This is a genomic window from Nocardioides korecus (assembly GCF_054778395.1).
Genome location: NZ_BAAGZO010000001.1, coordinates 1 through 692117 on the forward strand (window position 1 = coordinate 1; position 692117 = coordinate 692117).

Genomic DNA, 692117 nt, shown 5'->3' on the forward strand with positions numbered 1-692117 from the left:
CCCGGGGCCACCGGCGCCAGGGCGGGCAGCGCGGCCAGCGCCAGCAGCGCGGCCGCGACGGTCGGCACCAGCCCGTCGGCCTCCGGGGTGCGCGAGGCCAGACCGGCGCCGGCCGCGGCCACCACGGCCAGGGCCGCGGCGGTCACCGACCACCGTCTCCAGCCCGCGGCCCCCGTGGTCCCGGCGGCGTGCGCGACGGTCTCCCCCGCCGGGTCGGAGCCGGTCGGGCCGGGCGCCTCGGCGGTGGGCCACGACGCCAGCAGGACGGTGCCGTGGCGCAGGCCGGCGCGCTCCAGGGGCGCCTGGGGGTCCAGCACCGCCCCCGTCGTACGCCGCAGGGTCGGCGCCGTGGGGGCGCCCAGGGACTCGGCCGCCGAGCTGGCCACGTCGGCCACCTCGGCCCACACCGGCACGACCAGGTCGACCCGGGGACCGCCGTCGGCGAGCACGCTCAGGCGCATGGTGGCGCCGATGATGCCCGCGTGACCGGCGGGCGCTCCCGAACCCCCGAGGGCGTCGGTCGTGGCCATGTCGTTCCCCCCGACTCGGCTGGACAAGGTGCGCGTGGGACGAATCGCTGAGTGTCCCTCATGGGCGCTGTGTACCGAATATCATGCACTGCGCCCACGGGTCACGTGCTCGAAGGCGCAAGTCCGTCCACGGGCTCGATCAGGGGCTCGACCAGGGGTCCGCACAGGGGGAGGCATCCGGGTGTCCACGACGTTGCGCCGCGGTCCGAAGCTCGAGGAGCCGCGGCTCCCCGAGGGCGAGATCGTGCTCCAGCCGCCGCCCGAGCTGGCGCCCCACGAAGGTCTCTCCGGTGCTCTGATGATGGCGCTGCCGATGCTCGGCAGCGTCGGGTCGATCGTGTTCGTGGCCGCGTCGGGGAGCGGCCAGGGGCCCCAGAACTTCATCGCTGCCGGCATGTTCCTGGTCGCCACGCTCGGCTTCGTCTTCGTCAACATCGACCGCCAGCGCAAGCAGCGCGGCACCCAGGTGGCCGGCCAGCGCCGGGAGTACCTCCAGTACCTCTCCACCGTGCGCCGCCAGGTCCGCGCGGCCGCGGACCAGCAGCGCGACTACCTCACCTGGAACCACCCCGAGCCCGACGCCCTGCCGACCCTGGCCGAGGACGGCACCCGCCTGTGGGACCGCACCGGCGAGAGCGACGACCTGATGCACGTCCGCTACGGCCGCACCGCCCAGCCGCTCGCGCTGGACCTCGTGGCCCCGGAGGCGGCACCGGTCGACCAGCTCGACCCGGTCTCGGCCTCCGCGCTGCACCGCCTGCTCGCGGTGCACCGGGTGCAGCCCGACCTGCCCGCCGCCCTGGACCTGCGCGCGTTCGCGACCGTCGAGGTCTGCGGGCCGCGCGACCGGGCCCGTGCCCTGGCCCGGGCGCTGGTCTGCTCGGCCGCCGCGTTCCAGTCCCCCGAGCAGCTGCTCGTCGCGGTGCTGACCTCCGAGGACGACCTCGCCCAGTGGGAGTGGCTCAAGTGGCTCCCCCACGCCCAGTCGCCCACCGAGAGCGACGCGATCGGCCCCGAGCGGATGGTCTGCACCTCGGTCGAGGACGCGATCGCGCTGCTGCCCTCGGACCTCAAGGACCGCCCGCGCTTCGGCAGCGACCAGAACGGCGTGCTGCCCCACGTGCTGCTCGTGCTCGACGGCGGCACCCTGCCGCCGGGCAACCACCTGGTGCCCGCCGAGGGCGTGCACGGCATGACCGTCATCGACCTGCCCCGGCACCCGGCCGAGCTCACCGACCCGGCCACCCTGCGGCTCAGCATCGCCGACGCCGCGATGGGCCGCGGCGTCCCCGTGGTCGCCGAGCGGGCCCGCGAGGGCGGCTTCCGCTGCGTCGGGGACCAGATGGACCTGGCCACCGCCGAGGCCTTCGCCCGCCGGCTCGCCCCGCTCCACGTCGTGGACGGTCCCGTGCGCGACGAGCTCACCGCCAAGGTCCCCGAGATCGGCGACCTGCTGGCGCTCGGCGACGTCACCGAGCTCGACCTCGGCCGCGCGTGGGAGCGACGGCCCGAGCGCGACCGCCTGCGCGTCCCGATCGGGGTGGGCGAGAACGGCGCCCCGATCCACCTCGACATCAAGGAGGCCGCCCAGCAGGGCATGGGCCCGCACGGTCTGGTGATCGGCGCCACCGGCTCGGGCAAGTCGGAGTTCCTCCGCACGCTCGTGCTCGGCCTGGCGATGACGCACTCCCCCGAGACGCTCAACATGGTGCTGGTCGACTTCAAGGGCGGCGCGACCTTCGCCGGGCTCTCCGAGATGCCCCACGTCTCCGCGGTGATCACCAACCTGGAGAACGAGCTCACCCTGGTCGACCGCATGCAGGACGCCCTGTCCGGTGAGATGGTGCGCCGCCAGGAGCTGCTGCGCACGGCCGGCAACTACGCCAGCGTCCGCGACTACGAGAAGGCCCGGCAGTCCGGCGCGCCCCTGGACCCGCTGCCCAGCCTGTTCATCGTGGTCGACGAGTTCTCCGAGATGCTCACCGCCAAGCCCGAGTTCATCGACCTGTTCGTGGCCATCGGCCGCCTGGGTCGCTCGCTGGGCCTGCACCTGCTGCTCGCCTCCCAGCGGCTCGAGGAGGGCCGCCTGCGCGGGCTCGAGAGCCACCTGTCCTACCGGGTCGGCCTGCGCACCTTCAGCGCCGCCGAGTCGCGCACGGTGCTCGGCGTGCCCGACGCCTACGAGCTGCCCTCGGTCCCGGGGCTGGGCTACCTCAAGCCCGACCAGTCCACGCTGCTGCGGTTCAAGGCGGCGTACGTCTCGGGTCCCCCGCCGCGCCGCCGCGGGGCCGGCGCCGGCGGCCTGCGCGCCCGGTCGATCCTGCCCTTCACCCTGGGCCACGTGCTCGCGCCGGCCGAGGACGAGCCCGAGGTGACGGCACCCACGACGCCCGCGCCCTGGAGCTCCGACGCCGAGGACTCGACCCTGGACGTGGCGGTGGCTCAGATGGTCGGCCAGGGCCCCGAGGCCCACAAGGTCTGGCTGCCCCCGCTGGACGCCCCCGACACCCTCGACGCGCTCACCGGCGACCTCGCGGTCGACGAGGCCCTCGGCCTGGTCTCGCGCTCCTGGCACGACCGGCCCGGCCTGCAGATCCCGCTGGGCACCGTCGACCGCCCGCGCGAGCAGCGCCGCGACACCCTGACCGTGGACCTCGCCGGCTCGGGCGGCCACGTCGCCGTGGTCGGTGGTCCCCGCAGCGGCAAGAGCACGCTGATGCGCACGATCATGGCCAGCCTCGCCACCACGCGCTCGCCGCAGGAGGTGCAGTGCTACGTCCTGGACTTCGGCGGCGGCACCTTCACGCCCTTCCTCGACCTGCCGCACTGCAGCGGCGTGGCGACCCGCTCGGAGCCCGACGTCGTCCGCCGGATCGCGGCCGAGGTCACCTCGGTCGTGGACACACGCGAGGCCTACTTCCGCGCCCACGGCATCGACTCGATCGAGACCTACCGCCACCGCCGGGCCCAGGGCCTGGCCGACGACGGGTACGGCGACCTGTTCCTCTTCGTCGACGGCTGGGGCACGCTGCGCTCGGACTTCGACGAGCTCGAGATCTCGCTCCAGGCCCTCGCGCAGCGCGGGCTGACCTTCGGCCTCCACATCGTCGCCGCCGCCCCGCGCTGGGCCGACTTCCGCGCCGCGATCCGCGACGTCCTCGGCACCCGGCTCGAGCTCCGCCTGGGCGAGCCCAGCGACTCCGAGGTGGACCGCCGCGTGGCCGCCCTGGTCCCGACCGGCCGCCCGGGCCGTGGTCTGACCACCTCCAAGCTGCACTTCCTGGCCGCCGTCCCGCGCATCGACGGCGTGCACGACGCCGTCGTCCTGAGCGAGGGCGTGACCGACCTGATCGAGCGCTCGCAGAAGGCGTGGGGCGGCCCGTCCGGCCCCAAGCTGCGACTGCTGCCCGAGCGGATCGCGATCGAGGACGTGCTTGCCCAGGCCGCGCCGACGCCGGAGGACCGTCGGGTGCTCCTGGGCATCGACGAGCGCGCGCTGGCCCCGGTCGGGTTCGACGTCGACACCGAGCCCCACCTCACGGCGTACGGCGACTCGGGCTCGGGCAAGAGCACCCTGCTGCGCACCTACGTCCGCGAGGTGATGCGCACGCGCACCTCCAAGGAGGCGCAGTTCCTGGTCGTGGACTACCGCCGCGGCCTGCTGGGCGAGGTGCCCGAGGACTACCTGCTGGAGTACGTCACCAACGCCGGCCAGGCCGCCCCGATGTTCGAGCAGGTGCGGCAGTACCTCACCAACCGGCTGCCCGGTCCCGACGTCACCGCCGAGCAGCTGCGGCACCGCTCGTGGTGGACCGGCTCGGACCTGTACGTCGTGGTCGACGACTACGACCTGGTCGCCTCCAGCCAGGGCAACCCGCTGGCCCCGCTGATCCCGCTGCTGGCCCAGGCCTCCGACGTGGGCCTCCACCTCGTGGTGGCCCGCCGTGCCGGTGGCGCCTCGCGGTCCTTCGACCAGGTCCTCCAGGCCCTCGGCGACCTGGCGATGCCGGTGATGGTGCTGCCGGGCAGCCCCGACGAGGGCCCGGTCGTGGGCCGCATCCGGCCCAAGAAGGACGTGCCGGGACGCACCCAGCTGAGCACCCGCAACGGCGGCCTCGAGGTCGTCCAGCTGGCCTGGAGCGAACCCGCCCTGTGACGTCGGGCGGGCCCACCTTGGCCCGTAAAGTCCGAATTACACATTTGTAATTCGGACTTTATGCTGATGCTGGTGTGATTCCTGAGGTTAGGGTGACGCAGCCCTCGGACCCCTGGAGTCATCGATGCCCCGCCTGCTCGCCCGCCTGACCACGTCGACCGGCAGCCCCCTGCGCCCCGCGACGACCCGGACGCGGCTGGCCGGCGTGGCCGTCACCGTCGCCTCGCTGGCCCTGTCCGGCACCGTCGGGCTGCTGGCCGGCTCCCCGGCGTACGCCGCGGGGAACCCGGTCACCCCCGGCGCCTTCACCGGGCTCGGCTTCGACCAGTGCAACGCGCCCAGCCAGTCCGCGATGACCGCGTGGCGCAAGGCCTCGCCCTTCCGGGCGGTCGGGATCTACATCTCGGGCAACTCCCGGGCCTGCCGCGCGCAACCCAACCTCACCCCCACGTGGGTCGGCACCCAGCTGGCCGCCGGGTGGCACCTCCTGCCGATCACCCTGGGACCCCAGGTGTCGTGCTCGGCGCGCTTCCCGCGCTACGGCCGCACCGTCGACCCGACCATCGACGCGACCAGCACCGGTGGCTACGCGAACGCCCGCGCCCAGGGCGCAGCCGAGGCGACCAAGGCCGTCTCCGCGGCCTCGGGCCTCGGGATCGTCCGCGGCAGCACCCTCTTCTACGACCTCGAGGGCTGGAGCTCGACCTCGACCAGCGCCTGCACCCGCTCGGCCCTGCAGTTCCTCTCCGGCTGGACGACCTCGCTGCACCGCTCGGGCTACGCCTCCGGCGTCTACTCCAGCGGCTCCTCGGGCATCCGGTTCCTCGACGACGCCCGGGTCACCCCCGGCAGCGGCGTCGTGCAGCCCGACCAGCTGTGGACCGCGGAGTGGAACGGCACGGCGAGCGTGCGGTCGGCGTACCTGCGCAGCGACGGGTGGATGCCGTCCAGGCGCCTGCACCAGTTCCGCGGGGGCCACGACGAGACCTGGGGCGGGGTGCGGATCAACATCGACAGCAACTACCTCCAGCTGAGCACCCCGACGATCCCTGGCGCGCCGGCTCCCACGCCCACCCCGACCCCCACCCCGACGCCCAGCCCGGTCCAGTCGACGCCGACGGCCCCGGCGAGCGGGCCGGCCTACACGGGGTCGAGCATGAGCGACCCCCGGTGCAGCCCGAGCACGATCAACCGGACGGCGTACGCCGCGACCGGCACCGCCGGCGGGCCGACCACGGTGCCGCTCCAGTGCCTGCTCAAGCAGCAGCACCTCTACCCCTACGCCGTCACCGGCACCTGGAACGCGCAGACCACCACCGCGATCAAGGCGTGGCAGAAGCGCGTGGGGCACCGGCAGCAGGCCCGGGCGACGGCGCGTGACCTGGTCAGCCTGTTCACGGCCGGGACCAGCCGGTCCGTGCTGCGCCGCGGGGTGCACTCCGCCGACGTGACCCGTGTCCAGCGGGCGCTCAACGCCGCCGGCACGCCGCACCTGACCGTGACCGGCACCTACAACAGGGCGACGGCGCTCGCCGTGGGCGCCTACCAGGGCCGCGTGGGGCTCTCGGCCACCCGCGTGGTCGGCTCGACGACCTGGACCGCGCTGCTCGCCGGTCGCCGCTGAGCGTCCGGCCCTCGACCGGGGACGACGTCCCCGGTCGGGTCAGGCGGACTGGAGCGAGGCCACGACCGAGGTGAAGAAGCCGAGGCCGTCGGTGCCGGGCCCGCACAGGTCCTCGACCGCGTGCTCGGGGTGCGGCATCAGGCCGACCACGTTGCCGGCCGCGTTGCGCACGCCGGCGATGGCGCGCTGGGAGCCGTTGGGGTTGCCGACGTAGCGGGCCACGACCTGCCCCTCGCCCTCGAGGCGGTCCAGGGTGTCGAGGTCGGCGACGTAGGAGCCCTCGCCGTTCTTGAGCACGATGGTCACCTCCTCGCCCTCGGAGTACGCCGAGGTCCAGGCGGTCGTCGTGCTCTCGATGCGGACCACCTGGTCCAGGCAGCCGAACTTGCGGTGGTCGTTGCGGATCAGCGCGCCCGGCAGCAGGTGGGACTCGCACAGGATCTGGAAGCCGTTGCAGATGCCGAGCACCGGCATGCCGCCCTGGGCCGCCGCGATCACCTCGGTCATCACAGGCGCGAACCGGGCAATCGCCCCGCAGCGCAGGTAGTCGCCGTAGGAGAAGCCGCCGGGCAGCACGACCGCGTCCACGCCCTTGAGGTCGTGGTCGCCGTGCCACAGCGCGACCGCCTCGGCCCCGCCGAGCCGCACCGCGCGCCGGGCGTCGACGTCGTCGAGGGAGCCGGGGAAGGTGACGACACCGACCTTCACGACAGCACCCGCACGGCGTAGTCCTCGATCACGGGGTTGGACAGCAGCGTGGCGGCCATCTCGTGCACCTGGGCGAGCCGCTCGTCGGTGGCCTCGCCCTCGATCTCGAGCTCGAAGCGCTTGCCCTGACGGACCTCGCTGACCCCGGTGAAGCCCAGGCGCGGGAGGGCGCCCTGGACGGCCTTGCCCTGGGGGTCGAGGATCTCGGGCTTGGGCATGACGTCGACGACGACTCGGGCCACGGGGTGCCCCTCTCATTGCTGGGCTCACGACGGAGGGGCCAGCCTATCGGCGTACGGCGTGGGGAGCCGCACCGGAGCGGGGCCCCGAGCGCGGGGGGAGACGCTCGAGGCCCCACGGACCCGGGGAGGGCGTCCGGGTCAGGCGGCGGGGGTCGTCGGCGCGGCGCCGGGACCGTCACCGTCGTGGTCACCGTGACCACCGCGGCCGCCGGTGGGGCCGGTCGGCATGGTCTGGGTGCCGGTCACGGTGAAGTCCTTGCCGACCTGGACGATCGTGGGCTTCCCCGAGAGCAGCACGTGGGCCTCGTAGACGCCGTCGGAGTCGGTCTCGAGGCGCTGGATCGTGGCGGAGGGGTACTTCGCCTTCACGGCCGCCAGCACCTTGGCCCTCGTCGTCCCGGTGAGGGCCTTCTCGGTGCCGTGGGGGCCGCCCGCCCGGTCGCCGCGGTGCCCGCCGGGGCCCTCGCCGGAATAGCCGCCGGCGCCGTAGGACCCCGACGCGGTCTTGTCCTCGGCCGAGGCGGAGGAGGCGAGCGTGCCCGCCAGGATCCCACCCGCGGCGAGGCCGACGGCACCGACGCCGACGGCGGTCACCACCCGACGGGTGCGGTTGCCCCCGGGCCGGGAGTCGGCGGTGGCCGGCTGGGGGGCGACGGGCTGGTGGGGCAGCGAGGGGGAGGTCGGGGACTGGTCGGCCGGGGTCGGGTCGTGCTCGTTCACTGGTCTCTCCTCTGGGGTGGGTTCGCCCGACGTCGTCGTCGGACACCCGTCCCACGGTGCTGCCGGCCCCTGGCGGGGCCGTGTGGCGCACCTGTCAGGAGGCTGGGAGCGCCTGTGAGGTCAGGCGGTGCCGGCCGCCCGGTCGGCGAGCAGCCGGCCGGCGCGCGCGAGGTCCGAGCGCACGGCGAACAGCCCCGCGCCGGTCGAGAGCCAGCCGATCGGCCGCAGCAGGCCCCGTCCGCGCACCTCGAAGGCCACGTCGAGGCGGGTGCTGCGCCCGTCGGGACCGTGCGGCGCGAAGGTCAGCGTGAGGTCGGCGGACACCCCGCGCCACCGACCGGTCTCCGCCCACCGGGTGGGGGCCTCGAGGGCGGTCGTCTCCATCTGCGGGACGATGCCGGCGGCCGTGCGGTCCAGCCACCGCTGGCCGACGTGGGGCGCCCCGGCGTCGAGCACGTCGACGGCCTTGAGCGAGGACTGCCACTCCGGCCGGTTGACCGGGTCGGAGAGGTAGGCGAAGGCCACCTCGGGGGTCACGTCGTAGGTCAGGGAGGTGCGCAGCATCAGAACCGCTCCCCCGTCAGCAGCTCGTAGGCCTCGACGTAGCGGGCGCGGGTGCGCTCGACGACCTCGGGCGGCAGCGGCGGCGGCGCCTGGCCGGAGGTGCGGTCCCACCCGCTCTCGGCCGAGGTCAGCCAGTTGCGCACGATCTGCTTGTCGTACGACGGCTGGGTGCGGCCCGGCTCCCACTCCGCCGCGGACCAGTAGCGGCTCGAGTCCGGGGTGAGCACCTCGTCGCCCAGCACGGTGACGCCCGACCCCGCGCGCGACCCGAACTCCAGCTTGGTGTCGGCCAGGATCAGGCCCGCCTCGCGCGCCACCTCGTCGGCGCGGGCGTAGACCCGCAGGGTCAGGTCGCGCAGCTCGGCCGCGGCGTCGTCGCCGATGTCGCCGGCGACCGCCTCGTAGGAGACGTTCTCGTCGTGGTCGCCCAGCGCGGCCTTGGTGGCCGGGGTGAAGACCGGCTCGGGCAGGCGGCTGCCGTCGACCAGGCCGCGGGGCAGCGGCACCCCGCACACCTCGCCGGTGGCCTGGTAGTCCAGGAGCCCGGAGCCGGTCAGGTAGCCGCGGGCGACGCACTCCACGGGGTACATCGCGAGCTCCTCGCAGACCACCGCGCGGCCGCGCACCGAGTCGGGCACGTCGGTGGACACGACGTGGTGCGGCACGAGGTCGGCGAGCCGGTCGAACCACCACAGGGACATCCGGGTGAGGATCTCGCCCTTGTCGGGGATGGTCGAGGCGAGCACGAAGTCGTACGCCGAGATCCGGTCGCTGGCCACCATCAGCAGGGGGCCGTCGGCGAGCCGGTAGAGGTCGCGCACCTTGCCGGAGTGCAGGTGCGTGGCGCCCTCGACGGGCGGGGCGTCGGGGATGTTGTCCACGGCCCAGAGCCTAGTCGGGGCCGGACGGGGCCGGACGCGACCGTGGGGTGCACCGGTGTCGCCACCGGTGCACCCCACGGACGTCAGACCAGGGAAGGCACCCTCAGAGGATCGCCTTGTTCGAGACCAGGATCGCCTTGTTCGGGCTGGTCTTCAGGATGGCGGCGTTCTTCAGGATGGCCTTGCCGTCCTTGGTGTTGTGGCCGCCGGCCTGGGCGAGGCTCCCCGCCATGGGCGCGGAGACGGCGAGTCCGACGGTCACGACGAGAAGTGCAGCGCGGCCGATACGGTTCTTGGCGTTCATCAGGGTTTCCCTCCCCCAGGTCCGGACCCCGGTGGTCCGGCTCGTGGATCTCACCCTAGGACGCAGAATCCTGTTTGGGGGCAAAACGGACAGATTCTTGAATCTTGTCAGAGGATCTCGCCCGGGGCGTACGCCGCGCCGACGGGATCGGACTCGAGCACCCGCTCCACCCGGCGCACGACGGCAGCGACCTGGTCGCGCGCGGCTCCGGTGAACTCCACCGGGTCGGCGACCAGGGCCTCGATCTGGGGGCGGGTCAGCCCCAGGCGCGCGTCGGCCGCCAGGCGGGCGAACAGGTCGTTCTCGGTGCGTCCCTGGCGCATCTCCAGCGCGACCGCGACGGCGTGCTCCTTGATCGCCTCGTGCGCCGCCTCGCGCCCCACGCCGTTGCGCACGGCCGTCATCAGGACCTTGGTCGTGGTCAGGAAGGGCAGGTAGCGGTCCAGCTCGCGCTGCACCACCGCCGGGAACACCCCGAACTCGTCGAGCACGGTCAGGAAGGTCTGGAACAGCCCGTCGGTGGCGAAGAACGCGTCCGGCAGGGCCACACGGCGTACGACGGAGCAGGAGACGTCGCCCTCGTTCCACTGGTCGCCGGCGAGCTCGCCGACCATGGAGAGCTGGCCGCGCAGCACGACCGCGAGACCGTTGACCCGCTCGCAGGAGCGGGTGTTCATCTTGTGGGGCATCGCCGAGGAGCCGACCTGCCCCGCCTTGAAGCCCTCGGTGACCAGCTCGATGCCGGCCATCAGCCGGATCGTCGTGGCCAGGTTGGAGGGCCCGGCGACCGCCTGCACCAGCGCGGAGACGACGTCGAAGTCCAGCGAGCGCGGGTAGACCTGACCGACGCTGGTCAGCACCCGGGCGAACCCCAGGTGCGAGGCCACCCGCTCCTCGAGGTCGGCGAGGTCGGCGGTGGACCCCTCGAGCAGGTCGAGCATGTCCTGGGAGGTGCCCATCGGGCCCTTGATGCCGCGCAGCGGGTAGCGCACCAGCAGGTCGTCGACCCGCTCCAGCGCGACCAGCATCTCGTCGGCGACCGTGGCGAAGCGCTTGCCCATCGTGGTGGCCTGGGCCGCGACGTTGTGGGACCGACCGGCCATCACCAGCTCGGCGTGCTCCGAGGCCAGCCGCCCCAGGCGGGCCAGCGCGGCCACCATCCGCTGACGCACCAGCACCAGCGAGGCCCGCACCTGGAGCTGCTCGACGTTCTCGGTCAGGTCGCGCGAGGTCATGCCCTTGTGGACGTGCTCGTGGCCGGCGAGCGCGCAGAACTCCTCGATCCGCGCCTTGACGTCGTGCCGGGTGACTCGCTCGCGCGCCGCGATGCTGGCCAGGTCGACCTGGTCCACGACCGCCTCGTAGTCCTCGACCACGCCGTCCGGCACGTCGACGCCCAGGTCCTTCTGCGCCCGCAGCACCGCGATCCACAGCTGCCGCTCGAGCACGATCTTGTGCTCGGGGGACCAGATCTGCGCCAGGTCGGCGGCGGCGTACCGGGTGGCCAGCACGTTCGGGACAGCGGGACGGGTGGGGCCGGTGGTGGGGTCGCTCACGGGGTGGATCCTCCCACGCCGCGGGTGGGGGCGACCTCGGCGCCGCTCAGGCCGCTCAGGCCCCCACGTCACCCCGGGCGGCGATGTCGGTGCGCCACTGGGCCCCGGGGAACGAGATGGCGGCGACCCCGGCGTAGGCCTGGGCGCGGGCGGCGGCGAGGTCCCCGCCCACGGCGGTGACCGCGAGGACCCGACCGCCGGCGGTGACCAGGTCGCCGTCGACGAGGTCGGTGCCGGCGTGGATCACGTCGACGCCCTCGGGCACGTCGCCGGTGCCGGTGATCACGTCACCGGAGCGCGAGCTCTCGGGGTAGCCCGCGCTGGCCATCACCACGGCCACCGCGGCGCCGCTCTTCCACCGCGGCGGGTCCACCCGGTCCAGCGTGCCGTCGGCGGCGGCCTTGAGCAGGACCCCCAGGGGCGAGTCGAGCAGGGCCACCAGGGCCTGGGTCTCGGGGTCGCCGAACCGGGCGTTGAACTCCACGACCCGCAGGCCGCGCGAGGTCAGCGCGAGGCCGGCGTACAGCAGCCCGGAGAAGGTCGCGCCGCGGCGCTCCATCTCCGCCACGGTCGGCTCCAGGACGCGCTCCTGCACCTGGGCGACCAGCTCGGGCGGGGCCCACGGCAGCGGGGTGTAGGCCCCCATCCCGCCGGTGTTGGGGCCCTGGTCGTCGTCGCCGATGCGCTTGAAGTCCTGCGCCGGCTGGAGCGGGTAGACCGTGCGGCCGTCGGTGATCGCGAACAGCGACACCTCGGGGCCGTCGAGGAACTCCTCGACCACCACCCGGTCGCAGCGGGCCGCGTGGGCGGCGGCGGTCTCGCGGTCCTCGGTGACGACGACGCCCTTGCCCGCGGCGAGACCGTCGGCCTTGACGACGTACGGCGGGCCGAACGCGTCGAGGGCGGCCTCCACCTCCTCGGCGGTCGTGCAGACGTGCGCCATCGCGGTCGGCACGCCGGCGGCGGCCATCACGTCCTTGGCGAAGGCCTTGGAGCCCTCGAGCTCGGCCGCGGCCCGCGACGGCCCGAAGCAGCTGATGCCCCGGTCCCGCACGGCGTCGGCGACCCCTGCGACCAGCGGCGCCTCGGGACCGACCACGACGAGGTCGACCCCGAGCGAGACGGCCAGGTCGGCGACGGCCGCCCCGTCGACCGGGTCGACGGCGTGGCGCCCGACCACGCCGGGCACCTCGACCATGCCGGGGTTGCCGGGCGCGACGTGCACCTCGGTGACCTCCGGGTCGCGGGTGAGGGCGAGCGCGAGGGCGTGCTCACGGCCGCCGGTGCCGATGACGAGGGTCTTCACGGACGCGGATCCTATCCGGCCCGGCGCTCCCCGACCGGGGCCGCTCCGGGCCCCGGGCCCGTGGGGCCCGGCGGACGCCTCAGCGCGGCAGGGACCAGACGCGGACGTGGTCGAAGGTCGCGGTGAACCCCTCGCCGCCCCCGGCCGACAGACCGATCCGGGCGTTCCTCAGGTCGTCGGCCTGCCACGTCGAGCCGCGCACCCAGGTGACGCCGTCGCGGCTGCTCCAGGCCCGGAACACCGTGGTGGACCCCACCGTGGTCCGCACCAGCCGCAGCCAGGTGACACGCCCGGCCGGTCCGACGTAGGTGACGCCCACGCGGCCCGGCGCGGAGGCCACCTCGCGCACGAAGGAGACCTGCCGGGTGTCGGCCGAGGTGTTGTGCACCAGCTTGAGGAAGTGGTCGTCGTCGCCGAGGACGACCAGGCCGGCCTGGGTGGCCCCGAAGCAGCACCCGGTCGCGGGCAGGTCGAGGTCGACCTTCGTCTCCACCACGAAGTCGCCGGCCGGTGCGTCCTCGAGGAGGACCGGGGCGGTGTTGGTGTCGGCGTACAGGCTGTCGGCGTGGGTGCGCCACCGCAGCGCGCCGCCCGACACCACGGCGTCGCCGGGTGCCGGCTCCCGGATCCACGACCAGCGCGGGTCGAGCCCGGTCGCGGCCACCGCGCCGGCGGCGGTGGTGGGCGACGCGGTGTCCGTCGGCGACGCGGTGTCCGTCGGCGACGCCGGGTCCGTGGGTGACGCCGGGTCCGTCGGGGTCGGGGTGGACGTCGGGGTCGGGGTGGGAGTCGGGGTCGGGGTGGGGGCGGGCGTCGTCGGGGTGCCGTCGAACTCGTCGGAGCGCGCCGGGTCGGGGCGACCCAGGTCGGCGGGGAAGTCGGGCGCCACCGGCGAGGGGCGGTACGCCGACCGCTGGCCCGCCTGGGCCGCGGGGACCGGCACCGGCCCGTCGGAGGGGCCGCGGCCCGCGCGCACCGAGGGCCATCCGCCGCTCCAGTCGACCGGGTCCAGCATCGCCGGGCGTCGCGTCGTGGTGCCGCCGGCCAGGTAGGGCCGGCGCAGGTCGACGGCGTGGTACATCACCCACCACTGCCCGCCGCGGTCGACGAACATCGAGGTGTGGCCGGGCCCGACCCAGCGGTTGCCGGTCGCGGAGACCACCGGCGTCCCGCCCGTGCGGCTGGCGGTCAGGGCCACGCCGGTGCGGTCCAGGAAGGGACCGTAGGGGCTGCGCGAGCGACCCGCGAAGACCGAGTAGCCCGAGCGGGCGCCGTTGCAGCAGTCTCCGGCCGAGACGGTGAGGACGTAGTAGCCGTCGTGGCGCACGACGTCGGGGGCCTCGTAGCGGCGCCCCGCGGTGACGACGCGGACCCGCCCGGTGGTGCGCATCCCGGTGCGGGTCAGCGCGACCGGGACGGCCTTGACCCCGCCGCCGAAGCTGCCGAAGTAGAGCACCGGGCCGGTGCTCCCGGAAGCCTCGAGGAGGTCGGGGTCGATGGTGTCGGCGAAGGAGCAGCCCGCCCCCGTGCGGACCGGCGCCACGACCGGGGTGGGGCTGGGGGTCCAGGGACCGGTCGGACGGGTGCTCACCGCCGCCCCGATCGCGCGGTCGGTGCGGCACCCGGGCTGGTGGCTGATCCGGTCGGCGACGTCGGTGACCGCGAAGGTGAGGACGTAGCGCCGCAGCGTCGCCGACCACGTGACGTCAGGCGCCCACAGGGAGGCCCCGGGGGCGGCCCAGGACGGGCGCGCGGAGGCGGCCGAGCCGACCAGGCGCCAGTGCACCAGGTCCTCGCTGCGCATCGTCGGCAGCGTGGTGGAGCGACGCGGTGACGCCGTGGAGTCGGCGTCGTCGAGGGGGTCGGAGGTGCAGATCATGAACCACGAGCGGGCGTAGCTGCCGGCGCCGCGGAAGACGGTGGGGTCCGGGCAGTTCTCCACGCGCCGGGCGCCGTTGGTCGGCAGCACCGGGTTGACGTACGTCGCCCCGGTCGCCGCGCGGGCGGTCGGGGCCAGGCCCGTCGGGGCCGCGGCCGCGAGCAGCACGGGCAGCAGGCCGAGGACCAGCCCGGCCACGAGGGCCGGGACCAGACGTCGTGCCCGGGGCGCGCCGGAGCGCCTGCCGGTCGTGCTCGTGGTGCTGCTGGTCGCGCGGGCCCGAGCCTGCATCAGGTCCCCCGTCCGGTCGCACCCTGCGCCGGACCCTAGGCCACGGACGACCGGGTTGTCTGCCGGTCTGCCCAGTCCCGGGGACCGTGGGGGCCGGTCAGCGCGGCGGCACGACCAGCGTCTGCTCGCGGCCCGGGCCCACGCCGACGGCCCAGAACGGCGCGCCGGACATCTCCTCGAGCGCGCGGACGTAGCGCTGGGCGTTGACCGGGAGGTCCTCGAACGTGCGGCACCCGGAGATGTCGTCGGCCCACCCGTCGACGTAGTCGTAGATCGGGGTGGCGCGGTGGAACTCGGTCTGGGTCAGCGGCATCTCGTCGTGGCGGACCCCGTCGACGTCGTACGCCACGCAGACCGGGACCCGCTCCCAGGTCGACAGCACGTCGAGCTTGGTCAGGAAGAACTCCGTGAGCCCGTTGACGCGGGCGGCGTAGCGGGCGACGACGGCGTCGTACCACCCGCAGCGACGGTCGCGACCGGTCGAGACCCCGACCTCGCCGCCGATGCGCCACAGCTTCTCGCCGTCGTCGTCGAAGAGCTCGGTCGGGAACGGACCGGCCCCGACGCGGGTGGTGTAGGCCTTGATCACGCCGATGACGCGGTCGATCCGGGTCGGTCCGACACCGGAGCCGGTGCACACGCCGCCGGCGACCGGGCTGCTGCTGGTCACGAACGGGTAGGTGCCATGGTCGACGTCGAGCATCGTGGCCTGGGCGCCCTCGAAGAGCACCGTCCGCCCCTCGTCGAGCGCGCGGTTGAGCAGCAGCGAGGTGTCCTGCACCATCGGGCGCATCCGGTCGGCGTAGGACAGCAGGTCCTCGGTGACCTCCTCGACCGTGATCGCGCGACGGTTGTAGACCTTGGTCAGCAGGTGGTTCTTGACCTCGAGCGCGGCCTCGACCTTCTCGGTCAGGATGGCCTCGTCGAAGAGGTCGGCGACCCGGATGCCGACGCGGTTGATCTTGTCGGCGTACGCCGGTCCGATGCCGCGCCCGGTCGTGCCGATCTTGTTCTTGCCCAGGAACCGCTCGGTGACCTTGTCGACCGTGGAGTGGTAGGAGGCGATCACGTGGGCGTTGCCGCTGAGCACCAGCTGGCCGAGCTCGACGTCGCGCTCGACCAGGGCGTCGAGCTCGCGGAACAGCGCCTCGGGGGAGACCACCACGCCGTTGGCGATCACCGAGACGCACTCGGGCGACAGGATGCTGCTCGGCAGCAGGTGCGTGGCGAACTTCTGCCCGTCCACCACGATGGTGTGACCGGCGTTGTGCCCACCGCTGGTGCGGACGCAGAAGTCGATCGAGTCCGTGGTGGTGAGCTGGTCGGTGGCCTTGCCCTTGCCCTCGTCGCCCCACTGGGCTCCGAGCACGACGATCGCAGGCATCTGCACCCCTCCATCGGCGGGTGTCGGTGGATCACGGTCCGGAGCTCGCCCGGGAGATGCAGCGAGCCCCGTGCAACAGCACCGGGCTCTTGCGGCGTCACGTTACCAACTGGGCCGGACACCTGCACCCCGCCCGGCCCACCTCTAGAGTGACCGGATGGACCCGCTGCTCTTGATCGCCAACGCCGAGGCCGGCGGTGGCGAGCGCGACGCGCTGGAGATCGCGCTGGGCGTGCTCCGCGAGGAGACCGACGTCGAGGTCGCGCGCACCGGCAACCCCGGTGAGCTCGACGGCGTCCTGCACCGGGCCGGGTGCCGTCGCATCGTCGTGGCCGGCGGCGACGGGAGCCTGCACGCCGTGGTGGCCGCGCTGCACCGGCGCCACGAGCTCTCCGAGCGCACCCTGGGCCTGATCCCGCTGGGCACCGGCAACGACTTCGCCCGCACCCTCGACATCCCGCTCGACCCGGGCGAGGCGGCGGCGGCCCTGGTCGCCGGCGAGCCCCGCGCGATGGACCTGATCGTCGACGAGCTCGGCGGCATCGTGGTCAACAGCGTGCACGCCGGCGCCAGCGCCCAGGCCAGCCGGCGCGGCGCCCGCTGGAAGAAGCGGCTGGGCCCCTACGGCATCGGCATCCTGGGCTACCCGATCGGGGCCGCGATGGCCGCCGTGCGCCCGCCCTTCGTGCGACTGCGGATCGAGGCCGACGGCGAGGTCGTCTCCGACATGGACCAGCACGTCTTGATGGTCGCGGTCGCCAACGGCGCCAGCGTCGGGGGTGGCACCGAGCTGACCCCCGAGGCCGACCCCGAGGACGGCATGCTCGACGTGATGGTCTCCTTCGCCACCGGCCCCCTGGAGCGCGTGGCCTACGCCTGGCAGCTGCGCCAGGGCGAGCACGAGCGCCGCGAGGACGTGCTCAGCATCCGGGCCAAGCAGGTGACGATCACCGGTGAGGACTTCTGGCTCTCGGCCGACGGCGAGATCAGTGGCCCCGAGCGTCGCCGGTCCTGGCACCTGGAGCAGGGGGCCTACTCCCTCGTCGTGCCCCCCGCTCCCGGCGCCTGACCGGCGCGCCGGTCCCTCAGGCGATCTCGCCCTCGGCGACCGCGTGCTCGCGGGCGACCTTGTCCTTCTCCACCCGCGGGTCGCCCGCGTCGGCGTAGTAGTCGCCCGGCGTGGTCTCGTCGCTGCCGTTGGCCACTTTGGTGGCGTTGAGCACGGCCGAGCCGACCACCGCGACCAGCACGTTGAGCCCGAAGGCAGTCATGGCGATGTAGCCCATCTGGCCGAAGCCGGGGATCTCGGCGAGCGAGCCGCCGAAGTGCTGCGTGGCCGCGCTAGCGACGCCGTACGCCGTCCAGGTGCCGTAGAGCATCCCGACCGCCCAGCCCGCCAGCAGCGCCCACTTGTGGAACCAGCGGGTGTAGAGGCTGAACACCACCGAGGGGAAGGTCTGCAGGATCCAGATGCCGCCCAGCAGCTGGAAGTTGATCGCGTTCTGCTTGTCCATCGTGAGCACGAACACGAGCGCGAACGCCTTGACCAGCAGCGAGACCAGCTTGGAGACCTTGGCCTCCTGCGCCGGGGTGGCGTCCTTCTTCAGCCACTCCTTGTAGATGTTGCGCGTGAAGGTGTTGGCCGCGGCGATCGACATGATCGCGGCCGGCACCAGCGCGCCGATGGCCACGGCCGCGAAGGCGACCCCGGCGAACCAGCTGGGGAACATGTCCTCGAAGAGCTGCGGGATCACCAGCTGCGGGTTGGGCTTGCCGTCGACGCCGACCGGCTTGGTGCCGGCCGCGATCGCGACCCAGCCGAGCAGGGCCAGCAGCCCCAGCACGAAGGAGTACGCCGGCAGGATCGCCGCGTTGCGCCGGATCGTGGTCCGGCTGTTGGAGGACAGGCTGGCCGTCACCGAGTGGGGGTACATGAACAGGGCCATCGCCGAGCCGAGGGCCAGCGTCGCGTAGGACCACATCTGGCCGCTGCCGGGGATGAAGGAGCCGGTGGGCTTGCCGGTGGCGGGGTTGGTCGTGGCCATCTTCTCCTTGGCCGCGTGGAAGATCGTGTCCCAGCCGCCCACCTTCGTGGGCAGGTAGATGATCGCCACGATGATGACGACGTAGATCAGCCCGTCCTTGACGAACGCGATCACGGCCGGGGCGCGCAGGCCCGCGGTGTAGGTGTACGCCGCCAGCAGCGCGAACGCGATCAGCAGCGGGGCGTCCTTGGCCAGCAGGTTGCCGCCGCCACCGAGACCGACCACGTCGAGGACCGCCTGGATGCCGACGAGCTGGAGCGCGATGTAGGGCATCGTGGCCAGGAAGCCGGTGACGGCCACGGCCAGCGACAGCCCGCGGGAGTCGTAGCGACCGCGCACGAAGTCGGCGGTCGTGACGTAGCCGTGCCGGTGGCTGACCGACCACAGCCGCGCCATGAAGACGAAGATGATCGGGTAGAGCACGATCGTGTAGGGCACCGCGAAGAAGCCCGCGACGGCACCGGTGGCGAACATCGCCGCCGGCACCGCGACGAAGGTGTACGCCGTGTAGATGTCACCGCCGAGCAGGAACCAGGTGACCCAGGTGCCGAAGCTGCGACCGCCCAGACCCCACTCGTCGAGGGAGTCCAGCGAGTCGCCCTTGCGGAAGCGGGTGGCCATGAAGCCGAGCACCGTGACGACGGCGAAGAGCACCACCAGGACGGCCAGCGCGACCCAGTCGACGCCGTCCTTGCCCGAGACGAGCGGGATCACCGGTCCCCCTCCTCACGCGCGGCGGGGTCCTGCGGGGTGATCCGGCCGGGGTTGCCGGTGGTGCCGACGCCCGGCTTCCGGGCGGCCAGGACCAGCCGGTGGGCGGCGTACGTGCAGGCGGCGCAGAGGAAGACCCAGAGGAACTGGTACCAGAAGAAGAACGGCACCCCGCCGAGCTCGGGGGTGTCGTGGGCGTAGCTGCTGACCCACAGCAGCGCGACGACCGGGATCGCGAGGAGCACCGCGGCGATCGCGACCAGGGTCCGGTTGGTGGGTGGGGCGACGTCCGCGCCCGAGCGTTGGCGAGCCATGGCCCGCACCCTAGACCTGAGAGATGCCTGAGGGCAGCACCGCCGCCATCCCTCTGGCCGTCGCCTCAGAGCAGCGCGTCGGCCGCCTCGGGGCTGGAGTCGCGCAGGAAGTCGCGGCAGCGCTGCTCCTCGGGAGCCTCGCCGATCCTCCCGGCCGCGATCGTGAGGGCGGCCAGCGCCCGCAGGAACCCGCGGTTGGGGACGTGCCCCCACGGCACCGGGCCGTGACCCTTCCAGCCGTTGCGGCGCAGCGAGTCCAGGCTGCGGTGGTAGCCCACCCGGGCGTAGGCGTAGGCGGTCACGTCGTCGACGGCATCGTCACCCAGCGCCGCCTCGGCCAGCGTCGCCCAGGCCAGCGGCGACTCGGGGTGGCGGCGCACGACCTCGGCGGCGGGGTCGCCCGCGGCCAGCTCGCCAGCGGCGGGGTCCTCGGGCAGGAGCGTCTCGGGGGGACCGGCCATCAGGTCGCGACCCAGGTGCGAGCTCATCGGCCCACCGACGTCCCGCTGCTGGAGAGGTTCTCGCAGGCCTCGACCACGCGGGCGGCCATGCCGGCCTCTCCCGCCTTGCCCCAGGCGCGCGGGTCGTAGAGCTTCTTGCTGCCGACCTCGCCGTCGATCTTCAGCACGCCGTCGTAGTTGGCGAGCATGTGGCCGGCCACCGGGCGGGTGAAGGCGTACTGCGTGTCGGTGTCGACGTTCATCTTGACCACGCCGAACTCCACCGCGGCCTTGATCTCCTCCGCGGTCGAGCCCGAGCCGCCGTGGAAGACCAGGTCGAAGGGGCGGGCGTCGGCGCCGAGGCCGAGCTTCTCCGCCACGGTCTTCTGGGCCTTCTCCAGGATCTCGGGACGCAGCTTGACGTTGCCGGGCTTGTAGACGCCGTGGACGTTGCCGAAGGTCAGCGCGGTCAGGTAGCGCCCCTTCTCGCCGGTGCCGAGTGCCTCGATCGTGGCCAGGGCGTCCTCGGGGGTGCTGTAGAGCTTGTCGCCGGCGCCGCCCTCGACGCCGTCCTCCTCGCCGCCGACCACGCCGATCTCGACCTCGAGCACGATGTGGGCCGCGGCGGCCTGCGCCAGGAGCTCCTGGGCGATCTGGAGGTTCTCGTCCAGCGGCACGGCCGAGCCGTCCCACATGTGGGACTGGAAGAGCGGGTGCTCGCCGTTCTTGACCCGCTCGACCGAGATCGCCAGGAGCGGGCGCACGAAGCCGTCCAGCTTGTCCTTGGGGCAGTGGTCGGTGTGCAGCGCGATGTTGACGGGGTACTTCTTGGCGACCTCGTGGGCGTAGGCGGCGAAGGCCACCGACCCGGTCACCATGTCCTTGACCGTGGGGCCGGAGAGGTACTCCGCGCCGCCGGTGGAGATCTGGATGATCCCGTCGCTGCCCGCCTCGGCGAACCCGGCCAGGGCCGCGTTGAGGGTCTGGGACGAGGACACGTTGATGGCCGGGTAGGCGAAGGACTTCTGCTGCGCGGTGTCCAGCATCTCGGCGTACTTCTCGGGGGTGGCGATGGGCATGGGGCGGTCTCCCTTGACGTGCCTGGCGAGCGGTTCTCTCGCCACCCTAGTGGACGCTGCGCACGTCCCGCCGGGGCCTGCTCACGCCTCCTGCGCAGGAGGCTCAGCCCCGCCAGGCCCGCCCCAGGTCGGCGTGGCGGGCGACCCAGGCGTGCATCGCGATCGCGGCGGCCGCGGAGGCGTTGATCGAGCGCGTGGAGCCGAACTGGGCGATCGCGAAGGTCCCGTCGCAGACCTCCCGCGCCTCGGCGGAGAGCCCCGGGCCCTCCTGCCCGAAGAGGAAGCAGACCGAGCGCGGCATCTCCCAGGTCTCCAGGTGGGCCGAGCCGGGCAGGTTGTCGACCCCCACCAGCGCGATCCCGCGGGCGTGCAGGTCCGCGGCGAGCTCGGCCACGCCCGGGTGGTGGCGCACGTGCTGGTAGCGGTCGGTGACCATCGCCCCGCGACGGTTCCAGCGACGCTTGCCCACGATGTGCACCTCGGCGGCCAGGAACGCGTTGGCCGAGCGCACCACGGCCCCGATGTTGGGGTCGTGCTGCCAGTTCTCGATCGCGACGTGGAAGTCGTGGCGCCGGGTGTCGAGGTCGGCCCGGATCGCCTCGAGGGTCCAGTAGCGGTAGCGGTCCACGACGTTGCGCCGGTCGCCCTCGGTGAGCAGCCGGTCGTCGTACTGCTCCCCCGGCGGTCGCGGACCCTCCCACGGCCCCACGCCGACCTCCGCCGGCCCGTGCTGCACCGGGTCGTACGGCGCCCGGCGGTCCCCGGGCTGCTCGGGCTGCTCGGGCTCCTGCACGGCGCCACCCTAGGGGCACAGGTGAGGGACAGGTTCTCGTCACGTGCGGGCCGTTACGCTTCTCCGGTGAACAGTCTGCTCCTGCCCCTGCTCCTCGGTCTGAAGTGGATGGACCCCCAGTGGCTGCTCTCGCAGTTCGGCACCGGGTTCTTCTGGGTCAGCCTCGCGATCATCGTCGTCGAGTGCGGGCTGTTCTTCCCGTTCCTGCCCGGTGACAGCCTGCTGTTCGCGATGGGCCTGTTCATCGCCGGCGGCCAGATCGAGGTCTTCCCCGGCAACCACGTCGTCAACCTGGTCTGCGCCCTGGTGGTCCTGACGCTTGGCGCCTTCGGCGGCAACGTCCTGGGCTACGAGATCGGCCGGGCGATCGGCCCGCCGCTGTACGAGCGCGACGGCAAGATCCTCAAGCGCAAGTACTTCGACCAGACCACCGCGTTCTTCGACCGCCACGGCAGCAAGGCGCTGGTCATCGGCCGCTTCGTGCCGTTCGTGCGCACCTACATCACCGTCGTCGCCGGCGTCACCCAGATGAAGCGCCGGAAGTTCTTCCTGTGGAGCGCGGTCGGCGCCAGCCTGTGGGTGCTGCTGATCACCCTGCTCGGCTACTTCCTGGGCCAGACCTTCCCGTGGCTCAAGACCAACATCGACGCCGCGATCCTGGTCATCCTGGCCCTGTCGGTCATCCCGATCGCCTGGGAGTGGTGGCGCCACAAGCGCACCTCCGGCCCCGAGGCAGACGACAACGACCACGACGGCCGCCCCGACCGCGACATCAGCGGCTCCGACGTGGCCCCCCGCGCCTGACGGTCGACCTTCCCGCCCCACGGCAGTGTCCTCGTCCGCCGGACGAGTGCCACACCAGAGTCGTGGAAACGACCGCCCGAGCGCCCACCCGTGGCACTCGAGGCCCCTCGCCCGCTCGGCGACGCGAGCAGGGCCCCTCAGGCGGTGGCGGCGTCGAGCTGGGCCTTGGTGAGGACCGGGCGGACCTCGAGGTCGACGTCGGCCAGGGGGTTCTGACCCTCCGGGCTGCGGTCGATGGCGCACACGACGACGGTCACGATCGCGCCGGCCTCGCGCAGCGCGCGGGTGGCGTCACGCACGGCGCCGCCGGTGGTGATCACGTCCTCGACCAGGGTGACCCGGCGACCGGCGACATCAGCGCCCTCGGCCAGCTTGCAGGTGCCGTACTCCTTGGCCTGCTTGCGCACGAACAGCGCCGGCAGGCCGGTGCGGGCGCTGAGCACCGTGGCGATCGGGACGCCGCCCAGCTCGAGCCCGCCGAGCAGGTCGGTGCCCTCGGGCACCAGCCCCACCATCTGGTCCACGACGCGGGCCAGCAGGACGGGGTCGGACTCGAAGAGGTACTTGTCGAAGTACTCGCTGGCGACCTGGCCCGAGCGGAGCGTGAACTCACCCGTCAGGCGGCAGCACGCGTCGACGTCGGCGGCAAGGCGGGGATCGGGGCTGGTCGGCTCGGCCATGGGCCGCAGGCTACCGGCCCCGCACCGGCTGCGCTCAGGCGCTCTTGCCCTGCACCTTGAGCAGGTGGCCGAAGGCGATCATCCGGTTGTCGGTGTGGAACAGCTCCGAGCAGGTGGTCAGCGTGATCAGCCGCTGGCCCTTGCGCTGGGCCGGCTCCGGGCCGCCCGACGGGTTCTTCGGCACCGGCGCCAGCACCCAGACACCGGTGAAGGGGACGACCACCCGGTTGGGGTCGGTGTCCAGGACGTAGGTGTAGGTCGCGGCCACGGTCTCCACCACGATCTTGTCGCCCGGGCGCAGGTCGGGCATCCGCCGCAGGGGCTCGCCGTGGGTGACCCGGTGGGCCGCCAGCGCGTAGTTGCCCACGTCGCCGGGGTCGGCGGTGCCGCGGAAGTGGCCGAAGCCCTTGGCCAGGACGTCGGTCGAGACGCCCTCCAGCACGGGGACGACGTAGGACTTGCCGAACTTGGGGATCCGGATCAGCGCCGAGGCCCGGCCCTGGGGCACGTAGCGCGGCTGCAGCCGCTCCCCGCCCCTCTTCCACTGCGTCTGGAGGGTGGAGGCCACCTGCTTCTGCTCCCGGTGGGACTGCCAGTTGGTGCCGTAGAACTGCCAGCCGACGTAGCCGATCATCGCCAGCCCGGCCACGATCATGGTGATGCCGGCCCAGTGGACCGCCCGCCGGCCCAGCTTGTGCTTACCCCTCGTGGCCGCCATGGGCCCAGTGTGACGCACTAGGTTCGACGACGTGAACGAACCCAGGAGGCGCGCCGCGGCGCGGTTGGACGGTGTCGGCAGCACGATCTTCGCCGAGATGTCGGCGCTGGCGACCCGGACCGGCTCGGTCAACCTCGGTCAGGGCTTCCCGGACGCCAGCCCTCCCGAGCCGGTGCTGCGGGCGGCGTACGACGCGATGCTGGCCGGCCGCAACCAGTACCCGCCCGGCCACGGCACCCCCGAGCTCGTGCGGGCCGTCATCGACCACCAGTGGCGCCACTACGGCATCGACCTAGGCCCCGAGCAGGTCGTGGTCACGACCGGGGCGACGGAGGCGATCGCGGCGGCCGTCCTGGGCCTGGTCGACCCGGGCGACGAGGTGCTGGTGTGCGAGCCGTTCTACGACAGCTACCGCGCCACCATCCAGCTCGCCGGCGGCGTACGCCGACCGATCACCCTGCGCGCGCCGGACTTCCGCCTCGACGTGGCCGAGCTCGAGGCCGCGGTCACCGACCGCACCCGGATGATCCTGCTCAACACCCCCCACAACCCGACGGGACGGGTGCTCGACCGGCGCGAGCTCGAGGGCGTCGCCGAGGTCGCGCGCCGGCACGACCTGGTCGTGGTCAGCGACGAGGTCTACGAGCACCTGGTCTTCGACGACCACGAGCACGTCCCGATCACCACCCTGCCCGGCATGGGCGAGCGCACGCTGACCGTCTCCAGCTCGGGCAAGACCTTCTCCCTGACCGGTTGGAAGATCGGCTGGGCCACCGGGCCCGCCGACCTCGTGGCCGCGGTCGAGGGCGCCAAGAACTGGCTCACCTACGCCACCGGCGCCCCGCTCCAGCCGGCGATCGCGCACGCCCTGGACCACGAGGAGGCCTTCCACGCCGCGCTCCGTGCCTCGCTGCAGGACCGTCGCGACGGCCTCGCCGACGCCCTCGCCGACCTCGGGCTGGAGGTCCACCGGCCGCAGGGTTCCTACTTCGTCACCACCGACGTGTCCGCCCTGGGCTGGCCCGACGGGCGCGCCTTCTGCACCGGGATCGCGGAGCGGGCCCGCGTCGTCGCGATCCCCTCGATGGTGTTCTACGAGGACGGGTCGGCCGAGGGTCGCCACCTGGTGCGCTGGGCGTTCTGCAAGGACCAGGCGGTCCTCGACGAGGGCGTGCGCCGGCTCCGCGGCGCCGACCTCCGCGCCTGAGCAGCTCTCGTCAGCGCCGCGGGGGCTGGCGCGCGAACCACGCACGGCTGGTGGCGTTGAACAGCCCGCCGACGGTGAACGCGCAGGCCAGCTGGTGCAGCATCCCGATCGGGAAGGCCGTCAGCGCGACCAGGAAGGCCACCGAGGCGCTGGTGGCCAGCAGCCACCGGGCCCAGTCGTGGCGGCGCCAGGTGAAGAACGCCAGGCCGCAGGCGGCCAGGCTCCAGCCCACCATGCCCACGGCGTAGACCCACATCGCGGGCAGGACGGTCTCGCGCGGCACCTGGAACCGCTGCCAGGACGGCTGGGAGACCAGGTAGTCGACCGGCGCCGACGGGTTCGCGACCAGGAACACCATGAACGCGACGTGCGCCAGCGCCGCGACCCCGGCGAAGACCCAGGTGGCCAGGCAGGCGAGCCGCACGCCGCTGGGCACGCCCTCGTCGTGCACCGCGACCTGCGCGGGCCGCCACGGGCCCGGGTAGGCCTGTCGGCTGGGGAACGCCGGGTCCGGCGCCGGCGGCTGCTGGCCGAAGCCGTGGGTGGCGCGCGGCTGGTCCGACACGGTCGGCGGGCCGGCGGGCGGGCCCTGCCCCGCCGGCGGCGGGGTCGGGTCCGCGTCCGGGACCTGGGGCGGGAGCGGGGGCTGCTGGCCCGGCAGGTGCGGGTCGGGACGGCGTACGCCGGCCTGGCGCACGGCCGGTTCCCGGACGGGTCGCCCGGCGTACCAGTCCCGGGCCGGGCCGGTCCACATCGTCGCCGTCGCCGCCACCACCAGCGCGCCGGTGAGCCCGCCCGTGAACAGCGTGGTCACGAGCAGGGGCAGGGCCAGGACGGCCAGCAGGATCCGCGCACCACGGTGACGCCGCAGCACGAAGAAGCCGGCCACCGCGGCCGCCGCCCCCATCGCGCCGCTGAGCACCAGGCCGATACGCATTGCCGACAGGGCCTGGTCGAGGCTCAGGCCCAGCCCGGGCCCGGCGCCGTCGGAGAGGACGCGGCGCACCCGCTCCTGGTTGTCCAGGGAGTAGAGCTGGGTCAGCCCGGTCCAGGAGGAGACCACGACCAGCACGGAGCCGACCACGACGAACCAGCCCGCCATGGTCAGCTGGCGGGGGCGGTCGGCCGTGGAAGGCGTGGTCGGCCCGCTCGGACGGGTCGGGCCGGTCGGGCTGCTCATGGGGTCATTGAACCAACACGGTGCGTGCCTCAGGCCACCCGCAGGCGCAGCGGGCCCTCCCCGGCCGTCCCGGACCCGGGCGTGACCTCGGCCCCGACCTCGACCAGCACGTGCTGGCCGTCGACGACCTGGCCGCTGATCAGCATCCGGGCCAGGGGGTCGCCGATGGCGCTCTGCACCAGCCGGCGCAGCGGCCGGGCGCCGTACGCCGGGTCGTAGCCGTGGTCGGTCAGCCAGGCCCGCGCCGCCTCGTCGACGGTCACGGTGATCCGGCGCGGCGCCAGCCGGGCGTCGAACGCGGCCAGCTGGAGGTCCACGATGTGGGCCAGCTCGGCCTTGCCCAGCGCGTCGAACATGACCACCTCGTCGAGCCGGTTGAGGAACTCCGGCTTGAAGGCGGCCCGCACCACGGCCATCACCGACTCGTGCTTCTTCTCGGTGTCCAGCGTCGGGTCGACCAGGTAGCTCGAGCCCAGGTTGCTGGTCAGGATCAGCAGCGTGTTGCGGAAGTCGACCGTGCGGCCCTGGCCGTCGGTCAGGCGGCCGTCGTCGAGCACCTGGAGCAGGATGTCGAAGACCTCGGGGTGGCCCTTCTCGACCTCGTCGAGCAGCACGACTGAGTAGGGCCGGCGCCGCACGGCCTCGGTGAGCTGGCCACCCTCGTCGTAGCCGACGTAGCCGGGCGGGGCACCGACCAGGCGCGAGACCGAGTGCTTCTCGGAGTACTCGCTCATGTCGATGCGCACGATGGCGCGCTCGTCGTCGAAGAGGAAGTCGGCCAGCGACTTGGCCAGCTCGGTCTTGCCCACGCCGGTCGGGCCCAGGAACAGGAACGACCCGGTGGGGCGGTCGGGGTCGGCGATCCCGGCCCGCGAGCGGCGCACGGCGTCGGACACGGCCGTGACCGCGGCCCGCTGGCCGACCAGCCGCTCGCCGATGATGTCCTCCATCCGCAGCAGCTTGGCGGTCTCGCCCTCGAGCAGCCGACCGGTCGGGATGCCCGTCCAGGCCTCGACCACGTCGGCGATCTCCTGGGGTCCGACCTCCTCGTTGACCATCCGGTCGGTGATCTCCTCGGCGTCCTGGGTGGACTCGATCTGCTTCTCCAGCACCGGGATCCGGCCGTAGAGGATCTCCGAGGCGGCCCCCAGGTCGCCGGAGCGCTGGAGGCGCTCGGCCTCCACGCGCAGCTCGTCGATCTGGCGGCGCAGCTCGCCCGCGCCCTCCAGGCTGGCCTTCTCGTGCTCCCAGCGCGCCTCGAGCCCGCGCAGCTCCTCCTCGCGGTCGGCCAGGTCAGCACGCAGGCGCTCGAGCCGGTCGGCGGAGGCGGCATCGGTCTCGCGAGCCAGGGCCAGCTCCTCCATCCGCATCCGGTCCACCGCACGGCGCAGCTGGTCGATCTCGACCGGCGAGCTCTCGATCTCCATCCGCAGCCGCGAGGCCGACTCGTCGACCAGGTCGATCGCCTTGTCGGGCAGCTGGCGACCGGGGATGTAGCGGTCCGACAGCATGGCCGCGGCGACCAGGGCGGCGTCGGTGATCTTGACGCCGTGGTGCGCCTCGTACTTCTCCTGGAGGCCGCGCAGGATCGCCACGGTGTCCTCGACGCTGGGCTCGCCGACGAAGACCTGCTGGAAGCGACGCTCCAGGGCGGGGTCCTTCTCGATGCGCTCGCGGTACTCGTCGAGCGTCGTCGCGCCGATCAGGTGCAGCTCGCCGCGGGCCAGCATCGGCTTGAGCATGTTGCCGGCGTCCATCGCGGAGTCGCCGCCGGCACCCGCGCCGACGACCGTGTGCAGCTCGTCGATGAAGGTGATGACCTGACCCTCGGCGGCCTTGATCTCCTCGAGCACGGCCTTGAGGCGCTCCTCGAACTCGCCGCGGAACTTCGCCCCGGCCACCATCGCGGCCAGGTCCAGGCTGAGCACCCGGCGCCCCTTGAGCGAGTCGGGCACGTCGCCGGCGACCACGCGCTGGGCCAGACCCTCCACGACGGCGGTCTTGCCGACGCCGGGCTCGCCGATCAGGACCGGGTTGTTCTTGGTGCGGCGCGAGAGCACCTGCACGACGCGGCGGATCTCGGCGTCGCGGCCGATCACCGGGTCGAGCTTGCCCTCCTCGGCGCGGGCGGTGAGGTCCACGGCGTACTTGTCCAGGGCCTCGTACGTCGCCTCGGCCTCCGGGCTGGTGACCCGACGGCTCCCCCGCACGGCCGTGACCGCCGCGCGCAGCCCGTCGGGGGTCACGCCGTTGGCGGCCAGCAGGTCGCGGACCGGGCCCTCGACCTCGGCCAGGGCGAGCAGCAGGTGCTCGGTGGCCACGTAGTCGTCCTGCATGCCCTCGGCCAGCTCCAGGGCCTTGGCCAGCACGCGCGTCAGCGCACCGGACGCGCCGGGGGTCTGCACCGTGGCGCCGGAGGCCTTCGGCAGCCGGGCCACGGCCGCGTCGACGGCCGCCTTGAGGGAGGCCACGCCGCCGGCGTCCAGGCCGGCCCTGGTCAGCAGCGACGGGGTGAGACCGCCCTCCTGGCGCAGCAGGGCGTGGGCGAGGTGCAGCGGCTCGGTCTGCACGTGGCCGGCGGACACGGCGGCGGTCTGGGCGGCGTTGACCACCTCGACGCTGCGCGAGGTGAGCTTGGATGCGTCCACGGGGGTTCTCCTTGGCGGGCACGGTGGGGCTGGTTCGTCAGCGGGCCACCGACCGGCGGCCCTGAGGGTGGAACGCACTCAAAGTTGAGTCTGTTCCCCTCAACTCTGGGATCTTCCCAGATTGCCCCCGGACCCACCAGGGGCCCCCGCCCCCACGCAGGGCCACGAGCAGGTGGCGACCAGCGCGCCGGGGGACGGCTTCTGGCGCGGCCTCGCCGCCGGCCTGGTTCCGAACGTCGTCGTGTTCGCCGTGCTCTACGGGTTCCCCTGGGCCGACGAGCACGTGCCGGACCGGCTGGCGCTCACGGTCCTGTACGCCGGCCCCGCCCTGGTCGCCGTTCTCGGGCTGGTCCGGCTGGTGCGTCCCGGCACCCGCCGCCGCGGCGCAGGGCTCCTGCTCGCGGCGCCCACCACGGTGGCGCTGTGGTACGTCTGGGTGTGGGTCGACGCCCAGGTCGCGATGTCCTCGATGACGCCGGGCGGCTGAGCCGAGACCGCTCGGGCCGGCTCAGTCCTCGGGGATCTGGTGCACCGGCAGCGACGCGGACTCCTCCGGGTCGGCCAGGCAGGTGCGGCAGAAGCCGGTGCCGAAGGGCGTGAGGTGGATGCTGCGACGCACCACCTTGGCGAAGCGCACGGAGTGCATCGCGGCCAGGACGTCGGGCTGGGCCTCGACGACCTGGTACTCCATCGGGTCCTCGAGCTGCTCGCGGCTGAACCAGATCAGGCCCAGCCGGAACAGGTTGTTCAGGTACGCCGGCACCTCGTCGACGTACCTCACCCCGGCGCGCGCGCCGATCATCGACATCCCGGGCGCCACCAGCGCGGAGCTGACCATGCCCACCGGACCGCCGGTGCGGACGTCGACCGACGGCTGCGGACCGCCGCGCAGGAGCAGGAGCAGGATCCGGGCCTCGTCGGGGGCCAGGTCCTCCAGGATGCGCCCGTACGCCGGGTGCTCCTCCTCCTCGCTCCACACGTCGCGCGAGCGCTGGAGCAGCCGCTCGCCGCGCTCGCGCAGGGACTGCTCGGGCTCGGGGGCCGGCGAGCTGGTCGCCTCGGCCATCACCACCTGGGACAGCGACACCGTCGCGTCGCGCAGCGCCTGCGGGAGCGGCACGCCGGAGGACACCGCGCGGGCGACGTCGCTGACGGTGCGGCTCGCCTCGGCGACGTCCTGGGCCACGCCCTGGACCAGCTCGCCGGCGGTCTCCCGGTCGGTCAGCGCCCGGGCGAAGAGCCGGGTCGAGCGCAGGCCCGAGCCGATGGTCCACGCCGCGGACCGGGCGGCGGCGGTGGCCGCGATCCGGGCCACGCCCGGCAGAGCCTCGGCGCTCTCGCGGATGACCGGCACCCGCCGGTCGTGCGGCTCGCGGCCCGCGGGGCCGCCTGTCACGTCGCTCATGTCGGTCCTCCCACCCCGAAGAGTGCCAGGTGGAGCATCCCGCCGCCGAAGCCCATGATCGCGCCGTGGGCGTAGAGCATCCACTCGTCCTCCTTGATCGCCGAGCGCATCATCTCCACGAAGTCGCGCGGCGGGAGCTCCTTGGTGCGGCGGGCGATCAGGGCGTTGATCTTGTCGGCCTGCTCGGCGCTGAACTCCGGGTCGCGGAACGGCTCGATCGTGCGCCCCACCGCCTCGACGGCGACCGCCTCGCGGATGCTGTCGAACTTGCGCGGGCCCACCGCGATCCGGACCGCCCCGCGAGCCGGGCCGGCGGCACCGTCGATGGCCGGGCGCATCGCGTCGGCCAGCATCTGGCGGGTGCGGTCCCCGCGCGGGCCGTCCATCAGGAAGTTGCCGATGTTCTCCAGGGTGATGACGTCGTCGGCGATGATCCGGGCGTAGACCTCGGCGGCCTGGTCCTGGCGGCGCAGGAACAGCCCGTGGACCTTGATCCCGAGGATCCGCCGTGGCTCCGGGGGCTCGAAGATCAGCCACATCCCCAGGGCGTTGGTGACCCAGCCGACGACCACGCCGAGCACCGGCAGCAGCCACCACTGGCCGAACCAGTGGTCGACCATCGCGACCGGCACCCCGAGCCCGAAGCCGAAGACGAACCCGAAGGCCACCATCAGGTTCAGCTCGCGCTGCCCGAAGTCGCGGAAGATCCGCACCACCAGCGCGGGGTGCTGCTGGAAGTGGTTGATCACCATGATCTTGGGGTCGAGGAGCTGGTCGATGTGCTCCCCGATCTCGTCGGTGACCGTGCGCACGATCCCGGGGAGCTGGGCCTGCACGCGGTGGACGACGGCGGTGCGGGCCCGCGGCGGCAGGTCGCGCCAGAGCGAGGGGTGCTCGCGCATCATGATCTCCTCGATCATGGCGGGCATGTCGGGCTGGAACACGTTGACGATGTGCTCGGCGATCTGGTCGGGCTCGAGCTCCTGGTAGAACTCCTGCGGCGTCCCCAGCTTGGCGATGGCCTTGTCCACCGCGATGCTGCCCATCTTGGCGGCCCGGGCGGGCACGATGCCCTGCCAGCCGATGCCGCCCTGGAGGATGCCGGGCACCTCCTGGATCTTGCGCGGCAGCACCCGGGAGAGCTGACGCATGCCCGGCACGGTGACGCCCTTGAAGGCGACCGGCGAGAACAGCATCAGCAGGCCGGTCCAGTTGATCAGGAAGCCGACGACGCCGGTGAAGACGGGCACGCTGAGCAGGTGCCACCAGTCGGCGCGCTGGAAGAACCAGTCGATCGCCAGCGCCGTCATCGACACACCCCGCCCTTCCCGTGCCGCGGCCCGGTCCCGCCGAGCCGTCGCCGACACTAACGGCTCGGTGCACGCCCGCACACCGGGACGAGAGATCCCGGGACGGTTCCGCGTCCATCGGGCGAGGCGCGGCCCACGCCCACGCGCGTGCCTGGGCCCGAGGTCAGCGCCAGGGGTCGTACGGCGGGCGGAACGGCGCCAGCGAGCCCGACGGACGGATCGCCGGCAGGTTGGGACGCCGCTCGCGCAGGGTGGCGGCGGTGACCTCGAGGGCGTCGCGGAGCTCGGCGACCTGCCCGCGCAGCTCGGCGTTGCGCGCACGCAGGGCCGCGACCTGGTGCTCGAGCTCGAGGATCCGGCGCACGCCCTCCAGGCCGATGCCCGAGGCGGTCAGCTCGGCGACCTCACGAAGCAGCTCGATGTCGCGCAGGGAGTAGCGTCGCCCGCCGCCGCCGGTGCGACCCGGCGAGACCAGCCCGACGCGGTCGTACTGGCGCAGGGTCTGAGGGTGCAGCCCGGTCAGCTCGGCCGCGACGCTGATGACGTAGACCGGCACCGTGGGGCCCGGGACCCGGTCGCCCCTGCCGCCGCCGGACCGGCCGCCCGCCGCCGGGGCCACGTCAGGCCCCGGCCGCGAAGAGAGCGGCGCGCGGGTCCTGCGACCCCCGCGCCTCGCGGTAGGACTCGACGGCGGCGCGCGAGGCCTCGTCGAGCTCGGCCGGCACCTGCACGACCACGGTGACCAGCAGGTCGCCCCGCGAGCCGTCCTTGCGGGTGGCGCCGCGACCGCGCACGCGCAGAACGCGACCGTTGGGGGTGCCGGCCGGGATCCGCAGGGTCACCGGGGACCCGCCGAGCGTCGGCACCCGGATCTCCGCCCCGAGGGTCGCCTCGTCGAAGGCCACGGGGGCCTCCAGGGTGAGGTGGTCGCCGTTGCGGCCGAAGAGGTGGTGCGTGCGCACGTGCACGGTGATCAGGAGGTCACCGGTGGGGCCGCCGTTCTCGCCGGCGGCGCCCTTGCCCTTGAGCCGGATCCGCTGGCCGTCCTTGACCCCGGCCGGGATCCGCGCGGACAGGGTGCGCCGCGACTGCCCGCGACCCGACCCGTGGCAGGTGGGGCAGGCGTCGTCGTACACCAGCTGTCGGCCGGCGCACTCGGGGCAGGTCTCGTTCATCGAGAAGCCACCGCCGACCGAGCCCACGACCACGCCGGCGCCCTCGCAGGTGGGGCAGACGTGCGGGCGGGTGCCGGGCTTGCCGCCGGTGCCCGAGCACGTCGGGCACGGGGCGTCCGAGCTCAGCCGCAGGCTGATGGTGGTGCCGCCCACGGCGTCCTCGAACGACAGGGTCGTCTCGGTCTCGAGGTCGGCACCCTTGGCGGGGCGGGGGGCCCGGGTGCGTCCGCCCCCGAAGCCGCCCCCGCCACCGCCGCGGTTGAACAGGTCGCCGAGCAGGTCCGAGACGTCGAACCCGCCCGCACCCTGCCCCTGGCCGCCGAAGCCGCCCCCGAAGCCACCGGGTCCGCCCGAGGCCTGGAGCGAGCGGATCTCGTCGTACTTGGCACGCTTGGTCGCGTCCCCGACCACGTCGTAGGCCTCGGCGACCGCCTTGAAGCGGTTCTCCGCGGCCTGGTCCCCCGGCTTGCTGTCGGGATGGTTCTCCCGCGCCAGCTTGCGGTAGGCCTTCTTGATGGCCGCCTGGTCGGCGTCCTTGGGCACACCGAGGACCTGGTAGAAGTCCTTGGTCGCCCAGTCGGCGTTGGTCGCCACGGGTCATCCCTCCTCTCGGGGTACGGCGGGTCGGACGTGGAGCGGGCCTGCGGCCCGTCCTACTGCTCGGGGTCGAGCACGGTCACCTTGGCGGCCCGCACGACCCGGTCGCCGATGCGGTAGCCCGCCTGCGCGACCACGTCGACCGTGGTGGTGGTGACCTCGCTGCTGTGGCCGTGCATGAGGGCCTCGTGCAGCGTGGGGTCGAACGGGTCGCCCGAGGCGGCGTACTTCGTGAGCCCGAGACCGCCGACCACGCGGTCCAGCGAGTCGGCGACGGCCTTGAAGCCGCCCTCCACCTCGCCGTGCTCGCGCGCCCGGTCGATGTCGTCGAGCACGGGCAGCAGGCTGCTGAGCACGCTGTAGGTGGCGTTCTCCCGGACCAGGTCGCGGTCGCGGTCCACGCGGCGCTTGTAGTTCAGGAACTCCGCCTGCAGCCGCTGGAGGTCCAGCGTGCGCTCGGCCAGCTCGGTCCGGGCCAGGGCCACCTCGTCGGCGGCCGCCTGCGCGGCCGCGTCGACGGGGTCGCCGCCCTCGGACGCCGCGTCCGGGACCGACGGGTCGGCGCCGGCAGCGCCGGCCTCGACCTCGCCGTCCTCGGTGGTGGCGCCGGCGGCGTCACCGAAGGAGCCCGACCCGGGGGCCCCGGGGGCACCCGCGTCGCGGGGCTCCCGGGGCTGGCCGGACTGCTCGGGCTGCTGCCCGTCGACCGGGCCGTCGTCGGGAGCCGTCACTTGGACTCGCCCTTCTCGGGCCCGTCCTCGTCCACGATCTCGGCGTCGACGACGTCGTCGTCACCCTCGGCGGCACCGGCGGTGCTCCCGTCGGTGGCGCCCTCGGCAGCGGACTCCTCGGCCGAGGCGGCGTACATCGCGGCGCCCATCTTCTGGCTCGACTCGCCGACCTTGCTGATGGCGGCGGTCAGGGCCGCGTTGTCGGCCTCGGGGTCCTCGAGGAGCTTCTTGAGCTCGTCGACGTCGCCCTGGACCTCGGTCTTGACGTCCTCGGGCAGCTTCTCGCCGTTCTCGGCCAGGAACTTCTCGGTCGAGTACACCAGCGAGTCGGCCTGGTTGCGGGTCTCGACGGACTCGCGACGCTTGGCGTCCTCCTCGGCGTACTGCTCGGCGTCCTGGACCATCCGGTTGATGTCGTCCTTCGACAGCGCGCTGCCGCCGGAGATCGTCATCGACTGCTCCTTGCCGGTGCCCTGGTCCTTGGCGGACACGTGCACGATGCCGTTGGCGTCGATGTCGAAGGTGACCTCGATCTTCGGGACGCCGCGGGGGGCCGGGGGCAGGCCGGTCAGCTCGAAGTTGCCGAGCGGCTGGTTCTGCGCCCACATCTGGCGCTCGCCCTGGGCGACCTTGATCTCGACCGAGGGCTGGTTGTCGTCGGCGGTGGTGAAGATCTCCGAGCGCTTGGTCGGGATCGTGGTGTTGCGCTCGATCAGGTTGGTCATCACGCCGCCCTTGGTCTCGATGCCCAGGCTCAGCGGGGTGACGTCGAGGAGCAGCACGTCCTTGACCTCGCCCTTGAGGACACCGGCCTGGAGCGCGGCGCCGATGGCCACGACCTCGTCGGGGTTGACGCCCTTGTTGGGCTCCTTGCCGCCGAGCAGGCTCTTGACGACGTCGGTGACGGCCGGCATCCGGGTGGAGCCGCCGACGAGCACGACGTGGTCGATCTTGGAGACGTCGACGCCGCCGTCCTTGAGGACCTGCTGGAAGGGCTTCTTGGTGCGCTCGAGCAGATCGGCGGTGAGCTTCTGGAACTCGCTGCGGGTCAGCTTCTCCTCGAAGTGGAGGGGGCCGGACTCGCCGTGGGTGATGTAGGGCAGGTGCACGGTGGTCTCGCTGGAGGAGGACAGCTCGATCTTCGCCTTCTCCGCGGCCTCCTGGAGGCGCTGGAGGGCGATCTTGTCCTTGCTCAGGTCGACACCGTTGCCGCCCTGGAACTTCTTCACCATCCAGTTCACGACCGCCTGGTCCCAGTCGTCACCACCGAGGTGGTTGTCACCGCTGGTGGCCTTGACCTCGACCACGCCCTCGCCGATCTCGAGCAGGGACACGTCGAAGGTGCCGCCGCCGAGGTCGAAGACGAGGATGGTCTGGTCGGCGTCGCCCTTGTCCAGCCCGTAGGCCAGCGCGGCCGCGGTGGGCTCGTTGACGATGCGGCTGACGTTGAGGCCCGCGATCTCACCGGCCTCCTTGGTGGCCTGGCGCTGCGCGTCGGAGAAGTACGCCGGGACGGTGATCACCGCGTCGGTGACCGTCTCGCCGAGGTAGGCCTCGGCGTCACGCTTCAGCTTCTGCAGCACGAACGCGCTGATCTGCTGGGGGGTGAAGTCCTTGTCGTCGATCTTCTGCTTCCAGTCGGTGCCCATGTGGCGCTTGACGGAGCGGATGGTGCGGTCGACGTTCGTGACGGCCTGGCGCTTGGCGACCTCGCCGACCAGGACCTCGCCGGACTTGGCGAACGCGACGACCGACGGGGTCGTGCGGGCGCCCTCGGCGTTGGCGATGACGGTGGGCTCGCCGCCCTCGAGGACGGAGACGACGGAGTTCGTCGTGCCCAGGTCGATACCGACTGCTCGTGCCATGCTGGTGCTACCTCCGTGAGTAGGGGTCGTGATGAGTTGAGGAGAGATGTGGGCCCGTCGTGACGGGCGGCGTCCAGGGTGCTGGCCGTGCCACCTGGCTGTCAAACAACTTGAGTCGATCTCGCTCAAGTCTGCACGGTGGGTCCAACCGGGTGACGTTCGGGGTTGTTCCCGTCGCGTGAACAAATGTGCGAGGAAGTTTCCAATCGGCCCCGGGCGCGGCAGGCTGGTCCCATGCCGACCCCCACGACCGTCGTCCTGTTCGGTGCCACCGGTGACCTGGCCCAGCGCAAGCTGCTCCCCGGTCTGCTGCACCTGTTCCAGTCCGGCCTGCTGACCGAGGTCCAGGTCGTCGGCACGTCGCTCGACGAGCACGACCGCGACTCCTTCGTCGCCTTCACCCAGAAGGCGATCGGGGAGTACGGCGGCGAGGGCCCCGACCCCCAGGGCTGGGCGGAGTTCTCCCGCCGGCTGCACTGGGCCCCCGGCAAGGGTGGCGCCGAGGCGCTGCGCGAGACGGTCGCCCAGGCGGAGGCGGAGTTCCCCGAGGGCGAGGAGCTGCGGCGCCTCCACTACCTGAGCGTGCCGCCGAAGGCCGCCCTGACCGTCGTGCACGAGCTCGAGGACGCCGGCCTGGTCGAGCGCAGCCGGATCATCATGGAGAAGCCGTTCGGCGTGGACCTGGAGTCCGCCCGGAAGCTCAACGCCGAGCTGCACCAGGTCTTCGACGAGGAGCAGATCTTCCGCATCGACCACTTCCTGGGCAAGGAGGCGGCCCAGAACATCCTGGCCTTCCGCTTCGCCAACGGCCTCTTCGAGCCGATCTGGCACCGCAACCACATCAGCCACGTGCAGATCGACGTGCCCGAGGAGCTCGGCCTGGCCCAGCGGGCCAACTTCTACGAGTCCACCGGTGCCTACCGCGACATGGTGGTGACCCACCTGTTCCAGGTCCTGGCCTTCACCGCCATGGAGCCCCCGACGGCGCTGGAGCCCCACGCGATCAGCGAGGAGAAGAACAAGGTCTTCCGCTCGATGTTGCCGATCGAGCCCCACGACGTCGTGCGCGGCCAGTACATCGGCTACCGCGACATCGACGGCGTGGCCCACGACTCCGAGACCGAGACCTTCATCGCCCTCAAGTGCTACGTCGACAACTGGCGCTGGGCCGGCGTCCCGTTCTACTTGCGCACCGGCAAGCGGATGGCCGAGGGGGCGCGGATCATCTCGATCGCCTTCCGCGAGCCCCCGCGCTCGATGTTCCCCGGCGGCTCGGGCGTCGGCGACAACGGCCCCGACCACCTGACCTTCGACCTGGCCGACCAGTCGAAGATGTCGCTGTCGTTCTACGGCAAGCGCCCGGGGCCGGGCATGAAGCTCGACAAGCTCTCGATGCAGTTCGCGATGCACGAGACCGGGTGGGCCGGCGCCGTGCTCGAGGCCTACGAGCGGCTGATCTACGACGCCGCCCGGGGAGACCGGACGCTGTTCACCTCCGCCGAGGGCATCGAGCGGCTCTGGGAGGTCTCGACGCCGCTGCTCGAGAACCCGCCCGTCGTACGCCCCTACCCGCAGGGCTCCTGGGGCCCCAACCGGATCCACCAGCTGATCGCCCCGCACCTGTGGCGGCTGCCGTTCGAGCGGTCCTGGCGCGACCCGAACAGCTTCTCGGCCTGACCCGGTCCGGAGAAGTCGGAGGAATACCTCCGGCCCGATCGGTGTACGAGAGGGTATGGCTACTGTTCCGAACCTGACCCTGAACGACGGACGCACCATCCCCCAGCTCGGCTTCGGGGTCTTCCAGGTGCCGCCGGAGGACACCGCGAAGATCACCGGCCAGGCCTTCGAGGCCGGCTACCGCCACATCGACACCGCGCAGATGTACGGCAACGAGAAGGGCGTCGGCGAGGCGATCAAGGCCTCCGGCATCGACCGCTCCGACCTGTTCATCACCAGCAAGCTCAACAACGGCTTCCACGAGCCCGAGGCCGCCCGCAAGGCCTTCGAGGACACCATCGCCGCCATCGGCGACTACGTGGACCTGTTCCTGATCCACTGGCCGCTGCCCACGAAGTACGACGGCGACTTCGTCTCCACCTGGAAGACCCTGATCGAGTTCCAGAAGGACGGGCGCGCCCGTTCCATCGGCGTCTCGAACTTCCAGCCCGCGCACCTCGAGCGCCTGGCACAGGAGACCGACGTGGTCCCCGCGGTCAACCAGATCGAGGTGCACCCGTTCTTCACCAACGAGGCCGCGCGCTCCGCGAGCCGCGACGCCGGCATCCTGGTCGAGGCGTGGTCGCCGATCGCCCAGGGCGGCGTCCTCAAGGACGAGACCATCTCGGGCATCGCCGACGAGCTCGGCAAGAGCACCGCCCAGGTGACCCTGCGCTGGCACGTGCAGCGCGGCGACATCATCTTCCCCAAGTCGTCCTCGGCCGAGCGGATGAAGGAGAACTTCGAGATCTTCGACTTCGAGCTCACCGACGCCCAGGTCCAGGCCATCAGCGGCCTCGACAAGGGCGAGGAGGGTCGCACCGGCCCCAACCCCGACGAGTTCGACTACATCCCCGACTGACCCTGGTCGGACCGCGACCGAGCACCGGCCGCACGACGAAGGACCGGGTCCGGCTCACGCCGGGCCCGGTCCTCGTTGCGTCGTGGAGCCAGGTCAGCCGATGGTGACCAGGACGACGTTGCTGCCCTTGCCGCTCGCGGGGTCGAAGACCCGGAAACGGTTCTCGCCGCTGCGCCCGGTCATGACGTACGTCGAGAACGTGCCGACCCGCACGGGCGCCTGCACCCCGAAGTTGGTCCAGGTGCCGTCGGAGAAGCGCTGGACCTCGAGGGTCACGTTGTCGTTGCCGGGGTAGTCACCCGTCAGGTTGATCCGCTCCATCGGCCGTGCCTGCACGGGACTGATGTTGAGCTGGATGTCGCCCGACCCCGGCGAGGGGGACCTGCTCGGGCCGGCGGACATCGTCGGGGCCGAGGAGTCGCTCGGGACCGGCAGCGCCGTCGAGGGCAGCGGCGTCGGCGCCTCGACCGGGTCGGACCCCGTCGACCCCGAGGACGTGTCCGTCGCCCCCAGACCGAGCCCGCGCACCATCAGGATCGTGCCGACGGCGATCACCGCGGCGATCGCCAGCACCAGCGCGATGCCCTTGGTGACCGCGCTCGTGACCTGCTCGTCGTCCCTCTCGTCGCCCTCGTCGTCCCTGTGGTCGTCGTGGTGCTGCGCCACCCCGGCCTCCCGGTCCTCTCGTCGTCTGGGTCTCCCCGAGCCTAGCCAGCCCCAGGGGTCGAGGTCTCCGGGTGGGGGTTCGTTGGTGGACCGTCTGTTCCCCGGCTAGCCGGGGATCAGTCGCCTGATCGGGTGAACGTTGAGCCGACATGCCATCGCATTGCCCGACCGGCAGTCGTCGTACGGCGCCGATCGTGCGGCCGCAGTCGTCCACAGGGGGCTCGCCGAGGCCGGGTTTCCACAGGCACGCGGCTCCGGGGTACGACGTCACGTGCCGCCGAACCACTCTTTCCCCATGGACCCGCGTCTGCAGCACCTCTGCGATCGACATGGCCTCTTCCTCCGCAAGGACTTCCTCGGCGCAGGGGGCACGCCCGACGCCCTGACCCGTCTCGTGCGACACGGGGTCGTCCAGCGGGTCCGGCACGGCGCCTACGTCGGGAGCGAGCAGTGGCGAGAGCTCGACGAACCCGGCCGTCTCGTCCTGGCCGGACGCGCAGCTCTGCGGACCGCACGCTGCGACGCCGCGCTCTCGCACACGAGTGCCCTCGCGCTGCTAGGCGCGCCTCTCTGGAACCTCCCGGTCGGGACGGTGCACCTGACGCGGACCGACGGGCGGCGAGGACGACGTGAGGCAGGCGTGGCGCAGCACGGCGGGGCGCTCCTTCCTGAGGAGATCTTCCAGATCGACACGACGCCGGTGACCTCACCCACCCGGACCGCGATCGACATCACGGCTTCGACGGACCTGGAGCACTCGGTGGTCGTGCTCGACTGGTTCCTCCACCTGGGGATGACGACCAAGCAGCAGCTGCGGGTCTGCGCGGACGCCCGCCTGTTCTGCCCCGGCACCCTCGCGACCGACCTCGCCATCACCCTGGCCGACGCTCGGGCCGAGTCCGTGGGCGAGTCGCGCTGCCGCTGCCTGTTCTGGAACCACGGCATCCCGATGCCCGAGTCGCAGGTAGAGGTCCGCTCCCCGGCCGGAACCCTCGTGGGCCGAGTCGACTTCGCGTGGCCGGACCTCGGCGTGTTCCTCGAGTTCGACGGCAAGGTCAAGTACGTCGAGCACCTCCGACCCGGGCAGACCGTCGTGGACGCGGTCCTCGCCGAGAAGCGTCGGGAGGAGCAGATCTGCCGCACCACCGGATGGAGGTGCATCCGGCTGACCTGGGCCGATCTCGAGTCACCCGAGCGCACCGCGGCGTACGTCCGGGGCGTGCTCTCCGGCGGCGCGGTGCACTGAGGCACGGCATCGCCGTCATCGGCTGGACCTCGTCGGCCAATGCGTCGGGTTGTCGGCCGAACGTTCGGCCGACCAGGCGACTGATCCCCGGCTAGCCGGGGATCAGTCGGTCGCCGGGAATCCCCTCAGCCACCCTCGGGGAAGTGGCAGGCGACCTGGTGGGAGGAGGTGGGGCCCGTGGAGATCTGGAGGAGGGGGGGCTCCTGGGTCTTGCAGATGTCCTGGGCCTTCCAGCAGCGGGTGTGGAAGCGGCAGGCCGGGGGCGGGTTGATCGGGCTGGGGACGTCGCCCTGGAGGCGGATCCGCTCGCGGTTGTGGCGCCGCTTGGTGTCGGGCACGGGGACGGCGGAGAGCATCGCGACGGTGTAGGGGTGGCGGGGGCGGTCGTAGAGGTCGTCGCGGTCGCCGATCTCCACGATCTTGCCGAGGTACATCACCGCCACCCGGTCCGACACGTGGCGTACGACGGACAGGTCGTGCGCGATCATCACGTAGGTCAGGTCGAGCTCGACCTGGAGGTCCTCGAGCAGGTTGACCACCTGGGCCTGGATCGAGACGTCCAGGGCGGAGACCGGCTCGTCGGCGACGATCAGCTTGGGCTTGAGGGCCAGCGTGCGGGCGATCCCGATGCGCTGGCGCTGGCCGCCGGAGAACTCGTGCGGGTAGCGGTTGTAGTGCTCCGGGCTGAGGCCGACCGTCGAGAGCAGCTCCTGCACGGCCTGCTTGCGGCCCCCCTCGGGCTCGACGCCCTGCAGCTTGAACGGCGCCCCGACGATCTTGCCGACCGTGTGCCGCGGGTTCAGCGAGGAGTAGGGGTCCTGGAAGATCATCTGCACGTCGCGACGCAGGGGGCGCATCTTGCCGTCGGAGAGGTGGGTGACGTCCTTGCCCTCGAAGACGACCGTGCCCGAGGTCGGCTCGAGCAGCCGGGTGATCAGGCGGGCGGTGGTGCTCTTGCCGCAGCCGGACTCCCCCACGATCGAGAACGTCTCGCCGCGGCGCACGGAGAAGTCCACCCCGTCGACGGCCTGCACGGCCGAGGACGAGCGCTGGAGGAAGCCGCCCTTGATCGGGAAGTGCTTGACCAGGCCGGAGACCTCCAGGAGGTTCTCCCGCCCGGACAGGTCGCGGCGGCGCTGGCCCGTGGGCGCGTCCGCGGACGGGGTCGGGTCGACGGGGGAGGTGGTCATGCGAGCCTCGGCGAGATCTCCTGCGCCCAGATCTGCTGGCGCTCGGTGGTCGGGATGTGGCAGGCGACCAGGTGGTGGTCCCCCGCCTCGAGCAGGTCGGGACGGTCCACCAGGCAGGCCGAGCCGACCCGCTCCTGGTGGTCGCAGCGCGGGTTGAACGCACAACCCTTCGGCACCCGGATCAGGCTGGGCGGGGTGCCCTTGATCGGCAGCAGCCGGTCGGTGGGGGCCTTGTCGAAGCGCGGCATCGAGCCCAGCAGACCCCAGGTGTAGGGGTGCTCGGGAGCGTTGAAGAGCTGCTCGGCGGTGCCGTGCTCGATGGCGCGACCGGCGTACATCACCAGGATGTCGTCGGCCAGCTCGGCCACCACCCCGAGGTCGTGGGTGATGATCACGACGGCGGAGTTGAACTCCTGCTGGAGGTCGCGGATCAGGTCCAGGATCTGGGCCTGCACCGTGACGTCGAGCGCGGTGGTCGGCTCGTCGGCGATCAGCAGGTCGGGGTCGCAGGACAGCGACATCGCGATCATCGCGCGCTGCCGCATGCCACCGGAGAACTGGTGGGGGTAGGCGTCCACGCGCTGGCCCGGCTCGGGGATCCCGACCCGGTCGAGCATGTCGATCGCGTGCTTGCGGGCCACCTTCTTGGAGACGTCGTTGTGGATCCGGTAGGCCTCGATGATCTGGTTCCCGATCGTGTAGAACGGGTGCATCGAGGACAGCGGGTCCTGGAAGATCATCGCCATCTTCTTGCCGCGCAGCGCCCGGATGTCGTCCGGGCGGGCGCCGACGAGCTCCTGGCCGTCGATCTTGATGGAGCCGGAGATGTGGGCGTTCTTGGCGGTGTGCAGGCCCATCAGGGCCATGCTGCTCACCGACTTGCCCGAGCCGGACTCCCCCACGATGCCGAGCGTCTGGCCGCGCTCGAGGGAGTAGGACAGCCCGTCCACGGACTTCACCAGGCCGTCGTCGGTCGCGAAGTGGACCGCGAGGTCGGTGACCTCCAGGAAGGGGGTGCCGGTCGCCCGGCCGCTGCCGGGTCGTTCCTGCGTGGTGGTCACTTCGCACGCACCCTCGGGTCGATGACGGCGTAGAGCAGGTCGACGACCAGGTTGGAGACCGCGACGAACACCGCGATCAGCAGGACCACGCCGAGGACCTGCGGGAGGTCGTTGTTGGTGGTCCCGTCGATGGCCAGCTGGCCCAGGCCGGGCAGGCCGAAGACCTTCTCGGTGAGCACCGCGCTGCCGATCAGGAGCCCGAAGTCCAGGCCGAAGATGGTCACGATGGGGGTCAGGGCGGCGCGCAGGCCGTGCTTGATGACGACCGTGCGCTCGGGGAGGCCCTTGGCCCGCGCCGTGCGGATGTAGTCCTCGCTCATGGTCTCGAGCATGCCGGCGCGGGTGAGCCGGGCGTACTGCGCGGAGAAGAGCAGCGCCAGCGAGATCCATGGCAGCAGCAGGGCCCAGGCCCACTGGAGCGGGTTCTGCGTGAACGGCGTGTACGACGCCCCCGGCGGCGTCCAGCCGAGCTGGTAGCTGAAGATCGTCAGGGCGATCAGGCCGGTCCAGAAGATCGGCATCGAGACGCCGGCGAGCGCCACGGTCATGGCCGCGCGGTCGAAGAAGGAGCCGCGCCGCAGCGCGGAGAGCACCCCGATGGCCACGCCGGCGACGAGCCAGATCACGGCCGCGCCGATGGCCAGCGAGAACGACACCGGGAGCCGGTGCAGGATCTCGGGCAGCACCGGGTCGCGGTTGCGGAAGGAGTAGCCCAGGCACGGGGCCGGGCAGTACTCCTTGGAGGAGCCCAGGTCGACCGTCGTGCCGCCCACGACGCCCTTGACCCAGTGCCAGTACTGCAGCGGGAGCGGGTCGTAGAAGCCGAGCCGCTGCGCGGTCTGCTGGACGGTGCCCTCGGTCGCCGCGCGACCGACGTAGCGGGTCGCGAGGGTCTCGGGGCTGGCCCCGGCCAGGCGGGGCAGGAGGTAGAAGATCGCGAAGGTGATCATGCTGATCACGATCACGAGCCCGACCGCGGCGAGCAGGCGCCGGATGATGTAGGAGATCAAGGCTGTGGCCGGGCGATCAGCTCCGCCGGGAGGTGGTGGACCTCCCGGCGGAGCCGGTCACCGTCGCCGTCACTTCCTTCGAGGTGAGGGTGCGGAGTGGAGCAGGTGCTACTGCTTGACGCCCATCGCGGTGTAGTCGTAGTAGCCGAAGGCCTCGTTGACGAACACGTTGGTGGCGTTCTTGGAGCGCAGGAGGACCGCCTTGGCGTAGACGCCCGGGTAGATCACGGCCTGCTTCATGACGGCCTTGTCGACGTCACCCCACTCCTTGTTCCGGGTGGTGGTGTCCTGCTCCACGATCGCCTTGTCGATCATCGTGTTCACCTCGGGGATGTTGACCGAGATGTTCGAGGAGCCACCGGTCGCACGGATCACGCGGCCGTCGGTGATCTGCTGCAGGAAGCCGTAGCCGTCGGGCCAGTCGGCACCCCAGCCGTTGACGCACAGGCCGACGTTGTTCTTCACGTTGTACGACGGCAGGCCGCAGGTGGAGGAGAAGTAGTCACCCTCGGGCAGCGGCTTGGGGGTGATCTTCACGCCGACCTTGCTCATCGCCTGCTGGAAGGCCTCGGCCGTGGCCTTCTCCTTCGGACGCTCGGCGCGGTAGCCGATCTTGGTGTCGATCGACTGGCCACAGCTCTTCAGGGCCGCCTTGGCCTTGGTGACGTCGCCGTTGAGGTTCTTCTTCTGGCCCCAGTAGTCGAAGTCGGAGTAGCCCGGGATTTGCGGGGGCAGCAGGGTCGAGGCGATCTCGCCGCCGGCGTACTTCCCGCCGTAGGCGTTCTGGTAGAGCGTCGGGCTCATGCCGTACATGACGGCCTTGCGGCAGTCGATGTTGTCGAACGGCTTCACCTTGGGGTTGATCGAGGTGTACCAGAGGCGCGCGTTGACCGGGTTGTCCGCGCGGCCGCGGAGGGTGGCGTCCTGGAGCACCTTCGGCAGCGCGGCGGGCTGCACACCCGTGCCGGCGATGTCGACGTCGAGCGTGCCCGCGATGATCTGGTTGTCGACGTCGTCGGGGTCCATGTTGAGCTTGACGGTCATCTTGTCCGGGAGCGCCTTGCGGTTCGGGTCCGTCGAGGCGTCCCAGTTCGGGTTGCGCTTGAGGGTGAACCCGTTCGTCGGGTCGTAGTTCCCGTCGAACATGTAGGGGCCCGAGGAGATGACGTGGTTCTTGTACTTCACGCCGGTGTCCTTGGCCTGCGGCACGGGGGCCGTCTGCGGGAGCTGGGCGAGGTAGTCGAACCCGGCGAAGGGCTGCTTGAGGTGGAAGACGACCGTCTTGGCGTCCGGGGTCTCGATCGCCGAGTCGGTGTTCATGCCCTTGGAGCGGTAGGGGCCGTCGTAGCCCTTGGGCAGGTTCAGCATCGAGTCGAAGTACGCCGGCCCGTTGGGGAAGGTCTTCTTGTCGGTCGAGCGCAGCACGGCGTACTTCACGTCCGCGGCGGTGATCGTCTTGCCGTCCTCGTACTTGATGCCGTCACGCAGGGTGTAGGTCCACGTCTTGCCCCCGTCGCTGGACTTGCCCAGGCTGGTGGCCAGGTCGGGGGTCAGCTGGAGGCCCGCCTTGCCGGGGACGGTCTTGAACATCACCAGGGTGCGCGCGTAGTTGCGCAGCATGTCCCAGGAGTATCCGTAGTAGGTCTCGCCCGGGTCGACGGTGTCGCCCCACTCGCCGGCGAGGCCGAACTTGAGCGTCCCGCCCTTCTGGCTGGAGGCGTCGGAGATCTTCCCCAGAGCCGCGTTGGACAGCTTCGGGGCACTGCCCTGGCCGCTGCTTCCCCCGCTGGATCCGCAGGCGCTGAGCCCGAGCACGGCCGCGGTGAGCACCGCCACCGCCGCCCTCTTACGCATGGTGCGCATCTGTGTTCCTTCCTGGTGATCCGGCCCCGGCGTGCGCCGGGTCGCGGAGTGGAGCGCCGGTGGTCACCGGCCCTTGGGGTCGAACGCGTCGCGCAGCCCGTCCCCGAAGAGGTTGAAGGCCAGCACCGTCACGAAGATCGCGAGGCCGGGCCAGAACATGAAGTGCGGCGTCGTGTAGTTCTTCACCGCGTCGGCGAGCATGCCGCCCCACGTCGGGGTGGGCGGCGGGACGCCGACGCCCAGGAACGACAGCGCCGCCTCGAAGAGGATGTTGGTCGGGATGATCAGCGTCGAGTAGACGAGGATCGGCGCCAGCAGGTTGGGCAGCAGCTCGGTGAACAGGATGTAGGGCTTGCGGGCGCCCAGGCTGCGGGCGGCCTCGACGTACTCCCGCTCGCGCAGGGACATCGTCTGGCCACGCACGATCCGGCCGATGTAGGGCCAGTTGAAGAACCCGATCACGAAGACCAGCAGCGACAGCTTGAGCGTCAGCCCGGACAGCCCGAACGCCTGGTCGGGGAAGACGCCGGAGAGCGCGATCGCGAAGACCAGGAGCGGGAACGCGAGGAACATGTCCATCAGCCGGCTCAGGACGGCGTCGACCCAGCCGCCGAAGAACCCGGCCACGATGCCGACGACCGTGCCGATGGCGACGGAGACGACGGTGGCCAGGATCGCGATCAGCAGCGAGATGCGGGCGCCGTAGAGCACCCGGCTGAAGATGTCGCGGCCGCTCGTGGTCTCCAGCCCCATCGGGTGCGCCCAGCTCATCCCGCCGAAGGTGCCGTAGGGGATGCCGCCGAGGGAGGGGTCGAGCAGCTCGTTGTGGTACTCCGACGGCGAGCCGCCGGTGATCCTGGTCAGCAGGGGGGCCACCAGCGCGATCACGATCAGCAGCACGATGAACACCCCGCCGGCCAGCGCGACCTTGTCGCGGCGCAGGCGACCCCAGGCGATCTGGGTCAGGGAGCGCCCCTCGATGCGGTCCTCGCCCGCGAGGACCACCTCGGGGTCGGCCGCGACCGACGAGCTCGGGTCCTCCAACGTGCTCAGGACAGCCTCCGGGAGTGATCTGGCCCACGCGGGGTCGCGCGGTGGACCAAACCCTCGGGCTTGGGGATCGGAGGGTCAAGGACGCCGACCCGACGTTGCCGAATCGTGACCGCCCCGGGCGGGGGCGGGGCGAGCCCCTAGAAGGGGTACGTCGGCGGCTCCGAGCGCGCGGTGATCCACCGGGTCTCGGTGAAGGCCTCGATGTTGGCGACCGGGCCGCCGAAGCGCGACCCGGTGCCGGAGGCCGCCACGCCACCGAACGGGGCGTTGGCCTCGTCGTTCACGGTCTGGTCGTTGACGTGCACGATGCCGGTCGGGATCTGCTCGGCCAGGGCCAGCCCGCGCATGACGTCGCGGGTCACGATGCCCAGGGAGAGGCCGTACTCACCGGCCGTGGCCAGGCGCACGGCCTCCTCGGCGTCGCGGAACCGGGTCACCGGGGCGACCGGCCCGAAGATCTCCTCGCGGAAGGCCGCGTGGTCGGGGGTGACGTCGGCGAGCACGGTGGGCCGGTAGAAGAGGTCCTCGTACGTCGCCCCGGCCGCGGCACGCGCGCCGGCACCGGTCGTGGCGGTGACCAGGCCGTGGATCTTGTCGCGCTGCCCGGCGTCGATCACCGGGCCGAGCGCGACCTGGCCCGAGGCGGGGTCGCCGACGGGCAGCTGGTCGGCCTTGGCCGCCAGCGCCTCGACGAAGGCGTCGTGCAGGCTCTCGTGGACCAGGTGGCGTCCGGTGGTCATGCAGATCTGGCCCTGGTGGAAGAACGAGCCCCACGCGGCCAGGTTGACGGCCTTCTCGACGTCGGCGTCCTCCAGCACGATCATCGCGGAGTTGCCGCCGAGCTCGAGGTGGGCCCGCTTGAGGTGCCGTCCGGCGGCCTCGCCGACCGCGCGGCCGGCCTGGGTGGAGCCGGTGAAGGAGATCACCCGCACGTGCGGGTCGGCCACCAGGGCCTGGCCGACGTCGGCCCCGCCCGGGAGCAGCTGGAGCACGCCGGGGGGCAGCCCGGCCTCCTCGAAGACACGCACGATGCCGACGCCGCCGGTCACGACCGTGCGGGGGTCGGGCTTGAGCAGCACCGCGTTGCCCAGGGCCAGGGCGGGGGCGACCGAGCGGATGCTCAGGATCAGCGGCACGTTGAACGGCGAGATCACCGCGACCACGCCCGCCGGGACCCGGGTGGCCATCGAGAGGCGCGGCTGCTCGCTGGGGATGACCTCGCCGCGGGCGTGGCCGGGCAGCCCCGAGGAGGTCCAGCACTCCTCGGAGGCGACGTGCAGCGCGAAGCCGGCCATCCCCGGGACGGCACCGACCTCGCGGACGTTCCAGTCCGAGAGCTCCTCGGCGTGCTGGGCGAACAGGTCGCCGGCCCGGCGCAGGACCGCCGCCCGCTGGGTGTGCGGCAGGGCGGCCCACTCGCGCTGCGCCGCGGCGGCCGAGGCGGCGGCCCGCGCGACGTCGCTCGCGTCGGCGCGTCCGGTGCTGCCCAGGACCCGCCCGGTGGCGGGCTCGACCACGTCACCGGTGCCGCCGGAGCCGGGGCCCCACGTGCCGTCGACGAAGATGTGACCGGTCCAGTCGGCCCCGCCCAGGAGGCTGTCGCTGCTCATGCCCGGCAGCCTAGGCCGGGATGCGAACTCCCCGGGCCGATCGCCCCGATCGAGCGGGTTCGTGCTCGCCGTCGACGCCGGCCAGTCGGCGTACGGCGTCCGCGACGTCGTCGGTGCACCCGCAGGTCCCGATGGCCCGCGTGGCCACGGCCAGCAGGTCCTCGACCAGCTCCTGCACCCGCTCGACGCCGCGCTCGACCGCGACGACCATCCGCTGCTGCTCCGAGGTCAGCTCCCCCGCGTCACCGCAGCTGAGGAGCTCGGTGTAGCCGACCATCATCGTCAACGGGGTGCGGAGCTCGTGGCCGACGAGGGCGGCCAGGTGCTCGCGGTCGATCGGCGGGCCACCGGCGTGCCCGGCCTGCCCCGCCTGAGGCGTCACCGGTCCGACCCGCTCAGCTGGCGCATGGCCTCCGCGGCCCCGGGGACCGCCAGGACGACGTCGCCGCGGGCGCAGCGCGCCAGCAGGTCCGGCAGGTCGTGACCCACCCGGCCCTTGACCAGGTAGCCGAGGGCACCGGCGCGCAGCATCGCCAGCACGTGCGTGGCCCCGGTCTGGGCCGACAGGGCCACCACCACGGGACCCCGGCCGGTCCGGGTCAGCGCGCGGGCGGCCGCCGCACCGCCCCGGGGCATCTGCACGTCGAGCAGCACCACGTCGGGATCGGCCCGGGCCACGAGGTCGACCAGGTCCTCGCCCGTGGCGGCGGTGCCGACCACGTCGAACCGCGGGTCGGCCTCGAGCACGTCGACCAGGGCCTCGGTGAACCCCGGGTCGTCATCGGCCACGGCGACGCTGATCACGCGTTCACCCACCGCCTTCGCTCCGACTCGTTCCTCCAGGACATGCACCCCACCAGCGTGCGGGAGGAGCGGGCTCGGTGACGAGCCGCGCGAGCACTACCGGGTCTAGTACGTTGGGGCCACGCGTCGCGCCTCACCCCGGTGAACCCCGGTCCGGCCCCGTCGCCACCGCAGACGAGGGAGTGCCATGGCCGAGCCCGCAGACCTCGAGGACTCGACCGCGCGCGTCACCCGGGTGCTGGTGGTCGACGACCACGACGTGCTCGCCTCCAGCCTCGCCCTGGTCCTCGACGCGGAGCCCGACCTGGTCAGCGCCGGCGTCGCCGGCTCGCTGCGCCAGGCACGCGAGCTGATCCGCACCTCGGCGCCGGACGTGCTGCTGCTCGACCACCGCCTGCCCGACGGCGACGGGGTGGGCGCGATCGGGGAGCTGCAGGCGCTGCGACCCTCGATGCGCGTGGTCGTCCTGACCGCCAGCGCGGCCGACCACGTGCTGATCGCGGCGATCGAGGCCGGGGCCTCGGGCTTCGTGTCCAAGACCCGCGGCATCGAGGAGGTCACCGCGGCCGTGCGCGCGGCCAGCTCCGGCGAGGCCGTGATCTCCCCCGAGATGCTCAGCCGCCTCCTCCCCCGCCTGGGCCGCACCCCGGCGGTGGCCCACCAGGAGCTGACCGAGCGGGAGCGGGAGGTCCTCGGCCTGGTCGCCGACGGGATGACCAACGCCGCGATCGCCGAGCAGCTGTTCGTCAGCGTGCACACCGTGCGCAACCACGTCGCGAACCTGTCGGCGAAGCTCGGCGCCCACTCCAAGCTGGAGGCGCTGTCCATCGCGGTGCGCGAGGGGCTGCTGCCCGACGTGTGAGGCCCGGGTCGCCCGGATCGACGGCCGGGTCGCCGCGACGTAGCGCATCGGCACCACCCCAGGTTGGTCCTCTCGCCTCAGGTGCGGGCACCGTGGCCGAGCGAGACTTGCCGCGGACGCCGACGCGACCCCCGTGGCAGCGCGGCGTCCGACGCCGGTCCGGCGGGAGGTCGCACACCCCCGACCGCGATCTCCCGCCGGATCCGGTCCCCCGCTCGAGAAGTGGGTGGGGCAGGGATGACGAGAGCCGCCCCGGCGCCGTACGGCGTCAGGGCGGCTCTCGTGGTCCGCGGTCGGTGCGGGTCAGCCCCCGAGGAGCTGCGCCGCCTTGACCAGGGTCTGCCACAGGCCGTAGGCGAGCGGGACCAGCACGATCAGCCAGGCCAGGGCGATCAGGAGGGCCGGGCTGGTGCTCGTCGTGGTGTCGTTGCTGTGCTGGCTCATCGGGTGCCTCCGGCGACGGTCGTCTCGGTCGGGTGGGTGCTGCGGCGCGACTGGGCGTCGACCGCCTCGCGGTCGAAGTGCTTCTCCTCGACCGGCTTGATCAGCAGGTTGGCCACGAAGCCCACCGCGAGCACGACCACCATGGTGATCAGCGCCGGGTGGTAGCTCGAGGCCTGGAGCTTGCCGGGCGTGCCGGCCGCGTCGAGCCAGCCGTTGACGATGAACGGACCGACCACGCCGGCCGCGCTCCAGGCGGTCAGCAGGCGACCGTGGATGGCGCCGACCTCGAGGGTGCCGAACAGGTCCTTGAGGTACGCCGGCACCGTGGCGAAGCCGCCGCCGTAGAAGCTGATGATCACGAAGGCCAGCACGACGAAGACCGCCGTGGAGGTCTGCCCGACCGTGGCCAGCAGGACGTAGAAGACCAGGCCGACGCCGAGGTACATCATGTAGGTCCGCTTGCGGCCCACCTTGTCCGACAGGCTCGACCAGGCGAAGCGACCGCCCATGTTGGCCAGGCTGAGCAGCCCGACGAAGCCCGCGGCCTCGGCCGGCGAGACCGACGACGCGGCACCGGAGCGGAAGAAGTCCTGGATCATCGGGGCGGCCTGCTCGAGGATGCCGATGCCGGCGGTGACGTTGCAGAACAGCACGACCCACAGGAACGCGAACTGCGGCGTGCGGATGGCCTGCTTGGCGCGGACCAGGGCGCCGTTGGTCCCCGGGTTGTACGTCGCCTCCTCGCCCTCGGCGTAGTCGTGGGGCAGGCGGATCAGCGTGGCGCCGATCAGCATGAAGACCAGGTAGACGATGCCCAGCACGAGGAACGTGGTGCTCAGCGCGTGACCGTCGGCGACCGAGGTCTTGTCCGTCGGGTTGAACCCGGAGTCGAAGACGCCCAGCAGCTTGGTCGAGAGCGGCGAGGCGATCAGCGCACCGCCGCCGAAGCCCATGATGGCCAGGCCGGTGGCCAGGCCCGGACGGTCCGGGAACCACTTGATCAGGGTCGAGACCGGCGAGATGTAGCCGATGCCCAGACCGATGCCGCCCAGCACGCCGTACCCGAGGTAGAGCAGGGGCAGGCTGGAGATCGCGATGCCGGCCGAGCCGATCATGAAGCCGATGCCCCAGCAGAGGGCGGCGACGACCATGGCCTTGCGGGGGCCGTTGCGCTCCACCCACGTGCCCAGGATCGCGGCGGAGAGCCCGAGCATCACGATCGCGATGGAGAAGACCCACGAGACGGCCGTCTGCGAGGAGCCGAAGTGGTCGACCAGCGAGGTCTTGAAGACCGAGAACGCGTAGATCTGGCCGATGGAGAGGTGGACGCACAGCGCCGCCGGCGGGATCAGCCAGCGGCTGTACCCCGGTTTGGCGATGATGGCGCTCTTGTCGAGCACGGACATGGAAATCCTCCTGGTGAGCCCTGATGAGCCTGGGTGAGCCCGGACGAGCGTGGGTGAGCCCCGGTGAGCCCCGGTGAGCCCGGATGAGCGTGGCGGGGCAGTACCCCGTCCACAGGTAGTGGAAACCTGTACGAACCCGTACGAGCCCCCCGGTTGTTTACCCTGCGCGGTGCACGGGCATCGTGGCGGGGTCGGACACGGGAGGGGACGGTCGTGACCATCGACAACTCGGTGCTGCGGAGCGAGATCGACCTGCTGCGCCACGGCGTCGGGGACGCCGCGTCGCTGATGGGCTCGCTGAGACGCAGCGTCCTCTACGTGCCGTGCGCCGGGGAGGTCCCCGCGGAACCGGCCGACACGCCCCGCGCCGTCCGGTCCGGCGACCAGGGCGGCATCCGCTGGATCTACGCCTTCACCAAGTGGTTGCCGTGACCCCGGTGGCTGCGCGGGACAGCCTCACCGTCTTCGTCGCCGGGGACGAGGTTCCGGGACTGATCGTCTACGCCCTGCACGCCCCAGGGGCCCCTTCCTTGGACTGGCCGGTTTCGGACTGGCCTGTCGACCGTGAGCCGACCTCGTTCCGTCTGCACGGCGATCAGTGGGAGGTCGTTGGCTGGGACGTGGCTATGCAGTCGTGGCCGCTCGGTCGCGAATGGCGGGGCGCGGTCCGCACGTTGTTCGACCGCTTGATCGCGGGAGGAGCCGTCATCGCCTGGCTGGGGGCCGAAGGGTGCCCATTCGCGGATCCCCCCGACCTGTTCGCACCCGAGCACATGACCGGAGGAGTTCTGGCCGCCGCGACCCAGCAGGGCGAATTCTTCTGCCCTCTCGACCCCGAGCGCCCTGTCGAAGCGCTCGGGCCTGGAGAAATGGCGGTTCTGCGCGATCGGGCCCGCGGGCTGGCTGACGTTCCATGACAATCGGCGGGCCGCACGAGCGTCGCCACGTGACGACCGTTCGCGCCGAGACGGGATCCTGGTGATCATGTGCCTGGCTGCCCGCAGCGACGACCCGGCAGCGCCGTACCGCCACCTGCAACCGATCGTCGACCTGCTCGTCGCCCACGGCTACGAGGTCCGAGGTGGGGGTTTCCGGCCGACGCAAAGGGCCTGGGAGTGCACGTTCCGCGACCCCATCGATCTCGACCTGGTCCGCCGCGAGTGCAAGCTGCCCGACACGATCACGTTCTCGGAGCAGGAGAACTGCGTCTTCGACAGCCTCAGCTGGTCGGTGATCCAGGGTCCCCGGACCGAAGCGACCCGACCGAGACTGGGCCCGTGACGCCGTCACCGCAGGCGGCGTACTTGACGAGGTTGCTGCTGCTCCTCGCCGAGCACTACGAGTTCCTGTTCCGCCCGGGGTACTACTCGATCGTCGACTCGGTCACGGGCACGGGCATGGGTGCCGCCTGGATCGACCTCCGGTGGAACGGCATCACGCTGCGCTTCTGGACCGAGCGCTCCGAGCAGGGCATCGACATCCGCGTCGAGGCGGAGGACTGGGTGGGGGACCTCGGGCTCGTCCGCGCCTACCTGGGGCGCGGCGACCTGGCGGACGTTCCCGGCATGGACGCCGAGGCGGCGCGTGAGCTCGAGGAGACCCTCCCGGAGTTCGAGCACCACTGGGCCGACGAGGCGGCCAGAGCCGTGCTGATCGAGCAGTGCCGGGTCCTCAAGACGAAGCGCTCCAGGATCTGGTTCGGATGAGGCGGCGTCGACCCCGGTCCCGGTCGGACCGTCCACCGGTCGGGCTCCTCGAGGTGCTCGCGCAGGAGCCCGACGGAGGCGCACCCGCGACGTGGGCAATGCCCAGGCCGTCGCGGTCCTGGCCTCACTCCGGCACTTCGGGCGCCTGCCGGACGAGGCGCAGGCGGCGGCGCGCGCCCGGGTCGGCAAGGACGGCAGCTGGCGGCTCGTCGGGTGGGCGGAACGCGCCTGCACCGCGAGGTGAGCGCCGGCGCGGACGTCGGGTTCGAGCGGGTCGAACTCACCTAGGAGCCCTACGTCGAACCGGCGCACCTGCGCGAGGATCGTCCAGAGGCAGGCAACCGATCTACCGAGACACGCGAGGAGGACCCGTGAGACCCGGCGTGCGTCCCGAGCAGCAGGAGCTCGACCGTCGGCGGGACGCGATCTTCGAGCTGGCCCGCGCCGCGCTGCGCTAGTGCGCGAGGATCTCGGCCATCCGGTCGGCCGACTTCAGCCCCGAGCCGGTGAGCACGAGCACGGTCGTCTGGTCGGGCGTGACCAGCCCGCTCTCGACGAAGTGGGTCAGTGCCGCGGCGGCGACGGCGCTGGTGGGCTCGGCGTACAGGCCCTGGGCGGCGAGGTCCCGCGTCGCCTGCCGCACCGCGTCCTCGGGCACGGCGTGGGCGGCCCCCCGGACCGCCGGATCGCGGCGACGGCCTCGGGCAGCCGCACCGGGTGCGCGATCGAGGCGCCCTCGGCCACGGTCGGCTCCCGCATCGGACGCCGGTGCGGGTCGAGCCCGTTGACGGTGTCGGCCACCGTCGCCCAGTGCTCGGGCTGGCCCACGAGCAGCCGCGGCCGGCGCTCGACCTGACCGGCGGCCAGCAGCTCGCCGAACGCGAGGTCGCAGCCCAGGACGGTGCTGCCGCCGCCGCACACCAGCACGACGTTGTCGGGCGCGCGGTGGCAGAGCTGCTCCCAGAGCTCGTAGCCGAGGGTCTTCGTGCCCTGCAGGAACATCGGGTGCCACGCGTGGCTGGCGTACGTCAGCTCGCCCGAGCGGCGCACGGCCTCGGCGGCCACCTCGTCGCGGGTGCCGCCGACCAGCTCGATCGTGGCCCCGGACGCGCGGGTCTGGAGGACCTTGGCCGGCGAGGTCGTCTCGGGGACGAGGACGGTGGCGCGGAGGCCGGCTGCTGCGGCGTACGTCGCCACGGCCGCGCCGCCGTTGCCCGAGCTGTCCTCGAGCACGTGGGTCGCCCCCTGGGCGCGCAGGTGGGTGAGCATCACCGAGGCCCCGCGGTCCTTGAAGCTCCCCGTCGGGTTGGTCCACTCGAGCTTCGCGTGGACGTCGACCCCGGCCCACCGGGTCGGCACCAGCGGCGTCCAGCCCTCCCCCAGGCTGACGCGGGCGGCAGGGTCGACGGGCAGGGCCGCGGCGTACCTCCACAGGGAGCGCTCGCCGACGTCGACCTGCGCGGGCCGGAGCCCGGGCAGCGGGCCCACGGCCAGCGGACCGCCGTCGTCCCCGCGCCACCGGAGGTCGTCGAGGGCGTAGTGGCGACCCGATCGGTCCACGAGGTACGCCGACCCGTGCCGCACGTCGCTCCTCCTCACCGGGTGCGCCTCGCGCGTCCCGCTGGCTCGAGTGTCACACCACCGTCGTCGGCCCCGCTCCGCGAGGACCGTGACGTTGCACTCGACGGTCAGCTCACCGTGGTCGGCAGCGCGCCGGCGCCCCAGTGCTCGCGCGCGGCGGCGGTCTGCTCGGCGTCGAGCTGGGTGACCTCGAGGTCGGGCCAGGGCAGCTCGGCGGCGCGCAGGAGCAGCAGGACCGCCTCGACGACCTCCTCGGGCAGGTCGTCGGACAGCGCCAGGCTCGGGGTGTCGATGCCGCGGCTGGTGCGGGTCAGCGCCCAGGCGTGGTCCTCCAGCCCGGCCAGCAGCTCCGGCCCGTCGGTCGCGACGCCCAGCGCGGCGGCCAGGACGCCGCCGAGGTCGGCGTCCGGCTCGAGGGCGACCGGGCCGACGAGGTGGCGCTGGCCGGCCTGGTCGGCGTACTCACCCTGGAGGAGGCGGCGCAGCTCGGCCCCCGGCAGCCGCGTCGGGGACTCCAGCGACGGGTCGACGACGACGGTGGTGACCTCGAGACCGACCAGGAGGGCGTGCAGCTCCTTGGGGCGCAGCAGGCGCACGTCGCCGACGTCACCCTGGGCGGCCGTGAACGCGTCGAGGGAGTCGCTGCCGAGGAAGACCGGCAGCAGGGTCCCGCCACCGTCGCGCCCGACCAGCGCCTGCTCCTCGCGCACCAGGACCCCCACCGGCACGCTGGCCAGCAGCGTCGCCACGGTCTCCTCGTCGTGCCCCGCCAGCGCCAGCCGCAGCGCGGCCACCGGGTCCGTCTCGGTCGTCTCGGTCATGGCCCCACCCTCCCACCCGCGTCGGTCGGGCAGGGCCCCGACGGCGGACCTGGCGGCCACGCTCGACCGCCGGAACGGGTCAGAGACGGTGGGGCGTGCCCGAGGCGAAGGAGGCGGCGGTGCCGGGGCCGGCGGCGCCGCAGGTCAGCCGGGCGGGCTCGCCGACGACGCGGGTGACCTCGACGCCCCACTGCTCGCCGGCGCGCTCGAGGACGCAGGTGCTCCCCTGCCAGCGGACGAACCGCACGGAGCCGATGCGGTCGTCGCCGAGGTGCCGGCGCAGGGTGATCTCGGCGTGCTGGGCCGACATCGCGACCGCGGAGCGTCCGCGCAGCCGGTCCAGGTCGAGGCGTCCGGACTCGTGCAGGTCGGCCAGGACCGGGGCGGAGACCGGGTCCATCCGGCCGTAGTACAGCCCCTCGGGCAGCACCAGCAGATTGGCCGCGAACCGGTCGCCCCCGACGTGGGAGACCTCCCAGGTCGCGTCGGGCCGGAAGCCGGTGAGCACGGCGGCGACAGGCCGACCGCGCTCGGCGCAGCAGGCGTCGTGCTTGCCGTGGGTGCAGACGGCGTACGCCGGCCCCTCGACGCGGTCCCAGTCGGGGACCTCGCCCCGGGCGATCGCGGCGACGTCGAGGTCGAGGACGCCGCGGTGGTCCGCGACGGTCGTGGCGACCAGGACGCGGCGGCGGGGGAACGCCGCCATCACGGCGTACGCCGACCCGCGGCGTGCCCGGTCGTGCCGCCGGACCAGCAGCACCTTGAGCCCGCGGTGACCGCTCAGGTGGGCCTGGACGTCGGCGTCGAGCCGGCTGTCGCGCAGCACCGCCGCGCCCCAGGGGCCGTGGTGCTCGACCAGCAGGAACGCCTCGACGTGGGTGGCCGTGCCGGCCAGGTCGTCGCCCCGCTGCTCCGCCGCGACCGAGCACCGGAACCGCTCAGGGCGCCCGAGTCCGGCCAGCGGGTCACCCGGCTCGACCGGCTCGGCGCTCAGCGGACGACCTCGAGCAGACCCTCGCGGACCAGGCGCCGGCAGAGCACGACCCCCGAGGCGGGGTCGAGGCCGAGGTCGGCGGGCGTGAGCGTGGCGGCCGCGCGCACCCGCTCGACGGCGTCGGCGACCCGGAGCGGGACGCTCAGGACGCGGTCGCCGAGCAGCACGTCGAGGTGGTCCTGCGCCGGGCGCAGCACGCAGGGCTTGCCCGGTCGGCGGCGCAGCGTGGTGGCGGGCGTGAGGTCGTCGAGGGAGAGCCGGTCGACCAGCGACCCGCGCAGGTGGGCGCCGCGTCCCTGGAGGAACGAGCGCACCTGCGACTCGGCCACGGCGGCGGCGTCGGTGGTCCCGACGGCGTCGGCCAGGGAGCGCAGCCGCTCGGCCAGCCCGTCGGCCACCCCGGCAGGGTCGTCGAGGTAGCCCGCGGGCAGGTGGGCGTCGGCGTCCAGCGCGGCCATCGCCTCGGTCACGGCCCGGTCGAGCAACGTGCGCCAGGTGAGCTGGTTGATGCCGATGGTCACGTGCAGCGAGACCGTGTCCTGGGCGCGGGCGGCATGGGGGGTGCCGGTGGGGAGGTACATGCTCAGCCCGGGCCGCAGGAGCACCTCGCGAGGCCCCTCGGTGGACTCCCCCGGCGCGGGGTGGACCTCCCACAGCTTCTCGCCGTGGGTCTGGAACACGAAGACGTCGTGGCTGTCGCTGTGGACCGCGAAGCCCTGGGAGCCGGGCGGGGTGAGGTAGGCGTTGGCCTGGCAGGGGTGACCCAGGGCGAGCTCGAGCTCGGCGACCAGGCGGGTCAGCGGCAGCCAGTAGCGGTGCAGCCCCTGGAGCACGACCGTCGCGCCGCCCTCGACGAGGTCGATCACCTTGCGGGCGTCGACCAGGCCGGTGAGGTTCTCGCCGGCGATCGTCGCCCCGCTGCGGGTGAAGCGCGAGGCGGGCAGGACCGCGCCGTCCTGGGCGACCCGGACGGCCGGGGTCCGGATCGCGGTGGAGGTGAGGAGCTCGTCGACGTCGTCGAAGGACAGCAGCCCGACCAGGTCGCCGGGCTCGCCCTCGTGGACGTGGACGTGCGACGCCCAGACCTTCTCCACGAAGGTCCGGGCGTCGCCGCTCAGCAGGTCGAGAGCGTCCACTCAGGCGTCGGAGGCGTCCGAGTCGGACCCGTCGGTGCCGTCGTGACCGGCGGTGTCGCTGCCGGGGGCGTCGGCGGGACCGTGGGAGGAGCCGTCCGAGGCGTCGGAGTCCGAGCCGTCGGTGCCGTCGCTGGCGTCGGTGTCGCTGCCGGGGGCGTCGGCGGGACCGTGGGAGCCGCCCTCCGCACCCTCGCTGGCGGTGCCACGGCCGGTGGCGTGGCCGCTGGTCTGCATCTCGTCGTCGCCGAGCGGCTGGTCGGGGGTCTCTGACATGGTGCCTCCTTCAGATCGCACGGCGCCGCGTTGCGCCGTACGTGGCCCGTGCCCGATCCGCCGCGATCGAATCACCGACCCGCCGCGGAGGCGTGCGTGCGACCGGTCAGGCCTCGTCGGCGAGCGCGCGCTCGTGCAGCGTCTCGGCGTACTGCTCGTTCTCCTCGCGGATGCGGGACAGGAAGCTGCGCGTGCGCTCGTGCTGGGGGTTGTTGATGACGTCGGCCGGGGCGCCCTGCTCGACCACGACGCCGCCGTCCATGAAGACCACCCGGTCGGCCACGTCGCGGGCGAAGCCCATCTCGTGGGTCACCACGATCATGGTCATGCCGCCGCGGGCCAGCTCGCGCATCACCGAGAGCACCTCGCCGACCAGCTCGGGGTCGAGCGCCGAGGTCGGCTCGTCGAAGAGCATCAGCTTGGGGTCCATCGCCAGGGCGCGTGCGATCGCGACCCGCTGCTGCTGGCCTCCGGAGAGCTGCGAGGGGTAGGCGTCGCAGCGCTCCCCCAGCCCGACCCGACCGAGCAGCTCGCGACCGCGCTTCTCGGCCTCGGCCTTGGAGGTGCCCTTGACCTGGATCGGCCCCTCCATGATGTTCTGCAGCGCCGTCATGTGCGGAAACAGGTTGAACCGCTGGAAAACCATGCCGATCTCGCGCCGCTGGGCCGCGATCTGCTTGTCGCCGAGGCGGTGCAGCTTGTCGCCCTTCTCGACGTAGCCGGCGAGGTCGCCGTCGATCCAGATGCGTCCGCCCTGGATGGTCTCGAGCTGGTTGATGCAGCGCAGGAAGGTGGTCTTGCCCGAGCCCGAGGGGCCCAGCAGGCAGATCACCTCCCCCGAGGCGACGTCGATGTCGATGCCCTTGAGCACCTCCACGCCGTGGAAGGACTTGTGCACGTTGACCGCGTGCACGAGGGGGAAGTCGCTGACCTCGGTGCTCACAGGGCCGCCTCCTGGGTCGTCGTGCCGGCCGCGGGCTCGGCCGCGCTGGCCGGCCCCTTGGTGCCGAAGCCCTTGCCGAAGTAGCGCTCGACGTGCATCTGGAGGTACATCAGGACGCTGCAGATCAGGAGGTACCACAGCGTCGCCGCCACGGCGACGTCGAAGGTCTGGAAGGTGCGCGCGCCGATGGCGCGCAGCTGGGTGAAGAGCTCGTTGCTCACCGGGACCGCCAGCAGCAGCGAGGTGTCCTTGAGCATCGCGATGGTCTCGTTGCCGGTGGGCGGCACGATCACGCGCATCGCCTGCGGCAGCACCACGCGCCGGGTGGCCTTGCTGCTGCTCATGCCCAGCGCGCAGGCGGCCTCGCGCTGGCCCGGGTCGACCGAGAGGATGCCCGCACGCGCGATCTCGGCCATGTACGCCGCCTCGGACAGCCCCAGGCCCAGGATGCCGCCCACGAGCGAGCTGAAGAGCGTGTTGGCGTCGAGGTTGAACAGCACGAGCTGGTGGTCGAAGCCGAGGAAGTGCATCACCTGCGGGCCGAACGGGACCCCGATGCCCAGGCCCTTGGGGAAGACCGCACCCAGCGCGCCCATCATGAACAGGAGCACGTAGCGCGGGATCGCCCGGAAGAACCAGGTGTAGGTCCAGGCGGTGAGCGAGAGCACCTTGTTGTCGGACAGGCGCATCACCGCGAGCAGCACCCCGAGGAGCACCGCGATCAGCATCGCGACGGCGGTGGCGAGCAGCGTGCCCATCAGCAGGCCGCGCAGCACGGGGGTCTGGATCATCGCCTGGCCGATGAAGCTCCAGTCGAACGCGTCGTTGGTCAGCAGCAGGTGGACCAGCTTGGCCGCGAACAGGGCGATCACCGCCGCCGCGACCCACCGCCCCGGGTGGCGCACGGGCACGGCGTCGATCGTGCCCGGGCGGTCCTCGGTCGAGGACCGCCCGGCGCCTCCCCGCGGGGCGGTGTCGCTCATGTCAGGACGTCGGGTTGATCTTGAAGGTGCTCAGCGCGCCCTGGTCGACGCCCCACGCCTTGAGGATCTTGGTGTAGGTCCCGTCGGACTTGAGCGCCTCGAGCGCGGCCACGACGGCCTTGCCGAGCTCTGGCTGCTTGGGCGGCAGCACGTAGCCGTAGGGGGCCGCGTCGTAGATGCTGCCGACCGACTGCAGCTTGCCCTTGGACTGCTTGACCGCGTAGGCCACGACCGGGGAGTCGGCGAGCATCGCGTCGTCCTTGCCGGAGGCGACGGCGGCGGTGGCCTCGTCCTGCTTGTCGTAGCGGTCGACCTTGACCGGCTTGCCGGCCGCGGCGCAGGCCTTGACCTTGGCCGGGAGGTCGTCGGTGTCCTGCACGGTGTTGGTCTGCACGGCGACGTTGAGGCCGCAGGGCTTGTCGGTGTTGACCTTCTTGGGGTCGCCCTTGACGGTGGCCCACTGGGTGCCGGCGTTGAAGTAGGAGACCATCTGCGCGACCTTGAGGCGGTCGGCGTTGATGGTGAAGCTGGAGACGCCCACGTCGTACTTCCCGCTCTTCACCACACCCGGGATGATCGAGTCGAAGCCGGCGTTCTGGAAGGTGACCTTGAGGCCGAGCTTCTTGGCGACGGCGGTGAACAGGTCGACGTCGAAGCCCTGGATGGTCTTGCCGTCGCCGGCGACGAACTCGCTCGGGGCGTAGCTGGCGTCGGACCCGACGGTCAGCGTGCCCTTGCTCTTGATCGAGGCGGGGACCAGGGCGGCGGCGGACTTGTCGGTCCCGGAGCCGGTGTCGACCTTCTTGGTGCTCGACCCGCTGTCCAGCGAGCTGGACCCGCACCCGCTGAGGGTCAGGGCGCCGACGACGAGGGCCGAGGCGAGGTAGGTGGTGCGCTGCATGAGGTTCCTCCTGCGTGGGGTCGGACCCGATCCCGACGATGGTGTGCTGGTGGCGAGCAGTTCAGGCCCCCCGGGCCGCGTCGTCGAGGCCGTGTGTCGGCGAATCCTGCCACCTGTGTCTGACAGCGGGCAGAACGCCACGGGTTTTGCTGCTCATTCGTGACGATGCCGGGTCAGCCGCCGATCACCTCGGCGACCAGCGGGACCCCCGGCCGGTAGGCCAGGTGCACGTGGGTGGGGGCCTCGAGCACGGTCAGGTCGGCCCGCGCACCAACCCGCAGCACGCCCACGTCGTCGCGGCGCAGGGCCGCGGCCCCGCCGGCGGTCGCGGCCCAGACCGCCTCGGCCGGCGTCATCCGCATCTCCCGCACCGCCAGGGCGACGCACAGCGGCACCGACGAGGTGTAGCAGGAGCCGGGGTTGCAGTCGCTGGCCAGCGCGACGGTGACGCCGGCGTCGAGGAGCGCACGGGCGTCGGGGTACGGCGACCGGGTGCTGAACTCGACGCCCGGCAGCAGCGTCGCCACGGTGCCGCCCGCGGCGAGCGCCTCCACGTCGGCGGCGTCGAGGAACGTGCAGTGGTCGACCGCGGCCAGGCCCAGTTCGCACGCCAGCCGCACCCCGGGACCGGGACCGAGCTGGTTGGCGTGCAGCCGACCCTCGAGCCCGTGGGCCCGGCCCGCGGCCAGCACGGCCCGGGCCTGGTCCTCGTCGAAGGCGCCCCGCTCGCAGAAGACGTCGATCCAGCGCGCGTGGGGGGCGGCCGCCTCGAGCATCGGGCCGGTGACCAGGTCGACGTACGCCGCGGGGTCCTCGGCGTGCTCGGCCGGCACCACGTGGGCTCCGAGGAAGGTGGTCTCGGGGGTGAACTGCCGCGCGACGGCCAGGGAGCGGGCCTCGTCGTGGACGGTCAGGCCGTAGCCGCTCTTGATCTCGACGGTGGTCGTGCCCTGCCGCCGCATCTCGGCGACGTGGCGCGCCACGGTCGCGGTGAGCTGCTCGTCGGTGGCCGCACGGGTCGCGGCGACGGTGCGCCGGATGCCGCCGGCGGCGTACGACTCCCCGGCCATCCGGGCGGCGAACTCGTCGGCCCGGTCGCCGGCGAAGACCAGGTGGGAGTGGGAGTCCACGAAGCCGGGCAGCACCGCCCGACCCCCGAGGTCGCGGGCCGCGTCGGCGGCGGGGGCGTCGGCGCGACGGCCGACCCAGGCGACCCGACGGCCCTCCAGGACGACGGCGGCGTCCGCGACCAGCCCGTGAGGGGTCCCGTCGTGGACGGGGTCGTTGGTGGTCAGCTCGGCGATGCCGGTCAGCAGCAGGCTGGTCATGCGGGGTTCCTCTCGGCAAACCTCTGGGGGGTCACGACGTCGGCCGCGCTCGCCGCCATCACCAGGGTGTCGGCGCCGGCCCCGGTGCGCCGCGTGCGCACCGAGTCCAGGTCGACCTCGACCAGGTCGGCGCGCTGGCCCACGGCGATCCGGCCGGCGTCGGGGAACCCCAGGCTGGCGTGGCCGTCGTACGTCGCCGCGGCCAGCAGCTCGGCCGAGGTGAAGTGGCCGCGCTCCTGGCTGGCCAGGCGCTCGTGCATCTCCACGGCCCGCATCTCCTCGAACAGGTCGATCACGGCGTGGCTGTCGGAGCCCAGGGTGAGCACCGCCCCCGCGTCGACCAGGCGCCGGGCCGGTCCGATGCCGTCGGCCAGGTCGCGCTCGGTCGTGGGGCAGAAGCAGACCCGGGTGCGGCTCCCCCCGAGCAGCCGCACGTCGTCGCCGGTCAGGTGGGTGGCGTGCACCGCGGTGGTCAGCGGCCCGAGCGCCCCGGCCTCGGCCAGCAGCTGCGTCGGCGTCCGGCCGGTCGCGGCCAGGCAGGCGTCGTTCTCGGCGACCTGCTCGGAGAGGTGGACGTGCAGCGGGAGACCGGCGGCGGCCTCGACGACCGTGGCGAGCTGGGCGGCCGGCACCGCCCGCACGGAGTGGATGGCGGCCCCCACGCGCGGGTCGTCGAAGGCGGCGAGCCGCTCGGCCCAGGCGTGGGCGTCGCCGTCGGAGTAGCGCACCTGCACGCCCTCGGGCTCGCGGCCGAACCCCGCGGCGAGGTAGCAGGTGTCGAGCAGCCGGATCCGGATCCCCGCGTCGTCCGCGGCGGCCAGGAGGGCGCGGCCCATCTCGTTGGGATCGGCGTACGGCGTCCCGTCGGGCTGGTGGTGCAGGTAGTGGAACTCCCCGACCGCGGTGATCCCGGTGGCGCGCATCTCGGCGTACGTCTCCCGGGCGAGCTCGAAGTAGGAGTCCGGCGTCAGCGAGGCGGCCACGGCGTACATCTGCTCCCGCCAGGTCCAGAACGACCCCCGCCCCCCCGCCGTACGCCCCCGGAGGGCGCGGTGGAAGGCGTGGGAGTGGCAGTTGGCGAGCCCGGGGATGGCCATCGTTTCCCCGGCTAGCCGGGGAAGCGTCGGGTGGTCGGCCGAACGTTCGGCCGATGACCCGACTGGTTGACCGATCACCTCCACCTCGGTGATCAGACCCCCCGCCACCTCCAGCCGTACGCCGGCCACGGAGCCGTCCGGCAGCAGGGCGTGGCGCAGGTCGAGCCGCGTCATCGCACGAGCATCTCGAGGGCGTCGGTGAGCGCCTCGACGCCGGCCAGGCAGTCGGCCACCGAGGCGTGCTCGGCCGGGGAGTGGGAGACTCCGGTGGGGTTGCGGACGAACAGCATCGCGGTCGGGATGCCCGCGGAGGCCAGGACGCCGGCGTCGTGACCGGCCTGCGTCGGGATCACCGGCACCCCGGTCGGGACGGAGCCGTCGAGGGCACCGACCAGGCGCGCGGTGAGGCCGGCGTCGAAGGACACCGCGCCCGAGACCGACTCGGCCGTCACCTGCAGGGCGGTCCCGTCGCGCTCGGCGCGCTCGGAGCCCCGGCGCTCGACGGCGGCCACCAGCTCGCGCAGGTCGGCCTCCGACGCGCAGCGCGCGTCGAGCCAGGCGCTCACCCGCGAGGGCACCGCGTTGGTGCCGTTGGGGACGACCTCGAGGCGGCCGAAGGTGGCCCGCTGACCGGCGCGCCGGGCCTCCTCGACGGCGGCCAGCGCGGTCGTCGCGAAGGTCAGCACCGGGTCGTGCCGGTCCTCCATCCGGGTCGAGCCGGCGTGGTTGGCCTCGCCGGTGAAGTCGAAGCGGTAGCGGCCGTGCGGCCAGATCCCGCTGGCCAGACCCACCGCCGCGTCGCGGTCGACGAGGTCGCGGCCCTGCTCGACGTGCAGCTCCACGAAGCAGCCGACCCGGTCGAGCCAGGACGCGCGTCCGAGGTCGGGCTCGACGCCCGCCGCGGCCATCGCGTCCAGCAGCGGCACGCCGTCGCGGTCGCGCAGCTCCCGGGCGGCCTCGACCGAGGTGACCCCCGCCGCCAGGCGGGACCCGAGGCAGGCCAGCCCGAACCGCGACCCCTCCTCCTCGGCGAAGACCCCCACGAGGACCGGGCGCGAGGGCTGCACGCCGCGCTCGCGCAGGCGGTCGAGGGCCGCGAGGGCGGAGACCACGCCGAGCGGGCCGTCGTACGCCCCGCCGTCGAGCACGGAGTCCAGGTGGGACCCGACGAGGACGGCGTCGCCGTCGTGCGGGGAGCCCCACGTGGCCACCAGGTTGCCGTTGCCGTCCGCCTCGGGCACCAGGCCCCGGGCGGCGCACTGCTGGACGAACCACGCCCGCAGCTCGGTCTCGGCGGCGGCGTACGGCTGGCGGAAGTAGCCCCCGCTGCTCGCCGACCGCCCCAGCGGCGCGAGGTCGGCCCACATCTGCTCGAGGTCCTCAGGCATGCTCGCCCCCATGGAGTTCCAGGACGTCGTACGCCGACGGCGGATGGTGCGCGACTACACCGACGAGCCCGTCGACCCGGCCGTCGTCGACCGCGCCGTGCGCAACGCCACCCGGGCACCCAGCGCCGGCTTCACCCAGGGCTGGGGCTTCCTCGTCCTGGACGACGCGGACGACGTGGCCCGCTTCTGGGAGGCCACCGCCGAGGACACCACGCAGCCCGACCGCTGGCTGGCCGGCATGATGCGCGCCCCGGTCGTGGTGGTGCCGTGCTCGAGCAAGGCCGCCTACCTCGGGCGCTACGCCGAGGCCGACAAGGAGCGCTCCGACCAGCGCTGGCCGGTGCCGTTCTGGCACATGGACGCCGCGATGGCCTCCCTGCTGGTGCTCCAGACCGCGGTCGACGCGGGGCTCGGAGGCTGCTTCTTCGGCGTCCCCGGCGACCGGCGCGACGACCTCCGCGCGGCGTTCGGCATCCCCGCCGCGTTCACCCCGGTCGGCGCAATCACGCTGGGTCACGCCGCGCCCCGCGAGGGCTCCGACGGGGCCCAGGGATCGCCGTCGCGCCGGGCGCGCAAGCCCTCCGACGAGGTCGTGCACCACGGCCGGTGGGGCGTTCCGACCCGGGCGTGAGGGGTGGGGGCAGGGCATGGGAGCAGTCCACCGCGACCCGGCGCCGACCGCCAGCACCGACCGGACCGAGGCGTCTCGTATCCAAGACTTCACCGTTGGGGTTTGTGCCCACCTGGTACGGGTACTGATCCGCTTGACCGGGGGTTTTCACCTAGTGAAGGGAGACAGGACATGGTCGTCCTGGGACTTATTCTGCTGATCGTCGGGCTTGTGGCACACATCCCGATCCTGACCACGATCGGCGCGATCCTGCTGATCGTCGGCCTGATCCTCAACCTGGTGCCGATCGGTGGCACCAAGCGTCGGGTCTTCTAGCCCCGACGCAGCTGGCACCACCGCACGACAGCACCACGCACCACGCACTGGCTCGAGGGCCCCGTCCTACGCGGTACGGGGCCCTCGTGGCGTTCCCGGACGCCTCCACCGACCCAGACCGACCCAGACCGACCCGGACCGACCCGGACCGCCCTCCCGGGTTCGAGGGGATCCGTAGGCTGGGGGCGAGGTGATCCCCGTGCCCCCGCCAGAGACCGAGCCCAGCGCATCCCACTCCGACGACCCGGCGCCCCGCGGACGTCGCGACCCACGCGTCGGGGGCCCCGACCCGGACCGGGCCCGTGACGCCCGCACCGGCCAGGGTGCCGCCGTCTCGCGGATCCACCACCAGGCCCGCTGGGTCGACCTCCAGATCCAGCAGGCGATGGCCCGCGGCGACTTCGACGACCTCCCCGGGGCCGGCAAGCCGCTGGGCGACCTCGGCTCGCCCCACGACCGGGACTGGTGGCTGCGCCGGCTCATCGAGCGCGAGCAGATCACCGGGGTGCTCCCCGCCGCCCTCCAGCTGCGCAAGGAGGACGCCGAGCTCGACGCGCTCCTGGACCGGGAGACCAGCGAGAAGGTGGTCCGCGGCCTCCTCGAGGACTTCAACCGCCGCGTGGTGGAGGCCCGCCGCCAGCTCCAGGGCGGGCCGCCCGTGGTGACACCCCTGCGCGACGTCGAGGCCGAGGTGGGCCACTGGCGGGGTCGTCTGGACGCGCGCCGCCGGACCCGCACGGCCCCCCCGGAGGAGAACGGGCCGGCCGGGAAGTCCGGGCAGTCCGGGCCCGGGCCCCGGCGTCGGCACTGGTGGTCCCGACGGCCCCGGACCTCGCCGACCCCGCCGCCCACGCCGCCCTCGCCGCCGACGGACGGCACCGGGTGAGCCGCTCCGCGCGCACCCTGGCCCTCGCCGCAGGTCTGGTGGTCGTCCTGGTCGTCGCCGCCCTGCTCGTGGTGCGCACGCAGCGTGACGACAGCCGGGCACGGGCCCGGTCGGACGCGCCGGCCGGGGCCACCCCGGCCCCGGCGTCGCGGGCCGCGACGCCGACCCCGCTGCGCCCGGCCTGCCCGGCGACGGCCCGACCCTTCGAGCCCACCAGCATCGACGTGCGCGGCGTGGGCCGGCAGATCGCGGTGCTCACCCCGCCGCGCGACGCCCAGGGCGTGCCGGGCACGCCGCCCCTGACCACCGCCGGCAAGCGGGTCTTCGCCTTCGACCGCGGCCAGGGCGTCCAGCCGGGCGACCGCCGCGGCAACGTGCTGCTCAACGCCCACACCTACCCCGACGGCAGCGCGCTGGGCAACGACCTCCTGCGCAGCACGACCAAGGGCGACCGCATCGTCGTGCACGGGGCGGCCGGCCGGCGCCTGTGCTACACCGTCCGCGAGGTCACCCAGGTCCGGGCGAGCCAGGGCTTCCCGGCGTACTACGCCACGGCCGGGCGGCCGCAGCTGGCGATCATCGTCTGCTCGGGGCGTCGCCTGGGTCCGGGCGAGTGGGAGGACCGCACCATCTTCTTCGCCTCCCCCGGCGCCTGAGGGCTACCGGTCGCGGCGCAGCGCCTCGTCGAACCAGCCCTTGACGCTGCCGACCACGCCGGCGGTCTCGTGCAGCAGCCGCCCGAGCGCGTCCTGGGTGCGGGCGAAGGTCTCGGCGTAGCTCTGCGCCGCCTCCTTGGCCGCGTCGCTGACCGGTGCGGTGGCGTCCTCGTCGCGGCGGGCGTACTCCCCGCCCAGGACCCGGGTGTAGTCCCCGCTGTCGACCCAGCGCCGGAGCTCCTTGGCCCGCACGACGGCGAAGGGGTGCGACTGCCCCTCCACGAGCATCAGCTTGAGCAGCGACTCGCGCAGGTCGCCGCTCTCGTCGTACTCCGTGCCCTGGGCCAGGAACGACGTGGCGTCGAGGTCCTCGAGGTGCCCGCCGCTGGCCGTCTTCATGTGCACGCGCACGGCCACCGAGGGGTCCTGGGTCGCCAGCAGGCCGGCCCGGTCGGCGGACAGCTCGGCCTTGCGCGACCACTCCATCAGCGCGGCGACGATGACCCGGTAGCCCATCCCGCCGATCAACAGCGAGCCCAGCACCCCGCTCAGCGACAGCAGCCGCTGCAGCAGCGTCTGGTAGACGGCGTGGCCGCTGACCGCGTGGCCGAGCTCGTGGGCGATCACGAAGCGCAGCTCCTCCTCGTCGAGGAGGTCGACCAGCGCGCTGTGGAGCACGATCGTGGGGGTGTTCATGCCGATGGTGACCGCGTTGAGGGTCGGGTCGGCCACGACGTACATCTCGGGCAGCTCGGGGACGTCGAGCGTCGTGCCGACCTCGCCGAGCAGCCGGTGCAGGCGGGCGAACTGGCGGTCGTCGACCCTGATCGCCGAGCCCAGCAGCTGCAGCCGGACCGCGCGCTCGTTGAACATGCCCGACAGCGCCTTGAGCACGGTGTCGAAGCCGCGCAGCCTGCGCAGCGCGACCAGGGCCCCGCGGTCGGCGGGGTGCTCCCAGGCCCGCGAGCTGATGCCCGTCAGGACCGTGCGGGGACGGGCAGGTCGGGCAGGGCGCTCGGGCATGCGCGGATCATCCCCTGCGCCCGGCCGGCGCGTCCGTGGAACGGGTCGGCCTGTCAGGCTCCCGCCACGCACGCGCCGGTCTCAGGCGCCGGGCTCGGGCGTGGGGCTCGGCCGTCGGGCTCAGGCGTCGCCCTCGGCCATCGGGACGCGGACGCCACGCTCGGCGGCGACCTCGGCGGCGCGGTCGTAGCCCGCGTCGACGTGGCGGATCACGCCCATGCCCGGGTCGTTGGTCAGCACCCGCTCGATCTTCTCCGCGGCCAGCGCCGTGCCGTCGGCGACGCAGACCTGGCCCGCGTGGATCGAGCGGCCCATGCCGACGCCGCCGCCGTGGTGGATCGAGACCCAGGTGGCGCCCGACGCGGTGTTGACCAGCGCGTTGAGCAGGGCCCAGTCGGCGATCGCGTCGGAGCCGTCGAGCATGGCCTCGGTCTCGCGGTACGGCGAGGCCACCGAGCCGCAGTCCAGGTGGTCCCGACCGATCACGATCGGGGCCTTGAGCTCGCCGTTGGCGACCATCTCGTTGAACTTCAGGCCGGCCAGGTGGCGCTCGCCGTACCCGAGCCAGCAGATCCGCGCCGGCAGACCCTGGAAGGACACCCGCTCCCCGGCCATGGTGATCCACTTGTGGAGCCGCTCGTTGTCGGGGAACAGCTCGAGGATCGCGCGGTCGGTCGCGGCGATGTCGGCCGGGTCGCCGGACAGCGCGGCCCAGCGGAACGGGCCCTTGCCCTCGCAGAACAGCGGCCGGATGTACGCCGGGACGAAGCCGGGGAACTCGAAGGCCCGGTCGTAGCCGCCCTTGCGGGCCTCGTCGCGGATCGAGTTGCCGTAGTCGAAGACCTCGGCGCCCGCGTCCTGGAACTCCACCATCGCCCGGACGTGGGCGGCCATCGAGGCCTGCGCGTCCTTGGTGAAACCGCCCGGGTCGCGGCGGGCGGCGTCGTGCCAGTCCGCGAAGGGCACCCCGACCGGGAGGTAGGACAGCGGGTCGTGCGCGGAGGTCTGGTCGGTGACGACGTCGATGGGGGCGCCGGACTCGAGCAGGTGCGGGAAGACCTCGGCGGCGTTGCCCAGGACGCCGATGGACAGCGGGCGCCGGGCGTCGCGGGCCTCGACGGCCAGCTCGACGGCGTGCTCCACGGAGTCGGCCTGGACGTCGAGGTAGCGGTGCTCGATGCGCCGCTCGATCCGGCTCTGGTCGACGTCGACGCAGATCGCGACGCCGTCGTTCATGGTCACCGCGAGGGGCTGGGCGCCACCCATGCCGCCGAGGCCGGCGGTGAGGGTGATGGTGCCGGCCAGGGTGCCGCCGAACTTCTTGTCCGCGACGGCGGCGAAGGTCTCGAAGGTGCCCTGGAGGATGCCCTGGGTGCCGATGTAGATCCACGAGCCGGCCGTCATCTGGCCGTACATGGTCAGGCCCAGGTCCTCCAGGCGGCGGAACTCCTCCCAGTTGGCCCAGTCGCCGACCAGGTTGGAGTTGGCGATCAGGACGCGCGGCGCCCACGCGTGGGTGCGCATCACGCCGACCGGCTTGCCGCTCTGGACGAGCATGGTCTCGTCGTCGCGCAGGTCGCGCAGGGTGCGGACCAGGGCGTCGTACGCCTCCCAGCTGCGCGCGGCCTTGCCGGTGCCGCCGTACACCACGAGGTCCTCCGGGCGCTCGGCGTTGGCCGGGTCGAGGTTGTTCATCAGCATCCGCAGCGGCGCCTCGGTCTGCCACGAGCGGGCCGAGAGCTCGGTGCCGGTGGCGGCGTGGATCGGCAGGCGGGGGTTCGCCCCATCGGTCGAGGTGGTCACTTCAGTTCTCCGATCACTGCTTCGGCGGCGGCCAGGACGGCCCCGCTGCGGACGAGCTCCACGGTGAGCTCGATCTCGGGCGAGAGGTGGCGGTCGGGGCCGGGGCCCTCGACGCCGGAGGTGCGGAGCAGGTCCACGACCGCGCCGGTGGCGGGCGAGGGCTCCAGGGGGCGGCGCAGGTCGAGCGCGCGGGCGCCGGTGAGCACCTCGATGGCGATCACCCGGGTGAGCCCGTCGACGGCGCGGCGCAGCTTGCGCGCGGCCGCCCAGCCCATCGAGACGTGGTCCTCCTGCATGGCCGAGGACGGGATCGAGTCGACGCTGGCCGGGTTGGCCAGGCGCTTGAGCTCGGAGACGATGGCCGCCTGGGTGTACTGCGCGATCATCAGGCCGCTGTCCACGCCCGGGTCGTGGGCCAGGAACGGCGGCAGGCCGTGGTTGCGGGCCTTGTCCAGGAACCGGTCGGTGCGACGCTCGCTGATCGAGGCGACGTCGGCGGCCACGATCGCGGCGAAGTCCAGCACGTAGGCGACCGGCGCCCCGTGGAAGTTGCCGTTGGACTCGACCCGGTCCTCCACGACCACCGGGTTGTCCACCGCGCTGGCCAGCTCCCAGCCGGCGACGCGGGCGCAGTGGTCGAGGGTGTCGCGGGCGGCGCCGTGCACCTGCGGCGAGCAGCGCAGCGAGTAGGCGTCCTGCACCCGGTGGCAGTCGGGTCCGCGGTGGGAGGCCACGACGCCCGAGTCGGCGAGCAGGCGCACCAGGTTGGCGGCCGAGTCGGCCTGGCCGGGGTGCGGGCGGAGCGCCTGGAGGTCGGCGGCGAAGACCCGGTCGGTGCCGAGCTGGCCCTCGACCGACATGGCCGCGGCGACGTCGGCGGTGCGCACCAGGACGTCGAGGTCGGTCAGCGCCATCACCAGCATGCCGAGCATGCCGTCGGTGCCGTTGATCAGCGCCAGGCCCTCCTTGGCGGCCAGCTCGACCGGCTCCAGCCCGGCCGCGGCCAGGGCCTCGGCGGCCGTGGTCAGGGTGCCGTCGGCATCGCGCACCGGGCCCTCCCCCATCAGGGCCAGGGCGCAGTGGGAGAGCGGGGCGAGGTCGCCGGAGCAGCCCAGCGAGCCGTGCTCGTGGACCACCGGGGTGATCCCGGCGTCGAGCATCGCGGCCATCAGCTCGGGCACCACCGGACGCACGCCGGTGCGGCCGGTCGCGAGCGTCGACAGGCGCAGCAGCATCAGGCCGCGGACCACCTCGCGCTCGACCTCGGGGCCGGAGCCGGCCGCGTGGGAGCGCACCAGCGAGCGCTGGAGCTGGGCCCGCATCTCGGTGGGGATGTGACGGGTGGCCAGCGCGCCGAACCCCGTCGAGATGCCGTACGCCGGTGTGGGCGCCGCCGCGAGCTCCTCGACCACCTGGCGGGCCCGGGCCACGGCGTCCAGGGCCTCCCGGGTCAGCCGGACGGGGGCGTCGTGCCGGGCCACGGCCACGACCTCGGCGAAGGAGAGGGGGCCGACGCCCACCTCGACCGGGGACGCGGGGCTGCTGGTCTGGGTGCTCACCCCCCTAGTGAACGCCCGGGCGAGGTCGGCGAGAAGCGGCCGAGATCGGCTGCTGTCTCGGATGTGAGACAGGCGGCGCTACGGTGGAGGCATGAGCCAGGTGCCCGCCGCGACCCGCACGCTGCGGGTGCTGCGCTTCCTGGCCGCCCAGCCCGACCCGGTCCCGCTCGAGCGGCTGTCGACGGCGCTGGAGCTGCCGCGCTCCACGGCGTACCACCTGGTCAACGCGATGATCGACGAGGGCTTCGTGACCCACCTGGTCGAGGAGCGCCGCTACTGCCTGGGCGTGGCCGCCTTCGAGGTCGGCTTCGGCTACGCCCGCCAGGCGCCGCTCCAGCGGATCGCCCACCGTCCCCTCGCCGCGCTCGTCGACCGGATCGGGCAGTCGGCCCACCTCGCGGTGCCGCACGGCCGCGACGTTCTCTACGTGCTGGAGGAGCGGGCCCCCGGGCGGGCGCCGCTGGTGACCGACGTCGGCGTACGCCTGCCCGCGCACCTGACGGCCAGCGGGCGGGCGATCCTGGCGGCGCTGCCCGCGACCCAGGTCCGCGCGCTCTACCCCGACCGCTCGGCCTTCGTCGACCGCCACGGGGAGGGGCCGCAGTCGCCCTCGGCCCTGCGCAGCGTGCTCAGCGCCACCCGCCAGCGCGGCCACGCGGTCGAGGACGGCGAGGTGACGCCCGGGTTCGCCTCGGTGGCGGTCGCCGTGCTGGACCCCAACGGCCAACCGGTGGCCGGCATCGCCACGACGTACGACACCCGCGAGGAGGTCGACGTGGACCGCCTGGTCGGCGCCGTGTCCAGCACCGCCCGCGCCGTCAGCCGGAGGCTCGGCGGCCGCTAGCGTGGCGAGGTGACCCTCCTCCCCGACGCAGCGGCCTCCGCCACTGCGGTCGGGCGCGGGCGGCGCTGGGGGATGCTGGCGGCGAGCGTGGCGGCCCAGGCGGCGGCCGCCGTGGTGATCAACGGCCCGGCCTTCCTGATCCCGGCGCTCCAGCACGAGCGGGGGCTCTCCCTGCCGCAGGCCGGGACCCTGGCCGCCGCGACGATCGCGGGGGTGATGCTGAGCCTCTTCGCGTGGGGCGTCGTCGTCGACCGGGTCGGGGAGCGCCGGGTCCTGGTGGTGGGGCTGGCGGCGACCGCGGCCTTCAGCGTGGCCGCCACCCTGGTGCGGTCGCTCCCCCTGCTGGTGCTGCTGCTCCTGCTCGCCGGTGCCGCGGCCGCCAGCACCAACGCCGCCAGCGGGCGGGTCGTCGTCGGCTGGTTCCCGCCCGAGCGACGCGGCCTGGCGATGGGGGTGCGCCAGATGGCCCAGCCGCTGGGCGTCGCGCTGGCCGCGGTCTCGATGGCCGTCACCGCCGACCGGGCCGACGTCGCGACCGCCCTGTGGATCCCCGTCGCCGCGACGGTGGCCGCCCTCGTGGTCGTGCTCCTCGTCGTGCTCGACCCGCCGCGGCCGCCGCTGACCACCGCCCTGACCGCCAACCCCTACCGGGCCAGCGGCTTCCTCGCCCGCGTCCACGTGGTCTCGGTGCTGCTGGTCGTGCCGCAGTTCGTGGTGTGGACCTACTCCCTGACCTGGCTGGTCCAGGCCCGCGGCTGGGACCCCGGTGCCGCCGGCGCGCTGGTCGCGCTGACCCACGTCCTGGGGGCCCTGGGCCGCCTGGGGGCGGGCCACCTCTCCGACGTGGTCGGCTCCCGCGTGCGCCCGCTCCGCTGGGTGGGGATCGCGGCCGCGGCCTCGATGGCGCTGCTCGGCGTGACCGAGCCCACCGCGCTGGGCATCGTGCTGCTGGTGGTGGCCTCGGCGGTCACCGTGGCCGACAACGGCCTCGCCTTCACCTCGGTCGCCGAGCGGGCCGGGGCCTACTGGTCCGGACGCGCGCTCGGCGTGCAGAACACCGCGCAGTACCTGGCCGCCGCGGCCGCCGCCCCCCTGGCCGGGCTCGCGATCGGCTCGGTCGGCTTCGCGTGGACCTTCGGGCTCTCCGCCCTGCTCCCCCTCGTCGCCGTGCCGCTGGTGCCGCGCGAGGACGAGCGCGCGCCCGGCTGAGCGGGTGCCGGGAGCTCCGCCCGGTGTGACGCGTACCACCTGCTGAGCAGTGGATCGCCGGATCCCCCACGGACCCGGAGGCCGGTCCACCATGCACGGATGCGCCGCTCCCGCCCCCTGCTCACGGGCCTCACCGGTCTGCTCGTCGCCGCCGCGACCCTGGTGCCCCTGGTCCCCGCCGACGCCCACGAGGGCGACCCCCGGCTGAAGAACGCGCTGTCGCGCGACGCCGAGGGAGCCGCGACGACCAGCGACGAGACGTCCCCCGCCCAGGCCGCCCGCGCCCTGAGCTCGGTGCAGGCCCAGCGGGCGCAGGCCCCGCCGGCGCTGCGGCACGTCCCGGTGACCTCCGCCCGCCACGCGACCTCGCCGACCAGCCGCTACAACATGTTCAACGCCTGCTACGCCCTCCAGTCGACACGCACCGGTCGCTGGCTCTCGGGCACCGGGTTCACCGCGACGCGGCCCTCGACGGCCAGCCCGCTGTTCTTCAAGCCCTCCGCGCTCGGGCGCTACCTGCTGTGGAGCCGCGACCACACCTTCCTCGACGGCCGCAGCGCCAGCGCGTCGTACGCCGCCCAGCCCGGCCCGACCACCGACTGGGTCGCGACGACGCCCTCGCGGGGCCGGTTCCTGCTCGCCGTCCCCGGCCACGGCCGCCTCGCCGACCGGGGCGGCCGGGCCGTCCTGACCCCGGGCGGCACGCCCCTGCGGCTGCGGCTGCGCTCGGGGTGCGCCGGCTTCCCCGAGGTCGCGACCAACGTGTCCGGGCGGCCCTTCGCGGGCGTGACCCCGGAGCAGGAGGTGCGCGGCTTCATCGACGCCCACACCCACGGGATGGCCTTCGAGTTCCTCGGCGGCGACGTGCACTGCGGCCGCCCCTGGTCGCCGTACGGCGTGACCGTCGCCCTGCGCGACTGCCCCGACCACGAGGCGACCGGCGGCAAGGGGGCCGTCCTGGAGGCGTTCCTGTCCGGGAGGCCGACCCACGACCCGGTCGGCTGGCCGACCTTCAAGGACTGGCCCGCACCGGACTCGCTGACCCACGAGGGCACCTACTACAAGTGGATCGAGCGCTCCTGGCGCGCCGGCCAGCGGGTCCTGGTCAACCTGCTGGTCGAGAACAACAAGCTCTGCGAGCTCTACCCGCTCAAGCGCAACTCGTGCGACGACATGGACTCCGTGCGGCTCCAGGCCAAGGACATGCACCTGCTCCAGGACTACGTCGACGCGCAGTACGGCGGCCCGGGTCGCGGCTGGTACCGCATCGTCACCACCCCCGACCAGGCCCGTCGCACCATCAACGCCGGCAAGCTGGCCGTGGTGATGGGCATCGAGACCTCGGTGCCGTTCGGCTGCTCGGAGAAGCTGGGCGTCCCCGACGCCCGCTGCTCCGACGCCACGCTCGACCGCCAGCTCGACCAGGTGCGCCGGATGGGCGTGAGCCAGATGGAGCTGGTGAACAAGTTCGACAACGCCCTGGCCGGGGTGGCCGGCGACGAGGGGTCGACCGGCTACCTGGTCAACAGCGCCAACACCCTCGAGACCGGCTCGCCGTGGCGGATGCAGACCTGCGACCCCAACGACCCCGAGGTGCACGACAAGGACCAGGACAACTCGGTCCCGGTGCCGTCCTCGGACCTGCCGGCCCAGGACGCGCTGTTCGGCGCGGTCGCCGCGGTGTCGGGGATCGCCCTGCCCGCCGCCCCGGTCTACCCGGCCAAGCACCACTGCAACACCCTGGGGCTCAGCGAGCTGGGCCGGCACGTGATCCGCGGGATGGCCGCCCGGCACATGCTCTTCGACCCCGACCACATGAGCGTCAAGGCCCGCCAGGAGGCGCTCGGCGTCACCGAGGCACTGCACTACCCCGGGGTGCTCTCGAGCCACTCGTGGTCCACCCCCGACGCCTACCGCCGGATCTACGCCGACCGCGGCTTCATCGCGCCGTACGCCGGTGACAGCACCGGCTTCGTGGCCAAGTGGCGCCGCCACCAGACCTGGGCCAACCCCGGGACCTACTGGGGCATCGGGTTCGGCGCCGACATCAACGGCCTCGGCGCGCAGGGCGACCCGCGCCCCGGCGCGGCCACGAACCACCCCGTCACCTACCCCTTCACCACCCTGGGCGGGGCGGTCGTGCACCAGCAGGTCAGCGGGAAGCGGGTCTACGACATCAACCGGGACGGGGTCGCGCACTACGGGCTCTACCCGGACTGGATCCAGGACCTGCGCCAGCTCGCCGGCCCCGACATCGTCACCGACCTGAGCCGCGGGCCGGAGGCCTACCTCCAGACCTGGGAGCGGGCGTACGGCGTGCGCCCGGACGCCTGCCGCAACGGCGGCGCGCTCTCGCCGTCCACGCTGCGCCAGCGGGTCCGGCGGGGGATGACCTCGTGGCAGGTGCTGACCCGGGCCGGGCAGCCGTCGCGGCGCCTGGGCAGCCGCTTCACCTACTGCACCACCGGCGGGCGACGGGCCGCGGTCACCTTCGACCGCGCCGCCCGGGTGAGCGGGGTCAGGATCCTCTGAGGGCGTCGGTGAGGGCGTCGAGGCCCGCCACCGTCCACGTCGGGGCGGTGAAGGTCGCCGGGTAGTGGGCCTCGGACCGGTCCACCCAGGCCGTCCGCAGGCCTGCCCGGGCCGCGCCGTCGACGTCCCAGGGGTGCACGGCGACCAGCACCATGTCGGCCACCTCGACCCCGCACTGCTCCGCGGCCCAGGCGTAGGACCGGGCGCCCGGCTTCCAGGCCCCGGCCTCCTCGACCGAGAGGACGTGCTCGAACCGGTCGCGGATCCCGGCGTCGCCGAGCAGCTTCTCCGCGATCGAGGTGGACCCGTTGCTCAGGGTCACCAGCCGGAACCCGGCATCGTGGAGCTGGGCGACCCCGGAGACGACGTCGGCGTGCACCGGCAGCTCCTGCAGGCCCGCGAGGACGTGGTCGACCGACTCCTCGAGCGGGCGGTGCAGGTCAGTGCGGGAGAACTGGTGCAGCATCGTCTCGCGCGCCACCTCGGCGAAGGTGGGCCGCTGGCCGGCGACGGTCAGGGCGAAGGCGTCGCGCAGCACCGAGGCGAACCACAGCGAGCACGCGCTGGCCGGCTGGCCGACCGCCACGAACCGGGCCGCCAGGGGCGAGAGGTCCGAGAGGGTCTCGTTGACGTCGAAGACGATCACGGAGGGGGCGTCGGGACGGTCGGGGCTGCTCTGCTGCTGGGCCATGTCCTCCCGTGCCCAGGAGCGGGCGGCTCATGCCCGGCGTACCGGCGCGGGGCCGTTGGTTACTCGCAGGTAGCCTTTGTCACGTCCACAACGGCTGACGCACCGACACACCTGAGCACTAGGCTCGCGCCCAGCCGTACGCGTGACTCGTGAACCCCCGTGGGAGCCTCCATGCAGCTCGTCGCCATCATCCTGTCGCTCGCCATCACGGTGGTCGGGATCGCCCTGTTCGTCCGGGCCATCCGCCAGATCATCGGGGTCGCGAAGATGGGCCAGCCCGCCCACCGCACCGACCAGCTCGGCAAGCGCGCCGTCACCCTGGTCAAGGAGTCGCTGGGCCACACCCGGATGCTCCAGTGGCACTGGGTCGGGGCCGGGCACTGGTTCATCATGACCGGCTTCGGGCTGCTGTTCTTCACGCTGGTCACCGCGTTCGGGCAGCTGTTCGACCCCTACTTCGCGCTGCCGCTGATCGGCCACTTCTTCCTCTGGGAGTGGGTCAGCGAGGTCTTCACGCTGGTGATGCTGGTCGCGATCGTCGCCTTCATCGCCTACCGCGTGACCCGCCCCAAGGAGCGCGTGCGCGGCCCCAAGGGCCGGTTCTGGGGCTCCACGATGTGGCAGGGCTACTTCGTCGAGGCGGTCATCCTGGGCGTCGGCCTGTGCATCGTGGCGCTGCGCGGGCTGGAGTACGCCCTGCTGTCGAACACCCCGGCGCGCGCCGACGAGGCCTCGGCCTTCCACTTCCCGGTCTCGTTCCCGATCGGGGCGCTGTTCGACGGCCTCTCGGTCGACACCACCAAGAACCTCATCTACCTCGTCGCGCTGCTGAAGATCCTGATCTCGTTCACCTGGATGATCGTGATCTCGCTCCAGCCCACGATGGGCGTCGCGTGGCACCGCTTCCTGGCGTTCTTCAACATCTTCTTCAAGCGTCACGCCAACGGCCGGACGGCCCTGGGTGGCCTGGCCCCGATGACCTCGGGCGGCAAGGCGATCGACTTCGAGGACCTCGAGGACATGGACGAGGACACCAAGCTCGGTGTCGGCGCCATCGAGGACTTCTCCTGGAAGGGCCTGCTCGACTTCAACACCTGCACCGAGTGCGGCCGCTGCCAGTCGCAGTGCCCCGCGTGGAACACCGACAAGCCGCTCTCCCCCAAGCTGCTGATCACGGCGCTGCGGGACGCGGCGTACGCCAAGGCGCCGTACGTCCAGGCGGGCGAGGGGGGCGCGGCCCTGCTCGAGAACGACCCTGCCCTCAAGCTCGAGGCCGAGCGGCCGCTGGTCGGCGACACCGGTGACGACTGGTTCTACAACCCCGAGAGCGGCGCGGCCGTCATCGACTCCGAGGTGCTGTGGAACTGCACCTCCTGCGGTGCGTGCGTGCAGCAGTGCCCCGTCGACATCGAGCACGTCGACCACATCATCGACATGCGCCGCTACGCGATCCTGGTCGAGTCCAACTTCCCCAGCGAGCTCAACGGCCTGTTCAAGGGCCTGGAGAACAAGGGCAACCCCTGGAACATGTCGCCCAACGCCCGCCTCGACTGGGCCAAAGACCTGCCCTTCGAGGTCAAGGTCGTGGGCGAGGACGTGCAGGACCTCGACGAGGTCGAGTGGCTGTTCTGGGTCGGCTGCGCCGGCGCCTACGAGGACCGCGCCAAGAAGACCACCCGCGCGGTGGCCGAGCTGCTCGACATGGCCGGCGTCGACTTCGCCGTCCTGGGCAACGGCGAGACCTGCACCGGTGACCCCGCCCGTCGTGCCGGCAACGAGTTCGTCTTCCAGGGCCTGGCCGCGCAGAACGCCGAGACCCTCAAGGACGCCAAGGCCAAGAAGGTCGTCTCGACCTGCGCCCACTGCTTCAACACCCTCAAGAACGAGTACGCCGCCTTCGGCGTCGAGCTCGAGGTCGTCCACCACACCCAGCTGCTGAACCGCCTCGTGCGCGAGAAGAAGCTGACTCCCGTGGCCTCCAACGGCTCGGCCGACAAGCGCCAGGTCACCTACCACGACCCCTGCTACATCGGTCGTCACAACGGCGTCTACTCCCCGCCGCGCGAGCTGCTCCAGGTCATCCCCGACGCCACCCTGGTCGAGATGCCCCGCAACTCCGAGCGGTCCTTCTGCTGCGGCGCCGGTGGCGCGCGCATGTGGATGGAGGAGAACACCGGCGAGCGGATCAACCTCAACCGCACCAAGGAGGCCGTGGAGACCGGCGCCGACCAGATCGCCGTCGGCTGCCCGTTCTGCCGCGTGATGCTCTCCGACGGGCTCACCAACCAGCAGTCCAAGGGCGAGGCCCGCGAGGAGGTCGAGGTCCTCGACGTGGCGCAGATGCTGCTCGCGTCGGTCAAGGGCGAGTCGTCCGCGCCTCGCAAGGCCAGCACCTCGGCCCCGGCCGCGGCGGCTGCGGGCGCAGCAGCCAGTGGTGCCGGTGCCGCCACGGCGACCCTGACCCGCGACGAGGACACCAAGGCCGAGCCCGAGGCCGGCGACGTCACCCAGACCGAGGACACGATCACCGAGACCCAGGACGCCGGCCCCCTGGCCAAGGCCTCCGGCGGCAGCTCGCTGTTCGACGACCCCGAGATGAAGGACGCCGAGCCCGCCACCACGGGCGGCGGTGCCTCCGGCGCGGCGGCCGGGAGCTCGCTGTTCGACCTGGGCGACGACCCCGCCGACGACCCCGCCGACGAGCCCGCCCCCGAGGCGTCCTCGTCGAACGGTGCCTCCGGGGGCGGCTCGCTCTTCGACCTGGGTGGTGACTCGGACGACTCCAGCAGCTCGAGCACCTCGAGCAGCACCAGCGTCGCCGACGAGCCCGCCGGCGATGACGCTCCGAGCCCGGCCACCGCGGCCGGCGACGAGGGCGCGGCGAGCGCTGCCCAGGGTTCCGGCACCGCCGTGACCCCGGCCAGCGAGGTGCCCGAGGGCGGGTCGCTCTTCGACCTCGCCGAGCCCGAGGAGCAGCAGGTCAGCTCCCCGGCCGCCCCTGCCCCGGCCGCCCCCGCGGCCGACTCCGGCACCGACGCCACGGGCGAGCCGGCCGGGGAGGACCCCGCCGGGGACTCCAACACCGACGGACCCACCGACCGCAGCCAGGACGACGCCGACACCGGCGTACGCCCCGACGCCGACGGCACCGACCCCGACGCCCGCACCGACAACGAGGCACCCAGCCCCGCCACGTCGGAGCAGACCGAGGCCGCTGCGTCGTCCTCGGCCACCGGGTCGGCGACCGCCATCACCCCGGCCAGCGAGGTGCCCGAGGGCGGGTCGCTGTTCGACCTCGCCGAGCCCGAGGAGCAGCAGGTCAGCTCCCCGACCAGCTCCGCGGCGGCCACCACCACGCCGGACTCCGGCACCGACACCGCCGGCGAACCGGCCGGGGAGGACCCCGCCGGGGACTCCACCACCGACGGACCCACCGACCGCAGCCAGGACGACGCCGACACCGGCGTACGCCCCGACGCCGACGGCACCGACCCCGACGCCCGCACCGACAACGAGGCACCCAGCCCCGCGACCTCGGAGCAGACCGAGGCCGCTGCGTCGTCCTCGGCCACCGGGTCGGCCTCGGGGACGGCCGGGTCGGCTGCGAGCGAGCAGCCCGCACCGGGCAAGAAGTACCCCGCCCGCCAGTCGATGTTCGACGTCGTCGCCCCCGCCGGCCGCGGCACCTCCGGCTCGGGTTCGACCAGTGGTGGCCAGGCCGCCGAGGCCGAGAGTTCTGCGAAGGCGGAGCAGGACGCGGCCCCGGCTGTGTCCGCCGCTCCCGCCGACGAGGCGCCGATCCGCTCGCTGCGCGACATCAAGGCGAAGTTCTCGGGTGCGTCCACGGCGGACGGCGACGCCAGCTCCGCCGGCACCTCGGCCGCGACCAGCACCGAGCAGCACTCCGAGACCGAGGCCGCGGAGTCCCCCGAGGCTCAGGCTGCGCCTGCCGAGGCCGGCGCGGAGTCGACGACGCCGGTCGCCGAGTCGGACGACACGTCCGTGACGGACGCCGACCAGCCTGAGGCGGACCAGGCGGACACTGGTACGGACGAGGTCGAGTCGGCCTCGACCCCGGCCCCCCGTGGCTCCGGAGAGGCGCACCAGCCCAAGACCGGCGGGATCGACGAGTCCAGCTCGCTCTTCGACCTCTGACCCGCAGCCCGGCACGACGGAGCCGCCCACCCCGCATCGGGGTCGGGCGGCTTCGTCGTACCGGCGTCTCGGTCGTCACTCGGTCCGATCCGCCGGGACCGGTTCGTCGGTTGAGCAGGGCCGCCCCGGTGGTTGAGCAGGGCCGCCGGGCCGGTCGTCGAAACCCACCGACCGCGGTCGCAGAAACTCTCGAAGAAGTTCTTCCCCCGTGTCCGTTTCACCCCGGTTCCCCGGCTCGTCTTGTCGGTGGTCGCTAGTTGAGTTTGGTCATGGCCACTTCCTCCCGCACCCGGCACCCGCGTCGCCCCGCGGCCGTGTCGGTGCGGGTCGAGGTGCCCGACCTCGACGGGCCGACCGACGTCCTGGCCTACGCCCGGGACCGCCGCGACGCCCGCGACCACGCCGACGCGCAGCTGTTCATGGCTGCCGCGGTCTGGGGCGAGCAGCACCCGGCCGAGTCCATCCACGACGCGGCCTGGATGACCCCCACCTACCTGGAGCGCCCGTTGGCGATCGCGGGCTCGGGTGCACCGTTGGTCGCGGAGTTCGCGATCCCCGAGCTCGCCGCCGCCCTCGGTCTCTCCACCGACTCCGGGCGCAACCTCATCGGCAGGGCCCTGGAGGTCAAGCACCGCCTCCCCCGCCTCTGGGCACGGGTCATCGCCGGCGAAGTCCCGGTGTGGCGCGCCAAGAGCATCGCCGACCAGACCATCACCCTCACCCCCGAAGCCGCCGGCCACGTGGACAACCAGGTCGCGGCGTACGCCCACAAGGTCGGCTACGCCGCGGTCGAACGCCTCGTGGCCGAGGCGATCGCCCGGTTCATGCCCGACCGGGCGCGGGAGGACGCGGAGAGGGCTGCCGACGGTCGTCACGTCACGTTCCAGCACGACCGGCCCACCCCGGACTCAGCGATCGGCGGGATGACCTACCTCCACGCCCAGCTCGACACCGCCGACGCCCGCGAACTCGACCACGCCCTCGCCCACGAGGCCGCCGTGTTGAAGGCGGCAGGCTGCGACAAGTCCCTCGACGTCCGCCGTGCCATGGCCGCCGGGGAGCTCGGACGCCGCCACACCCGCGACCAGCTCACGCTCGACCTGCTCACCACCCAGGAGAACCAGGACGAGGGGGCTGCGCGACCGGCTGCGCGGCCGAAGGCTCGGCAGGTGGTCCTGCACGTCCACCTGTCCCACGCCGCCCTGAGCGGGGCGGAATGCGACTGCCCGGGGTCTCGACCGGCGCGGCCGAGCACGGACAACGCTCCGTCCGGCGACGTCGCGGGCAGCGGACCTCTCCACCTGGCCCGCGTCGAGGAGGGCCGACGCATCGTCACCGCCGACCAGGTCCGCGGCTGGTGCGCCAACCCCGACACCCAGATCACCGTCCGGCCCGTCGTCGACACCGAGGACCTGATCTACGCCGAGGCCTACGAGATCCCCGACCGGCTCCAGCACCAGACCCAGCTCCGCGACCACACCTGCGTCTTCCCCTGGTGCAGCGCCCCCGCGCGCAGGTGCGACTGCGACCACGTGATCGCCCACGCCGACCGCGGCCCCACCTGCTCCTGCAACCTCGCGCCCCTGTGCCGACGACACCACCGGCTCAAGACCCACGCACTGTGGACCTACACGACGGTCAGTCCCGGGACCTACCTGTGGTCGAGTCCCCACGGCTACCAGTTCCTGCGTGACCCCGGCGGCACCAGAGACGTCACCACCGACCGACCACGAGTGCCACCCGGCCCGGTCCACCTGCCACGCCAGCGAACCGCGCCCTCCTAGCCTCGCCGCCCCAGAGATCGGTCCAGACGGCACCACCTGGACGGGCCACCGGCGTGCCCGGGCGCTGCTCCCCGGGTCACCAGGCCTCGACGACGGGCGCAGAACGCCTGCTCGACCGACCGAGCGGCGACCTGCACGGCGCCCGCAGCGCCGCAACCGACCGACGCGAGTCGACGCGCAGGTCAGCGCATGGCGACGCCGTCGCGCCAGTAGCCCATGAAGGCGACCTGGGCGCGGTCGAGCCCCAGCTCACCGACCAGGGACCGCCGCAGGGTGCGCACCATCCAGGACTCCCCCGCGATCCACGCGTAGACGTCGTCGAGACCTCGGCCACCCCCGGGTGGGACGACGACACCGGGGCCCGGGGTCAGGGCCTCACCGGCCGCGGAGAAGCGCGGCGTCTCCCACACGTCGGCCGGTGCCACTGGGAGGCGACCCTCGACCACCGGCGTGGTGGTGGCGGCGGTCAGACCCAGGTGGCGGCGTACGTCCTGCACCAGCTGCCGCCCCGGACCACCAGCGGTGACCGACCGGTGCACCCGCAGGTCGGGGTGCGGGGGCAGGGTCGCCAGGTCCGCCTCGTCCGCGACCTCGAGGAACACCTCACCGTGGTGCCCCGGCGGCAGGTCGGTGAGGATCCGCGCGACGGCCGGCACGGCGGTCGCGTCCCCGACCAGCAGCAGCCGCCTGCGCCCGGCCGGGTCGAACTCCGTGCCCCCGTAGGTGCCGTCGCGGTGCGGCACGACCACCTGGAGCCGGTCGCCGGGCCGCGCCGTCAGCGCCCACCGGCAGGCCGGTCCCGCGGGGTGCCCGGGCTGGTCGTCGTGCACCACCAGGTCGACGACGAGCCGGGTGCCGCCGGGAGTGCGGAGGACGTCGCGGACGGTGTAGGTCCGCACCGCCGGTCGTACGCCGACCGGCAGCCCCTGCACCGCGCCCCAGTAGTCCTCGACCCGCTCCGGGATCGCCGGAAGCACCTCCGACGGCCCGGGCAGGACCAGCTTGAAGCGGGTGTCGAACCCGTCCTCGCCGAGGTCGACCAGGGCCGGTCCGCCGAGGGCGACCCGCACGAACGACGGGGAGAGGCGCTCGACGCCCACGACCTCCACGTCGGCGACCAGCGCAGCCGGGCCCGCGACCGGCTCGACGGGCTCGACCGGCGACCCGCACAGCACCGCGGCCGAGGGAGCAGAGTCGACGGCGGCGCGCACGGACCCGACCCAGGCGCCGGTCGACGACCGGGGGGCGCTCACGTGGGGACCCCGGTGCGGGTCCGGCCGATCGGCACCACCAGCGGGGTGCCCGTCACCGGGTCGGGAACGACGCGGCACGCCAGGCCGAGCACCTCGTGCACGGTCGCCTCGGTGAGGACGGCGGCCGGCGGCCCCTCGGCGACGACGCGGCCCGCGCGGAGGGCGACCAGGTGGTCGGCGTACCGGGCGGCGAGGTTGAGGTCGTGCAGCACCATCACCACCGTGGTGCCGCGGCGACGGTTCAGGGCGGCCAGCAGGTCGAGGACCTCGAGCTGGTGGGCCAGGTCGAGGAACGTCGTCGGCTCGTCGAGCAGCAGCAGGTCGGTGTCCTGGGCCAGCGCCATCGCGATCCAGGCCCGCTGGCGTTGCCCGCCCGACAGCTCGTCGACCGGTCGGTCGGCGAGGTCGAGGGTCCCGGTCGCCTCGAGCGCCGCGGCCACCGCCTCCTCGTCGGCCCGCGACCAGCGCCGGAAGGCGCCCTGGTGGGGGTGCCTTCCGCGCCCGACCAGGTCGACCACGGTGACGCCCTCGGGCGTGACGGGGTCCTGGGGCAGCAGGCCCAGCGTGCGGGCCACCTGGCGCGACGACAGGGACGCGATCGCGGCACCGTCGAGCAGCACGCTCCCGCCGGCAGGACGCATCAGCCGGGCGAGGCCGCGCAGGAGCGTGGACTTGCCGCACGCGTTGGCCCCGACGACCACGGTGGTCCGCCCGTCGGGCACCTCGAGGTCGAGCCGGTCGACGACCGCGCGATCGCCGTAGGCCAGGGTCACCCCGCGGGCGCTCAGCCGTGCTGGGGGACGAGGGTGGGTGGTGACGGTCATCGGCTCCTCCGGGAGGCTCGGCCCGTGGCCAGCAGCCACAGCAGGAAGGGGGCCCCGACGGCGCCCGTCACGACGCCGACGGGGAAGTTCACGCCCGGCACGGCGTACGCCGCGAGGTGGTCCGCCGCGACCACCACCACGGCACCGACCAGCGCGGCGCCGACCAGGGTGACCCGGCCGCCGTTGAGCGCCCGGGCGATCGGGCCGGCCAGGAACGATACGAAGGCGACCGGACCGGCGGCCGCGACCGCCACGCCGACCAGCAGCACGGCCACGAGCAGGAGCAGGTCGGCGTGCCGCGGGGTGACGCCGAGCCCGGCCGCGGAGTCGGGTCCCAGCTCCGCGGCCCGCGCCGACCGCGACAGCGCCGCCACCACGGGGAGCAGGAGCGCGAGCAGCACGGCGAGCAGGCCGATGCTGCCCCAGGCGACGCCGTTCAGGCTGCCGGTCAGCCAGCGCAGGACGAGCTGGGTGTCCCACTCGTCGGCGCGGGTGAAGAGGTACTGCACGACCGAGACCAGCGCCGCGCTGGTCCCCACCCCGACCAGGACCAGGCGGGCGCCCGTGCCGCCACCGGCCTGCCAGCGCACCAGCAGCGCCGTGCCGACCGCGCCCAGCACGGCGGCCAGGGCCAGGCCGACGCCCCGCTGGTCGAGGACGACGACCGCCCACACCGCCGCCGCGCTCGCGCCGGCACCCACCCCGATCACGTCGGGGCTGGCCAGCGGGTTGCGCAGAGTGGTCTGGAAGATCGCCCCGGCCAGCCCGAGGGCGGCCCCGACCAGGACGCCGAGGACGGCGCGGGGCAGCTTGCTCTCGAGGAGGACGTACGCCGCCCCGGGAACGTCCTCGCCGGAGAGGATCCGGACCACGTCGGGCAGCGTCACGACGTAGTCGCCCAGGCTGATCCGCACCAGGAACGCCGTGACCAGCAGCACCGACAGCCCGCCGACCACGAGCCGGGCCCGGCGGGCGGGACCACGACGGGCCCGCCGCACGACGGCCCGGGCGTCGACGGGAGCCGGGCGCGGCGGCGCCAGGAGCGACCCGCTCACAGCGCAGCCCACCGGCCGCGGCGCACCAGCCGCAGGAACACCGGCGCCCCGAGGACCGCGGTCATGATGCCCACCTGCACCTCCGACGGCGGCAGCACCAGGCGACCGACCACGTCGGCGGCCACGACCAGCACGGCACCCCAGCCCAGGCACAGCGGGAGCACCCGGCGGTGGTCCGGACCCACGACGGCGCGCACGCCGTGCGGGACCAGCAGACCCACGAAGGCGATCGGGCCGGCCAGCGCCACCGCGGTCCCGGCGAGCAGGACCGACGCTGCGCCGACCACGAGGCGGTCGCGACCCACGCGCCGGCCCAGGCCCCGGGCGAGGTCGTCGCCCAGGGCCAGCGCGTCGAGGGCGCGGGACGAGCCGAGCGCCAGCAGCACCCCGACCAGGAGGAACGGCAGCCCGACGAGCAGCACGTCGCTGCCGCGCCCGGCCACGGTGCCGACCTGCCAGAGGCGGAACGACTCGATGGTCCGCCGGTCGGTCAGCAGCACCGCCGAGATCCAGCTCGACCCCGCGGCGGTGAGGGCGGCGCCCGTGATCGCGACCTTGACCGGCGTCGCCCCGCCCCGCCCGAGCGAGGCCACGAGGTGCACCAGGACCAGGGCGGCCGCCGCGCCGCCGAAGGCGAACCAGACGTACGCCGACAGCGAGGACACCCCGAGCACCGAGATGGCCAGGACCATCGCCAGCGACGCCCCGGCGTTCACCCCCAGGATCGAGGGGTCGGCCAGCGGGTTGCGCGTCAGGCCCTGCATCAGCGCGCCGGCCAGGCCCAGGGCGGCTCCGACCGCCAGCCCGAGCAGGGTGCGGTCGAGCCGGACCGCGGCCACGTCGTGCAGTGGGTGGTCGGCGTGGAGCAGGGCGTCCGGGGCGATCCAGCGCGACCCCAGGAGCACCGAGGCGACCGACACCGCGGCGAGCGCCATGAGCAGGACCAGGGCCCGGGTGGTGCCTCGGGACGCTCCCGAGCCCGCGGTCCGCCGCTCGACCTCGGTGGCCAGGCCGGCGCTCACGAGCCCTGGACCGCCGCGGAGACCTCGGGCACGAAGTCGTCGAGGATCGTCGGGATCGACAGCGGGGTCGGGTTGGTGACCGCGAGGGCGGTCGGCTTGTCGACCTCGGCGTACGCGTGGCCGGTGACGATCGCCGGCACCTTCCCGATCAGGCGGTCCCGGGCGAAGGTGCGCAGGTCGCGGGCGTTCTCGGCCCAGGTCAAGAACACGTCCGAGCGCAGCTCGGGCGCCCGCTCGGCGGAGACGGTGCTGTAGAACTGCCCCGGCTTGACCGCCTTCGCGACCGCGGGGGCGTCGACGAGGCCGAGGTCGTGCATGAAGGACACGCGCGGGTCCTGCGGGGAGTAGATCCCGATGCTGGACAGGTCGGTCGTGGCGACGTAGCCGAAGATCATCGAGGCGCCCTGCAGCTCGGGGTGCTCCCGCCGGGCCTCGTCGATCTCCTCCTGGGTCTCGGCGGCGACCTTCTCGGCCTCGGTCGTGCGGCCCAGCGCCTTGCCGACCGTGGCCAGCGACGTGCGCCACGGGGTCGCCCAGGGCGACTTCGGGTAGATCACGACGGGCGCGATCTTGCTGAGCTTGTCGTACTCCGCCTCGGTCAGGCCGGAGTTCGTGGCCAGGATGACGTCCGGGCGGACCCGGGCGACGTCCTCGAGCGGGGCGCCGTCGGCGTCGTCGTACCTGACCGGGGGCTTCGCACCGAGCTCCTCGACCTCCTCGTCGAACCAGTCCGAGGACCCGGCGGCGTTGCCGCCCCAGGTCATCCTGGTCGCCCCGACCGGCACCACGCCCAGGGCCAGGGCGTTGTCCTGGTCGCTCCAGCCGAGGGTCGCGACCCGCGTGGGCTCCCGCTCGATCGTGGTCGAGCCGAACGCGTGCTCGATGGTCACCGGGAAGGCGTCGGCGTCGACCTCGGTGGCCGCCCGCTCGGCGGTGCCGCCCCCGTCCGCGGACCCGCCGGACCCGGTCGGGCCCGTCGAGCAGGCGGCGGTGAGCAGGACCAGGGGCAGGGCGGCGATGAGCAGTCGCTTCATGGGGACCTCGTGAAGTTAGGTGAGCCTTAGTAAGGCGAGCCTAACCTAAATAGAGGTCCGTGGGGCAAGGGCCATCCACGCCTCCGCCAGGGCCCGGTGCCCGTCGGCCCCGGGGACGCCTCAGATCCGGGTGCGGTGGAAGTTCGCGTAGGAGCGCGACGGGGTGGGGCCGCGCTGACCCTGGTAGCGCGAGCCGTACTTCTCCGAGCCGTAGGGGTGCTCGGCCGGCGAGGTCAGCCGGAAGAAGCACAGCTGGCCGATCTTCATGCCGGGGTAGAGCTTGATCGGCAGGGTCGCGACGTTGGCCAGCTCGAGGGTGACGTGACCGCTGAACCCGGGGTCCACGAAGCCGGCCGTGGCGTGGGTGAGCAGCCCGAGGCGGCCGAGGGAGGACTTGCCCTCGACGCGGGCGGCGATGTCGTCCGGCAGCGAGACGACCTCGTACGTCGACCCCAGCACGAACTCGCCCGGGTGCAGGATGAACGGCTCGTCCCCCGCGGCCTCGACGACCCGGGTCAGGTCGGACTGGTCCTCGGCCGGGTCGATGTGGGGGTAGCGGTGGTTCTCGAAGACCCGGAAGTAGCGATCCAGGCGGAAGTCGATGCTCGAGGGCTGGATCATCTCCGGCTCGTAGGGCTCGAGGGCGATGCGGTTCGCCTCGATCTCGGCGCGGATGTCGCGGTCGGAGAGCAGCACGCGGTCAACCTACCCCGCGCAGACGGCCCCGCCCGGGCGGACGAGAATGGGTCCGTGAGCTGGTCCCGCTACGTCGCCCTGGGCGACTCCTTCACCGAGGGCGTCGGCGACCCCGACCCCGCCCGCCCCCACGGCCTGCGCGGCTGGGCCGACCGGGTCGCGGAGGTGCTCGGCGAGCAGCACGACGACCCGTCGTCCTTCGGCTACGCCAACCTCGCGATCCGCGGCCGCAAGCTGCTCCCGATCCTCGCGGAGCAGGTCGAGCCCGCCCTCGCCCTGGCGCCCGACCTGGTCACGATCCACGCCGGCGCCAACGACGTGCTGCGGCCGCGGGTCGACCTCGACGGGCTCGCGGCGGCGTACGACGGGGCGATCGGGCGGCTGCGCGCCACCGGCGCCGACGTCGTGATGTTCACCATCGCCGACCCCGGACCCTCGGGCCTGTACGCCGCCCTCCGCGGCCGGATGGCGATCTTCAACGAGCACGTCCGCGAGATCGTCGACCGGCACGGGTGCCTGCTCGTGGACCCGTGGCGGATGCGGGAGGGGCCGGTGGCCGAGCTGATCGACACCGACCGGATGCACCTGAACTCCGTGGGCCACCAGCACGTCGCGTTCGCCGTCCTCGACGTGCTCGGCGTCGCCCACGCCACCCCCCGGCTCGAACGGCGGCCCCTGCCGGTCCGGAGCCGCGCGGAGCAGCTGCGCGCCGACGCGACCTGGACGCGCGAGTTCCTCGGCCCCTGGGTGCACCGCCGCCTGACCGGTCGATCCTCCGGCGACGGACTCACCCCACGCCGACCCGACCTGGCCCCCATCGCCCCCTGAGGGTCGGGTAACATCCTGCCCGCAGGGTGCAGCACGGCCCCGCAGGCGGATGTAGCTCAGCTGGTAGAGCGCGACCTTCCCAAGGTCGATGTCGCGAGTTCGAATCTCGTCATCCGCTCCATGGTCCCTCCCGACGTCCCGTTCGCGGGTTTCCCCGAGGCCGCGCTCGACTTCTACGACGACCTCGAGCTCGACAACACCCGGACGTTCTGGGAGTCCCACAAGCACGTGTACGACGAGCACGTGCGTGCCCCGATGCTGGCGCTGACCGCCGCGCTCACCGAGGAGTTCGGGGCCGCCAAGGTCTACCGCCCCTACCGCGACGTGCGCTTCTCCAAGGACAAGACGCCCTACAAGACCCACCAGGGCGCGATCGTCAACGTCGCGCCGGCCACCGGGTTCTACGTGCAGGTCGCGGCGCCGGGGGTCCGCGTGGGCGGCGGTTTCTACCACGCCGCCGGGCCCGACCTGGCCCGGATCAGGACCGCCATCGACCTCGACCACTCCGGCCGCGAGCTCGCGCGGATCCTGGCCGACCTCGAGGCCGCCGGCTTCGAGACCAGCGGCGAGAAGCTCAAGACCACCCCGCGCGGCTGGTCCGCTGACCACCCCCGGATCGAGCTGCTGCGCCACAAGTCGCTGTTCTCGGGACGCTCCTACGGCTTCGAGCCGGTCGTGCACACCCCCGAGCTCCTCGACCGGGTCCGCGAGGACTGGCGCCGCCTCCGACCCCTCGTCGACTGGCTCGCCGCCCGGGTCGAGCAGCTCCCCGGCTGACCCGCGCGACCGACGAGACCCTCAGTCCAGGGCGCGCAGGCGGCGCTTGAGCTTGCGGCGCGTGCGGTCCAGGCGGTCACGGTCGGCCTCGACCACGGCGAGCTGCTCCCGCAGGCGGGTGTTCTCGGCGAGGGTCTCGGCCAGGCGGTCCACGGCCACGGCGAGCTGGTCGCGGCGGCTCGGCGCGGCCGGTGGGCGGGCGTCCGGGTCCACCGGGTCGAGCAGGTCGCCCACCGCCCCGCGGACGTCGTACGCCGGTGCGCCCGGGGCACCCAGGTCGCTCGCCCACCGCTCCACGAGCCGCCGCGCGCCCTCGGCGGCCGCGGTCGGGAGGACCGGGACGAGCGCACCGGCCTCGACCTCGGCCGTCCGCTCGAGGAGCTGCGTCGTGCTGCCGAGGGCCGGCGAGCCCGCGTCCGACCCGGGGTCGGCGGCGTGCACCCGGTTGACCCGACGCAGCACGGCGGCGCCGGCCGGGTCGGCCGGCGCGGGGAGTGTGGCCGGCAGCTCGGCCGGGGGCAGCCCGGTCAGCTCGACCACCCGCGCCCAGGTCGCCCCCGGGTCGCGACCGGCGACCACGTGCAGCCGCTCGGCGTGCAGCGTCCAGCCCCACCGGGCCAGCACCGCGGGCAGGTCGTGGCCGGCCCGGAAGTCCTCGGCCTGGCGGTGGGGTCCGGCTCCCCCGGGCTCGGCGAGGACCCGCTCGGCGTACTTCTCCCAGCCGGTGGTCGCGCCGGCACGCAGCTGGCCGAGCCAGGCGCCGAGGAGCTGGGCGGCCAACGGCTCGACCCCGAGGACGAGGTGCACCTCGACGCCGCGCAGGGGATCCAGCGCCAGCCGGACCTCGTCCTGCCCGGCCGCGGCGAGGTCGGGCGTGGAGAGCACGGAGACCCCCTTGTGGTCCCAGACGCGCGCGCAGACCCGGGCCCAGGTCCCCGCGACGTCGCGCCGACCGGGGGACGTGCCCGTCCGCAGCAGCTCGCAGGTGGCCGCCTCCGCCTCCGCGGTGGTCGCCGCCACCAGGATCCCCTGGCGGTCGAGCGCCTCGGCGTGGGCGGCGAGGGAGGCCGGGACCACCGGCCGGGCGGCCTGGGGCAGGCCGAGGTGCCAGATCAGGGTGCGTCGAGCCATGCCCGCAGCGTGGCGGGCCCGGGAGACGACGCGGTGAACAGCCGGTGACGGGCGGGTCGGGCGGTCCTGATCGGGATCAGTGCGGCTGCCAGGCGTCCTGGTCCTGGGTGCGCGCCTCGACGTCGGGAGGCAGCGTCCCCACGGCCAGCGACTCCAGCGTGACGCTCTCGAAGACCTCGCGCAGGGCGCTGCGGGCGGCGATCCAGACGTGCTGGAGGACCGAGGCCGACTCGTTGTAGGTCACGGACTCCGGACGCAGCCCGTAGACGCTGACCAGCGGGCCGTCCACGGCCCGGATCACGTCGGCGACGGTGACGTCGGCGGCCTTCGCCGCGAGCCGCCACCCACCGGACTGGCCGCGCTGGCTGACCACGATGCCGGAGCGGCGCAGGTCGGCCAGGATCGCCTGGAGGAACCCGTGCGGGATCTCCTGGAGCCGGCCGAGCTCCTCGGCGCTGACCGGGCGCGCGTCGTCGCGCTGGGCGATGGCGATCAGGGCCCGGAGGGCGTAGTCGGCCTTGGCGGAGACGCGCATGGCCGCAAGTCTGTCAGATCGGTCGGCTTACCCGACCTGATCGACCTGCACGCCTTGCGGTCGTCCGGGGCGCGAGACGGCGCGCGTCTCGCCCCGGACGGCGTCCCGACGCGTTTCCCCCCATTCCACGGGGGTGTTGGGCCCCGATGTCCGCTGCACCACATCCGCGTCGATGTCCTTGCGTCCGGCCCGAGGTCGGCACATACTGTTTGTTACCGGCGAGTAGCACCACCTGCGGGGCAGCCCGCGACCGCCGCACTCCCTCTCTCGAGCCGAAGGTGCCCTGCTGTGAGTCACTACAAGAGCAACATGCGCGACATCGAGTTCAACCTCTTCGAGGTGCTCGGACGCGACGAGGTCCTGGGCCAGGGCCCGTTCGAGGCCATCGACGGCGAGACCGCCCGCTCCATCCTGAGCGAGGTCGAGCGCCTCTCCCGCGAGGAGCTGGCCGCGTCGTACGAGGACAGCGACCGCAACCCGCCCGTGTTCGACCCCGAGACCCACGAGGCTCCCCTGCCGGAGTCGTTCAAGAAGAGCTACCAGGCCTGGCAGGACGCGGAGTACTGGCGCCTGCAGCTGAGCGAGGAGCTCGGCGGCACCCCCGCCCCCTCCAGCCTGATCTGGGCCCTCGGCGAGATGGTGCTCGGCGCCAACGCCCCCATCTGGATGTACGGCGCCGGCCCGGCCTTCGCGGGCATCGTGCACCGCAACGGCAACGACCGCGACAAGCAGATCGCCCAGCACATCATCGACCGCGCGTGGAACACCTCGATGGTGCTCACCGAGCCCGACGCGGGCTCCGACGTCGGCGCCGGCCGCACCAAGGCCGTGCAGAACGAGGACGGCACCTGGAACATCACCGGGGTCAAGCGCTTCATCACCTCGGCCGAGTCCGACCTGTGCGAGAACGTCATCCACCTCGTCCTCGCCCGCCCCCAGGGCGTCGAGGGCAAGGGCGGCCCGGGCACCAAGGGCCTGAGCCTGTTCATCGTGCCGAAGTTCCACTTCGACCTCGAGACCGGTGAGCTGACCGGCGAGCGCAACGGCGCCTACGTCACCAACGTCGAGCACAAGATGGGCATCAAGGTCTCCAACACCTGCGAGCTCACCTTCGGCGACTCCGGCGTCGGAGGCGGCGAGGCGGCCCGCGGCTGGCTGCTCGGCGAGGTCCACGACGGCATCGCCCAGATGTTCCAGGTCATCGAGAACGCCCGGATGATGGTCGGCTCCAAGGCCATCGCCACGCTCTCGACCGGCTACCTCAACGCGCTGGAGTTCGCCAAGACCCGCGTGCAGGGCTCGGACCTGACCCAGGCGGCCGACAAGACGGCCCCCCGCGTCACGATCACCCACCACCCCGACGTGCGCCGCTCGCTGATGACGCAGAAGTCGTTCTCCGAGGCGATGCGCTCGCTGGTGCTCTACACCGCGTCGTGGCAGGACCGCGTGCAGATGGCCGAGCACCGGGGCGAGAAGGACGAGCTCGCGATGCGGGTCAACGACCTGCTGCTGCCGATCGTCAAGGGCTACGGCTCGGAGCGCTCGTGGGTCCTCCTGGGCACCGAGTCGCTGCAGACCTTCGGCGGGTCGGGCTTCCTCCAGGAGTACCCCCTCGAGCAGTACGTCCGCGACGCCAAGATCGACACCCTCTACGAGGGCACCACCGCGATCCAGGGCCAGGACTTCTTCTTCCGCAAGATCGTCAAGGACCAGGCCGTCGCGCTGGGCCACCTGGCCGGCGAGATCGAGGCGTTCCTCGCGAGCGAGGCCGGCAACGGTCGCCTCAAGGTCGAGCGCGGCCTGCTGGCCAAGGGCCTCGAGGACGCCAACGCCCTGGTCGGTCACATGATCAACACGCTGATGAGCGCCGACGAGTCGGCCGAGGGCGGCGACATCCGCAACATCTACAAGGTCGGGCTGAACACCTCCCGCCTGCTGATGGTGCTCGGCGACGTCGTCTGCGCCTGGCTGCTGCTCAAGGGCGCCGACGTGGCCCTGCAGAAGCTCGGCGGGGAGGTCTCGGCCAAGGACAAGGCGTTCTACGAGGGCAAGGTCGCGGCGGCGCAGTTCTTCGCCCACCACAACCTGCCCAAGATCACCGCCGAGCTGGCCATCGCCGAGGCGACCGACCTGTCGCTGATGGACCTCGACGAGGCGTCCTTCTAGGACCTCCGCCGGGCGCCGTACGCCGTCCCACCTGCGCAGACCCGGCACCTCGGTGCCGGGTCTGTCGTTGTTCCATGCATGTCGCAACCGTTTCAGGGCACTATTCGTGTGCCGTCCCGGCCACCGCCACTCGGGCACCTACCGCAAGGAGCACCTCATGGGAATCGGACTCGGAATCGTCCTGCTGCTGATCGGGCTCGTCCTGGCGCTCGGCGCCATCAACCTCCCGCAGGCCGTCGACAACGTCGTGGCCACCGGCACCCTCGGCTGGATCCTGATCATCGTCGGCGCCCTGGCGATCGTGCTCGCGCTGGTGATGAACGCCCAGCGCTCGCGCTCGGTGACCCGCGTCGAGGACCGTCGGGTCGACCCCCGCCTCTGACCCTGCACCTCCTCCCTGCCGCCGACGCCCCGGCCGGTCCTGCTCGACCAGGACCGACCGGGGCGTCGTACGCTCCCGGACCATGAGCACTACCCCCTCGGGCGCCTCCGGACCCACCCCGACCGACGTCCTCGCCCGCCACGTGGCGACCTGGGAGCGGGCCTGTGCCGACCTCGTCGCCCTGGTCCGCGACCTCGCGCCGGGCGACGGCGACCGGGCCACCGACCTCCCCGGCTGGACCGTCCACGACGTCGTCGCGCACGTCGCGCACCTCGAGGCCGTCATCGCGGGCGGCCCGGAGGAGACCGTCGCGGTCCCCGACGCCGCCCACGTGCGCGGACCGATGGGCGTCTACTGCGAGCAGGGCGTGATCGCCCGGCGCGAGCGCACCCTGGCCGAGCTCGCCGACGAGATCGAGACGGTCGTCGCGACCCGGTCCGCGCAGCTGCGGGCCGACCCGCCCACGGACCCCGACGCCCCCGCCCCGCGCACCCCCGGTGGAGCGGGCTGGTCGAACGGCACGCTGCTGCGCAATCGGCCCTTCGACGTCTGGATCCACGAGCAGGACGTGCGCCGCGCCGTCGACCGCCCCGGCGGGTGGGGCACCCCCGCCGCCGCCCTCACCCTGGGCGTCCTGGCCGCCTCGCTGCCCTTCGTGGTCGGCAAGCGGCTCGGCGCCCCCGCCGGCACCACGGTGGAGCTCCTCGTCCCCGAGGCCGACCTCGTGGCGCGGGTGCGCACCGGGGACGACGGCCGGGCCGTCCCAGTGCCCGCTGGGCCCGCCGCCGACGTCACCGTGGCCCTGAGCGCCGAGGGCTTCCTGGTGCTCGGTGCGGGCCGACGCGACGCCTCGGTCGTGGACGCCGACGTCAAGGGCGACGAGGAGCTCGGCCGGCGCCTGCTCGCCTCGCTCGCGGTCACCCCGTGAGCGAGCTGCTGCGGCCGCTCCTGCCCACCGACGGGCAGGCCCTCGACGACGTGCTGGCCCTCAACGAGCGCCACGTCGAGCTCACCTCGCCCCTCTCCCGCGAGCGGCTCCTGCAGCTGGTGGGGTGGGCCGACCGGGCCTGCGTCGTCGACGTCGAGGGCTCCTTCGCCGGCTTCGTGCTGACCTTCGCCTCCGGGTCGGCGTACGACGGGGAGAACTTCGGCTGGTTCGGGCGGTGGAGCCGGGACCACCACCCGGGCGATCCCGACCTGGCCTACCTCGACCGGGTCGTGGTGCACGAGGACTTCCGGCGTCGCGGCCTCGCCTCGCAGGTGTACGACGAGCTCGAGTCGACGTGCGGGCGCTCGGTGATGACCCTCGAGGTCAACCTCGACCCGCCCAACGAGCCGTCGCTGGCCTTCCACCGCGGCCGCGGTTACGCCGAGGTCGGCCAGCGCGACTCCGGCGGCCACCTGGTCTCGCTGATGGCCAAGCCGCTCACCGGGCCGGCCTGAGCTCAGCCGACCACGCGCAGCACGACCTGGCCGGCGGGGTAGCGCACGCCCGGCCGGAAGTGACGCGTGTACGCCGCCGCGAGCGCGGCCAGGTCCCCGGGCGCCAGCTTGATGCACCCGTAGGAGCGGTAGTCGTCGATCTTCGGCACCTCCCAGCGGCACGGCTGGTCGCCGGGGCGGTCGGGGCACTGCACGTTGCCGGCCCCCTGCTCGGTGTGGATGAAGAGCGCCGTGCGCATGGTGCCGTTGGCGCAGGCGTGGTCGTCGACGCGGAAGGCCCGACCCTTGATCACGCTGCCGGGGTAGTCGGCGTACTCCCGCACGCGGTAGGTGCCGTTGGGCAGCCACCCGCGGTTGCGGTAGCAGGCGTTACGCCCCGCACGACCGCCCAGGCCCGAGCCGGCCCGCCAGGACAGGGTCTCCGCGACCTGCCAGGTCCCACCCGGGCGCAGCGTGCTGAGCCGCCAGACCAGGCGGGAGCGGTGCGGGGAGCGCTGGTTCTTCTCGAAGGTGATCACCGCCCGCCACGAGGTGCCGTCGGCCTGACCGGGAGCGGCGACCAGGACGGGGACCCCGAGGGCCAGCAGCGTGGCGGTCATCGCGAGGACGAGGCGGCGGATCACCTCGCGAGCGTAGGCCCGCCGGTCGGGGTCGCGCGGTGGCTACCGATCGGTAACCTCTGCCCATGACGGCACCCCGCCCGCGGCTCGGCGCACGCGACCTGATCGACCTCGTCCTCGACGACGGCTCCTGGACCGGCTGGGACGAGACCCCGTCGCGCGACGGCGCGGGTGAGGACTACCTGGACTCGCTCGAGCGGGCCGCGGAGAAGGCCGGCACCGACGAGTCGGTCCTCACCGGCGAGGGCACCCTGCGCGGCCGCCGCGTGGCCGTGGTCGCCGGCGAGTTCGCGTTCCTGGCCGGGTCGATCGGCCGGGCCGCGGCCGACCGCCTGATCGCCGCGGTCACCCGCGCCACCGCCGAGGGCATCCCGCTGCTCGCCGCCCCGACCAGCGGCGGCACCCGGATGCAGGAGGGCACCCCGGCGTTCGTCCAGATGATCCGGATCACCGCCGCCGTGGCCGCGCACAAGGCGGCCGGCCTGCCCTACCTGGTCTACCTGCGGCACCCCACGACCGGCGGGGTGATGGCCTCCTGGGGGTCGCTGGGCCACATCACGGTGGCCGAGCCGGGCGCGCTGGTCGGGTTCCTGGGCCCGCGGGTGTTCGAGGCGCTCTACGGCCGGCCCTTCCCCGAGGGCGTGCAGACCTCGGAGAACCTGTTCGCCCACGGCATCGTCGACGCGGTCGTCCCGCCCGAGGAGATCGGCGACGTGCTCGACCGGGCGCTGCGGATGCTCAGCCCCGGGGTGGTCGCGCCGGTGCCCGACCCGCCGGTCGAGGAGGTCGCGGACGTCGACGCGTGGGAGTCGATCACCCGGTCCAGGCGGGCCGAGCGACCCGGCGTACGACGGTTGCTGAAGTACGCCGCCACCGACGTCATCCCGCTCAACGGCACCGGCCAGGGCGAGTCGGACCCCGGGCTGCTGATCGCGCTCGTGCGCTTCGGCGACACCGCCTGCGTCCTCCTGGGCCAGGACCGGCGCGGCCAGACCAGCGCCCACCCGCTCGGCCCCGGCGCCCTGCGCGAGGCCCGGCGCGGGATGCGCCTGGCGGTCGAGCTCGCCCTGCCGCTGGTCACCGTCATCGACACCCCCGGCGCCGCGCTCTCGCCCGAGGCCGAGGAGGGCGGCCTCGCCGGGGAGATCGCGCGCTGCCTCTCCGACCTGGTCACCCTCCCCACGCCCACGCTGTGCCTGATGCTCGGCGAGGGCAACGGCGGCGGCGCGCTCGCCCTGCTGCCGGCCGACACGGTCGTGGCCGCCCAGCACGCCTGGCTCTCCCCCCTGCCACCGGAGGGCGCGAGCGCCATCGTCCACCGCGACACCGAGCACGCCCCCGACCTCGCCCGGTCCCAGCAGGTCCGTGCGCTCGACCTGCGCGCCCGCGGCGTCGTGGACCGCATCGTGACCGAGCACCCCGACGCCGCCGACGAGCCCGAGGCCTTCTGCCTCCGCGTCGGCGAGGTCCTGCGCCACGAGCTCAGCGTCCTCGCCACCCAGGACCCCACCACCCTCGTCGCCCGGCGCCCCGGGCGGTTCGCGGCCCTGGGGTAGGGGTCAGCGCGGCGAGTGGAACGTCAGCGTCGTGACAAGGGGCTCCTCGCGACGCTGACGTTCCACTCGAGGCCCGGGTGACCTCGCCGTCGTCCACAGGCGGCACCGTCCGTGGTCGACCGCCCGGTTCCCGGGCGCCATCCTCGATCTCGTGCCAGCGTCGCCCTTCCACCCCCGCTGCCCGGCCCCGCGCGGGCTCGTCGAGCCCCGGGCGGTCGACCCGCTCGGCCTCGCAGGACCGACCCCGGGGCAGGCGAGGGGCCCGGCCTGGCGGCGTACCTCCCCCCGGCTCTACGTGCCGTCGGACGTGGTCCGCACACCCGAGCAACGGATCCTCGAGCAAGCAGCCCGGCTGCCCCCGGGCGGTGCTGTCGGCGGGTGGTCAGCGCTGCGGCTGCACGGAGCGGCGTACTTCGACGGGGTCGACGAGGGCGGCGGCGCACGACCCGTGGTCCTCGTCGTGCCTCCCCACCTGGGCCTGAGAGGCACGGCGGACTCGGTCACCGTCCGGTGCGAGGTCGGTGGGAGCGAGATCGTGCGGAGGCACGGGATCCGCTGCGTGGGACCCGAGCGGGCCCTGACGGACGAGGCCGCAGCGGCTCGCGACCTCCGGGCGGCGGTGACGGTCCTGGACATGGGCCTCTCGGCCGGCGCCACCACCGCGCAGCAGGTCAGGGTGCACCTGTCGACACGACCGCGCATGCGCGGTGCCACCCAGGTCCGCCGGGCCCTGGCGCTGTGCGAGGACCGGGTGCTCTCCCCGCGCGAGACGTGGATGCGCCTGCTGTGGGTCCTCGACGCCGGCCTCCCGAGTCCGCGGTGCAACTGGCCGGTCGCCGACCTCGAGGGCCGACGCCTCGGGCGACCCGACCTGCTGAGCGAGGAGCTCGGCCTGGCCGGGGAGTACGACGGGGCGGAGCACCGCTCCCGCGCGCGTCACGGTCAGGACGTCCGGCGCGAGGCCGACTTCCGCGCCGCCGGGCTCGAGGTGGTCACCGTGGTCGCGACCGACGTGGCCCACCCGGACCGGGTCGTGGCGCGGCTCCGCGCGGCGGCGGAGCGGGCCACGGCGTCGCGAGGGCCGAGGGGATGGATGCTCGCGACCCGCGCGGCCCCGGTCTGGGGCACGAGTGGAACACCAGCGTCGTCATGAGCACCTCGCGACGACGCTGGTGTTCCACTCGTCGCCTCAGGCCTCAGAAGAGCAGGGCGGTGGCGGGGTCCTCGAGGATCGCGGCGACGTCGGCCAGGAACCGGCTGCCCTTCTCGCCGTCGACGTGGCGGTGGTCGAAGCTCAGGGCGAGCTGGGTGACCTGGCGCACCTCGATGGTGTCGACCCCGTCGCGGGTGACCACCCAGGGCTGCTTGCGGACGGCGCCGAAGCACAGGATCGCCGACTCCCCCGGGTTGATGATCGGGGTGCCCGCGTCGACGCCGAAGACCCCGACGTTGGTGATCGTGAAGGTGCCGCCCGCCATGTCGGCCGGCTGCGTGCGGCCCTCGCGGGCGGTGGCGGCGAGCTCGTTGATCGCACCGGCGAGGTCGGCGAGACCCAGCGCGTCGGCGTCCTTGACGTTGGGCACGACCAGCCCGCGCGGGGTGGCGGCGGCGATCCCGAGGTTGACGTAGCCCTTGTAGACGACCTCCTGCGCAGCCTCGTCCCAGAACGAGTTGATCTCGGGCACGCGGCGCATCGCGAGCAGGCAGGCCTTGGCCACGACCAGCAGCGGGGAGATCCGTACGTCGCGCAGCTCGCGACGCGCGCGCAGCCGCTCCACGAGCTCCATCGTGCGGGTGACGTCGACGGTGACCCACTCGGTGACGTGGGGGGCGCTGAAGGCCGAGTCGACCATCGCCTGCCCCATCATCTTGCGCACGCCCTTGATCGGCTCGCGCATCTCGCGGGCGCCCGACACCGGGCCCACCCCGGCGCGGCCGAGGTCGGCGTACGACGTGGGCATCCGGGGGCCCGGACCGGCGCCGTCGCCCTCGGGCACCGGCGTGCGTCCGGCCGGCGCCGAGGCGGCGCCCTGGACGTCCTCGCGGGTGACGATCCCGTCCGCACCGGACCCGCGCAACGACGTCAGGTCGACGCCGAGGTCACGGGCCAGCTTGCGCACCGGCGGCTTGGCGAGCACGCGCACCCGCTCGCCGGTCTGCGCCGCGGCCGGCACGAACGCCGTCGGGGGCTCGGCCGGGGCGGGGGCCTCGCGGGCCGGGACGGCGGGCTCGTCGGACTCCACGACCGGGTCCGACTGCGCCCCGCCCGGCGCGAACGCGCCCTGCAGCTGCATCTGGGTGGCCGCGCCCGCGTCCGAGGTCGGGGACGCCGACCCCCGGCGCGGTCGGCGCACGGGGCCGCGGTCGGCCTTGTTGCGGCCCACCAGGCTCTCGCCCTCGCCGCCGCCGCTGGCGGCCGGGTTGGACAGGTCCATCGTGCTCAGGTCCGCCGGCGCGGGGGACGCGGCCGGGGCGGCGTCCGCGGGGTCGCCGACCGAGATGATCGGGGTGCCGACGGGGACGGTCTCGCCCTCGGAGACGAGCAGGGCGAGCACCGTGCCGGCGTACGGCGAGGGCAGCTCGACCAGCGACTTGGCCGTCTCGATCTCGACGACCACGTCGTTGATCGCGACCACGTCGCCGACCTGGACCCGCCAGGACACGATCTCGGCCTCGGTGAGGCCCTCGCCGACGTCGGGCAGGAGGTACTGGGCGGGGGTCTGGGTCACGGTCAGAACTCCATCGAGCGGTCGACGGCGTCGAGCAGCCGGTCGAGGTCGGGCAGGAAGTCCTCCTCGATGCGGGAGGCGGGGTACGGCGTGTCGAAGCCACCCACCCGCAGCACCGGCGCCTCGAGGGAGAAGAAGCACTCCTCCTGCACGCGCGCGGCGATCTCGGCGCCCATGCCGAGGTTGACGTGGGCCTCGTGGCACACCACCAGCCGGCCGGTGCGACGCACCGACTCCAGCACCGGGCCCATGTCGAGCGGCGAGAGCGTGCGCAGGTCGATGACCTCGAGCGAGGTGCCGTCGGTCTCGGCGGCGCCCGCGGCGGCCATCGCGGTCTTCACGGTGGGGCCGTAGGCGACGACCGTCGCGTCGGTGCCCCGGCGCACGACCCGGCTGCGGAGGAGCGGCTCGGGGGTCGCGGTCTCGTCCAGGTCGGCCTTGTCGGCGTGGTACTGCCGCTTGGGCTCCAGGAAGATCACCGGGTCGTCGGAGGCGATCGCCTGCTGGATCATCCAGTAGCCGTCGACGGGGTTGGAGCAGGCCACCACCTTCAGGCCCGGGGTGTGCGCGAACTGCGCCTCGGGGCTCTCGGAGTGGTGCTCGACCGCGCCGATGCCGCCGCCGAACGGGATCCGGATGACCATCGGCATCGGGGAGCGACCCTTGGAGCGGTAGGTCATCTTCGCCACCTGCGTCACGATCTGGTCGTACGCCGGGTAGACGAAGCCGTCGAACTGGATCTCGACCACCGGGCGGTAGCCGCGCAGGGCCAGCCCGACCGCGGTGCCGACGATCCCGGACTCCGCCAGCGGGGAGTCGATGACGCGGTCCTCGCCGAAGTCCTTCTGGAGCCCGTCGGTGATCCGGAAGACGCCGCCGAGCTTGCCGACGTCCTCGCCCATGACCAGGACCTTGGGGTCGTCCTCCATGGCCTTGCGCAGCCCCATGTTGAGCCCCTTGGCCAGCGTGATCCTCGTGCTCATCGCGCGGCCTCCTCGAAGGTCGCGAGGTACGCCGCGTAGCCCTCGCGCTGGTCGCGCAGCTCCTCGGTCTCCTCGGAGAAGACGTGGTCGAAGATCGCCATCGGGGACGGGTCGGCCAGGGCCTTGCAGCCCTCGCGCAGGCGCACGCCGAGCTCGTCGGCCTCGGCCTTCACGGTCGCGATGAAGTCCTCGTCGTCGAGCAGGCCGTTGCGGCGCAGGTAGACCTCCAGCCGCGCGATCGGGTCCTTGAGCTTCCACCGCTCGACGTCGTCGCTGACCCGGTAGCGGGTCGGGTCGTCGGTGGTCGTGTGGGCGCCCATCCGGTAGGTGTAGGCCTCCACCAGGGTCGGCCCGCTGCCCTCGCGGGCCCGCTGGAGCGCGGCCTGGGTGACGGCGTACGTCGCCAGGACGTCGTTGCCGTCGACCCGCACGCCGGGGAACCCGAAGCCCAGCGCGCGCTGGTAGAGGGGGATCCGGCTCTGGCGCTCGATCGGCTCGGAGATCGCCCACTGGTTGTTCTGGCAGAAGAACACCACCGGGGCGTTGTAGGACGCGGCGAAGATGAAGGCCTCGTTGACGTCGCCCTGGCTGCTGGCCCCGTCGCCGAAGTGCGCGATCACGGCGGCGTCGCGGTCCGGGTCGCCGGTGCCGACGGCCCCGTCGCGCTGGATGCCCATCGCGTAGCCGGTGGCGTGCAGGGTCTGCGAGCCGATCACGATCGTGTAGAGCCCGAAGTTGTGGTCCTTCGGGTCCCAGGCGCCGTGGTCGACGCCGCGGAACAGGCCCAGCAGGTCGAGCGGGTCGACCCCGCGGCACCAGGCGACGCCGTGCTCGCGGTAGGTCGGGAAGACGTAGTCCTGGGGGCGCAGCGCGCGGCCGGCGCCGATCTGGGCGGCCTCCTGGCCGAGCAGCTGGGCCCAGATGCCGAGCTCGCCGTGGCGCTGGAGGGCGGTGGCCTCGGTGTCGACGCGCCGGGTCAGCACCATGTCGCGGTAGAACCCACGCAGCTGCTCGGCGCTGAAGTCGAGGTCGAAGGAGCCCGCCACGCTGTCGGGATCAGGGTGCACGCGCTCGCCCTCGGGGGTGAGCAGCTGGACCAGCTCGGGTCCGCCGTCGGCCTGGGACGGACCGAAGACCTCCGCGAGGTCGGGACCGAAATCGGGCATTCGTCACTCCTGTGTCCGGGCGGGAGCGGGGTCTCCGCACCGCGTCAGCTGCGTCCTGGTGGGTGGGGGTCCGCAGGGGTGGCGCGGTGGTTCCCGACCCGGCCGTCCGGTGGCCCGCGGTGCTGCCGGGACTGCCTGTGACGTGGGACACAGGACGGTCCGGCCAAGGTAGCGGACGGCGCCGGGCCCCACCAATCGGGGGACCCGGCGCCGCCGGAGGAGGTGCTGCCCGGGAGCCGGGCGGTGCTCAGTACGCCGCGCGGTCCACCCGGGAGTGGTAGCGGCGACCGATCTTGCCGCCGATCATCGCGGCCAGCAGCGTCGTGACCAGCACGACCGCGACGGTGACCAGACCGGCGGTGGTGACCTGGTCGGTCGGGAACGGGATCCTGGGGGCGTTCACGCGGTCGAGCACGTTGTACTGCTGCCCCGCGACGACCCCGAGCACCGCGGCGGCGACCGTGACCAGGGTGCCGATCAGCCAGACCACGAAGCCCTGGCGGCCACCGTCGAAGCGCGACATCCGCCCGGCGACGTACCCGCCGGAGTAGTAGGCAACGAGCAGCACGACCAGCAGCACGATGGCCGTCACCAGCGTCACCGTGCCCGCGTCGCGTGCGGCCGAGGAGATCGTGATGCTGTTGGAGTAGCCGACCACGGTCGCGACGACGGCCAGCAGGCCGGTCAGCAGCGTGGCCATCCCGACGGCGACCAGCCAGCCGAAGAAGCCGGCGCCGACGTTGACGCCGCCGAACTTGTCGCGCGCCCGGGCCTCGTCGTACACGCGCTCGTCGCGGAGCGGCTCGTCGCGCTCGTCGCGGAAGTCCCGGTCGCGGCCGATGACGGGCTGGTGGCGGGTCCGGTCCGCGCTGTCGCCGGTGGTGTCGCCGCGGCCGATGGGGCCGGTCTGGTCGACGGCGTCGGGGCTCCCGGCACGGTCACCGAGTCCGCGGCGCTCGGGGTAGGGCGGCTCCTCGCGGGAGCCTCGTGGGTCTCGGGCCATGGTGTCCTCCGTGTACGGCGGCTGCACGGGCTGCAGCGGTGGGGCGGGGGCGGGGCACCCCGCGCCACCGAACCACACCCCGGTGCCAGAACCCGGCATTTGGGCCGGTTCTCCGGACCCTGTGCCCACGCTCACAGGCACCGCCGGAGGCTCAGCCCGTCGTGGCGGGCGGGACGGGCGTCGACCCCGGGGACGGTGCTGCCGGGCCACGGGTGGCCGCGGCCACGCCGAGGACGGTGACCACCAGCCCGACCAGCTCCCGCACGCCGAGGGTCTCCCCCAGGACCACCCAGGCCATCAGCGCGGTCACCGGGGGCATCAGGAAGAAGACGCTCGCGGCGGCACCCGCGCCCCGGGCGCGCACCAGGATCCCGAGCAGGCCCAGGCCCACGATCGAGTTCACGACGGCCACGTAGACCAGGGCGATGCCGGCGGCCACCGGGTCGTGGACGACCTGACCGACGTCGGTGCCCTCCAGGAGCACCGCGAGCACGAGCAGCGGCGGGGCGGCCACGCCGAACTGGATGGCCGCGGACCACAGCGGGTCGGGGGCGTGCCCGATCCAGCGCTGGCCGAGCGTGCCCAGGGAGAGCCCGAGGACGCTGACGACGCCGAGCCCGATCCCCACCAGGCCCCCGGCCTGGTCGACGTCGGGCCCGAGCACCAGGAGCACCCCGGCGACGCCGACCACGAAGCCCACGACCTGGAGCCGGGAGAGCCGCTCGCGCAGGAGCACCGCCGCCAGCACCGCGGTGAGCACCGGGCTCAGGGAGTGCAGCAGCGAGCCCAGCGTGGCCCCCATGCCGCGGTCGAAGGCGAGGTACATCGCGCCGAACTGGACGCCGTTCAGCACCAGGCCCGACCCGGCGATGCGCCAGAAGTCCGCGCGCGAGACCCGCAGGGGTCCCCGCAGGACGCGAGCCAGGACCAGGGCCACGCCGGCCGCCAGCACGAAGCGCACCGCGAGCAGCATCAACGGCGCCATCGCGCGCACGCCGTAGGGCCCGGCGATGTAGCCCGAGGACCAGACCACGACGAAGGCGGCGGCCGGGACGAGCGGCAGGTGCCGGGAGCCGACCGGGGCACTGGTGCCCGGCGTGCCCGTCGCGCCAGCGGTCGTCGGGCCGGTCGTCGGGGGCGTCGTCATCGTCAGGCACGCTAACCCACGTCTGCTTGACTCGGCCCCGTGAGCGACAGCAGCGGCCCCCGCGTCATCTCCGACAGCATCGAGGTGGACGCGCCCCCGGCGACCGTGTTCGCGATCCTCGCCGACCCGCGCCAGCACGCCCGCATCGATGGGTCGGGCTCGGTGCGGGGCCACGTCCGCGGCCCCGACCGCCTGGACGCGAAGGGCGACACCTTCGGCATGGACATGAAGCTGTTCGGGCTGCCCTACAAGATCCGCAACACCGTGGTCGAGCTCGAGCCCGACCGCCGGATCGCGTGGCGGCACTTCGGCGGCCACCGCTGGCGCTACGTCCTCGAGCCCCACGGGGACGGCACCCGGGTGACCGAGTCGTTCGACTACAGCCGCTACGGCCTGGTCCCGCGGCTGGTCGTCGAGCTCGCCGGCTTCCCCGCCCGCAACCGCGCCGGCATCGCCGGCACCCTGGTCAAGCTCAAGCAGGCCGCCGAGGCCGACACCACCGGCACCACCCACGAGGAGACAGCACGATGAGCATCCGCACCGGCAGCGAGGTCAGCTGGAAGTGGGGCCAGAACACGGCCTCCGGCAAGGTCACCGAGATCCACAGGGACAAGGTGACCCGCACCATCAAGGGCAGCGAGATCACCCGCAACGGCAGCGACGACGACCCGGCGTACGAGATCGAGCAGGAGGGCGGCACCCAGGTCCTCAAGCTCAGGAGCGAGCTCCAGGAGGACTGAGCGCGCGTCCACCGGGACGCCGCGGGGGCTGACGGCTGTCCGTGCCGCGGGCTAGCGTGCCCAGGGTGAGACGCGCGCCCCACGAGAACGTCGCCACCGTGCTGGTGGACCCTCGTGCCCTGGCCGAGCTCGAGCTCGACCTGATGGCGCTGGACCTGCGGGTCTGGCCGGTGCGCACGGCCCCCATCTGCGAGGACGGCCCCCGCGCTGCCTTCCAGCTGCGGCGCCGCCTGCTCACCGCCCAGCGCGGCGCGTGGGACCTGGCCGAGCACTGGGTGCCGGTCTGGATCGCGTTCGGCGCCTCCTGGAGGGTCGACGACGAGCCGCTGCCGTGGTCGGCCCACGTCGCGCTGTGGGACGCCCTGGCCGCCCGGCCCGACGAGGTCCGCTTCCACCGTCGGCTCGGCGGCGTGGCCCGTCTCGCGCTCGCGGCCGGGCTCGACGAGGTCCCCCTCGAGGCCGACGACCCCGGTCGCTGACCCGACACCACCCGTCCTGCCCCCGTCCCGTCACCCGTCCCGTCACCCGTCCTGCCACCCGTCCTGTCGGTGCGGGTCGCTAGCCTCGCGGGGATCGGCCCCACCCGGGCCACCGTCGTCCGGAGGACGCCTTCACCATGGCCACCGACAGCACCACCCCCACCCAGCACGACGCGGAAGCCCGGAGCGCGGGGCGCGACCCGAAGTGGTGGACCCTCGCCGCGGTCTGCACGGGCGTCTTCATGCTCCTGCTCGACGTCACCATCGTGAACGTCGCCCTCCCCGACATCCAGCGCGAGCTCGGCGCCTCGCTCTCGGACCTGCAGTGGGTGATCGACGCCTACGCCCTGAGCCTGGCCGCCCTGCTGCTGACGGCCGGCTCGCTGGCCGACCTGTTCGGACGCCGCCGCGTCTTCGTGATCGGCGTCGTGCTGTTCACCGTGGGCTCGATCGCGTGCGGCGCCGCCCAGGACATCACCCTGCTGACCGTGTCCCGCGCCTTCCAGGGCATCGGCGGGGCCGCCATGTTCGCGACCGCGCTGGCCCTGCTCGCCGGCGCCTTCCACAGCAAGGACCGCGGGGTCGCCTTCGGCGTCTTCGGCGCGATCACCGGTGTGGCCGTCGCGGTCGGCCCGGTGCTCGGCGGGGTGCTCACCAGCGGGCTCTCGTGGCGGTGGATCTTCTTCGTCAACGTGCCCCTGTGCCTGGTGGCCATCGCGGTCAGCCTGACCAAGGTGGTCGAGTCCAAGGACCCGCGCGCGGGTCGCCCGGACTGGATCGGGTTCGTGACCTTCTCCCTCGCCCTGGGCGCCCTGGTCTACGGCCTGATCGAGGCCGGCCAGACCAGCTGGGGCGAGCAGCGCGTCGTGCTCTGCCTGGTCGCCTCGGCGGTGCTGCTGGCGCTGTTCGTGACCAGCCAGCTGCTCCAGTCCCAGCCGATGTTCGACCTCTCCCTGCTGCGCAAGCCGACCTTCACCGGTGGGCTGTTCGCCGCCTTCGGGGTCTCCAGCTCGATCTTCGCGCTGCTGGCCTTCCTGGTCATCTACCTCCAGAACGTCCTCGACTACTCCGCGGTCGCCACCGGCATGCGGCTGCTGTTCCTCTCCGGCGCCTCCTTCTTCGCCGCCGCGCTGGCCGGGCGGCTCACCGAGCGGGTGCCGGTCAAGTGGCTGATCGCCCCCGGGTTCCTCGTCCTGGCCGTCGGCCTGCTGCTGATGCTCGGGATCCAGGTCGACTCCTCGTGGACCCACCTGATCCCCGGCCTCACCCTCGCCGGCATCGGCATCGGCCTGATCAACCCGCCGCTGGCCTCGACCGCGGTCGGCGTGGTGCCCGTCGAGCGCTCCGGCATGGCCAGCGGCGCCAACTCGACCTTCCGCCAGGTCGGCATCGCCACCGGCATCGCCGCCCTGGGCTCGATCTTCAGCCACCAGGTGACGGACGCGGCCCGGCCGGCGCTGGCCGGCAAGGTGCCCGACCAGGCGCTGACCGGGCTGCTCGCCGCGCTGTCGGGCGGCCAGGTCAACGCCGCTGCCGCGGGCGCGAAGGCGGGCGCCGAGCAGGGCGGCGGCACGGCGGCCGGCCGGTCGGCGTACGAGCTGGTGACGCGGGTGGGGACCAGCTCGGTCGTCGACGCGCTCAACCACCTGATCCTGATCGCGGCCGTGATCGCGCTGGTCGCGGGCGCGCTCAGCCTGGTGCTCATCCGCCAGAAGGACTTCGTGGTGCGGGGCGGGGGTCGGCCGCCGGCCGAGTAGGTCGGGCCAGTCGGGTCAGCCGACTGACTCCCGGCCGTGGGGGGTGTGCCAGGAGTCCCGCTCGGGGCCCTTCGGCACGATCCCGGTCGGGTTCACGTCGGTGTGGACCTTGTAGTAGTGAGCCTTGATCTGGTCGAAGTCGATGGTCTCCCCGAAGCCGGGGGTCTGGAAGAGGTCGCGGGCGTAGGCCCACAGGTGCGGCATCTCGGTGAGCTTGTTGCGGTTGCACTTGAAGTGGCCGTGGTAGACCGCGTCGAAGCGGGCCAGCGTCGTGAACAGGCGTATGTCGGCCTCGGTGATCGTGTCGCCCATCAGGTAGCGCCGGTCGGCGAGCCGCTCCTCGAGCCAGTCCATCGCGGTCCACAGCCGGTCGTAGGCGTCCTCGTAGGCCTCCTGGGAGCCGGCGAACCCGCAGCGGTAGACGCCGTTGTTGACCTCGGTGAACACCCGCTTCATCACCGCCTCCATCTCCTCGCGGACCTCGGCCGGCCACAGGTCCGGGGCGCCGTCGCGGTGGTGCTCGCGCCACTCGAAGAAGAAGTCGTGGGTGATCGCGGGGAAGTCGTTGGTGACGACCTGGCCCGACGGCACGTCGACGATCGCGGGCACGGTGATGCCGCGCGGGTAGTCGGGGTAGCGCGCGAGGTAGGCCTGCTGGATGCGCTCGATGCCCAGCACCGGGTCGACGCCGCCCTCGTCGAGGTCGAAGGTCCAGCTGCGGGCGTCGTGGGTGGGGCCGCACAGGCCGAGCGAGATCACGTCCTCCAGCCCGAGCAGCCTGCGCACGATGATGGCCCGGTTGGCCCAGGGGCACGCCTTGGCCGCGACCAGGCGGTAGCGGCCCGGCTCGACCGGCCACTGCCGCGGCTCGACCCCGGCCTCGGGGTCGCGCACGATCCGATCCGGGATGTAGTTCATGTCCCGGTCGAAGGAGCCCTGCTCGACGTACGTCCCGGTCTCGGAGTCACCCATGGCGACACCCTGCCGCACCCGGTCAAACCCCGGGGCCCCCGGGCTCTCGCCTCAGCGCACCCAGGCGGCGGTGACGCCGAGGAGGAGGTCGTTGGCGGCCGTCTCGCCGATGCTGACCCGCACGCCTTCGCCGGCGAAGGGACGCACGCTCAGGCCCGCCTCGGCCGCGGCGGCCACGAACTCGCCGGTGCGCTCGCCCAGCGGGAGCCAGACGAAGTTGCCCTGGGGGTCGGGGAAGGTCCAGCCCTGGTCGTGCAGGCCGGCGACGATGCGGTCCCGCTCGGCGACCAGCGCGTCGACCCGCTCCAGCAGGGCGACCTCGGCCTCCAGGGAGGCGACGGCCGCGGCCTGGGCGACGGTCGAGACGCCGAACGGCAGCGCGCAGGCGCGCACGGCGCCCGCGACCTCCTCGGTGGCCACCAGGTAGCCGACCCGGAAGCCGGCCAGCCCGTAGGCCTTGGCGAAGGTGCGCATCACCGCGACGTTGGCGTGCTCCGCGGCCAGCGCGAGGGCGTCGACGGGGTCCTCGCCGCGCACGAACTCGCGGTAGGCCTCGTCCACCACGACCAGGACGTGCGACGGCACGCGCCGCAGGAAGTCGCGGAGCTCGGTGTCGGTGACCGACGGTCCGGTCGGGTTGTTGGGGGTGCAGACCAGGACGACCCGGGTGCGGTCGGTGACGGCCGCGGCCATCGCGTCGAGGTCGTGGCGGCCCTCCGCGTCGACGGGCACGTTCACCGCGACGGCCCCGTTGGCCGCGATCGCGATCGGGTAGGCCTCGAAGGAGCGCCAGGCCAGGACGACCTCGTCCCCGGGCTCGCAGAACGCCTGGAGCAGGTGGTAGAGCACGGCGACCGAGCCGGTGCCCGCGGCCAGCTGCTCGGGACGCACGCCGAGCCGCTCGGCCAGGGCGGCGTACAGGGTCGCGTTGCCCATGTCGGGGTAGCGGTTCATCACCCGCACCGCGGCCTCCGCCGCCTCGACCACGCCGGGCAGCGGCGGGTAGGGGTTCTCGTTGGAGGACAGCTTGTAGACCTGCTGCCCGGGCCGGGCGACCGGCGGCTTGCCCGCGACGTACGCCGGGATCGCGCGGATCGTCTCCCGCGCCACCGGCCGGCCAGCCTGATCAGGCTGGTCAGGGTGCTCGGACTGCTGCTGGGGCTCGCTCACGCGGACCACCCTAGGCCCCGGCCCGCCTAGGCTGGGCGCATGAAGCTGCTGGTCTGGTTGGTCGTCAACGCCCTCGCCCTCGGGGCCGCGGTGTGGCTGTTCGCGGGGATCACCCTGCGGCAGGGCACCGACGCCCAGGTGCTCCTGGAGCTGCTCGTGGTCGGGGCGGTCTTCGGTGCCGTGACCGCGGTGGTTCGCCCCGTGGTCCGCTTCCTCTCGCTCCCGCTGATCGTGCTCACGCTGGGTCTCGCGCTGCTGGTGATCAACGCCCTGATGCTGCTGCTGACCAGCGCGATCTCGGGCTCGCTCGGCCTGGGCTTCCACGTGGACGGCTTCTGGACCGCGCTGGGCGGCTCGATCGTGATCTCGCTGGCCTCGATGGTCCTGCACGCCGTCCTGCCCGACCCCGACCGTCCACGCCGCCGGTGACGGGCACCTCCGAGGGCGCCGACGACCGGGTCCGGCCGCCGGCACCGCGCGGCACGACGTACGCCGTGGGGTTCGTCTGCCTGGGCAACATCTGCCGCTCCCCGATGGCCGACGTCGTGATGAGCCGGCTGGTGGACGAGGCGGGTCTGGGCGACCGCGTCCGGGTCAGCAGCTGCGGCACCGGCCCGTGGCACGTCGGCGAGCCGATCGACCGGCGGGCGGGGGCCGAGCTGGCCGCCGCGGGGTACGACGCCTCCGCGCACCGCGGGCAGCAGCTGGACCGCAGCTGGCTCGGCCTCGACCTGCTGCTGGCGATGGACGAGGACAACCTCGCCGGCGTCCGTGGTCTGGGCGCCGACCCGGACCGGGCCCGCCTGTTCCGCTCCTTCGACCCGCTGGTGGCCGAGGACGAGCCGGTGCCCGACGTGCCGGACCCCTACTACGGCGGCGACGAGGGCTTCCGCGCGGTGCTGGCGATGGTCGAGCGCACCTGCGCGCGCCTCCTGGACGGTCTCCGGCAGGTCGTCTGAGCCTGGTCGTGCCCTGGGCGTGCCCTGGTCTCGCGCGGCTCCGCCGGGCACAGTGGAGTGGTGGCACGGGCGCGGACCATCGCCGAGCGGGTCGAGCAGCTGCTCGGCCGGGCCGTGGTCGCCACGACACCGGTCGCGGGCGGCGACATCTGCACGGCCACCCGCCTGCGCCTGAGCGACGGGACCTCCGCGCTGGCCAAGACCAGGCCCGGCGCCCCCGCGGGGTTCTTCGAGGCCGAGGCCCGCGGCCTGCGGTGGTTGGCCGACCCCGGGGTCGCCGAGGTCGCCCGGGTCCTGGCCGTCGAGCCCGACTGCCTGGTCCTGGAGTGGGTCGAGCCGTCCCGCCCCACGCCCGAGGTGGCCGCGGGACTGGGCCGCTCGCTGGCCCGGCTGCACGCCGCCGGGGCACCCGCCTTCGGGGCCGAGGAGGACGGCTTCGTCGGGTCGCTGCCGCTGCCGAACCGCGTGTCGTCGACCCGGATCACGTGGCCGGAGTTCTACGCCGTGCGCCGGGTGCTGCCCTACCTGAAGCTGGCCCGCGACCGCGAGCGCATGGACGCCCGCGACGCCCGGACCGTCGAGGCCCTGGTCGGACGGCTCACCGCCGTGGCCGGGCCCGAGGAGCCACCCGCCCGGCTGCACGGCGACCTCTGGTCGGGCAACGTGGTGTGGGCCGCGGACCGGGCGGTGCTGATCGACCCCGCCGCCCACGGCGGCCACCGCGAGACCGACCTGGCCCTCCTCGCCCTCTTCGGCGCACCGCACCTGCCGCGCGTCCTGGAGGCGTACGCCGACGTCGCCCCGCTCGCCGACGGCTGGCGCGAGCGGCAGCCGCTGCACCAGGTCTTCCCCCTGCTCGTGCACGCCGCGATGTTCGGCGGTGGCTACGGCCGCCGCGCCGCCGAGGCGGCCGCGCGGGTGGGGTGAGGCGACGGACCCGCCGGGCGAGGTCCGCCGGATCTCAGCCGCCGCTCAGGGCAGGGTGGCACCCTGAACCCCGTGAGCACCGAGACCCAGCCCGCCGCACGCCAGCACGTCCTGGTGGTCGAGGACGACCGTGCCGTGCGTGAGTCGCTGCGCCGCTCCCTGGAGTTCAACGGCTACCAGGTCTCGACCGCCTCCGACGGGGCCGAGGCGCTGGCCGGGATCAGCGGCATCAACCCCGACGCCGTCGTGATGGACGTGATGATGCCGCGCCTGGACGGGCTGGAGACCACCCGCGCGCTGCGCAAGGTCGGCAACAGCGTGCCGATCCTGGTCCTCACCGCTCGCGACGCCGTGGGCGACCGCGTGGAGGGCCTCGACGCCGGCGCCGACGACTACCTGTCCAAGCCGTTCGCGCTCGAGGAGCTGCTGGCCCGCCTGCGCGCGCTGCTGCGCCGGGTCTCCCCCGAGCAGGGCTCGGCCGACGAGCAGCTGGGCTTCGCCGACCTCAGCATGGACCTGGCCTCGCGGGAGGTGCGGCGCGGCACCCGCCTGATCGAGCTGACCCGCACCGAGTTCAACCTGCTCGAGCTGTTCCTGCGCCGCCCGCGCCGGGTGCTGGAGCGGTCCTTCATCCTCGAGGAGGTGTGGGGCTTCGACTTCCCCACGACCGCCAACAGCCTGGAGGTCTACGTCGGCTACCTGCGTCGCAAGACCGAGGCCGAGGGTGAGCCGCGCCTGATCCACACCGTGCGCGGCGTCGGGTACGTCCTGCGCGAGATGGCGTGATGCTCGCCGACCGGTTCCGCTACCGCCGCTCGCTGGCCAGCCGCGTCACGCTGCTGACCACGATGGCGGTCGGCCTGGCGGTCACCGGCGTGGCGTTCGCGGCGTACGCCACGGTGCGGATGCAGAGCCTGGACAGCGTCGACACCTCGCTCCACCAGCGCGCGACCGTCGCGGCCGCCTCGGCGACGCAGGACGCGATGGCGGGCAACGCGATCCCGCCGTGGGCGGTGGGGGCGACCGACACCAAGATCCTCTACGTCAACGGGGTCACCGGCAACGTGATGGGTGACCTCGCCAACAAGGCCACCGCGGACCAGGTCGGCTCCCCCGAGCTCCGCGTGGCCCAGGGCCGGCTCGCGTGGTCGGCCCGGACGGTGAGCGTGCGCGGTGCCCGCGTGCGGGTCGTCGCCGTGCCCGCCGACCGCCAGGGCGCCCTGGTCCTGGCCCAGTCGCTGGAGCCCACCGAGCGGATGCTCGACCGGTTGGGACTGGTGATGCTGCTGTTCGGCGTCGCCGGCATGATCACCGCCGGCCTGGCCGGCTGGGCCGTGGCCCGCAACGGGCTGCGGCCCGTGCGGCGCCTGACCAACGCCGTGGAGGACATCGCCCGCACCGAGCGCCTCGACCCGATCCCGATCGAGGGCCGCGACGAGGTCGCCCGCCTGGCGATGGCCTTCAACTCGATGCTGACCGCCCTCTCGGCCTCCCAGGCCCGTCAGCGCCAGCTGGTCGCCGACGCCGGCCACGAGCTGCGCACCCCGCTGACCTCGCTGCGCACCAACCTGGACCTGCTGGCCCAGGCCGACGCCTCGACCCACCTGTCCGCGGAGTCGCGGCGCGAGCTGCTCGACGACGTGCGCGGCCAGATCGCGGAGATGACCCAGCTGATCGGCGACCTGGTCGAGCTCGCCCGCGAGGAGCCGGCCACCCCCTCGGTCGAGCCGGTCGAGCTCGCGGCGGTGGTCTCCCAGGCCGTCACCCGCGTGCGGCGGCGCGCGACCAGCGTCGACTTCGAGGTCCGCAGCGAGCCCTGGTGGGTGACCGGCGACCCCTCGGCCCTGGAGCGCGCGATCACCAACCTGCTCGACAACGCGGCCAAGTGGAGCCCGCCCGGCGGCACCGTCACCGTCGAGCTGCACCAGGGCGTCGTGCGCGTCGCCGACCAGGGCCCCGGCATCACCGAGAAGGACCTGCCGCACGTCTTCGACCGCTTCTACCGCTCGCCGGAGTCGCGCACGATGCCCGGCTCGGGGCTCGGGCTGTCGATCGTCAAGGCGGTGGCCGACCGGCACGGCGGCTCCGTGCGGGCCGGGCTGACCGACGCCGGCGGGGCGTGCTTCTGGTTCCAGGTGCCCGGGGCGATGGCCCCGCCCGAGGTTTTGGCGCGGTCGTAGCCCGCTCCTAGAGCCCTCTCAGGTTCTCCACACAGACTGGTGCCCATGGACGACCAGGACCGACGCCCCGACCAGCACGACGACACCGCTCCCCTCGGGCCCACGGGACCGTACGCCGGCCAGCCGGGCCAGTCAGGCCAGTCAGGCCAGTCCCGTCCCCAGGGCGACGCCGGTCCCGAGCACACCCGGCCGATCCCGTCCTACCCCTACGGCCCCGGCAATCAAGGGGGCAACCAGGGCGGCAACCAGGGCGGTCAGAACCCCCAGGGGCCCTTCGGCTTCGGCGCGACGCCGTGGCAGCCGGCGTACCCCCCGGCCCAGGAGAAGCGCTCCGGCGGGCGACGCGGCCTGACCGCGGGCGTCCTGGTCGGCGCGCTCCTGCTCGGCGGCGCGGCGGGCGTCGGCGGGGCCGCCGCCTTCACCGCCCTCCACGACGACCAGGCGTCGTCCACGAGCAGCGGCTCGGGGCCGTTCACCTCGACCGGCACGCCGGCGGTCAAGGACGGCACGATCGAGAAGGTCTCGCGCTCGGTGCTGCCCTCGGTGGTCAAGGTCAACGTCACCGGCTCGACCGGGTCGGGGTCGGGCTCGGGCATCATCTTGACCAAGGACGGCGAGATCCTGACCAACAACCACGTCGTCGACGGGGTCGGGAGCAACGGCGCCATCACGGTCAACTTCAACGACGGCACCACCCGCAAGGCCACCGTGGTCGGCACCGACCCGGTCACCGACGTCGCCGTCATCAAGGTGCCCGGCGTGAGCGACCTGACCCCGGCGCCGCTGGGCAAGTCCAGCGACCTCGCGGTCGGGCAGACGGTCGTCGCCGTGGGGTCGCCGTACGGCCTGAACGCGACGGTGACCTCCGGCATCGTCAGCGCGCTGAACCGGCCGGTCTCGGTCGCGACCTCGGAGCAGCCCTCGAACCCGTTCGGCCAGCAGGGCGGCCAGGGGACGCAGGGCTCGCAGGACCTGGGCACGACGTACCCCGCCATCCAGACCGACGCCGCGATCAACCCCGGCAACTCCGGCGGCGCGCTGGTGGACCTCTCGGGCCGCGTGGTCGGCATCAACTCCTCGATCCGCACGGCCGGCAGCAGCGACACCAGCGGTGACACCGGCGGCTCGATCGGCCTCGGGTTCGCGATCCCGATCGACGAGGTCCTCCCGATCGTCAACCAGATCACCGGCGGCCAGAAGCCCACGCACGCCCGCCTCGGCGTGTCGGTCGCCGACACGGCCGCGTCGGCGGCCAGCCAGGGCGCCCAGCTGAAGAGCATCGAGGGCGGCAGCGCCGGGTCCAAGGCGGGCCTGCAGGACGGCGACGTCATCACCAAGGTCGACGACGAGGTCATCACCGGCTCGGAGTCCCTGGTCGCCACCGTCCGCGGCCACCGCCCGGGCGACAAGGTGACGATCACCTACCAGCGCGGCGGCAAGACCGCGACCACGACGGCCACCCTCGGCTCCGACGCGGGCACCAAGACCTCCTGAGGAGGGCGCCTCAGCCCAGCAGGTCGAGCAGCAGCTGGCGCAGCAGGGCGAAGCCGTTCTCGGTCAGGATCGACTCGGCGTGGAACTGCACGCCGCGGAAGGTCGGCCCCGCCACCAGGTGGATGTCACCGGTGGCCGGGTCGGCCTCGACGCGCACCCCCTCGGGCAGCCGCGCGCCGGGGTCCTCGCCGGCGCCGACCTCGCCGCCGACGCGTCCCACGAAGGTGTTGTAGAACCCGACCCGCTCCTGGCGCCCGTCGATCTCGACCTGCGACTGGGTGCCCTGGAAGACGATGTCCTTGAAGGCCAGGTCGATGCCGAGCCGGTCGCACAGCACCTGGTGGCCCAGGCAGACGGCCAGGAACGGCTGGTCGGAGGCGAGCAGGTGGTCGACGGCCCGCCGGTAGGTCGCGATCTTGGGGCTGTCGCCGTCGCGCGGGTCACCGGGGCCGGGGCCCACGACGACGAGGTCGACGTCGTCGAAGCACCCCTCGGCGTACTCCTCGTGGCGGACGACCCGGGAGCTCATCCCGAGCACGGAGAACACGTGGGCGAGCATGTTCACGAAGTCGTCCTCGCCGTGGAGGATGCCGATCGTGCGGCCCGCGAGCGAGGGCGCCGGCGGGGCGCCGGCCTGGTCGGTGAGCCAGAACCGCGCCAGGCGCTGGTTGCGGCTGGCCAGGGCGATCAGCACGTCCTCGTCGGTGGTGAGCTCGGCCATCGCCGTGGGCCCGCCGGCCGCCGCGGGGACGAGCCCGAAGGCCGCGAGGATGCCGCCGGCCTTGGCGTGGGTCTCGGCGACCTCGCCGAGGGGGTCGGAGTCGCGGACCAGGGTCGCGCCGGCCGAGACCTTGAGGGCGCCCGACGGGCTGACGTCGGCGGTGCGGATCACGATGGGCGAGTCGGCCGTCGGGGCGCCGTCGGCGTCGCGACCGAACAGCGCGAGGGCGCCCGCGTAGTAGCCGCGGCCCTCGGTCTCGTACTGCTGGATCAACCGGCAGGCGTTCTCGACCGGCGCGCCGGTGACCGTGGCGGCGAACATCGTGTCGCGCAGGACGTCGCGGACGTCGAGGCGGGTGCGGCCCGCCAGGAGGTACTCCGTGTGCACCAGGTGCGTCATGGGTTTGAGGAACGGTCCGAGGACCTGGCCACCCTCGTGGCAGACCTCGCACATCATCTTGAGCTCCTCGTCGACGACCATGAAGAGCTCGTAGATCTCCTTCTCGTCGGCCAGGAACTCCAGCAGCCGCTGCTTGCGCTCGGCCGGGCTGAGGTCGCCGAGACCGCGCAGGCGGAACGTGCCCGAGATCGGGTTCATCCGCACGTCGCCGCCGTGCACGCTGACGTGGCGCTCGGGCGAGGCGCCGACCAGGAACCGGTCGCCGGTCCAGAAGCAGTAGGTCCAGTAGGCACCGCGCTCCCCGGTGAGGAGGCGGCGCAGCACGGTGAGCGCCTGGTCGGGGCCCCACTCGCGCAGCTGGGCGCGGTAGTGCCGGCCGACGACGAGGTTGGCGCCCTCGCCGCGCCCGATCTCCTCGTCGATGATGCGCTGGACCACCCGGGCGTAGTCGTCGTCGCTGGTCTCGAAGCCACCCTCGTCGTCGAAGGCGACCTCGACGTCGGGCAGCGCCGCGAGCAGCTCCTCGAGCGGCACCTCCCGCTCGGTCGCGATCTCGACGACCGCCAGCGGGGTGCCGTCGTCGTGGGCGGGGAAGCCACGCTCGGCGACCTGGCGGAAGGGCACGGCGACCAGCCGGTCGAACCGCCGCCCCGCCTCGGGCACACCCTCCTCGAGCGGGATGTCGCGCAGCGTGTCGTGGTGGCTCAGCGGCCCGCCCACCAGCGTGACCGTGCCGCTGTCGCGGAGCCGGACCACCGCCCAGGCCTCGTGTCCCAGCAGCTCCTCGAGGGCGGCGTGGGCGGTGAGGGGAGCGGGGTCGGTCATGCGCGCACGCTACTAGGCGGCGTTCAGGGGGTGAGGGTGACCATCCGCTGGGTGGCGCGGGTGTAGACGACGTACAGGGTCGCGCGGCCGGCCGGGGCCTCGTCCTCGATCTCCTGGGGCGCGACGACCACGATGCCGTCGAACTCCAGGCCCTTGGTGTCCAGACCCGTGAGCACGACCACGCGGCTGTCGGGGGTGCCGGACTCGTCGGCGACCTCGGGCCAGGAGGCGACCCAGCGGGAGACCTCGCCGACCCGGGCCACGGGCACGACGACCCCGACCGTGCCCTCGAGCGAGCCCGCCATCGCCAGCAGGTGCTCGCGCACCGCCGCCTCGAGGTCGTCGACCCGGAGCTCCAGCGGCGCCTCGCCGGTGGAGCGGACGGCGTCGGGCAGGTCGGCGTCGAGGCCGACCCGACGGGCGTAGTCGGCAGCGAACTCGTAGATCTCCGAGGAGTTGCGGTAGTTGGTCGAGAGGTGGAACTCGTGGCGCCTCTTGTCCCCGATCGCCGCCTCGCGCGCCGCGCGGGACTCCTCCGGCACCGGCCAGGACGACTGCGCCGGGTCACCGACGATGGTCCAGGTGGCCGTGCGACCGCGCCGACCGACCATCCGCCACTGCATCGGGGTGAGGTCCTGCGCCTCGTCGACCAGGACGTGGGCGAAGCCGTCGTCCTCGACCCGGTTGGTGGGGGGCGTCCAGCCGCGCGGGCCGGCGTACTCCCGGTCGGCGGCGGTGACGACCTCCTGCATCGCGGCGTCCTCCACCGCCAGCCACTCGTCGTCGACCGACCCGGTCGCGACCTTCGGGGGGTCGCCCAGCAGGTAGCGGAGCTCGTCGAGCAGCGCGACGTCCTCGATCGAGAGGCTGTCGCCCCACGACTTCGACAGCAACCGGACGGCCTCGTCGCCCAGCAGCCCCTCGCTCACACGACCCAGGAGCTCGGGGTCGCGCAGCCAGCCCAGCACGGTCGCCGCGTCCAGCACCGGCCAGAAGCCGGCGGCGAACTCCAGGAAGCGGTCGTCGGTGCGCATCTCCTCGGAGAACTCCTCCTTGGTGCGCTCCCGGGCGCGGTCGCCGCGGACCTGGCGCCACATGGCGTCGATCAGCGTGGAGGCGACCTTGGTCGTCGACCGGTTGCGCGGGCCCATGGAGAGCAGCTGGCGGCGCACGTTGCCCAGCTCGCGCGGGCCCAGCGTGATGACGTCGTCGCGGTAGAACACCCGGAACTCCCGCGGCGCGTCGGGCACGGCCTGGTGCGACGCGCGGCGCAGCACCTCGGCCATCACCGCCGCCCCCTTGACCTCCGCCACGGCCGGGTCGTCGCGACGGGTGGCGCGCACGCCGTCCACGACCTCGCCGAGCGAGCGCAGCGCCACGGCCGTCTCGCCCAGGGAGGGCAGCACCCGCTCGATGTAGCGCATGAAGACGCCCGAGGGCCCGACGATCAGCACCCCGCCGGTCTCGTAGCGACGACGCTCGCCGTAGAGCAGGAAGGCGACGCGGTGCAGCGCGACCACGGTCTTGCCGGTGCCCGGGCCGCCGCTGATCAGCACCGCACCCTTGTTGGGCGCGCGGATCGCGCGGTCCTGCTCGGCCTGGATCGTGGCCACGATGGAGTGCATCGAGCGGTCGCGCGCGCGGGAGAGCTGCGCCATCAGGGCGCCCTCGCCGACGATCGGCAGCTCGGTGGCGGCCTCGGTGTCGAGCAGGTCGTCCTCGACGCCGAGGACGGTGACGCCGCGCGACCGCAGGATCCGACGGCGTACGACGCCCCGCGGGTCGGCCTGGGTCGCCTGGTAGAACAGCGCGGCCGCGGGGGCCCGCCAGTCGACCAGCAGCACGTCGTAGTCGTCGTCGCGCAGCCCGATGCGACCGATGTAGCGGGGCGCGGCGCTGACCTCCTCGCGCAGGTCGAGCCGCCCGAAGACCAGACCCTCGTGGGCGGCGTCGAGCGTGGCCATCCGGCGCGCGGCCTGGAAGACCATCGCGTCCCGCTCGACCAGGCCGCCCTCGTTGCCGATGCGACCGCGCTCGAGGCCCTCCTTCTCCAGGGCCTGGGCGCTGGCCGCCGCCTTGTCGAGCTGGGCGTAGACGGTGTCGACGTACGCCTGCTCGCGCGCGACCTCCCGCGCGACCACGTCCTCGTTCAACGCTGCTCGTCCTCCATCACGCACGTGTCGGGTCGGTCACCCGAACGCTCAACTCTACTCGTGGTGGCTGGGCCGCCCGACGGACGGCTCGCGATCGGGACCGATCCAGGCTAGGTGAGCGCGGTGCCCGTCGGCGCCGATCAGGCCAGGTCGTGGACGAACTCGCCGAGCTGGGTCAGGTTGCGGCACTCGACCATCGAGAACACCTGCCCGTACTCCCGAGCGGCGCTGTCGCCGGTGTTCCAGCTGCGGACGTGCTCGGGGTTGAGCCACCAGGAGTGCCGCGCCGCGTGGACCAGCTCGCGCGCGACCGGCAGGGCCAGGTCGCTGTGGTTGGAGCGGGCGTCGCCCAGGACCAGCAGGTTGGTGCGCGGGGTCAGCGCGTCGGCGTGGGACTCGGCGAAGCGGGTCAGCGCACGCCCGTAGTTGGTGCGCCCCCACAGGCTCGCGTAGCGGGCGCTGGCGGCCAGCTCGGCCATCGTCTGCGCGGGGTCGGCGCCGGCCACGAACCGGTCGGTGACCTCGTGGACGTCGTCGACGAAGGTGAACGCGCGCACCCGGTCGAACTGCTCGCGCAGGGCGAAGACCAGCATCAGGGTGAAGCTCGCGAAGCTCGAGACCGAGCCGCTGACGTCGCACAGCACCACCAGGTCGGGACGGCCCGGACGACGCGGCTTGTGGTGGGTCTCCAACGGCACGCCCCCGCTCGACATCGAGGCGCGCACGGTGCGGCGGAAGTCCAGCGGCCCGCGGTCGCGGCGGTGCTGCTCGCGCACCAGCCGGCTGGCCAGGCGGCGCGCCAGCGGCTGGATCTCGCGGCGCATCAGCTCCAGGTCGGCCTTGCGCGCGGAGGTGAAGTCGATCTGCTCGATGGCCGGCCGCACGGTGTGCTTGGCGAGGTGCTCGGGGCCGCGGACCTCGGCGGCGCGTCGGCGTACCTCGGAGTCCACGAGGTCCTCGAAGCGCCGCACCTGCGCCTCGACCAGGCGCCGCAGCGACGGGTCCTCGCCCCAGGCCTCGTCACCCAGCAGCCCGCGCAGCGCTCGCTCGACGAGCTCGTCCGGGGACACCCGGTTGACCACGTTGTACGCCGACCAGCGCTGCTCCCCCGGCCCGCGCCCGCGGATCAGCCCGAACCGCTGGACCCCCTCGCGGGCCAGCTCGGCCAGCACGTCGGGGTCGCCCATCGCCACGGCCGTCGTGAGCGCCTCGCGGAAGTCGGCCAGCGCCTGCGGCGAGTCGCGGCCGATCAGGTCCTCGGTCGGGTCGGGCGACTCCTCGCCCCCCGCGGGCTCGTCGTCGTCGGGCAGCCCGTCCCCCGGGCGCGTCCCGTCGCCGACGAGCGCGGGCCAGTAGAGGTCGAAGACCTGGTCGAAGCCCGGCCGGTGGCTCTGGCGCTTGACCAGCGTCGCGGCGTACGCCGCCCGCAGCGTCTCGCGCTCACCGAGCCCCAGCGCGCCGACCGCCCCCACCGCGTCCAGCCCCTCGGCCAGCGAGACCGGGAGCCCGGCGTCGCGCAGCGCCTGGACGAAGGCGAGGTGGCGGTCGAGGAGGGTCACGGCTTCTTCGCGCGCAGGCGGAGCTCGCGGATCGCCCGCTCGTGGTCGCTGGCGTGCTTGAGCACGACGCCGAGGGTCCGGTCGATGGCCGCCGCGTCGAGGGTGCCGGTGCCGAGCGCGACCAGCGTGCGGGCCCAGTCGATGGTCTCCGCGATCGAGGGCGCCTTGCGCAGCTCCAGGGCGCGCAGCCGCACCACCGCCTCGACGATCTCAACGGCCAGGCGGTCCTCCACCTCGGGCACCTGGGAGAGCACGATCTCCTTCTCGCGCTCGGCCTCGGGGTAGTCGATGTGCAGGAACAGGCATCGTCGCTTGATCGCCTCGGACAGCTCGCGGGTGGCGTTGGAGGTCAGCACGACCAGCGGCCGGCGGGTCGAGGTGATCGTGCCCAGCTCGGGGATGGTCACCTGGAAGTCGCTGAGCACCTCGAGCAGCAGGCCCTCGACCTCGACGTCGGTCTTGTCGACCTCGTCGATCAGCAGCACGGTCGGGCCCTCGCGCCGGATCGCGGTCAGCAGCGGCCGGGTGAGCAGGAACTCCTCGGTGAAGATGTCGTCGTGGGTCTCGTCCCAGGACTCGTCGCCCGCCGACTGAATCCGGAGCAGCTGCTTCTTGTAGTTCCACTCGTAGAGCGCCCGGGCCTCGTCGAGCCCCTCGTAGCACTGCAGGCGCACCAGCTCGGCTCCCGCGGCCCGTGCGACGGCCTTGGCCAGCTCGGTCTTGCCCACGCCGGCCGGGCCCTCGACCAGCAGCGGCTTGCCCAGCGCGCCGGCCAGGAACGCGGTCGTGGCGGTCGGGGTGTCGGCCAGGTAGCCCACGGCCGCGAGCTGCTTCTCGGCGTCGGCCGGGGAGTCGAACCAGGGGCTGGCGGTCTCGGCTGCGGGGGTCGTCACGGCTGCCAGTGTGCCGCAGGCAGGCGCACGACGAGCAGACCGGCACCCACGACGGCGGCCACGGTGCCGGCGACGACCAGGGGCAGCGCGCCGGACCCGCCGCCGACGCCCCAGGCAAGGCCCGCCCAGACCCCGGCCACGAGCACGCCGGCCCCCAGGACGCCCTGGAAGAGGCCCTGCCCGGTGCCCTGGGTGCCCGCGGGGAGGAGGCCCGAGACCCACGCCTTGCCGACCCCGTCGGTCAGGCCCGTGTAGGCGCCGTACCCCGCAAGCAGCAGCCAGGCGGCGAGGTGGTCCTCGGTCAGCCCGAGTCCGGCGTACACGACGGCGAAGACGAGCAGGCCGACCGCGAAGACGGTCTGGGGCCGCAGCCGGTCGGCCAGCACGCCGGCGGGGTAGGAGAGCGCGGTATAGACGAGGTTGTAGCCGACGTAGGCCAGGATCACCTGGGGGGTCGAGAAGCCGATGTCGTGCAGCCGCAGCAGCAGGAGCGCGTCCGGGAAGTTGACCAGGCTGAACACCCCCAGCACCCCCACCACGCTCCAGAACGGGCGCCCCAGGGGCGCCGTCGGGCTCGCCTCCGCCGGTCGGGCAGGGCGCTCCGGTGCCCGTCGTCGAGACCCCTCGGCGCCACCCGCCCGCGCCGGCTCCTTGAGCGCGTAGACCAGGAGCGCGGACAGCACCGCGGGCACCACCGCGATCCACAGCAGCGGTCGCAGGTGGTGGTCGAGCAGCTCGTAGCCCGCGAGCCCGATCAGCGGCCCGATCACCGCCCCGGCGGTGTCGGCCGAGCGGTGGAAGCCGAACGCACGACCCCGCTGCTCGGGCGGGATCCCGACCACCAGGAGCGCGTCGCGGGGCGCTCCGCGCACGCCCTTGCCCAGCCGGTCCACGACCCGGCCCGCCAGCACCACCGGCCAGGCCCCGGCCAGCGCGATCACGACCTTGCCGACCGCGGCCAGCCCGTAGCCCAGCCCCACCAGCGGCACCTTGCGCCAGCGGTCGGAGAAGCGGCCCGCCAGCACCTTGGTCACGGCCGCGACGCCCTCGGCGATCCCCTCGATGGCGCCGACCACGGCGGCCGGCGCCCCGAGCACGGTCGTCAGCAGGATCGGCATGATCGGGTAGAGCAGCTCCGACGCGGCGTCCTGCAGCAGCGACACCAGCGACACGATCTTCAGGTTGCGGGTCAGCCAGGGACGGCGTACGGCGGGGTCGCTCACGGCGACATCATCACCCCGCTCTCCCCCTCACCGCTGGGCGGGCCTTCAGTCTTGTATTCGAACACATGTTTGTCTACACTCGATCCATGCCCACCGCCCGAGCCGTGACCGGCTCCGACCCCGTGCTCGGGGAGCTGGCGCGGCTGGACGCCTGTCTCGACCGGCTGCTGGCCGCGGCGGGCGCCGCGCCCGACCCGACTGCGGCCCTGCGCGGCGTGGAGCGTGCGCAGCGGCGGCTCGCCGCCGTGCGGATGAGGGTGCTGGGAGCAGCAGAGGCCCAGGAGACAGCCCACTCCCACGGACTGCCGACCACCGCCGCGTGGGCCGCCCGCACCTCACGGACGTCGCCGGGCGACGCCGCCCGGGAGACCCGGCTCGCGGTCGAGCTGGGTGCCTCTCCCTCAGGACCCACGAGCCGAGCCCTCGACGCGGGAGAGGTGTCCGCCGCCCACGCGGCGGTCATCACCGCGGCACTCTCCGCGCTGCCTGGCTCGCTCACCGCCGACGACCGCGCCGCGTGCGAACGACGACTGGTCGCCGACGCGGGCCGCTACTCCCCCGACCAGCTCCGGCGTCACGCCCGTCGGGTGCTGGCCGAGGTCGAGCCCGACGACGCCGTCGTCGACGCGGTGGAGGACGCCCAGCTGGTGGCCGAGGAGGACCGGGCGCACGCCGCCTGCCGCCTGACCTTCCACGACAACGGCGACGGCACCGTGACCGGCCGCTTCACGCTGCCCCACCTGCAGGCGGCGATGCTCCGGAAGGCGGTCGAGGCGCTGGCCGCCCCGCGTCGCACCCGCGGCACCGAGCACACCTCGCCCGAGCACGCCCGCGGCGTCGCGTTCGCCACGCTGCTCGAGCACCTGCCGACCGACCACCTCACCGGCACCACCAGCGCCCAGGTCGTCGTCACGATGGACGTCGCACTGCTGCGCGGTGCTCTGCGGTCAGCAGACCTCGACACCGACCAGCCGATCTCGGCGGGCCAGGCCCGACGCCTCGCCTGCAACGCCCACCTGCTGCCCGCGGTGTGGGGCCGGACCCTCGGTGGCGCCTCCCGCGTGCTCGACCTGGGCCGTTCCTCGCGACTCTTCAACGACGCCCAACGCACCGCCGTCGCGACCACCCATCGCCACTGCGCGGCGGACGGCTGCGACCGGCCCACGTCCTGGTGCGAGCTGCACCACCGCACGGCCTGGTCGGTCGGAGGTCGCACCGACCTCGCCGACGCCGCCCCGCTCTGCCACTGGCACCACCGACGGATCCACGACCACCGGTTCCGCCACGTGTGGCGACCCGACGGGTCGGTGGAGCTCACGCGGGCGGGGTCGACGTGAACGGGCGGCCCGGATCAGACCGACGGCGGCGGCAGACCGTCCGCCAAGGAGCCGAAGCGCCACTCGATCGCCGCGGCGTACGCCGTGCCCGGGCGCAGGACCGCGGCCTCGGCCAGCCCGGGGCGGTGGGGGCTGTCGGGCGGCAGCTGCGGCTCCAGGGCGATGCCGTCGCCCTGGCGGTAGGAGCGCCCCTGCGTCGAGGGGACGGTGCCGTCGAGCCCGTTGCCGGTGTAGACCTGGAGGGCCGGCTGGTCGCTCCACAGCTCCATCCGGGTGTCGGCCGCGGCGGCCGCGAGGGTGGCCACCCGGCGCCAGCCCGACCCGGTCAGCACCAGGTCGTGGTCGAGGCCGGCGGCCGCGAGGACCTGGGGGTGCCGGTCGCGGACGAGGTCGCCCAGGCGCCGCGGCTCGCGCAGGTCGAAGGGGGTGCCGTCGACCGGCACCGGCTCCCCCAGCGGGATGCCGGTCGCATCGACGGGCTCCCAGCGGTCGGCCTCGACCTGGAGGGTGTGGTCGTCGACGGTGCCGGACCCCTCGCCGGCGAGGTTCCAGTAGGCGTGGCTGGTCAGGTTGACGACGGTCAGCGCGTCGGTGGTCGCCTCCAGGTCCAGGCGGGCGGACGCGGCGCCGACGGTGAAGCGGGCGCGGACGGTGAGGGCACCCGGGAACCCCTGGTCGCCGTCCGGGCTCAGCAGCCCCAGCACCAGGGTGTCGGCGGTGTGCTCCTCCACGGTCCACGTCCGCTGGTCGAAGCCGTCCGGCCCCCCGTGCAGCGCGTTGCCGCGGTCGTTGGTGCCGACGGTCACCGGCTGTCCGTCGAGGTGGAAGCGGCCCCCACGGATCCGGTTGGCGTAGCGGCCGATGGTGCCGCCCAGGAAGTGGGTGGAGCCCCGGTGGTCGAGCGGGTCGGGGTGCCCGAGCACCACGTTGCGCCGCACGCCGTCCCCGCCGGTGACGTGCAGGGCGTGCACCGTGGCGCCCAGGTCGAGGACCTCGAGCACGACGCCGGGGGCCTGACCGATCGTGAACGTCTCGACGTGGGACGCACCGGTGGACGGGGCGGGGGAGGCACTCATGCCGCTGACGCTAGTGGCTCCCCCGCCCGGACCTCAGTCGAGCGGCCGCAGCTCGTCGGCGTACGACAGCGAGACGCGGCGCAGGACGCCGGCGTCGTTGACGGCGTACTGCCCCATCCGCCACAGCGGCGGGCTGTAGGCGTGCACGCTGATCGAGCCGTGCACGGCGCCGTTGAGGCGGTGGATGTGGTCGGGGCCGAAGGAGAACACCCGACCGGCGCCGACGCGGGTCTCGCGCGCGCCGTGCTCGATGGTCAGGTTGTTCTCGACCAGCTCGCCGCTGACCACCGCGACCGCGCCCGAGGACACGTCGTGGTCGTGCCAGCCGGTGTCGTTCTCCGGGGTCCAGCACAGCAGCCAGACGTCGACGTGGGCGTCGCGGTGCAGCGAGGCGTAGACGCGCTCCTCGCCGTCGAAGGCGACGTGGTGGGCCCACGCCCGGGCTGCTGGGCGATGCTCGCGGCCAGCTCCTCCAGCTCGCGCTGGTCGAGGTCGCGGTCGGGGAGCCGGCGCAGGAGGTGCCCCACGCTGGTCGCCCCGGGGTACGCCGACAGCTCGGCGGCCCGCTCGGCCGGCACCGCGGCGTCCGCCGCGGCGGCCCGGTCCCGGATCAGCTCGCGACCGCCCACGACGAGTCACCCCCCTGCGCGGCCGGGGTCGGGGCCAGCAGCCGGGTCGGGTTGGTGACCCACACCGCCCGGGTCGCCGCGTCGCCGAGCAGCTCGCGCAACGGCTCGGCGTACGGCCGGTCGCTGCCGAGCACCAGGACGTCCACCCCCAGCGACCGCACGACGGCCTCGAGGGCGCGCGGACCGGTGCCCGAGGTGTCGACGAAGACGTCGGGGTCGACGGCGGAGCGCTCACCGCCCCGCATGGTGTGGCGCTCGGCCTGGAGGGGGGCGAGGCCCGCGGCGGCCACGAAGACCAGCCGCAGCTTCGGGAACAGCGCCCGACCGCCCACGGCCTGCCAGCCCCACCAGGCGCTCTGCAGCTGCGCGGTGTAGCCGACGACCGGCGCCCACCACGCGGGCAGGGGGCCGGCCAGGACCCGCCCGGGCTCGGGGCCGGGGTGGATCATCACGGGCTTGCCGGCCCGCTCGGCGGCCAGCAGCAGGGCGGCTCGCCGCTCCCACGCGAAGGGCGTGAGCAGGTCGGTGGCCGGCAGCTGGAGCCCGACGAACCGGTCCTGGGCGAGCAGGTGGTCCAGCGAGCGCACCTGGTCGACGGCGTCGCTCTCGGAGGCCACCGAGGCCCAGGCGCCGAAGTGGTCCGGGAGGGCCTCGACGCCGCGGTGCCAGGCGTCGATCAGGGGCTGGGCCTCGGGTCGCGGCAGCAGCTCGATCCCCAGCGGGGCGGAGAGGCTGAGGCAGGCGCGCGACACCTCCGCGTCGTGGTCGGCCGCGATCCTGGTCGCGACGTCGTGGTGCCCCGGGTCCACGTCGTACGCCGGCTCGCCGGCCGTGTGGAGCGTCCAGCCGCGCAGGTACGGCGCCTTGGTGCGGGCCCGCAGCCGGTCGAGCAGCTCCTCGGGCCACAGGTGCTGGTGGACGTCGACGGCTCCCGTCGTGGGACCCGCCGAGCTGCTGGTGTGGGTGTCGTTCATCTGACTCTGCCTCCTCTCAAGGATAGTAAGTGCACTGAGTTTGTACTGTTTAGCACAACACCGCTCCCCGGGGCCACCGTCTCAGCGGCGTGGCTCACACCCGGGACCGACGGGGAACACCCTCAGTGTGCACCGGGTTGGGCCCTGCGTCAGACCACTCGACCCTGGAGGAGAACACCGACGTGCCCGAGCTCTTCGACCCCGTCACCCTGCGTGGCCTCACCGTCCGCAACCGCGTCTGGCTCTCGCCGATGTGCCAGTACTCCGCCGTCGACGGCGTGCCGGGCGACTGGCACATGGTCAACCTGGGGGCTCGCGCCTCCGGCGGGTTCGGGCTGCTGGTGACCGAGGCCGCCGCCGTGGTGCCCGAGGGTCGGATCACCCCCGAGGACGCCGGGCTGTGGAACGACGAGCAGCGGCACGCCTGGGCGCGGATCGTGGACTTCGTGCACTCCCAGGGCGCGGCCATCGCCGTGCAGCTGGCGCACGCGGGCCGCAAGGCCTCGACGTACCGCCCCTGGGCCGAGACCCAGGGCAGCGTCGCGCTCGAGGACGGCGGCTGGACCACGCAGGCCCCCAGCGCCGTCGCCTTCGAGGGGTACGCCGACCCCGCGGCCATGTCGGTCGAGGAGATCGCGGACGTCACGACGGCCTTCGCCGACTCCACGCGCCGGGCGCTGGCCGCCGGCTTCGACAGCGTCGAGATCCACGCCGCCCACGGCTACCTGCTGCACGAGTTCCTCTCGCCGCTGAGCAACCGCCGCGAGGACCGGTACGGCGGCTCGTTCGAGAACCGCGCGCGCTTCCTGCTCGAGACCGTCGACGCCGTGCGCGCCGCGCTCCCCGACGACGTGCCGCTGCTGGTCCGCATCTCCGGCACCGACTGGATCGACGGCGGCTGGGACCTCGAGCAGAGCACTCGTCTGGGTGCCCGGCTGGGCGAGCACGGCGTCGACCTGGTCGACGTCTCCTCGGGCGGCAACGCGCAGGCCTCGATCCCGGTCGGTCCGGGCTACCAGGTGCCGCTCGCGGCCGGGGTCCGCACGGCCGGCGTCCCCACCGGCGCCGTCGGCATGATCAGCGAGCCCGTGCAGGCCCAGAAGGTCCTGGCCAACGGCGAGGCCGACGTTGTCCTGCTGGCGCGGGCCGCCCTGCGCGACCCGTCCTGGCCGCTGCGCGCCGCCCACGAGCTGGGCGTCGACGTCGAGGACCTCTGGCCGCCGCAGCACGCCCGGGGCCACTGGCACTGAGCCGGGCGCCCCGGCCCTCACCTCACCGGCCCAACCCCTACCAACCGAGCGTGCCCGGCCCGCCCTTGAAGGGTCCGACGACGTCGGCGGTGATCCAACCCTCGTAGAAGCCGCCGTCCTGGGGCAGCGCGCGCTCCCCGTCGACCGAGCACTCGAGTCGCGAGGGCGAGAACGCGAGGTAGCCGGCCAGGTCGACGAACCCGGGGGTCGGGTCGTCGTAGGACCAGGCGACGGCGGTCATGCCGAGCACGTCGTGGTAGGTCGCGGGACCCTTCCACTCGCACCACGTCGAGCTGGTTGGCGACGGGGACAGGACTCCCTCGCTGACGTCCTCGGGGTGGATGTACCAGGTCGGCGGGTGGGAGGTCTCGAGCACCCGGAAGGCGCGCCGGGTGTCGGCGACGAGCGTCCCCGCACGGCGTACGACGACGTGCCGGTCGGAGGCCACCAGCGCCGGGGGTCGGGGGTAGTCCCACACCGACTCCTGTCCAGGACCGGGCTCCACCCGTCGCACCTCACGTCTCATGGGCGAAGTCTCCCGCACGACACCTGACACGAGCCCGTCGCGACCCCGCCACGAACCCCGCCACGCACCCCGCCACGCACCCCGTCACGGACCGTCGGGCGAGGAGTCGGGAGCGTCACCCGTCGCAGGACTCCACAGGTGGGCCATGAAGCGGTCGGCCCCCGGGGCCGCGACCACCACCTCGCCCCGGGCGACCCGGACGAGGAGGTCCGGGAGGTCGACGCCGACGTTGCCCTTGGCCAGGTAGCCGCTCGCACCGCTGCGCAGCATCGACAGCACGTGGCCGCTGCCGGCCTGCGCCGACAGGGCGACGGTGCGGGTCGCGCCCGCCGTGACGCGCCGGATGCCGTCGGCGGCGGTGGGCCCGCCGCCCGGCATCCGCACGTCGAGGACGACCAGGTCGGGCCGGACCTCCCCGGCGACGGCGACGGCGGACTCGGCGTCGTCGGCGGTGCCGACGAGGTCGAACCGACCGTCGTCGAGGAGGATGTCGACGAGGACGTCACGGAACGCGACGTCGTCGTCGGCCACCACCACCCGGATCACTGCACGCTCCCCACCACGTCCCTGGAGGGCATCATGCCTGGTCGCGGCGAAGTCCATATGGCACTGCCGCACCACTGCGTCTAGTACCTTGACGCCATCCCGAGCCGCCAGGGCCCGGACACCATCCGGGGGGCGAGGTCATGGGCACACCGGAGCAGACCCCGTCGTCGCAGGTCACGCGAGTCCTGGTCGTCGACGACCACGAGATCCTGGCCGCGAGCCTGCGCAGCGTCCTGGACGCCGAGCCCGACCTGCAGTGCGTCGGCACCGCCGGCAGCCTGGAGCGCGCTCGCGTGCTGCTGCCCCGCACGGCGCCGGACGTGCTGCTGCTCGACCACCGGCTCCCCGACGGTGACGGGGTGGGCGCCATCGCCGAGCTGCGGGCCCTGCGCCCCAGCGTCCAGGTCGTGGTCCTGACCGCCAGCACCGCCGACAGCGTCCTGGTCAGCGCCATCGAGGCCGGCGCGGCCGGATTCATCTCCAAGACCGGCAGCCTGGAGGAGCTGACCTCCGCGGTCCGCTCGGCCGCCGCCGGGGAGTCGGTGATCTCCCCCGACCTCCTGGTCCGGCTGCTGCCCCGCCTGCGTCGCCAGGGCCGTTCCACCCACACCGAGCTGACCCAGCGCGAGGGCGAGGTGCTCGCGCTCCTGGCCGAGGGGTTGAGCAACGCGGCGATCGCGCAGCGGCTGGTCGTCAGCGTCTACACGGTGCGCAACCACGTCGCGAACATCTCCAGCAAGCTGGGCGCCCACTCCAAGCTGGAGGTCCTCTCCATCGCCGTCCGGGACGGGCTGCTGCCGGACCAGTGAGGGCGGCTGGTGCATCGGCACCAGGCAGATCGACACCCGCGTGCCATGTGCGCGCTCCTGCGCCCGGGCAGACTCGAGTCGTCGGGCCTGATGGATGTTCCTCGTCCCCCAACACGAACTCCGTCAGGCTCGACCTCCACTCCTCTCAGGCCGCGTCCTCCACCGTGCCGACGAGCACCTCGATGACGTCCTCGAGGAACAGCACCCCGACCGGCTCGCCCGCGTCGTCGACGCTGAGCGCCACGTGGGCCCCGGCCTCGCGCAGCCGCACGAGTGCGTCCTCGAGGTCGGTCGAGGCCGGCACGCTCGGGAGCCGGCGCACGCGCTTGGCGGGGACGGGTCGCTCGAACTCGGTGACGTCGAGGTCCATCACGTCCTTGAGGTGCAGGTAGCCCGAGGGCCGGCCCGCCTCGTCGGTCACGACGTAGCGCGAGTGGCCGTGGTCCTCGACCGCGGCCCGCACGTCGGCCGGGGTGAGTCCGGCCCGCAGCACCACGAGGTCGGCCAGGGGGACCTGGACGTCGCTGACGGTCTGGTCGGTGAACTCGAAGGCCCCGGCCAGGGTCCCGGACTCGTCGCTGAGCGTGCCCTCGCGCCGCGACTGCTCCACGATCCCCTCGACCTGCTCGAGGGTGAAGGTGCTGGCCGCCTCGTCCTGGGGGTGTACGCCGCACAGGCGCAGCACCCCGTTGGCCAGCCAGTTCAGGCTGCCGATGACCGGGCCCAGGACTCGCGAGACCAGCACCAGCGGCGGCGCGAGCAGCAGCGCGGCCCGGTCGGGGACCGAGAAGGCGAGGTTCTTGGGCACCATCTCGCCCAGCACCACGTGCAGGAAGGTGACCAGCAGCAGCGCGACCACGAACGACACGATCCCGATGGCGTCCGCCGACATCGGGGTGAGCCCGAACGGCACCTCGAGCAGGTGGTGGATGGCCGGCTCGGAGACGGTCAGGATCAGCAGCGAGCAGATCGTGATGCCGAGCTGGGAGGTGGCCAGCATCAGCGTCGCGTGCTCCATCGCCCACAGGGTCGTGCGGGCCGCGCGGCTGCCCTCGGCGGCGCGCGGCTCGACCTGGCTGCGGCGCGCGGAGACGACGGCGAACTCGGCACCGACGAAGAAGGCGTTGCCGGCGAGCAGCACCACCAGCCACGCGATGCCGGGCAGGGACTCACCCACGGGAGACCTCCTGGACCGGGGCCGACTCGTCGGTGGCGTCGGTGCTGCCGGGGCGCACCTCGTCGGGGGTGTAGCGCAGGCGGGAGATCCGGGCCCCGTCGACGCGCTCGACGCGGAGCCGACCGGACGCGGCACGCACCTCGTCGCCCACCACGGGCAGCCGTTCGAGGACGTCGACGACGAAGCCGGCGACGGTGTCCCAGTCCTCCCCCTCGGGCACGACGACACCGGCGCGGTCGGCCAGCTCGTCGGGGCGCCAGGAGGCGTCGAAGACGATCGAGCGCCCCCGGCGGGTCAGGGCCGGGCGCACGTGGTCGTGCTCGTCCTCGACCTCGCCGACCAGCTCCTCCACGAGGTCCTCGAGGGTGACCAGGCCGGCGGTGCCGCCGTGCTCGTCGGTGACGACGGCGACCTGGAGGCCGTGCGAGCGCAGCTCGGTGAGCAGGGCCGAGGCGCTCATGGTCGCGGGGACCCGGGTCGGCTCGAACATCAGGTCTGCGGCCGTGACCTCGTCGCGCCGCGGCAGCGGCACCGCGAAGGCGCGCTTGACGTGGACGAAGCCGACGACGTCGTCGGGGCCCTCGCCGAGCACCGGCATCCGGGAGAAGCCCGACCGGGCGGAGGCCTCGACGACCTCGCCGGCCGTGGTCCCGACGCCGACCGAGGCCATCCGCATCCGGTGGGTCATCAGGTCCGAGGCGTCGAAGGCGGAGAACCGCAGGGTGCGGTCGAGCAGCGTCGCCTCGTCGGCCTCGAGCAGGCCGGCGGTGGCCGAGTGCCGGATCAGCGAGCTCAGCTCCTCGGCGCTCCGAGCCCCGCTGAGCTCCTCCTGCGGCTCGATCCCCATCATCCGGATCAGCTTGTTGGCGGTGTTGTTCAGCAGCAGCACGACCGGCTTGAACACGGTCGTGAAGCCGACCTGGAAGGGCACCACCACCCGGGCGGTGGCCAGCGGCAGCGCGAGCGCGAAGTTCTTCGGCACCAGCTCGCCCACGACCATCGAGAACAGGGTCGCGAGCACGACGCCCACGATCCCGCCCACCACCGGGACAGCGCCGGGCGGCAGGCCGAGACCCTCCAGCGGGGAGCCGAGCAGCGAGCTGACCGCCGGCTCGAAGGTGTAGCCGGTCAGCAGCGTGGTCACGGTGATGCCCAGCTGGGCGCTGGACAGGTGCGTGGAGGTGATCCGCAGGGCGCCGATGGTGCGCCCCAGGCCCTGCTCACCGCCGTCGCGGCGCTTCTCCAGGTCGTGGCGGTCGAGGTTGACCAGCGCGAACTCGGAGGCCACGAAGAGCCCGGTGCCGATGGTGAGGACCAGCCCGATCCCCAGCATCACCCACTCGTGCGTCACGACGTCCCCCTGGCCGCTCCCGGGCTCGCGAGCTCTGGGTCAGGGGGGCGAGGACTTCGAGGGCGGTCATCCATGCGCCCGAGTGTACGAAGCGGTCCTAGTGCCCGGAGCGACCCGTGGGACGACGCCGGACCTGCTCAGCCGCAGGACGGGAGCCTGCTCCCCCGGCCCGCCAGCGTCTTGGCCGCGAGCACGTGCCGCACCGCGGCCTGCACCCGACGGCGTACCTGCGGCTGGGTCTGCACCGCCCGCAGCACCGCCGCGTAGGAGCTCGGGAGGTCCGGGGGCTCGAGCAGCAGGTCGCTGCCGGCCGCCAGCGCGTCGAGGGCGACCCGGCCCGGCGACCCGTGCTGGCGCGCGGGAGCCATCCAGAGCGCGTCGGTGACGACCAGGCCCCGGAAGCCGAGACCGTCCCGCAGCAGCTGCCGGGTCAGCACCGGGGAGAACGTCGCGGCGCGCCCGGTGGGGTCGATCGCGGGGAGGGCGAGGTGCCCGACCATGACGGCGTCCGCGACCCCCGCGACGGCCTGGAACGGGACCCGGTCCAACCGGGTCCAGGTCGACCTGGACTCGTGGACGACCGCGAGCTCGGCGTGGCTGTCGGTGGCGGTGCTGCCGTGGCCGGGCCAGTGCTTCACGGTCGCGAGCACCCCCGCCGTCTGCAGACCGACCACGGCCGCGCGGACGTCGGCGGCGTCGCGCACCGGGTCGGGACCGAAGCTGCGGTCGCCGATGACGCCCGCGGAGGTGGTCACCACGTCGGCGTCGGGGGCGAGGTCCTGGTTCACCCCCAGCGCCAGCAGCTGGCGACCCAGCGAGGCGTAGCGGCAGGTCAGCGCGGCGGGCGTCGACCCGGCCAGGGCCAGCTGCGCGGGCTGCGCCGCGACGCCGCTGGTGATCCGCTGCACCCGGCCGCCCTCCTGGTCGGTGGCGACCAGGAGCTGCGGGTCGCCGGCCTGCGCCGCGGCCCGTTGCAGCCCGGACGTCAGCGCCCTGATCTGGGCCGCGCTGCCGACGTTGCCGGTGGGCAGGGTCGGGCGCGCCGGGTCGAGATCGTTGGCCCCGGTGAGGACGATCCCGCCCGGGTGCCAGCGCCGGACCACCGCCGCCCCGGTCGGAGCGCCGTACAACGCCAGGTTGGCGGCCCGCTGGGACGTCGTGGCCGACTCGGCACCGGCGCCGTAGACGTAGGTCGTGAAGAGCTGCCCGACCAGCTGCGCGTCGCTCAGGCCCGCCGGGTTCGCCGGACCGGGAGCCGTCGGGGCCGGGCTCGCCGGGGTGGTCCCGAGCGCCGTCGGGGAGGGCGTGCGCGACCCCGAGGCCCCGGTCGCGGCGCCCGACGGGGACGCGGACGGGGACGGTGGCGGTGACGGGGAGCCGGCCGCGCTGCGCGGGGCCAGCGGCGCCGAGCACGCCGTGACCAGGGACGCGGTCACCAGGGAAGCGGCCACCAGCACCGCGGCGGGCAGCATCGTGCGCCGGGGGCGGGCGCTCCTCAGCATGCAGCCGGGCTTCCCGGCGCGGACCGGGCCCGGTCCACCCGCCACCCCTCGCCCTCGTCGACCATCGTGTAGGTCATGGTCCAGGCGCTGCAGCCCTGGTGGTGGGCGCCCATCGAGGGGTCCTGGACGCTGGTGAACCGCACGGAGACCTCCTTGGCGCCGTCCGCGGCGTCCCTGGCGGAATCCATGTCGAAGGAGACGATGAAGCTCGTCGCGTTGCCGTCGGCGAAGCTCTGGAAGGGGATCTTGCCCTGCTCCCGGGAGCTCAGCAGCGCGTACGCCGCCTCGTAGTCGCCGGAGTTGATGGCCTGGCCGTACTCCGTGAACACTTCGGCGATCCCCGGCCCGTCGGGGTCGTCGGTGTGGTCGTTCACGTGCAGGTCCACGTCCTCCGGCGCGGTCGGGAGCTCGCAGTGACCGCCGGTGTCGATGCTCTGGGGGGAGGCCCGCCAGCCGTCGAAGGCGGCGCGGGCGGTGCTGGTGGGGATCGCGAACCCGATGCCCGCGGCCTCGGCGTTCTTGGCGTCCACGAGACCGACGACCGTCCCGGAGGTGTCCAGCAGCGGGCCTCCGGAGTTGCCCGGGTTGATGCCGGTGTCGGTCTGGATCAGGCCGCGCAGGGGCCCGTTGCCCACGTCGATGGTGCGGTCCAGGCCGCTCACCGAGCCCTTGGTCAGCGACTCGGGCCCGCCGAGGGGGTAGCCGATGGCGCCGACGTCGGTGCCCACCTCGGGCTGGGCCGGGTCCAGGGTGAACACGTGCCCGGTCATCGGGGTCTGCAGCCGCACCAGGGCCAGGTCGGCCTGGCGGTCCATGCCGACCACGGTGCCCGTGGTGATCGTCGACCCCTGCCGCAGGGCGATGCTCACGCTGCCCTCGACGACGTGGGCCACGGTGGCGACCAGGTTCGGGGCGACCAGGAAGCCGCTGCCCACCCCGCCGCCGTCGCAGGCCGTGGTCTCGACGCGGATCACCCCGTCGGACATCTGCTCGTACATCTTCGCGAACGTCGTCGCCGACGGGCTCGCGGTCGGGCTGGGCGTGGGGCTGGGCGTCGTCGTCGTGGGGATGGCGGTGGGGCTGCTCGTCGGCGTGGGCGTCGGGACGGCGGACGTGCTGGGCGCGGCCGAGGGCGGCGGCGCCGTGGTCGGACCTCGGCCACCGCGCAGGGCCAGGGCGGCGCCTCCCCCGACGATCAGCAGGACCAGGACCAGCAGCACGGCCGGCAGCACCCACCGCGTGGAGCGGCCGGCCGGCGGCGCCCCGCCCGGCTGCGCGGCACCCGCGGGGGCTCCGCACCCCTGGCAGAACGCGGCCCCGTCCGCGAGGAAGGATCCGCAACGGTGGCAGTACACGATGTTTCCCCAGACCGGAGCAGGCGAGCGCCCGCCTCCTGTAGACGACCGAGAGCCGTCCGGCCCCCCTGCCCGGGGAGTCAGGAGCCGCGACGTCCGGACGACAGCCTGGCACCGGTCCCCGGCCTCCGGAAGTCCCGCTCGAGGCGTACGCCGTGGCCGCGCGACGTCGCAATTGCTGCCATGTGCGGCCACACCCGACATCGAGATGCGGTTAGACCCCCACGATCTTCGTGCGCTCCCCCACCCGATCGTCCGCGCCCCCGCATCCACCTGCCGAGACCGGCGACCGCGCGTCCCGCTCGAGGGTCAGCGCTCCTGGCCCACCACCCAGCGCCGGGCGACCAGCGCGACATGCAGCCGGGAGCGCACCGACCCGTCGCCGAGGTCCACGCCGAGCGCCTCGGCGGCACGGCCGAGCCGGTAGTAGAGCGTCGTGCGGTGCAGGCTCAGCGCCGCCGCCGCGCGCTGGGCGTCCCCCGCGAGGTCGAGGTAGGTCTGGAGCGTCGCGAGCAGCACCGCGCCGGGGTGCCCCGCCCGGCGCGCGGCGTCGCCGTCCTCCTCGAGCGGCGCGAGCGGCTCGCGCCAGGCCGCCAGCCGCGGGGCGTCGGCACCCAGGAGCAGCTGCCACACCCCCAGCCCCTCCCAGGCGACCCGGCCACCCCGGTCCGGCGCCTCGTCGACCAGCCGAGTCTCGAGGCGACCGCACCGGGCCGCGTGGTCGGCCCGGGCCAGGGCCGCGCGCACGCTCGTCGCGTCCAGCGCCACCACCGGGGCCGAGCCGGCGAGGCCCGGCCCGACCCGACCTCCCCGGTCCGACCGGTGCACGACGTCGGGGCGGCCCGTCCGGAGCAGCGCCGCCGAGCGGCCCGGCTCCACCTCGACGCGCGCCGGCGCCCCGGGCAGGCCGGGGTCGAGGTCGGCCATGGCGCCGACGAGCCGCTCGGCCTCCTCCGGCCCGGCGCCCACCAGCTCACCGAGCAGGGCGGCGAGGCGGCCGGAGACCCCGGCGGCTCCCGGGACGCGACGCTCGGCCGGCAGCAGGGCCAGCAGCCGGTCGGCGTACGCCGTGGCGAGGCGGACCTCGTCGTCGGCCAGCGGGCGGTCCGACTCGAGCACCCACAGCAGCGCACGCACGACGCCGCGTCGCCGCACCGGCACGCACAGCCGGGCCGCCATGCCGGCCTCGGGGTGGGCGGGCAGCCGCACCGGGTGCTCGGCGCTGCTCACCCGGTGCAGGTCCTGCCACGCGCGCGCGGCGGGCGGGACCTGGCGGGTGAGGATCGCCTCCACGCGGGCCGGGTCGACGTCGGCGCCCTGCACGCTGTGGCCGATCAGGCGGCCGTCGGGCCCGTCGAGTGAGACCCCGCGGCCCAGGGCTGACGCGAGCCGGTCGAGCTCGTCCTGCAGGTCCCCGTCCACTCCGACAAGTGTAGGAGACGAGGGGGTTCTGGTCGCATCGCCTGACCGATGACGCCGAGGCCGCGGCGCGCCTAGCGTCGGGGCACCCGCCCGCCCCAGGAGGACCCATGACCACCAGCGCCACGCCCACCACGAGGCACCGCCCCGCCCTCGGCGGCCTGGTCGAGCGGCCCTGGCTGCCCGCGGCCGTCGCCGACCGGGTCCGCGAGGTCTCCGCCCCGGCCCGCGACCTCGCGCCGCTGGCGCTGCAGGCCGAGATCGAGCGGCTGACGGCCGAGAACCACCGGATCCACGACGTCACCTGCCTCAACCTCAACCCCGCCACCAACGTGATGAACCCCCGCGCCGAGGCGCTGATGGCGGCCGGCCTGGGCTCGCGCGCCTCGCTGGGCTTCCCCGGCGCGAAGTACGAGACCGGCCTCGAGGCCGTCGAGGCCATCGAGGTGCTGGCGGCGGAGGCGGCCGCCCGCGTCTTCCGGGCGGCGTACGCCGAGGTGCGGGTCGGCTCGGGTGCCCTGGCCAACCTCTACGCGTTCATGGCCACCTGCTCCCCGGGCGACCCGATCATCGCCCCGCCCGCGGCCATCGGCGGCCACGTCACCCACCACCAGGCGGGCGCGGCCGGCCTCTACGGGCTGCGCACCGTGGCCGCGCCGGTCGACGAGGACGGCTACACCGTCGACGTCGACGCGCTGCGGACCCTGGCCCACGAGGTGCGCCCGCGGCTGATCACGATCGGCGGCAGCCTCAACCTCTTCCCCCACCCCGTGCGCGAGATCCGCGAGGTGGCCGACGAGGTCGGCGCCCTGGTCCTCTTCGACGCCGCCCACCAGTGCGGGATCATCGCCGGCGGCGCGTGGCCCGACCCGCTGGAGCAGGGCGCGCACCTGATGACGCTGAGCACCTACAAGAGCCTGGGCGGCCCTCCCGGTGGGCTGATCCTCACCAACGACGCCGACCTCGCCCGGCGGCTCGAGGAGATCGCCTACCCCGGTCTGACGGCCAACTTCGACGCCGGCAAGACCGCCGCGCTGGCCGTCACGCTGGCCGACTGGGAGGCCGCCGGGCCGGCGTACGCCCGGACGATGGTGGAGTGCGCCCAGGCCCTGGTCGTCGCCCTCGGTGACCTCGGCGTCCCCGTCTTCGCCGCCGAGCGCGGCGGCACGACCTCCCACCAGCTGGCGGTCCTGGCCGCGCCGTACGGCGGGGGGCAGACCGCCGCCGCCGCCCTGCGCCGCTCGAACCTCTTGGCCTGCGGGATCGGCCTGCCGGTGGCCCCCGTCGAGGGCGACCTGAACGGCCTGCGGATCGGCACGCCCGAGCTGGCTCGCCTGGGGATGACGGCGCGCGACATGCCCACCCTGGCGTCGTACGTCGCCCGCGCGCTCGCCGACCCCACCGGGGCGTCGGGGTTCGGGGACGAGGTGACGCAGTGGCGCGCGCAGTTCACCGGCGTCCACTTCACCGCCGACCTCCCCGGCTGACGGGCGTCCCGACGGCTCAGGAGGTCGGGGCCGGGTTGCCGAAGTAGCGGTCGGTGGCGGCGACCTCGTGGTCGGTCAGCCGCCGCTCCTGGGCCGGGGTCAGCCGGAGCGACCGCGGGATCGGCGCCCGGCACGCCGCGCCGGCGCAGTCCTGGTAGCGCGCGAGGATCCGGCGCAGCTGCCGCAACCGTCCGGCGTACGCGGGGACGGCGGCGAGGTTGGACAGCTCGAGGGGATCGCGCCGCAGGTCGTAGAGCTCCTCCTCCCCCGTGCTGTACGCCGTGTACTTCCAGCGCCCCAGCCGGACCCCCCGGGTGGTCAGGGGCGAGTGACCGTGGAGGGCCGCCGCGACGTACGCCGGCTGCTCCATGCGGGTCTCGGTGACCACGGCCGTGCGCCAGCCGGCGTCGCCGCGCACGACGAGCCGGGTGAGGTCGCGCCCGTCGGCCCCCCGCATCGTCCGCCCCGCCAGCGAGGCGAAGGTCGGGGCCAGGTCGACCGTGCTCACCGGGTCGTAGCGGCGGCCGTGCGGGATCCCCGGACCCGCGATCAGCAGGGGCACCCGCAGGGACGGCTCGTGCAGGGTCAGCTTGCCCTCGAGCTTGCGGTGCTCCCCGAGGTAGTAGCCGTTGTCGGAGGTGAACACCACGACGGTGTGGCGCAGCGCGCCGGTGCGGCTCATCCGCGCCAGGGTGCGCCCGACCTGCACGTCGAGGGCGAACATCGCCTCGGCCCGCTGCCGGGTGACGGTGCGCTCGCCGACCCGGTCCGCGGCGGTGAGGTCGTGCTGGGCGCGGACCCACGCGGGCTTGTCGCTCACGTCGGCCTCCGGGCTCCCGTGCGCCGGGGTCCCGGCGCCGTGGGTGACGGTGCGGTCGAACCAGCCCTTGACCCAGTTGGGCCGGGCGGGGGTGGGGAACCCCGGGACGTCGTCGGGCTCGTAGGGCTTGCCCATGTGGGGCGCGATCGGCGTCCACCACACGAACCACGGGGCCCCCTTCGCCGCGAAGCGCCCGACCACGCGGCGGGTCTCGCGGCCCATGACGTCGGCGGTGTACTGCCCGGGGAAGCCGACGATCCGGCCGTTGATGTTCTGCACCAGGTTGAAGTAGTTGTAGGTGCTCCCGTGGAAGGGCGCACCCCGGCGCCAGCGGTGGTCCGAGGCGCCCATCCAGGTGGTCCACCCGGGGGGCACGTAGGTCAGGGACGAGCGGGTCGTCCCCGGCACCGGCATCTGGCCGTAGCCGTTGAGGTACTTGCCGATCAGCGCCGTGCGGTAGCCCGCGTGCTGCAGGACGGTCGCGATCGTGTGGTGGTCGTGGAAGGCCTGGAAGCCCCAGGGGTTGCCGGTGCTGTAGACGTGGTGGTTGTGGGTGTACTGCCCGGTGAGGAAGCTGGAGCGGCTCGGGCAGCAGAGCGGGTACGGCGCGAAGGAGTTCTCGAAGGTCAGCCCGCGGTCGGCGATCAGTCGGCGTACGTTCGGCATGAAGCGGAGGTCGTCCCACCGCATGTCGTCGGTCTCGATCACGAAGACGTTGGGGCGGCGCGGGAGCGAGGACCCCACCGAGTGCGGCGCCAGCCGGAAGGACAGCTTCGCCGGCCGTGGCTGGTCGGCCCCCGGGATCGCCTGGGTCGAGGTCGACGCCGCGGACGACACGGCACGGGCCTGGTGGCCCGCCGCGGATCCCCCGCAGCCGGCCGCGACCAGCGAGAGGACGAGGAGCACCACGGCGGCGAGCAGCACGCGGTGACGTGGCAGGTGGGGCAACCGGGGCTCCTCGGCGTGGGACGGCCGCGGTGGCCGGTCTTCGGCAGCGAAGGTAGTCGCGCTGTCCGACGCGAACCTGAACGACGCGCGTCCTCGGGCCGACGTCACACCGGTGGGCCGCCCACCCCCCGACCCCACCCCGAGCCACCTGGGGCCGACGACCGGCCCCGGGAAGCCGGAAGGTCCGGACCCCAGGGGGTCCGGACCTTCGGTGTCTCTTGCGAGAACGCGGCGGTGGCGGAGGGATTTGAACCCTCGGTGGGCTCACACCCACAAACGCTTTCGAGGCGTTCTCCTTAGGCCGCTCGGACACGCCACCGCGGAGCACGCTACCGGACCCGGTCCGTCGGGGTGAAATCAGGCTCCGGCGGCCGGCGCCGACCCCACCCCTGGACCGGGTCGGGTGCACGACGCAGGGTCGACGGGACCTCTTCACGCACGAAACTGCCTCTCTGCACACGTTGCAACGTGTGCAGAGAGGCAGTTTGGGTTCATCACCTGGGGAACCGGGCGGCGGCGATCCCTCAGTCGACGATCACCACGTGCAGGAGGCGGGGACCGTGGACGCCCTCGACCCGGTCGAGCTCGATGTCGCTGGTGGCCGAGGGTCCGCTGATCCAGGTCTGGGGGCGGGCGGGGTCGAGCAGGGCGACGGCGTCGGGCACGTCGGCGACGACCTGGTCGGCCCGGACGACGCACACGTGCCGGTCGGGGACCAGGGTGAGCGCGCGGCGACCCTGGCCGGCGCCGTGGTCGAGCACGATCGTGCCGGTCTCGGCGATCCCCACCCGCGCCTCGGTCACGACCACGTCCACGGCGTCGAGCTCGGCCGGGGTCAGGCCGGTGTCGCGGACCAGCTCGCCGGCCCCCTCGACCGCCCGCTCCACGGCTGCGGTGACGTCGGGGGCCAGCCCCTCGGGCACGAGGACCCGCAGTCCGGCCACGACGGCCGCGACCCGGGAGGCGACCTCGGCGGCCGGGCAGCGCTCGACGACGGCGCGGTAGTCCGCGACCCGCTCGGCGAACAGGTCCACCGAGACCGGGCCCGACGGCTGGAGGGTGGGACGGGCGGGCGACAGCGCGCCCTCCGTCGCGGCCCGCACCCGGGACAGGATCTCGTCGCGGGCCGATCCGGGGCGGGTGGGTGCCTCAGCCATCGGAGCGCCCCCCGTCCGTGCGCTTCCACCAGGCCCGGAACGACTCGGCCGCGGGGACCGGGAGGTCGCGCGCGCCGGTCCAGCCCGCGCCGCCCGGCGGTCGGCTGCTGCGCTTGAGCACGCGCCCCGCCAGGCCCGCCGCGCGCTCGGCCAGGCGCAGCCGGCGCGAGGAACCGAACGCCGCGGCGGTCGCGCGGATGGCGACGGCCTCGGGCTTGGGGATCCGGTCGCCGCGGTGGGCGTCCACGACCTGGGAGCGCAGGTCGACCAGCACCGTGGGGATGTCGATCCGCACCGGGCAGACCTCGAAGCAGGCGCCGCACAGCGAGGAGGCGTACGGCAGGGAGTCGGTCTGCTCGTCGACCCCGACGCCCTTCATCAGGGGGTTGAGGATCGCCCCGATCGGGCCCGGGTAGACCGAGCCGTAGGCGTGGCCGCCGACCCGCTCGTAGACCGGGCACACGTTGAGGCAGGCCGAGCAGCGGATGCAGCGCAGCGCCTGGCGGCCCACCTCGTCGGCCAGCGCCCGCGTCCGGCCGTTGTCGAGCAGCACCACGTGCACCTCCTGCGGCCCGTCGCCGGGCGTGACGCCGGTCCAGGTCGAGGTGTAGGGGTTCATCCGCTCCCCGGTCGAGGACCGCGGCAGCAGGCGCAGGAACACGTCGAGGTCCTGCCAGGTCGGCACCACCTTCTCGATGCCCACGACCGAGACCAGCACCTCGGGCAGGGTCAGGCACATCCGGCCGTTGCCCTCGGACTCCACCACGACCAGCGACCCGGTCTCGGCAACCGCGAAGTTGGCCCCGGAGACGCCGACCTTGGCCCGCAGGAACTTTTCGCGCAGGTGGTCGCGCGCGGCCGCCGCCAGCTCGGCGGGGGCGTCGGTGAGGTCGGCCGGGGCCGCCTTGCCCGCCGCGGCCATGTGGTCGAGGAAGATCTGGCGGATCTCGGCGCGGTTGCGGTGGATGGCCGGGACCAGGATGTGGCTGGGCAGGTCGTCGCCCAGCTGCACGATGAGCTCGGCCAGGTCGGTCTCCCAGGCCGCGATCCCCTCGGCCGCGAGCGCCTCGTTGAGCTCGATCTCGGCGGTCGCCATCGACTTCACCTTCACGACCTCGTCGACGCCGTGGTCGCGGGCCACCGACGCCACGATCGCGCACGCCTCGGCCGCGTCGCGGGCCCAGTGCACGATCGCCCCGGCGGCGGTCAGCGAGTGCTCCAGGCGCAGCAGGTGGGTCTCGAGGTCGGCCAGGGTCTGGTCCTTGATCGCCGCCCCGGCCAGGCGCAGCTCCTCCCAGTCCTCCACCTCCGCCACGACCTTCGCGCGCTTGTCGCGGATCGTGCCGGTGGCGTGGGCCAGGTTGTGCCGCAGCTGGGTGTCCTCCAACGCGGCCCGGGCCGCGGTGGGGAAGGCCGGCATGCCGACGAAGGTCGCGCTCGAGGCCGTGTGGACCCGGCCGCTGGGGGTGGTGGCGGTGCTGGTGGTGGTGGTCATGCGATCCCCTCGGTGGCGGCCAGGACCTCGGCCAGGTGCATCGTGCGTACGCCGGAGCGCTGGCGGGTCAGCATCCCGCCCAGGTGCATCAGGCAGGAGGAGTCACCGGCCACCAGGACCTCGGCCCCGGTCTCGCGCACGTGGCGCACCTTGTCCGAGCCCATCGCGACGGAGGTGTCGGCGTTCTTGACCGCGAAGGTCCCGCCGAAGCCGCAGCACTGGTCCGCCGCGGGCAGCTCGCGCAGGTCGAGCCCGCGCACCTCGCGCAGCAGCCGGGTCGGCCGGTCGGCCACCCCGAGCATCCGCAGCGAGTGGCAGGTGGGGTGGTAGGTCACCGCGTGGGGGAACGACGCCCCCACGTCGGTCACCCCGAGCACGTCGACCAGGAACTCCGACAGCTCGAACACCTTCGGGCTCACCCGGGCCGAGGCCGCGGCCAGGCCGGCGTCGCCGGAGCGGGCGGCGACCAGCCGGTGCTGGTGGCGGGCCGCGCCGGCGCACGAGCCCGACGGCGTGACGACCGCGTCGTAGCCCTCGAAGGCGTCGACGAACGCCCGCAGGGCCGGCACCGCCTCGTCGAGGTAGCCGGTGTTGACCATCGGCTGGCCGCAGCAGGTCTGCTGCTCGGGGAACTCCACGTCCACGCCCAGGCGGCGCAGCAGCGTGACGACCGCGCGCCCGGCGTCGGGGAACAGTGCGTCGTTGAGGCACGTGACCTGCAGGGCCACCTTCACGGACGGGATCCTCTCCTCGGGGCGGCGCGGCCGAGCGTGCCGCTCTGCGCGACGCTACCGCGCGCTCCCGTGACCCACGCCACGCGCCGCCCACCCGCAGACGCCGAGGAGGCCCATCTGCACGCCGAGGGGGCTCATCTGGTTGCCGAGGGGGCCCATCTGGTCGCCGAGGAGGCTCGACGGGCGCTCGAGGGGGCTGATCTGGTGGCCGAGGGCAGGTCAGTCGGTGCTGCGGCGGGTGCTGAAGAAGGCGTCCAGCAGGGCGGTGGACTCCTCCGCGCGGACGCCGGCGACGACCTCGGGCCGGTGGTTCAGACGGCGGTCGCGCACGACGTCCCAGAGCGAGCCCACGGCGCCGGCACGGTCGTCGTACGCCCCGAAGACCAGGCGGTCGACCCGCGACAGGCCCACCGCCCCGGCGCACATCGTGCAGGGCTCGAGGGTGACCACCAGGGTGCAGCCGACCAGGCGCCACTCCCCGCGGGCCCGGGCGGCCGCGCGCAGGGCGACCACCTCGGCGTGGCCGGCGGGGTCGTGGTCGCGCTCGCGGGTGTTGCGCCCGCGGCCGACCACCGTGCCGTCGGCGTCGACCACGACGGCGCCGACCGGCACCTCGCCCTCGGCGGCGGCCTCGCGAGCCAGGTCCAGCGCCAGCTCCATCGCGGGCTCCCAGCGGCTCACCGGCCCCATCGCGACCTCACTGCTCGAGACCGGCGACCTCGTCGAAGGCCTCGCCGAACCCCAGCGCCTCGGCGAGGTCCGAGAGCACCTCCTCGGGGAACAGCTCGTCGTCCTCGAGCAGCTCCTCCAGCAGGTCCGGGCCCACGTCGAGGTCGACCAGGAGGTCGAGGTCGCCGACGGACTCCAGGCCCTCGAGGTCCGCGACCCGTACGCCGAGGTGGTCCACCGCGTCCTGGGCCAGCGTCCAGTCCGCCGCCGCGTCGACGTCGGAGAGCAGCAGCCGCACACGCGGGCCCTGCACCCGCACGACCAGGGCGAAGTCCTCACCGACCGAGAGCAGCCCGAGCGCCCCGACCGAGTCGGGGACGTCCTCGCCGGCACGCCGGCGCAGCTCGGTCACGACGTCGTCCAGCGACTCCAGGACCCGGTCGGGCAGCTCCTCGACCTGCCACCGCCCCTGGGAGCGGTACGCCGCCACCGCGACGTCGACCTCCTCGACCTCGTCCCCTGGGTCGGTCCCGACCTGCTCCGGCGCCACCACGCCACCACCCTCGTCCTGCTCGCACGCGCCGGTTCGCTCCCCGACGAGTCCGCCGGACCCACGATGGTGGCAGACCGGAGCGAGGAGGACCACCGGGCCCGGCGGCACTACGGTGTACGCCATGCGCCTGCACGTCGTCGACCACCCGCTCGTGTCCCACAAGCTGACCACGCTGCGGGACCGCGACACCGCCTCGCCGGAGTTCCGTCGGCTGACCGAGGAGCTGGTCACCCTGCTGGCCTACGAGGCCACCCGCGACGTGCGCGTCGAGCCCTCCGAGATCTCGACCCCGGTCGCGACCACGACCGGGGTCAACCTGAGCCGTCCCCGCCCGCTGGTCGTCCCGATCCTGCGCGCCGGCCTGGGCATGCTCGAGGGGATGATGCGCCTGATGCCGACCGCCGAGGTCGGCTTCCTCGGGATGGTGCGCAACGAGGAGACGCTCGAGGCCTCGACGTACGCCGAGCGACTGCCGGCCGACCTGTCGGGCCGCCAGTGCTACGTCCTCGACCCGATGCTGGCCACGGGAGGCACCCTGGCCGCGGCGATCCGCTTCCTCACCGACCGGGGAGCCGACCACATCACCTGCATCACCCTGCTCGTGGCGCCCGAGGGCGTGGCCAAGCTCGAGGCCGGCCTGGTCGGCATCGAGGTCCCGATCACCGTGGTGACGGCCGCGCAGGACGAGAAGCTCGACGAACGCGGCTACATCGTGCCCGGCCTGGGCGACGCCGGCGACCGCCTCTACGGCCTGGCCCAGTAGGCCCGCCCCGGGGTGACCGCGGCGGTCACCCAGGGGCTAGCCGGCCGCCTCGGTGACGCCGCGCAAGGGCGTGACCGGGGCCAGTGGACCGTCCTCGTCGCCCTGCTCGACGGCGTCGTCGGCTCCCGCGAGCGCGGGGCCGGACCGGTCCAGGTGTGACTCCTGGTGCTCGAGGACGGAGGAGACCTCCGCGGCCGCGGCGTCGTCGGACAGGTCGGCCGGGTCGTGTAGGGCGCCGAGGTCCGCCAGCGACCGGGCGCGAGGCAGCAGGACGGTCACCGTCGTGCCGCGGTCCAGGGTCGAGTCGATGCTGACCTCACCCCCGTGCAGCGACACGATCGCCCGGATGATGGTGAGCCCGAGACCCGTGCCCTGCGACTCGTCCGCGGTGGCCTGACGCGTCTTGGCGAAGCGCTCGAAGACCTCCTGGGTCTCCCCGGGGGAGATCCCGACGCCGGTGTCGCGCACCACCAGCTCCGACCCGCCCGGGAAGCTGCGCACGACCACCTCGATCGCGCCGCCGTCGGGGGTGAACTTGACGGCGTTGGAGAGCAGCCCGCGCACCATCCGCTCGAGGTGCTTGGGGTCGCCGTACTGCTGCGCCGGCTCGCCGGGCAGGTCCAGCGCGAGCGCCAGACGTCGGCCGGCCAGGGTCGGGGTGAGCGAGCGGCGCGCCCGCTCGACGACCTGGCGCAGGTCGAGCGGCTCGGGCTCGATGGTCAGGCGCGAGGACTCGACCTCGGAGAGGGTCAGCAGGTCCTCGACCAGGTTGAGCAGGCGACGGCCGTTGCGGTCGATCTTGCCCACGACGGAGAGCTGCTCGCCGCTCAGGTCGCCGACCATCCCGTCCTCGAGCACCTCGGTGTAGCCCACGATGCTGGTGATCGGGGTGCGCAGCTCGTGGCTCACCGTGGCCACGAAGTTGCCCTTGATCCGCTCCAGCTCGGTGACCCGCTCCCGGGCCTCGCGCTCGTGGGCCAGGGACATCTCGAGCGACTCCCGGGCGGCCTCGCGCTCGGTGACGTCCTCGGCGGTGGCCAGGAAGCCCGACGGCTCGCCGCGTTCGTCCAGCACCGGCGACAGCGTCATCCGCAGCGTGCGCTCCTCGCCGTCGTGGTGGCGGAAGCGCCACAGCCGGCGGTCGTCGCCCTGCTCGGTGGAGGCCCGGCAGATGTCGGCGAAGTTGGGCAGCGACCGCAGCGCCGCGGCCTGGCGACGCAGCTCGTCCTCGTCGTGGAGCGCGTCGGGCAGCTCGCCGAGGACCTCCTCGGCGCGGTAGCCGAGCATCTCCTCCGCCCCCGGGTTGAACAGCACGATCCGGCCGTCACGACCCGTGGCCATGATGGCCGTGCCGCGGGCGGAGGCCACCAGGCGCTCGAGCGTCTCCCGCTCGGAGTCGGCGCGCACCGCCGCCATCCGCTGCTGGGTGACCAGCACCGAGAGCGGGAGCAGGATCAGGCCGCAGTCGAGCAGGAAGAGCTGGAGCACGCCGCTGGCCAGCTCCGAGGGGATGCCGTAGAGCTGACCGAGCCGGTGGATCGGGCCGATGCCGGCCATGGTCAGACCGGTGCCGATGGCGCCGACGGCCGTCAGCAGCACGGTCGACTCGCGCAGGGTCCCGCGGTAGGCGTGCCAGGCGAACATCGGCATGATCGCGAAGATGATCGGCGGCGACCCGCCGATGACGAACAGCACGACCGTGACGCCGAGGGTGATCACGGTCTGGACGAGCCGCTCGCGCTGGCCGGCTAGCGGCTCGAACCCGAGGGTCTCCATGAACAGCGGCAGCAGCACCATCAGGGAGGCGGCGTGACCGCCGAACGCGCCGAGCGCACCCAGCACCGGGTCCCCGGCCCCGACCCACCAGTCCACGAGTCCGTAGCCGGCGCCCGCCAGCAGCGAGCCGGTGGCGATGGCGCCGATCATGCGCGAGACGTCGCCCTGGTCGAGCAGCGCGGCGCGACGTCCGTCCAGACCGCTCACCAGCCGACGGCGTACGACGAGGCAGGCCGCGACCGTGCTGACCGCGAAGCCGGCCGCCATCCGGAGGTCGTAGCCGTGGGCCAGGTGGGCGAGGAGGACCAGCAGCACCGACACGGCCGCGGTCCACCGACGTCGCCCGACCGAGGAGGTGAGGAACAGCCCGGCCATCAGCCCGGCCGCTGGCCACATCAGCGGGACCCGGCTGTCCGCGGGCACGACGGAGACGGCCAGCCACGACGTGGCGAGGATCCCGGTGAGCAGCGCGGCGACCCGCAGCAGACGCGCGGCGGCGCGGTCTCGAGGGGCCGGCCCGGGAAGCTCGGCCACGCTCGACGACGTCCTCGGACCCACGGCCCCCTCGATCACATTCCGACAAATCGCACGATTGACTCATGCAAGTATGTGGTCGTCGCGGGGGGACCGCTCGCTTTTCAACAACTTGTGACCGGCCCGGGATCGCCGTCCGGTCGAGGTCGACCCGGCTCGGTCAGAGGGCCTTGACGGCGTTGAGCAGCTTGGCCATGGAGTCCTTGGCGTCGCCGAAGAGCAGCGTGGTGTTGTCCTCGAAGAGCAGCTCGTTCTCGATCCCGGCGAAACCGGGGCGCATCGAGCGCTTCATGAACACGACCTGCCGGGCCTCGTCGGCGTTGAGGATGGGCATGCCGTAGATCGGGGCGCCCGGGGTGGTCTTGGCCGCCGGGTTGACCACGTCGTTGGCGCCGACGACCAGCACGATGTCGGCGTCCTTGAACTCGCCGTTGATCTCGTCCATCTCCTTGAGCTGCTCGTAGGGCACCTGGGCCTCGGCGAGCAGCACGTTCATGTGGCCGGGCATCCGGCCCGCGACCGGGTGGATGGCGTAGTCGACGGTCGCCCCGCGCTCGCCGAGCACGTCGACGAGCTCACGCAGGGTGTGCTGGGCCTGCGCCACGGCCAGGCCGTAGCCCGGGACGATGATGACCCGGTCGGCGTACCCCAGCATGATCGCGACGTCCTCGGGCCCGGCCGACTTCACCGGGCGGTCCGAGGCGACGCCCGCACCCAGGGTGGACCCGCCCTTGAGCGCCCCGAAGAGGATGTTGGCCACCGAGCGGCCCATCGCCTTGGCCATCAGCATGGTCAGGAAGGTGCCGGAGGCGCCGACCAGGGTGCCCGCGACCAGCAGCACGACGTTGTCGAGCACGTAGCCGCCGGCCGCCACGGTGAGGCCGGTGAACGCGTTGAGCAGCGAGATCACGATCGGGACGTCCGCCCCGCCCACCGGCAGCACGAGCAGCAGCCCGAAGAGCACGCCGACCAGGGCCAGGACGATCCCGACCCACATCGCCGGGGAGGTGACCAGCAGGACGGAGAGCCCGACGCCCGCGACCAGGGCGCCCGCGAAGGCGACGGCCAGACCCGGGAAGACCACCGGGGCCGAGGTCATCAGCTCCTGGAGCTTGGCGAAGGTGACCACGGAGCCGGCGAAGGACACCGCGCCGACGAAGATCGTGAACGCGGTGGCGACCAGGACGAACCAGCCCACCGCGTCGCGGGAGGCCGCGGAGCCGGCGATCTCGTCGAGCTCCAGGAGCGCGACCAGGGCCGCGGCGCCGCCGCCGACGCCGTTGAACAGCGCCACCATCTGCGGCATCTGGGTCATCTGGACGCGACGGGCGCCCAGGACGCCCCCGACCGAGCCGACCACGATCGCGCCCAGGATGAGCGGCACGTGGTGCAGGTCGCGGTAGAAAAACGGAACCGCGCAGGCCACGACCGCGGCCACGGCGCCGATCGCGTTGCCGCGGCGCGCGGTCCGCGGACCGGAGAGGCCCTTGAGGGCGAGGATGAAGCAGACGGCGCAGAGCAGGTAGACCAGGCGCACCCAGGTCGGGTCGGCGGTCACCGGGTACCCGCCCCGGTGGAGGCGGCCGGGTCGGCCGGGGCCGCGGGCTTCTTGCGGCGCGTGAACATCTGCAGCATCCGGTCGGTCACCACGAAGCCGCCGACCATGTTGACCGAGGCCAGCACGATGGCCAGTAGCCCGACCACCAGGGCGACGGTGCTCTCGGTGGTGCCGGTGACGAGGATCGCCCCGAGCAGGATGATCCCGTGGATCGCGTTGGCCCCCGACATGAGCGGGGTGTGCAGGGTCGAGGAGACCTTCGCGATCACCTCGATGCCGACGAAGACGCTCAGCACGAAGATGGTGAGCCAGGTGATGGAGTCGTTCACCGGTGGTCCTCTCCCTGGTCGTAGGTCTGGTCCTGCGTCTGGTCGAAGGGCTGGTCGCCCAGCTGGTCGGGGCCCTCGTCGGGGGGCAGCTCGAGCGGCGCGGTCGCCGGGGGCACGTCGTCGGGCCCGGGCACCGCGTGGGCACCCGCGATGTCGCCCTCGATCGCGAGCCGCGTCGGCTCGTGGGTGATCCGGCCGTCGTGGGTGACGCAGGACCCCGCGACCACCTCGTCGTGGAAGTCGGGGGCGAAGGCGCCCTCGTGGGTCATCAGGGCGAGCAGGTTGACCACGTTCTGGGCGTAGAGGCGCGAGGCCGGACCCGGCATCTGGGAGGGGACGTTGTCGCCGCCCCAGACCTGGGCGTGCCCGATCCGCACGACGCGCCCGGGCTCGGACCCCTCGACGTTGCCGCCGGACTCCGCGGCCAGGTCGACCACCACCGAGCCCGACCGCATCTGCTCGACCATCGCGCGGGTGACCAGGCGCGGGGCGGCCCGGCCGGGGATGGCGGCGGTGGTGATCAGGGCGTCGGCGTCGGCGACGTACGGCGCCAGGAGCTCGCGCTGCCGGGCCGCCCGCTCCTCGCTGGCCTCGCGGGCGTAGCCGCCGGTGCCCTCGAGGCTCTCCAGGTCCAGGTCGATCGACTTGGCGCCCACCGAGCGGATCTCCTCCGCGGCGGCCGCCCGCACGTCGTAGGCGCGCACCACGGCGCCGAGCCGCTTGGAGGTCGCGATCGCCTGGAGACCGGCGACGCCGGCCCCCAGCACGACGACCTGGGCCGGTTGGACGGTGCCGGCCGCGGTCATGTTGAGCGGGAAGAAGCGGCGCAGCAGGCCCGCGGCCACGATCGCGCTGCGGTAGCCGGCGACCAGGGCCTGGGAGGACAGCGCGTCCATCGACTGGGCGCGCGAGATCCGGGGCACCAGCTCCATCGCGAAGGCGGTGATGCGCATGTCGCGCAGCTCGGCCACCAGGTCGTGCGAGGAGCCGACCGGCAGGAAGGAGATCGTCGCGCACCCGTCGCGCAGGTAGCGGGCACGGTAGGACGGCAGCGGGTTGACGCTCAACGCCACGTCGGCGCGCGGCAGCAGCTCGGAGTCGGCGGCCAGGATCGCGCCGGCCTCGGCGTACGCCGCGTCGTCGTGCTCGGCGCGCTCCCCCGCTCCCGGCTCGACCAGGACCTCGTGGCCCTGCTCGGTCAGGCGGCCGACGAGCTCGGGCACCAGCGCGACCCTGTTCTCACCCTCGCGGGTCTCTCGGACGACTGCGATCTTCACGCCGCCGACCCTAGGGGACGGAGCCGACACCTCCGGGCATTGAGACGTGGGTCTCACCCGCACCGGGGCAAGCCGGGCAGGTCACCCCGCACGGGGCCGGGGGTGGCGCGGACCGGCTAGGCCATCCCGGTGCCGGCCAGCGTCCCGATGGCGTAGGTGATGCCCATCGCGAGCATGCCGCCGACCACGTTGCGCAGCACCGCGGGCCTCGTGGGCGCGTCGCCGAAGCGGGCGCTGGCGAAGCCGGTGCCCGCCAGCGCGAGGCCCACCGCGACCACCGTGACGACGACGCGCAGACCCGGGGCGAAGACCAGGATGGTCACCAGCGGGAGGATCGCGCCGAGGGTGAAGGAGATCATCGAGGCCCAGGCGGCGTGCCAGGGGTTGGTGAGCTCGTCGGGGTCGATGCCGAGCTCGATGTCGAGGTGGGCGCGCAGGGCGTCGGTCTCGGTCAGCTGGACGGCGACCTCGTGGGCCAGCTCGGGGGAGAGACCCTTCTGCCGGTACATCTCCGCCAGCTCGGCGAGCTCCTCCTCGGGCTCCTCCCGAAGCTCGCGGGTCTCCTTGGTCACCAGGGCCTTCTCGGTGTCGCGCTGGGTGGAGACCGAGACGTACTCCCCCGCGGCCATGCTCAGCGCCCCCGCGACCAGGCCGGCCAGGCCGGCGACGAAGATCGTGTGCCGGTCGGTGGTGGCCCCGGCGACACCCATCACCAGGCCGGCGACGGAGACGATGCCGTCGTTGGCGCCGAGCACCGCGGCCCGCAGGGCGTTGAGGCGGGACCCCACCGACTCGTTGTGCGGCTCGTCGGCGTGCTCGCCGATCGCGTCACCCTCGGGGGTCCGGGCAGGCTGGGTGGGCTGGGACGTCATGGCCCCATCGTGCTGGGTCGTCAGGGCCCGCACAACGAAGGCAAGCCTGCGCTCACACCACCCTCACATCGACATGCCGCCCATCCCCGGCCCGTCGTCCATCGGCACCACGCAGACCACCATCGGGCGCATCATCTGGGTGTCCTCGTGCTCCAGCACGTGGCAGTGGTAGACGTAGCGGCCCGGCACATCGAAGCGGATCGCCACGCTGGTGACGTTGCCCGGGTCGACGCGCACGACGTCCTTCCACCCGTCGAGCTCGTGCGGCTCGTAGGCGCGTCCCGGCCCGTCGGCCGGCACCAGGGGCGCGCTCGTCCGGCGGCTGGCGGGGTCGTAGAGGTTGGCGCCGTCGGGGTCGGCGTACGCCAGTCGACCGGCCGCGCTGCCCAGGGGCTGGAAGCACGACTGGTGGATGTGCATCGGATGGGTGTCGCCGGTGGTGTTGACGAACCGGAAGACCTGCCACTGGCCCAGGTGCGGGCGCAGCGCGGTGCGGTCGTAGAACGCCACCCGCTCCTCGGAGGAGGTGGTGTCGTCGTTCATCCACCCCTCGACGCGGTACGTCGTGGGCGCGCTCTCCCCGGGCAGCTGGAGGCTGATCGCGCCCGCGGCGTCCTCGACCAGCTCCTGGGCGTAGAGGTGGCCGGGCGGGTCGGTCTCGGCCAGCAGCACCACGTGGTGCTCGTGGCCCTCGATGCTCAGCTCGGTCGGCGCGTCCTCGCCCGGGTGGGGGGTGAGGGTGTGGACCAGCCGCTGGAAGGCGGGGTTGAGCTCGACGCCGGACGCGAGCCGCTCGGCCAGCTCGTGGGGCGCGCCGGGGTGCGGGCTGGTGCGGTCCACGTCGAGGCGGGCCACCCAGGGGTAGGGGTTGCGCCCGGGGCGGTCGCCGTCGCGCCACAGCACGGACAGGTCGGGGGCGGCGTCGCCCCCGAACGGCGCCTGGGCGGAGTTGACCAGGTGCAGCTGCCGCCCGTCGTCCAGGCCGTGCAGGTCGACCAGGACGTCGAGACGCTCGGCCGGGGCCAGGGTCATCGCCTCGTCCGGCCCGAGCCCGTGGGACCGGCGCAGGAGCCCGCCGTCGGTGCCGATGACCTGGACGCGGTCGTGGTGGGTCGTGACCGTCGGGGCGCCCGAGCCGTCGCCGGGGTCGACCGAGACCAGGTGGAGACGGTAGGCGCGGGCGTTGGAGCCGTTGAGCAGACGGAGCCGGTAGACCTCGGGCCGCAGCGCCAGGCGTGGCCAGACCAGGCCGTCGACCAGGGTGAGCGGCCCGAAGAACTCGCCGGTATCGGGGCTGGTCTTGTGCAGCAGCCTCAGGTCGGGGCCCACGACGTCGAGGTTGCGGTCCTGGAGGAGCATCACCACCTCGCCCTCCGACGCGCGCACCGGCAGGCCGAGGTCGTGCTCGGCGTCGTCGCGCACGAGGTAGGCGCCGGCGAGGCCGGCGTACACGTGGTGGCGCGTCGCGTTCATCGCGTGGTCGTGGTACCAGAGGAACGAGCCGACCTTGCCCAGCTCGAGGTCGACGTTGTCGTAGGTGTTGTCGAAGAAGCACGCCTGCTCGCCGCCCGTCGCGGCCATGTTGTCGGGCCAGCCGTCGGAGTCCGAGCGCGAGTGCGCGCCGTGCAGGTGGGTCGAGGTCCACCCGATCGGGGACCCGTCGGTCGGCACCGGCGTGCCGCCCTGCCCGAGCAGGTGGTTCTGCACCGAGTCGTCGGGGTCGGGATCGTCCAGGCGCGCGGTCGCGAACGGCAGCCGTGGAACCGGCGCCAGCTCGTCGCCGGGACGGAGGCTGGCCGGCAACCGGTTCTCGAACCGCACCACGGCCGAGACGTCGGCCCTGGCCTCCAGGAGCGGCCCGGGTGAGGTCACGTGCCCGTTCCAGCCGTACCCCCACACCGGCACGCGCGGCAGGTCGGGGTGGATCTCGCTCGTGGCCTCCTCGATGGTCACCCGCGCGACCAGGTCGCGGTGCAGGTGGTGGGCCGCGGGCGGCACCAGGACCGCCCGGAACGGCTCGAGCCGCTCACCGTGCCGGGTCGGGTGCGGTGGTGGCAGCACGCTGCCCTGCGGCAGCGAACCGGCCCCGGCGAGCACCGCCTCGGCGCCGGGCGCCGGTGGGCTGCTCGCCCCGGCCGGCGAGGCCTGGCGAGGCAGGTCGCGGGTGGACGTCGAGCTGGACGGGGTGGCTTCGCGGTCCGACATGGGGTCCTCGCCTCCGAGCGACGGTGGGTCGCTCCCCAGGACAGACCCGCCGCCCGGCCGCTGGCAACAGCCGTCGCCCCTTCCGGCGTCGTACCGCGCCCCTGGAGTAGACCGGTGGGCAACGTCGACCCGGGTCGCTCAGACCCTCCAGGCCGCCAGCGACACCAGCACGACGGCCAGCAGGACCACGGCCCACGGCAGGTCAGGCACGGTCGCTCACCGCTCCCCGAGTCGGGCGGTCGCTCACGACGCGGAGCGCCCGCGGATCACCGGGGTCCCCTGTCGTCCACGGGCACAGTGTGGCGCTCCGGGGAGACGCAGGCCTGGCGTTCCGATCCAGGGCGCGGCGCCATCGAGTGCCACCTCAGGGTCGTCCCATGGTTCGATCCACGACCCTGAGGTGGCACTCGGCGCCAGGAGCGTGCCCGGAGGGGGCGAGCACCGCGTTTGTGAAGGACCCCCTTGCCGGCGGCCACGAGGTGGGTCGAGGACGAGGTCATCGCGGGTCGCTCAGGAGCTCAGTAGTACCAGGGGAAGGGCGACCAGTCCGGGTCGCGCTTCTCCAGGAACTGGTCGCGGCCCTCCTGGGCCTCGTCGGTCATGTAGGCCAGTCGGGTGGTCTCGCCGGCGAAGAGCTGCTGGCCGACCAGGCCGTCGTCGATGGCGTTGAAGGAGTACTTCAGCATCCGCTGCGCCGTCGGGCTCTTGCCGTTGACCAGGGCGCCCCACTCCAGGGCCTTCTTCTCCAGCTCGGCGTGCGGGACGGAGCGGTTGACCGTGCCCATCGCGACGCCCTCGTCGGCGTCGTAGGTCTGGCCGAGGAAGAAGATCTCGCGGGCGCGCTTCTGGCCCACCTGCCGCGCGAGGTACGCCGACCCGAAGCCGCCGTCGAAGGACCCGACGTCGGCGTCGGTCTGCTTGAACCGGGCCTCCTCCGCACTGGCCAGGGTCAGGTCGCAGACCACGTGCAGGGAGTGGCCGCCGCCGGCCGTCCAGCCGGGCACCACGCAGATCACGACCTTGGGCATGAACCGGATCAGCCGCTGCACCTCCAGGATGTGCAGGCGCCCGAGCCGGGCCTGGTCGGCGGGGGTGCGGGTGTCGCTGGTCGCGCCGGCCGTGCCGTCCTCGTACTGGTAGCCCGCCCGACCACGGATCCGCTGGTCGCCGCCGGTGCAGAAGGCCCACTTGCCGTGGCGCTCGCCGGGCCCGTTGCCGGTCAGCAGCACGCAGCCGACGTCGGCGCTGGTGCGCGCGTGCTCGAGCACCCGCAGCAGCTCGTCGACGGTGTGCGGCCGGAAGGCGTTGAGCACGTCGGGGCGGTCGAAGGCGACCCGGACGGTGCCGTGCGCCTTCGCGCGGTGGTAGGTCAGGTCGGTCAGGTCCTCGAAGCCGGGGACGTCGTCCCAGTCGGCCGGGTCGAAGATCTCGCTGACTCCCTCGATGGCGCTCATGGCGAGCACCCTAGTGAGGCTGGCGTCGCACCCGACCGTCTGGTCTCCTGGTCGCATGACCCTTGAAGGCGAGTACGTCCCGAGCAAGGCCCAGTGGGTGCGCGACCAGGTGGCGCAGTACGAGGCGACCGACGGACGCGAGGCGAACACCCTGCCGGGCACCGACTACCCGATCGTGGTGATCACCTCGGTCGGCGCGAAGTCGGGGAACCTGCGCAAGAACCCGGTGATGCGGGTGGAGCGCGACGGCGTCTACGTCGCCATCGCCTCCAAGGGCGGGGCCGACGAGCACCCGGAGTGGTACCACAACTTCACCGCCCACCCCGAGGTCGACCTCCAGGACGGCGCGGTCAAGAAGACCTACCACGCCGAGGTCGTCCACGGCGACGAGCGCGCCGACCTCTGGGACCTGTCCGTGCGCACCTGGGGCACGTACGCCGAGTACCAGCAGAAGACCGACCGCGAGATCCCGGTCTTCAAGCTCACCCCGGTCGAGTGACCCCGCCCTGAGCGGACTGCGGGTCCTCGGCGTCGAGGTCGAGGAGGACCTCCTGGCGCGCTGGGCCGGGTGGTTCGCCCCACCCGTCCAGCCGTTCCTGGTCGAGGACCCGGTGGCCCGCCGGGTCCTGGGTCGTGCGCCGGCGCCGGTGCTGGAGCCGGAGCTGCGCCACACCTACGGCCTGTACGCCGCCCCCGGCGCGCAGTCGCGGGTGGTCTGGCTGGACGAGGGCGCCTTCCTCGGCCTCGACGTCCGGGACCGCACCACCCTGGTCCGGTCGCGGGCTCCCGAGGGCACGAGGGACCCGGCCTCGAGGGCGCTGTGCCCGGCGGTGCGCACCTGGGCCCACGAGCTGGGTCGCGACCGCGCGGAGCGGGCCCGCGCGCAGGCCGACGGCCACCGGTTCCTCTGGTGGCCCACGCTGCTGGCCGGGCACGAGGGGGCGGTGCTGCGCACGTTCGTGGAGAACGACCGGTCGCCCAGCCGCCACGACGAGGTGCCCGACCGGGTCTGGGACGGCGCCGAGGCGCTCCTGCCCGGGGCCCGCGCGCTGGCCGGGACGTTCCCGTCGCGCAGCGGTCCCAACTGCTTCGGGACGGTGATGGGGGCGGCCGGGGTCGTCGGCGCGGCCGCTGACTGGGTGCTCCAGGACCCGTTCGAGGCCTGGCTGGCCCGCGTCGCGCGCCCCGCCCGCCGGGTGGACGACGCCTCGCCGGGGACGGTGCTGGTCTGGCGGGCCCCGGACGGAGTCGCCCAGCACGCGGCGGTCACCCTCGGCGGCGGCTGGGCGCTCCACAAGCCCTCGCAGGGCTGGATGAGCCCGGTGCAGGTCCTCACCGTCGCCGGGTGCCTCGCGGCGGGCCGGTTCCCGGGCCAGCGCCTGCGTCGGCACCGCCTGGTGGGTCCTAGCGGCTGATCGAGGTGGCCAGGGCGGCGAGGTGGCGCAGGCGGGCGATCTCGGAGTCGAGGAACTCAGGGCCGCCGCGGCGGGCGAAGGCGATCAGCTCGTCGTCGTCGACCGCGCAACCGGCGTACAGCAGGTCACGCAGGCGCTCGGGGACCTCGATGCGCCGGCCGCGCTCGAGGTCGAGGGGCCAGCTGATGTCGTCGGGGATCTCCGAGGGCGCGGCGGGCGAGCCGTGCAGCACGTGGACGCGGCCGCCCTCGCGACGCACGCGCACCGCCCAGTCCACGACGAACGTCGCGGGCAGCAGGTCGACGAGGATGTCGTGGGCGCGGGCGGGGTCGGAGGTCATCGCCTCGACCACCTCGAGGTCGCGGGTCAGGTTGGACCCGGCGCCGTAACGGCTGATCCACAGCACCTCGACGCCCTCGAGCCGCGTGCATGCCGAGATGATGCTGTCGGGCATCACGCCCTGCTCGGCGGCCAGGAAGACGTCGTCCACCGCGCGGCCGTCGTGGCTGCGCTCGACGATCTCGATGGCGTCGATGTTGCCGCCCGCCGAGCCGATCGCCGATGCCAGACGACCCAGGGACCCCGGGACGTCGGGCAGCGAGACCCGCAGCAGGTAGGACATGGCCCTGACCCTAACGGCCCGGTGTTTCGCAGCGGTGTCGTCCCACGGGCGTGGTCCCGACGCCCGCGGTGCCCCGCCGTCCGGGCGCCGTGACGCCCCCCTCTCTAGGCTGAGGCGCATGAGTCGCATCCTCGTCACCGGCGCCACCGGCTTCATCGGCCGCCGCCTGGTGCCCGCCCTGATCGAGCAGGGCCACGACGTCCGGGCGATGACCCGCCACCCCGAGACCTACGACGGCCCCGGCGAGGCGGTCGCGGGCGACATGGACGACCCCGGATCGCTCACGGCACCGCTCGAGGGTGTGGACGCGGCCTACTACCTGGTGCACTCGCTGGACGACGACGACTTCGAGCGCAAGGACGCCGAGGCCGCCAAGGCCTTCGCGGCCGGCGCGGCCCGGGCCGGCGTCCAGCAGATCGTCTACATGGGCGGCCTCGGCGACGACGACCAGGACCTCTCGGCCCACCTGCGCTCGCGCCGCGAGGTCGAGCACCTGCTCGCGGACGCCGGCGTCCCGGTGACCGTGCTGCGCGCGGCCATCGTCGTGGGCCACGGCGGCATCTCGTGGGAGATCACCCGCCAGCTGGTCCACAACCTGCCCGCGATGATCGTCCCGAAGTGGGCCAGCACCAAGACCCAGCCGATCGCGGTCGACGACGTGATCCGCTACCTGGTCGGCGTGCTGTTCGCGGAGAAGGCGATGGGGCAGACCTACGAGATCGGCGGTCCCGACCAGCTGACGTACGTCGACATGCTGCGCGTCGCGGCCAAGATCGACACCGGCCGCACCGTCCCGATCATCCCCGTCCCCGTGCTCTCCCCCGGGCTCTCGAGCCGCTGGCTGGCCCTGGTCACCGACGTCGACGTCACCACCGGGCGCAACCTGATCGACTCGATGGGCGTGGAGGTGCTGGTCAAGGAGCAGCGCATCCGCGACGTCGTCCCCGGCGAGCCGATGGACTACCGCGAGGCGGTCGAGCGGGCGCTGAAGGAGCGGAAGGCCGCGGGCCAGAAGTAGGTCCTACGGGCCGACGCCGAAGATCGCCGGGAGGGCGAACAGCATCGTCACCGACCAGGTCAGGTGGGTGAGGATCGGGGCCAGGATGCCGCCGCTGGCCCGCCGCTGGAGGCCGACCACGAAGCCGAGCACGATCGCGGCGAACCCGAGCATCACGTTACCGGTGGCCAGCGTGGCCACGGTGTAGGCGACGGTGGTGATCAGCACCTGGCGGCGACGGATCGCGGCGTACATCGCCCCGCGGAAGAACAGCTCCTCTGCGATGCCGTTGATGACCGTCACCAGCAGCAGGATCAGCGGGCTGCCCTGCTGGGTGTGCTTGAGCACGTTGCGGATGAACGGCGTCAGGAAGCTGTCGAGGAAGGGCACCGCCTGGATCAGGTAGGCCCCGGCGACGAAGACGAGCGCCAGGAGCGCCCCGATCAGGATCGGCTGCACCACCGGTCGCGGGGCCGCCAGGTCGGGCTCGGCGGGGTGGCCGATGCGGCCCAGGTGGAGCGGACCGGAGGTGAAGGCGCCGACGGTCCAGATCGCCGCGAGCAGCACGGTGGCGGAGTAGAAGAGCGTGGTGTCGGTCGGGTCGATGAACCGCAGCGTGAAGCCGAGAACGACGGCGCCGACCAGCACGACGACCACGCTGACCAGCTGGCGGCGGCGGAAGTCGCGGTCGGACTGGTGGTGGTCGCGCGGGGTCATCTCCCACAGGCTCGAGCGCAGCGTCCCCCGGAACCCCCGCATCGTCATGATCCGACCCTAACGGGCGGTCCCGAAGACCCGGCAGCCACTGGTCGGCAGCCGGGGTCAGGCGGGGGTGACCGGCGGGCGGGCCCGCTCCACCTGCTCCGCGACCGCGACCCCGCCGGGCGTGCCGTCGGCGCGCAGCCCCGCCACCACCCCGGCCACGTCGGCGGCGGACCGGTTCTGGCTCAGCTTGGCCTTGGCCTCGACCCGCTCGACGTGCAGCTCGACGCCCACGATGGCGCGCAGCTGCCCCCGGACGTACGCCGCCGGGGCGTCGTCCACCTCCCAGGGAGCGGCCCGGTCGGCCTCGTGGGCCCGGGTCAGGCGGGTGACCAGGTCGAGCACCCAGTCGGGGTCGTCGTGCACCTCGACCCGGCCGACGAGCTGGACCTGGCTGTAGTTCCAGGTCGGCACGACGCGGCCGTGCTCGGCCTTCGCGGCGTACCAGGAGGGCGAGACGTAGGCCTCGGGGCCGGTGACCACGGCCAGGCCGGGGGCGCCGCCGGTCGCCGCTCCGATCGCGCGCCAGTGGTCGTTGGCGCGCGCCAGGTGGCCCTGGAGCCGGTCGCCGTCCCACAGCACCGGCAGCAGGGTCGCCAGCGGGAACCCGTCGGGGCCGACGGTGACCAGGTGGGCCGACCCGACGGCCGCCACCAGGGCGCGGACCTCGTCCGGGTCCTCGACGGCGTTGGCGCGGGGAACGTACACGGGTCCCACCCTAAGGCGGCCCGAGGTGTCAGGCCGCCCTCGTAGGGTCGGGCGCATGACCTCGGTGATGTGGTTCCGACGTGACCTGCGGCTGCGCGACCACCCGGCGCTGCGCGAGGCGGCCGGCCGCGGCCCGGTCCTGGGCCTGTTCGTGATCGACCCGACCCTGTGGGCCTCGGCGGGCCCGGCACGACGGGCCTGGCTGGCGGCCACCCTGCGCTCCCTGGACGACGCGATGGACGGCCGGCTCTGCCTCCGTCTCGGCGATCCCGCCACGGTCGTGCCGGAGGTGGCCTCCGAGGTCGGGGCCGACTCGGTGCACGTCACCAACGACTCCACGCCCTACTCGGTGGCCCGCGACCGGGCGGTGGTCGAGGCGCTGCCCGAGGGGGTCGAGGGCGTCGCGACCGGGACGCCGTACGCCGTGGCGCCGGGGACGATCCGCAACGGCTCCGGATCGCCGTACAAGGTCTTCACGCCGTTCAGCAAGGCCTGGCGCCAGCACGGCCACGACGACCCCCAGCAGGCGCCCCGCGGCGTCGAGTGGGTGCGGGCCGACAGCGACGAGAAGGTCGCCACGATGCTCGACGAGGCGGTCGAGGGGGCGCCCGAGGGGATGCCGACCGCCGGTGAGGACGCGGCGGCACGTCGGCTGTCCGCGTTCCTGGACGCCGACGTCGCCGACTACGACGACGCCCGCGACGACCCGGGGGCCGACCGGACCTCGCGGATGTCGGCCTACCTCAAGCTCGGCGTGGTCCACCCTCGCCAGCTGCTCGCCAAGCTCGACGGGCGCACGGGCGCCGGGCCGCACACCTGGGAGACCGAGCTGTGCTGGCGCGACTTCTACGCCGACGTGCTGCACACCAACCCCGACTCGGCCTGGCACGACCTGAACCCGGTCGCCGGGCTGACCTACGACGACCCGCAGGACGCGATCGAGGCCTGGAAGCAGGGCCGCACCGGCTTCCCGATCGTCGACGCCGGCATGCGCCAGCTCCTCCACGAGGGCTGGATGCACAACCGGGTCCGGATGATCACCGCGAGCTTCCTGACCAAGGACCTGCACGTGTGGTGGCCGGTGGGGGCCCGGCACTTCCTCGACCACCTGGTCGACGGCGACATCGCCTCGAACAACCACGGCTGGCAGTGGGTCGCCGGCACCGGCACCGACGCCTCGCCGTACTTCCGCGTCTTCAACCCGATCACCCAGGGCCTGAAGTTCGACGCCGCCGGCGACTACGTGCGCCGCTGGATCCCCGAGCTGGCCCACCTGTCGGGCAAGAAGGTCCACGAGCCGTGGGACGCCGAGGACGGCTACGCCCAGGACTACCCGCGCCGGATCGTGGACCACGCCGAGGAGCGCAAGATCACCCTCGACCGCTACCAGCGCGGCAAGGACTGAGCCACCCGCGAGGCCCCGGACCGGGTGCCCTTGACGGTCCTGCCCCGACGCGGTCTGGTGATCGTGGACTCACCCGGGTGTCTGTCACGCGTTCCGGGGGTACGACGGCCCCAGACAGCGATACTTTGATCGATCTAATCCGGATCGATCCGGCACAGCACGCCCCCTCTCAGCATCAAGGAGCACACGTGGAGATCTGGCCCGGCAAGGCCTACCCGCTCGGCGCGACGTTCGACGGCAGCGGCACCAACTTCGCCCTCTTCAGCGAGGTCGCCGAGCGCGTCGAGCTCTGCCTGGTCGAGGTCGACCGCAACGGCGGGTTCTCCGAGACCCGCCTGGAGATGACCGAGGTCGACGCCTACGTGTGGCACTGCTACCTGCCCACGGTGCAGCCCGGACAGCGCTACGGCTACCGCGTGCACGGCCCCTGGGACCCCGCGAACGGCCTGCGGTGCAACCCGAACAAGCTGCTGCTCGACCCCTACGCCAAGGCCACCGCCGGCGAGATCGACTGGGACCCCTCGGTCTTCGGCTACGACTTCGAGGACCCCGAGTCCCGCAACGACGCCGACTCGGGCCCGCACATGACCCACGGCGTGGTGATCAACCCGTTCTTCGACTGGGAGGGCGACCGCCCGCTGACGATCCCCTACAACGAGAGCGTCATCTACGAGGCCCACGTCAAGGGCCTGACCCAGCAGCACCCGGGGGTCCCCGAGGAGATGCGCGGCACGTACGCCGGCCTGGCGCACCCCGCGATCACCGAGCACCTCAAGCGCCTCGGCGTGACGGCCATCGAGCTGATGCCGGTCCACCAGTTCGTGCAGGACAACACCCTGCTCGAGAAGGGCCTGCGCAACTACTGGGGCTACAACACCCTGGCCTTCCTGGCGCCGCACGCCGACTACGCCTCCCACGGCGAGCACGGCCAGCAGGTGCAGGAGTTCAAGTCGATGGTGAAGTCGATGCACGCCGCCGGCATCGAGGTCATCCTCGACGTGGTCTACAACCACACCGCCGAGGGCAACCACCTCGGCCCGACGCTGAGCTTCAAGGGCATCGACAACCCGGCGTACTACCGCCTGGTCGACGACGACCAGCAGTACTACATGGACTACACGGGCACCGGCAACACCCTCAACGTGCGCCACCCGCACTCGCTCCAGCTGATCATGGACTCGCTGCGCTACTGGGTCACCGAGATGCACGTCGACGGCTTCCGCTTCGACCTCGCCGCCGCCCTGGCCCGCGAGTTCTACGACGTGGACCGGCTCGCGACCTTCTTCGAGCTCGTGCAGCAGGACCCGGTCGTGAGCCAGGTCAAGCTGATCGCCGAGCCCTGGGACGTCGGCCCCGGCGGCTACCAGGTCGGCAACTTCCCGCCCCAGTGGACCGAGTGGAACGGCGCCTACCGCGACGACGTCCGCGACTTCTGGCGCGGCGAGCCCGACCTCGGTGCCTTCGCCTCGCGCCTGGCCGGCTCCTCGGAGCTCTACGAGAACTCCGGCCGCCGCCCCTTCGCCTCCATCAACTTCGTCACCGCCCACGACGGCTTCACGCTCAAGGACCTGGTGTCCTACAACGAGAAGCACAACGACGCCAACGGCGAGGACAACAACGACGGCGAGAGCCACAACCGGTCCTGGAACCACGGCGCCGAGGGCCCGACCGAGGACGAGGCGGTCCGCGCGCTGCGGGCCCGCGACCAGCGCAACGTGCTGGCCACGCTGCTGCTGAGCCAGGGCGTGCCGATGATCCTGCACGGCGACGAGATGGGCCGCACCCAGGACGGCAACAACAACACCTACGCCCAGGACTCCGAGATCTCCTGGATGGACTGGGACACCGCCGACCAGCCGCTGACCGACTTCACCGCCGCCCTGGTGCGGCTGCGCCTGAAGCACCCGACCTTCCGCCGCAAGCAGTTCTTCACCGGCGAGGCCGTCAAGGACGGGGAGCGCCTGGACGACATCGTCTGGCTGCACCCCGACGGCCGCGTGATGGAGGACGACGACTGGAACGCCGGCGGTCGCAGCCTCGGGATGTACCTCAACGGCCACGGCATCGAGGGCCGCGACTCCCGCGGCAACCCGATCGTCGACGACGACTTCCTGCTGTTCTTCAACGTCGGCGAGGCCGTCGAGCTCACCCTCCCGCCCCAGGAGTACGCCGACGGCTGGGACGTCGTGGTCGACACCGGCGGCGTCGCCGACAACGGGCGCAGCTACGTGGCCGGCGACCGGGTGACGCTCGAGGAGCGCTCGGTGCTGGTGCTGCGCGAGCACAACGAGCCCGAGCGCGAGCCCGACCACTCGGTGGCCGCCTCGCTGGCCGTGCAGGGTGGCGGCGCCAGCAACATCGACACCAGCCCGGGCGCGCCCCTGTCGGGACCGGGAGCCCGGCGGTGAAGGTCCCGGCCAGCACCTACCGCCTCCAGGTCACCCGCGACTTCGACCTGCACGAGGCGGCCCGGCGGCTGCCCTACCTGCACGACCTCGGCGTCGACTGGGTCTACCTCTCGCCGCTGCTGGAGGCCGAGCCGGGCAGCGACCACGGCTACGACGTGGTCGACCCCACCCGGGTCGACGCCTCCCGCGGGGGTCCCGAGGGGCTGGCCGCGGTCTCGGCGGAGGCCCGGCGGCTCGGGATGGGCGTGCTGGTCGACATCGTCCCCAACCACGTCGGGGTGGCCACGCCCGCGGTCAACCCGTGGTGGTGGGACCTGCTCACCCACGGGCCCGCGTCGGCGTACGCCCCGGTCTTCGACGTCGACTGGGACTACGGCAACGGCAAGGTGCGCGTGCCCGTCCTGGGCGACGACGACCTGCCCGACACCACCGGCCGGATCGGGCACCTGTCGCTCGTGGAGAGCGGCGACGGCCACGAGCTGCGCTACCACGACAACCGGTTCCCGGTGGCGCCCGGCAGCGTGGAGGAGGGCGACGCGGCCGAGGTCGTGCACGGCCGGCAGCACTACGAGCTCGTCGGCTGGCGCCGCGCCGACTCCGAGCTGAACTACCGCCGCTTCTTCACCGTCACCACCCTGGCCGGCGTACGGGTGGAGAACCCCGAGGTCTTTGCGCTGGCGCACACGGAGGTGCGGCGCTGGTTCGAGGAGGACCTCGTCGACGGCCTGCGGGTCGACCACCCCGACGGCCTGCGCGACCCCGAGGGCTACCTGGAGCACCTGGCCGGGCTGACCTCGGGCGCCTGGGTGCTGGTGGAGAAGATCCTGGAGCCCGGCGAGGAGCTCCCCCGCGACTGGGCGATGGACGGCACGACCGGGTACGACGTGCTCGGCCTGCTCGACCGGGTGCTCACCGACCCGGCCGGCGAGGGACCGCTGACCGCGCTCGACGCGCGGCTGCGCGGCCTCCCGGGCACCGACGGTGACTGGGAGGCGCTCGTGCACCGGCAGAAGCGCGCCGTGGCCGACGGGAGCCTGCGGGCCGAGACCCGCCGCATCGTGCGCGAGCTGCCCGACCTGCTGCCCCACCCCCACGAGGTGCTCGAGGACGCGGTCGCCGAGGTGCTGGCCTGCTTCGGGGTCTACCGCTCCTACCTCCCGCGGGGCCGCGAGCACCTCGACGCCGCGGTCGCGGCGGCGCGCACCTCGCGCCCGGACCTGGTCGACGCCCTCGACGACGTCGTCCACGTGCTCGCCGACCCGGAGTCGCGGGCCGCCCGCCGGTTCCAGCAGACCAGCGGCATGGTGATGGCCAAGGGCGTCGAGGACAGCAGCTTCTACCTGTGGTCGCGCCTGACCTCCCACAACGAGGTCGGGGCCGACCCCGGCACCTGGTCGGTCACCCCCGCGGCGTTCCACGAGGCGATGGCCACCCGCCAGGCCGAGTGGCCGCGGGCGATGACGACGCTGACCACCCACGACACCAAGCGCGGCGAGGACACCCGGGCCCGGATCGCCGTGCTGGCCGAGGTGCCCGAGCGCTGGGAGCAGAGCCTGACCCGGCTGCTGGCGCTCTCCCCCGTGCCCGACGAGGGGTTCGGCAACCTGCTGTGGCAGGCCGTCGTGGGCGCCTGGCCCGCCGGGGGCGCCGACGCTCCCGACCTGCGCGAGCGGCTGCACGCCTACGCCGAGAAGGCGATGCGCGAGGCCGGCGACCGGACCACGTGGACCGACCCCGACGAGGACTACGAGCGGGCCGTGCACGCCGCGGTCGACGCCGCCCTGGACGACGAGGAGGCCCACGCGCTGGTGACCGCGCTGGTGGCCGACCTCGCCGACGCCGGGTGGAGCAACGCCCTGGGGGCCAAGCTGCTGGCGATCACGCTGCCGGGCGTCGTCGACGTCTACCAGGGCAGCGAGCTGTGGGAGCAGAGCCTGGTCGACCCCGACAACCGGCGGCCCGTGGACCTCGACGCGCGCGCCGCGCTGCTCGGGTCGCTGACCGGCGCCCCGGCCCGACCGAGCGGTCCCGACGACGACGGGCTGGCCAAGCTGTGGGTCGTCTCGACGGCGCTGCGGCTGCGACGCGACCGGGCCGACCTGTTCTCGGCGTACGACGCACTGGAGGCGGTGGGCCCCGCCGCCGACCACGTGCTCGCCTTCGACCGCGGCGGTGCGGTCACCGTGGCCACCCGGCTGCCGCACCGCCTGGCCGCCTCCGGCTGGGACGGCACGACGCTCGACCTGCCCGCGGGCACCTGGCGCGACGTGCTGGGCTCTGCGACCGGCCTGCAGGGCTCGGTCGCGCTGGAGGAGCTGCTGGGCGGGCTGCCCGTGGCGCTGCTGGTGAGGGAGGACTGATGAGCGGTCTGACGGACCTCGGGGCGCACGGGCGCTTCGACGTGTGGGCCCCCGACGCCGCGCGGGTGCGGCTGAGTGTCGTCACCGCGGGCGGCCCGGAGCGGGTGCTCGCCATGGAGCAGGGCGACGGCGGCTGGTGGTCGCCGACCGAGCCGGTGCTGGGCGACTCCGACGACTGGGTCGACTACGGCTACCTCGTCGACGACGACGAGACCCCCAAGCCCGACCCGCGCTCGACCTGGCAGCCCGAGGGCGTGCACGCGCGCTCGCGCACCTTCGACGCCGGCGACTTCGCCTGGACCGACCAGGCCTGGACCGGTCGCCAGCTCGCCGGGTCGGTCGTCTACGAGCTGCACCTGGGCACGTTCACCCCCGAGGGCACCCTCGACGCCGCGATCGAGCGGCTCCCGCACCTGGTGGACCTCGGCGTCGACCTGGTCGAGCTGCTGCCCGTCAACGCGGTCAACGGCACCCACAACTGGGGCTACGACGGCGTCCTCTGGTACGCCGTCCACGAGCCGTACGGCGGCCCCGCGGCGTACCAGCGCTTCGTCGACGCCGCCCACGCCGCCGGCCTCGGCGTCGTGCAGGACGTGGTCTACAACCACCTCGGGCCGTCGGGGAACTACCTGCCGGTCTTCGGGCCCTACCTGCACGCGACCGGCCAGAACAGCTGGGGCAGCTCGCTGAACCTCGACGGCGAGGGCAGCCACGAGGTGCGGCGCTACGTGCTGGACAACGTGCGGATGTGGCTGGAGGACTACCACGTCGACGCGCTGCGCCTGGACGCCGTGCACGCCCTGGCCGACACCTCGATCACCCACCTGCTCGAGGAGATGGCCGTCGAGGTCGCGGCGCTCTCGGCCCACCTGCGCCGACCGCTCACCCTGATCGCGGAGAGCGACCTCAACGACGCCCGGATGATCACCCCGCGCGAGGCCGGCGGCCGCGGGCTCGACGGCCAGTGGAGCGACGACTTCCACCACGCGGTGCACGTCGCGCTGACCGGGGAGACGGCCGGCTACTACGCCGACTTCGAGCCGCTCTCGGCGCTGGCCAAGGTGCTCGAGCGCGGCTTCTTCCACGACGGCACGTGGTCGTCGTTCCGCGGGCGGCCGCACGGCCGCCCCGTCGACACCGCCGCGATGCCGACGTGGCGCCTGGTGGTCTGCAACCAGAACCACGACCAGGTCGGCAACCGCGCCACCGGTGACCGGCTCGCCGCCAGCCTCGACGACGACCAGCTCGTGTGCGCGGCGCTGCTGACGCTGGCCGGGCCGTTCACGCCGATGCTGTTCATGGGCGAGGAGTGGGCGGCGTCCTCGCCGTTCCAGTTCTTCACCTCCCACCCCGAGCCGGAGCTGGCCGACGCGGTACGCAACGGCCGGCGCGCGGAGTTCGCCACCCACGGCTGGGGCGACCAGGAGGTGCCGGACCCGCAGGACCCCGCCACCTTCGAGAGGTCGAAGCTCGACTGGGACGAGGTCGCGACCGGTCGCCACGCGGTGGTGCTGGCGGCGTACCAGGAGCTCGGCCGGCTGCGCCGCGCCCTGCCCGCGCTCACCGACCCGGCGTTCACGTCCGTGTCGGCGACCGTCGAGGGCCGCGTGCTCGTCGTACGCCGGGGCGACCTGGTGCTGGCCGTCAACGTCGGCGAGTCGTCCGCCTCGGTGGCGCTCGACGAGCCCGGGGTGGTGCTGTTCACCACCCCGACCCCCGCGGTCCTCGACGGCTCGACCCTCACCCTGCCCGCCCACGCCGGCGTGCTCGTGGGTCCTGCCTGAGGGCAGGTTCCGCGGGTGCGGCCGGCGGGGAGGGGCCCAGCGCGTGCGAGACCCACACATTTGTGTAGCGGTTGCAGCTGTCGGAGGCCGAACCTGCTGCATCTCCTACACAAAAGTGTGGGGATTGCGTCGGGGCACAACGTCCTGCTCGCCTGACCGACACATTTGTGTAGCAGTTGCAGCCGTCGGAGGCCGAACCTGCTGCATCTCCTACACAAAAGTGTGGGCGTCGCGCCCCAGCGGGCCCGACCCCACCCCCGACCCCGGAGGCCGTACGCCGGGTCAGCCGCCGAGCAGCGTGCTGAAGTCCGGGACGTCACCGAAGGGGTCGTCGCGGTGCAGGGCGGGGCGGGAGGCGATGGCGTCGGCGAGCTGGGCGGCCGCGCGGTCGACCCGCTGGCGCAGGGCGGTCCCGCTCTCGGTGCTGCCCCAGTCCTCGCTCGCGGCGAAGACCGAGGTCGGCACGACGACGGCGCGCAGGTAGCTGAACAGCGGACGCAGGGCGTGCTCGAGCACCAGCGAGTGCCGGGCCGTGCCGGCCGTGGCGGCGACCAGGACCGGGGTGTCCTCGAGCGTCCCGGGCTCCAGGACGTCGAAGAAGGTCTTGAACAGGCCCGAGAAGGACCCGCTGAAGACCGGCGTCACGGCGATCAGACCGTCGGCCGAGGCCACCGCCTCCTGCGCCGCGGCGAGGTCGCCGGTGGCGAAGCCGGTGAGCAGGGCGTCGGTGACGGCGTGGGCGAGGGGTCGCAGCTCGACCACCTCGACCTCCACCCCGCCGCGGCCCGCCAGGGCATCGACCGTCGCCGAGGCGAGCAGGTCGGCCAGCAGCCGGGTCGACGAGGGCTCGGAGAGACCGGCCGTCACGACCACGACCCGACGGGCCGGCGCGGGTCGCGCGGGGTCGACCAGGGTCGGGCGGGTCATGCCGCCACCTCCGACCCGGTCTCCTTGCGGAGCTCGGCCACGACCTCCCCGAGCAGGTCGAGCTGGTGCAGCACGGTGCTCAGCGGCAGCCCGGCGTGGTCGACCAGGAAGAGCTGGCGCTGGTAGTCGCCGGCGTACTCCCGGAAGGACAGCGTGCGCTCCACGACCTCCGCGGGCGTGCCGACGGTCAGGGGCGTCTGGCGGGTGAAGTCCTCCAGCGACGGGCCGTGGCCGTAGACGGGGGCGTTGTCGAAGTACGGGCGGAACTCCTTGACCGCCTGCTCCTTCGTGCGGGCCAGGTAGACCTGCCCGCCGAGCCCGACGATCGCGTCCTCGGCCCGGCCGTGGCCGTGGTGCTCGAAGCGCTGCCGGTAGAACTGCACCATCCGCGCGGTGTGCGAGGCGGGCCAGAAGATGTGGTTGGAGAAGAACCCGTCGCCGTAGTACGCCGCCTGCTCCGCGATCTCGGGGCTGCGGATCGAGCCGTGCCAGACGAACGGCGCCTGGCCGTCGAGGGGACGGGGCGTGGAGGTGAAGCCCTGGAGGGGCGTGCGGAACGTGCCCTCCCAGTCGACGTTCTCCTCGCGCCACAGGCGGTGCAGGAGGGCGTAGTTCTCGACCGCCAGGGAGATGCCGTCGCGGATGTCCTTGCCGAACCAGGGGTAGACCGGGCCGGTGTTGCCGCGGCCGAGCATGAGGTCCATCCGGCCGTCGACGAGGTGCTGGAGGTAGGCGTAGTCCTGGGCGATCCGCACCGGGTCGTTGGTGGTGATCAGCGTGGTCGAGGTGGACAGCTTGATCCGCTCGGTCACCGCACCGATGTGGGCCAGCAGCACGGTCGGGTTGGCGGGCGCCGCGAAGGGCGGGTTGTGGTGCTCGCCGGTGGCGAAGACGTCGAGCCCGACCTCCTCGGCCTTCTTCGCGATCGCGACGGTGGCCTTGATGCGCTCGTGCTCGGTCGGCGTACGACCCGTGGTGGGGTCGGTCGTGACGTCGCCGACGGTGAAGATGCCGAACTCCATGCTGCGCCTCCGTGCTGTGGTAGTTGAGGGGTCAACTACGTGACACGTCACTTTATTCCACCGGGCCGGCGTGGCGCCACGGTTCGGCGGACGCGCGCGGGTGACCTCGGTCTCGCCCGGGGTCTGGCCGGGGTCCCGCTGGTGCCTAGCCTGGGGTCGTGACCACACGACCGACCTGGCCCGTGCACACCGAGCGGCTCCTGCTGCGCCCCCCGGAGGACGCCGACGTCGAGCGCCTGCTGTCCTTCCGCACCCGTCCCGAGGTGACGCACTGGCTGATCCGGCCACGCATCGACCCGACGACGTACGCCGCCGAGCTGCTGCGCGCGACCCGCGAGGGTGACGACCACGACGTCGTGGCGGTCCTGGGCGAGGAGATCGTCGGGACCGGGTGGCTGGGGGTGCGCGACGGCCTGGTGCAGGACGTCGGCGCGACGGACCTGCCGCGCGAGGGCCGCCTGGGCTACGCCCTGGACCCGGCGTACGTCGGTCGCGGCCTGGCCACCGAGATGGCCCGGGCCCTGCTCGACGTGGCGTTCGGGCAGCTGGGGCTGCGACGGGTCACGGCCGGCTGCTACGCCGACAACCTCGCCTCCTGGCGCGTCATGGAGAAGCTGGGGATGCGCCGCGAGCAGCACGGCGTGGCCGACTCCTGGCACGCCGAGCTCGGCTGGGTCGACGGCTTCACCTACGCCGTGCTGCGCGAGGAGTGGCCGACCGGCCGCTAGGAGGCGGCGCCGGGGTCCAGGAAGCCGTCGGGGACGGCCGTGACGCGGGGGAACCGGGACCGCCGCTCGACCTCGTTGAGGTCGAGGTGGTTGCGCATGTACAGCTGCCGCCCGTCGTACGGCGGGTTGTACTCCCACGGCGTCACCGTGCCCTGGCGCAGGGCGTGGCCGATCAGCCGACGGCGCGCCTGGTCGGCCAGCACGTCGGCGTGCACCGCGTCGAGGTCCCAGCGCTCGTCGACCTCGGCCCGCAGCTCGCGCACCTGCCGCGAGAAGTGCGGGTCGGTGGCCAGGTTGACCCGCTCGTCGGGGTCGGCGGCGAGGTCGTAGAGCTGGTCGGGGTCGACCGGGGAGTGCACGAACTTCCAGGACCCGCGGCGGATCATCACGATCGGCGCGATCGCCCCCTCCCCCATGTACTCCCCGACGACCTCGCGCTCCACCGGTTCGGCGCCCTCGACCGGCCGCCCCGACGGGTCGCGGCACAGGTCGAGCAGGGAGCGGCCCGGGAGCGGGTCGGTCGGCTGGGGCACCCCGTCGCCGGCCAGCTCCACCAACGTGGGCAGCAGGTCGACCAGGGAGACCGGAGCGGCGACCCGGCCCGGCGCGAAGCGCGCGGGGTTGTGCACGATCAGCGGCACCCGGGCGGAGCCCTCGAAGAAGTTCATCTTGTACCAGAGCCCACGCTCGCCGAGCATGTCGCCGTGGTCGGCCAGCACGATCACGACGGTGTCGTCCGCGACGCCCAGGCCGTCGAGCGTCGAGGTCAGCCGGTCGGTCCACTCGTCGAGGTAGGTCAGGTTGCCGTAGTAGGCCCGGCGGGCCCGGCGCACGTCCCGGTCGGTGATCTCGACGTCCTCCATCGCGCTGACGTGGCGCAGCCGCGCGGTGTGCGGGTCGAGCTCGACGTCCCCGGCGGCGATGCGGGGGAGCGGGATGTCGACCCCGTCGTAGGCGTCCCAGAACCGCTTGCGGGTGACGTAGGGGTCGTGGGGGTGGGTGAAGGAGACCACCAGCATCCACGGCCGCTCGTCCTCGTCGCGGGCGAGCTCGTGCAGCGCACGCACGCCGGAGTGGCCGACCTCGTCGTCGAAGAGCAGCTGGTTGGTCACCTCGGCGACCCCGGCCTGGGTCACGGCGTCCATGTTGTGGAACCACCAGTCGACCCGCTCGTCGGGCTGGAGCCAGTCGGGCGTCCAGCCGAAGTCGGCGGGGTAGATGTCGGTCGTGCGCCGCTCCTCGAAGCCGTGCAGCTGGTCCGGCCCGACGAAGTGCATCTTGCCGTCGAGCACGGTGCGGTAGCCGGCCGAGCGCAGGTGGTGGGCGAAGGTCGGCACCGTGCTGGCGAGGTACGCCGCGTTGTCGTAGCCGCGGGTGGCCGACGGCAGCTGGCCGGTCATGAAGCAGTAGCGCGCCGGGGTGCACAGCGGGCTGTTGGAGTACGCCGCGTCGAAGACCACCCCGGTGCGGGCCAGCCGGTCGATCGTGGGCGTCTTGACGGTCCGGTTGCCGTAGCAGCCGAGGGCTTCGGGGGCGACCTGGTCGAACATCACGACCAGGACGTTGGGTCGTTGCGGCGAAGCCGCGTCCTGCTGCACGGTCACCTCCGCAGTGTGGGGCCCGACCCCGCCCGGGCGCTACCCCACGAAGGCACCATCCGGTGCGGCGGCCAGCGCGGAGCGGAGCCGCTCGCGCAGACCGCTGGCGCGCTGGACCTCGCGGCCCACCGCCGCCCGGATCGAGGCCTCGGTGCCGACGATCCGCACCCGCTCCTGGGCGCGGGTGACCGCGGTGTAGAACAGCTCGCGGGTCAGCAGCCGGGACTCCTCGTCGGGCAGCACGACGCTGACCGTGCCGGCCTGGGAGCCCTGGGACTTGTGGACGGTCATCGCGTGCACCGTCTCGACCCCCGACAGCCGGGTGGTGGCGAACTCGCGCAGCCGCGACCCGACCCGCACGACGACCCGCAGGCGCCCGTCGGGGAGCCGGACGCAGGCCCCCATGTCGCCGTTGTTGAGCAGCTGGTCGTAGTCGTTGGCGGTGACCAGGATCGGGCGACCGGCGTACCACTCGTCGTAGTGGGTGACGCCCGTGCGCTCGGCGACCAGCCGCTCGACCTGGCGGTTCCACCCGGTCACGCCGTAGGGGCCCTCGCGGTGGGCGCACAGCAGCCGGTGCTCGGCGAGCACGTCGAGGGCGTCGTCCTCGCGGCCCTCCTCGGCGGCGAGCCGGAGCCGGGTGGCGACGTCGGCGACCTGCGCCCGGAACGTCGTCATCTGCTCCTCGTCGTCGGCCTCGACGTGGACGACCTCGTCGGAGCCCGCGCCCAGCTCGGCCATCACCGCATCGCCGTCGCCCTCGCGCAGCGCCTGTGCCAGCCGCCCGATGTGCTCGCCGAACCGGTGGGTGTGCAGCAGCGAGCTGACCGGGGAGTCGGCCACCCCGTCGAAGCCGGCCACCAGGTCGGCCAGCACCGCCCCGGCCTCGACCGAGGCGAGCTGGTCGGGGTCGCCGACCAGGACGAGCCGGGCGTCGGGACGGACCGCCTCGAGCAGGCGGGCCATCATCGTCAGGGAGACCATCGAGGTCTCGTCGACCACGATCACGTCGTGCGGCAGCCGGTTGGCGCGGTGGTGCCGGAACCGGACGCTGCTGTCGGGGCGCCACCCGAGCAGCCGGTGCAGGGTGGAGCTGCCCAGGCCGGCCAGGCGCTGCTGGTCGACCGGCTCGAGGCGGGTGGTGGCCTCCTGCACCGCCTCCTCGAGGCGGGCCGCCGCCTTGCCCGTCGGGGCGCTGAGGGCCATCCGCGGCGGCTGGCCGTGGGTGCGCTCGTGCTGCTCGGCGACCAGGGCGAGGAGGCCGGCGACGGTGGTGGTCTTGCCGGTGCCCGGGCCGCCGGTGAGCACGGTCGTCCAGCGGGTGGCGGCCGAGCGCACGGCGGCGCGCTGCTCGTCGTACCCCGCGGAGGGGAACACCCGCAGCACCCCCGCGTCGAGCAGCGACTCGTCGAGCTCGGGCGGGGGGCGGCGCAGCCGGGTGACGAGGTCGTCGCAGACCTGGCCCTCCTCGCGCCAGTAGCGGTCGAGGTAGAGCCGGGTGCCCACCAGCCGCAGCAGCTCCTGGGCGACCAGGGGGCTGGCGGCCACGGCCGCGACCCAGCCGGCCGGCTCGGGCCAGGGCAGCGGGTCGTCGTGCTCCAGCGGGAGCTCGCTGATCGAGGCGAGGTCGACGCAGACCGAGCCGGCCCGGACCGCCCGGACGGCCAGGGCCGCGGCCAGCAGCACCCGCTCGTCGGCCTCGCCGAGGAGGCCGCCCAGCCGGGTGGCGACGTGGACGTCGGCGGCCACCAGCACCTCGCCGACGTTGAAGGTGTGCAGCAGACCGGTGGCGCCCAGGGCCAGCCGGTGGTCGCGGGGGTCCTCGATCACGCGGTCCTCCCGGTGACGTGCAGGCCCGCGAGCAGGTCGGAGAGCTCGACGACCAGCGCCGCCGGGGGCTGCCAGGCGAACACCCCGCACGGCTGCCCGTCGACCTCGGGGGTCTCGGGTCCGCACATGCCGCGCACGTAGAGGTACAGGATGCCGCCCAGGTGCACGCCCGCGTCGTACGCCGACCCCAGTCGCCACCGCAGGTAGCGGTGCAGCACGACGGAGTAGAGCAGCGCCTGGAGCGGGTAGTGGCTGTGCAGCATCGCCTCGGTCATCAGGGCCGGGGTGTAGTCGAGGGCGCTGAGCGGCTCGCCCACCCCGGCGAGGCGGTCACCCAGCCGGTTGGTCTTGTAGTCGACGACCAGGAACCGCCCGTCGACGCGCAGGACGACGTCGATCGAGCCGCTGAGGTAGCCGCGCAGGGCCTGCTCGCCGAGCGACGGCGACTCCAGCCGGTCGGCGTAGGCCCTCATGGGGTCGGCCGGGTCGAGGTGGGCGCGCAGGCTCGCCGCCATCGCCCGCAGGGGCACCTCGCCGAGGGGGTGCTCGCCCCCGGCCAGCGGGAACTCGAAGTCGAGCTCGCGCAGCCGGTCGCCCAGACCGATCTCGGCCAGGGTGCGTCCGCTCGCCAGCGGCCCCAGCGAGGTGTGCTGCATCGGCAGCAGGGCCTCGGCGATGGCGTCGGTGGGCGCGTCGACCGACCACCAGCGGCGCTGCTCGACCACCCGGGCCGTCAGCTCGGCCAGCAGGTCCGGGGCCTGGGGGTCGGCGTGCTCCAGGACCCCGTGCACCAGGGAGCCGAACGTCGCCCCGGCGGGCAGTCCGTCCATCGGCGAGGGCAGGTCGCCGACCCGATCAGGCGTCGGTGGGGCCACCACGGCCGCGACGTCGTCCTCGGGCCCCGCGACCTCGTCGACCGTCCCCTCCACCTCGGGCTCGCTGTCGACACCGGCGGTGCTGCGCTGCTCCTCGGCCCGGATCAGCCCGGAGTAGGACGTCCGGCGCCACTCCGTGTCGACCTCGCGGTCGAACCGACGCACCGACAGGGCGGGGGGAGCTCCCCGGGGCGGCACCGGAGCGGCGCGGCGCAGCACCGAGGCCTCCAGGTGGAGGGCGCCGTGCTGCTGCCACTGCGAGAGCCGCGCCAGGGCGTCGGCCTCGCTCGGGACCGGGACGAAGTCGGGCGCGCCGCCCGCGCCCGGCTCACGGCCCATCAGCAGGCGGGTCAGGCCCGCGTTGCCGGCGTCGGCGGTCGCGCCCCACCACACCACGACCTGCGACTGGGCCCGGGTGAGCGCGACGTAGGTCAGGCGCAGCTCCTCCCCGGCCGCCTCCGCCTTGGCCTGCGCGGTGTGCCGGGACCCGGGTCCGCCGACGTCCAGGGTGCGACGGCGCGACTCGTCGTGGAACAGCGGGACCGTCTCCTGGGGCACCCACTTGTTGAAGACCAGGGGCAGGTGGACCACGGGGTACTGCAGGCCCTTGCTGGCGTGGATGGTCACGAGCTGCACGGCGTGGGCGTCGGTGTCCAGGCGCCGGGTGCGCTCCCTGCTGTCCACGGCCGCCCGGCGCTCGCTGCGCAGCCACTCAAGGAGGCCGGGGAGGCCGAGCCGCTCGCGGTGGGAGACCTCGTGCAGGACCTGCCCCAGGTGCGTCAGGTCGGTCAGGAGCCGCTCGCCGTCGGGACGGGCCAGCACCCGCGCAGCGAGGCCGTCGGTGACGACCGCCTCGTGCACGGCGGCGATGCCGCGGGCCCGCGCGAGGTCGAGCCAGCGGCGCACGCGCTCGGCGGTGCGGTCGGTGAGGTCCTCGCCCCCCGCGTCCAGCTCCTCGGCGGTGTGGCCGACGAAGGGGGTCAGCGCCACGGCGCGCACGCGACCGGGGCGGTGCGGCTGGTCGAGGGCCTCCAGGAGGGTCAGCCAGGCGGTGCCGGCCTCGGTGAGCAGGACGCTGCTGCCGCCGCTGACCACCGAGGGGATGCCGCGCTCGGCCAGGGCCGCCTGGAACAGGGCGGCGTGGTTCAGGCTGTAGATCAGCACCGCGACGTCGCCGGCCCCCACCGGCCGGGCACCGTCGGCGCCCTCGAAGGTCGCGCCGGAGGTCAGCAGCCGCGCCACGTCGTCGGCGAGGTCCTGGGCGATGTGCTCCCGCGCCGCTCCGATCGGGATCGTGCCCGACCGGGTCAGGCTGAAGTCCTCGCCGCGCAGCACCCGCACGCGCACCGGCGCGGGCTCGGGGGCGCCCCGGAGGCGGGTGCCGGCGTGCGACGCCTCCACCGGCCGTACGCCGATGCGGTCGTCGCCGAGCGTCGCGCCCCCCAGCAGGCGGCCGAGCGCGTCGACCAGGGGCCCGTCGCTGCGCCAGTTGACCGCGAGCGTGCGCCGGGAGGCCGCGCCGTCGGCCGCCTCGAGGTAGGTCACCACGTCACCGCCGCGGAAGGCGTAGATGGCCTGCTTGGGGTCCCCGATCAGGACCATCGTCGCGTGACCGCTGAAGGCTCGGTCCAGGACCGCCCACTGCACCGGGTCGGTGTCCTGGAACTCGTCGACGAGCACGATCCGCCACCGCTGCCGCATCCGCTCCCGGGCCGGGGAGCCCTCGGCCTCGAGCGCGGCCGCGAGCCGGCTCAGCAGGTCGTCGTAGGACAGCACGCCGCGCAGCCGCTTGCGCCGGTCGACCTCCGCGCGCACGGTGCGGGCGAACGAGGCGCGCAGGTCCCGCGCGGTGCCGGGGTCGGTCGCCGCGATCGCGGCCTGCGGGTCGCGGACGACCGCGCGCGCCAGGGCCAGGGCCTCGTCGCGCTTGAAGGGCGGGGCGCCGGTGCCGTGGCCGAAGGAGCGCAGGTAGACGTCGTCGACGACCTCGACCACCAGCTCGTCGAGGTTGTCGACCAGCTCGGCGCCCGAGTCGGTGTCGCCGGCCACCCCGAGCGAGCGCAGGACCAGCTGGCAGAACTGGTGGGTGGTGGCGATGGTGGCCGAGTCGAAGTCGGCCAGGGCTGCCCGCACCCGGGCCCGACGCCGGGCGACCTCGGCGTCGGGGACCCGGGCCAGCAGCCCGCAGACGTCGTCGCGGGAGCGGGCGGCCACGGGGTCGGCGAGCGCACGCTCGGCGGCCACCAGCTGCTCGCGCACTCGCTCGCGCAACTCCTGGCTGGCGGCCCGGCCGAAGGTGATGACCAGCATCTCCTCCAGCCGCGCGTGGCCCTCGGCGACGTAGCGCGCCACCAGCGCACCCACGGCGTGGGTCTTGCCGGTGCCGGCGCTGGCCTCGAGCAGCGTGGTGCCGCTCGGCAGGTCGCCCAGCAGGTCGAAGGCGGCCGGGTCCACGGTGGCCGGGTCGACGGGGATCGGCTGCTCCATCAGCGGGCCCTCTCCATCAGCGGCACCCAGAGCCGGCACGCCAGGGCACCCAGCCGGGTGGCCTGGTCGGCCACCTCCTCGCCGGGGCGCGGACGGGCGGCGAGCAGCGTCTCGAGCGGGGCGCCGGGGCCCCAGACGTAGACGTGGGCGGGGTCCTCGTTCTCGTTGCCGAACCTGCCCCGGGACCACTCCTGGTCGGCGCGGTAGCGGGCGTTGGCCGGGTTGCGGCGGGCGGTGGCCCAGGTGTGGCCGGTCTTGAGCGGCAGCGGCAGCGGCTCACTCATCCCGGCGTCGTAGAGGGTCACGAGGTCGCGCAGCAGGTCGTCGGCGCCCTCGACGGAGGCGAACGCCGTGCGGGCCACCGGCCCGTCGTCGCGGCCCCGGCCACGGCCGACGGCACCCGCGCTCCACGGACGACCCGGACGGGAGGCGCACAGGGCCAGCAGCGGCACCCAGGCGTCGAGCAGGTGCTTGGGCCCCAGACGGGAGAAGCTCACCTTGACGATGCGGTCGCGGTGCAGGTCGGTGACGGTGCCGCGCAGGCGCCGGCCGTGCCCCAGGTCGACGTCGACGTCGACTGCCGAGGCCGGGACGCCCTGGGTGATCGACTCGACCACCTCGGCGACGGGGACCGCCTCGTCGACGATCTTCTGCGCCAGGCGCCAGCCGAGCAGGCCGGGTGGCAGCACGCCGCGGCGCCACTCCTTGCCCAGGGCCTGCTCACGCCCGCGGCCGGCCAGCAGGTCGCGCAGCATCCGGTCGCCGACCCCCCACTGGGCCAGGCCGTCGAGCTCGACCGGCAGGCCGTCGTGGACCTCGTCGGCCTCCTCGACCAGGGCCACCTCGAGACGGCGGCGCAGGAACTCCTTGACCGGGTGCTTGAGGAAGGAGACCAGCGAGGCCAGCTCGACGTCGCCGGGTCGCACGGGCAGCGCCAGCTCGCCCAGGGACGGCGGCGCCACCCGGGGGCGCGTCGTCGCGCGGGCCCCGGCCAGGGCGCCGGCGTCGAAGGAGAACGGCCCCGCGGCGTCGCCCGGGTCGAGGTTGCGGGCGTCGAAGGCCTGCAGCGGGTGGCGCCGCACGACGTGGTCCCGGCCGCCCGCGGCCGTCGCGTCGAGGGTGTCGAGCAGCTCCCCCAACGGGACGGCGGGCGGGCGGGGAGCGCCGGTCGTCTCGTCGGCGCCGGTGTAGGTCACCACGAGGTGGTCGGTGGCCGCGAGGATCGCGTCGAGCATCAGCTGCCGGTCCTCGCTGCGGGGGTCCCGCTCCCCGGTGAACGGCCGCCGGGCCAGCACGTCGTCGCCGTCGACCGCGCCCGCCCGCGGGAAGACGCCGTCGTCGAGACCCAGCAGGCACACGACCCGGTGCGGCACCGACCGCATCGGCACCAGGGTGGCCACGGTCAGCGTGCCGGTGCGGAAGTTGGCGCGCGTGGGGCGACCGGCGAGGCGCTCGCGCATCAGGGCGCGCACGTCGGGCAGGCGCAGGTCGAGCTCGGCCCCTGCCGTGGCCGCCAGCGTGGCCGCGAGCTCGCGGTGCACCTGCGCGGTCTGCCACTCGTCGTCGCGCGCCACGGCGGTCAGCTCCTCGACGCCCTCGCCGATGGCCTCGAGCCAGTGCCCCACCGGGTGGCTGCCGGTGAGGGCGTCGGTGACCCGCTGGAGCCGGTCGAGCAGCTCGGCCAGTCGCCCGGCGAGGTCGATGGTCGTGCTGCCGACGTCGTCCAGCGGCAGGGTCGTGCCGAAGAAGCGGTCCGCGTCGTCGCTGACCGCCACCCCGGCCAGGACCCGGTCCAGGCCGAAGCGCCAGGTGTTCTGCACGTAGCGCTCCAGCCCGTACGGCGCCCGGTGCGCCTCGTCGAAGGCCCAGCGCACCCCGGCCTTCTCGACCCAGCCCGTGATCGTCTCGAGGTCGTTGTCGGAGAACCGGAAGCGTCGCCGGACGGCGTCGGTGGCGACCAGGTCGAGCACCCGGCTGGCCTCGGCGCGCCCGCCCGCGAGGTCCAGGAGCTGGCCCACCACGGCCAGCAGCGGGTTGGTCTGGGTCAGCGACCGGTCGGCCAGCCGCACCCGGAGCTGGTGGCCGGGGTGACCGGCGCCGGCGCCGGCGCCGGAGGACACCGTGCCCATGCCGAAGGCGGCCGAGACCAGCGGGGCGTAGGCCTCGATGTCGGGGCACATCACCAGGATGTCGCGCGGCTCGAGGGTGGGGTCGTCGGCCAGCAGCCCGAGCAGCACCTCGCGCAGGACCTCGACCTGGCGCGCCTCCCCGTGGCAGGCGTGCACCTGGACGCTCCGGTCCGTGGGCTCGAGCGCCCGGGCGGCCGCGACCGCCGGGTCGGGCGCACGGTCGGCGGCGAGGTCGTCCTGGAGCCAGCCGAGCAGGGTGCCGGGGGGTCGCGGCGGGCTGACCGGGTCGACGTCGGGACCGACCCCGACCCCCGCCGCCACACCGGCCCCGCGCAGGGTCCGCTGCAGCTCGCGCACGTCGCGCCCCAGCGAGGCCAGCAGCGGGTGGGCGACCAGGTCCTGGGAGGTGTCCTCGGCACGCGGGACCGCGCCCGCGAGGTCGGCCAGCTCGCGCCACTGCACCGGCGAGGGGTGCGGCAGCCACAGGTGCACCTCGCGGTGCCGCCCCAGGGCCGCGAGCAGCTCGACCTCGGTGACCGGGATCCGGGTGTGGCCGAAGAGCGAGAACCGGTCCGGGAGGTCGAGGGAGCCCGGGTCGGCCTCCAGCCGCACGCACACCGCGGCGTGCCGCCGACCCGGCGAGGCGACCCCGACGGCCGCGACCAGGCGGCGCCACAGCTCGGCCTGCCAGGTCAGGTCGGGGGCCAGCGCCGAGCCGGCCCCGTCGGTGTCGCGACCGGCCTCCCACTCCGCGAGCAGCGCGGGGCGCTGGGTGGCGTAGGAGGCGAACAGGCGGGCCAGGCGACGGGCGACGGCGTACCTCCGGCCGCGGCGCAGCTCCCCCTCCTCGCCCTCCTGGCCGTGGCCCAGGTGGAGGCTCAGGGCGTGGCACCAGGGCTCGCCGGCGTGGGCGTCGACGACCCCCAGCAGCGGCCAGACCAGGGCGTCGGGCGCCCACGGGTCGTCGTCGGTCGTCCCGGTGATCTCGGCGACCAGGCTGGCCGGGGAGCGGAACGCCACGCCGGCGCAGACGCCGTCCTCCTGGCCCGGCGCGTGGCCCAGGCGGTGGGAGAGCCGCTGGCTGAGCCACCGCTCCACGCCCCTGGCCGGCACCAGCACCAGCTCCTGCGCGAACGGGTCTGGCAGGGGGTCGCGCAGCAGGTCGGCGAGGCCCTCGACCAGCTGGTCGGCCCGCTCCGCCCGGTGCACCCTCAACGCCACGCCGGCCACCCTAGGGGCCGGCACCGACAGCTCCGGACGCGCCGGCCCGTCAGACCACCGCGGCTGCCGCGGCCCGCCCGGCGGTGCGGCCCGAGAACAGGCAGCCACCCAGGAAGGTGCCCTCCAGGGCGTTGTAGCCGTGCACGCCCCCGCCGCCGAAGCCTGCGACCTCGCCGGCGGCGTACAGGCCCGGGAAGGGCTCGCCGCCGGGGCGCAGGACCCGGGCGTCGAGGTCGGTGTGCAGGCCGCCGAGGGTCTTGCGGGACAAGATGTTGAGCCGGACCGCGATCAGCGGCCCGTTGGCGGGGTCGAGGAACTTGTGCGGGGACGCGGTGCGGATCAGCTTGTCGCCGCGGTAGGCCCGGTGCCCGCGCAGGAACGTGATCTGGGCGTCCTTCGAGAAGGGGTTGTCCAGCTGCCGGTCGCGCTCGACCATCACCCGACGCAGGCCCTCCTCGGTGATCAGCTCCCCGTCGCCGACGCGGTTCATGCCCGCGACCAGCTCGGTCAGGGTGTCGGCGACCACGAAGTCCTCGCCGTGCTGCTTGAACTTCTCGATCGGGCCCGGGGCGCCGGGGCGCACGCGGGAGAGCAGCAGCTTGACGTCCTTGCCGGTCAGGTCGGGGTTCTGCTCCGAGCCCGAGAGCGCGAACTCCTTCTCGATCACCTTCTGGGTCAGCACGAACCACGAGTAGTCGTAGCCGGTGCGCCCGATCGCGCCCAGCGTGCCGAGGGAGTCGAAGCCCGGGAGGTACGGCGCGGGGAAGCGCTCGCCGGTCGCCGAGAGCCACAGCGACGACGGGCCGGGGAGGATCCGGATGCCGTGGTTGGCCCAGATCGGGTCCCAGTTGCGGATGCCCTCGGTGTAGTGCCACATCCGGTCGGGGTTGATGACCTCGCCGCCGGCCCGCTCGGTGATGCCCAGCATCCGCCCGTCGACGTGGGCCGGGACGCCCGAGACCATCCGCTTGGGCGGGTTCCCGAGCCGGTCCACGGGCCAGTTGGCGCGCACGAGGTCGTGGTCGGCGCCGATGCCCCCCGAGGTGACCACGACGGCCTGCGCGGAGAGCTCGAACTCGCCGACCTCGTCGCGGTTGGAGGCGGCGCCGCGCACGGCGTCGTCGGGCGCCAGGAGGGCACCGCGCACGCCGGTCACCGCGCCGTCGGTGGTGACCAGGTCGTCGACCCGGTGCCGGAAGGCCAGGGTCACCAGACCGGCGGCGACGTGCTCGCGGACGCGCCGCTCGAACGGGTCGACCACGCCCGGACCGGTGCCCCAGGTGAGGTGGAAGCGCGGGACCGAGTTGCCGTGGCCGCCGGCGCGACCGTCGCCGCGCTCGGCCCAGCCCACGACCGGGAAGATCCGCAGTCCCTGGTCGTGCAGCCACTGCCGCTTCTCGCCCGCGGCGAACGCGACGTAGGCCTCGGCCCAGCGCCGGGGCCAGTGGTCGCTCTCCCGGTCGAACTGCGCGCTGCCCATCCAGTCGGCCAGCGCGAGCTCGTAGGAGTCCTTGACGCCCATCCGCCGCTGCTCCGGGCTGTCGACCAGGAACAGCCCGCCCAGGGACCAGAAGGCCTGGCCGCCGAGGTTCTGCTCCGGCTCCTGGTCCACGACCACCACCCGTCGACCGGCGTCGGCGATCTCGGCGGCAGCGGCGAGACCGGCGAGACCGGCCCCCACGACGATGACGTCTGCGTCCATGACGGCGATCCTGGCACGCCGGGTGACAGGCTGGCGGCGTGATCGTCCCGTGAGCGACCCGACGCTGTCCCTGCGCGACCCCGAGCACCGCGTGTCCACCCGGGCACCGGTCGTCTGGGCGGCCTCCGCGCTGGTGGCCGACCTGGTCGTGCTCGCCGGCCTGGTCGTCGCGCAGGGGTTCGGCTGGTGGGACGTGCCCTGGTGGGCGTGGACGGCGTACGCCGTGGGGCTGGTCGTGCACGTCGGCGTCGTCCCGCTCGTGCGCTACCGGGTGCACCGCTGGGAGAGCACGGCGACGGCCGTCATCACCCGCACCGGCTGGCTGACCCAGGAGGTGCGGGTCGCCCCGATGTCGCGCGTCCAGACCGTCGACCTCGAGCAGGGCGTCGTCGAGCGGGTGTGCCGGCTGGCCTCAGTCACGGTCACCACCGCCTCGGCGGCCGGCCCGCTGAGGATCCAGGGCGTCGACCTGCCCGTCGCCCGCCGCCTGGTCGAGGACCTCACCCGGCGGGCCGGCGCCGAGCCCGGCGACGCGACGTGAGCGAGACCGGGCGGCCGGTCGGGACCGCCGGCGCCGCTCACCCCGGCGAGCCCGGCGAGCCCGGCGAGCCCGGCACGACGCTCCCCGAGACCCCGTGGCGCCGCCTGGACCGCCGGATGCTGCTGGTGCACCCGGTCGCCGAGCTGGTGCGCTACCTGCCCGCGCTGATCGGCGTCTTCGTCCTCGGCGGCAGCAACGACGGCGGCGGCGGGCCCGCCTGGTGGCAGGTCGGCAGCGTCGCCGTGCCGGTCCTGCTCGGCCTGCTGCGCTGGGCGACGACCCGCTTCCGGGTCACCGACGCGCGCGTGGAGCTGCGCCGCGGCCTCCTGCGCCGCGCCCAGCTCAGCGCCCGCGTCGACCGGGTGCGCGCGGTCGAGCTGACCGCGACCCCGGTCCACCGGCTGCTCGGGCTGTCCCGGGTCGAGATCGGGGTGGGCAGCACGACCTCGGAGGACACCGGCTTCGTCCTCGACGGCCTGGGGCACGCGGAGGCCGCAGCGCTGCGGTCGGCGCTGCTCGGTCGCGCGGCGGGCAGGGCGGACGCGTCCCCGCTCCCGGGGACCGCACCCGCCGCGGGCGACACGGGCCACGCGGGCCACACGGGCACGGACGGGCGTCCCGGAGCGGCGTACGGCGCGGGCGCGCCCGCCGAGGAGGTGCTGCTGCGGCTGGACCCGACCTGGGCGAGGTACGCGCCGCTCACCGCCTCGGGCAACGTCGTGGTGATCGGGCTGCTCGCCGGGGCCGGCCAGCTCGGCGACCGGGTCGGTGCCGAGGCCCTGCGCGGCGCCGGCGTCCTGGACCTGCTGGGGGCCGCCTCCGTGCCGGTCCTTGTGCTGCTCGCGCTCGGGACGCTGCTGGTGGCGGGGGCGGTGGTGGCGGTCCTGGGCTACCTGGTGACCAACTTCGGCCTGACGCTGTCGCGCGACGCCGCGGCCGGCAGCTTCCACGTGCGCCGCGGCCTGCTCACCCGCACCGAGACCAGCCTCGACGAGGACCGGGTGCGCGGGCTCGAGGTCGGTGAGCCGCTCGGGCTCCGCCTGGCCGGTGCGGCCCGGCTGGGCGCGATCAGCACCGGCCTGGACCGCAAGCAGTCCACCGGTGGCCAGCTGGTGCCGCCCGCGCCCCGCGGCCACTCCGACGTCGTCGGCGGCGCCCTGCTCGGCGACGCCGACCCGCTGCGGCTGGCGCTCGCGGCCCACGGCCCGGCGGCCCGCCGCCGACGCTGGCTGCGCGCCCTGGTGGGCGCCGCCGTCGTACCCCTGGGCCTGCTGGCCGCCCACCGGCTCCTCGACCTGCCGGTGTGGCCGGCGGTGGTGGGCCTGCTCGCGCTCCCCGCGGGGGCGTTCCTGGCCCACGACCGCTACGCCCGGCTGGGCCACGGGCTGACCCGGGACCACCTCGTCGTCCGCTCGGGCAGCCTCCGGGCCCGCCGCGACGTGCTCCAGCTCAGCGGCATCATCGGCTGGACCGTGCGGCAGACCTGGTTCCAGCGACGCGTCGGGCTGGCCACCGTGGTCGCGACCACCGCGGCCGGACGTCAGGCCTACGTCGTCCTCGACGTGCCGCTCGGCACGGCCGTCGCCCTGGCCCACGAGGCGACCCCGGAGCTGGTGGCGCCGTTCCTGGCGGGGTGAGCCCCGGTCAGACCAGGCGCTTGAGCACCGGCAGCGGGGCGTGCTTCATCACCAGGCTCATCGGCGCCCAGGGCAGCGGCGGCACGCAGGCGGAGTCCTTCTCCTTCTCGATGGCGTCGACCATCGCGCGCACGCCCTTCTCGGTGGAGACCATCAGCGGGGTGCCCGAGGCGTTCCCGTCGTTCATCTCCGAGGCGATGTAGCCCGGGTAGATCACGCTCACCTTGATCGCGGTCCCCTGGAGCTCGAAGCGCAGGCCCTCGGCGAGGTGGGCCACGCCGGCCTTGGTGGCGGCGTACGTCGTCATCGCCCTCGGCATCCCCCGCATCGCCGACATCGAGCTGATCATCACGAAGTGGCCGGCGCCCTGGTCGCGGAAGGCCTCCATCGCGGCCTCGGACTGGGTCAGCGCGCCCACGAAGTTGGTCATGGCGGTCTCGCGGTTCGCGTCCGCGCGCCCGGTCCCGATCGGCGCCCCCTTGCCGAGCCCGGCGTTCACGACCACCCGGTCCAGGGTGCCGAGGTCCTCGCGGAAGCCGCGGAACGCCCCGAAGACGGCGTCGGGGTCGGTCACGTCCATCGCCCGCACGAGCACCCGCCGCTCGGGGTGGCGGTCGAGGATCTCGGTGCGCAGCTCCTCGAGCCGGTCCAGCCGTCGGGCGGCCAGGGCCAGGTCGTGTCCGCGCGCCGCCAGCTGGCGGGCCATCTCGGCCCCCAGCCCGCTGCTGGCGCCGGTGATCAGGACGTTGGTGCGCGTGGGCTTGGCCATCGGGCCATCCTGCCAAGGGGTCGGCTCCGGGCTCGCAGGGGACCGGCCGGGCGTCCGGTTTCCCAGGTGATGAACCCGAGCTGCCTCCTCACCCACGAAGCGTCGTGGGCAGAGAGGCAGCTTCGTGCGGGGAGTACGCCGTGACCCGGCGGCCAGATGGCCACGTGCCCCGACCGCGACGGCCGCGACCCGCGGCAGGGCCCTGCCGACCGCGGCGACCAGCGCGCGACCCGGTGACACCACCACGCCCCCCGTCGGCGCTGCGCCCTGCCGGTCAGGTCGCTCGGCCACATCGTGCCACCGGAGGACGCCGGGGGCGCCGGCTCAGACCAGCGTGCGCATCGCCCGGACGGCGCCGGCGAGGAACGCGTCCACCGCGACCCGGTCGGTGGCGGACAGCGCGGCGTCGATCTCGGCGAGCTCGCGGAACATCGGCATCAGGTGGCCCACGACCTCGGCCCGGCCCGACTCGCTGATCGTGACCGACGTGCGCCGGCCGTCGCTGGCGTGGCTGGCCCGCTGGGCGTGGCCGCGGGTCTCGAGCCGGTCGATGATCCCGGACGCGGCGGCGGAGCTGACGCCCAGCACGCGACCCAGCTCGCCGGGGCCCATCGGGCGGTCCATCAGGTTCTCCAGCGCGCGCAGCTCGTTGTGGGTGAGCCCGGCCTTGCGGGCGACCGAGGGCGCGAGCTGCTCGGAGAGGCGGGTGAGCTCGCGCAGCAGCGACAGGGTCGCGCTCTCCCGGAGTCCCCCGGGCACGTCCGGCCGAGTGGTGCCCCGGCCGTCGGGGGTGCTAGATTCACTCACCAGATTGCTCACTTAGTTAGTCATCTCCTGAACTACGAAGGAAGTGTACGCCGTGGCCGCACTGCAGCGACTCATCGTCGGACGGGCCAGCGCCCTGGTCGGGCTGGTCCTCCTCGGCTTCGGCATCCTGCTCGTCGCCGGCGTCGGCCAGGCCACCCACACCACCCGGGTCGACGACGCCCTGCCCTCGGGCGCGGACAGCACGACCGCGGCCCTGATCGCGGAGAAGCTCCCCGCCCAGGACGCCTCGAGCGCCGTCGTGCTGTTCACCGGCGACGTCGGGGGGAGCCGGCTCGCGGCCCTGCAGACGGCGGTCAGCAAGCTCGACGTGAAGGGCGTCTCGAGCCCCGGCGGCCCCGGCAGCAAGGTCGTGCTGGTCCCGAGCAAGGACCAGGAGGCCGCGATCAGCGTCCTGACCGTCGACGCGCCCGGCTCGACGGCCAACGCCGCCGCCGTGAAGGACCTGCGCGCCCAGCTCGACCGGCTCGTCCCCGACGGGGTGAAGGCCCAGGTCACCGGGCCCTCCGCGGTCCAGGCCGACCTCGCGGCGGTCTTCGACGGCGCCGACTTCAAGCTGCTCGGGGCCACCGCCGGGGTGGTCGCGCTGCTGCTGATCATCACCTACCGCAGCCCGGTGCTCTGGATCGTGCCGCTCGTGGTCGTGGGCGTCGCCGACCAGGCCGCGTCCGTGCTGGCCACCCACACGCTGGCCGGTCTCGGGGTGCCCTGGGACGAGTCGACGACCGGGATCCTCTCGGTGCTGGTCTTCGGTGCCGGCACCGACTACGCGCTGCTGCTGATCTCGCGCTACCGCGACGAGCTGCGCTCCCGCGCCGACCGGCGCGAGGCCATGCGGGTGGCCCTGGTCCGCACCAGCCACGCCGTCCTGGCCAGCGCGACCACGGTCGTGCTCGGCGTGCTCTGCCTGTCGCTCTCGCTGGTCCCGACCACGCGCGGCCTCGGCATCGCCTGCGCCGTCGGCATCGTGGTGGCCGCCTTCTTCGCCCTGGTCGCGCTGCCCGCCGTGCTGGTCCTCTTCGGCCGCTGGGTGTTCTGGCCGCGGATCCCCCACGAGGGCACGGCGTCGCTGGCCGAGGGACGGTCGCTCTGGCGCCGGGTGGGCGACGCGGTGGCCCGGCGTACGACGGTGTTCGTGGTCGGCACCCTCGCCCTCCTCGCCGTCCTCGCGGTCGGCCTGCTCCCCACCCGCCTGGGCCTGCCCACCTCCGAGCAGTTCCTGCGCCAGCCCGAGGCGATCGCGGCCTCCAACGAGCTCGGGAAGCACTTCCCCGCCGGCAGCTCCGACCCCGCCTCGGTCCTCACCCGCTCCCCCGGCACGGCCACCACCGCGCTGGAGCGGGTCGACGGCGTGGACTCCGTGCGCACCCAGGGCCGGGGCGGCGGCTGGACCGAGCTGTCCGTCGTGCTCGACGACCCGCCGGACAGCGACGCCGCCCAGGCCACCGTGGGCCGCATGCGCGCCGCGCTGGACGACGCCGGCGCCCGCAGCCACGTGGGCGGCACGGCGGCCCAGGCCGTCGACGAGGGCTCGGGCGCCACCCGTGACCGCTGGGTGATCTTCCCACTGGTCCTGGTGCTCGTCCTCGGCGCGCTGGTGCTCCTGCTGCGCTCCCTGGTCGCGCCGGTGCTGCTGGTGCTGACGGTCCTGGGCACGTACGTCGCCGCCCTCGGCGTGAGCTGGTGGCTGTTCTCCGGCGTCTTCGGGTTCAGCGGGGTCAGCGTCGGGATGCCGCTGCTGGCGTTCCTGTTCCTGGTCGCGCTGGGCGTGGACTACAACATCTTCCTCGTGACGCGGGCCTGGGAGGAGACCCACGAGCACGGCTCCCACGACGGGATGCTGCGCGCGCTCGCGGTCACCGGCGGCGTGATCACCAGCGCCGGCATCCTGCTCGCGGCGGTCTTCGCGGTCCTCGGCGTGCTGCCGCTGGTCGTCCTGGCCCAGCTCGGCGTGGTCATCTGCGTCGGGGTCCTCCTGGACACCCTGGTCGTCCGCACCGTCCTCGTCCCCGCCCTGGCGCTGCTGCTGGGCGACCGGTTCTGGTGGCCCAGGAAGGTCCCGGCCCGGGCGACCTGACCCTGGCCGAGGCCCCGCGGCCCTGCGGGCGCCGAGTGCCACCTCAGGGTCGTCCCAGAGCCCCGTCTCCGACCCTGGTGTGGCACTCGAGCAGGAGCAGCTCAGCGGTAGGTCAGCGCCTCCGGCACCCCCTCGAGGTGGCTGTGGTCGTTGAAGCTGACGAAGGTCAGGCCGCGGCGGCCGGCGACGAGCTTGGAGACGCCGGAGTTCACGCAGACCACGTTGAGGCGGCGCCACAGGCGGGCGGCCACGTCGGGGTCGCCGTCGGCGAGCAGGGACGCGGTGATCCAGGCGATCACGCCGCCGGAGGTGACGATGGCCGTGGTGCCCGGCGCGCCGTCCTGGGTCGTACGCCGCAGCGCACCGTCGACGCGCGCCGTGAAGGCCGCGAACGGCTCGGGGTAGCGGTCGGCGTGCGCCGGGTCCATCCACGACTCGAGCGCGTCCTCGAGCAGCGCCTGGTAGCCCCGCTTGTCGGTCGGCATCTCGGCGGGCGGCTCGGGCATGTGGTCCAGGGCGGCGACGTGGTCGAACTCGTCCCAGCCGTCGTCGACCTCGACCCTGGGGGAAGCTCCGAGCGAGGACAGCAGCGCCTCGGTCGTCTCCCGGTGCCGGCGCAGCCCGCCCCTGACCACGACGTCCGGCACGACCCCGCGCTCACGCAGCGCGGCCCCGAGCAGGCGGCCCTGCTCCCAGCCGCGCTCGGAGAGCACGTCGTAGTCATCGGCGTCCCACGACGCCTGCCCGTGACGGACCAGCAGCAGCTGGCCCATCAGCCGTTGATGATCTGCAGGCAGCGGTGCTCGAGGTACATCGCCGCGGGGCCGAAGCGGCCGTAGGCCTCGTTGGTGGTCTGCCCGTGGAAGTAGCGGTAGTAGATCTGCTGGGCGATCACCCCGAGCCGGAACAGCCCGAAGACCTCGTAGAAGCGCCACTGCTCGTCGGTGAGCTCGTAGCCCATCTGCTCGCAGTAGTGGGAGACGACCTCCGCACGCGTGAGCATCCCCGGCAGGTGCGTCGGCTGGCGCCGGAACTGCTGGAACGCCTCGTCGTCGTCGGCCTGGACCCAGTAGGCCAACGTCCCGCCGAGGTCCATCAGCGGGTCGCCGACCGTGGCCATCTCCCAGTCGAGCACGCCGACGACCCGCGTCGGGTCCTCGCGGTCGAGGACCAGGTTGTCGAAGCGGAAGTCGTTGTGGATCAGCACGCTGGCGACGTCGTCGGGCTGGTGCTCGTCGAGCCAGGCCATCACGGTCTCGTAGTCGCCGACGTCCTCGGTGTGGGCGTCGCGGAACCGCCGGGACCACCCGCCGACCTGGCGCCCGACGTACCCGGGCCCCTTGCTCATCGAGGTCAGCGGGGTCGCGTCGACGTCGACCCGGTGCAGCGCGACCAGCACGTCGAGGGCGTTGGTGCACAGCTGCCGCACCTGCGCCTCGTCGAGCTCCACGCCCGGCGGGAAGTCGCGACGCGGGATCACGCCGTCGACGCGCTGCATGACGTAGAACTCCGCGCCGATCACCGACTCGTCGGTGCACAGCGCGACCATCTCGGGCACCAGCGGGAAGACGTCGGCCAGCCCGTCCTGGACCCGGAACTCGCGCCCCATGTCGTGGGCGCCCTTGGCCTTCCTGCCGCTCGGCGGGCGCCGCAGGATCAGGTCGTGCTCGCCGTCGCGCAGCGAGTAGGTCAGGTTGGAGGCGCCGCCGCCGAACTGCTGCACGTCGACGTCGGGACCCAGCTCGAGCCCGGTCTCGGCCGCCAGCCACGTGCGGACCGCGTCGAGGTCGAAGGCGTCCTCCTCGCGGACCGCGGACGCCCCGTCGATCGCGCTGGTCTCGTCGCTGCTCATCGCTGTCCCCCCGTGGTGTCCGCCTGCTCGCCGGCGGCCGCGAGACGGGCCGCCTGCCGCCGCATCGTCGCGTCGTACGCCGCCCGGTCGCCCGTCTTCAGGGCGTACGCCGCCCGCGCGGCCGGGTCGGGCAGGATGACCTCCTCGCCCGCGTCCATCCCCGCGAGCACGGCCGCGGCGATGTCGTCGGGGCCCAGCGGCGCGTTGGCCACCAGCCCGCCGATGACCTGGCCGACGGCGGTGTCGGCCCCCTGCATCGCCTCGACCAGCCCGGTGCGGAAGTACGACGGGCACACCACCGAGCAGCGCACGTCCCACTGGGCCAGCTCGTGCGCGGTGGTCTCGCTCAGGGCGACGACGCCGGCCTTGACCGCGTTGTAGGACGCCATGCCGGCCGGGTGCACGAGTCCGGCGAGGGAGGCCACGTTGACGATGTGACCGGAGTGCTGCCGCTTGAACACCGGGGTGAAGGTGCGGGTGCCGCGGACGACGCCGAAGAGGTTGATCTCGGTGATCCACTGCCACTCGTCCAGGCCGCCCACGTCGAGCCGGCCGCCGCCGGCGACCCCGGCGTTGTTGACCAGCACGTCGAGGCCACCCCACTCGCGCTCGACCCAGTCGCGCGCGGCGGCCCAGTCGTCGTCGGAGCGCACGTCGAGGTGGAGCGAGTCGCCGCTCACGTCGTCGGGCACCGGCGCCACGTCGCCGACCAGCACCCGGTCGCCGCGCTCGCGGAACGCGCGGGTGAGCGAGGCGCCCAGGCCCGAGGCGCCGCCGGTGACCAGGACGCGACGGCCGGAGCCGCCGTCGGACCGGGGGGCGCTCACTGGTGCTTCCCGATCTCGATGCGCGCGACGACGCCGCGGTGCACCTCGTCGGGACCGTCGGCCAGGCGCAGGGCGCGGGCGTTGGTCCACATCGAGGCCAGCGGGAAGTCGTCGGAGACGCCGCCGCCGCCGTGCAGCTGCATGGCCATGTCGACGACCTGCTGGGTCATGTTGGGGACGACCACCTTGATCTGGCTGACCTCGGACAGCGCGTTGAGGGGGCCGCCGACGTCGAGCTTCCAGGCGGCGTTGAGCACCAGCAGCCGGGCCTGGTCGATGGCCATCCGGGCGTCGGCGATCCGCTCGCGGTTGCCGCCCAGGTTGAGGATCGGCTTGCCGAACGCGGTGCGCGACAGGCCCCGCTGGATGGCCAGCTCGAGGGCGACCTCGGCCTGGCCGATCAGGCGCATGCAGTGGTGCACGCGGCCCGGGCCGAGGCGGCCCTGGGCGATCTCGAAGGCGCGGCCCTCGCCGAGCAGGATGTTGGCCTTGGGCACGCGGACGTGGTCGAAGCTGACCTCGCCGTGCCCGACCGGCTCGTCCATCGTGCCCATCGTGGTGAGCAGCCGCTCGACCTTCACGCCGGGGGCGTGGCGCGGCACCAGGACCATGGTGTGGCGGTGGTGGCGGTCGGCCTCGGGGTCGGAGAGCCCCATGAAGACGAAGATCCGACAGTCGGGGTGGCCCACGCCCGAGGACCACCACTTGCGGCCGTTGATCACGACCTCGTCGCCGTCGACGGTCGCGGTCGCCTCCATGTTGGTGGCGTCGGAGGACGCGACGCCGGGCTCGGTCATGGTGAACGCCGAGCGGATCTTGCCGTCGAGCAGCGGCTCGAGCCACTCCTCGCGCTGGGCGTCGGTGCCGTACTTGAGCAGCACCTCCATGTTGCCGGTGTCGGGCGCGTTGGAGTTGAAGACGTACGGCGCGAGGTCGACCACGCGGCCCATCTGCTCGGCCAGTGGGGCGTAGTCGGCGTTGGTCAGCCCCTCCCCGCCGTGGGTGCCGAACCGCTCGGCGTACGGGCCGGTGTGCTCGCGGGGCAGGAACAGGTTCCACAGGCCCTGCGCGCGCGCCTTGGCCCGCAGCTCGCCCAGGATCGGCGACTCGGTCCAGGTGCCCGGCTCGGTCGAGGCGGCCCCCTCGGCGACCTGGCGGCGGTAGTCACCGGCCACCGGCTCGATCTCGTCACGGACGAAGGCGGTGACCAGGTCGAGCAGCTCGGCGGCGCGGGGCGAGGGTGAGAAGTCCATGCGGCCGACCCTAGCCACTGCCTGTGACGTGCGTCTCGGGGGTGCGGGGCGGACAGCACGTCCAGGCTGCGACGGCCCGTCACGAGCAGGCGGAGACAGCGGTGCTGTCGTAGTCACGCCGCTCGATGCCCGGAGTCATCTGGAGAACCGGGTCACCTCCCCGGTCCGGCGCGGTGCGCAAGTGCAGCTCCAGGACCACCTCGTCCTGCGGCGTGAGGGTCACGTCGAGCAGTGCCACGGCGTGTCCTGCGTGGGTGAACCTGCGGAACTCCAGGCGCCGACCCTTCACGAGCACCGAGGAGAGAGCCCCGCCGGCTGGGGCGTAGATACGGACCTTGATCCGGATCGAACCCTTCGGCGTGTAGCGGCCCGTGCCCGTGACGTACTCGGGCAGATGGGCTCCGTCGCGCGGGACGGTCGACCTGAGAGTCACCTCCGCGGTCAGGCGCTGGGACCGGGTCCCGTCGCACGAGGTGGCCCGCAGGCTTCCGGCGTACTGCAGGTAGTAGTCCATCTTGGAGCTCGCTGCGTCGTCCAGGTAGACGCCGGCCGTCGCGACGTCGGCGTGGTCCGTGGGCAACGGCCCCGCCACCACGGACCCACCGAACTGCCGCTGCTCCGCGGGGCGCCTGCTCCACAGGTAGACGTGATGCTGTTGGGCGGCCTCGGCGAGCTCTCGGGCCAGGGAGAGCGGGGCGGTGTCGGACCCCGTGACCTGCGCGAACAGCACTCCTGCCACGCGAGCGAAGTAGGCGTCCTGGTCCGCGGGGTCCGGGATGTCAAGGTAGGCCCGGTTCAACAGCGACCCCACGACGTTTCGACTGGTCAGGGTCTGGTCACCGACACGGACCGGACCAGTGGCCCGCATCAGCAGCCCGAGCGCGACCGGGTCGATCGAGAGGACGCCGTCGGCGTGCTGGCCGGTCTCTCGGTGGTAGAGGGCCTCGATGATCTCCGAGGCACGCGCGAAGTCCGGGGTGATGTTCGCGTCTCGGGCGTCCTGCGCGAGGTTGTCCCCGAACAGGCGCTGCTCCTCCCGCGTGAGGGGCACCACGGGCGCGCGGCTCGAGAGGTAGGTCTCGAACCGGGGGACGTCGAGCTCGATCCGTCCCCGGTCGGCGGTCACCAGCGACAGCACGCGGGGTGTCCCCCCGGTGGAGCGGATCTCGGCGTTGTTCTGCGCGATCAGCAGGTAGGTGCGCTTGCCGTCGCCCCCGAGCATGGCCGGGGCCAGACGTGTGGCAGTCACACCCCCTCGGGCCAACCCCACCGCAGCCTTCGACTGCTGCTGCAGGGCGCGCACGCGGGAGGCGAAGGGCCAGGTCAGCGTCGAGGGGCGGAGGCGGGACACGCGCGCGTCCACGCGCTCGGTCTCGCGCGCGACCCGGCTCAACGGCGCCTCGAGCGAAGCGATGGTGCGCAGGTTTAGCCGCCCCCCGGGCTCGCGCACCGCACCCGGACCTCGGACGTGCGAGGCGGCGGCGAGCGCGGCCGGCACCACATGATCGACTGTCTGGCCCGCGGCGTCGACGACCTCGGTCAGGGCCGACAGGTCGGCGCCGACGAAGGGCAGACGCGCACCAAGGGACCACAGGCTCCCGCGGGAAGAGGCTCGCGCACGACCGACGTCCTCCCGGAGCGCCCGGAGAGTCTCCCCACGAGCGCGGTCGTCTGTCCCGGGGAGCTGGTAACCCAAGTCCGCGAGCTCGGACTTGACCCGCTGCAATGCCAGCAGCGTGACGCTCACCTGTGCACCCAGCACCACGACGGGCGTCGCAAGTGCGAGCAGCACGGCGGTGAGAGCGACCGCTGCGAGCCGCCGACGCCACGACACCGCTCCTGTCACCGGAACATCATCATCGGACGTCCCGGGGACAGGACGCGGCAGGTCTTAGGCCGAACGGCGCCGGACGACGACGATCGTGGCAGCACCCACCACCAGCAGCGAGGCCCCGCCCAGGAGGAGACCCTCCTGCGGTCCACCCGTGCCAGGGAGCGAGTCGGACGACGGGCCCGCGGCCGCCGTGCTCACCTTGGTCCCCGACGGGTTCGTGTCGGGGTAGGCCTGGGCGGGCACAGCGCCGGCCAGGCTGATCAGACCCGTCACACCGGCAACGGAAAGGCCAGCAACCAACTTCTTCATCGAATTCCCCCGTAGTAGGTACCTGCACGTGGTAGCAGCGGACCGATAGTGGCACGCCGAGTGCGACAAGGACGAGACCCAGTGGCTCCATCGAGCCAACTGGTCGGTCCTGGTCTACTCCGGTACAACGCCCGACTGGCGCAGAGGTCACGGTCGGGTCTCGCTACCCCGCCACCACCGACACGACCCGAGCGCGCACGGCGGGGTCGTCCCACCGCCGGCCGCTGCGGTCCAGCCGCCAGGTCGACCAGAGCGCCATCAGGAAGGTCACCAGCAGGACCGGCGTGATCGTGGGCAGGTGCGAGAGCCCGGTGAAGACCAGCCCGGTCGTCGTGGTGACCAGCGCGAGCCGGGCGCTGTACGCCGCCATCGTCACCGGCGGCGCCGGGGTCGCCCGCGCGCTGCGGAGGTCCACGGCGAAGGGGCGCGCGATGCTCCAGCGCATGGCCGCGCCGACGACCTGGAGCGTCACCACCAGGGTGCAGCAGAGCAGCGCCACCCCCTCGACGGGCGTGGGCAGCCCGGCCCGCACCCCGCCGAGCAGCAGCGTCACGCCGGCGGCACCGAGCAGGACCTCGCCCAGCACGAGGGCCCGCGCGTCGAACGAGACCCGCGCGCTCACCGGCAGGCTGTGGCGCCACAGGGCTCCGCGGCCGTCCAGGCACCAGGTGTTGACCCCGAACAGCAGGGCCGCGCCCGAGGCCACCAGGCCCGGGAGCACCGTCATCATCGACCACTCCAGACCGCCCAGCAGGGCGACCGCTCCCGGCATCACCGCGAGGACGGTCAGCCCGCGGCGCAGGGGCACCGAGCGCCACACCGACGCACGGTCCATCCGCACGACCATGGCCAGGTCGCTGCGCGGGGTGGGCCGCGCGGCGTGCCGGCTGCCCTCCTGGCGCAGCTCCTCGCGCATCGGACGCCCCAGCGCCCACCGGGCGGGCACGGCGCCGAGCGCGGTCGACAGCACCGCGAGCAGCAGCAGGACGGCCACCGCGGCGGCCCAGGGCAGCCACCGTCCGGTCGCGCCGTCGAGGACCGCGTCCAGGATCCGGCTGGTGGGACTCCGGTCGAGCAGGGTGGTCAGCGACCCGGTCGTGGCCAGCACGACCAGGCCGAGCGCCAGGCCAGCGGTCGCCAGGCGCACCAGGAGGATGCCGTGCGGCCCCCGGCGTACGCCCTCCGCGAGCCAGCCGACGGCCTGGGCGGCACAGGTCGCGGCGAGGATCCACAGCGCGACCGGGACGACGTACGCCGCCAGCCGCGTGGGCCCCAGCGCGTAGGAGGTCACGCCGAGCAGCGTCCAGGACTGGAGCAGCCAGGCGATGTTGAGCGGGGCCAGCAGTAGGGCGCCCAGGTGGTCGGTCTTCGCGGACACCGGGAAGGCGACCGCCTGGTCGCGCGGCACCAGCTCGCGGCCACCGGCCGAGGCGACCGCGGTGAGGCAGGCCAGCGCCAGGAACCCCAGGCAGCCGCTCGGCAGCAGCGCCAGCGCCGCGCCGGAGTGCGGACGCGGCTGCGGACCGCCCAGCCAGGCGGGGAGCACGACGACCAGCACGGTCAGCACGGCCACGGCGAGACCGGCCGCCCGCAGCCGGCGACGCGACCGGACGTCGAGACCGGAGGAGCGGAAGGCCAGCAGGCTCCGGAGGTCGGTGACGGCCTCGCGCCAGGGGACCCGGCCCGAGGACGCGACCGTGGTCGCCGGCGCCGGGGCGAGGAGGGACTCAGTCCAGGAGGGTGCGGTAGACACCGGCCCCCTCCTCGCCGAGGAGGGCCGCGGCGTCGAGCTCGGCCGCGGCCGCCCCGCCCCGCAGGACCAGCGCGCGCTCGCAGGCCTGGACGGCCAGGTCGCGCAGGTGGGTGGACAGCAGCACCGCGGCGCCGCGGGCGCGGGCGTCGGCGACGACCTCCAGGGTCGCCTCGACCCCGACCGGGTCGACGCCGTCGAAGGGCTCGTCGAGGAGCAGCACGTCGGGCTCGTGGAACGCCGCGAGGACCACCGAGAGCCGCCGGGACATCCCGTGGCTGAAGCCGGAGGTCACCCGGTGGGCGACGTCGCCGAGCTCGAAGCGCTCCAGCAGGTCGCGGGCGCGGGGCTCCCAGCTCGGCATCCGCCGCAGCCGGGCCGCCAGCTGGAGGTGCTCCCACGGCGTGGCGCGCGGGACCAGGCCGCCCACGTCGGGGCAGTAGCCGGTCAATCGCTTGGCCGCCAGCGGGTCGGCGCGCACGTCGACCCCGCCGACCAGCACCGTCCCCTCGGTCGGGGGGATCACCCCGGCCAGGACCCGCATCGTCGTGGACTTGCCGGCGCCGTTGCGGCCCAGCAGGGCGGTCGCGTGCCCGGCACGGGCCTCCAGGCTCACGCCGCGCACGGCGTCGACCGCCCCGAACCGCACCCACAGCTCCCGGACCTCGACCCGCGGGTTCATGTCTCGCACGGGTCCATGGTCCCCGTCCCGGTGTCCCTTGTGTCGGGAATGGGGGCAAACGATGGAGGCGACTGTTCCCCGGCTAGCCGGGGATCAGTCACCTTGTCGGCCGAACGTTCACCCGACAAGGTCACCTTTCCCCCGACAACCTCCCGACGTACGCCGACCGCCCATCACCGCGCCCGCCGCGCCCCCGACCCGGCTCGAGACCGGCAGGTCCCTCCCCAGGACGTACGCCGGGCCGGCCAGCGCCCCGCAGGACACCGACCGGCCCGGTCACGGACGACCCGGCCTCAGGCCGGGAAGGTCTCGCCCTTCTCGGCCATCTCGCGCAGGCGGTCGGTGGGGCGGAAGCGGTCGCCGTACAGCTTGGTCAGCTGGTCGGCGCGCTCGACGAAGCCGGCCAGGCCGTGGCCCGTGGCGCCGTCGTAGCCCTGCATGAACTGCACCGTGCCGCCGGTCAGGGGCGGGTAGCCGATGCCCATGATCGCGCCGATGTTGGCCGCGGCGGCGGACTCGATGACGCCCTCCTCGAAGCACTTCGCGGTCTCGAGCGCCTCGATGAACAGGTAGCGGTCCTTGAGGTCGTCGATGTCGGCCGGCTCGGCGTTCGACGGGAAGAGCTCCTTGAGCCCGGACCACAGCGAGGTGCGGCGACCGTTCTCGTCGTAGTCGTAGAAGCCGGCGCCGCGCAGCTTGCCGGGACGACCGGCGTCCAGCATCTTCTGCACGACCGCGGTCCCGGGGTGCTCGACGTACGCCGCGCCCTCGGCCTCGCGGGTGGCCTTGGCGATCTTGGCCATCAGCTCCATGTTGAGCTCGTCGGAGAGCTGGAGCGTGCCGACGGGGTAGCCGGCCTGGGTGGCGGCCCGGTCGACCGACGTCGGGTGGACGCCCTCGCCGAGCATGGCCAGACCCTCGTTGACCATCGTGCCGATGACGCGGCTGGTGTAGAAGCCGCGGCTGTCGTTGACCACGATCGGGGTCTTGCGGATCGCCATCACGACGTCGAGCGCGCGGGCCACGGCGTCGTCGGAGGTCTGCTCGCCGCGGATGATCTCCACGAGCGGCATCTTGTCCACGGGGCTGAAGAAGTGCAGCCCGATGAAGTCCGCCGGCCGGTCCACGCCGTGGGCGAGGTCGGTGATCGGCAGCGTCGAGGTGTTCGAGCACAGCAGGGCGTCGGGGTTCACGACGTTCTGGATCTCGCCGAAGACCGTGGCCTTGAGCGACGGGTCCTCGAAGACCGCCTCGATGACCAGGTCCACGCCGGCGAAGTCCGCGGCGTCGGTGGTGGCGGTGATCCGGCCGAGGACCTCGTCCATCTTCGACTGGTCCATCGTGCCGCGCCCGACGGCCTTGGCCAGCAGCTTCTCGCTGTAGGCCTTGCCCTTGTCGGCCGACTCCTGGGCGACGTCCTTCAGGACGACCTGCATCCCGGCCCGGGCGCAGGAGTAGGCGATGCCGGCCCCCATCATCCCGGCGCCGAGCACACCGACCTTGGTGGGCACGAACTTCTCCACCCCGGCCGGGCGCAGCGAGCCGCCGTTGATGGCCTGGAGGTCGAGGAAGAACGCCTGGATCATGTTCTTGCTGTTCGAGCCGGTGATCAGCTCGGCCAGGTAGCGCGACTCGATCCGGCTGGCGGTGTCGACGTCGACCTGCGCGCCCTCGATCGCCGCGGCCATGATCGCCCGCTGGGCCGGGTAGTCCGCACCCTTGACCTGCTTGCGCAGCATCGAGGGGAACGCGGGCAGGAACTGCGCCAGCTTCGGGGTCGACGGGGTGCCACCGGGCATCCGGTAGCCCTCGCGGTCCCACGGGTTGCTCGCCGCGACCGCGTCGTCCTGGTGCTCGGCGATCCACTTCTTCGCCGTCGGCACGAGCTCCTCGCGGGTGGCGACCAGCTCGTCGACCAGACCCTTCTCGCGCGCCTGGGCCGGCTTGAAGCGCGGGCCCTGGAGCAGGAAGTCCATCAGGCCCGACTGGATGCCGAACATCCGCACGATCCGGGTGACCCCGCCGCCGCCGGGCAGCAGGCCCAGGGTGGCCTCGGGCAGGCCCAGGTCCACCTTCGGGTCGTCGACGACGATCCGGCGGTGGCAGGCCAGCGCGATCTCCAGGCCGCCGCCGAGCGCGGCGCCGTTGATCGCGGCGACGACCGGCTTGCCCAGCTTCTCCAGGCGGCGCAGGTCGGCCTTGACCTGCTCCACCTCGCGGAAGACGCCCTCGGCGTCGTCCTTGGTCGTGGTCAGCATGCCCTTGAGGTCGCCGCCGGCGAAGAAGGTCTTCTTGGCCGAGGTCACCACGACCCCGGTGACCTGGTCCTTCTCGGCGTGGAGGCGCTCGACCGCGTCGTGCATCGCGTTCTTGTAGCGCTCGTTCATGGTGTTGGCGCTGGACTCCGGGTCGTCCAGGGTCAGCGTCACGATGCCGTCGGCGTCGCGGTCGTACTTCACTGCGGGGTCGGTCATGGGGGTCCTTGTCAGGAGAGAGGTCGGGTCGACGTACGACGGGTCAGACGAGCTCGACGATGGTGGCGATGCCCATGCCGCCACCGACGCAGAGCGTGGCCAGGCCGCGCTTGAGGTCGCGGCGCTCGAGCTCGTCGACCAGGGTGCCGAGGATCATCGCGCCGGTCGCGCCGAGCGGGTGACCCATCGCGATCGAGCCGCCGTTGACGTTGGTGATCTCGGAGTCGATGCCCATGTCGCGCATGAACCGCATCGCCACCGCGGCGAAGGCCTCGTTGATCTCGAACAGGTCGATGTCGGAGACCTCCAGGCCGGCCTTGGCCAGCGCCTTGCGGCTGGCCGGGGCGGGCCCGGTGAGCATGATCGTCGGGTCGGCGCCGGAGACGGCCGTGGCGATGATCCGGGCGCGGGGCGTCAGGCCGAGGTCGGTGCCGACCTGCTCGTTGCCGATCGCCACGATCGCGGCCCCGTCGACGATGCCGGAGCTGTTGCCGGCGTGGTGGACGTGGTCGATGCGCTCGATCCAGTGGTACTTCTCCAGCGCGACGGCGTCGAAGCCGGCCTGGTCGCCGATGCCGGCGAAGGACGGGCGCAGGCGGGCCAGGCCCTCCACGGTGGACTCGGGCTTGATGAACTCGTCGTGGTCGAGCACGGTGATGCCGTTGCGGTCGCGCACCGGCACGACCGAGCGGGCGAAGCGGCCGTCGGCCCAGGCCTTGGCGGCGCGGGCGTTGGACTCCACGGCGTAGGTGTCGACGTCCTCGCGGGAGAAGCCCTCGATGGTCGCGATCAGGTCGGCGCCGATGCCCTGGGGGACGAAGTCGGTGGCGAAGGCGGTGGAGGGGTCCATCGCCCAGGCGCCGCCGTCGCTGCCCATGGCCACGCGGCTCATCGACTCCACGCCACCGGCCAGGATCAGGTCCTCGAAGCCGCCGCGCACGCGGGAGGCGGCCTGGTTCACGGCCTCCAGGCCCGAGGCGCAGAAGCGGTTGAGCTGCACGCCGGCCACGGTGTCGGGCAGGCCGGCGGCCAGGGCCGCGGTCTTGGCGATGTCGCCACCCTGGTCGCCCACGGGCGAGACGACACCGAGCACGACGTCGTCGATGCGGTTGACGTCGAGCGAGGGGTTCCGCTCCTGGACCGCGTCCAGGAGGCCCACGACGAGGTCGACCGGCTTGACCTCGTGGAGGCTGCCGTCCTTCTTCCCCTTGCCGCGGGGCGTCCGGATCGCGTCGTAGACGAACGCTTCTTGTGCCATCTGACATCCCAACTGTTGACGGTCCCCACGCTCGGTGGGGCTCCGGGTGTGCCTGGACCGGTGGGCGTCGCAGCCCGGGCTGGACGACGCCGCAGCCATTGTGACAGTACGACTGTCAACGTCAACGCCCCCAGCACTGTGGTCCGGATCACGGGCTCCTCCGCGACCCGGCACCACCTCCGCCCCTGGGCAGCCCTCAGTGGACCGAGAAGCCGCCGTCGACGTGCAGCGCCTGACCCGTGACGTACGCCGACCCGCGCCCGGCCAGGAACACCGCGGCCGCGGCGAAGTCCTCGGGACGCCCGTTGCGCCCGACCAGCGTGCGCGCCGCCAGGGCCCGGACGGCCTCGGGGTCCGCCGACAGCGCGGCGTTGAGCGGGGTCTGCACGAAGCCCGGGACGAGCGCGTTAACCGTCACGCCGCGCCCCGACCAGGCCTCGGCCTGCGAGCGGGTCAGCGCCTCGAGCCCGCCCTTGGAGACCCCGTAGGCGCCGCTGCGGGCGAACGCCCGGCTGGCCTGCTGGGAGCTGACGTGCACGATCCGCCCGAACCCGCGCCCGGCCATCGCCGGCCCGAAGCGCTGCCCGAGCAGGAACGGGGCGTCCAGGTTGAGCGCCATGGTGGCGTCCCAGGTGGTCTCGTCGAGGTCGTCGTACGCCGGCCGCAGGTTGATCCCCGCGCTGTTGACCAGCACGTCCGGCTCCCCGACCAGCTCGACCACCCGGTCGGCGGCCTCCTGCACGCCGGGCCGGGTCGCGAGGTCGGCGTCCACGGCGTACGCCGACAGGCCGGCCGACCGCCAACCGCCCACCACCTCGTCGAGCCGCCCCCGGTCGCGCGCCACGACGACGACCCGGGCGCCTGCCCGCGCCAGCGCCTCCGCGATCGCCCGCCCGATCCCCGAGCTCCCGCCGGTCACGACCGCCGTCGTGCCATCCAGGGAGTAGAGCTCCTCCAGGTAGGTGGGCATCTGTCCGGCTCCTCCCGTGGTGGGGGGTTCTGTGGTGGTGACGTTTCCCCGGTCAACCGGGGAACAGAGACGTTATCGGCTGAACGTTTGGCCGATAGGCATGCTTTTCCCCGGTTGACCGGGGAAACGTTCGTCCCCTCACCCCTCCAGGACCGCCGGCAACCGGGTGGTCGCATCCCGGCGGGCGGCGTGGACCTGGAGGCGGGTCAGGAAGAGGGTGGCGGACAGGTCGGTCCCGCGTACGTCGGCCCCGCGCAGGTCCGCACCGAGCAGGTCGGCCTCGCCCAGCTCGACACCGGACAGGTCGGCCCCGATCAGCAGCGCGCCGCGCAGGTCGGCCTCGCGCAGGTCCCGGTCGCGCAGGTCGGCACCGGCGAGGTCATGACCGCGGAGGCGCTCGCCGCCTCCTCGTGCACGAACCCGGCCCCCTCCCCGCACCAGCGCGCTGACCTCGCCCAGCAGCCCGTCGGCGCGGAGCTGGAGCGCGACGACGTCGGCCGAGCCCGGGTCCTCGACGCCGGCGGTGACCCGCGCCCGGAGGCCCTCCAGCTCGGAGGTCAGGGGCCGGGCGGCGGGGCGGGTGAGCGCGTCGGCGACGTACCAGAGCAGCTCGTGGAGGCGCTCGACCACCTCGAAGTCGGCGAACAGCGCGTCGCGGACCTCGGGCGAGGTGCGCCAGCCGGTCCCGTGACGGGCCACGACGGCCTGGCCGGCGCCGAAGCAGTCGTAGACGGTGCACCCCACGAAGCCGCGCTCGGGCAGCTCGGTGTGGATGGTGCAGCCGAAGTCGGCCCCGAGGTTCGGGCAGGGCGTCCGCGCGGGCTTGTCGAGGGCGAAGTCGGAGGAGACCGAGAAGGCGGGGACGACGCAGCACAGCCCCGCGCAGGACCCGCAGTCCGCGCGCAGCTCGAGGCGGGGATCCGGTCCGGCCGCCGGGCTCACGCCTGCACCGCGGCCCCCCGCTCGAGCAGGCCCTCGACGTCGGCGACCCCCCAGGCGGTCAGCGCCTCGCGGGTCTGGGCGCCGGCGGCGGCCGGGGGCGGGGTGGACAGCTGCCCCGGCGTACGGCTGAACCGCGGCGCGGGCGCCGGCTGCACCACGCCCTCGCGTTCGACGAACACCTCGCGCGCGGCCATGTGCGGGTGGGTGACCGCCTCGGACATGGTCAGCACCGGGGCGACGCAGGCGTCGGTGCCCTCGAAGACCTCGGTCCACTCCGCCAGCGGGCGCGAGGCGAAGCGTGAGGCGATCACGGCGCGGAGCTCGTCGGACCGCGCGAAGTCGTAGCGGTCCGGCGCCTCCTCGATCCCCAGCAGCTCGACGAACCGGGCGTAGAACTGCGGCTCGAGCGGACCGACCGACACGTGCCGGCCGTCGGAGGTCTCGTACAGGTCGTAGAACGGCATCCCGCCGTCGAGGAGGTTGGCCGCGCGCTGCTCGAGCATCGTGCCGCCGGCCAGGAACCCCGAGGCCATCGCGTTCAGGTGCGCCGTCCCGTCGACGATCGCGGCGTCCACCACCTGCCCCTCACCGCTGAGCCGGGACTCCAGGAGGGCCGCGAGGATCCCGATGACGAGGTACGTCGACCCGCCGCCGAAGTCGCCGACCAGGTTGCTCGGGAAGTGCGGCCGCGACCGGTCCTGACCCATCCCGAACAGCGCTCCCGTGAGGGCGACGTAGTTCATGTCGTGGCCGGCCGCCCTCGCCAGCGGCCCGTCCTGCCCCCACCCGGTCATCCGGCCGTAGACCAGCCGCGGGTTGCGCGCGTGGCACTCCTCCGGCCCCAGCCCGAGCCGCTCGGTCGTGCCCGGCCGCAGGCCCTCGACCAGCACGTCGGCCGTCGCGACCAGGTCGAGGACGGTCGCGACCGCCTCGGGGTCCTTGAGGTCGAGCGCGACGCTGGGCCGGCCGCGGTTGAGCAGGTCGTGCGGCCCGCCGGTCAGCGGCTGACCGCCCGGGCGCTCGACCCGGATCACGTCGGCCCCGAGGTCGGCCAGGATCATGCAGGCGTGCGGCCCCGGCCCGATCCCGGCCAGCTCCACGACCTTGGTCCCGCGCAGCGGTCCGCTGCCCTGTCCGAGTGAGTACGCCATGGCGCGATCATGACAGCAGGACTGTCAGGGTCGCGAGGGGCGCCGCGGCCACACTTTTGTGTAGGGAAGTGACCACGACACGCCGCTGGCTGGTCACCCTCCTACACAAATGTGTGGGCGACGCGCCATCTCGACCCCGGGACGTACGCCGCTCCCGGCACCGGTCCGGCGTACGCCGCCCCACCGACCGCTCAGGCCGGCCGGGCCGGCCCCACCCGGCGCAGGAACTGCCGGGTGCGCTCCTCGCGGGGGGCGTCGAAGACCTCCGCGGGGGTGCCCTGCTCGAGGATCCGGCCGTCGGAGAGGAAGCAGACCCGGGTGGCGACCTCGCGGGCGAAGGCCATCTCGTGGGTGGCCAGCACCATCGTCATTCCCGCTTCGGCCTCGGCGCGGACGACCTCGAGCACCTCGCCGACCAGCTCGGGGTCGAGCGCGGCGGTGATCTCGTCGAGGAGCAGGACCCGCGGCTCGGGGCACAGGGCTCGCACCAGCGCGACCCGCTGCTGCTGACCGCCGGAGAGCTGGTCGGGGTGGGCGTCGGCCTTGTCGGCCAGCCCGAAGCGGGCCAGCAGCTCGCGGGCCCGGGTCTCGGCGGCGGCGCGGTCGCGGCCGTGCACCTTGCGCGGCGCCAGGGTGCAGTTCTCCAGCACGCTCAGGTGCGGGAACAGGTTGTAGGCCTGGAACACCATCCCGATCTCGCGGCGCACGTCGCGAGCGTCGACGTGCGGGTCGGAGACCTCGCGGCCGTCGAGGCTGATCGTGCCGTCGTCGACCTCCTCGAGCAGGTCCAGGCAGCGCAGCAGGGTCGACTTGCCCGACCCGGAGGAGCCGATCAGGCAGACCACGTCGTGGTGGTGGACGTCGAGGTCGATGCCGTCCAGGACCACCCGGTCGCCGTACGTCTTGCGCAGGCCCCGGACCGAGAGCACCGCTTGCGTCTGGTCGGCGCTCATCCGCGCTCCCGGCGCACGGCGCGGCGGCCCAGCCAGTCGGTGAACCGCGCCAGCGGCACGGTCAGCGCCACGAAGAAGGCGCCGGTGACCAGCAGCGGGGTGAAGTTGAAGTGGTAGTTGCCGTAGTCCTGGGCGGCCAGCAGGCCCTCGGTCACCCCGACGACCGACACCAGCGCGGTGTCCTTCTGGAGGGAGACGAAGTCGTTCATCAGGGGAGGTACGACGCGGCGCAGCGCCTGGGGCAGCACGACGTGGCGCATCGTCTGGGAGCGCGACAGCGCCATCGCCTGGGCCGAGGCGACCTGGGAGGGGTGGATGCTCTCGATCCCGGCGCGCACCACCTCGGCGACGTACGCCCCGTAGCAGAGCACCAGCGCGGTCGTGGTCAGCCAGAACAGGCTCGAGGTGAGGCCGGTCAGCTGCAGCGCCGGGATCCCCAGCGCCATCAGCAGCACCACGAGGAGCGTCGGTACGCCGCGCAGCAGGTCGGTGTAGGCCACGGCCACGAAGCGCAGCGGCGTGAGCCACGGGGTGACGGTCTGGCGGGTCACCGCGACCGCGATCCCGATCAGCAGGATGAACGGCTCGGCGACCAGGAACGTCGCGACGTTGGTCAGGAACCCCTTCGCGATCGCGGGCAGCGCCTTGCGGGCGTGGTAGCCGTTGAAGAACGCGTCCTTGACCACCGGCCAGCCCGCGGAGCCGGTGACCACGAAGCCGACCACCACGAAGACCACGACCGTGACCGCGAGGGCCAGCAGCCGCTTGCGCAGGCGGTCGCGCCGGCGCACCCGGCGACGCTCGAGCTCCCGGTCGCTCGGGGACCAGGCGCCGCCCAGGGAGGTCGCGGTCACTCCAGGACCGGTCACTCCAGGACCGGTCACTTCAGGACCGGTCACTTCAGGACCGGGACGGAGACCTTGGTCGAGAGCCACTTCTGCTGGATCGCGGCCAGGGTGCCGTCCTTCTTCAGCGTGCTCAGCGCCTGGTCGAGGCAGGACAGGATCGGGCTGCCCTTCTCCGTGAGCAGGCCGAACTCCTCCTGCTGACCGGTCTGCGGCTGGAACTGGCCGACGAGCTCGGAGCCCGAGATCTCGGCGGCGCTGATGTAGAACGCGGTCGGCAGGTCGGTGACGATCGCGTCGACCTGGCCGTTGAGCAGCGCCTGCTTGGCGGTGTTGGTGTCGCCGTACACCAGCGGCTGCTGCTTCGGCTTGATGACGTCGCGGATCGCGGTGAGGCTCGTGGTGCCGGTCTGCGCGCCGAGCTTGAGGCCGGCGAGGTCGCTCAGCGAGCCGACCTTCACCTTGTCCTTCTTGAGCGCGATCACGGCCTGGGCCGCGGAGTAGTAGCCCTGGGAGAACCCGACGACCTTCTGGCGGGCGGGGGTGATCGAGATCTGGTTGATGTCGAAGTCGAACTTCTTGGCCCCCGGCGCGTAGGAGTTGTTGAACGGCACGTTGGTCCAGGTGACCTTCGAGGGGGCGAAGCCGAGCTGCTTGGCCACGGCGTACGCCACGGCCGACTCGAAGCCCTTGCCGTTGGTCGGGTCGTTGCCGGAGAACCACGGGTCGTACGCCGGCTTCGAGGTGCCGACGGTCAGGGTGCCCTTGGTCTTGGTGGCCAGCGAGCCCGCGTCGCACGTGCTCGAGGAGCTCGAGGACCCCGAGGAGGCCGAGCCCTTGGTGGCGTCCTCCTTGGGGGCGCAGGCGACCGAGGTGAGGAGGAGGGGCAGGGCGAGCAGGGCCAGGGGCGTACGACGCATGGGTTGAATCCTAGTTCTGGACTCGACTTTGCTCGGACCCGGGCTAGACGGGTCGGACCAGCGCGCGAGTGCGGCCTGGACCGGCTGGAGTGAGCACCCCGGACGGGCACGGGCGCTCGTGCCAGCTCTGCAGGACGGCACCGCTCGGCTGAGCGGTGCCGTCCTGGTGCTGCGCGGGCCGTGTCTCCCGCCACGGCCGGAGGGGATCAGGCCGTGGGACCGGTGGGCCACGCCGCGGTGGTGACCTCGCCCCCGGTGACCCGCACGGTCAGCTCGACGTCGTCGGTCTCCTTGACGTAGAGCTCGTAGCCACCCTCGACCAGCTCGGGGAAGACCAGCGACGGCACGAGCGTGCCACCGACCGGCCGGGCCACCACGGCCACGTGCGGGTGGTGCCCGCCATGGTCGTGCGCGTGATCGTGGTCGTGCCCGTGGTCGTGCACGACGTGCATCGTGGCCCCGACCGGACGGATCTCGACCTCGACCCCGACCATCTCGACCGGCGTGGTCACCACGAGGGCGCCCACGTCGCCCCCGATGTCGAGCAGGACCGCGCCCTGCCCGGCGTAGGGGTTCTCGATCGTCGCGGCGGTCATGACGCCTGCGTCGTGCCGGGCTGGGTCTGGTAGCCCCCGCCCGGCAGCCCCAGGTAGGGGAACGAGCCGGTGGCCGCCGCGTTGGTGTTCCTCGTCCCGTCGGTCACGGCCGAGGCTGCGCCGTCGGGCTGGTAGCTCTTGTCGACCAGCGGGATCGTGGCGCCGGCGATGGCCCGGAGCTCGATCGTCACGACGTCGTCGTTGATCCTGCGCCCGTTGGGGAACCCGGCGAGGTCCCCGCCCACGACACCGAGGTCGTTGGGCTTGGAGGACGGCGGGATCGCGACGTTCAGGCGCAGCATGTCGGCCTTGGTGGCGCCGGTGTAGTTCTGGAACCCCGGGACCACCCCCTTCGGGATGCCGGTCAGCAGGATCGCGTCGAGGTCGGCCCTCGGCTTCTTGTACGCCGCGAGGTGGGGGAAGACGCCCGGGTAGAGGGCCGGCAGCAGGCCCTGGAGCTCGGGCTTGTCGACGTACTTCGCGAACACCTTGTCGTCGTGCGGGCGGCGCGTGTTCCACATGTCCTTCTCCGCCATCGGCACGAGCACCTCGTTGAACAGCGGGTTGGCCAGGCGCGAGATCTGCTTGTACGGACCGTGACCGACGTACTTGCCCTGCTTGGCGCTGAAGATCCGCGACGCGCGACGGTCGGCCGCTGTCCACACGCCGATGACCGACTGCGGGGCGGTGACACTGGTGGGCTTGTCGTGGTACCTCGTCAGGTCGCTGATCGGCACCTGGATCGCGATCGTGTGCACGTTGTAGGCCTGCACCGAGTTGATGCCGTCCATCTTGGTCAGCGGGATCACGTGGTTCTCGTTGAAGGGACGAAGACCCCCGAGGTCGAAGATGCTGCCGAGGTCGACGTGGAAAGCGTCGGCGCGCTGGCCCGCGAAGAACGTCCGCTTGCCGATGTGGTGCACGGCCTGGGCCGAGAGCTTGCCGTAGTTGGGCGTGCTCCGCTTGCCGACGTTGACCGGTGGCACCCGCAGGTTGCGCGCCAAGGTGGTCGTGCGGCCGTTCTCGCGGCGCGTCACGCTGTAGTACTGCGGGCGGTTCCACTCCTTGCCGGCGATGTCGGTGATCTGGCCGGTGTTGTAGAGGAACGTGTTCTTGTTGCGGATCACGGTGTGGAAGTCGAAGGTGTAGACGATGTCGGCCCGACCGGTGCCGGCGTGCGAGATGTTGATGTGGTAGCGGACGTCGTCGCCGAACTCGAAGAAGTTCGGGCCGCCGTCGGGCTGCTGCAGCGGGATGTAGTTGGCGATGATCGTCACGGTGTCCGGCTTGTCGGGGCTGACGAACGCGTAGACGTCGGTGCTGTCGGCGACCGGGTCCTTGGAGATCTCCGGTGCTTCGCGGTGGGAGGACATCAGATGCCCCCCGCCGCGTTCAGGATGCGGGCGACCAGGTCGTGGTCGTGCACCACGACCTCACGCTCGCCCACCATCAGGTGCAGCTCGTCGGAGCTGTGGTCCTCGATGTAGGCCACCACCGGCTCCTGGGCGCTGTCGGCGCGCCGGGTCACTGCGGCCGAGGCGGGCGACGCCGCCAGGCCGACGGCCCCCGCCACCGCTCCGGCGCCGGTGACGGCGAGGAACTTCCTTCTGTTGGTCTCACTCACTGTTCTCAACCTCCAGGTCAGAGCACCTCATGTGAGGCAGCTCACAGGTGGGTACGGAGCCGAGGCCCGATCGGATGGGACGTGGGCCACATCGGGGTCGATCCAGATCTGCGGTCTGGACCAGCGCCTGGAGCACGCCGAGCTCCCCACACCTGTGCAACGAGTTGCACAGGCCGTGTCGAGCGGGCACACTCCCTCCATGGCCCTGGAGCACGCCCTGCTGGTGGCGCTGAGCGAGCGCCCGGGCACCGGGATCGAGCTCACCCGGCGGTTCGACCGCACGATCGGGTTCTTCTGGCAGGCCACGCACCAGCAGATCTACCGCACGCTGCGGCGGATGGAGGCCGACGGCTGGGTCCGGGCCGAGGCGACCGGCGGGCGCAGCACCGAGCGCCGCTACTCCCCCACCGACGAGGGCCGGCGCGCGCTCGCGACCTGGGTCGAGGCGCCGACCGACCCCGCGGTCCTCCGCTCCGAGCTGGCGGTCAAGCTCCGCGGGGCGTCGTACGCCGACCGGGCCACGCTGCTCGCCCACCTCCGCGCCCTGCGCGAGGACCACCGCCTGCGCCGGCACCACTACGAGCAGCTCGAGCGCGACCAGTTCCCCGACCCCGCGGCGGTGACGGGGCGCGCGCTCGACGCGTGGCTGGTCCTGCGCGGCGGGATCCGCCAGGAGCAGTTCTGGATCGACTGGCTCACCGACTACCTCGATGCCTGGGCCCGGACCACTCCCGCGCCGGGCACCCCGACACCCACCCCCACCACCGGAGGACCCCGATGACCAGCCAGCCCGCGGCCCCTGCCAACGCCCACTTCCCGCACCTGATGTCCCCCCTGACCGTCGGCGGGCTGACCCTGCGCAACCGGTCGGTGATGGGCTCGATGCACACCGGGCTGGAGGACCACGCCTGGGACCTGCCCAAGCTCGCGGCGTACTTCGCCGAGCGGGCCCGCGGCGGCGTCGGCCTGATCGTGACCGGCGGCTTCGCGGTCAACAAGCGCGGCTGGCTCAAGCCGTTCGCGGGCGAGATGACCTCGCGGATGGACTCCCAGCGCCACCGCCAGGTCACCGACGCGGTCCACGAGCACGACGGGGCGATCGCGCTCCAGCTGCTGCACGCCGGGCGCTACGGCTACACCCCGATCAGCCAGTCGGCCAGCGCCACCAAGTCGCCGATCACCCCGTTCAAGGCCGGCGAGATGAGCGCCAAGCAGGTCGAGCGCACCATCGACGACTTCGCGCGCTCCGCGGTGCTGGCCCAGAAGGCGGGGTACGACGCCGTCGAGGTGATGGGCTCCGAGGGCTACCTGATCAACCAGTTCCTGGCCGCCCGCACCAACCACCGCGAGGACGCGTGGGGCGGCTCGGCCACCCGCCGGATGCGCTTCGCGGTCGAGACCGTGCGACGGACCCGCGAGGCCGTCGGCGCGGACTTCCCGATCGTCTACCGGATGTCGCTGCTGGACCTGGTCGAGGACGGCCAGACCTGGGACGAGACCGTCGAGCTCGCGCTGCTGCTCCAGGAGGCGGGGGTGAGCGTGGTCAACACCGGCATCGGCTGGCACGAGGCGCGGGTGCCCACGATCATCACCCAGGTGCCGCGCGGGGTCTGGTCGTGGACGACCGCCCGCCTGCGCAAGGAGCTGTCGGTCCCGGTGTGCACCAGCAACCGCATCAACACCCCCGAGCTGGCCGAGCAGCTGCTCGCCGACGGGAGCGCCGACCTGGTGTCGATGGCCCGCCCGTTCCTGGCGGACCCCGAGCTGGTGGCCAAGGCCGCGGCCGGTCGGGCCGACGAGATCAACACCTGCATCGCCTGCAACCAGGCCTGCCTGGACCACACCTTCTCCAACAAGCGGGCCAGCTGCCTGGTCAACCCGCGCGCCTGCCGGGAGACCGAGCTGGTCCTGCTGCCCCTCCCCTCGACGGCGCCGACGACCCGTCGCCCCACGGTCGCGGTGGTGGGCGCCGGCCCGGCCGGACTCAGCGCGGCCACGGCGTACGCCGAGCGCGGCTTCGCCGTCACCCTGTTCGAGAAGGGCACCGAGCTCGGCGGGCAGTTCCGCCTGGCGATGGCGGTCCCGGGCAAGGAGGAGTTCGCCGAGACGCTGCGCTACTACGCCCGCCGCCTCGAGGTCCTCCGCGTCGACGTCCGCCTCGGCACCACCGCCGACGTGGACCGGCTCGACGGCTTCGACGAGGTCGTCGTGGCCACCGGCGTCGAGCCCCGGATCCCGTCGATCCCCGGCATCTACCGCGCCCTGTCGTACGCCGACGTCCTCGCCGGCCGCGCCGTCCCGGGCCGGCGCGTCGCGGTGATCGGCGCCGGCGGCATCGGCGTGGACACCTCGGTCTTCTTGACCCACACGCCGGAGACCGACGAGGAGTGGATGGCGCACTGGGGCGTCGGCGACCCCGCCGAGCACCGCGGCGGCCTGGTGCCCCCGACGCCGCGCGTCCCCGCCCGGCAGGTGTGGCTGGTGCAGCGCAAGACCACCCCGATCGGCAAGGACCTGGGCAAGACCTCGGGCTGGGCCCACCGCGCGGTGCTGAAGCAGTCGGGCGTCGAGCAGGTCCGCGGCGCGACGTACGAGCGGATCGACGAGGCGGGCCTGCACCTGACCGTCGACGGCTCCCCGGTGCTCCTCGAGGTCGACGACGTCGTGATCTGCGCGGGCCAGGAATCCGTCCGCAGCCTGTACGACGACCTCGTCGCCGCCGGCCGCACGGCCCACCTGATCGGCGGCGCCGACCTGGCCGCCGAGCTCGACGCCAAGCGCGCCATCGACCAGGGGTTCCGGCTCGCCGCCCAGGCCTGACGGGCGGGTCCGGCCGGGCGACCGGCCCGGATCGGCGGCAGGTGGTCGGCCAGAAGGTCGGGTGGTCGGGCGAACGTTCGGGGGAAGAGCCGACTGATCCCCGGCTAGCCGGGGATCAGTCGGTCCTACTTCCCGGTGACGAACCCTTCCTTCTTCAACCACGCGTAGGCCACCTCGGCAGGCTCCTTGCCGGTCACGTCGATCTCGGCGTTCAGCTTGAGGAGGACGTCGTTGGTGAGCTTCTTGGCCACCGGGGCGACCAGGTCGGCGATCTGCGGGTACTTCCGGGCGACGTCCGGGGTCAGGACCAGCGAGACGTTGTACTTGGGGAAGAAGTCCCGGTCGTCCTCGAGCACCTTCAGGTCCAGGGCCACGATCCGCCCGTCGGTCGTGTAGACCTCGCCGAAGCTGCAGGCACCCTTGGCCGTGGCGTCGTAGATCGCACCGGTCTGGAAGGTCTTGATGTTGCCCTTGGGCACCCCGGATCCAAGCGGGACGTCGTACTTCTTCAGCATCCCCACCAGGCCGTCGGGCCGGTTGCGCAGCTCGGACTCCACGCAGAAGGTCCGCTGGGCGACCGGCACCTTCTTCAGCTGCGACAGCTTGGTGATCTTGAGCTTCTTGGCAGTCGCGGCGTTCATCGCGAAGGCGTAGGTGTTGTTCATCGGTGCCGGCGGCAGCCAGGTGAGGTCGTTCTTCTTCTTGTCCTCGTCCCGGACGGCGGTGTACTGCTTCTGCTCGTCGGGGATCGGCTTGGTGTGACCGAGGTAGGTGATCCAGCCCGTGCCGGTGTACTCCCACATCGCCTGGATGCGGTCGTCCAGCATCGCCTGCCGGGCCGCGGCGCTGCCGGGGATGTTGGTCAGGTCGGTGACCGAGGCGCCGTCGGACTGCATCAGGATGATGGCCATCTTGCCGAGCAGGACGTTCTCGGAGAAGTTCTTCGACCCGACCGCGATCGAGGCGCCCTTGAGCGACTTCACGTCCTTGAGCGGACCCGCGAGCGTGCCGGTCGGGACGAACCCGCCGGCGGTCGGCAGGGCGCAGGAGGAGAGCACCAGCGAGGCCACGCCTCCTGCGACGGCGGCGAGCAACGGCGTACGCCGGGTGGTGCGGACCATCTCAGACCCCCTTGGGTCGGGCGACGAGCTCGAGCACACGCCCGAGCCACTCGATGAGCAGGGCGAGCAGGGCGACCAGCACCGCGCCCCAGACGATGACCGAGTAGCGCAGCAGCGATATCCCGGCCTGGAGGGTGGCGCCGAGACCGCCCCCGTTGATGAAGGTCGCCAGCGTCGCGGTGCCGACCAGCAGCACCAGCGCGGTGCGCACGCCGGCCATGATCACCGGCAGCGCGAGCGGCAGCTCGATGCGGAGCAGGACCGCCACCACCGACATGCCGACGCCGCGGCCCGCCTCGACCAGCGTGCGGTCGACGCCCTGGAGGCCCACGATCGTGTTCCGCAGCACGGGCAGGATCGCGTAGAGGGTCAGCGCGATCACGGCGGTGCTGAAGCCGGGCTGGAGCCACATCGCGAACAGCACGATCAGACCCACCGAGGGGGCGGCCTGGCCGGCGTTGGCGATGCCCACCACGATCGGGGCGGCCGCCCTGGCCCGTCCGCGGGTGAGCAGCACCCCGAGCGGGATCGCGATCAGGATGACGAAGAAGGCCGAGACGAAGGTCAGCTTCACGTGGCCCCAGATCTGGGACAGGACCTCCGACCAGGCCAGCGAGGTCTCCTCGACGCTGTCCAGGGTGGCGGTGGCGTGCCAGATCGCGAAGGCGCCGAAGCCCACGACCACGATCACCGGGATCGCGAACAGCACGATCGCGGCCTCGGCGTTGATGCGGTCGCGCCAGCGGGTCGTCGAGCCGCGCACGGGCGTGCCCTGCTCGCCCGAGGTCGGCGTACGCGTCGCCGCGACCGGTCCGGCGCTGGACTCGCTCATCGCGCGGCCCCGTCGTCGGCCGTGATCTCCTCGACGTGCTCGTCGCGGGGGTTGGACTCGGCGGGCACGTCGCTGCCGGCCGACCGCTCCAGGGCCTCCTGCTGCTGGCGCATGAAGTCGGTGACGCTCGCGAAGTCGATGACCCCGAGGTAGCGGTCGCGGTCACCGGTCACGACGGCCCCGCCGTGGCTGTTGGTCAGCATCGTGTCCAGCGCGTCGTTGAGCGTGGCCCGGTGGTCGAGGTTGATCAGGTCCTCCTCGCCGCGGTGGATGGTCTCGCCCTTGAGCTGGCGCAGCCAGGGCCAGGCCGTGGGGCGACCCTGGTCGTCCAGGACGACGACCGAGTTGTCACCCACGGCCTCGGCCCGACGCTTGACCTCCGCGGTGGACTCCCCGACGGTCGCGGTCACGGCCTCCTTGAGGTCGAGCTCGGAGATCCGCGACAGGGTCAGCTGCTTGAGCGACGACCCCGCGCCCACGAAGTCAGCCACGAAGTCGTTGGCGGGGTTGGCCAGGACGGCCTCGGGGGTGTCGTACTGCCCGACCTGCGCCCCCTCCTGGAGGATCAGGATCCGGTCGCCGAGCTTGATCGCCTCGTCGATGTCGTGGGTGACGCAGACGATCGTCTTGCGCAGCTCCCGCTGGATCGACAGCAGCTCGTCCTGCAGGCGCTGGCGGGTGATCGGGTCGACGGCGCCGAACGGCTCGTCCATCAAGATCACCGGCGGGTCGGCGGCCAGGCCGCGGGCGACGCCGACGCGCTGCTGCTGGCCGCCGGAGAGCTCGCGGGGGTAGCGGTCGCGGTACTTCGCGGGGTCGAGGCTGACCAGGTCGAGGAGCTCGTCGACGCGGGTGTCGATGCGGCCCTGGTCCCAGCCCAGCATCTTGGGCACGATCGCGATGTTCTTGGCCACGGTCATGTGCGGGAACAGCGAGCCGCCCTGGATGACGTAGCCGATCGTGCGGCGCAGCTGGTCGGCGCTCTGGTCGCGGACGTCCTTGTCGCCGATGTGGATGGTGCCGCTGGTGGGCTCGATCAGCCGGTTGATCATCTTCAGCGACGTGGTCTTGCCGCAGCCCGAGGGGCCGACGAACATCACGATCTCGCCGGCCGGGATGACCAGGCTGAGCCCGTCGACCGCGGCGGCGGACTGGCCGGGGTAGCGCTTGGTGACGTTCTCGAGCCGGATCTCGGCGCCGCTGATGGAGCCGGACGCGCCGGTGTGCTCGCCCTGCGCGGTGTGGTCGGTCGTCGTGCTCATGCCCGGATTCCCTTCGAGATGGTGACGCGTCCGAGCGCCAGGAGGAGAGCGTCGAAGACCAGGGCGATCAGCACGACCGCCACCGTGGCCGACAACGCGTAGTTGACGCCGTTCTTGCCGCCGGTCTGCGCCAGACCGGTGAAGATCCAGGCCCCGAAACCGGGGCCGAGCACGTACGCCGCGATCGCGGCCACGCCCATCGACATCTGCGTGGAGACCCGCAGACCCGCGAGGATCACCGGCCAGGCGAGCGGCAGCCGCACCTGGAGCAGCGCCCGGGTCTGGCTCATGCCCATGCCGGTGGCCGACTCGATCAGCTCGGGGCTGACCCCCTGCAGGCCCACGACCGCGTTGCGCAGCACGGGGAAGATCGCGTAGAAGGCCACGCAGATCATCGCCGGCCAGAACCCCAGCCCGAGGACCGGCAGCAGCAGCCCCACCAGCGCGAAGGAGGGGATCGTCAGGCCGATCGAGCTGATCGCGTTGGCGACCGGCTCCAGCTTGGGTCGCCGGGTGACCAGCACCGCGACCGCGACCCCGATGACCGCGGCGACCAGCACCGCGACCAGGACCAGGAGGGCGTGGCCCCAGGCCAGCGTCCACACCTGGTCACGACGGTCGACCAAGAAGTTCCACACGTGAGCCCCACCCCCACGGCTGCGTCCCGCAGCCCTCGTCACCGCCGTCCGAGCCGAACGGTGCCGCTCAGCAAAGCACGGTTGTGCGCTTGTGAGCGACATTTCAGTGGACAGGCGTGTACCCCAGATGTTGCGCATGATGCGCGTGGGGCGTCAGACGATGGCGATCGCCGGGCCGGCGTACGGCGGAATGTCGGGTTCGCGCGGCACCTTGTCGGCCAGTCGGTGACCTTGTCGGGTGAACGTTCGGCCGACCAGGTGACTGTTCCCCGGCTAGCCGGGGATCAGTCGGTCCCCGCCGCTCCCCTCAGTCGTGCACCCCACCGGGCTCGTGGGCCCGGTGGCTGGCGGGCTCGACCTGGAAGGTGGTGTGGTCGATGCCGAAGTGGGTGGCCACGCAGTGGCCGAGGTCGTCCAGGACGGCGCCGACGCCGCGTTCGGCGAGGACGCCGTCGGTGACGGTGACGTGGGCCGAGAGGGCGGGCATGCCGCTGGTGATCGACCAGGCGTGCAGGTCGTGGACCTCGGTGACACCGGGGGTGCCGGCGAGGTGGCGGCGCACGTCCTCGACGTCGAGGCCGGGCGGGGCCGACTCCAGCAGCACCCGGACGCAGTCGGCCAGCAGGGACCAGGCGCGGGGCAGGATCAGCACCGCGATGGCCAGGGAGACGATCGAGTCGGCGCGCAGGAAGCCGGTGGTGAGGATGACGACCGCGGCCACCACGGCGGCCAGCGACCCGATCGCGTCGCCGAGCACCTCCAGCCAGGCGCCCCGCATGTTCAGCGACTCGCCGCGACGCGCGGCGAGCAGCGCCATCGAGGTCACGTTGGCGGCCAGCCCGACGGCGGCGAAGACCAGCATCTGGGTGGCGTCGACGTCCTGCGGGTGCAGGAGCCGGCCCACGCCGGCGTACGCCAGGTAGCCGCACACGCCCAGCAGCACCACCGCGTTGATCAGCGCGGCGAGGATCTCGGCGCGGTGGTAGCCGAAGGTCCGGCGCGGGCTCGCCGGCAGGGTCGCGACGTACGACGCCGACAGCGCCAGCACGATCGCCGCGGTGTCGGTGAACATGTGCCCGGCGTCGGCCAGGAGCGCCAGCGAGCCCGACAGCAGGGCGCCGACCAGCTCGACGACCGCCACGGTCCCGGTGACGGCGAGGACCAGCCGCAGCCGGCGCCGGTCCTCGGCCCGACCCTCGGCGTGGCCCGCGCCGTGCCCGGGTCCGTGATCGTGTCCCATGCCGCTCACCCTAGGGACCCCGTGGCAGCCCCGGCGCGGCGCTGGGCGGTCCCCGGCCCCGCCCGACCCCGGCCCGCCCCGGGCCGCGGGTGCAGGATGGCGGGGTGACGGTGGAGATCAGGACGGCCGGCTCCCGACCGGTGACGCGCGCCGAGGGCCGCACGACGTGGCACTCGTTCTCCTTCGGGGCCCACTACGACCCCCGCAACGTCGGGCTGGGCCGCCTGGTGGCGCACAACGACGAGCTGCTGCCGCCCGGGACCGGGTACGCCGACCACCCGCACGCCGACCTCGAGATCGTCACCTGGGTGCTCACCGGGGCGCTGCGCCACGAGTCGACCGTCGGCACCGGCACCGTCACCCCTGGACGGGTCCAGCAACTCTCGGCCGGGCGCGGCGTGCGGCACAGCGAGGTGTCCGCGGCGCCGGGACCGACCCGGTTCCTGCAGGCCTGGGTGCGCCCCGACGAGCCCGGCACCGAGCCCCACCACGTCGTCCGCGACGCAGAGCGGGGCCCGGGGTGGACCTGCCTGGCCGACGACACCGGGAGCGGGGCCGTCACGATCGCGGCCGCCGGGACCTCCCTCCACGTCGCCGACCTGGCGGCGGGTGACCGGCTGTCCCTGCCCGAGGCCCCCCTGCTGCACGTCTTCGTCGCCACCGGCCAGCTGATGCTCGGCGAGCGCCGCCTGGGCGACGGTGACGCCGCCCGCCTGGGCGAGGAGGGCGGCCGCGAGGTGCGTGCCGAGCAGGACGCCCACGTCGTGGTCTGGGCCCTCACCGAGCCGCCCCGCCCCTAGCCGCGGACGTAACTCAGGTCCGACCGCCTCGCGCGCTCAGGTCTCCGCCGGCGCCCCGAGCTCCTCGAGGACCGCGCTCGCGGCCCGCTGGCCCGAGCGCACCGCGCCGGCGATCCCGGGCGCCTCCCGGTGGTCGCCGGCCAGGAAGAGGCCGTCGCCGAGGTCGACCTCGCGGCGCAGCAGCAGCGGCGGCCGCACGGCGGGCCAGGCGGCGGAGTGGGTGTGGCGGGCCACGACCTGCCACGAGGTGGTGTCGGTGCGGAAGACCTGGGCCAGCTGCCGGCGCACGTCGTCCTCGGTCTCGCCGCCCGCCGGGGCGCCCTCCCGCGCCACCGAGCAGGCCGCGACCAGGGTGCGGCCCGGCGGGGCGTAGCGCGGGGCGACGTTGGAGGCGACCACCGCGTGCGAGATCGGGCCGCCCGCGCCACCCAGCGGGTTGACGAAGACGGTCTTGAGCGTGGTGGGCGACTGCTCGGAGCCGAACCACCAGGTCGAGAGCCCTCGCATGGCGGGCACGCCGATGCCCAGCAGCGTCGAGGCGGTCAGCGGGTCGGTCGCCACGACGGCGGCGCGCGCGTGGACCTCGCCGGCGTCGGTCGAGACCCGCACGGTCTCCCCGTTGCTGCGCGAGACGCCCAGGACGTCGACACCGTGCTCGACCGCCCGCTCCAGCCCCAGCGCGAGCTGGTTGGGCAGAGCCTGCATCCCCAGGGCCGGGAGGGCGGGGACCCCGACGGCCAGCTGCCGCAGCGCGAGCATCGCGTGCTGGTAGGAGGTGCGCAGCTCCTCGTCGGCGAGCAGCAGCCGGAAGAACGGCCGCAGCACCTCCTCGGCGAGGCGCGCCGGGATGCCGTGGCGCTCCAGGGACTCCGCCAGGGTCAGGTCGGCCCCGGCCAGCAGCCGCTCCTCGGGGCGCCGGATCGGGTCGCTCCACCGGATCAGCTTCGCGACGTCCTGGGGCTGCCCCAGCCCGCCCCGGATCGCCGCGATCAACGAGGCCTGGGAGCCCTGGAGGATGCGGTAGCCCGCGGGGTTGGCCAGCACCAGTCCGCGGTCGATGGGGCGCGGGTTCAGCGCCGCCACGTCCAGGGTCGCGCGCAGGTCGGGGTGGGCGGCGTCGAACCACTGGAACCCGCGGTCGCAGCGGAAGCCGTCGACGAGGTCGGTGCCGACCCGTCCTCCGACGCGGGCCGACCGCTCGAGGACGCGCACAGAAAAGCCGGACGTCTCCAACGCCCGCGCGCAGGTGAGTCCGGCGATCCCGGCGCCGATCACGGCGACGTCGGTCACGTCCATGGTCGGTGAGTATCACCCCGGGCGCCCCGGCTCCCACCCGCTCGCGGTCATGGTCTGGACCACGAGCGACCCGGCGAGACCCGTTCTTGAAAAAGGCTGCCGCCCCCGGGTCAGGAACGGCAGAAGCGCACGGCCTGCTCCAGCGCCGGGCCCGCCTCCGGCACGGGCAGCAGCGGGTAGACGTGCAGCAGGCCGGGGCCCACGACGTACTCCAGCGGCCACCCGGCCTCCTCCGCCCGCGCGAAGAGCGCGTCGCAGCCGGGCTGGATCAGGTCGCGGGTGCCGCAGAACATCAGCGCCGGGGGCAGCCCGTCCAGCGACCCCAGGCCGGGGCTCACGCGGGGGTCGGCGAGCCGCGCGGGATCGTCGCTGCCGGCCCAGAAGGAGGCGTAGACGGCGAGATGGGGATGGGACAGCCACGGGTCGCGGCCCGCCGCCTCCTCCACCCCGGGCGTCGTCCCGGTCAGGTCGACCCAGGGAGCGATCAGCACCAGGTGGGTCGGCTGCGCGCTCCCGTCGCGCCGCGCCCGGTCCCGCAGCGCCTCGGCGACCGCGAGGGCGTAGCCGCCGCCCGCCGAGTCGCCGGCCAGCACGACGCCGTCGGGCGACCCGGCGGCGACCTCGTCGAAGATCGAGAGGACCGCCTCGAAGGAGTCCTCGACGGTGAACTCCGGGGCCAGCGGGTACGCCGGCAGCACGGCCCGCGCGCCCAGGGCGTCGGCGAACCGGCTCAGGAACGACCAGTGCCGGGGGTCGGTCGGCGCCGTGTAGGCGCCGCCGTGCAGGTAGAGGACGCTGCGGCGGGGCAGTCCGTACGCCGAGTCCTCGGCGTCCCCGACCGGCCGCCACAGCTCGAAGACCGGGAATCCGTGGTCGTTGGACACCCGCTCCTCGTGCCCGCGGCGCACCCGGCGCGGCGGGCCCTCCTCGGCCCGGCGGTTGCGCTCGGTCAGCGCCGCGCGCATGGCCGGCAGGTCGTCGACGGGCAGGTTGCGACGCAGTCGACCCACGACCAGGCTGACCACGAGGTGCTGCAGGCTCGGCATGGCCGCAGCCTAGGACCCGGCCCCGCCCCCCACGGCGGGTGCGGCGGCCGTCTCGGCCTGCGGCGGGTCCTGCGGCATCCGCAGGGACATCACGATCAGCCCGACGGCGGTGACGGTCGGCACCAGCATCGCCCGCTGGAGGCCGGCCTGGCCGGCCACGAAGCCGATCAGGGCGGGGCCGACCAGGAAGGCGGCGTACCCGAAGCTGACCACGGTCGCGAGCCCCCGACCACCGCCCAGGTGACCGGCGAGGCCGTAGATCTGCGGGGCGACCAGGCCGACGCCGAACCCGACCAGGCACCAGCCCACGAGGATCATCGGCAGCGGGGACACCGTGGCGGTGAGCGCGTAGCCCACGAGGGCGCAGGCGGCCCCGGCCCGCACGACGACCGCCCGACCGAGCCGCTCCACGACCGCGTCGCCCGCCAGCCGGATCACGACCATGAAGCCCGCCACGCAGGCCAGACCCCAGGCGCCGCTGCTCGGCGAGACCCCGGCGACGTCGGTCACGTGCAGGCTCGACCAGTCGATCGCGGTGCCCTCGGTCATCCCGAAGCAGACCGCCATCGCGGCCAGCAGCCAGACCGCCGACGGCACCCGGGTCCGGCCCGTGGGCCCGCCGTCGGAGGTCTCGGCGACCGGGCGCACCGGCGACTGCGGCGTGCGGGGTACCACCACCGCCAGCAGCACGGCCACGACCAGCGCGGCGGTCCACAGCGACCACCGCGGGGCGACGTCGGCGGCCAGGAACGACCCGACGGCCACCACGACCAGGGCGCCCGACAGGTTGCCGACCGAGAAGAACGCGTGCAGCCGGCTCATCACCGGGCGTCCGCGGGCCTGCTCGACGCTGACGCCGAGCGCGTTCATGGCCACGTCCATCGCCCCGTTGCCGAGGCCGAAGACGGCCGCACCGACCAGCAGCACGGCGTACGCCGGGGCGGCGCCCATCACGACCGCGGCCAGGACCATGGTGGCCCCGCCGACCAGCGTGGGCAGGCGGGCGCCGTGGCGGTCGGCGACGGGGCCGCTGAGGTTCATCGCGACGACGGCGGCGATGCCGGCGGTGACCAGCACGCCGACGATGTGGCCCGCCCCCAGACCGAGGTGCTGGCGCAGGCCGGGCAGCGAGCCGCCGAAGGTGCCGACGACCAGGCCGTTGAGGGCGAACAGCCCGGCGACCGCGACCAGGTCGCGGGTGCTGCCGGTGGTGGGCCCGGAGCGGGTGGGGGGCTCAGGGCGCCTGCCGGGCCGGGTGGGCCTGGTCGGCGTGGCGTGCTCTGGGGGCTGGTTCACCGGGCTCCGAGCGTGGTGGGGACGGGACGGCCCCGCCAGCGGCGCCCGCGTGGGCCGGGAAGGTGCCCAGCTCGTCGATGTCGTAGCCGGCGGGGTAGGTGCGGAAGTAACCGTACGTGCTCACCCACCGGGGCTCCGAACGCGCCGGGAAGAGCCGCAGCAGGCGTCCGCGGAGCCTCATCGCGCCGGTGAACACGGCCCGCTCGGCCCGACCCGGGACCGGGTAGTCGAAGGCCCGCAGCAGCGGCTCGTCCATCAGCGACCACGCCAGCCGGCGCACGACCCGACGGGGCAGCCAGCTGTTGGGCCACTGGGTGGCCATCAGGTCCAGGGTGGCGTCGGCGACCGCCCGGCCGCCCGCGTCGAAGGCGAAGTGCTCCCGCTCGTAGTCGTCCATGAGGCCCTTGAAGCCCGCGAAGTCCTCGGGCAGGTCGCGGATGTTCATCAACCGGCCCAGGCGGCGGTAGTACTCCGTGGACGCGACCACCTCGTGCGGCGTCATCGAGCGCCAGCCGTAGTCGTCGAGCCACCGCTTCGGCACCACCACGAAGGTCGACAGCACGTAACGCATGTCGTCGTTGCCGATCCCGTGCGCCGCGTGCATCCGGTTGACCCGGCGCACGGCGGCCCGGCCGCGGGTGCTGTCCAGGCCGTGGCGCTGGACCTCCTCGAGCAGGATGCCGGTGTCGTCGTACCGCTTCTGGGTGCGCTCGGTGAACTCCCCGGTGCGGAACAGCAGCGAGCCGATCGAGGGCACGGCATAGGTGCGGAACAGGGCGAAGGACAGCGCCTGCAGGGTGTCCCACGGGAAGTCGTACGCCGAGACGTGGAGGCTCACCTCGCGGTGGTCGCGGACCGGGTCCAGCTGCTCGCTGCGACGGGCCCAGTGGTGACGACGGTGCACGGCGACCTCCTGCAAGCGACGATGACACAACTACTGTCACGGTCGGGGCCGCCGCTGTCCAGCCCCCGACGGGGCCTCGACCCCCCTCAGCGCACCCGCACCTGCTCCAGGAAGCGCCGCAGCAGCGGCCCGGCCGTCCCGGAGCCCGAGGAGCCCCGGTCGACGAACACCGCGACGGCCAGGTCCCCGCGTCCGGCCACCATCCACGCGTGGGTCGGGAGCGGCACCGTGGTCCCGAACTCGGCCGTCCCGGTCTTGGCGATCACGTCACCTCCCAGGCCGGCCAGCAGGCGGCCGCTGCCGCGCTCGACGACGCCCCGCATCAGGGACCGCAGGGCCGAGGCCTCGGCCGAGGTCAGCGGCTTCGCAGCCGGCGCGGCGCTCGCGGAGGAGCTCGGCGACGCCGAGGGGGACGGCCCCGGGGCGTCGGAGCCGGTCAGCAGCCGCGGCACCACCGTCGAGCCGTGCAGGACCGAGGCGACCACGCCGGCCATCGCGAACGGCGAGGCCAGGACGGTCCCCTGCCCGATCATGTCGGCGGCCGCCGTGGTCGACGAGGCGGGGCTGGCCGACACCGACCCCAGGAAGACCGGGAAGCCGAGGTCGCGGTCCACGCCCAGCCCGAGGGACGCCGCCGCGGACGCGAGGTCCCCCGCACCGAGCCGGGAGCGCTGGGAGACGAAGGCGGTGTTGCAGGAGTTGGCCACCGCGTCGGCGAGCGTGATCCGCCCCAACCCGGAGGCGGGGTAGTCGGAGTAGTTGGTGAAGCGCTTGCCGTCGACCGTCGTCGTGGCCGGGCAGTCCACCGGGCTCGACGGGGTCAGCCCGGCGCGCAGCAGGGCCAGGGAGGAGACGATCTTGAAGGTGGACCCGGGGGCGTAGCGGCCCACGTCGGCGGTGTCGTAGCCCGCGGACCCCGGCCCGACCGCGGCCGCCACGACCTCGCCGGTGGAGGGACGGACGGCGACCAGGGCGCTGGCGGGCCCGACCCCGGCCAGGACCTGCTGCGCCAGCTGCTGGGCGCCGAGGTCCAGGCTGGTGGTGAGCGTCTTCCCGTCGACGGGACGGGTGCTGAACAGGGTGCGGTCCACGCCCCGGTCGTCCTGGACCACGACCAGCTCTCCCCGGGTGCCGGCCAGCCGGGCGTCGTACCTGCGCTGGAGGCCCGAGAGGCCCACGTCGTCGCCCGCCCGGACCCGACCCCGGCTCTGCTTCACGACGTCGGCCGTCGCGGGGCCCACCGTCCCCAGCAGCGGGGCCGCGAAGTCCTTGCTCGGGGCCAGCGGCAGCCGGTCGGCGATGCTGCGGCCCCCGGGGATCGACGCCAGCCCGTCGGTCACCGCCGCCGGCACCTGCGAGCGGCGGTAGACGATCGCGGGCACGAACGCCTTCGGGCCGGACGCCATCACGCTGCGGACGTACGCCGCGGGGTCCAGGCCCACCAGCCGCGCCAGCCGCTGCGCCGAGATCCGGGCCTGCGCCTGTGCCCCCGAGCGCAGCAGGGAGCGGTCCAGCCCGATCCGCAGGACGGGCCGCAGGGTCACCAGACGGGCACCGCCGGCCCCCAGCACGTCACCGCGCCGGGCCTTGACCGTGCGCTCGACCAGCCGATCGGCGGCCCGCAGCGACGGCTCGACCACCGACGGCTCCCACCGCACCGCCCAGACCTCGTCGCCCGAGGAGTCCTTCTGCCGCTGCAGCCGCACGGTGGTGCGGTAGCGCCACGTGGAGGAGCCCACCGACCAGGACCAGTCCAGGGTGCCGCGCGCCTGGGAGCCGTCCTCCGTCACCGCGCCGGCCTCGACCCGGGGCCGCCACGTGGCGGGCAGGCCCGCGAGGGTGCGCTCCAGCGCCACCGGGGCGCCCCGCGTGCCCAGGCGTCCGGGGACCAGGGCCACGCCGCTCAGCGAGCGGTGGCTCAGCCGGGAGGCCAGGTGGGCCAGCGCGTCGTGGGCGTCCGGTCCGGACCCGGGCAGGCTGCAGCCGGCCAGGCCGGAGGCGCCCAGCAGGAGGGCCAGGGCGGCGGCCGTGCGGGCGGCCGGGCGGGTGGCCGGGCGGGTGGCCGGGCGCACGGTTGGTCCGGGCCGTGCGGCGGGAGGCACGCGGTGGGTCATGCCCTCGATCGCACCACGGCCCGCCCGACCGGCCAAGCGACGGGGCCGACGCCACGCGGGACAGGTGACGGGAGCCGGTCGGTCACGGCCCCCGGGGGACGAACGAGCCCCCCGGGCCGCGTCGCAGGGACGGGCCGGGGGGCTGCTGAGGTGCACCACCGCTGCTGCGCACCGATGCGTGAAGGGTGCGCGCGGGTGGTCCGTGCCGCGCCGGTCAGCCGGCGGCGGAATGAGGCCGCCGGCGCGACACAGGAACGGGGGGGACTACTTCTTGAACGCGTCCTTGACCTTCTCGCCGGCGTCCTTGAGGGAGGCCTTGCGCTGGTCGCGGTCGCCCTGCGCCTTGAGCTCGTCGTCGCCGGTGGCCTTGCCCACGGCCTCCTTGGCCTTGCCGCCGAGGTCCTGCAGCTTGTTGTCGGCCTTGTCGTCTGTGCTCATGGTGAGGCTCCTCGCGTCGAGAGATTCGGTGTGCGGTCGGGTCGAACCGTCGTACGGCGAACCCAGGATCCACACGAACACTGGTTTCGGGAGGACACCGGAGAACGCCGCACGGTCGCGGAGGCCGGCTGCTTGACGTCCGGACCTCTCAGTACCCGCCACAGCGGATTCATCACGGTGGCGACCCCCGGTGAGACGCCGGAGGGGCCGCGGCACGACCCTCGGGACCGGGCGCCGGAGCCTCAGGAGGCGGCGGTGCGGTGCTGGTTGATGACCTCGGAGGCCACCACGGCCACCTTGAGGTTCAGGTCCTGGGAGACCTTGGAGAGCATCGCGAAGGCCTCGTCGTCGTCGACCTGGTGCATCGCCATCATCAGGCCGACGGCCTTGCCGATCTCGCGGTTGCTGGCCAGCCCGCGCCGCAGGGTGGCGGCCTCCTCGCCGCGCTCGACGGCGGCCAGGGCGACCGAGGCGAAGGCGACCAGCAGGGAGGCCTGGTTGAGCGAGTCCCCGGTCAGGGCGTCCGGGCGGTCGCTGAAGACGTTGAGCGCCCCCACGCGGCGGCCGTCCTGGCGCAGCCGGAACCCGGCCATCCCGTGGACGTCGGTCTCCGCCAGGAGGCGTGCCGCCAGGTCGGGCCACTTGCTGCCCGCGCGCAGGTCGGCGCAGATGTGCTCGTCGGGCTCGGAGTCGTCCATCGCGTCCAGGCAGGGGCCCTCCCCCACCTCCTGCTCGACGCTGTCGCAGTGCCGCCCGGTCTCGTCGGAGCACGCGGCGGTCCGGAACCGGTCGCGCTCCTTGAGGATCAAGGAGGCGTGGTCGCACCCGTCGATCAGCTGCACCGCCGCGGCGCACACGGAGTCGTAGACCGCGTCGTAGGACTCGCCGACGTAGACGACCTCCGCCATCGCCCGGAACGCCGTCAGCAGCTCGGCGGGAAACGGTGTCGGCATTGCGCGGGTTCCTTGATCGTGGCGGTCGTCCGCGCACGGGGAGCGCGGTGACGGGTGTGGGCTGTTCCGGTCCGCATCATGGCACGACACGTCGGCGCGGTGTGTGCACCGGTCGCGCACGACCGATGTCTGAGCTGGAGCGGGTGGGGGGAGCGGCTGGGGCGACCGGGTGCTCGACCCGGGCCTCAGCCGGGCAGGCCGGCGTACACCTCCAGCTCCGTGGCCTTGGCCGAGAGCCAGACCTCGCGTCCGGGGACGATCCCGAGCTCGGCGACCGAGGCGGGAGTCAGGTCGACCAGGGCCGCGGGCTCGCCGAGGACCTGGAGGCGCACGCGGTCGGCGAGGACCTCCATCCCCGCGACCGGTCCCGACCAGACGTTGCGCGTGCTGGTGTGCTCGGGCCGCTCGGTGTGCAGGGTGATCGCGCTGGGGCGCAGGGACACCAGCACCCGCCCGTCGGCGCCCGGGCCCCCGCCGCCGACGGGTCCGGCCACGGCCAGCGCCCCGCCGCCGTCGAGGCGCACCAGGGGTCCCGCGCCACCGGGGATCCCGGGGCGCACGGGGCCGTCTGCCTCGAGCCGGCCGGCCCAGAGGTTGAGGCCGACCAGCCGAGCGACGTACGACGAGGCGGGCCGGCGCGCAACCTCAGCCGGGGTGCCCTGCTGGACCGCCCGCCCCTGCTCCACCACCAGCAGCCGGTCGGCCAGCACCATCGCCTCGAGCGGGTCGTGGGTGACCAGCACCGTCGGGCCGGCGAAGTCGGCCAGGTGCTCGCGCAGGAAGGCCCGCACCTCGATCCGGGCGCCGGCGTCGAGGGCGGCCATGGGCTCGTCGAGCAGCAGCACCTCGGGCTCCCTGGCCAGCGCGCGGGCCAGGGCCACCCGCTGGGCCTGGCCGCCGGACAGGTCGCGGGGACGCCGCGCGGCCAGGTCGCCGAGCCCGAGGCGGTCGAGCCAGTCGCGGGCGGCGCGACGTGAGGCGGCCCTCCCGGCGCCGGCGGAGCGGGAGGCGAAGGCGACGTTGTCGAGCACGTCCAGGTGGGGGAAGAGCCGGTAGTCCTGGAAGACCACCCCGGCCCGGCGCTCCTCGACCGCCAGGAAGGTGTCGGGGTCCTGCCAGGTGCGACCCCCCACGGCCAGCCGTCCCTCGGCCAGCTCCACCAGGCCGGCCACGGCCCGCAGCAGGGTCGACTTGCCGGCGCCGTTGGGGCCCAGCACCCCGAGCACCTCCCCGGGGCCGACCTCGAGGTCCAGGGCCAGCTCGAAGGACCCGCGCCGCACGACGCCGTCCAGGACGAGCGAAGCGCCGCCGGCATTGGTCACGTGGTGCTCCCGATCAGGCGCCCGCGCAGGCCGACCAGGACCACCACGCTCACGGCCAGGAGCAGCAGCGAGAGCGCGACCGCGGCCTCGGGATCGGTCTCCATGGCGAGGTAGACCGCCAGCGGCATCGTGCGGGTGGTGCCCTGGAGGTTGCCGGCGAAGGTGACCGTGGCGCCGAACTCACCCAGCGCCCGGGCCCAGCACAGCACCGCTCCGGAGACCAGCGCGGGACGGATCAGCGGCAGGGTGACCCGGCGGAAGACGGTGCCCCGCCCGGCGCCGAGGGTCGCGGCGGCCTCGTCGTACCCCTGGTCGGCCGAGCGCAGCGCCCCCTCCACCGCGATCACCAGGAACGGCATCGCCACGAACGTCTCGGCCACCACCACCGCCATCGTCGTGAAGGGCAGGGTGAGGCCGAACCACAGGTCGAGGTACTGGCCCACCAGGCCCGTGCGGCCCAGCACCAGCAGCAGCGCGACGCCCCCGACCACGGGCGGGAGCACCAGCGGCAGGGTCACCAGCGCGCGCAGCAGCCGCAGTCCCGGCAGCCGGGACCTTGCCAGCAGCCAGGCCAGCGGCACCCCGAGCACGACCGAGACCACGGTCGCGGCGGTCGCGCTGAGCAGCGAGAGCCACAGGGCGTCGCGCACCTCGGAGGTCGCCAGCAGGCGCGGCAGGCCGGCCCACGGGGCCCGGACCAGCAGCCCCAGGAGGGGTACGACGAGCAGCAGGGCGCCCAGCGCACCCGGGACCCCCAGCTGCCACGGCGTGCTCGAGCGGCGGGACGGGCCCGCCATCAGGGCTTCCCGAACCCGGCCTTCGCCAGCACCGCCTCGCCCTGGACCGAGGTGACCAGGTCGACGAAGTCGGCGGCGGTCTGCTGCGCCTTCGTGCCCGCGACCGTGGCGATCGGGTAGGTGGTGGAGGCGTTCTGGGCCGCCGGGATGGTGATGCCCCGGACCTTGGCGCCCGCCGCCTGCACGTCGGTGACGTAGACGATGCCCGCGTCGACCTCGCCCAGCGTGACCTTGGTCAGCACCGACTTCACGTCGACCTCCTGGGTGACCGGGGTGACCTTCAGGCCCGCCTTCGCGATGGCCTTCTCCGCCGTCGAGCCGCAGGGCACCTGGGCCTGGCACAGCGCGACCTTGACCCCCGAGCGGGCCAGGTCGGCGAAGCTCGTGATCTTCCCCGGGTTGGCCTTCGGCACCGCGATCTCCATGGAGTTGGTGGCGAAGTCCTTCGGCGTCGCGACCTTGCGGGAGCTCACGAGGGAGTCCATGTTCTTGGGGCTGGCGCTGGCGAACACGTCCGCGGGCGACCCGTTGGCGATCTGCTCGGCCAGGCCGGAGCTCGGCCCGAAGCTGAGCTCGACCTTGGTGCCGGGGTTCTCGGACTCGAAGGTCCTCGCCAGCGAGGTGAACGACTCCGTGAGGGAGGCCGCGGCGAAGACCCGGATGACGGTGTCCTGGCCGGACTTCGCGTCGCCGCCGTTGCTGGCCCCGCCGCAGGCCGTCAGCGAGGCGGCGACGACCAGGGTGGCGGCGACCAGGGCGGTGCGGCGGGTGCGGCTGCTGTTCTTCATGGCTTCTCCGGGAGCTCGACGACGACGTTGGTGGACTTCACGGCCGCGATGGCCAGGACGCCGGGCTCCAGCCGCAGCTCGTCCGCGGCCTCCCGGCTCATCAGCGAGACCACGCGGTGCGGCCCCGCCTGGATCTCGACCTGGGCCATGACGGTGTCGCGCACGACCCGCGTGACCAGGCCGACGAAGCGGTTGCGGGCGCTGGCCGAGACCACGGGCCCCGGGTCGGGGTGCTCCCCGACGGCCGCGAGCTCCTGGGCCAGGACGGCCAGCTCGGCACCGTCGACGACCTGACGGGTGCCGTCGCTGTGGGCGCCGAGGCGGCCCGACTCGATCCAGCGGCGCACGGTGTCGTCGCTGACGCCGAGCAGCTCGGCGGCCTGCTTGATCCGGTAGCTCGACGTGGGCACGAGGGCGACCCTAGCCTCATCTGCGGCTCCACGTCAGCCGGAAGTCCGCACCTGCGGGCCGGGCGGGCGGGAAGCGAGCGGGAAGCGGGCAGGAAGCGGGCAGGAAGCGGGCGACGACGTACCGACCACACATTTGTGTAGCGGTTGCTGCGTTCTCGGGCGGATCTGCTGCAGCTGCTACACAAAAGTGTGGCTGTGACGCTCGCACCCGGCTCCCGCACCGGGGTCGGCGGAGGGCCTCCCTAGAGTGGCGGGCATGCACGACCCCGGCCCCGCCCGACCTGCCAGCCCCGCCAGCGCCTCGCCGGTCGGCCGATGAGCTGGCTGGCCGACACCCGGCCGCTGCACGACCGGCACTTCCGGCGACTCTGGACGGCCAACATCGTCACGGTCGTCGGGGCGCAGCTGACGGTCGTGGCGGTGCCGGCGCAGATCTACGCCGAGACCGGCTCCTCGGCGTACGTCGGGCTGACGGGGGTGTTCGGCCTGGTCCCGCTCGTGGTCTTCGGCCTGTGGGGCGGGGCGCTGGCCGACGTGCTGGACCGGCGGACGCTGCTGGTCTGCACGACCGCCGGGATGATCACCACCAGCGGCCTCTTCGCCCTCCAGGCCTGGAGCGGCAACCAGAACGTGTGGCTGCTGCTCGGGCTGTTCTCGCTCCAGCAGGCCTTCTTCGCGGTCAACCAGCCGACCCGCAGTGCGGTGCTGCCCCGGCTGCTGCCCGCCCACCTGCTCCCGGCGGCCAACTCGCTGAGCATGACCGTGATGCAGGCCGGCGCCATCGGCGGACCGCTCATCGCCGGCGTGCTGATCCCGGTGACCGGCTTCGCGTGGCTGTACGCCGTGGACACCCTCACCCTGGTCCCGACCCTGTGGGCCGTCCTGTCGCTGCCGCGGATGCCGATCGAGGGCGTCACGGGGAGCCTGGGGGCCGGCGCGGTCGTCGACGGGCTGCGCTACCTCGTGGGTCAGCCGGTGCTGCTGATGTCGTTCCTGGTCGACATCATCGCGATGGTCTTCGGGATGCCGCGGGCGCTGTTCCCCGAGATCGCCCACCTGTCCTTCGGCGGTCCCGACGGCGGCGGCCTGGCCTTCGCGGTGCTCTTCGCCGGCATCCCGCTCGGGGCGGTGCTGGGCGGCGTGTTCTCCGGGTGGGTCTCCGCGGTGTCGCGCCAGGGGCTCGCGGTGGTCGCCGCGATCGTGGTCTGGGGCCTGGCGATGGCCGGGTTCGGCGGTGCGGTCGCGCTGGCCGGGACGACGCCGGGCCTGCGCCTGCCGATGCTGGTCGTGGCCGTGCTGATGCTGGTGGTCGGCGGCGCCGCCGACATGACCAGCGCGGCGTTCCGCACCAGCATGCTGATGACGGCGGCCTCCGACGAGGTCCGCGGGCGCCTGCAGGGCGTGTTCACCGTCGTGGTGGTCGGCGGCCCCCGCATCGCCGACGTGGCCCACGGGGCCGTCGCGGTCGGGATCGGCACCGCCGCCACCGCCGCCGGGGGCGGGCTCCTCGTGGTCGTGCTGACCGTCGTGGCGGCCGTGGCCCTGCCGGCCTTCGTGCGCTACCGGGTCTCGGTCAAGGTGGCCAGCAGGTCGGTGTAGTCGGGGTGCCGCTCGATCCAGGCCGCGATGAAGGGGCAGCTGGCCACGACCCGGCGGGTCCCGTCGCGGCGTACGCCGTCCAGGGCCGTGCGCGCCAGCGCCGAGCCGACCCCGTGGCCCTCGAAGCGGTCGTCGACCTCGGTGTGCACGAAGTCCACCACCGCGACCCCGTCGACCTCGCGGAGCCGGTAGACCGCGAACCCGGCCAGCTCGCCGTCGATGCGGGCCTCCCACCGCTGCTGCGACGGGTCGTCGCGGACCTCCACCGACCCGCCCTCCCCGCCGCTCATCGGGCGTACGCCGGGAGCGCCGGCTCGGCGGGCACCTTCCGCGCCAGCAGCAGCTGCTCGCCGGCGGTGGCGATCACCTGCGCCATGTGGGCGGGGTAGGTCACCCGGTCGATCCCGGGGAAGACGTCGCGCAGGCACACCGTGCGGCTGATCCGCGCCGCCGAGGCCGGGCCGGCGTGGGTGAGGGCGTCGATCACCAGGGCGTAGCCGACCGGGTCGGAGGTGCCCATCGAGAGGTGCTCGGAGACGTGGACCGGGCAGATCGACTGCACCGAGACGTTGGCCCGTCGCCCGGCACCGGTGTCGAGCCGGCTGCTGGCCCGGGGCCCGACGTTCGGCACGACCACCTCGTCGGTGGCCGTGTAGACCTGGGTGTAGGAGATCCCGGCCCAGGTCTCGGCGCCGGCGTTGAGGGCGCGCAGGAAGCGCGAGCCGGTCTGCTGCTGCCAGATCGCCGGCGCGCAGCCACCGATCGCGCAGGCCGGGTAGGCGTCGAGCGTGCCGTGGTTGGAGGGGTCCAGCCCGATCATGTCGACGACCATGGCGCGGGTGTCGGGCCAGTACTTCAGCGCCCACCGCGGCACCATCCCGCCCTGGCTGAACCCGACGACCGAGATCCGGCGGTCGGCGCGGGCGCGCATGGTGCGGATGGCGTGGACGACGTACTCCGCCGCCACCGCGATGTCGCCCATCGCGTGCCGGGGCAGCGTCACCGCGCACCACGGCCGCCGCTGGGCGGTGAAGACCTTCTCGTAGTTCCAGGAGAAGTTCTCCGACGGCGTCAACGTCGTGCCGGGCACGAGCAGCACCGGCCGCTGGGCGGCCCCGGCCAGGTCGCCGCGGCAGGTCAGCGACGCGGCCAGGGACGAGGCGGGGACCGAGAGCGGGGGGCCGGAGGTCCCGGCGGCCTGGGCGGAGCCGGTGCCGGCGAGCAGAAGCCCGGGGGCGAGCAGGACGATCAGGGGCAGGAGCAGCAGGCGCAGACGCATCGGTGGAGCCCTTCGTGGGGTGAGGCCCTCACCGTCGCACGCCCCACCGACACCGTCAGCGGTTCGCCGGCACCGTCTCAGCGCGGGTCCCTCAGTAGCCGCCGAGCTTGCGCAGCGGCTTGGGGCGCCCGTCGGGGTCGTGCAGCGAGAGGTAGGGCACGGTCGCGGCGATCCGCTCGAGCCGGCTCAGCTCGGGCGGCTGCAGCCGACGGAGGCGACCCGGCGGCCGCTCCCCGACCCGACCGCCGTCGTGCCAGGCGTCGAGCCGCGCCGCGCTGTCGGCGTACGCCGTGAAGAAGTCCTCGGCGTCCACGCAGTCGGCCATCACCTCGAGCAGGTCGCGCGCGCCGGGCGTGGCCCGGACGGCGACCCCGAGCTCGGTGTCGCCGTCGAAGGGGCGGTCGAGGTGCTCCGCGGCCAGTGCCAGGCGCAGCCGGCGGGCGTAGGGACTGTGGTCGTCGGCGGAGTTGTCGACCACCACCGCGGACAGCTCGGAGTCGTGGGTCCACGAGCGTCGGTTGAAGTTGTCCGAGCCGACGGTGGCCCAGGCGTCGTCCATGACGCACACCTTGGCGTGGACGTAGACCGGGACCGAGTCGTGGTTCTCCAGGCCGTAGACGGCCACCCGCCCGGGCGCCGCCTCGAGCATCTGGCGCATCGCCCGGCTGCGGCCCAGCATCTGGGGCACCCGGGCCAGGAAGCCCTCCTGGTCGGTGAACTGCGGCACCACGGCCACGATCCGCAGGCCCGGGTTGAGCCGCAGCGCCTCGGTGAAGACGTCGCCGACCTGGTGGCCCCAGAGGTACTGGTCCTCGACGTAGACCAGCCGGCGCGCCCGCGAGACCGCCTTGGAGTAGCCGCGCGCGACGCTGCGCTCCCCGCCCTGGGCGAAGGGGTAGTCACGACCGTGGCGCAGGTTGGGGTAGGTGCGCAGCAGCTGGACGGTGTGGGTGCCCACCTCCGGGGACGGCGGCCCCTGCTCGGGCAGCGGGTCGGGCTCCATGTCCATCCCCATCAGCTTGTCCTGGAGCCAGTAGACCGGTTGGCGGGTCAGGGCCGTCGGGTCGAGCCAGCGCTCGCGGAAGACGGTCTCGACGTCGTGGACGGCCGGGCCCTGGATCGCGGCCATGACGTCGTGCCAGGCGGGGGTGTCGCCGTACTCCGACGCCAGCTCGAGGGCCTGGGGGTCGCCGTGGTGGTCGGCGTCGTCGCGGCGGGAGTGGCACAGGTCGATGCCGCCGACGTAGGCGATGTCGTCCTCGGGGCGGTCCCGGTGCCGGATCACCACCATCTTCTGGTGGTGGGAGCCGCCGGTGCGCACCCGCATGTCGAGCAGCGCCTCGGCGTCGCGGGACTGCAGCTGGCGGCCGAGCAGGCGGTTCTCCGAGGCGCTGAAGTTCAGCTTCTCCCAGTGCGAGCGCCAGATCAGGCCACGCACGTCGACACCGCGCTCGTCGGCCCGCGCCAGCACCTCGCTGACCTCGCTGCCCGGCTCGCCGGTCAGCTGCTCGTCGGCGTCGCCCTGCCAGTCGGTGAACAGCACCAGGTCGCCCTCGCCCGTGGCCCGGAGGCGCTCGAAGAGCTCGGCGAAGTACGTCGCCCCGTGCACCAGCGGCCGCACGTGGTTGCCCGTGGACCACGCCGTCTGGCCGGGGTGCTGGTCGTCGATGCTGGTGGTGTGGTTCGCCCGCTCGGCCTTGGTCAGCAGCCAGTCGGTGTGGTGCATCGACTCTCCCTCGTGATCCCGCGTCGCTGGTCCCCCCGGACCGCTGCAGCGTTCCCCGGGCACACCCTGCCAGACTCCGGCCATGACGACCGCGCGCACCGTCCCGGTCACCACCGAGATGGGTGGCGAGGAGCTCGACGCCGGCGACGCCTGGCACGTCGTGCGCCGCCTCGGGGTGCGGCGGCTGCTGGTCGACGCCTTCGTGCGCTTCCGCTACGGCGACGGGTTCTCCTCCTCCCGCGCGCTCGCGCTCCAGGCCGCGCTGGCGGTCGTGCCGTTCATCCTGGCGCTGACCGGCCTGGTCGCCGACCTCGACCACGAGCGGCCCGCCCAGGTGCTGGCCCGGATGGTGCAGGCGATCTCCCCGGGGTCGGGCACCGCCGACGCGCTGGCCTCGGCCGTGCGGGGCTCGCGCAGCGGCGACCGGGCCGGCGAGATCGCGCTGTGGGTGGGTCTGCTGGCGGCGCTCGCCTCGATGACCAGCGCGATGGCCCAGATCGAGCGGGGCACCAACCGGGTCTACGGCATCCGGCGCGACCGGCCGTTCCGCTGGAAGTACGGCCGCGCCGCCGTGATGACCGCGATCCTCGCCCTGCCCACCGGCCTGGGCTTCCTGCTGCTGGTCAGCGGGGGCGCCTTCGCCGAGGCGATGGCCGAGGTCTACGGCTGGGGCGACCACCTCGTCGACACCTGGAACGTCCTGCGCTGGCCCGTCGGCGTCGCGCTGATGGTGCTCACGATCGCCGTCGTGCTCGACCACGCCCCGCGGCGCCGCCAGCCCGGCCTCTCCTGGCTCGCGCTGGGGGCCGGGGTGGCCGTGCTGATCAGCTTCGCCAGCACCGGGCTGCTCGCGGTCTACGTCTCGCAGAGCCCGTCCTTCGGCGAGGTCTACGGCCCGCTCGCCGGCGTGGTCGCGCTGCTGCTCTGGTCGCTGCTGGTCTCGGTCGCGCTGTTCTACGGCACGGCGGTCTGCGCCCAGCTCGAGGCCGTCCGCGCCGGCCACCCCGACCCGGCGTACGACGACCCGGGGCGCCCCCACGACGTCTCCGTCGACTGAGGGGGGCCGGGGGGGCGGGGGGCCGGGAGACCCCTTGTCAATCGGGGTTGGAGACGCTCCACGAGGCCGGTGCCGGCCTCGAACCGTCCACGACCCTCGCCAAGCGCGTCCCCCGGCGGTCGAGGCACGCGTTCCTCAGTCCCGGTCGACCCCGCTGCGCAGCAGCAGGAGCGGCAGCAGCACCCAGGCGGCGGCGTACCCGACCAGTACGGCGGCCGACGCGACCATGCCTGCCGTGTCCCCGGCGACGACCCCGAAGATCAGGCCGGTGACCGTGACCAGGGTCAGGCCGAGCGTGGTCATGCCGGCCTTGGCGACGACGTCGCCGACCCGCACGAGCGTGCCCTTCTCGTGGCGTCCGAAGAGCAGCCGGTGCAGGGCCACGGGCGTGGTCATCAGCCCGATCGTGGTGATCGCCAGCGAGAACGCCACCAGGAACACCACGTGGTGGGCCCGCCCGATCTGGGTGAACCGCTGCGTGAACGGCAGGGTGAGCAAGAAGCCGGCCAGCACCTGGATGCCGGTCTGGGCGACGCGCAGCTCCTGGATCAGCTCGAGCCAGTTGCGGTCGTGCTTCTCCGCCGGCGTCTCGTCACGGTCGGGCGTGCTCACCGCCGCAACCTATCGCCAGGCGCCCCCGGCCGTCGGGGCTTCGCTCGGGGTAACGGCGACCGCGAAGGATCGCGCTCACCTGGTGGCTGCGATCCTCCGTGGTCGGGGTCGGGGCGTGGCTCAGGCCCAGGTGCGGACGGTCTCGCGCATCGGGGTGGTGGGGCGGCCCAGGACGCGGGCCAGGTCGCCGGTGGTCACCGCGAGCAGGCCGGCACGGATGTTCTGGTCCAGGGCGACCACGAAGCCGGCGGTGCCCTCGTCGAGGCCGAACCCGACCAGCGCCTGCCGGTGCTCCTCGGGGCTGAGCGAGCGGCGCTCGACGTCGCGGCCCAGGGTCTCGGCGAACGCTGCCGCCAGGTCGTCGAAGCCCCAGGCCTCGTCGCCGGAGAGCTCGAGCACGGTGCCGGCGTCCTGCTCGCCGCGGGAGGCGGCCAGGAGGACGACGGCGGCGGCCTCGGCGTACTCCTGACGGGGGGCGCTGGCCACCCGCCCGTCGCCGACGCTGTCCAGCGCCACGCCGGTGGCGGCGGCCTGGTCGAAGGCCTGGCGGTAGTTCTCGGTGTACCAGCCGTTGCGCAGGAACGTGAACGGCAGCCCGCTCGCCCGCACGACCTCCTCGGTGGCCTTGTGCTCGGGGGCGAGCACGAGGTCGGTGTCGTCGGCGGCGGGGGCGGAGGTGTACGCCAGGTGGGCGACGCCGGCTGCGGCCGCCGCCTCCACGACCGCGCGGTGCTGCGGCACCCGCTGGCCGACCTCGCTGCCGGAGACCAGCAGGACCACGTCACCGGCGGAGAACGCGTCGCCGTCGACGGCCGCGAAGTCCAGCCGCCGCGTGCGTACGCCGCGCTCCGCGAGGTCCGCGAGCGCCTCGGTCCGACGACCGGTCGCGACCACCTCGCCGGGGTCCACGCCGCGCGCGAGCAGCGCCTCGACCACCCCTCGTCCCAGCTGCCCCGTCGCCCCGGTCACCACGATCGCCATGTCCTGCTCCTCGTCACGTCTGAGCCGGCGCGGTCGCGTCCGGCACCGACTGGAACCACGGACGCACCCAGCACCTTCCCGGTGGCGGGTACCTACTTACGAGTGGGGTACCCACCTGCAGGTAAGTTGGGTGCGTGGACTCCCGCACCGCACCCCTCATGGTCGACACCGCCTGCCCCGTGACCCGCTCGCTGGTCGAGCACGCGACCAGCAAGTGGGGCGTCCTGGTGCTGCTGGAGCTCCTCGACGGCACCCGGAGGTGGAGCGAGCTCAAGCGGGCGGTCGTCGGGGTGAGCGAGAAGATGCTGATCCATACCCTGCAGACCCTCGAGGCCGACGGGCTCGTGGACCGGGTGGCGCTCCCGGTGGTGCCGCCCCACGTGGAGTACTCCCTGACCGCGTCGGGCCGCGACGCCGCGCTGCTCGTCGAGCCGCTGGTCGCCTGGGCCGCCGGCGTCGCGGCCTCCCGGGCACCCGGGGCCTAGCCGCCCGGGGCCTGACCGCCCAAGGCCGGTCTCGTACGACGCCCGGGGCGGCGAGTCGCCTACAGGCCGGTCGCCTCCTGCACCCACGCCCACATCCGACGGGTGTCGGCCGCGGGGCGACGGGTGCGGGGCAGCACGTGGGTGGGGCGGGCGCGGCGGTCGTGCCACAGGCCGCCCGAGGCGGGCTGCGGCTCGGTCGCCGCGATCCACACCGTCGTGTCGGCGCCACCGGCGGCGTCGCGCAGCAGCGGGCCGGTGATCTGGTGGAACCGTGGCAGCGACTCGACCACGCCGGGGGTGTCGGCCCAGCCGGGGTGGGTGACGTGCACGCCGACGCCGTCGGGTGCCCAGCGCTGCCCCAGCACCGGTGCCAGCTCGACCTGGGCGCGCTTGGAGCGGGCGTAGGCGGTGGTCGGGGAGTAGCGGCCCTGGTGGTACTCCGGGTCGTCGGCCCGCAGTGGCTGGGCGTACATGCCACCCGAGGTCACCGCCACCACCCGCGCGTCGCCGCCGACCCGCAGGCGCGGCAGCAGCAGCTCGGTCATGAGCACCGGCCCGAGGACGTGCACGGCCATGGTCAGCTCGTGGCCCTGCGGCGACTCGCTGCGCTCGGCCGGCATCACCCCGGCGTTGTGGACCAGCACGTCGAGGCGGTCGAGGTCGAGGGCGTCGGCGAAGCGGCGTACGTCGTCCAGGTCGGCGACGTCGCAGCGGTCCACGACCACGTCGGCGCCGGGCACGTCGGCCAGCAGCCGCTCGCGCACCCGGGCGCCCTTGTCGGTGTCGCGCACGACCAGGCGCACCGAGGCCCCGAGCCGGGCCAGCCCCTCGGCCGTCGCGAGCCCGAGGCCCGAGGTGGCGCCGGTGACGGCCGCCGTGCGCCCGGTCAGGCACCCCGGCGCGGGGTCGGCCGGCCAGCCGGGGAGCCGACGGCGCGCCTCCAGCCCGATCTTGAGGAAGCCGGGGGCGACGGTGCGGTCGAGCACCGTGTCGACACCGCGGGCGAGGGACCGGGCCAGGGAGCTCATGCGCGCCACCGTAGTCAGCGACCCCAGCGATCCCGGAACGCTGGTGCCGCCGCGCAGGTGACGGCCTGCAGGTGCCGCCCCGCCCCTGCACATGTCACGGAGGGTGCTCGTGAGGTGGTCGCGCCGGCCCGGGCGCCACATTCCCACGGGAGGACACTGCCAATGTGGCTCGTGGGACCGGTCCCCACGCTCCCGGGCCCGGGTGCGGACCACATCTGCAGAGCGGTCCGTTGCGAAGGTGGCGCACGAGGCGATCGCCGTGTCCCTCGGGTCCCAGCAGCGACATTTGCAGGGCGCCGGTCGACCAACCCGGATCAGCCCAGCCCAGCCCGGCCAGAGCCAGTCCAGCCCGCCCGGTCCACGCAGCCCCCGGGCACCCCGGGACCCGCCCACCCTCAGGGGGCCGAGGACCCCCGCGCGTCCTCCTGCTCGACCAGCTCGGGCAGGTCCTTGAGGCGACCGAGCCCGTTGACCGCGCGCGACATCCGGTGGTTGGCGGCCAGCTCGTCGCGGTGGCGGTCCAGGAACCACCAGTAGCCGGCCGTGAACGGGCAGGCGTCGTCGCCGACCCGCACCGTGGGCTTGAGCTCGCAGGAGCCGCAGTGGTCGCTCATCTTGTTCAGGTAGGCGCCGCCGGAGGTGTACGGCTTGGTCGCCAGCACCCCGCCGTCGGCGTGCTGCGACATCCCAACGACGTTGGGCACCATCACCCAGTCGTAGCCGTCGACGAAGGCCCGGTGGAACCAGTCGGTGAGCTCCTCGGGCGACCAGCCGCGCTGCAGGCCGTAGCTGCCCAGCACCATCAGCCGCGGGATGTGGTGCACCCAGCCGCGCTCGGCGACGCCGTCGAGGGTGTGGGAGAGGCAGCGGGCGCGGGTCGCGTCTCCGTCGAGCTCGGCGAACCACTCGGGCAGCTCGCCCCGGGCCTCGAGGTGGTTGCGGTGGCGGTAGTCCTCGCCGAGGTGCCAGTAGAGGTGCCAGATGTAGTCGCGCCACCCCATCACCTGGCGCACGAACCCCTCGACCGAGGCGATCGGGGCGTCGCCGGCGCGGTAGACCTCCTCCGCCCGGCGTACGACGTCGAGGGGGTCGAGCAGCCCGAGGTTCATCGGCGCCGAGAGCACCGAGTGCGACATCCACGGGTCGCCCTCGAGGATCGCGTCCTCGTGGGCCCCGAAGGTCGCCAGCCGGTGGTCGACGAAGTGGTCCAGGACCGCCTGGGCCTCGGCCCGCGTGGCGGCGAAGAGGCGGGGGCCGTCGCGCCCGATGAACGAGACCTCGCCGTCGGCCTCCCAGCGGTCGAGGTCGGCGCGGACCTGCTCGTCGATCTCGTCCTCGGCCGGCCACGGCGGCGCGTCGACCCCGAGCGTCGTGGCGCCCTTGGGCGGGGGCTCGCGGTTCTCGTGGTCGAGGTTCCACCGCCCGCCCTCGGGATCGGTGCCGTCGAGCAGCACGTCGTGGCGACGGCGGGCGTCGCGGTAGAAGTCCTCCATCAGCAGCCGCTTGCCGCCCCGGCCCTCGGCCCAGTGGGCGAAGTCGGCCTGGGTGGTGACGAAGCCCCGGGCGGGGAGCCGCTCGATGTCGCGCGGGCGGTCGGGGTCCTCGACGAGGGCGTCGACGAACCGGCGGGCGGCGTACGACGTGGGCGCGATGACCTGGAGGTTGCGGGTGCGGCGGCCCAGGCCCTCGGCGTACGTCCCGGTCTGGGCGAAGCGGACGTCGCGCCCCTCGGCCTGCAGCTCGGCGACCCGGTGACGCATCGCGGAGAGCACCAGGTGCGCCTTGGCGCGGTGGTAGCGCTTGCGCGCGAGCACCCGGCGCGACTCGACGAGCAGGAAGTCGCCGTCGTGGTCGTCGGTGAAGTGGGCGCCGAGCTGGTCGCCGAAGAGCCAGCGGGTCCGGGGCACGGCAGGGACCTAGAGCTTCGCGAGCGCCTGGCGCAGACCGTCCTCGGCCTCGTCGCCGAGCTTCTTGAACGCCCCGCCCATGAACGGCACGACCAGCTTGGCGACGCCGTTGAACGCGAAGTCGGCGGTGTAGGTGACCCGCGACCCCTCGCCGTGCGGGCTGATCTCCATCGTGTCGGTCGAGGTCACCGTCTTGTTGCTGCCCACGATCACGAAGCGGCGGTCGGGCTGGTGCTCGCGCACCACGTAGGTCAGCTCGGTCTCGCGGCCGGCGAACTTCGAGACGTTGTCGTACGTCGTCCCGACGCCGCCGTCGCCCGAGGTCCGCGTGGTGCGCACCGTGCCCGGGTCCCAGTCCTCGGTGCTGGTGAAGTCGCTGAGGTAGGCGAACACGCGGGCGGGTGAGGCCGCGGTCTCGACGGTGCGCTGGAGCTGCATGGGGAGCCTTTCACTGACGGGGCGGTCAGCCTACGAGGCCGAGCCTGGGGGGCGGGCGGCCGCGCGGCGTCGGCGTACGAGGTCCTGGGGGGTGTCGAAGCGCTTGCCCCGACGACGGTCCGGCGTCGACTCGGTCATCCAGTCGACGGAGTGGGTGAGCGCGTCGTGGACGTTGCGCAGGTTCATCAGCAGGCCGGCGTACTCGCGCCAGGTGTCGGGGCCGAGCTCGGCGTCGCTGAAGTCGTGCGTCATCGACTCGAGCTCGTCGCACAGACCCCGCAGGCCGTCGAGGTCCTCGGCCTCCACCAGGTCCGCGGTGCGGAGCGCCACCGAGCGCCAGCGCTCGCGGAACGACTCGTCCCACACGTTGCCGGCCTCCGCGCTGGCGGCGATGTTGCGCGCCATCGACAGCGAGTCGGCGACCCCCTGCTCCAGGGCGTGCAGCAGCTTCTTCAGGTCGTGCACGCCGGTGGGCTGGGAGCGGCGGGGGTTCAGCCGGCCGCTCTCCTTGGCCTCCCAGAGCAGCCGCCACGCCTCGTCGATGTGGACGTCGACCTGACGGATGCCGCGGACCCAGCGCTTGGTCTCCTTCGGGTCCAGCTCGGACCCCAGGCCCTGGGCCATCTCGCGCAGCACCTTCGCCAGCGCCGCCGGGATGTCCTCGGCACGCGCCCAGGCGGCGCGGTCGCGCAGCGGCGGCCACACCAGCAGGTTGACCGCCAGGCCCACCCCCACGCCGACGGCCGTGTCGATCCAGCGGCTGGCCAGCAGGTCACCCCGCGCGATCGACCCTGTCGCCAGGGTCACCAGGCCGGTGGTGGCGATCGTGCCGGCCTCCTCCTTGACCCAGCGCAGCTGGCCCAGCAGGAACCCGACCAGGATCAGCAGGCCCAGGCTCCACGGCCCGCTGCCCAGCGTGGTGCCCAGCACGAAGGCCAGGAACACCCCGACGAACGTGGCCGCGACCTGCTGCCCGCCGCGCGACACGGTCTTGTAGACGGTCGCGTGCACCACCAGCACCGCCGCCCACGGCGACAGGAACGGTTGCTCGAGGTGGGCGACGTCGGTCGCGATCCACCACGCCAACCCGCCCGCCAGCGCGGTCTTGAACGTCTGCACGAGGTCGACCACCCGCACGGGGTTCACGCGGTCCCTCCAACCGCGTTCGCCCTCCGGTGGCCGACGGCCCTCCCTGGTCGTCGTCACCCCGGCACGGTAGCCCGCTGGTGGGTGGTGACGGGCGCCGACTGTTCCCCGGCTAGCCGGGGAACAGTCGGGTCCTCGGGCGAACGTTCAGCCGACAACCCGACGGTCTGGCCGACAACGTGCGCGCCCTCAGCTGCCTCCGACGAGGTTCACCATCCACGGCGTACCGAAGCGGTCGGTGCACATCCCGAAGGTGTCGCCCCACATCTGCTGCTCGAACGGGAGCGACACCTGGCCACCCTCGGAGAGCTTCTCCCAGTGCTCGCGCAGCCGGGGGTCGTCGCCGCTCAGGCTCACCGTCATCGAGCCCGCCGACGACGGCTCAGCGCCGGGCGGGGTGTCGGCCGCCATCAGCCAGAGGCCGTCCTCGGTGATCAGCTGGGCGTGCATGAGCCGGTCGGCGCCGGGGGCGGCCGGGTCGGCGTACTCGCCGTACGGCGTCACCGTGAGCTCGCCGCCCAGGACCTCGCGGTAGAACTCCATCGCGGCGCGGGCGTCACCGTCGAAGCTCAGGTAGGGGTTGAGGTGTCGTCCCATGGCGCACTCCTGGGGTCGTGAACGGTGGCCTGGTCACCGGTTCGTGGGGCGCCGACACTAGTCGCGGCCACGCCTCACCTCCAGGGTCCTCGGGTCCCCGATCGGGGGCACCTTGTCGGCCGATCGGTGACCTTGTCGGCTGAACGTTCGGCCGACAAGGCATCTGTTCCCCGGCTAACCGGGGAACAGTCGGCCCCGGACCTCACCGACCCCAGGACCCCGCCAGCGGGGCAGCAGGGCGCGGGGGGAGCGGGCGCGGAGGGCGCCGGACCAGACGCCGGCGCCGTAGGCGAGGTCGTCGAGGCGCAGGGCGACCACGTAACGCGCGGGGTCGAGGTCGGGGCGGACGCGGCGGTGGTCGAGCAGGCCCTGGGCCACGGCGGCGACGGCCCAGGCGCGGCGGGCCCGGCGGGACACCAGCGCGGCGCCCAGGGCCAGCGGCCAGTGGTGGCGGGTGAGCGACCCGGCGGTCTGGTGGGCGGTGGCCACGGCGCCGACCAGGTGCACCGTCGCCGCGGTCCGGACGGGGTGGTCGGCGTCGCCGAGCCGTCGCGCCGTGGAGCCGACGCCGGCCGCGGCGACCAGCGCCAGCGTGGGGAGCGACCAGCGCCGCTGCGCCAGGGCCGCGACGGTCAGGGCGGTCGTCCACGGCGTGAGCACCATCGGGGCGACGGCCGAGCCGTGGCGCTCGGCGAGCAGTGCGGCGCCGCTGCCGTAGAAGGCCCGGCGTCGCAGCCAGGCCGAGGTCGCCGTCCGGTGGTCGTGGCGTACGACGGCCGCCGGCTCGTACCTCACCCGCCACCCGTCCCCGCACGCCCGCCACACCGCGTCGACGTCCTCGGCGACCCGCAGCCCCTCGTCGAAGCTGCCCAGCCCGGCCCACGCCTCGCGCCGCACCAGCAGGGTCGCGCTCGGCAGGTAGGCGACCCGCCCGTGCGGCCGCACCGCCGCCGGCGAGGGCCCGAGGTCGAGCGAGGACCGGGCCGCCTCGTAGCGCTCCACCCAGCCCGCTGAACGCCCCGGACGGCCTCCGGGACCAGCGCCGACGGTGACGTCCGCGGGCCCCCCGAGCCCCCGCACCCGGGGCCCCACCGCGGCCACGGCCGGGTCCTCGAGGTGGCGGCGCAGCGCGGCCAGCCAGCCGGGGTCGGGCACGACGTCGGAGTCGACGAAGGCGACGTACGCCGTCCCCGCGCGCGCCAGCCCCGTGTTGCGGGCCGCCGCGGGCCCGCGGTTGACCTCGTGCACCACCAGCCCCGCCCCAGCCGCGCGGACGACCGCCGCCACGGCAGCGGGGTCGCGGGAGCCGTCGTCGACCACGAGGACCGGCACACCGCGCGGCAGCGCCGCCAGGAGCCGGGCCAGCTGCTCGGGCCGGTCCCGCACCGGCACCACCACGGTGACGTCCGTCCCGGCCCGCCGGTCGGCCACGCCGGGGTCGGCCGCGTCGTCCCGAGCAGCGCCCTCCCAGACCGGGTCGGCCAGGCCGCGGTCGAGCAGCAGCCGCGCCAGGGCGGCCGAGTCCGGCCCGCCCACCACGACCCGGTCCCCGTCGAGCACGGCACGCGCCCGGGGTCGCAGCCGCAGCAGCGCCCCGCCCGACCCGCCGAGCAGGGTCGCGCCCCCGCCGCAGACCAGCGTGTCGCCCGACAGGCGTACGACGAACCCCGGCGGCAGGCGCGTCGAGGCGGGCCCGGGGCTCGCGACCGGCCCTGGCCGAGGCCCAGACGCGGACCGCACGCCCACCCCGCCGCCGGGCACGACGCGCTCCCCGTCCCCGGGGCCCGGCACGACGGCGGCGGTCACGCGCACCCCGCGGGGCGCGCGAGGGAGCCGACGAGGCTCGGCGTCCCCGCCGTGCTCACTGCCCGAACCCGCCGTCCGCGGCCAGGACCGACCCGTGCACCACCGGGCCGGCGAAGGCGGCGAGCTCGACCACCCGGGCGACCTCGTCGGGCTCCAGCACGCGGCCGATCGGGCTGGAGGTGAGCAGCTCGGAGACGTCGGGCAGGCCGTAGAGCTGCGCCGTCGCGGCCAGCATGTCGGTGTCGGTGGAGCCGGGCGCGACCCCGGCGACCCAGACGTCGGTGCCGCGCAGGTCGGCGGCGAGGCCGCGGACGAGCCCGACGACCGCGTGCTTGGCCATACAGTACGCCGACAGGTGCCACAGGCCGCGCTCGCCCGCGGCGGAGGTGATGGCCACGAACGACGCCGGACCGCCCGCCTCGAGCAGCACCGGCACGGTCGCCTGGGCGGTGTGCCAGACCCCCATCGCGTCGGTGGCCCACAGCCGCTCGGCGACCGCGGGGTCGGTCTCCCACAGCGCCTGCCCGCCCTCGATCACGGCCGCCCCGGCCACCACGGCGTCGAGCCGGCCGTGCTGCGCGCGGAGGGCGGCGACGACGGCGGCGAGCTCGCCGGGACGGCGTACGTCGGCGACGTGGGGGTGCACCTGGTCCGGCGCCTCGGCGACGAGGGCGTCGAGGTCGCTCCGCGTCCCCAGGGCGTACGCCGTCCCGCCGTCCTCGCCCAGGCACGCGTCGACGGCGTGGACCTGGCAGCCACGGGCCACGAACCGCCGCACCACCGCCGCCCCGATCCCACGCGCCGCCCCGGTCACCAGCGCGACCGGCACCCGCTCGTCCTCGGCCCCGGCCCCGCCCGACGCACTCACCGGCCCGCCTCCGCGGGATCGCCCGCGACCCGGGTCAGCCGACCGTCCGGGCCGACGTCGAGCCGGCGCAGCTCCCCGACCAGCTGGGTCACCAGGGTGGTGAGCAGCGACCGCCCCAGCTCGGGCGTGCTGGCGGTGGGGTCGCCGAGGACCCCGTTGGGCGAGACCGCGCGCACGCCCTCGGCCCGCAGGCGCGGCATCAGCGACTGCACGGGCGTGGTGTTGCCGGGCTCGGCCAGGTCGGTGCGCACGGCCCAGGGCGCGAGGTGCTGGAGCAGCGAGGTCTCGGTGCGGCCGGCGTGGGCGTCGGCGCCGGGCAGGTCGCAGGCGGTCCAGGCGACGGCCCGGCCCTCGTCGCGCAGCTGGGCCACAGCCCCGAGCACGGCGCGGGCGTTGCCGCCGTGGCCGTTGACCAGCACGACCCCCTCGGCCCAGGTGCAGGCCGACCGGCCCAGCTCGACCAGCACCAGCTGGAGCGCCTCGGTGCCGATGGAGATGGTGCCGGGGAAGTCCTGGTGCTCGCCGCTGGCGCCGTACCCCAGCGTCGGCGCGACCCGGACCGACCGTCCCTCCCCCAGCAGCTGCGCCGCGGCGCGCCCGGCCACGGCGTGGGCGATCATCGCGTCGGTGGCCAGGGGCAGGTGCGGCCCGTGCTGCTCGGTGGAGCCCACCGGCACCAGCACAAGCGGGCGCTCCTGGTCCACCCGGGGCCAGCGCTGGTTGCCCAGCGACGGGGCCGCCGGCCCCGCGGCCCCTCCCGGACCTGCCGACAGTGAGCCGGGCGGGCCACCGGTCGGGAGGCCGGGCACGCCGCTCAGCGACCTGGGGAGAAGCCGGCCAGCGGGCTCTCCGCGCAGGCCTTGTCGGGCCGGCCCGCCGGCGCCGGGACCGCCGCGGGCCGCGTGGTGAGGAGGGTCAGCGGCACCGGCGCGTTGCGGACCGTGCCGGTGTGGGAGTGGTCCTGCGAGGACGAGGGACGCTCCCCGGCCGCGGCCAGGCCGGCCGAGCCGTGCCCCTTGACGCACTCGGGGTCGGGCCCGTCCAGGGGCATCCCGACGAAGAACTTCGCCGCCATGCACCCACCCCGGCACGAGTCGTACGCCGAGCAGCTGGTGCACGCGCCCCCGGACTGCGGGCTGCGCAGCTCGGTGAAGAGGTCGGAGTGCTTCCACACGGTGTCGAAGTCGGTCAGGAACGGGTGCCCCTCCGCGGGACGCACGTTGCCGGCCTTGAAGCGGTCGTGGATGGCGAACGGGCAGGCGTAGACGTCGCCGACCGGGTCGACCAGGCAGACCACGCGTCCCGCCCCGCACAGGTTGAGGCCGGGCAGCGCCGACGTCCCGTCCTCGGTGGCGTAGGCCGAGAGGTGGAAGAAGGAGTCGCCGGTCAGGACGCCCTCGCCGTGGGCCACCAGCCAGTCGTAGAGCTCGCGCTGCTGCTCCGGGAACGGGTGCAGCTCCCCCCACACGTCCGCGCCGCGACCCGAGGGACGCAGGCGGGTCAGGCGCAGCTGGGCGCCGAACCGGTCGGCGATCGCCTTGAACTCGTCGAGCTGGCCGATGTTGTGGCGCGTGCACACCACCGAGATCTTGAAGTCCTTCATCCCGGCGGCCTGGAGGTTGGCCAGGGCCTTCATCGCGGCGTCGTAGGTGCCCTGGCCACGGACGGCGTCGTTGACCTCCGCGGTCGCGCCGTCCAGCGAGATCTGCACGTCGACGTAGTCGGTGGCGGCCAGCTTCGCGGCCCGCTCGGGGGTGATCCGGAAGCCGTTGGTGGAGAACTTCACCCCGACGTGGTGGTCCACGGCGTAGTCGAGCAGCTCCCAGAAGTCCGGGCGCACGGTCGGCTCGCCGCCGCCGATGTTGACGTAGAAGATCTTCATCCGCTCGAACTCGTCGATCAGCGCCTTGGCCTCGGCGGTGCTCAGCTCGTCGGGGTCGCGGCGGCCCGAGGAGCTCAGGCAGTGCACGCACGACAGGTTGCAGGCGTAGGTCAGCTCCCAGGTCAGGCAGATGGGGGCGTCCAGGCCGAACTCGAACTGGTCGACCAGGCGCCCCTCGGTGGGACGGGCGACGACCGGGCGTTCGGGGGCGAGCGTCATGCGGTGGCTCCTGCCGGGACGGGGATCGAGGTGGTGGCGGGGGTGAGCATGCCGCTGGCGGCGAGCTCCTCGAGGGCGCGGAGGAAGCGGGGGCGACGGGCCTCGTCGATCCCGGCGGCGGCCAGGGCGTCGGCGACGCAGGCCTGGGTCTGCAGGGCCTCGACCACCGCCACCAGGTCGCGCGACTTCATGAAGCTCAGCCGGCGGGTGCGGAAGTCGTAGGCCATGGCGCCGAACGGCTCGGGTCGCAGCGACACCGACCCGCTCAGCCGCCACGACTCCTCGAGGAGCACCGGCATCAGTAGACGCCGCACATGCCGTCGATGGAGATCTCCTCCACGAGGCTGTCCTCGGTCAGGTCGGCGCTCTCGACGGCGGTCTCGGTCTCGGGGGCGGTGGGGTCGGTCATGGGATACCTGCCTCGTGCTCGTCCTGCGTGGGTGTGGTCCAGATCACGCTAGGGGTCGGGGCGCTCGAGGACCACCCCTGAGCGGGTGCGATCGCCCTCCCCGCTCGGACGGGGCCGGTCCCCACCCCCTGACCGGTCGGGCAGGAGCGGTGCCGCCGACCGGGCAGGACCGGCTCCGGCGTACGACGGGTTTCTCGATCCTGTCCTGGGCCGCGGCGGTCGGCGCTCCTAGCGTCCGGACCAACCAGTCCCCGATCACCCCGCCGAGTCGCCAGGAGGCCCACCGATGCAGGTAGACGAGCTGCTCAAGCCGTTCCCGATCAAGGAGTTCCACCCCTTCCCCCGAGCCCTGATGGGGCCCGGCGCCCACGAGATGATCGGGCCGGAGGCGCTCAAGCTGGGCTTCAAGAAGACCCTGGTGATGACCTCGGGCCTGCGCGGCACCGACATCGTGCACAAGATCGTGGAGTCGATGAAGTACCACGGCCTCGAGGTCGTGGTCTACGACAAGGTCGAGTCCAACCCCAAGGACTACAACGTCATGGACTCCGTGGCGATGTACCAGGAGAACGCCTGCGACTCCTTCGTCTCCATCGGCGGCGGCTCCTCCCACGACGCCTGCAAGGGCGCCCGGGTCTCGGTGGCCCACGACGGCCGCAACGTCAACGAGTTCGAGGGCTTCAACATGTCCGAGAACCCGAAGAACCCGCCGCACATCGCGGTCTCCACCACGGCCGGCACCGGCTCGGAGACCTCGTGGGCCTACGTCATCACCGACACCACCACCGACCCCGAGAACCCGCACAAGTACGTCGCCTTCGACGACGCCTCGGTGACCAGCCTGGCCATCGACGACCCGGTGCTCTACTTCGACTGCCCCGTCGACTACACCGCCCAGTGCGGCTTCGACGTGCTCGCCCACGCCAGCGAGCCCTACGTCTCCCGGATCAACTTCCACCCCTCGCTGGGCAACGCGCTGCACGCGATCAAGCTGACCAACCAGCACCTGCGCGCGGCGGTCTGGAACGGCCAGGACCTCGAGGGCCGCGAGGGGATGATGTACGCGCAGTACATCGCCGCCCAGGCCTTCAACTCCGGCGGCCTCGGGATCATCCACTCGATCTCGCACGCCGTGTCGGCCTTCTACGACACCCACCACGGCCTGAACAACGCGATCGCGCTGCCGCGGGTGTGGGCCTTCAACATGCCGGCGCAGTACAAGCGCTTCGCCGACATCGCCCGCGCCATGGACATCGACACCCACGGCATGACCGACGTCCAGGCCGCCGAGGCCGCGCTCGCGGCCTCGATCCGGCTGCTGCGCGACGTGGGCATCACCGAGAAGTTCACCGACGTCACCGCCGACACCTACTCCAAGAACCGTCTGGGCACCGGCCCGACCACGTTCTACGAGAACGCCAAGGTGATCACCGGCAACGACGACGACGTGGACCGCATCACCAACCACGTGCTGGGCGACGCCTGCACGCCCGGCAACGCCAAGGAGTGCACGTTCGAGACGGTCCGCCCCGTCGTGGACCACTGCATGAACGGCGACCTGGACGACCTCCTCCAGTAGCCGGTCCCCGCTCGCCGGTCGACCGACACCGCTCGGTCGACCGGCGGCACCACGTCCCCCCGCAGGTCCCACCCAGCCAGGGAGCACCCCCTCGTGACCTCAGACGGCAGCCCCGCCGACGACACCACCGGCACCACCAGCGCCCGCGACCCCCGCCCCGCGGACTTCGACAGCGTCACGCAGACCCTGGAGCGGTTCGCGCAGGCCGGCTACTTCGCCGACGAGCGGCTGGCCACCACCGTCTTCCTCCAGACCCGGCTCGACAAGCCGGTGCTGCTGGAGGGTCCCGCCGGCGTCGGCAAGACCCAGCTGGCCACCAGCCTGGCGGCGGTCACCGGCCGGCGGCTGCTGCGGCTGCAGTGCTACGAGGGCCAGGACGAGACCAAGGCGCTCTACGAGTGGGACTACGGCAAGCAGATGCTCTACACCCAGATCCTGCGCGAGAAGATCGGTCAGGTCGTCGAGGACGCCGCCGACCTCACCGAGGCGGTCGAGCGGATCGCGGCGCAGGACAGCGTGTTCTTCTCCGAGCGCTTCCTCGCCCCCCGCCCGCTGCTCGAGGCGATCAGCTCCGAGGAGCCGGTGGTGCTGCTGATCGACGAGGTCGACCGGGCCGACGAGGCGCTGGAGGCGGTGCTGCTCGAGCTGCTCTCGGAGTTCCAGATCTCCATCCCCGAGATCGGCACCGTGCGCGCCCGGCACCTGCCGTACGTCGTGCTCACCTCCAACAACACCCGGGACCTCTCCGCGGCGCTCAAGCGGCGCTGCCTGCACCTGTTCCTGGACTACCCCGACGCCCGCCGCGAGCTGGAGATCATCCGCTCCAAGGACACCGGCCTGGCCGAGGCCCTGGCCGAGCGGCTGGTCGAGATCGTCCGCGGCCTGCGCCAGCTGGAGCTGCGCAAGGCGCCGAGCATCTCCGAGACCGTCGACTGGGCCCGCACGCTGGCCGTCCTCGGCGTCGAGGAGCTCACCGCCGACGTGCTGTCCTCGACGCTCAACGTGGTCGTGAAGTACGAGCGCGACCTGGAGAAGGCGCGCCGCGCCCTCCCGCGCCTGGTCGACCCGAACGCGGTCGTCCCCGACTCGCGCGGCGGCCACGGCCACGGGCACGGGCACGGCCACGGCGGGGACCACGACCACGGGGACCACGGGGACCACGGGGACCACGAGCCCGCGCCCTCGCCGCCCCCGCCCCCCACCACCGACGACGGCGACGTGGACGGCCGGGCCAAGCGGGCCGCCAAGGACCGCCCCGGCCGCCACGACGGGGCGTACGGCGGGGTGGGCGGCAGCACCGAGGACTCCCGGGCGGGCGCGGGCAAGAAGGTCAGCGCCAGCCAGGGGCAGCGCTCGTTCGCGGCCCGGTCGGCGCGCAAGCGCCCGGTGTGAGGCGACCGTGGAGGGCGCCGTCCACCGGTTCATCCGCCTGCTGAGGCTGCACGGCCTGCGGGTCAGCACCGCCGAGGCCATCGACGCGATGCACGCCGTGGCCCAGCCGAGCGTGCTCGAGGACCGGGCCGTGCTGAGGTCGGCGCTCGCGGTCAGCCTGGTCAAGGACCGCCGGGACCTGGCCACCTTCGAGACCGTCTTCGACCGCTTCTTCGGCCTCCAGGCGGTGCTGCCCCCTCCCGACGAGGGCCACGGCCACTCCCACGACGACCTCTCCGACGAGGGCGAGCTGGAGCAGTTCACGCTGTCCGAGGAGCCCGGCGACGTCCCCGAGGACGGCCACTCCCACGGCAAGCCCGACGACATCAAGGAGTACTTCAAGCCCGAGGACATGGCCCAGCAGTTCAACCTGCACCAGGAGGCCAACAAGATCGACATCGCCGCCCTGACCGACGAGATCGTGCTTTCCAACGACACCGAGGGCAGCGCCGGCGAGGCCGCACGGGTGCAGATCTCGACCAGCCGGATGCACAACCCCGGCGACCCCGGTGACATCGTCGGCCAGCCGGGGCTCCAGCTCGACACCGAGCTGTCGGTGGCGCAGGAGATGGCCCTGCTGGCCTGGCTCGACGAGCGCGACGACGACTCCCTGGTCGACGAGGTGCGCGAGGCCGACACCCTGGCCGCCCTGCGCCAGGCCCTCGCGCCGTTCCTCGAGCAGCTCCCCGAGCGGCTCAAGGAGCACCTCGAGAAGCTGATGTCGATGGAGCGCGAGATCGAGGAGCGCGAGCTGGCCCGGGCCACGGCCGAGACCGTCGACGAGACCGAGCGCGCCCAGCTCGAGGAGGCCATCCGGCGCCTGGTGCGCAGCCTGCACGGCGCGCCACGACCGCGACGCAAGGCCTCCGCCCGCGGCGTGGTCGACGGCGCCCGGACGATGCGCGCCAACATGAGGTACGACGGGGTGCCGTTCCGCCCCGTCACCGTCAGCAAGGTCGAGGACCGACCGCGCCTGATGGTCCTCTGCGACGTCTCGCTCTCGGTGCGCTCGGCGGCCCGGTTCACCCTGCACCTGGTGCACAGCCTGCAGTCGGTGACCTCCTCGGTGCGCACCTTCGCCTTCGTCTCCGACCTGGTCGAGATCACCGACCTGTTCGCCGAGCACCGCACCGAGGAGGCGCTCTCCCTGGTGCTGGCCGGGCTGCCCGCCGACGGGGTCCTCGACGTCGACGCCGACTCCGACTACGGCGCGGCGTTCACCGACTTCCTGGACCGGTTCGGCTCCGCGGTCAACCGGCGCACGACGCTGATCGTGCTGGGCGACGGGCGCAGCAACGGCCGCGACCCCGGCCTGGCGGCGTTCGCCGAGCTCAGCCGTCGGGCGCGGGAGACGGTGTGGCTCACCCCCGAGCCGCGCTTCTCCTGGGGCCTGGGGCGGTGCGACCTGCCGGCGTACGAGGAGCACTGCAGCCGCGTCCAGGTCGTGCGCAACCTCAGCGGCCTGGACCGCGCCACCATCGCCGCCACGACCGGGCCACGGTGAGCGCGGCGCGCGTGCCGTCGGCGCCGCTCGGGGGCGCGGCGGCCATCGACCCGCTGGGGCCGAGCGCGCCGGGGTGGTACGTCGACGACCTCGTCCAGGTGCGCTCCCTCGGCCCGCTGCGACCGTGGACGGGGCCGGGCGCGCACACCCCCCACTTCGACGTGCACCACGTGGGGGCCCGGGTCCACGTCGACCACCGGGTGCCGCCGGGCCGCGTCGACGACGACCTGGCCGGGCTGATCGCCGAGGAGCTCTTCACCCCCGGCTGGCTGCGCGGCACCGACCTCTTCGAGCGGGTGCTGACCGGCGTGGTGCGCAGCAGCACCCCCGACGCGCTGGAGAGCTGGCTGCTGTTCTACCGCAACACCCTGGTGCGGATCGCGGACGAGCTGGCCACCGGGCGCAGCGCGGGGACCGGTCCCGCCGGCGGGGGGCACGGCACCATCGCGGACTACGCGCCCGTCTACGCCCACGCGGCGGCGCTGATGGGCTCCGGGTCGGTGCTCGAGCTGGGCAGCTGTTTCGGCTTCCTGTCGCTGCGGTTGGCCGGGGCCGGGCACGCGGTCACCGCCTCGGACGTCTCGCCGGGGACCGTGCGGCTGCTGGCGACGGTCGCCCCGCTGCTCGGGGTGCCGCTGCGCACCCGCGTCGCCGACGCCGCCCGCTACCCCGACCCCGACGGCTGCGCCGACACCGTCCTGGCCGTCCACCTGCTCGAGCACCTCGACCCCGACCACGGCGCGCGCGTCGTGGCCGAGGCGGTGCGCCTGGCCCGCCGCCGGGTGGTCCTCGCCGTCCCGCTCGAGGACGAGGCCGACGAGACCTGGGGGCACGTCCGCACCGTCACCCTCGACGACCTGCGCGCCTGGGGCCGTGCCACCGGGTCGGCGTACGAGGTCCACGAGCACCACGGCGGCTGGCTGGTCGTCGAGACCGGCTGAGCCACCTCAGCCCGCGACGTACGGGATCGTCTGGGGGCCCTCGGGCAGGACGCAGACCCGCGACGCGGGCCCGGCGTCGTGGAGCGCCCGCAGGACGGTCTCGGCGACGTCGTCGGTGTGGCCGAGGTGGGCCGAGGCGAGGTCCGCGGCCGAGAGGTACGACGACCGCACCACGACGCGGGCGTGGGACTGGACCTTGGCCTGCACCTGGACCTGCCACTGGTCGGGCACGGTCTGCTCGCGCGCCGAGATGTCGGCCAGCAGCGCCTCGGGGGAGGCCGCCGAGGCGAGCACCTCGCGGTAGGAGCCGTGGTCGGGGAAGCCGTCGCGACACTCCGCGGCCGCCACGATCACCCCGCCGGGCCGCACCACCGTCATCCCGGCCGACATCCCCTTCACGGCCTGGTAGAGGTTCTGGTCCAGCGGGTAGCCCGCGTTGGTGGTCACCACCACGTCGAAGAGCGAGGGCACCGGCTGCATCGCGAGCCGCCGCGAGGCCTCGCGGGCCGCGGCGTGCATCTGCGGCAGGGCGCCACCGAAGGCCTCGACGATCCGCTGCTCGCGGTTGAGGACCACGTCGAGCCCGAAGTCGACGGCTCCGACGGCCGCGACCACGGCCCGGATGTCGTCGTGGACCGGGTTGCCCTCGCACACCGCCCAGGTCGCGCGCGGGTCGCCGATCCGCTTCGCGTCGTGCAGCGTCAGCACGGTCTCGAGGCCGGCCAGCCCCGGCGCGACCAGCTTGGGCCCGCCAGAGAAGCCGGCGAAGAAGTGTGGCTCGACGAAGCCGGTGGTGATCCGCACGTCGGCCTCGACCCACTCGCGGTTGAGGAGGACCGGGACGTCGCGACCGTGGCGACCCAGCCACACCAGCGAGGCGTCGTCGCGGGCGTCGTGGTTGACCACGCGCACGAGGTCGGCGGCGTCGCCGAGCATCGCCCGGATCTCCTCGGGGGTGTTGCCGCGGTGGGTGCCGGTGGCCACCAGCACGACCACGTCGTCCAGGGCGACGATCCCCTCCAGCTCCTCGAGCACGGCCGGGATCATCAGGTGCCGCGGCTGGGGGCGGGTGCCGTCGCACATCGAGATGGCGACGGTCTGCCCGGGGCTGACCAGGTCGCGCAGCGCCGGCCCGGCGACGGGGTGCCGCAGGGCGGAGCGCAGCAGGCCGCGCTGGTCGGCCGGGGCGTCGGCGTACGTCGGCTCCACGACCGTGGTCCGGTCGGCCGGGAGCTCGACGTCGAGCCCGTCCTCGCCGTACGCCAGGTGGACGGTGGTGGTCGCAGACGTCATCCCTCCACCCTGCCACGCGCCGCCGGCGTCAGATCACCCCGAGCTTGGACCCCTCGTAGACCGCCTCGGCCCGCCGCGAGACCCCGAGCTTGCGCAGCACGTTGCCGACGTGGAACTTCGCGGTCGTCTCGGAGATGTAGAGCCGCGCGCCGATGTCGCGGTTGGACAGCCCGTGCGCGAGCAGCAGGAGGACCTCGCGCTCGCGGGCGGTCAGACCGCGCTTGTCGTCCTGGGCCGGGGCGTTCAGGCCGCGGACCATCGCGGCGGCCGACCGGGCGTCGAAGGCCGACTCCCCGCGCGAGACGTCGCGGATGGCCCGGATCAGGCCGGAGGTGTCGACGTCCTTGACGACGTAGCCCTTGGCGCCCGCCCGGATCGCCCGCAGCACCAGCTGGTCGTCGAGGAACGTGGTGAGCACGAGCACGCCCACGTCGGGGTGCCGCTGGGAGAGCTCCGCGCACAGGTCGATGCCCTCGCTGTCGGAGGCCGAGGACAACTTGAGGTCCATCAGCACGATCCGGGGCCGGGTGCGGTCCACCTCCGCGAGCGCCGCCGAGGCCGAGGACGCCTCCCCCACCACCCGCAGGTCGGACTCGCGCTCCAGGATCGAGCGCAGTCCCTGCCGCACGATCGCGTGGTCGTCCACGAGCATCACGTCGACGGTCGCGCGTTCGGACGGGGCGTGCGGGGGACTCAACGTGGCCATGGTGGGACCTCCTGGGACGGCTCTCGCCGGGTGGGTGGGCGGTGGGGCGGGGGGCCGACCAGCGCGGCGATCGTGCCGGGCACCTCGGGGACCGGCAGCGGGAGCGGCAGCCGGATCTCGACGCGCACGCCGCCGATCCGCGCGCGGCGGAAGGCCACCGTGCCGCCGAGGGCGGTCGTGCGGGTCTCGATGTTGGCCAGGCCGCGGTGCCGCCCGTCGGCCGGCATGCAGCGCTCCAGCGTCACCAGCCGCCGCAGCCGGGCGGGGTCGCCCTCGCCGTCGTCGGAGACGGTGACCAGCAGCTCGTCGGGCCGGTAGCGCAGCAGCACCGCCGCCCGGGTGGCGCGGGCGTGGCTGGCCACGTTGAACAGCGCCTCCCCGACCGCGCGGGCGATCTCGTGGTCGGCGTCGGCGGGCAGCGGCTGGGGCTCGCCGCGGGTGCGGACCGTGACCGCGAGCCGGCTCTGGTGGTGCTCGGTCACCGCCCGCACGAGCTCGGGCAGCGTCGAGACGGTGTCGGAGTGGGACTGGTGCAGGGCGTAGATCGCGCGCCGCAGCTGCTCGACCGCCTCCTGGCTCAGCTCCTTGGCCGTCTCCAGCTGGGCGACGACCGGGGCCGCGGGCTCCCCCAGCGCGGCGGCGTCGCCGCGGGCGACCTCCACGGCCATCCCCGCGGACAGGACGTACTGGCTGACGCTGTCGTGCAGCTCGCGGGCGATCCGGTGCCGCTCGGTGTCGATCAGCTCGCGCTGGTGGGCGACCTGGAGCCGTTGCTCGACCTCGCGCAGCTCGGCCGTGCGGGCGGCCAGGCCGCGCGCCTGCTCGGTGGCCTCGTCGTAGAGCATCTGGGCGCGGCGGTGCAGCGCCAGGCCGGACTGGTACTGCTCGGAGGTGTGCAGCGAGACGGCCGCCTGGTTGGCGAGGATCCGCAGCACCGAGAGGTCGCCGGGCTCGGGGTCGTCGCGCAGCCCGTGCAGCAGCACCAGGCTCCCGACGCGGCGCCCCTCCAGGGTCATCGGCACCCGCACCCAGCCGTGCTCCTCGATGGAGGGCCCGTCGTGACCCGAGCGCACGGCCGCCAGCTCACGGCGTACGCCGTCGGGGAGCTGGTCGTCCTCGTCGTGCACGTGGCCGGCGGCGTCGCGGGCCAGGAAGCGGGGCCGGGCGCCGCGCAGCTGGCCGTCGACCAGCGCGAGCACCGTCCAGCGGGCCTCCAGGTGGGCCGCCGCCGCGCGGGTGACCTCCTCGAGCAGGCCGCGAGGTCCCTCGACCGTGCGCACCACGGCACGCGAGATCGAGTCCATCGCGCGCACCGCGGCGGCCATCCGCTCGTCGGAGCGCACGTAGGCGCGGTAGTAGGACCGCTTGCCGGACCTGACCCCGGTCAGCGTGGCCAGGCTGGGCCGCGGCGCGCGCGTCCGCTCCGACGACGTCCGGTCGGGCGGGACCCTCTCGGAGCGGGGCTGGTCACGGGCGGACGACATCGACCTACAGCGCCTCGCGGAACAGCCGCAGGACGTCGGTCTCGTCGGCGGTGCGCGGGTTGGTCGAGAGGCACGCGTCGTCGAGCGCCGTGCGGGCCATCCGCTGCACGTCGGCCTCCTGCACCCCGAGGTCGCGCAGGCCGCGGGGCACGCCGACGTCGTCGGCCAGGCGCCGGACGTGCGCGGCCAGCAGCTCGGCCGCCTCCTCGCCGGGCAGCCCGTCGACCTGGAGGCCGGCGGCCTGGGCGAGCGCCACGAACCGTTCGGGCGTGGCACGCGCGTTGTAGCGGATCACGTGCGGCAGCAGCACCCCGTTGACGACGCCGTGGGGCGCGTCGAGCAGCCCGCCCACCTGGTGGCTCATCGCGTGGGTGGCGCCGAGGATCGCGTTGGTGAAGGCCAGGCCGGCCTCGAGGCTGGCCTGGGCCATCTTGGCCCGGGCGTGCTCCTCGCGGGGGCTGGTCATGGTGGTGCGCAGGTGGCCCACCACCAGCCGCACGGAGTTGAGCGCGTGGATGTCGGCCAGCGGGTTGTGGGCCAGCGAGACGTAGGACTCGATGCCGTGGGTCAGGGCGTCCAGCCCGGTCGCCGCGTTCAGCGCCTCGGGCATCGTGGTGAGCAGCCGCGGGTCGGTCAGCGAGATGTCGGGCACCAGCGCGCGCCCCATGATCGTGATCTTCACCGACCGGTCGGTGTCGGTGACGATGCAGAACTGCGAGACGTCGGCGCCGGTCCCCGAGGTGCTCGGGATCATCATCATCGGCGGGATCGGGCGGGTGACCTGGTCGACCCCGGCGTAGTCGAGGATGTCGCCCCCGTCCTGCCAGCTGCTCGAGAGGATCGCGACGCCCTTGGCCGCGTCGATGCACGAGCCGCCCCCGATGCCGATCAGGACGTCGCACCGCTCCTCGGCGTACTTCTCGTACGCCGCGCGGACCTCGTGGTCCTTCGGGTTCGGCGTCACCTGCGACCAGACCACCGGCTGCAGCCCGACGGCCCGCAGGTGACCCAGCAGCACCTCGACCCACCCGGCCTCGATGATCCCGGGGTCGGTGACCACCATCGGGCGGCGCGCGCCCAGCCGCTGCGCGGCGAAGCCGGCCTCCTCCAGGGCCCCCAGCCCGAAGACGACCTCGGGGGCGTGGAACTTCGCCACCTGCGACCCCGAGGTCACCGCCGAGGGGGGCCGGGCGGGCTCGCCGACGCCGGAGGGGGCCAGCGTCGTGCCCGAGGTCGAGGTGGGGCTCATCGGCGTTCCAATGTGGGGAGGACCCGAGGCTACTCCGGCTGTCGAGCCCCGCCGGGGCCCGTGCGAGCGCCTCGGCGACCCCGCCGGGGCGGGCGGCGGGGAGGCCCTCGGCGCCCGCTCGCGGACCGGCGGCGTCACCGGCCGGTCTGCGGCGAGATCTCGGCGCGCACCTGGCTGATCCCCGTGCAGGGGAACTCGCCGCGGCGCGCGTGCTCCTCGATCAGCTGCGGGTCCTCGGTGTCGTAGACGCAGTAGAGCTTGTCCTCGGTGACGTAGGACTGCACCCAGGCGATGTCCGACATCCCCTCCAGCACCTCGTTGGACTTCGCGCTGATGTCGTGCAGCTCGGCGTCGCTGAGCTGCCCGGCACCGGGCAGCTCCCTCTCGATCACGTAGCGGTTCACGTCGGCTCCCTGGCTGGTGGCGGTCGTCACAGGCTAGGACGCGACCACCGCCGCGGCACCCGTCCGCCCGGGGCGGTCCGCACCTCCCCGACCGGGCAGGTGGTGTGGCTCGGCTGGCTACGGTGGCGGCCAGGGAGCACGGCACCGAACCGACAGTCAGGGGCACCACCATGAGCACCGCACCGCAGGACCGCACCGCCGACCAGTCCGAGGTGGCCGACCAGTCCAAGGTGGTGGAGCTGATGCGCGAGGACCGCTTCTGCATGCTCACCTCGGTCGGCTCCGACGGACGCCTGCACTCCCACCCGATGACGCCCCAGCAGGTCACCGACGAGGGCGACGTCTGGTTCTTCATCGACGCGACCAGCGGTCAGGCCGCCAACATCGAGGCCGAGAAGCGGGTCAACCTCGCCTTCTCCGACGGCTCCACCTGGGTCTCGGTCGCCGGCCACGGGCGGATCCGCGACGACCGGGCCAAGATCGACGAGCTGTGGAACCCGATGGTCGCCGCGTGGTTCCCCGACGGCAAGGACAGCCCGGACGTGCGGCTCCTGGAGGTCGAGTCGGACTCGGCGGAGTACTGGGACACCCCCGGTGGCCGGGTCGCCTCGGCGCTGGCCTTCGTGAAGTCCCGGATCACCGGTGACCGCCCCGACGTCGGCGAGAGCGGCACCGTCGAGCTCTGAGGCATTGCGGAACTGCGGAGTCCCGGTGACCTGAGCCACAGGGCTGGTGTACCTTTCCGGGGTCGATCACACCCCGGGAACGCCGAGTCCTGCCCGTCCCGGGGTGCCACCTGACTCCAGAGGGCAGGAGTGGGGGACCCACAGGTTCAACGTGCACCGCGTCCGGAGAGATCCGGGCGCAGCGCACTCGGGGTGAAGTCACCGCCAGGTGACGGAGCATTTCAGGGAACTTTCCAGCTCCAACCCGACAGCTGACCTCACAGGCGTGGAAAAGGACCCCCCATGCCCGTCAGCCTGCCCGTACGCCGTTTTCTGCTCAACCCGCTCCTCACGCTGATGCTCGTCATCGCCGCCGTGGCCCTGAGCCCGGCCCCCCAGGCCTCCGCCGCCACTACCTCCCGCGTGGCCCGCGCCACCGACATCGCGCTGCACCAGGTCGGTGACCCCTACCGCTACGGCGCCGCCGGGCCCGGCTCGTTCGACTGCTCCGGCCTGCTCTACTACTCCTTCCGCCGCGCGGGCATCAGCATGCCCCGCACCGCGTCGGCCCAGGCGGCCCGCGCCCGTCACATCCCGCGCAGCCACCTGCGTCGGGGCGACCTGATGTTCTTCACCAGCGGCGGCCGCGTCTACCACGCCGCGATCTTCCTGCGCTGGATCCACGGTCGCGCCCAGCTGCTGCACTCCCCCCGCACCGGCGAGCGCGTCAGCCGCACGATGGTGTGGACCAACAGCTGGTTCGGCGCGACCCTGCGCGGCTGACCGGCACCTGCTCCTCCCGCACCCGATCCACCGGCCGCCGCCGACTCACCGGCGGCCGCGCAACCGCCGCCCCGACACGGGTCCACGTGACCGTGCGGGGCGGCGGTCGCGTCCTACGCTGCGTCCATGACCATCCAGGACCGCCAGGAGCGCGACGAGCGTCAGGACTCCGCCCGGCTGATGGACGATCTCTTCGAGGCCTCGCCCGCCCCCGCCGTGCGGACCTCGGCCACCGCGGTCGCGGGCTTCGACCTCGGGCTCGTCGCCCTGGTCGCGACGCCGTTCGCACCGCTCGTCGGACTGGCCTGCCTGGCCGCGGTCCTCGCCGTGGTCGTCTCGATCACCGGTCTGGCGCGCGCCAGCCGACGTGACGTCTCGGGCGCGCAGCTGGCCGCCCTCGGCCTCGTCCTGGCGCTGGTCGTCGCGCTGCTGGTCGGCCTGCGCTACGCCGGCATCGACACCACCGTCGGCCCGGGCGTGGGCCAGACCGTCCGCGACGTCGTGCACGCCCTGGCCACGCTGGTGCCCGCGCCCCGCTAGACCTCCCGGCTACTCGGGCGGGGGACCCTCGGTCCGGCGCTCCGCGAGCCGACCCAGCCCGGCGTCCAGGCTGTCGCGCACCTGGGTGATCCGGTCGGAGAACCGACCGTCGGTGCGGTCCTCGATCGACCCGGTGAGCCGGTCCAGCACGCGGTCCACGTCGTCGCGGTGGTCGTGGGCGAGGTCGCCGGCCGTCTCCACGGCGCGCCGCAGGAGCTGCTCGCCGTTCTCCACGGCGTCGTTGAGGCGGCGGTCGAGGTCGAGCTCGTCGATCTTCTGCTTCAGGGTCTCGCTGATGCTGCTCATGGCTCGTCTCCTGTGGGGGCCGGGACCCTCCAGGATGCCACGGGCCCCGTCAGCGGGTCAGTAGCCGCTGGGCCGCGACGGGGTGGTCAGCCAGTCCCGGAAGAGCGTGTCGAGCTGCTGGCCGCTGATCCGCTCGGCCAGCCGGGTGAAGTCGGCGGTCGAGACGGTGCCGTAGCGGTGCTCGCGCGCCCAGGCCCGCAGCACCGCGAAGAAGGGACCGTCGCCGATCCGCTCGCGCAGCACCTCCAGCGTCATCGCGCCCCGCAGGTAGGCCGGCCCGAAGAGGTCCTTGGGGTCGCTCAGGGCGGCCGGGGCCGGGGACCAGAGGTCGGAGGACGCTCCGTTGGCGGCGTACGCCGAGCGGAAGGTCGCCGCGGTCGAGTCCCCGCCGTGGTCGGCGTCCCACAGCCACTGGGCGTAGGTCGCGAAGCCCTCGTTGAGCCAGATGTCGCCCCAGTCGCCGGGGGTGACCGAGTCGCCGAACCACTGGTGGGCCAGCTCGTGGACCTCCTCGGAGGAGTCCACCGGGCCGGGGAACACCGGCCGGTCCTGGGTCTCCAGGGCGTAGCCCACGTCGAGGGTGTGCGCGACCAGGCCGCTGCTGGAGAACGGGTAGGGCCCGAACTTCTGCTCGCCCCAGCGCACGATCTTCGGCAGCAGGGTGCGGGCCGCGGCCTGGGTGCCGAGCGAGGGCTGCACGAACGACCAGACCGGGAGGGTGCGCCCGGCCAGCGTGCGCAACGAGGACCGGTAGACCCGGTAGTCGCCGATCGAGACCATCGCCAGGTAGCTGGCCATCGGCTGGGTCCCGCGCCAGGTCCACGTCGTCCGGGCGCCGTGCCGGGCCCTGCCCGCGAGCACCCCGTTGCCGGCCACGGCCAGGCGCGAGGGCGCGGAGACCACGAAGGTGTAGGTCGCCTTGTCGCGCGGGGTGTCGTTGCCCGGGAACCAGGTCTTCGACCCGACCGGCTCGTTGACGGTGGTCGCCCCGTCCGGGGTCCGGATCCACCCCTCGCCGGTCCCGTCGGGGTCGGTGTGGCGGTGCGGCGTCCCGGCGTACGACACGGTGGTGGTGAAGGTGCCGCGCACCGCCCGCGCCGGGGTCACGACCAGCTCGTCGCCGTGGCGGACGAACCGGGCCGCCCGACCGTCGACGCGCACGGAGCGCACGGTGAGCCCCTCGAGGTCCAGGGAGTACGACGACAGCGGGCGCAGCGCCCGCGCCGTCATCCGGGTCGTCGCGGTGATGCTGCGATCCGCGCGGTAGGCGAGCTGGACGCGGTAGCGCAGCGCGTCGTAGCCGCCGTTGCCGTCGTCGGGGAACAGCGAGTCACCCGAGGTGGTCGCGCCGGCGACGGGCGCCGGGTCGCTCGCGGTCGCGGCGCTCCCGACGGCACCGACGGCCAGCAGCGGGAGCGCGGTCGCAGCGGCTGCGAGCAGGGACGTCGTACGGCGCACGGGGATCCTCCAGGGGGTGACTGGGACCAGCCTCCCAGACTCCCGGTCCTACGACAGCAGCACGACCCACCGGGCCCAGCCGTCGATCCTCAGCGGCTCGGAAAGGCCTCGTCGAGGAAGGTCGTCCGGGCTGCGAGCCAGTGACCTTCACCCGTCGGGGCGAAGCCGAGGTCCCCCGCCCGGACGGTCGAAGACGCCGTCCGCACCCAGCGAGCGCCGCGCAGCTCGGCCACGTGGCAGGCGGCGCGCAGGCAGGTCAGGGCCAGGAGCTCGCCGACATCGACGCGCTCCTCCACCGAGATGACGACCGTGCTCTCGTCACCGGCACGGATGGCAGTGGCCCGCAGGGATGGCCCCCCGCCGGAGGTCGGCCGGGCTTCGAGGGTGAACAGCGGCGCGTCAGGCTCGACGGGCGCCCCTTCCTGCGGCCCCGCGGGGGCGACGTCGAGGTCCCACCCCTCCGGGTCCGGCCATCGCACGTCGGGATGGAGCAGCACGTACCCCGCACCCTGCGTGCGGCGCGATGCGCTCACCAGCCCCGTGTCCAGGTCCACCATGAAGTTGGTGGGGAAGGTGTCCAGCCACTCGCGCCAGTTCGCCACCGGGAACCTCGCCCCGTAGTAGTACTCGCTCCGGGGTTCTCGCAGGTCGATCTCCACCCCGTAGCTCCACGGGCTACGAGACTGGTGGAAGACCACGACGCACCCGATCGGGGCATCGTCCACCCGGACGATCGTCGCGTCCGTCACAGCAGACCCGGATGGCAGCAGCCGACGCACCTCAGCCGCCCGGTCGCGCATGCCATCCGTCACGTGCTCCACCCCCACATCGCGAGTCGCCGGGCCCCACGAGAGGGCCGTCACCGAGGCCGTTCTTCATTGTGCCGAAAGCCGAGGGTGCTGAGGACCAGGTGGACCGAGGTACGGATCGTCGGACTGCAGCCAGGACGGCCACGTCTTGCGCGGAACCCTCATGTGGCAGTACATCGTCCTCAGCACGCCGTGGTTCGCCCGACCATCGCCCCAGTCGATCACCATCCGGATGTTGACCATCCGGCTCGTCATCCGGCAGGCGTTCTGGTTGCACTCGTACTCGTGGACCGTGAGGTAGTACGGCGAGTACCCGGAGGCGAGGGCGCCCTCGTGCCCGTAGTAGATGATCCGCCCCACCAGCCAGCCCGGCACGGCGTGGTAGCCGGTCACCTTCTGGTAGATGCCCTCCCCGACCCACACGTAGTTCCGCTTGCCGTCCGTCTTCGTGGCGCGCGGGAAGTCACCGGAATCGGCAGATGCGGGCGCGGCCAGGGTGAGTGGCAGCAGGAGGGCGCACCACACGGCGAGAACATGAGCGGCTCGCGCACGTCCACGGGCACACGCCGCCGGTGGTGTCGGATGTGACCCTGCCTCAGCCTTGGCCCTCATGTGGAACATCTCCGATGTCGGTGGTCACTTCTGAGCACCTACGAGAGCGTCCCTACCGACCCAGGGCAACAGCAACTTCACGGCCTGTGGATAACCGCCCGCTGCACTCGCTCTCGGCGCCGGGAACGGCCTGGTGCTGCCGGGCCCACGCCTGGCGCGAACGGGACGCCCGGCGGTCCTGGCTCAGCCGCGCAGCGCCCGGCGGTAGCGCCAGCGGTACCCGAGCTGGGCGACCAGGAGGACGGGGAAGACCAGGCGCCACGGACCTCGGCCCGGGCCGGTCAGCGACCGCAGGGTCAACCAGATCGTCCCGTCGGGGGTCCGGTGGACCATGAAGGCCTCCTCGCCCGAGACCGGGTGACCGGTCTCGGTGCCGTAGGCGAAGCCGCACCGGTCCGGTTCCTCGACCACCGCCACGACCCGCACGGGCTCGCGGACCGTCACGGGACCCACGCGGGCGGTGAGGACGTAGCGCCGACCCGGCTGCACGCGCGGGCTGCCACCGGTGACCGGGCGGACGGTGAAGCCGCTGCGGGTCTTCACGCCCCACGCGAGCACCGCGTCGCTGACCCGCTCCCACCGCTCCGCGCCGTGCCCGATGCGCACGGTCTCCTCGTGGCGGCGCAGGCCCGCGGGGTGCTCGGCCCAGGTCGCCGCCCCGGGGCAGGTGGACCCGACCGCCGCGTAGGTCAGCTCCGAGGTCACGGGCCCAGTGTGACGCGGTCGTCCCGTGCTCGACCCGGCGCTCGCCCCGGGCACCGGGCCGCGTGCCTCCCGGCGTGCAGACAGAAAGGGCCGGTCACCCATCCCTGGGTGACCGGCCACTGCTCCTGGTGAGGGTCCTGCGGCCGTGGGAACCACGACCCGAGGAGCCTCAGCGTGCGCGAGGGGGGAGTTGAACCCCCACGCCCTTTCGGGCACACGGACCTGAACCGTGCGCGTCTGCCTATTCCGCCACTCGCGCTTGAAGCAGGCGCAACCGTAACCCATGGGCCGCCGCCCCCCCAAACCGGGCCCCGGGCCCCGCGGGCCGACCGCTACCATCGCCACACCCGTCACGCGTGAACCACGCGTGGTCCCGACGGCACCCCGACGACACCCCGACGACAGCAGTGAAGGTGAGGAGGCGACGTGAGCGGCTTCCAGCGCTTCGAGAACCGTCTCGAGCAGATGATCAGCGGCGTCTTCGCGCGCACCTTCCGCAGCGCCGTCCAGCCGGTCGAGATCGCCTCGGCGCTCAACCGCGAGGTCGACAACTCCGCGCAGATCCTCAGCCGCGACCGCCGCCTGGTCCCCAACACGTTCCACGTGGAGCTCTCCGAGGCCGACCACCAGCGCCTGGAGGGCCTCGGCCCGCAGCTGCCGCGCGAGCTGACCGAGATGCTGCGCGAGCACGCGGCCGACCAGTCCTACGTCTTCACCGGACCGGTCGAGGTGGTGCTGGAGACCGCCGACGACCTCACCACCGGCCGGTTCCGGGTCCGCAGCCGCTCGGTCTCGCCCAGCAGCGTGGCCGCCGGCGACCCCACCGACACCCAGGTGCGCCGGGCCACGGCCGTGCTCGTCGTCAACGGGGAGAGTCTCCCGCTGACCCCTCCCGGCATCGTCGTGGGACGCGGCCACGACGCCGACCTGCGCATCGACGACCCGGGCGTCTCGCGGCGCCACGCCGAGATCCGGGTGGAGGAGGCCCACGACCGCCAGGGGCCGCCCACGGTCACCGTGCACGACCTCGGCTCGACCAACGGCATCTCGGTCGACGGCTCGCGCGTCGAGCGGGCCACCCTCGCCGACGGTGCGACCATCAGGATCGGCACGACGACCATGACCCTGCGCCTGCGCCACGGCGCCTGACCGAGAGTGCGTGAGCCTTGTCCGAGCTGACCCTGGTCCTCATCCGGTTCGCCTACCTGGCGATCCTGTGGATCTTCGTCCTCTCCTGCATCTCGGTCGTCCGCTCGGACATGTTCGGCGCCCGGGTCGCCCGTCAGGGGGCCGACCGACCCTCCCGCCAGGAGCGCAAGGCCCGCAGCAAGCCGGCCAAGCCCCGCCGCGGGGCGCCGACCCACGTCGTGATCGTCGAGGGCGGCAACAAGGGTGAGAGCGCCTCGCTCGAGGACGCCCCGCTGCTGATCGGCCGCGGCAACGACGCCGCCATCCGCCTCGACGACGACTACGCCTCCACCCGGCACGCCCGGATCGCGAGCAGCGGCGACCAGTGGTACGTCGAGGACCTCGGCTCCACCAACGGCACCTACGTCGGCAGCAGCCGGATCTCGCAGGCCACCGCCCTCCAGCTCGGCACCCAGGTGCGGATCGGCAAGACGATCCTGGAGCTGCGCAAGTGACCGCGCCCCGTGGTCCCCGGGGTCCCCGGAGTCCTGCATGAGGCTGCGCTACGCGGCCCTCTCCGACGTGGGTCGGGTCCGCAAGGACAACCAGGACTCGGCGTACGCCGGACCGCACCTGCTCGTCGTCGCCGACGGGGTGGGCGGGTCCGCGCGCGGTGACATCGCCAGCAGCGCGGCCGTCGGGGTGATGCGACGCCTCGACGAGCCGCCGGGCAACGACGTGCTCGGGGCGCTGGCGGGGGCGATCCACCGCAGCCACGACCAGATCGCCGCGCTCGTGGCCGAGAGCCCCGAGATCGACGGCACCAGCACCACCGTGACCGCCGTGGTCTTCGACGGCACCCGCCTGGGGGTCGGCCACGTCGGCGACAGCCGCGGCTACCTGCTGCGCGACGGGTCGCTCTCCCAGCTGACCACCGACCACACCTTCGTGCAGAGCCTGATCGACGAGGGCCGCATCACCGAGGACGAGGCCCGCGTCCACCCCCACCGCAACCTGATCCTGCGCGCGGTCGACGGCGTCCACGAGCCCGAGCCGGACGTGTTCTCCCTCGACGTCGCCCCCGGCGACCGGGTGATGCTCTGCTCCGACGGCTGCTCCGGCGCCCTGGACAACACCGAGCTGGCCCGCCTGCTGGGCGAGGGCACCCCCGACCACGCCGCGGTCACGCTGGTGAGCGCGGCGCTCGAGGCCGGCAGCTCCGACAACGTCACCGTCGTGGTGGCCGACGTCGTCGCCGACGACGAGGTCGACGACACCGACACCCACGCCGCCGCGACGACCGGCCCGATGCTGGTCGGCGCCGCGGCCGACCAGCCCCGGGTCGCGGGCGCCGGCGGCACCTCCGGGGGCGGACGCGCCGCCCGGATGACCGACACCGGCGAGATCCCGGCCGTCCCGGCGAGCGAGGGCACCGGCCGTCGCAGCGGCAGCGGAGGCGCCGGCCGCGGGGACGCCGAGGTCGACCCGGAGGAGGCGCGCTACGCCCCCCGGCCACCCCGTCGCCACCCGTGGCTGCGCCGGCTGGCGTTCGTCGGCATGGTCGCCGCGGTCCTCGCGGTGATCGGGGTCGCGGGCTACCAGTGGAGCCAGGGGCAGTACTACGTCGCCGACGACGGTGACACCGTCGCGGTCTTCCAGGGCGTCGAGGCCGACCTGCCCGGCCTCTCGATGCACCACGTCGAGCAGGCCAGCACCGTGAAGATCGCCGACCTGCCCAGCTACAACCAGCGCCAGGTGCGCGACGGCATCAGCGCCAACGACCTCGAGGACGCCCGCGGCATCCTGAGCCGCCTCCAGCGGCTCGCCGTGTGCGGCTCCGCCACCTCCCCGTCGCCCTCGCCCTCCCCGTCCGCCAGCCCGTCCGCCAGCCCGACCGCGAAGGCGAGCTCCAAGCCCTCGGCCGGGTCCTCGGCCAAGGCCTCGGCCACCGCCTCCCCGTCCGGCTCGCCCACCGCGTCCTCCTCGGCTGCGGCCGGCTCGTCCACGACCTGCCCGGAGAACCCATGACCTCCCGCACCGTCCTGCCCGGCGCCTCGCTGCCCGGCGCCCTGGCCGGCTTCGTCCACCGTCGCCGCCGCGGCGCCGAGCTGGTGCTGCTCCTGATGAGCCTGGTCGTCGGCATCGGGGCGTACGCCGCCGTGGGGCTCGGCGCCGACGGCAAGGTCCCCGTCGACCTGTTCACCCACGGCGCCTGGCTGGCGGTGCTGGTGGTCGGGTGTCACGTGGTGATCCGCGTCTTCGCGTCGTACGCCGACCCGATCCTGCTGCCGATCGTCTCCGCCCTCAACGGCCTCGGCCTGGCCCTGATCCACAGCAACGACCTGAAGTACCTGGCTAGCAGCTCGTCCTGGCGGCCCCTCGCCGGCCAGCAGCTGGTGTGGATGACGATCGGGGTGCTGCTCTTCGTCGGCGTCCTGGTCGGCCTGCGCGACCACCGCCGCCTCCAGGCGTTCACCTACACCGCCGGCCTGGCCGCGATCGTGCTGCTGCTGATGCCGCTGCTGCCCGGGCTGGGCCGCACCATCAACGGCGCCCGCATCTGGATCCGGCTCGGCCCGCTGTCCTTCCAGCCCGGCGAGGTCGCCAAGGTGCTGCTGGTCGTGGCGTTCGCGGGCTACCTCAACGTCCACCGCGACGCCCTGGCGCTGGCCGGGCGCCGGTTCCTGTTCGTCGACCTGCCGCGCGGGCGCGACCTCGGCCCGATCCTGGCGATGTGGCTGATCTCGCTGGGCGTGCTGGTCTTCCAGCGCGACCTGGGCTCCTCGCTGCTGTTCTTCGGGCTGTTCCTGGTGATGCTCTACGTCGCCACCGAGCGGCCGGGCTGGCTGCTCGTCGGGGGCGCGATGTTCCTGGGCGGCGCCTACACGGCGTACCTGCTGTTCGGGCACGTGCAGACCCGCGTCAACGTGTGGCTCGACCCCTTCAACCCGAACGTCAACGGCTACCAGATCGTCCAGGGTCTCTACGGCATGGCCTGGGGCGGGCTCGTGGGGCGCGGCCTGGGCGAGGGCCAGCCCCAGCTCACGCCGTTCGGCTACTCCGACTTCATCGCCTCCTCCCTGGGTGAGGAGCTCGGCCTGACCGGGATGATGGCGGTGATCCTGCTCTACGGCCTGATGGTCGAGCGGGCGCTGCGCACGGCCCTGATCTCGCGTGACGACTTCGGCAAGCTGATGGCCACCGGCCTCGCGGTCGTCATCGCCCTCCAGGTCTTCGTCGTCATCGGCGGCGTCACCAAGCTGATCCCGCTGACCGGTCTGACCACGCCGTTCATGTCCTACGGCGGCTCGAGCCTGGTGGCCAACTGGGTCATCATCGGGTTGCTGCTGCGCATCTCCGACCAGGCCCGGAGGCCCCCGCCGCAGCTCACCGGCCACGACCAGGACGACGCCGACGGCGCCGACCAGGACGCCACCCAGGTGGTGAGGATGCGATGACTCACCCCACGAGACCGCTCGCTGCGCTCACGCTCCCGCGGGGGCCCCGGTGAACAAGCCCATCCGCACCTTCGCGGTCGCCTGCATGCTGCTGTTCCTGGCCCTGCTGATCAACGCCACCTACGTGCAGTACTGGGAGGCCGACAGCCTGGCCTCGCTCAGCCAGCACCCCGACAACCGGCGCGTGCGCGACGCGGAGTTCTCCCGCGAGCGCGGCGCGATCCTGGTCGGCGGCAAGGCCGTGGCCGAGAGCAACAAGTCCAAGGACGCCTACCAGTTCCAGCGCACCTACCCGCAGGCCCTGATGTACGCCCACCTCACCGGCTACTTCTCCCGCGACTGGGGCCTGGGCGGGGTCGAGGCGACCCAGAACTCGATCCTGTCCGGCAGCGACTCCAAGCTGTTCGTCAACCGGGTCGTCGACCTGGCCGACAACCAGACCCCCAAGGGCGGCAGCGTCTCGCTGACCATCAACGCTGCGGCCCAGCAGGCGGCGTACGACGGTCTCAAGGTGCTGGGGTCCGACGCCCAGGGCGCGGTGGTCGCGATCGAGCCGCGCACCGGCAAGATCCTGGCGATGGTCTCGACGCCGACCTACAACCCCAACCGGCTCGCCAGCCACGACTTCTCCTCCGTGGGCCAGGCCAAGCAGCGCCTGGAGAAGGCCGCCGGCAAGCCCCTGGACAACCGCGCGATCGAGGACGTCTACCCCCCGGGGTCGACCTTCAAGCTGGTCACCGCCGCCGCCGCCCTGTCCAGCGGCCGCTGGAACCCCGGCTCCACCATCCCCGGCGGGCCGACGCTGAACCTGCCGCAGACCTCGACCAACCTGCCCAACGAGGCCGGCCTGCCGTGCGGCAACCGGGTCACGCTGACCCAGGCGCTGATGTTCAGCTGCAACGTCTCCTTCGGCTACCTCGGCCTCAAGCTCGGTGACGACGCGATCCGCACCCAGGCCGAGAAGTTCGGGTTCGGCACCCGCACCTTCCGTGACCTCGACGACTCGCTGACCCGCCAGGCGATCAGCCGCTTCCCGGCCAAGCCCGACGCCCCGCAGACCGCGCTGTCGGCGATCGGCCAGTACGACGTGGCCGCCACGCCGCTCCAGATGGCCATGGTCGCGGCCGGCATCGCCAACGACGGCACGGTGATGCGCCCCTACCTGGTCGACGAGATCAAGTCGCCCAAGCTGGAGAACATCGGCAAGACCGACCCCAAGGCGATGCCCGACCAGCCCGCGATGAGCTCCTCGGCCGCGCGCGACCTGCGCCAGATGATGGTGCAGGTCGTCCAGGGCGGCACCGCCCGCACGGCCCAGATCCCGGGGGTGGAGGTCGCCGGCAAGACCGGGACCGCCCAACGCGGCAAGGACCAGGCGCCGTACGCCTGGTTCACCTCCTTCGCCCCCGCCGCCACCCCGTCCGTGGCCGTCGCGGTCTTCGTCGACGACCCCTCGGTGCCCCGCGGCGAGATCTCCGGCAGCGGCCTCGCGGCCCCGATCGCCAAGGCGGTCATGGAGGCGGTGATCGGCAAGTGACGGCCGGCGACCCCGACGAGCCCACCCAGGCCACGCCCGCGGCCGACGCTCCGCCCGAGGAGCGCTACGAGCGGATCGAGCGGATCGCGGCCGGCGGCATGGGCGAGGTCTGGCGCGCCCGCGACCGCGTGCTCGGCCGCGAGGTCGCGGTCAAGGTCCTGCGCCGGGAGTACGCCGACGACGCCACGTTCCGCGCCCGGTTCGAGGCCGAGGCGCGCCACACCGCCGGGGTCGCGCACCCCGGGGTGGCCTCGCTCTACGACTACGGCGTGGCCGACGGGGCGCCGTACCTGGTGATGGAGCTGGTGCCCGGACGCCCGCTCTCCGACCTGCTCGCCGGGGACCGACCGGTGGACCCCGACCAGGCCCGACGGCTGGTCACCCAGGCCGCCGAGGCGCTCGGTGCCGCCCACGCCCGGGGCCTGGTGCACCGCGACGTGAAGCCGGCCAACCTGCTCGTGACCCCCGACGGCCGGGTCAAGGTGACCGACTTCGGGATCGCCCGGGCCGCCGACTCGGTGCCGATGACCCAGACCGGGCAGGTGCTCGGCACCCCCCACTACCTCTCCCCCGAGCAGGCCCGCGGCCAGTCCGCGACCGCGGCCAGCGACGTCTACGGGCTGGGCGTGGTGCTGTTCGAGTGCCTCGCCGGGCACCGCCCCTTCCGGGCCGACACCCCGGTCGCGACGGCCCTGGCGCACCTCCAGCAGGAGGTGCCGGAGCTCCCGGAGTCGGTGCCCGCGGACCTGCGCCGGATCACCCGGCGGGCCCTGGCCAAGGACGCGGCCGAGCGCTACCCCGACGGCGCGGCCATGGCGGCCGCGCTCCGGGGCGAGGGCGAGGACCGGACCGCCGTGGTGCCGGCAGCCGCCTCACCCCAGCCCCCCGCGGACGCGACCCGGGTGATGGCCCCGGTGGCGCGCGCCGAGCGGGCCGCACCGGACCCGGTCGCGCCCGCCCCCCGTCGGCGTCGACGCAGCGTGGTGCCGTTCTGGCTGCGCCCCGCCGCGCTGGTGGCCGCGCTCCTGGTCGCCCTGATCGGCGTGGTCGCGTGGCACCCGTGGTCCGGTGGCACGCCGACCCCCGCGTCCCGTCCGAGCACCGTCCAGGTCGACCCGAAGGACTACATCGGTCGCCCTCTGGCGCAGGTGGAGCGCGAGCTGCGCGCCAAGGGCCTGAAGCCGTACTCCGTCCTCGACTCCGGCACCGTCTCCTCGGTGAGCCCGTCCGGGCCCGTCCGCACCGGCGCCCAGGTGCGGGTCCGGGTCCGGTACCCCGCGTCCGGCTCCACCTCGTCCGCACCGACCCCCAGCCCGTCCTCCAGCCCCTCGGCGTCGGCGACCCCGTCCGCACCGGCCACGTCGGCCACGCCGTCGGGGCCGTCGGGGCCGACGACCGTGCCCAAGGTCCCCGGTGGCAAGGGCGGCAAGGGGCCCGGCGGCAAGGGCCAGGGAAAGGGGAACTGACCCGTCATGGACCAACCGCACCGCATCGGCGGACGCTACGAGGTCGGCGAGCTCCTCGGCCGCGGCGGCATGGCCGAGGTCCGCAAGGGCGTCGACGTCCGCCTGGGCCGCACCGTGGCGATCAAGCGCCTGCGCACCGACCTGGCCAGCGACTCGACCTTCCAGGCCCGCTTCCGGCGTGAGGCGCAGTCCTCGGCCTCGTTGAACCACCCCTCGATCGTGTCCGTCTACGACACCGGGGAGGAGATGGCCACCGACGGCAGCAACGTCGCCCAGCCCTACATCGTGATGGAGTACGTCGCCGGGCGCACCCTGCGCGACATCGTCCGCGAGGGCCGCAAGATCCTGCCCGAGCGCGCCCTGGAGATCACCTCCGGCGTGCTGGGTGCGCTGGACTACAGCCACCGCGCCGGCATCGTCCACCGCGACATCAAGCCCGGCAACGTGATGCTGACCCCGTCCGGTGACGTGAAGGTGATGGACTTCGGCATCGCCCGGGCGATCTCCGACGCCTCCAGCACCATGACCCAGACGGCCGCGGTGGTGGGCACGGCGCAGTACCTCTCCCCCGAGCAGGCCCGGGGCGAGACCGTCGACTCCCGCTCCGACGTCTACTCCACCGGCTGCCTGCTCTACGAGCTGCTGACCGGGCGCCCCCCGTTCATCGGCGACTCCCCCGTCGCGGTGGCCTACCAGCACGTCCGCGAGCAGGCCGCGCCCCCCTCGACGTACGACGAGGAGCTCACGCCCGAGATCGACGCCATCGTGATGAAGGCGCTGGCCAAGAACCTCGGCGACCGCTACGCCAGCGCGGCGGCGATGAAGGACGACATCGACCGGCACCTCGCCGGTCGCCCCGTGCACGCGCCGGCCTTCGCAGGCCCGGCCGCCGGTGAGGCGGTCGCCGAGCCGCCGACGTCGCTGCTCGGCCGGTCCGCGCCGGTCGCCGAGCTCGAGGCCGACCGGCCCACCCGCAGCCGCCGCCGGGGTCTGATCGCCCTGCTGGTCCTCCTGGTCGCCGCCCTCGTGGTGGCCGCCGTCCTGCTCGGCCCCCAGCTTCTCCGCACCACCCCCCAGCAGCAGCAGGTGCCCACCGTCACCGGGATGACGCAGAGCCAGGCCGAGCGCACCATCCGCCAGAGCGGGCTCGCGGTCGGCACGGTCAGCACCGCGGCCAGCCGCGACGTCACCAAGGGTCGGGTGATCTCGCAGAAGCCGCAGGCCGGCCAGAGCCTCGACCCGGGCGCCAAGGTCGACATCGTGGTCTCGGGCGGCCCGCCCCAGCTCACGCTGCCCGACGTCGTGGGGCAGAACAAGGACGACGCCGCCGCCTCGCTGCGCAGCGACGGGTTGCGGGTCGTCCTGACCCAGCGCAACGCCGACGACCCCACCGACCAGGTGGTGGCCATGCAGCCCCAGGCCGGCACCGGCGTGGTGGTCGGCTCCAAGGTCACCCTGTTCTGGTCCGACGGGCCCGAGCAGGTGCCCAACGTGGTGGGACGCAGCGAGGCCGAGGCCCGCCGGCTGATCACCGGCGCCGGGTTCGTGGCGAGCGTGGTCAACGACAGCAGCAAGGGACCGACCGGCCGGGTGCTCCAGCAGAGCCCGTCCTCGGGTCAGACGCTCGACCAGGGCAGCACCGTGACGATCGTGGTCTCGACGTTCCAGACCCCGACGCCCACCCCGAGCGAGTCGCCGACGCCCACCCCGAGCCCGAGCGCCAGCCCCTCGGCCTCACCGACGGCCAGCCCCACCGCCACGCCCTAGGGTCTCCCGCTCTCCCCCGGGGGCCTCAGGAGCGGGGGCGCTGGGCGGCGGCGCCGGCCGTGGCGTAGCGCAGGTCGCTCACCCCGTCGTACGCCGGCATGGTCACCTCGGCCTCCCGGCGGACCTGGTAGCCCAGGCCGTAGGTGTCGACGTAGGTGCGGTAGCCGGTGACGTAGGCGCTGTCGTCCAAGGCCCGCTGGAGCGCCCCGGTGCCGCCGATCGCGGTGATCCGGTAGGGCGGGGCGTAGGGGACGCCGTGCAGGACCACGGTGTTGCCCACGCACTTGATGCCGGTGGTGCTGACCACGCGCTGCCCCTGGAGCGTCATCGCCTCGGCGCCGCCGGTCCACAGGGCATTGACCACGGCCTGGATGTCCTGCTGGTGCACCACCAGCTGGTCGGCCGTCACGTCGCCGGCGGCCACCGCCTGCTGGGCCTCGGCCTTGGGGGCGTCGCTGAGCACGACCGTGAGGGCCGGACCTCTCACGGGGGCGAACCCCGCGGGGCCGCGCAGGGCGGCGACCTGGCGGCGTACCTTCGCCACCTCGGCGTCGTCGACGGTGGTGCCGAGCCGGTCGACCTGGCGGGTCAGGGTGGTCACCTGGCCCTGGAGGTCGTCGGTGCGCTCGCGCTGCTGGCGCACCACGGTGTCGAGGTCGGTGACGCTCGAGGCCCGCAGGTCCAGCCCCCGCGAGGTCAGGCTGCTGGTCACGAAGAGCAGGCCCGCGACCACGAAGACCACGACCGCCGCCCCGTGCCAGGGCCGCCACGCACCCCAGCGGGCCCCGGGGAGCCGACCACGGCGGGGCGACGACGCCCGTCCGCGACGGTGCAGGGGGGTGCTCACGGGGCGCCTGCTCTCTGATCGGTCGTTCCTGACTACGCTAGCCGAAGCCTTTGCCCGAACTGTTCAGGAGTGATTGTGTCCAAGCCCGCCGCGCGCAAGCCCACGGTGATCGCCAGTGGTTACGAGACCTCCGTCAAGCGCACCGCCCTCGCGGCACTGCTGGTGGTGGCCGGCATCGCCTGGATGGCGGTCTACGTCAACGTCGCCAAGGACGCCGCCACCTTCAGCCCCGGGCTGGGCGGCAAGAAGCCGTCCGACCCGCTGCCCTGGATGTCGGACCTGGGCCGCTGGAACTTCGCGATCGGGTTCGGCCTGATCTTCCTCGGCCTCGCCGCCGCCGCCCACCGGCTGACCCCGCTCGGCCGCGGCCGGGGCGTGGTGGTCGGCATGCTCGGGTGCTTCCTGATCGGCCTGGTCTGGATCGTGCTCTTCTACTTCACCGGCCAGAACGGCCCCATCCCGGTGATGAAGGACCTCGAGCAGTACAACCTGCTCGTCGGCATCGGCTTCATGGCGGTCGGCTTCACCTACGCCACCAAGTGGGAATGACACAGAACGTGTCGTTCGAATGACACGCGTGTAGTTCTCCACAGGGTTGTCCCCAGGTGTGGACAACTCCGGGACCCACACATTTGTGTAGCAACGGCGCCCGGGAAGGCCCTCCGGTGGCGCAATCCCTACACAAATGTGTAGCTGCCGCGCCCAGGAAGGCCCTCCGGTGGCGCAGCGCCTACACAAATGTGTAGCTGTCGCACCCAGGAAGGCCCTCCGGGGGCGCGGGGCAGCTGCTCAGGCGCCGGACAGGCTCGAGGCGCGTACGGCGACCAGGGCCAGCGAGACCAGGACCACGGCTCCCACCGCGCTCCACTGCACCAGCGAGCGACGCGACCTGGGGGCGTAGACCATCGCGGCGCCCAGGACGGCCCCGCCGACCAGCCCGCCGATGTGCCCCTGCCAGGAGATGCCGCCCACGGTGAAGGTCAGCACCAGGTTGAGCCCGATCCAGGTCAGGACCGACTGCACCTGGCCGCGCACCTTGAGCGCGACGACCGCCAGGGCGCCCATCAGGCCGAAGATCGCGGTGGAGGCACCCAGTGTCTGGGCGTGCGGCTGCGACAGCAGCACGACCGCGGCCGAGCCGGCCAGCCCGGAGGCGAGGTAGAGGCCCAGGAACCGGGCACGGCCCAGGACGCCCTCGAGCATCGGGCCGAGGAAGTAGAGCGCGAGCATGTTGAAGCCGATGTGGAGCGGCTCGACGTGGGTGAACATCGAGGTCACCAGCTGCCACCAGGCACCGTGGTCGACGCCCTGGATCACCACGACGCGACCGTCTCGGACGCCAGCCGCGCTGTCCGGCAGCAGCGCCAGGTAGTCGACCAGCCGGCTGCGGGAGCCGCCGGTGGCCAGGATCGCGAGCCAGACCGCGACGTTGAGGCCGATCAGCACGAAGCTGGTCAGGCGCGGGTCGCCGGAGTGGGTGCCGCCGTACGGCGTGCGGGCCTGCCGCGTGGTCCGGGCACCCTCGCGGACGCACTCGGGGCACTGGAAGCCGACCGAGGCCGAGCGCATGCAGTCGGGGCAGATCGGCCGGTCGCACCGCTGGCACCGGATCCACGTCTCGCGGTCCGGGTGGCGGTAGCAGGTGGGCGGGGCCTGGGGCGGGCTGGAGTAGTCACCAGGTCCGCCGGCCCCACCCACCGGAGGCCCCGTGGGGGGCTGGGTCACGCCTGCGTCACCCGCGCTCGACCGCGACGGTCTCGATGACGACGTCCTCGGTGGGACGGTCACCGCGAGCGGTGGAGGTCGAGGCGATCGCGTCGACGACGTCGCGGCTGGCCTGGTCGGCGACCTCACCGAAGATGGTGTGGCGACGGTTCAGGTGCGGCGTGGGGCCGACGGTGATGAAGAACTGCGAGCCGTTGGTGCCCGGGCCGGCGTTGGCCATCGCGAGCAGGTAGGGGCGGTCGAACTGGAGCTCGGGGTGGAACTCGTCCTTGAACTTGTAGCCCGGGCCGCCGGTGCCGGTGCCCAGCGGGCAGCCGCCCTGGATCATGAAGCCCTCGATCACCCGGTGGAAGACCAGGCCGTCGTAGAACGGCACGCCGGAGCGGCCGGCGTCGTCCTTGTACTCCTTGGTCCCCTCGGCCAGTCCGGTGAAGTTCTCGACCGTCGCGGGCGCGTGGTCGGGGAACAGGTTGATGACGATGTCGCCACGGTTGGTCTTCAGCGTGGCCTTGAGGTCGGACATGGGTACCTTTCGTCGGGACGTGACTCCTCCGGAGTCGGTCGGGACCGATCCTCCCACGCGCACCCAGCGCGCCCGGAGCCGTGCTCCCCGCGCCTGCTGCCGGCCGGGCGGACGGGGCCGTACCCCGCTCGCGGGTGCTGACACGGGTTTCATTCGCCGCCCGGGCCAGGCATGATCGACGCTCACGCCCACTGTGCACCGAGGAGTCTCGCTACCCATGTTTGCCAAGAGCCGCAAGGAGAAGTTCGTGGAGCAGGCGCAGGACCTGGCCCACGACCTGGGCGAGGCCATCGCCCCCCACGTCGAGAAGGCCCGTGACGAGATCGCCCCGCGGCTCTCCGACGCCCGCGACGCCGTGGCCCCGCGCCTGTCCGACGCGCGTGACGCCGTCGCCCCGCACGCGGCGACCGCCAAGGCCGTGGTGGCCCCGCGCCTCGCCGACGCCCGCGACGCCGTCGCCCCCCGCCTGTCCGACGCCCGCGACGCCGTCGCCCCGCACGCCGCGACCGCCCGGGACCGCATCGTCGACGCCGTCGGCCCGACCGTCTCCTCGGTCTACGGCTCGGCCCGCGAGTCGGCGGTCGAGGCCGCCGACGAGGCCAAGCGCCGCAGCAGCCTGGCCGCGGCCGCGCTCAAGGGCGAGCCCGTGGAGAAGAAGTCCGGCAAGAGGAAGTGGCTGTTCCTGGCCCTCCTCGCCGGCGGTGGCGCGTTCGCCGCCAAGAAGCTCACCGGTGGGTCGGACGCCGACAACTGGCAGGCCTCCTACACCCCGACCCCGTCGAGCAGCCCGGCCGCGCCCCCGGCGCCGGCGAGCCCCTCGGCCCCCGCTGCCGGTGGCGCCCACGTCGCCGACACCCAGGTCGACCTCGGCCGCATCGGCACCGACGACGCCGCCGGTGCCACCCCGGGTGAGGTCGCCGCGGACTCCACCGAGACGCCGCACCCCGTCACCACCCCCGACGAGCCGGCCCAGTCGGTCGACGTGTCGGACAAGAAGGACCCCGGCCAGGCCTGAGCCCCGGCTCCCTGACCGCCAGGACCCGCGCACCCTCGTGGTGCGCGGGTCCTGCCGCGCCCGGGCCTCTCAGCGTCGCCGGGGCAGGTCCACGGGCCGGTGGTCGGCGACCCAGGCGTCGACGCCCTGCCAGCGCTCGAAGAGCCAGTCGATGCGGTCCTCACGGCCGGCGGGGATCTCCTCGCGCGGGATCCGCCACCAGCCCATCTGGATCCGCTTGTCCATCGGCAGCGAGTGCCACACGTCGCGCACCGTGACGACGTGGTCCAGGCCGGTGTGGGCCACCAGGAGCACGTCGGCCTCGGGAGCGGCGTCCAGGGCCGCGAGCACCCCGCCGGGCCGCGGGGCGAGCACGTGCACCATCTGCTCGGCCCGGTCGGCCATCCGGGTCAGCCCGAGGCGCCGCAGCCGGGCGATCGAGCGCTCCCGCCGCTCGACGGTGAAGTTGCCGCCCTCGGGGAAGATCACGAACGCGTCGTCCTCGTCGAGGTCGCGGGCCAGCTCGCCGATCTCGGCCTCGAGGTCGCGCCCGGGCCCGGGGTGGCTGGAGATGAAGCGGCTGGGCAGCCGGCTGAGCAGCACGCCGAGCGCCGGGTCCCAGGCCAGGGTGTCCTTGAGCACCACCCGCGGCTCGCGGCGGTACCAGTGCATCAGGGCGTACATCAGGGTGAAGGAGTCGCCCGGCCCGGCGTGACGGCACAGCACCAGGAGCGGCTCGCCGGGGAACGCCTCGGGGCTGGGCCCCACCGTCTCGATCTTGAGCCGCAGCACCCGGCGGGCCTCGCGGAAGAACACCACCAGGTAGGACTGCACGATGTCGTAGTGGATCCGCTCGAAGAACGGTCGCCGCAGGAACAGCCCGAACCCGGACGCGATCCACAGCCCCAGCAGCTCCACGAGCGCGACGCTCTCCAGCGTCATGTGCACGACCAGGAGCCACAGCAGGCGCACCGGGCGCAGCCAGCCCGGCACGAACGGCGAGAGCAGCCCGGCCCCGACCAGCCACAGCGGCAGCGTCGACCACATCAGCACGGTCAGGCCCACCATCAGCGGCGCCACCACGACCCGCTGCAGGACGACGGCCACCCGGTGCGGCATCAGGTCCCGGCTCCCGGGGCGAGCGGGCTCGCCGGGACGTGCTCGCGCAGGTACGCCGCCCCCAGCTCGTACGCCGTCTCCATCCGCGCCGCGACCAGCGAGGCGTCGCGGTAGGCCATCGGGGAGTCGTCCTGCCCCGACCCGCCCGCGGGCAGGACGTGGGCCTCGACCCCGTCGGGCAGCTCGGCCAGCTCGCGCACGAACCGGTGCCGGCGCGCGATCTCGAAGGAGACCCGGGCGACCTCCCACGGGCGACGCGGCGGTGACAGCGGCCGGTCCAGGCGACCGACCTGGAGCACGAAGACCCGGGTCGCCCCGCGCGCGACGGCCCGGCCCAACGGCACCGAGTTCACGATGCCGCCGTCGAGGTAGTGCTCGTCGCCGACCCGCGCCGGCGGGAGCAGGCCCGGCACGGCGGCGCTGGCGAGCACCGCCGGCACCACCGGTCCGCTGGTGAACCAGGTCTCCGCCGAGCGCTCGATGCTGGCCGCGCAGCACTCGAAGGGCACGGCCAGGTCCTCGAAGGCGACCTCGCCGAACTCCTGGGTGAGCAGGGTCCGCAGCGGGCGGGAGGAGTGCAGGTGGGTGCCGGTGCGGACCGCCCGGCCGACCTGGCGCAGGGCCGAGTCGGCGTACACCGCGCCGCTGCCGCCGACCGTGCTCCACAGCTCACGCAGCCGGTCCACGACGGCGGGCGTGGGGTCGGCGGCGACGGCCAGGCCGTTGAGCGCCCCGACGGAGGTGCCGAGCACGAGGTCGGGCACGACGCCGTGCTCGACCAGTGCCCGGATCATCCCGACCTCGACGGCACCGAGCAGGCCGCCGCCCCCGAGGACGAAGGCGGTCCGCGGGGTGGTCGGGGCCACCGGGGTCAGACCGACGGGGCGGAGGACGCGGTCGCGGTCGCGGCCGTGCGGTGCTCGGCCCGGACCCGGTTGGTGGCCCGCTGCTCGGCCCAGAAGCTCAGGATCGGCACCGTCCCGCACAGCAGGGTGACCAGCGTGAAGCCCATCGGCCAGCGCGCACGACGCGAGAGCAGGAACGCCGTGACCAGGAAGATCATGTAGAGGTAGCCGTGGGCGATGCCGAGCACGGTGGTGATGAACTCACCGATCCGGTGCAGCTGGCCGCCGGCGGGGAAGAGCTCGGGGGTCGAGGAGAACACGCCCCACATCGGGCTGCCGTCGAAGTTGGCCAGCGGGACGCCGATCAGGATCAGCACGATCAGCAGGACGCCGACGATCGTGGCCATCACGCGGTAGCGCACCAGGGCGCCCGACAGGTGGGGGGGAAGGCCGGGTTCGTTCACGCGGACGACGGTACCCGCTCGGGCCCGGCCGCCCCGGGGGCCGGGTCGGGGTCCGCTTTGGGGTCCGGGCCCGCGCCGGGGTCGGTGCCCTGCTCCAGGTCCTCCAGGGTGTCGCGGCACCAGCGCAGCCAGATGTAGACCGCGAAGCCACCGAAGATCCACCACTGGAAGGCGTAGAGCAGGTTGCGCAGCGAGGTGGTGCTCGAGACCTCGGGGATCGACTCGGGGGTGACCGGCAGCAGACCGGCGTACGCCGTGGAGGAGGCGCCCGCGGCCGCCGCGGTGGCGCGCTGCCGGGCGACCACGAACCCGCTGTAGAGGTCGGCGTCGACGTGCTCGACCATGCTCGCGACCCGCATCTCGGGGATGACGTCGTCATGACCGTCGCCGTCGACAGCCCCGGTGCCCTCCGACGGCTGCAGCCAGCCGTCGACCGTCGTCGTGCCGCGCGGCGCCGGGGCCGCATGCCCGGAGGACCAGCCGCGCACCACGGGCATCGCGCTGCGCCCGACCAGCACCGGGGTCACCACCCAGTAGCCCCGGCGGCCGCGCAGGTCGCGGTCGGCGACGTAGACGGTGCCCTTCGGCATCCAGGAGCCGGTGAACGTGACGGGCTGGCCGAGGTACTGGCCCGGGAACGGGTCGTCACCACCCATCACCTTCGTCAGCGCGACCGCTGGCTTGCGGGTCAGGTCGAGCGCCTCGGAGTTGCGAGCGGCGGACCACACGTGCAGCTGCCACAGCCCGAGGAGGATCGCGGCGACGACCGCGAGCACCAGGAGGAGGTGGGCGCCCCAGTAGCGGGGCCGCAGCAGGACGAGCACGTCCTCCAGGGTACGAGCCCTCCCGCAGGGTCAGGACCGCGACCGCTCCCGGCGCATCCACACGTGCGGGATGCCGTCCTCGACGTACCTGCCGCCGTCGGGGCCGACCGGCTCGAACCCGAGGCTGCGGTAGAAGCCCTCCAGGTGTGCCTGCCCGCCCAGCTCGACCGCCTGCCCGGGCCAGTGGCGCTCGCAGGCGTGCAGCGCCTCGGTCATCAGCTCGCGGCCCCGGCCGCCCGCCCGGTGGCCCGGGGCTACCACGACCCGGCCGATCCGGGGCGCGGCGTGCCGGCCGTCGGGCGCCAACAGCCTGGCGTACGCCGCCAGCCGGTCCCCCTCGTGCGCGAGCAGGTGCCGCGTGCCCGGGGCGAGGTCGGCACCGTCGGGGTCGAGGTAGGCGCACTCCTGCTCGACCACGAAGACCGCCGCGCGCAGCGCCAGCACGGCGTACGTCGTGCGCGCGTCGAGGTCGTCCAGGGTCACGTCGATCCAGGTCAGGTCGTCCGGGCTCACCCGACGCCCCGGGGGAACCGGATGGCGTAGAGCAGCCACGGCGAGTGGCGGGTGCGCCGCTCCAGGTCCAGCCGGAAGGTCCCCTTGCCGGTCGGGACGATCACCTCGGCGGTGAAGTGGGGGTCGTCCGGTGCCTTGGCCGCCGCGTGGATCCTCCCCGTCTGGACGAGGGTGGGGAGGTTGCGGGGGTCGTCGTAGACGTAGCTGGCCTGCGCGGCCTCCGAGAGCATCGGCCTCAACGCCGCCCACCAGGCGTCGTGGGAGATCCCGCGGTGGTTGAAGGCGGCCCAGACCCGCTGACCGGCGCCGAGCGGGGTGTCCACCGGGGCGGAGGCCGGCTGGGACGAGGCGGACGCGGCGGAGGACGGGGTGGACCCGCCGGTGGTGGGCGTGGCGGTGGCCGACGGGGTCGCAGCGGCTGGTCGGGGGGACCCTCCGCAGCCCGTCAGCGCGACGGCCGCCACCGCGACGCCCACGAGAACCGCCGGCACCCTCACTGCTGGCCCCACGGTGCGGCCCAGCCGAGGTACTGCAGCCGCCACGGACCGTTCGTGAGGGCCGAGGCCGGTCCGACGCCGACGCGGCCGTTGGCGAAGACGTCGGTCGAGGCGACCTTGCCCTGGCCGAGGTAGGTGTCGACGTGGCCGGCCGGGTTGCCCGAGGCGTAGTACAGCCAGGCGCCCACCGGCGGGGCCACCCCGTCGGGTCCGGTGACGGGGTGGGCGACTCCCTGGGCCTGGAAGGTCTGCCAGGCGTCGAGCGCGGTGGCGTAGCCCGAGGACGCGCGCCCGTCGAGGATGGCCACGAAGGCCTGGCAGCGGTCGTGCCAGACGTTGCCGCCGTTCTTCGCCATGTCCTCGGCCCGGTTGACCAGGACGTCGGGCGGCAACGGGCCGACGTACCTCGTCCCCTGGGCGAAGAGCCCGCCCACCGAGGCGGCCGTGCAGTCGGCCACGGCCTGGGCGCGGGCGGCCAGGTTCTGCAGCCCGGCCGCGCCGGTGCCCGCGGTCAGGGCGTCGACGACCGACGTGGCCTTCGACCAGTAGGCGGCGTACGCCCCGGGGTTCAGGTTGTGCTGGGCCGCGTGGGCGGCGAGCGAGGGGGGCAGGTTGTCCCAGTTCTTGACCTGCTTGAGCTGGCCGTAGAACACCGACGCCGCCTTGGCCGGGTCCGAGCCCGCGGACTGCAGCTGCGGCTCGGCCCCCAGGGGGGTCACGGCACCGCCGCTCGAGCGGCCCAGGTCCGACTCCTCCAGCGAGGTCATCACGGCCAGCGTCTGACCGCGCTGCGGGACCTTGGCCTGGGCCGCCGCGTTGATGACCGCCACCGCGGTGCGCACCTGCTGCGTGGTCAGGCCCTGCACGGGAGCAGGCGCCGCGTGCAGCACGGTCGGGCTCGGGGTGCACGAGGACGGCTTCGGCCTCACGGCCGGCACCCCTGCGGCCTGCGCGGGCGCCGCACCGATCCCCGTCAGGGACGGCAGCAGGAGCGGGGCGAGCAGCAGGGCTGCTGACGAACGTTTCACGGCGGTCCCAGACGGCGAGGTGGACGTCCGCCCACCGGTCGGGCCCGTCCTCCCGGGCAGCGTAGCCCTCGCCCCACCAGCCCGTCCGCAGTTGTCGTCCGGCTGTCAGGCAGGTGTCAGGAACGCGGCCACGTCGGTGGGCCAGGGCCGCCGGACCCGTCGTCGGACGGGGCGTCGCGCCCGAGGCGAACGCTGGTGGAGCCTAGGGGACTCGAACCCCTAACCCCCTGCTTGCAAAGCAGACAAATCATCGCTCATATGTTCGATACTAAGCGTGAATTCGCAGGTCAGAGGTGGTCTATCATGGACACGATCTGACGTTCTTCCCCCCACCAGTCCCCCACCCCCTACTTCAGGAGTACGGGGTTCCGGTAGCAGGGGGTTGGCATGGGGTTAGGGGGAAGCTCCCCCACAAGCGGTGTGCGGAGGTTGCGGGATGGCACGACGACGGGGTTTCGGGGAGGTCGAGCGTCGCTCCTCCAGCAGCGGCGTCTCCTACCGAGCGAGGTACGCGATGCCCGATGGCACGCGCTACTCGCGCAGCTTCGGCACCAAGATGGACGCCGAGGCGTGGCTCGCCGCGGAGCGCTCCCTGGTCGATCGTGAGGAGTGGTCCCCGCCGGCGGCGCGCAGGATGGCGGCCGAGCGACGCGAGCGGGACGCCGTGCGCAACACCGTCGGCGCGTTCGCGAGGCGCTACCTGGTCGAGCGCGACCTCCGCCCCACGACGGTGCGCGGCTATCAGACCCTTCTCGACTCCCGGATCCTTCCCTACTTCGGCGAGACGCCGCTGCGGGACGTCACCCTCTCGGAGGTCAAGAGGTGGCGGGCCTCCCTGGACCCCGAGACCGTGTCCTCGAACGCCGCCGCCTACCGGCTGCTGCGCTCCGTCCTCCAAGCCGCCGAGGAGGAGGAGCTGATCGACCGCGCGCCACCGAAGATCCGTGGAGCAGGCACAGCGCAGGTGACGCATGTCGCCGTGCCGGCCACGCTCGACGAGATCGCCGTCATCGTCGACGCCATGCCCGAGCACCTGAAGTTGTTCATCGTCCTCGCGGCGTTCGTCGGTCTCCGCGAAGGTGAGCTGCTCGAACTGCGCCGGGCCGACATCGACGGCATCACGGGCCGCATCAGCGTGACCCGCAAGGTGGACAAGGAGGCCGACAGGTCGATCCGAGGGGCCTGCCCGGAGTGCGGCCGTCCGATCAGCTCCCCCAAGACCAGGAGTGGCGTCCGGACCGTCCACGTCCCCCCGCCGTTCCTGCCGATGCTGCGGCAGCACCTACTCGAGCACACCGCCGAGGGATCGAACGGCCTGCTCTTCCCGGGCGACCGCACCGACCACATGAGCGTCCGCTACGTGATGGATCGCTACCGCCCGGCCCGCGAGAAAGCCGGTCGCCCGGAGCTGACCATCCACCACTTGCGCCACACCGCGCTCACCCTCGCCGGCCAGCACGGGGCAACGGCTGCCGAGCTCCAGGCCCGCGCCGGACACGCATCGCAGGCCGCGATGGCGATCTACCAGCACGCCACGCTCGACCGGGACCAAGCGCTCGCGGAGAGGATCGGCGCAACGTACGACGCCTGGAACGAGAACCGCAGATCATGATCCGTTTCCTCGGCCATCTCGAGAGTGTGAACCACAGTTTGACAGCGACGAACGTCCTCACGACGGACGTCTACGAAACATCGCCGCGAAACTCAAGCGGAAGGATCCACGCGCAGCTGCGCGGATCCAGATGCGGGTCGACCGACTCGTCGCCGAGAACCCCGGCGATGCAGAGGCGATCGGCCGCGGGCTCTCGGAGCTACGGATCCATCCTGGCCCGGGCTACCGGGTCTACTACAGGCAATAGGGCGACATGCTGTTGATCGACGCTCTGCGGCGACAAGTCCACCCAGGCTACGGACATCGAAGGTCCACGAGATCGCGAAGGAGTGGGAGAACGATGGCAAGACTGAGTTCAAGCCCTACGACTCGGCGGACTACCTGAATTCGCCTGAGGACATCGGCTACTACCTTGGAGCCGTCCTGGAGGAGGCGGGCGATGACCCCGCGTTCGTTGCTCAGGCACTCGGCAACATCGCCCGCTTGCAGAACTTCAGCGAGCTTGCCCGCAAGGTCGGGATGAGCCCGCGAAGGTCTCTACAAGGCGCTCTCGACCGATGGCAACCCCAGTTTCGCGACGATCATGAAGGTCGCCAAGGCGCTCGGTCGCAAGATCGAGTTCCACGCGGTCGTCTAGCCGCACGATGGTGCGGTCGTCCGTGTCGGGGTCCTCTTCAAGTACCGGGCCTGCCCGCATCCCGACGCCCAGGTCAACGCTACCTAACGCCCACGACCCGTGCCCGTCTCGGTTGAACCGATGGCCCACATTGTGCGAGCCTGCCGCCGCCACGTCCAGGAATAGTGGGGGGATAGGTGCTGCGTCACCTCGGCGGGAAGGCTGCGGGCAGCTGACGCAAGAGGTTCATTTAAGACGTCCATCTCGCACCTGGGCGGCACCGAGGAAACCCCGCGAGTCCGAGGGACCGACCGGGCATCGCGCCCGTAGCTGCGCACCAGCCGCCAATGCCCGTCCGCCTGAAGATAGAAGAGCCGCCCGGCCAGGGGCGTACGTAGTTGAAGGGCGCGTATCAGGACGGCTGTAAGGCTGGTGTCTGCCGCGTCAGCAATTTCGCGGAACTCATCAACTGATGGGCTCGCCATGTCCGCGATCCGTTGAGTCATCCATGCTCGGGGAAGCAGAATCTCGGCGGCGATCTTGTTGCAGAGCGTTTCCAACGCGGCTGGATCCGTCGGTAGGTAGTTCGGCGCTTTGCTCAAGTCGCGCCAATCGTCGACGAGGCAGTGCCCGACCTCATGAGCCAGCGTGAACATGCGTGCCTGCTCCGACTGGCCGTCCTGGGCAAGCTCGATCCGGCGCGCGCCGTGGCTGTAGACGGTTCGGCCGCAGACGAACCCGGGCAGATCTGCGAACCAGACCTCTATGTCAAGGACGTCGAGAACAGATTCGAGCATCTTCGGGCGTTGCGGGGCCGAGGCACCCAAGGTGAACGTGATGACTCGGTTCTCTAGTCCCCATGGAACTTGGCGACTCACTTGCGCCGAACTCGTCCCAGTAGTTGGTCGAGGTAGGTGGGAGTCACCCGCCGCCTCAGGGCACCGGCAACTCCCTGGCTCTCAAGGGAGTACTCGCGGAGCATCGCAACCAACTCGCTCGATGACAGCCGCCGGTTTTCGCAGAAGTACTGAAGATCGTCGAAATGGAGACCACTGGTGAGGGCGGGGTCGTCTCCATCGCTGTGTTCGCGAGGGAACAGGTCGTTGAGGAGGTCGTCAACAAAATCGGGGAAGTGGCCCCTAAGGGCTAGCAACTCGGTGAGCGTGAGTGTCAACGCGTCGTCGCCTGAGGTCGAGACGGCACGTGCACGTGCCATCAGCCCTGGAGGAACGTCTTCCCGAACGCGTCTAGTACGGACAAAGAGCCGATGCAAAGACTGACCGATCTTGTCGTGCAGCAGCCTCTGGCTGTGCCTAGTTGCCGTTAGGTCACCCAGGGACTGGACACGCTCAACGATGTCGCTCGCGACTCCCTCGATGGTGTCGAACGGCAGGTATCGAGTTGTCGGGACGTCGTTGGACAGCACCCTGCTCAGGTCCTCTGGCCTGGTGGTGTACACGAGAGTCGGGATGTTCACGCTCTCGGCCCATGCGACACACTTTGAGGCTCCCCAGGAGTCATGCTCGGCCGCCACGACAACGACGACGGTCGCGCCAACCACGAGCCGCCGTTCGTCGAGAGCCCGCTCGTGCCTGTCTCCAACAATCTCGTCGTCAGGGTGCAGATCGCGGCCCGGAACGACGATGCGGTAGGCGTTCGCGACCGGGCTGTCGTCGAGACGGTCAGCCACTGCGAGCAGACGCTGCTGGGGGCCGTCCCCATCGAGTTGCGAGATCGGGGTGAGGAGAGCCAGTACTGGCCGCGGCGCAGCGCGGATGACGATCCGCTCGAGCAGGCTCTTGAGGTCACGTCGCGTGATGGGCTCGCGGAGTAGCAGACGCCGGAGTTCAGGCACGCCTCCGAGGTCAAGTCGCCGGCCCCTAACGGACAGGAGGTCGGCACACACAAAGAGCGCTGCCTGGATAGCCAAACAGCGAGTCAAGTCCTCGTCGCCCTCGATCGTAACCACGCGACTACGACTGACCTGGATGAGGACCCGAGCGGCGACCGTAGCAGGCGGTGTCGTCCGTCGCAGCGCGACTAGATCGCGAGCGAGATTGCCTAGGGCTACGTGATCGAGATCGTACCGACGCCCGCCGATCCGTAGCGCACAGGCGCCCACCGAGTAGGACCACGCTCTCCAGAGCGATTCACGCATTGCATTCTCGCGGTCGTCCATCTGACCTCCCACTCACCGCAGCCACTATCCCTCTACGATGTACATGAGGTCAACAGTTCATCCCCACAGGAGACCTCTGATATACACTCATGACCCACCAACAAGATCAGGACCCCGAGGGAAACCGCAACGGGTCACGGCGCGACTTGCGTCGGACCAGCGGGCGCTCCGTGGCGCGACCTTGCCATCCACTTCGGGTCGAGGTGGACGAACAGCGAGACTCGAGCACGAGGCGTCATCACCTTCGGCCGCGGACCTCACCCCAGGCCGACATTTTCTCGACACCACATATCGCCATCACGAGTAGAGGCAGAACACCATGACAAGGCTCAGCGTGAACATCAATGACGAAACTTCGGCGCTACTCAGGGAGTTGGCTGAGACGCAGGGCACCACTGTTACTGAGATCGTTCGACGAGCTACCGGCGTCTACAAGTACTTCCACGACCGTGACGCTGAGGGCAAAGAGATCCAGGTCGTTGATGCGGCCAACGACAAGGTGACGGACGTCAAGATCCTCTGATGGCCGCCTCATCGTCCTCGTCGCGGCTGGAGGGGCCCGACGAGAGCGGCCTTGTTGGTAGCCCGCCCACCGAGCCGTCAGGCGTAAGCCCCCACGAGAAGATGAACGTGCCGCTGCCTGGGGACGGGGGGCAGGCCCAACCGCAACTGCCCGCCCCAGGCGACTTGAACGACATCTCCGAGGACGCCAGGCCCGGTGATGCCGCCCCATTGGTCGCGTCGCCCAGAACCCCAGACGACGACGACCGGCGCTACATCGCGTGGATTATGCTGGCAATACTCGGCATCGCAGTCGCCGTTGGCCTGATCAATTGGTGTGTGCGCGGACTTTCGGCCGACCAGATGCAGGGATTTCAGATGATCTTCACCCCGCTGGTCACCCTGGTCGCATCGGTTCTCGGGTTCTACTTCTCGCGCAAGAAGTAGCTCGACGGCGAAGCGACCGGCGGCGCCCACGCCCTCGACGCTGGAGTGCCACTCCGGGACGCCTAGAGCCTCGCTCGGCATACCGACCCACGTACCACCGAGCACTACGACCGAGTTCGCGGCAACTCTCGCCGTGGCCAGGTGCACGGGCATGACCTCCGATGCTCTAGCAACCTGGGTCTTTTCGCCGCACGGTACGCGTGGTCGAAGACGCGGCGGAGGTGCGCGTTGTGGTACCCACCGCGCACCTAGGCGGCGAACCCCTCGTGCCGCCAAGTCCGCCGCAGTCCTCGGGCGGACGCGCGACCTGTCCGACGGTGCAGCGCCCCGTCGAGAGCGCCTCCTCGAGAAGCGTCTTTGATCTCCTCGGGGCTGGCCCCGGCCATCAGCTGCTTCACCAGATGCTGGACGTCGGTCGGTTCGGCCACGCCGGACACTCACTGACCGTCGACGCGACGTTCTCCAGCATCACCACCGCGCCGACGGGATCTGCCGCGGGGCTGCCTCCAGGTCCTCCAACCTGATCCGGATGGCCCGCTTGCCACAGCGGTACGCCGGGAGGGTCCCGGCTGCGATCCAGCGCCGAATGGTCTTGACCGAGACCGACATGGCCTCGGCCGCGTCCTCCAGGCTGAGGTAGACGGGGACGGCGCGTCGCTCAGCCATTGGAGCGCACCTCCACTCGCGTGACCCTGGCCGCGGCGAGGAATCGGCGTGCCTCGGCGACGTGATGTACAGCCGCCCGCAGCCGTCGAACCGGGCCCAACGGGGCCCGACGCCGCGCCGTCGCCAGTCGCGCACGGTGCGTTGGGGCGTGCGGATCAGCTCGCAGAACTCCTCGAAGGTGAGCAGGCCGGTGTCGGACCATTCGTGGGGGATCTGGATGGGGCTCATGCTGTGGCCTTCCCTGTCGCCGCGGCGGGTGTTCCTGCCCTCTATAGGTCACCTCCGGCCGACGACGCGGCCACCTTCGGCACAGCTCGCTAACCGTCGTCAGGATCCGTCAGCGCGAGATGCCGCGGCCAGGACGCCGAGCTGGGCCCGGGGCACGGTCGTGTTCAGGGCGTCGGGCGCCCCCGTTGGCGCGGGCCGGGATTGGGTGGACCGCCCGCGGGCCGTAGCGGTCGACCATCTCGGCCGCGGTTCGTGCCGCGTGCTGAGGGCCGAGGTCGGCCCGGTCGCGGGTGAACACCTCGATCCACTGGGAGCGGGCTTCTTCGGTGGTGCTGGCGACCAGGTGGGCGGTGTTCTGGGCGCGGCCCCGGGTCATGCCGACGTACGCCGCGGCGGCGCCGGTGGTGTCACCGATCAGGAGGTGGGCGCGATTGACGGTCTCACCCTGGGCACCGTGGACGGTTGTGGCGTAAGCGAGCTCGACGTGCTCGTGGACATAGCGCGGTGGGAGGGAGCGTTCGCCGGCTAGGCCACGAACCCGGACACTGCCGTCGTCCTCGATGCCCACCACGGTCCAGCGGTCGCGGTTGGCTACCCCCAGGTCGCGGTCGTTCAGCCGGGTGCTGACCTGGTCGCCTGGGCCGATGCATTCACCGAGTGCGGTGGTGAGCGTCTGGGTGGCTGGAGTCGTGACCGTGGTGAGCCGTTGGTCGCGGACGGCGGCGTTCAGTGTCCGGACCTGCTCTCGGGTGTCTGCGATGACCCGGTCCCCGCCCTCGGTGGTGAGGAGTGTGGTGAGGGTGTCGAGCCGCTCGACCTCGGTGGGGTGGACGGTGATCTGGCCGGCTGCCAGGAGGGCGTCGAAGACCTCGCCAGCGCGTTCGCCGGTGCGCATGAGCAGTGTCAGCTCGGCGTACTCGGGGTCGGTGAAGCGGTGCACCGTGTCGAGGGTGAAGTGGGCTTTGGATGGTGCCCAGCGGATGGCATGGTCGAGCACCCCGCCGCGACCGACTGCGGCGAGCTGGTGTCTGTCCCCTAGGAACGCGAGCCGGACGCGGTTCTCATCGGCGATGGTGAGCAGGGCGAGGGCGGTGTCCTGGTCGAGCATGCCGGCCTCGTCGACGACGAGAAGGTCACCGGGTCTCAGCCGCGCTTGAGCTGTCGGTTGTGCCGGGACTCGGGACCACCGGCCGTCGTCGTCCCAGCGGAATCCGTGCTGATGGATTAGCCACGCCGCGGAGGAGGCGTCCACGCCGACCTGCTCCTCCACGACCCCGGCAGCTCTCAGGGTGGGGGTAACGACCACCAGTCGCCACTCGTGCAGGGCCACGAGGTCCCGCACGGCCGTCAGCATCGTGGTCTTTCCTGATCCGGCTGCGCCCTCGATCACCATCAACGGCGCGCCCACTGACGCAGCCACCACCTGGCGCTGACCCTGATCCAGCTCGTGCCCGTCGAGCACACTGCCAAGCGGCACGCTCACGACCGGTTGGTCTGCGCGTGCGGAGAGGCGTCTGTGGAGCTCCGTCTCGACATCGAGCACACGGTCTGAGGTGAGGGCCCGAACGTGCTCTGGCACGGCATCGCTGGTGAGCAGGTGCGCGCACCGCTCCGTCGTCCGGCTGGTCAGGTCCTCGGCCAGCTCCTGTCGCACGGACGTGGCTGCCACGATGTCGGCCGAGGCGAGGGTCCGTTCGACCTCGCCACGGATGTCGGCGACGTTCCAGCTCGATCGGCGCGCTCCGAGCCGGGCCAGCACAATCCGAGCGACAGCGTCCCGGTCGATCCTTCCGATCGGTGTGCCGAGTCGCGGTACCGGGTGGGCGAGGCTCGGAGGTGCTGCGAACCCGAGCTCGTGGAGCTCTTCGATCCATCGCTCTCGTAGCTCTGACCCACTTCGTGGGCTCACCTTGTCGGGACGCGCATGCGCCCAGGCGCGCCGATCCCAGGTCCGTCGCAGCCTGGCGTCGGGCTCCCGACCGGGGTTCTCGCTACGCCACCGAGCCTCGTAGCTGTCGATGTTGCGGGTGATCTGCGAAGCGCGCGCGCTGAACGCCCCGACGTACTTCGTGAGCTGAGTGATCTCGCCGGTGGTGGTGTCGAGGGTGTAGCCGTGTGCGGCGAGCACCGCTCGGAATTCGGGGTCGCACATGACGGCTGCGTGCCCGATGCCGTTGATGGCCTCGATGGAGTCCACGACGCCGACGGAGTGCAGCCCTCGCCAGCCACCTGCCGCGAGGACACGGGCGTTGATCTGCAGGTGGAGGTGGCGGTGCGGGTCACCGGCCCGGCTGGTGTAGTGCCGAACCACCGCGGCTTCCACCTGCTCGACCGGGACCTGGACCTGTCGCCCACGGGGCCCGACCCGTGTGGTGGCGTGCTCGGCGAGCCACTCGATGACCTCGGCAGCTGCCCTGTCCTGGGCCCGGTCGAAGGCAGCAGCGATCTCAGGCTCCAGGGCCGCGACCAGCGACCACGTTTTCGGTCCGTTGACGACGACCTCGACGAACCGCAGACCCTGGGTATCCTGGCGCAGCCGACCCTTCGCCTGCCCGGTCTCGACGTCGTACCCGGCGACCCACCGCTCGTAGGCCGGCCCGTCCAGCGCCCCCGCAGCTCGTACCCCACCTCTCTCACCGTGCCCCGCCGGCGTACCCCCCTCAGGGGTGGGGGTCGCGATGTACCGCTCGGCCAGGCCGGTGCCCTCGGCGAGGTAGTAGTCATCGACCCGGGACCGGTCGGCCTCGACGTAGGTGCGCGCGGCGGCGGCCGCGCCGCGGTAGAACTTCACCCCACCATGCACGCCTCGTCACCGCCCGTCAGCCGTCGTCAACTAGCCTTGAAACGACTCACGGCCCGCCCCGAGGGGCGAGCCGATCTACGGACCTTCGTAGCATGCGTGCCGCTCGATTCAAAGGCGTTCGTCGGGCCACCTGCACGTCGGTCCTAGGACTCCGTGCTTGTCGTCACCGAGTGAAGGGTGACTCCAACAACCGGTCCGAGAACTTGGGTCAGGAGCACCACTCCGTGTTGGCGACCGGCTCCGGCTGCTGATTCGCTCACTTGAGCGCGGGATCCCGGCTCGGCCAATGCCAGCAAGATCGGAGAAGGGGATGTGTCTTCGTGGTGACCACCCTGACCCGACGCACGACTAGGGTTTCGACAATCAAGCTCAACCTGATGCCATCAAGCAGCGGGTCGCTTCCCTGGGCGGGGGGGCACCGCGACCTCATCTTCGAACAGCGCCTGGCCTATGGCCGATCGCGGGGCAACATCGCGCGACTAGCAACGGGTCGCTCAACGTTGTTCGCGATCCACCGACCGAGGCGGCACAGACGAATGTCGTGTACCTCGAGGAGGCGGCTGGGTGATCGGCTCGCGGTGGTCGTCGACCTACGACGGTGACGCGGCCTGTGACACCGCCCGTCCTTCATCATCGTCGCCGGCTACTCGGCGCGCTCACGTATACGAAGGCTAGCGGGACCGGATAACGCAATCGCTCGTCGACCAGCGCTAGGCCTTCTTCTCCCTGGCCTGGTACCTCGAATGCTCCGTCGTTGCTGGGACTGAAGCTGGCGTCAGGGCGACGGAGCGGGCGACAGACTGCACAGCCTCAACTCGTCGACTGCATCGCACCGCCTCACGCCAACTGCCCATCGTCCAGGTCCCCTGCATTTGAGGGCGCCCCTAGTGTCAGTGTCGTTCAGGAAGCGGCGGCTGCCCGAGCCGAGAGAGCAGAACGTTGCACCGAAACTCGACTGCCACTGCGTCGTTCGGACTCTGCGCCAATCTGCCGAACTCGAGTAGATCGTAGTCGGCCGTAGCTTCATCATCCTGCGCGATTTGCTTGTTCTGCTCGCGGTCGGACTCAAACTGCACGAAGAAGGCCCGGTCGACGGAATCTATGAACTTCTCGGCAAGCGCCTGCCGCACGAACAGGTAGTAGACCGACGACATGCCTGCGGCGCGCAAGAGGGAGTCCCCCTTCTCGAATAGCTCGTGCATCTTCGTAAGGACTAAAGACACTTGAGCCTGCAGTCGCCCGAAGTCATCCAGCTGGCCTGCCTCCGAAGCGAACCGATCCAAATACGGCTTCTTCGTCGACGCGACACCTTGCCGGTGCTCGAAGTATAAAAACTTGGTAGCAATTTCCTGATACCGGAAACGGCGGTTCGGAAAAGGCAAATTGTGACTAAAGTACGACTCGGTGCTGAGGGCACGAGCCACGGCCGGAAGCGGGCCACCGAAAGCGTTGCGCTTTTCGGCTGCATTCAAAGGGCTGGCCTCGTTGAGTCGGAGGAACATGTCCTCAATGACCTCCTCGTCCGAGGTCTCAATAGTGACGACGTCAAGTCGAAAGTCGAGCACCCTCTCGGCGAGGTCGGGAAAATCTTGCAAGAGCCTTCGAAATGTCAATCCATCTAGTTCCCTGTTCGTTAAATCCTGCAGCTCGGGCACTTGAGATTGCGCTGAACCGAGAGTGAACTTGTTGTCTAAGAACGCCCAGATGGCCTCGAGCCGCTGCTTACCGTCGATAACGGCATACCGGAAGGCGCGGTCGCCCACCACAACGCGAGGGACGAACGACCGGAAGTAAAGCTTCGGGATGTCGAAGCCGTTGAGGATGCTGTCGATAAGGAGCTGACGCCGCGCGCGGTCCCAGATATCGCTGTCACGCTGATAATCGGGGTCGAGTTGAATCTCGTCCCGCATCTGCCACAGTCCGCGAATCGTTCCCGTCTCGTCGTCGAGACGCTCGGTAAACAATCGCGTCATGATAGGCGGCTTCCGACTCGTCGCCCAAGATGCTCGAGGTCTGGAAAGATCGATGCGGCTGTGACGCCAAGCCGATTCATATGACGACGCATCTCTTCCTTTGCGTCCTTCTTGATGACGTACTTGAACAACGCCCCCTGGGCCAACGCGGCAAGGTCATCTAGTGCCTCGGGGCGGCCAGGGTGGGAGACGGTAAATACTCCGGCTTGGGCGCTGATGCGATCAAATCGTCTCGTCGCGGCCGCCGCAAGAGGTAAAAGTTCCCGATCGCTTGGGTTCTCGATGTTGTTCAGGGTGTACAGGTCGAGGTCGGTGGATCGCCCACACATTGGAACGCTCCAAGCGTTGACTTTCTTGATGTGACTGAGCGCGTTGAGTTCTTGTGGCTTTAGCGCCCACACGGCAGCGTCGTCCTCGGGGTCGAGTACTTCTGTGTCGTCCAGCGCGAAGTACATTCCGACTAATGGCGATTCGGACCAGTCCATAAGCCTGGTCGGTACGTGATAATGCTGCTGCAGGAACAGCCAGTCCCACTCCCCGATCTCACCACCAGTCATCTGCACCCGGTTGAGTTGGGGGTAAGCATCGCGCTCAAACTCGTTGCGTAGCGATCGCTCCTCATCGAGGCCCTTCTTGCGGATCAGCGATGGTTCCAACTTCCACGGCGATCTAGCTTGACCGCGGAACCAAATAGGCTGCTCGTCGGAGAAGCGCGCCAGCGAGTCGCTAATGAAGTCGGTGACGCTAAAGATCTCGATCGTCTCCACGTCATTGTCTTGGCTCACGGTCGAAGGGTATCGGAGGTCAGGCGGCTGCTACGTACTCGCGCGAAGTAGGCCGGTGCGTGGCGGCCTCCCTCCGGGCGGTCACAGCCACCGCGAGGGGATATGCCGTGTGTCGGCCTCGAGTCCGACGCGGATATCGATGCCGGGACGTCCGCACCGGGGACGGCCGTCGGCAAACCACCCCGGGTCGTGCGCGGGTGGACAGCAAGTCATGGTGGCAGCCCCTTCGAGGCTGACATAAGCAGGAAGCGCGATCTTGAGCCCTGCGAGCCCTCCCGTGCTGGCCTATCGTCTGGCGGCGTCGGCGGTACCCGTGGTCGACCGGGAGGAGCGTCGTGGCTCGGCAATTGCGATGGGAAGCCAGCCGCGACCGTCCAGCTGCAGTTCGAACGACGAAGGCGGCGCGCAAACGGCCCTCGAGGCCCTCAACGAGCGCTAGTCGCTGGCGGTCTGCAGCGGACGGGGAAGTCATTCTGTTAGCGCACGGCGAATGACGTGTCGGAGACACCCACCTGGCACGATCGCCGGTCTGACCGAAACTGCGGGACTCGCCCGGCTTCCCCCACCCTGCCGTACTAGGCAAGGCACAATCAGACTTCGTCCAACATCATCACGCGCACGAGTAAGGGGGCCGGGATGCTCGACCATGCAGGCGCGACTCGGACCGTGGGGCGGCGCAGGTCGGTGGAACTGTTCGCCGGAGCCGGGGGGCTCGCGCTGGGTTGTGAGCAGGCTGGATTCGAGTCAGCAGCAGTGCTGGAATGGGACCGCTGGGCCTGCGACACCGTCCGCGAGAACCGGGAACGCGGTCACTCGTTGGTCAAGAACTGGCGTGTTTTTGAGGGCGACATCCGCGCCTTCGATTGGAGCACCATCTCCGAGCCCATCGACCTTCTCGCAGGTGGTCCCCCCTGCCAGCCGTTCTCTATGGGCGGCAAGCACATGGCACACGACGACCGGCGAGACATGTTCCCCGCCGCCACGCACGCCATCAGGAGCCTGACTCCCCGCGCCTTCATCCTGGAGAACGTGCGAGGCCTTACCCGCCCCACGTTCCATGAGTACTACCGCTACATCCAGGCCCGACTCGCTCTGCCGGAATACGTTGCAAGAGACGGCGAGGCGTGGCATGACCACCTTCAGCGCCTCGACGACATCCGTACCAGCACAGTCGATGTCGGGATCGAGTACACGGTGACACCGACGCTGGTCAACGCAGCCGACTACGGGGTGCCGCAGCAGCGTCACCGCGTCTTCATGGTCGGCTTCAACGCCGAGGTGAACGCCGAGTGGCACTTCCCGGATCAGACGCACAGCCGCGAAGCCCTCATGCGCGATCAGTGGGTGACCGGGGACTACTGGGAGCGCCACAACATCCGTCCCGCTACCTCGCTGCGCCCGGGCGCCAATTCGCTCGCCGCCATGATGGACCGTCCTCAGGCGGAGGAGTGCGCCCCCTGGCGCACCGTCCGAGACGCCCTCGCGGACATGCCTCGCCCGCTTCCGGGAGGCACGCCGGGCTGGCTTAACCACGCCTTCCAGGCAGGCGCCCGGAGTTACTCGGGACACACCGGCAGCCACATCGACCTCCCCGCGAAGACGCTAAAGGCCGGAGGACACGGTGTCCCCGGTGGCGAGAACATGCTGCGCCAGCACAACGGGCAGATCCGGTACTTCTCCATCCGCGAGAGCGCCCGACTCCAGACGTTCCCGGACAACTACGAACTGCACGGGGCCTGGGGTGAGGCCATGCGCCAACTCGGCAACGCCGTACCTGTGCTCCTCGGAAAGGCTGTCGCCGAGTCCGTCAAGTCCGCGCTCGACTCCGAATCTGACCGCACCGCCATCCAGCGCTCGATGGAGACCGCCAAGTGACTCAGTCGACCCATCCGACGACCCTCAACATCACGCCCTCGCCGCGCATTCTGGAGATGATCGCTGAGGTCGACCTGCAACTGCACCAGTGCCTCAGCGAGCTGATCGACAACGCCCTCGACGAGTTGGTCGAGGCGGTCCGGTCGGTCCCCGCGCTGGAGCCGCGCATCGACGTCACTCTCCCCAAGAAGGCACCCACCCAGGACTCCATCGTTTCCGTCGGAGACAACGGGCGTGGCATGTCCGCAGAGCAGTTGCAGGAGGCTCTGAGCGCAGGCACCTCCGGCAAGCAGCGGTTCGGCAGCTTGGGCCTCTTCGGCATGGGCTTCAACATCGCCACCGCACGACTCGGCACGCTCACCGACGTCCGTACTGGCCGGGTGGGTGACGACCAGTGGGTCATCGCGACGATCGACCTTCTGGCGATGCAGCGATCCTCCTCCTACGAGGTTCCCCTCCGGTACGAGGACAAGTCGACGGAGGAACACGGAACGCTGATCTCGGTGACCAAGTTGCGGGACGACATCGTCGCGCGTCTGTCTCGGAACAGCGCCGTGCAGGAGACCCGCGGCCACCTCGGTCGCATCTACACCTACATGCTTCGCGACCCGAGCGGCGCGCACTCAGGAGCCTCCCTCATGGGCGGTGCCAGTCAGAGCCTGTACGTGAACAGCACGCCGGTGCGACCTCACCTGCCCTGCATCTGGGACCCGTCGCGTTCGGTGACCTACAAGGGCGGTGACGTGCCCGCCGGTGCCAAGGTCGACATCCCGCTGACGAATGCCTTCGCGTGCATGAACTGCGGTCGATGGTCACCGGTAAAGCACGAATCCTGTGTCGAATGCGAGAGCACCGAGATCGAGGAACGCGAACGTCGGATCTGGGGCTGGCTGGGCATCCAACGGTACGCCGACAAGTCCGACTTCGGCGTCACGTTCTTCCGGCACGGAAGAGCCATCACGTACCAGGACAAGTCCCTCTTCGACTGGGTGAGCCCGGACGGCGAGATCGACCTGGAGTACCCCATCGAACTCGGCATGGGGCGCATCGTGGGCGAGATCCACCTGGACCACGCCCCGGTGAACGTGCGCAAGACGAACTTCGACAAGTCGTCCAGTGAATGGCGGTTCATGGTTGACCGCATCCGTGGCGAGGAGCCCCTCCGGCCGCAATACTCCGTGCGCCTCATGGGCCGCGAGAACACCTCGCCGATGAGCCGGTTCTTCAACGCCTTCCGAGAGAACAAGCCGGGCCTGCGATATCTCATCCCGGGCAACGGCAGCACTTCGATCCACGACACCGCCAAGTCGTGGGCCACTAAGTTCCGCAAGGGCGACCCCGAGTTCGAGACCGACGAGAAGTGGTACGAGGCGGCAAAGGAGCACGACGTCATCAAGGCGGGCCCTGCCGTCGACCCGACCACCCAGACCGGCGACGACGATGAGTGGCTCGACGAGGAAGGGCTGTCACACCTGAACAAGCCGACCTCGGACGATGAGGATTCCGACGAAGAGAGCGAGACGACTGAGCCGGTCAAGCAGGAGACCGAAGACGAACGATTCGCGCGCTATCAGAGCGCGTCGACGCTCCTTCCCGACACCGACAAGGTCGTCCGGATAGGCACTTCCCAGCCTGTCCTCCGGGTCTACGTGACAACGGGTGTGGACCTGAACCGGGACGGCGCGAAGCGCCCGTATGAGGTACGAGTCGTCGCTGGTGAGATCGAGGTCTACGTCGACTCCAACGCCGACCTGACCGCCAAGTACGGCTGGACCGTTATGAACGTCGCGCTGATGTGTGCCGCTGAACAACTCGCTAGGGTCTACTCGTTCGACGGCCCAGTGCACGAGATGGTCACCTCAATCCTGGACCAGTTCCCCGATCGACGGGTTGACCCCGCCGCCGTGCGAGCCCGAGCCGACTCCCTCCTCGACTCCCTCCGCGAACGTCTCGCGGAGATCGTCCCCAAGGACCCCGAGACCTTCTGGGAGGCCCTGTCGGGGCAGGCGAAGCGAGAGGCCGAGAGCGTGGCCATCAGCATCGCCTCCGACGTGGACTGGGCGGGGGCCATCACGAGCGGCGAGTTCGCTCGCTACCTCAGCGCCGAAGGCGTCGCCGACCTCGTCACCGGGATCCCTCATCTGGTCTTCGACGGCGCGGTCTTCCGCTCCACCTACGCACCACTCGCGGATGAGACCCAGTCGGACCAGGTGGCCCGCGTAGTAGGCCTCGTCTCCGACCTGCGACGCATGACGGCCGTGCACGCTCACAACCCCCAGGAACTGTCCCGGTTCCTGCTGACGGCCGACCTCCTCGACTCGGAGATCGTCGCGTCGTGACCTCGTTCATGGATCCCCGGTTCCTGGTGGAGGAGGGCCCCAAGGGCTTCCTCCGTCAGGTGGAACGACTCCTCGCCCTCGTCGGCTTCACCGACGTCGTAAATGTGGACGGGCCCGGCGATCATGGCGCCGACGCCATCGCAAGGCTCAAAGGCGTGGACTGGATCTTCCAGGCTAAGTGGAAACTCTCTGGGCGAGTGGACCTGGACGCAGTCGACGAGGCGCACAACGCCATGCAGCACTACCGCATCCACCGGGCTGTCGTGGTCACGAACGGCGTGTTCACGCAGAAGGCGCGGGCCCGAGCCGCGGCACTGCGCGAGGTGGGCATCCACATCACGCTCTGGGACGGCGGGAGCCTTACGACGCTGCTGAAGCACGCGGACGAGCAGCCCCACCAGTTCCGGCTCCATCAGTACCAGGACCGCGCCGTTGAGTCGGCATGGACGGGGCTGGAGGACGAGGGCTCTGCGCTGATCTACCTCGCCACCGGCCTTGGAAAGACGGTGGTGGCGGGGAGATTGCTCCGGCGATTCCTGCTCGCCAACCCTGGTGCCCAGGTACTCGTCACGGCCCACATGACCGACCTGGTGGAGCAGTTGGAGCGCGCCATGTGGCGTGACATCCCCAAGCACGTCACCACGCGCATCATCAACGGCTCGTCGAAACCTAACGCGCTTCCGGGAGTCACGTTCGGGGTCGCGCCCACGGCCCTGGATTACATCAAGTCTGGCTACAAGCCGTCGCTCATCATCGTCGACGAGGCTCACCATGTCGGCGAGACCGGGAACTACGCCTCGATGTTGGATCTCCTCCCCGATGCGAAGCGCCTGGGCGTCACAGCCACGCCGTGGCGGGGAGACAGGTACGACATCGAGCAGACGTTCGGTGAGCCGGTCGTTCGCGTGTCGATCTCCGAGGGAATGCGCCTAGGGTATCTGGCCGACGTCAAGTACCGGGTCTTCGCGGACAACATCGACTGGGACTTCGTCCACTCCGCCTCCGAACACGGGTACACCATCAAGGACCTCAACAAGCGCCTGTTCATTCCGGAGCGGGACGAGTCCGTGAAGGCACATCTCGAGAAGGTCTGGGATCAAACCTCCAACCCCCGCGCGATCGTCTTCTGCCAGACGATCGAGCATGCCGAACGGGTCCGTGAACTCCTTGCCCGAAGGCCAGGCTGGGCTGACACGCAAACCATCCACGCGAACCTGAGGGCCCGCGACAGGCGCGAGCGACTGCTCAAGTTCAGGTCCGGCGAGGTGCCGATCCTGGTCTCCGTTGACATCCTCAACGAGGGCGTCGACGTGCCGGACGTCAACATCCTGTGCTTCGCGCGGGTAACCCACAGTCGTCGCATCTTCGTTCAACAACTCGGGCGGGGACTCCGCCTGCGCAAGGGCAAGACTCACGTCGAGGTTCTGGACTTCGTCACCGACATCCGCCGCCTGGCCGAGGTCTCTGATCTGCGTGGACAGGTGGTGGATGGTGAGATCGAACAGGTCTCGGTAGACAGGAACCAGTTCATCTTTGAGGACCTGCGCGTCCAGAGCCTTTTGGAGCGGTGGATGGCCGACATCGGCGACCTCGGCGGAGCCGACGAAAGCGTCCGCCTGGAGTTCCCGCCGATCGAGGGCATCTGATGGCCGCGATACCCGACGACGTGCGGGCCGAGGTGCTCGCCGAACTCGCGCGGCAGTTCGACGCCGCGCGATGGGAAGAGATCTCCTCGAATGCCGCGAGCGAGATGTACGACCGGTTCGTGAAAGACCCGTTGGTCGGCGGTCGTCTGGCGCCGTATCTGCCTGCCGACAAAGTGCGCGTCTGGATCAAGGATGTTCCGGCCAAGGAGTACCGGCGAGCCCTGGAAGGCATCGGCACTTTGACGCAGTACACCTCCCGCGCCTATCCCGGCCCCGAGTCCGTTGTTCGACTTGCTCTTGGTGATGAATGGGTACCGCGCATGGACACACTCCAGGAGAAGCCCATGAGGTGCTTCGCGACGGACCCGAGCGGCCAGTCCATGTTCGTCATCTGGGGTCCCTTCAGCAGCCTCCAAGGACTGATTTGGAACTCGTGCCTACTCCGCGCGAGAGATCCGCTGGAGCCGATCACGGTGGTCGTCACGAAGCCCAGCGCCGCCTCACTCCCTCCGGACGAGTGGAGCCTTGTTCAGTCCCTCGCTGACATCGTCGACGCTGACTGCAAGCAGGTCACCTACGCCGTCCGGCGCAAGCCTCAGGTGGACATTGCCTGGAACGAAGGCAGCGGCCTACAAGTGCCCGAGTAGCGCGCGGATCTCGCCAACCACATCGGACGGCTCTTCGTGCTCCCAGAACCGGACCACGCTCCAACCCTGGCCAAGCCAGAGCGCCGTCGTCTCCCTGTCCCTATGGACGTTGGCCTCGATCTTCGCGCTCCAGAATCCCGCGCGTTGCCCTGTTGATGGACGGTAGTGCTCTGGACAGCCGTGCCAGAAGCAACCGTCGATACAGACGGCGAGCTTCTTCTTCGTGAAGACGATGTCCGCAGTGCGACGCACGCCGGGGACTGGCGCGTAGTTGACTCGGTACCGGTAGCCCAGTCGATGTAGTTCTCGACGCACCGCCATCTCGGGCCGCGTGTCTCGGCCGCGAGTGTTCGCCATTCGACGGCGGACGTGTTCCTCGACGTCGTCGAAGACCATCAGTCCTCGTCGATCCCGACGTGTCGGTAGGCGTGATGGGAGTCGACCCCACACGCGCGGCAGGCGAGAACGCCGATGTGCGGCGGATGAGCGGTGCAGATCCATGCATCACACCCGCCGCACTGCTTCGTCAGCTGGTAAAGCAAGCCTCGTTCCCTTCGCTAAGATCCATTCGAGTGGTCCTTACCCCGGATTGCGTCGGTTTGCAGGCCCCCGCCCGTTTCCGACGGGAACAGGGGCGCAGCCCCGCCGTCACGGCGCCTGGGCGCCGTTGCCACACCGCCCATCGACGGCAATGGCCGCTAGTACGCGAAGATGTGCGCGCTCAGAACGTCGACCTCCCGGCGTGGATCACCGAAGAATGCGCCGAGCCGCCTCGCCACTACTTGGAAGGGACGCTCCCGGGCCGACCCGTCGGCCTTCCAGTTGCTCCACGGGACGATCAGGAAAAGATGATGTGTGTCGGGCGACAGGTGTGCCTTCCACAGATCCTTGAGATCGTGATTGTTCGTGATCGTTCCGCCGCGCTCGACTTCAGCAATCACCCCGCGCCCTGGCATGAGCCTGAAGAAGAAATCGGGCCGGGCCTGAGTCACAAAGCCGTCCTGGGGGGTGAGCACCACTTCCTCGCCGAACCCCAATTCGAGACGCAGGAGCTTGGCGAAGTGGGCCTGTAGAGCCAGGCTCTTGGCTCCGTGGACGTGGAGGGCGGCAATCTCGTTGCTCGTGTCGTCTATGTGCGTGCGAAGACGTTCTGCCAATGCGTCGACCTCATCGACCTCCTGGGAGTACTCGGGCGGGATCACGGCCTTCACGTGCCGCCGATAACCGTCCACGGGCGCGAGCTTCGCAGCTCCTTCGCAGAGAAGCTAGCCGCTGCTTCCCCCACCAGCCCCCCCTAGAGGCCGATCTGAAAGTCAACTCGAAGACTCCGTAAAAGGACAAAACCCCAGGTTGACCTGGGGTTTTGCTGGTGGAGCCTACGAGACTCGAACTCGCAACCCCCTGCTTGCAAAGCAGGTGCGCTACCAATTGCGCCAAGGCCCCTGGGTGGAGCGACTCAGGCGCGGCGGACCGGGTCCGTCGCCTGCTGCCAGAGCGCCTGCTCCTGCTTGCCCGAGTCCATCTTCTTCTTCGCGAAGGCGGCGCCCGCCGCAGCGACCACGAGCAGCACGATCTTGTTCATCCAGGCCTCCAGCACGTCGCGAATCCGAGTGCTCACTCTAGTGCTCCTGCGACCGGCGCACCCACCCACCCTGGCGAGCGGGTCGACGGTGCGCCGGTCCGGCGCCCGCCGTCAGCGGGTGACGGTCGCCTGGTAGGTGAAGAGCTCGGTCCCCTGGGCCTCGTCCCCGTTGTCCGGCGCGGCCCACAGGGTCAGCCGCGTGCCGTCGGCGGCCAGCTTCACCGGGTTCCGCGTGATCACGTGCCCGGCCGAGGACCACTTCTGCAGCGGCACCTCCCGCAGCACGTCGTGGCTGCGCAGGTCGATCAACGTGATCCCGCCCAGCTCGTACGTCGCCGTGTCCCCGCCGGCCGTCGGCGTCTGCGGCAGGTTGGTCACGCCACCGCAGATCATCTTGGCGGTCGCGGCGTACTGGCAGTCCTGGTAGTCGGTGAAGAAGCTGTTGTTCTGCCAGGTCTTCAGCAGCTTCCCCCGCGTCGTCCACTCGTAGAACCGCCGCGAGCCCCAGGTGTTGCCGACCAGGTGGCCGGTCGAGGCGTCGCGGACGATCCCGCCCACGTGGTCCTCGACGCCGAACTGCCGGTGCACGGCGAGCGATCGCGCGTCGACGCGGTAGACGATGGCGCTGGAGTCGGGCCGGTACTGCGCGACCGGCACCCAGACGTCGTGGCCGTCGTAGGAGATCCCGCCCGGGTGGTAGACGTCGCCCGACCCGAGGGTGATGTCCCGCTGGAGGTGACCGGCCCGGTCCATCACGAACAGGTGCCCGATGCCCTTGCCGGGCGTGCGGTCGTAGCCGCCCACCGGGCTCGGGTACTTCTGGGTCGGCTCGATGATCTGCACCGCCGAGAGGAACAGGTGGTCGGGAGTGATCGCCAGCCCCTCGGTGTGGTACGTCGGGAAGTCGAGCTTGATCTTGTCGACCTGGGTCCACGCGGTCGTCCGGTCCAGGGCCGCGACGTCGCGGGCGAGGGCGCCGTCGTGACGGTGGGCGCGGGCGGTGTCGGCCGCAGCCGTGGCGGCGCCGCCCATCAGCAGGGCGAGCGCGGCGAGCGCAGCGGTGGTGCGCAGACGGGGACGCGTCATCGGTCCGTCTCCTTCGGTGGCGGGGGTGAGGGCGGCGCCGACCGTAGGCAGGACGGGTGAACCGGAGACCTCGGTGCGTGAACACCAGGTGACGCGGGGCGGCCGTCGCACGCGCACCGGGACCGCCCCGGGAAGCACGAAACCCCAGGTCGGGGACCTGGGGTGCCGGGACATGACTGTGGGTGGGCCTAAGAGGACTTGAACCTCTGACCTCTTCCTTATCAGGGAAGCGCTCTAACCGTCTGAGCTATAGGCCCGGGATGGTCACCATCAGGTGAACCGAGAGGGAAGGCTACCCGATCGGGCGGGGCGGCCACAAAACGGGGCCGCCCCGAAAGGTCGCGTGACCCGTCGATCGCGCTAGTTGTCCTCGGCGAGGGTGACCTCGATGCCGCCGAGGAGGGCGGCCGAGAGGTTGTAGAGGAAGGCGCCGAGGGTGGCGATCGCGGTGATCAGGATGACGTCGAAGACAGCCACGATCATCGTCAGGCCCATGATCCGGGAGGTGCCGACGTACTGGGTGATGTCGAACTTCGACCCGCTCTCACCGCCCACCGCCTGCTGGACCACGGAGTTGATGTTGGTGAACACCCCGGCGGCGCCCAGCACCGACCAGATCACCGCCACGGCGACGACCAGCACGATGCCCAGCGCGATCGAGAGGAGGAACGAGGTCTTCATGACCGACCAGGCGTCGACCTGCACCAGCCGCAGCTGCGCACGACGCGTACGCCGGGCGGCCGGCTTCGACCCGCCGGAACCGCCCCGCGCCGGTCGGGAGCCGCGAGAGCCGTCCCGGTCCTTCTCGGAGCGCCGAGGCGGCACCGGTCGCTCGTCGCGCACGGGTGCTGCACCCGAGGCAGGACCACCCGAGGCGCCGCCTGCCGCTGCGGCCGCGGTGCCGGCCGCCGCGGCCGGGACGTTCGGGGCCGACCGAGGGGTGCGCGAGGAGGACCGCTCCGACGTCGTCCTGCGGGGGCGCGCCCCGGGGCGCTCGTCCCCGGCGGCTGCCGCCGTCGCCGCCTGCTCGTCACGACGGGTCTGCTTGGCCTCGGCCCGGCGTGCGGAGTCCGCCGACCGTCGCTCGCGGGCGGCCGTCTTGGCCGCCGCCCGCTCCTGACGCGCCTGCTCCTTCTCCTCCGCCTTGCGGGCCTCCTCGGCCTGGCTGGCGGCGGGCGGGGGCAGCACGGGCCCCTTCAGGGTGCGGCGGGGGGCGATGGGCTCGTCCCTGCGGCTCTCGGACATCAGGACTCCTGGGGGTCAACGGTGTCGGTGTCGGCCGGGACCGTGGGGTCCTCGGCGTCTCCGACGCGATCGATCATGTCACCGGCGGCGTCGCTGGCCTCGCTCCCACCGCCCGGCTCGCCGTCGGAGGTCGCACCGTCACCCGGCTCGGCGCCACCCTGCTCGGCGTCGGCGACCGCCTCCTCGACGGCCTCCTCCACCTCGGCGTCGGCCTCGACGCTGCGGGCCACCACGGCCACGCTGTCGCCCCGCTTGGGCGTCACGAACTTGACCCCCATGGTGGAGCGGCCGGTGGCGCGGAACTGGTCGTCGATGGGGCTGCGGACCACCTGTCCGCCGGAGGTGACCGAGAGGATCTCGTCGCCCTCGACCACGATGAACGCGCCGACCAGGCCGCCGCGGTCCTCGTTGGCCAGCGACATCGCCTTGATGCCCAGGCCACCGCGCGACTGCGTGCGGTAGTCGCCGATCGGGGTGCGCTTGGCGAACCCGCCGTCGGTGATGGTGAAGACGTACTGCGGCTTGCTGGCCTCACCGGCCTCCTCGGCCTGGACCTGCTCGGCCCGGATCACCGACATCGACAGCAGCGAGTCACCGTCGCGGAACTTCATCCCCGAGACGCCCGACGTGGCCCGACCCATCGGGCGCAGCTGGCTGTCGTCGGCGGTGAAGCGGATCGCCTGGCCCTTGCGGGAGACCAGCAGGATGTCGTCGTCGCCGTCGACCAGCTCGGCACCGATCAGCTGGTCGTCGTCCTCGCGGAAGTTGATCGCGATGACGCCGGCCTGGCGCGGGGAGTTGTAGTCGGCCAGGCGGGTCTTCTTCACCAGGCCCGCGCGGGTCGCCAGCACGAGGTACGGCGCCTGCTCGTAGTCGCGGATCGCCAGCACCTGCGCGATCTGCTCGTCGGGCTGGAAGGAGAGCAGCCCCGCCACGTGACCGCCCTTGGCGTCGCGGGACGCCTCGGGCAGGTTGTAGGCCTTGGTGCGGTAGACCCGACCGGCGGTGGTGAAGAACAGCAGCCAGTGGTGGTTGGAGGTGGCCATGAAGTGCTCGACCACGTCGTCGGTGCGCAGGGTCGCGCCACGCACGCCCTTGCCGCCGCGACGCTGGGTCCGGTACTGGTCGGCGCGGGTGCGCTTGGCGTAGCCGCCCCGGGTGATCGTGACGACCAGCTCCTCGTCGGGGATCAGGTCCTCCATCGAGAGGTCCCCGTCGGCGGCGATGATCTGGGTGCGGCGCTCGTCGCCGTACTTCTCCACCAGCGTGGTGAGCTCGTCGGCGACGATCTGACGCTGACGCTCCTCGCGGGCCAGGATGTCCTCGAGGTCGGCGATCAGGCGCTCGATCTCGGCCAGGTCGTCGATGATCTTCTGGCGCTGCAGGGCGGCCAGGCGGCGCAGCTGCAGGTTGAGGATCGCCATCGCCTGGATCTCGTCGATCTCCAGCAGCTCGATCAGGCCGTCGCGGGCCTCGTCGACGTCCGGGGAGTTGCGGATCAGCGTGATCACGTCGTCGAGGGCGTCGAGCGCCTTGACCAGGCCGCGCAGGATGTGGGCGCGCTCCTCGGCCTCGCGCAGGCGGAAGCGCGTGCGCCGCTGGATGACCTCGATCTGGTGGGCGACCCAGTTGCTGATGAACTGGTCGACGGTCAGGGTGCGCGGCACGCCGTCGACCAGGGCCAGCATGTTGGCGCTGAAGTTGGTCTGCAGCTCGGTGTGCTTGAGCAGGTTGTTCAGCACCACCCGCGCGACGGCGTCGCGCTTGAGCACCACGACCAGGCGCTGGCCGGTGCGGCCCGAGGAGTCGTCGCGCACGTCGGCGATGCCCTGCACCTTGCCGCCGTCGGCGAGCTCGGCGATCTTCAGCGCCAGGTTGTCGGGGTTGACCATGTAGGGCAGCTCGGAGATCACCAGGCAGGTGCGCCCGCGGCTGTCCTCGTCGACCTCGATCACCGCGCGCTGGGTGATCGACCCACGACCGGTGCGGTACGCCGTCTCGATGCCCTCGCGACCCACGATCATGGCGCCGTTGGGGAAGTCGGGACCCTTGATCCGCTCGACCAGGGCGTCCTGGAGCTCCTCGCGCGACGCGTCGGGGTGCGCGAGCGCCCACAGCGCGCCGTCGGCCACCTCGCGCAGGTTGTGCGGCGGGATGCTCGTGGCCATGCCGACCGCGATGCCGGCCGAGCCGTTGACCAGCAGGTTGGGATAGCGCGACGGCAGGACGACCGGCTCCTGGGAGCGACCGTCGTAGTTCGGCTGGAAGTCGACCGTGTCCTGCTCGATGTCGCGCACCATCTCCAGCGCGAGCGGGGCCATCCGGCACTCGGTGTAGCGCATGGCCGCGGCGGAGTCGTTGCCCGGCGAGCCGAAGTTGCCCTGCCCGTGGATCAGCGGCGCCCGCATCACCCAGGGCTGCGCCAGGCGCACCAGGGTGTCGTAGATCGCCGTGTCGCCGTGGGGGTGGTACTGACCCATGACGTCACCCACGACGCGCGAGCACTTGGAGAAGCCGCGGTCGGGCCGGTAGCCCCCGTCGTACATGGCGTAGAGGACCCGCCGGTGCACCGGCTTGAGCCCGTCGCGCACGTCGGGCAGCGCCCGGCCGACGATGACGGCCATCGCGTAGTCGATGTAGGCGCGCTGCATGGAGGTCTGCAGCTCGATGGGCTCGATCCGCCCGCCGGGCCCGCCGTCGCCGCCGAGGTTGCTCTGGGTCTCAGTCACTGACTATCTCTCTTCGAAGGTCGTCGCGTCGGTCGTGGTCCTCGGACTAGATGTCCAAGAACCTCACGTCCTTGGCGTTGCGCTGGATGAAGGAGCGGCGCTGCTCGACGTCCTCGCCCATCAGCACCGAGAACACCTCGTCGGCGTGGGCGGCGTCGTCCAGCGTCACCTGGAGCATCAGGCGACCGTCGGGGTCCATGGTGGTGTCCCACAGCTCCTCGGCGTTCATCTCGCCCAGACCCTTGTAGCGCTGGACCGGGTTCTCCTTGGGCAGCTTCTTGCCCTGGGCCAGGCCGTCGGCCATCACCGCGTCGCGCTCGGGGTCGGAGTAGACGAACTCGTGCTCGGCCGGCTTGTTCCAGCGCAGCCGGTAGAGCGGGGGCTGGGCCATGTAGACGTAGCCCCCCTCGATCAGCGGCTTCATGAACCGGAACAGCAGCGTCAGCAGCAGGGTGTTGATGTGGTGGCCGTCGACGTCGGCGTCGGCCATCAGCACCACCTTGTGGTAGCGCAGCTTGTCGATGTCGAACTCCTCGTGCACCCCGGTGCCGAGCGCGGAGATGATCGCCTGCACCTCCTGGTTGCCGAGCACCTTGTCGAGGCGGGCCTTCTCGACGTTGAGGATCTTGCCGCGGATCGGGAGGATCGCCTGGACCCGCGGGTCACGACCCTGCCGGGCCGAGCCGCCGGCGGAGTCGCCCTCGACGATGAAGACCTCGCACTCGGCGGGGTTGGTCGACTGGCAGTCCGACAGCTTGCCGGGGAGGCCGCCGCCGCCCAGGAGACCCTTGCGGTTGCGGGCCAGGTCGCGGGCCTTGCGGGCGGCGACGCGGGCCTGCGCCGCGGCCTGGGCCTTGCGCACGATGTCCTTGCCCTCGGCCGGGTTCTTCTCGAACCAGTCGCCGAGCTGCTCGTTGACCAGCCGCTGCACGAAGCCCTTGGCCTCGGTGTTGCCGAGCTTGGTCTTGGTCTGGCCCTCGAACTGCGGCTCGCCGAGCTTGATCGAGATGATCGCGGTGAGGCCCTCGCGGATGTCGTCACCCTTGACCCGGTCCTCGGGCTTCTTCATCAGGTTCCACTCCTCGCCCCAGGAGTTGACCAGGGTGGTGAGGGAGGCCCGGAAGCCCTCCTCGTGGGTGCCGCCCTCGTGGGTGTTGATGGTGTTGGCGAAGGTGTGGACCGACTCGTTGTACGTCGTGTTCCACTGCATCGCCAGCTCGAGGCTCATGTGGTTCTCGTGGCTCTCCGGGGTCTCGGCCTCGAAGGAGATGACGCTCGGGTTGGCCGGGGTCTTGCGGCGGTTGAGGTACTCCACGAAGTCGACCAGGCCGCGGTCGTACTTGAACACCTGCTCCAGCGCACCGCCCTCGCCCTGGACCGGGGCGTCGTCGCGCTCGCTGTCGGCGTCCTCGGACTCCGCGGCCAGCGGCTCGTCGGCCACGGTCTCGGCGACCTCGGCGGCGGCGGGCCGCTCGTCGCGGACCACGATCTCGAGGCCCTTGTTGAGGAAGGCGTACTCCCGCACCCGGGCGGTGATCGTCTCCAGGTTGTGCTCGGTGGTCTCGAAGATGTCGGGCGAGGGGTAGTAGGTGATGGTGGTGCCGGTGGACTCACCGGCCTCCATCGCGCGGACCTCCTCCAGCGGACCCTCCGGCACGCCGATGGCGAAGGACTGGCGCCACAGGTGGCCGCGGTTGCGGACCTCGGCGATGACGCGGCTCGAGAGCGCGTTGACCACGGAGACGCCGACGCCGTGCAGACCGCCGGAGACCTTGTAGCCGCCGCCACCGAACTTGCCGCCCGCGTGGAGGACCGTCAGCGCCAACGTCAGGGCGGGGAGCTCCTGGCCGGGCGCGGTGTCGGTGGGGATGCCGCGACCGTTGTCCTCCACCCGCACGCCGCCGTCGGCGAGGAGGGTGAGGACGATCCGGTCGCAGTGGCCGGCCAGCGCCTCGTCGACCGCGTTGTCGACGATCTCCCAGATCAGGTGGTGGAGACCGCGGACGCCGGTGGACCCGATGTACATGCCCGGGCGCTTGCGCACCGCCTCGAGCCCCTCGAGGACCTGGATGGCGCTGGCGTCGTAGTGGCCGTCCTCGACGGAGTGCCCCTCCACGATGCTGGCGGGGACCACCTCGGGAGCCTCGGGGTGGGCGGCGAGCGCCGCGTCCTGGACCTGTGCGCTGGTGCTGGTGGGCTCGTCGACCACGAGGACCGCCTATCTGCTCGGACATGGAGGTGGCCGCCACGTGGAGGTGCGTCGGCGACCACGGCCAGTCTACCCGCCACGAGCGCACAAGCACGCGTCCGCCGTCTCGATTGTGGGGCGCCCGGGGCCCGAACATGGCCCTCAGAGCCACAGAACCGGCCCGGTCCGCGCCCGCCGGGGTGCCGTCCTGGTCCCGGTACCGGCCCCGGGCCGCTCAGGCGTCCACGCCGGGCTGGGCGACCCGGCCGCTGATCGGGTCCCGACGCCGACACCCCTCGGGCGGACGGGACTCAGCCGTAGGTGTCGCGCGGGCCCCGACCCTTGACCCGGAGTCGACCCCGCGTCCAGCTCGGCGAGCGGGGCCCCAGGACCTCGATCACCTGGACCGTGCCGTGGCCGAGCACGTCGTTGAGGCGGCGTACGACGTCGGGGGCGAGCAGCTTCATCTGCGTGGCCCACGCGGTGGAGTCGGTGCGCACGACCAGGCGGCCCTCGGCGAAGGACTCCGGCCGCACGTGGCTGCCGACCTCCCGGCCCACCAGCCCCTCCCAGCGCGCGAAGACGCCGTGGACCTTGAGGTCGGTCTCCCACCCCTGGTCCTGCACGATCCGGCCGACGCTGAGGTCGATCAGCTGGGGATCGCGGTCGTCGGGGTGCGCCCCGCTGCTCGATGTTTCACGGGGAACACGACGCCGAAGCGCGCGTCCGGCCCGCGACGTCGACGCCGGGCCGGTCCTCCCGGCCAGTCCGCGAGCGATCGAGCGGGCCAGGTCGAGGCCGGTCGGCTCGTGGTCCTCCTCGGCCGCGGCGCCCTCCGCACCGGTGGCGCCCTGACCGTCGTGGTCCTCCTGCTCGCCGTCAGCCAACGAGGGTCACCTCCCCGCCGGCGACCTCGAACCGGCGTCCGCGCAGCCCCTCGGGCACGTCGTCGGCCACGGCGGCGGTGACCAGCACCTGCTCCGCACCGGCGACCAGCCCGGCCAACTGCTCGCGCCGCCCGGTGTCGAGCTCGGCGAACACGTCGTCGAGCACCAGGATCGGGTCGTCGCCCGTCGAGCGCAGCAGCTCGTACGACGACAGCCGCATCGCCAGCGCGAACGACCACCCCTCGCCGTGGCTGGCGTAGCCCTTGACCGGGAACTCGCCCAGCGTGCAGAGCAGCTCGTCGCGGTGCGGCCCGACCAGGGAGACCCCGCGGTCGAGCTCGTCCTGGCGGCGGTGCCCGATCTCGACGAGGAAGGCCGCCTCCACCGAATCGACGTCCCAGCCGTCGCCGGTCGGCCCAGGCTCCGCCGGCTCGAAGCTGGGGCGGTAGACCACGTGGGCGTCGTCGCGGGTGGCGCCCCGGGCGACCGCCTCGTAGGCCTTGCCCAGGAGCGGGTCCAGCTCGGCCACCACGCCCGCCCGGGCCACCATGATCTCGGCGCCCAGCCGCGCGAGCCGCTCGTCCCACACGCTGAGGGTCTCCAGCACCCCGGCCGACGAGCCGCGCGCGCGGCCGGTCTTGAGCAGGGAGTTGCGCTGCTTGAGGACCCGGTCGTAGTCGGCCCGGGTGCCGGCGTACCGCGCCCCGGCGTGGAGCACGAGAAGGTCGTCGAGGAACCGGCGCCGCTCACCCGGGTCGCCCTTGACCAGCGCGAGGTCGTCGGGGGCGAAGACCACCGTGCGGACCAGCCCGAGCAGGTCGCGCGCCCGCGGCAGCTGCCCGCGGTTGACCCGGGCCCGGTTGGAGCGGCCCGGGTTGATCTCGACCTCGAGCACCGCCCGGCGCTCGTCGCGCACGACCGCCGCCCGCACGACCGCCCGCTCGGCCCCCTTGCGCACCAGCGGGAGGTCGCCGGAGACGCGGTGGGAGGCCAGGCGGGAGAGGTAGTCGATCGCCTCCACGACGTTGGTCTTGCCCTGCCCGTTGCGCCCCACGAACGAGGTCACCCCGGGCTCGAGCTCGACCTCGAGGCTCGCGTAGGAGCGGAAGTCGTGGAGGGTCAGGTGGGCGACGTACAAGCAGGGGCTACTTGTCGGGGCTGGAGGGCAGGTCGCTCTTGTGGGCCGGGCTGCCGGCCTGGGTGGCGTGGCCACCGAACTGGTTGCGCATCGCCGCGACCGCCTTCATCGCCGGGCTGTCGTCCTGGCGCGAGGTGAAGCGCGCGAAGAGCGACGCCGCGATGACGTGCATGGGGACGGCGTTGTCGATGCCGGCCTCGACGGTCCACCGGCCCTCGCCGGAGTCCTCGGCGTAGCCCTTGATCGCGTCGAGGTGGGTGTCGTCCTTGAGCGCCACGACCAGCAGGTCGAGCAGCCACGAGCGGATGACGGTGCCCTCGCGCCAGGAGTCGAAGACCTCGGTGACGTTGTCGACGACGTCGACCTTCTCGAGCAGCTCCCAGCCCTCGGCGTAGGCCTGCATCATGGCGTACTCGATGCCGTTGTGGACCATCTTGGCGAAGTGCCCGGCGCCCGCCTTCTGGCCCGCGTGCACCATCCCGGAGTCACCCTCGGGCTTGAGCGCCTCGAAGGCCGGCATCACCTTGGCGACCTCCTCGTCGGGCCCGCCGAACATCAGCGCGTAGCCGTTCTCCAGGCCCCAGACGCCCCCGGAGACGCCGCAGTCGACGAAGCCGATGCCCTTCTCGGCGAGCGCGGCGCTGTTGGCCTGGTCGTCGGTCCAGCGCGAGTTGCCGCCGTCGACGACCAGGTCGCCCTCGGAGAGCAGCTCGCCGAGCTTCGCCACGGTCTCGCGGGTCGCGTCGCCCGCGGGCACCATCACCCACACGACCTTGGGGCTGGGGAGCTTCTCCACCAGCGCCTCGAGGCTGTCGACGTCGGACACGTCGGGGTTGCGGTCGAAGCCGACGACCGTGTGGCCGGCGTTGCGCAGGCGGGTGCGCATGTTGCCACCCATCTTGCCCAGGCCGATGAGTCCGATGTCCATGCGTGGTCCTCCAGAGAGCGTGCGGTCAGGTGCGGCGAGCGGTCAGGACAGCAGACGTCGCGGCATCAGCAGGTAGCGGAAGTCAGTGTCCGCCTCACCGTCGAGCGCGTCCACCCCGCTCAGCACCACGGGCTTGCTGGCCTGGGTGAAGGCGAGCTCGACCACGGGTGCCTCGAGGGCGGTGAGCCCGTCGAGGAGGTACGCCGGGTTGAAGCCGGTGGTGAGGTCGTCGCCGGTGACGTTGGCCTCGAGCGACTCGCTCGCCATCGCCTCCTCGCCCGAGCCGGCGTCGAGGGTGAGCACGCCGTCGGAGAAGGCCAGCTGCACGGCGGTGTTGCGCTCGGCGACCAGCGACACGCGCTTGACGGAGTCGACCAGCGCGGCGCGGTCGACCCGGGCCACGGTCAGGTGCTCGCTGGGGAACAGCGAGCGCACCTTGGGGAAGTCGCCGTCCAGGAGCCGCGTCGTCGTACGCCGCACACCCCCGCCGGCGGTGCCCTCGAAGCCGATGATGCCCTCGCCCTGACCGCCTGCGCCGCTGCCCGAGAGGGCGATCCGGATGTCGGAGCCGCCGGTCAGCGCCTTGGCGGTGTCGGCGAGCACCTTGGCCGGCACCAGGGCGGCGGCGTCGATGTCGGAGGCGTTCGGGGTCCAGGTCAGCTCGCGCTGGGAGAGGCGGAACCGGTCGGTGGCCAGCATCGCGATCGAGTCGCCGTCGAGCTCGACGCGCACGCCGGTGAGCACCGGGAGCATGTCGTCGCGGCCGGCCGCGGTGACCGCCTGGGCGACGGCGTGGGCGAAGACCGAGCTGGGGACGGTGCCCTTGGTCTCGGGCATCTGCGGCAGCGTCGGGTAGTCCTCGACCGGCATGGTCTGGAGGCTGAATCGCGCGGAACCGCAGGTCAGGGTCACCTTGGAGCCCTCGATGCTCATCTCGACCGGCTTGTTGGGCAGGCTGCGGCAGATGTCGGCGAGCAGGCGACCGGAGACCAGCGCGCGCCCGTCCTCGGACACGTCGGCGTTGAGGGTGGCCCGGGCGGAGGTCTCGTAGTCGAAGGTCGACAGGCGCAGCCCGTCGACCGCCTGCCCGTCGTCGGACCCGTCGTCCAGGGGACCCGCCTCGATCAGGAGGCCGGCGAGCACGGGGGCGCTGGGCCGGACCGGGAGCGCACGCGCGGTCCAGGCGACGGCGTCGGCGAGGACGTCACGTTCGACGCGGAACTTCACGGATGGTTCCTCTCCATCGGAGCGGGGTCACTGCTCGGGGAGTGCATCCTGCCACGGTCTCGGTCGTCCACACCTCGGCCGGTCCCCGGTGATTGCTCGGCGAGGGATGACTTGAGAGGTCAGTCGTCGTAGTAGGGCCGGTGGACACTGTGGAGAACCGGTGTCGTCGCAGGTCACACCGGCGAAGTTGTGAGTCGCCGCCTGTGGACGGCGGCGACGCGAACCACACGTTCCTGTGGTTCGCGGGGCGCCCTGTGCGGCGCGAGGGCCGGTTGTCCACAGCTGCTCGCAGGGCCCTCCACCGAAAACCGGCCCGTGAACCACATCTTGCACGCGTGTAGTTCACGAGCCGGTGCTCAGGCCTGCTTGGCCTGCTGCTTGATCCGGGTGGTCAGCTCGGTCACCTGGTGGAAGACGTTGCGGCGCTCGGCGAGGTCCTTGCGGATGCGCCGGTCGGCGTTCATGACCGTCGTGTGGTCGCGACCGCCGAACTGCTGGCCGATCTTGGGCAGCGAGAGCTCGGTGAGCTCGCGGCACAGGTACATCGAGATCTGGCGAGCGGTCACCAGCGCTCGGGTCCGGCTGGGGCCGCACAGGTCCTCGATGGAGAACCCGAAGTAGGTCGCGGTCTGGGCGATGATCAGGCCCGCGGTGACCTCGGGCTCGCCGCCCTCGGGGATCAGGTCCTTGAGGACGATCTCGGCCAACGTCATGTCGACCTCCTGCTGGTTGATGCTCGCGAAGGCCGTCACGCGGATCAGGGCGCCCTCGAGCTCGCGAATGTTGGTCTGGATCCGCGAGGCGATGAACTCCAGCACGTCGGCCGGGGCCGAGAGGCGGTCGGCGGCGGCCTTCTTGCGCAGGATCGCGATCCGGGTCTCCAGGTCGGGCGGCTGCACGTCGGTGAGCAGGCCCCACTCGAAGCGGTTGCGCAGGCGGTCCTCGAGCTGGGTCAGCCGCTTGGGCGGCCGGTCGGAGCTGATCACGATCTGCTTGTTGGCGTTGTGCAGCGTGTTGAAGGTGTGGAAGAACTCCTCCTGGGTCTGCTGCTTGCCCTCGAGGAACTGGATGTCGTCGACCAGCAGGACGTCGACGTCGCGGTAGCGGCGCTGGAGCGCGGCGGTGTTGGCGTCCTTGATCGCGTTGATGACGTCGTTGGTGAACGCCTCGGAGGAGACGTAGCGGATCTTCGCCCCGGTCCACAGGTTGCGCACGTAGTGGCCGATGGCGTGCAGCAGGTGGGTCTTGCCCAGCCCGGAGTCGCCGTAGACCAGGAGCGGGTTGTACGCCTTGCCCGGCGCCTCGGCCACGGCGACGGCGGCGGCGTGGGCGAACCGGTTGGAGGACCCGATCACGAAGGTCTCGAACGAGTAGCGCGGGTTGAGCGGGCTGTCGGGGATCCCGGAGGTCAGCGAAGCGCTGGGAAACTTTGTCGACATGTCGGTGTGTCGACCAATCGACGGGCGCTGGTCGTCGTACGGGCGGTGGGGGGCGCCGCTGGGCTGCATGCCGCCGGAGTCGGGCCAGCGGGACGCGGCGTCGGGGTGCGCCGAGCCGGTGGGGGCCGCGGGGGCCTGCGCGTTCTGGGGGGCCTGGGCCGTCGTGGGGGTCTCGTCGGTCTCCAGGGCCGGGTCGACGCTGACCGCGAGGCGGACCGGTCGACCGATGCGGTCGCTGAGCGCGTCCTCGATGCGGATCCGCAGCCGCCCCTCGAGCTGGGTGCGGGTGAACTCGTTGGGCACCGCGACCACGGCGGTGTTCTCGGCGAGCATCAGCGGCTTGCTCGAGGACAGCCACACCCGCTGGTTCGGTGGGAGCCCGTCGACGACACCGGGCCAGAGGGCCACCAGGTCGACGGGGGCCTGCTCCCGACCCGGCTCCGGGCGGTCTGAGTGGTCGGGTCGGTCTGATCCGTGCATCGGTTCCACGCGCTGTCGCACTCCCATTCCTCCCCGGCCCATCTCTGGGCCGGGCCTACGTGCTGCTCGTCGTGCCACCGAGTGGACCCGGGCGCGCACGCCGTGATCCACACCTTTGTCCACAGGTTGTGCAAGGTGGCACCGCCCGATGGGAAGCGGGTGCCGCACCCGTCGTGCGTCCGGCCTCCCCCAGGACCTCGACAACCCCCTGCGCGACTCTCTGACCTGCGAGAACGACGATCCACGACGGAGTGGAGCCGACCGGTGGACAGCGAGGGGAGCCAGGCTCGGAGAGGATGGCCGGAATGAAGGACGGTAACAACCGTTCGCCCTGTGGATCAACCGCTCCTCCACAGGTTCGACGGGGCCTGTGGACGGAGCGTCGGCGCGGCGTCGGCCCCGGCCGCCCGGGGCCCGATGTGGGCCGCCCGGGGAGGATCGAGGGGTGACGGGGAGCACCGACCCGCTGGTTTGACCCTGCCGCAGGCCTGCCCGTACCGTTGGGAGGTCGAACCGGTGTCGACCGGTGCCGCATGTCCACGACAGTCTCGTCCCTCCGGAAGGGTCGCGTGGGCGAGCGGTGCCAGTTGACTCCTCGTCCAGCTGGCGTGCCTCGCACGTGCCGACCCGGTTTCGATCCTGTCTTTTGTCTGCCCCCTGAGTGGAGTGATTCACATGAGCAAGCGCACCTTCCAGCCCAACAACCGTCGCCGTCACAAGACCCACGGCTTCCGCCTCCGGATGCGCACGCGCGCCGGCCGCTCGATCCTGGCCTCGCGCCGACGCAAGGGTCGCGACCGCCTCGCCGCCTGAGGCGACGCGCATCCGGCGTGCTCCCTCCTCGCCACCGCCTGACCTCGCCCGCTGACTTCCGAGACGTCGTCCGATCCGGACGACGTGCCGGTGGTCGCACGCTGGTCGTGCACCTGCGCGCCGACCAGGCGCCGCAGGACGACACCACCCGGCCGGCCCAGCCGAGCCGGGTCGGTTTCGTGGTGTCCAAGGCCGTGGGCAACGCCGTGGTGCGCAACCGGGTGAAGCGCCGACTGCGTCACCTCGCGCTCGCCCGCCTGGGGCACCTGCCCGGCGGGAGCCGCCTGGTGGTGCGCGCCCTGCCGCCGTCGGCCGCCTCGGCGTACGCCGACCTGGGGGCCGACCTCGACCGCTGCCTGACCAAGGTCGGGGTCGCCGGCGTCCTCGAGGCCACGGAGGCTCACGAGCCGGTGGGCGCCCCGTGAGGGCCGCCGAGGTCGCGCTGCTGGTGCCGCGGGCACTCCTGGCGCTCCTGCGCCTGCTCGGGCGGGGCGTCCAGCTCGCGCTCGTCGGGCTGCTCAAGGCCTACCGCTTCGCGATCAGCCCCCTCTACGGCCAGGTGTGCCGCTACCACCCGACCTGCTCGGCGTACGCCCTGGAGGCGGTCACCTCCCACGGTGCGGCCCGGGGCAGCTGGTTGGCCCTCCGCCGGATCCTGCGCTGCCACCCCTGGGCGCTGGGCGGCTACGACCCCGTCCCCCCGCACGTCGAGATGACTCGAGGAGTCTGAAGTGTCCACCCTCAGCGATATCGGCGGCTTCATCCTGTCGCCGCTGTACTTCCTGGTCAGCGCGGTCATGCTGGGCTGGCACCAGGTCTTCGGCGCCGTCTTCGGCGCCACCTCGGGTGCGTCCTGGGCCCTGTCGATCATCGGCCTGACCCTGGTCATCCGGGCCCTGCTGATCCCGCTGTTCGTCAAGCAGATCAAGTCCAGCCGCAACATGCAGCTGCTCCAGCCGAAGGTGAAGGAGCTGCAGAAGAAGTACGGCCACGACCGGGAGCGTCTCGCCCAGGAGACGATGAACCTCTACCGGGAGACCAAGACCAACCCGCTGGCCTCCTGCCTCCCGCTGATCATCCAGATGCCGATCTTCATCGCGCTGTTCCGGCTGATCGACCAGGCGGCCAAGAACGGCTCCGGCCGCGGGCTGCTCTCGGACACCGAGGCCAAGGTGCTGCGTGACGCCGAGCTGTTCGGCGGTCCGATCTCCTCGAGCTTCACCAACTCCGGCGGCCACGTCGCCGTGCAGGTCCTCGCCGCGATCCTGGTCGTCGCGATGACGCTGACGACCTTCCTCACCCAGCGTCAGCTGATGAGCAAGAACATGCCCGCCGACGCACTCAGCGGTCCCTACGCCCAGCAGCAGAAGCTGCTCCTCTACGTGCTCCCGCTCGTCTTCGCCGTGGGCGGCATCGCGTTCCCGATCGGGGTGCTCCTGTACTGGACCACCTCGAACCTGTGGACCATGGGCCAGCAGTTCTACGTCATCCGCAACAACCCCGCGCCCAACACCGAGGCGTTCCGCGCCAAGGAGAAGCGCGACGCCGAGAAGCGCAAGCGCCACGGTGAGCCGGACCCCGCCCCCGGGACCCTGGCCACCGACGCCGGCACGGTGATCACACCCGAGCCGCCGCGCCCCGCTCAGCGCCAGCAGCCACGCAAGCAGCCGCGATCGCAGCGCAAGAAGGGTCCCGGGCAGCAGCAGCAACAGCCCAGGCAGCCCGGCAAGCCTGCGGACGGTGCGCCCCAGGACGACCAGGAAGAGAAGTAGATGAGCGACCACAGCACCGACCAGACCACCGAGCACGACGACGTCGACACCGCGGCCGGGTCGACCGAGTCCCAGACCCGGGACGCTCCCGCCTCGGGCAGCGACCGGCCCTCGCGCCGGGCGCGCCTGGAGCAGGAGGGCGAGATCGCGGCCGACTACCTCGAGGAGCTCCTCGAGATCACCGACCTCGACGGTGACCTGGACATGGACGTCGAGGGCGACCGCGCCACCGTCTCCATCGTCGGCGCCCGCCTCCCCGCGCTGATCGGGCGCCAGGGCGAGGTGCTCGAGGCCCTGCAGGAGCTCACCCGTCTGGCGGTGTTCCGGGAGACCGGCGAGCGCTCGCGCCTGATGCTGGACGTGAGCGGCCACCGCTCGGAGCGGCGTACGGCGCTGGAGCAGCAGGCCGCCGACGTGATCGCCCAGGTGCGGGAGTCCGGCGAGCAGGTCTCGCTCGAGCCGATGTCGCCGTTCGAGCGCAAGGTCGTGCACGACGCCGTCGCTGCCGCGGGGCTGTCCTCGGAGTCCGAGGGTGCCGAGCCGCGTCGCTACGTCGTGGTCCTCCCGTCGTGACCCGGGTGTCATGACCGACGTTCCACGTGAAACACCCCCCGCGCCGGACTCGGCCCGGGGGGTGTTCGGCTCCACCCTCCCCCGCGCCGAGGCGTACGCCGACCTGCTGGCCACCCAGGCGACCCTCCGGGGCCTGATCGGTCCGCGCGAGGTCCCTCGGCTGTGGGAGCGCCACCTCCTCAACTGCGCCGTGGTCACGGACCTGGTGCCGCAGGGGTCGACCGTCGCCGACATCGGCAGCGGGGCCGGGCTGCCCGGGCTGGTGATGGCGATCCGTCGACCCGATCTCGAGATCACGCTGGTCGAGCCCCTGCTGCGGCGCACCACCTTCCTGGAGGAGGCCGTCGAGCAGCTCCGGCTGGAGAACGTGGTCGTCCACCGTGGTCGCGCCGAGGAGCTCGGACCCGACGCGGCGTACGACGTGGTGACCTCGCGGGCGGTCGCCCCGATGGACCGGCTCGCCCGCTGGTCGCTCCCCCTGGTGCGCCCCGGTGGCCTGTTCCTGGCCATGAAGGGCTCCTCGGTCGAGGACGAGCTGCGGGAGGCCCGGAAGGTCGTGGAGCGCCTCGGCGGCGCGGACACCTCGGTCCACCGGCTCGGTGAGGACCTCCTGGAGCACCCGGTCACCGTGGTGCGGATCAAGCGGGTCAACGTCCGGCGTGCCCGGGTCTGAGCCGCCGAGCGGACCACGTAGTCTCAGGTGGTTCCTCCGACTCGCGCAGAGTTATCCACCGATGGGTGCGGGCCGGTTGAGCGCAACCGTCCACAGACAGGCCCCGGTTTTCCACAGGTAGGGCCTGTTTCACGTGAAACTGACTGCGAGGACAGCGACGTGAACACCACCCCCGGCTCATCCCTCGGTTCACCCATGGCGGTCGGCTCCCACGACCACCAGAACCCGGGCGAGACGGCCCGCGGTCCGGTCCGGACCGCTGCGGACCTGGCCGGCGACGGCCCCCGCTACGACGGGTCCACCCCGCTGGCCCGGGCGATCGAGCGGCAGCTGCTGGTGCGTCAGGGTCGGCGTCACGACGACCCGCTCCCCCGTCCGGACCAGACCCGGGTGATGGTGGTGGCCAACCAGAAGGGCGGCGTCGGCAAGACCACGACCGCCGTGAACATGGCGGCCGCCCTGGCCCAGCACGGGCTGCGAGTGCTCGTGGTCGACCTCGACCCCCAGGGCAACGCCTCCACCGCGCTCGGGGTCGAGCACCACCGCGGCACGCTGTCGTCGTACGACGTGCTCGTCGACGGCGTCCCCCTCGTCGAGGCGGTGCAGCCACACCCGACCATCCCCGGTCTGTTCGTCGTGCCCGCGACCATCGACCTGGCCGGCGCCGAGATCGAGCTGGTCAGCGTCGTCGCCCGCGAGAGCCGGCTGCGTCGCGCGCTCGCCGCGCACCCGCTCGTGCACGGGGAGGGCGAGGACCGGTTCGACTACGTGCTCGTGGACTGCCCGCCGTCGCTGGGGCTGCTCACCCTCAACGCCCTCGTGGCCGGGGTGGAGATGCTGATCCCGATCCAGGCCGAGTACTACGCCCTCGAGGGTCTGGGCCAGCTGCTCGAGACCGTCGAGATGGTGCGCACGCACCTCAACCAGGACCTGGTGGTCAGCACCATCCTGATCACGATGTTCGACTCCCGCACCAACCTGGCGGCCGGCGTCGCCTCCGAGGTGCGCGAGCACTTCAGCGACCAGGTGCTCCGGACCGCCATCCCGCGCTCGGTGCGGGTCTCGGAGGCCCCCAGCTACGGGCAGAGCGTGATCACCTACGACCCCGGCTCCCCCGGTGCGCTGAGCTACCTGGAGGCAGCCAAGGAGCTCGCCCTCCGCGCGCAGGTGTCGCACGGAGCCCACGCCCGTCCGTTCGACGCGGCCGCGGCCGCTGGAGGTGCCCGATGAACCAGCCCGTGCAGCGTCGTGGCCTCGGCCGTGGCCTCGGCTCCCTGATCCCCACCGCACCCCCGGCCCAGCAGGAGCCGTACGCCGACTCCGGGTCGGCGTACGGGTCCGCGGCGATGGGGGCCGCGTCCGGTGCCGGTGGCGTGGGCGACAACGGCGGTCTCCGCGCCGCGTCGGCCCCCGCGGCCACCCCGGCCGTCGAGGAGCCCGTCGAGGTGTCCGGTGCCTACTTCGCCGAGCTCCCGGTCGGCTCGATCGTCCCCAACGCCCGTCAGCCGCGCGAGGTCTTCGACGCCGACGCGATGTCGGAGCTGGTGCACTCGGTGAAGGAGATCGGGCTGCTCCAGCCCATCGTCGTGCGCCGCACCGGTCAGGACGAGGCCGGCGACCCGACGTTCGAGCTGATTATGGGCGAGCGCCGGTGGCGCGCCACCCAGGAGGCCGGGCTGCACGTGATCCCGGCGATCGTGCGTCAGACCGGCGACGACGCCATGCTGCGCGACGCGCTCCTGGAGAACCTGCACCGCTCCCAGCTCAACCCGCTGGAGGAGGCGGCGGCCTACCGGCAGCTGCTCGACGACTTCGGGTGCACCCACGACGAGCTGGCCGGTCGCATCGGTCGCAGCCGGCCCCAGATCAGCAACACGCTGCGCCTGCTCAACCTCTCCCCCGCCGTGCAGCGCCGCGTCGGCGCCGGCGTCCTGTCCGCCGGCCACGCCCGCGCGCTGCTGGGGGTCTCCGACCCGGGGGCGCAGGACCGGCTCGCCAGCAAGGTCGTCTCCGAGGGCATCTCCGTGCGCGGCCTCGAGGAGATCGTGGCCGTCGGCGACCACGGCGACACCGAGGACGCGGACGGCGTCAAGGTGCGCCCCGCCCGCCCCAGCGCCCCCGGCCTGGCCGAGCTCAACGACCGTCTCAGCGACCGTCTCGACACTCGCGTCAAGGTCACCCTGGGTCGTTCCAAGGGCAAGATCGCGATCGAGTTCGCCTCGCTGACCGACCTGGAGCGCATCGTGGCCGTGATCGACCCCCGGAACCGGGAGGACCGGCCAATCTGAGCGGCGTACGACGACGCCCCCGGTACCCACCACGTGGGTGCCGGGGGCGGTCGTCATCCGGCGCGCCCTGGCCACACATTTGTGTAGTAGATGCAGTGTGGTGGGACCGATCGGGTGCAACTGCTACACAAAAGTGTGGGTGTCGCGCCCGGAATCGAGTCACTGGCTGCCTCCGCTACACATTTGTGTGGCGACTGCAGCATCCCGAGCCGGATCGGGTGCAACTGCTACACAAAAGTGTGGGCGTTGCAGCCCGGTCAGGTGCAGTACGCCGAACCCCTCAGCCCGCGGGGTCGGTGCGGCCGGGCTCGTCGGTGCCGGAGCTGCGCCGGCGGGCGGCGCGGCGGGTCTTCTCCTCCTCGTCGAGGCGGGCGGCCTCGTCGGGGGTGGGGGCGGAGCCGCCGCGGGAGGCGGGGAGCCACCAGGAGCCGGGGGGCTGCTGGTCGGCGGGGTAGGCGTCGATCGCCTCCCCGACCAGGACCTCGAGGCGGCGGCGGAGCTCCTTGGTCTCGGCCACGGGGTCCTCGCCGGTGGGGTGCATCGGCTCCCCCACGCGGATGCCGATGGTCTTGCCGCGGGAGAGGTCGCGCGGGTGGTCCTTGGTCATCAGGCGCTGGGTGCCCCACAGGGCGACCGGGATGAGCGGCACTCTGGCCTCGGCCGCGATCCGGGTGGCGCCGGACTTGAGCTCCTTGACCTCGAAGGAGCGCGAGATGGTGGCCTCGGGGAAGATCCCGACGACCTCGCCGGCCTGGAGGTAGCGCAGCGCCTCGTCCATCGAGGCGCCCCCGTCGGCGCGGTCGACGGAGATGTGGTGCATCGAGCGCATCACCGGGCCGCCGACCTGGTGGTCGAAGACCTCGCGCTTGGCCATGAAGCGCACCAGCCGCCGCGAGGGGTGGGCGGCGAACCCGCCGAGGATGAAGTCGACGTACGACACGTGGTTGAAGGCGAGCAGCGCGCCGCCGGTCCGCGGGACCTGCTCGGTGCCGTGGAGCTGGAAGTCCAGGCCCAGCACCCGGAACAGGGTCTTGGCGGTGACGATGATCGGCGGGTAGGTGAGGTCTCGCACGGGGTCATGGTGCCACGGGGGCGTCGGCGTCTGGGAGGATCTCGCCATGCGCCCCATCGTGCAGAGCAAGAAGCTCCAGAACGTGCGGTACGACGTCCGCGGACCCATCCTGGTCGAGGCCCAGCGCCTGGAGGCCGAGGGTCACAAGATCCTCAAGCTCAACATCGGCAACCCGGCGCCGTTCGGCTTCGAGGCGCCCGAGGCGATCGTCGCCGACATGGTGCACAACCTGCCCGAGGCCCAGGGCTACTCCGACTCCCGCGGGATCTACTCCGCCCGCACCGCGGTGGCGCAGTTCTACCAGTCCCGCGGCCTGCGCGACGTGGTCGTGGACGACGTCTTCATCGGTAACGGCGTCTCCGAGCTGATCTCGCTGGTGCTCCAGGCCTTCCTCGACGACGGCAACGAGGTGCTGGTGCCGGCCCCGGACTACCCGCTGTGGACCGGCGCGGTCTCGCTCTGCGGGGGCACCCCGGTGCACTACCGCTGCGACGAGGAGGACGGGTGGAACCCCGACCTCGCCGACATCGAGGCCAAGGTGACGCCCGCGACCAAGGCGATCGTCATCATCAACCCCAACAACCCCACGGGCGCCGTCTACAGCGAGGAGACGGTCAAGGGGCTGGTCGACATCGCGCGGCGCCACGAGCTGGTCGTGATGAGCGACGAGATCTACGAGAAGATCCTGTTCGACGACGCGGTGCACCACCACAGCGCGACGTACGCCGGCGACGACGTGCTCTGCCTGACCTTCAGCGGGCTGTCCAAGGCCTACCGGGTGTGCGGCTACCGCTCGGGGTGGGTGATGGTCTCGGGGCCGCGGCACCTGGCGGCGGACTTCCTGGAGGGGCTGACGCTGCTGGCCAACATGCGGATGTGCGCCAACGTGCCCGCCCAGCACGCGATCCAGACCGCGCTGGGCGGCTACCAGTCCATCAACGAGTACATCGGGCCCGGTGGGCGCTTCTACGAGCAGTCCAAGACCGCCTCCCGCCTGCTCAACGAGATCCCGGGGGTGAGCTGCGTGGAGCCGCGCGGGGCGCTCTACTGCTTCCCCCGCCTGGACCCCGAGGTCTACCCGATCGAGGACGACGAGAAGTTCGTGATCGACCTGCTCCGGGCCAAGAAGATCCTGGTCACCCACGGCACCGGCTTCAACTGGTTCGCGCCCGACCACTTCCGCCTGGTCACCCTGCCCGACCTGGAGACGCTGACCGAGGCGATCGGTCGGATCGCCGACTTCCTCGCGACCCGGCGTCGCTGAGGCGACGTAGCATCGGGCTCATGGCCCGCAAGATCGAGCGCCTGACCCTGGACCACCTCGAGGACCTCCCCGGGGCGTGCTCCGGGTGCGTCTTCTGGGAGCTGGACCCCGTGCGCCGCAGCAAGGTCTGCGGTCACGAGGCCGAGGAGAAGGCGGCCTGGTTCTCCGAGGTCCTGCGGGAGTGGGGCTCGTGCGGCCGGGTCGCGCTGGTCGACGGCGTCGTGGTGGGCCACCTGGTGTGGGCTCCCCCGGTCTACGTGCCGTCCTCGGGCGGCTTCGCGACCGCACCGGTCAGCGCCGACGCGGTGCTGCTGACCACGGCGCACGTCGAGGCCGAGCACCGCGGCGGCGGGCTGGGTCGGATGCTGGTGCAGGGGATGGCCAAGGACCTGGTGCAGCGCGGGGGCGTCAAGGCCGTCGAGGCGTTCGGCGACACCCGCGGTCGCACGGGGCACTGCGTCGTACCGGCCGACTTCCTGCTGGCCGTGGGGTTCTCAACGCACCGCGCCCACGCGGTGAACCCGCGGATGCGGATGGACCTGCGCACGACGCTGAGCATCCGCGACGAGCTGGAGCGGGGGCTGGAGCGCCTGCTGGCGCCGGTGCGCCACCGCCCGCACCCGGTCCCGCAGCCCCACGTGGCCGCGCCGCCGACGCAGGGACTGGGACGACAGACCGACAAGCCGATCTGACGACACGTCGCTTTGTCGACTTGTCGACCCATCACTGGAAGCGCGCAGATGGGGTGTGCTTCCACATCGCCCGTGGCCTGGGGCCCTAGCCGGCGGTGAAGCTGCGCCGCAGCGTGCGCACGTCGAGCAGGCCGGTGGCGGTGTCGACCTCGGGGGAGAGGTAGTAGCGCTGGATCGAGGCGACGACGGCCTCGGCCAGGGCGTCGCGGAAGGCGGCGTCGCGCAGCCGGGTCGCGTCCTCGGCGTTGCTCAGGTAGCCCGCGTCCAGGCGCACGGCCGGCATCCGGGTCAGGCGCAGCAGCTCCCAGGTCTTGGGGTGCCAGCGCAGGTCGACCTGGCCGGTGCGGGCCACGACCTCGCGCTGCACGAGCCCGGCGAAGCGCTCCCCGGCCGAGGACCAGGTGGAGTGGTGGGTGTCCCCGAAGAAGTACGCCGCCGCGCCCGCCGCGTCCGGGTTGGCCGAGGCCTCCAGCGCCAGCGAGACCACCAGGTCGGCGCCGGTGCGGTTGGCGAAGTCGGCCCGGTCGGCCTCCTCGCGCGGCGCGGACGCCCACCGGGGCGTGGTCAGGAACGCCTGCACGCCGATGGCCACGAGGCGACCCTCGACCCGGCCGGCGAGGTCGTGCAGGATCGCGTCGTTGTCCGCCGCCAGCTCCTCGGGGAGGTGGTGACCGCGGCCGACGTCGATGACGACGGTCTTGCCACCCAGGTGCGGGCCCGCCTGGCGGACCTGCTCCTCGGCGCGGAGGGTGTTGGGGGCCCCGCCACGCACGATCGGGGACAGGCGGCCCAGGGCCTTGAGGGTGGCCGGGCCGCAGGTGCCGTCGGGCGGGATGCCGACGTTGCGCTGGAAGTCGCGCAGCCCCGACTCGGTCTCGGGCCCGAAGTAGCCGTCGACGCGGCCCACCCCGAAGCCGAGGTCGAGCAGGCGGCCCTGGAGGGCGTAGACGTCGTCGCCGACGATCAGCCGGGCCGGCCGGTGGGTGAGGATGCGGTCCCCGAGCTGCCAGCGGGCCTCGTCGAGGCGACGGAAGGTCAGCGGGCCGACGATGCCGTCGACGGTGAGCCCGCGCTGCTGCTGGAAGGCGCGCACGGCCAGCTCGACGCGGTCGTCGTACGTCGCGGAGCGGGTGTCGGCACCGCTCGAGGGCGGGAGGCCGTCCGGGGACGCCAGATCGCCCAGATGGCCGGTCCGCTGGAGCAGACCGACGATCTGGGCGACGGCGGGCCCGGTGTCACCGAGCCGGAAGACGGGATTCACGCCAGCGACTGTAACGCCCTCGCGCGTCCCGCCCTGACGGGCAGGAGCTCGCCTCAGGCGATGAAGTCCGCGAGCTCCCTGAGCAGCGCGGCCTTCGGGCGGGCGCCGACGATCTGCTTCACGACCTCGCCGCCCTGGTAGACGTTGAGGGTCGGGATGCCGTTGACGCGGTACGTCGAGGGGGTGACGGGGTTCTCGTCGACGTTCATCTTGACGAAGGTCACCTTGTCGCCGTGCTCGGCGTTGAGCTCGTCGAGGATCGGGCCGACCTGGCGGCACGGGCCGCACCACTCGGCCCAGAAGTCGACGAGCACGGGCTTGTCGGACTTCAGGACCTCGGTCTCGAAGTTGTCGTCGGTCACGGCCTTGAGGTCGCTCATGGGTGCTCCTTCATCTGCAGAGGACTAGGGGTGGTGGTTCTGGGGGTGGAACACCGACCGGGTGGCAGGCATTCCGTGGCGGGCGGGGTCAGGCCCCGGCGCCGACCGTGGCCGCGCCCGCGGAGGTGATCTGGGCGAAGTCGAGGTCGGCGAGGAAGCGCTCGGCGTCCAGGGCGGCCGCGCAGCCGGTGCCGGCGGCGGTGATGGCCTGGCGGTAGCTGTGGTCGACCAGGTCACCGCAGGCGAAGACCCCGGAGACGTTGGTGCGGGTCGAGGGCGCGTCGACGAGGACGTAGCCCTCGTCGTCGAGACGGACCTGGCCGTGCAGCAGCTCCGAGCGCGGGTCGTGGCCGATCGCGACGAACAGGCCGGTCGCGTCGAGCTCGCGGGTCTCGCCGGTCTCGGTGTCGCGCAGGGTCACGCCGGTGACCTTGTCGTCGCCGTGGATCGCGGCGATCTCGGAGTTCCAGGCGAACTCGATCTTGGGGTCGGCGTACGCCCGCTCCTGCATGATCTTGGAGGCGCGCAGCTCGCCGCGGCGGTGGATCAGGGTGACCTTGGAGCCGAAGCGGGAGAGGAAGGTGGCCTCCTCGATGGCGGAGTCGCCGCCGCCGACGACCGCGATGTGCTGCTCGCGGAAGAAGAAGCCGTCGCAGGTGGCGCACCAGCTGACGCCGTGGCCCGAGAGGCGGTCCTCGTCGGGCAGGCCCAGCTTGCGGTAGCCCGAGCCGGTGGCCAGGATCACCGCGCGGGCGGAGAAGGTGCCCTCGGCGGTGGTGACGACCTTGGTCTCGCCGGTCAGGTCGAGCTCGACCACGTCGTCGGCGACCAGCTCGGCGCCGAAGCGCTCGGCCTGGGCGCGCATCTCGTCCATCAGGGCCGGGCCCTGGATGCCCTCGCGGAAGCCGGGGAAGTTCTCGACCTCGGTGGTGTTCATCAGCGCGCCGCCGGCCGTGACCGAGCCCTCGAAGACCAGGGGACGCAGGTTGGCGCGGGCGGCGTAGACCGCTGCGGTGTAGCCGGCCGGACCCGAGCCCACGATGATCACGTCGCGGATCTCGGTGTCGGATCCGGCGCTGGTCGAGGCGGTCTGGTCGGTCACGGTGGCTCCATCTGGGTCGGGTGCGGCGTACGAGGGCGTCAACAGATCCTAGGGGCGCGACATTCCGGGGACCGGGTGACCTGGGTGACCTGGGCGACGTGGGTGACCCTGGCCACGTGGTTGCACGTGAAACCACCCGGCGGGTCGACCCCGGCGCGGGTGCGGGGGATCACCCCAGGGCGACCAGGCGGGTGAGGTCGTCGGCGGGCAGGGCCGGGGAGGCGGTGGCGTCGACCCGCATCGTGCTCAGGTCGGCCCGACCGGACTGCACGGTGAGGAAGGCGGTGTCGGAGGCGTCGCGGCCGGTCGCGATCCGGACGAGGGTGTCGCGGGGGGCCAGCGTGGTGGCGTCGACCGCGCACCAGCGGCCGTCGATGGCCGCCTCGACGACGGCGTGGAAGTCCATCGGGGACAGCCCCGGGGCGTAGACGGCCACCAGCCGGGCCGGCACGTTGCGGGCCCGCAGCATCGCGATCACCAGGTGGGCGAAGTCGCGGCAGACCCCCTGGCGGGTCAGGAAGGTCTGGGTCGCCCCGTCGGTGGGCCGGCTCGAGCCGCTCACGTAGTAGAGCTGCGTGCCCACCCAGGAGCTGACCGCGTCGAGCAGCTCCTTGCCCTCCAGGGAGGAGAACTCCGCCCAGGCCGTCGGGCCGAGCTCGTCGGACTCGGCGTAGCGGCTGGGACGCCGGTAGACGATGTCGTCCACCGGGTCGACCAGGGCGGGCGCGGCGCGGCCGACCACCTCCGCGGCGTACGACATCCGCAGGCGGCCGGGGGGAGCGGTGCAGACGTGCAGGCGACCGCCGTCGGCGACCCGGATCTCGCGCACCTCCACCGGGGACCCGTCGACGGTGATCGTCAGCTGCTCCGAGGCGAGCCGGGGCTCTCCGGGGCCGTTGGTCCCGGCGGGACCCTCCTGCTGCGCCACCGCGACCGACCACACCAGCTCCGCGGTCTCGGTCACCTGCATCTCGACGGTCGAGGAGACGGTCCGGGTGGTGCTGCTGGTGGACGGGGTCTGGGCGGCGGGGCCGGAGGTCATGCGCCCGAGTGTGACGGAGCGGGACGGGCCGTGGCGAACGGGTCCCGCCCACCGGGCCGCGCGGGCGGCTGGCCGGGGTCGGACGGGTCTGCCAGCGTCGGACGGGGTCGACCGGTCTCAGCGGGGTGCGGCCACCCGGGCCGAGCGCAGCGGGCTGCGGCCGGTGCAGGACCAGGCGGTCGCGACCCGGCCGCCGTCGAGGACGGGGCCCACGACGAGGACGGCCGGACGGCCGTCGAGCAGGATCGCGCGGAGGTCGGAGCCGGGGGTGGTGCGCGGTGGGGTGCACCCGGCGTACGACGGGGCGGGGGTGCTGGGCACCGGGGCCGAGCCGCTCGTGGGCGTGGCACCGCCGGAGGGCGTGCCCGGCAGCCGACGTGCACCGGCACTCGTCCCCGAGCCGTCGCTGCTCGCGCCGGGCGAGCCGGTCGTGCCCGGGCCGAGGAGGGCGGTCACGTCCTGGGCGAAGGAGCGGGTGGACACGGTGGGGAGGGCCGAGGCCGTCCCCGTCCCCGACGCGGTCGTCCCGGGCGTGGCCGGCCCGGTGGGGGCGCCGGTGCCGGGGGCGACGCTCGGACTGCTCGGCGTGCTCCGGGCGTCGCTCGAGGTGGCGCTGCTCGCCGCGCTGGTGCCGGAGGCACCGCCGAACAGGCCTCCCGGGAGGCGGTGGGTCGCCGCCGCCACTCCGCCCGCACCGACGAGGACGACCGCGGCGGCCGCGGCGGCGAGGGCCCCGGACCTGCGGGGGGTCCGGGAGCCGTGGGTCCGACCGCGTCCGAGCCGTGACCGGCGGGTGCGTCGGTGCTCCGTCAGGTCGGCGGGCCCGGTGGACCCGGCCGAGGGCGTGGGCCCGGTGGACTCGGTGGGCGCGGTGGGGCCGGTCGACGACGTGGACCCGGCCGTCTCGGTGTCCTCGCTTGGTCCCACGGAGGCGGCGAGGCCCGACAGCGCGGCCAGGACGCCCTGGAGGCGTTCGAGGACCACGGCCGGCATCACCGGGTCGGCGGGCGTCGCTCCGTCAGCCGGACCGCCATCCGTCGCCGCGGCGTCGAGGGCGCCGACGGACCGCAGCAGGGCGCGGACGCGGGCCTGCTGCGGGTCGGTCCCGGCGTCGAGGTCCCGGTCGAGGTCGGGGTGCTGATCGGGACCGGAGGTGCCGGGGTCGGGCGTCGTCACGACGGCTCTCCTCCGGGGATCTGGCGCGCGCGGCACCCCGCGGCGGGGGACGGGGACACGGGGACGGGTGGGCGGTCGAGGGGCTCCCCGGGCCGCCCGAGGGGGCCCGTGGTGCCGGCCGCACCAGGGTGGGACGCGTCGCAGGACCGGGCGGTTCCCGTGGCGGCGCTCACGTCGGCTCCGGGCGGCGCGACGAGGCCGTCGACGTCGATGGCTCGGTCGGCCCGGTCGGCCCGGTCGGCCCGGGCGGACCGGTCGGCTCGGCTGGCTCGGGAGCGTCGACCAGGTCGGCCAGGAGCACGGCGAGCCGGGCCCGGCCGCGGGAGCACCGGCTCTTGACCGTGCCCGGGGGCACCCCGAGCACGGCGGCCGCCTCGGCCACGGGCAGCCCCTCGAGGTCGACCAGCACCAGCGCCGCCCCCTGGTCGGGCGGGAGCTGCGCCAGGGCACGGCGTACGCGGACGCGCACCTCCGTCGCGAGCAGCGCGACCTCGGGGTCGGCGACACGGGACGGCCCGGCCGGGCTGGTGACCAGACGACCCCGGGCCGCCTCGTCGTCCAGGTCGTCGGGCAGCGGCGAGGCGGCCCGGACCCGGTTGCGCCGCAGCCGGTCCAGGCACGCGTTGACCACGACGCGGTGCAGCCACGTGGTCACGGCGCTCTCGCCGCGGAACGACCCGGCCTGGCGGTACGCCGACACCAGGGCGTCCTGGAGCGCGTCGGCGGCGTCCTCGGGGTGACCCGTCGTGCGCAGCGCGACCGCCCACAGCCGGTCCCGGTGCCGCGTCACGAGGGAGGAGAACGCCTCGGGGTCACCACCGACGTGCGCGGCGAGCAGGTCGGCGTCGCTCCGGGATTCCTGGGGGCCGTCCTCCGCGAGATCGGCGCCACCGTCTCCCGGCCCGTCGGGCCCGTCGGGGGTCACGACCGGACCGTGATGGTGGCGACCTCTCCGCGGTAGCCGCCGGCCGCAGCCGGGAGCCGGGTCAGCCAGACGAGCACGTAGCGGGTCCGGGGCGTCGAGGTCAGCGCGACGCGGGCGCGGGTGCCGGCGCCCTGGCGCTCGCCGACCTTGTCGAACTGGTCGAGGCCGGTGGGGTAGTCGGTCACGCCGCTGGCCGCGGCGTACACCGAGAAGGAGGTGGGGGCGCCCACGAACCGGACGTCGACCGAGCCGACCTGCTGGTCCTTGCCCAGGTCCACGATCAGCCCGACGCCGTCCTTGAGGCCGCCCAGCGCGGGGTTGCCGCGGTAGGTCTTGGTCATCCAGGTCGTGCTCGGGTCGGAGTCGATCGCGTTGCGGACGGTCTCGGGGTTCTCGGTGGAGGGGGAGCCCTGCGGGTCGAAGTCGCGTACGCCGACCGCGCGCAGCGCCCGCCCGGTCGTGCTGGTGGCCGGCGTCGAGTCGGTGTCCTGGGTGCCGGTCGGCGTGCCCCCGGAGTCGCGGAGCTGGTGCAGCGCGACCAGGCCGGTGACCACCAGGACCAGCAGGAGCCCGACCGCCACGGCCGTGCGGAACCACCCGCGGCCCTCGCGGCCGGTGTGGACGGGCGGCGCGTCCTCGGCGCCGGACAGGGCCCAGAAGCCGGTCGTGCCGGGGCCCGTGGCGGGCTCGGCCGACGCGATCGCGCCCGAGGAGTCGCTGCCCCGGCGGGACCGGTCGTCCTCGGCGTACGCCGCCGCCGCGGCCCGCGCGGCCGCCGGGACGCGACGCTCGGTGCTGGCGAACAGGGGCCGCTCGGGGAGCTCCTCGAAGGGCGGGGGCGGCGGGGCCGCCTGGACCGGCGCCGCGAAGGAGTCGAGCGCGTCGGGGCTCTCCAGCGGCTCGCGCCGGATGGCGGTGTCCTCGGGGTCGACGGCCGCCGAGAGCTGGGTGGCGTAGGGGTCGTCGGCGTCGTCCGGAGGGGACTGGTGGGACCGGTCCTCGGGGCCCGCGTGGGCCACGGCCGGCGCCGCCGTGCCGACCACCATCGTCGGCTCGGGCTCGGGCTCGGGCGCGGCGTGGAGCCGGGGCTCGGCCCGGGACCAGCCCGCGAGGACCTCCGGCTCGGGCTCGGACGGGGCCGGCAGCGGCGGGACCTCGCTGTGCATCCCGGCCGCGTCGAGGGGCGCGGCCCGGGAGGGGTCGCCGACGTAGTCGGCCAGCGCCGCGGCGATCTCGTGGGCGGTCTCGATCGGCATCGCGTGCTGCGAGGCCTCCTGGTGCAGCACCCGGTCGCAGATCGCGTCGAGCGTGCGGGGCACGCCGGCGCGCACCTGGCGCGGGCGCAGCGGACGCCGGCTCTCGCGCGGGGCGGTCGGCACCCGCGAGGGGGCGACACCGGGCCAGCGGCCGGTCAGCGCGGCGTACAGCAGCCCGGCGAGGTCGATGACGTCGGCCTCGCGGGGGTCGAGGTCGCCGTACAGCGGGTCGACGGGCGGGGTGGGGACGAGGCTGGCGTCGACGACGTACCCGACGAGCTTGACCGCACCGGAGTCGGTGACCAGCACGGCCTCGGGGCGCAGCCGCCCGTGCGCCACTCCCTGGGCGTGGCCGTGCGCGATGGTCTCGGCCACCTCGAGGGTGAGCCAGGCGGCGCGGGAGGCCGGCAGGGTGCCGTGCTCGAGCATCGTGTCGAGGGAGATGCCCTCGCCCCACTCGTTGACCACCCAGGTGACGCCGTCGCGGTCGTCGGCGTCCAGGACGCGCAGGACGCGGGGGTCCGCGACGGTCGCCGAGCGGCGGGCGGCCTCCATCAGGCCGCCGGCGCGGGGGTCGTCGCTGGGGACGGCGTGGATGGCCACGTTGCGGGCCAGCACGGTGTCGGTGGCGCGCCAGAAGCAGGCGCCGTCCACGTCGCTGAGCAGGTCCTCGAGGCGGTAGCGACCCGAGAGGAGGGTGCCGGCGCCGATCGATCTGGTCGTCACGTGGCTCCTCCCTCGGTGGCGGTCCGCCTCGGCTCCGTCTGCTGGGTCGGCCACCATCGTAGGTGCCGGACGGCGGGACCACCGCTGTTCGGCACCGGGGCACCCGGCGCGTTCAGCGGCTCCGACCCCTCAGACGGCGGGTGACCACCGAGGTGACCTCGGAGACCTCGGTGAGCCGCAGCACCCGGGCCATCACGAGGTAGGTGGCCAGGAACGCCACGCCGACCACCGCGAGGTCCACCACCGCGGACAGCGTGCCGCGGCCGGGCACCACCGCGTGCACCAGCTCGCGGGCCCCCAGCCCGACGGCGGCGGTCAGGCCGGTGACGATGAGCAGGCGCACCCCGAAGCGGACCAGGCGGGCGCCGTCGAGGCCGCCGACGGTGCGCGACAGGACGACGTACGACGTGGCCGCCCCGACGGCGTACGAGCACGCGTAGGCGATCGTGAGCCGCGGCGCGGTCTGGGCCGGGCTCGCGCCGTGGGTCAGCACCAGGGCGGCGACGATGTTGGTGGCGGCGATCCCGCACTGGACGAAGAAGACCCGGCGGGTCTGCTCCAGGGCGTAGAACCCGCGCAGCAGCAGGTAGTGGGCGGTGAAGAGAATCAGGCCGATGCCGAACAGCGCGAGCGTGGGGGCGAAGTTGCCGTAGTCGCGCGCGGCGGCGCCGTACCCCCAGATCACGTGGGCCAGGTCGAGCGACATCAGGGAGAACAGCAGCGCCGCGGGCACCACCAGGGCGTACGCCGACCGTAGCGTCGAGGACACCGCCCGCCCGATCGCCCGCAGGTCGGCGTCGGCCGCGTGCCGCGAGAGCAGCGGCAGCATCGCGGTCGCCAGGGAGACCGTCACGATCGAGTGGGGGACCATCGTGAGCAGGTAGGAGTTGGAGTAGACGGTGTAGCCGGTGCCCTGACCGCCCGACCCGCCCGGGCCCGCCCCGGAGACCGTGCCGCGGCTGGCCAGGCGCACGACCACGGTGTACGCGACCTGGTTGACCACCACGAACAGCACCGTCCAGACCCCGAGCCGCAGGGTGTGACCCAGGCCGGCGCCGCGGAAGTCGAAGCGGGGACGCACCCGGAAGCCCGCCGAGCGCAGGTAGGGCACCAGCACGAGCAGCTGCACCACGATCCCGGCCGTCGAGCCCAGGCCCAGCAGCAGCTCGGCGCCGGAGCCGAAGCCGCCCTGGGCCTCCCCGCCCCGCGCCGGGCCGATCCAGACCAGGTAGGCGGCCAGCACCAGCACCGAGACCACGTTGTTGGCGATCGGGGCCCACATCATCGGGCCGAACCGGCCGCGGGAGTTCAGCACCTGCCCGACCAGCACGAACATGCCGTAGAAGAAGACCTGGGGCAGGCAGTAGCGCGCGAACGCGACCACCGAGGCGAGCTGCTCGGCGCGCTCGGGGGAGTAGAAGGCGTCGTCGAGGAAGAGCCGCATCAGCAGCGGGGCCCCGAGGACCAGCAGGACGGTCACCACGCCGAGGAACAGCGCGGCCAGCGTCATGATCCGGTTGGCGAAGGCCTCCCCGCCGTCGGCGTCGTTCTTCATCGACCGCACCAGCTGCGGCACCAGCACGGCGTTGACCACGCCGCCGGCCAGCAGGATGTAGAGCATGTTCGGCACCGTGTTGGCGATGTTGAACACGTCGGCGTGCAGGCCCACGCCCAGCGCGGCGGCCAGCAGGATGCCGCGCACGAAGCCCGACAGGCGCGACACGATCGTGCCCGCCGCCATCACCGCGCTCGAGCCGAGCAGGGAGCGGTTGCGGCCCCCGCCGGACGGCTCGCCGGCCGGTGTCCCGCCCGGTGTCGTCGTCGGTGTGGGGGCCGGCGTCTCGTCCGCCGTCCCGCTGGTCCTGCCGGTCGGTCCGGTCACTGCTGCTCCCTGGTGCGCCACCGGTGGTCCCGGACGCGCAGGACGATCCTGCGCAGGATCATGACCGCGAGCAGCGCGCCGCCCGCGACGATGACGAACCACACGGCCCGGCCCACCTGGCTGGTCCGCAGGCTGAAGGTGAGCGGGGTGCCGAGCACCTCGCCCTGGCTGGTGACGGGGTCGACGGTCACGTCGTGCACCCCCGACCGGCTGGTGACGTCCAGGCGCCGGGTCGCGCGCTCGCCCGGCTGCAGACGCACCGCGGGGGGGACGGCCACGCGCACGTCGGGGCTGTCGGCGCGGGCCCGCAGGCCGACGGTGATGGGCTGGCGGAGGCCGTTGACGATGCTGACCGTGACGATGCCCGAGCCCCCGGACAGGGTGTTGAAGTCGGTGCCGGTGACCTGCACGCGGTCCATCTGGCCGCGGGTGGCGGTGTCGAGGTCGCGGACCTGCTGGGCGGCGAAGTCCGGGGCCGGTCGGGCGTTGTACGACGCGGCCTGCAGCGCGGCCCCGACCAGCCGCTCGGTCACGTCGTTGGTGCTGGCCAGCAGGTGGCCCAGGGTGAAGCCGGTCAGGGTCAGGCTGCGCGCGGCGCTGATGTTGGCCGACGGCAGCTCGAGGCTGCGGGTCGAGGCGGGGTAGGCCAGCTTCCCGGCGTACGTCGTGGTGGGGTCGCGCGGCACCCCCTCGAGCCGGGTCCAGGCGGTCTGGAGCCCGCCGAACAGGTCGGCGGCGCGCCAGTCGGCCCCGGGGTCCCAGCGCGGCGGCAGCAGCACGGTGACCGCGCGCGGGTCCTGGTCGCCCTTCTCGGCCTCCAGGGCCGCCTCGGACAGGACGCGCTGGCGCAGGGCCAGGGCGCTCAGCGGGTCGCCGGGAGCGGGGCCGCCGGCGGAGGCGCGGTCGTCGCCCAGGACCAGCTCCTGCCCGGTGGCCACGCGGGAGGCGGTCGGGCTGGTCAGGCTGCCCCGGTCACCGAGGACGAGCGTGGTGCCGCGGCTCAGCCGGGAGACCAGCCCGGGGTCGAGGACCTCTTCGGGCGGCGCGACGACCGGGTCGCCGGAGAGGCCCCGGGCGTCCAGCCGCCGGCGGGCGATCGCCTGGGCGCGGTCGAGGAGGCCGGGCCCGTGGCGCAGCACCGCGGCGACGTCGGGGTCGGCGTACCCCAGGGCGAAGGTGTCCTGGGAGCCGATCGCGGTGACCAGCTCGCGCAGCAGCGTGGCGGCCCGCTCGCGGGTCGCCCGGTCGGGCGCGCCCCCCTGGGGAGCGGCGCCGGAGGAGCCGGTGCTGCCCGAGGAGGGGGACGGGGTCGAGCTCGGGCCGGACGAGGGGGACCCGGAGGAGGACGAGGACGGCTGGGGCGACGGTGATCCGGAGGAGCCGTCCTGACCGGCGCTCTCGGGACCCAGGGTCAGCGGCGGGTTGCCGCGTCCGACGTCGGCCAGGGCGTCCAGGACGGCGGGGTCGACCACCCAGCTCAGCGAGCCCGAGGGGGCCGTGGTCGCGAGGGCGCCCAGGCGGGAGAGCCGGCCCGAGGAGGAGGTCAGGTCGGCCCACCGGGTGATGCCGTTGAGGCTGCCGTCGGCGGCGCGGCGGGCGCGCTCGCGCAGGGGCAGCAGCACCCGGACCGGGACGGTGCGGGTCCGCTGGACCTCCTGACCGACCAGCGGGATGAAGGTGCGGGCCCGGCCGTCGGCGACCAGGTCACGGCCCTGCGGACCGGTGCCGAGCGCGTGGACGCCGATCCAGTAGACGCCGGGCGCGCCGGAGATCGGCAGCTGGGCCCGGCGCACGCGCAGGGTGAACGTGCGGGTGGCCCCCGGGGCCAGATCGCCCGCGGAGCCGGTCACCGAGTTCCCCACCAGCCGGTCGCCGACCGTCGTGGCGGGCTGCGTGGCGGCGGCCAGGGCGAGGTCGTCGCGGGTGGTGATGGGGGTGTCCGAGACGAAGGGCGAGAGCGTGACGTCGCTCCAGTCGTCGCTGCTGCGGTTGGTGACCCGGCCCGACAGCGTGATCACCCCGGAGCGCGGCACCGACGACGGGGTCAGCGAGGTGAGCGTGACGCTGAGGGGCGTGGTGGCCGCGGTGGTGTCGGCGGTGCTGGAACCGGTGCGGGCGACCTCGCTCGCCCGGGCGGCCGGGGAGGGGCCGACCGCCACGCCGACGGCCGCGAGCGCGACCGCGGCGAGCCCCGCGCCCGCCCTCCGCAGCGCCCCGGCCTCCCTCGTGGGGAGGACGGAGGAGGGGCGGGTCACGGCGGCAAGGCTACCGACGAGCGCGGGCCGACCCGTGCAGCCCGGGCCGGGGCCCCGGGGGTGCGCGCGGCACTAGACTCACCGCCCGTGCCCGACGAGCCCCTGCTGATCACCGACGTCCAGGCGCGAGTCGTGGCGGAGCTGGCCCGGATCGCGCCGGTCACCGACGAGCTCGGACGCCGCTTCGCCGCCGCCGGCCACGAGCTGGCCCTGGTCGGCGGGCCCGTCCGCGACGCCATGCTCGGTCGCCTCCAGACCGACCTCGACTTCACCACCTCGGCCACCCCCGAGGTGACCGAGAAGCTGCTGCGCGGGTTCGCCGACGCCATCTGGGACGTGGGTCGCCACTTCGGCACCATCGGCTGCCGGCGCGGCGACTGGCAGGTCGAGATCACGACGTACCGCTCCGAGGCCTACGACCCGGGCAGCCGCAAGCCCGCCGTGGCGTACGGCGACTCGCTCGTCGGCGACCTGGCCCGCCGCGACTTCACCGTCAACTCGATGGCGCTCTCGTTGCCCGCCCAGCAGCTCGAGGACCCCTTCGGCGGGATCGTCGACCTGGCCCACCGGGTGCTGCGCACGCCCGGACGCCCCGAGGACTCCTTCTCCGACGACCCGCTGCGGATGATGCGGGCGGCCCGGTTCACCGCCCAGCTCGGGTTCACCGTCGACCCCGGCGTGGTCGAGGCGATGACCGCGATGGCCGAGCGGATCACGATCGTCTCGGCCGAGCGGGTGCGCGACGAGCTGGTCAAGCTGCTCCTCGCCCCCGACCCCGTGGCGGGCCTGCGCCTGCTCGTGGAGACCGGCCTCGCGGCGTACGTCCTGCCCGAGCTGCCGGCCCTGGCCCTGGAGCGCGACGAGCACCACCGGCACAAGGACGTCTACGAGCACACCCTGACCGTGCTCGAGCAGGCCATCGACCTCGAGCCGCGCCTGCCGGGCGACGGGCCGGATCTGGTCGCGCGGCTGGCCGCGCTGATGCACGACGTCGGCAAGCCCCGCACCCGGCGGTTCGTCGACGGCGGCGTGGTCACCTTCCACCACCACGACGTGGTCGGGGCCAAGCTGACCCGCAAGCGGATGCAGGCGCTGAAGTTCTCCAAGGACCAGGTGGACGCGGTGTCCCAGCTGGTCGAGCAGCACCTGCGCTTCCACGGCTACGGGTCGGGCGAGTGGACCGACTCCGCCGTACGCCGTTACGTCCGCGACGCCGGCGGCCAGCTCGAGCGCCTGCACGTGCTGACCCGCGCCGACTGCACCACCCGCAACCAGCGCAAGGCCGACCGTCTCCGCCGCACCTACGACGAGCTCGAGGAGCGGATCGCACGGCTCTCCGAGGAGGAGGAGCTCGCCTCGATGCGCCCCGACCTCGACGGCAACCAGATCATGGAGATCCTCGGCATCGGCCCCGGCCGCGAGGTCGGCCAGGCCTACCAGTTCCTCCTCGACCTCCGCCTCGACCAGGGCCCCCTGCCCCCCGACCAGGCCACCGCCCTGTTGAGGGAGTGGTGGGCCCAGCGCACCTGACGGCGGGCGGCGGGAGCTCGGCGCTCGTACATCGGGGTCAGAGACGCTCCACGAGGGTCCTGCCGGGCCCAGAACGTCCACGAGCCTCGCCAAGGGCGTCCTCGGCGTCCTCCGCGTCCTGGGGGTCGACCGGCTCGACCCGCCAGATCCGGCCCGCACCGGTGACCCGGTCCGCCCCGGGTCGGGCGTACGCCGCTGCGGCGGACGGGTGGCTATCGGCGGCGTCCAGCCGCAGGGCGGTGTCCTCGTCGATCGCGACCCCGTGCGGGGCCAGCCGGGCCCCGACCACCGCCACCAGCCGGGACAGGTTGCCCCAGGCCGCGGCGTGCACGTCGATCGCGCCGTCGACGAGCCCGAGGCCCGGCAGGACGGTGACCTCGTCGAGGCCCTCGTCGCTGTCCTGGGGGCACACCGGCACCCCGTCGAGCCGCCAGCCCCCGACCACGGCGTGGGTGCCGGCGATCGCGGCGCCCGCGGAGAACCCGGCGTACGCCGTGCCGCCGGCGACGAGCGCGCGGACCTGCTCGGCCAGCGGCCCCATCGCGGGGAGGTACGCCGGGGTGGGCCCGCCGCCCACGACCAGCCCGTCGAGGTCCTCGAGCGCGCTCGCCGGGCAGGTCCCGCCGGGCGGCACCCGCTCGACCAGCACGTCGGGCAGCCCGAGCCGCTCCAGCACCTCGAGGTAGCGCCCGTGGTAGGCGCGCGACTCCTCGTCGACCCCGATCACCACCAGCCGCACCCGGGGCGCGCGCGAGCCGGCCCGGGCACGGACCTCGGTCACGAAGCCGCCCCACACCTCCGGCTCCGGTCCCCGGGACCAACCGCCACCCAGCAGGAAGACGCTCACGGGGGCAACCTAGCCCGGGCGGCCGCTGCGGCCGGCCTGTTCGGTGTGGCCCGGTGTGGCCCGGTGTGGGCGGGCTCACCGACCAGCCCGCGGGACCCGGAGGGGGTCGCCCCCGGGAGCGGGCCTAGGTTCGGCGCACCTGCCCCGGACCGACCGGGGCGCGCAGGGAAGGACCGCCATGCCGCTCACCGACGTCGCCCCCATCGAGGCCTCGATCGAGATCGCCGCCCCTCCCGCCAAGGTGTGGGCCCTGCTCTCGGACCTGACCAACATGCCGCGCTGGAGCCCGCAGGTGCGCAAGACCTTCGTCCGCGGCGGTCCGACCCGTCAGGGCGCGAAGCTGGTCAACATCAACCGCCGCGGCCTGCTGTTCTGGCCCACGCAGGCGATGGTGACCGAGTTCGAGACCGAGCGGCGCCTGGCCTTCCGGATCAAGGAGAACTGGACGATCTGGTCCTTCACCCTCGAGCCGACCGCGGACGGCGGCACCCGTGTCGTCGAGCGCCGCGACGCCCCCAAGGGCATCTCCGACGTCTCGGTCACCCTCACCAAGCGCGTCCTGGGGGGGCTCGACGAGTTCGTCGTCGAGCTCGAGCAGGGGATGAACGAGACCCTGGCCAAGATCAAGGCCGACGTGGAGCGCTGAGCACGGGGCCCGCACCCGGCCCCCACCCGGTCAGCCGCCAGCGGCCGGGCCCGCCGGTGACGACCGCCCGCTCGGTGTTGCCGAGCGGGTGGTCCCGGGCGTACGCCGCGCTCACCCCGGCGTCGGCACCCGCCACGGCCGGCTCGGGCCCCGCCAGCACGGGCAGCGCCACCCCGAGCGCCGTCTGGTGCCCCACGACCAGCACCGTCGCGCCGGGGTGCGCCCGCCCGATCTCGTCGAGGGTGTCCTGGTGGCGCCGGACGACCTCGGTGCCGGACTCCCCGCCCGGGAAGCGCACGTCCAGGTCGCCCGCGTGCCACTGCCGGGTCACCTCGTCGATGCGTTCCACGTGGAACGCCGTGCCGATCAGGTCGCCGAGGAAGACCTCGCGCAGGGCCTTCACCGCCGTCACCCCCACGGCCGGCGCCCCGGCCGCCGCCAGCCGGGCCGCCGCGATCTCCCCGGTCTGCACCGCCCGCGAGGTGTCACTGGTGACCACCGCGACGACCCCCTCGCCGACCGCGGAGGCCCCGAGCCAGCCGGCCTGCTCGCGACCCTCGTCGGTCAGCGAGCCGCCCTCGTCGGAGAACCAGGTCTCGACGTACGCCGCCTGCGCGTGACGCGCGACCAGCAGCCGGGTCTCGGGAGGCCCGGTCGGGTGGGTGTCCGTCGGCTCACGCAGGCGGGCTCACCGGCTGACCGTGGAGCACCCGGAAGGTGTAGGCGCCCGCCAGCAGGACCACCGGCGCGGCCGCCAGCAGGCCGATGCCGCACAGCATCGCCCCGACGGTGAGCACCAAGGAGGAGAGCAGGTAGAACACCAGGCTCTCGACCAGGTGGCTGCGCACGAAGGAGATGCTCGCCTTGATGGCGTCGACGGCGCCCAGGCGCTGGTCGACCAGGAAGTAGACGGTGTACTGGGTGAAGAACGTGAACAGGACCGCCGGCAGGAAGCACAGCAGGTAGCCGATCGCGGTGCCCACCCCGAGCAGCACCGCGGCGAGCAGGACCTGGCCCTTGTCCCAGCCCTGCCAGATCGACCCCAGCGACACCGGACGACCGTCGACCGCGTCGAGCCCGCCGCGGACCAGGGCCGCGGCGATGAACTGCGTGATCAGCGACAGGACCAGGGCGAACGCCGCGTAGACCAGCATCATCCCCAGGAACCCGGTGCCGGGCTCGTAGGTCACCGTGCCGTCCGCGCGGGTCTGCATGCTGCCGCCGGACACGATCGAGGCGAACAGCGCGGCGTACGCGATCCCGACCACGACGACCACGACCAGGCCGAGCACCAGCACCGGCACGAGCAGGTCGCCCGGTCGCTTGGTGAACTTCGCCCAGCCGTACTTGATCGCCTCGACCGCGTCGTAGCCACGGGGCCCGAAGCCACCCGGGGGCACGCCGTACGGCCCCGGGGCGTAGGCCTGCCCGTAGGGCGGCTGCTGCCCGTACGGCTGCCCGGGCTGCCCATAGGGCTGCTGCCCGTACGGCTGCTGGCCGTACTGCCCCGGCTGACTCCCGTACTGCTGCTGGCCGTACGCCGGCGGACCCGGCTGCCCGTAGCCGCCGGGCTGGCCGTACCCGCCCTGCCCGTGGCCCCCCTGCTGCTCGTGGGTCGGCCCACCCGCTGCGTCCCCCCGCTCGTCGTCGCCCTGGGGCTCGCGGGGGTCCTGGGGTCCGGGCGGAGGCGTGCCGTCGCTCATGGCCGAACCCTAGGAAGACGGGGGCGGGTTGTCACCGGTTCGGGCGAAGCGGCGGACGTCCGCCGCCCAGGTCGGGTCCTCGGTCCCGGGACCGTCACTGGGGTGCGGCTGCTGACGCCTGCGCCACCCGTCCGAGGGCCGCCTGGGCCTCCGCCCGGCTGGCGCCCAGGGCGCGGGCCCGGGCCAGGTAGGTGGCGGCCAGACGCTCCAGGCCCTGCTCCAGCCGGACGTCGTCGCGCTGGACCCAGTCCACCCGTGGCGCGACCCGGGTGCCGCCGCCGCGGCGCGAGACCAGCAGGCCCGCGCCCTCGAGCTCCCGGTAGGCGCGCGCCACGGTGCCGACGGCGAGACCGAGGTCACCGGCCAGCTGACGCAGCGGCGGCAGCCGGTCACCGGGCGCGAGCGCACCGCTGCCGACCAGGTCCTGGAGCTGGCGCCGCAGCTGCTCGTACGCCGGCGTGGGGTCGTCGGTGTCGACCTCGAGGTGGGAGGTGGTCACCGGCCCGGGCCCCCCGACGACGGAGCTCCACCGGGGCCCAGGGGCGTGACACCGTCCGCGCCCCCACGCGGGTCGACCCCGCCTCCCGGCCCGACGGGGTCGGACGGCCCGGCCGGTCCGGTCGGACCCGCCGTGGCCGGGGGCCGGGCGAGCCCGTGCGGGGTCCCGGGCCGCAGCAGGATCAGCGCGCACCCGAGGACCAGCACGGCCACGGGCAGGACGCTCACCCCCAGACCGGTGGCCACGGGCCCCGCCCAGCCGGGCGAGCACATCGACTCCCCGCTGGCGAGGTTGCCCAGGGCGCTGGCGGCCGCCGTGGCGACCCCGACGTAGGAGGAGCCCACGGCCAGGCCGGTGGCGGCGACCACCACCCGCAGGGAGCGGCGCCGCAGGGCGTCGTCGCCCCCGACGTCGCCGCTGCCGCGCGGCCGCTGCACCACCCGGCGGGCGGCGATCCCGGCCACCACGAGCACGACGAGCAGGGCCAGCGCCAACGGTCCGGTGTAGTAGCTCCCGGGGTAGGGGCCGGCCGACGCGCCCCCGGCGGCCTGCTCGCACGACACGGCGCGGGCGGTGCCGTCGGTCTCGTCGGGGCTGGCGGTCAGGGTGGTGAAGAGGAGCAGGGCCGTGGTCAGCACCAGGACGGCCGCGACCGCGACCCAGACCCGCGGCGCGTAGTCGCGCACCCGGCGCACCCCGAGCGACGCCGAGCGCACGCCGGGGTCCCGGCGTGGGCGGACCAGCGTCTCGCCGGCCACGACGGCGAGCAGCACGCAGGTGCCGAAGACGGCCGGGGCGAGCATCGGGCCGGTCCCGTAGGTGCCACCCCGCGACACGGCCCGCGCGGCGAGGAACCCGGCCACCACGCCGACGACGCGGGTCAGCCCGACCAGGCGCGCCTCGCGGACCGGGACCTGCGGGGTGCGGGCGCCGGACCGGCTGGCGAGGACCACCGCGGTGACCACCCCCGCGCCGAGGAGGATCACGAGCAGGAGCTCAGGGGCGCCGACCGCGGACATGGTCTCTCCTTTGTGCCAGGTGGTTGACACAAAGATGGGGCCGGGGACGACTTGTGTCAAGACCTCGGCACAAACGCCGACGGCACGGCCACCCGGTGCGGGACCGGGGGCCGTGCCGTCGTACGTGGTGGTGCGGGGGTCAGCGCTCGACGTCGCCCGTGATGAAGGCCTCGACCGAGGCGCGGCCCTCCTCGTCGGGACGCTGCACCGGGGGGGACTTCATCAGGTAGGACGAGGCCGACAGCAGGGGGCCGCCGATGCCGCGGTCCTTGGCGATCTTCGCCGCGCGGATGGCGTCGATGATGATGCCGGCGGAGTTCGGGGAGTCCCAGACCTCCAGCTTGTACTCCAGGTTGAGGGGGACGTCGCCGAAGGCGCGACCCTCCAGGCGCACGTAGGCCCACTTGCGGTCGTCGAGCCAGGCGACGTAGTCCGAGGGGCCGATGTGGACGTTCTTGGAGTCGGTCAGGCCGGCCAGCGAGCCGGTCAGGTTCGAGGTGACGGCCTGGGTCTTGGAGACCTTCTTGGACTCCAGGCGCTCGCGCTCGAGCATGTTCTTGAAGTCCATGTTGCCGCCGACGTTGAGCTGGTAGGTGCGGTCCAGCGCCACGCCGCGGTCCTCGAACAGCTTGGCCATCACGCGGTGGGTGATGGTCGCGCCGACCTGGCTCTTGATGTCGTCGCCGATGATCGGGACGCCCGCGTCCTCGAACTTCTGGGCCCACTCGGGGTCGGAGGCGATGAAGACGGGCAGGGCGTTGACGAAGGCCACGCCTGCGTCGATCGCGCACTGGGCGTAGAACTTGTCGGCGTGCTCCGACCCGACGGGCAGGTAGGAGACCAGGACGTCGACCTCGGCGGCACGCAGGGCCGCGACGACGTCGACGGGCTCCGCGGCGGACTCCTCGATGGTCTGGCGGTAGTACTTGCCGAGGCCGTCGTGGGTGGGGCCGCGCTGGACCTCGACACCGAGGGTGGGGACGTCGGCGATCTTGATGGTGTTGTTCTCCGAGGCGTTGATGGCCTCGGACAGGTCCTTGCCGACCTTCTTGTCGTCGACGTCGAACGCGGCGACGAACTGCACGTCCGAGACGTGGTACTCGCCGAACAGGACGTGCATCAGGCCGGGCACGACCGCGGACGGGTCGGCGTCCTTGTAGTAGGTGACGCCCTGGACGAGGGAGCTGGCGCAGTTGCCCACTCCGACGATGGCTACTCGGATCGATCCCATGGTTCTCCTTCGCTTGACGACTGCTGTGTGCTGCCGGGGGTGGTGACGGGTGCTGCTGGTGCGGGGGGTGGCGCGGTGTGGATGGTGGGGGCGGGGCCGGCGCGCTCGGCGGCGATCAGCTCGGTGAGCCACCGCACCTCGCGCTCGACGGACTCCACGGAGTGGCGGTGCAGCTCGCTGACGTAGCGGTCGACCGGGCCGGTGGGCTCGCGCTCGGACCCGCGGACCCGGTCCAGGCGCTCCTGGAGGCGGGTGCGGCGTCCCTCGAGCACGCGCAGGCGCACGTCGGCGTCGGTGCGGGAGAAGAACGCGAACCGGGTGGTGAAGTCCTCGTCCTCCCAGGCGGCCGGGCCGGCGTCGGTGATCCGGTCGGCGAAGAAGGCCTCGCCGGCCGGGGTGATCCGGTAGACGATCCGCTGGCGGCGCGACACCGGGGCCGGCGTGGCTGTGTCCTCGCTCACGAGCCCGGCCCGCAGCATCCGCTTCAGCGCCGGGTAGAGCGAGCCGTAGGAGAGCAGCCGGGTCCAGCCCAGGAGCAGGTTGAGCCGCTTGCGCAGCTCGTAGCCGTGCAGGGGTGAGTCGTGGAGCAGGCCGAGGACGGCGAGCTCCAGGGCGGCGCTCTTGCTGGCGGGCACGGTCACCTCCTCGGGCGGCTCGGCGGCGACGTACGGCGTCGCTGCATCGAGGTAACCTATCAAACCGATATATCAACCACGCCACGCCACTCCGGTCCGGACGTTCCAGCAGGACGTACGAACCGGACCCCGTACCCTTCGAGGCGGATCGGGGACGGACCCACCCATCACCGACGGCGCTGGGGGGAGCGCGCAGGAGAAGAGGACCAGTGAGCGGTAGCGGCACCAGCCAGACGTCCAAGAGGCCGGGGAAGCCCACGCGTGGGCGCCGGGCCCTCGGAGTCCTGAAGTGGCTGTTCGTGACCGGCCTCGTCCTCGTCGTGGTCCTGGCGGGCATCGGCTACTTCACCTACCGCAACACCACGATCCCCTCGGCCAACAAGGCCTTCGAGGCGCAGTCGAGCTACGTCTACTACGCGGGCGGCAAGACCAAGATCGGCACCTTCGCCGAGCAGAACCGCGAGTCCATCCCGCTGGCCGACATCCCCAAGTCGATGCAGCAGGCCGCGATCGCGGCCGAGGACCGGTCCTTCTACTCCAACAGCGGCATCGACCCCAAGGGCATCCTGCGCGCGGCGTTCTCCAACGCCAAGGGCAACTCCACCCAGGGCGCCTCGACGATCACCCAGCAGTACGTCAAGATCCTCTACCTCAGCCAGCAGCGCACGTTCTCCCGCAAGATCAAGGAGGCGTTCCTGTCGCTGAAGGTGCAGCAGGAGCAGTCCAAGGACGCGATCCTCGAGGGCTACCTCAACACCATCTACTTCGGTCGTGGGGCGTACGGCGTCCAGGCCGCCTCGCTGGCCTACTTCGGCCGGCCGGCCAAGAAGCTCGACGTCGCCGAGTCGGCGATGCTCGCGGCGATCCTGAACTCCCCCAACTACCTGCGGCCCGACAAGGGCGCGCCGGGGCGCCAGGCGCTGATCGACCGCTACGACTACGTGCTCAACGGCATGGTCTCGATGGGGAACCTCGACGCCGCCCAGCGCGACCGCCTGATCGGCAAGCTCCCCGCGCTGAGCAAGGCCCCGACCAACAACCAGTACGGCGGTCAGAAGGGCTTCATGCTCGGCCTGGTCAAGGCCGAGCTGCGTCGCCTGGGCTTCGACAGCAGCGAGATCGACTCCGGCGGCCTGCGCGTGGTGACCACGTTCAGCCCCGCGGCGATGCAGGCCAGCCAGGACGCGGTGGCCAACCAGCGTCCGCCGGGCCTGGCCAAGCTGCACGTCGCGACCGCCTCGGTGGACGTCAAGACCGGAGCGCTGGTCGGCTTCTACGCCGGGCAGGACTACCTCAAGAGCCAGCTCGACTGGGCCACGCTCGGCGGGTCGCCCGGGTCGGCGTTCAAGCCGTTCGCGCTGGCCGCCGCCCTCAACGCCGGGTTCAGCCTGAAGTCCACCTTCGACGGCAACTCGCCCTACACCTTCGCCAACGGCTCGCAGGTCAAGAACGAGGGCCCCGGCACGGGCAACAACTACGGCTCGGCGATCAGCCTCGTCACGGCCACGGAGCAGTCGGTCAACACGGCGTACTCCGACCTGACCGAGGCCCTGGGCACCGACGGGCCCCGCCAGATCCTGAACACGGCCGTCAAGCTCGGCGTGCCGCGCAAGACCTCGGGCCTGGAGGCCAACAACGCCATCGCGCTGGGCTCGGCCACGATCAGCCCGGTCGTGATGGCCAACGCCTACGCCACCTTCGCCAACGGCGGCCTCCACCACGACGTGTTCACGATCAAGAAGGTCACCCGTGCGGTCGACGGCAAGGTGCTCTACCGCGCCCCGCGCAAGACCAACCGGGCCCTGAGCGGCGACGTGGCCGCCGACGTCAGCTACGCCCTCCAGCAGGTCGTGCAGAACGGCACCGGCCGCAACGCCCTCGGCCTGGGTCGCCCCGCCGCCGGCAAGACCGGCACGGCCACCAACGCCGACGGCGACGTCTCCTCGTCGTGGTTCGTCGGCTACACCCCGCAGATCTCGACCGCGGTGATGTACGTCCGCGGCAAGGGCAACGAGGCGCTCAACGGTTACCTGCCCTCCTACTTCGGCGCCGACTACCCCACCCGCACCTGGACCGCGGTGATGCAGGCCGTGCTGGCCGGCACGTCGGTGGAGAGCTTCCCGCCCCCGGCCTTCGTCTCCGGGACGCCGCCGACCGACGGCCACGCGCCGTACACGCCGCCGCCGTCGCCGACCGCCACCCCGACCCCGTCGCCGAGCCCCTCGAAGTCGGCCTCGCCCAGCCCCACGCCGAGTCCGTCGAAGTCGGCCTCGCCGACCGCCAAGCCGAGCCCGTCGAAGAGCACGGGCGTCGGCGGTGCGCCGTCGACCCCGGCCGGTCGGGCCTGTGACCCGAACACCGACCCGAGCTGCACCACCACCCCGTGACGGGCCCGTGACCAGCCGTGACGAGCCGTGACTGAGGCCCCGACCCTGGTCGACCCGGTCGCCCGCTCGCTGAGCGAGGTGGCCGGGGGACCCGTGGGTCGGCACGCGCGCCCGCACCCGTGGTGGTCGCCGGTGCGCGTCCTGCTCGTGCTCTGCGCGGTCGGGATGGCGCTGGCGATCGTGCAGCACACGCCCTGCACGAGCACGAACTGGTCCAGCGACCAGGCCCGCTACTCCAAGATGTGCTACTCCGACGTGCCCTACCTCTACACCGGGCGCGGGCTGGCCGAGGGCCGCTGGCCGTACGCCGACTCCGGCGGCCGCTACGAGGCCATGGAGTACCCTGTCGGCATCTCCTACCTGGCCTGGGGGACCGCGCTCCTGACCCAGCTCGACCCCTCCGGCCCACCCGTGGCCGAGCGTCGGCTGGCCGCCCCCGGGTCGCTGTGGGGGCTGCCGGGGATGACGCAGGAGACCAACACCTACTTCCTGCTCACCGCGGTCCTCCTCGCCGGGCTGGCGCTGCTGACGACCTGGCTGGTCGCCGGCGTGCACCGACGGCGGCCCTGGGACGCGCTGATGCTCGTGCTCTCGCCGTGCCTGCTGGCGACCGCGCTGGTCAACTGGGACCTGCTCGCGGTGGTGATGGTGGCGGGCGCGCTGTGGGCCTGGTCGCGGGACCGGTCGACGCTGACCGGCGTGATGATCGGGCTCGGCACCGCCGCCAAGCTCTACCCGCTGTTCCTGCTCGGTCCGGTCCTGGTGATCGCCTGGAGGCGTAAGCAGCCCGGCGAGGCCGCGCGCGCGATCGCCGCCGCGGCCGCCACCTGGCTGCTGGTCAACGCCCCGGCCCTGGCCACCGGGCCCCAGCAGTGGCTGGTGTTCTGGAGGTTCAACTCCGCCCGTGCGGCCGACCTGGGCTCGGCGTGGCTGGCCCTGACCGACGCCGGCGGGTCGTACTCGGTGCACACCATCAACACCTGGTCGTGGGTGCTCTTCGCCGCGGTCTGCGCCGGCGTGGCCGTGCTCGGGCTGCGCGCGCCCCGGACCCCCCGGCTGGCGCAGCTGGGGTTCCTGGTCGTGGTCGGCTTCCTGGCCGTCAACAAGGTCTACTCGCCGCAGTACGTCCTGTGGCTGCTGCCGCTGGCCGTGCTGGCCCGCCCCCGCTGGCGCGACCAGCTGATCTGGCAGGCCGGCGAGATGGTCTACTTCGTCGCCGTCTGGATGTACCTCGGGCACTGGCTCGAGGAGGCGGCGGGTGGGCGTTCCCCGGCGTACGACCTGGCGATCTGGGTGCGGCTGGCGGCCGAGCTCTACCTGGCCGTCGTCGTGGTCCGCGACGTGCTGCGCCCCGAGCACGACCCGGTGCTCGAGGAGCGCGAGGTCCCGGGCGGGGCCGAGGCCGCGCTCCCCGAGCGCGACCGCGAGCCCGCGCTCGGCTGAGCCCGTCCGCTAGCTGATCTCCACGACGTCGACGTCGGTGGTGGTGTGCCGCACGCGCACGTCGACCTCGGTGCCCACGGCCGGGACGTCGGCGTCCGCGGGCAGGAACAGCATCGAGGCCTGCATGTGGGGCGGCTCGGCGAAGAGGCGACGCTTGCCCGCGACGGTGAAGGGGGAGCGCACCAGCCCGGCGGCGTCCAGGCCGCCCCGGGCCACGCTGGCCGCGCGGGCCCGCAGGCTCTGCTGGCCCAGGGGTGCCTCCAGCCCGATCCCGTGGGAGGTGCCGCCGGCGACCACCAGGATGGTGCCGGCGCGAGGAGCGGACCGGCCGCGGTAGCCGTAGACGTCGCCGCGGCGCACCGGGTGGGCGTCGAGGACGGTGGCCCGCACCGACATCGCCGCCGGGTCGCCCAGCCACAGGGCGGTGCCGGTGCGCGGCCGCAGCACGAGGTCGGGGTGGTCGGCGCGCAGCCGCTGGAGCTCGGTGTCGCTGAGGTGGGAGACCCAGACGGTGCGGCCGCGCTCACCCAGCTCGGTCAGCCCGGCCGCGACCACGTCGGTCAGCAGCCGCTCCATCTCGGCCAGGTGGCCCGGGCCGCCCGCGCCCGCGAGCGGCAGGTGCACGGCCGCGCCCTCCAGCTCCACCCCGCCCCGGGTGCGCACCCGGCGTCCGGCCTCGCGCAGGTCCGCGGCGCCGAAGCCGTGGCGGCGCATGGAGGTGAGCCGCTCGAGCACGACGCGGGGGCGGCGGCCGGTCGTGAGGCCCCGCGTGGCCAGGGCCTCGAGGTCCTCCAGCCGTCCGACGGTGTGGATCACCCGGGGGTCGTCGCTGTCGGGGGTGCCGGGGCGCCACGGGGTCATCACCAGCACCGAGCCCTCGAAGCGGGGCAGCACCTGGGGCAGCTCGTCGTAGGTGCCGACGCAGATCGTGTCGACACCGAGCCACTGGGCCTTGCGGGCGAGCCGGCCCAGGCCGAAGCCGTAGCCGTTGCCCTTGCAGACCGGCGCGAGGCCCGGCTGGCGCTCGGCGACGGCGCGCAGGTGGGCGCGCCAGCGGTCGCCGTCGACGTGGAGGGTCAGGGGCACGGTGGTCAGCCCTTCCGGGACATGTAGAGGTCGAAGGCGGCGTACAGCGCCTTGTTCAGGGGCAGGTCCCACTCGCCGACGTGCTCGACGGCCTCGCCGCCGGTGCCGACCTTGAACTGGATCAGGCCGACGTGGCCGTCCTCGGAGGACAGCGTGTCGGTGATGCCGCGCAGGTCGTAGACGTGGGCGCCGGCGGCGAGGGCGTCGCGGATCATCTCCCACTGGACCGCGTTGGACCCGCGGACCTCGCGCTTGTCGGTGGAGGACGCGCCGTAGGAGTACCAGGTGTGGGTGCCGACCCGGATCCAGATCGTGCTGGCCACCAGGTCGCCTTCGTGGCGGGCCAGGTAGAGCCGGATCCGGTCGGGGTCCTCGGCGCGCAGGGCGTCCCACATGGTCTCGAAGTAGGAGAGCCGGCGCGGGGTGAAGTGGTCGCGCTCGGCGGTGTGGGCGTACAGCTCGTGGAAGGCGCCCAGGTCCTCGCGGGTGCCCTGGGTGACCTCGACGCCGAGCTTGGCGGCCTTCTTGATGTTGCGGCGCCAGAGTTGGTTCATCCCCTTGAGCACCTCGTCCTCGGTGCGGGGGGTGCCGTCGGGGCCCACCAGGGGGACCTGGAAGTTGAACTGCGGCTGGCCCGCGGCGAACCCGCCCTCGACCGACTGGGGGCGCCAGCCGAGCTCACGCAGCTGGGAGACCACGGCGGCGCCGGTGCGGCCGCGCTCCGCGGGGGGCAGCTGGGTCAGGCTGGTCACCGACTCGTCGGCGATGCCCTCCTTGACCTGCGCCGCCGTCCAGCGCCGGGTGACGACCGGGGGGCCGATCCGGACCCCGAACGCGCCCTGCCCCTTGAGGTGCTCGGCCAGCGGCTCGAGGTAGGCGCCCAGGTCCTCGGCGTCCCAGTCGATCACCGGGCCCTCGGGCAGGTAGGCCAGGTAGCGGCGCACCTTGGGGAGCTGGCGGTAGAGCACCAGCGCGACCCCGACGAGCTCGCCGTCGAGGCGCCAGCCCACGGACTCGGCCTTCCACTCCGGCTTGACCGCCGCCCAGGCCGGGGTCTGCAGGAAGCTCGCCGAGCCGCCGCTCGCGGTCACCGCCCGCAGGTGGTCGAGGTGGTCGGCCGTGGAGATGGTGGAAACCGTGATCGTCACCGGCCGAGCCTAACGGGGGGCGCTGGCCCGGTGGCGACCGCGCTCTGAGAGGCTCCGAGGATGCCGGCACACGACGGCGCGGGACGCTCCTACGACGGGGCGGTGGCGCCAGCGAGGATGCGGGAGGCAATGGGCCGCCTCCCGACCGGCGTCTGCGTGGTCACGACCGTGACCGACGGCGAGGAGGTCGGGCTGACCGTCGGGTCGGTCGTCTCGGTCTCCCTGGAGCCGCCCCTCGTGCTCGTGTGCATAGGTCGCAGCGTCCGTCTGCACGACGTGCTCGTCGGGTCGGAATCGTGGGGTGTCAGCGTCCTGGCCGAGAGCGCCCGGTCGGTCGCCGCGCTGTTCGCGCGCCAGGGCTCCGACACCCGGGGTCGGGTCGCGCAGGTGGACCACCACCGCGGCGCAGCCACGGGCGTGGCCCTCGTCGACGACGCCTGCGCCTGGCTGGAGTGCCGCACCGAGGCGGTTCACTCGGCCGGCGACCACAGCATCCTGGTGGGCCGCGTGGTCCGCACGGCAGTGGCCCCGGACGCGCCGGACGGATCCCCGCTGGCCCCTCTGGTGCACCACCGCGGCGGCTACGGGACCGTCGACACCTCGTCCTGAGCCTTTGCGATCGTCGGACCGACGAGTCGAGGCCCCACCGTCCGGCGTCATCCCTCGACGAGCGCCTGGATCCGACCCCAGGCCGCGGCCCGGGGGTCGATCAGGGTGAAGTGGTCACCCGGCACCGTGACGGCCTCGGCCCGGCCGCGGGCCCGGGTGGCCGCCCGGACGTAGTCGGCGGCCTGGGCGGTCGGGATCACCCGCTCGTCGTCGGCCTGGACCCCGATCACGGGGCAGGCGGCCGGGACCAGCAGGGCCGGGTCGCCCAGCCGGTAGCGGTCCGGGTGCTGAGCGGGGGTCCCGCCCATCAGCGACTGCGTCGCCCCGCCGGACTCGGGGGCGGTCGCGGCCGCCGTGAGGTCGAGGAGGCCGGACAGCGAGACCACGCGCCGCGGCTCGCGGGCCGGTGCTCCGCCCGGGGTGCGGGCGCTGCGCGAGCCGGCCCACGCCGCCAGGTGGCCGCCCGCGGAGTGCCCGACCAGCACCGACTCGCGCGGCAGGTCGGCCAGGTCGGGGTGGCGCGTCACGAGGTCGATCGCGCCGGCGACGTCGGCGAAGGTCGCGGGCCAGCCGCCGCCGGACCCGACGCGGCGGTACTCCACGTTGACGACCGCGTGCCCCCGCGACACCAGGCGCTGCGCCATCGGGACCATCAGGTCCAGGCCGTAGGAGGCCTGCCAGTAGCCGCCGTGGACCAGGACGACCGTGAGGGCCGAGGCGCCGGGCCTGCCGGCAGGGCGGCGTACGTCGATCAGCTGCTGCTCGCGGTCGGGTCCGTAGAAGAGCCGCTTCACCCCGCTCGCCGGGCTGGGGGACGCCCCGCCGGTCGAGCGGCCCGAGCTGCCCGAGCTGCCGGGGCCGGGCCCGCAGCCGGCGAGCGCCCCCGCCACCCCCAGGGCGGGGAGGGCGAGCCCCGTGCGGAGCAGGGCCCGTCGCGTGGGCCGGTCGGCCACCCTCAGACCCCGTGCTCGCGCAGCCACGCGAAGTCGGCGCGGTGCTCCTCGGCGCCGCCGGGGGTCTCGCAGACCACGGGGGCGCCGGCCTCGCGGACCACGGCGGCGAACTCGTCGGGCGGGAGCTGGCCGGCGCCGAAGTTGGCGTGGCGGTCGGCGCCGGAGTCGAAGGCGTCGCGGCTGTCGTTGGCGTGCACGAGGTCGATCCGGCCGGTGATGCCGCGAACGCGCTCGACCGCGGTGCCGAGGTCGATGCCGCCGGCCCAGGCGTGGCAGGTGTCGAGGCAGAAGCCGACCTGCTCGAACCCCTCGGCCCGGGACACCGCCTCCCAGACGCCCGCGATGCGGTCGAGGTGGCGGGCCATCGCGTTGTCGCCGCCCGCGGTGTTCTCGATCAGCAGGGGCACCTTGAGGTCGGTGGCCTCGATCGCCTTGCGCCAGTTGTCGAAGCCCTTCGCGGGGTCGTCGTCCTTGCCCACGTGGCCGCCGTGCACGATCAGGGCCTTGGCGCCGACGTCCGCGGCCGCGTCGACGTGCTGCTGGAGCAGCTTGCGGCTCGGGATCCGGATGCGGTTGTTCGTCGTCGCGACGTTGACGATGTAGGGGGCGTGGACGTAGAGGTCCACCCCGGCCTCCGCCGCGGCCGCCCGCAGGGCCCCGGCCCCGCCCGGGTAGCGGATCTCGGGGCCCTTGTAGCTCTGCGGGTCACCCAGGAACGTCTGCACGAGGGTGGTCCCGCGGGCCACGGCCTCGGCGACGGGGTCCTCCTGGGTGACGTGGGCTCCGACGACGACGGTGCTGGTGGTCATCGCGCCAGCCTAGGCGGGGCGACCGACAGGCCGACCCGCGTCCCGGGACCCGGTGGACCGCGATTCGCGCCGGGGTGCCGCTCGTTGCTAACCTTGCCCGTCGCCCTCCCCCGATGGGAGTGGCGACACCGATCAACCCTCCTGCCACGGAGATGCCGTGGCCGCCGAGTCCGAAGGAGGTGGGCACGCTCATGCGTACCTACGAACTCATGGTCATCCTCGACCCCAACCTCGAGGAGCGCACCGTCCAGCCGTCGCTCGACACCTACCTCAACGTGGTGCGCAACGACGGTGGCACCGTCGACAACATCGACGTCTGGGGTCGTCGTCGTCTCGCCTACGAGATCGACAAGAACGCCGAGGGCATCTACGCCGTCGTCGCCCTGCAGGCCGAGCCCGCGACCGTCAAGGAGCTCGACCGTCAGCTCTCGCTGAACGAGTCGGTGCTGCGCACCAAGGTCCTGCGCCCCGACGCCCACTGATCCACAGGCTCCGGACACGTCCTAGGACGTGTCGGGAGCGCCACCTACCGTCAGGTGGAGCAGCACCAGCCAGTTCCGCACCGCACCCAGGGAGACCCCATGGCAGGCGAGACAGTCATCACCGTCGTCGGCAACCTCGTCGACGACCCGGAGCTCCGCTTCACCCCCTCGGGGGCGGCGGTCGCGAACTTCCGGATCGCGTCGACCCCGCGCACCTTCGACCGTCAGTCCAACGAGTGGAAGGACGGCGACGCGCTGTTCCTCTCCTGCTCGGTGTGGCGCCAGGCGGCCGAGAACGTCGCGGAGTCGCTGCAGAAGGGGATGCGCGTCGTCATCCAGGGTCGGCTCAAGCAGCGTCAGTACGAGACCCGCGAGGGTGAGAAGCGCACTGTCGTCGAGCTCGAGGTCGAGGAGATCGGCCCCAGCCTGAAGTACGCCACCGCCAAGGTCGCGCGCGTCCAGCGCAGCGCCGGCGGCGGGGGCGGCTACGGCGGGGGTCAGCAGTCGTCCGGCGGCGGTGCCGGCTCCGACGACCCGTGGGCCTCGACCCCGGCCCAGGGCGCCTCGTCGTCCGGCGGGGGCCAGGGTGGCGGCAGCTGGGGCGCGAGCTCCGGCGGCGGCCAGCAGTCCGGCGGGAGCTGGGGCGGTCAGCAGGGTGGCGGTCAGGGTTCGTCCCAGCCGCAGAACGACCCGTGGGCCAGCCAGGGCTCGGACGAGCCCCCCTTCTAGGGACTCGCCCCGCACCACGCACAACCGAATAGTCCATCCCTCACCATTCCGGCCTCAGTAACCACCCTGGGCCGGGCTCACAAAAGGAGCACCACAATGGCCAAGGCAGTGATTCGCAAGCCCAAGAAGAAGGTTTGCCAGTTCTGCAAGGAGAAGGCGACCGGTGTCGACTACAAGGACACCAACCTCCTCCGCAAGTTCATCTCCGACCGCGGCAAGATCCGCGCGCGTCGGGTCACCGGCAACTGCGTCCAGCACCAGCGCGACGTCGCCATCGCGGTCAAGAACGCCCGCGAGGTGGCTCTGCTGCCCTACACGTCCACCGCTCGCTGAGGAAGGAGATCCCCTCATGAAGCTCATTCTGACCCAGGAGGTCACCGGCCTCGGTGCCGCCGGCGACGTGGTCGAGGTCAAGGACGGCTACGGCCGCAACTACCTCATCCCGCGCGGCTTCGGCATCCGTTGGACCCGCGGCGGCGAGAAGACCGTCGACTCCATCAAGAAGGCCCGTTCGGCCCGCGCGGTGCGCGACGCCGACCACGCCGTCCAGGTCAAGGCCTCGCTCGAGTCCTCGACCTACAACGTGCCGGTGCGTGCCGGTGAGGGTGGTCGCCTGTTCGGCGCCGTCACCGCCGCCGACATCGCCACGGCCATCACCGCCGCCGGCGGCGAGGTCGACAAGCGCACGATCGTGGTCAAGAACCCGATCAAGTCGCTCGGCAGCCACACCGTGACCGTCAAGGTCCACGACGAGGTCGAGGCGAAGGTCAACCTCAACGTCGTCTCCGCCTGACGCTCAGCACACCGTCGAAGGCCGTCCCCCTCACCGAGGGGGGCGGCCTTCGGTCGTCGTACGCCGACCCCGCTCGTCGAAGGTGGCCGGACCCGGGCCCCCGAGCCAGGTGCGCCGGTGGAGGCGCAGCAGGAACCAGATCAGGCTCAGGTTGATGCCCAGGGCCACCACCAGGGTCGGGGCCCGCAGCGCCTCCAGGCGACCGCCCAGGACCAGCGCCGGCAGCACCGCCACCAGGGCGAACCCCCAGACGAGCAGCCCGGCCCGGCCGGCGGCGTACCGGTCGCGGGGCTGCTGCTGCGTGGCCAGCATCCCGATCTCGCGCGCGAGGAGCAGGCAGTACGCCGCCTGGGGCAGCGAGGCCGCCCAGCCGCCGGCGTCGCCGATGGCGTGCTGCACCTGGGGGAACCACGTGGGCACGCTGACGACCGCGGCCACGACGGCCGGCCAGCGCAGGACCGCGGTGGTCGGCTGCGCCCGCGTCAGGGCCCAGGTGCCCGACAGCACCACCAGCCAGCCGACGGGGTCGGCGAGCAGGTCGTAGTGCTCCCACGCGGGGTGCCGCCCCGCCGGGGTCCACGACACGAACCCCACGACGACCACCAGGCCCAGCGCGATCAGCTGGAGCGGCGTCGACGTGCGCCGGGCGCGTCGCGGCGACCCGTCGGCGCCCCCGGTCGCGCCCGCTGGCCCGCCCCCGCGAGCGGGGGGCTGCGGGTCGGGCGTGCTCGGCATGGTCGCCAGCGTAGGGCGCTCGGCCGGGACGGGGGCGCGAGGTCGGGCAGGCGGTCCTGGCGGCCGGATCGCGGGTCGGCTTGGGCGGGCTGGCTTGGATGGGCGGGCCGGGGACCGGGCGGCGCGGGCGCGACCCGCGGCAGGCCCCCGGCGGGTGAGCACGCGAGGGGTGGTTCCGGGTGGAGCTGGGGGACGCGCGGGTCCTGGTCTGCGGGGCGTCGGGAGCGATCGGGGGCCAGGTCGTCGACCTGCTGCTGGAGCGCGGGGCGCGGGTGGTGGCCGCGGGTCGCGACCCCGGACGGGTGGGGGCGGTCGCGCAGCGGTGCGGCACCGAGCCGCTGCTCTTCGACGCGGTGGACGCGGAGTCCTGCGCGGCGACGGTCGAGGCGGCCGCGGCCGAGCTCGGTGGCCTGGACGGGATCGTGGTCTGCGTCGGCGTGGCCGGCTTCGGTCCGGCGATGCGGGCCGACGACGCGGTGGTCGAGGAGCTGTTCGCCGTCAACGTCCTCGGCCCGATGGCCCTGGTGAGGGCGGCCGCGCGCCGGTTCGGCGACGCCGGGGCGGACGAGCACGGCGGTCGCGGGTTCGCGGTCGTGGTGTCCGCGATCCTGGCCGACCTGCCCACCGCGGGGATGGCGGAGTACTCCGCGGCCAAGAGCGCGCTGGCCACCTGGCTCTCCGTCGTCCGCCGGGAGGAGCGCCGCCGCCTGCTGGTCGTCGACGTGCGCCCGCCGCACCTGGACACCGGCCTGGACACCCGGGCCCTGGCCGGCGAGCCGCCGAGGCTGCCGGCGCCGTACCCCTCGGACCGGGTGGCCCAGGCCGTCCTCGAGGCCGTCGAGGGGGATGCCCGCGAGGTGGTCTTCGACGCGAAGGCGGGCGAGCTGGTCGTGCGCTGAGGGGCCCGACGGCCCTCAGACGCCCAGACGCATCCAGGCGGTGCCGCGTGCGCGCAGCAGCAGCGTGACGGCCCGGCCTCCCATGAACAGCGCCCCGAAGGCGACCCAGAGCCAGACCAGGCCGTGGTCGAGCCGGGGCACGCGGGTCAGGGCCAGCCCGACCGGGGCGAACAGCAGCAGGGTCACGGCCTGGGCGGCGGCGAGGTAGGCGGCGTCGCCCGCCCCGATCAGGATCCCGTCCAGGACGAACACGATGCCCGCGAGCGGCTGGGCCAGCGCCGCCACGAGCAGCACCGGCACCAGCAGGGACCGGACCTCGGGGTCGGTGGTGAACAGCGGGCCGAGCACGGTGCTCAGGGCGGCCAGGGCCAGGCCCGTGACGACCCCGGTCGCCCAGCCCCATCGCTGCATCCGCGAGGCCAGGGCCCGGGTCCCGGCGGCGTCGCCGGCCCCCAGGTAGCGGCCCGTGACGGCCTGCGCGGCGATCGCGACCGCGTCGAGGGTGAAGGCCAGGAAGGTCCAGATGGTCAGCGCCAGCTGCATCGTGGCGAGGTCGGCGTCACCCAGGCCGGCGGCGGCGTACGTCATCAGGAGCAGGGAGGCGCGCAGCAGCAGGGTGCGGAGAACGAGCGGGACCCCGGCCCGCGCGGATCGGCGTACGCCGGCGAGGTCGGGCCGCAGGCGGGCGCCGGCCCGGCGGGCCCCGCGACCGACCACCAGCACCAGGACCAGCGCCGAGCCGACCTGCGCCACCAGCGTGCCCAGCGCCGACCCCACGAGCCCGAGGCCGTCCCAGCCGGCGACCCCGTGGACCAGCACGAGGTTGGCCACGACGTTGACGGCGTTGGCGCAGACCGCCACCACGAGCGGCGTACGGGTGTCCTGGAGGCCGCGCAGCACCCCGGTGGCGGCCAGCATCAGCAGCAGCGGCGTGACGCCCATGAGCGCCGGACGGAGGTACGCCGTGGCGAGGTCGCCGACGTGCCGTCCGGGTCCCAGGAGACCGACCAGGGCCGGGGTCAGCGGCACGGCCAGCGCCGTGACCACCACGCCGATCACCACCGCCAGCCAGAGTCCGTCGACGCCCTGGGTGAGGGCGTCGCGGGTGCGTCCGGCCCCGACCTGCCGCGCCACCGAGGCGGTGGTGCCGTAGGCCAGGAAGACGCACAGGCTGACCAGGGTGCCGAGGACCGCCGAGGCGATCCCCAGCGCGGCCAGCTCCGGGGTGCCGAGGTGACCCACGATGGCGGAGTCGGCCAGCAGGAACAGGGGCTCGGCGACCAGCGCCAGGAAGGCCGGGACGGCCAGGCGGAGGATCTCCCGGTCGTGCGAGCGCGGACCCGGGGAGTCGGACGCCGGAGGGGTCCGCCGCCGTATCACGCTGGTGAGGCTAGAGCCAACCCCAGCCTGTGCAAAACTCGCCGATCCTGTGGGTATCTCCAGCCCGGGGGGCTTTGTCGACATACCGGCGAGGAGCCGGGAGATGTCTAGACGGTGAACGACCCGGCCGTCGGATTTCTTTTCTCCACAGGCCGCGGTGGAGGAAAAGCCCAGGTCAGGGCCGGTGCGGGGGGTGGAAGAACTTCGTCGTCCACAGGTCCGTCAACAGGTTGCCCCCAGGACGGGCGGCGTGTTCCACACCGTCAACAGGGTTATCCACAGGTGCCTGTGGATGACGGGCTTGGTGACCCGCTCCCCGGGGCTTAGCCTCGGGCGCTCCGGACCTCGGGGACACGTCGTGTCAGTGCTCGGTCGTAGCCTCCACGGCGTCCGGCCAGCGGCGCCGACGGGGGCTGTTCGAAGGAGAGGGGAGGCGTTCGATGAGCATGACCGATCCGACCGGTCCGGCCGGGGGTTCGCTCGGTGCGATGACCACCGGTGACGGCTGGGGCTCCGACTTCGACGCCAGCGACCTCGGCGACTACGGGAGCCCCTTCGGCGGCGACGCGGGCGGTCCCACCGGGGGCCAGGGCGGCAACCAGGAGCACTGGTCGGGCCGGATGCCCCCGCAGGACCCCGACGCCGAGCAGAGCGTGCTGGGCTCGATGCTGATCTCCAAGGACGCCATCGCCGACGTCAACGAGCAGATCAACGGCACCGACTTCTACCGGCCGGCCCACGAGCTGATCTACGACACCATCGTCGACCTCTACGGTCGCGGCGAGCCGGCTGACCCGGTGACGGTCTCGGCCGAGCTGCAGCGTCGCGGCGAGCTGGGCAAGGTGGGCGGCGCGCCGTACCTCCACACGCTCTCGGCCAGCGTCCCGATCGCGGCCAACGCCAGCTTCTACGCCACGATCGTGCGCGAGAAGTCGGTGCTGCGCCGGCTCGTGGACGCCGGCACCAAGATCGCGCAGATGGGCTACGCCCAGGAGGGCGACGTCGACCAGACCGTCGACGCGGCCCAGCAGGAGGTCTACGCGATCGGGGAGAAGCGGGCGCAGGAGGACTACGCCCCGCTCTCGGCGATCATGGAGTCGACGCTGGACGAGATCGAGGCGATCTCCAACAACGACGGCGCCGCCAACGGCGTGCCCACCGGCTTCGCCGACCTCGACGAGCTCCTCAACGGCTTCGGCGGCGGGCAGATGGTCATCGTCGCCGCGCGACCCGCGGTCGGCAAGTCGACGCTGGCCCTGGACTTCTGCCGGGCCGCCTCGATCCACAACAACCTGACTAGCTGCTTCTTCAGCCTCGAGATGTCGAAGTCCGAGATCACCATGCGGCTGCTCTCGGCCGAGGCCAAGATCCCGCTCAACAACATCCGCAAGGGCCCGATGGGCGAGGACGACTGGAACAAGCTGGTCCCCAAGATGGGGCAGGTCTCCGGGGCGCCGATGTTCATCGACGACAGCCCCAACATGACGATGATGGAGATCCGGGCCAAGGCCCGTCGGCTCAAGCAGCGGCACGACCTGAAGCTGATCGTGATCGACTACCTCCAGCTGATGTCCTCGGGCAAGAAGGTCGAGTCCCGCCAGGTCGAGGTCTCGGAGTTCTCCCGGCAGATCAAGCTGCTGGCCAAGGAGCTCGACGTCCCGATCATCGCGCTGTCGCAGCTCAACCGTGGTCCCGAGCAGCGGGCCGACAAGCGCCCGATGATGTCGGACCTGCGCGAGTCCGGATCGATCGAGCAGGACGCCGACATCGTGATGCTGCTGCACCGCGAGGACGTCTACGAGAAGGAGTCGCCCCGCGCCGGCGAGGCCGACATCATCGTGGCCAAGCACCGCAACGGCCCCACCCGCGACGTCGTGGTCAGCTTCCAGGGCCACTACTCGCGCTTCGTGGACATGGCGCACTAGCCCGCGAGCCCGCGGACACCCGGACCGACGAGGGGAGCACCACGTGCAGGTGACCGTGATCGGCACGGGCGGGACCATCGCCAGCCGGCACGTCGACGGCGCGGTCGTCGCGAGCGTGCGGGCCGCCGAGCTGCTGGCCGGCGTGGACGCCGCCGTCCTGGCCGGGGCCGAGGTCCGGGCCGTCGACGTGGGCACCAGCCCGAGCTTCGCCTTGACGCTGGAGGAGCAGGCCGCGATCGCCCTGCGGGCCTGTGACGCGCTGGCCGCGGGGGCGGACGCCGTCGGGGTGACCCACGGCACCGACTCGATGGAGGAGACGACCTTCCTGCTCGACCTCCTGCACGCCGGTGACCAACCGGTCGCGGTCACCGGTGCCCAGCGCCCCCACGACGACCCCGATCCCGACGGGCCGGGCAACCTGGCCGACCTGCTGCGGGTGCTCAACAGCGAGCGGGCGCGTGGGCAGGGGGCGATGCTCGTCTTCGCCGGCGAGGCCTGGCCGGCGTACGGCGTCCGCAAGGTCCACACCAGCGACCTGCACGCCTTCGCGGCCCAGGCCGGGCCGCGGCTCCACGTCGGCCCCGATGGCGTGATGACCGCGACGGCTCCCGGCGCGCGCGGGACCGTCTCGGGAGCGGTCGAGGCCGTGCGCGCGAGGGGGCTCGCACCCGTCGACGTCGTGGCCACGGTCCCCGGCAGCGACGGCTGGGCGCTCTCGGCCGTCCTGGAGCGCGGGACCCGCGGCATCGTCCTGCAGGCGCTGGGCATCGGCAACACCGCCCCGGCCGACACCGAGCAGGTCCGTCGGGCTGTCGACGCGGGCGTCCCGGTCCTGCTCACCACCCGGGTCGCCGGTGGCGGGGTGCGGCCGGTGTACGGCGGGGGCGGCGGCTTCGACCTGGACCGCGCCGGGGTCGTCTTCGCCGGGGAGCTGAGCACCTGGCAGGCCCGCGTGCTGCTGTCGGTCGCCCTGGCCGTGGACCCCGCGCACCCGCTCGAGGTGGTGCGGCCGTGGTTGGCTCGGCACGAGGCGAGCACCTGACCGGTCCTCGTCGGCACCCATCTCGAGGAGGCACCACCATGACCAAGGACATCAAGATCGCCTTCGGCACCGACGTCGACGCGGTCGGCGGTTGGCTCGGGTCCTACGGCGGGGAGAGCTCGCCGGACGACATCTCCCGCGGCGTGTTCGCCGGCGAGGTCGGCGTACCTCGGTTGCTGGAGCTGTTCCGCCGTCACGACATCCGCCAGACCTGGTTCTGGCCCGGTCACTCGATCGAGACCTTCCCCGAGCAGTTCGACGCCTGCGTGCAGGCCGGCCACGAGATCGGCGTGCACGGCTACTCCCACGAGAACCCGATCGCGATGTCGCGCCGCCAGGAGTCGGAGGTCCTCGACCACTGCATCGAGCTCGTCGAGACGCGCTCGGGCCGCCGGCCGACGGGGTACGTCGCGCCGTGGTGGGAGTTCAGCACCGTCACCAACGAGCTGCTCCTCGAGCGCGGCATCACCTACGACCACTCGCTGATGCACCGCGACTTCGAGCCCTACTACGTGCGCGTCGGCGACTCCTGGACGCCGATCGACTACGAGGCGGCCTCGGCGCACGACTGGATGAAGCCGCTGGTGCGGGGGGAGGAGACCGACCTGGTCGAGATCCCCGCGAACTGGTACCTCGACGACCTGCCGCCGATGATGTTCATCAAGTCAGCCCCAACAGCCACGGCTTCGTGAACCCGCGCGACATCGAGGAGATGTGGCGCGACCAGTTCGACTGGGTCCACCGCGAGATGGACTACGCGGCCTTCACGATGACGATCCACCCCGACGTGTCGGGCCGGCCCCAGGTGCTGATGGCCCTGGAGCGGCTGATCGAGCACATCAACGGCCACGACGGCGTGCAGTGGGTGACCTTCGACGAGATCGCCGAGGACTTCGTGCGGCGTACGCCCCGATCCTGATGTGCGGGGCCTGCGGGAGCGGCACCGTCGGGGCGCCGTGGGAGATCGCCTCCCACGGGGCGGGACCGCGCCTGCTGGCGGCCCGGGCCGCGGAGGCCGAGGCGCTGCTGGGGCGACCCTGGCGGGTGGGCGCCTTCGGACCGGCGGGCTACCCGGTCCGCTCGCCCACGGGCGCCGCGACCGTGCACCGCGACCTCGACGACCTGCTGGCCCGGCTGCTCGCGGTCGCGCCGGACGGCGTACGTCGTCGGGCGGTCGAGGCCGCGGACCGCTCCTTCGTCGCGCGGGCGTTCCTGGCCCGGGACGACTGACGGCGTCCGCTCTTCCAGGCGTGGCGCTGGGCCGGGAGGGTCGGGAGCCCCGCGATGCGGCCGGACCTCCTCGGGCGATCGGTCGGGTTGTCGGGTGAACGTTCGGGGGAAGAGCCGACTCATCCCCGGCTAGCCGGGGATCAGTCGGTCCCGAAGGACACCTCGGCGGTGGTCGCCGTGCCCGCGGTGCGGCCGGGGGCGGTGTGGTTGGACCAGTAGAGGTTGGTGTGGGCGATCACGAGGTCCGGGGTGGGAGCGCCCCAGGGGGACTGGTCCTCGGTGGTGTGGGCGTCGGCGACCAGCAGGGCGTCGTACCCCCGGGCCAGGGCGCCGTGCAGGGTCGAGCGGATGCACTCGTCGGTCTGCGCGCCGGCCACGACGAGCGAGCCGACGTGGCGCTCGGCGAGGACCTGCTCGAGGTCGGTGTCCTCGAAGGAGTCGGCGTACTCCTTGTGCACCAGCGGCTCGGAGTCCTCTCGCGCGAGCTCGGGGACGTAGTCCCACCCGGGGCTGCCCTTCTCCAGGTGCGGGGAGCTGTGGGCCACCCAGACGATCTCGGTGCCGGCGGCACGGGCCCGGTCGACCAGGGTGGCGACGTTGGCCACCACCCGGTCGCGGTCGTGGGCCTCGCCGACGACGTCGTTCTGGACGTCGATGACGAGCAGGGCGGTGGCGGGGCGGTCCTCGAGCGTGGTCATGGCGGTCTCCCGGGGTGGTGGGCGTCGTCCCGCCACGCTAGGCCGCACCACCGACAGCCGGAAGGCCCGACGTCGCCGTACGGCCGGGTGGCCGCCGGTCGTGCTCCGTCACCGGCCCACCTTGTCGGGCAAAAGGTGACCTTGTCGGGTGAACGTTCGGCCGAAGAGGTGACTGTTCCCCGGCTAGCCGGGGAACAGTCGGTCCCCCCGGCGATCACGGCCCGGCGAGGGCGGACAGCGCGCCGTGCAGGTAGTAGAGCTGCCGCAGCGCCGGGTCGGGTACGCCGAGGGGGGACCGTTGGCGGAACAGCGCCAGGTCGCCCCGGTCGAGCGGGCCCTCGGCCTCGGGCGCGGCGGCCCCGACCCCCGAGCGGGCCAGTGTGCGGGCCGCCTCGGCCAGGGCGTGGCCGGCCTCGGCGATCACCGCCGGGTCGCTCATCGGCCGCGACTGCACGTGCACGACCAGCGCCCGGGCGTGGGAGACCGACGAGGTGTAGAGGCCCAGGCGGCGCCGGGTGGTCGGGCTGTGGTTGCCCACGACCAGCGGCCGGGTCAGGGGGCGGGCCACGAGCAGCAGTCCGCGGGTGCGGTCGTCGAGGGACCGGGTGAGGGCGTCGAGGTCGACCCGGGTGCCCTCGGCGTACGACCCGACCGCGTCGAGCAGGTCGGCGAGCCCCTCCAGGACGGCGTCGCGGGAGGAGCGGACGGTGTCGCGGGTCGACAGCGGCGAGACCAGGAGCGCGACCACGATGCCGGCCGCCGCGCCGACCGCGGTCTCCTCCACCCGCAGCACGAGGAGCGCGTCGGAGAACGTGCCGAGGACGGTGTAGAGCTGGCCCAGCATGATCGTGACGAAGAAGATCATCCAGGCGTAGGAGATCTTGATCAGGTAGAAGCCGAGGAACACCGACCCCAGGATCGTGGCCAGCACCAGCGGGGTGTTCCCCTGGGTCAGTCGGGCCAGCACGATCGCGGCGGCGAGCCCGCCGACGGTGCCGATGACGCGGTTGGCCGCCTTGAGGAACGTCTCGGCGCGGGTGGCGGTGCCGGTGAAGGTGACGAAGGCCGCGATCACCGCCCAGTAGTAGCGCGAGGGCGAGAGCTGGCTGCCGGCCGCGATGGCCAGCACCCCGGCCAGCGCGACCTGCACGCTCTGCCGGGTGGCCAGGTCGCCGCGCGAGAGCAGGTTCCACCGACCGCCGCGGGCCCGCACGTCGGCGGCCACGGCCGGGGCGCCCGGCAGGTTGCCGAAGACCAGCTGGGCGGTGGGCTCGAACTGCTCCTCGACCGGGTCCAGGACCGGCGGGTCCTCCTCGCGGGCGTCGAGCTCGAGGAAGTCGCGCACGCCGATCACCACGTGCCGCGCGGGCCACCAGGTCGACTCCGCGCTCGCGTCGGCGGCCTCGCGGTCGCGGGCCAGCGCCTCCAGCCGCTCCCCGGCCGCGAGCGCGGGCCGCTGCCGCCGGGCCGCGGCGTGGCGCACCACGCGACGCGCCTCGGCCACCAGCTCGTGGTCCTCGGGGTCCAGCCGCAGGCAGGAGCCGGCCACCCGGTCCACCGCCTGCTGCGTCTCCAGCAGGCGGCGGCGCAGCTGCGGCCCGGTCCACCCGGTCGGGAGGGCGCGCGGGTCCTCCGACCAGGCCTCGGAGAGCAGCGCCGCCTCGGCCAGCCCGGCCTGCTGGGCGCCCACACGGCGTACGGCGCGGCGCCGCCGCCCGGCGGCTTGACGGGACCCCGACGTGACCGGGGACGGCCCGGTCCCGACGGGACCGGCCTCGACCTCGAGCAGGTCCTCGCAGGCGCGCAGCACGCCGCGGCAGCGGGCGAAGTACGCCGTCAGCGTGGAGGCCAGCGCCTTGCGGGGGTTGGTGCGGAACACCGTGACCGAGAGCAGGAGCACCCACACCGTCGCGACCAGCACCGCCACGAGCAGGCCCGGGACCATGTCGGGCGTGGCCTTGAGGAACGAGGCGAAGAAGAAGCCCATCCACCCCATGAAGCCGTAGAAGAACCACGGCCGCCCGAACCGGCGCACGAACACCGCCACGAACATGGTGAGCACGAAGCCGACCACGCGCAGGGTCTGGCTGCCGGCGGTCAGGGCGCCGCCGAGCATCCCGATCCCGACCGCGACCGGGAAGAAGGCCGCGTTGCGGACCTTGCCCCACCCCTCGGGCCCGACCAGGGCGTTGCTGCCCATCATCGCCACCACCGCGCCGAGCAGCATCGTGACCAGGGCGCTGCGGGGGTCCAGGCCCAGCAGTCGGCCGACCACGGCCTCGACGCCCAGCGCCGTGCCCATCGCGACCGCCGCCGAGGCGGCGGTGCGCAGCCGGTTCAGTCCCGGGTCCGAGGCCGCGAGCCGGTCCCGGGCCTCGGCCGCTCGGTCGAGCAGCGGGTGGGAACGGCCGGCTGGGCCGCGGACGCCGGGGGTCGTGCTGGCGGGGGACGGGTGGGGCACGGCCCCATCATGACGACAGTCTGCGACACCGCCGGCACGACGTACGCCGGCCCGGCTCGGCGCGCTCGCCACACAATGACCCGTCTGGGCTATATGCACTTAATGTCGGATTCGCTGACCATACAAGGGTCCCCCTGCCACACCCGAGCGTCGAGGAACCCCCATGACCGTCCGCAGCACCCGCGCACTCCACCGCCTGGTGGCCACCTCGACCCTCGTGGTCGCCGGACTCGGCGTCTCGCTCGCCCCGGCCCACGCCGACACCGCGCCGAGCGATACGCCCCCCACCGGCACCACCACCTCGTCCTGCGAGCAGGAGCACCAGGACGCCGCCGACGCCCAGGACGCGGAGGACGCGGCCCAGAAGGCCTACACCTCCCGGGCCGGGATGTCGGTCCAGGCCCACGCCGCCGCGCTGAAGAAGGCCGAGGCCAAGCAGGCCGCCGACGCCGCCAAGCAGGCGGCGGTCGCCGCGAAGAAGGCGGCCAAGCTCAAGGGGGCCAAGGGCCCGGAGGCCGCCCAGGCCAAGGCGGCCGCCAAGGCCGCCGCCGCCAAGGCGCGCGCCGAGAAGAAGCAGGCCGACCAGATCCGGCGCGCCGACCACAAGACCCTGGTCAAGCTGGTCCAGGCCGACCGCGCCCAGCTCAAGTCCGCCTGGGACCAGGCCAAGCAGCAGGCCGACGACGCCCAGCAGAAGTCCGACGACTGCGACGCGAACGAGGTCGAGGCCCCCGAGGTCGGCGACTCCCCCTCGACCCCCGACTCCCCGGGTGACGACCAGGGGTCGATGAGCGACTGAGTCACCGACCCACCCTCGCCGCGCCGTACCCACACTTTTGTGTAGGAGATGCAGCGCGGAGGGGCTCGAACGACGCATCCGCTACACAAATGTGTCGGCACCGCCGCGCCACCGGCCGGGAGCACCCGCAGGTCGTCACGACCCGGGGTGCGCCCGGCCGCTGGCTATGGTGCTGACATGTCCATCGTCACCAGCTCCGGCTACGCCCACGTCCGCCTGACCGTCACCGACATCGCACGCTCCAAGGCCTTCTACGACCAGGTCTTCGGCTGGCCCGCCGCCATCGACACGACCGCCGAGGTCTCCGACCCCAAGACCGAGGGCGAGGCCGCGAACTTCTACGGCGGCGTCGTCTACCAGACGCCGCAGGGCACCCTGTTCGGGCTCCGTCCGGTCGGCGACCAGACCTTCGACTCCGAGCACACCGGTCTCGACCACGTCAGCTTCACCGTCGACTCGCGCGCGGACCTCGAGCGCGCCGTCGCGGCCTTCGACGAGGCCGGGATCGCCCACGGCGAGGTCATCGACCTCACCGACGCCGGCCTGGCGATCCTGTCCTTCCAGGACCCCGACGACATCAACATCGAGCTCACCGCACCGCTGGGCTGACCCCGGGCACCCCGGCCGGGGCCGTCCTGCAGGACGACCCCGGCTCGCCAGGTGGTCAGCAGGGACCAGGGCCTACCCTGGGGGACATGTCCGGCACCCGTGACCTCCCCGCCCTGGAGGACCAGCTGTGCTTCGCGCTCTACTCCGCCTCGCGCGCGATGACCGCGGCGTACCGCCCCGGGCTCGACCTCGTGGGCCTGACCTACAGCCAGTACGCCGTGATGGTGCTGCTCTGGGAGCACGGCGCCCTCACCGTCCACGAGCTGTGCCGCCGCCTCGAGCTGGACAGCGCGACGCTGTCCCCGATGCTCCAGCGGATGGACGGCCGCGGCCTCGTGGAGCGTCGGCGCACGCCCGAGGACCAGCGCGTCGTCCTGGTGTCGCTGACCGCCGTCGGTGACGAGCTGCGCGACCGCGCCGCCCGGGTGCAGGCCGAGGTGGAGGAGCGCACCGGCCTGGCCGGCGGTGAGCTGGTGCGCCTGCGCGAGGAGCTCGTCGGCCTCGCCGAGCGGCTCCGGGCCGCCACGCGCTGACGGTGGCGCCCGACTCCTGGCGCTGGTCCCTGCTCGCGGCCACCGGCCTGCACGCGGGCTTCCAGGTGACGGTCACGACCCTCGTCTACCCCGCGCTCGCCCGCCTGCCCGGGAGCGCGTGGGCGCGCGAGCACGACCTGCACTCGCGGCGGATCGTCCCGCTGGTCGGTCTCGCGTACGCCGTCGTGCTGCTCACGACCCTCGGCGCCCTTCTCGCCGACCCGACGCCCCTGGTGTTCCTCAGCGCCGCCGGGAGCGCCGTGACGCTGGGGACCACCGCCCTGCGGGCCGCCCCGCTGCACGGTCGGCTCGGCCGCGGCCACGACCCGGCCCTGGTGCGGTCGCTCCTGGCCGCCGACCGGGTCCGCACCGCCGGCGCGGTGGTGGCCGTCCTCGCCGCCGCGGGCGCGGTCGCGCTCGGCTGAGGGCGTCTCGACACGCTCCGTCCGCGAGGGGAGGTCTCGACCGAGCCGCTCAGCCCTCGCGGGCGTCGAGCTTGTCCAGGCGGGCCTGGAGGGCGGCGCGGCGGTGGGCGTTGCCGTGCAGGCCGACGAAGGTGGAGCCGAAGGCGGCGAGCAGCGCGTCGTCGAGACGGCGCACGGCGCCCGGGGGGTAGCGGTAGTCCATCCGCTCCGCGATCCCGGCCTCGTCGACGTTGCGGAGCACCTCGCCGAGCTCGACCAGCGAGGTGACCCCGAGCTCGAGGAGCAGCCCCGAGATCCAGGCGTAGTGGTCGGTGCGCGACCAGCCGGCGTCGGCGTACTGCCCGGCCAGGAACGCCGCGAGCTCGCGGGCGTCGATGCGCGGGTCGTCGTCGGCCGGCGCGGGCGGGGTCTCGCCCGGGACCGCGCGCAGGGTGTCGCGGATGGTGGAGAACTCCTGGTCGGCCAGCTCCAGCAGGCCCGCGGCCAGGGTGAAGCGACGGTCGAAGTCGCGGGCGTGCTCCTCGGGGATCTGGCCCTTGTAGCGGATGTCGTGCTCGAACTCCGCCCACGCGTGCTGCAGGACGGTGCGGATCTGGACCTGGGCGGCGCGCCCCTTGAGGTGGGCGTACGCCGGCTGGGCCTCGCGGACCGCGTCGAGCCCGATCTGCAGGTGCCGGCTGGCGTAGCCGAAGCGACCCTCCTGGGCGGTCTCCTGCCCCATGTCGCGGTCGTCCACCACGACGACCTGGTCGTGCAGCAGGTCGGCCACGGCGGCCACGTCGGAGTGCACGTAGGTGATCACGCGCAGCCCGATGGTGTCGGTGATCTGGGTCAGCGGGTCGGGGTACATCGGCCGGCCGTCGCGGGTGCGCGTCGACTTCTCGGCGAAGGAGGCCACGCTCTTGGTGCGGCCCGAGACGGTCAGGTAGTTGATGCCCGCGTCGTCGAGGATGCCGGTGACCAGCGCGAGGGCCTCCTCGCTGGCCCGGACCAGGTCGGGGTGGCTCAGGGCGTAGGCGCGGACCGGGTCGACCGGCGTCCGCGAGGCCCGCTTGGTCGGGACCAGGTCGGCGGGCAGGGTCGGGGTCACGACGTAGCCGGTCTCGAAGTCGCCGTAGGTGGTGACGTCGTCGGGCCGGTGGTGGACGTAGATCGCGACGTAGGCGCAGACCACGGCGTCGACCTGGTCCTCGACCACGCGCAGCTCGCTCTTGCGGGTCGCGCTCTCCACCTGGTGGCGCAGGGCGGCCCAGGCCGGGCCGGTGAGCACCATCGCGGGTGAGGCGTCGGCGAGGCTCTCCAGCAGCCCCATCAGCACGAGCAGGTCGGTGCGCAGCTGCTCGAGGTCGCGACCGGGCTTGTTCTTGTACTTCAGCGTGCGGCCCAGGCGGAACAGCGCCACGGTCGCCGGGTGCGGGTAGACCTCGAGGGCCCGGCGGGCCCGGCCCGAGCGCGGGTTCATGTCCAGGCCCAGCGCCGAGGCGATCACGGCCCCGCGCGGGGTGCCGGCGAACTCCGGCTTGCCCGTGTTGGCGGGGTGCGCGCCGGCGTCGAAGCGGGCGAAGTCGCGGTTGAGCTCGGCCTCGCCGGGACGGTTGCCGGTGGCGTTCTTGACGATCAGGGGGGCGTCGAGCGCGACGAGGCAGTCGCCCTCGGCGTACGGCGCCAGGGTGGTGAGGATCTCCTCGTCGGTGCGGACCGTCGAGACGTGCACGAGCCGCCCGTCCGCGTCGAGGACGGCGAGGCCGGTGGGGCGCTTGACCCCCCAGGCGAGGTCGACTCCGATGTGGAACACGCCGCCCAGCCTGCCGTACGCCGCCGACGACGGCCCCACGACCCGGCTCTCAGGCCGCGTCGGGCCTGGCGCGGGTCCGGGTGGGACCGGTCAGGAGCGGGTGCCCAGGACGTAGCCGCCGACCAGGTCGCCCAGCAGCGCCCCGGCGTCGAGGTCGCTGGGCAGGCCGCCGGCCAGGTAGAGCCGGGAGTAGTCGACCTGGGCCTCCATCCGGGTGTACTGCGGCTCGCGGGCCGGGTCCATCGTGGTGAGGAAGGTCTGGGCGGCGGCGCCGGTGGCGGCGTAGTGCGAGGGGTAGGAGCACGGGCAGGTCGCTCCCGGGGCGGGCGTGCCCTTGGCGCCGGGCGGGCGCAGCGAGGGCCGCAGCACCGAGGGGGCCGACTGCTGCAGCTTCTTGGCGAGCGCGTCGGCGGTGCCCGTGGCGAGGACCAGGGCGCGCTTGAGCTGGCGGTCGCGGGTGGTGGCCGCGGTCGCGGACAGGGCGTGCTGCTGGGCGTCGTCCGCGGCGATCCAGACGTCGTGCGCGCCGTGCTTGGCCAGCCAGCGGGCGGCCTTGGTGCCCGTGGGCGTGCGCGTCGCGGCGACGGTGGCGACCTGGCTCAGCTGGGCGGTGCGAGCCTTGGTCGACGGCGGGGTCGGGACGGTCGCGACCAGCCAGCTCCGGAACGCGGCGTCGTCGCGGGTGTGACCGTGCGCGGCCCACCACTGCTTGAGCAGCGCCTGGGCCCGGGGCGCCTGGGCGGCGACCTGGTCGGCCACCGGGGTGATGGTGGCCTGGGCGAACAGCGGCGGCGCCGGGTCGTCGGCGAGCCGCTGCTCGACCCCGTTGGGGTGTGCCTCGGCGGTGTCGAGGTGCCGCGCCCCCAGGAAGGCGACGACCAGGGCCGCGACGACGGCCAGGGCGACGGCGCCGCGCTTGAGGGGGTGGGAGGTCTGCACGGAACCCAGGGTGCGACGTACGCCCTGACCAGCGGCTGAACGAGCCGGTCGGGCCGGCGCCCGGTCACGGAGGAGTCCCGAAGGGGTCACCGAGGGGTCAGGGGCGGGTGCCGAGGTAGTAGTCGCCGACCAGGTCGCCGAGCAGGGCGCCGCCGACGAGGTCGCTCGGCACGTGGCCGGCCATGTAGACGCGCGAGTAGTCGATCTCGGCCTCGGTCCAGCGGTACTCGCCCAGGCGCTGGGGCTCCAGGCCGCCCAGGTAGGCGGTCGCGGCCGCCCCGGCGGCGGCGTGCCGCGAGGGGTAGGAGCACGGGCAGACCTGGTCCTTGGTCACGTGGTGGTCCGGGCGCAGCGAGGGCCGCAGGACGTACGGCGCGGACTGCCGGTAGCGGGCGCCGAGCGCGTCGGCGGCCGTCTTGGTCAGCTTGAGCACTGCCTTGATGTCGGCCTTGCGCCGCGCGGCCTCCGTGCTCGTGAGGAGCTCACCCTGGTCCTTGGCGTAGAGCTTCCACAGGTCCTTCTTGCCGTGGGTCTCCAGCCAGGTCGAGGCCTTCGTGCCCGCCGGGGTCCGGGTCGCCGCCAGCTTCGCCGCCGCGTCCAGCTCCCGGGTGCGTGCGGCGGCCGCCGGCGGTCCGGGGAGGGTCTTCTCGACCCACGCCAGGAACGCCTTGTCGTCGCGGCGGTGGCCGTGGCCGGCCCACCACCCCTGGATCAGCGACGCCGCCCGGGCGGACTGGGCGTCCACGAGCCGGCCGGTGGGGGCGACGGTCGCGGTCGGGAACAGGGCGGGGGCCGGGTCGGCCTTGAGGCGTTGCTTGAGCGACGGCGTGGAGGAGGACGACGACGTCAGGCCGACGGCGTCCGTGGCACCGGTCGCGCCGGCGACCCCCGCCAGCACGGCGAGGACGGCCAGGACGGCGACGACGAGGTAGCGCAGGGGGATCGTGCGTGTCATGCGGATCGGCTCCAGAGGTCGGCGGCCCGCGCGGCGGCGGTGCCGGGAGTGGTGCTGGGGGTGGTGGTCGAGAGGGCGGGGGCCGGGCCGCGGTGCAGCACCCGGCCGCGCAGGTGGCGCACGTCGTTGTCGGGGATCGTCGGGTGGAGCACGCTGGTGCAGGCGGCGTACTTGCTGAACGAGGAGGGCCGCACCCCCAGCCCGCCGAGCAGGCGGTCGGCGTCGCTGGGGCGCAGGTCGCCCTTGGTCTCCAGCAGGACGTGGTCGTGGTCGACCCAGACCTGCTCGCGACCGGTCCGGTCCCCGCCGAGCAGCGGCGCGCCGGCCACGCCCCAGTCCAGGGTCAGCCGGGCCGGGTGCTCGTCGGTGCGGGCCAGGGTGGCACGCTCGTAGGTGATCTCCATCGAGGGCCGCAGCCGCTCGGCGTCGACCTCGATCCGGTGCCCCGCGAGGGTGTCGGTGAGGAAGCTGCGGGCTCCCGCCGTGAGGTGGCCGTACTCCTCGACCTCGGCCACGGTGACGGTCTTCACGGTGCGCCCGCGACCGTCCTTGGCCTTGACCTCGGTGCGGCACAGGCCGTCCTCGACGTAGAGGCGGCTGCGGGCCTTCCACCGTCGACGACGCTGCTGCACGTGCGCGCGGACGGTCCCGAGGTCGGCGGTGTCGAAGTAGGTGCTGCGGTAGTGGGTCGTGCGCCGGACGGGGTCGCCGCCGGGCACGGGCGGCAGCGCCAGCACCCCCCAGGCCGCGGGGAGCCGCGCGATGACCTCCTGGGCGACCGCGACCGGCACGACGTACTTGCGGTCCAGCCGGGTCAGGGCCGGTGCCCCCGCCACGACCTCGGCCAGCCCGACGTCGCGCCGGCTGCCGAGGTCCAGGAGGTCAGCGAGCACCGAGCACCTCCTCCTCGGTGATCGAGGCGCCGCTGGGCATCGAGGGGGGTACGGCGAACCGCACCGCGACGCGCGTGGTCTCGCGGACCAGGTCGACCTCCTCGACCACGACGTCCAGCGGCTCGAGGTCGAAGCGACGGCGCACGGAGTCGCCGGCCTCCCCGAGGCTGTCGACCGCGTGGTCCAGCGTGATCCGCATGACGCGGGTGACCGGCTGGCGGCTGCGGGTCTCGTCGACCAGCCACAGGGCGAGCAGCAGGACCACGTCGAGCATCACCACGAGCACGAGGTCGCGCCCGGGGAGGCCGTTGACCAGGGCCAGGACCAGGGCGATGAAGGTGTAGGCGACGTCCTTGAGCGTGAACGCGGTGCTGCGCAGCCGCACCAGGCTGAGCAGCCCGAAGAGGCCGAAGCCCACGCCGGTGGGGAAGTGGCCCGATCCGATCGAGGACACGGCGGCGAAGAGGCCGATGTTGAGGGCGGTGAAGACGAGCGTCATCTCGGGCGCGGCGAGGCGGCGGCGGTAGAGCCACCCCACCAGCAGCAGCATCGAGACGACGTCGACGCCGAGCCGGCCGGCGAAGTCGAGGAGGTCGGAGGTGCTCATGCCCGGAAAGGTAGGAAACCGGAGGTGACGGGAAGGTGAACGGCGACGTCATCCCGACGACAGGTCCACCACCTAGCCTGGTCGGGTGCACGTGGTGGTGGTCGACGACGAGGTCCGGATGGTGGAGCTGGTGACCAGCTTCCTCACCGAGGCCGGCTTCACCACGACCGCCTGCCACGACGGCCACGCCGCCCTCGAGGCGGCCTCGTCCGGGGGCGCCGACGTGATGGTCCTCGACCTGAACCTGCCGGGCGTCCCGGGCCTGGAGGTCTGCCGCACCCTGCGCGCACGCGGCGACGACCTGCCGGTGCTGATGCTGACCGCCCGCGGCGCGGTCGCCGAGCGGGTCGCGGGGTTCGAGGCCGGGGCCGACGACTACCTGGTCAAGCCGTTCGCCCTGGAGGAGCTGGTGGCCCGGGTGCGGGCGATCGGCCGACGTCGCGAGGCCGGGGCGGGCGGTGAGCCGCACCGCCTGGGCGTCGGCGACCTGGTGCTCGACCCCGACGAGCAGCGGGTGTGGGTGCGCGGGGTCGAGACGCCGCTGACCCGGCGCGAGTTCGCGATCCTGGCCGAGCTGCTCCAGGTGCCGGGCCACGTGGTCTCCCGCCAGCGCCTCTTCGACGCGGTCTGGGACGGGGAGACCGACATCCGCAGCAACGCGATCGAGGTCCACATGTCACGGCTGCGGGCCCGGTTGGAGGGCTCGCGCGACGTGGTCATCACGACCCTGCGCGGCACCGGCTACCGCATCGAGACGCGGCCGGTCGGGTGACCCCCTGGAGGCGGGTGGTCGGTGGCCGCCCGATCGTCACCCGGCTGGTGCTCAAGGTGGCCCTCGCGATGGCGGTCGTGCTCCTGCTCACCTCGGGGTTCGTGTTCTGGCGGGTGCAGTTCGCGCTGGACCGCCAGCTCGACCAGGACCTCGCCGCGTGGAGCCGGATCGCGGTCCCGGCCGTGCGGGCGGGGGCGGTGCCGCCGCTGGACACCCCGGGCCAGACCGTGCAGGTCTACGACACCGCCGGCCGCCTGGTCGGGGGCAACCGGAGCCTGCCGCCGCTGCTGACCCCGGCGCAGGTGCGCGAGGCCCGGGCCGCGGGCGGCCTGCGCATGGACCTGGGTCGGCTGCTGCCGGCCCCGGCCCACCGCGGCTTCCGCGTCCAGGCCGACCCGGTGTCCACCCCGGACGGGGCCCGGGTGGTGGCCGCGGCGATCAGCCGCAGCAAGCACGACGAGGCCCTGCGCGAGCTGCTGCTGCAGCTGCTGATCGCCGACCTGGCCACGCTGGCCGGCGCCTCCCTGGTCGGCTACCGGACCGCCCGGGCGGCGCTGGACCCGGTCGAGCGCTACAGCCGCGCCGCGTCGCGCGCGGGCGCCGAGGAGGTCGGGCGGCTGCCCGTGGACACCGACCGCGACGACGAGCTCACCCGGCTCGGCCACACCTTCAACGACCTGCTGGCCCGGATCGAGGCCGGCGCCGACCGGGAGCGCCAGTTCCTGGCCGACGCCTCCCACGAGCTCCGCACACCGCTGGCGCTGATGAGCACCGAGCTCCAGTGGGTGCACCACCGGACGCGCAGCGCCGAGGAGACCGCCACGGTGATGGCCTCGCTGCGGCGCCAGGTCGACCGCCTGGTCGCGCTCTCCGACGCGCTGCTGGAGCTGGAGGAGCTGCGGGCCGGGGCGGGCCTCCACCCCGAGCCGGTGGCCCTGCGCGAGCTGGTCGACGACGTCGTCCACGACCACCTGCCGCCCGGCACGGACGTGGTCCTCGACGTGCCCGACGTGGTCGTCTCGCTGGACCGGCGCTGGTGCTCGGTGGCGCTGGGCAACCTGCTGGTCAACGCCTTGCGGCACGGCGCCGCCCCGGTCACCGTCTCGGCGGCGTACGACGACCCGCGGTTGCGGCTGGTCGTCCGCGACGCGGGCGCCGGCTTCCCCGAGGATTTCCGCGAGCACGCCTTCGACCGCTTCCGCCGGGCCGAGACCAGTCGCACCACGCCCGGGTCGGGCCTGGGGCTCAACCTGGTCCGCAGCGTGGCCCTGGCCCACGGTGGCGACGCCGCGATCCTCCCCGGCCCGGGTGGGGCGGTCGCGCTCGACCTGCTGGCGCCCCCGGCCACACCGTCAGGCCCGTCAGGCCCGTCAGCCGGCGAGGACGGGGGTCGCGCGGCGCACCCCGTCGTGCAGCCACACGCCTGATCCCTGGAGGACGGCCACGCGGTGGTAGTGCCTGCTCAGCGCCGCGCGGAGGGCGGGTGCCCCCCGCCCGAGGTCGGGGTACGTCGAGCCCAGGTCGACGAACCAGGTGGGTGCGTCGGGGCCGTCCACGGTGCGCGTCATCAGGTCGAGGTGGTGGTCGCGGACGGCGGTGGGCAGGAACCACAGCTCGGGGTACGGCGAGTCCAGCCCGCTGGCCCGCGTCACGTCGGCGTTGCCGAAGACGGTGATGATCGTGTCGCCCCGCTCCGCCACCCGGCCCACGGCGCGACCCACGGGGTTGCCGCCCTCGGGCAGGGGGGTCCGGACCAGCAGCGCGAGGGCGACCAGGGCCGAGACCGCCACGGCGAACGCGGTCACCGTGCCCACGGTGCGCCACCGGTGGGCCACCAGGCCGGTGGCCAGGCCGAGCGGCACGACCAGCTGGACCAGGTAGTGCAGCCAGAAGAAGCCGCCGAGCTCGATCGAGACGCCGCCCCACACCAGGGTGCCGGCGGTGGCCACCGCGGCGGCGTACGTCGTCCGGGTGGCGCGCTCCCGGCGCCTCATGACGCCGATCGTGCTGACCAGCACCAGCAGGACGAGGAGGGCGGTGACGAGCAGGACCCCGCTGAACGCGGCGCCGTGGAGGAGGGCGGCCTGCCGGGTGGCGACGTGCTGGCCCGGGTGGGCGAGCAGGAACTTCCGGGAGGCCACGCGGAAGGGGTACATCGCGTCGTACACGCCGACCAGGGACGTCCCGTGCAGGACGGTCCACCCCGCCACCACCCCCAGCGACACCAGCCCGCCGACGGCGGCCAGGGCCAGCACGCGGAGCGCCCGGCGCAGCCCGACGGCCGGGATCGAGGCCAGCGTGATCAGCCCGCCCCACAGGGCCCCATCGACCAGGTTCTGCTTGACCAGGACCGCGGCGGCGGCGCAGGCCCCGGCGAGCAGTGCCGCCCGCGCGTGGCCGTCGGGGTGGCGGAGCGCGCGGACCGTCGCGGCACAGGCCACCGCGAGGAACGGGGCGGCGAGCACCTCGCCGTTGACCGTGAGCGCCGCCGTGTTCGGGGTCACCAGCAGCCCGGCCGTCACCAGCGCGGCGCAGGCCGCGGGCCACCCCGGCGACCAGCCGGCCAGCCGTGCCCGCACACCGGCGCGTGCCGCTGCCTCGCGCGGCGCCCGGGTCAGGTGGTCGACGGTGTCGGCGACGGCCAGGACGGCCACGACGATGGCCGCGATGCCGAGCAGCCGCAGCGGCACCGATCCGCCCAGCCGGTCCGCCAGCCCGAACAGCGTGATCAGCAGCGGGGGCCGGTCGACCCAGTAGTTGCCGTAGAGCGAGCGCCCGGGGGACAGCAGCGCCCAGCGGCCGCCGATGTAGAGGTAGCCCGCCTCGTCGGTGTTGAGCGGGGAGGCGAGGAAGGGCAGCCGGAGCACCACGACCCCGACCACCACGCCGAGGACGGCGAGGCGGCCCCGGTGGCCGCGTCCCGGCGGCGGCTCGACGCCGGGGGTGGCACCCTCGGGGACCCCGGGCCCGCGCGGGGCGGACGGGGTCGCCGTGACGGCTGTCGAGGTCACCATGCCCTCAGGGTGCGGGGCCGACCTGACGTCCACATGACCGTCGGCCGGCCGGGGCTGCCTAGAGCCCGAAGCCGACACCCGTCTTCTCCTCCGAGAGCGTCCACAGCCGCTGGGCCAGGCCCTCGTCCCGGGCGGAGCGGCTGAGCTTGGCGCGGCCGAGGCGACCCCGGCTCTCCATCAGCCGGGTCGGGCCGACGTAGGAGCCGGGCTCGGCGTACGACGAGGCCCACAGCGTCGGGTTGGCCCCGGCGGTGGAGGACTGGAACAGCACGCGGCCCACGACCGGGGCCACCAGGCGCACGCCGGGGAGGGCGCCGAGGCCGTCGGGGGAGGCGACCAGGTTGGTGTGCGAGACGCCGGGGTGGGCGGCGGCGACGGTCAGGGAGCTGCCGGCGGCGGTCGCCCGGCGCTGGAGCTCGAAGGCGAAGAGCAGGTTGGCCAGCTTGGAGTTCCCGTAGGCCTTGTTGGCGTTGTACGTCGCCCGCGGGTTGCCCTCGAGCACCGACTCGTCGCCGCGGTGGTGGGCGATCGAGGACACCGCGACCACGCGCGGGGCGTCGGCCTCGAGCAGGCGGGGCAGCAGCCGGCCGGCCAGGGCGAAGTGACCCAGGTGGTTGGTGCCGAACTGGAGCTCGTGGCCGTCGGCGGTCTCGCGGTAGCGGGGCGGGGTCATCACGCCCGCGTTGCCGACCAGCAGGTCCAGCGGGCCGTCGAAGGCCTCGGCGAACGCCCGGACCGACTCCTGCGAGGCGAGGTCCAGCTCCTCCACGCGGGTCGTCCCGCGCAGGCCCGCGAGCTTCTGCTGGGCCGTGCGGCCGGCGTCGACGTTGCGGCAGGCCAGCACCACCTCGGCGCCGTGCTCGGCCAGCGCCTTGGCGGTGTGGAAGCCGATCCCGGAGTTGGCGCCGGTGACGACCGCGCGGGTGCCGGTGAGGTCCGGCAGGTCGCCGGGGCCGAAGCCGGCCAGGTCGGGGGTGCCGGTGGGCTGGGTGGGGGTCACGGGTGCTCCTGCTGGTGCGGGTCGGTGTGGAGGGCGCCCGAGGGGGCCCGGGTCAGCGAGCGGCTGATCACCATGCGCTGGATCTGGTTGGTGCCCTCGAAGATCTGGGTCACCTTGGCCTCGCGCATGAAGCGCTCGACCGGGAAGTCGCGGGTGTAGCCGTAGCCGCCGAGCACCTGCACGGCGTCGGTGGTCACCCTCATCGCCGCGTCGGTCGCGACCAGCTTGGCGATCGAGGCCTCCCGGGAGAACGGCAGACCGCGGTCCTTGAGGCGGGCCGCGTGGAGGTACGTCGCGCGCGAGCTCTGCACGGCCGCCTCCATGTCGGCCAGCAGGAAGGCCAGCCCCTGGAAGTCGATGATCGCCGTGCCGAACTGCTCGCGCTCCGCGGCGTAGGCGACCGCGTGGTCGACCGCGGCCTGGCCGAGGCCGACGGCCACCGCCGCGATGCCGAGGCGACCGGCGTCCAGGCCCGAGAGGGCGATCTTGAGCCCGTCGCCCTCGGCCCCGAGGAGCCGGTCGGCCGGGACGCGGACGTCCTCGAACCGCATCGTCGCGGTGTCGGAGCCGGTGAGCCCCATCTTGCGCTCGGGCGGGTCGGCGACCAGGCCCTCGCTGTCGCCGGGCACCAGGAAGCAGGAGATCCCGTTGCGCTCGTCGGAGGTCCGCGCCATCACCTTGTAGAAGTCGGCCTGCCCGCCGTGGGTGGTCCAGGCCTTGGCGCCGCTGATCACGTAGTCGTCGCCGTCGCGCCGGGCGCGCGTGCGCATGGCCGAGGGGTCCGAGCCGGCGTGGGCCTCGGAGAGGCAGTAGGCCCCGAGCAGCTCGCCGCCGAGCATGTCGGGCAGCCAGCGCTGCCGCTGCTCCTCGGTGCCAAAGGAGTCCAGGCCGAAGCAGGACAGGGCGTGCACCGAGACGCCGACGCCGACGCTGGCCCAGACGGTCGCGATCTCCTCGACGACCTGGAGGTAGACCTCGTAGGGCTGACCGCCCCCGCCGACCTCCTCGGCGTACGGCAGACCCAGGAGGCCGGCGCGACCCAGCGTCCGGAAGACCTCGCGCGGGAAGGTGGCGGTGGCCTCGGCCTCGACCACGGCGGGCTCGAGCTCGCGGCGGGCGAGGTCGCGGACCAGCTCGATCAGGGACGTGGCCTCCTCGCTGGGGAGGACTCGGGTGGCCGGCATGGGCCCGACGTTAGCGCTCGCTCACCACCGGTCGCGCGGGCGTGGGCAGAATGGTCCCCATGAGTGACTACACGCCCGCCGAGGACCGCTACGAGCACACCGACTACCGCTTCTGCGGACGCAGCGGCCTCCAGCTGCCGCCGCTGTCGCTGGGCCTGTGGCAGAACTTCGGCACCGACCGGCCCGAGGAGACCCAGCGCGCCATCCTGCGGCGGGCCTTCGACCGCGGCGTGACGCACTTCGACCTGGCCAACAACTACGGGCCGCCGTTTGGCCGCGCGGAGGAGAACTTCGGCCGCTACCTGCGCGAGGACTTCGCCGGGCTGCGTGACGAGCTGGTCATCTCCACCAAGGCGGGCTGGGACATGTGGCCGGGCCCCTACGGCCAGGGCGGCGGGTCGCGGAAGTACGTCCTGGCCTCGCTGGACCAGTCGCTGGAGCGGATGGGCCTGGACTACGTCGACATCTTCTACAGCCACCGCTTCGACAAGGACACCCCCGTCGAGGAGACGATGCGGGCCCTGGACACCGCGGTGCGCTCCGGTCGGGCGCTGTACGTCGGCATCTCCTCCTACAACGCCGAGAAGACCCGCGAGGCCGCCACGATCGCCCGCGACCTGGGCACGCCGCTGCTGATCCACCAGCCGTCGTACTCCATGCTCAACCGCTGGATCGAGCACGGCCTGCTCGAGGAGCTGGAGCAGCAGGGGATGGGCTGCATCGTGTTCACCGCGCTGGCCCAGGGCCTGCTCACCGGCAAGTACCTCTCCGGCGTCCCGGCCGACTCCCGCGCCGCCCGCGAGGACTCCACCCTTGCCGGGCTCTCCGACGACGTGCTCGAGCGGGTGCGGGCGCTGAACGCGATCGCCGAGCAGCGCGGCCAGAAGCTCGCCCAGCTCGCGCTGCAGTGGGTGCTGCGCGACCCCCGCGTCACCTCGGCGGTGATCGGCGCATCCTCGGTCGAGCAGCTCGACACCAACCTCGACGCCCTCGACGCCGCCCCGCTGACCGACGAGGAGCTCAAGGCCATCGACGAGCACGCCGTCGACTCCGGCGTGAACCTCTGGGCCGACACCATGGGCGACTGAGGTCCCGACCCGGTGAGGTGCGGCCTCAGCTCTCGGAGGCGAGGACCGCGGCGCCGACGATGCCGGCGGTGTTGCGCAGGGTCGCCGAGACGATCTCGGTGCCGACCTCGATGAGCGGCACGAACTCGTGGGAGTGCTTCGAGACGCCACCGCCGATGACGATCAGGTCGGGGGAGAAGAGCTTCTCCACCGTCGAGAAGTAGGTCGTGAGCCGCTCGGCCCAGTCCTCCCAGCTGAGGTCCTCGCTCTTGCGGGCGGAGTTGGCCGCCTTCTTCTCGGCGTCGTGACCGTCGATCTCGAGGTGGCCGAGCTCGGAGTTGGGGACGAGCACGCCGTTGTAGAGCAGGGCCGAGCCGATGCCGGTGCCGAGCGTGGTGACGATGACCAGGCCGTCGCGGCCGCGCGCCACGCCGTACCTCGCCTCGGCCAGCCCGGCGGCGTCGGCGTCGTTGATGACGTGGACCTCGCGGCCGATCGCGCTGGAGAGCAGGTCGTCGGCGTCGACGCCGATCCACTCCTTGTCGATGTTCGCCGCCGAGCCGACGACGCCCTTGCGGACCACGCCCGGCACCGTGACGCCGACGGGTGACTTGTCGTCGTCGAACTTCCCGACCAGCTTCGCCATCACCTCAGCGACGTTCTTCGGGGTGGACTTCTCGGGGGTGTCGATGCGCTCGCGCTCCGCCGAGAACTCGCCGGTCTTCAGGTCGACGGGCGCGGCCTTGATGCCGCTGCCGCCGAAGTCGATGCCGATCGGGTCTGCCATGCCCGACAACCTAGCGCCGTACGCCGCGGGCGGGCGAGGTGTGCTGTTGGACCAGCATGTGACTTTACATCGGCGAGTCCCTTGTCAACTCTTTTGACAATCGCTACCTTCATGTCGATTCCTTTGACAACTGAGCGTCAGTTGTCGAATCACTTGGAGGCTCAGATGAGCGAGACCGTGTCGGCGCAGTCCGTCGCCGGGTGGACCGATGGCAAGCGCTACCTGTGGCTGATCGGCCTGGTGGTGCCCTCCCTGGCCGCCGTCGCCTTCGTGATGACCCAGCTCACGGGCTGGAGCGTGTGGGTGTGGATCGGCCCGATCGTGATCCTCCTGGTCGTGCCGGCCATCGACCTGGTGGCGGGCCTGGACCGCACCAACCCGCCCGACGACGTCATCGAGGCGCTCGAGCAGGACCGCTACTACCGCTGGATCACCTACGCCTACCTCCCCATCCAGTACGCCGGCTTCCTCGCCGCCTTCACCTGGATCGCCAAGCCCGAGTGGCTCGGGGTCGAGCCGCTGGGCCTGGCCTCCCAGATCGGCGTCGCGGTCTCGATCGGCTGCATCGGCGGCATCGGGATCAACACCGCCCACGAGCTGGGCCACAAGAAGGAGAGCCACGAGCGGTGGCTGTCCAAGATCGCCCTGGCCCAGAGCTTCTACGGCCACTTCTACATCGAGCACAACCGCGGCCACCACGTGCGCGTCGCGACCCCCGAGGACCCCGCGAGCAGCCGGCTGGGTGAGACCTTCTACGGCTTCTGGCCCCGCACGGTCTCGGGCTCGCTGCGCAGCGCCTGGCGCCTGGAGAAGCACCGCTACGCCCGCAAGGACCAGCACCCGTTCCGGATCGGCAACGACGTCCTCAACGCCTGGATCATGTCGGCGGTCCTGTGGGGCGGGCTGATGGCCGTCCTGGGCGTCGAGATCCTCCCGTTCCTGGTGCTCCAGGCCGTCGTGGGCTTCTCGCTGCTCGAGGTCGTGAACTACATGGAGCACTACGGCATGCTGCGCCAGAAGGTCGGGCCGGCCGAGCGGCAGCGCTACGAGCGCGTCGACCCCAGCCACAGCTGGAACTCCAACAACATCGCGACCAACGTGCTGCTCTACCACCTGCAGCGCCACAGCGACCACCACGCCAACCCCACCCGCCGCTACCAGACGCTGCGCGACTTCGAGGAGTCCCCGGTCCTGCCCACGGGGTACGCCGGCATGATCGTGCTCGCGCTGCTCCCGCCCGTGTGGCGCAGGGTGATGGACCGCCGGGTCGTGGACCACTTCGGTGGCGACGTCACCCTCGCCAACATCAGCCCGCGGCACCGGGCGACGTACCTCGCGCGGTACGCCGCCGAGGGCCGGGCCGCCGAGCAGGAGCGCCTGGACCGGGCCGCGGCCGAGGCGGCCGCCGCCGCTGCCGCGCTGCCCGAGGTGCTGGCCGCGCGCTGCCCCGGGTGCGGCTACACCTACGAGGTCGCCCGCGGTGACGAGCACGAGGGCTTCGCCGCCGGGACCGCCTGGACCGACGTCCCGGACTCGTGGTGCTGCCCCGACTGCGGCGTGCGCGAGAAGGTCGACTTCGTGCCGGTCAGCGACGACAAGGTGGCCTCCGCCTGAGCGCGGGTCGTCACCTGCGCGACGTCGGGATGAGGGTCGTGACCGGGGGCCTCACTAGGCTGTCGGTCATGAGCCCTGTCCCGACGACGCGATTCACGGTGCCGGAGCCGGTCACCCACCGTGACCGGCTCCTGATCGCCGCCTCGCAGTTCACCGCGGAGCACGGGTTCTCGGCGCTGACGATGGGCAAGCTCGCCGACCTCGTCGGGGTCAGCCGTCAGACCGTCTACAACGAGATCGGCGGCAAGTCCCAGCTCGCGGAGTCGATGGTGATGCGCGAGCTCGAGCTGTTCCTCGAGGTCGTGAACTCGGCGTTCGACGACTTCCCCGACGACCTGGTCGAGGCCATCGAGGCGGCCGCCTTCCGGGTCCTGGACCAGGCCGCCAACGACCCCCTGCTCCGCGCCATCCTCTCGAGCCGCCAGGGCGCGGACAGCGAGCTGCTCCCGCTGCTCACGACCAACTCCGAGGCCCTGCTCGGTGCGGCGCGCGTGATGATCCGCGAGAACGTCGACAGCTACGCCGTCGGCCTCGACGACGACGTCCTCGAGCTCCTCATCGACATGGTGGTGCGGCTGGTGCTCAGCCACGTGATGCAGCCCGGCGGCGAGCCCGCGGTCACCGCGCAGACGGTGGCCTGGATCGCCCAGCGGGTCCTGCTCGCCTGAGCCGCCCCGCCGCGCCCGCGCGCCGGATACGCTCGCCGTGCGCGGGTCGTCCCTGACCCGCGGGGGGACAGGTCGCGTGGGGTGACCAGGGGAGATGAGGGGACATGCGCGAGCTCTCGCGTCGTGACGTCGTGGGCCTGGGGGCCCTCGGTCTGGTGGCGGCCGCGTGCGGTGACCGCACGACCACGGGCGGTGGATCCGCACGCGGCGGGTCCGGCACGGACGCCAGCCCGGCGGCCCAGGGCGCCACGCCCGGGAGCAGCACCGCACCGGCGGTCGGCGGTGGCCCCGACGTGCGCGTCGCCGCCCCGAGGTCGGTGTCGGGGGCGCTGTTCTCCGACGACGTCCTGGTCTTCGGCCAGTCGACCCTGGACCGCAGCACGGTCGCGGCGATCCGGCGCCTGAAGGGCGTCGAGGGCGTCGAGGTGATCTCGATGGGGTCCTTCTACGTCGACGAGCAGGAGGTCACGTACGCCGCCGTCGACCCCGCCACGTTCTGGCGCTACACCAACCCCGGGACGGCCCAGACCCTCGCGGTCTGGAAGCGCGTCGCCGCGGGGGAGATCGCCGTGGAGCCCGCGATCGGCAAGGCCCTGCAGCGCAAGGACGGCTTCCTGCGGCTGGGCAACGAGCGCGCCGCGCGCACCATCCACGTCGGCGCCTACGCCCAGCTGCTCAACGACTCGGTGGCCCGCCGCATCGACGCCGTGGTCAACCAGAAGTGGGCCGGCCCGCTGGGGATGAAGCGCGACAACGCGCTGCTGATCGCGATGGGCTCGGCCTCCCCGCAGAGCATCCGCAAGCAGCTCCAGTCGCTGGTCGGCGGCAAGGCCAGCGTGCAGATCCTCGGTCCCGACCTCGACATCAAGGCCACCCAGACCGCCTTCCTCACCGGCGGCTCGGTCGCACGAGCGGTGGGCTCCTTCAGCTACTCCGCCAACCCCGACGGCACCGTGCGTCCGGACCCGCGGTGGGTCGCGGCCAACATCCGCACCGACACGATGCCGATCATCGGACGCGTCACCGGTCACCGGGTGATGCTGCCCCAGCTCAAGGCCGCGCTCGGCGAGGTCGTCACCCGCGGGCTGTCGTCGAAGATCTACCACTACGACGGCTGCTACGTGCCGCGCTTCATCGCCCGCGACCCCTCCAAGGGCCTGTCCTTCCACACCTACGGCACCGCCATCGACCTCAACGCCTCGGACAACCAGCGCGGCACCGTGGGCCGGATGGACCGCACCGTGGTCTCCATCTTCGAGAAGTGGGGCTTCGACTGGGGCGGCACCTGGCACTACACCGACCCGATGCACTTCGAGCTGGCCAAGCTGGTCTCCTCCCGCTGACGCGACCCGGTCCGCCCCCGCTAGCCTCGGCCCATGCGCGCCATCCAGGTCACCCGGCTCGAAGGTCCCTCCGCGATCACGGTCGAGGAGGTGCCCGAGCCGACGGCCGACGGGCCGTTCGGCCCGCAGGTGCTGGTCGAGACCCACGCGGTCGGCGTCTCCTTCCCCGACCTGCTCCTGAGCCGGGGGGAGTACCAGCTCAAGCCCGACCTCCCCTTCACCCTCGGCGTCGACTTCGCCGGCACCGTCCGCTCGGCCCCCGAGGGGTCCGGCCTCGCCGAGGGCGACCGGGTCGCCTGCGTCCTCGGGAACGGTGGGGCCGCCGAGGTGGTCGGGCTCGGCGCCGAGAGCGTCTTCCCGCTGCCCGACACGCTCAGCTTCGCCCAGGGTGCGGCGCTGCCGATGAACTACCTCACCGCCCACTTCGCGCTCGCCGTGCGCGGTGACCTCAAGGCGGAGGAGACCGTGCTGGTCCACGGCGCGGCCGGCGGGGTCGGCACCGCCACCCTCCAGGTCGCCAAGGGCATGGGCGCCCGGACGATCGCCGTGGTCTCCACCGAGGAGAAGGGCGAGGTCGCCCGCCGGGCCGGCGCCGACGAGGTCGTCTTGGTCGACGGCTTCCGCGACGCCGTCAAGGAGCTGACCGGGGGCGCGGGCGTCGACGTCGTCATGGACGTCGTCGGCGGCGACCTGATGACCGACTCGCTCCGCTCCCTCGGCGCGCTCGGCCGGCTGCTGGTCGTCGGCTTCACCGGCGGCTCGATCCCCCAGGTCAAGGTCAACCGGCTGCTGCTCAACAACGTCGACGTGCGCGGCGTCGGCTGGGGCGCCTACGCGATGGCCCGCCCGGGCTACATGCGCTGGCAGTGGGACGAACTGGTCCCGATGATGGAGTCCGGCGTGATCGACCCGCCGATCGGGGCGACGTACGCCCCGGAGGACTTCGGCCGGGCGCTCCAGGACATGGACGAGCGCAAGACCCTCGGCAAGTCGATCGTCACCCTGCGCTGAGGGGCGCCTGCGCCCCGGCGTGGGCCTGGGCGTGGTGGGGGCCGGGGCGCGTCGGCCCCACACATGTGTAGCTGCTGCATCGTTCAGCGCTCCCCGGGACGCATCCGCCACACACATGTGTGGCGGGCGACGCATCCCCGGCCGACCGTCCCCCGTTTGCCCGGTGCCTCCGCGGGCACCGGACCGGCATGCCCGCCCCCACCCCCCACGACCGCGGCGACGCGGCCCTGCTGTTCGACATCGACGGCACCCTGGTCGACTCGACGTACCACCACGCCATCGCCTGGCAGCGGGCCTTCGACCGCCAGGAGATCCACCTGCCGCTGTGGCGGCTGCACCGCGCGGTCGGGATGGGCGGCGACAAGCTGGTGGCCCACGTCAGCGACGACGACGTCGAGGAGCGTCTGGGCGACGAGCTGCGCGAGGCCTGGAAGCAGGAGTACGCCGAGCTCGAGGCCGAGGTCGACCCGCTGCCCGGCTCGCGCGACCTGCTGCGCCACCTCGTCGACCAGGGCTGGACCGTCGCCCTGGCCTCGTCGGGCGACCCGACCTTCGCCGCGCACGCCGTGGACTCCCTGGGCGTCGGCGACGACATCGCGCTGCTGACCACCTCCGACGACGTCGAGGCCTCCAAGCCCGCGCCTGACCTGCTCGAGGTGACCCTGGAGAAGCTCGGGTCGGCCCGCGCGGTGATGGTCGGCGACACCCCGTGGGACGTCGAGTCCGCGGCCGCGGCCGGCCTGGCCTGCGTGGCGCTGCGCTCCGGCGGCTTCAGCGAGGCCGAGCTCACCGAGGCCGGGGCCGTCCTCGTCGTCGACGTGCCCGGCGACCTGATCGACCTGGACTGGGAGCAGCACCTCCGCCCGGTCCGCTCCTGACGGCTCGCGCGCCCGGTCCGTCGCCGTACCCACCCACGGGTGTGGCGGTCGTGCTCGGTCCCGGGGCCGTACCTTCTCGGGGAAACGATCACGTGTTGGGCCGAACGATCACCCGAGGAGGTGACTGTTCCCCGGTTCACCGGTGAAACGCACGGCCCTCACCGACCCCGCCGCCGCTGGACGGCCTGGGAGACCAGGGTGAGCAGGACGGCCCCGACGACGGCGGCGACGACCGCGACCCGGGCGTCGGGGAAGACGGTGTCGCCGAGGACACCGATGACGGCGTAGGTGGTCGACCAGAGCAGGGTCGCGAGGACGGCGGCGCTGACGTAGCGGCGCCAGGGGTAGCCGCCGAGGGCCGCGGCGAGCAGCACCGGGATCCGCCCGGCGGGCACCAGCCGCGAGAGCAGCAGCGAGCGGATCTCGTGCTCCTCGATCCCCGTCCGCAGCCGCTGCAGGGCGCCCTTCGGGTCCTCGGCGTTGAGCCAGCCGATGCGTTGGGCGAGCGGCTCGCCGGCGACCCGGAGGACGGCGTACGTCGTGACGTCGCCGACGTAGGCGCCGGCCGCCCCGCACAGCAGCACGAGCACCAGCTCCCAGGGGTGCCGGTCGGTGGCCAGGACCGCGGCGGCGCTGACTGCCGGGCCGGTCGGCACCACCGGGATGATCGACCCGAAGGCGACGAAGCCGAAGACCGCGAGCAGGCCGACCACCCCCAGGGTCTCGTTCACCGGGTCCCTCCCGAGGACCGCGCACGCGCGGGCAGGACGACGCGCTCGCCGTGGCGGGGCAGCAGGACCTCGACGCCGGGGTCCACCCGCGCCACCGCCTCGGCGAACCGCGGCCCCGGCGTGACGAAGAGCCGGTGGTGGTTGGCGCGGTGCACCCGGCGCAGGCCCAGCGGCCAGAACGTCGCGTGGTGGACCGGGAGCGCCCACCGGGTGCCCACGCTGCGCACGGCGTCGGCGGCCTGGTCGGGGTCGAGGTGCTCGTGGCCCAGCGTCGGGCCCCAGCCGCCGATGGGTACCAGGGCGAGGTCGACGGGCTCGACGTCGGCGTGGGCCTGGTCGACCCCGGTGTCGCCGGGGTACCACCACGACCACGTCGGGCCGGCGACGCGGAAGCCGAGGGCCGGGCCGCGGTGGCGGGAGCCCGGCAGCCGGCGACCGTCGTGGTGGGCGGCCGCGACCTGCACCCACAGACCGGCCACGTCGAGGACGTCGCCGGGGGAGGCCTCGAGCACCGAGCGCACGGCGAGGCCCCGGGCGAGGGCGGCCCCGCCGCGGGGCACGACCAGGGTGGTGGCCGGGCCGAGCCCGCGCAGCGACGGCACGTGCAGGTGGTCGCCGTGCAGGTGGGAGACGAGCACGAGGTCGGCGCGGGCGGCCTCGGGTCCCGGGGTGGGGCCGTGGCGCCGCAGGTGGACGATCCGGTCGGCGAGCACGGGGTCGGTGAGCACGCGCACCCCGTCGTGCTCCAGCGTCACCGTCGAGTGCCCCCACCAGGTCAGGGCCAGGGGACTGGGCGGCCTAGCCACGGGAGCCCTCCTGCTCCCGCGCCGTGGTTCGTACGCCGAGCTGCTCCAGGCGGCGCACCAGCGCGTCGTGCACCTCGTGCCCGGTCAGGGTGTGCCCGCCCGGGAGGTCCCACGAGGCCGGGTGCACCAGCAGCGCCTCGGTCTGCCACCCACCCAGGCCGCCGTGGGAGCCGACGAGCTCCTCGAAGGCCACGACCTCACCCAGGGCGCGGTCGAGCGCGCCGAGCAGGACCAGGTCGCCGACGTGGTCGCGCCGGTCCAGGTCGACCAGGTCCGCGGCCGCGTGGGCGCCGTACGCCGCCACCGGGTCGGTGCCCTCGCCGCCGGCGGTGCGGGCGCCGTGGTCCTCGGCGACCAGCTCGCGCCACCCGCCCGACCCCAGCGCGACCAGGCAGCCGTCCTCGCGGCGGACCAGGACCAGGCCGACCTGCGGGTGGTGGGCCAGGCCGTCGGCCAGGCCGGGGTGGCGGGCCTCGACGGCCTCCAGGGACACCCGCCCGGGCAGGTCGGTGAGGTAGAGGTGGGCCAGGCTGCCCGAGGCCGCGACCACCACCTCGTCGGGCCGGTCGGACTCCTCGGCCCGGTCGGCCGCACCGCGCCCGCCGGTCGAGCCGTCCCGCCGGGCCGACCGCTCGGTCCCGGTGGCGCTGGAGAGCAGCACGTTGGCGGGGCCCCAGGTCTCGACCGGCCGGTCGTCGCCGGTGGCCCGTCCGCGAGGCGTACGCCGGCGCACGAGCTGGTCGACCACCTCCGAGAGGGGCCGGCCCGCGAGCTGGGTGAAGGTGGCCCCCTGGGACTGCCCGTGGTCGGAGAGCACGACCAGCTCGTAGTCGGCCCGGACCTCGCCCGCGAGCTCGTCGAAGAACTGCAGCACCCGGTCCAGGCTCTCCAGGGTCCGCACCGACTCGGGCCGGCTGGGACCGGCGTGGTGGGCCACCTCGTCGTAGTCCACGAAGTCGCAGAACACCACCGGGGCGCTGCGGGCCAGGTGCTCGGAGACCACCGAGACGTTGAGGTCGCGCAGGACCACGGTGGTCAGGCCGCGCAGGAGCACGAACACGCCGCCGCGGCGCACGCGTGGCCGCACGTCGCGCCGCCGCTGGCGCCGGCCCTGGTGCCACTCGGTGACCATCTGACCGGCGAACAGGATGATCGACCGGGCGAACCCCGAGCGGGCCACGGCGAACCACGCGGCGCCGCGGTCGCGCGCGGGCACCCGGGCGTCGCTCATGGTCAGCACCCGCGTGGGAGCGTCGCCGGAGAACAGGTTCGACACGCTGACCCCGCCCTCGGCCAGGAGCCCGCGGCCGGTGGTGAGGCGCCGCTCGACCGCGGCCAGGTCGGCCGGGGAGCTGGCCACCACCATCCGACCCTGCTCTTTCTCCCACCAGCGGAAGGACGGGACGGTCGTGGTGTCGCCGTGCAGGAGGACCGCCTGGCCGGCGGGTGTCGTGGCCGGCAGGCCGGTGTGCCAGCGGCGCAGGCGGTGGCTGCCCGAGCGCAGCCAGGACGAGACGGTGGGCATCGCCCCGGCAGTGATGGCCTGGCGCAGCAGGGGCTCGCTGACGCCGTCGAGCTGGACCACGAGCAGGCCGCGGCCGGGGGTGCCGTGCCGGTGGGTGTTGCGCACCGCCTGGCCCAGCACCTGGCCGAAGAACGCCTCGTCGCTGCTGGCGTCGAAGAGCCAGTTCACCGCGGCCGAGGAGACCGCGGCGGCCCAGGAGGCCACCACGACCTGGACGTAGCTGAACGGCTCCACGGTCGGCACCAGCGCCAGGGCGACCCCGAGCACCAGCACCTGGGCGAGCAGCCCGGCCAGGAGCAGCCCCAGCCCACCCGTCAGAACAGCCAGGCGGACCAGGGCCGGGCGCAGCAGCGCACCGACGGCGAGGACTCCCACGGCCAGGGCCGCGACCGACTCGGTGCCGCGGGTGACCTGGGTGCCGGGCAGCAGCCACAGCGCGCACGCCAGCGCCAGGAACGAGACCACGAAGGCCCGCACCACCCCCAGCAGCCAGCGCCACCCGGTGCTCGTGCGGCCCAGCCGCCGTCCGACCAGTCGCCACCGGCGCCGCAGCGGGTGCCCACCGGAGCCGGTCGGGGGTGGGGTCGCGGGCACGCGATCGAGCCTAGACGGGCGGTGTGGAACGGCCCCGGAGCGCCGGACAGCGGGCGACCGGCCGAGTCGTCGCCCGGCTTCGGGGTACGGACCCCCATGACCCACCCCACCCGACTTCCCCGACCCGAGAGGGGCTCTGAGGACAGGCCATGACGCACTTCGGCTACACCTTGATGACCGAGCAGACCGGACCGCGCCAGCTCGTCGACCACGCCGTGCAGGCCGAGGACGCCGGCTTCGACTTCGAGGTGATGAGCGACCACTACTTCCCGTGGCTCTCGGCGCAGGGCCACGCGCCGTACGCCTGGTCGGTGCTGGGCGCCGTCGCCCACGCCACCTCGCGCGTCGGGCTGATGACCTACGTGACCTGCCCGACGATCCGCTACCACCCCGCGGTCGTGGCCCAGAAGGCCGCGACCGTGCAGCTGCTCGCCGAGGGTCGCTTCACCCTCGGGCTGGGCAGCGGCGAGAACCTCAACGAGCACGTCGTCGGGGCCGGCTGGCCCGCGGTCCAGGACCGTCAGGCCATGCTCAAGGAGGCCATCGAGATCATCCGAGAGCTGCACACCGGTGAGCTCACTGACTACCGCGGGGAGTACTTCCAGGTCGACTCCGCCCGGATCTGGGACCTCCCCGAGGGCGGGGTCGAGATCGGCGTCGCGGCCGGTGGCGAGCGCGCCGTGGAGATGCTGGCCCCGCTGGCCGACCACCTGATCGCGACCGAGCCCGACGGCGACCTGGTGACGCGCTGGAACGCCGTCGACGGTGCACCGGAGGTCGGTCGGCGCGCCCGCGCGGTCGGGCAGATCCCGATCTGCTGGGACCCGTCGCGGGAGAAGGCGGTGGAGCGCGCCCACGAGCAGTTCCGCTGGTTCGCCGGCGGCTGGTCGGTCAACGCCGACCTCCCCACCACCGCGGGGTTCGCCGGGGCGACGCAGTTCGTGCGCCCCGAGGACGTCGCCGACAACATCCCCTGCGGCCCCGACCTCGACGCCGTCGTCGAGGCCGTGAGGCCGTTCTGGGAGAACGGGTTCACCGACGTCGCGCTGGTCCAGATCGGCGGCGACACCCAGGAGGCCTTCCTCGCCGAGGTGGCCCAGCCCCTGCTCGAAAAGCTGCGAAAGGCATCGTCATGACCGAGAACCACCTGTCCTCCGAGGACCCCCGCGTCGAGGTCCTCCAGGCCGTCTACGACCGGGTCAGCTCCTACGAGGAGTCCTCGACCCCGGAGACCATCCGCGCCGAGCTCGACAAGGCCCTGGCCGAGGCCGACATCGACGTCGACGAGGAGACCCGCGAGACGCTCGTGCGCCACATCGACGACCGCGGTGGTCGCGAGGAGGTCGCCGGTCTGCTCTGAGGTCGGGGCCGGCCGGCCCCCCGTGCCGGCTCGGCCCCGCACCCGCCGGCCCGCGGTCGCGGTCGCCCTCAGCCGACCGGGGCGATCTCGGCCTTCGCGCCCCCGAAGGCGAAGAACAGCAGGTCGGTCATCTCGAAGCGCCCGGCCTTGGCCGAGGGCAGGTTGGGCTTCCAGCCCGGCTCGCGCACGATGCTGACCCGGCTGGCCCCGATCGCGCGGTGGAAGGTCTCGGCGACGATCCGCGCGCCCACGCCGGTGAGCCTGCCGCCGTTGAGCTCGGCCTCGCGCAGCACGTAGAACCACAGCGGCGTCTTGGCCGCCACCGCGTCGCGCTCGGCCGGGGTCAGGTGGTCGAGCTTGGCGCCGCCGTTGCCGGTGATGATCTGGGCCTTGGTGAGGGCCGTGACCGGGACTCCCGCGGCCTTGAGCTTCGCGACCATCTGCTGCCCGGTGGCCAGGCGCACCAGGCTGCCCCGCACCAGGTTGCGGAAGGCCAGGTTGTGCTGCATCGGCGGGGTCGCGTCGGTGCCCCCGAAGCTCCCGGCGGGCAGGCTGGCGAGCGGGTCGGTGAGCCGGGTGTCGACGCGCATGGCGCGGTTGACGCCGCTGTCGGGGGCTGCGAGCCCGGGGCGTCCGGCGGCCGGGAAGTCGTACATCCGGCGCCAGTCCGCGATCCAGCTGCTGATCAGCTTCTTGTTCCCGCCCAGGTCGCCGCTGGTGCCGGAGAAGAAGAACAGCAGGTCCAGGGAGCCGGCGCCGTCGGAGAAGATCGCGTTCCAGTTGTAGGCGTCGCGGATCATGCTGTGGCCCATCCGGAACGCGGCCACCGAGAACTCCACGGGCATCGTCGGCACGGCGTCGGCCGAGGCGCCGGGCTCGAAGATCTTGCGACCGTGCGTCCAGACGTCGTCGAGCACGGCCGGGTCGCAGACGCGCGGCAGGTAGTCGTGGCGCACGACCCACTGGTAGTGCAACGTCGTGCGCCGCCGGGCGTTGCGGAAGAGCTGGTCGGTGGGCGTCGTCGGGGCGATCTTGTCGACGACCTTGTTGTGGAAGTGGATCATCGCCAGGTGGGTCTGGGCGACGGCCAGGTTCTCGTCGTTGCGCAGGTCGGGGATCAGGGCCCGGCGGGCGGAGGCCTGGTTGCCGGTGCCGACCCGCGGCAGGTCGTGGCCGGCCTTGGCGGGCAGGTCGCCCTCGCGGATCGTGTCGCCGACCTTGAGGTGGACCAGGTCGGGGGCGAAGAACTGGCGTGAGCCGGGCGAGCCCGGGCCGGCGCCGTACAGGCTGTCGAGGTCCAGCGAGGGCGAGCGCCCGCTGAGCATCGTGGCCGGGTCGACCTCGCCCGCGGTCATCAGCGTCGTGCGGTCCAGGGTGAGGTCGTGGTCGACGAACTGCCCCAGGTAGGTGTAGCCCGACGGCACGTTGCCGGCCGTGCCGCCCCCGCCCACCGTCATGCCGCGGGCCAGCTTGCGGGCGATCGGGAGCGCCAGCGCCGGACCCTTGGGGCCGATCCGGGAGAACCGGAACGGGGGCGCCTGGCCGGGGGCGAGCGGCTGGGCGGCCCGAGCCCGCGGCGAGGTCGCGCCGTTGACGGGGTCGGCGGCGTCGCCGGTGTCCGTGGCGCGCCCCCCGACCTGGGTGGTCAGGACCCCCTCGCCCTCGATGAAGAAGGTCTCGGAGCCGTGCTTGACCGGCGGTGGCGGCTCCGGGGCGGCGTCCGCCGGGGCGAGGCCGGCGACCTCACCGGTCTTCTGCGCGGGCACGTGCGTGGCGGTGTCGGTGGTGCTCACAGGGGCCTCCCGGGTCGAGCCTGCCAGGGGTGATCCTCCCGGTCCTACCAGCCCGAGGAGCCCCCTGACCAGATCCGAGACCCCCCGGTGCCGGAACCCGGTCCACTGGTGTGGACCAGCGGGGGGAGGCGGGTGCGCCGCATGTACATCGGGGTTAGAGACGCTCCACGAGGCCCGTGCCGGCCCCGGACCGTCCACAGACCCGCGCTAGTCGGTGGTCGCGAGGGCCGCTGCGATCGCGCTCACGTCGCGGGGGCCGACGCGGCAGCAGCCGCCGACGAGGCGGGCACCGGCGGCGACCCAGGTCGGCACCAGGGTGGGGTCGAAGGCGCCGTCGCCGCTCCAGGCCTTGCGCTCGTCGTCCCACGCCTCGCCGCGGTTGGGGTAGGCGACGCCCGGCAGGCCGGTGACCGACGCCGCGGCCTCCAGCGCGCCGAGCACGTCGCCGGGGGCGGCGCAGTTGACGCCGGCGGCGACGAGGCTGGTCCGGCCGGCGGCGACGGCGTACGCCGCGGGCAGCGGCTGGCCGGCCCGGGTGCGGTCGCCCCCGACGCTGTAGGAGAGCCAGGCCGGCAGGCCCAGGTCGTCCAGCAGCTCGACCAGGACGATCGCCTCGTCGAGGTCGGGGTTCGTCTCGACGGCGAGCACGTCGGGACCGGCGGCGGCGAGCAGCTCCAGGCGCGGCCCGTGGAAGTCGCGGAGCTGGGCCGCGGTGAGGCCGTAGCGACCGGTGTACTCCGAGCCGTCGGCGAGCACGGCGCCGTACGGCCCGACCGACGCGGCGACCCACAGCTCGCGTCCCGAGCGGTCGGCCTCGGCATCACGCACCTCGCCGGCGACCCGCACCCCGGCGGTCAGCAGGGCCTCGGCCTCCGCGCGGCTCAGCCCGGCGTCGACCAGGCTCGGGACGCTGGCCTGGTAGGTGGCGGTGGTGGCGACCTCGGCGCCGCTGCGGAAGTACGCCGCGTGCACGTCGGCGACGCGACCCGGCTCGTCGAGCAGCAGCCGGGCGGTCCACAGCGAGGAGGACAGGTCGGCGCCGGCGTCCTCCAGCGCGTTGGACATCCCGCCGTCCAGCACGACCGGGACCCCGGTGGCGAGGCGGCGGGTGAAGGGGGTGTCGAGCACCCGCCCATCCTCCCGCAGTGTCGACAGGGACCACCCCGGTGCCGCGCGGAGCGGACCGGCTGGCTCAGACCCCGTGGACGGGTCGGCCGTCGACCCAGGTGGAGACGACGCGGGCCTCGGCGATCTCGGCGGCGGGGGCGTCGAAGGGGTCGCGGTCGAGGACGACCAGGTCGGCCACCCGACCGACGGCGACGGTGCCGGCGTCGTCGCGGTGGTTCACCCACGCCGACCCGGAGGTGTACGCCGCGAACGCGCTCGCCAGGCTGATCGCCTGCTCCGGCAGCAGCGGGTTCGCCGGGTCGGTGCCGTGCTCCCAGCGGTTGACCGCGACGTGGATCGCGGCCAGCGGGTCGGGGGAGGAGACCGGCCAGTCGCTGCCCATCACCAGCCGCGTGCCGGCGCGCTCGAGGTCGCCGAACGGGTACTGCCAGCGCGTCCGCTCCTCGCCGATGAACGGGATCGTGAGCTCGTCCATCTGGTCGTCGTGGCAGGCCCACAGCGCCTGGGCGTTGGCCGCGATCCCGAGCTCGGCGAACCGCGGCACGTCGGCGGGGTCGACCAGCTGGAGGTGGGCGACGTGGTGGCGCAGGTCGGGCCCGGCGGGTCGGCGTACGGCGGCGAAGGCGTCGAGGGTCTCGCTCACCCCGCGGTCGCCGATCGCGTGGACGTGGACCTGGAAGCCCTGCGCGTCGAGGGCGCCGACCGCCGCCGCGAGGTCGGCCGCGGTCAGGAAGGAGTGGCCGCGGTTGGCGGTCGCGTGCCCGCAGCGGTCGAGGTACGGCGACCCCAGCGCGGCCGTGAAGTTCTCCGCCACCCCGTCCTGCATGATCTTGACGCTGGTGGCCCGGAACCGCCCGTGGGTGTACGCCGACCGGCGCTCGACCAGCGAGCCGACCTGCTCCAGGCCGCGCTCGCGGTCCCACCACAGCGCGCCGACGACGTGGCCGGTCAGCAGGTCCCGCTCCGCGGCCCGGACGTACGCCGGCCCGGGGTCGTCCATGCCGGCGTACGTCCCGACGATCGCGTCCTGCCACCCCACGATCCCCAGCGAGTGCAGGTGGGCCTGGCCCTGGAGGAGGCCGGCGTCGTACTCCTCCTGGGTGGTGCGCGGCAGCACGCGGGTGACCAGGGCCATCGCGCCCTCGTGCAGCGTGCCGGTCGGCCGCCCGTCGGCGTCGCGCTCGATCCGCCCGTCGGCCGGGTCGGGGGTGTCGCGGTCGATGCCGGCCACCTCGAGGGCGCGGCTGTTGACCCAGGCACCGTGGTGGTCGCGGTTGGGCAAGAACACCGGCCGGTCGGCGACGACCTCGTCGAGGTCCGCGGCGGTCGGGGTGCCGCCGGGGAACGCCGCCATCGCCCAGCCGCCGCCGAGGATCCAGGGCCGGTCGGGGTGCGCGCCGGCGTACGCCGCGACGGTCCGCAGGTAGTCCTCGCGCCCCACGTCGTGCGCCAGGTCGCAGCGCAACCGCTCCAGCCCGCCCTGCACGGTGTGCACGTGGGCGTCGGTGAACCCCGGGCTCAGCAGCCCGCCGCCGCAGTCCACGACCTCGGCGCCGGCCGGGACCTCGCCGCCCACCGCGCTGATCCGGCCGCCCTCGACGACGACCGGCCCGACGTCCCCGCGGTGGGCGCGTCCGTCGAAGAGGTGGGCGTTGACGAAGGCGACGGGGGTGCTCACGGCTCGATCATGCCGGGTCGGGCCGACCTGACCGGCGAGTGCCACACCAGGGTCGTGGTGGGCGGCTCGGGGCGACCCTGGTGTGGCACTGGGCGGGGGTCGGCCGGGGGCGGAGGCGCCGCTCGCGCTCGACGACGGCGTACTTCAGGGAGGGCGGGGTGCTCACCCCAGGACGTCGGGGTCGAGGTCGAGGGTGGTGCGGTCGAGCGAGGCGAGCAGGGCCAGCTGCGGACCGGTCTTGGGCAGCTCGAAGGCGAAGAAGTAGTCGGCCGCGGCGTGCTTGCCGCGGGCGAAGGTGTCGTCGCGGTCGGCGAGGGCGACCAGCTGCTCGAGCCACAGCCAGGCGACCACCACGTGGCCGAACGCCTCGAGGTAGACGCTGGCGTTGGCCAGCGCGACGTCCGGGTCGCCCGGGCCCCACAGCGCGGCGGTGGTGCGCTCGAGGTCCTCGACGGCCCGCTCGAGCGCCTCGGCGTGCGGGGCGCCGCGGGTCAGCTTGCGCCCGGCGGCGACGGTCTCGCGGACGCGGTCGGTGAGCAGCCGCAGGCCGGTGCCGCCCCCGGCGACGACCTTGCGGCCGAGCAGGTCGAGGCCCTGGATGCCGTGGGTGCCCTCGTGGATCGGGTTGAGCCGGTTGTCGCGGTAGAGCTGCTCGACCACGAAGTCGCGGGTGTAGCCGTAGCCGCCGTGCACCTGGATGGCCAGGTCGTTGGCGGCCAGGCACCACTGCGAGGGCCAGGACTTGGCGATCGGGGTCAGCACGGCCAGCAGCCCCTCGGCCAGGTCGCGCGCCTCCTGGGTCTCCCCGGTCGCGACCTCGTCGACCAGCCGGGCGCAGTAGAGGATCAGCGCGAGCGCGCCCTCGGCGTACGCCTTCTGGGCCAGGAGCATCCGCCGCACGTCGGGGTGCTCGACCAGCGCGACGGGCGGGGCGGCCGGGTCCTTGGCCGAGACCGGGCGGCCCTGCGTGCGGACGCGGGCGTAGTCGAGGCTGTGCAGGAAGCCGGTGCAGCCGAGCGCCGTCGCGCCGGCGCCGACGCCGATGCGGGCCTCGTTCATCATCTGGAACATGTACGCCAGCCCGCGGCCCTCCTCGCCGACCAGGTGGCCGACCGCGCCCGGCTGCCCGCCCGGCGTGGTGAGGCCCTCGCCGAAGTTGAGCAGGGTGTTGGTGGTGCCGCGGTAGCCCATCTTGTGGTTCAGCCCGACGAGCGCGACGTCGTTGCGCTCACCGATCGAGCCGTCCTCGCCGACCAGGTGCTTGGGCACGATGAACAGCGAGATCCCCTTGGTGCCCGGCGCCGCCCCGGGGGCCTTGGCCAGCACGAGGTGGACGATGTTCTCGCCGAGCTCGTGGTCGCCGCCGGAGATCCACATCTTGGTGCCGACCAGGCGGTAGGTGCCGTCGTCCTGCCGCGTCGCGCGCGTGGTGATGTCGCCGAGCGAGGACCCGGCCTGGGGCTCCGAGAGCGCCATCGTGCCGTACCAGCGCCCCTCGATGACCGGCCTCGCGAACCGCTCGACCTGCTCGGGGGTGCCGTAGGTGGAGATCAGGTTGGCGTTGCCCTGGGCGAGGAAGGGGTATGCCGTGACCGCGACGCTCGCCGCCGAGAACCAGCTCGACGACGCCTGCTGCACCACGAACGGCAGCTGCATCCCGCCGAGCTCGGTGGGGAAGACGGCGGTGGGCAGCCCCGAGGCGGTGTACGCCGCCAGCGCCTCCGCGACCTCGGGCGGCTGGACGACCAAGCCGTCGTCGCCGACGTAGGGCTCCTGGAGGTCGACCAGCCGGTTGATCGGCGCGAACCGCTCGGTGGCCAGCTGCTCGGACAGGTCGAGCACGGCGTCGAAGGTGTCCCGGTCGTGCTCGGCGTACCGCTCCCGGGTGGTCAGCTCGGTCACCCGCAGCCAGTCGTGGAGCAGGAAGTCGAGGTCGGCGCGGGACATCAGCAGCGAGCGGGCCATGCGGCTCACGCTAGCCGGGTGGAGTGACACGTCGAGGCGCTGGTGCTCAGCGCAGGTACGTCGTCTCGGCCGCCAGCTCGGTGATCCGGGCCCAGTCGCCCGACGCGACGGCGTCGGCCGGGGTGAGCCAGGAGCCGCCGACGCAGCCGACGTTCGACAGCGCCAGGTAGGAGGACGCCGTGGCGGCCGTGATCCCGCCGGTCGGGCAGAACCGGGCCTGGGGCACCGGGGAGCCGATCGCCTTGAGGAACGCGACGCCGCCGGAGACCTCGGCGGGGAACAGCTTCATCTCCGAGTAGCCCATCTCCAGCAGCCGCAGGACCTCGCCGACCGTGGCCGCGCCGGGCAGGTGCGGGAGGCCGGTGTCCTGCATCGCCGAGGCGAGCGTCTCGGTGGTGCCCGGGGAGACCAGGAAGCGGGCGCCGGCGTTCTGGGCGTCGCGGGCGTTGGCGGGGGTGACGACGGTGCCGGCGCCGAGCAGGATCTCGGGCACCTCGGCGGCGATCGCCTCGATGCAGGCGAGCGCGGCGGGCGTGCGCAGGGTCAGCTCGATGACGGGGACGCCGCCCTCGACCAGGGCGCGGGCGACCGGCACGGCGTGGGCGACGTCGTCGAGCACGACCACCGGCACGACGGGGACGACGTCGACGAGCGACGCGGTGGCGGTGGGCGCGACGGGGGCGGAGATCAGGTCGGTCATGGGGTGCTCCTCAGGAGTGGGGCGAGTCGGCCGGCAGCCGGGACTCGTAGGCGGGGAAGATGCTGGCGCCCTCGTCGGCGGGACCGACCCCGGCGCGGAAGGCCGCGAACAGCTCGCGACCGGTGCCGAAGACCATCGAGTCGTCGGCGCGGGCGGCCTCGCGCTGGTCGAGCTCGTAGTCCGCGACGTGCAGGTCGAGCACGCCGGTGTCGGCGTCCAGGCTGATCAGGTCGCCGTCGCGGACCCGCGCCAGCGGGCCCCCGACGGAGGCCTCGGGGGTGAGGTGGATGGCCGAGGGGACCTTGCCCGACGCCCCGGACATCCGGCCGTCGGTGACGATCGCGACGCGCTGGCCGCGGTCCTGCAGGACCCCGAGTGCGGGGGTGAGCTTGTGCAGCTCGGGCATGCCGTTGGCGGCCGGGCCCTGGAACCGCACGACGGCCACGAAGTCGCCGGTCAGGAGGCCGTCCTCGAAGGCCTGGAGGAAGTCCAGCTGGTCCTCGAAGACCCGCGCGGGCGCCTTGACGACGCGGTGCTCGGGGGCGACCGCGGAGGTCTTGATGACGGCGCGGCCCAGGTTGCCGTCGAGCATCCGCAGGCCCCCGTCGGCGCTGAACGGGTCGTCGGCGGGGCGCAGGACGTCGCGGTCGAGCGAGACCTTGGGGCCCTCCTCCCAGGTCAGCGTGCCGTGGTCGAGCCTCGCCTCGGTGGTGTAGCGCCACAGGCCGTGGCCTGCGACCGTCTCGACGTCGTCGTGGAGCAGGCCGTGCTTGAGCAGGGTGTGCACCGTGAAGGCCAGCCCGCCGGCGGCGTGGAAGTGGTTGATGTCGGCCGAGCCGTTGGGGTAGACCCGCGCCAGCAGGGGCACGATCGCGGACAGGTCCGACAGGTCGTCCCAGGTCAGATGGATGCCCGCGGCCCGCGCGATCGCGACCAGGTGCATCGTGTGGTTGGTCGAGCCGCCGGTGGCCAGCAGGGCGACGCAGCCGTTGACGACCGCCTTCTCGTCGACGATCCTGCCGACGGGGGTGAACTCCTCGCCCCAGGCGGTGAGCTCGACGGCGCGGGCGGCGGCGGCGTCGGTGAGGGCCGCGCGCAGCGGGGTGCCGGGGTTGACGAAGCTCGCGCCCGGCAGGTGCAGGCCCATGACCTCCATCAGCATCTGGTTGGAGTTCGCGGTGCCGTAGAAGGTGCAGGTCCCGGCGGAGTGGTACGACGCCGACTCGGCCTCCAGGAGCTCCTCGCGCCCGACCTCGCCGGCGGCGTACGCCTGGCGGATCCGGGCCTTCTCGCCGTTGGGCAGCCCCGAGGTCATCGGGCCCGCGGGGACGAAGATCGCGGGCAGGTGGCCGAAGGACAGGGCGCCCATCAGCATGCCGGGGACGATCTTGTCGCAGACGCCGAGCATCAGGCTGGCGTCGAACATGTCGTGGGAGAGCGCGAGCGCCGTCGACATCGCGATCACGTCGCGGCTGAACAGCGAGAGCTGCATGCCGTCGCGACCCTGGGTGATGCCGTCGCACATGGCGGGCACGCCGCCCGCGAACTGGGCGATGCCGCCCGAGCGCAGCACGGCCTTCTTCATCTGGGCCGGGAAGGACTCGAAGGGCTGGTGGGCCGAGAGCATGTCGTTGTACGCCGACACGATGGCGACGTTGGGCTTGACCTTGCCGCGCAGCGCGGCCTTGTCGACCTCGCCGGAGGCGGCGAAGCCGTGGGCCAGGTTGGCGCAGGCCAGCTTGGTGCGCATCGGGCCGCGGGTGGCGGAGGCCTCGAGGCGGGCGAGGTACGCCGTCCGCTCGCGGCGGCTGCGCTCGGTGATGCGCTGGGTCACCTCGGCCAGGACGGGGTGCAGGGTGCGTGCGGGCATGGGGTTCTCCTCGGGAGAGGGCGTGGGCGTCACTCGTGCCACGAGCGACCGTCGCGCTCGATCAGGGTGGTCGCGGCGAAGGGGCCGCTGGTGCCGGCGGGATAGGGACGCGGCGCGTGCTCGGGGCGGGCCCACCGCTCGTGGACGGGCTCGATCCAGCGCCAGGCGGCCTCGACCTCGTCGCGCCGCATGAACAGGGTGGGGTTGCCGCGGACGACGTCCATCAGGAGCCGCTCGTAGGCGTCGGGGGAGTGGGTCTCGAAGGCCTGGGCGTAGCTGAGGTCGAGCGAGACCGGCCGCAGCCGGATCCCGCCCGGGCCGGGCTCCTTGGCCGTCAGGTGCAGCCGCATGCCCTCGTCGGGCTGGAGCTGGATGGTGAGGCGGTTGGGCTCGCTGACGCCCTCGCTGTCGGGGAACATCGGGTGCGGCACCGACCGGAACTGGATCACGATCTCGGAGCAGCGGCGCTCCATCCGCTTGCCGGTGCGCAGGTAGAACGGCACGCCGGCCCAGCGCCAGTTGGACACCTCGGCGCGGATCGCCACGAAGGTCTCGGTGACCGAGCCGGGACGCTCGGCGTCGTCGGCGTACGCGTAGGCGGGGGAGCCGTCGACCAGGCCGGCGCGGTACTGGCCCGCGACGACGTGCCGGTCGACGTCCTCGCCGGTGATCGGCTTGAGGGCCTGGAGCACCTTCAGCTTCTCGTCGCGCACGGTCTCGCGGCCGACGTACGTCGGGGGCTCCATCGCGACCAGGCACAGCAGCTGGAGCAGGTGGTTCTGCACCATGTCGCGCAGCGCGCCCGAGCCGTCGTAGTAGCCGCCGCGGGTGCCGACGCCGAGGGTCTCCGAGGCGGTGATCTGGACGTGGTCGATCCAGTTCGCGTTCCACAGCGGCTCGAGGAAGGTGTTGGCGAAGCGCGTGACCAACAGGTTCTGGACGCTCTCCTTGCCCAGGTAGTGGTCGATCCGGAAGATCTGGTGCTCGGCGAAGACCGCGCCGACCGCGTCGTTGATCTCCTGCGCGGAGGCCAGGTCGTGGCCCAGCGGCTTCTCCAGCACCAGCCGCGAGGCGGGGGTGACCAGGTCGTGCTCGGCCAGCCGGGCGCTGACGGGTCCGAAGAGCGAGGGGGCGATGGCCAGGTAGAAGACCCGGACCTTGTCGCGGTCGGCCAGCTGGGCGACCAGCGGGGCCCAGCCCTCGCGGTCGTCGATGTCGAGGCTGACGTGGTTCAGGCGGGCGACGAACCGGTCGAGGACGTCGGCGTCGAGCTCCTCGGCACGGACGAAGGTCGGGAGCTCGCCGCGGATCTTGTCGCGGTAGCCGGCCTCGTCGAGACCGGCGCGGGAGGTGGCGACGATGCGGGTGTCGGGGGTGAGCTGGCCGTCGCGGTCGCGCAGGTAGAGCGCGGGCAGCAGCTTGCGCACGGCCAGGTCGCCGGTGCCGCCGAAGACGACGACGTCGGCGGGGGGCACGGCGTTGGCGACCGGGCTGGCAGGGCCGGTGGGTCCGGTGGGGAGGTGGGGGCCGTTCGAGGGGGACATCGGGGTCTCTCGGTGGGGGAAGGGGCCGAGCCACCACGGTAGGTGAGGTTATGCGCGGCGGCAATGCAACATTACGTATTTACGTGGTCGTAAGTAGACCACTGCGGGTCCTCAGGCGGACGCCGACTGGACCACCGAGGACCGAACGGGTGGTTGAATGCCTGCCATGTCCGACCTGCCGGCCCCGGCGTACGCCGCTCCCGGGCCGGCGACCGCGGGCGAGATGTTCTCGCTGATCCGCGACGGGCGGGCCGGGACGCGCAGCGAGCTGGCCCGGGTCACCGGCCTCTCGCGGACGGCGGTGGCGGCGCGCGTGCAGGCGCTGCTCGACTCCGGGCTCGTGGTCGAGGGGGTGTCGGGCGAGACCGACGGCACCGACGGTGCCCGCCCCGCCACGGCCGGTCGCCCCCCGGTGCGGCTGCGGTTCAACCGCCACGCGGGCGTGGTGCTGGCCGGGGCGATCGGACGCAGCCGCACCCAGCTCGCGGTGTGCGACCTCGACGGCGCCGTGCTCGCCGCGCGCGACGTCGAGCGCGAGGTGGTGGCCAGCCCCGCGGTACTGATGCCGCAGGTCGCGGAGGTCTTCGCCGACCTGCTCGCCGACGCGGGCCGCGTGCCCGACCAGGTGCGCGGCGTCGGCCTGAGCATCCCCGGCACCGTCGACGCCCGCACCGGCGCGAGCCTGGACTCCCCGATCATGACCGGCTGGGACGGCGTGCGTCTCGGTCCGTTCCTCGCCGGCCTGACCTCGGCACCGGTCCTGGTGGAGAACGACGCCAACGCGATGGCCCTCTCCGAGCGGCGCGGGCTGCTGGAGACCCACCGCGACCTGCTCTTCGTCAAGGCCTCCACCGGCCTCGGCGTCGGCATCGTCACCGGCGGCCAGGTCGTCCGCGGCGGCATCGGCGCGGCCGGCGAGATCGGCCACACCAAGATCCACGCCGCTCAGGGCCTGGCCTGCCGCTGCGGCGACACCGGCTGCCTGGAGTCCGTCGCCGCCGGCTGGGCGCTGGTCGCGGCCGCGCGGGCGGGCGGCCACGAGGTCGACCACGTCCGCGACCTGGTCGCGCTGGCGGTCCAGGGTCAGCCCGACGCCCGCCACCTGGTCCGCGAGGCCGGCCGGCGGATCGGCGAGGTGGTCGCCTCCGCGGTCAACCTGCTGAACCCGGAGGCGATCGTGGTGGGGGGCGACCTCGCCGCGGCGTACGACCCCTTCGTGGCGGGCCTGCGCGAGTCGCTCTACTCCCTCGCCTCGGCCCTGGCCACCCGCGAGCTCGTGATCGCCCCCGTCACCCACGGCGAGCGCTCCGGCGTCGTCGGATGCGCCGCCCTCGCCATCCGCGAGGTCCTCGATTCCGCCGCGGTGGACCGCGCCCTGGGGGGTTGAGGGGACCGTCTGATCCCCGGCTAGCCGGGGATCAGACGGGTGGTCGGCCGAACGTTCACCCGACCACCCGACGCTTCCCCGGCTAGCCGGGGATCAGTCGGCGCCTATCCTCAGCGCAGCTGCAGACCCTGGGCGACGGGGGCGAGCCAGGGGGCGTGGGCGTCGATCTCGGCGGTGAAGGCGGCGCGGAGGTCGGCGGGGACGGACGCGGCGCGGCGGGTCGCCATCGAGACGTGGACGTAGAGCGCCTCGAAGGTGCAGGCCACGCGGTCGTGCTCGGCGTCCAGGACGAACGCCGCGCCGTGGAGCACCTTGTCGGCCAGCCCGACCAGGCCGCCGTGGACGGTGAAGGCCTGCCCGGGGCGCAGCTCGGCGAGGTAGCGGATCCGGTGCTCGACGACGAAGAACGAGTGCCCGCGGGTGCCGATGTAGTCCTCCGACATCCCCAGGTCGCGCATCCGGTGCCAGGTCGCGTGGCTGGCCAGCCGGAAGTAGTGGCTGATGTTCATGTGGCCGTTCTCGTCGGCCCAGTCCTGCGGCACCGTCCCCGGCGCCCCGTCGTACGCCGGGAGGGTGCGGACGTCCGCCACCGCCGGGACCCCGGTCGTGGTCATGCGAGGTCCGACCCGTCGGCCAGCTCGACGCGGGTCCGGGTCAGCCGCTCGAGCAGGACCTCGAGGGCCTCCTCGAACTCGGCGGCGGCGTGGTCCTCGGCCAGCTCGCGCCGCAGCCGCCACACGGTCCGGCGCTGCGCGGCCTCGTCGTGGTCGGCCTCGCCGTCGTCGAGGACGTCGAGCGGGCCGATGTCGGCGCCCAGGTTGGCGACCTCGAGGAGCAGGTGGCCGAGCAGGAAGCTGGTGAAGGCGCGGTACGCCGCGACGACCGCCTCGTCGCCGAAGCCCTCGTCGCTCAGGGCGACCAGGAACGTCTCGACCCAGTCCAGGCTGCGCAGCGGCGGTCGCAGCCACGGCGCCTCGGGCGGTCGGGAGGCCACGAGCGGGAACGCGCGCGGGTGGGTCAGCGCGACCCGCCGCACCCCGTGGGCCAGCCGCTGGAGGAAGTCCTGCCAGCCGTCGGTCGGCGACTGGCGCACGTCGTCGTCGTCGTAGAGCTGGGCCAGCAGGATCTCGACGACCCCGTCGAGCAGCTCCTCCTTGCCCGGGACGTAGCGGTAGAGCGACATCGCCTCCACCCCGAGCCGCTGCCCCAGCCGGCGCATCGTCAGGCCGGGCAGCCCCAGCTCGTCGATGTGGTCCAGGGCGGCCAGCAGGATGCGGTCGCGGTCGAGGGCGACCCGGTCCGAGGGGAGCGCGCGGCCCTCGACGAGGTCCGCGTCGGCGTCCAGCGGCCGGTCGGGGTCCGGGGCGTCGCTCGACGGCGCGGATCGGGCGGTCACGGTGCCTCCTGCGCCTGCTGGGCCGCCTGGGCCTCCGGCTCGATCGGGACGATCTGGACGAGCGGTCCGCTGCGGGGCGAGCGGACCCAGGTCAGGGTATGCGCCCGGGGTGGCGGTGCGTGCAGGTACGCCGATCCGTCGCGTACGATCGATCTCGGACTTACAACGTAAGGATGCCGGGACGCCCGGTCGAGGAGGACGAGATGACGGACGTCGCCACGCGCACGTCGGTGGACCCCACGGTGATCGCCGGGATCGCCGCGATCGCGGCCACCCAGGTGCCCGGGGTGCGGCTCCACGTCGCCCAGACCCCGCCGGACCGGTCGGAGCCGGCCGGGCGCCCCGCGGTGCGGACCAGGCCGGGTCTCCCGGGGTCCCTGCGGCTCGCGGCCGACCCGGAGCCGCCCGTGCGCAGCTGGTGCGAGGAGCCCGGCACCGTGGGCGTCGCGGTGGTGGTCGAGGTCGCGCTGGACCCGGACCGGACCGTGTCGGTCCCCGCCGCGGCCGAGGCCGTACGCCGGGAGGTGGCCGCCGCGATGACCGCGATGACGCGCCTGCGGGTCACCCGTTGCGACGTGCACGTGGCCGACGTCTTCGTCCCCGAGACCCCGCCGGCCGCCGACGGGGGCGCGCCCGCCGCCACCGAGCTCGCGTCGGTGGGGCTCGTCGACACCTCCCGCCTGGTCGCGCTGGCCTCCCGGTCCGTCGTCGCGATGACGCCGGTGCCCGACGCGGTCGAGGACCGCCTGCCCGGGGCTCCCGAGCCCGCGCAGGTGCCGCGGCCGCGCACCGGTGAGCCCGGCTCCCGCGCGGCCGACACGGCCGCTGCGGAGGTCGTGGCAGCCCCGGTCCCCGCGCCCCCGACCGCGGCGGCGGAGGAGGCCTCACACCACGGGTGACCCGCCCCCGAGGTGCTCGAAGATCAGGTTGGTCTCGGTCGAGGCCACCTCGCGCGACCCGCTCAGGTGGGTCACCACCAGCTCGCGCAGCTCCTCCGCGCTGCGGGCGGCGACGTGGATCTGGAAGTCGTTGGCCCCGGCGAGGAAGAACACGTTGAGCACGCCGGGCAGCGCCGCCAGGCGCGCGCCCACCTCCCCGATGGAGTGCCGGGCGGCGCTGGTGAGCCGCACCGAGACGATCGCCTGGAGCTGCAGCCCCAGGGCCTCGGGCGAGACCGCCGCGTGGAACCCCCGGATCACCCCGGTCTCCTGGAGCCGCCGCACGCGCACCAGGCAGGTCGACGGCGCGATGCCGACCTCCCGGGCCAGGGCGTTGTTGGGGGTCCGGGCGTCGTGGGCGAGCAGGCGCACCAGCGCCCGGTCGGTCTCGTCGAGCTCCACCTCCCGCTGGGAGCGCCGGGCGCGCTGGGCGCGCTGGGGCCGCTCGGGACGCCCGGGGCGGGGCACCGGTCCGGACCCCCCGAGTCCCTCGGGTCGCCGAACGTCGTTCACCGCCGCCGCCCTTGGATCGGTCCAAGGCTGAATCGAGCGTCAGGTTCGCGAGTTCCCACCGCACGATCATCGGTGAAACACCGCTGGAACAGAAGACCTGCGCAGACTTCCGTCAGCCCGACGAACCCCACGCCCACCCCAGGAGAGTCCCGTGCAGATCGGCGTCCCCGCAGAGGTCAAGAACCACGAGTACCGCGTCGCCCTCACCCCGGCCGGCGCCCACGAGCTGACCGCCCACGGTCACGAGGTGAGCGTGCAGCGTGGCGCCGGGGTCGGCTCGAGCATCCCCGACGAGGACTACCTCGCCGCCGGGGCGAAGATCGTCGACACCGCCGACGAGGCCTGGGACCGCGAGCTGGTGCTCAAGGTCAAGGAGCCGGTCGAGCAGGAGTGGCACCGGATGCACGAGGGCCAGACCCTCTTCACCTACCTCCACCTCGCCGCCGACGCGCCGCTGACCCAGGAGCTGCTGGACCGCCGGGTCACCGGCATCGCCTACGAGACGGTGCAGACCGACTCCGGCGCCCTGCCCCTGCTGGCCCCGATGTCGGAGGTCGCCGGTCGTCTGGCGCCCCAGGTGGGCGCGCACACGCTGATGAAGGCCCAGGGCGGTCGCGGTGTGCTGATGGGCGGCGTCCCCGGCGTGCGGCCCGCGCGCGTCGTGGTGGTCGGCGCCGGCGTCTCCGGCATGAACGCGGCGACCGTGGCCGTCGGCATGGGCGCCGACGTCACCCTGCTGGACCGCGACATCGACAAGCTGCGCGCGGCCGACCGGCTCTTCGGCACCCGCCTGCGCACGGTCGCCTCCACCGCGCTGTCGCTGGAGCAGGCCGTGCTCGAGGCCGACCTGGTCATCGGCGCGGTGCTGGTGCCGGGCGCCAAGGCCCCGACGCTGGTCAGCAACGAGCTGGTCTCGCGGATGCTGCCGGGATCGGTCCTGGTCGACATCTCCATCGACCAGGGCGGCTGCTTCGAGGACTCGCGCGCCACGACCCACGCCGACCCGACGTACGCCGTCCACGGCTCGGTCTTCTACTGCGTTGCCAACATGCCCGGTGCCGTGGCGCACACCTCGACGCACGCGCTGACCAACGTGACCCTGCCGTACGCCGTCGCGCTGGCCGACCGCGGCTGGGCCGAGGCGCTGGCGGCCGACCCGGTCCTCGCCCGCGGGCTGAACACCCACGACGGCGCGCTGACCAACGAGCCGGTCGCCCGCGCCCTGGGCCTCGAGGCGACGCCGCTCCACGCGGTCGTGCCCGCCGCCCGCGCGCAGGTCGCCTGAGCCCGCGCCCCCAGCCGCCCAGCCGCCCCCGGGGCATGAGCCGGGGGCGCGGGGGTACTCCTCCGGTGGTCGGGATCCCACCACCCGGAAGGACGGCGATGACGGACACGATGCGCGCGGTGCAGGTCAGCGAGAAGGGGGGCGACCTCGAGCTCGTCGAGCGGCCGGTGCCGCAGCCCGGTCCGGGCGAGGCGCTGGTCAAGGTCAACGCCTGCGGGATCTGCCACAGCGACATGTTCGCCAAGGAGGGCGCCTACCCCGGCGTGACCTTCCCCGTCATCCCCGGCCACGAGGTCGCGGGCACGGTCGCCGGTCTCGGTGACGGCGCCCAGGGCTGGTCGGAGGGCCAGCGCGTGGGCGTGGGGTGGTACGGCGGCGCCTGCGGCTGGTGCGGCCCCTGTCGCGCCGGCGCCCTGATCGCCTGCCAGAACATGGGCATCCCCGGTGTCACCTTCGACGGCGGCTACGCCGACTACGTCGTGGTCCCGGCGACCGCCCTGGCCTCGATCCCCGACGAGCTCGACGACGCGGCCGCGGCCCCGCTGATGTGCGCCGGCGTCACGACGTACAACGCCCTGCGCCACACCGGCGCCCGCCCCGGCGACCTGGTCGCCGTGCTCGGCGTGGGCGGCCTGGGCCACCTCGGCGTGCAGTACGCCCAGAAGATGGGCTTCCGCGTCGCCGCGATCGCCCGCGGCACCGACAAGGCCGACCTGGCCTCCGAGCTCGGCGCCCACCACTACATCGACTCGACCGCCACCGACCCCGGCGAGGAGCTGGCCAAGCTCGGCGGCGCGCGGGTCATCCTGTCGACCATCACCAACGGCGAGGCCGTCGCGGCCACCATCGGCGGCCTGGGCGTCGAGGGCGAGCTCGTCGTCGCGGGTGCGGCCGAGGACCCGATCTCGGTCCCCGCCTTCGCCCTGATCGGCACCGGGGGCGCCGTCCGCGGTCACGCCTCGGGCACCGCCGCCGACTCCGAGGACACCCTGGCCTTCTCGGCGCTGACCGGCGTCGGCGCCCGCATCGAGACGGCGCCGCTGGAGGAGGCCGCCTCGGCGTACCAGAAGATGATGGACGGCCAGGCCCGCTTCCGCATGGTGCTGACGACGTGAGCGGCTTCGTGGTCCACCTCGACGCCCCCGGCCTGGCGCACGCCGCCCGGCTGCTCGGCGGGGCCGTGCTCGGCGCGGTGCGGGTGCCCGCGCACGTCGTGCGCCGCCACTGACCGACCCGGGGAGCTCCGGAACCGATCTCGGCAAAAACGTCCGCAAAGTCCGATTTGATAGATAATTGGTGGGTGAGGACACCGACGCACGAGGTCTGGCGCAGGGGGGGCTTCGCGACCCTGTACGTCGTCGCGGGCGTCCTGGGTCGTCTGACCATCATCGACGGCCACGCGATGAGCCTGGCGTGGCCCGCCGCCGGGGTCGGAGCCGTGTGGCTGGCCACCACCGACCGGCGTCGCGCGCCCGTCGACGTGGCGCTGCTCTCGGCCGTGGTCTTCGGGGTCAACCTGGCCACCGGTGCCTCCGCGCCGCTCTCGCTCCTGTTCGTCGCCACCAACCTGCTCCAGGCGGTCGTCTTCGTCCGGCTGGTGCGGTGGTGGCGCCCCGACCTCGACCGCTTCGGCGGACGCCGCGAGATCGGCTCGCTGACCGACCTCGGGGCCCTGAGCGCCGCCGCCCTCCTCGGCTGCGCCGCCGCGGCTGCCCTCGGCGTCCTCGGGATGGGCCTGCTGTCGGTGGGGGGCGACGTCGACCGCGTCTCGGCGTACCTCGTCTGGGCCGGCCGCAACCTCACCGGCATCGTCGTCGTCGGCACCCTGGGCCTGCTGCTGCTGGGACGTCTGCGCGACGTCACCGACCGGGCCGACCTGGTCGCGCGGCTGCGGGCGATGTTCCTGCCCTCGACCCGGCACGTGGTCGAGGCGTCCGTCGTCAGCCTGACCTCCGCCACCCTCCTGTGGGCCGTCTTCGGCACGAGCGACGCGCTGCCGGTCGGCTTCCTGCTGCTGTTCACCACCGTGCTGGCCGGGGTGCGGATGGGCGCCCTGGGCGTCGTCCTGCACGGGTTCGCCCTCGGGGCCGGCGCGGTCGTGTTCACCCTCGTCGGCCGTGGCCCGTTCGCGGCCATCGCCTCGGTGCCCGACCGGGCGCTGGTGGCGCAGGTCTTCGTGACCATGCTGATCGTCACCGGCCTGGTCCTGGCCCTGAGCCGCGCCGAGCGCGACCAGGCCCTGACCGACCTCTCCGACCTCCAGCGGGCCACCGAGGAGCGCGCGCTGCTGTTCGGCGCCGTGCTGGACCACATGCGCGAGGGCATCGCCGTGGTGGACGGCGACGGCCACTACGTCCTGCGCAACCCGGCGGGCCGTCGCATGATCGCGCAGGGTCGCGGCGACTTCGACGAGACCCCGATCGGCTTCGACGAGTCGGGCCGCTCGATCGGCATGACCCACCTCGACGGCACCGACGTGCGTCCCGAGGAGATGCCCTACCGGCGGGCGCTGGCCGGTGAGGAGGTGGTGGGCGACTACCTGCTCACCCCGACCGACAGCACCGAGCCGATCGTCCTCGAGGTGACGGCCGCCCCGCTCCCGCTGGTGCCGGGCGAGGCGCGGCCGGCGTCGGCAGCGGCGTACGACCGGGCGATCGTGAGCTACCGCGACGTCACCGCCCTGCGCCACGACCGCGACGCCCTGGCCACCTTCGCCGGGGTCGTCGCCCACGACCTCAAGCGTCCCCTGAGCGTGATCAACGGATGGTCGGAGGCCCTCGAGGAGAGCTTCGCCGCCGGCCCCGTCGGCCAGGAGGAGGGCCAGCGCATCCTCGCCCGCGTCACCGGCGCGGCTCGGCAGATGGGCAGCTTCATCGACGACCTGCTCAGCTACACCGTCGTGCGCGACGCCCCGGTCCACGCCGTCGACCTCGACCTGTCGCGGGCCGCGGACGACTCGGCCGCGGTGTTCCGCGAGCGGGAGTCGCGACCCCAGATCTACGTCCAGTCGGGCCTGCACGTCACCGCCGACCCGGTCCTGGTGCGGCAGGTGCTCGACAACCTGATCGGCAACGCCACCAAGTACGTCGCCCCCGGCGTCCGCCCCCGCGTCCAGGTGCGCGGCCGCGAGGACGCCGAGGGGACCGTGGTGACGATCAGCGACAACGGCATCGGCATCCCCGAGGACCAGCGGCAGCGGGTCTTCGAGACCTTCCACCGCGCGCATGGCGGCGAGAGCTACCGCGGCACCGGGCTCGGCCTGGCGATCGTGCGGCGCGCGGTCGACCGCTGCGGCGGCTCGATCACCCTGCGCGACAACCCCGGTGGCGGCACCGTCTTCGAGGTCCGGCTCCCGGCCGGCACCACCCCGGAGTCGCCGGCCAACCGCACGCCCGGCAGCCCGGTGTCCTCGATCCCGTCCCCGGCGTCTGCCCCCACGGGCTCCGCCCGCCCCGCTCCGGTCGCACCCGGCCGGACCGCCGAGGTCGCCGCGGCCGGCTGAGGCTCCCGGTGCGGCGCCCACTCGTGCGGGCGGTGCCGGCCCGCTCGACCCCACGACGCAGCCCGGCGCACGTGCTCCTCGACGTGCCTGGGACGCTCGTGCCGTGAGCGCGACACCGACCGCCCGGGCGGTCATCTGGGACATGGACGGCACCCTGGTCGACTCCGCCTCCGCAGTGCCGGACGCCTTCATCGAGACGGTGCGACGGCTCGGCGGGCCGTCGATGACCCGGGACGAGGTCGTCTCCTACTACGACGCCGGCGCGCCCCACGTGATGCTCGGCCTGATGCTGGGGCGCACCGGGACGGTCGCGGACGGTGAGCTCTACCACCAGGTCCTGGCCGAGCTGGGTCACGCGGTCGTGGTCCACGCCGGCATCGAGGACGTGCTGACCGAGCTGCGCGGGCGCGACGTGCCGATGGCGGTGTTCACCGGCAACAGCATCGAGGCCGCGCGGATCCTGCTCGGCGCGACCGGTCTGGCGGCGTACTTCGACCACGTCGTCGGCGGCAACCAGGTCGAGCACCCCAAGCCCGCCCCCGACGGCGTGCTGCTCGCGGCGCAGCGGCTGGGGGTCGAGACGGCCCACTGCCTCTACGTCGGTGACTCGCCGCTCGACGTCGGGGCGGCGCGGGACGCGGGGGCGCGACCGGTGGCGGCCGGCTGGGGGCACCTGTACGCCGAGGAGCACGCCGTCACCACCGCGCGCACCCCCGCCGAGGTGCTGGGACTCCTCGGCCCGCCGGCCTAGACGCCCGGGGTGAGCTGCTCGAGCAGCGGCGGCCGGCGCAGGTGGTGGCCGGTGACCTCCTCCCACGCGACCGCGAGGTCGAGCAGGTCGTCGTCGCGCCGCGGCGGGGCGATCACCTGGAGCCCCATCGGCAGACCGTCCGCGGAGAACCCGGCCGGCAGCGCCAGCGCCGGGGCGCCGACCATCGTCGCGAGCGAGCAGACCTCCATCCAGCGGTGGTAGGTCGACATCGCCCGTCCCGCGACCTCCCGCGGCCAGTCCAGGCCGGCGTCGAAGGGGAACATCGGTGCCGTCGGCAGCACCAGGAGGTCGACGTCCTCGAAGAGCTCGAGCACGGAGGCGAGCAGGTCGGAGCGACGGCGCGAGGCGGCGTGGACGTCGGCGGCGCTCAGCCCGGGCCGCCCGTCGACGCCGATCAGGCCCTCGACCTCGAAGATCGCCTCGGGCTTCATCCGGGCGCGCACCTGCGGGATGTCGTACGCCGGCAGCAGGGCCGACCCCGCCAGCCAGTGGCGCCACACCGACCACGTCGGCCAGAGGTCCTCGACGCCGCGGAACGTGCCGTGGGCCGGCAGCGAGTCGCGGTCGACGACCTCCATCCCGAGGTCCTCCAGCGCGTGCAGCGCCCGGCCGCACACCTGGAGCACCTCGGGCTCGATCGCGAAGTAGCCGCCCAGGTCGCCCAGCCACCCCACCCGCCGCCCGGTGAGGTCCGGGGCAGGGGCGTCGGGGTCGGCGAGCGGCTCACCCAGCGACAACGGGTCGCGCGGGTCGGGCCCGGCCATGGTGTGCAGCAGCCGTCGCAGGTCCTGCGCCGTGCGGGCGACGGGACCGTCCGTGCCCCCCTGGGAGACGAACACCTCCTCGCCCAGCGCCGGGACCCGCCCCAGCGTGGGCCGCAGGCCGTAGACGCCGTTCCACCCCGTCGGGTTGCGCAGCGAGCCGAAGAAGTCGCTCCCGTCGGCCAGCGGCAGCATCCGCAGGGCCACCGCGACGGCCGCGCCTCCGCTGCTCCCGCCGGCCGTGCGGGTCTGGTCCCAGGCGTTGAGCGTCGTGCCGTGGACGCCGTTGTAGGTGTGCGAGCCGAGCCCGAACTCCGGGGTGTTCGTCTTGCCCACCACGATCGCCCCCGCGGCCCGCATGCGCGCGACCACGATCGCGTCGGTCGTCGCCGGGCGCGCGTCGCGGACGAACCCCCGCGAGGTCGGCAGGCCCGCGGCGTCGTTGAGGTCCTTCACCGCGACGGGCAGCCCGTGCAGCCAGCCCCGGTGGTCCCCGGCGTCGAGCAGCGCGTCGTGCGCCTCGGCCTCGGCCAGGAGCTCCTCGCGCGGCCGCAGCGCGACGATCGCGTTGACCAGCGGGTTCAGCGCCTCGATCCGGTCCAGGTGCGCGGCCATCACCTCGCGGCAGGTGACCTCGCGTCGGCGTACGAGGTCCGACAGGGCGCTGGCCGACAGGTCCGCGAGGGAGGTGTGGGTCATGCCGCTCATGCTGCCAGTGGGCGGCTCAGGCCTGCGGTGCCCCCGGACCCCAGCCGCCCCACCAGGACTCCGGGGTCAGCGACGGTGGCAGCGGCTCGCCGGGGAGGTCGACGGCGACCGGGGTCGGGTCGGGCTCGCCCCACCGGCGGGCGCGGCGCACGAGCCGCAGGGCGGTCGAGGTGGCGACCGGGTCGGTGCCGTCGAGGTGGGTGACGACACCGTCGCCGCCGGGCGGGACGGCTCGCAGCAGCGCGCGCCAGGCGGGTGGGTCCAGCAGCCAGGGCCGGTGCAGCTCGACCAGGACGCGGGCGGGAGAGGCCAGGGCCGCGTCGAGAGCGGGCCCGTCTCCGCGGGTGACCACCCGGGGGTCGCCCGCGAGCACGTCCGCGTGGGCGGACCCGAGCAGGAGGTGGGCGCCGGGGTCGGCGTGGAGGGCCGCGTCGGCGAGCAGCAGCAGGGTGCCCTCGTCGAGGTCGTCCGGCAGGGCGAGGAGACGGTCGACGGGCACCCGCCGCCCGCCCAGCCCGAGCAGGCCCTGCGGCGCCAGACCGGGTACGCCGATCCGCCCGGCCACCGCGACCGACTCCCGCGTCTTGACCCCGCGGGGCGCGGCGCCGGCGTCGGGGCCGTCGTGCCACGCCACGGCCCCGGCCACGTGGGCGACCAGACCGCCCGCGACCCGGCTGCGGTGGGCCAGCTCCCAGTCCTCCCCGCCGTACGCCGAGAAGTCGGTGTCGAACCCGCCCACCTGCTCGTACCACCAGCGCGAACAGGCCATCACCGCGCTGATCACGAACCGGCAGGACAGGTCGTCGGCGTCGAGCAGGTCCCGCGAGCGGGCGTAGGCGTCCCGGAGCCACGCGGGCTCGGGCAGCTCGTGCGCCGGCCCGGCCTCCTCGACCGCCACGTCGGGGTCGGTCCCGGCCAGGTCGGCGTGGCGCCGCCGACCCACGGCGAGCAGGTCGGGGGCCAGCCGGGGCAGCCGGGTGAGCGCCTCGACGAAGTCGGGTTCGGGGGTGGTGTCGGCGTCGAGGAACACCAGCACGTCGCCGCCGGCGTGGCTCGCCCCGAGATGACGCGCTGCGGCGGCCCGGAAGCCGAGGTCCTCCTGGCGCAGCAGCGTCACGCCGGGCGGCACCCGCGGCGCCTCCCGGGACCCGTCGTCGACGACCACCACCTCGTCGGGCGCCGACGTCTGGCGCGCGAGGGCGGCGAGGGTGCGGGCGAGCTGGGCCGGCTGCTCGAAGTGGGTGACGACCACGCTGACCGTCCGGGCGGGGGCGGTCTCGGCGTCGACCAGGTCCCAGCGGTTGTCCGGGAGGGCGCGGCCCCAGGGGGGAGGCACTGGCCCGACTGGCCCGACCGGCGCACCCGGCTCCGGCGCCACCGCCTCAGCCCCGCGAGCGGCCCAGGACCCCCGGGCCGTCGAGGACGTCGAGGTCGTGGTGGTCCCCGGCCGACCCGGCGTCGGGCGGGGTCGTGGACGGCGCCGACGTCCGGGGTCGCAGCGCGCGGCCCCAGAAGTCGCGGTAGGCGGCGGCCGCCTCCGGGAGCCCGTGGCCCAGGGTGACCCCGGGTCGCAGCCAGGTGCTGTCCGGGTCGTCGAGGGCCCGTCCGACGGCGTCGGCGAGCTCGCCGGTGCGCACCAGGGTGAGGGTGTCGGGGCGGAGCCGGTCCATCTCCTCGAAGTACGCGCTGCGTCGCACCACCGGTCGGCGTCCCGCCGCCAGCCAGGAGTTCAGCGACCCCGAGGCCGAGACGTTGCGGTGGCCGACGAAGGGCACGTCGACGGCCCGCAGGCCCGCGGTCAGGTCGTCGTCGGAGAGCCACCCCGTGACCTCGACCCGTACGCCGAGCCGCGCGGCCCGCCTGACCAGCTCCTCGGCGTCCTGCTCGTGACCCGGGGAGGGTGCGCCGAGCACGACGAGGTCCACCTCGTGCCCGCGTCGGCGTTGCGCCAGGGCAGCCCCGAGCGCCGGGAGGTGACCCTTGCCGGGGTAGAACCAGCCGGCGACCCCGATGGTGCAGATCCGGGCCCGGAGCAGGTCCGGGTCGCCCGTCCTGGGCCGGGGCGGGTCCGCGGGCCGCTGGGCGCGCGGTCGCACCGTGGTCGGACCGAACCCCATCAGCCGGCTCGCCACCGTGCCGAGCACCCCGACCGGGCCCTGGTCCAGCAGCCCGGCCAGCGCCCCGGCGGGGCCGGTCGGTCCGGCCGGTTCGGGGGTGGTGGGCACCGAGGCCGGGATGACCAGCGGCAGCGGGATCACCTCGACCAGCTGCGGGCGGACCTCGGTCGACCGCGCCGACCCGGTCGTGCCCGCGGGCCCGGACTCCTCGCTCGTGAAGTCCTCGATCCGGGGGTCGACGTCGGTGGGGCCGAGGTCGTCGGTCGGGGGTGTCGGGTCCCACGTCCCCAGCTCCAGCGCCGCCTCGAGCAGGCCGCGCTCGTGCTGGGAGGAGACGACGACGCCGAGGGCGGCGCGGGCCATGACGGCGTACGCGTGGCTGCGGCGCTCGAAGCTCGCCCCGTCGTGGGCCTGGGGCAGGTCGTGCAGCGTCAGCGTGGTGGGGCGGGCGAGGCAGGCGACGGCGACGTTGAAGGCCGCGTCCTCGGGGGAGCTGCCCCAGATCCGGTCGGTGACGTGCAGGTGGGCGGGACTCACGTCGAGGGCGAGGTCGACCAGCGAGCCCACCACCCGGGCCCCCGTCGCCTCGGCCAGCTGCCGGGCGCACAGGTCCACACCGTGGCCGCGTGGTCCCGGGACCACGTGCACCGGGGCGGGCTGCTCGGGTCGCACGGCATCGGCCGGGTCGGGGGTGGTCACGGGGCAGCCTCGGGTGGGTCGGGGAAAAGCGGTCTGCCTGGTCAGTACCCGTCTCCTGCCAGGCCACGCGGGGGGCCGACCGGGTCGCTCGTCACGTCGGGGGGGTCGGCGTACGCCGTTAGGGGCGGCCGTGAGCACGCGGTTCGCCTACTGGCCGGTCGCTCACTAGCCTTCTCCCGGGTGCCGACGGCGTCGCCCAAGCTGCCGAGGCTCGACCGGGGATCCCGGGGGAGCGCCGCACGAGCCACCGAGGACCCTCATGTCCGAGCACCTGCCCCACGCTGCCGAGGCGCCCCTGCGCCGCGACATCCGCCTGGTCACCTCCATGCTGGGCGAGACCCTCATCCGTTCCCACGGCCAGGACCTGCTGGACCTGGTCGAGAACGTCCGCCAGGCCGCCAAGGACGACTCCCTGACCCTGCCCGAGATGGACCTGGCGACGGCGACGACGCTGGCGCGCGCGTTCACGGCGTACTTCCACCTGGCCAACGTCACCGAGCAGGAGCACCGCGGCCGCGCGCTGGCCGAGGCCCGGGCGTCCGAGGGCGGGCCTCTGTGCGGCGCGCTGGCGCGCGTCCAGGAGGCCGGCACCGACGCGGCCGACGTGGCCGACGCGGTCGCCTCGGTCGCGGTCCGCACGGTGTTCACCGCCCACCCGACCGAGGTCGCACGGCGTACGACGCTGGACAAGCTGCGCGCCGTCGCCGCCCTCCTCGAGGAGCCCGACTCGACCCGGCGCACCCGTCGTCTCGAGGCGGCCGTCGAGCTGCTGTGGTCCACCGACGAGCTGCGCGTCGAGCGGCCCGAGGTCGTGGACGAGGCCCGCAACGGCATCTACTACCTCGAGGGGCTCGCCTCGGCGGCCGTCGTCGACGTGCTGGAGGAGCTCGAGGAGCAGCTGGAGCCGTGGGGCGTCGAGCTGCCGCTGGAGGCCACGCCGCTGCGGTTCGGGACCTGGATGGGTGGCGACCGCGACGGCAACCCCAACGTGACGCCGGCGGTCACCCGCGAGGTGCTCGCGCTCCAGGCCCGCCACGGCATCGGCGTGATCCGCGCCCAGGTCGGCGCGCTGCGCCGCACGCTCTCGGTCTCCGAGCGGCTCTCGACGGTGAGCGCCGACCTGCGCTCGCGCACCGAGGAGATGCTCGACGCGCTGCCCGAGGTCGAGCCCCGCTACCGCCGGCTCAACGTCGAGGAGCCCTACCGGCTGTTCCTCACCTGCGTCGACCTGCGCCTGCAGCTCACCGCCGCCCGGGTCGACGCGGCCGGGCCGCACCGGCCGCTGCGCGACTACCGCGACGACACCGAGCTGATGGAGGACCTGCTCCTGCTGCACGCCTCGGTGCGCGAGCACCAGGGCGAGCTGATCGCGGGCGGCGACCTGGAGCGGCTGGTCCGCACGGTCGCGGCCTCCGGGTTGACCCTGGCCACCCTCGACGTGCGCGAGCACGCCGAGAAGCACCACCACGCCGTCGGGCAGCTCGTCGACCGCCTCGGCCTCGTGGACGGGGTCGACGGGGCGTACGCCGACCTCGACCAGCCCGCCCGGATGGCCCTGCTCGGCCGCGAGCTCGGCGTCAACCGACCCCTGTCGGCCCAGCCGCCGCCGCTCGACGAGGAGGGCCTGGTCACCGCCGGTGTCTTCGGCGTCATCCGCGAGGCGCTCGACGCCCTCGGCCCGCGCTCGATCGAGAGCTACATCATCTCGATGACCCGCGACGCCGACGACGTCCTGGCCGCGGTGCTGCTGGCCCGCGAGGCCGGCCTGGTCGACCTGGCCGCCGGGGTCGCGCGGATCGGGTTCGTGCCGCTGCTGGAGACCGTCGAGGAGCTGGAGCGCGCCGAGCCGATCCTGGACGGGCTGTTCGGGGACGCCGGCTACCGCGAGCTGCTGCGCGTGCGCGGTGACGTGCAGGAGGTGATGCTGGGCTACTCCGACTCCAACAAGTCCGGCGGCATCGCGACCTCCCAGTGGCAGATCCAGCGGGCGCAGCGGGTCGCCCGCGACGTGGCCAAGCGGCACGGCGTGCGGCTGCGGTTCTTCCACGGCCGCGGCGGCTCGGTCGGGCGCGGCGGCGGGCCGACGTACGACGCGATCATGGCGCTGCCGTTCGGCACGGTCGACGGCGAGGTCAAGCTGACCGAGCAGGGCGAGGTGATCAGCGACAAGTACGCCCTGCCGGTGCTCGCGCGCGAGAACCTCGAGCTGCTGGTGGCGGCCACGCTGGAGGCCTCGCTGCTGCACCGCACCGATCGGCGTACGCCGGAGCACGCGGAGCGCTGGGACGGCCTGATGGACCAGATCTCCAGCCGGGCCCACGCCCGCTACCGCGAGCTGGTCGACACCCCCGAGCTGCCGGAGTACTTCCTGGCCTGCACCCCCGTCGACCTCCTCGGCGCGCTCCACATCGGGTCCCGCCCGGCCAAGCGGCCCTCGCAGGGCGGCGGCCTGGAGAGCCTGCGCGCGATCCCGTGGGTGTTCGGCTGGACCCAGTCGCGCCAGATCGCGCCGGGCTGGTTCGGCGTCGGCACGGGCCTGGCGGCGGTCGCCGAGCACGGCGCCGACCTGCAGGAGATGTACGCCGAGTGGCCGTTCTTCCGCACCTTCCTCGACAACGTCGCGATGACGCTGTTCAAGGCCGACCTCGACATCGCCGAGCGCTACGTCACCGCGCTGGCCCCGGAGAGCACGCACGGGATCCTGGACCTGGTGCGCGAGGAGTACGACCTGACCGTCGCGCAGGTGCTGGCCGTCACCGGCGATGCGCAGCTGCTCGACCGCGAGCCGGTGCTGCGCCAGACCCTGGAGGTCCGCGAGAACTACCTCGAGCCGCTGCACCTGCTCCAGGTGCAGCTGCTGGCACGGCTGCGGGCCGGTGAGGACGGGCCCGACCTCGAGCGGGCGCTGCTGCTGACCATCAACGGCATCGCGGCCGGGATGCGCAACACCGGGTGAGCGGGGAGCCTGAGGTCGACGACGCCGGGCGGGCTGCGGTCGCCACCGACCCGGCGCGACGTCGCGTCGCGTTCCCGTGGCTGTTCGTCGCGGTGCTGGTCGCGGTGTCGGTCAACCTGCGCTCGCCGTTCGTCTCGGTCGCGCCGATCTCGACCGAGCTGCGCACCGACCTCGGCGTCGGCGGCGCCGCGATCGGGCTGCTGACCAGCCTGCCGGTGCTCTGCTTCGGGCTGCTGGCCCCGCTCGCCCTGGCGGTGATCCGGCGCTCCGGGGTCGAGCAGGCGGTGTCGCTGTGCCTGGTCGCCGTCGTCGTCGGCTCGGCGATCCGCAGCGTCGGCGGCTTCCCCCTGGCCGCCCTCGGCACGGTCGTGATCGGTCTGGGCATCACCGTCGGCAACGTCGTGGTGCCCACGGTGATCCGTCGCGAGACCCCGGCCGCGCGGGCGGGCCTGGTGACCGGCGCCTACGTCACCGCGATGAACGGCGGTTCGATGGTCGTGACGCTGGCCACCGCCCCGATCTCCGCGGCCTTCGGCTGGCGGGTGGCCCTCGCCGTCTGGGCCGTCCCCGCCTTGGTCGGGCTGCTGGTGTGGCGCTGGTGGCAGGGCCGTCACCGGCGGTCCGCGACGGCGTCGGCGGTGGGGGCGGCCTCGGAGGCCGAGTCGTCCGCGGCGGTCGAGCCCGCTCCGTCGGGGGAGGCGTCCTCGTCGGTCGACCCCGCCCACCGTGACCGCACCGTCTGGCGCACCCCGATCGCCTGGCTCCTGGGCCTGGCCTTCGCGGGGCAGGCGAGCTCCTACTACTCGCTGACCGCCTGGCTCCCCACGCTGCTGGGCGACGAGATCGGGCTCAGCGCCAACGGCGCCGGCACGGCCTCGGCGATCTTCCAGGTGAGCGCCATCATCGGCGCCCTCGGGCTGCCCCTGCTGGCGACCCGGCTCCCGCCCGCGCCGCTGATCGCCCTGGTGGGCCTGTGCTGGATGACCTTCCCGGTGCAGCTGCTCCTCGACCCGCACCTCTACGTGCTGGGCAGCGTCCTCGGCGGTATCGCCCAGGGAGGCGGCTTCGCGGCGATCTTCACGATCGTCGTCCAGGTGTCGCGCACCGACCGCGAGAGCGCGCAGCTCTCGGCGTTCGTCCAGGGCGTCGGGTACGTCGTCGCCGCCACCGGCCCCGCCGTCCTCGGCCTCGCCCACGACGTCACCAACGCCTGGACCGTCCCCGTCCTGATCGTCCTCGGCACCACCGCGACGTTCTCGGTGATGGGCACCCTCGCCGGCGCCTCCCAGCGCCGCTCCCACTCCTAGCCGGACGTCGCGGGTCCGCACCGCAACGACATGCAGTTCGCGCGTCCCCGGTCACCGGCACGCGGGCCTGGGCGCCACCCACGGGCGAACTGCATGTCGCTCGGGTGGGGTCACGTCACCGCGTCGTGCTGCCCAGCGGGTCGCGCCCGATGAACCCGAGGAACCTGGTCTGGACGTCGGCGTCGGCGGGGACCTCGACGCGGGGGCCGTACTGGCCCGAGCCGCGCAGCATCTCCTCGATCGGCTCCATCCCGGCGAGCATGCCGGCGCAGGTGTCGGCGTCGAGGGTCTCGTCCTGGCCGGTCGCCCGGGCGAGGTCCCAGGTGTGCATGAAGACGTCGGAGACGTAGAACTGGTCGATCGCGTTCGGCAGCGGCATCTCGCCGACCATGGGGTGCGCGAACGGGGTGGTGGCCGACGGGCCGTCGAGGAGCTCCTGGACGGCGTCGGCGTGCACCCGCCAGGCGGTCACCGGGTCCTCGTCGACCGACGGCCCCGTGGCCAGCTCCAGCCCGGTGCCCGCGGAGAGGAAGGCCGGGAACCACTCGACCAGGTGGCGCACGACGTCGCGCGCGGTCCAGTCGGGCACGGGCGCCGGGGCGTCCCAGTCGGTCGCCCCCTCGACGCGGGCGGTGAAGCCGGCGGCGACCTCGCGGTGGCGGGCGGACGGGTCGGCGGGGAGGCTCATGCGACCCCATCCTGGAGCATCCGGTCGAGGGCGGCGTACCCCTGGTCCAGGCCGACCTCCATGCCGCTGCGCAGCCAGCCGTCGCGGGCCTCGAAGCTGCCGCACAGCGAGGTCGCGTGCAGGCGGGTCCGGCCGTCACCGAGGTCCTCGAAGGTCAGCGTCTGCAGCGAGACGTCGTCAGGCTGCCCCTCCCACGTGAAGGTCTGCACGATCCGGTCGGGGCGCACGTCGTGGAAGCAGCCGTGGAACCCGTGCTGCTCCCCGCCGCGCTCGGCGACGTAGCGCCAGGCCCCACCCGTGCTCGCGTCCCAGCGGTCGACGGTGTTGGTGAGGTCGTCGGGCCCGACCCACCGCACGAAGACCTCGGGGTCGGTGTGGGCGCGGAACAGCTGCGCCGGAGTGGCCGCGAAGTCCCGGGTGATGTGGATGGCCGGGACGCGCTCGTCGGCCTCGATCGTGGTGGTCGTGCCTGTCTGGGTGCTCATGCTGACTCCTCCTGGGCCGGCCCCTCGCCGGCGCTGTCGTCCATCGACGCGAGCACGGCGTCGAGACGCTGGTAGCGCGCCTCCGCCTGCCGCCTGTACCGCTCGATCCAGCCCGTCATCAGGTCGAGCACCTCCGCCTCGAGGTGCACCGGGCTGCGTCGTTGCTCGCCCCGGCTCACCAGGCCCGCCTGCTCCAGGACCTTGAGGTGCTTGGAGATGGCCTGCACCGAGACGGCGTACGGCGCGGCGAGCTCGCCGACCGTCGCGTCCCCCTCGGTCAGCCGCGCCACCAGGTCGCGCCGGGTGGGGTCGGCCAGGGCGACGAAGACGTCGTCGAGCCGGTGCTCCACCACGACGCCTCCTCAACCGATCGGTTGAGGACGACGGTAGGCCAGCAGATCCAGGTCGTCAACCCTTGGGTTGAGAAAGGTCAGGCGGCGACGAGCCCGCCCGGGGCGTCCGCGACGGGCCCGGGGACCGGCGCCGGTGCCGGGACGGCCAGCGGCAGGTCGACGGTGAAGGTGCTGCCGACCCCCGGCTCGCTGGCCAGCGCGATCGTCCCGCCCATGAGCTCGGTGAGCTGGCGGCAGATGGCGAGGCCCAGCCCCGTGCCCTCGTAGCGTCGGGTGGTCGAGCCGTCGACCTGGTTGAAGACGTCGAACACCGTGGCCACCTGGTCGGGAGCGATGCCGATGCCGGTGTCGCTCACGCGGACCTCGAGGGCCCCGTCGGCGCCCACCGCCACGTCGAGCTCGACCCTGCCCTCGTGGGTGAACTTCAAGGCGTTGTCGAGCAGGTTGGTCAGCACCTGGAAGACCCGGCCGGAGTCGCCCACGACCACGGTCGGGACGTCGGGCGCCACCCGGCTGGTGAACAGCAGGCCGGCGGCAGCGGCCCGAGGCGTGTAGGTGTCGCCGGCGTCGGCCACCATCGCGCGCAGGTCGAACGGCGCGGAGGTGAGCACGACCTCGCCGGCCTCGATGCGGGAGAAGTCGAGGATCTGCTCGACCAGGGACTTGAGCAGGGCGCCTTGGCGGTGCATCTTCTCCACGAGGACGACCTGGGTCTGGTCGAGCGCGGTGTCCTCGAGGATCTCGGCCGTGGCCAGGACGGTCGTGAGCGGCGTACGGATCTCGTGGCTCATGTTGGCCAGGAACAGCGACTTGGCCTCGGATGCGGCCAGGGCTGCGTCGCGGGCGACCCCGATCTCCTCGGCCAGCGTCTCGAGCTCGCTGACGCCACGGGCGCGCTCCAGCACCACGCCGGCGTGCGCGGCGAGCGCCTCGAAGACCTGCACGTCGTCCTTGGAGAACGTCTCCTTCTCGAAGGACCGGTCGCACACCACCAGGACGGCTCGGCGCTTCCCGGCGTCGTGCAGAGGGGCGGCGAGGCCGTCCCGCGCGGCCAGGGCGTGCGGCGGGACCGCCACCGGCTCGACGTGGCGCCCGGTCCGCGGGCGCTCCCAGCGGGTGACCCCCTCGGCGAGCGCGCCCCACCACCAGGTGGTCGGCGGCGGGGGCGGGACGTCCTCGGTGCGCAGGACGTCCCCGTCGAGGACGTGGTGGCGCACGTGGGTGTCGTCCACCAGCTCGACGAGGAGCGCCCGCTCGACGTGGAGCAGCTCGGCGGCCTGGGCCAGGACGGCCGCCGTGGTCTCGGGCAGGGAGCGGGTGGCGGCCGTCTGCTCGACGAAGCGGTACAGCGCCTGGGTCTGGGCGTGCCCGCGCGCCAGGGAGATGTAGACGCGGTAGCCGAGGACCAGCAGCACGACCACGACGCCGAGCAGCGGCAACGCGGAGGGCTGCACGATGACCAGGGTCGCCACGAGCAGGGCGACGCAGGTGTTGATGAAGGCCGCGACCGTGCCCGAGCGCAGCGCCTCGTGGAGCACCTCGCCGTCGAACGCCCCCTCGGTGATGCTGATCGCGGCGGTCACCGCTGCCGCGGAGAGCAGGTCGGTGACCAGCACGGCCACCAGGACGGCGAGCCACCCCTGCAGGGACAGCGGGTCGGCGCCGCCGAGGATCGCACCGTAGGTCAGGGCACCGAGGGACGCCTCGAGGGCGAACATCGCGGCGTTGAAGGCGAGCTTGACCCCGCGCATGCGGGCGGCGACGAGGAGGGCGAGCACGGCGCCGACGACGTACGCCGTGACGTACTGCTGCGGCGCCAGGAACGTCAGCGCGAGCACGGCCGGGATCTCACGCAGGGTGTGACCGTGCGCGTTGCGCTGGGTGGGCAGGTGGATCACCACGACCTCGGCGAGCGCGAACAGCGGGAGGAGGGTCAGCCACCGCAGGTCCGGCGTCGCGGCCGACGGGTCCGCGAGCCAGCGGGGCGCGGAGACGAGGGCGGCCACGAGCGCCATCGCGGCCGCCAGCAGCCAGGTCGAGACCAGGGGACGGCGCGAGGGCGACTCGCCGGCAGCCGGCACCGCCTTCGTGTCGTCGTCCATGGCTCGCTCCTCCGGGAGTGCGCAGCCGCGGGGTCGGCCGGGGGTCACTCCTCCACCGACGACGGTAGGGCGCGTCGCGATGATTTGTCGGGACAATGCCGTATCTCCCTTTTGAGCACCGGCCATTAGTGAACCGTCAACCACCAAAAATCCGCGGACTAGTCCGTGGAGTGCAGCCCGATCAGTACCCCTCGCGCGGAATGTCCGCTTTGGTCATCCTGGGACCTCAGTCGGAGCAAGGACGCACGGGGGAGAACATGAGCATCACCTGGAAGAGGGGTGCACCGGTCGTCGTACTGGTGTCGGCCCTGGTGTGCGCGGGGGCCGGACCGGCCCTGGCGAGCGGCACCAGCAGCAAGGACGGCAGCGCGCTGGGCACCCTCGGCGGCATCGTCAGCGGCACCGTGGACGACGTGGCCGGCGGCGTCGTGGACTCCACCTGGGGTGACGACACCACCAAGGAGGGCAAGCAGGCGAGCAGGGGCAAGGGCGGCTGGGACGGAACCCAGGACCTGGGCTCGATGTGGTCGGTGACCAAGAACATCGGTGCGCAGGCCGCCTGGGCCCGCGGCGCCACCGGCAAGGACGTCACCGTCGCGCTGATCGACACCGGTGTGGTCGGGGTGCCGGGTCTGGACAAGGACGACAAGGTCACCGACGGTCCGGACCTGTCGTTCGAGAGCCAGAGCGACGGGACGCGCTACCTCGACGGGTTCGGCCACGGCACGCACCTGGCCGGCATCATCGCCGGCGAGGACGACGGCTTCGACCCGAGGAAGCCGCAGGGCGACCAGTTCGCCGGCGTCGCGCCCGACGCCAAGCTGCTGAACATGAAGGTCGCCACCGGTGACGGTGGGGCCGACGTCACGCAGGTGATCGCGGCCCTGGACTGGGTCGTCGAGCACCGCGACGACCAGGGCATGCACGTCCGGGTCATCAACCTGTCCTACGGCACCACCTCCACGCAGAGCTGGCAGGTCGATCCCCTCGCCCGCGCCGTCGAGAACGCGTGGGACCACGGCATCCTCGTGGTCACCTCGGCCGGCAACGACGGGCTCGACGCCCCGCTGCTGATGCCCGCGGCCGACCCGCACGTCCTGGCGGTCGGGGCCAGTGACCACCGCGGCTCCGACACCGCGTTCGACGACCGGGTCGCGGACTTCACCAACGGCGGCGACGCCTCGCGCCGTCCCGACGTCCTCGCCCCGGGCAAGTCCGTGGTGTCGCTGCGCGACCCCGGCTCCTTCATCGACACCGCCCACCCCGAGGGTCGCCTGCCCGGCGACGACGAGGGCCGCTTTTTCCGCGGCAGCGGCACCTCGCAGGCCGCCGCCGTGGTCTCCGGTGAGGCCGCCCTGCTGTTCAGTGCCAAGCCGAAGCTCACGCCCGACCAGGTCAAGGGCGTCCTGATGCAGACGGCCACACCGCTGCTCAACGGCGGACCTGCCCAGGGCCGGGGCGTCGCGAACGTGAACGACGCGCTGACCATGGTCAAGCTCGGTCTGGCTGCCCGCGCGTACACCTCTGCCCCGGCCTCCACCGGCATGGGCACGCTCGAGGCGTCGCGCGGCGGCGAGCACGTGGTGGACCCGGAGTCGGGGACGCCGCTGGTCGGTGAGGTCGACGCCCTGGGTTCGCCCTGGAACTCGGCCGCCTGGGTCGCCGGGCAGGACGCTGACAGCGCCTGGACGGGTGGCGCCTGGAACGGCCAGACGTGGACCGGCACGAAGTGGGACAAGCGGCGGCTCCAGGCCGTCGCCTGGACGGGCAGCTCCTGGAACGGCGTGCCGTGGGCCCAGCACGCCTGGCCCACCGACTCGTTCCAGGCGCGCAGCTGGCGCGGGAACAGCTGGAAGGCCCGCAGCTGGCGGGGCGACAGCTGGAAGGCCCGGAGCTGGCGCGGCCAGCCCTGACCCAGTGACACCCACCGCACCCCGGGTTCCCTCCCCGGGGTGCGGTGGCACGTCACCGCCCGGCGCCGTGGGCCGACCAGCCGGTGGACGAGAGGCGGCGGGAGGAGGTCAGGCCGAGAGCCGGTCGACCGTCCGCGGGTCGGGCTCGCCGTCGAAGAACGCGTCCAGCACCTGCTGGAACACGGGGTCCGAGCCGGCGACGGCGGCGAAGAGCGTCATCGACGACCGGAGCTTGACGTCGTCCGGCGACCCCATGACCTGGAGCGCGGTCCGGTCGCCGTGGGCGAGGAGGGCCCGGGCGCACTCAAGGAGGCGGGGGCCGAGCACGGGGTGCTCGAGGTAGGCGCGCGCCTCGGTCAGCGAGCCGATCGCGTAGCGCTGCGCCATCACCGACGAGCCCAGGCCGGCGAGCTGGGGGAACACGAACCACATCCAGTGGCTGGTCTTGCGCCCGTCGCGCAGCTCGCGGAGTGCCTGGGCGTGCACGCCGTCCTGCGCCGCGAGGAAACGGTCGAGGTCGTGGGGGTCGGTCACCCCGGGACGCTACCTCGCGCGCACGTCACGCCACGAGGCCCGACGCCGTCGGATCCGTGGCCAGCGACCTGGGGGCTGGGTGTCGGAGAAGCGCGGACGCAGCCGGCGGGGTGCGCCATGCTGGCTCCATGATCCGGGGGGTTCTGTCGCGCTCGACGTCGCACGTCGGGCGGTGGGTGGCCGTCGCGGCCGTGCTGCTGGTCGCAGTGGCGACCACGACGTGGTGGCTCACCGCCGCGCACGCGGTGGACCAGGTGGACGCGACCTGGAGCCCGCACTGCCGCGGCACCGAGGTCACGTCCGGGACCCGCGGGACCGTGGTCCTCTCGCGACCGGGGTGGCGCTGCCGGATCGACCTGACCCTCGAGAACGGCAGCGGCCGGTCGGTGCGGCTGACCCGCGTCGAGTCGCAGCTGCTGGGCTCGGAGGGACGGGCCGAGGTCCAGGGCCTGTCGACCAGCGGTGCACGGGTGCGTGACGCGGCCGACGGGTCCGGCGTCGACGCGGCGTACGACGTCGACGTGGTGCTCCCTGCTCACGCCCGTCGCACGGTCCACTTCGACGTCGGGTGGCGGCCGCAGGGCTGCAACGCCGCGGGGGACTTCCACCTGGAGCGCTGGCCCACGCTCGTGCTCAGCGCGCTGCACCGGACCCACGTGCGCCGGACCCTGGAGACCTTCACCCTGCGCACGTACGACGACCCGCACGACGCGCGCGCCTGCCCCTGAGACGGTCGGGCAGCGCAGGGGCCGCCTGGCGGGGTCAGAGCTCGCGCTCGTAGGCCAGCATCAGCGGCCCGCCCTCGCCCTCCGTGCGCCGGAACCCGGCCGCCTCGTAGAGCCGCTGGGCGCGCCGGTCGTCCTCGCTGGTGATCACGAAGGCGTAGTCGGCGCCGTCGTCCCGGGCCACCCGCATGGCCTCGGTGAAGAGCGCGCGGCCGTGGCCCTCGCCGCGGCGGTCGGGGACGACGTACAGCTCGGCGACGTAGGCCTCCGAGCCCCGGCTCCACAGCGACGGCTGGAGGCGTACGACGACCACGCCGACCGGCTCGCCGTCCTCGGCGCGGACCAGGAGCACCGTCACGTGGTCGCCCGCGACCAGCTCGGCGAGGCGGACGGTCAGCTCGTGCGGTGGGGGTGTGGGCTCGTCGTACTCCACGTTGAAGGCGTGGAGCAGGCGCGCGGCGTCGGCGAGGCCGGCTGCGTCGGTGGCGATCTCGACCATGGGGTCGAGTGTGCGCCGTCAGAAGTTCCCGGGGAAGCGCGAGGAGCCGGCGATCAGCACCATCACCAGGCCGGTCGACACCGCGGCGGCGAGCAGGAGCTCGCGGCCGAGGTGGCGCACGGCCGGGAGCAGCAGCAGGACCAGGCCCACCAGGGCGAGGGCGGCGGGCAGGGCCAGGATCGGGGCGACCGGCTCGGCGAAGCCGGCGGCGAGCCCGAGGACCGCCCCCACGGCGAGCCCGCGCCGCGGCACCATCCGGCGGGGCCCGCGGGGGAGCCCGACCAGGGTCACGGCGCCGCTCGCGGCGAGCTGTCCGGGGGCCAGGACGCGGAGCAGGAGCGTGGTGGTCGCCGGGTCGCCGACCACCACCACGTCGCGGGCGCGGTCGTGCAGCGCGTGCCGGCGCACCAGCGCGTCCAGCCGGTGGCCGCGGTCGGCCTGGGGGTGGGTGACCGGGGCCAGGAGGACCTCCACCTGGGGGTCGACGCCCACCAGGGTGACCACGCGCTTGGCCTCGCCGGTGGGGGCGGTGAGGACCAGGGGGTCGCGGCCCAGGTCGGCCCTCAGGGTCGCCGCCTCGGCCTCGGTCGCCGAGGTGGTGACGACGAAGATCCGCTGGCGGTCGGGCACGAGGGCGACGGTACTGGGCGGGTGGTTCTGCGGCGGCGTCGACGACGGGCCTTCGGCCCTGCTCGACCGACGAGGACTGTCAGGCGCCGACGGCGGGGTGCGGGGGCAGCTCCCAGACGGGGGTCTCCTCCTCGAAGACCATCGGCTCGGGGACACCGGCGGTGATCTTGGTGCCGTCGGCGCGGGTGCCGCCGACCTGCGGCTTCTCGCCGAGCAGACCGTCGTGGCGCGGGCCCTGGTCGGCCAGCGGGACGCGGACCGGCTCGTCGCCGACGACGTGGACCTCGCCGTGGACGCGCACCCGGACCTCGGGCTCGGCGCCCTGCTCCAGGACGGTGAAGGTGATCGCGTCCTGCGTCAGGTCGACCAGCAGCCGGGTGCCGCGCCAGGCGACCCGCAGCCTCAGGGCGTTCCACCCGGCGGGCAGGCGGGGCTCGAAGGAGAGCCGGCCGTTGCGGTCGCCCATGCCGGCGAACCCGAAGGCCAGCGCGCTCCAGACGCCCCCGGCCGAGGCGATGTGCAGGCCGTCGACGGTGTTGCCGTGCAGGTCCGCGAGGTCGACGTACGCCGCTCGGCGGAAGTAGTCCATCGCGGCCTCGTGGTAGCCGACCTCGGCCGCCATGATCGACTGCACGACCGCGGACAGCGTCGAGTCGCCGGTCGTGATCGGGTCGTAGTACTCGAAGTTGGCCTTCTTCTCCGCGTCCGTGAACCGGTCGCCGTGCAGGAACATCGCGAGCACGACGTCGGCCTGCTTGAGCACCTGGAACCGGTAGATCACCAGCGGGTGGTAGTGCAGCATCAGCGGCCGGTTCTCGGCCGGCGTTCGCGAGAGGTCCCAGACCTCGCGGTCGAGGAAGAAGTCGTCCTGCGGGTGGATGCCGAGGCCCTCGTCGAACGGGATCGTCATCCCCGCGGCGCAGCGCTTCCACTCCGCGACCTCGCACCCGCTCAGACCGAGGCGGTGCACGAGCTTCTCGTAGGCCTCGGGCAGGCGCTCCTGGATCTGCTCCACGACGACGGCCGCACGCTCGAGGTTGAACCGCGCCATCACGTTGGTGAACAGGTTGTTGTTCACGACCGTCGTGTACTCGTCGGGCCCGGTGACGCCGTGGATGTGGAAGGTGGGCTGCCCGTTGGTGCGCCAGAACCCCAGCTCGGCCCACATCCGCGCGGTCTCGACGAGCAGGTCGACGCCGTCGCGCACCAGGAACTGCACGTCGTTGGTCGCGCCGACGTACTGCATCAGGGCGTAGGCGATGTCGGCGTTGATGTGCATCTGCGCGGAGCCGGCCGCGTAGTACGCCGAGGCCTCCTCGCCGTTGATCGTGCGCCACGGGAAGAGGGCGCCGCTCTGCGCCATCTCGCGGGCCCGCTGCCGGGCCGCGGGCAGCATCCGGTTGCGGAAGTGCAGCAGGTTGCGCGCGACCTGGGGCTGGGTGAAGGCCAGGAACGGGACGACGTAGACCTCGGTGTCCCAGAAGTAGTGACCCTCGTAGCCCGACCCCGTCACGCCCTTGGCCGGCACACCCTGGCGGTCGGCCCGGGCGCTGGCCTGCGCGATCGTGAACAGGTTGAAGCGGGTGGCCTGCTGGAGTGCGTCGTCGCCGTCGATCTCGACGTCGCTGGTCTCCCAGAACCGGTCGAACCACGCCCGCTGCTCGGTCAGGTAGTGACCGGCCGTCTGCCGCTGCGCGCGGTCCAGCGTGCGGTCGCAGCGGTCGGAGAGCTCGCGCACGGGGACGCCGCGGGAGGAGTGGTAGGCCACCAGCTTGTCCAGGCGCACCGTCCTGCCCTCGGTGGCCTCGATCCGGTAGACGGCCTTGGCGAGGTCCTCCTCGCCGCGCACGATCAGCTCGTGCTCGTCGTCGGTGTGCAGGACGTGGTCGGCGGCCACCGCGATGGTCATCTGCGACCGCGCGGTGCGGTAGCCGAGCATCATCCGGTCCTCGCGGGCGTAGTGGTGGCGCGGCAGCAGCACCCGCTCGTCGAACGCCGCGGCCTTGCGGGGGTCGGTGCCCTCGCCCATCGCCTCGTAGGGGACGTGGTACTCGTCCTCGCCGTCCTGGCGGTTCAGCAGCTGGGAGGAGATCACGATCGGGGCGTCGCCCTCGAGCATCGTGACCTCCAGCGAGAGCACCGCGAGGTGCCGCTGGGTCATCGAGACCATCCGGGTCGACTCGACCTTGACCAGCTTGCCCGACGGCGTGCGCCACACCAGGCAGCGGCGCAGCACGCCGTCGCGGAAGTCCAGCGTGCGCTCGTAGCTCTCCAGGTCGGCGGTGCCCAGGATCAGCGGCTCGTCGTCGACGTAGACCTTCATCAGCTTGGCGTCGGGGACGTTCACGATCGTCTGGCCGGTGCGGGCGAACCCGAAGGCCGCCTCCGCGTGCCGGATCGGCCAGGTCTCGTGAAAGCCGTTGATGAAGGTGCCGTGGGCGATCGCGTCGCGCCCCTCGTCGGGGTTGCCGCGCATGCCGAGGTAGCCGTTGCCGACGCTGAACAGGGTCTCGGTGGTGCCGAGGTCGTCGACGCGGTACGTCGTCTCGCGCAGGCACCACGGGTCGGTCGGGAACCGGCCGCGGTCCATCGGGTTCACGACCTGCTGCTTCTTGTTCACGACGCGTCACCCGTGGCGGGCACCAGCTCGGCCAGGTCGTCGACGACCAGGGTCGCGCCGGCGTCGAGCAGCGTCTGCGCACCCACGCCGCGGTCGACGCCGACCACCACGCCGAAGTGCCCGGCGGCTCCCGCGCGCACGCCGGAGACGGCGTCCTCGAGGACCACGCTCCGGGCCGCGTCGGCGCCGAGCTGCTCCGCGGCGTGGAGGAAGGTGTCGGGGGCGGGCTTGCCGGGCAGGCCCCGCTCCGTGGCCACGCGGCCGGACACCACGATGCCGAACCGGTCGGCGAGACCCGCGGCCTCCAGGACGGCGGGGGCGTTGGCGGAGGAGGAGACCACGGCCAGCGGCAGGCCGAGGTCGCGCAGGTGGTCGAGCAGGGCGACGGAGCCGGGGTAGGCCTCCACGCCGTCGCGCTCGAGCACCTCGTTGAAGGCGTCGTTCTTGCGGTCGCCCAGGCCCTTGACGGTGGCCTCTGGGAGGTCGGCCGCCCCTTCATCTGGACCCTCGGGGAGCTCGATCCCGCGGCTGGCGAGGAAGTCGCGCACGCCGTCGTAGCGCGGCTTGCCGTCGACGTGGGCGAAGTAGTCCGCGTCGTCGTACGCCGACCGGTCGCCGCCGCCGGTGTCCTCACCGGAGAGGAAGGCGTTGAACATCTCCGACCAGGCGCGCATGTGGACCTCGGCGGTGGGGGTCACCACGCCGTCGAGGTCGAACAGGACGGCGGCTGTGCTAGCCCAGTCGACGCGGTTTGTCTCCACCCGAAGAGGGTAGGCGTTCGCGACCCCCTGCGCGGACCGCATGTGCACGACGTCACCGCGGTGGTTGCGCTGGACACAGTTTCGCGTAAGTGGACCTTGACGTGAATCGTGATTCGGCGTTACCTGGAACTACCATGAAATCTACGCGCCGCTACACGATGACCGCCCGGGCCGCGGCGGTCGCCGAGACCCGCACCCGGCTGATGCGGGCGACCTTCGAGCTCAGCCACGACCACCTGATGCGCGACATCACCCTCGAGGCGGTGGCCGGCCGGGCCGGGGTGAGCGTGCAGACGCTGCTGCGTCAGTTCGGCAGCCGCGACGGACTGCTGGAGGCGACCCGGGAGTTCGCCCGGGCCGAGATCCGGGAGGAGCGCCAGACCCCGGTCGGAGACGTCGAGGCGGCGGTTCGCGTCGTGGTGGACCACTACGAGGTGCGCGGCGACCTCGTCCTGCTGCTCCTGGCCCAGGAGTCGACCGACGCGATGGTGCGCTCGATCACGGGGTCGGGCCGGGAGGTGCACCGTACCTGGGTGCGCGAGGTGTTCGCGCCGTATCTCGACGAGGACGACGGCACCCGCCTGGACCTGCTGGTCGTGGCCACGGACCTCTTCACCTGGAAGCTGCTGCGCCGCGACCGCAGGCACTCGCGCGCGGTCACCGAAGCCCGCATGAGGACCCTGGTCGCGGCCGTCCTGGCCGGGCCGACGAGCAAGGAGGCAGAGGATGGCTGAGATCGTGCTGGTGACGTGGGACGGCGGTGGCAACGTGCCACCCCTGCTCAACGTGGGGGTGGAGCTGCAGCGACGCGGTCACGGCGTCCGGGTGGTCGGGCACCAGGACCAGGCGATGACCGTGGCGGGAGCCGGGCTGCCCTTCACGGCGTACCGCCGGGGGCGGCCGTTCGCGCCCCTGGAGCGCCAGTCGCCCCCCGGGTTCGTGCGCCTGTTCGGGGACCGCGGCAAGGGCCAGGACGTGCTCGAGGTCGTGGCCGAGCAGGGCGCCGACCTCGTGGTCGTCGACTGCCTCCTCCCGGGCGTGATGCACGCGCTGGCCGAGGCCGGGGTGCCGTACGTCGCGCTCGAGCACTTCTTCGACGCCTACCTGACCTCCTTCCTGCGCGGCCCGATCGGCCTCGGTCTGCGGATGGTCGGCCTGCGGCCCGAGCGGCTGCTGGCCGGCGCCCGCGCCCGCCTGGTGGTCAGCTCGCCCGACCTCGACCCCGCGGCGGGGAGGCCCGGCCGCGTGTGGACCGGTCCCGCGGTGGACGGGGTCCCCGGCCGGGCGCATGACCAGCGCGTCCTGGTCAGCCTGAGCACCTTCGGCTTCCCCGGACAGACCGAGACCCTGCAACGGGTCCTCGACGCACTGGGCACGCTGGGCGTCGCGGGCGTGGTCACCACCGGACCCGCCACCGACCCGGACGACCTGCGCGTGCCGGACTCCGTCGAGGTGCACCGGTGGCTGCCGCACGGCGAGGTGCTGGGCCGCGTGGGTCTGCTGGTCGGGCACGGCGGCCACGCGACCACGATGGCGGCCCTGGCCCACGACGTGCCGGTCCTGGTGCTGCCGCTGCACCCGATGCTCGACCAGCCGATGGTCGGCAGTGCGGTGCAGCGCAGCGGGGCCGGGCGGAGGATGGGCAAGCGGTCACCCGCGGACCGGCTGGCTCCGGTGGTCGAGCAGTTGCTGGGCGACGGCCCCCACCGTGACGCCGCGGCCCGCCTGGGGGAGCGCATCCGGGAGCAGCGCGGCACCGCCACCGCGGCCGACCTCGTCGAGCAGGCGGTCCGTCCGTAGGTCCGGCTAGCGTCGGTGGTCCGGGTCACGATGGGACCCGGGCAGATCCGTTCGCCAGCTGGAGGTCACCGTGGACCAGATCGACGAGCTCACCCTGGAGGAGAAGGCGTCGCTCGTGCTGGGCGGCGACTTCTGGCACACCGCGACGAACGAGCGGGTGGGGATCGGGCCGATCACGGTGGCCGACGGGCCGCACGGGCTGCGGCTCCAGCCCGAGGAGGCCGACCACGCGGGCATCGGCGGCAGCGTCCCGGCGACCTGCTTCCCGACCGCCAGCGCGCTGGCCTCGTCCTGGGACCGCTCGCTGGTGGGCGAGGTCGGCTCGGCGATCGCCCAGGAGGCCCGCGTGCAGGGCGTCTCGGTCGTGCTCGGGCCCGGCATCAACATCAAGCGCTCGCCGCTGTGCGGGCGCAACTTCGAGTACCTGTCGGAGGACCCGTTCCTCGCCGGCGAGCTCGCCACCGCGATGGTCGCCGCGATCCAGGCCCAGGGGGTCGGGACCTCGCTCAAGCACTTCGCGGCCAACAACCAGGAGGACGACCGGCTCCGGGTCAGCGCCGAGGTCGACGAGCGCACGCTGCGCGAGATCTACCTGCCCGCGTTCGAGCGGGTGGTGACGGCGGCGCAGCCGTGGACGGTGATGTGCGCCTACAACAAGGTCAACGGCACCTACGCCTCGGAGCACCGCTGGCTGCTGACCCGGGTGCTGCGCGAGGAGTGGGGCTTCGAGGGCCTGGTGATGTCGGACTGGGGCGCCGTCCACGACCGGGTCGCCGCGTTGGCCGCGGGGCTCGACCTGGAGATGCCACCGGCGATCGGGCGCAGCGACGTCGCCGTCGTGGACGCCGTGCGCTCGGGCGCGCTGCCCGAGGCGGTCCTGGACGCCGGCGTGCGCCGGGTCCTGCGGCTGGTCGACCAGGCGCAGCCGGTGCTGCAGGCCGGCCCGCCGGCGGAGGAGTACGACGAGCACCACGCGCTCGCCCGTCGCGCCGCCGCCGCCTCGGTGGTGCTGCTGCGCAACGAGGGCGACGTGCTGCCGCTCGCCCCCCGCACCTCGGTGGCCGTCGTGGGTGCCTTCGCGGCCCGGCCGCGCTTCCAGGGCGCCGGCAGCTCCCAGGTCGAGCCGACCCGGGTCGACGTGCCGCTCGAGGAGCTCCGGGCCGCCCTGGGCGACGACGTCCCGTTCGCGCCGGGTTTCGAGCTCGGTGAGACCGCCGACACCGCCGACACCGTCGACCCCACCGGCTCCGGCTCCGCGGAGCGCCTGGTCGCCGGCGCCGTCGCCCTCGCGCGCTCGGCCCAGGTCACCGTGCTGTTCCTGGGCCTGCCCGACGCGGCGGAGTCCGAGGGCTTCGACCGCACCGACGTCGACCTGCCCGCCGACCAGGTCGCGCTGCTGGAGGCGGTCGCCCGGGCGGCGTCGGAGGCGGCCGGGCGGGTCGTGGTCGTGCTGGCCAACGGGTCCGTGGTGCGCACCGCGCCGTGGGAGCACCTGACCGACGCCGTGGTGGAGTGCTGGCTCGGCGGTCAGGCGGCCGGCGGCGGGCTCGCCGACGTGCTCACCGGGGCGGTCAACCCCTCGGGCAAGCTGGCCGAGACGGTGCTGCTGCGGCTGCAGGACAGCCCGTCGTACCTCACCTTCCCCGGCGACTCGCAGGTGGTGAGGTACGGCGAGGGCGTCTTCGTCGGCTACCGCGGTCTCGACGCCGCCGACGTCGAGGTCGGGCACCCGTTCGGGTTCGGGCTGTCCTACACGACGTTCGCCCTGGGCTCGCCGGCCTCGTCGGTCACCGGGTCCGTCGTCGACGGCGACCTGGCGGTCACGGTGCGGGTGCCCGTCACCAACACCGGTGACGTCGCCGGTGCCGAGGTCGTCCAGGTCTACGTCGCGGCGCCCGACGCGTCGGTGACCCGACCCCCGCGGGAGCTGAAGGGGTTCGAGCGCGTGCACGTCGACCCCGGCGAGACCCGCGAGGTCGCGATCGAGCTCGACCAGCGGGCCTTCTCCTACTGGTCGGTGCGCCTGGGCCGCTGGGTCGTCGAGGCCGGTGACTTCGTGGTGCACGTCGGCACCTCCTCGCGCGACCTGCCGCACGCCCTCACGGTGAGCCTCGACGCGCCCTCGGTGGCGCCCCCGCTGGGCGCCGGCTCCACGTTGCACGAGTGGCTGGCCGACCCGCGCGGACGTGAGCTGCTCGCCGGCCACGAGGTCGAGCCCGGGCTGCTGCAGGTCATCGGGACGATGCCGGTGGAGACGCTCGCCGTCTTCGGCATGGGCGGCCTCACCCCGGACCGGCTCGACGAGCTGCTCGCGGGTCTGCAGCGGTGAGCCTGCTCCTGCAGGGCAGCTCCTGGACGTCCCCGCCGGCGGCGGTGACCGAGGACGACGACGGGATGGTGGTGACCTGCGTCGGCGGCAGCGACTTCTGGCGGGTCACCTACTACGGCTTCGAGCGCGACTCCGGCCACGCGCTGCTCGGCGCCTTCGAGGACGGGCGGTCGCTGGAGGTGACGTTCGTGGCCGACCTGGAGCACCAGTACGACCAGGCCGGTCTGCTCGTCCGTGCCGACGCCCGGCACTGGGTCAAGGCCGGCCTCGAGCTCAGCGATGGCGTGGCCCAGCTCGGGGCGGTGGTCACCGACGGTGTGAGCGACTGGTCCTGCGGGGCCGTGCCCGAGTGGCTCGGTGCCACCGTGACCGTGCGGGTGTCCTGGACCCGCGGCGCGCTGCTGGTGCGCGCCCGTGCCGACGGCGGGCCCTGGCGGCTGGTCCGGCTGGCGCCCTGGCCCCACGCGAGCGCGTCGGCCGGCCCGTTCGCCGCCGCCCCCGACCGCGCCGCCGACGGCCCGCCCCTGCGGGTCCGCTTCACCTCCGTCGCCCCCGGCGACGCCGACACCGAGCTGCACCCGGCGACCCACGAGCCCCCCACCGAGGAGATCCGTCGATGAGAGCCGTGGTCTACGACGCCTACGGAGCCACCCCCGAGGTGCGCGACGTCCCCGAGCCCGCCTGCCCCGAGGACGGCGTGGTCGTCCGGGTCGGTGCGACCGGGGTGTGCCGCTCGGACTGGCACGCCTGGCGCGGGCACGACCCGGTGCCGCTGCCGATGACGCCGGGCCACGAGCTCGCCGGCACGGTCGCCGCGGTGGGATCGTCGGTCTCCCGGTGGTCGGTCGGGGACCGGGTGACCGTCCCGTTCGTGCTCGGCTGCGGTCGCTGCGCGTTCTGCCGGGCCGGCGACCAGCAGGTGTGCCCCGACCAGCAGCAGCCCGGGTTCACCTTCCCCGGCTCGTGGGCCCAGCAGGTCGCCGTACCCGCCGCGGACGCCAACGTCGTCCGCGTCCCCGACTCCGTGGACCTGGTGGCGGCGGCGTCGCTCGGCTGCCGGTTCGCGACGTCGTTCCGGGCGCTGATGACCCACGGCCGGGTCGAGCAGGGTCAGACCGTCGTGGTCCACGGCTGCGGCGGGGCCGGCCTGTCGGCGGTGATGATCGCCGCCGCGCTGGGGGCCCGGGTGCTGGCGGTCGACCCGGGCGCCGAGGCCCGACGGCGGGCGGCCGAGCTGGGGGCCGAGGTCGTCGACCCGGTGGGCCTCGACCTCGTCCCGCACCTGCAGGACCTCACCGACGGCGGGCCCCACGTCTCCCTCGACGCCGTGGGCCACCCGGCCGTCGCGGCCGCCTCGGTGGCCTCGCTGCGCCGTCGCGGTCGCCACGTGCAGGTCGGGCTGCTGCTCGGCGACGCGGCCCGCGCGGGACTCCCGATGGACCTGGTGGTCTCCCGCGAGCTCCAGGTCTTCGGGTCGCACGGCATGCCGGCCGGTGAGTACCCCGCCATGATGGCGATGATCTCCGCCGGCACCCTCGACCCCCGGTGCCTGGTCGGCGAGGTGATCGGCCTCGACGACGCCCCCGCCGCCCTGGCCGCCCTCGACGACCCCTCCGCGGCCGCGGGCATCACCGTGGTGGAGCTGTAGGTGGTGGGGCTCCGTCCGCTCTGCGAATGTTGCTGCTGAGGTCGGCCCCCCGCTCACCCCGAGTCCCGCGGGCCACGTTCGCACGGGATGTCGATGCCAATGTGACGACCGGCCCGGCCCCCAGGCGGGAGCGCAGGTCCCACCGGCAACATTCGCATCGTCCTCGTGGGGATGTGGCGCCAGCGTCGATCAGGGCGCCCCTCTCGTCCCATGGGCAACATTCGCACGGGCGGGCGGGTTCCGGTGGGGGCGGCGTACGGCGAGACTGGCGGCAGCGAGCCGAGGAGAGGGGACCCCGTGCGGAGGATCCGTGAGCAGCACCCGGTGCTCGTCGGTGTGCTGGCGACGCTGGTCGCCGTGGCGGCCGTCGTGGCGATCCTGGCCGCGGTGACGCCCCGCAGCAGGGCCGCGACCGTGGTGAGCGAGGAGTACCGGCTCACCCAGGGTCGGAGCATGCTGGACCGCGCCCTGGGGCCCTCCGGTGGCGCCGGGTGGAGCCCGCCCCAGAAGCTGTACACCGACGCCTCGGGGAACCTGCACGTGCAGGACCGCACGGGCGAGGCGCAGTACACCCCCGGGTTGCCCACGGGGGTCGGTCTCGGGTTCTACCGGGTGCGCGGTCACGCGTCGGCGTACTGCCTGGTCTCGCGGCACCGGCACCTGGTCGTCCAGCAGGACGCCCGGGACGTCGTGGTCCGCGCCGGCCGTGGCGCGTGCCCCCGACCGTCCGTGCGCCCCGTCCACCCGACCAGCTGAACGAAACCCCAGGAGGCACCGTGCGGGACCTGACCCCCCGGCCCGAGGAGCTCGACCCGATCGAGCGGGCCTCGGTCGACGAGCTCCGGGCACTGCAGACCGAGCGGCTGCGGTGGAGCGTGCGGCACGCCTACGAGCACGTGCCGCACTACCGCTCGGCGCTGGACGCGGCCGGCGTGCACCCCGACGACGTGCGCGAGCTGGCGGACCTGGCCACGCTGCCGCTGACCACCAAGGCCGACCTGCGGGCGAACTACCCGTTCGGGATGTTCGCGGTGCCGCGCGAGCAGGTGGTCCGGGTGCACGCCTCGTCCGGGACGACCGGCAAGCCGACCGTGGTCGGCTACACCCGCGACGACCTCGACGTCTGGTCCACCGTGATGGCCCGCAGCATCCGGGCCTCGGGCGGACGCGCGGGGATGGTGCTGCACAACGCCTACGGCTACGGGCTGTTCACCGGTGGGCTCGGGGCGCACTACGGGGCCGAGCGGCTGGGCTGCACCGTGGTCCCGGTCAGCGGCGGGATGACCGAGCGGCAGGTGCAGCTGATCACCGACTTCGAGCCCGAGGTGATCATGGTGACGCCGTCCTACATGCTCGCGATCGTCGAGGAGATGGAGCGCCAGGGCATCGACCCACGGCGTACGTCGCTCCAGGTCGGCATCTTCGGCGCCGAGCCCTGGACCGACGACATGCGCCGCGAGATGGAGCAGCGGCTCGACATGCACGCGGTCGACATCTACGGGCTCTCGGAGGTGATGGGGCCCGGCGTGGCGAACGAGTGCGTCGAGACCAAGGACGGGCTGCACGTGTGGGAGGACCACTTCTACCCCGAGGTGATCGACCCGGTGACCCTGGAGGTGCTGCCCGACGGCGAGGAGGGTGAGCTGGTCCTCACCTCGCTGACCAAGCAGGCGATGCCCGTGCTGCGCTACCGCACCCGCGACCTGACCCGGCTGCTGCCCGGGACCGCCCGCACGATGCGGCGGATGGAGAAGATCACCGGGCGCACCGACGACATGATCATCCTGCGCGGGGTCAACCTGTTCCCGACCCAGATCGAGGAGCTGATCCTGGCCACCCGCGAGCTGTCGCCGCACTTCCAGTGCCTGCTCGACCGCGAGGGCACCCTGGACTCCCTCACGGTGCTGGTCGAGCGGCGGGCCCACACCCCGCTGGCCGAGGCCCGGGCCGCCGGGGTCGAGCTCCAGCGGCAGGTCAAGGACCGGATCGGGGTGAGCGTGGCCGTCGACGTGGTCGACCCCGACACCGTCGAGCGTTCGGTGGGCAAGATGCGGCGGATCGTGGACCGGCGGCCGAACCGGTGAGCGACCCCGTGAGCGACCCGGTGAGCGACCCCGTGAGCGAACCGGACGAGCTGGCCCGCCGCTCGGTGGAGGCGATGTGGGCCGACGACGCCGCGAGCGCGATGCTGGGGATGGTGGTGTCGGCGTACGGCCCGGGGAGCGGCGTGGTCGAGATGACCGTGCGCCCCGACATGGTCAACGGCTGGGGCACCTGCCACGGCGGACTGATCGCGACCCTGGCCGACAGCGCGTTCGCCGTGGCCTGCAACTCGCGCGGGACGTTGACGGTGGGTGCGGGCTTCGACATCACCATCCTGGAGCCGGGCCGCCTGGGGGACCGGCTGGTCGCCACGGCGCGGGAGCGGGCCCTGCGCGGCCGCTCGGGCGTGTACGACGTGACCGTCCACCGCGCCCCCGAGCCGGGCGCAGAGCGCGAACCGGTGGTGGTCGCCGAGTTCCGGGGCCGCAGCCGCAGCCTGGGACGCCCGATCGCCGGTCTGGACCGGTCCTGACGCCACGCGGCCCCCGTCAGCCGGACGTCAGCCTGATGATGTTGAATGCTGCACAACCGCCCCGGTGGGCGACCCTCACCGGGGCGGATCCATGCCCGGCCCACGACGGCGCGCGACGCTGCTGGGAGGCTGGACCCGTGCCCTCCTCCCCGACCACGGTCGCCGCCCTGCTCTTCGACAACGACGGCGTCCTCGTGGACTCCACCGAGGCCGGCGACCTGGCCTGGACCCGGTGGTGCGCCGAGCACGACCAGGACCCGGCGACGGTCCTGCCGATGATCCACGGCCGTCGGGCCGCCGACACGATCGCGCTGCTGCTGCCCGCGGACGACGTCGCGGCCGCCTCCGGGCGGATCAACGACCTCGAGCTCGAGACCGCCTCGGCGTGCACGGCGATGCCCGGGGCGCTGGACCTGCTGACCTCGCTGGGTGACGCACCGTGGGCCGTCGCGACCTCCGCGATCCGCCCGCTCGCGATCGCCCGGCTCGAGGCGGCCGGCCTGCCGCTGCCGCGCGTCCTGGTCACCGCCGACGACGTCGACGCCGGGAAGCCCGCGCCCGACCCCTACCTCGCGGCCGCGCGCGGCCTCGGCGTCGACCCGTCGGCCTGCGTCGTGCTCGAGGACGCCCCCGCCGGCGTCGAGGCCGGCAACGCGGCCGGCGCCCGGGTGGTCGGCGTCAGCCTCCCCGCGGGCACGCCCGGCGCGTGGGTCGAGGTGGTCGACCTGCGCGAGGTGCGCGGGGCGGGGGCGCCGGGCGGCGTGCGCCTCGAGGTCGTCGCCCGCGACTGAACGCACCCTGACCCCGCGTCGCGACCGCGTGGCGCTCCTCGACCGAGGAGGGGGAAGGATGTCCCGGTGAGCACCCCCGCATCCCCCGACGACGCCCGCCCGCGCACGCAGGCGGGGCTGCTCTGGCGGCGCGTGCTCCCGATCGCCGGGGTGGCGCTCGTGTGCGCGGCCCTGCTGGCGGCGACCTACTGGGCCGGGGTGCGGACGCTGGAGGGTCGGCTGCTCAGCGACGCGGCGCTCCGGGGTGCCATCCGGATCAACGGGCTGGTCAGCACCTCGGTGAACCGGGTGCTCAACCTGGTCTCGGGGGCGTCCCTGGTGGCGGCGATGCTGGTCGTGGCCGGGATCGCGCTGCTGCGCGGCCGCCGCGTCCAGGGTGCCGCGGCCGTGGGGGTCGTGGTCGCGGCCAACGCGACGACCTTCGTGCTCAAGCGCTACCTGCTCGAGCGTCCCGACCTCGGGGTGAGCGAGGCCGGGCCCGCGACGCTGAACAGCCTGCCCAGCGGCCACACCACGGCCGCGTTCTCCGCCGTCGGGGCGCTCCTGCTGGTGGTGCCGCGTCGGCTCCGGCTGCCGGTGGCGCTCGGCGGAGGGGCGTACGGCGCGGTCACCGGGCTCGCCACCATGTCAGCCGGCTGGCACCGCGCCCCCGACGCCATCGCCGCCCTGCTCGTGGTCGGGGGCTGGACGGCGGTCGGCGCGCTGGCCGTGGCGCTGCTCCGGCCGACCATGCCCGAGGACCCCTCGCCGCGGGTGCACCCCTCGGTGCGCTGGCCCACGGCGATGGGCCTCGGGTTCGTCCTGCTGGGCGCGATCGTGGCGCTCGGGCTCACCGCCGCGTCGTCGCTGCTGACCGGCCCGATCGGCCCCTGGCTGGCCCTGACCAGCGGGGTGCTGCTCGTGGTGGGCACGGCCCTGGGTGTGGTCGCGGCGCTGCTGGTCGTGCTCGACCTGATGGACCCCCCGGCGTACGACTCCTGAGGCGTCAGCTGGCGACGGCCTCGTCGAGCGAGCCGGCCTTGGAGAAGTGCAGCTCGGGGTGCTCGACGTCGCCCTTGCGCAGCACCTCGACGTCGGTGGCGTAGCTCATCGACATCAGCCACGGCTTGTCCGGCCCCTGCTTGGGCAGCAGGTCGATCGAGCGCTGCACGTAGCCCGCGGCGAAGTCCAGGAACGGCCGCCGGGGCATGTCCGGGTCGTCGACGTGGGGCACGCAGATGTCGGCGCCGGTCTCCTGCATGTGGGCCAGGACCCGGCAGAAGTGCTCGCACAGGAGCCCGACCTTGAGCGTCCACGAGGAGTTCGTGTAGCCGATGGCGTAGGCGTAGTTCGGGATGTCGCTGAGCATCATCCCGCGGAAGGCGACGTGGTCGGGCAGGTTCACGTCCTTGCCGTCGACGGTCATCTGCAGGCCGCCGAAGGGCAGCAGGTTGAGCCCGGTCGCGGTGATGATGATGTCGGCGTCGAGGTGCTCGCCGCCCTCCAGCTCGATGCCGGTCTCGGTGAAGGTCGTGATCCGCGCGGTCGCGACGTCGGCCTTGCCGTCGCGGATGCTCTTGAAGAGGTCGCCGTCGGGCACCGCGCACAGGCGCTGGGTCCAGGGGTCGTACGGCGGGTTGAAGTGCGTGTCGACGTCGAAGCCCTCGGGCAGCCGCTTGGCGTTCGCGGTGCGGATCACCTTGCGGGCGGCACCGGGGAAGCGCTGGCAGAACTTCCACACCAGCGACTGCTGGAGGATGTTCTTGCGCCGGGTGAGGGCGTAGGCACGGTCGGCGCCGACGATCTTGGGCAGCCAGTTGGCCAGCGGGTCCTCCGAGGGCACCGGCATGATGTACGTCGGGGTCCGCTGCAGCATCGTGACCAGCTCGGCCTTCTCGGCCATCGCCGGGACCAGCGTCACCGCGGTGGCGCCGCTGCCGATCACCACGACCTTCTTGCCCTCCCAGTCGAGGTCCTCGGGCCAGTGCTGGGGGTGGATCACGGGACCCTGGAAGCGCTCGCGGCCCTCGAAGTGGGGCGTGAAGCCCTCGTCGTAGCGGTAGTAGCCGCTGGCGCTGAAGATCCACGAGCAGGTCAGCGTGGTGGTCTCGCCCGTGTCGCCGCGCTCGACGTGGACGGTCCAGCGCGCGGTCTCGCTCGACCACTCCGCCGACCGCACCTGGTGGTGGTAGCGGATCTTCTCGTCGATGCCGTACTCCGACGCGGTGTCGCGCAGGTAGTCCAGGATCGGCTCGGCCGAGGCGATCGACTTCTTGTCCTTCCACGGCTTGAACTCGTAGCCGAAGGTGTGCAGGTCGGAGTCCGACCGGATCCCGGGGTAGCGGAACAGGTCCCACGTGCCGCCGGAGGCCTCGCGGGCCTCGAGCAGCGCGAACGAGGTCCCGGGCAGCTCGACGGTGAGGTAGCGGGCCACCCCGATCCCGGAGATGCCCGCTCCGACGATCAGCACGTCGAGGTGCTCGGGGGCGGTGCCGTCGTGGCTCGCGGCGCTGGCAGGAGCGGTGGAGGTCATTGTTGAACGATAGTCAACAGGCCCTGGGGTAGGCCAGGGGGTGTGCCCCACGCCACGGCCGAGGGGGCGCGTGTGGTGCGCGAGGAGGCCCGTGTGGTGCGCGAGGAGGCTGGTCTGGCGGCCGAGGAGGCTCGTGTGGCGGCCGGCCTCAGCCGCCGAACAGCTCCCGGCGACCGTCGCCGTGGACGACCAGGCCGGTGCGGCCGGGACGCCCGCGCAGCCACGCGGGGCCCTCGACGCCGAGCGCGAAGGCGGCGGTGGCGTCGATGTCGGCCCAGGTGAGGTCGGCCGCGACCACCGTCACCGAGGCCAGCGCGCGCGGCGTCGCACCGGTGCGGGGGTCGACGATGTGGTCGCCGCGGTGCGCCAGCCCCGAGGTCGCCACGGCGCCGTCGCGCACGGGCACGGTCGCGACGATGCGGCTCGGGTCGAACGGGTCCTCGATGCCGATGCGCCAGCCGGTCGAGCCCGGTGCCCGGGTGCGGCAGACCATGTCCCCGCCCGCGGACAGGCAGGTGTCGGTGGCGGGCAGGTCGATCGTGGCCGCGGCGCGCTGGACGGCCCAGCCCTTGACTACGCCGCTGGGGTCGAGCACGGTGCGGCCCGAGGCGTCGGGTCGGCGTACGTCGAAGGCGCCGGCGGACTCCACCCGCGCGAGCTCCCCGAGCTCGAGCACCTCGTGGACCTCGGGCGGGCAGTCGGCCAGGGTGATCTCGCCGCGCGCGAGCCGGCTCACCACCGAGTCGGCGCGCCAGGTGGAGAACACCCGGTCGGCCTCGCGCAGCACCTCCAGGGCGGTCTCCCAGGCGAGGTCGGTGCGGGTGCCCGCGGCGTACGGACCCCGGGCGGCGAGGCTGATCGGCATCCCCATCACGTGGGCGACACGGCGGTGCGCCCGGTCGGCGGAGCTCCGGGCAGGCGGTGCCGCGAGCGCGCTCACAGGCCGGCCTTGTCCAGCGCGCTCTGCAGCGACTCGAGGTAGCCGTTGCTGGTGACCGTCGCGCCGCTGACCATGTCGATCGAGGCGCTCTGGGCCTTCACCGTCTCCTGGGTCAGCACGGGCAGCGCGTAGGAGTTGATCTCCGCGTCCTTGCCGTTGCCGCTGGGGTAGACGGGTACGTCGACCCTGGTGATCTTGCCGCCCGCCACCGTGACCGTGACCTGCACCGGGCCCCACTGGGTCTGGGCGACGGAGCCGGTGACGGTCTTCGACGCGGTGCTCGACCCCGAGCCCGTGGAGCCCGAGGAGGCGGAGCCCGAGGAGGTGGAGCCGGAGCTCGTCGAGCCGGAGCCGGAACTGGTCGACCCCGAGGAGGTCGACCCGGAGGACGACCCGCTCGACCCGGTCGTCGCCTCGTACGACGACCCGCTGGTCGCCGCGCTGGGGCCGGAGGTCGAGGTGCTGTAGCCGAAGAGGAGCACGAGGACGGAGAGGGTGGCGAGCAGCCACAGGGAGATGCGCTTCACGAGGTCACCAGGCAAAGGTCTCGAGATGGAGGTGGTCGTCGGGCAGGCCGCACGCGCGCAGGGTCGCGGTGACCAGGTCGCCCCAGGGCTCGGGGCCGCACACGTAGACGTCGCGCTCGGCGATGTCGGGCACCCAGTGCAGGAGGTGGGACAGGTCGTCGAAGGGCGCCATCCCGGAGCCGAGCCAGGAGTCGGCGGCCCGTCGGCGTCCGGGCAGGCGGAGCACCTGCAGACCGCGGTCGCGGGCGATCCGGTCGATCTCGGCGGCGAAGAGCGGGGTGTCGGTGAAGCGCTCGAGGTAGACGGCCTCGCCCGCGTCGTACGCCAGTCCCTCGGCGAGGGCGCGCAGCGGGGTGGTGCCGACCCCGGCGCCGATCAGCGCGACCTTGCGGCGGGTGCGGGGGCGGCTGCTGAGCCGGCCGTGCGGGCCCTCGACCAGCACGCGGGTGCCCGGCCGCAGGCCGCGGGTGGCCTGGCTGCCGTCGCCGACGCCCTGGACGGTGATGCGCAGGGTGCGGCCGTCGGGGGCGGCGGACAGCGAGTAGGGGTTGGCGCGCGACCAGCCGCGGCCGGTCAGGAAGCGCCAGGAGAAGAACTGCCCGGCCTCGACCCGCAGGCGGTCCAGCCGGCGACCCGTGACGTGGACCGACCAGACGCCCTCGCCCTCGTCGACGACGTCGGCGACCCGCAGCTGGTGGCGCAGGTTGCGCACCACGGGCACGCCGAGCCGCCACACCAGCACCGCGGCGGCCGTGGCGGCCCAGGCGGTCCACCAGAACACCGTGCGGGTGGCCGAACCGGTGAACTGCTGGCCCGTCCAGAGCTGGTGGGGCAGCGCCAGGCCGACGCCCAGGTAGGCGTAGAGGTGCATCAGGTGCCAGGACTCGTAGCGGAGCCTGCGGCGGGCGGCCTTGACGCTGGTGACCACGACCATCACCAGGGCCAGCGAGCCGGCCGCAGCGAGCAGCATGCCGGGGTAGTCGACGGTGAGGTTCCACAGCATCCGCGGGCTGGCGAGGAGCGAGCCGGCGGCGTACCCCCAGGTGATGGTGACGATGTGCAGCACCATCAGGTTGAACGAGGTGAACCCGACCAGGCGGTGCACGTGGGCCAGCCGGTCCTGGCCGAAGGCGCGCTCCACGACCGGCAGCCGGGCCATCAGCAGGACCTGGGCCAGCAGGAGCACCGAGGCGACCAGCCCGCTGAGCCGACCGACCGAGACCAGGCCCGTGGCCCAGCCGGTCAGGTCGCGGATGCCGCCGTCGGCGTCCCACCAGTAGGTCACCAGCAGCAGGCTCAGCCACAGGCCGGCCATCGAGGCCAGTCGCACCCCGGCGTCGAGGCGGGCGGTGCGGCCCAGCGGTGCGGTGCGTCGGGCGGGCAGGGAGGGCCCCGGTCCGGACGCGTCCGTGGTCCGACCGGGCGGAGGGGCGTACGCCGAGGACCGGGTCGGCGCGTCGGGCGCGAGCGCGGTCACGGTCGGGCGCCGCAGGTCGGGACGGTCACGGGCTCTCCTGGGGTCGGGGTGAGCCCTCAGCCTCGGGCGGGAGCCTGGCACATCCGTTGGCCCCACCTGTGCCTTTCCTGTGAACGCCGAGGAGGCTCGTGTGGTGCGCGAGGGGGCTGGTCTGGCGCGTGAGGGGGCTGGTCTGGCGCGTGAGGAGGCTCGTGTGGCGCTCGAGGAGGCTCGTGTGGCCGGCGAGGAGGCTGGTCTGGTGCGCGAGTGGGCTGGTCCGGTCGTCCGGCAGGTGGGAAAGGTGGGCCGGTGCGGTGCCGTCACCACCCGAAGCGACCACCGGCGCGGTTGACTAGGAGGACACGCGTTCACCCAGGAGCCCTCAGTGCAGTTCGACCCCGTCGACAGCCTCATCCAGGCGTCGCCCGCCGCGGTGGTCGCCTCGCTGACGTCGATGGTCGCCAGGTTCGGGTGGAGGCTCACGGGGGTCGGCGACTTCGGGTACTCCGTGACCTGGCGGGCCCTCGACCACGACCTCGAGCTGGTCGAGCTGCAGGCCCAGGTCATGCCCGAGCCCGGTCAGCCCGGCGTGGTCCGGCTGCGCGTGACCCGGATCGACCCGGCGCTGGCCTCGATCGAGCGGTTCGCGGTGCCGCCACCACCCGTCGTACGTCGTCCTCGGTCGGTGGGCTAACCGCTCGTCCCGCCGGACGCGCCCCCTCGGCCACCAGACGAGCCTCCTCGCGCGCCAGGTGAGCCCCCCGGCCACCAGGTGGGCCTCCTCGGCGGGTCAGGGGGAGGGGCGGTCGAGCCGGAGCACGACGCCGCGGTCGGCGTGGGCGCGGACCTCGCCGGGGATGAGGCCGAGGGGGCGGGCGAGGGCGCCGAGGTGGTCGGCCTGCTCGCGCGTGCCGAGCTGCACGAGCGCGACGCCGCCCGGGGCGAGGTGGCGGCCGATCAGGTCCACGCACAGCCGGGCGACCTCGAGGCCGTCCTCGCCGCCGTCGATCGCGAGCAGCGGGTCCTCGGGGAACCGGCCGGTCCCCGAGCGCGGCACCCACGGCGGGTCGGCGACGACCAGCGGGAACTCCTCGCCCTCGACGACGACGTCCTGCATCGGGCCGGTCCGCGTCTCGACCCGGTCGGCGAGGCCGGCGGCGCCCGCGTTCACCAGGGTGTACGCCGCGGCGACGGGCTCGACGTCGACGCACACCAGCCGGCGGTCGGATCCGGCCACGGCCAGCAACCCGATCTGACCGGCTCCCGAGCAGACCTCGAGGACCGGCCCGGGCGGCAGGTCGACCAGCAGGTCGGCCGCCCACCGCGACTGCAGCGTGGTCCACGCGCGCGGCTCCAGGAGCCGCTCGTCGGACCGGATGGTCAGGCCGCCGAAGTCGGTGGAGCGAGGAGCCGTGGCCCCGGCGACGACGGGCGCGCTCGCGTCGTGGACCACCCCGCTCACCGGGACGCCGTACGCCGGACGGCGCGGTGCGTGCTGTCGCACCACGGCGCTCGGGAGGACCGGTCGCAGCGGCAGATCGCGACCACGGGGCGGGTCGCGGCGTGCTCGACCCCGTCGTCGGTGACCACCGCCGCGGCGCCACGCACCAGGTCGGGTCCGCCCTCGCAGGACCGGACCTCGACGGTGCGGCCCGCCTCCGGGACGATCCTCACGACGCCACCCGCTCCACCCGGGCCACGGCGGCCGGCTCGCGGGTCGAGGCCGGGCGCGCCGGCTCCCGCGTCCACCGCTCCACCAGCTCGTACGCCGACAGCTCGTCGAGGTGCAGGCAGGCGGCCGCGCCGAGGAGCACGTCGTCGCGCAGGTCGGGCTCGGCGGCGACCAGCGCACCGCAGATGTCGTGGGCGGCGACGTGCTCGTGGACCGAGTCGGCCTCGACGTGCTCGTGGAAGTACGCCGACACCGCCGCGGGCAGGCCCAGCCGCTCGATCCCGGCCGCGATCTTGCGCGACCCCACCGGGCTGCTGGCCTCGAAGAACGCCAGGTGCCCCATGGCCGCGCCGCGCAGGCGACGGTTCAGGGCGAACAGCGACATCACGTTGGCGCCGGCGAGCGAGACGGCCGAGACCTCGTCGATGTGGGCGCCGTACGCCGGGTCGAGACCGGCGGCCTCGAGGGCCTCGGCGTACAGCCGCTGGTGGAGACGCTCGGGACGGCCGCCGCCGAACTCGTCGTACTGCAGCTCGGCCAGGGCGGCCTTCGCCGCGCCGGACAGCCGCGGCAGCACGAAGGCCTGCGGGTCGGACTCCTTGAGCTGCTGCACGCTGCGCTCGCGCAGGAAGTCGCGCAGCACCGCGACGTCGGCGTGCCGGTGCAGGTGGGCGGCCGGCGACGGGCCGTCGGCGGCCGCGGGCAGGGCGAGCAGCAGGTCGGCGACGTCGGCGTCGGCGTCGAGCCCGGCGAGCACGGGCGCGGTCGCCCGACGGAGGGCGGCCTCGAAGCGGGCCTCGATCGCGCGACGCACGCCGATCAGGTCGGTGTCCCACTCGCGGTCGGGGTCGACGCCGTCGAAGCCGCGGTAGGAGAGCTCGTAGAGGACCCACAGCGCGAGCTGCTGGTCGCCGTCGGTGAGGACGTCGGCGTCGGCGCAGGACGGGGTCGCGACGGGTGCGACGCCCTCGGACAGGGCGGTGAGGACCGCGGCGCTGAGCGGGCCGCGCGGGCGGGGAAGACGCATGGGGACCTCCGGTGAGGGGACTGCTCCAGGCGTACCCACCGCCGTGGCGGTCAGTCGGTGGAGCCCTCCAGAACACCCTTGAGGGTGGTCAGCGTGGCCGGGATCCCGACGCGGGCCTCCTGGCGGCGCTGCTCCAGGAGCTCCTCGGCTCGGTCGCCGTAGGTGTCGGCGAACCGCTGCTCGGTCGCCTCGTTGAGGTCCCAGGTCTCGGTGAGCTCGGTCCGCACCGCGCCGGGCTCGCCCACGGCACGCATCAGGTAGGCCCACACGACGTACCTCCCCTCGACCTGCCAGCGGAACTCCCGTCCGCGCTCGGCCACCACGACCTGGGAGCGGGTCTCCCAGGTGCGGCCCGGGATCTCGTTGCGGCCGCCGAACCAGGCGCCCGCGCGCGGACCCTGGCCCTCCTCCCACCACGCGGCCCGGCACACCGGGCTCCACTCGCCCGTGCGGGCGACGTCGGTGACCAGGTCGTAGACCGCCTCGGGGGTCGCGTCGACCAGGATCGAGTGGGACAGGTGGTGCTCGCTCATGGGGCCGAGTGTGCCGCAGGTCCCCCTCCGGCGGGCGTACGCCGAGGGCTCAGCGCAGCGACCGGAACATGGCGCGCACGTCCTCGACCAGCAGGTCGGGCTCCTCGAGGGCGGCGAAGTGACCGCCCCGGGGCATCTCGGTCCAGTGCACGACCCGGTCGGTCTGCTCGGCCACGCGTCGGATCGGGCGGGCGATGTCGTGGGGGAAGACCGCCACCCCGGTCGGCACCGTGGAGGGCCGCGGGACCGACCCGTGGCCCGCCTTCCGGGCCTCGAGGTAGAGCTGCGCGGAGGACCCCGCGGTGCGGGTGAACCAGTAGATCGAGACGTCGGTCAGCAGCCGGTCCCGGTCGACGGCGTCCTCGGGGAGGCCGTCGTTGTCGGTCCACTCGCGGAACTTCTCCACGATCCAGGCCAGCTGGCCGACGGGGGAGTCGGTCAGCGCGTAGGCCAGGGTCTGCGGCCGCGTGGACTGGATGCTGCGATAGCCCGATCCCTCGCGGGCGAACCGGCGCAGCTCCTCCACGCGCTCCCGCTCGTCGTCGGTGAGGTCGTCGGGGTCCAGGTCGACGCCGCGCTGGAGCAGCATGTTCAGGTGCACCCCGACCACGTGCTCGGGGTCGGCCAGGCCGACCTCGCGGGCGATCGTGGAGCCCCAGTCGCCGCCCTGCGCGGCGTAGCGGTCGTAGCCCAGCCGGGCCATCAGCGTCGCGAACGCGGCCCCGATGCGGGCGGGACCCCACCCCGGCTCGGTCACCGGGCCCGAGAACGCGTAGCCGGGGATGGAGGGGGCCACCACGTGGAAGGCGTCGCGCGCGTCGCCGCCGTGGGCGGCCGGGTCGGTCAGCGGCCCGATCACGTCGAGGAACTCCACCACCGACCCCGGCCAGCCGTGGGTGATCACCAGTGGGAGCGCGTCGGGCTCGGGGGAGCGGGCGTGCAGCAGGTGCACCCGCTGGCCGTCGACGGTGGTGAGGAGCTGGGGGACCTCGTTGAGCCGGCGCTCCTGGGCCCGCCAGTCGAAGTCGTGCTCCCAGTACGCCGCGAGCTCGCGCAGGTAGCCGCCGGGCACGCCCCGCACCCAGTCGGCGTCCGGCGACTCGGCCGGCCACCGGGTGGCGGCCAGCCGCGACCGGAGGTCGTCGAGGTCGCCCTGCGGCACGTCGACGGTGAAGGGCACCAGCGCCGTGGGGTCCTCGCTCATGCGCCCGCGGCCCCCTCCGCGACGTCGGCGTCCATCTCGGTCACGAAGGCCTTCTTGACCCGGCGCCAGGCCTCGTCGGTGAAGTCGCGGCGCCAGTAGGGCGAGCACGACATCTGGGACCGGGTCAGCCCGCGCTCCCCGAGCAGGTGGGCCCGCAGCGCCCGCACCTCGACGGCCTCGCCGTGGACGAACGCGTGCACGCGACCCTCGGGGAAGGTCGTCGCAGCGACCGCGGCCAGCAGGTCCTCGCCGGTCTCGCGGTGGCACCAGACCAGGTCGAGGTCGGCGGCGGTGTCCAGGGCTAGCTCGTCGGCCGGGCCGTCGCACAGCAGCCGCACCACCGCCCGGGCGCCGGCGGGCAGGACCTCCAGCGAGGCCGCGATCGCCGGCAGGGCCGACTCGTCGCCGACCATGAGGTGCCAGTCGGCCCCGTCAGCCCCGTCGGTGCCGGTGTCGGGCCGGTACCCGCCGCTGGGACCGGAGAAGACCAGCACGTCGCCCGGTGAGGCGGCCGCCGCCCACGGGCCGGCCACCCCGGTGTCGCCGTGCACCACGAAGTCGATGGTCAGCTCGCTCGTCGCCGGGTCCCAGTGACGCACGGTGTAGCGGCGTCGCACGGGCCGGGTCTCCGCGGGCTCGGCGTCCCGGACGGCGGCGGGGTCGAAGACCTCGGCGTACGCCGCCCCGGCCGGCCGGAAGGCGAGGTTGACGTAGGCGTCGGTCGCCGGGACCGCCTCGAAGGAGTCGAGGTCACCCCCGCCCAGGACGACGCGGACCAGCTGGGGGACGGGGCGGGAGGTCCTCCGGACGACGGCGTGCACGGTCCCGAACCTAGTGGTCGCGGCCCAGCGAGAGCCCGGTGAGCTCCTCGGACAGGGTCCACAGCCGGGCGGCCTGCTCGGGATCGGTGGCCCAGTCGGCCACCCCCACGCGGTGGCGGCCCGCGGAGTCGACGGCGACGTCGCAGTCCTCGCAGTAGACGCCGCCCTTGCCGTCGAGGTCGCTGGACGTCGCGGCCCAGACGGTGGTCGCGGCGCCCTGCTCGACGTCCTTGAAGCCCTGGCCGATCTCGCGGCCGTCCTCGTCGATCCAGCCCAGCGCGACCATCTCCTCGCGCGGCAGGTGACGCTGGAGCGGCGTCAGGATCCCGCCGGGGTGGACCGAGAACGCGCGCACGCCGTGCTCGGCGCCGAGCCGGTCGAGGTGCACCGCGAAGAGCGCGTTGGCCGTCTTCGCCTGGCCGTACGCCGACCACTTGTCGTAGTCGCTGGTCCACATCGGGTCCTCCCAACGGATCCCGCCGCGGTGGTGGCCCGCCGAGGACAGCGCGACCACGCGTGCGCTCCTCGAGGCCACCAGTGCCGGCCACAGGCGGACCGCGAGCGCGAAGTGACCCAGGTGGTTGGTGCCCAGCTGGGCCTCCCAGCCGGGACCGACGCGGGTCTCGGGGCAGGCCATGATCCCGGCGTTGTTCACCAGCAGGTCCAGGGAGTCGTGCGCGGCCAGGAAGCGCGTCGCGAAGGCGGCGATCGAGGCCTGGTCGCCGAGGTCGAGCTCCTCCACCTCCACGCCCTCGAGACCCTCCAGCGCCTCGCGCGCCACGTCGGGCCGCCGCGCCGGGACGACGACGCGGGCACCGGCGCCGGCCAGGGCCCGGGTGGTCTCCAGGCCGATGCCGGAGTAGCCCCCGGTCACGACCGCGAGCCGGCCGGTCAGGTCGACGCCCTCGAGCACCTCGGCGGCGCGGGTGTCGTGGCCGAAACCGCTCGGGACGGGCTGCTGCGGGGTGCGTGCGTAGGTCATGGGGCCGAACCTAGCCCTCCGCTACGACAGGCAGGAGTGGGCGAGCTCGCGCTCGGGGACCACGGGCAGCGCGGCCGGGGCACCGGCAGGCGCGGGCGCGTCCGGCGAGGAGGGCCCGGCGAGGCGGCGACGCAGGACGGCGTACAGGACGGGGGTGGTGGAGAGCCCGGCGATCAGCAGCGTGATCAGCCCGACGTGGTCGGCGACCACGGGGATGCCGCCGAAGAGGTAGCCGCCGCCGAGGGTCAGCAGGGTCCAGGCGACCGCCCCGACCAGGTTGTACGCCGAGAAGCGGCGCCGCCCCATCGAGCCGACCCCCGCGACCACCGGCGTCATCGTGCGCGCGACCGGCACGAAGCGGGCCAGCACGACCGCCTTGGGCCCGTGCCGCTCGAAGAAGCGCTGGGCGTGGCCGACGTGGCGCGGGGACAGCAGTCGCGACCCCTCGCGGGAGAGCACCCGGGGGCCGAACCGGCGCCCGACGAGGTACGCCGTCTGGTCACCCAACGCGGCCGACAGGGCCACCACCACCAGCGCGACCGCGACCGGGACCCCCATCACGCCCGAGGCGATCAGGACGCCGGCGGTGAGCACCACGGTGTCCCCGGGGATCAGGAAGCCGACCAGCAGCCCGGTCTCGGCGAAGGCGACGAGGGCGAGCACCACGAGGGACCACGGACCCAGGGCGCCGAGGGCGCCCACGAGGGCGTCGGTCACGACCGGGCCCCGCGACGGGCGGAGGTGGGAGTGGAGGTGCTGGTTCGGGCGGGCACGGCCTCAGCCTGGGGGCGCCCGCTGGGTGCGGGGTGCTGCGGGGCTGTGGTCTGGCTGTGGGTCACGGGGGCTCAACACCGGCGGGCCGCTGGTGCTTCCTGACCGCGACGTCCCCCGGGTCACACGGCCCTGGTCGCGGGCCTGGTCGCAGGCCTGGTCGCGGCCCTCCGGGGCGGGGCGTGACCCGGAGGGCCCCTGCCGCGTTAGAGGTATGACACCTAACGCATGATTGGTCCAGATTTGCGGGTCACCTACCCGGGGGGTCGACGTGAAGGACGCACACCACGTGCCGATGCCGGACCAGCGCGCCCCGGAACGGGTGGCGACCGGGGACGCGGGGCCGGCCGACCCGCTGCCGGACGAGGGGGCCGAGCGCTACCGCTCGCTGTTCACCCACCACCCGCACGCGGCGTTCTCCCTCGACCTGGACGGGCGGTGCACCGACGCCAACGCGGCGGCCGGGGAGCTCTGCGGTTACGGCCCGTCGGACCTGACGCGGATGTCGTACGCCGACGTGATCTGCCCCGAGGACCTGCCCGAGGTGCGCGCGGCCTTCGACGACGTCGTCCGGGGCAGCACGCGCCGGCTCGACGCCCACACCCGCCACCCCGACGGCCGACGCCTCGACGTGCGGATCACCGCGGTCCCGGTCGTCGTCGGCGGCCGGGTGGTCGGCGTGCACGGCATCGCCGAGGACGTCACCGACGCCAACCGGCTGCGGCGCGAGCTCGAGGCGGCCCGGCGCACGGCGGAGCGCGCGGACGCCGCCAAGTCGCTGTTCCTGGCCAACATCAGCCACGAGGTGCGCACGCCGCTGACCAGCGTGCTGGCCGCCACCGAGATGCTCGACGACCTCGGTCTGGAGGACCCGGCCGGCCACCTCGTCTCGAGCATCGACCGGTCGGGCCGTCGACTCCTGCGCCTGGTCAGCGACCTGCTCGACTTCTCCCAGCTCGAGCGCTCCGGCCTCGAGCTGGTCGAGGAGGAGCTGCGCCTGCGCCGCGTGCTGGCCGAGACCGTCGCGCCGCTGGCGCAGGAGGCCGCCGACCGGGGGCTCGAGCTGGTCTGGGAGATCGACGAGACCGTGCCCGACCGCTGGTGGGGCGACGCCTTCCGGATCTCCCAGGTGCTCGCCAACCTGCTGCAGAACGCCGTGAAGTTCACCGACCGCGGCAGCGTGCGCCTGGTCGTCCGCCACGACCAGGACGTCCTGCGCTTCGACGTGCGCGACACCGGCTCCGGCATCGAGCTCAACGCGGTGCACTCCCTGTTCGAGCCGTTCACCCAGGTCGATCCCTCGGTGACCCGCACCCACGGCGGCGCCGGCCTGGGCCTGGCCATCTGCCGCGACCTGGCCTCGCTGATGGGTGGCTCGCTCCAGGTGTCGAGCGAGGTGGGCGTGGGGAGCACGTTCTCGCTGGTGGTCCCGCTCAGGCCTGCGGTCGACCGCTAGCGCCGGTCCTCACCCCAGGACGAGCCGGGCGACCATCTCGCGACGGCTGCCGACCCCCAGCTTGGCGAAGACGTTCTTGAGGTGGTCCTGCACGGTGTGCGGGGACAGGAACAGGGCCGCGGCGATCTCCCGGGTGTCCGCGCCCCGGAGCACGAGCAGCGCGACCTCCTCCTCGCGGGTGGTCAAGCCGTGCGCCGCCAGGGCCAGCCGTCGCAGCTCCCCGCGGGGGACGGCCTCGACGCTCACCACCACCTCCCTGCCTGGTCGGCCGTCGGCGGCCAGGGGCGCGGCGCGCAGCGCCAGCCACCGGCCGCTGCGGCCCTGGGTGCGGGCCTCGAACGGTGCGCCCCGCGTGCGGGTGGTCGCTACGACGTGCAGCAGGGACGCCGGCAGCGAGCCGTGGTCGAGGCCGCCCAGGTCCTCGACGGCTGCGGTGGCCGCGAGCGTCTGGTGCAGGGCCCGGTCGTCGGCGCCCACGATCAGGACGGCGGGGCCCGTCGGGTCCCCGGCGGGGCGGTCGTCGGGGTCCGCCGACGCGTCCTCCGGCGGGGTCGTGGCGCCGAACAGGCTGCGCTGGACGGCCACCACGACGCTGTCGAGCAGGCCGCTGACCTGCTCGACGTCTCGCGCGTCGAAGGGCGGGTCGCCGGGGCCGCGGTAGATCCCGAGCGCGGCCCAGCACACGCCCCGACTGGTGAAGGCCGCGCGCAGCTCGTCGGTGAACCCGAAGCGGGGCGCCATGAACTCCCGGTGACGCCGGCACGTCTCGGGGTGGCCCCCGGTGTCGAGCGAGAGCGCGGCCACCGCCGGGCTTCGTCGGGCGACGTCCTCGAACTTGTTGACGTCGGGCGGGCCGTACTCCGAGGCGGCGAACTCCTCGTCCCCCACGCCGAGCGACCGGGTCTTGGAGGCCCAGGTGACCACCCCCGAGGCCGGGTCGGTGGTGGCGAAGCAGGCGAAGGTGTGGAGGACGTGGTGCGCCAGGGCGGCGTACGTCGCCTCCGCGACCGCGACCCGGTCCGCACCGGGCGGCAGCAGCTGCCGGAACCGCTCCTCCAGGGTGCGGGTCGTCGTCACCATGGCACCATCGTGACCCCGACCGGCGTCCGTCGGAAAGGGTGGCGGGCCAGATCCCCAGGTTTCTGGGATGGTCCGGGACCGCCCGCTCGGCCGAGGCTCGTGGTCATGGAAACCCGGACGCAGCACCTCCCCCAGCAGCCGCAGCCCGCGGCCTCGACCACGCCGACCACCACGCCGGCCCCCACGCCGATCCCCACGTCGGGACGGGCCTCCCGCCCGCTGCTCGACCCGACCTCGACCCACGCGCACTCCTCGCGGTGCTGGTGGGACCACCTCCGACCCGGCTGGGTCTGCGCCGCCGACGGTGCGGACGCCGGTGCGCCCCCCGCAGCCGGGTCCGCGCCGTGCGGCGTCGACGTGCGCGACATGCTCGTCGTGCACACCGCGATGCTGCGCGAGCTGCGGCTGCTGCCGGCCGCGGTCCGCTCCGTCCCGGACGGCGACCGCCGCTCGGCCCGCCGCGTCGACGGCCACCTGCGCCTGGTCGCCGCGCTGCTCCACCACCACCACGAGGGCGAGGACGAGCTGCTCTGGCCGGTGCTGCGACCCCGGCTGACCGACGACGAGGTCGACCTGCTCGACCTCGCCGAGGCCCAGCACGTCGCCATCGACCAGGGACTGGGCGTGGTCGAGGCCGCTCGGCGCGCCTGGGTGCGCACCGCGTCGACCGCCGACCGCGACCACCTCGCCGACGTGCTCCAGGAGCTCTCGGAGCTGCTGGTGGAGCACACCGAGGCCGAGGAGCGCCAGCTGCTGCCCCTCGTCGCGCAGCGGCTGACCCCGGCCGAGTGGCACGCCGTGGGTGAGGCCGGGGCGGCCAGCGTGGCGAAGAAGGACCTGCCGCTGGTCTTCGGGATGTTCGCCTACGAGGGCGACCCCGAGGTCCTCACCGCGATGCTCGCCTCCGCCCCGGCCGTGCCGCGCCTGGTGGTGCCGCGGATCGCCCCGCGGCTCTACGCCCGGCGCGCGGCCCGGGTCCACGGCACCCGGACGCCCTGACCACCTGCCCTGCCCCGCCCGGCCGCCCGGGCGACCTCCGCTCGACCCGACCCCACCTTCCTGAGGAGACCTGACCCATGTCCACCACGCACACCCCCGTCCCCGTCCCGACCCGTGACCGCGCCTCGAAGCCCGTGGTCCCGCCGCCGGGGCACCCCGTCACCCTGCTCAACCAGCGCTGGTGCGCAGCCTTCAACGCGGGCGACGTCGCGACGTTGATGTCGACGTACGAGACCGACGCCGTCCTCGTGCCCGGCCCGGGCGCACCGCCCGTCCGTGGTCACGCGGCGATCGAGGAGGCGCTGCGGGGGTTCCTCGGCCTCGGCGGCACGCTGTCGTTCACGCCGCGGTTCTGGCTGCTGGCCGGCGACGTCGCCCTGGGCAGCCTGGAGTTCTCGATGGCGGGCGGTCACGACCCCGAGGGCAACCCCGTGCCGCTGGCGGGGGTGACGTCGGAGGTGGTGCGGCGCCAGCGCGACGGCTCGTGGAAGTACGTCGTGGACCACCCGTTCGGCGGGTCGCACTGACGCCGAGCCCGACACCGGATCGACCCCGGGCCGCGACGGTCCGGGGTCAGTCGTCCCAGCCGGCGAGCACGACCTTGCCCACGGCCCGGTGGGAGGCGACGAACTCGTGGGCCTCGCGCACGTGGGCCGCGGTGATCGACCGGTGCTCGGTGTCGGGGGCGACCGTGGTGCGCAGGGTGCCGTCGTCGACCAGCCGGGCGACCTCGGCGAGCAGCTCGCCCTGGAAGTGCATGTCGTCGGTCTCGAACATCGAGCGGGTGAACATGAACTCCCAGTGCAGCGAGCCCGACTTCTGCTTCAGCGGCGCGATGTTCAACCCGCCCTCGGGATCGTCGATGACCGCGATGCGCCCCTGCGGTGCGAGCGCCTCGACGAGCTGCTCGTAGTGCTCGTCGGTGTGCGTCAGCGCCGCGACCAGCTCGACGTGCTCGAGGCCGAGCTCGCGCAGCTGCGGCACCAGGTCGCGGGAGTGGTCCACGACGTCGTGGGCGCCCAGCTCGCGCACCCACTGCTCGGACTCCGGCCGCGACGCCGTGCCGACCACGCGCAGGCGGGTCAGGCGGGTGGCGAGCTGCACCAGGATCGAGCCGACCCCACCGGCCGCGCCGACCACGAGCAGGGTCTGACCCTCGCCGCCGTCGCGCGCGACGCCGAGCCGGTCGAAGAGCAGCTCCCAGGCGGTGATCGTGGTCAGCGGGAGCGCCGCGGCCTGGGCGGCGTCGAGGCTGCCCGGCTTCCTCGCGGCGATCCGCTCGTCGACCAGGTGGAGCTCGCTGTTGGCGCCGGGGCGGACCAGCGAACCGGCGTACCAGACCTCGTCGCCGGCCGCGAAGCCCTCGACCTCGGCCCCGACCTCGCGCACCACGCCCGCGACGTCCCAGCCGAGCACCTTGACGTCCTGGCCCTCACCCGGTCCCTCGCGCCCGATGATCTTGGTGTCGACCGGGTTGACCGACACCGCGCGCACCTCGACCAGCAGGTCGCGGGGTCCGGGGGTCGGGTCGGGCAGCTCGACGTCCTCGAGCTGGCTGGCGTCTCCGGGGGCTCGGTAGCCGATGGCGCGCACGGGCGTCTCCTCTGGTGCGGGGGTGAGGCGCCCAGCAAAGCAAACGCCCGTACGCCGGGCCACCCGACGCCTCGCGCCCCCGCCGTACGCCGCCCGTCAGCCACCCTCCGGGACCAGCGAGCAGGGTCGAGACCGGCCACCTTGTCGGCCGATCGGTGACCTTGTCGGGTGAACGTTCGGCCGACAAGGCGACTGATCCCCGGTTAGCCGGGGAAACGTCGGCCCCCGGTCAGGGCACCAGCACCCACCGCGGGGCAGCCCGGCCGGCGGCGGTCTCGACCCAGGCGGTAGCGATCTCCGAGAGGGGGACGACCTGGTGGGCCACGGCGGCGAGGCCCTGGGCCGCCAGCGACACCACGGCGGTGAGGGCCTCGGCCCGGCGGGCGGGGGTGAGCGCGTTGTTGGTGTGGCCCATCAGCGTGATCGAGCGGCTGCGCAGCAGCGCCGAGGAGACGGTGGCGGTGTCGCCGGCCGACCCGCCCAGGTTGACCAGGCGTCCACCGTCGGCCATCGCGCCGAGGGCCGCCTCGGCCACCGGACCGAAGACCGGGTCCAGGACGACGTCGACCGGCCCCTGGGCAGCGTCCAGGAGCGCAGCCGTCAGCGCCTGGGAGTCCCCGCCCGCGTCGGCGGTCGTGACGACCGCGTCGGCGCCGGCGGTCCGGGCCCGGGCGGCGGACTCCTCGCCCCGGCAGACCCCGACCACGCGCGCCGCTCCCAGGGCGCGTGCCGCTGCGACTGCGACCTGTCCGACCGCACCGCCGCAGCCGAGCACCACGACCCGGTCGCCCGCCCCGACCCGCGCCCGCCAGGCCAGGCTCGCCCACGCCGCGACGGAGGACAGGCCGAGCGCGGCCAGGGCGGCGTCCCCGACGACGTCGGCGTCAGCGGGGAGTCGGACCAGGTCCTCGTCCGGGACGGCGCACCGCTCGGCCAGGCCGCCGTCGCCGGGCGCCATCCCGGCGCTGGTGGCGAAGAAGACCCGCTCGCCCACCGGCACGGTCTCGGAGCGCTCGACGACACCGACCCCCTGCACCCCGGGCACGTACGGCGTCGCCGGCCGCCCGAAGTACGACGTCCCCGAGGCGCACAGCACGTCGAGGGGCACCACCGGGGCGGCACCGACCCTCACCAGGGACCGTCCCGGGCCGACCACCGGGTCGGGTCGGGTGCCGAGCTCGGGTGTCGTGCCGGGCTCGAGGAGGACCGCGGCCCGCACGTCAGGTCGCGATGTCGGGGTAGGGCAGGGACAGGTGCGCGAGGGCGGCGCCGTAGGCCTTCTGGTACTCCAGCGGTCCGTGGTCCCGCTCGAAGAGCGCGATGAACAGCGTCAGCGTCAGGAACGGGTGCGCCCCCAGCTCGAACAGCGCCACGTGGTCGTGCCCGGCCAGTGCGGCGCGCTCCTCCTCGGTGAAGGCCTGCCAGGTCGACTGCTCGGGCGTGGTGCAGGAGAGCAGGCGGTTGGCCACCTCGCGCTCCCACCACGCGACGGTGCCGACCGGGTCCTCGCGGTAGCGCTCGACCAGCTCGGGGTCGCGGTCGACGGTGAAGAGGAACTTGTCTAGGAGGTACTTGGTCACAGCAGCGCTCCCTCGGGGTACCAGGTGAAGTAGGCCTCCATCGTGTGGAAGAGGTCCAGGCTGTCGACGTGGTCGGCGCGGACGCCCTCGCCCGCGACCCCCATCATCAGCATGAAGTCCATGAAGCCGTGGGTGGCGTTGCCCGGCAGGTGCAGGCTGTCCAGCGTCACCTCGGCCAGGCAGCCCTCGATGTCGCCGGAGGCGATCCAGTCCACGGCGCGGCGGTCGAACTCGGGGTCGGGCCCGTGCTCGCCGAACTGGCGCGGTCCGCCGAGCTCGAGGGAGAGGTGGCCGGTCCCGATGATCGCGACGCGCAGGTCCTGGGGCCACGACTCGACCAGCTGGCGGATGGTGCGCCCCAGCTGCACGAACCGCTTGGGCTGCGGCAGCGGCGGCGCGAAGATGTTGGTGTAGATCGGCACGATCGGCAGGTCCGCCTCGGGGCGCAGCGTGATGATCGGGCACGTGATGCTGTGGTCGATGCGCAGCTCGTTGCTGAACGCCAGGTCGAAGTCGGCGTCCAGGCCGTGACGCAGGATGTGTGCCGAGAGGTCCTCCTGGCCCGCCAACCTCATCCGCGGGAGGCCGAACTCGCGCTCCTCGTTGTAGAAGTTGGCGTCGAAGAAGGGCGCCTTGCCGACCAGGAACTGCGGCATGTTGTCCAACCAGAGCTGGTGGAAGTGGTCGCTGCCGACCATCACCAGGACGTCGGGCCGGGCCCGGGTCAGGGTCTCGCGGAACGCCTCGATCTTGGCGACCCACTCGTCGGCGAACGGAGGTCGGTCGGACCCGGTCGCCGTGCTGGCGCGGTAGTAGAACGGGTGGTGCGTCGAGGCGATCACGGCGCAGACGGTGGCCACGTCGGCTCCTTCCAGGGACGGGTCGGGGGTGCGGGCAGGGCGGGGGCGGGAGGGTCAGGCGTCGGGGTCGACGTACGTCGCGTTGCGGTCGACGGTGAGGTAGATGTCGCTCGCGATCGGGCGTCGGCGCTCCTCGGCGAGCTGACCGAGCAGACCGGCGGCGCGGGCGAGCAGGGCGAAGCCGCGGAGCAGCTCCACGGGCAGGCCGAGGTCGGCGAGCGCGGCCCCGCAGACGCCGGCCCCGTTGAGCGGCAGCTGCCGTCCCAGGACCTCGGCGTGGGTGCGACCGATCGCCTCGAACAGCCGGAGGTGGGGGCCGCGCAGTCCCTCCTCCTCGGCGATCCCGATCAGCACCGGCGTGCGCGGGTCGCCCTGCTTGTGCACCGGGTGTCCCAGGCCGGGGACGAAGCGCTTGTCCTCGCGGGTGCGGCGCACGGCCTCCAGGGCGAGCGCGTCCCACTCCTCGTCGGTGCTCGGCACCGGGCTGCCGGACGCCTCGTGGCGGGTGAGCACCTCGTGCAGGTAACCGCCGCAGTCCTCGGTGACGCCCAGGAAGCGCGAGCCCCCGCCGAGCAGCCCCGCCGCCATCGCGCCCTGGAGCGAGTCGGGGGCGGAGAGGTAGGTGACCCGGGCGGCGATCGCGGTCGGGGTGAACCCGTGGTCGGCCAGGGCCACCAGGACGGCCTCGAAGACCCGGGTCTCCCCGGCAGTGGGACGGCGCATCGCGACCAGCCAGAAGGCGAGCTCGCCGAAGCCGACCTTGCCCATCAGGTCGGCGGTCAGGTCCTGGCCGAGCAGCCCGATGCTCTCGGGGGTGGAGGTCCCCAGCGAGGTGGGGAACTCCAGGCCGTCGATCTCGTGGCTCATCGGGGGTCCTCCTGCTCGGTGGTGGGGGTCGCGAGCCAGGCGCGGATCTCCTCGCCGTGCTCGTCCAGCACCGGCGGTGGCCGCCGGTAGTCGGGGGAGGTCCGGGAGAACCGGATCGGGTTGCGCACCGAGGGCACGGCCCGGTCACCGTCGCCGACCTCCACCACGGGATCCAGGCCGACCTTCTCGGCGAAGGCGACCCCGCCGTCGAGGGAGTTGATCGGGCCGCAGGGGACGCCGGCGCCGATGATGTCCTCGAACCACTCCATCGCGGTGCGGGTGCGCAGCCGCTCCACCAGCAGCGGGCGGAGCAGGTCGCGGTTGACGGTGCGCTCCTCGTTGCGGGCGAAGCGGGGGTCGTCGGCCAGCTCCGGCACGCCGAGCACCTGCACCAGCTTGCGGAACTGCCCGTTGTTGCCGGCGGTGACGATCAGGTCGCGGTCGGCGCACGGGAGCGGTTCGTAGGGGAACAGGCTGGGGTGGCTGTTGCCCATCCGGTGGGGGACCACGCCGCCGGCCACGAACGCGCTGCTCTGGTTGACCATCCCCGACAGCGCCGAGGACAGCAGGTTGACCTCGACGTGCTGGCCCCGTCCCGTCTCGGCACGGTCGTGCAGGGCGGCGAGGATGCCGATGCTGGCGTGCATCCCGGCCATCACGTCGAAGATCGAGATGCCCGCGCGGAAGGGCTCCCCGTCGGGTGAGCCGGTCAGGCTCATCAGCCCCGAGATCGCCTGCACGATCAGGTCGTAGCCGGGGAGCTTGGACCCCTCCTCGCTGCTGCCGAACCCGCTGATGGAGGCGTAGACGACACCGGGGTTGGTCGCCGCGACGGTGTCGAAGTCCAGGCCGAAGCGGGTCAGGCCCCCGGGCCGGAAGTTCTCGATCACGACGTCCGCTCGCCGGGCCAGCTCGCGCGCGGCGGCGTTGTCCTCGGCGTCCTTGAGGTCGAGGGCGATCGAGCGCTTGTTGCGGTTGACCCCGAGGAAGTACGTCGCCACGCCGTCGCGCACCGGCGGCGTCCAGGTGCGGGTGTCGTCGCCGGCCGGTCCCTCCACCTTGACGACCTCCGCCCCCAGGTCGGCCAGCAGCATCGTGGCGTAGGGGCCGGCGAGGATCCGGGAGAAGTCGGCGACGAGCAGGCCGGCGAGCGGACCGCTGGAGGACGGGCGCGGGGTCTCCCCGGTGGGCAGGGTCATCGAGGCCTCTCGGGTGGCACCTCACCAGGCGGACGCATGTCCGGCGTGGAGGCGGGTCGGTCCGTCAGTCTCGCCAGGCGGCCGAGCGGTGTCAAGAGCGGGGACTGCGGCGCACACGGCCCTTGACGTGTGACCGGTCTCACCAGCAGGGTAGGAAACATGTCCGCCCACCGGACGAACGTCCGTGATGATCAGGAGAGCCCATGAGCACCGTCCCCGTCGAAGGTCAGCCCGTCGTCCTGCGGGGCGGCACCGTGATGACCATGGACGACCAGCACACCGTCCTGGAGGGTGCCGACGTGCTGGTCGTCGGCGACCGGATCGCCGAGGTCGGCGTACGGCTGGACGTGCCGGAGGGGACGCACGAGATCGACGCCACGGGCGGGATCGTGATGCCGGGCATGATCGACACCCACCGGCACATGTGGCAGACCGCGATGCGCGGCTACGGCGCCGACTGGACCCTGACGCAGTACTTCGTCTGGTACTACCTCGAGCACGGCAAGGCCTTCCGCCCCGAGGACGTCGCCGCCGGCAACCGGCTCTCGGCCTGGGACGCGATCGAGGCCGGCGTGACGACCACGGTCGACTGGTCCCACGGGCTCCAGACCGTCGACCACGCCGAGGCGGCCGTCGAGGCGCTGGGCTCGGTGCCGGCCCGGTTCGTGCTGGCCTACGGCAACATCCAGGCCGGCCCCTGGGAGTGGGCGACCGACCCGGCCGTCCGGGCGTTCCTGGAGCGCCACCGCGGCAGCGACACCCTCGGCCTGCAGCTGGCCTTCGACGTCACCGGTGACCCGGCCTTCCCCGAGAGAGCCGCCTTCGAGGTGGCCCGCGAGCTCGGTCTCCCGGTCACCACCCACGCCGGGGTGTGGGGCGCCACCAACGACGACGGGATCCGGCTGATGCACGACCACGGCTTCATGACACCCGAGACCGTCTACGTGCACGCCGCGACCCTGAGCACCGACTCCTACCACCGGATCGCGGCCTCGGGCGGGTCCGCGTCGGTGTCGACCGAGTCGGAGCAGAGCGCCGGTCAGGGGTACCCCCCCACCTGGCAGCTGCGCCGCCACGGCATCGACGTCTCGCTCTCGATGGACACCAGCGTGTGGTGGAGCAGCGACCTGTTCTCGGCGATGCGCACGACCCTGGGCGCCGACCGGTCTCGCGAGCACCTGGAGGCCCACGCCCAGGGCGACACGGTCACCAACGTGCACCTCCGGGCCGAGCAGGTCGTCGACTGGGCCACCCGTGGTGGGGCGCGCGCCCTGGGCCGAGACGACCTCGGCTCGCTGGTCGCGGGCCAGAAGGCCGACGTGGTGCTGCTCCGCAACGACCGCTCTCCGGTCTCGTTCCCGCTGCTCAACCCCTACGGCCACGTGGCCTTCCAGGCCCAGCGCGGGGACGTCCACACCGTGCTGGTCGACGGTCGCGTGGTGAAGTCCGACGGCGTGCTCGTGGGGTACGACGCCGCCGCCGTGCGCGCCGAGGTCGACGCGACCGTCGAGCACCTGCGCTCCTCCATGGGCGAGGAGGTGTGGGCCGCCGGGATGAACCCGGAGCTGCCCGAGGGCGACGAGGTCCTCGACAACCCCTACCAGTACACCGACTACAAGTCCCAAGCCACGCACGGCGCCCGCGGCAGCGTGTTCGGGGAGCCCGGCTCGGGCACCCGCACGGACTCGTAGGCTCGCCCGGACGCCGACCAGGCGCGGACGACGAGGAGGCAGTGGTGGCAGGACGCGGACAGGGTCCGGACTTCGTGGAGGCGCTCGCCCGCGGGCTGGACGTGCTGTGCGCCTTCGACGCAGCGCACCGGGCGATGACCCTGACCGAGGTCGCCGCCGCCACCGACCTCGCCCGACCCACCGCACGCCGGCTGCTGCTGACGCTGCAGGAGCTGGGCTACGTCCGCGGCTCCGAGGGCCGCTTCGAGCTGACCCCGCGCACGCTGGAGCTGGGGATGAGCTACGTCGGCGCGCTCGGTCTGTGGGAGGTCGCCCGGCCGCACCTCGAGGCGCTGGTGCGGCGTACCGGTGAGTCGTCGTCGATGGCCCAGCTCGACGGGTCCGACATCGTCTACGTCTCCCGCGTCTCGGTGCCCAAGATCATCACCCTGCGGGTGGAGATCGGCACCCGCTTCCCCGCTCCGCAGACGTCCCAGGGCAAGGTGCTGCTGGCGGCGCTGGACCCGGAGCGCCTCGACGCGGTCCTGGCCCTGCCCAGCCGCTCCGGCCTGCCGCCCTACATCGGGCGCAGCGCCGAGGAGCTGCACGAGGAGCTGCGGGAGGTGCGCGCCCGCGGCTGGGCGCTGGCCGACGAGGAGCTGGCACCGGGCGTCCGATCGGTCGCCGTGCCGGTGCGCGACGGACGCGGGCTGGTCCAGGCCGCCATGAACGTGACCGTCCACGCCGCCGAGACGACCACCCGGACCCTGCTCGACGACCACCTGCCGCAGCTGCTGCGCACGGCCGGCGACGTCAGCCTGGACTGGTCGCGCTGGCAGTCCCGTCCGCACGTCGACGTCGGGTCCGCCTCGCCCGGCCAGGCCTCCTCGGCCTGATCGACGGAGCGGGCCGGCCGGCGTACGACGGGCCCCGGCGTACGTCGAGACCGGCCACCTTGTCGGCCGATCGGTGACCTTGTCGGGTGAACGTTCGGCCGACAAGGCGACTGATCCCCGGTTAGCCGGGGAAACGTCGGCCCCTACGGCTTGAACACCACCTTGATCGTCCCGTCGGTCTTCTTCTGGAAGCGCTCGTAGGCCCCGGGGGCGTCGGCGAGGGGGACCTGGTGGGTGGCGAAGGACTCGACGCCGAGCGGGTCGGCGTCGTCCAGGAGCAGCGGCATGATGGCGTCGCTCCACTTCCTCACGTTGGCCTGGCCCATCCGGAGCTGGAGCTGCTTGTCGAACATCGTGAGGATCGGCATCGGGTCGCTCTGGCCGCCGTACACGCCGATCAGCGAGACCGTGCCACCGCGGCGCACGGCGTCGATGGCGGTGTAGATCGCGCTCATCCGGTCGAGCCCGGCCTTGGCCATGATCCCGGCCGAGAGGCGCTTGGGCAGGGCGTTGAACAGCTTCTGACCCATCTCGGCGACCGGGGACCCGTGGGCCTCCATGCCGACGGCGTCGATGACGGCGTCGGCGCCGCGGCCGGCCGTGCGGGAGCGGACCTCCTCGCCGATGTCGTCGACCTCGCGCATGTCGATCACCTCGGCGCCGCGGGCGCGCACGCGCTCGAGCCGCTCGTCGACGCGGTCCACGCCGATGACCCGCAGGCCCCGGTGCAGGGCGATCCGGGCGGCCATGTCGCCGATCGGGCCGAGGCCGAGGACCAGCAGGGTGCCGCCGTCGGGGGTGTCGGCGTACTCCACGGACTGCCAGGCGGTCGGCAGGACGTCGGAGAGGAACAGGAAGCGCTCGTCGACCGGCCCGTGCGGGACCTTGATCGGCATGAACTGCGCCTGCGGGACGCGGAGCAGCTCGGCCTGGCCGCCGGGGACCTCGCCGTAGAGCTTGCTGAAGCCGAACAGCGCCGCGCCCATCCCCTGGTCGCGGACCTGGGTGGTCTCGCACTGGGTGAACAGGCCGCGCTCGCACATCCAGCAGTGGCCGCAGCTGATCTGGAAGGGGATCACCACGCGGTCGCCGACGGCCAGGTCGCCGGTCTCGGGGCCGACCTCCTCCACGATCCCCATGGGCTCGTGGCCGAGCACGTCGCCCTGGCCCATGAACGGGCCGAGGGTCTCGTAGAGGTGCAGGTCGGAGCCGCACAGGCCGCTGGAGGTGACGCGGATGATCGCGTCGGTGGGCTGCTCGATGCGGGGGTCGGGGACGTCCTCGACGCGTACGTCGCGCTTGCCGTGCCAGGTGACTGCCTTCATGGGGTGCTCCTCCTCATCGGACGGCCGAGCTGGCCGTCGACGACCCGGGGAGGTACCCCTGTGCAACTGGCACAACCCTCACCCGCTCGGGTGGGGCGCCGCTTCCACCCCTGGAGGGGGGTTGCGCCGAGGTCGTGCGGGCAACGGGGCACCCATGACCTCTCTCTGGCTGGCCGACGCGGCCCCGGTCCCGGACGACCCGATGACGGACGGGGAGCACGACGTGGTCGTGGTGGGTGCCGGCCTGACCGGGCTGACCACGGCGCTGCTGCTGGCCCGGGCCGGGCGCGGCGTGACCGTGCTCGAGGCACGCAGCGTGGGTGCCGTCGCGACGGGCAACACCACCGCCAAGCTGTCCGCGCTCCAGGGCACTCACCTCTCCCGGGTGCGGTCGCACCACTCCCGCGGGATCACGCGGGCCTACGTCGACGCCCAGCTCGAGGCGGTGGCGTGGCTGCTGCGGTTCTGCGGCGACCACGACGTGCCGGTGCAGCGGCGTACGGCGTTCACCTACGCGGCCGCGCCGTCCGAGGTCTCCACCGTCGAGCGCGAGCACGCCGTGGCGCAGGAGGCCGGCCTGCCGGTCGCGTGGCACCCCGACCTCGACGTCCCGTTCCCCGCCCACGGCGCGACGGGCCTGCCCGACCAGGCGCAGTTCGACCCCATGGACCTCCTGCACGCGCTGGTCGACCAGGTCCGGTCCCACGGCGGTCGGCTGCACCAGGGGGCGCGCGTCGTGCGCGTCCACGCCGACGGCGGCGTCGAGGACGGACCCCGCCTGGAGCTCGCCGACGGCACCGCCCTGCGGGCCCGCGAGGTCGTGCTGGCCACCGGGGCGCCGCTGCTGGACCGGGGGCTGCACTTCGCCCGGGTCGAGGCCCAGCGCTCCTACGGGCTGGCGTTCCGCACCACGCCCGAGGCAGCCGCGCCCGAGGGGATGTTCCTCTCCGCCAGCTCGGACTCGCGCTCGGTCCGCGACGCGCCCCGGGGCGAGGAGCGGCTGCTCGTCGTCGGCGGCAGCGGGCACGGCGTCGGCCGGGTGCGCTCCGAGCTCGAGCACGTCGACCGGCTGCGGTCGTGGACCCGCGCGCACTTCCCCGGAGCAGTCGAGACCCACCGGTGGTCGGCCCAGGACTACGCCCCGGCCGACGCGCTGCCCTTCGTCGGGCCGGTGCCGCGCGGGGGGCGGCACCTGCGGATGGCGACCGGCTACGAGAAGTGGGGGATGACCAACGCGGTCGCCGCCGCCCTCACCCTGACCGGCCAGATCCTCGGCTCCGAGCCGACCTGGGCGCGCACGCTGGCCACCGCCCGGCTGAGCCCCCGCGGCGCCCTCGAGCTGGCCCGGATGCAGGCCGGCGTCAGCGCCTCCCTGGGCCTCGGCGTCGCCCGCGGCACCCTGCGCCCGACGCCCCGCGACCCCGGTCCCGGCCAGGGCGGCGTGGGCCGTGACGGCGTGCTCCCGACCGGCCGCTCCCAGGACACCGCCGGACGCACGTGCGCCGTGGTCGGCGTGTGCACCCACCTCGGCGGGATCTTGTCCTGGAACGACGCCGAGGAGACCTGGGACTGCCCCCTGCACGGCTCCCGGTTCGCTCCCGACGGCGCGGTGCTCGAGGGCCCGGCGACCCGGCCGCTGAAGCGCCGGGAGTAGGTCCGGGTCGGCGGCGGGTCGGCAGCGGGCCGAACCGGGCGGCGTACGGCGGGGGAGGTGGTCGGCCGATCGGTGACCTTGTCGGGTGAACGTTCGGCCGACAAGGTGACTGTTCCCCGGTTAGCCGGGGAACAGTCGCTCCCCTCAGGCAGCCTTCCCGCTCCGCCGGGACGCCAGGTCGAACGCTGGCCCGACCAGCCGGTCCCAGACGGCCGGGGCGGCCCGGAAGGCGCCGATCATGGCGTAGTTGAGCCAGGCGGTCTGGGACTCCCCGCGGCGGGAGCCGACCTGGGCCAGGATCGCCCGGGCGGCGCGCTCGGGGCTGATCGTGGGCGGCGGCGGGGCGTTGACGCCGCCGGCGGAGTCGAGTGCGTTGGCGTAGATCGGGGTGTCGACGCTGCCCGGCGCGACGTGGCTGATCCGCACGTGCGGCAGGTCGATGTTCTCGATCCGCAGCTGGCGGGCCAGGGCGCGGACACCCCACTTGCTCACGACGTACGGCGTCATCTCGGGCACGTTGACGTGGCCCAGCAGCGAGCCGACGATCACCAGGTCCCCGCGCTCCTGCTCGCGCAGCACCGGGACGACGTGGCGGGCGACGGCCGCGGTGCCGAGCAGGTTGGTCTGCACGACCTGGGTGAAGTCCTCCTGGGAGGTGGTCTCGGTGCGGCCGTAGGTGACGATCCCGGCGCAATGCAGCACCGCGTCGATCCGACCGTGCTCGGCCAGGACGGCGTCGACCATCCGCTCGACCGCGGCGTCGTCGCCGACGTCGGTGGCCACCACCTGGGTCGAGGCCGCGCCACGCGCCTCGCACCCGGTGGCCACGTCGTGGAGGGTGTCCTCGTTGCGGGCGACCAGGACCAGGTGGTGGCCCCGCTCGGCGGCGAGGAAGGCGGTGGCCTCCCCGATGCCGCTGGAGGCGCCGGTGACGACGACGACCTGCTCCTCGGGTCGGGTGCGCAGCATGCTCATCGGGTGGCTCCGTTCGTGGGGACCGCGCGGCGGTCCGGGTGGGGGGTGGGGTGTGGGGCGTCCGTACGGTGGGGCGCATGAGCGAGCCGAGCCCGTCCCCCCACCCGTCCGGGCACCAGTCGCGCTCCGTGGTGGTGGTGGGGGCGACGTCGGGCATCGGTCTGGCGACCGCCCAGCTGCTCTCGGCCCGCGGTGACCGGCTGGTGCTGGTGGCCCGTGATGCGGGTCGGCTGCGCGAGGTGGCCGCGACCCTGCCCGGTCCGGTCGAGGTGGCCGTGGCCGACGTGACCGACGCCGACCAGGTGGAGGCGGCGCTCGAGGCGTGCGTGGCGGCGTACGGACGTCTCGACGCGGTGATCACCTCGGCCCAACCGATGGCCTACGGCACCGTCGAGCAGGTGCCGGCCGCGGTGCTGCGCCGGATGACCGACGTGGCCGTGCTCGGCACCTCCCACCTGGCGCAGGCGGCCCTGCCGCGCTTCCGCGCCCAGGGCGGCGGTCACCTGGTGGTGGTCAACTCGCTGCTGGCCGAGCTGGCGGTGCCCGCGATGGGCGCCTACTGCGCGGCCAAGGCCGGCCAGCTGGCGCTGGTCCGCACCCTCCAGGTGGAGGTCCGTCGCGAGCCCGGCGTGCACGTCAGCCTGGTGCTCCCGGGGGCCATCGACACCCCGATCTACCACCAGGCCGCGACGTACGCCGGCAGCCGCGGGTCCGCCCCACCGCCCGTCATCTCGCCCGCCGCCGTCGCCGAGGCCTGCGCCGGGTGCCTCGACCGGCCCCGCCGGATGGTGCACGTCGGTGCGGTCAACCGGCTCGCGGTGACCGGCTACCGCTTCCTGCCGGCCGTCTACGACCGCCTCGCACCCTTCCTGGTCGACCGCGTGGTGCTGCGCGGGCCGGAGGCGGGGACCGACGAGGGCAACCTCTTCGAGCCCACGCCGGCGGGGGAGTCGCTGCGCGGCGGCTGGACGCTCACCGGCCGCCTGCGACGCCCCGGCTCCCGTCGGGCGCACTGGCGCCGCGGGGTTTAACAAAAAGTCGAACACATTGTTGAGGTTACCCTGGATGGACCTCTTCACACGCCCCTGAGGGGTTCAGCCGGCGTCCGGCTCCTGCGCGGGTCGTCGCTCCGTCGTACGCCGGTGGGCCACCCACCACGCGGTCGAGCAGGTCAGCGCCGCGACCACCACGAACCCGACCACCACCTGCACGGGCTCGACCCCGTCGCCGTGCGCCTCCCCGGCCCGTGCCAGCGCCGCGCCGATCGCGGCGACCAGCGCGGCCGCCCCCAGCCCGCACCACGGCCCCCACCGGCCGGCGACGTCGGTGGCGACCCGACCCGCCAGCGCCAGGCCGCCGAGCAGCACGACCACCGGGATCCCGTTGTCGAGCCAGCCGGGCAGGTTGACCCACTGCAGCGCCCCGGCCGTCACGACGGCCACCAGGGCGCTGCTGATCACCAGACCGAAGCAGGCCAGGGCGCCGGTGACGACCGCCCCGACCCGGGTCGGTGGTCCCGCGGCCCGGCCGAGGTCGGCCCGGGCGGGGACCTGTCGGTCGCGGCTCACGAGACCCCCACGGTGTCGAGGAAGAAGGACAGGTAGCCCGCGGTCAGGCGCTGGGCGTCCCCGAAGTGCGCCATCGTCTGGCGGTAGGCGCCGGCGTCGGCCGGGTCGTCCGGCGGCGGCTGCGCGCTGTCGAGGATCAGCTCGGCGGCCCGGTGCGCGCACTCGTCGACCCAGCCGCGGGTGTGCGAGCTGGACCACTCGTCGCCGCCGTGACCGGTGCGGACCCGGAAGTCGGTGCGGTAGATCCCGCCGCGGTCCACGGCGTACGCCGACTGGTGGGCGACCACCCACTCCTCGTAGGCCCGGTGGTCGGGGACGTACGGCGAGGCGTGCGGCGGCGCGCAGGCGTCCTGGACGAGGTGGGTCGCCGCGCCGAGGTGGTACGCCGCCCGGTCGTGGTCGCCGGCCTCCCACGCCCGGACCGCGATCGCGAACTGCTGCTCGGCCCAGGTCGCGCCGGACGTCCCCGCGATCAGGCCCTTGCCCGAGTGGGTCCACCAGTTGAAGAAGTGGTCGGGCATGAACCGGCGCTTGAGCACCCGGTCGGCGTCGCGCGACCCCGTCTGCACCCGCCACAGCAGGCTCCGGTGCCGGGTCGACCCGGCGACCAGGGGTGCGCTCGGGTCCTGGGCGGTCAGGGCCGCGGCCTGGGACGCCCGCCCGTCGGCCCGCAGGATCCGCACCCCCTGCTGGAGCAGGAAGGCGTGGGTGTCCGCGGCGACCACGACACCCCCGCCGGCCACCATCCGCGGGTCGGTGGGGGCCGGCTCGTCGACCGACCAGGCGCCCGCCCCGGCGACGGTCCCGCCGACGGTGGCCAGGGCCGTCACCGCGCCGGCGAGCGCGGCGGCGCCCCGGCGTCCGGCCTCCAGCGCCAGCCAGCAGGTCGCGGCGAGGGTGGCGAGGGCGACCGGCAGCACGGCCAGCGGCTCCGGGGCGACCACGTGCAGCGCGAGCGCACCCGTCGGGACAGCGGCGAGCACCGCCAGGGTGCGTGCGGTCCCGCGCGGTCCGGGCGCGGCCACGGCCGCGGCGAACCCGGTCAGCAGCGAGAGCGGGGCGGCGGCCGCCCCGGCGCACGAGGCCGCCAGCAGGCCCGCGGCGGAGGTACCGACCGCCGCCGGCAGGGCGTACGCCGCCCCCACGCGCTGCACCATCCGGCCTCCCCGTGTCCCGAACCGCCCGCTCGCGAGCCGGGTCCCGAGCGGGCCCCATCATCGCACTGCCCGGACCGCCCAGGTCGGACCGCTCAGCCCGGGAGGAGCCGGACCTCGTCGCCCACCCGGACCGCGCCGGGTCGGCGCACGTCGGCGTACGTCGCGAGGAACATCCCGCGCTCGCGCCCGATCCCGCGCAGCCACGGGGCGCCCACCGCGACGCCGTCCTGGTCGAGGTCGACCATCCGGCAGCGGGGCACCCGCTCGACCACCGCGAGCTCGACCGATCCCAGGAGGACGGTCCGTCCGACCCAGGCCTCCTCCTCGAACGGCTCCCGGGTCGCGACCAGCACGTTGGCCCGCAACCGGCGCACGTCGCCCGTGCCGCCCCAGCGCTCGGCGCACCACCGCAAGGTGGCGGTGCCGACCAGCGACACCGCCCCCATGTCCTGGTGCGGGACCGCACCCTCGGGCAGCACGCGGACCGGGTCGCCCATCCTGGACGACAGGTCCGCGTCGAGGGCCGGATCGCCGACCACCCGCTCTCGCCCGTCGGTGACCACGACGACCCTGCCGTCCTCCCGCGTGCGTGCGCCGTGGTCGAAGACCGCGTCGCGGCGTCGGAAGCGGCGGGTGTCCTTGCCCGAGGCGAAGCGTCCGTCGGCGTCCACCACGGCGAACGCCCGGTCGCCCGCCACTCCTCGGGCGTCCACCTCGGCGACGAGCAGGTCCTCACCGCCCATGGACTTCACGGGGTACCGGCGCAGGGACTGTACGACCGGTCTCACCGGCGTTGCTCCGGGTGGTCGTGCGCCCACTGCTTCCAGGCGTGACCGCTGGCCTGCTGCGCCGCCCGCTCGACCGGGACGACGGGCAGCGACCACGCGACCACCACCGCCAGCAGGGCCCCGCAGACGAACGGGAGCACGATCGGCAGGACCAGCACCGGGAAGCGTGGCGCCCGCACCGCCAGCGAGCCCGACAGGTCCCAGCCGAACCGCAAGCCGAGGGTCACCCCCACCACGAGGTAGGCGACGACCAGGGTGGTGCCCAGCGGCCCGACGACCTGCAAGGCCCCGACCACGAAGCCGGCGCTCATCCCCCACGCGAGCAGGGTCCCGAGCCCCATCACGACCCAGGCCAGCACGCGCGCCTGGCGGTACGCCGGGCCGCGGTCCACCCACGACGTGCCCAGCCAGGGCACCGGGACGAAGCCGGAGCGGTACCGCGGCTGCGCCGGCAGGGGACGACCCCCACCACCTGCTCGTGCCATGCGTTCCTCACGTCCTGCTCGGGTGCCGCCAGGGTGGCGCGAGCGCGACGCGCGGTCAACGGTCCGCGCGGGTCCGCCTGGGCCGGTCCCGGGCCCCGCTGGGCGTCAGGACTGCCGGGCGCCGGGGCTGTAGAAGACGCGCCCGATCCGGTCGCGACGGCCGCTGCGGGACCGGTCCGCGCCGTTGACGACGATCTCGTCGGAGGTGTCGGCGTGGCCCATGCAGGAGACGGGCAGGCGGAGGGAGACCACGTTGCGGGCCGCGCTCCAGCTCACCCGGATGCCCGGGCACGGACCGGCGCCGAAGTCCGTCACCTCGCTGTAGGTGTGGACCTGCTTGGTCGTCCCGCGGCTGGTGCGGGTGACCACGTAGTTGGAGCCCCACCCCGCGAGTCCGCTCCCGATCACCAGCCGGCCGGTGCTGCGCAGGTCGCGCACCCGCACGATGACGTCGATCGTCGAGGTGTCCCAGGTGGCGTCGAGGCGGGTGACGTCGATGGCGGCCGGGGCGTCGCCGGAGCGGTCGCGCAGGTGCTGGCCGCCGGCAGCGGAGGCGGGCGCGGCCGCGACGACGGGGGTGAGCAGGAGGGCGGCGCCCAGCGCGACCAGGCCGCGGGCGGCGTGCGGGCGGGGCGTGCGGGGCACGCGGGGAGAGGTCGTGGTCATGGCCCCGAACCTGGGGTACGCCGCCGCCGCGCACCACCCCCACTTCCGGTGGACCAGACCACCCCGCCCGAGACGCTCGTTCGCCTGACAGGCCCCCCGGAGCGCGCCCTAGCGTGGTTGCAGCTCACAACCAACGGACGGGACCCGTCCACCACGCAGGGGGAACACGCATGCTGCTCACGCACGTCACCAGGACCGTCGGGGTCGCCGTCACCGGCGTGGCCGTCTCGTTGACCGGGGTCGTCCTGGTCGCGCCGTCGGCCGACGCGGCGACGGGGATCTACCGCAACTGCACGGCGATGCACACCAGGTACGCCCACGGCCTGGGGCGCGCCGACGCGCGCGACCACACCAGCGGTCGGCCGGTCACGAACTTCCGGCGCGACACCCGTGCCTACAAGGTGGCGATGACCAAGAACCGCGGGCTCGACCGGGACCGGGACGGGATCGCCTGCGAGGCCCGCTGAGACCGGTGGGGGCGGCCCAGCACCTGCTCGGACGCCCCCACCGGCTCGCGCGCCGCAGCGCTCAGTCGCAGTAGTCGCAGATGCCGGTCGCCGGCACCTGGGTGAAGCAGCGCGGGCACACCGGGATCGGCCGGGCGTGCGGGTCGGGCATCTTGGTCGACCGGGCGTCGCCGGCCAGGCGCGGCCCGCGCGGGGCGGCCGGGGTGGTCGAGGCCGTCGAGGTGGAGGTCGACGAGGCGCGGGTGGCCTTCGCGGTGGCCGTGGACGCAGCGCGGGTGGCGCGCGCCGCCGGGGCCTTCTTGGCGGTGGTCGCGAGGTGAGCCGTGCGCAGGGCCGTGCCGCCGTCGGAGGGCAGGCCGGCGGCCTGCCAGTGGCGGTAGCACTCCAGGCGCTCGTTCGCGGCGTGCTCGTCGGGGTCGGCGGGGGCCTCGCCGCGGACGTGCTCGACGGCCCCGGCGTACGCCGCTCCGACGCTGCCCTGCGAGGTGACGCACAGCGAGGACAGCAGCGGCTCCTCGCGCGACTGGCACTCGGCGGCCACCCGGGCGAGCACGTCGCCGAGCCACTTGGCCGGCGGCTGCGAGGTGGTGATGCCGGTGTCGGCCTGGATCGCCTTGGACAGCTGGGTGAAGGTCACCAGCGCGCGGTAGCGGCCGGCGGCCCGCTCGAGGACCGGACGGGCGGCCTGCGCCCACGCGGCCCGCGACTCGGCGTACTCCATCGACGAGGCCTCGCGGACCTCCGGTGCACCTGCCTCGCCGTGGTCGGCCGGGTCGGCGGTGTCAGCGGGATCGACGGGGGACGGCAGGTCGGAGTCGGGCGAGGTCACACCCTCCTTTCTACCCGCTGGTCACCTCCGCCGCGGCCACGGGCCGTCGCGGCGGTGGCGACCGTCACGCCGACGGGCCCCCGTGGGGCCGCCTGCGGGCCCGGCGACCGGCTCGGCTGTCACGGGTGCTCGTCCACGGAGCGGGAGTCGGTGAGGGTCAGGGCGCCCCCGCCGGCGACGAGGGCGACGACGACGGCGAGCACGGCGAAGGTGACCCGCTCGCCGGCGAAGAAGCGGTGCACCAGCTCGCTGCTCCAGGTGCCGACCGGGAGCACCCGGGTGACCAGGACGGCGACGAGCGTGCCCACGACGGCCGTCCCGACGCTGGTGCCGACCTCCTGCGCGGTGTCGTTGAGGGCGGCGCCGATGGAGGTGCGGTCCTCCGGCACGGCGTCGACCAGGGCCACGGCGCAGATCGTCATCACGGTGCGCAGCCCGGCGGTCATCACGACCAGGCAGGCCGCGATGGCGGCGTACCCGTGCTCGACGCCCCACGCCATCCCCGCCAGCGACCCCGCGAGCAGCGCCGCGCCGACCAGGCAGGCGACCCGGTGACCCCAGCGCCGCACGAGCCACTCCGAGAGCGGGGTGGCCGCGACCATCGTGGCGATCATGGGCAGGTTGGCGAGCCCGGCGCGGACGGGGCTCCAGCCGTAGGCGTACTGGAAGTGCAGGATCAGCGCGAACATCACGCCCGCCATCGCGATCGAGGTGCCGACCTGCGCGACGGCCGCGCCGCGGACGGTGCCGCTGGCGAACAGCCCCAGGTCGAGCATCGGCTCCGGCGTGCGCCGCTCGTGGCGCAGGAAGGCCACGAGCCCGGCGACCGCGCCCAGGGCGGAGGCGACGGTCGCGACCGCGGTCCACCCGTGCTCGACGCCGCTGGTCAGCGTCCAGCAGGCCAGGCCGATCGTGACGGTGCTCAGCACGGCACCGGGCAGGTCCAGCCGGTCGCGGGTGAGGTCCTCGGGGCGGTCGGCCGGCACCCCGCGGCGTACGCCGACCCAGGCGATCAGCGCGACCGGGGCGTTGACCACCAGCAGCCACTCCCAGCGCACGTGGGCCAGCGCCGTGCCCCCGAGCAGCGGTCCGAGCACGAACCCGCTCATGCCGACCACGATCATCACCGTGATCGCACGCATCCGCACGGCCTGGTCGTCGAAGAGCCGGAAGACCAGCGAGTTCGTGATCGGGGCCATCGCGGCGGCGGCGATCCCGAGGGCCGCGCGCAGCGCGATCAGCTCCCCGGTCGAGGTCACGGCCAGCACGAGCAGGCTGACGCTGCCGAAGGCGGCCAGGCCGACCAGCAGGACGCGCCGTCGACCCAGCCGGTCGGCCGTCGACCCGGCAGTGAGCAGCAGCCCGCCGAAGGTGAGGGAGTAGGCGCCGGTCACCCACTGCAGCGCGGTCGTGCCGCCGCCGAGGTCGCGCCCGATGGTCGGCAGCGCGATGGTGAGCAGGGTGTTGTCGACCATCTCGACGAAGAAGGCCAGGCACAGGGCGGCGAGGGGGATCCAGGCGGCCCGCAGCGAGGGGTACGTGCGGGTCCCGGAGTCCGGGGCGGCGACGGTGGTGGTCATGGGATCTCCTCATCGAACAACGTTCGACTACCGAACGCTGTTCGAGAATAGAACGACGTTCGATATTGCGCAACCCGTGTGGTGGGATGGGCTCGTGCCCACCTCCGGACCCGCTGCCGACCCCGAGCCGGGGACGCGCGGGCGCCGCCGGGCCTCGCACTCCCTGGAGTCGGTCGTCACCGAGGCGGTCGCCCTCCTCGACGAGGCGGGCGAGCCGGCCCTGACCTTCCGAGCGCTCGCGGCGCGGCTCGGCGGGGGAGTTGCGAGCATCTACTGGTACGTCGCCAACCGCGAGGAGCTGCTCGACAAGGCCACCGACCACGTCCTGTCCGGCGTCGTCGCCGAGGTCGACACCTTTCCCGCGACCGACGACCCGATCGCCGACCTCCGGGCCATCTCGGTGGCGCTCTTCGCCGCGATCGCGGACCGGCCCTGGCTGGGCGCCTACCTGATGCGCGACACCGGCGCGCAGCCGCACGCGATGCTGCTCTTCGAGCGACTGGGGCAGCAGGTGCTGCGCCTGCGCCTGTCGCCGAAGGACAGCTTCGACGCGGTGTCGGCCGTGCTCGGGTTCGTGGTCGGCACCGCCGCCGACCTCGGCCAGCAGCTCCCCCGCGAGGTCCGCGACGGCGAGATGACCCGCGAGGAGTACACCGCCCGCTTCGCCGAGCAGTGGCGCGCCCTGGACCCCGCCACCTTCCCCTTCGTGCACCACATCAGCGAGGTCTTCGCCACCCACGACGACCGCGACCAGTTCGAGGCCGGCCTCGACCTCCTGCTGGCCGGCCTGCGCCTCCGGGCGGGGCGGTAGGTCGCAGACCATCTCGTGACCGGTCCGGGGCGTGGCGTGTGGCGTGCTGCCGGCGGCGCCGCTCACTCGCGTCGGTGGAACTCGATCCGTCCGTCGGGAGTGAGGTGGTGGGTGTAGGCGGGGTCGTGGATGCGGCGGTGGTGGTGGCCGCAGAGCAACCGGCCGGTGGCGGTGTCGGTGCGACCGCCGGTCGACCAGGGGTGGTCGTGGTGGGCCTGGCACCAGGCGGGAGGTCGGTCGCAGCCGGTGGCGGTGCAGCCTCCGTCGCGCAGGGCGAGGGCGAGGCGTTGGGTCCTGGTGTGCAACCGGCGGGCCCGACCGAGGTCGAGCGGCGCCGACGCACCGCCGAGCACCGCGGGGACGATCCGGTGGGCGCACGCCAGACGACGAGCCTCTCCCGCGCTGATCCGGTGCCCGGTGTCCAACGTTGCGACCCCGGCGGTCTCGAGGTCGGCGAGGAGGTGGTCGTGGCGCATGGTGACGACCACCGTGATGTCCCCTCCACCGACGGTGGGCAAGCGATCGGCGGGGAGGGCCTCGAGGAGCTGGGTGAACGCGATGCCGTGCCGCACCGGCGCCGGGAGGTCGGGGTCGATGACCACCTCGTCACGGCGAACCGGGGAGGCCAGCCCGGTGATGGCCTTGCCGAGGATCGCGCCGTGCAGGACCGGGATGGTGAAGCGGCCCCGCACCAACCCGTCCGGGGTCTCGGAGATGGTCAGCGACGTCTTGCGGGCCGCCGCGGCCTCCTGGGCCTCCAGCAGTCGCCCCTCGTGGGCCTCGGCCAGGTCCGGGGCGATCACCTCGAGCACCCGAGCTCCCAGGACCTCGAGGTCCTTCGCGTCGTGGACCGCAGCGAGGCGGACCAGGTGGACCTCGGCGGCGTCACGCTGCGCGTCGGTGACCGCGAACTCTCCGGAGGTCGGCAACCGGTCGAGCGCGCGGGTGATCACCCGCGCCTGGTCGGGGTTGACGACCCCGGCCGCCATCCCGGCCGCCACCCGCAGGTGAACCTCCAGGGCCCGGCCGAGCGCGAGGTCGGAGCGGGCGTGCGTACGCCGCTGCCTCGTCGCGCCCGCGACCCACTCAGCCGCACTCGCCGACGCCTCCGCTCCGGTCGCACCCGACCGGTCGGCCTCGGCCAGCACCGCCAGGCGGATCGCCTCGAGCTGGTTCGAAGCGACTGCCAGGTCGACCAGCAGCTGCCGTGACTCCGCCGGGGTCAACGACCACACCGGCCGCGCCGAGGACTCGCTCAGCTGCTCCAACCGGGTCAGCAGGCGTGTCCCGAACTCCACCAACGGGTGCCCCGGCAGGGGGCCTCCGACAGGTTCAGGGACGGGGGTGGTCATGAGTCGAGCCAACCATCGGGCACCGACAGAACAGCCCCCTGACCTGGGCTTTCGTCCACATCGCGGACGTCACTCCAGCAACATCCGCAGCACCCCGCAGCACCCCGCAGCGTGCCGGTCGGTGTCGGGGGATCTGGATCCACCGAAAGTCGACGCACGAGATCCCTGATCTTGTCATCCTCCTGGTGACCACTTTGCCCGCTTAGTGAGGATCGAGATGTCCACCCAGGCCGAGCCGACCCCGACTCCGACGACAGACGGGCCCCTGGTGGTCCTGCGATGGAGGCGCTACGGGCACGACCGGCTGTACGTCAAGGACGCCGGTGGGCACGACCTGGGGTTCTGGGACCTCGCGACCGACCTCGGTCACCCGGTCGACCCGGACTCGGCGGTGGTCGTGTCGGAGGCCGCGGCCCGGTGGAAGGCCCACCAGGCCACGCCAGCGGTCGGCCGGGGTGCCGTCGCGGGCGTCGCGCTGGACGGACCGGTCGTGTCCGCGGAGACGAGGCGGGAGCCGGGCCCTCCGCCCGTCACCCCGGTCCCGCCGGTCGAGGTCCTCGTGCAGCCGTGGACCGACCTGTCCACCAACGTGCCGGGGGAGGGCGTGCGCGACCTGGCGGTGGCGGCCCACCAGGCTGCTCCGGTGCGAAACACCCTGGCCCGGGTCCTGGGAGTCAAGACGTCGGAGCGAGCCTGGCGCATCGGGGCGGACGGCGAGGAGAGGGTGGCGGCCCGGTTGGCCAAGGTGGCTCGGAAGGACCCGCGATGGCGCTTCCTGCACTCGATCCCGGTGGGGCACCGGGGATCCGACATCGACCACCTCGCCATCGGGCCTGGAGGGGTCTTCACCATCAACACCAAGCACCACCCCGGGGCCAAGCTCTGGGTGGGCGGCACCACGTTCCTGGTGAACGGGCAACGGCAGCCCTACGTCCGCAACGCCCGGCGCGAGGCGGCCCGGGCCGCCGACCTCCTCGCCAGGGCGGTGGGTTTCGCGGTGCCCGTCGAGGGACTGATCGTGCCGGTCAACGCCTCGGAGGTGGTGGTCAAGAGTCAGCCGATCGGGGTGCACGTGGTGCCCCGGATGCAGGTCGCGGCGTGGCTGTCGCGCCTCGGCGACACCCTCGACGAGCAGCAGGTCGAGGCCATCCACGAGCAGGCGCGACGCTCGACCACGTGGCGGCGGTGAGAATGTCCCCGTGAGCCTCCCGCCGGCCCGGCGTACGGGGACCCTGACCCGCTGGGACGACGACCGCGGGTTCGGTTTCGTCGAGCCCGACCGGGGCGGGCCGCGGGTGTTCGTCCACGTCAGCGCGTTCCCGCGGGGTCGGCGTCCGGTGCAGGGCTGCCCGGTGGCGTACGTCGAGGCGCGCGACGCCCGCGGCCGGGCCCGGGCGGTCGAGGCGCGGCTGGTGCGCGGCGGGAGGACCCGCGGAAGGCACCCGCGCGGCGTGCTGACGGCCCTGGTCGCGGTGCTGCTGATCGTCACCGCGCTGGTGACCCTGGGCGCGGCCGGCCGGGTGCCCGTCGCCTTGACCCTCGTCTACCTGGCGATGAGCCTCCTCACCGCTGCGTCGTACGCCGTCGACAAGGCCGCCGCGCAACGCGGCGGGTGGCGCACCCGCGAGTCGACCCTGCACCTGCTCGCGCTCCTGGGCGGCTGGCCGGGCGCCCTGCTCGCGCGCCAGGCGTGCCGGCACAAGACGACCAAGCAGCCGTTCGGGACGCTGCTGTGGCTGACGGTCGTCGCGAACAGCGTGGCCCTCGCGGCGTACGCCCTCCGCCCGACCTGACCGCCGTGGCAGGGTCGCTCCCGTGACCTCTCCCCGCACCGACCCGTGGCTGGTGGTCGTGGACCTGCAGCATGCGTTCACCGACCCCGCCAGCAGCTGGTACGCCGACGGCTCGGCCGCCGCCGCGACCGTGGTGGCCCGCCTGCTCGAGGAGTTCGCGGGTCGCGTCGTGATGACCCGCTTCGTCCGTGACCCGGGGGAGCAGGGGGCCTGGCGCGACTACTACGACGCGTGGCCGCAGTTCCGCGTGCCGCCCGAGGACCCGGTCTGGGACCTCTCGCTCGCGGTCCCGCCCGGTGCGCCCGTGGTCGACGAGCCGACCTTCGGCAAGTGGGGAGCCGCCCTCGCGGCGGTCGTCGGCGAGGCGGACCTGGTGGTCTGCGGGGTCGCCACCGAGTGCTGCGTCCTGGCCACCGCCGTCGCCGCGGCCGACGCGGGCCGCCGGGTGACGGTGGTGGCGGACGCGTGCGCCGGGGGCACCGCGGAGGGCCACCGTGCCGCGCTCGACCTGCTCGGGGCGAACGCGCCCCTGATCACCGTGGTGAGGTCCTCCGAGCTGGTCCGGTCCTGAGGCCGGGCAGCCGCGCACACCCCGCCCCTACGATCGCGGTGCGGGATCGACGACGGTCCTGGCGCCGCTCGCCCGTTGCTCCCCAGGAGGCTCCCTGTGTCCGTCGGACTGCTGATCATCGACATCCAGAACGACTACTTCCCCGGCGGGAAGTTCCCCCTCGCCGACCCCGACCAGGCCGTGCAGCGCGCCGGTGAGGTCCTGGGTCGCTTCCGCGAGGCCGGCCGGCCGGTCGTGCACGTGCAGCACGTCTGGGACGGCCCGGACGCCCCGTTCTTCGCCGCCGGCTCCGAGGGCGTCGAGATCCACGCGGGTGTGGCGCCGGCCGACGGCGAGACCCTCGTCCAGAAGGCCCACCCCAACTCCTTCCTCGAGACCGAGCTGAGCGAGGAGCTCGAGCGGCTCGGGGTCGACGAGCTCGTCGTGGCCGGCATGCAGACCAACCTGTGCGTCGACGCCACCGTGCGCCACGCCGCCGACCTCGGCCTGACCGTCACGGTCGTCGGTGACGCCTGCGCCGCGGTCGGCCTGGAGCACGACGGCCGCTCGGTCGACGCCGCCGACGTGCACGCCGCGTTCCTCGGGGCGCTGGACGGCAACTACGCCACCGTGGTGAAGGCCGCCGACCTCGAGGTCTGACTCAGCGGCCCGCCGGCGTCACCGGCGGCCCCAGGACCAGAACAGCCCCCGACCCGCGAGGGTCAGGGGCTGACCGAGCTCAATTTCCGCGTCCTGGAGGGGACCGAGGAGTACACCGCTTACCGCGAGGTATGGGCCCCCGACCAGTGAGATGGAGCAGTGTCACTCTCCGTGCGCATGGAGCGAGAACTCGGATACCTAGCTGACCTGCGGTGTTCGTGATCTGCTCGGGATGAGGAGGTCGTCGGTTCGGTTCCGACAGGCGGCTCCAGGAGGGGCCTCTCACCTGCGACGTCGCAGCTCAGCCGCCTGGCCTGGTCCTGGTCCGGGTCGAGAGTGTCGCCGCGGCGGCGCACAGCAGTGCCACCAGGCCCCCGACCGTCTCGACGACCGCCAGGCTCGCGTGGTCGTGGGTCGCGAGGACACCGTTCAGGGTGAGCCCGAGGCCGCTGAGGCCGGCTAGCGCTGCGGCGATGCGGTGGGGGCCCGGGGTCAGGGCCTGGCGCAGGCCGACGAGGGCGAGCACGGTCGCGACGGCGGTGTCGAGGTAGCTGTTGCTCCGCCCGGTTGCGGAGTGGGCGACCAGGTCCCACTGGGAGACCAGGAGCACCGCAGCCACGAGCAGCAGGGTCCAGCCGGCTGGCTTGGTCCAGTCGGACGCAGACGTGTGGCGCGCCTGGTCGAGGACCTGCTGGGTGACCCGGGTCTGCCGCGCCGCTTCCTCATGGGCTGCGGTGCTGCCGGTCTGGGCGCCCGCCCTGACCCCGGGATGGGTGGTGCCGTCCCGGACGGCCCGGAGCTCGTCGTGCAGGTCCAGGCCGGTCGTGGCGTCGTGCATGGCGCCACCCGCCCAGCTGAGGCATGCGCCGATGACCAGGACGAGTGCTGCGCCGCCGACCAGGAGCCAGGCCGAGGACATCAGGCCGACGCCTGCCACCACGACTCCGAGGAGCGCCAGGGCCAGGCCGCTCCACACGAGGCGCGGTCTCACCAGCGTGTGGCGCCGGGTGCTCAAGGTCGATCCGGTGCCGTGGGCAGGGCTGCTGCCGGCCCCTTCCTCGGGGGAGGCTGACGAGGCTGGCGTGGCGTCTGGTCCATGGCTCGGCGGGACGGTCACGACCGGACCTCCGCCCTGGACGGCGCTCGTTGGTCGCTGAGGTCGGCAGTGGCGAACACGAGCGCCGCGGCCAGGCTGGTGAGGGCGAGTCGGCGGTGCCGGGGCGCCAGGGCCGCAACACCGGCCATGGACACGGCGTGGACGACGTCGACGCCGGCGTCGAGGGCGGGCACCCAGGGGCGGCGGGCGAGCGTGCCACCGGCCGCTTGAACGACGTAACGGGCGCCGAGGATGCGGACGACGCGGCGTGTGCCGTCGCTGTCGTCACCCGGGCTCGACATCAGCAGCGTCTGCGGCCGCGTCAGTGCGACGGCGCCCACGGCAAAGCGGGCGAGGTCAACCGCTCGTGGCTGTGTCATGCTGCCCGCCGGGCGGCAACTGCGGCGGCTGCGGCAAGGCCGGCGCCGAGGCCGAGGGCACGCCGGTGCTGGGAGGCCCACTGCTGGGGTGAGTGGGCCAGGGCGCGGTCGTCGAACGGGCCGTGAGCGCCGTAGTCGTGCCCGTCGGGGCCGTCGGCGGGTTCCCACAGGTTCGTCGGGTGCTCGGCGGGCCGCTTCTGGTCGGTCTGCTGGGAGCCGATGCCGGTCTTCGCGAGGTAGCGGTCCAGGAGGCCGCCGGCGACGCGGTTGGCGAGGATGGTTCCGGCGGTGGCGGCGCCGACCCAGTAGGCGCGTCGTTCGGGGTGGTCGGCGGCGTGGAGGACTCCGCGGGCGGCGACCTCGGGCTGGTAGAACGGCGGTACCGGTTGGGCCTTCATCGGGAGCTTGGACAGCACCCAGGTGAACTGGGGGGTGTTGACCCCGGGCATGGCGACCGAGGTCACCTGGACGTGGGTGCGGTCGTGGCGCAGCTCGGTCAGCAGCGACTCGTGGAACCCCCACATGGCGTGCTTGGCGCCGCAGTACGCCGACTGCAGCGGGATGCCGCGGTGCGCCAGGGCGGAGCCGACCTGGACGATGACGCCGCGGTCGCGGGGCAGCATCCGCGTCAACGCGGTGCGGGTGCCGTTGACGAAGCCGAGGTAGGTGACCTGGGTGACGCGGTCGAACTCCTCGGGGGTGATGTCGACGAAGCGGGCGAAGACCGAGGTGAACGCGTCGTTGACCCACACGTCGATGGGTCCCAGCTCGGCCTCGACCTGGTCGGCGGCCGCCTCGAGGGCCCCGTGGTCGGCCGTGTCGACGCTGATGAGCAGGGCGGTGCCGCCGCCGGCGCGGATCTCGGCGGCGGCGGCCTCGAGGCCGGTGGTGCCGCGGGCGAGGAGGGCGACGCGGTCGCCGCGGGCGGCGAACATGCGGGCGCTGGCGCGGCCGATGCCTCCGGATGCTCCGGTGATGACGACGACGCGTGAACGGTGGGGGTGGGGGTCTGACATGGGGTGCTCCTGGTGGGTTGCGATGGTCGGGGTGCTGGCCTGGGTGCGGGTCAGCGCCGGCGGGCGGTGAAGCCTTGGTTGCCGAGGCCGGCCTCGCCGAGGCGTTGGGCGGTCTCGATGAGCAGGGCGTGGACGAAGGCTTGGGGCACGTTGCCGCGGAGCTGGCGCTGGACGACGTCGTACTCCTCGGTGAACAGCCCGGGTGGGCCGAGCGAGCCGCGGTTGCGCTCGAACCACCGCGTGGCGCCCAGGACGTCGCCACGTCCCAGGCTGGCCAGGGCGAGGTGGAAGCCGGACAGGACGAACGCGCCCTCGGCGTCGTGCATCGCGGTGTCGTCGTGCTGACGGAACCGGTAGACGTAGCCGTCGTCGGTGAGGTCTGTGATGACGGCGTCGATGGTGGCCAGGTTGCGCGGGTCCTGGGCGGAGACGGCGCCCCGGATCCCGGGCAGGAGGAGGGCGGCGTCGACGCCCGGGTCGTGGGGTGAGCGTTGCCAGCGACCGGTCGGGTGAAGGCAGTCGGCGTCGACGGAGGCTACGAGCCGGTCCGCCCGCTGCTCCCACTCGACACCGACGCGGCCGCCGCGTCGGTCGGCTGCTGCGCGGAGGCCCGCGGCGCACATGAGGCGGGAGTGGGCCCAGTGGCGGTCCTCGAGCTCCCAGATGCCGGCGTCCGGGTCGTGGCGTCGTTTCCCGACCGCATCGACCAGCACCTCGATGGCTCTCTGACCTGCTGCGTCGAGCCGGCCACCCTGGTCGGCGGTGGCGAGGAGGAGCAGCGACTCCCCGAGCGAGTCGAGCTGGAACTGGGTGTTGGCGTGGTTCCCGACCCGGACGGGTGCGCCCGGGTAGCCGGGAAGGGCCACGGAGCGTTCGTCGGGGACCGGGTCACCGTTCACGGTGTAGGCGGGCCTCAGCATGGCGCCGTCGTCGAGGACCCGTTCGGACACGAACCGGACGGCGGCGTCGAGGAGGTCGTGGCTGCCGATGGCGGCGGCGGCTTGGCCGGCGTAGCACTGGTCGCGGATCCAGGCGTAGCGGTAGTCGTAGTTGCGGCCCTTGTCGGCTCGTTCGGGCAGGGCCGTCGTCGCGGCGGCGACCATCGCGCCGGTCGAGCCGGTGAGACCGCGCAGGACGGCGTGGGAGTGGCGGGAGTCCCCGGGGGCGGCGGAGGCCGACACGTCGGGTCGGGCAGCGGCCCAGGCACGCTCGGTGCGTTCCCACGCCCGGCCCGCGTCGGGAAGCGGCCCGGTCGGCCGTTGGCGGCTGATCTCGAGGACGAGGTCGTGGTGGCCGCCGGCGGGGACGTCGATGGTGACCCGCAGGGTGTCGTTGTCGAGGTGTGCCCAGGTGGGCGCACCGGACCACCGGAAGTGCAGGTCGCCGGTGTGGCCGGACCAGGTGCCGTCGGTGCTGCGGCTGACGATCATGGCGCGTGCTCCGAACTCGGCACGGCAGTCGAGCTCGACCTCGACGTGGGCATCGCCGTGGGTGGCCTCGATGCGACGGAGGAGGACGAGCGTGTCGGGGTCGCCGGGGAACGCGAGTGTCTCGCGGCACTCGATGATGGCGCCCGTCGCGACCCAGCGGCTGCGCCAGATCAGGGTGTCGGCCTCGTAGTGGCCGCCCCAGACGTAGCGGGGGTCCTGTGGGCTGACGACGTAGCGCCCGGACCCGCCGAGCAGGGAGGAGAAGATGGCGTCGTCGTGCCAGCGGGGAGCGCACAGGAACGCGATGTTCCCGTGGGGCCCGATGAGCGCGCCGCGTTCGCCGTCGGCGAGCAGGGCGTACTGACGCAGCGGGACCGGGAGGTGGGTGGGGCGGTTCACGGCGCGACGATCAGGGCTTGGGGGGCGGCGGCCTTCATCCGGGTGTTCAACCAGGACAGCTGCCGGGAGGTCTGCGCGGAGGAGGAGGTGGCGACGTCGAGGAGGTCGTGGTCGCGCAGGCCCTGGGCGCCTTGGGCGATGACCGTCCACGTCGTCTGGACCAGCGTGGCCAGGACGTGGAGGTCCTGGAGGTCGCGCAGCAACCCGATCGGACCGCTCCTGACCTCGACCAACCCCGAGGCGTGAAGCCGTTCGGGCTCGTCGAGGTCGTCCTCGCCGTACCGCTCGACGGCCTCGGCCAAGGCGTCGCGATGGTGGTCGCTCATCTGGGCCAGGAGGTGGCAGGTGTGGAACACGTCTGCCTCGGCGGCGTGGCCCTCAGCGACGGCACGGAAGGAGTCGGCCAAGGTCTGCTCGCTGTGGTCGGCCAGGCCGATGTAGGTGGACAGGTGTGGCATCAGGACCTCCCTTGGGTCGGGTCGAGCGGGTAGGTGGGTGTGGTCTCGAGCACGTAGGACGTGGTGGCGGGGCCCGGCGGCGGCGAAGGCACCCCTCCGGTGCCACCTGGTCCCCGGTCCGAGCTGAGGCTGGGGCGGGGGGCCGAGGCCGTGGTCGTCGGAGCCGGAGCAGGACCGTCACCGTCACGAAGCTTCGTAACCCTGCAGGCCGCCGTCTTGAAGTACGGCTGCTTGGACACCGGGTCCCACACCGTCATCGTCAGCTCGTTCGCCAACCGGTGGTCGCGGTCGGCCGGCTCAGCGGCGGTCAGTTCGTCGGGGTCCCAGTGGCCGTAGTGGAACGGTGCGAACACCGCACCTTCCATGACCTGGCCGATGCGGGCACGGACCTCGATGGACCCGCGGGGTGACTCCACCCGCACCCAGTCGCCCTCCGCGATGCCCAGCGGTTCCGCGTCGGCGGGGTTGAGCTCGACCCACGCGTCGGGTGCGGCTCGGTGCAGCGCCTTGGAGCGGCCGGTCTTGGTGCGGGTGTGGAACTGGTAGGCGGTGCGCCCGGTGGTGTAGCGCAGCGGGTAGTCCACCGAGGGCTCCTCGTGCGCCGGGGTCCAGTCGGCTCCCTTGAGGAACGCCCGCCCGGCGGGGTTCATGGCCCGGTGCTCGGTCTCGGTGACGGTGCCGCCGGTGAGCAGGTCGTGGCCGTAGGTCTCGCACGTGTCGGTGTCGGTCGGGAAGACGCCGTCGGCGTACAGCCGGTCGGTGCCGTCGGGGTGCTCGTCGTTGACCGGCCACGGGATGCCGGTGGGGCCGCGAAGCTTGTCGTAGGACAGCCCGGTGTAGTCGACGGGCCGGCCGCGGGTGGCCTCCCTCCAGGCGTCGAACGCCTCCTCGGAGGTGCGCCAGGTGATCAGCGGGTCGCCGTCCTTGTCGGTGAACCCCATGGCGTCGGCGTAGGCCAAGAAGATGTCGAGGTCGCTGCGGGCCTCCCCGGGAGGTTCGACGGCTTGCTCGGAGAGGTGGACGGTGCGGTTGACGTTGGTGAAGCACCCGGTCTTCTCTCCCCAACCGGCCGCGGGCAGGACCACGTCGGCGAGCTCGGCGGTCTCGGTGAGGAACAGGTCCTGGACCACGGTGAAGCACTGGTCGCCGGTGAGGATCTTGCGGATGCGAGCCGACTCCGGCATGGACACTGCCGGGTTGGTCGCGGAGATCCACAGAAAGCCGATGGAGCCGGTCTCGGCGTAGCGCATGATCTGCATCGCGTGGGTCGGCGGCGCCCAGTGCGGGACCGTCATGACGTCGACGTTCCACAGGTCGGCGAGCTGCTGCACGTGAGTGGGGTTGTCCCAGTTGCGAAAGCCGGGCAGGTCTCCGTCAGCGCCGCACTCGCGGTTGTTCTGCGCCGTGGGCTGACCGTTCATCTGGAGCACTCCGGCCCCGGGGCGGCCGATCTGGCCCCGGAGGAGGTGCAGGTTGTGCACCGCCACGGACGCGGCCGTGGCCTGGTGGGACTGGTAGAACCCCTGCAGGACCGTGGAGAGCACCGCCTCGGACTCACCGAAGATGCGGGCCGCCCGGCGTACGTCCTCGGCCTCCACACCGCAGATCTCCGCGACCCGGGTCGGCGTGTACGGCGCGACGATGGCCCGCAGCTCCTCCACGCCCATCGTGTGGCCGGCGACCCAGGCCTCGTCGACCCAGTCGTGGGCGAAGAGCTCGCGGGTCAGGCCGTTCATCAGCGCCAGGTTCGTGCCCACCCGGGGAGCGAGGTGGACGCCGCCGGTGCGCTCGGCCTCCATCGCCACCATGGTCCGCCGGGGGTCGACGCACACGATGCGGGGCGGGTCATCGCCGCGGGTGCGGTCCAGGATCCGCGACCAGAGCACGGTCTGGGTCTCGGGCATGTTGTGCCCGAACAGGAAGATCGCGTCGCAGGCCTCGATGTCGGTGTAGGAGCCGGGCTGACCGTCGGCGCCGAACGACTCCTTGAACGCCGCCGCACTCGTGGCGGTGCACAGCCGGGTGTTGCCGTCCATGTGAGGGGTGCCGAGGCCAGCCTTCCCGATGACCGCCAGCGTGTAGTACTCCTCCAGGAACAGCTGGCCGCTGGTGTAGAACCCGTGCGAGAGCGGCCCCTTCTCGGCCAGCAACATCTTGGAGACCTCCACGACGCGACCCATCGCGGTCTCCCAGTCGGTCTCGACCAGCCGCCCGCCTTCACGGACCAACGGGCGGGTGAGCCGGTCGGGCGACGACGCCCACGGGGTGCTGCCGTACAGCCCCTTCGGGCCGAGGCGGCCGTGGTTGACGGTGTCGCCGGCACGGCCCCGGATGCCGACCATCCGGCCGTCCTTGACCGCGATGTCGGCCCCGCAGCCGTTGCTGCACAACAGGCATGCCGACTGCACCCACTTCTCCACATCGGCCTCGGTGACGCCCTCGTCGAGGTACTGGTCGACCCGCGCCGGCCAGGTGGTGCCTCGAGCGTGCGGGGTGCGCTCTCCCCAGATGTCGTTGATGCGGTCGGCCATGACATGTCCTCGTCGTCGTACGGGCGGTGGGAAGGTTGCACTACTTGCTTACACGCAACTATGCTTATGCGCAAGTAAGTGTTGCCGGGATCCGACGCCGCTCCGCCGACCTCGCGCAGCCGTCGCACGAGACGTGGAGAGAGCGCATGCCGATCTGGATCCAGGCAGGGCTGTGGGGTGTCCTGGCCGGTGGCGCGCTGGTCCTGGGCGCCCTGATCGCGTGGTTCGTCTCGGTCCCGCGCACGGTCGTCGCCGCGGTGATGGCCTTCGGCGCCGGGGTCCTGATCTCGGCGCTGGCCTACGACCTCGTGGCCGAGGCCGAGTCGACCGGCGGACTGACGCCCACCCTGGTCGGGTTCCTGGGCGGAGCAGCGGTCTACGTGGCGGCCAACGTCGCCCTGGCGGCCAGGGGCGCGCGGCACCGCAAACGTTCCGAGGACCAGCAGCCGTCCGAGGACGAGCAGGCCGGCAGCGGCACGGCCATCGCCATCGGCGCCCTCCTCGACGGGGTGCCCGAGTCGATCGTGCTCGGGCTGACCCTCCTCGCCGGGCACGGTGTCGGTCTACCGGTGCTGGCCGCGGTGTTCATCTCCAACCTGCCCGAGGGTCTGTCCAGTGCTGCCGGGATGAAGCGGGCCGGCCGCAGTGCCCGCTACGTGTTCGGCGTCTGGTGCGGCATCGCGGTCATCAGCGGCGTTGCCGGGGCCCTGGGGGTGCTCCTCCTCGGCGGCGCCCCCGCCGCCGTGGTCGCAGCCATCACCGCAGTCGCTGCCGGAGCCATCTTGGCGATGGTCGCCGACACGATGCTGCCCGAAGCGTTCGAGAAGGCCCACCTGTACGCCGGCTTCGTCGCCACCATCGGGTTCGCACTGTCCTTCGCCCTGGAGAAGCTGGGCTGACATCGTGCCCAGCGGCTGAGCTGTCCCGCGATGGCGCCGCGGAGGTGATCGGACGAACTAGCGTCAGGGTCGACCGACGAACAGGAGCATCTTCGACGTGGCACCACCCCAAGACCAGACCAGTGCGTTCGTGACCGCCAGCCGGGCCCTGCTCAGCCTGGCGGTCCGAACCATCGCAGACGCACCCGTCGAGGTGACGCTCGCCCAGCACCGGGTCCTGGTCCTGCTCGCCGCCCGAGGCGACCAGCCGGTGGGTGACATTGCCGACGGCCTCGGCGTCAACCCCTCCAACGCCACACGCATCTGCGACCGCCTCCAGCGACTCAACCTGATCTCACGGACCCGCTCCGAGCAGGACAGACGCGTCGTCGTCATCAGCCTCAGCCCCCAAGGAGCTGACCTGGTCAGGGCCGTGACCGCCCGGCGCCACGTGGAGGTCGAGAAGGTCCTGGACCGCATGACACCGGAGCAGACCGCCCAGGTGGTGCAGGCCCTGGAGGTGTTCAACCGGGCCGCCGGCGAGATCGAGGACCCGGACTGGGCCACACCACCCTGGTGAGACGGGACCGAGCCCACGACGCCGGCTCGGCTCCGGCTCCTGCTGTGCCCTCCGTGGACCCTCGCGGCCAGCGTCAACCCTCGGCTCGGTCACGCTGCGACATGGCGCGCCGTGCGGAGATGAGAGAAGCCCCAGGTCAGCAAGCTGGCCCGGGGCTTCACGATCGGTGCGCCTGAAGGGATTCGAACCCCTAACCTTCTGATCCGTAGTCAGATGCTCTATCCGTTGAGCTACAGGCGCGCTTCCTCAGCGTTCGAGGACGAAGGAGACTGTAGCCGACCCGGTCGGTGGGACAGAAATCGGGCACCCCGTCGCGCAACGACCCGGGTCGGCCCGGACCTCCCGAATACGTCTCGCAAATGCTTAATGCATTCCTCGAAAACGCCTAATCAGGCGTCCGTGGAATTGTGGATCGATCCAATTGGAGGGCCCCGGATCGACACGTACATTCGGCAGCCACCACAGGGTCCGGCCCGTGTTACTGGCCGGTACCTTGAGGTCAGAGGGGTTGCCTGCAACGGCGCAGCACCCGCTCGACCGCACTCCACCACCACATCGCCGACACTGACGATGTCCGGCCGGGACGACCCCGGTCGGGAAGGCTCGAGAGGGATTGACAGCCATGACCGCCGACTCCGTGAAGACCGCCACCCTGAGCGCACCGACCACCCACGCAGGCATCCTGGCCTTCGTCGAGGAGGTCGCGGCGATGACCACGCCCGACAGCATCCACTGGTGCACCGGGTCCGACGAGGAGTGGACCGAGCTCACCGACGCCCTGGTGTCGACCGGCACGTTCACCCGCCTGGACCCCGCCAAGAAGCCGAACTCCTTCCACGCGGCCTCCGACCCCACCGACGTGGCGCGCGTCGAGGACCGCACCTACATCTGCTCGGTCGACGAGAAGGACTGCGGGCCCACCAACAACTGGATGGACCCCTCCGAGATGAAGGCCATCATGCGCAAGCTCTACGCGGGCTGCATGAAGGGCCGGACGATGTACGTCATCCCGTTCGTGATGGGCCACCTCGAGGCCGACCAGCCGATGTTCGGCGTGGAGGTCACCGACTCGGCGTACGTCACGGCCAGCATGCGCGTGATGGCCCGCATGGGCACGAACGTCCTCCGTCGCATGGAGGAGCTCGACGCCGACTTCGTCCCCGCGCTGCACTCCGTGGGCATGCCCCTCGCCGAGGGCCAGGCCGACGTCGCGTGGCCCTGCAACGACACCAAGTACATCGTGCAGTTCCCCGAGGAGCGCGCGATCTGGTCCTTCGGCTCCGGCTACGGCGGCAACGCCCTGCTCGGCAAGAAGTGCTACGCCCTGCGGATCGCCAGCGCCAAGGCGCGCGACGAGGGCTGGATGGCCGAGCACATGCTCATCCTCAAGCTGACCAGCCCCCAGAAGGTCACCAAGTACGTCGCCGCCGCGTTCCCCAGCGCCTGCGGCAAGACCAACCTGGCGATGCTCGAGCCCACCATCCCCGGCTGGAAGGTCGAGGCCATCGGCGACGACATCGCCTGGATGCGCATCGGCGAGGACGGCCGCCTGTGGGCGGTCAACCCGGAGTACGGCTTCTTCGGCGTCGCCCCGGGCACCAACGAGCACACCAACCCCAACGCGATGAAGACCATCAACAAGGGCAACTCGGTCTTCACCAACGTCGCGCTGACCGACGACGGCGACGTCTGGTGGGAGGGCCTGGAGAACCCGCCGGCCCACGCCACCTCCTGGAAGGGCGAGCCCTGGACGCCCGACTCCGAGGAGCTGTCCTCGCACCCCAACAGCCGCTACTGCACCCCGATCAAGCAGTGCGACATGCTGGCGGCGGAGTACGACGACCCGCGCGGCGTCCCGATCGACGCGATCCTCTTCGGCGGTCGCCGCAAGACCACGATCCCGCTGATCACCGAGGCCCGCGACTGGACCCACGGCACCTTCATGGGCGCGACCCTGTCCTCGGAGACCACCGCGGCCGCGACCGGCGCGGTCGGCGTGGTGCGTCGCGACCCGATGGCGATGCTGCCGTTCATCGGCTACAACGCCGGCGACTACTTCTCGCACTGGATCAACATGGGCAAGCAGAACGACGCCGCGAAGATGCCCAAGATCTTCTACGTCAACTGGTTCCGTCGTGACGACGAGGGCGGCTTCCTGTGGCCCGGGTTCGGCGAGAACAGCCGCGTGCTGAAGTGGGTCATCGAGCGCATCGACGGTCAGGTCGCCGCGGTCGAGACCCCGATCGGTCACGTCCCCGCCCCCGGCACCCTCGACACCGACGGCCTGGACGTCACCGAGGAGCAGCTGGCCGAGGCCCTGCGCGTCGACGTCGAGGAGTGGAAGGCCGAGATCCCGCAGATCACCGAGTGGTTCGAGAAGTTCGGCGACGACCTCCCCGGCGTCCTGTGGACCGAGCTCGACGGCCTCAAGGCCCGTCTCGGCGCCTGACCCCGCCCTGCTGGTCGACCTCGACGTGACGCCCCGTCCGCACCTCACCGTGCGGGCGGGGCGTCACGCGTCGGAGGGGGAGGACATGATGTGGCCATGACGTCCGACCAGGGCCCCGAGCGGCGCGCGCTCCTCGAGGGCCCCGGCGCCGCGATCTTCCGCGAGGTGGTCGAGGCCGGTGTGCTGGCCTCGGGCGACCCGCGGCTGGGCGAGGGCCACCCCGACCACGCCGCGCTGGCCCTCCTGATCGACCTGGGCCTGCTGCGGCGCGACGACGCCCTCAACGGCTGGGTCGCCGTCGACCCGGCCGGCGTGCAGCCCGGGGTGGTGGCGCCGCTGGGGCGCCAGGTGGTCGAGCTGCTGGACGAGACGACCGCCTGGGCGGACACGTTCGGGTCGCTCGGCCAGGCGTTCCGGCGTACGCCGACCGCGGGGAACCCGCTCACCGAGATCCGCGGCATCGCCGCGATCAACCGGTTCCTGGAGTCGGCCGTCGACGACGCCGAGCGGGAGCTGCTCACCGCCCAGCCGGCCGGCCCGCGGCGCACGGTGGCGCTGGAGATGGCCTCGGACCGGGACCGCCGGGCGCTCGCGCGCGGGGTCTCGATGCGCACGCTCTACCAGCACACCGCGCGGCGCAGCAAGGCGATGCGCGACTACGTCGAGCTGATGCGCAGCCTGGGCGCGCAGGTGCGCACCCTGGACGAGTTCTTCAACCGGCTGATCATCATCGACCGCCGGCTGGCGCTGATCCCGGGCGAGACCAACGAGACCGCGGTGGCGATCCACGACCACCACACGGTGACCTACCTCGCCGACCTCTTCGAGCGCTCCTGGGAGCGCGGTCGCGACTACGAGGGCCTCAGCACCGCCGGGGAGTCCGGCATTGCCGAGGAGGTCCGTCAACTGACGGTGCGCATGCTGACCGAGGGTCACAGCGACTCGGCCAGCGCCAAGCGTGTGGGGGTCAGCACGCGCACCTATGCGTCGTACGTCGCCGGGCTCAAGCAGGAGTTCAACGTGGACACACGCTTCCAGCTCGGCCTGGCCATGGGGACGAGGAGCTCGGAGCAGACCCCCGAGAGCGGATCGACTCAGAGCCCCTCGTCAGGTGCTACCTGAGGTCCCAGCCGGTGTCCTTGCTGGAGGTGGTGTGCGACGGAGCGGCGTCCGCGGGGGCGGAGACGCCGACCGACACGAGGCTGACCGCCAGCAGGACGGCGGCGACGGGCTTGGAGAAACGACGGAAGTTCATGGTTGGCATCCTTCTCAACTCGGGGCAAATCAAATGCTGCCCGCGCGGTGCCCTGGCTCACACCACGACAGGGCCTCATGGATGTGCATTGCACGATCATGCAGGTATGGCCGGGAACCTGGGTGAGCCTGTGAAGCCGGGAACGCAGAACCGCCCCGGACCCAGGGGGTCCGAGGCGGTGAGCCCGCGGAGGTGGCGGGATTTGAACCCGCGAGAGGGTTCAACCCTCAACCCGCTTAGCAGGCGGGCGCCATAGGCCACTAGGCGACACCTCCCGGTCGAGCAGGAGCAGGTTACCCACCCCGGCGTGCCGCAGGAAATCCGGCCCCGTCCTCAGCGCAGGCGGCGGTAGCCGTGCCCGCGGTCCAGGTGGGCCGAGATCGTGCGGGTCAGCTCCTCGGCGTCACCCTCGACGACGTCGACCGGGATGGTCGTCGTGCGCCCGTCGCGCAGACGCAGGACCACGCAGCGGCTCCCGGCCGTGGTGGTGGCCTGGAGGTCGAGGACGTCGGTCCACCGGGCCGAGCGAGCCTGGGCCGAGCGCAGGGCCCGGACGCGGTAGCCGTCCTCGGTCAGGCGCAGCACCCAGCGGCGCGGCCCGAGCAGCAGGCCGAGGCCGACCACGGCGAGCCCCGCCAGCACGACCAGCACCGTCGTCACGGCCGCGGGCAGGCCCACGACGGCCCCGAGCAGCACCGCGACCACGACGACCACCCCGACCGCGGTCAGGCCGGCCCCCAGCAGGCGCGCACGCAGCGCGGGGGCCAGGGCCCAGTCCTCCGGGCGGTCCGGGCCGGTGGCGGACGGGCCGGCCGAGGGGGATCCGGTGGCGGGGTCGGGCTGGGTCACCCCCCGATTAGACCCGTGGCGCGGCTGCCGTCCCAAATCCGCGGGCCGCTCCCGTCCCGGTCGACCCCGTCCCCCACGGGTCTTGTGGAGGCGTGGGCGCTGGGTCACACTCGTCGTCTCTCGGTCCGAGCGGTGACGCGGAAGGCGGTGGTCGCGGTGGGACCTGTCGAGTCGGCGGTGGTCGACCTGCGCCTGGCGCTGCGGTCCGAGGGTCCCGAGGCCGAGCGTCGGGGTCGGCTGCGCGCCGCCCTGGAGGACGTGCGCCGCGGCACCGCCGCCACCGTGACCCACGACGAGGCCTGGCTGGCCGCCAAGGACGACTGCGCGCGCCGGCAGGCGCGCCAGCTGCTCGCCCGCGTCTCGGCCCTGCTGGGGGCCGTGGACGCCGCCGACGAGGGGCCGCGGCGGATCTTCGCCGGCGCCGAGCGGCTCCTGGTCGACCTGGAGCACCACGTCCAGCGGCTGCACGACCTGGCCTACGACGAGGTGGAGCTGGAGCTCGGCGAGTCCGGCTGACCGACCAGGCAGTGGTCCGCGGCTGCATGATCGTGCAGGGCTGCGCGACCTCGCCCCGACCGTGCTGTCGTGGTGCGGCGGTGGCAGAGGGGGCGGGATTCGAACCCGCGGTGGGTCTCCCCACGACCGCTTTCAAGGCGGTTCCGATCGGCCGCTCCGGCACCCCTCCTCGGTCCCGAGGGACCGGTGGACGAGTGTAGTCGCGGCGCCGACTACATCCGGCGGTTGGCCAGCGAGGAGTTCGTGCGCCGCACCTCGGCCGTCCTGGACAGGTCCACGACCGCGTCGAGGACCTCCTCGCCCTCGCCGGCCTCCACGACGACGTCGCCGTCGGGCGCGACCACCATCGAGTGGCCGGCGTAGCGCGGCCCCGGCTGGCCGACGCCGACCACCCACACGGTGTTCTCGATCGCCCGGGCCCGCAGCAGCGTGCGCCAGTGCTCGACCTTGCGCTCGCCCGCGACCCAGGCGGCGGGCACGACCAGCACGTCGGCGCCACGATCGACCAGCAGCCGCGACAGCTCGGGGAACCGGACGTCGTAGCAGGTCATCAGGCCCAGCCGGACCCCGTCGAGCTCGGCGACCACCGGCTCGATCTCGGCAGCGCTGATGGTGTCGGACTCGCGGTAGCCGAAGGAGTCGTAGAGGTGGATCTTGCGGTACGCCGTCAGCCCACCACCCGCGCCGAGCACCAGGGTGTTGAGCGGTCGCGCCGGGTCCGGGGCGGTCTCGAACATGCCGGCGAGCCACGCGGTGCCGCCGGCGCCCAGCGACCGGACGCGGCCGGCGTACGCGCCGTCGAGGGGCTCCGCGTGCGGCGCCAGGTCGGACCCGGGCGGGCCGAAGTCGCGGGCCGAGGCCTCGGGGAGGACCACGAGGTCGACCTCGCCCGGTCGAGCGGCCAGGTCCTCGAGGGCGGCGAGGTTCTCCGCCCGGTCCAGCGAGGCGGCCCGCTGCACCAGCCGGACGCGCAGCCGACCCGCGGGGGCCGGCGGGTCGCCCCGTCGGGACACGTCGGCGTCCTGGTCGCGGTGGGGTGCGGGCTGCTCGGGTGCCATCCGTCCAGGGTGCCACCCCGGGGCGGCGCGCGGGAGCCGTCCCGGTGGGAGACTCCGGAGGTGCCGACGCCCCCCGACCCCGCTCCGGCGGCCGAGCTCGCCGCCGTGGTCCTCAGCGGCGGTCGGGCCGAGCGGCTCCAGGGGGCGGACAAGGCGACGCTCGACGTCGGTGGCGCGACCCTGCTCGAGCGCGTCCTGGCCGCGCTGGAGGAGGTCCCCGAGGTCGTCGTGGTGGGCGACCCGGTCCCGACCGCCCGGGCTGTCAGCTTCGCGCGCGAGGACCCGGTCGGTGGCGGGCCGGCCGCCGCGATCCTGGCGGGCGTGCGCGCCCTGCCCCGCACGCCGCGGCTGCTGGTCGTGATGGCCGTGGACACCCCGCTGGTGACCACCGCGACCGTCAGCCGGCTGCTGCTGTCCTCGGCCGAGCACGGGGCGTTGCTGGTCGACGAGGGCGGCCGGCGGCAGTACCTCTGCGCGGTCTACCTCACCGAGGCGCTGCTGGCCGCTGCGCCGGCGCGGGGCGAGGAGCACGGGCTCGCCGTACGCCGTCTCGTGGCCGACCTGGACCTCGCCGAGGTCCCGGCGCTGCCCTGGGAGGCCCGTGACGTCGACACCTGGGCCGACCTGTCGGCCGTCCGCGAGCGCCTGGACGGCTGAGCGGGACGCCCCCCCCCGAGCACAGACCCGGCCCGCGCCGTCCGAGGAGCGCGTGGGGGTGTTGCACGGTGGCTCGTCGTCGTCCGAGACTGGACGGGTGAACCTGCACGACTGGATCGACGAGCTCTGCGACGCGTTGGACATCGAGGTGGAGGTCGACGAGGCCGTGGTGCTGGACCTGGCCCGCGACGCCGCCCACGCCGTGGAGCGCCGGGCCGCCCCCGTCTCGACCTTCCTGCTGGGCTACGCCGCCGCCCGCTCCGACGGCGACCCCCAGGAGGTGGAGCGCCTCGCCGGGCTGGCCTCGGCGCTGGCCCTGCGGTGGGACCGCTCCCCGGACGAGCCCGACGCCCTCGACGCCCTCGACGAGGAGGACGACACGGTCGACGCGCTCGTCGACCCGGACCCCGCGGCCGGTCCCGTCGCCTGACCTCGACCGGCTGCCCGGTCCCCGCTGCGGGCGGGGCTCCGGTGGTCCGTCGTGCCCGCAGGCGGCTGGCTAGGGTGGCGGGCATGCGCGCTGTCACCGCTGCCCAGCCGGGCGGACCCGAGGCCCTGACCGTCGTCGAGCTCCCGGACCCGCACGCCGGTCCCGGCGAGGTCGTGATCGACGTCGTCGCCAGCGCGGTCAACCGCGCCGACACCCTCCAGCGGCAGGGCTTCTACCCGCCGCCGAAGGGCGCCTCCGACGTGCTCGGGCTCGAGTGCTCGGGCGTCGTGAGCCAGGTGGGCGAGGGCGTCGAGAACGTGAGCGTCGGCGACGAGGTCTGCGCGCTCCTCGCCGGTGGGGGGTACGCCGAGAAGGTGCTCGTGCCCGCCGGCCAGGTGATGCCGCTGCCGCCGGGCGTCGACCTCGAGACCGCCGCCGTGATCCCCGAGGTGGCCTGCACGGTCTGGTCCAACGTGTTCATGATCGCCCACCTCCAGCCCGGCGACACCCTGCTCGTGCACGGTGGCGCGGGCGGCATCGGCAACGTCGCGATCCAGCTCGGCGCCGCGCTCGGCGCCACCGTCCTGACCACCGCGGGCACGGCGGAGAAGCGCGAGCTGTGCGAGCGGCTCGGCGCGACGCGGGCGATCGACTACCACGAGGAGGACTTCGTCGAGGTGGTCCGCGAGCACGGTGGCGCCGACGTCATCCTGGACAACATGGGGGCGTCGTACCTCGACCGCAACGTCTCCGCGCTGGCCACCGAGGGCCGCCTGGTCGTGATCGGCATGCAGGGCGGCGCCAAGGGCGAGCTCGACCTGGGCAAGCTGCTGGGCAAGCGCGGCGCCGTCATCGCGACCTCGCTGCGGGCCCGCCCGGCCGAGGAGAAGGCGGCCATCTGCGCCGCCGTCGTCGAGCACGTGTGGCCGCTGATCGGCGAGGGCAAGGTGACCGCGTTCGTGCACGAGAAGGTGCCGTTCACCGAGGCAGGCCGGGCGCACGAGCTGATGGAGTCCGGCAGCCACACCGGCAAGATCCTGCTGTCGGTGCAGCCCCAGGTCTGAGGGACGCTGCCGGGCCCGTGGCTCGGTCGGCGGTGGTCGGTAGGGTCGGCTCCATGTCCTCTTCTGCGCCCACTCCCCACGACGGACCTCCCGGCGGCCAGGCAGGCCGGGGCGGGACCGGTGCCTCCGAGGAGGCCGACCACGTGCTCGTGATCGGTCCCGACGGCCAGCCCGTCGCCGTGCCCGCCCAGGCCGTCGACGGCGACGAGGAGGAGGGGGGCGAGCGCAACGTCGCCTCCCTGGTGGAGCAGCCGGCCAAGGTCATGCGGATCGGGCGGATGGTCCAGCAGCTGCTGGAGGAGGTGAAGTCGGCCCCGCTCGACGAGCCCGGGCGCACCCGCCTCGCGCAGGTCGTGCACACCTCCATCCAGGAGCTCAAGGACGGGCTGGCCCCCGAGCTCGACGAGGAGCTCGACCGGCTGATCCAGCCCTTCGACCAGGGCACCCCGACCGAGTCGGAGCTCCGGATCGCCCAGGCCCAGCTCGTGGGCTGGCTCGAGGGCCTGTTCCACGGGATCCAGACGGCGATCTACGCCCAGCAGATGGCGGCCCGCGGTCAGCTGGAGCAGATGCGGCGCGCGCTGCCCCCGGGGGCGGTGCCGCCCGGCGGTCAGCCCGGCCAGCACGGCCAGGCCGAGGAGGACGACGACCACCAGCACGGTCCCAACGGGATGTACCTCTAGGGACGCCCCCGCGACGGAGCCTCAGCCGTCGAGACCGGCCAGCAGCTCCTCCAGCACGACCGCGACGCCGTCCTGGTCGTGGTGCGGGGCGACCCGGTCGGCGGTCTCGAGCACGCTCGGGTGCGCGTTCTCCATGGCGTACGCCGTCCCGGCCCAGCTCAGCATCGGCAGGTCGTTGGGCATGTCGCCGAACGCCACCACCTCCGCGGCCGTGATCCCGAGGTCGTCGCAGAGCAGCTCCAGGGTGCTCGCCTTGGTGACCCCGGCCGCGCTGATCTCGAGCAGGGCGGTCGAGGAGGACCAGGTCACCGTGGCCAGGTCGCCCACGACGTCGCGGGCCCGGTCCCAGAAGTCCTGCGGGGTGAGCTCCTCGTGCCGGGCCAGCAGCTTGTACGCCGGTCGGTCCAGGATCTCGGCCAGCGGGCCGCGGCGGCTGGTCTCGGGCAGGGGGTAGCGCGGCATGAAGGTGTCGTCGACGTCCATCCCGCTCAGCGTCTCGATGGCGAAGCCCGAGCCGGGCACCGCCTCGCGGATGCGCCGCGCGACCTCGCGCAGGTCCTCGGTGAGCAGCGGCCGCTCGAGCCGGGCCCGGTCGGCGGCGACGTCCCACAGCAGCGCCCCGTTGGCCGCGATCGCCAGGCCGTGGCCGGCGACGTCGTCGAAGACGTGCGCGGCCCACCGCAGAGGGCGACCGGTGACGAAGACGACGACCAGCCCGGCCTGCTCGACCGCGCGCAGCGCGGCCCGGGACCGGGGCGTGATGGTGCCGTCGGAGTGCACCAGGGTGCCGTCGAGGTCGGTCGCGACCAGGCGCGGACGGACCGCGGCGTCGGACGCGCTCACGCGGGCTGGGGGCGGACCATCACCAGGTCGCCCTCCTCGGTGGTGCCGCGCAGCTGGGTGAAGCCGCAGCGGGCCAGCACCCGCAGGGAGGCGCTGTTGTCGGGGCGCACGCCGGCGCGCACGCGCACCCCGGCGGTGTCGGCGTGCCGCAGCAGGGCGGCCAGCGCCTCGCCGGCCACGCCGTGCCCGTGGGCGTCGTCGACCAGGCCGAAGCCGACCTCGACCTCGGGGACGTCGTCTTCGGCCGGGGCGGGGGCGCCGAAGAAGCCGATCGAGCCGACGACGAGGCCGTCGAAGCGCCGGGTGACGTGGCGTGGGCCCCAGCAGGCCTGCGGGTCGTCGGCCTTGACCAGGCTGACGGCGTCCTGGTCGTCACGACGGGGGTAGTCGGGGTGCCACGACGTACGCCGTCGCCCGGCCAGCATCCCGGCGGCGTCCTCCGGGCTGATCAGCCGCAGGGCCAGCCGGTCGGTGGTCACGGGGTCCGGCAGGGCCGGTCCGGGCGGGGAGGTCGGGGCCGGGTCGCTCACGGGAACCAGCGCCGCAGCTCGACGGCCGCGCCGTCGTCGTGCACCGAGTCGGTGGTGGCGTCGGCCGCCTCGTGGACCTCGGGCACGGCCTGGCCCATGGCCACCCCGCGCCCGGCCCAGCGCAGCATCTCGATGTCGTTGCGGCCGTCGCCGATGGCCAGGACGTCGTCGCTGGTCAGGCCCAGGTCGCGACAGACGTGGTCCAGGCCCGAGGCCTTCGAGACGCCGACCGGGGAGAGGTCGAGCCAGGCCGTCCAGCCCACGACGTAGTCGGTGCCGTGCAGGCCCAGGCGCCGGCCCAGGCTGACGAAGTCCTCGACCGAGGCCGAGGGGTCGCGGATGATCACGCGGCTCACGGGCTCGCCGACGATGTCCTCGATGGAGGCGGGGATCATCTCCCCGGACAGCTCGCCCTCGGGGAACGGGCGGCTGACTTTGTAGCCGACGCCGCGCTCCTCCACGGCCACCAGGGCCTCGGGGTGCTCGCGCAGGACCGCGGCCACGGCGTCGGAGGCGTCGAAGGTCTCCTCGTGCACGACCTCGAGGGGGGCGTAGCGGCACAGCACCGCGCCGTTGGAGGCCACGATCCAGACCGGGGAGTCGGGGTCGCGCGGCAGGCCGAGCAGGTCCGCGATCCCGGTCATGCCGTGCGGCGAGCGGCCGCTGGAGAGCACGACGTGGGCGCCGGCGTCCAGGACGGCCTGCACGGCCTCGTGGAGCACGGGCTCGATGCGCTCGTACGCCGCGCTGTCGACCCCCTCCTCCAGCCACTTCAGCAGGGTGCCGTCGATGTCGAGCGCGACCAGCTTGGGCTGCCAGCCCGGGGTCCCCGGCTCAGGCACCGGCGCCGCCCGCGTTCACGGGCAGCAGGACCTCGCGACCCTGCAGGTAGGGCTGCAGGGCGGCCGGGACCCGCACGGACCCGTCGGCCTGCTGGTGGGTCTCCAGCAGCGCCACGATGGCGCGGGTGATGGCCACCAGGGTGCCGTTCAGGGTCGCGACCGGACCGGTCTCGCTCTGGCCGCCCTCGGTCGCGAAGCGTCCCCGCACGTCCAGGCGGCGGGTCTGGAAGTCGGTGCAGTTCGAGGTCGAGGTCAGCTCGCGGTAGCGCTCCTGGCTGGGGATCCAGGCCTCGCAGTCGAACTTGCGCTGGGCCGAGAGACCCAGGTCGCCCGCGGCGACGTCGATCACCCGGTAGGACAGCTCGAGCTTGTCCAGGAACTCCATCTCCCAGGCCAGCAGGCGCTCGTGCTCGGCCGCCGCCTCCTCGAGCGTGGTGTAGGTGAACATCTCGACCTTGTCGAACCAGTGCACCCGGAAGATGCCGCGGGTGTCCTTGCCGTGCGACCCGGCCTCCTTGCGGAAGCAGGGGCTGAACGCGACGTAGCGGCGCGGCAGCGTGGCGGCGTCGAGGATCTCGTCGGAGTGGTACGCCGCGAGCGGCACCTCCGAGGTCCCGACCAGGTAGGTGTCCTGGCCCTCGATCCGGTAGACGTCGTCGGCGGCCTGGCCCAGGAAGCCGGTGCCCTCCATCGCGCGCGGCTTGACCAGCGCGGGCGGGATCATCGTGGTGAACCCGGCGGACCGGGCCTGGTCCATGGCCAGGTTGACCAGCGCCAGCTCGAGGTCGGCGCCGATGCCGACCAGGTAGTAGAACCGCGAGCCCGAGACCTTGGCCCCGCGCTCGACGTCGATGGCCCCCAGGATCCGGCCCAGCTCGAGGTGGTCGCGGGGGGTGAAGCCCTCGGCCTCGAAGTCGCGGCGGGTGCCGTGCTCCGAGCGCAGCGTGAAGTCCTCCTCGCCGCCCGCGGGTGCCGCGTCGGCGGCCGGGTTGGGGATCGCCAGGACGGCCTCGCGCCAGTCGGCCTCGGCCTGGCCCTGCGCGGCCTCGGCGGCCTTGACGTCGGCCGACAGCGTGCGCGTGCGGGTGAGCAGCTCGGCCTTCTCCTCGCCGGTCGCCTTCGGGATCAGCTTGCCCAGCGACTTCTGCTCGGCGCGCAGCTGCTCGAAGTCGGCGATCGCCGTGCGTCGGGCCGCGTCGGCCTCCAGCGCGCGGTCGACGACCTCGGGGGAGAGTCCACGCTTGGTCTGGGCGGCTCGGATCTGGTCGGGGTCCTCGCGGAGCAGTCGTGGGTCGATCACGGCCCGAGACTAGACGACGCGAGCGCACGAGGGCCGTCCGCTCCCGGCATACTTGCGCCCCGGACCACGAGGCACGAAGACGGGACTGTCAGGTGACTGAGCGTGACTGACGGAGCGCTGCGGCCGCGCCGGCTGAGGTGGGCGGGAGTGCTCCTCCTGCTCTTCGCGGTGCTCGGCGTCCTCGTCAAGACCGGCTGGGCCCCGCTCCAGCGGCTCGACACCGCGGTCGGGACCTGGCCCGAGTCGTTCACGCGCGCCCACCACGGCGCCTACCTGTTCTGGCACTACCTCGCGCTGGCCACCACGACGCTGCCCGAGACGATCGCGACGATCGTCGCCGCGGGGTTGCTGCTGTCCAAGGGGTACCGCCGCGCCGCGCTGTGGACCATCGGGGTGATGGTGACCGTCGCGGTGCTGACCTCGGCGCTCAAGGTGGGCATCGGGCGGGCCCGGCCGAAGTGGGACGACCCGGTGCAGGTGCTCACGTCGTACTCCTTCCCCTCGGGGCACTCCTCGGGGATCGCGGCCTCGATGGGCATCGCGATCGTGCTGGTGCACCTGCTCGTCCGCCGCCGCGGCGTACGCCGTGCCGTCACCGTCCTGGCCGTCGGGCTGGCGCTGCTGGTCGGCGCCGACCGGGTCTTCCTGGGGGTGCACAACCTCTCCGACGTGATCGCGGGCTACCTGCTCGGCGTCGGCGTGCTGCTCGTGTGGCTGGCGTTCTTCGACCCCACGCCGCGCTCGATCTCGACGCACCACGTCCCGCTGGCCGACGCCCTGCCCCACCGGCGCGGCACCCTCGGGGTGGTCCTGAACCCGATCAAGGTCGACGGTCCCGAGCAGTTCCGCACGCTGGTCGAGGCGATGGCCACCGACGCCGGGTTCGCCCGCGTGCGCTGGTGGGAGACCACGGTCGACGACACCGGCTACGGGATGGCCCACGAGGCGGCCGTCTCCGGTGCCGACCTGGTGCTCGCCGTCGGCGGCGACGGCACGATCCGGGCCGTGTGCGAGGAGCTCGCCGGCACCGGCGTCCCCGTGGGCATCGTCCCGGCCGGCACCGGCAACCTGCTCGCCCGCAACCTCGACATCCCGCTGCTGCTGCGCTCGGCGGTCGACGTGGGGCTGCACGGCCAGGACCGCGCCATCGACATGGTCGAGGTCAGCGGCGACAAGATGGACGACGCGACCTTCCTGGTGATGGCCGGCATGGGCTTCGACGCCGCGATCATGGAGGGCGTCAACGACGACATCAAGGCCAAGGTGGGCTGGCTGGCCTACGTCTTCTCGGCGTTCCGGTCGCTGATGTTCCCCGCGATCCGGGTCGAGGTCTCCGTCGACGGCGGGGAGTTCACCAAGCACCGCGCGCGCACCGTCGTGGTCGGCAACGTCGGCTCGCTCCAGGCCGGCATGCCGCTCCTGCCCGACGCGACCATCGACGACGGCCGCCTCGACGTGGTCCTGCTCTACCCCCGCCGGTTCCTGTCCTGGATCCCGCTCGCCATCCGGGTGCTGAGCAAGGACAAGCGCACCGACGAGCTGATCACCCGGATGACCGGCGCCGAGGTCGTCGTGCGCGCCCACTCCGACGCCCCCCGCCAGCTCGACGGCGACCTGATCGCCCCCGGCCGCGAGATCCGCGCCCGCTGCGTCCACGGCCGGCTGCTCGTCCGGGTGCCGCGGTAGGCGTACGGCGTACGGCCCGGGGCTGGGGCTGGGGCTGGGCGTCCGGGCGTACGGCGTCGTGGTGGTCTGGCCCGGGGTCCCGCTGGCGGACGGCCCCGCTGCGCGCTGCAAATGTCGCTCGAGGGGGCCGTGGGGTCACCCGGTGTCCCATGCGCCACATCCCCACGGGATCTCGATGCCTATGTGACCAGGATCAGCGTGCCGAGCCGTCACAGGCGACCCTGGTGCGACATTTGCAGAGCGCCCTCGGCCCGCAGACCCCGCCGGCAGGACCCCACCGCCCGCACTCCACGCCCGTCCGCACCACCACATGCCAGACCACGCCTGACGCGGTACGCCGACCCACCGGACGCCGCACGCCAACCCGCCGGCCCGGGGAGGCCGGCCACTCGCTCCCGCCTCAGGGGCGGGCGTGCGAGATGGCGTCCTCCTCCTCGGGGGAGAGCTGGGTCTCGCTGGACCAGGCGTCGATGCTCTTGGCGTAGGACCGGGACTCGTTGCGACCCTGGATCGAGGACAGGACGACGCCGCTGCCGTGGTCGTCGAGCAGCGCGACCGACCACGAGAGCTGGCCGCCGGTGTCGGTGAACGCGTCGTACCGCACCACCGCGACGTGGCGCATCGTCTGCGCGCTCTCCGCCTTCAGCGCCGCGACCTCGCGGCGCAGGGCGTGGGCGTCCTCGGGGAGGTCGGAGGCGGCGGTGTCGTCCGGGGTCGCCTGCCGGGAGCGCCGGGAGGTCAGCGCCACCCCGAGGGCGGCGAGGGCGACGACGAGGGCCAGCACGGACAGCAGGATCTCCACGGGGCGAAGCCTAGGTGGGTGCCCGCACTCGTCCCGACCGGCACGCGGGGGCGGTACGGCGTACGTGCCAAACTCAGGCCTCGTGAGCACAGGACGCAGGCGGATCGCCTACCAGGGTGAGCCGGGGGCCAACTCCCACATGGTGTGCATGCAGCACTACCCCGACTGGGAGTCCGTGCCGTGCGCCTCCTTCGAGGACGTCTTCGCGACCGTCGAGGGCGGTGACGCCGAGCTGGCGATGATCCCGATCGACAACTCGATCGCCGGCCGGGTCGCCGACATCCACCACTTCCTGCCGACCTCGACGCTGCACATCGTCGCCGAGCACTTCCTGCGGATCCGGTTCGCGCTGATGGCCCTGCCCGGCGCCTCGCTGGAGACCATCGAGACCGTGCACAGCCACGTCCACGCGCTGGGCCAGTGCCGCAAGGTCATCCGCGAGCGCGGCCTGCGACCGCTGATCTCCGGCGACACCGCCGGCGCCGCCCGCGAGGTCGCCGAGGCGGGCGACCTGACCCAGGCCTCGATCTCGCCGCCGCTGGCCGCGGCGACGTACGGCCTGGAGATCCTGCTCGACGACGTCGAGGACGAGGACCACAACACCACCCGCTTCGTCGTGCTCTCCCGCGACTTCGTCGAGGCCGAGCGCGGGGTGGGGCCGGTCGTGACCAGCTTCATCTTCAACGTGCGCAACCTCCCCGCGGCGCTCTACAAGGCGCTCGGGGGCTTCGCCACCAACGGGGTGAACATGACCAAGCTGGAGAGCTACATGGTCGACGGGAGGTTCGGCGCCACCCAGTTCCTCGCCGAGGTCGACGGCCACCCCGGCGACCTGCCGCTGGCGCGGGCGCTGGAGGAGCTGACCTTCTTCACCACCGAGGTCAAGATCCTCGGCGTCTACCCGGCCGACGCCTTCCGCTCGGTCTGAGCCGGGCCCGCGGCTTCCCCTGCCGTCCCCCGCGAGCCTGCGGCCGGTCCGCGCCGCGTCCGGGTGCATCATCGAGGCATGCGCGCTGCCTACAAGGCCCTGAGCCACTCCATCGCCGGACTCGTCGCGGTCCAGGCCGCCGTCATCGCCCTCGCGACGGCCGGGCTGCTGCACTGGGTCGAGGACGGCCACACCCTGACCCCGTCCGCGGTCAAGGCCGAGAACACCGGGGCCACCGGCGAGATCGGGTTCGCCCTGCACTCCGGCATCGGGATGATCCTGATCCCGGTCCTGACCATCGCCCTGGTCGTGGTCGCCGTCCTGCTCAAGGAGAAGGCCGCCCGCACGTGGGCCCTCGCCCTGCTCGTGACGGTGGTGGTGCAGGTCGGGCTCGGCACCGCCGCGGGCGCCGTACCCGTCCTCGGCCTGGTCCACGGGCTCCTCGCCCTCGTCGTCGCCTGGCTCGGTTGGCACGCCGCGACCGTCGTCGGCCGCGAGCCCGCCGAGGTCCGCGTCTGAGTCGGGGCCGCGCAGCGCTGGACGCCGTAGCCACACATTTGTGTAGCAACGACGACGGATTCGTGGTCTGGCGCACGTCGTTGCTACACAAATGTGTAGCCGCGACGCCCCGGGAGGCCCTCGGACCTCCGGCCGGATAGCCTCTGCGGGTGACCGGGCCGGAGGACGACGCAGCGTCGCGCACGGCTGACCTGGGGTACGCCCGGGTGGACGTCGAGCGCGAGCGTCGTACGGGTGATCCCGAGGTCGTGTACGGCGCCGGCAAGACGCCCGCCGAGGTCGTCGGGATCCTGCGCACCCTCCACGAGCGCCACCCCGAGCGGGCGGTGCTGGCCACGCGGTTGGCCCCGGAGGCGCTCGACCTGGTCCGGGGCGAGCTGCCCGGGGCCGAGGTCCACGAGCGCGCGCGGGCCGTCACGCTGGGTCCCCTGCCCGCCCCGCGGGGCCGCGTGGTGGTGATCGCCGCCGGCACCTCCGACGCCCCCGTCGCCGAGGAGGCCGCCCTGGCGGTCGCGGTGCACGGCGGCGGCGTGGACCGCGTGGACGACGTCGGGGTCGCGGGACTCCATCGTCTGCTCGAGGCGCGCGACCGCTTCGCCGACGCCGACTGCCTGATCGTCGTGGCCGGCATGGAGGGCGCCCTGCCCAGCGTGGTCGGCGGCCTGAGCGGGGTGCCCTTGGTCGCGGTCCCCACGAGCGTCGGGTACGGCGCCTCCTTCGGCGGCCTGGCCGCGCTCCTCGGCATGCTGAACTCCTGCGCGCCGGGGGTCACCGTGGTCAACATCGACAACGGCTACGGCGCCGGGGTCTTCGCCGCCCGGGTCGCCCGCAACGCGCGTCAGGCGTGGGACGGTGCGCCGGACCCGCGCGGCGACGACGGGGTCGATCGTGGCTGAGCGGCGCACGGCGTGGGTCGACGCGTCCTCCGGCGCCAGCGGCGACATGCTGCTGGGGGCGCTGGTCGACGCCGGGGTGCCGCTCGGGCTGCTCGCCGAGGCGGTCGACCGGGTCGCGCCGGGTCAGGTGCGGCTGCGCCAGGAGCGCGCCAGCCGAGGCGGGTTCGCCGCGACCCGCTGCCACGTCGAGGTCGCCGACGTCGCGCCCCACCGCACGTGGCGCGACGTGGAGCGCCTGCTCAACGAGGCCGGGCTGCACGAGGACGTGCGCTCCCTGGCCCACGACGTCTTCTCGCGCCTGGCCGAGGCCGAGGCCCGCGTGCACGGCACCGAGCCAGCCGAGGTCCACTTCCACGAGGTCGGCGCCCTGGACGCCATCGCCGACGTCGTCGGGGTGTGCGCCGGGATGGTGCACCTCGACCTCGCGACCCTGGTCGTGTCGGCGGTCGCCGTCGGCGGCGGGACGGTCGCGAGCGAGCACGGCCTGCTGCCGGTGCCCCCGCCCGCGGTGGTCGAGCTGCTGCGCGGCGTCCCCAGCCGCGGCGGCCCGGTCGACCTCGAGCTGTGCACGCCCACGGGTGCGGCCCTGCTGACCGCGCTCGCCGACGAGTGGGGCCCCCAGCCCCCGATGGTCGTCGCGGTCGTCGGCACCGGGGCCGGCGGGCGCGACCCCGAGGGCCACGCCAACGTGCTGCGGATCTTGCTGGGCGACCCGGTCACGGTCGAGGCCGCCGGGGCGACGCCCGGCGCCCAGGGCGGCGCGCTGCTGATGGAGACCAACGTCGACGACCTCGACCCGCGCCTGTGGCCGCCGGCGATCGCCGCCCTGCTGGCTGCGGGCGCCAGCGACGCCTGGCTGACCCCGATCGTGATGAAGAAGGGGCGCCCGGCCCACACGCTGAGCGTGCTGGTCACCGCTGCGCGCGCCGACGTCGTACGCCGGGAGGTCTACCGCCAGACCTCCACCATCGGCCTGCGCGAGCAGCTCGTCGGCAAGCACGAGCTGGCCCGCGAGATGGACTCGGTCGAGGTGCGGGGTCGTCGCGTCGCGGTGAAGCTGGCCCGTCTGAACCCGGGCGGCGAGGTGCTCAACGCCCAGCCCGAGTTCGAGGACGTCGCGGCCGCCGCCCGGTCGCTCGACGTGCCCGTGAAGTCGTTGATGGCGGAGGCTGTGGCCGCGGCCCAGCGTCTGGCCCGGAGGAGGAGCTGAGATGGACCTCGCGGTCATCGCGATCGTGTTCGGGGCGATCTTCGTCGTCGAGCTGCCCGACAAGACGTTCATCGCGGCACTGGTGCTCTCCACCCGCTACAAGCCGCTCGCGGTGTGGGTGGGGGTGGGCCTGGCGTTCTTCGTCCAGACCCTGATCGCCGTGCTCGCGGGCCACTTCGCGACCCTCCTGCCCGAGGCGCTGGTCAAGAGCGTCGCGCTGGTGATCTTCCTGGCCGGGGCGTTCCTGCTCTTCCGCTCCGCGCCGGGCGCCGACGCGGCGGAGAAGGAGCAGGAGGAGGAGTTCGAGGGCAAGGCCGCCGAGGCGCGTACAGGCCTCAAGGCGGTCCTCGCCTCGTTCCTGGTGCTGTTCGCGGCCGAGTGGGGCGACCTGTCCCAGCTGCTGACGATCAGCATGATCGCGCGCTACGGCCATCCGGTGAGCGTGTTCATCGGCGCCTGGGGCGCCCTGCTCGTGGTCTCGGGCCTGGCCGTCGTGGCCGGTCGGGTGCTGCTGCGCTACATCCGGCTCTCCACGGTGCACTACGTCGGCTCGGGGATCTGCCTGCTGCTCGCGCTGGTCACGGCGTACGAGCTGGTCCTGGCCTGAGGTGACCCCGTCACAGCGCGGCCCTAGGCTGCGGTGATGACCTCGACTGCCGTGGACGCCAGCCCCGCCCCCGTCACCCCGGGCGTGACCACCGAGGTGGGCCGCCTGCGCACGGTGATGCTGCACCGCCCCGGGCCCGAGCTGCAGCGCCTGACCCCGCGCAACAACGACAAGCTGCTCTTCGACGGCATCCCGTGGGTGGCACGCGCCCAGGACGAGCACGACGCCTTCGCCGACGCGCTGCGCTCGCGCGGCGTCGAGGTGCTCTACCTGACCGGGCTGCTGACCGAGACGCTCGCCGGTGAGGCCGCGCGGGCCCACGCGATCCGCGGCGTGACCGCCTCGCTGCGCCTGGGCGACACCCTGCGCGACCACCTGCGCCACGAGCTCACCCAGCTCGCGCCCGAGCAGCTCACCGACATCCTGACCGCCGGCCTGCGCAACGACGAGGTCCGCGGCGGCTTCGGGCTGGTCACCAGCCTGCTGCGCGAGGACGACTTCCTGATCGACCCGCTGCCCAACCTGCTCTTCACCCGCGACTCCAGCGTCTGGATCGGCCACCAGGTCGCGGTCACCTCCCTGGCGATGCCCGCGCGCGACCGGGAGACCCAGCTGACCGAGCTGATCTACACCGAGCACCCGCGGTTCGCGGACTCCGAGAAGATCCACGGCTGGCACCGCGAGCACCTCGAGGGCGGCGACGTGCTGCTGCTCTCCCCGGGCGTGCTGGCCGTCGGCGTGGGCGAGCGCACGACGCCCGCCGGCGTCGAGCGCCTGGCCCGCCAGCTGTTCGCCGACGGCGAGGTCCACACCGTGCTGGCGGTCCCGATCGCCCAGGAGCGCGCCACCATGCACCTGGACACCGTGTGCACGATGGTCGACGTCGACAAGATCGTGATGTACCCCAACGTCGCGGACCACCTGCAGGCCCACTCGGTCACCGCCGGCGACGACGGCAACCCGGTGGTCGCCGGCGCCGAGCCGTTCCTGGTCGCCGCGGCCAAGGCGATGGAGATCGACACGCTCCACCAGATCGACACCGGCCTGGACCCGGTCACCGCCGAGCGCGAGCAGTGGGACGACGGCAACAACACCCTCGCGGTCGCCCCGCGCGTCGCGGTCGCCTACGAGCGCAACGTCGAGACCAACAGCCGCCTGGAGGAGGCCGGCATCGAGGTCATCGCCATCTCGGGCTCCGAGCTCGGCTCCGGCCGGGGCGGCCCCCGCTGCATGTCCTGCCCGATTGCCCGCGACGAGGTCTGAGCGGGGTCGGGTCCGGTGAGCGACGCCGGTTCCTGGGACGACCAGGCCGCGACGTTCGACGACGAGCCCGACCACGGCGGGACCGGTGGAGGACGAGCGCTACCTGGTGGTCAGCCGCTCCTGAAGAGACTCCGGGGCGCGGGTCACCCGCGCGACCAGGTCCACCCGAGGAGGCCGCGGCCGAAGCTGTGGGGGTGCCCGTCGACCTCCAGGCGCAGGACGGGTCGGGTGCGGAACCACCCGCGCTCCTGCGTGACCCGGCCCTCGCCGCGGAGGTAGGCGAGCCCGAGCAGGGCGAGCTGGCGGAGCTCGTCCTCCTTGGGCTCCACGTCGTGGTCGTGGTCGAACGCGGTGGTCCCGAAGCCCAGGTCGAGGAAGGTGATGTCGCACCACTCGTACGTCGCCCGGAGACCGACGCTGCGCTCCGCCGTGCTCAGGCGGACCTGGTGGAATCGGGCGACCTTCGGGTCCGGCGACCAGTCCCGCTCGAACTGCTCGCCGAAGACCTCGGCCACGACGCGGTGGAGCATGGCGTCGACGTCCACGAGCTCGGGTGGGTCCGGGGGGCGAGGCACCGGGCTCAGGGGGTGTCGGGGTACGCCGGGTCGAGGGCGTGGCCGCCGCCGAGGACCTGGGTCAGGAACGCCCCGGTGACGGCCCAGGCGCCGCACAGCACCGAGCCGACCACCAGTCCGAGGCCGAGCGAGACCCATCCCGCGCCGGGGGTCAGCAGGAGCGTCACGAGCAGCACCGCGACCGCCCAGCACGTCAGCAGGGTCCGGCCGGCCGGAAGCCGCCGCTCGGCCCGGGCCAGGCTGGCGAGCACGACGTAGGCGACCGAGAGCGCCGTGAGCACCACGCCGAGGCCGTGGGCAGCCACGGATAACCCGGCGACCCAGATCGCGCCGGCTGCGAGGTGCGCCGTCAGGGCCGTCCGGTCGAGGTCGGGACGCCGTGCGGCGGACGACGACCGTCGGGTCGAGCGCTGCTCCGTCACGGGGTCGAGTATGGCGCGGGACGACGGGGAGAGGGAGCCCGTTGAGGGCTCAACCAGACCGTGACCACGGGGTGAGACGACGGATCCGGCCCTCGGGGGGGCCGGAAACGACGGATCCAGTGCCGATCTGCTGCGAAGACAAAGCACCCGGCCGGTGTTGACGGGGGGGACAACATCGGCCGGGGCAAGACCGAATGTACGGCATCCGAGACGACCGCCACAACTGGCGAGGGCCGCGCGGCGACTCAGCGCAGTGTGAGCTGGCGGCTGATCAGCCCGGCGCGGGCGGAGCGCTGCTCGGAGGTCAGCGGGGTGCTGTCCTCGATGGCCTCGGTGAGCGTGGTGGCGAGCCGACCCAGCGGTGCCTCCAGGGCCGCGGCGCCGGTGCCGACGGGCAGGTCCCACACCGGCACGACCAGGCCGTGCGCCCGGAACATCCCGATCAGGCGGTCGCCCTCGACCAGACGCTCGGCCTGGGCGACGTGCAGGCGGGCCAGCCCGTCGAGGACCCGGTCCTCCTCCTGCGGCAGGACCCAGCGGAGGTACTCGCGGTTGCCGACCGAGGTCCAGTACGCCGCGTCCACGCCGGCGACGCGGGCCGTCGGGGCCGAGGCCTCGTTGGCCTGCTCCAGCGCCGAGCGGATCGAGCCGTCGGGGTCGTCGAGGTCGGCGACCCAGTAGTCGAAGCCGTCGTGGACGGTGACCTCGAGGTCCTGGTCCGCCACGACCAGGTCCTGCAGGCGGGGGCCCTCGCCCGGGTCCTCGGTGAGCGAGACGACCGAGCCGGGCTCGGCGTCCAGCGCCAGGGTCAGCACGGCGGCGAGGTCGCGGCTGGGGTCGGCGTACGACTGCTGGACCTGGAGCCCGAGCCAGATCGCACCGTCGGCCCGCACCAGGGCGGGGGAGGCGCCGGGCAGGAGCGAGGCGACCAGGACCTCGCGGTCACCCTCGCGCAGCTTGAGCGGCGCCGTGGCGGCGGGCACGAACTCGCGCAACGCGACCAGGTCGGTCTCGCCGGGCAGACCGGCGAAGGGCCGGGAGACGAACACCGGCGGGGCGCCGTCGGCGCTGCCGTGGCAGGCCTTGTAGCGACGCCCCGACCCGCACGGGCAGGGCTGCCGGGGGCCGACCTCACCGGGGGCGAGGTTCTCGGCAGGTTCGGCACGGCGCTGACGCGACTTCTTTCCCATGCCCGAACCCTAGGCGGCCGTGCTGTCGCGGGACCGCCGCGGGTGCGCCCCGGTCGGCTCAGCCGACGGGCAGCAGGGCGTGGACGGTCGTGCGCGAGCGCGAGGTCTCGACCCACCACCGGGAGGCGAGGACCTCGACGATGGCCAACCCACGTCCGGCCAGGTCGGACAGCGTGGGGTCGCGACGCTCGGGCGACGTGCGGGCGCCGCCGTCGCTGACCGCGATGTCGATGCCGGTGGGCAGCTGGGTCCACGCGACCTTCATGGTGCCGTCGGCGAGGGGGCGGGCGTGACGCACGGCGTTGCCAACGAGCTCGCTCACCACCAGGCGGGCGTCCTCGCAGCACTCGACCGCGGCCTCGACGGTCTCCAGCCAGGTCAGGAGCTGCTCCCGCGCGACCCGGGCGCTCTCCGCGCTGAAGGGCAGGTGGAGGCTGAACGCGCCAGGGTCGTCCGTCGGTGGGACGGGTGCTGCCATGGCGGGTTCCTCCGAGGTGAGGCAGGGCGCTGGGCGACGCGCTGACTGCACCTTGCCCCCTGGGCGCCCGCGGCAAACGCACACATCCGAGATCCGGTCATCCGTGGTCGCGCCACGGGCTCGACCCACCTGTCGCGACGGGGTCGGGGTGGGCGTCGAGGTGGCTCACGACCGCGTCGGGGGTGTCGGTGATCAGCGCCTCGATGCCCAGGGCTCGGCACCGCTCCACGTCGTCGGGGGTGTTGACCGTCCAGCAGTGCACCCGACGTCCCCGCTCGCGCTCGCGCTGGATCACCGCGGGGTGCTCGCGCACCATGTCCATGCCCGGCCCCATGATCCAGTCGTGGTCCAGGAACGGGCGGACGCGGTACCACTGCGGGCGGTGGTCGACCAGGAGCACGAGGTCGAGGTGGGGCGCCAGCCGACGGATCCGCCGCAGGGCCACCCAGGAGAACGACATCACCCGCACCGGGGCGTCCTTGCCGGCCCACCCGAACTCGTCGAGCAGCTGGACCAGCCTCCGCTCGACCAGGCCGGCGTAGCGCGTCGGGTGCTTGGTCTCGATGGCCAGCTCCACCCGGCGCGGGTAGGCGGCGGCGGTCTCCATCAGGCGGCGCAGGGTCAGCACCCGGCCCAGCTCGGGATCGGTGTCGGGTCGCTCCTCGTCGAGCTCGGCCCAGGGGTGCTTCCAGGAGGAGACGTCGAGCTGCTCGAGGTCCGAGAGCTCCATGGTGGAGACGATCTTGTCCTGGTGGGCCGTGCGCCTCAGGTTGCGGTCGTGGACGCAGACCAGGTGGCCGTCGGAGGTCAGCCGCACGTCGCACTCGAACGCGTCGACACCCTGGTCCAGCGCCCTGACGTAGGCGGCGAGGGTGTGCTCGGCCTCGGCGGCGCTGGCTCCGCGGTGGGCGACGACCTGCGGCCGGAGCGAGACCATGCGCACCATCATGCCCGCTCCGGGACGCGAGCGCGCGGGGGCGGCTCCTCAGTCACCGTCCGGCGACCACGGGGTCACGAACCGGTTGCCGGGCAGGCCGAGCTCGGCGAAGCGCAGCGACAGCGCGGTGGCCCCGTCGAGCTGCTCGCGGATGATGTCGGCGTGACCCGCGTGCCGGGCGAGCTCCTCTACGTGGTGCACGAGGGCGTGGCGCACGTGGACCGGCGTGGGCTCCTCGACGCCGTGCCACGGCGCGGCCGGTTCGACGGTCTCGCCGGCCGGGTCGAGGCTCCTGACCTCGGCGAGGTAGTCGGCGACTGCGGCGTCGTACGCCTCCAGGACGCCGGCGAGGGTCTCGTCGTCGGTGAGCGCGAAGCTGCCGGTGAACAGGGCCTGGGTCTCGGGCGTGATCTCCTCACCGTTGCGGCGGCGCTCCAGGCCGCCGAGGACGTACGTCGCGTGCTTGAGCAGGCCGCCGACCGACAGCGCGCTGCGGGTCGGCGTGGCGCGGGCCTGGTCGTCGGTCAGGCCGTGGGCGCTGGTGCGCAGCGCCTGCAGCTGGTCGGCGAGGTAGCCCACGAGCGTCTCGCCCTCGGTGTGCAGTCCTGGTGCGAACACGTCCACTCCTCCGGGTCAGGCTCCGGCGGAGCCACGGAGGACCAGCATGCGACGGACCACCGACACGACGACAGGGTCGTGGACCGGGCGTCAGCGCTGGTTGCGGAGGAACCTGCCGAAGTGGGGCACGGTGAAGGCCACGGTGCCGCGCTCGCCGGAGAAGACCAGACCCTTCTTGATGAGGCCGTCGCGGGCGGGGGAGAGCGACTGCGGCTTGCGCTCCAGCAGCCGGGCGACCTCCGCGGTGCTCACGGCCTGGTCGTCGACGCCCTCGCCGAGGTCGGCCATCGCCACCATGTACTCCCGCTCGGCCGGGGTCGCGCGCTCGTAGCGGGCGCCGAAGAACCCGACCGCGAGCTCCGCCTCCGCTTCGGGGGCCGCCTGCATCACGTCGCCCCAGGTGATCGGGGAGTCGACGGCCACGTCCCAGGTGACCTTGCCGTAGGCCTGCACGAAGTAGGGGTAGCCGTCGGTGAGGCGGTAGAGCTCGTCGAGCGCCTTGCGGTCGTACGTCGCGTCCTCGCTGGCCGCGGGCACCAGCCAGGCCCGGTCGGCCATCTCGCGGGGGAGCCGGTCGACCGAGACGTAGCGGAACAGCCGCTCGGCGTAGGACTTGGAGGCCGCCAGCGCGACCGGGAGGTGCGGCAGCCCGGCCCCGACCACGATCAGCGGCGCCCCCTGCTGGCTGATCTCGTGCACGGCGCCGCACAGGGCCGCGAGCTCGAGGGCCGGGATGTCCTGCATCTCGTCGACGAACAGCCCGATGCCCACGCCGAGGTCGCCGGCCAGGGAGGCCACGTCGGTGAACAGCTCGACCAGGTCGAGCTCGAGGTCACCGGAGTCGGCCCGGCCCCGGGCGGCCTCGACGTCGAGCGGCGGCTGCCACCGGTTGGAGCCCGCCGCCTTGCGGTCCTTGAGCTCGGTGCGCAGCGCGAACGCCTTGAGCACCCCCGAGACCTGGTCGACGCGGTCGGGGTCGCGGTGGCGGTGGGCGACCTCGCGGACGGCGGCGTTGACCGCCTGGGCCATCGGCAGGCGCAGGGACTGGTCGGGCCGGGCCTCGATCTTGCCGGTGCCCCAGGCCCGCTTCACGGCCAGGCTGCGCAGGGCGTTGAGGAGCACGGTCTTGCCCACGCCACGCAGGCCCGAGAGCACCAGGCTGCGGTCCGGGCGCCCGGCGGCCACCCGCTCGAGGACGACCTCGAACTGGCGCAGCTCGCGGTCACGTCCGGCCAGCTCCGGGGGACGCTGGCCCGCGCCCGGGGCGTAGGGGTTCCTGATCGGGTCCACGATCGCAGCCTATCGGGACGTCTAGCGAGAACAGTAGATTGTGCTAGCGAGTCGGAGACCTCGGTGAGGAGGCCCACCCGCCGAGGGGGCCCATCTGGCGCCCGAGGAGGCTGGTCTGGTGCGCGAGGGGGCCCATCTGGCGCCCGAGGAGGCTGGTCTGGTGCGCGACGAGGCGCGTTTGGCGGCCGAGAGGGCCTGTGGGGTGAGGGCGTCGTGCCTTCCGTGGAGGCGAACGGCGCGTCACAATGGGGCATGACCGCCGTGGCGCCACTCCCCGCAGAGGCCGAGATCTTTCTCGACGCCCGCGGTGACGCCCGGTCGTTGCGAGTCCGCTGGCACCACGAGAACGGCCTGGTGGTCCTCTCGTTGTGGCGTGCCAGTGAGTGCACCGGCTCCTTCCGGCTCCAGGTCGACGAGGTCCCGCTGCTCATCGAGACGCTGAGGGCCGGGCTCGACGCGGCGTACGACGCCGTACGGCCTGGGTGAGGCGGTCCGGACCGCGGCCGGCCGCGTGATCGCGTGGCCCCGCCTGCCGAACCCGCCTCCTCGGCGACCGGATGGGCCTCCTCGCGCGCCAGACAAGCCCCCTCGGCCGCCGGATGGGCCTCCTCGCGCCGGACGAGCCCCCTCGGTGAGGTGGTGACGGGGTCGGTGGGGGCCGCTACCGTGGGCGCGTGCCCGAGCTGCCCGAGGTCGAAGCGCTGGTCCACGACCTGTCCCGCCGTCTGACGGGCCGCGCGGTGGTGCGGGTCGACATCGCGGCGTTCAGCTGCCTCAAGACCTACGACCCGCCGATCAGCGCCCTGGCCGGTGGTCTGGTCGACGGCGTGACCCGGCACGGGAAGTTCCTCGACCTCGACGTCGGGGGCACCCACCTGGTCATCCACCTCGCCCTCGCCGGCTGGGTGCGCTGGCGCGACGAGCTCCCCGAGGCGCCGCCGCGGCCGAGCAACAAGTCACCGCTGGCCGCGCGCATCGTCCTCGACGACGGCTCCGGGCTGGACGTCACCGAGGCCGGCACCCGCAAGGGCCTGGCGCTGTACGTCGTCCGCGACCCCCACGACGTCGAGGGCATCGCCCGGCTCGGCCCCGACCCGCTCGCGGACGCCTTCACCCTCGAGGTCTTCACCGACATCCTGCGCAGCGCCGGACGCTCCCAGATCAAGGGGGTCCTGCGGCAGCAGAGCGTGATCGCCGGCATCGGCAACGCCTACTCCGACGAGGTGCTGCACGCCGCCCGGATGTCGCCGTTCAAGCCGGCCGACAGCCTGTCCGACGACGAGCTGCTGACGCTCTACTCCTCGATCCGCACGGTGCTGGCCGACGCGGTCGCGCGCGCCGACGGCCTGGCCGCCAGCGAGCTCAAGCGTGAGAAGAAGAGCAACCTGGCGGTGCACGGTCGCACCGGGGAGAAGTGCCCCGTGTGCGGCGACACGGTGCGCGAGGTGAGCTTCGCCGACCGGAGCCTGCAGTACTGCCCCACCTGCCAGACCGGCGGCAAGCCCCTCGCCGACCGGCGGATGTCGCGCCTGCTGAAGTAGCCCGGAAGTGATCGGGAGCCCGGATACTTGGGACATGGACGTCCCTGAGCGCGACGCGGTCCACGAGCTGCTCCGGGACGAGGACCTCGACCCCGCGTAGGTGGATGGCGTGCTCGCGTCGCTGGAACGCGGCGCGGGCAGCGGGAAGGACGACTGGGGAGGCAACCTCCTGATGCTCGAGGTCGATCGGGCTGCTGGGACCGTCGCGGTCGGCAACGATCTCGACGCGGACTGGGAGGTGGTGATGTCGTTCGAGTCGTTCCGCACGGTGGCGCGGACCCACGCGGCGGCGATGACGCTGCGACAGGGGGGCCACACGCGGATCAGCCCCGGGTACGCCGAGTCGTTGCGCACCGCGGGCGGGGTGAACGTCGACGACCTGGAGCGCATGGGCTTCCGGGTCACCCGGTGCGACGAGGATCCGCCACCGACCACCTGAGGGACACGGTCGGCAGACCGCCGAGATCGCAGGCCTCGACGCGGCCAGCGCCGAGCGTCACGAGCGGTTGACCGGACGGCTCTCCGGCCACTGACACCGCCCGCCCGACGGGCGGTAGCCTCGCCCCATGATCGAGGTCCCCACCGTCGAGCTGGCCCAGGTGCCGGACCCGTTGCCCGAGGGCGTCACCGTCCTGGACGTGCGTGAGCCCGTGGAGTGGCACCACGGCCGCATCGAAGGGGCCGTGCACGTGCCCTTGACCGAGGTGCCCGGGCGGCTCGAGGAGCTGCCGCGCGACCGCCAGCTGCTCGTCGTGTGCAAGGTCGGCGGGCGCTCGGCCCAGGCCACCGCCTTCCTGCGCGAGAAGGGTTTCGAGGCCCTGAACCTCGAGGGCGGGATGCTCGAGTGGTCGGCCGCCGGACGCCCGATGGTGGGCGACGGGGACGGCGACCCGATCGTCGTCTGACCGGCCCAGCTGACCACCCCGTCAGGGGCCGCCGAACGCCGCCGGCAGCGGCAGCTCGAGGGCGGTCGCCAGACGCCGGAGGTAGTCCTCCCGCGGGACCTCCACCACGCCCAGCGAGGCCAGGTGGGGGGTCTGCCACTGGGTGTCGAGCAGGCGGTGCTCCGCGTGCTCGTCGCGCAGCAGCTCGACCAGGCCGACCAGCGCCACCTTCGAGGCGTCGCGGCGTCGGGTGAACATCGACTCGCCGGCGAACAGGCCGCCGAGCGCCACGCCGTACAGCCCGCCGGCGAGCTCGTCGTCGGCCCAGGCCTCCACCGAGTGCGCCCAGCCCAGCCGGTAGAGCTCGGTGTACGCCGTGGAGATCTCGTCGTCGATCCACCCGCCGGACCGGGTCGGGTCGGCGCAGCCGGCGACCACCTCGGCGAACGCGGTGTCGACCCGGATCTCGAAGTGGGCGCACGACTGGCGCAGCGAGCGGCTCACGCGCAACCCTTCCAGCGGCAGCACGCCGCGCTCCTCGGGCGACCACCACGCCATCGGCGAGCGCCTCGAGCGACGTCGCGCCGCGATCCCCTCCGCCGCCATCGGGAACAGGCCGGCCCGGTAGGCCGCGAGGACCGTGCCGGGGGCGAGGTCCGCGCCGATCGCCACGAGGTCGCCGTCGCCGGAGTCCGCAGGCGGGAACGCCCACGGGCTGGGAGGCGGGTCGAGGGGCACCTGCTCATGCTTGCAGAGCACCTGTGAGGCCGGTGGCGCTGCGGTGCGCCGGGAGGGGGCGCCGCCGGCCCGGGAGGCGGTGACCGGGAGGTGCCGCCGGCCCCTGCGTACGCTGCTCCGCATGGACGGTGAACGGCGACCGGGCGACCGCCGGCCCGGCGACCGGCAGCCGGGCGAGCGGGCCAGGTGGATCCGGGACGGACTGTCCCGACGAGCACCCGAGGCGACCGCCGGCTTCGTGCACGCCGCCCTCGAGCGCGCCATCCGCGGGGGCGGCCCGCTGGACGGCGCGGCCACGGTCGCCCGCAAGGCGCTCGACGCGGGTGGTCAGCGCGACGCGATCGCGTTGCTCGACGCGGCCGTGACCCAGGTGATCGAGACCCACGTGCGGCTGGCCGGCGCCCAGGGCTTCGCCACCAACGTCGGCGGGCTGGTCACGATGGCCGTGACCGTGCCGAGCAACGTCGCCGGGCTGGCGCTCGTGCAGTGCCGGATGGTGGCGGCAGTGCTGCACCTGCGCGGCTACGACCTCGAGGACCCCCGGGTGCGCAACGCGATCCTGGCGACCCTGCTCGGGGAGGAGAAGGTGCTGTCCCTGGTGGCGCGGGCCAAGCTCCCCGGGACGCCGATGGCGCTGGCCACCGCGCCCGTGCACGACCCCCACCTCGACGGGGTGGTGGCCGCCGAGGTGGCCTCGGAGCTGCTGACCAAGGTCGCGGGCAAGCGCCTGGCCACCACCGTGGGGCGACGGGTGCCGGTCGTGGGCGGTCTCGTCGGGGCCGGGACCGACGGCTTCGCGACCTGGCAGGTGGGTCGCTACGCCGACCGCGAGTTCCTGGCCCGCAGGCGCCGGTAGACCTTGAGCCCGCCGCGCGCCACCGCGTTGCTCTCCGACAGCGCGAGCAGGCGCTGCTTGCGCTGGTAGCCCGGGGCGCTCTTCAGGTCCGCGATGACGCCGTCGCGGTGGGCGATGACGCCGTGCAGCTCGACCTCGACGTCGCGCAGCTTGGCGGCCTCGAGGGTCATCACCTCGAGGGCGTCGAGGGCTGCTGCGGCCACCTGCTCCTCGTCGCAGTCGTCGGGGTCGACGAAGGGACGCGGCGCGGAGGGCAGCAGCTCGTCGAGGTCGCCGACGACGGAGTAGCCACGCCCGCGCAGCTCCTCGACCCAGGTCCGCGACAGCTCCGCGGCCCAGTCGTAGGCCTCCTGCGGCAGCGCCAGCCGCGGCGACCCCGACCGGCCGGAGAGGTGCCGGTGGACGACCATCTCGCGGACCAGGGAGCGGTACATCCGGCTCTCGAGGACGTCGTTGAGCCGCGTGTTGAGGCGGCGCACCATCTCCGACTCGGGCACGCCCAGGGAGACGTTGGCGCGCTCCGACGGCGGGAAGGCCGTGGGGTCGAGGCCGAAGAGCGAGGCGAACCGCTCCCACAGGACCAGCGGGCCGGCGCCCGGCTGCGGCACGGTGACCACGTGCACCCGCTCCGGAGGCAGGGTGGAGCCCCACCGGTCCAGCACGTCGGGCAGCTCCTGGACCCCCCAGAACCACTGCGCCACCTCGGACTCGCGGGCGGGGTCGCGCAGCTCCTCCAGGAAGGTGCCGTAGGTGCGCACGCGGCGGTGCTTGACGTTCTCCTGCCACTCCGCGGGCACCTGGCGGACCAGGTCCCGGGCCGAGAGCACCAGGTGCACCTCGGTCTCCGGTGACCCCGCGGTGAGGGAGGCGAGCGCCCGGGCGACCTGCGTGCGCGAGGCGGTGCCGAGGATCTCGTGGCTGACCACCACGGTGTGGCCCTCCCAGGCCCGCACCTGCGCGGCGAGCCGGTCCCACGCCCCGACGGCCTGCGCCTCCAGCCCGCCCCAGGGCAGCTCCATCAGGTCGAGCGCGGCCAGGAAGTGGGCGTCCTCGCGGTCGGCGGGGTAGAGCACGCCCTGGGCGCGCAGCTGCTCACGGTTGCGGAACAGGATGTCCTGCACGAAGGAGGTGCCCGTCTTGGGCGTCCCCACGTGGAGGATCACCCGGCGGGGTGCGCCGGAGGTCACGTCAGTCTCGTCCTTCCTGGAGCCGCCACGCCCGGAGGCAGGCCACCAGGGCGAGCTCCAGGGTGCTGTCGGGATCGATCAGCCCGACGCCGCGAGCCGTCGGGTCCGTGCTCGGCGCCAGGTCTCCCACAAGGCCGGGGTCGCCGAGCACAGGGTAGTCAGCCGCACGCAGGTCCGCTGCCACCCGCGCGGCCTCTCGGCGCGCCCAGGCCCGCGACCGAGGGGGTACGCCGAGGGCGCGCCCGGCCGCTGGCCCGTCCGCCGTGGCGTCCAGCGCCAGGGCGAGCGCCTCGCGCAGGTCGCCCAGGGACCGGTGACCGGGGGAGGCGGCCAGCCGCAGCGCCGGGTTGAGGCGGCGACGCAGGTCGGCGGCCCGCGGGTCCGGTGGGTGCGGCGCCGGGCCGGTGGGGGCGGGCAGGCCGAGGCCCTCGGCGGTGCGGACGCGCAGGTCGGCCAGGTCGCGGCCGAGCACGACGCTGACCCGGTCCTGCGGGCACGCGCGGCGCACGCCGTCGGCGGTGGCGGCCACGTCGACGGAGGTCGGCAGCCGGTCCAGGCTGCGCCAGCGACGCCACAGGGTGGTCCAGCGCAGCCGGCTCCCGCGCCGGGTGGTGGTGTCCCAGTGCAGCGCGGCCAGCCCGTCCAGGGGGAGGCCGACCACGAGGTGGTGGGGACGCCGGTCACCCTCGGCCCAGCCGGCGGCGAGCAGGTCGCGGCGTACGACGTCCGCGGCGAGGGTGGGGCCGTGCACCCGGAACTGCGGGCGCCGGGAGCGGGGCCGCCAGGAGCGTCGCGGCGGCGGTGCGGGCTCCGCCCGCGGGAGGCGTACGCCGGGCAGCAGGTGCACCAGCAGGCCGCCCGCGACCCGGAGCAGCTCCTCGACCCCGACGTCGGCCGGGTCGACCGGGGCGGACCCGAAGCGGGGTCGCTCGGGCCAGGGCAGGGGCACGTCGACCAGCCCCCGCCCGGGCAGCGAGGTCGTCAGGACCCGCTCGGCGAGACCGGGGACGGGGCCGCCGGCCCGCGCCACCAGCCGCCGGAGCAGCTCGAGCTGCGGGCTCGTTGGGAGCGGGTCGGTCGAGGCGGGATGGTGCGCGGGAGGGTCGGCGGCCCAGTCAGCCCAGGGGGTGCGGCCGCCCGCGGCGACGTGGTCGGCCCAACCCAGGACGGCGGCGGCGTACCCGGTCCGGGGGGAGCTCGCCTGCGTCATGGTCGGTCATTGTGCCGGGGCGAGCGCGGTGACGACGCGCGAGGGGCTGGGGCGGCCGAGCACGCCGGCCATCCAGGTGCTCGTGGCGACCAGCGCGTCGAGGTCGACACCGGTGGCGACGCCGAGACCGTGCAGCATCCAGACCAGGTCCTCGGTGGCCAGGTTGCCGGTGGCGCTCTCGGCGTACGGGCACCCGCCGAGGCCGCCGGCGCTGGCGTCGAAGGTCGTCACGCCGTGCCGCAGCGCGGCGTACGCGTTGGCCAGCGCCTGGCCGTAGGTGTCGTGGAAGTGCACCGCCAGCACGTCGTCGGCCAGACCGGCGTCGTTGAAGGCGGTCAGCAGGTCGCCGACGTGGCCGGCCGTGCCGACGCCGATGGTGTCGCCGAGGGAGAGCTGGCTGGCGCCGAGGTCGAAGAGACGGCGTCCCACGTCGACCACCTGGTCGATCGGGACGGCCCCCTCCCAGGGGTCGCCGAAGCACATGCTGACGTAGGCGCGGACGTCCAGCCCGGCCGCGCGGGCGCGCGTGACCGTCGGCTCGAACATCGCGAACTGCTCGTCCAGGCTGCGGTTGAGGTTCTTCTGCGCGAAGGTCTCGGTGGCGCTGCCGAAGATCGCGACGTGCTCGCAGCCCAGCTCCAGGGCGCGGTCGAGCCCGCGCTCGTTGGGCACCAGGACGGGGTGTCGACGACCCTCGGGGCCGAGCAGCTCCAGCAGCTCGGCCGCGTCGGCCAGCTGGGGGACCCACCGGGGGTGCACGAAGCTGGTCGCCTCGACGACCGGCAGGCCCGCGGCGACCAGGCGGCGCACGAAGTCGGCCTTGTCGGCGACCGGGACGATCCCCTTCTCGTTCTGGAGACCGTCGCGGGGGCCGACCTCGTAGATCGTCACCTGCTCGGGCAGCGGCTGGTCACTCATCGTCGGTCCCTCCGGTCGCGTGCACCTCGAACAGCACCTGCCCCAGCTTCACCTGGTCGCCCACCCCGGCGCCGACCACGGTGACGGTGCCGTCGTGGGGGGCCTTGAGGGCGAGCTCCATCTTCATCGCCTCGACCACGCCGAGGCGCTGGCCGGCGCTGACCCGGTCGTCGACCGCGACGTCGACGGCCAGGACGGTGCCCGGCATGGGGGACACCAGGGTGCCCTCCCCGGCGCCCGCGCCGTGGGTGGCGAGCACGTCGGGCCGCTCGAAGACGAACCGCTGACCCCGCACGACCACCTCGGTCACGTGGGTCTGCACGTTCACGACCGCCTGGTGGCGTCGGCCCTCGACCAGGAGCTGCACCACGTGCCGTTCGGCGAGCAGCTGCGTCACGGGGACGTCGCCGACCAGGCCGCGGTCGCGGTCGACCCTGAGAACCGGGACCACCTCGTCCAGCTCGATCCGGAAGGGCGCGGGGGCGGCGTTGAGCCGGAACCCGTCGGCGCGCAGCACGCCGGTCTCGCCGTGGTCGGCCAGCAGCATCGCCTGGGTCCAGGCCGCGAAGACCCGCGCCAGGTCCGGGCCGGGCGCGGGCACCTCGGCGGTGTCGAGCCAGGCGGTGTCGATGGTCGCGTCGCGGAACTCCTCGCCGGCCACCAGCGTGCGCAGGAAGCCGGCGTTGGTGGTCAGGCCCAGGACGGCGGTGTCGTCGAGCGCGGCGACGAGGGCCAGCCGGGCGCTCTCGCGGTCGGGCCCGGCGGCGATCACCTTGCCCAGCATCGGGTCGTACGCCGTGCTGACCACCTGCCCCGACTCCAGCGCGTGGTCGACGCGGCAGCCCTGCGGCCAGCGCACGAGGGTCGCCGTGCCGGCCTGGGGGAGGAACCCGCCGAAGGAGTCCTCGGCGTAGACCCGGGCCTCGATCGCGTGCCCGGTGATCGCCACGTCGACCTGGTCGAAGCCGAGCGGCAGCCCCGCCGCCACCTGCAGCTGCAGGTCGACGAGGTCCAGGGGCGCCCCGGCCACGGACACGGCCAGCTCGGTGACGGGGTGCTCGACCTGGAGGCGGGTGTTCATCTCCAGGAAGTAGAACCGGCCGGTCGCGTTGTCGAGCAGGAACTCCACGGTGCCGGCGCCGGTGTAGCCGACCTCGGCGGCCAGCGCGACCGCGGCCGCCGTGACCTCGTCGCGCTGGGCCTGGCTGATCGTGGGGGCCGGGGCCTCCTCGAGCACCTTCTGGTGGCGGCGCTGGGTCGAGCAGTCGCGCTCGAAGAAGTGCAGCACCCGCCCCTGCGCGTCGCCCAGGACCTGCACCTCGACGTGGCGCCCGGACTCGACGTAGGTCTCGACCAGCATGGTGTCGTCGCCGAAGGAGCTGGTCGCCTCGCGGCGCGCGGCGGCCAGGGCGTCGGCGTACTCCTCGGGGGTGCGGACCACGCGCATCCCCTTGCCGCCGCCGCCGGCCGCGGCCTTGACCAGCACGGGCATCTGGAAGGTCGCGGGGTCGGCGTCCACGGCGTACGACGGGACGACGGGGACGCCGGCCCGCTCCGCCACCTCGCGGGCGGCGTCCTTGCGGCCCATCCGGTCCATCACCTCGGCGGTCGGGCCGACCAGCACGATGCCGGCCTCCTCGAGCGCCCGGGCGAAGGAGGCCCGCTCGGAGAGGAAGCCGTAGCCCGGGTGCACCGCCTGGGCGCCCACCGCGCGTGCCGCCGCGACGACCGCGTCGACGTCGAGGTAGCTCTCCACGCGCACCGCGTCGTCGGCCTCCCGCACGTGCGGTGCCCGGGCGTCGAGGTCGGTGAACAGCGCCACGCTGCGCAGCCCGCGCTGGCGGCACCCGCGGATCACCCGCCGCGCGATCTCCCCGCGGTTGGCGATCAGGACGGTCGTGATGGTCATGGTCCTCACATCCGGAAGATGCCGTAGGAGGGCGGCGGGACGGGCGCGTGGGCGGCGACGGCCAGGCCGAGGCCGAGCACCCGGCGGGTGTCGAGCGGGTCGATCACGCCGTCGTCCCAGAGCCGCGCGGTCGAGTAGTACGGCGACCCCTGGTGCTCGTACTGGTCGCGGATCGGGGCCTTGAACTCCTCCTCCGCCTCCGCCGACCACTCCTCGCCGCGGGCCTCGAGGCCGTCGCGACGCACGGTCGACAGCACGCTGGCGGCCTGCTCGCCGCCCATCACCGAGATCCGCGCGTTGGGCCACATCCACAGGAACCGCGGGTCGTAGGCGCGCCCGCACATGCCGTAGTTGCCGGCCCCGAAGGACCCGCCGATGACGACCGTGAACTTGGGCACCACCGAGCAGGCGACCGCGGTGACCAGCTTGGCGCCGTCGCGGGCGATGCCGCCGTTCTCGTACTCCCGCCCGACCATGAAGCCGGTGATGTTCTGCAGGAAGACCAGCGGGGTGCGGCGCTGGTTGCACAGCTCGATGAAGTGCGCGCCCTTGCGGGCGGACTCGCCGAACAGGATGCCGTTGTTGGCCACGATCCCGACGTCGTGGCCCCAGATCGTGGCGAACCCGCAGACGAGCGTCTCGGCGTACAGCTTCTTGAACTCGTGGAAGCGGCTGCCGTCGACGATCCGAGTGATCACCTCGCGGACGTCGTACGGCGTGCGGGTGTCGGCCGGCACCACGTCGTACAGCTCGGTCGGGTCGGCGACCGGCTCCTCGACCTCGAGGGCCGCCGGCCGGGCGTCGTGGCCGAGACCCTGCTCCGGCAGCGTCGCCACGATCGAGCGCACGATCGCCAGGGCGTGGGCGTCGTCCTCGGCCAGGTGGTCGACCACGCCGGAGGTGCGGGCGTGGACGTCGCCGCCGCCGAGGTCCTCGGCCGTGACGACCTCGCCGGTCGCGGCCTTCACCAGCGGCGGGCCGCCGAGGAAGATCGTGCCCTGCTCCTTGACGATCACCGACTCGTCCGACATCGCCGGGACGTAGGCGCCGCCGGCCGTGCAGGAGCCCATCACCGCCGCGACCTGCGGGATGCCGGCCGCCGAGAGGTTGGCCTGGTTGAAGAAGATCCGGCCGAAGTGGTCCCGGTCGGGGAAGACGTCGTCCTGCATCGGCAGGAACGCGCCGCCCGAGTCGACCAGGTAGAGGCAGGGCAGCCGGTTGGCGTGCGCCACCTCCTGGGCCCGCAGGTGCTTCTTGACCGTGATCGGGTAGTAGGTGCCGCCCTTGACGGTCGCGTCGTTGGCCACGATCACGCAGTCGCGGCCCTCGACTCGACCGATCCCGGTCACGATGCTGGCGCTGGGCACGGCGTAGTCGTCACCGTCGGCGCCGTACATCCCGTACGCCGCCAGCGGGCTCAGCTCCAGGAACGGGCTGCCGGGGTCGAGCAGGGCGTCGACGCGGTCGCGGGCGAGCATCTTGCCGCGGCCGGTGTGCTTGGCGCGGGCGGACTCCGAGCCGCCCAGGTGCACCCGGGCCGTGCGCGCGCGGAGCTCCTCGACGAGCGAGGCGAGGTCAGAGGTCACGGCGCGATGTTAGCGATCGCTAACATGCCGCGCCAGGGCGGGGCGCGAGGTGCCCTGCCAATGTCGCGGGTGGTGCTCCTGGGGCGACCGGACCGACCCGATCGCCACATCCCCACGGGGGGACGAGGCAGATGTGGCCCGTGGGGTCAGGTCCCACGCTCCCGGGTGCGGGTCGTGCCCACATGTGCAGCGCCCCCTCGTGGGGATGTGGCCCAGGTGCCTCGCCGGACACCACTCCCGTCCCGCCCGCAACATTTGCTGGGGGAGGTGAGCACCACAGGACCACCCGGGTTCGGCGGCGGGAGAGCCGCCCGCGCCCTACCCTCGGGGCATGCCCGAGCGTCCGGTCCCGCCGCAGCGGCGCCTCGCGCTCGGCGTGGCGATCGCCGTGTCGGTGCTCCTCGGTCTGGGTGGCTGGTGGGTCGTGGCCGGTCGCGCCCACGACGCGGTGTCGGTGGGGAGCCTGTTCGGGCTCCAGTGCAAGGACCCGAAGATGGCGAGGATCGACCCCCACCCGAGGGTGGTCCTGGTCCCCGACATGGACTGCCGTCACACGGTGGACGTCACCCGGCTCGGACGCCTGCCGGTGCGGCTCGTGGAGGTGAGGTACCCCGGGCTCGGCCCCCACGGTGCGCTCTCCGCGCAGGTGGACAGCCTGCGCTGGGCTGGGCGGACCTACCGGCCCGTGCCCGACGCGGACGACGCGATCTTCCGGGTCGACAAGATCGTCCCGGAGTCGGGCTTCCCCCAGGAGGCGGTCGCGCACCTGAGCTACCGGGCCGGGACCTGCTCGATGGCCGCGGTGACGACCTCGTCGAGGATGCCGGTCGTGACACTGCGCGCGTTCGGGCTGCCGCGCGAGGTCCGACCCGAGGCCACGACCTTCCTCGTGCTGGACCCGCGGCGTGCGGGTCGCAGCTGTCCGGGTGACTCGGACTGATCCCCGCCGGCCTGGGCGGTACGGCGTGCGGCGGACGGCCCGCTCGTTCCCGAGGAGCCGTGCGAGGCGGAAGTCACCGCCGACGATTGGGGGGAGTGACCCCCGCGCCCGTAGCCTGTGCGCCGTGAACCGACGCGAGCAGATCCTGGCCACGGCGGCCGAGCTGTTCGCCCAGAAGGGCTTCCACGGCGTCTCGATCGCCGAGCTGGGAGCCGCCTGCGGCTTCTCCGGGCCGGCGCTCTACCGGCACTTCCGCTCCAAGGACGCGGTGCTCGCCGCGATGCTGGTCAACATCAGCGACGAGCTGCTGGCCGAGGGGCGCGCCCGCGTCGCCGCCGCAGGCTCACCGCGCGAGGCGCTGAGCAGCCTGATCGAGTGGCACGTGAGCTTCGCCCTCGAGCACGAGGCGCTCATCGTCGTGCAGGACCGCGACTGGTCCGCCCTGCCGCTGGAGGCGCGCGAGAAGGTGCGCGACACCCAGCGCGCCTACATCGAGGTGTGGGCCGAGCAGCTGCGGGCGGTCCAGCCCGACCTGTCCGAGCGGGCCGCCAGCGCTGCCGTTCACGCGGCCTTCGGCCTGCTCAACTCCACGCCCCACAGCGCCTTCCTGGAGTCCGAGGAGATGTCGGCCCTGCTCCGCCAGATGGCCGAGCGGGCCCTGCTCGCCGCCTGACCCGGCCCGGCTCAGAGCAGCCGGCTCACCGTCTCGTCGTACGCCGCGGAACGGGCGTCGGCCAGGCCGTGACCGGAGGGCGCCTCCTGGGCCAGGGCGAGGATCTGGGCCGCGCGGGCACGGGCGTCGTCGCGCTCGACGGCCCCGGGAGCGGGTCCTGAGCGGGGCCCGGTGACGGCCTCGTCGATCTGCTCCAGCAGCGCCTCGCGGGTGCGGCCGCGCAGCAGCAGGAGGACGTAGGGGTCGGTGTCGACCGACCACGCCAGCTGTTGGAGCAGCGCGAGCACGTGCACGCAGGGCTGCACCCGCGCGTCGCAGTCGCAGGCGGTGGTGATCGCCTCGGGGCCCGGGAGGACCTCGGTGCCGGCCTCGTCGGCGCGCTCGACCAGCTCGACCGGCAGGTCGCCGGCCTCGAGCGCCGCGGCGAACCCGCTCTCCCGGGCGGCCTCGCGCACCAGCACCTCCCAGCCGCCCCCGCCGAGCCGCTCCACCCGCACCTGGGGGATCCACGACTCCTCGCCCTGCGGGTCGACCACCGCGGAGGCCATCCCGGTGATCACGACCGTCGCGCCCAGGCGCCCCGAGCGGGCCAGCCGCCGCGCGGCCACCAGCTCGCCGGGGTCGACGGTCAGCTCCTCGAAGGAGCGCACGAACGCCCGGGCCCACCACGACGTCGTCGGCGGGCTCGCGCGCACCCGGCCCCGCCGCGGCAGGACCAGCGGGTCAGGCACCGGGGTCCGGGCCGTCGGTGCCGCGCCGCCGCCCGAGCCGGCGGTCGTCCTCGCGGCGCAGCGTGACCAGGTCGCGCAGCTCGGTGTCGCTGAGCTCGGTCAGCGCGGCCTCCCCGGCGCCGAGCACCGAGTCGGCGAGCGCACGCTTGCGGGCCAGCAGCTCGTCGACCTTCTCCTCGATCGTGCCCTCGGTGAACAGGCGGTGCACCTGGACCGGGCGGGTCTGGCCGATCCGGTAGGCCCGGTCGGTGGCCTGGTCCTCCACGGCGGGGTTCCACCAGCGGTCGAAGTGGATGACGTGGTCGGCCCGGGTGAGGTTGAGCCCGGTGCCACCGGCCTTGAGCGAGAGCAGGAAGACCGGCGCGGCGCCGTCCTGGAAGTCGCGCACCATCTGCTCCCGGGCGGGCACGGGGGTGCCGCCGTGCAGGAAGAGGGTCGGCACGGACGCCGCGGTCAGGTGGCGCTGGAGCAGGCGGGCCATCTCGACGTACTGGGTGAAGACCAGGACCGCGCCGTTCTCGGCCAGGATCGTGCCGACCAGCTCGTCGAGGAGCTCCAGCTTCTCCGAGCGTCCCTTGAGCCGTCCGGCGGGCTGGCGCAGGTAGTGGGCCGGGTGGTTGCAGATCTGCTTCAGACCGGTGAGCAGGGCCAGGACCAGGCCGCGGCGGGTCTGCTCGTCGGCCCGCTCGATACGGTCCATCGACTCGCGCACCAGCGCCTCGTAGAGGACGACCTGCTCGTGGGTGAGGTTGACCCGCTCGTCGGTCTCGGTCTTGACCGGCAGCTCGGGGGCGATGCCCGGGTCGGACTTGCGGCGCCGGAGCAGGAACGGCTCGACCAGCTGCGCGAACTCCCGGGTGATCGCCGGGTCGGCGCCGCCCTCGATCGGCCCCGCCCAGACCTTGCGGAAGGCGTTGCGCGAGCCCAGCAGGCCCGGCGTGGCCCAGTCGAGGATCGCCCACAGCTCGGTGAGGTCGTTCTCGACCGGGGTGCCGGTCAGCGCGACCCGGCAGCGCGAGGTGATGCTGCGCAGGTGGCGGGCGGTGGAGGAGCGCGCGTTCTTGACGTGCTGGGCCTCGTCGGCGACCACCAGGTCCCACGGGACCCCCGGCAGCAGCCGGGGTCCGTCGGCGGCGGCGTCGAGCCGCATCGTGCCGTACGTCGTGAGCACGAACCCGTCCTCGAGCCCCTCCAGCGTCCGACCGGGACCGTGGAACCGGCGGGTGGCCACCCCGGGGGCGAAGCGGCGGATCTCGGCCTCCCAGTTGCCCATCAGCGAGGCCGGGCAGACCACGAGCGTCGGCCCGCTCGCCAGCCCGCGCTCGCGGCGGTGCAGGTGCAGCGCGATCAGGGTGACCGTCTTGCCCAGCCCCATGTCGTCGGCCAGGCAGGCACCCAGCCCGGCGCCCGTGAGCTCGGCCAACCAGGTGAACCCGTGCCGCTGGTAGTCGCGGAGGGTGGCCGTGAGGCCGGCCGGGGTCGGCAGCGGAGGAGCCGCGGCCGCTCCGACGACGCGGTCCCGGACCTTCTCCAGGGTCGCCCCCGGGTGCACCTCCATCACGCCGCCGTCGAGGTAGAGCTTGCCGGTCAGCGCCGCCTGGAGCGCCACCACCGGGGCGAGCGGGACGTGGTCGGAGCCGGCCCGCACGCGACGGCGGGCGCGGCGGGCGACGGCCGGGTCGATGACGACCCAGTTGTCGCGCAGCCGGATCACCGGTGAGCGCGCCTCGGCGAGCGCGGTCATCTCCTCGTCGGTCAGGGTGCCGCCGTCGGCGCCGGCCGGCCCCCCGGGACCGAGCGCGAGCCGCCAGTCGAAGGAGAACAGCGCCGCCTCGGTGAACAGGCCCTCGATCAGCGCCCCCTCGCGGGGGGAGGCCGCGGTGTCGACGCGGCCCTGGGGGACCAGCTCCTGGCGCAGACCGCGCGGCCAGAACACGTCGACGCCGACCGCGTCCAGCGCGGTCAGACCGGTGTCGAGCAGGTCGGTGAGCTCCTCGGCGTCGAGGGTGATGCGGTCGGGGACCGGCAGCCGCAGCAGCCGGTCGAGCGGTCCCCAGGCCTCGGTGGCCGCCCGCAGCGCGGTGGCGAGCGCGACGCGGGCCCGGCGAGCGAACCCGTGCTCGTCGGCGTCGCCGCGCCAGAGCCGCTCGGCGTCGGCGAAGTGGGCGTCGTCGTCGACGTCGTGGGCCACCGGCACGACCACGACCCCGCCGTCGACCAGCGCCTCCTCGGGCGACTCGACCCGCAGCGCCAGTCGCACGCGGTGCGGCAGCCGTGCGTCCGGGTCCTCCGCGGCCGCGACCCGCTCGGCCAGGGTGCGTCGGGGTGCGGTTGCCGGGCCGGAGGGTCCCGCCGACCCGGTGGACCTGGGGGGTCCACCCGTCGGGGACGGCGGCCGGGTCATCGTGTCCGCGACGGCGTCGACCAGCAGCCGGACCTCGGCCTCGGCCTCCGCGGCCGAGCGGTCCGCCAGCGGGCGGGAGGTGGCCAGCGCGTGGAACCGGGCGTGGTCCTCGGCCTCCAGCGGCCCCACCCGCCAGGAGTCGCCGGTCTCCGAGAGCCGCACCCGGCCGGCCGCGACCAGCTTCATCGCCAACAGGGTGGCACCGCTGAGCAGCCCCACCGAGGGGTGCGCGTCGGGCACCCGCATCGCCCGGGTCAGCACCGGGATCGCCCCGCGCATCGGCATCCGCACCGTGCGCGCCGGGCCGGAGAACTCCACCTCGCTCTCGCGGGGCGGGTCGGCGGCCACGAGGGCGGCCGGCCCCTGGAGCGGGACGAAGCTCACGGTGGTCCCTCCTCCCGGGTCCGCGGGCGGCTGGGTGGCCCGGGTCGAGGTCCGAACCTAACCGGGCGCACCGACAGGGCCGCGTGCCGGCCCGCCGGGTCGGCGTGCGTCGCCGTCCGTCGCCCTAGCCTGGGCCGGTGACCCCTCCCGCGATCGAGCCCCACGCGACCGGTACGGCCCGGACGGACGACGGGGCCGAGCTCTACTGGGAGTCCTCGGGCAACCCGGACGGCCTCCCGCTGGTGTGGCTGCACGGCGGCCCGGGCGGGGGACTGGGGTCCGGCGGCTACCGGCGGAGCCCCGATCCCGCGCGGTGGCGGATCATCGGCCTCGACCAGCGGGCCTGCGGCCGCAGCCGGCCGCTGGTCAGCGATCCCGGGTTCGACCTCGCCGGGCTGACCACCGCCCGGATGGTGGCCGACCTCGAGCAGCTCCGCGAGCACCTCGGGGTCGAGCGCTGGCTGGCGGCCGGCGGGTCGTGGGGCTCCACCCTCGCCCTGGCGTACGCCGAGGCGCACCCCGACCGCGTCACCGGCCTGGTCCTGTACGCCGTCACCACCGGCTCGCGCCGGGAGATCGACTGGATCAGCGAGGGGGTCGGCCGGATCTACCCGGAGGCCTTCGAGGCGCTGGACGCCGGGTCGGGCCGACGGCCGGGCCAGCGGGTCGTCGAGGCCTACCTCGAGCGGCTGACCGGCCCCGACCCGGAGGTGCGCCGGGCGGCCGCGGTCGCCTGGTGCACCTGGGAGGACGCCCACGTGGCCATCGGGCACCGCGCCCTGGGGTTCCCGGTCGGCGGCTTCCTGGGCCGTGACGCGGACGAGCAGGTCCGGATCGCGACCCACGTCGTGCACAGCTGGGCCCACGACTCGTTCCTGGGCGAGAGCGGGATCCTCGACGGGCTGGACGCGGTCACCCACCTGCCGTGCGCGATGGTCCACGGACGCCTCGACGTGAGCGGACCCGTCGAGACCGCCTGGCGGCTCCACCGGCGCTGGCCCGGGAGCCGCCTGGTCGTGGTCGAGGAGGAGGGCCACGGCGGGCCGCTGATGAGCGAGGCGCTCGCGTCGGCGTACGCCGAGATGGAGGCGTACGCCGAGGCCTCGCGCTAGTCGATGCCCTGGATCGCCCGGGCGACGGCCTTGGGGACGCGGCCGTCGAAGACGCCCGGGATGATGAAGCTGGCGTTGAGCTCCTCGTCGGAGACGCAGTGGGCGATCGCGTCGGCGGCGCGCAGCAGCATCTCCATGGTCACGTCCTTGGCGCGGGCGTCGAGCAGGCCGCGGAAGACGCCGGGGAACGCCAGCACGTTGTTGATCTGGTTGGGGTAGTCGGAGCGACCGCTGGCGACCACGGCGGCGTAGCGGCCCGCCTCGGCCGGGTCGATCTCGGGGTCGGGGTTGGCCAGCGCGAACACGATCGGCTTGTCGGCCATGTCGGTGATCCACTCGCCCTCGAGGACGCCCGGCGCGCTGACGCCGATGAAGACGTCGGCCCCGGTCAGCGCGGTGTGCAGGTCGCCGCGGACCTTGCGGGGGTTGGTGCGCGAGGCCAGCTCGGCCATCGCCGGCGACAGCGTCTCGTCGCCCTCGGCCAGGGCGCCGTCCTTGTCGCAGACCACGACGTCCTGGGCGCCGGCGGCCAGGAGCAGGGTCACGATCGCGGTGCCCGCGGCGCCGGCGCCGGCCACCACGACGCGCACGTCGGCGAGCTTCTTGGTCACGCAGCGCAGGGCGTTGGTCAGCGCGGCCAGGACCACGATCGCGGTGCCGTGCTGGTCGTCGTGGAAGACCGGGATGTCGAGGCGCTCGCGCAGCCGACGCTCGATCTCGAAGCACCGGGGGGCGGCGATGTCCTCGAGGTTGATGCCGCCGAAGCCGGGCGCGATCGCGGCGACGACGTCGACGATGCGGTCGGTGTCCTGGGTGTCGAGGCAGATCGGCCAGGCGTCGATGTCGGCGAAGCGCTTGAACAGCGCCGCCTTGCCCTCCATGACCGGCAGCGCCGCGCCGGGCCCGATGTTGCCCAGGCCCAGGACCGCCGAGCCGTCGGTGACGACGGCGACGCTGTTGCCCTTGACGGTCAGGCGGGCGACGTCGTCGGGGTTCTCGGCCAGCGCCAGGCTGACCCGCCCGACGCCGGGGGTGTAGGCCATCGAGAGGTCGTCGCGGGTCCTGAGCGGCACCTTGGACCGGACCTCGATCTTGCCGCCGATGTGCAGCAGGAAGGTGCGGTCGGAGACCTTGTGGACGGTGATGCCCTCGAGCGTGCGCAGGTGGTCGACGATCTCGTTGGCGTGCTCGGAGTCGGTGGCCGAGCAGGTCACGTCGTAGACGATCCGGTCGTGGCGCGACTCCGCGACGTCGAGCGCGGTGACGATGCCGCCCTCGGTGGCGATGGCGGTGGCGATCTGCCCGACCAGGGCCGGGTCCACCTCGGTGAACAGTCGCACCGTGATGCTGTAGGACCCGCTCGTGGCTGCTCTGCGCTTCTTCTCGACCATGAGGGCATCCTGCACCGCGGGCGTCGTTACCCGCGAGTCGTGAGGTCGGTCACGGCCGTGAACACTGTGTACACAAGCCGGTCCCGGGTCCCGCGTCGACGGCCGGCCGGCTCAGGACTCGGCGCCCAGGGTGACCGGCAGGACGGCGGCGGCGCCGGCCTGGCGCAGGGCCCGAGCGGCCAGGGTGAGGGTCCAGCCGGTCACGACGAGGTCGTCGACCAGCAGCACCGGACCGCCGTCGAGCGGCTCGTCGACGGCCAGCCGGGCCCGACGGGTGACCGCCGCGACGCGACGGGCCGAGTTGGCCGCGCCCGCACCGGGGGGCACGTCGTGGTCGGCGATCTCCCACCGGGCCACCAGCGGCAGCCGCATCAGCCGGGACAGGCCGGTGGCCAGGTCGCGCACCAGCTCGGGACGACGGGCGGACTCGACGTAGGCCACCCCGGTCGGGCGGGTGCCCCACTCGGGCGCCCAGTCCCGGAGCACCTCGACGACGGCGTCGACCAGCGACGAGGGCACCGGACCGTCGGTGGCGTCGGGGGCGAACAGCGCGCGCAGCGCCTGCCCGTGGCCAAGGTCGGTGAGTCGGCCCACGGCGCGGCCGGGCTCGGCGCCGTCGGCGATCTTGCCCTTGAGGTCCAGGCCCAGGTTGGTCAGCGCGGTCGGCCACATCTTGCGCGGCGCGAGGGTCACCCCGGGACGCCGCAGCCGGCTGCCGGCCTGCTCCACGGCCTCGCCGGAGACGTCGGCGGACAGGTGGGCGCCGCCGCAGTTGTCGCAGCGGCCGCAGTCGGCCGCCTCCGGGTCGTCGAGCTGCTCGCGCAGGAAGCGCATCCGGCAGCCGTCGGTGGCGACGTAGGCCAGCATCGCGGCCTGCTCCTCGCGCCGGGCCGCGGCGACCCGCTCGTAGCGCTCCTGCTCGTAGACCCAGTCCTGACCCGTCGCGACCCAGCCGCCCTGGACCCGGTCGACGGCGCCGTCGACGTCGAGCACCTTGAGCATCGTCTCGAGCCGGTTGCGGGACAGGTCGACGTGGGTCTCGAGCTGGGCGGTCGACATCGGCCTCTCGGAGCCCGCGAGCGCGTGCAGCGTCGTGCGGACGTGCTGCTCGGGCGGGAACGCCAGCGAGGCGAAGTAGCGCCAGACGTCGCGGTCCTCGTGGGCCGGCAGCAGGATGACCTGGGCGTCGGTGGTGCCGCGGCCGGCGCGGCCGACCTGCTGGTAGTAGGCGACCGGCGAGGCCGGGGCGCCGAGGTTGATGACGAAGCCGAGGCGGGCGTCGAACCCCATCCCGAGCGCGCTGGTCGCGACGAGCGCCTTGAGCCGCCCGGCGAGCAGGTCCTGCTCGAGGGCCTGGCGCTCGGTGGCCTCGGTCTGACCGGAGTACGCCGCCACGGCGTGCCCCCGCGAGCGCAGGTGCTCGGCCACCTCCTGCGTCGCGGCCACCGTCAGGGTGTAGACGATCCCGGAGCCCTCGAGGTCGGCGAGGTGGTCCGAGAGCCAGGCCAGGCGGTGCTCGGGCCGGTCCAGACGGAGGACCGAGAGGTGCAGCGACTCGCGGTCCAGGGTGCCGCGCAGGACCAGGACGTCGTCGCCCAGCTGCTCGGCGACGTCGGCGGTGACCCGCTGGTTGGCGGTCGCGGTGGTGGCCAGGACCGGGATGCCGTCGGGCAGGGTGGCCAGCATCTGGCGGATGCGGCGGTAGTCGGGACGGAAGTCGTGTCCCCAGTCGGAGATGCAGTGGGCCTCGTCGACCACGAGCAGACCCGCGGTCTCGGTGAGCTGGGGCAGCACCTGCTCGCGGAACGACGGGTTGTTGAGCCGCTCGGGGCTCACCAGCAGGACGTCGATCTCGCCGGCGTCGACCCGGGCCTGGATGGCCGACCAGTCGTCGACGTTGGTGGAGTTGATGGTCGCGGCCCGGATGCCGGCCCGGTCGGCGGCCTCGATCTGGTTGCGCATCAGCGCGAGCAGCGGGGAGATGATCACCGTCGGCCCGGCGCCCAGCGAGCGCAGCAGGGCCGTCGCCACGAAGTAGACCGCCGACTTGCCCCACCCCGTGCGCTGGACCACGAGCACGCGGCTCTGCTCGACGACCAGCGCCTCGATGGCCGCCCACTGGTCGTCGTGGAGGCGCGCGTCGGGTGACCCGACCAGCGCCCGGAGGTGCTGCTCGGCCTCGTCGCGGGCGCTGGTGGCGGCGCCGGGCTGCGTCGTGGTGCTCATGGGGGTCTGTCTACCAAGGCGCACCGACAGCCGCGAGGCCGAGGGGCGGGGCCTGTGGACGACCGGTCGGGCGGCGGTGGGCGGCCCCGGTCACCCGGTCACTCGTTGACGAGCACCGGGACGCCCACCGCCGCCGCGACGACGGTGTCCCGGAGGTCGCGCGGGACCGCGACGGTGAACCGCTCGTGCTCGACCGGGAGGTGGGCCCCGGCCTCGTCGTGGACGGTGGCGTGGTGGACCCACCGACGGGTCGCCACGAGGCGGCCCGACCGGTCGTAGAAGCCGGCGACGACCGCCAGCTCGAGGAGGTCGCTGACGTCGCTGGTGACGGTGATCGTCCCGGTGACGCGCTGGCGGTCCAGGGCGAGGCCGGACCAGCGGAAGCGGTCGTCGAACGGGCCGGCGACCCGGGCGACGGTGCCGCGCGCGGGAGCCGCGGAGGTGAGCCCCGGGAGGGTGGGCTCCGCGGTCGCCGGGGTCAGGCCGGTCAGCCGGGTGCGGGCGCCGGAGGCGTCGACGACCGACCGGTCCTGGGCGGTGGTGCGGGAGGTCTCGGCGCTCGTGGTGCCGGAGTGCTGGAGGCCGGCCACGACGAGACCGGCGACGAGGGCGGCGACGAGGAGCGTGCCGAGGAGGACGTGGATCCGGGTGGGGCGCATGGTGCCTCGGATTTCACTGTTCAGGGCCCGGGAGTCGGGCCGGGACTTCGGGTCGGGGCTGCCGGGCCGGGTGACGGCCCGGCAGCCCCGGGGAGGGGTGGTGCCCCGAGGGGCGGGGGTCAGCGGGTCACGCCGAGGGCCGAGCCCACGATCCCGAAGAGGTCGGTGTTGTCGATGCTCCCCTCGAGCGCCGAGGAGCCGGCGCCGTAGGAGAAGACCGGGACGTCGGCACCGGTGTGGTTGCCCGAGAGGTAGGTCAGCCACAGGCTGGCCTCGGGGGAGCCGTCCTCGACGCCGGGAGCGTCGTCGGGCGTGCGGAACGTCGCGGGCGCGAAGTTCTTCGGGTCACCGGCGCCGGAGCCGTTGACCGGTCCGGTCGAGCGGGCCGGGTCCTTGGCGCCGCTGGTGGGACGGCTCGGGGTCGAGTTGTTCGCGGTGTTGCCCGAGTCGACGTTGGCGGGCGGCGCGGCCGCCTCGGCGTTGGTGTAGGTGCCCTTCTCGATGATGTTGAAGCCGGCGCACTCGTGGTCGGCCGTGACGATCACGAGGGTGTGGCCGTCCCGCGCGGCGAAGTCCCGCGCGACCTTCACCGCGTCGTCGAAGGCCTTGATCTCCTCCAGCGTCTGCGCGGCGTCGTTGGCGTGCGACCGCTTGTCGATCAGCGCGCCCTCGACCTGGAGGTAGAAGCCCTTCCCCCCCTTGCCCGCCTTCTTCGCGGCAAGCAGGTCGATGGCCTTGCTGGTCAGCGCCGGGAGCGTGGGCTCCTGGGCCTGCGCCGAGGAGGGGTTCTGGCGCTTGTACTTCTCGATGGTGAGGTTGCCCTTGTTGAACAGCCCGAAGACCTTGGCGCCGCTGGCCGATGCGAGGTCGGCCTTGGTCGCGACGGTCTGGGTGGTGGGGGACCCGAGCACGCGGTAGCCCTGCGCCTTCAGGGCGTCCTCGTCGCTGGCCTCGAAGCGGGACAGACCGCCTCCCAGGATGACGTCGGCGGTGCCGTTGCGGGCGATCTGGTCGGCGATCGGCGTGACGCGCACGTCCGAGGTCGGGAGCGGCCCGCCGGTGACCGAGGGGTCCTGGCAGGCGGCGGCGGAGTACGTCGGGCCCTGGCAGCCCCGGGCGAGCGCGTGGCTCATCTGGGCCGCCGGCGTCGCGTCGGTGATCTCGGCGGTGGACACGTTGCCGGTGCGGTAGCCGGCGTTCTTGGCCAGCTCCATCACGGTCGGCTTGACGTCGCCCTTGGCGTCCACGCCGAGGGCCGCGTTGTAGGTCTTGACCCCCGAGGCCCAGGCCGTGGCGGCCGAGGCGGAGTCGGTGACCAGGTTGGGGGAGAAGTCGGCCGACCCGGGCTGGCCGGACCGCTTGTTCACGGCGTACGTCGAGACCTGGCCGGTGGTGCCCAGGTTCTCCATGTTCAGGTGGCCGGCGGCGCCGTAGAAGCGCTCGCGGCCCGCGGTGACGTGGGTCCGACCCATGCCGTCGCCGAGGAGGTAGATGACGTTCTTGATGCGCCGGGAGTCTCGGGGCGAGTCGGCGCTCGCCGTCGTGGTGGAGCTGAGGATGGTCGAGCCGGTGACCGCGGCCAGCACGACGAGTGTCGTGCCCACCGTTCGAGAGGTCGTGCGTGGGGACATGGTGTTCCTTCGCTGAGCAGGCGAACGTGCGCCGGGTGGCGCACCCGACGGACGCTAGGCAGCCCGCACCGCCGTCGGAGCCCGCCGGGATGAACACCCGGTGGCGAGGCGGTGAACGCGACGGCGGAAGGCCCCGGACCGCCCCTCAGCCCCGTCGCGCGACCACCGCGCCGGTGTTGGTGGCGACGGCGAGCAGGCGGTCGGTGAGCACCACCTGGTAGGGCCAGTACGTCGTGCTGATGCCGTCGGTGGGCAGCGCGGCGTCGGTGGTGCTGCCGTCGCGCAGGTCCAGCGTCCGCAGCGCGCTGGTGCCGCCGAGCAGCAGGTGGTCGGCGTCCAGCGAGGGTTGCGCGTCGAGGGAGAAGCCGTAGGGCAGCTGCTGCGGTCGCGCCGGCAGGGTGCGGGTCCACAGCCGCCGCCCGCCCGAGGTGCCGTACGCCGCGAGGCCGGCGGTCACGCGCACCAGCAGGCGGCGCCCGCGCAGGGTCACGTCGTACGCCTCGTTGCGGGCCGGCGAGATCGTCCACCGCGGCGTCCCGTCGGGGTCGACCGCGACCATCCGCTCGGACTGCTCACCCGCCCGGCGGGCCTGGAGGTACGCCGACCCCGACGCGTCCACGCCGATCACGTGCACGTCCTCGGCGCGCGAGGTCGGCAGCGTCCAGGTCGTGCTGCCGTCGCGGTCGTCGAGCATCGCGACGCCGGTGCCGCTGGGACGCGCCCGCAGCGAGGAGTCCTCGAGCAGCTGGTCGGCCCCGCGCCCGCCGACCAGCAGGCCGTGGGCGCCCGCGCTGCCCAGGTAGTCGCCGGCGTCGGCGTCCAGGGTCCGGCTCCACCGCACCCGGCCGTCGCGGCTGTCGAGGCGGGTGACGCGCTCGCGCCCGCCCGCGGCCGGGGTCAGGACGACGACCGAGCCGTCCCCGAGCAGCTGGGTGGCGAAGGGCCGGGTCCCGCGCACGGCGACGTCCCCCACGCGCGCGCACCAGCGCCGGCGACCCGTGCCCGCGTCGAGCAGCACCACCTCCGGGGCGGCGTCGGCGGGCAGGGTGGCCACCAGGTAGGAGCGCGCGTCCGCGTCGTACGCCGACCGGCCGGCCTGGACCCGCACGCTCCACCGCGGCCGCAGGGTGCGGTCGTCGAGCATCGTGAAGTCGGGGTTGTCCCGGGTGCGGACCCCGAGCCCCTGGGCGTACGCCGACAGCTGGGCCCACTGGTCGTAGTCGTAGCCGACCGCCCCCAGCACCGGCCCGACCGGCGGCCCGTCGGCCGCGAGCCGCGCCACCAGCCGGTCGCGCCGGGCGTCGGGCTGCCGGGCTCGGTCGGCCGCCCCGAGGAACGGCGACGACGACTGCGCCGCGGTCCGCGAGACGACCCCGGCTCCGCAGGCGGCCTCCTGGCGCAGCTGGTGCACGGCCACCGCGCCCCCGCCGGCCGCCACGACGAGGGCCGCGAGCAGCCCGAGCCCCCAGGTCCGCCGGCTGGCGAGCAGCGGGCGCCGCGGCTCCTCGCCGTCGCCGCCCCGACCCGCCTCGCTCACGCGGTGAGCCTAGACAGGGTTGGGCCGACCGGGGGACGGGTCACGCCGTACGCCGTCCGGAGAGCGGCCCGGGGCGGCAGGTTGTCGGCCAGACGGTCGGCTTGTCGGGTGAACGTTCGGCCGATGAGCCGACTGTTCCCCGGCTAGCCGGGGAACAGTCGGTCCTCACCCCCGCCGCCGACGCCGGATCTCCTCGTTGATGGCGGGGACCACCTCGTGCATGTCCCCGACGACGGCGTACGTCGCCTTGGTCATCATCGGGGCCTCGGCGTCGGTGTTGACGGCCACGATCACCTTGGAGCTGGCGCAGCCGGCCCAGTGCTGGATGGCGCCGGAGATGCCGCAGGGGATGTAGACCTCGGGCGAGATCCGGCTGCCGGTCTGCCCGACCTGCTCGTGGTGCGGGCGCCAGCCCAGCGAGGTGACGACGCGGGAGACACCGAGCTGGCCGCCGAGCAACGACGCCAGCTCGCTGACGTCGGCGAAGCCGTCGGGTCCGCCGGCGCCGCGCCCGGCGCCGACCACGACGCGGGCCGACTTCAGGCCGTCGGCGCCGTCGGTGTCGACCGGCTCGGTGGAGACCGCGCGGACCAGCAGGTCCGCCTCCGACGGCTCGACGTCGAGCGGCGTGACGGTGCCCGCTCCGGCGACGTCGGCCGGCGCGATCTCGACGGCGTGGCCGGCCACGGTGAGGACCGCCGGGCGCTGGGAGAGGCGCACCTCCTCGAAGGCCGCACCCCCGACGACCTGCCGGGTGACCGTGAAGGGCGAGAGCCCGCCGAAGGCGACCACGTTGGGGGCCATCGCGACGTCGAGGCGGGTGGCCACGCGGGCCATCACCTCGTTGCCGCGGTTGGTGCCGCCGGCCATCAGCACGACCGCCCGGGTCGCCTCGCGGGCGGCCAGGACGGCGGTGGCGCAGGACGCGCCGGAGAAGGCGTCGTACGCCGAGGAGCCGGCGTGCAGCACCGTGCGCACGCCCGCCTCGGCGAGGTCCTTGGCCACGGAGTCGCCGATCGGCCCGGTGACGACGGCGTCGACCGGCACGCCCCCACCGGCCGCGGCCAGCGTGCGCGCGAAGGTCAGCGCCTCCAGCGAGACCTCGGCGACCACGCCGCCGGTCGTCTCCACGTAGACCACGATCATCGGGCCACCCCCAGCTGCTGCAGCAGGTCGACGACGGCGGGCGCCGCCTCGGGTCCCTCGCCCAGGACCGTCGCCGTCGAGGGCGTCGCCTCCGGGAGCGTCATCCGCACCCGTCCGCTGCCCCGCGGCTCGGCGGCCAGCGCGCGCTGCTCGACCGGGATCTTCTTGGCCTTCATCCGGCCGGTGATGGTCGGGTAGCGGGGCTCGACGCCGCCCTCGAGGACGGTGACCACGGCGGGCGTGGGGACGGCGTACGTCTCCCGGCCCAGGGCGCCCTCGCCGACCAGCGTCGCCGTGCCGCCCTCGACCGAGACGTTCTTGATCCCGGTCACGACCGGGCGCTCGAGGGCGTGGGCGAGCCGGATGCCGACCTGGAAGTCGCCGGAGTCGGCGGCGTCGTTGCCGAGCAGGACGAGGTCGTAGGCACCGTGCTCGGCCTCGTGGTCGGCCACGACGGCCGCGATCTCGCGCGCCACGTCGGCGGGCCCCAGCGCCACCGGGTCGGCCTCGACCAGGGTCGCGGCGGTGCACCCGACGCCGAGCGCCGTGCGGAGCTGCTCGACGGCGTCGGCCGAGCCGATGCTCAGCACCGTCGCCGACCCGTCGGTCGCCGCGGCCACCTGGACGGCCGTCTCGACCGCGCACAGGTCGTGGGCCGACAGCGTGAACCCGACGAAGCGCGCGTCGGCCGACTGGGCGTCCTCGCTCAGCAGCACCTCGCCGGAGAAGTCCGGGACGCGCTTGACGCAGACCAGGACGCGCGCCATCAGCGCATCCGCTCGTTGGTCGGGTCGAGCAGCGGGGTGGAGTCCACCGAGCCGACGACGACGGGGTAGAGCTCCTCCATGTAGGACACCGCGAGCTCCTGGCCGAGCACGGCCTGCTCGGGCGGCAGGTAGGCCAGCAGCACGTGCTTGCCCAGCGAGGGTGCCGAGCCGGCGCTGGTGACGTAGGGGTGGTGGCCGTGACCGTCGGTGAGCAGCTCGCCGTCGCGGGTCAGGATCGGCTCGCCGCCGAGCATGTAGCGCTTCACGCCGCTGGCCGAGACGTGGTCCTCCACGGTCAGCGTGCACAGCACCGCCTGCGGGGCGGCGTCGCGCTGGGCGAGGTAGGCCTCCTTGCCCACGAAGTCGGCCGCCTTGACCTTGGGCCGCTGCATGCCGGCCTCGACGATGCTGCGCTCGGCGTCGAGCTCGGCCCCGAAGGCGCGGTAGCCCTTCTCCAGGCGGCCGGTGGTGCCGTAGACCCCGATGCCGACGGGTACGGCGCCGTGCTCGCGGCCGGCGGTGAGCAGGGCGGCCCACAGGTCGGCAGCCGCCTCGAAGGGCACGTAGAGCTCCCAGCCGAGCTCGCCGACGTAGGAGATCCGCGAGGCCAGCACGGGGGCGTCGACGCCCTTGACGGAGATCTCGCGGCTGGTCAGGAACCCGAAGGCGTCGTTGCTGACGTCGTCGGCGGTGAGCGAGGCGAGGATGTCGCGGGCGCGGGGGCCCCAGATGCCGATGGTGGAGACCTGCTCGGTGACGTCGGCCAGCGTCGCCCCCTCGGCGAGGTGGGAGGTGAACCAGTGGCGGTCGGCCATGCCGTGGGCGCCGCCGGTGACGACGCGGAAGTGGTCCTCACCCAGCCGCATCACGGTCAGGTCGGAGCGGAAGCCGCCCTTGGCGTCGAGCACGGGGGTGTAGACGACCTTGCCGATCGCGACGTCGCACTGCGCGACGCAGGTCTGCTGCACCGAGGCGAGGGCGCCGGGGCCGGTGATGTCGAGGACCTGGAAGGCGGTGAGGTCGATGATGCCGGCGTGCTCGCGCATCGCGAGGTGCTCGGCGTTGACGATCGGGCTCCACCAGCGGGAGTCCCACTCGTGCTCGCGCGGCATCACGGCGTCGCCGTACGTCTCGAGGAGGGGGGCGTTGGACTCGTACCACCACGGCCGCTCCCAGCCGACGGTCTCGTGGAACACCGCGCCGAGCTCGCGCTGGGAGTCGGCCATCGGGGAGAAGCGGACGTCGCGGTCGGAGGCGTACTGCTCGCCGGGGTGGACGATGCCGTAGGTCTTGATGAACGACTCGCTGGTGCGCGCCCGGACGTGCTCGCGGGTGGTCTCGTGGGGGTGGAAGCGCGCGATGTCGCTGTGGGCGACGTCGATCTCGGAGTGGCCGTGGGTCATCCACTCCGCGACGGCGCGTCCGACGCCCGGGCCCTCCTTGATCCAGACCGCGGCGGCGGTCCACAGACCCTTGACGTGGCTCTCGCCCAGGATCGGGGAGCCGTCGGCGGTGAGCGAGAGCAGCCCGTTGATCGCGTAGCGGATCTCGGCGCCGTCGGCCCCGAGCAGCTCGGGCATCAGCTCCAGGGCCTGCTCGAGCTGGGGGTCGAAGTCCTCCTCGGTGAAGGGCATCTCGGTCGGGGAGAGCTTGGCCTGCTCGATCGAGGGGATCTCCTCGGGCTCGTGCAGGATCGCGCGGTGGGCGTAGGAGCCGACCTCCATGTCGGCACCGTGCTGGCGCTCGTAGCAGAAGGTGTCCATGTCGCGCACGATCGGGAAGCTGATCTCGCCCTCGCGCTCGGCGAGCTGGGGGCAGGGGCCGACCGAGATCATCTGGTGGACGGCCGGGGTCAGGGCGATGTTGACGCCCGCCATGTCGCCGATCTTGGGGCTCCACACCCCGCAGGCGATCACGACGTGCTCGGCGTGGATGTCGCCCTGGTCGGTGACGACCTTGGTGATCCGACCGTTCTCGACGCCGAGGTCCTCGACCTCGACGTTCGGCACCACGGTCAGGTGGCCGGTGGCCAGCGCCTGCTCGCGCATGATCGTGCCGGCGCGCAGCGAGTCGACGACGCCGACCGAGGGGCACCAGAAGGCGCCGATGATCTGGTCGGGGTCGAGGAACGGCACCTTCTCGGCGACGAACTCCGGGGTCACGATCTCGGCCTCGATGCCCCAGGCCTTGGCGCTGGACATCCGGCGCCGCAGCTCCTCCATCCGCTCTGGCGTGCGCGCGACCTCGAAGCCGCCGGACTGGGTGAAGACGCCCATCTCCTTGTACTGCTTGACCGAGTCCATCGTCAGGTCGGTGATCTCGCGGGAGTGGTCCACCGGGAAGATGAAGTTGCTGGCGTGGCCGGTCGAGCCGCCCGGGTTGGGCAGGGCTCCCTTGTCGAGCTGGACCACGTCGGTCCACCCCAGCCGGGTCAGGTGGTGCACGAGGCTGTTGCCGACGATGCCCGCGCCGATGACGACGACCTTCGCGGTGCTGGGGACGGTGGCCATGGGGGTCCTCCGGGGCTCAGGTGATGCACCTGGTGTTGCGCATGATGCAACGTGGTGCGCGATGAGAAACTCTGTGTCCATCGTCGGTCGCGGCCCGGGGGGTGTCAAGGACCCGGGGTGGGTGGGTGCGGGGGGTCGGGCCGGCCGGCTTGCTGCAAATGTCGCGGGGGAGACGCATGGGGTCCCCAGGGGTCACGGCTGCCACATCGCCACGGCGGGGGTCTGCGAATGTCGCTGGAGGTGCTGACGGGGTCCGCGACGAGCGCGGCCGCGTCACATGTGCAGAGCGCTCCCGTGGCGATGTGGCAGGAATCGACGCACGGGTGCCACAGGCGACTCCCAGGTCACATTTGCAGAGTCCCCGCCCGCCCGCCTCACGTACGACGAGCGTGGTCGGGTCGCACGTGCAGACCCCCCCACGTACGACGACCGGGCGGCGCGTCGGGGGAGCCGACGCGACCGCCCGGTCGCCGTGAGGAGCAGAGGGTCAGCCGAGCCAGGCCTTGACCTTGTCGGGGTTGGCGTCGACCCACTTCTTGGCGGCGTCGTCGGGCTTCATGCCGTCCTGGGCGATGTACTTGGCGACCAGGTTCTGGTCGTCGTTGGTCCAGCTGAACTTCTTGACCAGGCCGACGGCGGGCGAGCCGGAGTCGGCGAACTTCTTGGCGATCAGCTTGTTCAGCGTGTACGGCGGGTAGTCGCAGTTCACCTTGGCCGGGACGGCGTCGCAGCCGTTGGTGTACTTCGGCAGGTCGACGTGGACCAGCTTCATCTCCGAGAAGAACCACTGCGGCTCGTAGAAGTAGGCCAGCAGCGGCGTCTTGTTCTTCTCCGCGGACTTGAAGCTCTGGATCAGGCCGGCCTCGCTGCCGCCGACGACCACCTTGTAGTTCAGCTTCAGGTTCTTCACCAGCGCCTCGTCGTTGGTGACGTAGGACGGGTCGCCGTCGAGCAGCTGACCCTTGCTGCCGGACTCCGAGGTCTTGAACATCGAGGCGTACTTGTTCAGGTTCTTCCAGTTGGTGATGTCGGGGTACTTCTGGGCCATCCACGGCGGCACGTACCAGCCGATGATCCCCTTGCCGCCGGTCGGGCCGGCGTCGACGACGCTCTTCTGCTGGTCGATGTACTTCTTGACCAGGTCGGGGTGGCCCCAGTTCTCCACGATGGTGTCGATGGAGCCGCTCGCCATGCCCTGCCAGCCCACCTCCTCCTTGACGTCGGGGTAGGTGACGTTGCAGCCGAGCTTGCTCTGCGCGATGTAGCCGATCACGTGGGCGTTGGCCACGTAGCCGGTCCACGGGTTCACCGCGATGCGCAGGTCGCCGCAGCTCTTGCCGCTGGAGCTGCCGCCGCTCGTGGTGGTGTCCTTGATGCCCCCGCTCCCGCACCCGGCGAGACCGGCCACGCCGAGGCCCACCGAGGCCACGATCGCCACCAACCGGGTGCGTCCCCGGATCAGTCCTCGTGCCATGTCGTTCTCCTCTGCTCTGCTGCTCCGCGGTCGGCCCGTGGAGACGTCTGGGTGGGGTGGGGTGCGGTCATCGCCCGCTGCGGCCGGCGGCGTGACGGGCGATCCGGTCGAGCATCACGCCCAGGGCGGTGATCGCGATGCCGGCCGCCAGCCCCTTGCCGAAGAGCTGGTCCTGGGCGAAGCCGGAGACCACCAGGTAGCCCAGGCTGCCGCCGCCGACCAGGCCGCCGATGACCACCATCGACAGCACGTAGAGCAGTCCCTGGTTGGTGGCCAGGACCAGGGCCTCGCGCGCCATCGGCAGCTGCACCTTGGTGATCAGCTGCCAGGTGGTCGAGCCGCTCGCCCGGGCCGCCTCGACGGTGGTGGGGGCGACGCCGCGGATGCCGTCGGCGACCAGCTTGGTGGCGATGGGCACGGCGTACGCCAGGGCGGCCATGATCGCGGTGAAGCGGCCCACGCCGAAGAGCGCCAGCGCCGGGACCAGGTAGACGAACGGCGGGATCGTCTGGAAGGCGTCCAGGAACGGTCGGATCAGCGTGTCGGCCCGCCGGTTGCGTCCCATCGCGACGCCGAGCACGACCGCGACGACCATCACCAGCAGGGTGGCGATCAGGGTCATCGCGAGCGTCAGCATGGTGTCGTTCCACAGGCCGACGGCGTAGATGATGGCCAGGCACACCACGGTCGGGACGACCGGCCGCCACCCGCCGAGGACGAAGGCCAGGGCCAGGATCACCACGGCCATCAGCCACCAGGGCGAGTCCGAGAGGAGGCTCTGGAACGGGTTGACCACCCAGTCCGTGACGTCGTTCTTCAGCGCCAGCGTGAAGGTGTCGATCAGGTCGATGAACCAGGTGGCGAAGTCGTTGACGAGCTTGGTGGCCGTCTGGCCGTCGATCGGCTTGAGGAAGGGCCACACGGTGCGGTCCGGGAACTGCGCGAGGTCGAGCTGGGCGCGCGAGAGGTAGACCGCGACCAGCACCGGCACCAGCCACAGCGCTCGGACCGACCACCGGCCGGCACTGGTCAGGCGCGGCCGGCGTACGCCGCGGCCGGCGTTCTCGGTGGCCCAGCGCGGCAGCTTCTCCAGCACCACGCCCATGCGCATGACCCCGGGGCCGCTGACCGAGGCGAGGCCGGAGCCCCTGCGGCCCGAGCTCTCCGAGCGCTCGCTGGCCGCGGTCGTGGTGCGGTCCAGCATGATCGCCATCAGCACGATCAGGATGCCGGCCACCGCCGCGGCGCCGATGTTCTGCACCTGCAGGGCCGCGTTGACGGGCTTGCCGAGCCCGGGGCCGTTGACCAGCGAGGCGATCGTGGCCATCGACAGGGCGGCCATCATGCTCTGGTTGATGCCGACGACGATGGTGCGGCGGGCCATCGGCAGCTCGACCTGGCGCAGCATCTGCCGCCCGGTGAGCCCCATCGAGCGGGCCGCCTCCACCGTCGTCTGCGGCACCGAGCGGATGCCGTGCTCGGAGATGCGCACGAGCGGGGGCAGGGCGTAGATGACGGTCAGCACGATCCCGGTGGTGGGGCCGATGCCGAACCCGAGGGCGACCGGGGCGAGGTAGGCGAAGGGGGGCAGCGTCTGGGCGATGTCGAGGAACGGCGTGACCACCGCCGAGACGCGGTGGCTGCGGGCCATGGCGATGCCGAGGGGCAGGCCGATCACGAAGCAGACCGCGACGGAGAGCAGCGTGACCAGCAGGAGGTCCAGGCTGTCCTGCCAGAGGTCGAAGATCCCGAAGAACAGCATCGAGACGACGACCAGGGCCATCGAGCGCAGGCCCGCGACCGCCCAGCTGATCCAGGCGGCGACGGCGATCACGCCCAGCCACCCGACCTGGGGGACCGGTCGCGGGAAGGCCGGGACGCTGACGAGCTTCTGGAGGAAGGTGAAGACGGCGTTGAAGGTGTCGCCGATGAAGCCCAGGACGCCGCCGAAGAACCAGTTGTCCGGGCCGTGCAGCTGGACCCAGTCGCGCACACGGTTGAGCCAGTCGTGGAAGCCGGTGGTGTCCTGGATGCCCAGGGCGCGGGTGTCGTGGCCCCTGAGCAGGGCGAACAGCACCAGCCAGACCACGAGGACCCCGAGGAGGAGGGCGCCGGTGTGGCGCTTGCGGCTGGCCTCGACGTACGGCTGCTCCTCCTTGCTGCCGCCCGACTCGGGGGCCGCGGGCGGGGGAGCCGTCGCCGTCGTGGTCATCTCAGCGACCGTCCTCGGCGACGACGACCCGCAAGATGTCCTCGTCGTCGACCACCCCGACCACGCGGTCGCCCTCGACCACCCGGCAGGGGCCGCGGTGGTCGAGCACCGCCCGGGCCGCGTCGCGCACGATCGTGTCGCACGACAGGGACGGCGCGTCGGCCGAGGTCGAGCCGTCGTCGGGGCGCATCACCCACTTCAAGGTGAGCACGTGGGACTTGGGGACGTCGCTGGTGAAGTCGCGGACGTAGTCGTCGGCGGGGGCGCCGACGACCTCGTCGGGCGTCCCGATCTGGACGACCTCGCCGTCGCGCATGATCAGGATCCGGTCGCCCAGCTTGAGGGCCTCGGCGAGGTCGTGGGTGATGAAGACCATCGTCTTGCCGACCTCCTCGTGCAGCCGGATGACCTCCTGCTGCATGTCGCGGCGGATCAGCGGGTCCAGCGCCGAGAACGGCTCGTCGAACATCATCACGTCGGGGTCGGCGGCCAGGGCCCGGGCCAGGCCGACCCGCTGCTGCATGCCGCCGGAGAGCTGGTCGGGGTAGTTGTTCTCGTAGCCCGAGAGGCCCACCAGGTCGACCATCTCCTGGGCGCGGTCGCGGCGCTGCTTCTTGCCCTCGCCGCGCACCTCGAGGCCGAAGGCGACGTTGTCGACGACCTTGCGGTGCGGCAGCAGGCCGAAGTGCTGGAAGACCATCGAGACCTTGCGCCGCCGGGTGTCGAGCAGGTCGGAGTCGGTCATGCCGGTGATCCGGTCGCCGTACAGCTCCACGGTGCCGGCGGTGGGCTCGATCAGCCGGGTCAGCAGCCGCACCAGCGTGGACTTGCCCGAGCCGGAGAGACCCATCACCACGAAGACCTCGCCGGGGGCGACGTCGAAGGAGACGTCGCGGATGCCGACGACGTGGCCGGTCTGCTCCTGGAGCTCCTTGCGGGAGAGCTGCGCCTGGTCGGTGCCGATGATCTTGTCGGCGCGCGGGCCGAAGATCTTCCACAGGCCCTCGACGTGGAGCGCGGGGGGCCCGCTGGCCGGGGTCGTGCTCGCCGGTCGCTCGTCGGTGGCGGTCATGACCGCACCTCCTCGGGTCGGGTGTTCCGGCTGTCGCCGGGCGGGTAGAGGGGTGAGTCGTCGCGGTGACGGTAGAACGGGACGGGCTCGGCGACCAGGGGCGTGTGGCCCAGGATGAGATCGGCGGCCTTCTCGGCGACCATCATCACGGGGGCGTAGATGTTGCCGTTGGTGACGTAGGGGAAGACGCTGGCGTCGACCACGCGCAGGCCCTCGGTGCCGTGCACCCGCATCGAGGAGGGGTCGGTCACCGACATCTCGTCCAGGCCCATCTTGGCGGTGCACGAGGGGTGCAGGGCGGTCTCGGCGTCCTTGCGGACCCACTCGAGGATCTCCTCGTCGGTCTCCACGCTCGGCCCCGGCGACAGTTCGCCCGCGTTGAACGGGTCGAAGGCGGGCTGGCCCAGGATGTCGCGGGCGACCCGCACGGCCTCGACCCACTCGCGCTTGTCGTTGGGCGTGGAGAGGTAGTTGAACAGCATCTTCGGGTGCTGCTGGGGGTCGCGGCTGGCGATGCGCACCCAGCCGCGGGTGTCGGCGTACATCGGCCCGATGTGGACCTGGTAGCCGTGGCCCTCGGTGGGCGCCGAGCCGTCGTAGCGCACCGCGATCGGCAGGAAGTGGAACATCAGGTTGGGCCAGTCGACGTCCTCGTTGCTGCGGGCGAAGCCGCCGCCCTCGAAGTGGTTGGTGGCGCCGAGACCCTGGCGGCGGAACAGCCAGTTGGCGCCGATGCCCGGGCGGCGGTGCCAGGCCATGCCGGGGGCGATCGAGACCGGCAGCTTGGAGCTGTGCTGGATGTAGACCTCGAGGTGGTCCTGGAGGTTCTCCCCGACGCCCTTGAGGCCGTGCACGACCGGGACGCCGAGCGGCTCGAGCAGGGCGGGGTCGCCGACGCCGGAGAGCTGGAGCAGCTGCGGGGTGTTGATGGCGCCGCCGCACAGGATCACCTCGCCGGCCCTCGCCGTACGCCGGGAGCGGCCGGCGCGGAGGTACTCCACCCCGGTCGCGCGGGTGCCGTCGAAGAGGATGCCGGTGGCCATCGCGAGCGTCTCGACGCGCAGGTTGGGCCGGTCCATGACCGGGTGCAGGTAGGCCCGGGCCGCCGAGAGCCGCCGTCCGCGGTGGACGTTGCGGTCGAAGCGCGCGAAGCCCTCCTGGCGGTAGCCGTTCACGTCGTCGGTGAGGGGGTAGCCGGCCTGCTGGGCGGCCTCGAAGAAGGCCCCGAACAGCGGGTTGGTGGCCGGCCCGCGCTCGAGCACGAGCGGACCGCTGCCGCCGCGCCAGGTGTCGGCCTCGACGCGCCCGTCGACCATCAGGGTCTCCATGCGCTTGAAGTACGGCAGGCAGTGCAGGTAGTCCCAGTCCTGGAGACCCTCGTCGCCGGCCCAGCGCTCGTAGTCCATCGGGTTGCCGCGCTGGAAGATCATCCCGTTGATCGAGCTGGACCCGCCGAGCACCTTGCCGCGGGCGTGGTAGATCCGGCGTCCGTGCATCTCCGGCTCGGGCTCGGTCTCGTACTTCCAGTCGTAGAACCGGCTGCCGATCGGGAACGGCAGCGCGGCCGGCATGTGGATGAAGGGGTCGATCCGGAAGTCCGACCGCCCGGCCTCCAGCACCAGCACGCTGGTCGCGGGGTCGGCGCTGAGCCGGTTGGCCAGGGCGCACCCGGCCGACCCGCCGCCGACGATGACGAAGTCCCAGTGCTCCCGCCGCCCGCTCACGACGCGCCCCCGTCGGTCGGGCCTGCCGCGGCCCCGAACCAGTCGCTGGGGGCCGGTGCGATGTTGTGCCACACGTGCTTGACCTCCTGGTACTCCGCGAGACCGTGCTCCCCGAGCTCCCGACCGATGCCGGACTGCTTGTAGCCGCCCCACTCCGCCTGCGCGAGGTAGGGGTGGAAGTCGTTGATCCAGACCGTGCCCATCCGCAGGCGGGCCGCGATCCGCTGGCCCTTGCCGGCGTCCTGGGTCCAGACCGCGCCGGCCAGGCCGTAGATCGAGTCGTTGGCCAGCCGGACGGCCTCGTCCTCGCCGGTGAAGGTCTCGACGGTCAGGACCGGCCCGAAGGACTCCTCCTGGGCCACCCGCATCCCCGAGGTGACCTCGCCCAGGATCGTGGGGGCGTAGAAGAACCCGTCGGCGAGGTCGCCGTCGGTGACCCGGTGGCCGCCGAGCAGGACGGTGGCGCCCTCCGCCCGGCCGGCGTCGACGTACGCCGCGACCTTGTCCAGGTGGCCCTGGGAGATCAGCGCCCCGGTCTCGGCGTCGGCGTCGAAGGGGCCGCCGAGGCGGATCGTGCCCGCACGGCGCACGAGCTCGGCGACGAAGTCGTCGGCGATGGAGTCCTCGACCAGCAGGCGTGCCCCGGCGGAGCAGACCTGGCCGGAGTGCAGGAAGACCGCGGTGAGCGCGTTGTCGAGGGCGGCCTCGCGGTCGGCGTCGGCGAAGACGACGTTGGGGTTCTTGCCGCCCAGCTCGAGCGCCACCCGCTTCACCGTCGCCGAGGCCGCGGCCATGATCCGTTTGCCGGTCTCGAGGCCGCCGGTGAAGGAGACCAGGTCGACGCGGGGGTCCTCGCTCAGGGCCGCGCCGGCGTCGGGGCCGGTCCCGAGCACCAGGTTGGCGACACCGTCGGGGACGCCGGCCTCGGCCAGCAGCCGCATCAGGTGCACGGCCGTGTGCGGGGACAGCTCGCTGGGCTTGAGCACGAAGGTGCACCCCGCGGCCAGCGCCGGGGCGACCTTCCACGCCACCTGGAGCAGGGGGTAGTTCCACGGCGTGATCAGGCCGCACACGCCGACCGGCTCGGTGACCACACGGCTCACGACGCTCGCGTTGCCGGTGTCGACGACCCGGCCCGCGTGGGCGTCGGCGACCCGGCCGAAGTGGGCGAAGACGCTGGTGACGTCGTCGACGTCGAGCTCGCTCTCCACCAGCCGCTTGCCGGTGTCGAGCGACTCCGCGCGGGCGATCGCGGCCTTGTCGCGCTGGAGCAGGTCGGCCACGCGCAGCAGCAGGTCGCCGCGCTCGCGGGCGGTGGTGGCGGCCCAGGGGCCGTCGTCGAAGGCGGCGCGGGCGGCGGCGATCGCGGACTCGGTGTCGACCCGGGTGGACTCGTCGACCTCGGCCACGAGCGTGCCGTCCGCGGGGCAGCGGATCTCCCGGCGGCCACCCTCGCGAGCGGCGACCCACTCCCCACCGATGAAGTTCTCGGGCATCCGCGTCCGTCCTCGGTCGTGGCGCAGCGAGGTGCTGCGCACCCTCACGCGTTGCGTCATCTGCAACCGGTGAGCGCTATCCGAGACACAATGCTCACGGTCGGGGGGCGCGTCAAGGTCCGCAACACGATCGGTACCGACCGTTCTGGACCACGCGCCGACCGCTCAGGCGCTCAGCGCACGCCCCACCCGAGGCGGTGCGACAGCTCGACCGCGGCCTCGACCAGCAGCGGGGTGACCTCGGCGACCCGGTCCTCCCGGAGCCGGAAGGTCGGCCCCGAGACGCTCATCGAGCACAGGACGTCGCCGTGGGCGTTGCGCACCGGCGCCGCGATCGCGGTGAGCCCGATCTCCAGCTCGTCGACCGCGACCGCGTGGCCCTGCTCGCGGACGACCTCCAGCTCCCGGCGCAGCCGGGCCTTGCTGGTGATCGTCGCCCCGGTGTACGCCGGGAGGCTGGCCAGCAGGTCGTCCAGCTCGCGGGCCTCGAGCCAGGCCAGCAGGACCTTGCCGTTGCTGGTGGCGTGCAGGGGGATGTGCTGGCCGACCCAGTTGTGGGTGCCCAGCGCGGACGGGCCCGCGACCTGGTCGAGGTAGAGCGCGCTGTGACCCGAGAGGGTGGCCAGGTTGACCGTCTCGCCGGTGTCGGCGGCCAGCTGCTTGCACAGCGGCCGCGCCTCCTGGACGACGTCGAGCCGGGCGCTGGTCGCCCCGGCCAGGCGCAGCAGCCCGACGCCGAGGCGGTACTTGCCCCGACCCTCGACCTGCTCGACCAGGCCGTGCTGCTCCAGGGTGGCCACGAGCCGGAAGGCCGTGCTCTTGTGGACCTCGAGGGCGGCGGCGACCTCCGTGACGCCGGCCTCGCCGGTGCGTGCCAGGATCTCCAGGATCCGCAGGGCCCGGTCGACGGACTGCACGCCCGGAGCACTCCCCGGAGCGCCCGGGCTCCCGGAGGCCTCCACGGCGCCGTTGCTCATGACGCGACCGTAGACCGCCAGGCGCAACCAGGCCAGGGGCCGACCGAGGACCGTGCCGCACCAGGATCGACGAGACCAGCACCGACGAGACCAGGAGACCCATGAAGGCGAAGTTCGCCACGACCTGCCCCGCGTGCGCCGAGCGGATCGGGGTGGGGGCCGAGATCGTCCGCGACGGGACCGGCTCCGCCTGGGTCCACGAGGCGTGCCGGGGCAGGGAGCTCGCGACCGGCACCGGCGCTGCCGCACCCGCGAAGAAGGCGACCGCGGGGAAGGCGGCCCCGAAGAAGGCGGCGGGGAAGAAGGCCGCCCACGTCAGCGACGCCGACGACCCCGTCCCGCCCGGCACCACGGTCGCCTTCACCGACGGCGCGTGTCGCGGCAACCCGGGACCCGGGGGCTGGGCCTGGGCGGTGCAGGACGGCCTCGAGGACTCCGGCCACGACCCGGCCACCACCAACCAGCGGATGGAGGTGATGGCGGCCTACCAGGCGATCCGGTCGCTGCCCGGGCCGCTGGTGGTGGTGAGCGACTCGACGTACGTCGTGAACTGCTTCAAGAACAGCTGGTGGACCGGCTGGCGGGCCCGTGGCTGGGTCAACGCGGCCAAGAAGCCGGTGGCCAACCGCGACCTGTGGGAGCCCCTGATCGACCTGGTCGAGGAGCGCGGCGACGTCACCTTCCGCTGGGTCAAGGGTCACTCCGGCCACCCGATGAACGACCTGGTCGACCGGCTCGCGGTCGAGGCCAGCCACGCGGGCTGAGGCGGGGCACGTGACCGGTGCGGGCGGGGCGGGGGCAGGCCTGAACGTGCCGGCCGACGTGCTCGTGCACCTGCGCCGCGCCCGGGACCACCTGGACCGCCACTTCGCCGAGCCCGTCGACCTCGAGCTCCTCGCCCGGCTCGCGGGGATCAGCAAGTGGCACTTCCACCGGCTCTTCACCCAGACGTACGGCGTGACGCCCGCGGCGTACCTCTCCCGGCGTCGGATCGAGCGTGCGCAGGACCTCCTGCGCGCCACCACCCTGGGCGTCACCGAGGTCTGCCACGCCGTGGGCTTCTCCAGCCTCGGCTCGTTCAGCAGCCGGTTCCGGGCCGTCGTGGGGGAGACGCCGAGCGACTTCCAGCAGCGCTGGGGAGCCTCGGCGCCGCGGATCCCGGGGTGCTTCGTGCTGATGGCCGGGCTGGTCGAGACCTCCGCAAGCCAGGAGAAGCGGCCGGCGGCCGAGCCTGGCTAGCGTCGCCCGCATGATCACCCACATCTCGATCGTCAGCGTCTTCGTCAAGGACCAGGACGAGGCCAAGCGCTTCTACGTCGACGTGCTCGGCTTCGAGGAGAAGGACGACATCCGGCTCGGCGACTACCGCTGGTGCACCGTCGTCCACCCCTCCCAGCCCGAGCTCCAGGTCAACCTCTCGGTGCCCGGCCCGCCACACTCCCCCGACATGGTCGAGGCGATGAAGCGGGCGATGGACGGCGGCGGCATGGCCGGCCTGGGCCTGACCGTCGACGACTGCCGCGCGACGGTGGCCGACCTCAAGAGCAAGGGCGTGGAGTTCGTCCAGGACCCCGAGGAGAGGCCGTACGGCGTGGAGGCCGTGTGCCGCGACAACTCGGGCAACTGGATGGTGCTCGTCGAGCAGCGCCCCTACGACCCGGCCGCGATGGAGGCCTCCGCCGGCTCCTGAGCCCCGACGGGCGCGGTGGCGGACGGCAGGGTGAAGCAGAACCGCGAGCCGACCCCGAGCTCGCTCTCGGCCCAGACCCGCCCGCCGTGGGCCTCCACGACGTGGCGGGTGATGGACAGGCCGGGCCCGGTGCCGGCCTGGGTGCGGGCGTCGTCGGGATCGACCTGGTGGAAGCGGTCGAAGACGGCCTCGAGCTCGCCCGCGGGGATGCCGCGCCCGGTGTCGGCCACGCGGAGCTCGACCCAGCCGTCGGACTCGACCGCGCCCACCGTCACGCTCCCCCCGGGCGGGGTGAACTTCACCGCGTTGCCGACCAGGTTGACCAGCGCCTGCGTGGTGCGGTCGCCGTCGCAGTGCGCCCGGAGGTCCATCGGGGTGAGGACCAGGGCCACGCCGGCCTCGTCGGCCAGCGGGCGCAGGGGCTCCACCGCCTCGGCCACCAGGCGCTCGAGGTCGTGCCGCTGCGGGCGTACCCCGAAGGTGCCGCTCTGGAGCCGCTCGAGGTCGATGATGTCGTCGACCAGGCGGGACAGGCGCAGGCTGCCCCGGGCGGCCATGGCGACGACCGGCCGGGCGGCCTCGGGCAGCTCGCCGGCGTCGCCGTCGACCAGCAGCTCCAGGGAGCCCCGGATCGCGGTCAGCGGCGTGCGCAGCTCGTGGCTGACCGCCGAGACGAACTCCTGCTTCATCGCGTCCAGCCGGCGGTGCTGCTCGGTGAGCTGGCGCAGCTCCTCGGTGCGGGCGCACACCCGGGCCTCCAGGTCGCGGCGCAGGTGCAGGTTGTGGGTGGTCAGGGCGACCCGGCGCCAGGTGGTCAGGCCCAGCACGGCCAGGGCCAGGACGAGCTGCAGGTCGCCGTCCACGCCGCGGGCCAGGCAGGCGACCAGGGCGACCAGGGCCACGAGGTCGGGCAGGACCGGGGTGACGGCGCCGCCCAGGTCGCGGTGCAGCACGCGTCGAGGCGTCTCCCAGGAGACCGCGGCCAGCGCGGCGAACGCCAGCAGCGAGCTCGCGGCGACGTACCCCAGCTGGGAGACGTGGCCGCCCTCCCGGCCGTGGACGCCGTCGAGCGCGAAGGCGAAGTCGCCGACCGCGAAGGCGGCGAAGGTCAGTGCGAGCAGCACCACGTCCAGCCGCAGCCGGCCGGTGCTGCGCATCAGCAGCACCGCGACCAGGCTGATCACCAGCAGGTCCATGGTGGGGTAGACGAGGAACAGGAACGCCCGGGTGCCCTCGGCCAGGCGGTGCACCTCGCTCAGGGCCAGCACCGCCCCGAGCAGCAGCAGCGAGGAGCCCAGCACCAGCACGTCGACCAGGACCGGCCGCCACGACCCCGGCAGCCCCCGGGCGGTGGGGTAGGTCGCCAGCGCGAGCACGGTCGGCGCCAGCGCCGCGAGGTAGAGCACGTCGGGACCCGAGAGCGTCCGCTGCGCCGAGGAGCCCCCGGCGGCCACCCACTGGGCCGCGCCGAGCGCGTTGAGCAGGATCGTCAGGGCCAGCAGCGCCCACGACCGCCTCAGGCGACCCCGGCTGCGGACCGCGGCGTACGTCGTGCACGCGAGCGTGACCACGGCCGAGACCACCGGCAGCGAGTCGCCGTCGACCGGTCCCCAGGAGAGGTCGAGCGCGACGACGGGGACCGCGAGCCCGGCCACCAGGACCACGAGGGCCGCCCCCAGGAGCGGGGCGAGCACGCGCCGACCGGACCCGGGATGAGGGGTCCCGGTCCGGTCGGCGCGGCTGGCCCCGGCGGTGGGTCCGGGCGCGGTGCTGCCTCGCGGCGGCGTCGCCGCGAGGCCACTCACCTGGACCTCACGAGCAGGACAGTGCCACCAAATCGTCCCGAATCTGGCAGGAAAGCCCGTAAATAGGACGGAGGTCCTAGTCCCTGGGGGTGAACGGCCGCGTGTGCCCGGACATCGGGGCAGATCCCGCCAAGGTCACGGATAGGCCACTATCCGCCGACAAGCATGGACCTGACCGGTGTGGCCCCGCGAGGTTGAGGAGGTCAACATCCTCCTCCATCTCGGAAACGGAGACCCTCGATGAGGAAGTCCCTCACCCTGATCGCCTCGGGGCTGCTCGCCCTGGGGCTGGTGCCGGGCCTGGCCCAGACCGCCCAGGCCAGCCAAGCCGCACCCGCGAAGCGCCACCCGGCACCGGCCACCTCGGCGTACACCCCGCCGCCGCTGACCTGGGGGCCGTGCGCGAGCGCCACCCTCACCCGCTTCGGCGCGGAGTGCGCCACGCTGGTCGTCCCGCGCGACTACGCCAAGCCGGCTGGTCCGAAGATCGGGCTCGCGGTGTCGCGGGTGAAGCACAAGACCGCGACCAGCCAGGGCGTCATGCTCACCAACCCCGGCGGCCCCGGCGGCTCGGGCCTGGTCCTGTCGGTCTACCAGGGCTTCGTCCCGAACGACGCCGGCCTGTCCTACGACTGGATCGGCTTCGACCCCCGCGGCGTCGGCGCCAGCACGCCCGCGCTCTCCTGCGACCCGACCTGGGCCGAGGGCGACCGTCCGCCGTACCGCCCCACCACGGCCGCGATCCACCGGGCGTGGGTCGACCGCTCCGTGGCGTACGCCCAGGCGTGCACCCGGGCGCCGGGCCAGGAGCTGTTCAACCACGTCAAGACCACCGACTCGGTGCAGGACATGGAGAGCCTGCGCATCGCGCTCGGCGAGAAGAAGATCAACTTCTACGGCTTCTCCTACGGCACCTACCTGGGCCAGGTCTACGCCACGCTGCACCCCGACCGCGTCCGCCGGTTCGTGTGGGACGGCACCGTCGACCCGCAGCGGGTGTTCTACAAGTCCAACCAGGACCAGGACGTCGCGTTCCAGAAGACGTTCGACATCTACTTCCGCTGGCTGGCGAAGTACAGCTCGGTCTACCACGTCGGCTCGACGTACGCCGAGGTGCGCAAGACCTTCCTCGCGACCCAGGCCAAGCTCGACCAGAAGGCCGAGGGCGGCGTGCTCGGCGGCGACGAGCTGCTCGACGTGTTCAGCTCGGCCGGCTACTACGTCTACGACTGGGAGGACATCGCCCAGGCCTACTCCGACTACGTCACCAAGGGCGACGCCACCGGCCTGATCGCGCGCTACACCGGCGCGAACCCGACCACGCCGGGCGCCGACAACGGCTACGCGATGTACCTCGGCACGCAGTGCACCGACGCCCCGTGGCCCCGCGACCAGCGCAAGCTGGACCGGGACAACTGGCGCCTGGACCGCACGGCGAGCTACTACACCTGGGGCAACGCCTGGTTCAACGGTCCGTGCGCCTACTGGGGCTACCCCGCCGCGCGGCCGGTGAAGGTCTCGGGCCACCGGGTCACGACCCCGATCCTGATGATCGGGGAGACCTACGACGCCGCCACGCCGTTCGCCGGCAGCCTCGTTGTCCGCCGCCTGTTCAAGGGCGCCCGGCTGATCGAGGGCAAGGACGGCTCCACCCACGCCGGCTCGCTCTCGGGCGTGGCCTGCACCGACGACACGATCGCGGCGTACCTCGCCGACGGGACCGTCCCGGCCCGCAAGCCCGGCAACCGCGCCGACAAGGTCTGCCCGCCGGTCCCGCAGCCCGACCCGACCGCCTCGACCCAGCGTCGGTTCGCCCCGCAGGCGAAGGCAGGCCTGCCCGCCGAGCTCCGGGGTGCCCTGGAGGCAGCGCAGCAGGTCCAGCCCTGACCTGACCAGCCCGATCCCTCGCCCCGGCCGCTCCTCACGGTCGGGGCGAGGGCGTGCGTGGGCCACACATTTGTGTAGCAACTGCAGCACGTGAGTCGGGAAGTGCGTCGCCAGCCACACATTTGTGTAGTAGTTGCGGCGCCGGGGTGCCGGGGGGCGCGTCGTCAGCCACACATTTGTGTAGCAACTGCAGCCCGAGGGGCCGTTCCAGAGGTCATCCGCTACACAAATGTGTGGCAAACGCGTCCCGTCCCGCCTCGCCCGCGGTACGCCGTCCGTCGGCCGCCGCACGCCGCTCGCCCGGCAGGCTCCCTACCGGAAGACGACGGTGCGGTGGCCGTCGAGCAGCACCCGGGACTCCGAGTGCCACTTGACCGCCCGGGACAGCACCTGGGCCTCGACGTCGCGACCGGCGGCGACGAGCTGGGCCTGGTCGTGGTTGTGGTCGACGCGGATGACGTCCTGCTCGATGATCGGGCCCTCGTCGAGGTCGGCGGTGACGTAGTGGGCGGTCGCGCCGATCAGCTTCACGCCGCGGTCGAAGGCCTGGTGGTAGGGCTTGGCGCCCTTGAAGCTGGGCAGGAACGAGTGGTGGATGTTGATCGCCTGGCCCGAGAGGCGGCGGCACACGTCGTCGGAGAGCACCTGCATGTAGCGCGCGAGCACGACCAGGTGGATGTCGAGCTCCTCGTGGAGCGCCATCAGCTCGGCCTCGGCGTCGGCCTTGGTGTCGGCGGTGACCGGGATGTGCCGGAACTCCAGGCCGTAGGAGCGCACGAGCTGCTCGGCGTCGCGGTGGTTGGAGACCACCACCGGGATGTCGACGTGCAGCGACCCGGTGGAGTGGCGGAACAGCAGGTCGTTGAGGCAGTGCAGCTGCTTGCTGACCATGATCAGCGTGCGGTACGGCGCCTCGGCGTCCCACAGCTCGTAGGTCATCTCGAACCGCGAGGCGACCTCGTCGAAGGCCGACCGCAGGGCCTCGGCGGTCGGCCGCTCGGGCGACCCGGCGACCCCGTCCACCAGGGCGAAGTCGATCCGCATGAAGAACCGGCCGTTGAGCCGGTCGCCGAACTGCTGGCTCTCCACGATGTTGCCGCCGTGCTGCACGAGGAAGCCGGTGACGGCGTGCACGATCCCCGGGCGGTCGGGGCAGTCCAGGGCCAGGACGAAGTCCCCCGACGGGGGACCGGCGTTGGCCGAAGGGGGTGTGACCATCAGTCCCCGAGCTCCTTGCGACGACGGGAGACGTACTCTCGCATCTCGGCGTCGATCGCCTCGTCCAGGGGCGGCTTCTCGTAGGACTCGAGGCGCTGCTGGTAGATCTTCGTCGCACGGTGGGCCGCGTCGACGCTGCCGTTGCGCATCCAGCGCTCGTAGTTCTCCGAGGACGACAGCAGCGGCCGGTAGAAGCAGGTCCGGAAGCGCTCCATCGTGTGCATCGCCCCCAGGAAGTGACCGCCGGCGCCGACCTCCTCGTGGGCGCCGAAGGCCAGCGAGGCCTCGTCGATCTCCAGTGGCGTGAACTCGGCCTGCATCATCTGGAGCAGCTCGATGTCGACGATGAACTTCTCGAACCCGGCGACCAGGCCGCCCTCGAGCCAGCCCGCGGAGTGCATCACCCAGTTGGCGCCGGCCAGGAAGGTCGGCATCAGCGTCATCAGCGCCTCGTAGCCGGCCTGCGCGTCGGGCACCTGCGAGGAGGTGAGCGCGCCGCCGGAGCGGAACGGCAGCCCGAAGTGGCGGGCGATCTGGCCGGTGCAGAGCAGGCCGATGCCCGACTCCGGGGTGCCGAAGGTCGGGGAGCCCGACTGCATGTCGATGTTGGACAGGAACGAGCCGAAGACGACCGGGCAGCCGGGGCGGATCGCCTGGGCCAGGGCGATCCCGGTCAGCGCCTCGGCGATCTGCTGCACGAGCGCGGCGGGGATCGTGACCGGCGACATCGCGCCCATCAGGATGAACGGCGTCAGCACGACCGCCTGGTTGGCCTCGGCGTACTCGAACAGCGAGTCGAGCATCCGGTCGTCCCAGCGCAGCGGGGAGTTGCAGTTGATCAGCGAGATCAGCGCCGGGGTCTGCTCCATCTTGGCCCGACCGGCGTCACGGCCCTGGCCACCGCCGAGCAGGATCGCGGTCAGCTCCATGGTGTCCAGCGCGTTGGGGCCCGAGACCACGTTGCCCATGAACGGCTTGTCGGTGAGCGTGCCGAGCGCGTAGGTCATGTCGAGGTGGCGGCTGTCGAGCGGGGCGTCGTTGGGCTCGCAGACCACGCCGCCCGCGGAGTCCATGACGGGGAACGACTGCGACAGCTTGGCGAAGCGCTCGAAGTCGTCCATCGTCGCGTCGCGGCGCACGTCGCCCTCGCGCACGAACGGCGGGCCGTAGACCGCGCCGAAGGCCATCGAGTCACCACCGATGTGCAGGTCGTGGGCGGGGTTGCGGGCCTGGAGGTCGAACTCGCGGGGCGCCTTCGCGACCTGGGCCAGGATCCACTCGGGGTCGAAGAAGACCTTGTCGCCCTCGACCCGCTGGCCCTCGGCGGCGAGCACGTCGAGCGCGCGCTGGCTCATGAACTCCACCCCGAGCTCGGTGACCAGTCGGCGCCACCCCTTGTCGAGGGTGGCCATCGCGTCCTCGCTCAGGATCTCGTAGCGGGGCATCTTGTTGCGGAACATCGACGGGCTCCTCAGCGGTGGGGGTGCTTGACCGGGACTCCGATCGAAACCTAGCCTCACCATGTGGGCAGTTGGTTCCACAGTGTGGGAGTCCCGGGCACAACCCTGGACCCCGAGCGAGAGACGGTCAAGCGTGACGAGCAGCGTGGCGGGATCCGGTTCGCCGGAGGCCTCGAGCGGCACCCAGGCGCTCGACCGCGCGGCCGCGATCGTGACGTACGTCGTGGAGGCCGACCACCCCGTCGGGTTCGCCGAGGTGGTCGAGACCTCGGGCCTGGCCCGGTCCACGGTGTCGCGGATGCTGGCCGCGCTGGAGCGGTCCGGGCTGCTGGAGCGGCTGGACACCGGCGAGTGGCGCGGCGGGCCGCTCTTCGTGCTGTACGCCGCCCGCCACGACCGCACCGCCCAGGTCGCCCGCCTGGCCCGGCCGCTGCTGGAGAAGGTCGGTGAGGACACCGGCGAGACCGTGCACCTCGCCGTCGCCCACGGCGAGCGGGTCGCCCACATCGACCAGGTCGACTCCACCTTCCTGCTCGGCGCGCGCGACTGGAGCGACGTCGACGTCCCGCCGCACACCTCGGCCCTGGGCAAGGTCCTGCTCGCCTGGAAGGTCCTCCCGATCCCTGATGGGCACCTGGCCACGCTGACCGACCAGACCATCAGCCGGCGCGCCGACCTCGAGGACGACCTCGAGCAGGTGCGCACGCGCGGCTACGCGGTGACCCACGACGAGCTCGAGATCGGGCTCTCGGGTCTGGCCGCCCCTGTCTTCGACCCCGGTGGCGACGTCGTCGCCGCGGTCGGTGTGTCCGGTCCCACGGCGCGCTTGGAGTCGCGCGCCGAGGAGGTCGGGCAGCTGCTGGTCGCCCACACCCGGGAGCTGTCCCGACAGCTCACCCCGGGACACCACACGAAGGAGCCGAGATGACACCCGAGGAGATCCTGCGCGGGCTCTACGACGAGACGCTGGTGGGCAACGCCCCCGGGGTGCTCGACCTGACCCACGAGGCCCTGTCGATGCAGATGGAGCCGCAGTCGCTGCTCTTCGACGCCCTGATCCCCTCGCTCGAGGAGGTCGGCGCGCGCTTCGAGCGCGGCGACTTCTTCGTCCCCGAGATGCTGATCGCCGGGCGCGCGATGGCCGGGTCGATGGAGGTGCTGCGACCCCTGCTGGCCGAGACCGGCGTGGAGACCGTCGGCAAGTTCCTGATGGGCACCGTCAAGGGCGACGTCCACGACATCGGCAAGAACCTGGTCAACATCATGCTCGAGGGCGCCGGCTTCGAGGTGATCGACCTCGGCGTGCAGGTGGCGCCGGAGACGTTCGTGGCCAAGATCGAGGAGCACCAGCCCGACATCGTCGGCTTCTCGGCCTTCCTGACCACGACCATGCCGATGTTCAAGGCCAACATCAACGCGCTGCAGAAGGCCGGCATGCGCGACGACGTGATCGTGATGGTGGGCGGCGCCCCCGTCACCCAGGAGTACGCCGACGCGGTCGGCGCCGACGGCTACGCGGCGGACGCCTCGGGCTGCGTGCGCAAGGCCAAGGCCCTCCTGCACGAGAAGCGGGCCAAGGTGTCCGCGTGAGCAGCTCCGGCGTCGAGCTCCAGCACACCCGCATCCGGTCGGCGACCAAGGAGGTCGTCATCGGGGGCGACCTGCCCTTCTGCCTGATCGGCGAGCGGATCAACCCCACCGGCCGCCGGATCTTCCAGGAGCAGATCAAGGCCGGTGACCTCTCGGCGGTCGAGCGCGACGTGCGGGCCCAGGTCGCCGGCGGCGCCGACGTGCTCGACATCAACATGGGCGTCCCGCTGGTCGACGAGGCCGAGCTGCTGGCCAAGGTCGTCACGATGGTGCAGCAGATGACCGACCTCCCGCTGTGCATCGACTCCTCGGTCGTCGAGGCGCTCGAGGCCGGGCTGTCGGCGTACCAGGGACGGGCGCTGGTCAACTCCATCACCGCCGAGGACGAGCGGATGGCCGAGATCCTCCCGCTGGTCAAGAAGTACGACGCCGCGGTGGTCGCGCTGCCCAACGACGTCGACGAGATCCCCATGGAGCCCGAGAAGCGGCTCGCGCTGGTGGAGAAGATCGTGCGCGTCGCCACGCAGGAGTACGGCATCGCGCTGGCCGACATCGTGATCGACCCGCTGGCGATGCCGATCGGCGCCGACCAGAGCACCGGCCTGGCCACGATGACCACCATGCGCGGCATCCGCGACACCTGGGGCCTGAACATGACCTGCGGCGGCAGCAACGTCTCCTTCGGGATGCCGGGTCGCCACGACCTCAACGGCACCTGGCTGGCGATGGCGATGACCTCGGGCCTGAGCAGCGCGATCATGGACACCCGCACGCCGGGCGTGGTCTCGGCGGTCAAGGCGGCCGACCTGCTGCTGGGCCGTGACGAGTGGGGGATGGCGTGGATCTCGCGCCACCGCGCGATGGCCGCGGCCGCGAAGGAGGCCGCACCGGCGTGAGTGCGGGCCCCGACGTCGACCTGGACGCCATCGCCCGCGAGGGGCTGATGGCGCCGCCGGGCGCACCCACCCCCGCGCACGACGGCACGGGTCGGGTGCAGCTGTCCTTCACGGTGCTGGCCCCGGAGGGGCCGGCCCAGGAGCGCTCGGCCCGGGTGCCTCCCGGGGTCACGGTGTTCGACGCCGCCTCCTGGAACGGCATCGCGATCGACTCGACCTGCGGCGGCCACGGCACCTGCCACAAGTGCAAGGTGCAGCTCGACGTGATGACGCCGGTGACACGCCACGACCGGCGCACGTTCTCCGACACCGAGCTCGACGACGGCTGGCGGCTGGCGTGCCTGGCCACCGCCACCCGCGACACCGGCGTCACGGTGCCGCCGCTCACCACGCGGCCCAAGGCGGCCACCGTGGGCGTAGGACGGCAGGTGATCCTGCGACCGGCGGTGCAGAAGCGCTACGTCGAGCTCACCGACCCCTCCCTGGCCGACCAGCGCACCGACCTGGCCCGGCTCACCGACGCCCTGGAGGACCTCGAGCTCACCGTCGACCTGGCCGTCCTGCGCAAGCTCCCCCGGGTGCTGCGCGAGGCCGACTGGAAGGTGACCGCGGTGGTTGTCGACGAGGCCCTGGTCGACGTCGAGGTCGGCGACACCAGCCTGAAGCGCTACGCGATCGCGTTCGACCTCGGGACCACCACGGTGGTGGCGACCCTGCTCGACCTGGTCACCGGCACCCCGGTCGCGGTGGCCTCGCGGCTGAACAAGCAGCAGCCGTTCGGCGGCGACGTGATCACCCGGATCAGCGCGGTGATGATGGACCCCGACGCCCTGGACCGGCTCCAGCGGCTGGCGGCGGAGTCCCTCGACGAGCTCGCGGCCCAGGTGTGCACCGAGGGCGGGGTCGAGCGCGAGCACGTCTACGAGGTCGCGGTGGCCGGCAACGCGACCATGACCGCGCTGCTGCTGGGGATCGACCCCGAGCCGCTGGGCGTGGCGCCGTTCGTGATGTCGACCGCCCACCCGCCCGAGGTGCTGGCCGCCGAGGTGGGGCTGCACCTGCACCCCCGGGCCCGGATGGTGCTCTTCCCCGCGCTCGGCGCCTACGTCGGAGGCGACATCGTGGCCGGGATGCTGGCCACCGGGATGGACCGCGACAAGCGCACCCGGCTGTTCATCGACGTCGGCACCAACTGCGAGATCGTGCTCAGCGACGGCGACACCCTGGTCTCCACCGCTGCGCCCGCCGGCCCCGCCTTCGAGGGCGGGGCGATCCGGTGCGGCATGCGCGCCGCCGACGGGGCGATCGAGGTCGTCAAGGTGACCAGCGACGACGTCGAGCTCGGCGTCATCGGCGACGTCGAGCCGCGCGGGCTGTGCGGCTCGGGGCTGGTCGACGCGGTCGCGGAGCTGGCCCGCGTGGGCCTGCTCGACGGGACGGGACGCTTCGTCCCCACCGAGGTGGCCGCCGAGACCCTGCCCGGGCTGGCCGACCGTCTCGGCGCCATCGGTCAGGAGCGGGTCTTCGTGCTGCACCGACCCGCGCCCGAGACCCCGGTCGAGGAGTGCGTCTACCTCTCCCAGCGCGACGTGCGCGAGCTGCAGTTCGCCAAGGCCGCGATCTCGACCGGCTGGACGCTGCTGCTCGAGCAGCTCGGCCTGGAGCACGCCGACGTCCAGCAGGTGCTGCTGGCCGGGTCGTTCGGGTCCTACCTGTCCCCGGCGTCGGCGATCCGGATCGGTCTGGTCCCCAAGATCCCGGTCCTGCGGATCGTCTCGGCCGGCAACGTCGCCGGCGAGGGCGCCAAGATGGTCCTGCTCTCGCGGCGCGAGCGCGAGGGCGCGACCGCGCTGCTCGAGCAGGTGGAGTACGTCGAGCTCTCCGACCGCCCCGACTTCAACGACCGCTTCGTCGACCTGCTCGCGTTCCCCGGGGCCGGGTCGTGACCACCGCCCGGGTCGCGCTGGTCGCCTGCGGGGCGATCGCGCAGCCGGCCGCCCGGGTGGTGGCCGAGCTCGGGCTGCCGCTCGACGTGCACCCCCTCCCGCCGCTGCTGCACAACCGGCCCCAGCTGATCGCGGGCGAGGTGGAGCGGCTGGCCGGTGAGCTCGGGTCGGCGTACGACTCGGTGGCGGTGGGGTACGCCGACTGCGGCACCTACGGCGCGCTCGACGAGGTCTGCGAGCGGCTCGGGCTGCGCCGGCTGGAGGGGCTGCACTGCTACGACGTGTACGCCGGGGCCTCGCGCATCGAGACCTACTTCGCCGACCAGCCCGGCACCTACCTGCTCACCGACTTCCTGGTGCGGTCCTTCGCACGGACCGTCGAGACCGAGCTGGGGCTGGACCGCCATCCCGAGCTGCTCGAGGACTACTTCCGCCACTACACCCGGGTGGTCTGGCTGGCCCAGACCTCCGACGACCGCGAGCTGGCCGAGCTGCGGCCGCTCGCCGAAGCTGCCGCAGCGAGGCTCGGGCTCCCGCTGACCGTCGTCCCGACCGGCACCGCGGGGCTCGCCCGAGCCCTGCGCGCACTGCTCCCCGAGGAGGCCCTGTGTCCGCGCTGAAGTCCTCACCCCTGGCTCGACGCGGACACCGCGCCGACCGCGACCGCACCATGCGACGGCTGCTGACCCACGCCCGCTACGAGGTGCTGCCGACCGCGACGACCGAGGACAAGGTGGTCGCCTCGGTGCCCACCGACGTCGCCGTCACCGTCACGGCCTCGCCGGGCAAGGGGCTCGAGGCCACCTTGTCGCTGAGCGAGACGCTGGCCGGCCACGGGTACGACGTCGTGCCCCACCTCGCCGCCCGGATGGTCCGCGACCACGCCGAGCTGGTCGAGATCAGGGCCCGGCTGCGCACGGCTGGGATCTCCTCGATCTTCGTGCCCGGGGGCGACGCCGAGCCCGCCGGGTCCTACGCGGACGCTTTCAGCCTGCTCGAGGACCTGGCCACGCTGGACGACCCGTTCACCCACGTCGGGATCGCGGGCTACCCCGAGAGCCACCCCACCATCGCCGACGACCTGACCGTGCAGGCGATGTGGGACAAGCGCCGCCACGCCACCCACGTGGTCAGCAACCTGACCTTCGACTCCGCCACGATCCGCGACTGGGTCGCCCGGATGCGCCTGCGCGGCATCACGATGCCGCTGCTGCTGGGCATGCCCGGCCCGATCGACCGCACCAAGCTGCTCACGATGGCCACCAAGATCGGGGTGGGGGAGTCGACCCGCTTCCTGGCCAAGCACAAGGGCACCTTCGCCCGTCTCGCCGCGCCCGGTGGCTTCACCGGCGAGCGGTTCCTGCGCGACTGCGCCGTGGTCGCCGGTCAGCCCGGCGCCGGCATCGAGGGCCTGCACGTCTTCACGTTCAACCAGGTCGCCGAGACCGAGGCCTGGCGCCAGAAGCTCCTCGCCGAGCTCCCCTGACCCCGAGAGGGGGATTGCTGCACGCGATCGCGCGCTGAGAGGGGGATGGCAGCACGCGGGAGGCTGCCGAGAGGGGGGTTGGTGCACGCGATCGCGCGCCCAGCGGGGGCTCGCGTCACGGTGGAGTGCGTCCGCATGGGGTCGCGTGCCCGCCAGCCGGCCTGCCGGTGGCCGGTGGCTGCGGTGGTGCCGTAGGCGGCCGCGGGGTTGCCCCCGGTCACGCCGGCCGCAGGGTGCCCGTGCAGAGCTCCCCCGGTGGGCGTCGTACGGCGTGCGCGGAGTCCCCGGTGGGCGTCGTACGGCGTGCGCGGATCCCCCGGTCGGGGGCTACCAGATCCGGACGCGGTCCTCCGGCTCGAGCCAGAGGCCGTCGCCGGGCTTCACCTCGAAGGCCTCGTGGAACTCGGCGAGGTTGCGCGCGATGTTCGCGCGGAACTCCGGCGGGGAGTGCGGGTCGGTGGCCAGATAGGTCTGGGCCAGCTCCTTGCGGCGCTTGGTGCGCCACACGAAGGCCCAGTTGAGGAAGAGGCGCTGGACGCCGGTCAGGCCGTCGTCCTCGGGCACCTCGGCGCCGTCGAGCGAGATCCGGTAGGCCTTGAGCGCGATGGTCAGGCCACCCAGGTCGCCGATGTTCTCCCCGACGGTGAGGGCGCCGTTGACGTGCTCGCCGGGCAGGTCGCGCGGCTCGAAGCCGTCGTACTGCGCGATCAGGGCCTTGGACTTCACCTCGAAGGCAGCCTTGTCGTCGGCGGTCCACCAGTCGTTGAGGTTGCCGGCGCCGTCGTACTGCGCCCCCTGGTCGTCGAAGCCGTGACCGATCTCGTGACCGATGACCGCGCCGATGCCGCCGTAGTTCTCCGCCGGGTCGGCGTCGGCGTCGAAGAACGGCCGCTGCAGGATGCCGGCCGGGAAGCAGATCTCGTTGGTGCCGGGGTTGTAGTAGGCGTTCACCGTCTGCGGCAGCATGAACCACTCGTCGCGGTCGACCGGCTTGCCGATCTTGCCCAGCTCGCGGTCGGTCTCGAAGGCGGTCGCCGCCAGGACGTTGCCGAGCAGGTCGTCGGCGCTGATCTCGAGCCCGGAGTAGTCGCGCCACTGCTCGGGGTAGCCGATCTTGGGCCGGAAGGTGTCGAGCTTGGAGAACGCGCGCTGCTTGGTCTCCTCGGTCATCCAGTCGAGGTCGGTGATGGAGCGGCGGTAGGCCTCGAGCAGGTTGGCCACCAGGTCGTCCATGAGCTCCTTGGACCGCGGCGGGAAGTGCCGCGCGACGTACACGCGCCCGACCGACTCGCCGAGCGCGCCCTGGACCAGGCCGACCCCGCGCTTCCAGCGCGCGCGCAGCTCGGGGGTGCCGGACAGGGTGCGGCCGTAGAAGTCGAAGTTGGCCTCGACGAAGTCGCTGGAGAGGTACGCCGCCGCCGTGCGGATCGCCCGCACCGACAGGAACGCACGCCAGTCCTCGATCGGGGTGTCGGCCAGCACCCTCTCGAGGTGCTCGAAGAAGGACGGCTGGCGCACGACGGTCTCGGCGATCGTGGCCTCGGAGCCGCCCAGCGCCTGCACCCAGGTGTGGAAGTCGAAGGACGGCACGAGCTCGGTGAGCTCGGCCAGCGAGCGCAGGTTGTAGGACTTGATCACGTCGCGGGTGGCCGCGCGCTCCCAGTGGCCCTGCGCGAGCCGGGTCTCCAGCGCCAGCACGCGCTCGGCAGTGGCCCCGGCGTCGGGACGCTGGGCGAGGGTGAGCATCCGGGTGAGGTAGGCGGAGTACTTCTCCCGGACGTCGGCGAACTTCTCCTCGCGGTAGTAGCTCTCGTCGGGCAGGCCCAGGCCGCCCTGGAGCAGGTTGACCAGGTAGCGCTCGGAGTCGCGGTCGTCGGAGTCCACGAACGACCCGAACAGCCCGCCGCCGCCGCGCCGCTCGAACCAGCCCAGGAAGGCCGGGAGGTCGGAGACGTCGGCGAGCGCGTCGACTCGCTCCAGGACCGGGAGGATCGGGGTGTGGCCGAGCTCCTCCACGCGGGCCTCGTCCATGAAGCTGGTGTAGAGGTCGCCGATCTTGCCGGCGTCGACCGCGTCGAGGGAGCCGTCCGCCGCCTCCTCGATGATCTCGCGCGCGTGCTGCTCGGCCGCGTCGGCGAGGGTGACGAAGGGGCCCCACGCCGCCCGGTCGGAAGGGATCTCCGCGGTCTCGAGCCAGTGGCCGTTGACGTGGCCGAACAGGTCGTCCTGGATGCGGGTCGCGGGGTCCATGCCCTCGCGGGCGTCGTCGAGAATCGTCACGTCCGTCAACCTACCCGCGGGCACCGACAGGTCCCGTCGGTGTTCACCACGGGCGGAACCAGACGAGCCTCCTCGGCCGCCAGACGAGCCCCCTCGGCCGCCAGACGAGCCCCCTCGGCCGCCACGCGAGCCCCCTCGGCCGCCAGATGAGCCTCCTGGGCCGCCAGACGAGCCTCCTGGGCCGCCAGACAAGCCCCCTCGGCCGCCACGCGAGCCTCCTCGGCGGGGTGGGTCAGCCGTGGAGGCGCTGGTGCTCGGCGCGGAGGGCGACGTAGGTCTGGTCGGCCTCGACGGCGTCCCAGGCGGCCTTGAAGATCCGGGCGCTCTCGGCCTTGACGGGGTCCTCGGGGCCGCGGGGGAGCTCGCGGCGGCCGTGGGCCCCGCTCCGGCCCAACTGGTCGGCGGGGACGGGGCCGTCGTACTTCTTGCCGCCGGGGTGGTTGGCGTAGCGGCGCGACCGGGTGAAGCCCATCTGGAGGAACTTGCGCGCCATGTCCGCACCGACGAGGTCGCCCTCGGCGAGGTAGGCGTGGAAGCGCTCGGTGATCGCCTCGGCGCTGGCGCGGGCCTTGTCGGGGGTCGCGAACCGCCACAGCGGCAGCAGCTCGCTCTTGTAGGGCTCGACGGTCAGCACGCCCTGCTCGCCGCGGGCGACGCGGTAGGTCTCGGGGTGGGCCCGGGCGTCGGGAGGGGCGTCGGGAGGGGCGTCGCGACCCTCCGCGGTCGGCTCGTCCCGCCCCGACCCCGCGTCGCTCACGTGGTCGGCAGGTCGAAGACGAGCAGGGTGCTGGTGGCGGTGGCCACGACCGCCCCCGAGGCGTCGGTCACGACGCCCTCGGTGAAGCCGACGCGCGACCCCGCCTTGACCACGGTGCCGACGGCCGTCAGCTGGCCGCTGGTGGCCCGCACGGCCTTGAGGTAGTTCACCTTGATCTCGACCGAGGTGTAGCCCTTCCCCGCGGGCAGCGTGCTGTGCAGCGCGCAGCCGGCGACGGAGTCGAGCAGGGTGCAGACCAGGCCGCCGTGCACCGCGCCGATGGGGTTGTACGCCGACTCGTCGGGCGTGCAGGTGAACACCACCCGACCCGGCTCGGCGTGGGTGAAGTCCATCTGGACCAGGGAGGCGATCGGCGGGGGCGGCAGCGTGCCGTCGACCATCGCGGTGAGGTAGTCCAGCCCGGGCAGGGCGAGCCCGGCCTGGGCCGAGCGGAGGGGGTCGTGCCAGGTCACCGTGCGGGACCGGGGGTCGCCCCAGTCGGGGACGTCGGGGCTCGGGGCGGACGCGTCGGTCATGGAGCGACGGTCGGGCCCGGGGGGCTGGGAAGTCAAACCCGCAGGTCAGTGGTGTGTACCGAACCGCTTTTAACAGACCTCAACATCGCGTTGAAGGGAAAATCACAATTTTGTGCGGTCCGCCACGCGCGACGACTGACTCGGTCTAGTCCGATTTACAAGACTCGCCCGTCTTTGGCGGGCATTGGGGGCGTTTGGGTGGCTTTCAGAGTCACCGCTGGTCACCCTTTCAACTACCGGCCCGAACCGCGGGCCACCAGTCCTGGAGGGGGACTTCTCATGTCGATCACCACCATCTTCCGCAACAAGCGTCTCGTCGCCGCCGCCTCGGTCCCCGTGGCCGTCATCGCCAGCGGCGCGTTGGTCTGGCAGTCGTCGTACTCCGCGTTCTCGGCCACCACGGTGAACCCCACGAACAACTGGACCTCGGGCACGGTGCGGCTGGCCGACAACGACAACGACACCGCGCTGTTCAACGCGACCAACCTGAAGCCCGGTGCGACGGGCGCCAAGTGCATCGTGGTCTCCTCGACCGGCACCCTGGCCTCGACGGTGAAGCTGTACGGCACGAGCTACAGCACCACGAACGGGCTGGCCGACGTCACCAACCTGACCGTCGAGGAGGGGTCGGGCGCCACCGACGCGAACTGCACCGGGTTCACCGGCGGCACCGCGATCTACACCGGCACGCTGAAGGACTTCGGCCTCAACAAGACGGGCTTCTCCAGCGGCGTCGGCACCTGGGCCCCGACCGGGACCGGGACCCCCGAGACGAAGTCCTACCGGGTGACCTACACGCTGCAGTCGACCGCGCCCAACACCGCTCAGGGCGGCACCGCAGCCCTCGGCTTCACCTGGGAGGCCCAGAACAGCTGATCGCCGATCCTCGGCATCGACTGATCGCTCCTCATGGACGACCTGCGCATCCCCCTCCAGCGTCCGGCTCCGGCCTCGGACGTCGCACCGGCACACGGTGCGGCGTCCGGGGCGGGGGAGTCGGGCTGGGGGCGCGTGCTCGCGGTGTCGTCCAGCCGCGCGGCCCTCGCGCTGGCCCTGGGGCTGGTCATGTGGTCGGTCCTGCCGATGGTCGTGGGCTGGACCCCGCGCGCGATCATGTCGGGCTCGATGGAGCCCCGCATCCACGTGGGGGACGTGGTCGTCGGACGGCCCGTCGACCCGAACACGCTGGTCAAGGGCCAGGTCGTCACCGTGGTCGACCCCGACCACCCCCAGAAGACCCGCACGCACCGGCTGCTGCGGCGCGACGCCCAGGGCCGGCTGGTCCTCAAGGGCGACGCCAACCCCCAGGCCGACTCCACCCCGGTGCTGCCCGCCAAGGTGCTGGGCCTCGGCGTGGTCCGGGTGCCGTACGTCGCCCGCCCGGCGTACTGGGTGGCCGAGCGCGCCTTCCTGCCGCTGGGCCTGAGCGTCCTCGCCCTCGTCGCGCTGGGCGTGACCGCCGCCGCCCCGCTGCGCCTCCCCGAGCCCCCGGGCCGGCCCGGCCCGGCGGGGCCGCCGGAACCGGACGAAACCGACGACCACGGCAGCGTCGACCAGGACCGCGACCAGGACGACGACGACCGACGCGACCCGCCGGACGACGACCCGTCCGACGGTGACGGGTCGGACGGCGACCGTCGCCACGACGTCCTGGCCGGCTCCCGCGGCCGCGGTGTCGGCCTCGACATCCTGCGGCCCCGCGCCACGCCGGCTGCTGGGCGTCCCGAGCGCCCCGGCCGGCTCGGCATGTCCAGCCGGCTCGGCAGGTCCGGCCGGCCCGGGGGAGTGGTCCGCGGGCTGACCGACCGGCGCCGGTGGGCGCTGGTCACCGCCGTCCTCGCGGGCGCCGCTGCGTGCCTGGTCGTGACCGCGCCGACCCAGGCGGCGTACGCCGTCACCACCGACAACGGGACCAACAGCTTCTCCGCCGCCGCCACCTTCAGCAAGTACGCCGGGGCGGTCCTGGCGGACGGTCCCCTGCTCTACTGGCGCCTGGACGAGGCCTCCGGCACGGCGGTCGCCGACCTGTCGGGGCAGGGCAACCCCGGCGTCGCCAGCGGCAGCTACACCCGCGGCGCCACCGGCGCCCTGGCCTCCGAGCCGGGCAACGCCGCGATCACGCTCACCGCCGGTCAGGTGGTCGAGACCAACCCCACCGCCGGACTGGCCGCGCGGTTCACCGTCGAGGCCTGGGTCAAGACGACCTCCGCCAACGGCGGGCTGGTCGTCGGGCTGAACTCGGGCTCGGGCCCGGCTGCCTCGGACGACCGCGTCCTCTACGTGGGGACCGACGGCAAGGCGCGGTTCGGGGTCGGGGGTGGCCCGGCCAGGTCGGTCGCCGTCAGCACCGCCGTCGTCACCGACGGCAAGTGGCACCACCTCGTCGGGACCGTCGACGGCAACGGCGCCGGCACGGGCAACGACACCGCGACCCTGTACGTCGACGGCGGGGTCCAGGGCACCGCGAGCAAGGCGTCGGCGGCGCTGAGCTCCGGCAGCTGGCGCATCGGGACCTCCGCGCTGACGGGGTGGCCGTCCGCTCCGCCCTCCGGCGAACTGACCGGGAGCATCGACGAGGTGGCGGTCTTCAACACGCCGCTGAGCTCGACCCGGGTCAGGGCGCACTACGACGCGGGCGTCACGCCCTGACCCGAGCCGGTCCGGTCAGGACCGGGTGAGGCGCTTCATCAGCTGCTGGGCGGGACGCTGCTGCTCGCCCTGCTGGGCGCCCATGACGATGAGCACGCCGGTCACCGCGGGGATCGCCCACTGGGTGATCTGGAGCTGACGCTGCGCCGCGGCGAGGTCCTTGCTGGCGGTCGGCGAGGGCTCGGTGGCGCTGGGCGCCCCCTGGTGGCTCTGCTCCTCGACCTTGCGGCCGAGTGCCCCGCTCCAGGCGGTCAGCCCAGCGGCGACGACGGTCAGGCCGAGCTTGACGGCCGTGTTGGCCCCGGCACCGTCCTGGTGGGCCACGCGACCACGGTTGGCCGCGATCAGGCCGGCACCGCCGATGGCGTGGACGCCGATGGCAGCCGCGTTGACCGGCGCCCAGCGCTTCCAGCCCAGGCTGGACAGGCGGAGCCGCTCGGCGGGGTCGTGGGCGTCGGCGGTCGCGCCGTTGAGGCCGACCGCGCCCATCAGGGAGCCGTCGAACCAGGCGAAGAGGCCGACGTCGTGCAGGCTGCGGATGACGGTGTTGCGCTCGGACATGGGAGTTCTGTTCGGGTCGAGGAGCGCCCGGGACCGGGCGCTGGAGCTGCGGTGCGTCGCCGGGACCGGGGACACCGGTCGGCGGCCCGCGGGCCCGTACCTGGTGAAAACCCGTGGGTCGCACCCTGAACTGGGGCCCCCCCCTCCACAAACAATCAGTCTTGACTGTTTGTAGGTGGAGGGCCGAGGATCGGGGTCGTGTCCACCACCCGCGTCCCGCCGCACGCCCCCCGCGTGCCGCAGGAGGAGCGCACCCGCGCGATGCGACGCCGCCTCCTCGAGGCGACGGTGGACTGCCTGGTCGAGGACGGCTGGAGCGGCACGTCGACCACGTCGGTCTCCCAGCGCGCCGGGGTCAGCCGGGGCGCCCAGCTGCACCACTTCCCGACCAAGAACGCCCTGGTCGTCGCCGCGGTCGAGCACCTCTCCGAGCTCCGCGGCGCCGAGCTGCGCGAGGCCGCCACCCGGGTCCCCGGGGGCCCCGGTCGCACCCGCGCGGTCCTGGAGATGCTGGGCGAGCACTTCACCAGCCCGGTCTTCACCGCCGCCCTCGAGCTGTGGGTGGCCGCCCGCACCGACCCGACCCTGCGCGACGCCGTGGGACCGCTGGAGCAGCGGGTCGGCCGCGAGGCCCACCGCATCGCCGTCGACGCCCTCGGCGCCGACGAGGAGCGACCCGGGGTGCGCGAGCTCGTCCAGGCCACCCTCGACCTCGTCCGCGGCCTCGGCCTGGCCGACACCCTCACCGACGACACCGCCCGCCGGGGACGCATCCTCGACGCCTGGGCGACCACCCTCGACCAGGAGCTGAGGCCCTCGTGACCACCGATCCCACCCCCATCCCCGACGCCCGCCTCGCGCAGGTCCTCGCCGACCTGGCCGCCGAGGGGGACGTCCTGGAGCAGCTGGTCGCGGACCTCGACGACGCCGGCTGGCGGACCCCGACGCCCGCGCCCGGCTGGGACGTGGCCACCCAGGTCGCCCACCTGGCGTGGACCGACGAGGTCGCGGTCCACGCCGCGACCGACAAGGCCGCCTGGGACGCCCTGGTGGTGCGGGCGATGGAGGACCCCGACGGGTTCGTCGACGCCGAGGCGCTGGCCGGGGGGAGGGTCGAGTCGACCGCCCTGCTGGCGCGGTGGCGCCACGGCCGGGCGGCCCTGGCCGAGGCCCTGCGCGGGGTGCCGGCCGGCGAGCGGCTGCCGTGGTTCGGCCCGCCGATGAGCCCGACCTCGATGGCCACCGCCCGGTTCATGGAGACCTGGGCACACACCCTCGACGTCGCCGACGCCCTCGGCGCCGTGGTCGTCCCGACCGACCGGGTCCGGCACGTGGCCCACCTGGGGGTGCGCACCCGCGGGTTCGCCTTCGCCTCCCACGGGTTGCCGGCGCCGACCGAGGAGGTGCGCGTCGAGCTGGTCGCGCCGTCGGGGGAGACCTGGACGTGGGGGCCCGAGGACGCGGTCGAGCGGGTCACGGGGTCGGCGTACGACTTCTGCCTGCGGGTGACCCAGCGCCGCCACCGCGACGACCTCGACCTGCACGCCACCGGGCCGGGCGCCGAGCAGTGGCTCGACGTCGCCCAGGCCTTCGCCGGCCCGCCCGGACCGGGCCGCGAGCCCGGGGCCACCGGGCTGGCCACGGACCCGGACGTCCCCGTCGACGTCATCGACCCCGCCGACCCCGGGACCCGCGCGTGACGGCGGCTCCCGGTGCGCCCCTGCGGATCGCGAACTGCAGCGGCTTCTACGGCGACCGGCTCTCGGCGATGCGGGAGGTCCTCGAGGGAGGGGGCGTCGACGTCGTGACCGGCGACTACCTCGCCGAGCTGACCATGCTGATCCTGGGCAAGGACCGGCTCAAGGACCCGACGCGCGGGTACGCCCGCACCTTCGCCGCCCAGGTCACCGACTGCCTGGCGCTCGCGCTCGAGCGGGGCGTGCGGATCGTCGCCAACGCCGGCGGCCTCAACCCGGCCGGCCTCGCCGAGCGGCTGCGCGAGGTGGCCGCCGAGCAGGGCCTGGACGCCCGGATCGCCTGGGTCGACGGCGACGACCTGGCCCCGCGGGCCGCCGAGCTCGGCCTCGACGGCGCCCTGACGGCCAACGCCTACCTCGGCGGGTTCGGGATCGCCCGCGCGCTGGCCGCCGGCGCCGACGTCGTGGTCACCGGCCGGGTCACCGACGCCTCGCTCGTGCTCGGGCCCGCGGCGTGGCACCACGGCTGGGGACCGGACGACGCCGACGGCTGGGACCGGTTCGCCGGCGCGGTCGCGGCCGGCCACGTGGTCGAGTGCGGCACCCAGGCCACGGGCGGCAACTTCTCGGGCTTCCTCGACCTCCCGCGCACCGGTCGGCCGCTGGGCTTCCCGATCGCCGAGGTCGCGGCCGACGGGTCGAGCGTGATCACCAAGCACGCCGGCACCGGCGGCGCGGTCACGGTCGACACGGTCACCGCCCAGCTGCTCTACGAGGTCCAGGGGCGGGAGTACCTCGGCCCGGACGTCACCCTCGACCTGGCCTCGGTCGTCCTGGAGCAGGAGGACGTCGACCGGGTCCGGATCTCCGGCGTGCGCGGCTCGGCACCTCCCGCAAGGCTCAAGGTGTGCGTCAACGAGCTCGGCGGCTGGCGCAACCGGGTCGAGTTCGTGCTCACCGGGCTGGACCTGGAGGAGAAGGCGGCCTGGCTGCGCGACCAGCTCGCGCCCGCCCTCACCGCGGCCGAGGTGTCGTGGTCCTCGGGTCGGTGGCCCGACCCCGACGCCGACACCGAGGAGGGCGCCTCGGTGCTGCTGCGGTGCACGGTCAAGGACCCCGCCCCCGAGCCGGTCGGCAAGCGGTTCACCGCCCCGGCGGTCGAGCTCGCGCTGGCCAGCTACCCCGGCTTCACGCTCACGGGTCCCCCCGGGGCGGCCGCGCCGTACGGCGTCTACCGGCCGGCGTACGTCGACCGCGGCGTCGTCACCCACACCGTCCACCTGCCCGACGGCACCGTGGAGACCGTCCCGGACCCGACGGTGCTCGCCGACCCGACCTCCTCGGTCGAGCCTGTCGAGACCGTGGACACCGGGGTCGGCGCCACGGCTCCCACCCGCCGCCTGCCGCTGGGGACCGTCGCCCACGCGCGGTCGGGGGACAAGGGCGGGGACGCCAACGTCGGGGTCTGGGCCCGCGGCGAGGGGCACCTCCGGACCGCCCGCGCCCGCTGGCTGGCCGACCTGCTCACCCCGGCCCGGGTGCGCGAGCTGCTGCCCGAGACCGCCTCGCTCGACGTCGAGGTCGTCGGCCTGCCCAACCTGCACGGCGTCAACGTGCTCGTGCGGGGCCTGCTCGGGGACGGCGTCGCCGCCTCGACGCGCTTCGACCCCCAGGCCAAGGCCGTCGGGGAGTGGCTGCGCGCCCGCCACGTCGAGATCCCCGAGGAGCTGCTGTGAGCGCGACCACCACCTGGACCCCGGAGCAACGCGCGCTGCAGGACAGCGTCACCGAGCTCGTGCGCCGGGAGGTCTCCCCCCACCTCCAGGAGTGGGAGGACGCCGGGGAGATCCCGCGCTCGCTGCACCTCGAGGCGGCCGAGGCCGGTCTGATCGGGCTGTCGTTCCCCGAGTCCGTCGGCGGGGAGGGCGGCACGCTGCTGGACTCGGTCGCGATGCAGGAGGCGTTCTTCGCCGCCGGCGGGTCCTCCGGCCTGGCCGCCGGGCTGTTCACCGCCGGCATCGCCCTGCCCCACCTCGCCGCCCGTGGTACGCCGGAGCAGGTCGACCGCTGGGTGCGACCGACCCTGGCCGGCGAGCTGATCGGCTCGCTGGCCGTCACCGAGCCCGGCGGCGGGTCCGACGTCGCCGGCATCACGACCACGGCCGTGCGCGACGGCGACCACTTCGTCGTCAACGGCGCCAAGACCTTCATCACCAGCGGCGTGCGCGCCGACTTCGTCACCACCGCCGTGCGCACGGGCGGCCCGGGCCACGGCGGCATCAGCCTGCTGGTCGTCGAGAAGGGCACGCCCGGCTTCACCGTCGACCGCGCGCTGACCAAGATGGGCTGGCACTGCTCCGACACCGCCGAGCTGTCCTACGTCGACGTCCGCGTCCCGGTCGAGAACCTGGTCGGGGAGCAGGACAGCGGCTTCTACCAGATCGCCGAGCAGTTCGTCGTCGAGCGGATCGCGCTGGCCGTGCACGCCTACGGGATCGCGGCGAGGTCGCTGGCGCTCACCGCGGCGTACACCAAGGACCGCGCCACCTTCGGCCGCCCGCTCGCCTCCCGGCAGGTCGTCCAGCACCAGCTCGTGGAGATGCACAGGCTCGTGGAGACCGCCCGGGTCTACACCCGGCACGTGGCCGCGCGTCACGTCGCCGGCGAGGACGTGGTCGCCGAGGCCTGCCTGGCCAAGCAGACGGCCGTCGAGGCCTGCGACCACGTCGTCGACCGGGCCGTGCAGCTGCACGGCGGGACCGGCTACCTGCACGGGACCGAGGTGGAGCGGCACTACCGCGACTCCCGGATCCTGGGCATCGGAGGAGGAGCGACCGAGGTGCTGACCGACCTGACCGCACGACTGCTGGGGTACACCGCATGAGCACCAACCGGGAGGTCGTCGAGGGCAAGCTCGCGGCGCTGGAGGAGGAGGTCGGCAAGGCCGTCGCCGGCGGCGGGGAGAAGTACGTCGCCCGCCACCACGCGCGCGGCAAGCTGCTCCCGCGCGAGCGGATCGAGCTGCTGGTCGACCCCGGCAGCGCGTTCCTCGAGCTGAGCCCGCTGGCCGGGTGGGGCTCGGACTTCGCGGTCGGCGCCAGCCTGGTCACCGGCATCGGCGTGGTCGAGGGCGTCGAGTGCCTGATCACCGCCAACGACCCGACGGTCAAGGGCGGGGCGAGCAACCCGTGGACGGTCAAGAAGGGCTTCCGGGCCGCGCAGGTCGCGGAGGAGAACGGCCTGCCGACGATCTCGCTGGTCGAGTCCGGCGGCGCCGACCTGCCCACGCAGAAGGAGATCTTCATCCCCGGCGGCAAGGTCTTCCGCGACCTGACCCGCTCGAGCGCGCGCAAGCAGCCGACGATCGCCCTGGTGTTCGGCAACTCGACCGCCGGCGGCGCCTACGTGCCGGGCATGAGCGACTACACCGTGATGGTCAAGGATCAGGCCAAGGTGTTCCTCGGGGGCCCGCCGCTGGTCAAGATGGCCACCGGCGAGGAGGCCGACGACGAGAGCCTCGGCGGCGCCGAGATGCACGCGCGCACCTCGGGCCTGGCCGACTACCTCGCGGTCGACGAGCACGACGCCATCCGCATCGGGCGGCGGATCGTGGCCCGGCTCAACTGGCGCAAGCCCACGACCACCGCGCCCCGCCCGTACGCCGAGCCGGCCGGCGACCCCGACGGCCTGCTCGACCTCGCCCCGGCCGACCTCAAGGAGCCCTTCGACCCGCGCGAGGTGATCGCCCTGGTCGCCGACGGCGTCTCGGCGACCAACGGCGCGGTCTTCGACGAGTTCAAGCCGCTCTACGGGCCCTCGCTGGTCACCGGCTGGGCGCAGATCCACGGCCACCCCGTGGGGATCCTGGCCAACGCCCAGGGCGTGCTCTTCAGCGAGGAGGCCCAGAAGGCGACGCAGTTCATCCAGCTCGCCAACCAGGTCGACACCCCGTTGCTCTTCCTGCACAACACCACCGGCTACATGGTCGGGGCGGAGTACGAGCAGGGCGGGATCATCAAGCACGGCGCCCAGATGATCAACGCGGTCAGCAACTCCTCGGTCCCGCACCTCACGGTGATCCTCGGGGCGTCCTACGGCGCGGGGAACTACGGCATGAACGGTCGCGCCTACGACCCGCGCTTCCTGTTCACCTGGCCCAGCGCCAAGTCGGCGGTGATGGGCCCGGCGCAGCTCGCGGGGGTGATGGAGATCGTCGCCCGGCAGTCCGCGGAGTCGCGCGGGCAGACCTTCGACGCCGACGGCTTCGCCGGGATCAAGGAGCTGGTCGAGGCCCAGATCGAGGAGCAGAGCCTGCCCTTCTTCCTCTCCGGGATGCTCTACGACGACGGCGTCATCGACCCGCGCGACACCCGCACCGTCCTGGGGATCTGCCTGTCCGTCATCGCCAACGCGCCCGTCGAGGGCGCCCGTGGATACGGGGTGTTCCGCCCATGACCGTCACCAGGCTGCTCGTGGCCAACCGCGGCGAGATCGCCCGCCGGGTCTTCGCGACCTGCCGACGGCTCGGCATCGAGACCGTGGCCGTCCACTCCGACGCCGACGCGGGCCTGCCCTTCGTCCGCGAGGCCGACGTCGCGGTGCGGCTGCCGGGCGACGCCCCGGCCGACACCTACCTGCGCGTCGACCTGCTGCTGGACGCCGCGCGACGCACGGGCGCCGACGCGGTCCACCCGGGCTACGGCTTCCTGTCCGAGAATGCCGGCTTCGCCCGCGCGGTCCTCGACGCCGGGCTGACCTGGGTCGGCCCGCACCCGTACTCCATCGACGCGATGGGCTCGAAGATCGAGGCCAAGAAGCTGATGGAGGCGGCCGGCGTCCCGGTGCTCACCGACCTCGACCCGGCGGTGGTCGCCGAGACCGACCTGCCGGTGCTGGTCAAGGCCTCCGCCGGGGGCGGCGGGCGCGGCATGAGGATCGTGCGCGACCTGGCCGGTCTCACCGACGCCGTCGCCGGCGCCCGGGCCGAGGCCGCCTCGGCCTTCGGTGACGGGACCGTCTTCGTCGAGCAGTACCTCGAGCACGGCCGCCACGTCGAGGTCCAGGTCGTCGGCGACACCGGAGGTGGCGTGCTGGTCCTGGGCGAGCGCGACTGCTCGGTCCAGCGCCGGCACCAGAAGGTGGTCGAGGAGGCGCCGGCCCCCGGCCTGTCGGACGCGACGCGCGAGGTGCTGCACGAGGCGGCCCGGGCCGCGGTTCGCGCCATCGACTACGTGGGTGCGGGGACCGTGGAGTTCATGGTCTCGACCGGCTCGACCGACGGGGGTGGCGACCGGGTCGCGTTCCTGGAGATGAACACCCGCCTCCAGGTGGAGCACCCCGTGACCGAGGCGGTCTTCGGCCTCGACCTGGTCGAGCTCCAGCTGCTCGTGGCCGAGGGCGGCCGGGTGCCGGCGTCCGTCGAGGGCCCGCGCGGCCACGCGATCGAGGTCAGGCTGTACGCCGAGGACCCGGCCGCCGACTACCGCCCCCAGAGCGGCCGGCTGGCCACCTTCGAGATCCCCGACGTCGACGTGACCTTCGGCGCGCTCACCGGTCCCGGGCTGCGGCTCGACGCCGGCTTCGAGAGCGGCAGCGAGGTCGGCACCCACTACGACGCGATGCTGGCGAAGGTGGTCGCGTGGGCACCGACCCGCGAGCAGGCCGCACGACGCCTGGCCGGGGCGCTGCGCAGGGCGCGGCTGCACGGCGTACGGACGAACCGGGAGCTGCTCGTCGAGGTGCTCGGGCACGAGGCCTTCCTCGCCGGCGACCTCTCGACCGACTTCCTCTCCGAGCACACGCTGCGCAGCCTGGAGGACGACCCGCTGCCCGGGACGGCGGGCGACCAGGCCCTCCTCCTGCTGGCCGCGACCGCCGCGGTGACCTCGCGCGACGCCGCCCGGCGACCGGTGCAGCGCGGCGTCCCGACGGGGTGGCGCAACGTCGTCTCCGCGCCCCAGGTCACCGCCTTCGACGTGCGCGGCACGCGGGTCGAGGTCGCGTGGTTCGGAGGGCGTGACGGCCTCCGGTCGGCGGAGCCCGCGGGCCCGTCCGTCCTCTCCGTGGCTCCCGCGGCAGGGAGCACCGACCGCTGGCGGGTCGTCGTCGAGCACGACGGCGTCGCCCACCCGGTCGACGTCGCGCTCCACGGCGACCTCGCCCCGCACGGCGTCGACCTGGACGCCGCGGGCGGGCACCTGGCCGTCACCGTGCTGCCCCGGTTCGTGGACCCGGCCGACATCGTCGCGGCAGGATCGCTGCTGGCGCCGATGCCGGGCAGCGTGGTGGACCTCCGGGTCGGCCAGGGCGAGCAGGTGGCGGCGGGACAGGTCGTGGTCGTCCTGGAGGCGATGAAGATGCAGCACACCATCAAGGCACCGATCGACGGGGTGGTCAGCGAGCTCCCCGTCGCGCTCGGGCAGCAGGTCGCCTCGGGCGACGTACTCGCAGTGATCGACGAAGGGAACCAGTCATGACCAGCTTCACCGAGTCCGAGGAGCGCCTGGCGCTGCGCAAGGAGGTCAGCAAGCTGGCCGCGACGTACGGGCGGGAGTACTTCACCGACAAGGCCCGCTCCGGGGAGAAGACCACCGAGCTGTGGCTCGACATCGGCAAGCAGGGGTTCCTGGGCACCAACATCCCCGAGGAGTACGGCGGCGGTGGGGGCGGCATCGGTGACACCGCGGCGGTCTGCGAGGAGCTGGCCGCCCAGGGGTGCCCGCTGCTGCTCATGGTGGTCAGCCCGGCGATCTGCGGCACCATCATCAGCCGCTACGGCACCGAGGCGCAGAAGCAGAAGTGGCTCCCCGGCATCTGCGACGGCACCGGCACGATGGCCTTCGCCATCACCGAGCCCGACGCCGGCACCAACACCCACAAGATCACCACCACCGGCCGCAAGGACGCCGACGGGTGGGTGCTCAACGGCCGCAAGGTCTGGATCTCCGGCATCGACGAGGCCGACAACGTGCTCGTCGTCGCGCGGGTGACCGACGACGGGAGCGGCCGGGTCAAGCCGGTGCTCTTCGTGGTCCCGACCGACGCGCCGGGCTTCGAGGCCAACCCCATCCCGATGGAGATCGTCAGCCCCGAGCGCCAGTTCCAGGTCTACCTCGACGACGTGCGGCTGCCGGCCGACGCGGTGGTCGGCAACGAGGACGGCGGGCTCGACCAGCTCTTCGCCGGCCTCAACCCCGAGCGCATCATGGCCGCGTCGTTCTCCACGGGTCTGGCGCGCTTCGCCCTGGACAAGGCGGCGGCGTACGTCAAGGAGCGCGAGATCTGGGGCGTCCCCATCGGTGCCCATCAGGGCCTGGCGCACCCGCTGGCGCAGAGCAAGATCGAGATCGAGCTGGCCCGGCTGATGACGCAGAAGGCCGCCGCGCTCTACGACGAGGGTCGCGACGCGGGCGAGGCGGCCAACATGGCCAAGTACGCCGCTGCCGAGGCCGCCTGCGACGCCGCCGACCGGGCCGTGCAGGCCCACGGCGGCAACGGCATCACCCAGGAGTACGGCGTCGCCGGGCTCCTCGTCGCCGCCCGCGCGGGCCGGATCGCCCCGGTCAGCCGGGAGATGATCCTGAACTATGTCGGCATGCACTCCCTGGGCCTGCCGAAGTCCTACTGAGCCGGGCGGGCGGGGCCGGCCGGCAGGGCCGGACGGCGCACGGCGGCGGCGCACACGGCGCATGTAGATCGGGGTTGGAGACGCTCCACCGGCCCGCGCCGGGTCGGAACCGTCCACGAGCCTCGCCAAGGCGTACGTCGTCCGCCCCGCTGCCCGCTGCCCGCCGCCCGACTCGCCCGCAACCCCGCCCGTGTCCCCCACCTCCTGAGGAGCCCCCGTGCCGAACGCCACCGAGACCCCCGAGCTGGTCCACCTCGACGTCGCGGACGGGACCGCGACGATCACGCTGGACTCGCCCCACAACCGCAACGCGCTGTCGCGGGCGCTGCTGACCCAGCTCTTCGACGCCCTCGACCGGGCCGAGGCGGACGAGTCGGCGCGGGTGGTGCTGATCCGCTCGGCCGACCGGGTGTTCTGCTCGGGCGCCGACCTGTCGGAGGCCTCGAAGGACGGGATGGGCGAGGGCACCAAGGCGCTCGTCGCCCTCCAGCGCCGGCTGCTCACCCACCCCAAGCCGGTCGTCGTGCGCCTGGCCGGGCCGGTGCGGGCCGGGGGGCTCGGGATCGTCGCGGGCGCCGACCTGGTGATCTGCGGCGGCGACGTGACGTTCGCGTTCACCGAGTCGCGCCTGGCGCTGGCGCCGGCCGTGATCTCGCTGACCGTGCTGCCCCGCCTCACCAGCCGCGCCGCGGCCGACACCTTCCTGACGGGGCGCACCTTCGACGCCGCCGAGGCCGCCGCGATGGGCCTGGTCACCCGGTCGGTGCCGGCCGCCGACCTCGACGCCGCCGTCGCGACCGCCTGCGCCGACCTGCAGGCGGCCCACCCGCAGGGGCTGCGGGAGACCAAGGCGCTGCTGGCCGAGCCGCTGGTGCGCCACCTCGACGCCCACGCGGTGGAGATGGCCACGCTCAGCGCCCGGCTGTTCGGCTCCGACGAGGCCCGCGAGGCGATGACCGCCTTCCTGAACCGCCCGCGCCGCTAGCTCCGGGCGCGAGTGCCACACCAGCGTCGTGCGCCGGGTCCGGTCGCGACCCTGGTGCGGCACTCGGCCTGGCTCCCGAGGAGGCGTCGGTCGTGGTCAGCGGCGCACGCGCGGCCCCATCGCCAGGTCCTGGCCGATCCGCCCGGTCTGGAACGCGTCGTCGGCCCACTGGCGGTCCGGCCCGAGCGCGCCGGCGCCCGCCCCGACGCGCACCCAGCGCGGGTGCGAGAGGCAGCGGCCGGGGACGACGTACGTCACCGTCGAGGCGCGCCGGTCGAGGTGCGCGCTCGCGGCCCGGCACTCCTGCGGCGCCCGTCGGTGGCTGACCCAGACCTCCTCCCCACCCGGCTTCGACCCGTCCCTCGGCACGTCGAGGTAGAGCCCGGCGCCCACCCCCTCGTTGGTCCGCACCTCCAGCAGGTGCACGATCTCGGCGCCGTGGGCGGTGGCCGGGGTGAGGGCGGCGTACGACACGGTGACCCGGAGGGCGCGCGGCCCGTTGCGCACGCGCACGGCCAGGACGTCCTCGGCCGCGCGGCCCGGGTCGACGGTCGTGGGGACGTCCTCCGAGGACGGCCCGCTGACGACGTCGTGGGGCGCGTCGCGGAAGGTCCGGGTGTCGGCGTGCGCGACCCCGGCCGGCAGCGCGACCGCGCCGAGCAGGGCGAGGGCGGTGGGGAGGAGGGTGCGGCGAACGGTCATGTCGGCTCCTTGAGCGAGGTGGTCCGGGGAGGACCGGGTCCCCGAAGCCTCGCGGTGCGGACCGGTGGCCGGGCAGGGCGCGACTACCCGTTCCGCCTGAGCCCGCGTGCTCAGGTGCCCGCGTGCTCAGGTGCTCAGTGGAAGACCCGGGGGCCGAGGACCAGCTGGTCGCCCCGGCCGCCCGTCACCCCGGCGTCGTCGAAGTAGTAGGTGCTCTCCGACGTCTCCGTGTAGGCGCCGACGCCGACGCGGACCCAGTCCGGACGGCCCAGGCAGCTGCGGGGGACCGTCACCGAGGTGGTCGCGCGGGCGAAGTCCATCCGGGCCGTGATCCCGGGGCAGGGGCGGTCCTGGCCGTCACGGCCCTCGACGTAGACGGTCGTGCGGCCGGTGCCCGGGACGAGCTGCACGGTGATGTCGCGTCGCACGTGCCGGTCGGTCACGATCCGCAGCGACTCGCCGACCGCGAGGCCGGAGCGGCGCAGGGAGGCCAGGCGCAGCTCGACCTGCACCGACCGGGCCCGGTGGCGGACCACGCTGCGCAGCACGTCGCCGTCGGTGCGCGCCGGCGCCGGGGTGACGGTCTCGTGGTCCGAGGAGTCGCGCACCGAGCGGCCCACGTCGTGGGCGGCGTCGGTGCGGCTGCGGACGTGCGGCCGGTCCACGGCGTACGCCGATCCGCCGGCGAGGGCGGGAGCGAGGGTCGCCGCGACGACGAGGGACAGGGTGGTGGTGCGGACACGGTTCACGACGGGCTCCGGGGGTGGGTGGGACGCAGGAACCGGGCGAGGCTCCTCGGGAGGAGCCTCGCCCGGTCGGTGCTGCTAGGTGGGTCAGCCGCGCCGGAGACGGGGGCTGAAGACCAGGTTGTCGGCGACCGTGGGGCTGTGCGCGTCGTCGGCGAACATCTCGATGATCGCGGGCGCGGTCGGGTCGGTGGTGTCCAGGGAGTCGCTCAGGGCGACGCCCGACATCCGCAGGACGCCCACGCCCGCCGAGACCCGGCGCGGGTGACCCAGGCACGCGCGGGGCACCGACATGGTCACGGTGTTGGCGGTGTAGTCGATGTGGTGGGACAGCCCGCGGCACCGGACCGTGCGGCCGCTGGTCTTGCTCAGCTCGTGCTGGCCCCGGGTGTTGTCGGGGGTGGCCACGACCCCGAGGTCGCGGTTCATCCGGCCCGTGCGCACGGAGAGCTGGTAGAGGGTCACGCCGTCGGTCGGGGCGACCAGGTCGCGGAACCGCAGCACGGCGATGACCTTGCGGGGGTTGTGCTTGATCGTCGAGCCGATCACGTGCCGTCGGCGATCGTGGGGTCGACGACCTCGGTCTCCTCGTCGGTGTCGAGGTTCCAGGTGGCGTGGACGACGTCCCCCGCGGGGTCCGTGTGGTTCCAGGTCTGGGCCGACGCAGCGGTCGGCGCGCCGACCACGAGGACGGCGGCAGCGGTCAGGGCAAGGGCATGACGACGCACGGTGGTGTTCCCCCCGAGAATGGGCCCCTGAGCTGGGGCCGAGGACGAGAACCTAAGTCATCGCCACGGCGGACGGGGGTCGTGTCCCGTTCCCGGGCTCAGATCGCCGTCGTGGTCTAGACCTTGACGTCGGATAGGTGGCGGGCAGCCGTCATCGCGCGGGCGATCTCCGCGTCGTCGTGCCCGACCACCCGCAGGCACGCGGTGGCGATCCGGTCGGCCGCGTCGGGCCCCGGGTCGCCGTCGCGCCGCCACGGGATCACCATCTCGACGAGCTGGAGGCAGGCGGCACCGTCGAAGTCCGACCCGCCGGCCAGGACGACGTACGCCGACCGGAGCTCGGCCCGCAGCGCCCGGAACTCGTCGTGCTCCGGACGCTGCACCTCGTGGGAGAGGTAGAGCGACCCGATGTTGGACGTCGTCCCCAGCAGCGTCGCGACGTCGATCGCGGCCAGGGCGGCGAGCGCGGCGGCACGGTCGGGGTGCGCGAGCAGCCGGGGCACGTGCGCCAGCGTGGGCTTCACGGAGGCCTCGAGCAGCTCCAGCAGGATCTCGTCCTTGCCCGCGAAGTGGTAGTACAGCGAGGCCTGCCGGATCCCGACCGCCTCGGCGATCGCCCGCGTCGAGGTGCCCGCCACGCCGTGCTCGGCCAGCAGCGCGCCCGCCGCGTCGAGGATCTGCTGGCGCGGCGCGGGGTCGCCCGGCCGTCGCGGGGTCGCCCGGGGACGACCGGCGCGCGGCTCCTGGGCAGACGCGTCGCCGCCGACCCCGGTCGTGCCCGTCCCGCCCGTCCCGCTCGCCCTGCTCACGGGGCCGAGTCTGCCGGGTGCGGCGCCGGGGTGCCGCCCAGGTGACCGGGGCGGGTGTCCTGGGCCGCGAGGTAGGCCCGCCACCCGCCGTACGCCGAGATGTCGGCCGCCGCGTCCAGCGCGACCGCCTCGCAGGTGAACCCGCTGACCACCCGTCCGTCGGCCAGCGTGACCGGCCCGATCGCCATCGGCGCGGGCAGGGCCGCGACGAACCCGGCGAACCCGCTGGGGGGCAGCGCCCACACCTCCCCGGCGACCGCGACACCGTCGGCGGCGACCCGCTCCAGGCCGGGCTTGGGCGGGGTGGTGGCCAGCGCCTTGAGCGCGTAGGTCGCGGCGGTGTCGACCGCCCCCACCAGCGACCCGCCGGCCGCCACCAGCTGGTGGTTCAGCGGCTGACCGGCCAGGTGGGCGCCGACCACGAACAGCTCGACGGGCGGGCTCAGCAGCCGGCCCAGCTCGGCCAGGGCCCGGTCGTCGTGGGCGCGGCCGGTGAGCATCACCCCGAAGGGCAGCCCGTCCACCGTCCCGCAGGGCAGCGCCAGCGAGCTGCAGTCGAGCAGGTTGGCGAAGTTGGTGAACCGCCCCATCCGGCTGTTGGCCCCGACCGGGTCCTCGGCGAGCTGCGCCAGGGTCGGGTGCCAGGTCGTGGTCGGGGTGAGCAGGGCCGTGCAGTCCTCGAGGAACCCGAGCCCGACCTGCCCCAGCTGCTCGAGGCGCTCGGTGTCGCGGCACCAGTCGACGGCCGAGACCTTGCCGCCGGCCAGCACGATCTGCGCCACGACCGCGTCCAGGTCGGTGCCGATCAGGTCGCGGTGCCGGGCGATGTGGTCGCCGACGGCGGCCGTGCGCTCGGCGACGAAGGCGCCGTCGTACAGCAGCGACGCGGCCTCCAGCAGGGGGCTGACGTCGACCTCGACCACCTCGACGCCGTGGCTGCGCAGGTGGTCGACCGCCCGTCCGAAGGCCTCGCGCCAGCCGTCGGCCAGCCCGTCGAGGTGCTCGGTCGTCGGCACCGCGACGCGCGGCACGGGCGGGAGCACGCGGCCGGGCCGGTCCTCGCGTGCCCGGGCGTCCTGGCCGTCGGGGCCGCTCATCAGCTCGGTGGCCCGCCGGGCCAGGGCAAGGTCGCGGGCGAAGACGGTGACGCAGTCCAGGCTCCGGCAGGCCGGCACCACCCCGGTGGTGGGCACGAGCCCCTTGGTCGGCTTGACCCCGACCAGCCCGTTGAGCGCGGCCGGCACCCGGCCGGACCCGGCGGTGTCGGTGCCGAGCGCGAGGTCGACGACGCCCAGGGCGACCGCTACGGCCGAGCCGGAGCTGGAGCCGCCGGAGATCCGGGTGGGGTCCCAGGCGTTGCGCACCGCGCCGTACGGGCTGCGCGTCCCGACCAGCCCGGTCGCGAACTGGTCGAGGTTGGTCTTGCCGAGCACCACCACGCCGGCTGCGCGCAGGCGGGCGACGGCGGTGGCGTCGACCTCCGGCGCGAAGGAGTACGACGGGGCGCCGGCCGTCGTGGCCAGCCCCGCGACGTCGATGTTGTCCTTGACCGCGGCGACCAGACCGGCCAGCGGCAGCGACGCGCCGGCCGCCACCCGGGCGTCGACGTCGGCGGCCTCGGCCAGCAGGTCGGCCGGCTGGCGCAGGCTGATCCAGACCTCGGGCCGGTCGACGTCGTCGAGCCGGGCGAGGGCGGCCTCGACCCGGGCGACGGCGCTGACCGGGCTCATCGCGCCGCTCCGACGGCCATCAGGGCCTGCCCGGGGGAGACCTGCTCGCCGGCCTTGACATAGACCTCGAGCACCTCCCCGTCCACGGGTGCGGTCATCGGGGTCTCCATCTTCATCGCCTCCAGCGAGAGCACCTGGTCGCCCGTGGCGACCTGCGAGCCGGGCTCCACCGAGAGCTGCCACACCGTCGCGACGAACGGGGCGCGCACGGCGGTCGCGCCCTCGGGCACGTCCGGCTCGGCGGCGGGCGGCGCGGCGGCCGGCTCGGGACGCACGTCGAACTCGCCCGACGCGCGCCAGCGCTGCTTCTCGGCCCCGAACGCCTCGGCCTGCTGGGCGCGGAAGGCCGCGATCGAGTCGGCGTTGCGGTGCAGGAAGTCCTCGTGCTCGGCCAGCGCGAAGGTGCCCTCCTCCACCTCGACCGGGCCGCGCCCGGCGGCGGTCTCGGCGCGCAGCTCGGTGAGCTCCTCGTGGGAGACGGGGTACCACTCGATGCGGTCGAAGAACCGCAGCGCCCAGGGTCCGTCGGCGAACAGGCCACCGCGCTGCCAGCGGTTCCACACCTGGGTGGTGCGGCCGACCAGCTGGTAGCCGCCGGGTCCCTCCATCCCGTAGATGCACAGGTAGGCGCCCCCGATGCCGACGGAGTTCTCGGCCGTCCAGGTGCGGGCCGGGTTGTACTTCGTGGTCACCAGCCGGTGCCGCGGGTCGAGCGGCGTGGCCACGGGTGCGCCCAGGTAGACGTCGCCCAGGCCGAGCACCAGGTAGGAGGCGTCGAAGACCGTGCGGTGCACGTCCTCGAGGGTCTCCAGGCCGTTGACGCGACGGATGAACTCGATGTTCGAGGGCGTCCAGGGGGCGTCGTCGCGCACGCCGGTGGAGTAGCGCTCGACCGCCAGCCGCGCCGCCGGGTCGTCCCACGACAGCGGCAGCCGCACCCGGCGCGACGGCACGACCAGCTCGCGGGTGGGCGGCAGGTCGTCCTCGAGCTCGCGCAGCAGACCGGCCAGCTTGCCGGCCTCCAGCACGGCCGGGTCGGTGTGCACCTGCAGCGAGCGGATGCCCGGCGTCAGGTCGACGAGGCCGGCGGGTGCCTCCTGCTCGAGGCGGGTCATCAGGGCGTGCACGCGCATGCGCAGGGCGAGGTCGAGCACCTGGTCGCCGTACTCCACCAGGACGTTGTCGTCGCCGTCGCGGCGGTAGGTCACCGACGGCTCGCCGCCCGGACGCTCGACGACCCGGTCGAAGACGCCGTCGTCCCCGTCGCCGCCGCGGCTGGTCACGGTCGGCGAGGCGCAGCGCTCGACCAGGGTCGCGGCCTCGGCCGAGCGCACCGGCACGAAGCGCACGGTGTCGCCCGGGCGCAGCTGGCCGAGCTTCCACAGCTCCCCGCTGGCCACGACCGCGGGGCACACGAAGCCACCCAGCGAGGGGCCGTCGGGGCCGAGCAGGATCGGGGTGTCACCGGTGAAGTCGATCGCGCCGACGGCGTACGCCGTGTCGTGGATGTTGGAGGGGTGCAGCCCGGCCTCGCCGCCGTCCTCGCGGGCCCAGGTCGGCCGGGGGCCGATCAGCCGCACGCCGGTGCGCGCGGAGTTGAAGTGCACCTCGTAGTCGCACCCGTAGAAGGTGTCGAGGTCCTCGCGGGTGAAGAAGTCCGGCGCCGCGTGCGGCCCTTCGGTGACCCCGACCTGCCAGGTCGAGGTCAGGTGCGGGCGGCGGTGCTCCGGGGTGGGGCCGGCCACGCGGGTGAGCGTGGTGCCCTCGGGCAGTGCGGGGTGCGGTTCGGTGGCGTCGGCCGAGCCCAGGCGCAGCACGTCGCCCGGGAGCAGGGCGCGACCGCCGTGGCCGCCGAACCCGCCCAGGGTGAAGGTCGAGCAGCTGCCCAGGTAGCGCGGCACGTCGAAGCCGCCGCGCACCGCGACCGCCAGCCGCAGGCCGGGGCCCTCGGCGGTGCCGATCGCCAGCTCGGACCCGGCCGGCACGTCGACCGGCTCCCACATCGCGACGGGGGCACCGTCGACGGTGACCAGGGCGGGGGCGCCGGTCACGCAGACGACCGCGGGCGCGGTGAAGCGCAGGCGGGGTCCGGTCGCGGTGACCTCGAGCCCGGGGGCGCCGGCGGGGTTGCCGACGCAGAGGTTGGCCTCGCGCAGCGAGAGCGGGTCCATCGGCCCCGACGGCGGCACGCCGACCTGCCAGTGACCGATCCGGCCGGGGAGGTCCTGCACGGTGGTCATCGCGCCGGCCTCGAGGACCTCGACGCGCGGCTCGGGGTCGTGGGTGCCGGCCAGGGTCGCGGTGGCGTGGGTGGCGCTGCGCAGCGGCACCTCGTCGAGCAGCTCGCGCAGCAGGCCCAGGTTGGTCACGACCCCGTCGACCCGGCTCGCGGCCAGGGCCTCGCCGAGCAGGTCGAGCGCGCCGTCGCGGGTGGGGGCGGCGGCGATCACCTTGGACAGCAGCGGGTCGTAGTACGCCGAGACCTCCAGCCCCGACTCGATCCAGCCGTCGACGCGCACGCCGGCCAGCGGCTCGGCGCCCTGCCCGGGGAAGACCGCCTGGGTGACCAGGCCGGAGGAGGGCCGGCTGTCGAGCGCCGGGTCCTCGGCGTAGACCCGGGCCTCGACGGCGGAGCCGCTCGGCGCCCAGTCGCGGGTGAAGACCGTCGGGTCGAGCCCCTCGGCGCCGTCGCGGGCCAGACCGAGCATCAGCGCGACCAGGTCGACGTCGTGGACCAGCTCGGTGACCGGGTGCTCGACCTGGAGGCGGGTGTTGACCTCGAGGAAGGCCGCCTCCTCGCGCACCGGGTCGTAGACGAACTCCACGGTCCCGGCCGAGCGGTAGTCCACCGACGCCGCCAGCCGCCGCGCGGTCGCGTGGATCTCGGCGCGCACGCGGTCGGGCAGCGCGGGCGCCGGGGCCTCCTCCAGCACCTTCTGGTTGCGTCGCTGCAGCGAGCAGTCGCGGTCGCCGATCACGGCGACGCGACCCTGCCCGTCGCCGAACAGCTGCACCTCGACGTGGCGGGCCGGGGAGACGAACCGCTCGAGAAAGACCCCGGCGGAGCCGAAGCTGGTCTGCGCCTGCCGCACCACCCGGTCGTACGCCGCGGCGACCTCGTCGAGGGTCCGGCAGGCCTGCATGCCGATCCCGCCACCGCCGCCGGTGGCCTTGAGCATCACCGGCAGCCCGACGGCCTCGGCCGCCGCGACGGCCTCCTCGGCGGTGGCCAGGAGCCCGGTGCCGGCCAGGAGCGGCACACCGGCCTGCTCGGCCAGCGCGCGGGCGGTGTGCTTGGTGCCGAACCGCTCGATCTGGTCCGGGGTGGGGCCGACGAAGGCCAGCCCGGCGGCCTCGACCGCGCGGGCGAAGTCGGCGCTCTCGGACAGGAAGCCGTAGCCGGGGTGGATCGCGCCGGCCCCGGTGGCCGCCGCGGCCTCCAGGATCGCCTCGACGCGCAGGTAGGACTCGCGCGCCGGGGCGGGGCCGAGCCGGACCGCGACGTCGGCCTCGCGGACGTGGGGGGCGGCGCGGTCGGCGTCGGAGAACACCGCGACCGTGCGCAGGCCGAGCTCGCCGGCCGAGCGGACCACCCGGCGCGCGATCTCGCCGCGGTTGGCGACGAGCAGGGTGTCGAAGCCTGGGGTGGTGTGGGCGCTCACGCGGCACCGCCCGGGTCGGTCACCAGCATCCGCAGGGGCGTGGGGTCGAAGTCGTTGCAGGGGTTGTTCATCTGCGGGCAGTTGCTGACGATCACCAGCACGTCGCGCTCGGCGCGCACCGCGACCCGCTTGCCCGGCCCGGAGATGCCGTCGACGATCCCCAGGGTGCCGTCGGCCTCGACCGGCACGTTCATGAACCAGTTCAGGTTGCTGACCAGGTCCTGCGCGCCGAGCCCGTGGCGGGCGGCCTCGGCTAGGAAGTTCTCCCGGCAGCCGTGCTGGAAGACGGTGTGGTGGCCGTAGCGGAGGCTGTTGGACTCCTTGCCGCACGCGCCGCCGATGGTGTCCTGGCGGGCGACCTCGTTGCCGACGACCGTCATCAGGGCCCCGCCCAGGTTGGAGCGCAGGACGGTGCCCTCGCGGACGTAGGCGTTGCCCTGCCAGGCCAGCGTGTCCGGGACGCTGTAGCGCTCGGACGTGTCGTGCGCGTCGTAGACCAGGCAGTCGGCCGACTGGTTGCCGCCCACGTCGACGATGGTCAGCACGTGGCCGGCCGCCACCACCGCCGACCAGGGCGCGTTGGGGGCGACCCGGTCGTCGAGGACGACCCGGCCGGGGACGAGCGGCTCGCTCCAGTCCAGCGGGGTGTCGGGGGAGTGGACGGCGCCGACGGGGACGGTCGTGGTGGTGCTGGTGAGGGTGGTGGTCACAGTCCTGCGCTCTCCGCGTAGTCGAGGGAGTTGAGGTAGGCCCGGCGCCGCTCGGGCGAGGCCTCGAAGCGGGCGTCGTCGGGGCCGGTGGGGCGCTCGCGCCAGGCGTGCAGGCGCAGCGGCCCGACGACGTAGTCCGGACGGGGGTCCAGCGGGTGCGGCACGTTGGCGACCAGGACCACCAGGGGCAGCTCGGCCAGCAGGTCGACGTACGCCCCCGGTCCGGCGGAGCCCTGCCAGGTGAAGGCGCCGTCGTCCTCGACGCGCAGGCCCTGGAAGAACGACACCGTGGGCGGCAGGTCGCGTGGCCCGAGGCCGTGCTTGGCCGCGGCCTTGACCAGCAGCCCGTGGCCGGAGGGGGACGGGCCCTGGGGGGAGGCGTCGCCGTACTTCGCCTCGTTCCAGGCGTCGCTGGAGGTGCCGCAGAAGGCGTCGTGGTGTCCGGAGGTGTCGGCCACGACCGTGGCCAGGACGCGCCCGTCGCCGGAGAGCAGCGGGTGCCCCTCGCCGAGGTAGGCCTGCCACGGGATCTTCTGGGTGTCGGCGACGTTGAGCCGGTCGGTCGGCTCGACGGCGTTGAGGACCAGCACGTGCGCGCAGGCGTCGCCGGTGACGTCCTCGAGCCGGAGGCGGGTGCCGCGGGCGACCCGGCGGTGGGTGTAGCCGCCGGGCGCCACGGTCTCGGCCCAGGTCAGCCCGGCCGGGTCGACGCCCTCGGGCGGGTGGGGCGTGGAGCTGGCCGGCAGGTAGGGCATCCAGTCCGAGACCCCGCCGCCCTGGCCGCGCGCGTCGTCGCGGGCGTCGGCCAGGCTGGCGGTGGCGTGCGCGGCCCGCTCGGGGCGCGGGACGGCCGGGCTCACGAGACCGCGCCCGTCGGCTCGTGGGAGGTCTTCAGGACGGGGAGGCGGATCGGGCCGCCGTGGCGCACCCGGGTGCGCCAGTGGATGACCGCGCCGACGACCAGGGTCAGCCCGATGAACAGCAGCGCGCTCCACCGCAGCCACCAGGTGCCGCTGGTGAGGTCGTAGATCGCGGCCCGCGGCCACGCCAGGTTGACCACCATCACGACCTGGTAGGCGATCGCGGCGCCGTTGATCGCGACGCCCCAGCGACCCAGGCTGAACAGCGGCTGCCCGTCCTCGTCCAGCCCGCCCTCGAGCCCGCCCGGCGTGCGCAGGCGCTTGACCAGCAGCGGCACCGTCACGCCGAGGTAGGCCAGGTAGAGCATCGCGATGCACAGCGAGGCCAGGGCGGTGAAGACGGCGCTCTGGTCCCAGTTGACGGCCAGCGTGATCGCGGCGCCGACGCCGACGACGACCGAGGTGCCGATCGGGGTGCCGGTGCGCGGCGAGACCTTGCCCAGCCAGGAGGAGAACGGCAGCGAGCGCTCGCGGGCCATCGAGAACATCATCCGCGAGCCGGAGGTCTGCACGGCCAGGGTGCAGGCGAAGACCGCGATCGCCACGGCGACCAGCAGGATCCGTCCGCTGACGCCGCCGAGCCGCGCGGTGAGCACGCCCGCCAGGCCGCCGGAGGCCAGGCTGCCGTCGGTCAGGGAGGGCGCGGCGAGCAGGCCGGCGAGGATCAGCAGCAGACCACCGAGCCCGGAGACCACCAGGGCGCGGACGATCGTGCGGGGCGTCGTGCGCCGGGGGGCGTGGGTCTCCTCGGACAGCTCGCCGGCCGAGTCGAACCCGACCATCACGTAGGCCGCCATCAAGGACGAGGCCAGCCAGGCCGGGAGGTAGGCGCCCGGCGCCGACCCGGCGGTGGTGCCGACCACGCCGACCCCGCGCTCGGCGTGGAAGAACAGGGCGATCACGAGCGCGATCACGCCGAGGATCTCGATCATCACCGCGGCGGCCGTGATCGAGGCCATCAGCCGCACCCCGAGGACGTTGATGACCGTGGTGAGGACCAGCACGATGAGCCCCAGGACCACGGCGTTCTGGGCGCCGGTCGGGCTGGTGGGTGCCGAGTCGGCCCCCGACCCGCCGACCAGCTGGAAGCCGCTCCAGATGCTCGGCAGCACGGCCTGCATCGCGATCGCGGCGGTGGCGACGGTGAGGATCTGCCCGATCACCATCACCCAGCCCACGAACCAGCCGAAGTCGGTGCCGGCCAGGCGGCTGGCCCACTGGAAGATCGACCCCGAGATCGGGTAGCGCGCGGCCAGCTCGGCGAAGCACAGCGCCACGAGCAGCTGGCCCACGAACACCGCCGGCCAGGTCCAGAAGAACGCCGCCCCGCCGAAGCTGAAGCCCAGCCCGAACAGCTGGAAGACGGTGGTCAGGATGGAGACGAACGAGAACCCGGCGGCGAACGAGGCGAAGTGCCCCACGCCCCGGTGCAGCTCCTGGGTGTAGCCGAGCTCGCCTAGGTCGTGGGTCTCGGCACGGCGTACGCCGTCGGTCGGGGTGGGTGCGGTGGTGGTCATCGGCAGGCCTTCGGTCCGGGGGTACCTGTCGCCCGACAGGTATTCCCCGATCCTGGGCCCGGTTCGTTTCGGGGCTGTTGCGTGGTGTTTAAGAGTGTGTGCGTCCCTCGGCCGCCGACTGATCCCCGGTTAGCCGGGGAAAAGTGACCTTGTCGGCCGAACGTCCACCCGACAAGGTCACTTTTCGGCCGACCACCTCCCGGCGTACGCCGACCCCGCGCGGGTCCCTCAGCCCAGCCAGGCCTCCAGCCGCTGCAGCCCCTCGCTGATCGCGGGGCCGCTGCCGGCGAAGGAGAACCGCACGAACTCACCACCGCGCCGGGTGTCGAAGTCGACCCCGGGGGCGCAGGCGACGCCGGTCTCGGCGAGCAGCTGCAGGCACCAGGCGTGGCTGTCGAGCCCGGCCTCGGCGGTGAGGTGGGAGATGTCGGCGTAGGCGTAGAAGGCGCCGTCGGCCGGGGCGAGCCGGTCGATGCCGAGGCGCGGCAGGCCGTCGAGCAGGATCGCGCGGTTCTCGGCGTACCTCGCCACGTGGCCGTCGAGCTCGGCGTAGGACTCGGGGGTGAACGCCGCGACCGCCGCGCGCTGGCTGAGCACCGGCGGGCAGATCGTGAAGTTGCCGGTCAGCACGTCGACGGGGCGGCGGAGGTCCTCGGGCACGAGCATCCAGCCCAGGCGCCAGCCGGTCATCGAGAAGTACTTGCTGAACGACCCGAACACGATGCCGGTGCGCGAGGTCTGCCAGGCGCTGCGCGGGGCCGAGCCGTCGTAGGTGATGCCGTGGTAGATCTCGTCGCTGACCAGCCGCACCCCGTGCTCCTCGCACCACCGCGCGATCGCGTCGAGCTCGTCGGGCAGGAGCATCGTGCCGGTCGGGTTGGCCGGCGAGGCGATCACCAGCCCGGCGACCGGCCCCTCGGCGTACGCCGCCTCGAGCTGCGCGACCGTCGGCTGGAAGCGGGTCTCGACGCCGCACTCCAGCTCGACCACCTCGCAGCCCAGCGCGCGCAGCACGTTGCGGTAGCAGGCGTAGCCGGGACGGGCCATCAGCACGCGGTCGCCGACGTCGAAGGCGGCCAGGAAGGCGAGCAGGAACCCGCCCGAGGAGCCGGTGGTGATCACGACGTCGTCGCGGCCCACGTCGATCCCGGTCGTACGCCGGTGGTGGGCGGCCACCGCCTCGCGCAGCTCGGGCACGCCGGTCGACACGGTGTAGCCGAGGGTATCGGCGTCGAGCAGCCGCTTGGCCTCGGCGCGCACGGCGGCCGGCGCGCCGGTCGAGGGCTGGCCGGCGACCATGTCGACCAGGTCGCCGTGGCTGGCCTGCCGCGCCGAGGCCGCCGCGAGGAGGTCCATCACGTGGAAGGGCGGCACGTTCGCCCGGGCGGCCACCCGCATCCGATCGTTCATGCCGGCCATCCTGCCCCGCGCAGCGCGACCGCCCGGCCCCGCCCTGCCCGCCCGACGAGGGCCGATCGCGGCCGACTACCGCGGGGTCGTGGACGGTCCGGGCCCGGCGGAAGCCTTGTGGAGCGTCTCCAACCCCGATCTACATGCCACGCGCGGCCATCCTCACGACACGCATCTCAAACTGTAGTCAGTTACTAGTTTTAGATGACTTTGTGGCACGGTAGACGTCATGAGCGCACCACTCGTCGAGATCGACCGGGCCCCCGAGGAGCCGACCGCACGCCCGAGCACACCGGGGCGGGGCGGCCGGTCGCCCCGGGGCCGGCGCGGGGTCGCAGCCCTGCGCCGCACGGTCAGCCCGCTCGCGCTGCTGGTGGTCTGGCAGGTCGCCTCGGCCACCGGGGTGCTGCCCGCCGACCGGCTGGCGCCGCCGCTGCAGATCCTGCGGGCGATGGGTCAGGAGTGGGAGAAGGGCACCCTCCAGGCCGCGACCGGGATCTCGCTGCAGCGCGTCGTCCTTGGCTTCGCCCTGGGCGCCGCCGTCGCCCTCGTCCTCGCCGCGGTGGCTGGGATGTCGCGGATCGGGGAGGACGTCGTCGACCCGCCGATGCAGATGCTGCGCACCGTGCCGCACCTCGGGCTGCTCCCGCTCCTGGTGCTCTGGCTGGGCATCGACGAGGCGCCGAAGATCACCCTGATCGCGCTCGGCGTCGCCTTCCCCCTCTACGTCAACACCGTCGCCGGCATCCGCGGGGTCGACGCCACCTACCTCGACGCGGCCCGCGCGATCCGGCTGTCGTGGTGGTCGCGCCTGCGCCACGTGGTCGTCCCCGGGGCGCTGCCCTCGGTCCTGGTGGGCCTGCGGCTCTCCCTCGGCGTGGCCTGGCTCTCGCTGATCGTGGCCGAGCAGATCAACGCCACCAGCGGCATCGGCTACCTGGTCTCCGACGCCGCCTCCTTCGGCCGCACCGACGTCGTCGTCGGCGGCCTCCTGATCTACAGCCTGCTCGGGCTGGCGACCGACGCACTCGTCCGATCCATCGAGAGGAAGGCACTGGCATGGCGACACGGCTGATCGCACCCCCCGCGACCACCGAGGAGGACGCCCGCGCCTGTCGCGGCGTGCGGGTCCGCGGCCTGCGCCGCGCCTTCGGCGACCACGTCGTGCTGGACCGCCTCGACCTCGACATCGCCCCCGGCGAGCTGGTCGCGGTGCTCGGTCGCAGCGGCTCGGGCAAGTCCACGCTGCTGCGCACCCTGGCCGGGCTCGACCCCGTCACCCACGGGAGCGTCGAGGTCGACGGGGTCGTCTCCGTGGCCTTCCAGCAACCGCGGCTGCTGCCCTGGAAGCGGGTCGCCGACAACGTCGCCCTCGCCCTGCACGAGGGCAGTCGCGAGGAGCGTCGGCGCCGGGCCCGGGCCGGCCTCGACGAGGTCGGGCTGAGCGAGAAGCACGACGTCTGGCCCGTCACGCTGTCCGGCGGTCAGGCCCAGCGGGTCTCGCTGGCGCGTGCCCTGGTCAACGCCCCTGGCCTGCTGCTGCTCGACGAGCCGTTCAGCGCCCTGGACGCGCTGACCCGCCTGGAGATGCACGAGCTCGTCCTCAGGCTGTGGCGCGAGCACCGGCCCTCGGTCCTGCTGGTCACCCACGACGTCGACGAGGCGCTCCAGCTCGCCGACCGGGTCCTGGTCATCGAGTCCGGCCGCGTCCGCCACGAGGTCGTCGTACGCCGGGAGCGCCCCCGCGACCCGGCCGACCTCACCCACCTCCGCGCCGAGCTGCTCGACCGGCTCGGCGTGAGCACCCCCGCCCGCACCACCACCCGTCAGGAGAAAGCATCATGAGACGCCCCCTGCTCCGTCACGCCGTCGCGACCCTCGGACTCGCCCTCGCCGCCACCGGCCTGGCCGCCTGCGGGAGCAGCAACGACGCCGCCGTGCGCAGCGACGGATCGGTCGACCTCTCCAAGGTCACGCTGACCGTCGGCGACCAGAAGGGCGGCTCCCAGGCCCTGCTCAGCGCGGCCGGCGACCTGGACGAGCTGCCGTACAAGATCGACTGGAAGCCGTTCACCTCCGGCCCGCCGCTGCTCGACGCGGTCAGCAGCGGAGCGGTCGACGTCGGCGGGGTCGGCAACACCCCGCCGCTGTTCGCGATCGACCAGAAGAAGCCGATCAAGGTCGTCTCGGCCTACTCCCAGGGCGCTTCCGGCGACGCGATCCTGATCCCGAAGGGCTCCTCGATCGCCTCGGTCGCGGACCTCAAGGGCAAGAAGGTCGCGGTCGCCAAGGGCAGCTCGGCCAACTACAACCTGCTGGCCCAGCTGAAGAAGGCCGGGCTCTCCTGGTCCGACATCACGCCGGTCAACCTCCAGCCCACCGAGGGGCTGGCCGCGTTCAAGGGCGGCTCGGTCGACGCGTGGGCGATCTGGGACCCGTTCACCTCCCAGGCCCAGCAGGCCACCGGCGCGAAGGTCCTCTCCGACGGCCAGGGCCTGGTCAACGGACTGGCCTTCCAGGTCGCCGGGGACAAGGCGATCAAGGACAAGGCGACCGCCGCCGCGCTGAAGGACTTCCTGGGCCGGCTCGCCTCGGCCCAGGTCTGGGCGGCCAAGCACAAGGACGCCTGGGCCACGACGTGGGCCAAGGAGACCGGGCTGGACCCCAAGGTCACCGCGGCCGCCGTCGCCCGGCGCTCCTACGCGCCCCTGCCGATCGGGGCGAAGGTCGTCAGCACCGAGCAGCAGATGTGGGACGCGTTCAAGGCCCAGAAGCAGGTCACCGCCGACGTGGACCTGAGCTCCTACTTCACCACCCAGTTCAACGCGGTCGTCGCCGAGGCGACCGCGACGGCCGAGAAGGACAACACATGACCCTGGACTTCCACTGGTTCCTGCCCACCACCGGCGACAGCCGCTCCCTGGTCGGCGGCGGCCACTCGGTGCCCCGCGGCATCGGCCAGTCCGGCCAGGGCGCCGGGTCCGCCTCGCAGTTCCGGCCGCCGACCATCGACTACCTGGCCCAGGTCGCCCGCACGGCCGAGTACCTCGGGTTCACCGGGGTCCTCACCCCCACCGGCACCTGGTGCGAGGACGCCTGGCTGACCACGGCCGCGCTGATCCGCGAGACCGAGCGGCTCACGTTCCTGGTCGCGTTCCGACCGGGGTCGATCCACCCGACGCTCGCGGCGCAGATGGCCTCGACCTACCAGCGGATCTCCGGCAACCGGTTGCTGCTCAACATCGTCAGTGGCGGCGAGCCCGCCGAGCAGCGCCGCTTCGGCGACCCCGCGTCGTACGGCTCGGCGGAGCGCTACGCCCGCACCGACGAGTTCCTCACCGTGCTCCGCGGCGCCTGGCGCGAGCAGGGCGTCGACTTCTCGGGGGAGTACTACGACGTCGCCGACGCCCGGGTGCGCGACGTGCCCGACCCGCTGCCGCAGCTGTACTTCGGTGGGTCCTCGGGGCCCGCCGGCCCGGTCGCGGCCAAGCACGTCGACGTCTACCTCACCTGGGGCGAGCCGCCCTCGGACGTCGCGGAGAAGCTGGACCGGATGCGGCACCTGGCCAAGGAGGCGGGGCGGTCGCTGCGGTTCGGCATCCGGCTGCACGTGATCACCCGTGACACCAGCGAGCAGGCCTGGGCCGTGGCGCAGCAGATGCTCTCCGAGCTCGACCCTGCCGACATCGCCAGGGCGCAGGCGGCGCTCGAGTCCTCGCAGTCGGTGGGCCAGCAGCGGATGCGCGCGCTGCACGGCGGCCGGGCCGCCGCGGGTGGCGACGCGCGCTCGCTGGAGATCCACCCGGGCCTGTGGGCCGGGGTCGGCCTGGTCCGCGGCGGCGCCGGCACCGCGCTGGTGGGCAGCCACACCGAGGTCGCGGACCTCGTCGAGGAGTACGCCGCCCTCGGCATCGACGAGTTCGTGCTCTCGGGCTACCCCCACGTGGAGGAGGCCTACTGGTTCGCCGAGGGCGTCAAGCCCGTCCTGCGTGCCCGCGGCCTGCTGCCCGACGTCTCGTGAGCCGGCTCGCCCTGGGGGCGCAGGACGTCACGCCCGGACTGCGCACCAACCAGGACCTGGACCCCCACGCGCTGCGGACGGCGTTCGGGATCTTCCCCAGCGGCGTGGTCGCCGTGGCCGCCGAGGTCGACGGGCGGGTGGTCGGCCTGGCCGCCAGCTCGTTCACGTCGGTCAGCCTGGACCCGCCGCTGGTCTCGGTGAACCTGGCGCGCACCTCGGCCACCTGGCCCGACCTGCGCCGGGCCGAGCACCTGGGGGTCACCGTCCTGGCCGGCCACCACGGGCCGCTGTGCCAGCAGCTGGCCGGACCGTCGGCCCACCGCTTCGACGGCGTGCGCCACACGATCGACGCCAACGGCGCGGTCACCCTGCCCGACGGCCTCGCGCTCTTCGACTGCACGATCGAGCGCGAGGTCGAGGCCGGTGACCACGTCCTGGTCCTGCTGCGCCTGCACGCCGTACGCCACGCCGACGCCGAGGCCACCGGCGACCCCCTGGTCTTCCACCGCAGCGGCCTGGGCCGACGGCTGCGGGCAACCTGATCCGGAGTGGGCCTCCAGCACGGCCTGCCGCGGGGTCGTGGACGGTCCGGGGCCGGCGCGGGCCTTGTGGAGCGTCTCCAACCCCGATGTGCATGCGCTGTGATCGCTCGGACCCGGCCGGCGTCCTGGCGTACGCTCCACGAGTGGCCCGGGACCGGGCCGACCTCGGGGAAGGGACGCGCCGATGGCGACCCGCACGACACCGGTCCGGTTGAGCGCCGAGACGCTCTCGCAGGTCCCCGAGCGGGTGCCCGTGCCGGCGTACGACCGCGGCGCGGTGGGCACCGGCATCGTGCACCTCGGCGTCGGCGGCTTCCACCGCGCGCACGAGGCGGCCTACCTCGACCGGCTGCTCACCGACGGCCGGGCCGACGGCTGGGGCATCACCGGCGTCGGGCTGATGCCGCAGGACGAGCGGATGGCCGAGGTGATGGCCGCGCAGGACGGCCTCTACACGCTGGTCCTCAAGCACCCCGACGGGTCGCTGGAGCCGCGCGTGATCGGCGCGATCGTCGACTACCTCTTCGCGCCCGCGGACGCGGAGGCCGTGCTCACCGTGATGAGCGCGCCGTCGACCCGGATCGTGTCGCTGACCATCACCGAGGGCGGCTACCACCTCCACCAGGCCACGGGTGAGTTCGACGCCGGCGACCCGGCCCTCCAGGCCGACATCGCGGGCTTCGCCGACGGGCCCGGGCACACGGCCCCGACCACCGCCTTCGGCTTCCTGGCCCACGCTCTCGCGCGGCGCCGCGCGGCCGGCACCGACGCCTTCACGGTGATGTCGTGCGACAACATCGCGGGCAACGGCGACGTCGCGCGCCAGACCGTCACCGCCTTCGCCGACCGCTGCGACGCGGACCTCGGCGACTGGGTGCGCGAGCACGTGCGCTTTCCCAACTCCATGGTCGACCGGATCACGCCGGGCACCACCGACGCCGACCGCGAGGCGCTGGCCGAGCAGTTCGGCGTGCAGGACGCGTGGCCGGTCGTGTGCGAGCCGTTCCTCCAGTGGGCCCTGGAGGACAGCTTCGGCGCCGGCCGGCCGCCGTGGGAGGAGGCGGGGGTGCAGGTCGTCGACGACGTCGAGCCCTTCGAGCTGATGAAGCTGCGCCTGCTCAACGCCGGCCACCAGGCGCTGGCCTACCTCGGCCACCTCAGCGGCTACCGCCGCACCGACGAGGCCTGCGCCGACCCGCTGTTCACCGACTTCCTGCGCGCCTGGATGGACCGCGAGATGACCCCGACCCTGGAGCCGGTGCCCGACGTCGACCTCGGGGCCTACCGCGACACCCTGCTCGAGCGGTTCGCCAACCCCGAGGTCAAGGACACCCTCGCCCGGCTCGCCACCGACACCTCCGACCGGATCCCGACCTTCCTGGTGCCGGCGATCCGGCACAACCTCGAGCACGACGGGCAGGTGCGGCTCTCGGCCCTCGTGGTCGCCTCGTGGGCCCGGTACGCCGAGGGCACCGACGAGTCCGGGGACCCGATCGAGGTCGTCGACCGGCGCCAGGAGGCCGTGACCGCCCGCGCCGCGCGGCAGCACGACGAGCCGCTGGCGTTCCTCGACGACGAGGCCCTCTTCGGCGACCTCGCCCGGCAGGAGCGGTTTACCACGCCCTACCTCGAGGCGCTGGAGTCCCTGCACGCTCGCGGCGCGCGCCGCACCCTCGAGGCCTGGCTGGCCGACGACCCGGCCTAGCTGCCCGCGCGGTCGAACTCCTTCGGGGTGAAGCGACCGTCGCGCAGGCGGTCCTCGATGCCCTCCAGGCTGTGCCCGGTGGTCTCGGGCAGCTTGAGGTAGACGAAGACGAAGGCCGCCACGTTGAAGCCGGCGTAGATCCAGAACGTCTGCCCGACGCCGAACGCGTTGATCATGGTGAGCAGCGTCAGGGTGATCAGCAGGTTGGTCGACCACAGCGCCGCCGACTGCACGCTGGTGCCCGCGCTGCGCACCGCGAGCGGGTAGATCTCCGAGCCCACCAGCCACCCCATCAGCTGGATGCCGCCGGCGGTGAAGGCCATGAACAGCACCAGGCACCCGATGATGTACGGCGTGGAGGCCTTGCCCGCGTTGTCGGTGACGAAGAACGTGCCCAGCACGAGCATCGCCACGACCGCGCCCGGCGTCATGATCAGCGTGAGGCGGCGGCGCCCGACCTTGTCCACGATCCACAGCCCGAGCACCTGCATGACCAGGTAGGTCAGCCCCAGCGCGACGCTGACCCGGAGCGCCGCGGAGTCGGAGAAGCCGTTGTCGGTGAGGATCGTCGGTGCGTAGTAGACGATCATCTCGATACCGCTGAGCTGGGTGAAGATCGCGAGCCCGCAGCCGGCGACCACGGCGGGCCGCACCCACGGCTGCCGCAGGCCGCTCCAGCCGCGGTGGGAGTCCGACGTCTCCTGCTTGCGCCGCTCGAGCTCGAGGATCTCCTCGACCTCCGGCTCGATGTCGTAGCCGTGGGGCCGCACCGACCTCAGCACGCGCTCGGCGTCGTCCTGGCGGCCCTGCTTGATCAGCCAGCGCGGGCTCTCGGGCAGGCGGAGCTGGAAGAGCAGCATCAGCGCGGCCGGCACCGCGGCGGCGCCGATCGAGATCCGCCAGTCGACGACCTCGCTGGCGCCCACGAGCGTCGCGATCACGATGCCGACGCCGATGGCGAGCTGGAAGCAGAGGACCAGGCGGCCGCGGATGGCGGTGGGGGACAGCTCGGCGACGTACATCGGCACGGTCTGGGTGGCGCCGCCGACCGCGAAGCCGAGCACGATCCGCGACAGCGAGAGCAGCACGGCGTTCGGCGAGACGGCGCAGAGCAGGCTCCCGACCACGAAGAGCGTGCAGATCATCAGGATCGTGCGGTGCCGCCCCCACCGGTCGGAGAGGAAGCTGCACGACAGGGCCCCGATCACCGCGCCGAGCAGGATGCCGGCCGCGATGGCCTGCTTCATGCCCGCGCCGATCCCGAAGTCCTTGGTGATCTGCAGCAGGGCGCCGGAGATGATGCCGGTGTCGTAGCCGTAGAGCATCCCGGAGACCGCCGACACGATCGCCGCGGCCAGCATCAGCCCGGTCAGCAGGCGCGGGGTGTCCGGCCCGGGCGGCTCCACGGGTCCGGTGTCCTCACGGGTCGTCGTGCTGCCCTCGCCTGCGCCGGTCATGGTGTCCCTCCCCGAGTGGGCCCCCGCATGCGGAGTGTCGGTGGGCCCGGTGCAGCGTCTCGCTCGGGTCGCGCGGCGGTCAACGCCTCGTGGGACAGTGAGCGGCAAACGCTCATCTGAGCGGTGGGTGGAGGAGGTGGTGGCGTGTCGCCGGGTCACGAGCTGCTCACCCTCGAGGTCTGCCGACGGTTCCACCTCGACGGGTGGACCAAGACGGCCGTGGCCGACCACTACGGGCTCAGCCGCTTCCAGGTGGCCCGGATGCTCGAGCGGGCCCGGAGCCGGGGCTGGGTGCGCACCGAGGTCGAGGCGCCGGACGGGGTCGACGTCGAGCTCGGCGACGCGGTCCGCGACCGGCTGGGGCTGCGGCACGCGCTCGTGGTGCGCGCCGCGTCGCCCGACGCGGTGACCCGGGCCGAGATCGCGTCGGCGACCGCCCGTCTGGTCGGGAGCGTGCTGACCACCGACGACGTCGTCGGGATCGCCTGGTCGCGCACGGTCGCCGCCGCGGTCGACGAGATGTCCGACCTGCCCCGGGTGCCGGTCGTCCAGCTCACGGGCGCGCTGCCGCGACCCGGCGAGGGCGGCTCGGTCGAGCTGGTGCGACGGTTCGCGGCGGCCACCGGGGGGCCGGCGTACGTCTTCCACGCGTCGACGATCCAGGTGGACCAGAAGGCCGCCGAGGCGGTGCGCCACCAGCCCGAGGTGGCGGGGGCGGCCGGCCGGCTCGCGTCGGTGACGGTGGCCGTGGTGGCGGTGGGGCGCTGGGCCCCGGGGGCCTCGACCCTCCACGACGCGATGACGCCGGCGGACCGCGCCGAGGTCGACCGGCACGGCGTGCTCGGCGAGGTCTCGGGCGTCTTCGTCGGACCCGACGGCACGCTGCCGCGACCACCGGTCTCGCAGCGCCTGGTCTGCCCGTCGGCCGCCGACCTCGCCGCCGTGCCGCACGTGGTCGCGGCGGTGCCGGGGGAGCACTGCGCGGCGGTGGTGCGCTCCGCGGTCGCGAGCGGCGTCGTGGACTCCGTCGTGATCAGCCAGACGACGGCGCGCGACCTGCTCGGCCCGGCCGGGCCCGACCTCTAGAACATGTCGGGGCAGCAGGGCGCCCGGTGCCAGCCCAGCGCCGTGGAGGCGGCGGCGAGGGCGCCCGGGGTGTGCTCGACGACGCGGCCCGCGCGGGCGAGGTCGCTCAGGCGCGGCCCCCCGAGGTACGCCGTACCGAGCTCGAGGATCCCCAGCGACAGGTCGGGGGCGTCCTCGACCCGGGTGACGGTCGCGGTGCCGCCGGCCGGGGCGTTCACCCGCCAGCGCCCGGCGTTGGCGGGCAGCAGCGCGTCGGTGACCTCCAGGACGACGTCGACGTCGGCGGCGTACGACCGCGCCGCCAGGGCCGCGGGCAGGTCGACCAGGCGCACGTAGAGGTTGTCGGTGACCTCGGTCTGCACCGCCCGGGCGTCGCTCACGAGGTGGCGCAGCGGCTCGTCGAGCGGCGCGCTCCAGAGCCGGAAGGAGCGGGTCAGGTCGAGGTCGAGCAGGTAGCGCCACAGCCCGGCGTACGCCGTCGGCGACTCGGCCACCAGGTCCTTGACGCGCACCTCGCCCTCCTCGTCCCCGCTGCCCTCCTTGAAGCGGTAGGTCGCGAACCCGTCGACCGTCCCGTCGGCCGCGTGGTGGAGCAGGTGGTGCAGCGGCATCGCGCCCCGGCGCACGAACTCCAGGTCGAGCAGCGCGAGCTCCCACACCGCCTCGTCGCGGACGAACGCGCCGGGGCGCTCCCGCACCACCTCGTCGTGCAGCCCGCGGACGGCCGCGAGGAAGTCCTCGCGGGGCACGTCGTCGACCGACCCCTCGGACGCCACCCCGGGCAGGAACCCCAGCCGGCGGCTGGTGCCCGTGAGCACGACCCGGTCGGCGGCGGGGCCGTAGCCGAACCGGCCGTAGATCATCGACTCCGAGGCCCACAGCGCCGCCAGGGGCTCCCCGCGCTCGACGCACCGCTCGAGCTCGTGGGCCATCATCGCGCTCAGCAGCCCGCGTCGGCGGTACGGCGCGGCCACGGTGACCGCCGTGACGGCAGCGGTCGCGACGTCCGCACCGCCGGGGACGACCAGCCGCCGCGCCAGGCTGCCGCAGGTCCCGACCCACCGGTCGCCGACCGCGAAGCCGAACGCGCGGCCCTCCAGCATCCGCCGCTCCAGCTCGTCGGTCTCGGAGTGGTGGGTCTCCTCGAACCCCAGGGCGATCGCCCGGGAGTAGTCGCCGAAGGTCTCACCGGTGACCGCGCGCAGCTCCGGCTCGACCAGGTGGGGTGCCCGCGAACCGGTGCGGGGGGAGTCGCCGTGGGGGGTCATGCCGGCCATTCCAGCCGACCACCCCCGGTGGCCACAAACGAGTTGTCGGCCCGGAGCGGGCCGGAGCGGGCGGGGGCGGCCCGGGGCGGACCGGGGCGGACCGGGGCGGAAGGAGACCGAGGAGCGCGAGGGCCGGCCGGACGTGCACACCCCCCGGTGGTGCAGCGTCCGGCCGGACCGGTGCGGCCGGTCCGCCGGCCCGACCTACCCGACGGGTGGGACCGGCCGCCGGCTCGGCTCCCCGAGGCTAGGCCGGGCCGGCTCCGCGGGGACACCACCGGATCCGGGGGTCCCGGGACGCGGCTGCCCTCAGTCGAGGTAGCCGTCGCGGGTGACGTGGCGCAGCAGACTGCCGGTGTTGGTCACGTCGCGCTGCACGTCGGCGTACTTGCGGCGGACGTCCTTGAGGTGGTCGCCGACGGTGTCGAGCGAGATGCCCAGCCGGCGACCCACCTGCTGGCGGGTGAGCCCGTCGTTGAGGCAGCCGAGGACCTCGACCTGCCGCTCGGTCAGGTAGGGGGCGAGCAGGGGGTCGGTGACCAGGGCGCGCGCCAGGACGCTGCTGCAGTCGAACTCCCCGCGGGCAGCGCGCAGGACCAGGTCGAGCATGGCCTCGCGACCGTCGTTCTTCAGCGCCAGGCCGGCGGCCCCGGCGGCGACGGCGGCGCGCAGCTGGGCCGGTCGCTCCTCGGAGGTGTAGAGCACCACGACCGAGCCGCGCGCCACCAGGTCGGGGATCGCGGGGGTGGACAGGGTGTCGTCGCGTCCGAGGTGCAGGTCGAGGACCACCACGTCGGGGGGCTCGGGCAGCGCGAAGACCTCCTCGGTGGTCGTGTGGGCGGTGGGCTCGGCGAAGCTCTCGGGCCGCGCGCGCAGGTCGGCGACGACCCCGTCGCGGACGTAGTCGAAGTTGTCCACGACCGCGACGCGGAGCAGGGGCGAGGGGGGCGCGAGCACGGTCCTTGCTACCGCAGGCCGGTGGTCGACGTCGTCCCCCCGGATCCGGGGGCACCTCCGGCGGCGGAGGTCCGGACCACCTCGTCCACCTCGCCCACCGCGCCCACCTCGCCCGGGTCGCCCAGGTCGGCGTACGCCGTGCCGGTGGAGAGCACGACGACGGTGCGGAACGCGTCGGCGTCCACCGACAGCACGCTGTCCTCGGCCAGCGTGCGGCGCAGCCCGGCCAGCACCGGGTCCTCCAGGGGCGGCACCACCACGAGCCGTGCCTGGCCCCGGCCCGCGGGGGAGAGCGTCACCTTGGCGCCGGCGTCGACCTGGGCCGCCAGCACGCGCAGCAGCTCGCCGGCGGGCGCGGTCCCGGGGCCGGTGGGCAGCCCGGCCCCGATCTCGATCCGCGCCCCCCGCCCGCGCGCGCCGGAGACCGCGTCGCGCGCGGCGGGGCGCAGCAGGCCGGGGGCGTAGAGGTCGTCGCGCACCTCCAGCGCCAGCGTCCTGGCCCGGGAGCGGGTCGCGTCGTCGCCCACCGGGACCTCGCCCCGGGCGACGCGCTCCAGCCACGGGACCACCTCGCGCAGGGTGTGGTCGAGGTGCAGCGAGGCGATCGTGCTCCGCGCCTCGCGGGCCAGGAGCGCGCTCTCGGCGGCCTCGAGGCGGTCCTGGTCGGCGCGCGCCTGCTTCGTCGTACGCCGCAGCAGCAGGCCGACGGCCATCCCGAGCACCGCTGTGGACGCCGCCGCGTTGGAGGAGCCCACCGGGAACCGGCCCAGGGTCAGCGAGGGGTCCGCCGAGGCCACGACCAGCACCACCAGGAGGTGGGGCAGCGCGACCAGGACGCCCAGCCACAGCGGCAGGAAGACGCACAGGATCATCACCGGCACGGCGACGGACCCCACCGACCAGCTGCGGTAGTCCAGCATCGCGCCCGGCGGCAGCAGGACCAGCCCGACGACCTCCGCTGCCACCAGGGCCAGGGCGGTGCCGGCGAGCCAGCCGGTGGTCGGCGCCCGGCGCTCGAGCCGTCGGGCGACCAACGCCGTGAGGACGGCGAGGGCCGCGGCCAGCAGGAGGAGTGGGACGGGGTCGGGGCAGCGCAGGGAGTACCTCGCCGCGAGGTAGGCCCACACGGCCCCCTGCGGCCACGCGATCGCGCGGACCAGCGAGATCGTGCCGCCCGAGAAGGAGACGGTGTCGTCGTAGGTGCGCACCATCCGGGCCCCCAGCCCCGCCCGGAGGTCGCGTGGTCCGGGGGGAGCGGCCGCCGGCCGGGCCAGCAGGGGGACCCGCACCTCGACGGTCGCGCCGCCGCCGGGGGTGTCGCGCAGGTGGACCTCGGCGTCGAGGTCGGCGGCCACGCCGCGGATCGAGCGGCCCATCCCGAACCCCTCGGCCAGTGGCACCGGCAGCCCCCGGCCGTGGTCGACGACCCGCACGACCAGGTGCTCGGGCAGGCCCTCCACCTCGAGCTCGGCGCTGTCGGTGCCGGAGTGGCGGGCGACGTTGCGCAGCGCCTCGCCCAGCAGCCGGCCGAGCCCCGGCCCCAGGTGGTCCGGGGCCGTGACGGTGGTCGGGTCCGGGGAGCTGGAGGAGGCCGCGGCCCAGCCCGAGGAGCGCACCGCGACCTCGACGGGGCTGCTCGCCAGGACCTCGGCGACGACGTCGTCCACCGACGCGCGCAGGTGTCCGCGCTCGCCGGGACCGGGTGCCGCGGCGGCCCTGCCCGATCGGGGGATCCTCACGGGGTCGCCGTCCGCGGGTCCGCGGCGGGAGCCCCGGCGTGGGCGCCGTCGGCCCCGGGGTCGCCGGACTCGACCACGCCGCGGACCGTGGCCACCGTCGCGGCACAGCTGCGCACGACCCGCGGGGCGTCCTCGGGACGGGCGTCGACCAGCAGGTGCAGGGCGCCGAGCACGTCGTCGTGCAGCACGCGTACGGCGAGGTCGGCGGCCGCCGCCCGCTCGCGGGCCCGCTCGAGCTCGAGCTCGCGGGCCCGGGCGCGCACGTCGAGCTGCTCGGCCCGGCGGGTGCGCTCCTCCAGGGAGTCCACGAAGACCGCCACCGAGGAGGTCAGCGCGACCGTGAGCAGCCAGGCGTCGAAGGCCTCGGTCAGCCCGACGGCGCGGTCGGTGCCCGCCCACCGGAGCACCAGCTCGACGGGCCCGGTGACCAGCAGCGTGGCCAGGAACCACCGGGTGCGCAGCAGGCGGGCGGTGCTCAGCGCGAAGCTGGAGTAGGCCAGGCCGGCGGTGATGTCGCCCGGGGTGGCCGCGGCGTCGAGCACGATCGCGAGCAGCACCCCCGCGACGGTCAGGGGCAGGTGCACCAGGCGCTCGCCGCGGCGCTGGAGGTCCACGGCGATGCCGAGGTGCAGGGCCGTGAGCAGGAGCCGGGCCACGGTCTCCGCGGGCGTGGCGTCGGCGACGCCCAGCGGCAGGATCGTGAACAGCGCGCAGCTCAGCACGAGCAGACCGTGCAGCCGGAGCAGGGAGCGCTCCAGCCGACCCTGGCGACCGCGCGAGGTCGGGTCCGGGCGGGGGCGGAGCACGCCCCGGGGCGGCAGCTGCACCTTCACCTCCGCGATGCCCGGTGGCCCGGCCGACCGGAGCTCCTGGTCGGACGCTAGCGACGGGCGGGCCTCGTGGGGAGTCCCCAGGTCCTCGACGTGAGACGGAGCCGGCGCCCTGCACGGGCTCGCACTGGTCGGGCGGACCTCCGGGGCGCCCTAGACTGGAGCGCCCGCCGCCGACGATCGACGAGGCCCATGACGTTCGACGTGCACACCCTGGACCACGCGCTCCTGGTCGGCGCCGGGGTCCTGCTGCTCGCGATCCTGGCCGTGCGTCTCAGCGTCGGGATCGGCCTGCCGAGCCTCCTGGTCTACCTGCTGATGGGCGTCGCGCTCGGCGAGGCCGGGCTCGGGGTCAGCTTCGACGACGCCGAGCTGGCCCACGCCCTGGGCTTCGCCGCGCTCGTGCTGATCCTGGCCGAGGGCGGCCTGACCACGTCGTGGCCCGAGATCCGGCCGGTGATGCGGCTGGGGGTCTCCCTGGCGACGCTCGGCGTCGCGGTCAGCGTCCTGGTCGTGGCGATGTTCGCCCACCTGGTGCTGGGCCTGAGCTGGCAGCTGGCGGTCCTCCTCGGTGCGGTCACGTCCCCCACCGACGCCGCGGCGGTGTTCTCGGTGCTGCGCCGCGTGCCGCTCCCGCGCCGGCTGACCGGGGCCCTGGAGGCCGAGTCCGGCCTCAACGACGCGCCCACGGTCGTGCTGGTCACCCTGATCAGCGCGGGGGGCAGCCACAGCGTGTGGGGCTTCCTCGGCGAGATCGTGTGGGAGCTCGGGATCGGCGTGCTGGGCGGGCTGGTCGTCGGCTCCGCCGGGGCGTGGCTGCTGCGTCGCTCCGCCCTCCCGAGCTCGGGCCTCTACCCCCTGGCGGTGCTGTCCTTCACCGTCCTGGCGTACGCCGGCACGGCCGCCCTGCACGGGTCGGGCTTCGCCTCGGTCTACGTCTCCGCGCTGATCCTCGGCAACGCTGACCTGCCCCACCGGGCGGCAACCCGCTCGTTCTCCGAGGGCGTGGCCTGGCTCGCCCAGATCGGGCTGTTCGTGATGCTGGGGCTGCTGGTCACGCCGAGCCGGATCCACCTGTCCACGGTCGGGGTCGCGATCGTCGCCGGCCTGGTCCTGACCTTCGTGGCCCGCCCGCTCTCGGTCGCGGTCGCCTCGCTGGCCCAGCCGATGGCCCCGCGCGAGATCGCCTTCGTCTCCTGGGCCGGACTCCGTGGCGCCGTCCCCATCGTGCTCGCCACCATCCCCCTGTCCGCGGGCCTGGACGGGGCGGTCCAGCTGTTCGACATCGTCTTCGTGATCGTGGTGATCTACACCCTGCTCACGGCCCCGTCGCTGCCCCTGGTGGCCAAGCTGCTCCGGGTCGCCCGCCGCAGCGAGCCGCGCGACCTCGAGGTGGAGGCGGCCCCCCTGGAGCGGGTCGCGGCCGACCTCCTCCAGGTGCGGATCTCGCCGGCCTCGCTGATGCACGGCGTCGAGGTCGGCGAGCTCCGCCTGCCGGCCGGTGCGTCGGTGGCCCTGATCGTGCGCGACGGCTCGACCCTGGTGCCCGAGCGGCGCACCGTGCTGCGCCACGGCGACGACGTCCTGGTGGTCACCCCGCGCCGCGAGCGCGAGGCCACCGAGCAGCGCCTGCGCGCCGTCTCCGTCGGCGGCCGCCTGGCCCAGTGGCTCGGCCGGCGCCCCCCGGCCTGAGCGGCGTACGGGAGGTGCGGGGCGGCGCCGCAGCTACACATTTGTGTAGGAGATGCAGCGTGGGGGCCCGTTCTGAACGTCGTTGCTACACATGTGTGTGGCGGTTGCGGGCTGAGGGCTTCTCCGGGACGCCGCAGCTACACATTTGTGTAGGAGATGCGCGCCCGAGGCCCTGTTTCGGACGCCGCAGCTACACATTTGTGTAGCGGATGCACGCCCGGATCCCGGCAGGTACGAGCCACCCGTCCGAGACCGCCGGTCGGGCCGGGGTCAGCCGCCGACGTTGACGCAGGTCTCGACAGCCTTGGGCAGCTTCAGGCGGCGCGGGGCCGAGGGGTCCAGCTGCCGGAACCCGTTGCCGACCACCACGTCGACGCCGGGGCCGAGGTCGTCGGGGACGACCACGATGCGGGTGCCCTTGCCCAGGGACAGGGCGACCAGGCGCGCGGAGGTGTCGTTGGCCTTGGTGGTCCAGACCTGGACGCGCCGCACCTGGGCGTCGCCGGGGGCGTTGCCGGTGTTGCCGCCCTGGAAGCCGGCGGCCTCGAGCTTGTCCAGCGTGCTGCTGGCCAGGCCCGCGCGGGTGCCGGCGTTGAAGACGCTGACCTGGACGTCGCCGCGGCCGATCGCGCGGCGTACCTCCTTGGAGGTCGAGTCGCACCGGGCCGGGCCGGAGGAGGTGTCGGGCAGCGGCGCGGTCGCGGCCTTGAACCCGTAGACGGCCATGCCGCCCAGGACGACGAGCAGCACCACCAGCGTCACCCCGCTGACGACGTTGCGGCGCGCCACCTCAGCCCACCACCGCGTGCACCCGGGCGTGCAGGACCAGGCGCTGCTGGAGCGCGGCGCGCAGGGCACGGTGCAGGCCGTCCTCGAGGTAGAGCTCGTCGTGCCACTGCACGACGTGGGCGAAGAGGTCGCCGAAGAAGGTGGAGTCCTCGTCGAGCAGCGCGGCCAGCTGGAGGGTGTCCTTGGTGGTCACCAGCTCGTCGAGGCGCACGGGCCGGGGCGGCAGCGCCGCCCAGTCCCGGGGGGCCAGCCCGTGGTCGGGGTAGGGCCGGCCGTCGCCCACGCGCTTGAAGATCACGCCGACATCATAGGGACGTCGCGCCCCCGTGGCGTCGTACGCCGGGCGGCCCCTGCGTCCCGTCGGTCATCCGCCGAGACCGCTCTCTCGCGACGGCCGCGCCGTCACCCGCCGGGTCTACGCTGACCGGCATGTCGCAGAGCCCTGCCGCCCCGTCGCCGTCGTCCAGCCCGATCAGCGCCGCGGTCGCACCGGGCTACACCTTCGAGGGGGCCGCGCTGGAGCTGGGCGGGCTGCTCGTCGACGCGACCACCCTGGGCGAGGTGCCGATCCGGATCCCGCTGTCGATGCTCAACCGCCACGGCCTGGTCGCCGGGGCGACCGGCACCGGCAAGACCAAGACCCTCCAGCTGCTGGCCGAGCAGCTGTCCTCCAACGGCGTGCCCGTGTTCGCCGCCGACATCAAGGGCGACCTGTCCGGGCTCTCGCAGCCGGGCGCGGAGAACCCCAAGGTGGTCGCGCGCGCCGCGTCCGTGGGTCAGCAGTGGGCGGCCACCGGCTTCCCGGTGGAGTTCTTCGCCCTCGGCGGGCAGGGCACCGGGACGCCGCTGCGCGTCACGATGACCGCCTTCGGACCCACCCTGCTGAGCAAGGTGCTGGGGCTCAACGACACCCAGGAGTCCTCGCTCGGGCTGGTGTTCCACTACGCCGACCAGGCCGGGCTGCCGCTGCTGGACCTCGCCGACCTGCGCGAGGTCGTCAAGCACCTGACGTCGGAGGAGGGCAAGGCCGACCTCAAGGACCTCGGTGGCCTCTCGGCCTCCACCGCCGGGGTGATCCTGCGCGAGCTGATCGCGTTCTCCGACCAGGGCGCCGACGCGTTCTTCGGGGAGCCGGAGTTCGACAGCCGCGACCTGCTCCAGGTCGGCGCCGACGGTCGCGGGACGATCTCGCTGGTCGAGCTGCCGCAGCTCCAGGACCGCCCCGCGATCTTCTCCACCTTCCTGATGTGGCTGCTGGCCGACCTGTTCCACGACCTCCCCGAGGTCGGCGACGTCGACAAGCCCAAGCTGGTCTTCTTCTTCGACGAGGCGCACCTGCTCTTCAACGACGCCTCGAAGGCGTTCCTGGACTCCATCGCCCAGACCGTGCGGCTGATCCGCTCCAAGGGCGTCGGGGTCTTCTTCGTGACCCAGTCGCCCACTGACGTGCCCGACTCGGTGCTCGCCCAGCTCGGCTCGCGGGTCCAGCACCAGCTGCGCGCGGCCACGCCCAACGACGCCAAGGCGCTGAAGCAGACCGTCAACACCTACCCCCACTCGGCGTACGACGATCTCGGGCAGGTCATCCTCGGCCTCGGGATCGGTGAGGCGATCGTGACGGTGATGAACGAGCGCGGCGCCCCCACCCCGGTCGCCTGGACCCGCTTGCGTGCGCCCGAGTCGCTGATGGGCGCCGCCGACGCCGCCGCGATGGAGGCAGCGGTGCGGGCCAGCCCGCTCCAGGCGAAGTACGGCGAGGCCGTGGACCGCGAGTCGGCGCGCGAGATCCTGGCCGGCAAGCTCGAGGCCGGCGCTGCCGCCGCCCAGGCCGAGCAGCTGGCCAAGGAGCAGGCCGCCGCCGACGCCAAGGCCGAGAAGGAGCGCGCGACCACCGAGGAGAAGCTGCGTCGCGAGGCCGAGCGCTCGGCCCCCCGCGGCCGGGCCCCGCGGGAGAAGTCGATGGTCGAGGAGGTCGTCGGCTCGACCATGTTCAAGCAGGTCGCCCGCACCGCCGCCCGCGAGATCGTGCGCGGCATGTTCGGCACCGGCCGCCGCCGCTGACGACCCGCCGCCCAGCGCACCACCCACCACCCCCTGGCTAGCCTCGGGAGCGTGCCGAGCCTGACCGCGAACCCTGTCGCTCGATCGTTGCAGCGCCGCGTGGGTCTGGCCCTGCGGTCCAAGGTCGCGGGCGACGACGCCCCCGAGCGCGCCGAGCGGATCTGGGGGGCCGAGGGGGAGCGCTGGTTCACCCCCGAGGACCCGGTGTGGCGCGTCAACGCCGACGCCGCGATGTTCCCCGGCGGCATCGCCGCGCTGCTGCTGCAGTCGCTGCACCCGCTCGCGATGGCGGGTGTGGCCGGGCACAGCGGCTACCAGGGTGACCCGTGGGGCCGGCTGCAGCGCACCAGCCTCTACCTGGCCACCACCACGTTCGGCACCGTCGCCGACGCCGAGCAGATCATCGCGGTCGTCCGGTCGGTGCACCGCACGGTCCGCGGCACCGACCACCGCGGCCGGCCGTACGCCGCCGACGACCCGCACCTCCTGCGCTGGGTCCACGTCGCCGAGGTGCGCTCGTTCCTCTCCGCCTTCCAGGCCTACGCCGCCGAGCCCCTGACGCCGCAGGAGGCCGACCTCTACGTCCGCCAGGCCAACGTCGCCGCCGAGCTGCTGGGCGCGACCGACCTGCCCACGACGGTGGCCGAGCTCGACGAGGTCGTCCGCGACTACCGTCCCGAGCTGGAGTCGACGCCGGCCGCACGCGAGGCGACCCGCTTCATGCTGCTCAACCCGCCGGTGCCGCTGGTGGCCCGACCGGGGTACGCCCTGATCGCGGCCGGCGGCGTGGCGCTGCTGCCCGGCTGGGCGCGCCGCTCGCTGATGCTGCCGGTGCACGGCCCCGGCGTACGCCTCGCCTCCGGCGCCGGCAGCCTCTCCACCGCCCTGGTGCGGTGGGGGATGGCCGGGCTCGAGGAGCGCAAGCCCGCCGACGGTCCGCTCGGACCCCTCCCGGAGGCGTCGTGACCACCACCTGGCGCCGCCTGCTCACCGGCCGCGGCCTGCGACACCTCACCACCACCGGCACGGCCGTCGCGGTCAGCGCCGGCGTCGGTGCGGCCGCGACCACCCCCGACGCGGGCTGGTACGTCGAGGCCGACCTGCCCCCGTGGAACCCGCCGCCCCTGGTCTTCCCCCTCGTCTGGACCCCTCTGTACGCCGACCTCGCGGTCACCACCGCCGCCGCCCTCACGGCCCTCCAGGCGCAGGGCCGGCTCGACGAGGCCGCCGACCTGCGTCGTGCCCTGGGCGTCAACCTGGTCCTCAACACCGGCTGGAGCGTGCTGTTCTGGCGGGTCCGGCAGCCCTGGGTCTCCACGGCCTGGTGCGCCGTCCTGGCCGCCCACTCCGCCGGGCTGACCCGCCGGCTGGGTCGCGTCGACCCGTCCCTAGGCCGCGCGCTCGCGCCGTACCCCGCCTGGTGCGGCTTCGCCACCGTCCTGAACGCCGAGATCGCCCGCCGCAACGGCTGACCCGGCCCCTCGCACGATTGCCGACGGCGACCGGGTCGCGGCTACGGTGCGGCCATGGGCTACGCCGTGTTCCTGGTCATCGTGGTCGTCGTGCTCGTGGCCTTCGCGGCCCGCGGCCGCAGCCGGTCGTGGCTGACGCGGCCCTCCATGGCCGACTACCGCGCGACGGTGCAGGAGCTGGGGCTGACCGAGGCCGAGCAGCGCCAGGTCGAGCGGGCGACCCGTCGTGGTGAGGCGGTCCCGCCGGAGCACGCCCGCGCCGGCCTGCGGTACGCCGAGTGCCTGCTCGCGGCCCAGCAGTCGGAGGCCGCCGTGCGCTCGCAGCGGTGGGCCCAGGTGGCGCTGGTCGTGCTCGCGTTGTTCGGGTCCTTCCAGCTGCAGTCCCTGATCAGCTCGGGCTTCTCCTGGACCGCCGTGCGGGGTGTGGTCTTCGGCCTGCTGGCGGCGGCGTACGCCGTCGCGCTGCCGCAGCTCCGGGGCCGCGCGCTGACCCGCCTGCGCACCGCGGTCGAGCTCGACCGGGCGCTGCTGCCCGACGAGTCCGCGCCCGACGCGCGCCCGCACGACGAGACCACCGGCGACCTCACCGCGTAGGGCAGGTGGCCGCGGCTACGGTGCCGCCATGGGGTACGCCGCTCTCGGGGTCGCCGCGGTCGTCCTGGTCGGGCTGGTCGTGGCCACGGCCCACCGTGGACGTCGGTGGTGGCTCGACCGGCCGTTCATGTCCGCCTACCGGGCGGCGGTGGACGAGCTCCTCTACGTCCCCCGTGCCCGGGAGCGGCTCCTCGCGCACCTGCGCAGCGCGGTGGACCGCGACGTCGTGCGGAGCCCCGACCACCAGGTGGGAGGATCGCCCCCGACAGGAGGTGGGCGATGACCACGGGCGAGCCCGACGAGCAGCTGCTGCGCGCGCTCGGCGAGGAGATCCTGCGGATGAACGCCCGCCGGTCCACGACGTACGCCGGGTCGGAGCTGGAGACGTCCGCCTTCCGGCTGCTCTGGGTGCTCCACGAGTCGGGCCCGCGGACGATGCGCGAGCTGTCCGAGGAGCTCCAGCTGGAGCGCTCGACGATCAACCGGCAGGTCAACGCCGCCATCCGGCACGGCCACCTCGAGCGGATCGAGGAGCCCGGTGTCAAGGCGCCGCGGGTGCGCCCGACGGTCGAGGGGGAGCGGGCCTACCTGCACGACGGGCGGCTGCGGGGCGCGGCGTACTCCCGGGCGCTGGCGGAGCTCGGCGCGGACCGGGCCGCCGCGATGGTGGCGTCGTTCAAGGCCTTCAACGACGCCCTCGACGCCGTCCACGCGCAGCAGCCGGGGCCCCCCACGTCCTGAGGGGCCCCGGCTGGGTGCAGCGGGTCAGACGGTCGCGTGCGCCGTGACCGGTGAGACCGACGTCGGGTCCTGGGAGCCCCGGCCGCGGCGCGGGATCGTGGCGGTGATGGCCACCCCCACGAAGGCCGCGACGGCGCCGATGACGAAGCAGAGCCGGAAGGCGCCCTGGGTGGGGATCGCGAAGCCGCCCAGGCTGTGCGTGGAGCTGGTCAGGACCGTGCCCATGAGCGCGGCCGCGAGGGTGGTGCCGACCGAGCGCATCAGGGCGTTCAGGCCGACCGCGGCGCCGGCCTCGCGCGGCGGGACCGCGTCGAGGATGAGGGTGGGCATCGCGGCGTACCCGATCCCCACGCCCGCCGAGGCGACGCAGGAGGCGACGAGCAGCTGCCAGGGCGCGCCCATCAGCGCGACGGCGACGAGGTAGCCGACGCCGAGCACCCCGGCGCCGATCATCAGGGTGCGCTGGGCGCCCAGGCGGCGCATCAGGTTCGCCGAGACGGGCGCGAACACCATCATCATCAGGCCACCCGGGGCCATCCACAGGCCCGCGGCGAGGATCGACTGGCCCAGGCCGTAGCCGGTGGCCTCGGGCAGCTGGAGCAGCTGCGGCACCACGATCGACTGCGCCATCATCCCGAAGCCGATGGCCACGGCCGCGAGGTTGGTCAGCAGGACCGGGAGCTGGGCGGTGGTGCGCAGGTCGACCAGCGGCTCGGCCTGGCGCAGCTCGTAGGCGCCCCACAGCAGGAGCACGACGACCCCGCCGACCATCGCGCCGAGCGTGCGGACGTCGCCCCAGCCCCACTCGGTCGCCTTGGAGACACCCACGAGGAAGGAGATGAGCCCGACCGCCAGCCCGGCCGCCCCGACCAGGTCCAGGTGGCCGCCCGAGGCGTCGCGGACGTGGGGGACGACGACCACGGTCGCGACCAGGATCAGCCCGGCGAGCACGGCGGAGAGCCAGAACAGCGCGTGCCAGTCGTAGGAGTCGGCGATCCAGGCCGACAGCGGCAGCCCGATCGCACCGCCCACCCCGAGCGTCGCGCTCATCGCGGCGATCGAGGTCGAGGTCATCGAGGGCGGCGTGATCTCGCGCAGCAGCGAGATGCCGACGGGGATGAAGCCCATGGCCATCCCCTGCAGGGCCCGCCCGGCGAGCATCGGCACGAGCGAGTCGGCCATCGCGCAGACGACCGACCCGACCAGCAGGATCGCCGCGCTGACGACCAGCACGCGCTGCTTGCCGACCAGGTCGGCCACCCGGCCGGCCACCGGCATCGAGACCGCGGCGGCGAGCAGGGTGGTGGTGATCACCCACGAGGCGTTGGCAGGGGCGGTGCCGAGCAGCTTCGGCAGCTCGCTCTGGATCGGGATCACCAGGGTCTGGGTCAGCGCCGCGGCGAGGCCGCCGAAGCACAGGACGACGACGGCCAGCACGGGGTTGGCGGCCGGGGCCGCGACATCGGGGGAACGCTCGGAGGGGGGCACGCGGGCTCCTGGGACGGAGGGGGGACGACGACAAGTGTGTACGATACACAGGTCCGCGTCCCCGGGCCAGCGGATCAGGTTCTGGGGGTGCGCGGGAGGGGTCCGAGGAGGCACGCTGGTCGGACCCCGTCCAGCGCACCGCGAGGAGAAACGTGCCGATCGACTCCCGCCCCTACGTCCTGGGTCGCGCCGCGCCCACCGTCCCGGTCCGCGACCTCGAGGCCGCGCTCGAGTTCTACGTCGGCGTGCTCGGCATGGTCGAGACGTTCCGCAACGGGCAGCCGGCCCGGTTCGTCATCGTCGAGCGCGACGCCGCCGAGATCCACCTGGCCCTGGACCCGACGCACCGCGCCGGCGAGCAGAACGTGCTGCACCTGCTGGTCGAGGGGGTCGAGGGCTTCCACGACCACGTGCGGTCGCACGGGGTCGAGGTGGTCGGGGCGCTCCGGGTCGCGGACCACGGCATGCGGACCTTCGTGATGGTCGACCCCGACGGCAACCGGATCGACGTCGGCGAGGACGTCTGACCCACCCGGCGCACGACGAAGCGGCCCCCACCTGAGGTGAGGGCCGCGTCGGCGTTGCGTGCAGCTCGTGACCGGACCTGGGCCGAGGTCCTGAGCTGCTGGTGGCGGAGGATAGGGGATTCGAACCCCTGAGGGCTGTTAACCCAACCCGCTTTCCAAGCGAGCGCCATAGGCCACTAGGCGAATCCTCCGCCGGGAAGGCTACCGGTAGGCCTCGGCAGGCGCGAAATCGGGCCGTACGCCGGTCGGCCCGGCGCGTCCCGCCCGGGTCCGGTGGACCGGGTTCGCGTCGACCGGAGCCGTCTCCTAGACTCCTGGCAACCCCCCGTGCGGCGGTACCTCACTGAACTCCCCCAGGGCCGGAAGGCAGCAAGGGCAGGTGGGCTCTTCCGGGTGCACGGGGGGCCTTCGCGTCCCCGGCCTCCCGGCCCCTGACCCCTGTCGGTGCCCGCGGTTAGGGTGGCCGCGTGGAGACGTCCCTCGCGCTGTACCGCCGCTACCGGCCGGAGACCTTCGCCGAGGTGATCGGGCAGGACCACGTCACCGACCCCCTGCGCGCCGCCCTGGCCCGCAACCGGGTCAACCACGCCTACCTGTTCTCCGGCCCCCGCGGCTGTGGCAAGACGACCAGCGCCCGCATCCTGGCCCGGGCGCTGAACTGCGAGAAGGCGCCCATCTCCGACCCGTGCGGCGAGTGCCAGTCGTGCCGCGACCTGGCCCGGGGCGGGCCCGGCTCGGTCGACGTCATCGAGATCGACGCCGCGAGCCACGGCGGCGTGGACGACGCCCGCGACCTGCGCGAGCGCGCGTTCTTCGCGCCGGTGGCCAGCCGCTACAAGGTCTACATCATCGACGAGGCCCACATGGTCAGCTCGCAGGGCTTCAACGCTCTGCTCAAGCTGGTCGAGGAGCCCCCGGAGCACTTGAAGTTCATCTTCGCCACCACCGAGCCGGAGAAGGTCATCCCGACCATCCGCTCGCGCACGCACCACTACCCCTTCCGGCTGATCCCGCCCCGGGTCCTCTCGGACTACCTGGCCGAGCTCTGCGACAAGGAGGGCGTGCGCATCGACCAGGCCGCGCTCCCGCTCGTGGTCCGTGCCGGTGCCGGGTCGGCCCGTGACTCCCTGTCGGTCCTGGACCAGCTGCTCGGCGGGTCCGGCCCCGACGGCGTGACCTACGAGGTCGCGACCAACCTGCTGGGCTACACCCCCGACAACCTGCTCGACGAGGTCGTCGACGCCTTCGCGGCCGGTGACGGCGCCGGTGTCTTCGGCGTGGTCGACAAGGTGATCGAGACCGGCCAGGACCCCCGTCGCTTCACCGAGGACGTGCTGCGCCGGCTGCGCGACCTGGTGATCACCGCCGCCGTCCCCGACGCCCACACCTCGGGCCTGATCGACGCTCCCGAGGACCAGTCGGAGCGCCTGATCGCCCAGGCCGCCCGGTTCGGCCGGGCCGAGCTGGTGCGTGCCGCCGACATCGTGGCCTCGGGCCTGACCGAGATGCGGGGCGCGACGACCCCGCGGCTGCTGCTCGAGCTGATCTGCGCGCGGGTGCTGCTGCCTGCGGTGGACCACGACGCGCTGGGGATCTCCGCGCGGATGGACCGCCTCGAGCGGCGTGTGTCGGTCGCCGGAGCGCCGTCGGCCGTGGGCGACCAGGGGCCCGCACGCCGGCCCGAGGAGCCCGCCGGTGCCGCGTCACCGACCCGTCCCGCCGCCTCGGCCGGCTCCCCGCCCCGCCCCACCGGCCCCGAGGTGGACGGCCCGCCCCCCGAGGGCGGTGGTCCGGACCGCCGGGGGTCGTCCCCGGCGCCCCAGCCGGGCCAGCCGGCCCAGTCGACCCAGCCAGCCCAGCCGGCCCCGTCTCGGCCGTCGGGCCGCCCGGGTGCCGAGGGACGTCCCGAGGACGACCGCCCGGCCCAGCCCCCGGGCCCCGGCTCCTCGGGCCAGGCCGCCCGACCTGTGCAGCCTCCGTCCCAGCCGGTCCCTGTGGCGCAGACCCCGACGGCGCCCCCGACCCCGGAGGCCGCGCCGGCCGCTGCCGGTGCGGGTCACCTCTCCCTGGCCGACGTGCGCCGGATCTGGCCCGACCTGCTCGAGCAGGTCAAGAAGATGCGGCGCTTCACCTGGATCCTGCTCAGCCAGAACGCGCAGGTCATCGGGGTCGACGCGACCAGCCTGACCGTCGGCTTCAAGACCGCCGGGGCCCGCGACTCGTTCCTCGGCGGCGGCAGCGAGGAGATCCTCCGCCAGGCCGCCATCGACATGATCGGCGCCGACTGGAAGGTCGACACGGTCGTGGACCCGTCGGCCAGCCCGGGCGCGGAGTCGGCCCCGCGGGTCACCCGCCCCGCCGTCCGTCCCGACGCGAGCGGCCCCGGTGCCCCCGGTGGCCCGGGCGGCACGACAGCGCCCTCGGGTGGGCCCTCAGCCCCGGGCGGTCGCTCCGGCGCGACGACCGCGGGTCCGACGGACCCGGGTCGCGGTCGCGCCGCAGGCGATGCCGGTCCGCCCCCGCCCTGGGCCCAGGAGCCGCCGCCGGAGGAGGACGAGGAGCCGGGCCCGCCGCCGGACACCGGCCACCGCGGTGCCGTCGCCGCCGCCCGCTCGCGGATCGCCCCGACCCGTCAGGGCGAGCAGCCTCCGTCCGAGCGCGGACCCGACCTCGACGCCGACGCCCACCGCGACGACCCGACGGCCGAGGACAACGGGCTCGACGGCGCCGCCCTCCTGGCCCGCGAGCTCGGGGCGACCGTGATCGAGGACGTCCCGCACACCTGACCGACCCGCCCGAGCACGACCCAGACGCCCAGCCCCCACCCCAGGAGCACCCCATGACCGACAACCCGTTCGACGCCGCCGGCGGCTTCGACTTCCAGTCCATGCTGCAGCAGGCCCAGGAGATGCAGTCCCAGCTCGTCGCGGCCCAGGAGCAGCTGGCCGCCGCCACGGTCGAGGGATCGGTCGGCGGGGTGACGGTGACGCTGGCCGGGACCGGCGAGCTGACCGCGGTCTCCTTCGACCCCGCCAGCATCGACCTCACCGACGCCGACGCCCTCACCGACCTCGGCGACCTGGTGGTCGCGGCCTACCGCGACGGGAAGGCCCGCGTCGACGACCTCGCCTCGCAGGCGCTCGGCCCGCTGGCCGGCGGCGGGCTGGACCTCGACCTCGGTGCCGCCGGTGGTCTCCCGGGCGCTCCGGAGAGCCGCCCCACGGGGGGTTTTGGTGTATGAGGGCGTCCTCCAGGACCTGATCGACGAGCTGGCCCGCCTCCCCGGTGTCGGCCCCAAGGGGGCGCAGCGGATCGCCTTCCACCTGCTCGCCGCCGACCCGGCCGACGTGCGCCGCCTGGCCGACACCCTGGTGGAGATGAAGGCCAAGGCGACCTTCTGTCAGGTCTGCGGCAACGTCTCGCAGGCCGAGCGGTGCCGGATCTGCCTGGACCCGCGTCGCGACCCGACCCTGATCTGCGTCGTGGAGGAGCCCAAGGACGTCGTCGCGATCGAGCGCACGCGCGAGTTCCGCGGGCGCTACCACGTGCTCGGGGGCGCGATCTCGCCGCTGGAGGGCATCGGACCCGACCAGCTGCGCATCCGCGAGCTGATGGCCCGCCTGGCCGACGGAGCGGTCACCGAGGTCATCCTGGCCACCGACCCGAACATCGAGGGCGACGCGACCGCCGCCTACCTCAGCCGATTCTTACGCTCCCTGGACTTGCGCGTGACGCGGTTGGCGAGTGGACTTCCGGTGGGCGGTGACCTGGAGTACGCCGACGAGGTCACCCTGGGACGAGCATTCGCAGGAAGGCGCAACGCAGGTGAGTGAGACGCAGGTGCAGACCCGCACGCAGGGCCACGAGTTCGACGAGCTCGCGAGCCAGGTGGCCGACGCCGCCGAGGTGTTCCTCCTGGGACTGCAGGAGATCTCCCGGGGCGAGAGCACCGGCACGGCGGTGCCGCTGCTGCTGCTCGAGGTCAGCCAGCTGCTGCTGGCGGGGGCCCGGCTGGGCGTGCAGATCGACTTCGAGCCGCGCGAGGAGTTCCAGCCCGACGGCGGGCCCGACCCCGACCTGGACGCGATGAGGCTGCGCCTGGCCGACGTCCTGGGCGAGATCGACACCTACGCCCACAACCTCGAGCCCTACGACCCCGAGACCGTCCCCACGCAGCTCAGCGACGACCTGACCCTGATCGCCAGCGACGTGGCCCACGGGCTGCGCCACTACCGGCGCGGCGACGTGGCCGAGGCGCTGTGGTGGTGGCAGTTCTCCTACCTGGCCTCGTGGGGCACCAACGCGTGCGGCGTGCTCAGCGCCCTGCACTCGGTGGTCGCCCACTCGCGCCTCGACGCCGACATCGAGGGCGAGGACGACCTCGTCGCGGCGGCGGACGCGCTCGAGGGCTGACCCGGGCCGGCACACGCGGCCCCACGCCGGCGCGCCGCGGCGTACGGCTGGCGGACGGGCGGCGGGACCGGTCCGCCCCGCCCCGTAGAATCGTCCACGGCTCGGTCCGGGCCGTCCCAGCAGTCGAACCCGAGGAGCGCGGCACCGTGGGCATTGTGGTGCAGAAGTACGGCGGCTCCTCCCTGTCCGACGCCAACGCGGTCAAGCGCGTGGCGCGCCGGATCGTGGAGGCCAAGAAGGAGGGTCACGACGTGGTCGTGGCCGTCTCGGCGATGGGCGACTCGACCGACGAGCTGCTCGACCTGGCCGCCGCCGTGAGCCCGCTGCCGCCGGCCCGCGAGATGGACATGCTGCTGACCGCCGGCGAGCGGATCTCGATGGCGCTGGTCGCGATGGCCATCTCCGACCTCGGCTTCACCGCCCGCTCCTTCACCGGCTCCCAGGCCGGCGTGATCACCGACTCGGTCCACGGCAAGGCCAAGATCATCGACGTCACCCCGGGCCGAATCTCCGCCGCCCTCGACGACGGCCACATCGTCATCGTCGCCGGCTTCCAGGGCGTCAGCCAGGACACCCGCGAGATCACCACGCTGGGCCGCGGCGGCACCGACACGACCGCCGTCGCGCTGGCCGCCGCCCTGCAGGCCGACGTGTGCGAGATCTACACCGACGTCGACGGCGTGTTCTCCGCCGACCCGCGGATCGTCCCCACGGCCCGCAAGCTCGACCGCGTCACCTACGAGGAGATGCTCGAGCTGGCGGCGTGCGGCGCGAAGATCCTGCACCTGCGGTGCGTGGAGTACGCCCGCCGCTACGACATCCCCATCCACGTCCGCTCCTCGTTCAGTCACCTCGACGGGACGATCGTGTCGGGCAGCATCACCGACGAGGCCCACCAGGAGGCAGGAATGGAAGCCGCCATCATCTCCGGCGTCGCCCACGACCGGAGCGAGGCCAAGATCACCGTGGTCGGGGTTCCCGACAAGGTCGGCGAGGCCGCGCGCATCTTCGACGCCCTGGCGACCGCGCAGATCAACCTGGACATGATCGTCCAGAACGTCTCCGCCGCCGCGACCAGCCTCACCGACATCTCCTTCACCCTGCCGCGCACCGACGGGACCGCCGCGATGGCGGCCCTGGACGCGCTCAAGGGCGAGATCGGCTTCGCCTCGCTGCTCTACGACGACAAGATCGGCAAGGTCTCGCTGATCGGCGCCGGCATGCGCTCGCACCCGGGCGTCACCGCGAAGTACTTCAACGCGATCGCCGAGGCCGGGGTCAACATCGGCATGATCTCCACCTCCGAGATCCGGATCTCGGTGATCGTGGACGAGGTCGACGTGGACGCGGCGGTCACCGCCACCCACACGGCCTTCGACCTGGACGCCGACGAGGTCCAGGCCGTCGTCTACGGCGGGTCGGGGCGCTAGCCGTGGCCGGCAGGGGTGACGTGCGGATCGGCATCGTCGGGGCGACCGGTCAGGTCGGCGTGGCGATGCGCCAGATCCTCCTCGAGCGCGGCTTCGAGGCCGCCGAGGTGCGGTTCTTCGCCTCCGCGCGCTCCGCGGGCCAGGTGCTGCGCCACGGTGACCTCGAGGTGACGGTGGAGGACGCCGCCACCGCCGACCCGTCGGGGCTCGACATCGCGCTGTTCTCCGCCGGGGCCACGACCTCGCGCGCCCAGGCCCCGCGGTTCGCCGCGGCCGGCGCCGTCGTGGTCGACAACTCCTCGGCGTTCCGGATGGACGCCGACGTCCCGCTGGTGGTCAGCGAGGTCAACCCCGACGCCCTGGACTCGATCCCGCGCGGCATCGTGGCCAACCCCAACTGCACGACCATGGCCGCGATGCCGGTGCTCAAGCCGCTGCACGACGCGGCGGGCCTGACCCGGCTGATCGCCTCGACCTACCAGGCGGTGTCCGGCTCGGGCGTCGCCGGCGTCGAGGAGCTGGCCACCCAGGTGGCCGCGGGCGGCGACAAGGCCCGCGAGCTGGCGTACGACGGCTCGGCGATCGACTTCCCGGCCCCGGTGAAGTACGAGCGCACGATCGCCTACAACGTCGTCCCCCTGGCCGGGTCGCTGGTCGACGACGGCCTGGAGGAGACCGACGAGGAGAAGAAGCTGCGCAACGAGTCGCGCAAGATCCTCGGCATCCCCGACCTCGCCGTCTCCGGCATCTGCGTGCGCGTGCCCGTCTTCACCGGTCACTCCCTGGCCATCAACGCCGAGTTCGCGTCGTCGATGACGGTCGCGCACGCCCGCGAGATCCTCGCCGGTGCGCCCGGGGTCGAGCTGAGCGACGTCCCCAACCCGCTCCAGGCGGCCGGCCGCGACCCGTCGTACGTCGGGCGGCTGCGGCAGGACCCCGGCGTCCCCGACGACCGTGGCCTGGCGCTGTTCGTGAGCAACGACAACCTGCGCAAGGGCGCGGCGCTGAACACCGTGCAGATCGCCGAGCTGCTCGCAGCCCGCTAGCCCTGCTCGACCACGCGGTCGAGCCACTCGCCCAGGAGGAGACGTTCGGCCGCGCTCAGCGCGGTGAGCTCCTGGGTGCGGGCCCTGAGCCGGACGGCGGTCGGGACGCAACCCGACTCCCGCGTGTCCTGCACCCCGTCCTCCGACGGGTCGTGCAGCACCTGGTGCAGCACCGCGTCGAGCATCGCCTGGCCCAAGCCGGGGTCGCGCTGGCCCGGCGGCAGTGCCAGCAGGGTCGTGACGGTCCCCACCCCGGCGGCGTGGACGAGGGCGACGGCCCGGGGCTCCCCGGTGCGCAGCAACCCGTGCTCGGCGAGGCGGTGCACCCGAGCGGCGAGCACCTGCAGCCCTGAGCGCGCAGCGGGGGAGTCGGCGCTGCGACGGGGATCGGTCAGCAGGACGAAGAGGGCCGGGTTGGCCAGGCCGAAGTCGAGGTAGCTGGCCCAGCCGCGCCGCAGGTCGTCCACGGGGTCGACGGCGTCGCGGGCCTCGGCGGCCTTCGCCTGCACGAAGGTGTCCATGACGTGCTCGGCGACGGCCTCGAGCAGCCCGTCCTTGTCCCCGAAGAGGCGGTAGAGCGCCGGGGCCTGCACCCCGGCGGCCTCTGCGACGCCGCGCGTGGTGACCGCGGCCTCTCCGCCCTCCTGGAGCAACCGGGCGGCGGCCTGGACGATCTCGGTCCGGGTCCGGTCGCGGGGCCTGGTGCGGGCGCTCATGTCGTCGACGATATCGCGGTTCGGCGCGATGTGTTAACGTCGATAACCTTAAAGCGTTAACAACGGAAAGAGATGGCGATGATCGCGATCACCGGCGCCACCGGCGCCCTGAACGGGGCCACTCTCGGCCACCTGCTGCGCCTGTCACCCGGGGCGGAGGTCGTGGCCGTCGTGCGTGACCCCGCACGAGCGACCCACCTGACCGAGCTGGGGGTCGAGGTTCGCCAGGGTGACTACGCCGACCCCGCCGGCCTGCGGTCGGCGTACGCCGGGGTGAGCCAGCTGCTCCTGGTGTCCTCCAACGACCCGACCGCCGACGCGGTCGACCTCCACCGCACGGCGGTGACGGCGGCCGTGGAGGCGGGGGTGGGCCGCATCCTCTACACCAGCCACCAGGGTGCGTCGCCCGAGACGCCCTTCAAGCCCGGCCGGGACCACGCGGCCACCGAGGAGATCCTCGCTGCCAGCGGCGTGCCCTGGACGTCGCTGCGCAACGGGTTCTACCTGCACAGCCTGGACTGGCTGGCCGGGCCCTGGCGCGAGTCCGGGGTGGTGACGGTGCCCGCCGACGGCCCGGTCTCCTGGACCTCACGCGAGGACTCCGCCGAGGCGGCTGCGGTCGTCCTCGCGGCCGGCGGGGGCTTCGAGGGCCCGGTCACGATGACCGCTGCCGAGGCCCCGACTTTCGCCGAGGTGGCGCAGGTTGCCTCCGAGGTGAGTGGCCGGCCCGTGCGGCTGGAGGTCGTGGACGAGGAGGAGTGGGTCGCGCAGCAGGTCGCCGCCGGGACGGACGAGCGACGGGCCCGCTTCACCCTGGGGATGTACCAAGCGGCGCGCGACGGTTTCTTCCGCGGCACCGACCTCCGGCTGGGTGAGCTGCTCGGGCGGGAGCCGCGCAGCGTGCGCGACCACCTCGCCGCCTGAGCAGGACGCTCAGGTGTCGAGGTCCTCGACGAGCGCGTGGGTGATCCACCAGGAGGCCAGGAACGTCGCGCCGGTCAGCAGCGGCAGCACCAGGAACATCCAGACCGAGTCCAGGGCCCCGAAGAAGACCGCCATCGCGATCACCGCGACCATGCCCACGGCCAGCAGGCTGGTGCTCGTGGTCTCGGTCAGTGACATCGCCTTGAGCAGGACCGACCCCACGACGACCTCGACGGCGGCGACGAGCAGCAGCGCGGCGACGCCGAGGCCGCCGCAGCTGTTGACGCCGCGGACCGCGTTGCAGCCGACCTGGGCGAGGTAGAAGAGCACGACCCCGATCAGCCCCACCACGACGCCGACCACGACGGCGCCCACGCGGGGGTCGATCGTGGGACGGCGGCGGGCCCGGCGGCGGGGCTCGGCGGCCCCGTCCGTGTCGCCGCCCTGCGCCGGGAGGGTGGTCGTCGGGGCCGCGGTCAGGGTGTCGGTGTCCTGCGCGGACCTCGCGCCGCCGGGCGCAGCCGCTGCGACGGGAGCGGCCGTCCCCGGGCCGTCCGGTGCCGGGCGGGTCGAGGGGGGTGCCACGGCCGCCGGAGCTGCCGGGCGCTCGGTCGTGTCGTCGTCGGACCCCGAGTGCTTGCGGCCCCAGGGGAGGCGGCGGCCCCGACGACCGTCACCGTCCTGGTCCTGGTCGTGGTCCTGGTCGTGGTCCGCGGCGGCCGCGCTCGCGGCCGGGGCGGCGACGGGCCGGTCCCGACCGTCCGCGTCACGGGGGTCGTAGGGCTGCTCGTAGTCGGGTCCGCGGGTCCCGGACCCGACGGCCGGCGCTTCCGTCTCGGCCGCAGGAGCGGCTGAGGGCGATCGCGACCCGTGCTCGGCGGCGGGCGCGGCGGCGCGCGCGGTCGAAGCCGTCTCGGCCGCAGGAGCCGCTGCGGGCGCCGCTGCCCCGGGGGTGGCGGGAGGGGTGGACGCCGTCGTCCCGGCGGCGGGACTCGCTGTGGGTGTGTCTGTCCGCGTGACCGGGGGCGTGGCCGTGGGGGCGGCCGGGGGCGGGGTGGGAGGACGTCGGGTGGGTGCGGCAGCAGGGGCGGCCGCCGCCGAGGCGTTGCCGGCGCCCGGGGGCGGGGGCGGCGGGGGACGGCGGCGGCCGGTGGCCGGGCGCGGGGCGGGCCGGGTCGGCGTACGCCCGGTGTCGGGGGAGCTCGGCGCCTCGGACGTGGTCGCCGCGACGGAGGGCGTGGGGCCGGTCGTCTCCGCAGGCGACCCCGGGACGGCCTCGGGGGGCGTCTCGTCCTTCTGCTTCTTCTTGCGTCCGAACAGGGAGGGGAGCTCGAGGTTCGGCTCCTTGCGTCGGTCCTCGGCCATGGGGCCGATAGTGCCACGGATGCGGGGCGGCGGAGGCGAATGCGCCGCCCCGCGTCCGGGCCACCTAGAACAACGTGTAGCCGCCGTCGATGGTGACCACCGAGCCGGTCATGAAGCTGGACGCGTCCGAGGCCAGGTAGACCACGAGCGGGGCGATCTCCTCGGGCAGGGCGTAGCGCTGCATCGGCGCGTCCTCGATCCAGCGGGCGCGGAACTGCGGCTCGTCGACCGGCGCCATCTCGGTCTTGACGTAGCCCGGCGCCACCGCGTTGACGCGGATGCCCAGCGGCGCCCACTCGGCGGCCAGCGACTTGGTGAGCTGGTGGACCGCGGCCTTGGAGGCGTTGTACGCCGGCTGCCACTGCGGCCGGTTGACGATGTGCCCCGAGATCGAGCCGATGTTGACGATCGCGCCACCGCCGGTGTCCTTGAAGTGCAGCGCCGCGGCCTGGCTCATCAGCCACAGCCCGTCGACGTTGACCTCGAACACCTCGCGGAACTCCGCCGGGGAGACCTCCAGCGCGGGCTTGTGCTGGCAGGTGCCGGCGTTGTTGACCATCACGTCCATCCGCCCGGTCGCGTCCAGGGCGAGCTCGACGACGCGGCGGCCGCCCTCGGGGTCGGCCACGTCGAGGCGGGTGCCCACGACCGTGCGCCCGGTCTCGGCGGCGAGCGCCTCGGCCGCGGCCACGCTGGCCGCCTCGTCGCGCGCCGCGATCACCACGTCGGCGCCGGCCTCGGCCAGCCCGCGGGCGAAGGCCATGCCCAGCCCGCGGTAGCCGCCGGTCACCACGGCCGTCCGGCCGGCCAGGGAGAAGGAGTCCAGGACGCTCACGACGACACCACCACGATCGACTTCATGCTCTGCGGGTCGGAGTCGCTGGTGAGCGCCTCCTCGGCGTCCTCCAGGGCGAACTCCGCGGTCACCAGCGCGTCGAGGTCGACGTCTGGTCTCAGCGCCGTGGCCATCGCGGCCGGCCAGGTGTCGACGTAGCGGAACACCCCGGTCAGCGAGATCTCCCGGCTCGCGATCAGCTGCACCGGCAGCTCCATCGTCTCCGCACCGAGCCCCACCAGGACGGCCGTGCCACCGCCGCGCAGGCTGGTCAGCCCCTGCAGCAGCGCCGGGTGGGCGCCGGAGCACTCGATGAACCCGTCGGCCTCGAGCGCGGCGGCGTCGAAGTCGTCGTCGCGCGGGTCCACGGCGCGGGTGGCGCCGAGGCCCAGGATGCGCTCGCGGCGGGACTCCACGAGGTCGCTGACCACGACGTCGGTGGCGCCGTACGCCCGGGCCGCGAGGGCGCTCAGGGCCCCGATCGGGCCGCCGCCGGTGATGAACACCCGCGACCCCGGCTCGACCCCGGCCTTGCCGCACGCCCACAGCCCCACCGAGAACGGCTCGAGCAGCGCCGCGGCGTGGAAGGACAGGGCGTCGGGCACCACGTGGGCGAACTGGTCCGGCGCCAGGACGTAGTCGCAGAACGTCCCGTCGATCGGCGGGGTGGCGTAGAACTCCATCTCCGGGCACAGGTTCATCCGGCCCGCGATGCACTGGCGGCAGCGCAGGCAGGGTCGCTGCGGGTCGATCGCCACCCGGTCCCCGACCCGACCCTCGTCGACGCCCGGCCCGACGTCGACCACGACGCCGGAGACCTCGTGCCCCAGCACCAGCGGCTGGTCCACGACGTAGTCCCCGATGCGGCCGTCGGTGTAGTAGTGCACGTCGGATCCGCACACCCCCACCGACCGCACCTGCACCAGCACCTCGCCCGGCCCCGGCCGCGGCACCGGCCGCTCCTGCATCTCCACGACGCGCTGGCGCAGCAGCACGCTGGCCCGCATCGTCGACGGGATCTCACTCATGAGGTCTCCTCCCTCGCGGCCCACCGCCGCGCCCCCACCCTAGGAGGAGGGGGCGACTGATCCCCGGCTAGCCGGGGATCAGTCGGGTTATCGGCTGAACGTTCACCCGACAAGGTCACCGTTTGGCCGACAAGGTCCGGGCTCGGCGGCCATCCCCACCTCGGGAGGGACCTTTCCCCGGTGAACCGGGGATCGGTCACCTTCTCGGGCGAACGTTCACCCGACAAGGTCACCGTTCGGCCGACAACCTCCCGGCGTACGCCGACCGGCCGGCGCCGCGTGGAGCGGAGGGCGCGACGGGGCCCGGGGTACGACGAAGCCGGGCGGACCTGGTGGTCCGCCCGGCTTCGATGACGTGGTCGGGGTGACAGGATTTGAACCTGCGGCCTCGTCGTCCCGAACGACGCGCGCTACCAAGCTGCGCCACACCCCGGCGCCCGGGTCTCGATGTTCCTCGACCGCGGGCCTCGCAGAGTCTAGCGGAGTCGGAGGGGTGCTCCGCACCGGGTCCGGTACGCCGTCCTCAGGCGACCGGGACGAGGGTCAGCAGGGTCGCCTCGGGTCGGCAGCACAGCCGCACCGGGGCGTACGGCGACGTGCCGGCGCCCGCGGAGACGTGCAGCCACGAGGTCCCCGGCTCGTCCGGGGAGGAGTCGGCGGGGTGCCGGTGGAGGCCCTTGACCCGCCCGGTGTCGAGGTCGCAGTTGGTGACCAGGGCGCCCTTGAACGGCAGGCAGACCTGGCCGCCGTGGGTGTGCCCGGCGAGGGTCAGCTCGTGGCCGTCGCGGGCGAACTGGTCGAGCACCCGCAGGTAGGGGGCGTGCGCGACCCCGATCCGCAGGTCGGCGTCGGCCGGGGCGGGACCGGCGACGGCGTCGAGGTCGTCGTACTCCAGGTGCGGGTCGTCGACCCCGGTGAAGGCGATCGTGGTGTCGCCGACCGTGAGCCGCGCGGTCGTGTTGGTGAGGTCGGTCCACCCGTGCCGCTCGAACCCGGTGCGCAGGTCGCGCCAGGGCAGGGCCGGGGTGTGGGTGTTGCGGTGGCCGTCGTCGGGCAGGAGGTACCACAACGGGTTGCGCAGGGTCGGGGCGAAGTAGTCGTTGGAGCCGAAGACGAAGACCCCCGGCACGTCCAGCAGCCGCCCCAGCCCGTCGAGCAGCGGGTCGACGGAGTCGCGGTGGGCCAGGTTGTCGCCGGTGTCGACGACGAGGTCGGGCTCGAGGTCGGCCAGGCCGGCGAGCCAGCGCCGCTTGACCCCCTGGGAGGGCGTCAGGTGCAGGTCGGAGAGGTGCAGGACCTTCAGCGGCCGGTGGCCGCGGGGGAGGACGGGCACCTCGACGTGCCGGGTGGTGAAGGCGCGCACCTCGACGCCGGCCGACCAGGCCAGGGTGGCGGCGCCGAGCGCCGCCCCGGCGCCCAGGCCCCACGCCGCCCCTCGTGCCGTGCGGCCGAGCCCCCGTCGCGTGCTCGGGGAGGGGCCGGAAACCGAGTGGGGCGACATGGCCCCAGGCTGCCACAATGGGACGCATGGGAACTCTCAAGGAGCGCTTGCGCACGGACCTCACCGCCTCGATCAAGGCGCGTGACGCGGTCCGGTCCTCGACCCTGCGGATGGTCCTGACGGCCGTCACCAACGCCGAGGTGGCCGGCAAGGAGCAGCGCGAGCTCACCGACGAGGACGTCCTCGGGGTGCTGACCAGCGAGGCCAAGAAGCGTCGCGAGGCCGGCGAGGCCTTCGCCGACGCGGGGCGCGAGGAGCAGGCCGCCAAGGAGCAGTCCGAGCTGGCCGTCATCGCCGACTACCTGCCGGCCCAGCTCAGCCAGGACGAGATCGTCGCCCTGGTCACCCAGACGATCGACGAGCTCGGCGTCCGCGACGACGGCCCCCGGGCGATGGGCCGCGTGATGGGCGTCCTGACGCCGCGCACGAAGGGTCGCGCCGACGGTGGCGCGGTCGCCGGCGAGGTCCGCCGCCAGCTCGCCTAGGTCCTCCGGGAACGACGACGCCCCTGACCCCAGCGGGGGCAGGGGCGTCGGTCGTCCTGGTGGGGCTCAGCCCCCCGAGGGGAACAGCGTGATCCGCGAGCCGCGGGGGGCGCTGGCGCCCGGAGCCGGGCTGGTGTCGGCGATCCGGCCCCGACGCACGCTCGAGGACTTGTCGGCGCCGGTGTCGATGTAGAACCCGAGCCCGGCCAGCGTCTCGGTGGCGCGGGCCTTGCCCATCCCGGTGACGTCGGGGATCTTGATCTGGACCGCGTCGGTGCTGTCGCCGGCCGGGGAGGTGAAGTTCTCGTACGGCAGCTTGTCCTGGACCCCCCGCATGGCCGCGGACCACATCGGACCGGCCAGGGTCGACCCGAAGGCCTCCCCGACGTAGCGACCGCCCACCAGGGTGCCGTTCAGGGTGATCGGCTGGCCCTGGGAGTTGGCGCCGGCGATCATCGCGGCCGTGGCCAGCGTCGGGGTGTAGCCGTTGAACCAGACCGCCATGTTGCTGTTGATCGTGCCGGTCTTGCCCGCCGACGGCTTGTCCAGCGCGAGGTTCTGGCCGAAGCCCCCCGGCTCGAGCACGCCGCGCAGGATCCCGTTGACGGTGTCGGCGGTGCGCTGGGACATCACCTGCTGGCACTGCGCCGGGTAGTTCTTGAACACCTTGCCCTGGGCGTTGAGGATCTGGGTCACGGGACGGGTGGTGCAGTGCTCACCGCGCGCCGCGAACGTCGCGTAGGCCCCGGCCATCTCCAGCGGGCTGACGTCGGCCACGCCGAGGACGAAGGACGGGACCCGCTCGCTGCCCGGGTCGGTGAGGTCGACGCCCATCGCCTTGGCCATCGCGTAGGGCTCGCAGATGCCGGTCTTCTTCTCCAGCTGGGCGAAGTAGGTGTTGACCGACTTCCGGGTGCCCGTGGTCATGTCGAAGGTGCCGCTGCCCGTGGAGTTGCCCAGGTCCCAGTTGCTGTAGATCGGGTAGGGGCCCGTGCAGTCGGCGAAGTCGTTCTGGGGGACGCTCAGCTTCGGGGGGCTGTTGAAGGTCGTCGAGGTCGGCAGACCCTGCTCGATCGCAGAGGCGAGCACGAAGGCCTTGAACGTCGAGCCGGCCTGGAAGCCGTTGGAGTCGCCGTACTTGCTGTCCACGACGTAGTCCAGGAAGGTCTGGCCGGCCTTCTTGTCCCGGCCCATCGGACGGCTCTGGGAGATCGCCTTGACCTCGCCGGTGCCGGGCTGCACCAGCGCGAGGGCGCCGATGGCCTGGTCGGTGGGTCGGACGGCCGCGGCGGTGGCGGCGTCGGCCGAGCGCTGGAAGTCGAGGTCCACGGTGGTCTTGATGGTCAGGCCGCCGGTGTTGAGCAGCGTCGCGCGGTCGGTCACGGTGCGGCCCAGGGCGGGGTCGGCGAGCAGGTAGCGGCGCACGTAGTCGCAGAAGAACGCGGCCTGGGTGCCCAGGCAGCCGTTGCGGCTCGAGCTCATCCGCAGCCGCAGCTTCTGGGCCGTGAGCTGGTCGGCCTGGGCCTGCGGGATCACCTTGAGCTGGGCCATCCGCTCGAGCACGACGTTGCGGCGGGCGCGGGCGCGGTCGGGGTAGCGCGAGGGATCGAAGCCGACCGGGTTCTTGACCAGGCCGGCGAGGGTGGCGGCCTGCTTGGCGTTGAGCTGCGAGGCGTCGACCGAGAAGTAGCGACGGGCGGCGCTCTGGATGCCGTAGGCGCCGTCGCCGAAGTACGCCAGGTTCAGGTAGCGCTCGAGGATCCAGTCCTTGGAGTAGTTCTGCTCGAAGGCGATCGCGTGCCGGAGCTCCTGGATCTTGCGCTGGTAGGTGTTCTCCGTCGCCGCCCTGCGCGCCTCCGGGGTCCGCGCCTGCGCCAGCAGCGTCATCTTGGCCATCTGCTGGGTGATCGAGGAGCCGCCCTGGGTGCTGCCCGCCGCGGTCTGGTTGTTGACGAAGGCGCGCAACGTGCCCTTCACGTCGAGCGCGCCGTGCTGGTAGAAGCGGTAGTCCTCGATGGCCACGATCGCCTTGCGCATGATCGGGGCGACCTTGGAGAGGGGGACGTTGACGCGGTTCTCGTCGTAGAACACCGCGATCGGGCGGCCCTTGGAGTCCAGGACCCGGCTGCGCTGGGAGAGCGGCGAGGCCGTCAGCGCCTGCGGCAGGTCCTTCATCGAGGACGCCGTGGCGCCGGCGGCGTAGCCGAGGGCGCCGACGACGGGGACGACCAGGCCGGCGGCCAGGACCCCCAGGACGACGGAGACGGCCACGATCACCCCGAGGTGGGAGACGATCGTGCCGAAGGACAGTCGGGGGCGGTGGCGCGGCATAGCACAAGAGTACGGGGCGGTGGGGCCTTTACCCCCGCGTGCCGCGCTCGACCTAGTCATTTCGGGCCATACGAGATTGACCCCGTCGGGTCTGTTCCGAATATCCCTGTCTCTTTAGTCTGTGAGTGGGTTAAAACGGACGTATCGGGGCGAGCCGGTTAAAACCCAGGACCATGAACTTTGGAGGGAACATGTCCTGGAACGAGATGTGGGCCAATGTGGCCCTGTGCCAGAAGTCGACGCCGGACGAGCTCTTCGTCCGCGGGGCCGAGCAGCACAAGGCCAAGGCCGTCTGCGGAGCCTGCCCCGTGCGGGCCGAGTGCCTGGCCGAGGCGCTCGACAACGAGATCGAGTGGGGGGTGTGGGGCGGTCTGACCGAGCGTGAGCGTCGGGCCCTGCTCCGCAAGCGCCCCAACGTGACCTCGTGGCGCCAGCTGCTGGAGACCGCGAAGTCCGAGCACGAGGCCGCCGTCGGGGTCACCGCCTGACCCGAACGGTCCGATCGAGTGGCACGACGGGCGATCCCGGGCTTGGGAGCAGCGGGAACGCCGGACGTGCACCTCAGTCGGTGCGGGCCAGCAGGTCGCCCACGTGCCGCAGGCCGTCCAGGTCGTGCACGTCGGTCGACAGCGCCGGCACCACGACCACCGGCACCTCGGGGTGGGCGTGGGCGAATCGGTCGGTGAGACGCTGCTCGCGGTCCACGACGACCTCGGTGTCGGCGTGCAGCCGGAGCAGGGCCGCGGCCGTGGTCCGAGCGTCCCCGTCGGTGCTCGTCCGGGCGTCGGACGAACCGACGTCGTCCAGGCGCTCGGCGGCCGCCATGGCCGCGTGGGCGCTGAGACCACCGCCGGGGCGGGTGCTGGCCCGGTTGACGACCAGGCCGGCGAGCGGCATCTGCTCGGCGCCGAGGCGCTCGACGAAGTACGCCGCCTCGCGCAGCGCGTCGGGCTCGGGTGCCGCGATCACCAGGAACGCCGTCCGCCGGTCCTGGAGCAGCTCGTAGGTGCGCTGGGCGCGCTGGCGGAAGCCGCCGAACAGGGTGTCGAACGCCGCCACGAACGCGCGCACGTCCTGGAGCACCTGGGCGCCGATGAGCTTGGTGATCGCGTTGGTGACCATCCCGAAGCCCGCCGTCATCAGCCGGGCCGGGCCGCGTGCCGGGGCCAGCAGCAGCCGCATGAACTTGCCGTCCAGGAAGCTGGAGAGCCGCTCCGGGGCGTCGAGGAAGTCCAGGGCGCTGCGCGAGGGCGGGGTGTCGACGACGATCAGGTCGTAGCGCCCGGTCCGCCGCGCCTCGGCGTCGAGCTGGCCGAGCTTCTCCATCGCCATGTACTCCTGGGTGCCCGCGAACGAGCTCGACACCGCGACGTAGAACGGGTTGGCCAGGATCTGGGCCGCCTTCTCGGGACTGGCCTGACTCTGCACCACCTCGTCGAAGGTGCGCTTCATGTCCAGCATCATCGCGTCGAGCGACCCGCCCCCGTCGGTCGAGCCCGTCGGGACCACCCCGGGCACCGGGCGCGGGGTGTTGTCCAGCTCCTCGATCCCCATCGACTGCGCCAGCCGACGGGCGGGGTCGATGGTCAGGACCACGACCTTGCGGCCGCGCTCGGCGGCCCGCAGCGCCAGCGCCGCCGAGGTGGTGGTCTTGCCGACCCCGCCCGAGCCGCAGCACACGATGATCGAGCGGGAGCGGTCGTCGAGCAGGGCGTCGACGTCGAGCGCGCGGCGCGGCTCGTCGCCGCCCACGAGCGGACCCCGGCGGGCGCCGGAGCGGCCCGGCTGGCCGGAGCGGTCGGCGGACGGCGTGCGGCGGCGGTCGGCGCTCATGCCAGGCCCTTCCGGGTCAGGGTGCGGGCGAGGTCGTAGAGGCCGTCGAGGTCGATCCCGCCGGGCAGCAGCGGCAGCTCGTACGCCGGCACGTCGAGGTGGGCGACCAGGTCGCGCTGGGTGTCCTCCAGCCGGCGCCGCTCGGCGTGGTGGCGCCCCTCGGCGACCAGGGCGTCCACGAGGCCCGGGGCGGCGTCGAGGCCGGCCTGCTCGAGGGCGGTCGCGAGTCCCGCGCGGTCCTCGGAGTGCGCCAGCAGGTCACGTCGCGCGTCGGCGTCGAGGTCCTGCGGCCGGACCATGTTGACGACCACGCCGCCGACCGGGAGGCCGATGCGGCGCAGCTCCTCGATGCCGTCGGCGGTCTCCTGCACCGGCATCTCCTCCAGCACGGTGACCAGGTGGATCGCCGCGCGGGGCGAGCGCAGCAGCTGCATGACGACGTCGGCCTGGGCCTTGATCGGGCCGACCTTGGCCAGGCCGGCGAGCTCGTCGTTGACGTTGAGGAACTGCGCGACGCGTCCGGTGGGCGGGGCGTCGAGCACGATGGCGTCGTACGTCCGGGCGCCGCGGTTGCGCTTGTTGCGGTTGGCCGCCTCGTAGATCTTGCCGGTCAGCAGGACGTCGCGGACCCCGGGGGCGATGGTGGTGGCGAACTCGATCACGCCGAAGCGGTCCAGCGCCTTCCCGGCCCGACCGAGCCGGTAGTACATGTCGAGGTACTCCAGCAGCGCCGACTCCGCGTCGATGGCCAGGGCGTAGAGGTCGCCGGAGCCGGAGGTGCCCTGCGCGACCAGGCGCTCCTCGTAGGGCAGCGGCGGCACGTCGAACATCCGGGCGATGCCCTGGCGGCCCTCGACCTCGCACAGCAGGACCGAGCCGCCGCGAGCGGCGAGGGCGAGCGCGAGGGCGGCGGCGACGGTGCTCTTGCCGGTCCCGCCCTTGCCGGTGACGACGTGCAGGTCGACCTCGGGGAACGCGGGCATGGGTCGCAGCGTAGCCACGCCGGAGCCCGCACCTGGGGTGATCCGGGGCACAGCAGACGTGGCAGGATCGCCGGGACGGCCCGCGGTGACGTGGGCCACACGCGCGGCCGGTCCACCGGCCGCCGGCCCTGGGAGGAGCCAGATGGACAAGGTGGTCCGGAGCGCGGCCGAGGCGGTCGCCGACATCCCCGACGGCGCGACGCTGTCCGTGGGCGGGTTCGGCCTGTGCGGCATCCCCTCGACGTTGATCGAGGCCCTGCTGGAGGCCGGCACCACCGACCTCGAGGCCTACTCCAACAACGCCGGGGTCGACGACTGGGGCCTGGGACTGCTGCTCGGCGAGAAGCGGATCCGGCGGATGGTCGCCTCCTACGTGGGGGAGAACAAGGAGTTCGCGCGGCAGTACCTCCACGGCGAGCTCGAGGTGGAGCTCACCCCGCAGGGCACCCTGGCCGAGCGGATGCGGGCCGGCGGCACCGGCATCCCGGCCTTCTTCACCGCGACCGGCGGCGGCACCCAGATCGCCGAGGGCGGCCTCCCGTGGCGGTACGACGCCGACGGCAACGTCACCGTCTCCTCCCCGCCCAAGGAGACCCGCGAGTTCGAGACCGAGCACGGGCGGCGCGAGTTCGTCCTGGAGGAGGCCCTCGTGGCCGACTTCGGGCTGGTGCGCGCCTGGAAGGGTGACCGCCACGGCAACCTCGTCTACCGCGACTCCGCGCGCAACTTCAACCCGCTCGCGGCCATGTGCGGGCGTACGACGATCGCGGAGGTCGAGCAGCTCGTCGACCCCGGCGAGCTGGACCCCAACGAGATCCACACCCCCGGCGTCTTCGTCCACCGCGTGGTGGCGCTGACCCCCGAGCAGGCGGCCGACAAGCGCATCGAGAAGCGCACCGTGCGCGCCAAGGAAGGTGCCTGAGATGGCCTGGACCCGTGAGGAGATGGCGGCCCGCGCCGCCTCGGAGCTGGAGGACGGCTCCTACGTCAACCTGGGCATCGGCCTGCCGACCCTGGTCCCCAACTACGTCGACGACGACGTCGAGCTGGTCCTCCAGTCGGAGAACGGCATCCTCGGCGTCGGTGCCTACCCGGAGGAGGGCCAGGAGGACGCCGACCTGATCAACGCCGGCAAGGAGACCGTCACCCTGCGACGCGGCGCGAGCTTCTTCGACTCCGCCCTGTCCTTCGGGATGATCCGTGGCGGCAAGATCGACGCCGCGATCCTGGGCGCCATGCAGGTCTCGGCCGCCGGCGACATCGCCAACTGGATGATCCCCGGCAAGATGGTCAAGGGCATGGGCGGCGCGATGGACCTCGTGCACGGAGCCAAGCGCGTGATCGTGCTGATGGAGCACAACGCCAAGGACGGGGCCTACAAGATCGTCCAGGAGTGCTCGCTGCCCTACACGGGCCGGGCCGTGGTGCAGCGGATCATCACCGACCTGTGCGTCCTCGACGTCACCGACGAGGGCCTGCGCCTGGTCGAGCTCGCCCCCGGGGTCACCGAGGACGAGGTCCGCGAGAAGACCGAGCCGGAGATCCTCACCGGCCGGTGAACGCCGGGTGTGGTGCCCGTCTCGTCCGGCTGGGTGGGGAATGTCCGGGACGAGGGCGCGGTTGGGCAGGGAGTCGTACTTCCCTACCGAGAGGTGGCCCATGTCCCGCGCTTTCACTCCCGTCAAGATCGGCCCCTGGGAGCTCCCCCAGTCGTTCGTGATGGCCCCGCTGACCCGCAACCGCGCCGGTGAGGGTAACGCGCCCACCGAGCTCAACGCGGAGTACTACGGCCAGCGCGCCGGAGCCGGCCTGATCATCACCGAGGGCGTGGCCCCCAGCGAGGTCGGCCAGGGCTACCTCAACGTGCCCGGGCTCTACACCGTCGACCAGGTCGCCGGCTGGCGTCGCGTCGCCGACGAGGTCCACGGCAAGGGCGGGACGATCGTCGCGCAGATCATGCACGCCGGCCGCATCGCGCACGCCGACAACAAGGGCGGCGTCGAGACCATCTCCGCGAGCGCCGAGCAGGCTCCCGGCGAGATGATCACCGCCGAGGGCCCGAAGGCCCACGACGTGCCCCGGTCGCCGTCGACCGACGAGGTCGCGGACATCGTGGCCGACTACGTCACCGCCGCGCGCAACGCCGAGAAGGCCCACCTGGACGGCGTCGAGATCCACGCCGCCAACGGCTACCTCCTGCACCAGTTCCTCGACCCGACCGTCAACCTGCGCGACGACGTCTACGGCGGCTCGCCGGAGAATCGTGCCCGCCTGGTGGTCGAGGTCGTCAAGGCCGTCGCCGAGGAGATCGGGGCCGACCACGTCGGTCTGCGGATCTCCCCCGGACACCAGTTCAACGGCATGGGCGAGAAGCCGGGCGAGGACCTCGACGCGACGTACGCCGCGCTCGTGGACGCCATCGCCCCGCTCGGCCTGGCCTACCTGAGCATCCTGGCCAGCCCGCTCGACGCGATCGAGCCCCTGGTCAAGGACCTCCGCACGCGCTTCGGCGGCCCGGTGCTGCTCAACAGCGGCTTCGGCGACGTGACCGCCCTGGACTCGGTCGAGGAGCTGCTGCAGACCGGTCTCGCGGACGCGGTCGTCGTGGGTCGCCCGTTCCTGGCCAACCCCGACCTCGCCGAGCGGTGGAAGCAGGGTGCGGAGCTCAACGAGCCCAACCCCGACACCTTCTACGGCGGCGGCGCCGAGGGCTACACCGACTACCCGACGCTCGACGCGGCCTCCTGAGCCGCACCTGAGCCTCACCACGACGCCCGCCCCGGTCACCGACCGGGGCGGGCGTCGTGCGTCGTCCTAGCCCAGCACCGCGTGGCGCACGACGGTCCACTCGGGCGAGCCGGGGTCGATGACGGCCATGTGGTCGCCGTCGACCACCGCCAGGTCGATCCACGGGTGGGCCGCGACCAAGCCCTCGCTCAGGGCGAGCGGCACGACGTCGTCGGCGCGGCCGTGCACGACGGTGGCGGCCGGACGGTCGGCCGGGGCCGGGTGCTGGTGGAGCAGCACCATCGGGTCGGCCACGGCCGGGTCCCGGTCGCCCATCAGCGCGGCGGTCGCGTCGTCGCCGAGGTGGCGGCGGGTGGCCTCGCCCAGGTCGCAGACCGGCGCCAGCGGCACCACCCGCTCGCACGCGACACCGGTCGCGACCAGCCACAGCACCAGGTGGCCGCCCGCGGAGTGACCCACCAGGCGCGTCGGCCCGGTGCGCACGCCGACCTCGGCCAGGAGGGCGGGCAGCGTGTCGACCGCACGGCGCACGTCGTCGCCGGTGGTGGGCCAGCCGCCCTCCGCTCCCTGTTCCGCATCCTCCGGGCCGACGCGGCGGTACTCCACCGAGGCCACGACCGCGCCCTCGTCGGCCAGCGCCCGGGCCAGGGGACGGGCGTGCCGGCGGTCGAAGGCGGTGCGCCAGAAGCCGCCGTGGACGTAGACGACCAGCGGCGCCGGCGGGCCGCCGTCGGCCGCCGGCAGCGAGCCGCCGGGCAGGTGCACGTCCACCAGGCCGTCCTCGTGGTCGGCGTAGCGGAGGGTCAGGTCGGGCAGGAGGCGAGGGTCGCTCGGCTGGTCGGTCACGGGACTAGGGTGGCGGCCATGACCAAGTGGGAATACATGACGGCGCCGGTGCTGGTGCACGCCACCAAGCAGATCCTCGACAACTTCGGCTCCGACGGGTGGGAGCTGGTGCAGATGGTCCCGGGGATGAACCCCGAGAACCTGGTCGCCTACTTCAAGCGTCCGGTGCAGTGAGCACCCCCGAGGAGCGCCTCGAGGCGCTCGGGCTGCAGGTCCCCGAGGTGCCCGCACCCGTGGCGGCGTACATCCCGGCGGTGCGGAGCGGGAACCACGTCTTCACCTCCGGCCAGCTGCCGATGCGCGACGGCAGCCTGATCGCCACCGGCAAGGTCGGCGGCGAGGTGAGCCAGGAGGAGGCCGTGGAGTGCGCGCGGCAGTGCGCCCTGAACGCGCTGGCCGCCGTGCGCGCCGAGGTCGGTGAGCTCTCCGCGGTCAAGCGGGTCGTCAAGGTCGTGGCGTTCGTGGCCTCGACCCCGGACTTCACCGGCCAGCCCCAGGTCGCCAACGGCGTCTCCGAGCTCCTGGGCGAGGTCTTCGGCGAGGCCGGTCGCCACGCGCGGTCGGCCGTGGGCGTGCCCGTGCTGCCGCTCGACGCGCCGGTCGAGGTCGAGCTGGTCGTGGAGGTCTGAGCCGGTGAGCCCCCGCCCCCGCGTCGAGCTGCCCCCGGCGTTCGTGGAGAGCGCCCGCGCCTTCACCGACGGTGACAAGACCCCGGCGGAGCCGCGGGACGCCGCGACCGTCGTGCTGATGCGCGGGGGCCCGCAGGGGCCGGAGGTCTACCTGCTGCGTCGCCAGACCTCGATGGCCTTCGCCGGCGGCATGTGCGTCTTCCCCGGTGGTGGGGTGGACCCGCGCGACTTCGACCAGGACGTCGCCTGGGCCGGTCCCGACGCGGCGACCTGGGCGCGCCAGCTGGGCACCGACGAGGCCGAGGCCCGGGCCCTGGTCTGCGCCGCGGTCCGCGAGACCTTCGAGGAGTCCGGCGTCCTCCTGGCCGGGGAGCACGCCGACGACGTCGTCGCCGACACCACGGGCGAGGACTGGGAGCGCGACCGCGCCGCCCTGGAGGGCAAGGAGCTGGCCTTCACCGACTTCCTCGCGCGACGCGGGCTGGTGCTGCGCACCGACCTGCTCGGCGTCTGGCGCGCGTGGCTGACCCCGGAGTTCGAGCCCCGGCGCTACCGCACCTGGTTCTTCGTCGCCGACCTGCCCGAGGGGCAGCGCACGCGCGACGTCTCGACCGAGTCCGACCAGGTCACCTGGTCGCCGGCCCTTCAGGCGGTCGAGGACTCCGAGGCCCAGCGCATCCTGATGCTCCCGCCGACCTACCAGACCTGCCTGGAGGTGGGCCAGTACGCCGACCCCGCGGCCGTCCTGGAGGCCGCCCGGGACCGCTCGGTGGAGATGTTCACCCCGCAGCTGCAGACCGACGAGCACGGCACCACGATGACGGCGCCGCCGTGGATGGACGAGCTGCTGGAGTCGCGCGGGTGAGCGAGCCGACCGCGACCCCCTGGACCGGGGGCGCCTTCGGGGAGCGGGCACGGTGCCTGCTGGCGCCGAACGCGAACATGATGACCCTGGACGGCACCAACACCTGGGTGCTGCGCGAGCCGGGCGCCCGCCGCTCGGTCGTGGTCGACCCCGGCCCGCCCGACGAGGCCCACCTGGACGCGGTCGCCGAGGCGGCGGGCGAGGTCGGCGTCGTGCTGCTGACCCACCACCACCTCGACCACTCCGAGGCCGCGCGCGCGTTCGCCGAGCGGGTGGGCTGCGGCGTGCGCGCCCTGGACCCGGAGTGGCGCCTGGGCTCCGAGGGCCTGGCCGGCGGCGACGTCGTCGAGGTCGACGGGCTCGAGGTCCGGGTCGTGGCCACGCCGGGCCACACCGCCGACTCCCTGAGCTTCGTGCTGCCCGGCGACGGCGCGGTCCTGACCGGCGACACCGTGCTCGGCCGCGGCACCACCGTCGTGGCGCACCCCGACGGGCAGCTGGGCGCCTACCTGGACTCCCTGGATCGCCTGCACCGGCTGTGCGAGCGCGACGGGCTCGCCACGATCCTGCCCGGCCACGGGCCCGTGATCGGCGACGCCCTGGGCGCCCTGGACCGCTACCGGGAGCACCGGCGCGCGCGTCTGGACCAGGTCGCGGCCAGCGTCGAGCGGATCGGGCGGGACCGCCCCGACCTGGTGGCCTCCGACGACCTGGCCCGTGCCGTGGTCGAGGACGTGTACGCCGACGTCGACGAGGTCCTGTGGGGAGCCGCCGAGCTCTCGGTGCGCGCCCAGCTCCAGCACCTCGACGCGCGCGACTGAGGCCGGCGCGCCGCGGGGGTCAGCGGGCGCGACGGCGCATGCGCTCCACGTCGTGGATGACCACGGAGCGGGGCTCCAGGCGCAGCCAGCCGCGCGAGGCGAAGTCGGCGAGCGCCTTGTTGACCGTCTCGCGGGAGGCGCCGACCAGCTGGGCGAGCTCCTCCTGGGTGAGGTCGTGGTGGACGTGCACGCCGTCGTCGGCGGTGCGGCCGAAGCGGTCGGCGAGGTCCAGGAGCGCCTTGGCGACCCGGCCCGGCACGTCGGAGAAGACCAGGTCGGCGACGACCTCGTTGGTCTTGCGCAGCCGCCCGGCGAGCTGGGCGAGCAGGCCCAGGGCCACGGCGGGGCGCCCCTCGAGCCAGCGCAGCAGGTCGTCGTGGGACAGCGAGAGGAACGCGGTCTCGGTGACGGCGGTGACCGTCGCCGAGCGCGGGCCGGGGTCGAAGAGCGAGAGCTCGCCGAACATCTGGCCCGGGCCGAGGATGGCCAGGAGGTTCTCGCGGCCGTCGGAGGAGGTGCGGCCGAGCTTCACCTTGCCGTCGGCGACGATGTAGAGCTTGTCGCCCGGGTCGCCCTCGTGGAAGAGCACCTCGCCACGTCGCAGCCGGTTCTCGCCCATCGACGAGCGCAGCGCGCCGGCCGCCTCGTCGTCGAGCGCGCTGAACAGCGGTGCTTGACGGAGTACGTCGTTGTCCACGTGGAAGGCCCTTCTTCGCTCACGGCACCCAGGCACGACCACGCGGGTGATCGCGGCGTCGGTGACTCTCCTCGGTGTTCTCCAGGTCACAGTCTGTCGTATCCACCGACGTGGCGCCACGCGACCCACGCAAGCCCGGGGAGGTGATGACCGCGTCGGCGGCTTCGAGGAGCGCCGTACCCTGTCAGGCGTGCCCGACACCTCCCTGGTCCGTCGCGCGCGGAAGGTGGACCGCGTCCTGGCGCAGACCTACCCCGACGCGCGCTGCGAGCTCGACTTCGACACCCCCTTCGAGCTGCTGGTCGTCACGGTGCTCAGCGCGCAGACCACCGACCGCCGGGTCAACGCGGTGCGGCCGACGCTGTTCGCGGCGTACCCCGACGCCCGGGCGATGGCCTCGGCCCCGCGCGAGCACCTGGAGCAGGTCGTCGGGCCGCTGGGGTTCTTCCGGGCCAAGACCGAGTCGCTGCTGAAGCTCTCGGCGGCCCTGGTCGCCGACCACGGCGGGGAGGTCCCGGCGCGGCTGGAGGACCTCGTCGCGCTGCCGGGCGTGGGTCGCAAGACGGCCAACGTGGTGCTGGGCAACGCCTTCGGCATCCCCGGGATCACCGTCGACACCCACTTCGGTCGGCTGGCGCGACGGCTGGGCTGGACCGAGGAGACCGACCCGGTCAAGGCCGAGCACGCCGTCGGCGAGCTGTTCCCCCGCCGCGACTGGACGATGCTGAGCCACCACCTGATCTGGCACGGTCGCCGGGTCTGCCACGCCAAGAAGCCGGCCTGCGGGGCCTGCCCGGTCGCGCACTGGTGTCCGGCGTACGGCACCGGGCCGACGGACGCCGCGGCCGCGGCCGCGCTGGTCAAGACCCAGGGGCCGGCGTGAGCACCCGTCGCGCCGTGTCGCTCTCGGTGTCCCTGTCGGCCGCGGCGCTGGCCCTGGTCGGCCTGGCCGGCTGCGGGGGAGGGTCCGGCGCGACGTCGGGCGCGGCTCCCGCCCCGACCGCGGCGGCCTCCGCCGGGATCTCCCCGACCCCGCTGCCCGACCTGACCTTCCCGGCGCTGTCCGGCTCCGGCGAGCTGAGGCTGCGCGACCTCAAGGGGCCCGCGGTGCTCAACGTGTGGGCGAGCTGGTGCGGGCCGTGCCGCGAGGAGCTGCCGCGCTACGCCGCCTTCGCCAAGGCGTACGCCGGCAAGGTCGACGTCGTGGGCCTCGACTTCCAGGACACCCAGCCCCAGGCCGCGCGCGACCTGCTCCGCAGCAGCGGTGTGACCTACCCCAGCTACCGCGACGCCGACGGCCAGATCCTCCGGCTGACGCGCTCCCGCGGGATCCCGCAGGTCGTCCTGGTCGACGCCCAGGGCCGGGCCGTCTTCGCCCAGGGCATGGTGATCCGTTCGACCCAGCAGCTCGAGGACCTGGTCGCCACCCACCTGGGGGTGCGCCGGTGACCGCGCGTCCCGGGGCGGCCGCGACGCCCTCCTGGCTGGACCCGGTGGTCCACGGGCTGGAGACGATCCGGGCCGAGGACATCAGCCGGTTCGTGCCGCCCGAGGGCGCCCGCACCCGCAAGGGCGCCGTGCTGATGCTGTTCGGCGAGGGGCCCCACGGACCCGACCTGCTGCTGACCGAGCGGGCCCACGACATGCGCTCCCACCCGGGCCAGATCTCGTTCCCCGGTGGCTCCATCGACCCCGAGGACGCCTCCCCGATCGCCGCCGCGCTGCGCGAGGCCGAGGAGGAGACCGGCCTGGACCCCGCGGGCGTCGAGGTGATCGGGTCGATGCCCGAGCTGTGGCTGCCGCCGAGCAACTTCGCCGTGACCACCGTCGTCGGGTGGTGGCGGGAGCCGACCCCGGTCGACGTCGTCGACCCGGCCGAGGTGCACGAGGTGCTGCGGGTGCCGCTGGAGGAGCTGCTCGACCCACGGCACCGCGTGACGGTCACCCACCCGCGCGGCTACTCCAGCCCGGGCTTCCTGATCGGGCCCGGCAAGGACCTCGTGCTGTGGGGCTTCACCGCCGGCCTGGTCAACAAGCTGTTCGACCACGTCGGGTGGACCCGTCCCTGGGACACAGGCGTGGAGACGACCTTGCCGGACTACATGCTCGGTCTGGGTCAAGATTGACCCCTCCCCCCGCAGAAGGACCCGCATGAACTTCCTCGACTGGTGCCTGGTGGCCCTCGCCCTGGCCTACGCGCTCTCCGGCTACTGGCAGGGCTTCGTGGCCGGCGCCTTCGCCACGCTGGGCCTGATCCTCGGTGGCCTGGTCGGCATCTGGATCGCGCCGATGCTGCTGGGCGACGCCGCCCCGTCGCTGTGGGTCTCCCTGGGCGCCCTGCTCGTGGTCCTGGTGATGGCCTCGGTGGGCCAGGCGATCTTCCAGTACGCCGGCACCCGCCTGCGGGCCCGCCTGACCTGGCAGCCCGTCCGGGCCCTGGACGCCGTCGGCGGCGCCGCCCTGAGCGTGGCGGCCGTGCTGGTCGTGGCCTGGATGCTCGGCTCGGCCATCAGCGGGTCGCGGATCCCCGGCATCAGCCCCGAGGTGCGCTCCTCCAAGGTGCTGATCACCGTCAACGACCTGATGCCGGCCCGGGCCCAGCAGGCGCTGCGGTCCTTCGACGACGTCGTGGGGAGCAGCTTCTTCCCGCGCTACCTCGAGCCCTTCGCCCGCGAGCGCATCGTCAACGTCGCACCCGCACCGCGGCGGGTGCTGCGCGACCCCGACGTGCAGCGGGCCGAGCGCAGCGTGTTCAAGGTGCGCAGCAACAACCGCTGCGGCAGCGGCGTCGAGGGCAGCGGGTTCCTCTACGCCCCGGGCAAGCTGATGACCAACGCCCACGTCGTCGCCGGGGTCACCCAGCCGGTGGTGCGGGCCGGTGGCCGCCAGCTGTCGGCCACGGTCGTCTACTACGACCCCGAGGTCGACGTGGCCGTGCTCGACGTGCCGGGCCTGCGCGGCCCCACGGTGTCCTTCGACCTCTCGGGGCGCGAGCGCCAGCCGGCCGCCGTCCTGGGCTTCCCGCAGGACGGCCCGTTCGACGCCCAGCCCGCGCGCATCCGCAGCGACCAGCGCCTGCGCTCGCCCGACATCTACGGCCAGGGCACCGTGACCCGCCACGTCTACTCCGTGCGCGGCCTCATCCGGCCCGGCAACTCCGGCGGCCCCCTGGTCTCGACCTCGGGCCGGGTCCTCGGCGTGGTCTTCGCGGCCTCGGTCAGCGACCCGCAGACCGGCTACGCCCTGACCGCCGACCAGGTCAGCCGGGCCGCGGCCCGGGGCCTGCGCACCGACCAGCGGGTCTCCAGCGGCAACTGCGCCTGAGCCGCCCCGGGCGCAGCGAGGCCGGCCCGGAGGTTCCCGGGCCGGCCTCGTCGCGTCGTGCGCCGTGCGGTCAGCCGCGCTTGAACGCCGAGGGGATCTGCTTGCCCTGGGCGATGGCCCGCTCGGGCGCCTTGACCTGCTTGACCTTCTTCAGGCCGACCAGCGCGAGCAGACCCGCGAGCAGGACGTAGACGCCGAAGACGATCAGGTAGCACCAGGCCAGGTCGAGCCCGGTCATGTGCAGGAAGTAGGCGAACGCGACCGAGAGCATGATGATCGCCAGCAGTCCCAGGAAGCCGGCCACCGCGAACAGCGCGATGCCCAGGCCGCCGGCCTTGACGGAGACTCGCAGCTCGGACTTGGCCAGCGCGATCTCGCTGCGGACCAGGCTGGAGACGTCGCGGCTGGCGTCGACGACCAGCTTGCCGATGGTGGGCTCCTCGGCCTGCACGGGCTCGCGGTGTGCCATGGGTGGTTCCCTTCTCAGGCGGGTGGAGAGACGCCCCAGACACTAGCGGCAGGCGGGGTCACCCCGGGACGGCCGTGGCGCGGCGCGGACCGCAGGGGTCTCAGCGGTGCTGGCGCCGGCTGCCGCCGTGCCAGTCCTCGGTGACGCCGGTGCCGCCCGGCTCGACGCCCATCGCGCGCAGCTGGGGCCGCTCGCGCAGGCTGCGCTTGAGCTCGGCGAACCCGGCGAACGAGGCCAGGCCCACGACGTGGTCCCACAGGCGCACGGCGTCCTCGTCGCTGGGCAGCCGGCTGATCACCGGCCCGAAGAACGAGACGCCCGCCGGCGGCTGGAAGCAGATGATCGGCGTGCCGACGTCGCGCCCGGTCAGCTCCAGGGCCTCGTCGGTCTCCGCCTGGATGCCGGCGTCGCGCTCGGACTCCTCGACCGCGTCGGCCAGCTCCTCGGGGAGCCCGGCGGTGGCGAGCACGGCCGCGGCGTACGCCCTGGTGCCGCGCTGCTCGCGCACCTGCTGCTCCTGCACCCCCTCCTCGGGCGGGGTGTCGAAGACGTGGGCGCCGCACGCGGCGTAGAACGCGTCGAGACCGTCCTGGCCGTGCTCGTCGCGGACCCGGGAGGCGACCCGCAGCAGGCGCAGGCCCGCGATGTGCCCGGCCTCGTACTCCGGGGGGAACTGCGCGTCGTAGTCGACGTCCTTGTTGAGCAGGCGCAGCGAGATCAGGCGCCACTCCACGACGTACTCCCGCTGGGCGCGGACCTGGCGCACCCACTGGCTGGTCATCCAGGCGAAGGGGCAGACCGGGTCGAACCAGAAGGCGATGTCGGGTCCGGACTCACGTGTGTCGTCGCTCATGACGCCACCCTGCCACGGGGGCGGGGAGCCGGCGCGTTCCCACCGTTTTGCGAGCAGGGGCTCACGTCTGGGAGGATGAGCAGGTTGGAGGGGAGTATTCCTTCGCGACGGCCTCGTCATCACGGCCGGTCCCGGTGCAACCGGGCCCGACCCGGGGCCGCCGGTCACCTCGGTGGCGGAAGAGACCTCCGGACATCCATGCCTGCCGTCCTGCCCTGCGCACCCGCGCGGGGGGCGGCTCGAGAGTCCGGAGGATCCCCGTGGACGTGTCCCCCCTGGTCTGGTGGCTGACGATCGGCGTCACCACCGCCATCCTGCTCTTCGACATCCTCGTGATCGGCCGGCGGCCGCACGAGCCCTCGAAGAAGGAGGTCAGCGTCGCGCTGGCCGTCTACGTCGGCCTGGCGGTGGTCTTCGGGATCGGCGTGTGGGTCGTGGCCGGCCACCAGTACGGCACCGAGTTCTTCGCCGGCTGGCTGACCGAGTACTCGCTCTCGGTCGACAACCTGTTCATCTTCTTGATCATCATGGCCAAGTTCGCCGTGCCCAAGCAGCTGCAGCAGAGCGCGCTGCTCGTGGGCATCGTGCTGGCGCTGATCATGCGCGGCATCTTCATCTTCGTGGGCGCCGCCGCGATCAACAACTACAGCTGGATCTTCTACCTCTTCGGCCTGTTCCTCATCTACACCGCGGCCAAGCTGGCCAAGGAGGGCGTCGACGACGACGACGATGACGACTTCGAGGAGAACCGTCTGATCAAGTTCGTCGAGAAGCGGTTCCCGGCCACCGCCGAGTGGCACGGCGCCAAGATCCTCAGCCGCGAGAACGGCAAGCGGGTGATGACCCCGATGTTCGTGGTCGTCCTGGCGCTGGGCACCACCGACCTGCTCTTCGCCCTGGACTCGATCCCGGCGATCTACGGCCTGACCCAGGAGCCCTACCTGGTCCTGACGGCCAACATCTTCGCGCTGATGGGCCTGCGCCAGCTCTACTTCCTGATCGGCGGGCTGCTCGAGCGGCTGGTCTACCTCTCCTTCGGCCTGGCGTTCCTGCTGGCCTTCATCGGGGTCAAGCTGGTCCTGCACGCGATGCACGAGAACGAGCTGCCGTTCGTCAACGGCGGCGAGCACATCGCCTGGGCCCCCGACATCCCGATCTGGCTCTCCCTGGTCGTGATCGTCGGCACCCTGGCCGTCACCACGGTCGCCAGCCTCGCCAAGACCGGCCTGGCCGGGGCGGACCGGAAGCAGTCCTCGCAGCTCTGAGCTGCGGCCCGTTGCGGCTCGCTGCGGTGGTGGGTCGGGTGGTGACGGCTGGGGAGTTTCCCAGGTGATGAACCGAAACTGCCTCTCTGCACAGGGTGCAACGTGTGCAGAGAACCAGGACGGGTTCATCACCTGGGAAACCGGGCCCGGGAATACCTGGGCGTCCGCCGCGTTGGAGGTTGTCGTGACAACTGATGCTGAGACGATGGACGTGCTGGTGCTGGTGGGGTCCCTGCGGGCCGACTCGTGGACCCGGCAGGTGACCGAGGCGATCGAGGGGCTGCTGCCCGCGGGCGTGCGGTCCTCGGCGTACGACGGGCTGCGCGACCTGCCCCACTACGACCAGGACCTCGACGGAGACGCCGCGCCCGAGCCGGTGCGCGCCTTCCGGGCCGCCGTGGCCGCCGCGGATGCGCTCGTCGTGGCCACCCCGGAGTACAACGGGACCATCCCGGGCGTGCTGAAGAACGCGATCGACTGGGCCTCGCGCCCCCGGGGGGCCTCGCCGCTGAACGGCAAGCCCGCGGCCGTGGTCTCGGTCAGCCCGTCCCCGCGCGGAGCCCAGTGGGCCCGCGAGGACCTGGTCAAGGTGCTCGGCGTCGCTGGCGCGCGTCCGCTGGAGACCTCGCTCGGCGTCGCGACGGTGCACGAGGTGCTGGCCGACGGCCGCCTGGTCGACCCGGAGCTCGAGCGCGCCCTGACCGACCTGGTCGCCGAGCTGGTCGAGGCCGACCGGGAGCAGCCCGCAGCCTGACCGGTCGCTGGGCGTACCGCCCGAGCCCGCCAGGTCCGGTTTCCCAGGTGATGAACCGAAACTGCCTCTCTGCACACGATGCACCGTGTGTAGAGAGGCAGCACGGGTTCATAACCTGGGAAACCGGACGCCCGGCCCCACGTGCTCGCCCGGTCGTGACGACCGGGCCCTACGTGCGCGCTGGGAGGGTCAGCCCTCGTCGCCCGTGCCGGACTTGACGCCCTTGCTGATCAGGTCCATCACGGTCGAGTCGGCGAGCGTGGTGACGTCGCCGACCTCGCGCTTCTCCGCCACGTCCTTGAGCAGGCGGCGCATGATCTTGCCCGAGCGGGTCTTCGGGAGCTCGGGGACGATCATGATCTGGCGCGGCTTGGCGATCGCGCCGATCTCCTTCTGCACGTGGCTGCGCAGCTCCTGGATCAGCGAGTCGGGAGCCTCCTCGCCATCGGCCAGAGCGGACTCGCGCAGGATCACGAACGCGCAGACGGCCTGACCGGTCGTCTCGTCGGCCGCGCCCACCACGGCCGCCTCGGCGACCTTGGGGTGGGACACCAGCGCCGACTCGATCTCGGTCGTGGACAGCCGGTGGCCCGAGACGTTCATGACGTCGTCGACGCGACCGAGCAGCCAGATGTCGCCGTCGTCGTCCTTCTTGGCCCCGTCGCCGGCGAAGTAGTAGCCCTGGTCGGCGAACCGCGACCAGTAGGTCTCCTTGAACCGCTCGTCGTCGCCCCACAGGGTGCGCAGCATCGAGGGCCAGGGCTCCTTGACCACCAGGAAGCCGCCGGAGCCGTTCGGCACCGACTCGCCCTCCTCGGTGACGACGTCGACGACGATGCCGGGGATCGGGGTCATCGCCGAGCCCGGCTTGCCCGCGGTGACGCCGGGCAGCGGGCTGATCATGATCGACCCGGTCTCGGTCTGCCACCAGGTGTCGACCACCGGGGTCTCGCCGGCGCCGATGTTGTCGCGGTACCAGACGTAGGCCTCGGGGTTGATCGACTCGCCCACCGAGCCGAGCACGCGGATCGTGGACAGGTCGTGCTCGCCGGCGATGTCGCCGCCCCACTTCATGAAGGTCCGGATGGCGGTGGGGGCGGTGTAGAAGATCGTGACGCCGTACTTCTCGCAGATCTCCCACCACCGGCTCTTGGTCGGGGTGTCGGGGGTGCCCTCGTACATCACCGAGGTGGCGCCGTTGGCCAGCGGGCCGTAGACGCCGTAGGAGTGCCCGGTCACCCAGCCGACGTCGGCGGTGCACCAGTAGACGTCCGTCTCCGGCTTCAGGTCGAACACGCCCCAGTGGGTGTAGGAGCAGCCGACCAGGTAGCCGCCGGTGGTGTGCAGGATGCCCTTGGGCTTGCCCGTGGTGCCGGAGGTGTACATGACGTAGAGCGGGTGCTCGGAGTCGAAGAACTCGCACGCGTGCTCGGCCGAGGCGCCGTCCACGGCGTCGTGCCACCAGACGTCGCGCGAGTCGTCCCACTCGACGTCCTGGCCGGTGCGGCGCACGACGAGCACGTGGCGGACCTCGTGGCCGTCCTTGTCCTTCGCCTTGGCCACGGCCTCGTCGACCGCGGGCTTGAGCGCCGAGGGGGCGCCGCGGCGGTAGCCGCCGTCGGAGGTGATCACGACCTGTGCGTCGCAGTCGGCGAGCCGGCTGGCCAGCGCGTCGGAGGAGAAGCCGCCGAAGACCACGGTGTGGGGAGCGCCGAGGCGGGCGCACGCCAGCATCGCGATAGCGGTCTCGGGGATCATCGGCATGTAGATCGCGACCCGGTCACCGGTCTTCACGCCCAGCTCGGTCAGCGCGTTGGCGGCCTTGGACACCTCGTCCTTGAGGTCGGCGTAGGTGAGGTCGCGGGTGTCGTCCTCCGGCTCGCCGACCCAGTGGAAGGCCACCTTGTCGCCGTGGCCGGCCTCGACGTGCCGGTCCACGCAGTTGTACGCCGCGTTGATGCGGCCGCCCACGAACCACTTCGCGAAGGGCGGGTCGTCCCAGTCCAGGACCCGGTCCCACTTCTGGTCCCAGTCGAGCCGGTCGGCCTGCTTCTCCCAGAACCCGAGCCGGTCGGCCTCGGCCTCGGCGTACGTCTCCTGGGTGAGGTTGGCCTGCGCGGCGAACTCCGCCGACGGCTCGAACCTGCGCTCCTCGTGGGCCAGGCTGGACAGGTTCTGGCTGGACTCGCTCATCGCGTGCTCCTCGTCAGTGCTGTGGATGTGATCGAACCTACTAGCCGGGCCGCGTCCCCACGACCCTCCGGGAAGGTGGTCGGGACGCTCCGGTCGGGCAGGTCGTGCGGCGCCGGGCCGGGCCGCGGGGCGGGGTCAGCCCTCGCGCGCGCTGCTCGGCACCAGCTGGCGTCCGTGGGTGAAGGCGAAGACGCCGGCGAAGGACCCGAACCAGGCCGCGATCGCGGTGAGGATGCCGACGTACCCGCCGATCTTGGTGATGCCCTCGGTGCCGCTGAGGTCGCCGATGCCGAGCAGGAAGAAGGTGAGGGTCAGCAGCACGAACACCGTCAGCACGGCCGGGTTGACCCGGGTGGCGCACACCGTCATCAGGGCCGTGAAGATGCCCCACGCGACCAGGTAGGTGCCGACGCCCTTGCCGACGTCGCCGGCCGGGATCTTGTAGCCCTCCAGGTGCGCCGTCAGCCACCAGAAGGAGATCCAGAACGCGCCGTAGGAGGAGAACGCGGTCGCGCCGAAGACGTTGCCCTTGGTGAACTCCCACATCCCGGCCAGCAGCTGGGCCCCGCCGCCGTAGGCCAGGGCGAGCCCGAAGACCACCGGCTCCACCGAGGCCGGCAGCAGGCCGGCGTTGACGAGGCTGAGGACGAACGTGGTCAGCGCGAACGCCGCCAGCCCGAGCGGACCCGGGTCGGCGATGTGGGCACCACGAGCGGGGGCGGCGGGGGCGGCAGGGGTGGCGTCGTGCGTAGGTGACATGGATCAGCTCCCGAGTGAGGACGAGTGACGTGGGACACAGTCACTTCGACCGTACGCAGGGTCGTTGCGGTGGTCAACGACCGCGCAGCATGCGGACACGGCTCGTCCACGAGTCGTGCGCGGGTCGTGCGCGGGACCTCAGCGGAAGTCGATGAGCTGCATGCCGGGGTCCTCGGGGGGACGTCGCGGCCGCGTGGGGGCCGGGGTCTGCTCGTCGACCTCCTGCTCGTCCTCGGACCGGGGGGCGTCGTCCTCGGGCCGGTCGGCGCGCTGCGGTGCCGGCGCCTCCTCGGGCAGCTCCTGGTGCCGCACGACCGCGCGGTAGCAGCGGGTCACCCAGGGCAGCTGCATGCCGTCGTGGCCGCGGCCGTAGTCGGCGTACAGCGTCGCGACCTGGGCGAGGAGGGCCTCGCGCTCGGGCTCGGGCATCGTGGCGACGTAGGAGACCGAGCGGGCCAGGTCGAGCAGGGAGCGCGAGGTGTGGACCTGCCAGAAGCGGAAGGAGCGCTCCTCCACGAAGCCGAAGTAGGGCGACTCCTTGAGCGGGAACGAGCGGTCCTGCTCGCGCCCCTCCGGCGGGGTCAGCAGCCGCTCCAGGCGTCGCACCCACGGGATCGAGGTGTCGTAGGTGTTCCACGCCAGCGCCAGGACGCCACCGGGTCGCAGCACCCGCGCGGCCTCGGCCAGGGCCAGGTCGTGGTCGAACCAGTGGAAGGCCTGCCCGGCCACCACCCGGTCGACCGAGCGGGACCGCAGTGGGACGTGCTCGGCGCTGGCCGCGACGTGGGCGACCCGGACCCGGGAGCCGAGGTGGCGCAGCATGGCGGGCAGCGGGTCGGTGGCCAGCACGGAGTGCCCGGCGCGGGCGAGGACCTCGGTGAGCTTCCCGGTGCCGGCGCCGAGCTCCAGCACCGAGGCGCTGGGGGTGCCGGCCATCCACGTGACCGCCTCGTCGGGGTAGGACGGGCGGGCTCGGTCGTAGGCGTCGGCGACCTCGCCGAAGGACCGGGCGGGGGGAGGGGTCGCCGTGCTCATCGTGGGCTCGAAGTTACCCGATAGCGTGGCTCCTCGTGTCCCCTGCGTCCCCCGCCTCCCCGCCCTCCGCCCGCGCCGGCGGACCCGCCGACCCCCTGGCCTGGCTCGAGGAGCTGGAGGGCGTGCCCTCGGCGTACGCCGCGACCCGGGACGGCATCGACGTGATGCTGCGCGACCGGGGGCTCCGCCGCACGACGCCCGAGCAGACCACGGACTCCCTGCTGCGCGGCGCGCACGCGAGCGCCGTGCTCGAGGGGTCGGGCAGCACGCTGGAGGAGGTCCAGGAGGGCGAGGGCGACGCCCCCGCCCAGGCAGCCGTGCGGATCAGCACCGAGCTGCTCTCGCTGGTCCCCGTGTGGGGCCGCTCGCCGCTGCAGGCCCTGGCCCGCGTGCACGCCCTGACCGGCGGCGAGGCCCCCGGCCGGCCCGTCGGCGGTGACGGTGCCGACCGGCTGCAGGCCCTCGGCCGCACGGTGCTGGCGACGCGCGCGCCGGCCCTGGTCGTGGCCGCCCTGGTGCACGCCGAGCTGGTCACGGCGGCGCCGTTCGCCTCCGGCAACGGGCTGGTCGCCCGGGCCGCCGAGCGCCTCGTGCTGGTGGCTCGCGGTGTCGACCCGGCCTCGCTGGTGGTGCCGGAGGCGGGGCACCTGGCGCTGCGGGCGGCGTACGAGTCGAACCTGCGGGGGTACCGCGACGGCGGTCGCGCGGGGCTGCACGCCTGGCTGCTGTACGCCGCCGAGGCGCAGTCGGCCGGCGCCGAGGCCAGCCCCCTGCGCCAGCCGCGCCGCTGACGGCCCCGCACAGGTGAGCGGCACCGGGAGGACCTCCGGGGGAGGACTTCTCGATGCCGCTCGAACACACGGTGCCGGCTACCAGGCGTGCACTGTCTAACTGTGGCCCCCGGACCGACCGGGTGAGACCAACGCCCAGATGATGGGTAGATCGCCGCGTGGGTACCGGCGCCGTGTGTGGTTGGTGCAGTTGTGGATCCCTGTCTACGCCCCTCGCGGGTGCATCTCAAGGGTTGACATCTGTGGTTCAGGCGCGACGGCGCGAACCCAGCCACCAGGCGGCCCCGAGGGCCGCTGCGCCGCCGACGGCGAGGGCCGCGATCGTCGGCGTGGCCGGCGGCAGGTGCACGCGGCTGCGCAGGGCGACCGGCTTGTCGAAGACGAGGATCGGCCAGCCGCGCTCGCGGGCGATCTTGCGCAGGTCCTTGTCGGGGTTGACGGCGTGCGGGTGCCCGACCGCCTCCAGCATGGCGACGTCGGTGACGGAGTCGCTGTAGGCCCAGCAGCGGGACAGGTCGTAGCCGCGCTCGTCGGCCAGGCGGCGGATCTCCGAGGCCTTGTTCTCGGCGTAGGCGTAGAACGAGATCTCGCCGGTGTAGCGACCGTCCTGCACCTCCAGCCGGGTCGCGACGACGTCGTCGACGCCGAGCATCGCCCCGATCGGCTCGACCACCTCCGAGCCGCTGGTGGAGACGATGATGACGTCGCGGCCGGCGAGGTGGTGGTCCTCGATCAGGCCCACGGCCTCGTCGTACACCAGGGGGTCGACGATGTTGTGCAGGGTGTCGGCGACGATCTCGTTGACGGTGGCGACGTCCCAGCCGACGCAGAGCTGCGACATGAACGCCCGCATCTTCTCCATCTGGTCGTGGTCGGCGCCGCCGACCAGGTAGACGAACTGGGCGTACGCCGACCGCAGCATCGCCCCGCGCGAGATCAGCCCGCCCGCCTGGAACTCCCGGCTGAACGCGAGCGTGCTGGACTTGGCGATGATCGTCTTGTCCAGATCGAAGAACGCCGCCGTCGGCGGGGCCACCGGGCTCATGCTCCGAGTCTAGGCAGGCAGGGTTGTCCACAGGTCGCGTTCCGGGGGTGGCGCCGGGCGGCGGTCGTCCGCACGCTCGGGGCATGGACCCCAGCCCTCCTCTCCTCGTCTCCGCCGACCCGCTCCTGGTCGCCGACGTGCACCGCCTCGCCGCAGCAGCGGGGGTCGTGGTCGAGGTGGTGGGCGACCCGCCCCGGGCCCTGTCCCGCTGGGGTGGGGCCCCGGTGGTGCTGGTCGGGTCCGACGCCGCCCCGGGGCTGGCGGCGTGCAGCCCGCCGCGCCGACCGCGGGTGCACGTCGTGGGGGCGACCCCCGTGGCCGACGCCGTCTTCCGCGACGCGGTCGTGCTCGGGGCCGAGAGCGTGGCCGGGCTGCCCAGCTCCGACACGTGGCTGGTGGAGCTGCTCACCGACGTCGGCGACGGCGGGGCCACCCCCGGGGTGACCATCGGGGTGGTGGGCGGGTCCGGGGGAGCGGGGGCCACCGTGCTCGCGGCCGTCCTGGCCCAGGCAGCCGCGCAGACCGGTCCCGCGCTGCTCGTCGACGCCGACCCGCTCGGCGCCGGCATCGACCGCGTGCTGGGCCTGGAGGACGACGACGGGGTCCGGTGGGACTCCCTGCTGCAGACCACCGGCCGGCTGAGCTCGCGGTCCCTGCGCGAGGCCCTGCCCCGCGCCGACGCGCTGTCGGTCCTCACCTGGCCCGCGGACCGACCGGCCTCCCTGCAGGCCTTCGCGGTGCGGGAGGTGCTCTCCGCCGGCCGACGGGGGTTCGCGACGGTGGTCGTCGACCTCCCGCGCCACCACGACCCGGTGGTCGAGGAGGTGGTGAGCCGCTGCGACCACGTCGTCCTGGTCAGCACGCTGACCGTCCCCGGCGTCAGCGCCGCGGCGCGGGTCGCCGCGCGGCTGCCCGACGGCTCGACCCGGCGGCACCTGGTGACCCGCGGTGGGCGCAGCGGGGTCTCGCCGCAGTCGGTGAGCCGCCTGCTGGGGCTGCCGCTGCTGGCGGAGATGACCGACCAGCGCGGGCTCGACGAGTCGATCGACCTCGGGGCCGGACCGGCGCGCTCGCGGCGCGGGGTGCTGTCCCGCACGGCCCGCGAGATGCTCGGGCGACTGACCGCGCCCCACGCCGGCGGCGACGGCGTCACCGCGGCATGAGCCGGCACCACCCCTCGACGTCGGTCCGGGGACGGGCGTGATCGGCCCGGGCGCGACCGGGGAGGTCACCGGCGAGCTCCTGGACGGGGTCCGGGAGCGCCTGGCCCGCGACGCTGCCCCGCTGACGCCGCAGCTGGTGGCCCGGGCGCTGCGCGAGCAGGGTCGTCCGGTCGGGGACGCCACCGTCCTGGCCGTCCACGACGCGCTGCACCGTGACGTCGTCGGGGCCGGCCCCCTCGAGCCGCTGCTGCGCCTGCCCGGGGTCACCGACGTCCTGGTGAACGGCTCGGGCCAGGTCTGGATCGACCGGGGCGGCGGGCTCGAGCTGACCGGGGTGCGGTTCGCCGACGACGGTGCCGTGCGCCGGCTGGCCCAGCGGCTCGCGTCGAGCGGCGGTCGGCGGCTCGACGACGCGTCGCCGTACGTCGACCTGCGGCTGCCCGACGGCACCCGGTTCCACGCTGTGCTGGCGCCGGTCTCGCGACCCGGCACGGTGCTGTCGCTGCGGGTCCCGCGACCCCGGGTCTTCACCCTCGCCGAGCTGGTCGAGGAGGGGGCGGTGCCGCAGGCGGGTGCCGAGCTGCTGGAGGCCGTCGTACGCCGTCGGCTCGCGTTCCTGGTCAGCGGCGGCACCGGCTCGGGCAAGACCACGCTGCTCAACGCGCTGCTGAGCCTGGTCGGTCCGCAGGAGCGGGTGGTGCTGGTCGAGGACGCCTCGGAGCTGCGGCCCGACCACGGCCACGTCGTCGCGCTGGAGGCCCGCCCGCCCAACATCGAGGGCACGGGCGAGATCACCCTGCGCACGCTGGTGCGCCAGGCCCTGCGGATGCGGCCCGACCGCCTGGTGGTGGGTGAGGTCCGGGGCGCCGAGGTGGTCGACACGCTGGCGGCGATGAACACCGGCCACGAGGGCGGGTGCGCCACCGTGCACGCCAACTCCGCGGCCGACGTGCCCAGCCGCATCGAGGGGCTGGCCCTGGCGGCGGGCCTGTCGCGGGAGGCGACCCACAGCCAGCTGCACTCCGCGCTCGACGTGGTGGTGCACCTCGGACGCGGCGAGGACCGTCGCCGGCGGGTCCGCGAGATCGGGGTGGTCACCCGCGACGACCGCGGCCTGGTGGAGGTCGTCGCGGGCGTGGTCGTGGGCGACGACGGCCGGCTGCGCGGCGGGCCCGGGCTGGACGCCCTCACCGCCCTGGTCGAGCCGTGACCCCGGGAGCCCTGACGCCCGAGGGTCTCGTGGCCGCCGTCCTGGCCGGGCTGGGGGCGAGCCTGCTGGTCCCCGCCCGACGCAGCCGCGGCCCCGGGCCGTCGACGCCGCGCCGGCCGCTCCCGCCGCTGCTCGTCGTGGCCGCGGTCGGCCTCGGCGCGGTGGTGCTCTGGTCCTCGGTGGACGGCCACGCCGTGGTCCTGGTCGTCGAGGGTCTCGTGGTCCTGGGCGCGGTCCTGCGACTGGTCCGGCGCGGTCGGCGGGCGCGCGTCGCGGACGCCCGGTCCGAGCAGGTGCAGTCCGCGTGCGACGCGATGGCCTCCGACCTGGCCGTCGGGCAGCCCCCGTTGCAGTGCCTGGACCGGGCCGCCCGGGAGTGGGCCGAGCTCGCCCCGGTGGCGGTGGCGGCCCGGATGGGCGCCGACGTCCCCGCGGCCCTGCGCGAGCTGGCCGAGCTCCCCGGAGCCCGGCAGCTGCGCACGGTGGCGGCGACCTGGCAGGTCGCGCAGTCCACGGGGGCCGGGCTCGCCGCGGCGCTGGCACGGGCCGCCGACTCGATCCGGGCCGAGCGCCGCACCACCCGGCTGGTGGCGGCCGAGCTCTCGGCGGCCCACGCGACCGCCCGGATGCTGGCCGTCCTGCCCGTCGGGGTGCTGCTCCTGGGGGCCGGCGTCGGCGGCGACCCGGTCGGCTTCCTGACCGGCACGACCGCCGGGCTGGTCTGCCTGGGTCTCGGGCTCGGGCTGAGCCTGGGCGGGCTGACCTGGATCGAACGCATCGCCGACCGGGTGCTGCGCCGGTGAACCCGGCCCTGCTGCCGGTCGCCGCGCTCGTCGCCGTCGCGGTGCTGCTGATCGTGCCGGGACGGCCGCGGACGCCGGTGACGGAGTCGGACCCGCGTCGCGGTGGTCGTGACTCGCCGCCCGTGCCCGGTGCGGCCGGGGAGCGCGCGCCCCTGCTCCGGCTGCGCCCCCTCCTGGCCACGGTCGCCGCCCTGGGGGGCTGGGCGCTCACGGGCGGCCCCGTGGGAGTCCCGGCCGCGGCGTTGTCGGGCGTGGTGGTCTGGTGGGTCCTGGGGCGCGCGGAGGACCCGGCCGTCGTACGCCGTCGGGAGCAGCTGCTGGAGGACCTCCCCGTCGGCGTCGACCTGCTCGCCGCCTGCCTGGACGCCGGTGGCTCGCCCGAGGGGTCGCTGCTCGTCGTGGCCGACGCGCTCGGCGGACCGGTCGGGGAGGAGCTCGCCCGGATCCACCACCGCCTCGACATGGGGGTCGACCCGGCCCAGGTGTGGCGCGGCGTCGCCGAGCACCCCCAGCTCGGCCCGCTCGGCCGGGCCGTGGGCCGGGCGCACGAGAGCGGCGCCTCGGTGAGCCGGGCCGTGCAGCAGCTGGGGGTCGAGCTGCGCGAGCGCGCCCGGGCGGAGGTCGAGACCCGTGCGCGCTCGATCGAGGTCAGGACGGCCGCCCCGCTCGGGCTCTGCCTGCTGCCGGCCTTCGTGGTGCTCGGGGTGGTCCCGCTCGTGGCCGGCGTCTTCGGCTCCATGCGGCTCTTCGGCTGAGACCCGTCGGGCGACGTCGTCGTCCACAGGGGCCTCGTCCGGCCGGGTTCTCCACAGCGGCCGAAGTCGTCGTGGTGGACCGCGGTCGGCCCGGGACAACCTCCTCGTCGTCAGGAAACCCCCGGCCCCGAGCCGGTCCCACACCAGTAGGAGAACACCATGAGCGCCACCCTCCCCCTCACCGCCCGCACCACCAACCGGACGACGGTCCGGGTCCCCGGCCCGACCGCCGGCCGGAGCCACCTCCGGGTGGCCGGTGCCGAGGCCGGCCCGGTGACCGCCCGGATCCCGGGCCCGGTCCCCGCGCCCGTCGTCCGACCCCGTCCGGAGGGCGAGCGGTGCCACCAGTCCGAGGCCGTCGACGTCGCCGCGGTCCGGGCGGGCCGGTCCTGGCGGGACGAGGCCGGTGCCACGACGGCGGAGTACGCCACGGTCACCGGCTGCGGCGTCGGCTTCGCCGCGCTCCTCTTCAAGTTCCTCACCAGCGACATGGGGCAGGAGCTCCTGCGGCTGATCTTCACCGCGATCAAGTCGCTGCTGCCGTTCTGAGGATCCCGGTCCGCCGGTGGGACGGGTCCGCCCGTCCCACCGGCCACCACCCCGGCTCCCAGGACCTGCCCGGGTCCCGGGACCCCGCCCCGTCCGACCCCGGTCCGTCCCGACCGGTCCCGCACCACCCGCCCCCCTCGAAGGAGCCCCCCGTGACGCGACACGACGACCGCGGAGCCGTCACCGCCGAGACCGCGATGGCGCTACCGCTGCTCGCGGTCCTCGCCCTGTCCCTGGCGTGGCTGGTCACCCTGGGCGCCACCCAGGTCCGGGCCATCGACGCCGCCCGGGAGGTGGCGCGCTCGGCGGCGCGCTCCGACGGCCCCGGCCCGGCCCTCTCGCTGGGGCGGCGGGTCGCGCCGGCCGGTTCCCGCGTCAGCGTGGCCGTCGGGGGCGGGGAGGTCCGGGCTCGGGTCACCAGCCCGGTCACGCCTCCGCTGGGCCTCTTCGGCTCCTGGGCGCGGATCGACCTGCACGCCGAGGCCCTCGCCGCCCAGGAGCCGACCCGGTGAGGCGGCGCACCTCCCGACGTCGGGACGAGCGGGGTGCCGGCACCGTCCTGGCGCTGGCCATGACCGGCGTCCTGGTGGTGGTCATCTGCCTGGCCGGCGCCGTGGTGGCGGCCGTCGCCACGCACCGCACCGCCCAGACCGCCGCCGACCTGGCCGCGCTCGCCGGCGCGGGTGAGCTCCAGCTGGGCGGGTCGGCCTGCGGCCGGGCCGCCGCCGTGGCGCGCAGCAACCGGTCGGTGCTGCGACGGTGCCGGGTCCAGGGATCCAGGGTCGGGGTCGAGGTCGTCGCCGACACCGTGCACCTCCCCGGTGGCGCGCTGGACCTCCCGGCCCGGGCCTGGGCGGGGCCGGTCACGGACTCGTCGGGCGGGCTCCGGTGAGGGGGCCCAGACAGCGGTGGTCGACCGGGCCGGCGTACGCCGATCCGGGTCGCCGCCTCAGCGGGGGGCGGTGTCCTCGTGGGTGGTCGGGGAGGCCTGCTCCTCGCGCTGGTACTCGTCGAGGCGCGAGCTCAACCGCTTGACCTTCTTGCGGTCCTGGCGTCGGGCCGAGGCGCGCCGGGCGCCGGCGCGGAAGAGGACCAGGGCCAGGACGATCAGCAGCAGGGAAGCCATGCCGAGGAAGAACACGGCCGACGCGCTGGTCTGCAGCGTGTAGGCGCCGAGGTCGAGGCTGGCGGAGGCGCCGCCCCCGAGGACCGCGGCCACGACCAGCAGGACACCGATGACCAGGAGGAGCAGGGCGACGACGATCACGAGGGGTCCTCTCGAACGCGGGCGGTGGGACCGACCCTAGTCCGCCGGAGCGCCGGCGAGGAGGAGGTCGAGCAGTCGCACGGCGCCGGCCTTGTCGAGCGGGTTGTTCTGGTTGCCGCACTTGGGGGACTGCACGCACGAGGGGCAGCCCTCGGCGCAGCCGCAGGACGCGATCGCCTCGCGGGTCGCGCGCAGCCACGCCGACGCCGCCTCGAAGCCGCGCTCGGCGAACCCGGCACCACCGGGGTGGCCGTCGTGGACGAAGACGGTGAGCATCCCGGTGTCGGCGTGCCGGGCCGTGGACACGCCCCCGATGTCCCAGCGGTCGCACGTCGCGAAGAGGGGCAGCAACCCGATCGAGGCGTGCTCCGCCGCGTGCGCGGCCCCCGGCAGGTCGGCCTGCTCCAGGCCGGCCTCGGCCAGCACGTGGTCGGGCAGCGTCCACCACACGGCCGTGGTCTGGAGCACCCGCTCGGGCAGGTCGAGCGGCTCCTCGCCGATCACCTCGCCCGTCGGCACCCGACGCTTGAGGAAGGAGACGACCTGGTGGCTGACCTGCACCTGGCCCAGCGAGAGCCGGGCGGCGCCCCACGGGACCGACCGGCGCTCCTCGACGATCTCGATGTCGGTGATCTCGCGGGCCGAGGTGGAGTGGTCGGGGACCGACCGCTCGAGGATCGCGACGGACTCCTCGAGGTCGAGCTCGGTCACCGACCAGGTCTCGCCCTGGTGGAGGTAGACCGCGCCGGGGTGCACGGTGCCGTGGGCCGCGTGGTGGTCCACCGTGCCGAGCACCCGGCCCGTGCGGTCCTCGACGAGCCGGACGGGCGGGCCCCCGGTCGACCGGATGTCGGCCAGGTCGCTGGCCCGGCTGCGGTCGGTCCAGAACCAGCCCCGCGGACGCCGCCGGAGCAGCCCGCCGGCGGTCAGGGCGTCGACCGCGACCCGCGCGCCGGGCCCGAACATCGGCAGGTCCTCGGTGGTCAGCGGCGACTCCGCCGCGGCGGCGCACAGGTGCGGGCCGAGCACGTAGGGGTTGTCGGGGTCGAAGACGTTGGCCTCCACGGGACGACCGAGCAGCGCCTCGGGGTGGGTGACCAGGTAGGTGTCCAGCGGATCGTCGCGGGCGACCATGACCCCGAGCGCGTCGCGGGCGCCGCGACCCGCCCGGCCGAGCTGCTGCCAGAGGGCGGCGCGGGTGCCGGGGAAGCCGGCCAGCAGCACGGCGTCGAGCCCCTTGACGTCGATCCCGAGCTCGAGGGCGTTGGTCGCGGCCAGCCCCACCAGCTCCCCGCTGCGCAGGGCCTCCTCGAGCAGGCGCCGCTCCTCGGGGAGGTAGCCACCGCGGTAGGCCGCGACCCGCTCCACCAGCGACGGGTCGACCTCGGCGAGCTGGCGTCGGGCGGCGAGGGCGACGGTCTCGGCGCCCCGGCGCGAGCGGACGAACGCGAGGGTGCGGACGCCGTCGACGACGAGGTCGGTGAGCAGGTCCGCCACCTCGCTGGTCGCGGCCCGGCGGGTCGGGGCGCCGTTCTCGCCCTGGCCCGGCACCAGCGGCGGCTCCCACAGGGCCAGCGTCAGGCGACCGCGGGGGGAGCCGTCCAGGTCGACGGCGGAGACCGGCAGGCCGGTCAGCCGCGAGGCGGAGACCTCCGGGTCCGAGACGGTGGCCGAGGCCAGCACGAAGGTGGGCGACGCGCCGTACAGCGCCGCGACGCGCCTCAGCCGCCGCAGGATCTGCGCCACGTGGGCCCCGAAGACGCCGCGGTAGTGGTGGCACTCGTCGACCACGACGTAGCGCAGCGAGGCGAAGAACCGCGTCCAGCGCGCGTGGCCCGGCAGCAGCGAGCGGTGCAGCATGTCCGGGTTGGTCAGGACGTACTCCGCGTGGTCGCGCGTCCACTCCCGCACCTCGGGGGTGGAGTCGCCGTCGTGGGTGCCGCTGCGCAGCCCCGGGAGGCCCGCGCGCTCGAGACGTCGCAGGGTGGACAGCTGGTCCTGCGCCAGCGCCTTGGTGGGGGCCAGGTAGAGGACGGTGGCGCCGCGCTGGCCCTTGGGGCCGCGGGCGGACTCGATCTCCTCCAGCGAGGGCATCAGGTAGGCCAGCGACTTGCCCGAGGCGGTGCCGGTCGAGAGCACCGTGTGGGTCCCGGACCGGGCGAGGTCGGCGGCCACCCGCTGGTGGGTCCAGGGGGTGGCGATGCCGGTGGCCGAGAGGGCCGTGCGGACCGGCGCCGAGAGCCACTCGGGCCACTCGGCGGGGGCGGCCTCGCGGGCGGGCACGACCTCCAGGTGGGTCAGGCCCGCCTCGCGACCCGGGGCAGCGCCGAGCCGCTCGACGAGCGTCTGCAGATCCTTCACCGGCACCCGCCCAGTCTCGCAGCGGACACCGACAACCTGACCCCGGGGCGTGAGCGCCCGTGGTTCAATGTCGCAGACGTACTGGTCGTGGAGCGGGGGACGGGCTCGTCCCCGAGCTCGGAGGAGAGAACGTGGACCTATCGCTGGAGACCCGTGAGGTCGGCAGCCGGACGATCGTGTCCGTCGGTGGCGAGATCGACGTCTACACGGCCCCCAAGCTGCGCGACCAGATCGGCGAGCTGGTCACGGACGGTCGCCACGACCTCCTGATCGACCTCGAGGGCGTCGACTTCCTGGACTCGACGGGCCTCGGCGTCCTGGTCGGCGGCCTGAAGAAGGTGCGCGCCCAGGACGGCTCGATGGAGCTGATCTGCTCCCAGGACCGCCTGCTCAAGATCTTCCGCATCACCGGGCTGGCCAAGGTCTTCACCATCCACGACTCCGAGGGCGCGGCGCTCGGCGACTGAGCCCCCCTCGACACACCCCCGGATCGAACCGATCCGCACCCGTTCGCCCCCGGACTCCCCGGGGGCGTTCGGCATTCCGGCGCACGACACTCGCGGCGGTGTGACTCAGATCACTGCGCTGTGATGTGAGACACATACACTGCGCAGCAGTCGTCTGCTGCGTCGAACTCCTGAGGAGACCCATGACCGGGATGCACCCTGCCGTCGTCGAGCTCGCCGGGGGCAACCTCGTCCTGGTCGTCCTCGTCGCCCTGATCGCGATCGCCGCGCTCGCCATGGCGGTCATGTTCCGCCGCGAGGTGCTCGCCGCGCCCGAGGGCACCGAGAACATGCAGAACATCGCGCACGCGGTGCAGGAGGGCGCCAACGCCTACCTGACCCGCCAGTTCCGCACCCTCGCCGTGTTCGCCGGGGTCGCCTTCGTGGCCCTCCTGGCGCTCCCGGCCGACTCCCTCGGCGTACGGATCGGGCGGTCGGCGTTCTTCGTCGTCGGCGCCGGCTTCTCCGCCGCGATCGGCTACCTGGGCATGTCCCTGGCCGTGCAGTCCAACCTGCGCGTCGCCGCGGCCGCCAACACGGTCGGGCGCGACCCGGCCATGAAGATCGGGTTCCGCACCGGCGCCTTCGTCGGCATGGCCACGGTCGGCCTGGGCCTCCTCGGCGCCAGCGTCGTGGTGCTGCTGTTCAAGGACGAGGCCCCCGCGGTGCTCGAGGGCTTCGGCTTCGGAGCGGCGCTCCTGGCGATGTTCATGCGGGTCGGAGGGGGCATCTTCACCAAGGCCGCCGACGTCGGCGCCGACCTGGTCGGCAAGGTCGAGCAGAACATCCCCGAGGACGACCCCCGCAACGCCGCCACCATCGCCGACAACGTCGGCGACAACGTGGGTGACTGCGCCGGCATGGCCGCCGACCTGTTCGAGTCGTACGCCGTCACCCTGGTCGCCGCGCTCATCCTCGGCTCGCAGGCGTTCGGCAACGACGGGCTGGTCTTCCCGCTGCTGATCCCGGCCATCGGCGCCCTGACCGCCGTGCTGGGCATCTACATCACCAGCCCCCGCCCCGGGGAGAACGGCCTCACCACGATCAACCGGGCCTTCTACATCTCCGCCGCGGTCGGCGCCGTGGTCTCGGTGCTGGCCTCGTTCCTCTACCTGCCGAGCAGCTTCTCCGGCTTCTCCAACATCGCCGGTCGCGACATGGCCGGGGTCTCGGGCGACCCGCGCATCATCGCCTCCGTCGCGGTCGTGATCGGCATCGTGATGGCGGCCGGCATCCTGGCCCTGACCGGCTACTTCACCGGCACGGAGTTCAAGCCGGTCAAGGACGTCGGCAAGTCCTCGCTGACCGGCGCCGCCACCGTGATCCTCAGCGGGCTCTCGGTCGGCTTCGAGTCGGCCGTCTACACCACCCTGGTGATCGGGGCCGCGGTCTTCGGGGCGTTCCTGCTCGGCGGGGCCACGCTGACGGTGTCGCTGTTCGCGGTGGCGCTGGCCGGCTGCGGCCTGCTCACCACGGTGGGCGTGATCGTCGCGATGGACACCTTCGGCCCGGTCTCCGACAACGCCCAGGGCATCGCCGAGATGTCGGGCGACGTCAGCCCCGAGGGTGCGCAGATCCTGACCGAGCTCGACGCCGTCGGCAACACCACCAAGGCGATCACCAAGGGCATCGCGATCGCGACCGCCGTGCTGGCCGCGACCGCGCTGTTCGGCTCCTACTCCACCTCGGTCTTCGAGTCCGTGGCCAAGGCCGGCGTCGCCCGCAGCAGCCTGGTCTTCGACGTCTTCAACCCCGGCGTCCTGGTCGGCATCCTGCTCGGCGCGGCCGTGGTCTTCCTGTTCTCCGGGCTGGCCATCAACGCCGTCGCGCGTGCCGCCGGCGCGGTGGTCTACGAGGTGCGCCGCCAGTTCCGCGACATCCCCGGGATCATGGAGGGCACCGGGCGTCCGGAGTACGGCAAGGTCGTCGACATCGTCACCCGCGACTCCCTGCGCGAGCTGGTCACGCCGGGCGTGCTGGCGGTGATGGCGCCGATCGCCGTCGGGTTCGGGCTCGGGGTGGAGGCCCTGGCCGGGTTCCTCGCCGGCGCCATCGGCACCGGCACCCTGATGGCGGTCTTCCTGGCCAACGCCGGCGGGGCCTGGGACAACGCCAAGAAGCTGGTCGAGGACGGCAACCACGGCGGCAAGGGCTCCGACGCCCACGCCGCCACGATCATCGGCGACACCGTCGGCGACCCGTTCAAGGACACCGCCGGCCCGGCGATCAACCCGCTGATCAAGGTGATGAACCTGGTCTCGCTGCTGATCGCCAGCGCGGTGGTCTCGCTCAGCATCGACGACGGCCAGAACGACGTCCTGCGGATCCTGATCGCCCTGGTGGCCCTGGCCGCCATCGTGGTCGCGGTCGTGGTCTCCAAGCGCCGCGGCAACGTGATGACCGACGACGCCCCGGTGGTCGCCCACGACGCCGTCTGACCAGACGCCGAGAGGGCCCCCCACACGCCGACCGGGGGATCCGCGCACGCCGTACGACGCCGACCGGGGGATCCGTGCACGCCCCACGTGCAGGGATCCCCCGGTCGGCATGTGGTGGCGTGCAGGGATTCCCCTCTCGGCGCGTGGGGGCGTGCAGGGATCCCCCTCTCGGCCGAGGGGGTGGTCGGCGGGGTGGGTAGCGTGGCCCCGGTGAGTGAAGACCAGCACGGCAGCGCCCAGGACACCTCCTCCGGCCGGGGGCACGGCGGTCGGGCGGGGGACGGTGACCTGGCCCGGGAGCTCGGGGAGGTCCTCGGACGGGCCGGGTTCACCTACGACGGGGTGGCCGCGGTCCTCGGGCCGGTGGCGCACTCGGCCCTGTCGCGCAACGAGACCCTGCCGGGGCTGCGGGCCACGCGCGGTGGCAGCCCGGTCGAGACGCTGACCCGGCTGTGGCTGCTCCAGGCGCCCGCGCGGGTCGACGACGTCGAGCGGGCCCTGCCCGGCCTCCTCGACCGGCTCTGCACCGCCGGCCTGCTCGAGCGCTCGATCGGCGAGGTGCGGGCCCGCGTCGACGTCCGGCCGTACGCCGTGGACGACGCGGACCTGTGGGTGGCCAGCGACCTGACCCCCGGTCTGGACGGCGCGCCCTCGCAGGTGCGCGGCGACCACGTGCTCGGGATCAGCTCGGCCGCGACGTCGCTGGCCCAGCTCACCCGTCGTACGCCGGTCGGCCGGTCCCTCGACCTCGGCACCGGCTGCGGCGTCCAGGCGCTGCACCTGGCCGCCCACTCGACCGAGGTCGTCGCGACCGACGTCAACGAGCGCGCGCTGTGGCTGACCCGCTTCAACGCCGCGCTCAACGGTGTCGACAACCTCGACGTGCGGTCCGGGTCGTTCTTCGAGCCGGTCGCCGGCGAGCAGTTCGACCTGGTCGCCACCAACCCGCCGTTCGTGATCAGCCCGGCGACCGGGGAGCAGCTGGTCTACCGCGACTCCGGGCTGCCCGGCGACCGCGTCGTCGAGCACATCGTGCGGGGCCTCCCGGGCCTGCTCACCCCCGGTGGGACCGGCCAGGTGCTGGCCAACTGGACGATCAACCGCGACCAGCCCTGGGACGAGCGGCTCTCGGGCTGGATCGAGGGCTGCGACGCCTGGGTGGTCCAGCGCGAGGTGATCGACCTGCCGTCCTACGTCGAGCTGTGGCTCAAGGACGCCGGGCTGCACCCCTCGACCGGGACGCTCGGGGCGGAGGAGTACCACCGCCGCTACGACACCTGGCTGTCCTGGTTCGAGGAGCAGGGCGCCGAGGGGGTCGGCTTCGGGTGGATCAACCTGCGGCGCACCGACGCGGCCGACCCGGTGCTGCGGCTCGAGGAGTGGCCCTACGACGTCGAGCAGCCGATCGGTCCCGAGGTCGGTGGGTTCTTCGACCGGGTCGAGGTGCTGCGCGGCCTGGACGACGAGGCGCTGCTCGCCAGCGCGCCGGTGGCCCGGGTCGACCTGCGTCAGGAGACCCACGGGGCGCCCGGCGCGGAGGACCCCGAGGAGATCGTCGTGCGGCAGCAGCGCGGCCTGCGGCGGGCCCGGCAGGTCGACACGGTCGAGGCCGCGCTGGTCGGTGCCCTCGACGGCGACCTGTCGGTCGGGCAGGTGCTGGGCGCGCTGGCCCAGCTGCTGGAGGGGGACGAGGTCGAGCTGCGGTCGGCGTACGTCCCGGTGGTGCGCGAGCTGGTTGCCGAGGGCTTCCTGGAGGTGTGACCCTGGGGCGGTGCCCGCCTGGATCTGCCGCACCTGCGGCGTGCAGCACGCCGACACCCCGGAGCCGCCCGAGGGCTGCGCGATCTGCCTCGACGAGCGCCAGTACGTCGGCCGCGACGGCCAGCGCTGGACGACCGGTCCCGAGCTGCTCGCCACGACCCGCAACGACGTGCGCGAGGAGGAGCCGGGCCTGCTCGGCATCGGCTGCGAGCCGCCCGTGGCGATCGGCCAGCGCGCGCTGCTGGTGCAGACCCCGGGCGGCAACGTGCTCTGGGACTGCGTGCCCGTCCTCGACGACGCCACCCGCGAGCGCGTCGAGGCGCTCGGGGGGATCCAGGCGATCTGCGTCTCCCACCCGCACTTCCACGGCGCGATGGTCGACTGGGCCGACGCCTTCGACGCGACCCTCCACCTCCCGCGTGCCGACGAGCGGTGGATCATGCGGCCCTCGTCGCGCATCGAGCTGTACGACGACAGCGTCGTCCCCGTGACGGGCACCGAGGTGGTGCGCACCGGCGGGCACTTCGACGGCGCCTCGGTGCTGCACTGGCCGGCCGGTGCCGGCGGCCGCGGTGCGCTGCTGACCGGCGACACGATCACCGTGGTGCAGGACCGGGAGTGGGTCAGCTTCATGTGGAGCTTCCCCAACCTGATCCCGCTCGACGAGGCGGCGGTGCTCGAGGTGGCGGACCGCGTGGAGCGGCTCGACTTCGAGGTCGTCTACGGCGGCTGGTTCGGTGCGGTGGTCGTGCGCGACGGTGCGGCCGCCGTACGCCGCTCCGCGGACCGCTACGTCGCCCGCCTGCGCGGCGAGCGTCCCTGACGGCCCCCGGGGCCTCACCCGGCGTGCGCGGACGGCTTCCGTCCTGCGCGCTGAGACGCCGGACACCCTCCGGGCGGGACACCCGGAAAACGGTTGGCGTCCTGTCGGTGCGGGTGCCTAACCTGACGCGAGTGCGCGCACTACCCCTGGCCCACCCGGGCACCCCCGACCACCGCTCTCCCGCCCGCTTCCTGTGGTGGCTGGCGCGGGGGCAGGTCCGCACCCTCCTGCCCGCGATGCTCCTGGGCAGCATCTGGATGACCTCGCAGGCCGTGATGCCCGCGGTCATCGGGCGGGCCATCGACCGCGGCGTCGCCGCGCGCGACGGCCGCGCCCTGCTGGCGTACGCCGGCCTGATGCTGCTCGTCGGTCTCGTCCAGGCCACCAGCGGCATCGCCCGCCACCGGTTCGCGGTCACCAACTGGCTGGTCGCGGCCTACCGCACCGTCCAGCTGGTGGCCCGTCAGAGCGTGCGGCTGGGGGCGACCCTGCCGCGCCGGGCCTCGGTCGGGGAGGTGGTCGCCATCGGCACCACCGACCTGTCCCACCTCGGCCAGGTCATGGACGTCTCGGCGCGGTTCGTCGGCGCGATCGTCTCCTTCGTCGTGGTCGCCGTCCTGCTGCTGCGCACCTCGCTCACCCTCGGGCTGGTGGTGCTCGTCGGCGTGCCGGTGCTGATGCTGCTCGTGGGCCCGCTGCTGCGCCCGCTCCAGCGGCGCAGCGACGCCCAGCGCGGCCTGATGGGGGAGCTCTCGACCACCGCGGCCGACATCGTCGGCGGCCTGCGGGTGCTGCGGGGCATCGGCGGCGAGGACGTCTTCCTGGCCCGCTACCGCGTGCGGTCCCAGCAGGCGCGCACCGCCGGCGTCGCCGTGGCACGGCTGCAGTCGCTGCTCGACGCGCTCCAGGTGTTCCTGCCCGGCGTCTTCGTGGTGGTCGTGGTCTGGCTGGGCGCGCGCGAAGCGGTGCAGGGCCTGATCACCCCGGGCGAGCTCGTGGCGTTCTACGGCTACTCCGCGTTCCTGATGATCCCGCTGCGCACCGTCACCGAGTTCGCCAACCGGCTGATCCGCGGGCTGGTCTCGGCCCGTCGGGTGTGCCGGGTGATGGCCCTGGAGCCCGACCACGCCGACCCCGCCGAGGTGGCCGCGTCACCGCCGGAGGGCTCGGACCTGGTCGACCTGCGCTCGGGGCTGCACGTGGCGGCGGGGCGCTTCGTCGCGCTCGTCTGCGACCGGCCCGACGACGCCGCCGGGCTCGCCGACCGGCTCGGCCTGATCGCGGCGCAGGCCGACGACGAGGTGCTGCTGGGCGGGGTGCCGCTGAGCGCCCTGCCCCAGGAGGAGGTACGCCGACGGGTGGTCGTCTCCGACACCGGCGCGACCCTCTTCTCCGGCCGGCTCCGCGACCGGCTGGACACCCGGGGCGCCGGCGACCCGGCCCGCGACACCACCGGCGACCCGGCCCACGACACGACCGGTGCCCTGACCGACGCCCTCCGCACCGCCTCGGCCGAGGACGTCCTGGAGGGCTTGCGCGACGGGCTCGACTCGGTGCTCGCCGAGCGCGGCCGGACCCTCAGCGGGGGCCAGCGCCAGCGCCTGGTGCTCGTGCGCGCCCTGACGCTGGACCCCGAGGTCCTGGTGCTCGTGGAGCCCACCTCGGCGGTCGACGCCCACACCGAGGCCCGGATCGCGGCCCGCCTGCGCGAGCACCGGGCCGGGCGCACCACCGTGGTGGTGACCAGCAGCCCGCTCGTGCTCGACAGCGCCGACGAGGTCGCGCTGCTCGTGGACGGGCGCGTGGCGACCACGGGCACCCACGCCGAGCTGCTGGGCGACGCGGCCTACCGCGCCGTCGTGACCCGCGAGACCGCCGAGGAGGTGGTGGGCTCGTGAGCGCCCCCGCCAGCACCCCCACCTGCCCGCCCACCAGCCCGCCGGTCACCACCGCGCTGCCCGTCGCGGACACCCCCGCGGTGCGTCGCTACGTCCGCGCGCTGGCCCGCCGCCACCCGCGGATCCTCGGCGGGGCGCTGGTGCTGCACCTGCTCGCGGCGCTGGCCGGCCTGGCCGCCCCGCGGCTGCTGGGCGACCTGGTCCAGTCGGTGGAGCAGGGCACGACCACCGGTCACGTGGACCGCATCGTGATGGTCCTGGCGGCGTTCCTGCTGGCCCAGACCGTGCTGACCCGCTACGCCCGCTACGTCAGCCAGGTCCTGGGCGAGCAGGTGCTGGCCGAGCTGCGCGAGGACTTCGTCGCCCACACCCTGTCCCTGCCGATCGGCACCGTCGAGGCGGCCGGCTCCGGTGACCTGCTGACCCGCACCAGCCGCGACGTCGACCAGCTCGGGTGGTCGGTGCGGTTCGCCCTGCCCGAGTGGGTGATCGCGGTGGTGACCGCGATCGTCACCTTCGCCGCCGCGATCAGCGTCGGCTGGTGGGTCGCGCTGCCGTGCCTGCTCGGCGTACCGCCGCTGGTGATCGGGCTGCGCTGGTACCTCGCCCGGGCCAAGGACGGCTACCTGCGCGAGGGGGCGTCGTACTCCGCCATCAACGCGACGCTCACCGAGACCGTCGAGGGCGCCCGGACCGTCGAGGCCCTCGGCCTGGGCCGGGAGCGGATCGCCGCGGTCGACGACGACATCCGGGAGTCCTACGCCGCCGAGCGCTACACCCTGTTCCTGCGCACGGTGTTCTTCCCCAGCATGGAGCTGTCCTACCTGGTCCCGACCGTCGGCACGCTGCTGCTCGGGGGCTACCTCTACACCCAGGGGTCGGTCTCGCTCGGCGACGTCACGGCCGCGACCCTCTACGTCCAGATGCTCATCGACCCCGTCGACCGGATCGTGTCCATCCTCGACGAGCTCCAGATCGGTGCCTCCTCCCTGGCCCGCCTGCTGGGCGTGGGGCAGGTTCCCGACGACCGGCAGGTCAGCGGCGAGGAGCCGGTGGGGGAGCACCTCGACGCCGAGGACGTGCGCTTCGCCTACGTCGAGGGCCGCGACGTCCTGCACGGGGTCGACCTGCAGGTCGCCCCCGGCGAGCGGATCGCGATGGTGGGACCGTCGGGGGCCGGCAAGTCGACGCTGGGGCGGCTGCTGGCCGGCATCCACCCGCCGCGCACCGGGGCGGTGCGCGTGGGTGGCGTCGGGCTGGTCGAGCTGCCCCTGGACGAGCTGCGCGGCCACGTCGCCCTGGTCACCCAGGAGCACCACGTCTTCGCGGGGACGGTGCACGACAACGTCGCGCTCGCCTCGGTGGACCCGACCGTCGAGCAGGTCCGCACCAGCCTGCGTGCGGTGGACGCGCTGGAGTGGGTCGACGCGCTGCCCGAGGGACTGGAGACCGTGGTGGGGTCCGGTGGTCACCCGCTGACCGCGCCCCAGGCCCAGCAGGTCGCGCTGGCCCGCCTGGTCCTGGCCGACCCCCACACCCTGGTGCTCGACGAGGCGACCTCCCTGATCGACCCGCGGGCGGCGCGTCACCTCGAGCGGTCGCTGGCCGCGGTGCTCGAGGGCCGCACGGTGATCGCCATCGCGCACCGGCTGTTCTCGGCCCACGACGCCGACCGGGTGGCGGTGGTCGAGGACGGCCGGATCTCCGAGCTCGGCTCGCACGACGAGCTGGTCGCGGCGCGCGGCTCCTACGCCGCCCTGTGGGACAGCTGGCACGGCCGGAACTAGACCAGTGGTGGACCAGCTGGTCGGCGTACGGCGTCGGGAGGGCCCCCGTAGGGGGCGGCCGTGGGACCCGGGTCACAGCCGAGGGGGTCCCGGGCCTCACGGCGCCGCCGCGTTTGGCTGGCCGCCGGACCGACGCGCTACCTTGACGGGGCCCGAGGGGTCGCAGCAGACGGCCGCCGGGCGCAACCGCGTTGCAAAGGACGAGTAACCAAGCAGTGGCACACAAGCTCGTGATCGTCGAGTCCCCCGCCAAGGCCCGCACCATCGAGGGCTACCTCGGCCGGGGCTACGTCGTGGAGTCCTCCATCGGACACATCCGCGACCTCCCCCAGAGCGCCGCGGACATCCCGGCCAAGCTCAAGGGCGAGTCCTGGGCCCGCCTCGGCGTCGACGTCGACCACGGCTTCGAGCCGGTCTACGTGGTCTCCCGCGACAAGAAGTCGCACATGACCAAGCTCAAGGGCCTGCTCAAGGACGCCGACGAGCTCTACCTCGCCACCGACGAGGACCGCGAGGGCGAGGCCATCGCGTGGCACCTGCTCGACGAGCTCAAGCCGAAGAACATCCCGGTCCACCGGATGGTGTTCCACGAGATCACGCCGCAGGCGATCAACGCCGCCGTGGCCAACCCGCGCCAGATCGACATGGACCTCGTCGAGGCCCAGGAGGCGCGCCGCATCCTGGACCGCCTCTACGGCTACGAGGTCAGCCCCGTGCTGTGGCGCAAGGTCATGTCCGGGCTGTCCGCGGGCCGCGTGCAGTCGGTCGCGACCCGGCTCGTGGTCGACAGGGAGCGCGAGCGGATCGCGTTCCGGGTGGCGTCGTACTGGGACCTCGAGGGCACCTTCGACGCCGGCGAGAAGCACGAGCAGCGGATGTTCCCCGCCCGCCTGCACTCCGTCGACGGCACCCGCGTGGCCCGCGGCTCCGACTTCGGCCAGGACGGCGAGCTCAAGGAGTCCGCCGCGTCCGGGGCCAAGGCCGTGGTCCACCTGACCAAGACCCGGGCCGAGGAGCTCGCGGTCCACCTGCGCGACACCGAGTTCGCGATCCGCTCCCGCGAGTCGCGGCCCTACACGCGCAAGCCCTACGCGCCGTTCCGCACGACCACGCTGCAGCAGGAGGCCAGCCGCAAGCTCGGCTTCAGCGCCTCCTCCACCATGTCGGTGGCGCAGCGGCTCTACGAGAACGGCTTCATCACCTACATGCGCACCGACTCCACGACGTTGTCGGGGACGGCGATCAACGCGGCGCGCAACCAGGCCCGGGAGCTGTACGGCGCGGAGTACCTCCCCGAGAGTCCGCGGACCTACACCTCCAAGGTCAAGAACGCCCAGGAGGCGCACGAGGCGATCCGGCCCGCCGGCGACTCGTTCCGCACCCCGGCGCAGACCGGCCTGACCGGTGACCAGTTCCGGCTCTACGAGCTGATCTGGATGCGCACCATCGCCTCGCAGATGCGCGACGCGCAGGGCCAGTCGGTGACGATCCGGCTCGGCGGCACCGCCTCCACCGGGGAGGACGTCGTGTTCTCCGCCAGCGGTCGCGTGATCACCTTCCACGGCTTCCTCAAGGCCTACGTCGAGGGCACCGACGACGGCGGCTCCAGCGACGACACCGAGACCCGGCTGCCCAACGTCGAGGAGGGCGACCGGGTCAGCGCGGCCAACGTGCGCGCCGAGGGCCACGCCACCAAGCCGCCGGCCCGCTACACCGAGGCGACCCTGGTCAAGGAGCTCGAGGAGCGCGAGATCGGCCGCCCGTCGACGTACGCCTCCATCATCGGGACGATCCTGAACCGCGGCTACGTCTACAAGAAGGGCACCGCGCTGGTGCCGGCGTGGCTCGCGTTCTCGGTGATCCGGCTGCTCGAGGAGCACTTCACCCGGCTGGTGTCCTACGAGTTCACCGCCCAGATGGAGGACGTGCTCGACGAGGTCGCCGGCGGTCGCAAGGACCGCAACACCGAGCTGGCCGAGTTCTACTTCGGCGGCGGTGAGGTCGAGGGCCTCAAGACCCTGGTCAACGAGCTCGGCGACATCGACGCCAAGGAGCTGGCCACCTTCCCGATCGGCGGTCCCGACAGCGGGGTCCACCTGCGGGTGGGCAAGTACGGCCCCTACCTCGAGGGTCCCGACGACGAGGGCACCGCCTTCGCGCGCAAGGCCAACGTGCCCGACGACCTGCCGCCCGACGAGCTGACGATGGAGAAGGCCCGCGAGCTGCTGGCCAACCCGGCCGGTGAGGAGACCGTCCTGGGGACGCACCCGGAGACGGGGCTCCAGGTCGTGGCCAAGAACGGCCGCTACGGCCCCTTCGTCACCGAGGTCCTCCCCGAGGACGCGCCGAAGAAGGAGAAGCCCCGCACGGGCTCGCTCTTCAAGGACATGGCGGTCGACACGGTCACCCTCGAGCAGGCGGTCAAGCTGCTCTCGCTCCCGCGGGTGGTGGGCACCGACGCCGAGGGTCTCGAGATCACCGCGCAGAACGGTCGCTACGGGCCCTACCTGAAGAAGGGCACCGACAGCCGCTCGCTCCAGACCGAGGACCAGATCTTCGACATCACCCTCGACGAGGCGCTGGCGATCTACGCCCAGCCCAAGCAGCGCGGTCGTGCCGCGGCCGCCCCGCCGCTCAAGGAGCTGGGCAACGACCCGGTCTCGGGGCAGCCGATGGTGGTCAAGGCGGGTCGCTTCGGCGAGTACGTCACCGACGGCGAGTACAACGCCACCCTGCGCAAGGACGACTCGGTCGCCGAGCTGACCCCCGAGCGGGCGGCCGAGCTGCTGGCCGAGCGTCGCGAGAAGGGCCCGGCGAAGAAGGCGGCCAAGAAGACCGGCGCGAAGAAGACCACCGCCAAGAAGGCGACGACGGCCAAGAAGACCACGGCCAAGAAGACCACCGCGAAGAAGACGACCGCGAAGAAGGCGACCACCCGGAAGACCGCCGCCGAGAAGTCCTGAGGGCCGCGCGTCCCCGGCCCGGCGGGCGGACGTGAGGGGTGGGCGCCGGGCCTCGGGGATCGGCGGCGCGTCGATGGCCGGGACCCGTAGGGTCGCGGCATGACCGTCTCGGGTGTCTCTCGCCTCCGTGCTCCCGGTGTGCTCCTCACCGCCGCGCTGCTCGCCACGAGCGGGTGCGGCAGCTCCTCCGGGGGGTCCTCGTCCGCGCCGTCCTCCTCCCCGTCGGCGTCCTCCTCGGCGTCGGCCTCCCCGGGCGCGTCCACCTCCCCGAGCCCGTCGGCGTCCTCCTCCTCGGGGACCGGTTCGGGCGCCGTGCAGGCCGACGGCAGGTGCGGTGGCGGACGCTTCCCGACCAAGGTCGTCACGGCTGCGCGCGGGGTGTCGATGACGGTCCCGGCCAGCTGGAAGGTGGTCTCGGGCAAGGCGGGAGCGGCGCTCCAGCTCTTCCCGCCCGGCACGAGCAAGGGCGACGGCTTCCTGTTCGTGCAGCCCTCGACGCAGACCCTCGACCGGGCCTCGAGCGAGGCGCTGAAGAACGCCTCCGAGGGCGCTGACGTGGTCGGCACGGCGGACCTGCGTCCTGCGGGCCTGGAGGCCCGGCTCACGACGCTCCGCTACCCCTCCCAGGAGTCGGCCTTCTCGGTCTCGGTGGTCGCCGTGGGCGGCGGCGTCCGGGTGTTCGCGAACATGACGCGCAACAAGGACGCCACGGAGCAGGCGCAGGCCGAGTCGTGCCTGAGCTCGGTCCGGCGCAGCGGCTCCTAGCCCGACGCGCGGGCAGGGTGGCCCGGCCCGCCGGTCCCGGCGTACCCCTCAGCGGGTCGTGGCGGGTGCCGGACGCGGGGTCGCCTCGGTGGTGTCCTCACCGGTGACGACGTCCTGCCCGCACCGCTCGTTGCGGAGCGTGAGGACGTGTCGCTGCGGGGACGCGGGGTCCAGGCAGACCGAGATCGCCTGGCCCGGTGTCCAGTAGCGGCGGGAGACGAACTCCTTGCTGCCGTACCACCGGCCGCCGGAGCGGTAGGCGTAGTCGAGCTGGTAGCCGGAGCCCAGGCTGCGGTCGTAGGAGTCGTCCTGCGTGACGACCGTGGCCGGCGCCCGGCGGGTGAGGTCGGCTTGGCTGCCTCCCCGCGTGAGCAGCCAGAAGACCACCGCGGCGAAGCCGGCCGCAGCGACCAGGAAGAGGCCGAGGACGAGCCCGACGGCCTTCACGCCGGGATCTCCCACGGTCGCAGCTCGAGGCTGGAGCTGATCCGCGCCAGCACCTCGTCGCCGGCGGGGGAGTCGGGCACGAAGATGCGGATCACGTGCATCAGGCGGCCGTCGGTGGTGACCACGACCCGCTCGCGCACGTGGTTGCCCGCGACCTCACCGGTCATCTCGGCCGCGGCGGCGCCCACGGCGCCCTCGACCCAGACGTCGACGCCGCTGGCTCCGGTGGCGGCCCGGGGGTCCTCGGTCGAGGGTCGGGACGACGGCTCGGGAAGCGGTGAGACCCGCATCTGGAGCAGCTCGTGGTGGAGGTGGTCGCGCACCCCCTGCGCGGTGCCGATGCGGGTGCCGCGGACCGCGACCGAGAGGCTGAAGAGGTCCTCGCCGTCACCGGTCCACTGCCACAGGTGGCCGTACGTCGCCCTGACGTGGCGCACCGGGGAGGTCGGGGCCTCCATCGTCACGGGGCCGAGGTCAGTCTCGTCGAAGGTCGTCGTCATCTCACTGCCTGCTGTTCACCGGGAGGATCCGTGGGTCGATCTGGAGCACCTGGTTCTCGCCGGCCGGTCGGAACCAGAGCTGGTTGGCCGTCTCGCCGGAGGCCCCCCACCCGACCTTGACCTCACCGACGCCGAAGTCGACGTCGTGCTTCTCCACCTTGTACTGCTCGATGGTGGTCTGCCGGACCAGGAGCTGCCCGTTGTCGAGGGCGAGGTCCTTGGCACGGTCGACGTCGCCGGCCTCGAAGGCCTTCTTGATGTCGGCGAGCGCGGGGTTCTTGGAGTCCACCGTCAGCTGGACGTCGACCCCGGCGCCGGTGCTGGTGTCGGGGGGCATCGAGACCCCCAGCCGCTCGTTGGCCGCCAGGGCGCTCATCTTGCCGGTGAGGGTGAGGGAGTCGAAGTTCCCGTTCTTGTCGATCTTGACCTCCCCGGCCAGGGAGGCGGCGGCGTCGTAGCCGGAGCCCTTGGCGCCGACCTCGGCGTCGGCCTTGCCCTCGAGCTTGAGCCCGACCTGGTCCTTGGCCAGGTCGACGTAGGCCTCGGCCCGGCCCTCGATCGCTCCGCGCGCCCACGGGGTGTCGAACTCGCCCTTGGCCGAGGCGTAGGCGCCGACGCGGAAGCTGTCGATGTCCTGGGCCTCCACGTAGCGGGCGACGTTGCCCGCGACCAGCGCCGGGGCCTGGCCCGTGGCCGCGTCCCAGAACCCGACGTCGTCCAGGGCCTTGTCCTTGAGGCCGGCCAGGAACGCCTGGGCCTTCTCGGGGGAGTCGAACTTCAGCTCGAGGTCCGTGGTCCCGCCGGCCGAGGCGTCCGCGGACGAGCCGCCGACCGAGATCTCCCGCCCCAGGCCGGCCTCGAGGTGCAGGGCGAGGAACGTCGTGCCGTCGGCGGTGACCCTGTACTCCCCCTGGACCTTGCCCTGGAAGTCGAAGCTCCCGATGTCCGCCTCCATCTCCAGGTAGGCGGTGATCGTGTTGATCGTGACCTGGTCGCCCAGGAGCTTGGCGAGGTCCTCGGGGGTCATGTGGTCCATGCGGGTCGGGGTCTGGACCGCCGCCTGGTCCAGGCTGCCGGTGCCCCCCTCGGTCGTCCCGTCGGCTGCGCCCTTCAGGGCCGAGGCCAGGTCGATGTCGGCCTGCTGCGCGTCCTGGAGCGCCGCGTCGACGTCGCCGGCGATCCGGTCGACCTCGGTGGCCATCGAGTCGCGCTCGGACTGCTGGTCCTCGGTGTAGGTGCGGGGGTCCTTGACCCGACCTGTCTCACGGTCGACGTCCAGGCCCTTGGCCTGGGCCGCGGACAGGGCGTCGTGGAGGTCGCTGCAGGCCCGGGTGATGCGCGCCTGGGCGTCGTCGAGGTTGACCGCGACGTCGGACACCTCGGCGACGAGGTCGAGGAGGCGCAGGCGCAGCTTCTCGTGCTCGGCGCGCGCCCCGGCGGCGGAGCCGGCGACCCAGGTCTGCGGCGGCTTGCCGCCGTCGATCTCGTCCTGGAGGGCGACCAGCGCCTTGCGGCGCCGCACGAGGGTGTCGGCCACGGTGGACAAGGTGGCCGGCTTCCAGGTCAGCAGCTGGTTGATGGTGACCACGGCTGCCCCTAGGAGATCGTCTCGCCGGTGCGGCGCAGCAGCAGCCGCAGCTGCTGGTCCGCGGCGAAGTCGCTGGCGTCGTAGTTGGCCGCCGCGGTGGTCAGCCGCTCGGCCTGGCTGTGGGCGTCGTCGTGCCACCCCCTGAACCGGGCCGTCCACTTTGTCACCAGGGCCGTCGCGGCGCCCGCGCTCTGCCCGCCGGGCAACGCCGTGGCGACGTCGGCGACGTCGTGGCCCGGGTTCGCGCCCGAAACCCCGGTGGCCGCCGCCTCCATCTCGCGTGCCGAGGCGCGGATGTCGCCCGCGACCACCTTGAACCCGTCCATCGCCGTCCCCCCGGATCAGGGCTCCTCCCGGAGCCGGGATCGACGGTACCGAGATCCGGGCGTCCGAGTCGGGTGAATCGGACACGTGCGGCGGGAACCCGCCCCCGGGGCGCGTCCGTGCGGGGACCTCCCGACCCGAGGTGGTGCCCTCCCCTAGGTTCGGGTCATGCCGCTTCCCGCGATCCTGATCTTCTGCGTGTGGGGCCTCCTGGCCGTGGCCGCCGTGCTCGTCGTCCTGCGTGCCCGTGCGCGCAAGCAGCGCGGCCAGGACGCCGTGGAGTCGCGGGGCTGGACACCGCTCCCGGAGGCGACGCCGCTGGTGGCGGGCTGGGACGGCTGGCCGTTCGCGGCGGCCCGGGAGCCGGGGCGGGCCAGCGACGCCGTCGCGGGGGAGCTGCAGGGGTGCCGCTTCATGGCCTTCACCTGGCACCAGCGAGAGATGAGCGCGCAGGGCTCCGTGGCCGACGGCACCGAGCGCTACAGCGTGGTCGCGCTGGCCACCGAGCAGAGCTACCCGCTCCTGTCCGCCGTGCGGGGCCGCAGCAAGATGCACCGCGGGCACCAGCACCCCGGTCTCACCGAGGTCGAGCTCGGCGACCCGGGGTTCGAGCGGCACTGGCGCGCCCTGGGCGACCCCGACTTCGTCCGTGGCGTGCTGACGCCCGAGGTCCGCGCCGAGCTGGAGCGGGTCGGTGAATCGGTCTCGGTGCAACCCGGCTGGGTCGTGCGCGTGGTCTGGCCGTGGGCGTTCTTCGCCGGGGAGGACCGCATGGTCGAGGAGCTGCAGAAGCTGGCGGCGCCGTTCCGGGCCGTGCCGGCCGCGACGTGGGCGGCGTACGGCGGGGCGCCGCGGTTCGTGGGCGTGCTCGGCCACCTGCCGCAGGACGGCTGAGGACGGGGATGTCGGTGGCGCCGCTTAGGGTGTCGGCGTGCAGGACTTCCCCGGGGCGTACGCCGACAGCGGGCTCTTCGTCTGCTTCGAGGGCGGCGAGGGGGCCGGCAAGTCCACCCAGTCCCGGCGCCTGCGCCAGCACCTGGAGGCGGCCGGCCACACGGTCCTGCTGACCCGTGAGCCGGGCGGCACCCCCGTGGGCGCCGAGGTCCGCCGGATCGTCCTCGACCCCGCGACCGGGGCCCTGGCCGACCGGACGGAGGCGCTGCTCTACGCCGCCGACAAGGCCGAGCACGTCGAGTCGGTCGTGCTCCCGGCGCTGGCCCGCGGCGAGGTGGTGGTGACCGACCGCTACGTCGACTCCACGCTGGCCTACCAGGGGGCGGGCCGTGCTCTCGACGTCGCCGAGCTGGCGTGGGTGGCCCGCTGGGCGACGGGCGACCTGCGCCCGCACCTGACCGTCCTGCTCGACCTCGAGCCGAGCCAGGGGATGAGCCGGTTCACCGGCCGCGACCGCATCGAGGGCGAGCCGGTCGACTTCCACGAGCGGGTCCGCGCCGCGTTCCTGCGGCTGGCCTCCGAGGACCCGGAGCACTACCTGGTGCTCGACGCCCGGGCGCCGGTCGACGACGTCGCCGAAGCCGTCCTGGCCCGGGTCGAGCCGCTGCTGCCCGTGGTGGCCCGGTGAGCGAGCAGACCGGCGTCTGGGCCGACCTCGTGGGCCAGACGCCCGTGATCCGGCTGCTGCAGCGCGCCGCGGCCGAGGGCGCGGGGGAGATGACCCACGCCTGGCTGTTCACCGGCCCGCCGGGGTCGGGCCGCTCCAACGCCGCGCTGGCCTTCGCCGCCGCCCTCCAGTGCGAGCGGGGCGGGTGCGGGGAGTGCCACTCCTGCCACGAGGTCTCGGTCGGCTCCCACCCCGACGTGCGCGTCACCCGCACCGAGAAGCTCTCCATCGGCGTCGAGGAGGTCCGCGAGCTGGTGCGCACCTCGGCGCTGGCCCCGGTGGGGCGCCGCTGGCAGGTGATGATGGTCGAGGACGCCGACCGGCTCACCGACCAGGCCGCCAACGCGCTGCTCAAGGCGATCGAGGAGCCGACGGTCCGCACGGTCTGGCTGCTCTGCGCGCCGACCGTGGAGGACGTGCTGCCCACGATCCGCTCCCGCACGCGCCTGGTCGTGCTGGCCACCCCCTCGGTCGACGACGTCACCTCGTTCCTGGTCCGGGCCGTGGGTCTGCCCGAGGAGACCGCGGCGTACGCCGCCCGCGCCTCGCAGGGCCACATCGGTCGCGCCCGGGCGCTGGCCCGCGACGAGCCGACCCGCCGACGTCGCCGCGAGGTGGTCGCGGTGCCCTCGCGCCTGACCTCGCTGGGGGGTTGCCTGGCGGCGGCGGCCGACCTGCACGACCTGGCCAAGGAGGAGGCCGACGCGCTCACCACGGTCAGCGACCAGCGCGAGCGCACCGAGCTCGACCGGGCCTACGGCGTCGTGGAGCGCGGCCGCCGCCCGCGGGAGTACGCCCCCGCCCTGCGTGACCTGGAGAAGGCCCAGAAGACCCGGGCCAAGCGTCGGGTGCTCGACGTGGTCGACCGCAGCCTGATGGACCTGATCTCGGTCTACCGCGACGTCCTCACCCTGCAGCTCGACACCCGGGTCGAGATGGTCAACGAGGAGCTGCGGGGCGACGTCGTGGCGCTGGCCCGCCAGTCGACGCCGGAGGAGACCCTGCGCCGGATCGAGGCCGTGCTGGAGGCACGCGAGCAGATGCTGGAGTTCAACGTGCCGCCGCTGCTGGCGCTGGAGTCGATGACGGTCGCGCTGCAGGTGCCCCGGCACTGAGACCGCGTCGGGCGGCTGGCGCGCGCCCCTACTCTGGGCCCATGTCGCAGCCCTTCCCCCCGTCGTACCCCCCGCCGCCTCCGCCGCGCCGCGGCTGGAGCACGGCGACCATCGCGGCGGTCACGGCCGTCTCGCTGGTCGTGGGCGTGCTGGCCCTGGGCCTGGCCGCCTGGGCGGCCGTGTCGGTGCTGCGCGGCCACGACGGCGGCGGCTCCGGCCCCGCCGCCCAGCCGCCGTCGCCCAGCGGTCCGACGGCGATGCCGGCCACCCCCTCGGCGCTGTCGACGTTCTACGGCCAGAAGCTGAGGTGGACCTCCTGCGACAACGGCGACCGCTGCGCGCGGCTGAAGGTGCCGCTGGACTACGCCAAGCCCGACGGCACCGTGATCAGCCTGGCCGTCGTCTCGGTGCCCGCCCAGCGGCGCAGCGAGCGCGTGGGCCAGCTCGTGGTCAACCCGGGTGGCCCCGGCGGCTCCGGGGTGGAGTACGCCGAGGCCGGCGAGGCCGCCTTCGGGCCCCAGCTGAGCCGCTACTTCGACATCGTCGGCTTCGACCCGCGCGGTGTCGGGGGCAGCACCCCGCTGCGCTGCGCCACCACGGCCGAGACCGACCGGTTCCTGGCCTCCGACCCCGACCCCGACAACCAGGCCGAGGTCGACACCCTGACCCGCCTCACCCGCGACTACGGCGAGGGCTGCCTCAAGCGCAGCGGTGACCTGACCCGGCACATGTCGACCGTCGAGGTCGCCAAGGACATGGACATCCTGCGCGCGGCGCTGGGGGAGCCGAAGCTCGACTACCTGGGCGCGTCGTACGGCACGCTGATCGGGACGACGTACGCCGACCTGTTCCCGACCCACGTGCGCCGGATGGTGCTCGACGGCGCGATCGACCCGTCGCTGTCGAACGTCGCGTTCTCGCTCGGCCAGGCCAAGGGGTTCCAGACCGCGTTCGAGGCCTACCTGCGCGACTGCGTGTCCCGCCCGGGATGTCCGCTGGGGAGCACGGTGGCCTCGGCCCAGACCCGCCTCGGCGAGCTGGTGAAGCAGCTGGACGCCACCCCGCTGCCGACGTCGTCAGGACGCCCGCTGACCGAGGGGTTGGCGACGTACGGCATGTTCCAGCCGCTCTACCTCAAGCAGCTGTGGCCCCTGCTCACCGCGGCGCTGCGCCAGGCCCTGGACCAGCGTCGCGGCGACCTGCTGCTCCAGCTCTCCGACCAGTACACCTCGCGGGGGCCCTCGGGCTACACCGACAACGCCATCGCCGCGCTGTACGCCGTGAACTGCCTGGACCACAGCGACGCCACCCCGATGAGCCAGGTGCCCGCGCAGTTCGCGGCCTTCGAGAAGGTCTCGCCGGTCTTCGGCCGTGGCTTCGCCTACAGCCTCTCGACCTGCGCGGCCTGGCCCGTGGACAGCGGCCAGACGACCCACGCGATGAAGGCCGCCGGCGCGCCCCCGATCGTCGTCGTCGGCACCACCCGTGACCCGGCCACGCCGTACCCCTGGGCCGTGGCGCTGTCCAAGCAGCTCCAGAGCGGCGTCCTGGTCTCCCGCGACGGCGACGGGCACACGGGCTTCCAGCAGGGGAACACCTGTGTCGACGACGCCGTCGAGGGCTACCTCGTGCGCGGCAAGGTGCCCCGCAACGGCCTGTCCTGCTGATCCCGGGTCGGTTGGTGGGGGGCGCCCTGCATCCCCTAGACTCGTCCGGCGTGCCCGGCTCACCGGCCGGGCACTGCGCCGCCTTAGCTCAGTCGGTAGAGCGTCTCACTCGTAATGAGAAGGTCGTCGGTTCGATTCCGACAGGCGGCTCACTACATAACCGCAGGTCAGACGCCTACAGATCGCCAGTAATACCGCATCAAGCCCTCAGAGACGAGGCAAGTGGTGCAGTTCTGGTTGCAGTTGGTGCGAGAGCGATGCACTCCCAGGTACGCCGGTGTAGGTCCCAGGTCCTCTGCACCGCCGGGTGCTGGATTCCCTCCCGGGCCAGAAGATCGCCCGCTGCCACGTGATCGCAGGCACCTCCTCTGGCGACCTTGGAAGCCATGGACACCCATCGCCACGCCACCGGGTACCGCACAAGTCCCTCGGCCGACTTCCACATTGAGATCGACCGCTTGCTGGCCCATCTGGAGCAGCGGCTGGCCGAGGTGGACCGGTTGCACCGAGAGATCGCGCTGGACGCCCAGGCTCTGGCGCACGCTGCCGCGGTCACCCCTGAGGTTCGCAACGACGGCGCCGGATCTCGCTCGGTGTACTCGGTCCGTGCCGCCGCGACCGAGCTGGGGGTGAGTGTGTCCATGCTGCACAAGCTGCTCAAGCAACGCCGCCTTGGGCACCTCAAGGTCGGCGCCCGCACTCTGATCACCGCCGAGCAGCTAGCGCAGTTCCGAGAGGCATCTGAGGTCCCCGGCCCCGAGACGGCTGCAGAGACTTCCCCAGAACTGGCTCCGACTCTGACAGCGCAGAGCTCATCGGCCCATCAGGAAAGCACGCCCCGCACAGCGGCGACTGACGTGGTGGCAGCGTCGTGAGCCGGATCGAATCCCGTGGCCGGGCCGCCAACGGTCGCTCCTCGATCTACCGATCAACGACGGGTCAGTGGCAGGGGTATGTCTCGATGGGAACCAGCGATGCGGGCAAGCCGATCCGGCGCCATGTGCGAGGACGCACCCGCACCGAGGTCGCGGAGAAGGTCGCGGCGCTGGAGAGCGAACGAGCCCGATCGGGGCGCCGGCCCAGTCCGAGTCAGCAGCTCACCCTGGGCCAGTGGCTCGACGAGTGGCTGGTGATCATCCAGCGCACCCGCAAGCCCAAGACCTTCGACAACTACACCAGCCTCATCCGGACACACTGCGGACCGTTGCGGTCCAGGCCGCTGGCACGGATTGCCGTACGCGACATCGACGACCTGCTGTTCCGGGTAGCCGAGCGCTTCCCGCGAAGTGCGCTCGCGCTGCACCGGATTCTGCGCTCGTCCCTGAACACCGCCGTGCGACGCGGGCTGCTGGTCGCCAACCCGTGCACCCACGCGGTGGTCCCGCGTGTGCGCGAGGTCGAGCTCGAGCCGTACGCGTTAGAGGAGTGCCGTCGGCTCCTGCTAGCGGCGACCGAACTGCCCAACGGCGCAAGATGGTCGGTCGCCCTGGCCCTGGGGTTGCGGCAGGGCGAGACGCTCGGACTGATGTGGGATGACATCGACTTCGAGAACCAGCAGATCAGGGTGCGGCGCCAGCTGCAGCGTCCGGGTTGGCACCATGCGTGCGGTGATCCCCAACCAGACCACCAACCGTCGAAGTGTCCCCAGCGCACTGGGGGAGGCTGGATCTTCGAAGATGTCAAGTCACGGGCGGGTCGCAGGACGCTCGCGGTTCCGCGACAGCTGATGCAGCAACTGCGTGAGCACCGCCGCGACCAGGCCGCTCACCAGCTTGTCGCCGGGCCCGCCTGGCACGAGTACCACCTCGTGTTCCCGCGGCCCGATGGGCACCCGCAGCATCCCTCGGTCGACGCCAAAGCCTGGCGCACCCTGACCCAGCGAGCCGACGTCCCCCCACTGCGACTGCACTACGCCCGACACACCACCGCCACCATGCTCTTGGCCCAAGGCGTGGACGGACGCGTCGTGATGGCCCTGCTCGGTTGGTCCCAGTCATCACTGCTCACCCGTTACCAACATGTCCTCGAGCCGATGCGCCGCGACGCCGCTGCCCGCATCGACCAGGCCTACTGGCCCACCGCGGAGTCGCCGTGATGACACCACTCACCCACAGGTGCTCAGGTGCTCAGGTGCCCCGGCACGAAGGAAGGCCAGACGGGAGCCTTCGTGTGATGTCCCCTATGCCGCCTCAGGTCTTTGAGTTTGATGCCGAGCACACGTACCGCACCCAGATGCGTCCCACCTCCGCGACCTCGGCTGCCTCGGTTCTCCACATCACGGACTGTCCACGGCGTCTGCCCGCCGCGACGTCGGCAGAAACCAGCCCGCTGCGCTCCAACACGATCAGGTTTCGGTGGATGCTTGCTGGATGCACGCCGATCCGGTCGGCCAGTTCGAGCGCCGTTAGACCCTGCTCAGAGGTTTGTCGCAAGATCTCGGTTCGCACGTTGTTGCCGATGGTCTCGATCGCCACGAGCACTTCTTTCGGCATGTCTCCGGGCGTCGACAGGCGTGGCATAACCGTGATTGTGCCCGATCAACCACCTGTTGCGCTTAGCGCGGGAGGGTGCAAATATCGGAATCTCGAGGATGCAGACCGAACCGACCGGGGGAGGCATCCAATGGGCGCTCGGGCACCCCATCCGCATCGCGGAGTCAGCGAAGGTCGCCCGTCGCCGAGTTCTTGGCCCCTCACGGTGAGCCCAACCGGCCCCAGCGCACCGCGCAGACACTTCCAACCAGAGCAAGCCTCCCCAGCGGCCGACGCTAGGCACAATCAGTTGCCGCAAGGACGGCACCATGCGTGGAGGACTACGCGATGACTCTCCACCAACGCCTGGTGACCTTCACCCTGATCGCGGCCTGTAGCGGCAGTCTTGCCGCCTGCGGCGGCGGTAGTGACCCGGAATCCAAGCCTCCGCCGAGCGCCCCGACGAGCACCAAAGATCCCAGCCCCAGCAGTGACCCCAGCGGAACCGGAGGCCCTCCAACCGGCTGGCAAGACAAATTCACCCACGAGCAGATGGACACCTACAACGCTGCCCTGCGGCGATGGAAGCAGTACACGAAGCTCTCCAACGAGATCTACCGCAAGGGCAAGGACACCCCCGACGCTCGAGCCACTCTGCAGGAGTTCTCGCTCTTCTGGCAGCGGGATGCCCTGACCTTGGCCACGGACTACGACAAGGGCGGCCTGCGACGCGAAGTCCCGGCTGAGCCGCTGTGGACGTACGCCACCTCGGTCAAACCGACCTACGTCGTCATCGTTCAATGCACCGACTACAGCAAGCTGAAGTACACGAAAAGCGGCGACGTGCTCGACAACAAGCCCAGTCACTTGGTCACCCCGCTCGTCGTTCGGATGGGCAAGCCGAAGGGCAAGGACTGGGTGTTCGCGGGCAGCACGTTGAAGGACAAGAAGTCGTGTGTCGCCTGATCGTGCGTGTACTTGCGGTGCTCGCGGCTCTGGCGACACTGACGATCAACGCTGCGTCAACCACGCCGACCGGGTCTGCCCCCGCTTTGGTTGACGGTTAGGGGTTGGGGTGTTCAGGCCGCTTCTGCGGTCGTGTAGATCATCTCAAACTCGACCGGTGTGAGCTTTCCGAGGGCTCGCTGACGGCGGCGTCGGTTG

The 692117-nt window shown here is 73.4% G+C and carries 642 protein-coding genes, 11 tRNA genes, 1 other RNA gene, 2 pseudogenes and 1 riboswitch; of the genes and pseudogenes, 269 read left to right on the top strand and 387 right to left on the bottom strand.

Translation table 11 applies throughout. The features are described from left to right. Window positions 1–530, bottom strand: a 530-nt coding sequence (locus ACYVDA_RS00005; protein ID WP_460813421.1) for an EsaB/YukD family protein, incomplete at its 3' end; no start/stop codon positions are given. A gap of 181 nt (window positions 531–711) precedes the next feature. On the opposite strand from ACYVDA_RS00005, the gene eccCa reads away from it, so the two are divergent. Further along, complete coding sequence (gene eccCa, locus ACYVDA_RS00010; protein ID WP_460813424.1) at window positions 712–4686, top strand: type VII secretion protein EccCa; 3975 nt, start codon at window positions 712–714, stop codon at window positions 4684–4686. A gap of 124 nt (window positions 4687–4810) precedes the next feature. Beyond that, window positions 4811–6310 (top strand): glycoside hydrolase domain-containing protein, encoded by a 1500-nt coding sequence (locus tag ACYVDA_RS00015; RefSeq protein WP_460813426.1) that lies wholly within the window; start codon window positions 4811–4813, stop codon window positions 6308–6310. A 39-nt stretch (window positions 6311–6349) separates the two neighbouring features. Here ACYVDA_RS00015 and purQ read toward each other — a convergent pair whose 3' ends face one another. The 10 genes from purQ to ACYVDA_RS00065 form a co-directional block, all read right to left on the bottom strand. Further along, on the bottom strand, window positions 6350–7018 hold the full coding sequence (purQ, locus tag ACYVDA_RS00020) for a phosphoribosylformylglycinamidine synthase subunit PurQ (RefSeq protein WP_460813428.1): 669 nt from the start codon (window positions 7016–7018) through the stop codon (window positions 6350–6352). After that, the gene (gene purS / locus ACYVDA_RS00025) at window positions 7015–7260 is read right to left on the bottom strand and encodes a phosphoribosylformylglycinamidine synthase subunit PurS (protein ID WP_460813431.1); all 246 of its coding nucleotides are present in this window, start codon (window positions 7258–7260) and stop codon (window positions 7015–7017) included. Before purS ends, purQ begins: the two co-directional genes overlap by 4 nt. 138 nt (window positions 7261–7398) lie before the next feature. Then, window positions 7399–7980 (bottom strand): hypothetical protein, encoded by a 582-nt coding sequence (locus ACYVDA_RS00030; protein WP_460813433.1) that lies wholly within the window; start codon window positions 7978–7980, stop codon window positions 7399–7401. A 120-nt stretch (window positions 7981–8100) separates the two neighbouring features. After that, window positions 8101–8544, bottom strand: coding sequence for an SRPBCC family protein (locus ACYVDA_RS00035; RefSeq protein ID WP_460813436.1), 444 nt, complete (start codon window positions 8542–8544; stop codon window positions 8101–8103). Further along, a complete protein-coding gene (locus tag ACYVDA_RS00040; protein WP_460813439.1) occupies window positions 8544–9425 on the bottom strand; it encodes a phosphoribosylaminoimidazolesuccinocarboxamide synthase in 882 nt (293 codons plus the stop codon). The genes ACYVDA_RS00035 and ACYVDA_RS00040 overlap by 1 nt, the downstream gene beginning before the upstream one ends. Window positions 9426–9528: 103 nt before the next feature. Further along, window positions 9529–9729, bottom strand: coding sequence for a hypothetical protein (locus ACYVDA_RS00045; RefSeq protein WP_460813441.1), 201 nt, complete (start codon window positions 9727–9729; stop codon window positions 9529–9531). 107 nt (window positions 9730–9836) lie between these two features. Then, window positions 9837–11285, bottom strand: coding sequence for an adenylosuccinate lyase (gene purB / locus ACYVDA_RS00050; protein ID WP_460813442.1), 1449 nt, complete (start codon window positions 11283–11285; stop codon window positions 9837–9839). A gap of 55 nt (window positions 11286–11340) precedes the next feature. Continuing rightward, a complete protein-coding gene (purD, locus tag ACYVDA_RS00055; RefSeq protein ID WP_460813444.1) occupies window positions 11341–12591 on the bottom strand; it encodes a phosphoribosylamine--glycine ligase in 1251 nt (416 codons plus the stop codon). 79 nt (window positions 12592–12670) lie between these two features. Further along, window positions 12671–14761: a family 43 glycosylhydrolase gene (locus ACYVDA_RS00060; protein ID WP_460813447.1), complete on the bottom strand. Its 2091-nt coding sequence runs from the start codon at window positions 14759–14761 to the stop codon at window positions 12671–12673. Window positions 14762–14858: 97 nt separating this feature from the next. After that, window positions 14859–16145 carry an adenylosuccinate synthase gene (locus ACYVDA_RS00065; protein ID WP_460813449.1) on the bottom strand — a complete coding sequence of 429 codons (1287 nt, stop codon included), beginning with the start codon at window positions 16143–16145 and terminating at the stop codon, window positions 14859–14861. 157 nt (window positions 16146–16302) lie between these two features. On the opposite strand from ACYVDA_RS00065, the gene ACYVDA_RS00070 reads away from it, so the two are divergent. Continuing rightward, window positions 16303–17214 (top strand): diacylglycerol/lipid kinase family protein, encoded by a 912-nt coding sequence (locus ACYVDA_RS00070; RefSeq protein ID WP_460813452.1) that lies wholly within the window; start codon window positions 16303–16305, stop codon window positions 17212–17214. A gap of 16 nt (window positions 17215–17230) precedes the next feature. Here ACYVDA_RS00070 and mctP read toward each other — a convergent pair whose 3' ends face one another. The 5 genes from mctP to ACYVDA_RS00095 form a co-directional block, all read right to left on the bottom strand. Further along, window positions 17231–18904 (bottom strand): monocarboxylate uptake permease MctP, encoded by a 1674-nt coding sequence (gene mctP, locus ACYVDA_RS00075; protein ID WP_460813454.1) that lies wholly within the window; start codon window positions 18902–18904, stop codon window positions 17231–17233. Further along, window positions 18901–19215 carry a DUF3311 domain-containing protein gene (locus ACYVDA_RS00080; protein WP_460813456.1) on the bottom strand — a complete coding sequence of 105 codons (315 nt, stop codon included), beginning with the start codon at window positions 19213–19215 and terminating at the stop codon, window positions 18901–18903. Before ACYVDA_RS00080 ends, mctP begins: the two co-directional genes overlap by 4 nt. Window positions 19216–19280: 65 nt before the next feature. Then, entirely contained in the window at window positions 19281–19703 is a 423-nt protein-coding gene (locus tag ACYVDA_RS00085) for a DUF3151 domain-containing protein (RefSeq protein WP_460813459.1), read from the bottom strand. After that, entirely contained in the window at window positions 19700–20734 is a 1035-nt protein-coding gene (gene fbaA, locus ACYVDA_RS00090) for a class II fructose-bisphosphate aldolase (RefSeq protein WP_460813462.1), read from the bottom strand. The genes ACYVDA_RS00085 and fbaA overlap by 4 nt, the downstream gene beginning before the upstream one ends. A 103-nt stretch (window positions 20735–20837) precedes the next feature. After that, window positions 20838–21527, bottom strand: a complete 690-nt coding sequence (locus tag ACYVDA_RS00095; RefSeq protein WP_460813464.1) for a TrmH family RNA methyltransferase — start codon at window positions 21525–21527, stop codon at window positions 20838–20840. Between the two features lie 66 nt (window positions 21528–21593). Between ACYVDA_RS00095 and ACYVDA_RS00100 the strand changes: the two genes are divergently transcribed. Further along, entirely contained in the window at window positions 21594–22331 is a 738-nt protein-coding gene (locus tag ACYVDA_RS00100) for a DedA family protein (RefSeq protein WP_460813468.1), read from the top strand. A gap of 137 nt (window positions 22332–22468) precedes the next feature. Here the strand turns inward: ACYVDA_RS00100 and pyrE are convergent, their stop codons facing one another. Beyond that, on the bottom strand, window positions 22469–23011 hold the full coding sequence (pyrE, locus tag ACYVDA_RS00105) for an orotate phosphoribosyltransferase (protein WP_460813470.1): 543 nt from the start codon (window positions 23009–23011) through the stop codon (window positions 22469–22471). Window positions 23012–23045: 34 nt separating this feature from the next. Continuing rightward, window positions 23046–23729, bottom strand: coding sequence for a class E sortase (locus tag ACYVDA_RS00110; protein WP_460813473.1), 684 nt, complete (start codon window positions 23727–23729; stop codon window positions 23046–23048). Window positions 23730–23760: 31 nt separating this feature from the next. Here ACYVDA_RS00110 and ACYVDA_RS00115 point away from each other — a divergent pair, with 31 nt between their 5' ends. Further along, complete coding sequence (locus ACYVDA_RS00115; protein WP_460813477.1) at window positions 23761–24936, top strand: pyridoxal phosphate-dependent aminotransferase; 1176 nt, start codon at window positions 23761–23763, stop codon at window positions 24934–24936. 10 nt (window positions 24937–24946) lie between these two features. On the opposite strand, the gene ACYVDA_RS00120 is transcribed toward ACYVDA_RS00115, so the two are convergent. Both ACYVDA_RS00120 and clpB read right to left on the bottom strand, forming a co-directional pair. After that, on the bottom strand, window positions 24947–26116 hold the full coding sequence (locus tag ACYVDA_RS00120; RefSeq protein WP_460813479.1) for a hypothetical protein: 1170 nt from the start codon (window positions 26114–26116) through the stop codon (window positions 24947–24949). A gap of 29 nt (window positions 26117–26145) precedes the next feature. Continuing rightward, entirely contained in the window at window positions 26146–28764 is a 2619-nt protein-coding gene (clpB, locus tag ACYVDA_RS00125) for an ATP-dependent chaperone ClpB (RefSeq protein WP_460813481.1), read from the bottom strand. Window positions 28765–28936: 172 nt separating this feature from the next. Here clpB and ACYVDA_RS00130 point away from each other — a divergent pair, with 172 nt between their 5' ends. Further along, window positions 28937–29251: a hypothetical protein gene (locus ACYVDA_RS00130; RefSeq protein ID WP_460813483.1), complete on the top strand. Its 315-nt coding sequence runs from the start codon at window positions 28937–28939 to the stop codon at window positions 29249–29251. 21 nt (window positions 29252–29272) lie between these two features. Here ACYVDA_RS00130 and ACYVDA_RS00135 read toward each other — a convergent pair whose 3' ends face one another. The 6 genes from ACYVDA_RS00135 to dnaK form a co-directional block, all read right to left on the bottom strand. Beyond that, window positions 29273–30169, bottom strand: a complete 897-nt coding sequence (locus tag ACYVDA_RS00135; protein ID WP_460813485.1) for an Abi-alpha family protein — start codon at window positions 30167–30169, stop codon at window positions 29273–29275. After that, window positions 30166–31479 (bottom strand): DUF445 domain-containing protein, encoded by a 1314-nt coding sequence (locus ACYVDA_RS00140; protein ID WP_460813487.1) that lies wholly within the window; start codon window positions 31477–31479, stop codon window positions 30166–30168. Before ACYVDA_RS00140 ends, ACYVDA_RS00135 begins: the two co-directional genes overlap by 4 nt. Before the next feature lie 163 nt (window positions 31480–31642). Continuing rightward, a complete protein-coding gene (locus tag ACYVDA_RS00145; RefSeq protein WP_460813490.1) occupies window positions 31643–32098 on the bottom strand; it encodes a heat shock protein transcriptional repressor HspR in 456 nt (151 codons plus the stop codon). A 1-nt stretch (window position 32099) separates the two neighbouring features. Beyond that, complete coding sequence (dnaJ, locus tag ACYVDA_RS00150; RefSeq protein ID WP_460813493.1) at window positions 32100–33248, bottom strand: molecular chaperone DnaJ; 1149 nt, start codon at window positions 33246–33248, stop codon at window positions 32100–32102. A gap of 59 nt (window positions 33249–33307) precedes the next feature. Further along, entirely contained in the window at window positions 33308–33982 is a 675-nt protein-coding gene (gene grpE, locus ACYVDA_RS00155) for a nucleotide exchange factor GrpE (protein ID WP_460813495.1), read from the bottom strand. Then, a complete protein-coding gene (gene dnaK / locus ACYVDA_RS00160) occupies window positions 33979–35847 on the bottom strand; it encodes a molecular chaperone DnaK (RefSeq protein ID WP_460813497.1) in 1869 nt (622 codons plus the stop codon). Before dnaK ends, grpE begins: the two co-directional genes overlap by 4 nt. Window positions 35848–36081: 234 nt before the next feature. Here dnaK and zwf (ACYVDA_RS00165) point away from each other — a divergent pair, with 234 nt between their 5' ends. Both zwf (ACYVDA_RS00165) and ACYVDA_RS00170 read left to right on the top strand, forming a co-directional pair. Then, window positions 36082–37524, top strand: a complete 1443-nt coding sequence (gene zwf, locus ACYVDA_RS00165; protein WP_460813499.1) for a glucose-6-phosphate dehydrogenase — start codon at window positions 36082–36084, stop codon at window positions 37522–37524. 55 nt (window positions 37525–37579) lie between these two features. After that, window positions 37580–38425: an aldo/keto reductase gene (locus ACYVDA_RS00170; protein ID WP_460813502.1), complete on the top strand. Its 846-nt coding sequence runs from the start codon at window positions 37580–37582 to the stop codon at window positions 38423–38425. Between the two features lie 93 nt (window positions 38426–38518). Here the strand turns inward: ACYVDA_RS00170 and ACYVDA_RS00175 are convergent, their stop codons facing one another. Further along, the gene (locus ACYVDA_RS00175; RefSeq protein WP_460813504.1) at window positions 38519–39091 is read right to left on the bottom strand and encodes a hypothetical protein; all 573 of its coding nucleotides are present in this window, start codon (window positions 39089–39091) and stop codon (window positions 38519–38521) included. Window positions 39092–39386: 295 nt separating this feature from the next. On the opposite strand from ACYVDA_RS00175, the gene ACYVDA_RS00180 reads away from it, so the two are divergent. Beyond that, window positions 39387–40337, top strand: a complete 951-nt coding sequence (locus ACYVDA_RS00180; RefSeq protein WP_460813506.1) for a type IV toxin-antitoxin system AbiEi family antitoxin domain-containing protein — start codon at window positions 39387–39389, stop codon at window positions 40335–40337. Window positions 40338–40462: 125 nt separating this feature from the next. Here the strand turns inward: ACYVDA_RS00180 and ACYVDA_RS00185 are convergent, their stop codons facing one another. From ACYVDA_RS00185 to ACYVDA_RS00220, 8 genes are all read right to left on the bottom strand, one after another. Next, entirely contained in the window at window positions 40463–41527 is a 1065-nt protein-coding gene (locus ACYVDA_RS00185; RefSeq protein ID WP_460813508.1) for an ABC transporter ATP-binding protein, read from the bottom strand. Further along, window positions 41524–42588 (bottom strand): ABC transporter ATP-binding protein, encoded by a 1065-nt coding sequence (locus tag ACYVDA_RS00190; RefSeq protein ID WP_460813510.1) that lies wholly within the window; start codon window positions 42586–42588, stop codon window positions 41524–41526. Before ACYVDA_RS00190 ends, ACYVDA_RS00185 begins: the two co-directional genes overlap by 4 nt. Continuing rightward, window positions 42585–43598, bottom strand: coding sequence for an ABC transporter permease (locus ACYVDA_RS00195; protein WP_460813512.1), 1014 nt, complete (start codon window positions 43596–43598; stop codon window positions 42585–42587). Before ACYVDA_RS00195 ends, ACYVDA_RS00190 begins: the two co-directional genes overlap by 4 nt. A gap of 108 nt (window positions 43599–43706) precedes the next feature. Beyond that, window positions 43707–45461 carry an ABC transporter substrate-binding protein gene (locus ACYVDA_RS00200; RefSeq protein WP_460813515.1) on the bottom strand — a complete coding sequence of 585 codons (1755 nt, stop codon included), beginning with the start codon at window positions 45459–45461 and terminating at the stop codon, window positions 43707–43709. Between the two features lie 63 nt (window positions 45462–45524). Continuing rightward, window positions 45525–46505 carry an ABC transporter permease gene (locus tag ACYVDA_RS00205; protein ID WP_460813519.1) on the bottom strand — a complete coding sequence of 327 codons (981 nt, stop codon included), beginning with the start codon at window positions 46503–46505 and terminating at the stop codon, window positions 45525–45527. 146 nt (window positions 46506–46651) lie between these two features. Continuing rightward, a complete protein-coding gene (locus ACYVDA_RS00210; RefSeq protein WP_460813523.1) occupies window positions 46652–48124 on the bottom strand; it encodes an aldehyde dehydrogenase family protein in 1473 nt (490 codons plus the stop codon). A gap of 10 nt (window positions 48125–48134) precedes the next feature. Then, window positions 48135–48506, bottom strand: coding sequence for a histidine kinase dimerization/phospho-acceptor domain-containing protein (locus ACYVDA_RS00215; protein WP_460813528.1), 372 nt, complete (start codon window positions 48504–48506; stop codon window positions 48135–48137). Beyond that, window positions 48503–48928: a response regulator gene (locus ACYVDA_RS00220; RefSeq protein WP_460813533.1), complete on the bottom strand. Its 426-nt coding sequence runs from the start codon at window positions 48926–48928 to the stop codon at window positions 48503–48505. The genes ACYVDA_RS00215 and ACYVDA_RS00220 overlap by 4 nt, the downstream gene beginning before the upstream one ends. A gap of 187 nt (window positions 48929–49115) precedes the next feature. Between ACYVDA_RS00220 and ACYVDA_RS00225 the strand changes: the two genes are divergently transcribed. Then, window positions 49116–49790: a response regulator gene (locus ACYVDA_RS00225; RefSeq protein WP_460813537.1), complete on the top strand. Its 675-nt coding sequence runs from the start codon at window positions 49116–49118 to the stop codon at window positions 49788–49790. A gap of 303 nt (window positions 49791–50093) precedes the next feature. Here the strand turns inward: ACYVDA_RS00225 and ACYVDA_RS00230 are convergent, their stop codons facing one another. Together ACYVDA_RS00230 and ACYVDA_RS00235 are read right to left on the bottom strand one after the other, a co-directional pair. Then, window positions 50094–50234, bottom strand: a complete 141-nt coding sequence (locus tag ACYVDA_RS00230) for an MFS transporter small subunit (RefSeq protein ID WP_460813541.1) — start codon at window positions 50232–50234, stop codon at window positions 50094–50096. After that, window positions 50231–51640 (bottom strand): OFA family MFS transporter, encoded by a 1410-nt coding sequence (locus ACYVDA_RS00235; protein WP_460813546.1) that lies wholly within the window; start codon window positions 51638–51640, stop codon window positions 50231–50233. Before ACYVDA_RS00235 ends, ACYVDA_RS00230 begins: the two co-directional genes overlap by 4 nt. A gap of 213 nt (window positions 51641–51853) precedes the next feature. On the opposite strand from ACYVDA_RS00235, the gene ACYVDA_RS00240 reads away from it, so the two are divergent. The 5 genes from ACYVDA_RS00240 to ACYVDA_RS00260 all read left to right on the top strand — a co-directional run bounded on the left by ACYVDA_RS00240 (window position 51854) and on the right by ACYVDA_RS00260 (window position 53590). After that, window positions 51854–52072 (top strand): hypothetical protein, encoded by a 219-nt coding sequence (locus ACYVDA_RS00240; RefSeq protein WP_460813550.1) that lies wholly within the window; start codon window positions 51854–51856, stop codon window positions 52070–52072. Between the two features lie 5 nt (window positions 52073–52077). Further along, window positions 52078–52557, top strand: coding sequence for a hypothetical protein (locus ACYVDA_RS00245; protein ID WP_460813554.1), 480 nt, complete (start codon window positions 52078–52080; stop codon window positions 52555–52557). A 67-nt stretch (window positions 52558–52624) separates the two neighbouring features. After that, window positions 52625–52921 (top strand): hypothetical protein, encoded by a 297-nt coding sequence (locus ACYVDA_RS00250; protein ID WP_460813557.1) that lies wholly within the window; start codon window positions 52625–52627, stop codon window positions 52919–52921. Then, the gene (locus ACYVDA_RS00255; protein ID WP_460813561.1) at window positions 52918–53346 is read left to right on the top strand and encodes a hypothetical protein; all 429 of its coding nucleotides are present in this window, start codon (window positions 52918–52920) and stop codon (window positions 53344–53346) included. The genes ACYVDA_RS00250 and ACYVDA_RS00255 overlap by 4 nt, the downstream gene beginning before the upstream one ends. Before the next feature lie 91 nt (window positions 53347–53437). After that, on the top strand, window positions 53438–53590 hold the full coding sequence (locus tag ACYVDA_RS00260; protein WP_460813565.1) for a hypothetical protein: 153 nt from the start codon (window positions 53438–53440) through the stop codon (window positions 53588–53590). Between the two features lie 210 nt (window positions 53591–53800). Here the strand turns inward: ACYVDA_RS00260 and ACYVDA_RS00265 are convergent, their stop codons facing one another. The 12 genes from ACYVDA_RS00265 to ACYVDA_RS00320 form a co-directional block, all read right to left on the bottom strand. Next, window positions 53801–53989: a hypothetical protein gene (locus ACYVDA_RS00265; RefSeq protein ID WP_460813568.1), complete on the bottom strand. Its 189-nt coding sequence runs from the start codon at window positions 53987–53989 to the stop codon at window positions 53801–53803. Next, entirely contained in the window at window positions 53911–54945 is a 1035-nt protein-coding gene (locus ACYVDA_RS00270; protein WP_460813570.1) for a threonine synthase, read from the bottom strand. Before ACYVDA_RS00270 ends, ACYVDA_RS00265 begins: the two co-directional genes overlap by 79 nt. A gap of 89 nt (window positions 54946–55034) precedes the next feature. After that, a complete protein-coding gene (locus ACYVDA_RS00275) occupies window positions 55035–55748 on the bottom strand; it encodes a hypothetical protein (RefSeq protein WP_460813572.1) in 714 nt (237 codons plus the stop codon). Window positions 55749–55827: 79 nt separating this feature from the next. After that, on the bottom strand, window positions 55828–56784 hold the full coding sequence (locus ACYVDA_RS00280) for a sucrase ferredoxin (protein ID WP_460815047.1): 957 nt from the start codon (window positions 56782–56784) through the stop codon (window positions 55828–55830). Next, window positions 56739–57878: a cupin domain-containing protein gene (locus ACYVDA_RS00285; protein WP_460813574.1), complete on the bottom strand. Its 1140-nt coding sequence runs from the start codon at window positions 57876–57878 to the stop codon at window positions 56739–56741. The genes ACYVDA_RS00280 and ACYVDA_RS00285 overlap by 46 nt, the downstream gene beginning before the upstream one ends. Beyond that, window positions 57879–58151, bottom strand: a complete 273-nt coding sequence (locus tag ACYVDA_RS00290; protein WP_460813576.1) for a hypothetical protein — start codon at window positions 58149–58151, stop codon at window positions 57879–57881. Between the two features lie 106 nt (window positions 58152–58257). After that, complete coding sequence (locus ACYVDA_RS00295) at window positions 58258–59094, bottom strand: amino acid ABC transporter ATP-binding protein (RefSeq protein ID WP_460813578.1); 837 nt, start codon at window positions 59092–59094, stop codon at window positions 58258–58260. Next, window positions 59091–60077 carry an amino acid ABC transporter permease gene (locus tag ACYVDA_RS00300; protein ID WP_460813580.1) on the bottom strand — a complete coding sequence of 329 codons (987 nt, stop codon included), beginning with the start codon at window positions 60075–60077 and terminating at the stop codon, window positions 59091–59093. Before ACYVDA_RS00300 ends, ACYVDA_RS00295 begins: the two co-directional genes overlap by 4 nt. Before the next feature lies 1 nt (window position 60078). Continuing rightward, window positions 60079–60978 (bottom strand): ABC transporter substrate-binding protein, encoded by a 900-nt coding sequence (locus ACYVDA_RS00305; protein WP_460813583.1) that lies wholly within the window; start codon window positions 60976–60978, stop codon window positions 60079–60081. Window positions 60979–61151: 173 nt separating this feature from the next. Continuing rightward, window positions 61152–62306 (bottom strand): imidazolonepropionase, encoded by a 1155-nt coding sequence (gene hutI / locus ACYVDA_RS00310; RefSeq protein ID WP_460813586.1) that lies wholly within the window; start codon window positions 62304–62306, stop codon window positions 61152–61154. Continuing rightward, complete coding sequence (locus ACYVDA_RS00315; protein WP_460813590.1) at window positions 62303–63577, bottom strand: formimidoylglutamate deiminase; 1275 nt, start codon at window positions 63575–63577, stop codon at window positions 62303–62305. The genes hutI and ACYVDA_RS00315 overlap by 4 nt, the downstream gene beginning before the upstream one ends. Beyond that, entirely contained in the window at window positions 63574–64791 is a 1218-nt protein-coding gene (locus tag ACYVDA_RS00320; protein ID WP_460813593.1) for an allantoate amidohydrolase, read from the bottom strand. The genes ACYVDA_RS00315 and ACYVDA_RS00320 overlap by 4 nt, the downstream gene beginning before the upstream one ends. On the opposite strand from ACYVDA_RS00320, the gene ACYVDA_RS00325 reads away from it, so the two are divergent. From ACYVDA_RS00325 to ACYVDA_RS00340, 4 genes are all read left to right on the top strand, one after another. Then, entirely contained in the window at window positions 64790–65422 is a 633-nt protein-coding gene (locus ACYVDA_RS00325) for a nitroreductase family protein (protein ID WP_460813596.1), read from the top strand. The two genes, ACYVDA_RS00320 and ACYVDA_RS00325, sit on opposite strands and share 2 nt — an antisense overlap. Before the next feature lie 171 nt (window positions 65423–65593). Further along, window positions 65594–65737, top strand: coding sequence for a hypothetical protein (locus tag ACYVDA_RS00330; protein WP_460813598.1), 144 nt, complete (start codon window positions 65594–65596; stop codon window positions 65735–65737). Between the two features lie 199 nt (window positions 65738–65936). Next, window positions 65937–66623: a DnaJ family domain-containing protein gene (locus tag ACYVDA_RS00335; protein ID WP_460813600.1), complete on the top strand. Its 687-nt coding sequence runs from the start codon at window positions 65937–65939 to the stop codon at window positions 66621–66623. After that, the gene (locus tag ACYVDA_RS00340) at window positions 66548–67279 is read left to right on the top strand and encodes a class F sortase (RefSeq protein WP_460813602.1); all 732 of its coding nucleotides are present in this window, start codon (window positions 66548–66550) and stop codon (window positions 67277–67279) included. Before ACYVDA_RS00335 ends, ACYVDA_RS00340 begins: the two co-directional genes overlap by 76 nt. Before the next feature lie 3 nt (window positions 67280–67282). On the opposite strand, the gene ACYVDA_RS00345 is transcribed toward ACYVDA_RS00340, so the two are convergent. The 3 genes from ACYVDA_RS00345 to hutH form a co-directional block, all read right to left on the bottom strand. Then, the gene (locus ACYVDA_RS00345) at window positions 67283–68302 is read right to left on the bottom strand and encodes a M48 family metallopeptidase (RefSeq protein WP_460813605.1); all 1020 of its coding nucleotides are present in this window, start codon (window positions 68300–68302) and stop codon (window positions 67283–67285) included. 120 nt (window positions 68303–68422) lie between these two features. Next, window positions 68423–70105, bottom strand: a complete 1683-nt coding sequence (gene hutU, locus ACYVDA_RS00350; protein WP_460813608.1) for a urocanate hydratase — start codon at window positions 70103–70105, stop codon at window positions 68423–68425. Continuing rightward, window positions 70102–71664, bottom strand: a complete 1563-nt coding sequence (gene hutH / locus ACYVDA_RS00355) for a histidine ammonia-lyase (RefSeq protein ID WP_460813610.1) — start codon at window positions 71662–71664, stop codon at window positions 70102–70104. The genes hutU and hutH overlap by 4 nt, the downstream gene beginning before the upstream one ends. 91 nt (window positions 71665–71755) lie before the next feature. Here hutH and ACYVDA_RS00360 point away from each other — a divergent pair, with 91 nt between their 5' ends. The 3 genes from ACYVDA_RS00360 to ACYVDA_RS00370 all read left to right on the top strand — a co-directional run bounded on the left by ACYVDA_RS00360 (window position 71756) and on the right by ACYVDA_RS00370 (window position 76249). Further along, the gene (locus ACYVDA_RS00360; RefSeq protein ID WP_460813612.1) at window positions 71756–72508 is read left to right on the top strand and encodes an IclR family transcriptional regulator; all 753 of its coding nucleotides are present in this window, start codon (window positions 71756–71758) and stop codon (window positions 72506–72508) included. 9 nt (window positions 72509–72517) lie between these two features. Next, window positions 72518–73717 carry an MFS transporter gene (locus ACYVDA_RS00365; RefSeq protein WP_460813615.1) on the top strand — a complete coding sequence of 400 codons (1200 nt, stop codon included), beginning with the start codon at window positions 72518–72520 and terminating at the stop codon, window positions 73715–73717. A 99-nt stretch (window positions 73718–73816) separates the two neighbouring features. Next, window positions 73817–76249: an amidohydrolase family protein gene (locus tag ACYVDA_RS00370; protein WP_460813617.1), complete on the top strand. Its 2433-nt coding sequence runs from the start codon at window positions 73817–73819 to the stop codon at window positions 76247–76249. Here the strand turns inward: ACYVDA_RS00370 and ACYVDA_RS00375 are convergent. Then, entirely contained in the window at window positions 76236–76940 is a 705-nt protein-coding gene (locus ACYVDA_RS00375; RefSeq protein WP_460813619.1) for a haloacid dehalogenase type II, read from the bottom strand. The two genes, ACYVDA_RS00370 and ACYVDA_RS00375, sit on opposite strands and share 14 nt — an antisense overlap. A gap of 171 nt (window positions 76941–77111) precedes the next feature. Between ACYVDA_RS00375 and ACYVDA_RS00380 the strand changes: the two genes are divergently transcribed. Continuing rightward, window positions 77112–81095 carry a heterodisulfide reductase-related iron-sulfur binding cluster gene (locus tag ACYVDA_RS00380; protein WP_460813621.1) on the top strand — a complete coding sequence of 1328 codons (3984 nt, stop codon included), beginning with the start codon at window positions 77112–77114 and terminating at the stop codon, window positions 81093–81095. Window positions 81096–81364: 269 nt separating this feature from the next. Further along, window positions 81365–82879: an HNH endonuclease signature motif containing protein gene (locus ACYVDA_RS00385; RefSeq protein ID WP_460813623.1), complete on the top strand. Its 1515-nt coding sequence runs from the start codon at window positions 81365–81367 to the stop codon at window positions 82877–82879. 182 nt (window positions 82880–83061) lie between these two features. Here ACYVDA_RS00385 and ACYVDA_RS00390 read toward each other — a convergent pair whose 3' ends face one another. From ACYVDA_RS00390 to dcd, 6 genes are all read right to left on the bottom strand, one after another. Next, on the bottom strand, window positions 83062–84132 hold the full coding sequence (locus tag ACYVDA_RS00390; RefSeq protein ID WP_460813625.1) for a siderophore-interacting protein: 1071 nt from the start codon (window positions 84130–84132) through the stop codon (window positions 83062–83064). Beyond that, window positions 84129–84956, bottom strand: coding sequence for an ABC transporter ATP-binding protein (locus tag ACYVDA_RS00395; protein WP_460813627.1), 828 nt, complete (start codon window positions 84954–84956; stop codon window positions 84129–84131). The genes ACYVDA_RS00390 and ACYVDA_RS00395 overlap by 4 nt, the downstream gene beginning before the upstream one ends. Continuing rightward, window positions 84953–86011, bottom strand: coding sequence for a FecCD family ABC transporter permease (locus tag ACYVDA_RS00400; protein ID WP_460813629.1), 1059 nt, complete (start codon window positions 86009–86011; stop codon window positions 84953–84955). The genes ACYVDA_RS00395 and ACYVDA_RS00400 overlap by 4 nt, the downstream gene beginning before the upstream one ends. Next, window positions 86008–87033: a FecCD family ABC transporter permease gene (locus tag ACYVDA_RS00405; protein WP_460813632.1), complete on the bottom strand. Its 1026-nt coding sequence runs from the start codon at window positions 87031–87033 to the stop codon at window positions 86008–86010. Before ACYVDA_RS00405 ends, ACYVDA_RS00400 begins: the two co-directional genes overlap by 4 nt. After that, window positions 87030–88067 (bottom strand): iron-siderophore ABC transporter substrate-binding protein, encoded by a 1038-nt coding sequence (locus ACYVDA_RS00410; protein ID WP_460813635.1) that lies wholly within the window; start codon window positions 88065–88067, stop codon window positions 87030–87032. The genes ACYVDA_RS00405 and ACYVDA_RS00410 overlap by 4 nt, the downstream gene beginning before the upstream one ends. A 120-nt stretch (window positions 88068–88187) precedes the next feature. Beyond that, window positions 88188–88763, bottom strand: coding sequence for a dCTP deaminase (gene dcd, locus ACYVDA_RS00415; RefSeq protein WP_460813638.1), 576 nt, complete (start codon window positions 88761–88763; stop codon window positions 88188–88190). Window positions 88764–88817: 54 nt separating this feature from the next. Between dcd and ACYVDA_RS00420 the strand changes: the two genes are divergently transcribed. The 3 genes from ACYVDA_RS00420 to ACYVDA_RS00430 all read left to right on the top strand — a co-directional run bounded on the left by ACYVDA_RS00420 (window position 88818) and on the right by ACYVDA_RS00430 (window position 90368). After that, a complete protein-coding gene (locus ACYVDA_RS00420; RefSeq protein WP_460813641.1) occupies window positions 88818–89591 on the top strand; it encodes an SGNH/GDSL hydrolase family protein in 774 nt (257 codons plus the stop codon). 45 nt (window positions 89592–89636) lie between these two features. Continuing rightward, a tRNA-Gly gene (locus ACYVDA_RS00425) sits at window positions 89637–89712 on the top strand. Beyond that, on the top strand, window positions 89712–90368 hold the full coding sequence (locus ACYVDA_RS00430; RefSeq protein ID WP_460813644.1) for a DUF2461 domain-containing protein: 657 nt from the start codon (window positions 89712–89714) through the stop codon (window positions 90366–90368). Before ACYVDA_RS00425 ends, ACYVDA_RS00430 begins: the two co-directional genes overlap by 1 nt. 21 nt (window positions 90369–90389) lie before the next feature. Here the strand turns inward: ACYVDA_RS00430 and ACYVDA_RS00435 are convergent, their stop codons facing one another. Both ACYVDA_RS00435 and ACYVDA_RS00440 read right to left on the bottom strand, forming a co-directional pair. Continuing rightward, window positions 90390–91499, bottom strand: a complete 1110-nt coding sequence (locus ACYVDA_RS00435; RefSeq protein WP_460813648.1) for a hypothetical protein — start codon at window positions 91497–91499, stop codon at window positions 90390–90392. 76 nt (window positions 91500–91575) lie between these two features. Beyond that, on the bottom strand, window positions 91576–92034 hold the full coding sequence (locus ACYVDA_RS00440) for an RrF2 family transcriptional regulator (protein ID WP_460813652.1): 459 nt from the start codon (window positions 92032–92034) through the stop codon (window positions 91576–91578). Between the two features lie 288 nt (window positions 92035–92322). On the opposite strand from ACYVDA_RS00440, the gene ACYVDA_RS00445 reads away from it, so the two are divergent. The 4 genes from ACYVDA_RS00445 to ACYVDA_RS00460 all read left to right on the top strand — a co-directional run bounded on the left by ACYVDA_RS00445 (window position 92323) and on the right by ACYVDA_RS00460 (window position 96025). Further along, window positions 92323–94200 (top strand): acyl-CoA dehydrogenase, encoded by a 1878-nt coding sequence (locus tag ACYVDA_RS00445; protein WP_460813655.1) that lies wholly within the window; start codon window positions 92323–92325, stop codon window positions 94198–94200. A 157-nt stretch (window positions 94201–94357) separates the two neighbouring features. After that, window positions 94358–94582, top strand: coding sequence for a DUF6458 family protein (locus ACYVDA_RS00450; RefSeq protein WP_460813659.1), 225 nt, complete (start codon window positions 94358–94360; stop codon window positions 94580–94582). A gap of 82 nt (window positions 94583–94664) precedes the next feature. Next, a complete protein-coding gene (locus ACYVDA_RS00455; protein WP_460813661.1) occupies window positions 94665–95510 on the top strand; it encodes a maleylpyruvate isomerase family mycothiol-dependent enzyme in 846 nt (281 codons plus the stop codon). Further along, complete coding sequence (locus tag ACYVDA_RS00460) at window positions 95507–96025, top strand: GNAT family N-acetyltransferase (RefSeq protein ID WP_460813664.1); 519 nt, start codon at window positions 95507–95509, stop codon at window positions 96023–96025. The genes ACYVDA_RS00455 and ACYVDA_RS00460 overlap by 4 nt, the downstream gene beginning before the upstream one ends. A gap of 2 nt (window positions 96026–96027) precedes the next feature. Here the strand turns inward: ACYVDA_RS00460 and ACYVDA_RS00465 are convergent, their stop codons facing one another. Further along, a complete protein-coding gene (locus ACYVDA_RS00465) occupies window positions 96028–96648 on the bottom strand; it encodes a hypothetical protein (RefSeq protein ID WP_460813666.1) in 621 nt (206 codons plus the stop codon). Window positions 96649–96710: 62 nt separating this feature from the next. Here ACYVDA_RS00465 and ACYVDA_RS00470 point away from each other — a divergent pair, with 62 nt between their 5' ends. After that, window positions 96711–98201, top strand: a complete 1491-nt coding sequence (locus ACYVDA_RS00470) for a carboxyl transferase domain-containing protein (RefSeq protein ID WP_460813668.1) — start codon at window positions 96711–96713, stop codon at window positions 98199–98201. A gap of 151 nt (window positions 98202–98352) precedes the next feature. Then, on the top strand, window positions 98353–99354 hold the full coding sequence (locus tag ACYVDA_RS00475; RefSeq protein WP_460813673.1) for a hypothetical protein: 1002 nt from the start codon (window positions 98353–98355) through the stop codon (window positions 99352–99354). Window positions 99355–99397: 43 nt separating this feature from the next. Here ACYVDA_RS00475 and ACYVDA_RS00480 read toward each other — a convergent pair whose 3' ends face one another. The 5 genes from ACYVDA_RS00480 to ACYVDA_RS00500 form a co-directional block, all read right to left on the bottom strand. Beyond that, a complete protein-coding gene (locus ACYVDA_RS00480) occupies window positions 99398–100930 on the bottom strand; it encodes a dihydrolipoamide acetyltransferase family protein (protein WP_460813677.1) in 1533 nt (510 codons plus the stop codon). A gap of 2 nt (window positions 100931–100932) precedes the next feature. Further along, a complete protein-coding gene (locus ACYVDA_RS00485; protein WP_460813680.1) occupies window positions 100933–101913 on the bottom strand; it encodes an alpha-ketoacid dehydrogenase subunit beta in 981 nt (326 codons plus the stop codon). After that, a complete protein-coding gene (gene pdhA / locus ACYVDA_RS00490; protein WP_460813683.1) occupies window positions 101910–103079 on the bottom strand; it encodes a pyruvate dehydrogenase (acetyl-transferring) E1 component subunit alpha in 1170 nt (389 codons plus the stop codon). The genes ACYVDA_RS00485 and pdhA overlap by 4 nt, the downstream gene beginning before the upstream one ends. A 247-nt stretch (window positions 103080–103326) precedes the next feature. Continuing rightward, window positions 103327–104082, bottom strand: a complete 756-nt coding sequence (locus ACYVDA_RS00495; RefSeq protein ID WP_460813686.1) for a hypothetical protein — start codon at window positions 104080–104082, stop codon at window positions 103327–103329. Between the two features lie 151 nt (window positions 104083–104233). After that, a complete protein-coding gene (locus tag ACYVDA_RS00500) occupies window positions 104234–105229 on the bottom strand; it encodes a DMT family transporter (RefSeq protein WP_460813688.1) in 996 nt (331 codons plus the stop codon). Between the two features lie 39 nt (window positions 105230–105268). Here ACYVDA_RS00500 and ACYVDA_RS00505 point away from each other — a divergent pair, with 39 nt between their 5' ends. The 4 genes from ACYVDA_RS00505 to ACYVDA_RS00520 all read left to right on the top strand — a co-directional run bounded on the left by ACYVDA_RS00505 (window position 105269) and on the right by ACYVDA_RS00520 (window position 108205). Then, a complete protein-coding gene (locus ACYVDA_RS00505) occupies window positions 105269–105760 on the top strand; it encodes an SRPBCC family protein (RefSeq protein ID WP_460813691.1) in 492 nt (163 codons plus the stop codon). Further along, entirely contained in the window at window positions 105757–105969 is a 213-nt protein-coding gene (locus tag ACYVDA_RS00510; protein ID WP_460813693.1) for a hypervirulence associated TUDOR domain-containing protein, read from the top strand. The genes ACYVDA_RS00505 and ACYVDA_RS00510 overlap by 4 nt, the downstream gene beginning before the upstream one ends. Before the next feature lie 65 nt (window positions 105970–106034). Beyond that, window positions 106035–106448 carry a hypothetical protein gene (locus tag ACYVDA_RS00515; protein WP_460813695.1) on the top strand — a complete coding sequence of 138 codons (414 nt, stop codon included), beginning with the start codon at window positions 106035–106037 and terminating at the stop codon, window positions 106446–106448. A 137-nt stretch (window positions 106449–106585) separates the two neighbouring features. After that, window positions 106586–108205, top strand: coding sequence for an MFS transporter (locus ACYVDA_RS00520; RefSeq protein WP_460813697.1), 1620 nt, complete (start codon window positions 106586–106588; stop codon window positions 108203–108205). A gap of 15 nt (window positions 108206–108220) precedes the next feature. Here the strand turns inward: ACYVDA_RS00520 and ACYVDA_RS00525 are convergent, their stop codons facing one another. Continuing rightward, entirely contained in the window at window positions 108221–109177 is a 957-nt protein-coding gene (locus ACYVDA_RS00525) for a glutathione S-transferase family protein (protein WP_460813700.1), read from the bottom strand. A 51-nt stretch (window positions 109178–109228) separates the two neighbouring features. Continuing rightward, window positions 109229–110347, bottom strand: coding sequence for a histidinol-phosphate transaminase (gene hisC, locus ACYVDA_RS00530; RefSeq protein ID WP_460813703.1), 1119 nt, complete (start codon window positions 110345–110347; stop codon window positions 109229–109231). Window positions 110348–110386: 39 nt separating this feature from the next. On the opposite strand from hisC, the gene ACYVDA_RS00535 reads away from it, so the two are divergent. The 6 genes from ACYVDA_RS00535 to ACYVDA_RS00560 all read left to right on the top strand — a co-directional run bounded on the left by ACYVDA_RS00535 (window position 110387) and on the right by ACYVDA_RS00560 (window position 115907). Next, window positions 110387–110776 (top strand): phage holin family protein, encoded by a 390-nt coding sequence (locus ACYVDA_RS00535; protein WP_460813705.1) that lies wholly within the window; start codon window positions 110387–110389, stop codon window positions 110774–110776. Continuing rightward, the gene (locus ACYVDA_RS00540) at window positions 110773–111306 is read left to right on the top strand and encodes a low molecular weight protein-tyrosine-phosphatase (protein WP_460813707.1); all 534 of its coding nucleotides are present in this window, start codon (window positions 110773–110775) and stop codon (window positions 111304–111306) included. The genes ACYVDA_RS00535 and ACYVDA_RS00540 overlap by 4 nt, the downstream gene beginning before the upstream one ends. A gap of 60 nt (window positions 111307–111366) precedes the next feature. Continuing rightward, entirely contained in the window at window positions 111367–112233 is an 867-nt protein-coding gene (locus tag ACYVDA_RS00545; RefSeq protein ID WP_460813710.1) for a fructosamine kinase family protein, read from the top strand. 72 nt (window positions 112234–112305) lie between these two features. Next, entirely contained in the window at window positions 112306–113019 is a 714-nt protein-coding gene (locus ACYVDA_RS00550) for a response regulator transcription factor (protein ID WP_460813714.1), read from the top strand. Further along, on the top strand, window positions 113019–114413 hold the full coding sequence (locus ACYVDA_RS00555) for a sensor histidine kinase (RefSeq protein WP_460813717.1): 1395 nt from the start codon (window positions 113019–113021) through the stop codon (window positions 114411–114413). The genes ACYVDA_RS00550 and ACYVDA_RS00555 overlap by 1 nt, the downstream gene beginning before the upstream one ends. A 45-nt stretch (window positions 114414–114458) precedes the next feature. Then, window positions 114459–115907, top strand: coding sequence for a S1C family serine protease (locus ACYVDA_RS00560; RefSeq protein WP_460813719.1), 1449 nt, complete (start codon window positions 114459–114461; stop codon window positions 115905–115907). Between the two features lie 10 nt (window positions 115908–115917). Here the strand turns inward: ACYVDA_RS00560 and ACYVDA_RS00565 are convergent, their stop codons facing one another. From ACYVDA_RS00565 to ACYVDA_RS00585, 5 genes are all read right to left on the bottom strand, one after another. After that, window positions 115918–117852 carry a chorismate-binding protein gene (locus tag ACYVDA_RS00565; RefSeq protein ID WP_460813721.1) on the bottom strand — a complete coding sequence of 645 codons (1935 nt, stop codon included), beginning with the start codon at window positions 117850–117852 and terminating at the stop codon, window positions 115918–115920. A 23-nt stretch (window positions 117853–117875) separates the two neighbouring features. Next, the gene (locus ACYVDA_RS00570) at window positions 117876–120005 is read right to left on the bottom strand and encodes a HelD family protein (protein ID WP_460813723.1); all 2130 of its coding nucleotides are present in this window, start codon (window positions 120003–120005) and stop codon (window positions 117876–117878) included. A 140-nt stretch (window positions 120006–120145) separates the two neighbouring features. Next, the gene (locus ACYVDA_RS00575) at window positions 120146–121564 is read right to left on the bottom strand and encodes a vWA domain-containing protein (protein WP_460813725.1); all 1419 of its coding nucleotides are present in this window, start codon (window positions 121562–121564) and stop codon (window positions 120146–120148) included. Further along, entirely contained in the window at window positions 121561–122457 is an 897-nt protein-coding gene (locus tag ACYVDA_RS00580) for an AAA family ATPase (RefSeq protein ID WP_460813727.1), read from the bottom strand. Before ACYVDA_RS00580 ends, ACYVDA_RS00575 begins: the two co-directional genes overlap by 4 nt. Next, window positions 122454–123680: an MFS transporter gene (locus ACYVDA_RS00585; protein ID WP_460813729.1), complete on the bottom strand. Its 1227-nt coding sequence runs from the start codon at window positions 123678–123680 to the stop codon at window positions 122454–122456. Before ACYVDA_RS00585 ends, ACYVDA_RS00580 begins: the two co-directional genes overlap by 4 nt. Before the next feature lie 86 nt (window positions 123681–123766). Between ACYVDA_RS00585 and ACYVDA_RS00590 the strand changes: the two genes are divergently transcribed. Next, window positions 123767–125017: an HNH endonuclease signature motif containing protein gene (locus ACYVDA_RS00590; RefSeq protein WP_460813731.1), complete on the top strand. Its 1251-nt coding sequence runs from the start codon at window positions 123767–123769 to the stop codon at window positions 125015–125017. 14 nt (window positions 125018–125031) lie between these two features. Here ACYVDA_RS00590 and ACYVDA_RS00595 read toward each other — a convergent pair whose 3' ends face one another. Genes ACYVDA_RS00595 through ACYVDA_RS00605 form a run of 3 tightly spaced genes read right to left on the bottom strand, consistent with a single transcriptional unit; the run spans window position 125032 to window position 127696 of the window. Then, window positions 125032–126093, bottom strand: a complete 1062-nt coding sequence (locus ACYVDA_RS00595) for an aldose epimerase family protein (RefSeq protein ID WP_460813733.1) — start codon at window positions 126091–126093, stop codon at window positions 125032–125034. A gap of 33 nt (window positions 126094–126126) precedes the next feature. Then, window positions 126127–126732 carry a cysteine dioxygenase gene (locus tag ACYVDA_RS00600; protein WP_460813736.1) on the bottom strand — a complete coding sequence of 202 codons (606 nt, stop codon included), beginning with the start codon at window positions 126730–126732 and terminating at the stop codon, window positions 126127–126129. Next, window positions 126704–127696, bottom strand: a complete 993-nt coding sequence (locus tag ACYVDA_RS00605; protein ID WP_460813740.1) for an amidohydrolase family protein — start codon at window positions 127694–127696, stop codon at window positions 126704–126706. The genes ACYVDA_RS00600 and ACYVDA_RS00605 overlap by 29 nt, the downstream gene beginning before the upstream one ends. Window positions 127697–127878: 182 nt before the next feature. Between ACYVDA_RS00605 and ACYVDA_RS00610 the strand changes: the two genes are divergently transcribed. Then, window positions 127879–128946: an NADH:flavin oxidoreductase/NADH oxidase gene (locus ACYVDA_RS00610; protein WP_460813744.1), complete on the top strand. Its 1068-nt coding sequence runs from the start codon at window positions 127879–127881 to the stop codon at window positions 128944–128946. 37 nt (window positions 128947–128983) lie between these two features. Here ACYVDA_RS00610 and ACYVDA_RS00615 read toward each other — a convergent pair whose 3' ends face one another. Both ACYVDA_RS00615 and ACYVDA_RS00620 read right to left on the bottom strand, forming a co-directional pair. Beyond that, window positions 128984–129472, bottom strand: coding sequence for a DUF427 domain-containing protein (locus tag ACYVDA_RS00615; protein WP_460813748.1), 489 nt, complete (start codon window positions 129470–129472; stop codon window positions 128984–128986). Window positions 129473–129556: 84 nt separating this feature from the next. Further along, entirely contained in the window at window positions 129557–130018 is a 462-nt protein-coding gene (locus ACYVDA_RS00620) for a response regulator (RefSeq protein ID WP_460813751.1), read from the bottom strand. Between the two features lie 140 nt (window positions 130019–130158). Here ACYVDA_RS00620 and ACYVDA_RS00625 point away from each other — a divergent pair, with 140 nt between their 5' ends. Continuing rightward, on the top strand, window positions 130159–130827 hold the full coding sequence (locus ACYVDA_RS00625; protein WP_460813755.1) for a response regulator: 669 nt from the start codon (window positions 130159–130161) through the stop codon (window positions 130825–130827). A gap of 145 nt (window positions 130828–130972) precedes the next feature. Here the strand turns inward: ACYVDA_RS00625 and ACYVDA_RS00630 are convergent, their stop codons facing one another. The 5 genes from ACYVDA_RS00630 to ACYVDA_RS00650 form a co-directional block, all read right to left on the bottom strand. Then, window positions 130973–132004, bottom strand: a complete 1032-nt coding sequence (locus ACYVDA_RS00630) for a hemolysin family protein (RefSeq protein ID WP_460813759.1) — start codon at window positions 132002–132004, stop codon at window positions 130973–130975. Beyond that, window positions 131997–133355 carry a hemolysin family protein gene (locus ACYVDA_RS00635; protein WP_460813762.1) on the bottom strand — a complete coding sequence of 453 codons (1359 nt, stop codon included), beginning with the start codon at window positions 133353–133355 and terminating at the stop codon, window positions 131997–131999. The genes ACYVDA_RS00630 and ACYVDA_RS00635 overlap by 8 nt, the downstream gene beginning before the upstream one ends. A gap of 137 nt (window positions 133356–133492) precedes the next feature. Continuing rightward, window positions 133493–134857 (bottom strand): glycoside hydrolase family 3 N-terminal domain-containing protein, encoded by a 1365-nt coding sequence (locus ACYVDA_RS00640; protein WP_460813766.1) that lies wholly within the window; start codon window positions 134855–134857, stop codon window positions 133493–133495. Then, window positions 134851–136212, bottom strand: a complete 1362-nt coding sequence (locus ACYVDA_RS00645; RefSeq protein WP_460813769.1) for a trypsin-like peptidase domain-containing protein — start codon at window positions 136210–136212, stop codon at window positions 134851–134853. Before ACYVDA_RS00645 ends, ACYVDA_RS00640 begins: the two co-directional genes overlap by 7 nt. A gap of 309 nt (window positions 136213–136521) precedes the next feature. Beyond that, a complete protein-coding gene (locus ACYVDA_RS00650) occupies window positions 136522–137634 on the bottom strand; it encodes a helix-turn-helix domain-containing protein (RefSeq protein WP_460813771.1) in 1113 nt (370 codons plus the stop codon). A 107-nt stretch (window positions 137635–137741) separates the two neighbouring features. Here ACYVDA_RS00650 and ACYVDA_RS00655 point away from each other — a divergent pair, with 107 nt between their 5' ends. Then, a complete protein-coding gene (locus tag ACYVDA_RS00655) occupies window positions 137742–139118 on the top strand; it encodes an aminotransferase class I/II-fold pyridoxal phosphate-dependent enzyme (RefSeq protein ID WP_460813773.1) in 1377 nt (458 codons plus the stop codon). A gap of 16 nt (window positions 139119–139134) precedes the next feature. On the opposite strand, the gene ACYVDA_RS00660 is transcribed toward ACYVDA_RS00655, so the two are convergent. The 7 genes from ACYVDA_RS00660 to ACYVDA_RS00690 all read right to left on the bottom strand — a co-directional run bounded on the left by ACYVDA_RS00660 (window position 139135) and on the right by ACYVDA_RS00690 (window position 145494). Next, window positions 139135–140886 carry a sulfatase family protein gene (locus ACYVDA_RS00660; RefSeq protein WP_460813775.1) on the bottom strand — a complete coding sequence of 584 codons (1752 nt, stop codon included), beginning with the start codon at window positions 140884–140886 and terminating at the stop codon, window positions 139135–139137. 232 nt (window positions 140887–141118) lie between these two features. Then, window positions 141119–141205, bottom strand: a tRNA-Ser gene (locus ACYVDA_RS00665). A gap of 205 nt (window positions 141206–141410) precedes the next feature. Next, the gene (locus ACYVDA_RS00670; RefSeq protein ID WP_460813777.1) at window positions 141411–142043 is read right to left on the bottom strand and encodes a LutC/YkgG family protein; all 633 of its coding nucleotides are present in this window, start codon (window positions 142041–142043) and stop codon (window positions 141411–141413) included. Continuing rightward, window positions 142036–143538 (bottom strand): lactate utilization protein B, encoded by a 1503-nt coding sequence (locus ACYVDA_RS00675; RefSeq protein WP_460813779.1) that lies wholly within the window; start codon window positions 143536–143538, stop codon window positions 142036–142038. The genes ACYVDA_RS00670 and ACYVDA_RS00675 overlap by 8 nt, the downstream gene beginning before the upstream one ends. Next, window positions 143535–144272 (bottom strand): (Fe-S)-binding protein, encoded by a 738-nt coding sequence (locus tag ACYVDA_RS00680; RefSeq protein ID WP_460813781.1) that lies wholly within the window; start codon window positions 144270–144272, stop codon window positions 143535–143537. Before ACYVDA_RS00680 ends, ACYVDA_RS00675 begins: the two co-directional genes overlap by 4 nt. Window positions 144273–144491: 219 nt before the next feature. Continuing rightward, window positions 144492–144962 carry a tRNA adenosine(34) deaminase TadA gene (gene tadA / locus ACYVDA_RS00685; protein WP_460813784.1) on the bottom strand — a complete coding sequence of 157 codons (471 nt, stop codon included), beginning with the start codon at window positions 144960–144962 and terminating at the stop codon, window positions 144492–144494. 7 nt (window positions 144963–144969) lie between these two features. Further along, a complete protein-coding gene (locus tag ACYVDA_RS00690; protein ID WP_460813787.1) occupies window positions 144970–145494 on the bottom strand; it encodes a tRNA adenosine deaminase-associated protein in 525 nt (174 codons plus the stop codon). A 121-nt stretch (window positions 145495–145615) separates the two neighbouring features. On the opposite strand from ACYVDA_RS00690, the gene upp reads away from it, so the two are divergent. After that, a complete protein-coding gene (upp, locus tag ACYVDA_RS00695) occupies window positions 145616–146257 on the top strand; it encodes a uracil phosphoribosyltransferase (RefSeq protein WP_460813791.1) in 642 nt (213 codons plus the stop codon). 36 nt (window positions 146258–146293) lie between these two features. On the opposite strand, the gene ACYVDA_RS00700 is transcribed toward upp, so the two are convergent. The 7 genes from ACYVDA_RS00700 to ACYVDA_RS00730 form a co-directional block, all read right to left on the bottom strand. Further along, the gene (locus ACYVDA_RS00700) at window positions 146294–148567 is read right to left on the bottom strand and encodes a sensor histidine kinase (RefSeq protein WP_460813793.1); all 2274 of its coding nucleotides are present in this window, start codon (window positions 148565–148567) and stop codon (window positions 146294–146296) included. Window positions 148568–148727: 160 nt separating this feature from the next. Then, a complete protein-coding gene (locus ACYVDA_RS00705) occupies window positions 148728–150125 on the bottom strand; it encodes an NAD(P)(+) transhydrogenase (Re/Si-specific) subunit beta (protein WP_460813796.1) in 1398 nt (465 codons plus the stop codon). Beyond that, window positions 150122–150454, bottom strand: coding sequence for an NAD(P) transhydrogenase subunit alpha part 2 (locus tag ACYVDA_RS00710; protein WP_460813798.1), 333 nt, complete (start codon window positions 150452–150454; stop codon window positions 150122–150124). Before ACYVDA_RS00710 ends, ACYVDA_RS00705 begins: the two co-directional genes overlap by 4 nt. After that, the gene (locus ACYVDA_RS00715; protein WP_460813802.1) at window positions 150451–151731 is read right to left on the bottom strand and encodes an NAD(P) transhydrogenase subunit alpha; all 1281 of its coding nucleotides are present in this window, start codon (window positions 151729–151731) and stop codon (window positions 150451–150453) included. Before ACYVDA_RS00715 ends, ACYVDA_RS00710 begins: the two co-directional genes overlap by 4 nt. 116 nt (window positions 151732–151847) lie before the next feature. Further along, window positions 151848–152603: a VIT1/CCC1 transporter family protein gene (locus ACYVDA_RS00720; protein WP_460813806.1), complete on the bottom strand. Its 756-nt coding sequence runs from the start codon at window positions 152601–152603 to the stop codon at window positions 151848–151850. Window positions 152604–152666: 63 nt separating this feature from the next. Further along, the gene (locus ACYVDA_RS00725; RefSeq protein ID WP_460813808.1) at window positions 152667–154808 is read right to left on the bottom strand and encodes a multicopper oxidase family protein; all 2142 of its coding nucleotides are present in this window, start codon (window positions 154806–154808) and stop codon (window positions 152667–152669) included. A gap of 518 nt (window positions 154809–155326) precedes the next feature. After that, complete coding sequence (locus ACYVDA_RS00730) at window positions 155327–156262, bottom strand: 1,4-dihydroxy-2-naphthoyl-CoA synthase (protein ID WP_460813811.1); 936 nt, start codon at window positions 156260–156262, stop codon at window positions 155327–155329. A 55-nt stretch (window positions 156263–156317) separates the two neighbouring features. Between ACYVDA_RS00730 and ACYVDA_RS00735 the strand changes: the two genes are divergently transcribed. Next, window positions 156318–156761: a nitroreductase family deazaflavin-dependent oxidoreductase gene (locus ACYVDA_RS00735; RefSeq protein ID WP_460813813.1), complete on the top strand. Its 444-nt coding sequence runs from the start codon at window positions 156318–156320 to the stop codon at window positions 156759–156761. Between the two features lie 112 nt (window positions 156762–156873). Beyond that, a complete protein-coding gene (locus ACYVDA_RS00740; protein WP_460813815.1) occupies window positions 156874–157677 on the top strand; it encodes a hypothetical protein in 804 nt (267 codons plus the stop codon). Here the strand turns inward: ACYVDA_RS00740 and ACYVDA_RS00745 are convergent. Then, window positions 157667–158299: an ACT domain-containing protein gene (locus tag ACYVDA_RS00745; protein WP_460813817.1), complete on the bottom strand. Its 633-nt coding sequence runs from the start codon at window positions 158297–158299 to the stop codon at window positions 157667–157669. The genes ACYVDA_RS00740 and ACYVDA_RS00745 overlap by 11 nt on opposite strands. A gap of 118 nt (window positions 158300–158417) precedes the next feature. On the opposite strand from ACYVDA_RS00745, the gene ACYVDA_RS00750 reads away from it, so the two are divergent. Next, complete coding sequence (locus tag ACYVDA_RS00750) at window positions 158418–159317, top strand: NAD(P)H-binding protein (protein ID WP_460813820.1); 900 nt, start codon at window positions 158418–158420, stop codon at window positions 159315–159317. A gap of 3 nt (window positions 159318–159320) precedes the next feature. Here the strand turns inward: ACYVDA_RS00750 and ACYVDA_RS00755 are convergent, their stop codons facing one another. Together ACYVDA_RS00755 and ACYVDA_RS00760 are read right to left on the bottom strand one after the other, a co-directional pair. Further along, a complete protein-coding gene (locus ACYVDA_RS00755; RefSeq protein WP_460813825.1) occupies window positions 159321–160061 on the bottom strand; it encodes a lysostaphin resistance A-like protein in 741 nt (246 codons plus the stop codon). A gap of 57 nt (window positions 160062–160118) precedes the next feature. Beyond that, window positions 160119–160766, bottom strand: a complete 648-nt coding sequence (locus tag ACYVDA_RS00760; RefSeq protein ID WP_460813827.1) for an FMN-binding negative transcriptional regulator — start codon at window positions 160764–160766, stop codon at window positions 160119–160121. A 55-nt stretch (window positions 160767–160821) separates the two neighbouring features. Between ACYVDA_RS00760 and ACYVDA_RS00765 the strand changes: the two genes are divergently transcribed. From ACYVDA_RS00765 to treZ, 4 genes are all read left to right on the top strand, one after another. Further along, a complete protein-coding gene (locus ACYVDA_RS00765; RefSeq protein ID WP_460813831.1) occupies window positions 160822–162171 on the top strand; it encodes a cryptochrome/photolyase family protein in 1350 nt (449 codons plus the stop codon). 188 nt (window positions 162172–162359) lie between these two features. After that, complete coding sequence (gene glgX / locus ACYVDA_RS00770) at window positions 162360–164579, top strand: glycogen debranching protein GlgX (protein ID WP_460813833.1); 2220 nt, start codon at window positions 162360–162362, stop codon at window positions 164577–164579. After that, window positions 164576–166939 (top strand): malto-oligosyltrehalose synthase, encoded by a 2364-nt coding sequence (gene treY / locus ACYVDA_RS00775; RefSeq protein ID WP_460813837.1) that lies wholly within the window; start codon window positions 164576–164578, stop codon window positions 166937–166939. Before glgX ends, treY begins: the two co-directional genes overlap by 4 nt. Next, window positions 166939–168723, top strand: a complete 1785-nt coding sequence (treZ, locus tag ACYVDA_RS00780; RefSeq protein WP_460813840.1) for a malto-oligosyltrehalose trehalohydrolase — start codon at window positions 166939–166941, stop codon at window positions 168721–168723. The genes treY and treZ overlap by 1 nt, the downstream gene beginning before the upstream one ends. A 282-nt stretch (window positions 168724–169005) precedes the next feature. On the opposite strand, the gene ACYVDA_RS00785 is transcribed toward treZ, so the two are convergent. Continuing rightward, the gene (locus ACYVDA_RS00785) at window positions 169006–169650 is read right to left on the bottom strand and encodes a CE1759 family FMN reductase (protein ID WP_460813843.1); all 645 of its coding nucleotides are present in this window, start codon (window positions 169648–169650) and stop codon (window positions 169006–169008) included. Beyond that, entirely contained in the window at window positions 169647–170672 is a 1026-nt protein-coding gene (locus ACYVDA_RS00790; protein WP_460813847.1) for a CE1758 family FMN-dependent luciferase-like monooxygenase, read from the bottom strand. Before ACYVDA_RS00790 ends, ACYVDA_RS00785 begins: the two co-directional genes overlap by 4 nt. A 158-nt stretch (window positions 170673–170830) precedes the next feature. On the opposite strand from ACYVDA_RS00790, the gene ACYVDA_RS00795 reads away from it, so the two are divergent. Continuing rightward, the gene (locus tag ACYVDA_RS00795) at window positions 170831–171400 is read left to right on the top strand and encodes a GNAT family N-acetyltransferase (protein WP_460813850.1); all 570 of its coding nucleotides are present in this window, start codon (window positions 170831–170833) and stop codon (window positions 171398–171400) included. On the opposite strand, the gene betC is transcribed toward ACYVDA_RS00795, so the two are convergent. From betC to ACYVDA_RS00820, 5 genes are read right to left on the bottom strand one after another with little or no spacing between them, the layout of a single operon-like run. Beyond that, a complete protein-coding gene (gene betC, locus ACYVDA_RS00800) occupies window positions 171397–173004 on the bottom strand; it encodes a choline-sulfatase (protein ID WP_460813854.1) in 1608 nt (535 codons plus the stop codon). The two genes, ACYVDA_RS00795 and betC, sit on opposite strands and share 4 nt — an antisense overlap. Before the next feature lie 33 nt (window positions 173005–173037). Beyond that, complete coding sequence (recD, locus tag ACYVDA_RS00805) at window positions 173038–174828, bottom strand: exodeoxyribonuclease V subunit alpha (protein WP_460813857.1); 1791 nt, start codon at window positions 174826–174828, stop codon at window positions 173038–173040. Beyond that, window positions 174825–178190: a UvrD-helicase domain-containing protein gene (locus ACYVDA_RS00810; RefSeq protein ID WP_460813859.1), complete on the bottom strand. Its 3366-nt coding sequence runs from the start codon at window positions 178188–178190 to the stop codon at window positions 174825–174827. Before ACYVDA_RS00810 ends, recD begins: the two co-directional genes overlap by 4 nt. Then, a complete protein-coding gene (gene recC / locus ACYVDA_RS00815) occupies window positions 178190–181540 on the bottom strand; it encodes an exodeoxyribonuclease V subunit gamma (RefSeq protein ID WP_460813861.1) in 3351 nt (1116 codons plus the stop codon). Before recC ends, ACYVDA_RS00810 begins: the two co-directional genes overlap by 1 nt. Window positions 181541–181589: 49 nt before the next feature. After that, window positions 181590–183242 (bottom strand): FAD-binding dehydrogenase, encoded by a 1653-nt coding sequence (locus ACYVDA_RS00820; protein ID WP_460813864.1) that lies wholly within the window; start codon window positions 183240–183242, stop codon window positions 181590–181592. A 49-nt stretch (window positions 183243–183291) separates the two neighbouring features. Here ACYVDA_RS00820 and ACYVDA_RS00825 point away from each other — a divergent pair, with 49 nt between their 5' ends. Then, on the top strand, window positions 183292–183783 hold the full coding sequence (locus ACYVDA_RS00825; RefSeq protein ID WP_460813867.1) for a PH domain-containing protein: 492 nt from the start codon (window positions 183292–183294) through the stop codon (window positions 183781–183783). Further along, window positions 183780–185420, top strand: coding sequence for a PH domain-containing protein (locus ACYVDA_RS00830; protein ID WP_460813869.1), 1641 nt, complete (start codon window positions 183780–183782; stop codon window positions 185418–185420). The genes ACYVDA_RS00825 and ACYVDA_RS00830 overlap by 4 nt, the downstream gene beginning before the upstream one ends. A gap of 7 nt (window positions 185421–185427) precedes the next feature. Here the strand turns inward: ACYVDA_RS00830 and ACYVDA_RS00835 are convergent, their stop codons facing one another. Both ACYVDA_RS00835 and ACYVDA_RS00840 read right to left on the bottom strand, forming a co-directional pair. Further along, window positions 185428–186189 carry an SDR family oxidoreductase gene (locus ACYVDA_RS00835; RefSeq protein ID WP_460813871.1) on the bottom strand — a complete coding sequence of 254 codons (762 nt, stop codon included), beginning with the start codon at window positions 186187–186189 and terminating at the stop codon, window positions 185428–185430. 324 nt (window positions 186190–186513) lie between these two features. Further along, window positions 186514–186948 (bottom strand): MarR family winged helix-turn-helix transcriptional regulator, encoded by a 435-nt coding sequence (locus tag ACYVDA_RS00840; RefSeq protein WP_460813872.1) that lies wholly within the window; start codon window positions 186946–186948, stop codon window positions 186514–186516. A gap of 100 nt (window positions 186949–187048) precedes the next feature. On the opposite strand from ACYVDA_RS00840, the gene ACYVDA_RS00845 reads away from it, so the two are divergent. Then, the gene (locus ACYVDA_RS00845) at window positions 187049–189091 is read left to right on the top strand and encodes an MMPL family transporter (protein WP_460813875.1); all 2043 of its coding nucleotides are present in this window, start codon (window positions 187049–187051) and stop codon (window positions 189089–189091) included. Between the two features lie 101 nt (window positions 189092–189192). Here the strand turns inward: ACYVDA_RS00845 and ACYVDA_RS00850 are convergent, their stop codons facing one another. The 19 genes from ACYVDA_RS00850 to ACYVDA_RS00940 all read right to left on the bottom strand — a co-directional run bounded on the left by ACYVDA_RS00850 (window position 189193) and on the right by ACYVDA_RS00940 (window position 209331). Beyond that, window positions 189193–189864 carry a histidine phosphatase family protein gene (locus tag ACYVDA_RS00850; protein WP_460813879.1) on the bottom strand — a complete coding sequence of 224 codons (672 nt, stop codon included), beginning with the start codon at window positions 189862–189864 and terminating at the stop codon, window positions 189193–189195. Beyond that, window positions 189864–190943: a phosphotransferase family protein gene (locus ACYVDA_RS00855; protein WP_460813882.1), complete on the bottom strand. Its 1080-nt coding sequence runs from the start codon at window positions 190941–190943 to the stop codon at window positions 189864–189866. The genes ACYVDA_RS00850 and ACYVDA_RS00855 overlap by 1 nt, the downstream gene beginning before the upstream one ends. Further along, entirely contained in the window at window positions 190940–191770 is an 831-nt protein-coding gene (locus ACYVDA_RS00860) for an SDR family NAD(P)-dependent oxidoreductase (protein WP_460813886.1), read from the bottom strand. The genes ACYVDA_RS00855 and ACYVDA_RS00860 overlap by 4 nt, the downstream gene beginning before the upstream one ends. After that, window positions 191767–193023, bottom strand: a complete 1257-nt coding sequence (locus ACYVDA_RS00865) for an acyl-CoA dehydrogenase family protein (RefSeq protein ID WP_460813889.1) — start codon at window positions 193021–193023, stop codon at window positions 191767–191769. The genes ACYVDA_RS00860 and ACYVDA_RS00865 overlap by 4 nt, the downstream gene beginning before the upstream one ends. A gap of 79 nt (window positions 193024–193102) precedes the next feature. Then, the gene (locus tag ACYVDA_RS00870) at window positions 193103–194815 is read right to left on the bottom strand and encodes a DUF4012 domain-containing protein (protein WP_460813892.1); all 1713 of its coding nucleotides are present in this window, start codon (window positions 194813–194815) and stop codon (window positions 193103–193105) included. Window positions 194816–194914: 99 nt separating this feature from the next. Further along, window positions 194915–195130, bottom strand: a complete 216-nt coding sequence (locus ACYVDA_RS00875) for an LPXTG cell wall anchor domain-containing protein (RefSeq protein ID WP_460813894.1) — start codon at window positions 195128–195130, stop codon at window positions 194915–194917. Window positions 195131–195329: 199 nt separating this feature from the next. Then, on the bottom strand, window positions 195330–196919 hold the full coding sequence (locus ACYVDA_RS00880; RefSeq protein ID WP_460813897.1) for a hypothetical protein: 1590 nt from the start codon (window positions 196917–196919) through the stop codon (window positions 195330–195332). Next, window positions 196894–197598 (bottom strand): ABC transporter ATP-binding protein, encoded by a 705-nt coding sequence (locus tag ACYVDA_RS00885; protein WP_460815051.1) that lies wholly within the window; start codon window positions 197596–197598, stop codon window positions 196894–196896. The genes ACYVDA_RS00880 and ACYVDA_RS00885 overlap by 26 nt, the downstream gene beginning before the upstream one ends. 293 nt (window positions 197599–197891) lie before the next feature. Next, window positions 197892–200072: a 3-hydroxyacyl-CoA dehydrogenase NAD-binding domain-containing protein gene (locus ACYVDA_RS00890; RefSeq protein ID WP_460813899.1), complete on the bottom strand. Its 2181-nt coding sequence runs from the start codon at window positions 200070–200072 to the stop codon at window positions 197892–197894. Between the two features lie 43 nt (window positions 200073–200115). Then, window positions 200116–201330 (bottom strand): acetyl-CoA C-acetyltransferase, encoded by a 1215-nt coding sequence (locus ACYVDA_RS00895; RefSeq protein WP_460813902.1) that lies wholly within the window; start codon window positions 201328–201330, stop codon window positions 200116–200118. A gap of 196 nt (window positions 201331–201526) precedes the next feature. Further along, window positions 201527–202300 carry an SDR family NAD(P)-dependent oxidoreductase gene (locus tag ACYVDA_RS00900; protein ID WP_460813905.1) on the bottom strand — a complete coding sequence of 258 codons (774 nt, stop codon included), beginning with the start codon at window positions 202298–202300 and terminating at the stop codon, window positions 201527–201529. Between the two features lie 138 nt (window positions 202301–202438). Further along, window positions 202439–203242: a pentapeptide repeat-containing protein gene (locus ACYVDA_RS00905; RefSeq protein ID WP_460813908.1), complete on the bottom strand. Its 804-nt coding sequence runs from the start codon at window positions 203240–203242 to the stop codon at window positions 202439–202441. Continuing rightward, the gene (locus ACYVDA_RS00910) at window positions 203239–204393 is read right to left on the bottom strand and encodes a CaiB/BaiF CoA transferase family protein (protein ID WP_460813910.1); all 1155 of its coding nucleotides are present in this window, start codon (window positions 204391–204393) and stop codon (window positions 203239–203241) included. The genes ACYVDA_RS00905 and ACYVDA_RS00910 overlap by 4 nt, the downstream gene beginning before the upstream one ends. Before the next feature lie 191 nt (window positions 204394–204584). After that, window positions 204585–205346: an amino acid ABC transporter ATP-binding protein gene (locus ACYVDA_RS00915; RefSeq protein WP_460813913.1), complete on the bottom strand. Its 762-nt coding sequence runs from the start codon at window positions 205344–205346 to the stop codon at window positions 204585–204587. Further along, window positions 205343–206200, bottom strand: coding sequence for an amino acid ABC transporter permease (locus tag ACYVDA_RS00920; protein WP_460813915.1), 858 nt, complete (start codon window positions 206198–206200; stop codon window positions 205343–205345). Before ACYVDA_RS00920 ends, ACYVDA_RS00915 begins: the two co-directional genes overlap by 4 nt. A 41-nt stretch (window positions 206201–206241) precedes the next feature. After that, on the bottom strand, window positions 206242–207111 hold the full coding sequence (locus tag ACYVDA_RS00925) for an ABC transporter substrate-binding protein (RefSeq protein ID WP_460813918.1): 870 nt from the start codon (window positions 207109–207111) through the stop codon (window positions 206242–206244). A gap of 206 nt (window positions 207112–207317) precedes the next feature. Beyond that, window positions 207318–207707, bottom strand: coding sequence for a hypothetical protein (locus ACYVDA_RS00930; protein ID WP_460813921.1), 390 nt, complete (start codon window positions 207705–207707; stop codon window positions 207318–207320). After that, window positions 207704–209080 carry a DUF4331 domain-containing protein gene (locus tag ACYVDA_RS00935; RefSeq protein ID WP_460813925.1) on the bottom strand — a complete coding sequence of 459 codons (1377 nt, stop codon included), beginning with the start codon at window positions 209078–209080 and terminating at the stop codon, window positions 207704–207706. The genes ACYVDA_RS00930 and ACYVDA_RS00935 overlap by 4 nt, the downstream gene beginning before the upstream one ends. Beyond that, complete coding sequence (locus ACYVDA_RS00940; protein ID WP_460813928.1) at window positions 209080–209331, bottom strand: twin-arginine translocation signal domain-containing protein; 252 nt, start codon at window positions 209329–209331, stop codon at window positions 209080–209082. Before ACYVDA_RS00940 ends, ACYVDA_RS00935 begins: the two co-directional genes overlap by 1 nt. A gap of 199 nt (window positions 209332–209530) precedes the next feature. Here ACYVDA_RS00940 and ACYVDA_RS00945 point away from each other — a divergent pair, with 199 nt between their 5' ends. Both ACYVDA_RS00945 and ACYVDA_RS00950 read left to right on the top strand, forming a co-directional pair. Further along, window positions 209531–210112, top strand: a complete 582-nt coding sequence (locus ACYVDA_RS00945; RefSeq protein ID WP_460813931.1) for a PadR family transcriptional regulator — start codon at window positions 209531–209533, stop codon at window positions 210110–210112. After that, the gene (locus ACYVDA_RS00950; RefSeq protein WP_460813934.1) at window positions 210109–212151 is read left to right on the top strand and encodes an oxidoreductase; all 2043 of its coding nucleotides are present in this window, start codon (window positions 210109–210111) and stop codon (window positions 212149–212151) included. The genes ACYVDA_RS00945 and ACYVDA_RS00950 overlap by 4 nt, the downstream gene beginning before the upstream one ends. A gap of 125 nt (window positions 212152–212276) precedes the next feature. Here the strand turns inward: ACYVDA_RS00950 and ACYVDA_RS00955 are convergent, their stop codons facing one another. The 5 genes from ACYVDA_RS00955 to ACYVDA_RS00975 form a co-directional block, all read right to left on the bottom strand. After that, on the bottom strand, window positions 212277–213272 hold the full coding sequence (locus tag ACYVDA_RS00955) for a glycine betaine ABC transporter substrate-binding protein (RefSeq protein ID WP_460813938.1): 996 nt from the start codon (window positions 213270–213272) through the stop codon (window positions 212277–212279). A 1-nt stretch (window position 213273) separates the two neighbouring features. Continuing rightward, a complete protein-coding gene (locus ACYVDA_RS00960; protein ID WP_460813942.1) occupies window positions 213274–214104 on the bottom strand; it encodes an ABC transporter permease in 831 nt (276 codons plus the stop codon). Next, window positions 214101–215366: an ABC transporter ATP-binding protein gene (locus ACYVDA_RS00965; RefSeq protein ID WP_460813945.1), complete on the bottom strand. Its 1266-nt coding sequence runs from the start codon at window positions 215364–215366 to the stop codon at window positions 214101–214103. Before ACYVDA_RS00965 ends, ACYVDA_RS00960 begins: the two co-directional genes overlap by 4 nt. Next, window positions 215363–216004 carry an ABC transporter permease gene (locus tag ACYVDA_RS00970; protein WP_460813949.1) on the bottom strand — a complete coding sequence of 214 codons (642 nt, stop codon included), beginning with the start codon at window positions 216002–216004 and terminating at the stop codon, window positions 215363–215365. Before ACYVDA_RS00970 ends, ACYVDA_RS00965 begins: the two co-directional genes overlap by 4 nt. 307 nt (window positions 216005–216311) lie before the next feature. Next, window positions 216312–217244 carry a cation diffusion facilitator family transporter gene (locus tag ACYVDA_RS00975; protein ID WP_460813954.1) on the bottom strand — a complete coding sequence of 311 codons (933 nt, stop codon included), beginning with the start codon at window positions 217242–217244 and terminating at the stop codon, window positions 216312–216314. A 104-nt stretch (window positions 217245–217348) separates the two neighbouring features. On the opposite strand from ACYVDA_RS00975, the gene ACYVDA_RS00980 reads away from it, so the two are divergent. After that, window positions 217349–218044: a pirin family protein gene (locus ACYVDA_RS00980; RefSeq protein ID WP_460813957.1), complete on the top strand. Its 696-nt coding sequence runs from the start codon at window positions 217349–217351 to the stop codon at window positions 218042–218044. Window positions 218045–218080: 36 nt separating this feature from the next. Here ACYVDA_RS00980 and ACYVDA_RS00985 read toward each other — a convergent pair whose 3' ends face one another. The 11 genes from ACYVDA_RS00985 to ACYVDA_RS01035 form a co-directional block, all read right to left on the bottom strand. Continuing rightward, window positions 218081–219340, bottom strand: a complete 1260-nt coding sequence (locus ACYVDA_RS00985; protein WP_460813959.1) for an NAD(P)/FAD-dependent oxidoreductase — start codon at window positions 219338–219340, stop codon at window positions 218081–218083. A 110-nt stretch (window positions 219341–219450) separates the two neighbouring features. After that, a complete protein-coding gene (locus ACYVDA_RS00990; RefSeq protein ID WP_460813963.1) occupies window positions 219451–220386 on the bottom strand; it encodes an alpha/beta hydrolase fold domain-containing protein in 936 nt (311 codons plus the stop codon). 9 nt (window positions 220387–220395) lie between these two features. Beyond that, window positions 220396–221682, bottom strand: a complete 1287-nt coding sequence (locus tag ACYVDA_RS00995) for an MFS transporter (RefSeq protein WP_460813966.1) — start codon at window positions 221680–221682, stop codon at window positions 220396–220398. Continuing rightward, window positions 221621–222586: an oxygenase MpaB family protein gene (locus ACYVDA_RS01000; protein ID WP_460813968.1), complete on the bottom strand. Its 966-nt coding sequence runs from the start codon at window positions 222584–222586 to the stop codon at window positions 221621–221623. Before ACYVDA_RS01000 ends, ACYVDA_RS00995 begins: the two co-directional genes overlap by 62 nt. Before the next feature lie 86 nt (window positions 222587–222672). Beyond that, the gene (locus tag ACYVDA_RS01005) at window positions 222673–224700 is read right to left on the bottom strand and encodes a penicillin-binding transpeptidase domain-containing protein (RefSeq protein WP_460813971.1); all 2028 of its coding nucleotides are present in this window, start codon (window positions 224698–224700) and stop codon (window positions 222673–222675) included. 264 nt (window positions 224701–224964) lie between these two features. After that, the gene (locus ACYVDA_RS01010) at window positions 224965–225138 is read right to left on the bottom strand and encodes a CsbD family protein (protein ID WP_460813973.1); all 174 of its coding nucleotides are present in this window, start codon (window positions 225136–225138) and stop codon (window positions 224965–224967) included. 242 nt (window positions 225139–225380) lie between these two features. Next, window positions 225381–226091: a GAF domain-containing protein gene (locus tag ACYVDA_RS01015; protein WP_460813975.1), complete on the bottom strand. Its 711-nt coding sequence runs from the start codon at window positions 226089–226091 to the stop codon at window positions 225381–225383. Between the two features lie 185 nt (window positions 226092–226276). After that, the gene (locus tag ACYVDA_RS01020) at window positions 226277–227413 is read right to left on the bottom strand and encodes an ABC transporter ATP-binding protein (RefSeq protein WP_460813978.1); all 1137 of its coding nucleotides are present in this window, start codon (window positions 227411–227413) and stop codon (window positions 226277–226279) included. Beyond that, window positions 227410–228210 carry an ABC transporter permease gene (locus ACYVDA_RS01025; RefSeq protein WP_460813981.1) on the bottom strand — a complete coding sequence of 267 codons (801 nt, stop codon included), beginning with the start codon at window positions 228208–228210 and terminating at the stop codon, window positions 227410–227412. The genes ACYVDA_RS01020 and ACYVDA_RS01025 overlap by 4 nt, the downstream gene beginning before the upstream one ends. Next, window positions 228210–228998: a molybdate ABC transporter substrate-binding protein gene (modA, locus tag ACYVDA_RS01030; RefSeq protein ID WP_460813984.1), complete on the bottom strand. Its 789-nt coding sequence runs from the start codon at window positions 228996–228998 to the stop codon at window positions 228210–228212. The genes ACYVDA_RS01025 and modA overlap by 1 nt, the downstream gene beginning before the upstream one ends. Then, window positions 228995–229408 (bottom strand): TOBE domain-containing protein, encoded by a 414-nt coding sequence (locus tag ACYVDA_RS01035; protein ID WP_460813986.1) that lies wholly within the window; start codon window positions 229406–229408, stop codon window positions 228995–228997. Before ACYVDA_RS01035 ends, modA begins: the two co-directional genes overlap by 4 nt. A 315-nt stretch (window positions 229409–229723) precedes the next feature. Between ACYVDA_RS01035 and ACYVDA_RS01040 the strand changes: the two genes are divergently transcribed. After that, window positions 229724–231007, top strand: a complete 1284-nt coding sequence (locus ACYVDA_RS01040; RefSeq protein ID WP_460813988.1) for an MFS transporter — start codon at window positions 229724–229726, stop codon at window positions 231005–231007. Here ACYVDA_RS01040 and ACYVDA_RS01045 read toward each other — a convergent pair. The 3 genes from ACYVDA_RS01045 to ACYVDA_RS01055 form a co-directional block, all read right to left on the bottom strand. Beyond that, window positions 230968–231297, bottom strand: coding sequence for a GNAT family N-acetyltransferase (locus ACYVDA_RS01045; protein ID WP_460813991.1), 330 nt, complete (start codon window positions 231295–231297; stop codon window positions 230968–230970). The two genes, ACYVDA_RS01040 and ACYVDA_RS01045, sit on opposite strands and share 40 nt — an antisense overlap. Continuing rightward, the gene (locus ACYVDA_RS01050; protein ID WP_460813994.1) at window positions 231294–232286 is read right to left on the bottom strand and encodes an esterase/lipase family protein; all 993 of its coding nucleotides are present in this window, start codon (window positions 232284–232286) and stop codon (window positions 231294–231296) included. The genes ACYVDA_RS01045 and ACYVDA_RS01050 overlap by 4 nt, the downstream gene beginning before the upstream one ends. A gap of 91 nt (window positions 232287–232377) precedes the next feature. Then, entirely contained in the window at window positions 232378–234012 is a 1635-nt protein-coding gene (locus ACYVDA_RS01055; RefSeq protein ID WP_460813996.1) for a phospholipase D family protein, read from the bottom strand. An 82-nt stretch (window positions 234013–234094) separates the two neighbouring features. Between ACYVDA_RS01055 and ACYVDA_RS01060 the strand changes: the two genes are divergently transcribed. Continuing rightward, window positions 234095–235069, top strand: coding sequence for a YihY/virulence factor BrkB family protein (locus tag ACYVDA_RS01060; RefSeq protein ID WP_460813997.1), 975 nt, complete (start codon window positions 234095–234097; stop codon window positions 235067–235069). 135 nt (window positions 235070–235204) lie between these two features. Here ACYVDA_RS01060 and ACYVDA_RS01065 read toward each other — a convergent pair whose 3' ends face one another. Together ACYVDA_RS01065 and ACYVDA_RS01070 are read right to left on the bottom strand one after the other, a co-directional pair. Continuing rightward, on the bottom strand, window positions 235205–235681 hold the full coding sequence (locus tag ACYVDA_RS01065; RefSeq protein ID WP_460813999.1) for a DUF6328 family protein: 477 nt from the start codon (window positions 235679–235681) through the stop codon (window positions 235205–235207). Between the two features lie 120 nt (window positions 235682–235801). Next, window positions 235802–236662, bottom strand: coding sequence for an NmrA family NAD(P)-binding protein (locus ACYVDA_RS01070; protein WP_460814001.1), 861 nt, complete (start codon window positions 236660–236662; stop codon window positions 235802–235804). A 134-nt stretch (window positions 236663–236796) separates the two neighbouring features. Between ACYVDA_RS01070 and ACYVDA_RS01075 the strand changes: the two genes are divergently transcribed. Next, complete coding sequence (locus ACYVDA_RS01075; protein ID WP_460814005.1) at window positions 236797–237147, top strand: winged helix-turn-helix transcriptional regulator; 351 nt, start codon at window positions 236797–236799, stop codon at window positions 237145–237147. Between the two features lie 59 nt (window positions 237148–237206). Here ACYVDA_RS01075 and ACYVDA_RS01080 read toward each other — a convergent pair whose 3' ends face one another. From ACYVDA_RS01080 to mftA, 11 genes are all read right to left on the bottom strand, one after another. Further along, window positions 237207–238175 carry an SDR family NAD(P)-dependent oxidoreductase gene (locus ACYVDA_RS01080; RefSeq protein ID WP_460814008.1) on the bottom strand — a complete coding sequence of 323 codons (969 nt, stop codon included), beginning with the start codon at window positions 238173–238175 and terminating at the stop codon, window positions 237207–237209. 395 nt (window positions 238176–238570) lie between these two features. Continuing rightward, window positions 238571–240082 carry a cryptochrome/photolyase family protein gene (locus ACYVDA_RS01085; RefSeq protein ID WP_460814011.1) on the bottom strand — a complete coding sequence of 504 codons (1512 nt, stop codon included), beginning with the start codon at window positions 240080–240082 and terminating at the stop codon, window positions 238571–238573. A gap of 9 nt (window positions 240083–240091) precedes the next feature. Continuing rightward, on the bottom strand, window positions 240092–240520 hold the full coding sequence (locus ACYVDA_RS01090) for an SRPBCC family protein (RefSeq protein ID WP_460814014.1): 429 nt from the start codon (window positions 240518–240520) through the stop codon (window positions 240092–240094). A 30-nt stretch (window positions 240521–240550) separates the two neighbouring features. Continuing rightward, on the bottom strand, window positions 240551–241666 hold the full coding sequence (locus tag ACYVDA_RS01095; RefSeq protein WP_460814017.1) for an FUSC family protein: 1116 nt from the start codon (window positions 241664–241666) through the stop codon (window positions 240551–240553). 189 nt (window positions 241667–241855) lie between these two features. Continuing rightward, window positions 241856–242263, bottom strand: coding sequence for a VOC family protein (locus ACYVDA_RS01100; protein WP_460814021.1), 408 nt, complete (start codon window positions 242261–242263; stop codon window positions 241856–241858). Window positions 242264–242437: 174 nt separating this feature from the next. Next, a complete protein-coding gene (gene mftF / locus ACYVDA_RS01105) occupies window positions 242438–244069 on the bottom strand; it encodes a mycofactocin biosynthesis glycosyltransferase MftF (protein ID WP_460814022.1) in 1632 nt (543 codons plus the stop codon). A 55-nt stretch (window positions 244070–244124) separates the two neighbouring features. Beyond that, on the bottom strand, window positions 244125–244937 hold the full coding sequence (locus tag ACYVDA_RS01110) for a mycofactocin-coupled SDR family oxidoreductase (RefSeq protein ID WP_460814023.1): 813 nt from the start codon (window positions 244935–244937) through the stop codon (window positions 244125–244127). After that, the gene (gene mftE, locus ACYVDA_RS01115) at window positions 244934–245746 is read right to left on the bottom strand and encodes a mycofactocin biosynthesis peptidyl-dipeptidase MftE (RefSeq protein WP_460814024.1); all 813 of its coding nucleotides are present in this window, start codon (window positions 245744–245746) and stop codon (window positions 244934–244936) included. The genes ACYVDA_RS01110 and mftE overlap by 4 nt, the downstream gene beginning before the upstream one ends. A gap of 5 nt (window positions 245747–245751) precedes the next feature. Beyond that, window positions 245752–247038 carry a mycofactocin radical SAM maturase gene (mftC, locus tag ACYVDA_RS01120; RefSeq protein WP_460814025.1) on the bottom strand — a complete coding sequence of 429 codons (1287 nt, stop codon included), beginning with the start codon at window positions 247036–247038 and terminating at the stop codon, window positions 245752–245754. Continuing rightward, window positions 247035–247337, bottom strand: a complete 303-nt coding sequence (mftB, locus tag ACYVDA_RS01125; RefSeq protein WP_460814029.1) for a mycofactocin biosynthesis chaperone MftB — start codon at window positions 247335–247337, stop codon at window positions 247035–247037. Before mftB ends, mftC begins: the two co-directional genes overlap by 4 nt. Continuing rightward, on the bottom strand, window positions 247337–247447 hold the full coding sequence (gene mftA / locus ACYVDA_RS01130; protein ID WP_460814032.1) for a mycofactocin precursor MftA: 111 nt from the start codon (window positions 247445–247447) through the stop codon (window positions 247337–247339). Before mftA ends, mftB begins: the two co-directional genes overlap by 1 nt. Before the next feature lie 286 nt (window positions 247448–247733). Here mftA and mdo point away from each other — a divergent pair, with 286 nt between their 5' ends. The 4 genes from mdo (at window position 247734) to mftM (ending at window position 252902) form a co-directional block, all read left to right on the top strand. Further along, complete coding sequence (mdo, locus tag ACYVDA_RS01135) at window positions 247734–249026, top strand: NDMA-dependent methanol dehydrogenase (RefSeq protein ID WP_460814035.1); 1293 nt, start codon at window positions 247734–247736, stop codon at window positions 249024–249026. A 93-nt stretch (window positions 249027–249119) separates the two neighbouring features. After that, on the top strand, window positions 249120–250418 hold the full coding sequence (locus tag ACYVDA_RS01140; protein ID WP_460814038.1) for an AAA family ATPase: 1299 nt from the start codon (window positions 249120–249122) through the stop codon (window positions 250416–250418). Between the two features lie 7 nt (window positions 250419–250425). Further along, window positions 250426–251961 (top strand): VWA domain-containing protein, encoded by a 1536-nt coding sequence (locus ACYVDA_RS01145; protein ID WP_460814040.1) that lies wholly within the window; start codon window positions 250426–250428, stop codon window positions 251959–251961. After that, the gene (mftM, locus tag ACYVDA_RS01150; RefSeq protein ID WP_460814042.1) at window positions 251958–252902 is read left to right on the top strand and encodes a mycofactocin oligosaccharide methyltransferase MftM; all 945 of its coding nucleotides are present in this window, start codon (window positions 251958–251960) and stop codon (window positions 252900–252902) included. The genes ACYVDA_RS01145 and mftM overlap by 4 nt, the downstream gene beginning before the upstream one ends. Window positions 252903–252908: 6 nt before the next feature. On the opposite strand, the gene larA is transcribed toward mftM, so the two are convergent. The 5 genes from larA to ACYVDA_RS01175 all read right to left on the bottom strand — a co-directional run bounded on the left by larA (window position 252909) and on the right by ACYVDA_RS01175 (window position 258038). Then, on the bottom strand, window positions 252909–254195 hold the full coding sequence (gene larA, locus ACYVDA_RS01155) for a nickel-dependent lactate racemase (protein ID WP_460814044.1): 1287 nt from the start codon (window positions 254193–254195) through the stop codon (window positions 252909–252911). Window positions 254196–254223: 28 nt separating this feature from the next. Continuing rightward, the gene (locus ACYVDA_RS01160; RefSeq protein WP_460814046.1) at window positions 254224–254901 is read right to left on the bottom strand and encodes a MadR family response regulator transcription factor; all 678 of its coding nucleotides are present in this window, start codon (window positions 254899–254901) and stop codon (window positions 254224–254226) included. Further along, window positions 254889–256385, bottom strand: coding sequence for a MadS family sensor histidine kinase (locus ACYVDA_RS01165; protein WP_460814048.1), 1497 nt, complete (start codon window positions 256383–256385; stop codon window positions 254889–254891). Before ACYVDA_RS01165 ends, ACYVDA_RS01160 begins: the two co-directional genes overlap by 13 nt. A 4-nt stretch (window positions 256386–256389) precedes the next feature. After that, on the bottom strand, window positions 256390–257634 hold the full coding sequence (locus tag ACYVDA_RS01170) for an iron-containing alcohol dehydrogenase (RefSeq protein ID WP_460814050.1): 1245 nt from the start codon (window positions 257632–257634) through the stop codon (window positions 256390–256392). A gap of 134 nt (window positions 257635–257768) precedes the next feature. Then, window positions 257769–258038, bottom strand: coding sequence for a DUF4242 domain-containing protein (locus ACYVDA_RS01175; RefSeq protein WP_460814053.1), 270 nt, complete (start codon window positions 258036–258038; stop codon window positions 257769–257771). 170 nt (window positions 258039–258208) lie between these two features. Between ACYVDA_RS01175 and ACYVDA_RS01180 the strand changes: the two genes are divergently transcribed. The 3 genes from ACYVDA_RS01180 (at window position 258209) to ACYVDA_RS01190 (ending at window position 260026) form a co-directional block, all read left to right on the top strand. Then, on the top strand, window positions 258209–258724 hold the full coding sequence (locus tag ACYVDA_RS01180; RefSeq protein WP_460814056.1) for a pyridoxamine 5'-phosphate oxidase family protein: 516 nt from the start codon (window positions 258209–258211) through the stop codon (window positions 258722–258724). Window positions 258725–258794: 70 nt separating this feature from the next. Continuing rightward, window positions 258795–259003: riboswitch (cyclic di-AMP (ydaO/yuaA leader) on the top strand. A gap of 3 nt (window positions 259004–259006) precedes the next feature. Further along, window positions 259007–259486, top strand: a complete 480-nt coding sequence (locus ACYVDA_RS01185; RefSeq protein ID WP_460814060.1) for a C40 family peptidase — start codon at window positions 259007–259009, stop codon at window positions 259484–259486. 126 nt (window positions 259487–259612) lie between these two features. Beyond that, complete coding sequence (locus ACYVDA_RS01190) at window positions 259613–260026, top strand: hypothetical protein (protein ID WP_460814063.1); 414 nt, start codon at window positions 259613–259615, stop codon at window positions 260024–260026. A 9-nt stretch (window positions 260027–260035) separates the two neighbouring features. Here the strand turns inward: ACYVDA_RS01190 and ACYVDA_RS01195 are convergent, their stop codons facing one another. The 6 genes from ACYVDA_RS01195 to ACYVDA_RS01220 form a co-directional block, all read right to left on the bottom strand. Next, window positions 260036–260332, bottom strand: a complete 297-nt coding sequence (locus ACYVDA_RS01195) for an Rv0909 family putative TA system antitoxin (RefSeq protein WP_460814066.1) — start codon at window positions 260330–260332, stop codon at window positions 260036–260038. 57 nt (window positions 260333–260389) lie between these two features. After that, window positions 260390–261790: a M1 family metallopeptidase gene (locus ACYVDA_RS01200; RefSeq protein ID WP_460814068.1), complete on the bottom strand. Its 1401-nt coding sequence runs from the start codon at window positions 261788–261790 to the stop codon at window positions 260390–260392. 89 nt (window positions 261791–261879) lie between these two features. Beyond that, window positions 261880–262611 carry a hypothetical protein gene (locus ACYVDA_RS01205; RefSeq protein ID WP_460814070.1) on the bottom strand — a complete coding sequence of 244 codons (732 nt, stop codon included), beginning with the start codon at window positions 262609–262611 and terminating at the stop codon, window positions 261880–261882. A 54-nt stretch (window positions 262612–262665) separates the two neighbouring features. Further along, window positions 262666–263124, bottom strand: coding sequence for a hypothetical protein (locus tag ACYVDA_RS01210; RefSeq protein ID WP_460814072.1), 459 nt, complete (start codon window positions 263122–263124; stop codon window positions 262666–262668). Between the two features lie 270 nt (window positions 263125–263394). Beyond that, entirely contained in the window at window positions 263395–263916 is a 522-nt protein-coding gene (locus ACYVDA_RS01215) for a DUF1990 family protein (RefSeq protein ID WP_460814074.1), read from the bottom strand. A gap of 175 nt (window positions 263917–264091) precedes the next feature. After that, window positions 264092–264175 (bottom strand) — tRNA-Leu (locus tag ACYVDA_RS01220). A 167-nt stretch (window positions 264176–264342) separates the two neighbouring features. Between ACYVDA_RS01220 and ACYVDA_RS01225 the strand changes: the two genes are divergently transcribed. Genes ACYVDA_RS01225 through pknB form a run of 7 tightly spaced genes read left to right on the top strand, consistent with a single transcriptional unit; the run spans window position 264343 to window position 273272 of the window. Continuing rightward, window positions 264343–265065 (top strand): FhaA domain-containing protein, encoded by a 723-nt coding sequence (locus ACYVDA_RS01225; RefSeq protein ID WP_460814076.1) that lies wholly within the window; start codon window positions 264343–264345, stop codon window positions 265063–265065. A gap of 17 nt (window positions 265066–265082) precedes the next feature. Then, window positions 265083–265559, top strand: a complete 477-nt coding sequence (locus tag ACYVDA_RS01230; RefSeq protein WP_460814078.1) for an FHA domain-containing protein FhaB/FipA — start codon at window positions 265083–265085, stop codon at window positions 265557–265559. A 37-nt stretch (window positions 265560–265596) separates the two neighbouring features. Continuing rightward, the gene (locus ACYVDA_RS01235; protein ID WP_460814081.1) at window positions 265597–267072 is read left to right on the top strand and encodes a PP2C family protein-serine/threonine phosphatase; all 1476 of its coding nucleotides are present in this window, start codon (window positions 265597–265599) and stop codon (window positions 267070–267072) included. Next, entirely contained in the window at window positions 267069–268502 is a 1434-nt protein-coding gene (locus tag ACYVDA_RS01240) for an FtsW/RodA/SpoVE family cell cycle protein (RefSeq protein ID WP_460814084.1), read from the top strand. The genes ACYVDA_RS01235 and ACYVDA_RS01240 overlap by 4 nt, the downstream gene beginning before the upstream one ends. Window positions 268503–268551: 49 nt before the next feature. Then, entirely contained in the window at window positions 268552–270039 is a 1488-nt protein-coding gene (locus tag ACYVDA_RS01245; RefSeq protein ID WP_460814087.1) for a peptidoglycan D,D-transpeptidase FtsI family protein, read from the top strand. Next, window positions 270036–271505: a serine/threonine-protein kinase gene (locus ACYVDA_RS01250; RefSeq protein WP_460814090.1), complete on the top strand. Its 1470-nt coding sequence runs from the start codon at window positions 270036–270038 to the stop codon at window positions 271503–271505. The genes ACYVDA_RS01245 and ACYVDA_RS01250 overlap by 4 nt, the downstream gene beginning before the upstream one ends. A gap of 6 nt (window positions 271506–271511) precedes the next feature. Next, complete coding sequence (pknB, locus tag ACYVDA_RS01255) at window positions 271512–273272, top strand: Stk1 family PASTA domain-containing Ser/Thr kinase (RefSeq protein ID WP_460814092.1); 1761 nt, start codon at window positions 271512–271514, stop codon at window positions 273270–273272. A 25-nt stretch (window positions 273273–273297) separates the two neighbouring features. Here the strand turns inward: pknB and ACYVDA_RS01260 are convergent, their stop codons facing one another. Next, window positions 273298–274119: a DUF881 domain-containing protein gene (locus ACYVDA_RS01260; RefSeq protein ID WP_460814094.1), complete on the bottom strand. Its 822-nt coding sequence runs from the start codon at window positions 274117–274119 to the stop codon at window positions 273298–273300. A gap of 75 nt (window positions 274120–274194) precedes the next feature. Here ACYVDA_RS01260 and ACYVDA_RS01265 point away from each other — a divergent pair, with 75 nt between their 5' ends. Continuing rightward, entirely contained in the window at window positions 274195–274668 is a 474-nt protein-coding gene (locus ACYVDA_RS01265) for a cell division protein CrgA (protein WP_460814096.1), read from the top strand. A gap of 240 nt (window positions 274669–274908) precedes the next feature. On the opposite strand, the gene ACYVDA_RS01270 is transcribed toward ACYVDA_RS01265, so the two are convergent. Both ACYVDA_RS01270 and ACYVDA_RS01275 read right to left on the bottom strand, forming a co-directional pair. After that, complete coding sequence (locus ACYVDA_RS01270; protein ID WP_460814098.1) at window positions 274909–275844, bottom strand: rhomboid family intramembrane serine protease; 936 nt, start codon at window positions 275842–275844, stop codon at window positions 274909–274911. A gap of 7 nt (window positions 275845–275851) precedes the next feature. Beyond that, window positions 275852–276367 (bottom strand): peptidylprolyl isomerase, encoded by a 516-nt coding sequence (locus ACYVDA_RS01275; protein ID WP_460814100.1) that lies wholly within the window; start codon window positions 276365–276367, stop codon window positions 275852–275854. A gap of 217 nt (window positions 276368–276584) precedes the next feature. On the opposite strand from ACYVDA_RS01275, the gene ACYVDA_RS01280 reads away from it, so the two are divergent. Continuing rightward, window positions 276585–277382, top strand: a complete 798-nt coding sequence (locus ACYVDA_RS01280; RefSeq protein WP_460814103.1) for a hypothetical protein — start codon at window positions 276585–276587, stop codon at window positions 277380–277382. Window positions 277383–277451: 69 nt separating this feature from the next. Here ACYVDA_RS01280 and ACYVDA_RS01285 read toward each other — a convergent pair whose 3' ends face one another. Genes ACYVDA_RS01285 through ACYVDA_RS01315 form a run of 7 tightly spaced genes read right to left on the bottom strand, consistent with a single transcriptional unit; the run spans window position 277452 to window position 282552 of the window. Next, a complete protein-coding gene (locus ACYVDA_RS01285; protein ID WP_460814106.1) occupies window positions 277452–278480 on the bottom strand; it encodes a 1-acyl-sn-glycerol-3-phosphate acyltransferase in 1029 nt (342 codons plus the stop codon). Beyond that, on the bottom strand, window positions 278480–279346 hold the full coding sequence (locus tag ACYVDA_RS01290; RefSeq protein WP_460814109.1) for a patatin-like phospholipase family protein: 867 nt from the start codon (window positions 279344–279346) through the stop codon (window positions 278480–278482). Before ACYVDA_RS01290 ends, ACYVDA_RS01285 begins: the two co-directional genes overlap by 1 nt. A 5-nt stretch (window positions 279347–279351) precedes the next feature. Then, window positions 279352–279789: a DUF3817 domain-containing protein gene (locus ACYVDA_RS01295; protein WP_460814112.1), complete on the bottom strand. Its 438-nt coding sequence runs from the start codon at window positions 279787–279789 to the stop codon at window positions 279352–279354. After that, window positions 279786–280613, bottom strand: a complete 828-nt coding sequence (locus ACYVDA_RS01300) for an SURF1 family protein (RefSeq protein ID WP_460814114.1) — start codon at window positions 280611–280613, stop codon at window positions 279786–279788. Before ACYVDA_RS01300 ends, ACYVDA_RS01295 begins: the two co-directional genes overlap by 4 nt. A gap of 30 nt (window positions 280614–280643) precedes the next feature. Next, window positions 280644–281126: a GNAT family N-acetyltransferase gene (locus ACYVDA_RS01305; RefSeq protein WP_460814116.1), complete on the bottom strand. Its 483-nt coding sequence runs from the start codon at window positions 281124–281126 to the stop codon at window positions 280644–280646. Beyond that, window positions 281123–281617: a hypothetical protein gene (locus ACYVDA_RS01310; protein WP_460814118.1), complete on the bottom strand. Its 495-nt coding sequence runs from the start codon at window positions 281615–281617 to the stop codon at window positions 281123–281125. Before ACYVDA_RS01310 ends, ACYVDA_RS01305 begins: the two co-directional genes overlap by 4 nt. Window positions 281618–281619: 2 nt before the next feature. Then, a complete protein-coding gene (locus tag ACYVDA_RS01315; protein ID WP_460814120.1) occupies window positions 281620–282552 on the bottom strand; it encodes a hypothetical protein in 933 nt (310 codons plus the stop codon). Between the two features lie 535 nt (window positions 282553–283087). Here ACYVDA_RS01315 and ACYVDA_RS01320 point away from each other — a divergent pair. From ACYVDA_RS01320 to ACYVDA_RS01330, 3 genes and pseudogenes are all read left to right on the top strand, one after another. Then, entirely contained in the window at window positions 283088–284263 is a 1176-nt protein-coding gene (locus ACYVDA_RS01320; protein WP_460814123.1) for a tyrosine-type recombinase/integrase, read from the top strand. A 399-nt stretch (window positions 284264–284662) separates the two neighbouring features. Further along, window positions 284663–284722 (top strand): annotated as a pseudogene (locus tag ACYVDA_RS01325) (hypothetical protein); the annotation flags it as partial. 109 nt (window positions 284723–284831) lie between these two features. Continuing rightward, window positions 284832–284900 (top strand): annotated as a pseudogene (locus tag ACYVDA_RS01330) (hypothetical protein); the annotation flags it as partial. An 83-nt stretch (window positions 284901–284983) separates the two neighbouring features. Here ACYVDA_RS01330 and ACYVDA_RS01335 read toward each other — a convergent pair. Then, on the bottom strand, window positions 284984–285676 hold the full coding sequence (locus ACYVDA_RS01335; RefSeq protein WP_460814125.1) for an ImmA/IrrE family metallo-endopeptidase: 693 nt from the start codon (window positions 285674–285676) through the stop codon (window positions 284984–284986). A gap of 77 nt (window positions 285677–285753) precedes the next feature. Then, window positions 285754–287058 (bottom strand): hypothetical protein, encoded by a 1305-nt coding sequence (locus ACYVDA_RS01340; protein WP_460814127.1) that lies wholly within the window; start codon window positions 287056–287058, stop codon window positions 285754–285756. 334 nt (window positions 287059–287392) lie between these two features. Between ACYVDA_RS01340 and ACYVDA_RS01345 the strand changes: the two genes are divergently transcribed. Next, the gene (locus ACYVDA_RS01345) at window positions 287393–287581 is read left to right on the top strand and encodes a hypothetical protein (protein WP_460814129.1); all 189 of its coding nucleotides are present in this window, start codon (window positions 287393–287395) and stop codon (window positions 287579–287581) included. Further along, complete coding sequence (locus ACYVDA_RS01350) at window positions 287581–288006, top strand: hypothetical protein (RefSeq protein ID WP_460814132.1); 426 nt, start codon at window positions 287581–287583, stop codon at window positions 288004–288006. Before ACYVDA_RS01345 ends, ACYVDA_RS01350 begins: the two co-directional genes overlap by 1 nt. 468 nt (window positions 288007–288474) lie before the next feature. Here the strand turns inward: ACYVDA_RS01350 and ACYVDA_RS01355 are convergent, their stop codons facing one another. The 4 genes from ACYVDA_RS01355 to ACYVDA_RS01370 form a co-directional block, all read right to left on the bottom strand. Beyond that, on the bottom strand, window positions 288475–288672 hold the full coding sequence (locus tag ACYVDA_RS01355; protein WP_460814134.1) for a helix-turn-helix domain-containing protein: 198 nt from the start codon (window positions 288670–288672) through the stop codon (window positions 288475–288477). A gap of 337 nt (window positions 288673–289009) precedes the next feature. Further along, the gene (gene mobF, locus ACYVDA_RS01360) at window positions 289010–291703 is read right to left on the bottom strand and encodes a MobF family relaxase (RefSeq protein WP_460814136.1); all 2694 of its coding nucleotides are present in this window, start codon (window positions 291701–291703) and stop codon (window positions 289010–289012) included. 890 nt (window positions 291704–292593) lie between these two features. Next, a complete protein-coding gene (locus tag ACYVDA_RS01365) occupies window positions 292594–293667 on the bottom strand; it encodes a DUF262 domain-containing protein (protein WP_460814138.1) in 1074 nt (357 codons plus the stop codon). Between the two features lie 5 nt (window positions 293668–293672). Continuing rightward, window positions 293673–294461 carry an FRG domain-containing protein gene (locus tag ACYVDA_RS01370; protein ID WP_460814141.1) on the bottom strand — a complete coding sequence of 263 codons (789 nt, stop codon included), beginning with the start codon at window positions 294459–294461 and terminating at the stop codon, window positions 293673–293675. Window positions 294462–295097: 636 nt separating this feature from the next. Here ACYVDA_RS01370 and ACYVDA_RS01375 point away from each other — a divergent pair. Genes ACYVDA_RS01375 through ACYVDA_RS01390 form a run of 4 tightly spaced genes read left to right on the top strand, consistent with a single transcriptional unit; the run spans window position 295098 to window position 300968 of the window. Further along, window positions 295098–296336, top strand: a complete 1239-nt coding sequence (locus ACYVDA_RS01375) for a DNA cytosine methyltransferase (protein ID WP_460814143.1) — start codon at window positions 295098–295100, stop codon at window positions 296334–296336. Next, window positions 296333–298675 (top strand): ATP-binding protein, encoded by a 2343-nt coding sequence (locus ACYVDA_RS01380; RefSeq protein ID WP_460814145.1) that lies wholly within the window; start codon window positions 296333–296335, stop codon window positions 298673–298675. Before ACYVDA_RS01375 ends, ACYVDA_RS01380 begins: the two co-directional genes overlap by 4 nt. After that, entirely contained in the window at window positions 298672–300321 is a 1650-nt protein-coding gene (locus ACYVDA_RS01385; RefSeq protein WP_460814147.1) for a DEAD/DEAH box helicase family protein, read from the top strand. The genes ACYVDA_RS01380 and ACYVDA_RS01385 overlap by 4 nt, the downstream gene beginning before the upstream one ends. Further along, window positions 300321–300968 carry a hypothetical protein gene (locus ACYVDA_RS01390; protein ID WP_460814149.1) on the top strand — a complete coding sequence of 216 codons (648 nt, stop codon included), beginning with the start codon at window positions 300321–300323 and terminating at the stop codon, window positions 300966–300968. Before ACYVDA_RS01385 ends, ACYVDA_RS01390 begins: the two co-directional genes overlap by 1 nt. On the opposite strand, the gene ACYVDA_RS01395 is transcribed toward ACYVDA_RS01390, so the two are convergent. The 14 genes from ACYVDA_RS01395 to dnaA all read right to left on the bottom strand — a co-directional run bounded on the left by ACYVDA_RS01395 (window position 300951) and on the right by dnaA (window position 315897). Then, entirely contained in the window at window positions 300951–301364 is a 414-nt protein-coding gene (locus ACYVDA_RS01395; protein ID WP_460814151.1) for a very short patch repair endonuclease, read from the bottom strand. The genes ACYVDA_RS01390 and ACYVDA_RS01395 overlap by 18 nt on opposite strands. 302 nt (window positions 301365–301666) lie before the next feature. After that, window positions 301667–302179, bottom strand: a complete 513-nt coding sequence (locus tag ACYVDA_RS01400; RefSeq protein ID WP_460814153.1) for a hypothetical protein — start codon at window positions 302177–302179, stop codon at window positions 301667–301669. Window positions 302180–302335: 156 nt separating this feature from the next. After that, window positions 302336–302411 (bottom strand) — tRNA-Ala (locus tag ACYVDA_RS01405). Window positions 302412–302424: 13 nt separating this feature from the next. Continuing rightward, window positions 302425–302586 carry a DLW-39 family protein gene (locus ACYVDA_RS01410; protein WP_460814156.1) on the bottom strand — a complete coding sequence of 54 codons (162 nt, stop codon included), beginning with the start codon at window positions 302584–302586 and terminating at the stop codon, window positions 302425–302427. A gap of 75 nt (window positions 302587–302661) precedes the next feature. After that, window positions 302662–303636, bottom strand: a complete 975-nt coding sequence (locus ACYVDA_RS01415; RefSeq protein WP_460814158.1) for a DUF6454 family protein — start codon at window positions 303634–303636, stop codon at window positions 302662–302664. A gap of 183 nt (window positions 303637–303819) precedes the next feature. After that, a tRNA-Ile gene (locus ACYVDA_RS01420) sits at window positions 303820–303893 on the bottom strand. Between the two features lie 103 nt (window positions 303894–303996). Next, window positions 303997–304881 (bottom strand): DUF3566 domain-containing protein, encoded by an 885-nt coding sequence (locus ACYVDA_RS01425; protein ID WP_460814160.1) that lies wholly within the window; start codon window positions 304879–304881, stop codon window positions 303997–303999. Continuing rightward, window positions 304881–307532 (bottom strand): DNA gyrase subunit A, encoded by a 2652-nt coding sequence (gene gyrA, locus ACYVDA_RS01430; RefSeq protein WP_460815055.1) that lies wholly within the window; start codon window positions 307530–307532, stop codon window positions 304881–304883. The genes ACYVDA_RS01425 and gyrA overlap by 1 nt, the downstream gene beginning before the upstream one ends. Window positions 307533–307656: 124 nt before the next feature. Continuing rightward, window positions 307657–309744 carry a DNA topoisomerase (ATP-hydrolyzing) subunit B gene (gene gyrB, locus ACYVDA_RS01435; protein WP_460815058.1) on the bottom strand — a complete coding sequence of 696 codons (2088 nt, stop codon included), beginning with the start codon at window positions 309742–309744 and terminating at the stop codon, window positions 307657–307659. Window positions 309745–310109: 365 nt separating this feature from the next. Continuing rightward, window positions 310110–310685 carry a DciA family protein gene (locus ACYVDA_RS01440; RefSeq protein ID WP_460814162.1) on the bottom strand — a complete coding sequence of 192 codons (576 nt, stop codon included), beginning with the start codon at window positions 310683–310685 and terminating at the stop codon, window positions 310110–310112. Continuing rightward, a complete protein-coding gene (gene recF, locus ACYVDA_RS01445; RefSeq protein WP_460814164.1) occupies window positions 310678–311823 on the bottom strand; it encodes a DNA replication/repair protein RecF in 1146 nt (381 codons plus the stop codon). The genes ACYVDA_RS01440 and recF overlap by 8 nt, the downstream gene beginning before the upstream one ends. 7 nt (window positions 311824–311830) lie before the next feature. Continuing rightward, complete coding sequence (gene gnd, locus ACYVDA_RS01450; protein WP_460814166.1) at window positions 311831–312751, bottom strand: phosphogluconate dehydrogenase (NAD(+)-dependent, decarboxylating); 921 nt, start codon at window positions 312749–312751, stop codon at window positions 311831–311833. A gap of 42 nt (window positions 312752–312793) precedes the next feature. Then, the gene (dnaN, locus tag ACYVDA_RS01455) at window positions 312794–313978 is read right to left on the bottom strand and encodes a DNA polymerase III subunit beta (RefSeq protein ID WP_460814169.1); all 1185 of its coding nucleotides are present in this window, start codon (window positions 313976–313978) and stop codon (window positions 312794–312796) included. A 356-nt stretch (window positions 313979–314334) separates the two neighbouring features. Next, window positions 314335–315897 carry a chromosomal replication initiator protein DnaA gene (gene dnaA / locus ACYVDA_RS01460; protein WP_460814171.1) on the bottom strand — a complete coding sequence of 521 codons (1563 nt, stop codon included), beginning with the start codon at window positions 315895–315897 and terminating at the stop codon, window positions 314335–314337. 675 nt (window positions 315898–316572) lie between these two features. Between dnaA and rpmH the strand changes: the two genes are divergently transcribed. The 8 genes from rpmH to ACYVDA_RS01500 all read left to right on the top strand — a co-directional run bounded on the left by rpmH (window position 316573) and on the right by ACYVDA_RS01500 (window position 322016). After that, the gene (rpmH, locus tag ACYVDA_RS01465; protein ID WP_460814174.1) at window positions 316573–316710 is read left to right on the top strand and encodes a 50S ribosomal protein L34; all 138 of its coding nucleotides are present in this window, start codon (window positions 316573–316575) and stop codon (window positions 316708–316710) included. Between the two features lie 17 nt (window positions 316711–316727). After that, the gene (gene rnpA, locus ACYVDA_RS01470) at window positions 316728–317135 is read left to right on the top strand and encodes a ribonuclease P protein component (RefSeq protein ID WP_460814176.1); all 408 of its coding nucleotides are present in this window, start codon (window positions 316728–316730) and stop codon (window positions 317133–317135) included. After that, complete coding sequence (yidD, locus tag ACYVDA_RS01475) at window positions 317132–317440, top strand: membrane protein insertion efficiency factor YidD (RefSeq protein WP_460814178.1); 309 nt, start codon at window positions 317132–317134, stop codon at window positions 317438–317440. Before rnpA ends, yidD begins: the two co-directional genes overlap by 4 nt. A 1-nt stretch (window position 317441) precedes the next feature. Then, on the top strand, window positions 317442–318482 hold the full coding sequence (yidC, locus tag ACYVDA_RS01480; RefSeq protein ID WP_460814180.1) for a membrane protein insertase YidC: 1041 nt from the start codon (window positions 317442–317444) through the stop codon (window positions 318480–318482). Next, window positions 318483–319055: a Jag family protein gene (locus ACYVDA_RS01485; protein WP_460814182.1), complete on the top strand. Its 573-nt coding sequence runs from the start codon at window positions 318483–318485 to the stop codon at window positions 319053–319055. A gap of 61 nt (window positions 319056–319116) precedes the next feature. Continuing rightward, window positions 319117–319728, top strand: coding sequence for a 16S rRNA (guanine(527)-N(7))-methyltransferase RsmG (gene rsmG / locus ACYVDA_RS01490; protein WP_460814184.1), 612 nt, complete (start codon window positions 319117–319119; stop codon window positions 319726–319728). Between the two features lie 159 nt (window positions 319729–319887). After that, window positions 319888–320958: a ParA family protein gene (locus ACYVDA_RS01495; protein WP_460814186.1), complete on the top strand. Its 1071-nt coding sequence runs from the start codon at window positions 319888–319890 to the stop codon at window positions 320956–320958. Next, entirely contained in the window at window positions 320955–322016 is a 1062-nt protein-coding gene (locus ACYVDA_RS01500; protein WP_460814188.1) for a ParB/RepB/Spo0J family partition protein, read from the top strand. Before ACYVDA_RS01495 ends, ACYVDA_RS01500 begins: the two co-directional genes overlap by 4 nt. Window positions 322017–322296: 280 nt before the next feature. On the opposite strand, the gene ACYVDA_RS01505 is transcribed toward ACYVDA_RS01500, so the two are convergent. After that, window positions 322297–323088: a lysophospholipid acyltransferase family protein gene (locus tag ACYVDA_RS01505; RefSeq protein WP_460814190.1), complete on the bottom strand. Its 792-nt coding sequence runs from the start codon at window positions 323086–323088 to the stop codon at window positions 322297–322299. Between the two features lie 46 nt (window positions 323089–323134). Here ACYVDA_RS01505 and ACYVDA_RS01510 point away from each other — a divergent pair, with 46 nt between their 5' ends. Both ACYVDA_RS01510 and ACYVDA_RS01515 read left to right on the top strand, forming a co-directional pair. Next, window positions 323135–324352: a pyridoxal phosphate-dependent aminotransferase gene (locus ACYVDA_RS01510; RefSeq protein ID WP_460814193.1), complete on the top strand. Its 1218-nt coding sequence runs from the start codon at window positions 323135–323137 to the stop codon at window positions 324350–324352. A 20-nt stretch (window positions 324353–324372) separates the two neighbouring features. After that, the gene (locus ACYVDA_RS01515) at window positions 324373–325044 is read left to right on the top strand and encodes a GNAT family N-acetyltransferase (protein WP_460814196.1); all 672 of its coding nucleotides are present in this window, start codon (window positions 324373–324375) and stop codon (window positions 325042–325044) included. An 85-nt stretch (window positions 325045–325129) separates the two neighbouring features. On the opposite strand, the gene ACYVDA_RS01520 is transcribed toward ACYVDA_RS01515, so the two are convergent. The 9 genes from ACYVDA_RS01520 to ACYVDA_RS01560 form a co-directional block, all read right to left on the bottom strand. Next, complete coding sequence (locus ACYVDA_RS01520) at window positions 325130–326305, bottom strand: N-acetylmuramoyl-L-alanine amidase (protein WP_460814198.1); 1176 nt, start codon at window positions 326303–326305, stop codon at window positions 325130–325132. Window positions 326306–326358: 53 nt separating this feature from the next. Then, on the bottom strand, window positions 326359–326685 hold the full coding sequence (trxA, locus tag ACYVDA_RS01525) for a thioredoxin (protein ID WP_460814200.1): 327 nt from the start codon (window positions 326683–326685) through the stop codon (window positions 326359–326361). A gap of 88 nt (window positions 326686–326773) precedes the next feature. Then, on the bottom strand, window positions 326774–327787 hold the full coding sequence (gene trxB, locus ACYVDA_RS01530) for a thioredoxin-disulfide reductase (RefSeq protein WP_460814202.1): 1014 nt from the start codon (window positions 327785–327787) through the stop codon (window positions 326774–326776). Window positions 327788–327956: 169 nt separating this feature from the next. Beyond that, on the bottom strand, window positions 327957–328829 hold the full coding sequence (locus ACYVDA_RS01535) for a transglutaminase-like domain-containing protein (RefSeq protein WP_460814204.1): 873 nt from the start codon (window positions 328827–328829) through the stop codon (window positions 327957–327959). 117 nt (window positions 328830–328946) lie between these two features. Continuing rightward, window positions 328947–330005, bottom strand: a complete 1059-nt coding sequence (locus ACYVDA_RS01540) for a hypothetical protein (protein ID WP_460814206.1) — start codon at window positions 330003–330005, stop codon at window positions 328947–328949. Between the two features lie 169 nt (window positions 330006–330174). Then, the gene (gene sigM, locus ACYVDA_RS01545; protein ID WP_460814209.1) at window positions 330175–330930 is read right to left on the bottom strand and encodes an RNA polymerase sigma factor SigM; all 756 of its coding nucleotides are present in this window, start codon (window positions 330928–330930) and stop codon (window positions 330175–330177) included. Further along, entirely contained in the window at window positions 330927–332912 is a 1986-nt protein-coding gene (locus tag ACYVDA_RS01550; RefSeq protein ID WP_460814211.1) for a protein kinase family protein, read from the bottom strand. Before ACYVDA_RS01550 ends, sigM begins: the two co-directional genes overlap by 4 nt. A gap of 112 nt (window positions 332913–333024) precedes the next feature. Next, window positions 333025–334794: a murein biosynthesis integral membrane protein MurJ gene (gene murJ, locus ACYVDA_RS01555; protein ID WP_460814213.1), complete on the bottom strand. Its 1770-nt coding sequence runs from the start codon at window positions 334792–334794 to the stop codon at window positions 333025–333027. After that, window positions 334791–337049 carry a hypothetical protein gene (locus ACYVDA_RS01560; RefSeq protein WP_460814215.1) on the bottom strand — a complete coding sequence of 753 codons (2259 nt, stop codon included), beginning with the start codon at window positions 337047–337049 and terminating at the stop codon, window positions 334791–334793. The genes murJ and ACYVDA_RS01560 overlap by 4 nt, the downstream gene beginning before the upstream one ends. An 87-nt stretch (window positions 337050–337136) precedes the next feature. On the opposite strand from ACYVDA_RS01560, the gene ACYVDA_RS01565 reads away from it, so the two are divergent. Beyond that, window positions 337137–338579 (top strand): CCA tRNA nucleotidyltransferase, encoded by a 1443-nt coding sequence (locus tag ACYVDA_RS01565; protein WP_460814218.1) that lies wholly within the window; start codon window positions 337137–337139, stop codon window positions 338577–338579. A 37-nt stretch (window positions 338580–338616) separates the two neighbouring features. Here ACYVDA_RS01565 and ACYVDA_RS01570 read toward each other — a convergent pair whose 3' ends face one another. Then, on the bottom strand, window positions 338617–339426 hold the full coding sequence (locus ACYVDA_RS01570; RefSeq protein ID WP_460814221.1) for a Type 1 glutamine amidotransferase-like domain-containing protein: 810 nt from the start codon (window positions 339424–339426) through the stop codon (window positions 338617–338619). A gap of 178 nt (window positions 339427–339604) precedes the next feature. Here ACYVDA_RS01570 and ACYVDA_RS01575 point away from each other — a divergent pair, with 178 nt between their 5' ends. Next, on the top strand, window positions 339605–340072 hold the full coding sequence (locus ACYVDA_RS01575; RefSeq protein WP_460814224.1) for an SRPBCC family protein: 468 nt from the start codon (window positions 339605–339607) through the stop codon (window positions 340070–340072). Here ACYVDA_RS01575 and ACYVDA_RS01580 read toward each other — a convergent pair. From ACYVDA_RS01580 to ACYVDA_RS01605, 6 genes are all read right to left on the bottom strand, one after another. Further along, window positions 340050–340754, bottom strand: a complete 705-nt coding sequence (locus tag ACYVDA_RS01580) for a histidine phosphatase family protein (RefSeq protein WP_460815059.1) — start codon at window positions 340752–340754, stop codon at window positions 340050–340052. The two genes, ACYVDA_RS01575 and ACYVDA_RS01580, sit on opposite strands and share 23 nt — an antisense overlap. Further along, the gene (locus ACYVDA_RS01585; protein ID WP_460814227.1) at window positions 340747–341775 is read right to left on the bottom strand and encodes a DUF2189 domain-containing protein; all 1029 of its coding nucleotides are present in this window, start codon (window positions 341773–341775) and stop codon (window positions 340747–340749) included. Before ACYVDA_RS01585 ends, ACYVDA_RS01580 begins: the two co-directional genes overlap by 8 nt. A gap of 94 nt (window positions 341776–341869) precedes the next feature. Then, window positions 341870–342274, bottom strand: a complete 405-nt coding sequence (locus ACYVDA_RS01590) for a GntR family transcriptional regulator (RefSeq protein ID WP_460814229.1) — start codon at window positions 342272–342274, stop codon at window positions 341870–341872. Beyond that, window positions 342271–343293: a hypothetical protein gene (locus tag ACYVDA_RS01595; RefSeq protein WP_460814231.1), complete on the bottom strand. Its 1023-nt coding sequence runs from the start codon at window positions 343291–343293 to the stop codon at window positions 342271–342273. Before ACYVDA_RS01595 ends, ACYVDA_RS01590 begins: the two co-directional genes overlap by 4 nt. Before the next feature lie 139 nt (window positions 343294–343432). Then, window positions 343433–344524, bottom strand: a complete 1092-nt coding sequence (locus tag ACYVDA_RS01600) for an inositol-3-phosphate synthase (protein WP_460814234.1) — start codon at window positions 344522–344524, stop codon at window positions 343433–343435. Next, window positions 344506–345159: a PadR family transcriptional regulator gene (locus ACYVDA_RS01605; protein WP_460814237.1), complete on the bottom strand. Its 654-nt coding sequence runs from the start codon at window positions 345157–345159 to the stop codon at window positions 344506–344508. The genes ACYVDA_RS01600 and ACYVDA_RS01605 overlap by 19 nt, the downstream gene beginning before the upstream one ends. 299 nt (window positions 345160–345458) lie before the next feature. Here ACYVDA_RS01605 and ACYVDA_RS01610 point away from each other — a divergent pair, with 299 nt between their 5' ends. Together ACYVDA_RS01610 and ACYVDA_RS01615 are read left to right on the top strand one after the other, a co-directional pair. Continuing rightward, window positions 345459–347546 carry a transglycosylase domain-containing protein gene (locus tag ACYVDA_RS01610; RefSeq protein WP_460814240.1) on the top strand — a complete coding sequence of 696 codons (2088 nt, stop codon included), beginning with the start codon at window positions 345459–345461 and terminating at the stop codon, window positions 347544–347546. A gap of 27 nt (window positions 347547–347573) precedes the next feature. After that, window positions 347574–348989: a glycosyltransferase family 87 protein gene (locus tag ACYVDA_RS01615; protein ID WP_460814243.1), complete on the top strand. Its 1416-nt coding sequence runs from the start codon at window positions 347574–347576 to the stop codon at window positions 348987–348989. 9 nt (window positions 348990–348998) lie between these two features. Here ACYVDA_RS01615 and ACYVDA_RS01620 read toward each other — a convergent pair whose 3' ends face one another. Further along, on the bottom strand, window positions 348999–350075 hold the full coding sequence (locus ACYVDA_RS01620; protein ID WP_460814245.1) for an alanine racemase: 1077 nt from the start codon (window positions 350073–350075) through the stop codon (window positions 348999–349001). Between the two features lie 5 nt (window positions 350076–350080). After that, complete coding sequence (locus tag ACYVDA_RS01625) at window positions 350081–351223, bottom strand: lipid II:glycine glycyltransferase FemX (protein WP_460814247.1); 1143 nt, start codon at window positions 351221–351223, stop codon at window positions 350081–350083. A 60-nt stretch (window positions 351224–351283) separates the two neighbouring features. On the opposite strand from ACYVDA_RS01625, the gene ACYVDA_RS01630 reads away from it, so the two are divergent. After that, entirely contained in the window at window positions 351284–351832 is a 549-nt protein-coding gene (locus ACYVDA_RS01630) for a flavin reductase family protein (protein WP_460814249.1), read from the top strand. Window positions 351833–351879: 47 nt separating this feature from the next. On the opposite strand, the gene ACYVDA_RS01635 is transcribed toward ACYVDA_RS01630, so the two are convergent. Together ACYVDA_RS01635 and ACYVDA_RS01640 are read right to left on the bottom strand one after the other, a co-directional pair. Then, window positions 351880–352785, bottom strand: a complete 906-nt coding sequence (locus ACYVDA_RS01635) for an alpha/beta hydrolase (RefSeq protein ID WP_460814251.1) — start codon at window positions 352783–352785, stop codon at window positions 351880–351882. A gap of 2 nt (window positions 352786–352787) precedes the next feature. Next, a complete protein-coding gene (locus tag ACYVDA_RS01640) occupies window positions 352788–353594 on the bottom strand; it encodes a deoxyribonuclease IV (RefSeq protein WP_460814253.1) in 807 nt (268 codons plus the stop codon). 191 nt (window positions 353595–353785) lie between these two features. On the opposite strand from ACYVDA_RS01640, the gene rpsF reads away from it, so the two are divergent. The 4 genes from rpsF to rplI all read left to right on the top strand — a co-directional run bounded on the left by rpsF (window position 353786) and on the right by rplI (window position 355598). Beyond that, window positions 353786–354076, top strand: coding sequence for a 30S ribosomal protein S6 (gene rpsF, locus ACYVDA_RS01645; RefSeq protein ID WP_460814255.1), 291 nt, complete (start codon window positions 353786–353788; stop codon window positions 354074–354076). A gap of 99 nt (window positions 354077–354175) precedes the next feature. After that, window positions 354176–354805: a single-stranded DNA-binding protein gene (locus ACYVDA_RS01650; protein ID WP_460814257.1), complete on the top strand. Its 630-nt coding sequence runs from the start codon at window positions 354176–354178 to the stop codon at window positions 354803–354805. A 96-nt stretch (window positions 354806–354901) separates the two neighbouring features. Further along, complete coding sequence (gene rpsR / locus ACYVDA_RS01655; RefSeq protein ID WP_460814260.1) at window positions 354902–355138, top strand: 30S ribosomal protein S18; 237 nt, start codon at window positions 354902–354904, stop codon at window positions 355136–355138. 16 nt (window positions 355139–355154) lie between these two features. Beyond that, window positions 355155–355598, top strand: a complete 444-nt coding sequence (gene rplI, locus ACYVDA_RS01660; RefSeq protein WP_460814262.1) for a 50S ribosomal protein L9 — start codon at window positions 355155–355157, stop codon at window positions 355596–355598. Window positions 355599–355628: 30 nt separating this feature from the next. Here the strand turns inward: rplI and ACYVDA_RS01665 are convergent, their stop codons facing one another. Continuing rightward, the gene (locus tag ACYVDA_RS01665; protein WP_460814266.1) at window positions 355629–356333 is read right to left on the bottom strand and encodes a hypothetical protein; all 705 of its coding nucleotides are present in this window, start codon (window positions 356331–356333) and stop codon (window positions 355629–355631) included. A 179-nt stretch (window positions 356334–356512) separates the two neighbouring features. Between ACYVDA_RS01665 and ACYVDA_RS01670 the strand changes: the two genes are divergently transcribed. Beyond that, window positions 356513–357232, top strand: coding sequence for an SDR family NAD(P)-dependent oxidoreductase (locus tag ACYVDA_RS01670; RefSeq protein WP_460814269.1), 720 nt, complete (start codon window positions 356513–356515; stop codon window positions 357230–357232). A gap of 15 nt (window positions 357233–357247) precedes the next feature. Here the strand turns inward: ACYVDA_RS01670 and ACYVDA_RS01675 are convergent, their stop codons facing one another. Continuing rightward, window positions 357248–358612, bottom strand: a complete 1365-nt coding sequence (locus ACYVDA_RS01675; protein WP_460814272.1) for an MATE family efflux transporter — start codon at window positions 358610–358612, stop codon at window positions 357248–357250. 620 nt (window positions 358613–359232) lie between these two features. Between ACYVDA_RS01675 and dnaB the strand changes: the two genes are divergently transcribed. From dnaB to ACYVDA_RS01700, 5 genes are read left to right on the top strand one after another with little or no spacing between them, the layout of a single operon-like run. After that, complete coding sequence (dnaB, locus tag ACYVDA_RS01680) at window positions 359233–360537, top strand: replicative DNA helicase (protein WP_460815061.1); 1305 nt, start codon at window positions 359233–359235, stop codon at window positions 360535–360537. Window positions 360538–360580: 43 nt separating this feature from the next. Then, window positions 360581–361579 carry an asparaginase gene (locus tag ACYVDA_RS01685; protein ID WP_460814275.1) on the top strand — a complete coding sequence of 333 codons (999 nt, stop codon included), beginning with the start codon at window positions 360581–360583 and terminating at the stop codon, window positions 361577–361579. Window positions 361580–361617: 38 nt separating this feature from the next. Continuing rightward, the gene (locus tag ACYVDA_RS01690) at window positions 361618–362271 is read left to right on the top strand and encodes a polysaccharide deacetylase family protein (RefSeq protein ID WP_460814277.1); all 654 of its coding nucleotides are present in this window, start codon (window positions 361618–361620) and stop codon (window positions 362269–362271) included. Continuing rightward, window positions 362268–362498 (top strand): hypothetical protein, encoded by a 231-nt coding sequence (locus ACYVDA_RS01695; protein ID WP_460814279.1) that lies wholly within the window; start codon window positions 362268–362270, stop codon window positions 362496–362498. Before ACYVDA_RS01690 ends, ACYVDA_RS01695 begins: the two co-directional genes overlap by 4 nt. Beyond that, complete coding sequence (locus tag ACYVDA_RS01700; RefSeq protein WP_460814281.1) at window positions 362498–362809, top strand: hypothetical protein; 312 nt, start codon at window positions 362498–362500, stop codon at window positions 362807–362809. The genes ACYVDA_RS01695 and ACYVDA_RS01700 overlap by 1 nt, the downstream gene beginning before the upstream one ends. 140 nt (window positions 362810–362949) lie before the next feature. Here the strand turns inward: ACYVDA_RS01700 and ACYVDA_RS01705 are convergent, their stop codons facing one another. Together ACYVDA_RS01705 and ACYVDA_RS01710 are read right to left on the bottom strand one after the other, a co-directional pair. Further along, the gene (locus ACYVDA_RS01705) at window positions 362950–363507 is read right to left on the bottom strand and encodes an isochorismatase family protein (RefSeq protein WP_460814285.1); all 558 of its coding nucleotides are present in this window, start codon (window positions 363505–363507) and stop codon (window positions 362950–362952) included. Between the two features lie 214 nt (window positions 363508–363721). Beyond that, the gene (locus tag ACYVDA_RS01710) at window positions 363722–365968 is read right to left on the bottom strand and encodes an FUSC family protein (RefSeq protein WP_460814288.1); all 2247 of its coding nucleotides are present in this window, start codon (window positions 365966–365968) and stop codon (window positions 363722–363724) included. A 163-nt stretch (window positions 365969–366131) separates the two neighbouring features. On the opposite strand from ACYVDA_RS01710, the gene ACYVDA_RS01715 reads away from it, so the two are divergent. From ACYVDA_RS01715 to ACYVDA_RS01730, 4 genes are all read left to right on the top strand, one after another. After that, a complete protein-coding gene (locus ACYVDA_RS01715) occupies window positions 366132–366767 on the top strand; it encodes a hypothetical protein (protein ID WP_460814291.1) in 636 nt (211 codons plus the stop codon). A 177-nt stretch (window positions 366768–366944) separates the two neighbouring features. After that, window positions 366945–367376, top strand: a complete 432-nt coding sequence (locus ACYVDA_RS01720) for a VOC family protein (RefSeq protein ID WP_460814295.1) — start codon at window positions 366945–366947, stop codon at window positions 367374–367376. A gap of 86 nt (window positions 367377–367462) precedes the next feature. Further along, window positions 367463–367909 (top strand): MarR family winged helix-turn-helix transcriptional regulator, encoded by a 447-nt coding sequence (locus ACYVDA_RS01725; RefSeq protein ID WP_460814297.1) that lies wholly within the window; start codon window positions 367463–367465, stop codon window positions 367907–367909. Window positions 367910–367911: 2 nt separating this feature from the next. Then, on the top strand, window positions 367912–368334 hold the full coding sequence (locus ACYVDA_RS01730) for a hypothetical protein (protein ID WP_460814299.1): 423 nt from the start codon (window positions 367912–367914) through the stop codon (window positions 368332–368334). 49 nt (window positions 368335–368383) lie between these two features. On the opposite strand, the gene ACYVDA_RS01735 is transcribed toward ACYVDA_RS01730, so the two are convergent. The 5 genes from ACYVDA_RS01735 to ACYVDA_RS01755 all read right to left on the bottom strand — a co-directional run bounded on the left by ACYVDA_RS01735 (window position 368384) and on the right by ACYVDA_RS01755 (window position 373523). Then, window positions 368384–370129 carry a DUF429 domain-containing protein gene (locus ACYVDA_RS01735; protein WP_460814301.1) on the bottom strand — a complete coding sequence of 582 codons (1746 nt, stop codon included), beginning with the start codon at window positions 370127–370129 and terminating at the stop codon, window positions 368384–368386. 90 nt (window positions 370130–370219) lie between these two features. Further along, entirely contained in the window at window positions 370220–371068 is an 849-nt protein-coding gene (locus ACYVDA_RS01740; protein ID WP_460814304.1) for a hypothetical protein, read from the bottom strand. A gap of 97 nt (window positions 371069–371165) precedes the next feature. Beyond that, entirely contained in the window at window positions 371166–372023 is an 858-nt protein-coding gene (locus ACYVDA_RS01745; protein WP_460814306.1) for a phosphatase PAP2 family protein, read from the bottom strand. Beyond that, window positions 372020–372916: a VTC domain-containing protein gene (locus ACYVDA_RS01750; protein WP_460814308.1), complete on the bottom strand. Its 897-nt coding sequence runs from the start codon at window positions 372914–372916 to the stop codon at window positions 372020–372022. Before ACYVDA_RS01750 ends, ACYVDA_RS01745 begins: the two co-directional genes overlap by 4 nt. Further along, window positions 372906–373523, bottom strand: a complete 618-nt coding sequence (locus ACYVDA_RS01755) for a DUF4956 domain-containing protein (protein ID WP_460814311.1) — start codon at window positions 373521–373523, stop codon at window positions 372906–372908. Before ACYVDA_RS01755 ends, ACYVDA_RS01750 begins: the two co-directional genes overlap by 11 nt. Window positions 373524–373608: 85 nt before the next feature. Here ACYVDA_RS01755 and ACYVDA_RS01760 point away from each other — a divergent pair, with 85 nt between their 5' ends. After that, window positions 373609–374295: a response regulator transcription factor gene (locus ACYVDA_RS01760; RefSeq protein WP_460814314.1), complete on the top strand. Its 687-nt coding sequence runs from the start codon at window positions 373609–373611 to the stop codon at window positions 374293–374295. Continuing rightward, window positions 374292–375722, top strand: coding sequence for a sensor histidine kinase (locus tag ACYVDA_RS01765; protein ID WP_460814318.1), 1431 nt, complete (start codon window positions 374292–374294; stop codon window positions 375720–375722). The genes ACYVDA_RS01760 and ACYVDA_RS01765 overlap by 4 nt, the downstream gene beginning before the upstream one ends. Here ACYVDA_RS01765 and ACYVDA_RS01770 read toward each other — a convergent pair. The 3 genes from ACYVDA_RS01770 to ACYVDA_RS01780 are packed head-to-tail and all read right to left on the bottom strand — an operon-like array spanning window position 375666 to window position 379493. After that, window positions 375666–377309 carry a hypothetical protein gene (locus ACYVDA_RS01770; RefSeq protein WP_460814320.1) on the bottom strand — a complete coding sequence of 548 codons (1644 nt, stop codon included), beginning with the start codon at window positions 377307–377309 and terminating at the stop codon, window positions 375666–375668. The genes ACYVDA_RS01765 and ACYVDA_RS01770 overlap by 57 nt on opposite strands. Window positions 377310–377367: 58 nt before the next feature. Continuing rightward, window positions 377368–378309: an oxidoreductase gene (locus ACYVDA_RS01775; protein WP_460814323.1), complete on the bottom strand. Its 942-nt coding sequence runs from the start codon at window positions 378307–378309 to the stop codon at window positions 377368–377370. Next, window positions 378306–379493 (bottom strand): acyl-CoA dehydrogenase family protein, encoded by a 1188-nt coding sequence (locus ACYVDA_RS01780; protein ID WP_460814325.1) that lies wholly within the window; start codon window positions 379491–379493, stop codon window positions 378306–378308. Before ACYVDA_RS01780 ends, ACYVDA_RS01775 begins: the two co-directional genes overlap by 4 nt. Before the next feature lie 59 nt (window positions 379494–379552). Between ACYVDA_RS01780 and mgrA the strand changes: the two genes are divergently transcribed. Then, window positions 379553–380581 (top strand): L-glyceraldehyde 3-phosphate reductase, encoded by a 1029-nt coding sequence (gene mgrA, locus ACYVDA_RS01785; RefSeq protein WP_460814327.1) that lies wholly within the window; start codon window positions 379553–379555, stop codon window positions 380579–380581. A gap of 25 nt (window positions 380582–380606) precedes the next feature. Here the strand turns inward: mgrA and ppgK are convergent, their stop codons facing one another. Next, the gene (gene ppgK / locus ACYVDA_RS01790; RefSeq protein WP_460814330.1) at window positions 380607–381347 is read right to left on the bottom strand and encodes a polyphosphate--glucose phosphotransferase; all 741 of its coding nucleotides are present in this window, start codon (window positions 381345–381347) and stop codon (window positions 380607–380609) included. Window positions 381348–381512: 165 nt separating this feature from the next. On the opposite strand from ppgK, the gene ACYVDA_RS01795 reads away from it, so the two are divergent. The 5 genes from ACYVDA_RS01795 to ACYVDA_RS01815 all read left to right on the top strand — a co-directional run bounded on the left by ACYVDA_RS01795 (window position 381513) and on the right by ACYVDA_RS01815 (window position 386861). Continuing rightward, entirely contained in the window at window positions 381513–382961 is a 1449-nt protein-coding gene (locus ACYVDA_RS01795) for a fatty acid desaturase (RefSeq protein WP_460814332.1), read from the top strand. Between the two features lie 68 nt (window positions 382962–383029). Further along, a complete protein-coding gene (locus ACYVDA_RS01800; RefSeq protein ID WP_460814334.1) occupies window positions 383030–383629 on the top strand; it encodes a TetR family transcriptional regulator in 600 nt (199 codons plus the stop codon). Between the two features lie 104 nt (window positions 383630–383733). Beyond that, window positions 383734–384972, top strand: a complete 1239-nt coding sequence (locus ACYVDA_RS01805) for a M15 family metallopeptidase (RefSeq protein WP_460814336.1) — start codon at window positions 383734–383736, stop codon at window positions 384970–384972. A 33-nt stretch (window positions 384973–385005) separates the two neighbouring features. Next, entirely contained in the window at window positions 385006–385983 is a 978-nt protein-coding gene (locus ACYVDA_RS01810) for an NADPH:quinone oxidoreductase family protein (RefSeq protein WP_460814341.1), read from the top strand. 188 nt (window positions 385984–386171) lie between these two features. Then, window positions 386172–386861 carry an HAD family hydrolase gene (locus tag ACYVDA_RS01815; RefSeq protein WP_460814343.1) on the top strand — a complete coding sequence of 230 codons (690 nt, stop codon included), beginning with the start codon at window positions 386172–386174 and terminating at the stop codon, window positions 386859–386861. 158 nt (window positions 386862–387019) lie between these two features. On the opposite strand, the gene ACYVDA_RS01820 is transcribed toward ACYVDA_RS01815, so the two are convergent. Genes ACYVDA_RS01820 through ACYVDA_RS01830 form a run of 3 tightly spaced genes read right to left on the bottom strand, consistent with a single transcriptional unit; the run spans window position 387020 to window position 390517 of the window. Then, on the bottom strand, window positions 387020–387592 hold the full coding sequence (locus ACYVDA_RS01820; RefSeq protein ID WP_460814345.1) for a DedA family protein: 573 nt from the start codon (window positions 387590–387592) through the stop codon (window positions 387020–387022). Further along, on the bottom strand, window positions 387589–388398 hold the full coding sequence (locus ACYVDA_RS01825) for an MBL fold metallo-hydrolase (RefSeq protein ID WP_460814348.1): 810 nt from the start codon (window positions 388396–388398) through the stop codon (window positions 387589–387591). The genes ACYVDA_RS01820 and ACYVDA_RS01825 overlap by 4 nt, the downstream gene beginning before the upstream one ends. Then, the gene (locus tag ACYVDA_RS01830; protein WP_460814351.1) at window positions 388391–390517 is read right to left on the bottom strand and encodes an alkaline phosphatase family protein; all 2127 of its coding nucleotides are present in this window, start codon (window positions 390515–390517) and stop codon (window positions 388391–388393) included. Before ACYVDA_RS01830 ends, ACYVDA_RS01825 begins: the two co-directional genes overlap by 8 nt. A gap of 149 nt (window positions 390518–390666) precedes the next feature. Between ACYVDA_RS01830 and ACYVDA_RS01835 the strand changes: the two genes are divergently transcribed. Together ACYVDA_RS01835 and ACYVDA_RS01840 are read left to right on the top strand one after the other, a co-directional pair. Continuing rightward, window positions 390667–391653: an LLM class F420-dependent oxidoreductase gene (locus ACYVDA_RS01835; protein WP_460814354.1), complete on the top strand. Its 987-nt coding sequence runs from the start codon at window positions 390667–390669 to the stop codon at window positions 391651–391653. Continuing rightward, complete coding sequence (locus ACYVDA_RS01840) at window positions 391650–391877, top strand: hypothetical protein (RefSeq protein WP_460814357.1); 228 nt, start codon at window positions 391650–391652, stop codon at window positions 391875–391877. The genes ACYVDA_RS01835 and ACYVDA_RS01840 overlap by 4 nt, the downstream gene beginning before the upstream one ends. A gap of 68 nt (window positions 391878–391945) precedes the next feature. On the opposite strand, the gene ACYVDA_RS01845 is transcribed toward ACYVDA_RS01840, so the two are convergent. The 7 genes from ACYVDA_RS01845 to zwf (ACYVDA_RS01875) all read right to left on the bottom strand — a co-directional run bounded on the left by ACYVDA_RS01845 (window position 391946) and on the right by zwf (ACYVDA_RS01875) (window position 402555). Further along, entirely contained in the window at window positions 391946–393670 is a 1725-nt protein-coding gene (locus ACYVDA_RS01845; protein ID WP_460814360.1) for a peroxidase family protein, read from the bottom strand. 207 nt (window positions 393671–393877) lie between these two features. Then, window positions 393878–394798 carry a homocysteine S-methyltransferase gene (gene mmuM / locus ACYVDA_RS01850; RefSeq protein ID WP_460814364.1) on the bottom strand — a complete coding sequence of 307 codons (921 nt, stop codon included), beginning with the start codon at window positions 394796–394798 and terminating at the stop codon, window positions 393878–393880. 64 nt (window positions 394799–394862) lie between these two features. Further along, on the bottom strand, window positions 394863–396476 hold the full coding sequence (locus ACYVDA_RS01855; protein ID WP_460814367.1) for an amidohydrolase: 1614 nt from the start codon (window positions 396474–396476) through the stop codon (window positions 394863–394865). Window positions 396477–396638: 162 nt separating this feature from the next. Further along, window positions 396639–398441, bottom strand: coding sequence for an acyl-CoA dehydrogenase (locus ACYVDA_RS01860; protein WP_460814370.1), 1803 nt, complete (start codon window positions 398439–398441; stop codon window positions 396639–396641). 46 nt (window positions 398442–398487) lie between these two features. Beyond that, window positions 398488–399141: a bifunctional 4-hydroxy-2-oxoglutarate aldolase/2-dehydro-3-deoxy-phosphogluconate aldolase gene (gene eda, locus ACYVDA_RS01865; RefSeq protein ID WP_460814372.1), complete on the bottom strand. Its 654-nt coding sequence runs from the start codon at window positions 399139–399141 to the stop codon at window positions 398488–398490. A gap of 10 nt (window positions 399142–399151) precedes the next feature. Next, window positions 399152–401011, bottom strand: a complete 1860-nt coding sequence (gene edd, locus ACYVDA_RS01870) for a phosphogluconate dehydratase (protein ID WP_460814374.1) — start codon at window positions 401009–401011, stop codon at window positions 399152–399154. 29 nt (window positions 401012–401040) lie between these two features. Beyond that, a complete protein-coding gene (gene zwf, locus ACYVDA_RS01875) occupies window positions 401041–402555 on the bottom strand; it encodes a glucose-6-phosphate dehydrogenase (RefSeq protein WP_460814376.1) in 1515 nt (504 codons plus the stop codon). Between the two features lie 166 nt (window positions 402556–402721). Here zwf (ACYVDA_RS01875) and ACYVDA_RS01880 point away from each other — a divergent pair, with 166 nt between their 5' ends. Then, on the top strand, window positions 402722–403942 hold the full coding sequence (locus ACYVDA_RS01880) for an ROK family transcriptional regulator (protein WP_460814378.1): 1221 nt from the start codon (window positions 402722–402724) through the stop codon (window positions 403940–403942). Window positions 403943–404052: 110 nt separating this feature from the next. Here the strand turns inward: ACYVDA_RS01880 and ACYVDA_RS01885 are convergent, their stop codons facing one another. Together ACYVDA_RS01885 and ACYVDA_RS01890 are read right to left on the bottom strand one after the other, a co-directional pair. Then, a complete protein-coding gene (locus ACYVDA_RS01885; protein ID WP_460814380.1) occupies window positions 404053–404556 on the bottom strand; it encodes an acyl-CoA thioesterase in 504 nt (167 codons plus the stop codon). Then, a complete protein-coding gene (locus ACYVDA_RS01890; RefSeq protein ID WP_460814383.1) occupies window positions 404553–405338 on the bottom strand; it encodes a TetR/AcrR family transcriptional regulator C-terminal domain-containing protein in 786 nt (261 codons plus the stop codon). The genes ACYVDA_RS01885 and ACYVDA_RS01890 overlap by 4 nt, the downstream gene beginning before the upstream one ends. A gap of 203 nt (window positions 405339–405541) precedes the next feature. On the opposite strand from ACYVDA_RS01890, the gene ACYVDA_RS01895 reads away from it, so the two are divergent. Continuing rightward, window positions 405542–406237: a hypothetical protein gene (locus ACYVDA_RS01895; RefSeq protein WP_460814385.1), complete on the top strand. Its 696-nt coding sequence runs from the start codon at window positions 405542–405544 to the stop codon at window positions 406235–406237. Here the strand turns inward: ACYVDA_RS01895 and ACYVDA_RS01900 are convergent. Continuing rightward, on the bottom strand, window positions 406223–406744 hold the full coding sequence (locus ACYVDA_RS01900) for an Lrp/AsnC family transcriptional regulator (protein WP_460814388.1): 522 nt from the start codon (window positions 406742–406744) through the stop codon (window positions 406223–406225). The two genes, ACYVDA_RS01895 and ACYVDA_RS01900, sit on opposite strands and share 15 nt — an antisense overlap. Window positions 406745–406940: 196 nt before the next feature. Between ACYVDA_RS01900 and ald the strand changes: the two genes are divergently transcribed. The 4 genes from ald to ACYVDA_RS01920 all read left to right on the top strand — a co-directional run bounded on the left by ald (window position 406941) and on the right by ACYVDA_RS01920 (window position 412327). Further along, a complete protein-coding gene (gene ald, locus ACYVDA_RS01905; protein WP_460814391.1) occupies window positions 406941–408074 on the top strand; it encodes an alanine dehydrogenase in 1134 nt (377 codons plus the stop codon). A gap of 98 nt (window positions 408075–408172) precedes the next feature. Further along, the gene (locus tag ACYVDA_RS01910; protein WP_460814394.1) at window positions 408173–409189 is read left to right on the top strand and encodes an alcohol dehydrogenase catalytic domain-containing protein; all 1017 of its coding nucleotides are present in this window, start codon (window positions 408173–408175) and stop codon (window positions 409187–409189) included. Window positions 409190–409374: 185 nt separating this feature from the next. Continuing rightward, on the top strand, window positions 409375–411576 hold the full coding sequence (locus tag ACYVDA_RS01915; protein WP_460814397.1) for an ATP-binding protein: 2202 nt from the start codon (window positions 409375–409377) through the stop codon (window positions 411574–411576). A gap of 103 nt (window positions 411577–411679) precedes the next feature. Further along, window positions 411680–412327: an HAD family hydrolase gene (locus tag ACYVDA_RS01920; RefSeq protein ID WP_460814399.1), complete on the top strand. Its 648-nt coding sequence runs from the start codon at window positions 411680–411682 to the stop codon at window positions 412325–412327. On the opposite strand, the gene ACYVDA_RS01925 is transcribed toward ACYVDA_RS01920, so the two are convergent. The 3 genes from ACYVDA_RS01925 to ACYVDA_RS01935 are packed head-to-tail and all read right to left on the bottom strand — an operon-like array spanning window position 412324 to window position 416633. Beyond that, window positions 412324–413808 (bottom strand): amidase, encoded by a 1485-nt coding sequence (locus ACYVDA_RS01925; protein WP_460814402.1) that lies wholly within the window; start codon window positions 413806–413808, stop codon window positions 412324–412326. The two genes, ACYVDA_RS01920 and ACYVDA_RS01925, sit on opposite strands and share 4 nt — an antisense overlap. A 25-nt stretch (window positions 413809–413833) precedes the next feature. Beyond that, on the bottom strand, window positions 413834–415153 hold the full coding sequence (locus ACYVDA_RS01930; RefSeq protein ID WP_460814405.1) for a glycosyltransferase family 2 protein: 1320 nt from the start codon (window positions 415151–415153) through the stop codon (window positions 413834–413836). Between the two features lie 46 nt (window positions 415154–415199). Beyond that, on the bottom strand, window positions 415200–416633 hold the full coding sequence (locus ACYVDA_RS01935; protein WP_460814408.1) for a glycosyltransferase family protein: 1434 nt from the start codon (window positions 416631–416633) through the stop codon (window positions 415200–415202). A gap of 259 nt (window positions 416634–416892) precedes the next feature. On the opposite strand from ACYVDA_RS01935, the gene ppc reads away from it, so the two are divergent. Both ppc and ACYVDA_RS01945 read left to right on the top strand, forming a co-directional pair. After that, window positions 416893–419589: a phosphoenolpyruvate carboxylase gene (gene ppc / locus ACYVDA_RS01940; RefSeq protein WP_460814410.1), complete on the top strand. Its 2697-nt coding sequence runs from the start codon at window positions 416893–416895 to the stop codon at window positions 419587–419589. Next, entirely contained in the window at window positions 419586–420896 is a 1311-nt protein-coding gene (locus tag ACYVDA_RS01945; RefSeq protein ID WP_460814412.1) for an MFS transporter, read from the top strand. Before ppc ends, ACYVDA_RS01945 begins: the two co-directional genes overlap by 4 nt. A 115-nt stretch (window positions 420897–421011) precedes the next feature. Here ACYVDA_RS01945 and ACYVDA_RS01950 read toward each other — a convergent pair whose 3' ends face one another. The 4 genes from ACYVDA_RS01950 to ACYVDA_RS01965 all read right to left on the bottom strand — a co-directional run bounded on the left by ACYVDA_RS01950 (window position 421012) and on the right by ACYVDA_RS01965 (window position 424524). Next, window positions 421012–421584: a TIGR03086 family metal-binding protein gene (locus ACYVDA_RS01950; RefSeq protein WP_460814414.1), complete on the bottom strand. Its 573-nt coding sequence runs from the start codon at window positions 421582–421584 to the stop codon at window positions 421012–421014. Beyond that, entirely contained in the window at window positions 421581–422069 is a 489-nt protein-coding gene (locus ACYVDA_RS01955; RefSeq protein ID WP_460814417.1) for an SRPBCC family protein, read from the bottom strand. Before ACYVDA_RS01955 ends, ACYVDA_RS01950 begins: the two co-directional genes overlap by 4 nt. After that, window positions 422066–422422 (bottom strand): ArsR/SmtB family transcription factor, encoded by a 357-nt coding sequence (locus ACYVDA_RS01960; RefSeq protein WP_460814420.1) that lies wholly within the window; start codon window positions 422420–422422, stop codon window positions 422066–422068. Before ACYVDA_RS01960 ends, ACYVDA_RS01955 begins: the two co-directional genes overlap by 4 nt. Window positions 422423–422499: 77 nt before the next feature. After that, complete coding sequence (locus tag ACYVDA_RS01965) at window positions 422500–424524, bottom strand: ATP-binding protein (RefSeq protein ID WP_460814423.1); 2025 nt, start codon at window positions 424522–424524, stop codon at window positions 422500–422502. 257 nt (window positions 424525–424781) lie between these two features. Here ACYVDA_RS01965 and ACYVDA_RS01970 point away from each other — a divergent pair, with 257 nt between their 5' ends. Then, window positions 424782–426437, top strand: coding sequence for a S8 family serine peptidase (locus ACYVDA_RS01970; protein WP_460814427.1), 1656 nt, complete (start codon window positions 424782–424784; stop codon window positions 426435–426437). A gap of 108 nt (window positions 426438–426545) precedes the next feature. Here the strand turns inward: ACYVDA_RS01970 and ACYVDA_RS01975 are convergent, their stop codons facing one another. Further along, complete coding sequence (locus tag ACYVDA_RS01975; protein WP_460814429.1) at window positions 426546–426971, bottom strand: DUF1810 domain-containing protein; 426 nt, start codon at window positions 426969–426971, stop codon at window positions 426546–426548. A 128-nt stretch (window positions 426972–427099) separates the two neighbouring features. Here ACYVDA_RS01975 and ACYVDA_RS01980 point away from each other — a divergent pair, with 128 nt between their 5' ends. Next, on the top strand, window positions 427100–427699 hold the full coding sequence (locus ACYVDA_RS01980) for a hypothetical protein (RefSeq protein ID WP_460814432.1): 600 nt from the start codon (window positions 427100–427102) through the stop codon (window positions 427697–427699). Window positions 427700–427733: 34 nt separating this feature from the next. Here the strand turns inward: ACYVDA_RS01980 and ACYVDA_RS01985 are convergent, their stop codons facing one another. From ACYVDA_RS01985 to ACYVDA_RS02000, 4 genes are all read right to left on the bottom strand, one after another. Continuing rightward, on the bottom strand, window positions 427734–428195 hold the full coding sequence (locus ACYVDA_RS01985; protein WP_460814434.1) for a GNAT family N-acetyltransferase: 462 nt from the start codon (window positions 428193–428195) through the stop codon (window positions 427734–427736). An 18-nt stretch (window positions 428196–428213) separates the two neighbouring features. Further along, complete coding sequence (locus ACYVDA_RS01990; RefSeq protein ID WP_460814437.1) at window positions 428214–428825, bottom strand: hypothetical protein; 612 nt, start codon at window positions 428823–428825, stop codon at window positions 428214–428216. Window positions 428826–428904: 79 nt separating this feature from the next. Next, complete coding sequence (locus ACYVDA_RS01995; RefSeq protein WP_460815064.1) at window positions 428905–431415, bottom strand: glycoside hydrolase family 65 protein; 2511 nt, start codon at window positions 431413–431415, stop codon at window positions 428905–428907. A gap of 26 nt (window positions 431416–431441) precedes the next feature. After that, window positions 431442–432206: an HAD family hydrolase gene (locus ACYVDA_RS02000; RefSeq protein WP_460814439.1), complete on the bottom strand. Its 765-nt coding sequence runs from the start codon at window positions 432204–432206 to the stop codon at window positions 431442–431444. 134 nt (window positions 432207–432340) lie between these two features. Between ACYVDA_RS02000 and ACYVDA_RS02005 the strand changes: the two genes are divergently transcribed. From ACYVDA_RS02005 to ACYVDA_RS02050, 10 genes are all read left to right on the top strand, one after another. Beyond that, entirely contained in the window at window positions 432341–432940 is a 600-nt protein-coding gene (locus tag ACYVDA_RS02005) for a TetR/AcrR family transcriptional regulator (RefSeq protein ID WP_460814442.1), read from the top strand. Continuing rightward, entirely contained in the window at window positions 432933–434006 is a 1074-nt protein-coding gene (locus ACYVDA_RS02010; protein ID WP_460814445.1) for a glycosyltransferase, read from the top strand. The genes ACYVDA_RS02005 and ACYVDA_RS02010 overlap by 8 nt, the downstream gene beginning before the upstream one ends. Window positions 434007–434076: 70 nt before the next feature. Continuing rightward, a complete protein-coding gene (locus ACYVDA_RS02015; RefSeq protein ID WP_460814447.1) occupies window positions 434077–436335 on the top strand; it encodes a glycoside hydrolase family 3 C-terminal domain-containing protein in 2259 nt (752 codons plus the stop codon). Next, window positions 436332–436955: a DUF1349 domain-containing protein gene (locus ACYVDA_RS02020; RefSeq protein WP_460814450.1), complete on the top strand. Its 624-nt coding sequence runs from the start codon at window positions 436332–436334 to the stop codon at window positions 436953–436955. Before ACYVDA_RS02015 ends, ACYVDA_RS02020 begins: the two co-directional genes overlap by 4 nt. Further along, window positions 436952–437983: an alcohol dehydrogenase catalytic domain-containing protein gene (locus ACYVDA_RS02025; protein WP_460814453.1), complete on the top strand. Its 1032-nt coding sequence runs from the start codon at window positions 436952–436954 to the stop codon at window positions 437981–437983. The genes ACYVDA_RS02020 and ACYVDA_RS02025 overlap by 4 nt, the downstream gene beginning before the upstream one ends. Window positions 437984–438280: 297 nt before the next feature. Beyond that, complete coding sequence (locus ACYVDA_RS02030) at window positions 438281–438739, top strand: hypothetical protein (RefSeq protein ID WP_460814455.1); 459 nt, start codon at window positions 438281–438283, stop codon at window positions 438737–438739. A 20-nt stretch (window positions 438740–438759) separates the two neighbouring features. Next, complete coding sequence (gene paaK / locus ACYVDA_RS02035; protein ID WP_460814458.1) at window positions 438760–440067, top strand: phenylacetate--CoA ligase PaaK; 1308 nt, start codon at window positions 438760–438762, stop codon at window positions 440065–440067. Window positions 440068–440099: 32 nt separating this feature from the next. Next, a complete protein-coding gene (gene paaI, locus ACYVDA_RS02040; RefSeq protein ID WP_460814461.1) occupies window positions 440100–440558 on the top strand; it encodes a hydroxyphenylacetyl-CoA thioesterase PaaI in 459 nt (152 codons plus the stop codon). Between the two features lie 137 nt (window positions 440559–440695). After that, window positions 440696–441349 (top strand): HAD-IA family hydrolase, encoded by a 654-nt coding sequence (locus ACYVDA_RS02045; protein ID WP_460814465.1) that lies wholly within the window; start codon window positions 440696–440698, stop codon window positions 441347–441349. A 66-nt stretch (window positions 441350–441415) separates the two neighbouring features. After that, the gene (locus ACYVDA_RS02050) at window positions 441416–442330 is read left to right on the top strand and encodes a phosphatase PAP2 family protein (protein ID WP_460814468.1); all 915 of its coding nucleotides are present in this window, start codon (window positions 441416–441418) and stop codon (window positions 442328–442330) included. Between the two features lie 4 nt (window positions 442331–442334). Here ACYVDA_RS02050 and ACYVDA_RS02055 read toward each other — a convergent pair whose 3' ends face one another. The 4 genes from ACYVDA_RS02055 to ACYVDA_RS02070 form a co-directional block, all read right to left on the bottom strand. Then, window positions 442335–443861: a flavin-containing monooxygenase gene (locus ACYVDA_RS02055; RefSeq protein WP_460814470.1), complete on the bottom strand. Its 1527-nt coding sequence runs from the start codon at window positions 443859–443861 to the stop codon at window positions 442335–442337. A 148-nt stretch (window positions 443862–444009) separates the two neighbouring features. Then, window positions 444010–444726, bottom strand: coding sequence for an FAD:protein FMN transferase (locus ACYVDA_RS02060; protein WP_460814473.1), 717 nt, complete (start codon window positions 444724–444726; stop codon window positions 444010–444012). A 71-nt stretch (window positions 444727–444797) separates the two neighbouring features. Beyond that, window positions 444798–445328 (bottom strand): FMN-binding protein, encoded by a 531-nt coding sequence (locus ACYVDA_RS02065; RefSeq protein WP_460814476.1) that lies wholly within the window; start codon window positions 445326–445328, stop codon window positions 444798–444800. A 4-nt stretch (window positions 445329–445332) separates the two neighbouring features. After that, window positions 445333–446805, bottom strand: coding sequence for a ferredoxin reductase family protein (locus ACYVDA_RS02070; RefSeq protein ID WP_460814478.1), 1473 nt, complete (start codon window positions 446803–446805; stop codon window positions 445333–445335). 364 nt (window positions 446806–447169) lie between these two features. On the opposite strand from ACYVDA_RS02070, the gene ACYVDA_RS02075 reads away from it, so the two are divergent. Then, window positions 447170–447478, top strand: a complete 309-nt coding sequence (locus ACYVDA_RS02075; protein ID WP_460814481.1) for a hypothetical protein — start codon at window positions 447170–447172, stop codon at window positions 447476–447478. Between the two features lie 96 nt (window positions 447479–447574). Here ACYVDA_RS02075 and ACYVDA_RS02080 read toward each other — a convergent pair whose 3' ends face one another. The 8 genes from ACYVDA_RS02080 to ACYVDA_RS02115 are packed head-to-tail and all read right to left on the bottom strand — an operon-like array spanning window position 447575 to window position 453740. After that, a complete protein-coding gene (locus ACYVDA_RS02080) occupies window positions 447575–448288 on the bottom strand; it encodes a class I SAM-dependent methyltransferase (RefSeq protein WP_460814484.1) in 714 nt (237 codons plus the stop codon). Next, the gene (locus tag ACYVDA_RS02085; protein WP_460814487.1) at window positions 448243–448458 is read right to left on the bottom strand and encodes a CDGSH iron-sulfur domain-containing protein; all 216 of its coding nucleotides are present in this window, start codon (window positions 448456–448458) and stop codon (window positions 448243–448245) included. Before ACYVDA_RS02085 ends, ACYVDA_RS02080 begins: the two co-directional genes overlap by 46 nt. Next, the gene (locus ACYVDA_RS02090) at window positions 448455–449483 is read right to left on the bottom strand and encodes an iron-containing redox enzyme family protein (RefSeq protein WP_460814489.1); all 1029 of its coding nucleotides are present in this window, start codon (window positions 449481–449483) and stop codon (window positions 448455–448457) included. The genes ACYVDA_RS02085 and ACYVDA_RS02090 overlap by 4 nt, the downstream gene beginning before the upstream one ends. Before the next feature lie 50 nt (window positions 449484–449533). Continuing rightward, window positions 449534–450016 carry an SRPBCC family protein gene (locus tag ACYVDA_RS02095; RefSeq protein ID WP_460814492.1) on the bottom strand — a complete coding sequence of 161 codons (483 nt, stop codon included), beginning with the start codon at window positions 450014–450016 and terminating at the stop codon, window positions 449534–449536. 49 nt (window positions 450017–450065) lie between these two features. After that, entirely contained in the window at window positions 450066–451220 is a 1155-nt protein-coding gene (locus tag ACYVDA_RS02100) for an epoxide hydrolase family protein (RefSeq protein ID WP_460814495.1), read from the bottom strand. Further along, window positions 451217–452041, bottom strand: a complete 825-nt coding sequence (locus ACYVDA_RS02105; RefSeq protein ID WP_460814497.1) for a siderophore-interacting protein — start codon at window positions 452039–452041, stop codon at window positions 451217–451219. Before ACYVDA_RS02105 ends, ACYVDA_RS02100 begins: the two co-directional genes overlap by 4 nt. Window positions 452042–452051: 10 nt before the next feature. Beyond that, a complete protein-coding gene (locus tag ACYVDA_RS02110; RefSeq protein ID WP_460814499.1) occupies window positions 452052–453023 on the bottom strand; it encodes an SDR family NAD(P)-dependent oxidoreductase in 972 nt (323 codons plus the stop codon). A 21-nt stretch (window positions 453024–453044) separates the two neighbouring features. Beyond that, window positions 453045–453740, bottom strand: a complete 696-nt coding sequence (locus tag ACYVDA_RS02115; protein ID WP_460814501.1) for a DedA family protein — start codon at window positions 453738–453740, stop codon at window positions 453045–453047. 325 nt (window positions 453741–454065) lie between these two features. Between ACYVDA_RS02115 and ACYVDA_RS02120 the strand changes: the two genes are divergently transcribed. Next, window positions 454066–455250: a PAS domain-containing sensor histidine kinase gene (locus ACYVDA_RS02120; protein ID WP_460814503.1), complete on the top strand. Its 1185-nt coding sequence runs from the start codon at window positions 454066–454068 to the stop codon at window positions 455248–455250. Between the two features lie 9 nt (window positions 455251–455259). Here ACYVDA_RS02120 and ACYVDA_RS02125 read toward each other — a convergent pair whose 3' ends face one another. Next, entirely contained in the window at window positions 455260–456330 is a 1071-nt protein-coding gene (locus ACYVDA_RS02125) for a helix-turn-helix transcriptional regulator (RefSeq protein WP_460814505.1), read from the bottom strand. A 105-nt stretch (window positions 456331–456435) separates the two neighbouring features. On the opposite strand from ACYVDA_RS02125, the gene ACYVDA_RS02130 reads away from it, so the two are divergent. Both ACYVDA_RS02130 and ACYVDA_RS02135 read left to right on the top strand, forming a co-directional pair. Next, the gene (locus ACYVDA_RS02130) at window positions 456436–457329 is read left to right on the top strand and encodes a hemerythrin domain-containing protein (RefSeq protein WP_460814507.1); all 894 of its coding nucleotides are present in this window, start codon (window positions 456436–456438) and stop codon (window positions 457327–457329) included. A gap of 77 nt (window positions 457330–457406) precedes the next feature. Then, window positions 457407–457856 (top strand): YybH family protein, encoded by a 450-nt coding sequence (locus tag ACYVDA_RS02135; RefSeq protein WP_460814509.1) that lies wholly within the window; start codon window positions 457407–457409, stop codon window positions 457854–457856. Between the two features lie 46 nt (window positions 457857–457902). On the opposite strand, the gene ACYVDA_RS02140 is transcribed toward ACYVDA_RS02135, so the two are convergent. The 6 genes from ACYVDA_RS02140 to ACYVDA_RS02165 all read right to left on the bottom strand — a co-directional run bounded on the left by ACYVDA_RS02140 (window position 457903) and on the right by ACYVDA_RS02165 (window position 463428). Beyond that, window positions 457903–458922, bottom strand: coding sequence for a zinc-binding alcohol dehydrogenase family protein (locus ACYVDA_RS02140; RefSeq protein ID WP_460814511.1), 1020 nt, complete (start codon window positions 458920–458922; stop codon window positions 457903–457905). Window positions 458923–459151: 229 nt separating this feature from the next. Continuing rightward, complete coding sequence (locus ACYVDA_RS02145; protein ID WP_460814514.1) at window positions 459152–460141, bottom strand: zinc-binding dehydrogenase; 990 nt, start codon at window positions 460139–460141, stop codon at window positions 459152–459154. Between the two features lies 1 nt (window position 460142). Next, the gene (locus ACYVDA_RS02150) at window positions 460143–460502 is read right to left on the bottom strand and encodes a hypothetical protein (RefSeq protein ID WP_460814516.1); all 360 of its coding nucleotides are present in this window, start codon (window positions 460500–460502) and stop codon (window positions 460143–460145) included. Further along, window positions 460499–461362, bottom strand: a complete 864-nt coding sequence (locus ACYVDA_RS02155) for a DODA-type extradiol aromatic ring-opening family dioxygenase (protein ID WP_460814518.1) — start codon at window positions 461360–461362, stop codon at window positions 460499–460501. The genes ACYVDA_RS02150 and ACYVDA_RS02155 overlap by 4 nt, the downstream gene beginning before the upstream one ends. A gap of 54 nt (window positions 461363–461416) precedes the next feature. Further along, window positions 461417–462229, bottom strand: coding sequence for a citryl-CoA lyase (locus ACYVDA_RS02160; protein ID WP_460814520.1), 813 nt, complete (start codon window positions 462227–462229; stop codon window positions 461417–461419). Next, window positions 462226–463428, bottom strand: a complete 1203-nt coding sequence (locus ACYVDA_RS02165; protein WP_460814523.1) for a CaiB/BaiF CoA transferase family protein — start codon at window positions 463426–463428, stop codon at window positions 462226–462228. The genes ACYVDA_RS02160 and ACYVDA_RS02165 overlap by 4 nt, the downstream gene beginning before the upstream one ends. Window positions 463429–463631: 203 nt before the next feature. On the opposite strand from ACYVDA_RS02165, the gene ACYVDA_RS02170 reads away from it, so the two are divergent. Next, window positions 463632–465119 (top strand): amidohydrolase family protein, encoded by a 1488-nt coding sequence (locus tag ACYVDA_RS02170; protein ID WP_460814527.1) that lies wholly within the window; start codon window positions 463632–463634, stop codon window positions 465117–465119. A 44-nt stretch (window positions 465120–465163) separates the two neighbouring features. Further along, a complete protein-coding gene (locus ACYVDA_RS02175; RefSeq protein WP_460814530.1) occupies window positions 465164–465994 on the top strand; it encodes an IclR family transcriptional regulator domain-containing protein in 831 nt (276 codons plus the stop codon). Window positions 465995–466137: 143 nt separating this feature from the next. Here the strand turns inward: ACYVDA_RS02175 and ACYVDA_RS02180 are convergent, their stop codons facing one another. Further along, entirely contained in the window at window positions 466138–467319 is a 1182-nt protein-coding gene (locus tag ACYVDA_RS02180) for an alcohol dehydrogenase catalytic domain-containing protein (RefSeq protein ID WP_460814533.1), read from the bottom strand. A 154-nt stretch (window positions 467320–467473) separates the two neighbouring features. On the opposite strand from ACYVDA_RS02180, the gene ACYVDA_RS02185 reads away from it, so the two are divergent. Further along, the gene (locus ACYVDA_RS02185) at window positions 467474–468973 is read left to right on the top strand and encodes an FAD-dependent oxidoreductase (protein ID WP_460814537.1); all 1500 of its coding nucleotides are present in this window, start codon (window positions 467474–467476) and stop codon (window positions 468971–468973) included. Window positions 468974–469117: 144 nt separating this feature from the next. On the opposite strand, the gene ACYVDA_RS02190 is transcribed toward ACYVDA_RS02185, so the two are convergent. Then, window positions 469118–469948: an SDR family NAD(P)-dependent oxidoreductase gene (locus ACYVDA_RS02190; RefSeq protein WP_460814540.1), complete on the bottom strand. Its 831-nt coding sequence runs from the start codon at window positions 469946–469948 to the stop codon at window positions 469118–469120. A 77-nt stretch (window positions 469949–470025) separates the two neighbouring features. On the opposite strand from ACYVDA_RS02190, the gene ACYVDA_RS02195 reads away from it, so the two are divergent. Beyond that, window positions 470026–470979 (top strand): SDR family NAD(P)-dependent oxidoreductase, encoded by a 954-nt coding sequence (locus ACYVDA_RS02195; protein ID WP_460814543.1) that lies wholly within the window; start codon window positions 470026–470028, stop codon window positions 470977–470979. 63 nt (window positions 470980–471042) lie between these two features. Here the strand turns inward: ACYVDA_RS02195 and ACYVDA_RS02200 are convergent, their stop codons facing one another. The 5 genes from ACYVDA_RS02200 to ACYVDA_RS02220 form a co-directional block, all read right to left on the bottom strand. Then, entirely contained in the window at window positions 471043–471516 is a 474-nt protein-coding gene (locus ACYVDA_RS02200; protein WP_460814545.1) for a hypothetical protein, read from the bottom strand. After that, the gene (locus ACYVDA_RS02205) at window positions 471513–472673 is read right to left on the bottom strand and encodes a hypothetical protein (RefSeq protein ID WP_460814549.1); all 1161 of its coding nucleotides are present in this window, start codon (window positions 472671–472673) and stop codon (window positions 471513–471515) included. Before ACYVDA_RS02205 ends, ACYVDA_RS02200 begins: the two co-directional genes overlap by 4 nt. 92 nt (window positions 472674–472765) lie before the next feature. Beyond that, window positions 472766–473461, bottom strand: coding sequence for an MOSC domain-containing protein (locus ACYVDA_RS02210; protein ID WP_460814552.1), 696 nt, complete (start codon window positions 473459–473461; stop codon window positions 472766–472768). After that, the gene (locus tag ACYVDA_RS02215; RefSeq protein WP_460814555.1) at window positions 473458–473946 is read right to left on the bottom strand and encodes a hypothetical protein; all 489 of its coding nucleotides are present in this window, start codon (window positions 473944–473946) and stop codon (window positions 473458–473460) included. Before ACYVDA_RS02215 ends, ACYVDA_RS02210 begins: the two co-directional genes overlap by 4 nt. A gap of 105 nt (window positions 473947–474051) precedes the next feature. Next, window positions 474052–474612, bottom strand: coding sequence for a hypothetical protein (locus tag ACYVDA_RS02220; protein ID WP_460814559.1), 561 nt, complete (start codon window positions 474610–474612; stop codon window positions 474052–474054). A 170-nt stretch (window positions 474613–474782) separates the two neighbouring features. On the opposite strand from ACYVDA_RS02220, the gene ACYVDA_RS02225 reads away from it, so the two are divergent. Next, window positions 474783–475079 (top strand): excalibur calcium-binding domain-containing protein, encoded by a 297-nt coding sequence (locus ACYVDA_RS02225; protein ID WP_460814562.1) that lies wholly within the window; start codon window positions 474783–474785, stop codon window positions 475077–475079. 61 nt (window positions 475080–475140) lie between these two features. Here the strand turns inward: ACYVDA_RS02225 and ACYVDA_RS02230 are convergent, their stop codons facing one another. Both ACYVDA_RS02230 and ACYVDA_RS02235 read right to left on the bottom strand, forming a co-directional pair. Next, window positions 475141–475908, bottom strand: a complete 768-nt coding sequence (locus tag ACYVDA_RS02230; RefSeq protein ID WP_460814565.1) for a hypothetical protein — start codon at window positions 475906–475908, stop codon at window positions 475141–475143. A gap of 119 nt (window positions 475909–476027) precedes the next feature. After that, window positions 476028–477488 (bottom strand): MFS transporter, encoded by a 1461-nt coding sequence (locus ACYVDA_RS02235; protein WP_460814567.1) that lies wholly within the window; start codon window positions 477486–477488, stop codon window positions 476028–476030. Between the two features lie 94 nt (window positions 477489–477582). Between ACYVDA_RS02235 and ACYVDA_RS02240 the strand changes: the two genes are divergently transcribed. Continuing rightward, the gene (locus ACYVDA_RS02240) at window positions 477583–478299 is read left to right on the top strand and encodes a TetR/AcrR family transcriptional regulator (RefSeq protein ID WP_460814570.1); all 717 of its coding nucleotides are present in this window, start codon (window positions 477583–477585) and stop codon (window positions 478297–478299) included. Window positions 478300–478361: 62 nt separating this feature from the next. Here the strand turns inward: ACYVDA_RS02240 and ACYVDA_RS02245 are convergent, their stop codons facing one another. Then, entirely contained in the window at window positions 478362–479651 is a 1290-nt protein-coding gene (locus tag ACYVDA_RS02245; RefSeq protein ID WP_460814572.1) for an HNH endonuclease signature motif containing protein, read from the bottom strand. 217 nt (window positions 479652–479868) lie between these two features. Between ACYVDA_RS02245 and ACYVDA_RS02250 the strand changes: the two genes are divergently transcribed. The 4 genes from ACYVDA_RS02250 (at window position 479869) to ACYVDA_RS02265 (ending at window position 482654) form a co-directional block, all read left to right on the top strand. After that, window positions 479869–480840, top strand: coding sequence for a nuclease-related domain-containing protein (locus ACYVDA_RS02250; protein ID WP_460814574.1), 972 nt, complete (start codon window positions 479869–479871; stop codon window positions 480838–480840). A gap of 10 nt (window positions 480841–480850) precedes the next feature. Beyond that, window positions 480851–481444, top strand: a complete 594-nt coding sequence (locus ACYVDA_RS02255) for a DUF1294 domain-containing protein (RefSeq protein WP_460814577.1) — start codon at window positions 480851–480853, stop codon at window positions 481442–481444. 22 nt (window positions 481445–481466) lie between these two features. Then, window positions 481467–482015, top strand: a complete 549-nt coding sequence (locus ACYVDA_RS02260) for a cysteine hydrolase family protein (protein WP_460814579.1) — start codon at window positions 481467–481469, stop codon at window positions 482013–482015. Between the two features lie 96 nt (window positions 482016–482111). Continuing rightward, on the top strand, window positions 482112–482654 hold the full coding sequence (locus tag ACYVDA_RS02265; RefSeq protein ID WP_460814581.1) for a cysteine hydrolase family protein: 543 nt from the start codon (window positions 482112–482114) through the stop codon (window positions 482652–482654). 301 nt (window positions 482655–482955) lie between these two features. Here ACYVDA_RS02265 and ACYVDA_RS02270 read toward each other — a convergent pair whose 3' ends face one another. The 6 genes from ACYVDA_RS02270 to ACYVDA_RS02295 all read right to left on the bottom strand — a co-directional run bounded on the left by ACYVDA_RS02270 (window position 482956) and on the right by ACYVDA_RS02295 (window position 489964). Beyond that, complete coding sequence (locus ACYVDA_RS02270; RefSeq protein WP_460814583.1) at window positions 482956–483669, bottom strand: hypothetical protein; 714 nt, start codon at window positions 483667–483669, stop codon at window positions 482956–482958. Between the two features lie 98 nt (window positions 483670–483767). Then, complete coding sequence (locus ACYVDA_RS02275; protein ID WP_460814585.1) at window positions 483768–484091, bottom strand: hypothetical protein; 324 nt, start codon at window positions 484089–484091, stop codon at window positions 483768–483770. 35 nt (window positions 484092–484126) lie between these two features. Beyond that, window positions 484127–485146, bottom strand: a complete 1020-nt coding sequence (locus ACYVDA_RS02280) for an SDR family oxidoreductase (protein ID WP_460814587.1) — start codon at window positions 485144–485146, stop codon at window positions 484127–484129. A 50-nt stretch (window positions 485147–485196) separates the two neighbouring features. After that, window positions 485197–486975, bottom strand: coding sequence for a glycoside hydrolase family 15 protein (locus ACYVDA_RS02285; protein WP_460814589.1), 1779 nt, complete (start codon window positions 486973–486975; stop codon window positions 485197–485199). Further along, window positions 486972–487433 carry a hypothetical protein gene (locus ACYVDA_RS02290; RefSeq protein WP_460814591.1) on the bottom strand — a complete coding sequence of 154 codons (462 nt, stop codon included), beginning with the start codon at window positions 487431–487433 and terminating at the stop codon, window positions 486972–486974. The genes ACYVDA_RS02285 and ACYVDA_RS02290 overlap by 4 nt, the downstream gene beginning before the upstream one ends. After that, the gene (locus ACYVDA_RS02295) at window positions 487433–489964 is read right to left on the bottom strand and encodes a molybdopterin oxidoreductase family protein (RefSeq protein WP_460814595.1); all 2532 of its coding nucleotides are present in this window, start codon (window positions 489962–489964) and stop codon (window positions 487433–487435) included. Before ACYVDA_RS02295 ends, ACYVDA_RS02290 begins: the two co-directional genes overlap by 1 nt. Before the next feature lie 146 nt (window positions 489965–490110). On the opposite strand from ACYVDA_RS02295, the gene ACYVDA_RS02300 reads away from it, so the two are divergent. Both ACYVDA_RS02300 and ACYVDA_RS02305 read left to right on the top strand, forming a co-directional pair. After that, window positions 490111–490863: a ZIP family metal transporter gene (locus ACYVDA_RS02300; protein WP_460814598.1), complete on the top strand. Its 753-nt coding sequence runs from the start codon at window positions 490111–490113 to the stop codon at window positions 490861–490863. A 97-nt stretch (window positions 490864–490960) separates the two neighbouring features. Continuing rightward, the gene (locus ACYVDA_RS02305; protein ID WP_460814601.1) at window positions 490961–491422 is read left to right on the top strand and encodes a MarR family winged helix-turn-helix transcriptional regulator; all 462 of its coding nucleotides are present in this window, start codon (window positions 490961–490963) and stop codon (window positions 491420–491422) included. Window positions 491423–491589: 167 nt separating this feature from the next. Here ACYVDA_RS02305 and ACYVDA_RS02310 read toward each other — a convergent pair. Further along, window positions 491590–491662: transfer RNA gene (locus ACYVDA_RS02310), tRNA-Arg, on the bottom strand. Window positions 491663–492044: 382 nt separating this feature from the next. Here ACYVDA_RS02310 and ACYVDA_RS02315 point away from each other — a divergent pair. Then, window positions 492045–493871 (top strand): phosphoenolpyruvate carboxykinase (GTP), encoded by a 1827-nt coding sequence (locus ACYVDA_RS02315; protein WP_460814603.1) that lies wholly within the window; start codon window positions 492045–492047, stop codon window positions 493869–493871. Window positions 493872–493967: 96 nt separating this feature from the next. Beyond that, on the top strand, window positions 493968–494993 hold the full coding sequence (locus ACYVDA_RS02320; protein WP_460814605.1) for a LuxR family transcriptional regulator: 1026 nt from the start codon (window positions 493968–493970) through the stop codon (window positions 494991–494993). Here ACYVDA_RS02320 and ACYVDA_RS02325 read toward each other — a convergent pair. From ACYVDA_RS02325 to ACYVDA_RS02335, 3 genes are all read right to left on the bottom strand, one after another. Beyond that, window positions 494986–495126: a hypothetical protein gene (locus tag ACYVDA_RS02325; RefSeq protein WP_460814607.1), complete on the bottom strand. Its 141-nt coding sequence runs from the start codon at window positions 495124–495126 to the stop codon at window positions 494986–494988. The two genes, ACYVDA_RS02320 and ACYVDA_RS02325, sit on opposite strands and share 8 nt — an antisense overlap. A gap of 187 nt (window positions 495127–495313) precedes the next feature. Next, window positions 495314–495401: transfer RNA gene (locus ACYVDA_RS02330), tRNA-Ser, on the bottom strand. 58 nt (window positions 495402–495459) lie between these two features. Beyond that, window positions 495460–495975, bottom strand: coding sequence for a hypothetical protein (locus ACYVDA_RS02335; RefSeq protein ID WP_460814609.1), 516 nt, complete (start codon window positions 495973–495975; stop codon window positions 495460–495462). Between the two features lie 156 nt (window positions 495976–496131). Here ACYVDA_RS02335 and ACYVDA_RS02340 point away from each other — a divergent pair, with 156 nt between their 5' ends. Continuing rightward, entirely contained in the window at window positions 496132–496491 is a 360-nt protein-coding gene (locus ACYVDA_RS02340; RefSeq protein ID WP_460814612.1) for a hypothetical protein, read from the top strand. A gap of 81 nt (window positions 496492–496572) precedes the next feature. Here ACYVDA_RS02340 and ACYVDA_RS02345 read toward each other — a convergent pair. Continuing rightward, window positions 496573–496660, bottom strand: a tRNA-Ser gene (locus ACYVDA_RS02345). 43 nt (window positions 496661–496703) lie between these two features. After that, the gene (locus tag ACYVDA_RS02350; protein ID WP_460814616.1) at window positions 496704–497549 is read right to left on the bottom strand and encodes a carbon-nitrogen hydrolase family protein; all 846 of its coding nucleotides are present in this window, start codon (window positions 497547–497549) and stop codon (window positions 496704–496706) included. 60 nt (window positions 497550–497609) lie between these two features. Here ACYVDA_RS02350 and mobA point away from each other — a divergent pair, with 60 nt between their 5' ends. The 4 genes from mobA (at window position 497610) to ACYVDA_RS02370 (ending at window position 500383) form a co-directional block, all read left to right on the top strand. After that, the gene (mobA, locus tag ACYVDA_RS02355; protein ID WP_460814619.1) at window positions 497610–498206 is read left to right on the top strand and encodes a molybdenum cofactor guanylyltransferase; all 597 of its coding nucleotides are present in this window, start codon (window positions 497610–497612) and stop codon (window positions 498204–498206) included. A gap of 97 nt (window positions 498207–498303) precedes the next feature. Then, entirely contained in the window at window positions 498304–498636 is a 333-nt protein-coding gene (locus ACYVDA_RS02360) for a DUF6457 domain-containing protein (RefSeq protein ID WP_460814622.1), read from the top strand. An 83-nt stretch (window positions 498637–498719) separates the two neighbouring features. Beyond that, a complete protein-coding gene (locus ACYVDA_RS02365; RefSeq protein ID WP_460814624.1) occupies window positions 498720–499700 on the top strand; it encodes an NAD(P)H-quinone oxidoreductase in 981 nt (326 codons plus the stop codon). Between the two features lie 53 nt (window positions 499701–499753). Beyond that, window positions 499754–500383: a bacterial proteasome activator family protein gene (locus ACYVDA_RS02370; protein ID WP_460814627.1), complete on the top strand. Its 630-nt coding sequence runs from the start codon at window positions 499754–499756 to the stop codon at window positions 500381–500383. Window positions 500384–500404: 21 nt separating this feature from the next. Here ACYVDA_RS02370 and ACYVDA_RS02375 read toward each other — a convergent pair whose 3' ends face one another. From ACYVDA_RS02375 to serS, 4 genes are read right to left on the bottom strand one after another with little or no spacing between them, the layout of a single operon-like run. After that, entirely contained in the window at window positions 500405–501226 is an 822-nt protein-coding gene (locus ACYVDA_RS02375) for an HAD family hydrolase (protein ID WP_460814629.1), read from the bottom strand. Further along, complete coding sequence (locus tag ACYVDA_RS02380; RefSeq protein WP_460814632.1) at window positions 501223–501756, bottom strand: GNAT family N-acetyltransferase; 534 nt, start codon at window positions 501754–501756, stop codon at window positions 501223–501225. Before ACYVDA_RS02380 ends, ACYVDA_RS02375 begins: the two co-directional genes overlap by 4 nt. Then, the gene (locus tag ACYVDA_RS02385; protein WP_460814634.1) at window positions 501753–502598 is read right to left on the bottom strand and encodes an HAD family hydrolase; all 846 of its coding nucleotides are present in this window, start codon (window positions 502596–502598) and stop codon (window positions 501753–501755) included. Before ACYVDA_RS02385 ends, ACYVDA_RS02380 begins: the two co-directional genes overlap by 4 nt. Continuing rightward, entirely contained in the window at window positions 502591–503898 is a 1308-nt protein-coding gene (gene serS / locus ACYVDA_RS02390; RefSeq protein ID WP_460814638.1) for a serine--tRNA ligase, read from the bottom strand. Before serS ends, ACYVDA_RS02385 begins: the two co-directional genes overlap by 8 nt. Window positions 503899–504000: 102 nt before the next feature. Here serS and ACYVDA_RS02395 point away from each other — a divergent pair, with 102 nt between their 5' ends. Further along, on the top strand, window positions 504001–505584 hold the full coding sequence (locus ACYVDA_RS02395; RefSeq protein WP_460814640.1) for a bifunctional phosphatase PAP2/diacylglycerol kinase family protein: 1584 nt from the start codon (window positions 504001–504003) through the stop codon (window positions 505582–505584). A 400-nt stretch (window positions 505585–505984) separates the two neighbouring features. Here ACYVDA_RS02395 and ACYVDA_RS02400 read toward each other — a convergent pair whose 3' ends face one another. Further along, window positions 505985–506386, bottom strand: coding sequence for a DUF4446 family protein (locus tag ACYVDA_RS02400; RefSeq protein WP_460814643.1), 402 nt, complete (start codon window positions 506384–506386; stop codon window positions 505985–505987). Window positions 506387–506468: 82 nt separating this feature from the next. Here ACYVDA_RS02400 and ACYVDA_RS02405 point away from each other — a divergent pair, with 82 nt between their 5' ends. The 6 genes from ACYVDA_RS02405 to ACYVDA_RS02430 all read left to right on the top strand — a co-directional run bounded on the left by ACYVDA_RS02405 (window position 506469) and on the right by ACYVDA_RS02430 (window position 511809). After that, window positions 506469–507314 carry a prephenate dehydratase gene (locus tag ACYVDA_RS02405; RefSeq protein ID WP_460814645.1) on the top strand — a complete coding sequence of 282 codons (846 nt, stop codon included), beginning with the start codon at window positions 506469–506471 and terminating at the stop codon, window positions 507312–507314. Between the two features lie 78 nt (window positions 507315–507392). Beyond that, window positions 507393–507833, top strand: a complete 441-nt coding sequence (locus tag ACYVDA_RS02410; protein ID WP_460814648.1) for a hypothetical protein — start codon at window positions 507393–507395, stop codon at window positions 507831–507833. A gap of 149 nt (window positions 507834–507982) precedes the next feature. Next, window positions 507983–508729 (top strand): nickel pincer cofactor biosynthesis protein LarB, encoded by a 747-nt coding sequence (gene larB / locus ACYVDA_RS02415; RefSeq protein ID WP_460814650.1) that lies wholly within the window; start codon window positions 507983–507985, stop codon window positions 508727–508729. Beyond that, entirely contained in the window at window positions 508722–509939 is a 1218-nt protein-coding gene (gene larC, locus ACYVDA_RS02420) for a nickel pincer cofactor biosynthesis protein LarC (RefSeq protein ID WP_460814652.1), read from the top strand. The genes larB and larC overlap by 8 nt, the downstream gene beginning before the upstream one ends. Window position 509940: 1 nt before the next feature. Next, the gene (locus ACYVDA_RS02425) at window positions 509941–510546 is read left to right on the top strand and encodes a TMEM165/GDT1 family protein (protein ID WP_460814654.1); all 606 of its coding nucleotides are present in this window, start codon (window positions 509941–509943) and stop codon (window positions 510544–510546) included. A gap of 36 nt (window positions 510547–510582) precedes the next feature. Continuing rightward, window positions 510583–511809 (top strand): arginine deiminase, encoded by a 1227-nt coding sequence (locus tag ACYVDA_RS02430; RefSeq protein ID WP_460814656.1) that lies wholly within the window; start codon window positions 510583–510585, stop codon window positions 511807–511809. Window positions 511810–511952: 143 nt separating this feature from the next. On the opposite strand, the gene ACYVDA_RS02435 is transcribed toward ACYVDA_RS02430, so the two are convergent. The 7 genes from ACYVDA_RS02435 to ACYVDA_RS02465 form a co-directional block, all read right to left on the bottom strand. Beyond that, complete coding sequence (locus tag ACYVDA_RS02435; protein ID WP_460814659.1) at window positions 511953–512384, bottom strand: hypothetical protein; 432 nt, start codon at window positions 512382–512384, stop codon at window positions 511953–511955. A 5-nt stretch (window positions 512385–512389) separates the two neighbouring features. Further along, a complete protein-coding gene (locus ACYVDA_RS02440) occupies window positions 512390–512806 on the bottom strand; it encodes a hypothetical protein (protein ID WP_460814661.1) in 417 nt (138 codons plus the stop codon). A gap of 245 nt (window positions 512807–513051) precedes the next feature. Continuing rightward, complete coding sequence (locus ACYVDA_RS02445) at window positions 513052–513996, bottom strand: DUF5926 family protein (RefSeq protein ID WP_460814663.1); 945 nt, start codon at window positions 513994–513996, stop codon at window positions 513052–513054. A 58-nt stretch (window positions 513997–514054) separates the two neighbouring features. Next, on the bottom strand, window positions 514055–514474 hold the full coding sequence (locus ACYVDA_RS02450) for an ATP-binding protein (protein WP_460814666.1): 420 nt from the start codon (window positions 514472–514474) through the stop codon (window positions 514055–514057). A 97-nt stretch (window positions 514475–514571) separates the two neighbouring features. Further along, window positions 514572–515411, bottom strand: coding sequence for a glycerophosphodiester phosphodiesterase family protein (locus ACYVDA_RS02455; protein ID WP_460814668.1), 840 nt, complete (start codon window positions 515409–515411; stop codon window positions 514572–514574). Window positions 515412–515459: 48 nt separating this feature from the next. Next, a complete protein-coding gene (locus ACYVDA_RS02460; RefSeq protein WP_460814670.1) occupies window positions 515460–516029 on the bottom strand; it encodes a DinB family protein in 570 nt (189 codons plus the stop codon). 90 nt (window positions 516030–516119) lie between these two features. After that, window positions 516120–517319, bottom strand: coding sequence for an ATP-binding protein (locus tag ACYVDA_RS02465; protein WP_460814674.1), 1200 nt, complete (start codon window positions 517317–517319; stop codon window positions 516120–516122). A gap of 252 nt (window positions 517320–517571) precedes the next feature. On the opposite strand from ACYVDA_RS02465, the gene ACYVDA_RS02470 reads away from it, so the two are divergent. The 4 genes from ACYVDA_RS02470 (at window position 517572) to ACYVDA_RS02485 (ending at window position 519765) form a co-directional block, all read left to right on the top strand. Continuing rightward, a complete protein-coding gene (locus tag ACYVDA_RS02470; protein WP_460814677.1) occupies window positions 517572–517805 on the top strand; it encodes a hypothetical protein in 234 nt (77 codons plus the stop codon). A gap of 188 nt (window positions 517806–517993) precedes the next feature. Next, window positions 517994–518860, top strand: a complete 867-nt coding sequence (locus tag ACYVDA_RS02475) for an Fpg/Nei family DNA glycosylase (RefSeq protein WP_460814681.1) — start codon at window positions 517994–517996, stop codon at window positions 518858–518860. Between the two features lie 109 nt (window positions 518861–518969). Further along, window positions 518970–519299, top strand: a complete 330-nt coding sequence (locus tag ACYVDA_RS02480) for a hypothetical protein (RefSeq protein WP_460814684.1) — start codon at window positions 518970–518972, stop codon at window positions 519297–519299. A gap of 127 nt (window positions 519300–519426) precedes the next feature. Beyond that, window positions 519427–519765, top strand: a complete 339-nt coding sequence (locus ACYVDA_RS02485; RefSeq protein WP_460814687.1) for a rhodanese-like domain-containing protein — start codon at window positions 519427–519429, stop codon at window positions 519763–519765. Between the two features lie 21 nt (window positions 519766–519786). Here the strand turns inward: ACYVDA_RS02485 and aat are convergent, their stop codons facing one another. Next, window positions 519787–520482, bottom strand: a complete 696-nt coding sequence (gene aat / locus ACYVDA_RS02490) for a leucyl/phenylalanyl-tRNA--protein transferase (RefSeq protein WP_460814690.1) — start codon at window positions 520480–520482, stop codon at window positions 519787–519789. A 121-nt stretch (window positions 520483–520603) separates the two neighbouring features. Between aat and ACYVDA_RS02495 the strand changes: the two genes are divergently transcribed. Next, window positions 520604–521338, top strand: a complete 735-nt coding sequence (locus ACYVDA_RS02495; RefSeq protein ID WP_460814693.1) for an EcsC family protein — start codon at window positions 520604–520606, stop codon at window positions 521336–521338. On the opposite strand, the gene ACYVDA_RS02500 is transcribed toward ACYVDA_RS02495, so the two are convergent. Genes ACYVDA_RS02500 through ACYVDA_RS02520 form a run of 5 tightly spaced genes read right to left on the bottom strand, consistent with a single transcriptional unit; the run spans window position 521299 to window position 528148 of the window. Next, window positions 521299–522525, bottom strand: a complete 1227-nt coding sequence (locus tag ACYVDA_RS02500; protein WP_460814696.1) for a hypothetical protein — start codon at window positions 522523–522525, stop codon at window positions 521299–521301. The genes ACYVDA_RS02495 and ACYVDA_RS02500 overlap by 40 nt on opposite strands. A gap of 1 nt (window position 522526) precedes the next feature. Continuing rightward, window positions 522527–523735: a hypothetical protein gene (locus ACYVDA_RS02505; RefSeq protein WP_460814699.1), complete on the bottom strand. Its 1209-nt coding sequence runs from the start codon at window positions 523733–523735 to the stop codon at window positions 522527–522529. Window positions 523736–523741: 6 nt separating this feature from the next. Beyond that, window positions 523742–524653, bottom strand: a complete 912-nt coding sequence (locus tag ACYVDA_RS02510; protein WP_460814703.1) for a hydroxymethylglutaryl-CoA lyase — start codon at window positions 524651–524653, stop codon at window positions 523742–523744. Continuing rightward, a complete protein-coding gene (locus ACYVDA_RS02515; protein ID WP_460814705.1) occupies window positions 524646–526562 on the bottom strand; it encodes an acetyl/propionyl/methylcrotonyl-CoA carboxylase subunit alpha in 1917 nt (638 codons plus the stop codon). Before ACYVDA_RS02515 ends, ACYVDA_RS02510 begins: the two co-directional genes overlap by 8 nt. A gap of 5 nt (window positions 526563–526567) precedes the next feature. Then, a complete protein-coding gene (locus tag ACYVDA_RS02520) occupies window positions 526568–528148 on the bottom strand; it encodes a carboxyl transferase domain-containing protein (RefSeq protein WP_460814707.1) in 1581 nt (526 codons plus the stop codon). 331 nt (window positions 528149–528479) lie between these two features. Here ACYVDA_RS02520 and ACYVDA_RS02525 point away from each other — a divergent pair, with 331 nt between their 5' ends. After that, window positions 528480–529088: a hypothetical protein gene (locus tag ACYVDA_RS02525; protein WP_460814710.1), complete on the top strand. Its 609-nt coding sequence runs from the start codon at window positions 528480–528482 to the stop codon at window positions 529086–529088. Between the two features lie 124 nt (window positions 529089–529212). After that, window positions 529213–529761: an SACE_7040 family transcriptional regulator gene (locus ACYVDA_RS02530; protein WP_460814712.1), complete on the top strand. Its 549-nt coding sequence runs from the start codon at window positions 529213–529215 to the stop codon at window positions 529759–529761. An 11-nt stretch (window positions 529762–529772) separates the two neighbouring features. Here ACYVDA_RS02530 and ACYVDA_RS02535 read toward each other — a convergent pair whose 3' ends face one another. Continuing rightward, window positions 529773–530492, bottom strand: coding sequence for an SWIM zinc finger family protein (locus tag ACYVDA_RS02535; protein WP_460814714.1), 720 nt, complete (start codon window positions 530490–530492; stop codon window positions 529773–529775). Next, window positions 530485–533280 (bottom strand): DEAD/DEAH box helicase, encoded by a 2796-nt coding sequence (locus ACYVDA_RS02540; protein WP_460814716.1) that lies wholly within the window; start codon window positions 533278–533280, stop codon window positions 530485–530487. The genes ACYVDA_RS02535 and ACYVDA_RS02540 overlap by 8 nt, the downstream gene beginning before the upstream one ends. Before the next feature lie 137 nt (window positions 533281–533417). Between ACYVDA_RS02540 and ACYVDA_RS02545 the strand changes: the two genes are divergently transcribed. Next, entirely contained in the window at window positions 533418–534392 is a 975-nt protein-coding gene (locus ACYVDA_RS02545; RefSeq protein ID WP_460814718.1) for an alpha/beta fold hydrolase, read from the top strand. On the opposite strand, the gene ACYVDA_RS02550 is transcribed toward ACYVDA_RS02545, so the two are convergent. The 14 genes from ACYVDA_RS02550 to ACYVDA_RS02615 all read right to left on the bottom strand — a co-directional run bounded on the left by ACYVDA_RS02550 (window position 534389) and on the right by ACYVDA_RS02615 (window position 555214). Continuing rightward, window positions 534389–535783: a malic enzyme-like NAD(P)-binding protein gene (locus tag ACYVDA_RS02550; RefSeq protein ID WP_460814720.1), complete on the bottom strand. Its 1395-nt coding sequence runs from the start codon at window positions 535781–535783 to the stop codon at window positions 534389–534391. The two genes, ACYVDA_RS02545 and ACYVDA_RS02550, sit on opposite strands and share 4 nt — an antisense overlap. Before the next feature lie 111 nt (window positions 535784–535894). Further along, on the bottom strand, window positions 535895–538009 hold the full coding sequence (locus ACYVDA_RS02555) for a RecQ family ATP-dependent DNA helicase (protein ID WP_460814722.1): 2115 nt from the start codon (window positions 538007–538009) through the stop codon (window positions 535895–535897). A gap of 98 nt (window positions 538010–538107) precedes the next feature. Next, a complete protein-coding gene (locus tag ACYVDA_RS02560) occupies window positions 538108–538668 on the bottom strand; it encodes a hypothetical protein (protein ID WP_460814724.1) in 561 nt (186 codons plus the stop codon). A gap of 119 nt (window positions 538669–538787) precedes the next feature. Next, window positions 538788–540299, bottom strand: a complete 1512-nt coding sequence (locus tag ACYVDA_RS02565) for an alkaline phosphatase (protein ID WP_460814727.1) — start codon at window positions 540297–540299, stop codon at window positions 538788–538790. Between the two features lie 145 nt (window positions 540300–540444). Further along, window positions 540445–541836: an outer membrane protein assembly factor BamB family protein gene (locus ACYVDA_RS02570; RefSeq protein ID WP_460814730.1), complete on the bottom strand. Its 1392-nt coding sequence runs from the start codon at window positions 541834–541836 to the stop codon at window positions 540445–540447. A 165-nt stretch (window positions 541837–542001) separates the two neighbouring features. Beyond that, the gene (locus ACYVDA_RS02575; RefSeq protein WP_460814732.1) at window positions 542002–542982 is read right to left on the bottom strand and encodes an electron transfer flavoprotein subunit alpha/FixB family protein; all 981 of its coding nucleotides are present in this window, start codon (window positions 542980–542982) and stop codon (window positions 542002–542004) included. Further along, window positions 542979–543749: an electron transfer flavoprotein subunit beta/FixA family protein gene (locus ACYVDA_RS02580; RefSeq protein WP_460814734.1), complete on the bottom strand. Its 771-nt coding sequence runs from the start codon at window positions 543747–543749 to the stop codon at window positions 542979–542981. Before ACYVDA_RS02580 ends, ACYVDA_RS02575 begins: the two co-directional genes overlap by 4 nt. Beyond that, entirely contained in the window at window positions 543749–546259 is a 2511-nt protein-coding gene (locus tag ACYVDA_RS02585) for a GcvT family protein (protein ID WP_460814737.1), read from the bottom strand. The genes ACYVDA_RS02580 and ACYVDA_RS02585 overlap by 1 nt, the downstream gene beginning before the upstream one ends. 487 nt (window positions 546260–546746) lie before the next feature. Continuing rightward, the gene (locus ACYVDA_RS02590; protein ID WP_460814740.1) at window positions 546747–547733 is read right to left on the bottom strand and encodes an ABC transporter substrate-binding protein; all 987 of its coding nucleotides are present in this window, start codon (window positions 547731–547733) and stop codon (window positions 546747–546749) included. A gap of 67 nt (window positions 547734–547800) precedes the next feature. Further along, on the bottom strand, window positions 547801–549945 hold the full coding sequence (locus tag ACYVDA_RS02595; RefSeq protein WP_460814742.1) for an ABC transporter permease: 2145 nt from the start codon (window positions 549943–549945) through the stop codon (window positions 547801–547803). A gap of 1 nt (window position 549946) precedes the next feature. Beyond that, window positions 549947–551017, bottom strand: coding sequence for a quaternary amine ABC transporter ATP-binding protein (locus ACYVDA_RS02600; RefSeq protein WP_460814744.1), 1071 nt, complete (start codon window positions 551015–551017; stop codon window positions 549947–549949). Beyond that, a complete protein-coding gene (gene betA, locus ACYVDA_RS02605) occupies window positions 551014–552741 on the bottom strand; it encodes a choline dehydrogenase (protein WP_460814746.1) in 1728 nt (575 codons plus the stop codon). Before betA ends, ACYVDA_RS02600 begins: the two co-directional genes overlap by 4 nt. Further along, on the bottom strand, window positions 552738–554285 hold the full coding sequence (locus ACYVDA_RS02610; protein ID WP_460814748.1) for an aldehyde dehydrogenase family protein: 1548 nt from the start codon (window positions 554283–554285) through the stop codon (window positions 552738–552740). The genes betA and ACYVDA_RS02610 overlap by 4 nt, the downstream gene beginning before the upstream one ends. A gap of 125 nt (window positions 554286–554410) precedes the next feature. Beyond that, window positions 554411–555214, bottom strand: a complete 804-nt coding sequence (locus ACYVDA_RS02615) for an IclR family transcriptional regulator (RefSeq protein ID WP_460814750.1) — start codon at window positions 555212–555214, stop codon at window positions 554411–554413. A 101-nt stretch (window positions 555215–555315) separates the two neighbouring features. On the opposite strand from ACYVDA_RS02615, the gene ACYVDA_RS02620 reads away from it, so the two are divergent. From ACYVDA_RS02620 to ACYVDA_RS02630, 3 genes are read left to right on the top strand one after another with little or no spacing between them, the layout of a single operon-like run. Further along, on the top strand, window positions 555316–555978 hold the full coding sequence (locus tag ACYVDA_RS02620; protein ID WP_460814752.1) for a ribonuclease H family protein: 663 nt from the start codon (window positions 555316–555318) through the stop codon (window positions 555976–555978). 10 nt (window positions 555979–555988) lie between these two features. Beyond that, window positions 555989–556453: a helix-turn-helix domain-containing protein gene (locus ACYVDA_RS02625; protein WP_460814754.1), complete on the top strand. Its 465-nt coding sequence runs from the start codon at window positions 555989–555991 to the stop codon at window positions 556451–556453. 10 nt (window positions 556454–556463) lie between these two features. Further along, window positions 556464–556904 carry a VOC family protein gene (locus ACYVDA_RS02630; protein ID WP_460814755.1) on the top strand — a complete coding sequence of 147 codons (441 nt, stop codon included), beginning with the start codon at window positions 556464–556466 and terminating at the stop codon, window positions 556902–556904. Here ACYVDA_RS02630 and ACYVDA_RS02635 read toward each other — a convergent pair. Then, entirely contained in the window at window positions 556865–558598 is a 1734-nt protein-coding gene (locus ACYVDA_RS02635) for a sensor histidine kinase (protein WP_460814757.1), read from the bottom strand. The genes ACYVDA_RS02630 and ACYVDA_RS02635 overlap by 40 nt on opposite strands. Before the next feature lie 351 nt (window positions 558599–558949). Here ACYVDA_RS02635 and ACYVDA_RS02640 point away from each other — a divergent pair, with 351 nt between their 5' ends. Continuing rightward, on the top strand, window positions 558950–560596 hold the full coding sequence (locus tag ACYVDA_RS02640) for an alpha/beta hydrolase (RefSeq protein WP_460814759.1): 1647 nt from the start codon (window positions 558950–558952) through the stop codon (window positions 560594–560596). Window positions 560597–560908: 312 nt separating this feature from the next. Here the strand turns inward: ACYVDA_RS02640 and purU are convergent, their stop codons facing one another. Then, window positions 560909–561814 (bottom strand): formyltetrahydrofolate deformylase, encoded by a 906-nt coding sequence (gene purU, locus ACYVDA_RS02645; RefSeq protein WP_460814761.1) that lies wholly within the window; start codon window positions 561812–561814, stop codon window positions 560909–560911. Further along, on the bottom strand, window positions 561814–563274 hold the full coding sequence (locus ACYVDA_RS02650) for a trimethylamine methyltransferase family protein (RefSeq protein ID WP_460814764.1): 1461 nt from the start codon (window positions 563272–563274) through the stop codon (window positions 561814–561816). The genes purU and ACYVDA_RS02650 overlap by 1 nt, the downstream gene beginning before the upstream one ends. Before the next feature lie 133 nt (window positions 563275–563407). Here ACYVDA_RS02650 and ACYVDA_RS02655 point away from each other — a divergent pair, with 133 nt between their 5' ends. From ACYVDA_RS02655 to ACYVDA_RS02680, 6 genes are read left to right on the top strand one after another with little or no spacing between them, the layout of a single operon-like run. Beyond that, entirely contained in the window at window positions 563408–564202 is a 795-nt protein-coding gene (locus tag ACYVDA_RS02655; RefSeq protein WP_460814766.1) for an IclR family transcriptional regulator, read from the top strand. Next, on the top strand, window positions 564199–564864 hold the full coding sequence (locus ACYVDA_RS02660; protein WP_460814768.1) for a corrinoid protein: 666 nt from the start codon (window positions 564199–564201) through the stop codon (window positions 564862–564864). Before ACYVDA_RS02655 ends, ACYVDA_RS02660 begins: the two co-directional genes overlap by 4 nt. Beyond that, a complete protein-coding gene (locus ACYVDA_RS02665) occupies window positions 564861–565760 on the top strand; it encodes a dihydropteroate synthase (protein ID WP_460814771.1) in 900 nt (299 codons plus the stop codon). The genes ACYVDA_RS02660 and ACYVDA_RS02665 overlap by 4 nt, the downstream gene beginning before the upstream one ends. Next, entirely contained in the window at window positions 565757–567706 is a 1950-nt protein-coding gene (locus ACYVDA_RS02670) for an ASKHA domain-containing protein (protein ID WP_460814773.1), read from the top strand. Before ACYVDA_RS02665 ends, ACYVDA_RS02670 begins: the two co-directional genes overlap by 4 nt. Beyond that, window positions 567703–568326, top strand: a complete 624-nt coding sequence (locus ACYVDA_RS02675) for a DUF1638 domain-containing protein (protein ID WP_460814775.1) — start codon at window positions 567703–567705, stop codon at window positions 568324–568326. Before ACYVDA_RS02670 ends, ACYVDA_RS02675 begins: the two co-directional genes overlap by 4 nt. Further along, a complete protein-coding gene (locus ACYVDA_RS02680) occupies window positions 568314–569192 on the top strand; it encodes a methylenetetrahydrofolate reductase (protein WP_460814778.1) in 879 nt (292 codons plus the stop codon). The genes ACYVDA_RS02675 and ACYVDA_RS02680 overlap by 13 nt, the downstream gene beginning before the upstream one ends. Window positions 569193–569519: 327 nt before the next feature. Here the strand turns inward: ACYVDA_RS02680 and ACYVDA_RS02685 are convergent, their stop codons facing one another. From ACYVDA_RS02685 to ACYVDA_RS02695, 3 genes are all read right to left on the bottom strand, one after another. Then, complete coding sequence (locus tag ACYVDA_RS02685) at window positions 569520–571442, bottom strand: M13 family metallopeptidase (protein ID WP_460815066.1); 1923 nt, start codon at window positions 571440–571442, stop codon at window positions 569520–569522. 262 nt (window positions 571443–571704) lie between these two features. Beyond that, window positions 571705–572229: a DUF4385 domain-containing protein gene (locus tag ACYVDA_RS02690; protein ID WP_460814780.1), complete on the bottom strand. Its 525-nt coding sequence runs from the start codon at window positions 572227–572229 to the stop codon at window positions 571705–571707. Beyond that, the gene (locus ACYVDA_RS02695) at window positions 572226–572765 is read right to left on the bottom strand and encodes a PaaI family thioesterase (RefSeq protein WP_460814782.1); all 540 of its coding nucleotides are present in this window, start codon (window positions 572763–572765) and stop codon (window positions 572226–572228) included. Before ACYVDA_RS02695 ends, ACYVDA_RS02690 begins: the two co-directional genes overlap by 4 nt. 279 nt (window positions 572766–573044) lie before the next feature. Here ACYVDA_RS02695 and ACYVDA_RS02700 point away from each other — a divergent pair, with 279 nt between their 5' ends. Together ACYVDA_RS02700 and ACYVDA_RS02705 are read left to right on the top strand one after the other, a co-directional pair. Next, window positions 573045–573641: a hypothetical protein gene (locus tag ACYVDA_RS02700; RefSeq protein WP_460814785.1), complete on the top strand. Its 597-nt coding sequence runs from the start codon at window positions 573045–573047 to the stop codon at window positions 573639–573641. Between the two features lie 33 nt (window positions 573642–573674). Continuing rightward, entirely contained in the window at window positions 573675–575414 is a 1740-nt protein-coding gene (locus ACYVDA_RS02705) for a signal peptidase I (protein WP_460814788.1), read from the top strand. 15 nt (window positions 575415–575429) lie between these two features. On the opposite strand, the gene ACYVDA_RS02710 is transcribed toward ACYVDA_RS02705, so the two are convergent. Further along, window positions 575430–575975, bottom strand: a complete 546-nt coding sequence (locus ACYVDA_RS02710; RefSeq protein WP_460814791.1) for a hypothetical protein — start codon at window positions 575973–575975, stop codon at window positions 575430–575432. Window positions 575976–576173: 198 nt separating this feature from the next. Here ACYVDA_RS02710 and ACYVDA_RS02715 point away from each other — a divergent pair, with 198 nt between their 5' ends. From ACYVDA_RS02715 to ACYVDA_RS02750, 8 genes are all read left to right on the top strand, one after another. Beyond that, complete coding sequence (locus ACYVDA_RS02715; protein WP_460814793.1) at window positions 576174–576797, top strand: TetR/AcrR family transcriptional regulator; 624 nt, start codon at window positions 576174–576176, stop codon at window positions 576795–576797. Then, window positions 576794–577675 carry a TIGR03084 family metal-binding protein gene (locus ACYVDA_RS02720; RefSeq protein WP_460814796.1) on the top strand — a complete coding sequence of 294 codons (882 nt, stop codon included), beginning with the start codon at window positions 576794–576796 and terminating at the stop codon, window positions 577673–577675. Before ACYVDA_RS02715 ends, ACYVDA_RS02720 begins: the two co-directional genes overlap by 4 nt. Beyond that, window positions 577672–579408 (top strand): acyclic terpene utilization AtuA family protein, encoded by a 1737-nt coding sequence (locus tag ACYVDA_RS02725; protein WP_460814798.1) that lies wholly within the window; start codon window positions 577672–577674, stop codon window positions 579406–579408. The genes ACYVDA_RS02720 and ACYVDA_RS02725 overlap by 4 nt, the downstream gene beginning before the upstream one ends. Beyond that, window positions 579405–580556 carry an acyl-CoA dehydrogenase family protein gene (locus ACYVDA_RS02730; protein WP_460814800.1) on the top strand — a complete coding sequence of 384 codons (1152 nt, stop codon included), beginning with the start codon at window positions 579405–579407 and terminating at the stop codon, window positions 580554–580556. Before ACYVDA_RS02725 ends, ACYVDA_RS02730 begins: the two co-directional genes overlap by 4 nt. Continuing rightward, the gene (locus ACYVDA_RS02735; protein WP_460814802.1) at window positions 580553–582127 is read left to right on the top strand and encodes an acyl-CoA carboxylase subunit beta; all 1575 of its coding nucleotides are present in this window, start codon (window positions 580553–580555) and stop codon (window positions 582125–582127) included. Before ACYVDA_RS02730 ends, ACYVDA_RS02735 begins: the two co-directional genes overlap by 4 nt. Beyond that, window positions 582124–584148: an acetyl/propionyl/methylcrotonyl-CoA carboxylase subunit alpha gene (locus ACYVDA_RS02740; protein WP_460814805.1), complete on the top strand. Its 2025-nt coding sequence runs from the start codon at window positions 582124–582126 to the stop codon at window positions 584146–584148. The genes ACYVDA_RS02735 and ACYVDA_RS02740 overlap by 4 nt, the downstream gene beginning before the upstream one ends. Continuing rightward, window positions 584145–585299 (top strand): acyl-CoA dehydrogenase family protein, encoded by a 1155-nt coding sequence (locus tag ACYVDA_RS02745; protein ID WP_460814808.1) that lies wholly within the window; start codon window positions 584145–584147, stop codon window positions 585297–585299. The genes ACYVDA_RS02740 and ACYVDA_RS02745 overlap by 4 nt, the downstream gene beginning before the upstream one ends. A gap of 217 nt (window positions 585300–585516) precedes the next feature. After that, window positions 585517–586284 (top strand): enoyl-CoA hydratase-related protein, encoded by a 768-nt coding sequence (locus ACYVDA_RS02750; protein ID WP_460814810.1) that lies wholly within the window; start codon window positions 585517–585519, stop codon window positions 586282–586284. A gap of 96 nt (window positions 586285–586380) precedes the next feature. Here the strand turns inward: ACYVDA_RS02750 and ACYVDA_RS02755 are convergent, their stop codons facing one another. The 11 genes from ACYVDA_RS02755 to ACYVDA_RS02805 form a co-directional block, all read right to left on the bottom strand. Then, a complete protein-coding gene (locus ACYVDA_RS02755; RefSeq protein ID WP_460814813.1) occupies window positions 586381–586986 on the bottom strand; it encodes a hypothetical protein in 606 nt (201 codons plus the stop codon). 134 nt (window positions 586987–587120) lie between these two features. Further along, window positions 587121–587735: a hypothetical protein gene (locus ACYVDA_RS02760; protein ID WP_460814815.1), complete on the bottom strand. Its 615-nt coding sequence runs from the start codon at window positions 587733–587735 to the stop codon at window positions 587121–587123. An 84-nt stretch (window positions 587736–587819) separates the two neighbouring features. Then, the gene (locus ACYVDA_RS02765; RefSeq protein WP_460814817.1) at window positions 587820–588281 is read right to left on the bottom strand and encodes a hypothetical protein; all 462 of its coding nucleotides are present in this window, start codon (window positions 588279–588281) and stop codon (window positions 587820–587822) included. Beyond that, complete coding sequence (locus ACYVDA_RS02770) at window positions 588278–588460, bottom strand: hypothetical protein (RefSeq protein ID WP_460814819.1); 183 nt, start codon at window positions 588458–588460, stop codon at window positions 588278–588280. Before ACYVDA_RS02770 ends, ACYVDA_RS02765 begins: the two co-directional genes overlap by 4 nt. 116 nt (window positions 588461–588576) lie before the next feature. Further along, entirely contained in the window at window positions 588577–589269 is a 693-nt protein-coding gene (locus tag ACYVDA_RS02775) for a TetR/AcrR family transcriptional regulator (RefSeq protein ID WP_460814821.1), read from the bottom strand. Further along, entirely contained in the window at window positions 589266–590999 is a 1734-nt protein-coding gene (gene atzF / locus ACYVDA_RS02780) for an allophanate hydrolase (protein ID WP_460814823.1), read from the bottom strand. The genes ACYVDA_RS02775 and atzF overlap by 4 nt, the downstream gene beginning before the upstream one ends. Beyond that, the gene (gene uca, locus ACYVDA_RS02785) at window positions 590996–594661 is read right to left on the bottom strand and encodes an urea carboxylase (protein ID WP_460814826.1); all 3666 of its coding nucleotides are present in this window, start codon (window positions 594659–594661) and stop codon (window positions 590996–590998) included. The genes atzF and uca overlap by 4 nt, the downstream gene beginning before the upstream one ends. Continuing rightward, window positions 594658–595371: an urea amidolyase associated protein UAAP2 gene (locus ACYVDA_RS02790; protein ID WP_460814829.1), complete on the bottom strand. Its 714-nt coding sequence runs from the start codon at window positions 595369–595371 to the stop codon at window positions 594658–594660. The genes uca and ACYVDA_RS02790 overlap by 4 nt, the downstream gene beginning before the upstream one ends. Next, window positions 595368–596231, bottom strand: coding sequence for an urea amidolyase associated protein UAAP1 (locus ACYVDA_RS02795; RefSeq protein ID WP_460814832.1), 864 nt, complete (start codon window positions 596229–596231; stop codon window positions 595368–595370). Before ACYVDA_RS02795 ends, ACYVDA_RS02790 begins: the two co-directional genes overlap by 4 nt. Next, a complete protein-coding gene (locus ACYVDA_RS02800) occupies window positions 596228–597808 on the bottom strand; it encodes an APC family permease (protein WP_460814835.1) in 1581 nt (526 codons plus the stop codon). The genes ACYVDA_RS02795 and ACYVDA_RS02800 overlap by 4 nt, the downstream gene beginning before the upstream one ends. 228 nt (window positions 597809–598036) lie before the next feature. Continuing rightward, a complete protein-coding gene (locus tag ACYVDA_RS02805; RefSeq protein WP_460814837.1) occupies window positions 598037–599218 on the bottom strand; it encodes a pyridoxal phosphate-dependent aminotransferase in 1182 nt (393 codons plus the stop codon). Window positions 599219–599447: 229 nt separating this feature from the next. Here ACYVDA_RS02805 and ACYVDA_RS02810 point away from each other — a divergent pair, with 229 nt between their 5' ends. From ACYVDA_RS02810 to ACYVDA_RS02835, 6 genes are all read left to right on the top strand, one after another. Then, window positions 599448–600293: an ABC transporter permease gene (locus ACYVDA_RS02810; protein WP_460814839.1), complete on the top strand. Its 846-nt coding sequence runs from the start codon at window positions 599448–599450 to the stop codon at window positions 600291–600293. Further along, window positions 600278–601063 (top strand): ABC transporter ATP-binding protein, encoded by a 786-nt coding sequence (locus tag ACYVDA_RS02815; protein WP_460814841.1) that lies wholly within the window; start codon window positions 600278–600280, stop codon window positions 601061–601063. The genes ACYVDA_RS02810 and ACYVDA_RS02815 overlap by 16 nt, the downstream gene beginning before the upstream one ends. Continuing rightward, complete coding sequence (locus tag ACYVDA_RS02820) at window positions 601060–602091, top strand: ABC transporter substrate-binding protein (RefSeq protein WP_460814843.1); 1032 nt, start codon at window positions 601060–601062, stop codon at window positions 602089–602091. The genes ACYVDA_RS02815 and ACYVDA_RS02820 overlap by 4 nt, the downstream gene beginning before the upstream one ends. Next, window positions 602088–603239, top strand: coding sequence for an LLM class flavin-dependent oxidoreductase (locus tag ACYVDA_RS02825; RefSeq protein ID WP_460814845.1), 1152 nt, complete (start codon window positions 602088–602090; stop codon window positions 603237–603239). The genes ACYVDA_RS02820 and ACYVDA_RS02825 overlap by 4 nt, the downstream gene beginning before the upstream one ends. Further along, window positions 603236–603781 (top strand): flavin reductase family protein, encoded by a 546-nt coding sequence (locus tag ACYVDA_RS02830; protein ID WP_460814847.1) that lies wholly within the window; start codon window positions 603236–603238, stop codon window positions 603779–603781. The genes ACYVDA_RS02825 and ACYVDA_RS02830 overlap by 4 nt, the downstream gene beginning before the upstream one ends. Before the next feature lie 184 nt (window positions 603782–603965). Beyond that, entirely contained in the window at window positions 603966–605486 is a 1521-nt protein-coding gene (locus ACYVDA_RS02835) for a mannitol dehydrogenase family protein (RefSeq protein ID WP_460814850.1), read from the top strand. On the opposite strand, the gene ACYVDA_RS02840 is transcribed toward ACYVDA_RS02835, so the two are convergent. After that, window positions 605483–606943 carry a sugar porter family MFS transporter gene (locus tag ACYVDA_RS02840; RefSeq protein ID WP_460814852.1) on the bottom strand — a complete coding sequence of 487 codons (1461 nt, stop codon included), beginning with the start codon at window positions 606941–606943 and terminating at the stop codon, window positions 605483–605485. The genes ACYVDA_RS02835 and ACYVDA_RS02840 overlap by 4 nt on opposite strands. Window positions 606944–607087: 144 nt before the next feature. Between ACYVDA_RS02840 and ACYVDA_RS02845 the strand changes: the two genes are divergently transcribed. Beyond that, entirely contained in the window at window positions 607088–608029 is a 942-nt protein-coding gene (locus tag ACYVDA_RS02845; RefSeq protein WP_460814854.1) for a sugar-binding transcriptional regulator, read from the top strand. Here ACYVDA_RS02845 and ACYVDA_RS02850 read toward each other — a convergent pair. From ACYVDA_RS02850 to ACYVDA_RS02865, 4 genes are all read right to left on the bottom strand, one after another. Then, a complete protein-coding gene (locus tag ACYVDA_RS02850) occupies window positions 608026–609297 on the bottom strand; it encodes a GNAT family N-acetyltransferase (RefSeq protein ID WP_460814856.1) in 1272 nt (423 codons plus the stop codon). The two genes, ACYVDA_RS02845 and ACYVDA_RS02850, sit on opposite strands and share 4 nt — an antisense overlap. A 309-nt stretch (window positions 609298–609606) precedes the next feature. Beyond that, the gene (locus tag ACYVDA_RS02855) at window positions 609607–610254 is read right to left on the bottom strand and encodes a helix-turn-helix transcriptional regulator (protein ID WP_460814859.1); all 648 of its coding nucleotides are present in this window, start codon (window positions 610252–610254) and stop codon (window positions 609607–609609) included. 8 nt (window positions 610255–610262) lie between these two features. Then, window positions 610263–611993, bottom strand: a complete 1731-nt coding sequence (locus ACYVDA_RS02860; protein ID WP_460814861.1) for an ATP-binding protein — start codon at window positions 611991–611993, stop codon at window positions 610263–610265. Next, entirely contained in the window at window positions 611990–612820 is an 831-nt protein-coding gene (locus ACYVDA_RS02865) for a hypothetical protein (RefSeq protein WP_460814864.1), read from the bottom strand. Before ACYVDA_RS02865 ends, ACYVDA_RS02860 begins: the two co-directional genes overlap by 4 nt. Window positions 612821–613015: 195 nt before the next feature. Here ACYVDA_RS02865 and ACYVDA_RS02870 point away from each other — a divergent pair, with 195 nt between their 5' ends. After that, a complete protein-coding gene (locus ACYVDA_RS02870; RefSeq protein WP_460814866.1) occupies window positions 613016–614515 on the top strand; it encodes a potassium/proton antiporter in 1500 nt (499 codons plus the stop codon). Window positions 614516–614785: 270 nt separating this feature from the next. Here the strand turns inward: ACYVDA_RS02870 and ACYVDA_RS02875 are convergent, their stop codons facing one another. Next, the gene (locus ACYVDA_RS02875; RefSeq protein WP_460814868.1) at window positions 614786–615304 is read right to left on the bottom strand and encodes a LytR C-terminal domain-containing protein; all 519 of its coding nucleotides are present in this window, start codon (window positions 615302–615304) and stop codon (window positions 614786–614788) included. A 1-nt stretch (window position 615305) separates the two neighbouring features. Further along, window positions 615306–615602 carry a type II toxin-antitoxin system VapB family antitoxin gene (locus tag ACYVDA_RS02880; protein ID WP_460814871.1) on the bottom strand — a complete coding sequence of 99 codons (297 nt, stop codon included), beginning with the start codon at window positions 615600–615602 and terminating at the stop codon, window positions 615306–615308. A gap of 131 nt (window positions 615603–615733) precedes the next feature. Between ACYVDA_RS02880 and ACYVDA_RS02885 the strand changes: the two genes are divergently transcribed. The 6 genes from ACYVDA_RS02885 to ACYVDA_RS02910 are packed head-to-tail and all read left to right on the top strand — an operon-like array spanning window position 615734 to window position 620172. After that, window positions 615734–617365: a helicase HerA-like domain-containing protein gene (locus tag ACYVDA_RS02885; protein WP_460814875.1), complete on the top strand. Its 1632-nt coding sequence runs from the start codon at window positions 615734–615736 to the stop codon at window positions 617363–617365. Window positions 617366–617416: 51 nt separating this feature from the next. Continuing rightward, entirely contained in the window at window positions 617417–618331 is a 915-nt protein-coding gene (locus tag ACYVDA_RS02890; protein ID WP_460814877.1) for an oxygenase MpaB family protein, read from the top strand. After that, a complete protein-coding gene (locus tag ACYVDA_RS02895; RefSeq protein WP_460814879.1) occupies window positions 618328–618837 on the top strand; it encodes a TspO/MBR family protein in 510 nt (169 codons plus the stop codon). Before ACYVDA_RS02890 ends, ACYVDA_RS02895 begins: the two co-directional genes overlap by 4 nt. Window positions 618838–618891: 54 nt before the next feature. Further along, the gene (locus ACYVDA_RS02900) at window positions 618892–619431 is read left to right on the top strand and encodes a hypothetical protein (RefSeq protein ID WP_460814881.1); all 540 of its coding nucleotides are present in this window, start codon (window positions 618892–618894) and stop codon (window positions 619429–619431) included. A gap of 28 nt (window positions 619432–619459) precedes the next feature. After that, a complete protein-coding gene (locus ACYVDA_RS02905) occupies window positions 619460–619714 on the top strand; it encodes a hypothetical protein (RefSeq protein ID WP_460814884.1) in 255 nt (84 codons plus the stop codon). Continuing rightward, window positions 619711–620172 (top strand): MarR family winged helix-turn-helix transcriptional regulator, encoded by a 462-nt coding sequence (locus ACYVDA_RS02910; protein ID WP_460814887.1) that lies wholly within the window; start codon window positions 619711–619713, stop codon window positions 620170–620172. Before ACYVDA_RS02905 ends, ACYVDA_RS02910 begins: the two co-directional genes overlap by 4 nt. Window positions 620173–620196: 24 nt before the next feature. Here the strand turns inward: ACYVDA_RS02910 and ACYVDA_RS02915 are convergent, their stop codons facing one another. Next, window positions 620197–621660 (bottom strand): MFS transporter, encoded by a 1464-nt coding sequence (locus ACYVDA_RS02915; protein WP_460814889.1) that lies wholly within the window; start codon window positions 621658–621660, stop codon window positions 620197–620199. Window positions 621661–621812: 152 nt separating this feature from the next. On the opposite strand from ACYVDA_RS02915, the gene ACYVDA_RS02920 reads away from it, so the two are divergent. Then, window positions 621813–622187, top strand: coding sequence for a VOC family protein (locus tag ACYVDA_RS02920; RefSeq protein WP_460814892.1), 375 nt, complete (start codon window positions 621813–621815; stop codon window positions 622185–622187). A 102-nt stretch (window positions 622188–622289) separates the two neighbouring features. On the opposite strand, the gene ACYVDA_RS02925 is transcribed toward ACYVDA_RS02920, so the two are convergent. Next, window positions 622290–622378: transfer RNA gene (locus ACYVDA_RS02925), tRNA-Ser, on the bottom strand. Between the two features lie 128 nt (window positions 622379–622506). Here ACYVDA_RS02925 and ffs point away from each other — a divergent pair. The 7 genes from ffs (at window position 622507) to ACYVDA_RS02960 (ending at window position 629076) form a co-directional block, all read left to right on the top strand. After that, an RNA gene (gene ffs, locus ACYVDA_RS02930) (signal recognition particle sRNA small type) lies at window positions 622507–622597 on the top strand. Window positions 622598–622654: 57 nt separating this feature from the next. Next, on the top strand, window positions 622655–624973 hold the full coding sequence (locus ACYVDA_RS02935) for a DNA polymerase III subunit gamma and tau (protein ID WP_460814894.1): 2319 nt from the start codon (window positions 622655–622657) through the stop codon (window positions 624971–624973). Window positions 624974–625026: 53 nt separating this feature from the next. Then, entirely contained in the window at window positions 625027–625428 is a 402-nt protein-coding gene (locus tag ACYVDA_RS02940) for a YbaB/EbfC family nucleoid-associated protein (RefSeq protein WP_460814896.1), read from the top strand. After that, window positions 625421–626020 (top strand): recombination mediator RecR, encoded by a 600-nt coding sequence (recR, locus tag ACYVDA_RS02945; protein ID WP_460814898.1) that lies wholly within the window; start codon window positions 625421–625423, stop codon window positions 626018–626020. Before ACYVDA_RS02940 ends, recR begins: the two co-directional genes overlap by 8 nt. Further along, window positions 626013–626600, top strand: coding sequence for a DUF5063 domain-containing protein (locus ACYVDA_RS02950; protein WP_460814900.1), 588 nt, complete (start codon window positions 626013–626015; stop codon window positions 626598–626600). Before recR ends, ACYVDA_RS02950 begins: the two co-directional genes overlap by 8 nt. 146 nt (window positions 626601–626746) lie before the next feature. After that, window positions 626747–628030 carry an aspartate kinase gene (locus tag ACYVDA_RS02955; protein WP_460814902.1) on the top strand — a complete coding sequence of 428 codons (1284 nt, stop codon included), beginning with the start codon at window positions 626747–626749 and terminating at the stop codon, window positions 628028–628030. Window positions 628031–628032: 2 nt separating this feature from the next. Continuing rightward, on the top strand, window positions 628033–629076 hold the full coding sequence (locus tag ACYVDA_RS02960) for an aspartate-semialdehyde dehydrogenase (protein WP_460814904.1): 1044 nt from the start codon (window positions 628033–628035) through the stop codon (window positions 629074–629076). Here the strand turns inward: ACYVDA_RS02960 and ACYVDA_RS02965 are convergent. Next, on the bottom strand, window positions 629073–629792 hold the full coding sequence (locus ACYVDA_RS02965; RefSeq protein WP_460814907.1) for a TetR/AcrR family transcriptional regulator: 720 nt from the start codon (window positions 629790–629792) through the stop codon (window positions 629073–629075). The genes ACYVDA_RS02960 and ACYVDA_RS02965 overlap by 4 nt on opposite strands. A gap of 78 nt (window positions 629793–629870) precedes the next feature. Here ACYVDA_RS02965 and ACYVDA_RS02970 point away from each other — a divergent pair, with 78 nt between their 5' ends. Next, window positions 629871–630716, top strand: a complete 846-nt coding sequence (locus ACYVDA_RS02970; protein ID WP_460814909.1) for an NmrA family NAD(P)-binding protein — start codon at window positions 629871–629873, stop codon at window positions 630714–630716. A 9-nt stretch (window positions 630717–630725) separates the two neighbouring features. On the opposite strand, the gene ACYVDA_RS02975 is transcribed toward ACYVDA_RS02970, so the two are convergent. The 5 genes from ACYVDA_RS02975 to ACYVDA_RS02995 all read right to left on the bottom strand — a co-directional run bounded on the left by ACYVDA_RS02975 (window position 630726) and on the right by ACYVDA_RS02995 (window position 635445). After that, window positions 630726–632081, bottom strand: a complete 1356-nt coding sequence (locus tag ACYVDA_RS02975; protein ID WP_460814911.1) for a hypothetical protein — start codon at window positions 632079–632081, stop codon at window positions 630726–630728. Window positions 632082–632145: 64 nt separating this feature from the next. Further along, complete coding sequence (locus ACYVDA_RS02980) at window positions 632146–632916, bottom strand: SDR family NAD(P)-dependent oxidoreductase (protein ID WP_460814913.1); 771 nt, start codon at window positions 632914–632916, stop codon at window positions 632146–632148. Next, the gene (locus ACYVDA_RS02985; RefSeq protein ID WP_460814915.1) at window positions 632913–633944 is read right to left on the bottom strand and encodes an NAD(P)-dependent alcohol dehydrogenase; all 1032 of its coding nucleotides are present in this window, start codon (window positions 633942–633944) and stop codon (window positions 632913–632915) included. The genes ACYVDA_RS02980 and ACYVDA_RS02985 overlap by 4 nt, the downstream gene beginning before the upstream one ends. Before the next feature lie 356 nt (window positions 633945–634300). Continuing rightward, a tRNA-Pro gene (locus ACYVDA_RS02990) sits at window positions 634301–634377 on the bottom strand. Between the two features lie 90 nt (window positions 634378–634467). Further along, window positions 634468–635445 carry a metallophosphoesterase gene (locus tag ACYVDA_RS02995; protein ID WP_460814917.1) on the bottom strand — a complete coding sequence of 326 codons (978 nt, stop codon included), beginning with the start codon at window positions 635443–635445 and terminating at the stop codon, window positions 634468–634470. A gap of 26 nt (window positions 635446–635471) precedes the next feature. Between ACYVDA_RS02995 and ACYVDA_RS03000 the strand changes: the two genes are divergently transcribed. Further along, window positions 635472–635930, top strand: a complete 459-nt coding sequence (locus ACYVDA_RS03000) for a GatB/YqeY domain-containing protein (protein ID WP_460814921.1) — start codon at window positions 635472–635474, stop codon at window positions 635928–635930. A 66-nt stretch (window positions 635931–635996) separates the two neighbouring features. Here the strand turns inward: ACYVDA_RS03000 and ACYVDA_RS03005 are convergent, their stop codons facing one another. Continuing rightward, window positions 635997–638261, bottom strand: a complete 2265-nt coding sequence (locus tag ACYVDA_RS03005) for a transglycosylase domain-containing protein (RefSeq protein ID WP_460814923.1) — start codon at window positions 638259–638261, stop codon at window positions 635997–635999. A 191-nt stretch (window positions 638262–638452) separates the two neighbouring features. Between ACYVDA_RS03005 and ACYVDA_RS03010 the strand changes: the two genes are divergently transcribed. Then, window positions 638453–638749, top strand: a complete 297-nt coding sequence (locus ACYVDA_RS03010) for a WhiB family transcriptional regulator (protein ID WP_460814926.1) — start codon at window positions 638453–638455, stop codon at window positions 638747–638749. A 73-nt stretch (window positions 638750–638822) separates the two neighbouring features. Here the strand turns inward: ACYVDA_RS03010 and ACYVDA_RS03015 are convergent, their stop codons facing one another. Both ACYVDA_RS03015 and ACYVDA_RS03020 read right to left on the bottom strand, forming a co-directional pair. After that, a complete protein-coding gene (locus ACYVDA_RS03015; protein ID WP_460814928.1) occupies window positions 638823–640094 on the bottom strand; it encodes an ArsA family ATPase in 1272 nt (423 codons plus the stop codon). Then, entirely contained in the window at window positions 640091–641077 is a 987-nt protein-coding gene (locus ACYVDA_RS03020) for an ArsA family ATPase (RefSeq protein WP_460814930.1), read from the bottom strand. Before ACYVDA_RS03020 ends, ACYVDA_RS03015 begins: the two co-directional genes overlap by 4 nt. Before the next feature lie 142 nt (window positions 641078–641219). Between ACYVDA_RS03020 and ACYVDA_RS03025 the strand changes: the two genes are divergently transcribed. From ACYVDA_RS03025 to ACYVDA_RS03035, 3 genes are all read left to right on the top strand, one after another. Further along, window positions 641220–641999 (top strand): CoA transferase subunit A, encoded by a 780-nt coding sequence (locus ACYVDA_RS03025; RefSeq protein WP_460814932.1) that lies wholly within the window; start codon window positions 641220–641222, stop codon window positions 641997–641999. A gap of 1 nt (window position 642000) precedes the next feature. Continuing rightward, window positions 642001–642636 (top strand): CoA transferase subunit B, encoded by a 636-nt coding sequence (locus ACYVDA_RS03030; protein WP_460814935.1) that lies wholly within the window; start codon window positions 642001–642003, stop codon window positions 642634–642636. Window positions 642637–642736: 100 nt separating this feature from the next. Continuing rightward, complete coding sequence (locus ACYVDA_RS03035) at window positions 642737–643825, top strand: alkene reductase (protein WP_460814937.1); 1089 nt, start codon at window positions 642737–642739, stop codon at window positions 643823–643825. Window positions 643826–643891: 66 nt separating this feature from the next. Here ACYVDA_RS03035 and ACYVDA_RS03040 read toward each other — a convergent pair whose 3' ends face one another. Further along, window positions 643892–644671: an alpha/beta hydrolase gene (locus ACYVDA_RS03040; protein WP_460814941.1), complete on the bottom strand. Its 780-nt coding sequence runs from the start codon at window positions 644669–644671 to the stop codon at window positions 643892–643894. 18 nt (window positions 644672–644689) lie between these two features. On the opposite strand from ACYVDA_RS03040, the gene ACYVDA_RS03045 reads away from it, so the two are divergent. Genes ACYVDA_RS03045 through ACYVDA_RS03060 form a run of 4 tightly spaced genes read left to right on the top strand, consistent with a single transcriptional unit; the run spans window position 644690 to window position 646986 of the window. Next, the gene (locus ACYVDA_RS03045; RefSeq protein WP_460814943.1) at window positions 644690–644845 is read left to right on the top strand and encodes a DUF4177 domain-containing protein; all 156 of its coding nucleotides are present in this window, start codon (window positions 644690–644692) and stop codon (window positions 644843–644845) included. After that, complete coding sequence (locus tag ACYVDA_RS03050; protein ID WP_460814945.1) at window positions 644842–645300, top strand: RidA family protein; 459 nt, start codon at window positions 644842–644844, stop codon at window positions 645298–645300. Before ACYVDA_RS03045 ends, ACYVDA_RS03050 begins: the two co-directional genes overlap by 4 nt. 4 nt (window positions 645301–645304) lie before the next feature. Then, a complete protein-coding gene (locus ACYVDA_RS03055) occupies window positions 645305–646165 on the top strand; it encodes an NUDIX hydrolase (protein WP_460814948.1) in 861 nt (286 codons plus the stop codon). Further along, a complete protein-coding gene (locus ACYVDA_RS03060; protein WP_460814951.1) occupies window positions 646162–646986 on the top strand; it encodes an MBL fold metallo-hydrolase in 825 nt (274 codons plus the stop codon). Before ACYVDA_RS03055 ends, ACYVDA_RS03060 begins: the two co-directional genes overlap by 4 nt. A gap of 19 nt (window positions 646987–647005) precedes the next feature. On the opposite strand, the gene ACYVDA_RS03065 is transcribed toward ACYVDA_RS03060, so the two are convergent. Next, window positions 647006–647683: a Crp/Fnr family transcriptional regulator gene (locus ACYVDA_RS03065; protein WP_460814953.1), complete on the bottom strand. Its 678-nt coding sequence runs from the start codon at window positions 647681–647683 to the stop codon at window positions 647006–647008. A gap of 190 nt (window positions 647684–647873) precedes the next feature. On the opposite strand from ACYVDA_RS03065, the gene nth reads away from it, so the two are divergent. From nth to ACYVDA_RS03085, 4 genes are read left to right on the top strand one after another with little or no spacing between them, the layout of a single operon-like run. Continuing rightward, window positions 647874–648566 (top strand): endonuclease III, encoded by a 693-nt coding sequence (nth, locus tag ACYVDA_RS03070; RefSeq protein WP_460814955.1) that lies wholly within the window; start codon window positions 647874–647876, stop codon window positions 648564–648566. Continuing rightward, the gene (locus tag ACYVDA_RS03075; RefSeq protein ID WP_460814957.1) at window positions 648563–649132 is read left to right on the top strand and encodes a TlpA family protein disulfide reductase; all 570 of its coding nucleotides are present in this window, start codon (window positions 648563–648565) and stop codon (window positions 649130–649132) included. Before nth ends, ACYVDA_RS03075 begins: the two co-directional genes overlap by 4 nt. Next, the gene (locus tag ACYVDA_RS03080) at window positions 649129–649809 is read left to right on the top strand and encodes an NUDIX hydrolase (RefSeq protein WP_460814959.1); all 681 of its coding nucleotides are present in this window, start codon (window positions 649129–649131) and stop codon (window positions 649807–649809) included. The genes ACYVDA_RS03075 and ACYVDA_RS03080 overlap by 4 nt, the downstream gene beginning before the upstream one ends. 25 nt (window positions 649810–649834) lie before the next feature. Then, window positions 649835–651007, top strand: coding sequence for a MarP family serine protease (locus ACYVDA_RS03085; RefSeq protein WP_460814961.1), 1173 nt, complete (start codon window positions 649835–649837; stop codon window positions 651005–651007). Between the two features lie 70 nt (window positions 651008–651077). Here the strand turns inward: ACYVDA_RS03085 and ACYVDA_RS03090 are convergent, their stop codons facing one another. Both ACYVDA_RS03090 and ACYVDA_RS03095 read right to left on the bottom strand, forming a co-directional pair. Further along, window positions 651078–651476, bottom strand: a complete 399-nt coding sequence (locus ACYVDA_RS03090; RefSeq protein ID WP_460814964.1) for a phage holin family protein — start codon at window positions 651474–651476, stop codon at window positions 651078–651080. 100 nt (window positions 651477–651576) lie between these two features. Further along, window positions 651577–652329 carry a mycothiol-dependent nitroreductase Rv2466c family protein gene (locus tag ACYVDA_RS03095; RefSeq protein WP_460814966.1) on the bottom strand — a complete coding sequence of 251 codons (753 nt, stop codon included), beginning with the start codon at window positions 652327–652329 and terminating at the stop codon, window positions 651577–651579. 260 nt (window positions 652330–652589) lie between these two features. On the opposite strand from ACYVDA_RS03095, the gene ACYVDA_RS03100 reads away from it, so the two are divergent. Beyond that, a complete protein-coding gene (locus ACYVDA_RS03100) occupies window positions 652590–653594 on the top strand; it encodes a TerC family protein (RefSeq protein WP_460814967.1) in 1005 nt (334 codons plus the stop codon). Between the two features lie 184 nt (window positions 653595–653778). Further along, on the top strand, window positions 653779–654348 hold the full coding sequence (locus ACYVDA_RS03105) for an NADPH-dependent FMN reductase (protein WP_460814969.1): 570 nt from the start codon (window positions 653779–653781) through the stop codon (window positions 654346–654348). Window positions 654349–654537: 189 nt separating this feature from the next. Here ACYVDA_RS03105 and acs read toward each other — a convergent pair whose 3' ends face one another. From acs to ACYVDA_RS03120, 3 genes are all read right to left on the bottom strand, one after another. Then, window positions 654538–656541, bottom strand: a complete 2004-nt coding sequence (gene acs / locus ACYVDA_RS03110) for an acetate--CoA ligase (RefSeq protein WP_460814971.1) — start codon at window positions 656539–656541, stop codon at window positions 654538–654540. Between the two features lie 135 nt (window positions 656542–656676). After that, complete coding sequence (locus tag ACYVDA_RS03115; RefSeq protein WP_460814973.1) at window positions 656677–657300, bottom strand: acetate uptake transporter; 624 nt, start codon at window positions 657298–657300, stop codon at window positions 656677–656679. 138 nt (window positions 657301–657438) lie between these two features. Then, window positions 657439–658335: a class I SAM-dependent methyltransferase gene (locus tag ACYVDA_RS03120; protein ID WP_460814976.1), complete on the bottom strand. Its 897-nt coding sequence runs from the start codon at window positions 658333–658335 to the stop codon at window positions 657439–657441. A 35-nt stretch (window positions 658336–658370) separates the two neighbouring features. Here ACYVDA_RS03120 and ACYVDA_RS03125 point away from each other — a divergent pair, with 35 nt between their 5' ends. Beyond that, window positions 658371–659126, top strand: coding sequence for a Fic family protein (locus tag ACYVDA_RS03125; RefSeq protein ID WP_460814980.1), 756 nt, complete (start codon window positions 658371–658373; stop codon window positions 659124–659126). Between the two features lie 247 nt (window positions 659127–659373). Here the strand turns inward: ACYVDA_RS03125 and ACYVDA_RS03130 are convergent, their stop codons facing one another. Beyond that, window positions 659374–660171: an HAD family hydrolase gene (locus ACYVDA_RS03130; protein WP_460814982.1), complete on the bottom strand. Its 798-nt coding sequence runs from the start codon at window positions 660169–660171 to the stop codon at window positions 659374–659376. Between the two features lie 83 nt (window positions 660172–660254). On the opposite strand from ACYVDA_RS03130, the gene ssd reads away from it, so the two are divergent. The 7 genes from ssd to ACYVDA_RS03165 all read left to right on the top strand — a co-directional run bounded on the left by ssd (window position 660255) and on the right by ACYVDA_RS03165 (window position 665543). Further along, window positions 660255–661334, top strand: coding sequence for a septum site-determining protein Ssd (ssd, locus tag ACYVDA_RS03135; protein ID WP_460814984.1), 1080 nt, complete (start codon window positions 660255–660257; stop codon window positions 661332–661334). Window positions 661335–661371: 37 nt separating this feature from the next. Further along, window positions 661372–662544, top strand: a complete 1173-nt coding sequence (locus ACYVDA_RS03140) for a TadA family conjugal transfer-associated ATPase (protein WP_460814986.1) — start codon at window positions 661372–661374, stop codon at window positions 662542–662544. Further along, complete coding sequence (locus tag ACYVDA_RS03145; RefSeq protein ID WP_460814988.1) at window positions 662541–663347, top strand: type II secretion system F family protein; 807 nt, start codon at window positions 662541–662543, stop codon at window positions 663345–663347. The genes ACYVDA_RS03140 and ACYVDA_RS03145 overlap by 4 nt, the downstream gene beginning before the upstream one ends. Beyond that, a complete protein-coding gene (locus tag ACYVDA_RS03150) occupies window positions 663344–664102 on the top strand; it encodes a type II secretion system F family protein (RefSeq protein ID WP_460814991.1) in 759 nt (252 codons plus the stop codon). The genes ACYVDA_RS03145 and ACYVDA_RS03150 overlap by 4 nt, the downstream gene beginning before the upstream one ends. Window positions 664103–664261: 159 nt before the next feature. Continuing rightward, window positions 664262–664651 (top strand): DUF4244 domain-containing protein, encoded by a 390-nt coding sequence (locus ACYVDA_RS03155; protein ID WP_460814993.1) that lies wholly within the window; start codon window positions 664262–664264, stop codon window positions 664649–664651. Window positions 664652–664803: 152 nt separating this feature from the next. After that, window positions 664804–665163, top strand: coding sequence for a TadE family type IV pilus minor pilin (locus ACYVDA_RS03160; RefSeq protein ID WP_460814995.1), 360 nt, complete (start codon window positions 664804–664806; stop codon window positions 665161–665163). After that, a complete protein-coding gene (locus tag ACYVDA_RS03165) occupies window positions 665160–665543 on the top strand; it encodes an Rv3654c family TadE-like protein (protein WP_460814997.1) in 384 nt (127 codons plus the stop codon). The genes ACYVDA_RS03160 and ACYVDA_RS03165 overlap by 4 nt, the downstream gene beginning before the upstream one ends. Before the next feature lie 57 nt (window positions 665544–665600). On the opposite strand, the gene ACYVDA_RS03170 is transcribed toward ACYVDA_RS03165, so the two are convergent. After that, window positions 665601–665918 (bottom strand): hypothetical protein, encoded by a 318-nt coding sequence (locus ACYVDA_RS03170; protein WP_460814999.1) that lies wholly within the window; start codon window positions 665916–665918, stop codon window positions 665601–665603. Window positions 665919–665954: 36 nt separating this feature from the next. Continuing rightward, window positions 665955–668279 (bottom strand): DEAD/DEAH box helicase, encoded by a 2325-nt coding sequence (locus ACYVDA_RS03175; protein ID WP_460815068.1) that lies wholly within the window; start codon window positions 668277–668279, stop codon window positions 665955–665957. Between the two features lie 131 nt (window positions 668280–668410). Between ACYVDA_RS03175 and ACYVDA_RS03180 the strand changes: the two genes are divergently transcribed. From ACYVDA_RS03180 to ACYVDA_RS03215, 8 genes are all read left to right on the top strand, one after another. Then, on the top strand, window positions 668411–668746 hold the full coding sequence (locus ACYVDA_RS03180) for an STAS domain-containing protein (RefSeq protein WP_460815001.1): 336 nt from the start codon (window positions 668411–668413) through the stop codon (window positions 668744–668746). A 182-nt stretch (window positions 668747–668928) separates the two neighbouring features. Continuing rightward, window positions 668929–671223 (top strand): sodium-translocating pyrophosphatase, encoded by a 2295-nt coding sequence (locus ACYVDA_RS03185; protein ID WP_460815004.1) that lies wholly within the window; start codon window positions 668929–668931, stop codon window positions 671221–671223. 210 nt (window positions 671224–671433) lie between these two features. Then, window positions 671434–672984: a DUF7059 domain-containing protein gene (locus ACYVDA_RS03190; protein WP_460815006.1), complete on the top strand. Its 1551-nt coding sequence runs from the start codon at window positions 671434–671436 to the stop codon at window positions 672982–672984. 10 nt (window positions 672985–672994) lie between these two features. Continuing rightward, complete coding sequence (locus ACYVDA_RS03195) at window positions 672995–673807, top strand: MBL fold metallo-hydrolase (RefSeq protein ID WP_460815008.1); 813 nt, start codon at window positions 672995–672997, stop codon at window positions 673805–673807. A 131-nt stretch (window positions 673808–673938) separates the two neighbouring features. Beyond that, window positions 673939–675705, top strand: coding sequence for an ABC transporter ATP-binding protein (locus tag ACYVDA_RS03200; RefSeq protein ID WP_460815010.1), 1767 nt, complete (start codon window positions 673939–673941; stop codon window positions 675703–675705). After that, window positions 675702–677492: an ABC transporter ATP-binding protein gene (locus ACYVDA_RS03205; protein ID WP_460815012.1), complete on the top strand. Its 1791-nt coding sequence runs from the start codon at window positions 675702–675704 to the stop codon at window positions 677490–677492. Before ACYVDA_RS03200 ends, ACYVDA_RS03205 begins: the two co-directional genes overlap by 4 nt. A 215-nt stretch (window positions 677493–677707) precedes the next feature. Continuing rightward, window positions 677708–680455: a type I DNA topoisomerase gene (gene topA, locus ACYVDA_RS03210; RefSeq protein ID WP_460815014.1), complete on the top strand. Its 2748-nt coding sequence runs from the start codon at window positions 677708–677710 to the stop codon at window positions 680453–680455. Between the two features lie 99 nt (window positions 680456–680554). Then, a complete protein-coding gene (locus tag ACYVDA_RS03215; protein ID WP_460815016.1) occupies window positions 680555–681220 on the top strand; it encodes a hypothetical protein in 666 nt (221 codons plus the stop codon). Between the two features lie 48 nt (window positions 681221–681268). Here the strand turns inward: ACYVDA_RS03215 and ACYVDA_RS03220 are convergent, their stop codons facing one another. From ACYVDA_RS03220 to ACYVDA_RS03235, 4 genes are read right to left on the bottom strand one after another with little or no spacing between them, the layout of a single operon-like run. After that, complete coding sequence (locus tag ACYVDA_RS03220; protein ID WP_460815018.1) at window positions 681269–681667, bottom strand: hypothetical protein; 399 nt, start codon at window positions 681665–681667, stop codon at window positions 681269–681271. Beyond that, window positions 681664–682167, bottom strand: a complete 504-nt coding sequence (locus ACYVDA_RS03225) for a hypothetical protein (protein ID WP_460815020.1) — start codon at window positions 682165–682167, stop codon at window positions 681664–681666. The genes ACYVDA_RS03220 and ACYVDA_RS03225 overlap by 4 nt, the downstream gene beginning before the upstream one ends. A 1-nt stretch (window position 682168) precedes the next feature. After that, window positions 682169–683755: a hypothetical protein gene (locus tag ACYVDA_RS03230; protein WP_460815022.1), complete on the bottom strand. Its 1587-nt coding sequence runs from the start codon at window positions 683753–683755 to the stop codon at window positions 682169–682171. An 8-nt stretch (window positions 683756–683763) separates the two neighbouring features. Next, window positions 683764–684081, bottom strand: a complete 318-nt coding sequence (locus ACYVDA_RS03235; protein ID WP_460815024.1) for a type VII secretion target — start codon at window positions 684079–684081, stop codon at window positions 683764–683766. Between the two features lie 166 nt (window positions 684082–684247). On the opposite strand from ACYVDA_RS03235, the gene ACYVDA_RS03240 reads away from it, so the two are divergent. The 7 genes from ACYVDA_RS03240 (at window position 684248) to ACYVDA_RS03270 (ending at window position 690577) form a co-directional block, all read left to right on the top strand. Continuing rightward, window positions 684248–684973: a hypothetical protein gene (locus ACYVDA_RS03240; protein WP_460815026.1), complete on the top strand. Its 726-nt coding sequence runs from the start codon at window positions 684248–684250 to the stop codon at window positions 684971–684973. A 37-nt stretch (window positions 684974–685010) separates the two neighbouring features. Further along, window positions 685011–685661 (top strand): dTMP kinase, encoded by a 651-nt coding sequence (gene tmk, locus ACYVDA_RS03245; RefSeq protein WP_460815029.1) that lies wholly within the window; start codon window positions 685011–685013, stop codon window positions 685659–685661. Beyond that, complete coding sequence (locus ACYVDA_RS03250; protein WP_460815031.1) at window positions 685658–686815, top strand: DNA polymerase III subunit delta'; 1158 nt, start codon at window positions 685658–685660, stop codon at window positions 686813–686815. Before tmk ends, ACYVDA_RS03250 begins: the two co-directional genes overlap by 4 nt. Window positions 686816–686856: 41 nt before the next feature. Further along, the gene (locus ACYVDA_RS03255; RefSeq protein ID WP_460815033.1) at window positions 686857–688482 is read left to right on the top strand and encodes an alpha/beta hydrolase; all 1626 of its coding nucleotides are present in this window, start codon (window positions 686857–686859) and stop codon (window positions 688480–688482) included. Between the two features lie 77 nt (window positions 688483–688559). After that, a tRNA-Thr gene (locus ACYVDA_RS03260) sits at window positions 688560–688632 on the top strand. A 236-nt stretch (window positions 688633–688868) separates the two neighbouring features. Continuing rightward, window positions 688869–689357, top strand: coding sequence for a helix-turn-helix domain-containing protein (locus tag ACYVDA_RS03265; protein ID WP_460815035.1), 489 nt, complete (start codon window positions 688869–688871; stop codon window positions 689355–689357). Then, entirely contained in the window at window positions 689354–690577 is a 1224-nt protein-coding gene (locus tag ACYVDA_RS03270; RefSeq protein ID WP_460815037.1) for a tyrosine-type recombinase/integrase, read from the top strand. Before ACYVDA_RS03265 ends, ACYVDA_RS03270 begins: the two co-directional genes overlap by 4 nt. A gap of 94 nt (window positions 690578–690671) precedes the next feature. Here ACYVDA_RS03270 and ACYVDA_RS03275 read toward each other — a convergent pair whose 3' ends face one another. Beyond that, window positions 690672–691001, bottom strand: a complete 330-nt coding sequence (locus ACYVDA_RS03275) for an ArsR/SmtB family transcription factor (RefSeq protein ID WP_460815040.1) — start codon at window positions 690999–691001, stop codon at window positions 690672–690674. 321 nt (window positions 691002–691322) lie between these two features. Between ACYVDA_RS03275 and ACYVDA_RS03280 the strand changes: the two genes are divergently transcribed. Continuing rightward, window positions 691323–691919, top strand: a complete 597-nt coding sequence (locus ACYVDA_RS03280) for a hypothetical protein (protein ID WP_460815044.1) — start codon at window positions 691323–691325, stop codon at window positions 691917–691919. Window positions 691920–692117 lie beyond the last annotated feature (198 nt).

What these genes read in the sequence shown, in the direction of transcription:
- ACYVDA_RS00290 (WP_460813576.1), bottom strand. Translation starts at nt 58,151, where the DNA reads ATGTCAGAGACCCCCGACCAGCCGCTCGGCGACGACGAGATGCAGACC.
- ACYVDA_RS01640 (WP_460814253.1), bottom strand. Translation starts at nt 353,594, where the DNA reads ATGACCACCAGCACCGTCGTCGTCGGAGCCCACGTCACCCAGGAGGAC.
- ACYVDA_RS00060 (WP_460813447.1), bottom strand. Translation starts at nt 14,761, where the DNA reads ATGCAGGCTCGGGCCCGCGCGACCAGCAGCACCACGAGCACGACCGGC.
- ACYVDA_RS00720 (WP_460813806.1), bottom strand. Translation starts at nt 152,603, where the DNA reads ATGACGTCCCAGCCCACCCAGCCTGCCCGGACCCCCGAGGGTGACGCG.
- ACYVDA_RS02510 (WP_460814703.1), bottom strand. Translation starts at nt 524,653, where the DNA reads ATGAGTGACCAGCCGCTGCCCGAGCAGGTGACGATCTACGAGGTCGGC.
- ACYVDA_RS01010 (WP_460813973.1), bottom strand. Translation starts at nt 225,138, where the DNA reads ATGAGCACAGACGACAAGGCCGACAACAAGCTGCAGGACCTCGGCGGC.
- ACYVDA_RS01970 (WP_460814427.1), top strand. Translation starts at nt 424,782, where the DNA reads ATGAGCATCACCTGGAAGAGGGGTGCACCGGTCGTCGTACTGGTGTCG.
- ACYVDA_RS02975 (WP_460814911.1), bottom strand. Translation starts at nt 632,081, where the DNA reads ATGGCCGAGGACCGACGCAAGGAGCCGAACCTCGAGCTCCCCTCCCTG.
- ACYVDA_RS03255 (WP_460815033.1), top strand. Translation starts at nt 686,857, where the DNA reads ATGTCGCAGCCCTTCCCCCCGTCGTACCCCCCGCCGCCTCCGCCGCGC.
- ACYVDA_RS00925 (WP_460813918.1), bottom strand. Translation starts at nt 207,111, where the DNA reads ATGCGTCGTACGCCCCTGGCCCTGCTCGCCCTGCCCCTCCTCCTCACC.
- ACYVDA_RS01815 (WP_460814343.1), top strand. Translation starts at nt 386,172, where the DNA reads ATGCCCGCCCCCACCCCCCACGACCGCGGCGACGCGGCCCTGCTGTTC.
- ACYVDA_RS00785 (WP_460813843.1), bottom strand. Translation starts at nt 169,650, where the DNA reads ATGACCCGCCCGACCCTGGTCGACCCCGCGCGACCCGCGCCGGCCCGT.
- ACYVDA_RS02565 (WP_460814727.1), bottom strand. Translation starts at nt 540,299, where the DNA reads ATGTCCCCACGCACGACCTCTCGAACGGTGGGCACGACACTCGTCGTG.
- ACYVDA_RS00200 (WP_460813515.1), bottom strand. Translation starts at nt 45,461, where the DNA reads ATGCGCACCATGCGTAAGAGGGCGGCGGTGGCGGTGCTCACCGCGGCC.
- ACYVDA_RS01715 (WP_460814291.1), top strand. Translation starts at nt 366,132, where the DNA reads ATGACCGTCCGCAGCACCCGCGCACTCCACCGCCTGGTGGCCACCTCG.
- ACYVDA_RS00485 (WP_460813680.1), bottom strand. Translation starts at nt 101,913, where the DNA reads ATGAGCACGAGGATCACGCTGGCCAAGGGGCTCAACATGGGGCTGCGC.
- ACYVDA_RS02005 (WP_460814442.1), top strand. Translation starts at nt 432,341, where the DNA reads ATGAAATCTACGCGCCGCTACACGATGACCGCCCGGGCCGCGGCGGTC.
- ACYVDA_RS01805 (WP_460814336.1), top strand. Translation starts at nt 383,734, where the DNA reads ATGCGCGAGCTCTCGCGTCGTGACGTCGTGGGCCTGGGGGCCCTCGGT.
- ACYVDA_RS02190 (WP_460814540.1), bottom strand. Translation starts at nt 469,948, where the DNA reads ATGAGCATGCTGCGCACCCGACCCGAGGAGCAGGTCGTCGTCGTCACC.
- ACYVDA_RS00640 (WP_460813766.1), bottom strand. Translation starts at nt 134,857, where the DNA reads ATGCTGAGGAGCGCCCGCCCCCGGCGCACGATGCTGCCCGCCGCGGTG.
- ACYVDA_RS02320 (WP_460814605.1), top strand. Translation starts at nt 493,968, where the DNA reads ATGACGTCCGACCAGGGCCCCGAGCGGCGCGCGCTCCTCGAGGGCCCC.
- ACYVDA_RS01880 (WP_460814378.1), top strand. Translation starts at nt 402,722, where the DNA reads ATGTCCGACCTGCCGGCCCCGGCGTACGCCGCTCCCGGGCCGGCGACC.
- ACYVDA_RS03030 (WP_460814935.1), top strand. Translation starts at nt 642,001, where the DNA reads ATGGCCTGGACCCGTGAGGAGATGGCGGCCCGCGCCGCCTCGGAGCTG.
- ACYVDA_RS01050 (WP_460813994.1), bottom strand. Translation starts at nt 232,286, where the DNA reads ATGCGTCTGCGCCTGCTGCTCCTGCCCCTGATCGTCCTGCTCGCCCCC.
- ACYVDA_RS03155 (WP_460814993.1), top strand. Translation starts at nt 664,262, where the DNA reads ATGAGCGCCACCCTCCCCCTCACCGCCCGCACCACCAACCGGACGACG.
- ACYVDA_RS03015 (WP_460814928.1), bottom strand. Translation starts at nt 640,094, where the DNA reads ATGAGCGCCGACCGCCGCCGCACGCCGTCCGCCGACCGCTCCGGCCAG.
- ACYVDA_RS02900 (WP_460814881.1), top strand. Translation starts at nt 618,892, where the DNA reads ATGGGCTACGCCGTGTTCCTGGTCATCGTGGTCGTCGTGCTCGTGGCC.
- ACYVDA_RS01840 (WP_460814357.1), top strand. Translation starts at nt 391,650, where the DNA reads ATGACCGAGAACCACCTGTCCTCCGAGGACCCCCGCGTCGAGGTCCTC.
- ACYVDA_RS00140 (WP_460813487.1), bottom strand. Translation starts at nt 31,479, where the DNA reads ATGACGGCGCTGGCGATCGACTGGTTCTTCCAGCGCGCCGACTGGTGG.
- rpsR (WP_460814260.1), top strand. Translation starts at nt 354,902, where the DNA reads ATGGCCAAGGCAGTGATTCGCAAGCCCAAGAAGAAGGTTTGCCAGTTC.
- ACYVDA_RS03020 (WP_460814930.1), bottom strand. Translation starts at nt 641,077, where the DNA reads ATGCCCGCGTTCCCCGAGGTCGACCTGCACGTCGTCACCGGCAAGGGC.
- ACYVDA_RS01280 (WP_460814103.1), top strand. Translation starts at nt 276,585, where the DNA reads ATGTTTGCCAAGAGCCGCAAGGAGAAGTTCGTGGAGCAGGCGCAGGAC.
- ACYVDA_RS00045 (WP_460813441.1), bottom strand. Translation starts at nt 9,729, where the DNA reads ATGAACGCCAAGAACCGTATCGGCCGCGCTGCACTTCTCGTCGTGACC.
- ACYVDA_RS01575 (WP_460814224.1), top strand. Translation starts at nt 339,605, where the DNA reads ATGCCGCTCACCGACGTCGCCCCCATCGAGGCCTCGATCGAGATCGCC.
- ACYVDA_RS01025 (WP_460813981.1), bottom strand. Translation starts at nt 228,210, where the DNA reads ATGGCGGGCCCGTCCCGCCGCTCGAGCACGCCGTGGCAGCTGGGGGTC.
- upp (WP_460813791.1), top strand. Translation starts at nt 145,616, where the DNA reads ATGCGCCTGCACGTCGTCGACCACCCGCTCGTGTCCCACAAGCTGACC.
- ACYVDA_RS03225 (WP_460815020.1), bottom strand. Translation starts at nt 682,167, where the DNA reads ATGACGACGACCTTCGACGAGACTGACCTCGGCCCCGTGACGATGGAG.
- mftA (WP_460814032.1), bottom strand. Translation starts at nt 247,447, where the DNA reads ATGACCGACCCCACCGCCCCCGAGACCGAGACCGCCGTCGAGAGCGCC.
- ACYVDA_RS01080 (WP_460814008.1), bottom strand. Translation starts at nt 238,175, where the DNA reads ATGAGCTCCCTGGCCCGGTCCCTCGCCCGCGGTGTCGACACGGTGCTC.
- ACYVDA_RS03130 (WP_460814982.1), bottom strand. Translation starts at nt 660,171, where the DNA reads ATGAGCCCGGTGGCCCCGCCGACGGCGGCGTTCTTCGATCTGGACAAG.
- ACYVDA_RS01755 (WP_460814311.1), bottom strand. Translation starts at nt 373,523, where the DNA reads ATGAGCACCTCCGACCTCCTCGACTTCGCCGGCCGGCTCGGCGTCGAC.
- ACYVDA_RS03000 (WP_460814921.1), top strand. Translation starts at nt 635,472, where the DNA reads ATGGGAACTCTCAAGGAGCGCTTGCGCACGGACCTCACCGCCTCGATC.
- ACYVDA_RS01090 (WP_460814014.1), bottom strand. Translation starts at nt 240,520, where the DNA reads ATGCAGCTCCAGCGCACCGTCGAGACCGCGGCCTCACCCGCCCGCGTG.
- ACYVDA_RS02660 (WP_460814768.1), top strand. Translation starts at nt 564,199, where the DNA reads ATGACACCCGAGGAGATCCTGCGCGGGCTCTACGACGAGACGCTGGTG.
- ACYVDA_RS01780 (WP_460814325.1), bottom strand. Translation starts at nt 379,493, where the DNA reads ATGCCGGCCACCCGAGTCCTCCCCAGCGAGGAGGCCACGTCCCTGATC.
- ACYVDA_RS01950 (WP_460814414.1), bottom strand. Translation starts at nt 421,584, where the DNA reads ATGAGCCTCCCCGCCGACCCGTCCGCCCGCCACCGCGAGGTCGCCGCC.
- ACYVDA_RS02450 (WP_460814666.1), bottom strand. Translation starts at nt 514,474, where the DNA reads ATGGCAGCACCCGTCCCACCGACGGACGACCCTGGCGCGTTCAGCCTC.
- pknB (WP_460814092.1), top strand. Translation starts at nt 271,512, where the DNA reads ATGGACCAACCGCACCGCATCGGCGGACGCTACGAGGTCGGCGAGCTC.
- fbaA (WP_460813462.1), bottom strand. Translation starts at nt 20,734, where the DNA reads ATGCCCATCGCCACCCCCGAGAAGTACGCCGAGATGCTGGACACCGCG.
- ACYVDA_RS01985 (WP_460814434.1), bottom strand. Translation starts at nt 428,195, where the DNA reads ATGGTCGAGATCGCCACCGACGCAGCCGGCCTCGCCGACGCCGCGCGC.
- ACYVDA_RS01180 (WP_460814056.1), top strand. Translation starts at nt 258,209, where the DNA reads ATGAGCACCGCACCGCAGGACCGCACCGCCGACCAGTCCGAGGTGGCC.
- ACYVDA_RS02805 (WP_460814837.1), bottom strand. Translation starts at nt 599,218, where the DNA reads ATGAACGATCGGATGCGGGTGGCCGCCCGGGCGAACGTGCCGCCCTTC.
- ACYVDA_RS02700 (WP_460814785.1), top strand. Translation starts at nt 573,045, where the DNA reads ATGTCGATCACCACCATCTTCCGCAACAAGCGTCTCGTCGCCGCCGCC.
- ACYVDA_RS02370 (WP_460814627.1), top strand. Translation starts at nt 499,754, where the DNA reads ATGTCCTCTTCTGCGCCCACTCCCCACGACGGACCTCCCGGCGGCCAG.
- ACYVDA_RS03085 (WP_460814961.1), top strand. Translation starts at nt 649,835, where the DNA reads ATGAACTTCCTCGACTGGTGCCTGGTGGCCCTCGCCCTGGCCTACGCG.
- ACYVDA_RS01185 (WP_460814060.1), top strand. Translation starts at nt 259,007, where the DNA reads ATGCCCGTCAGCCTGCCCGTACGCCGTTTTCTGCTCAACCCGCTCCTC.
- ACYVDA_RS02905 (WP_460814884.1), top strand. Translation starts at nt 619,460, where the DNA reads ATGGGGTACGCCGCTCTCGGGGTCGCCGCGGTCGTCCTGGTCGGGCTG.
- ACYVDA_RS00605 (WP_460813740.1), bottom strand. Translation starts at nt 127,696, where the DNA reads ATGAACGACACCCACACCAGCAGCTCGGCGGGTCCCACGACGGGAGCC.
- ACYVDA_RS03235 (WP_460815024.1), bottom strand. Translation starts at nt 684,081, where the DNA reads ATGGACGGGTTCAAGGTGGTCGCGGGCGACATCCGCGCCTCGGCACGC.
- larA (WP_460814044.1), bottom strand. Translation starts at nt 254,195, where the DNA reads ATGACGTCTGCGACCACCACCGTCCACCTGGCGTACGGCGAGGACGGG.
- ACYVDA_RS01965 (WP_460814423.1), bottom strand. Translation starts at nt 424,524, where the DNA reads ATGGACGACGACACGAAGGCGGTGCCGGCTGCCGGCGAGTCGCCCTCG.
- ACYVDA_RS01045 (WP_460813991.1), bottom strand. Translation starts at nt 231,297, where the DNA reads ATGAGCGGCGGGGAGGGCGGGTCGGTGGAGGTCCGCGACGACCCGTCG.
- ACYVDA_RS01515 (WP_460814196.1), top strand. Translation starts at nt 324,373, where the DNA reads ATGGCCCGCAAGATCGAGCGCCTGACCCTGGACCACCTCGAGGACCTC.
- ACYVDA_RS00455 (WP_460813661.1), top strand. Translation starts at nt 94,665, where the DNA reads ATGAGCACTACCCCCTCGGGCGCCTCCGGACCCACCCCGACCGACGTC.
- ACYVDA_RS03010 (WP_460814926.1), top strand. Translation starts at nt 638,453, where the DNA reads ATGTCCTGGAACGAGATGTGGGCCAATGTGGCCCTGTGCCAGAAGTCG.
- ACYVDA_RS02620 (WP_460814752.1), top strand. Translation starts at nt 555,316, where the DNA reads ATGAAGGCGAAGTTCGCCACGACCTGCCCCGCGTGCGCCGAGCGGATC.
- zwf (WP_460814376.1), bottom strand. Translation starts at nt 402,555, where the DNA reads ATGTCCCCCTCGAACGGCCCCCACCTCCCCACCGGACCCACCGGCCCT.
- ACYVDA_RS03275 (WP_460815040.1), bottom strand. Translation starts at nt 691,001, where the DNA reads ATGCCACGCCTGTCGACGCCCGGAGACATGCCGAAAGAAGTGCTCGTG.
- atzF (WP_460814823.1), bottom strand. Translation starts at nt 590,999, where the DNA reads ATGAGCCCGGTCAGCGCCGTCGCCCGGGTCGAGGCCGCCCTCGCCCGG.
- ACYVDA_RS02245 (WP_460814572.1), bottom strand. Translation starts at nt 479,651, where the DNA reads ATGACCACCCCCGTCCCTGAACCTGTCGGAGGCCCCCTGCCGGGGCAC.
- ACYVDA_RS02325 (WP_460814607.1), bottom strand. Translation starts at nt 495,126, where the DNA reads ATGAACTTCCGTCGTTTCTCCAAGCCCGTCGCCGCCGTCCTGCTGGCG.
- ACYVDA_RS02685 (WP_460815066.1), bottom strand. Translation starts at nt 571,442, where the DNA reads ATGGACCCCGCGACCCGCATCCAGGACGACCTGTTCGGCCACGTCAAC.
- ACYVDA_RS02615 (WP_460814750.1), bottom strand. Translation starts at nt 555,214, where the DNA reads ATGAGCAACGGCGCCGTGGAGGCCTCCGGGAGCCCGGGCGCTCCGGGG.
- gnd (WP_460814166.1), bottom strand. Translation starts at nt 312,751, where the DNA reads ATGGACATCGGACTCATCGGCCTGGGCAAGATGGGTGGCAACATGCGC.
- ACYVDA_RS03005 (WP_460814923.1), bottom strand. Translation starts at nt 638,261, where the DNA reads ATGCCGCGCCACCGCCCCCGACTGTCCTTCGGCACGATCGTCTCCCAC.
- ACYVDA_RS02985 (WP_460814915.1), bottom strand. Translation starts at nt 633,944, where the DNA reads ATGAGTGAGATCCCGTCGACGATGCGGGCCAGCGTGCTGCTGCGCCAG.
- ACYVDA_RS02010 (WP_460814445.1), top strand. Translation starts at nt 432,933, where the DNA reads ATGGCTGAGATCGTGCTGGTGACGTGGGACGGCGGTGGCAACGTGCCA.
- ACYVDA_RS01170 (WP_460814050.1), bottom strand. Translation starts at nt 257,634, where the DNA reads ATGAGCCCCACCTCGACCTCGGGCACGACGCTGGCCCCCTCCGGCGTC.
- ACYVDA_RS02125 (WP_460814505.1), bottom strand. Translation starts at nt 456,330, where the DNA reads ATGGTGACGACGACCCGCACCCTGGAGGAGCGGTTCCGGCAGCTGCTG.
- ACYVDA_RS00735 (WP_460813813.1), top strand. Translation starts at nt 156,318, where the DNA reads ATGACCCTTGAAGGCGAGTACGTCCCGAGCAAGGCCCAGTGGGTGCGC.
- ACYVDA_RS02630 (WP_460814755.1), top strand. Translation starts at nt 556,464, where the DNA reads ATGATCACCCACATCTCGATCGTCAGCGTCTTCGTCAAGGACCAGGAC.
- ACYVDA_RS01070 (WP_460814001.1), bottom strand. Translation starts at nt 236,662, where the DNA reads ATGGCGATCGTGGTGACCGGGGCGACGGGGCAGCTGGGACGAGGGGTG.
- ACYVDA_RS00675 (WP_460813779.1), bottom strand. Translation starts at nt 143,538, where the DNA reads ATGACCACCACCACCAGCACCGCCACCACCCCCAGCGGCCGGGTCCAC.
- ACYVDA_RS02580 (WP_460814734.1), bottom strand. Translation starts at nt 543,749, where the DNA reads ATGGCGCGCGTCCTGGTCTGCGTCAAGCGCGTCCCGGACTTCTCCGGC.
- ACYVDA_RS00810 (WP_460813859.1), bottom strand. Translation starts at nt 178,190, where the DNA reads ATGGAGCAGCCGATCCCCGTCGACCCGGCCACCGTGGACCCGGCCGCC.
- ACYVDA_RS00555 (WP_460813717.1), top strand. Translation starts at nt 113,019, where the DNA reads ATGCTCGCCGACCGGTTCCGCTACCGCCGCTCGCTGGCCAGCCGCGTC.
- ACYVDA_RS01195 (WP_460814066.1), bottom strand. Translation starts at nt 260,332, where the DNA reads ATGAGCAGCATCAGCGAGACCCTGAAGCAGAAGATCGACGAGCTCGAC.
- ACYVDA_RS02560 (WP_460814724.1), bottom strand. Translation starts at nt 538,668, where the DNA reads ATGCGCCCCACCCGGATCCACGTCCTCCTCGGCACGCTCCTCGTCGCC.
- ACYVDA_RS01585 (WP_460814227.1), bottom strand. Translation starts at nt 341,775, where the DNA reads ATGAGCGACGGCACGCCTCCGCCCGGACCCCAGGACCCCCGCGAGCCC.
- ACYVDA_RS00960 (WP_460813942.1), bottom strand. Translation starts at nt 214,104, where the DNA reads ATGAGCGAGTCCAGCGCCGGACCGGTCGCGGCGACGCGTACGCCGACC.
- ACYVDA_RS00470 (WP_460813668.1), top strand. Translation starts at nt 96,711, where the DNA reads ATGACGGCACCCCGCCCGCGGCTCGGCGCACGCGACCTGATCGACCTC.
- ACYVDA_RS03265 (WP_460815035.1), top strand. Translation starts at nt 688,869, where the DNA reads ATGGACACCCATCGCCACGCCACCGGGTACCGCACAAGTCCCTCGGCC.
- ACYVDA_RS01955 (WP_460814417.1), bottom strand. Translation starts at nt 422,069, where the DNA reads ATGAGCACCCAGACAGGCACGACCACCACGATCGAGGCCGACGAGCGC.
- ACYVDA_RS02130 (WP_460814507.1), top strand. Translation starts at nt 456,436, where the DNA reads ATGGAAACCCGGACGCAGCACCTCCCCCAGCAGCCGCAGCCCGCGGCC.
- ACYVDA_RS01015 (WP_460813975.1), bottom strand. Translation starts at nt 226,091, where the DNA reads ATGCCGACACCGTTTCCCGCCGAGCTGCTGACGGCGTTCCGGGCGATG.
- ACYVDA_RS01690 (WP_460814277.1), top strand. Translation starts at nt 361,618, where the DNA reads ATGACCAAGGACATCAAGATCGCCTTCGGCACCGACGTCGACGCGGTC.
- ACYVDA_RS01060 (WP_460813997.1), top strand. Translation starts at nt 234,095, where the DNA reads ATGACGACCGCGCGCACCGTCCCGGTCACCACCGAGATGGGTGGCGAG.
- ACYVDA_RS00930 (WP_460813921.1), bottom strand. Translation starts at nt 207,707, where the DNA reads ATGACCGCCGCGACGATCGAGAACCCCTACGCCGGGCAGGGCGCGGTC.
- acs (WP_460814971.1), bottom strand. Translation starts at nt 656,541, where the DNA reads ATGAGCGAGTCCAGCCAGAACCTGTCCAGCCTGGCCCACGAGGAGCGC.
- ACYVDA_RS01630 (WP_460814249.1), top strand. Translation starts at nt 351,284, where the DNA reads ATGCCGGCACACGACGGCGCGGGACGCTCCTACGACGGGGCGGTGGCG.
- ACYVDA_RS01485 (WP_460814182.1), top strand. Translation starts at nt 318,483, where the DNA reads ATGAGCGACCACAGCACCGACCAGACCACCGAGCACGACGACGTCGAC.
- ACYVDA_RS00185 (WP_460813508.1), bottom strand. Translation starts at nt 41,527, where the DNA reads ATGACCACCTCCCCCGTCGACCCGACCCCGTCCGCGGACGCGCCCACG.
- ACYVDA_RS01005 (WP_460813971.1), bottom strand. Translation starts at nt 224,700, where the DNA reads ATGACCCACCGCGTGCCTCCCGCCGCACGGCCCGGACCAACCGTGCGC.
- ACYVDA_RS01745 (WP_460814306.1), bottom strand. Translation starts at nt 372,023, where the DNA reads ATGACACGCACGATCCCCCTGCGCTACCTCGTCGTCGCCGTCCTGGCC.
- modA (WP_460813984.1), bottom strand. Translation starts at nt 228,998, where the DNA reads ATGAAGAACAGCAGCCGCACCCGCCGCACCGCCCTGGTCGCCGCCACC.
- ACYVDA_RS00595 (WP_460813733.1), bottom strand. Translation starts at nt 126,093, where the DNA reads ATGAGTGCCTCCCCCGCCCCGTCCACCGGTGCGTCCCACGTCGAGACG.
- ACYVDA_RS01375 (WP_460814143.1), top strand. Translation starts at nt 295,098, where the DNA reads ATGCTCGACCATGCAGGCGCGACTCGGACCGTGGGGCGGCGCAGGTCG.
- ACYVDA_RS03090 (WP_460814964.1), bottom strand. Translation starts at nt 651,476, where the DNA reads ATGGCACACCGCGAGCCCGTGCAGGCCGAGGAGCCCACCATCGGCAAG.
- ACYVDA_RS01190 (WP_460814063.1), top strand. Translation starts at nt 259,613, where the DNA reads ATGACCATCCAGGACCGCCAGGAGCGCGACGAGCGTCAGGACTCCGCC.
- ACYVDA_RS00655 (WP_460813773.1), top strand. Translation starts at nt 137,742, where the DNA reads ATGACCACCAGCGCCACGCCCACCACGAGGCACCGCCCCGCCCTCGGC.
- ACYVDA_RS00300 (WP_460813580.1), bottom strand. Translation starts at nt 60,077, where the DNA reads ATGAGCGACACCGCCCCGCGGGGAGGCGCCGGGCGGTCCTCGACCGAG.
- ACYVDA_RS02555 (WP_460814722.1), bottom strand. Translation starts at nt 538,009, where the DNA reads ATGAGCACCACGACGCAGCCCGGCGCCGCCACCAGCGCCCGCGACGAG.
- ACYVDA_RS00890 (WP_460813899.1), bottom strand. Translation starts at nt 200,072, where the DNA reads ATGACCGACCCCGCAGTGAAGTACGACCGCGACGCCGACGGCATCGTG.
- ACYVDA_RS00315 (WP_460813590.1), bottom strand. Translation starts at nt 63,577, where the DNA reads ATGACGCGGCTCGACCTGCGCCACGCCCTGCTGCCGGACGGCTCCGTG.
- ACYVDA_RS02025 (WP_460814453.1), top strand. Translation starts at nt 436,952, where the DNA reads ATGAGAGCCGTGGTCTACGACGCCTACGGAGCCACCCCCGAGGTGCGC.
- ACYVDA_RS00560 (WP_460813719.1), top strand. Translation starts at nt 114,459, where the DNA reads ATGGACGACCAGGACCGACGCCCCGACCAGCACGACGACACCGCTCCC.
- ACYVDA_RS01895 (WP_460814385.1), top strand. Translation starts at nt 405,542, where the DNA reads ATGACGGACGTCGCCACGCGCACGTCGGTGGACCCCACGGTGATCGCC.
- ACYVDA_RS01650 (WP_460814257.1), top strand. Translation starts at nt 354,176, where the DNA reads ATGGCAGGCGAGACAGTCATCACCGTCGTCGGCAACCTCGTCGACGAC.
- ACYVDA_RS01415 (WP_460814158.1), bottom strand. Translation starts at nt 303,636, where the DNA reads ATGACGCGTCCCCGTCTGCGCACCACCGCTGCGCTCGCCGCGCTCGCC.
- gyrA (WP_460815055.1), bottom strand. Translation starts at nt 307,532, where the DNA reads ATGCAGCGCGCCTACATCGACTACGCGATGGCCGTCATCGTCGGCCGG.
- ACYVDA_RS02740 (WP_460814805.1), top strand. Translation starts at nt 582,124, where the DNA reads ATGACCGTCACCAGGCTGCTCGTGGCCAACCGCGGCGAGATCGCCCGC.
- ACYVDA_RS02185 (WP_460814537.1), top strand. Translation starts at nt 467,474, where the DNA reads ATGACCTCTCTCTGGCTGGCCGACGCGGCCCCGGTCCCGGACGACCCG.
- ACYVDA_RS01595 (WP_460814231.1), bottom strand. Translation starts at nt 343,293, where the DNA reads ATGTCCGCGGTCGGCGCCCCTGAGCTCCTGCTCGTGATCCTCCTCGGC.
- ACYVDA_RS02515 (WP_460814705.1), bottom strand. Translation starts at nt 526,562, where the DNA reads ATGACCATCACGACCGTCCTGATCGCCAACCGCGGGGAGATCGCGCGG.
- mftC (WP_460814025.1), bottom strand. Translation starts at nt 247,038, where the DNA reads ATGACGCTCGCCCCCGAACGCCCGGTCGTCGCCCGTCCCACCGAGGGG.
- ACYVDA_RS00410 (WP_460813635.1), bottom strand. Translation starts at nt 88,067, where the DNA reads ATGAAGCGACTGCTCATCGCCGCCCTGCCCCTGGTCCTGCTCACCGCC.
- ACYVDA_RS00975 (WP_460813954.1), bottom strand. Translation starts at nt 217,244, where the DNA reads ATGGGACACGATCACGGACCCGGGCACGGCGCGGGCCACGCCGAGGGT.
- ACYVDA_RS00395 (WP_460813627.1), bottom strand. Translation starts at nt 84,956, where the DNA reads ATGACCGTCACCACCCACCCTCGTCCCCCAGCACGGCTGAGCGCCCGC.
- ACYVDA_RS03115 (WP_460814973.1), bottom strand. Translation starts at nt 657,300, where the DNA reads ATGTCACCTACGCACGACGCCACCCCTGCCGCCCCCGCCGCCCCCGCT.
- ACYVDA_RS01910 (WP_460814394.1), top strand. Translation starts at nt 408,173, where the DNA reads ATGACGGACACGATGCGCGCGGTGCAGGTCAGCGAGAAGGGGGGCGAC.
- ACYVDA_RS00385 (WP_460813623.1), top strand. Translation starts at nt 81,365, where the DNA reads ATGGCCACTTCCTCCCGCACCCGGCACCCGCGTCGCCCCGCGGCCGTG.
- ACYVDA_RS02100 (WP_460814495.1), bottom strand. Translation starts at nt 451,220, where the DNA reads ATGAGCGAGGACCCCACGGCGCTGGTGCCCTTCACCGTCGACGTGCCG.
- dnaK (WP_460813497.1), bottom strand. Translation starts at nt 35,847, where the DNA reads ATGGCACGAGCAGTCGGTATCGACCTGGGCACGACGAACTCCGTCGTC.
- ACYVDA_RS01995 (WP_460815064.1), bottom strand. Translation starts at nt 431,415, where the DNA reads ATGGACCGCGGCCGGTTCCCGACCGACCCGTGGTGCCTGCGCGAGACG.
- ACYVDA_RS01705 (WP_460814285.1), bottom strand. Translation starts at nt 363,507, where the DNA reads ATGACCACGCTCGAGGACCGCCCCGCCACCGCCCTGCTCGTCATCGAC.
- ACYVDA_RS01390 (WP_460814149.1), top strand. Translation starts at nt 300,321, where the DNA reads ATGGCCGCGATACCCGACGACGTGCGGGCCGAGGTGCTCGCCGAACTC.
- ACYVDA_RS02290 (WP_460814591.1), bottom strand. Translation starts at nt 487,433, where the DNA reads ATGCCACACCTGTCCACCTACATCGGCCTGGCCGACCACAGCGAGCAG.
- ACYVDA_RS00230 (WP_460813541.1), bottom strand. Translation starts at nt 50,234, where the DNA reads ATGAGCCAGCACAGCAACGACACCACGACGAGCACCAGCCCGGCCCTC.
- ACYVDA_RS00210 (WP_460813523.1), bottom strand. Translation starts at nt 48,124, where the DNA reads ATGAGCAGCGACAGCCTCCTGGGCGGGGCCGACTGGACCGGTCACATC.
- ACYVDA_RS02850 (WP_460814856.1), bottom strand. Translation starts at nt 609,297, where the DNA reads ATGACCCCCCACGGCGACTCCCCCCGCACCGGTTCGCGGGCACCCCAC.
- purU (WP_460814761.1), bottom strand. Translation starts at nt 561,814, where the DNA reads ATGGTCACACCCCCTTCGGCCAACGCCGGTCCCCCGTCGGGGGACTTC.
- ACYVDA_RS00745 (WP_460813817.1), bottom strand. Translation starts at nt 158,299, where the DNA reads ATGTCCTACCTGCTGCGGGTCTCGCTGCCCGACGTCCCGGGGTCCCTG.
- ACYVDA_RS01055 (WP_460813996.1), bottom strand. Translation starts at nt 234,012, where the DNA reads ATGCACCACACCGACTGGCTGCTGACCAAGGCCGAGCGGGCGAACCAC.
- ACYVDA_RS00085 (WP_460813459.1), bottom strand. Translation starts at nt 19,703, where the DNA reads ATGAGCTCGCACCTGGGTCGCGACCTGATGGCCGGTCCCCCCGAGACG.
- ACYVDA_RS01500 (WP_460814188.1), top strand. Translation starts at nt 320,955, where the DNA reads ATGAACCAGCCCGTGCAGCGTCGTGGCCTCGGCCGTGGCCTCGGCTCC.
- zwf (WP_460813499.1), top strand. Translation starts at nt 36,082, where the DNA reads ATGCCGACCCCCACGACCGTCGTCCTGTTCGGTGCCACCGGTGACCTG.
- ACYVDA_RS00080 (WP_460813456.1), bottom strand. Translation starts at nt 19,215, where the DNA reads ATGGCTCGCCAACGCTCGGGCGCGGACGTCGCCCCACCCACCAACCGG.
- ACYVDA_RS02365 (WP_460814624.1), top strand. Translation starts at nt 498,720, where the DNA reads ATGCGCGCTGTCACCGCTGCCCAGCCGGGCGGACCCGAGGCCCTGACC.
- ACYVDA_RS02445 (WP_460814663.1), bottom strand. Translation starts at nt 513,996, where the DNA reads ATGGGAAAGAAGTCGCGTCAGCGCCGTGCCGAACCTGCCGAGAACCTC.
- ACYVDA_RS02885 (WP_460814875.1), top strand. Translation starts at nt 615,734, where the DNA reads ATGTCGCAGAGCCCTGCCGCCCCGTCGCCGTCGTCCAGCCCGATCAGC.
- ACYVDA_RS00950 (WP_460813934.1), top strand. Translation starts at nt 210,109, where the DNA reads ATGACCAGCCAGCCCGCGGCCCCTGCCAACGCCCACTTCCCGCACCTG.
- ACYVDA_RS02870 (WP_460814866.1), top strand. Translation starts at nt 613,016, where the DNA reads ATGACGTTCGACGTGCACACCCTGGACCACGCGCTCCTGGTCGGCGCC.
- ACYVDA_RS02225 (WP_460814562.1), top strand. Translation starts at nt 474,783, where the DNA reads ATGCTGCTCACGCACGTCACCAGGACCGTCGGGGTCGCCGTCACCGGC.
- hutI (WP_460813586.1), bottom strand. Translation starts at nt 62,306, where the DNA reads ATGACCAGCCTGCTGCTGACCGGCATCGCCGAGCTGACCACCAACGAC.
- ACYVDA_RS00835 (WP_460813871.1), bottom strand. Translation starts at nt 186,189, where the DNA reads ATGGCCAAGCCCACGCGCACCAACGTCCTGATCACCGGCGCCAGCAGC.
- ACYVDA_RS03045 (WP_460814943.1), top strand. Translation starts at nt 644,690, where the DNA reads ATGACCAAGTGGGAATACATGACGGCGCCGGTGCTGGTGCACGCCACC.
- ACYVDA_RS02250 (WP_460814574.1), top strand. Translation starts at nt 479,869, where the DNA reads ATGTCCACCCAGGCCGAGCCGACCCCGACTCCGACGACAGACGGGCCC.
- ACYVDA_RS00435 (WP_460813648.1), bottom strand. Translation starts at nt 91,499, where the DNA reads ATGGCTCGACGCACCCTGATCTGGCACCTCGGCCTGCCCCAGGCCGCC.
- ACYVDA_RS00990 (WP_460813963.1), bottom strand. Translation starts at nt 220,386, where the DNA reads ATGCCGAGCCTGCAGCACCTCGTGGTCAGCCTGGTCGTGGGTCGACTG.
- ACYVDA_RS02215 (WP_460814555.1), bottom strand. Translation starts at nt 473,946, where the DNA reads ATGGCACGAGCAGGTGGTGGGGGTCGTCCCCTGCCGGCGCAGCCGCGG.
- ACYVDA_RS02055 (WP_460814470.1), bottom strand. Translation starts at nt 443,861, where the DNA reads ATGACCTCCACCGCTCCTGCCAGCGCCGCGAGCCACGACGGCACCGCC.
- ACYVDA_RS03215 (WP_460815016.1), top strand. Translation starts at nt 680,555, where the DNA reads ATGACCGTCTCGGGTGTCTCTCGCCTCCGTGCTCCCGGTGTGCTCCTC.
- ACYVDA_RS02505 (WP_460814699.1), bottom strand. Translation starts at nt 523,735, where the DNA reads ATGACGCAGGCGAGCTCCCCCCGGACCGGGTACGCCGCCGCCGTCCTG.
- ACYVDA_RS02165 (WP_460814523.1), bottom strand. Translation starts at nt 463,428, where the DNA reads ATGACCCTGCCCACCGGGGAGACCCCGCGCCCGTCCTCCAGCGGTCCG.
- ACYVDA_RS02220 (WP_460814559.1), bottom strand. Translation starts at nt 474,612, where the DNA reads ATGACCACGACCTCTCCCCGCGTGCCCCGCACGCCCCGCCCGCACGCC.
- ACYVDA_RS01335 (WP_460814125.1), bottom strand. Translation starts at nt 285,676, where the DNA reads ATGCTCGAATCTGTTCTCGACGTCCTTGACATAGAGGTCTGGTTCGCA.
- ACYVDA_RS02280 (WP_460814587.1), bottom strand. Translation starts at nt 485,146, where the DNA reads ATGTCAGACCCCCACCCCCACCGTTCACGCGTCGTCGTCATCACCGGA.
- ACYVDA_RS02705 (WP_460814788.1), top strand. Translation starts at nt 573,675, where the DNA reads ATGGACGACCTGCGCATCCCCCTCCAGCGTCCGGCTCCGGCCTCGGAC.
- ACYVDA_RS03095 (WP_460814966.1), bottom strand. Translation starts at nt 652,329, where the DNA reads ATGAGCGACGACACACGTGAGTCCGGACCCGACATCGCCTTCTGGTTC.
- ACYVDA_RS03240 (WP_460815026.1), top strand. Translation starts at nt 684,248, where the DNA reads ATGCCGCTTCCCGCGATCCTGATCTTCTGCGTGTGGGGCCTCCTGGCC.
- ACYVDA_RS02455 (WP_460814668.1), bottom strand. Translation starts at nt 515,411, where the DNA reads ATGGTCTCGCTCCGGCCGCAGGTCGTCGCCCACCGCGGAGCCAGCGCC.
- ACYVDA_RS00330 (WP_460813598.1), top strand. Translation starts at nt 65,594, where the DNA reads ATGGTCGTCCTGGGACTTATTCTGCTGATCGTCGGGCTTGTGGCACAC.
- ACYVDA_RS00065 (WP_460813449.1), bottom strand. Translation starts at nt 16,145, where the DNA reads ATGCCTGCGATCGTCGTGCTCGGAGCCCAGTGGGGCGACGAGGGCAAG.
- ACYVDA_RS00765 (WP_460813831.1), top strand. Translation starts at nt 160,822, where the DNA reads ATGACCTCGGTGATGTGGTTCCGACGTGACCTGCGGCTGCGCGACCAC.
- ACYVDA_RS02300 (WP_460814598.1), top strand. Translation starts at nt 490,111, where the DNA reads ATGCCGATCTGGATCCAGGCAGGGCTGTGGGGTGTCCTGGCCGGTGGC.
- ACYVDA_RS02090 (WP_460814489.1), bottom strand. Translation starts at nt 449,483, where the DNA reads ATGCGTCTTCCCCGCCCGCGCGGCCCGCTCAGCGCCGCGGTCCTCACC.
- rplI (WP_460814262.1), top strand. Translation starts at nt 355,155, where the DNA reads ATGAAGCTCATTCTGACCCAGGAGGTCACCGGCCTCGGTGCCGCCGGC.
- ACYVDA_RS01665 (WP_460814266.1), bottom strand. Translation starts at nt 356,333, where the DNA reads ATGCCGAGCACGCCCGACCCGCAGCCCCCCGCTCGCGGGGGCGGGCCA.
- ACYVDA_RS01795 (WP_460814332.1), top strand. Translation starts at nt 381,513, where the DNA reads ATGAGCGAGACCGTGTCGGCGCAGTCCGTCGCCGGGTGGACCGATGGC.
- ACYVDA_RS01320 (WP_460814123.1), top strand. Translation starts at nt 283,088, where the DNA reads ATGGCACGACGACGGGGTTTCGGGGAGGTCGAGCGTCGCTCCTCCAGC.
- ACYVDA_RS02755 (WP_460814813.1), bottom strand. Translation starts at nt 586,986, where the DNA reads ATGACCGTTCGCCGCACCCTCCTCCCCACCGCCCTCGCCCTGCTCGGC.
- ACYVDA_RS02810 (WP_460814839.1), top strand. Translation starts at nt 599,448, where the DNA reads ATGAGCGCACCACTCGTCGAGATCGACCGGGCCCCCGAGGAGCCGACC.
- mftB (WP_460814029.1), bottom strand. Translation starts at nt 247,337, where the DNA reads ATGCCGGTGCTCCTCGAGGAGTCGTGGCGGCTGAGCGGGTCGGTGTCG.
- ACYVDA_RS00885 (WP_460815051.1), bottom strand. Translation starts at nt 197,598, where the DNA reads ATGAACCCGCGGGTCGAGGTCCGGGAGCTGTGGGTGCGGTTCGGGGCG.
- dnaB (WP_460815061.1), top strand. Translation starts at nt 359,233, where the DNA reads ATGCCCCCGCAGGACCCCGACGCCGAGCAGAGCGTGCTGGGCTCGATG.
- ACYVDA_RS01810 (WP_460814341.1), top strand. Translation starts at nt 385,006, where the DNA reads ATGCGCGCCATCCAGGTCACCCGGCTCGAAGGTCCCTCCGCGATCACG.
- ACYVDA_RS02600 (WP_460814744.1), bottom strand. Translation starts at nt 551,017, where the DNA reads ATGACCGCCACCGACGAGCGACCGGCGAGCACGACCCCGGCCAGCGGG.
- ACYVDA_RS00500 (WP_460813688.1), bottom strand. Translation starts at nt 105,229, where the DNA reads ATGACGACGCCCCCGACGACCGGCCCGACGACCGCTGGCGCGACGGGC.
- ACYVDA_RS02640 (WP_460814759.1), top strand. Translation starts at nt 558,950, where the DNA reads ATGAGGAAGTCCCTCACCCTGATCGCCTCGGGGCTGCTCGCCCTGGGG.
- ACYVDA_RS02995 (WP_460814917.1), bottom strand. Translation starts at nt 635,445, where the DNA reads ATGTCGCCCCACTCGGTTTCCGGCCCCTCCCCGAGCACGCGACGGGGG.
- ACYVDA_RS00590 (WP_460813731.1), top strand. Translation starts at nt 123,767, where the DNA reads ATGCCCACCGCCCGAGCCGTGACCGGCTCCGACCCCGTGCTCGGGGAG.
- ACYVDA_RS02095 (WP_460814492.1), bottom strand. Translation starts at nt 450,016, where the DNA reads ATGAGCGAGCACCACCTGTCCCACTCGATCCTGGTCGACGCGACCCCC.
- mgrA (WP_460814327.1), top strand. Translation starts at nt 379,553, where the DNA reads ATGAGTGACTACACGCCCGCCGAGGACCGCTACGAGCACACCGACTAC.
- ACYVDA_RS00895 (WP_460813902.1), bottom strand. Translation starts at nt 201,330, where the DNA reads ATGGCACAAGAAGCGTTCGTCTACGACGCGATCCGGACGCCCCGCGGC.
- ACYVDA_RS00305 (WP_460813583.1), bottom strand. Translation starts at nt 60,978, where the DNA reads ATGCAGCGCACCACCTACCTCGCCTCGGCCCTCGTCGTCGGCGCCCTG.
- ACYVDA_RS02110 (WP_460814499.1), bottom strand. Translation starts at nt 453,023, where the DNA reads ATGACCTACGCACGCACCCCGCAGCAGCCCGTCCCGAGCGGTTTCGGC.
- ACYVDA_RS00615 (WP_460813748.1), bottom strand. Translation starts at nt 129,472, where the DNA reads ATGAGACGTGAGGTGCGACGGGTGGAGCCCGGTCCTGGACAGGAGTCG.
- ACYVDA_RS00430 (WP_460813644.1), top strand. Translation starts at nt 89,712, where the DNA reads ATGGTCCCTCCCGACGTCCCGTTCGCGGGTTTCCCCGAGGCCGCGCTC.
- ACYVDA_RS00120 (WP_460813479.1), bottom strand. Translation starts at nt 26,116, where the DNA reads ATGAGCAGCCCGACCGGCCCGACCCGTCCGAGCGGGCCGACCACGCCT.
- ACYVDA_RS00380 (WP_460813621.1), top strand. Translation starts at nt 77,112, where the DNA reads ATGCAGCTCGTCGCCATCATCCTGTCGCTCGCCATCACGGTGGTCGGG.
- ACYVDA_RS00535 (WP_460813705.1), top strand. Translation starts at nt 110,387, where the DNA reads ATGAAGCTGCTGGTCTGGTTGGTCGTCAACGCCCTCGCCCTCGGGGCC.
- ACYVDA_RS00915 (WP_460813913.1), bottom strand. Translation starts at nt 205,346, where the DNA reads ATGAGCGCCGACCAGACGCAAGCGGTGCTCTCGGTCCGGGGCCTGCGC.
- ACYVDA_RS00510 (WP_460813693.1), top strand. Translation starts at nt 105,757, where the DNA reads ATGAGCATCCGCACCGGCAGCGAGGTCAGCTGGAAGTGGGGCCAGAAC.
- treZ (WP_460813840.1), top strand. Translation starts at nt 166,939, where the DNA reads ATGAGCGGTCTGACGGACCTCGGGGCGCACGGGCGCTTCGACGTGTGG.
- ACYVDA_RS01600 (WP_460814234.1), bottom strand. Translation starts at nt 344,524, where the DNA reads ATGGGATCGATCCGAGTAGCCATCGTCGGAGTGGGCAACTGCGCCAGC.
- ACYVDA_RS02745 (WP_460814808.1), top strand. Translation starts at nt 584,145, where the DNA reads ATGACCAGCTTCACCGAGTCCGAGGAGCGCCTGGCGCTGCGCAAGGAG.
- ACYVDA_RS02650 (WP_460814764.1), bottom strand. Translation starts at nt 563,274, where the DNA reads ATGTTCCGCAACAAGATGCCCCGCTACGAGATCCTGAGCGAGGACGCG.
- ACYVDA_RS02060 (WP_460814473.1), bottom strand. Translation starts at nt 444,726, where the DNA reads ATGCCGATCAGCCTCGCCGCCCGGGGTCCGTACGCCGCGGGCACCCGC.
- ACYVDA_RS02735 (WP_460814802.1), top strand. Translation starts at nt 580,553, where the DNA reads ATGAGCACCAACCGGGAGGTCGTCGAGGGCAAGCTCGCGGCGCTGGAG.
- ACYVDA_RS02965 (WP_460814907.1), bottom strand. Translation starts at nt 629,792, where the DNA reads ATGAGCGCCCGCACCAGGCCCCGCGACCGGACCCGGACCGAGATCGTC.
- ACYVDA_RS02525 (WP_460814710.1), top strand. Translation starts at nt 528,480, where the DNA reads ATGCCCGAGCGTCCGGTCCCGCCGCAGCGGCGCCTCGCGCTCGGCGTG.
- ACYVDA_RS00945 (WP_460813931.1), top strand. Translation starts at nt 209,531, where the DNA reads ATGGCCCTGGAGCACGCCCTGCTGGTGGCGCTGAGCGAGCGCCCGGGC.
- ACYVDA_RS01240 (WP_460814084.1), top strand. Translation starts at nt 267,069, where the DNA reads ATGACCTCCCGCACCGTCCTGCCCGGCGCCTCGCTGCCCGGCGCCCTG.
- ACYVDA_RS01885 (WP_460814380.1), bottom strand. Translation starts at nt 404,556, where the DNA reads ATGACCACGACCGGGGTCCCGGCGGTGGCGGACGTCCGCACCCTCCCG.
- ACYVDA_RS02235 (WP_460814567.1), bottom strand. Translation starts at nt 477,488, where the DNA reads ATGACCACCACCGTCGCCGCCCCGGACTCCGGGACCCGCACGTACCCC.
- ACYVDA_RS01860 (WP_460814370.1), bottom strand. Translation starts at nt 398,441, where the DNA reads ATGGCCCGCTCGCTGCTGATGTCCCGCGCCGACCTCGACTTCCTGCTC.
- ACYVDA_RS02820 (WP_460814843.1), top strand. Translation starts at nt 601,060, where the DNA reads ATGAGACGCCCCCTGCTCCGTCACGCCGTCGCGACCCTCGGACTCGCC.
- ACYVDA_RS02575 (WP_460814732.1), bottom strand. Translation starts at nt 542,982, where the DNA reads ATGATCGTGGTCTACGTGGAGACGACCGGCGGCGTGGTCGCCGAGGTC.
- ACYVDA_RS00345 (WP_460813605.1), bottom strand. Translation starts at nt 68,302, where the DNA reads ATGCCCGAGCGCCCTGCCCGACCTGCCCGTCCCCGCACGGTCCTGACG.
- ACYVDA_RS00275 (WP_460813572.1), bottom strand. Translation starts at nt 55,748, where the DNA reads ATGACCGAGACGACCGAGACGGACCCGGTGGCCGCGCTGCGGCTGGCG.
- ACYVDA_RS00985 (WP_460813959.1), bottom strand. Translation starts at nt 219,340, where the DNA reads ATGGACGTGACCGACGTCGCCGTGATCGGCGCCGGGATCGCCGGACTC.
- ACYVDA_RS02940 (WP_460814896.1), top strand. Translation starts at nt 625,027, where the DNA reads ATGACCGACAACCCGTTCGACGCCGCCGGCGGCTTCGACTTCCAGTCC.
- ppgK (WP_460814330.1), bottom strand. Translation starts at nt 381,347, where the DNA reads ATGGCAGACCCGATCGGCATCGACTTCGGCGGCAGCGGCATCAAGGCC.
- trxA (WP_460814200.1), bottom strand. Translation starts at nt 326,685, where the DNA reads ATGAGCGACCTCAAGGCCGTGACCGACGACAACTTCGAGACCGAGGTC.
- ACYVDA_RS00235 (WP_460813546.1), bottom strand. Translation starts at nt 51,640, where the DNA reads ATGTCCGTGCTCGACAAGAGCGCCATCATCGCCAAACCGGGGTACAGC.
- ACYVDA_RS01355 (WP_460814134.1), bottom strand. Translation starts at nt 288,672, where the DNA reads ATGGCTGAGCGACGCGCCGTCCCCGTCTACCTCAGCCTGGAGGACGCG.
- ACYVDA_RS02590 (WP_460814740.1), bottom strand. Translation starts at nt 547,733, where the DNA reads ATGGCACGAGGACTGATCCGGGGACGCACCCGGTTGGTGGCGATCGTG.
- ACYVDA_RS00725 (WP_460813808.1), bottom strand. Translation starts at nt 154,808, where the DNA reads ATGTCGGACCGCGAAGCCACCCCGTCCAGCTCGACGTCCACCCGCGAC.
- ACYVDA_RS00790 (WP_460813847.1), bottom strand. Translation starts at nt 170,672, where the DNA reads ATGGAGTTCGGCATCTTCACCGTCGGCGACGTCACGACCGACCCCACC.
- ACYVDA_RS02485 (WP_460814687.1), top strand. Translation starts at nt 519,427, where the DNA reads ATGATCGAGGTCCCCACCGTCGAGCTGGCCCAGGTGCCGGACCCGTTG.
- ACYVDA_RS02800 (WP_460814835.1), bottom strand. Translation starts at nt 597,808, where the DNA reads ATGACCACCACCGCACCCACCCCGACCGACGGCGTACGCCGTGCCGAG.
- ACYVDA_RS01275 (WP_460814100.1), bottom strand. Translation starts at nt 276,367, where the DNA reads ATGTCCGACCTCAAGGCCACGCTGAAGACCAACCGTGGCGACATCGTC.
- ACYVDA_RS00360 (WP_460813612.1), top strand. Translation starts at nt 71,756, where the DNA reads ATGAGCCAGGTGCCCGCCGCGACCCGCACGCTGCGGGTGCTGCGCTTC.
- ACYVDA_RS02195 (WP_460814543.1), top strand. Translation starts at nt 470,026, where the DNA reads ATGAGCGAGCCGAGCCCGTCCCCCCACCCGTCCGGGCACCAGTCGCGC.
- ACYVDA_RS01770 (WP_460814320.1), bottom strand. Translation starts at nt 377,309, where the DNA reads ATGGTGACCTCGACAGCCGTCACGGCGACCCCGTCCGCCCCGCGCGGG.
- ACYVDA_RS02585 (WP_460814737.1), bottom strand. Translation starts at nt 546,259, where the DNA reads ATGGCCACCGTCCCCAGCACCGCGAAGGTCGTCGTCATCGGCGCGGGC.
- edd (WP_460814374.1), bottom strand. Translation starts at nt 401,011, where the DNA reads ATGCCCGCACGCACCCTGCACCCCGTCCTGGCCGAGGTGACCCAGCGC.
- ACYVDA_RS00525 (WP_460813700.1), bottom strand. Translation starts at nt 109,177, where the DNA reads ATGGGTGACTCCGAGACCGGGACGTACGTCGAGCAGGGCTCCTTCGAC.
- mdo (WP_460814035.1), top strand. Translation starts at nt 247,734, where the DNA reads ATGCAGGTAGACGAGCTGCTCAAGCCGTTCCCGATCAAGGAGTTCCAC.
- ppc (WP_460814410.1), top strand. Translation starts at nt 416,893, where the DNA reads ATGTCCGAGCACCTGCCCCACGCTGCCGAGGCGCCCCTGCGCCGCGAC.
- ACYVDA_RS01100 (WP_460814021.1), bottom strand. Translation starts at nt 242,263, where the DNA reads ATGGGACGACACCTCAACCCCTACCTGAGCTTCGACGGTGACGCCCGC.
- ACYVDA_RS00250 (WP_460813557.1), top strand. Translation starts at nt 52,625, where the DNA reads ATGTGCCTGGCTGCCCGCAGCGACGACCCGGCAGCGCCGTACCGCCAC.
- ACYVDA_RS00440 (WP_460813652.1), bottom strand. Translation starts at nt 92,034, where the DNA reads ATGCGCGTCTCCGCCAAGGCCGACTACGCCCTCCGGGCCCTGATCGCC.
- ACYVDA_RS00225 (WP_460813537.1), top strand. Translation starts at nt 49,116, where the DNA reads ATGGCCGAGCCCGCAGACCTCGAGGACTCGACCGCGCGCGTCACCCGG.
- ACYVDA_RS01700 (WP_460814281.1), top strand. Translation starts at nt 362,498, where the DNA reads ATGTGCGGGGCCTGCGGGAGCGGCACCGTCGGGGCGCCGTGGGAGATC.
- ACYVDA_RS00625 (WP_460813755.1), top strand. Translation starts at nt 130,159, where the DNA reads ATGGGCACACCGGAGCAGACCCCGTCGTCGCAGGTCACGCGAGTCCTG.
- ACYVDA_RS01720 (WP_460814295.1), top strand. Translation starts at nt 366,945, where the DNA reads ATGTCCATCGTCACCAGCTCCGGCTACGCCCACGTCCGCCTGACCGTC.
- ACYVDA_RS00325 (WP_460813596.1), top strand. Translation starts at nt 64,790, where the DNA reads ATGCTCGCCCCCATGGAGTTCCAGGACGTCGTACGCCGACGGCGGATG.
- rpsF (WP_460814255.1), top strand. Translation starts at nt 353,786, where the DNA reads ATGCGTACCTACGAACTCATGGTCATCCTCGACCCCAACCTCGAGGAG.
- ACYVDA_RS01285 (WP_460814106.1), bottom strand. Translation starts at nt 278,480, where the DNA reads ATGCCGCACCGGGTGGCCGTCGTCCTGCAGCGGGTCGTGGTGGCGCCG.
- ACYVDA_RS00495 (WP_460813686.1), bottom strand. Translation starts at nt 104,082, where the DNA reads ATGGCCCGAGACCCACGAGGCTCCCGCGAGGAGCCGCCCTACCCCGAG.
- ACYVDA_RS00015 (WP_460813426.1), top strand. Translation starts at nt 4,811, where the DNA reads ATGCCCCGCCTGCTCGCCCGCCTGACCACGTCGACCGGCAGCCCCCTG.
- ACYVDA_RS00135 (WP_460813485.1), bottom strand. Translation starts at nt 30,169, where the DNA reads ATGAGCGACGTGACAGGCGGCCCCGCGGGCCGCGAGCCGCACGACCGG.
- ACYVDA_RS01165 (WP_460814048.1), bottom strand. Translation starts at nt 256,385, where the DNA reads ATGTCGTCCGCCCGTGACCAGCCCCGCTCCGAGAGGGTCCCGCCCGAC.
- ACYVDA_RS02495 (WP_460814693.1), top strand. Translation starts at nt 520,604, where the DNA reads ATGGACGGTGAACGGCGACCGGGCGACCGCCGGCCCGGCGACCGGCAG.
- ACYVDA_RS01835 (WP_460814354.1), top strand. Translation starts at nt 390,667, where the DNA reads ATGACGCACTTCGGCTACACCTTGATGACCGAGCAGACCGGACCGCGC.
- ACYVDA_RS02295 (WP_460814595.1), bottom strand. Translation starts at nt 489,964, where the DNA reads ATGGCCGACCGCATCAACGACATCTGGGGAGAGCGCACCCCGCACGCT.
- ACYVDA_RS03025 (WP_460814932.1), top strand. Translation starts at nt 641,220, where the DNA reads ATGGACAAGGTGGTCCGGAGCGCGGCCGAGGCGGTCGCCGACATCCCC.
- pyrE (WP_460813470.1), bottom strand. Translation starts at nt 23,011, where the DNA reads ATGGCCGAGCCGACCAGCCCCGATCCCCGCCTTGCCGCCGACGTCGAC.
- ACYVDA_RS00900 (WP_460813905.1), bottom strand. Translation starts at nt 202,300, where the DNA reads ATGCCCACCTACCTGGAGGAGCTCTACTCCCTGGATGGCACGACGGCG.
- ACYVDA_RS02815 (WP_460814841.1), top strand. Translation starts at nt 600,278, where the DNA reads ATGGCGACACGGCTGATCGCACCCCCCGCGACCACCGAGGAGGACGCC.
- ACYVDA_RS02595 (WP_460814742.1), bottom strand. Translation starts at nt 549,945, where the DNA reads ATGACCACGACGGCGACGGCTCCCCCGCCCGCGGCCCCCGAGTCGGGC.
- ACYVDA_RS00865 (WP_460813889.1), bottom strand. Translation starts at nt 193,023, where the DNA reads ATGGACTTCTCACCCTCGCCCCGCGCCGCCGAGCTGCTCGACCTGGTC.
- ACYVDA_RS00375 (WP_460813619.1), bottom strand. Translation starts at nt 76,940, where the DNA reads ATGGCCCAGCAGCAGAGCAGCCCCGACCGTCCCGACGCCCCCTCCGTG.
- ACYVDA_RS02410 (WP_460814648.1), top strand. Translation starts at nt 507,393, where the DNA reads ATGCGCGCTGCCTACAAGGCCCTGAGCCACTCCATCGCCGGACTCGTC.
- ACYVDA_RS00755 (WP_460813825.1), bottom strand. Translation starts at nt 160,061, where the DNA reads ATGACGATGCGGGGGTTCCGGGGGACGCTGCGCTCGAGCCTGTGGGAG.
- ACYVDA_RS02470 (WP_460814677.1), top strand. Translation starts at nt 517,572, where the DNA reads ATGACCGCCGTGGCGCCACTCCCCGCAGAGGCCGAGATCTTTCTCGAC.
- ACYVDA_RS02180 (WP_460814533.1), bottom strand. Translation starts at nt 467,319, where the DNA reads ATGAAGGCAGTCACCTGGCACGGCAAGCGCGACGTACGCGTCGAGGAC.
- dnaA (WP_460814171.1), bottom strand. Translation starts at nt 315,897, where the DNA reads ATGCACGGATCAGACCGACCCGACCACTCAGACCGCCCGGAGCCGGGT.
- tadA (WP_460813784.1), bottom strand. Translation starts at nt 144,962, where the DNA reads ATGGGGCCGGTGAGCCGCTGGGAGCCCGCGATGGAGCTGGCGCTGGAC.
- rpmH (WP_460814174.1), top strand. Translation starts at nt 316,573, where the DNA reads ATGAGCAAGCGCACCTTCCAGCCCAACAACCGTCGCCGTCACAAGACC.
- ACYVDA_RS00170 (WP_460813502.1), top strand. Translation starts at nt 37,580, where the DNA reads ATGGCTACTGTTCCGAACCTGACCCTGAACGACGGACGCACCATCCCC.
- ACYVDA_RS00820 (WP_460813864.1), bottom strand. Translation starts at nt 183,242, where the DNA reads ATGGACGCAGACGTCATCGTCGTGGGGGCCGGTCTCGCCGGTCTCGCC.
- ssd (WP_460814984.1), top strand. Translation starts at nt 660,255, where the DNA reads ATGGACCCCAGCCCTCCTCTCCTCGTCTCCGCCGACCCGCTCCTGGTC.
- ACYVDA_RS00855 (WP_460813882.1), bottom strand. Translation starts at nt 190,943, where the DNA reads ATGAGCAGCGACGAGACCAGCGCGATCGACGGGGCGTCCGCGGTCCGC.
- ACYVDA_RS01535 (WP_460814204.1), bottom strand. Translation starts at nt 328,829, where the DNA reads ATGACCTCCGGCCCCGCCGCCCAGACCCCGTCCACCAGCAGCACCACC.
- ACYVDA_RS01040 (WP_460813988.1), top strand. Translation starts at nt 229,724, where the DNA reads ATGAGCTGGCTGGCCGACACCCGGCCGCTGCACGACCGGCACTTCCGG.
- ACYVDA_RS02910 (WP_460814887.1), top strand. Translation starts at nt 619,711, where the DNA reads ATGACCACGGGCGAGCCCGACGAGCAGCTGCTGCGCGCGCTCGGCGAG.
- ACYVDA_RS00850 (WP_460813879.1), bottom strand. Translation starts at nt 189,864, where the DNA reads ATGGGCCAGCTGCTGCTGGTCCGTCACGGGCAGGCGTCGTGGGACGCC.
- ACYVDA_RS02135 (WP_460814509.1), top strand. Translation starts at nt 457,407, where the DNA reads ATGTCCACCACGCACACCCCCGTCCCCGTCCCGACCCGTGACCGCGCC.
- ACYVDA_RS02350 (WP_460814616.1), bottom strand. Translation starts at nt 497,549, where the DNA reads ATGGCACCCGAGCAGCCCGCACCCCACCGCGACCAGGACGCCGACGTG.
- ACYVDA_RS00910 (WP_460813910.1), bottom strand. Translation starts at nt 204,393, where the DNA reads ATGGCGTACTCACTCGGACAGGGCAGCGGACCGCTGCGCGGGACCAAG.
- ACYVDA_RS02840 (WP_460814852.1), bottom strand. Translation starts at nt 606,943, where the DNA reads ATGACCGGCGCAGGCGAGGGCAGCACGACGACCCGTGAGGACACCGGA.
- ACYVDA_RS01350 (WP_460814132.1), top strand. Translation starts at nt 287,581, where the DNA reads ATGGCCGCCTCATCGTCCTCGTCGCGGCTGGAGGGGCCCGACGAGAGC.
- ACYVDA_RS02825 (WP_460814845.1), top strand. Translation starts at nt 602,088, where the DNA reads ATGACCCTGGACTTCCACTGGTTCCTGCCCACCACCGGCGACAGCCGC.
- ACYVDA_RS01425 (WP_460814160.1), bottom strand. Translation starts at nt 304,881, where the DNA reads ATGTCCGAGAGCCGCAGGGACGAGCCCATCGCCCCCCGCCGCACCCTG.
- eda (WP_460814372.1), bottom strand. Translation starts at nt 399,141, where the DNA reads ATGACCGACCTGATCTCCGCCCCCGTCGCGCCCACCGCCACCGCGTCG.
- ACYVDA_RS02710 (WP_460814791.1), bottom strand. Translation starts at nt 575,975, where the DNA reads ATGTCCGAGCGCAACACCGTCATCCGCAGCCTGCACGACGTCGGCCTC.
- ACYVDA_RS00670 (WP_460813777.1), bottom strand. Translation starts at nt 142,043, where the DNA reads ATGGCTGAGGCACCCACCCGCCCCGGATCGGCCCGCGACGAGATCCTG.
- ACYVDA_RS02425 (WP_460814654.1), top strand. Translation starts at nt 509,941, where the DNA reads ATGGACCTCGCGGTCATCGCGATCGTGTTCGGGGCGATCTTCGTCGTC.
- pdhA (WP_460813683.1), bottom strand. Translation starts at nt 103,079, where the DNA reads ATGCCCGATTTCGGTCCCGACCTCGCGGAGGTCTTCGGTCCGTCCCAG.
- ACYVDA_RS00955 (WP_460813938.1), bottom strand. Translation starts at nt 213,272, where the DNA reads ATGGTCCGCACCACCCGGCGTACGCCGTTGCTCGCCGCCGTCGCAGGA.
- ACYVDA_RS02970 (WP_460814909.1), top strand. Translation starts at nt 629,871, where the DNA reads ATGATCGCGATCACCGGCGCCACCGGCGCCCTGAACGGGGCCACTCTC.
- ACYVDA_RS02315 (WP_460814603.1), top strand. Translation starts at nt 492,045, where the DNA reads ATGACCGCCGACTCCGTGAAGACCGCCACCCTGAGCGCACCGACCACC.
- ACYVDA_RS00070 (WP_460813452.1), top strand. Translation starts at nt 16,303, where the DNA reads ATGGACCCGCTGCTCTTGATCGCCAACGCCGAGGCCGGCGGTGGCGAG.
- ACYVDA_RS00035 (WP_460813436.1), bottom strand. Translation starts at nt 8,544, where the DNA reads ATGCTGCGCACCTCCCTGACCTACGACGTGACCCCCGAGGTGGCCTTC.
- ACYVDA_RS02170 (WP_460814527.1), top strand. Translation starts at nt 463,632, where the DNA reads ATGAGCACCGTCCCCGTCGAAGGTCAGCCCGTCGTCCTGCGGGGCGGC.
- ACYVDA_RS00180 (WP_460813506.1), top strand. Translation starts at nt 39,387, where the DNA reads ATGGACCCGCGTCTGCAGCACCTCTGCGATCGACATGGCCTCTTCCTC.
- ACYVDA_RS00935 (WP_460813925.1), bottom strand. Translation starts at nt 209,080, where the DNA reads ATGTCCTCCCACCGCGAAGCACCGGAGATCTCCAAGGACCCGGTCGCC.
- ACYVDA_RS02430 (WP_460814656.1), top strand. Translation starts at nt 510,583, where the DNA reads ATGACCTCGACTGCCGTGGACGCCAGCCCCGCCCCCGTCACCCCGGGC.
- ACYVDA_RS00370 (WP_460813617.1), top strand. Translation starts at nt 73,817, where the DNA reads ATGCGCCGCTCCCGCCCCCTGCTCACGGGCCTCACCGGTCTGCTCGTC.
- ACYVDA_RS02550 (WP_460814720.1), bottom strand. Translation starts at nt 535,783, where the DNA reads ATGGTCGAGAAGAAGCGCAGAGCAGCCACGAGCGGGTCCTACAGCATC.
- ACYVDA_RS03035 (WP_460814937.1), top strand. Translation starts at nt 642,737, where the DNA reads ATGTCCCGCGCTTTCACTCCCGTCAAGATCGGCCCCTGGGAGCTCCCC.
- ACYVDA_RS00730 (WP_460813811.1), bottom strand. Translation starts at nt 156,262, where the DNA reads ATGAGCGCCATCGAGGGAGTCAGCGAGATCTTCGACCCGGCCGACTGG.
- ACYVDA_RS00320 (WP_460813593.1), bottom strand. Translation starts at nt 64,791, where the DNA reads ATGCCTGAGGACCTCGAGCAGATGTGGGCCGACCTCGCGCCGCTGGGG.
- ACYVDA_RS02205 (WP_460814549.1), bottom strand. Translation starts at nt 472,673, where the DNA reads ATGGTGCAGCGCGTGGGGGCGGCGTACGCCCTGCCGGCGGCGGTCGGT.
- ACYVDA_RS00565 (WP_460813721.1), bottom strand. Translation starts at nt 117,852, where the DNA reads ATGACCGACCCCGCTCCCCTCACCGCCCACGCCGCCCTCGAGGAGCTG.
- ACYVDA_RS01510 (WP_460814193.1), top strand. Translation starts at nt 323,135, where the DNA reads ATGCGCCCCATCGTGCAGAGCAAGAAGCTCCAGAACGTGCGGTACGAC.
- ACYVDA_RS00965 (WP_460813945.1), bottom strand. Translation starts at nt 215,366, where the DNA reads ATGAGCACGACGACCGACCACACCGCGCAGGGCGAGCACACCGGCGCG.
- ACYVDA_RS01925 (WP_460814402.1), bottom strand. Translation starts at nt 413,808, where the DNA reads ATGACCCACACCTCCCTCGCGGACCTGTCGGCCAGCGCCCTGTCGGAC.
- ACYVDA_RS01340 (WP_460814127.1), bottom strand. Translation starts at nt 287,058, where the DNA reads ATGGACGACCGCGAGAATGCAATGCGTGAATCGCTCTGGAGAGCGTGG.
- ACYVDA_RS01800 (WP_460814334.1), top strand. Translation starts at nt 383,030, where the DNA reads ATGAGCCCTGTCCCGACGACGCGATTCACGGTGCCGGAGCCGGTCACC.
- ACYVDA_RS01980 (WP_460814432.1), top strand. Translation starts at nt 427,100, where the DNA reads ATGATCCGGGGGGTTCTGTCGCGCTCGACGTCGCACGTCGGGCGGTGG.
- ACYVDA_RS03120 (WP_460814976.1), bottom strand. Translation starts at nt 658,335, where the DNA reads ATGAGCACGGCGACCCCTCCCCCCGCCCGGTCCTTCGGCGAGGTCGCC.
- ACYVDA_RS00450 (WP_460813659.1), top strand. Translation starts at nt 94,358, where the DNA reads ATGGGAATCGGACTCGGAATCGTCCTGCTGCTGATCGGGCTCGTCCTG.
- ACYVDA_RS01395 (WP_460814151.1), bottom strand. Translation starts at nt 301,364, where the DNA reads ATGGTCTTCGACGACGTCGAGGAACACGTCCGCCGTCGAATGGCGAAC.
- ACYVDA_RS01725 (WP_460814297.1), top strand. Translation starts at nt 367,463, where the DNA reads ATGTCCGGCACCCGTGACCTCCCCGCCCTGGAGGACCAGCTGTGCTTC.
- ACYVDA_RS01160 (WP_460814046.1), bottom strand. Translation starts at nt 254,901, where the DNA reads ATGGCCACGTTGAGTCCCCCGCACGCCCCGTCCGAACGCGCGACCGTC.
- ACYVDA_RS02835 (WP_460814850.1), top strand. Translation starts at nt 603,966, where the DNA reads ATGGCGACCCGCACGACACCGGTCCGGTTGAGCGCCGAGACGCTCTCG.
- ACYVDA_RS02160 (WP_460814520.1), bottom strand. Translation starts at nt 462,229, where the DNA reads ATGAGCCACGAGATCGACGGCCTGGAGTTCCCCACCTCGCTGGGGACC.
- ACYVDA_RS00520 (WP_460813697.1), top strand. Translation starts at nt 106,586, where the DNA reads ATGGCCACCGACAGCACCACCCCCACCCAGCACGACGCGGAAGCCCGG.
- ACYVDA_RS01235 (WP_460814081.1), top strand. Translation starts at nt 265,597, where the DNA reads ATGAGGCTGCGCTACGCGGCCCTCTCCGACGTGGGTCGGGTCCGCAAG.
- ACYVDA_RS00750 (WP_460813820.1), top strand. Translation starts at nt 158,418, where the DNA reads ATGAGTCGCATCCTCGTCACCGGCGCCACCGGCTTCATCGGCCGCCGC.
- ACYVDA_RS00110 (WP_460813473.1), bottom strand. Translation starts at nt 23,729, where the DNA reads ATGGCGGCCACGAGGGGTAAGCACAAGCTGGGCCGGCGGGCGGTCCAC.
- ACYVDA_RS02695 (WP_460814782.1), bottom strand. Translation starts at nt 572,765, where the DNA reads ATGACCGACGCGTCCGCCCCGAGCCCCGACGTCCCCGACTGGGGCGAC.
- ACYVDA_RS03185 (WP_460815004.1), top strand. Translation starts at nt 668,929, where the DNA reads ATGACCGGGATGCACCCTGCCGTCGTCGAGCTCGCCGGGGGCAACCTC.